A 922,746-nucleotide genomic window follows, 5' to 3' on the forward strand; every position below is an offset into this window, starting at 1 on the left:
GTAGGCGCTGAGCTGCCCGATGAGCTCCCGCACGGTGATGGGCTCGAAGATGCTGGCCTGCGGACCGAAGGCGTTGCTGAACGCCTCGCCCAGCGTCTGCTGGTTGGCGACGCCCTGGCCGTTGGGGATGTAGCCCTCGTAGATGCGCGCGGAGGAGAACGAGCCGGTGGCGCCGAACAGCACCGCGGGCGTCTGGGCGACGGGGTACAGGTTCAGCGGGTAGCCCGTGAGGAGCGTGTCGTTCACCTCGTAGAAGTCCGCGAAATACTTCGCCGCGGTGCCCGTCATGGACTGCTGGAAGGGCGTATCGCTGAGGCGGGTGGTGAGATAGGCGCGCTCGGCGCTGTCCACGCCATAGCCGATGTCGTTGAGGAACGCGTCCAGCGCGTTCCGGATCTCCGAGCGCTGGATGGTCGTGCCGCCCGGGCTGGTGGGGCTCTTCGCGGTGGTGATGGCCGCCTCGAAGGCGGGGATGCTGGTGGTGGAGTCGGCGAATGCCGGAGCGGAGAACAGCATCAGACCGCCCAGGAGCGACGTCATCGACAGGGTCTTCATGGGGAACCTCTTCATCAAAGGGGGAGAACCGCGAACGGCGCGCTGGCGAGTACCACGCTCCCCTGACACGGCCCGCGTGAGGTTCCAAAGACACGCGAGGCCCGTGACACGCCCATGATGGAGCGTGTCACGGGCCTGCAATCTTTCACGGCGGCGGTGCTTCAGGCTCAGTCAGAGGCGGTCATCACGTTGACCATCCGCACGAAGCGGCGGTCCGTGCTCACCGCCGCGACGACGTAGCCGGCCGTGTAGCCCGGCGCGCCGCAGCCCCGGCAGCTCCAGCCCGTGTAGTAGAGGCGGTTGCTGTTGCGGGAAATCTGCGTGATGTACGCCAGGGCGCCCTCCACCTCGTCCACCGTCGGCGTGCCGGCCACGGTGCGGCCGCTCAGGAGCGCGAGGAGCTCCTTCACGGTGATGGGCTCGAAGGTGCTGCTCTGCGGGCCGAAGCTGCCGAACGCCTCCATCAGGATGGCCTGGTTGGCCACCACGCCCTGGCTGTTGGGGATGAAGCCCTCGCGGATGGTGGAGGAGGAGGCCAGCGGACCGGTGGCGCCGTACAGCGACGCGGGCGTCTGGGCCACGGGGTTCATGGCCCACTGGGCGTACGGGTAGGTGGCGTCGTTCAGCTCATAGAAGTCCGCGAAGTACTTCGCCGCGGTGCCCGTCAGCGACTGCTGGAAGGGCGTGTCGCTGAGGCGGGTGGTGAGGTAGGCGCGCTCGGCGGTGTCCACGCCCGAGGGGCCGCCGGTGTCGTTGAGGAACGCGTTCAGCGCGGTCCGGATCTCCGAGCGGAGGATGGTCGTGCCGCCGGGGCTGGTGGGGCTCTTCGCGGTGGTGATGCTCGCCTCGAAGGCGGGGATGCTGGTGGTGGAGGTGGCGAACGCCGCCGGAGCGGTGAACAGGGCCATCGCGCCCAGCAGTGACGTCATCGACAGGGTCTTCATGGGGACCTCTTCGTTCGCGGCCCGCGGGACGGGCGCGCGGTCAGGGGGGAACCGCATACGACGCGATGGCGAGTACCACGTTCCCCTGACACGGCCTTCGTGAGGTTCCTGTGACGCATGCACCCGTGACACGTCCGTGATGGAGCGTGTCACGAGCCTGGAATGTTTCAGGGGGCCGGCTGCACGGCCGTGGGCGTCGGCGCGTTGCGGCGCAGGGGCGCGAGCAGCGCGAGGAACGCGGCGGACAGCGCGACGCCCAGGAGGAACACGTTCGCGTAGCCCAGGTTGCCGAACTTCGGATCCGCGAGCATCCCGGCCAGCGGCCCCGCGGGCGCCTTGCCCGCGACCTCCACGCTGGCCAGCAGCGTGAAGTGCGTGGCGCCGATTCTCCGGTCCGTGCGCGACATCATGAACGCGAACATCACCGTGGTGAGCGCGCCGCCGAAGAACTCCTCGGTGAGCGTGACGCCCAGCACGCCCGCGTCGCTGACGCCCGCGCGCGTGAGCAGCCACCGCCCCGCGAGCGGCAACAGGCGCAGCGCGCCGGTGAGGGCCACCGCCCGGAGCAGCGGCAGGCGCGCGGCGAGCAGCCCCCCGCACGCGGACCCCAGCAGCGACGCGGCGGTGCCCCACGTGCCCACCCACAGGCCAATCTGGCCGGGCGTGTAGCCCGCGTCCACGAGGAAGGGCTTGTAGAGGACGTCGGACATCGTCTCGCCCAGCTTGTACGTGCCGATGAAGAGCAAGAGCCACCCGGTGCCCGGCACGGTGAGCGCGGTCCGGATGCGGGCCCAGAGCGCGGGCCAGTCCAGCTTCGGTGACTCCGGGCCTTCGGCCTCGCGCGGAGGAGGTTCGCGCACGAGGAGGACGACGGTGAAGACGGCCAGGCACAGCGCCGCCATGGCCAGGAACAGCCCGGACCAGCCGATGCGCGAGCTGGCCCACACCAGCAGCCCGCCGCCGGTGAGCATGCCCAGCTTGTAGCCCACGACCTGCGCGGTGTTGCCCGGGCCCAGCTCGTCCGGACGCAGGAGGTCCACCGCGAAGCCGTCCACCGCGATGTCCTGCGTCGCGGCGAAGAGGTTCATCACGAAGATGAGGCCCAGGAGGAGCGGCATCGAGTCCCGGCCCGCCGCGAACGCGGCCCCGACGCACGCGAGCGCCAGGCCCGCCTGCATGGGCAATATCCACGACCGCCTGCGCCCGATGCGCGCGGAGCCGTAGCGGTCCACCAGCGGGGCCCACAGGGCCTTGAGCATCCACGGCAGGGACAGCGCGCCCGCGAAGCCCAGCGCGGCCAGCGACACACCGCGCGAGCGCAGGTAGACGGGCAGCGCCGTCACCTGGAAGCCGAAGGGCAGCCCCTGCACGAAGTACAGCGCGCACAACAGCCACAGCCGGGACGGGATGCGTCGCATGGTCGGGGCGGAGCATAGGCGCGCCCTCCGGTGTCCGTCGCGGGCCTATACTCGCCGTTCCAGTCACCACCCCCGGGGAGACGCATGCCGGAGCAAGCCGCAACCGAGTCGGGAATCATCGTCGTGGAGCTGTCCGCCGAGCACGAGCTGGAGGCGGACCACGTGGACGCGGTGGTGGAGGTGAAGGCTTCCGAGTTCTTCACCGGCAACGCGGCCTTCACCAACGCGCGCGAGGTGGCCTCGCTGGTGAGCCGCATGGGGGAGCTGGGCGTGCCGGCCTCGGCCTTCACCCTCCAGGCGGTGCAGGCGGAGACGTCGGAGGGGCTGCTCTCGCGCTCCTCGTCCGCGCGCTACACGGTGCGCATCCACCTGGCGGACATGGGGCGGGTGGGGGACGTGCTCGCGGCGCTCTCCGCCCTGAAGCAGGCGACGCTGCGCGAGCTGCGGTGGGGCTACACGCGCGAGCCGGAGGCCCGGCAGGACTGGCTGGAGGCGCTGGCCCGCGAGTCGGTGAAGAAGGCGCGCCGCGTGGCGGCCGGGCTGGGCGTGACGCTGGCCGGGCTGCACCGCTTCTCCGAGCGCACCTGGGAGTCGCAGACGCGGGTCTTCGGGCTCCGGGCCGGGGGCTACGGCGGGGACGAGGAGGTGATGCCCAGGGGAGCCATGACCGTGGCCAGCTACAGCGCGGCCCGCCCCTCCGCGGCCATGGGCTTCACCGTGTCCCACCGCAAGAAGGTGCAGGTGATGGCCACGGCGGAGTTCCGCACGCATCCGGCCCCCGAGTCCTGAAGCGCCCGGGGCCGGGCATCCCGCTTCACGGCGTGGCGCCGGGCGTGTGCTTGAGCACGAGCGCTTCCAGCCGCTGGAGCGCCTTGTCCAGCGTCTCCCACGACGGACCGAATGACAGGCGCACGTAGCTGCGGAAGCGGCTGGCCCGCGCGCGGCGCTTGCCGGGGTTCACGTCGAAGAACTCACCGGGCACGGTGATGACCTGGTGCTCCAGCGCGGCGCGGAAGAAGGCCATGCCGTCGTTGAGCGGCGCGGGCAGCCCGGACAGGTTGCCCCAGACGTAGAACGTCCCGTCCGGCGCCCGGTCCGTGCGGATGCCCAGCCGCTCCAGCCGCGAGTGGAACTTGTCTCTCTTCTCCCGGAACGTGTTGTGGATGGCGCGCGTCTCCGCCACCACCGTGTCCTCCTGGAGCAGCGGGATGGCCGCGCGCTGCAGGGGCCGGCTGCCGCCGCCGTCCAGGAAGCTGCCCGCGCTGGAGACCGTGTCGATGACCTGCTTGGGCCCCACCGTCCACGTCATGCGCCAGCCCGGGTAGCGCCAGTTCTTGGTGAGCCCGTCGAAGAGAATCACCGGGTCGCGGTTCACGTCCTCCACGTACCGGGCGGCGCTCTCCACCGGCAGCACGCCCGGGCGGCCCGTCCAGACGTAGTGCGAATAGAACTCGTCGATGAGCAGCGAGCACTCCAGCTCGCGCGCCACGCCCACCCACCGCGCCAGCTCCTCCCCCTGCACCAGCTTGCCGGTGGGGTTGCACGGGTTGGAGAAGAGCAGGGCGGACAGCCCGCGGCCTTGAATCTCCCGGCGCAGGTCGTCGTGCGTGAAGGCGTAGCCGCGCTCGCCCTCCAGGAGGATGGGGATGGCGGTGAACGCCTTGAAGACGTCCAGCAGCTCTTCGTACGCGGTGTAGTCCGGCAGGAAGTGGCCCAGGTTCACCTGGCCCAGGCTGGCCGCGGCGCGGGTGAGGGCCGCGCGGCCGCCGCCGGACAGGCAGACATTCTCCGCCTTGTACTGGGACGGCATCCCCTTGCGGTAGAGCCGGTTGTAGAGCCCCGCGATGGCCTCGCGCACCTCCCAGAGACCGGCGACGGGCGCGTACTCCTGGTCCGCCATGTCCACCGTCACCGAGTGCACGCGCGGCGGGGCACCGGGAAGGTCTCCCGTCTCCGGCTGACCCTGGCCCAGGTTGCACCAGTCCGGGTCGCCGGGACGGTAGCCGCGGCGCGTGGCCTCGGCGGTGACGAAGATGACGCCCGTGCGGGGCACGGTGCGAAACGCATGCAGGGGGACGCTGTCGCTCACCAGGAGCACGCTAGCGCGCCCCCTGCTTCGGTGCAGCCCCTAGCCTTCCAGGGAGGCGCGCAGGAACCAGGCGTGCTTCTCGAACTCGGTGATGATGCCCGTGAAGAGGTCCACCGTGTCCGTGTCCTTGAGGCCTTCGGCCGCCGTGCGGCTCTCGCGCAGGCCGGCGAGGTACACCTCGATGCGCTCGGCCAGGAGCTTCACGTGCTCCAGGTCGCGCGAGGTCTCCTGCGGGTACTCCGGCAGGCGGCTGTGCTTGCCCACGTGGCGGCTGGTGCCGTACGCGCGCCCGCCCAGCGTCACCGCGCGCTCCGCGATGGAGTCGTTGTGGTTGGCCAGGCTCACCGCGAAGGTCTCGAACAGCGGGTGCAGCGCGGCGAACTGCGGGCCCTTGATGTTCCAGTGGGCGACCTTGATCTGCGAGTGCAGGTCCAACCCGTCCGCGAGCCGCTCGTTGAGGGTGGCGGCGATGGCGGTGCGGGCCTGCTCGGAGAGGGGACTCGGGCTCTTGTAGAGGGCCATGACGAACACGTTCCTTTCGGTGAAGGGTGGGACGTCAAAGAGAAAGACAGGGGGAAAAGACAGCGCCCCCCGGTGTCTTCCACCGGAGGGCGCCCGTCACAGCTTGGAGATAACGACGAGGGGACTAGGACTCCAGTCCAACCGCCGCCGCGTGGATGACGCTCGCGATGCGGACCGCATCGTGCACGTGCTCCTCGCTCAGGCCGCCTTCCAGCACGACCTTCTCATGCGACTGGATGCACATCTCGCAGCCATTGATGGCGCTGACCGCGAGGCAGACCAGCTCGAAGTCCACCTTGTTGGTCAGCACCTGCGCCAGCCGGTTCATCCGCAGTCCGGCCCGCTTGGTCGCGTACGACTCCTTCCCGACCATGTGACGGAACCGGTAGAAGACGTTGTTCATCGCCATCAGCGAGGCCGCCGCGCGGGCGTCCTCGAGGACCGGCGTGGCCTTGTCGCCCAGTGCCTGCTTCGCCTCATTCAGGATGGCTTCCTTCAGCCGCTCGTTCCGGGCGGCGAAGGCGCAAGCCACGGCCGTCCCCCAGCGCTGCTCGGGGGTGAGGCTTCCCCCCTCCAGGACCGCGGAGAGGTTGAGGCGGGTGTCCTTGTGGGCGTCCGCGAGTTCGCTGCGGACGACTTCGAGCGAAGCCATGGTGCCTTACCCCGCCTTCTGCAGCTTGGAGGTGAGGGTCTCCTCACCCTTCTGCCAGTTGCACGGGCACAGCTCGTCGGTCTGGAGCGCGTCCAGCGTGCGGACGGTCTCCTTGACGTTGCGGCCCACGGACAGGTCGTTCACGGACACGTGGCGGATGATGCCCTCGGGGTCCGCGATGAACGTGGCGCGCAGGGCCACGCCCTCTTCCTTGTGCAGGATGCCCAGCGCGCTGGACAGCTCGCGCTTGATGTCCGCCAGCATGGGGAAGGGCAGGTTCTTCAGGTCCGGGTGGTGCGTGCGCCACGCGTGGTGCACGAACTCGCTGTCGGTGGACAGACCCAGCACCTGCGCGTCGCGGTCCTGGAAGTCCTTGTTGTGCTTGCCGAACTCCGCGATCTCCGTCGGGCAGATGAACGTGAAGTCCTTCGGCCACGCGAACAGGACGGTCCACTTGCCCTTGTACGTGTCGTTGGAGATGTCCTGGAACTCCTTGTTCTTCTCCAGGCTCACGGTGCCCTTCAGCTTGAAGTTCGGAAGCTTGTCGCCAACGGTCAGCATGGGTTTCGACTCCTTGGGGATGGGGGGCGGGCCACCGTGGTCCACCCCAGAGGTTGTGAGTTGCTACCGGGTAAAGCATCCACCGTGCCAGTGCTTCAACTTCCGTGATTCCAAGGGGTTACTGCATCCCCCAGAATCTCCACCGGCGGGGCGGTGGCGCCGGATTGGTGCATAACGAAATCCCGGTGTGTTTCGCCACTGCAATTTCGGTGGGTCGCTATTATCGCTAACACATGCCGGACGAAATGATGGGGCGCCACCCGGAAGTGACGCAGGATGCTCGGGAGCTGGTCGAGCTGGCAACCACCGAAGAAGGGGTGGGAGAGCTGCTCCGTCGGGGATTGGACTGGCTGACGCGCGTGGTGCCCTTCGACCTGGCCACGCTGTTCCTCCTCAAGGAGGGAAAGCTGGAGGCGGTGGCCGCGCGCGGCCCGCTCGCCAACCAGGCGGTGCGCAAGCACTCACTGCAGCTGTCGGACTTCCCGTCGCTGAAGCAGGCGCTGGAGACGCGGCGCGCGCGGGCGTTCACGGAGGAGGACCACTCGCACGGGGATGGCGACCCGTTCGACGGGGTGCTGGACCTGCCCGCGGGGCACTCGTGCATGGTGGTGCCGCTGTGCGCGGGGGAGCGCTGCTACGGCGTGCTGACGCTGGACCGCGCGCAGTGTGAAACGTACGCGCAGCCGGTGGTGGACCTGGTGGAGGTGTACGGGCAGATGCTGGCCACGGCGCTCCAGGGCGCGGAGCAGCGCGCGGTGGTGGAGCGGCTGCACCGCCAGGACCACGAGCACGCGAAGCTGCTGGAGTCGCAGCTGGGCGGGGACTCCGAGGGCATCCTGGAGTCGTCCTTGAGCCCGGTGATGCGCGACCTGTCCCGCCGCGCGCGGCAGGTGGCGGAGACGGACACGCCGGTGCTGATTACCGGGGAGACGGGCACGGGCAAGGAGCGGCTGGCGCGGGCCATCCACCGCTGGAGCGCGCGGGCGGACCAACCCTTCGTGTCGCTCAACTGCGCGGCGATTCCGGCGGGCCTGCTGGAGAGCGAGCTGTTCGGCCACGTGAAGGGGGCCTTCACCGGCGCGAACCGCGACCGTGCGGGCCGCTTCCAGATGGCGCACGGGGGCACGCTGCTGCTGGATGAGATTGGCGAGCTGCCGGTGGAGCTGCAGGCGAAGCTGCTGCGCGCGCTCCAGGAGAAGGCCTTCGAGCCGGTGGGCAGCGACAAGACGGTGCGCGCGGACGTGCGCATCCTCGCGGCGACGCACGTGGACCTGCACCAGGCCATCGCGCAGAAGCGCTTCCGCGAGGACCTCTTCTACCGGCTGAGCGTCTTCCCCCTGCGCCTGCCGCCCTTGCGTGAGCGGCGCGAGGACCTGCCGCAGCTCACCGTGTTCCTCCTGGAGGAGCAGGCGAAGCGGACGGGCCGGCGGGGCATGCGGGTGACGGCGTCGGGGCTGGCGCGGCTGGCGGCGTACGACTGGCCGGGCAACCTGCGCGAGCTGGCGAACGCACTGGAGCGCGCCACCATCCTCACGCGCGGCCAGGAGCTGACGGCGCAGTCCTTCGACCTGCCGGGGGAGCGCGCGCGGGAGGCGCCGGGCCCGGCGTCAGTGGAGGAGACGCCGGCGCCGCTGCCCGCGGGGGCGAAGGTGCCCACGCTGGCGGCGGTGCAGCGCGAGCACATCCTGCGGGTGCTCACGCTCACCCGGGGCCGGGTCTACGGCGAGGGCGGCGCGGCGGCGCTCTTGGGGCTCAAGCCGTCCACGCTGCAGAGCCGGATGAAGAAGCTGGGCATCGCGCGGCTGGAGGGCTTCACCGCCGCGGAAGACGCGTGACGCGAGCTCAGTGCCAGCCGCTGTCCTCGCGGGCCTCGCGGCGGTCCTCGCGCATCTCCTGGCGGTTCTGCGACTGCTCGGCGCGGGCGAGCTGGACCAGGTCGGCGATGAGCATGCGCTTGCGCGAGAGGCTCCCGCTGTCCAGCCGGCCGTAGAGGTTGTTGAGCTCCTGGGCGATGGAGCGCGTCTGCCGCAGCGAGCGGGACTCCTGGCGGGCGTCGCGCACGTCGTCGCGGTGGTCCTGGCGGTCGTCGCGGCGGTTGCCGTCGTAGCGCACCTCGCGGGCGCTCGAGCGCGCCTCCCGCTTGTCCTGGGACAGCTCGCGGCGGGACTCGTTCAGCTCCGAGGCCACGTAGCCGCGCAGCTCCTCTTCCACCTGGAGCAGGTCACGGCGCGCCGACCGGCCGCGAGCGGAGTCGTAGCGGGCGAGCAGTGACTCCAGCTCCCGCAGGTCGTGGTGATCATCCCGGCTCTCGCGGCGGTCCTGCCGCAGCTCCTGGCGGTTCTGGACCTGCTCGCCGTGGTGGTTGCCGCGGGGCCCGCCTGCGTGAGCCAGGGCCGGGAGGGACAGCGCCATCGTTGCCAGCAGCCACTTCGCCATCATGGGGGAGGCTCCTTCAAGTGCGTCGGATGCCAGGATGGACGCAGCTTGTCGCCGCGAATTCATGGCCGGAGCCTTCCCCAGAGGTGGGAGCGGGGCCTACGACACCGCGGGTGCGGCCGGGCGCGGGGCGGAGGGCGCCACGGGGTAGTGGGCCTCCTTGCCGAAGGGCTGGTCGAACAGGTGCGGATCCGACTGGCGCGAGCGGAAGAGGTCCACGATGTAGTTCATCCGCTGGTCCAGCTGGCTCCAGTCCTTCGCGGCGGTGCCCTGGAGGCTGTCGGGCGTCTTGTCCATGCGGCCCAGCAGCTCCTTGAGCTTCGCGTTCTCGAGGGTGCGCAGGTGCGGCGGGAAGAGCGTGGACTCCATGCCCGGAGGGGGCGGCAGGTCGTTGCCCAGCTTCAGCGCGCCGCCGGGCACCGCGAGCTTCATCATGTGCTCGGTGGCGATGCCGCGGAACGTGCCGGCCAGCGCGTCCACCAGCGGCTTCGTGGCCAGGTCCACCGCGCCCGCCTTGATGGCGGCCTTGGCGGCGAGGTTGGCGGGGAAGGGCAGCGCGTTGGCGCCCGCCTCGATGCTCTGTTTGAGGATGTTGGCGAAGACCTCCTTCACCGGCGCGTTGAGCGCCTTCTCCACGTAGCCCTGGAGCTGGGTCTGCTCGTGCAGGCCCACGGTGTCGTTGGCCAGGAGCATCAGCTCGGCCTTCTTGTTCGGGTCCTTCTCGAACATGGCCTGCGCGTAGTTGCCGAAGGCCTCCTTCAAGAGCGGCTTGTCCTTGGGGAAGCCGTCCAGGTACTGCTGGAGCTTCGCCGGATCCAGCTGGGTGTCACCCTGGAAGGTCTCCACGAAGCGGGCGAACTCGTGGCCCACCTCCCGGAAGACGAACTGGTTGCCGTCGCCAATGGCCTTGCTGACGTTGTCGAGCGCGTCCGCGCCGGCCTTGGCCAGGTCGCCGGTGGGCATGGCGGGCAGGCCCAGCTTGCGCAAGAGGTCGTCCACCTTGGACATGGCCTCGCCCACGACGCCGCCACCCTTGAGCACGTCCACGAAGGCCTTGGGCATGTCCTCCTGGCGGATGCTCACGCCGGCCTGCTTCGAGGCCCACGTCGCGTAGGTGGACCAGTTGGCGTTCTCCTTGCCCAGGAGCGTGCCCATGGCGTCGGACAGGTCGTGGTAGCCCTGGGTGATGGCCAGGTTGCGCGCGACGGGGTCCTGCATCGCGGCGATGTTCGCGACGTCCCTGGCGGTGGGGTAGGAGCCCGGCGTGGGGCGCGGGCCGCCCTGCTGGGGGGCGGCGGCGGGGGTGGACAGGGCCACCGGGGCCCGGCGGGCCTTGGGCGACTCGAAGAGGGAGCTCCCCTGGGCGCTCCCGGGCTTCACCTCGTTGCGGGGGCGCGGCGGGACGGCCGGCTCCGGCGTGCGGGGAGTGGCGGTGGGGCGCGGGCCGATCTTCGGAGGAGTCATGCCCCCAGTATCGAAGGGACCGGGCCCGAAGTTGTCCCCAGGAGACAGGCGGGGTGGTTCTTCCAGGCCTGCCGCGCCTCTTCCATCGAGACGGCCTGGAATCGCACCGGGGCGCCTGGACGGCGAGCACCCAGCCGGCCCCAGTCCGAGCGGATGACCGCGGCGATGAGCGGGTAGCCGCCGGTGGTGGGGTGGTCCGGGCCCAGCACGATGGGCGTCCCGGAGAGGGTGACCTGGATGGCGCCGCGCACCATGGGGCGGGAGGTGCCCGCGCCTTCATCTCCGTGGGGCACGGGAGGCCCGTCCAGCCGCTGTCCCACGCGGTCGCTGGAGGGTGACACGGTGAAGGTGCTGCCCAGGAGGAGCGCCACGGCCGCGTCGCCAAAGCGGGACGCATCCGGGCCCAGGAGCACGCGCAGCGGGGCGGCGGGGTCCAGGGCTTCGGCGAGACGCAGGAGGTCGGCTTCGGAGGGCGATGCACTCGGCGTGGCGGGAGGTCCCAGCGGGAGCCGGTCGCCGTTGCGCAGGGGACGGCCCTCCCATCCGCCCAGGCGCGCGACCCACAGGGTGCCCCGGCCACCGAGGACCTCCGGGACGGCCAGTGCGCCATCCACGGCCACGTAGCGCACGGCATACCGGGTGGGAGCGGGGACGGTGAGCGTTGCGCCGTCCGCGAGGAAGCTGGGTGCCGCGCCATCCACGGACACGCGCACGTCACGGCCCCGCGCACGCAGTTCCAACCGGCCGAAGGCTTCGAAGGCCGCGGCGCCGGGCGCATTGCCCACCGCGCGGTTCGCCGCGATGAGCAGCTCCGGAACCCACGCGCCGCCGGGCGGCACGCCGTGATGCATGACCCCGAGCCGTCCACCGTCCTGCACCGTGGCGGGCGCGCCCAGTCCGACAACCTCCACCCATGCGCTCATGGCGCCTCACCCCGCATGGTCATGCCCCTGTCCCTGGGACATGGACTCTGTCCCCCGGATGAGAAGGAGGGAACCCGGCTGGGGCTCCCCGACGGCCGCGCGCCGCGCGAACCTGTCCGACAGTCGGACCCGTTTGGGAGAGCTGGGGCCCGGAAGGCTCCCGCTCCAGCCCGGCAGCGGAAACCTGTCCGACAGTTGGACCCGTTGGGAGAACCAGGGTCCTGGGGGCTCCCACTCCATCCTGGCAGTTGAACCTGTCCGATAGCCGGACTGGGTGGCAGAGCCAGTGCCCTGGAGGTTCCCGCTCCACTCGGACCGCGGAAACCTGTCCGACAGTCGGACAGGTTTGGACGACCGTGGCTGGGGGCTCCTGCTCCATCCGACCCGCGGAAACCTGTCCGACAGTCGGACAGGTTTGGGACAACCGGGGCCTGGAGGCCTCGGGTCCACCCGTGCCGTGGAAACCTGTCCGACAGTCGGACAGGTTGGGACTGTATCGGGCGGCGGGCGGGGTCCCGCATGGCTGTCCGGGCCAGGCCTCTTCGCCCGGCCTCCCGTGCAGGGCCTTCATGCATCCACCGGCTCGAAGCGCACGCGGTCGCCCAGGTGCAGCACCGCGCCGTGCTGGGGGTCGAACGCGGTGAAGTCCAGCGCGGTGCCCACGAGGTTCCAGCCTCCCGGCGACGCGAACGGGTACACGCCCGTGCGCCCTCCGGCGATGCCCACCGCGAGCGCTGGCACCCGCGTGCGCGGCACCGGCAGCCGGGGACACGCGATGCTCGGATCCACGTCCCCCAGGTATGCGAAGCCGGGCAGGAACCCCACGCAGCGCACCGTGTACTCGCGCGCCGTGTGGCGCCGCACCACTTCCTCCACCGTGAGGCCCGCGTGCTCGGCCACCTTCGGCAGGTCCTCGCCGTCGTAGCGCACGCGGATGCGAATGAGCGGATGCTCCACCGGGGCGACAGGCGCCACGCGCAGCCGCGTCAGCACGAGCGCCGGGGACTCGGGCGGTGTCGCCGGGTCGAAGTACACGCACGCGTGGGCCTCGGTGATGACCGCGTCCTGTACTCCCGGCAGCGCGCACAGGACTTCTCTCGCCAGTCCCCGGTCCACGGCTTCCGGCAACACCAGCCGCAGCGCGCTGTCCCCAATGGGCTCGGGTGGCTGCTCCAGCGCGTCCAGCATCGCGCGCACCTCGCGGGCCAGTGTCACCGCGCCCGGCGTGTCGCCGTGCACGCAGAGCGAGTCCACCGTGCCGCCCGTGGCCAGCCGCACCGTGTTGTCCCGCGCCTGTGCCACGTCCGTCAGCACCGCGCCGGGCTGGCCTCGCGGAATCAGCGAACCGTCTGGCAGCGTGCCCCGGTCCGCGAAGCCCTCGCGCGCATACCCGAGCCCCGCCGCCGCCGCCGCGTCCCTCAACGCTCCCGCACCGGGTCCCACGACCGTGACGTCCGTCCCCAGGGCCTCCACCACGCCGTCCACCACCGCTCGCGCCAGCGCGGGGGACTTGTTGGCCGCGTGGTACAGCGCTCCATGGGGCTTCGCGTGCCGCACCGGCACGCCGCGCTCGCGGGCCAGCGTGGCCAGCTGTCCGCACTGCCCCGCCACCTGCGCGCGCAGCACCTCCGGCGCCACGTCCAGGGCCTTGCGTCCGAAGCCCTCGCGGTCCGCGTACGACGGGTGCGCGCCGGCGAGCGTGCCGTGGCGCTCGCACAGCTCCAGCGCCCGCCGCATGGACGCCACATCCCCCGCGTGTCCTCCACAGGCGATGTTCGCCAGGTGCGCGAGCGCGTAGAGCTGTTCGTCCTCCCCGGGCAGCTCCCCCAGGTCGATGTTGAGCAGGCACCGCGTCATGGGACCACGCTACGCGAGCCCCCCACCTCAGCGGTAGGTGATGAGCGCGCGGTGTTCTCCCTCGAAGTGTCCGTGCTCGTTGAGCGTGGACAGATACCGGCCCCGCTCGCTGTAGAGGACCTTCGTGACTCCACAGTTCGCCAGCGTCCAGTTCGTCCGGAACGCATGTGCATCCGGGATGCCCAGCAGGTCCTGGCTGATGGCCGTGATGGGGCCGCCGGAAGTGAACACCAGCGCCGTCCTGGAGGGCCCCAGCGAGGCCACGAGCGTCGCCAGCGCCTCCAGGCAGCGCGCCTTGAAGGCGGACCAGGACTCCCGGTACTCGCTGTCGTGGCCGCCCGCGACCCAGCGCCCCACGGCCTGGGTGAACAGGTCCTGGTACGCGCGGCGGGGGTCCTTCGTCGCGGCCAGTTCCTCGCGCAGCACGGCGAAGTCCGCGTAGCGCGGCGTGTGCCGGTGCACGACCTCCTCGTGGTCGAACTCGTTGAAGCCCGCGGTCCGCACGGGCTCCACCTGCTGGCCCAGCGCCTGGAGGCACGCGTCCGCCGTCTCGCGGTGGCGCAGCATCGTGCCCGTCACCACGGCGTCCACCTTCGGCAGCCGCGAGCGGAGGGCTTCCCCCAGGACGCGCGCCTGCTGCACGCCCACGTCCGACAGCTTGTCGTAGTCCTTCGCGCCAAAGGACGCCTGGCCGTGGCGGATGAGGTAGAGCGCGCCCATCAGCCCCCCGCCTTCTTGATGAGCTGGCGGCAGCGGTAGGCCAGGTAGTTGACGATGAGCCAGTAGTTCTTGAACGCCGGGTTGCGCGTCTGCTTGTGGTGGTAGCGGTAGTAGATCTGCTGCGCGATGACCGCGAGCCGGAACACGCCGTAGACCTCGTAGAAGGTCCAGTTGGCGGGCTTCAGGCCGGTGCGCTCCAGGTAGTACGCCACCACCTCCTCGCGCGTGAGCATGCCGGGCAGGTCCGTGGGCTGCCGGCGCGTCATGCGCAGGAACGCGTCGTCATCCGCCTGGACCCAGTAGGCCAGCGTGTTGCCCAGGTCCATCAGCGGGTCGCCCAGCGTGGCCATCTCCCAGTCCAGCACCCCGATGACCTGCGTGGGGTCCTCCGGCTTGAGCACCACGTTGTCGAAGCGCCAGTCGTTGTGGATGACGCACGTCTTGATGTCCGGTGGGACGTGCGCCGCCAGCCACTCGCGCGTGCGCTTCATCCGGGGCACGTTCCAGGTGCGCGCCTTCTCATAGCGGTCGGACCAGCCGGAAATCTGGCGCTGCGGATAGCCCGGCCCCTTGCCCAGCGACGTCAGGCCCACCGCCTGCGCGTCCACGCCGTGCAGCGCGATGAGCTGATCCACCACGTTGAGGCACAGCTGGCGCGTGCGGGCCCGGTCCAGGTTGAGCCCCTTGGGCAGGTGCTTGCGCGGGATGAGGCCGGGGATGCGCTCCATCACGTAGAACTCCGCGCCCAGCACGGCCGGGTCCTGGCACAGCCCCACCATGGTGGGCACCACCGGGTACACGGGCTTGAGCGCCTGCTGCACCGTGTATTCACGCGACATGTCGTGCGCGGACTTCGCCTTGGTGCCAGCGGGAGGCCTGCGCAGGATGAGGTCGCGGTTGTCGTACTTGAGCCGGTAGGTCCAGTTGGAGGCGCCGCCCGTGTACTGCGTCACCTCCGGCGTGCCCTGGAGCGAGGGCACCTGGGCCTTGAGCCACGCGTCCACCGCGGGCACGTCCAGCGCCTCGCCGGAGCGCACGGCCTTGCCCTCGTCCAGCGGGATGGAGACCGGGGTCGTCATGTTCAACCTCCCTTGCTGAAGCCGCGCTTCGCGAGCTCGATGCGGGTGATGACGCCCTTGTGGACTTCATCCGGGCCGTCCGCGATGCGCAGGCTGCGCGCCTGGGCGAAGAAGCCCGCGAGCGGCGTGTCGCGCGACACGCCCGCGCCGCCGTGCACCTGGATGGCGTCGTCCACCACCTGCTGGAGCACGTTGGGCGCCACGACCTTGATGGCGGAAATCTCCGTCATCGCGCCCAGCGCACCCACGTCGTCCAGCTTCCACGCCGCGTACAGCGTGAGCAGGCGGGCCTGGTCGATGGCGATTCGCGCCTCCGCCACGCGCTCGCGGTTGCCGCCCAGGTTGATGAGCGGCTTGCCGAACGCGGTGCGGCCCATGCCGCGGTCGATCATCAGCTCCAGCGCCCGCTCCGCCGCGCCGATGCACCGCATGCAGTGGTGGATGCGGCCCGGGCCCAGCCGGCCCTGGGCAATCTCGAAGCCCATGCCCGGGCCGGAGATGAGCGCGGACCTGGGCACCCGCACGTTGTTGAAGTGCACCTCGCCGTGGCCGTGCGGGGCGTCATGGTCGCCGTAGACGGGCAGCATGCGGATGATCTCCACGCCCGGCGCGTCCAGCGGCACCAGTACCATGGAGTGCTGGTGGTGGCGGTCCGCGCCCGCCTGGGACGTGCGGCCCATGAAGATGGCCACCTTGGCGTTGGGGTGGCCCAGGCCGCTGGACCACCACTTCTTGCCGTTGAGCACCACGTGGTCGCCGTCCACCTCGGCGGTGGCCTGCATGTTGGTGGCGTCCGACGACGCGGCGTCCGGCTCCGTCATGCAGAACACGGAGCGGATGTCGCCCGCGAGCAGCGGCTTCAGCCACTGCTCCTGCTGCTCCGGGGAGCCATAGCGCCAGAGGACCTCCATGTTGCCGGTGTCCGGGGCGCTGCAGTTGAAGACCTCCGGCGCCATGAAGCTGCGGCCCATTGCTTCCGCGAGCGGCGCGTACTCCAGCGTGCTCAGGCCCGCGCCCAGCTCCGCGTCCGGGAGGAAGAGGTTCCACAGCCCCTCGGCCTTCGCGCGGGCCTTGAGCTCCACCATCACGGGCGGCACCTTCCACTGGCGCCAGTCGCCGCCGGCCTCCATCGCATGCAGGGCCTGGAGGTAGGCGCCCTCCACCGGCTCGATGTGTTCGGACATGAAGCGCTTCACGCGCTCCAGGTATTCGGTCGTCCTGGCGGAGGGCTGGAAGTCCATGCGGGGCATCCTGCGCCCCGGCGGGTTGATGAAGCCACTGAATGTTGGTCATGTGTTCTCATGAAGCCTGTTCAGGATTCCGCTGCCCGCCCGGCGCTCGACCTCAATCTCTTCCGGGTGTTCGACGTGGTGTTGCGCGAGCGCAACCTGGCCCGGGCCGCGGACGTGCTGTTCCTGAGCCCCTCCGCCGTGAGCCATGCGCTGGCGCGCCTGCGCGAGCAGCTGGGCGAGCCGCTCTTCGTCCGGGAGGGCAGGGGCGTGGCGCCCACGGCGCTGGCCGAGCGGTTGGCGCCCGGCATCCAGGACGCGCTTGCGCTGCTCCAGCAGGCGGTGCACCGCACCCGGCACTTCGAGCCGGCGCGCGACGTGCTCCATGTCGCCCTGGCGATGCCTGACGTGCTGGAGCCGTCGCTGTTGCCCGCGTGGGTGGAGCGGCTGCGCGTGCGGGCGCCGGAGGCTCGCGTGACGAGCGTCCGGCTGGAGCGCACGCGGCTGGAGCGGGACCTGGCGTCGGGGCGGCTGGACCTGGCGATCGACGTCGCGCAGCCCACCGGGCCGGACCTGCGGCACACGGTGCTCCTGCGCGACGAGCTGTGCGTGGTGGCGGCGCGAAGGCGCTCGCTGACCGGGGCCGCGTACCTGTCCGCGCGCCACGTCGCGGTGTCGTCCCGGCGCACGGGCCTGCCGTTCGAGGACCTGGTGCTGGGCCGGTTGGGGCACCAGCGCGACGTGGCCGTGCGGTGCCAGCACTACGAGGCCGCGTGCCGCATCGTCGCGGGGTCGGACCTGCTGCTCACGATGCCCCGGAGGCACGCGGAGGCGCTCAACGCGGGGCTCGGCAACCACCTGCTGTCCGTGCCGCTGGCGCTGCCGCCCGTGGACCTGCACCTGTACTGGCACCGTCAGGTGGATGAGGACCCGAAGGGCCGCTGGCTGCGCGAGGAGCTGCTCGCGCTGACCGGCGAGGTGATGCGCCCCGTCCGCTCGAGGCGCGCACCGCGCTCGCGGCGTCCCGGAGGATGAGCGCTCCGGCTCCAGGCTTCAATCCGGCGCTTCGTCTGGCCATGATTGGCGCTGCATCCCGGCGGATGAGTGCACCGCTCCTGGCTTCGGGCCCGCGCTCCACGTTGACCTGCTTGGCGCCCGCGTAAGCAGGGCGTTGGCCATGCAGGGGCATGACCCGGCGTGGGGATGTGTCGCCATCGTGCGACGCGGACCTCGCCCTGCGCTCTGGCTCAGCGACGGCGCGGGCTTGGGGCCTTGCGCGGCGTGCGGGGGGAACGCGTCCCACGCCGGCCCTGGGCCTTCGGCTTGCGCGTGGGGGCGCGGGGCGGGGTGGGCTGCTCGATGCTCGCGAGCATGATCCGCCGCAGGAGCGCGTACACGGGCAGCGGGTCGAAGCTGTTGTCCAGTTGGTGGTGCAGCGCGAGCCCGTCCACGCACGCCTTGATGATGACCGCGTAGTGCAGGTCCTCCGCGGTGGGAGCCGTGTCGTGGCCCGTGCGCACGTGCGCCACGGTGCGGGCGATCTCTCCGTCCCCCTGACCCAGCAGCTGCGCCACGGCGGGCGTCAGGTCGCGGTTGCGCAGGCCCAGCGCGAACAGCTCGTAGCGCAGCCGGCACGTCCCGGGCGCGTCCGTGGCCAGCTTCTCGCCCCAGGCGAAGGCCGTCTCCGCCAGCTCCTCGGCGGGCGTCTGCGCGCGCAGCCGCTCCAGCTCCGACATGTACTGGCGGCTCGCCTCCTGTGTCACGGCCAGCAGCAACGCGTCCTTGCTGCCGAAGTAGTAGTGCACCAGCCCCTGGTTCACCCCCGCCTCGCGCGCCACCTCCTTCACCGTCGCGGCGTCGTAGCCCCGCTCCCCCAGCACGCGCTGGCCGGCGGCGATGAGGCGCGCCCGGGCGTCAGGCTCCGGAGCGGTCGGGGGAGGCGGCGTCTTGCCACGGCGGGGGGATGGCATCCCAGACCCATAGGGCACCGCCTCCCACCCCCGCAAGGCCGACGACCGGTCGCCGGCTTGACATCCCGCGTTGCCAGTCTTAGTTAGTCGTGTGACTAAGTTAGTTGTCCGGCTAAACCGAGGGAGACGGGCCATGCGAGTCGAGTCCAGGCGGTCGATGCAGTGGGTGAAGGCGGTGGCGGTGGGTGCGGCGTTGGTGTCGGTGCCGGCGATGGCCCAGGACCTGGGCTCCTCGTCCACGGGGCAGGAGCAGGCTCGGCGCGGAGCGTTCCTGCTGGAGCTGCAGCCGCCCGCGCTGGACGGCTCGCTGTACGGCATCCGGGCGGAAGTGGCTCCGTCGCGGGACTCGCGGTTCGCGTTCGGTCTGCTGGGGCGCGCGGGCGGGTGGAACCGGTCGCTGGGCACGAAGGCGCGCTTCACGGGCGTGGGCAGCAGCGACGTGAAGCTCAACTTCGGCGTGGGCCTGGACGGCCGCTACACGCTCGCCTTCCTGGCGGACGGCACGGTGCGCCCGTTCGTGGGGATGACGCTGGGCCTGGAGGAGTTCGTCGCGCGCCCCGGCGGCGCGGCGATGCCGGACCGCAAGGACTACACGACGACGGCCTTCCTGGAGCCGACGCTGGGCGTGATGTGGCGGCCGGGCTCCGGGCGCGTGGGCCTGTCGGCGCGGGCCGGCCCGGGCTTCACCTTCACGGACGTGCGGGAGCTCCAGGTGGGCTCCAGCAACCTGGGCCTGCGCACGGTGTACCCCACGGCGTCGCTGGGCCTGCTGGTCGTCCTGTAGTCGACGGGCTCTCCGGAGCGTGCGGCTCGCGGTGGGCGGGTGGCTACACTCGCTGGACATGAGCTTCTCATTCGAGCCCTACCGCGCCGAGTTCCCCGTCCTGAAGGAACAGCTCTACCTCAACCACGCAGGGGTCGCGCCCACCAGCCTGCGCGCCGCCGCCGCCGTGAAGGCGTGGATGGACGACGTGGTGAACCACGGCGTCCTGAATGAGCGGAGCTGGGAGGCCCACAGCGAGAAGGTGCGCGGGCTCGCCGCGCGCATCATCGGCGCTTCCCCGGAGGAGGTGGCCTTCGTTCGCAACACCAGCCACGGCCTGGGGCTGGTGGCGGAAGGCCTGGACTGGCGGCCCGGGGACGAGGTCGCCGTCGCCACGAGCATCGAGTACCCCTCCAACGTCTACCCGTGGCAGCACCTCCAGGCCCGGGGCGTGGAGGTCCGCGAGATTCCCACGCCGGACGGCGGCGTGACGCCGGAGGCGGTGGCGTCCGTGCTCACGCCGCGCACGCGGCTGGTGGCGGTGTCGTCGGTGCAGTTCGCCACCGGCCACCGCACGGACCTGGATGCGCTGGGCGAGGTGTGTGAGCGCTCCGGCGTGCTCCTGTGCGTGGACGGCATCCAGAGCGTGGGCTGCATCCCGGTGGACGTGAAGAGGAGCCGCGCACACTTCCTCAGCGCGGACAGCCACAAGTGGATGCTGGGCATCTCCGGCATCGGCTTCCTGTATGTGGCGAAGGACGTGCTGCCGCGCGTGCGGCCCGCGCTGGTGGGCTGGCGCAGCACCACGGACGCGTGGAACTTCAACCGCTCCCACTTCGAGCTGCGCCCGGACGCGGCCAAGTTCGAGGAGGGGAGCGCCGCGTACCCCGGCATCTACGCCCTGGGCGCCGCGCTGGAGCTGCTGCTGGAGGTGGGCCCGGAGGCCATCGGCGGGCGGATTGGCGAGCTGCTGGCCCGGCTGGACATGGGCCTGCGCAACCTGGGGTGCGACGTAGGCCCCGAGCCGAAGGACCGCGCGGGCATCCTCACCTTCCTGCCGCCCGGCGCGAACGTGCGCGCGCTCAGCGCGTACCTGTCGGAGCAGAAGGTGTCCCACTCCGTCCGGCGCGGGCGCATCCGCCTGTCGCCGCACTTCTACAACTCGGACGAGGAGATGGACCGGCTGGTGGAGCTGGTGCGCGCGTACCGGCCCGGGTGAGGCCTCCCACCCGGACCGTGGCGCGTGATGGGGGCTACTGCGCCGGGAAGAGGTTCTCCACGGAGAGGTAGCGCTCGCCGGTGTCGTAGCAGAAGGCGAGCACGCGGCTGCCGTCCGGGATCTCCGCCAGCTTCTGGTTCACCGCGGCCAGCGCGGCGCCGGAGGACACGCCCACGAAGATGCCCTCCTCGCGCGCGGCGCGGCGGGTGAACTCGTAGGCGTCCTTCTCATCCACCTGGATGGTGCCGTCGAGGATGTCCGTGTGCAGGTTCTTCGGGATGAAGCCCGCGCCGAGGCCCTGGATGGGGTGCGGGCCCGGCTGGCCGCCGCTGATGACGGGGGACTTCACCGGCTCCACCGCGAGCACCTTCAGCTTGGGCCACTTCGCCTTGAGCACCTCGCCGCACGCGGTGATGTGGCCGCCGGTGCCCACGCCCGTGATGAGGTAGTCCAACCCCTCCGGGAAGTCGTTGAGGATCTCCTGCGCGGTGGTGCGCTTGTGGATCTCGATGTTGGACTCGTTCTCGAACTGCTGCGGCATCCACGCGTTGGGCGTCTGCGCGACGAGCTCCTGGGCGCGGGCGATGGCGCCCTTCATGCCCTTGGCGCGCTCCGTCAGGTCGAACTGGGCACCGTAGGCGGCCAGCACGCGGCGGCGCTCGATGCTCATGGACTCCGGCATCACCAGGATGAGCTTGTAGCCCTTCACCGCGGCCACCATGGCCAGGCCGATGCCGGTGTTGCCGCTCGTCGGCTCGATGATGACGCTGCCCTCCTTGAGGAGGCCCTTCTTCTCCGCGTCTTCAATCATCGCCAGGCCGATGCGGTCCTTGATGCTGCCGCCCGGGTTGGCGCGCTCCAGCTTCAGGTGCACCGTCACGCGCGACGGGTACAGCCGGTTGATGCGCACGTGCGGCGTGTTGCCAATGGTCTGCAGGATGTTGTCGACCTTCATGGCGTCTCCTGTGAATGGGGAACGGGCACTGCGTGAGGGAAACTCAAATCTGGTAGTCGAGGACGTCCAGGCCCTCGTCGCCGTGGCGCGCGCGCACCTCGCTGCGGCGGGTGACGACGGACTGGGCGGGCACGCTCTGCGTGAGCCAGGCGTTGCCGGCGATGATGCTGCCCTTGCCCACCACCGTCCCGCCTCCGAGGATGGTGGCGTTCGCGTACACCACCACGTCGTCCTCGATGGTGGGGTGGCGCTTCCTGTCCGCCAGGGCCTTCTCCACCATCAGCGCGCCCAGCGTGACGCCCTGGTACAGCTTCACGTTGTCGCCAATCACCGTCGTCTCACCGACGACCAGGCCCGTGCCGTGGTCGATGACGAACCTGCGGCCGATGGTGGCGCCCGGGTGGATGTCCACGCCGGTGCGCTGGTGGGCGTACTCGGTGAGCAGGCGCGGCAGCAGGGGGAAGTTCAGCCGGTGCAGCGCGTTCGCCACGCGGTAGATGGCGATGGCGTAGAAGCCCGGGTAGGTGAGCACGACCTCGTCCACGCTGCGCGCGGCGGGGTCCGCCTCGAAGATGGCGCGCGCGTCCTGCTGGAGCCACTCATAGAGGTCCGGCAGCTTCGCCATGAAGCGCGAGGACATGCCCGCGTCCGTGACGGGGTAGTGCGGCGCGAGCAGCCCCTGGATGCGCTGGAGGCTCGCCTCCACGGCGGTGACGTCCCGGCGCACCGCGGCGGCGTTGCACTCCAGCCGCTCCGCGAAGTGGGGGAACAGCAGCCCCAGCACCTGCGCGACGAACTCCGGCGCCGCCTTGCGCACGTCCGGGGGGAAGCAGTGGCGCTGTCGCGCCTCCAGCAGGGTGGCAACCAGTCGGGCGTTCGGATCGTCCATGGGGCGTTGCGTCAGGATAACGTGACAGGACAGCGTTTTCTTTGTTTCTGCGACGGGAATGGCTGATGGAGGCCGGGCTGGCCTTCTTCCCGCACTCTGGAGCGGAACGGCCAGGTTCCGGACGTGGATGCCGGCTGAGGGAAAACGTCGCGGCCGTCCGGTCGTCCAGGGGCCAGGGCGCGGTGGGCCCTGGCAGCGGGCAGAGGCCGGGATTACCCAGGGGGATGCCTGAGGGTCACAGCATCCACCGGGTTGCCCGGGTCCACCGCCGCTGGCTGGTGGGGCGGCGATTCATGGCGGATTCACCGCAGGGCCGGCCGGAGGTGGCGCACGGATTGTCCGGGCGGGCGCTGCTGGGCGTGGATGCGCACGGCAAGCACCTGTTCCACCTGTTCGAAGGGGACGTGCGGCTGCACATCCACCTGGGCCTCTTCGGGCGCATCCGTCACTTCCGGGGAGATGCACCCGAGCCGTCCACGGCGTGCCGGCTGCGGCTGACGTCGGAAGGGGCGACGCTGCACCTGTCCGGACCGTCCGCGTGCGAGCTGTTGTCACTGGAGGAGGAGGCCGCGTTGCGCGCGAGGCTGGGGGAGGATCCGCTGCGCACGGATGCGTCACCGGCCCGGGCCTATGCGCGGCTGACACGGGGGCGCGTGCCGCTGGCGCAGGCGCTGCTGGACCAGGGGCGCATCGCGGGCGTGGGGAACATCGTGAGGGCGGAGGCGCTGTTCGTCGCGGGCCTGCCGCCGCTGATGCCCGCGTGCGAGCTGGAGCGGGATGCGTTCGACGGGCTGTGGGGCGCGATGCGGGCGCTGTTGCAGGACGGTGTGCGCGACGGGCTCATCGTCACACCGGGTGCACCGCCGCTCCCGTCACCCGGACGCAAACGGGCGGAGCGCTTCTGCGTGTACAGCCGCGCGGGCCTGCCGTGTCCGCGCTGCGGCGGGAAGGTGACGGGGCAGTCGTTGGCGGCGCGCACGCTCTACTTCTGCGCCGCGTGCCAGGGCGTGGACCGCATGCACAGGCCACGCCGGAAGCGGGCCGTCGCCCTCGCCCCCTGAGCCCCGGATATCCAGGCCGTCCCCCTCCCGCCAGACGCGGGCCAAACCTGTCCGACAGTCGGACAGGTTTCCACTGCCTGGATGGAGCAGGGGCCCCCGGCCTCGGTCTTCCCAACCTGTCCGACAGTCGGACAGGTTTCCACTGCCTGGATGGAGCAGGGGCCCCCGGCCTCGGTCTTCCCAACCTGTCCGACAGTCGGACAGGTTTCCTCGGCTCGATTGGTACGGCAGCTCCCCAGCAGCGGATGTCCCAACCTGTCTGACAGTCGGACAGGTTTCCTCGGCTCGACTGGCACGGCAGCTCCCCAGCCGCGGATGTCCCAACCGGTCCGACAGTCGGACAGGTTTCCGCGGCTCCGAGGGCGCCGCGGCCCTCGGCCTCGGTCTTCCCAACTGGTCCGACAGTCGGACCGGTTCGATGGGGGCGCCGCTGGCGGGGCGGCCTGACAGGGCTCTCACCTTCTCATCCAGGGGGACGGGCCTCGGTGCCGACAGTTCAGGGCGTGGGCTGTGCGGCGAGCCGGGCGCGGAGCTCGTCCGCGTGTTTCTGGTAATGCGGCAGGTCCGGATCCTGATGCTCGCGTGCCAGCGCGACGGCGCGCTCGCGGTGCGTCAGGGCTTCCTGGAGGCGCCCCGCGGCTTCCAGGGCATCCGCCAGGCTGTCGTGCGCGTTGCCGGAGTCGGGGTGAAGCGTGAGGTTCCGCTCGAAGGCGGCGATCGCCTTGGGAAGGCGCTTCCCCTTCAGGTGGTGGTAGCCCACCCAGTTGAACAGGCGCTCCTGCGGCACCACCGGGTAGCCCACGCGCTTGGACAGTCCCGCGTAGTGCGCCTCCAGCCGCGCCAGGTCTCCGGTCAGCTGGAGCGCCTCGGGGACCTTCCAGCCGTTGAAGAGGAACCGCAGCCCTTCATACGTCCCAATGTGCGGAAGGCTGGCGTGGTCATCCTGGCCACGCAGTTCGTCGTAGCGCCACGTGAGGTTCGCCGGCTTGCGCTTGCGCAACTCCCTGGCGAGCATGCGAAGGCGCGCGACGTTGGGTGCCTCCTCCGCGTCCTCGTACAGGTACAGCGCGCGGCCCGGCGCGGTGAGGCGCGCGAGGGCTTCCGGCGCGGTGCGCACCAGCTCGGCGGAGTTCCAGTGCACGGACGGGCTGAGGGCCACGTAGGCGTTGAAGCTCTCCGGCTTGTGCGTGAGGACGTGCATCGCGAAGAGGCCGCCGAAGGAGTGGCCCACGAGGATCCGATAGGGCTGCGTGCGGTAGCGCGCCTCCACGGAAGGGGCGAGCTCCTCGGTGAAGAAGCGCAGGAAGGTGTCCGCATGGCCCGCCGTGGGCGCGGCTTCCGAGAGCAGCCGGCCGTCGTCGACGCGCTCCGTCTTGGAGAAGGGCGGGGTGAGGTCGCGGTCGCGGTCCGTCGTGTTGGGGACCCCGACGACGATCATCTCCGGGATGTGCCGCGTCCGCGCCAGGAACTCCACCATGCTGGCGACGTGGACGAAGTGCGTCTCCGCGTCCAGCACGTAGAGCACCGGGTAGCGCTCGGTGGCGGCGGCCTCGTAGCCGTCGGGCAGGTGGATCATCAGCGGCCGCTCCTCCCCCAACACCTTGGACGTCAGCGAGGTGCGGGTGCCGACGACGATGGGTGTGTCCCCGGCCGCGATGGCCGCGCTCCCGTGAAGGACGGACAGCAGGACGAAGCCCCATAACCCACGGCGAAACGTCGGCCACTGGTGCATGTGAATCCCCCGGAAAGCCCTCGACCCTAGCGGGAGCGTCGGCGGGTACAAGCGGACAGCCGGAGGCCCTGCTCCCCGCTGACGCTTGCCGACCCGGGGCCACCCTGGGGACGATGACGTCATGACGACCGCCCTGTCCTATGCCCATGGCACCAGCACCACCCCGCTGCTGGGGGAGACCATTGGCCAGAACCTGCGCCGCACCGTCGAACGCTTCGGCGACCGCGAGGCGCTGGTGGTGGCCTCGCAGAACTACCGCGTCACCTGGCGGCAGTTCTGGGACGCGACGACGGCGGTGGCCAAGGGCCTGCTGGCGCTGGGCATCCAGAAGGGCGACCGGGTGGGGCTCTGGTCCCCCAACCGCTTCGAGTGGACCGTGTCGCAGTACGCGCTCGCGCGCACGGGCGCCATCCTCGTCAACCTGAACCCCGCCTACCGCACGTCGGAGCTGGAGTACGCGCTCAACCAGGCGGGCGTGAGCGTGCTGCTCCTGGCGAAGGGCTTCCGGCAGACGGACTACACGCGGATGCTGGCGGAGGTGCGGCCCCGGTGCGCGGGCCTGCGCGAGGCGCTGGTGCTGGACTCGGACTGGGACCGGCTGGTGAAGGGCGGCGCGAGCATCCGCGACGACGTGCTGGAGGCGCGCGAGCGGTCGCTCCAGTTCGACGACCCCATCAACATCCAGTACACGTCCGGCACCACGGGCTTCCCGAAGGGCGCGACGCTGTCGCACCACAACGTGCTCAACAACGGCTTCTTCGTGGGCGAGGTGCTGCGCTACGGGCCGGAGGACCGCGTGTGCATCCCGGTGCCGTTCTACCACTGCTTCGGCATGGTGATGGGCAACCTGGCCTGCACGTCCCACGGCTCGGCCATGGTGATTCCGGGTGAGGCGTTCGACCCGCTGGCGGTGCTCCAGACAGTGCAGGCCGAGCGCTGTACGTCCCTCTACGGCGTGCCCACCATGTTCATCGCGGAGCTGGACCACCCGCGCTTCGGCGAGTTCGACCTGAAGTCGCTGCGCACCGGCATCATGGCGGGCTCGCCGTGCCCGGTGGAGGTGATGAAGCAGGTGCAGTCGCGGATGCACATGGAGGAGGTCACCATCTGCTACGGCATGACGGAGACGTCGCCCGTGTCCACGCAGAACCCGTTGGACGACACGCTGGAGAAGCGCGTGGCCACGGTGGGCCGCGTGCACCCGCACCTGGAGGTGAAGGTGGTGGACCCCGACACGGGCGCGGTGGTGCCGCTGGGGCAGCCCGGGGAGCTGTGCACGCGCGGCTACAGCGTGATGCTCGGGTACTGGAACAACGCGGAGGCCACGGCGGCGGCCATCGACCGGGCCGGGTGGATGCACACCGGCGACCTGGCCACCATGGACGCGGAGGGCTACGTCAAGATTGTCGGCCGCATCAAGGACATGATCATCCGGGGCGGGGAGAACGTGTACCCGCGTGAAGTGGAGGAGTTCCTCCACACGCACCCGGAGGTCTCCGAGGCGCAGGTCATCGGCGTGCCCAGCGTGAAGTATGGCGAGGAGGTGATGGCGTGGGTGCGCCTGAAGTCCGGCGCCACGCTCACGGCGGAGGCGCTGACGGCGTTCTGCACCGGCCGCATCTCCACCTTCAAGATTCCCCGCTACTGGAAGTTCGTGGACAGCTTCCCGATGACCGTCACCGGCAAGGTGCAGAAGTTCCGCATGCGCGAGGTCTCCATCGCCGAGCTGGGGCTCGGCGACGTGGCCACCATCAAGACCGCCTGACGCGCGCCGGCTTCTTCTTCGCGACGGCCTTCTTCGCGGCGGGGGTTTTCTTCGCGGCGGGGGTTTTCTTCGCGGCCTTCTTCATCGCGGCGCGGTTGGAGGCGTCCACGGCGCGGCGAGCCCAGGGCAGCAGCCGGCGGCCGTCGTCCTCCGCGTCGGCGGGCGGCGTCCAGTAGCTCATCGGCTGCTCCTTGCCGCGGCTCTGGTAGATGAAGGGCCGGCAGCCCTCGGCCTCGAAGTCGGCGCGGGTGACGTCGTCCGTCTTCAGGTAGAGCTGGCCCTGGATGATGAGGCCGAACATCCGGCCCCCGAAGTACAGGCCCCAGCCACCGAACATCGAGCGGGCCTGCACCGCGCCGAGCGGCTCCAGCAACTCCAACGTGTACTCCACGAAGCTGTCCATGCGGGGCATGGGGCCCTCCTAGTCCAGCGGCGGCTCGACTGTCAGCCGGTCACGTGCTGTTTCACGGAGTCCGTGATGGCGTCCTTGAGCACGCGTGCCGCGGCGGTGAGCGAGCCCTGCCCCCGATGCACGAGCGCCACCTGCCTGCGCGGACTTCCCCGGGCGAGCGCCACCACGTCGAAGCCGTGGGCGGGGGCGTCCTTCGCCATGATGCGGGGCACGAGCGCCAGGCCCAGGCCGCGCTCCACCATGCGGCCCAGCGCTTCAGCCGTGTCCGTCTCCAGGGCCACCTTCGGCGTCACGCCGCGCGCCTCGCACGCCGCTTCCACCGCGCGGGTGCCGACCATGTTGGGGATGCGGACCCACGTCTCCTCCGTCAGCTCCTGGATCGCCACGGGCCGTCCCAGCCGCGTCAGCCGGTGGCCCCGGGGCACCGCGAGCACCAGGGGCTCGTCCCACAGCAGCTGCGTGACCAGGTCCGCCCGGCGCACGGGCCGCGTGAGGATGGCCAGGTCGAGCGTGCCTCGGGCCACGCCTTCCTCCAGCACGGGGGCGTGGTCCTGGACCAGGCGGGGCCGCACCTCCGGGTAGGCGGGGACGAAGGAGGCCATCAGGTCCGGGGCGAGGAAGGCACCCACGGTGGGCAGGACGCCCAGCACCACGGGGCCTCGAGGCGTGCCAGCCAGACGCTCCAGCTCCGCGCGGCCCGACGCCAGGGCCTCCAGGGCGCGGGTGGCGTGCGGCAGGAAGCGCTCCCCCGCGTCGGTGAGGACGGCGCCGGAGGGCGTGCGCACCAGGAGGCGGGCGCCCACCTCCGCCTCCAGGGCCTGGAGCTGCCGGGACAGGCCGGACTGGGAGAGTCCCAGGCCTTTCGCGGCGGTGGAGACGCGCCCCTCGCGGGCGACCTGCAGGAAGGCTCGGAGCTGTTCGGAGGTCATGCGGGATGCGCAAGGAGCCTATGCCGAAGATGCGGTTTCCGCATGGCCCGCCGGGGCGTAAGGAGGGGGCATGGATGGAAGCGGTGTGACGGCGGAAGCGGGCAGCCGGATGCGGCCGGGTGGGGCGCGGCGGGTGGCCACGGGGGCGGTGCTGCTGGCCCTGGTGGTGAGCGCCTTCGAGGGCACGGTGGTGACGAGCGCCATGCCCACCATCACCCGGGAGCTGGGCGGGGACGCGCTCTACTCGTGGGTGTTCTCCGCGTTCCTCTTCGCGTCGACGGTGGGCGTGCTGGTGAGTGGGAAGCTGGCGGACCGGCTGGGGCGCAAGCCGGTGTTCTTCGCGGGGATGGGGCTGTTCCTGGTGGGGTCCGCGCTGTGCGGCCTGGCGACGTCGGTGCCGGCGCTGGTGGGCTTCCGGGTGATGCAGGGGCTGGGCGCGGGCGCGTTGCAGCCCACGACGCTGACCATCAGCGCGGACCTCTACACGCTGCGCGAGCGGGCGGCCATCCAGGGCCTCTTCACCGGCGCGTGGGGTGCGGCGAACGCGCTGGGCCCGCTGATTGGCGGCTGGCTGGTGATGCACGCGTCGTGGCGGTGGGTGTTCCTGGTGAACCTGCCGGTGGGCGTGCTGTCCGCGCTGCTGTTGCACCTGGCCTACCGGGATCCGCCCCGGCACGAGGGGACGACGCTGGAGACCTGGGGGCCGGTGCTGGCGGGGAGCACGGTGGCGCTGCTGCTCTTCGCGCTGGAGCCGGGCGCGGCGCAGGCGCGAGGGCTGTGCGCGCTGGGCGCGGTGGCGGGGGCGGCGCTGTTCGTGTGGCAGCAGAAGAGGACGCCCGCGCCGTTGTTGCCCGCGGTGTTGGTGCGGGACCGGACGGTGGTGAGCGGCATCGCGGGCGGGCTGTTCGCGGGCGCGCTGCTGTACACGATGTCGGCGTGGGTTCCGCTGTGGATGACGGAGCAGGGCGGCCATTCGCCCATCGGCGCGGGGCTGGCGCTGGTGCCGATGCTGCTGGGCTGGTCGGTGGGGTCCACGTTCGGCGTGAAGGTGCTGGTGCGGGGCGGGATGCGCGCGAGCGTGGGGCTGGGGTTCACGCTCGCGGCGACGGGCGCGGGGCTGTTGTCGGTGGCGGCGCTGCGAGGGTGGGGGATTCCGGCCACGTTCGCGGCGCTGGCGTTGGTGGGCATGGGCGTGGGACCGGCGGCGAGCAGCTCGCTGTTGGGGCCGCAGTCGCGGGCGCCGTGGCAGTACCGGGGCATCGTGACGAGCACGCTCTATTCGATGCGGCTGCTGGGCGGGTCCCTGGCGGTGGCGGCGCTGTCGCTGGCGCGAGGCCACTTCGCCACCCAGTTCGCCATCGCCGCGGGGCTCACGGCGGTGGCCGCGCTGGGCATGGCGCTGGGCGCGCCGGGCCTGGAGGGCAACGTCACTCGCGAGGGGTGACTACACCTCCGTGAAGTACATGCCGGTGGCGCCGGTGCGCTCCAGCGCGGTCTTCAGGTCCTCGGAGACGATGAGGGCGACATTCCAGCCCCAGGGGCGGAAGATCTTCGCGTCACCCACCTGTGATTTGTCGATGCGCATGATGTCCACGGAGCGGTATTCGCCGATCCGCCAGGGCTGACCGTGCCGGGGCTCCCAGAACCGGACCCCTTCCGAAGCCTGCTCATCAATGCAGCGGATGAGCTTCGTGGCGACGAGGAGTGCGTACTGATCAGGGTGCTTCGGGATGGTGACGGGGATGAGTTGCACGTCGTCCGCCGCGTGTTCCAACAGGACGTTGGCGAGCTTGACGTGAACGACGGGCGTCAGGCCAAAGGGGATCCGGGAGAAGTCGTGTGGCCTGCCGGGATCTCCAATGGGAACGGTCAGGTGCCCTTCCACCCGGACAGGACTCCCCTTCGTGAACATCCAGGGGTCTTCCTCCTCCTGGCGCAGCTCATTCCAGGGGACCTCCAGAACCCACATGCCTTCCTGGACGTCCTCCGAAAGCTCGAAGAATCGGGCGGTCATGGGACGCTTCTAGCGCCCCTGACGCAAGGTCAGGAGCTGATTGATGGGTGTGCCTGGAGTGGATGCTTCCTCGGCAAGCTCTCGGAGCGCATTCGTCAGGGCTTCGCGGCATTGCACCACGGTCCGGCAATCTCCCGTGAATGCGTTGAGTCTTTGCAGTACCAGCTCATGGTAGGCCTTGGGATGAGGGCCTCGGTGTCCAGGGACCTCGACGATGTTCTCCGGATCCTTCAGCTCCATTCCTGCCCGCTTGAAGATGCGCCGGAATCGAGGGGTCCATGGTCCTCCGTTCTTCGCGGACTTCTCATTGCGAATCGTGGCCAGGTGGTGACGCTGAGGCTTCCCGGACCGCGATGACATGGCCACCGCGTTGGGTGCGAGCGCGATGGTGAAGCCCTCGGCCGTCATGGCCACGGAGCGCACGCCTCCAAGCGCCACGAACTGGAGGCCCGCCTGTGTCTCCACCGCGACCGCGGCTTGCGCGGAGCCCGGCAGGGTCGGGGCCTTCATCGCGAGCCCGGCCGTGTTGCCCAGCGCCGCGGCCGTCAGCATCACGAAGACGCGTGCGGCGTTCTTGCCCAGCACCGCTCCGTAGGCCTCGCCCGCATCACGCACCTGGAGGAACGTGGTGGCCCGGTCCACGTGGCGCACCAGCGTCACCCACCCATCGAGGATGCGCCACACCGTGTCCACGCCCAGGTAGGCAATCGCCGTGGCGGTGATGAGGGCGGCGAGCCCCTTGGACAGGGGCTCGGGCATGGCCCAGAGCAGCAGGTACATCGTCACGGTGGAGGTCATCGTGGCCATGACGGCCTGGGGACTCGCCATGCCCTCCAGGGCTTCGGCCGTCTCGCGCCAGACGGAGTCCATCGCGATGGCCATTGCCAGCGCATAGCGGCCGTCGCTGCCCAGCAAGGGGCCTTCGTCCAACAGCCGCAGGCAGTCCCCCGCCTGCTTGCGCTTCTGGTCGCACCACTGCTTGTAGCCGCGCGTCAGGTCGTCCGATGCATCCAGCAGACGCAGGTCGCGTGCCTCGTCCTCGCCCAGCGGGACAATGCGCCGGGTGCGTTCCTGGAAGCCGAACAGGCCGCTGCGCTCCGGCAGGCCGAACAGTTCGCGCGCCTGGCGCAGGGGATGGGCGAAGGGCCGCACGTCCCGCGCGAGCGTCCTCACGGCCTCCTCGAACTCGTCATCCTCCAGCTGGGCCTCGGCAGGGGATGCGTCCTCCTCCTCCCGGGGCGTGACGACGACCCGCTCGCCGTCGCCTGTCTCCAGCCGCACGACCCGCGTCGTCGCGCAGCCCGACACGAGCAGTCCCAGCAGCAGTGCCCAGCCCAGCTGCTTCACCGGGGCTCACCCAGCTCCCGCAGGAAGAAGCGGCGCACGTCGTCCTGGTAGTACCTGCCTCCGGGACCGTGCCCCTCGCCGGGCATGAGCAACAGGTCGAAGGGCTTGTTCGCTCGCACCAGCGCCTGGGCCATCCGCATCGTCGTGGACAGGGATGCGTTCACGTCGCTCGTGCCGTGCATCAGCTTGAGCGCCCCCTGGAGCTTGTCCGCCAGGGCTTCGTTGGAGCCCGCCGCGTAGCCTTCGGCGTTGTCCGACAGCAGGCCCATGTTGGGCTCGTTGATGACGGCTTCTTCCGTCAGGGCCCCCGGCGCTCCCGCGTAGCCTGCCTTGAAGAACTCCGGCGCCGTCAGCATGCCTCGCAGCGCGAAGTAGCCTCCCCAGGAATGGCCGTGGATTCCTACCCGCTCCAGGTCCATGTAGGACCGGCTGGCCGCCGCCTGCTTCAGCGCCGCGACGTGGTCCGGAATCTCCGTCTGGCCCACGCGGCCGTAGTTCACGTCCTGGAACGCCTTGCTCCGCCCCGGTGTCCCCCGCGCGTCCAGCACCATCGTGATGAACCCGAGCTGCGCCAGGGAATGCGCGATGACGGACTCGTATGGCCCCACGTAGCTCCAGGGCACCACCGTGGTGAACGGCCCCGCGTAGATGACGTCGATGACCGGGTAGCGCTTCTTCGGGTCGAAATTCCACGGCTTGTACAGCGCGCCGTACAGCGGCGTGACGCCGTCCGCGGCCTTGACCGTGATTCCCTCCGGCGGCGTGTAGTGCAGCTCCGCCAGGGCGCTCGTGTCCGCCTTCGCGAAGCGGAAGGACGTGCGCCCGTCCGTGGACGCCACGTCCCAGACCCGGGGCTGCTCCCGCGTGGAGTGCCCATCCACGAAGGACCGCGTAGACGGTGACAGCACGGGCCGGTGCATGCCGGGCTCCGGTGTCAGCCGCTTCAGCGCCCCGCCCGCGGTCAGCCCCCGATACACCAACCGGTCATAGGGTGCCCCGGACTCCGCGGAGGCGAGCACGAAGAAGACGTCCGACTTCGGCGCGATGCCCACCACCGCGTGGACCGGAAACGCGCCCCGGGTGAGCTGGCGCACGAGCCTGCCGGAATAGTCATACAGGTAGACGTGGCGCCAGCCATCGCGCTCGGACATCCAGAGGAAGTGCTGGTTGTCCGGCAGCGGCTTCACCTGCTGGGCCCAGCCGCCCACCACGAAGTCCAGTGCACCCACGAAGGTGTCCTTCCGCTCCTCCCGCACCACGCGGCGGCGCTTGCCCGTCCCAGGGTCCACCGCCACCAGGTCCAGCCGCTTGCCATCCCGGGAGAGCTGGAGCACCAGCGCTTCACTGCCATCCGGACGCCAACCCGCGAACCAGTCGTAGCTCTCGGCGGCGTCACCCGGCGCGGGCGCCACCTGCCCCGTCTCCACCGTGACGAAGTGCAGCTCCGAGCGCATCAGCGGCGTGCCCGTCTTGGAGTAGGGGACCCACGTCACTTTCTCCACCGGGGTGGAGTAGTCGACCAGCGGAAGCCGGTGCATGCCCCGCATGTCGTCGTGCCAGACCGCCACGAACCGGCCCTGGGGAGACCACGCCGCTTCCGGCAGCCGCCACGGCGCATCCTCCGTGCCGGTGCGCTCCACGCGGGCCGCGCCCTTCGCGTCCACCACCGCGAACCCCGTGTCCCGCTGCACCGCGACCGCCTCACCGTCCGGTGACAGGACGTTGCCGGGCACGAGCGACAGCGCGGCCGGATGCGTGGGCTCGAGCGCCACGAGGCGCTTGCCGGTGAGGCCCAACGAGAACGCGCGGCCCTGGAGGGCGAAGACGAGGGCCTTCGCATCGGCGGTGAACGTGAAGGGCATGACCGGGGGCAGCGTCACCGGCTTGCCGAGCAGCTGCGTGAGCTGGGAGCGCAGCGACTCCGCGTCCAGCAGGGGCTGCTGGGTGCGCCGCTGCGCATCCACCAGGACCCAGGTCTCGCGGTAGGGCTCGACCCTGGACCAGTACACGAACCGTTCGCCCTCGGGCAGCCACCGGGGCGGCGTCAGGGTGTCCCGGATGCGGTCCGGCCAGCGGAGCGAGGCTTGCGAGAAGTCGAGCCGCGCCTGGAGCGTGTCGCCGGCCTCCGCTCCCGCCGCCGTCATCCAGGGGACCACGAGCCCCGCGAGGAGCAGCGCGAGGCGTGCACGCGACAGGAGTCCATCACGGTGGGGCAGGGAAGACGTCATGGGCACTCTCCAGGAAGGAGTGGATGGAAACGTCACGCCAGGCGGCGGGGTGCAGGGGCGGAGAGCAGCTCCGCCAGCGTCCTCAAGCCCCGCTCCAGCTCCTCGCGGGAGCCGGCCGCGCCCAGTGACACACGGAGCGCATTGGGGGCCTGGCCCGGACGGGCCGAGAACAGGTGCGCCGGGCCGAGCAGCACGTCGCGCGCGGCGGCTTCCTCGACCAGTCCCGTGGCGCGGCGATGCTCGGGAATGGGCATCCACAGGAAGTACGCGCTGGCGTGCGCGACGTAGGGATGGCCCTTCAGCACCTTCGCGGCCAGGGACTGGCGGGCCGTGGCTTCGGCCCGGCGCGCGTCGCGGAGGGACTCGGCGGTGCCGTCCGTCACCCATTGCGTGGCCAGCTCCTGCAGCAGGGGCGACCCGGACCAGACCGTCGCCGCGGCGGCCTGCTCCAACGCCAGCCGTGCATGGACCGGCGCCCGGATGTAGCCGACGCGCAGCGCGGGCAGCACCGCCTTGGACAGGCTCGCCAGGTGATACGTCCGCTCGGGCGCCAGGGCGGCCAGGGGCGCGGGCGCCTTCGCCACGAGCGGCGCCAGCGCGCCGTTCTCGATGAGGGTGACGTCGAACTCCCGGCAGACCTCGACCAGCGCCTGCCGCCGCTTCAGCGGCATGACGACGGTGGTCGGGTTGTGGTTCGTGGGCGTGCAGTAGAGCACCCGCGCCCCGGTCCTCCGGCAGGTCTCCGCGAGTGACTCAGGCACCAGCCCCTCCGCGTCGAGCGCCACCGGATGCATGGGCAGCCGGAGGAGCTCCGCCGCGGCGAGGACCCCCGGATAGGTGACGTCCTCCACCAGCAGGCCGTCCGGGTTCGCGAGCAGGGACAGCACCATCAAGGTCGCGTGCTGGGCCCCGCCGCACACGAGGACCTCGTCGCTCGTGGCAGGGACCCCCGCGAGCTCCAACCAGCGAACCCCCGCCGCGCGCTGGGCTCCAGTGCCCGCGTGCGCCTGATAGCCACTGAGCGCGCCCAGGTCCGCGCGTTCGCCCAGCCGCCGGAGCGCGGCGGCGAGCGCCAGATGCCCGACGTCCCCAGGGACGATGGGCACCGCCGTGGGCCCCAGGTCGATGCGCGTCCGGTCGAGCTGGGGCGAGTAGCGGTCTCCCTCCCGCAGGTCCCTCACGAACGTCCCATTGCCCACCTGGCTCCAGATGAGTCCCCGTCGCTCCGCCTCCGCGTAGGCCCGGGTCACGGTCCCCAGCGACGCCCCCAGCGTGCTCGCGAGCTCCCGGTGCGTGGGCAGCCGGTCCCCCGCGCGCAGCTTCCCCGCGCTGATGTCCGCGGCGAGCGCATCGACGAGCGCCCCGTACAGGGGGCCCTCGGAGCGCTTCAAGCGGGGCTTCCAATTGGAGCGGGACATGGCTCGGATTGTACCATGACAATCCGGAGGCTGTCCCAGGGCTCTCGTTCGCCGGCTTCCAACCTGACGGCACTACACTTCCGTAAAGGACATGCCGGTGGCGCCGGTGCGCTCCAGGGCGGTCTTGATGTCCTCGGAGACGATGAGGGCGAACTTCCAGCCCCAGGTGCGGAAGACCTTGGCGTTGCCCACCTTCGACGGGTCAATGCGCATTCCCGCGACGGACGCGTACTGGCCTGCCTTCTCGGGCTGTTTGTGCTTGATGGGATCCCAGTACTCCACTTCCCGGGAGGCCTTGTCATCGATGCAGCGGATCAACCGGGTGGCCACGAGCATGCTGAACTGCTCAGGGTGCCCCGGGATGTCCACAGCGAAGAGCTGGAGGTCCTCAGGTGCAAGCTCCGCGAACACGGTGGCCAGCTTGACGTGAATGATAGGGGGGCTTCCGATGCCTGCTCCGGAGTAGTCCAGCGGCTTTCCAGGTTCGTCGATGGGAAATCGGAGGAGGCTTGGGGCCTGGATGGACCTCCCCGCGCTGAACATCCATGGGTCTTCGACCTCCACGGAGGCTTCATCGACGGGATCACCCAGGTACCAGCGCCCTGGTGCGTAGACGTCTTCTGACAATCGGAAGTGGCGCTTCGCCATGCCCTGTTCCGCTAACGCCCCTGGCGCCTCAGTCCTCCGTCAGCAGGAGGCTCCAGAGCAGCACCTTCTTCTTGCCGGGCGGCCGGTGCAGGCAGCGGAGCGGGCCGTCCTGGGACGCCACGAACACGATGGCGCCCGAGTGCTGGTTGGCGAAGACGGCCGCGGCGCGGTGGCGTGAGCCGTGCTGGCTGATGGGGTAGTGCGGCCCGGGCCTTCCCTGGAGCGTGCGCGCCTCGAAGACCTGCGGCGGACCGCTTCGCGGGATGGCGATCTGATACCCCGCGCAGAGCACCTCCAGCTCCGGCCCCAGCACCAGCGCGTTGTCCACCGCGGTGAACTGCCCGATGCTCTCCACCAGCGCCTGGAAGTCGCTCTCCGTCGCCTTGTCGTCGTGCTCGGCGGCGGCCTTCTTCAGCTCCGGATCCTCTTCCTCTTCCGCCGCCTTGCCGGCCTCCGCCTGCCACGCGCCGTTGATGAGGTCCGCGCGCGCCTGCACGAAGCGCTGCAGCCGCTGACGCAAGAGCGAGCCCTGCTCCGGCGGCAACACGTACTTGCCTCGCGTGCGGAAGCGCTCCACGTCGTGCTGCTTGGGCAGGAGCGCGATGAGCCCCCCGTGATGCAGCCCCGCCATCTTCCGGATGAGCCCCTGCACCGCGTTGGACACGTACCACTCGCGGTTGCCGCCCATCAGCGGCTGCACCTTCGGCAGGGACTCCACCAGCGTGGAGCACATCTCCATCAGCGCCGCGCGCACCGCGCTGTCCTCGTGGAAGAGCAGGTCGTGCAACGCCACGCGCCGGCCCGGCGGGACCGGCGCGCCCTGCTCGTAGCGGAACACCTCGCGCCCCTGCGTGCTCACCACCAGGTGGCCCGGCTCCGGCGCGTGGAGGATGAAGACGTCCTCCTCGCCCTCGGCGTGGAACTCCGTGTACTCCACCCGGCGCGCCAGCCCCTGGATGCGCAGCTTGCCCTCGCGCGGCCCCACCACCACCGCCGTGCGCGGCAGGTGCGCCGCGGGCGCCAGCTTCACCAGCGCCTCCACGCTGAAGTCGGTGATGCTCGACTTGGGCTCCAGGGGCAGCGTCTCCCACGCCTGCCGCTTGCCCTTCTGTCCACCGACGTAGACCGTCTCGCGCACCGCCTGCAGGCCCTGCAACCCCTGCGCGTGGTAGGCGATGCGCACGCGCGTGGCCTCGCCTTCCTCCCGGCCCAGGCTCGCGAAGAACACCGTGTCCGCCAGGACCACCAGGAGCTTCAACGTCGGCTCGGCCAGCGGTGTCTTGGCGAACTGGCGCAGCCAGCTGCGCAGGGCTTCTCCGGGATATTGCAGGCCGGGTTCATCCATCGGGCGGGCAGCATAATCACGGCGCCGCGCTTCCCGGAGGAAGTCACGCGCGCGCCGCGATGCGGCGTCCGGTTCCCAGCGTGAACCCGGCCTGTAGCACCGCCGAGCCCTGACGCCACCTCCTCGCCGCCTACTCTTCGATGAGCGGCTGGAGCGTGCCGAACCGCTCCAGGCCCTGGTCCATCGCGGAGCGCACCGCGTGCAGCAGGGCGCCGTCCGACAGCCGGCGCACCAGGACGATGCCGGGCGCCACGTAGGACGGCGCACTCCCCAGCCGCGCCTCCAGTGCCTCCAGGGTGAGCACGGTGAGGACGAAGCTGCGCCCGTCGCGCAGCCGCACCACCAGGTCCCGGGAGCCCTCGAAGTGCAGCGCCGGGGGCTCCGCGACGAGCAGGGAGGCGATCCGCTCATCCTCGGTGTCGATGGACCGCATGCCTGACCGTTCGCGCGTCGAGCGTCGCATGGCGGGGACGATGGGGACCCCCACTCGCGTCTACAACCCGTGCCGCCGGGAGGGCCCCGTCGCCGGACAGCCCCAGACCCCGGGGGACGGGGCTGGCGAGCAAGGAAGGGAGCGACACGCCGGACAAGACGCGCGCCCCGGACCGGGTGTATGGCCCAGGCCTCCCATGCCCGCCGAGCCGTCCACCCTGTCCGCCTGGGGCCTTCCCGGGATGTTCTTCGTCGCCATGCTGGCGGGCTCCGTGGTGCCGGTGCCCTCCGAGGCGATGCTCGCCGCCCTCATCTACAACGGCACACCGCCGGTGATGGCCACCGTCGTCGCCACCGTGGGCAACGTGCTGGGGGCGCTGACGCTCTACATCCTCGGGCAGTGGGTGTCTCGCGGCGGTGGCGGGGCCCTGGGCCGCTGGGTGGCGCGCCGCCGGGAGAAGGAGGGCCCCCGCATGGCGCGGGTCGAAGCGAACCTCCGCACCTGGGGTGCGCCTGCCCTGCTCATGGCGTGGCTGCCCATCCTGGGGGACGCGTTCGTGCTCGCGGGCGGCTTCGTGGGCGTGCGCCCCTTGCCCTTCGTCGTCTTCGTCACCCTGGGTAAAGGTTTGCGCTACGCCTTCGTCGCGCTGTCCACCACGGCCGCGATGTAACAATGCGTAACATTGCGCGTCCCCGACGGGCGGGATGCGCCACTCACGCAACGTTTCAAAGAATGTGACGGATAAACGGCGGAGGCGTCGTGTACGCGGAATACTGCGTCCGCGGCGCTGCCGTGACGTCCTTCAACCTCCATGGCTCCCGGGTTCACCGGGAGCAGGGTGAAACATCGTGAGCCTGAAACAAGACCTCTTCCGGCGGCCTGCTGTCTCCTGGCGTACGTGGTCCTTCACGCTGGTGTGCGCGGCGCTCAGCGCGTGCGGTGGCTCCGTGGACGCGGAAGCGGAGACGGCGACGCCGGAGCTCGCGGCGCGCGAGGACTCGCTGGCGAACGTGCGGCTGCGCCTGATGGCGGCGAACATCACCAGCGGCACGGGGCAGGACTACAACCCGGGCCACGGCATCCGCATCTTCCAGGGCACCGACGCCGACATCGTGATGATTCAAGAGTTCAACTACGGGTCGGACTCCGCGGCGGACATCCGCGCCTTCGTGGACACCGCCTTCGGCACGGGCTTCTCGTACTACCGCGAGGCCGGCGCGCAGATTCCGAACGGCATCATCAGCCGCTACCCCATCATCGCCGCGGGTGAGTGGGACGACACGCAGGTGTCCAACCGCGACTTCGCGTGGGCGCGCATCGACATCCCGGGCCCCAAGGACCTGTGGGCCATCAGCGTGCACCTGCTGACGACCAGCTCCGGCACGCGCAACACGGAGGCCTCCAACCTGGTGAAGTTCATCAACGCCAACGTGCCCGCCAGCGACTACCTGGTGATTGGCGGCGACTTCAACACCAACAGCCGCAGCGAGGCGACCTTCAGCACCTTCTCCAGCGTGGTGTCCACGGCGTCGCCGTACCCGGCGGACCGCAACGGCAACACCAACACCAACGCGGGCCGCAACTCGCCGTACGACCACGTGCTGGTGGACAACGACCTGCGCGCCTACCAGACGGCGGTCGTCATCGGCTCCAGCACCTTCGCCAACGGCCTGGTGGCGGACACGCGCGTGTACTCGCCCATCTCCGAAATCTCCCCGGCGGTGTCGGGCGACAGCGGCGCGTCCGGCATGCAGCACATGGGCGTCATCAAGGACTTCCTCATCCCGGGGGACGGCACCGCGTCCTCCTCCGTGACGGTGCTGTCGCCCAACGGCGGTGAGAGCTGGGTGGGCGGCTCTTCGCACACCATCACCTGGACGGCGTCCGGCGTCACCAACGTGAAGGTGGAGTACTCGCTGAACGGCTCCACCTGGACGACGGTGACGTCCAGCACGGGCGCGTCCGGCGGCAGCGTGGCGTGGACGGTGCCCGGCACCGCCAGCACCAACGCGTGGGTGCGCGTGAGCGACGCGAGCAACACCGCCGTCAGCGACCTGTCCAACGCGGCCTTCGCCATCACCACGGGCAGCTCCGGCGGCACGGGCAACGTGTTCATCAACGAGGTGCTGATCAACGAGCCGGGCTCTGACGTGAACGGCGAGTTCGTGGAGCTGGTCAACAGCGGCACCGCGGCGGTGGACCTGAGCGGCTGGACGGTGTCGGACAGCACGGGCGTGCGCCACACCTTCGCCAGCGGCACGTCCGTGGCGGCGGGCAAGGCGGTGGTGGTGTTCGGCGGCGCGTCCGGCATCCCGTCCGGGACGACGGGCGCGGTGGCCGCGTCCACGGGCACGCTGGGCCTGGGCAACAGCGGTGACACCGTCACGCTGAAGAACAGCGCGGGCACGGCGGTGGATACGGCGACCTTCGCCTCGTCGCTCGCGGGCACGGACGGCGTGTCCGCCAACCGCAGCCCGGATGCGTCCTCCACGGGCGGCTTCGTGCTGCACACGGGCGTGTCCAGCCTGGGCAGCTCGCCCGGCAAGCGCGCCAGCGGCACCGCGTTCTAGTGCTGAACACCGCGCCTCCGGACCGTGCGGGTCCGGAGGCGCGACCTGGGAGAGTGTGCCCCATTGCGTCCCGCTGGCAGGACGCGAGGAGCCCGCTCACCATGCTGAAGGTCCACCACCTCTCCGAATCCCGCTCGCAGCGCATCCTCTGGCTCCTGGAGGAGCTGGGGCTCGACTACGAGGTCGTCCGCTACGAGCGCGACCCGAAGACGGGGTTCGCCCCGCCGGAGCTCAAGGCCATCCACCCGCTGGGCAAGTCGCCGCTGGTGGAGGACGGGGGCCGGGTGCTGGCGGAGTCCGGCGCCATCATCGAGACGCTGATCCGCAGGTACGGCCAGGGCCGGCTTTCGCCCGCGTCGGAGGACCTGGACGCGTACACGCACTTCCTGCACTACGCGGAGGGCTCCGCGATGCTGCCCATCGTGCAACTGCTCTACGTGAAGCGGCTGGGGGAGGCCGCGGCGCCCATCAAGCCGCGCATCGACTCCGAGCTGAGGAACCACCTGGGCTACCTGGAGGGCGTGCTCCAGGGCCGCGAGTACCTGGTGGGCGGTTCGCTGACGGGCGCGGACATCCAGCTCTCCTTCGTGCTGGAGGCGGCGAAGTCCTTCCGGCTGCTCGGGGACCTTCCGAACCTCACGGCCTACCTCGACCGGCTCCACGCGCGCCCCGCGTACCAGCGGGCCCTGGAGCGGGGCGGGCCGTACAAGATGGGCCGCTGAAACGACGACGGGCCGCCCCGGGGTGCCCCCCGGGACGGCCCGCGAACCTGTCCGACAGTCGGACTAGTTCCGCGACGCCTCGCGCAGGCGGGGCGGCACGTGGGGCCCGAAGACGGGCGGCTCCTCTGACTGCACGAACCTGGGGGCGCGCTTCAGGCCGGGGGAGACGCCCATCCAGCGGTTGAGGGTGGCCTTCGCTTCGGCCTGCGGGGCCGCCGGGAGCTGGCTGATGCGCGAGCCGTGGTTTCCGCCCGCCACCGAGTACAGGTAGGAGTCCTGCGCGTTGCCCAACGCGTAGGCCGCCGCCGTCCAGGGGTCGTGGCTGCCGTAGATGAACATCAGGCGCTGTCCCTGCGTGGACACCCAGTCCTGGATCTCCGGCATGGCCTGCGGACGGAACACGTACGGGATGCCGGGCGGCGAGTACACCTCACCGGTGTCGGTGTCCGGGAAGCGGATGAGCGCGCCCAGGTGCTTCTCGTAGGGCTGGGGCCAGCCCAGCTCCACCGCGGCCTGGTAGTAGTAGGCGGCGTACGGCTGGAGGCCCTGGTCCGAGAAGGAGTTCATGCCCACCTGGCGGTCCATCGCGTCGAACAGCTCCTGGTCCGTCGCGGTGGGGTCGGGGATGTTCTGGGCGCAGCGCGACGCGACGTCGTACTGCCAGAAGGCGAAGTAGGTCTCGATGGCGGCGTGCTCCAGCGCCAGCTCCCGGCCCAGCTGCGAGTACGACAGTTCGTTCTCCAGGGCGTAGGCGTCCACGAGGGACAGCATCTGGTCCCGGCGCGAGAGCACCTCACGCTGGAAGGCCCACAGCCGCTCGCGGCAGGCGAGCTGCGCGTCCCCGCCCACGCCGTCCTGGAACGTCACGAAGCGCTCGTCGTTGCGCTTCGCGATGGGCGCCACGTACGCCACGGTGGCGTCCACGTCGTCCGGGTAGAAGCGGCGGAAGAACACCACCGTCTCGCCACCCTTGCTGCCGCCGGTGGACACCCACTTGCCGGTGTAGATGGGCTTGAGCGCCTGGGTGAGGCGGTGGAAGTCATCCGCGGACTGGCGGATGGTGAGGTGGCTCCAGTCCGCGGGGGACGGGATGCTGGGCGGGAAGAAGCGGTGCTCCACGGCGAGCTGGTTCGCGGACAAAAGCTGCGTGGGCTCCGTGCGGCCGGTGCCCGTGGAGACGTTGTAGCCGCTCGTGGAGAGCACCATCGGGCTGGCGTCCGCCTTGTGCAGCAGCGTCACGCGCTGCTCGAAGCGCTGGCACTCCGGGTGGGCGTGGTCCGACGGCTGGTTGTACCGCAGGATGAAGAACCGGTAGCCCGCGGGCACGTTCGCGCCGCTGGGGTTCTCCTGCACGGTGAGGCCCGGGATGGCCTGCAGCCGGACGAGGATGTCCCGCGACGTGTCCTGGATGATGCTCAGGTCCGGAGTCGCGTCGACCCAGCCGCTCGGGGTGCACGCCACCGTGCCGCCGTCGGTGCCCGCATCGGCGCTGGTGCCCGCATCCGGGTCGGTGCCCGCATCGGCGTCCGTACCCGCGTCGGTGTCGGTGCCCGCATCCGAGCCGGCGTCCACGGTCTGGGTGCCACCGTCTGGACGCGGATCGTCCGGGTCGTCACCACATGCGACCGGGCCGCCGAGCAGGGCGAGCAGGGGGACGAGCAATGCCCAACGGCCAATGCGTGCCGCGTGAGAGGGCTGGAAGAGCAAGAAGGGCTTCATGGGTCCGCGTTCCTCGGCAGCCGTCGCGCACTGGGCCTGTCCCGGCGCGCGACGGTGCTTCCGCGCGGATTCCACCCTCAAGGGCGGAGCATGTTCAAGGGGGCCGCCCCGGTGAGGTCCTCCACGCTGTCGTGGAGGAGCTGCCCGATGTAGTTGAAGTTGTGGGCCCAGGCGCCCGGGTCCTTCTTGCTCAGCTGGTAGTTGTGCGCTGCCTTCACGAGCGCCGGCGTGAACGGCGCGAACGCGTTGGCGGAGACGGACTCGGTGGCGCCGCAGGTGCCGTCCTTGTCCGTGTCCTTGAAGAAGTACGGATTGACGTCGCCGTTGTAGCAGAGGCCATTCCCCGTCACCCCGCGCATGGCGGTCAGCAGGCGCGCGGCCATCCCCTCCACCTCCGCCTTCAGGGACTCGGCCGTGTTCCCATCTCCGTCGTAGTCCGACACGTGGACGACCCGGAGCTGCGCCGCCTCGGTCTGGTCCGCGTGGCACGTCCTGCAGCGCTCGCCCCACACGTCCTGGATGCGGAAGGTGTGGTTGCTCTTGCCGGGGACGTGGCAGCTGGTGCACTGCACCCCGCCCATGTGCGTGAGCCGGCCGGCGTAGGTCTTGTTGGGGTACTCGTAGCCAATCCGGACCAGCGTCCCTTCGCGCGTCCCCGCGGCCGGCAGGTAGTGCACGTTCTGGAAGCGCGGCGTGCCCCCCGCGGCCAGCGCCGTGTCGAGGGTGGCCTTGGACGCACGGCCGATGTGGCAGTTGGCGCAGAGGTTGTCCTGGCCCGGCAGGTTCACCGTCTTGCCGTCCGGCAGCCACGTCTGGGCGGGGACGAAGACGTCGTAGTCCGGCTCGAAGTTCTCGTGGCAGGTGGAGCACTCCAGGCCGTTGGCGGTCTCCGGCACCTGCTGGCCGACTCCGTACTGGACGAAGAAGCGGTAGCCCTGCGCGCCGCTGTGGCAGCGCGAGCAGCTGGCCTGGACGGTCTCACTGGTGTCCCAGTTGCGCGCCGCCTTGCTGGCGCCGTTGAAGTGGCCCGGGTCGTTGCGCACCAGCAGGGACGTGTCGAAGGGGACGCTCAGCGCCTTGTTCATCGACTGGGTCGAGTCATGCAGCAGCTGGAGGATGTACTTCGCGTTGTGCGCGAACGCGCCCGGGTCCACCCGGGACAGCTGGTAGTTGTAGGCCGCCTTCTGCAGGCGCGGGGTCCAGCTGGCGTACGCGTTGGTGGCGACGGACTCGGCCTGAGCGCACGTCCCGTCCCCGTCGGTGTCCCGGAACCAGTAGGGGTGGGTGTTGCCGTAGCAGAGGGGCTGGGCCCGCTCCGCGCCGTAGCGCTGGATGGCGGCCAGCAGCCGGTCCCGCAGGCCCTGGATCTCATGGTAGATGCCCTCGGCGCGGTTCTTGTCCCCGTCGTAGTCCTGATTGCGCGAGGCAATCTGCCGGATGTCCCAGGCCTTCGTGACGTCGGTCACGCCGGGGTGGCAGGTGGCGCAGGCGTCCCACCGGACCCGCGTGCTGTGCGGCTCATGGCACTCGTTGCACTTGTCGAAGCCAGGCACGTGGCGGAAGCGCGAGTCGTAGACCTGGTCCGCGTACTGGTAGCCGCCCGCGGCCTGGCTGGCGAAGAGCGTCGCGCCCGCGGGGTAGTAATGGATGTTGGTGAAGCCCAGGGCCGGCGAAGTCGTGTCCTCGCCCACCACGCCCGCGTCCGCGACCTGCGCGTCGAGGTCCTTCCCCGAGGCGCGCCCCTGGTGGCACACCACGCACCGGGCCTCCGGGCCCAGGCCGGTGACCTTCTTGCCCGAGGGGAAGGTGACCGAGGTCAGGCTGGCGGCGGCGCTGTCGTGGCACGTCTCGCAGCGGACCACCGACTGTGTCGGGGCGGGGGCATCCACCCTGCCCGCGGTGGACCCGTCGCCGCCCAGGAAGTCGATGTAGCCCTCGGAGCTGTGGCACCGCGCGCAGCTGGTGGGCACGAGGCCGTCCTTGTTCCAGTGGGAGAAGGCCTCGGCGGTGGTGTCCGCATGCGGCGAGCCCGACCAGGCGAGGAAGTAGGGCACCTGGCTGGGGTCGACGCCGGCGTCGCCCGCGAGGGCGCCCATCACCACCATCACGTGGCGCGCTTCCAGCCTGGACTTCGTGCCGGTGACCTTGATGGCCGTCTCTCCCGCGCCCACGCCGGTCACCTGCCCGGCGGCGTCCACGGTCGCGATGGCCGGGTTCTCACTCTCCCAGCGATAGCCGTCATCGGTGGCCTCGCGCGTGGTGGCGGTGAGCTGGAGCGTCTGGCCCACGAGCACCGCGTGCGGACCGTCGGTGACGATCTCCGGGTGGGGGGTCTCCAGCCTGGCGCAGGCACTCAGCGCCAGGGCCAGCAGCAGCGGCCCGGCCAGGAGCAGGGGGGAGCGGTTCATGGGGGCCTTCCCGGCAATGAAAGACATCATGGTTGAGCGCCTCCGGAGATCCAGGACAGGAGGGTCTGGTACTCCGGGGTGTCCGCTCCGTAGATGGCCCCGCCGCCGTGGCCCGCGCCCGCGGCCTTGCGCAGCAGCCGGCTGGCGGAGGGATTGGCGCTGTCCGTCAGGGCGCTCGCCGCCGCGTAGTCCGCGTCGGACTCGCCTGTCAGCAGGAAGGACGTGGAGCCCGCGGACCCTCCGCTGCGATGGCAGCTCTGGCAGCCGGTGGTGAGGAGCGGATGGACGTCGGTTTCGAAGGACACCGCGTCGCCGCCATCCCCGTTGCCACCGCCGTCGACGGGCGTGACACCGGCGTCGGCGGCGGCCGGGCCCCGCTCGAAGTCCGCGCAGCCCACGAGCAGCGCGACCGCCGCCGTGAGGACCGCGGCCAGGGGCTGGATGCGGGAATCAGAACTCATACGCCACCACCAGCCGGGTGAAGTCGTCCGGCGTCTCGTCTGTCTTCTCCAGGTTCCAGTACTGGAAGAGGCCGGCGCTCAGGCCGCGCCACCGGGCCATCACGCCCACGTTGTGGCTGGAGCCGTCCTCCCGGGTGAGCGCGTTCTCATCCAGGATGAGCCCCCGCCGGTTCCCGAAGGTGCGCAGCCCCTGCCGGTACTGGACGTAGAGCCAGTCCGTGGGGTGGTAGCGCAGCTGCAGGTAGCTGGCGAAGTGGTAGGAGTCCGCGCCCGGCCCGCCGTAGCCCTGGGCCTCGCCTCCGGAGACATCCGCGCGCAGCAGCCCGGCGCCCAGGGAGAAGTGCTCCAGCACCGGGAGCCCGCGCGGACGCCACACGGCCACGTCCAGCGCCTGGAGGAACAGGCGGCGGCCGAACCCCAGTGAATTGAAGTACGGCGAGTACCAGAGGTTGATGGGTCCCCACGCCGCGCCCAGCCTCGCCCCGACGCCCAGGCGGGTGTCCTCCAGCGGTGCCAGGTCCGACTGGAGGTTGAGCACCGCGTCCGCGCGCTTCAGCCGGTAGCCGGAGATGACGTAGGCGTCGCCGGAGAAGGCGAGGGGCCCCAGGCGGCGCTCCACGTTCACCGTGAGCCCCTCCCGGGCGAACACGACGGGGAGCACCCGCTGGTCGAAGCCGGCGAGCCCGCCGTAGCTGTGGTGGAAGAGCGGATCCCCGCCGAAGGGCACCAGCACCTTGCCCCCCTTGGCGAACACCTTCACCGGCCAGGAGCCGCCACTGACGCGGTAGCCCACCTCCCAGAACTGCAACGACAGCACCTCCAGGGTGAGGGTCACCGGATCTTCCGCGGACTGGCGCGTCAGGAAGAGGAAGTGGTGGTAGCTGCGCAGCGCGCTCCCGCCCTCCGACTTGAAGGGATGGTCGTTGTAGTTGACGCGCTCGTAGTTGAGGTCGAAGCGCCCGTTCAGGCTCAGCGAGCCGAGCACCGGGAAGGTCCCCAGCGGCACGCCGGCATGCGGATGCGGGCCCGCCGGGACCGGAGGCCCGGCGGGGGCGGGCGCGGAGGGCGTGGGCGCGGCGGTGGCCACGGGGGCGCTCGCGGTGGCGGGTGGGGCGGCTCCCGACGCTCCCGTGTCAATCCACCGGGCCAGGAGCGCCAGCTGCGTGCTGCCCGGCTCCCACACCGCGCCGCCCGGATGCGAGTCCCCCTTCGCACGCTGGTACAGGGGGCTGTTGGCGGCGTCACCGGGCACCACCAGGGGCGTCACCGAGCGCAGGTGCGCGTCCGGAGCCGTGTGGGTGACGTAGCGGCTGGCGCCGGCCATCCCGTCGGCGGCGTGACAGCTGGCGCAGTCCGCCAGCAGCACCTCGTGGACCTGGGGCGCGAAGCGCGGCGCGGCGGGGGCCTCCTTGGAGGGCACCGGGGTTGGCGGCGGGCTGGCGCTCGCGTCACCAGAGGGCGTGGTGGGCGCCGGGCTGGACGCGGAAGGCGCCGTGGGGAGCGAACCCGAGTGCGCGGGCACGGGAGGCGCCGGGGTGGGCGCCGGGCGTGAGGCCGCGTGCGCGGACGCGACCGGCGCCGCCTGGGTTCCCCCCCGTGCCCTGCCGGGCGGGGCGCCCCCTTCAATCCACCGCAGGAGCGTCGCGTACTCCGCCGACTCCACCGCGAGGGACTTCTTGCCTCCGTGAAGCGAGGTCCCGGTGCCCTTCTTGAGCAGCGGGCTCTGGGCCGCGGCGGCGGGCTGCACGAAACGCACGGTGGCGTCGTAGTCCTCCGGCTCGCCCCGCAGCACCCAGCGGGTCCTGGACGCCATGCCCTCCGGACCGTGGCAGGACTTGCACGCCTTCTCCAGGATGGGCCGGGCGTCCTCCTCGAAGTCCGGCGTGCGCGGCCGGGCCGTGGCGGAAGGCATCCGGGCCGGTGGCGTGGCGGGGCTCCGGACGGCGCCCGGGGGGACGACAGGCGACGGCGCTCCCGGGGCGGCGACGCCCGCGTCGGGCGCCGCCTGTGACTGCCCGGGGGACGCGGGCGCGGGCTGGATGCCCAGCCGCTCCTGGAGCTGCCGCCGCTTCTCCTCCTGCGACTGCGCCCGCGCGGCGCCGGGGACGGCCAGCACCCACGCGCAGACGAGCAGCAGCCAGGACGTCCGCTCAGCGGCGCGCATGGCACGCCTCGCAGTCCATGGACGTCTGGGCCCTGGCGGCCCGCCCATCATGGCAGCTCCCGCAGTAGCGGCCCTCTCGCATGTCCTGGTGCGTGAAGCCCAGCGGGGCCTGCGGGAACGTGCCGGGGTGGCAGCTGTAGCAGTGCATGGCGCCATGCCCCCAGTGTGAGAACAGTGCCGGAGCCGGCGCGGCGCGCGCCTTGAGCGGAGGCAGCCGGACGTCCTGCGGCGAGTTCACGGCGAAGATGGGCGTCGTGATGAGCAGGAGGAGGGCGAGCCCGGCCCGCCACCACCCCGTGCGCTGGGCGGGAGCGGCGCTCATAGGGCCTTCTGCTCCTTCAGGATTCGCCAGACCGTGATGGCGTAGAGGAGGATCCCCAGCAGGACCAGGGGCACGCCCACCGCGGTGGACACCACGAAGGCCAGCGGGGACCAGGCGAGGCGTGCGAACAGCTGGATGAGCAGCCCCGCCAGGACGAAGAGGGCCGCCACCCGGATGCGCTTTTCATGACTCATGGACGCTGTCGCTCCGGCAGCCAGAAGTTCTGGGCCTTCACGCCCTCCATGTCATGCGCGAGGTCGTGGCAGGTCAGGCACGAGCGTGCCCCGCTCTGGAGCTCCGCCTGGAGCTCCCGGTGCGACCCGACCTCCAGGTATCCGCGCGCATCGTTGTGGCAGTGGAGGCAGTTGTAATTGGGATACGGCTGATAGAGCCGGGGCTCCGGGGGGACGGTCCCGAAGTAATGGACCCAGACGTGTCGCAGGCCGTTGAGCTTGGCCTTCGCGTCTCCGAAGAGCGCGTAGTCCGTGTGGCAGGAGAAGCAGGTGGAGTCGCGGTTGATGAGCCGCTTCTGGTAGTGGACCGCGGCCAGGGCGTTGGGGTTGTCCACGAACAGGCTCTGCCCGTAGGGCTCCATCTCGTGACAGCCCATGCAGAACTGCGTCTGGCTCGACTCGCGCACGCCCACCGCGACGCCGGCCCCGCTGACGGCCAGCGGGAGCAGGGCCAACCCTCCGAGCAGCACCAGGCGCCCCACCCCGTTCGCGGTCAGATAGCCCGCGGCATAGGCAATCATCGCCACCATCGCGGCCACCGCGCCGAGCAGCACGATCATGAGCGTCGCCAGTGCAACCTCCTTGGGACCTGGAGCCCGATTCCAGTTTCATCAACGGGTGGCAATGACTGCAAGGAGTCTGTCTTCCGGCGGGCTCACTCCGCGCGAGCGCGGAGAGGCGGGAGGGGGATGGGCTCCACCGCCGCCGTCTGTCCATCCACGCGCAGGTCCAGGAGGGCGTGTCCCTCCGGCGACGCGTAGCGCAGCCACCAGGACGCGGCCCCCTGCTTCGCCATCACCAGCTCCAGGGCCGGCCCCTGGTTCCTCGCGTACGCGGCCCCCAGCCTCACTGCCTCCTCGTAACCGACGGTGAGCGCCACCGAGGTGGGCGGGGGCGGCAGGGGCGTGGAGCGCTCCGCTCGGGTCTCCCGCGCGGAGCCCGCGCAGCCCGAGGCGAGGAGCGCGGCGAGCAGGAGCCCGCGAGACGAGGGCAGGGAGGATGCGCGGGACATGGGCGTTGGCTCCAGCGAGCGGGAGGGGACTGCCTGACGGACTCCCGGCACTTCAAGCCTCATGCCGCCGCCAGGCCCTCCTCCTCGCGGTCCCCTCGGGCTGGGCACGGCCATGTCCGGCGGCGGAGGCTCAGGCGCAATCGTTGCGCGAGCGGGGCGGGCGCCGCGCATTTCCTGCCGTCCCCCGGGTGGGCTCTGTCCGGCGGTGAGGGGGGACTTCGGCGCGCGGCTTGAGTCCACCCCGCGCGCGCGGTAGCCACGTCCCGTCACGTCTCCCCGGAGCCCGCCATGAAGCCCCTGCTGCTGGCCGCCGTCCTCGCCGCCGCGCCCGCCACCCCGCCGAAGTCCCTGGCGCCCGACGCCGGGCCCGCGCAGGCCGCGCAGCCCACCCTCACCGTGCCCGGGGGGAAGTTCCTCCGCGCCCGCTCCGGCAACACCGCCGTCGCCCAGATGTTCGCGCCGGGCATCGCGGAGCTGTCCCTGGCGGAGAAGCGCGTGGCGTGGTCCCTCACGCTCGCGGCGCACGCGGGCGAGGACATCGCGTTGGATCAGCTCGGCTGGAAGCTGGTGCCGGCGAAGCAGCTCCTGGAGGGCGTGTGGCTCTTCGGCCGGGACGCACAGAGCGCCGCGTCCGGCTTCGACGCGAAGCTGGCGGACTACCTGCTGCGCTTCTACGGGCACGGCGGCAACCACGACAGCGCCACCGGCCAGAAGTTCGTCCCGGGCTTCACCGCGGAGCAGCTGGCCGCGGGCGCCTCGCGCGCGCTCAAGGCCGGCGCGCCCTGGTCCGTGAAGGACGACGCCGCGCTCCAGGCCTGGCTCCAGGACCTGAAGCCCACCCTCTTCGACGCGAGCTTCGAGCCGCAGCTCACCTCCAAGGCCCCGCCGCCGGGGCAGGACATCCTCACCGCGTCCTCCAACACCGCCTATGGCCCCGGCGTGACGGAGAAGGACCTGGCGGGCTTCAAGGAGAAGTACCCGCTCAACTCGCGCGTGGTGAAGCAGGACGGCAAGCTGGTGGAGCAGGTGTTCCGCGCGGGCACGCCGGACGGCAAGGTGAAGCCGGGCCTGTACGCGAAGGAGCTCTCGCGCGTCATCGCGCACCTCCAGGAGGCGATGAAGTCCGCGGAGCCCGCGCAGAAGGCCGCGCTGGGCAAGCTGGTGCGCTACTTCCAGACGGGCAGCCCGAAGGACTGGGACGCGTACAACATCGCGTGGCTCAAGGTGGATCCGAAGGTGGACGCCAACCTGGGCTTCATCGAGACGTACGTCGACCCGCGCGGCCACAAGGGCCAGTGGGAGGGGCTGATCAACTACCGCGACACGCAGGAGAACCAGATCATGGTGCTCATGGGCCAGAAGGCCCAGTACTTCGAGGACCGGCTGCCGTGGCCCCAGAAGTACCGCCGCAAGAAGGTCGCGCTGCCCGTCGCCAAGGCCATCAACCTCATCACGTCCCACCCGGAGCCGCCCGCGGGCATCAACCTGCCCAACGAGCAGCACATCCGGGAGAAGTACGGCAGCAAGAGCGTGATGATCACCAACGTCATGGACGCGGCCTCCGCCGTGACGCGGCTGCCCCTGGCGCTGGAGTTCTCCCGCACGGCGGAGGACCGCGAGCAGGCCCAGAAGTACTCCGTCACCGCGCGCAAGTGGCTGGTGGCCTTCCATGAGGTGCTGGGCCACGCCTCCGGCCAGGTGGACCCGAAGCTGAAGGGCCAGTCCCCGTCCGTCTTCCTCAAGGAGTACGACAACACGCTGGAGGAGGCGCGCGCGGACCTGGTCGCGCTGTGGCACGCGTTCGACCCGGCGCTCGCGGAGCTGTCCCCGGACCACGAGGCCATCGCGCGGCAGATGTACCGCGACTTCCTGGTGGAGGGGCTCACCAACCTGCGCCGGGTGGAGACGGGCAACGCGTTCGAGGAGGACCACCAGCGCGGCCACCACATGACGGTGACGTTCCTCACGGAGAAGGGCGTGGTGAAGCAGGTGTCGGAGAACGGCCGCACGTACCTGGTGGTTCCCGACTACGCGAAGATGCGCGAGGCGGTGGGCGAGCTGCTCTCCAGGCTCATGGTCATCAAGGCCACTGGCGACTACGAGGGCATCCGCGCGCTGGTGCGGGAGAAGGGCATCCACTTCGACCCGAAGCTGCGCGACGAGGTCGCCCGCCGGGTGAAGGCCGTGGACGTGCCCACGGTGCTGCTGCTCAACTCGCCGCGCGTGGTGCCGGTGCTGGACGCGAAGGGGGAGCTGGTGGACCTGAAGGAGGACACCACCCAGGCCTTCGTGGATCAGCACCTGGAGCGCAGCCTGCTGGGCCGGCTGTCTCCCTCCGAGGCCCGCCGCGTCGCCGCGAAGGTGGGCGGTTCTCCGGATGCCGTGCGCGAGGCGTTCCGGGAGCTGGGGCCCGAAACGGCTCCGGCGCCGTCCCCCAAGAAGGGAGCGGCGCCGGCGAAGGGCACGCCCTGACGCAAGCAGGCCGTCAGTGGTTGGACGGCGTGTCGGTTTCCTTCAGGGGCGCGCCGGACTCCGTGGTGAGCACGACGCGCTGGCTTCCCGGCTGCACCGGTCCGCCCGGGGTGGCCGGGTCGCCCAGCCGGGGGTTGGGCCGGCCGTAGTCGCGCTCGTAGATGCGCACCACGGAGAGGAAGAAGGCGACGATGAGGGGCCCCAGCAGCAGGCCCACCGTGCCGAACGCCGCGAGGCCGCCGAGCAGCGCGAAGAAGATGATGGCGCCGTGCTGGTTCATGCCCTTCTTGGCGAGCAGCGGCTTGACGACGTTGTCCACGAGCCCCACCACGACGACGCCCCAGATGGTCAGGAAGAGGGCCGCCCACGGGTGGCCGCTGAGGAACATCAGGCCCGCGGCGAAGAGCACCACCACCGCGGCGCCCACGGCGGGGATGAGGGCGAGGAAGAAGGTGAGGCCCGCGAAGAACAGCGGCGCGGGCACCCCCACGATGAGGAAGCCGATGAGCGCGGCCACGGCCTGGACGCCCGCGGTGGCCACGGTGGAGACGAGCACCGACACGGAGGTGTTCTTGAACTCGCGCAAGAGCTCCCGCGTCTGTCCGCGCCGGAGCGGCGACACGCTCTCAATCCACTGCACCAGCCGCGCGCCGTCGGTGAGGAAGAAGAAGAGCGCGATGAGCATCATCGTCGTCTGGAGGACGAGCGTGCCCGTGGCGGCCACCGCCCCCGTGACGGCCTTGGCGGCGGTGCCGCCCTGGGTCGTCACCTGCTCCTGGAGCTTCTGGTCGATCTGCTCCTGCTCCAGCGGGAGCCGCTCGATGAGCTTGCTCACCGGGCCCCGGATGCCGCTGGGCATCTTCTCCACCAGGCCGGTCATGCCGTCCTTCTGCACGGTCTGCGTGACGAAGCGCGCGCCCTCGGACACCTCCGCGACGACGAAGGCGGTGAGGCCGCCCAGGGGCACGAGCAGCGCCAGCAGGATGCCGGTGACGATGAAGCCCGCGGACACGTTGCCGTGGCCGCGCAGCCGCTTCCGCAGCCGGCTGTGCAGGCCGTAGAAGGTGCCCGCCAGCACCGCCGCCAGGAAGAACGCCTCCGCGAAGGGCCGGATGACCAGGCACAGGAGGAGGATGGACAGGAGGATGAGACCCACGAAGACGCGTCGCGCTACCTGATCGGAGGCCATGGCCTTGCAAATTTAGGGAGCCGGACCTGTCGGCGGGAGCCTGCCCGGCCGGGATGACGCGGGAACATTCCCTCGGGCCTGCCTGGTTGCCTGCTCACCGGACTTGGGAGCGGCGAAGGGGGCGGTAGAGTGCGCGCATGCCGCCCTTCGACTCCGCCCGCTTCACCCTCTGGCTCCCGCAGCTGCTGTGCGCCATCTTCCTGGCCATCCTCTTCCTCCAGTCCGGCCTGGACAAGGTCGTGGACTGGAAGGGCAACCTGGGGTGGCTGACGGGCCACTTCTCCAAGTCGCCCCTGAAGGGCGTGGTGACGCCGATGCTGGCGGTCATCACGCTGATGGAGGTGGCGTCCGGGGCGCTGAGCGCGGCGGGCGCGGTGGCGCTCTTGGTGAATGGCAGCCCGTTCCTCGCGTACCTGGGCGCGGTGCTCTCCGCGCTGTCGCTCTTGGCCCTCTTCTTCGGCCAGCGCATGGCGAAGGAGTACGCGGGCGCGGCGGTGCTGGTGCCGTACTTCGTGGTGACGCTCGCGGGCGTGTACCTGCTGCGCCTGACGTAGGGCCGGGAGCGCTACAGCACCTTGCGCGAGGGCATGATGGCGTTGGCGGACAGCAGGCCCGCCGCCAGCGCCACCGCGACCATCAGCATGGAGAAGGCCGTGTCCACGCCGGCCACCACGTCGCGCTCCAGCAGCGACGCGAGGCTGCGGAAGCCCACGCTGCCGGGCACGAGCAGCATCAGGCCCGGCACCACGGTGGTGACGGCGGGCCGGTTGCGCAGCCGCGCCAGCGCGTTGCTTCCCATGCCCAGCAGCAGCGCGCCCGCGAAGGCGCCCAGCTGGGGCCCCAAGAGCAGTGCTCCCAGGCGCGCGCCCATGAACGCCGCGGCGCCGGCCAGGGCAATCCATCCCCAGTCGCGCGGCCGGGCGCGGAAGAGCACCGCGATGGCGAAGCCCGCCACCACGAGCGCGACGACGGCCGCCCCCGGGGGCAGCACGGTGGGCAGGGGCGGCGTGGGCACGGGAGGCAGCACCGTGGCCACGCGGCTGCCCAGGGCCGCGCCGAAGCCCAGCTGGAGGAAGATGAGCGCGGCGTGGGTGAGGCGCGACGTGCCGGAGATGAGGTTGCGCGTGGCCACCTCGTTGACGGCGATGGTGAGCGTGAGACCGGGCAGCAGGACGATGAGGCCCGCGAGCGTGGCCACCTCGCCGTGCAGGGGGCCGAAGAAGTGGGCCGCGATGCCCGCGAACGCGGCGGACAGCACGGCCGCCACGGGCTCCAGCACCCGCGCGGTGGTGGGCTGCTTGCGCGTCAGCAGGTCCAGCGCGCCGATGGCCAGGCTGCTGAAGGCCGCGACGCCCATCTCCTTCCAGCCGCCGCCGAACAGCAGGGCCGCGGAGGCGCCCGCCAGCATCCAGCAGAGCAGCTGCAGGGCGGGGCCGTAGCGCGGCGGCCGGGCGAGGATGGCCTCCACGCGGGTGGCGCCCTCCGCCGGCGTGAGGCGTCCCTGGATGACGTCGTCCGCGAGCATGTCCAGGAGGATGAGGCGCTCCAGGTCCATGTCGCCGGGCTCCACGCGGATGAGGCTGGTGCGCAGGTCCTCGGGCGGGCCGAAGGAGGCGAAGATGGAGGTGGGCGTGGAGAAGAAGCGGGCCTCCAGGCCCAGCCGCTCGCTCACCCGCAGCATCAGCCCCTCCAGGCGGTGGGCGGGCGTGCCGTGGCGGTGCAGGGCCTGGCCCAGGCGCAGCACGAAGGCCACCGCGGGGCCGGGGGGAGGGGGCGCGAGCGCGGCGGCGAACTCGGGCGGCACATCAGCGGTTTCGGGGGGGCGCGTGGACACGACGGGCGCGCACATGCGCAGAGCCGCAGGGGCGAGTCAAACGGCATGGCGCCGCGCCGGAAGCCCTCCTGCTCGCTCCAATGTGCGGGGTGCTCGGGGAATCCCCAGGCGTGACACATCTGATACAGCAGGCGGGAACACGGGAGAGGACGCATGGCGCGCAAGCAACGGACGCCGCGATGGCTGGAGGCCGCGAGGCGCAGGGGAGCGGAAGCCCCCGCGGGCCCGGGCGCGGACTGGCTGGCACGAGCGCTGGGCCGGGCGGGCGTGCTGCCCCGGGCCGAAGCCGAGCAGGCGATCCGCGACGGCCGCGTGGAGGTGGACGGCCGGGTGGAGCGGGAGCCGTTCGCGCCGGTGGGGGAGGGGACGCGGGTGCGTGTGGACGGCGTGGAGCGCGCACTGCCGCGCCAGGTGCGCGTGTTGATGTTCCACAAGCCCGCGGGGCCGGTGGTGCACGGGTCGGATCCGGAAGGGGTGGGCACCGTCTTCGAAAGGCTGCGCGCGGTGCTGTCCCCGGAGCTTCAGGGCTTCGAGTGGTACGCGGTGGGCCGCTTGGACCGGGACACCACGGGGCTGCTGCTCTTCACCAACGACGAGCGGCTGGTGCGGCACGCGACGGCGCCACGGACGCATCTGCCCAAGCGGTACGTGGCGCGCGTGGAGGGCCAGCCCACGGAGGCGGCGCTCGCGCGGCTTCGAGAGGGATTGACGCTGGAGGACGGCCCCACGCGTCCGGCGGAAGCCACGCTCCGGGCGCCTGACGTGGTGGAGCTCACGCTCACGGAGGGCCGGCACCACCAGGTGAAGCGGATGCTCGCGACGGTGGGGCACCCGGTGCTCACGCTGCACCGTGAAGCGGTGGGGAGGCTGGTGCTGGACGTGGCGGAAGGGGCCTTCCGCGCGCTCACGGAGGTGGAGGTGGGGGAAGGGTTAGAGTTCCGGTGAGGAAAAGCCCAGCTTGGAAAGGGGCGGAGCCGAGGGCAGAGAGACGGCATCACCGTGGAAAGAACTCGTCACTGCACGGCGCTTTCCCAACAGGCTCTTCCACATGACGTTCTCAATGGGGATACGTCATTGCGAGTTACTGTCTGTTCTTCGTACGCGAGCGCGTGTCCTCCAGTTTTCCGCTATTGAGAAGACTCGCGATGTAGGATCGGTAGTAATGGCTGTCGGGTGCGGTCTTCAGGAAAAGCTTGTAGTACTCCTTGCTTCGGGAGAGATCGCCAACTTCGTAATAGAGAAAGCCCAGGTCTAGAGCGCAATCGTAGAACGTAGGGACGAGCGCGATACACTTCCGAGCTTTGATGATTGCTTCAGGGTATCTGCCGTTCAAATCCAACAACTGGGCCTGCTCATGAAGCTTGGTTGCTTCGTCGAAATCGGCAGCAGAGACTCCGCGGATTTGAGCCTGAGCTGATGCAGAGGGTTTCTTGGGTACGCGAAGGTGGTCGAGTTTAGCCTCGCGAGCGCTCAAGACCTGGATGACTCGGTCCCGTTCTGGGTAGCCGTCAGGCGTGAGGTGCACGAAAGTTTCGTAGTGGCGGTCGCTGTCGTCGAAATGACTGAGCCTGGCATGAACAAGTCCCAGGGCCAGATGACACTCTGGCGCCTGAGGGTGGTTTTTAAGGCAGCGTTCGGCCAGAACGAGCGCTTCGCTCAGCTTGCCGCTTTCCACCAAGCTCGAGACTTGCTCCGGAGTCTGGCCGACAGGCTCCGATTCAGGGCTTGATGCCGCAGCCGTGGGGTTGGGCTGGGCACTTGCCAGAGGTTGACTTGCACCCGAGTCAGGTGGGGATTCGTAGTCGAGAAACTCCATCTTCAACATGAGCCAGACACATGCGCCCACCACGTTCAGAAGGCCCACCACGAGCAGCCCATTGAGCAGGCGCTGTCCAGCGACCGTGGGAGCGGGCGGGGTAGGGGATTCATCTGTTTCGCTTTGGACTGGAGGCGTCACGGCCCGAAGACTCCGGGTCTCCCGGCCACTCGGGAGCGGAGTTGGAGTGGACTCCGCTGGCTCTTTGGATTCGCGCCATCCCTCCAGTTCCTCCTGGAACGAATTCGGGACGGACAATTCACGGCCGTCCTGGGCCAGGTCTTCCTTGAACAGCATCCGCAACAAGTGCGAGACGCTCATGGAGGAGAAACGAGGAAAGCTCGAATAGAGGAAGCTTGCTAGCGCATTCCCGAACATATGGCTGGACTCGAAGCGTTGCTCCCGGTCCAGGGTCAGTGCCTTGACGATGATGTCGTTCAGCGCTTTCGGCAGGTCTGGCCGCACTGTGATGGGGGCGGGAATTCGTTCGCTTCCCACGCGCATCATCACGACATGGGGAGGGCCATTGACTGGGAGTTGGCCGCACAGCAATTCGTAGAGTACGACGCCCGTGGCCCAGACGTCCGTACGCGCATCCACTTCTTCTCCACGCGCCTGTTCCGGAGAGAAGAAGAGGTATTTGCCTTTCACGATTCCCGGTGCCGTGTCGAAGCCGCGAATCCCTCTTGCCTTCGCGATGCCGAAGTCGACAATCTTGACTTGGCCTTCGTAGCTGACGAGGACATTGTCCGGAGAGATGTCTCGGTGGACGATGTCCAACGGTTGGCCGCTGTTGCTGGTACGGGTATGCGCGTAATGCAGCCCCCGGCACATCTCCCTGGCGATGAAGACCGCCACCGGGATGGGCAAGGCGGGCATGCCAGTTTTCACGGCCCTTTTGAGGATGCGGTGGAGCGGTTGGCCATCCACGAACTCCATGGCGAGGAAGTACTCGCCGTCCACCCGGCCGAAGTCGAAGACCTGCGCCACGTTGCCATGGGACAGCGTGGCGGAGATGCGCGCTTCACTGATGAACATGGAAGTGAAGGCTTCATTGTTGGCGTATTGTGGCAGGACCTTCTTGATGAGGACCGGCTTGGTGACGCCCGCATCGCCTACCAACTGGGCGCGCCACGTCTCCGCCATGCCGCCCCGGCCCAGCCAGGACACCAGCTCATACCGCCCGAAGACGTCGCCCGCTCGAAGTGCCATGGGTGGGGCATCTTAAGCCCATATTCCAGGGATGGCGTCTTCGGGTCTGTCTTTCCTCTCGCCTGCCTGCCCTCCTGTCGGCGAGTGGAAACCTCAGTTCGCCACGTCGCCGCCCGCGAGCAGTTCAGCCACTTTCGCCCGGCGGGGATGGTCCTTGGGGGCGAGCAGCAGGAAGGTCTCGTAGTGGCGCGTGCTCTCCCGCGGGTGGTTGAGCTTCGCGTGGACCACTCCGAGCATGAGGTAGCATTCCGGCATGTCTGGATTGTTCTCCGCGCAGTCATTGGCGGCTTCCAGGGCCGCGTCGTAGTCCTTGCTCTGGAGCAGGCCGGAGAACTGCTGCTGCTTCGTCTTCACGAGCGAGCTGACCTTCTGCTGCACCTCCTGCCGCTTGGAGTCGAGCAGGCCCAGGACGCCCTTCCTGGGCGCGGGGGCGGCCTCCACGACGGCGGGAGGCGGCTCCTGGACGGCACTGGCCGCGACGACCGTGGGCGGCGCGGGTTCCTCGGCGACCGGGATCGGCACCGGTTCCTCCGCCTGGACGCGCTGGGTGGCGCGGACGGTCCGGGCGGAAGGCTTCCGGGTGGAAGGCGCGGGCCGCGCGGGCGCTGGCTCCTCGAGGTGTTCCGCCAGCGCCGCCGCCACCGCTTCCGGTTCCTCCACGGGGCCAGGCGCGGGAGGCTCGGCCTTCGGGGCGGGTGCTTCAGCGACGACCGTCTTCGGCTCGGGCACTTCGACCGCGACCCTTTGCGCGACGGGCGGCGGCGGTGTGACGGGCGCCGGCGAGCGGGCATCCATCAGGAACCACAGACTGGCTCCCACCACGGCCAGGCCTCCCGCCGCGCTCGCGCCGTAGAGCGCCTTGCGAGAGGGGCGTGCCGGAACGGTGGGCGCCGCGTCGGGCTGCGTCGTCTCGGTGGCCGGAGGCTTCGCGACGGCGCGCACGAGGCGCCGGGTCTGGACCTGCTCCGGCGGCGGGGCATCCAGCAGCTTCGTGAGCGCGGGCACTCCCCACCGCTTCGCCTCGTCGCGGAAGTCGCCGGGCACGGACAGCTCCCGGCCCTCGTGCGTCAGGTCCGAGCGGAACAGCACCCGCAACAGGTTCGCGAGGCTCAGCGAGGAGAAGCGCGGGTAGTGCGCGTGGAGGAACTCCGCCAGCGCATCCCCGAAGGCATGGCTGGACTCGAAGCGCCGCTTCCGGTCCGCAGCCAGCGCCTTCATCACGAGGTCGTTCAGCGCCTTGGGCAGGTCCGGCCGGAGCTCCGTGGGCGCGGGAATCTGTCCGTGGGCAATCTTCATCATCACGGTGTGGGGCGGCCCCTCCACCGGGAGCTTCGCGCAGAGCAGTTCGTACAACACGATGCCCGTGGCCCAGACGTCCGTGCGCGCGTCCACCTCTTCGCCGCGCGCCTGCTCCGGGGAGAAGAAGAGGTACTTGCCCTTCACCACCCCGGGCTCCGTCTTGAAGCCGCGCTGCAGCTGCGCCTTCGCGATGCCGAAGTCGACGATCTTGACCTGGCCCTCGTAGCTGACGAGCACGTTGTCCGGAGAGATGTCCCGGTGGACGATGCGCAGCGGCTTGCCGCTCCCATCCGTGCGCGTGTGCGCGTAGTGCAGGCCCCGGCACATCTCCATCGCGATGAAGACCGCCACCGGGATGGGCAGCGCCCCCAGGCCCGCCTTCAACGCGCGCTTGAGCACCTTGTCGAGCGGCTTGCCGTCGACGAACTCCATGGCGAGGAAGTACTCGTCCTCCACCTGGCCGAAGTCGAAGACCTGCGCCACGTTGCCGTGGGACAGCGTGGCGGAGATGCGCGCCTCGCTGATGAACATGGAGATGAAGGCCTCGTCGGTGGCGTACTCCGGGAGGACCTTCTTGATGAGGACAGGCTTGGTGATGCCCGCGGCGCCCACCAGCTGGGCGCGCCACGTCTCCGCCATGCCGCCCCGACCCAACCACGACACCAGCTCATACCGTCCGAAGGTGTCCCCTGCCTCGAGTGTCATGCGGGGCGCACCTTACCCCCAGAACCCCGGAAGCACCGAACAGCCGCCCCCACGCCCGCCCTGCGTGGAGGCCCAGGCCTCCCTGCGTCATGGAGACGGCTTCGCGGCGCCGGCGGCCAGCGTGACGTACAGGTGGCCCAGCTCCGTCAGCTCCCCGGAGGCGCCCAGCAGGTTGATGGAGGGGATTTCGGGGTTGCGTCCGGAGAACCACGCGTAGCGCTCGATGGCGGGCTCCGTCTCCAGATAGGCAATGGCATCCACCATGTACTGCTTCTGCACGTCCACGGTGATTTCGCCATGGGGCCGGTCCCCGCACGCGAACTCGGTCAGCCAGAGGGGCTTGTTGTACTTCTTGAACAGCCCCACGTACCACTTGAGCGCCCCCACGTCGCACGCGTACCAGTGGATGGCGATGGCATCCACCTGGCAGTTCGCGCAGGCCTTGAAGAAGGCATCCAGGTACACCACCGGGTCGGTGAAGGTGACGCCGTCCTCCGACACGCAGTCGCCGCAGTAGTTCACCGCGGGGGACACCAGCTTGAGCCCCTTGCGGCGGGCCACCTCCTCCAGCACGGGCCACAGCGCCGCGGCCTGGCGGGGCGTCTTGTTCGCCTGGGACTTGAAGTTGGGCTCGTTGAAGCCCAGCAGGTACTGCGCGCCGGCGGGAATCTCCGACTCGAGCTGGGCCACCGTGGGCGTGCCGCCCCAGGCCATGGGCACGAAGGAGACGTCCTCGGAGACGTAGACGCTGGCGGCGCCGGCCTCAGGACGGGGCGACCAGTTGTACCACCAGCTCATCCCGGGGGAGAGCGCCTTCAGGTCCTCCGCCGAGTGATAGCCATACCCGAGGCCCCGCTTCGCGCTCCGGGTCGCGACAGGGTCGGGCTTGTCTGTCTGGGATTGCGACCCGGCCGCGGGGTCGCACGCCAGCAGCGGTGACAGCAGGACGGCGAGGGACAGCGCGAGGGGGGCGCGGGTCATGGCGCGACTCTACGCCCGATGCCTCACGGCGCCAGCCGGGGCACGAGCCGGGGCTCGCCCACCTCGCGCCACCACGGCGTCACGCCCTCCACGCGCGAGGGCTCCAGGCTCCGGCCCAGGCCCGGCGTGAAGAGGCGCACCTGCTGCTCCGTGGCCAGCCGCACCAGCGTCTCCACGGGCTCATCCCAGGCGTGCAGCGCCAGGTTGAAGGTGCCCCAGTGCACCGGCATCAGCGTGCCGCCGCCCAGCATCGCGTGCGCCTTGAGCGCGTTCTCCGGGCCCAGGTGGATGCCGCCCCAGCTCGGGTGGAACGCGCCCACCTCCAGCATCACCAGGTCGAAGGGGCCGCACCTGCGGCCAATCTCCTCGAACTCCGTCGTGAGGCCGGTGTCACCGCTGAAGAACAGCCGGTGCTTGTCGGTGGTGAGCACCCATGACGCCCACAGCGTCGTGTTGCGGTCGCCCAGGCCGCGGCCGGAGAAGTGCTGCGAGGGCGCCGCGCGGAAGGCCACCGGGCCCACGCGGTGCTCCTCCCACCAGTCCAGCTCGGTAATCAGCTCCGGCGCCACGCCGAAGGCCTCCAGGTGGCGGCCCACGCCCAGCGCGGTGACGAAGGGCACCCGCCGCTTCGCCAGCGCCTGGATGGTGCTCCGGCACAGGTGGTCGTAGTGGTCGTGCGACACCAGCACCGCGTCCAGGTCCGGCAGCGCGTCCAATTGCACGGGCGTGGCGTGGAAGCGCTTGGGGCCCGCGAAGGACACGGGCGAGGCCCGGTCGCCGAAGACGGGGTCGGTGAGCACTCGCGCCCCGTCCACCTCCAGCAGCATCGTGCTGTGCCCCAGCCAGGTGACGCGCAGGCCCGTGTCCGGCGCGCGGGCCCAGGCGCCGCGCGGGTCGTCCACCGGCAGCGGCGCGGGCGGCGTGCGCTGCGTGCCGCCGAAGAAGTACTCGCCCAGGAGGGGCAGCGGGTTGCCCTGGAGGCCGGGCCCCACGGGGGCGGTGTTGCGGAACCCCTGGCCCTCGAACTGACGGGAGGCCCGGCTGCGTTCGAGGCGGAGTCCCGCGCGGCGCGCGCTGTCACTGACGGTGGGCATGCGCGGGTGTCTAACACCCACGCTCCGCCCTGGCACGGTCACCCGCCTGGAGCCCGGACGGGCCAGCGTCCCCGCGTCCGGTACCGGCCGGGGCGGGGAGGCGGCGGGAGAAGGCCTACAGGGCGTCTTCCGGCGCCACGCAGGTGTTGCTGAGCGCGCTGGACCAGAGCTGGGCGTTCAGCGTGTCGTCATAGGCGCTGAAGTAGACGCGGCTGCCCTGGCGGAAGAACTCGCGCGGGTACGAGGAGGGGTCCGGCAGGGGCTGCACGCCGATGTTCTTGAGGAGGCGCGTCCCGCCAGGCGTGCCGTTGCTCACCCAGGGCTCGATGCCCGTCGCGGGGTCGTAGGCGCTGAAGAAGACCAGGTTGTCCGCCACCGCGTACACCGGCGAGCTGTACTCGTCCGACAGGCTCAGCGGCCGGCGCAGCAGGGTGGTGCCCCCGGCGGTGCCGTTCGTCACCCACAGCTGCGTGTCGCGCGGCGCCGGGCCGTCACTGCCGATGGCCACGGAGAAGTACAGCCTGGAGCCGCCCGGCGCCTGGCTCACGGCGTCGAGATACGGGAACGCCGCGCCCTGTGACGCGTAGTCGTTGGGCAGGGTGAAGACGGGCTCCGGGTTTCCGCCCGCCAGCGGCACGCGGTAGAGCACCATGTACTGGGTGCTGTAGCTGGTCGTCGTGACGTACGCGTACGCGCCCAGCGCGCCCAGCACGCGCATGGAGCGCGTGGACCCGAACGACGCCAGCCGCAGCGTGCCGCCCGCCGTGCCATCCGACTTCCACAGCTCCGACAGGCCGCTGCTCTCGTCCAGCTTGAAGAGCGTGAGCGCGCCGGAGGTGCGCACGTCGTTCGGGAAGGTGTTGGGACCCGCGTCCAGCCGCTTCAGCTGGAGGGTGCCGGAGGCGGTGCCGTCCGTGCGCCAGAGGGAGATGGCGCCCTCGAGCTCGCGCACGAAGAACAGCAGCGCGTTGCCCACCTTCGCGTCCAGGTAGCTCACGTCCACGCGGGTGCCGAAGTCGCGCAGGCGCACCGTGCCCGCGGCCGTGCCGTCCGACCGCCACAGCTCGTAGCGCGTGGTGAAGACGGTGGTGTCGAACACCTCCCGGAAGAACACGAGCGTGGAGCCCGTCGCCGTCAGGTGCGTCAGGTACGAGCCCTCCGCGCCCGGCGTGAGGTCCCGCACCAGCCGGGTGCCGGCCGTCGTCCCGTCACTCACCCACAGCTCGAGGCCGTTCACCGAGTCCGGCGCCTGGAAGAAGAGCTGCGTCGGGGTGGCGGTGAGCTGCGACAGGCGCGGCGTCGCGGTGCCGTCCGTCGCCGGGAAGCTGCGCACCGGCGTGGTGCCCGCGTCCGTGCCGGTGCTCCGCCACAGGCCGCGGCGGCCGTCCTCGAAGTTCACCGCGAAGTGCAGCGCCCCCTGGAAGGACTCGAAGCTGTCCGGCCCCATCGCGAAGCGCGGGATGCCCAGCTCCGAAGGGGGCAGGATGGTCTTCACCCGCTGGGTGCCCGCGGCGGTGGGGAGGCAGAGGGCCTCCGCCGTCACCTCTGGCGCCGAGGTAGGCTCCTGTGCGAGTCCGGCTTCCGTCTGCTCCTCGGGGAGCGCCCCGCCGCAGCCCACCCCCACCACCAGCAAGGACACCGCCCACCCGCCGCGCCAACCCATGCCACACCCCTTCAAAAAGGCCTGGGAGGGAGGGTGTGTCGCGCAAGGGGTTGCGCCAAGTGCCCCCGGGTCGGGACGTGCTCGCCTGCCTGGACCGACGCGGTGTACGGCGGGGCCCCGCACGGCGCGGTCGGTATACTGCGCATCCCCATGAAGACGGACACGTTGAAGGCGCAGCTCAAGCGCACGTTGCGGCGCGACCTGTGGATCGCCGTCGCCCCCGCGTCACTGCTCATCGCGGTCGCGTTCGCGGTGACGTTCTATTTCGTCAAGCCCGCGCCGCCCAAGACGCTGGTGATGGCGCTGGCGCCGGAGGAGGGCGGCTTCAACTACATGGCGAAGCGCTACCAGAAGTTCCTCGCGCAGCACGGGGTGACGCTGGAGCTGCGCAACACGAAGGGCTCCGTGGGCAGCGTGGCGCTCCTGGCCGCGGAGGACAGCGGGGTGGACATCGCCTTCGCGCAGAGCGGCACCACCGGCGGCAAGGGGCAGGCGGTGCCGGAGAACGTGGCGTCGCTGGGCAGCCTCTCCTACGTGCCGCTGTGGGTCTTCTACCGGGGCGAGCCCGTGGACGACGTGCGGGGCCTGGCGGGCAAGCGCATCGCGGTGGGGCCCGAGGAGAGCGGCACGCGCGCGCTGGCGATGACGCTGCTCCAGGCGAACAAGGTGGAAGCGGCGCCCACGGAGCTGCTGCCGCTGGATCGCGACGCGGCCATCGACGCGCTGACGCAGGGCAAGGTGGACGCGGTGTTCCTGGTGTCGCCGGCGGAGTCGCCGCGCATCCAGAAGCTGGCCGCGGTGAAGGACGTGCGGCTGCTCAGCTTCACGCGCGCGGAGGCGTACACGCGCCGCTACCCGTACCTGTCGCGCCACGTGCTGCCGCAGGGCGTGTTCGACTTCGCGAAGAACGTGCCGGACCAGGACGTGGTGGTGCTCGCGCCCAACGCGCTGCTGCTGGCGAAGGACTCGCTGCACCCGGCGCTCGCGTACCTCCTGATGCGCGCGGCCAGTGAGATTTCCGGCACGGCGGGCATCCTGGACAAGACGGGCGAGTTCCCCGCGCCGCTCGCGGCGGGCTTCCCCTTGAGCAGCGAGGCGAAGCGCTACTACGCGTCGGGCGTGCCCCTGCTCCAGCGCTACCTGCCGTTCTGGGCGGCGAACCTGGTGGACCGGCTGTGGGTGATGCTGGTGCCCATCATCGCGGTGGTGGTGCCGCTGGGGCGCGCGGTGCCCGCGGTGTTCCTGTGGCGGGTGCGCTCGCGCATCCACCGGTGGTACGCGCGGCTGAAGGAGGTCGAGATCCAGCTGGAGGAGGACCCGGACCAGGAGATGCTCCAGGACATGCTCAAGCGGCTGGAGGAGGCGGAGCGCGAGGTGAACCGCATCGCGGTGCCCATCGCCTACGCGGAGAACCTGTACTTCTTCCGTGAGCACGTGGACGTCGTGCGCCGCCGGCTCACCCGCAGGCTCGCGGGCGCGCCCGAGCACAAGGACGCCCACCCCCTGCAGGTGACCGCGTGACGGAAGTGGAAGAGGTGTCGCTGGTCGGGCTGACGGAGGACATGGGGGTCAACGCGCTCCTGTTCGGCTTCGTGGGGCTGTACGCGCTCACGTTCCCGGGGCGCGTGCGGGCCTGCTACCTGGTGGGCAGCCACGCCACCCGTGAGGCGGTGGGCGAGAGCGACCTGGACCTCACGCTCGTCTTCAAGGACTCGTTCCTGCCGGGCGAGGAGGACCGCTTCGAGCGCTTCCGCATGGCGGTGGGCCCGCTGGCCCGCTACCCGCTGGACCTGACCGCGGTGGAGGAGTCGCGGCTCGTCGCCGAGGGCGAGGTGAACCTCAAGGAGAACGCGCTGCTCATCGCGGGCGAGGACGTGCGCGACCGCGTGCCGCTGATGCCGCTGGAGGCGTGGACGCGCCACAGCATGCACCAGCCCTACCGGTTCATTGAACGCGCGCGCGCCCGTCCGGAAGACGCGCCCCTGCGCTTCCCGCTGGCGTACCCGGACGCGCGCGGCGAGCTGTACGGCTACGACTACCGCGAGGTGATGGACGCGCAGGGAAACCTGCACCGGGGCTTCAAGGAGCTCGTCACGCTGGCGTGCCGGATGGCGACGGCGGTGGTGGCGCTGGACGCGGGCCGCCACACCTTCTCCAAGCGCGACGCCATCCAGGCGCACCGCGAGCACCTGAACGACACCTGGACGCCGCTGTACGAGTCCATCTTCGCGCTCCGCCAGAAGTGGGGCTACCGCGTGCCGGAGGACGCGGAGGCGAAGGCCGCGCTGAAGGCCGCGTGCGCGCGGATGCTGGACGCGGAGAACGCCTTCCTCGCGCGCTACCGCGACTTCCTCCTGCTGGAGCTGACGCGGGGGGCGGTGCGGGACCGGGCGCTGGCGGCCCGGCGGCTGGGCGACATCGCCTATCCGGACGCGGACGTGCGTCAGGCGCTGGAGCGGCTCCTGGACTCGCCGGAGCCCTCGCTGCGCGAGGCCGCGCGCGAGTCGCTGGCCCGGCTGGCGAAGGCCGCCTGAGAAACCCTTGAAGGAGTGTTGATGTCGCGCCCCCCGGTGTACCTGAAGCAGAACGTCGTCGCCGAGCCGCTCCACAACCAATGGTACGCATGGTGGTTCCTGGCGTCGCCCATGACGGCGCCGCTGTTCGTGGCGAACCTCCACGTGAAGATCATGGAGTCCTTCGTCGCGAACCCCGCCATCCACGTCGCGGCGCTCAAGAGCCCGGCGCTGCGCGGGGGCCCCTACCTCAACTGCGGCGTGGAGCGGGTGGGGGAGGTGAAGGCGCTCCTGGAGCGCACGCTCCAGGAGGAGTCGCTGGCCCTGCGCTACGCGGCCGCGATGCGCGAGCTGGATGCGCTGCTCGCCTCCGCGGAGGGCTACTCGCTGGAGGAGCTGTACCCGCGCGTGCCGGACCTGCTGCGCGGCTACGTGGAGCTCACGTATGACCTGCGCAACCGCGCGTCCGCGCGCTTCTTCGAGCCGCTGCTCTACCGCAGCCCCTTCCACCGCGAGTCCTCGCAGAGCGTGTCCCTGCGGCTGGTGCATGGGGACGCGCGTCCGTATGTCTTCAGCACGCCCCGGCTGGACGACTCCCGGGAAGGCGACCTCCAGGTGCGCCTGCCCTTCCGGCACGAGGCCTGGGACACGCTGTTCGCGATGCGGCGCACGCCGGCCCCGCTGGAGGCGGTGCGCGACGCGCTGGGGATTGCCCCCCAGGACGGGGACACCTTCGCCACCTTCTTCACGCCCGAGCCGCCCCGGCCCGCCCCGCGCTACGACGGCGACGGGGTGCGCGTGCGCTACTTCGGCCACGCGTGCGTGCTGATGGAGTCCCGCCACGTGAGCGTGCTCACCGACCCGGTGGTGAGCTACGACTTCCCCACCGACCTGCCGCGCTTCACCTTCGCGGACCTGCCGGAGCGCATCGACTACGTGCTGCTCACGCACGGCCACGCGGACCACCTGATGTTCGAGCCGCTGCTCCAGCTGCGCCACCGCATTGGCACGGTGGTGGTGCCCGCGGGGGGCGGCGGCGCGCTGGTGGACCCGTCGCTGAAGCTGATGCTCCAGCACGCGGGCTTCCGCAACGTGGTGACGCTGTCGGAGCTGGAGTCGCTGCCGGTGCCGGGCGGGGAGCTGGTGGGGCTGCCCTTCCTGGGCGAGCACGGCGACCTGGACGTGCGCGGCAAGCTGGCGCACCTGGTGCGGCTGGAGGGCAAGGCGCTGCTCATGGCGGCGGACTCCAACGCGCTGGAGCCCCGGCTGTACGAGCACGTGCAGCCGCACGTGGGCCCCATTGACATGATGTGGCTGGGCATGGAGTCGGAGGGCGGGCCGCTCAGCTGGATGTACGGGCCGCTGCTGCCCGCGCCGCTGTCGCGGAAGATGGACCAGTCGCGGCGGCTCAACGGCTCCAACGCGGCGCGCGCCATCGACATCGTGCAGCGGCTCAAGCCCCGGCAGGTGCGCATCTACGCCATGGGCCGCGAGCCGTGGCTGGGCCACGTGATGGTGATGGGCTACCACGAGCAGTCCCCGCAGCTGGTGGAGTCTCGCAAGCTGCTGGCGCACTGCCGCGAGCACGGCGTGGACGCGGACATGCCCTACGGCCAGGCGGAGTCCTTCCTCCGGTGACGGCACCCGCCCGTGGTTCGGTCACCGTGAGCCGCCTGCTGCGACTGGCCTGGGAGGAGCGCCGCGCGCTGGGCGTGGGGCTCTTCTTCCTGGTGGTGGCCACGGCGCTGTCGCTGGTGCTCCCGCAGGCGCTGCGCGTCATCGTCGACGAGGCGCTGGGCGCGAAGAACCAGGCGGTCATCGACCGCATGGCGCTGGGGCTCACCGTCGTGTTCGCGGTGCGCGCGGTGTCGGATGCGCTGCGCTTCTACTTCTTCAACACCGCGGGGGAGCGCGCCGTCGCGAAGCTGCGCGAGGACCTGTTCTCCCGGCTGGTGGACCAGGAGGTGGCCTTCTTCGACATGCGCCGCACGGGCGAGCTGACGAGCCGGCTCACCGCGGACACCACCGTGCTGCAGCACGCGGTCAGCAACAACATCGCCACGGCGCTGCGCAGCGGCGCGCAGGCGGTGGGCGGCCTGACGATGCTCTTCTACACGTCGCCGTCGCTGGCGTTCCTGATGGTGGCGGTGGTGCCGCCGGTGGCCATCGCGGGCGTCGTGGTGGGGCGGCGCATCCGCCAGGCCTCGCGTCAGGTGCAGGCGGCGCTGGCGGAGGCCACGGGCGTGGCGGACGAGGTGTTCACCGGCATCCGCACCGTGCGCGCCTTCGCCGCGGAACGGCACGAGGTGGCGCGCTACCGGGGGCGGCTGTCGCAGGTGCTGTCGTTGATGTACCAGCGCTCGCGCCTGTCCGCGGCCTTCATGGCGGGCAGCGGCTTTGGCGGCCTCTTCGCGGCGGCGCTGGTGCTCTGGTACGGCAGCCGGCTGATGATCCGCGGGGATTTGTCCGTGGGCAGCCTGACGTCGTTCCTCGCGTACACGCTGCTGGTGTCCACGGCGCTGAGCGGGCTGACGGACCTGTGGGGGGACTTCATGCGCGCGTCGGGCTCCGCGGAGCGCGTGTTCGAGATGATCGACCGAGTGCCCGCCATCCCGCTGGAGGGCGGGGAGCGGCCCTCCTCGCTGGCGGGGCGGGTGGCGTTCCGGGACGTGCGCTTCGCCTATCCCTCGCGGCTGGACGTGCCGGTGCTCCAGGGGCTGGACCTGGAGCTGGCGCCGGGGGAGGTGGTGGCGCTGGTGGGGCCGTCGGGCGGAGGCAAGTCCACCATCGCCGCGCTGCTCGCGCGCCTGTACGACCCGCAGGCGGGGGGCATCTGGGTGGATGGGCATGACCTGCGCACGCTGGACCCGGGCTGGCTGCGGCGGAACCTGGGCGCGGTGGCGCAGGAGCCGCTGCTGTTCTCCTGCTCCATCGCGGACAACATCCGCTACGGCCGGCCGGACGCCACGGACGCGGAGGTGGAGGCCGCCGCGAGGGCCGCGAACGCGCACGACTTCATCCAGCGCTTCCCGGACGGCTACCGCACGGAGGTGGGCGAGCGCGGCGTGCAGCTGTCCGGCGGCCAGAAGCAGCGCGTGGCCATTGCCCGCGCGGTGCTGAAGGACCCTCGCATCCTGGTGCTGGACGAGGCGACGTCCGCCCTGGACGCGGAGAGCGAGCACCTGGTGCAGGAGGCGCTGGAGCGGCTGATGCAGGGCCGCACCACGCTGGTCATCGCCCACCGCCTGTCGACCGTCGCCAACTCGCACCGGGTGCTGGTGCTGGAGGGCGGCCGGGTGGTGCAGAGCGGCAGCCACGCGGCGCTGATGGCCCAGGAGGGGCTCTACCGGCGCCTGGTGGAGCGGCAGTTCGTGGCGGCCTGAAGCCTCCCGGCCGCCCGCGGGCACTTCAGGGCGCGATGCCGAGCAGCTCGCGGATCTGCCGGGCCATTTCAATCTCGGCTTCGTGCACGTGGCCGTCGCCCGCGATGAGGGTGTGGACGGCGTCGAGGACGGCCTTGGGGTCCTCGCGCAGGACGTTGAGGTTCGGCGGCGGGAGCGGCTTGCCCTCCTGGAGGCAGCGGGTGAGGACGCTGAGCTCCGTCAGGGGCACGCTGAAGCCGCGCGCGGTGTCGATGATGGAGTCGATCTCCTCGCGGGTGACGCGGCCGTCGCTGGTGGCCACCTGGAGCAGGAGCTTGATGACTTCGATGTGGAACTGGGACTCAGGGGGCAGCGGGGCAGCCATGTGGGTCGGATCCTCCGGGGGCGGTCCAGGGTGACCTGCCTGGGGGGGAGCCGTCCAGCGCGACGTCAGCGGCCCGTCGGGGAGCGGAAGGGCGGGGGAGGGGCCTCCAGTGCCGGGTTCCATCCGTGCCATGCTTGGGACGTATGGCATTGCCGGGGGAGGCATTCCGCATGGGTAGGGCCTTGCGATTCACCTCACGCGAAGAGTCGATTCGGGCGGAGCTGCTGACGGACCTGATCGACGTCGGCAGCTACAAGGACATCCACGACGTCCTGGAGACGCGCGTCCTCCAGCTGTGCAGGGCGGATCACTTCGCGCTGGGATGCGCGAACCTGGACGGCTCCGTGGGGCTTCAGTGGACGAGCCGCACGACGATGCCCCTGCTCGAGCACTACTCCCAATGGGTGACCAACGACTTCGTCTTCAAGGCCACGCTGGCCCAGCCCAATCGCGTGCTGAGCACCGGGGAGATGCTCCAGGGACAGAAGCTGGACGCCATGGAGACGCGTCAGCGCAGCGTGGAGGCGGGGCTGGATTTGAAGCACGTGATGGCGGCCCTGCTGATTGAAGAGCAGCAGGGACTCAAGGGCGGCCTCGCGGTGTACAGCGAAGCCTCCCGGCCCTTCCCGGTGCGCAGCCAGCAGTTGCTCCAGCGGCTCGTGCCCGCCATCCACAAGGCCGTCTCTCGCGTGCAGCGGCTTCATGCGCAGGGATTGGAGCTGGACCTGCTCAAGGCCGGCTTCGCCGAGTCCGGGGCGCTGCTGGTGTTGACGCCCTGGGGGCGGGAGATGGTCCGGACGAACGCGGCCACGGCGCTCCTGGAGAAGTGGTTCGCGCGCTCGGACAGGACGCCGCAAGGGATTCCCAGGGCGTGGGTGGACAAGGTCGCGAAGCTGTCGCGCCTGGAGGGCCTGATTCCCCCGGCGCTGGCCACGGAGGTGAAGGAGAAGGACGGCAGGCAATTGCAGGTGACGTTCTCCCTCTCCACCATCCTCTGGGCGGGAAATCCCCTGTGGCAGGTCCGCATCGTCGAGCGCCCGCATTGGCTCCGGGAGGACTGGTTGCGGCTGCTGACGGACACGGAGCGCAAGGTGGCCGACGGCATCTACATGGGCCTCACCGACCGGGGCATCGCCGAGTTCGTGGGAAACACGGTGGGCACGGTGAAGAAGCAGACGGGAGCCATCTACCGGAAGACGCGGACCAAGGGCCGCATGGACTTCCTCGCCCAGGGGCGTCGCGCGTAGCCCCTGCCAGCCCTGTCATACCTCTTTGGAGGGATGGGCCCTGTTTCCGCCCCCGTAATACTTGTTGGGTATTGGCAACGGGGGTGTACCCATGGGCAAGGCACGGAAGTTCCTGTCGCGTGAGCAGGCGTTGATTGCGGAGTTGAAGGAAGCGCTGGGCGAGGCCCGGACCCTCGAGGACGTCTACGAGGCCCTCTCCCAGGCGTTGATCACGCTGTGCGAGGCGGACCACCTCGCGGTGGGCTGCGCGAATCCGGATGGGACCGCGGGGCTGCAATGGAAGACGGACACCGTCCACCCCCTCCTCAAGGATTACGCGGACTGGGTGCAGGAGGATTTCGTCTTCCGGGCCACGGTGGTGCGGCCCAACACGGTGCTCAGCGACGTCCAGATGCTCCGGGGAAAGCCCCTGGCGGAGGAGGAGACCTTCCGGCGCAGCCAGGGCGCGGGGCTGAAGCTCAAGCGCGTGCTGGCGTCGCTCCTGTTCACGGACCAGGAGCTGAAGGGCGGCATCGCGATGTATCGGGAGTCCCCGCGTCCCTTCACGCTCCGGGCGCAGTGGTTCCTGCAGCAGATCATCCCCTACATCACCCGGACGGTGGCCCGGCTCCAGGAGTTCTACGCCCTCCGCTTCGAGCGGGACCTGCTGAAGGCCATCGCGATGGGCTCCAGCCCGGTGCTGGTGTTGAACAGCCTGGGGCGGAAGGTCGCGGACACGGGGCCGGCCATCCCGCTGCTGGAGCGGTGGTTCGCGCCCCACGAGCTCAGCGACGGGGTGCCCAGGGCCTGGATGGAGCGGGTGATGGCGCTGTCCCGCTTCGACGTCGCGGTGGATCCCCGGCTGGAATCGCTCACGCTGGAGCGGGGCGCGGACCGACTGGACGTGACGTTCAGCCAGTCCTCCGTCATCTGGGGAGGCCGCAAGCTGTGGCAGGTGCGCATGCACGAGCGTGCCCACTGGCTGCGCCCGGACTGGAAGCAGAAGCTCACCGCCCAGGAGTCGCGCGTGGCGGACTGCCTCCACGAAGGCCTGGCGAACAAGGAGATTGCTCCCCGGGTGGGATGCTCCGTGGAGACGGTGAAGGTCCACATCAAGTCGATCTTCGAGAAGACCGACACCCACAGCCGCGCGGAGTTCGTCGCCAAAGGGCGGCGCTCATAGCGCGCGGTCGAAGAACTCCCGCAGCTTGCGCGCGTAGCCCTCGGGGTCCTTCTGGGCGTACTCGCCGTGGCCCGCCTGGGGCACCACCCACTGTTCCTTGGGGTCGCAGGCCGCCTGGAAGAGACGGCCCCCCAGCTTCTGGGGCCCGTCCGGGTCGCTGCCTCCGTTGATGAGCAGCAGCGGCCTTCCCTCCAGCCGGCACATGCCGTCCACCGGCCGCACCGCGTCCACGTCGATGCCTTCCCGCCGCAGCCCCCAGAGCACCGCCCAGGTGCTCAGGCCGTAGTGCGAGCCCATGTCGCCCGCCAGGTCCGGGAACGCTCCGGCCACCGCCACCGCCTTCACGCGCGGGTCCTCCTGCGCCACCAGCAGCGCCGTCGTGCCTCCCATGGAGAAGCCGAACAGGCCCACCCGTCCCGCCGTCACGTCGGGCCGGGCCCTCACGAACGCCAGGGCCGCGCGCACGTCCTCGCGCTCGCTGTCGCCCCAGCCGACGCCGTCGCCTTCGCTCTCGCCCTGGCCGTGCAGGTCGAACAGCAGCACCCCGTGGCCCCCGGCCACCAGCGCCCGCGCCTCGAAGAGCACCCGCGTGCGGTTGTCCGCGAAGCCATGCACCAGCACCACCGCCGTCCCGTCGCGCGACGGCACGTACCACCCGCGAAGGACCCGTCCTGCCGCCTGGAACGACACGTCCTCCAGGCCCGTCAGCGCTTCCTCGCCAGCGGGCCGCGTCACCGGGACGCGCGCCGGGTGCACCAGCCCGCGCGCCGTGCGCAGGCCCCGCAGCGCCGTGAATGAACCCGCGCCCAGCACGCCGAGGACGAGCACCAGCGCGAACAGCCGAACCCAGTGGACGCGGTACTTCTTCGTGGACACGGTCAGCTCCGGACGGGCCCGCCACCCGCGCGCCAGCGCTCGACGAGGTTCGTCACGGCGGTGCCCCAGTCGGGGTACTCGAAGGTGAAGCCCGCGTCCAGCAGCCTCCCGGGCACCACGCGGCGGCTCTTGAGGAGCAGCTCCGTGTCCGTGCGCATGAAGAACGCGCCCACCTCCAGCATCCACTTCGCCGCCGGCAGCCCCACGCTCACGTGCGCCGCCTCGCGCAGCTTCGCCATCAGCTCCCGCTGGGGCAGGGGATTCGGCGCGGCCAGGTTCACCGGCCCGTCCAAGTCCTCGCGCTCCAGCAGCAGCTGCACCGCGCGCACGAAGTCCTGGCCGTGGATCCACGACACGTATTGCCGGCCACTGCCCGCGGGCCCACCCAGCCCCCGGCGCGTCAGGCCCAGGAGCACGTCGAAGATGCCCTCCTTGTCCGGGCTCATCACCATCGCGGTGCGCAGCGCCACCTTGCGCGTGTGGGGCGTGTCCGCCTCCGCCAGCGTGCGCTCCCAGGCCTGCGCGATGTCGATGCTGCGCTTCCAGTACGTCGGCACGCCCGGCTCGTTCCCGCCAATGATTCCGGTGGCCTCGTCGTTGGGCGCGTCCAGCCGGTGCGCGTACAGCGTCGCGGTGCTCATCTGCAGCCACACGCGCGGCGGCTTCGCGGCCCGCTGGATGGCCTGTCCCAACCCGCGTGGAGTCCACCCGCGAGTCCATCATCTGGCGCAGGTTCTCCTCCGTGTAGCGGCAGTTCACGCTGCGTCCCGCCAGGTTGATGACCGCGTCGGCGCCGTCCACCTCCTTCGCCCAATCACCCAGCGTGCGCCCGTCCCAGGACACCGTGCGCGCCTCGCCCCGGCCTCCCCGGCTGATGAGGACGACGTCGTCCCCCCGCGCGAGGAATGCGCGCGCCAGCAGCGCGCCCACCTGTCCCGTGCCACCCGGAATCACGACCTTCATGGAAGCCACCCCCTCGGTTCGTGCGTCGCAAGGAGGCATAGCGCGCCCCCCCTCCGCGCCGCCCGGCCCCCGACGTCGGGCCCCCAGGCCGTCCTGGTGCCGGCGATGAGCCCCGCTTTTCCCCGGGGCCACGGCCCGGTGGTGGGGCATTTCCCGGGATGTCCCGGGTCGGGCGGAAGAAAACCAACCGGCGCGGAGGGAAAATGCGATGCGTCACGCAACCCGGCCCGCGTCCGGACGAAAATGGGTCATCCCCCACCTCGAATCCCGAGGCCGTCATGCTCATCTCGTCCCGCCCGCCCTCCGCGCCCCGCACCTCGACGGCCTCCTCGTCGGCCCCGGCCTCCACGGCTCGCGCCCCGAAGGCGTTCTCCTCGGTCTCCACGTTCGAGGCCGGCGCTCCGGCGAAGAAGTCCCCGACGACGACGCCGGTGCCCCCGCCGCAGGTGCCGGTGGAGGACGTGCCGCCGTCCAAGCCGGACCCCCGCTATGACGGGCTGAAGGACCAGGCGCTGATCAACGCGCTGCACGACGCGGTCAGCAAGCACAAGGACCTGGGCTACAACGGGGCGCGCAAGGTCATCTTCACCACGCTGGACAACCACGACGGCAAGGTGAAGTGCGTCTACACGGGCAAGGAAGTCACGACGAACAAGATTCCCAACAGCAACGTGATGAACACCGAGCACACCTGGCCCCAGTCCAAGGGCGCCACGGGCGCGGCGAAGTCGGACCTGCATCACCTGTTCCCCACCGACAGCAAGGCCAACTCCATCCGGGGCAACTGGCCCTTCGGCACGGTGAAGAACGTGAAGTGGACGGAGAACGGCGCCAAGTTCGGCACCGACGAGAAGGGCCGCACCGTCTTCGAGCCGCCCGACGAGCACAAGGGCAACGTGGCGCGCGCGCTGTTCTACTTCTCCACCGTCTACAACAAGCACATCCCCGCGGACGACGAGGCCGTGCTCAAGCAGTGGAACACGCTGGACAAGGTGGACGCCGCGGAAGTGAAGCGCAACGACGTCATCGAGACCTACCAGCAGAACCGCAACCCCTTCGTGGATGACGCGTCGCTGGCCGACCGCATCGCGGACTTCTAGGCCCTGGAACATCCCGGCTCACCCCTCCCGCCCGACGCGGTCTTCCAAACCTCTCCGACAGTCGGACAGGTTTCCGCGCTGCTCGGACGAAGCGGAAGCCCCCAGCCCCGGCGGGTGGCGAGGCCGGTCCTCGGCTCCCTCCAAACCTGTCCGACAGTCGGACAGGTTCGTGCGGTGCGCCGCGGACGGGGGCCCGCAGGGTTCTCTCTTTCTCATCCATGGGGACAGAATTCCTGTCCGAAGGATTAGAGTCCGAGGCATGTCCCGTCCGCTCGCGCCCCTTTGGGCGCTCGTTCCTGGCCGCACCGGTGTCCCCCTGATGAAGGTGGGGGGCACGCCCGAGGCGCCGGGACCCCTGGAGTGGCCCGCCTGCGCCATGTGCGGCGGGCCGCAGCGCTTCCTCTTCCAGCTGCCGCATGTCGAGGGACGGCTGGACTTGACGCCGCACGCGTCGGTCCACGTCTTCCAGTGCGAGAACCCCGACACCGCCTGCTTCCGCTGGGACCCGGAGGAAGGCGCCAACGCGGCGGTCCCGGTGAAGGCGGGCGCGTCGTCCGTGAGCGCGCCGCCGGGGCCGGTGAAGCCGTACGCGGAATGGACGCTCGGCTTCGAGCCCGCCACCGAGGACACCGAGGCGCTGTCGGTGGACGTCAACGAGGCCACCGAGGAGCAGCTCACGGCGCTGGACCGCGCGCAGGAGGAGGCGCCGGAGAGCAAGGTGGGCGGCGTGCCCGGGTGGCTCAACGGCGAGGCGACGCCGGAGTGCTGTGACGAGCCCATGCGCTTCGTGGCGCAGCTGGCCGCGATGCCTTTCGGCCTGGACTTCGGCGACAACGGCCGGGGCTACCTCTTCCGGTGCACCCGGGAGGACTGCGTGCGCCCCTTCCGCTTCCTCACCCAGGGCGCCTGATCCTCACCGCTGCATCGCCTTGAGCAGCTTCTGGGCATCCTCCGCGCTGAGCTTGCCGGCTTCCACCAGGTCCAGCACGCGACGCATCTCCTCGTCGGGGATGCCCCGGGACTGCGGGGGCGGGGGCGGCGCGGGGGGCTTCGGGCGGTGGTGCGGGGAGCCTGGATTCGCCCAGGACGGCGCACCCCACGAGTTCGCCCACGCGTGGGCCCACTGGTTCGCGTGACGCTCCGCGCGGCGCTGCCAGCGCTCCGCCTGACGCTGCCAGCGCAGCGAGTCCTCCTCCCAGCCCTCCGCCTCCTCGTGGCGCGAGCGGCCCGACTCGCGAACGCGCACCGAGCCCAGCTCCGTCTCCAGCAGAAGGGTCGTGGCCGCCTGGGGATTGGACGGGTAGCGCGTCTGCGTGGAGCCCAGTGACGTATGGGCGGAGATGTTCAGGTCCAGCCCGGACACCAGGCGCAGCTCCACCGCGCCCACCTGCGTCCCGATGCGGTGCTCGCCCACGTCCAGCGCGTCCACGTCCAGCTTCACCGCGCCCGCGGCGGCGTGGACGTGGAAGGTGCCACCCACGCGCTCACCGATGATGCGGCCCGCACCCGTGCGCAGGGTCAGCTTGCCGTGCACGTCGCGCAGGCTCGCCGTGCCCGCGTCGGTGGACAGGTCCAGCTCGCAGTCCTTCAGGCCCGCGATGCGAACGGCGCCCGCGTCCAGCTGGAGCTTGGCCTTCACGTCCGGCGGCACGAACAGCTCCGCCTGTCCGCCCTGGCGCCAGAACAGCGACAGGAAGCCCGCCTCGCGCGGCACCAGCTCCACCTTCGTCACCCGGCCGTGCTCCTGGATGCGCGCCTCCACCCGGCCGTGCGTCACCAGGTAGGGCTTCTCTCCCTCCGGCAGCGGCGACACGACGAGCGTGGCGGCGAGCGCGTGCAGCTCCAGCTCCGCGTGCTGCCCCCACGGAATGGCATGGCGCTGGGAGCCGTCGCGCGAAGAAGACGAAGCGTCGGAGGACGGCGTGGCTTCAGGGTCCATCATGATGGTTACTCCCGTGCCTTCTTGAGACGTTGAGCGGCCTCGTCCGCGTCGATGAGCCCGGCCGCGAGGTCATCGAGAATCTGCGCCCGGCGCGGAGAGCCGCGCTCACGGGGCGGAGGCGGCGGAGCAGGCGGAGGCGGGGCCGCTCCGGGCGCCTGCCCCAGGGCCTCCACCACGTCGTCCAGCCGCGACACCACCGTCGGATAGGAGAGGCCCAGCGCCTGCTCCACGTCCTTGATCTTCCCCCGGCACGCGATGAACACGCGCACGAACGCGAGCTGCTCCGGCGACAGCTGCTGCACCCAGCCCGTCGTGAAGCGCCCCTCCACCGCGGACGCGCACCCCTCACAGCGGACGCGTTCAATGACGGTGCCGCCTCCACAGACGGGGCAGCGGGTGGGCACGGGCCAGGTGGGCTTGGGAGTCGTCATGGGGTTTCAGAAAATCAATTTCGAGTTTGAGAATATTGATTTCTACGGGCTCCGCAAGGTCGGGAGTTCATTTCCAGGAAAAACGGCCACTTCCGAGCCGGTGGCCACGAAGGCGGAGTGGGGCGTGCCCTGGAGGCACCCGGCGAAGGCGGGGCCGTAGAAGCGGGCGACGTCGCAGTCAAAGGCGGTCTCCTGGGCGCGCCAGACGCTCCAGCGTGGGTGCTCCACGCGGTACTCGGCGCAGCCGCCGTCGCGCTGGGCGGTGTAGCCCCAGTAGTGCTCGGTGATGAACTCCTCCTGGGAGCCGGGCGCGCTCTCCGCCGGTGCGCCGAGCGTCCGGGCCGACAGCTGGTGCCAGCGGCCGTGGGACTTCCAGGCGTACTCGACGTGGCCGGGCGCGCCGGTGTCCGCGCCGTCCATGGTGACGGCGTGGCGCATGGGGCACGCGACGTAGGGCTCGTTGTAGAGGACGCGCGCCACGGTGGCGATGGCGAGCCGGGGCACGATTTCGCGCACGAACACCACGCCGCGCCGCCAGCCCTCGGGGCCCAGGCGGCGCACGTAGAAGCGCAGGTTCACCTCGTCGAAGTCGCGGTGGAACGGCACCGCGAGTCCCCGCACGCGCGTGTCGAGGAAGCGGAAGCCGACCATGCTCGCGAACGTGCGGCCCTGCCACGCGTCGAGCTCCGTGCCCCGGGGGACGAGGGGCCGCAGCACCGCCGGATCCACCTCGTAGTTGAGCATCAGCAGGTACCGCCACGTCGCCGTCAGGAAGGGGCGCATGCGCGACGTTTAACGCGCACGCGGCGTCCGGGCCCAGGGCGTGCCCCGTGCGCGGCTTCTGTCGCGCAGAAGCGCGGGCGGCCTTCAGGGGACGGCGGGCTGGGGCAGCGGCTTCTTCGGAACGAGCCTGCGCTCCAGCCGCTCGCGCCACTTCAGCATGGGCCGCTCCACACCATGGTGCAGCGCGAGCGACGCGAGCAGCACCGCCACGGCGCCGCCCAGCACCGTGACGACATGGAACGCGTCCATGCCGTGGGACTCCAGCGCGTCACGCACGCCGTGCTGCACGGCCTTGTGTGTGAGGTAGACGGTGAAGCTCAGGACCGCGAAGGTCTTCACGCCCGGGATGCGGGCGCAGACGCGCGAGGCCGCGGGGCCGGACAGCGCCATCAGCAGCGCCGCGAAGCCCAGCGAGACCAGGGGGAACGCCAGCAGGACATAGGGCAGGTAGCGGTAGTGCTCCTCGTTGATGAAGAGCACGCCGCCCAGGCACGCGAGGCCCACGAAGGCCATCCCTACCGCGCGAGCGCCGCGCGTCCAGCGCTCCCAGGCCGCGGGCCGGAAGACGCGCAGGGCCGCGAGCAGCACGCCGCAGGTCAGCCCGTCGAGCCGCGCGTACGTCGGGTAGTAGAGCAGTTTGTCGAACTCGCGCCACCCGGGCTCACCCGGTCCCAGCATGGAGAAGTAACGCATCCACAGCCCGCCGCGCAGGAGCATGCCCCCGAGCATCACGGCCGCCGCGAGGGCGAGGAGGGACGGCGCGCGGAGGCGGTTGCGCAGCGCGAGCACGGTGAGCGGCAGCACCAGGTAGAAGTGCTCCTCCACGCACAGCGACCACGCATGGGAGAAGCCGTTGCGGCGCAGGCCGAGGTTCTGCGTGAAGGTGAGGAAGCGCCACGCGGGCGTCACCACGGGCATCTCGGGCCAGGCGGGCACGAAGAGGTACAGGGCCAGCACGACGAGGAAGGACGGCAGGATGCGCAGCGAGCGCCGCAGGTAGAAGCGCTTGAGCGACGGTGTCTCCCCGCGCGACACCGGCTCCAGCAGCTGCGAGCCAATGAGGAAGCCGCTGAGCACGAAGAACAGCTCCACGCCCGTCCAGCCGAAGTTGGCGAACGCCCGGTAGGCCTCGTGACCTTCGGGACGCGGGTAGTGGTAGGCGACGACGACGAGGATGGCCAGGCACCGGAGCAGGTCCAGGCCGGCGAGGTGACGCGGTTCGGTGGCGTTCAGCGGAGTCGGCTTTCAGCGGGGGGATGCGCTCGATCCTAGTCCTCGGGTCGGATGAAGTCTGCAAGGGAGGTCACGGACCTCCGTGCGGCACGTGCACAGCTGCGAGAGGGATGCGCTCTCCAGCCATATGTAACGGATTGCGCTACAGAACGTCGGCGCAATCCATCTCATGTGGCGGGTTGTGCCACAAAAACTCAGGTCCCGAGGGCGTTGGTGTGCTTGGCATTGTCTGTGTATTGGGGATGCCTTGGCATGCGTGGCCCCTTCCCCTGGAGGTACACATGAAGTCGCGTTTCGTCGTGATGATTGTTGGGTTGTCGCTCGGTCTGCTCGCTGCGTGCGGGCCCGTGGAGTCGGAGTCGGTGGAGGTGTCGCAGGTCGAGGCCGAGATGGGCCGCTACCTGTGCGGTGATGGCGTCTGTGACCGCCTCAACGGAGAGAACAGCACCAACTGTCCCTGGGATTGCAGAGCGCTCTCGGTCTGCGGTGACGGGGTGTGCAGCGGGCGCGAGACGAGCCTCAACTGTCCCCAGGACTGTGGCCTCATCCTCGACTACTGCGGTGATGGCGTGTGCAACGGCAACGAGGACACCAGCACCTGCCCCCAGGACTGCGCCATCCTCACGTGGTGCGGCGACGGCACCTGCAATGGCTCGGAGACGACCGCCACCTGCTTCGATGATTGCGGCTCCTTCTGTGGCGACGGTGTCTGCAACGGCCTGGAGACGCCGCGCAGCTGCCGGCCGGACTGCGGCCTCATCCTCTCGTACTGCGGTGACGGCATCTGCGGTCCGGGCGAGGACATGCTGACGTGCTACTCCGACTGCTGCTCCGGCCCGCGTTGCCTGGAGCCGGAACCGACCTGGCCGTAACAGTCAGGGCCACCACGCCCGGGCAGCCTGTCCGCACGGACTCCCGTGCGGACAGGAGCGCGCCGCTCAGGTCTTCCGCACGGCCTGGAACACCGTGCGCACGGACTTCGCGTCCGGCCAGAAGCCTCGGCCGGCGTACTTGAGCAGGCGCTCCGCGGTGATGCGCGGGCGGACCATGTGGACCACCCGGACCCGCTGTCGAAGGAGGTCCGCCCAGGCGTGGGGGCCCGCGTGCAGCAGGCGGCCGTCCAGGAGGAACTGGCAGATGCTCAGGTCCGTGAAGGCCAGCTGCTGGCCCACGGCGTCGCCGCCCCCAATGAAGAGGGCCGGGATGTGCACGAGCTGGAGCAGGTGGCCTTCCGGCGAGTGCAGCTCCAGCGCGTACATCTCCCGGCCATCCGGGAAGCGCCGCAGCCGCAGCCGCTCCTGGAGCGCGGCCTCGTCCGTGGGGGCGGCGGCCTTGCAGGGCGCGTGGACGTCACGGCCCTGGATGCGGTCCTTCAGCCAGGGGCCCCATTGCGTGGCCACCTGCCTCCGGCAGGGCGTGTAGCCCGTGGACAGCATGTGCCTCGCGGTCCGCTCCAGCGCCTGGAACGACGCGCAGAACAGGTCGTAGTCACCGCCGGGGCGCGTGTCGTGGGTGAGCCAGCGCAGGAGGCGGCCTCCCAGGAGCCACGTGTCCTCGCCCAGCAGGTGGACGTGGGGCAGCTCCGGCAGCCCGAGGATGCGCTGGACGTCGCGGAAGGCCACCGGCGGCCGGTGCGCCAGGGCCTCCGCGCCGCCCTCAGGAGCCGCGCCCAGCAGCGCGCGCAGGGACGCGTGCTGGGTCTGCGTGAAGTGTCGGGCCATGGGGTGGCTATCCGTTCCTTCCGGTGAGCAGCGCGCGCAGGCGCTCGGCCAGCGCGTCCACATGGGGCGGACGGATGAGGGTGAAGTGGTCGCCCGGCACGGTGTGTACCGTCACGCCACCGTGCACGAGCGGGCGCCAGCCCAGGTCCTCCGGTGCCTCCGGCCCTTCCGCCGCGCGCAGCAGCACGAGGCTTCCGTCATACGGCCCGGGGACGTAGGCCCGCGACGCCGCCTGGTTCCCACCGAAGCGGCGCCACAGCTCGCGCAGCTCGTCGCACGCGGCCTCCTCCAGGCCCAGGTCCACGCCGGGCGTGTCCTCCAGCACCCAACGCAGCTCCACCGGATCCACCAGCACCAGCACCTCCGCGGCGCGGGGATGCACGTCCGCGAGCCGGGTGAGGTGATCCGCGAACTCCAGCACGCGCTGGCCCACGGCTTCGTCCGGCGTGAGGGTCTGCGTGGTGGCGGGCTCCTCGCCCATCGCGTCGATGACGACGAGCAGCTCCACCGCCTCGCCTTCCAGGCGGAGCTGCCGCGCCATCTCGTACGCCACGCGTCCGCCCATGGACCAGCCGCCCAGGCGGTACGGGCCCGTGGGCTGCACGCTCCGCACGGCGTGCAGGTAGCGCGTGGCCATGGCCTCCACCGTCGGGCCCGCGCCGTCCCTGGGCACCTGGAGGCCGTAGAAGGGCTGGTCCTCGTCCATGCGCCGCGAGAGCTCCAGGTAGCCCAGCACGCTGCCGCCCACCGGGTGCACGCAGAAGAAGGGCGTCCGGGCGCCTCCCTTGCGCAGCACCACCAGCGGCGAGTCCGAGCTCGTGCCCGCGTCGATGCGCGCGGCCAGCCCCTCCAGGGTCGGTGCCTCAAAGAGGTCGATGACCGCGAGCCTCGCGTCGAACAGCGCGCCCGCCCGGGCCACCACCTGCGTGGCGAGCAGCGAGTGGCCGCCCAGGTCGAAGAAGCTGTCGTGCACGCCCACGCGGGGCACGCCCAGCAGCTCCTGCCACAGCGCCGCCAGCCGCTGCTCGGTGGGCGTGCGCGGCGCGACGTGGCCCGTGTCCTCACCGGAGCGCGACGGCTCCGGCAGGGCCTTGCGGTCCACCTTGCCGTTGGACGTGCGCGGCAGGGCGCCCAGCACCACGAGCGCCGAGGGCACCATGTAGTCCGGCAGCAGCTTCGTCAGGTGACCGCGCAGCGCGGCTTCGTCCAAGGCCTGCTCGGACCTGCCCACCGCGTAGGCGATGATCTGACGGCCCTGGCCCGCGTCGTCGCGGGCCACCACCACGCACTCGCTCACGGCGGGATGGCGCGCGAGCACGGCTTCGACTTCGCCCAGCTCCACGCGGTAGCCGCGAATCTTGAGCTGGTGGTCCACGCGGCCCAGGAACTCGATGCGGCCGTCGTGCAGCCAGCGCACGCGGTCGCCCGTCCGGTACAGCCGGGCGCCCGCTTCCGTGCCGAAGCGGTCCGGCACGAAGCGCTCCGCCGTCAGGTCCGGCCGGCCCTGGTAGCCGCGACCCACCGTCGCGCCGCCGATGAACAGCTCACCCGGGACGCCCGTGGGCACCGGCTGCCCGTACGCATCCAGCACGTACACGCGCACGTTGCCCAGCGGCCGGCCCAGGGGCACCGACCGCGTGCCCTGCGTCCTCGCGCCGCGCTCCACCCGCTGCGCGAGCACGCCCACCGTCGTCTCCGTGGGGCCGTAGTGGTTGAACACCTCGCAGTCCGGTGACAGCGCGTGGACCCGCTCCACCAGCGCCCACGACACCGTGTCGCCGCCCAGCACCAGCCGGCGGCCCGGCAGCAGGTCCGCCGCGTCCTGACCCGCGAGCAGCGCCTCCAGGTGCGTGGGGACGATCTTCAGCCCCTGCACCGCGTGCGTCCGGCCGTATGCCGCCAGCCTGCCCGCGTCCGACGCCGTGTCCCGGTCCACCAGGTGCACCGCGCCGCCCCTGCACAGCGTGGGGAACACCGCCGTGTGGCCCAGGTCCGCGGCCAGCGTGGACACCGTCGCGAAGGACATTCCTTCCGGCGGCGCCAGCCGGTCGCTGACGCCCGCCACGTAGCCCGCGAGCTGCCGGTGCTCGATGACCACGCCCTTGGGCTGGCCGGTGCTGCCCGACGTGTAGATGACGTAGGCCGCGTGTGCCGGCAGGACGCCGGTGACGGGCTCCTCCTCCGGCTGCGCGTCCAGCAGTCCGTCGTCCGCGTCCAGGCTCACCAGCAGCTCGCCCTGCGAGGGCAGCTCGTCCGCCAGGGCCTCGTCGGTGACGATGACCTGCACGCCCGCGCCCTTGAGCACCTGGCGCATCCGCTCCGGGGCACTGGCTGCACCGGGGTCGAGCGGCACGTAGGCGCCGCCCGCCTTGAGGATGCCCAGCAGGCCCACGAGCGCATGGGCCCGCCGCTCCACGAACAGCCCCACGCGCGTCTCCGGCGCGACGCCGTACTGCTGGAGCAGGTGCGCGAGCTGGTTCGCCCGCCGCTCCAGCGCCGCGTACGTGAGCGTCCCATCCGGGGCCACCACCGCCAGCGCTTCCGGCGTCCGCGCCGCCTGCTCCGCGATGAGCGCGTGGATGCAGCGCTCCGCGTACGGCAGCGCGGTGTCGTTGAACGTCCCCAGCAACCGCTGCCGCTCCGCCGCCGGCAGCATGGGGAAGTCCGACAGGCGCAGCGTCCCCTCGTGGGCGACGATGCTCGCGAGCACCGCGTGGAAGCGGTCCGCCATGTGTTCGACCGTGGCCTCGTCGAAGAGGTCGCGGTCGTACATCCAGGCGCACACCAGTCCTTCCGGCGTGGGCGTCATGGACACCGTCAGGTCCAGCTTCGCGGCGGCGGTGTTCGTGGCATCCACGCTCAGCGTCAGGCCCGGCAGCTCCAGCGCCGTGTGCGGCGTGTTCTGGAGGATGAGCTTCACCTGGAACAGCGGCGCGTGCGCGCGGCTGCGCTCCGGGTTCACGGCGCGCACCACCTCCTCGAAGGGGAGGGCCTGGTGCTCGTAGGCGTCCAGGGACACGCGCCGCGCTTGCTCCAGCAGCTCCACGAAGGTGGGGTTGCCGTCCATGCGCAGCCGCACCACGAGCTGGTTGATGAAGAAGCCGATGAGGCCCTCGGTCTCCGCGGTGTCGCGGTTGGCCACGTCGGTCCCCACCACCACGTCCGTCTGGCCGCTGTAGCGGTGCAGGAGACCCTGGAAGGCCGCCATCAGCGCCATGAACAGCGTGGCCTTCCGGTCCACGGCCAGCCGCTCCAGGCCCTGCATCAGGGCGGGCTCCGTCGTCCTCGCCACGATGCTGCCCCGGTGGGCGCGCACGGCGGGACGGGGACGGTCCAGCGGCAGCTCCAGCACCGCGGGGGCTCCCGCCAGCTGGTGGCGCCAGTAATCCAGTTGCTTCTCCAGCAGGTCGCCCTGCAGCCACTGGCGCTGCCAGGCCGCGTAGTCCGCGTACTGGATGGCCAGGGGCGGCAACGGCGAGGGACGGCCCTGCTGGTGGGCGACGTAGAGCGCGCTCACCTCGCGCACCAGCACGTCCATGGACCAGCCGTCGGACGCGATGTGGTGCATGGTCATCAGCACGCGGTGGGAGGTTTCGCTCAGGCGCAGGAGCCGGGCGCGCAGCATGGGGCCCCGGGCCAGGTCGAAGGGCCGCAGGGCCTCCTCCACCTCCAGGCGGTGGGCCTCCGCCTCGCGTGCGTCCTGGGGCAGGGCGCTCAGGTCCACCTGTTCGAGCGGCAGCGTGAGCGCGGGCAGGATGACCTGCGACGGTCCCTCCGGGCCGTCCTGGAAGACGGTGCGCAGGGATTCGTGACGGCGCATCACTTCCTGGAAGCAGTGCTCCAGCGCGCCCACGTCCAGGGCGCCCTCCACGCGCAGGGCGATGGGGACGTTGAACGTGGAGGTGCCCGGCTCCAGCTGGTCGAGGAACCACAGCCGCTGCTGCGCGAACGACAGCGGCATGCGGGCCTCGCGCGGCACGGGGCGCAGCGGCGGCGCCTGGAGTGACGCGCCGCCCTGCATGAGCGTGTCCAGGTGACGTGCCTGTTCTTCCAGCGTGCGGGCCTCGAAGAGGAGCTGGAGCGGCAGCTCCACCTGGAAGGCCGTGCGGATGCGCGACGCCAGCTGCGCCACGAGCAGCGAGTGGCCGCCCCGGGCGAAGAAGTCATCCGTCGCGCTCACCGCGTCCTGCTTGAGGACCTCGTTCCAGAGGGCGGCGAGCTGGATTTCCGTCTCCGTGCGCGGGGCGATGCGCGGGGTGATGGGCCGCCGGGTCTGGAGCGCCGGGAGCGCGCGGCGGTCCACCTTGCCGCTGGCCGTGAGGGGCAGGGCTTCCAGCAGCACGAAGTCCGACGGCACCAGGGCCTCCGGCAGGGTGCGCCGGAGGAAGGTGCGCAGGGCTTCGGCGTCCACGGGGCGCGCGGTGTGGGGCGCGACGTAGGCCACCAGCGTGGGGCCGTGCGTTCCGGCCTCGCGCACGAGGACCGCGGCTTCGCGGACGCTGGGGTGGAGCGTGAGCGCGGCTTCGACTTCGCCGGGTTCGACGCGCAGGCCGCGCAGCTTCACCTGCTGGTCGAGCCGGCCGAGGAACTGGAGGCGCCCGTCGGACAGCCAGCGGACCCGGTCTCCGGAGCGGTACAGGCGGGCGCCGGGTTCGGTGGCGAAGGGGTGGGGGATGAAGCGCTCGGCGGTGAGGGCAGAGCGGCCCAGGTAGCCGTGCGCCAGGGGCACGCCGCCCAGGTGCAGCTCGCCCGGGACGCCGATGGGCACCGGGTGCAGCGCGGCGTCGAGCACGTAGGCCTCGGCGTTGGCCACCGGGCGGCCGATGGGCACGGTGGCGCCGGACGCGTCGTCGGTGACGGGGGACCACGTGGCGTCGATGGTCGATTCCGTGGGGCCGTAGGCGTTGACGAGCTGGACCGCCGGCAGCACGGAGCGCAGCCGCGTGGCCAGGTCCGGCGTCAGCGCTTCACCGCCGCAGAACAGCCAGCGCAGGTGCGTGGCCTGCTTCAGGGCGGGCTCCGCCGCGAGGAAGCGCAGCACGGAGGGCACGGCCTGGAGCACGGTGATGCGCTGGCGCGACAGCAGGTCCGCCAGGAGCGCGGTGTCGCGAGGCACGTCCGGAGGCGCGAGCACGAGCGTCGCGCCGGACAGGAGCGTGGAGAACAGCTCCGCCGCGGACGCGTCGAAGCCCAGCGCGGCGAGCTGGAGCTGCCGGTCGCCCGCCTTCAGCGCGAACGTGGAGCCCATCCACGTCGCGTGGTTCACGAGCGAGCGATGGGACACCAGCACGCCCTTGGGCTGGCCCGTGCTGCCCGATGTGTAGAGGACATACGCGGGCAGGTCCGCGGGCACGTCCGGAAGCACGGCGTCCATCCAGGGCTGCTCGGTGGCCTCGGCCACATGTGCCTGGACAGCCGCGGTCAGGCTCGCGGCCGAAGCCGGGCGTGTCGCTTCCGTCGAGGACGGCTTCACTGTCGACGCGGCCTCAAGCCTCATGACGCTCGCCGGGCTCGGTGCTCCCGTCGAGGACGACGTCAGCGTGGATGCGGCATCGAGTCCCGTGACAGCCGGACTCGGACTCGAAGCCGGATGCGGTGATCCCGTCGAGGACGGCTTCATCGCGGATGCGACCTGGAGTCCCGTGACAACCGGGCTCGCGGCCGAAGCCGGATGCGGTACTCCCGTCGAAGACGACTTCAGTGTGGACGCGACCTCGACGATGCGGCCCTGGAACGGCGGGAGCCGGTCGCGCAGCCTTGCTTCGGTGAGGAGCACCGTGGCGCCAGCGTCCTCCAGCTGGAACGCGAGCCGTTCCGACGGCGCGGACGGATCCAGCGGCACGTAGGTCGCGCCCGCCTTCAACGCGCCGAACAGCGCCACGGGCAGCGCGTGCGAGCGCTCCAGGAACAGGGCCACCCTGGCTCCGGTGCGCACTCCCTGGGCCCTCAGGCTCCGGGCGAGCGCATCCGCACGGGCATCCAGCTCCCGGTACGTGACGGCCTGACCTTCATGCTCCATGGCCACCGCGTCCGGCGTGGCGCGGGCCTGCGCTTCGAACAGCGCGTGCACGGACGTGTCGCGCGGGGCCTCGGCTTGCGACCGGGACCACTCGCCCAGCACCTGGCGCCGCTCCTCTTCCGTGAGCAGGGGCAGGTCCGACAGGCGCCGCTCCGGGTGGCGGCAGGCTTCCTCCAGGAGGACCCGCAGGTTCCCGATGAGGCGCTCGACCGTGCTCCGGTCGTAGAGGTCGGTGCGGTACTCCACCGAGCCCTCCAGCGCGTCCGGCTTCTCCGTGAGCGTCACGGAGAGGTCGAACATGGCCGTGCCCGCGTCCACCGCGTGCGGTTCGATGCGCAGCCCCGGCAGCGACAGCTCCGCCGACGGCGTGTTGAGCATCACCAGCGCCACCTGGAAGAACGGCGTGTGCTCCGCCTGCCGCTTGGGCTGGAGCACCTCCACCAGCTTCTCGAACGGCACGTCCTGGTGGTCATACGCGTCCAGCGTGACGCGCTTCACCCGGCCCAGCAGCTCGCGGAAGGTGGGGTTGCCGTCCAGCCGCGTGCGCAGCACCAACGTGTTGACGAAGAAGCCGATGAGCCCTTCCGTCTCCTCGCGCGTGCGGCCCGCGATGGGCGCGCCCACGCTGACGTCGTCCTGGTTCGCCCAGCGGGAGAGCACGGCCTGGAAGCCCGCGAGCAGGCCCATGAACAGCGTGGCGCCTTCCTTCTGGCACAGCGCCGTCACGTCCTGCGCCAGCTTCCGGGGCAGGGACAGGTGGAAGCTCGCGCCCGGCTGACGCGAGCCCGGGGTGCGCGGCCGGTCCGTGGGCAGCTCCAGCGCGTCGGGTGCTCCCGCGAGCTGGTGGCGCCAGTAGTCCAGCTGCGCCTGCAACACGTCACCCTGGAGCCATTCACGCTGCCAGACCGCGTAGTCCGCGTACTGCACGGGCAGCGGCGGCAACGTCAGCGGCTGGCCCGCGACCGTGGCGGCGTAGCGCGCCACCGACTCCCGGATGAGCACGGCGAGCGACCAGCCGTCGGAGACGATGTGGTGCATCGTCACCAGCAGCACGTTCTCCTGCTCCGACAGCCGGAGCACGCGCACCCGCAGCAGCGGACCCTTCGCGAGGTCGAAGGGCTGACGCGCCTCCTCCTCGGCCAGTCGCCGCGCCAGCGCCTCCTGCTCCGGCCCGGAGTACCCGCGCAGGTCCTCCACCGGCAGCGGGAAGGCCGCCCGGGGTGAGATGACCTGGACCGGCGTGCCTCCGTGCGAGGCGAACGTGGTGCGCAGGGATTCGTGGCGGTGCACCAGCTCCGTGAAGGCGCGCTCCAGCGCCGCCAGGTCCAGCGCGCCGTGCAGCCGCAGCGCGACCGGCATGTTGTAGACGGGCAGGCCCGGCTGGAGCTGGTCCAGGAACCACAGCCGCTGCTGCGCGAACGACAGCGGCAGGTTGCCTTCACGCGGCACCGGCCGCAGCGGCGGCGCCTGGAGCCGCACCGTGCGCGCGAGGGTGCCGTCCACCCGCGCCGCCTGGGCCTCCAGCGTGCGGGCTTCGAAGAGGTCCTGCAGCCGCAGCTCCACCCCGAACGTGGCGCGGATGCGCGACAGCAGCTGCGTCGCCAGCAGCGAGTGGCCGCCACGCTCGAAGAAGTCGTCGAGCGCGCCCGTGCCCTGCGTTCCCAGCAGCTCGTTCCACAGCGCCGCGAGCCGGGCCTCCGTGTCCGTGCGCGGCTGGACGACGCCCTCCTGCGCGCCCGAAACCACCGGCGCGGGCAGCGCGCGGCGGTCCACCTTGCCGTTGCGCGTGACGGGCAGCGCGGCCATGACCACGATGGCCGACGGCATCAGGTACGCCGGCAGCCGCTCCCGCAGCCACGTCTTGAGCCCCGCGACGTCCAGCTGGGCACCACCGCCTGTCGGCATGGCGCGCGGCACGACGTAGGCCACCAGCGCGCGGCCTCCCGGCATGTCGTCGCGGGCCAGGACCACCGCCTCGCGCACCAGGGCGTGCTCCAGGAGCACGGCTTCGATTTCTCCGGGCTCCACCCGGTAGCCGCGCACCTTCACCTGCGCGTCGCGGCGTCCCAGGAAGTGCAGCGCCCCGTCCGCCTTCCAGCGGACCCGGTCCCCGGAGCGGTACATCCGCGCTCCTGGCACCTCGCCGAACGGATCCGGCAGGAACCGCTCCGCCGTGAGCGCGGGCTGCTGGAGGTAGCCCCAGGCCACGCCGTCTCCGGACAGGTACAGCTCCCCGGGCACGCCCACCGGCACGGGCCGCAGGAGCGCATCCAGCACGTACACGCGCGTGTTCGCGATGGGCCGGCCAATGGACACCGGCGCTCCCACCAGGCTCGCGTCGGTCATCACGTGACAGGTGGTGAAGGTGGTGCCCTCGGTGGGGCCGTAGCCGTTCACCAGCAGGCCCGCCCGGGCCACGTGCTCGCGCACGCGCTCCGGGTTCAGGACGTCGCCCCCGGCGAGCACCTGGCGCACGCGGGCCAGGGACTCCGGCTGCGTGGCGGCCAGCTGTTCGAAGAGGGCCGACGTGAGCCACAGCGTGGTGACGTGGTGCGCTTCCAGCGTGCGGCCCAGCTCCTCCATCGAGGCCGCCTTCGGATCCGCGAGCACCAGCCGCCCGCCGTGCAGCAGGCAGCCCCACAGCTCGAAGGTGGATGCGTCGAAGGCCAGCGGGGCCAGTTGCAGGAAGACCTCGTCCGGTCCGAACCGGGCGAACGTCGTGCCCATCACCAACCGGACGATGGCCCGGTGCGGCACGCAGACGCCCTTGGGCCGGCCGGTGGTGCCGGACGTGTAGAGGACGTACGCGAGCGCGTCTCCTCCCAAAGACGGCGGGAGCGCTGTATCGGCTTCCGCGTCGAGCAGCCCGGCCTGCGTGTCCAGCCACAGCATCGCGGGAGCCGTGGCGGGCAGATGCCCGGCCAGTGCCTCCGTGGTGAGGACCCGCGCTGCGCCGGTGTCCTCCAGCAGGAAGGTCAGCCGCTCCAGGGGCCACTCGGTGTCGAGCGGCACGTAGGCCGCGCCCGCCTTGAGGATGCCCAGCACGGCGACGACCTGCTCCACGGAGCGCTCCAGGAACAGCGCCACGCGTGCCCCCGGCTTCACGCCGCTTCCGCGCAGGTGCCGTGCGAGCTGGTTGGCCCGGCGGTCCAGCTGCGCGTACGTGAGCGTCCGGCCCTGGTACTCCACCGCCACCGCGTCTGGCGTGCGCGCGGCCTGGGCTTCGAACAGGGCGTGCACGGCCGTGTCACGCGGATACGGCGTGCCCGTCGCGTTCCACTCCACCAGCACGCGGTGCCGCTCGGCGTCGGAGAGCAGGGACAGCGTGGACAGCCGTCTCGCGGGCTGAGCCACCGCGGCTTCCAGCAAGAGCCGCAGGTGCTCCATCATTCGCGTGACGGTCGCCTCGTCGTAGAGGTCGGTGCGGTACTCCAGGAGCCCCGTCAGGCCGGAGGACCCTTCGGAGAAGGTGAGCGACACGTCGAAGCGGGACGTGCCGCTGGCCGTGTCCAGCGGCTTGAAGGTGACGCCGGGCAGCTCCAGCGCCACGGTCGGCGTGTTCTGGAGCGTGAGCGCCACCTGGAAGAACGGAGCCAGGCCCGGACGCCGGGGCGGTTGCAGCGCCTCCACCAGCTTCTCGAAGGGCAGCTCCTGGTGCGCGTAGGCGCCCAGCGTGACGTCCTTCACGCGGCCGAGCAGCTCGCGGAAGGTCGGGTCGCCGTCCAGCCGCGTGCGCATCACCAGCGTGTTGATGAAGAAGCCGATGATGCCCTCGGTCTCCGCCTGGGTGCGGCCCGCGATGGGGGCACCCACGCTGACGTCGTCCTGGCCGGTGTGCCGCGCGAGCACCGCCTGGAGCCCCGCGAGCAGGCCCATGAACAGCGTGGCGCCTTCCCGCTGGCACAGGGCCGCGAGGTCCTTCGTCAGCTTCGCGGGCAGTGACACCCGCAGGAGCGCGCCGGGCTGGGCCGTGTCCGCGGTCCTCGGCCGGTCGGTGGGGAGCTCCGACGTCAGCGGGGCGTCCTCCAGGTGCTTGCGCCAGTACGCGAGCAGCCCCTCCAGGGGTTCGCCCTGGAGTCCGTCGCGCTGCCACGTGGCGAAGTCCGCGTACTGGAGCGGCAGGTCCGGCAGGGGCGAGGGCCGCCCGGCGGAGAAGGCCTCGTAGAGCGCGCCCAGCTCCCGGATGAGCACGGCCATGGACCAGCCGTCGGAGACGATGTGGTGCAGCGTCACGAGCAGCAGGTGCTCCTGCTCCGCGAGCCGCAGCAGCCCGGCGCGCAGGAGCGGTCCCTTGGAGAGGTCGAACGGCGTGCGGGCCTCGGCCTGGGCCCGCTTCCGCGCCTCCTGCTCGCGCGCTTCCGGCGTCAGGCCGCGCAGGTCGTCCACCGTCAGCGGGAACACCGTGGCGGGGCCGATGATCTGCACGGGCCGGCCGTCGCGAGCGCGGAAGGTGGTGCGCAGCGACTGGTGACGGCGCACCAGCTCCGTGAAGGCGCGCTGGAGCGCTTCGGCATTCAGCGCGCCCTCCACGCGCAGCGCGGCGGGCATGTTGTAGACGGGCAGGCCCGGCTGGAGCTGGTCCAGGAACCACAGCCGCTGCTGCGCGAAGGACACCGGCGCTTCAATGGCGCGCGGCGCGATGCTGGACGCCAGGCCCTTGCGCGTCCCGGCGGACATCCGGCCCTGGAGCCGCTGGGCCAGTCCCTCCACGGTGGGGAACTCGAACAGCTCGCGCAGCGGCACCTCCAGCCGCAGGGCGGTGCGCAGGCGCGACGTCACCTGCGTGGCCAGCAGCGAGTGGCCCCCCAGGCTGAAGAAGTGGTCCGTCACGCTCAGCCGGGGCACGCCCAGCACCTGCGCGAACACGTCCGCCAGCGTCTGCTCCAGCGGCGTGCGCGGCGCGATGAAGGGCGCCTCCCCGCGCAGGCTGTCCGCGTCCGGCGCGGGCAGCATCCGGCGGGCGAGCTTGCCGCTGGGCGTGAGCGGCAGGGCCTCCAGCCGCAGCAGCGCGGAGGGCACCAGGTACTCCGGCAGGCGGTTCGCGAGCTGACGGCGCAGGGCGTCCGGCTCCCACGCCGCGTCGGGCGGGAGGACGACGTAGCCCACGAGGCGCTTGTCCCCGGCCACGTCCTCGCGCACCACGGCGGCCGCGTCGCGCACGCCGGGCAGGCCGCGCAGGACGGCCTCCACCTCTCCCGGCTCCACGCGGAAGCCGCGCACCTTGGCCTGGTGGTCCACGCGGCCCAGGAAGTCGAGCGTCCCGTCCGCACGCCAGCGCGCGCGGTCACCCGTGCGGTACAGCCGCGCGCCGGGCACGGAGGAGAACGCGTCGGGCACCAGCTTCTCCGCCGTCAGCTCCGGACGCCCGTGGTAGCCGGGCGTCACCTGCAAGCCGCCGATGAGCAGCTCGCCCTGCACGCCCACGGGGCAGGGCTGGCCGCTCGCGTCCACGACGTACAGCTGCGTGTCCGGCAGCGGCGCGCCGATGGACGGCAGCCGCTCCCACGACGACGGGGCGCCTTGCAGCCGGAGCGCGCTGACGGCGTGGGTCTCCGTGGGGCCGTACTGGTTCTCCAGCACGCAGCCCGGTAGCCGCTCGAAGAAGGCCACCAGCGTGGGCGTCACCTGCAACTGCTCACCCGCGGTGATGACCTCGCGCAGGCGCTCCGGCAGCGGGGCGCCGTGCTCCACGGCGTCCGCGAGCGACTGGAGCGCGACGAACGGCAGGAACAGCCGCTCCACGCCCGCGTCCGCCATGAGGCGCAGGAGCGCCGGCATGTCCCGGCGCACCGCCGCCGTGGGCACCACCAGCGTGCCGCCCGCGCTCCAGGTGGAAAGCATCTCCTGGAACGACACGTCGAAGCTCAGCGCGGCGAACTGCAACGTCGTGGCGTCTGGCTTCACCGCGCGCTGGCACTGCCACGCCAGCAGGTGGTCCAGCGCGCCGTGCGCCATCGCCACGCCCTTGGGCTTGCCGGTGCTGCCCGACGTGTAGATGAGGTAGCAGGGGGACTCCAGCGGCACGGCCACGGCCGGGGACGACTCCGGCAGGCGCGCGAGCAGCGCGGCCTCCGTGTCCAGCCGCACCACCGCGACGCCGGGCGCCTGCGTGTCCAGGCGCGCCTGCGTCAGCACCGCGCGGATGCCCGCGTCCTCGCGCATCAGCGACAGGCGCTCCGCGGGGTAGGTGGGGTCCAGCGGCACGTAGGCCGCGCCCGCCTTGAGGATGGCCAGCACGCCCACCGTCATCTCCAGCGAGCGCTCCACGCACAGCCCCACGCGGTCCCCGGTGCGCACCCCAAGCCCGAGCAGCCGATGGGCGACCTGGTTGGCCCGGCGCTCCAGCTGGGCGTACGTGAGCCGCTGTCCTTCGAACGTCACCGCTACGGCATCCGGCGTGCGCGCGGCCTGGGCCTCCACGCGGCCGTGGACCGTCGAGTCCACCGCGATGCCCGGACGGGTGTTCCAGTCCACCAGCACCTGCTGCCGCTCCGCCCGCGACAGCAGCGACAGCGTGGACAGGCGCGCGTCCGGACGGGCCACCGCGCCGTCGAGCAGCGCTTGCAGGTGGCCCACCAGCCGCTCGGCCGTGGCCGCTTCGTACAGGTCGGTGCGGTACTCCAGCGCGCCCCGGATGCCCTGCGGGGACTCGCTGAGGGTGAAGGTGAAGTCGAACTTCGCGGTGCCGCTGTCCAGCTCCAGCAGCTTCAGCTGGATGCCGGGCACGGTGAGCTCCGCCGAGGGCGTGTTGAGCATCACCAGCGCCACCTGGAAGAACGGCGTGCGCTCCGGCATGCGCGGCGGCTGGAGGACTTCCACCAGCTTCTCGAACGGCACGTCCTGGTGCGCGAACGCGCCCAGCGTGACGTCCTTCACGCGGCCCAGCAGCTCGCGGAACGACGGGTCTCCGTCCAGCCGCGTGCGCATCACCAGCGTGTTGACGAAGAAGCCCACCAGGCCCTCCGTCTCCGCCTGCGTGCGGCCCGCGACGGGCGCGCCCACGCAGATGTCGTCCTGGCCCGAGTAGCGCGCGAGGAGCGCCTGGAGCCCCGCGAGCAGGCCCATGAACAGCGTGGCGCCTTCCTTCTGGCAGAGCGTCTTCAGGGCCTGCACGCGCTCGGAGGACAGCTCCACCTCCAGCCACGTGCCCGGGTTGTGGGAGTCCGCCGTGCGCGGGTGGTCCGTGGGCAGCTCCAGCGCGGGCGGCGCGTCCTCCAGCTGCTTGCGCCAGTAGTCGACCTGGGCGTCCAGCACCTCTCCGCGCAGCCACTCGCGCTGCCAGGCGGAGTAGTCCGCGTACTGGATGGGCAGCTCCGGCAGCGGCGAGGCCCGGCCCGCGAGCCGCGCCTCGTACAGCGCGACCATCTCGTGGATGAGCACGGCGATGGACCAGCCGTCGGAGATGATGTGGTGCATCGTCACGAGCAGCAGGTGCTCGGTGTCCGCGAGGCGCAGCAGGCGCGTGCGCAGCAGCGGTCCTCGCGACAGGTCGAAGGGCTGGCGCGCTTCGTCCTTCGCGAGCTGGCCCGCGGCTTCGTCGCGCTCCTCCTCCGGCAGGTGCTCCAGCGACTCGACGGGCAGCGTCCAGGGCGCGGGGGGCGCGAAGACCTGCGCGGCGGTGCCGTCGATGACCTGGAACGTGGTGCGCAGCACCTGGTGCCGGCGCACCAGCTCCGTGAAGGCGTCGGCGAGCGCGGCGACGTCCAGCGTGCCCTCCAGGCTCAGCGCGGCGGGCATGTTGTAGAGCGCGCTGCCGGGCTGGTACTGGTCCAGGAACCACAGCCGCTGCTGCGCGAAGGACAGCTCCGCGGACGTGACACCGGCCCGCGCGGTGATGGCGGGCGGACGGGGCCTGCGCTCCGCCTCGGGCACGCGGCCCTCGATGCGGCGGGCGAGCGACTCCACCGTGGGCGCGTCGAACACCTCGCGCAGCCGCACCTCCACGCCCAGCTGCGTGCGCAGGCGCGACGTCACCTGCGTGGCCAGCAGCGAGTGGCCGCCCAGGTCGAAGAAGCTGTCGGTGATGCCGACGTGGGCCAGGCCCAGCACCTGCGCGAAGATGTCCGCGAGCAGCTGCTCCAGCGCGTTGCGCGGCGTGACGAGCGGCGCCACGCCCCGGAGGCTGTCCACGTCCGGCGCGGGCAGCAGGCGCCGCACCAGCTTGCCCGTGGGCATCACCGGCAGCGCGTCCAGCCGCATCAGCGCGGTGGGCAGCATGTACTCCGGCAGGCGGCTCGCGAGGTTGCGGCGCAGCGCCTCCGGCTCCCAGGCCGTGTCCGGCTGGAGCACCACGTAGCCCACCAGCCGTTTGTCGCCGGGCACGTCCTCGCGCACCATCGCCGCCGCCGCGCGCACGCCCGGGGCGTCGCGCAGTGCGGCTTCGACTTCACCCAGCTCGATGCGGAAGCCGCGCACCTTCACCTGACCGTCGAGCCGGCCGAAGAACTCGATGGCGCCGTCCGCGCGCCAGCGGGCCCGGTCTCCCGTGCGGTACAGCCGCGCGCCCGCCTCACCGGAGAGAGGGTCGGGGACGAACTTCTCCGCGGTGAGCTCCGGACGCGCGTGGTAGCCGAGCGCCACCTGTCCGCCGCCGACCATCACCTCGCCGGGCACGCCGATGGGGCAGGGGCGGCCGGTGGGGTCCACGATGTAGAGCCGCGTGGCGGGCACGGGCATGCCCACCGGGGGCAGCCGCTCCCACGTCCGCGGCGGACCGCGCAGGCGGTAGGCGCTGACGACGTGCGCCTCGGAGGGGCCGTACTGGTTCTCCAGGATGCTCTGGGGCAGCCGCTCGAAGAGGGCCACGAGCGCGGGCGTCACCTGCAGCTGCTCGCCGGCCGTGACGACCTCCACCAGCCGCTCCGGCACCGGGGCGCCGTGGGCCACGGCGTCCGCCATGCTCTGGAGTGCGATGAACGGCAGGAACAGCCGCTCCACGCCGTGGCGGGCCATGAACGCGAGCAGCGCGGGCATGTCCTGCCGCGTCTCCGACGTGGGAATCACGACGGAGCTGCCCACGGACCAGGACGTGAACATCTCCTGGTACGAGATGTCGAAGTTGAGGGACGCGAACTGCAACGTGATGGCGTCCACCTTGGGCGAGCGCTGACGCGTCCACGCCACCACCCACGACAGCGTGCGGTGCGCCACCGCGATGCCCTTGGGGCGCCCCGTGCTGCCGGACGTGTAGATGATGTACGCGAGCGAGTCCGGCCACACCGCGCGCGGCGGGGCGTGGGGCGGCAGCCGGTCGAAGGTGGCCTGCTCCGTGTCCACGCACACCACCTGGGCGCCGGTCGCGGGGAGGAGCGAGACGAGCCGCCCCTGCGTGACGACGAGGTTCGCGCCCGCGTCCTCCAGCATGAAGGCGAGGCGTTCCGCGGGGTAGGCCGGGTCCATGGGGACGAAGGCCGCGCCCGCCTTGAGCACGGCCAGCACGCTCACCACCATCTCCAGCGAACGCTCCAGGCACAGCGCGAGCCGGTCTCCCGGACGCACCCCGCGCTCGCGCAGGTGCCACGCGAGCTGGTTGGAGCGGCGGTCCAGCTCCGCGTACGTGAGGGCTTCACCCTCGAAGAGGGCCGCCACGGCGCCGGGCGTGCGGCGGGCCTGGGCCTCGAAGGAGTCGTGCACCAGCGGCTCGGGCGGACCGTCGAACGGCGTGGTGCTCCAGTCCACGAGGATGCGCTGGCGCTCGGCGGCGGTGAGCAGCTCCAGCTGGGACAGGCGGCGCTCCGGGTTCGCGACCGCGTCCTCCAGGAGGACCTGGAGGTGCTCCATCATCCGCTTCGCGGTGGCGGGCTCGAAGAGGTCGCTGCGGTACTCGAAGGCGGTCTGGAGTCCGCGCGGCGTCTCCGTGAACACGAGGGTGAAGTCGAACTTGGACGTGCCGCTGTCCACGTCCACCGGGCGGAAGGTGAGGCCCGGGCCGGTGAGCTCCGGCATCGGCGTGTTGAGCAGCACCAGCGTCACCTGGAAGAAGGGCGTCTGGCCTCCCTGCCGGGACGGTTGCAGGACCTCCACCAGCTTCTCGAAGGGCACGTCCTGGTGCGCGTAGGCGCCCAGCGTCACGGCCTTCACGCGGCGCAGCAGCTCCACGAAGGTCGGGTCGCCGTCCAGCTGCGTGCGCAGCACCAGCGTGTTGACGAAGAAGCCGATGAGCCCTTCGGTCTGCGGTTGGTTGCGGCCGGCGATGGGCGCGCCCACGCTGAGGTCGTCCTGGCCGGTGTAGCGGGACAGGAGCGCCTGGAGGCCCGCGAGCAGTCCCATGAAGAGGGTGCCCTTCTCGCGGCGGCACAGGGCGCGCAGGCCCTGCATCAGCGCGTGCGGGAACACCACCCGGTGCGTGGCGCCGGGGTTGGACGTGTCCGCGGTGCGCGGATGGTCCGTGAGCAGCTCCAGCGCGGGCGGCGCGCCTTCCAGCTGCTTGCGCCAGTACGCGAGCTGCTTGTCCAGCACCGCGCCCTGGAGCCAGTCGCGCTGCCACACGGCGTAGTCGGCGTACTGGATGGGCAGCTCCGGCAGCGTCGCGGGCCGGCCGGCGGTGAAGGCCTCATAGAGCGTGACGACCTCGCGGATGAGCACGCCGATGGACCAGCCGTCGGAGACGATGTGGTGCATCGTCACGAGCAGCAGGTGTTCGGTGTCCGCGAGGCGCAGCAGACGCGTGCGCAGGAGCGGGCCGCGCGACAGGTCGAACGCGGTGCGGGCCTCCTCGCGGGCGCGGAGCAGGGCTTCGGCCTCGCGCTCCGCGGCGGGCCAGTCGCGCAGGTCCTCGACCTCCAGCGTGGCGTTCGCGGACGGGGCGATGACCTGGACGCCATCGCCGTCCTGGACGCGGAAGACGGTGTGCAGGGCTTCGTGGCGCTGCATCACCTCCGCGAAGGCGCGGCCCAGCGCGGACACGTCCAGCGTGCCCTCCAGCCGCATGGCGGAGGGGATGTTGTAGAGCGCGCTGCCCGGCTCGTACTGGTCCAGGAACCACAGCCGCTGCTGCGCGAACGACAGCGGCAGGTTCCCCGTGCGGGGCACGCGCTGGATGACCTGGACGTCAGGCATGGCTGGCGGCGCCACGCGAGGCGGCGTGCGCGTGGGCGCTCCCATCGGGAGCGCGCCTGTCGCGGATCCAGGCCGGGGCACGATGCCTGTTCGCACAGCGGCATCCGGACGTGCCGTGAGGTTCGAGGCCGCCGTGTCCGGCGGGGGCAAGACGCCCGTCCGCGCGGCGGCATCCGGACGTGCCGTGAGGCTCGAGGCCGCGGTGTCCGGCTGGGGCACGGTCCGGGTGCTCAGAGCAGGAGGCTGCACGGGAGCACGCCGTGAGGGCGTGAGGAGCTCCACTTCACCGTCGGCGCGGTAGCGGGCGCGTGCGCCCGTGCCGTAGACGCGTGCGCCCGTTCCTTCAGGAGAGCCGCGCAGGCGCGCCTGGGTCAGCTCCGGCGCCTTCCAGAAGCCGAGTGGCACGGCGTCACCGCCCAGGAACAGCTCACCCACCACGCCCACGGGAGCGCGGCGGCCGGAGGCATCCAGCACGAAGCGCGTTCCGGGCGCGGTCGTCTCGTGCGGCTCCGGCAGCAACGGCGCGGGGGAGACGATCCGCGCGGAGGTCGCGCGCTGGAGCGTCCGGGCGAGGTCCGCCGGCAGGCCTTCCGAGTCGTCCAGCACCAGCGTGCGAACCGGCCCCAGCACGGCGGCGGCGTCCGGCAGCTCCGCGAGCGTCCTCGCGACCGCGACGGAGGCGCGCAGATGGGCCGGCGGGCTCGTGCGCAGGAAGTTCGCGAGCGTCCCGGCGCTGTCGCCTTCGACGGTCGTGGAGACCGGGCGGGGCGGGGCGTGCTCCTGGCTCTGCTGGCGCAGCACGTCCAGGTGCCGCAGGCCTTCCAGCGTGATGTCGGGGGCGATGCCGAAGTCGATGAGGCAGGCCACCTCGTCCACGTCCGCCTGGCGCAGCTGGTCGATGCGCGCGCGGAGCGAATCCGGGGTGCCGAAGAGGCCGCCCGCATCGAGGTAGCGCGACACGCCCTGTTGCAGGAGGGCCTCCATGTCCTGCGGCGTGAGCGAGCGCACGTCGAAGCCCGGGCCCTGACTGGCGACCAGGCCGTTGATCAGCTCCACGGAGCTGCGGAAGTAGCGCGTCAGCGGCTCACGGGCCTGGTGCTTCACGTCCTCGCGGCTGGAGGACACGAAGGTGTGGAGCATGAGCACGACGTGGCCCCGGCCGGGGTGGCCTGCCTTGCGACGGGCCTCGCGGTAGAGGGCGACCTTGCGCTCCAGCTCCACGAAGTCCTGGCCCAGGCCCAGCACGTTGGTCAGCAGGCCCGCGCCCAGCTCGCCCGCCATCCGGAACGTCTCCGGGTTGAACGCGGCGGTGATCCACAGCGGCAGCTCCGCCTGCACGGGGCGGGGGCGGATGGCGATGTCCACCTCCACGCCCGCGCCGTTGGTGCGGCGCACGGTGCCGCCCCTCCACAGCGTGCGCACCTCCTCCACGCCGCGCCGCACGGCCTCCGGGCGCTGGTGGAAGTTCTGGGGAGCGAAGACGAAGTCGTTCGCGTTCCAGCCGGTGGCGAAGGACACGCCCGCGCGGCCGTTGGAGAGGTTGTCGATGACGGACCACTCCTCCGCGACGCGCAGCGGATCATGGAGCGGCAGGACGACGCTGCCCGCGCGCAGGGACACCCGGTCGGTGACCATGGCGAGCGCGGCGCTGGTCGCGGTGGGGCTGGGGTAGGGGCCGCCGAAGTCGTGGAAGTGGCGCTCGGGCGTCCAGATGGCGCTGAAGCCGTGGGTGTCCGCGAACTTCGCGCCGTCGATGAGCAGCTGGTACTTCTTCCGCCCTGACGCCTCCGCGTCGTTGGCGAAGTAGAAGAGGCTGAAGTCCAGCGACCGCTTCGACGCGGCGCCCTCCCGCCGCGCGGACGGCTGGGGCAGGGACCGGGGCGGCAGCACCACCGGAAGCCCTCGGGACAGGGCCCAGAGCAGCTCCAGGTCCGCCAGGTCGGTGATGCCGTCCGACGTGCTCAGCCACGACTCTCCGGGCCGTGCATCCACGCGTGCATCCAGCGCGGCCAGCCGGTGGACGAGGTTGCGGTGGCTCAACATCACGCGGGGGCGTGAGGCCTCCGTCCCTTCACGCGCGAGGCACGCAAGGCCCTCCACCTCCACGCGGGCCGGTACACCCGAAGCCGGGACCCGCGCCGCGTCCGCGCCATCAAGTCGAACGACGGGGCCCGTCACTCCGGGAGGAAGCGCACCGGAGGTGACGAGCACGGGAGGTGCTCCGTCGTTCCCCAGCGACGACAGCTCCCCGAGCCCATCGCGCGACACCAGCGCATACGCGCCTCCGGCCGCGAGCACACCCCACAGCGCGACGGCGCGCTCAGGGGAGGGCTCCACGCACACGGCGACCGGGACCCCCGGCCCCACGCCATGCGCCTTCAGCTGTCCCGCGAGGGCCAGTGCCCTCTCCCGCAGACTCCGCCACGTCAGGACCGCTCCGTCCTGGCGCACTGCCACCGCGTCCGGCGTCTGCTTCGCGCGGGCCTCCAGCAGCGCGGGCACCGACGCGGCGTCCGCCACACGGGGCTCCGGGCGTCGGGCTCGCGCGGGCATCACGTCCAGCGACAGGCGTGACAGCGGCTTCTGGGGCGACGCGACGGCGTCGGAGAGCAGCGCTTCCAGTTGCGACAGCAGCCGCACGATGGTGTCCGCGTCGAACAGGTCGACGGCGTACTCCAGCGTCCCGGAGAAGCCCTGCGCGTCCTCGCGCATCAGCAGCGTGAGGTCCGCCAGCGACGTGCCGTACTGCGCGGGCAACCCCGTGACGTCGAAGTAGCCCAGCCGCAGACCGGGGAAGTCCTCGATGGGCGCCGACACCTCCTGCGCGTGCAGGAGGAAGATGGCGTCGAACAGCCGGCCCAGTGACGCTTCCTCGCCGGGCTCCAGCTCTCCCAGCAGCTGCTCGTAGGGCACGTCCGGGTTCGCGAACGCCGCGAGCGTCGTGTCCCGCACGCGCAGGGCCAGCGTGCGGAAGTCCGGGTCTCCGTCCACGTTCGTGCGCAGCGCCAGCGCGTGCGCCACGTAGCCGATCTGCGGCTCCAGCTCCGGGCGCGTCCGGTTGCCGATGGACGTGCCCACGACGATGTCCTCCTGTCCCGAGCACCGGGCCAGGAGCGCCGTGAAGCCGGCGAGCAGCGTCATGTACGCGGTGAGCCCTTCGCGCTGGCCGAACGCGTTCAGCGCGACGCCCAGCTCCGGCGGGAAGGCGAACGAGTGCCGTGCGCCCCGCCGCTTCGCTCCCGGGATGCGAGGCCGGTCCAGCGGCAGGGACAGCGGCCCCGGACGTCCGGCCAGCTTCATCCGCCAGTACGCCTGCTGATCCGCGAGCGTGCCGTCGGCCAGCGCCTGCCGCTGCCACAATGCGAAGTCAATGTACTGGATGGACAGCTCCGGCAGCGGCACGGGCACGCCGTGCACGAAGCCGGTGTAGAGCGCCACGGCCTCACGGATGAGGTTCACCAGCGACAGCGTGTCCGCGACGATGTGGTGGATGGTCACGAGCAGCACGTGCTCCGTGTCCGCCAGCCGCAGCAGGCGCACGCGCACGAGCGGACCCCGGTCCAGCGCGAACGGCGCCGCGGGCTCGATGCGCGCGAGCCGCAGGGTCTCCGCCTCGCGATCCCCGGCGAAGCCGCGCAGGTCCACCACCGGCAGCGAGACGCGTACCTCCGGCAGGAGACGCGGCACGCCCCGGCCGCCCTCCTGGACGAAGACCGTGCGCAGCGACTCGTGGCGGCGGATGACCTCGTTGACGCCGCGCTCCAGCAGGTCCGGCCGCAGCGCTCCGGAGATGCGGACCGCCAGCGGCTCGTTGAACAGCGAGCTGCCCGGCTCCCGCGCCTCCATCTCCCAGACGCGCTCCTGCACGTACGACAGGGGCAGCTCGCCCGTGCGGGGCCAGGGCTGGATGGCCGTCCCCGGGCCTTGCGCCTCCTCCGTGACGGAGCGTCCCTCCGCCAGGAGCCGGGCCTCGATGCGCTCCGCGAGGCCCGCGATGGTGGGGGCCTCGAACAGGTCGCTCAGCGGCACCTGCGTGCGGAACGTCTCGCGAAGCCGCGTGAGCAGCTGCGCGGCCATCAGCGAGTTGCCGCCCAGGTCGAGGAAGTTGTCGTCCAGGCCGATGTCCGTGAGGCCCAGCCGCTCGCGCCACAGCTCCGTCAGCTTCAGCTCGATGTCACTGAGGTTGGACGGCGCGGACACAGCCACGGGCACCGGGGGCACCACGGGCGCCGGTGCCACCACGGGCGCCACCGCCACGTCCGGCGCCTCCGGCAGGGGCAGCGCGGGCCGGACGTCCACGTGGACCCGCTCGGCCTCGAACGGGTAGCCCGGCAGCGACACGCGTCGGCGCGGACCATGGGCGTGCAGCACGTCCCAGTCCACCTTCGTGCCCATCCGCCACAGCGCGCCCACGGACTCCAGCAGCGTCTGGAGGTCGGACGTGGACGTGCCCGAGCGGCGCAGCGACGGCACGGCCACGGTGTCCTGCACCGCGCGCAGCTTCAGCTTCGCGAGCGCCGTGAGGCCCTGATCAGGCCCGGCCTCGATGAGCAGCCCGTGACCCGAGTGCAGCAGCGTGTCCAGGCCCGAGGCGAAGCGCACCGGCTCGCGCATCTGCCGTGCCCAGTAGCGCGGCGACGTGGCCTCCTCCGGGAGGATCCACGTCCCGGAGAGGCTGGACACGTGCGGCAGGGCAGGGGCCTTCAGCGCGATGGCCGACACGGCCCGCTCCAGCTCGGGCATCAGCGGCTCCACCGCGCGCGAGTGGAACGCATGCGACGCGGCCAGGCGCACCACGCCCACCTTCCGGCCCGCGAGCGTCCGCTCCAGCGCGGCCAGCGGCTCCAGCGGTCCGGACACCGTGCACCGGTCCACGCCGTTGTGCGCGGCCACCTCCAGCGAGGAGGGCAGCAGCGAGGCCACGTCCTCCGGGGACAGGCCCACCGCGAGCATTCCGCCCGGAGGCATCCGCGTCATCAGCTCGCCGCGAACCACCGCGAGCCGGAGCGCGTCCTCCAGCGACATCACCCCCGCGAGGTGCGCCGCCGCGTACTCGCCGAAGCTGTGTCCCAGCAGCGCGCCGGGCTTGAACCCCAGCGCCATCCACCACCGCGCCAGCGCCACCTCCACGGCCAGCAGCGCGGGCAGGGCGTAGCGGGGCTCGGAGAGGGCCGCCTCCGCGCGGGCCTCCTCACCGGCGGCGGGGAACAGCACGGCCCGCAGGTCCTGCGTCAGTCCCACGGAGGGGAGCAGCGCGAGGCAGGACTCCAGCGCCTCGCGGAAGCGCGGCTCCGCGTCGAACAGCTCGCGAGCCATGCCCACGGCCTGGGCTCCCTGGCCCGGGAAGAGGAAGGCCACGCGGTGCGCGGGTGGGGCGTCCACGTCGCGCACGGTGGACGTCGTGCCCGGCTTGCGCAGGGCCTCTACGAGTCCGGTGACGTCCTCCGCCACGACCGTGCGGCGCACCTCGAAGCCCTTGCGGCCCGCGTTGCGCGTGAAGGCCACGTCCGCCAGGTCCACGTTCGCGCGGACCTCCAGGTGGTCGGCCAGCTCCCGCGCCACCGTCTCCAGCGCGCCGGGCGTGCGGGCGGACAGCGTGACGAGCTGCCGCGAACGGCGGGGGCCGGGAGCAGGCCGCGGCGAAGGCGCCTCCTCCAGCACGACGTGCGCGTTGGTGCCCCCGATGCCGAACGAGCTGACGGCCGCGCGGCGGGGCCGTCCGTCGCGCTCCCATGGCCGCAGGGCGGTGTTCACGAAGAAGGGACTGCGCGCGAAGTCGATCTCCGGGTTGGGCTGCTGGAAGTGGAGGCTGGGCGGCAGCTCGCCGTGGTGCAGCGCGAGCACGGCCTTGATGAGGCCGGCGATGCCCGCCGCCGTGTCCAGGTGCCCGATGTTCGTCTTCACCGAACCCAGCGCGCAGTACCCCGTGCGCTGCGTGTGCGCGCGGTAGGCGCGCGTGAGGGCGGCCACTTCGATGGGGTCTCCCAGCGCGGTCCCCGTGCCGTGCGCCTCCACGTACTCCACGCTGTCCGCGTCCACGCCCGCCGCCGCGAGCGCCCGCGCGATGACCTCGCTCTGCCCCTGGATGCTGGGCGCGGTGTAGCTGACCTTCGACGCCGCGTCGTTGTTGAGCGCGGAGCCCTTGATGACGGCGTACACGCGGTCCCCGTCGCGCACTGCGTCGGACAGGCGCTTGAGCACGACAACGCCCAGGCCGCTGCCCAGCACGGTGCCTCGCGCCTTCGCGTCGAACGCGCGGCAGTGGCCGTCCGGGGAGAGGATCATCCCCTCCTGGAAGAGGTAGCCCGTGCGCTGCGGCAGCGACACCTTCACCGCGCCCGCCAGCGCCAGGTCCGACTGCCCGGTGCGCAGGGACTGGCAGGCCAGGTGCACCGTGACGAGCCCGGTGGAGCAGGCCGTGTAGACGTTGAGGCTCTCGCCGCCGAGCTTCAGCTTGTAGGCCGTCTTGGTGGCCACGTTCTCGCCGCTGGTCGTGCCCAGCGCCTCGAACAGCGAGGCCGGGTCCTTGCGCGTCTGACCCAGCAGCGACAGCAGGTGCACGCTGGAGCTGCCCGCGCCCGCGTACAGCGAGACGGGCGCGGCGATGCGCTCCGCGTCGTAGCCCGCGTCCTCCAGGGCGTTCCACGCGCACTGGAGGAACAGGCGCTGCTGCGGATCCATCCACTGCGCCTCGCGCGGGGACAGGCCGAAGAAGGCCGCGTCGAACGTGTCCGCGTCCTCCAGCACGCCGCCCGCGGGGACGAAGTCGGGGTGGCTCCTCAGCGCGTCCGGGAACAGCGGCGACGGCTCCAGCTCCTCGTGCGAGAAGCGGGTGATGGACTCCACGCCGTCGCGCAGGTTGCGCCAGAAGGCGTGCACGTCCGGAGCGCCTGGGAAGCGCCCCGCCATTCCGATGATGGCGATGTCGCCGGAGTTACCTCCAGGGCCCTCACGCGGGGCCTGCGGCGGGGACGTGGGACCGGGGGGCGGAGGCACGTCGCGCTCCAGCCTCGCGGCGAGCTTCGCGACGGTGGGGTGCTCGAAGAGGTGGGTGACGGGGACGTCGCGGCCCAGGGCCTCGCGCAGCTGCGTGCTGGCCTTCACGACCAGGAGCGAGCCTCCGCCCAGGTCCTCGAAGAAGTGCGCGTGCAGGCCCACGCGCGGCACGTCGAGCACGCGCGCCCAGACCTCGGCGATGCGCTGCTCCAGCGCTGAGACGGGCGCGGCGAAGGGAGCGTCCGGCGCGGGCTTCGGGGCGCTGGGGGCGGGCAGGGCGTTGCGGTCCAGCTTGCCGCCCGGGGTGAGCGGCAGCGCGTCCAGCCGCACGTAGGCGGACGGCACGAAGGCGTCTGGCAGCCGCTCCTTGAGGAAGCGGCGCACGGCGGTGACGTCCAGGGACTCGTCCGCGACGAGCCACGCCGTCAGCCGCGTCTCGCCCGCGTGCTCGCGCGGGAGCACCACCGCCTGCCGCACGCCGGGGACCCGCGCGAGCGTGGCTTCCACCTCGCCCAGCTCGATGCGGATGCCGTTCACCTTCACTTGCGCGTCGCGGCGGCCCAGGTACTCCAGCCGTCCGTCGGACAGCGTGCGCACGCGGTCGCCCGTGCGGTACAGGCGGGCGCCGGGCTCGGTGGAGAACGGATCCGGCACGAAGCGCTCGGCGGTGAGCGCGGGCCGCTCCAGATAGCCGCGCGCCACGCCGGGGCCGCCGACGTACAGCTCGCCGGGCACGCCCACGGGTACGGGCTCTCCGCGCGCGTCCAGCACCGCCACGCGCGCGCCCGGGATGGCGCGGCCGATGGACGGACGCTCGGGCGTCACGTCCAGGTCGATGGTGGCGCAGACGGTGGCTTCGGTGGGGCCGTAGGCATTGAGGAAGCGCCGGCCCGGCTTCCAGCGCGACGCGAGCTCCGGCGTGCACGCCTCGCCCACGGAGGCCACGGCCTCCAGCAGGGGCAGCGCCGACGGGTCCAGCGGCGCCAGCGACGTGGGTGTGGCGGTGAGGGCGGTGATGCGCTCGGAGGCGAGCACCGACTGCAACGGCGGTCCCGGCAGCAGGGACTCCGTGGGCGCGAGCACCAGCGTCGCGCCGGACAGGAGCGTGGAGAAGACCTCGCTCACCGACGCATCGAAGCCGATGGACGCCATCTGCAACAGGCGGTTTCCGGGGCGCAGGCCCAGCGCGTCGCGAGTCGCGAGCGCCGTGTTGCACAGGCCGTGGTGCGCCAGCAGCGCTCCCTTGGGCGTGCCGGTGGAGCCGGAGGTGAAGATGACGTAGGCGAGGTTCGCGGGCGTGACGGCCGGCGCGGGGGACAGCGGCAGCTCCGGCCGTGCCTCCAGCGCCGCGCGGTCCGCGTCCAGGAGGACCAGCAGCTCCCCCTGCGGCGCCAGCCGGTCCGCCAGCGACTCATCGCTCAGGAGGATGGACGCCCGGGCCTCGCGCAGCATCGCTTCGAGCCGCGCGGGAGGCTGGGCCGGATCCAGCGGCAGGAACGCGCCGCCCGCCTTGAGCACTCCGAGCAGCGCCACCACGAGGTCCGGGGTGCGCTCCAGGTGCACGCCCACCACTGCCTCAGGACGCACTCCCGACGCGACGAGGTGCCTTGCGAGCTGGTTCGCGCGCGCCTCCAGCCGCGCGTACGTCAGCGTCGTGGTTCCGAGCGCGACGGCGATGGCGTCCGGCGTGGCGCGGGCCTGCGCTTCAAAGAGACGATGCGCGAGATCCGGAGCCACGGCGGGCCCGGTGGGACGCCACGCCTCCAGCACCTGGCCCTGGGCCTCCTGGGTCCACAGGGGCAGCGCGGAGATGGACCGCTCCGGGTGCGCCGCCGCGCCGTCCAGCAGCGCCTCCAGGTGCCCGAGCATCCGCGCGATGGTGTCCGCGTCGAAGAGGTCGGTGGCGTACTCGCACAGCAGCTCCAGGCCTTCGCCGGAGTCGGTGACGGAGAGCGTGAGGTCGAGCTTGGTGGCGCCCGTGTCGCCGAGCGTGCTCGTCAGCGTGAGGCCGGGCAGGCGCACCGGTCCGGACGCGGCGTCCTGGAGGACCAGCTTCACCTGGAAGAGGGGCGCGTGCGCGAGGCTGCGCTCCGGGTTGAGGCCCCGCACCATCGCGTCGAAGGGCAGGTCCTGGTGCGCCCACGCCTCCAGCGCCGCGCGGTGGTCGCGGCGCAGCAGCTCGCGGAAGGACGGCTCCCCGGTGAGGTCGCCGCGCAGCGGGAGCTGGTTGACGAACAGGCCCACGATGCCGGCCGTCTCCGGCCGCGAGCGGTGCGCGGTGTCCACGCCCACCACCAGGTCCTCCTGGCCGGTGTAGCGGTGCAGCAGCACCTGGAAGCCCGCGAGCAGCGCCACGAAGGGCGTGGTGCCTTCGCGCGAAGCCAGGGTCTTCACCCGCTCCCACGCGGCCTGCGTCAGGCGGTGGACGCACTGGGCGCCGCGGTAGGACTGCACGCGGGGCCGGCGGCGGTCGCCGGAGAGGTCGAGCACGGGAGGCGCACCGGCCAGGTGCTGGCGCCACCACCCGAGGAGGTCCTCGTGCCGCTCGCCGCGCAGCCAGTCGCGCTGCCATGTCGCGTGGTCGGCGTACTGCAAGTGCAGCTCGGGCAGGGCAGGGGCACGGCCGGTGGAGAACGCCGCGTAGGCCTCCGACAGCTCCCGCACGAGGACGCGCATGGACCAGCCATCCGCGACCAGGTGGTGCACGGTGAGCAGCAGCCAGTGCCGCGCGGGCTCGAGCCTCAGCAGCGTCACCCGGAGCAGCGGACCCCGGGCGAGGTCGAAGGGCCGCCGTGCCTCTTCGCGAGCCAGCTCCCGCGCCGAGGCCTCGCGTGTATCGCCGGGCGTGGACGTGAGGTCCACGACGGACAGGGGCAGCGCCAGGTCCGGGAGGATGCGCTGGCCCGGCTCGCCGCGCGTCTCCACGAACACGGTGCGCAGGGACTCATGGCGGCGCACGAGGAACTGGAGGCTCCGCTCCAGCGCGGAGACGTCCAGTGTCCCGTCCAGCCGCGACACGACGGGGACGTTGTAGAAGGCGCTGCCCGGCTCCAAGCGGTCCAGGAACCAAAGCCGTTCCTGCGCGAAGGAGAGAGGCATGGACTCCGCGCGAGGCACGCGCACAACCTCCGGACGCGGCACCGCGCGCACGGCCGTCGCGTCACGCACCAGCTCCGCCACGCTCGCGCCGCGCAGCAATGACTCCATCGGCACGGGCACGCCCAGCGCCTGTTCCAGCGCATGCGCCAGCTCCACCGCCGCCAGCGAATCCAGCCCGTAGTGGGTGAGGGGAGTACGGACATCCAGGTCCTCCACCCGCGCACCCAGGCGCGCCGCCACCCGAGCGAGCACGCGGGTCTCCAGCGTCGAAGGCGCACCCTGCGCGTCCGGACCAACCGTCGCGGTTGCGTTCCCCGCGTGCTGCTCGCGGGACTCCCGCACTGAATGCGCGCCGTGCGCGTGCGTGTCGGTCAACCCGGTCGCTCGCCGCGTGTTCGGTTCGCCCGACTCCAGCTCCGAAGGCGCCTTGCGCGCATCCGCTCCAGTCGTCGCGCCTGCGTGCGGCTCGCGGGACTCCGGCTCCGGATGCGCGCCATGCGCATCCAGCTCGGCCAATCCAACCGCCCGCCATGCGTGCAGCTCGCGCAGCCCTCCGGCGAGGAACGCCTCCCGCGTGGTCCGCCGCTGCACCTTGCCGCTGGACGTCTTCGGCAGGCTCCCGGGCTCGATGAGCACCACCGCGTGGGGCCTCACCTCATGCCTCGTCGCCAGCGCTCCACGGATGGCGCCCAGCACCGGGGCCGCGTCGCCGTCCCACTTGCGCGGATCCACCTCCTGCACCACGACGAGGTGCTCCTCGCCGTCCACCTCAACGCTGAAGGCCACGCCGCACCCCGGCCTGAGCGCGGGGTGGCTCTCCTCCACCACCGCCTCCAGGTCCTGCGGGTACAGGTTCCGTCCCCGCAGGATGATCAGGTCCTTCGCGCGCCCCGTGACGTACAGCTCCCCCGCGTCCAGGAAGCCCAGGTCCCCGGTCCGCAGGTACGGCCCGTCTCCCTGCTCCGTCCTCGCCTGGAACACCCGCGCGGACTCCTCCTCGCGCCGCCAGTAGCCCCGCGCCACGCTGGGCCCCTTCACCCAGACCTCACCCACCTCGCCCGGCGGGAGCACGCGGCCGGTGTCCGGCTGCACGATGCACAGGCCTTGATCCGGCAGCGTCGCGCCGCAGCCCACCAACGTCCGGGCCGTGCGCTCCGGAGCCCGGGCCGAGCCCGCCTCCAACAGGGACGCGTCCACGTCGCGCAGGACGGGCGCGGCCTCCTTCGCGCCGCCGGAGACGATGAGCGTCCCTTCCGCCAGGCCGTAGCAGGGATAGAACGCCTCGCGCCGGAAGCCGTACGGGCCGAACGCCTCCGTGAAGCGCGCCAGCGTGTCCGGACGGATGGGCTCCGCGCCGCAGAACGCCACCTCCCAGCGGCTCAGGTCCAGCCCCTCGCGTTCCGCGGGCGGGATGCGCCGCACGCACAAATCAAACGCGAAGTTGGGTCCGCCGCTGATGGTGCCGCCGAAGCGGGTCAGCGCCTCCAGCCACGCGCGGGGCCGCTTGAGGAACGACAGCGGCGACATCAGCGCCGTGTGGAAGCCCTGCGCCAGCGGCACCAGCACGCCGCCAATCAGCCCCATGTCGTGGTACGGCGGCAGCCAGATGACGCCCACGCTGTCATCGCGCGTCTGGAAGGCGCGGCGGATGGCCGTGAGGTTGTGCAGCAGGTTGCCGTGGCTGAGCATCACGCCCCGGGGCGTGCCGGTGCTGCCGGACGTGTACTGGAGGAAGGCCAGCGTGTCCGCCGTCACGTCCGGCCGCTTCCACGCCGCCGCGTCGCTCGCGTCCAGCGCGTCCGTCGCCACCCACTTGAGCGCGCGCAGCTCCGGCGCGTCCGTGAAGAGGAACTCCGCCATCGACAGGATGACGGACGTGGTGAGCACCACCGTGGCGCCGGAGTCCGCGATGAGCGCGCGCAGGCGGGGCAGGGTGCGCTCCAGCCGGGACGGATCCGGCGGATACGCCGGCACCGCCACCAGGCCCGAGCACACGCAGCCGAAGAACCCGGAGAGGTAGTCCACGCCGGGCGGGTAGAGCAGGACCGCGCGCTCGCCTTCGGCCGCGAGCGACTGGAGCGCGGCGGCGATGCGGTGCGCCCGCGACGCCAGCTCCGCGCGGGTGAGCGTCACCTCCGCGTCGTCCTCCAGGAAGGTGTAGAGGCGCGGATCCGGATGACGGCGGCTGCGCTCGTCGAGGAGATCAATCAGGGTGACGGTCATGGGAGCGGGGGGCGCGGGGGTGCCGGGGGAGGCCCCCGCGCCTGGACGGAGGATACCTCAGGACCTCCGGACCTCCTCGGATCCGCCCCGTTGCCGGCGGACCTCAGTAGCTGCCCCCGATCATCAGCACGCCTGAGTAGCGGCCTTCCCCGGCGCCCACATCCTGGACGGGCGAGAAGTCCTGCCCGAAGAGGAAGCTGTAGCTGCCGCGCACCTCGGCCGTGAGGTGGGGGTTGAGCTGGAAGCGCACCCCCGCTCCAACGGGCGCGTAGCCCCCTGTATCGTCGATGAACTCGAAGAACATCCCCGAGCGCACCGAGTACTGCTCGACCCCGATGCCCCCCAGCACATAGGGCTGGAGCCGCGTGGAGGTGAAGCCCAGCGTGAGGGCCGCCTGCCCTCCGTTGCGCACGATGTCCGGGTTGCCGAAGGACGCCGAGTTCCCCGTGATGGACAGGTTGCTGGTGCCGCCGCTGTAGCCCAGCTCCACGCCCAGGTAGTCATTGGGGCGGTAGCCCACGACGACGCCATACGACGGCCCCGGATCCAGGTTGGGCGCGAGCTTGCCCGTGTAGCCCTCCACGCCCAGTCCCAGGAGGAAGTAGGGCCCCTTCCACTCCACCCGTCCCATCCGCGTGGGCGCATCCGGGGGGGGATCCTGGGCCCTCGCGGCGCCACCCGTCAGTCCCACCAGGCAGAGCCCCAGTGCGATGCCTCGCCTCATGATCGCTCCCTCCATGTGTCGCGTGCGCAGCCAGAAGGTGGTCCGCGGGGGAGGGGCGGACAACGAACGGACAGGCGGTGCCCCGGAGGCCCACGGCGCCCCGGAGGGCAGGGCGTGCGACGCGCGAAACCAGGCCCCCGCCCGCCTCCCTGCCCACCTCGCTTGTGCAGCCCGGCACGCGGCTTCCACCTTGAGTCGGACCCGCACGCCCTCGACGCTTCCACTCTCGCGTCGGGGCCCTGGAGCACACCGCCATGAACGACGCCGCCCCCCAGCCCGTCCCGGGCACGTCCGCCCCTTCCGGCCTCAAGGCCCGCGCCCGGCGCGTCCTCCAACACCTGGACGCGGTGCTGCCGAACGTGGACGCGCTCTACGGGGACCTGCACGAACACCCGGAGCTGTCCGGCCACGAAGCGCGCACGGCCGAGGAGGTGGCGTGGCGCCTGGAGGCGGAGGGCTACGAGGTGACCCGGGACGTGGGCGGCCACGGCGTGGTGGGCCTCTTGCGCAACGGGGACGGGCCCACGGTGCTCCTGCGCGGGGACATGGACGCGCTGCCCGTGGAGGAGAAGACGGGGCTGCCGTACGCGAGCCGTGAGCGCACGGAGGACGGCGAGCCGGTGATGCACGCGTGCGGCCACGACGTCCACACCGCGTGCCTCGTGGGCGCGGCGGCGGTGCTGGCGCGCTCGCGCGACGCGTGGCGCGGCACGGTGATGGTGGTGGGGCAGCCGGCGGAGGAGACGCTCCAGGGCGCGAAGGCGATGCTGGACGCGGGGCTCTACGCGCGCTTCGGCACGCCGGACGCCGTGCTGGGCCAGCACACCGCGCCGCTGCCGGTGGGCACGTTCATGCACCGCGAGGGCGTGACGATGATGGGCTCCGCGCACGTGCGCCTGCGCCTCTTCGGCCGGGGCGCGCACGGGGCGCAGCCGGAGCTGTCCGTGGACCCCGTGGTGCTGGGGGCCAGCGTGGTGATGCGCCTGCAGACCATCGTGTCGCGCGCGCTGTCGCCGCTGGAGGCCGCGGTGGTGACGGTGGGCCAGTTCCAGGCGGGCTCGCGCGCCAACGTGATTCCGGACGAAGCCCTGCTGGAGCTGACGGTGCGAACGGAGGACGACGCGGTGCAGGCCCGCGTGCTCGCCGCCATCGAGCGCATCGCGAAGGGCGAGGCCGCGGCGTCGGGCGCGCCGAAGCCTCCCCAGGTGGAGGTGCTGAACCGCGGGCCGGTGAACCGCAACGACCCGGAGCTCCTGCGCCGCGTCCGGGACGCGCACGCGGAGTGGTTCGGACACGACGCGCTGGTGCCGGGCGTGCTCGTCACCGCGAGCGAGGACTTCCCCTTCTTCGGCCAGGGGCCGGAGCACCCGGTGCCCACCGCGTACTGGTTCATGGGCATCACGCCGCCCAGGGTCTGGGAGGAGGCGCCGGGCACGACGCCCCAGGAGAAGGTGGCGAACCTGCCGGGCCCACACTCCGGCCTCTATGCGCCGGACCGCGCGGGCTCGCTTCGCAGCGGGTGCGAGTCACTCACCGTGGCGGCGCTGGCCTGCCTGCACGGGAGCGATGCCCCCGTGGACCATTGAAGAGGCCCCGGCCTGGAGCGGGGCCGCCTGCCCGGTGGGTCCCCCGTCGCTTGCCCCCGACGCAAGTGCCTCCACCTTGAGTGGCGGACGACACTTCTGGAGGACCCCCCCGATGAAGCTTCCGCTCATGGCCTCGCTGACCGCGCTCCTTCTGGGAGGCTGCGCCACGCAGACGGCCGCGGTTCAGCAGGAACCCCCGTCCGAGGCATTCGCCAGCGATGAGATGTCCTGGGACGCGCAGGAGTCCCCGCGCACGCAGGAGATGCTCCGCAGCCACGGCATGAACTTCTCCGGCGACGCGGGCGCCGAGGCCCAGGCCTCCGCGGAGGCCACCGGCGGCACGGGCATCGAGCAGTCCTCGAAGCCGGAGGACTTCGAATGCGTGGACGTGGACACGCTGGGGACGGGCGGCTCGGGCAGCATTGATCAGCGCACCGTGGACCCGCTGGCCCCGGCTCACTCCCGCTCCCAGGCCGAGGGGGCCCGGCTGGACATCACCCCGGAGGCGTGGCACCGCAACAAGGGCATGGGGACGAGCCCCGTGTCACCTTCCACGGGCACGCCGCCGGAAGAGGGCAGCGGCGGCGCCGGCCAGTAGGCGCTTCAGCCCTGCTGCTTCACCAGCCGGGTCAGCTCCCGGTCCAGCGTGGCGGCGAACTGCTGGCGGTCCTGCTGCGAGAAGCCGCTGGGACCGCCGGTGGTGACGCCGCTGTCGCGCAGCTCCTGCATGAAGTTCCGCACCGACAGCCGCTCGTCGATGTTCTCCGGCGTGAAGAGCTCCCCGCGCGGATCCATCACCACGACGCCCTTGGGCACGAGCAGCGCGGCCAGCGGGATGTCCTGCGTGACGGCCAGGTCGCCCTTCTCCGCGGAGGTGGCGATGTGCCGGTCCGCCACGTCCAGCCCCGCGCCCACCTGCACCGTGGACACGTACGCCAGCCGGGGCAGCGCCAGGGGCTTGTTCGCCACGAAGACGATGGGGACCTTCACGCGCTGCACGGCGCGCAGGAGGATGTCCCGCACGGGCCCTGGACACGCATCGGCATCGACCCAGATTTTCATGGCGGCCATCCTCGCTGATTCCTCCGCCGGGGTCAGGCGTGCTGACACGTCACCGCCCGGGCTGACACGTCAGGGGGCGGGCGCTGACGTGTCCGGCGCCCGCGGCCCCTTCGCGTAACCCCGGACACGGCTTCGTCCTGGGGACACGAGCCCCCTGGTCCGCCGGGTGCAATGCGGCCGGGGCATGCCCATGGGCACGACCCGCGACATCCCTCCTGGCATCGCCCACGCCCCGGTGCTTCCCGTGGAAGTTCCTGGGCGCCCTCACGCGGCAGGACGGCGCCGGCCCCAGGTCCTGGAGTCCGAGCGGTTCAAGGTCTGGCTCCTGGGGCAGGCGGGCTGAAGCGTGGACGGCAACCGGTATGACGTCGCCGTGCTGGGCGGCGGTCCCGCGGGCACGGCGCTGGCGTTGGCGCTGCGCCGGAGCGCGGGCCTGCGCGTCGCCCTGTTCGAGCGCTCCACCTACGACCCCGCGCACCTGGGCGAGACGCTGCCCCCGGACAGCCGGCGCCTGCTGTCGCAGCTGGGCGTCTGGGAGGCCTTCGCGCGCCAGGGCCACGTGCGCTCCATGGGCTCCTGCTCGCGCTGGGGCAACTCCTCGCTGGGCTACAACGATCACCTGCGCTCGCCGTGGGGCACGGGCTGGCACCTGGACCGTGCGCGGTTCGACCGGATGCTCGCGGACGAGGCCGCGCGCCACGGCGTGGACGTGCGCACCGGCACGGCGGTGACGGCCTGGAAGCCCCTGGAAGGCGGCGGACACCGGCTCCGCCTCCCGGTGGAGGGGGACGCGCCCCTCGCCTTCGTGGACGCGCGCTTCGTGGTGGATGCCACGGGCCGGAGCGCCGCCTTCGCCACGTCGCAGGGAGCCCAGCGTCACGTGGTGGATCGGACCTTTGGTTTGTGCGGCACGTTCGCGCTCCAGCCCGGCCGCGCCGTGGACGCGCTCGCGCTGGTGGAGGCGAGCGTGGATGGTTGGTGGTACTCCGCGCGGATGCCCGGCGACCAGGTCGTCTTCGGGTTGATGGGGGACCGGGACTCGCTCCAGGGGCTGACGGCGAAGGAGCCCCAGGCGTGGCGTGCGCGGATGGAGCGCGCGCCCGAGACGCGCCGCCGGCTGGAGGCGTGTGACTTCACCAGGGCGGCCCTGCGCGCGGTGCCCGCGAACGTCGCCTGCCTGGACCGGCTGTACGGCGAGGACTGGCTCGCGGTGGGGGACGCGGCGTGCACGTTCGATCCGCTGTCCGCGCAGGGCACGTCCCAGGCCCTGCGCTCCGCGCAGCAGACGGCGGACGCGGTGAGCCGCTCCCTGCGCGGTGACTCCAGCGCGCTGCGGCTGCACGAGGTGCGGGTGCGGCACCAGTTCCAGGAGCACCTGCGCATCCGCGAGGGCTACTACCGCCTGGAGCGCCGCTGGTCCGGAGCGCCCTACTGGCGCAACCGCCAGCAATCCCCCGCGCCGCTTCCTTTCGCCGGTGCCCCGAACCCTCCCTCCCTGGGGAAGAACGCATGACGTCCGGACGCCATCGGCCTTCGCGATACCTGCTCATCGCCGCGGGCGTGGCCGCGCTCGCTGGAGGCTTCGCGATGGGCGCGTGCTCGGCGTTGGAGCGCGCCTCAGGGCCGTCACCGGCTCAGCCCCCCGCCGCGGCGGACAGCGACGGTCCACAGCCAGAGCTGCCTCCCAAGCCTCGTGATTGAGGTCAAGGCGCCGAGCGTCCGCCGATCTCCGGGAAACGCTCATAGGCCCGCAGGAGCGCGTCCAGGTGGGCGGGGATGTCCAGGTCGAGTGGCGCGTCGGTGAGCCGCACGATCCAGCCACCCGAGGCCGTGCGCCGCGCCCGTGAGAGCAGCTCGGTGTCGCGGGCCGGATCCGGGAACCCTATGGCTTGCGCGGTCGCGGCGGACCAATGGTTCAGCCATCCGAGACGATGCGGAATCTCAGGCGAGCGGAGCTTCTCTGGCAGCTTGAGTGCTGGCATCCCCCGGGGCGGAACCCCTGGCTTGTGGATCGGATCGCGTGTTTGCCGTGCGATCTCGACCCCCGCGCGTGATGGCGTCGCATGCCCCCAAAACGCGCGGGCCCCCTCTGCCACGCCTTCGAGCACATCCGCTGCTGCCGCGATGACAGCCGCGTCCAGTGGCAGCTCTGCATGGACATCAAACAACGGCTGCCCGCCTGGCCCTTGGCGCGCGGGAATCTGCAACCCGAAAATCGTAACGGGGTAGCTCTCGTCACCGTTGCACACGAGAGGGAAGCCCCCATCCTTGGTTCCTTCGGCGAGCCACGCGTCGCGCTGCGGCAATGCGATGGGGCGCCCGTCTTCGGAAACCTTCCAATCGAGGCGCAAGCCGGGGACTGCCTGCTCCATCCCATGGACGACAGCGCGTGTGCGACCGTCCATTGCAACCAGGGCTGGCGCGTAGACAATGATGCCGAGGGTGCTTCGAGTCGTCATCGCTTGCACCCCGTGACGACGATCTCCAGCTCGGGCGCCGCAAGCTCCAGCGCTTCTCTATGCGCTTCGGTGCTCACCCCTACGACGAAGCGATATCCACATGACAGCGCGATGTTGCGCTCTTCTCGCATCTTGGCCGCCTGCTCTTTGACTACCTGCCCCTGGAGAAAGACACTGTACGTGTCGAATTGGTGGGTCTTGATCTCCCACAGCACACGCGCGCCGACTTGCAGCGCATCGAAGCGCACGCCGCCCACGAGCACGTCCATTCCAGGGTAACGGTTGGGCGGGACCTTGTCGGCGCATTCATTATGGGCGTCGTCCTCGCCCGCGTGGGGCACGGGAACAGGCTCGCAGCTGGCGCGGCCTGCCCGGTCCACGGGCACCGGCGGCACCGGGGGCTGCCGGCCCTGGCCCGCTGGCTCCGGCTTCAGGCTGGGCTCGCGTTGCGCTTCAGCCTCCCGGGAGGACACCTTCGTTCCTCGTGAGGTCCCTGCTTCCTCGGGGTAGGCATGGCGGAGCTCGTACGCATCCAGTTCTTCCTGGATGGCGACGGCGACCACCACCACGCCCAGGACGATGACAGCTCCCACGGCGATCTCAGGAGCGACCAGAACGCAGAGCGCAGGCCGAGAAGACAAACATCAGCAGCAGGAGGGCGCTGCAGGTCCGGAAACGCATGGCAACCTCTCCGTGGCGAAGGTGGGGGCTTCGGTCCCTCGGCTCCGGAGCATATCGGCATGCGCTGATCCCGCCGCAGGCGTCCGGGCGCTGACTTGCGAGGTGGGGCGCACGTCGCCAGCTTTGCGGCAGCGCCCCTCCTCCGAGGCTCCCATGAATGAACTGACCATGAAGCTCGCCCTCGTGCGCGCCAGCATGCGAAGGCAGGGCCTGGGCGCCATCCGCTTTCGCGGCGTGGACTGGTTCGCGTGGGTGACGTGCGGTGGCTCCAGCACGGTCATCCTCAGCGCGGAGACCGGGGTCGCGGAGGTGCTCGTCACCGACGAGGGCGCCTGGGTGCTCACGGACAACATCGAGGCGGAGCGGCTGGCACGCGAGGAGCTGCCTGGCGGGCTGCCGGTGGAAGCACACCCGTGGACCGACAGCCGCCCGCGCGAGGCCTTCGTGAAGGCTCGCACCATGGTGGGCCCCATCGGCTCGGACCGTCCGGCCGTGGGGGAGTTCCCCCTGCCCGTGGACCTCACGCGGGCCCGCGCGTCGCTCGTCCCGGAGGAGCTGGAGCGCTACCGCGCGCTCGGCAGGGACGCGGCGGCGGCGATGACGGACGTGCTGCTCGCCGCGCGTCCGGAGTGGACGGGCTTCGAGCTGGCCGGAGCGGGCGCGCAGGCCCTCTGGGCGCGGGGCATCCATCCCACGCTCACGCTCGTGGGCGACGCGCGCCGGCTGCCGGTGTACCGCCATGCCACGGCCTCGCGAGAGAAGCTGGGGGACCGGGCGATGCTCGTCTTCTGCGGCCGGCGGCACGGCCTCTTCGCCAACCTCACCCGCTTCGTCTACTTCCGGCAGCCCTCGCGGGAGGAGCGCCGGCTCGCCGCGGACGTGGCCCGCGTGGAGGCCGCCGCGTTCGCCGCGAGCCGCCCGGGGGCCACGCTCGGCCAGGTCTACGCGGCGCTCGTGCGCGCGTACGCGGACGCTGGCCACCCCGGCGCGCAGGCCCTGCACCACCAGGGCGGCTCGTGCGGCTACCTCTCCCGCGACGTGGTGGCGCTCCCCGACATGGGCGTGGCGCTGGAGACAAACAACGCGGTGGCCTGGAACCCCTCGCTGCCCGGCGCGAAGATTGAAGACACCGCCGTGGTGTCCCCCGCGGGCCTGGAGCTGCTCACCGTGGATCCGCGCTGGCCCACGGTGCGGGTGGAGGGGCTGGAGCGGCCGGACCTGCTCGTGCGCTAGCGCCGTGCGCGCCGAGTGACGCTCGCCCGAGCGGTCCGTGGTCCCTGCCCCCGGGAACGATGTCCGTGCGCGCAGGGCACCCCACCTTCGCCGGTGTGAACACCCAGACCCTGGATGAAGAGCTGGACGACCCGAGGCTCCAGCACGAAGGCTTCGACGCGGCCCGCTTCCGGATGCTGCTTGCCCGCTACCAGCGGGGCGAGCTGAGCGAGTCACGGCCTATCGAGGGCGTGCTCCATCCGCTGCGCGCGGGCGACATCCAGCCGCTCCCGGCCGAGGGCACGCCGGAGCACGACGCGTGCCGGGCCCGGGGCGAGGAGGCCTTCCGCCAGGGACAGGTGGCGGCGCTCGTGGTCGCGGGAGGCGCCGGGACGCGCTTCGGCGGCAGCGTGAAGGGGCTCGTCCCCGTCATGGCGGGGCGCACCTTCCTGGACTTCAAGCTGGAGGAGGCGCGGCAGTGGGGCCAGCGCCTGGGACGGCCGGTGCCCGTGGCGGTGATGACGTCCTTCCTCACGCACGACGGCATCGCCGCGCACCTGGCCCAGCGCGGGCAGGGGGACGACGTGCTGCTCTTCCGCCAGGGGATGCTGCCGAGGCTGACCCCGAAGGGCGACCTGTTCCGCGAGTCGGACGCCCGGCTGTCCTTCGCGCCCTCCGGCCACGGCGACGTCTTCCGCGCCCTGCGCGAGAGCGGGGTGGGGCAGCAGCTCCGGCAGCGCGGCGTGCGGTACGTGTACTTCTCCAACGTGGACAACCTGGCGGCCTCGCTGGACCCGGCCGTCATCGGGATGCACCTGACATTGGGTTGCGACATGACGGTGGAGGTGACGCCCAGGGCCAACCCCAGCGGAGCGCTGGACGCGGGCGCGGCGCCGGTGCGCCTGGGGGGACAGCTGCAGCTGGTGGAGAAGGTGGACCCGGCGGCGCACCCCTTCATCTCCACGAACAACATCACCTTCACGCTGGAGGCGATGCTGGGCCAGGAGCTCCCCATCCCCTACCGGGTGGTGTCCAAGAAGGTGGACGGGCAGCCGGTGCTCCAGTTCGAGCAGGTGACGGCGGAGGCCAGCAGCCTCACGGCACCGGATGGCAAGCCGCTCTTGTCGGTGGCCTTCGTGGAGGTGGGCCGCATGGACCCGCTGACCAGCCGCTTCGAGCCGGTGAAGGCCCCGGACGACCTCCCCCGCGTGGCGAGGCGGCTCCAGCAGCGCCTGGGAGCCCTGCATTAGGCGGGAAGATTCGCTAGAAGCGCCGTCGTGCTTCCAGCGTCTCCATCGCCCCGCCGCGACTTCGCGGCCTCGTCCCTCGCGCCCTGGCTGCTGTGCCTGGGGTTGTTCTGCGTCTACACCGCGAGCCAGGTGCAGATGCAGACGGACTCGCTGTGGTCCATCCCGTCCGCGGCCAGCATCCTCCACGAGGGCAACGCGGACCTGGACGAGTACGCGCCTTCGTTCACGAAGGCGACCGCGTACGCGCGAGGCGTCTACGGCGGCCACACCTATTATGAGTACCCGCCCGGGGTGATGGTCTCCGCGCTCCCGTTCCTGGCGGGCGCGGAGGCGCTGTTCTCGCTGGGCCGTCCGCTGCTCGCGCACCTGGGCGCTCCCGGTGCGCGGGCGCTGGAGTGGCTGGAGTTGTTCCGGAGCACCGGCAAGGTGGACGTGGGCGCCTTCCACCGCACCGAGCAGCTCATCGCCTCGTTCTACGTGTGCGCCGCCGCGGGCGTGCTGTTCGTCGCGCTGCGAAGGCGCGTGTCCGCCCGAGCGGCGCTCGTCACCGTGCTGCTCTTCGGGCTGGGGACGACGGCGTACTCCACCGCCAGCCGCGTCCTCTGGCAGCACGGCCCCGGGCTGCTGGCCATCGCCTGTGTGGTGCTGATGCTGGCGCGGCCCACGCAGACGTCACGCACCGCGTTCGTCGCGGGGCTCGCGGTCGCGCTCGCGTACGTGTGCCGGCCCACGCACTCCATCACCGTGGTGGTCGTCACCGCGTACTTCCTCCTGCGCTTCCGCCGGCTGCTGCCCGCGTACTTCGCGGGCGCGGCGCTCGTGGCGGTGCCGTTCTGCGGCTACAACCTGCACCTCTACGGCTCGCTCCTGTCGCCGTACTACGTGCACCCGCTGGACGTCGCGGGCTCGCGCTTCTTCCTGGCGCTGGCCGCGAACCTGGTGAGCCCGTCGCGGGGACTGCTCCTCTATTCGCCGTTCCTGGTGCTCGCCGGGGTGGGGTTCGTGCAGCGGTGGAGGGGCCGTGAGTTGGAGCCTTACGAGAAGGCCTTCGCCGTCATCGTGCTCCTGCACCAGGTGGCCATCTCCGCGTTCCCCATCTGGTGGGCGGGGCACTCCGTGGGGCCGCGCTTCTTCACCGACGTGCTGCCCTACCTCGTCTTCTTCCTCGCGTTCCCCGTGCAGCTCGCGCTGGGCGCACCCCGCGAGCATCGCGGCCTGGCGGGCGTGCTGGCCGTGACGGCCGCGTTCAGCCTCTTCTTCCACTGGCGCGCCTCCACCTCCTACGACGTGCACAACTGGAACTCCGTCCCGGTGGACGTGGACAGCGCGCCGGAGCGCGTCTGGGACTGGAGGGATCCACAGTTCCTGCGCGCCATCCCGGCCCGCTTCCGGGGCAACCCCCTGTAGGGCAGGGGCTCCGTCGCCTGCCTGCCTTGCAGGATGCGTCCGCCTCCAGGCCGCCGAGGGTCTTGGCGCGCGCCTGGGGCGCCTCCAGCTTTCCACCGGACCTTTCTGTTTCAAGGAGGCGGTGCATGGCGAAGGCAAGGAGCAAGCTGCCGCGCGCGCTGGGGTGGTTCAGCGTGGGCCTGGGCATCACGGAGCTGCTGGGGGCGTGGAACCTGCTCCGGTTCTTCGGCATCTCGCGCGGAGCCGGGTGGGTGCGCGGCTACGGCGCCCGGGAGCTGGCCGCGGGCGTGGCCCTCTTGAGCCCCGCGAAGAAGCGCCCGTGGCTGTGGGCGCGCGTGGCCGGTGACGCGCTGGACCTGGCGACGATGGGCAAGGGCCTGAAGGAGCCGGGCGTGCGCAAGGGCCGCCTCCTCGCCGCCACCGGCGCCGTCGCGGGCGTCACGCTGCTGGACATCTACGCCGCCGCCAGGGCGTAGGCCGGACGGGACGTGCGCTAGGCTTTCTTCCTTCTTCGACTCGAAGGAAGGAAGCCCCGTGCGTCCCGTTCTCCTGTCCCTGCTGCTCCTGCCCGCGCTCGCGGGTGCCGGCGCCCCGAAGCCGGAGGACCGCTTCGTCTTCCAGGGCGTGGAGCGCATCGTCGCCGTCGCGGACGTGCACGGTGACGTGGACGCGCTGAAGGAAGTTCTCCGGCTCGCGGGCCTCATCGACGCGAAGGACCGCTGGATTGGCGGCAAGGCGCACCTGGTGCAGACCGGTGACCTGCCGGACCGGGGCGACCACACCCGCGACGCCTTTGAATTGCTCATGCGCCTGGAGACCGAGGCGCGCAAGGCGGGCGGCCGCGTGCACCCGCTCCTGGGCAACCACGAGCTGATGAACATGCGCGGGGACCTGCGCTACGTCACGCCCGGCGAGCTCGCCTCCTTCGCGGACCAGTCCCCCACCGCCGACGGCCCGGGCGAGCCGAAGGGGCGGCACGGCCACGCCGCCGCCTACGCCGCGGAAGGGCGCTACGGGAAGTGGCTGCGCACGCACCCCGCCGTCATCCGCATCAACGACACGCTCTTCCTCCACGGCGGCCTGGCGCCCACCGTCCCGGGCACCACGCTCGAAGAGGTGAACCGCTGGGTGTGGCAGGACCTGACGCCGGGGCAGCCGCCGGGCGGCGGCGTGGAGCCGCAGGGCCCGGTGTGGTTCCGGGGCTACGCCCTCGACGACGAGGCGAAGTGGGACGCGGGCCTCACGCAGGTGCTGGAGCGCTTCGGCGCCCGCCGCATGGTGATGGGCCACACGCCGTCGAAGGATGGCCGGCTCTCCGTCCGCTTCGGGGGCCGCGTCATCGTCATCGACACGGGCCTCAGCACCCACTACGGCCGCCACCTGGCCGCGCTGGAGCTTCGCGGCGACCGCCTCACCGCGCTCTATCCGGAAGGCCGCGTGCCGCTGCTCCCCGTGCCCAAGGCCGCGCCGGCTCCGCGCCCCGAAGCGAAGACGGGCACGAAGTAGACGGTCCTCCCCTGGACACTCCCTCCGGGGTGTTCACCGGAAGTCTTTTGACTTTGATAGTCAGTATCAATATCGTCTGGCCCCATCGAACGCAGGGAGCCGCGATGCACGAGGGATGCGGACCGCAGGGAAGTGCCGGGGAGCTGCGCTGCATGTGCGGCAGCCTGCTGGCGCGACTGGTGCCGGGCGGGGTGGAGCTGAAGTGCCGCCGGTGTCACCGGACGCAGGTGGTGCCGCTGGAGTCCGCGGCGGCGGCGGAGCCACGGCGGGGCGGTGCGCCCCGGGGTGAGCGCGGCTGAAGCACTTTGAAGGAAGGGGCTCCGGCAGGGGCCCCAGGCAGTGTGTTTCCTGCGGCCCGAGGCCCCTGAGCCCAGCGCCCGACAGGCTTCCCGTGAGCGGAAGCCCCCGGCTTTCGTGCCGGGAGGACCTGGGATGTCCGGGCGTTGGTGGCTGTGCGCGCTGCTGTGGAGTGCCCTGTCCGGCCTGGCCCGGGCGGAGGACGTGCCGTCCGTGGACGGAGGCGTGGAGCAGGCTGTGTCCGCGCCGCCGGCGGAAGCGCCACCCATGGCGGAGGCCGCGCCCGCGACGCTGACGCAGGAGCCGCAAGCAGCGCGCGCAACGCTTCCGGTGGAGGAGCCTCCCGCGCTCCAGACGGTGGTGACGGGCTCGCGTACGCAGGAGCGGCTGCGCGAGACGCCGGTGGCCACGGAGGTCATCACCCGCGCGGAGCTCGTCGCCAGCGGCGCACGCGACGCCTCGGAGCTGCTCTCCACGCGCCCCGGGCTCGTGGTGCAGCAGGGCTTCGCGGGCGCCGGGCTGTCGATGCAGGGGCTGGCGCCGGAGTACGTGCTGGTGCTCGTGGACGGCGAGCGCGTCACCGGCAAGGTGGACGGCAACATCGACCTGTCGCGCCTGTCGCTGGAGGACATCGAGCAGGTGGAGATCGTGAAGGGCCCCGCGTCCGTGCTCTACGGCAGCGACGCGGTGGCGGGCGTGGTGAACTTCATCACCCGCCGCGCGCGGCGCACCCTGGGCGCGGACCTGCGCGCCGCCTACGGCACGCTGAACCGGCTGGACCTGGACGCCACCGGAGAGACGCGCGGCGACGCCTGGGGCCTGCGCATGAGCGCCGGGCTCCAGCGGCGCTCCTCCTACGACCTGGACGCCTCGGACATCGGCACCACGGGCAGCACCCTGAACGGCTACGACCTGTCCGCGCGCGGTGACTGGCGCGGCGCGGGCACGCTGTCGCTGGAGGGCACCGCGGCCTACTCGCACCGCATCCAGCGCGGCGTGGACCTGGGCGGCGCGGGCGCGGTGTTCGACCGCGCGAGCCGGGACAACAGCTTCTCCTCGCGCCTGTCTCCGTCCTGGCGCCTGGGCGACACGACGACGCTGCGCGCGGACGTCTCCTACGCGCACTTCGACCGGCGCTACCTGCGCGACCAGCGCAACGCCTCCGCGCTGGACACCGTGGAGGACACGCGCGACCAGCAGGCCCGGGTGGGCGCGCAGGTGGACGCGCGCCCCGGCGGCGGACACGCGCTGGTGGCGGGCACCGAGTACCTGGGCGAGTGGCTCCGCTCGGACCGGCTGGACGGTGGAAGCGGCCGGCGCGGACGCGGCTCCGTGTACGCGCAGGACAGCTGGACGCTGGCGGAAGCGCCGGGACTGGTGCTGGTGCCAGGCGGCCGGCTGGACGTGGACTCGCAGTTCGGGCTCGCGGCCACGCCGCGCGTGGCGCTGAAGGTGGATCCGCTGTCGTGGCTCACCGTGCGCGGCAGCTACGGCTGGGGCTACCGCGCGCCTGGCTTCCAGGACCTGCTCATCGACTTCGAGAACCCGTCCGTGGGCTACACCGTGCGCGGCAACCCGGACCTGAGGCCCGAGCGCTCGCGCAGCTTCAGCGTCAACGTGGAGGCGCGGCCCACGGGTGACACCGTGCTGTGGGCGGGCGCGTTCCAGCACGCGCTGCGCGACATGATCACCGCGTCGCTCCAGTCCGAGGGCGACTTCCTGCGCTACTCGTACGTCAACATCGCGCGGGCCCGCGTGCGCGGCGGCGAGCTGGGCCTGCGCCAGTCGCTGCCCGGCCGCGTGCAGGTGGAGCTGGGCTACACGCTCACCGACGGCACCGACCAGGAGCTGGACCGCGCGCTGGAAGGCCAGGCGCGGCACCGGCTCACCGCGCAGGCCACGTGGCGCCACCGCCCGTGGGGCCTGGAGGCCAACGTGCGCGGCGCGCTCACCGGCGAGCGTCCCTTCTACCCGGATACCAACGGAGACGGTGTGGCGGATTCCTACCGTGCCAGCCCCACCGTCTCCCTGGACGCCCGTGTCGCCTGGCTCATGCCAGCGGGCGGGCTCCAGCTTTTCGTTGTGGGCAGCAACCTCACCGGTGCGGGCAATCCGAAGGATCTGCCCATTCCTCCCCGCACCCTCCAGGCCGGTGTCTCCACCCGGTTCTGATTTCCCACCCTGCACCCTGAAGGAGTCCGCATGTTCCCCATTCCCCTCCGTCCCGGCTTCCTGGGCCGCGCCTGCGCGGCGCTGTTCCTCGCCGGCCTGGGCACCGCGTGCGGTGACGACCTCCAGCCCACGCCGGGACCCGGCGAGGACGAGGACCCCATCGTCACGCCGCAGGACGGCGCGAACCTGAAGCACCAGGACAACGGCGACGGCTCGTTCACCTCCGTCGTGGACGCGACGGACGGGGCGGCGTGGGTGGCCGTGGATCTGGACTCCGGCAAGCAGGTGAGCGCGGCGGACGACGCGCTCTGGGACCTGGCCTTCCAGCGCTACACGGTGAAGGCGCGCGGCGGCGTCAGCGGCACGGGCGGCGTGCAGGTGGCCATCGTGCCGGGCACGTCCTTCGCGGCGCTCACCCAGGCGCCGGCGTCCGGCTACGTGACGGACGCGGCGGACGGCCCCGACACCGGCGACAGCCCGGACACCGTCTTCAACGCGGGGGACGGCTGGTACGCCTACGACCTCCAGACCCACACGCTCACGCCGCGCTCGCAGCTGTACGTCGTGCGCTCCGACTCCGGGACGTACTTCAAGTTGCAGGTGCAGTCCTATTACGACACCGCCGGAACGCCCGCGATGGTGAAGCTGCTCTGGGCGAAGGTGGCCGCGCCGGCCGGGGGGCAGCCGTGATGAACCGCGCGGAGGAGGGGGTGAACCCGCACGCCGCGCTGAAGGAGCGCTGGCTGGCCCTGCGTGAAGCCCAGCCGCGCATGCGCATCCGCGACGCGGCGGAGCAGCTGGGCGTGAGCGAGGCGGAGCTGCTCGCCACCGGATTGAACGGCGAGCTGGTGCGGCTGGAGCCGCGCTTCGACGTGCTCCTGCCCCGGCTGGAGTCGCTGGGCCGGGTGATGGCGCTCACGCGCAACGCGTCCGCCGTGCACGAGAAGAAGGGCGTCTACCGCAAGGTGGAGCTGCACGGCGCGCGGGCGCTGGTGCTGGACGAGGACATCGACCTGCGGCTGTTCCTGTCGCGCTGGTGCTTCGTCTTCGCGCTGCGCGAGGACCTCTCCGGCCAGGTGCGCCGCAGCTTCCAGGTCTTCGACGCGGCGGGCACGGCGGTGCACAAAATCTACCTCCAGGATGACGCGAACGCCGCCGCCTTCGAGGGGCTGGTGCGGGAGCTCCAGCACGAGGACCAGGGCCACGTGCTGGGCGTGGTGCCGGTGTCGCCTCCCGCCGGGCCCCGGCCGGACTCGGAGATCGACGCGCTGGGGCTCAAGGCCGGCTGGCGAGCGCTCCAGGACACGCACGAGTTCTTCGCGCTGCTCAACACGTTCAAGGTGGCGCGCACGCAGGCGCTGAGGCTCGCGGGGACGGAGTTCGCGAAGCCGGTGACGCCGGACGCGCTGGGCTGGACGCTGGAGCGCGCCGCGGCGACGGAGCTGCCCATCATGGTGTTCGTGGGCAACCCGGGCGCCATTCAAATCCACACCGGGCCGGTGCGCACGGTGCGGCCCATGGGCCCGTGGATGAACGTGATGGACCCGGGCTTCAACCTCCACGTCCGCGCGGACCACGTCCACACCGCGTGGGTGGTGCGCAAGCCCACGCGCGACGGCGACGTCACCTCGCTGGAGCTGTTCGACCGGGCGGGAGAGAACATCGCGCTGCTGTTCGGCAAGCGGAAGCCGGGTGAGCGGGAGTCCCCCGCGTGGCGGGCGCTGATGGAGGAGCTGGTCCGGACGCTGCCCGCGGTGGAGGTGGCGTCATGAAGCGCACGGCTTCGAAGTGGGGCCTCCTCACGGCGCTGTTCGCGCTGACGGCGCACGCGGCGCCTCCGGCGGCGAAGCCCGCGCCGAAGCTCATCACCATTGGCCCGGCCATCACGCAGACGGTGTTCGCGCTGGGCGCGGGGGACCGGGTGCTGGGCGTGGATGACTCCAGCGCGGCGCTGCCGGAGGCGTCGAAGGTGCGCACGGTGGGCTACCAGCGCGCGCTGTCGGCGGAAGGGGTGCTGTCGCTGGGCGCGGGCGTGCTGCTGGGGTCGGCGGAGGCGGGACCTCCGGCGGTGCTGGCGCAGCTGAAGCAGGCGGGCATGACGGTGGAGACGTACGCCAACGAGCCCACGGTGGAGGCGGCGCGCACGCGCATCCAGGGCATCGCGGAGCGGCTGGGCATGCCGGAGCAGGGCCGGGCGCTGGTGGCGAAGCTGGACGAGGACCTGACGAAGGCAACCGCCCGCGCGGAGCAGGTGAAGGGCAGGACGCCGCCGCGCATCCTCGCCATCTACGCGAGGGGCGCGGGCGCGATGATGGTGGCGGGCTCGGGCACCGTGGCGGACACGCTCATCCGCCTGACGGGCGGGACGAACGCGGCGGGGGCGATGCAGGGCTACAAGCCGCTGGGCGCGGAGGCCGTGGTGGCGGCGGCGCCGCAGTTCGTGCTGCTGCCCGCGGGCTCTGTGGCGACGGTGGGGGGCGCGGAGGGGCTGGCGAAGCTGCCCGGCCTGTCGCAGGTGAAGGGCTGGAAGCTCGTCACGGTGGAGGACGTGGACTTCATGGGGCTGGGGCCCGGCCTGGGCAGGGCGGTGGCCCGGGTGCAGGACGCCGTGGCTCCGGCGCCCCCGGCGGCGGTCGGGAAGGGCGGCGGCAAATGAGCGCGTCGGAGGCCATGCCCGTCCCCGCCACGCGTCCGGTGCCTTCGAGGCTGCCGGGCGCGGGGCCCTGGGTGACGCTGGGACTGCTGCTGGCGTTGATGGTCCTGGCGTCGCTGGCGGTGGGCTCGATGACGGTGCCGCCGTCCGCCATCCTGGGAAGTCTCTGGGAGGCGTTGGGGCCAGGCGAGGCCTCCCACCGGATGGATGCGATGCAGCGCGCGGTGCTGCTCACCATCCGCCTGCCGCGCGTGCTGATGGGCGTGATGGTGGGCGGAGTGCTGGCCACCACGGGCGCCGCGCTCCAGGCCCTGTTCCGCAATCCGTTGGTGGAGCCCGGCCTGCTGGGCACATCCAGCGGGGCGGCGCTGGGCGCGGTGCTGGCCATCGTGCTGGACGTGACGCTGGCCGCGCACGTGGGGCCGCTCCGGATGCTGGTGGTGCCGGGGGCGGCCTTCGTGGGCGCGCTGGGGGCGACGTTGCTCTCGCTGAGGTTGGGCACGGGAGGAGGGCGCACGGACACGCCGCGCGTGCTCCTGGCGGGCGTGGCGGTGAGCGCGGGCGCGTTCGCGGGCATGGGCCTGCTCACGCACAGCGCGACGGACGCGCAGCTGCGCTCCATCACGTTCTGGAGCCTGGGCAGCCTGGGCGGCGCGTCGTGGGAAGCGGTGGGCGCCGCGGCGCTGCCGCTGAGCGTGACGCTGGGATTGCTCCTGAGCGAAGCGCGGGCGCTCAACCTGATGCTCCTGGGCGAGCGTGAGGCGTGGCACCTGGGCGTGGACGTGGAGCGGCTCAAGCGCAAGCTCATCCTCGCCGCCGCGCTGGGCGTGGGGGCGGCGGTGGCCTTCTGCGGCATCATCGGCTTCGTGGGCCTGTTGGTGCCGGCGCTGCTGCGCATCGCGCTCGGCCCGGACCACCGGAGGCTGCTGGCCGCGTCCGCGCTGTCGGGGGCCTCGCTGCTGCTCGCGTCGGACCTGCTGGCGCGCACGCTGGCCTCTCCGTCCGAGCTGCCCGTGGGCGCGCTCACGTCGGTGCTGGGAGTGCCCGCCTTCATCGCGCTGCTCGCGCGCAAGGGGGCGGCATGAGCCTGGAGGCGCGTGGCATCGAGGTCTGGCGGGGGCGGGGCCGGGTGGCCGGTCCCCTGTCGCTGGAGGTGCGCCCCGGCGAGGTGCTGGCCGTGGTGGGCCCCAACGGGGCGGGCAAGTCGTCCCTGCTCGCGGCGCTGTCAGGCGAGCTGCGCTGCAAGTCCGGCGACGTGTTCCTGGAAGGCCGCCCGCTGCACCAGTGGCCCTACGTGGAGCGCGCACAACGGTTGGGGGTGCTGCCGCAGGAGTCCTCCCTGGGCTTTGGCTTCACCGCCTTGGAGGTGGCGGTCCTGGGCCGCAGCCCGCATGCCCGCCGGGGCGGCGAACAGTCCGACCTGGAGATCGCCCGAGCCGCGCTGGACGCCACCGACACGCAGCACCTGGCCTCACGCGCGTACACCACGCTCTCCGGCGGAGAACGGCAGCGCGTGCAGCTGGCCCGCGTGCTGGCCCAGCTGTGGACACCGCCCACGCACGGCCACCGCTACCTGCTGCTGGATGAACCCACGGCGAGCCTGGACCTGTCCCACCAGCACCTGGTGTTGGAGCGCGCCCGGACCTTCGCGCGGGAGGGCGGCGCGGTGCTCGCGGTGCTGCACGACCTGAACCTGGCCGCGCGGTACGCGGACCGCCTCGCGGTCCTGGACCAGGGCCGGTGCGTGGAGACGGGGACGCCTTCGAGCGTGCTCACCCCCGGCCTCATCGCGAACACCTTCGGGTTGCAGGTGGAGGTGCTGGCGCGGCCGGACCTGCCCGGGCCGCTGGTGATTCCGCTGGGACGCGCACCCGCGCCGCCCTGAGGCACCGGTTTCCTCCCGCGAGGAGGGCGTCCACGCGCGCGAACGCCCCTCCAAGGCCACGCGTCGGACCCTCCTCGCGGAAGGACGTTGTGCCCTTTCACATCCGTGCCACCCGTTCCCGGGTGGCACGGCGGGGACGCGCCAGGGCTGGCTCCGGCCGCAGGTATCCGATTGCCAGCGCGGCGATTTCGTCCACGAACGCATCGTCCTCCACGTAGTCCGGCCGGTCCGTCAGCGCCGTGTGGCACAGCGCCTCCACCGCGTTCACCAGGATGAAGACCGCCATGTCCAGGTTCCGGGGGCGCAGGTCCTCGAAGCGAGGCGCGAGGAACGCCCGCACCATCCGGTGCAGCCGCTGCGAGTACGCATCCGACAGCCCCCACTGCCGCATCCTCGGCATCAGCTCATGCAGCACCTGGTTCAGGCGCGGGTTCTCCCGCTTCACCGCGAGCACCTGCCGGATGAGCGCGCGCATCGCCACCGGAAGCGGCTGTCCGGCCAGCGGCACCAGCCCGGCCTCGAAGTCCGCCAACGCCCGCGCGCGGTGCTGCTCCATCAGCGCCGTCACCAGCCCCTCCTTGCTGGGAAAGTACTGGTACAGCGAACCCACGCTCACCCCCGCCTCCTGGGCAATGCGGTTGGTGCTCGCGGCTTCGTAGCCGTCCCTGAGCAGAACGCGAGCAGTCGCGGTGAGGATGGCGTCACACGTGGCCTGCGCCCGCTCCTGGCGGGGCGCCCTGCGACGGGAAGGTGGGGGACGGCGGGGCATGAGGCCTCCGGGGAGGGAATGTGAGCACCACGCGAGTTGAGAACGTGAGCGCTGGCTCACATTCTAACCCCATGCAAACGACTTCGTCCCCCTCCGCTGTTCGCCCTGTGGTTCCCCCGCCGGCCCCCCGGGGCAAGGCCTTCCCCTACGCGGGTCACCGCGCGCTCGTGACGGGCGCGTCATCCGGCCTGGGGGAGGTCTTCGCCCGCGAGCTGGCGGCGCGCGGCATGGACCTCGTCCTGGTGGCCCGCTCCGAGGACCGGATGCACGCGCTCGCGGCGGAGCTGACGAAGGCCCACAACATCCAGGCGGAGGTCATCGCGCTGGACCTGGGCCGCGAGGGCGCGGGCCGCGAGCTGCACGCGCGCTGCCAGGAGAAGGGGCTGCGCGTGGACCTGCTCGTCAACAACGCAGGCTTCGGCATGCACGGGGCGTTCGACGCGGCGCCGTTCGCGCGGCAGCACGAGCAGGTGATGCTCAACGTCACGTCGCTGGCGGACACCAGCCACCTGTTCCTGCCGGACATGCTCGCGCGCGGCGTGGGAGGCATCCTCAACGTGGCCTCCATCGCGGGCTTCCAGCCGGTGCCGTACATGGCCATCTACGGGGCCACCAAGGCGTTCGTGCTGTCCTTCACGGAGGCGCTGTCGGAGGAGACGCGCGAGCGCGGCGTGCGAGTGCTCGCCCTGTGCCCGGGGCCCGTGCGGACGGCGTTCTTCGACGTGGTGGGCACCCAGCAGGCCGCCGTGGGGCCCATGGCGACGGCGGAGGAGGTGGTGCTGCGTGCCCTCAAGGCCCTGGACCAGGGCCGGTCGTCGGTGGTGCCAGGGTGGCGCAACTGGCTGCAGGCGAACCTGACGCGCTTCACGCCGCGCTGGCTGGGCCTGCGCGTGGCGGCAGGGATGATGCGGCCGCCCGAGGCAGTGGGCACGGGCACCGCGCGGCTCGCGCCGTAGCGGCGGGCCTCAGGATGCCGGGCGCTGCTCCGGCACCGGTGACGTGGGCGAGTCCAGCGCCGGCGACGCTCCGAGCATCGGTGAGCATGAAGAAGACCGCGCCGCCCGGGGACCGCTCTTGTTGTCGTGGTCGTTCGGGCGCATGCTGAAAAGGCGGAAACGCGAGCGCCAGAAAGCGAGGGAAAGCCGATGGCGACATCACTCTACGACCTCAGCGTGCCCACCTTCCTGCAGACCGTGAGGGCCGTCGCAGGCTTTCTCGATCGTGCGGCCAAGCACTGCGCTGAGACGGGGGTTGATCCCAACGACTTCGTGAACGCGCGCCTTTTCGACGACATGGCGCCCTTCCACTTTCAGGTCGAAGCCACATGGCACCATTCCGTGTGGGGGGTGGAAGCCCTCAAGACCGGTGTGTTCGCCCCGCCGGCCTTGGTCGGACCGGTCCCTTTCGCCGACCTGCAGGCGATGATCGGCAAAGCGGAAGTGGCGCTGGAGGCGTTCACGCCCGACGAGGTCGACCAATGCGCGGGCAAGGCCCTGGACCTTCAGATCGGACCGCGGAGGCTCGCCTTCACGTCGGAGACGTTCATCCTCTCGTTTTCCCTGCCGAACTTCCATTTCCACGCCGTCACTGCCTACGACATCCTCCGCTCGCGCGGTGTACCGCTCGGCAAGCGTGATTACGAAGGCCGGCTGCGCACCAGATCAGCCTGAGCCGGAACCTCGGTGTGGAGGCATGCGGCGGGTGTCGGCGTACGTGAATGGATCAGGAGGGGTGAGAGCGATTCTGGAGCACCTGGGGTTGCCCACGGCGAGTGCGCACCTTGCCCCTGCGTGAGGGCCGCCCCAGAGCTCAGCCCCCATCTCAACTGATCTCCGCGGAAACGGGTGTCGCATCCGACGAAATCATCGGGCCAGGAGGTCGCAAGCAATTCATCGACAGCTCCCCACGACGCGAAGACCACCGGGAGGACGAACGCCTCGCGGAGTGCCGCGGTGAGCCGAGACATCGCGCCTACGCGGACACCAAGGTAGGTCCACGGACAGAGGCGCCCGCCGGGAGCGCTTTCGCCAAACCTGTCCGACAGTCGGACAGGTTTACTCCGCCTGGGCCCCAGGCCGCCCTGTCCCGGCAACCAACGAGGACGGTGGGCCCGCACGTCCATGTCAGACCCCTCTGGTTGGATGGGCGAGGCGAGGGCGAGGAGGGTGGCGGTGATGGTGCGGGTGGGGCTCGTGGCGTACGTAGAGGAGCAACTCGAGCGCGAGATTTCGCTCGGGAGGCTGTCGAGGAGCGGGCAGCTGGGCTCGGAGCAGGTGCTGGCGCGCCTCTATAATGTAAGCCGGGGTACCGTGCGCGAAGCGCTGCGGCGACTGGCGGCGCGGGGGCTGGTGGTGCAGCACCCTGGGCGCAGGACGCGCGCGGTGGCGCTGGATGAGTCGCTGACGCTGGAGAACCTGGGCCTGGCGCTGCATGACAAGCGCTCCGAGGAGTGCCGGCGGCTCCTGGAGGGCTTCTTCAGCCTCAAGCGGCAGGTGCTGGTGGAGCTCCTGGCGGACTGCTGTGTGAGTGCTTCCGAGAGGGATGTTCGCCAGCTGGAGGACCGCTGCTACGCCCTCGGGGACGCGGCGCACTGGAACCCCGGTGCACGGTGCGCGCAGCTGGAATTCGAGTTGCTGCGGCTGGCGGCCCAGGCGGCGTCACGTCCAGGGCACCTGCTCCTCATTCAGTCCCTGCAACGGGCCCTGAGAGGCAACGCGGCCCGGCTGCTGTCCTTCATGGGTGGCGAATCCCTGCGCCAGTGGGCCCTGTGCGCGATGCACGCACTGAGCGAGCGCGACGCGCAGGCACTTCAGCACCAGCTGCCGACACTGATGAAGGCGTGCGATGAGCACGTCCTCAACCAATTCGCCCCTGCTCCCCAGGAGCCAGCTACCTCCGAGGCTTACTTCGCTCAGGACCTCGTTGGCGCGCCCACGTCAGCCAGCGGGCAGGACGATGCATTGGAGCCACCTCCTTGCGTGGAGGTGCGTGACCTTGGCGCGCCCACGTCAGTCAGCGGGCAGGACGATGCATTGGCGGCACCTCCTTGCGTGGAGGCCTGTGACTTTAGCGCTCCCACGTCAGCCACAGGGCAAGGCGATGCATTGGCGGCACCTCCTTGCGTGGAGGCCTGTGACTTTAGCGCTCCCACGTCAGCCACAGGGCAAGGCGATGCATTGGCGGCACCTCCTTGCGTGGAGGCCTGTGACTTTGGCGCTCCCACGTCAGCCAGCGGGCAAGGCGATGCGCTGGAGGCAGGCCCTTGCGTGGAGGTGCGTGACCTCGGTGCTCCCATGTCGGCCAACGGGCAGGATGATGCACTGGCGGCAGGCCCTTGCGTGGAGGTGCGTGACTTCGGTGCTCCCACGTCAGTCACCGGGCAGGACGATGCACTGGCGACAGGCTCTTGCGTGGAGGTGCGAGGTCTCGACGCTCCCACGTCAGCCAGCGGGCAAGGCGATGCACTGGAGGCAGGCCCTTGCGTGAAAGGGCGTGGCCTCTGCCCTCCCGTGTCAGTCACCGAGCGGGACGATGCTCTGGAGGCAGGCCTGTGCGCTGAGGCCCGTGGCCTCGGCGTCCCTGTGGCAGTCACCGAGCAGGAGGATGCGTTTGAGGCACGCCCGTGCGTTGAGGCGCATGGCCTCAACGCTTCCGCGTCAGCCTTCGAGGACACGGAGGCGCTTGGGGTGGCCTCCTGTCTTCAGGCGCAGGCCCTCCTCATTGAGCCCGATAGTGGGGGGCTGCGGTTTCCAGTCGCACTGGGGCTTGTCTCCAGTGGCCCCGGTGAGGAGTGCGCCGACGGGGACATGACGGGCTTGGCCTTGGGCAATCTGCCCGACTGTCGGACGGGTTTGGATGCTTCGTCTGCTGAGGATGGCCTCCAGCCCGAGGCTTCATCCGTTGATTCCTGCGTCTCAACCCACTCGGCGGTGCACAAGGGGGACGGGCCGCTTCACGGCATCCCGGGCCCCCTGGGCCGGTGGGCTGCGCGCCTCTGGCGCTTCATTGCCCAGTCCCTGGGGCTTCCTGCTTCGTGAGCGGCGACTGCGCTTCGTGCCCACTCTCATGAAGCTCCGCACTCCTATCCGTTTGAGCTTTGCCTCCGCTCTGGATGGGGCAGTGGACTTCCGGCGACCTGCTCAGGGGACGGCCTTCGTGGAGGCGGGCGCGAAGGCCTCCCGCAGCACCTTCGCCTCCAGCGAACGGTAGATGTTGGCGTGGCGCAGGTCGGGCCGGGGCTCGTACTTCCACTTCAATCCGGTGGGCGCGTTCGCGCGGAAGACTTCGGCCAGGCGTGTGGCCTGGTCCGCGACGTCATCACCGGCCGACGCGAAGTAGAGCGTGGTGGCCTTCAGGTTCGGGCGGGCCTTGAGCCTCTCCCCGGCCTTGCGCACCCATTCGTCGTCGTTCCACCAGAGGCTGGGGCTCAGCGCGATGGAGGTGCCGAACAGCCCGGGCTGGAGGAAGAACGTCTCCATGATGAACAGCCCCGCGAGCGACTCGCCGATGATGGCCGTCTCGTCGGTGACGCGGTACTTGCGGCGCACGTGGGGCATGAGCTCGTCGCGGAGGAAGGCTCGGAACGCGGCGGAGCCACCGACCCTCGGGGCGATCTCCTTGTCCGCCGCGACCTGCGTGGGCCCCGTCATGTCCCGGCGCCGCTCGGTGTTCTCAATGCCGACCAGGATGACGGGCCGCATCTCACCGGCGCGGATGGCGGTGTCCACGGTGGTGGCCACGTGCGGGAAGTCCTCCTGCTCGCCACCGTCGGGCATGTAGAGGACGGGATAGCGCACGCCCTTCGCCGCGGCGTAGCCGGGCGGCGTGTAGACGTTGATGCGGCGCTGCTCGCGGAGCGCCTTCGACTTGAGCATGAACGTCGCGTGCGGAGGCATCGGCTCCGCCTCCGTGGCGTGCCCCACGCCGCTGACGAGGACGACGGCGAACAGGAACAGACGGACGCACCACATCGGCTGCCACCTCCTGAAGGGAAGAACGCTCGCGTGCTTCAGCGCCGCCGGGCCGGCGGACGGGACGGAGCGGACGACGACTTCGCCTTGGGCACGCGCCGGGCGACGAAGAGGGTGTGCCGCGTCCCCTTGGTCCCGTGCGCCGTGGGGTGGAGCAGCTGGACGGAGAAGCCCACCTCTTCCAGCAGCTTCACGTACGCGGGCGAGGGCCCGGCGCTCCACACCACCAGCGTCCCGTTGGAGCGCAGGGAGTTGTAGGCGTGCGACACGCCGGTGAGGTCGTAGAGGCTGTCGTTGTCGGGATGGGTCATGGCCTTCGGGCCGTTGTCCACGTCAAGCAGGATGGCGTCGAAGGCGCCCTGCTGCCTGCGCATCACCTTGCCCACGTCCCCCTCCACCACGGTGACGCGCGGGTCCTCCAGCGGCGCCTTCGCCAGCGGCGCGAGCACGCCCCGGTTCCACTCCACCACCGGCGACATCAGCTCCGCGACCACGACGCGGGCCCCCGGCCCCAGCCGGTCCAGCACCGCGCGCACCGTGAAGCCAAAGCCCAGCCCGCCCACGAGTATCCGGGCGGGCGCGTCCGCCGCGAGGTTCGCGCAGCCGGCCTCGGCCATGGCCATCTCCGAGCCATGCTGACGGCTGGACATCAACGTCTGGCCGCGCACGCGCAGCACGTACTCTTCATCCCGCCGGGCGAGCACGACCTCTCCCACGTCCGGCACCTGCGCTCGCTCCACTGTTTCCCAGGGCTTCATGCCAGCGCTCTTCTCGCGACCGGGCTCCCGGGTCAAGTCGCCGCCTTGACACCCCGGGACGCGCCTGCGAAATGCCGGACGACCGCCCCCACCGCATGGAACGCAACGGACGACAGGCCTGGCCCCCGGAGCTGTCCGAGCCCCTGCGCGAGGTGGACCGCCTGCGCCGGGGCGGCCGCTACACGTCGGCGCTCGCGCTGGCCCGGTCGCTGGCGGAGGCGCACCCGACACAGGTGCGGGTGCTGGTGGAGGTGGGGCTGACGCTGGGCGTGTGGGGCGGCCAGCCCGAAGAGGCCCTGCCCTGGTTCGACCGCGTGCTGGAGCTGGCACCGGGCCACGTGGCCACGCGCTACCACCGGGCGCTCACGCTCGCGCGGCTGGGGCGGCACGCGGAGGCGGTGGAGGGCTTCACGCAGGTGGAGGCCGCGGGCTTCCGTAAGGCGCTGGTGCTCCACATGAAGCGCGCGGAGTCGCTCGAGGCGCTGGGACGGCTGACGGAGGCGGAGTCCGACTGGACGGCGGCCCTCGCGGAGGACCGGGGCAACCCATGGCTCCTCCAGCAGCGGGCCCGGAGCCGCACCCGAGCAGGGCAGGCGGACGCCGCGGAGCAGGACCTCACCGCCGCGCTCGCGTCCCAGGCGGGTGAGGCCGTGGACCCCGAGCTGCTGTACGAACGGGGTGTACTCCGGCTCCAGCGAGGCGACGTCGCGGGGGCTCGCGCGGACTTCGACGCGGGGCTCCAGGCCTTCCGCGTGGGCGACCCCCCGTCGCTATTGGACGCGCTCCGGCATGGGCTCCAGGACGCGGCGGCCCGCGAGGGCGGGGCGCGCTGAGCTGCTTCAGGGGGCGCCCGGCCGCATGACTACGCGTGTTCCGCGGGTGCTGGTGCTGCCGCGGGGCGGCCAGCGCCGCCACGGTTCGCGACCGCGAAGAGTCCTGCCCCGAGGAGGGTGAGCGCGACGGCGGCCCAGGCCGGCGCGAGGTAGCCCCACCCGGCCGCGATGACCAGACCGCCCAGCCATGCTCCCGCGGCGTTGGCGATGTTCAGGGCGGAGTGGGACATGGACGCGGCCAGGGAGGGCGCGCCCGGAGAGGCTTCCATGAGCCGCACCTGCACCGCGGGCGCGAGGAACTGCGCCGAGACGCCGATGAGGAACACGAGCGGGACCGCCGCCCACGGCGACGTGGCCGTGAGCGCGAACAGGCCCATCACGAGCGTCGTCGCGCCGAACCCCACCCACATCGCGAGCGTCACCGAGTGGTCCGTGAGGCGGCCGCCCAGCATCGCTCCCACCGTCATGCCCACGCCGAAGAGGGCGAGCACCCACGGCAGCGCCGACTCGGGCAGGCCCGACGCGAACGTCAGCGTCGGCGCGATGTAGCTGTAGACCGCGAACAGCCCCCCGAAGCCCACCGCGCCCACCAGCGACGTCCACCACACCTGCGGCTGCCGCAGCGCGGACAGCTCCTGGCGGATGCTGCTCCCTCCCAGCGAGGCCACGTGCGGCACCCACAGCCAGAGGGCCAGGAGCGTCACCAGGCCAATGACGCCCACCAGCAGGAAGGTGCTCCGCCAGCCCAGCTGCTGCCCGAGGAACGTCGCCGCCGGGACGCCGACGATGTTGGCGATGGTGAGCCCCGCCATGAGCAGCGCCACGGCGCGTCCCTTGCGCCCGGGCCCCAGCAGCTCCGCGCCCACGACGGAGCCCACCCCGAAGTAGGCGCCGTGCGGCAGGCCCGCGATGAACCGGGCCACGATGAGCGTGTCGAGGGTGGGCGCCAGCGCCGAGGCCGTGTTGCCCACGGTGAACGCCGCCATCAACAGGAGCAGCAGCGCCCGGCGTGACATCCGCGCCGTCACGATGGCGACCAGCGGCGCCCCCACCACGACGCCCAGCGCATAGGCGGCGATGACGTGACCGCTCCGGGGAATCGTCGTCCCGAGCCCGCTGGCGATCCGCGGGAGGATGCCCATGGTGGCGAACTCGGTCGTCCCGATGCCAAAGCCACCCAGGGACAGCGCCAGGAGCGCACGGCCTACGTGTTGCGTCTTCACGGTGTCCCCGTATCAGGTCGGCGGACACCTGTCTCTTCGCCGCTCAGCCCTCGCGGGGGATGGGCTCGAACTCGACGGTCTTCCCCTTGGGGCGCACGTAGAAGAGGTGGATGCGCAGGTGGGGGTAGGCCGTCTGGAGCTCCTTCGCGCCGAACTGGAGGTCCTTCAGCTGCTGCTCCACGGCGATGTCCGGCCCGAGCGCGCTGTGCTTCGCGTGGTAGTAGCCGCACCCCGCGTGCGCCAGCAGCAGCACGTCCTCGATGTGGTGGCCTTCGATGAGGAAGCTCGCGGCCTTCGTGAAGCCCGCGCTCTCCAGGTAGTCCGAGGCCCAGCGGTTGAGCAGCGCGGGGCCTCCAGGAATGGTCATCGTGTCGATGCGGGCGTGGCCCAGGTGGTGGGCCAGGTCCTCCACGGCCTCGGTGAAGCGCCCGTCCGAGCAGTACACGGCCAGGGTCTTCGGGTGGACGGCCTCGAAGGGGACGCGGGAGACGTAGGGCGCGGGAGCGGACATGCCCCCCAGGTTAATGGCTTCCGGCCCCCACGAAAGCGCCTTCGGGCCGCTTCCGTGGGAACCGGTGACGCGCCCGGTGTCAGTTGTGTTCCGGGAACGCCGCGGGCTGCCCCGTGCCGCCGTTGCCCTCGGGCTTCGGACCCGCATGGCGGTCCGCCTCGGACTCGCGCCCGCCGCCCTTGTGGCGCAGGTTCTCGTCCTCGCTCTTGCCCTGGTGCTGGACCTGCTTCTCGTCTGGCTTCTTGGTCTCCATCTCGAGCCCCCTGTCGTTGAAGAAAGTCCTTCGAGGTCCTCCAAAGATGGGGGTGGCCGCGAAAATTGCCACGTCCTTCGCCTGCTCGGCCGGCTGCTCAGCGCGACGCACCGAAGCACTCCTGGAGGGCGGCCAGCACGGCGGGCTCCTGGGGGTTGTTGAAGTGGCGCCCGCCGGGGACGAGGCGCACCTCGGCGCCCAGGCGCTCCTCGAAGAGGCGCGTGTTGCGGCGGAAGTCGGAGGTGAAGGGGTCGGCGTCCGACAGCACCACCACGCAGCGGCGGAGCGCGGCGCGGATCCGCTCGAGGTCCATGGGCGTGTCGAGCCACGGCCGCAGCGTGTCCCAGGGCGTGTCGACCTCGAACCAGCCCGCGACGAACACAGCCCCTGCCACGGTGTGGCCCGGGGGCAGCGTGGCCAGGTAGCGCATCACGGCCTGACAGCCGACGCTGTGGCCCAGGAACACGGTGGAGGGCGCGGGCACCGGCCCCACCGCGGTGGCGAGCGTGGACACCCAGCCGTCGAGGGTGGGGGCGCCCGGCGTGGGCATGGCCAGCGTGCGCACGTCGTCGAAGAGGGGAGGGGGCGTGCGCAGCTTCGCGGTGAGCCACGGATAGAAGTCCGTGTCGGGGCTTCCAGCCCAGCGGGGGACCATGACGAGAGAACGGGTCATGGCCCCGAGTGTGCCGCACTCCATGGGGGCGTGCTCAGCCCTCGCGGACCGCCCGGGCCTCCAGCGCGGCGCGGGCCCGCTCGGCGAGCCGCGGGCTGTCCGGCAGCTCGCGGCCCAGCAGCCTCGGCACGCCCACGGCCAGCGCCACCGCGTTGCTGTAGAAACACGCCTGCGCCCGGGCCAGGTCCGCGAGCGGCAGCACGCGCTCCACCACCGGGAGCCCGTCCACGGAGGCCATGGCCAGCAGCACCGCGCGGGCGATGCCCGGCAGGCACGGCGCGGAGAGCGGCGGGGTGACGAGCGCCCCGTCGAGCTGCACGAAGAGGTTGGCGGTGGGCAGCTCGCAGACCTCCGCCGCCTCGTTGGTCAGCACGGGCAGGCGCGGCAGGAGCGCGTGCTGGCGGAAGTAGGCCAGGCCCTTGTGGTTCACCGTGCGCTCCGCGCGCCGGTAGGCCCCGGCCTCCACGCTGTCCAGCTCCCGGCCCTCCCGGTGATGCGCTTCCAGGTCCACGGCGAAGGGACGGAAGGTGCCCAGCACGTGTCCGTCGCTGACCGCGAGCTTGCCCACGCCGGTGAAGCGGGGACCCAGGGCCGCATCCGCCGCGAGGCAGCGGCGCAGGGACTCGCGCACGGCGTCCTCGTGGAGGAGCTCGGGGGCCGGGGAGTGCACGGCGGCGGGGAACGCGTCGAGGCTTCCGCGCAGCCGGGCCAGGTGCCGCGCGAGGAACCGGGGCTGCCCCGCGTCGATGCGGAACGTGGTGAAGAAGCCCGCGCCGAAGAAGAAGCCCTGGGCGAAGTCCTGGAGGCGCAGGTCCTCCCAGCGCTGCACGACGCCATCGACGGAGACGGTGGAGAAGGAAGCGGGCCGCGCGTGCATGGCGCCAGTGTAGATCCGCGCGCGGGGGCCCGTGGAAGGCCGTCAGGGACTGGCCTCCTCGCCACCCTGCTGGAGGCTCGTGGAGGACTCCGGGAGGGCCGGCAGCGTGAAGAAGAACGCGGCGCCGTGGCCCGGCTGGCTCTCCACCCAGACGCGTCCGCCGTGCGCCTCCACCAGCCCCTTGACGATGGCGAGCCCCAGCCCGGCGCCCGCCTTGCGCGCGTGGATGGCCTGCCAGAAGCGGTCGAACACGTGGGGCAGCGCCGCCGCGTCGATGCCGGTCCCCGAGTCCTCCACGCGGAAGCACACCTGCTCACCACGGCACTCCGCCTTCAGGAGGATGTGGCCCCCCGGCGGCGTGAAGTGGATGGCATTGCCCACCAGGTTCTGGAAGATGCGCACCACGCGCGCCCGGTCCGCGCGCACCCGGGGAAGGCCCGGCTCGACGGCCACCTCGAGGCGCAGCGCCTTGTCCGCCGCCAGCAGCTCGTTCAAGGCCTGCACCTGGCCGAGCAGCCGGGGCACGTCCAGCGGCTCCACGTCCAGCGCCGCGCGTCCCGACTCCACCCGCGCCACCTCCAGCAGGTCGTCGATGAGCCGCTCCATGTTGCCCACCACGACACGGATCTTCCGCAGCGCCTCCGCGGCCTCCGCCCCCTCCTCCCGCCGGACCAGGCGCTTCTCCACGCTGCGGGACAAGAGGGAGATGGTGTTCAGCGGCGCGCGCAGGTCATGCGAGACGATGCCCAGCGTCTCGTCGCGCGCGGCGACGGCCTGCCGGGCGGTGCGGTACAGCCGCGCGTTCTCGAGCGCCAGCGCGGTCCGCCGCGCCAGCTCGCTCACGAGGGAGAGGCTCTCCACCCCGTAGTGCAGGCCCGGGCGCGTGGACACCAGCAGCAGCACCCCCAGGGACCGGTCCTGGAGGGCCAGCGGCGCGGCCACCGCGGACTCCACGCCGGGACTGTCTTGGGGAGGCTCGCGCAGGAGCACCCCCGACCCCGTGCGCGCCGCTTGCGCCACGAGCCGTCCCAGCGCGCCCCGGGCCCCCGGGGCGTACGCCGCGCGCAGCACGTCCTCCAGGCCGGGTGTCACGGCGGCGGCCTCGGTGGAGGACTCCTCTTCGGTGCCGCTGACCCGCGTGGTGATGGCGCAGCCATCCGCGAGCGTGGGCACCGCGTGCGTCACCACGGTGCGGACCACGTCCCCGCAGTCCAGCGAGCGCGTGCTGGCGGTGCCCATGTCGGAGAGGAAGCGGCTCCAGAGCTCGACGCGCCGCTGCTCGGTGATGTCGCGGAAGTAGACGGAGAGCCCTTCCGGTGACGGGTACGCCACGACGCGCAGCCAGCGGTTGTCCATGACCGAGGGCTGCTCCTCCTCCACGGGGACCTGCGCCTGCGTCGCCCGGCGCAGCAGGGCCGCCATGGCCGAGCCCTGCGTGCCGGAGAAGACCTCCTCCAGGCGCCGGCCCAGCAGCGCCTCCCGCTTGCGGCCGAAGTGCGCCTCCGCGGGCCGGTTCACGTAGGTGAAGCGCCCGTCCCGGTCGAACGCGGCGAAGCCGTCGGTGATGCGCTCGAGCACCGCGTTCATCCGCTCCCGCGCCGCCTCCGCCTCCTCGCGGGCGACCTCTTCCCGGACCAGCTGGCGCCGCGCCTCGTCGGCTTCGTGGCGGCCGGTGATGTCCTCGTGGGCCACCACCACGCGCAGCGGACCCGCTCCGGCGAAGCGCGTGGCGCGCAGCAGGAACCAGCGCCGTTTGCCTCCCCCGGGCTCGTGGCAGGGGTACTCCATGAGGAACGAATCGGCGCGGCCCGCGAGGATGGCGTGGATGCCCGTCGCCACGGACGGTGCCTCCTCCGCGTTCTCGCCCCGGGAGGCTTCCGTCACCCCCAGGTAGTCCGCGCCCACGCCGCACGGGCTGCGCCCGTCCACCTCCACGCAGCCGTTGTCATGCGCGAAGCGGCGCCACGCGGCGTTGACGGCGAGGATGACGCCCTGGCCGTCGAGGATGGCGATGTTCGTGGACAGCGAGTCGAGCGTGGAGCGCAGGAACTGCTCCGACTCATGCAGCGCCTGCGCGGCGTGCCTGCGGGCGCTGACGTCCCGGAAGCAGACGGTAAGGCCCCCCGAGGAGGGGTACGCCCGCACGTCGAGCCAGGCGTCGAGGGGCGCGTAGTAGGTCTCGAACGCGACGTTGACCTGCTCCCCGAGCGCCCGCCGGTACTCCCGCTCGAACACGGAGCCTCGTGCCTCGGGGAACTCGTCCCACACGACACGGCCGAGGAGCTCCGCACGCGGGCGCCGCAGCAGCCACTCGCTGCGCGCGTTGAGGTAGGTGAAGCGCCAGGAGCGGTCGAGCGAGAGGACCGCATCCGAGATGCGCTCCAGGGTTTCGAGGGCCTGGAGGGACGAGCCCTCCTCGGATGCAGGGCGCCCACGCGCGGTCCGTCCCTGGCCCTGTCGCAAGACCATTCCTGCTTCCCCCTACGGAAGACACCTGGGGGAAGTATGGGGTCCGCCGCCCGAAGAGGCCGCGCGAGGTCGGCCGGGACGACTCCCCGCCCGAGGGCCAGTCCAGTCCAGGAAAGGGGAGCGCCTCCCTGCCCGTGGGCCTGAAGCCAGCGGGGAAGGGGGCGGCCGTGGAACGGGCGTCAGGAGCCCTGCTCGCGCGAGCGGTGCGCGAGCTGGAGGATTTCGTCCTCGGAGAGTTGCTCTGTCTTGATGATGTTCCGGTCCGCCTTGAGCTGCTCCACCTGACCGTCGCGCAGGACGTGGAACTGGCCCATCTTCTGGGGCGGCAGTCGTACGGCCGCGTCCACCCGTGCATCCGCGAACATCGGCTTGAGCTTCTTGAGCGCCACCTCTTCCTTCACGCGGCCCGCGAACCAGGTGCGCACGTTGTCGCGGCACTTGTAGTCCAGGTCTCCCGGGCTCTGCGTCGCGAGCATCACGCCGATGCCGGCCGAGCGGGCACGCCGGAGCAGGTTCTCCATGGGTTGCTTCGTGGACGGGACGCTCATCGCTGGGAGGTAGATGTCCGCCTCATCGAAGAGAAGCACCGCCTGGAGCTTCGGCGACGGGTGCTGACTGGCCCAGCGGTTGGCTTCCACGAGCAGCTGCGACACCCAGAAGAGGGAGTTCTGCAGGCTGCCGAGGAACTTGGTGCTGACGATGGTCAGCCGCGTCTTTCCCGGCACCTTGGTGCTTCCCTGTCCAAGCAGTTCGCCCATGTCGAGCTTCTCTCCCTGACTGGAGAGCAGGGATTGGGCATTGAGCCGCAGCGTCGCGAGGTCCTGGGCCAGTTTGGTGAAGACCCTGTCATCCAGTCCGTGCGCCTCCTGGACCAGCGTCATGTCCTGGGCCGCGACGAAGCGCTGGATGAGGTCCAGGGTGATTTCCTTCCCGGAAGGCCGCTGCACCAACAACCGGAGTGCCTGGGCCAACAGCGCCTTCGCGGCCCGGTCGCGTTGGCTGCTCTTGTACTCCAGCATGCTGGAAATGGCGTCAGCCGCCTGCTGGATGACCTGGTCGCGTTCCGCAGGGGGAAGCTTGTCGAGCCCCTGAGGCACCACCGGGATCGCGAGTGAGCGCCCATCCGAGCGGCCCGGGGTGTAGAGCGCCACGTCCACGCGCTCGCGTAACAGTCGCCGGCGTTCAACCATCACCGGGTCGTCCAGCTCCTCCTCCCAGGCCTCCCTCCGCGCGTAGGCCGCGAGATCGCCCTTGCGGTCAACCAGGAGCGCCGGGACGCCTTGGATCACCAGCTGTTCAATGAGGTTCAGGGCCAGGGTCGTCTTGCCACTGCCAGGGCCGCCGAGGAAGGCACTGTGCTTCGTCAGTTCATCCGGATGAACGGAGACGGTGTTGGAGAAGACGCCCTCGGAGACGCCCAGTCGCATCGGGCCCGCGGAGACAGGGGCCTTCACCGCCTCCGGAAGCTTCCTGGCGGTGAGATGGCTGACGTTGTCGGCAAGCCTGGAAGTCGCTGACTGCCCACCCTCGGGTCGGGTCTGCGACGGCTGTTCAGGCGTCGAGCCACCCTTGGGTGGCTGACCCGGGCCAGGCCCCGGCTTTTCGAGCGCGAGTACATCCGTGATGCTCTTGAGCCGGGTCACCGGGCGCGAGGTCCGGCTCCAGCCCAGGAACTCTGGTCCCGTGTATTGCTGACGGAAGGCCTGCAATGCCACCAGTTCACGCAGGTCGCTGTTGCCCAGGACCGCTCGGCGGCCTCCCTTGCGTAGCAGCAACGTCGTCTGTTCTTCCACGAGGGTGCCCAGGGCTCCCGGGAAGTCCGTGGTCCGCACGAGGACGGCCAGCTTGCCCGCGGCGGCCTTCAGCGCACTCGCCATCTGTCGGCCCAGGTGGCCACCGCGTGAGGAGTTGTTGCAGAGCGCGACGAAGAGCTGGGCGTCTCCAGGCTGGACGGTCACCTCTAGCGTCTCCTCGCCGCGAGGCTTCACCTTGAAGCGGGTCGGGCCTCCCAGTTCCTCACCACTCACCTCGATGGCCCAACCCAGGAGCGCCGCGATCTCCGGGTCCTCGTCCGGAATCTGCCCCTTGAAGTTGGCCTTGAAGTCCGTCCACGCCTGATCCAGGTCCTTGGTGACGGGAGCCGTCACGGTGGGCACCTGGGCGCTCGGACGCTTTGGCTTCTCGGCCAACGGAAAAGCCGCCGGGAGCTTCCCGTCCTGGATGGCGCGGTCCCGGTAGCGGTGACACGCGTTGAGCACATCGCGCGTCCTGACGCCGCTCAACAGCTCGAAGCCTTCCGGAGGAATGGGGTAGGTGGGATTGCCGGGGTCGAACGGAATCCCCTGCTGTTCGTAGAGGGACTTCAGCCGGCGGGCAGCGATGTCTCGCGCGGTTTGCGCGGTGACGAGGCGATCCAGGTCCAGGGGCTCGGGGTCGACCTCGATGCGGTCGATGATGGATTGATTGAGTCGGCTCCGCATGGTCGTCCAGAAGTCGGTGAGGCAGCACACCACCACGATGGCCGTGGGCACGTGACTCACGACTGCCGCCAGGCTGTTCATGGCCCGGCGGAAGGACGGCTCCATTCCGGGGCGCTGTTCGAAGTCGTGGAGGTCTTCCACCTGGTCCACGCAGATGACCAGGGCCTGACCCATCACTCCCATGAGCCGTCCCAGGTCCTCCATCATCCGGACCGGGTCGTCGTCCGCGGTCCTGGGGACCAGCTCTCCGACCATCGCGCGGTCAGCGGGGGCCATGTCCTCGCAGCGAAGCCACTGGAGGATGCGGTGGTGGAAGCGTGCTTCCCTTCGCTGGAGGCAGAGCAGGGCACGCAGCAGGTACACGTCCACATGGCGGAACCGGGGGTCCGCATGCAGCTCATCCGCGAGCGCACGGATCATGTCGTGCAGTTCGTGCTCCTCCAGGATGCTCTCTTCCGGGATGAGCGGCGCGAAGGCACTGGTGCAGTGCCGCATGACCGCGTCCGACAACCGCATCAGCCCTGATTCTTCATTCACATCCGAGTCGTAGGGGCGATCCAGGGATTGGATGAAGTTGGAGAGGATGTGCCGGTCGTAGTTCGTGGCGTCGACGGTCATTGGCATGTAGCCGACGTAGCCAAGCCCCTGGCCGTGCACGCTGTTGCGGAAGGCGCGGACCAGGTGGGTCTTGCCACTTCCTGACTCGCCCAGGAGAAGCAGCAGCTTTCCGGAGTCTGGCGGGGGCGTTCGTGTCGCACGTTTCACCAACCGCTCGAAGACGCGACGCGCAGGGGCGTTGATGGATTCGACGTCGAAGGGGTCTCGCTTCCAGAGGGTCTGCCCCTGCTGGACACTGTTGAAGATCTCGGGACCGTCAGCCAGGAAGGCTTCGAGGCGGGCGTCGGTGGGCATGAGCGCTCCAGGAGGACGGGCTAGACAACGACGAAGTGGAAGGTGGCGCCGTAGGCACGGACCTCGGACTCGTTGACGTCCGACGCGCTCATGGCGGAGGTGACATCCGCGCGGCTCAGCGACAGGTGTCGCTGGCGGTTGGCACTGAGCAGTGCGGAGTCGAATGCATCGCGGCTCGACCACTCAGGCTGCATGGCCTTCCACACGTGGGAGATGAAGACCTTGTTGTCACCGAAGCGGCCGGTGGGAAGCGCCCGGGCCACGGCAAGCACCCGCCTGGCGAAGGACGCTGTGTCCGAGGGCGGAGCCTCCACCCGCGCTGCTTCCGCGGACGTTCCTGGCTGCACCGGGGCTGCCTCCGCCAGCACCCACTCCCGCAGCGCCGCCAGTCGCACCACCTCCGCGTCCACGCGTGACGCGCCCACCGCGCGGGCGGCCAGTTGCTCCACGCCGCGCTTCGGGTCGCTGACCTCCTGCTCCAGGAGCTTGCCCAGCAGGTGCGCCTGCACCGCGCGCAGCGAGAACGCTTCCTCCGTCTCCACACCCAGCTGCCGCCACAGCAGCCGGTCGCGCACCTGCGCCAGCGTCGGCGTCTCCGGCCCCGCCACCTTGTGCGCCCGCTTGAGCACCAGCGCCCGCACGCCGTCCGCGTCCGATAAACGCCCCAGCGCGGGCTTGGAGCCCGGCAGCCCCAGCCCCTTCGCCAGCAGGTGCTGCTGCTTCACGCGCTTCCACGTGAGCCCCTTGGGCGACTCCACCCGCAGGAACTTCAGCGCCTGCTGACGGCCCGGCCCCGTCAGCGCCAGCCCCGCGCGGCCCCGGGCCTCCACGAGCTTGCCGTCCAGCAGCCCCGTCAAGAGCGCGTCGAACCGCCCGGTCCACTCGCCCCGGCTCCAGCGGTGCTCCACGAAGGCATGCAGCGTCTTCGCCAGCTCGTTGCGCGTGCCGGCCTTCTTCTCCGAGCGCGTCGCCAGCCATGCCAGGGCCAGGCCCTGGAGTCGGGTGTCAGGGGTGTCGGTGTCCATGTCGTGGCTCCCGCCCGCCAGGCTCGCGCCTCCGGGCTTCAATCAACGTGTCCAGGGTGTGGAGGATGTGTTCCAGCTGGGACAGCACGTCCGTCGCGAGCAGCCGGTACACCCAGTAGCCCTCGCGCTGCAGGTCCAGGTCCTTGCGCCGGTCGCGGCGGAACCGCTCCGGATCCTGGAAGTGGTGGTAGCCGTCGATCTCCACCGCGATGCGCAGCGAACGGCAGAGCAGGTCCACCTCCCAGGAGCGCTTGTCCTCGGGATGCAGCCGGGCGTTGAGCTCGAAGAGGCCCGCGGTGCCCGGGTGCTCCTCCAGCCGGTCGCGCAGGTACGCCTCCGCCTTGCTCCGCGCCCGGTCCGCTCCGGCCTCGCCCGCGCCCGTCAGCACCGCCAGCGCCACCTCGGCGGCGCTCACGCGCTGCGCCTCCGTCGCGCCCGTGCGCTCCAGCTTCCGGAGCGTCGCCACCGCGCTCGCGGCCTCGGAGGGCTCCACCGGCACCTCCAGCACGCCCTCGCGCACCAGCGCCTTCAGCCGCGTCTCCCCGCCCGCCAGGAACGCCCCCAGCGCCTCGCTGGACACCCCGCACGCCACCGCGAGCGCCGGCACCGCGTTGCTCAGCACCTCCGCCACGCGGAGCCCCCGGCACGACGGCGCCTCCCCCGCGGGCACCCGCACCACCGGCGCCTTCCCGGGCGGCACCAGCGCATGCAACGCGCGCAGCCCCGTGGCCAGGTTCTTCTGGAGCGCCGTGCGCACCGCGTCCGGCAGGGCCCCGGGCTCCACCGCCTCCCGGTGAATCACCAGCTCCCGGCACAGCGCCCAGGTGGCTTCCGGCAACAGCGCGGGCGGCGGCAGCGCGTCCAACAACACGCGCCGCTCATGCGCTGTCTTCCCCCGGAACACCGGCGTGTGTCTGGGATTCGCGGCCGTCAGGCTGAACATCGCCAGCGCCTCCGCGTCCGCCCCCAGGTCCCGGGTCGCCGCCAGCGCCCGGGCCCAGCCCAGCGCCGCCGCATGCGGGTCCTCCCCGGAGACCTCCACCACCGTCTGACCGTGCCTCGCGGCCCACCGGTTCCAGAGGGTCCCCCCCAGGGCCTCCGGTCCCTCCAGCACGCTCAGGGTCGCGATGCCTTCCGCCCGGCGCCGGGCCTGGCGGTCCAATGCATCCAGCAGCGCGACTTCCCCCGCCAATGGCAAGCACTACCCCCCGGGAGTGATGGCTTCACCGCCCCCTCGTGAGCAAAAGCCTGCTCTCACGGGTCGGGTGATGACAAGCCCCCCAAAGGAGGTATGGCATTCCGGGAAGGAAGGGACCCGGGTGGGTCTGAAAGGCTTTAGCGCCCCGCGTCGTCCCCGGTTTCCCGATGGAGCAGCACACTCAGCCCCGCCGCCGCGAGCGCCGAGACCATGCCCGTCAGGAAGGGGGCCTGGGTGCTCCAGGACGCATACATCCAGCCGCTCGCCACCGGACCCACCGTGCGGGCCAGCCCGCCGCACGACTGCGCCAGACCCAGCACGGCGCCCTGCTGCGACGGCGGGGCCACCTGCGAGGCCTGGCTCGAAATCAGCGGCTGCAGGAAGCCCGTGCCCACGCCCACCAGCACCACGGCGACCATCATCGGCAGGGCCTGATGCGACACCGCGAGCCCCGCCATGCCGCACGCCAGCAGCAGCGCCCCGGTGATGAGCAGCCGGAACTCACCCGCCGCGCGGGACAGCGGACCAATCAGCCCGCCCTGGATGACCATGCCCAGGCCGCCCACCACCGCGAAGGTGTAGCCCACCTCCTTGGAGCCCCAGCCCAGCCGCGCCTGCACCAGCAGCGCGAACGCCACCTGGAGCGTGGTCATGGACAGGAAGACGGCGAAGAACAACCCCAGCACCAGTCCCAAGGCCTTGCGCCGCGACGGGTCCTGCAGCGCGGCCCAGCGCGCCTGGGACTTCGCCGCCACGCGCTTCTCCACCGGGTGCGTCTCCGGCATCGCGATGAGCGCACCCAGGAAGCCCACCAGCGCCAGGCCCCCGGCGAGCAGCGGCGGCACCCACGCCCCCAGCCCGGAGAACAGCCCGCCCAGCGTGGGCCCCAGCACCATGCCCAGGCCGATGCCCGCGCCAATGCGGCCCATGGCCTTCGCGCGCGTCTCCTTCGTCGTCACGTCCGCGAGCGCCGCCTGGCACGCGGCGATGTTGCCGGACGTCGCCCCCGCCAGGATGCGCGACGCGAACAAGAGCGGCAGCATCAGCCGGTAGCTGGCCAGCGCGAACAGCGCCATCGCCACCGCGTTCGCCAAGAGGCTCAGGAGGATGACCGCCCTGCGCCCGTGCCGGTCCGAGTACCGCCCGAGCAGCGGCGTGGCGAGCAGCTGCGTGAAGCTGAAGCACCCCAGGAGGATGCCCACCGTGCGCGCCGAGCCGCCCATGGACTGCACGTAGAAGGGCAGCATCGGGATGACGATGCCGAAGCCCACCAGGTCCAGGAACACGGTGAGGAACACCACCGCCTCCACCCGGCGCAACAGGCCCGGCGAGGCGGCGGAGGCCGCGCCCACGCTATCGGCCACCATGGCCCGCCCGGTCCACCGGCAGCGCGTCCGCGTAGGCGCGCAGGATGCGGCCCTCGTCGTAGGCGTACTGGAAGCCCGTGGCCTCCAGGAAGCGCTTGCTGTCCACCACGATGGGGTATCTCAGGTGGTCCGTGGCCCCCACGGACAGGCGGGGGAAGCCCGCCCGGCCCAGGAGCAGCGACAGCACCGGCGACGGCAGCGGCACCGGCGTGCGGCCCGTGCCCCGGATGATGACCGACAGCGGCACGGGCGCGGGCCCCGCGACGTTGAAGATGCCGCGCACCTTCTTCTCCAGCGCCAGCTGCAGCGCCGTCACCACGTCCTCCTCCTGGATGACGTGGAAGAGCGGGTCGTAGCCCAGCACCATGGGCACGCGCTTGCCGCGCAGGAGGTTCGCGAGCGTGCCCGTGCCCGGCGTGCCCAGTGTGTACACGAGCCGCAGCACCGCGGTGGTGACGTCCGGCATGCGCCACAGCGCCGTCGCCGCGTACAGGTCCGCGGCCACCAGGTCCGCCAGCTCCGGGATGGCCTCCAGCGCGCGCGGGGGCTCGTCCTCGGAGTGGTACAGCGGCGAGTCCGGCGCCGCGCCGTAGAACGTGTGCCGGCCCACGAAGAGCACCTGCTTCACGCCGTGCGCCGCGCAGTGGTCGAACAGCGCCTTGGTGCCGTCCAGGTTGATGCGGCCGCGCTCGCCGCCGGGCACGGTGAACGCCGTCACCGTGGCCATGTGCACCACCGCCTCCGGCTTCCAGCGGCGGAAGACGTCCTCGGCGGCGCGCTTGCGCACGTCCACCGGGTGCACCTGGATGCCCTTGGGCGCGTCCCGCCACGGCCGGATGTCGATGCCCGCGACCTCGTGGCCGGCCTCGTGCAGCTTGAGCGCCAGCCTGCGCGCGATGCCGCCGGAGATGCCTGGAATCAACACCCTCATGGCAACAGCCTCCGGGTCCGGCGCAGGTTGCGCTCGGCGCGGTTGTCTTCGATGAGCCGCTGGATGCGGGCCTTCACCTGGTCCACGTAGCCCTGGATGACGTGGTCCTCCTCGTCGCCCGTGCCCTCGAAGACGAGCGGCTCGCCGTAATGGATCTCCAGCCCCACCGGCAGGGGCAGCGGCAGCAGGTACGGCGTCAGCGGGATGTACGGCATGCCCAACAGCTTCCCCAGCGCGTACGCGTTGGTGATGGTGGGGATGGCCGCGCCGCCGCCCAGGAAGGCGAAGGGGATGATGGGCGAGCGCGTCTGGAGCGCCAGCCGGATGAAGCCCGTGCCGAAGTCCACCAGCGAGTAGCGCTCCGGGTAGAGCTTCGCGGTGCCGCGGGCGCCTTCCGGGAAGATCATCAGGAGCCGGTCGTCCTCCAGCAGGCGCACGGCGTGCTCGGGCAGGCCGGTGAACTGGCCGGTGCGGCTGGCCCACAGCGAGGCCACGGGGAACTTGTGGATGAAGCGCTCCACCATGCCCTGCGCCAGCCGGGGCGGCTCCATCTCCAGCAGGGTGGAGGTGAGCACCATCATCCCGTCCACCGCGACGCCGCCGGAGTGGTTGCCCACCAGCATGCCCCGGCCCTGCTTGGGGATGTGTTGCACGCCGGTGCAGCGCACCCGGAAGTAGTTCCGGTAGAGGAAGGCGAAGAACTCCAGCGCCAGCTTCAGGTGCTTCTTGGAGATGCCGTACGGGTCGACACCGTACTCGTTGAAGGGCAGCTCCAACCGCTCCACCCGCTCTGACAGGGACTCGCTCTGGGGCACGGGGCGCACCGTAGCACCGCGCGGAGGCTTTGCACGGGGCGCCCGCGTCCCCCATTGTGCACCCGACGGGCGCCCTGTCGGGAGGCGGGAGGGGGCCCAGGGAGTGACGCGCGATGGCGGGGCAGTCGTGGATGGGAATGCTGGACGGGGCGCTCGCGTGGGCCATGGCCCTGCCGGAGGGACTGGCCCAGGAGGTGGCGGTGGACGTCGCCGGCCGGCGGGTGCGCCTGTCGCACGCGCGGGTGGAGGCGCTGTCGCGAAGCGTGCTCTCCCGCGTGAAGGGGCTCACGCTGCGCTCCTGGGACAGCGCCCCCGCCGTGTACGACCTGCGGCTGGACGTGCGGGGCTGGAAGCTGCGGGTGGAGACGACCCCCCAGCGCGTGGAGCTGGCCCAGGGGCGCTACACGCTGTGGCTGGCCACGCCGGGGCGGGTGGAACTGGAGGAGTCCCCCGGCGCGTCGTCGCTGCTCATGGGCGCGCTGCGCACGGGGGCCGGGAAGGCCGCGCTCCAGGCCCTGGCGCGCAGGCTGCTGCCGCCGGAGCTGGCCTGGGACGGACAGGTGCTCCGGGTGGAGGGGAAGCTGCCGAAGGACGGCGCGCTGGCGGCCCGCCTCTTCGAGTCCTCCTCGCTCAAGATGACCGCGGCGCACGCCCCGGAGGGGCTGTGGCTGGCCGCGGAGGCATGGCCGGGGCTGTTGGACCTGCTCCAGGCCGCGCTGGGCCCGGCGCAGGTGTAGGGCGCTTTCTTCAGCGGCCCTCGCCGTCCCACACGTTGGCGCGGCCTTCCAGGGGGCCGCGCTGCGGGCGCACGATGCAGAAGCGCTGCCCGGTGGGGGCCTCCACCACCCACCAGCGCTTCACGTAGGCGACGCGCTTCGCGCCCAGCGCCTCCAGCCGCTCCAGCTCCGCGTCCAGGTCGTCCGCCTCGATGTCCAGGTGGATGCGGCTCTCGTGCTCCACCTGCTGGATGAGGAGCATGGGCTCCTCCGGCTTCGCCTCCAGCTCGCGGTAGGTGGGCGAGTCCGCGTCCGGTGGGGCCACCTTCCGGCCCAGCGCCGCGCTCCAGAACCGGGTGGCGGCTTCGAGGTCCCCGACCTTGCAGTCGATGACGAACGTGCTGAGGCGGCTGTGGTGCATGGCTTGCTCCTGATGGGCCGGGCAGGGGGGAAGCCCGTTGGGGGGGAGCCAGGGATACACCGAAAAGCAGGGGGAAGGTATGCCGGACTGCGGGGCCGGATGTGCAGCGCGCGCCACTCCGCGCCGCCGGAGCATCCAGCAGCGGACCTTCCGGGCCTGGAAGGCACCGGGAGCCCTGACGCGTGGAGGCTTGTCGCCTACCTCCAGCGCCGGAGGTCCAGGACGGTCCCGGCCATGAGCGAGTCCGAGTCGAAGCAGGCGCCGCACGGCTACGTCCGCTACCGCGACGACGTCGAGGTGGTGGAGCCCGACGAAGGGGTGGTCATCGAGAAGCTCATCGCCGCGATGCTCAAGGGCATGGCCCTGACGCGCCCGAAGCACGGCCGCACGGTGCGCGCCGCGCACGCCAAGGCCCACGGCCTGGTGAAGGGGGAGCTGCGCGTGCTGGAGGGCCTGCCCGCGCACCTGCGCCAGGGCCTGTTCGCGCGGGCCCGCACGTATCCCGTCGTGGCGCGGCTGTCGCACGTGCCCGGGGACCTGGACGACGACCGGCGGGTCTCAGGTCCGCGGGGCCTGGCCCTCAAGGTCCTGGGCGTCGAGGGCCTGGGGCCCATGCTGCCCGGCCACGCGGGAGAGACGACGCAGGACTTCCTCCTGGACACCGGCAAGGTGTTCAACGCGGTGGGCCCCAGGGCGTTCCTCGCGCAGATTGCGCCGGTGGAGCACGTCGCGCCCCGCACGCCGCAGGCCGTGAAGGGCGCGGTGTCCGCGGTGTCGCTCGCCACGAACACGGGGCTGCACGCGGTGGGCGCGGACAGCGCGGTGCTGGACTTCTTCGGCCACCCCTTCCTGCACCCGCTGGGCGAGCCGTACTTCAGCCAGGCCCCCATCCGGTACGGGGACTACCTCGCGAAGCTCAACGTGACGCCGGACTCGCCGGGCTTGCGCGCGCTGGTGGACGCGAAGCTGGACGTGAAGGACTACGACGGCCTGCGCCAGGCGGTGGTGGCGTTCTTCCGCGAGCACCCGGCGGAGTTCGTGATGGGCGTCCAGCTGTGCACGGACCTGGAGCGGATGCCGGTGGAGAACGCGAACGCGGAGTGGCCCGAGGAGGAGAGTCCCTATCAGCCCGTGGCCCGGCTCGTGCTGCCCGCGCAGGATGCGTACGACCCGGCCCTCCAGGACGCGGTGGACGAGGCGATGCTGTTCAGCCCCTCGCACAGCCTGACCGCGCACCGGCCCCTGGGTGGCATCATGCGCGCCCGCATGGCGGTGTACGAGGCCGTGGGCCGCGCCCGGCGGGAGCAGAATGGCCAGCCCGTGAAGGAGCCACGAAGCGCGGACGACCTGCCCTGAATCGTCCGCGCCGGGAGGGAAGGACCTACTGCCCGCTCATGCCCGGGCCCGGCTTCCAGACCTTCACGTAGTCGATGGACGCGGTCCATGCCGTAGAGCCCGTGGCGTTCGCATCGCCGTACCAGAACGCGGACGCGTTGCCGTTGAGGGCCCACGTGGACGCGACGAAGTTCGCCATGCCCACCAGCATCCGCTTGTAGTCCGGGTTGTTGGAGAACGCGGCCGGCAGCGGAATCTCGCGGATGGCATTGGTGGCCGGGTCGCCAATCCACATCCGGATGTCATTGCCCACGCGGCGCGCGGTGTAGACCCACTGCTTGCCATTGCGGCGGTCCACGGTGGGGCGGACCTCGGACTGCTTGTTGTCCGGGTCCCAGTGCCAGGTGGTCATCACGTTCGTGCCGTCGTTGTGGGGCAGCTCCACGATGTCCAGCTCCGGCGGCCACGGCGTCCCGCCCCAGCTCTCCGCGATGGGCCACATCAGGAAGTACATGCCCGTGCCCATGCCCGGCGGCAGGTCCGCCTTGAACGACACCTGGTAGTCCGCGTAGCCGGGATGCGCCGGCCGCCAGTGCTGCTCGTCCCACCACGTGCCCTGGTCCAGGTAGCAGCCGTCCCAGATGCCGGAGCCGTCATTGCGCTTCCGGGCGCGCATCTCCAGGTGGCCGTTGACCGTCACGCACTGGCTCTGCGTGTTCATCACCATGACCGTGTGGATGAGCGGCACGTTCGTCTGCCATTGCTTCCACGTGTTCCAGTCCAGCGAGTTGAAGTCGTCCTGGAGGTCCAGCACCCAGCCGGTGGGCGGATTCGGGACGCCCCCCACGCCGGGCGTGCTCCCGGACTGCAACGTCCAGCCCACCTGGGCGGACGCGTCGCCGGCGGCTTCGTAGTACTCCACCTTCACGCGGTGCGTGCCGGCGGTGAGCGTGACGTCGCCGGTCCGCGTGGACGCGCCGTGGTCGCTCCAGTGGTCCACGACGAGCGCCCCGTCGACATAGACGCGGCTGCCGTCGTCGGACGTGGTGGAGAACCGGTACGTGCCCGCGCTGGCGAAGTTCCAGTCGCCCTCCCAGCGCACGCTGAAGTCGTCCACGCCCACGCCCGTGCCGGGGCTCCCGGTTCCCCAGGAGAACTGGATGGCGGCGTCCTGACGCTGGAAGGCGCGGGTCGTCAGGTTCCGGTCGCTGAAGTAGGTGCCCCGGAAGGCGCCCGTGGGAATGGGCAGCTCGCTGGGGCCCGCGGCGTCCCCCAGGAGGTTCACCTCCTGTACCCAGGAGCCGGTCGTGTTCGTGCGGTAGCGCACGTAGACGAAGCGCGCGTTCGTGTCCGGGATGTCGCAGCCCTGCCACTGGACGGCGCTGCCGTCGACGTTGCAGTCGTACCAGCCCGTCTGGGACCAGCTCGCGTCGAAGAGCTGGACGTGGAAGCGGTACGCCTGGTCGCCCAGGCTCCACACCTCCCGCACCTGTTTCAACGCTCCCAGGTCGTAGCCGGCATAGGCGTTGTCGCCCGCGCCCCACGCGCCCGAGTTGTCGTCGCCGTCGTTCACCTGCCAGGGGTAGTTGAAGCCGCCGTCGTCGATGAGCGTCGCGGCCAGCTCGCCGGTGACCGCGCCGCGTGACACGGCGACGCGCGCGTCGGGCGTGGGCTCGCGGACGTCACAGGCCACAAGCGGGCAGAGGGGAAGCACCAGGCACGCCCGGACGAGCGCGCGGGAAAAGAAACGGGGGGTTGGGACCAGCTGCCGCCTCCAGCAAGGATGGGAGGCGACGAGAAGTCCTTGGGGTACAGACTTTCAATCTTGATTTCTTGGAATTTGGTTTAGTCTGTTTGGTCCCGTTCATAAGCGGAAGGCGGCGTCAGTGGGGCTGCGCGAGCAGCGCATCCAGCGCCGCGTAGCTCTGGTTGATGCCTTGCTCCATGCCGGCCCCGACCATGCCCTGGAGGTCCTCCACGGTGTGGAACAGGGAGACGCTGACGAGCTTCGTGCGGCCGTCGCCCAGGTCCTCCAGCGTCGTGATGTCCACGGACACGTGGCCGGGCGCGCCGTCCCATTCGAAGGTCTGCTCCAGGCGCTCCAGGGGCTTCACCTCGCGGAAGCGGCCCTCGAAGCCGTAGGTGCCGTCGGGCGCGTGCTCGACGAAGCGCCAGTGGCCGCCGGGCTGGACGTCCATGCGTTCGATCACCAGCTTGTTTCCCCGGCCCCACCATTGGGCGATCAGCGTGGGATGGGTCAGGGCCTTCCACACACGCTCGCGGGACGCGTTGAAGATGCGCTCGATGCGAAGCTCCCGCTCCGCGGGCTGCGTGACGAGGACCTTGGGAGAGCTCGCGACCTGGGTCGTCATGGCGTTCCTTTCGTGCGCTCGAAGGTGGCGCATGGGCTGCTCCCGCATGGGTGTGTACGCGCCTGGCCACTGGGAACCATGCCCGCGGTGACGCACCCGCCCGACCGAGCGTCGGGCGGGGCGTTGGCCGTGGGTCAGTTCAGCTCGCAGATCTGACAGACCGGCCCGATGAGCTTCCAGGTCGTACAGGTGCCGTTCGAGCAGCAGCGCTTGTACTTGGTGCCGGGCAATCCGTAGCCGCCGTAGGTGGTGTTCGGCTCATCGTACCCGGCGCTGTTCGAGCAGGACGTGCGGCACTGCGTCTGCCAGGTGATCATCGACTGCATCTGGGAGATAGGGCAGTTGGGGTCGGTGCCGATCTCCTGCTCCACCTGGGCCTCGCCGCTGGGAAGTTCGGCTTCGTCAGCCCCCGTGGCGGGGCCACAGGAGGCGAGGACGCCCAGGGTGAGGCTCATCACGAACAACGCCTTCATCATGCTCCGCATCTGCAACGCTCCGGTCGGTGCAAGGCGGCAATGCCTTGCACCGCCGGATTGCGGCACGGTCGCGTTCGCATGACAAGCGGTGGCGCCGGATGACGTATGGGAAACCCACGACACCGTGCCTGCTGGCTACTTGCGCTTCTTCGACATCGAGCGGACGAATATGGAGTCGATGCCGTGGATGCGCATGGAGATGAAGTCCTCCGCAGTGGCGTTCTCATAGCCCGCTTCGCGCATCTCCTTCACGAACGCGGGCGTGACGCCGTGGATGCGCATGGCCACGAGGTCGTCCGCGCTCAGGTCCTTGAAGCCCAGGCCGCGCATCTCGCGGACGAAGTCCGGTGTCACGCCATGGATGCTCATGGCCTGCAGCGAATCCATGGACAGTCCCTTGAACCCCAGCGCCGCGTAGCCCTGGATGCGCTCCGGCGTGACCTGGTGGATGCGGCAGGCCACCAGCTGCTCAATGGTCAGGTTCGGGTAGCCCGCGGAGGCCATCGCGCGGACGTAGTCCGGGGTGACCTGGAAGATGCCCACCTGGACCAGCTCATCCACGGTGGTCACCTTCTGGCCCGTGGCCGCGAGCGCCTGCACGCGCTGGGGCCCGACGTTCACGCTGGCCAGGAGCATTTGCTCATCCGCGTCCGGCCTGGGAATGCCCAGCTCCGCCAGCTTCTTCGCGTAGCTGGCGTCCGGGCTGAAGCGCCAGGTGCCCACGCCCTGGCCGTCCTTGAAGCGGCCCTCGAAGTCGAACGTGCCCGCCTCGCGCACCAGCTTGAAGGGGGCGCTGCTGCCCTCCTGGGTGGACAGCCCCTGGAAGTCCGCGAGCGGCGCGGAGAAGCCATGGTGCGAATCCGGACGGTCCTTGGGCTGCAATGACAGCTGCAATCGTTGCTCACGGACCACCGCGCCCCACGTGCCGGTGCGCTGGGCATCGGCGGCGAGGACGGGGAGGGCGAGGAGCATCACGAACACGGTGAGCCACGGAGACAGGCGAGACGTCATGACGGCGACTCCTTTTCGGGCAAGGCGCGGCCCGCTCGCGCGCTCCGGGTTGGAGGAGCGCGCGGTGGGACCGCATGGGAGATGAAGGGAGGGACTACTTCCGGGGCTTCTGCATGCGGCGGATGAACTCCGCGTCCACGCCGCCGGTGCGCAGGCGCACCAGCTCATCCACGGTGGCGGGCTTCACGCCCGCGGCTTCCAGCTCGCGGAGCCAGGCCGAGTCGACGCCCAGCGCGCGCAGCTGCACGGCTTCATCCAGCTTCAGGTTGCCGAAGCCCGCGGCCTTCAGGTCCTTGAGCCACGCGGCGTCGATGTTCATCGCCTTCGCGGACAGCAGGTCCTCGGGGTCCTCCTTCGCGAAGCCCAGGGCGGCCATCTGCCCCAGCCATTCCGGCGTGACGCCCAGGTGCTTCATGGCCACCAGCTGCTCGGCCGGGAGGGACTGGCCGAAGCGGTCCGCCATGGACTTCACGTACTCCGGCGTGATGCCGGCGTGCTGGAAGCCCACCAGTGTCTCCACCGTCGGCGCGTAGCCCATGGCGGAGATGCGGTCGACGACCTCCGGGGTGACGCCCGCGATCTTCAGCGCCACCAGCTGGTCCACGCTCAGCGGATCCACGCCCACGCGGGTGGTCTCGTCGGCGTCCTGGGCCGCCTTCCGCTCCGCGCGGGCCTTCGCCTTGTCGGCGGACGCGGGGTTCGGAGCCGGCGCGACGACCGGTGCGGGCGCCGGATTCGGGGCAGGAGCCGCCGCGAGGACCACGGGCGGCGGGGGAGCCGGGACGACGATGGCGAGCGGCGCGGACCCCGTGGTCGGAGCAGGGGCCGCCGCGCCGACCGCGAGCGGCGGGGGAGCCGGGACGACGTTGGCGAGCGGCGCGGACCCCATGGTCGGAGCAGGGGCCGCCGCGACGACCGCGAGCGGCGGAGGAACCGGACTCGAAGGCGCGGCCGCCGCGCGGACCGCGAGCGGCAGGGGCCCGGGGGCGACGACCGACGTGGGCATCGAAGCGGCGTGTGTCAGGTCCGTGGACGTGGCGAGGCTCTTCCGGGACTGGCCGGTGGGCATGGCGCTCACGCCGGGGAGCGCCAGGGCCGTTGCCCCAGGCGCCTTCACGGGGTGCACGGCGAGCGCGGTCAGCGGCACCGCCAGCGCCAGGCTGCTGGCGAGCGTGACGATGGACACCCCCGCCGCCCAGCGCGACGAGCATCGCGACGCGGGCGCCACCACCAGCCGCCGCACGCGGTCCTTCAGCGAACCGCCCAGCGCGGACAGCGCGGGACCGCTGGCGTCCATTCCCTGCAACCGCAGCGCCTCCAGGGCGGTGAGCGCGCGGGCGTAGGGGAGGGCACCGGGGCCCTGGCGCACGGCGAGGTCGTCACAGCAGTTCTCCCGCTCCACGCGGATGACCTGGGACATCCACCACACGGCCGGGTGGTAGAAGAGGAGCGTCTCCACCAGCGTCTGCACCATGTTCACCGCGAAGTCGTGACGGCGGATGTGGGCCAGTTCGTGGGCCAGCACCAGCTCCAGCTCGCGCACGGCCAGCCCGGTGAGCGTGGCGGTGGGGACCAGCACCACGGGCTTCAGCCAGCCCAGCGTGGACGGCACGTCCAGCTTCGACGACACCAGCAGGCGCACCGGGCGCGTGAGGTTCAGCCGCCGAGCCAGCACCTCCAGCCGCTGCTGCCATTCCCTCGATGCGTGCACCGCCTCGTCCACCTGGCGGCGCAGCCCCAGCCAGCCCTTGAGCAGGCGCAGCGAGGACGCCGCCACGCCCATGCCCCACGCGAGCACCAGCCAGGGCAGGTGCTCGCCCACCTGCTGGAACAGCCGCTCCAGCAGGGGCAGCGACGGGGTCTCCTTCAGGGGCATGGACCGCGCGGGCAGCTCCACGTGCGAGCGGAATACCGGGCCCGGGAGGGGCGCCGCGGTCCGCTGGACGGAAGCCGTGCGCACCGGGCGCGAGTCCACCGCGCGCGAGGCATGCCGCCACGCGGTGGCCACCGGCAGCGCCAGCATGATGCCCAGCGCGCCGCACGCCAGCGCGTAGCGCAGGTTCGCCGAGCGCCGGCCCACCCACCGGAGCGCCAGCGCCAGGGCCACCGCCACGAGCGCGCCCTGCCACAGCAGGTGCACGAGCGCCCAACCCACCGACTCCAGGATGAGACCGTTCATGACTCCGACTCCTTCTCGAGCGAATCCAGCAACTGCCGCAGCTCCGCCAGCTCCTCGGGGGACGTCTTCTTCGTGGACAGGGCCTGCAGGGCGAGCCGCGCCGGAGAGCCGCCGAACACGCGGTCCACCAGGTCGGTGACCAGCTGCTGCTGGGTGCTCTCCCGGGGGAGCCGGGCACTGTAGACGTGCGCGCGCTGGGACTCGTCGCGCGTCACCAGCCCCTTCTCCGTCATGATCTGCATCGTCTTCAGGACGGTGGTGTAGCCGCTCCCGTCCTGGAGCGTCTCATGGACCTCGCGCACGGTGCGTGCGCCCCGGTCCCACAGCACCCGCAGGATGGCCAGCTCGGCATCCGTGGGTCGCGGCAGCTTTCCTCGGCTCATGGCTTCCTCTCTCCTCACCGCTTCCTACGCATAGTTATACGAACGATTTCGTAGGTGTCAACGAAGCCTTTCGTAGTTCCCGGGCAGGCTGCCCCGTGGGGAGGGATGGCCGTCGGGCGCGGGGGTGCCCCTGGGGGACGGTTGCCTTGAAAGGCCACGGGCGCTGCACACCCTGGATGGCAGGGGGCGCGCGATGATTGAAGCGGTGAAGCTCTGGAACGAGCCGAACAACAAGTCCCACTGGGACCTCGAGCTCGACAAGGACTGGCTCATCTATTCGCGGATGGTGCGGCTGGCGGGGGCGGCGGTCCGGGCGGAGCACCCGACGCTGCCCCGGGTGCTGGGGGGCATGTCACCCATCGACACGGGCTTCCTGGAGCGCCTGGATCGGCAGGGGGCGCTGGACGAGGTGGACGTGGTGGCGGTGCATGGCTTCCCGCTGGATTGGAACCACTGGCCCATCGACGAGTGGCCCCGGCGCATCGCGGAGGTGCGCGCGGTGTCCCGCCATCCGGTGTGGGTCACGGAGGTGGGGGTGTCCTCCTTTGGCGCGGAGGAGGTGCAGGAGTTCGGCCTGCGGCGCACCGCGGAGCTGCTGCTGGGCCGGGTGGAGCGGATCCACTGGTACAGCCTCTATGACCTGCCCAAGACGTGGCCCGCCACCACGCGCCACCGCGAGGCGGAGGGGTCATCCTACTACCGGCACTTCCACATGGGGCTGTTGCGCGAGGACGGTACGCCCAAGCGCGCGCTGCGCCACTTCGCGGACTACACGCCGGAGCTGGGCATCTGCCAGTGGTTCCACTTCGAGGACCCCCGGCTGGACGACGCGGTGGCGTGGTTGAGGAAGCTGGGGGTGCGCCACCTGCGCACGGGGCTCAGCTGGGCGGACAGCCTGCGGCCGGGCGCGGAAGCGTGGTTCGACCGGCAGATGCGCGCGTTGGAGGATTTCGACGTGACGCTCACGTACTGCTTCACGCCGGAGTCCTGCGGCATGGCCGCGCACCACACCAGCCCGCCGAACCACGTGGAGGAGTACGCGGACTTCTGCGCGAGGATGACGCGGCGCTACGCCAGGTAGGTCGGGTGCGTCCGAAGCCATCGACGAAGGCGCACCCTCTCAAGGAGGGAGTACGGAGCCTCACGACAGCGGACAAGAAATGCAGTCGCTGCTCATGAAGCAGGGAGTCCCAGGGACTGGGCAATGAAGCGCCAGAGGCGCGCAGCCCACCGGCCCAGGGGGCCCGGGATGCCGTGAAGCGGCCCGTCCCCCTTGTGCACCGCCGAGTGGGCTGAGGCGCGGGAGTCAGCGGGTGAAGCCTCGGGCTGGAGGCCACCCTCCGCAGACGAAGCGTCCAAACCCGTCCGACAGTCGGACAGGCCGCCCAAGGCCAAGCCCGTCATGTCCCCGTCGGCGCACTCCTCACCGGGGCCACTGGAGACAAGCCCCAGTGCGACTGGAAACCGCAGCCCCCCACTATCGGGCTCAATGAGGAGGGCCTGCGCCTGAAGACAGGAGGCCACCCCAAGCGCCTCCGTGTCCTCGAAGGCTGACACGGAAGCGTTGAGGCCATGCGCCTCAACGCACGGGCGTGCCTCAAACGCATCCTCCTGCTCGGTGACTGCCACAGGGACGCCGAGGCCACGGGCCTCAGCGCACAGGCCTGCCTCCAGAGCATCGTCCCGCCCGGTGACTGATACGGGAGGGCAGAGGCCACGCACCTTCACGCAAGGGCCTGCCGCCAGTGCGTCGTCCTGCCCGGTGGCTGACGTGGGAGCACCGAGGTCACGCACCTCCACGCAAGGGCCTGCCTCCAGCGCATCGCCTTGCCCGCTGGCTGACGTGGGAGCGCCAAAGTCACAGGCCTCCACGCAAGGAGGTGCCGCCAATGCATCGTCCTGCCCGGTGGCTGACGTGGGAGCACCGAGGTCACGCACCTCCACGCAAGGAAGTGGCTCCAATGCATCGTCTTGTCCGCTGGCTGACGTGGGCGCGCCAACGAGGTCCTGAGCGAAGTGAGCCTCGGAGGCAGCTGACTCTTGGGGAGCAGGGGCGAAGGCGTCCAGCACGCGCTCATCGCACGCCTTCATCAGCGTAGGCAGCTGGTGCTGAAGTGCCTGCGCGTCGCGCTCGCTCAGGGCATGCATCGCGCACAGGGCCCACTGGCGCAGGGATTCGCCGCCCATGAAGGACAGCAGCCGGGCCGCGTTGCCTCTCAGGGCCCGTTGCAGGGACTGAATGAGGAGCACGTGCCCTGGACGTGACGCCGCCTGGGCCGCCAGCCGCAGCAACTCGAATTCCAGCTGCGCGCACCGTGCCCCGGGGTTCCAGTGCGCCGCGTCCCCGAGGGCGTAGCAGCGGTCCTCCAGCTGGCGAACATCCCTCTCGGAAGCACTCACACAGCAGTCCGCCAGGAGCTCCACCAGCACCTGCCGCTTGAGGCTGAAGAAGCCTTCCAAGAGCCGTCGGCATTCCTCGGAGCGCTTGTCATGCAGCGCCAGGCCCAGGTTCTCCAGCGTCAGCGATTCATCCAGCGCCACCGCGCGCGTCCTGCGCCCAGGGTGCTGCACCACCAGCCCCCGCGCCGCCAGTCGTCGCAGCGCTTCGCGCACGGTACCCCGGCTTACATTATAGAGGCGCGCCAGCACTTGCTCCGAGCCCAGCTGCCCGCTCCTCGACAGCCTCCCGAGCGAAATCTCTCGCTCGAGTTGCTCCTCCACGTACGCCACGAGCCCCACCCGCACCATCACCGCCACCCTCCTCGCCCCAGCCTCGCCCATCCAACCAGAGGGGTCTGACATGGACGTGTGGGCCCACCGTCCTCGTTGGTTGCCGGGACAGGGCGGCCTGGGGCCCAGGCGGCGCGAACCTGTCCGACTGTCGGACAGGTTTGGCGAAAGCGCTCCCGGCGGGCGCCTCTGTCCGTGGACCTACCTTGATGTCCGCGTAGGCGCGATGTCTCGGCTCACCGCGGCACTCCGCGAGGCGTTCGTCCTCATGGAGAGTCTTGGAACTCGGGACAGCTCAAGGATCTGCCGACGACCCGCTCAGGTCGTCGCGTAGGTGGGCGGCGTAGTGTGCAGCGGTGGCGCGCAGGCGGGTGGCTTCTCCGGGCGCCGCCTTTTCCAAGGCGGTCGCGGCCAGGGTGTGATGCCCGCATTGGAACGCGAGGTAGCAGGGCCGGTAGAAGCGCAGCAGCAACGGTGACACGCGGCGACCGCTGGTGCGCTCGACGTGTGTGGCGAGAGCGGGTTCACTGAGTCCCAGCTCGACGGTGGCGCCCACGATGTCCCAGGCCACGTCCTGACAGCCCACCAGGTCGAGCCCGGCGTGATGGTCCACGGCGTCCGTCTTGAGGAACTGGCCTTCGGGGAGGACCAGCCATTCCCATGCCTGGAGCTTGTGGTCCGTCTCCACGGGCCACGTGGTACGCGCGAGCGCGTCCAGGTGAGGTGTCCATGCATCCAGGACGCGTGCGAATTCCTCGCCCAGGACGCAGGCGGTGTTGTAACGGGCCATCTCCAGCAGGCGGTTCATGGGGGCCCCGCTTCCGGGCTCCAGCACGGGGAAGGCGCGTGCGCGGAAGCCGAGATAGCGGCCCACGTGCTCCAGCAGCGCGGCACGGTCCAGGTCTCGTGCGAACGGCAGAGGACATGCGTGCGGCGCGGCGCGATCCAGGTCGCGTGCAAGGGACAGACACCGTGGCTCGGGAACGACGTAATCCGAGGCCCGCGCGTGGACCGGAGGGCGTGCCAGCAGCGAGGCACGGTCCTTGTCATGTGTGCGCGGCAGGGGGCGCGCCTGCGACGCGGCACGGTCCAGGTCATGTGCGCGCGGCAGGGAAAGAGCCAGTAACGCGGCATGGTCCGGGTCGTGCGCGCGGTACGGAGGGCTTGCTCGTAGGTTGGCACGGCCCGGGTCGCGCGTGTGGTACGGAGGGCCTGCTCGTGAGTCGGCGCGGTCCGGGGCGAGTGCGCGGTCCGGGGGGCTTTCTCGTGAGTCGGCGCGGTCCGGGGCGAGTGCGCGGTCCGGGGGGCTTTCTCGTGAGTCGGCGCGGTCCGGGGGACTTGCTCGTGAGTCGGCACGGCCCGGTTCGTGCGTGCGGTCCAGGGGGCCTGCTCGTAGGTCGGCGCGGTCCGGGGCGTGCGCGCGGTCCGGGGCACTTGCTCGTAGGTCGGCATGGCCCGGGTCGTGCGCGTGGCTCCCGAGGCTTGCTCGTAGGTCTGCACGGTCCGGGTCGTGTGCGCGGGATGATGGGGATGCCTGAGCAAGCCAGGGCTGAACGAGGAAGCCGTGCCGCAGCCCTTCGACGGGCGGCGTGAAGCCGGCTTCCGCGAGCTGCCGTGCTCGGTGGGCTCGGTGCTCCGCGGGGATGCCGAGGCCCGCGAAGCGGAGCAGGAACGTGCCGCGCTCGGTGGTCAGCAGGTACTTGCGTCGCTCCTGCTGGGTGTGGACCGCTGGCCAGTCTCGTGGATCCGGGAAGGTATGGCTGCGCCATGCTCCCGCGCTGATGTCTTCCAGTGGCGCGATGGCCGGCCCGGTGAGGTCTTCCACCCATGCCGGGAGTCGCGCGGCACAGAGGTCGAAGTCCATGGTGTGGCGGTGGACCTGGGTCCAACGGGCGCGGTGATGCTCACTGGCCATCGGGCCTGGCGGGCCCGCGTGGCTGGGAAAGAAGTGGAGCCGTTCGCGGGGCATGCCCCTCGCCTCCAGGAAGTCCGCCACCGCGCCGAAGGAGCTGCCGGACAACCCGGGCCCTTCATCCACGATGGCCACCGCGTCGGCGTGGGCCACGGCCTCCAACTCACGCGTGAGCCGAGGACCGGGACGCAATTGGCGCTCGAACGGTGGACCGACAGGGCGGACGGTGATGGGCGGCGTGGATGCACCGAGGCCCACCGCGACGATACATGCGAGCCCGGTGCCGATGCTGCGCACGCCCACCACCCGTGTCGAACCCGGGAGCCGCGAGGCCCGTGCGGACTCCAGGTACAGCTCCGGGTAGAGCGCGAAGTGCGCGTAGCCCTCGGGCTCCTTGAGCTTCACGCGGGCGGGCAGCTCGCTCTGTTCAATCGATTCGAGCAGCTCGAGCGCCGCCGTGGCCGATGGGGTGCCGCCGTCCCACGTCTCACTCAAGAGCCTTGCGAGCTCCTGGGGCAGGGCGAGCCAGGCCTGGCTCCTGGGCCCTGCTTCGTCCTCGCCCGAGGCCTCCGCGTCCGCGTCGAGCAGTCCCTGGGCCAGCACGCTCGCTTCGATGAACAGCGTCACCAGCTCCGCGTGCCGCTCCAGCCCCGAACGCAGCGTGGCCAGTCCCCGCAGGCGGGCTCTCAGCAGGCCGAGGACTCCGGTGGGGGCCAGCGTTCGCGGGTGATCTCCGTAGACGAGCATTTCCTCAGCTTGTTTCCATGCCCGCACGCAGATGCCGGTACGCGATGGTGCCCAGCGCTTCGAGCGTGGGCACCGGCCACGGGACGGAACCGCCTGCATGCACGTCCCGCGTGTACTCGAGGAAGGCCCCCAGTTGCTCCGGACTGGGGGAAACGCAGGGCCGCCGCGTCTTGGCCAGCTCCAGCGCGGCGAGCGGTTCCATCCCCTGATCCACCAGCACGCACAACGTCAGCAGCGCGCTCCTTCCGATGCCGTGCTCGCAGTGGATGAGGACCTTCTGCTCCCGCGCCAGCCGCTCACGGACCCATGCCACGCCGTCGTGGATCATCCGCGACTGGATGGCGCGCATGTCCACCGTGGGCAGGTGCAGGAACGTGATGCCGTGCTCGCGCAGCACGTGCTCGTCGTCCTGGCACTCCACCCGGACATCCACCACATGACGCACGCCCAGCTTCCGGGCCAGATGCGCGGCGGCATCCATGGGATAGCTTCCGCCCACCGCCAACAGCGGCGTCACCCAATCAAGATTGAGCTCCCGCTCCTTCATGCGCATGCGCACCTCCTCCCGCTCCAGCGCCTCAAGGCCGTGGAGGGAAGATAGGGGCCCGCGGTGATGGACGGCCGGGCGGCCTTGGGGGAACTCCGGGCGCTCGGCCCGCTGACTGGCGTCGGGGAGGGGAGGGGACATGGCGCCTTTCACGCAGGGCTTCCGGGTGTGGCTGTGGGTCGTGCTGCTCGCGGGGTGCGCGGCCTCACGCCCGCCCCCCGTCGCCCCGGCTCCCCTCCAGGAGGTGGAGCGCTTCGCGCGGTTCGAGGTCGGCTTCACCGTCCCTGGCGGCACGGGCGCTCCGGATGACGTCCCCGTGCACGCTCGCTTCGTGGCGCCCTCCGGCCGGGAAGTCGACGTGGGCGGCTTCCCCGTGACCGGCGGCGGCTTCCGCGTGCGCTTCACGCCCCAGGAGGTGGGTGAGTACCGCTACCGCATCCAGGCGGGAACGGTGGAGGTCGCCTCGGGCCGGTTCGTGTCCCGGCCGTCCTCGCGCCGGGGCTTCGTGCGCCGCAGCGCCGTCTCCGCGCACCACCTGGCGTGGGAGGACGGCACGCCGTTCCTCCCGCTGGGAGAGAACCGCTTCAACGTCTACGACCCCACCTGGAACCACGGCCAGCAGTCCTCGACGGACTACATCGCGGGCATGGCGGCGCGCGGGATGAACACCCTGCGCATCTTCATCTTCACCGACTGCGAGCGGGAGGAGCCGGAGCCTGGCCCCCAGCCCGGCTGCCTGGAGCCTCGCCCCGGCGTCTTCGATCCGGAGGTCGCCGCCCGCTACGACGCCATCCTCGACGCCGCTGAACGGCATGGCCTCCAGGTCATCATCTCCCTCTTCGCGGTGGGCTTCACGCCGGGCGAGACGTGGAAGAGCTGGGAGGACAATCCCTACAGCACCGCGCGCGGAGGCCCGGCCGCCATGCCGGATGACTTCTTCGACCGGCCGGAGCTGGCGGAGCGGCGGCTGCGCTACGTGCTCGCGCGCTTCGGCGCGTCACCTGCCTTCCTGGCCGTGGACCTGCTCAACGAACCGGAGTGGGACGGCAACGTCGGCGAGGCGACGTGGATGCCCTGGGCGGAGAAGCTCGCGGCGACGTGGCACGCGGAGGATCCGTATGGGCATCTCGTCACGGTGGGCTCGGTGGGGCTGCACTGGAACGTCGATGGCGACGAGCGCCCCTGGTACGCGAGCCGGCAGCAGGACCTCCTGCAATGGCACCTCTACGGCAAGGAGTTCTACGAGGTGCATGCGCTCGCGGCGGAGCTGACGCGCAAGGTGGCGGAGACGTGGGGCTACAACAAGCCCATCCTCCTGGGCGAGTTCGGCTACGGGGGCGATGACCGCCAGACGTATGACCACACGCACGTGGGCATCTGGGTCACCACCTTCTGCGGCGCGGGCGTGCTCGCCCACAGCGCCCCGCCCTTCACCGAGGACTCCGACGTGCCGATGACGCCGGAGCGTGGCCGGCACTTCCGCGTGCTGGCGGACTTCCTCGCCAGCCTGCCGCCAGGCCCGCCGCTCCTGCCGATGGCGTCACCCACCGTGTCGCCCGCGGGAACGCGGGCCTGGGCCATGGGCCGTCCGGGATTGCAGGCGCTCTGGGTGATGGGGGCGAAGGAGGGCTATGGCCAGCCCGTGTCCGGGGCACAGGTCCGCCTGCGGCTGACGCCCGGGCAGTACCGCATCACCTGGTGGAACGACGTGACGGGCGAGGTGCTGGGCCGCGAGCAGCGCCTCGTGATGGAGCCGGAGCTGTCGCTCACCGTGCCTCCGTTCACGCGGCACGCGGCCGGCGTGGTGGAGGCGGTGCGTTGAACCCACCACAGCAGCACCGCCCTGCCGCGCTGGGTCCCGAGCGCCGGGCGCGGTTCTAGCTTGAGGCGATTCACCGGGGAGGCAGCACATGGATGGCGCGGCGGCGGTCACGATGCGGGCGGCGGTGGTGGGCGGACCTCGGGGCATCCGCGTGGAGCGCGTGGCGCGGCCCGAGCCGGGCCCCGGCAAGGTGCGGGTGCGGATGGAGGGCTGCGGCGTCTGCGGCTCCAACCTCCCCGTGTGGGAAGGGCGCGACTGGTTCCGCTACCCCATGCCCCCCGGCGCTCCCGGGCACGAGGGCTGGGGCGTGGTGGACGCGCTGGGCCCGGACGTCTCCGGCCTGAAGCCCGGTGACCGAGTGGCCATGCTGTCGTCCTCGGCCTTCGCGGAGTACGACCTGGCGGACGCGTCCTCCACGGTGGTGCTGCCGCCGTCGCTCGCGGGCAGGCCCTTCCCCGGCGAACCCCTGGGCTGCGCGATGAACATCTTCCGGCGCGCGGACATCCAGCCGGGCCAGACGGTCGCCATCATCGGCATCGGCTTCCTGGGCGCGGTGGTGACGCGGCTCGCGGCCAACGCGGGCGCGCGCGTCCTCGCCATCACCCGCAGGCCCTGGGCGCTGGAGCTGGCGCGCGGATATGGCGCCACCGAGTGCATCCCCATGGACGACCATCACCGCATCATCGAGCGCGTGAAGACCCTCACCGGGGACGCCCTCTGCGACCGCGTCATCGAGGCCGTCGGCGAGCAGTGGCCGCTGGACCTCGCGGGGGAGCTGACGCGCGTGCGCGGGAAGCTCGTCGTCGCGGGCTACCACCAGGACGGGCCCCGGCAGGTGAACCTGCAGCTGTGGAACTGGCGCGGGCTGGACGTCGTCAACGCCCACGAGCGCGACCCGAAGGTCTACGTCGAGGGCATGCGCCTGGCCGTGGACGCCGTCGCCTCCGGCCGGTTGGATCCGTTCCCCCTCTTCACCTCCTATCCCCTGGAGGAGATGGACCGCGCCTTCGACGCCCTGCGCACGCGCCCGGACGGCTTCCTCAAGGGGCTCGTCACCCTATGAGCGCCCTCCGGCGGGAGCTGAAGCCCCGGGTCGGCTTCCTGGGCGTGGGCTGGATTGGCCGCAACCGCATGGAGGCCCTCGTGCGCTCCGAGCAGGTCCAGGTCGTGGGCCTCTGCGACCCTTGCGCCGACGCCGCCCGCGAGGCCCAGGCCCTGGCCCCCGGCGCGAAGTGCGTCGGGTCGCTGGACGCGCTGCTCGACCTGGGGCTCGACGGGCTGGTCATCGCCACGCCCAGCGCCGTGCACGCGGAGCAGTCCCTGCGCGCCCTGGAGCGCGGCGTGGCCGTGTTCTGCCAGAAGCCCCTGGGCCGCACCGCCACGGAGGTGCGCCGCGTGGTGGACGCCGCCCGCGCGAAGGACCGGCTCCTGGGCGTGGACCTGAGCTACCGCTTCACCACCGGCATGCGGCAGCTGCACGAGCGCATCCAGGCGGGAGCGCTGGGCCACGTCTACGCGGTGAACCTCGTGTTCCACAACGCGTACGGCCCGGACAAGCCGTGGTTCTATGACCCGAAGCAGGCGGGCGGCGGATGCGTGATGGACCTGGGCATCCACCTGGTGGACCTGGCGCTGTGGACGCTCGGCTTCCCCGCCGTGGAGGCGGTGTCCACCCGGCGCTTCGCGCAAGGGCGGCCGCTCGGCTCGCGCGAGGAGGGCGTGGAGGACTTCGCCGCCGCGCAGCTGCTGCTGGGCACGGGCGCCTCCGTGCAGCTCGCCTGCTCCTGGAAGCTGCCCGCCGGGTGCGACGCGGTCATCGAGGCGGCCTTCTACGGCACGGAGGGCGGCGCCGCGTTCCGCAACGTGGACGGCTCCTTCTATGACTTCACCGCGGACGTGTTCCAGGGCACGAAGCGCGAGCGGCTGAGCACTCCGCCCGACGCCTGGGGCGGACGGGCCGCCGTGGCGTGGGCCACCCGGCTGGCGAAGGGCGAGCGCTTCGACGCGCAGACCGAGCGGCTCGTGGACGTGGCCACCACGCTGGACCGCCTCTACGCCTGAGCGTCCGGGCCGGAAAGGGGAAGGGGAGGGGGAGCCAGCGCGTTCCTGGCGCTCATGCAGAACCCTCCCGTCCCTTCCGCATCGCTGTCGCGCGCGATGGCCTGGCTCAGGCCCCACCGGCGCGCCGTCGCCCTCATCCTCCTGCTGGTGCTGACGGGCTCCGCGCTGAGCGCGCTGGAGCCGCTGGTGCTCAAGCACATCTTCGACCAGCTGGGCGCGCAGGGGGCCGCCCGGGCGGTGCTCCTGGGCGTCGTGGGCCTGGTGCTCATGGGGCTTGCGCGCGAGGTGCTCGCCTCCACGGCGAACTGGCTCACCTGGCGCACGCGCATCCACGTGCACTACTCGCTCAACGAGGCCACCGTCACGCGCCTGCACTCGCTGCCCCTGAGCTTCCACCGCGAGGAGGGCGTGGGCGCCATCATGACCCGGCTGGACCGCGGCATGCAGGGCTTCGTGGGCGCCATCACGGAGCTGGCCTTCAACGTGGTGCCCGCGGCGGCCTACCTGCTGCTCTCCGTCACCATCATGTTCCGGCTGGACTGGCGGCTGGCGCTGGTGGCGCTCGCGTTCACCCCCATCCCCGTGCTCATCGCCCGCAAGGCCGCGCCCGTGCAGACCCAGCGCGAGCAGTCGCTGATGGACCGCTGGGCCAGCATCTACGCCCGCTTCAACGAAGTGCTCTCCGGCATCGTCACCGTGAAGAGCTTCGCCATGGAGGAGCGTGAGAAGCAGCGCTTCCTGCACGGCGTGCGCGAGGCCAACGCCGTCGTCGTCCGGGGCGTGGGCTACGACGGCGTGGTGGGCGCGAGCCAGAACATCGCCGTGCTGGTGGCGCGCGTGGCGTCCATCGGCATGGGCGGCCTGCTGGTGCTCAAGGGCGACATCACCACCGGCACGCTGGTGGCGTTCCTGGGCTACATCGGCGGGCTGTTCGGCCCGGTGCAGGGGCTGAGCGGCGTGTACCGCACGCTGCGCACCGCGTCCGTCGCCATGCACCAGGTGTTCTCCATCCTGGACGCGCAGGACCGCCTGGGCGACGCGCCGGACGCGCGCGAGGTGACGGCCGTGAAGGGCGAGGTGGAGTTCTGCGACATCCACTTCGCCTACCCCTCCGCCGCGGGCCCGGGCCGGCCGCTCCTGCGCGGCGTGGACCTGAAGGTGCGGCAGGGAGAGACGATTGCCCTCGTGGGGCCCAGCGGCGCGGGCAAGACGACGCTGATGAGCCTCTTGTGCCGCTTCTACGACCCCGTCCAGGGCGTGGTGCGCATCGACGGGCAGGACGTGCGGTCCCTCAAGCAGATGTCGCTGCGCCGCCACATCGGCGTGGTGCTCCAGGACAGCCTGCTCTTCAACGAGAGCGTGCGCGCGAACATCGCCTATGGCCGGCCGGAGGCCTCGCAGGAAGAGGTTGAAGCCGCCGCTCGCGCCGCGCACGCGGACGTCTTCATCAACCGGCTGCCGCAGGGCTACGACACCGTGGTGGGGGAGAAGGGCAGCCGCCTGTCCGCCGGCGAGCGCCAGCGCATCGCCATCGCGCGGTCGCTGCTCAAGGACCCGCCCATCCTCGTGCTGGACGAACCCACCAGCGCGCTGGACGCGGAGAGCGAGGCGCTGGTGCAGGAGGCGCTGGGCCGCCTGATGAAGGGCCGCACCACGTTCGCCATCGCCCACCGGCTGTCCACGGTCGTGGACGCGGACCGCATCCTGGTGCTCCAGGAGGGCCGCATCGTCGAACAGGGCCGGCACGCGGAGCTCATGCGCCACGACGGCTACTACGCGTCGCTCGTGCGCCGCCAGACGCGCGGCCTGCTGCCCGACCGCCCCGTGGAGCCGCCGTCGCCCGTGTCCGCCTGAGCCGGCCCGCCCTCGCGGCCGTTGCGTGACGCCGCTTCCCGACGCACGCGGGGGCGCGCACACGCAGGCAAGCCATCAGGGAGGGATGACCTGGACGGTGGGGTGTTTACCGTTGCCCCAGACAGGTAGCGGGCCGCGTGCGTGGACGCGGCCAGGGGGGGGCGCATGGGCCGCAAACACATCCTCATCACCGGGGGCGCGGGCTTCATCGGCTCGCACCTGGCGGACGAACTGCTCGCGCACGGCCACCGGGTGCGGGCGCTGGACTCGCTGGTGCCGCAGGTGCACGGCCCCGGCCGCGAGCGCCCGGACTACCTGTCGCCGGACGTCGAGCTCCACGTCGGGGACGTGCGCGACGCGGAGGCCGTGCGCCGGGCGCTGGAGGGCGTGGACTCCGTCGTGCACCTGGCCGCGGCGGTGGGCGTGGGCCAGAGCATGTACGAGGTGGCCCACTACACGTCGGTGAACAACCAGGGCACCGCGGTGCTGCTCCAGGCCCTCATCGAGCGCCCGGTGGAGCGGCTGGTGGTGGCCTCCAGCATGAGCGTCTACGGCGAGGGGCTGTGCCTCACGCCGGAGGGCCGCACCGTGCCGGGCCCGGAGCGGTCGCTGGAGCAATTGCAGGCGGGGGACTGGGAGCCGCGCGACGCGCACGGCACGCGGCTCACCCCCGTGCCCACGCCGGAGGACAAGGCGCCCACGCTGTCCTCCGTGTACGCGCTGTCGAAGTTCGACCAGGAGCGGCTGTGCCTGCTCGTGGGCCGCGCGTACCGCATCCCCACCGTGGGCTTGCGCTTCTTCAACGTCTACGGCCCGCGCCAGGCGCTCTCCAACCCGTACACCGGCGTGCTGGCCATCTTCGCGTCGCGGCTGCTCAACGGGAAGGCGCCGCTGCTCTTCGAGGACGGCCTGCAGCAGCGCGACTTCGTGAACGTGCACGACGTGGCGCAGGCCTGCCGGCTGGCGCTCCAGGTGGAGGGCGCGGCGGGGCAGGTGCTCAACGTGGGCAGCGGCCGGGCCGTCACCGTGCGCGAGGTGGCGCGCGCGGTGGGCGAGGTGATGGGCCTGTCCCGGATGCGGCCGGCCGTGACGGGGAAGTACCGCATGGGCGACATCCGCCACTGCTTCGCGGACATCACCCGCGCGCGCGAGGTGCTGGGGTACGCGCCCCGCGTGGGGTTCCAGGAGGGGCTGCTGGAGCTGTCGCGGTGGCTCGTGGGACAGGTGGCCCAGGACCGGGCCGCCGAGGCGCGCGCGGAGCTGGACGCTCGGGGGCTCACCGTATGAAGCCAGGACTCGGCAGGGAGGGGACGGTCGTCATCTTCGGGGGCGCGGGCTTCATCGGCTCCAACGTGGCGGACCACTATCTCCAGGAGGGGCGGGCGGTGCGCGTGTTCGACAACGTGTCGCGCCCCGGCGTGGAGAAGAACCTGCGCTGGCTGCGCGAGCGCCACGGCGAGCGCCTGCGCATCGACGTGGCGGACACGCGCGACCTGCTCGCCGTGCGCCGGGCCGTGCGCGACGCGAGCGAGGTGTTCCAGTTCGCCGCGCAGGTGGCGGTGACGCACAGCCTCCAGTCCCCGCTCCACGACTTCGACGTCAACGCGCGCGGCACGCTCCACGTCCTGGAGGCGCTGCGGGAGATGCAGACGCCCGCGCAGCTCGTCTTCACCTCCACCAACAAGGTGTATGGCGGGCTGAAGGGGCTGGAGCTCGCGGTCCGGGGCCAGCGCTACGCGCCCACGGACGCGCGCACGCTCTCGCACGGCATCAGCGAGGCGTGCCCGCTCGACTTCGAGAGCCCCTATGGCTGCTCGAAGGGGGCGGCGGACCAGTACGTGCTGGACTACGCGCGCAGCTTCGGCCTGCCGACGGTGGTGTTCCGGATGAGCTGCATCTACGGGCCCCGGCAGTTCGGCACGGAGGACCAGGGCTGGGTGGCGCACTTCCTCCTGCGGGCCCTGGAGGGCGAGCCGCTCACGCTCTACGGCGACGGCATGCAGGTGCGCGACATCCTCTTCGTGGAGGACCTGGTGCGCGCCTTCCGGCTGGCCCAGCAGGCCATGCCGCGCATCCGGGGCCGGGCCTTCAACATCGGCGGGGGGCCGGGGCAGACGGTGAGCCTGCTGGAGCTGCTGGCGCTCATCCAGCGGCGCACGGGCCGCACGCCGCGCATCGACTTCGAGGACTGGCGCACGGGCGACCAGCGCTACTACGTCTCCGACACGCGGGCCTTCACGCGGGCCACCGGGTGGATGCCCCGGGTGGGGGTGGAGGAGGGCGTGGCGCGGCTGGGGGGCTGGCTGGAGGAGCTGCGGGGCGCGCGGACGCGGCCGGTGGTGGGGCGGGGGGAAGCGCTTGAAACCGTCGACGTCCAGCCCTGAGGCCCCGCGGCTTGCACCGCCCGTGCGCCGGGTGCTGATGACCGCGGACACGGTGGGCGGCGTCTGGTCCTACGCGCTGGAGCTGTGCCGCGCGCTCTGCCTCCGGGGCGTGTGCGTGGACCTGGCCACCCTGGGCGCGCCGCTGTCGGACGCCCAGTGGCGGGAGGCCCGCGCGCTGCCCGGGCTCACGGTGCACGAGAGCACCTGGCGGCTGGAGTGGATGGACGCGCCCTGGGACGACGTGCGCGCCGCCGGCGAGTGGCTGCGGGAGCTGGAGGCCCGCCTGTCACCGGACGTGGTGCACCTCAACGGCTACTGCCACGGCGCATGGCCCTTCCGCGCGCCGGTGCTGGTGGTGGCGCACTCGTGCGTCCTCTCCTGGTGGGAGGCGGTGAAGGGCGAAGCCGCGCCGGCCTGCTACCGCCGCTACCGCGAGGAGGTGGCCCGGGGGCTCCACGCGGCGTCCCTCGTGGTGGCGCCCACGCGGGCCATGCTCGAGGCCCTCGAGCGGCACTACGGCGCCCTCCACCCCGCGCGGGTCATCCCCAATGCGCGGTGCGCGACGCGCTTTGCTCCGTCCCACAAGGAGCGCTTCGTGCTCGCGGCGGGGCGGCTGTGGGACGAGGCCAAGAACCTGGCCGCGCTGGAGGCCGCCGCGCCCCAGCTGCCCTTTCCCATCCATGTCGCGGGAGACGCCCTGCACCCGGGAGGGGGCGCCGTGGCGGAGACGCGGAGCACCCGGCCCCTGGGACACCTTCCGCCTGCCGTGCTGGCGCGGTGGATGTCTCGTGCGTCCGTGTACGCGCTGCCCGCCCGCTACGAGCCCTTCGGCCTGTCCGCGCTGGAGGCCGCGCTCGCCGGCTGCGCGCTGGTGCTGGGGGACATCCCCAGCCTCCGCGAGGTGTGGGGCGACGCCGCGCGCTTCGTGCCGCCGGACGACCCGCGCGAGCTGGCGCGGACCCTGCGCTTCCTCATGGACCATCCGCGCGAGCGCGAGGCCCTGGCGGCGCGCGGCCGCGAGCGCGCACTCACCTTCACGCCCGACCGGATGGCGGAGGCCTACCTGGGCCTCTACGCAAGCCTTGCCCGGCTGGAGCGCCGTGTGTCCTGACGAACCGAGGAGCCTGCCCAACCCATGCGTGTCATCCTCTTCTGCCATTCCCTGCTGTCGGACTGGAACCACGGCAATGCCCACTTCCTGCGAGGCGTCGTGACGGAGCTGGCCCTGCGCGGCCACTCCGTGCGCGTGCTCGAAGCCGAGGACGCGTGGAGCCTCCAGCGCCTCCTGGAGGAGCCCCACGGCACGGCCGTGCTCAACGAGGTCCGCGCGTTCTACCCGCGCGTGCGCCCGGAGCGTTACGCGCCCGCCGCGCTGGACCTGGAGGCCGTGCTGGACGGCGCGGACCTGGTGCTGGTCCACGAATGGACCCCGCCGGAGCTGGTGCGCCGCATCGGGGAGCACCGCCGCGACGGCGGCCGCTTCCGCCTCCTCTTCCACGACACCCACCACCGCGGCGTGAGCGCCCCCGAACAGCTGGCCCGCTACGACCTGTCCCAGTACGACGGCGTGCTCGCCTTTGGCGACGTGCTCCGGGACCTCTATCTGGAGCAGGGCTGGGCGAAGCGCGCGTGGACCTGGCACGAGGCCGCCGACGTGCGCGTCTTCCATCCGCACCCGCGCAACCGCGAGGTGCGGGACCTGGTCTGGATTGGCAACTGGGGCGACGACGAGCGCACGAAGGAGCTGCACGAGTTCCTCCTGGAGCCGGTGCACACGCTGGGGCTGACGGCGCGGGTGCACGGCGTGCGCTACCCGGCCCCCGCCCTGCGCGCCCTCTTCGACGCCGGCATCGAGTACGCCGGCTGGCTGCCCAACCACCGCGTGCCCCTGGCCTTCTCCCAGGCGCGCGTCACCGTGCACGTGCCCCGGCGGCCCTACGCCACCGCGCTGCGGGGCATCCCCACCATCCGCCCCTTCGAGGCGCTCGCGTGCGGCATCCCGCTGGTGTCCGCCCCCTGGGAGGACACGGACGGGCTCTTCACCCCGGGCCAGGACTTCCTCGTCGCCCGGGACGGGGCCGAGATGCGGCGCCACCTGTCCGCGCTCGTCGCGGACGCGGAGATGCGGCACGCCTTCGCGGAGGCCGGCCTGCGCACGGTCCTGTCCCGGCACACCTGCGCGCACCGCGTGGACGAACTGCTGGGCATCTGTCAGGCGCTGGGGATGCCCGGCGACGTCCTCCAACCGTTGTCCTCCGAAAGGGTCTTCGCATGAGCCGCGGCCTGCGCATCGCCTTCTTTGGTTCGAGCCTGGTGTCCGCCTACTGGAACGGCGCGGCCACCTACTACCGGGGCCTCATCCGCGCCCTGCACGCGCGCGGCCACCGCGTCACCTTCTACGAGCCGGACGCCTACGGCCGGCAGGAGCACCGCGACCTCCAGGACCCGGACTGGGCCCGCGTCGTCGTCTACGCGAACGACCGGGGCTCGCTGGACGCGTGCCTGGATGACGCCTTCGGCGTGGACGTGGTGGTGAAGGCCAGCGGCGTGGGCACCTTCGACGCGTACCTGGAGGCGCAGGTGCTGGAGCTGCGCCGCTCCGGCACCCAGGTGGTCTTCTGGGACGTGGACGCGCCCGCGACGCTGGAGCGCGTGGCGAAGGACGCCAACGACCTCTTCCGCCCGCTCATCCCGCGCTACGACCACATCCTCACGTACGGCGGCGGCGCGCCGGTGGTGAACGCGTACCGCGAGCTGGGCGCGAAGCGGTGCGTGCCCATCTACAACGCCCTGGACCCCGACACGCACCACCCCGTGGCTCCCGACCCGCGCTTCGCCGGGGACCTGGCCTTCCTGGGCAACCGGCTGCCGGACCGCGAGGCGCGCGTGGAGGCCTTCTTCCTCAAGGCCGCGGAGGCGCTGCCCCGCTCGCGCATGCTCCTGGGCGGCAGCGGCTGGGAGGCCCGCGTCCTGCCGGCCAACGTCGTGCGCCTGGGCCACGTCTACACGCAGGACCACAACGCGCTGAACTGCTCGGCGCGCGCGGTGCTCAACATCCACCGCGACAGCATGGCGCGCTTCGGCTTCTCACCGGCGACGCGCGTCTTCGAGGCCGCGGGCGCGGGCGCCTGCCTCATCACCGACGCCTTCGAGGGCGTGGAGCAGTTCCTGGAGCCCGGCCGCGAGGTGCTGGTGGCCCACTCCGGAGAGGAGGTCGCCGAGCACGTGCAGCGCCTCACCCCACAGGACGCGAAGCGCATCGGACAGGCCGCGCTGCGGCGCGTGCTCGCCGAGCACACGTACTCGCACCGCGCGGTGGAGGTGGAGGCGGAGCTGGGCTACCGGGCCCCGGCTCCGGCGACACAGGGAGGCCAGGCGTGATGGCACCCCAGCACATGCACATCGTCATCCTGGGGCTGTCCATCACCTCCAGCTGGGGCAACGGCCACGCCACCACCTACCGGGCGCTGGTGCGCGAGCTGGTGCGGCGCGGGCACGACGTGCTCTTCCTGGAGCGGGACGTGCCCTGGTACGCCGCGCACCGCGACCCCAGCGGCACCTGGGCCGGGCGCACGGAGCTGTACGCCAGCCTGGACGACCTGCGCGAGCGCTTCGCCTCCGAGGTCCGCAAGGCCGACCTCGTGGTGGTGGGCTCCTACGTGCCGCAGGGCGTGGACGTGGGCGCGTGGGTGCAGGGCACCGCGAAGGGCGTCACGGCCTTCTACGACATCGACACGCCGGTGACGCTGGCGAAGCTTGCGCGCGGGGACTTCGAGTACCTCGCGCCCCACCTGGTGCCCGGCTACCAGCTCTACCTGTCCTTCACCGGCGGGCCCACGCTCCAGCGCATCGAAGAGGAGCTGGGCTCGCCCGCGGCCCGGCCGCTGTACTGCAGCTGTGACCCGGAGCTGTATGGCCCGTGCGCGGGGAAGCCGCGCTGGGACCTGGGGTACCTGGGCACGTACAGCGACGACCGGCAGCCGGTGCTGGAGCGGCTGATGCTGGACGCGGCGCGCGGCTGGCCGGAGGGCCGCTTCGTCGTGGCCGGGCCCCAGTACCCCGAGGGCGTGGTGTGGCCGCCCAACGTGGAGCGCGTGCAGCACTTGCCGCCGCCGGAGCACTCGGCCTTCTACACCGCCCAGCGCTTCACGCTGAACGTCACCCGCGCGGACATGGTGCGCGCCGGGTACTCGCCGAGCGTGCGGCTGTTCGAGGCGGCCGCCTGCGGCGTGCCCATCATCAGCGACGCGTGGGAGGGGCTGGACACCTTCTTCACGCCGGGCGTCGAGATCCTGGTGTCGCACGACGCGCGGGAGACGCTGCGCTACCTGCGCGAGCTGCCGGAGTCCGAGCGTCAGGCGGTGGCGCTGCGGGCCCGGGCGCGGGTCCTCGCCGAGCACACGGCGGAGCACCGCGCCCGGACGCTGGAGGCGTATGCGCGGGAGGCCGCGTCCGGGCGGGGTTGAAACCCGGCGCGGCGGGGCGCATCGATGGAGGCGCATGGCCTCCCCTCCGCCTCCCAAGCCCTGCGCCGTCTGCGGCCGCGCGCGGGATTCCCTGGGGTGTGGCGCCCTGCACAGGGCGTTCACGGGCGGTGGAATCGCGCTTGCGCGCACATGGAGGCTCCGGCTACGCGCCGCCCCATGGCCCACGACACGAAGCCCGCATTCGACATCCTCCTGTGGGGCGCCACGGGATTCACCGGCCGCCTGGTGGCGGAGTACCTGGCGCGCACGCAGGACACCCACCGCGCGAAGTGGGCCATCGCCGGGCGCGACGAGGCGAAGCTGGACCAGGTCCGCTCGGAGCTGGTGAAGGTGCGGCCGGAGTTCGCGGACCTGCCGGTGGTGCTCGCGGACGCGAAGGACGCGGCCTCGCTGGACGCGATGGTGGCGCGCACGCGCGTCATCATCTCCACCGTGGGGCCCTACGCCCGCTACGGCAACGAGCTGGTCGCCGCGTGCGTCCGCGCCGGCACGGACTACTGCGACCTGACGGGCGAGGTGCAGTGGATGCGCAAGACCATCGACGCCCACGACGCGCGGGCGCGCGAGACGGGCGCCCGCATCGTGCACACCTGCGGCTTCGACTCCATCCCCTCCGACCTGGGCACGCTCATGCTCCAGGACTACATGCGCGAGAAGCACGGCGGCCACTGCGACCAGGTGCGCTTCCACCTGACGCGCATGCGCGGCGGCTTCAGCGGCGGCACCATCGCGAGCATGATGGACACGCTGGCGGCGGTGAAGGCGGACCCGTCCCTCAAGAAGGTGCTCACCAGCGCCCACGCGCTGGACCCCGAGCCCTCCCGTGGCTCCAAGGAGGAGCGCGACCTGGCCACGGTGAAGAAGAGCCCGGACACGGGCACGTGGACCGCGCCCTTCGTGATGGCCACCGTGAACACGCGCGTCGTGCGGCGCTCCAACGCGCTCTTGGGCTACCCGTGGGGCCGCGACTTCTTCTACTCGGAGGTGTCTGACTTCGGCCCCGGGCCCAAGGGCCTGGCGCTGGCGGCGGCCACCACCGCGGGGCTGGGCGGCTTCATGGCCCTGTCCAACGTGGACCCCGTGCGGGAGCTCCTGGAGAAGCACGTGCTGCCCGCGCCGGGCCAGGGCCCGTCCGCCACCGTGCGCGAGCGCGGCCTCTTCGAGGTGCGGCTGTTGGGCGAGGGCCAGTCGCCCAAGAGCGGCCAGCGCGTGAAGGTGGAGGGCAAGGTCGCGGCGAAGGGCGACCCGGGCTACGCGGCGACGGCGCGCATGCTCGCGGAGTCCGCGCTGTGCCTCGCCTTCGACTCCATCCCCAAGCGGGGCGGCGTCCTCACCCCCGCGTCCGCCATGGGCATGGTGCTGGTGCAGCGCCTGCGCCAGGCGGGCATGACCTTCGAGGCGCACGACCGCGCCGCGTGAGGGCGCGGCCGGGCGTTTCAGTCGCGCAGGTAGTGGCAGGTGTAGCCGCCGGGGTTCTTCACCAGGTAGTCCTGGTGGTAGCCCTCGGCGGGCACCCACTCCCCGGCGGCGGTGATTTGCGTGACGACGGGGCGGGACCACTTGCCGGACCTGTCCACGCGCGCCTTCACCGCCTCCGCCGTCTTTCGCTGCGAGTCCGACAGGTAGAAGATGGCGGAGCGGTACTGCGTGCCCACGTCGTTGCCCTGGCGGTTGAGCGTCGTCGGGTCGTGCATGCGGAAGAACCACTGCTCCAGCAGCGCCTCGTACGTCAGCAGCTTCGGGTTGAAGACGACGCGCACCGCCTCCGCGTGCCCCGTCTCCCCGGTGTGCACGTCCTCGTAGGTGGCGCCCTTCTTCGAGCCGCCCGTGTAGCCGACCTCCGTCTCGATGACGCCGGGAATCTTCCGGAGGATGTCCTCCATGCCCCAGAAGCACCCACCGGCCAGGTACGCCGTCTCGCGCGCGGCCTCCGTGGGGGCCGCGCGGCCGAAGGATGGCAGCCACGCGCCATAGCCCTTCGCGGCCAGCTCGTTCACGGGGATGAAGCGCAGCGACGCGGAGTTGATGCAGTAGCGCAGGCCCGTGGGCTCCGGCCCGTCCTCGAAGACGTGGCCCAGGTGCGAGTCCCCGTCCTTCGAGCGCACCTCCACGCGCTCCATGCCCAGGCTGCCGTCGCGCTTCTCCACCACGTGGGCCTTGTCCAGGGGGCGGGTGAAGCTGGGCCAGCCGGTGCCGGACTCGAACTTGTCGCGCGAGGAGAACAGGGGCTCGCCGCTGACCACGTCGACGTAGAGCCCTTCCTCGTGGTTGTTCCAGTACGCGTTGCGGAAGGGCGGCTCGGTGCCCTCGTGCTGCGTCACCTGGTAGGCCAGGGGGGACAGGGTGCGCTTCAGCTCCGCGTCGGACGGCTTCGTGTACTTGCGGCCGTCCTGCACCGGGGCGGACGCGGTGGCCGCGGCCTTCGTCCCGGGCGGGGCGCCGCGCGCCTCGGTGCAGGCGCTCAGCGCGGCGGCCAGCACCAGCGCGGCGGGCCACAGCCGGCGTGCCACCGACAGCCGGGTGGGGGAAGACACTGCTCGGGCGGACGACATGGGACGCGAAGCCTCCGGGCGCCTTCGAAAAAGGGCGCACTCCCCTGGTACGCGGGACCCCCGGGGACGGTTTCAGCGGACATTGAACACCGGCCGGCCGGGCAGGCCATCCCGAGGCTTCCCGGGGGGCCGGGCAGTGGCCGGCGGGGGGGCGGAGGCGTTACGTTCCCCGGGGACCGGGAGGGTGCCGATGAGCCGGGGACGCGGGCCGAAAGGTCCAATCGGACGGGTGACGGGCATCTCGCGCGCGGAAGGCGCCAGCGTCATCCTCCGCATCCGGGCCCTCCAGGGCGTGGAGGGCGCCGCGCCGGTGACGGACCGGAACACGCCCCGGCGCTCCTTCGCGGAGGTGATGGAGCGCCACGCGCAGGGGCTCAACACCGCCGAGCCCCTGCCGTTTCCCGTGGCCCCCAAGCCCCTGCCGCCGCCCGTGCGCGGCTACGAGGACCAGGAGCTGATGACCGCGGAGCCCGCCCCCGACACCTTCGTCGGGCTCATGTGGTCCAAGCTGAAGCGCTCCCGCTGAAGCGGTCTGCTTCAGGACCTCACCACCACGTCGCCGCGAGCCCACCCAGGGACACGTAGTCCTGGCTCGCGACGTCATTGGCGGACTGGAGGTCCGCGGGGACGCTGTGCGTCCGCGTGGCGGTGATCCGGTAGGACAGCCCCAGGCTGGAGCGCGGCAGGGGCGCGCTGAAGCGCAGGCGGGCGGTGTCCCCCACGGCCAGCGGACCCACTTCACACTGGAGCGAGCCGGTGGCCACGTGGCAGTCGCTGGTGGTGGCCAGGAGGCCCGGGGGCAGCGCCACGGTGATGACGGCCCGGGTGAGCGGATCCGGCCCGTGCTGGGTGACGGTGAGCGTGTAGTCGAGTCGCGGCGAGGACACGCCCCGCCTCGGGACGGCGCTGAGGGCCACGCCCACGTCCGCGGAGGCGGCGGCCCGCAGCACGGACACGTCGTTGCCCCGGGCGTTGGCCGTGACGACGTCCGGCTTCAGGTCGCCGTCGAGCAGCCCCACCGCGACCGCCGCGGGCCCCGCGCCGGTGGGGAGCAGCGTGTCCGTGCCGAAGGCGCCGTGGCCCTGGCCGGGCAGCAGCGACACGGTGTTCTCGGAGAAGTTCGCGGTGACCAGGTCCAGCGTCCCGTCGCCGTTGAAGTCGCCGGGCGCGACGAAGTACGGCCCGCCCCGCACGGGGAAGTCCGAGCGCGAAGGGAACGTGCCGGTGCCATCTCCGTGCAGCACGGACACGCTCCGGCCCCGGAAGTTGGCGGTGACCAGGTCCTGCTTCCCGTCGCCGTTCACGTCCACCACCGCGACCGAGTAGGGCGCGTTGCCCGTGGTGAAGTCCGCGCGAGGCCGGAACGTCCCGTCGCCGTTGCCCAGCAGCACCGACACCGTGTCCACGAAGTTCGCGGTGACGAGGTCCGCCTTGCCGTCGTGGTTGACGTCCCCCACCGTCACCGCGAACGGATTGGTGCCGGTGTGCACGTCCCGGCGGGGCGCGAACTTCCCGGCCCCCCGGTTCAGCAGCACCGACACGGAGTCGTCCAGCTCGTTCGACGTCACGACGTCCAGGCGGCCATCACCGTCGAAGTCGCCCACGTCCACGGACGTGGGCTCCGCGCCCACGGGATGCTCGGTCCGCGCGCCGAACGTCCCATCGCCACGGCCCAGGAGCACGGACACCGTGCCCGCGGAGTGGCTGGTGACCACGTCCAGGTGGCCATCCGCGTCGAAGTCCCCCACCGCCACGGCGCTGGGCCGCGCGCCGGTGGGCTGCTCCCCGCCGGGCGCGAGCGTCCCGTCACCAAGGCTCCACAGCACGGACACGGTGCCCGCGGCGTGGTTGGCGGTGACGACGTCCAGGTGCCCGTCCGCGTCGAAGTCCCCCAGCGCCACGGCGCGCGGCTCCTTCCCCGTGGGCGATGCGCGGGGTGCGTCCAGCAGCGGCCGGGACTCGGTGCCCGCCATGCGCGGCAGGGCCATGGCCATCAGCCCCGCCACGCTGAACACCAGCACGCCCGCATGGGCCATTCGTGGGTGTCGCATGTCCTTCCCCCTCTCCAGGCCTTGAACCGGCAAGGCCGTGGTAACGCGGTTTCCATGACATCCCCGCGTGGTGAGAAAGAAGTAAGAAGGCGCGACGCGCGGCGCCATGCGCCTCCGGGGAGGGTGGGTGACGGGCGGCGGACAGGGGAATGACCCCGGAGGGACGGGTTGCGCACGGGGTAGGCTGAACCGTCTCCATGTCCCTTCCGTCCGGAACCCTGCCTTCCTCCCGCCAGCCGTTGGTGGTCACCACGTCGGACCGGGTGGACGCACAGCTCGCACAGCGTGCGCGGAGCGCGGCGGAGGCGGTGGGCGTGCCGTATGTGGAGCGCCACCACAAGCTGCCCCTGAAGAAGCTGCTCACCGACACGGCGGACGCGCTCGTCGTCTTCGAATCCACGGCGGTGTCGCTGGTGGACGCGGAAGGCACGCTGCGCTTCTCACCGGGGCTCGCGCACCTGCGCGTGAAGCAGCTGGACGCGGGCGTGACGGAGGACCAGCTCCTGCGCGTCGCGGGCCTGCGCGAAGGGGAGCGCGTGCTGGACTGCACCCTGGGGCTGGGCGCGGACGCGCAGGTGGCGGCGCGGCTGGTGGGGCCCACGGGCCACGTCACCGCGCTGGAGAAGAGCCCGGCGCTCTACCTGCTGGTGCACCACGGGCTCGCCGGACTGCCGCGCCACCCGGCCTCCTCGGCGGTGGACGTGGTGCACGCGGACGCGGCGGCGTACCTGCGCACGCTGCCGGACGGCGCGTTCGACGTGGTGCTCTTTGATCCAATGTTCGAGCGCGAGCGCAAGTCCTCCGCCGCGTTCGAAGCGCTGCGCCGCCACGCGGACTACGCGCCACTGACGCGCGAGACGGTGGAGGAGGCCCGGCGCGTGGCACGCAGGGCGGTGGTGCTGAAGGGGTCACGCTACTCACAGGACTTCAAGAAGCTGGGCATCACCCCGGAGCCCGCCCGGCCCAACGCCACGGTGTTGTGGGCTCGACTCCCGGGCTCGGGCAACCCTGGGAATCCTGGCGAGCCAGGGAGTGCTTGATAGCGTCCCGGATTGCCGTGAAGCACGACAACCGGGAGCGACACATGAAGACGCTGAAGCGGGGCTTGTTGCTGGTGACCTGTCTGCTGGGGACCGTGGGCTGTGGCGTGGAGGCCCCCGAGGAGGGCGCGCCCGTGACGGAGGACACGCAGGAGGTGTCCGCGCAGGCCGGCTGCATCCCCGGCCAGACGCGCACCATCAAGGTGGGGTGTTGCACGCCCACCCTGGAGCGCCGGCAGAACCAGATCTGCACCAACTCGGCGGGTTCCTGGAGCAACTCCGGGTCCAGCTACTGCGGCGGCTCGACCCTGAACTGCTACGGCGGCTGAGCAGGCCGCCAGGGTCGGCTCGGGCGGGAGGCCCCCTCCGGGGACGAAGTGCCGGAACCTGTCCGACAGTCGGACAGGTTTGGAGTGCCGGAACCTGTCCGACAGTCGGACAGGTTTGGCGAAAGCGGGCCCGGAGGCGCCGGGCCGGGGTGGCTTCAGACCCGCTTGAAGGCGCTCGCGTCCGGCAGGCCGCTGCCGCCCAGGTCCGCGCCCATGGCGGTGAGGACGCCGGAGAAGATGTCCGGCTCGTTGGACGTGACCTTCCCCGGCTGCGGCGCGCCGGTGCGCGCGTCGAAGCCGTAGGTGAGGGTGGTGTTCGGGTCCACGCCGCCCAGGACGGTGTTGCCCTTCACCATGGGGGACATGAGCAGGAAGCCGTTGTTGAGGTCGTGGCCTGAACCGAACTCCGTGGCGCCTGAGGGGCGTGGGCGTGTGCGGCCGAACTCCGTGGCCACGTAGATGAGCGTGCGGTCCCACATGGACTCGCCGGAGGTCGCGTCGAACGGCTCCGCCTTGAGCAGGGTGATCAGCGAGTCCACGGTGTTCAGGATGCGCGCCCACATGAAGGCCTGGCCGCCCCGGTGGTCGTTGTGGCTGATGTCGAACGCGAGCGGCGGGTTCGCGATGCCGTTGGGCCCGCCCACCGCGACGTTGAAGTCCGGCCCCAGCGTCACCGACACGGACACCCGGTACTTCAGCAGCAGGAACGCGAGCGCCGCCTGCCCCTGCACGGGGTCGGTGAAGAAGCCGGGGAACACCTCTCGCAGCCGCGCTCCGTCCGGTGAGCTTTCCAGCCCGTACTTCTCCAGGGGGATCTGCGGCAGGTTCGGCAGGACGTTGAGCTTCGTGATGAGGTCCAGCGCCTCCAGCCTCGGCTGCTGCACGCCGCGTTGTTCGCTCCAGCGCTTCAGGGCGGCGCTGTCCTGGAAGGTGCGGCCGAAGATGGACTTCTGATCCAACGCGTCCCGCGTGCTCCGCGCCAGCGCGATGACGTCCTTCGACGGCGCCCCGGCGATGCCTCGCGAGCCGTCCAGTCCCAGGGGCCACAGGGACGGGTTGACCACGGCCTCGCCGAAGCAGGACAGGGGCAGGCTGTCGTCGGTGCCGCGCTCGGCGTAGCCGCCGGTGCCCATGTTGACGTTGGGCAGCGGCATGCCGCCTCCCCACTGGAGCGCGACGGCCTCCTGGAGCGTGCGTCCCCGCCATGCGCCGTTGCCGGTGAGCGAGCGCTTCTGCGCGATGCCGTGGTTCACGGACGTGCCCACGGACGTGGCCACCAGCATCTCGTTCGCGTGCTTCTTCACGAACGCCAGCTGGTCGGTGTTGACCGGGATGTTGATGCTGCCCAGGCGCGTGTTGCTGTACTTCACCGCGCGGAAGGGGCTGCCCGCCACGGCCTGCACCTGCGCGTCCGGGAAGGTGTTGAGCCCGGCGGCGTTGGCGGACTCGGACTGGCGCACCGCGAGGAAGCTGTCCACGATGGACGCGCCCCCCGCCGCCCCGATGACGATGAGGAACTTCGGCTTGCCGTCGAGCGCGTCGCGCCCGCGGCCGAGCTTCTCCAGGGACTCGGGCGTCTGGAGTGATTCCCGGCAGCCGGAGAGGAAGGGGGAGAGGGTGGTGCCCGCGGCGCAGAGCGACAGCGCCCGCAGCATCTCCCGTCGCGACAGCCGGCCGGTGGTCTTGAGGGTCATGGACGGGGTTCCTCAGTAGAAGACGGCTTCGGCGGAGGAGAAGACGGCGAGACACGCGGCCTGCATCCACGCGACGCCCGGCGTGGCCGTGCCGGTGGCCTGCACGTCGGCGGACAGGCGCACCAGCGTGTCGCGCTCGGACTGGGTCGGGTCGCGCAGCCACGCGCGGCGCACCAGGGACGTCACCGCCGTGGCCACGGCGGGGCTCGCGGCGTCCGCCAGCCTGCCGTCCGAGGTGAGGGCCACGTCCTTGAACACCACCGCGGACGCGGGCGTGTTCACGTCCAGCGCGATGCGCGCGTTGCAGGCGGAGAGCACGGTGCGCTCCACGGCGATGGGCGTGGTGGCGCCCGTGACGGCGGGCGTCTCGTAGACGCTGTGCTCGTAGGGGTCCACGCCACCCAGCGCCACGCCGTGCACGCCCTGGCAGGGGTACTGGCCCAGCTCGTTGCACACGGAGGTGGAGGGCAGCTCCAGCGCCTGGGCCAGGTCCAACGACAGCCGCTCGGGGCCCTTGAAGCGCAGGTTGCCCTTCTGGGACTTCGCGACGCCGCCATCCCATTCCGGCGTCACGCCGGGGTTCGCGCCCGGTCCCAGGTCCACGGCGGTGGGGGGCTTGTCGGAGCAGCCGGTGAGGAGCAGACAGGTCAACAGCAGGCGTTCAGGGCGCACCGTAGGCCTCCGTGCGGATGAGGTCGTGAAGCATCTTCTGCACGCGGTACGCGTGCGTGGTGCGGAAGGCCTGCCAGGTACGGACGAACTCCTCGTGCTCCTCCGGCAGGGGCGCGTGGCCGACGAGCAGCTTCCAGTAGTCGGTGACGGTGGAGATGGCGAAGGCGTCGCTGTTGGCGGCCACCTGCGCCCACTCCGTGAGGTTGTTCACGGGCTGGCCCAGGATGACGCCCTGCTCAGGCGTGTTCTTCAGGGTGGCCACTTCGTTGGGGAACAGCAGCTCCAGGCGGTTGGGGACGTAGCGGTTGGGCAGCCCGCCCAGGCCGTTGTAGTTGCGGTACGGATACGCCAGCGGATCCAACGTCGCGTGGCACGCGGCGCACTGGGGCGCCTGGACGCCCTTGGCGTCATGGTCGCGCGGTTCGTTGGGGACGCTGTGCAGGCCCTCCTGCTTCGCGATGTCCAGGCCCAGGTACGCGCGGTACATCTGCGAGGCGGCGTTGCGCGGCAGCGCGGTGAACATGACGAACGAGGTGAGCGTCCACGCGCTCGTCATGTTGCCGGCGCGGCGCGAGGCCTCTACGAACTGCGAGGAGAGCGTGTTGGCGGTGGTGTACGCGGTGGGGCTCGTGCCCGAGCGCTTCACGTAGAACCGGGCGGTGAGCACGTCGCGTGCGTCGTGGTCATCCGTCTGGGACCAGGTGAAGAGGGCGTAGTCGTCGTAGTAGTCCGCGAGGGGAATCTGCCCCGCGTCCTCGCCGGACTTGAGGGAGCCGATGGGCCTTATCTTCGGGTGGGCGACCTTCCAGAGCTGCCCGTGCTTGCCGCGCCAGAAGTCGGACTGGAGGCAGCGGTCCAGCTCCTGGTCGATGAAGGCGCGCTGCTTCTCCTCGCTGCCCAGCTCCAGGAAGCTGGCCACCTGGACGTAGGTGGGGGACCTGCCGCAGAAGTCGCTGAGCATGCGGCGGTACACGAAGCGCGGGTCGTACCGGCAGACCTTGAACTGGGGGTTCTCCCCGCCGCCGCAGACGCCGCTGGGCGGGACGCTGGAGGCGTCGCCGGGGAGCGAGCCCTGCTCGACCTCGAAGAGGTTGGGAGCGCCGTCGCCGTCGGTGTCCGCGTTGGCGATGGCGCGCAGCGCGGCGGGCAGGGCGGCCGCGAAGTCCGCGTCGGTGAGGGGGCGCGGCCTGCTCGGGGCGAGGTGCGGCTCCAGCGCTGCGCCGTAGCCGTTCCGCTGGGGCGGGGCCACGTGGCAGTAGGTGCAGGCGGGCTGGGTGCCCTGGCACGCGGGCGCGGTGGGGTACTCCGCGCAGAAGGCGCTGGGGCCGGTGGGCAGGGCCACGGCCGGGGTCGCGAACCCGAGCAGCAGCAGCCCGGGCAGCAGCCATCGGCTCGGGGGTGGGGGAGGCAGGGGCACGCGGGCTCCGGGAACGGGTGCTCTGTACGGACACACCAACCCGGAAAATCAGAAAGGGTTTCAGCTTTTCGTCAGCGCCTGGCTCACCAGGGGCGCCGTTCAATGAGGTGGCGGGCCCGGGCAGAGGGGGCAAGGAACGACACGGGCGCACCCGCGACGCGCTCCAGTTCCTCCAGGTGATGACGGGCCGCGTCGGTGAGCTGGTCGAAGCGCCGTGCGGCCCAGTTGGTCGCGGCCAGGTCGCCCGAGAGCACGAGCGCCAGGTCCGTGGGGCCGTTGAGGGAGGCCACCTCGCGCAGCCCCACCCAGTCGAACGTGGGCCCTTCGGAGCGGCACACCATGACGATGCGCCGCAACCGGCCCGGTGCGATGCCCGTCGCCGCGAGGCAGACGCTCGCCACCATCCCGGCGCTCTCGATAAGCACGCGATGTCCCCGGGCGAAGGCGTCCTCCAGTTCCTCGCGCAAGGGCACCGGGTCCGGCTCTCCCATCCGGAGGAGCACGTCGTAGTGAGGGGCGAGCTGCGCCGTGAGGGGACGCGTGTCCACGTCGCCGTTGGGGCCCGGGAGGATGAGGTCCACGAGCCGTTCGCCGGTCCGGCCGTAGAGTCCGAGCCGGCTGGCCACCCGCACGAGCACCGCCTCGGGCGGAACCCTCGCCGTGTCCACGACGAGCTCCGCCAGCGAGGCGAGCGCGTGCACCGCGCGCTCGGAGGGATGTGCCCAGGCCGCCTCGAAGCGGTCCTGCCCGTCATCCTGAGGTGCCGCGCACGAAGGCTTGTCGACGGGAGCCCTCGTCGTGTCCTCGTGCCTGGCGCGTGAACGCTGCTGCGCGAAGCGCAGGGCCTGCTCCGGCTCCGGCACTTCCAGGTGGACGTGCACGACGCGGAGCCCCGGGCTTGCGCGCAGGCCGTCCAGTTGTGCCTCGCTGCTCGCGGCGTCCACGATGAGCAGCCGGGGCGCCCTGCTCACGCGGTGGGATGCCTCCAGGTCTTGCCCATGCAGGGCCGTGAGCACTCCCTCCGCCAGCCAGCGCCCCCCCGTCTCCCGGTCCAGCGTGAGGGTCAACTCCTGGCTCGAGCGCCGGGAGCCGCTACCCCCCTGCTTCCGCAGGAAGCCCTCCGATGGGAGATGCCGCGCGCCGAACCGCCGCGCGAGCCCTTGCGCGAGGGTGGTCTTCCCCGCGCCGATGGGCCCCGACACCACCACCACCGTGACCGCCATGCCGTGTTCCTCCCGAGAAGGAACACCCTAGGAAGGCTGTCGCGGTGCGGACCATCCCCCGTTGGAGGGAGGCGTCAGCGCCTTTCGGAGACGCGCACCCAGTCCACTTCCATCGTCTGGGGGCCCTGGCGCAGCAGGTCCGCGGTGGCCTGCGGCACGCCGAAGTACGGCTCCTTCGCCTTGTTGACGCCCTCCGGGTAGCCGCCGCCCACCGCGAAGTTGAGGATGATGAAGAGGGGCTTGTCGTAGGCCCACGCGCCGTGGCGCTCCACCTCCGCGCGCGTCGTGGTCTTCACGCGCTCGCCGTCGATGTACCAGTGGATGGCCTCCGGCGACGTCTCCACGCGGTACTCGTGCCAGTCGCTCACCGGCGTGCGCGGGTAGAAGCGGCCGTTGATGGGCGTGTTGCCGCTGTAGCCCGGCCCATGCAACGCGACGGACACCCAGTCGCCATAGCCGACGTTCTCCATGATGTCGAGCTCCCCACACGCGGGCCATCCCGTCGTGTGGATGTCATGGCCCAGCATCCAGAACGCCGGCCAGAGCCCCACGCCCACCGGCAGCTTGATGCGCGCCTCGACGCGGCCGTGCTTGAACTCCCGCTTGCCCGCGCTCTCCACCCGGCCCGACGTGAACGGATAGCCGTTGGCCGTCTGCATCCGCGCCGTGAGCTTCAACGTGCCGCCGCTCACCGACACGTTGTCCGGTGACGTCGTGTACTGCTGCTGCTCGTTGTTCACGTGCACGTCGGTGTTGAGGATCCAGTTGCCCGGGTCCACCTGCGTGCCGTTGAACTCGTCCGCCCACACCTGGACCCAGCCGTCCTCCTGGCGGGCCACGCCCTCCGCGTGCTTCGGCGTCCCCGCGCACGCCGTCAGCCCCGCCACCAGCGCCCACGCCGCCGCCGTCCTGCCGGTTCTCATCGCCATCGTCGTTCCTTGAAAGGGAGTCCTCTACTGGAGCGTCCGCCGGTCCACCGGCGCTTCGGGGGGCTCGCCCCGGTACGGCGTGGCCGGAGGCAGCAGCAGCGATTCGTGCAGCCGGTCCTCCACGTCCACCGTCACGTCCACCACCGGCTGCCGCACGGGCTCCACGCTGCCGTCCGCGTGCAGCAGCACGCCGCCGCCCCGAGGAATGCCCAGCCCGCGCGTGGGCAGCCCCATCCGCCGGACGGCGAGCTTGAGGCCCGGCCACTCGGACGGCTCGTGCACGCCGATGAGGTAGGGCACCAGGCCCAGCGTCGGGAAGGGCTCGCCCTCGCCGGGCAGGTCGTCGCACCACGCGCCCAGCCCCAGGTGCATGGCCCCGGCGGACACGCCCATCAGCACGGCGCCGGCCTGGTGCCGCTCGCGCAGGAGGGCGTCCACGCCGTGCGCCTGGAACGCGTCCCAGCCCACGCGCGGGTCGCCGCCCGCGAGGAGGATGACGTCGGCCTCCTTCAGCCACGCCAGGTCCTCGGGGGAGGGCGCGGCCGGGATGCTCCGGCACCGCGTGAGGCCGATGCCCTCCATGGCCGCGACGAAGAGGTCGTAGAACTCCGGCAGGCCGCCGTTGGACGCGCCCAGGTAGGCGGCCTTCACCGGCGGCACGCGCAGCTCCGCGCCGGTGAGCACGCGCACGTAGTCCAGGAAGGGGCGCCCCTCCACGCGCCAGAACAGCGGAGCGCTGTCAGCCAGCAGGAGGAGGGGCGGGAGCGTCATGCCGGAAAGCCTACCGCCACTGGTAGGCGCGCACCCAGTCCACTTCCATCGTCTGCGGCGCGTTGCGCACCAGGTCCACCGTGGACTGCGGCACGCCGTAGTACGGCGTCGAGGCGCCGTTCACACCGAAGGGATAGCCGCCGCCCACCGCGAGGTTGAGGATGATGAACATGGGCTTGTCGTAGGCCCACGCGCCGTAGCGCAGCACCTCCGCGCGCGTCGTGGTCTTCACCAGCGCCCCGTCGATGTACCACTTGATGTCCGAGGACGAGTACTCCGTGCGGTACACGTGCCAGTTGCTCACGCTGGACGACGGATAGAAGCGGCCGTTGATGGGCGTGTTGCCGGAGTAGCCCGGGCCGTGCAGCGCCCCGGACGTCCAGTCGCCGTAACCGACGTTCTCCATGATGTCGAGCTCGCCGCACGCCGGCCAGCCCACGGAATTGATGTCATTGCCCAGGAGCCAGAACGCCGGCCACAGGCCCGCGCCCACCGGCATCTTGATGCGCGCCTCGATGCGGCCGTGGCTGAACTCCCGCTTGCCCGCGCTCTCCAGCCGGCCGGAGGTGAACGGGTAGCCGTTGTTCCACTGCAGGCGCGCGGTGAGCTTCAGCGTGCCGTTGCTCACGGAGATGTTCTCCCCGGAGTTCGTGTACTGCTGCTGCTCGTTGTTCACGTGCACGGACGTGTTGGGCGTCCAGTTGGCCGTGTTGACGCTGTTGCCGTCGAACTCGTCGCTCCAGATCTGCACCCAGCGGTCCTCGCCCCCGCCCACGACGCCGAAGGAGAAGGACTCCCAGCAGCCGGCCGTGGCGCGGTTGGCGTACAGCGGCGCGCTGGCGCCCAGGTTCGAGTCCGCGGACACGAACTGGCCCGTGCTCTTCGCCTTGAGGCCCACGGTGCCGTCGGGGAAGGGCACCCAGGTGAAGCGCTCCCAGTCCCCCACCGCCGTGCGGAAGCCCGTCACCTGCCCGCCCGCGTTCGGATCCGCGGACACGTACAGGCCCGTCTCCAGCACGCGCAGCGAGATGAAGTCATTGCCCGCGTCACCCACCTGGAACTGCTCCCACCCCTGCGCGCTGTCGCGGTTGGCCACCAGCGGCGCGGTGGCCCCCAGGTTCTTGTCCGCCGACACGAACTTCTGCGTCGTGCATGCCTTCAGCCACACCGTCTGACCCAGCGGCGCCGCCGTGGCGGACTGCTCGCGCTCCGCCACCACCGGCGTCGTCAGTGTCGCGTCCTGAGCCGGAGCGGGGGCCTCTCCACACGCCGTCAATCCCAGTACCGCCGCCAGCGTCCACAGCGTCTTTCCGGCGCTCGCCGCCATCGTCATCCTCGAAGGTGTGCCCGGCTCCGACAGGGAGCGGGGACCCGGCCGGTTGGGCCGGGCATGGAAATGAGGTTAACCTAATTTCCATGAAAAACTCACTTATCTGGAGTCTGGCCGTGCTGCTCGCGGGCGTGCCCGGGGCGGTGCTCGCGGAGGGCCGACCGTCGCTGGTGAACACCCGCATCCCGACGCCCTTCGGGGCGAACGGGCACTCGTCGACGGTGGACGGGCGCATCTTCGTGGGCAACATCCGCGAGGACCACGCGACGACGACCACGACGTGGGTCGCCCGCGTGTTCCGTCCGGAGGCGGTGACGTATGACGCCGCCGGCAAGCCGTCGTTCGCGGCGGCCTTCTCCGCGGGCAGGACGGTGGCCGTCCAGAACGGGGAGAACGCGCTGGCGTTCTGCTTCCCCAACCCCGCGCAGCCCTACGTGCTGTCGGGCGGCGTCGCGGTGTACCAGCCGTTCATCTTCGACTCGAGGATGTTCAACGGGGACAACGTCTTCCGGCGGCGCACGTCGGACCTCCGGGTGTCCCAGCCGTTCACGACGGGGGCGGACATTGCCGCCTTCAGCACCGGCGCGCTGGAGACGCTGCGCACCGTCACCGGCGCCACGCTTCGCGGCATCGAGCCGACGATGACGTCCGACGGCCGGCTGCTCATCTACCAGGGCGCGCCCGCGAACACCGGCGGCATCGACCACATGATGTACGCGTACAACCCCACGCCGTGCGCGGCGACGGGCTGGAGCAACCCGCGCCCGCTGTCGATGATGTTCAACGACCCGGACGCGGGCGTGAAGCGCTACCCGCTCGCGTGGAAGCGGCTGAAGGCCGCGACGGGCGAGGACTTCGGCGATACGGCGTCCGGCCCGCTGGTGCGCGGCGCCTACGCGTGGGTGGACCACGAGGGCCGCAACCTCCTCTACATCGCCGTCACGTACACGGACGGCGCGCGGCGCGAGGCGGTGAGCCTGGTGGGCGCGGACACGAACTGGACCGCGTACCACATCGACGGGGCCCTCAACACGGACCGCATGGACATGGCGCACCTCTTCTATTCGGGGCCCATGTGGAACTTCGAGCAGGAGCGTCTGCCATCGCAGAACTTCCCGCCCGGCCAGAGCAACGCGGCGCACTACCTGCCCGTCACCAAGACGCACGACGTGCTGGCCCTCTTCGGCAGCAACACGGCCGACTACAACGAGGTGGACCTGGGCGAGCTGATGGACCCCTTCCACCTGCTCTTCCTGCCCATGAACGAGCTCGTCACGCGCGCGGGCGCCTATGACCTGACGCGCACGCCGGACCTGTCCGGCCGCTTCTTCACCGGCACGCTGGTGGGGAGCGCCTCCATCTCCCCGGGCAACGCGTTGACGCGCTCGTCGCCGGACTCGCTGTGGCAGCCGCACGGCAAGGGCAAGGCGCTGGTGGTGCCCGGCGGCGGCGCGCTCGCGGTGAACCTGGTGGACCCCTCCGGCACGGTGCCCGGCGTGGGCGCGGCCGTGCGCGCGCTGTCCGTGGAGCTCGCGGTGCGGCCGGACGCGGACATCCAGCAGGGCTGCACCACCGGCAATCCCTATCGCTACCTGATGCAGAAGGCGGGCGGGCTGGACCTCATCTACGAAGCCAGCAACCAGCCGCAGTTCTCCCTGGTCGTCAACGGCCAGCGCGTGCGGCTGGGCGGCGGCCCGGTGCTGCCCGTGGGGCAGTGGAGCCACCTGGCCTATACGTGGGACGGCACCACCGGCGTCTTCAACGAATACCTCAACGGCGTGCCCACGAACCGCGCGCTGCCCGTGGCGCCGGGGACGGCGCGGCTGGGCACGGGGACGCTCTACCTCGGCGCGGGCTCGAACCTGGACACGCAGCGCTGCCCGGCCAATGGCGAGGGCTCGTTCCGGGGCGCCATCGACGAGGTGCGCATCTTCACGCACGCGCGCTCCAACCGGAGCATCTGCATGACCGCGCACGGCGCCAACTGCCGCGAGGAGGCCATCCAGCACACGCCCTCCGCGGGCCAGTTCGTGATGAGCGCCCAGGCGCCCGCGTGCAATGGCACCAGCGCCCTGAACTCCGCCGCGTGCCTGTCCGCGATGCACCGCGTCTGCGCGCAGCGGGGCGCGGGCGACGCGCTGGCGAACACCACCAACACCTGGGACACCCTCCAGCAGCTCATCAGCAACCGTCCGCCCATCTCGCTGGCGGGCGTGCCGGTGACGTCCACTGCCACGGACCTGACCGTGGCCTGCGCGCCCATCCAGCACGAGAGCGTGGCGGTGACGTTCGAGGAGCTGTCGCGCATCCACGCGGGCTGCACCGACGAGCGCGGCGTGACGAGCACCCACTGCACCGCCGCGGCGCACCGCTTCTGCAACCGCCAGGGCTGGACGACGGGACAGGTGTTCGAGGTGACGTCCCGGCCCTGGGTGGGCTGCTTCAACTCCGGGCTCCAGACGGACGTGGAGAGGTCCGTCCTGGGGCCGGTGTCCAACACGGGCGACTACACCGCCCCGGGCTCCCGCCTGGAGGTGAGCCAGTGGTGCCGCACGCGGGGCTACGGGGCCGGCGTCGTCCAGGAGCTTCCCGGCGCCACCAAGGCCCACGTGCACTGCTTCCAGCCGGCGGTGACAGCGGCGTGGAAGTACCTGCCGTAAGGCATTGGGGGACGTGACAAACCCTTGCGTTTGGAATGGGACGGGCTTCCCTGTTATGGCGAGCCTGTCTGATTTCAATTCCTTGCAGGGGGAGTGGCATGTCGACCGTGCGCGGTGGCAGTCGCAACCGTTTCATCCTGGGTCTGGTGTTGTGTCTGGGTTGGCTGTCGGGCTGCGCGGGACCGGTGGCTCCAGCCGAGGAGGCCTCGGACCCGGGCGTGGCGCGGGCCGCCGTGACGGCGCCCACGTGGACGGTGGTGCGGGCCGGGCGGCTCCACTCGCTGGGGCTCCAGGCGGACGGCACGGTGTGGGCCTGGGGGTACAACAAGTATGGCCAGCTGGGGAACAACACCACCACGGACCGCATGGTGCCCGTGAAGGTGACGGGGCTCACCGGCGTGGTGGTGGACATCGCCGCGGGCAATGAGCACTCGCTCGCGGTGAAGGCGGACGGCACGGTGTGGGCCTGGGGGCTCAACGACCAGGGGCAGCTGGGGGACAACACCACCACCCAGCGCCTCAAGCCGGTGAAGGTGTCGGGGCTGACGGACGTGAAGGCGGTGGCCGCCGGCCAGCTGTATTCGCTGGCGCTGAAGAAGGACGGCACGGTGTGGGCCTGGGGTGAGAACTCCAACGGCAAGCTGGGGGACGGCACCCGGTTCCGCAAGCTCAAGCCGGTGCAGGTGCCGGGCCTGACGGAGGTGGCGGGGCTGGCCGCGGGGTACACCCACTCGCTGGCCTTCAAGACGGACGGCACCGTCTGGGGCTGGGGCTCCAACAGCAGCGGCCAGCTGGGCGACGGGACGACCCACTATGAGCGGCTGACGCCGGTCCAGACGTCGGGCCTCACGGACGTGGTGGCGCTGTCCGCGCGCAGCGTCAACTCCTTCGCGCTCAAGTCGGACGGCACGGTCTGGGCGTGGGGGTTGAACCACGGAGGCGAGCTGGGGGATGGCACCACCGTCCACCGGCTGACCCCCGTGCAGTTGCCCGTCTTCACGAACGCCGTGGCGCTGGGAACGGGCGCGGGCGCGAAGCTGGTGGCCACCGCGGACGGCACGGTCTGGAGCTGGGGCCACAACAGCCAGGGCGAGCTGGGCGACGGCACCACCACGACCCACATGACGCCCGCGCCGGTGCTGGCGCTCACCGGGGCCGTGTCCCTGTCCAGCGGGCAGGAGCATGCGCTCGCGGTGAAGGAGAACGGCTCGCTGTGGGCGTGGGGCGGCAACCTCACGGGGCAGCTGGGAGATGGCTTCCCGGAGCAGTACGTGAGCAGGACCGCTTCGCTCTTCACCGGAGCGAAGAGCGTGGCGGCGGGGGACTTCTTCTCCGTGGGTGTGAAGACGGATGGCACGGTGTGGACCTGGGGCAGAAACGAGCAGGGCCAGCTGGGCGACGGCACGACGCTGGACCACTGGGCTCCCGCGCAGGTGCCGGGGCTGGACTCCGTGGCGGCCGTCGCCGCGCGGGACTCGTACGCGCTGGCCTTGAAGACGGACGGAACGGTGTGGGCCTGGGGCGACAACGCGAGCGGGCAGCTGGGCGACGGCACGACGGTGTCGCGCGCTTCCCCCGCCCTGGTGCCGGGGCTGACGGACGTCACCGCGCTGGCCGCGGGCGGCGACTTCGTGCTGGCGCTCAAGGCGGACGGCACGGTGTGGGCGTGGGGGAACAATGATTCGGGGACGCTGGGGGATGGCACCACCACGAGCAGCGCGACGGCCCAGGCCGTTCCCGGCCTCACGGACGTGAAGGCCGTGGCGGCGGGGGGCAACTTCGCGGTGGCGCTCAAGACGGATGGCACCGGGTGGACCTGGGGCAGCAACTCCTATGGGCAGCTGGGCGACGGCACGAGCTCGTATTGGCCGCCCCGGACCTCGCCGGGCGTGGTGCCCGGGCTCGCGGACGTCTCTTCCGTGGCCTCCGGTGATTCCCACACGGTGGTGCTGAAGACGGATGGCACCGTGTGGGCGTGGGGCGACAACTACCGGGGGCAGCTGGGGGACGGCAGTCGCAGCGCCGGCCATTCGCCGGTCCAGGCCCTGGGCTTCACGGGCGGCACGGCGGTCGCGGCGGGGAACTCGCACACGCTGGCGCTCCAGTCGGACGGCACCGTGTGGGCGTGGGGCTACAACGGCAACGGCCAGCTGGGAGACGGCTTCCGTGATGATCAGCTCGCGCCCGTGCAGGTCCCCAACATCATCGACGCGACGGCCCTCGCGGCGGGCGGCTACCACTCGCTCGCGCGGCGTGGCTCGGGCGGGCTGTGGGCCTGGGGCGACAACGGCGAAGGACAGCTGGGCACCGGTAATGCCGGCTACCGCATGGTGCCCTACCAGGTGACGCCCACGCCCTGAGCCGCAAGGCGCCGGAGGACCCCGCTGAAGTGAATCCGGCGGTGTCCTCCGGAGGCAGTGGCCCTACACGCGCTCGATGATGGTGGCGATGCCCTGGCCGCCGCCGATGCACATGGTGATGAGCGCCGTCCCCTTGCCCGTGCGCTCCAGCTCGTCCAGCGCGGTGCCCAGGAGCATCGCGCCGGTGGCGCCCAGCGGGTGGCCCAGCGCGATGGAGCCGCCGTTGACGTTCACCCGCTCCGGGTCGATGTCCAGCGCGCGCGTCGTCTGGAGGACCACGGCGGCGAACGCCTCGTTGATCTCCCACAGGTCGATGTCGCGGGCCTTCATGCCGGCCATGCGCAGGGCCTTCTCGCTCGCGGGCGCGGGGGCGGTGAGCATGATGAGCGGCTCGGTGCCCACCGTCGCCATGGCGCGGATGCGGGCGCGGGGCTTGAGCCCCTGGGTCTTCACGTACCGCTCCGACGCCAGCGCCACCACGGCCGCCCCGTCCACGATGCCGCTGGAGTTGCCCGCGGTGTGCACGTGCTGGATGCGCTTCGCCTGCGGGTACGCGGCCAGCGCGATGCCGTCCAGCGTCTCCCCGTTGGGGCCCACGGCCGTCTCGCCCATGGCGACGAACGCGGGCTTGAGCGCGGTCAGGCCCTGCGCGGTGGTGTCCGGGCGCGGATACTCGTCGCGCTCCAGCAGCACGGCGCCGGTGGCCGGGTCCTTCACCGCGAAGAGCGACTTTGAGAAGCGGTTCTCCTCGATGGCGAGGGCCGCCTGCCGCTGCGAGCGCAGGGCCCACGCGTCCACGTCCTCGCGGGTGATGCCCTCCAGCGTCGCGATGAGGTCCGCGCTGATGCCCTGGGGCACCTGGTAGACGCGCTCGCGCAGCCGCACGTTGCCGCCGTCCTGGCCGCCGCCGTCCGCGCCCAGCGACAGGTGCGACATGCTCTCCACGCCGCCCGTCACCACGAAGTCCATGGCGCCGGAGGCCACGCCCATGGCGCCGAAGTTCACGGCCTGGAGCCCGGAGCCGCAGAAGCGGTTGAGCGACACGGCGGACACGTCCTGCGGCCACCCCGCCGCCAGGACGGCGTTGCGCGCGATGTTCGCGCCCTGCTCGTTCACCTGCGACACGCACCCCGCGATGACGTCACCCACCTCGCGCGCGTCCCAGCCGCCGCGCCGCTGGAGCGCGTTGAGCGCCTGCGCGAGCAGTTCCTGCGGGTGCAGCCCCGTCAGGGCTCCCTTGCCCATCTTCCCGCGTCCACGCGGGGTCCGGACGGCGTCGACGATGTAGCTGGCGGTCATGTGCGGCTCTTTTGATTTCGACCGTAATATTACCTCCGTAATTTTGAAGTCAAGGCGAGCTGGGGTGGGACCGCGCGACGGGCCCGGTGCCTGGGATGGACCGTTGGGGCGTGGACTAGGTGGCGGGCACCATGGAGAGGTGGATGGGGGTGGCGTGGGCCAGGTTGTCGCTGACGGGGCAGCGCGTCTCCACCTCGCGCAGCAGATGGGCGAGCTGTTCCTGGGTGACGTCGCCCTTCACGTGGATGGTGGCGGTGAGGGACTGGTAGCCGGCGCGGACCTCGCGGTTGGTGCCGGCGAACTTCGCGGGGTCCAGGGAGCCCTTCACGGTGATCTCGGTGCCGGTGACGGGGATGCCCAGCTCGCGGGCGATGAAGAAGGTCATGTAGTTCAGGCAGCCCGCGTGCGCCGCGAGGATGAAGTCGAGCGGGCTGGGCGCGCCGTTCTGGCCGCCCAGCTCCACGGGCTCGTCCATGAAGATCTTGAACGCCTGCGCCTCCGTGGTGCTGCGGGCCATGCTCTCCCCCACGGTGCGGACCTGTCCGGTGTACATCGGCTGTGCCATGTCGTTGGTCTCCTGCATTGGATACGGAGGCAGGGCACCGGATGGGTCATGTCAGGACCGCTTCCGCTCCCGGGCCCGCCGGGACGTGTAGAGGCGGTGGAGGCGTTGTGCGTGGGAGCGCAGTGCTCCTCACCGGTTTCCCCGGCGCAGTCGTCTGCTCAACGTCCCGTGAGGCCCCCGAGGTGCGAGTGGTGGCGGCCTCCGGGAAAGTCACGGCACCGTGACCCCTCCACAGCGGCTGGTCCTGCGAATCGCCGTGCTCGCCTCGCTCGTCACGTTCCTGGACGGGGCGATCATCAACGTCGCGTTGCCCGCGATGGTCCGGGACCTGGGCGGCGGGCTCACCCTCCAGCAGTGGGTGGTGGATGCCTACCTCATCACGCTGGGCTCGCTGATGCTGGCGGCGGGCTCGCTGTCGGACGCGTTCGGACGCAAGCGCATCCTGCGGCTGGGGTTGCTGGGCTTCGGCGCCACGTCGCTCTTGTGCGCGCTGGCGCCGACGGGCGCGGTGCTCATCCTCGCGCGCGCGCTCCAGGGGGCCACGGGCGCGCTCCTGGTGCCGAGCTCGCTGGCGCTCATCCTGTCCTTCTTCTCCGGCCCCGAGCAGGCGAAGGCCATTGGCACGTGGACCGGCTGGACGGGCGGCGCGTTCATCGCGGGGCCGCTGGTGGGCGGGCTGCTGGTGGACACGGTGGGCTGGCGGTGGATCTTCGCCATCAACGTGCTGCCCATCGCGGTGACGCTGACGCTGCTCGCGCGCATGGAGGAGCCCGCGCGTCCGGATGGCGCGCGCATCGACGTGCTGGGGGCCGTGCTGGCGTGTCTGGGATTGGGCGGTCCCGTCTATGCGCTGATTGAGCAGGGGACGGTGGGCTGGACGCATCCCACGGTGCGGGTGTCGCTGGGCGTGGGTGTGCCGGCGCTCACCGCGTTCCTGTTCCAGGAGCGGCGCTCGACGCACCCGATGATGCCGCTGGGCCTGTTCCGGGAGCGGAACTTCTGGGTGGGCAACCTGGCCACCACGTCCATCTACGGGGCGCTGGCGCTGGGCGAGTTCGTCATCACGCTGTTCCTCCAGCAGGTGGCGGGGTTCCGCGCGACGACGGCGGGGCTGGCGCTGATGCCGACGACGGTCATCATGTTGTTGCTGTCGTCGGTGTCCGGTGGACTGGCCGGCCGGTTCGGGCCTCGCCTGTTCATGGCGGTGGGGCCGTGCGTCGCGGGCGCCGGGTTCCTGCTCATGCTGCGCGTCGGCACGCCGGTGGACTTCTGGACGCAGATGCTGCCGGGCGTGCTGGTGTTCGGGCTGGGGCTGACGACGACGGTGGCGCCGCTGACGTCGGCGGTGCTCGGGTCCGTCCGCAAGGAGCAGGCGGGCATCGGCTCGGCCATCAACAACGCCATCGCCCGGGTCGCGGGGCTCATCGCCATCGCGTTCACGGGGCTCATCGTGGGCCCGCGACTGGACGTCGCGGGCTTCCACCGGGTGATGCTCGTCGCCACCGTCCTGCTGGTGCTGGGCGGAGTCATCTCCGCCCTGGGCATCCGCGATCCACCGCGGAAGGCCTGAGTGCGTCAGTCGTCGCTCGGCGCCATGGAGAAGTACACGGCTTCGGTCCCCAGGTTGAAGGTGTCGCCGTCCGCGATCTTCTGGCGCTTGATGCGCTGGTGGTTGATCCAGGTGCCGTTGGACGAGCCCAGGTCCTCGATGAAGTAGTCATTGCCCTCGCGCACGACGGCGGCGTGCTCGCGGGAGACCCTGCCGGACTTCACGACGAGGCTGCACTGCGGACCGCGTCCCAGCGTGAAGCGCTCCACGTCCACGCGGGTGGCGGGACCGTCCGGGCTCAGGCGTACGAACAGGTCCTTGCGCGCGGAGGCCCTGGCCGCGGGGGCGGGCTTCCGGCCCTTGTTGGCGTCCGGAGGGGCGTCGTCCTCGGGAGTGGACTGACGGAGCACACGGCCCTGCTTCCGGAGGGCGGGGCCCTTCGAGGCCGGAGCCGCCACGAAGGGCAGGTCCTGCTCCTCGGCTTCCGAGGAGCCCGCGTCCTGCGCGTCGTTCTCGGAGGCATTGGCCTCGTCCTCGTCCGATGCGGCGGCCCGTGCATCGGCCTGCGCGTCGGCTTCGTCGGATGCGGCGGCCCGTGCATCGGGCTCATCGTCCTGCGCGTCGCCTTCGTCGGAGCCCGTGGCCTCCTCACCCGTCTTGGCCTCCTCGGGCTCGGAGTCGTCGGCCTCGTTGGAGCCCGGGAGTTCTTCGGATCCGATCGCCGCTTCGATGTCGGCCGCGGAGGCGTCGTCCTCCTCGGAGGCCTTCGCGTCCTCCGCGTCCTCACCGGTGGCGCCCTCGTCGGATTTCTCATCCGCATCGGCGGCGGCTTCGGACGAACTCTCGTCCGCCGCTTCGTCTTCGCCGGACGTGTCGTCGGCCGCTTCGTCTTCATCCGAGGACTCGTCGGCGGCTTCCTCTTTGTCAGCCACCTCGTCAGCGGCTTCCTCTTTGTCGGCCGCTTCGTCAGCGTCGGACTCCTCTTCGTCCGATGCTTCGTCTTCGTCCGACGACTCGTCATCGGACGCCTCGTCAGCGTCGGCCTCATCGTCGTCGGCCGCTTCGTCTTCGTCCGAGGACTCATCGGCTGCCTCGTCGTCGGCCGCTTCCTCTTCGTCCTCCGACTCCTCGTCACCGGACGCCACGGGAACGTCGCGGGGCTGCACGACCGCGTCCACGGCCGCGAGGACCTCCTGCATGCGGGACCGAGCATGCGCCGCATCGTCCACCGGGGCCGAGGCCGGCGCGGCGGACACGGCCACCTTCACGGGGGCGGCGGCAGCGGGGAGCTCCGCAGGACGCACCGCGGGCTCGGGGGCCGGGGCCGCCGGTGTCCTCACGGGCTCTCCAGCGACCGGCGTGCCGAGCGCCACGGGCGTCGGCGACACGTAGCCATTCTGTCTCGCGAGCAGGAACAGCGCCTGGGCCACCAGGGCATTCCGGTCCACGCCCAGGTCGTGGCTCATCTGCTCCAGCGCCCGCCACAGGGGCTCCGCGACCTCGATGGTTTCACGAATCCGATTCATGCCTAGCTGCCCCTCAGATTGCTCTGCCACGGAGAGACGTGGTCCGGGTCATTGAGCCAATAGAACATCGCTTGCGTCTCCGCGTACTGCCGCTCCGCGATGGACACCAGGTTCGGATGCAGGTCGCCCAGTGCCACGCCCTCGAACAGGAAGCCCTGGCCGGGTTTGGTCGTGCTGGCATCCCCCCGGAACTTGCGGTCCCGGCTCTGCCACAGCCGCTGCGAGGCCTGCCCCGCCGCCTGTCCGTAATCCGCCGGAGGCGCGATGCGCGTGGGCATCTGGAACGTCGTCTCCCCGCATGACCACAACAGCCACGACAGCGCGCTCCAGTCCCCCCGCAGCATCAGCGTCAGGTCCGCGAGCCCCAGCTCCAGGTCGATCGTCTCGTCGACCTCCACCTGCTCGTCCTCCAGCTCGTGCTCGTACTGCTTCAGCTCCGCCGCCCCCTCGCCCAGCAGGCCCGACAGGTCCGGCGGCAGCCACGACACCGCGGCGCCGGGCTTGAACCGCTGGAGCAGCGCGCCGCGCATCGCCTGGAGGCGCGTGGCGTACTTGCGCACCAGCTGCTGGATCGCCTCCAGGGATTGTTCCGGCTTCTCCGGCAGGCCGTCGTAGGTGCAGCGAGGAGGCTCCTGTGCCGCCCAGAAGTCGAAGCGGGGGAACAATGCCCGCGCGTACGTGTCCAGGAACCGGGCGGTTTCCGGCTCCACCGCCGCGAGCCCCTGGGCGTCCTTGCGCACCTGATCCGCCACCCCCAGGTTCAGCAGGATGAGGCCGCGAGTGAACAGGTACTCCTTGCGCTCCGGCGCGAGCAGCATCGCCGCGTGCAGGAAGTCCAGCGCCGCGCGCGGCCGGTCCGTCTGGTCCAGCAGCACGGCGTAGGCCCGCAGCAGCGTGGCGGCGTCTCCCCCGCGCATGAGCGCGTCCGCCATCGGGGCCCACTCCTGGCCCGCTTCCTCCACCACGCCGTCCGCGACCCCGCTCGCCGAGTCCTTCGTGCGCGGCAGCGTCAGCTCCTCCAGGCCTTCCTTCAACGGCTGGGCGTCCAGCGCCGTGGCGCACGCGCGCGCCGTGGCGAGCAGGGCCTCCCGATAGCGCCGGTCCGCGCGGGCCTCCTTCGCCAGCTCGCGCCAGCCCTCCGCGCTCCGGGCCAGGTTGGAGAACACCGGCGAGCGCGCCAGCGTCCGCTCATCCATCGCCCGGCCCAGGTCGCGCGTGAGCACCACCGCCCGCTGCGCGTCCAGCAGGGACCACTGGCCACACGCGAGGTTGCCTTCCGCGCGGCCCTCCTCGAAGTGCACGCGGAAGTCCGCGTACACGTTCTCCGCGCGTGACCAGTAGCGCCCATGGCGCAGGCCGTTCTCGAACTCGGCCTCCCAGAGGAGCTGGCCCTGCAGGTCCCAGAAGCGGGTGGGGCCGTGGCGCTCGGCGTCCGCGTTGAGCGTCACCTTGGCCCACTGGCTCAGGTCCTCGCGCAGCTCCGCGTCCTCCGGCAGGTGGGCGGGGCGGGTGGGGTAGGGCTCGCCGGTGGAGGGCACCACGCGCTGGCCCTTGCCGTCGAAGTGCAGCACCTGCCGCACGGTGCCGTGCTCGTAGTGCATCACCGTCTTGCGCACGCGCTCGCTCACGCCGCCTTCGTGCATGCGCTCGGTGGTGAAGCGCTCGGACGCGAACCAGGTGCGCGGACCGTGGAGCTGGCCCTTCTCGAAGGCGCCCTCCTGGGACACCGCGCCGTCCTCGTGGAAGCGCTTGAAGGGGCCGTGCGGCATGCCCTGCTTCAGGATGCATTCGTTGCAGAGCGTGCCGTCCGCGCGCCAGTACCGCCACGTGCCGTGGGGCCGGCCCGTGACGTCCTTCGGTCCGAAGGACCACTCCTTGTCGCCCTCGTCCCAGGTGGCGCCCTCGGGGACGCCGGAAGGAGGTTGGCCCGCCTCGGTCCGCTCGCGGTTCGCGATGCGCCGTTTCTCCTCGGCGACGTCCACGGCCCGCAGCGCGCCGAGCAGCCGGTCCAGCGATTCGGCGGACATCGCCTCGGAGACGCGGTGGACCTCCAGGCCGTCCTTGAACGCGACGAGCGTGGGGAAGGAGTCGATGCCCAGCGGCTCGGACACCGCTTCGTGGGCCTCCGCGTCCAGCCGGGCGAAGGTGATGTCCGGGAATCGCGCGGCCGCCTCCGTGAAGACGGGGGCGAAGGCGTGGCAGGGCTCGCACCACGGGGCCCAGAAGTCCACGATGCACATGCCGGGCCGCTGGGTGACTGCCTCGTAATCCTCCGGGGTCAACTCGACCGGGACGCCTGCCAACGGGAACTCCTGCTCAAGGGGGAGGGGCAGATAAGAGGGGCGCCGGGGACGCGCGTCAACCGGCACGTCACAAGGGCGGCTGCTTCCGTCCAGGCGTGACCGGCGCCGTGCTGGGAAAGGCGTTGGTGCGCGATGCCGCGGCGTGGCCGGAGATTTCGGACCTCCTCTTCGCCGCGGACGACTCCGCGGTAGGGGAGTCCTTCGTCGACTACGAGCGCGACGTCCGCTGCCTCACGGTGGGCGAGCGCCCGTGGGCGATGACGCGGCAGAGCGCGGGCTGGAGGTCGGACGTCGCCACGCGCAAGTACCACGTCATCGAACCGCTTCCGGAACTCGCGGAGCACACGCGCCGGCCTGTCCGGCTTTCCAGAGGTGTGCCGGGAGGGCGTGGCGGAATGCCTGCGCGTCAGGATGCGCCAGCGCTGAGTCCTCGGACCTCCAGTCTGTCCCCACGAATGAGAAGGTGAGAACCCGGCGGGTCCTCCCGGCGGAGGCACACCGGCCGAACCTGTCCGACAGTCGGACAGGTTGGGACCACCGCCCGAACCTGTCCGACAGTCGGACAGGTTTGGAGGACCGAGGCCCCGGGGGGCGTCCGCTTCCGCCGGGCGGCGGAAACCTGTCCGACAGTCGGACAGGTTTGGACCGCGTCGGGCGGCGGGGCCGATGCCCAGGACCTCTCCGTCCATTCCCATGCGCCCGAGCCCAACCCTGCGGTCAGGCCCTACCGAACGGCCGCGTCCCGGGGGCGCGCCTCTCACGTGGTCCGCGGAGCAGCTCTCCGGCTGGCGTGGGTCCGGCGGCCGGCCCTTCGTGACCGAGGATGCCCTCCAGGCCTTCACCCGCGAGTACGGGCTGGAGACCACGCCGCGCATCCTCGAGTTGGACGGCGCGGCGCTCCCGAAGGACCTGGAAGGCGCGTCCGCCTGGCTGCGCACGCACGCGCCGTCGACCCGGTGCGCGCTGGACGCCGGGGCAGGGCAGCACCCGGAGGGCATCGTGGTCCGCACCCGCGACCGGCGCACCATCGCGAAGCCGCGCTCCGAGGACTACGAGCGCACCCTGCGCGTGAAGCGCTGAGAGTCCAGAAGGCGGCGGTGGCTCCGTCCACCGCCGCCTTCATCCGAGCCGCGCTTCAGTCGATCTGCAGCTCGGAGATCTTGTGTGGCTTGTCGCTGATGAGGTCCATCAGCTTCCCGAAGCCGAAGGCCAGCAGGCCGATGCCCGCGCCCACCGCCATGCCCAGCGGACCGCCAATCGCGCCCACCGCCACCGCGCCGCCGAGGCTGCCCGCGATGCCGACGGCGCCCTTGGCGATCTGCGCGCCGTCATTCACCTTCGCGCCGTTGACGATGTCCATCACGCCGCCCGCCGCGCCGCCCACCGCGCCCAGCACGTTGGCCGCGCCGCCCGCCGCCTTGAGCGCGGAGAGCGCCTTGCTTCCGGCGCTCGCGGTCACACCGGCCACCTTGCCGATGCCGCCCATGCCCTTCACCGAGTCCAGCACCGTGTGGGTGAGGGCGTTGCCCACCGTCGGGTTCGCCAGTGACTTCGCCCAGGGCATGCTCTTCGCGGCGTTGGAGGGAGTGGTGGTGGTGAGCGCGCCCGCGTTCTTGAAGCCCTTGATGGCCTCCGTGAACGCCTTGCCGCCCGTGTACAGGTTCACCGCGCCGTTGGCCGTGTCCGACACGCCCTTCACGATGTCCGGCATGTTGTTCTCGCGGATGCCGCGCGCCAGTGACATGCCGCCCGCCACCACGCCCGCCACGCCGCCCAGCGCGCTCGCGCCACCCTGCGCCGCGCTCAGGCCCTTGGAGAGGGCGTCCCTGCCCAGGAGCTCCGTCGCCTTCGCCGGCAGCCGGCCCGCGTCCTGACTCAGGCCCTTGAGGACGTTCAGCGCCTGCGCGCCGCCGCTGTTGGCGTACTGGTTCACCGTGTTCGCGGTGGAGATGGACGCCTGCTCCAGCAGCACCTTGCCGAACGCATCGTCCTTGAAGGACTCCGCGTCGGTGACGTCGCGCATGTCGGCGCCGCCCTTTCCGGACAGCTGCATCCGCTCTCCGTCCTTGCCCACCTCGTGGATGCCCTTGCGGCCTTCCGCGTCCGTCACCGTCGTGCGCGAATTCACCAGCTGCGCGCCTTCACCGGAGAGCAGCGACGTGTCCTCCTTGAGCGCGCTCTCCGTCTTGTTGTCCTTCGTGCGCCTGGTCTCCAGCGACTCCTGGAGCTCCAGGCCCTGGCCGGTGGCCTTGCGGCTGCTGGTGTAGTGCTGCTCCAGGTCGGAGCCGTCCGGCTCGCGGCTTTGGGAGTCCAGCTTCTCGATGGAGCCGTCCTGGCCGTACGTGGTGGAGGACTCGCCATGCACCGGCACGCGCTTGGAGGAGTCCGCCTTCTCGAAGGTCTTGCCCTCGTACTTCTCCTTCACCGTGCTGCCCTCGCGCGTCCGCTCCGTCTTGATGGTTGCGTCCGGATAGCCCTCGATGAAGGTCTGCGAGTCCAGCCGGTCCGCGCCCTTCCGCAGGTCCACCGTCCAGCGCTTCGGCGGGCGGCCGTCGCCTGTCTTGTCCGCGTCCCAGTTCTCGCCGCCGCCCTTGCCGTACTCGTCGCGGACCTTGTGCAGCTCCTCCATCGTGTGCGGGCCGGAGCCCGCGAGGTGCGTGTGGCCGTCCAGCGTGCGGTCCACGTAGGACGTCGCCTTCACGTGGTCCTGCGAGAAGTCCTGCACGCGGCTGTACTGCACGTCGCCCTGCGAGCCGTCCTCGCCCGGAGGCGGAATCGTATAGGTGTACGTGTCCGCGCGATCCACCGGCTTGTCGAAGTCGAAGGGGCCCTTGAGCTTGTTGTCGATGGAGCCCCCTCCCTTCTGCTGGAAGTAGGCCGTGCGGCTCGTCTGCGCGCCGCCGTCCGCCTGCGAGTACGCGTCCGTGATGAGCCGGTCGCCGTCCTTGTTCGGCTCCAGGTGGACCGCGTTGCGCGTGTACGTGAGGCCCTTGTCCTTCGTCCGGGAGATGTCACCGAAGGACTTGAGGTCCGCGGTCTCGTTCTTGTCGCCCTTCCACTCCGCGCGCTCCACCAGCGAGCTGCCGTCGTCCTTCAGCTCCAGCCGGTCGCGCTTGTTGACGCCGTCCTCGTAGGCGGCCGTGTCCATCACCACCGCGCCGTCCTTCTTCGTCGCGACGGAGCGCTCCACCACCTCCTGCTGGCCGTTGACGCGGGTGAGCTCCACCGCGCTGTCGGACACGCGCTTGACGCTGGCGCCTTCGGGCACCTGCTCCTTGCCGTCCGCCATGGCGAAGAGCTTGTCGGCCTCCTGCGTGGTCTTCTCCCGCAGGGCCTTCTGCGCATCCACCGTCTCGGTGCGCCGCTCGCCGACGGTCTTCAGGTCCACCGCCTGCTTCGCCTTGTCCTCGCCGGACATCGTCTGGCGCTCCACCGGGGCCGCGCCCGTCGCCGCCAGGCCCACGCGCAGCTCGGGGACACCCGTGGGCCTCACTGCCGTGGCAGTGGTCTCCACCGCCTTGCCCACGCCGCTGAGGTCCGGGCCCGCCGCGGACTTCTTCACGTCGAAGCCATCCGCCACGACGGCGGGCCTCCGCGCCTCCACGGGCGCGGCCTGGGGGACGGCCGCGCCCGGCTTCCCGGTGACCGCGAGAGGGGAGACAGGAGCCAGCGGCTTCCGGGTGATGGGGGCGAGGGCCATGGGGGCCTCCAGAGGGGGGAGGGGCTGCGAGAACGGCGATGCGGGCCCCCATTGCGGCTGGCGTGCCAGCTCCGGAGGGCGCCGCCGGTTCCTGTTTCCAGCCGGTTGGCGCCCACCCTGTGAGTGGGGGCTGATGACTGCCGTCAGGTGTTGATGACCGCCGTCACCAGGCAGGCAGCCGTGGTTGACGCATCGCGGAAGGATGTTCGGAGCGGGCGAGGGCCGGCGGTAGAGTCGCGGATCAGGTGCACCGACCATGACCAGACGAGACACCGGCAGGGGAAGCGCAGGGACGGGCCCGTTGGACTCCGCGCGCTCGGGCGCCGGCACGGGCCGTGGCACGGGCCCCTCGCCCCGCCGCGCGGAGGACGTCCCGCCCGTTCCCCAGGTGGGCCGCTACCTGCTCCTGCGCAAGCTGGGGCAGGGCGGCATGGGCGTGGTGTACGCCGCCTATGATCCGGACCTGGACCGCAAGGTCGCGCTGAAGCTCTTGCACCCCAACGCCAACCGCGACAACGAGGAGGCACGCTCCCGGCTGTTGCGCGAGGCGCAGGCCATGGCGCGCGTCTCCCATCCCAACGTCATCCCCGTCTTCGACGTGGGCATGTGGGGCGACCAGGTCTTCGTCGCCATGGAGCTGGTGGACGGCGGCACCCTGGGCTCGTGGCTGAAGGAGGCGAAGCCGTCCTGGCGCGAGGTGCTGGAGCGCTACCTCCAGGCGGGCCGGGGACTCCAGGCCGCGCATGAAGCAGGGCTGGTGCACCGCGACTTCAAGCCCGCCAACGTGCTGGTGAGCCGCGCGGGCCGCGCCTACGTGACGGACTTCGGGCTGGCGCGGCAGGTGGGCGACGGGCCGGAGGCCCCGTCCTCGCCGGAGGAGGCCCAGCTGCTGGAGGCGTCCGACCGGCGGATGCTGGACACCACGCTCACCGAAGCGGGCCTGCTGGTGGGCACGCCCAACTACATGTCCCCGGAGCAGTTCCGGGGCTCGCAGCTGGACGCGCGCACGGACCAGTTCAGCTTCTGCGCGGCGCTCTACGGCGCGCTCTACGGCACGCGCCCCTTCGACCCGGGCAGCATCAAGGCCTATGTGTCCGCCAGCCGCAGCGCGGAAGCCGAGGCGGACGGCACGCAGTCGCTGGGCGGCACGCAGTCGCTGAACGCTCCGCCGGCGAAGGCCACCGTCGCGCCGCCGCCCGCACTCATCCGCGACCCCCCTCGCGACGCGAAGGTGCCCGGCTGGGTGCGGCAGGCGGTGCTGCGCGGGCTGGCGCTGGACGCGGATGCGCGCTTCCCCTCGATGCAGGCCCTGCTGGACGCGCTCTCCCAGGAGCAGCGCCTGGGACGGCGCAGGCGCTGGGTGGGGGCGGCGGGCGCGATGACCACCGCGCTGGCGGTGGCGGGCGGCGTGGCGTGGCAGCAGTCCCAGGTGTGCGCGGACGCGGGCGCGCTGATGGACACCGTCTGGACCCCGGACGCGCGGGCGCGGCTGGAGGCCGCCTTCCGCGCCACCGGGAAGCCCTTCGCGGAAGGCATGGCCGCGCGCGCCACGCAGGTGCTGGCGCAGTACGCGGACGCGTGGAAGCACCAGCGCGTCCAGGCCTGCGAGGACGCGCGCGTGAGCGGCGTGAAGCCGGAGGAGCAGCTGGACCGGCAGGTGGTGTGCCTGGAGCGCCGGCGCAAGGACCTGCGCGCGACGGTGGACCTGCTCGCGAGCGCGGACGCCGCCCTGGTGGAGAAGTCCGTGGACATGGCGCACGCGCTGCCCGCGCTGCACGAGTGCGAGGACGTGGAGTCGCTGGCCGAACAGCAGCGCCGCCCCTCCGACCCCGCCCTGCGCGACGCGATCGAGGCGCTGGAGGACCGGCTGTCGGAGGTGCGCGCGCAGGTGGACGCGGGGCGCTACCCGGCGGCGCTCGCGGCGGTGAGGGCGCTGGAGGCGCCCGTGGAGAAGACGGGCTACCTGCCGCTGAAGGCGGAGATGCGCTTCCACCTGGGCTGGCTCCAGGAACAGACGGGCCAGTCGCCCGAAGCATCCCGCCTCTTGTCTCGCGCCGTCTTCGACGCGGAGGCGGGCCGGGCGGACCGGCTGAAGGTCGCCATCCTCAACAAGCTGCTCTACGTGGAGGACGGCCAGAAGCACTTCGACCCGGCGGCCAGCTGGGGAGCGCTGGCGGAGGCCACCCTCCAGCGGCTGGGCGGCGAGCCCGTGCTGGAAGCCGACGTGAAGGTGAACCAGGCCAACCTCGCCATGTCCCAGGGCCACATGGACGAGGCCCGCGAGCGGCTGGAGGAGGCGAGCGCCCTCTACGACAAGGCGCTGCCGCCCGAGCACCCCAAGCGCGCGCGGGCGCTCTTCCTCCTGGGGCGGCTGGTGCTGGGCACGGGGGACGCGAAGGGGGCGGTGCCGCTCCTGGAGGCGTCGCTCGTGAAGACCGAGGCGGCCGTGGGCCCGGTGCACCCGGACGTGGCCCGCCGGCACGGCCTGTTGTCCCTGGCCCTGCGCGAGGCCGGCGAACCCGCGCGCGCCCTGCCGCACGCCCAGGCGGTGGTGGACCTCTACAAGGCCCTCCACGGCGACAAGAGCCCCCAGGTGGCGGAGGCGCTGGACGAGTTGGGCATGTGCCAGCTGGGGATGAAGCGCTACGACGACGCGCTGAAGACCTACGAGCAGGCCCTGGCCCTCAAGCGCGAGCTGCTGCCCGCGGGCGACGAAGGGCTCCAGCCCTCCTATGACGGCGTGGGGCAGGCGCTGCTGGGGCTGGGGCGGGCGCGCGACTCGGTGGCGCCGCTCCAGCAGGCGGTGTCCTTCGCGTCCGCGCCCCCGGACGCGCTGGCGGAGTCCGGCTTCGCGCTGGCGCGGGCGCTGTACCAGACGGGCCAGACCCCCGAGGCCCGGGCGGAGGCCCGCGGCGAGGCCACCCGCGCCCGGGAGCGCTTCACCGAGTCCGGCCTGGACGCCCGCGTGGGGGAGGTGGACTCGTGGCTCCAGACCCTGCCCCCGGAGTCCCCGCGCCCGCCTGCCCGCAAGCCGCCCCGGGGCCGGCGCCGGTAGACAGTCACGCGCGGCTGCTGGCGGCTGTGGCGCGGCGTGCTAGCGTCCCGCGCCGTGTCGCTGCCGCCAGACGAGGACGAGGCGCTCCTGGATGCCACGGCCACCCTGAACCGGGGCCGTGCCGGACAGGTGCGGATGGTGCTCCGGGTGCTTTCCGGGGCGGAGGCCGGCAAGGCCCACCCGCTCAAGCAGGGGACGTACGTGGTGGGCAAGGCCCCCACGTGTGACATCGTCCTCTCCGACAAGGCCGTCTCCCGCCAGCACCTGAAGCTGGAGGTGCACGACGAGCACGTCGTCGCCACGGACCTGGGCTCGCACAACGGCTCGTTCGTGGAGGGCCTGCGCTTCACCGCCATGGAGCTGCGCCCCGGCAGCGTCATCACCCTGGGCACCACCGAATTGAAGCTGGTGCCGGAGGACACGCGCGAGCGCTCGCTGCCCTTGTCCTCGCGCGAGAGCTTCGGCGCGCTCGTGGGCCACAGCCGCAAGATGCGCGAGGCCTTCACCGTGCTGGAGCGCCTGGCGCCCGGCGGCGCGGATGTCCTCATCCACGGGGAGACGGGCACCGGCAAGGACCTGTGCGCGGAGGCCATCCACCAGCAGAGCCCCCGCGCCAGGGGCCCCTTCGTCATCGTGGACCTGGCGGGCGTGCCCTCCACCCTCATCGAGTCCGAGCTCTTCGGCCACGTGAAGGGCTCCTTCACCGGCGCCCAGGCCGACCGCGCGGGCGCCTTCGAGCGCGCGCAGAACGGCACCGTCTTCCTGGACGAGATTGGCGAGCTGCCCCTGGAGCTGCAGCCGCGCCTGCTTCGCGTGCTGGAGCGCCGGCAGGTGAAGCGCGTGGGCGGCAACGACTACTTCACGGTGAACGTGCGCGTGGTGGCCGCCTCGCACGTGAACCTGGAGCAGGCCGTCAACCAGGGGAAGTTCCGCCGCGACCTCTTCCACCGGCTCGCCGTGCTGCGCGTCACGCTGCCCGCGCTGCGCGAGCGCCCGGAGGACATCCCGTTCCTCATCGACCACATGCTCAAGCAGATGGGCCGGCCCCCCAGCGCGCTGTCGGACCAGACGCGCGCCCTGCTCATGCAGTACCCGTGGCCGGGCAACGTGCGCGAGCTGCGCAACGTGGTGGAGCAGGTGGTCAACCTGGGCGAGGAAGCCCTGCCGGACCTGGAGCCGCCCCCGGACGCGTCCGGCCGCCGGGGCCCGGACCTGGACCTGCCCTTCAAGGAGGCCAAGGAGCACCTCATCGAGGTCTTCGAGCGCGACTACCTCAAGAACCTCATCGAGCGCTGCGAGGGCAACATCTCCCGGGCCTCCCGCGAGGCGGACATCGATCGTGTCTACCTTCGGAAACTCCTGCGCAAGCACGGGTTGGATCCGTCCGGGGACCCTTAACACGGGGCGGCATCCCGGGTAGGATGGCATCCCCCATCCCCCTCCGGAGCCCCCACCGTGAGCGTGAATCTTTCTTCCAACCTCCTCCGCACCTTCCAGCAACTGGTGGAGGTGAAGCCGTCAGCCTCTCCGCAGCAGACCGCGCAGCAGGTCGGTTTGCCGGAAGAGAAGGTCGTCTCGCAGGTGGAGGGGGCGCCCACCCCCGTCCAGACGGAGCAGGCCACGGACGCCTTCGCGGCGGCGCAGGCCCTCAACCCGGAGTGGGCGAACCGCTTCCAGGTGAACGCGGGCGCGTCGGCGCAGGAGCTGGGCGTCCCCGGGACGCTCGCGGCCGCGCCCCAGGCCCCGGAGCTGGGCGGCTGGGACGCGGTGGGGACGGACCCCGCCGTGCTCAAGCAGACGAAGCAGAACAACTGCGGCGCCGCGGTGGCGGTGATGCTGGGCAACGACCTGGGCACCAGCAAGACGCAGCCCGGCTCGGACGCGCAGAAGATGGACGCGCTGGAGTCGCGCTTCACGCAGGGCCAGGGCACCTCGCCGCACGAGCTGTCCAACATGCTGGCCAACCAGGGCGTGAAGGTGACGCAGACGTCATCCAAGCTCGACACGAAGGCCCTGGACGAGGCCCTGGCCCGCGGCGGCAAGGCCGCGGTGCAGGTGGACTCCTGCCTCGTGGACCCCACGACGAAGCCGGGCGAGACGGGCCGCGCGCACTGGGTCTCCGTGGAGGGCAAGGACGACCAGGGCCGCTACCTGCTCAAGGACCCCAGCACCGGCACGAAGGTCCCGGCGGACGCGCAGCGGCTGGCGGACGCCATGGAGATCAGCTGGAACCAGCACCAGGGCGGCGGGATGATGCTCGTGGAGAGCGCCAAGGGCACCTCCGAGGCCCAGGCCGCGGCGGAGGGCGGGCTGAAGGCCGTCGCGCTCGGCAACACCGACGGCGGCGGCTCGCGCGCCATGTCCAACTTCGGCCGCGAATCCTCCTGAAGCCTTCCGGCGGGACGCGACGCGCGCCGCGTCCCTCCGTCTTTCCGCGCCTGACGCGCGGGCCCTTCAGACGGTGAGGTGCTGCACGGCCTGGAGCCGGAGCAGCTGACGCGCCAGGGCCTGCACCTGCTCCACCTCCTGCTGGCCCAGCACCTTGCGCAGCGCGAGCTTCTTGTCCGTGGAGGCGCGCAGGAGCAGCGCGCGCAGTTGGGGGTTGCTGAGCAGGGGGTTGAGCTGGCGCAGGTGGCCCACCAGCGCGCCCAACTGGGGCAGCGTGAGGCCCGCCACCATCACCTGCGTCGCGGTGCCCTCGTCCGGGCTCTGGCTGGTGGCCAGCATCCACGGGGACAGGAGCAGGGAGCGGGTGAAGTCCTTCTCGCAGGGGAGCCCCAGCCGGGTGCACTCCTCCACCAGGGGGCCGGAGTCATGGCCCGCGATGATGGGCTGGATGCGGGCGGCCTCGTACTTCTGGAGGACGGCGTCGTACCGCTTGCGCGCCTCCACGCCCTGCGGCGTGCGCGGGAACTCCGCGAAGGCCAGGTGCACCTCCTCGCGCAGCGTGCCCAGCAGCGTGGCGTCGTCCACGGAGCCGGGCTCGCCCAGCACCTGGGCCAGGTAGGCCCGGTCCTCGGGGAGCGCGTTCGCGGACTTCCACCACTCGAAGGTGACGGAGCTCTCGCTCAGGACGACGGGCAGGGTGACGACGCCCTGGCGGCCGGGGTTGGCGAGGAAGGCGGTCATCTTCCCCTCCACCTCCGTGAGGCCGCGGTAGAGCCGCTGGAGGACGGCCACGCGCAGCTTCGCGCGGCCCTCCAGGGCCTGCCGCGCGGTGTCCGCCGACCGGCCGTCGGAGGCGGTGCGCTCCTGGGGGGATTCGGAAGTGGCGGGCTGGCGCGCGAACTGGGGCGCCACGTCCACCTGCGGGGCCACCAGCGGCGGGGGCTGCTGGGGAACCGCCGGGGCCGTCTGGGCCGCCGCGGGGGGAGGGGGCTGCTCCAGGGAGCCCAGGCTGGCGGCGTCGCGCGACGTGCTGGGCGCCATCCCGTCCCGCTGCTGCGCGGCCCGGGCGCCGCCGCCTTCACCGCGCTCCGTCTCGCCCGAGCGGGCGGAGTCCATGCCGTCCTGGGGACCCGACTGCTCCGCGCCGCCCTTGGCGGACGTGCCCTTCGCGGCGCCGCCCTTGACGGCGAGGCCTCCCTTGGCGGGGACGCCCTTCCCGGTGGCCTTGCCCGGCGTCTTCGCTTCCGCGGGCTGCTGCGCCTTCTCACCCTTCTCCTGCGCGGGGCCCTGAAGGGGGAGGCCCGGACGGGGGAGGCCAGACGGAAGGCGGACACTCATGGGCGGGGGCCTCGCGAGGGGGGAATCAGGCCAGGTTCTTCATGTGGACGACGAGGTTGCTGTTGTTGCTGCCCAGCGTGCTCGCGTCATCCGTGGGGATGACGTAGCCCTGATCCGCGCCGACGTGCTTGCGGAAGAAGTCTACCACCTCCGGATCCTGCACGTTGGAGGTGGTGCTCTTCTTGATGCCGTACGCCGAGCCGTCCGCTCCCTTGGCCTTCACGGAGTCAGGCGCGGAGGCGAGCAGGTTCTCCATCGTGCCCGACAGGCGGCCGCCGCCCTCCGGCTGCATCGTCATGGCCGCGTTGTGGCCCTCGATGTAGCTGACGTCGTAGTACGTCTGCCCGAACCCGCCGTCGAACTTCACTTCACCGAGCGTCGCGTTCTTGCCGTCGCCGTTGTCGCTGCGGAAGTTGCCGGACCAGTTGTCCGGGAACTGCACCGTCTTGCTCTCACCGGGCTTGAGCGTGACGGAGTCGATGGCCTTCTCGCCCGCGTTGGGGGTGAAGTTCACCGTCATCGGCTTGTCGCCGTCGTTGTTGAGCGTGATGGTGTTCTTGCCCTTCGACGCGCCCGGGGCGCCCACGGACTGGGGCCCGGAGACGGGCGCCTCCTGCTGGGGGGCCACCGCGGCCTGCGCGGCGGGAGCACCCTGCGCGGGGGGCGTGACGCTGGAGCCCGCGCGCTCGGCACCCAGTTCCGGCACGCCACCGCCGAAGGAGTCACCCCCCAGGTCCGGCACGCCGCCCTGCGCCGCGCCGGCACTGCCCGCCGCGCCCTCGACGCCCGGGACTCCGCCCTGAGCCGCACCGGCGCCGCCCTGCGCGCCGAGCATCTCCACCAGCTGCTTCAGCATCTGGACGATCTCACTCAGCTGCTCCAGGGGATTGCCCTGGACGCCGCCCTGCCTGCCCACGCCCGCCGCCCCGTCGAAGCCATCCGCCTGGAACATCCCCTGGAGCGAACCCGGGCCGCCCTTGGCCTTCACCGCGTCCGCCGTCACCGGGGCGGGACGCATCGCCGGGTTGGAGAGCTCCGTGGCGGACGTGCGGGGCGAGAAGGAGGAGCTGGCAACCGACGACTTCGACAGGGGGGAGAGCGCCATGGCGGTGTTCCTCGAGATTGGATGGGCTGGCATGAGGCGCCGGCCGGTTCAGCGATGTGGGGGGCTAGAGCACGGCGCATGCCACGCGCCCCACACGCTTCTCGAAGCCGCAAACTCCCGGAATTGCTCAAGGGCCGGACGGTGCGGAGGGGCCCGGAGGCCGCGGGCCTGATGACTGCCGTCAGGCCCTGGTGTCCGCCGTCATCAGGCCCCTGAAACGCCTCTCGCGCGGGACGCATGCGCGCCCGCGCGAGAAGTCACCGCACGTTCAGGCCGGCCGGATCAGACCCTTCGGACCGTGCTCGAACGGATGACCCGGAGGATGAGGAGCAAGACCACCGCTCCGATGAACGCCACGAAGATGGTGCCCGCGAGTCCACCGAACGGAGCCCCCGTGCCGAGCGCCCGGAGGATGAAGCCTCCCAGGAACGCGCCCACCACGCCCACGACGATGTCTCCAACGATGCCGTAGCCACCACCGACCACCGCGGACGCGAGCCACCCAGCGATGAGGCCGATCACCGCCCACAACAGGATTGCCTCCAGCGCCATGTCTTTTCCTCCCAGCGAGGTGATGGCGGAAACATGGGCATGATTCCCGGTCGCGCCCGCCCCTCCCTCAAGGGCGACGGCAGAGCAGGCAGGCGGCTTGCGACGGGGTGAATCCAAGATGTTTCACGGCCGACGAACCCCTGTGTCTCCAGAGGAGCGTGGGGCAAAACGGCCCCATGAAGACACGGGGCAAAACGCCCCAATTTGAACCCGTGCTCGCGCTCTGGTGGCATCGGGTGAACACCTGTCGCCGGCAGCGGCAAGGAGCTCACTTCCGTGATGCGCATCTTCGAGTCCGTCGGGTCGCCGTTGCAGTTCGACCGTGAGTCCTTCCGGTGTCGTCACTCGCTCCTGGGACATCCCGCGCTGGAGCTGGAGAACCTGGCGGGAGTGGTGCAGCGGCTGCCTTCACAGAACGTCTTCTTCAGCTCCGGCCTCTTGCCCAAGGACGCGGACTTCGACCGCGCGCACGTGGACTACCGCACCGGCCTGTCGCTGAAGGACACCGTGGAGAACATGATGACGAGCAACTCGTACATCATGCTCCGCGCGCCGGAGCAGGACCCCAGCTTCCACGAGCTGTACCGCGCGCTCCTGTCGGAGGTGGAGGGCCTGATGCGCGCGCAGGGCGTGGGAACGCGCGCCGTGGATCCGATGCTCTACCTCTTCATCGCGTCCCCCGGCAGCGTCACGCCCTTCCACCTGGACCGCTACTCCACGCTCCTGATGCAGTTCCGGGGCACCAAGGCGGTGCACATCTCCAAGGCGTGGGACGAACAGGTGGTCCCCGCGGCGGACCTGGAGGCCTTCGTCGCGCGCTCCGGCTCCAAGGTGAACTACCGGGAGACGTTTGATGCGACGGCGACGCGCTACACGTTCGGCCCGGGGGACGCGCTGCACATCCCCTTCGTGGCGCCGCACTACGTGAAGAACGGCCCGGACGACGTCTCCGTGTCGCTGTCCATCATCTTCAACACCCGCGAGACGGCCCGGCACCTGCGCGCGCTGCGCGCCAACCATGCGCTGCGCAGTCGCCTGGGGCCGCTGGGCTACCAGCCCGTGCCGGTGAACCGCTTCCTGCCGCTGGACCACGTGAAGAGCGGCATGGAGCGCGTGGTGCGCCGGGCGCGGGGCCTGATGTCCACCTGAAGCGCCTCGCGCCTACGGGCAGATGGGCACGCGCGGGGGCTGGGTGACGTCCCAGCTGGCGAGCCCTGGAGGTTCAGGGTTGCTCAGGTGCCCTCCAGCGTGCGCGGCGTCGAGCTCCCTGCCCACGTCGTACTGGACGAAGCCATCGCGGTAGCGGCGAAGCAGCGCGAAGCCATGGCTGTAGACCTCCAGGCCCGTGTCCCGCAGGGGAATGCCATCCACATCGTAGAGGCGGGGGGCGTTCTCGGGGCAGCAGGACCCATGGTCGGAGTTCTGGCACACGCGGGGCGTCGAGGCGCTGGCGAGCACCGCGGAGGCAGCGACGCGGACGACGGTGCCTTCGGGCAGGTCCAACGCCTGGACCACGGACAGCGGGCGCACGGGGGCCTCATGGGGCTCCTGACTCCATGAGGGGAGGGGCTTCTGGGGAATGCTCCGCCACGCGCCGCGCAAGGGCGCGCCCACGCGGATGCGCCCGGATTCGCCGCCCAGCCGCTCCACCTGGAAGCCGTCCAGGTCCCGGGCCTCGTCGGGCATCCGTGCATCGCTGGGGCACTCACCGGTGCAGGCATCCCATCCCTGGTTGCCCACGACCTGGCCCCGCTCATCCCAGACGTAGGCGCCCGTGAAGCGCCGCATCGTGGGCACCCAGTCGATGAGCCCCACGGAGGACGCGTCGTGCGTGCGGGGGATGATGGCGGAGAAGACGGACACGGTGCCGTCCTCCCGGTGGACCAGCCACAGCGGAGTGCCGTCTCCCAGCCGGGCCGGCACGACGGATCCACGGGCCGGCAACTCCAGCACGACGGAGGGCTCGATGCGAGGCAGGTGGATTGCCTCGCGAGGCACGGCCCGCACCCGCCAGGCAGGCGCTCCGCAGCCGGCCAGGAAAAGCACGGCCAGGAAGGTGGGCATGAGGCCAGGGCTCATGAGCGTGAAGCTAGCGCGATAGGGGGATGTTGACGTCCGACCCCTTAAAGATGCATTTAGAATGCATCTTTAAGGGGCCGAGGGCCCGGAAGGGAGCGAAGTCATGTCGAGCGTGTACGAGCGGATTGGCGGGGAGCCGGCGATGGCGGCGGCGGTGGAGGTCTTCTACCGGAAGGTGCTGGGCGACGAGCGCATCAGCCACTTCTTCGAGGACGTGGACATGGAGCGCCAGGCCGCGAAGCAGAAGGCGTTCCTGACGATGGTGTGCGGGGGGCCGTCGAACTACTCGGGCAAGGACATGCGCGCGGGGCACAAGCACCTGGTGGAGCGCGGGCTGAACGCGTCGCACTTCGACGCGGTGGCGGGGCACCTGAAGGAGACGCTGGAGGAGCTGGGCGTGCCCGCGGAGCTGGTGGGCCAGGTGATGGCGGTCGCGGAAGGGGCTCGCGCGGACGTGTTGAACCGCTGAAGCGGCACGGGAGGCACGTCATGGCGAAGGTACGGCATGAGTCCGCGTGGTACCCACTGGAGCCCGGAGAGACGGTGCTGGACGGCCTGCTGCGCCAGGGCGTGCACGTGCCGCATGCGTGCCGGGCGGGGGCCTGCCAGTCCTGCCTGATGCGGGCGACCTCGGGCGCGGTGCCTGAAGCGGCGCAGGTGGGGCTCAAGGACACGCTGCGGGCGCGCGGCTACTTCCTCGCGTGCGCCTGCCGGCCCCAGGCGGGCACGGCGCTGGAGGTGGCGGGGGCTTCGGAGCTGCGCGTCCCCGCGCGCGTCGTGGACCTGGAGTCGCTCAGCGAGGATGTGCTCGCGGTGCGGCTGGAGGTGGAGGCGCCGCTCGACTATCGCGCCGGGCAGTACGTCACGGTGGTGCGCGAGGACGGGCTCGCGCGCAGCTACTCGCTGGCGAGCCTGCCTCGCGAGGGCCGGCTGGAGCTCCACGTGCGGCTGGTGCCCGGGGGCGCCATGAGCGGCTGGTTCGCCCGGGACGTGAGGCCGGGTGAGCGCGTGCACGTGCAGGGCCCGGCCGGGGACTGCTTCTACGTGCCCGGGCAGCCGGAGGCGCCGCTGTTGCTCGCGGGGACGGGCACGGGGCTCGCGCCGCTGTACGGAATCCTGCGGGACGCCCTGGAGGCGGGGCACACCGGGCCCATCCACCTGTTCCATGGGGCCTTGGAGCCGCGCGGGCTGTACCGGGTGGACGCGCTCCGGGCGCTGGCGGAGCGCCATCCGAACCTCCACTACCGGCCCATCGTGCTGGCCGGAGGCGGTGGGGACGTGGAGGAAGGGCCTCTGGAGGCGCGCATCCTGGCCAGCCTTCCGAAGCGGCCGGTGGGCTGGCGGGCGTTCCTCTGCGGCAACCCCGAAGCAGTGCTATCCCTGCGCAAGAAGCTCTTCCTCACGGGGTTCTCGCTGAAGGACATCCACGCGGATGCCTTCCTGCCGAGCACGCCGCGAGCAGGGCCCGTCGCCGGAGCCGCCTGACCTTGCACCTGACCCTTCACGCCGACTATTCGCTGCGCGTCCTCATGTACCTGGCGGCGCGACCGGGCCGGCCGTCGTCCACGCAGGAGATGGCGGACGCCTACGGCATCTCCAAGCACCACCTGGTGCGCGTGGTGCAGACGCTGGCGCAGCAGGGCGACGTGGAGGTGAAGCCGGGGCGCGCGGGAGGCGTGCTGCTGGCGAGGGCGCCGGGAGACATCCGGCTGGGCCGGGTGGTGCGCGCGGCCGAGCCGGACTTCCACCTGGTGGAGTGCTTCGACAAGGAGCGCAACACCTGTCCCATCGCGCCGGCCTGCGGCCTCAAGGGTGTCCTGGCGGAAGCGCGTGACGCGTTCCTCGGCACGCTGGACCGGTACTCGCTGGAGGACCTGCTGCGCCGCTCCAAGCCCGGCCTGTCCGACCTGCTGCTGACGCCGTCCGCGCCGCCGGAGTGAAGCTCTGGCACGCGGCGTTTGGAAACCTGTCCGACTGTCGGACAGGTCATCCGGAGAGGAACCCCGCCCAGTCGTCCGGCTGCACGGTGAGGCCGGACCTCTTCCGCCAGGCCGTCACCTCCGCCTTCCACGCCGCGGCGCCTCCGCGCAGGGGGAACGCACGCGTGACCGCGAGCCGGTGGACCGGTTCGTGGTCGCGCAGGAGGGCGCGATTGACCGCGTCGACGTCGCCGGGCTTCGCGCGCAGCCGCAGCTCCGCCGCCTTCATGGCCCCCTCCTGGCGGAACAGCGTGGACAGGTCCTCCACCACCGGCACTTCCGTGAAGGACCAGAGGCCCAGCAAGGGCGGCTCACGCCCCTCCAGCAGCGCCGCGTGCAGCCGGTCGTGGCCATCCACCACCAGCCAGCGCTCCACCAGGGCGAAGTACATCAGCAGCACCGGAGGCAGCGTCCCGTCCCGCGCGTGCTTGCGCCACGCCTTCACCCGCCCGTCGTCCTGCGGTGAAGGGGCGCGCAGCGGCATCACGCCGCCACTGCGCCGCGGGAGGGCGCCGGGCTCCGCCCAGGACCAGTCCTCCGACTGGAAGGGCTGGAAGCGCAACGCCGCGTCGAGCCCGCACGGAGGTTCCGGGAGCAGCCCCGTCCCGATGATGGGCACCGTGGAGTAGCCCTGTGCCTGCGCGACGGAAACGGCCTGGAGGGGACGCAGGCACCAGCTCCCCGCGTGGAGCAGGGACGGCTCCGCGGTCTCGAACTGGTGGACCCACCACCGGTTCCACGCGGCCCACCATCCAGGCGCCCCCGGCTCCGGGTGACGCCGGGCCTCCTCCGCGGTGAGGGGCGCCATCGCGCCCGCGAGCTTCGCCGGGCCGCGCAGCCAGGCACATCCGTTCCACCAGTCATCCACCCGCATCCAGAGCAGCGGCTGCCCACCGAGCATCACGCGCAGCAGGTAGGGCCGGGTGGCTTCGACATGAAGCAGGGGCCGCTTGAGCCACGCCCCCTGGGACGGGACGTTCAGGCGCAGCCCGGGGCCCCCCACCGGCATCCGCCAATCCGTGTCATCCGCCGTCACGGCGATCCGTGGCTGCATCGGGCGCCCTCCTCGGCCTGACACTACACCTCGCGGTGGGCCCGGGCTCCAGGCCCGCCGCGAGGCGGCTTCCACGGCTCAGCGCCAGGTGTCGTTCACGGTCGTGCTGCCCGTGGCCGGCGTCGTCAGGGTGCGGTTGGCGCCGCTCTCCCAGGTGACGTTGTTGGCGGCGTCCTTCTTGATGAACTTGTACTCAATCGCCGTGGAGCCCGGCAGCCCGACGGCCGCGCCCCACGTGGGGTAGTTGGCCGCGGACAGCAGGACGGCGCTCGCGGGGCTCCAGCTCCCCAGCGCGGCGACGCTGCCCACCACGTACACGCTCTGCCCCATCACGGTGCTCGCCGTGACGTTGAAGGTGACCGTGGCCCCGCTGGTGGACGTGGTGACGGACAGGGCCGAGGACTGCGCGGACGCATTGCCCGCCGTGTCCCGAGCCCGCACGGTGTAGCTGTACGCCGTGCCCACCGTCAGCCCCGTGTCCGTGTAGCTGGCCGTCGTGGGCGAGCCCACCAGCGAACCATTGCGATACACGTCATAGCCCGCGATGCCGCTCGCGTCGGTGGACGCCGTCCACGTCAGCGACACGGTGGTCGCCGTCTTCGACGGAGCCGTCAGGCCCGAAGGCACCGAGGGCGCGGTGGTGTCCTGCGACGGAGCTCCCGAGGAGATGCTCCCCGCGTTGAACGTGGAGGTGCCCGCGGGGAAGAAGTAGTTGAGCCCGCCGTTGTTGTCCCACGTGCCGCTGCCGTTGTTGAAGACGGCCTCCAGCTGCGTGGCCGAGCCCAGGCTCACCGTGACCTTCGCGTAGCCCGCCACCTCCGCCGTCGCCATGGCCACGCCCGGTGACGTCGTCCACGTGCCGCCCGCGGGGCGATAGTGGAGGTACGGCGTGGCGTAGCCCTTCTTGTAATAGACGGTCGCGGAATTGCCCGTGCTGGTGGTGACGGAGAGCGCCGTGCTCGCCGCGGACGTGTTGCCCGCCGCGTCGCGCGCCCTCACCGTGTAGCTGTAGGCCGTGTTCGAGGACAGCCCCGTGTCCGTGTAGCTCGTCGCCGTGGGCGTGCCGACCTGCGTGCCATTGCGGAACACGAGGTAGCCCGTCACTCCCACGTTGTCCGTGGACGCGGTCCAGCTCAGCGACACCGTCGTCGCGGACTTGGACGGAGACGTGAGGCCCGAGGGCACCGAGGGCGCGGTGGTGTCACTCACCGGCCCACCCGCCGTGATGACCCCGGCGTTGAAGGTGGAGGTGCCCGTGGGGAACAGGTAGTTGCCGCCGTTGTTGTTGTCCCACGTGCCGCTGCCGTTGTTGAAGACGGCCTCCAGCTGCTGCACGGAGCCCAGGTTCACCGTGTACTTCGCGTAGCCCGCCACCTCCGCGTCCGGCATGAGCACGCCGGGGGCGGTGGTCCAGGTGCCGCCCGCGGGGCGGTAGTGGAGGTACGGCGTGGTGAAGCCCTTCTTGTAATAGACCGTCGTCGTGTACCCCAGGCCGGTGGTGACGGAGAGCGCCGCGCTGGCGGCGGAGGTGTTCCCGGCCGCATCGCGAGCCCTCACGGTGTAGCTGTATGCCGTGCTCGAGGACAGCCCCGTGTCCGTGTACGTCGTCGCCGTGGGCGCCGCCACCTGTGTGCCATTGCGGAACACGAGGTAATCACTCACCCCGTAGTTGTCCGTGGCGGCCGTCCAGCTGAGCACCACCGACGAGCTGGTGACGCCCGAGACACTCAGCCCCGTGGGCGCGGACGGCGCCGTGGTGTCCGGGGGCAGGGTGGTGACGGAGAGCGCGCTGCTCGCCGCGGACGTGTTGCCCGCCGCGTCCCGCGCCCGCACGGTGTAACTGTACGCGGTGCCCGCCGTGAGCCCGCTGTCGGTGTAGCGCGTCGCCGCGGGCGTGCCGACCTGGGTGCCATTGCGGAACACGAGGTAGCCCGTCACGCCGACGTTGTCCGAGGACGCCGTCCAGGTGAGCGTCACGGAGCGGTCCGTGCGCGTCGCCGCGAGCCCCGTGGGGACGGACGGCGCGGTGGTGTCCACGCGGAGGAACGGGTACGTGCCCGTCACCGGGCCGTTGAGGTCTTCAATGTACTTGCCGCCCTCCTGCCGGTACCTGCCCGCGCCCACGTAGACGGATTGGATCTCGCTCCGGGTGACGTTGCCGCGCGAGTCGGTGGCCTCGATGTAGTAGTCGAGCACCTGGTCGCGGTAGGCGCTCAGGTAGACGTAGTAGAGGTCGCCAATCTCCTGTGCGGCCACCTTCTGCATCACCGGCAGGTGCGCCGGCTGCCAGGCCACGCCATTCATCACCGGCCGCAACTCACGGCGCTGGAGCGGATGGTCCACCCACGCGCCCACGCGCGCCGGGTCGATGTTGGGCACGCCCGCCGCCTTCAGCGCCGCCGGGTCATAGACGCGGGGCGTGTTGTCCAGCGGGTCGATGCTCTTCGCGGCGTGCACGCGCACGCGCGCCTTGATGCTGGTGATGCCGCTGACGTCGAACGCGTAGGTGTACAGCGCGAAGGTGTTGTCGAAGTGGTGCAGCGTCCACCCTTCGGACTTGTCCGTGTTGGCGCTGCCCGGGTTGTACGGCCAGCGCTGCGGCCACCAGACGGACGGGCCCGTGCGGTCCTGGGCCAGCCGGTCCTGCACGTACGGCTTGGAGAAGTAGAGCGACTGGTTGAAGGACAGCGTGGGCTTCACGTTGTCGTCCACGTTCTCGTCGTAGTAGCCGAAGCCGGAGTCCATGGCCGGCAGGAGGAAGTACCAGGCCAACTCCGCGGGGTTCGCGCCGCCCGCCCAGTCATTCGCGGCGTCGCCCTTCACCGGGAAGGACAGCATCCACGGGTTGAGCTGGTTGCCCGCGTGGGTGATTTGGGAATCCAGCGCCGTGGTGGGCTTCCAGTGGTTGGGGTGCGCGTCCAGCCAGAGCTGTTCGGACGTCTTGGCGTAGTTGAGCGCGGCCTGGAGCAGCGCGAAGTTGCGCTCCAGGTAGTGCCAGCCGTGCTCCAGCGACACCGTCATGCCCTCCTGCACGCCGCTCAGGTTCGTCTTGGGCGCCAGGTTGAGGCCGGTGGCGGAGTTGAACGCCGGGAACTGCCCCTTCCAGATGCCAAAGGGCAGCCGCCAGTGGTGCCACTGCGGGTCCGACGACGAGTCGCGCGTGTCCACCCAGGAGCCGTCCTGCACGTGCACCACGTCCGTGGAGGCGGGCGTGTGGTTGACCAGGTACTCGTCGATGCCCAGGCACTGCACGCCGCCGGTGCAGGTGACGGCGCGGCCGTTGAGCCATGTGTCGAGCGAACCCGCGCGTCCGCCCGAGTTGTCTCCGTCATGCGCGAGCACGAAGAACTGCTTCTGGGGCGTCAGCCCCTCGAAGTTGCGCAGGCCCACCACGTCCACCGTGGCCTGGCCCTCCCAACCCTCCAGCCAGGAGCCGTTCTGGTTGACGGGGATGCCCACGACGCGCGACTCGGCGCCCGTGGCCGGGTCCACGTAGCGCACCCAGTGCGGCGTGGAGGCGAAGGGGTACTTGTTGCGGATGACCTGCTGCTCGTGCGCCATGGGCTCGCTCACCCAGGCGCCCACGGTGCTGGTGTTCTGCAGGTCCGCGCGGTTGGGCGGCGACACCAGCGTGTCGGAGCCCGGGTCGTTGAGGAACGGGTAGTCCTTCAGCGTGCGGGAGAAGTGGTTGTCACCAATGACGGACCACTTCACGCCCAGCTTCGCCAGCGTGGGGATGAGCCGCTCGGAGAAGCCCAGCTCCGTGGGGAAGAAGCCCTTGGAGGACGTGAAGCCGCTGCCCAGGAAGTACGACTGGGACAGCGTGGCGCTCTGGTAGATGAGGTCCTTGAGGAAGTAGTCCGGCCCCACCAGCGGGCCCATGGAGTGGTGGCCCGTGAAGTGGATGAGGTCCAGCGAGCGGTTGCCCGCGGGCGTGCGCAGGTTGGCGTAGCGGTCCCGCCAGGTCGCGCCCCAGTTGGCGTTGTCGTAGCCGGTGACGTTCCTGCGGGTGACCAGGTCGTTGACGTTGTTCACCACCGCGCCGGACATGGTGACGTGGACCTGCCCCGTGGAGGCATTGTTCTTCATGTCCGCGGCGACGTCCGGAGGCCAGAACTGATACGCGCCCACCTTCGCGTGGTGCGAGTAGTACGTCACCAGGTCGTCGTGCGGCATGGGCGCGCCCGACGGCAGGAAATAGGTGTAGTTGGCCGGCGGTGACTGTTTGATTTGAATGACCTGCCCGTCATACGCGTAGCGGATGGGGCCGCCCACCGGGGTCGCGTTGTATTGGGTCAGGTCGTAGTACGCCCAGAAGTTGGGCATGTGATTGTGATACACGTGCGCGGCGGCGATCTGCGCCTGGGCCGGCTGCGCGTGTATCAGGATGACGGCGAACACCGCGAGCAAGGCCAGTTGCGACTGTCTTTTCATGGGGCGTCCTCACCGGACGAGAGGGGCCGCCCGGTGAGCACCCTGCATACTGGCGTTTGACTCAAGTTTTCCCATGTAAACTGGGAATGACAATCTGTAAATCGATACTGCGATGCGTCAGGCTTTCGCGAAAGGCTGTCGTTGACAGAGGACAGGCGGGCCCGGACAGTCAGGCGCGCCATGGTCACCTATCCCGCGTCTCCCCGTGAAGCCTTTGTCCAGTTGCGTACGCTTTCCGAGGCGCTGGCCCGGCCGGACGCGCGTCCGCGAGCGCTGGCGGAGCTGCGCGAGCTGGCGGAGCTGTCGCGCGACCAGCCGGAGGGCGCGCCGCTGCGGCTGGCGTCGGTGGTGGTGGCGGTGGGCGCGTCCCAGGAGCGGCTGGAGCTGCTGATTCCGCCGTCCATCTTCGCGCCCGAGGCGTGGGCCTTCACCTTCCTGGAGGGACTCCTGAAGGTCCCGCTGGACGAGTACGCCGGCAAGCAGCTGGTGGAGGTGGGCTCCGGGTCCGGGTGGATCTGCATCGCGCTGGCGAAGTTCACGGGGCTCGCGCGCATCCGGGGGCTGGACCTGAACCCGCAGGCCCCGGCGGTGGGGTTGTGCAACGCGTGGCTCAACGGTGACGAGCAGCTGGTGTCGCGGCTGTCCTTTGGCGAGAGCGACCTGCTGCTCGGCCTGCCACAGAGGCCGGAGTGGGACTTCATCGTCGGGTGCATCCCGCAGGTGCTGCGCGGCGACGAGCTGCCCGCGGAGCTGGCGCAGGCGGATGAGCAGGCGCTGTTGGACTTGTCCAACTACACCTCGTTGCAGAACGTCTACGAGGACCACTTCGGCCTGGGGCTCATCGCGCGGCTGCTCAACGAGGCGCCGGAGCGGCTGCTGCCCGGGGGACGGCTGCTCCTGAACCTGGCGGGCCGTCCGGGGCGGGCCATCATCGCGCGCATGTTCACCCGGCGAGGCTTCACCACCCGGGTGCGCGTGGCGCGGCGGGTGATGCAGGCGGCGGACACGGACATCCGGCCCCTGGTGTCCCTGGAGCAGCGCACCGGGCGGGAGTTCGAGTTCTTCATGGAGGCCCACAGCCCGGAGCCCCTGCGCGCGGCGACGGCGCTGGGCTGGCTCCAGTCAGGCCATCCCATCTGGCACGAGGTGGCGGTATGGGAAGCCCACCTGTCGCTGCCCCGGGAGACGCTGGCCCTGCGCGCCGCGCTGCGCGCCCTGGGCATCGCGCCGCTCCAGGAGGAGCTGGACCTGGGGGCCGTGTCCGCGGAGCAGCTGGGCTTCGTCACGGCGCTCGCGGAGCGGCTGTCCCAGGCGCCCTTCCTGCCCTACGCGCACGAGGCCGGGGACGCGTCCTTCCGCAGGCTGGTGGCCCGCTACCTGGACCGCCACTTCGGCCTGAGGCTGTCGGAGGACTCGCTGTTCGTCGCGCCGGAGCGGGAGCAGGCCGTCTATTCCTTCCTGCTCGCCACGTGTGACCCCGGGGACACGGTGCTGGTGTCGCGCAGCCTGCACCCGCTCTACGCCCGCGCGCTGGACAAGGCGGGCGTGCGCGCCACCGTGACGCACAACACGCTGGGGGAAATTCGCCGCCTGCTCACCGCCTTCGACGTGAAGGCCGTGCTCCTGACGGTGGAGCCGGGCGAGCGCACCAACCTGGCGGTGCTGCGAGACATCGTGGCGGAGGCCGCGCGACGGGGCATCTGGGTGGTGCTGGACGAGAGCGCCTTCTTCAACATCACCGGCGAGGTGGAGCCGCGCACCCTCTTCGAGTTCCTCGCGCGCACGCAGCACGCGCCCAACCTGGTCATCCTGTACGGCCTCATCAAGAACGCGGTGTGGCCGGACCTGGAGTTGACGCTGCTGCTCCCCGTGCCGGAGCCGCTGCGCGCGGACCTGGAGGTGGCCGCGGAGGTGACGTACTCGCGCATCAGCGTCCTGGCGGAGTGGTTCTACGAGCGCACCTTCTCGGAGCTGCTCGCCTTCCGCATGGCCTTCGCGGAGCCGGAGCCGCCCTCGCCGCACCGGTTGCCGGAGGTGCCGCTGCCCCGCTCGCGGCGCATCGAGCGGCTGGCGGAGCTGCCCGCGTTCGCGCCGAAGTTCTTCCGCGAGGACGACCCGGAGCTCGTGCGCCTGGACTACGGAGAGAACGAGGGCCCGCTGCCGCTGCCGCTGGTGGAGGGGCTCATCGCGGCGGGCGTCGCGCCGCGCGCGGAAGCAACGCAGACGGGGCTGGCCGAGGCCGTGGCGGCCTTCCTGCTGGAGACGCGAGGGGCCCGCTATGCCCCCGAGGACGTCGTCGTGGCCCCGGGGGTCTGGCCGCTCATGCACCACCTGGGAGTGGCGCTGCGCCAGCGGCTGGGCCGGGCGCCGCGCGTGTTCCTGGTGACGCCCTGCTACGGAGTGCTCGCGCCCACGTTCCTCGCGGCGGGATGCGAGGTGGAGTCCGGGCCGCTGGGCGCGCTGCTGGCACGCCGCACGCGAGGCGGGACGCCGGACGCGGTGGTGCTGTCGCAGCCGGCGAACCCCACGGGCCACTACCTGTCGCACGAGGAGTTGATGGCGCTGGCGACGTTCGTGGTGGAGCAGCGCTGCCTCTGGGTATCGGATGAAATCTTCGGCCTGGTGAACCTCACCAATCCCACGGCGGAGACGGTGCACAGCCCGGTGACCCTGGAGGGCGCGGTGCCGGGCATCGGCGCGCGGACGGTGCTGCTGGGTGGGCTGTCCAAGGAGTTCGCGGCCGGCGGCCTGCGGGTGGGCTGGGTGGCCACGAAGGACCGGGCGCTGGTGGCGGCGCTGCGCGACAGCGCTCCGGGCGTGCTGCACACGCCCACCGCGCGCGCGGCGGCGTACCTGTACGCGGCCCATGCACGGGGGCCGGATGGACAGTTGCTCTATGCCGCGCGGCACAAGGCGCTGAGGAGCTACCTGGCGCGGATGCGGCGCGACCTCGCGGAGAAGCGCGCGCTGCTGGCGGAGGCGCTGCCCGACGACGGCCGCGCGGAGGCCACCGAGGCGGGCGGCCTGTTCCTCGCGCCGCCGATGACGGCGTGGCTGGGGCGCTCGGTGGATGGCGTGAAGCTCACGCCGGAGAACCTGCCGCGCATCGTCTACGAGCACACGCATGTGGTGCTCAACGGCGGAGCGTGGTGCGGCGACCCGGAGCGTGTACGCGCGGTGTTCTCCATTCCCCGCGAGAAGCTGTTGAAGGCCCGCGACCGCCTGCGGGCCTTCGGTCAGCGGCTGCGCTGACGGAGACAGCGCGGCTTCAACGATGACGAAAGAGTCCGCGCACACGGAGGCGCCGACGCACCCGTGGAGGCGGCAGGGACATGGAGCCCACCGGTTCGACAGTGAGCGAGGGCGGGTAGGCCTGGAGGGCACGAAGCGGTCCGTCCTCCTTGCACACCGTCACGCGGGTTTGTCCGCGGAGTCCGGAGGGAGGAGCCCCGGACTGGAAGCTCCCTCCGAAGTCGAAGCGTCCCAACCTATCCAACAGTCAGACAGGTCGCCCAATGCGGCTCCCGTCACGTCCTCCCCGGAGGACTTCCCACCGGGCTCGCAGGGGATGAGCCCGTGGGAGGCTGGAGATATCAGCGCCTCGCTATCGGTCGCCGCCGGGCAGGTCAGTTCATGGGGACAGGGCTCGACCCTGAGCACCTCGGTGTCCTCGGCGACTGACGCGAACCGACCGAGGCGGTGGTCCCCCACACAGGGGCGCGCCTCCAGCGCATCGTCCTGCTCGGGGGCTGACGCGCGAGCATTGATGCCGCGCTCCTCTACGCAGGCGCGTACTTTCAGTTCGTCGCCCTGCTGGAGGTCTGACGCGCGAGCATCAAGGCCACGCTCCGCAATGTTGGGGCGTGTCTCCGGCGTGTTGCCCTGCTGGAGGTCTGACGCACGAGTATCAAGGCTACGCGCCTCCACGCAGGAGTGTGCCTCCGGCGCATCGCCCTGCTGGATGTCTGACGCGCGAGCATCGAGGCCATGCACCTCCACGCAGGAGCGTGCCTCTAGCGCATCGTCGTGCGCGGTGGCTGGCGCGGAGTCTTCGAGCAGGCTCTCCTCCGCGCTGTGGACTTCGGGGGACGCATGCTCCTGGGGGACGGGGGCGAAAGCGTCCAGCACACCCTCATCGCACGCCTTCAGCAGCGCCGGCAGTTGGTGCGTCAGCGCCCGCGCGTCGCGCTCGCTCAGGGCATGCATCGCGCACATGGCCCATTCGCGCAGCGACTCTCCGCCCATGAAGGACAGCATCCGGGCCGCGTTGCCCCTCAGGGCCCGTTGCAGAGACTGAATGAGGAGCAGGTGCCCGGGACGGGCCGCCGCATGGGCCGCCAGCCGCAGCAACTCGAACTCCAGCTGCGCGCAGCGCTCCCCTGGATGCCAGTGCGCCGCGTCCCAGAGGGCGTAGCAGGTGGCCTCCAACTGGCTCACCTGCGCCTCGGAGGCCTTCGCGCAGCAGTCCGCCAGCAGCTCCACCAGCACCTGCCGCTTGAGGCTGAAGAAGCCCTCCAGCAGCCGTCGGCCTTCCTCGGAGTGCCGGTGATGCAGCGCCAGGCCCAGATTCTCCAGCGTCAGCGATTCATCCAGCGCCACGGCTCGCGTCTTGCGTCCGGAGCGCTGCACCACCAGCCCCCGCGCCGCCAGCCGCCGCAGCGCCTCGCGCACGGTGCCCCGGCAGCAGTCGAACTCACGCGCCAGCTTCTCTTCCGAGCCGAACTGCCCCCTTGGCAGCATCCCCAGCGCAATCGCGCGCTCGAGTTGCGCCTCCACGTACGCCACGAGTCCTCTCCTCACCATCGCCGCCACCCTTCTCGCCCAAGCCACGCCCATCCAACCAGATGGGTCTGACATGGACGCGAAGGCCCACCGTCCTCGTCACCTGCCGGGACAGCGCGCCCCCGGGGCCCCTGCGGCAAAAACCTGTCCGACAGTCGGACAGGTTTGCGCAAAGCGCTCCCGGCGGGCGCCCCTGCCCGTGGTCCCACCTTGAGGCGTTCGCTTCAGTGCCACGTCGCGGTCCAACGCCGCGCTCCGTGTGGCGCGTGTCCTCGCGGAGAACTTCGGGTCGCAGGGAATGTTGAGGCGCTTCTGGCGACATGGTGGCGAGCGGGCGGGCTCCACTTCGCGGGGCGCCGTGTACGGACCGGCTCCGAACGGCGGAGTCGTCCTCCGTGGCCGGAGCCTTGGCGCTCCAGGGGGTATCCCTCGGTGCTTCAGGTCCTCGCGCGTCGAGGCCCTTCCTCTACACTGCTCCGCCCCATGCTCCGCTCCCTCTCTGTCCTCCTCTGCTGTCTTCCGGCCAGTGCGCTCGCGGCCTCCGAGTCCTGGCTCGTGACGACCGACCTGTGGGGCAACCCCGCCTATCAACTGCTCACCCTGGAGCGCGACGGGAAGCGGCTCTCCGGGGAACTGGACGGGGATGCGCTGAAAGGGGAGCGCACGGGCAACGCCGTCCACTTCGTCGTCACGGATTCGCGTCAACAGACCTACGTCTTCGACGGCAAGGTGAATGGTGAATCGCTTCGAGGCACCGCGGACTACCCCGACAGCAACAACCCGAAGGCGCGGGTGCCACACGCCTTCACGGCCCGGTTGCTTCCCGTGCGTCCCGCTGGGGCTCCGCGCGTGCACGACTTCACACCCACCTCGTGGTCCAACGAGTTCACCGCGCACCGTGCGCCGGTGCTGACGGTCTGGCCGGGCGACACGGTGCGGACCTCCACGCTCGACTCCGGTGGCATGGACGCGAAGGGCGTCACCCGCGCCCTCTTCGGCAATCCGCAGACGGGGCCGTTCTTCATCGCCACCGCGAACCCGGGCGACACGCTGGCCATCCGCATCCGCCGCCTCAAGCTGAACCGCACGTTCGCGGACAGCCTGGACAGCATCGTGGGTCGCGCCCTCACGACGGGCCTCGCCGCGAAGGCGACGGAGCTGGGCAAGCCCGTGCGCTGGAGGCTCGACCCCGAGCGTGGCGTGGCGGCCCCGGAGACTCCGACGGAACGCCTGAAGACCTTCACCGTGCCGCTGCGGCCCATGCTGGGCGGCCTGGCGGTGGCGCCCGGCTTCGGCGCCGCGCCCCTGTCCACCGGCGACACGGGCCGCTACGGCGGCAACATGGACTTCAACGAAGTCGTGGAGGGCAACACCGTCTACCTGCCCGTGGCTCAGCCCGGGGCGCTCCTGTACCTGGGGGACGCGCACGCCGCGCAGGGCGATGGCGAGACGTCGCAGTACGCGCTGGAGACCTCCATGGAGGTCGAGTTCACCGTGGACGTCCTGCATGGCAAGCCGCCGCCCTCGACGCCCCGGGTGGAGTCGCCCACGCACCTGATGGCGCTGGGGCAGGGTGGTTCGCTGGATGAGGCCCTGCGCTCGGCGACGCAGGGCCTGACGCAGTGGCTGGAACAGGACTACGGGCTCACGCTGTCGGAGAGCGCGCAGGTGCTGGGCAGCTCCGTGCAGTACGTCGTCGCGAACCTCGCGGGGCGCAGCGTGGGCGTCGCCGCGAAGCTGGACAAGGCTCGGCTCCAGGCGCTCCGACCCGCGGGGAAGTGACCTTTCCTCCCGGGTGTGCCCAGGTAGGAGACTCCGCCTCCGGAAAAAGGGGGCGGAAATGCCGTGTCGATTCCGCGGCCCCTCGTTCGACGTGGAGATGAACCCTCCCGCTCACCCGGGAGCACCTCTGCCATCGAACAAGGAGCCTTCCATGCTCGCAAAGCTCGCCATCGCCGCCCTCATCCTCGTCGTCGCGCTGGGCGTCTTCGTCGCCACCCGGCCGGACCGCTTCCGCATCGAGCGCAACGCGCACGTGGCCGCGCCCCCGGCCACCGTCTTCGCGCTGATCAACGACCTGCGCCGGTTCGACACGTGGAACCCGTACCGCTCCGAGCCCGCGCCCGGCGTGACCCAGTCCTTCGCGGGGCCTGACGAAGGACCGGGCGCCAGCTTCACCTACGGCGGCGGCAAGGCCGGGGATGGCCGCATGACCATCGTGGAGAGCCAGCCCGGCGCGCGCGTCGTCCTCAAGTTGGAGTTCTTCAAGCCGTTCGAAGCCACGAACCAGGCCGTCTTCACGCTCACGCCCGAGAACGGCGGCACCCGCGTGAGCTGGAGCATGGAGGGCGAGAACACCCTGATGGGCAAGGTGATGTCGCTCGTCGTCAACATGGACACGATGCTCGGCAAGGACTTCGAGCGGGGCCTCGCGAACCTGGATGCCGCCGCGCGGAGCGGCGCCCCGTCCACCACCGCGAGTGCCCAGCCCGGCGCGACCCCCGCCCCGGCGCTCTGAGGGCCGCGCCTCAGTCCTCCAGCGCCCCGTACGCGCCCTTGGAGAACTCCATGGCCAGGGCCTCGTCGTCGGGGCCCTGCATCCTCCGCTGGATCAGCAGGAGGGCTGTCAGGTCCTGCTGGGGATCGATGAAGAACATCGGGCCGTAGCCGCCAGCCCAGCCGTAGCGACCAGCGGTAGGGGAGACGCCGTCCGGCTTCGTGGTGACGGACCCTCCGAAGCCCCACCCGGACGCGTCCCAGAAGCCGGGGAAGAAGGGTGAGGCGGCCTTCTTCTCCTCCGGAATCTGATCCGTCAGCATCGCCTGGATGCTCGCGTGGGACAGCAGGCGGGTGCCCCCGGCCTGACCGCCGCCCAGCAGCATCCGGCAGAAGGCCAGGAGGTCATCCGCCGTGGACACCAGCCCGCCCTGGCCTCCTCCCGAGAGGAAGGCGGGAGGCCGCGACCAGTAGCTGTTCGCGGGCGTGTCCCAGGCCTCCAGCCTGCCCGTGGCCGGGTCGCGAGCGTAGGCCGTCGTGAGCCGGTCGAGCTTCTCCTCGGGCACGACGAACGCGGTGTCCTTCATGCCCAGCGGCACGAAGAGCCGCTCGCGCAGGAAGTCGTCGAAGCGCATGCCTGATGCTCGCGCGACCAGCACGCCCAGGACCTCATAGCCCGTGTGATAGGCCCACCGCTCTCCGGGTTGATGGAGGAGCGGCAGTGTGCCCAGCCGGCGCATGAACTCGTCGGGCGGATCCGTGAGGGCGTGGAAGCCGGGCGCCACCCGGGCCTCGGACATGGCCCGCTGGATGGGATGTGTGCCGGGCGGCGCCATCACCGCGCCCAACCCCCAGCGCAGCGTGAGCAGGTCGCGCACGGTGATGGCGCGCTTCGCGGGAACGGTGTCGTCGAGCGGGCCATCGGGCCTGCGCAGGACGCGGCGGTTCGCCAGCTCCGGCAGCCACGGATCCACGGCGCCGTCGAGCGACAGCTTCCCTTCCTCCACGAGCATCAGCGTGGCCACCGCCGTGATGGGCTTGGCCATGGACGCGAGGCGGAAGAGGCTGTCCCGCCTCATGGGCGGACCCGGGGCGAGGTCCTTCGTTCCAAGCGCGTCGACGTGCACGGTGTCCCCGCGCGCCACCAGCGCGACGAGGCCGGGCAGCTCTCCTCGCTCGACGTGGCCGCGCAGGGCGGACGTCAGGTTGGCGAGCCGTGTCTGGGAAAGACCGCGAAGCGCTTTGCCATGGTTGGACATGCGCTCGAGTGTAGCCCCGGGCGCTCAGCGCTTCGCGAGGATGAAGGCAGTGACGGAGTAGCGCTGGTGGCCTTGCGCCGCGGTTGTCCACTCCGTCACGCGGTGGGGGGCGCCCCTCGCGCGGAAGATGAACACCGAGTTGAAGAGCGGCGGGACGCGCATCAGGTCCGCGTCCGCTTCCGGATGCCGGAAGGTGAGGACTCCGCCGAAGCGGTCCTCCCAGGGGCGCGTGAAGTTGTAGACGACGGCGAGCCCTTCCTCGTCCGTGTCCCGGTGCTCGGGGAAGTGCTCGCCCACCTCCATGCGCGACACCTGCACCTGCCGGGTCTCCAGGGGCTCGGGCCAGCCCACCAGCGCGGCGTGGAAGGCCGCGCCGTCCCCACTCTTGAGCCACGCGCAGAAGTCCGTCAGGGCGGAGGGCGCCTGCTGGTCCAGCGGCGCGATGTGCAGGGCATAGGCGCCGTGGTGGTGGCGCACGAAGCGCGCGTCGCGCAGGGCCTGGTGCATCGCCTCGGCGCGCTCGGGGACGAGGACGTCCCGGAGACAGACGTGCAGCACCCGGCCACCTGCGGCGAACTCCCGGCGGATGGCTGCGTGCAGTGTCTCGGACGGGGACGCGAGCCGCGTCCAGGCGGTCGCGGACGGCGGGAACACCTCCGGCTTCGGAGGGTGGACGGGGCCGAAGATGCTGTCGGCGAAGTCCGCGATGAAGAACCCGCTCGGACGCTCAGGCCTTGGAGACGAGGTAGCTGGCGAGCCGGGTGATGACTTTGCCGTCGCGCGGATCATCGAAGAAGGAGATGGCGGGAGTGGGGTTGAATTCAAGCGCCACGAAGGCGCCCTCGGGCGTGCGCCGCAGGTCCACCGCCGTGAAGACCATGCCCAGCGCCCTGGCTCCCTTGAGGCACACCGCCCAGGCTTCCTTCGGCAGGCGGGCGGGCTTCACCCGGTGCAGGTTCTGCCGTGCGTCCACCACGCCGTCGGTGGGAATGTGGAAGGCGGCCACGGGCTCGCCGTCGAGCACGTAGGCGCGGAACTCGTCGCCGATGACCTGCTCCTGGAACAGCACGGGGCAGTTGGCGAGCAGCTGGAGCCGTTCGTCGGTGAGGTCCGCTTCCTCCACCTTGCGCACCAGCGCGCCGCCGCCCAGGGGCTTGTAGATGACGGACCCGTGGCGCGCGACGAACTCGCGCACCGCGTCCGGTGACGCGGTGGCCAGGCTGCTGGGGACGGGGATGCGGTGACGGCGCAGCAGGGCCAGCTGGTGCAGCTTCAGGTAGTGCAGCTCCACCGCCTCCAGCGGATTGACGAACGAGCCGCCGCGCCGGTGGAGCGAGCGCAGCACGGAGTGGAGGAACGACTGGCGCTCCCGCTCCGCCAGGTACTGCTCCTGCCAGCGCGGGAAGTTGCGCCCGGACAGGGCCTCGGCCTCGGGGACCGGGAGCGAGAGGCGCACGTTCTTGAGGTAGAAGGAGCGCAGGTCACTGAGACATTCACCGTCCCAGTGCACGTCGCCGTCCTCCCAGCTCAATGCGGCGGAGTCCGGCACCCGGTCCGTCTCCAGGACGACGGCTCGCGCGCGGCGACGCTCCACCGCTTCAGCGACGAAGCGGGTGGCGTCATCCGAACGCGAGCCGATGACCACGACCTTCTTGCGAGACGTCATGGGGACCGTGACTTCGTCCGCCGGTCGTTCAGACCGGGCTGTCCATCTTGACCTTCACGATGCCGCCATCCAGCGGCTTGAGGTCCGGCAGCTTCGAGCCACGGGTGGGGTCGTCCATCATGACCTTCACCACGCCGCTGTCCGCCGGGGGCTTGAAGCTGGGGCCGCCCGTGTTGCCCCCGCCGCGGAGGGGGTCGTCCGCGACGATCTTCACGATGACGCCGTCGTCCGGGTTCTGGATGCTCGAGCCGCCCGTGTTGCCGCCACGGAGGGGGTCGTCCGCGACGACCTTCACGATGACGCCGTCGTCCGGGTTCAGGATGCTGTCGTTCTTGCCCTTGACGAAGCTGTCCGCGAGCTCACGGGCCTTCGGGGTCAACTTCACCTGCTCGAAGGCGTCACGCACCTGGTTCTTCTGCTGGGGGCTCAGCTTGCCGGCGTCGGTGCCCTGAAGCGCCTTCTTCAGGGCCGGAGCGCCCACTGCCTTGCCGTCCGTGCTGGCCGTCTTCAGGGCGGTCTTCAGCGACGACACGAAGCCCGTGGGGGATTTGATCTGGGTCATGGGGGGAGTCCTTTGCGAGGAGTTATCGCCCCCTCCGAGCCGGGAGTTGCTTGATTCTCTGAAGGTAAGAGTTTCCGTGGAGTCCCAGGGACTTGGGCGCCGCCTGGCTGCCCGCTGCCTTCCTTCCACGCGGGGGCGACCCAACCCTTGAAGAGAACGGGAGGAGACACCATGGCGACCCAGGAGGACGCACTGCTGGTGCGAGCCATCGCGGAGACCGTGCGGCCGCTCCAGGGGACGCCGGAGGACTTCGAGACCCTGATGGAGCTGGTGGGAGACGCGCGGTGCGTGCTCATTGGCGAGGCGACCCACGGCACGCACGAGTTCTACCGGCTGCGCGCGCTCCTGACGCGGCGGCTCATCAAGGAGAAGGGCTTCACCGCCGTCGCGGTGGAGGCGGACTGGCCGGACGCGTACCGCATCAACCGCTACGTGCGCGCGATGGGCACGGACGCGGATGCGGTGGAGTCGCTCTCCGACTTCCAGCGCTTCCCCTCGTGGATGTGGCGCAACGCGGACGTGCTGGACTTCGCGGGCTGGCTGCGGACGCACAACGACCGGCGCCCGGCGCGAGAGAAGGTCGGGTTCTACGGGCTGGACCTCTACAGCCTCCATGCCTCCATGGGCTCGGTGCTGAAGTACCTGGACCAGGCGGATCCGGAGGCCGCGAAGCGCGCCCGGCACCGCTACGCGTGCTTCGAGCACTTCGGAGAGGATCCGCAGGACTACGGCCACGCCACGTCGCTGGGGCTGTCAGCGGACTGCGAGCGCCAGGTCATCGCCCAGCTCCGGGAGCTGCAGCGGGAGCGCGAGTCCCTGCTGCACCGGGACGGGCACGCGGCGGAGGACGCGCAGTTCGAGGCGGAGCAGAACGCGCGCGTCGTCCGGAACGCGGAGGAGTACTACCGGTCGATGTTCCACGGGCGCGTCTCGTCCTGGAACCTGCGCGACACGCACATGGCGGACACGCTGGACTCGCTGCTGGGCTTCCTGTCGCGGCGCTCGGGAGAGGCGCGGGTCGTGGTCTGGGCGCACAACTCCCACGTCGGGGATGCGCGCGCGACGGAGATGGGGGGCGCGGGCGAGGTGAACCTGGGGCAGCTGACGCGCCAGCGGCACCCGGGCGCGACGCGGCTCATCGGCTTCAGCACGTACCGGGGCACCGTCACCGCGGCCTCCAACTGGGGCGGGGCCGCCGAGCGGAAGAAGGTCCGCCATGGGCTGCCGCGCAGCTACGAGTCCCTCTTCCACCAGGTCGGGCTGCCGGGCTTCCTGTTGGACCTCCGCGAGCTGGGAGAGGCCGCCGGAGCCCTCCGCGAGCGGCGCCTGCAGCGGGCCATCGGCGTCATCTACCGGCCCGACACGGAGCGCATGAGCCACTACTTCCACACCCGGCTGCCGGAGCAGTTCGACGCGATGCTGCACCTCGATGAGACGCGAGCGCTCGAGCCGCTGGAGCGCACCGCCGGCTGGGAGCGCGGCGAAGCGCCGGAGACCTATCCGACGGGCCTGTAGCCTGAACGTGGTCCCCGGGGATGAGAGAAGGTGAGAGCCCCGAGGGGACTCCCCCGTCCGGGGCGCACCGCATGAACCTGTCCGACAGTCGGACAGGTCTTGGACGACCGTGGCCGCGGAAACCTGTCCGACTGTCGGACCGGTTGGGAACGCGTCGGGCGGCAGGGTGGGCGGGAGGTGGGCGGCAGGGATGTCCGGGGGCCTAACGCTTCGGCGTGGCGGTCTTCGCCTTCGCGGAAGGGGCTTGCTTGGAGGCGGCCTTCCGCTTGCGCGCGGCGGTCTTCGCCTGGGCGGACAGGGCCTGCTTGGACGCCGCCTGCCGGCCCTCGCGCTTGAGCGCGCCCAGCGTGGCCTTGCTCCGCTTCTTCGACGGCGCCCGGGGCTTGCGCTCCTGCTGGCCCACCTCCAGGTCCTGCTTCGCCGCGCGCCGCGTGCGCTCCGGGGCCTGCTCCTTCGTGGGCGCCTTCAATGGCACACCCGCGCGACGTGCCTTCGACAGGCCAATCGCGATGGCCTGCTTCGGAGAACGGGCGCCGTGCTGGCCTTCGCGGATGTGCTCCAGCTCCTCGCGCACGAACTCGCCCGCCGCGGTGCTGGGGCTCTTGCCCTCGCGCAGGTCCTTCTTCGCTCGTCCAACGGTCGCCTTGTCGGGCATGGCTTCCTCCCAGCTCCGGGGTACGGTCCTGGCCCAAAGGTGCGGACGCTCCGCGCCCAGGCAAGCCGTGCCCCGTTCCCAGGAGGAGCCCCATGCGGTGGTGGTGTCTCGCGCTGTTGCTTGCTTCCTGTTCGGCACACCGGTCCCCCAGTGGCGACGCGCCGGACACCGCGAAGGAGCGGGACCTGCGCGCCCGCATCTATGCGGCGAAGGGGGAGGCGGCCACCGAGTCCAGGCAGTGGGGCGTGGCGGCGGCGGCGTTCGCGCTGGCCCGGGCGTCGCGGGACTCGCTCGCCGCGCAGTGGGGGCAGGGCCGGGCGGTGGACCACGCCTCCACGCTGCGCTGGTCGAAGCAGATTCAGGGCTCGGTGCTGGCCCTGGCGTTCACGCCGGACGGCCGGGTGCTGGCCTCCGGGCACTACGACTCCGTCGTCCGGCTCTGGGACGTGGAGCGCGGCGAGCTGCTGGCCGAGCTGAAGGGCCACACGGCCGAGGTCCACGCCGTCGCCTTCTCACCGGACGGCCGTTGGCTGGCTTCCGCGGGCAGGCCCGGGGAGCTCCGTGTCTGGGATTGGCGCCAGGGCCGGCAGCACGCGGTGATTCCGGGCCATGCCGACGTCGTGCTCGGGCTGGCCTTCTCTCCTGACGGCGGCCGGCTGGCCTCCGGTGGCCTGGACAAGGCGGTCCGCGTCTGGAACGCCGGGACCGGCGCCGAGCAGCTGCGCTTCGAGCACGACGACAACGTCATCGCCGTCGCCTTCTCCCCGGACGGCGGACGGCTCCTGTCGACGAGCGCGGACCGGAGCGCGCGGGTCTGGGACCTGACGTCGCGCAAGGAGGTGCACCGGCTCGCGGGGCACGAGGAGAAGGTGGAGGCGGGCGCGTTCTCCTCGGACGGACAGCGCCTCATGACGGCGGCGGCCGACCGGACCGTGCGCTTCTGGGACGCCCGGTCCGGACAGCTGACCGACGTGCTGCGCAGCTCCGGCAGCGTCTCCGTCGCCGCCATCGACGGCCGGTTCCAGCTCCTGGTCCAGGGCGGATGGGACGGGCGTGTGCAGCTCATTGACGGGACGAGCGGCGCGCTGCTGGAGCGGCTGGACGCGCATCACTCCTTCGTGATGAGCGTGGCCCTGTCGCCGGATGGGCGCACGTTCGCTTCGGGCGGGATGGACGGCGTCCTCACCCTGTGGCGCCGGCCGGAGGTCCCCGCGGAGGTGCTGCTGCGCGGACATGCCGTCTGGCCGGAGGCGGTCGTGTTCTCCCAGGAGCGTGAGTTGCTTGCTGGCGGTGAGGACGGCTGGCGGCGGTGGCGCCTCGCGGATGGGAACGACCTCCGTTCGGAGCCGGGAGGCACGGAGTCCGCGGTGTCCCTGGCGGTGAGCCCGGACCGTGAGCGCATCGCGGTGGGCACGCTGAAGGGCAAGGCATTGATTCTGGACGCGCGTTCGGGGCGGGTGCTGCTGGAGCTGCCCGGGGGGAAGGGCTCCGTGCGCGCGGTGGCCTTCAGTCCGGACGGGACGCTCGTCGCGGTGGCGGGTGAGCCGGACATCCACCTCTGGTCGGTGCCTGACGGCAGGCCCGTGGGGCTGCTCCAGGGCCACACCGGCAAGGTCTGGGCCCTGGCCTTCGACAGCACGGGGCGCAGGCTCGCGTCGGGCGGCGCGGACAAGACGGTGCGCACCTGGGACGTGGAGCGGCGTCAGCCCCTGCTGCGGCTCGACATGGGCGAGCCCGTGCGCGCCGTGGTCTTCACCCCGTCCGAGCCCCACCTGGTGACGGCGGGCATGCGGCAGCCCCTGCGCGTCTGGGACGTGGAGCAGGGCCGGCTGTTGAAGACGATGGATGAGAAGACCGTGGGCGTGCTGGCCCTGGCCCTGTCGCCGGATGGCCGCTTCCTGGCCTCGTCGGGCCTGGATGAAGGCGTGAAGGTCTGGAGCCTGCCTTCCGGCGAGCTCATGGGGACCTTCTCGGGCCAGCAGGCCTTCCTGTCGGGCCTGGCCTTCTCCCCGGACGGAGCGCTCCTCGTCTCCGCGGCCTCCGACCGGACGCTCCAGCTGATCCGCTTCCAATCCATCGCCCATCCACCCCCGGCGGGAGCGGGCCTCGAGGACCTCCTGCGCCGCTACGGGCTCGTGTGGGACGAGGCCCGCTTCCTCCTCCAGCACCGCTGAGGCGTCAGTCGCCTCCCGGCCAGCTCCAGCGCCCCCACCCCCCAACGGCACGTCCAGCCTCCAGTGTCGGAAATGGATGTCTGTGTATGGGCTGGGTTCTCAAGACAGGCGTTATCTGCCGTGGGTGTCGCGTCAGGCGATATCTGCTGTCATCAGGTCTTCAATGGCAGGCGTTAAATGCCGTGAGCCCTCGCCGCCCGGGGCTGGAGGGTGAAGCCGTCCAGTGAGAGTGGATTGAGCGTGTTAAGAGGTTTGTTACGAGATTTCTGCTATCGATTTGTTTTTGATGATGTTATGTCCAATGCCCGTCGGTCGCGGTGAGACCATCCGCCGGTGGGACGGCCGTGGGCCGGGTTTCAGAGGGGGAATCATGGGTAGATACTGTCGTCGGTACCGGAAGCACTCGATGACCGCCTGAACAGCTTCGCTGGACCGGGGCATGGCTGAGAACGCGCCAGCTCCTCCCGCGGTTTGCAATCCATTGCCAGAAACCCCGTGGCCGGTCTGGACGTGATTCCAGGACGGACCGCCATGGGCTCCGCCAGCCCTCGAAGGCCTTTCCCGGGGCCCGCGCGCGCTGGCGCTGACGGACACATATCCATTTGAAGGAAGCGGCCCTGCTATGTGCGGATTCATTGGCGTCTACCAGCGTTCCCCCTCCGGCTTCGACGAGCGGAGCCTCCTCACCGCGCTGACCACCCTCCACCACCGTGGCCCCGACGAGCGCAGCCTGTGGCATGACCCGGCCGGCCGCGCGGTGCTGGGCCACGTCCGGCTGAGCATCATCGGCCTGGACAACGGCCGGCAGCCCATCGTCGCGGACGAGGGAGACATCGCGCTGGTGGTCAACGGCGAGCTCTACGACCACGAGCGGATCCGCCGGGAGCTCCAGGCGCTCGGCTGCCAGTTCAAGACGGAGTCCGACAGTGAGATTGCCCTGCACCTGTACCGCCGCTCGGGCCTCGCGGGCCTGAAGCAGCTGCGCGGCGAGTTCGCCATCCTGCTCTTCGACCGGCAGCGCCGCCTGATGCTGGCCGTGCGCGATCGCCTGGGCATCAAGCCCATGTTCTACGCGCAGCACCGGGGGGCCTGGTACTTCGCGTCGGAGATCAAGGCGCTCCTGGCCGCGGGCGTCCCGGCGGAGTGGGACGAGCACGCGTACGCGAGCCGCGCCTTCTACCTGCGCGATCACACCCTCTTCAAGGGCGTGAAGAGCGTGCAGCCCGGGTGCTGGGTGATGGCGGACAGCGGCGGCCTGCACCACGGCCGCTACTGGGACATGGAGTTCGCCCGCCAGGACGCGCCGGACCCCGCGGACGAGCAGGGCATGGTGGAGGCCATCCGCGCCGCGGTGGAGCAGTCCGTGCGCCTGCGCCTGCGCGCGGACGTGCCCATGGGCGTCTACCTGAGCGGCGGCATCGACTCGTCCGCCATGCTGGGCGTGGCCACGCAGCTGTCCGGCCAGCCGCTGGACGCGTTCAACCTGTCCTTCACGGACATGGATGACTACGACGAGAACAAGTTCGCGCGGCTGGCCGCGGAGCACAACGGCGCGCGCTTCCACACCGTGGCCGTGTCCCAGGACGACCTGGCGGACCACTTCGAGCAGGCGCTCTGGCACAACGAGACGCCGTTCTTCAACGCGCACGGCGTGGCCAAGTACATCCTCAGCGAGACGGTGCGCGACGCCGGCATGAAGGTCGTCCTCACCGGCGAGGGCGCCGACGAGGTGTTCGCCGGCTACCCGCACTTCCGCCGCGACATGCTGCTCTACAACCCGGAGCGGCAGGACCCGGCGCTCGTCACCAAGCTGCGCCAGCGCATCCAGGAGAGCGAGAACGGCTACGTCCAGCCCGACATGCCCCAGGACATCCACTGGATGGTCCAGCAGCTGTCCCACGGCGTGTCCTGGCTGGACAACCAGGCCGGCTGGTTCAAGGCGCTGGAGGCGCTCTACCGCCCGGACTTCCGCGAGCAGTTCGCGGGCAGCGACCCCTACCGCCAGTTCTACGACCGGCTGGATCACCGCAACCTGGAGGGACGCGACCCGGTCCACAAGTCCATGTACCTGTGGGCCAAGTCCTACCTGCCCAACTTCGTGCTCACCACGCTGGGCGACCGCATGGAGATGGCCCACAGCATCGAGGGCCGCGTGCCGCTGCTGGACCACCACGTGGTGGAGCTGGCGTGCCAGATGCCCGTCTGGATGAAGGTGCGCGGCTCCACGGAGAAGTACGTGTTCCGCGAGGCCATGCGGCCGTACCTGCCGGACGCCCTCTACAAGCGCAAGAAGCACTACTTCCGCGCGCCGCCCGCCACGCTCCAGCAGAAGGGCCGGCTGTACCAGCTGGTGCGCGACGTGCTGAACGGCTCGGAGCTGGACGCGCTGCCCTTCTTCGACCCCGCCCGCGTGCGGAACCTGCTGGAGAAGCTGCCCACGCTGAGCGCGCATGAGCAGGGCCTGCTGGACCCCATGCTGATGGAGCTGACCAGCCTGTGCCTGTTGCAGAACCGGTACTCGCTGCGCGCCTCCACCAGCCAGCCCCTGTGGAGTGCCCGCGAGGAGGCGGCATGAGGGTCGCCATCATCGGCGCGGGCCTCAACGGGCTGGCCTGCGCCGTCATGCTCAAGCGGCTGGGCGTGGACTGCGTCGTCTTCGAGCGCGGCACGGGGCCCCGGGACTCGGGGACGGGCATCTACGTCTGGCCCCAGGCCATGCAGGTGCTGCGCTTCGTGCTCAAGGACCGCTCCTTCCTCTCGCGGGGCCAGCCCATCGAGTTCCTGGACACGCACGACAAGCACGGGCAGCTCGTCCACAGCCAGCCGGTGCGCCCGGCCGGGCTGGGGCTGCCCGCGCCCGCGATGATGTTCCTGCGCACGGAGCTGTTCCGCCTGCTCGCGGAGCGCCTGGACGAGGACGACATCCACTACGGCATGGGCTGCGAGTCGCTGGAGAACGTGGGCGACCAGGTGCGCCTCACCTTCACCAACGGCCACCGCTTCGACTTCGACCTCGCGGTGGGCGCGGACGGCGTGTCCTCCACGACGCGCGCCTTCGTCAACCCGGGGCTTACGCCCCATGACACGGGGCTCGTCGCCAGCCGGGGCGTGGTGAACTTCGACTCGCCGCTGCTGCACTCGGACCGCTGTCAGATCTTCACGTCGCGGCACTCGCGCGTGGTGACCTACCCGCTCAACAAGGCCACGTCGCTGCGCTACTGGTTCGCCGCCTACCAGCACCGGAACCAGCCGCTGCTGGACCGGCAGGGGCTGCTGGAGCTGTTCGCGCCGCTGCCGCAGGACCTCCTGCGGATGATGGGCCAGACGCCCGAGGAGGACATCCTCACCCACAAGCTCAAGGCGCTGACGGGCGAGGGCCGGTGGTTCCGGGGCCGGGTGGTGCTCCTGGGCGACAGCATCCACGCGATGCTGCCCACCCTGGGCTACGGGCTGACGCTGGGCCTGGAGAACGGCTTCATGCTGGCGCAGGCCCTGGTGGGGCACTGCGACGCGGACCTGGAGGCGGCGCTCCAGCGCTACGAAATCCGCGCCGCGCGGCGCTCGCGGGAGATGCTCCAGGTGATGAACGACTTCACCCGGCTCTACTACTTCGAGCCGGAGGGAGAGGTGTCCCCCGCGCGGCTCGCGCCCATCGTCCAGCGCTTCCAGGAGCTGGCCCAGAGCACGGTGTTCTAGATGGACTCCAAGACGGAAGACTTCCGGGGACGGGTGCGCACCTTCGTCAACGACCACGTGCGGCCCCACGTGGACGCGTGGGAGCGCGAAGGTGCCTACCCGCTGGAGCTCTGGCGGCAGGCGGGCAGGGCGGGCCTGCTGTCGCTGGGGCACTCCCCGGAGCGGCTCCCGGACGACCCGGCCGCGCTGGCGGTGCTGGTGGAGGAGCTGACCCTGGGCGGCGCGCAGGGCATCACCATGGGGCTCGGGTCGCACTTCGTCAGCCTCAAGGCGGTGCAGGGCGCCGACGCCGCGGTGGCGGCCCGGGTGGTGCCCTCCGTGCTCCGGGGCGACCAGAGCATCGTGCTCGCGCTGACCGAGCCGCAGGCGGGCTCGGACCTGCGCGCCTTCGAGTGCCGCGCCGAACCTGACGGCGATGGCCACCGGCTCACCGGAGACAAGCGCTTCATCTGCAACGGTGGCCGCGCGGACCTGCTCCTGGTGGGCGCGCTCCTGGACGGGGCCCTGGCGCTGTTCCTGGTGGAGGGCAACGCGCCGGGCCTGAGCCACACGCGCCTGGCGTGCCTGGGGTGGCGCTGCCTGCCGCTCGCGGCCCTGCGCTTCGAGTCCACGCCCGCGCGCCTCCTCATCCACGGCCGCGAGGCGGGCCGGCTCCTCCAGCAGTGCCTGCAGCAGGAGCGGCTGAACCTGGCGGTGATGGCCCTGGCGTCCGCGGAGCTGGCCCTGCGCGACACCGTGGAGCACTGCCGCGCGCGGCGGGTGGGGCCGGAAGCCCTCCTGGACAAGTCCGTCCTCCGTCAGCGGCTGGCGGAGCGGCACTCCGAATTGAGCGTGGCGCGCGTCTTCGTGGAGCAGGCGGTGCGCTGGCAGGCCGAAGGACAGCTCACGGCGGCGCGGGCCGCCATCGCGAAGAACACCGCCGTGGACGTGCTGGAGCGGGTGGCCCACGACGCGGTGCAACTGCACGGCGCGCACGGCTGCGTCGAACCCTCGCGCGTCGAGCGCATCTACCGCGACGCGCGCCTCCTGGGCATTGGCGGCGGCGCCCGGGAAGTCATGCTGGACATCATCGGACGGACCCTGTGACGAACGACCCCACGACGGACCTGAGCGAGCACGCCCTGAAGCACTCCCGCGCCCTGCTGGAGCACGCCTACCAGCGCTACTGCGGGCTGGAGCTCCTGGAGCAGCGCCCCGGCTACTGCAAGTGCCGCCTGCGCGTCACGGAGGCCATCGACAACCTCAGCCACACGCTGCACGGCGGGGTCATCTACTCCATGCTGGACGTGGTCAGCATGCTGGCCACGCTGCCCATGCTGGGGCCGGACGAGTACGCGCTCACCAGCAACTTCAACGCGATGATGCTGTCCGCCACGCCCCTGGGCACGGTGGTGGAGTTCGAGGCCACCGTCCTGCGCGGCGGCCGCAACGTCATCTTCACCCAGAGCCACGCCTGGAAGCTGTCCCCGGACGGCGCGCGCACGCAGGTGGCGTCCGCGCAGCTGAGCAAGCTGCGCATGCGCCACGACTGGCAGACCCACGCCCGCAAGGGCTGACGCTTCCGGGCCAGGGTCAGCCGCCGCGCTTCGCCTGGGCGCCCAGGTTCCACCCGGGCTCGTCCGCGAAGCGCCGCGCCAGGAAGTCCACCCACGCGCCCACCTTCGGCGTGACGGTGCGCCCCTGCGCGTGCACGGCCCAGATGGACAGCTCCGGGAGCGTGTGCTCGTCCAGCACCTCCACGAGCTGTCCGTCCCGCAGCTCCTCCCAGACGGCGAAGAGGGGGAACTGCGCGATGCCCGCGTGGCCCAGCACCGCCGTCTTCAGGGCCAGGCTGCTGTTGGCCTTCAGCGTGCCCGTGGTCTCCACCAGGGACTCCACGTCCCCCGGGCCGCGCAGGCGCCACGCGGCCCCGGAGGCCAGGTACGTGTACTGGAGGCAGCGGTGCTGGCGCAGGTCCTCCGGCCGGTGCGGCGTGCCGTGCCGGTGGAGGTACGCGGGCGTCGCGCAGATGACGCGGCGGCTGGAGGCCAGCTTCCGCGCGAGCAGCGACGAGTCCGGCAGCTGCGCGATGCGGATGCACGCGTCGAAGCCCTGCTCCACCAGGTCCACCACCCGGTCATCCAGCTGGATGTCCAACTCGATCTCCGGGTAGCGCTCCAGGAACTCCGGCATCGCCGGCAGCACCCGCAGGAGCCCGAAGGACATGGGGATGCTCACGCGCAGGGGCCCGCTCGGCTTGCGGCGCAACAGCAGCACCTCCGCCTTCGCCGCCTCCAGCTCCTGCGTCATCCGCTGACACCGCGCCGCCAGCGCCCGGCCCTCCGCCGTCGGCGACAGCTTGCGCGTGGTGCGCTGCAACAGCCGCACGCCCAGCGCCTCCTCCAGCGCCATCACCTGCTTGCTGACGGTCGCCTTGGACAGCCCCAACGAGCGGGCCGCCACCGTGAAGCTGCCGGTGCGCACCACCTCCGCGAACGTGAAATACGGCGCCACCTGCTCCATGGGGATTGGTCACCTCCAGGAAACAATCCTTTTCCAATTGACGCGTAGTGTCCAGACGTCAACGGGCTCTATAGGAAAGCCATGGATTTCCCACGCACGGTGTCCCTGGGCCTCGCGGCGCTGTTCCTGGCCGCGCTGTCCTGCACCCCGCAAGCCAGTGACGTGCAGCGCGCGGAGCCGGCGGTCCGTGCGTCCATGGTGCTGGCGTCCACGGCGCCGGAGCCGTCCTTCCGGCTGCCCGCGCGCAAGGGGCCGCGCCCGGAGACGACGGACGCGCCGCCGGGAACGCCGCTGGCGCACCGCCAGCTGAGCCAGATTGCGCCCACGGACCTGCAGGAGCGCCTGTTCACGCGCGCCGCCGCGCTGCCGGACGTGCGGGTGGCGCCCAGCGGCATCTCCGTGCCGGGCGCTCGCGCCTTCTGGCTGCGGCCGGAGGCGGTCCGGGGGCCTCGCTCGGCGTTCCAGGTGGGGACGGAGTTCGCGCACATCCACCCGGCGGAGGACGGCAGCCTGCACCTGAAGTTCCCGCCGGAGATGGCGCGGCGGGTGTTCCAGCAGGGCTGGGGCATGCCGCATCCGCGCTCCGGGACGCCCATGCTCTTTGGTCCGCGCGACGAGGCCGAGCTCGAGGTCGTGTGGCAGCTGCTGCTGCGCTCCTACGCCTGGGCCCACGACGGCCAGGACGTGGGCGTGACGGTCGAATGACTCAAACCTGAACGTGAGAAGAGGCACACCATGAAGATCCTTGTGACGGGCGCGACGGGCTACATCGGCGGGGCGGTCGTGGACGCGCTCAAGCACGCGGGCCACCAGGTCCTGGGGCTTGCGCGCTCGGACGACGCGCGCAACAAGCTCACCGCCCGCGGCATCCAGGCGGTGGCGGGCGACCTGGCGGACGCCCAGGGGCTGGCCGCGCTGGTGAAGGACCTGGACGCGGTCGTCTGGACGGCCACGACCAACAGCGAGGCCGTGGACGCGCCCGCCGTCGCGGCGGTGCTGGACGCGCTCCAGGGCACGAACAAGACGTTCGTCTACACGAGCGGCGTCTGGGTGCACGGCGACACGCAGGGCGTCGTCACGGAGGACTCGCCGCTCGCCGCGGCGGCGCTGGTGGCCTGGCGTCCGGCGGTGGAGCAGCGCACGCTCAACACGCCGGGCGTGCGCGGCGTCGTCATCCGCCCGGGCATCGTCTACGGCCGCGCCGTGGGCATCCCGTCCATGCTCACCGCCTCCGCGAAGCAGGATGGCGCGGCCCGCTTCGTGGGCACCGGTGAGAACCACTGGCCGGTGGTGTTCGTGGAGGACCTGGCGGACCTCTACGTGCGCGCCGTGGAGAAGGCCCCCGCGGGGACCGTCCTCGTCGCCGTGCAGGGCCCGGCCGTGAAGCTCAAGGACATTGCCCAGGCGGCCAGCGAGGGCGCGGGCGCGGGCGGCAAGACGGTGGCGTGGCCCCTGGAGGAGGCGCGCAAGCAGTTCGGCGCGTTCGCGGACGCGCTGGCGCTGGACCAGCGCTTCTCCGCCCAGAAGGCCCAGGCGCTGCTGGGCTGGACGCCCAAGGGCCCCGGCATCATCGACGAGCTGCGCAGCGGTTCCTACGCGCGGAGCTGACACCGGCAAGCAAGGCCTGTCGCGCGCCGGACCGAGGAAGCGGCGCGCGCCGGGGCAGTCATGTGACGTGAAGGCCGGCCCGGAAGGCAGGGCGCGGGGGAGGGGCCCCCGCGCGTGAAGGGCGCCGGCTCGCAATCCCAGACACATCCGTGCACGTCCCAGGCACCGCGCTCCCCGCGGTGCACGGGAGACGTGCGCGCGAAGGACACCACACAGCAACTCGAGGGGGCCATCATGCAGGCAGGACTGGAAGCAATCGGAGTCGCGGTACCGGACACCTACGTGGAGCTCGCGGACCTGGCCATGGCTCGCGGCGTGGCGCCGGGCAAGTACGTGGAGGGCCTGGGGGTGACGCGCATGGGCGTGCCCCTGGTGGACGAGGACACCGTGACGCTGGCGTCCCGCGCGGCGCGCATGGCGCTGGAGTCCGCCGGCTGCTCGCCGGAAGACGTGGGCCTGCTGGTGGTGGGCACGGAGACGGCGGTGGACCACTCCAAGCCGGTGGCCTCCTACGTCCAGGGCCTGCTGGGGCTGCCCACGCGCTGCCGCATCTTCGAGACGAAGCACGCCTGCTACGGCGGCACCGCGGCGCTGCAGATGGCGCTCGACTGGGTGCGCTCCGGCAGCGCGAAGGGCCGCAAGGCGCTCATCGTGTGCTCGGACATCGCCCGCTACGGCGTGGGCACGCCGGGCGAGCCCACGCAGGGCGCCGGCGCGGTGGCGATGCTCGTGTCGGACACGCCCGCGCTGCTGGCCCTGGAGGCGGGCAAGACGGGCGTCTACTCCAAGGACGTGATGGATTTCTGGCGTCCGCTGTACTCGAAGGACGCGCTGGTGGACGGGCACTACTCCGTGCAGTGCTACCTGGACGCGCTGGAGGGCGCGTACCGGTCCTACCAGGAGGCCGCCGCGGAGCCGGTGGGCGAGGGCGCGTACAGCGACCGCTTCGCCGCGCTCGTCTACCACGTGCCCTACGGGAAGATGTCCCGCAAGGCGCACCGGCACCTGCGCACGCTGGACGGGGACGCCGCGCCGGACGCGAGCTTCGACCGGCTGGTGGGCAACAGCCTGGTGCTGCCGTCGCAGGTGGGCAACATCTACACGGGCTCCATGTACCTGGCGCTGGCGAGCCTCCTGACCACGGCGCCCGGCGACCTGACCGGCCAGCGCGTGGGCCTGTTCTCCTACGGCAGCGGGTCCTGCGCGGAGTTCTTCAGCGGCGTGGTGCAGGCCGGCGCGCAGGAGCGCGTGAAGGCGCTGGGGCTGGAGGCGCGCCTCGCCCGCCGCCGCGCGCTGTCCATCCCCGAGTACGAGGACGTGATGCGCGCGCGCGAGCACCTGGACGAGCGGCCCGCCGCGGACGCCGCCGGCTCTGGCTTCCGCTACCAGGGCACGCGCGACCACAAGCGCATCTACGCCACCTGAAGAAGCCGTTCCTTTTTCCCCTGTTGGAGACACGCACCATGACGTCGTTCCTCAAGTCCCTGGCCCTCGCGGCCGCCCTCGCCGTGCCCTCGCTGGCCGGCGCCACCGCGTACGACATCCACCCGACGAACTCGTCCGCGCTCTTCTCCGTGAAGCACATGATGGTGTCCAACGTGCGCGGCTCCTTCTCCAAGGTGACCGGCACGGTGCAGCTGGACGAGAAGGACCTGACGAAGTCGTCGGTGGAGGCCGTCATCGACGCCACCACCGTCACCACCAACGACGCCTCGCGCGACGAGCACCTGCGCGGGCCGGACTTCTTCGACGTCACGAAGTTCCCCACGCTCACGTTCAAGTCCACGAAGGTGGAGAAGTCCGGCGGCGGCCTGAAGCTGACGGGCGACCTCACCATCCGCGGCGTGAAGAAGCCCGTGGTGTTGCAGCTGGACGGCTTCGACGTGGAGTCGAAGGACCCGTACGGCAACGTCAAGCGGGGCGGCACGGCCACCACGAAGATTGCCCGCAAGGACTTCGGCCTGAAGTGGAACGCCGCGCTGGAGACGGGCGGCGTGGCGGTGGGGGAGGAGGTCTCCATCACGCTCGAGATCGAGCTCGTGAAGAAGCAGCCGGCGCAGCCCGTGAAGTCGGCCGCGGGCACCACGCCCTAGCCACGTCTGGCACCGGCCTGCGGCGGTGCCGCCTTCCCACGGAGTGGCGTCATGGCGCGGACCACCGGACATCCCCCAGCCAGCCGGCTGGTGGGGCTCGACAATCGAAGGCGGCAGTGCGCCGCCTGTGGCGGACAGACCCCCGCGGACTACCGGGCCCGCCGCAACGTGGTGACGCTCAACGGCGTCGTCGCGCTCAAGGTGCAGGTGCGGGTGTGTCACCGCGAGGGCTGTCCGCTGCGCCAGAAGGCCATCCGCGCGGAGGAGGAGGGGCTGTGGGTGCTGCCGGAGCACGAGTTCGGCCTGGACGTCATCGCCCTCATCGGGGCGCTGCGCCACCAGGAGAAGCGCAGCGTGCCCGCCATCCACGCCGCCCTGCGCGCCCGGGACGTGCCCATCTCCGAGCGCAGCGTCTCCAACCTGCTGGAGCGCTATGACGCGCTGCTGGCGCCGCGCTCCCTGGACCCCGCGCGCCTCCAGGCCGTGACGCGCAGGCTGGGCCGCGTGGTGCTGGCCTTGAGCGGCCTGGTCCCGGAGGTGGGCAACGCCGTACTCTGGGTGGCGCGGGACTGTCTGTCCTCCGAGGTGCTGGCGGCCTGGAGCCTGCCGGAGCACCGGGCCGGCGAGCTGGTGGAGCAACTCCAGACGCTGGTGCGCGCGCTGGACGTGCCCGTCGTCGGCGTCGTCTCCGACGGGCAGGACCCTGTCGTCCGGGCGGTGACGGCGGCGCTGCCGGACGTGCCGCACCAGCTGCGGCCCTCTCACGACCGGTTCGATGCCGCCTGCCCTCCGTCCACCGCCGGGGCCGCGCGCGAGCCGGAGCCTGACGGTACGCCGCGCTCCGTCGCGGACAGCTCCTCCTCATCCGATGAGCCAGGGCCTCCGGAGCGCGGCCGGTGCGCTCCGCTGTGCGTGGCCGTCGGCCTGGGCCGGACCCTGCTGCCGGAGCTGCTCGAGTTCGGCACCAGCTGGGCGTACCCGGTGCCGTGACCTTTCCATTCCTTTCCTCTCTCAGGCCGTCCTTCGCCATGAACTCTTTCATCCGCTGTCTCAGCGCCGCCGCGCTGCTCCTCGCCGCCCCGCGGGCCCTGGCCGGGGACCCCGCGCCGCGTCCTCCCAGTGCCCTGCTCTATGAGACGTATGCCTTCTCCGGGACGCTCAACGGGCAGCCCACGACGGTGTTCGCGCCCGCGCTCTCCGGCTCCGTGGCCCTGTCGGAGCGCGTGAGCCTCAGCGCCGCCTGGCTGTTCGCCTACGCGCCTTCCCGGGCGGGAGGCCCCACCGCGTTCCAGGCGGGCAACCCGTCCGTGGGCCTGGGCGGCGTGCTGTACGACGACGGCGCGCTGAAGGTCCGCACGGGCGGCAACCTGGTGCTGCCCTTCACGCTCATCACCGACCCGGACGACTTCGGCACGGCGCTGCTGCGGCGCGCGGCCACGCTGCGCGGCAACAGCGGCTTCAGCCTGGTGTCCCCGGGGCTCCTGGGCCTGACGCCCTGGGCGGACGTGACGCTGCGCCAGGGCCGGTGGCGCTTCGGCCTGGACGGGCGCGTCCCCATGTCCGCGCAGCTGTCGCAGAAGCGCGGCCAGCGCGTGGACGCGGTCTTCCAGGGCTCCGGCACGGCGAGCGTGGACGTCACCTCGCACGTCCTCGTGGGCTCCACCTTCCAGGCCATCTACGTCTCCACGGCGGTGGAGGGCTCGGACCCGACCTTCCTGGCGCTCATCCCCCACGTCCGGGTGTATGGCTCGGCGGGCTTCGTGGAGGGGCGGCTGGTGATGAACCTGGACGCGCCGCTGGGCTTCGCCTTCTCCGACAACGGCCTCTGGGCCGCGGCGCTCGCGCTGGGCACCACCTTCTGACGGACGCCCCGCCATGAACGACACCCCAACGCTTGTCGGAACCCGGCTGCGCCAGCTGGGAGACGCGCCGCTGCTCCTGTTGATCGCCACCGGGGTGCTGCTGGGCAGCATGCTCCCCATGTCCCGCGTGGCCCGCGCGGAGGGCTGGTCGCCGCTGGCGTTCGCCTTCTGGCCGGCGCTGGGCAGCGGCCTGGCGCTGGCGTTCGCGGGCGCGCGCGGCTCCTCCGCGGCGCCGGAGGCCCGGCCCGTGCTGACCTACAGCCTCATCGCGGGGGTGCTGAGCGTCGCCGTGCCCAACAGCGTCACCTTCATCGTCATGCAGAGCGTGGGCACCAGCGTGACGTCCCTGGTGTACACGCTGCCGCCGCTGTTCACGTATGCCTTCGCCTGGGGCCTGGGCATCGAGCGCTACCGGCCCCTGCGGCTCGCGGGCATCGTGGTGGGCCTGGGCGGCGCGGCCCTGCTGGTGCTGGGGCGGGGCATGGCGGGGGGCTCCGGCTCCGCGTGGTGGCTGGCCCTGGCGCTCTGCACGCCCATCAGCATCGCGGCCGGCAACGTGTACCGGAAGCTGCGCATGCCCAAGGGCGCGCCCGCGAGCCTCCTGGCCGGCGGCATGCTGCTGGGCGGGGCGCTCGCGCTGCTGCCGCTGCTGGTGGCGAACGGCGGGCTGACCCGGCCGGGCATGGCGGGCTGGACGGTCATCCTGGCCCAGTGTGTCTTCACCAGCCTGGGCTACCGCGTGTACTTCCACTTCCAGCGCGTCGCGGACCCGGTGTACTTCAGCCAGTTCGGCTACGTCGTCTCCGCGACGGGCGTGCTGTCCGGGCTGCTCTTCTTCAACGAGCACCTGACGCTGCCCATGCTGCTGGCCATCGGCGTCATCCTCGCGGGCATCGCCATGGTGAACGCCCGAGCGCCCTGATGGCCGCTACCGCTACGCGCGGGTGGCCACGCGCGCGCGCAGGTCCTGCTTGAGGCCCAGCGCGAAGAGCACCAGGGTGAGCAGGTACACGGGCTCGATGAAGAAGAGCAGCGGGCCGCCCAGGGACAGGCCGTGGGTCTTCTTCTCGAAGACGACGTGCGCGCCCACCACCAGCGCGAAGCGGAAGACCATGACGCCCAGCGCGATGCCCGCGGCCGTCCCCGTGGGAAGCCGGGCCACCGCCTCGGCGGCGAAGAGCGTGGGCACGAGCGGCAGGGCCATGAGCAGGCCGGCGGTCCACTCCAGCGTCACGGCGTACAGCGCCACCGCGGCCACCAGCAGGTGCGCGGCGGTGAGGGGCGTGCCGGGCACGCGCACCCAGCACAGGGGCACCAGCAGGGCGAAGGTGAAGAGGTAGGCCCCCACGAAGTGCACGGCGCGGCTGACACCGTTCTCATGCAGGGGCATCCAGGCGCGCAGCTTGTCGGCGAAGCTCATGGCGCCCCAGGGTAGGCCATCCGTGGCCGGGATGCCTCCCTCGGCTGGAGGGGGGCGGTCCAGCCGGTGTGAAACCCGGAGGGCCGCCGCGCATCAGGGGCGCGAACCCGAATCGGAAGAAGGGGCGGACCATGAGAATCCTTGTGACGGGCGCGACGGGCTACATCGGCGCGGCGGTCGTGGACGCGCTCAAGCGCGCGGGCCACCAGGTGGTGGGGCTGGCGCGGTCGGACGAAGCGCGGAGCAAGCTCGCCGCCAGGGGCGTCCAGGCGGTGCAGGGCGACCTGAAGGACCCCGCGGGGCTGGCGGCCGCGGCGAAGGACGTGGACGCGGTCCTCTGGACGGCGACGGCCAACGACAAGGACGTGGACACGCCGGCCGTGGCGGCGGTGCTGGGCGCGCTCCAGGGCACGAACAAGACGTTCCTCTACACGAGCGGCGTCTGGGTGCACGGCCACACGCAGGGCGTCGCCAACGAGGACTCGCCGCTGAACGCCACGCCGCTCGTCGCCTGGCGCCCGTCCGTGGAGCAGCGTGTGCTGGGCACGCCGGGCGTGCGCGGCATCGTCATCCGCCCGGGCGTCGTCTACGGCAACGGCACCGGAATCCCCGCCATGCTCACCGGGTCCGTGAAGGACAGTGGCTCCGTCACCTACGTGGGCACGGGGGAGAACCACTGGGCGGTGGTGTTCGTGGAGGACCTGGCGGACCTCTACGTGCGCGCCCTGGAGAAGGCGCCCGCGGGCAGCGTCTTCCTCGCCACCCAGGGCCTGGGCGTGAAGGTGAAGGACCTGGCCCAGGCCGCGAGCGAGGGCGCGGGCGTGGCCGGCAAGACGACGGCCTGGCCGCTGGAGGAGGCGCGCAAGCAGTTCGGCCCGTTCGCGGACGCGCTGGCCCTGGATCAGCGGTTCACGTCCCAGAAGGCGGGGCAGCTCCTGGGCTGGGCGCCCAGGGGGCCGGGCCTCCTCGACGAGCTGCGCACCGGCTCCTACGCGCGCCGCTGAAGCCCTCGGGCCACCGGTGCGGGGAGCCACGCGCATCGGTGGCCTCCGTGCGCCGAGGCCGCGAGCGTCAGGCCGTGGCGTTGCCCACGATGGCGAGCTGCGGGAGGTAGTCGTTGCGCGGCAGGGGCACGGCGGCCTCGGGTCAGCTCTGGGCCGCCTTGAGCACCTTCGCGATGAGCCCCGCGTCCGACACGCGGTCGTACTTGAAGGGCTGCCCGACCACCGCCTGGTAGCGGTAGACGATGAAGGGGCCCTTGTCCTCGCTGGCGTGCTCCGGCACGAGCACCGCGAAGCTCTCGTTCCCCACGCCCACCACGTCGATGCAGCGCAGCCGCTCCAGCTTTCCGGCCGGGTCGCGCAGGTTGTAGACCTCGTCGATGCCGAAGCTGACGGCGCCTTCGCCCTCGGGCCGGTCGGGCAGGTGTTTGCGCAGGATGGCCACCACCTGGCCCAGGTATTTCCGGGCGGCGTCCGGCGTGGCGGGCAGCTCCTGGCGCTTCGCGTCCTCACGCGCCAGCGTCACGAGCGCCGTGCCCGGCACCTTCTTGTCGGCGAGGACGGCCTCCAGCCCTTCGAGCCCCGTCCACACCGGAATGGCGTTGAAACCCAGCGCGTGCTGGATCTGATCGTCCACCTCCTCCAGCGTGGAGTTGTTCGCGCAGTAGACCTTGAGGAACGTGCGCGCCTGCTCCAGCGGGGGCGCGTTCTTCAGGGCCTCCATGCGCGCCTTGAGCTGTTCGAGGGTGGGGCTTGCCTTGGGGTCGGCGGTCATCGGGAGTTCGCCTCAGGGACCAGGGAACGCGGTCAATACCACCACTTGGGGCGGCACGCCGTCGACCAGTCGCAGCTTGATGTTGTACGTGGTCGCGTTGGCTGGGATGGCCGTGGGGTTGCCCGCCGAGTCCACGCCGGCCGTGAAGCCCCGGCCCACCGTCGTCCCCGGCGGCGCGGGGATGTTCACCTCGTCGGCGAAGCCCTGCAGCATCAGCTTGTCCTTGATGCTGGGCCAGTTGTCCTGGATGTACTGGTTGATGGTCGCGTTCATCTGCGCATCGCTGTTCCACTGGAACGAGTTCGTCTCCACTCCGCCCCAGCCGTCACCGGTGGTGACGCGGCTCTCGATGCTGCGCGTCCCCGGCGGCTGGCCCGCGGAGGAGTAGGGCAGCTGGGCGCCGTGCCGGTCCATGGTGTGCGCGTTGTGGGCCGAGCCGTGGGCCAGGTCGTTGGCCGCCACGTCGACCGTGGGACCGTTGGGGAAGGCCGCGGTGAGCTGCTGCTCGCGCACGATGCCCCGGCGCAGCATCTCCTCCTCGGCGATCTGCGCGCGCACCCGGGCGTACTGCTGCGCCTCGGTGACGTCCACGCCCGCTGAATCCGTCCGGGTGTAGGGGCGGTTCTTGATGTCCTGGAGGAGCTCCTCCTGGGTGCGCGTCTTCGGGTCGTAGGTGCGCTGGGCGTACTCGCGGTAGCCCTCGTTCACCCGGTTCCTGTGGTCGACCCTGGACTCCGCCGAGGTACGCGGGCTGGTGATCTTCGCGTTCTCCGCGGGCGTCATGCCCGCGAGCGGCGGAGGCGACACCGCGCGCTGCGTGTTCACCGTCGTGCCCACGCCCGGCCAGTCCGGCGTCGTGGTGGTGGGCGTGCCGTGCATGGCCACGGAGCCCGAGCCCGGCGCCAGCGAGTCCAGCCGCTTCGCGTGGAAGTCGATCTGGAACTCCACGTTGGCGATGTCGCGCTGGAGCGCCGCGCGCTCGGCGACGGTGGCCGCGGTGGGCTTGCCGCTCATGCTGGCGATGCTGTCGTCAATGCGCTGCTGCGCCGCCTCCAGGCCGCCCAGGATGTTCTTGAGCTTCTGCACCTCCAGCTTGGACTCGAAGCCCTGCGTGCCGTAGCCCGGCGTCTTGGTGAGGGCCTGCTGGACGCGGTCCTTGAGCTGGCGGATCTGCCCGGTGGGCCCCTCGTACTTCTGGAGCAGGCGCGCCGTCTCCTGGTGCGCGGCGATGTCCGCGGGCGTGGCGTGCGGCCCCGCCTCGATGCGCACCTGGCCGTTGTCGTAGCGCACCTTGGTGGTGTTGCCCGGCAGGTCCGGGTTGCGCAGCACGGGGATTTCGCGCGGCTTGAGGAGCTCCCCGCCCTTGGCCAGGCCGCCGCTGACGATGCCGCCCGTCACCGCGCCCACGGTGCCGTCCGTCACCGCGCGGGTGGCCACGCGGCCCATGCCCGTGAGGGCGCCGTCCTTCCACGTCTCGCTCTGGGTGGCCGCGTCCATGGCGCCGCCCGCCGCGCCGCCGACGGCGCCTTCCTTCACGCCCTGCTTGATGGCGGTGCGCACCGTGCCTTCGGCCGTCTCTCGCACGGCCGTGCGGGCCACGGCCTCCGTGGCGGTGGTGGCCGCGGCGCGCGTGCCGCCCGTGACGGCGCTGGCGCCCTTGCCAATGGGAATCACGGCCGTGCCGCCCTCCACGGCGCCGATGAGCGCCTGGCGGCTCAGGTCCTGCGCCCCGGCGGCGTCGCCCTGGATGGCGGCGTACGTCGCCGCGCGCGTGGTGGCGCCCACCGTCGCGTACCCGGCGATGGCCAGGGGCGTGGCCGCGCCGCCCGTCGCGACGACGGCCACGGTGGTGGCGGCGACGACGGCCACGGTGGCGGTGGTCTCCGCCAGCGAGTCCTTGGCGGACTGCAGCGCCTTGACGTCCTCCGTGGCATAGCCCGTCAGCGTGTTCGCGCGCTGGGTGTCACCCGCCTGGATGGCCGTGTCGGCGCGGTCCAGGTTGCGGTTGAGGATGTCGTTGTCGGACTCGCCCTTGGTGAGGTGCTGGATGCCGTCCAGCAGGTTCACGCCGAAGCCGGACTCGTTGGCCTGGACCTCGCGCAGCCGCCGCACGCGCTCCTGCGCGCCGTTGGGATCGTTGGGGTCGATGGCGCCCAGGTCGTAGTCCTGCTTGAGCAGCTCCAGCTCGTCGCGGCCGTCCAGCTCGCCGTCCAGCTCCGCGCGCAGGTCCTTGCCGTACTTCTGCTGGTAGGCGGCGGCGATGGTGTCCAGCTCCGTCTTGGACTTGCCGCTCAGCGCGGAGCGGATGGCGTCCTCGTCCGTGCCCATGCCGTCCATCGCCAGGTGCAGCCGCTCGGCGGTGGCCTCCGCCTGGCCCTGCGTGTCGTTGGCGGCGGGCGGGTTGAGCAGGCGCAGCGTGACGTCGCGGTCGCCGCGGTCCCACCCTTGAATCTGGCTCTCCAGCGACTGGCCCGTCTGGCGCTGGTACTCGGCCTGGATGGCGGCGAGCTCGTCCGGCATCTTGCCCTGGAGGATGTCGCGCACGCCGCTCTCGTCCGCGCCGAAGAAGCCGCCCATGGCCTCGCGCAGCCGGGCCGCGTCCGCCTGGGCCGGGTTGCCCTGCATCAGGCCGACGGCGCGGTCGTACTCCTCGGTGGACAGCTCGTCCTTGAGCTTCGCCTTGAGGCCCTCGTCCTGCGCGAGGACGGCGCGCTGCTCGGGCGTGGCCCGCTCCAGGCGCTCGAAGATGCGGCCCTCGTCGGTGCCCCAGCCGGCCATGTCCTCTTCCAGGCCGGCCTTGAGCGCCCGGGTCTCCAGCGCGTTGGCCTCCGCGGGCGTGGAGGCCTGCCCCGCGCCGAGCATGCTCCGGGCGCGCTCCAGCTGCGCGCCGTCCATCTCCCGTCCCAGGCGGGCCAGGAGGACGTCCTCGGGCTTCTGGCCCGCGGGCGTACCGCCGTTCATGTCCGCGAACTGCTGGGCGATGGCGTGGCGCTCCGCGGGGGAGCGCTTCTCCAGGATCTTCAGCATGTCCTCGTTGGAGCCGAAGACGCTGTCCATCTCCGACTGGAGGTTGACCGCGTCGCTCTTGGCGCCGTTGCCCTGGAGCAGGCCTTCGGCGCGCTGCAGGTCGGAGCCGCCCAGCTCGTCGCGGATCTTCGCGTCCAGGTTCTTGCCGTAGTGGTCCTGGTAGGACTGGCGGATCATCGCGATCTGCCCGGGCGTCTTGCCCTCGAGCGTCTTGAAGATCTTGTCCTCGTCGGTGCCCCACCCGGTCATGCCGCCGTCCATGGCCTCACGCAGGGCGCTGGCGTCCTTGTCCGCCTGGGCCTGGGTGTACTCCGGGGCGGCGGGCGCCGCGGCCGTGGCGGGGGCCGGCGGACCGGCGACGACGTTGCGCTGCGGGGCGGCGCTCGCGGCCGTCGCGGTGGCGGCGGCCTTCGCGGCGGTCGCGGCCTTCGCGGCCGCGGCGGCATTCGCGACCGCCGTCCCCAGCGAGGGGCCGGTCCGGGCCTGGGGGCGCGGCTCGAAGCTGGAGCGGTCCCGGGGCGCGGGCTTGGGGGCCGGAGGCGGCGGCGGCGGTGGAGGAGGTGCGGGCTTGGGCGCCGACGGCTGCTGCGGGAGCGTGCGCGGGAGGCCGTTGTTGCGAGGTCCGTCGATCGCCATCGTCTGTCTCCGAAGACTTCTCTGCCCTCGGTGGGTCCAAAATGCTGGCGCCCTGGAACCGCGGCGTCCCCCGCCACCGGGTGCAATCTTTCCTCCATTATCGCATCAACCCGCCCCGGGTTGCCTGGTGACCCGGGCGGAGCGGATTCTCAGGTAGGCATGCACCTACACGGTGCGAGCCGCACGCAGACGGGGCGGGGTGAAGGACAGCTCTCGGACCTGGAGGCGGGAGGTGGTGAAGCCGTCGAAGCGCTTGGGCGCGTCCTGCGTTCCGGCGCGGACGGCGACGTGGGACTCCACGTCCAGCTCCAGGCGCAGGGGCCACAGCCGGTCCAGGGAGAGCAGGCAGCCGCCGTGGCCCTTCGCCTCGGTGTGCATGGAGGCCTCGCCTTTTTCTCCCGGAGGCGGGCGGAGCGAGGCGGGGACGGGCTGGGGCGTGCGGGGTGTCTCCATCTGGAGGCGCAGCCCCACGGCCAGGCCCTCCAGGCTGCGCAGCTCCACGCGCGTGGTGGAGCCGGTGAGGGCTCCGCTCCCCGCGCCCTGCTGTTCCCAGCGGGCGCCCACGCCCACGGGTTCGGTGGGCAGGAAGGTGCCCAGGTCCTTGAGCAGGCCCGCCAGCTGTTGCATCTGGCCGCGCACGGGGGCGGCGAGGTCCGCGGGCAGCTTCCACTCGAAGCCGCTGGAGCGGCCGTGGGGGTCCACCTGGCCTTCGCCCTTCAGGCCGGGCAGGGGCGACAGCTGCGCGCGCGCCGCCTCCACGGTGCGCACGGGCGTGCGCGCGGCGACGAGCAGGTCCACCTGCTCCAGCGTGAAGCGGTAGCGCGCGGTGCCGTCCGGGAGCACGCGCAGGACCTCCACGGCCATCACCATCTGCACGCCCGGCATGGGGACGCCGGGCCTGCTGCGGCCCGCGTCGCGCAGCGTGGTGGCGTTCTGCGAACGCAGGCCAATGCGCTGCACCCCGCCGAACAGGGGCCGCAGGAGGAGGGGCTGCCGAGGGGCCTGACCGCGCTGCAGGACGTGCATGGGCGGCGAGTCTAGCCTCGCCGCCCGGCTTGTGAACCCAGGCACCGTGGGAGGCGGCGCACGTCTGTGTTCGCGAAGGGCGCGAGCCTTTCTTGCGCGCGCCTCCGCAGGAATTGCGCTGGCGCGGAGGCCTCCCAGAGGGGCGCGGGCCTGGCGCTGTTGATGCAGTGGATGGAGGTGCGGTCTTCGGACCGGGAAGGGGCACGCCATGGCTGAGAACACCCGGGAGCAGACGCCGAAGTTGGAGATGCTTCGCACCCTGCGCGACGAGCTGCGCTTGAAGATGCACCTCGCGGGGATGGAGGCCCGCGAGCGCTGGCGGATGCTGGAGCCGCAGGTGCGGGAGGCCGAGCAGCGGGCCGACGAGCTGACCCGGGAAGGGCAGTGGCTGATGGATGAGGTGCTGCGGCACCTCCGGGAGCTGAACAAGGAGATCCACGAGCACCGGAACGGGCGCGCCGCCCCGCGCGCGTGAGCGCCCGCGTGTTCCCCTGGCGGCTGGAATCACCCATGCGCCTCTCGCGCCGGCTCCTGCTCTCGCTGTGCCTGTGGCTGGGGCCGTCTGGCGCGCTCGCGCAGGATGGGCTCGCGCGGCTGGGCGTGGCTTCCGGGGAGCGTGCCCGGCAGCTGGCCCAGGTCGGGCTGCGCCTGCGGGAGAACGCGGAGGCGGCGCGCATCGAGGAGGCGGCGCGCGATGACGTCGCGGAGCTGCTCTCGCGCGGCACTCGGAACGCGGGCCCGGAGACAGAGCGGGACGTCCCGCCGCTGCCCGACAGCGACCGGCGGCGGTTGGCGCAGGAACTGGCGGCGCTCGATGCGCGGGTGGCCGCCCGGGCCGCCTGGCGGGCCCGGTGGCTGGTGGCCGCGGGGCTGGAGGTGGACCCCGTGCTGCGGCGGCTTCCGGGGGATCCGCCCGAGCCGTGGCTCGCGGACGTGACCCTGGACCCGGCCGCCCTCGTTGCACGCGTTCATGACGCCTCCAGACGCGAGCAGGTGCGCGCGTACGTGCGTGAGCACGCGGGGCTCCAGGCGCGGCTCGCCACCCTGGAGGCGCTCGTGCCCGTCCAGGCGGAGGCGCTCGCCCGGGCCCGGGGGGGACTGGTGGAGGGCCGGGTGCCGCTGGAGGACATGCTCACGCGGCTGCACGTGAACCTGGCGCTGGAGCTGAAGGTGCTCGCCCTGCGGGTTCGCCGTGAGCAGACCGTCAGGGAGCTGGCGGCGCTGCTGGCGTGCACCCCCGAGTCCGTCGTCGTCACCGGCGCCCGCTGAGGCGCGGGCGCCGGGGGACGCTCGCGCTTCAGCGCACGGGCGGACGCAGCACGAGCACGGGCCGGCGGCTCTGGGCAAGCACCTTGCGCGCCACCGAGCCGAGCAGCGCCTCCTTCACACCGCCGTGGCCGCGCGAGCCCAGGCAGAGCAGCTCCGCGTCCATCCGCTCCGCGGCCTGCACCAGCGTGAGCGCCACGTCCTCGCCGTGGAGGACCTCCAGCCGCGTGGTGACCTTCCGGTCGTCCAGTCCCCGGGGCACGCGCTCCCGCAGGCGCTGCTTCAGGTCGCGGTGGAGGTCCGCGCCCGCGCGCTCGGGGACCACCGTCACCAGGTGCACCTCCGAGCCCGCGGGGGCCAGCGCGAAGGCGAACGGAATGGCCTCGTCCGCGAGCGGCGAGAGGTCCGTGGCCACCAGCAGCCGCCGCACCTGGGGCAGCGGCGCCTCGCCACGGGAGGCCGCGGGGCTCACCGGCACCACCGCCGCCGACATGGGCGCGAGCCGCAGGGCGTGGTGCGCCACCGAGGCCAGGTTGCCCAGGACGTTGTGCGGGTGCGTGCCCACCACCAGCAGGTCCGCCTCCTGCTCCCGCGCCAGGTCCACCAGGTGGTCCGCTGCGCGCCCCACCGCCATGCGCAGGTGCACGCGCGGCGCGGCGCCGGAGTCCGTGGCCGCCAGCGCCGCGACCTCCCGGTGGAGCACCTCCTCGATGCGGGGCGCCACCTCATCCAGGTTCATGGGCGTGGGCAGCCCCAGCCGCCGGCACTGCTCGAAGGCGTAGTAGACGTGCCCCGCCAGCAGCTCCAGGGGCCCATCCGCGGCCAGCTCCGTCAGCCAGCGCCGGGCGGCCTCGCTGCCGTGCGAGCGGTCCACTCCGAACATCACGCGCAGGGGCCGTGTCCCCTCGAGCCAGGCCCGGAAGGCAGCGGCGTCGCGCACCCGCAGCAGCGGCACCGAGCAGCTGCGCGCGATGCGCTCCAGGCTGACGCCCGAACCCAGGGCGGCGGGCTCGTCGCGGGGCGTCCCCACCACCAGGAGCCGCGCCTCGTGCGCGTCGCAGAAGACGGCCAGGGCCCGCGAGGAGCCGCTCTCCAGCAGGGAGGACTCCACGCGCGCGCCCAGCGGCTCCAGGCGCCGGACCTCCTCGCGCAGCAGCGCCCGCAGGCCCTCGCGCACGGGCTCGGCCGCGACCCGGAGCTGATCCGGGTGGACCTGATGGACGAGCCACAGCGGCTGGCCCCGGCGGGCGGCGATTCGCGCGGCCACCTCCGCGGCCTGACGGGAACCCTCGGAGAGGTCGGTTGCGCAGACGATGGACATGGAAGGACTCCGGATGGAGGAAGGCGCGGCACCACGGCTTGCCGGCGGGTTGGCTGAAATGGGGGACGGGCCCCACTGCCCCCAGGCCCTTACAGGATGCGTGCCGTCCGCCAGCCCGGCATCCCCCGCCTGGACCGCGCAAGGGTTGCGGCGCCTGGAGGCTCGGGCGCAAAAGCTGCGGGCCCCGCCGCCCCGGGCCCGCCTGCGCTCTTCGGCACGGGCTTCGCAATCCCGCCGGACAACCCCTGGCGCAGGAGCGACCCGAGATGAGCCCCCCTGGTTGGCTGGACCCCGAGCGTGGCCTCCGCGCGCGATGTCATGGCAGGCGCTCCCAGGGGGAGGTGGCGCGGTGAGCGCGGCGCGGGGTGCGGCGGTGGTCGCGAAGGCCCCGGAGACGCACTGGGGGCTGGGCCAGCAGGAGGCCCAGGCGCGGCTGCGCCAGCATGGCCCCAACCTGCTGACGCGCGAGCAGCCCACGTCGGCGTGGCGCTTCCTGGGCCGCCAGTTCCGCTCCGGGATGGTGTGGCTGCTGCTGGGCGCGTGCGGCGTGGCGGCGCTCCTGGGCGAGGGCGCGGACGCGGTGGCCATCGCCACCATCGTGGTCCTCAACGCGCTGGTGGGCTTCCTCCAGGAGTACCGCGCGGACCGCGCCGTGCTGGCCCTGCGCGCGCTCACCGCGCCCAGCGCCCGGGTGCTGCGCGACGGCGTGAGCGCCGTGATTCCGGCGTCCCAGGTGGTGCCAGGGGACGCGCTGGTGCTGGAGGCCGGGGACGTGGTGTCCGCGGACGCGCGGCTGCTCACCGCGCACGCGCTGCTCACGCTGGAGGCGGCGCTCACCGGGGAGAGCACGCCGGTGGACAAGCAGGTGGGCGCGCTGCCGGACTCCACCCCGCTGGCGGAGCGCAGGGACCGCGTCTTCATGGGGACCTCCGTGGCGGCGGGCACGGCGGTGGCGGAGGTGACGGCCACCGGCATGGACACGGAGCTGGGCCGCATCGCGCACCTGGTGCGCTCGGCGCAGGTGTCGCAGACCCCGCTGCAGCAGCGGCTGGAGGGCGTCACCCGCATGCTGCTGGTGCTGTGCGTGGTGGTGGGGGCCCTGGTCGCGGGGCTGGGGTGGATGCGCGGGGAGTCGGGCGTGGCGCTGCTGCTCGCGGCGGTGGCGCTCGCGGTCGCGGCGGTGCCGGAGGGGCTGCCCACGGTGGTGACGCTCGCGCTCGCGGTGGGCGTGCAGCGCATGGTGAAGGGCCACGTGCTGGTGCGGCGGATGCAGGCGGTGGAGACGCTGGGCTCCGCCACGGTCATCTGCACGGACAAGACGGGCACGCTCACCCTGGGCATCATGGAGGTGCGCGAGGTGTGGCCCCCGGAGTCCGCGCCCCGCGTGCTGGAGGTGGCCGCGGCGTGCTGCGACGCGGAGCTGCCGGTGCAGGGGCAGGGGCCCGGCGCGGGGGACCCCACGGAGCTGGCGCTGCTCGTGGCCGCGCGGGCAAAGGGCGTGGAGCGCGCGGACGTGGAGCGCGAGCGCCCCCGGGTGTCGGAGCAGCCCTTTGATTCGGACCGGCGGCGCATGAGCATCCTGCGCTCGGACGGGGTGCTCTACGTGAAGGGCGCGCTGGAGGCGCTCCTGCCGCTGTGCAAGCAGGTGCCTCCGGGCGTGACGGAGGCCCTGGCCTCGCTGGCGGGGCGCGCCCTGCGCGTGCTGGCGGTGGCGGAGGGGCGCGGCCCCGAGGAGCGGGACCTCACGCTGGTGGGGCTGGTGGGGCTGGCGGATCCGCCCCGGCCCGAAGCCGTGGAGGCCGTGCGCGCGGCGCGCGAGGCCGGGGTGCGCACGGTGATGATCACCGGCGACCACCCCGCCACGGCCCTGGCCATCGCGAAGGAGCTGGGCCTCCTGCGCGAGGGCGAATCCCCGGAGGGCATCGTGCACGCGCGGGCCACGGCGGAACAGAAGCTCCAGATCGTCCGGGGGTGGAAGGCGCGCGGAGAGGTGGTCGCCATGACGGGCGACGGCGTGAACGACGCCCCGGCCCTGCGCGAGGCGCACATCGGCATCGCCATGGGCCGCACCGGCGCGGAGGTCACCCGCGAGGCGTCCGACCTCATCCTCACGGACGACAACTTCGCGAGCATCGTCGCGGCCGTGCGCGAGGGGCGCGGCATCTACGAGAACATCCGCAAGACGCTCGTCTACCTGCTGGCCGGCAACAGCGGCGAGCTGGTGCTGATGCTCGGCGCGTCGCTCCTGGGACTGCCGCTGCCGCTGCTGCCCCTGCACCTGCTCTGGGTGAACCTCGTCACCGACGGACTGCCGGCCCTGGCGCTGGTCATGGACCCCGCCCCGCCGGACGTCATGCGGCGGCAGCCCCGGCGGCCGGAGGAGCCCATGCTGGGCCGGCGGGAGTGGGGGGCGGTGCTGGCCACCAGCCTGCTGGATGCCGGGGTCACGCTGGGCACCTTCCTCTGGGCGCTCGAGCGCATGCCCCTGGAGGAGGCACGCACCCTGACGTTCACCGCGCTGGTGTTCTGCCAGGTGCTGCGGGCCTTCGCCGCGCGCAGCGCTGGAATGGTCCACTGGGAGGTCGGGTCGTTCAGCAACCGGCTGCTGCTCGGGGTGGTCGCCGGCACGCTGGCGCTCCAGGTCGCCCTGCCGGAGGTGCCCATGCTCGCCGCATTCTTCTCGCTCGTCCCGCTGGACGCCGCGCACCTCGCGCTCGCCATGGGCCTGGGGTTCATCCCGGTGAGCGTGCTCGAGCTGCGCAAGCTGCTGGCGCGCGGCCTGTCACGCGGCCGCGGCCGGGCCCCTGCCCGGACTTGAGTGCACACCCACGCACGGGGCGTCCCGTCCAAGGAGGACATCGATGAAGGCCTGTTCGCTCATGCGGTGGCGGCAGCCGGCCGCCTTCCGGGAGGTGCCGGAGCCGGGTCCCGGCGAGGTGTTGCTCGAGGTGGGAGGCGCGGCCTCCGCTACTCGGGCCACCGCCCGCGCGGTCCTTGCGATGGGAAGGAGCAGGGCATGCACCTGATGCAAGACGAGGCGTCCACGGTCTCGCTGCGGTTCCTGGGGGCGGCGGGCACCGTCACCGGCTCCAGGTTCCTGTTGGAGAAGGAGGGCCGCGAGAAGGGCCGCGTGCTGCTCGACTGCGGCCTGTTCCAGGGGCTCAAGGCCCTGCGCCTGCGCAACTGGGCGCCGCCACCGTTCGACCCGGTGACGCTGGACGCCGTGGTCCTCAGCCACGCGCACCTGGACCACTCCGGGGCCCTGCCGCTGCTGGTGCGCGGCGGGTTCCAGGGCCCCGTCCACTGCACGCCGGGCACGGCGGACCTGCTGGGGCCGCTGCTGCTCGACTCCGCGTACCTCCAGGAGGAGGACGCGGAGCGGGCCAACCGCCACGGCTACACGAAGCACCGGCCCGCGCTGCCGCTCTACACGGTGGAGGACGCGCGGCGCGCGCTCGGCCTCCTGCGCACGCACCCCTACGGCACGCCCTTCACGGCGGGGGGCGGGCTGGAGGTGACGTTCCGGCGCGCGGGCCACATCCTCGGCTCGGCCACGGTGGACGTGGCCTGGGGGCGGGGGGACGCCGCGCGCCACCTGGTCTTCTCCGGGGACCTGGGGCGCCCGGGCCGTCCCATCCTGCGTGACCCGGAAGCCGTGCCCGGGGCGGACGTGCTGCTCTTGGAGTCCACCTACGGCGACCGCGTGCACGCGACCTGGCCGGAGGAGCATCTGGCGCGCATCATCACGCGCACGGCCCACCAGGGCGGCGCGGTGGTCATCCCCGTCTTCGCGGTGGGGCGCGCGCAGGAGCTGCTCTGGACGCTGCACCGCCTGCGCGGGGAGCAGCGCCTGTCGCACGTGCCCGTGTTCCTGGACAGCCCCATGGCGCAGGACGTGACGGAGCTCTACTGCCGCCACCCGGAGGACCACGACGTGGACATGCTGCGGCTCACCGGGCAGGCGCGCTGTCCGCTGTGCGCCTCGGAGCGCCACTGGGTGCGCACCCCGGAGGAGTCCCGGGCGCTGCTGGAGAGGGCGGGCCCCCGGGTCATCCTCGCGGCCAGCGGCATGGCCACGGGCGGCCGGGTGCTGCACCACCTGAAGCACCTGCTGCCGGACGCGCGCAACACGGTGGTGCTCGTGGGCCACCAGGCCGCGGGCACCCGGGGGCGCGCGCTCCAGGAGGGCGCGGCCACGGTGCGCATCCACGGCGAGGACGTCCCCGTGCGGGCGCGGGTGGAGACGGTGGACGGCCTGTCGGCGCACGCGGACCGGGAGGAGCTGCTCGGCTGGCTGCGCACCTTCCCGCGCCCGCCGCGCGAGACCTGGCTCGTCCACGGCGAGCCCGGCGCCAGCGAGGCGCTGGCGGCGAGCATCCGCGAGCGCATGGGCTGGCACGTGCGGGTGGCCCGCGACGGCGAGCGTGTGACGCTGGGGTAGGGCCGGGTTTCAGCGCGGGAGCACCTGCTCGGCCCGGACCTCCGTCACCCCCAGGGGCTCGCCGCGCTCGAAGCGCGCCACGCTCTCCAGCGTGGTCCGGGCGATGGCGTCCAGCGCCTCGCGCGTGAGGAAGGCCTGGTGCGCGGTGACGAGCACGTTGGGGAAGGTGAGCAGGCGCGCGAGCACGTCGTCCTGGAGCACCTGGCCGGAGAGGTCCTGGAAGAAGATGCCCTCCTCCTCCTCGTACACGTCCAGCCCCGCCGCGCCCAGGTGGCCTGACTTGAGCGCCTCCAGCAGGGCGTGGCTGTCGATGAGCGCCCCGCGCCCGGTGTTGATGAGCATGGCCCCGGGCTTCATCCGGGCGAGCGCCTTCGCGTCGATGAGGTGGTGCGTGGCGGGGGTGAGGGGGACGTGCAGCGAGAGGATGTCCGCGCGGCTCAGCGCGTCCTCCAGCGTCACGGGCTCCAGCCCCAGCGCCTCCGCGTCGCTGGCGGACAGCCGCGGGTCCACCGCGAGCAGCTTGCAGCCGAAGCCGTGGAAGATGCGGGCCGTGGCCCGGCCGATGCGCCCCAGCCCCACCAGCGCCACCGTCCTGCCGTGCAGGTCGAACCCCACCAGCCCGTCCAGGGAGAAGTTCCACTCGCGCACGCGCGCGTAGGCGCGGTGCACCTTGCGGTTGAGCGCGAGCACGAGCGCGGCGGTGTGCTCCGCCACGGCCTGCGGCGAATACTCGGGCACGCGCACGACGGCCATCCCCAGCCGGCCCGCCTCCTCCAGGTCCACGTGGTTGAAGCCCGCCGAGCGCAGCGCCACCAGCCGCGTGCCCCCCGCCGCCAGCGCCTGGAGGCACGGGCCGTCCAGCCGGTCGTTCACGAAGGAGCACACCGAGGGGAAGCCCGCGGCCAGCCCCACCGTCTGGGACGTCAGGCGGGGCTCGAACCAGGTGAGGGCATGGCCGAACGCGGCGTTGGCGGCCTCGAAGGCCGTGCGGTCGAAGCGGTGGGTGTCGAAGAAGGCGATGCGCATGGACGTGTCCCTTTTTCCGGCGCGCGACGGCGGCCGGGGCTTCCGTCCCCGGACACTGCATCCTCCATGCGCGGCCGCGACACCGGCCCGCGGGGCCTTCCGCGCGCGCAAGCGTTGCGCGGTGCTCGGGGCGGCCGCGCAATGCTTGCGGTGCACCGGCTGGCCCGCCCTGGCGCTGCCATGGCACGCATCCTGAAACTGAACGGACACGGCCCCGGGCGTTCCGGGCGCTCACCGGAGGTCGAGCCATGGATGCCAAGCGGGAAGCGGTTGGAGCGCAGCCGCGGCAGCGGTGGCGGGCCCTCCTGGAGGCGCAGGCGTTGGAGGCCGCGCGGGCGCGCCTTCCGCCGGAGGGCCTGCCCCGGTGCGAGGGGTGCGGCGCGGACATCGAGCCCGAGCGGCTCCAGGCGCTGCCCGAGGCGCGGTGCCGCCTGCGCGGCGCGGCGCGTGGACGATGAGCCCCTCCCCGAAGGCCCCGGTCTCCATCGGGTGGTTCGCGCTGGGCTACTTCGCCTGCTACCTGCCCTACAGCGCGCTGACGAAGGCGCTGAGCCTGGGCGCGCTGCCGGGCATGGCCTCGGGGCTGCCGGGCTTCGTGCTGCTGCCCTCCACGGCGCTGGCCACGCTGGTCGGGATGTTCGCCTACCTGGCGTGGAGCGGCTCCTTCCAGCACGCGGGGCGCCGGCGCTTCGGGCCGGTGGAACTGCCGTGGCCGGGGCGCTGGACGTTCCTGTCGGGCCTGTGCACCACGGGCATCATCGCCACCACCACGCTCGCGTACACCTTCGACGGCACCTCCATCGTCTTCATGATGCTGCTCATGCGCGGCGGCGTGCTGGTGCTGGCACCGCTGGTGGACCTGCTGGGGGGCCGGCACGTGGCGTGGCCCTCCCGCGTGGCGCTGGGCCTGAGCCTCGCGGCGCTGCTCGTCGCCACGCGGCCCGGCGCGGACTTCCGTCTCTCGCTGGTGGCCGGGCTGGACTGGGCGGTGTACGTCGTCAGCTACTTCGTGCGGCTGCGCTTCATGAGCCGGCTGGCGAAGAACCACGTCCCCGGCGCGCGCGAGCGCTACTTCGTGGAGGAGCAGATGGTGGCCGCGCCCGCGCTCGTCGTGCTGCTCGCGCTGTGGGCCTGCGTGGGCGTGGGGGGCGCGGCGGACCAGCTGCGCGAGGGCTTCACCGGCATGTTCACGCGCCCCACGCTGCCGGTGGAGCTGGCCGTGGGGCTGCTCTCCCAGGGCAGCGGCATCTTCGGCGGGCTGGTGCTGCTGGACGCGCGGGAGAACACCTTCACCGTGCCCATCAACCGCGCCTCCAGCGTGTTCGCGGGCGTGGGCGCGACGTTCGTGCTCTCACTCTGGCTGGAGCTCCCTGGCGTGAGCGGCCGGGAGCTGGCGGGCGCCGCGCTGGTGTCGGTGGCCGTCGCGGTGCTCGCGGTGCCGGGCGTGCTCGCGGCGCGGCGCAAGCGTCCCGCGCCCCTGTCCCTCCCACCGGCCTCCTGAGCGCCCCCATGGACCTGGAACGTGAAGACACGACCCTCGCAGGGAGCCACGGGCCACGTCGGCCGGCCCGGCCGGAGGACGCCATGCCCGCGGACCCCATGACGACGCGGGCGCGGCAGATGCTGCTGTCCCGCCAGAGCGCGCTGCGCGCGTCGTGCGCGGAGGCCCTACCCGCGGCTGGCGGCGCGGCGGATGCCTGCCCTCCCGTGCGGGGGGCGTACTTCCCGCCGCACGAGCTGGAGGAGGTGGAGGCTGCGCTCGAGCGCATCGCGCAGGGCCGCTTCGGCTGCTGCGAGCAGTGTGGGGGCGCCATCGGCCGGCAGCGGCTCCTGGCCGTCCCCGAGGCGCGCTGCTGCCTGACGTGCACGGATGCGCGGGCCCGGGACACGAGCGGATGACCTCCCTGGCCCCTTTCCTGGGGGCGTCGCCAGACGCCCCAGGTCTGGTAGTAAGCGGAGGCATGGCCCCAGAACGCATCCTGGTCGTGGACGACGAGGCGAACGCGCGGCGCGCCCTGGTCACCCTGCTGGGCGAGGAGGGGTACGAGGTGCGGGAGGCCTCGGACGGCGCCGAGGCGCTCGCCGCGCTCGATGACTTCTCGCCCGCGCTGGTGCTCACGGACGTGCGGATGCCCCGCATGGATGGGCTCACGCTCCTGCGCCGCGCGAAGGAGGCCGGCAGCGACGCGGCCTTCGTGATGATGACGGCGTTCGGCACGGTGGAGGCGGCGGTGGAGGCCATGCGCCAGGGCGCGGAGAGCTACCTCACCAAGCCCCTGGACCTGAACGCCGTGCTCGTCGTGCTGGGCAAGGCGCTGGAGACGCGCCGGCTGAAGCAGGAGACCCGCCAGCTGCGCGAGCGCGTGGCGGAGCGCTTCCGGGTGGGCAACATCATCGGGGACGCGCCCGAGCTGCAGGGGGTCTACTCCCTCATCCACCAGGCCGCCCCCACGCGGGCCACCGTCCTCATCCTGGGGGAGAGCGGCACGGGCAAGGAGCTGGTGGCCCAGGCGCTCCACGAGCTCAGCCCCCGCAAGGCGCGCCCCTTCGTGAAGGTGCACTGCGCGGCGCTCAGCGAGGGCCTGCTGGAGAGCGAGCTGTTCGGCCACGAGCGGGGGGCCTTCACCGGCGCCGTCACGCGCAAGGAGGGCCGCTTCGAGCTGGCGGACGGCGGCACCCTGTTCCTGGATGAGATTGGGGAGATCTCCCCGGCCGTGCAGGTGAAGCTCCTGCGCGTGCTGCAGGGCCGCGAGTTCGAGCGCGTGGGCGGCACGCAGACGCTGAAGGTGGACGTGCGCATCGTGGCGGCCACCCACCGCGACCTGGAGGCGGAGGTGAAGGCGGGCCGCTTCCGCGAGGACCTCTACTACCGGCTCAACGTGGTGTCGGTGACGCTGCCGCCCCTGCGCCGGCGCAAGGCGGACATCTCCGCGCTGGTGAGCCACTTCCTCGAGCGCTGCAACGCCCTCCACGGCAAGGCCGTGAAGGGGCTGGCGCCCGGCACCCTGGAGGCGCTGATGAGCCACGACTGGCCGGGCAACATCCGCGAGCTGGAGAACGCGGTGGAGCGCGCCGTGGTGCTCGCCCGGGGCGAGGAGCTGACGGCGGACGACCTGCCGCCGGTGCTGCGCGGCCCCCGCCCCAGCGCCGGGGCCGGTGACCGCCTCATCCCCGGCGCGACGCTCGCCACCATTGAACGCGAGGCCATCCTGCGCACCCTGGAGATGGTGCAGGGCTCCACCACGCGCGCCGCGGAGGTGCTGGGCATCAGCGTGCGGAAGATCCAATACAAGCTCAAGGAGTACGGCGGCGGTGGCGCCGTCCCGGACGAGGACGCGGCCGCCGAGCCCCAGGCCCCGCGCGCGAGGAAGGAGGCACCATGGAAGCCGGACCCGGAGACGTGACGGACAACGTCCTGGAGGAGCTCCAGCGCTACGTGGGCTTCTCCACCGACGACGGAGAGGCACTGCGGGAGCTGCACCCCATCGCGTGTGCGCACTTCGAGCGCATCGCGGACGTCTTCTACCGGCGCATCCTCGAGCACCCGGAGGCGCGCAAGGCGCTGGAGGGGGGCGAGAGCCAGGTGGGCCACCTCAAGGTGACCCTCCAGGACTGGATGGACTCGCTGCTCCTGGGGCCCTGGGACGCGGCGTACTTCGAGCGCCGCTGCCGCATTGGGCGGGTGCACGTGCGCATCCACCTGCCGCAGCACTACATGTTCGGCGCCATGAACCTCTTGCGTCAGGAGCTGATGGCGGTGCTGGAGGAGGCGCTGCGCGACGCTCCCGCCCGGGCCGCGCGCCTGGGCCGCGCGCTGGGGAAGATCCTCGACCTGGAGCTGGCCATCATGCTGCACACCTACCGCGAGGACCTGCTGGCCCAGGCGGCCCGGGCCGAGCGGCTGACGACCTTCGGGCAGCTGGTGGGCTCCATCGGCCACGAGCTGCGCAACCCCCTGGGCGTCATCGAGACCTCGCTCTTCATCCTCAAGGGCCGCCCGGCCGCGGCGGAGGACGCGCGCGTGCTCAAGCACCTGGACCGCATCGGTGAGCAGGTGGGGATCGCCAACCACATCGTCACCAGCCTGCTGGACATGATCCGCGCCCGCCCGCTCGTGCGCGCGCCGCTGCGGCTCGCGGACGTCTGGGCCTCCGCGCTGGAGGCCGTCGCGCCACCCGCGCACGTGCGCGTGGCCGCGGAGGGGCTGGAGGCCCTGCCCTCCCTGGAGGGGGACGCCGTGCAATTGCGGCAGGTCTTCGTGAACCTGCTGCAGAACGCGGTGCAGGCCCTGGGCGAGCGCGAGGGCGAGGTGCGGCTGACGGCGGACGTCCCGGAGGCCGGAGCGCGGCGCGTCCTGCTGGTGCTGGAGGACAGCGGCCCGGGCCTGGACCCGGCCATCCGCGCGCGCGTCTTCGAACCGCTGATGACCACGAAGGCGCGCGGGCTGGGGCTGGGCCTGGCGCTCGTGCGGCGCATCGTCGAACGGCATGGCGGCGGCATCGGCTACGCTCCCGCCGGAGGCGGGCCGGGAGGGGCCCGCTTCGTGGTGGAGCTTCCCCTGACGCCGGAGCCTTCCTGATGGGCCGCTTCCTCGTGGTGGACGACAACCGGGCCTTCGCGGAGAACCTGGCGGAGATCCTCGAGGACGCGGGCCACGCGGCCACCGTGGTGGACTGCGGCGAGGCCGCGCTGCAGGCCGCGCGCGCCGAGCGCTTCGACGTGCTCATCACCGACATGCGCATGGCTGGGATGAGCGGCGCGGCGCTGGTGCACCACCTGCGCCAGCGGGACCCGGGGCTCACAGCCATCGTCGTCACCGCGCACCCGGGAGAGGCCGAGCTCGCGCGCGCGTACGCGGAGGGCGTGCTCGCGGTGCTGCCCAAGCCGGTGCCGGTGCCCGCGCTGGTGGAGCTGCTCGCGCGGGCCCGCCGCGACGGGCTCGTCGTGCTGGTGGAGGACGACGCGCAGCTCACGGACAACCTCACGGAGGTGCTGCGCGAGCGCGGCTTCACGGCCGTGGTCGCGCACTCGGTGCCGGACGTGGCGGGGCTCAAGCCCGTGCGCCCCTTCGCCGCGCTCGTGGACCTGCGCGTGCCCGGCGGCCCCGACGGCGAGGCGCTGCGCCGCGTGCGGGAGCGCTTCCCCTCGGCCACCCCCTTCGTCGTCACGGCCTACCCGGAGGCGCTGCCCGGGGACTTCGAGGGCCGGTGGGTGCGCAAGCCCTTCGACACCGGGGCGCTGCTCGCCGCGCTCGAGCAGGTGCACGGAGACGGCGCGTGACGGCGCCGGGCGGCGCGGGGGAGCGGCCCCGGGTGCTGGTGGTGGATGACAACCCGGCGCTCCTGGACAACATGAAGGAGCTGCTGGAGGACCAGGGCTACGCGGTGTCCAGCGCGACGAGCTGCGCGGGGGCGCTGGAGCGGGCGCCTTCGGGCTTCGACGTGGCGCTGGTGGACATCCGGCTGCCGGACGGCGAGGGCACGAAGCTCGCGCCCCAGCTCAAGGCGCTGGTTCCGGACGGAGAGGTGGTGCTGCTCACCGGCCTGGGCATGCTGGAGGCGGCGGTGGCCGCGGTGCACGCGGGCGCGTGCGCGTACCTGCTCAAGCCCTGCGCCACACCGGAGCTGCTGGTGACCCTGGAGCAGGCGCTGCGCCAGGTGCGGCTGCACCGCGAGAAGCAGGTGCTGGCCCGGCGGGCGCAGGTGACGGAGAAGCTGGCCGCGGTGGGCACGCTGACCGCGGGCCTGACCCATGAAATCCGCAACCCCCTCAACGCCGCCGTCCTGCAGCTCACCGTCCTGGAGCGGCGGGTGCGCAGGCTGGAGGGGGCCGCCCAGGGGCCGCTGCTGGAGCCGCTGCTGCTGGTGCGCGATGAGATCCGCCGCCTGGACCACATCCTCGAGGACTTCCTCCAGTTCGCCCGGCCGCGCGAGTTCAGGTCGGCCAGCGTGGCGGTGGCGCCGCTGTTCGAGCGGGTGGGCGGCCTCCTGGCCTGGCAGGCCGAGCAGCGCGGCGTGGCGCTTCAGGTGGAGCCTCCGGAGGGGCTGGCGGTGTGGGGGGAGGAGGAGCGGCTGCGGCAGGTGCTGCTGAACCTCGCGCTCAACGCGCTGGAGGCGACGCCGCCAGGAGGCCGGGTGCGCTTCAGCGCGAGCGCGCGCGGAGGGGAGGTGGCCCTCAGCGTGGACGACAGCGGGCCCGGCGTGCCGGAGGACGTCCGCGGGAGGCTCTTCGAGCCCTTCTTCACGACGAAGGCGAGCGGCAGCGGGTTGGGGCTCTCCATCGTGCACGCCATCGTCACCCAGCACGGCGGCACCCTCCAGGTGGGGGACGGACCGCTGGGCGGTGCGCGCTTCACCGTGCACCTGCCCGCGACGAATCCGGAGGGGTGAGGGCTCAAGGCGCGGGTGTCACGCCGACGGTCCGCGCCTTGCCGTCCTTGTCCACCTCCAGCTTGAGCCGAGGCGTTCCCTGGGCGTCGTGGAGCACGATGCTCGCCACGCCGTCCACCACGCCCAGGGAGATGCGCTCCTTCCAGTCATGCCGGAAGGTGACGGTGGGCTTTCCCTGCTCCAGGCCCATGCACATGGCCTCGTAGCCCTCCTCGCTGTCGAAGCAGAGCCCGCGGACGCCAATGGCATCCAGCATCCCCAGCCCGCCAATCTCCTGTCCCGTGGGGCTCAGGAACTGGATGCCGTAGGCGGTGACGGCGCGCTTCAGGCCCTGGGGGTCGGGCATCGGCGCGGCGATGCGGATGCGCGCCTGGCCGTGCTCGTCGACGATGTTCAACTCCCGGACGGAGAGGGATTCCACGGGGCGGGTCGCGGCGGAGGGACCCGCGCACGCGACCAGGAGCAACCCCGTGGAGGAGACGGCGGCCAGCATGAACGGACGGAAGAGGGCAGAGGTCATGGGGCGCGAAGCTAGACGCCGCTTGCGCCCCTGTCCCCCGGGGGACGCAATGCTTCCGTCATGGGCGCGTCATGGGCCGCGCGCTACGCGGGCAGCGTGCCCTGGCCGGTGGCCAGCGTGTTCATGAAGGACTTCACCTTCCGCACGTAGGTGGCGTCGCCCGTGCCGGCGGGGATGGCGTCCGGGTTGCTCCGGTCCACGCCGTTGGGCCCGGAGTTGTAGGCGCGCAGGGCCAGCTCATCGCTGCCGAACTGCTCCTTCATGTCCTTCATGTAGAAGGCGCCCGCGAGGATGTTGGTCTCCGGGTCGGAGAGGTTCTTGCCCTGGAGCTCCGGGTGCTTGGCCTGCAGCTCCCCGTAGGTGTTGGGGTTGACCTGCATCAGGCCGGTGTCCGTCAGGCCGTTGCCGCCGTTGGTGGAGACGGCCTCCAGGTTGCCGCGCGACTCCTGCCAGATTTGAGCGGCCAGCATCTCCGCCGGCATGCCCGTCTTGGCGGAGGCGGACTCGATGGCGCCCCGGAACTTCTCCAGCGCCGGGGGCAGGTTGCCGCCCAGCTTCGAGCCGCCACCCTGGGACGGGGACACCTGCTGCGAAGCCGCCGGACCCACGACGCCGGTGTTGCCGTTGAGCGCCACCGGAGGACGCGCGGAGTCCTTCGGCGTGAAGCTGCTGTCGGAGAAGGGCTGTGAACCCGTGCCGCACTTGCCGCCCGCGGCGCCCTGCGTGCCCTGCGCACCCGCCAGGCCCTGGAGCCCCTGCGCGCCGCCCGCCGCCTGCGCCACCTACTGCACGATGGACGTCAGCGCCGACAGCGTGTCCTGCAGCAGCTTGCCCAGCTCCGCGCCCTGGGGGGAGCCGACGTCGAAGCCGTCCTGCTGGAGCGCCGCGAGCCCCGGGGAGGACAGCCGCGAGCCCGGCTTCTGGGCCGAGGAGAAGCCCTCCACGCCACCGCCCTGGAGGCGGGCGCTGCCGGCGTCATGCACCGGCATGCGGGAGACGGGAGTGGAGGCGCTGCGGAGGGGCGAGATGGCCATGGCGGGGACCTCGAAAGGGATTGGGGTTCGGTTGAAGCGATGCGGGACCCCATAGCAGCGCGTGTGCCAGCCCCTACGGGCCGCCCGGACGCGGGCAACCCTCGGATTTCACGGGCATCGCCAGGTGCCACTGGCGCGGGTCCTGGTGACTCCCGTCACCGGTCCGGTGCCCACCGTCATCATCCCTTCAGCAATCCCAGACGCTGAAGGCTCTCCACGGTGGCGGCCAAACACTCCGTGTTGGAGCGCGGCGCCCAGCCGAGCACGCGCCGCGCCTTCTCGTTGGAGCCGTTCTTCACCTTGCCCAGCTCCGGCAGGGTCTGCCGCGCCATCGGCGTCCACAGCGCCGCGAGCCGCACCAGCCAGTCCGGAAGCTGCCGCGTCGGGACCTTCCGGGCCACGTCTCCCAGGTGGGCGCGGAGGATGTTCGCGATGTCGATGAGCGCCAGGAAGTCGCCCGCGACGGCGAGGAAGCGCTCTCCCCGGGCCTCCGGATGCGTCATCGCGCGCAGGTGCAGGTCCGCGACGTCGCGCACGTCGACGACGCCGAAGTAGAGCCGGGGAACAGCGGGCATGGCGCCGTCCAGCAGCTGCTTCAGCAGCAGGATGGAGCTGGAGTAGTCCGGCCCGAGGACGGGACCGAACACGCCCACCGGGTTGACGACGGAGAGCTCCAGCGCGCCGCCTTCGCGAGCGATGAAGTCCCAGGCCGCGCGCTCCGCCAGCGTCTTCGACTTGTGGTACGCGCCCACGCCGGGGCGGCCCGGAACCGTCCAGTCCGCCTCGGTGAACCGGGTCTTGTCCGGGGGATGGCCATAGCCGATGGCCGCGAACGAGGACGTCAGCACCACGCGTTTGACGCCCGCGTCGCGCGAGGCGCGCAGCACGCGGAGCGCTCCATCCCGCGCGGGGATGATCAGCGCGTCCTCGTGCTTGGGGACGCCGGGAGGGAAGGGGGACGCCACGTGCAGCACGAAGTCGCAGCCCGCCACCGCTTCCGCCCAGCCCGCGTCCTGCTCCAGGTCCGCGGCGGCGAAGGACAGGCGGGCGCCCGGCTCCACGCCGCCCTCCTTCAGCATGGCGCGCACCTCGCCCTCGCGCTTCAGGTTCCGCACCGTGGTGCGCACCTGATGGCCCGCCGCCAGGAGCTGCACGATGCAATGACCGCCGATGAAGCCAGACCCGCCGGTGACCAGGACCGTGCTCATCGCCGCCTCGTCTTCATGTTCATGCGGTGGAGTCTGTCCGCGAGCCGGGCGCGGGAGAACGGCCGGATTCGGCAAGGGCCATGAAGTCCACCTTCACGTTGCGCGCGCGGGAGCGCCGGTGTCAGGCGAGGGCCACCCAGGCCGCGACGGCGACCATGCAGGCGCCGAAGGTCCAGCCCTGGATGCGCAGGGCGCGCTCGGAGTGGAAGCGCCCCAGGATGAGCTTCCCGCCGTAGATCCACGGGAAGTGGCACGCCACGCAGACGACGAGGAACGCCGCGGTGAGCTGCGCCGTCTGGGAGAGCATCCCGTGCGCGGGGTCCAGGAACTGGGAGAACATCACCACGATCATCGAGTGGATCTTCGGGTTGAGCGCGACCGCGAGCAGCCCCTCCCCGAACCCCAGGCGCGAGGGCGCGTCGTTCGCCTCCCCGGAAGCGGCCGAGGCGCGCAGGAAGCCCCACGCGAGGTAGAGCAGGTACACGACGCTGCCCCAGCGCAGGACCTGGTGCAGCGCGGGCAGCCCCTGGAGCACCCGCCCCAGGCCGATGCCGTAGAGGAGGCACAGCGCGACGTTGGCCGCCTCGAAGCCCATCCAGAACGGCAGCGTGCCCCGGACGCCGAAGCGCCCTCCGGCGGTGGCGAGCACCGTGTTGCCCGGTCCGGGGCTCACCACCATGGGCACCGTGTAGCCCAGGAACAACACCCACACCTCGGCGGAGATCATGACGGGGGCACCTTCCGCGCGGCGCGTCCATCGCGCCTCCTCGCCGCACAGGACAGACTCCATTTCGGGGCGCGGACCCAGCGAGCTATCCTCGGGTGCTCGATAAAAGGGGCTCATCGAGCATGCGCCGCATTCCACCGCTGGGTGCCCTCCGTGCCTTCGAGGCGGGAGCGCGTCACCTGAGCTTCACCCGCGCCGCCACGGAGCTGCGCGTGACCCAGGCGGCCATCAGCCACCAGGTGCGGCAGCTGGAGGACTGGCTGGGCGTCTCCCTGTTTGATCGCCGGGGCCACGCGCTGACGCTGACGGCGAGGGGCGCCGCGTACCTGCGCGAGCTGACGCCCGTGTTCGAGCGCATGTCCGAAGCGACCACGCGGCTGTACGCGCACGAGCAGGGGCCGCTGCGGCTCACCGTGCTGCCGTCCTTCGCCGCGTGCTGGCTGCTGCCGCGCCTGGAGCGCTTCCGGAAGCAGCATCCGGACCTCGAGCTGTACGTGAACAGCTCCGAGGCGCTCTGGGACTTCCTCGACGACCGCTTCGACGTGGGCATCCGCTCCGGGCTGGGCCGGTGGACGGGGCTGAAGGCGGAGCAGCTCGCGACGGAAAGGCTCGCGGCCGACGACCTGAAGGCAGGCCGGTTGGTCCAGCCCTTCAAGGCGGTCCTGCCCAATGACTTCAGTTATTGGCTCGTGCACCCGCGTCCCCTGACGGGCCGGAGGGACGTGGCGGCCTTCAAGGCCTGGGTGCTCGAAGAGGCCCGGAGCGATGCCGGGGCCTGAGCTGTTAGCCTTCACAGACATGGGCACTCCCCGGGCGGAACGGTTTGGCAGGTTCGAGCTGCTGGAGCGGGTGTGGGTGAGCGGGATGACCCTGCTGCATCGGGCGCTCGACACGGAGGCGCCCGCCGGCAGCGGGCCCGTGGTCCTCAAGCGGCTGCTGCCACCGCTTTCGAAGGATCCGGAGATCGCGGAGAAGTTCCTCGACCTCGTCTCCCTTTCGGCGTGCGTCCAGCACGACAACGTCGTGCGCATCCTGGACTTCGGTGAGGTCGAGGGTCAGCCCTTCCTGGTCCGGGAGTGGGTGGAGGGGCGGGATCTGGGCCAGGTGCAGGCCCTGTCTCGGAAGCGGGGCATGCAGTGGTTGTCCGCGCCCATGGCCGTGAGCATCGCCATCGACATCTGCCACGGATTGCACCCCGCGCACACGCACGTGGGCCTGCTGCATGGAAGCCTCATGCCCTCGAATGTGCTGGTGGGGTACGACGGCGCGGTGAAGGTCTACGAGTTTGGCTTCAATCGCTGGATGCTGTCGCAAGACGCGTGGTCGAGGGCCGGCGTGCTGTGGGGCAAGCTGCGGTACTTCGCTCCCGAGCAGTTGTTGGGTGAGGCAGTGGATGCCCGCGCCGACATCTATGTCCTGGGCGTGCTGCTCTACGAACTGCTCTGCGGAGCGCTTCCCGTGAGGGGCGACTCCGAGGTGCAGCTCTACACGGAGGTGCTGGAGGGAAGGCTGATACCCGCCCGGCAGCACAATCCCTCGCTGGATGCGGACCTCGTGCGGATCCTCGAGCGTGCGCTGGCGAGGTCCGTGGAAGACCGCTACCCGTCCGCCGAGGCGATGGGCCAGGCGCTGGCGGGCTGGCTGAAGGCCCATGCTCCCGCGTTCAGCACGGAGGCGCGGAAGCCGTGGATGGCCTTGTTCCACCCGGCCGCGACGTCCAGGTGATGGGCGGGGAGCCGGACCTTCAATCCCACGCAATCTGGTCGAAGAGCGCGCGCAGCCTGGCGCCTCGGGAGGGGTGGAGGTGCGTCACCCAGGCGATCCTTCCGAGCAGGTGCGCGCGGAAGTCGGGATGGCCTCCGGTGTTCTGGCTTGCCGGCCCCCGGGTGCGGCACAGGTGCAGGATGGCTTTCAGCCGGTCATGCTCCGTGCGGCGGATGGTGGGGTGCTCATTCACCACCACGCCCGCGAGCCACTGCTGGTGGCCCTGGAACATCACCCGCGTCTTCTCCTCGCGCACCGTGAAGCCCTCGTCGCGCACGATGCGGCGCACGCACTGGAGCAGGCGGCGGGCGCTCCTGCCCAAGGCTTCGCCTCCCGAGAACGCCAGGTCATCCGCGTAGCGCGTGTAACGCGCGCCCAGTGCCGTGGCGAGCGCCGAGAGCCGCACGTCGAGCCGGTACGCGGCGAGATTGGCGAGCGCGGGCGATGTGGGCGCTCCCTGCGGCAGATGCCGCGACTCCAGCCTCCGTGCCAGCATCCAGCGCGTGTCCACCTCCTGGGCGTTGCCTGCCCTCCGGGCCTTGGCGACCACCGCCCCAGGCGTCCGGTTCGTGCAGAGCCCCGCGAGCGCCCCCGCCACTCCATCTGGATACCCGGCGGCGCGGAACACGCCCCAGACCCTGGGCGGCCGCACGGAGAGGAAGAAGTCCTCCAGGTCCAGCCGCACGACGACGGTCTGCCCTGTATGCGGTTCCACGAAGCCGCGGATCCCCCGGCCCTTGACGAACCCGTGCGCCGCTTCGTGCGGTGGAATCACGTCCAGGATGCCGTGAAGCACCTTGCGCTGAAGCCTTGCGAGCTCTTCACCGGGCTGCTCCAGGAGCCGCTCACCCCCGCTGCGTTTGGGAATCCAGGTGTAGCGGTAGCGCCGCCACCGTCCTGGCGAGGACGTGTGCTCCAGGCCCGCCCCGTCCGCGAGCCAGCCCAGCTGGGCGCCAGTGACGCCCAGCCAGTCCGCGAGGTCCGCCTGGGTGGGCAGGGCCGGTACGGGCCACGATTGGCGTCCCATCTCCGGCGCCGCTGAAATCCAGCGCACGAGCCGCACCGGCGCCGTGGGATTCGCGCAGGCCTGCTTGAACGCAGGCCGTGTCGCGAGCAACTCCGCGAGCAGCTCCAGCCGGTCGTGTGGTGGCCGGGGGAAGAACCTCAGCGTGCTCCTCGCGAGCGACACGAGCCACGGGAACCGGCCGCCCACGACCTCGGCCCCGTTCGCGACCAGGCCGGAGACCTTCCAGGGGGCCGCGAGGAAGGCGGACGCGAGCGCCTTCGCCACCACGTTCCGGTCGCTCATGCGCCACGCATCCGCCATGCGGCGGCCCGGTCCCACCTGTCCCGTCTGGCGTGGCCAGCGTCGCGGCTCGCCGCGAGGTCGGCCATGCGTGGGGAAGTGCTCCTTGAGATGATTCCCCGGGGGTACCCCGGAGAGGCAGGGGACCGTGTCTCCACGGACCGTCTACCCGCTGGGTTTCCAGACCGCCGCATGACGCGAGGAACCGTACAGGGCACCAGGGCCCGGGTCGAGCCGGGATTCCCTCGCGGCCCCTCGACCGGTCAGTCCTGCGCCGTGGGCCGGACGATCACCTCTCCCACGTCCACGTCGTCGGGCTGCTCGATGGCGAAGGCCATGGCCCGGGCAATCGCATCCGGTGGGATGGCGAGCCTGTCCCGGACCTCCTCGAACCGGGCCCGAAGCTCCGGATTCTTCACGTGCTCGAGGAAGTTCGTCCGGGTCATCCCCGGCGAGATGACCGTCACCCGCAGCCTGGGACCCGCCTCCTGGCGCAGGCCTTCGGAGATGGCTCGCACGGCGAACTTCGTCCCTGCGTAGACCGCCTGACCGGGGACGATCCGGTGCGCCGAGGTCGACGCGGTGTTGATGAAGTGCCCGAAGCCCTGCTCGCGAAAGAGCGGCAGCGCGGCGGCGACGCCGTACAGCACCCCCTTGATGTTGGTGTCGATCATCTCCTCCCAGTCGTCGACACGCAGGTCGTCCAGCGGCGAGGTCGCCAGGCTGCCTGCGTTGTTGATGAGCACGTCCAGCCTGCCAAACCGCTCACGGGCCAGGCGGACGAGTCCGGCGACGTCCTCGCGCCGGCTCACGTCGGTTCGTACGCAGAGGGCTTCTCCTCCTGCCTTCCTGATGCGCTCCACCACCGGTTCCAGCCGTTCCAGCCGGCGCGCGCCGAGGAGGACCTTCGCTCCGCGCCCGGCAAGCAGCAGCGCCGCCGCTTCGCCAATGCCGGTGCTGGCTCCGGTGATGGCAATGACCTTGTCCTGGATGCCTGACATGACGCCTTCCTGCCCGGCCAGGGGAGGAGAGGGCCGGGCCTTCAATGCGAGACGTAGCCATGCCGGGGCACGCCGGGCTTGGACGTTGTTGCCATCCGGGGCAGGTCAACAACGTCCAAGCCACGGGGGACGCTCGTTCGTAGAATCCACCCGTGCCCGCTCTCCATCACGCTGTCGTGGATGGCCCCCTGTCCATCCAGACCTTCCTGTTCCCGGAGCTGCCGGGCTTGCGGCTGGTACGCTACCGGACTGACGGGCGGCTGCTGCGCTCCGTGAAGGAGCGCTTCAGCGTGATGCTGACGCAGTGGGGGCACTCGGAGTGGTGGGGGCGGGGCAGGGTCCATTCCTCCTCGCCCCGAACGGTCGACCTCAAGCAACCAGGCGAGGTGCATCGGGACCTGCGCCGCGACGGACCTGCCCGGTTCCAGGTCATCGCCTTCGACGAGTCGCTCGTCTCCAATGCCCGCGAGAGGTTGGGCGCGCCGGCCTCCGCCCGGCTTCGCCAGCTCCAACTCGAGACGTCGCAGCCGGCGGCGGCCGCCTTCGTGCGCCTCCACGCCGTGCTGGATGCGGGCCTGGAGGGACGCTCCAGCGTCCTCGCGCTCCAGACGGCCCTGGCTGAAGCCCTCTCCTCGCTGGTCGGAGGCCTGGAGCCTTCAGGCGGATGGGAGGGGCGCTACCGCGGGCCCATCCAGCGCGTGGTGGAGGCGCTGCATGAAGCCATTCCGGAGGGCATCACGCTGGAGTCGCTGGCCCGTCAGGTGGGCTGGAACCGCTTCCACCTGTGCCGCGCCTTCCGCGAGGAGCTGGGCATGCCTCCGCACGCCTATCTCACCCACCTGCGCGTCTCGCGAGCCCAGCGGCTGCTGTCACAAGGACTGGCACCCGCGGAGGTCGCGCTCCAGGTCGGGCTCTATGATCAGAGCCTGCTCAACCGGCACTTCAAGCGCATCGTCGGCATCACCCCGGGACAGTTCGTGCGCGCCGTGCAGTGAGGCCGCGGTCAGGTCCCTGAAGGCTGTCGGAAGACCGCTTCGATGTTGTTGCCGTCCGGGTCGAGCACGAAGGCGGCGTAGTAGCCGGCGGGATAGCCTTTTTCGACGCCGCGCAGCCCGGGAGCGCCGTTGTCGGTTCCTCCCGCCGCCACCGCGGCCGCGTGGAAGGCGTCGACCTGGGCGCGGCTCGTGGCGGCGAACGCCGTGTGTTGCTTCACGCCGTGCGGATGGAAGCGGTCGATCCAGAAGATGGGGTACTCGCGGCCGTAGCCAATGCCATCCGCTCCGGTGTCCTGGGGAAGCTGCATGGCGCGGCGGAGGCCGAGCGCCCCCAGCGCCGCGTCGTAGAAGCGTGCGGAACGGGCGACGTCGGCGACTCCGATGCCTGTGTGGTCGAGCATGGACTTCAGTCTACGGGCGCGAAGCCGCGTTCGCGCATCAGCGCGTCGAGGCTCGCGTCCTTTCCGCGAAACAGCCGGTAGCCCTCGAACGGGTCCACGGTGTTGCCCACCGACAGGACGTGCTTGCGCAGCCGCGCGGCCACCTTCGCATCGTAGGCACCTCCGCCTTCCTGGAAGGCCTCGAAGGCGTCCGCCGCCAGCATGTCCGCCCAGAGGTAGCGGTAGTAGCCGGCCGAGTACCCGTTGCTGGCGAAGACGTGCCCGAAGTGGGGCATGCGGAAGCGCATGCCGACCTCCACCGGCGCGCCGACCTGGCGGAGCACGTCGCGCTCGAAGGCGTCGGGGTCGATGCGCCGGGCGCCGGCCAGGTGCAGCTTCATCTCCACCAGCGCGGAGGTCAGGTAGTCCACGGTGTAGAAGCCCTGGTTGAACGTCGCCGCCTTCCGGATGCGGGTCACGAGCGCCTGCGGCATGGGCTGGCCCGTCGCGTGGTGCACGGCGAAGCGGCCCAGCACCTCCGGCGTGGAGACCCAGTGCTCGAACAGCTTGGAGGGGAACTCCGCGTAGTCGCTCACCACGCGGCCGCCCCCGAGCGCCGGATAGGCCACGTCCCCGCTCAGCGTGTGCAGCGCGTGGCCGAACTCGTGGAACAGCGTCTGGGCGTCGCGCCAACCCAGCAGCGCGGGGCTTCCGGCCCCCGGCTTCACGAAGGGCGTGCTGATGGCCACCAGCGCCGGCACCTCGCCCCGGAAGCGCTCCTGGACGCGGTACGTCTCCGTCTGCCCGCCGTTGTACTTGCCCTCGCGCGCGTAGGGGTCGAAGTACAGGAGCCCCCGCTCCCGGCCGCTCTCGCGCTCCTTCACCGTGAAGACGCGCACGTCCGGGTGGTAGACGGGCACGTCCGGCGCGGGCGTGAAGGTGAAGCCGAAGAGCTCGCCCGCGACCCAGAACATGCCTTCGCGCAAGGACTCCAGCTGGAGGTAGGGCTTCACCTCGCTGTCGTCGAAGTCATACGCCTGCTTGCGCACCTTCTCCGCGTAGTAGCGGTAGTCCCAGGGGGCGATGGGCTCCTGCTGGCCCTGGCTCCGGGCAATGGCAGCCATCGCGGCGACCTCTTCGCGCACGCGCGCGACGGCGGGCGTCCACAGCGTCTCCAGCAGCCGCATGGCGCGCTCAGGCGTCTTCACCATCGAACGCTGGAGCTGACGGTGCGCGTGGGTGGGAAAGCCCATGAGCTTCGCTGCTTCCGCGCGCGCCGCGAGGATTCGCGTGATGACAGCGGTGTTGTCATGCGCGTCGCCGTGGTCGCCCCGGCTGTCGTAGTTGCGCCACACCTTCTCGCGAAGCTCCCTCCGCTCCGAGTACGTGAGGAAGTCCGCCACCACCGAGCGGGTATTGGCCACGGCCCACTTCCCCGGCTGTCCGCGCGCGGTGGCCTCGGCCGCGGCGGCCTTCCTCAGGGGCTCCGGCAGGCCCGCGAGGTCCGCCTCGTTCTCCAGGAGGGTGTAGCGCTTCTCGTCGGCGAGCACGTTCTGGTTGAACGTCGTGTAGAGCGTGGCGAGCCGCTGGTTGAGCGCGGCCAGGCGCTTGGAGCCCGCCGCGTCCAGGAGGGCGCCCGAGCGCACGAAGTCGTCGTAGTAGTACGCCACGACGCGCTGCTGCTCCGGCGTCAGCTTCGCCTTCGCGGCCGAGTCCCGGACCGCCTTGACGCGGCGGAAGAGCTTCCGGTTCTGGGACTGCTCATCCCAGAAGGCCGCCAGCCGGGGCGCCATCTGGCGTTCCACGGCCTGGTACTCCGGTGAGCTCACGAACGACGACCACGCGTTGTAGACCTCGTAGACGCGGTTGAACGCGCGGCCCGAGTCCTCCAGCGCGGCGACGGTGTTCTCGAACGTGGGCGGCTCCTTCGCGTCCGCGATGGTGGCGAGCTCGGCCCGTGCCTGCGTCATCGCGGCCTCGAGCGCCGGTGCGAAGTCCGCCACCTGCACCCGGTCGAAAGGCGGGACGCCCCCATGAGGACCCGACCAGGGCGCGAGCAGGACCTCTGGCGAAGGAGCAGGGCTCGCGAAGGCCGTGCCCGCCAGGAGGAGGAGGCATGCTGCGATTCTGTGTCGTGGCATGCGGACAGAATACGGGTCAGGATTGCGAGGCATCCATCGAATGGAATTCGCCCGGGAGCCTCGAATGGCCGCACTCGACCGAATCGATCGCGAGATTCTGGAGGCCCTCCAGAACAATGCACGGCTGTCCAACAAGGAATTGGCCGCGCGCGTGGGGCTGGCCCCCTCGTCATGCCTCGCGCGGGTGAAGCGGCTGGAGACGGACGGGGTCATCAAGTCCTATCGCGCGGACCTGGATGCGCGCTCCCTGGGCTTGGGGCTCCAGGCGCTCATCGCCGTGCAGCTCCGGCTCCACGTGGGAGAGGCCTTCGGCAGCATCGGTGACCACCTGCGCTCGCTGCCGGAGACGGTGGCCGTCTACTGCCTGGGCGGCACGACGGACTTCCTGGTGCATGTCGTGTGTCGGGACACGGAGCACCTGCGCGTGCTCACCATCCAGTCCTTCACCAGCCGTCCGGAGGTGAGCCGCATCGAGACGTCGCTGGTGTTCTCCTTCGCGCGCTCGGGGCTGCCGGTCGACCGGGGAGCTTGAGGCGTCCCGCGCTGTAACCTTTTGGCGTCCTTTTTCGTGGTGGCCGTCGGATGCCCGGAATGCGCCGGGCGCCGGGACGGAGGACGGACATGCAGGCGATGAAGGTGGCCGTGGTGGGCGGAGGGCTGGGCGGGCTCACGGCGGCGGCGTTGCTGGCGCGCGGTGGCTGCGAGGTGACGTTGTACGAACGCTCGAAGCACCTGGGCGGGCGGGCGCGGACGACGGAGGTGGAGGGCTTCCGCTTCAACCTGGGGCCGCATGCCCTGTACCGGGCGGGCGCGGCGTTACGGGTGCTGCGGCGCCTGGGCGTGAATCCCCAGGGAGGCGTTCCGGTGCCGACGGGTACCCATGCGCTGCGCGCGGGCCGGCTGCACACGCTGCCACGCGGTCCCGTGACGCTCATGACGACGGACGTGTTGTCGCTCGCCGGGAAGCTGGAGGTGGCGAAGCTGCTGGCGGGGCTGGCCCGCATCGACACGGGACCCCTGGGGCCCGTCTCGATGCGGCAGTGGCTGGAGACGCGCCTGACGCGCAAGGACAGCCAGGCGTTCATCGCGGCGCTGGTGCGGGTGTCGTCGTACTGCGCGGACCTGGAAGCGCTCAGCGCGGAGGCGGCGCTCAAGCAGCTCCAGTCCGCGACCGCCGCGAACGTGCTGTACGTGGATGGAGGCTGGAGCACCCTGGTGGACGCGGTGGAGCGGCTGGGGCGCGAAGCCGGCGTCCGGCTGGAGCTGTCCTCGCGGGTGGAGGCCGTCGTCCTTCAGGCCGGGAGCGCACGGGTCGAAGGCGTGCGGCTCGCGGACGGCACGGTGCGCGGCGCGGATGCGGTGGTGCTGGCGGGCAGTCCCGCGGACGTGGCGGCGCTCGTGCCAGGGGACGCGGTGCTGGCCCGGGAGGCGCGGGAGGCGCTGCCCATCCAGGCGGCGACGCTGGAGCTGGGATTGTCGGCACTGCCGAGGCCGGATGCGTTCTTCGCGCTCGGGGTGGACGGGCCCTGGTACGCGTCGGTGCATTCGGCCTCCGCGAAGCTGGCGCCGGAAGGGGGCGCGATGGTGCACGTGGCGAAGTACCTGGGCGGCGCGGACACGGAGTGCCGCGAGGCGGAGCTGGAGGCCGTGATGGATGCGCTCCAGCCGGGATGGCGCGCGAAGGTGGTGGCACGGCGCTTCCGTCCGTCGCTCACCGTCAGCGCCGGCCTGCCCCAGGCCGCGAAGGGAGGGCTCACAGGGCGTCCCCCGGTGCAGGTACCGCACATCGGAGGGCTGTACCGCGTGGGCGACTGGGTGGGAGCGGAGGGCATGCTCGCGGACGCATCCCTGGCGAGCGCCGAGGCCGTGGAGCAGGCCCTGGTGCCGCGCATCGCGACGCCCCAGCGCCGTGCGGCGGGAGCTTGAGCCGGATGGGAGCACAGGCGGGAAGGGCACCCTGCGCGGTGATGCCTCACCGTCGCCAGTGCTCGTACCGCATGGATGCGCGGGCGCCAGACCTCCGAATCGCCATGAAGGACACCTCCCGCCCGATGCGGTCCCAACCTGTCCGACTGTCGGACAGGTTTCCGCGGTCCGGATGGAGCGAAGGACTCCTGGCTGGGCGGATCTCCCAACCGGTCCGACAGTCGGACAGGTTTCAGCAGCCCGGATGGGGCGGAAGCCCCTGGCCACGGCCGTTCTCTCAACCTGTCCGACAGTCAGACAGGTTTCCGCAGTCCGGATGGAGCGGAGGCTCCCCGGCCACGGTGGTTCTCCGAACCTGTCCGACAGTCGGACCGGTTTCCGCAGTCCGGATGGGGCGGAGGCTCCCCGGATGGGGCGGAGGCCCCCAGCCACGGCGGTTCTCCGAACCTGTCCGACAGTCGGACCGGTTTCCGCAGTCCGGATGGGGCGGAGGCCCCCAGCCACAGCGGTTCTCCGAACCTGTCCGACAGTCGGACAGGTTTCCGCAGTCCGGATGGGGCGGAGGCCCCCGGCCACGGCGGTTCTCCCAACGTGTCTGACTGTCGGACCGGTTGCCACGGCCCGGATGGAGAGGCCCTTCCGCCGAGTTCTTCCAGACCGGTCTGCTTGTCGGACAGGTTTCCGTGGCCCGGATGGAGCGGAGGCCCTGGCCAGGGCGGTTCTCCGAACCTGTCCGACTGTCGGACCGGTTCGTGCGGTACGCCGTTGACGGAGAGCCTCAATGGGGTTCTCACCTTCTCATTCAGGGAAACAGGATGGATGTCCGAAGGCCTGGGTCGGAAGGCATCCTTCCGCCGCGTGGTGGAGGCTTGAACGGGATGGATTCACAGGCGCGAGGAGCACTGGGACAGGCCGCACGCGAGCACGAGCGCTTCCTCTGGGGCCTCTGCTACCGGATGACCGGCGTGGCGGCGGACGCGGATGACCTGGTGCAGGAGGTCTATGCGCGCGCGCTCGCGACACCCCCAGAGCGCCTGGACACCTTGCGGCCCTGGCTGACGCGCGTGGCGGTGAACCTGGCGCGGGACCACCTGCGGCGGCGACGGCGCGAGGGCTACATCGGACCGTGGCTGCCTTCGCCCGTGGAGACCGGCGACGAAGAGGTCCCACCCTCGGCGGAGGCGAGGCTTCCGGGCGGCGGCTCGACGGAGGGGCGCTACGAATTGCTGGAGAGCGTCTCGTTCGCCTTCCTGCTGGCCCTGGAAGCCCTGTCGCCCAAGCAGCGGGCGGTGCTGCTGCTGCGCGATGTCTTTGATTACTCGGTGCTGGAGGTGGCCGAGGCGCTGCGCATGAGCGAAGCGAACGTGAAGGTGGTGCACCACCGTGCGCGAGCGGCGATGGCCGCGTATGACCAGGCTCGCTGCGTGCCCACGCGCGACCTGCAGGCCCGCACGCGGGCCGCGCTGGAGGCCTTCCTCGGGGCGATGATGACGGGAGACGTCGCCGCCGCGGAGGCGTTGCTGACCGCCGATGCGCGTGCCCTCTCCGACGGAGGCGGCAAGGTGCGTGCGGCCCTGGTGCCCATCGTGGGGGCACAGCGCGTCGTCCTCGTCGTCCGCCGCCTGATGGAGATGCGAGGCGCGCCGGTGGCATGGGAGGCCCGGATGCTCAACGGACTGCCCGCCTTCGTCGCCGTGTACCCTCCGGCGAAGGACCCGCTCATGGGCCTGCGCGCCGTGATTCGCGTGGACGTGGACGCGAACGGACGCATCCACGCGCTGCATTCCGTGCTGGAGGACCGGAAGCTCGCGGGGGTGCGCATGCCCGAGCCGGAGTGACCAGGACTTCAGGGAGATATTGATTGTCGTAGATCTTCCGTGAGGCCCGTCCGTTTGACGGAGTTCCCAGGGCGCGGTGAGCAGGGCTCGCCACGCCCATCCGAGAGGAACCCGAGTGATGATGCGGAAGAGGTTGCTTGCCTGGGGCTTGATGTGGAGTGGTCTGACGCTGTTCGCCGCTTGCGCCGGTGAGTCCAAGCCCCCCGAGGTCATCCGCTCTCAAGGAGCCGGAGACCTGGTGCTGCTGATCGAGCGGGAGGACGGAGCGGGCCCCTACGTCGAGAGCACGGTGGAGCGCTTCCGGGTCACCACCTCGGGCGAAACCATCAAGTCCGTGCGCTGGAGCGCCAACGCTGGCGCCCTCGAGCCTGACGCGGAGCAGGTCGCCTGGACGCTGCCCACGGCGGGGACGGCGTCCCTGTCCGTCTCCGTCGAGACGGAATCCGGGAAGACGGCGGAGGGGGCGTTCCACTTCAACGTGGTGGCCGCGCCGCTCGCCTCCAGCGCCGTCATCGACACGGGCCCGGATGTCACGGGTGGCAATTGCGACCTTGCGTTCGACAGCACGGGCAAGGCCCACGTCGTCTACACGAACGAGACCCACAACAGCCTGTGGTACGCGAGCTGGGACGGCTCGGCCTGGAAGACGGAGCAGATTGAAGGGCCCGGTTTCAACAACGGCGGCGCCTTCGTCGTGAAGGGCGTGCTGGCCGTAGACCCGGTGACCGGCACGCCGCACGTCGCCTACACCAAGGGAACCGGCAACCTCGCCACCTCGGCGACGCGGGTGGGCTATGCCACGCGCGTCAACGGTGCCTGGGTTCGCGAGGAGGTCGACGGCTCGGTGGTGATGCGTTTCAGCCTCGCGCTCAACCCGGCGCAGGCGTACCGGCCGGTCATCGTCTTCAGCAGCAACACCGCGGGGGTCGTCCGGGTCGCGACCCGGACGGCGGCCAATACGTGGTCCACCGCGCCGCTCACCGCCAACACCCAGGTGCTCACGAGCGACGCCCTCTTCGACGCGGCCGGAGCGCTGCACGTCATCACGCACGTGCCCTCGAGCGGCTACGTCACCCAGTACCTGCAGGTCCTCCGGGGCTCGACCCTGGAGTCCTTCCTGCTGAAGCCCAGCACCCCCGCGCCGTGGCTCGCGACGGCCTGGGCACCGGACTCGCACCTGCTGGCGCTCTCCAACGGCATCTCCGAAGGCGAATGGAACGCCATCGAGGACATCACGGTCGGGACGCCTGCCTCGGCCAGCACCCGAAGGGTCTCGACGGTGGATTACAAATATGCCGCGTCGGACCTGGCTTACGGCGGAGGCAAGCCGGTCGTCGCCCTGCGCAATGGGACGTCGCTGGCGCTGGGCACGACGGATGCGCAGGGCTTCTGGACGTACACGCAGCTCGGGACGGTGGGGGACAGCTCCCGTCCGAGCGTGGCCCTCCATCCCACGGACGGCGCGCCGCATGTCTGCTACCAGCGGGACGGCAAGGTGACCTTCCAGTAGTCCATCCCGCGTCAGGCCCGAAGGGAGGGGCAGGCGCGGGGCCGTGCCGTCCACTCCTGCATTGCCCCAAGGGATGAAGCCCCTGTCCAAGCGCTCCGCCCGTCACCAGTTCCCTGGTGCGCGGCGGGGCGAGCGAACGGGGAGGCGGGCATGTCGGGAGCGGGGGACGACTCACCAGCGGGGGGCGCGCCGTCCCTGTTCGCCCGGCTGGCGGTGGGCGTGTTCCGGCACCGGAGCCGGGTGCTGGTGGGCACGCTCCTGCTCCTCGGCGCGGCGGTGTGGGCGCTGCTCCAGGGCGGGCACCTCACCACCGGGACCATCGAGGGCATCGAATCCGCGCGGGCCGAGGCGCTCGCGCGGGGCGCCGCCGCGGGGTCGAACGACCAGACCCTGGCGGTCATCTTCCACCACGATGTCTGGGCCCCGGATGATCCGCGCTTCGCCCAGGCGGTGACGTCCGTGCTGTCGCGCGTGCAGGCGCTGCCGGAGGTCGCGTCGGTGGTGTCGCCCATCGGGGCGCCGGAGGCCTTCCGGGCCCGCTTCGTGGCGCGGACGGGCCACGACCTGCTGGCGCTGGTGCGGCTCAAGGGCGGCGAGCGCGAGGCCACCGCCGCGTTTCCCGCGGTGCGCGCGGCGCTGAACGACTCGGGCCTCCAGACGACGCTCACCGGAAAGGTGGCCTTCCTGGCCGCGCTCAACGAGCTGCTGGAGCACGACCTCCTGCGCGCGGAGCTGCTGTCGTTCCCGCTGGCGCTGCTCGTGCTGCTGTGGGTGTTCCGGACGGTGGTCGCGGCCATGCTGCCCCTGGTGGTGGGCGGCCTGGCGGTGCTCTGTGGCGTGGCGGGCGTGCTGCTCCTGTCGCGCGTCACGAACATGGCCCAGTACACGCTCAACGTGGTGTCGCTCATCGGGCTGGGCGTGGCCATCGACTACTCGCTCTTCATCGTGAGCCGCTTCCGTTCGGAGCTCGCCCTGGGCTTGACGACGGAGCAGGCGCTGACGCGCACCCTGGACACCGCCGGACGCGCGGTGGCGTTCTCCGGGCTGGCCGTCACGGTGGGGCTGGGAGGCCTGCTCTTCTTCCGGGGCTCGTACCTGAGCGCCATGGGGCTGGGAGGCGCCCTGGTGGTGGCCTTCGCGGTCCTCTTCGCGCTCACCGTGCTGCCCGCGCTCCTGGCCTGGCTGGGGCCGCGCGTGGACCGGGGGCGGCTGCCCTTCGCGCGCACGGAGGGGCGCGGCGGCGGCTGGCACGCGCTGGCCACCTGGGTGATGCGCCATCCCTGGTGGGTGCTGCTGCCGACGCTGGCGTTGCTGCTGGCCATGGGGCTGCCATTCCGGCGTCTGCAATTGGCGGCCACGGACATCACGGCGCTTCCCGAGGGCACCGAGGCCCGCCGGGGCGCGGAGACCCTGGCCCGCCTGTTCCCTCGCGAGGCCGCCACCCGGGTGCTGGTGGCCGTGGAGTTTCCAGGGGGCAGTCCCCTCACGCCAGAGCGCGCGGGCGCGCTTCACGACGCCAGCCGGCGCATCGCTTCGCTGCCCGGGGTGCTCGGCGTGGAGAGCGCGGTGACCCTGGTCCCCAACATGGACCGGGCGACCGTTCAACAGATGGCCGCGGCGCCGCCCCAGTTCCTTCCGCCAGAGCTCCAGGCCGCGCGGGCCGCGTACGTCACCGGGAACGTGGCGGTGATGCAGGTGCTGACCTCCGCGGCGCCCAGCAGCGTGGAGGCCCGGAACCTGGTCCGCGCGCTGCGCGAGGACCGCGCGGTGGGGGACGGCCGGTGGCAGGTGGGCGGGCAGACCGCGACGGACGTGGACGCGGCGGCCTTCGTGAAGCAGCACACGCCCGCGGCCGTGGGGTTCGTGATGGGGATGACGTGCATCGTCCTCTTCGTGCTCCTGCGCTCCGTGGTGCTGCCGTTGAAGGCGCTCCTGATGAACCTGCTGTCGCTGGCCGGTTCGTTCGGGGCCCTGGTGTTCATCTTCCAGGAAGGACACCTGCACCGGCTGCTGCGCTTCGAGCCCGGGCCCATCGAACCGTCGCTGCCCATCCTGTTGTTCTGCGCGCTGTTCGGCCTGTCCATGGACTACGAGGTGCTGCTGCTCAGCCGCATCCGCGAGGAGTGGCTGCGCACGGGCGACAACACCCACGCGGTGGCCGAGGGGCTGGAGCGGACCGGCGGCCTCATCACCAGCGCGGCGGCCATCATGGTGGCCGTGTTCGCGGCCTTCACGCTGGCGTCGGTGGTGGTGGTGAAGGCGATGGGGCTGGGCATGGCCATCGCGGTCGCGCTGGATGCGACGCTGGTCCGGGTGCTCATCGTCCCCTCGATGATGCGCCTGATGGGGGACTTCAACTGGTGGGGGCCGGGCCACTGGAGGCGCTCGCACGCGCGGGCGCCAGGGACGCGGGGCACGGAGGTGCGGCCATGAACGCTCGGAACCTGGGATGGACGGCGGCGGCGCTGGGCGTGCTCGTGCACGGCCACCTGCGGCTGATGGCCGGCCTGCGACGGCGTCCATCACCGCCCGCGAGCCGCTTCGAGCCGCCTTCCGTGACGGTCATCCGGCCCATCCGGGGCCTGGACGTGGACGCGCGGGCGAACGTGCGCGCGCTGCTGGACCTGGACTATCCCGGCGAGTGGGAGGTGCTCTTCGTCTTCGACAGCGAGGAGGACCCGGCGTTCCTCCCCACCCGCGAGGAGGTGGCCGCGCACCCCACGCGCGCGAAGCGCGTGGAGCTGGTGGTCGCGGGCGAGCCTCCGGAAGGGATGACCGGCAAGCTCAACGCGATGCAGGTGGGCGTGGCCTGTTCCCGGTGCGACCTGCTGGCCTTCAGCGACTCGGACACGCGGCCCACGCCCGGCGTGCTCACGGCGCTGGTGGGCGCCCTGCTGGAGGATGGCCGCACGGGCGCCACGTTCGCGCCCATCTACGCGGCGGCGGACGCGCCCCTCGCGGGAGACGTGGGCTACGGGCTGCTGGTGAACGCGTGGTACGGCGCGTCGGTCGCCTGCACGGCGGAACCGGATGGCGCGCTGCCCTTCATCATGGGGCAGTTGATGGTCTTCCGCCGTGAAGCGCTCGCGGCCATCGGGGGCGTGGGCTGCGCCGCCGGGCAGTTCGTGGATGACATGTACCTGGGGCGCCGGCTGCACGAGGCCGGATGGAAGAACCGCGTCGTGCACGCCCCCCTGCGCGTCGTCACGGGACACCTGGAGCTGGGCGCCTTCCTGCGCATCTTCCGGCGGTGGATCCTCTTCTCGGAGGCGGGGCTGCCGGGGGCCTTCGCGCGGCCCCACTGGGTTCGCGGCGGGGTGAGCTGGCTGTCATGGGGCGGCCTGGCGGCGGCAGCAGCGCGAAGGGCCTGGGCGGGCGCGGCCCTGGCGGCGCTGCCCATCGGCTTCTCCGTGTGGAGCCAGCTGCGGCTCCAGCGGGCCTGCCACGGGCCGGACGTCGCGCCCCGGCACTACTGGGTGCCGGCGGTCCTTCCGTTGCTGGGGGCTGGCGTGGCGCTGTCCGCGCGGCTGTCGCGCCAGGTGGACTGGCGCGGCCGGGGCTACCGGTTGGATGCGAAGGCGCGCCTGGGTGAAGCCCAGCCGGCGCGGGCCAGCGTGTAGACGGGACGGCGGACGCGACGATGCAGCCAGCTCCCCACCTGTTCCACCGCGCTCGCCACGGTGCCTCGCAAGGGCGGCCCGGCCGAGCGCAACAGCGGCCCGGCGGAGCGGAGGCTGCCCCCGGGGCCGCTCGGCGAGAGCATCGCGGCGAAGGCGTGCGCGACGACGCGCAGGTACTCGCGGGCCATCACCCGCATGCGGGGCTCCTCGGAGGAGAGCAGCGCCATGGAGGCTCTCGCGCCGCGCGGGCTGTGCTCCCAGTAGTGCAGAAGGCCCATGCGCAGCGCCCGCATGCCCTCGTCCTGCCCGGCGAAGGCGCTGTAGAGCGCGGAGGCGAGCGCGACGCGCGTGCGCTGGGCCGGCCGCCGCGCGTGCGCGTAGTGCTCCAGCGCGCGGGCGATGTGGCCCGGGTGGCGGTGCAGCGACTCCTGGAGGGCGCGGGCATCGTGGAAGCAGGACGCCATGCCGCTCGCGGTGAGCGGGTGGCAGCACGCGGCGGCGTCGCCCACGAGCACCGCGCTGCCCATCCACACGGTCTCCGCCAGCCAGTCGTCGTTGGAGGCCATGCGCACGGCGGGCCGCGCCTCCAGCGCCCGCCAGACGGCTTCCCTCAGCCTGGAGGGCAGGGCGAGCAGCAGCTCCGGCTGGTCCCGCAGCGTCTGGACGGTGCTGCCCAGGGGCAGGTCCACCATCACGCGCGCCAGGCCGGGCTGGATGGCGTAGGCCAGCGCGTGCACGGCGCCTCCCACGAACTGGTGGCCGTGGTCGGGGTGGGTCAGACAGGCGCTGTCCACGGTCACGCCCAGCATGGTGGAGAGGCGGGTGTGGTGCTCGGCGATGCCCAGCATCCGCCGCACGGGCGACGCGCGTCCGTCCGCGGCCACGAGCAGCCGGGCGCGCACGGTGTGCTCGGTGCCCGCGTGGGTGTAGCGCAGGCGCACGCCGTGCCCGTCGTTGTGCTCCACGGCCGTCACGCGGGCCCGGGCGCGCACGGTGACGCCGCGCCGCCGCGACACCGCCTCCAGGAGGGGCACGGTGAGCGTGGCGTGTTCGAGCGACAGCCCGGTGACCCCGTGACCGTAGGGCAGGACGAGGGTGCGGGCAGGGGCATGGAAGCGCACCGCGAAGCCTCGCACGGGCTGGGCCTTCCAGCCGTCCACGACGTCCCCGAAGCCCAGCGCGCGCAGGTCCCAGATGCCGGCGGGGTGGAGCAGCTCGCCCGCGAGCTGCTTGTGCCGGTCCACGCCCGCGTCGAGCAGCAGGACGGACAGGCCCAGCCCGGCGAGCGCCGCCGCCACCGAGCAGCCCGCGGGCCCACCTCCGGCTATCACCACCTCGGCGTCCTCCACGTGGCCTCCGCTCGGTTCCCAGACACCATGTCTGGCATTGACGACTTAGCCATTGAAGCGCGTTACCGCACGCAGAGGAGGCAGGCATGAAAGAGCAGGGAGCGTCATTCTGTCGCACGCAGCTGCCCCGGGTCTCCCGGACGTTCGCGCTCAACATCCCGTTGTTGCCCGAGCCATTGGACCTCGCGGTCACGGTGGCCTACCTGCTGTGCCGCATCGCCGACACGCTGGAGGACGAGGCCCCCGGGCAGGACCAGCGAGCGCTGCTGGGCGAATGGGGGACCCTGGTGTCGCTGGCGCCAGGCTGGGAAGCCCAGGCCCGTTCCTTCGCGCGAAGGGCGCGGCTCGCCCTGCGGGACGAGGCGCCCCCGGCGGAAGCCGAGCTGGTGCTGGAGAGCCTGATGGTGCTCCAGACCCTGGCCTCGCTTCCCTCCTGGGTCCACCCGCCCATCGCCCGGTGCGTGCGCACGATGACCGGCGGGATGAACCAGATGCAGCGGATGCACGGCGGGAGCGGGCGGGTCCTGGGGCTGCCCGACCTCCAGGCGACGTTCATGTATTGCTATTACGTGGCCGGCGTCGTGGGAGAGATGCTGACCGGCCTCTTCATCGCCAGCTCACCCCGGGTCGCCTGGCGCCATGAGAGGCTGACGCCGCGCGCGCCTGCCTTTGGCCGGGCCCTGCAGCTCACCAACATCCTGAAGGACGTGCGCGAGGACCTGGACCGGGGAAGCTGCTGGCTGCCCAGGGACCGCATGGCCGCGCATGGCCTCACACCCGCCACGCTGGCCCTGCCGTCCCTGCGCTCGCGGGCGGTGGCGCTGATGGACGAGATGGTGGGGGTGACGCGCCGGGAGCTGGAGGTCGCGCTCGAGTACTCCCTGGCCCTTCCGCGCGAGGAGCCCGGCCTGCGGCTGTTCTGCCTCTACCCGCTCTTCTTCGCGGCCGCGACGCTCGACGCGGTGGAGGGCAACCCCGCGGTGCTGGAGCCGGAGCCGGTGAAGATTGACCGGGAGACGGTGGCGACGCTGATGCGGCTGACGCAGGAGCGGGTGGAGTCGGATGACGCGCTGCGGGCGCTCTACGCCGACTGCTCGCGGACGTCCCGGGGCGGCATGGAGGCCCGGCTCTGATGCGGCGGGCGCGCGACGCGCTGGCCCGGACGCAGGAGGCGGACGGCTCCTGGAAGGGCGACTACAGCGGCCCGCTCTTCCTGGCCCCGGTGTACGTGGCCGGGCTGTACGTGATGGGGCGCACGCCGGACGCGCCCGTCCGCGACGGGCTGGTCGCCCACATGCGGGCCCACCAGAACGCGGATGGCGGCTGGGGGCTGGACGTGGAGTCGCCCAGCCTCGTCTTCACGTCGGTGCTCAACTACGTCGCGCAGCGGCTGCTGGGCGTCCGCGCGGAGGACCCGGACCTCGTCCGCGCGCGGGCGTGGTTCCTTCCCCGGGGCGGCCCGCTGGGCAGCGCGTCCTGGGGGAAGTTCGTCCTCGCCCTGCTGGGGCTCTACGAATACGAGGGCCTGGCGCCCGTGCCTCCCGAGCTCTGGCTGTTGCCGCGAGCGCTGCCGTTCCACCCGTCGCGCCTCTGGTGTCACTGCCGCATGGTGTACCTCCCCATGGGCTGGCTCTATGGCCGCCGGGCCCGCGCCAACGAAACGCCGCTATTGGCCGAGCTGCGGCGCGAGCTGTACGCCCAGCCCTACGCGGACGTGGACTGGACGGCGGCCCGCGGCCGCGTGGCCAGCACGGACGCCTACACCCCGCACGGACCGGGGCTGCGCGCCGTGCATCGCGTGCTGGGCCTGTATGAGCGCTTCCATTCGAAGCGGCTGCGGGCTCGCGCGCTGGACGCGTCCCTGGCGTTGATACAGGGGGAGGATGAAGCGACGCACGCCCTCTGCATCGGGCCCATCAACAAGGTGCTCGACATGGTGGTGTGGCACGTGGCGCGGCCGGAGGGCCCGGAGGTGCGCGCCCACCTGGAGCGCCTGCCGGACTACCTCCAGCGGACAGGGGAGGGCATCACGTTCAACGGCTACAACTCCTCGCAGCTCTGGGACACCGCCTTCGCGGTCCAGGCGCTGGTGGCCTCGGGAGAGCCCGCCTGGGCGCGGGACACGCTGGAGCGCGCGGGCCGCTTCCTGGAGGCGCACCAGGTGCTGGAGGATTCGCCGGACGCCGCGCGCCACCACCGGCATCCCAGCCGGGGAGGGTGGCCCTTCAGCACCCGCGCGCACGGCTGGCCCATCAGCGATTGCACGGCGGAGGCGCTGAAGGCGTGTCTGGTGTTGGCGCCGCTCGGGCTCAACCGCGTTCCGCACGAGCGCCTGGAGCAGGCCGTGGCGTTCCTCCTGTCCCTGCAGAACCGGGACGGGGGCTGGGCCACCTACGAGCGTCAGCGGGGGCCGCACTGGCTGGAGCGGTTCAATCCCTCGGACGTCTTCGCCGGCATCATGGTGGACCCCAGCCATGTGGAGTGCACGTCGGCCTGCGTGCAGGCGCTGGCCGCGTGGCGCAAGGCGCGGCCGGAGGCACCCGTGGCACGGGCCATCTCGCGGGGCGCGGACTTCCTGCGCCGCCGGCAGCGCCCGGACGGAAGCTGGGAGGGGGCCTGGGGCGTGTGCTTCAGCTACGGCACCTGGTTCGGCGTCGCCGGCCTGGTGGCCGCCGGTGCCGGGGCCGGAGACCCCGCGCTGCGCGCGGCGGTCACGTTCCTGAAGGCCCGCCAGCGCGAGGACGGCTCCTGGAGTGAGACCATCCAGGGCTGCCGCGAGCGCCGCTGGGTGGAGGGGCGCGACGGCCACGCGGTGACGACGTCCTGGGCCGTGATGTCCCTGGTGGCCGCGGGCGAAGCGAGCTCCGAGGCCACGCGCCGGGGCGCGGCGTGGCTGCGCGCGAGGCAGGGCGCGGAGGGCCAGTGGCCCCCGGAGCCCCTGGCCGGCGTGTTCAGCCGCACCTGCGCCATCCACTACGACGCCTACCTGCGCATCTTCCCGCTGTGGGCGCTGTCGCTCGCGGACGCGACAGGGAGAAGCCTCACGGCGCGCGAAGGCTCAGCGTCCCCAGGTAGTCCGCCTTGCCCAGGCTGACGCCGTTGTGACGCAGGAGCGCGTACGTGTGGGTGAGGTGGAAGTAGAAGTTCGGGAGGATGTGCTCCTGGAAGTTGTCCGCGCCGCTCATCACCTTGCCCTCCCACCGGGGATTGGTGATGACGCGGCTGGCCGCGCCCTCGAAGTCCTTCGCCGTGAGCGTGCCCAGGTACTCGATGGTGGACCGGACGCGGGCGCCGAGCTCCTCCAGCGTCTGCTCCGTGTCCGGGTGCGACGGCGCCGCCTTGCCTGTCAGCCGCGAGGCCCCCAGCTTCGCGGCGTCACAGGCGATCTGCACCTGCTTGACGAACGGGAACTGATCCGGCGCCAGCCGGAAGCCCAGGTAGAGGTTCGGGTCGAAGGACTTCGCCTTGGCGTGAGCCGCGGCCGCCTCCAGCCACTTGCCCAACTGCCCGAGCTGCTTCTTCATCTGGGAAAAGGTCTCGAAGTACATGGGCGCGCAAGCTAACGGGGCAGCCATGGCCGCGCGAGCCAATCGGCGGGGCGTCCGGTCCCCAGGTCCGAACGCCCCGCGTCACGCCGCGCACACGCGCGGAGTCAGGCCTTGAAGGTCATCAGCGGCTTGAGCCGGGCCACCTCCCGGACGATGTCGGCGTCCACCTGCGAGGCCACCACCGGGCCAATGGGCTTGTAGGCGGCGGGGGCCTCCTCGATGCGGCGCTCGGCCCGCAGCGCGATGCAGTCCACCCCCGTCAGCCCCAGATCCTCCTCGCGGTGCTTCGCGCCGCCGCGCGACATGGAGAAGCGCGAGTGCGCCCGGCCCGCCCCATGCGAGGCCGACGCCAGCGCCTTCGCGTTGCCCAGGCCCCGCATCAGGTAGGACGTCGCGCCCATGGAGCCGGGGATGATGACCGGCTGGTCCTCCTCGGCCGGGCAGGCGCCCTTGCGCGCCAGCCAGCCGCCCTCCCAGGGCAGGGTGATGTTGTGGGGCACGTCGTAGACGAGCGGCGCCTCCACGTCCCCGAACAGCTCCCGCAGCGTCTGCCGCACCAGCTCCGCGAGCAGCAGCCGGTTGAGGAAGGCGTAGTTGGCCGCGGTGGCCTCGGCGCGCAGGTACTCGCGCACCTTCTCCGGATCCGCGAGCGGGAAGATGCCGCTCGCCGGATGCGCGGCCCCCGGGGGCCACGCGGCCCGCGCCCGCTCCTGCCACGTGCGCCCCACGTGCTTGCCCATGTCCCGCGAGCCGGAGTGCACCATGAACGCGAGCTGTCCCTCCCGCACCCCCCAGGCCCACGCCCGCGCGCGGTCCACCACGGCCTCCACGCGCTGCACCTCGACGAAGTGGTTGCCTCCGCCAATGGTGGCCAGCCCGGGGTCGCGCACCACGCCCTCCCGCCGCAGCCCGGTGGGCGCCCAGGCCGGGTCGCCTTCCAGCGCACCGCCCAGATGGACGCGCCCGGACTCGCGGTCCAGCTGGCCCAGGTCCACCCGGGCCGCCATGCCCAGCGGCTGCTCCACCGTCTCCTGGAGCCAGCCGGGCAGGCCGTCGCGCAGGAGCGCCTCCAGCGCGCGCGAGCCCTGGGCGACGTCGCGCGTGCCGAAGAAGTAATGCCCCTTCATCCGCTCGACGAAGGCGTCGCGGCGGGCGAGGAAGGCGTCCACGGGGATGTCCGCGACGTGCAGGCGCATGCCGCAGTTGATGTCCGTGCCCACGGCGCCGGGCACCACCAGGCCCTCGGTGTGGACCACCGACCCGATGGCCACCCCGGAGTCACCCGGATGGAAGTCCGGCGTCGCGCGCACCTGCTTCACGCGGCCGCCGCTGGGGTGGTGGAGCGCGGCGAGCGCCGCGAGTTGTTGGAGCGCCTTGCCCTCCACGGGCAGGTCCGGCGGAAGCAGGACCTCGGCGGGGGGCGCATGGGGATCCGCCTGGAGGCGGACCGTGTAGACACGACCGTCGTAAGCAACGTCGAGCCCCTCGCGAGCGAGTGCCCGCAGGAGCCGGTTGGGTTTCGGCTGCATGACCTTCTCGGAATCTGACCCGCCTGACAGGCCGGGGGACGTGAGCGATGGATTCGAGACCTCGGGTCAGCAGCCGCGGTCGGGACGCCGGAGCGTCCGCGCCCCCAGGGACGCCCCGGCCCGCGCGGCCTGACAAAGCCAGGGGCGGGAAGGGGCGGCGCCACGGAAGGGGGCACGTCTAGGAATACATCATCGCCTTGGTGCCTTCAGAGAGGAGGTAGGCGCTGTTCACGAGCGCCAGGTGGCTGAACGCCTGGGGGAAGTTGCCAATCATCCTGCGCTGGCCGGGCAGGTACTCCTCGGCGAGCAGGCCCACGTCGTTGCAGAGCCCCACCAGCTTGTTGAAGAGCTTCCGCGCGTCCTCGGTCCGTCCCAGGAGCTGGTAGGTGTTCGCGAGCCAGAAGGAGCAGGCGAGGAAGGCGCCCTCCTCACCGGCGAGCCCGTCGACGCTCTCCTCCGTCCGGTAGCGCAGCACCAGCCCTTCCGGCATCAACTCCTCTTCAATGGCCCGCACCGTCCCCGCGATGCGGGGATCCTCCGGCGGGAGGAAGCCGCTGAGCGCGATGAAGAGCAGGCTCGCATCCACGCCCTTCGAGCCGTAGTACTGCGTGAACGTCCCCCGCTTCGCGTCGTAGCCCTTGCTGCACACCTCGTCGTGGATGGTCTGCCGCAGCTTCACCCACGGCGCCTTGTCCTCCTTCAGGCCGTACTGCTCGATGGCCCGCACCCAGCAATCAATGACAATCCACGCCGACACCTTGGACGCGGTGAACGAGTGCTTCGGGCCGCGCATCTCCCAGATGCCGTGGTCCGGCTCCGTCCAGACCTCGGACACCTGGGTCGCGAGGATCTTGAGCGCCTTCTGGCCGCGCTCCGCCAGCTTGCCCACCAGCTGCGCATGGATGTAGAGGACCGCGGCGAACTCGCCGAGCACGTCGAGCTGGAACTGTGAATAGGCCCCGTTGCCGATCCGCACGGGCCGGGCCCCCTCGTAGCCTGCCAACCAGTCCAGGTTGACTTCGGTGAGGCGGCGCTCGCCCCGGATGCCATACATGATCTGCAGCTGCTTCGGTGCCCCCCCGATGGCGTTCTCCAGCCAGTCCCCGAACGCACCCGCCTCCTCCGTGAGGTCCGCGCGCATGAACGCGTTCAGCGTGAGGACCGAGTCGCGAATCCAGCAGAACCGGTAGTCCCAGTTGCGCTCCCCGCCCGGGGTCTCCGGGAGGCCGAAGGTGGGCGCGGCGACCAGCGCTCCCGACGGCTGGTAGCTGCACGCCTTGAGGGTGAGCAGGGAGCGGACGACCACGTCCGGGTGCTGGGAAGGCAGGCGCAGCCGGGAGGCCCAGTCCTCCCAATAGGCCTCCGTCTCACGCAGGGCGGCCTCCGGGTCCAGCGGCGCGGGGATGCCGTCGTAGGGCCGGGCCCAGGAGAGCACGAAGGGGATCCGCTGGCCGGCCTGGACCGTGAACTCCGACTCGAAGGGAGGGGGCTCCTTGCCGGTGCCGCCCCGGAGGAACACCGCGTCCGGACCGGCGACCGCGGCGGAGGCTCCGTCCCTCCTCGAGATGAGGGGAAGGGTGAAGCCGTTGGCGAACCGGGGGCGCAGCTCGGAGCGCATCGCCACCGTGCCCCGGACTCCCTCCACCCAGCGCACCAGGTGGGGGGTGCCCTTGCGGATGGGCATGAAGTCCACGACGCGCACCGCGCCCTCGTCCGTCACGAACTCCGTCTCCAGGATGAGGGTCTTGCCCCGGTAGCGCCGCCGCACCTCGCGCACGGACGCCTTCGGGGCGAGCTTCCACCGGCCGTTGTCGGGTGTGCCCAGCAGGGACGTGAAGCACGCGTCCGAGTCGAAGTCCGGCAGGCAGAGAAAGTCGATGGAGCCGTCCCGGGCCACGAGCGCGGCCGTGTACAGGTCTCCGAGGAGCGCGTGGTCCTCGATGAGCAGGCCTGGCTCCTCCTGGGTGCTGCTTCCCCATCCGGTCCTGGGGGCTTCACGCGTCCGCGGAGTCGTCTCTGTTGAAATCATGAAATGCCTCTCGGCCTGGGGTGGGGGTCCAGGAAAAGGTAGGTTCCGGGACTCCGGATGCAATCGCGCGGGATGCAGGCCCCTTTCGTGGAAGGGATTCAGGGGAGGGCAGCGGACGGGGGCCACCCGGGCCGTGCGCCTGAACAGTCGGGGAACGCCAACGCAGCGGCCCCGGCCCCGGCTGCGATATGAACGCCAGGCCCCAAGCGCCTGCCCGGCGATGACGGACGCGGGCGGATTGGAACGGAGCGTTCTCATGACGGTGGCTGTCCTACGGGCCCAGGCCCCGGAGTTCGATGTGGCGTCCGTCCTGGACCGCTTCCCGGACTGCCACCCCGATGCCGTCTGGCTTCAAGGGGAGCAGGGGCAGCCGGGAAGACACTCGACCTCTGGCTTCAACCTCACCCTGGTGGAGGATGGAGAGGGCACGCTGCACGGGCCCGTCGCCGCGGCCCGCAGGCAGCTGGAGGTGCTGGCCCCCCTGCTCATGGAGCTGCGGCAGCTGGCCGTTCCCTGTGTCGTGGACTTCGGGCTGTTCGTCGGCAGCGCCCTGCACTTCACCAGCGCCATCCACTTCCCACCCGAGGACGTCCGGTGGTTCGCGGACCAGGGCATCGCCCTGGCCGTCTCCGCCTACCCGACCGCCGACGAGGAGGCGGAGGACGGGGCCGGCATGCAATGAGCGCCCGTCAGTCCAGACCGGAGGAATCCAGCGAGAACGTCAGAGCGACCCTGTAGGGTGCGCCCCCCTGCGGAAGATTCCCTTCCGGCATGGCTCAAGGTCGAGGCCTCTTGAACCACTCCTCCTTCCTGATGCGCGCGCTGCGGACCGGCACGCTCTGTCTCGTGGGCGCCAGCTCGCTGCTGACCGCCTGTGACTCCGATGATCCGGCTCCCACCCCGCCCCCGCCCCCCCCGGTGGACACCTCGCCGCGCACGCTGACGCTGCTCCAGACGAGCGACCTGCACACCAACATCTTCCCGTGGGACTACTTCACCGGGAAGCCGGACGCGAAGCGCGGCCTCGCCAAGGTGGCCACGCTCATCAAGCAGGAGCGGGCGAAGAACCCGGACTGCACGCTGCTCGTGGACACCGGCGACACCATCCAGGGCTCGCCGCTCGGCACCTACTATGCCCAGGTGGACAACGCGCCCAAGCACCCCATGGCCGCCGCCATGAACGAGCTGGGCTACACCGCCATGGCCATGGGCAACCACGAGTTCAACTACGGCCAGGACGTCCTCAACAAGTTCAAGGGCGAGGCGAACTTCCCCCTCCTCGGCGCCAACGTGCGCAAGAGCGAGGACGGCTCCGAGGCCTTCACCCCGTACGTGATGACCACGGTGTGCGGCGTGAAGGTCGGCATCCTCGGCCTGGTGACGCCGGGCGTGGCGACGTGGGAGCGCAAGGACAACATCACCGGGCTGCGCTTCGATGAACCGCTGGAGACCGCGAAGACCTACGTGCCGAAGATGAAGGAGGCCGGCGCGGACGTGGTGGTGGTGGCCATCCACGGCGGCCCGGACAAGCAGCCGACGGGCAGCGCCACCAGCCCCGAGTCGTGGCTCGCGGACTACGCGGACGCCACGAAGTGGACCGACCGCGGCAACCTCACCGCTGAGAACCAGGCCGTGCAGATTGCCCAGCAGGTGGCGGGCGTGGACGTGCTCCTCACCGGCCACACCCACCAGCCCATCCCGAAGATGCTGCTGAAGCAGCAGGATGGCCGCGAGGTCCTCCTCACGCAGCCCAACCGCTGGGGCAGCCACCTGGCCCACGTGCAGCTCAACGTCACCTGGAACGGCGAGCGCTGGGGCGTGGACGCGCACGACTCGCAGCTCCACGCGGTGGACGACACGGTGGCGGTGGATGCCACGGTCACGCAGCTCACCCAGGCCGCCCACGACACCACGGTGGCCTACGTGAACCAGAAGATTGGCAGCACCACCGAGGCCTTCACGGGCGGCTTCCCCGGCCGCTACGTGGACAGCCCCCTGGCGGACCTGCTCAACATCGTGCAGGAGGCGGCCGCGGAGGAGGCTGGCTTCCCCGTGGACCTGTCCGCGACCGCCCTCTTCAGCAATGACGTCGCGCTGCCGAAGGGGGACGTCACCCTGCGGGATGCCTACAGCGTCTACATCTACGACAACACGCTGTACGTGATGGAGATCAACGGCTCCATCCTCCGGCGCGCGCTGGAGATGAACACGCTGTACTTCAAGCAGCTGGACGCGGCCAACCTGCCCGCGAAGCCCGCGGACGCGAAGGCCACCACGCCCGTCGTCGCGGACTACAACTGGGACCTCTACTCGCGCATCGAGTACGGCTACGACCTGACGAAGCCCGCGGGCTCCCGGCTCACGCACCTGCGCTTCCAGGGCCAGGACGTGCGCGACGACCAGGTCTTCCGCATCGCGGTCAACAACTACCGCGGCGGTGGCGGCGGCGGGTTCAGCATGTTCAAGGAAGGCCGCATGCTGTGGTCCTCCGCGGACGGCGTGCGGGACTACGTCGCGCGCTACATGCAGGCGAACCAGAACCTGTCGCCGGACGCGGTGAACACCTGCAACTTCACGCTCGCGCCGGACCTCTACACGCCGTACTTCCAGGCCACGCTCGGCCCCGCGAAGTGCGTGACCGTGAAGTGAAGTAGGGCCCGAGGGGCGCCCGGAGGACAGCCCGCCTCCCCGGAGGGCACGTCCCCCGGGCCTCCCGTGTTCCTACCTTCCCGCGGATGGCCGACCCACGCGCGGAAGAGACGTTCCAGAAGAGCATCCAGACGGTGACGGCGGACGGCGCACCGCCCCGGACGGAGACGGACAGCCTGGGCTCCCGCCAGATTCCGGCGGGGGCCTACTGGGGCATCAACGTCTGCCGGGCGCTGGACAACTTCGCCATCAGCGGCCGCCCCATCTCCGTCTATCCCGACCTGCTCTACGGCTACGCCTGCGTGAAGCAGGCCGCCGCGCGCGCGAACGCGGAGGTGGGGGCGCTGGATGCGGCGCGGGCGGAGCTCATCGACCGGGTCTGCGAGGAGATCAAGGACGGCCGGCTGCACGACCAGTTCATCGTGGACGTCATGCAGGGCGGCGCCGGCACCTCCACGAACATGAACTTCAACGAGGTCATCGCCAACCGGGGGCTGGAGCTGACCGGCCATCCCCGGGGGGACTACGCGCACCTGGATCCAAACGACCACGTGAACCGGAGCCAGAGCACGAACGACACCTACCCGACGGCGCTCAAGGTCGGGTTGATCCTGTCCATCGAGCGGCTGCTCACGGAGCTGCTGGCCCTGGAGCAGGCGTTCCGCGACAAGGGGCAGGAGTTCGCGGGCATCGTGAAGATTGGCCGCACGCAGCTGCAGGACGCCGTGCCGATGACGCTCCAGCAGGAGTTCGAAGGCTTCGCCGTCACGCTGGCCGAGGAGCACGCGAGCCTCACGGGCGTCGCCCGCCGCCTGGGGGAGATCAACCTGGGGGCGACGGCGATTGGCACCGGCATCGCGGCGGATCCGCGCTTCGCGGAGGCCGCCCGCAGGCACCTGGCGGACATCACCGGGCGCCCCATCGTCACCGCGCCGGACCTGATCGAGGCGACCACCGACGTGGGCATCTTCATGGAGGTGTCCGGCACCCTCAAGCGCAGCGCGATGAAGCTGTCGAAGATCTGCAATGACCTGCGGCTGCTCGCCTCCGGGCCCCAGGCGGGCTTCCACGAAATCAACCTCCCGCCCCGGCAGGCGGGCTCCAGCATCATGCCGGGCAAGGTGAACCCGGTCATCCCGGAGGTCGTGAACGAGGTGGCCTTCGTGGTCGCCGGGGGGGACGTGACGCTGACCATGGCCGCGGAGGCGGGACAGCTCCAGCTCAACGCCTTCGGGCCGGTCATGGCCCACGTGCTCTTCGAGAACCTCAAGTACATGACCGCCGCCATGGCGACGCTGCGCGTGAACTGCGTGACGGGCATCACCGCCAACAAGGAGCGGCTCGCGCGCCAGGTGGACTCCTTCGTGGGCATCATCACCGCCCTCATGCCGCACATCGGCTATGCCCCGGCGACGCGGCTGGCGAGGGAGGCCCTGGCCACGAACGCCAGCATCACGGACCTGGTGGTGTCCGCCGGGCTGCTGACGCGCGAGCAGCTGGCCGAGCTGCTCTCCCCGGAGCGGCTGACCCGGGGCCAGGCAATGGCGGTCCAGGACGAAGAGGGCACGCACTAGGCGGCCCGCCCTGCCTCTTCGCGCGAGTCCGCATGCCCACCCACCGCCTGCGCAAGCTCCTCCGCGAGCCCTACTGGCTGCTGCTGGGCGGCCTGGTGGTCGTCGGGGGCATGCTGGGCGTCGCGCTCGCCCGCGTGCAGACGGACACCGCGCCGGCCTTGTTCGGGCATGCCTGGCGCGGGGACGTGGATGACACCCGGGGCGCGCTGGGGGCGCTGCTCGGGTTGCAGATCACCGTCCTCACCATCGTCCTGTCGCTGAACGCGCCGGTCATCCAGTCCGCCGCCAACCAGTACTCGCCACGGCTGGTCCCCATCTACCTGAGGAACGCGCCGCTCCGCCGCGCCGTTCCCTTCTTCGCCCTCTCCACCAGCTACATCCTCACGGCGGTCCGGGAGCTGGGCGTCATCGAGGACGACGGCATCAGGCCCCGGCCCGTGCTGTCGGGAGCCATCTTCCTGCTGCTCGTGGCGCTCTGCCTGCTCATCGTCTTCCTGGCCCGCACCTTCCGCTTTCTTCGCGTGGAGCGCGTCCTCGGGCTCGTCCAGCACCTCATCGTGTCCGCGACGGAGCGCCGCATCCAGGCCCGGCTGAAGCGCCTCCCGCTGGACCCGGCGGCGACCCTGCGGCTGCCAGCGGATGCCACGTCGCTCCTCGCCTCCTCCTCCGGCTACCTCGCGGAGGTGGACCTCCCGGCCCTCGCGCGACTCGCCCGGAGGTGGAACGTGCGGGTCCGCATCTGCATCACCGTGGGCGAGTACGTCGACCAGGAGGAGGTCGTCGGCTGGGTGGTGGCGGACGGCAGGGGGCCCGTGGACGCCCACGTGCTCCACGGCCTCGCTGGCACGTTGCTCATCACGTCGGCGCGCGAACCCGACTGCGACCCCGCGCTCGGCCTGCGCATCCTCGTCGACGTCGCGAACCGGGCCCTGTCCTCGTCCTCGAACGACGCGTACACGGCCCGGCAGGCGCTCCAGCAGATCCGCTCGGTGATGCGCCGGCTGGCGGCCCTGCCCCAGGGGGACTGGAACGTCGTGGACCCCGACGGCCGGGCGCGCGTCTCCGTCGTGGCCCTGCGGCTGCGCGACTACCTCTTCCTCGCCGTGGATGGTCCCCTCCACTACGCGGGGGGAGACCCCGAGGTGCTGGAGGAGGTGCTCCAGATTGCCCTCACCGTGGGCCTGGTCGCGCGCGACGCGGAGGACCGGGCCGCGGCGCACGCGCTCCTCGCCCGGGTGCTCGCGGAGGTCCAGGGCTCCCCGGAGCGGGGCCGCTTCCACCGCCTGCTCACCCAGGCGGAGCGCGTCCGGGCCTCCTTCCAGGGTGAGCGCCGCACGAGCATCGAGCGGGGGCGCGCGGATTGGCTGCCGGACTGACGGGCCGTCGTCAGTGGCGGACCTCGCGGGGAGGCGTGAAGCCCACGAGGAAGTCGATGAGCAGGCGTGTGCCGTAGCCCGTCGCGCCCTTGCTGCGCCACGCGTTGTCGCGCTCGGCCCGCGCCGTCCCCGCCATGTCGATGTGCGCCCAGGGCAGGCCGTCCACGAACTCCTCCAGGAAGAGGGCCGCGGTGATGGCCCCGGCGTTGTCGCCGCCGACGTTCTTCAGGTCCGCCACCTCCGACTCCAGCTCCTGGCGGAGGCGCCGGTCCAGCGGGAGCTGCCACACGGTGTCGCCGGTCCGCTCCCCCGCGCCCTTCACCTGTTCGACGAGCGCCTGGTCATTGCCGATGACCCCCGCGCTCAGGACCCCCAGCGCGCGCTGGCACGCCCCGGTGAGCGTGGCGATGTCCACGATGGCGTCGGGCCGGGGCTGCTGCTCGGTGGCCAGCACGAGCCCGTCCGACATCACCAGGCGGCCCTCCGCGTCGGTGTTGATGACCTCCACCGTCTTCCCGCCGCGCACCGTCAGCACGTCCCCGAGCTTCATGGCGGTGCCGGAGGGCATGTTGTCGGTGCACATGAGATAGGCCGTCACCTCCGCCTTGCAGCCCAGGGGCTTGAGCGCCGTCATCGCCGCGAGGATGGCGCCCGCGCCGGACATGTCGCCCTTCATGGTGGCGTGGACCAGGTCGTTGGGCTTCAGGCCCAGGCCGCCCGAGTCGAACATGATGCCCTTGCCCACCAGCGCGACACGGCCCACGCCCCCGACGGGGCCCTGCCGGCTTCCCCCGGGCGTGTACGTCAGCTTGATCATCCGGGGCGGCTCCGCGCTGCCCGCGTTGACGCCCAGCAGGCCGCCGCAACCCAGCCGGGCCAGCGCCTCTCCGTCGAAGACCTCGACCTTCAGTCCGCAGCGCTCGGCCAGGGACTCGGCCACCTCGGCCATGCGGGCGGCGGTCAGCAGGGTGGCGGGGGCGTTGGCCAGGTCGCGCGCGAACGCCGTGGCGCGGGAGTGGATGCCCCCGCGCGCCATCCCCTGTTCGACCGCCGCGGTGTCCTTCGAGCCCGTGACGAGCGTCAGGACCTCGAGCGGGGGCTCCTGCTCCGAGTGCTGCTTGTAGGGCCGGTAGCGGTAGCGGGCGAGCAGGACGCCCTCGGTCAGGGCCTGCGCGGCGACGTCCGCCGGGACGGCCCCCGTGTCCGGCAGCTTGAGCGCGAGGTTCGGCTGCTTGCCCGCGGCCCGCGCGAAGGCGGCGCCGGCATCCCGGAGCGTCCCCGGGTCGAGCCGCGCCATCGCTCCCACGCCAACGGCGACGAGGGGCGGGCCGTCCGTGCGGGGAATGACGAGCGTCTGGCCGACCTTGCCCTCGAAGCCGGCTGCCTTCAGGAACGCGCGGTCGAATGGGGAGTCCTTCAACCCTTCATCGGCCCCCACGAACGAGCCGATGCAGCCGGCGTTGGCGGGGAGGGAGGACGACACGGCGAGCTTCGTCTCCTCCGGAGGTTCGATGGAAGGAGCGGGATGGAACTCTGCCTGCGCGCGCGAATGAAACGAGGTCAACATGGAAGCCTCCTGATGGAGGAACTGGGCATCCCGTCGGGAGGGTGCAACATCCAGCAGGCCACTCGCCCCTGCCTCCGGGAGCGGTTTGCCGGCGGATGCAAGGTGTGGATGTTCCGCCACGCAATCCCATGAGGGGGAAGTCCATGCGCACACTGCCGTCGAAGCGGATGTCATTGCTCACCGAGCGCGAAGCCCAGCTCGTCCTGTCCAGCGCTCCACGCAACCTCGCGGAGCTGTCGCCACGAGAGCTGCGCGGGCGCATCGCGCGCACGCGCCGCCTGATGGAGAAGTACCAGGACGCGGCGCAGCGGCAGCGCCGGGAGGCGCTTCGCAAGGAGCTGCCCTCCCGCTCCCGCCGCGCCGAGGGCAACCGCAACACGCTCCAGAAGGCCGAGTACTTCGCCCTCACCCTGGAGCGCTTCGAGAAGCGGCTCGCGATGCTCGAGCGCAAGGCGCAGGCCCGGACCCGCGCCGCGAGCAGCCCTGTCCCCCGGCGGGCGAAGCGCGCGGCCCCGGCCCGCGCGGCCATGGAGGGACGCAAGCCCGCGCGGCGGACGCGCGTCGCCGGGCGCACCGCGAAGGCCTCGCGTCAGAAGCGGGGTGGGGCCCTGAAGCAGGAGCGCTTTCCGAGCCTCAAGCGTCAGGCCCAGGCCTCCGGCAGGGGCCGCCGGACCCAGGGGCAGCGAGACGCGCGGCGCTGAGCGCCCGGGTGTCCTTGGAACGCCTCCCGCGCGGGCGAGGCGTTCCAATGCCTCTCGCGCCTACCCGAGCCCCCAGGGCAACCCCAACACCTGCCAGGCCACCAGCATGGCGATCCAGATGGCGAACACCACGATGACGTACGGCAGCATCAGGGCCACGACCGTCCCCACGCCCGCGTCCTTCTGGTACTTCTGGGCGAAGGTGACAATCAGGGCGAAGTAGGCGTTCAGCGGTGAGATGGCATTGAACGGGCCGTCGCCCACGCGGTAGGCGGCGAGCACGGCCTCCGGGTCCACGTTCAGCCGCATCAGCAGCGGCACGAACACGGGCGCGAAGATGGCCCACTTTGGAATGGCCCCCGTCATGATGAGGTCCAGGACGGCGACGACCAGCACGAACCCGACGAGCAGCGGCAGCGCGCCCAGGCCCGCGTGCTCCAGGGCGTCCCCCACCTTCACGGCCGCGATGGTCGCCATGTTCGTATAGGTGAACAGGGCGATGAACTGGCTGATGATGAAGAGCAGGAAGATGAGGCCGCCCAGCCCGGCGACCGCCTTCTCCATGGCCTTGATGACGTCCACGCTGTTCTTGAGGGTCCCTGCGCCAACGCCGTAGGCGGCCCCCGTCACCAGGAACAGCACGGTGATGGCGACAATGAGGCCGTTCATGAACGGCGAGTCCCCCACGAGCGCGCCCGTCTCCGGGTTGCGCAGCGGGGCTCCCGGGGGCAGCGCCAGCAGCCCGAAGAACACCAGGACGCCGACCAGCCCCCAGAACGCGAACTTCAGTCCCCGCGACTCCTCCGGGGACAGCTTCGCGCCCGTGGTGGCGGGCTTCTCTCCCGTGTAGGCACCCAGCCGGGGCTCAATCAGCTTGTCGCTGATGAGCGACACGACAATGGTCAGCATGACCACCGACGCGGCGGAGAACCAGAAGTTCGCCGTCAGGTCGATGGAGCGGTCCGGCGCCATGATGTGGATGGCGTCGTTGGTGATCTCCGTCAGGATGCCGTCCAGGGGTTTGATCAGGATGTTGACGGTGAAGACCGCGGCGACGCCCGCGAAGGACGCCGCGAGCCCCGCCAGCGGATGCCTGCCCACGGTGAGGTACGCCGCCGCCGCCAGGGGAATCAGCACCAGGTAGCCCGCGTCCGCGGCGATGCTCGACAGGATGCCCACGAACACCAGGATGTACGTGAGGGCCCGGGCGGGCGCGACCGCCACCAGCTTGCGGATCAACGCGCCCACCAGCCCCGCCGCGTCCGCGACGCCGACGCCCAGCATGGCGACGATGATGACGCCCACCGCGTTGAAGTCCATGAAGTGCTGGACCACGCCCGCGAACATGAAGCGCAACCCCTCGCCCGTCAGCAGGCTCTTCGCGGCGGTGGTCGTCTGCTCCAGCTGGTGTGTCTCCGGGTTGATGGTCTCGTAGGTGACGCTGGCGCCCAGCCTGTAGAAGAGGTGGGAGAGCACCATCACCAGGGCAATCAGCGCGACGAAGATGACGGCCGGGTGGGGGACCTTGTTGCCCACCCGCTCGATGGTGTCGAGCACCCGCTCCATGCCCTTCTTCTTCGGCGGCGTCGCGCGCTGTTTCTTCTTCGTCTCGCCCGGGACGTCGATGTCGTCGAAATGAGCCGCTTTGGCCATGGGAGTGCTGCTCCTTTCCAATCCCTCAGAGCTCCAGCTCGGCCCCCAGCGAGAGCGAAGTGTCCGTCCGGACCTTGCCCGCCGCGGGTCTGCTGTCGTGCTGCAGTTCGAAGAACGTGGTGAGCGCGAAGCGCTCCGTCAGGTCCACGGACAGCTTCGAGGTGGAGTCCAGGAGCACGCGGGTGTCGCCAAAGACGTCCGGCAGCAGCACGGCGTCCTCGCGCAGGTGCACCCGCTCGTTGAGGTCGTAGCGGAACGCCAGGCCCACCGCGGGCGACCACAGGGTCACGTCCGGCAGCTGCTCGCGCGTGGGGAAGTACTGGAACCGGCGGTCCCGGGCGTAGCTGCCACCCAGATAGGCGCGCAGGAGGAGCTCGTTCGACTCCTCCTTGCGCTCCAGGAACGTGAGGCCGATGCCCAGCTCCGCCTCGGTGCGCAGCTCGAGGCTCGCGGGATGGTCGGTCTCCGCGCCCAGGAAGGTGTAGGCGCTGAGCAGGCGCGTGAAGCGGTAATCACCGCGCGCCCAGCCGCCCAGGTTCTTGGCGGTGACCTCCCGCTCTCCCTCGTCCTCGGCGGCCGCGTTGCCGTAGGCGCCATCCGCCTCCAGGGTGAGCGCCCACACCGGTGAGTCGTACTCCGCCAGGGCATCGCCCGTGAGGGTGAAGGCGCGGCTGTTGCCGGTGAAGAAGGAAGCGCCGAGCCCGAACGAGCCCGTCCAGGGCCCATCCTCCTCGTCTTCGTCCTCGTCCTCTGCTTCCTCTGCCTCGGCTTCGACGGAAGCCGCAGAGGGAGCATCCGCCGCGTCGTCAGGTGGCGTGGGCGTCTGGGCCAGGGCCGCGAAGAGGAAGAAGAGTGGACTCATACGTGCCTTGGGGAAGGAGGGACCTGCCCGGACAGGCATGGAGCGCGCGGCGGTGCTCCCCGCCTGGCGGCCTCGGTGGTTCTCGGAGGCTTCCTCGGGTTCGACGCAACCTTCGACACGCACTCCGAGTGCTGCAATCGCAGGGCGGGGCGCCAGGGGCGGGCCCCCTTGTGCCGTCGCTCGTCAGAACGTGCGGAAGGCTTTGTTTCCAGGCGCCCCGGTCAGGGCCGGACGACGTCCTGGATGAACCGGCTCAGCGACTCCGCCATCTTCTGGTGCGTGGCGGCGGAGGGATGCCAGTCCTCGCCGACGCCGTCAGCGAAGGGGTTCTGCAGGGCCATGACATGGCGGTGGATCCGCGTGTCGCCGTCGCGCTGGCGCTCCGCCACGAGCTCGGAGATCCAGTCGCCGACGTGCGCGGACGTCACCACGCCCTGCCGTTCCATCCGCTTGGAGCCGTCCGTCATGCTGCCCAGCGTGCAGACGATGTGCGCGCGGGGATGCAGCGCGCGGAGCCGTGCGAGGAAGGTCCGGTAGGCGGACTTGAAGGCCGCTTCGTCCGGAAGGAACGCGGACGTGCCACTGCCCGCGAACGTGTCATTGGTGCCGGCGTTGAGGACAATCACGTCCGGCGAGTCGTTGGAGAAGTCCCAGGCGGCGGGATGGTCCGGAACGGCGCGCTCGTAGAGGGCGGGGAGCAGCCCGGACGTGGACAGGTCCAGGTTGCGGTACACGCCATGGCCCGAATAGCAGACGAACACGGCCTCCGCGCCCAGGTGCCGGGCCGTGAGCCAGCCATAGCTCCGCCTGGGATTCTGGTGCTTCGCCGTGAAGCCAGGCGCCTTCGAGGAGGACGACTCCGGGACGAAGGTGACGTCGGTGCCGTAGCCGCAGGTGATGGAGTCCCCGATGAACTCCATCCGGAGCCCCGTGTGGCGGGGCGGCTCCCGGAGCTCGCCATGGACCTCGAGCGCCACGAGCGTGCTCGTGCCCACCAGGGACTCGGTGCGCTTGAAGACCTCCACCGTGTGCAGGCCCACCGGAAGGCCGCTGGCGAGCAGGTAGCTTCCCTTGCCGGGAGGCACCGCGAGCAATCGTGGAGGCGCCCCGTCCACCACGACGTCGAAGTGGTTGGTCCCCACCTCGCCGCCGGCCCCCGCGTCATCGAGCCGCATCCGCACGGCGTCCCCCCAGAAGCGCGCGCGAACCGTCACGCCCGGGTGGGAGAAGACGACGCCCGCATGGGAGCGGTACGTCCGGCCCACGTACCGCACCCGCGCGTCGGAGGCCGGAATGCTCACCCAGGTCATGGAAGGGCCTTCCGGTGGAGGAGCGGGGGCCCTGCACGCGGCCAGCAGGAGGCCGGTGCAGAGCCAGACGACCCGGAGTCCCCGTGCGAACGCGAAGCTGGACTCCGGGAGGTGCATGGGGTTCAGAGGCCCGTGATGAGCCCCGACTCGTAGATGAAGTTGAAGAGCTGGGAGTAGTTCGACGCCTCGTTCACCGACGACGGAGCGGACGCCTCGGAGTACACGATTTCACCCGGTGAGCCGTCTGGGGACCGCTTGACGATGACGTCGGCGCCGGTGCCCGTCAGCTTCCCGATGACGTACACGTTCCCCGCCCTGTCCAGGACCCGGGGCGAGTTCGAGAAGACGTTGTCGGGCAGCGCCGCGTAGGGCCCCACCCGGGTCGCCTGACCGCTGTTCGAGATGCGCCACAGCTCCGGCGCCCAGACGTTGAAGCCCACGGCGAGGAGCACCAGGAAGCCGTCCTTGTCCGCGCGGGCGTGGCTGATGCTCCAGTCCGCTGGCAGCCCCTGGATGGAGATGAGCCCCCGCTGAGGGCGAGGGCCCAGGATCCAGGCGCGGAACGAGGCGTCCTCGAGGATGTAGTCGTCGGCGTTCCAGGCGTTCACGCTGCTCACCTTGGCCACGACGTCGCCCTGGGCATCGTACAGGGTGGTGCTGCTGGAGGTGTTGCCCTCCTCGATGCAGCTGTAGGCAAGGGCGCCCGTGCCCGCCTGGAGGTGGAAGCTCCCGACGTTCTGGCCGGCGGCGCACTTCGTCGTTGGAATCAGGGTGTCGTTCGCGGGGCCATCGGAGGGATAGACGCGCTTGCCTGCCTCGGACTTGAAGGCGTCCGGAACGAAGACCTTCAGCCGGTGGGGCGTCTCGCCCCGGTCGATGTAGTGGATACGGCCGTCCGGGGCGAGCACGGGATAGGACACGCGCAGCGTTTCGCAGCCGAACCCCACCTGCACCCGCGTGGGCGTCAGGATGCTGGAGAACGCGTCATAGCCACAGTTGGCTCCGTCGCGGAGCGTGCCCCAGAGGATCACGTCGTTCTCGGGGCCCTCACCGGCCTGGCACCGGTTGTCCGCGTCGCAGGTCGGTGCCCAGAGGGCGCTGCCGCCACAGTCGGCGGCGGTGCGGCAGCGGTCCGCCTGGAGGACGCACTTGTTCTTCGCCGCATCGCAGCTCTCGTACGCCTTGCAGTCCGCCGCGGACGTGCACGCGTCCGCCGCGAGCACGCAGGTGTTGTCAGCCCCGCACGTCTCCCACGACTTGCACTGCGAGCTCTTCTCGCACATCCCCTCGCGCAGCTCGCACCGCCGGTCCGTCGTGCAGGCCTGCCAGGCCTGGCACTCACCGTCGCCGGCGCACCCGACGCAGACGCCCTCCTGGCAGCTCAGGCCCGCCAGACAGTCCGCGGCGTCCTCGCACAGCCCCTCGGACGTGCTCGTACACGCCGCCAGGAACAGCACCGCTCCCCACACCATGAATGCGCGAATCAAAAGCGTCCCCCCACGTTGAGCTTGCCGCCACCGCGGCCATCCGAATCGAACGACACGGCCGACAGGCCCCAGAAGGTGAGCCCGGTGAGCGCGATGACGCTGCCGCCAATCATCAGCGTGTTCGCCAGCGTGCTGGACGTCTTCGCCTGGTCGAACCTCGAGCGGTCCCCCGGCACCAGGCGGCCCTCCGTGTAGCGGGCCGAAAGGTCGTTGTTCAGGCTGCGGCTGCGCAGCCCGAAGGCGCCGCCCGCGCCGACCAGGACCGCGCCGCCGATGGACGCGTAGATGCCCGTCTTGCGCATCCACCCGGAGGACGTGGGAGCAGGCGCGTCGTCTTCGTAGGGCGACCCGGAGGTGAGCGACACCGGGTCCGGCTCGGCGGGGGCCGGGTCCGCGACGGGGGCCTGCGCCTGCGCCTGCGCCGCGACGGGGACGTCCGCCCTGGGGTCGGCCGGGGCGGCCTTCGGCGCCGCGCCGTCCGCGAGGGGCGTGCCCAGCTCCGCGTAGGCCTTCTCCAGTTGATCGACGGCGAAGTGCGCCGGCCGCAGGTCCAGGAAGCCCGGGATGAAGCGGAACGAAACGGGGCGCGTCCGCTGCGGGCCGCGGATGACCGTCATGGTGACGGTGACCACGCCGTCCGCCATGACGCCCTCGGCGAGCAGGGTCGCGCCTCCCCGGTTCAGCCCCGCCAGGCATTCCGTCGTCGGCGCGGGGTCGCACGACGCCTTCAGCGGCACGGGGCCCCGCAGGATGAACGACCCGAAGCGCCGCTCACTGGCACGGACTCCGGACACGATGAGCCCTTCCGCGTCAGCGCGCGGGCCGGGTTCGAGTTTTCCCTGGATGGGGTAGAGGCCGACGACGGTCTGCGCGTGGGCAATCCCAGGCAACGCGAGGACCGCCGCCAGCACGAAAAAGCCAATCACTCGCGCATGCGGCATCGCGCGGCAGCCTAGTGAGGGTGTGTCCACCTGTAAACAGTCCGCCAGTGTTTACGGAGGTGGCCCGCCTGGAGGAAGAGCGCTGATTTGGTGACCTGTCTGGGATTCCGCGTGTCGCGTCGAGCTTGCCCGCCTCGATTTCCGCCCTGACAATGCGCCGGCGCGCGGTCAGGGGGGACCCGCACGAAGCCTGTCGCTCTTGGCCCTCCTGGCTGTTCTCTCCGCTAGGACTCCGCATGAACCGAATGACTGGCTTTCGCTCCTGGCGCCCCCGGGCGCTCCATTGCTTCCACCTGGCCCTGCTGGCGGTGCTGACGCTCCCGGGCCTCGGCTGTGATTCCGACGACCCGGAGCCGCCGCTGGTCTCCCCCACGCTCTTCGAGAAAACGCAGTCCGCCGTCAACGTGCTGGCCAACGAGACGGTGACGTTCCACGTCGCCGCGAGGGATGACGGGCAGCGGCCCCTGCGCTTCAGCTGGGAGGCCAGCGCGGGCCTCCTCGAAGCGCCGCTGACCACCGCGACGGCCAGCGACGTGCTCTGGCGGGGCCCGGAATGTCTGCCCGCCGGGACGCGCGTCAAGGTGACGGTGACCGTCACCAATGACGTGGCGCCCGCCGTCACCCGGAGCTTCCCGCTCTCCGTCGTCGCGTGCCCCGAGTCGCCGGTCGTCGCCGGAGGCGCCGTCTCCTCGCTGGTGGTGCGGCCCGACGGCACCGTCTGGGAGTGGGGCACGCTGGGCTCGGGCCAGGAGGGCATCGGCGTGCCCCGGGAGGTGCCGGGACTGACCGGCGTCAGGACCGTGGCCGCGGGAGTCCTCTTCTCCCTGGCCTTGCTCAAGGACGGCACCGTCTGGGCCTGGGGAGACAACACCCAGGGCCAGCTGGGGGATGGGACGACCACCTGGCGTGACGTGCCGGTGCGGGTGTCGGGGCTGAAGGACGTCATCGCCCTCTCCGCGGGCGTCCACTCCGCCCTGGCCCTCCGCAAGGACGGCACCGTCTGGGCATGGGGGGACAATGACCAGGGGCAGCTCGGCGACGGGACGACGGTGGACCGGCTCGTGCCCGTGCAGGTGCACGGCCTGTCCCGTGTCACCGCCGTGGCCATGGGCTGGGCGCACGCGCTGGCCGTGCTCGCGGATGGGACGGTCCGCTCCTGGGGGAGCAACCTCTACGGGCAGCTCGGGGATGGACGGTCTGGCGAGAACAACGGCAGCACCGTCCCGGTCCCGGTGCTCGAGTTGACGGACGTCGTCTCCGTTCGCGCTGACGAGGGGGTGTCGTTCGCCCTGCATGCCGATGGCGGCGTGTCGGGGTGGGGCCTCAACCGGTTCGGCATCCTGGGGCGCGAGGGGGGACTGAGCACGAATGCTCCGGCCCGGATTCCAGGGCTGGCCCATGTGACCGCCCTGGCGCTGGGGCGCTTCTTCGCGCTGGCCCTGCTGGAGGACGGCACCGTCCGGAGCTGGGGAGACAACGTCTACGGACAGCTCGGGGTTGGGACGTACACCCGCCATGGGGCTTCGGAGCGGGTGCCCGGGCTTGAAGGCGTCAAGGCCGTGGCGGCGGGCGCTGACCATTCCCTGGCCGTGCTCTCCGACGGAAGCCTGCGGGTCTGGGGGGACAACCGGAGCATGCAGCTCGGGAGCCGGCCGGACGCCGTGAATCGCAACGCGCCCGTGCGGGTGCTGGGGCTGACGGAGGTGACTCGCGTGGCCGCGGGCGAGACCCATTCCCTGGCGCTGCGCACGGATGGCACGGTCTGGGCCTGGGGAAGCAACATCCAGGGCCAGCTGGGGCTGGCGACCGAGCATGCCGCCAGAACGACACCCGCCCGGGTGCAGGGTCTTGCTGGCATCAAGGCAGTCGCCGTGGGCAGGGCGCATTCGCTGGCGCTGCTCTCCAATGGCACCGTCATGGCGTGGGGAGGCAATGGCCTCGGGCAGCTGGGGCCGGCCTCCCCCCTGGGAATGAGCTCCCCCACCGCCGGCGCCGTGCTGACCGGTGTCTCGGCCGTGTCCGCCGCCGCCGGGTACTCGCTGGCCCTGCGCGAGGACGGCACCGTCTGGGGCTGGGGGTACAACGACGCCGGCCAGCTGGGCCAGGTGGACCCGGTGGAGACCCGCACGCAGGTCACGCCGGTGCAGGTGCCGGCGCTGACGCAGGTCCGCGCCATCTCCGCGGGCGCCTCCCACGCGCTGGCCCTGCGCCAGGACGGCACCGTCTGGGCCTGGGGCGACAACACCCAGGGCCAGCTGGGGGATGGAACGAACACCCTGCGCGCCGTGCCGGCGCAGGTGCCAGGGCTGACGGACGTCATCGCCGTGGCCGCGGGGCGGGTGCACTCGCTGGCCCTGCGTCAGGACGGCACCGTCTGGGCCTGGGGGGACAATGACGCGCGGCAGCTCGGCGACGCGACGCCGGGCGAGCGCACGTCACCGGCACAGGTGGTGGGGCTGACGGGCATCCGGCGCATCGCCGCGGGGGATTCCCACTCGCTGGCCGCGCCGGAAGGGGCCCCGCTCGTCAGCTTCGGCAGGAACACCTCCGGGCAGCTGGGGCTGGGACCGGACTTCGAGAAGGAGTCTCGCGGACAGGTCCTCTCGTTCCTCGACGTCCGCGACGTCGCGGCGGGGGCCGCCCACACCTTCGCCGTGGCGAATGACGGCGCCGTCTGGGCCTGGGGGGCCAATGGCTCGGGCCAGCTGGGCAATGGCGAGGCCGCGAACAGCCCCCGTCCCCTCACGGTGACGCTGCCGTAGGGCGGGCGTGGAAGGGGGACTTGCGCTGACTGGATGACCGGATTATAAATCTGGTCAATGAGTCAGGACCCTCGCACCGCCATCATGAGCGCCGCCGGCGAAGTCTTCACCCGCTTTGGCTTCAAGAAGGCCTCGGTGGAGGACATCGCCCGGCGCGCGGGCGTGGGCAAGGGCAGCATCTACCTGCACTTCGAGAGCAAGGAGGCGCTCTTCGAGGCCTGCGTTGGGGCGGCGCACGCGGAGGGCCTCTCCGAGCTCAAGGCGAAGGTCCGCCGGGCCTCGACGCCCGAGGGGCAGGTTCGCGCCTACATCCAGTGCAAGCTGGAGCAGCAGAGCCGCACGCCCGTGGGCGGGCGCATGGAATTGAGCACCCTCTTCGACCTGGGGGTCCAGGCGGCCCGGTTCATTCCCCGGATGATGGAGGCCAACGTGGAGGTCCTGGCGGGCATCCTCGAGGACGGCGTGGCGCAAGGCGCGTTCACCGTTCCCGAGCCCAGGCACGTGGCCCGGGGCCTCGAGATGCTGCTCATGCAGATGACCCTCCGGTTGATGCCGGAGGAGCCGGACGCGGCCTTGACCCAGGCGGTGGACAGCGTCTTCGAGGTCTTCGTCCGCGGCCTCCTGAAGCAGCGGCCTCCCCACTGACCTTCTCTTTCCTGGCCCCACTTCGCGCCCGGGCGCGGTGGGGCTTTTGCCTGGCCGGGACTGACCAGAAAACCGATTCAGTCATTCAGTGCCGGAGTCCCGGCCCACATCAGGGGAACGCAGCGATGAAGATGTTCATGAAGGCGGCGGCGGTGGTGGCAGCGGTGGTGGCGACGGGGTGCGGTGGGGGTGAGAAGGCGGTCGTCCCGCGGGCCCCCGCCGCGCAGCTCGCGCAGAAGCCGGTGGGCGTGCGGGCCGTCACGCCGGCCACGCAGCTGGAGGCGAACGTCCTGCGGGCCACCGGCAGCGTGCGCGCCCGGCAGGCGGCGACGCTGAGCGCACAGGGGTCCGGCACGCTCACGCGCGTCAGCGTGGACGTGGGCGACACGGTGAAGCGCGGCCAGGTGCTGGCGCGGCTGGACACCTCCAACGCGCGCATCGCCGTGAACCAGGCGCGCGCGTCCAAGGCGGCGGCGGACGCGGCGCTGGATGGGGCGACGGCGGAGGTGGAGCGGGCCCGCGTGCTGGCGCAGTCGGGCAGCGTGGCGCGCTCCGCGCTGGACAAGGCGGAGGTGGGCTTCCGCCAGGCGCAGGCGCAGGCGCAGCAGGCCGCCGCCGCCCTGGACAGCGCGCAGGAGTCCGTGCGCGACGCCACGCTCACGGCGCCCTTCGACGGGGTCATCACCAGCCGCGGCCGCAACGAGGGCGACTACGTGTCGCCGGGCACGGCCATCTTCGGGCTGGTCAACACCCAGTCCCTGGAGGTGCGCGCCCCGGTGCCCGAGTCGCTGGTGGACCGCGTGACCGTGGGCGCCGTCGTGAAGGGCACGCTCAACCCCTCCGGCGCGCCCTTCGAGGCGAAGGTGAAGAGCCTGGGCGCCACCATCGACGAGCAGACGCGCACGGTGGAGGTGCTCGCGGAGGTGATTCCGGCGAAGGAGGGCGGGGCGCGGCTGCGCGCGGGCGCCCTGGTGGAGCTGGACTTCTCCCAGGCGGCGGCACCCAGCGGCGCCGAGGCCGAGGCGGGGCTCTTCCTTCCCACGCAGGCCGTCAACGCCCGGGGCCAGCAGGGCTTCGTCTGGGTGGTGCAGGACGGCAAGGCGCGCAAGCGCGACGTCAAGGTGGAGCGCGTGCTGCCCGGCTTCGTGCGCGTCGTGGACGGCCTGGGCCCCGCGGAGCGCGTCGTCGCCGACGCCAGCCTGCCGCTCCAGGACGGCACCGCGCTCCAGGTCGCGCAATAGCCGCCGCGCCTTCCTTCCCCATCCCTTTCCCGGTCACGCCATCCCATGCTCCAGACCTTCATCAAACACTCTGTCTTCACCGTCATGCTGATGGCGGCCATCGTCGTCTTCGGCCTCTATTCCTATCCGCGCATCGGCGTGGACCAGTACCCGGACGTCGACATCCCGTACGTCACCGTCACCACGCTGCTGCCGGGCGCGGATCCGGAGTCCATCGAGAAGAACGTCACCGACCCGCTGGAGGAGGCGCTCAACACGGTCAACGGCGTGGATGAGCTCAACTCCATCAACCTGGAGAACGTGAGCCAGGTGACCATCGCCTTCAAGCTGGGCACCGACGTGAACATCGCGGCCCAGGACGTGCGTGACCGCGTGCAGGCCACGCTGCGCTCGCTGCCGGACGACATCGAGACGCCCGTCGTGGAGAAGTTCGACATCGGCGCGGCGCCCATCCTCACGCTGTCGCTGTCCGGGGCCCTGCCCGTGGACGAGCTGACGCGCGTGGCGGAGGACGTGGTGAAGCCCGCCCTGCAGAGCCAGCCGGGCGTGGGCAGCATCGGCGTGGTGGGTGGCCGCGAGCGGGAGGTCCAGCTGGTGGTGGATCCGCAGCGGCTGCGCGGCTACGGGCTGGCCATTGGCGACGTGAGCCAGGCCCTCCAGGCGCAGAGCGTGGACCTGCCCGGCGGGCGCACCACGCAGGGCGGCCGCGAGCGCATCGTGCGCCTGACGGCGGAAGCCAAGAGCGTGAAGGAGATTGGCGACATCATCGTCGCCAGCCCCAACGGCACCCCGGTGCGCGTGCGGGACGTGGCGGCGGTGGTGGACGGCGCGCAGGAGGCGCGAGGCCTGGCGCGCTCCGACACGGGCGCCGCCATCGCGCTCGTGGTGCGCAAGCAGTCCGGCGCCAACACGGTGCAGGTGGCCGAGGCCGTCAAGGAGTCCCTGGCGGAGCTCAACGCGGACCTGCCGGAGGGCGTGACGGTCAGCACCATCAGCGACAACTCCACCAACATCCGCGCGTCCATCCACGCGGTGCAGGAGGACATGCTGCTGGGCGGCGTGCTGTCCGTGCTCATCGTGCTGGTGTTCCTGCGCAACCTGCGCTCGACGCTCGTGTCCGCCGTCGCGCTGCCGGTGAGCGTCATCGGCACCTTCGCGGTGATGGCGCTCCTGGGCTTCACCTTCAACATCATCACCATGCTGGCGCTGACGCTCTCCATCGGCCTGCTCATCGACGACGCCATCGTGGTCATCGAGAACATCGTCCGCCACCTGGAGGAGGGGAAGACGCCCATGCAGGCGGCGCTGGAGGGCACGAAGCAGATCGTCATCGCGGTGCTCGCGGTGACGCTGGCCATCGTGGCCGTGTTCATCCCCGTGGCCTTCATGGAGGGGATGATTGGCCAGTTCTTCTTCCAGTTCGGCGTCACGGTGGCCGTGGCGGTGCTCATCTCCTACGTGGTGTCCATGACGCTCACGCCCATGCTCTCCAGCCGGCTGCTGAAGGGGCACGGCCATGGCGCCCCCACGAACCGCGTGAGCGCGGCCATCGAGCGCGCGCTCGTGGCGGTGGAGAACGGCTACCGCCGCGCCCTGGATGCCGTGCTCGACCGGCGGGGCCTGGCCGTGGCCGCGGCCGTGGGCGTGCTGGTGCTGACGCTGGGCATGGCGCGCTTCCTCAAGTTCACCTTCATCCCGCCCTCGGACAACGGCGCGGTGCGCGTGACGCTGGAGCTGCCGGTGGGCTCCACCCTGGAGGACACCGAGCGGGAGCTGGCCGTCGTGGCCCAGCAGGCGCGCGGCCTGGAGGGCGTGAAGGAGACGTTCAGCACCGCGGGCGGCGGCACGCTGGAGGAGGTGCACAAGGGCGAGGTGCTGGTGAACCTGGTGCCGCGCAAGGAGCGCGCGTTCGACCAGGAGACCTTCAAGGTCCAGCTGCGCGCCGCGCTGGCCGAGCGCCCCGGCGTGCTGCTCACGGTGCAGGACGCCGCGGGCCTTGGCGGTGGCCGCAACCAGCAGGTCCAGTACGTGCTGCGAGGCACGGACTGGTCCCAGGTCGTCGCCGGCAGCGAGAAGCTGCTCACCGCGATGAAGTCCAACCCGGGCCTCACCGACGTGGACACCACGTTCCGCAGCGGCAAGCCGCAGTACGACGTGCGCATCGACCGCGAGCGGGCCGCGAAGCTGGGCGTGCCGGCCGCGCAGGTGGGCATGGCCCTGCGCGCCTACCTGGGCCGCGACGAGTTCATGTCCTACCGCGAGGGCGGTGAGACGTACGACGTGAAGCTGCGCCTGCCGGAGGCCACGCTCGCCTCCGAGGAGGCGCTGGGACAGCTCACCGTGCGCGGCACGGACGGGCAGCTGGTGGAGCTGCGCAACGTGGCGAACATCACGCCTTCGGAGGGCCCGGTGCAGATCGACCGGCAGAACCAGCGGCGGCAGATCACGCTGCTCGCCAACCTGGCCCCGGGCTACACGCTGGGCGAGGGCATGGCCTGGATGACGGCGCAGGCGCGGCAGGACCTGCCCCAGGGCGTGGTGGGGAACTTCGCCGGCAACGCGAAGGAGCTGAACAAGACGACGGCGGCCTTCGCCACCGCGCTGGGGCTGGGCATCCTGCTGCTCTACATGGTGCTGGCCGCGCAGTTCGGCAGCTACATCCACCCCTTCACCATCATGCTGTCGCTGCCCTTCGCGCTCATCGGCGCCATCGGCGCGCTGCTGCTGTCGGGCCATGCGCTGTCCATCTTCGCCCTCATCGGCGTCATCATGCTGATGGGCCTGGTGGTGAAGAACGGCATCCTGCTCGTGGACTTCACCCAGCAGCTGCGCGAGGCAGGAAAGAGCGCGCGCGACGCGCTGCTGCAGGCGGCCCCCATGCGCCTGCGCCCCATCCTCATGACGACCATCGCCATGGTGGCCGGCATGGTGCCGGTGGCGCTCGCCCGGGGGGACGGCGCGGAGATGCGCGTGCCCATGGCGCTGGTCATCATCGGCGGCCTCATCAGCTCCACGGTGCTGACGCTGGTGGTGGTGCCCGTCGTCTACTCGCTGCTGGACGGGGTCTCCGCGCGCTTCACGCGCCGCGAGGCGGACGCTCCGGCACCGGTGGCCGCCCAGCTCACGGAGGAGGGCGCGCACTGACCGCGCGCTCCCCGCTTCTTCAACCCCTTTCACAGCCGGACCTTCATCATGCTCATCCCAGCGCTTCTCTCCAGCGTCCTCGTGGCGCAGGCCCCCGGTGTGTCCGACCGGCCCGTCCAACCCCCCGCCCCCGAGCCGAAGGTGGCTCCGGCCACCGCGTTCCCGCTGCTCACCCTCGAGGAGGCCATCGCCCTCGCGGAGAAGCAGAGCCCCAGCCTGGACGCCGCCCGCGCGCGGCTCCAGCAGTCCCGGGAGCTGGGCAACAAGGCCTGGTCGGGCTACCTGCCCAGCATCACCGCCAGCGGTTCGTACACCCGCTACCCGAGGGACGTGTCGTTCGAGTTCCCCGGGGCGACGGACCCCCTCACCTTGCAGAAGCAGGACCAGCTCGGTGCGCAGATTACCGGGCGGCAGGCGTTGATTGTCCCCACGCTGTGGCCCGCCATCCAGAACGCCTACCTGGGCGAGAAGGCGGCGGCGCTGACGGCGGAGAACACCCGCCGGGAGATCCTCTTCGCGGTGGCCCAGGCGTACATCGGGGCCGCGAGCCTGCGGGAGTCCCTGGCGGTGCAGGAGCAGCTGCTCGACGTCCGCCGGGGCTTCGAGCGCGATGCCCAGGCGCGCTTCGAGGCGGGCGACGCGGAGCGGCTGGCCGTCCTTCGCGCGACGCTGGACCGCAAGCAGGCGGAGCAGGAGGTGGTGCGCAGCCGCAACGCCTACGCCACCGCGAAGAGCGCCCTGGCGGCGCTGCTCGCGCGGCCGGTGGACTTCGACGTCGCACCGCCCCAGGGGGATGACGTCGCGGTCCCCGCCGGGGCCGGTGACGCGCAAGGCGCGGAGAAGACCGCGCTGGACCAGCGCCCGGACGCGGCGGCGGCGCGCCTCAACGTGGACGTCGCGCGCGGCGGCCGCAAGCAGCTCCTCTTCGAGTACCTGCCCAACCTGTACCTCACGGGCAACTTCTCCGCGGCGAACACCGCCGGGCTCACCGGCCAGGCCACCACCTGGACGGCGGGGCTGGCCCTGTCGTGGACGCTCTTCGACGGCGGGCTGCGCGAGGCCAACCTGCGTGAGTCCTCCGGGAGGATCGCCGAGGCGAACGCCAACCTGCGCGGCCTGGAGGAGAAGATCCGCGACGAGGTGCGCAAGGCGCGCAGCGAGCTGGAGAGCGCGGAGGCCAACCTCCGCACGGCCGAGGAGCGGGTGAAGCTGGCGTGGGAGAGCGCGCGGCTGGCGAAGCAGAACTTCGACGCCGGTGCCACGACGTACCTCCAGGTGACGGACGTCAACGCGACGCTCGCGAGCGCCCAGCTGTCCGCCGTGGCCGAGTCGCTCAACGTGCGGCTGTCCCGCCTGACGCTGATGCGGGCCATGGGCCTCTTCGACCCCACGGGCCACTCCCTGGTGCAGCGCTAGCCATGCCCGAGCGCTTCCTCCTGCTGACCTTGCTGCACGTCGTGGGGCTCCCGGGCCTGGCCCGGGCCCAGGTGTCCCCGGTGGAGTTGAAGGCCGAAGCCGCCCCGCCCGAACCCGAGGAGCTGACGGGGCGCATCGAGCGCATCGACATCCAGGGCAACACCCGCACGAAGGAGTCCGTCATCGTCCGGGCGCTGCGCATGGCTCCGGGCGACACCCTCGTCACCGGGGACGTGGCCGAGCTGAAGCGAAGGCTGATGAACCTCAGGCTCTTCACGAGCGTGGACGTGACGACGCACGCGCAAGGGGCGGGCGTCGCGCTCCAGGTCCAGGTTGGTGCGGGATCCGGAGTCGGGAGACTTCCTGCCCGTCGTCGCGGTGGGGTTCGGTTTCTAGATGACGGTCCTGTCCATCCTTCCCAGGCAGCGCGCCGCCGTCCTCGAGGCCGCACGTGCGCTGGCGCTGGGACTCCAGCACGTCGAGTGCACCCTGCTGCGCTTCGGCCTGCCTCCAGGTGCCCTCATCCGGCCCTGAGCGAAGGGGCGCGCCGCCAGGACACGCCCACGGCCACCGCCGCGAGGACCGCGAGCCCCACCCACGCATGCCGGGACGCGGCCTCCGCCCAGGCATCCAGCGGCGTGCTCACGCCCAGGGCCCGCTCCAGCACCCAGCCGCACGCGGCCACGCCACCCACCGCCGCGCCGCCGATGCGTAGCGCGGTGAAGCCCGTTCCCCGGCTCCACAAGAGGAGCCAGGGCAGGACGAGCAGCACCACGGCGGCCTGCATCACCTCGATGCCCAGGTTGAAGCCCAGGATGCTCAGGGCCAGCGCTCCGGTGTCGAACCCCATGCCCGCGAGCACCGTGGCGAACGCGAGCCCGTGGACGAGCCCGAACACCGCCGCGACGACGGGCTCCCGGCCCGGGAACAGCGGCCGCACCGCGTGCACCGCGGACACGAGGATGCTCACCGCGATGAGCACCTCCACGGGCTGGCCCGGCAGGCGCAGCATGCCCACGGCCGCGGCCGCCAGCGTGAGCGAGTGGCCCAGGGTGAAGGCCGTCACCACGAAGAGGATGCGCTTGAGGCTCCCTCCCAGCCCGTCCGGCTCCCGCCAGCGGCCTGCGCGCGCGAGCAGCGGCGCGGGCAACAGCAGCACGAGCAGGAAGAGCAGGTGGTCCGTCCCTTCCGCGATGTGGTGCACGCCCAGGCCGAAAGCTGCCTGGAAGCCCGTCCACCAGGAGCCATGCGTCCGGTCGATGCGCAGTGACGGCGTCTGGGCGCTCACCGCGCCCACCATCTCCTGCCCCTCGCCGAAGAGGCCGGTGTGGAAGTCGCGCCGCACCGACACCAGGGCGCGGTGGTTCATCACCTCGTGCAGGATGAGCGTGTCGTTGAGCGTGAAGGCCCGCGCCGACGCGCCGGGCGGCGCCCGCAGCGTGACGTGCGCCACGAGGCAGTCCCCGTCGTCCACGCGCCGCACGCCCACGTCGCCGACCTCCACGTCGAAGGGCCGGCCGTCCGGTGCCGTCGCGCCGAAGTGCTCCCGGAGGTAGGCCGGAAGCGCGGCGGCGTGCTCGCGGAGGACGTCCGCCGGGGCCGCGCTGAATGACTTCGTCAGCGCGAGCGCGAGCTGATCCATCGGGAGCTGGACCTCGGCCTGGACCGCGCGCTCCCCGACGTCGAGCAGCACGGCCGTGTTCTTCACGAGGTGCGCGTGCGCGGACACCCCCACCAGGAGCATGGCGAGGCCCAATGCCCATGCCCGGTGCTTCGTCATGCTCCTGGAGGGAATGGCCATCATGGGCTCAGCTGGTTCCCGTAGTCCGTCTGCTTGTCACGGTAGATGGTGTGGTAGTGCGTGGCGTTCCTGAGGACCACGCCCTGCTGGCAGGCCACTTCAATCCAGACGCGGGGCCCGTCAATGCGCATGTACGTGCCGTTGAGGTCCACGTCGACGCCCGCGGACTTCGTGCCGCCCCAGGCCACGTAGGTCCGGGCGTAGGCGTCCGCTGACGTGTACGCCGCGACGAGCGGATCCGCGATGGCGGGCGCGAAGTCCTCCACCCACTGCCGGATGGCCGCCGTCACCAGCGCCTGCTGGCTTTCGGAGAGCGTGGAGACGAGCACGCCCTGCTGCGCGGGGAAGACGACGTTGGCGTAGCTGCCGGTGCCGTACTCCACGGGCCCGAGCACCACGTCGGAGAAGGTCCCCGACATATAGGCGGCATCGAGTTGTTCGGCGCTCAGCGCGTTGTACATGGCCACCATCGCGTCGCCGTCGTCCTCGAGCGGCGCGTAGGTTTCGCCGTTCACGGTGAAGGGCGACTTGGGCTCCGCGCCCAGGTGGTTGGGCGTCGGGTAGCCCGTGCCGTCGAGGTACGTCACGTTGAAGGCCATGTGGTGGCCGCCAATCTGGAGCATCCAGTTGCCCGTCGTGGACGGCGTCCCGATGAACGCGATGACGTAGTTGTCCGACGAGTAGTCGAGCGTGGCGCCGCCCATGCCGCCGTCGCCGCCGGGAGGGCCGCCCATGCCGCCGTCACCCGGAGGGCCGCCCATGCCGCCGTCGCCCCCGGGAGGCCCGCCCGTGCCGCCGTCACCGCCCGGAGGGCCGCCGGTGCTGCCACCCTGCTCGTTGAGGTAGTCATCCGCCGCGAAGACACCGGTCATGTCGGCGTAGCCCTCGGCGGTGAGGACGAGGGAGGCGAGGGTGAGCGCGGCGGTCCTGCTCTCCTCGCTCAGCGTGCCCCACGTCAGGCCGGTGCGCGTGACGCCGGGCAGGTTGCTCCAGTACGTTTTCTCCGCCTGGGTCGTCCAGGCATGGACGACGGAGGCCCGCTGGGCTTCCGTCAACGTGGCGAGGAACGCATTGGACGCGCAGACCACCTGCTCGATGTGCGTCGCGGCGGTGGCGCAGTTCGCGGTGGTGGTTCCACCGTCATCCGTGCCGGCGTCCACCTGGGTTCCCGCGTCGGGTGAGGTTCCGGGGTCCGAGTCGTCACCGCAGGCACCGAGTGCCAGCACCGAGCAACTCACTCCAAGACACAGCCATTTGACGGCATGTCGCCGCATTCGCTACCCCTGGGTCAGGTTTCCAGAGACCTGGCTTGTAGCGGTCGGTCCTTAAGAGAATCTGAAGGCCCTGGACCTCCCGGACGCTGGAAGGTGCGGGTCGATATGCGCATCGAGGTCGCGCAGCGGCTCCTGAACGGAAGGTGGAGGCATGCGTCCGCGGCGCTACAGGCGTGCCAGCGGGGCGAGTGGGCGGAGTTCGTTCGCCGGAGTGCACCGGCGAGACCGACGCTCGCGGGGCGCCTGGACCACCCACGCTGCCTGGCGCTCGCCGAGCGGTCGCTCGCCGGGCCGGTCATGGCGAAGCTGACGCTCGTGCCCCTGTGGGCCTGTTCCACGGAGGACGCCTCTCCCCGCGTGGACTCGCCGTGGGAGTGCACGGTGCGGCGCTGGACGGCGGCGACGGTGGTCGAAAGCCGCAACTGCGCGCCGGACATCCCGCTCCGGCTGCGGGCCGGAGCGTTTGGCGTCCTCCAGGCGCGGTTCGAGGAGGTCCTCTCCGTCGACGTGCGTGACGCGGAACCGCTTCCCCAGCCGACACGGGAGGTCCCCATGTTCGCCAATGGGTTCCAGCCGCGCGTCCGGGTCCCGCCCGAGCTCGAGTCCCGGATCCAGGCGCTGGGCTTCACGGCGGAGGATGAAGGCGACTGACCCCCCGGTAGGGCGGACCGCGCCTCGCGCATGTTGGCCGCGAGGGCGGTATCCTGGCGGGGATGACAGGACCCTTCGCGAACCTCTCCCTGTTGGTCCACTGCTCCGACGCGGAGCTCGAAACGCTGGTGGAACAGGCCGACTTCGGCGCCTTCGTGGCCAGCCGGGACCTTCCACCCCTGCGGGAGCGGCTCCTCCGGCTCGAGCGCGAGCGGGGCCTCACGGAGCTCCACCGGCGCGTCTCCGACAAGGTCCTGGCCACGGGGGCGCGGCTCGTGGAGACCCCGCGCTACATCGGCATGCAGCGCTGCTTCGCGCTCAGTCCGGATGGACGCCACCTCGCCATCGCGAGCAACCGCCTGGAGGAGTCCCACGGCGGGGACGTGCGCATCTGGGAGCTGGCGACGGGGCGCGTGGTCGACGCGGTCGGGTTCGAGACGACGCTGGTCGGCTCGACGCGGGAGCCCTCCTGCCTCCAGTGGTCTCCCTCGGGAGAGTGGCTCGGCGTCGTCCTGGACCAGGTCGTCATCGGCGTGATGCGGGCCTTCGCCGGGACGCTGCCTTCCTTCACCGCCGACGTCACCCGGCGCTGGGGCTCGCCGCCGGCGTGGTCGGTGATCAACCCCGCGCACGTGGCGAACAAGGGGCACCTCCCCGCCTGGTGCTGGTCTCCGGATGAAACCCGCCTGTTCATCTCCACCCCCGGACCCGACGGCGCGCTGGGATGCGTCGTCCCGTTCAAGGAGGGGTCCCGGGTCGACGAGGACAGTGAAGGGCTTCGCTGGTGCCCGGCCCGGCTGGACGGACAGCCTTCGAAGTCGCGCCCGCATACCTGGGTGCGCTGGAGCCCGGATGGCTCCCGCATCCATGGCTATTGCAAGGACGAGTTCGTGCTCGAACCGGGCGCCGCCTCGACCCAGGAGCCGCATCCGTCCGCCTCCGTCATCGACCTGCGGAGCGGCGACCTCGAGTACCGTTTCGATGAGCTGAAGCTGCCCGTGGCGTTCTCACCGGACGGCGCCCACCTGGCCTACGGCAAGGAGCCGCCCCGGCTCGCCAACGGACACACGGGCCAGGCGGTGGCCGACCTGGGCAAGCACGCCAAGGTGCGGATCCACGCGATCGAGGAGTACGTCTGGTCCCGCGACGGCCAGCGCCTGGCCGTGCTCATCAACGGCTATGAGTTCCCCCAGGTCCTCATCTTCGAGGCCGGCAAGCTCCTGTGCCACGTGGACCTGAAGCGCCGTTCGTTCGGGCCGGCTTCCCGGAGCGGTGACCTGGGCCGCTGGGCCTGGTCTCCGGATGGCTCCATGGGCGCATGCCTGCTGCGCGAGGGAGGCGGAGCCATCGAGCTGTGGAAGGTGGGGTCCTCGGCCAAGCTGCTCCGGAGGATCGAGGGGGCCCGCGGCATCGACGGACTGGCCTGGGGCGCGGACGACACGCTCGTGGGGACGGGGCACCACGACATCGCCTTCTGGGACGTGAACACCGGACAGCCGCGCTTCCAGACCTCGCTGGAGCTGGAGCCCGGCCGCGTGCCGCCCCCGAGCGACTGGAACCCCTGGCCGGACGAAGACGCACGGTTCATCCCGACCGCGCGCGGCTGGGACTTCACGCGAGCGCAGGCGGACGGCACCGTGGAGTGTCCCCCGGGCTCGCGGGAGAAGCTGGAGCCCCGGCTGATGTTCTCGGTGGCGGGGCGCCATGCCTGGCCCTGGCGCTGGGCGGAGGGGACCCGGCATGCGCGCTGGGAGGACGCGGCCCCCTGGCCCGTCACGCCTCCGGCGGAGGCCCCGTTCGAGGAGCGCCACGTCCCCGTGCCCGAGGGCGAGACGCTGGCGGCAAGAGACGCCCGGCACGCGAAGTGGGGCTTCCTGAAGCAATACAATGCCCCCACGTGGCCGCTGGATCACTACCGGGCCGAGCCCGTGTTCACGCACGGCCCCGCCATCAACCGCGACAACCTCAAGCCGTACCTCGGCCAGGGCGTGATGCTGCGCCAGACGCAGTACGGGACGTGGTACGCGCTCGGAGCCCTGCTCGAAGTCACCGACGAGGGAATCCTCCTCCACCCCCGCGCTCCCATCGGCTCGTACCGCGAGCGGCTCCTGTCCTTCCGGGACATCCTCTGGATTGGACCGGCGGTGCCGCTCGAGACGCCGGAGGGCTAGTGCCAGGTGCCCACGCCGAAGCCCCAGCCGAAGTAGAGGCGGGACACGTCGGCGAAGCCGCTGATGCGCCATGACGTGCCGGGCGACATCAGGCCGAAGACGGACCAGCTGAACAGCCGCAGCTCCGCGCCCGCGGTGCCATGCAGGCGCGGGCCCACGGAGTCGAAGCGGCTGGGCTCCAGGTAGCTGCCCGCGCGGAGCTGGAGCCGGTTCTCGAGGGGCTCCCACTCCGCGCCGACGCGGGGGGAGATGACGAGCCGGCGTCCGGAGCGCTCGAGCTGCTGGGAGAGGAAGGACTCGAAGCCGATGGCGTTCGAAGAGGCGCCGCTGATGAGCACCGAGCCGGTCAGCAGCAGCTTCTCGCGCGGCAGGGCCTGGTAGCGCTCGGCGCGGTCCGGTCCCCACGGCATCTGGAGGGGGCGGCCGCCGAACTGCCAGGCGATGCCCGCCTCAACCTCCCAGGGGAGCTTGATGGTGGAGGGCAGGTAGAGGTCGGCGACCTTCACGTTGCCCTCCGCGTCGGCGGTGGCCGGACTGTCGGGCGTGAGCCGGCCCTGGACGGGGGCCCGGAACGTCAGGGCCGCGCGCAGCGGCAGGGCCATCGGGGTCCAGAGGGCTCCGGCCTCCAGGTTGCCACCGAGCATGGAGGCGAGGCCCTCCTCCGGAGCCGCGTCGGAGTCGATGGTGAGGGAGACCGCGCGCAGGCCGACTCCGACCGCCAGCTCGCCGTCGAGGAACGTGCGCGCGAGCTGGAGCTGGAAGCGGCTGGCGTTCAAGAGCAGGGTCTGGCCGTTCGCGTCCTGGCCCAGCGTATAGGTCTGGATGGACGTGAGGCCTCCGAAGCCCCAGAGGCCCCATTGGATGAGGCCTCCCAGCTGGGGGAAGACGAAGTCCTTGAAGGTGAAGCCCACCGAGCCGTTGTTGTCGAAGTCGGTGTTTCGCACCGAGCTGGGAAAGGTGAAGCCCAGCGACAGGTCATAGTCGACGTGCTCGCTCGAGTAGAGCGAGCGCACGGCGGGAGCGGCCGTGCTGACGGCGATGCCCTCGACGCCCTCCGCGATGGGGGCGTACGCGCCGGCAAGCCCCGACACCCGCACCGGCGCCAGCACGGGGCCCTGGAACACGTCGATGGCGTAGTTCGAGCTGGTCAGCGGCGGGTTGTCCGCGAGCGCGGTCCCGCTGGAGAGCAGCACGGCCAGCGCGAGGGAAGGGGAGCGGTGGAGGAGTCGGGACCCGGACGGCATGCGCGGCCTGCAATGTATCCCGGCCCGGGCCGAGGTGAGGCCGCCGGCGCTCAAGCCGGATGAAGCCTCCGCGCGAAGAAGGCCAATATCTCGTCGCGAGCCGCGAGGGTCGGCTCTCCGGCCGCGTCAATCAGGTGCGCCGTCACGACGCTGTGCGCACCGCCGACGACCCGCTCGAAGAACGGTGGAGGCCGGGGGTTCGCGGCCGAAGCGGGCAGCACCTTCGGGAGGAAGCGCGGCCCCAGCGCTTCGGCGTAGGCCGCGAAGCGCTGGGCCGTGCAGTAGCGGTCCCCCTCGAAGCGGTACGCGAGCACCGTCAGGTCCTCGCGCTCGATCCGCTGCTTCACGGTCGCGGCTTCACCCGGGGCGATCTGAAGCGCGCCCGGGGCTTCGAGCGGGAGCGAGGGCTGGCAGAGGACGGGCGCCAGCACCGCGGGCTCGAGCATCATGCTGAGCGCGAAGTTGCCGGTGAAACACATCCCGATGGCGCCGACGCCGGGGCCTCCGCATTCCTGGTGCGCGAGGCGCGCGAGCGCACGCAGCCACTGTGTCACGGGGCTGGATTCGTTCGCCGCGAACGCGCGGAACTCCGCGCTCACGCACGCGCGCTTCATCACCGCGAGCCCTGCCTCCGCTTGAGGGTAGGCCCCGTCCTTCCCGAACAGCGACGGCATGTAGACCGTGAAGCCCGCGTCTCGCACCCACCGGGCGAAGCGCGCGACGTGAGGGCTGATGCCCGGCATCTCGGCCATGACGATGACCGCGGGCCCGCGACCGGCGACGTAGACCGGACGCATGACTGCATCGAGGGTGATGGACCGTCGCTCGAAGTCGTCGAGCGGGTCGTCGGCGGTGGACTCAGGGGCGGAAGCTCGCATGCCGGGAGGATGCGGAAAGTCCGTTGCCCGGGGCCAGTGGCGACATTGACAAGCTTCGGTCTAGTCTTGCCATCGTGATCACCCATGTCGTCCTGGATGGAGTGGCCGAAGGCCCGCTGGGCGTCGGACTGGACGTGGTCGCCACGGCCACGCGACTCGTGGAGGCAGGCCTCTGCCCGGGGCCCGGGCGAGAGAAGCCGCTGCGTCAGCGCGTGGTGTCGCTCGACGGCCGTCCGGTCCGCTCAGGGACGGGACGCTCCATCTCCGTGGACGGAGCGCTCAGCCTCCGGAGCATCAAGGCGGGAGACGTGCTGCTGGTGCCCGGGCTCTCCGCGGCCAGCGAGCGCGCCATCGAGCACCTGCTCTCCCGCGCCGACACCGCGCGCGGCATCGAGTTGCTTGCGCGCGCGGCGGCGAAGGGGGCGAGGGTCGCGGCATCCTGCTCGGCGACCTTCGTCCTCGCCGCGGCGGGGCTCCTCGCGGGACGGAGCGCGACGACGACCTGGTGGCTCGTGCCAGCGTTCGCGCGTCGCTTCCCGGAGGTCACCGTCCGCGCGGACCGGATGGTCGTCGAGAGCGAAGGCGTCCTCACCGCGGGCTCGGCCTTCGCGCACGCGGACCTGATGCTGGCCATCATCGCTCGCGTCGCGAGCCCGTCGCTCGCGCACCTGGTGGCTCGCTACCTCGTGCTCGACGAGCGCGTCTCCCAGTCCAGGTACATGGTGATGGAGCATCTGCGCGTCGCGGATCCGGCGCTGCGCGCGGTCGAGCGCTTCGTCGCGGCGAACCTCGGCCGGCAGTTGTCGTTGGACGAGCTCGCCCGCGCCGCCGCCACCTCCACGCGGACGCTCGCGCGGCGGGTCCAGGCCGGCCTGGGCATGACGCCGCTCGAGTTCGTGCAGCGGGTCCGCGTGGCTCACGCCTCCCACCTCCTGGAGACGACCCGGGACTCGGTCGACGAGGTCTCCGCCCGGGTGGGCTACGCCGATGCGGCCGCGTTCCGCCGCGTATACAAGCGGTACGCCGGCGAGACGCCACGAGGACGGAGCTCCAGGGCCACCCGGAAGCGATGAGCGCGATGGCGCGCAGGCCCGTTCGCTGCACCCCGGAGCCCGTTGGCTGCTCCCGTTCGGAGGCGGCTCTGGTTCGGGCGTAGACTCCACGGGCCGTGGAATCCCGTCCTCCTCCTGCGTCCGCGCTGATCCCGCTGCTGCGCCGCCTGCCGGTGCTGATGCTTGTCTTCGCCGTGCCGGGCCTCGTCACCTCGCTCCACACCTGGTTCTATGCCCAGGCCAGGGAGCCGGGCTATCCGCTGAGCCGAGCGCTGCTGGTGCAGGTGCCGCAATGGCAGTACTGGGCGCTCGCCACGCCGTTCATCCTCGCGCTCGGAGGGCGCTTCCGCCTGGAGCGCGGCGTCTGGCCCCGGAGCCTCGCGGTCCTGCTGGCTGGCCTCGTCGCGGTCATGGTCCCCTACGTGACCATCATCTTCTTCGCCGCCCGGGCCGCGGGAGAGACGTGGCTCCTCCAGGGCTCCTGGGCGCGGATGCTGCCCCTGATGATGGCCAAGTACAGCGTCCTGTCCCTGCTCATCTACGGCGGCATCCTCGCCATCGGCTACGCCGTCGACTACCACCGGCGCTACCGTGAGGGAGAGCTGGTCCAGTCCCAGCTGGAGACGCGCCTGGCGCACGCACAGCTCGACGCCCTGCGCGCCCAGCTCCACCCGCACTTCCTCTTCAACACGCTCAACGCCATCTCCGTCCTCGTGCGCAAGCAGGACACCGCTGGCGCCATCCGCATGCTCGCCGGCGTCAGCGAGCTCTTGCGCATGGCCCTCCACACCACGGGCCGCCAGCACGTGCCCTTCCACGAGGACGTGGACTTCCTGGAGCGCTACCTCGACATCGAGCAGACCCGCTTCCAGGACCGGCTCCAGGTGGTCCGCGCCATCGACCCCGCCACGCTGGGCGCGCTCGTGCCCAGCCTCATCCTCCAGCCCCTGGTGGAGAACGCCATCAAGCATGGCCTCGCCACCCGCTCCGGCGCGGGACGCGTGGAGCTGCGCGCCTCGCGCGAGGGGGCGCGGCTGGTGCTGGAGGTGCTCGATGATGGCCCCGGGCTCGCGCCCGGCTGGGACCGCCAGGACGGCCGCATCGGCGTGGCCAACGTGCGCGCCCGCCTGCATCAGCTCTACGGCGACAGCCACGTCTTCACGCTGGAGAACCGCGCGGAGGGCGGTGTGCGCGCCCGGCTGGAGCTGCCCTTCCTGGCCGCCGCTCCGTCGGAGGCGCGCGGGGCATGAACGCGGCCGCCGCCATCCGCACGCTCGTCGTGGATGACGAGCCCCTGGCCCGCGAGGGTCTGCGCCTGCTCCTGGCCACGGACTCCGAGGTCCGCGTGGTGGGCGAGGCCGGCAACGGCCCGGAGGCCGTGCGCCTCATCCGCGAGCAGCGGCCGGACCTGGTCCTGCTGGACGTGCAGATGCCGGAGCTCAACGGCTTCGAGGTGCTCGCCCGGCTGAGCCCCGCGGAGGTACCCGCCGTCATCTTTGTCACCGCGTATGACCAGTACGCGCTGCGTGCCTTCGACATCCACGCGCTCGACTACCTCCTCAAGCCCTTCCGCGACGACCGCTTCCACGACGCCATCGGCCGGGCCAAGGCGCAGATCCGCCTGGCGCGGATGTCCGACCTGGGCCAGCGATTGATGTCCGTGTTGTCCACCTACGGCGAGCGCGACGGCACGCCCGCTCCGGCCCCCACGCCCGCGGCGCCCGACCCGTGGGTGCGCAGGCTGGCCATCCGCGACGCGGGCCGCGTGGTGTTCCTGGACGTGGACGAAATCGAATACATCGAGGCCGCCGACTACTACGTGCAGATCCACGCGGGCGGGAAGGCGTACCTCCACCGCGAGACGATGCAGAGCCTGGAGGCTCGCCTGGAGCCGGAGCGCTTCATGCGCATCCACCGCTCGGCCATCGTCAACTCACGCCGCATTCGTGAACTGCGCAGCGAAGGCCGAAGGGATCTCGTCGTGGTGCTCACCTCAGGCGCGGAGCTGCGCGTCGCCCGCAGCCACCGCGAGAAGTTCCAGCACCTGCGCTGAAGCCGCGAGCCCCCGTCGCCGAGCCCCAGGTGAGGCTCACTTCCGCTTCCGGCCGCGAGGCTTCGGCGGGGGCGGCTCCGCCAGCGTGGCCAGGGCATCCACGAAGAGCCGGACCTTGTTCGGAAGGTTCAGCCGGCTGGGGTAGACGACGTGGATGGGCCGCATCGCAGCGGGCTTGGGCCCGAAGAGGACCTTCAGCCGGCCGTCGCGGACGGCCTCCTGGCAGACGATGTCCGGCACGCGCGCGATGCCGACCCCGGCGATGGCCGCCTCGCACGCGAGCTCGCTGTCATTCACCATCAGGACCGGATCGATCCGGGCTTTCACCCCCTCTGCCTCCCACGTCTCGAACGCACTGAAGCCAATGCAGCGCGCGGAGCGGAGCTCCCTGGCGTCCGGTGTCCCGTGCTTCGACAGGAAGCGCGGGCTTGCCACGAAGCGGACCGCGCCCTCTCCCAGCTTTCGCGCCACGAGCGACGAGTCATTGAGCGGGCCGATGTGGATGGCGACGTCGAATCCCTCCTCGATGAGGTGGGGCCGGCGGTCCGCCAGCACCAGCTCCACCCGCGCCTGGGGGTAGCGGGCGAGGTACTTCGAAATCACCGGGGTGAGGTACCGGCGGCCGTAGAGCACCGGCGCGGAGACCCGCAGCAGGCCGGTGGGATCCGCTTGTCCCTGCTGCACCTCGCTGTTCGCTTCGTCGATGAGCGCGGCGATGGCGGCACAGCGCTCGGAGTACATCACCCCGGCTCCGGTGACCCGCAGGCGCCGCGTGGTCCGTTCCAGGAGCCGTACTCCCAAGCGCTCTTCCAGCTGGCGGATGCGCTCGCTGACCGTCTGCTTGGTGATGCCGAGCTTGAGTGCCGCCCGGGTGAAGCTCTCCTCTCGGACGACCGTCGCGAAGAGGACCATGTCGGCGGGAGGGATCATGACCGTCAAGCCTAGCCTGACAATGAGTTCGAAGGAGGCCACATTGTCCGGGCACCTTCGAAGCCGCATCTTGGAGCCTCACGCACCCCAGGAGTGCCACCCATGAAGCTCTACTTCGCCCCCAGGACCCGAGCGGTCCGTCCACGCTGGCTGTTGGAGGAACTTGGCGTGCCCTACGAGCTGATCAGGCTCGACCTCGCCCGGCAGGAGAACACCACCCCTGAGTACCTGGCGGTGCATCCGCTGGGAGAGCTCCCCGCCCTGGTGGATGGGGACGTCACGCTGCTGGAGTCCCTGGCCATCTGTCTCCATCTGGCCGACCGGTTCCCGGAGAAGCACCTGGCGCCGCCAGTAGGGTCCGCGGAGCGCGGTGCCTATTACGGCTGGATGGCCTTCGCGGAGCTGACCCTCGATCCCGTGGTGATGACGTTCTACCGGGACATGCAGACGCCAGCGGAGCGCGCGCCCTCGGACGAGTCGGTCGAGAGGCACAGGTCGCGGCTCACGGCCGTGCTCGACGTCATCCAGAAGGGGCTCGGCGGCCGGGAGTTCCTCGTGGGCGAGACGTTCACCGCCGCCGACGTGGTGATGGCGTCCATCCTCCACCTCGCCAACACGCTGATGCTGCTCGGCGGGCATCCGGAGCTGGTGGCGTACGTGCGGCGCCACAGCCTGCGTCCGGCGGTGCGCAGGGCCGTGGCTGGGTGAGGCGCGGGAGCGCTACGGAACCGAGCCTCTCCCAAGCTGCTCGAGAACCTGCTTCGCACGCGCCCTCGAAGAACCTTCGACCTCCAGCACCGCCACGCCGAGGGCGTAGGCATCACCGAGGAGGAGTTCCTTCAGCTTCTCGTCAACCGACAGGCGCAGCTCCTCGTCCTCCGAGGAGGAGAGCGAGATCCGATCCGGCTGCTCGATCCCGACCAGCACGATCAGGTCGAGCTTTCCGAGGGCGGTGCGTACGCGCGGGAGCCATGCGTCGAGGTCGAACGCGTCATGGTCCTCGTGGGCCAACAGGTATCCGATGAAGTCCACCGGACAGCGGTCGAACAACACGTCGCGCGGGGCCTCGTCGAGGTCGGCGATGGACCGGGCGAGCTGCTCTTCGAAATCGTCGACCGACGGGGGCGCAGCGAACTCGTACCCCTCTTCCTCCAGCTGGTGGTACGGCTCATCCACCGTCACGTAGGTCGGGAGATGGCCGGACAGCTCGTCGATGAGGGTGGACTTTCCCGCGCGATGCGTGCCGCTGACTGCGATGCGCATTACCAGGTCCTCGTCGCGGCGAGCGCCGTCAGCGGGGCAGGGCGCGCGGGCTTCTCCCCGCAGGAGACGCCCCCCGCGTCCGCGACGCCTCCGCCGCCATCCGCCCCACCGACAGTGCCGGTGCAGCCAACCGCGCCCAGGAGCAACACACTGTCAACAAGGGGCCGAAGAAGCGGGGGAGCGAGCATGGACGCGCCATCCTACGGGGCTCACGGGCCGAGGTCTCCGACGCCCGCTACCCGGGCAGGCGGGCCCCCCTGGTCGAGGAGTGGCGAAGGCGGCAGAAGAAGTCGACCCCTGCCAGGAACTGACACTGGCAAGCGCTACGCATCGGGTGTCCCCAACCCGGAGGAACCTCCGATGCGAACCTTGAACTACTTGTTGCTTCCCGTCCGCAGCCCTCGGGAGAGCGCCACGCTCTACACCCAGCTCCTGGGCCGCGAGCCCGTCGAGAACTCGGAGACGTTCGTCCTGTACGTCCTGCCCAACGGCATCAAGGTCGGGCTGTGGGCGGCGAGCGACATCGAGCCCAGGCCCGTCACTCCCGGCGGCATCGAGATCGCCTTCAGCGAGACCAGCCGGGAGGCGGTGCTTCAGACCTACGAGGCGTGGAGCGGGCTCGGGCTGAAGGTGCTGCAGCAGCCCACGGACATGCCGTTCGGGTTCACGTTCGTGGTCGAGGACCCCGACGGGCACCGGCTGCGACCGTCCGTGCTGGCCGAACGGCCGCGCTGAAGGCCAGGGAACGCCGCTTAACTACGAGCGGCGAACCCGGGTCCGCGACGCCCCGGGCTCACGGAGGGCGGCGGTTGATTTCTCAGCGCCCATCCGTCGAGATGGAGTCATGCCTCGCGCTCGCTGGCGTGCGGGGCCGTGCCCATGAGCGACGCTGCGACATACTGGTTCTCTCCCGCGCCGAGCGAAGTCTCCTCCTCGCGAATCTCGCTCGACTTCGACCTGCGCGCCGCCGACCTGTTCTTCCGCGAGCTCGTGGTCCCGGAGATCGGTCGCATCTGGTTCGCCCGGCAGCTCTCGTGGCCTCTGGCCGCGCTGGTGCTTCACGAGGAGCTGGCGAGACAGGGTTCGAATGTGCCGAAGCCGACAGCCATCTGCCACGGCATCGAAGCGCTCGCGTGCAAACTGGAGTACTTCGCCGACCCGGAGGACCTGTCACAGCGCATCCTCGGCCGGCGTGCGTTCGGTCGTGACACCGAGCAGGAGGTGAGGTCGTTCCACCGGCTGCGCCAGGCAACCCACTATGTGCGTAATACGCACCGCCAGGCCGCAACGCGCGCGATCCGGATGGACGGCGGCCTGGGCTTCGCACATGGCACGCGCTTCGACCTCCTCACGGTCGAGCCGGTAGGGCGCTCGCTGGTCGAAGCCTTCCTTGAGCAGCGCGTCGGGAAGGGGGGGACCAGCCTGCGCAACTGGTTGCTCGGGTGGCTCATGGGGGACCGGGAACGCTCGGATTGGCCCAGGACGCTGATCCAGGCGCTTTCACCGGAACATGCGACCGACGAAGAGCGGGCACTCATCCGCTCGCGGCTCCTCGGGACCTCGACGCAGGAGAGTGAGAAACGTCGGCGCCTCGCGCGCGCGGTAGGACGCGCGGCCGACGTGCCGGACATTGAAGACGGTGTCGTGGCTCGGCTTCGAGAGGCCGGTCATCGGGAGCAAGCCAATGAGGTCGTCGCCGCGCGCACATTCGGTGCGATGCTCGACCGTGCCCGTGACGCGGTCGCGGACCTCACCCGGGCGGTGGAGCCAGGACGCGGAGGTATTGCGCTCGCGACGGTCGCGTGCGACCCCACGCTCAAGCGGTCAATCGCGGCACTCCGAACGGTCGCGAGGAACTACGTGGAGAAAGCGAACACCGCCAATGTGAAGGAGGCTACGAGCCGGGCCTTCGCGGACGCCATCGTCGCAGCCGATGAGCCACAGGCCATCCGCATTCTTGTCGGGCGGGTAGGGGAGGTGCTCGGGCTCGCGGACGGCTCCGTCGTTCGTGGCGCGCTCTTCCGAGTCATCGACGCCACCGACGAATCCAGCAATCTTGAGGAGGGGGCGGAGAGCATTGAGCCCGACCGGACGGGCAGGACGTTCCGCATCGCGAACCTGCACTCCCTCCTGCGCGATGTTGCCCCGCGAGGCAACCGATGAGCGCGGAGACTCTGCTCGACATCTTCGTGCCGCCTGAGGACATGTTCGGCTACGGCGCGGCTCTCGTCGCCATGACCGGTGCCGAGGATTTCCTTGAGGAAGCCGTGCAGCGATTCACCGGGTTGCGGCCGCGACAGCGCGCGGAGCTGGGCAACGTGTTCGTCCACCTGATGCTCGATGGGCACGCGTCGTCGTCACGGCTGCAGGTCTTTCCACCAGGGCGCATTCCTGGCCTTCATGAGTTTCAACCGCGTGCGACCAACCCTGGCTCGCTCCTGCATGCGAAGGTCGCGCTGCTCGCGTTCGCCCGGAATCGGATGGGAGTGCCCGTCCACCTCCGCCTGGCGGTGATGACCGCGAACTTCACGTACACGTCAGCGCGGCAACAGCTCGAGCTGGTGTGGACCGTCGACGTGCCGCTCGAAGGCACCGCACCTGCCGAAGACCGCGCGGACGTGGCAGCGGCGGCGGCGTTCATTGAGACGCTTCTCGCACGCCGTTTCCACAGGGACGAGCAGCAGTTGCCGAGCCGGGCGCGCAAGCTGACCGCGCGGCTCGACACGCTCCTCGCCACCGCGGCCTCCCTGGCGCCCGTGAACTGCAAACCTCGATTCATTCATTCCCTTGACCGGGCTCTGTACGCGCAGATTCAAGAGGGCTTTCGCGGCGCGCTCGACTCGAAAAAGAACCTGCTCCTGTGCGGTTCGGGCTTCTACGAGGAGCCGTCAGGGACGGTGCGAAAGCCCACCGTGTTCGCCAGACTCGAGAACCTGGGGGTCTTCACCGACAGCGTGCAACGCATAGCGCTCGTCGAGCCAGGTGAGTCCGGAGCGGTAGCGACATGGGCGAGGGAGGGGAAGACGGAGGGCTGGCAGATTGTCCGGCCCATGGACGCGCTGGGCTTCAACCGCCGCCTCCACGCCAAGTTCGTGTTCGCGGCCTACCATCGTGATGGGATCGTGAGCAACGGATGCCTCTACCTTGGCTCCGGCAATCTGTCGCGTCGGGGCATCCTCACGCATGGCGAGATGCCCATGGGAAACGTGGAGACCGGCGTGGTCTTCGCCGTCGACGAGCGTTTCGACCGCGAGGCGCTCGAGCGTTCGCTCTTCTACCCCGATAAGGGCAGGCCCATCGACAAGCATGAATGGAGCGTGGGCCGGGTAGGGGACAAGCCTGAGGATCTGCCACTCTTGGAGGCGCCGCCCATTCTCTCCGCGATGATCGACCCGGCTCCGTCACGACAGCTCCGCCTGCTCTGGCGTGAGGATGCCTCGGACAGCGCAAGCATCACTTGGACGGGCCGCCACTGGTTCGACGTTCGGCGTGACGACGACGTCCTGTTGGAGTCCACGGAGAACCCAACCGCGCTCCATGTTCGCGCTGGTGGAGACCGGGAATGGGTCGTCCCCGTCGTGGATGCCGCAGGGCGTGTGGGTTGGCAGCCTCCACGCTTCGACACGTATGCGGATGCACTCGCGGCGCTCCTGGATTTTCCAATTCGTCCGGCCGAGGCTACCGACGACAGGGACGGAGCCGAGGGCGCCGAGGAGGACGGCGGCGGCGCCCAGGGGGCGCGCACCGGGAAGACGATGGAGCAGGCGAAGCGCTATGCCCTTCATGCCGCCGCCGAGCTCGTGGAGGAGGTGGCGGCGCTCCAGGCGGCACTCCCGAAGTCGATGCTCGATGACTGGCTCGACCACCTCGACCGGATGTTCCGCGCCTCGTTCCCGGAGGACCTCATCGCGACATGGCGAACGCACCGCATCAACGTGTTCGTGCACCTGCGCGAGCCAGAGTTGCGCTCTCCACACCTGACCGACAAGCAACGGGCCCGGTACTTCGAGGTGCTCGATGGCGCGGCGCACGCGTTGGGGCTGCGATGAGTTTTTCGTGGTCCCGGGCCGCCAGCGCGCTGCGGAAGCTCGTCGTGGAGGACGCGGCCAGGACGCCAGGAGAGCAGCACCTCGATGATGGGCAACGCGCGTCGCTGATGTGGATGGCCGAGCGCCTGCCGGAAAGCGGTGTCGTGCTGGCCGACGAAGTCGGAACGGGAAAGACACGCATCGCGTGCGCCGTCGTGCATGCCGTCCTCGATGCGGGCGGGCGCGCTGCCGTCGTCGTTCCGCACGGCCTCATGCACCAATGGAACGCGGAGTCGCGAAAGCTCCGCCCGAGCGGCCCGGTGCCGAAATCCCTCACGACCTTCACGGAGTTCCTGCGGGAGGTTTCGCCCAACCCATTCTCCTGGAAGGACTTCAGTCCGTGCCCCGACGCGTCCGAGTGGTGGCTCATCTCCCACGGGTTCCGGGCGCCGCAGGTGCGCAGCAATTCCCACCCCTGGCGTGTGGCTCTTCCTGCGCTCGTCGAGCTGCACCTTGCCTCACCTGCGGAGCGCATGGACGGCCGGACGCGGTTCGGCAAGCTTCAACGGGAGCTCGACGATGCAAGGTCGTCGTCGATCTGGACCGGGATGGCCCGCATCGCGCGCGAGGTTGCCCCGCTCGTTCGTGGGCGGCGCGATCTCCGGAAGCGGATCGAAAGCCTGCCGCCCCTCAACATGACGAGCTGGAAAAACGACGCGCTGCTCGCCGCGTTCGAGCTCGACGGTGATGGCCGGCCATTGACCGAGGAATTGCTGGGCTTCTGGCTCGGTGCATTCGACCTGCTCGTCATTGATGAGGCACACAAGAGCCGGGGCGAGGTGGACCTCAAGGTCGCGGTGCCAAGCGCGGTCCCCGGTACAGTGCTTGCCCGGCTGATTGACGCGCTCTTGAAGCAGCCCGAGACCGGACGGCGGCTGTGCCTTACGGCAACGCCAATGGAGCTTGATCTGTCGCAGTGGAACGACCTCCTGGGCCGCGCGCGGAGTGGTCTTGAGCGGGAACATGGGAACCAGGTCGTGCAGCGACTGCACGCCGCCGTGAGCCGCGCGGCCATCGCTCCCGACGAAGAGAGCCGCCTGGATGAACTGGTCGCGGCCGCGCGGGACTTCACCAGAACACTGGCCCCTTACGTCACGAGGCGCCGACGTGACGGGGACGCTCTCGTCACAAGTTTCCGCAAGAACGCAGCGCTCTCTGAGGGACGTTCACACCCGCATCGCCGGCTCTCACGTGTGCCGATCGGGTTGACGGAGACAGTTGGCCAGAACTCACCCTGGATCGATGTCCTCTTCGCCGCCGAGTGCATGAGCCATAGCGCTCGCAGGCTGACGCGCAAGGACACCGAGGCTTGGCCCCGGACGGTGCAAGACGCATATACGAAGCTGTCGGCGGGGCACTTCAGCATTGAACTGTCGGAGATGAACGAGCCGCTCCGCGTGCCTGAGCCCGGCGTCGTCGACGAACACACGCGCGGGAAGATCGCTCGCGTTGCGTACTGGTACCGGCGGCTCCGTGATGGCCGCAAGCGCGTGTTGGAGGGATTACCGCCCGTGATTGGCGTCGAGTTCGACCCCGACTCCGAGCATCCGCGCATCCTTGCGGCCGTGAAGGAGATCGAGAGCTGGACGAGCCAGCGAGAGAAGGTGCTTGTCTTCGGCGTCTTTCTCCGGCCCCTGCGGCTCCTGCGCGACGTGCTCAACGTGCGCCACGCGCTGCGCGCGGCCGACGCAGGAAAGCCGATTTCCCACGTCATCCATACGGACCCTGAGCTGCTCGGCATCGCGGTTCTTCAGCTTGAGCGGCTCCGCGCCACGACGTCGCTCTCGGGGCGCCTGGCCACGGGCACCAGCGCGGAGTTACGCCGCGTTCTCGCGGAGAGTCACAAGGCCTACAAGCGCCTTCGCAAGCAGGTGCGCGAACGCGCGAAGAAGCCGGTCATCGCATGGTGCACCGATTCCACTCTCCTTGGCGGCGCCCCGGTCGATCGCGAGATGCAGGGCGCGCTCGAAGATCACTTGGTTTCATTCGTCCTCGACGACTTCCTGGCAACGACTTCGGAGTCAGGCGAAGTGACACAGGAGCGCTTCGATGCGCTGGCCACGGAGTTCGTAGACGAGCAGTTGCGTCCCCTGCTCGGCGAACCTGGCAATGAGGACTTGGACGACGAGCAAACGGTGCGCTGGCGGCAAGCGCTCCGCGACTTCCTGGTGAACGACGATGGCCGCCAGAGCCTCCATGCGCGTCTGCTCGACGGCTCAACGCGGTGGCAGACGCGCCGGTTCCTCCAAGCCACGTTCAATCGGTCGGGGACCTCTCCGTGGGTCCTCATCGCGCAAAGCCAGGTCGGGCGCGAGGGACTCAACTTGCACAAGTCGTGTCGCGTCGTGGTGCAGTTCCACGCCGAGTGGAGTCCGGCCGTGCTCGAGCAGCAGATCGGGCGTGTCGACCGCAAGGGAAGCCTCTGGGAAATGCGGGCCAGGAAGTGGCTCGACGACGGAGCGCGGGGGGAGTTGCCCTTCGTCGAGGTCCGTCAGCTCATCTTCGAGGGGACCTACGACGCGTTTCAGTGGGATCGGGTCATGCGGCGACAGCACGTCTTCGACGCCAGCCTCTTCGGCACGCTCCTGCCCGCGGAGGCCTGGGCGAGAGTGCCGGAGGAGCGATTGAAGGAACTCCTCGCGGCGGCGCCCTCGTTCCAGCCGCCAGGGGTGAAGTAGGGGCATGCTGTTCATCGACGCCCCCGGGGCCAGAGTTCGTCTGGGCTCCTCCTCAAGGCGCTTCCTTGGGGAAGAAGCTGTATTGGCGCACGGATTCCTCGACGCTCAGGTCAGCAACAGTTGACGGCGCCGCGACCGGGTTGACCGGGTTGGACGGGCGAGTGGAAGGCGCAGCCGGCCACGCTGAGTCAAAGCAGCTCCGCGAGGCGGGCCCGGTCCACGTCGATCTGGAGCTGGCGGGCGGCGATGGCCGCCGCACGACCCAGGACGCCGGTATAGGTGGGGAACGAGAGGGGAATTCGCGCCAGTTCCTCCACTCGCATCCCCGCCGCGATGGCGATCGCCGCGGTCTGGACCAGGTCGACCGCCCGCTCACCCACCACGTGACAGCCGAGGAGCTTCCGCGTGGCGCGGTCGACGATGAGCTTGCAGAACCCGGTCGTTCGACCATCGATGAGGGTCCGCGTCGTCGAGTCGAAGCGCACCACCGCCACGACGACGTCGTGCGTCTGGCGTGCCTTCGCTTCGGTCAGGCCCGCTTGCGCGTACTCGGGGTCGGTGAAGCTGCCCATCGGACTCACCTCGTCCGTGACGGAGATCATCGGGGAGCGTGCCGCGTTGGAGCCCGCGACGAACCCGTCCTGCAACGCCTGGGGGACCAGCATCAGGCGCCCTGTCACGTCTCCGGCGGCGAAGATGTGCGGCGCGGAGGTGCGCAGCTGGGCATCGACGCGGACGAAACCACGCGAGTCGGTCTCGACGCCCGCGACCGCGAGGTTGAGCGCGGCGGTGTCGGCCATCCAGCCCACGGCGACGACGACGAGCGCGGCCTCGGCGCTGTCTCGCACGCCGTCCTTGGAGAAGACCATCCGCGCGCCCCCTGGCGTCGCTTCGAAGCGTTCAATCGTGCCGAAGGCCTCGCGCACCTCCATGCCGGCCTGACGGAAGGACTCCGCGACCGCGGCGGACACGTCCGCGTCCTCGGTCGCCAGGATGCGTGCTCCCGCCTCGAAGAGCCGCACCCGTGTGCCGAACGCGGCGAAGACCGACGCCACCTGGACTCCCGTGGCGCCACCGCCCACGACAACCATCGTCGGCGGAACGGAGGTCAGGCTCCACGCATCGCTGTGGGTCTTCGTGAGCTCGAATCCCGGGATGGGGAGGCGCCGGTTCACGCCGCCGGAGCAGAGGATGACCTTCTCCGCCCGGAACCGAAGCCCGCGCTGGGTCTCGAGGGTGTGCGGGTCCGTGAAGCGCGCGGCGCCGGCGTGCTCGTGCACGGAGACCCCCGCCTCGGCGATCTGCTCGCGCAGGGCCGCGTGAGTGCCAACGTCGCCGGTCACTTCGCGCACGCGCTCGAGCAGCCGCTCGTAGTCCAGCACGGGCTCCGTCACCGCGATGCCATAGCGCCCCAGCTGCCGGGCATCACGGAGCAACCGCGCCGCCTGCGCCAGCGTCCTCACCGGGACCGGTCCGTCGTGGGCCGCCATGCCGCCGAACGCGTCGCGGGTGACCAGGGCGGTCCGGGCGCCCAGGTTTCCAGCGCGGAGCGCCGCGAGCAGTCCCGCCGGTCCGGCACCGATGACCACCACGTCCAGGGACGCTGAACCGTTCATGTCCGGAGCTCCGCAAGCCACCGCAGCGCGCGCAGCCCGGGCATGAAGCAGTACTCGCCTCCGCGCGTGACCACGAACCGCGCAAGGCCCTGCAAACGCCTGGGGATGGGCCGCTTCGGGAAGGAGAAGGTGCCCGCTCCATCGTGCGCGCCGGCGATGGGGTCCTTCGCGTCGCCCAGCCCCAGGAACTCACCGGCGTTGACCCACTCCTCTTGCACGAACTCGAACTGCCGTCCGAGGTGCGCGCCGATGAAGGCGAACATCAACCCCCGGTCGACGCCATCGTCCTCGAGGACTCCGTCGGGCAGCTCCGGGCCGTAGGCGGTTCCGCGCCGGATCATCCGATGGAGCCTGACCACGCCAGCGACAGACGCGTCGCGGGGGTTCGCTCGCCGGACGTGCGACGCGGGAGGCGTCTTGTATCCGGTCGGGTCATCTGAATAGCGGAAGTCATTGTTGCGCGAGGCATCAGCGCCCAGGCCGGGAACGTCGTGGTGGGGGCACAGCGCCAGCGGCGCGCCGCTCCGCCACCTGCCCATCATCTTCGCTGCCAGGACCTCCTCGTCCTCCGGACTGCTCGCGGCGTTCTTCAGGTACTGCCTGAACGCGGCCACCCGCTGATGGAGCTTGCGGAAGGCGACGTACGTTCCATTGCGCCCCAGGACGTCAGGCCGGGGCATCGGGGAGACACCGCCCGTCTCATCCGGGTAGCCGAGGACGAACTCGCCCGGCCTGAGCGGCACCTCATGGGGATTGCTCCCGGGAATGCCGCTCCCCTCGACGGCCGGATGGCTGATGCCGTCCCTGAACCCGAACGGCTCCCTGCCCGTGCTCAGGGCGTGGCAGTCCTGACGCCAGATGGCCTTGATGCCGCCCAGCTCCCGCAGGGCCGTGTGCGCGCGGTCCAGCGCGGCTTCGAGCCGGACCTGATCCGGCGAGAGCGCCGTCAACACGACGTGGACCTCGCTCGTTCCCAGCGGAGACTCCCAGTGTTCGGGGCTGCTCTCACCGTCGTCGCCCAGCGCCTTCGCCCGGGCGGCCATGCCCTGCCGGAACTCCCACGCGAAGCTGTCCAGGGAGTCCCGTGGTACGCCCAGCGCCTCGAGCCCGTGATACGTGAGCGCGACGCCGAGCCCGCAGTCGGCAGGCAGGCTGCTCGGCTGGGCGGCCGTGGTCACCACCGAGCCGAGCCGCCGCATCAGCTCCCGTCCCGCGCTCCGCTCGTCGATGCGCAAGAGGATGTAGGCCGCGACGTACGGAGACGGCCGGGGCCGCAGCACTCCGCTCTGGATGTCGTCCAGTTCGAGCATCTCAATGGGCCGTGGCGAGGTTCTTCCAGAAGCGCACGAGGCTCTCGTCCGCCCCGAACAGGGTGCTGAAGATGGTGGAGTCCGCCACCAGCACGTCGCCCGCCCTGCCGTCGCCCGGCGGAATCCACACCAGCGCATTGAACTCGGTGTTTCCCGCGTTCGTGAACGGATGGGGCCGGGTCCGGTCGATGGGCTGCTTCGCCAGGACACGCGCCGAACGGGAGTCCTCCGGGGTGACCGCGTAGTGCGGCAGGTGCATGTGGAAGTTGAAGTTCTGGACCCCGGTGAGCCAGCCGCGCGTATCCAGGTCCGCCATCACCGTCAAAGGGGCGCTCCGGTTCGTTCCTTCAACGACGGCGGGGCGCAGACCCCAGCGATTCTCCACGGGGATTCCCAGCCCCTTCATCAACGAGCGCGCATAGCCGCCAAAGCGTTGCTGACGCGGCACCAGCGCGTCGCCATGGTGGGCGTATTCCACGGCGCGCTCGTCCAGGTCCTGCGAGTGCCCGACGTCGTGGTGGGGGCCCAACACCAGACAGGTGCCTTCACGCTCGAGGAATGCGCGGACCGCTTCGATCTCCTCCGGGGCGGCCACCTGTTCGGTGACGTCGTGGTCCAGCCCGAAGACGAGCAGCGTGTCCGCATCCGCGAGGACCCGCTCGTCGAGCGGCAGGGGGAAGCCCGCCTGGTCCACCCGCTGGAACATGGGGACCGCGTGCCCGGTGACCTCCTCCATGACCTCCTGGAACTTCACCCACGCCCAGAAGAAGAGCTCCAGGGAGCCCGCGATTCCCTGCTGGAACCTCAGCGGGTCCGCCCACCGCGGGGCCTCGTAGGCGGGCCAGAGCACCCGGCGGACCTCGATCATCGTCGAGAACCGGTTGTCCATCTCGGCGGGGTTGCGATTGGCTTCTCCGGGGTAGCTCCAGGACGTGTAGACGCTGACCCGCCGATGGCCCTTCGAGTATTTCCTCGGAGCGTGGTTCTGGTTGTACGTGCGCCCGGCTGGCTCGCTCATGACAGGCCCCTACTGCATCTGCTCGAGCATCTCGGTGAACGAGGCCTTGAGCTTCAGGGCCTTCTTGATCTCATCGCTCGTGAAGTAGGGATACTCGCCGTATTCCAGAAAGCTGTTGCACTGGTGGTCCCGGATGAACTTGACGAACGCGGGCGCGTTGGTCTTCCAGTCCATGGGAAACCCCTCGAGGTTCTCGAAGGCGGTGTTGATGCCGGACTTCGTGAAGAGCACGACCGCGTCCTCGGTGTACTTGTCGAAGTCGGTGTCGAAGATGCCCTGATACATGAACCGGGTGTCGTCATCGAAGAGCACCCAGCGGAGGTAGTGGAGCTTGAGCGGTGCGAGCAGGTCCGGGGTGCCCTTGAGCGCTTCGGCCAGGCGCTGACCGTAGCCGCGCAGCGTATCGGCGCGCCCCGGCTTGACGTTGGCGACAATCGTGAAGCCATAACAGGCGGGGGTCTTCGGGAAGATGGGACCGTACTTCCCCTTCTCCAGGTGATCCGTCGACCTGGGTATCGCCATGGCCTGGGGTTTGATCTCCATCGCCGGTCTCCCTTTGCTCGTCACTTCAAGCTCGGGGTGGGGACCGGCCCCTGCAAGTCAGCCATCGCCTTCGAGCGGGAGAGCACAGGCCGTCCCGTCGTCCCGGCATGCAGGGCGACGGCACGCCATGCGCCCCCGCCGGGCAGCGGGGGGGCGGTTGTCCAGTCCCTAGCCGACGTACGCCGCCAGGTGCTTGCCGGTCAGCGTTGAAGGCTTCGCGACCAGCTGGGCCGGGGTGCCTTCGAACACCACCCGCCCGCCGTCGTGGCCCGCGCCCGGCCCCAGGTCGATGATCCAGTCCGCGTGCGCCATGACCGCCTGATGGTGCTCGATCACGATGACCGACTTGCCGGAGTCGACCAGCCGGTCCAGCAGCCCGAGCAGCTGCTCGACGTCGGCCAGATGCAGTCCGGTGGTCGGCTCGTCGAGCACGTAGACACCGCCGTCCTCGGCCATGTGCGTCGCGAGCTTCAGCCGCTGCCGCTCGCCACCCGACAGCGTGGTGAGGGGCTGTCCGAGCCGCAGGTAGCCGATGCCCACGTCCATCATGCGCTGCAGGATCGCGTGCGCGGCCGGCGTCTTCGCCTCGCCCTTGCTGAAGAAGGTGACCGCGTCCGAGACGGGCAGGTCCAGCACCTCGGCGATGTTGAGCCCGCCGAGCCGGTAGTCCAGCACCGCCGCCTGGAACCGCCGGCCCTCGCAGTCCTCGCAGACCGTGGTGACGCCGGCCATCATCGCCAGGTCGGTGTAGATGACCCCGGCGCCGTTGCAGGTGGGGCAGGCGCCCTCGGAGTTGGCGCTGAACAGGGCGGGCTTCACGCCGTTGGCCTTCGCGAACGCCTTGCGGACCGGCTCCAGCAGGTCGGTGTACGTCGCCGGGTTGCTCCGCCGCGAGCCCTTGATGGCGCTCTGGTCCACCGTCACCACGCCGTCCCGTCCGGACACCGAGCCGTGGATGAGCGAGCTCTTTCCCGACCCGGCCACGCCGGTCACCACCACCAGCACGCCCAGCGGGATGTCGACGTCCACCTTCCGCAGGTTGTGGCTGCTGGCGCCGCGCACCTTCAGCGCGCCCGTCGGCTTTCGCACCGTCGGCTTCAAGGACGCCCGGTCATCCAGGTGCTTCCCGGTGAGCGTGCCGCTGGCCCGCAACCCGTCGACGGTGCCCTGGAACACCACCTGGCCACCGGCCGTGCCCGCGCCGGGGCCGATGTCGACGACGTGGTCCGCGATTTCAATCGCCTCCGGCTTGTGCTCGACGACCAGCACGGTGTTGCCCTTGTCGCGCAGCCGCAGCAGCAGGCGGTTCATCCGCTGGATGTCGTGCGGGTGCAGCCCGACCGTCGGCTCGTCGAACACGTAGGTCACGTCGGTGAGCGCCGACCCCAGGTGGCGGATCATCTGCGTGCGCTGGGCCTCGCCGCCCGACAGCGTCCCCGACGGCCGGTCGAGGCTCAGATAGCCCAGGCCAATCTCCACGAACGAGTCGAGCGTCTGCCGCAGCGTCGCCAGCAGCGGCGCGACGGACGGCTCGTCCAGCCCGCGCACCCACTCCGCCAGGTCGTTGATCTGCATCGCACAGGCTTCGGCGATGTTGATCTTCTTGATCCTGGAAGACCGGGCGGCCTCGTTGAGCCGGGTGCCCTTGCACTCCGGACAGGTGGTGAACGTCACCGCCCGCTCCACGAACGCGCGGATGTGCGGCTGCATCGCTTCAACGTCCTTGGACAGGAACGACTTCTGGATCCGCGGGATGAGGCCCTCGTAGGTGAGGTTCATCTTCTCGATCTTCAGCTTGGTCGGTTCCTTGTAGAGGAAGTCCTGGAGCTCCTTCTGGGTGTAGTCACGGATCGGCTTGTTCGGGTCGAGGAAGCCCGACTCCGAGAAGATGCGCACGTACCAGCCGTCCGCCGTGTAGCCCGGGATGGTGAGCGCTCCCTCGTTGAGCGACTTGCTGTCGTCGTACAGCTGCGACAGGTCGATGTCGTTGACCTGTCCCATGCCCTCGCAGCGCGGGCACATGCCGCCGGTGATCGTGAACTCGCGCGTCTCCGCCTTCTTGGGGGCGTTGCCCTTCGCGACGGAGATCTGCCCGACCCCGCGGACCGACGGGACGTTGAAGGAGAAGGCGTTGGACGAGCCGATATGGGGCTTGCCCAGGCGGCTGAAGAGCACCCGCAGCATCGCGTTGGCGTCCGTCGCCGTGCCAACCGTGGAGCGGGAGTTGGCGCCCATCCGCTCCTGGTCCACGATGATCGCGGGGGTCAGCCCCTCCAGGACGTCGACCTCCGGCCGGCCCAGCGACGGCATGAAGCCCTGCACGAAGGTGCTGTAGGTCTCGTTGATCAGCCGCTGCGACTCCGCCGCGATGGTGCCGAACACCAGCGACGACTTGCCGGAACCCGAGACGCCGGTGAACACCGTCAGCCGCCGCTTGGGAAGCTCGACGCTCACGTCCTTCAGGTTGTTCTCCCGGGCCCCCTGCACGCGGATCAGGTCGTGGCTGTCGGAGGGGTGCGGCTTGGAGGAGGTCATGGGCTTTTTCATGGGGACGGGTATATGCCTTGACGGGAATATGAAGCAATGGGTATATGAACCGCATGGAATCATCGTTCGCGATCATCGCGGAGCCAAACCGCCGGAGCATCCTCAGCCTGCTGGCGGCGTCGGAGTGCTCCGTCGGCGAGCTTGAGCGCCAGCTGAGGATGCCCCAGTCCTCCGTGTCCAAGCACCTGCGGGTGCTGCGCGACGCGGGCTTCGTGGAGGCGCGGGTCGAAGCCCAGCGGCGCGTCTACCGGCTGCGGCCCGAGCCCCTGATGGAGGTCGACGCGTGGCTGACGCCCTTCCGGCGCTTCTGGACGGCCCACGTCGATGCGCTCGAACGCCATCTGGACCGGATGGACGCGACACCCGAGACACCCACGAAAGGAAAGAAGCGATGAGCCACCGTGCGAAGTACACGCCCGGCCCCGCGGCGGGCGCCAGGATCCACAAGGAAGGGGAGAAGTGGACGCTCGTGCTCGTCCGGGACCTGCGCCATCCGCCCACGAAGGTCTGGGAGGCGATCACCGACCCCGCGCACCTGCGCGAGTGGGCGCCGTTTGACGCCAACCGGAACCTGGCCGCCGTGGGCGCCGTGAAGCTCACCACCGTGGGCGCGCCGAAGGAGCACGTCGCCGAGTCGCAGGTGAAGCGGGCGGACCCGCCGAAGCTGCTCGAGTACGGCTGGGGCGGGAACGACATGCGCTGGGAGCTGGAGCCGCTGGAGAGCGGCGGCACCCGGCTCACGCTCTGGCACAACATCCATCGCGGCTTCATCTCGATGGGCGCGGCGGGCTGGCACATCAGCTTCGACGTGCTGGAGCAGCTGCTCGCCGGTGAGCCGGTGGGGCGCATCGTCGGCCCTGACGCCATGAAGTTCGAAGGCTGGCAGCGCCTGAACGCCGAGTACGCGAAGCAGTTCGGCGTGGAAGCCCCCAACCTGTCCTCCAACCCCCGGACCTGAACATGCCCCGCACCAAGGGAATCCTCATCGGCTTCTGGACCGTCACCACGCTGTTCTGTCTGCAGATTGGCTTCACCGCCTACGCGCAGCTGACCCTGCCGGAGGCGGCGGAGGGGTTCACCCACCTCGGCTTCCCCGGCTACTTCCGGGTGGAGCTCGCCTGGGCCAAGCTCCTGGGCGTGGCGGCGCTGCTGGCGCCGGTGCCGGCGCGGCTCAAGGAGTGGGCCTACGCGGGCTTCGCCTTCAACCTGGCCTCCGCGCTCATCGCCCACCTCTCCGTGGGGGCTGGCCCGGAGGCGTGGGGCTTCGCGGCGGGCACGAGCGTGCTCTGGGGCATCTCGTATGTCCTCTGGCGCCAGCTGCAGGCCCGCCCGGTGGCCCGTCCGCTCGAGGCCGCCCATGCGTAGCAGTGAGCAGGCCACCGGAGCCGCCGCCTCCCGGCTCATTGATCAGCGGATTGTCGACCTGGGGGACTGGCGCGGGGAGACGCTGGCCCGCATGCGGGCGCTCATCCTGGAGGCCGACCCGGAGATGACCGAGGAGTGGAAGTGGATGGGCACCCCGGTCTGGTCGCACCACGGCATCGTCTGCACCGGCGAGTCGTACAAGAAGGTCGTGAAGCTCACCTTCATGAAGGGGGCCAGCGTCCCGGACCCCTCGGGCCTCTTCAACTCCAGCCTGGAGGGCAACACGCGACGGGCCATCGACCTCCAGGAAGGGGAGAAGGTCGACGCGCGCGCCTTCAAGGCGCTCGTGAAGGCCGCGGTGGCGCTGAACGGCCCGCCGAAGAAGAAGCGCTAGCGTGTCAGCGAAAGGGGACGCTGTGCATGTATGAGGTGTAGAGCGTCAGTGAGACCTTCTGGGTCTTCCTTTCCCGCAGCCAGGGCACGCCGTGAAGCTCGAGGTCCACCGCGCAGATGACGATGCGCCTTCTTCGGGCGACGTCCTCGAGGCGGCGGAGCACGGCGGCCAGCATTTCTCCGTTGAAGGGGGCGTACAGGAAGAAGACCGACCCATCGAGCTCGACGTCGGCGGCGTTGGCGTGGACGAACGAGACGAGTGGGAGGGCAAGCTCGGCGCAGCGTGCCCTCGCGCGGTGGACGAGAGGCTCCTGGAGCTCCACCCCCTGCGCTCGCGCCCCGGACAACAGGTGGGCGAGGATCGCCACGCGACCCAGTCCTGAGCCGAGGTCGACGAACGCGCTGTCGTGCCGGAGCGGCGCCTCGTCCACCATCGCCAGGATCTCGTCCACGCCGCTCGGCAGGTAGGGCACCGCTCCGTGTGGAAGGTTCGCGATGTCTGGCGGCGGCTCATCGAACCCGAGCAGCGCGTCGACCCAACCGTCCCGCTCGTGAGCGGGTACCGAGAGAAGGAGCTCGCGGAACGCGTCCCCACGCAGCGCGCCGGACTGGATGCCGGCGCGCGCCTCCTGCAACGAGGCTGTGTCCAAGGCACCGGGTTTGCCGTGCATGTCCTCGCTCCTGGCGGTGGTTCGCGGGAGACAGCGTACGCCGCGCCAGGGCCACGGAGGTGATGTCTGGCGGATGTCATTGGAGAAGGCCGCTTCACCAGCTGTCGCTCCATCTCCGAACCCCCGGCGGCTTGAGCAGAGGCCGCGTGGTGACTGGCGCCATCCTCCTGGTGACCGCGGTCACCACCGTGGCGCCTGAAGCGCGTCCCCCATCCCTGAGAAGTCCAGGGGTTGCGGGGCCCACCGGGCTGGCATCCGCGCTGCAATGAGGCAGCGCATCGATGTCCCGAACCCGGTGACCCCATGATCCTCGCCAAGCCCTCCGCTCTCTCCTCCTCCCTGCTGCGCCCGAGCGCTGTTCCGTCCGCTTCCGTCGACCCGAAGCAGCTGCTGTCGGCGGGGCCCGTCCAGGACGTGGGGGCTCGAAGCCTCCAGGGCGCGCCCATGCGTGGCTTCAGCCCGGTGGATTCGTTCGAGCCCGCCGCCATCAACCTGCGTCCGCGCTGCGCTCCGGCGCTCCAGCCGGCGGCCGCGGCTCCCCAGGCCTCCGCCAATGGCGTCCCGAGCGCCAACGACAAGCGGCCGGCCGGGGACAACCGGTCGGCGGCGCAGATCGTCGACGACTCGCCCGTGCTGAAGAAGCTGGGCCGCCAGAAGGACATCAAGTTCGAGCAGCTGTGCAAGCAGACCGGCGTCGACCCCAAGCTCGACCTGAAGGACCCGAAGCAGAACGCCGACGGCGTCTACCGGCTGACCAAGGTGCTGGAGTTCATCGACAGCGCCAAGGCCTCCACGGGTGGGGACCGCGCGAACAAGGTCCAGAACGGCAAGGGCGACGGCAACATCGAGGGCATCACCAAGGACGGGGACGCGCGCCACGGCACGGAGGCCGGCATGCTCAAGGACTTCGCCGAGAAGGGCTACTCCTTCCTGGGCGAGCACCAGCTGCCGACCACGAAGGACACCCACGTCAAGGCGGACGGGAGCAACAAGGACAACTTCCAGTGGGCCGCGGGCGAGGCGGGCAAGGCCCTGTGGTTCCTGCCGGGAGTCAGCAACGTGCTGACGGGCGTCGGCAACTCGGAGGGCGGCTTCAAGGGCGTCCTCGAGGGCGCCGCGACCGGCTACCTCAACACCCTGAAGGGCGTCGCGGAGGGCGTCGTCGGGTCCGTCACCAAGGGCCGCGCCAACCCGGCCTCCATGCTCTTCGGAGCCTACATGGGCGCGCTGGGGAACACCGAGGCCGCGCCGCAGCCGGTGAAGGGCATCGCCAACCTGTTCTGAGCCAGGCGGTGACCCCGCGGAACGGACTCACGCAGCCCGAGCACAGCTGAAGCTCACGGACGGCCTGCCCCTCTCAATGCGGAGAGGGGCGGGCCGTTGCCGTTTCAGCCGCGGCAGGGGCGTGATGACCGCTGTCGCCGGCACTGGTGATCCCAGTCACCAGCCCGCTCACCACTCCCACGAGGCCCCTCCCGCCAACTGCTTGAAACCACAGGCGAGGCTTGGCCACACGGTGCGCTGGGGGCGCGGCATGTCGGATGCAGTAGGGGAGGGCATCGCTGTTCGGTCCCCTTCGCCGCACCTCCGAGGTTCCTCCCATGGCCCGTCGCATCGGTTCGTCCCTCTCCCGCTCCGCCACGCTCCCGACGTCCACGGTGTCCCGGCCCAAGCCGCCGGCGCGCGCGTCGACGCTGCCCACGACGGCCACGAAGCCCACCGCGACGCCGCCCGCCGCGACGGCCAACAAGCCCACCGCGAGCACGCCGGCGGCCGTGGAGCCCAAGCCGGTGAAGCACGCGGGCGGGCCCGAGGGCGCGCCTTCCTACAGCCCTTGGGAGCGGACCACGGGCCAGGCCTCGGACGTGGCGGTGAGCGGGGGTGACAACAAGCTCACGGCGCCCCCGGCCGCGAAGCAGAACATGTTCATCGACAAGCCGGGCCGTCCCTTCCAGAAGGACACCTTCGGCGGTGGCCGGCTGAGCGGCAACGTGGGCTCGATGCAGGCCTCCACCTCCAGCTACAGCGGCGGTGGCCTGCACCACTACTCGGCCCAGGCCGAGCTGCAGGGGCCCCACGCCTCCTACGAATGGCAGAAGACGCACGCGGGCCGCTTCGGCGTGTCGAGCGCGCAGCTCACCGGCGAGGCCAACAGCTTCAAGGCGCAGGCCCAGGCCGGCGTGTCGGCTGACACGGGCTCGCACGCGTACACCGCTGCGTTGACGGCCAAGGCGGAGACGGGCGTGGGCGTCACGGCGAGCGCGAACCATGACTTCAACCGGCACGTGGGCGGCTACGTGAAGGGCGAAGCCAAGGCCTCCGCCTCCGCCTTCGCCGAGGGCGTGGCCACCGTGGACCCGAAGACGGCCACGGCGATGCTCTCAGGGCAGGTGGGCGCGTCCGCCACGGCGGGGGCGTACGCCACGGCGGGCGGGCACGTGGGCCGGGTGCACGGCTCGGTCACCGCGGGCGCGGTGGCGGGCGCGGCGGCCCAGGCGGGCGGCAAGGTGGGCCTGGAGAACGGCTTCCTCAAGCACTCGGCGGACGTGAACACCGCCATGGGCGTGGGCACCCACGTGAAGACCGACGTGGCGGTCGACCTGCGTCACCACGTCAAGCCGGGCATCGCGTCGGGCCTGCGTCCTGCTCTTGGCGCCGCATCGGGCGTGGCTTCGCCCGCGGGCACCCTCGAGCCCGAGAAGTCACACATCGAGAAGTTCTTCGCCAAGGCCTTCCACAGGGCCTGACACGCCACCGTGCAGCAGCCCCGCAATCGCGCGGGCTCGCGAAGGGCGCGCTTCAATGACCTGCGAAGGCTTGTCATTCTGAGCGCAACGCTGACCGGAAGATGTGGGGGGCCTGCCCGGATCCGGGCAGGCCCCGGTCCTCAGCGTCCCGCCGCCGGGCAGGTCGCGGGCTCGAGGTAGAAGGCTTCCCACGCGCCAGCGTCCGTGGGATTGCAGATGCCCCCGTTGCCGCCATTGCCGCTCTGGATGGGAGCGCCCGTGGCGACCTCCTTCCAGTTGCGCGCTGTGCCTGTCGACGATTCGAAGCCATAGCGATTGCGGCCGCCGTGGACGCCGCATGCGTGGCGGGTGAACGACTCCGCCGTGTTGAGCGTGGCGTTCACGGTGAGCTGATCCGCGACCACCGCGATGTACGCGCCGCTCGCTCCCTTGAGCTTGTATTTCGCGCCGCTCATGACGAGCTCGAAGACCTCGCCACCGGTCTGCGTCGTGCCGAGAGCGGCCACCTTGCCCGCGCCGTCGACGGTGAGCCACTTGTCGGTGCGCTCGCTCTGGATGCGGAAGCAGCCCGCGCTGCCGCTGGCCTCGGTGTGGCAGGCCGCATCGCAGCCATCGCCCGGCTGGGTGTTGCCATCGTCGCATTGCTCACCGCTCTCCACCGTGCCGTTGCCGCACACGGGGCCGGTGCCGGCGCCCGGGCAGGCCACTGGTTCGAGGTAGAAGCCCTCCCAGGCTCCGCCATCGGCCGGGTTGCAGGCGCCGCCATTGCCGCCGTCACCACTCTGGATGGGCCCGCCCGGCGTGGTTTCCTTCCAATGGGGCGCGCTCCCCACGGAGGCCTGGAAGCCGACGCGAGTGCGCCCGCCGTAGCCGCAGGCCAGCCGGGTGAACGACTCCCCGCTGGTGAAGTTGGCGCTCATGGAGAGCTGGTTCGCCACCACCGTCAGGAATGCATCACCCGAGCCCTTGAGCTTGTACTGGGTGCCGTTCGGAACGAGCTGGAAGATCTGCCCGCCTGCCTGCAGCGTGCTGCCGGCGACGACCTTGCCCGAGGTGTCGACCGTGAGCCACTTGTCACTGCGCTCGCTTTGAATCTGATAGCAGCTCCCGCCCGAGGTCTCGACGAACGTGGCGGTGTAGGTGGCCGCGCTGCCGGGCGTGATGAAGGTGTGGGATTGCGCGCCGCCGTCAGACCACGACGAGAACGCCCAGAACTTGCCGTTCGCGTACTGCGGCGACTCGACGCCCACGGAGCGGACGACCCCCACCACGCCAGTGGTGTCGTGCGGCGCCGGGACCGGCCGCCCGTCCATCAGGACCTGCAGTCCGCTCGGCACGCTGGTCACCGTGAGCGGGACCGTGACGGGGTGGACGTCGCGATACGTCGTGTGGGTGAGGCCAATCGAGTCGCGCACCGTGAGCCGCACGCGGTACCAGACGTTGGCCGAGCTCTCGCCGACGCTCGGGATGGGCCAGCTCCCGCTCGCGATGCCGGTGGTATCGGCCATGGCCGGGTGCGTGTGGGTGTCGTGATGGAAGGTGATGTTCCAGGTCATCGCGCCCGGCGGCAGCGCGCCATCCTCCACGTCACTGGCCGAGCCGGAGAACGTCAGGTTCGTGGCCGCGATGTAGGTCGCGCCCGCGGCCGGCGTCGCAATCGTCGCCACCGGCGGCTTGTTGGACGTCACCGTCAGCACGGCCTCGGCGCTGGTGGTCGAGCCCAGCCCGTTGGTCACGACCACGCGGAAGCGCGCGCCGCTGTCCGTAAGCTGCGCGGCGTTCAGCACGTAGCTCGGCGAGGTCGCGCCGGCGATGTCCACGCCGTTCCGCTGCCACTGATAGGAGAGGGGCGGCTCGCCGCTCGCCGACACCTCGAAGGTCGCCGGAGTGCCGACCGAGACCAGCGTGCTCGCCGGTTGCTGCGCGATGCTCGGCGGCAGCGAGGCCGTGTAGGCGATGCGGCCCACCTGGCCCGCGCCGCGCGACAGGTAGTAGAGCGCGCCGTCGGGCCCCACATCGAGGTCCACGGGCCCCGCGGCGGCCGTCGCGAACAGCGAACGCGCGCCGGAGTTCGGGTCGATGCGCGCGATCCAGTTGTTGGTGTAGTCCGCGAAGAAGTACTGACCGACATACACGCTGGGAAAGGCCGTGACGGGGGGATTGTAGAAGGCACCGCCAGCGATGCAGTTGCCGGCGGCCGTGCCGGAGCCATGCGGGTACGCGAAGAACGGCTGCGTGAGCTCCGGGCGGTTGGTGAAATAGCCTTCCGTCATCGGCCAGCCGTAGTTGGCACCGGCCTGGCCGCGGTTGATCTCCTCCCAGCCGCCTTCGCCCACGTCGTTGATGAACAGGATTCCCGTGCCGGGTTGAATGTCGAAGGTGAAGGGGTTGCGCAGCCCCATCGCCCAGGTCGCCTTGGCGAGCCCGGTGGCGGTCGCGTAGAACGGATTGTCCGTGGGGATGCTGCCGTCCGGGTTGAAGCGCAGCAGCTTGCCGAGCGGCGTGTTCAGGCTCTGCGAGTTGGAGGAGACCGCGTTCTCTCCGACCGAGACGTAGAGCTTGCCGTCGAGTCCGAACCGGACCGCGCCGCCGTTGTGATTGGCGGCATCGAGCTCCGGAAAGTCGGCGAGCACGAGCTCGCTTCCGGGAACCACCACGTTGCCGTTGGCGGTGAAGCGGCTGAGCCGGTTGTGGATGTTGCCGGCGATCGACGTGTAATACACATAGAGATAGTGATTGCTGTCGAAGTTGGGGTCGAACGCGACGCCCATCAGCCCGCGCTCGTTGTCGTTGTCCACGGCGAGCGTCATGAACGGAGTCGCCAGGAGCTGGCCGTTCACGACGACACGCAGCGAGCCATTCTTCTCCGAAACGAACAGGCGCCCGTCGGGCGCGAAGGTCATGGTGGTCGGTCCCTGGAGGCCACCGACAAAGACCGAGTCGGCGAAGTTGGCGTCTTGCATGACCGCGCTCGCGCGCACGACCGCCAGCTCCGGGGCCTCCTGCGTCGTCTGCATCGAGCAGCCCACGACGAGGCAGAAGACCGCGCATACGACGAAGAGCGGCAGGGGAGACTCCGCTCGGACCTTCGTTCCTGGCATTGCTGCTCCCGATCGAACAGGCTCACTCGGCCCGTGGGTGGTTATTCCGGCTTTTACACTGAAGGCCTGTTCGGCTGGAGCCGATTCAGCCATTCGGCTACGGACGATCACCGGCGAGGCGCGCAGGTGGCTAACGTGCGTTCGCTGACCAAGGCGAGCGTTGAGAGGAGGTCGTCCATGCACCGGGGTTCCTGCTTGTGCGGCGCGGTCCGCTTCACCGTGGAGGGCGAGCTGCCCGCCCCTGACGCCTGTCACTGCGGCAAGTGCCGCAAGCACTCGGGCCACTACTTCGTCTCGACGGACGTGCCGCGCTCGGCCGTCACGCTCGAGGGCGCGGACAAGGTCAGCTGGTTCCAGTCGTCCGAGAAGGCGCGTCGCGGGTTCTGCTCCGTCTGCGGCTCATCGCTGTTCTGGGACCCGCTCCACCGCGATTGGATTGGAATCGCGATGGGCGCCTTCGACACGCCGACCCACACCCGCATCGCCGTCCACGTCTACATGGCCAACAAGGGCGACTATTACGACGTCGCGGACGGGGTGCCGCGGTTCGACACGATTCCTCCGAAACCCTAGCGATTCGATGTGCGCGCTCGATAGGCCCAGGCGACGGTCGGCGACACCGGGGCGTCCACTCCACGCGAGGTCCTTGACGCCAGGCCCAGGCGCAGGTGGGAGTGTGCGATGACGTTCCGGGTGGTCACCTTCGAGGAGGCTGACGCGTGCACGAGTACGATTTGATCGCGGACTGGTACGCGTCTCACCGGGCAGGACCCATGGGCGTGCCGGAAGTGACCGCGCTCGCGGCCTCACTTCCAGCAGGCGCCTCGGTGCTGGACGTCGGCTGCGGCACGGGGCTGCCGCTGACGCGGGTGCTGCTGGAGCACGGCTGCCACGTGATGGGAGTGGACAGCTCCCGGGAGTTGCTGGCGCGATTCCAGGCGAACTTCCCTCACGTGCCAGTGGCCTGTGCGCCCATCCAGTCGTGTGAGCTTCAGGAGGGGGCGTTCGACGCCGCGATCTCGTGGGGTGTCCTGTTCCACCTCCGCCACGAAGAGCAGGCGCAGGCGGTCGCCACTATCGCCAGGGCCTTGAAGCCTGGCGCCGCGTTCCTCTTCACCTCGGGCGACGCCCACGGCTCCATCGACGGCGAGCCGATGAATGGCGTGCCGTTCCGTTATTACTCGTACAGCGTCGACGGGTATCGCGACCTGCTGCGCGCGCACGGGCTCACGCTGGAAGCGACGCACACGGACCCGGGCGGGAACGTCTACTACCTGGCTCGCAAGACGGGATGAGGCGGACGGCCCTGCCTGACACGTTATTCCGGAACGGCCCCCAGGACTGGGGTCAAATCCGGATCGGCCTTCTGCATTGCCTGACGATAGGCCGGCCGCGCGCCAATGCGTTGCAGATAGGCCAGGATGTTCGGCCAGGGCGAAAGGTCATACGGCTTGAACAGCCGCATCGTGGTCAATGAGAACACGGTCATGATGTCCGCCGCCGTCAGCTCCTGGCCGGCCAGATAGGGCGCCTCCCCCAGCCGCTTCTCCAACGTCGAGAAGACCAGGTTGAACCGGTCCCTGGCCGCCAGCAGCAGCGCGTTCTTGTCCGAAGGATCGACGCGCTCCAGGTATCTCACCTGCAAGACGACCGGCTGCAGCGTCCCGTTGGCGAAGTGGAACCAGTAGAGATAGTCCGCGAACCCGGGTTCACCGCGCTTCACCGCGAGCCGGCCCTCGCCGTGGGTCTGGAGCAGGTACTCGCAGATGGCCCCGGACTCCCCGAGGACGAGGTCGCCGTCGGTGAGGACCGGCGCCGTGCCCATCGGATGGAGCGCCTTGTATTCCGGCGGGGCCAGCCGGTTGTCTGCCCGGCGCTGATAGCGCTTCAGCTCATAGTCCAGCCCGAGCTCCTCGCAGAGCCAGACGATCCGCTCGGATTGTGACCGTCCGAGATGATGCAGCGTCAGCATGGGGACACCTCCGCTCGAAGCGTTGTCGTGCGCATGGGCGGACCGTAGGCTTCCCGAGTCCGCTGGAAAAGACGTGCCCGGATACCGGTATGGCCACTACCACCCTCCCCGAATTCCTCCGCAGTCGCCGCGAGCGGCTTCACCCCGAGGCGACCGGGCGGCGTCGCACGCCCGGGCTTCGTCGCGAGGAGGTCGCGGCGCGCGCCGGCGTGAGCGTCACCTGGTACACGTGGCTCGAACAGGGGCGTGGCGGCGTGCCGTCCGACGACGTGCTCGAGCGCCTTGCTCGCGCACTCGAGCTCGACGACACGAACCGCGAGATGCTGTTCCTGCTCGCCCACGCCCGTCCGCCGCCGCGCCGCTACACGCCGCCCTCCGAGGTCACGCCGACGCTGCAGCGCGTGCTCGACAACCTGCGCGTGCCCGCGTTCGTGAAGACGCCGACGTTCCAGATTGTCGCGTGGAACCGCGCCGCGGTGGCGGTGATGGGCGATTACGCCGCGATTCCCGAGCGCGACCGGAACATGCTGCGCCGGGTCTTCCATCCCGAAGCCGCCACGTTCCTGCCGCATGGTGAGGACATGCGCCGCACGGCCCTTGCCGCGTTTCGCGTCGACATTGAGCGCGCGGGAGCCTCCGAAGAAGCCGCCGCGCTCGTCGACGAGTTGATGCGGACGAGTGAGGAGTTCCGCCGGCTGTGGGCCGAGAACGAGCTGTCCACGCACGGCGTGAAGTCCAGGCGGTTCGTCCGGCCGGGGGTCGGCGAGCTCGTGTTCGACGCGTCGATGTTCTCCGTCGACGACAGCGACGGCCTCAGCATGGTGGTCCTCTCCCCGGCGGACGACGCTTCCGCGCGTGGGGTGGAACAGCTGGTCCGGGAGCTGGGCGCTTAGGGCTCAAGCCCCCGGCGGCAGCGAGACGCCTGTGGCCCGAGCCAGCGCGTCGAGCAGCTGGGCCTGGAACTCCAGGTCGCGTGTCGCGGGATGCGGCTCGACCCGTCGTTGGTGGTGCCAGTAGCCATCCGTGGTGCGTGCCTCGGCGGCGTCGCTGGTCGCCAGCCACTCCTGCGTGAGGTGGCCGAGCCGCAGGTCATCGGGCGCGTTGGGGCCGCCCATCTTCGTGGGGACCCAGCCGGGATCGACCGAGTTGCTGAAGACGTCCGGCCAGCGCCGGGCGATGGCCGCGGCCAGGGTGGTGACGAAGAGCTTGCTGTCCGAGTAGCTCCCCGTGACGCGGCTCCCGCTCCAATCCATGCCCTCGAGGTTCGGCTGTCCGCCCTGGTGCATCCCGCTGCTCAGGTAGACCATGCGCTGGGGCCGCTGGATGAGCGCGGTGAGCACGTAGGGCGCCACGACGTTCACGGGCAGGACTGAAGGGTCGGAGTACACGCCTGCGTTGTGGATCACGGCGTCCATGCGCCCCAGCGCGTTGACCTGCCTGGCGAGGTCACGGGTCTGTTCCAGCACCGCGAGGTCCCCGACCAGGACCGCCGCGCCTTGCGTCACCAGGTCCTGCACGCCCGCGAGCCGCTGCTCGCTGCGCACATGGATGATCACCTCGTGACCGTCAGCGAGAAGCGTCCGGGCGGCGGCCTTGCCCAAGCCGTCCGCTGACCCCGTGATGAAGATGCGTGCCATGTCTCACGACTATGTGCTCCGTCACGCCGAGGCACCAGCCACCCGCCGTCTTGCTTGGGCGTCGCCCAGGGGGTAATTCGTGGCGATTGCCTGGGAAGTCCTGTTTCACCTGTGCCACGGAGCGCGTCCATTCCCTGGCGCGCAAGGCGGGCCGCGGTCAGGTCCGCCCGGCAAGACGGTTCAAGGTGTCCATGTCCCCGGCACCCAGGGTGAGCGCGGCACTCGCGAGGTTCTCCCGGAGATGTTTCACCGACGAAGTGCCTGGGATGAGCAGGACGTTGGGGGAGCGGCGCAGGAGCCAGGCCAGCGCAACCTGCATCGGTGTCGCATCCAGCCGCGCGGCCACGTCGTTCAGCGCGCTCGACTGCAGCGGGGTGAACCCGCCCAACGGGAAGAACGGCACGTAGGCCGTGCCGCTGGCGGCGAGCTGGTCGATCAAGGCGTCGTCACGCCGGTGCGTCAGGTTGTAGTGGTTCTGCACGCAGACGATCTCGGCGAGCTTGCGACCCTCGGCGACCTGCGCCGGCGTGACGTTGCTCAAGCCGATGTGGCGGATGAGGCCGCGCTGCTGGAGCTCCGCGAGCGCGGTGAGCGGCGCCTCGATGGAGCCTTCCGCCGGGCCCTCGGCGCTGAACATCGCGCGGAAGTTCACGACGTCGAGCACCTCGAGCCCGAGGTTGCGCAGGTTGTCGTGGACCGCGCGCTCCAAATCAGCGGTGGAGAACGCGGGCTCCCACGAACCGTTGGGACCGCGCACCGCGCCGACCTTCGTGGCGATGACCAGACCGTCGCGATACGGGTGCAGCGCCTCCCGGATGAGCTGGTTGGTCACGTGGGGGCCGTAGATGTCGCTGGTGTCGAGGTGGTCGACGCCCTGGTCGATGGCCTCTCGCAGCACCGCGACCGCCGCCTTGCGGTCCCTGGGCGGGCCGAAGACGCCGGGGCCGGCGAGCTGCATCGCGCCGTAACCCACGCGGCCCACGGTGTGCGTTCCAATGCGATAGCTGCCTGAGAGGTGACGGTGGGGCACGGCGAAGCTCCTGGGTTGAGCGAAGTGGCCCCCATCTCTACGCAAGGAATCACTGCGCGACTATCGGTGGCAATCTGCACAGGCCGTGCGAGAATCCGCACAGTGATGGATGAGCTCGCGGACCTGACGGCATTCATGACGGTCGCTCGTGAGGGCGGATTCCGCGGCGCTGCTCGCGTGGCGGGCAGCAGTGCTTCGCGGATGGGAGACGCTGTCCGTCGGCTGGAAGCCCGGCTCGGCGTCCGGCTCCTCCACCGAACCACGCGCAGCGTGACGCCGACGGACGCAGGGGCCCGGCTGCTCGAGCGGCTCGCGCCCGCGCTGGGGGAGGTGCGCTCGGCGTTGGACGTGGTCAACGACTTCCGCGACCGTCCCGCCGGACGGCTGCGGCTCAACGTTCCCATCGCGGCAGCGCGGCTCGTGCTGCCGCGCATCGTGCCGCCGTTCCTCGCGAAGTACCCCGACATCCGGCTGGAGGTGATTGCCGAGGAGCGCCTCGTCGACGTGGTGGCCGAGGGCTATGACGCGGGCATCCGCTACGAAGAGCGGCTCGCGCAGGACATGGTGGCGGTTCCGATTGGTCCTCGCGTCCAGCGGTTCGCGACCGCCGCCTCGCCCGCATACCTCGCGCGTCATGGGCGCCCCAGACATCCGCGCGAGCTGCTGGACCATGATTGCCTGGGGGGGCGGTTCATCGGTGGCCCGCTGCATGCGTGGGAATTCGAACGCAACGGAGTGACCCTCCACGTCGAGCCGAAAGGACCGCTGGTGGTCGGCCTTGGCACGACCACCGACCTGGCGGTGGCCGCGGCCGTGGCGGGCACGGGGATCATCTACGACTTCGAGGATTGGCTTCGTCCCTTCATCGACCGGGGCGAGCTTGAACCCGTGCTCGAATCCTGGTGGCCGAGCTTCTCCGGGCCGGTTCTCTACTACCCCGGCCGTCACCACCTCCCGACGCCGCTGCGTGCGTTCGTTGACTTCGTGAAGTCGATGCCACGCTGAGGCGGCCGGGAGGCAAGTGCGCTTGCCCCGGCTCGGCGCAACTCCAACCCTGGCGGGGTCCACGGCGACAGTGATGCGCGCCTCCCGTACGACCTGGGCGGCGCGCATCAGGGACTTCGTGGGTTCAGTACACCACCACCGAGGCGTAGACGCTGGTGCCGTTCGTGTAGGCCACCAGGGCGCCGCCGTTCGACGGGAGCGCCGCGACCGCTGGCGCGGCGCCCGGCCCCACCGTCCGGGCATCGGTGGCCAGGATCATGGCGGCCCCCATGAGCATCCGGTCCAACTGGATGTCGCCCGTCCCCCGCTGGGACGCGATGTAGCCGTTGCCGAGCGCGTCCGCGTCAATCGTCCGGAAGGGGCCGGGAGCGACGTCCGTGGGGAGGCCCGGCACCTGGGTGCTCGTCCCCGGCGCGGACACGGGGATGACGTCCACGTTGTCGTCTCCGAAGGAGCCCGTGACGTAGATGAAGCCGTTGGAGCCCGTCCAGTCCGAGAAGAAGGCCTGCCCCGGCGGGGTGCTCTGCGGGCCGAAGGTGGTCCCCTGGTCGCTGCTGCGGTGGATGCGGAAGGAGGGGTCGTCGCTCACCGAGAAGACATCTCCGCTGATCTTGTCCACGATGACGTCGAAGAAGGCATTGTTCTGGGACACGTCCGTCGCGCTGAAGTCGTTCGCGCCTCGCGCGAAGTTCCGGAGGACGCGCACCCCCGTGGGGCCTTGCGAGACGGAGAGGTAGAGGGCGTCGCCCCTGGAATCCAGACTGAGGGTGGTGTTGGCCACGGTGCTGAGGACCCGCGGCGCCTCCCAGCTCGCTCCCGCGTCGACGGTCCGGGTGAAGAGCAGCGTGCCCGCGCTGGTGGCCGCGACGTAGGCGACCCCCGTGGGTCCGCCTTCAATCGCGACCTCCGCCGCGTTGGTGATGCCCAGGGGCGTGGGGCCCACCCAGGTGTGGCCACGGTCCACGCTCACGCTGACATGGACCGCGCCATCGCACCTCATGACGACGTAGAAGCGCCCCAGTGCATCCACCGCCACCTTGCGCCCCGTGTTCGTGTTGGCCGTGGTGCAGTTCAACGTCCCGCTGACGAGCGTGGGGGGCACGTTCGAAAAGGCATCCAGCTGGCACGCGGCGTCGCAGCCATCCCCAGGGGCCGTGCCGCCATCGTCGCACTGCTCTCCCGTCACGCTGTCGACCAGGCCGTCGCCGCACACCTCCACGCCCTGGCAGTCCGCCCGGCAGCCGTCTCCCGCGACGCGGTTGCCGTCGTCACACACCTCACCTGAGTCGATGTAGCCGTCGCCGCAGACAGGCGGCCCCCGGACGGTGATGCTGACCGTGGCGGTATTGGAGGTCAGCGCGCCGTCGTTGGCCGTGAAGGTGAACTGGTCTTCCCCATGGAAGTCCGCGGCCGGCGTGTAGAGCCACTGGGCCCCCGTCCCGGACAGGGTTCCGTGGGTGGGGGCCGTCGCGGTGAACGTGAGCGCATCCCCATCCACGTCCGTAGCCGCCAACGTGATGGGCGTCGACGTGTTGTAGCTCACCGTCACCGTGGTGGAGTCCGCCGCGGGCGCGTCGTTGACCGGGCTCACCGTGACCGAGACGGTGGCCGTTGCCTGCTTCTTGCCGTCGGAGACCGTGACCTGGAAGGTGTCCGCTCCGGCGAAGTTCGCGTTCGGGGTGTACGTCACCGACGCCCCGGTGCCCGTGAGCATTCCATGGCCGGGCAGGGTGTAGGAGAAGCCAAGCGCGTCGCCATCCGGGTCCACCGCGGGAATGGTGATGTCTACCGGGGTGTCCTCGGGGGTGGTCAGTAGACGCGCAGGTCGCCGGTGCCTTCCTCGCCCTGGCCCAGGTCCAGGACCAGCGCCGTGTTGAGCAGGCCCAGCAAGGTCGCGGCCTGCCCGTCCGGAGCGCCCAGCGCCGCGCTCGCGTTGAGCACCGTCGCCGTGGTGCCCGACGCCACCGCGTCCGCATACGGGTCCCACGTCAACGACGCTTCTGGACGCTCACGCGTCAATGCCTTGTCACCCGCTTGCGACACTGCCTCCCTCGGAGGACGGACCTGCTCCTCCAGGGGCTCCACACCACACGCCCCCACGGACAAGGCCAGCATCACGCCCAGCCCCCATGACCACGGCATACCCAGACGGCTTCGCATGGATTGTCTCCCCCCGAGGCGCAGGATGAAGTCCGGAATGGACCGTCCCCTCTCGTGGAATGAACGACACCACTCCTTGCTCCCGACGGTCCGGCGCGCAACACGCGGATGGAAAACGTCCTCCGGACACCGGCCGATAAGCATTGAAGTCCCATGGACGCAATGCCCATTGACTTGCATCCGTCTTCCTCCCCCGCGAGCGCGAGGGATGCGCGCTGGTGGCCCCAGGGGTGGACCGGCCGGGCTTGGGCTGAGAGTCCGCGCGGCGTAAGCACCAGGGCCAAAATCCGTGCGCTGGCACCCAGTGAAGGAAAGTTCATGTCATATTTGTTCTTGAAAAGGCTCACGGCATCAGCCACCGCATTGGTACTTGGCATGGCCGTCAGCACCCTCGCCGCTTGTGGCGACGACGACCCGCCGGTGGCCCGCAACGTCACCCTCGATGCGGTGGAAGACACGCCCCTCGAGGTGCAACTGCCGGCCACCGGCAACGGGGCAATCACTTTCACCATCGTCGACGCACCGGACCACGGCACGGTGGGTGAGGTCAGCGCCAATGGCTCCCTCATCTACACCCCCGGCGCCGACTACCACGGCGAGGATGCGCTCATCTTTCGCGCCACCGACCGCCAGGGCCAAAGCGCCCAGGGCACGGTGACCTTCACCGTCGCCCCGGTGAACGACACGCCCACGCTCTCCTCGGTGGAGAGCCAGCGCATCCCTGCTGGCAGCTCGACCGGTGACCTGGCCTTCACCGTGGGCGATGTGGAGACCGCCGCCGACAGCCTCACGGTCACCGCCACGTCCTCCAACACCGACCTGGTGCCCAACGCCCCCGCGAACCTCATCCTCGGAGGCTCGGGCGCCAGCCGCACCCTCAAGGTGGTTCCCGCCGCAAGCGTCCGCGGCTCCACCACCATCACCCTCTCGGTGAGTGACGGCTCCGACACCATCTCCACCTCCTTCACGATCGACGTCACCGAGCCTGCGAGCCTCTACTGGACGACTGCTTCCGGCTCGCTGTGGCGGGTGGACGTGAACGGCACGAATGCCATTGAGCTCAAGACCGGCATCAGCGGGGCCGCTTCCATTGCCACCGACCCGGTCACCCGTACCCTCTTCTACACGCGCGACAGCGCCATCGTTCGCGCGGACCGTGATGGGGCGAACCCGGTCGATATCGTGGCGAATGGAGGCTACCCCAGCGGGCTTGCAGTCGATTCGACGAACCGCAAGCTGTATTGGTCCGATTTCAACGGGAAGCGGGTCATGCGCGTCGAGCTGGACGGCAGCAATCCCACGAGACCGTCGCTTCAGGCCTGAACGGACTGGGCGTGGGCCTCGCGGTCGATTCGAGCGGCGGGAAGGTGTACTACTCGACCCGCGGCAGCAGCCTCTATGCCGCCAACCTGGACGGCTCCAACGTCACCGCCCTGGTGACCAACCCGCAGTACACGGTGCATGGGATTGCCATCGATGTCTCGGCCGGGCGGCTGTATTGGGCGGATTGGCTGGGGACCGCGGTCCGGAGCGCCAACCTGGCCGACGGCGGAGATATCCAGACCGTGAACTCGGGCAGCGCCAGGAACCTGGGTCTGGCCTGGATGCCCGCGCCGTAGCCAGGAGGACAGGAAGGGGGGCGTTTGTCGCCTATGTCGAGCGGGGATCGAGGCTCGCGGTCATCAACTCACGGGAAGGCGTGAGCGTGGACCTGGAGGCGCCCATGCCTGTCTGGGGGTGGGGTGTTCCGGGCGGTCCGTACCGTCCTGGATAGCCCTCCCGTTGTCGTTCTGGCTCAAGCCCGGCGGGCTGGTTTCGCCTGTCGCGCGAACGTGCTCCCCTCCTGGCCCGGATCGGCGAAGCTGGGGGGCATGGAACACTTCGTCCAGGTCGCTGAGGGAGTCTCGCTCTGGGTCGAGTCACGAGGCCCAGAGAAGGCTCCCGCTGTTCTGCTCATCATGGGTTCCACGGCATCGGGGCTGGTCTGGCCGGATGCGCTCGTGGACCTGCTCGCCGGGCGTTACCGGGTCATTCGCTATGACCATCGGGACACCGGGGCGTCCACCTGGGATTTCGACCGGACCCCCTACTCAGCGACCCGGATGGCCGAGGATGCGCTGGCCATCCTTGATGCGCTCGGCATCGCTCGCGCGCACGTCGTGGGCCTGTCGCTGGGTGGCCTTCTGGCGCAGTGGCTCCTGGTCACGCATCCCGCGCGGCTTCTCAGCGCGACGGTCATCGGGGCTCCCGCGCTCGACGGTGCGCCTGCACGTGGCGACCTCCCAGCGCGCGCCGCCATCGACCCCGGGCTGCTCGAGTTCTGGGGCCACATGTTCGACCCGCGCGGCCTCAATGAGCAGGTGGAATGGCGGGTCGAGAACTGGCGCAGGCTCAACGGCCGCGTGATTCCCTTCGACGCCGACGAGTTCCGTGCACTCGAGCGGCGCGTCATCGCGCATGCGGGCCGTCACGATACTTCAACGGCCCATGCCCGAGCCGACCCTTCCGGAATGGCTCGCGGAGCGGAGCTCACGCAGGTCACGGTGCCCACGCTCGTCATCGCCGCCCCGGAGGACCCCACCCATCCCGCGTCCCATGCCCGGTTCCTCGCGGAGACCCTGCCGCGCGCAACCCTGGTGAGCATTGAAGGAATGGGGCACGCGCTTCCTCGCGCGGTCGTGCCACCCCTTGGGGCGGCACTCCTGCGGCACTTCGACGCGGTCGGCCCTGGCGAAACCCGCGGCGCGCCCCCTCCGCTCCCCGAGGTTTGATTCTCTCGGGGAGCGGGGAGCGCGCCGTGGACTACGGATGCTTCACTGCGGCGTGACCTTGAGCACCTTGCCGTTGGTGGCGTCGGTGACCAGGTAGAGGGCGCCCTCGGGACCCTGCACCACGTCGCGGATGCGCGAGTCCAGGTTCTTGAGGAGGTGCTCCTCGCCCACCACGCGGTCGTTGCGCACCATGAGCCGCACCAGCGCCTTGGCGGCCAGACCGCCGATGAACATGTTGTTCCGCCACTCGGGGAACAGGGTCCCGGAGTAGATGGTCATCCCCGAGGGGGCAATCACCGGGTCCCAGTAGTACACGGGCTGCTCCATGCCCGGTGCCTGGGGGCTCTGGTGGATGGGCGCGCCGGAGTACTCCTCGCCATACCCGATGGTGGGCCAGCCGTAGTCCTTGCCGGCCTCGGGGCGGTTTACTTCATCGCCTCCCTTCGGCCCCATCTCCACCGTCCACAGCCGGTTCTGGCTGTCGAGCGCCGCGGACAGGACGTTGCGGTGACCGATGGACCAGATCTCCGGCTTCGCCTCCGGGTTGCTCAGGTACGGGTTGTCCTGGGGCACGGAGCCGTCGGGATTGATGCGGACCACCTTGCCGAAGTGGCTCTTCACGTCCTGGGCCTGGGCACGGCCCGCGAGGATGGAGCGCTCCCCGAGCGTCACGAACAGCTTGCCGTCCGGGGTGAACACCATCCGGCCCCCGGAGTGCATCGTCGACTCGAGCGTGGGCATCATGCGGAAGATGACCTGGACGTTCTCCACGCGAGGCTGCGCTCCGTCCACGAGCCGCGCGCGCGCCACCGCCAGCCCGTTGCCGCCCTGACGGGGCTCGGAATAGGTCCAGTAGATGAGCCCGCTCTGGGCGTAGTCCGGGCCCACCTCCACGTCGAGCAAGCCGCCCTGGTCGCGTCCGTCCACGGCGGGCAGGCCTTTGATGGCGGGGGACTTCGCGCCCTGCTGCGTGACGATGTAGAGCGAGCCGGTGGGCTTCTCCGTCACCAGCATGCGCTGGTCCGGCAGGAAGGCGAGGCCCCAGGGGTTCCTGAAGCCCGAGGCAATCTCCGTGACCTGGAGGGGCGTCTTCGTCTGGATGGCAGGGACGCGCGTCTGCCCGGGGAAGGCCGGCTTGAACTCGGGCACGTTGGGCGGGCCCTGCGGAACCTCGGGACCGGTGGGGAGCGGATCTTCCGGAACGCCCGCGTCATTGCCAGGGACGCCTGCGTCGTTCTCAGGGACGCCCGAGTCATTGTCAGGAACGCCTGAGTCTTGCTGCTGCGAGACGCCCGAGTCCGGTGGCGTGGGTTCTGGATCGTCCTGGCAACCGACCAGGAGGGTGGCGACGAGGAGGGGGACTGACAGGATGCGCATGCGACTCGCTCCAGGGGGAAAGGGGGGAGGGAACATCACGTTCTTTGTAGCGCCTGGGAAGGACGCGCCAGGGCAATTCTCCCGAATTCCGGCTCCCCCGTCAGTCCACTTGACAGGGCCTTCCTGGTCGTTATTTTGAGGTTTATAAAAATGTCGAAAGGTCGTGATGCGAACGCAGGAGGTCTTCAAGGCCATTTCAGACCCCACCCGGCGCAAGGTGCTCAAGCTCCTGCAGGGCGGCTCGAAGTCAGCGGGAGAGCTCGCTGAGGCGTTCGACATCACGAAGGGGTCGCTGTCGCATCACTTCAACATTCTCAAAGCCGCGGACCTGGTGCGCTGTGAGCGCCGCGGGCAGCAAATCGTCTACTCGCTCAATACGACTGTGTTCGAGGACGTAGCGGCAGTCCTTCTCGACCTCTTCAAGGTCGACAAAGGGAATGGAAGGCAGTCATGAGAATCAGCCGAGCCAATGTATTGAGCCTGGGCTTCGTCGTCGCGTCGTTCGCGATGGCCTTCATGCTCTACGGCCAGTTGCCGGAGTCGATGCCCACGCATTGGAATGCCGAGGGAGTGGTGGATGGGTATACGCCCAAGCCCTGGGGCCCCTTCGTCCTGCCGCTGGTGATGGCTGCCCTGTACCTGGTCCTGGTGGCCGTGCCGCGGATCTCGCCCAGGGGCTACGGCGTGGCGAGGTTCCAGGGCGTCTTCGAGGGCATCCAGGCGGTGCTGGTCGCGTTCCTGTTCCTGCTCAACGCCCTGGTCCTGCTCGCGGGCATCGGCGTTGCCGTGCCGATGGCGCGCGTGGTGCCCGCGGCCACGGGCCTGCTCTTCGTGCTCCTGGGCAACTACATGGGGAAGTTCACCAAGAACTTCTTCTGTGGAATCCGGACGCCCTGGACGCTCGCGAGCGACGAGGTCTGGCTGCGCACGCATCGCCTGGGAGGAAGGCTCTTCGTCCTCGCGGGAGTCATCGTCTTCGTCTCGGGGCTGCTCGGCGGGGGGCCGGTCCCCGTGATCGCGGCTGTCGCCGTCGCGGCGGTGGCTCCCATGCTCTACTCGTACTTCCTCTACCGCCGCATCACGGGGGGCCCGCACGGACCGACGGACGATGCGGGCTCACATGGCTCTGCGTGAAGCCGCAGGTGCCGGAGCCGGTACGCGCGAGGCGATGCACCGAATGCTTGCGTGAAGCTCGTCGTGAAGTGGGACAGGTCCCCGAAGCCCGCATCGAGCGAAACCTGGGTGACGGGCAGGCGGGTCGTCCGCAGCGTGGTGGCGGCGACCCGCAGCCGGGTGGCGATGACGTACTGGCGGGGCGTCTGGCCGGTCTGCTTCTGGAAGATGCGCAGGAAGTGGAAGCGGCTCAGCCCCGCGAGCGCGGCCAGCGCATCGAGCGAGCAATCCCCTGCGCTGTGGGCCTCGATGTAGCGGATCATCCGGGCGACCTGCCGGACCTGCGTCGCGGAGGGCTCCGCCACGGAATGCACCCCGCCGTTCTGCTCGGACAGGACGACCTCCGCGCCGAGCAGGGCCGCCTCGCGCAACGCCTCTCGTCCACCGTCCCGAAGAGCCTCGTGCGCGAGCGCCACGGCCCGCGCCGACCCGGGCGAGGCAGGCACCGCGACCCGGCCAAAGGACCTCCCGCCGCGGACGTGAACGCCGAGCGAGCGGCCCACTTCTTCGAGCAGCGCCTCCCCATAATCGAAGACGAGCGAGCGGTCCCCGCCGTCATCGACATGGCGGTACTCGTATTCCGCCGCAGCGTTCCCGAGCAGGAACGCGCCCGGCCCCACCAGCATCCCGCCCTGGCTCGACCGCGCCTGGAAGGTCCCGGAGAGGATGACCGCGATCCGTGCGCGAGGGTGGACCCCCTGGGAGCGGCGAGCCCGGATGCCCAGCGCACAGACGCAATCCCGGGCGCCCCACGCCTCATCACGGATCAGTTCGTGGAAGCCGCACGGCCGGACCGGGAACGGGGCCGTCGCAACATTCCCCAAGTTTCGCGCCATGCACGGATGCTACTGCCACGCTTCATTGAACTGGAGTCGCGTGCGCTGGACGCGTCGCGACATCACCAGGAGCCCCCGTCCCATGCATGAGCCCTCCCGTTCCGAGCCGTCCCGACAGCCCCTTGTGCGCACCCGTGCGTGGAGCCTCCCGCTGGTGCTCTGCCTTGGACTGATGGGCTGCCGGACCCCCGCCCCCAGGGCCGGAGCACCCGCCACGCCCTGCGTCCCCGAGATCTACGGCGCGGGCCTCTTCACCACGGGCGCGTGGGACTTCTTCCTCGCGTTCACGCCCGACCAGCGGCGCGTGCTCTTCGGCCGCGCGGATGACGCCTTCGAGCGCTACACGCTCTACGAGACCCGGCTCGGCGCGGACGGGAACTGGTCTCCTCCCGTGAAGCCGCGCTTCGCTTCCGGATGGAGTGACGCGGATCCCCACTTCACCCCCGATGGCCGCGCGGTCTTCTTCATCTCCAACCGCCCCAACCCGGGAGAGGAGGGGACCGCGGCCCGCACGACGTTCGACGTCTGGTCCGCCTCGCTCCAGGCGGACGGCGAGTGGAGCGAGGCCCGCCGGGTCCCCGAGCCGGTGAGCGACGCGGCCCGGGACGAGTGGTCCCCCTCGGTGGCCGCGAACGGAGACCTGTACTTCGGCGCCGACAGGCCGGGGACCCTCGGCGGGAGCGACCTCTGGGTGTCCCGGCTCGTGAAAGGCATCCACCAGCCTCCCGAGAACCTCGGGGACGCCATCAACACGCAAGGCCACGAGGTCGAGCCCTGGATTTCCCCCGACGGGCGCTTCCTCCTCATCAGCGCCCTGAATCGCGCGGACAGCCGCGGCAGCTATGACCTGTACGTCAGCCGCAGGGGCCCGGAGGGTTGGGAGCCGGCCCGGCCGCTCTGCGAGGGCATCAACTCTCCGGCGCGAGACTTCAACCCGAGCGTTTCGCCGGACGGGCAGTGGCTCTACTTCAGCAGCAACCGGCCCTTCACGGGCCCCGTGGGCGCGCGCTTCGACACCCCCAGGAACGACGCGTCACTCGAGGGAATCGGCCGGGGAACAGGCGACATCTACCGGCTCCCCATGTCCGTGCTCGGGTTGTGAGCGCCAGCGCGTCCCTGCATTCACGGTCAGGGCCTTACGAAGGAGGTGGACTCGCTCTCCTTCCACCCCACGCAGCGGTTGCTGGCCACGGCGTCTCGTGAAGAGGGCATCGTGCGACTGTGGGACCTCTCCGGAAGCACGTCAGCGCCGGTGACGATTCGCGAGAGCGTGACGCAGGTCCGCTTCAACCCGGATGGGAAGCTGCTGGCCGCGGCGGGTGGCATTGATGAGACTCCATGCAGTGCGCGCAATGCTCCCGCGCAGCCCGTTGTTTGATGTGTGAGCCCGATGCAAAGCAAAAAGGCCCTGCCGGTTCAGGGCAGGGCCTTCTTTCTTGCTCCCCGAAGGAAGTCTTGCGCGAACGGCTTCCCTTACGGTGTCACGGCAGGGAGGCCTTGGCGGGACCGGTGCTGGTGGGTTGGCTCCCATCACCGAGCTGGCCGTGATAGTTGCTGCCAAAGGCCCACACCGCCTGGTCGTTACGCAGGACGAGCGAATGGCCAGCGCCCGCGACGACGGACGTGACGCCGGTCAGCCCAGAGACCTGCACGGGGGTGTGGCGGTTGGTATTCGTTCCGTCGCCGAGCTGGCGAAAGTCGTTCAGGCCCCAGGCCCGGAGGGTGCCGTCGCTCAGTAGGGCCAGCGAATACGAGTCACCCGCGGCCACGTCGATGACCCCGGTCAACCCGGGCACCTGCCCGGGGCTCGCTCGCTGAGTGGCTATCCTTCCGTCACCGAGTTCACCCCTCAGGTTCCATCCCCAGGCCCAGACGGTGCCGTCGTTGCGCAAGGCCAGCGAGTGGTAGTAACCCGCAGCCACGGCGATGACCCCAGTCAGCCCAGGCACCTGCACGGGGAGGTTGCGATCGTCGGTCGTCCCATCGCCGAGTTCGCCATGGTAGTTGAAGCCCCAAGCCCAGACGGTGCCGTCGTCGCGCAGGGCCAGCACGTGAAGACTGCCTGTTGCGATCGCGGTGATATGGGTCAAGCCAATCACCTGCCCCGGGGTCGGATTCGGGTTCGTGTTGGTTGTCCCGTTGCCGAGCTGGCCGTTCCTGTTGCTCCCCCAGGCCCAGACGGTGCCGTCGTCGCGCAGGGCCAGCGAGGCGGCGCCCGCAGCCACGGCGATGACGCCGGACACCCCGGACACCTGCGCGGGGAAATTCCGGTTGAAAGGCGTGTCATCACCCAGCGCGCCGCCGTAGTTGTTCCCCCAGGCCCAGACAGTGCCGTCGGCGCGTGAGGCCAGCGAGGTTCCGCCGGAGGAGGCCAGGGACGTGGCATCCGTCAGCCCCGGCACCTGCACGGGGGTGGAGTGGGGTTCGTACGTCCCGTCGCCCAGCTCGCCGGAGTCGTTGGCCCCCCAGGCCCAGACGGTGCCCTTGCCGCGCAACGCCAGCGAGTATGCGCCCCCCGCGGAGATCACACGGGCCGGGCATCGCGGGGCATACACCGAGAAGGACTTGGTGGTGGTGAGCCCGGCATTGTTCGTGACGTTCAGGGTAATGGTGACCTCGGAGGTCCAGAGCACGCATTGCGGCGCCGTCCATTTCACGTCACTCGTCGTGGCGGAACTCATCGGGCTGCCCAGGACTCCTGAGCTGGCGTCCCAGGTGAACTGAAGCGGGCACGCCTGGTCACCCCTCCCGGTGACGTGGAAGGTGACCGTCTGCCCGGCCACTGCCTGGATGGCGGACTGCGAGCTCTCGATGAGGGTCGGGGCAGAAGGTAGGGTCCCTCCACCGTCGGGATTGCCGGCGTCGGCGTTGCAAGCCTCAGGGTTGCCGGCGTCAGGATTTCCTGCGTCAGGATTTCCTGCGTCTGGATTGCCGGCGTCAGGATTTCCTGCGTCTGGATTGCCAGCGTCTGGATTGCCAGCGTCATGGGGGCCGGCGTCTGGATTGCCAGCGTCATGGGGGCCGGCGTCTGGACTGCCGGCGTCGGAAGTCCCAGCGTCCTGCTGACCGCATCCGGCGGACGGGGTCGGACAGTCGTCCGTCTCGTCGGGCTTGGAGTCGCCACAGGCAGAGGAAAAGGCCAGCAGCACTGACACCAGCAGGGCGTTGACGGGAAGGAAGAAACGGGGAGAGGCCCCTCGGGGCGGGAGGGGAGAACCGGAGCTTTGGAGCACGTATGTCTCGAGGTCTATGTCTGCACTACCCAAGGTGCAAAGCACCCAGACTTTCCGTTGACATGGGCTCCACGGTCAATCCCGGGGGAGCGGTTCGGTGATAGGTCAAGCGAAACGCGTTACGTCGCACGTGGCGGCCCGAACCATCGGGGCAGGGCCTCACGCAGCTCCTGGTCCGTGCCCTTCCCGACCCACGCGACGTGTCCGTTGCCCAGGTCGTAATGGACGTCCAGCCGCGGCAACTCCGCCAGTGTCTCGGCACCCCACGGGGGCGGCCTACCGCGTCGTCGTGGCGTCGTGGTAGCGGCCTCCTGAGCCGGAGGATGTGAAGCCTTCACAGCCTGGAGATGGAGACACTACACTCTCCATCCCATGTCGACTCCCGGTGCAATCGCTGTGTACACGTCGGGCTCGGGCATCCCCGAGCATGTCTCAGAGAGGCCCTGGCGTGGGGTCTATCACCACTGGGATGGCTACCCAACCGGCCTCGGGCAACACCTTCTGTACCGCGCGCAGCGCGCGCAGGGGGACCTGGGGGCCGTGGTGCGCCAGCTCATTGATGAGGCCCCCTGGGGCTGGTCGCTCTGCATGCCGGGCCCCGAGAGGCCGGAGGGCCAACGCTTCTCGGAGGAGGAGCCGGGACTGCGTGTCGGACCGGAGGAGACCGGTGCCGTGGCCTATGTCTATGTCTTCGATGTGGAGGCACGTCGGCTCGACATGTTCGCCACCCACGTCGGAGGCGAAGGCAGACGGCTCAGCTCGGTGAGCTTCTCATCCACGGGCTCGCCCGACCTGCCGGCGCTCGACCTCCATCCCGAGGAGACCGTCACGGAGCCGTTCCTCCCCGGAGAGCCGCTCTCGGCCCGGGCACTGAAGGACTGTCTTGAGGGCCTGCCGCCGCTCGAGGCGGTGCGCGAGACCGACTCCACGCGCCTCGAATGGGTGGACACCCAGCAGGGGCCCGACGAGTCGCTCTCCATCCTCTTCCGCGTGGTCACCTTCGAGGACGGATTCATCTCCAACGTGGTGGAGCAGGAATGGGATCTCGTGCCGCCCTCCGCGCGACGGGAGCCGGAGCGTGTCCGGCACTTCCTCGAGGCGTTCGCCGAGGTGCTGCTCGAGGACCCGAAGCGGTTCAACCCGTTCTGGATCTCCGCGCAAGACTCGCTGCGTCGTTCCGGCGCGAGGCAGCGTGAGAGCTTCGCGCGAATCCTGAGGGCGCACTGGGCCCGCGACTTCGGCTCGGAGGACGCGTCGTCGTAGGAGGACCTCCGGGTCTGGAGGTGGCCCGCGCGCGGAGGGGTTGGCGGATACGGGCCGAGAGGGGATGCTTCACTTCGGCGTGACCTTGAGCACCTTGCCATGGGTGGCGTCGGTGAGCAGGTAGCGGGCGCCCTCGGGAGCCTGCACCACCTCGTCGTATCAAGTGCACCCTGCGTCAGGGCGCGTCGCATTTTCCCTTCTGAAACGCAATGGTAGATGGTTTTTTGGCGTGACGCATGCCTTCTCTTGGGCCGCGCAGTAGGACGCTTTTGCCTTGTCACCTACCGCATGCTTTTCTTTGCAGTTTTTCCCCTGCTCAATGCATGCGTTCTTGCACGCCGCTTGAATCTCATTGGGCTTGTTCCACATGCGTTGAAGCAGCGCGTACACCATTCCTGCGATTCGCCGGCCGTCCAACCGGTAACTGGGGCCAGCGGGGGCCCGCGCGGCGACGCAGGGAAACCGAGGGCCACCGAGGCCGAGCTTCTCCCGCAGCCGGACGTGGTCCTGGAACGAAGAATAGCCGTCGCGGAAGAAATTGAGCGGGCCACGCCGTCAGGGCTTCCGGTGCGCCAGGCGCTGCTGGCCGGCGCGGAGGCCTATCTCAAGGCGATGGCGGGAAGGGGGGCTTGGCGGTGCTCCTCAATAGGCTCTTCACGACGCGGAAGTGCTCGGAGAGAAGCTGACGCCAGCCTTCGTCATCGATTGCCGGGCACTCCCGGTTTCGAGCGCTCCACACGCACCTTCGCCCAGATGAAGCCCAGGCCTCCCCAGTCCGTTGTCTCCACCACCGTGACGCGCTGGCCTGCTTTAAGCGCACCGATGGGCCGGCCCAACTGGGCGGTCTGTGGCGCGGGAGGCTCCTCCCGGATGAACGAGGGGGTGGTGCTGACGAGAACCCGCTGGTCGAGCCCCTTCGGGTCCAGTTCGCGGCCAGCGGCTCCCTCGCCGAGGTAGTAGCGCGTCCGCCACTGCTTCGAGTCGTTCAGGTACTGGCCGATGTAGACCCAGGCGGAGGAGGCCCCTGTCCCCACCTTCGCCACGGCCTCCGAGGACCTGGTGTCAGGTGCGACGACGGACTGCACGGAAGGGGCACTCTGCTCGTAGAGGCGCGAGCCCAATTCCTTCTGTATCGAGACCTGGTCATCGATGACACTTCGGGCGAGCTCGAAAGCCTTGGCGGAGAGCTCAACCGATTGCGATGCACCGACGAGCCCCTCGACGGAGCGTGTCTTCAAGCTGTTCCTCGTCAGTGCCGCACCGTTCATGTTGTTGAAGTGCCGCATGACGATTGCATTGGCGATCTCCTCCTGGGCCAGGAAGATGCCGAGGAGGCGTCCCTTGTCCGCGGGGCCGAGGGCCCACGCGGTCATGACCGGCACTTCGTCCTGCATCTTCTGGAGGCACTGCGCGAGACTGGCGTCTGCCTCCATCGGCAGCACGGCATCACCATAGTCGTAGCTCACGCGCTCCATCGACACACCCTTCTCGCCGAGGATGAGGCCAATCTGCTGCTTCTGCAGTTCGGACATGTCACGGGCGAAGGCATTGGTCGCAAGCGAGAGCGCGGTCACGGGCGTCGTGAGGGGGCTCAGCAGACTCGCCTGCAGCTCGCCCTGCTGCGGCTTCGCGCCGGAGTCAATCTCCACGAAGATGACACCGCGCTCGGCGAGCTTCGTGAACAGTGCGTCGATGTCTTTCTGGATGTCGGGTCGGTGGTCCTTCCAGCGCTCGGGATTCGCGAGCGCCTTGAAGAGCAGTGCGAAGGTGTCGATGCCCGTGTTGTCGAAGATGCCGCCGTCGATAAGGACCTCCGGCTCGGCCTGGGTCTCGACTTCAGGGAGGTCCACGACCCAGGGAAAGTTCGCCGAGGCACGAACGGCATCCGCCAGGACAATGTCCGTGGTCCGGGACAGGGAACTCATGGAGTGCACTCGAGCCCGCTCGCCCTGTCCCACGTTGCTCACCAGCAGTTCCGGCAGCGGGGGCTTGCCGGTGACAACCCGCTCTCCCGTCTGAACACTGGCGGTGTTGAGGAGAAGCATGGGCACCGTACCGTCGACCGGCAGCGCCTTGGGCCAGCCGAAGTAGTCCTTCCAGAACGCCGCGAGACTCGAGCCCCGGCCTACGCCCGGCATGACGACGCCGCGCAGCAGCGGGGCATTGAAGTCGACGAACATGTCGTCGATGGAGTCGCTCTTGAGGGGCCACGGGTTGTCGAATCCACAGTCATTCTTCAGCTGGGTCGCGAGCTCGGAATAGGGCGCGTGCTTGAGGAGTCCCTCCGAGGCCAGCGTGGCGCCGACCGTTCCCTCCGCCATCCGGTGTGCGAAGTGCGCGCTCGCGACACTGCCACCGGAGACGCTGCTGACCATCAGGATGTGCTTGGACAGCCGGTCGTCCTGGCATTCCGGTCGGGAGTCGCCCGCACCCGCGAGCGGGTTGCGGTGGAGGCTCTCCAGCGCCAGCATCGCGAAGATGGCCGCGCGTGAGCCGCCGCCCGCCGCGGAGACCAGGAGGACCGGGCCCTTGCACATCCGGTCGAGCCGTGTGTTCGCGGTCTTGAGCCATTGCCCCAGGATGCGCTCCTGATGGGGGCTCTCGGACGGGGCCACCTCCAGGTCGAGCGCTTCATGCTGCTTCGAGAAACGTGTGACGCACAGGGTGAGCACGACCAGTGCAAGGGTGAAGGCCGCGCGCCGGGTCAGGTTCTCCACGCGGTCAATGGCGCGGGCCACGCAGATGAGCACGAAGAACAAGTGGTAGATGGCCCAGATGGTGTAGAGGCGGTAGCTCGCCTCGGGCATGGAGGGGATGACGCCGCCCCAGAGAATCTCCGAGGTGACGTAGGAACCCAGGGACATGACGCTGGCGCGCGTGACCATCTCCGTGGGGATTTCCCATCTGCGCAGCAGCTTCGGGCCGAAGAATCCCGTCAGGGCGACGAGGCAGCACAGGAACGCCACGAGGTATGGGCCCGGGTCGCCCTTGGCCCAGGGCGATGGGAGCTTTCCAAGGGCGTTGAGCGCGGCCAGGGCGCAGCCCGCCAGCGCCAGGGCGCTGTAAATCGCGCGGCGGAGGCCTTCGTGGTCCTCGCCGGGCACCGCCAGGGGAAACCGGGCCAGCCGGATGAGCCTCTCCCTGAAGCGACGGGCCCCCCTGCTGAAACGGCCATTCCCACGCATCAGCCGCGGCAGCTCCTTCGTCGGGACGAAGAGCCAGAGCGCGCCGAAGAGGAAGAAGGCGCCCAGCAGCAGGACGTACGCCCAGAAGGCCAGGGCGGTCAGCGGCCCCGTCTGGAGCGAGGCCTTCCACGGCAACTGCAACAGGATGTTGCTGACCTGGGGGATGGACCCGATGGCCGTCGTCACCACGAGGACCGCGACGAAGGTCGCAAGGCGGCGCTCAAGCGCCAGGGCCCAGGCGGGCTCGGTCCGCTGGGGGATGTCTCCTGACGGCTCGCCTGTCAGATGGAGCCGGGCCTCCTCCCGAGGAGGTTTTGGGTCATCCGGATGCAACGGATTCAAGTCATTGGGCGCCATTTGGACTCCCCCCTTGTGCTGGCGTTAGTCTATGACTTCTCAAATCAGCCAGTCCAGTCGTGGGGGGGCGCTACCGTCGTGCCGCCCCTCGGGTCACATGCCGGGCCAAGCGGCCCAGCTACACCACTGCACCCTGCGTCAGGGCGCGTCGCATCTTGCCTTCTGAAACTGAATGGTCGATGGCTTCTGGGCGTCGACGCATGCCTTCTCCTGGGCCGCGCAGTAGGACGCCTTTCTTTTCTCAGAGTGCTCAAACTCTTTGAGGGGTGGAACGGCGATTCATATTCAGTGGTTTCAAGGAGGGGACGGCTGGCGCCCATCAATGGGCGAAGGTGCTCCGGCGTCCCCCTTCCTTGAAGCGCCGAGGCCCGCGGGATAGAGAATGACGCCTCATCTCCGCAGGGGGCGGGGATTCAGGGCAGGAACGCCTTCATGAACCCTCGTGGCGCCGAGAAGGAATACCTCCAAGATGGCCTGCGCAGCGGCCTCAAGCTCGACGCGCGCTTCGACGCCCTGACGCCCCACCTCCACGTGACGTGAATCTCCTGGGACAGCGGCTTCCGCGGTTCGGGACTGCGCGTGGGCGACCGGGTCATCGCCGTCGACGGGCAGCCTGTCGTCAAGCCACCCGATCTGGCCACCACGCAGCGCACCGTGCCCTTCATGCTCGGCCAGTACGCCGAGAACCAGACCTGGGACAAACAGGGGCGCAAGGAGGGTGACAAGGTCCAGGTGCGAATCGTTCGCCGGCGTGAGCCCGGCGAGGGCTGGGAGGAGCACGAGTTCAGCGGCGCCCTGCTCCATGAACGCACCTGGAGCATCGCCGATACGACGCGGCAGATCCTCGGGCCGGGAGGACCCGAGCGCATGGGGCGCGACGGCTTCGACGAGACCTGGATGTCATGGCTCGAGAAGCGCGTCTTCGACTGGGAGCGCCTGCTCGACAGCACCTTCGGCGCCTGGCGCACCTCGCGAGGGACGCGCGCGGAGCTCGCGAGTCACCTCGGACACAAGGCCCGCGTCGACTTCCTCGTCGAGCATCATCCCGGCCCCTTCGCGACGGCGATGCGCGAGGACTGGGAGACGGTGCGTGCCTGTCTCGAGGGAGACCTCGTCACGCTCCCGGCGGATGCCCTTGAGTTCCGCACCCGGGGCGAGGAGCAGGTGAAGGCCATCGGTCTCCAGGCCGCGGCGGCGTGGAAGGTCCTGCTGGAGGCGCGTGCAGGGGAGACACTCGGCGCCTTCCCCGTCGTCGACCCCTTCCGGGATGACCGCTCGGCGGTGACCGGCAAGCTGGTCTCACTGCCGACGCTGACGCAACGGGAGTGGCTGGTCGACATGGGCAAGGGCTACCTGGCCTGGAACCAGTCCGGCGCCTGGGTCTTCTGCCCCGCCAACACCCCGGCCATGAACAAGGTCTTCTCCGCCATGCAGCGCTACCAGAAGCGCGTTGCTCCGTCGGTGAGGCTCGACATCGCCGTGCTCGGCCGCATCCTTCCGGATCCCCGCCTGCTCGCGGGCTCGGGCCGCACCGCCGCCGGCCTGGAGGTGGAGCCCGTCGCCGCGCTGGTCGGCGGCGTGGTCTGCGTCGATGTCAGCGACCCGAGCGAGGGCGGACCTCGCTTCGCCGGAGAGGAGACGCTCAGCCAGGAGAGCCTTGGCGCTCCGGCCGACGACGCGAGCCCGCGCGAGGTCCTCACCGCGATGATTTCGGCCGTGAAGCGCGGCGACCAGGAGACCTGGAACGGCCTCTTCGCGGACTGGCGCGCCGTGCCAGACACCGACCGGCCCATCTACTACCCGGTCTGGACATGGAACGGCCGCGACAGTGAGTGGGTGCGCTCGCGGCAACTCCTGCTCAACAAGGTGCTCGACGCGCGGGTGCGCTGGATGGGCGATGTACGGGTCGTCATCCGGGGCGACGAGGCCCCGGGCCTGCCGCGCGTCGAGGAGGTCGAGTTGGAGCTGGACCACGTCGGCCTCTTCGAAGGCCAGACCCGCACCTTCAACTCAGTCGACGTGCGTCGGCGCTGGACGGTCCAACGCCGCAACGGTGGCCCCTGGCGCATCACCAGCGAGCAGAGCCTGTAAGGAGCACTCCATGGGCTGGTATTCAAGCCGCGTCTCTGAACTCAACGAACGGTTGAACCGCGCCTCGGAGGGCGCCCCCGACACGGTGAAGCGCGCTTTGAGCGACGCCATCGTGAAGGTTGGAAACGCGGCCGATCAAGCCCTGTCGGCCATGCTCGACGCCAGCGCCGGCAATCTGGGGACGCAGCGCAAGTGGCAGGAGCGCTGCGCCACGGCCACGGCCGACATCAGCCGCGCCTTTGGTGATGCCGCCAAGGACAACATGCTCTCGCCCGCCCTCCAGCTCTTCTGGTACCAGGCGCTGGAGCACGAGATGGCCTTCTTCGACTCCCTGGCCAAGGTGCAGACGCCCCAGCTCCACGGCGACCTGCTCGTCCACCAAGACCTGCTCAACAAGATGCTGGGCGAGCTGTGGGACAAGTGGGCCTTCCTGCTGTCCAAGGACGTCATCTTCGAGAACGACCAGCGTCAGGTGGTGCAGCAAGTCTCACGGATGGCGCAGTCCATCGTCGACGAGCTCGCCCCGGGCGTGCTCAAGCGCACCAGCGAGGGCGTCTCGCGTGCCACCGCGAAGTCGCTCGACGTGGCCCTCAAGTTCGATGACAAGCTCCTGAGCGGCAAGGGCGTGGATCTGGCCAAGCTCGTCGCCTCGCTGTTCGATGTCGACATCCCCGACGAAATCGACCGCAACCTGCTGGACGCCGTGCAAGGTGGCTCCGAAGTCTACCAGGTGCAGAAAGGCCACTACCGCAACCTGGTGTCGGCCTACCAAAGCCTGGTGCAGGCGGAGAAGGGCAGCGTCCTTCTGCTCTTCAACGCGACGCGGGCGGAGGTCGACAGATACCGTGACAAGAACGACCTGGGGAAGGCGAAGGTCATGCTCGACCAGGCCAAGGGCTACCTCTCCGACTGGGCCTCACGCGTGCCCAGCTCGGCCCAGCGAAGCGAGGCCTCCAGCTTCAAGGACAAGGTGTGCTCGGCCATCGACACCGACTGGAGGCTCACCGAGGAGCTCGACAACAAGTTCCGCGACAAGTTCAAGGGCATCTTCGTCCAGTCCCTGGGCAGCGAGACCCTCGAGCAGCTCGCGGAGTCCTACCTCTTCCGTCAGCACCTCGAGGAAATCACTCGCAAGGACGCCGCCGGCAAGCTCAAGGCCCTGCCGGTCAACCTCCAGAGCGAGGTCGACAGCGCGCTCGAGCGGGGCCTGCGCCCCCTCGACGACCTGGTCAACCGCGTCCCGGAAGAGGTGCGCGAGCTGGCCCGCATGAAGAACCAGCGGTTCAAGGAGCACGTGCGCGCCAGGCTCAAGGACCGCATCCAGGCTCTGCTGCCGGCCATCGTCGAGCTGGCCGACCTCTGGGACCCGAACAACCTCTCCAGGGACTTCAGCCGCGAGGAGCTGGAGAAGGCCCTCCGCTGAGATTGGACGGCGCGACTCAGGGCCGCGCGTAACTCCGCTTCACCCTCTGGGACTTGAAGCCATCCGTGTACGGCACTGCGTCCTGCCTGCTCTCGCCCCCAGGGCGTGGTCATCCCGGCCGAGCAGCCGAGGCGACAACTTCCCTGACACAGGGGGGGACCGCGAGGTGGCATCCACGGCTCTCTGCGGCTCAGCTGGGACCGCCGTGCCTGGCCACGAGTCGCCCATCTTGGCCCAGGCCCTCTCCAGGGTGACCCACATCTCCAGCAGTCGCATTCCCTCGCCATGGACGCTGCTTTTATCCAGGCGGGCTTCCAGAAGTCCGCTTGGCCGATGCTCTTCGCGACAGTCACGCTGAGTCCTACCGAGACGTCCTCGGCCAACTGAGTGCTGCTGGAAGCGAACCCGCGTGGACACCCTGGAGCAATAGAGCAATGATCGTCGGAGCCCGTGTTGGCACAGCGCGCACCTCCAGCGCGGGTCATCTCCAATGCTCACGTACGACGACTACAAGCCGATTCGAAATCGCATCCGCAAATTCCGCGGAAACGAGCTTCTCCTTCTAGCAGTGAAGCAACTGCATGACATCTATGATGCTCCGCGTGAGCGGGTGAGCTATTGGAGACCGTGGGACCTGATGCGAATCATCGAGTGGATAATCGACGATGGCAACTTCGATAACACCCGCAAGCAGCCAGACATCAATACCCTTGCGGACTTGATGAACCGCATTAACGAGCTGGAAACCCGCCTGCCGAATGAATATTCTGGCACTTCTCAGTTCATTCGCGTCTTGGTGCATCAGCAGTTCCTGTATCAGCGCTCGGCGCCCGTAAAGGACTTGGCCCGCCAGTTGGCGATCTTCGGGGAGGCGCGTACCCCAAAGGGTATCTCCGAGAAATTTGAGGCCCAGGTCAAAGTACCCTTGAAAACCTACCTCGCGGTCAACATGCTGTTGGGTTCGCAGATTCTGATTGCCCACAAGATGTTTATCCCATCGTCCTGCCTGGAGTCACTGTACCCTGTATACGGACGGCCAGTCGTCACCCGGAGTGTCGAACTCTTGTCCGAAACTTTTGAGGGAGCCAGGGCACGCATCAGAGCAGCAAAGGATAAGATCAAAGACTTCGATGCTCGCTTCCAGGCGCCAACCGCGCTTCAGCGACGACCGTTTCTGCGAGAGCCTGATCGCATGATTTGCCTCTCCCCGAGCCTGCTCGTTGATCTTCTCAGATTTAGCGCTTTTGACTTGTTTCGTGAGGTTGGTGGTTCTGACGCAGCTTCCCATTTGGGCGAGGCTTTTGAAGACTACATCGCGCGCGTTCTGGAATTCACCGGCATGGAACACCGAACCGAGCGCCACCTTCGGGCGCGGTACCCGGGTCGCAAGGTGACCGATTTCGCCATTCCTTCGGAGAACGCGACGGTGCTGGTCGAGGCGAAGGCCATTGAGACCAGCCGTCTTGCGCAGGCCTCTCCGGATGAGCGCGTCTTGGTCCAGCACATTCGTAGTTCTGTATTAAAGGCAGTCGGGCAAGGACTGGCTGCGGCAAGCGCCATCAGTGCGTCTCCCGACGACGTGTTGGCGGGCCATGTGGACGAGTTCTTCCTGCTTGTCGTCACCATGAAGGATCTCCACCTGGGCCCTGGTCAGGGCCTCATTCAAGGGCCAGTAGAGGCAGAGATTCGGGAGGCCGCGAAAGGCCTGGATATGGACTTGGTTCCTCGTGAAAACACGTTCTTCTGTACGGTCGAGGAACTGGAGTTCCTGGTGGACGCATGCGCGACGAGCGGCGTAAGCATGGCCTCGGTGCTGCGCCGAGCCCGCCAAGCCAACGCGGATCCCGCCACACGGCGCCTCCACCTCTCGCAGCACTTTGAGGCGCAGGGGCTCCCCACCCGTGTCCTTCCTCTGCTGGTACAGCTCTTCCAGCGCTTCGGAGAGGAGGTCAAGATTGAGATCGCCGCCAAACTCCCTGGTGCAGTTGCCCCCGTTAAATAGGACAGCTCAAAGGTGATAGTTAGCAGTACGAAACTCGCGGAGTGACTTTATCTTCAGCCCGCGGTGCGGGTGCGGAACCTGTCAACGTGAATGAGACAGTGAAACTGAGAGATTAGTGCGCAGCCCCTGCGAGTTACAACGGTGATCACGGCGGTTGAGGTGGGTAGCCGCAGTAAGAGAACCAAGCGGCTGCGTCCTGCGGCAGCACGGTCGAGAGTGCCTCGCGCATGGCTTGGATGAGAGCGGCATGGGTTCGTGCGCCGATGGCCCGCAGGCGCGTCTTCACCTTCAGCCAGCAGGACTCGATGGGATTGAGGTCGGGGCTGTAGGGCGGCAGGAAGAGGAGGTGAGCCTCGCGACTGCGGATGAGCGCCTCGACAGCGGGCCGGTGATGAACACTGAGGTTGTCCATGACAACCACGTCGTCGGGCTTGAGTATGGGTAACAGCCCCTCTCGGACATAGGCCTCGAAGCGTTCGCCATTGGTGGCGCCCTCGAAGGTCAGCATGGGCCCCATTCCTTGGAGCGTCAGGTCCCCAATCATCGTGAGCACCTGCCGACGACCCAGAGGGACATAACCGCGTGCGCGCGCCCCTCGCCGAGCACGGCCGTATCGGCGCGTCATGCTGAGGGTAGCTGCGGTTTCATCAATGAAATGGAGGTGCGACGGCTTCAGTTCGGCGGCCTTACCCAGGTACCGCCTTCGCGCGCGGCGATTCTTCGCCAGGCGCCGCTCGGAGGCGAGGAGTGACTTTTTACGCGTATAGCCCAAGCGCCGGAAGGCACGTCCCATGGTGGGGCGGCTCACCCGCACGCCTGTTGCCTCGGCGTAGGCATCCGCAATCTCCTGGGTCGTGCTGTCGGGCTGGGCATCCAGCAGTCGCTTCACTTTGGCCAAATCGCCATCCGGTATCCCCCTGGGTCAGGGAAGTTGTCGCCTCGGCTGAACGGCCGGGACGACGACGCCTTGGGGGCGAGAGCAGGCAGGACGCAGTGCCGTACACGGATGGATTCAAGTCAGAAATGGTGAAGCGGATGGTGGGCCCGGGCGCGGTGAGTGCTGCGGCGTTGGCCCGCCAGGTGGGCGTGTCGCAGCCGACGTTGTCGCAGTGGTTGCGGGAGGCGAATAAGTTGGCGGCGATGACGCCCCCGCCCGAGGAGAAGAAGCCCGCCGTGCCCGCTGCGCTGAAGCAGCGGACGCCCGAGGAGAAGCTGCGCGTGCTGGTGGCGGCCCAGGGGCTGACAGGCGAGGCGTTGGGAGCGCTGCTGCGCGGTGAGGGGCTGCACGAGGAGAAGCTGCAGGAGTGGCGGCAGGCAGCCGCGGGAGCCCTCGGGGGCGCGTCCACGCAGGCCCTGCCAGCCAAGGAGCGCAGGCGGCTGGCGGCGGCGGAAAAGCGGGTGAAGGAGCTGGAGCGGGAGTTGCGCCGCAAGGAGAAGGTGCTGGCGGAGACAGCGGCGTTGCTGGTGCTCGAGAGAAAACTTCAGGCGATGGGCTGGGACGAGCGGGAACTGGGCGACGAGGACGACGCAGCGGACGAGAAGCACGAGAAATGACGCTCGCGCACGTGCAGGAGGCCCTCCAGAAGGGCGTGCGCCTGGAGGTCGTCTGCGAGCGGCTCGGGGTAACCCCGCGCACCATTCAGCGCTGGAGGAAGCCGGCCACCGCGCAGGACGGGCGGTGCGGTCCGCGCACCCGGCCCGCCAATCGACTCTCCGAGGGGGAGAAGCGCCGCATGCTGGCGGTGGCCAACAGCGAGGAGTTCCGCGACGTCTCGCCCAAGCAACTGGTGCCAAGGCTGGCGGACCAATGCGAGTACCTGGCCAGCGAGGCGAGCGTCTACCGGGTGCTACGCGAGGCGGGCCAGTTGGCCCACCGGGGCCCCGTGAAGCCTCCCACGCCGCGCCCCAAGGCCGAGCACACGGCCCGAGCGCCCAACCAGGTGTGGAGCTGGGACATCACCTACCTGAAGGGCCCGATGAAGGGCTGCTTCCTCTACCTCTACCTCGTGGTGGACGTCTTTAGCCGCCGCATCATGGGCTGGCGCGTCCACGAGGAGGAGTCCTCCTCGCATGCCGCGGCCCTCATCCGCGACAGTTGGCACGAGGCGGGCCGCCCCGAAGGGCTGGTGCTGCACTCGGATAACGGCGGCCCCATGAAGGGCGCCACGATGCTCGCGACGCTGCAATGGCTGGGCGTGGCTCCGTCCTTCAGCCGACCTCGCGTCTCGGACGACAACGCCTTCTCCGAAGCCCTCTTCCGCACACTGAAGTACCGCCCCTCTTTCCCTCAACGCCCCTTCGCCTCCAGCAAGGACGCGAAGGCGTGGGTGACGCGCTTTGTCGCCTGGTACAACACCCAGCACCGGCACTCCGCCATCCGCTTCGTCACGCCCGAAGATAGACACTTCGGCCGCGAAGCCACGCTGCTCGCCCAGCGACAGCAGGTGTATCAGCGTTCCTCTGCCCCTCACTCAGCTCCAGCCGGCTCATGCAGATTCAACCCGCGACCACCGACGGATTCATCCGAGCCGTGATTCAGTGACGCCCGCCGCCTCGGCAACGCCCACAACCGCCCAGCCCATGGCTAGTAGTTGCAGTACCCGGGCTCGCCGCAATATCCGCACCGACTCGCGTCCTCGGTGAGTCAGCACCTCCAGCACTGCGCTGTCCGCCTGCTTCAGCTTCAACCCTTGGCTTCTCGTGTGCCCCCTCATACCCAGAGCAACACCGGACGCCTGTCCGTTAATCTCCACTCGGCGAAAGAATTATTGTTTTATTTTGGCTTTGACTTGTTTTCTCCCAGTAGGTCCGCGATGAAATCTGCCGCGTTGGATGTCGCATATGTTACTGAGCTGTAGAGATCGTCGAGGCCAGGTGCTGCCGGGAACTCATGCTCGACGCGATCCAGTGGGGTAAGAATCGCGAGTTTTGTTTCTTCTGAGAAATAATGAAGATCTCGCTCTCCGTCGTACTCGCGAACCGCCATTCGCAAAAGGCCTAGCTTCCAGTTGTTGTACTTGGCGCCAAAGGCGTCAATTAGCTTGTCTCCGCTAAATCCGCTTACTTCGCCCCGTGGAATCCTGCTCCAATGTACTTTCCCCTCCTGTGTCTTTCGAGTAAGTTCTGAGTATATTCGCGAAGCTTTTTCTCGGGATATCATGATTTTGGTGCCACCTGTTGATTGGCAATTAGGTTCTGAAGATTGACTATTAGTCCGTTGATGCTGGCGTATACTGCCCAGCCTTGGTCTTTGCTGTTTATTCTGTTTCCGGAAAAAACTCTGGCCTTTGTTCTGAGGGATTTTGCTTTTGAATTGGATTCGCCTGTTGTTAGTGGTATTACTTCAGAGAGAGTTGAGTCGAGTTTTTCGATAGTGGAGTTGATGGCTGACTTGTTTTCTTCGATGTTTGCAAGCGTGTTGCTTAGCTCTGTGGCATACTCTTGGAGAGCTATAATATGGCTTGGGAGTCGAGTTCGACTCAGTACGCCGCGTCGCAGCTTGCTAACTGTGAGTAACGTTGCCACTGTGACGAAGATGCCTGCTACGCCTATGCCATCTGAGGCTAAGCTGACCCAGTCGCGCCAATTGTAGTTGCCCACTGGCATGGCTGGATTGCTCGTTTGTGTACTGGCGGGTGCGGTAGGCAGGGCAATGTCGTTGGTCTCAAGGTAGGCTTGGCTTGTTCCGCCATCCGCAGCGACTGCGACTGCGACTGCGGCTTCGCTCTGCGCATTTCCACTCATTCTGTGTCCATTGTGGCTGAAGCTCTCGATGCCTGCGTCGGAGACGGCACTCACTCAGGGGCATTCCAGTGGAAATGGCTGCAGCAGATTCCTGCCACGCTGGTCAAGGGTTCTGGGAGTCCTTCCTTACGATGCCCTCCGCGCTTCTCGCTCGCATTGACGCGCTGCCTGAAGTGGCCTTGGTGCCCTCATGACGCCGCGACCGAATTTTTGGGTAGGTAGACCCCGCGACTTTCAGCGAGTGGCCCGTGGAAAAGCAAAAAGGCCCTGCCGGTTTAGGGCAGGGCCTTCTTTTTTGCTCCCCGAACGAAGCCCTGCGCGAACTCGTTCTCGGCGCTTCTCTGGGAGGACTCAAACTCTCTGGCGGGCCGAAAGCCGAGCAACATCCGGCGGTTTCGAAGAGGGGGCTGGGGAGTCCTTCAATCGAGGGTCCGATTGAATCTCCGCGAACTGCACCGTGGGCGACCTCGTCCATGGTTCCGACTGTTCCTGCCTCCCTCCAGGCCCGACCTCGACCCCATCGAGTCGTGTTGGCTGAAGTGAAGACGCACTCGCGCGCCAGCGGAGCACGAACCCAGGCCTCCTTCATCAATGCGATGCAAACCGCCCTCCCGGGCGTGCGGCCCCAGGACGCATCCGCTTGCTTCGCCTACCGCGGCGACCCGCCTCAACCGCCGTTACCGGGCCTGTATGGGTGGCTGCCGTCCTCGTTGCCCCAGCCATCCTCTGGGTGGCCCGAGTCAGGCGAATCCGCACCGGGTGCTGCCTGGCGCGCCAGCGGGCTCATGCTCCAGCTGCCGAAGTCCAGCAACTGGAGGGTGCGATCGTCCGCCTGGACGCGGTAGGCAATCCACTGGTCGCCCAGGAATACGCGGTGAATTCCTGGAGAGACAACCGCGAGTTCCTGCGCATGGGGGCGGCTCACCCGAGACGGGGATTGAGCGGCGTCGTCGGCCGCCGCAGCGAGCATGTCCAGCCGCTCCTGGATGGGTTGGCGCTCGGAGGAGGGGAGCTGCTCGTACACCCCCGACAGTTCGGGGACGATGGTAACGCGATAAGACATGGTGAGACACCTCAGTGAAGGAATGGAGCCACCATGCTTGCGCCTCGCCCGGAAGGTCCATGTTCGTGAGATTGAAGGGGTAACCGAAAGAGCCGGGCATGGTGGGTGATGGAGCTGAAGGTGAGTGCTCCTTGTCTAGGGCTGCGCTCCGTGTGAGCGCTGTGTCGGCTCCAACGGCAGTACCTGACGAAGCTCGTCCACCGAGACCGAAAGCACGACGGTGTCGCTGACTGACTGGACGATGCGGGTCGGCAGCTCGAGCCGGCCGGCGTGGAAGAAATTCCAGAACGCTCCAATCTGGTCGGCGGCGTCGGAGCCCAGCTTCACTTGAAGCCCCTCGACCTTCCAGGTCTCGCCGTCAATGAACAGGGCCTCCACGACGCCTATCTGTTGCCCCCCTGCGGCTACAACGGTGCGACCTGGGTGGATACGCTCAGAAAATCGCATGTGCCAACCCTCCTCTTCCTTAACAGGATGGACACCCGAACATGGGCTTGCCGTGGGCATTGCGATGCGAGGGCAGACGCCGTGTCGGGCGTTGGTACCGCTCGACTGTTGTCGCGGGGGACGAGTACGGGACGTGTGATAGCGGAGTGCGTCCGGGTGAAAGGCTTGAAAATCCGTTCCTGGTCCGCAAGTGCGATGACAGGACCTCGGTTGTGGACGGCCGCTCGCGCCCGTGTCCCCGGTCCGGGTGATGGTGAGGGGTTCCGTGGCGGAACCGTACTTGATGGCGTTGCTGCCCAGGTTCCAGAGCGCGCGGCGGAGTTCCTCCGCGCTCCAGACTCCCCGGACCCGCTCCTCCGCATGGAGCACGAGGCGGTCACCATGGAGCGCAATCAACTCTTCGACCACCTCTCGGGCGATGCCGCCCAGGTCGCAGGTGTCGAGGCGAAGCGGGAGCCGCTGGCCTGCCTGGATGCGGTTCGCGTCGAGCAGGTCCCGCACCATCTGGTCCGTGCGTTCAATGCTCCGTTCGATGCGCAGTGCCAGGTCTGATCAACTCAAGGGTCCCCTTCAAGTGGTGATGGAGGGACGCCGACTCCTCCATGAGCGCTTCGTTGGCTCCCTTCTGGAGGAGCCGCAAGTAGCGTTTCTCCGTCTGCTCGTCCTCCAGCAGATGCTGACTGAAGAGTTCCGCCACGGCGGTGGATGCGCCATGCAGCTCGGTGAAGAGGCGCTCCACGTCCCGGGCGCTGGGACGGTCCTCGGGCGAAACGTTCCCCCACACGTGGGTAATGCATCGTCCCAGGATGGAGAACTCCTCGATGACCTCCGCCACATTGAAGCCCTGCCGGAGGCGAGCAGCCACGTGGCTTTCAATGTGCGCTTTCCGGGCGCTGGCGTGCGCACCTGGGAGCCCTTCCTCGTCGGCGAGCGAGGCCAGATACGCAGGCATGATGTTCTTGAACTCAGGCCCATCCAGCCCTCGTGCGGACGCAGCGCGGGTGGCCTGCTCGGACCATCTGTAGATGATCTCCTCACGATGCTGACGAATGTTCTCCGCCGGCGCGGTCATCTCTTCTCGCGGGGCCGCTTCTGGAAGAGGTCCTTCATCCCCTTGCGCGCCTGGTTCGCAGCTCCCTTGAGTTCCTTGGGAATGGGCACCGCCGGCAACAGATCCTGTGCGATGTCCGTGGGACCGCCGGCCTTCACCTGGGGGTCCCTCACCGTGCCGGTGATGGTGATGGGAACCGATACGGGCGCCCTGAGAGGGACCGCGCCGTGGGTGAGCTTGGACACGAACTGCTGGGAGGCCTGAAGCGCTCCCTTCAGCTCCAGGCGCTCATCCAATGACACCCGTCCGTCCAGCGTCCCCTTTCCCAGGTCCGAGTCGAACGCCATGGGCTGGGTGAAGGACGCCCAGCCATCCTGGATGCGGAAGCGCGCGTCCAGGTCCTTGAAGCGTGTGCCTTGCCCCGCCTCCCGCGCGGACTCGGAGGCCCCCTTCATTCCCAGTGCCTCCAGCGCCTGCGATACGGCGGGAGCCACCGTCGCGCCCAGGTCCGTCGGCGTGTAGACGCCATCCCGCAGCCGCAAGGTCCCCGTGCCCGTCATCTGGTCACGGATCCGCTCCCAGTCCAAGCCCGCTCCGGAGAGCTGGAGGTCACCGCTGGCCGCGCCCTGGAGCGAGGAGTGTCCCGCGAGAGCTTGGAAGGCCTTCGCGATGTCCATTCCGTCCAGCGTCGCCTTGAACGACCACACAGGCTGCGCCTTCGTGAAGTCCACGCGAGAGCCGGTGAGATTCGCGCGTCCGCCGTACATTTTCGCGGTACCTCGCTGGAGCACGAGGGCGCCGTCGCCCAGCGTCGCCTGGACGTCGACGTCCGACGCTGTCAGCGCGCCATGGCGCAGGGTCGCGATGCGGAGCGTTCCATCCACGTCCACCGTCCCAATCCCCGCGCGCTTTGAGATGAGCGGCGTGTTGGAGGGGCGCGCCTCATCCGGAGCGGAGCGCGGTGGCATCGCTCCGAGCAGGTGCCCCAGGTCCAGTTCCTGGCCCGCCAGGGAGAACCGTACGCGCGCGGGTTCCAGTTGTGCGGACGCGGTTCCTCCCAGTTCGACTCCAGGGCCCGACAGGGCGATTCGCGTGAACGCCAACTTCACCGCCTTCGGCTGGTTTGGGTCGATGCGCGAGTCGAAGGCAAACGAGCCGTTCGCCGGGTCTCCTCGCAGCCTCAGTCCCTTCGCCGAGCCATGTCCCGAGAGCACGTACTGGCCCTGTACGGTCTTCAGGTCCACGTCGACGTCCAACATCCCTCCGGTGAAGTACTCCGTCGCGGAGGCCGGGAGGAAACGACGGAACGCGCTCACGGACACGTCCTTGCTCCGCAGGCGAGCTTCCGCCCGGGGCCAGGGCTGCCCGGCCTGAGGCAGGCTTCGCGGGAGCGAATCGACCTTCAGGTCCAATTCCACGTTCTGCTTGGGCGCGGCCACTGCCATCCGCACCTTGCCCTCGAGTGGCTGGCCCCGCCCGACATGATTCAAGTCCGCGTCGATGTCCTGGAGGGCGACCACCGCGGGCCTTCCCTCCGCCTCCTGGTCCATCACACGCACCACGCCATCACGGATGCGCAGGTGCTCGATGGCCGTGTCGCTTCCCGATGCTCCGGGGGCGCCCTCGGGCGGATGTCCGAGCGTGTCGTGGTTCCAGGAGCCGTCCTTGTAGTGAACCAGGTTCAGCGTGGGTTCCACCAGCCGCACCGAGCCAACGCGCACGTCCTTGCCCAGGCTCCGCACGAAAGGCCAGAGCTGGACGGTCGCCGTGGCACGGGAGGCTTCGAGGAAGGGTGGCTCGGAGCCCGCTCCCTCGGCACGGAAGTTCGTGAGGGTGGCACCGGGCGTGGGGAGCAAGTGCGCGTCGATCTTCTCGATGGTCACCTCGCGGCCAAGCGAGCGCGTTGCCACTGCCTCGATCCGTGCGCGCAGCCGCTCACCGAGCCAGGAAGGCTTGATGGCCATCGCCGCGATCGTCAGCACAAATGCCGCGCCCAGGATGGCAAGCGCCACCTTCAGGGCTCGACGACGGTGATGAGACGTTCGGCTCATGTCGAGAAAGATGGGGGGACGCCGGGAAGTTGGCGCCGCTCGACGGGCCGTGCCCTTTCTCCGTCCGTGACACCTCCGACGGAGGGCTCGTGACATCCCGCCCGGTGTGGATGGAGCGGGGCGGTGAGCGTCAAGGTAGTTGTCGCGTGAACGGCGGCGCCGAGCGCGAGCTCCCAGCTCGGAACAGCAAGGCCGGCCATGGGGACGTGCCCCACGACCGGCCTTGCTCCTCGGCGTGTCGACGCGGTCCTACCGCAGGGGCACGCGCTTGAGCCTGAAGGGCGAGGGGCTCTCGCTCATCGTGAAGTAGCTCGCGCCGTTGGCCTCGTACTCGATCGCCTCACCCTGGCCCTCGGAGGTGTCGGTCAGCGTGACGGGCGCCGCGAAGACGGCCGACTCGAAGCCAAGTCCCGGCGTCGCACGGAACTCGTAGACAGTGCGGTAGGTGCGAAGGAGGAAGCGATCCGCGCATGGGTGGATCGCCGCCGCGGTCGCGGCCGAGAAGTTGGCGTCTCCGTTCAGCGGCAGCTGGATCGTGTGGACGTGGATCAGCGTGGCCTGCACGCCCGGCGTCAGCGGCTGGGGGAACTTGTACACGCCGCTCTGCCCCGTGCCCCCGTTCTTGGTGACGACGTAGATGTCCCCGGTGGTGGGGTGCACCATCAGCGACTCCGCGTCCTTCGCGCCGTCCGGATAGACGAACGGGAAGGCCTCGGCGACGAGCCCCCCCGAGGTCTGGCCGTTGGCGAGATCCGGCTCGGGCACGCGGTAGATCGTGAACGACGTGGGGCTGCCACCCGGAGGGAAGTTGGCGCTCCACTTCCCGATGTCACCGATGAAGATGCACGAGCCGCTCGGGCAGGGCCCGGTTGCGAGGTCCTCCCAGTCGGCCGGCGTCACGTTGGTCACGTTGAACGTGCCGATCGTGCTCGCGTTGAGGGTGTTGATCGCGACGATCGCGGTGGTGTCCTCGTTGTGCACGTAGAGCGCGTTGCCGACCACGCGGCTCGCGGCCAGGCCCGAGGGCTCCACGATTTCCGGCGCGGTCACGGTGCCCTGGAGCGTGAAGGTGCTCGCGTACGTGTCGCCGACCATGCAACTGGGGGCGTTGGCGGCGCGCAGGACGATCACGTGCGCGGTGTTGGTCTGCACGAACGCGGAGCTGCCGGAGAGGCCCGTCTGGAGGCCCGGCGCGGTGAGCGACCGGTAGGCCGCATTGAAGAGCAGTCCATTGGTGTGACCCAGGCACGCGTCGAAGGCCTCGGTGAAGCCGAGCGGCGGCTCGATGCCGGTGGCAGGGCAGGTGGCGTCCGGCCAGACCTGTGAGCCGTACCAGACGGCGAGGCCACCCGCGCTGCCGGTCACCACGTCGGGCACGGTGAACGACGCGGAGTCGCCGTTCTTCTGGCCTGCGTGCACGTCGATTGGCTGGATCGGATCGACGCCGCTGAAGGCCTCCACGCTCCCCGCCATGTGGGTGGTCGCGTCCAGTCCGAACGCGTAGCTCGCGGGCTCGGAGGCGCCCGCGACGCGGTAGAAGATCCAGGTGCGGATGGCCCAGGCGCTCTGCTCCGAGCGCAGGAACGTCCAGCCGGCGGGCGGCGTGACGGTCGCGGAGATGTTGTTGCGCACGGTCACCCGCGCGATGAGCGCGTCGTTGGCCGCGGTCCCCGACGGCTTGGGGATCGACAGCGAAGCAATCGACAGGCCGCTGTGGCGCGAGCTCCCACGCAACGCGACCCCCGAGGACGGTGCGACCTCGGCGCGGCGAAGGGCGACGACCTGCGCGACGTTGGTCTCGGCGAACGTCGAGCTCCCGTTGAACGGTCCCTGGATGCCGGCACCGGCGAGGGGCATGAAGGCGGCGTTGAAGACGAGGCCCTGGGACGAGGACACCAGGCAGGTGTCGTAGGTCTCGGCGAAGCCCACGGGAGGCTCGATCGCCGGGGTCGGACACGCGGCGCCGGTCCACGCCTGCGCGCCGAACCAGACGGCAGCCCCGCCCGCGGTCGTGGTGCTCAGCTGCGGCGTCGTGAAGGCCGTCGAGCCGCTGTTGCTCTTGCCGGCGTGCGTGTCGATCGGGTTGGCCGGATTGACGCCGGCATACGCCACGAGGTTGCCGACGAGGTTGCTCGCGATGGAACTCTGGAATGTGTGGCTCGCGGGCTCGCTGGCGGTGGCGACGCGGACGAAGACCCAGCCGCGGATGCTCCAGGTGCTCATGTCGGTGCGCACCAGCGTCCAACCCGGAGGCGGGGTGAGCTCGGCGCCAATCTGGTTCCGGTTCGCAAGGTGCGCCAGCAGCACGTTACCGGCGGCGACGCCCGTAGGGGTCGAGAGGGTCAGGCTGGTGACCGTCTTGCCGCTCGCGTGCGTGGTGCCGACGAGGGTGATCTCCCCGGTGGCCGGCGGCTGGAGGGGACGCAGCACCACCGCGTGCGTGATGTTGGTGTTGGGGAGCGTGGAGCTGCCGGTGAAGGCGGGCTGGGCACCTGCGGCCCCGAGCTCCGAGGTGGCGGCGCTGTGCAGCACGCCGAGCGACGACGAGACGAGGCAGGTGTCGAGCTGCTCGGTGAAGCCCGTCGGAGGGGTGTGGACCGCGGGGCACGCGGCGCCTCCCCAGACCTGGGCCGAGAACCACACTGCGAGGCCGTTCGCGGACGACGTGGTGGCGACGGGCAGCGCGAGGCTCGCGCTGTTGCCATTCTTCTGGCCCACGTGCACGTCGACCGGCTGGAGCGGATCCGCGCCCGACACAGCGACCAGGGTGGCCGCCATGGAGCTGGCGAGGTCGAGGGTGAAGGTGTGACTGCTCGGCTCGGCCGCGCTGGCCACGCGGAGGAAGAGCCAGGACTTGATGGCCGAGGCGCTCTGCTCGGAGCGCAGCAGCGTCCAGCCAGCGGGTGGGGTGGCGACGGCGGTGACGGCCTCGCGATTGCTCAGCTGCATCACCAGCACATCTCCGGCGGCCGTACCGACGGGGGTGGGGATGGAGAGGGTGGTGGTGGCCAGGCCGCTCGCGCTGGTGGTTCCTCGCACGGAGAGCGTGGAGAGGCCCTGGGCCGTCGTCGCATCCTGTACGTCGTCGGGCTGCGCGAGCTCAGTCGTTCCACAGGCGGCCATCAGTAGGGCGGCCGCGAGCCACAGACTTCGGAATGGGGTCATGGGGTTTCGATCGGTGTCGACTCACCGGACTGGAGGTCCGGGAATCGGCCATGTGAAGAACCCCGAAGTGCGAAGCGCAATCGACTGTCATGGCACGGGAAAGCTGCCGTGAAATGGTTGGGATTGTCGGGTGTCATCGAAAGAAGGTGGCAGTCCTGTCCATGCGGTCGCGCGGAGTCCTTGGAGAACGCGAAGCCCAAAGATGTCTGCGCACGGTGCAGGGGCCGAAGGGCGGCCGGCATCCCGAGGGGTGGACCTCCAGGCAAGCCTCGTGACCGTGGCTGTGACCGGCTCGTGACGTCGGCAGAACGGTGCTGACATCCTGTGATCTGGAGCGCGCCTGGAACTATGGGCTTCGTCGAGCTCGTGGGGCACGAAGCCCTTGGAGGCCCCTGCGGTGTGGGGCAATCAGCTTCACGCCACGCTCGTCCCGGACTCGCTCGTCGAGTTTGCTCACACCTGCCGCCAGGTATCGAACCGCTGCGGAAACCCATCAGACTTCAGCGCGTTGTCTCGCTCAATTTCGAGATTGGCTTTACGCTGCCCACTTTGGTACGCGCGACGCTTCCCGGAGGAGGCCCTTCCTCCGGGGTTGCCTGGCGCGGGGCGTTGGGGCGCTCCGGACCGGAGTGCCGTCCACCTCGCGTGGCAGGCAAACACCCTCCCCAAAACGAGCGAAAGAGCACTCCAGAGAGCCCAGTTGGTGGCGGAGAAGAGGGGGGCTCTTGCTCTGTGGGGTAGAGAGCCGAGAGCGCCCTCTTCACCATCGCGAGCCAAAATCCCTTGTGACTCAGGGGCTCAAGCACGAAGGCCGTGCAATGGGGCTGAAAAGCAAAAAGGCCCTGCCGGTTTAGGGCAGGGCCTTCTTTTTTGCTCCGCATGGGGAGCCGCTCGCTAACCCGTTCGCAGCGCTCTCGGCGGGACCGGTTCTCTCCGCTCGCACGGGCCCGAGAATGCGAACCCTTGCGAATCCAGGTGGTTGCGCGCGGCGGGCCGGGACGCTCTCTCGGATTCGCGCTGTCCCGTCGCGGATGGGGGCGCCGTTCGAAGCGTGCCCCGAGTGGCGCGTCATGCGGCCACGAGAAGGATGGAGCGCTCACGGCCCGCCTGGGTGCCAAGCCACGCTGACACGGTTCGCCTCGCAGCCAGCTCGGCGCCTTCATCAAGCGCCCGCCGGAGGCGCTGAGCATCTGCGGGCGACCAGAACAGCTCGCCCGCCAGTTCGCGGTCACCTGGCTGAGCAAGCGCCTCGGTGGCGCTGGTCCAGTCGTCGTCGTCCAGCTTGAGGACCGCCGCACCGTGGCTCTCGGCGAAGGCACGCAGGTCGTCGCCCAGCGCGATGACGTCCTCCGCGAGCTTGGAGAGCGCTTCCGTGTACCGCCTGGCGAGCTTCTTCGCGGCCTCGGAAGCATCGGGCGGGATCGCGTAGATGCACTTCATGGTCACGTCCTCTCCACCCTGTCGCGCAGGAGTCGCAGGAGAGCCTCATCCATCGTTCGCTTCTCGGGCAGCAATGCCATCACGCGCGAGCCTGCTTCGGCGACGGTGTCTCGCGCAGCGCGCTCGCCGCTCATTGAGTACACGTCGCGCGAGACCAACACGAGCGACTTGTCGCCCGTCGCGAGGTGCCCTTGCACCTGACGGTTAGCGATGTGGCTCACCTCGCGCTCGAGGTACACCGGCTGTCCGGTCTTCACCTCGACCGAGAGCGTGCCACCCTCCGCGACGCTGTGCCCGCGCCCGAAGGTGATCGGACAACGCGCCTCGGTGAAGCGGCCGTCGATGAACGTGATGCCGTTCGCCGTTTCAACGCGACGCTGCAACTCCAACCCGTTGAAGTAGGGCTTCAGTCCGTCGGTGGCGATCGACTCGCCCAGCTTCCCCGCGGTGGTCTTGCGCAACTGCTGGAGCGCTGCATCGAGCTTGGCCGGCGACTTGGCCGACTGGAGCTGCTCCTGGCGGCGGGCCAGCTCTTTCGCGAAGCCGGCGTCCCGCTGCTCGAGGTTGCGCGCGTACGACTCGAGGTTGGAGGGATCGCGAAGCGGACGAAATCTCTCTGCGATGCTCGGCGGGGTTACGCGCTCGCCGGCATGAGGGCTCCACTCGGACCAGCGAGCGGCGTCGAAGGCTGTCGTACCTGGCCCCACGTCGACCGCGGACTTTGCGATCTGGGGCAGCTCCGTACCTGCCTTGCGCAGCGCCTCCGAGAGCGCCGCGCCGGACGACTCGGCGCGGCTCAGCACCACCTCACCAAGCCTCGCCGCATTGAGCTCAAGCGAGCCGACGAACGCTTCGGTGGACGCCCCGGCCGCGCCCAGGCCAACGGTCTCGACCGCCGCGCCGCCGACCTCCGCTGCGGTCAACGCGGTCGACGTGGCTGCAACCCCCTCACCGGCGGCGACTCCGGCCTCTGTCACTGCCGCCACGGTCGCCATCGTGATCGGTTCAGGCATCGCTGGTGGCCTCCACGTTCAAGAGTACCGCAACAGCAGCTCGGACACCCTCCCCGTGACGCGAGGCCAAGTCGAGCGCCAACTCCCGTGTGCTGTGATCGGCGAGGACCTGCCAGCGCTGCGTGACCGCCGGCTCTTCCGTCTGGGGGCCGAGTTCGATCAACGGCTGGAGCAAGGCCTGGGCGTGAAGCACCAACTCGACGGGATCTGCGTTGTGCCCGTTCGTCATCGTGCTGCGCGCGGTCTCCGCAGACAGGAAGAGCACCCGAACTGGCGTCGTCGCGTCCGACCGACCCACCTCGTTGCAGTAGGCTGTGAACCTGCCACATGCATCTTGCCAGCGAAGCCCGGGGGCGCCCGATAGCCCCAGGAGGAGCGCTCGCCATGTCTCGGGGCTGCCGAGGCCGGCAAGAGCCATCAGGTCTGCCGCGCGTTGAATGCCGACCCCCGTTACACGGATCGCCGGGTCTGCTGCAGCAGGCTTCACGAGAGCGCGGAACATGAGGCGTGCGACGTCGAGGAGCGGCCGGTAGTTCGCCACGACGACGCTCCGCTTGAATGTCTCCCGTGCGGCGTCGAGCAGGTGCCTTTCGTCAGGCTCAGCCGCGGCGAGCACTGCTCGCAGCTCTCGGGTCTTGGCGAGGATCTCGGCGTCGTTGCGGTGCTGATCGAGAAGCCCCTTCACGCCGACGAAGGCAGCAAGGTCCACCCTGCCGTCGGCGGCAGTGAGCATGTCCTTCAGCCAAGCCTCGTCCGGCCTGCGCGCGCCCGTGAGCACGCCGTTCCAGAGGTCGCCCAACTCCGCGTAGCGCGGAACCGTACCTGCTCCCGTCGGCTTGTGCTCACTAGGGCCAGACGTCATCTCGTTGAAGCGTGCGGTCTTCACCGGGGCGTCCATGAACGACGCCTTGATGATGGCCTCGCCCTCCTGGAGGTACCCGAGCTTCTTCCAGGCATCCTCCTCGAGCCCCAGCGCTCTCCCGATCTCCTCCATCTCGGCGCCGTCCTCCAAGCGCATGACGATCTTGGTGCCGGTGTTCGAGATGACGCTGCGCGCGAGGCTCGCCGGCGACTGGTCGATGACCATCACGCCCAGTTCCATCTCTCGCCCTTCCTGGAGAAGCCGGTCGATGCACCGAAGCAGGGTGCGTCCGGCGTTGCTCTCGTCGGCCGGGCGTCGGACCTCAAAGGAGCGATCAAGGACGTTGTGCGCTTCCTCGACGACGACGAGCCAGCGACGCGGGCCGGCCGCGACTTGCAGTGCGTGTTCTTGGAGCGGGGCCTTGGGCGTCACCGGCTGTCCAGTCGCGGAAGACGTCTCGAGCCCATCGCTCTTCGGCCAGATCTGCACGTCGCCGACAACGACCCGGTCACTGCGCGACAGGCGGCGGTCACCGTCGGCGGCGACGACGCCGTTCACCGAGACTTCGCCGCTCTTGAGCAACCGCTTCCGATCGGCCTTCGCGTAGCGGCCGAGCGAACGGAGATGCTCGTCGAGGGCACGCCGCAGCGTTGTGGCGTGCCCTGCATCCAGTTCGGAGGGCGCGGCCGCCGCCTCGAGCAGTGGGGCACCGACGCTGGAGTTCGAGGCCCGTGCGTGCGAGCCACGAACGGCTTGCACAGCTCGCAGTCGGCTTAGCAGGAGCGTCATCACGAAGGCGCGGATGTCGACCTCGCTCGGCGGCAGGTCCTCCACCTCGACGATCGCGTCGTGTCCGATTGGGAAGAGTTCGTCGACGGGAACGTTGCCGTTGTGAGCGAAGATGTCCTGGAAGGTTGCGTCCACGAAGAGCGCCGCCCGGTTCTCGAGCGCGCCTCGATAGTTCGCCGTCACCTCCGGCCCGTAGTTCAACGTCTGCGCCACCTGCCGGACGTGGGCGGCGAAGTCCAAGACCGAGGGCCAAGACGCAGACCGGCCTCCAGTCGGAAGCCCTCGTTCGATATCCCAGCCACGCTCGACGTAGGAGGCCTCGACCGCCTTCCTCATGAGCGGCGCGATCATCGCCTCCGAGGGCATCAACTCTGCGAGCGCGTCGGAGAGCACGGCGATGTGTCGCTTCAGCGACGTGCCGACTTCAAAGAAGAACGGGTTCAGCCGAAGCGGTCGGAACCGGTCGCCAGGAAACTCACGACTGCTCCCGAGCGAGTACACGAGTGGAGCGGGTCGGCCGGCCCGCTGAAGTCGCTTCCGGTAGGTCCGCTTCGCCGTCTCGAAGACGATTACGCTGAGGTGATCGTCCTCCAGGTTGTTGAGGATCTCGACAACCCGCGTCGTCTTGCCGGAACCCGTCGTACCGGCCACGAGGATGTGACGGAACAGGTCCCGTCGAGGGATCTCGATGAGTTCGGGATGCTCGTCGCCGGTGAGAGCAGAGAAGGCATCGGGGCCCAGACGTACCCGAGGCTGCCCGTCCTCCGGCGGGCTGAACGTTCTCCCCAGGAAGACGTTTCGGCGAAGCCGCACACCGGGGAGTTCCGCCTCTGGCAGCAGTAGTGCCTCACACGCTCGCGAGAGCGGCAGGATTGGTGCAGCTTCCTCGATGAGGTCCAGCAGCGACTCATTCCCAAGGAGCAACTCGGCACCTGCGCCGTGCACGGCGAAGCGGTTGAACGGATAGTCCTTCGTGCGCGAACCCGCTAGGACGCCGACGAGCGCGCCGCTGATCAGATCGGCGTTCTTACCATCCGCAAGTACGAACGCGGACCAGCGATAGCCGCCGGTGCCGTGGGCCTCATGGAGCGCTGCGACGGTACGTTCGAGGGAGCGGTCAGCGAGTTCCAGCATCGAGCGCAGGCGCTCCTGGCTCTCGCTCCAGTTGGTCTCCTCGGATGTCCCCGAAGATGTGCCAACAGTGACCGTCTTGGAGTCGCCCTCCGTCTCACTGCTGCTACGCGTCCACGTTCGCCCTTCGGTGCGGGGCCCTGTGCTGTGCCGACGAATCGGGTGGAAGACGTTCTTCACGCCATCCCATACCCGCTTCGCCCAGCCGTCCTCGTTCTGCTCGGAGTCGTTGCTGCCGCTGCTGTCGGTCGTCTGCTTCGATCGGCTCGTCCCGTCCGCCTTGGAATTTGACGTCGAGGTGTTGGTCCCCCGGCTGCCTCCTGCCTGAACCGTCCCGCGGACATGGGGATGGATCGCGTCGCGCAGTTGCGTGGCCTGGCCCAGTCGCACCTTCAGCGAGTCGGCCTCAACGCGCCCGATGACGAACGCGATGCGGTAGTCACACCTGAGATCGACGAGCGACTCCGCGACATCATTGAGGGACTGGTAGTTTCGCGTGGCGTTCGCGCGCTCGGTCTCGCGTCGATCGTCTTCGAGGTCACGTGGCGACGGGAGGCCGCTGACACACACGCATCGCTGCTCTCCTCCCGTCGAGAAACCGAGCAGCGTCTGAAGCTCGCTGGGGTCCACCCAGCGCACGTTGGAGCCCGGGAATGCTTGCCGCTGGAACTGGGAGACAATCATCCTCGCGCGCTTTCGACGACGGTCGAGATCGCCAGCCGAGAGGGCCTGACGCTGAGGAAAACGAACGGCGAGCCAGAGCGTGAACGCACGGCCTGTCTGGTTCCCGTCGCCGCGAACGTGGTCGAGCACGTAAAGCAGTTCCTCCCCGGGATCGAGGAGCGTCAGGACGTTCTCCCAGTCCCACGCGCGCGGGAACTCGTCCTGGTGTCCAAGGCAGTTCACCTGCACCGCGACGCAGTCGAGCAGCCAGGGGTGTAGATCCAGGCTGCGCGCCTCCGGGGCGAGAACCATCTCTGCGTCTTCGGAGCCGAGGCCGAGAAGCAACTCCAGTTCGACCGCCGATGCGTTATCGAGGTCGACGGTCCGTCGGTGCTTTGCCTTTCGACTTGTCATGCGCCACTCCTCGCAGGGCTGGTGCGCACAACCGCGAGCAGGAGCGGACTGCCCCCAGGGCATGCGAGGCCGTACTGTGGAACTCCATCGCGCAGAACCACCTCGGAGACGACCGCGTCCCCAACTGGGCTGCGCCCGTCTTCGGTCTCCATCGAAGACTCGAACGCCTCGCCCGGGTGTCCCACGAGTACGAGCTGTCGCTCCGGCCGATCGCGATAGCGGGGGTTGAGCTCTGCGATCAGTCGCTGCCGCCACCCATCCAGGAGCGTCTCGGGAAGCCCACGGAGGTCCTCTGGGAAGGTGAACCCCCACGGCGCCCTCCATGACGCCGCCTTCGCACGACCTCCAGCGATGAGGTTGTCAGCCCGCTCGACGATCGCTTCGCCGACTGCGCAACCCGCGCGCGACAGGACCCACCAGTCAGCCGTGCAGACCTCCACTTCGGCGGGAACCTCGACGCGATCCGCGACGCGGTATCCTCGTCGGTCGTCGGACGTGTCGCTCGCCACGACCCAGAGGTCGTCCGTGGTGATGGATCCCGCTGGAGACATCCGGCTCGAATCGAAGTCGTCGCCAGCCTCGGGCGAGAAAGCAGACACCCCGCAGAGGTTTCGCTCTGCGAGCGCGCCGAGCAGGGTGCGCTTGGCGGCCGGCGCCAGCCCACGAAGGGCTTCCGTCAGCCCCCAGGACCACGGCTCTGCGACCTCCGACCGGATGCGGGCCGCGATCGCGGCCGCTTCGCCTTCCCCTTCGGCGAGGATCATCAGCGCGCGAAAGTCGGGCGACGGAGCGAACTCGCGGCGACCGATGGAGATGGTGCGCCCGCGCCGCACGACGATCACCAACGCAAGCACAGCAGCGGCTGCCGCGACGCCGACGATGAGCGCCAGAGTTCGACCGTCCATGTCCATCAGCGTCTCCACATCGAGCTTCGATTCGGCGAGCCACGCGCGCGCAAGCGGTGCGGAGTTAGGGTGCTTCCATCGGAGGCATAGCGCTGCAGCGAGGTCCCCGACGGCGTCCGCACCGCCGGGATCCTCCGCTCCAGACTTCAACCACCGCTTCCCCTCATCTCTGGCCGCCCACTGATCGATCCTCTGTGGGCGAGCTCGACCTTCCTCCTGCGAAGCCCCGAGCAACGTTCCAGCGACCTTCCTGAGTAGCCCCTTCTCTCGCTGTGGGGGGGACGGTGGGTGCGCGGCTTCTCGTGCGCGTTCGCGAGCGCTATCGATCTTGCTGGCGAGCCAGCGGACGGCCTCGTCGAGGAGCTGATCGCAGCTCGGCTTCGTCACAGGCGCCCGCCTCCCAGTGCGCACATCCCGCCAACGACGGCGAACTTGTCGTAGCGCGCGAGCGGCTGGCGCTCGCGGCGCTCGGACCACGCCTGCGTTGCCTCGAAGCGTCGAACCTCCTCGGAGTCGAGTTCTTGGAGTGGCTCCGGGAACTCGCGAGCTTGGCGAATAAGGTCTTGGACGACGGGAGCGTCCACGACGTTGGCACGTAGACCGGACTCCGACGCGAGCTCGCTGATGTACTCGGCGAGATGAGGGTTACGCGACCCACCACCCGTGAGCAGCACGCAGCAGTGGGGGGACTTCTTCCAGCGCGTATCACCAAGAGAGCGAAGGACGCGCGACAGCACCGGGCCATAGAGTTCGCGCGTGGCATCCCGGTACTCGCGTTGCGCGGGATCGCTGAGGTCTCGCGTGGGCAGCCACCGAAGTCCCAGTTGAGCCTTGTATCTGGTGCCACGCGATCCGATCTCGTGGCGCCCGACTCGCGACGAGATCGCTTCGCCACCGCACCCCGTGTCGCTGTGACTCAACGCGCGGACGAGCTCGTGCTTCTCGAGGACCGAGATATCGAGGCTGAGTCCGCCGGCGTCGAGCAAGACGACATGGTCGAACTGCTCGGGATGCTCGACGAGATCGTTCATCCACTCAGCGGGATTCGTGATCTTGGTGTCGACGGTGGGCCTCGAGCCACTGGGTCCTGCAGGGCGGTCGTTGAACCAGCGGTATCCGAACCACCGAGACTCGTAGTCTCTGACCGCTGCCTGGCGGGAATCCCAGGTCCGCTGTCGCTGGGCTTGATCAGCGCGACGAGCCTCGTGGTTCTTGAATCGCCTCGCGTACGCCTGGGCGGCTCTTTGGAGGATGCGCAGAACGCCGAGGTAGTGTGCAGCGACGAGTTCATGCTCGGGCACGAGCACCACCGCTCCCTGCGACACCAGGTTTTCGGTGGTCGCCCTCCTCAGCGCATCCTGCGGTGAACGAGAGGCGCCATCGCCGGAGCGCGCCGTGTCCCGCAGGGTCTTCCCCAAGGCGATGACGTCGAACTGCTCGGTGGATGGAAGCGAGAGGTGAACGTTGCGCAAGTACGCGTTGTGCTCGCGGCCGACCCAGTGCCGCAGCGCGGGCAGAGCGCGGGCTACCCACTCGCTCCACCGCTCACCGGCAGAATCGGAGAGGAGCTCCGCTTTTCGATACGCGTCGATGCCCCAGACCTCCGTCAGCGTCGCGGTGTCCTGGTCGTGTTCGACAGGCTCCTTTCCCTCGAGGCGAAGCGCCCACTTTGTGTTCGTCGAACCGAGATCGAGGAAGATATCCGCGACCGATGAGAAGGCGGGCAGCGCCGCGACGGGAATGGGCGTGGCGAACTTCTTTTCGGTCCCGCGCACGGAGAGCAGCAGTTCGCCGCCGGAGGCACCATTCGCAGCGAAGCCGCGCACGGCTTCGGCTGAGAGCGTGATCGGCGGCAATGCGGTGAGTGAGTCTCGACGAACGACCCGGGTAAGCGGAGCGACGAGGAGTGGTTTGTCGCCTGAGACCACCCTGCACTCGTGGATGAGCATCTCGCGGGGGGCCCGCACGGCGACCTCGATGCGGTTCCCTCCGGTGGCGAAGCTCACCTGCGTTCGAGTCACATCGAACGTGACATCGCCGTCGCGAAGCTTTGATGCTGCCGAGGCCGCAGCCGCATCGAACGGCTCAACCTCCAGCCAAGCAGGCGCCGGTTTCCCTTCAGCGAGCGCGATGTCGGGATCGAGGAGCATCGCCCGAATCGAGACGAGCACCCGCGCAGGAGAAGGCTGCCGGAGCCCTTCCCAACTTCGACGGATGAGGGAGTTCAACTCCTCCGTGAGCAGCGACCGGGCGAGGTCGCGAAACAGCTCCCAGGAACGCCAGGACGGGAACGAGGCCCCACTCGTCGCCGCCCCGCCCAGCAGAGAGCGAAGTCCGTCGTCGTTGAGCCGCTGAAGAACGATGGCCTGGTTGATGGCGGCGCCGACCCGCGGGGTGGTGACTCCGGTGATGTGCCATGTGCGATCGGAACGCAGTTCAGCGTCGACCAGCACGCGAAGCTCGGCGAGGTCCGCGCTGGGGGCGCCCAGCGCAAGGCGCGACCACTGACACACTGAGCACGCGGCGTCTTCCGGTGCCCGCTGCCAGTGCCCGCAGGCTTGGCACACCCTCCACGGCGTAGTCGATGCTGCGGCCGTCATGACTTCCTCGGCGTCGTGGACGTCTCCTGGCCATCGAGCGCGCCGCCCCCGCGCACCCAGGCGTCGACCTCGGAGAGCTTGAACTTCCAGAGCTTGCCGATCTTGTGGGCGGGCAGACCCTTCGCGTCGATCCACCGGTACACGGAGTCCTTCGCGACCCCGAGATGGGCGGCGACGTCTTCAACGGATACCCAGGGCTCTGCCATCGGAAGGATCCTCGCGGATCCCTGATGGTACGCCGCTCGCCGGACATCGCACAAGGAGCGCGTACGAGGGCTGGCCAGAGTCGACGAAAGTCGGTTACGAGGCCGGGCCGGACCAGGGACCACATTGGCCGGTGGGGCGCGACATTCCCTAGGGAGCGAATAGCCGCTTCCGCGTCAAAGCGGCTATTCGGCTCGAGGCGGGCGGAACGCCGGCGCGGCGGCGAGCAGTTCCGTCAGCCGACCCTCGGGCACTCGATCCCACGCATCGGCAGGAAGGAGCGAGCCGAAGAGGCTCGCGTCGAAGACGTGCTGCCGGCGCATGACTCGGTCCCACTGGAACGCGTCGTAGGTGCCCTCGAAGACGAGCTGCCGGACCTCGACGAAGGGCGGTTCACCATTGGCTCCATCGGAGAGCCACGTCTGAGCGCACTGCTCCCAGAGGCTGCCCTTCCGATCCACACGTCCGATCTGCTGCTCGAGGACGGCGGGGTTCCACTCGGCGTGGAACTGCACGACCACCCGACAGGACTCGTGAAGGTTGAGGCCCTCGCGGCCGACCTGGCTCTGCGCGATGAGGACCCACGGCGAGGCGCCGGGACGGTTGAACGCGGCCTGGAGGTATCGCCGGGTCTCCCATCGCGTGGCCCCCTGAAGGAGGCGTGCGTGAAGGCTCTGGCGACCGTCGTCGTCCTCGAGGAGAGCCCTCAGCGACTCCTGACGGAGTACGGCCTGCTCCTCGTCGACGTCCTCGCTGCCCAGCTCGCCGAGCAGCGGACGTAGGCGCTCTTCAACGAACTCGGTGGTGAGCGCCTCGAAACGCTCGTCCGTGACCTCGTCGGACTCCGACGTCGTCGCGAGGAAGTCGTCGAGAACGAACGAGACGAGGTGGTCTTCGAGCGCGCCTTCGAGCTCGCGGTCGACCGGCGCACCGCCGAGGAGCAACGGGTCGATCCGCCACGCGACGACCGCCTTCTTCGCGCGCCGGCGCACCCTGTCCCGCAGGCGTTCGTAGGCCTTCTGGCTGTCGGCAAGTGCGCGGCGCATCTCTGCGCCGTTGCCCGATGAAAGACGGCCGGTGAGCACGCCTTCCGCGCGCAGACGATCGAGCTGGCGCAACGCGATGCCGAGCAGTGCGGCGTCGGTGTGAACAGCGTGCGCGATCGGCCTGCGCGCATCGGCAGCGCGTAGCGCGTGGCGCACGTTGAGCACGTCGCGCAGGAGTCGAAGCGGACGCAGGAAGACACCGAACACCAGCACCTTCTCGCGCCTTAGCGTCCAGCCCTCGATCTCCCTCACGGCAGCGAGAATGCGCGGATGCTCGGCGTCTGGATCGAGCTCGGCGCCGTTCACGGGCGGCAGCCCTTCGAGTACACGCTTGCGGTCATCGCGAAGCCGGCGATACCAGTAGGCAGCGCGGGCGATCTTGCCTCGCGTGTGATCGTCGACGACGCCGGGCTCGGGGACGCGAAGCGGCTCGCTCGTCTCGGACAGGTCGATGCTAACGTGCCCCGCCGACAGCTTCGTGTATGCGTCGCGCACCGCGCGCGGCCACTCCGCGGTGTCCTTCAACGTCAGCCCCCGAGCGCTCTGGCTCATGCACTCGGCCGCGAAGAGGACGTCGAGCCAGGGCGAGTTCTGGCCGACCGTCTCCGTCCACCCGATCTGCACGCGCCGAAGGCGTCGATGCGGATGCGGCAGCCCCTCGGGCAGCGCCGCGCCCTTGCGGAAGCTCGTGACGAGCGGGTCCTCGTCACGCCGCCGCCGCGTCACGTGTGAAGCCAGCGTCTTGGTGAAGTCCCTCGCGGCTGCGCAGAGCTCGTCGAGGCGGCTCCCTTCATCGGGGGCAACGGCGGCGCGAGATGCCGCGTCATGCAGGCGCTTCACCACCTGTCGCCCTCGCTCCTGGTCGAGACCGCTGCGCGCGCGACCAAGGAGGTCGAGCCACTGCGACAGCTCGAGTTCCATCGGCGTCGCCGTGAGGCACAGCCGGCGGCCGTTCTCGGGCTGCTTCAAGAGCGCATCGACCAGACGCGCGAGTACCGTGCCCGACGCCGCGCCCAGGGCCGTGTCCTCGGCGTCCACCTCGCCTCGGCTCTTGTGGGCCTCGTCGATGACGAGCAGATCGAACTCGCCGAGCCACAGACCCAGCAGCTCCTCGGTCAGCGGACGCCCGTCGCCGCCGTTGCCGAACTGCGCGAGGAGCGCGTCGTTGTTCCAGCTCGACACGTTGAGCGGAGGCAGCGCCTCGATGCGCTTGCGCAGGTCTCGACGCCCGCGAACGCGCGGCGCGACCTCGCTCGCGATGCGCGCCATGCCGTTCCAGCCCCACCACGAGGCACGGGCGTTCTCGATCTCGCGCTGGAGTTTGCCGATCCGCGTCCGCCCGTCTTCGCGCTCGGAGCGCGATGCGAGATGCAGCTCGACGAACGCGGGCAGCGCCGCACGCCAGACGTAGGAGTTGCTGCGGACCAGCGGCGCGCGGAATCCGTGGGAGATGAGCCACCACTCGGACTCGTCGGGACGCGGGCTGAGGTCCTTCCACGAAGCCTCATTCGGCGACACTTCCCGCAGGAACTCCGTGAACGTCGTGAGTTCCTTCGGCGCCGGGCTGGTTGCACAGAGCTTTCGCGACTCCGCGATCCACTGGTGCATGAGCCCGTGCGGGACGACGACGGCTGCGCGCCCGCCGGCATCAAGAACTGCGTGAACCATGGCGCATGCGATGCGCGTCTTGCCGGTGCCGACCTCGTCAGCGAGCACGACACCGCTCTGCGGCAGACGCTCGGCCATCCACGTGAGCGAGGCCCGCTGGCCCTCGTCGAGATGCTGCTCCTGCCACGGCTTGGCGGCGTCCTCCCCGACGAGCTTCCGAAGCGCGGTAGCCGCTCGTGCCCACGAGAAGCTCATCGCAGCCCCCACGCGCGGGCAGCGCCGTCGAGCACCTCGAAGTACCTGGCTCGCTGCTTGTCGGTCAGGTGCGGCGAGCGAAGCTCTGGCTCCCGGAGGTGCGCGAAGATGTCGAGCCGGTGCGTGCGCCAGGTCGCAATGAGTGCTTCGGGAAATGAGGCACGGAACATCCGGTCGAGGTGATCGAGCCAGTCGTCGAGCATCGACTCGGGCAGCGCCGCCTGCAGGGCGGCCACCTTCTCGACGAGCTCGGCGGCGGCGTGCAACGCGTAGCTCTTCTCCTGCTCGATCGTCTCGCCGGTGCCTGGTCCCTTGGCGCCGCCGTCGTCGCTGTCATCGCCGTCGTCGTCGTCGTCGGTGGCCTCTGCAGGGCGGATCGGGAAATCGAGTAGTGCCGCGAGCGCGTCGGTGTACGTGTCGAAGCGCGGCGGTTGCCAGCCGACCCGACCGGCCGAATCCACGACGGGCACGACCCACTTGCGGTCGCTCTCGTCACGCACATGGAGAGCGGTCGGGTTCTCGTCGTCCTTCAGCGGGACGTCGTCCGCTCGCTGCACGTCGAACCAGTCGCGCCCCGTCCACGAGATGCTCACACGAGCGAAGGCGGCGTCCTCGCGCCAGAGCAAGCGCAGGCGGCGGGTCGGCATGGTCTCGATATTCGCTGAGAGGATCGGCGGGGTTTGCAAGATGGGCTGCGCGTCGGGCGCATCACCAACCTGCCCAACTGCCCAATCGCCTTCGTCGACCGCTTTGGCATGGTCCTGCGCCCAGAACAGGCAGCGCTCGAGGTCTTCTGGTGCGAAGCGTTCAGCGACCTCGAAGACGACGCCGGTCTCCACGTTCCCCTCGGGCATGCCGCCGTGGGTGAGGATGCCCCTGCGAGAGAGGTTGCCGGAGCCGAGGTAGAGCCAGCCGTTGCTTGCGTGCCCGTCACGGAGGTAGCCCGCGTATACGAACTTCGCGTGGAGGCGCCGGTTGTGATCGAGGGCGTCGAAGGGGCGAACGACCTCCCAACCGCCCGTTTCGCCCGCTCGCGCCCAGTCGGCGACCGCGCCAGCTTCACCGGGCTCCACGAGCGCCACGCGGTAGGGCTTCGGCGTGAACACGCCGAGATCCTCCAGCTTGCCAAAGACCGCGGGCTTGCGCGCCTTGCCGGACGGCTCCTCGTAGAATCCGGAGCCGCAGAGAAGGAAGTTCCTCGGCTTGTCGATCGCGCTGCGGAAACGCTCTCGAATCTGGTCGTAGAGCGGGCGGTCGAGCGAGTGGATGAGGCGGGGCTTCCGATTCGTCGCGAGGGATGAAGCTGCCGCAAGGAGGACGCCGAGCCGCGACGTCAGCTTGCGGTCCCTCGGCGCGAGGCTCTGCTCATCACGGTGGAAGCGTTGAGCCAGGAGCGTCTCCACGAACGCGCCCGCGGCCGCAACGTCTGCGCGGTCCTCGGGGCGCGCGATGCCGTCGAGCGGCACGTCGACGACCCATACCAGCTCGAGCTGCTGCCGCGCGGAGGTGTACGTGAAGTTGGCCGTGAGCACCGCGAGGCGAAGGTGGACCGGCGCGCCAGTGCGGTTCGGGGCGAACGCGAGCAGCGCGACCTTCGCGTGCAGGAGCGAACCGGGATCGACCGAGCGGGGTTGGAACTCGTGTAGGCCGGGGATGCGTCCTGGTGGGAAGACCTCTTGCCGCGATGACGACGAGTGCCCGTCGAGCATGAGGTACACGAGCACGTTCCCCAGTTCGGCGCGCTGTCGCGCCCGAAGCCCCGTGAAGCGCTGCACGGCGTCCTCGAGGAAATCCTCGGCTCCGGTCATGGCGACGAGGGACGCGCTGTGTCCGACCATGCCCTCAGGCGGCACGAAGACGTCGAGCAGCGTCTCGGCGCTCATCGCGCACCTCGCTGGTCGACGTCACGCAGGAGCGAATGAAGGTTCGCGATGCGGAACGTTCGGCCCGTCCGATCGGGCTCGATGCTCGCCGCGCCGTCCTCGAGGTCATCGGCCCCATCGGCGGCATCGACGACACGGAACAGGGGGCCTCGGACGACGGAGCCGTCGGCGAGTCCGAGCACCTCGCCAGCGCGACTAACTAGCAGCCTGATGGCCTCGCTGTCATCGGCGGCAGTGACTGCATCGGCGAAGGCGCGGCTCGTCGGCTCGCTCACCTTGGCGGTGTTCGCCTTCTCCAGGTAGCTCTTCGCGGCCGAGCGCAGGTCCTTGAAGGACCGCTTGAGGCCTGAGTCGGTGGCCAGGGTGGCGAGCTTCACACCGCCGCGTCCGGGCTCGATCGCTCGGGTCAGGCTCGCGACCGCGTCGCGGGTTCGGTCGAGCACGGCGCCGAAGGCGCGCGCGGCGATGACCTGGTTAGCCTGATCACGATGACCGTCCTCGCGCAGGCGAACAACGACGGCCCCCTCGATTTCCGGCATGTCGGCCGCGTGCCCGACAGCGCGGGCCAGCCATTGCCGCTTCTCGCTGGCCGGCGTCGACGTTCCCAGGAGTCGTGAACGGACCAGCGCGCGCTCCTCGTCGGTGGCGTGTTCTGGTGAGAGCGCTTGCAGCAGGGTCTTGGGCCAGCCGGAGATCTCCCGGTCGCCCTCAAGCCACCCGAGCAACCACTTGCGGAGGCTCGTCCCGCCCTTGCCGACACGCTGGTCGAGGAAGGCGTTGGCGAGCGCGCGCCCGACCGGCTCCAGCTCGAGGAGATCGAAGCGCGAGCCGCGCGCGAAGCCGAGCCCACCGTCGACGCGGACCGCGCGCGTCGCGGCCTGCCGGTGCGTATTCCGCACGTAGTTCGCCGCCTGGCGAAGCCGATGGAACGACCACACCTCCCGCTTGGCGTCACGACCGAACGCGCGCCGCCCGAGGATGCGCGGCGACGGGTCTTGCGGATCGACGAGGTACTCCAGCTTGCAGCCGAGCGCCTCGATGCCGTGGCAGATGGCGGTGGGCTTCGGCGCGTTCGAGCCGTGGCTCGCAAGCTCCTCGTGGAGCGCGAGCGCGGCCAGGGGCCACGAGAGCTGCCGCGCGAACCAGATGCGACCGAGTTCGGGCACTACGAGCTCGCGGAAGAACAGGTCGGCCGCGCGCAAGTCGAAGTCGAGCGAGATCCGCGAGGACGTGACCTCACTCGGCGCGGGAGAGAACCAGTACGTGGCGGTGTCGCTCATGGGGTTGTACCCTACGTCTCACACGCGAGGCGATCCATCATACCGGCCGAGCGACCTCAACCGAATCCACTACTTGCGCGGTTCGTGCACGGTCACCCCACCAGCTTCTTGAGCATCGCCATCCCTCGCTTGGCCTCGGCGGCCGTCGCGTCAGCGAGCTCGAGGTACACGCGGCCGCGGGCGTCGTAGAAGTTCTCGGTCTGGACGATCCACCGCTCGCACTCGGGCGTGGCCAGCTCGACCTTGGCGGCGAGCTTGTGGAGGGCGGCGCTCACGAGGCGGTGGCTCGTCCCCTTCGGGAGCCGGATCTCGATCTGCGGCTCTGGGCTACCGTAGCGGCTCTCGCCCTGGCTCACCGTCTTCGTCGCCTGCGTGTTCTTCGTCGTCGTGCTCATCGTCGTCCTCGCGTTCTGCAGGGGGCTTCGTGCCCATCGCGAGGGACATACAGGCTTCGGTTTCGACGCCTAGCAAGGCCAAGGGGGGTCGAATTGTGATGTCTTTCAGGCGCTTGGAATAGGCGCGCGGTTCTGCGCCCTTGGGGCTTGGAGGCCTGCCGCCTACACGCCTCGGCTGCGCCGCCGACGTTGGGCCAGGGCGCGCCCACGGCGCTTCACGGGGCTTGTGGCCCGGGGCTTCGCGACGCGGCCACGTGGGCCACCGTCGAGCCAGCGGCGCGCGCTACAGCGCGACGACCGCGAAGCGGCTGCCGGGGTTGAGGCGCTCGAGCTCCGCGCGGCGCGCCTCGGCCTCCTCGGCGGTCGCGAACGCGTCGAGCTGCCAGGACAGCTTGGTAGGCGCCATCCGGCTGATCGAGCCGTCCTTGTTCACCGACTTCACCATGAAGCTCTTGGCGGCGTTGGCGCGGCCCGCGCGCGCGTTGGCGTAGGCCCGGAAGGCGGTGGTGCTCTTGATCTTCATCGTCGTCCTCGCGTCCTGCGCGGGCGGCGTTGCCCGTCGCGAGGGACATACAGGCTTCGGTTCTGAGCCATAGCAAGGCCGCCGCGGTCGATTCTCGACGGCGCGGAAGACGCGCGCGATTCCGCCACGTTCGGGCTTGGAGGCCTGTTGTCTACCCCTTCGCCGTGAGCCCGGTGCGGAGCATCTCGGAGACGAGCGACGCCGCCAGCTCCTCGTCGGTCTCGCCCTTCACGTTGAGCTCGACCTCCTCGAACTTGCGCGCGTTGGCGACGACCCACTCGATGTACTTCGGCACCGTGAAGTCCTCGACGCCGAACGCCATGTCCTGCATCGCCTTCACGATCTGCAGGGCGGTGCCTTGGAACACGCGCCCGTCTCTCATCACGATCTTCATGCTGCGGTCTCCTTTCGGCGCGAGAGCCAGTTGCCCGAGACTATGACGGGACGACCTTCGACCTGCTCGGGCGTGAGAAGGTAGGTCTCGACGAGCGCGCCGTCGTCAAGCGCGATGAGCGTGCGGCGGTAGAAGCGTGGGTGGCCTTCGAGTCGATCGAGGGCCGCGAGCGTCGGCGCGTCGACCTCGTACACCTCGCCGGCGACGGCATGCGTCCCGCCCCGCACGAGCCCAGGGAACGGGCCGAGATCGCGCAGCTCGAACGCGGGCTCGGTGCATGCCTTCGCGACCAGCCGCGCGCTGGCCAGGACGCGGTGATTCGGCTCTCCGGCGAGGAGCGTGCCGTAGACGAAGACGCGCACGGGCGCGCCGCGCTGGCCTCTGGGCGCGCTCACGTCGACACCCCTGCTGCGCGCGCCAGGGACGCGAAGTCGAAGCCCAGGCGCCCGTACGCGCGCCACAGAACGCCGAAGTAGCCCTGCGGTGGCGCCCACGCTTCGAAACCGTCCTCGGGCTGCAGGTACGTCAGCGCACGGCGGCGGCGCCCGTGCTCGTCGAGCACCAGCCGCACCACGCGTTCGTAGGCGAACGGGTGCCCCTCGAAGCGATCCAGCGCGCGGAGGTCGACGTCGCCGAGCTCGTAGAGGAGTCCCTCGACGCGTGCGCCCTTCGCGCGCACGACGCTGGCGACGGCGCCGCCCCAGCGGTGGCTGAAGCCCCCGAAGGCCAGCGCGTGGTTCGGCAGCACCGCCCGCGCAACGACGCGCGCGCTCGCGCAGCGCGCCCGCATCTGGTCGTCGTCGAGGTTGGAGCCATAGGCGAAGTAGAGCACCTGTCCCATCTTCTCATCTCGCTTCGGGCAAGCGCCCGTAATCATCATCCATCGCTTCCGCTGGCCTCCCCGTCCAGTGCCGGCTCGCGGTCCGGTGCTGGGTCCCGGTCGTCGTTCACGCCGCTCGGGCATCGCCAGCCTCCTCCCTCTCCGGCATCGCGGCCTCTGCCGGGCGGCGGTCGCGGCGCTCGCCCTTCCATGCCGCCGAGCCCGCGAGCTTCTTAGTGAGATGCAGGCGCGCCGTCTTGAACTCGTCGCCGATCAGCCCGAGGTGCAGGAGCACCACCCGGAAGTCGTACTTCGCGGTGGCCGGGTTGAACTCGCGGCGCTTGCTCGACGCCGCCTTCGACGCGAGCGCCTTGGCGGCCATCGCGAGGGCGAGCTGGAGGTACGCCTTCACCTCGCCGGCATGCAGGGTGCCGTTGAAGTAGCGAAGCTCAATCGTGCCGCGGAAGAAGAGGCTGTTGAGGTTGAGCCCGTGGTAGCGGCTCTGGTCGTAGCGCTGCGGGCTCGTGTTCCGGTACCCGTACCAGGCGTCGCTCACCTCCTGCATCGTCTTCGGGCGACGCGCTTCGAGGCGCTGAATGAACCCCGCGTCGATCGGGCGGCAGTAGCGCGCGAGGCGCGACTCGCTCACCCCGAGCGCGTGCTCGAGGAGGCGCTCCTGCTTGTGCACCAGCTTCACCAAGTTCGTGACGCTCTTGGCGTCGAAGCGGCTGCCGTCGATGTGGATGTGAATCCCGCAGCTCGCGTCGGCGCGCCCGCCGGCCCCGCGCACCGCGCGGATGACGTTCTGCAACTCCTCGATGTCGTCGTAGCCGAGGACCGGCGAGACGATCTCCCCACTGTTCTCGCCGCCGCTCAGCGAGCCGTCCGGCACCACCCGCCAGGTGCGCCTGCGCGCGTCGAGGATGCGCGCGCCCCGGTACTCGTCCGAGACGGTGCCGCCCACCACGCTGTGGATCGCCCGGGCGAGCCCCGCGCGGCCCAGGCCCACCGTCTCGATCTCGATCCCGAATCGCAGCGTCTTCATCGTCGTCGTCCTCGCGTTCTGCGCGGGGCTCCGTGCCCGTCTCGAGGGACATACAGGCTTCGGTTCGCGCCCCTAGCAAGGTCAAAAACGTCGATTTCTCGTGTGTTTTCAGGCGGTTGGAATAGTCGCGAGATTCCGCGGACATGGGGCGCCGGAGGCGGTTGTAGGCCTGCCGACGCCCCTCCGATTCCGCCCGCGTTCACGAGCCCGTGGCGCCCGCGTTCGCGAAGAGCGCGGCCGCGTCGTGCGCACCGAGATGCGCGAGGTAGTGGCCGATGGCCCCCCGGAAGAACTCCATGCGGTTCTTGATGCCCCGCGAGCGCCACGCCTCGTCCATCTTGTCGGCGACTTCGGCCTCGAGCCGCAGCGGGAGGATCTTCACGTCGAGCGGCTCGCCGCCGCGTGCGCGCGTCTTGCGGGACCCGATGTTGATGCGGCCCTTCTCAGCCTCGCGGATCTTCCAGATGAGGTAGCGGCGGTCGTCGCTGCCCGTCTGGCGCCCGACGACCTCGAGGTACTTGGCCTGGAGCTGCTCGACCGTCATCGCCGCGAAGCGCCCGCGGGGAGGCTTGGCAGCCGGCGGCCCCTCGTTGTTCGCTGGCTCGGCCGAGGCGCCCACCGTAGGAGCGCTCTTGGGGGTGGGGCTGGCGGGCGCCGGGGTGGCGTTCTGGGGCGCCTCGTCCGCCTTGGGCGTGCTGCTCTCAGGCGCCGGGGCTTCGGCCTGCTCCTCCTTCTTCTGCGCCTTGGTGCGGCCCTTGGGGCCCCTGCCGGACTTGCCCGGCGCCTGTTCCTTCTCCTTGGGTTGGGGGCGCCCGCGGGCGGCGAGCGCCTCCTCGATGCGGCGGATGAGCCAGGTGCGGTTGGGGCTGCGGGTGGCCTCGCCGACCACCTCGCGGTAGCGGGCCTGCAACTCGGGCAGGCGCAGCTTCTGAAGGCTCGGGTGGGAGGTGCGTGCGTGGGTGGACATGGTGACATCTCCTTTCGGGCTGCGGGTACACGTGTGCCCTCACGCGGCCTGGCCCGGGCAGTCGCGTGGGGTATGCCCCGACGTGGGGCGAGCAGTGGTTGACTGGGCGGGCGAAGGCTCTGGGAAGGGGCGAGGAAGGCCTCGTCAGCTCACGGAGTCATCGTCTCCCGCGCGCTCAGTGGCTGCGCGCGAGGGACATACAGGCTCTGGTGCGCGCCCATAGCAAGTCATTCAGAGCGGGGCCTTCGCTCTCTGCGAGAAGCGCCGCGCTCTGGCTGCTGCGATTACTCCGAGTGGAGTGAGGTGGCCACCTGGTCCACCTGGTATGCAGCGAGGGAATCAAGGTGCCGAGCCAGGAGCTGAGCAGCGCGTGGGGCTGGCTCCTGGAGCGGTAGAGGGGGGAGGCTGGGGATTTCTGCTGGCTCAGCTCTTCTACTGGCCCTGGGGCGGCGGGCGCTCGCGCAGTTCCTCGGGAGATGCCAGCTTCAGGCCTGAGGGGAACCATCGCTCGAGGGTCGTCCCCGCCAGTGTCTTTGCGACGAGGTGCTCCACGGGGTGACTCTGGAGCGAGGGAATGACTCGCCCCATGCGGACCAGTCGCGCGTGTACATGGTCTACGAGCAGCCGGTGCAGGTGGCCGAAGCTGCCGGGTGCTGGGTGCTCAAGCTCCTCATCAGGCGTGCGGACGAGGAACTCGCTTGAGCTGCAGGAAGGGCACGGGGGGATCAGCACAATGCGTCCATCCACGTGCCCCTCACGTTGGACACCGACCCCCAGGCTGTCGAGCGCGATGAGGTTGAGGCTGCTGCACTTGGCGCAGCGCTGGAGCACGTCGGTCTCGTTTACCTCTTGGAGCGGCATGGGGTCTCACACGAGGGCTGTGTAGGTGCCGAACCAGTACGCTGTTCCAAGCGCTTGCACATCCTGGAAGCTGTAGAATGCGAACCCGTCGCGATCCGGCAGAAAGAGGGTGGGGTTACCCGCGAAGCCGCCGCTGGTGGCCCAGGGCGAGAGGGTGATGGACGAAGGCGTCGCCGGGAAGCGGTTGCGGAACGTTACCGAACTGCCTCCGGCCATGTTGCTATGGGCGGCCGTGTCGCTGTTGGAGAACTCCAGCCCGAGTCGCCCCACCTCCTGCACGCTGCCCGTCAGCTCGAAGGCGGAGTTGGTGCTGCCACTCATGGGAAGCCGCCACGTGCGTGTCCAGGAGGTGAAGGTGGCGGCGAGGCCGTTCTCGTGGAGGAACTCGATCTCATCCCGCGAGAAGCGGAAACCTCCCGAGGAGACGCTGGTGGTATCCCGAGCCCAGGCGCTGCCATTCCAGGCGGCGTTCAGTGTGAACCAGACGAAGTCGGAATCGGAGTAGACGCGCAGCCGCGTGCCAGGTGCCCCGACACCGAGTGCATCCCAGAGGAGCGCCCGCGAGCCACCGAAGTTCGGCTGGCGAATCGTGCGGTGCTGACCGCTGTTCGTCTCGTTCCCGCGGAAGTGGTCTGCCTCGAAGGCGTCGCTCACTTCCGCGAGGGCAGCCTCAACGTTCGCGGCGTTGAGGTTGTTGCCCGTATCCGTGACGGAAATAGCTGAGGCCGGGTGCGCTCCGGAGGCCTGGTTGAGGTGGCTGTTGAGGAACCCCAGGAGCGCGGCAAGTTGGTCGCGGACAGTGCCGGCGGCCAGGGGATTCGGTGAGCCTGTGACAGCATCCGCGCCGATGCGGGAGGCACCGGAGGAACCCGAGGTGGTTGTTGCGAGGTCAGAGACGATCTCCTGCAACTGCGACTGGACGTTGGCCGCGCCGATGTAGCTGTGCGCGGTGGCCGCGATGGCACTGGCGTGATGAGCGCCGGAGGAGGCCCCCACGTGGGTGTTGAGGAACCCGAGGAGCTGAGAGAGCTGCAGGTCGACGGTTCCCGGTGGGAGCGCATTCGGTGTACCTGGAGCCGCATCCGCGCCGACGAGTGAGGCTCCGGGGGAACCCTCTTTCGTGTCGCTCAATCCGTCGACGAGTTCGTCGAGAGCGGATTGGACATCCTTCGAGTTGATGAACCCGTGCGGGGTGTAGTCCAGAGCGCTTGCCGGATGCCGCCGTGCAGAGCCGGTGAAGTGGTCGTGCAACTCGGCGTCGACTTCGTCCAGCGCGCTCTGCACGGTGTTGCCGAGGGGACTGAGGATGGTCCAGGTCCCTGTCTGCACGGCCACCGCGGTGCCCTGGGCGAAGATGAAGGCTTGGCGGCGGGTGAGGTCGATGTCGGTGCTGAGGATCTGCGTCTGTCCTGGGCGACGGCGCACGTCGCAGACGAGGAGCTCATCGGCCTGGAGCGCGTGCTTGGGGGCAAGGCCCGCAGGTCCTTCGGGAGCTTGGCGCACCACGAGTTCGAAGGACTCGTCGCGACGGAAGAAGACCTGCTGGGAGTTGCCGTCCGTGCGCGAGTCCGAGAACTGGCGCCTGAAGCGCAGGAAGATGCCGAGCCACCGCTCGTTGCCGACGGTGGCCACGTCGGTCGGAATGCCCACGAGGTCGACGGCGCAGTCCACCGTCTGCCCCGTGCCGAAGAACATGCGCTGGCCGAGGTTGTCGTAGGCGCGCCCCGGGGCCGTGAGGTCCATGGTCAGGTCGGGCACGGGCGAGTGTGGTGCGGGCACGGCGCCGGAGACGATGCCGTAGATGTTCAGGTCGGCGGCGAGGTCCCGGTCTGCCTTCTCGAGCAACGCGAACGCGAGGTCGAGCTCGGCCTCGGTGACGCGCTGGCGGAAGTAGAAGTCGACGCGATCGGCCATGTCCTTGCCTCGGCGGGCACGGGGCCCTCCCGGGAGGCAAAGCCGCCGGTCACGAACTTCGGGGACAGAGCCGACCCCGCGTCGTTAGTATCGGGCTATGTCGCCGCCTCTGCTCGTTTGCCGCACGTCCTGGATGGACCATTACCAAGGTGTCATGGCCAAGGACACGCCAACGGGCGGTGGCGCGTGGGTGAAGGAGCACGGGGAAGGTGGAGAGGTGTTCAACTTCAAGCGCGCTCGCAACGAGTACTTCGGCTATGTCCAGCCGACGGGCGCTGGCATCAACCTTGGTAAGTTGGGCGCCACGGCTGACGACGAGGAACTCGACGGCGTCACGGTCGCATGGGTCGCCACGCACCCGACAGAGGGCGGCATGCGTATCGTCGGGTGGTATCGCAACGCAACCGTCTTCCGCGAGTTTCAAGCTCCCGTCGCGACGAAGGGTCGCGAGTTCTCCGACGGAAAGGCGCCGTGGTTCCTGGTTCGCGCAAAGGACGCGGTGCTGCTCGAGCGTGACGAGCGTGTTTTCGAAGTTCCGCGCGGCAAGGGTGGCATGGGGCGGTCGAACGTCTGGTACCCCGGCGCTGGCGCCGCAGCGCCTATCCTCAAGTATATCGGAGCCGGCGGGCGCATCCCCTCATCCGCCAAGCCCAAGTCTGCCCCGAAGCTGCAAGACGTCGAACGCCGTCTGCGCATCGAGCAGACCGCGATGAAGGCCGCCGCCAAGTGGTTCGCTGACCGGGGATACGACGTTGATGACGTCTCGATGGAGCGCGTCGGCTGGGACCTGGAGGCGCGCCTCCGTCGCGCACATCTGAAAATCGAGGTGAAGGGCACCTCGCTGGATGTGGAGGATTTCATCATAGAGGTCACGCCCAACGAGTATGGGAAGATGACCAGCGACGAGCATCGCGCCACGTACAGGTTGTGTGTGGTCACGAGTTGCGAGGATGCGCCGCTCGTCACTGTGTTCGCGTGGAGCGACGAGACCAAGACGTGGGGCTCGGGAGACGGTTCGCGGCACTTGGTCATCGAGGAGCGCGTTGCCGCACGCATCAGCGCCGCGACGTAGCTCAGTGCAGGGCCGTCGTCTCGCCCAGGTCGCTGAGGCCCAGTTCCCAGTGGTTCGGGAGGATGGGCGGGAGCGGCTCGACGAGGTCCACGAAGTGCGTGTGCGCCGGCTTGAGGTACTCGACGATGGCCCGAAGCTGCTGGCGCTCGCGCACCGTGAGAATGCGGGCCACCTCCACGTTGAAGGCGTACCGTGCAAAGCGGTCGGAGGGGCCGAGCACCCAGTCGACGCCGAGCTCCGACTCGCCGAGGTGGAGCGTGTCGGCGTTGAACGGCGTGATGGCCGAGATGTCGATGCCGAGGAAGAAGCGGATGGCGTTCTGGATGCCCTTCGCCGTGCCCTTCTGCCGGTACATCTCGACGAGGACCGACGCCAGCCGGCGCTTGCCCATCGTGTCGAGCTCGAACGGAAACGGGTTGCCGAGGTCGCGGAGAATGATGTCCACGAACGTCTCGGGCGCGCGCTCGAGGTCGAAGATGTCGGGCCAGTGATCGACATCGGCGAGGAGGAGGTCGGTGACCTCCTGCAGGCAGGCGATGAACCGGAACAGGTCGCCAGTGTGGTCGTCGCGCCGGTTGTGCTTCGGGAGCATGCGCCAAAGATCGAAGCGACGCGTCAGCGGATGCGCAGGCCGGAAGCCGGTGAACGTCGCTCGGTCGTAGGGCCCGAGCACCGCGTTGCCGAAGAGGTCCGTCACCCCGATGGCGACGACTTCATGGAGCACGTCGGGCGTCATCTCGGTGTCGAGCGTGAGCAGGACGATGCTTGCCTCGACGTTCACAGCGGCGACGGCCACAGGGACGGCGGGCGCGCTCTTGGGCGTGAGCGCGAAGGCCGCGCCGGCGGGAACCAGCACTGGCTCATCGAAGGCGACGCGCACCGTCTTCTGCGTGAGTGCCTGGGCTCCGACGACTCGCGGCGCGGTCCGGTCCTCGACGAAGAACGAGTACACCTCGTCGAGCGAGGCCGCGCCTCCCACCGTCTGCGCGAGCACGCGCACGTGGACCGTCGCCAGGCTCGCGAGCGGGACGACGGGATGGAGCACGACGCGCAGCGCGTCTGCGGTCTGCACGACGGTGGCGAGCGGCCCCGCGTAGGCCGGGACGATCTCCGTCAGAGCGCCACCCTCGAATGCCAGGATGCCGTCGACCCACACGCGCGCGCTGGCCCGGTGGAGTCCATCGGGGCCGGTATCGACGAGCTCGAGCGCGAGCGTAGCGTCGACGGGCACGCCAGTCTCGCCGGGACTCGGGTCGCGGTTCACGAGGACGAGCCGCGGCGTGCTCGCGAGGAGCGCGACGCTGTCGACGTAGAGCGCGGGAAGCGCGACGGTGCTCACGGTGCGCTCCTCATGCGCTCACCAGCTCAAGCCGCACGCCGACCGTGTGCACGCCCGAGAGCTTCGAGACGTTCGCCGCGAGATCCGTGACGAGGCGCTCGCGCCCAGGCTTGGCGCGCATCCTCGCGATCTTCGTGCCGTCGATCATGATGCTCGCCTCCCACGCGAGCCCCGCCGGAGTGCTCGCCGGCACCGACAGGCGCAGCAGCGCGCGCACGAGCATGACGCCCGTGAGGTCGGTGCTCTGGGTGACCTCGGCGTGGTCCCCCGGCGCGAGTTCGAAGAAGCGCCCGGGCTCCGCGTCGCCGAGCACGAAGGCGTAGTCGCCGCCGGTCGCCGTCGGCGTGAGGAGGCGACCCTGGCCCCGCCCGAGGCGGCTCGTGAACGCGGTCAGCGCCATCGGCTCACACCTGCCGGAACAGCTCGAGGTGGTCGAAGAACGCGCGGCGCGTGACGTCCTTCACGGAGAAGCCGAAGCCGCCGCGCCCAGAGGTAAGCGGCTGACTGCCGGAGTTGATGCCGAGGTGATCGTCGATGAACTCGACCATCCCGGAGACCGGCTGCCAGTCGAGCGGCGTGCCGAGCGGGTGCAGCGCGAGATCGTTCTGGAAGACCTTGAGCACCACGTCGCCGTTCGTGTTCACGATGACGTCGAGCCGCAGGTGCAGCCACGTCGCCTGCGCGAAGGACGCCGCGGACTTCAGCAGCACGCCGGGCCCGTCTGCAGTGGGCAGGCCCACGGTGACCGCGCCCTTGCTGAGCACGATGCGGTGCGGGTCGTCGTCGGAGAGGCCGAGCAGGTACGCGCTGTCGTTGACCGAGTTGCCCTGGCAGCAGAGGAACAGGAACGGCGAGAAGCCCGTGGGGCCGCCGCCCGGCCCGCGCTGCACGACGCCGCGAATCGAGCCGCCCTTGGCCATGGGCGCGAAGCTCTCGAGGTTGGCGAAGAGGCCCACCGCTCCCTCGACGGCCGCGAGCGAGTTGAAGGCATAGAGGAAGCTGCCGCCGCCCGGTGGGCGCGCGATGCCCGCCGTGACGCCGCGATCCACCGTCGCGATGTCGAGCCCGTCGTTCAAGTAGGTCCAGTCTGCCTCTGCCATGCCTGCTCCTTCACAGGGTGGTCGTGTGCGTCCACGCGTTTTCGAAGTCCTCGACGGCCTGCGCGCCCGCGTCGAAAAGCGCGACGCTCGCCGTCACCGCAGCCCACGTCCAGGCGTAGAGGTGGTTCGAGCGCCACTGGTCCTCGAAGTCCTCGCACGGCTCTCCGTCGAACACGCCGGTCACGCTCACGACGCCGAACCAGTCGCGTGCATAGGGGACGTTGCTCCACCCGGTCTCGCAGTCTTCGACGTCGTTGCTGTCGAAGGTCGCCGTCACGAGCTGAGCGGGTGGGAACTCATAGAGGTAGACGACGTTCGCCCAGCCGCTCTCGAACTCCTCGTAGCCCTTGATCGCGCTGTCGAAGAACGCGAGTACCACCGTCACGTCGTCGAGGGAGGCGAGCAGCGCGTACCAGCGCTCGAAGTCTTCCCACGCGTCCTCGGGGGCTGTTCCGAAGCCGGCCAGCACCTCGATGCTGGTCGACGCCGTCAGCGTCCAGTGCTCGGCCTCTCCCGGAAGAAGCCCTGCGTCCTCGAAGCTCGGGTTGAGCAGCGCCATCAGAGCAGTTCCCCGGTATCGCCGTTCCGAAGGGTTACGACTCCGAGGACCGGGAACTCGCGCACGGTGAGCCGCACGTCGGCGGGCAGCCCGTTGAGCGTCAGGTCGAGGCACGCGTCGCCTATCTTCCGCACGCCGGGCGTGTCGCGGATGACGTTGAAGAGGTCGCTCCAGGCGATCTCTCCGACCGGGTTGCCCTCGGCGTCCTTGATGTTGAAGCCGAAGTCGACGAGCGGGTTCGGGGTGCCGTCCGGCTCCTTCACGCGGAAGTACGCGGCGAGGTTCGCGCGGACGCGGTCGCTCACGTCGCCCGCGGCGAAGCCCTGCTTCAGGAAGATGCGCGCGGCGATGTCGACGGTCTTGTAGACAGGGTCCTGCACGCTGACCTGGAACGTCAGCGTGCAGGGGTACACCTCTGTCACCTGGTGCAGGACGAGGTTCTTCAGCGCGGGAGTCGGCATCGCACCGGGCGCCTGCGACTGCGGGATGACGTAGAGGATGCCGGTGTTCTCGGCGATCGTCGGGTCCTCGTTCGAGGTGAGCATCAGCGCGCGTGCGACACCGGAGAGCCGCCGCGCGTTGATCTCGAAGTCCTCGCGGGCGACGGTGCGCGTGAGCGCGCGCAGGCTCTCCGGCGCGAGCAGCCTCGCCGACGCCACCGTCTGCCGGTCGGCGCCGCCTGAGGCGGGCGCGGGGTTCTTCACGGAGACCTGCACCGCGTTGCCATAGGCGTCCTTGAAGGCGCCCTCCATCACGGCGATGCGCTCGGCATCGACGTTGCCCGCGCTGCCGCCGCCCGTCTTGTAGGTGACGGAGACGGTGCCGCTCGGGGGCATGCCGCTCACGCCGTTGCCGAAGCGAAGCGTCGCGCGATCGTTCTGGTCGACGGCGACGACGAAGTGGCGGTCGTTCGGGCGCGAGTCGAGGAAGCTGTCGACTTCGGTGAACGCCCCCTGCAGCGTCGCCACGATGGCCGAGCCGTCGAGGTACGGCGCGAAGTCGAGGTGCAGCTCGAGGTCGGCGAGCCCGCGGACATCGAAGAGCTGCGTGTGCGTCTTCGAGTTTTCCACGACGGCGAGGACGCGCGGCGGATCGGTGCCCGGCGCGATGACCGCTGGCGCAAGGAGCTGGAACCGAACGGGTTCGGTCACCTCCTGCGTGCGCAGCACCGTGCCGGCAGGAATGGTGACGCTGGCCACGGGGACGCGCGCGAGCTGAAGCCAGATATCGGCGGTCGCGGCCTGTGCGCCGTGGAGGCGGTAGCCGAGCATCTTCGCGAGGGCCATCACGCTCTTGCGCTGGGTGGCGGTGACGAGCCGGGACTCGCGGGCGAGGTTGTCCTGGTAGAAGGTCAGGACGTCGCCGACGTAGGCGTAGAGCTCGACGAGCAGGTTCCCGAAGCTCGCGACGTCGAAGTCGGTCCAGTCCGGGAACACGCTCTTGATGAGCGCGATCAGCCGCGCCCGAAGGGCGTCGAAATCCTTGTCAGTGTAGTCGACGGACTCCGGCAGCGTGGCCACGGCAAGATGCCTCCGGGGAGGCAAAGCCCTGGAGAGCCAGCGCTCGGGGACGGCTCAGCGATCGAAGGACACGTCCACTGACGCCGTGGTTTCGCGCTCGCGAACGCGCACGCGCAGAGTGAGCGCGGGGCCGTCCTGCTCGACGGCAAGGCTCACGAGTTGGGCACCGGGGACCCAGCGCTTGAGGGCGTCACGCACGTAGACGCGCGCCAGCTCCTTGAGCGCCGCGTCGTTGCGCTGGTGGCGCAGGAGCGCGAGCCCGGCGCCGAAGTTCGTGCGCCAGGGCAGCTCCCCTGACGAGCGCGGCGTTGCCCCTTCGGTGAGCAGGGCCTGGCGCACCTTCGAGGCGAGCAGCGCCTCGCCGCTGCCCACGGCGAAGTCGCGCTTCTTGTCGCGCCGGAACGGGATGAGGAGGTTCTGGGCTTCGCGGCTCACGGTGTTCTCCTCATGGGACCGGGACCGCGCCTCGGACGGTCTGGAGCGCCTCGACGATAGCGTCGAGCGGGGCGATCACGTCGTCGAGGGGGCGGCCCGCGAGGTTGGAGAGGTCCGGCACCTCGGGCGCGCCGATCATGCCGAGGAAGATGTTGAGGATGCCGATCAGCTTGCCGAGGCTCGCGAGCGCCTTGCCGACGTTCGCGGCCTCCGTCGCGACGTTGGCCTGCGCGCAGCTCGTGATGGCCATCAGCCCCGCGTCCTCGAGCTCCGTCGCGCGGTCGATGGCGCCGAGGATCTGCACCACCTGCTGCTGCAGGTGCATGAGCTGGCTGCGCGCCTGCCGGAGCGCGTCGATGACGAGGTCGATGATGCCGATGATGGTGTATGGCAGCGAGAGCTGCGGGATGAGTCGCAGGAGCTTCGCCACCTTCTCGGCGAGCTCCGGGATGCACGCCGCGAGCGCGGTCGGGTCCGGCGGCGGCCCCAGCGAGTCCGGGATGGCCTTCACACAATTGAAGACCGCGATGACGGTGTCGATGATGTCGAAGAGCGGCATCAGCGGCGTCAGCGCGGGCTGAATCGCCTCCATCAGGTTGTACTGCTGGATGCTCACGCCTCCGGGCAGCGTGATGAGCGGCGGATCGCCGAGCTCGGGGATCTCGAGGCAGATGGGCAGCGCCACGGCGGTCCTCCTCAGATGGGGGCTGCGATGGGGCGGACCACCCGCCCTGCGATGGTGACCTGCGTGGCCTCGAGCGCGATGGCGCCGACCGCGCGCAACGTGAGCGCCGTCGTCGCTTCGAGCGTCACGGTGTTCTCCTCCGCGTCGAAGACGAGGTGATCGCCGGTCTTCTTGTTGGTGAGCTTCAGCTTCCGGCTGTCCTTCGACTCGTCGAGCTCGATGCGGAACGTCTTGGTCGAGAACACGCGGTTGTCGGGCGGGGTCTTCCGCGCCTCCTCGGGGACCTCGCTCTGGCCGTTCGGCTTCCCCCAGTGCGCAGAGAGGTAGTACGGAGCGTCGACGTTGCCCTGGTTGAAGAAGACCGCGACCTCGGCGCCCTCCTCGGGCACCGCGAAGAAGCCTCGATCCTTCGAGCCGCCGCCGCTCGTCCCAAGCGGCCAGGCCCAAGCGCTCTCGGGCTCGAGCACGCCGGGGATGCAGACGCGTACGCGCCCGAGTTGCTCCTCGTCGTCGCGCTTGGTGACGTAGCCCACGTACATGCCGAGGAGCCGGCTGTCGTGTGTGTGGATGTCGTCGTCGAAGGTGCTCATCGTGGGCCTCCTCAGCGCATGACGCTCACGCCGGCCTCAGGGTCCTCAACGCCGATGACCTGGCCATCGCGCCGGTACTCCACGACCGAACTTCCGGTCTCGGGGTCGATGCGCTCGTGCTCGGTCAGCGCGCCGCCCGAGGCCGGGGTAGTTCGATTCGATTCGCCCCCCTGCGCCTGCCCACGGGCGCCCGGGCCAGCACCGCGACGTGCGCCAGTGCCGTCGCGCGTGAGCTTCAGGTCGACGACGTACCCGGACGACGAGATGACGTGCTTCGCCTCGGTGACGTAATACTTGCCGGAGAGCAGGCTCGAGATACCGCGCACCTCGACGACTTGCTTCGCACGCAGGGTCGGGTCGCCCACGACCTGCAACGCGAGCTTCACCGTCTCGCGCTCCGCGCGGCGGTAGCGCGCGGCCGACTCGCGCTCGGCAGCGGCAGGCGTCGGCGCCGAGGTCGGATGCATGCTGGTCGTGGCGTTGCGTTCCTGGAGCGAGGTTGCGCCGGTCTCACGGTCGACGACCTCGAGGACGTCGCTCAGCGTCGTGCGCTCGACAGTGGCGCTCGACGCCCGCGACTCGATGGTCGTCTTCGCGAGCGGATCGCGCCCGCGCACCTCGACACGGCCGGTGCGCCGCGAGAGGTCGCTCTCGACGTTGACGGAGATGATGTCGCCGCGCCCCGGGTCCGAGAACCAGGTGAGCACATGCGTCGGCGCGCTCGCCTGGTCGCGCGAGCGCCAGTGCAGCCCCGCGTCGTCGACGAAGTACTCGAACGCCTCGCGGGCGGCGAGGCGCCGGAGGAGGCGAGCGTCGGTCTCGGCGCTCTGGTTGATGGTGTCGAGCACCTGACCCGAGTCCTCGACGTCGAGGAACTCGCCCTCGTAGCCGTACTCCGCGGCGACCTCCTTCACGACGTCGCTGCGCGACTTGTTCGCCCACGAGCGCGTCTTTGCCTCGCGGTTCATGAGCACGCTGGTGGCTTGGCCCTCGATGGTCAGCGTCTGGAAGCCCTTGAGCTTCTTCACGACCACCCGGCGCGGCGGCGCCATGCTACCCGGGTATCCCCAGGACACCTCGAGCGTCGCGCCGCCCACCAGCTCTGCGCGCTCGAACAGCGCGAGGTCGAAGTTGTCGAGCTGGAGCGAGACCTGGTCGGCCTTCTTCTCGGCGTCCTCGTACGTGAAGCCGAGGATTCGCCCGGCGAGGTCGAGGGGCTCGCCGCTCGGCGCGCGCTCGTTCTCGAGCAGCGTGATGCGCACGCCGGGGCCGCTGCGGTCTACCACGGTCACTCGAACCTCCGACGCTGCTCACTCAGGATGACGTCGGTCAGCACGCGCAGGCTCGGCACGAAGAGGCGTCGGCCGGCCTCGAGCTCGAGCGTCGGGTCGACGATCGGGTCGGGCTGGAAATCGGCGAGCACCCACCAGAAGCCGCATGCGCGCGGGAGCGACGCGTAATACCGGCCGGCGAGGCCTTCGAGGGTGTCGCCCTGCGCGACGACGTGGACCCGGGTGTCGGTGTGGTCCTTGAAGCGGTACGGCTCGCGCTCGGTGAGCAAGCGCCTCCCGAACTCGTCGGTGACGCCGAGCGCGAAGGAGTGCCGGGAGCCGGTGCGCGGAGCCATGCCCGGGCAAAGCCTCGCGGGCCGGTCCTTCGGGGACTTTGCTGTTGCTCGTCGAACGGAAACGCCATTAAGACTACTGCGTGGCTGGCCAGATCGTTCTCCTTCCGCACCCTGGACCCGAGCGGCATCCTCCTCGGAAGCAACCGAGCCGGTGCCCGTGGCCAAGCGCGTCTGCTGCTCACCGAAGAAATCCTCACCGAAGAAATCCTCACCGAAGAAAGTGGCTCGCGTGCGATGGAGCGTTTCTAGCTAGTGTCGGCGGCAAGGCGGCGCGCGGCACGGTCGGCGTCTGGTGCGAGTACGAGGCCTCGACGTTCGCGACAGCGGCAACCGGGGCGGCATCCTGGCTGCATCGCATCGACGCGACCGAATTGTTGACGACACCGAGCGGCGACGAACTCAACACCGACCCCTGGATCTGGCACCCGGGTTTCCTGTGGAGCATCTGTCGGCAGACGCAGAAGCACGAGATCGCTGTCGTGCGGAGCCTGACCCCTGGCGACTTGGTCCTGTTCGGATCGGTGCTCGATCGGACGAGATGGTGTCTCGATACGGTGCTCGTCGTCGAGCGGCGTCTGGCGCACCCGCCGAACGACGCCGCCTACGACCGGTTCGTGCGGCAGCCCTTGGCTAGGGTTCCGCAGCCTTTGAAGCCCATCGCCCACCCTCGGCCAACGAAGGGACGCCCGTGGTCCGAGAACGCAGAGACCTTCTCGTTCGCACCGGTGCAGCACCACAAACTCAACCACGCTCCGGCGCGGGTCGACATCTCGACGATTGTGACGTCCTTGAAGAAGGCCGACGGGACGCCCGCGAGCGCCGCGAACGCTCAGGCGCTGGTTGCCTGTCCCCATTCCAATCCGAGCGCGGTGTGGCAACAGGTCGCCGACGCCGTGAGCGCGAGTGGGATGAAGCTTGGCATCTGCTTCACGTATCCGCCCTGAGCTCCTCGCTGGTCACGCGGGTGTCGAGGATCTCCTCGAAGGTCACGTTCGCCGCGTAGACCAGCACCGTGTTGTCGACCGCGAGCTGCTTGTAGGTGAACTCGACGCTCGCGACGACGCACTCGATCGTCACGACCTCGGGCCAGATGAAGAGCACGCGCGGCGGGGCCGTGGCGGCGACGTCCTCCGTCCCCTCGGGCGGCACCGTGAGCGCGCGGAGGAAGGCGCGGAACTCGAGGATATTTACGTCGCCGGGCTGCTCGGCGGCGAAGTAGCGGTCGAGGTAGAACTCGACGCCCGAGAGCTGGCGGTTCGCGGTGCTCTGGAACTGCAGCACTTGGTGCGAGAGCCCGGGCACGGCGAGGCGGTTCCAGTTCACCTGCAGCTTCTCGGAGAGCTGCGTCGGGTTGAACAGGCACTCTACCGACTCGCCGCTCGTGACGTTCACGAGCATGCAGCGCGGTGGTCGGGCGATGGCTCCGTCGAAGGACATCTCGGGCTCCTCTTCAGTACGTGGGCACCGGTGAGAAGCCGCGCGTGGCGGCGTCGCGATCGGCGCGGTGGACGGCGGTCGCCAGCGTCGCGCCGTCGACCTGCAGGTTCACCGTCACCGGGGGCGCGGGCGTCGGTGTGGCCGGCGTCATCGGGAACGACGCGGGCACGGCGGGCGTCATGGCGGCCACGGCGGGCATCGTGGACGTGGCCGCGTCGAGCGCGGTAAGCGTCGAGCCCGCCGGCGCCACGGTCACGCCCGCCGTGACCTCGTCGACGCCCTCGAGTAGCCCACGCTCGATGTCCTGTCGCAGGCTGCGGATGGCGTCGGCCCCGCCGAGGTCGGCGCCGAACACGCCCGCGATGGTGTCGATGACGCCGGCGATCGTCTCGACGAAGCCGAGCAGGAACTGCGCCAGGAAGCTGATGGCGTTGAGGACCACCTTCTTGAAGCCGACCCAGACCTGCGCCCAGTTGCCGGTCACGAGCCCGCCGAAGATGTCGATGACGCCGCCGATGAAGCCGACCACCGAGCGGAACGCCGCAATGATGACCGCGAGCCGGTTCACGACGAACTGGACCATCACGCCGATCGCGCCCGCGATGCCGGCGGCGACGTAGCCGATGACCGTGCCGAGGAACTCGGCGATCGAGCGGAGCGCGTCGAGAGCACCGCCCGTCTGTCCGCTCGCACTCGACGTGAACCCGAACATCGCGCCGAGCTTGCCGAGCTCCTGGAAGACGAGCCCTACGGCGTTGCGCACGGCATCGAAGATCGGCGACAGCGGGGCGATGGCCGTATGGAACGCGCTGATCGCGCTCGAGACGACGTCGATGACGAAGGTGAGCGCGCCGACGAAGACCTCGACGAGGACGCCGGCAATCTGCCCGATGACGCGCCCGAACGCGGCGAAGTCGTCGGAGGGGATGCCGGCCGCCGCGTTGGCGCCCTCGCTGGACACCAGGCCGAGCGCCTCGCTGAGCCTGCTCAGCGCGCCGACGAAGGCCTCGAACACGGGCTGCGCAGCCTCGATCGCCGCGCTGAAGCCCTCGCCGATGCCCTGGAAGAAGCGCTGGATGCGGAAGGCGATCTGGTAGACGCGGATGAGGAACGTCTTGATGCCTGCGTTCTCGGCACGGTTCAGCTCCTCGCGGACGGCGCCGGAGAAGCCTCCCTGCTCGAAGAGCTGCACGAGCCCCCGGAAGGCGAGCTTGATGCGCTCCCAGGCGCGCGCGGCGAAGTCGGCGATGCCTCCGATGTTGTTGCGGAAGGCGATGACGAAGCCCGCGACCACGGCCGCGAGCACGCCGAAGATGAGCACCGCCGGCAGGATGGTCGCGAGCAGACCGCCCAGCGTGATGCCCGCCGCCTTCAGCCCGATGACGAGCAGCGCGATGCCGGCCTTCGCGGCGATGACCGCGCCGACCAGCGCAACCACGGCTCCCGCGCCCACCACGAAGGCTGCGAAGGCCCGCTTCACCGGAGCCGGGAGCTGGCGGAACGCGTTGAGGACGGCGTTCACGACGTCGACGACGATCGTCACGATGGGCTTGAAGACCTGCGCGAAGGGCTCGCCCGCGACGATGGCGAGGGTCTCGAGCGAGCCCGCGAGGAGCTGCTTCTGGCCCTCGAAGGTGTTGAGCATCTGCTCGCGGAAGCGAGCCGCCGTGCCCCCGGCGTTCTGGAACTGGTCGCGGAGGTAGGCGATCGCCGCGGCGCCACGCAGCGTTTCGCCGGTGTTCGTGCGCACGCCGTTGGTGACCTGCGTGAGGATGGCGTTCACGCCACCGAGCGCCTCGCGGCCGAAGGTCGAGAGCAGGAACGCGGACCGCTGCGCCTCGCTCATGTGATCGAGCTGGGGGGCGAGGTCGCCGAGGATGTCGAGGAAGCTGCGGAAGCGGTTCTGCGAGTCGGTCACCGACACGCCGACGCCGCGCAGCGCCTGCTGCACACGGGGATCGGCCATGCGCTCCATCGCGACGGCGACGGCGGTGGAGGCGCGCTCGACGCCGGGCACGACGTTCTTCACGAGGCCGAGCGAGATGAGCGTCTCGGAGAGCGACTGATGGAGCGCCTGCGCGCCGCGCGACGCCGTACCTAGGGCGAGCGGCAGCTCGCTCGCATCGAGCGCGAACACGTTGACCGCCTGCAGCATCCGGTCGACGGAGATGGAAGCCTCGTCGATGGAGAGGCCAAACGCCTTCATCGACTGCGATGCGAGCCCCGCGGCCTGCGACGGCGTGAGCTGGCCGAGCGAGCCCGCCGCGAGGTCGAGCACCGGATTCAAGAGGCGGACGGACTCCGTGACGTTGAAGCCGGCGGCAGCGAGATCCTGGAGCGCCTGGGTCGCCTGCGTCGGGGAGAACTGCGTGGCGAGGCCGGCTTCGATGGCGGCGTCGTGGAGCCGCGTGAGCTCCTCGGCCGTCGCGCCCGCGATGGCGCCCGCCGAGGCGACGGCCTGCTCGAAGCGGCCCGCCGCGTTGGCGAGCGAGAAGGCCGCGCCCACTGTCGCGGCGCCGGCCGTGAAGACCGCCAGCCCCACGCCGAGCTGCTGAAACGCGCTCTGGATGTTCTCGGTGCCGAGCCCGACGCGCCGGTCGAGGCTCATGAAGTTCCGCTCGAGGTTGCCGATGGCGCCGGAGGCGAGGTCGCGCGCGGTGAAGACGAAGCCGAGGCCGAGGTTGTTGAGCGCCATCCGTCACCTCCGCTTCGCGGCCTTCTCGAGCTCCTTTGCCTCCCGCGCGCGCTGCCTGCCGACGCGCTCGATGAGCCAGTCGCGGTCTGTCGTCGGCAGCTCGAGGGCGTCGTGCAGCGTCACCGCGAGGCCCGAGCCGCCGTGCTGCCGCCAGCAGAGCTGGAAGAGCGCCTCGCGCCAGGCATCCATGTTCACGTCGGGGAAGAGCTGCTCCGGGCCTTCCGCCTCGCCGTCCTGTCCCGGCCCGGCAGGAAGAACCCCCTGTCGAAAGGGAGGTCCACCTCCTGCGTCGAGAAGCACTCGGGGCACTCGATCTCGATGGTCGTGTCGACGCCGCAGTCGACGCGGTCGAACTCGTCGACCAGGAAGTCGGCGTCGCGCATCGTCAGGTCCTCGAGGAACTGGCGCTTCGCCTTGGGTTCGACGCCGTCGATGTCGAGGACGCGGTACGCGAGCACCGCGGAGAGCAGCTTGTCGGGCGCGGAGCGCTGGACCGCGGGAAGCTTCCGCTCGTCATCGCCGGTCAGCAGCTTGAAGGCGACGCGCTTGCCCGCGTCCGGCAGCGTGGTCTCGAAGCGGTTCCCGGCGATGAACGCGCCGCGGCTCTCCTCGGAGAGCCTGCGCACGGGGAGCTTCGTCAGGTTGATCTCCCACTCGATGCGCGCGCGGCAGGCGTCGTTCCGGCAGCTCACGCCGAACGCGTACTCGGGCCCGTAGGTCAGCGCGCGGACCATGAGCAGCGCGAAGAAGCGATCGCCCTGGAGCACCTCACCGAGGTCGAGCTTGCCGCCCTCGCCGAGCACGTAGGGCCCGGGGTCGATGGTCTCCTCCCAGCAGGCTGCGAGCAGTTCGTCGACCTGGCCGCCGCTCTTGGCCAGCTTGCGGTCGGCAAGGACGCGCTCCTCACGGACCTTCATGCCGCGAACGCGGCCGGTGAGCCCCGAAGGGCACGTGATGACGTCTGCCATGCGCTGCCTCCTCGGGGGCAAAGCCGCCCGCGGGGCACCAGGGGGACAAGGCCGCACAAAACGGAACCCACGGTTCCGAAGCGTGCAGGCACCGGCTCCTCAGCTTGCACAAAACGGAACCACGGGTTACGTTTTGTGCGTGACGACGCCCGAAGCCAAGAGGCCGGACTGGGACCGGCTGTTCGAGACCGCCGCGGGGCAGTCCGGGTACGTCACCACGAAGCAGGCTGCCGAGGCGGGCTACTCCACCCACCTGCTTCGGAAGCACATCCTCGCCGGCCGCGTGACGCGGCCTCAGCGGGGGATCTACCGGCTCGTGCACTTCCCGGTTGGGGAGCACGAAGAGCTGGTCACCGCCTGGCTCTGGTCCGAGCAGGCTGGCGTGATCTCACACCAGACGGCGCTGTCGCTCCACGGCCTCTCCGACGTGCTGCCGGTTCAGGTGCACCTCACGCTCCCCGAGGCCTGGCGCCGGCGCCGGTTTCGCGTTCCAGCCGGTGTCGTGCTCCACCACGCTGACGTCGCACCCGAGGAGCGATCGTGGTTTGGCCCGGTGCCTGCGACGAGTGCCGGCCGCACGCTCAGCGACTGCGCCAAGAGCGGCCTGTCCCCGGACCTACTGCGCCAGGCCGCCCAGCAAGCGCTTCGGCGCGGCCTAGTCACGCGCAGCGAGCTCGCTGACGTCGAGACCGCCCTCGAGCCGTTCGGAGGCCTCGTAGAATGACCCCACGCACCTACGCCTCGCCCGAAGCCTTCAAGCAGGCGCTCGAGCAGCGCCTGCGCTCGTCCGCCAAGACGGGCACCGAGCTCGCGCGCAAGCGTCAGCTCCTCGTCTTCGATCGCTTCCTCGCCCGCATCGTCGCGGTCCTCGGAGATGCGGCGACGCTGAAAGGAGGGCTCGTCCTCGAGCTACGCCTCGAACGAGCGCGCACCACGAAGGACGTCGACCTCCGCATGGTGGGCTCGCCAGAGGACGTCCTTGCGAAGCTGCAGGAGGTCGGTCGCAAGAACCTCGGCGACTTCATGACCTTCGAGGTCGGGCCGGACGACGACCACCCGGAGATCCAGAACGACGGGATGCAGTACGACGGGCTCCGCTTCCGGGCTGAGTGCAAGCTCGCGGGCAAGCTCTACGGGCAGCCCTTCGGCGTCGACGTCGCGTTCGGTGACCCGATCCTGGGCGAACCCGAGGTCGTGGTCGCCGAGGACGTGCTCGCGTTCGCCGGCATCGCCCCGCCGACGCTGAGGCTCTACCCGATCGAGACGCACATCGCGGAGAAGCTGCACGCGTACACGATGCCTCGCGCGCGACCGAACTCGCGCGTGAAGGACCTGCCAGACCTCGCGCTCCTGGCGTCGGCGCAGGAGCTCGACGCCAAGCGCCTGCGCGCCGCCCTCGAACAGACCTTCGCCTTCCGCAAGACGCACCCGCTGCCCGGAGCGGTACCCGCGCCCGCCGAAGCATGGCGCACGCCCTACGGGGCGATGGCGCGCGAAGACCAACTCCGCTGGACGACGCTCGACGAGGTTACGGCGGCGGCAAAGGCGTTCCTCGACCCGGTGCTCGCCGGAGGGCTCGATGCAACGTGGCTGCCCACCGAGTGGCGGTGGAGCTGATCGTCACTGCACCAGCTCGAAGAAGTCGTACGTGAGCGTCACCTGCTCGATGACGCTCTCGTCGCTCTCGTTGTCCCACTCGCCGGCGACGAACTTGATTGGCCAGGCGCGCGAGAGCGACCAGCGGCGCAGGGTCACGCCGTCGCGGTCCTGCTGCACGACGTCGAGGTTGCGCTTGTAGTTCACGTCGGTGAGGCCGAGGCCGCTCGACGTGATGGCGACGTCCTGGAACCAGTCGAAGAGGTCGCGGTCCTGCGTCGCGCCGCGCTCAAGCGTCACGTCCGAGAACGTGAGCCTCCCCGGGCTCTTGTTCGGGATGAGCGAGCCGCCCTCGAAGTACTGCACGTTGGCGACCTCGACGGAGAGCTCGCTGCACTTCTGGAAGCCGGCGTGGCCGATGTCGTCGATCTCGACGATGAACTTGAACTTCTTGTGGAAGCTGCGCGGGTTGCCGATGACGGTCATGGGTTAGCTCCTCGTCACGCTCCCGCCGCAGCCAGCTCGGCCTCGAGGGCCCGCGTGTCCTGGCTGATGCGGAGGATGATGAACTCGGCCGGCTTGTTCGTGGCGAGGCCCACCCGCGCGATGAGCTTGCCGGCGAAGATGACGGTGGGCGTGTTGAGCTGCTCGGAGACATCCACGAAGAACGCCTTGGCGGGCTCGCGCGAGCGGAACGCGCCGTTGTTCATCTGCGCGAGCAGGAACGCGGTGATGGTGCGCCGCACCTGCGCGCGCAGCCCCTCCGTGTTGTTCTTGTGGCGCGCGAACTGGAGCCCCTGCTTCAGCGCGCGCTCGATGAAGATGACGCCGCGCCGCTCGGCGACGTACGGGAAGTTGCCGTCGCCCTTGAGCGTGCGCGAGCCGTCGATGTAGCGCGGCAGCCCCGGGCCCGTGGTCAGCGGGTTGATGCGGTGCGGGTAGACGAGGTCGCGCTTGTTCTCTTCGAGGACCTCGTCGGTCTCGAAGCCCAGCACGCCGAACATGCGGCCCGCCTCAATGCCTGCAGGCGGGTAGTACACGCCGCCCGGGTGCGCAGAGTCGGTGCGCGCGAAGACGCCGGCCACGATGCCCGAGGGCGGCACCACGATCTGGTCCGCCGAGCCGAGCACGCTCTTGGCCGGGTTCAGCACCTTCACGCGGGGCCAGTAGATGGCCCCGAACTCCGAGAGCTGATCGAGGGCGGCGGTCGTCGCGACGTAGGTGACGATGTCCATCGCGCTCTGGTTCGCGGGCGGATCGAGCACCGCGAACACCGCGCCGTCGCGCTCCACCTCGCAGTAGCGCACCATCGCGTTGTGGACGGCGGGCGTGGCGCGGCCGGGCACGAGGAGCAGCGACAGCTCCTGCACCTGGTCGAGCGCGCGCAGGCCCGTCTTGGTGGGCTCGCTGCCGATGAAGTCGGCGTCGTCGAGGCCCACGAGGCCGTCGCCACCGCCCGCGAGCGCCACGGTCTGCTGCGGCGGGACGGGCGCGCCCGCGAGGAGTTGGTCGATGACTCGCACGTAGACGGAGCCGGTGCGCGCGTCGTTGACGATGGTCTCGACGTAGCGGGCGTCGCCCGGGATCATCGAGAGGTTCGGGAAGGTCTCGCGGTAGGCGCCGTCCTCCACGACGAGCAGGTCGAACGCGCTCGCCGAGCCGTTGGTCGCGGCGCGCACCTCGGCCTCGACGCGGTTGGCGTAGGCGCCGGGGTCCTTGCCCTCGACGCGCACCGCGTTGGCGGTGCCCGAGGCCGCGCCCGTGTGCAGCGCGTTGTCGAGCCCGAAGGCGGCGGCCGTCGCGGGGTTGGCCTGCACGCTGGCGCCAGGGCCGGTGGCGACGGTGCGCACGTCGAGCACGCCGCCCACGCTCGCGTCGACGGTGACGCTCGGGATGGCCGCCTCGACGACCGCCTTCACCTCGGCGACCTCGATGGCGCGGAGGTTCGCGACGTTGCCGCCGCCGACCGACGCCGCGCCGGGGAACGCCAGCACCGCGTTGGCCGTGCCGCCCGTGACCTGGATGCGGCTCGCGGTGCCCTCGGTGTCGCTCGCCAAGCGCACGATGCCGCCCGGCGTGGTCGCGCGCCCACCGACGATGACGGCATTGATGGCGGCGGCGACCTCGGTGGCCGTGGCGTTGGCGATGTCGGCGAAGTCCGCCGCCGAGAACAGCACCGTCTGCTCGAGGCCGTTGTCGACGCGCAGGAACAGCTCCATGCCGTCGGCGAGCGCGTAGGGGCCCGCGCCGCCCGCCGCCATCGTGGCCGGGGAGCCGAGGAACACCGCGTCGACCTCGGGCGCGCCGTCCACCGCGAGGCGAACCACGTTTCCGTCGTGCAGCACGAACGGACCGGGAGCAGCGCCGCGCAGGATGCCGGGCGTGGAGCCGCCGCCCGCGACGAGGAAGCCCGCAGCGCGCACGGCGGTGGCGGTCGCCGGGTCGGCGACGTTCGAGTAGTGCGCGGTGCGCACGACCCAGAGCTGCGCGCCGCCGTTCTCGAAGAAGCCCATCGCGGCGAGCGCGAGATCCGAGTCGGGCGTGAAGCCGCCGAACTTGGTCTGGAAGTCGTCGAACGACGTGCAGAGGACGGCCTCGCCGATCGGGCCGCGCTCGGTGATGCCGACCGCGCCCGCGACGGAGGTGGGAGCCGAGGAAATGCCGCGAACCTTCGGCTCCTCCTCGACGATAACGACCTTGGACGACAGGAGCTGTCCGCTCACGATGCACCTCGCTTGTTCTTCTTCGCCTTCACGTCAGGGCGGCTGACCTCGGCGGGTGAGGTCGTGGTGGGAGTTGGAGTCGCGGCCACGGCAGGCTTCGGCAGCTCGGTAACGTGGCGCTTCACGGCGAGGACGCCGCGCTTCACCGCGCGCACCACGTCGGGGATGGCGAGCACGGCGTCGTCGAGCGCGGGGCTCGTCACACCGCTCGCGAGCGTGAGCGATCGCGCCGTGCGCCTGGCGCGGCGGCCCTGCTCGACGTCGCAGCGGCACTCGTCGAGCGCCTTGCAGTAGGTCTCGTGCGCGAGCACGAACACGAGGCAGCGCCCGCTGGTGTTGGTCAGCGAAACGGTCACGGAGCACCTCCGGGAGCGATGGCCTGCGTCGCGAGCAGCTCGGGCTCGGTGACACGCTTGCCGAGATCGAGGGGCAGCCCCTCGTCGACGTCGAAGCCGCGCACGACGAAGCCGCAGGTGAACGCGCGCACGTCGTCCTTGCCCGCGAGCTGCGTGCGGAACTCGCCGTCGGCGTCGACCTCCCAGCGCACCGTTCCGCGCGCGGCGTCGGCGGGATCGCGCGCCAGCTCGAGCCAGCGGTTGCGGTTGAGGAACGTCGCGACGGCCGCCATCAGGTTGAACAGCTCGGCGGTCCGCTCGGACGCGGCGGTCAGCGTGAAGACGAGATCGACGGTGTACGGGGGCTTGCGCCGAACGAGCTCGGGGCCCGAGACGCCGCCGACCACGTCCTCGTGCGCGACGTTCGCGGAGTAGAAGCGGTTCGGGCGCAGCATCGGGCCCGAGAGCACCAGCGACGGCACCTTCGCCACCGCGATGACGTTCAGGCCGTCGAGCGTCGTGTCGTCGTATTCGACGCTGACCGTGGCGCTCACGTTGGCGAGGACCTGCCGCTTCAGCTCGCGCAGGAGCTGGCGGATGACGCGCGTGAGGTCGGCCTCGCGGGCGACGGTCGGCCGCGCGAAGCGGTAGGCGCCTGCGACGACGACGGACTCGCCGGGGACCGGATCGCCCGCCGCGTCGAGGTTCTGCAGCTTGACGTCGACGACGCCGACCGCGTGGGTCGGCGTGCGGACATCGACCACGCGGAGCCCCACCTCGTCTCGGACGGACAGCACCTCGGCGGGCGCGCCACCGAAAAGCACGCGGACGCGGTCGGCGATCCCGGTCCCGACGATCCGCACCAGATCGCCGCCGCTCGAAGGACCGGCTGCGGGCTGCATGGAAGTGACGGTCGGGAGGGCCACGCGGAGGCAAAGCCCGCCGGCCCCACACCAAGGGGACGCGGTGCTACTCCGCGCGCTCGCACCACCACTACCGGAGCGATTGAGCGACAGGGTTGTCGCTATTCGCCTGATGTGCAAGCGTTCGGATCCAGCAAGTGGATGGCGCCGGAGACTGCGCCTACGGAAGCGATCTCGACCGAACGGAAGGGGCAGGGCGATGCGCCCTCGACGAACCCGACGCAGCGCGATGAGCCCGACATCATGTCGATGACCGCCGACGAGCTGGAAGCGTTCCTCGCTGCGAACGAGGCCACGTAATGGACGCCAAGAAGCTATCGCCCGACGTGCTGGCCGCTGCGAAGTTCGCTGCATCCGTGAACAAGGAGATCGCGGCACTCGCTGCCGCTGACGAGAACGAGCACGGCGTTCCTCTCGTGACCGTGAAGCAGGTCAACGACTGTCATGATTTCGCATCCGGTGACCCGGTGAAGTGGGTTGCTCGGTACCTCTACGACTTGCACGTCAACCAGCAGATCAACAACGGCGTGATCAGCTGCGCCCGGATTCGTCGAGACATCCATGCGAGTTCGAGGGACTGCCCGCTGCCGTCGAACTTCGAAATTGCAGCCGAGTACGCCAAGCTGAACTTCGCTCGCTCGCATCACAACCGGATCGCGATGCTGCCCGGCATCTTCGTCGAGCGATTCGAGGCAGCGCCCAAGGTAGAAGAGCGCGAGCTGCGCTTCGCCGAGATGACCAGTCCGCTGGCGCTCCAACAGCTCCGTAGCGACGCCGCCGCAGGCGTGGATCAGGAGTTCGCCGGCGCCTTCAATCGCGCGCTGGAGGCCGCAGAACGCTTCTCTGACCAGTGGCTGAAGGCGTGGCTTGGCGGGATGGAAGAACACCTCTGGCAGGTCCGTGCCCTGCTGCTGCAGGCGCACCTTCGCGCGGCCATCGGCCTGAAGCAGGAGGTGGACGAGATCGCGCCGAACGAGTCGTTCCGATTGCCGGAGACACTCGACGAGCTGGCGAAGCTCCCCTGAATGGGCGTAATCGCCCGCCCGTGGTTGCCCAGCCGACATATAGTCCCGGCCCTTCGATGGAGGTTTCCGGGGTGAGGCATCTAGAGGTGGATCCGTTCGAGCAGTTCGTAGCGTGGGCGATGCTGCGAAGAGAGGGTAACGCTATGAAGAAACTGATTCAGGTGATGGCGGCTACGCTGTTGCTGGTTGTTGCCACGGCCCCCTCGAACGACGCTATGGCAGAAAGCTATGGATTTTCCGAGGAGTTCCTCGAAGAGGTCCGGAAGGACACTGCCCTCCGCGAATATCGCGATGCACTCCGCGCCGCTCGCGAACGGCGGACTCCAGAAGAGCAAGATGCGATTCTCCAGCAGGATCTCCAGCGTACTGAATTTTACAAGATCGCCGACGATGCGAAGGATCCGTCGACTATGACGGAGCTGGAGCGGTGGCTCAGCGAGCGGGACCACTCTTCCATCGTGGCTAAATACGGACCGTCGGGAAAAGCCACAATCCTCAGTCGATTTGAGGAGGCTTCTCGTCACGTCGAGGCGCGAGACACCGCCATCCAAGTCGGCGCGGTCGCCGTGGGCGTCATTGTGGGCGTCGTATTGCTACTCGCTTTTTTCTCGATGGTATGGCGAAGAGCTCGCCCTCTAGCCCTTGCTGTGGGCGAACAGGTCGTCAAGAAAGCCAAGGAGCGAGAGAGAGCCAAGGCACAAGATGAACTGCTCACGTATAAACGGCTTTTCGATGAAGGCATCTTAAATCAAGATGAGTACGCCAAGAAGGCAGAGGAGCTGAAGAAGCAAATCCTATAGGGCGTCTCTGTGCTTTGTGCGCCACCGCCATCCCGGACTCCGCCTATCCCTCTGGAACGGCGGGGGAGCATCAACGGATTTGGATGCTGCTCTTGATCCGATCGCGGGCTGCAACTGCCTTCGGATCGCCTTCGAGATGGGAAAGGGTGATCTGTGCCTTCTCAGAACCTAGCGGAACCAAATACTGCTCCACTCGCATCGTCATTCCCGGATGGCCAGACTGGGTGCGTCCGTATCGAATCACAAGCTCCTAGGCTGCGCAGCACTATAGCGCGAGTCCCAACTCCTTGGCGACGCGCTCAAGGAAACGGCGGCTCGCGCCCTCGCGGAACCTCTCGAACGCGGGCCGCAGGAAGGGCCGCGCCGGGACCTGCACGACGATGACGCCGCGCCCGCTGCCGCCGGTGGGCTCCTTGCCGGCCTTGCGGAGCAGCGCGAAGAGGAAGCGGCGCATCTTGGGTGTCATCGGGATGATGACGGGCGGGCCGCCGAACTCGTGGAGCTTGGCGAGGTCCACCAGCGAAGCGCCGTCCTTCGAGCGCGCCGAGCGCGAGACGCCGACGAAGGCCTCGTCGCCGTGGACGAACACGGTGATGGAGTTGCGCAGGTCGCCGCGCACGATGAGCGCCTTCGTCCCGCCGAAGCCCTCGAGCTGGCGCGCAGCGATGGTGAGCGGCGACGGCGGCTTCAGGGGCTCGCCGCCCGGCGCCTCACGCGTGAGCCCCTGGACGATCTCGTTGCGCAGTGCGTGGGCCTCCTGGCGCACGGCGGTGCCGATCGCCGCTTGCAGGCGCTGAGGCGCAGCGGTGAGGAGCCGCCGCGCCCGCGCCCAGTCTCCGGTGCGCGATACCGCCATGACGTCACCCCTGCTTGAAGCGCAGGCGCGGCACGTGCTCGTCGAGCCAGCCGAGCGCCACGTGCGTCGCCTCGTTGATGACCGCGCCCTTCTTCACGCTGATAGCCGAGAGCGCGAGCGACTTCGCGGTGACCTCGATGTCCTCGTCGCGGCAGCCGTAGTCCGCCAGCACCGAGGCCGTGCGCTGCGCCGAGGGCGTGGTGCCCGTGCGCCAGTACGCCATCTCGAGGTTCGACCGGTACGCCTCGGCCTCCCAGCGGGCGCGCGCGGCGCGGTCGGCGAGGTAGCTGACCTCGTAGGAGAGCCCCTCGCGATCGTGCTGCACGACGTGCTGGTGCTCGTGCACGCAGATGACGATCTGGTGCCAGAGGTCCCAGCCGCCCTTGGGCGAGCTGACCTCGAACGGCGTGTAGATGCGCCGGCCGATGGTGGTCGTGAAGTTCTTGAGGAAGCGGTCCTTGCTCTGGAGGCCGAGCGCCTCGAGCCCGCGAGCGACGAGCTGCATCTCGAGCGCGCTGTTCTTGTTGATGACGCTCGTGCGGAAGTGGTCCTGCATGAAGCGCCAAAACGCCCAGACCTCCTCGGGCTGCACGTCGAGGAAGATCTTGCCAACCACCGGCAGCGACTGGAGGTAGCCCTTCATCGCCCACCTCCCGCCGCCGCGTCGGCGTCGCTCGCGGGCACGCAGGTGTGCCCGGTGATGTGGCCGTCGTCCGTCGTCTCGTCCACGAACGCGCAGACGAACGGCGCGCCGCTCCGCGCGCTCCCCTCGTCGCAGTCGGCGAGCTCGTGGTAGCTGCCGTCTGCATCGCAGATCTCGGCGGTGTTGCCTGTGCAGCGTGTGGCGCCGAGGCCGCAGCCGTCGATGGGGCGGCAGTGCGCGCCGAGGCAGACCACTGCGAGCGCGGTGAGTGCGAGAGCCTTCATCATGTTCCACTCCGTGCAGCCGCCCGGTCCTGGAAGGAGACGAGCAGCAGGTTGCGGCTGGGCCGACGCCGGTGGAGCCCGAAGCCGATGGGGCGCGCCTCGGTCACGTAGAGACCGGGAGGCGTGCGCACGGCCTGCACGAGCTGGCCGTCGCGCGCGTAGAGCGCGCCCAGCCTGTCGCTCGGGCGAATCAGGGCGTCGCCCGAGGCGGCGTCGACGAGGCCGAGCCGCTCGAGATCCCTGAAGTGGAAGACTAGATCGAAGCTCGACCTGGGCGTGTTCCCGGACGTCGCCATGCGCAAGGCTTCAAAAGCCTCCGGCTCCACCTGGCAGGGGACGCGCACGGGCGGGTGCTCGCGACGAAAGGGCTCGCCGACGCCGTCATCATCGGCGTCTATGAGGACGGGCTCCTTGAAGTCCTCGTCGTAGTCGGGCGCCATCGACCGCGTGTCGAGGCGATGCAGCTCCGCGACGAACGGGAAGATGATGCGACCGCGCATCAGGCCGCTCCGATCGGCGTGGGCCGGACGTAGAGCGCGAGGAGCGCGTCGATCTCCGGGTCGCCGGTGGCCGACGCTGCCGTCGCGGCCTTCGCGGGATCGAGTTTGTAGCTCTGGTCCCGCGTCCTCTCCTCGATGATGCGCCAGCGGCTGCGCGCCTCGAACGAGGCGTCGTCGGCGAGCGGCGCGAGCGAGCGCAGGACGAGGAGCATCGTCGCGCGGCGGATCGCGGGCGGCGTGCGCCCCGTGGGCGTGCCGTCATCCTCGGTGAAGCCCCAGAGCCCCTCGGCGACCACGTTGCCGTGGCCGCGCGGGAACGTGCGCCCGTGGCGGCGCGTGAAGCGCGGGCCGTCGAAGCCGGGCTGGATGGGCGCGCCGACGATGAGCAGCTCGCTCGGCTCGAGCGACAGCTCCGCGCTCCCGAGCACCAGCCGGTCCAAGCGGATCGGCGGCACCGGCAGCTCGATGGAGGGCGCGCCGCGCCCCGAGAGGCGCAGCGTGAGCAGGCGCGGCTCGAAGAACCAGCCCGTCACGCGGTCGATGAGACGCGATGCCTCATCGAGCAGCAGCTCGAGGCGGGCGTCGCTCGCCTCGGCCGCCGTCACGCCTTCGGCGCGCAGGTCGGCGACGGAGGCGTACACGTCACTCTCGCTCGCGCTTGCCGCGCTTGCTGCCCGCGTCGTCGTCCTTCGCGGTCGGCGGCGCGGAGGCCGGGGACGTGTTCTTCGGCAGGTCGTCGGTCGTGACGGCACCGCGCGCGGTGGTGACCTTGAGGTCGTCGGTGGCGCTGCGCTTGACCTTCGCGGCCTCGCTCTCGCCCGCGTCGAGCGCCTTGGCCTCGGCCTCGGTGCAGACGTCGAACGCGAGCGGCGCGTACTTGTCGGTGGGCACCGTGCGCACGGCGCGCAGGTGCTCGCCGACCTTGCGCTCGACGCGGTACCAGCCGCGCTCGTCGTGGAAGCGGATGCCGGCGTAGGTGAAGCGACGCAGCACGAAGCCGCGTCGCGGGTCGTAGGGCTTGAGACGAACCAGCAGGGTGTCGGTCATGTCTCGTTCTCCTCAGCTCAGAGCTGCACGTTGATGGCCTTGGCCACACCCGGCTCCTCGGCGAACTTCACGTCGAAGCGGAGCGTCGCGACGATCTTCAGCGTGCCCTCCGAGATGTCGCGGTCGGACTCGAAGCGGATGTTCCGCCAGATGCCGACGTGGACGTTCTTCGGGTTGCACAGCACGATGGCCGTCTGGTCGCCGCCCACGCCGAGGTTCTCGGGGAAGAGCGGGATGGGCTGGAGCGGCACGCCCGAGTAGAGCACCGGCGTGTCGTCCTCGAGGAAGCGGTCGCCCGCGACGGTGGCGCGGTCGGCCAGCGTGTTGCGGTAGCCGAGGTCCGCGTCGACGCTCGACAGGAAGCGCATCGCCTTCTTGTCGCGCAGGTACTCGCTCGGCAGCGTCTTCAGCATGTCGCGGAGCAGGTCCTTCGTGATGGGCGTGCCCGCCGCGTCGACGATGTTGCTCGTCGCCTGCTTGAGGATGCCGTCCATCGTCGCGAGGAACGGGTCGACGGAGGCCGTGTCGCCGTTGATGGCGACGTCCTCCATGTCGCGCGCGATGGCGTCGGCCAGCATCTCCATGATGGTCTGGCGCAGCTCGCCGCGCTCGATGCTGTCCTCGAGCACCTCGTCGGAGAGTCGCACCTCGGCCTTGAACAGCTTGGCGTCGAGCTCGACGTCGGAGAGGTCGGGCTTCACGCGATCGACGGCGCCGAGCGCGGTGCCCTCCTGGCCCGGGCGCAGCACGCGCGCGCCGAACTTGATCTTCGAGATCTGCTGCTTGGGCGAGGCCATCGGGACGACGGTCGCGAGCTGCAGGAGGACGGACTGCTTGATGAGCAGGCGCATGAACTTCTGCGCCTGCGCGGGCTGGAGCAGGCCGCCGCCCGCCGTCAGATCGGCGAGCGCGAGGTCGGCCTTCTCCAGGATGGACCGGTTGCTGAGATGGCTCATGATGGTCTCCTTCCGGCGGGGTTCAGAGGTCGTGGAAGGAGATCGCCTTGTCGACGCTCTCCCGGTCCTTGGGCTTGTTGAGATCGAGCGGCCATCCCACGTCCTCGACGGTGGCCTTCGACACGCGCTCTGCGGGCGCCGCGCTGTTCGGGAGCCCGAACTGCTTCTCGACGCGACCGAGCCGCTGCTGCTGCTCCTTCACGGTCTCCGACAGCGAGCGGACCGACTCGGCGAGCTTCGCCAGCGACTCGGTCACGTCGGGCGCATCGGCCTTCACCGCCGGGGCGGTCTCGGGCTTCGGCTCGGCGGGCTTGTCGGCCTTCGCGGGCACCTTCTTCGCCAGCTCGCCGAGCCGCGCGAGCGCCTGCTTCGCGGCGGCGAGGTTGGCCGCGAACGTCGCGGGCTCGCTCTTGGCGCGCGCCTCCACAACCTCGTCGGTCTCGTTCACACCATCGCGGTCCGCGCGCTCGAGGAGCTGCATCGCGACGCTGCGCAGCTCCTCGGCGAGCCCCGCGAGGCGCGCGTCGGCCTGGTCGGCGCCGAGTTCGCCGAGTAGCTCGACGAGCCCGGTCAGGCTCTCGAGCGCCGCGAGCGCGGCGTTCAGCGCCGAGTTGTCGTCGAGCTTCGCCGTGGGCGCAGCGGGCGGCGACGGCTCGGCCGGGGTGGTGTTCTGGGTCTTGTCGTCGTCCATTGCTTCGTCCCTCTTCACGATGAGAAAGCGGTGCTTGTTGGCGGCGCGGTCGACAAGCGAGACCTCCTCGACGACCATGTCGACGAGGCGGTGCACGCCGTCGCTCTTGCGAACCTCGGTCGTCATGCGGCGGCCTTCGTCTCGGGGTTGGCGTCTTCGGTGGGCTCAGGAGCCGAGGGCTGCGGCTCGGTGGGCGACTGTTCCGAGGTCGGAACAGGTGCGGGCTCGGGCACGCGACGCGCCGAGCCGCCGATGGAGAAGCCCGTGAGGTCGCCCGACTTCACGCGCTCCCACAGCTCGTCGGAGAGCACGCGCACGGCGAGGAGCCACGTGCCCTTGCGGACCGCGAGCTCGCCGACGGTGAAGTCGGTGGGCGCGAGGTAGCTCTCGAGCACCTTCACCTGGCCGTTGACGCGCAGGCGGTGCATGAGGCCGAGGCCGCCGAAGTCCTCCATGAAGCGGTGGGCGGCAGCGCGGATCTCGTCGGCCGAGTAGATGTCGCCCTGTGCGTCGACCACCTCGGGCTCGAGCACGATGCCCAGCACGAAGCGCTCGTCGTTCGGGTCGATGCCCTTCACGAGGCGCGAGGGTTTGTCGAACACCAGCGCGTCGACGCTGGGGTCGAGCGAGAGGTGCTCGCACTTGGCCACGAGCTCGAACGCCTCGGCCTTGCGCACCGGGAAGTTGGCGACGAAGAGGCGCATCGCCTGCTTGGCGCCGCCGCGCCCAGAGGCCTCGCGCACCTTGAGCCGGAACACATGCCCGACCTTCTTGAACGCCGCGACGTTCTCCGGCGTCGGGTTCAGGACCGCGATGAACTTGCCCTTCACCTTGGCGAGCGCGTCGATGAACTCGCCGAGGTCGATGACGTTGTCCTTGTCGAACCACTCGCCGGGGTACGGCGGGTCGATGAAGAAGAACGTGTCGGGCGAGTCGTAGGCCTGCAGCGTCTTCCTGTAGTCCTGCCGGAGGATGGTCACGTCCTTCAGGCGCTCGGCGGCCTTGAGGTACTTCTCGGGGTTGGTCGTCGAGCCGAGGTGCTGCTGCGCCGGGTGCGTGCCGTCGGGGCGGCAGTCGCGCGCGTGCGTGCGCACGAAGACGAGCTTGTAGAAGCGCGCGACGTCGTCCTTCGGCGTCATGTCGCGCGCCTTGGCGAAGCTCTCCTGCGTGACGGTCCACTCGAAGCGGCGCCGCAGCTCCGCGACGCGCTCGGGCGTCATCGCCTTGATGCTCCGGTGCAGGAAGACGACGTCGTCGTCGAGGTCGGCGATGACCTCCCTCTCGCTCGAGTCCTTTGCGTGCAGGACCGCGGCCGCGCCGGCGAAGGGTTCGACGTACGTCTTGTGCACCGGGATGAGCGGGACGATCCGCTTGGCGTAGTGGAACGAGCCTCCAAACGTGCCGAAGGGCTGGGCCTTCTCGACGTCGTCGCCGCCTGTGTCGAGTGCGCCGTCCCTGTCCTCGACGGCGATGGAGTCGTCGAGCCCCTTGATGGCGGGCTCGTAGTTCGCGACCAGGAGCTGCGTCAGGACGGACGGGCCGCCGACGCCGCGCATCGCCGCGATGGTTCGCGGCGTGCGGATGCGCTTCACCCAGAAGTCCGAACTCTTCACCAGCTCGGGGAACTTCCCCCGGATGCCGTAGGTGATGAGGAAGCGGCCCTTGAGCGACTTGAGCAGCTTGAAGAAGCGCTCCTCGTCGAACTCCGACTCGCCGACGTCGACGTTGTAGCCGGGGTACGGCGGGTCGAGGAAGAAGACCGTGTCCTTGCTGTCGTACTTGCGGACGACCTTCTCGTAGTCCCCGCCGTACACCTTCACCTTCTTCAGCCGCGGCGCGAACTTCTCGATGCGCTTGATGGTCGTCGCCTCGACGCCGACCACCGTCGGGCTGAAGCTCTTGCCGCGCATCTTCCCGTAGGAGAAGTGCGTCAGGTACAGGAAGCGGTGCAGCCGCTCGACGTCGTCCTCGGGCTCGACGTCGAGGAGCCGCTTGAACGTCTTCTCATCGCCGACCCACGGCAGCTTCTTCAGCCGGGCGAGCCCCTCGGGCGTCAGCTTCTTGATGAGCCGGTAGGCGTCGGCGATCTCGAGGTCGGCGTCGTTGATGACCTCGACCTCCGAGGGCTCCTTGGCGAACAGCACCGCCGCGCTGCCAGCGAACGGCTCGACGTAGGTCTTGTGCGCCGGGAGCATCGCCACGAGGCGGTCGGCCAGGCGCTTCTTGCCCGCGGGCGAGCCCCAGATGGTCTTCTCGACCTCCATGGCCTCCGGGGGAGCGCCCTGGCTCGCCGCGAGGACACGGCGCGCGTAGGCGATGGCGGCTTCGCGGCGGTCACGCATCGCGCAGCGTCTCCGGGTCGGAGCCCCACTCGGGCTTGTCAGTGGAGGGCGAGTTGAGGTCGCGCGGCCAGATGACCGGCGCCTCCTTCGCCTGCAGCGAGGGCGCGGACGGAGGCGTCCCGCTTCCGGTGCTCGGGGCGGTGCTCTCGTGCTCGCGCGGCTTCGCAGTCTCGGGCATGCGTCGTCCTCTGCAGAGGCAAAGCCGCCGCCCGCACGCAGAGGGGACACGTCACACGACCGCGAGCGTCGTGGTTCGACAGAGCCCATGGTACGGCGGGAAGCCGATGCCGACCTCGTTCAGCGCGGAGTCGCTGGCGAGCGCGCGGAAGTCGCCGCGATCGTCGCGAGTGCCGAGCGCCGAGCGCGCCACCTCGGCGAGGTCGGTCCGGCCGGCGCCCCCGTCTACGTAGAGCCGGGTCCGGCCCGTCTCGGGGGCGCGGGACTCTCGAACCCAGGGCATCGCCTGCTTGATGGCCTCCGGGTCCTCGAACTGCTCGATGCGGTCGAAGCGCCGGAGGGCATCAGCCACCGAGAACGTCTTGCCGTGGAGGTAGCGGCAGATGTTCGTGGTCTGCTCGTCGAGGACGGCCTCGATGCGGTACTGCCGGATGCCCGCCTCGGCGTAGCTGCTCATCTGGGCGTAGGAGCGGCCGTGCGAGATGAACGAGCTGGCAACCGTCTCCCAGTAGAACGGCGCGCGATCGACGAGGGCCGCGCGGGCGGCCCGTTCGAGACCCGCGGCTATGTCGTCACGTCCGAGACCTTCCTCGAGCCCGGCCGCGACGATGCGGCGGGCCTCCTCGCCGAAGCCCTCGATGCGGCGGCCGTACTCGTCGCGGACGAAGTTGCCTTGGGAGCGGGTCACGTGGGCGACGACGCGCTGGTCGAGGGCGTTGAACTCGGCGCCGATCGCGAGCCGCTGCCCGCGTCGGGCCTCGGCGCGGGTGGCGTCGACCACCTTCTGCGCGGCATTGTTGAACGGCGCCTCGATGCGCGCCGGGACGATCGCCGTCGCGCGGCCCGCTGCGCTCATCGCCTCGGCGACCAGGCGGCGCCGCTCGGCGGCGGTGGTGCGGGACCAGTCGACGTCGAGGACGGCGATCGCCTCGCGCGCGGCGTCGGCGTCGGCCCGGCCGGTGGCGCTCCGGAGCCGCGCGGCCAGGAGTGCCACGGCGCGGTTGAACCCGGCGCGGGTGCCGAGGTTCATGGCCTTGGCCACGGGGAGACCGAGGCAGCGCTCGACGAGCTCGTCGGCGGCGACGCGGGCCTCGTGGACGACGAGGAGCCGGTCAGCGGAAGCGGATGTGCCGCACATCGGCGTCCTCCTCGAGCCGCAGCTCGCCGTGGCGCACGTGAATCAACACGCGGCAGAAGGTGCATCGGAGCGCCTTCGAGAACGTGAGGTCGTCAGGCTCGTCGCCCTCGGCGATGTCCAAGTCGTCGTGGCCGGCGAGCGCGGGCGTGTTGAACCCGCAGCGCGGGCAGCAGAGGTGGAAGCCGACGAGGAGGTTCGCGCGGTCCTGCGGTACTCGACGGACTTCGCCGCGCTCCAGGCGGCACGGTCGCTTCGACGAGGGCACGAGCTTCACGGCCCGCCTCCGACGATGAGTGGGCCTCGGCGCTTGGCGCGCACCTCGACGCCCGCCTCCGTGGGCGAGAACATGACGTCGTGCGAGGCCGCGCAGCGGTCGCAGAGGGCGAAGACGAGCAGCCCGTTGCGCCAGAGCGTGGTCGTCTCATCGAGGCCCGCGTGACGCTTGCACATTCGGCAGGCGATGACGCCGCGCTCGGCGTCGAGCTGGGCCTGCTGTACCCACGCGCGCTGATGCTCAGGGTGCATCGGGCACCTCGCCGAACCAGCGCGCGAACTCGTCGCGCGGCACCTTCACGTGCTCGACGTCCTGGTAGCGGCGCGCGAGGTCGAGTCGCCCAGCCGCGAGCCGCTCCTCCTCGGCGCGCAGGTCTTCGCGCAGCGCGAGGAGCTGCTTGGCGCTCGGGAGCAGGGACTCGGCGCCCACCGTCTTCGGCTTCAGGTCCTCGACGCCGGTCTGGATGCCCGCGAGGGTCAGGGTGATGGGGCGCTTGGTCCAGTCGTCGCCGATCTTCCTGAACTCCCGGTTGAAGATGTCGCCGGCCAGGAGGCGCCCCTCCTCGGGCGTCAGCACGCCGACGCGCACGAGCCGCTCGACCATCTCGGTCATGCGCTCTGGGTCGCGCGTCACCGGCGTCTGCGAGCGGAACCGCCAGAAGCGCACGCCCATGTCGGCGAGCAGTTTGCGGTTCATCAGGAAGTCGAACTCGTCGCGCTCGGGCTGGAAGACCTGATCCTCGGCGAAGCGCAGCGCGCTCTCGGCAGTCGCACGGTTGAAGTCCTTGCTCTCGCCGCGCAGGAGGCGCGGCAGCCGGAACGCGCTGCCGACCTTGTCGATGTTCCGCTCGTCGTAGACCTGAAAGAGCGCGTCCTGCTGCTGCGCGTCGGTCAGCGGGCGCAGCTCGATCTTCGCGCGACCGCCGTCGCCCGTGCCTGCGCCGTCCGCCTCGAGGATGAGGATCTTGTGAAAGTTCGCCTTGCCCTTGAGGTTCTCCTCGATGAAGCGCTCGATGCGCGGCACTGAGGCTTCGGAGAGCCGGCCGCCCGAGACGAGCAGCGCCATTGGCGGGACCGACTTGTTCTCGAAGTAGAGATAGTTGACCTCCTCCATCTGCCGCGAGCCGAGGACGGACAGCAGCGTGCCCACCCAGCGCGGCACGCCGTAGGGCGAACGCGGCGAGTGGATCGCGAAGTGGAGCAGCTCGGTGGCGGGGCCGTCGTCGGGCTTGGCGGCCTTGAGCGCGGCGATGTCGGGGAAGACGCGGCCGGTCGAGCGCGACACCACGCGCGGATCGCCGAACGACTTGAAGTACACGCACTCGGTGCCCTGGACCTGCACGTAGCGGCGCATGCGGCGGCGCGCGCTCACGGTGTCGAAGCTCACCGGCGAGACGCGCACGCGCTCGCGGACCTCGACCGCCTCGCGATCGAGCGGCAGGAGACGCACGGTGTACGACGGCACGTAGACCAGCCGCGCGAGGTCGCCCTTGCCGTCGCGGAGCATCTCCCAGAAGGCGTTCCCGGTGACCTCGAGATCCTGCCGCGTGCGGCGGCGCAGATCGACGAAGGAGTGGTCGAAGCAGGCGAAGTCGAAGAACGACTCCAGGCGCGCCCGCTCGACGCGCGCGAGCTGGCGCAGCTCCGCGAAGCGCGCCGAGATCTCCTCGGCGCTTGGCGTGAGCCCCACGCCGTCGGGCAGCGTGCCCGCGTCGCGCGCGGCGAGCCGCTCGAGCGTCATCGTGTCGGCCACCTTCGAGCGCGCGTCCTCGGCGTCGAAGTCGATGACCGCGTCGAAGCGGTAGCCGTTGCCGTCGATGTTGGTGGCGTAGGCGTCGACGTTCTGGCGCAGCGAGTTGGAGTGCTCGACTAGGAGGCAGAGGGTCTCCGGGTCGTAGGGCGGCAGCAGCGCGCCGGCCGAGGTGAATGCGCTGGTCGTGTCCTCGCCCGCGGGACGGCTCGCCGGGTCCTGCACCCGCGCGCCGACCACGACCGCCTTGAGGATCGTCTGGAGCCGCTGCTCGGCGTCGTAGACGGCGTCGGGCGTCGTCACCGCGCGGCCTCCGCGTACGCCACGAGTCCGGTCGGCGTGAACGACACCGCGCGCGCCCGGAGCCCGCGCTTGGCGATCGCTTCGTGGGCGGCGGCCAGGAGCCCGTCGTCGCTGGCGGCCTCGAGCTCGACGTCAGGCCCGGGCTCGGGCGGGGTGCCCGCGGGCTTGCCTGCCGGGATGACGAAGATCTTGAGGGTACGCCGCATGGTGGACTCCGCGAGACAGCGGAGGCGAGGCGCTTGGCCAGCCTGCGAGGAGGCAGTCCACCTGGGCACCGAGCATCTGGACCGCGCGCCTCGCCTCCGGGAGGAGCAAAGCGGCGCGGTGGCCTGGTTCGGGGACGGCGCCTTTTCTCGCTACGAGGGGGTTGCCTTCAGGCAGGCGACGGAGCCGTAGTGCGTAAGTGGGCCCGCGACGCGCGAACGTCCGGGCCCGTGGGTAAACCTTCAACCGAAAGGCTCACCGATGAAGAAGCTATCGAAGCAAGACCCGCCGCACAATCCCCAGCCCCTCTCCCCGAGGCCCAGCTACTACTGCCAGATGAAGCGCCCGGGTGAGGACGGCCACCCTGTCGATATCGCTGTTCAGCAGCGCCTCCCTCAGGATGCTGAGCACAAGCGCCTCTTGGAGCTTCAGGAGCAGGTGCGGGCCCAACTCGGGAAGAATACGAAGGCCTTCCTGGAGTTGGAGACGCTGCGCACCGACATCTCCTTGGACCGGGAGGAAGCGTACTTCAACCTGGGCTACGAGCACGGGCTCGCGGAGGCCCAGGCGCGCGCCCGCCGGGAGACGCTGGTGTACTCCGAGGCGGCGGAGGCACTGGCGATGGACGTGCGCGAGAAGCTGGTGCAGGCGCAGCTGCCATTCGAGGACGCGTTGATGGTCTTCCTCGAGTGCCTCTGGGTGGCGGCGCTGAGGCAGCGGGGCGTGCTGCCGGAGCACTCCGCGTAGGCGCACGCCCGCTTCAGCCCAGCACGCGAACCCCAATATTGCCAGCCAGCGGGCGCTCTGGCGCCCGCTCTTTCTGGCAGGCGAGCGCCACAGCCCAGAACTTGTCGGCGTGGCCTCGCGCGTTGCGCTCGGCATCGAAGCTGACCTTCCCGGAGGGTAGCACCCGCCGCTTGATTGCGTGGACCTGTGCGACGAGGTCGCGGTCGCGTGGCATCGTCACGTCACGCCGCTGCAGGAGGATTTTGAAGTCGGTCGCCCAGCGCTCCTTCGCCTCGTTGGTGAAGTTCTCGCCGACGACCTGCGGGAAGTCGCGCGACAGGTTCTCGGCGAGGTTCATGCCGATGCCGCTGCGGTCGATGGAGAGTCGAGCGACGGGCAGCGTGCCGAGCAGGCGCCGCAGCTCGGCCTCCTGCTCGGCGAAGGGCGTCCCCTCGAAGCTGCGCAACATGCGGCATGTGAAGCGGCCCTCGATTTCCTCGAACACCGCCAGCTCCGAGCGGTCGCGTGTGCGGCCGACGTCGAAGCCCGCGACGATTCGGCCTTCGGGCGCGCGCACGCTCGTCGGCTCGTCGTAGAGGACGAGGTCGTCGCTCGTGCACGGGAGGATCAGCTCGTAGGGGAAGAAGCTGTACGTCTCGTCGACGAACTTCCCCTCGAACTCCTGCTGGAAGTCCTCGAGCGGCAGCGAGTCGAACTGCTCAATGAGCGTGGGCCGCCCGAACCGCGTGACGCGCTCCTCGGTCGGCAGGTCGAGCGCGACCTCGGAAGCAGCGCGCACGTCGGTGGAGAAGAACCGGCACAGCCACCAGGGAACAAGCTGGCGGGTGTGGTGGGGGTACTTGCGCAGCTCCTCGTTCGCGATCTCCCAAAAGATGCCGCGTCGGCCGAGCGGGGTGCTACAGCCCGTGAGCTGCCCGTTGCTCCGCAGGATGAGCGCCGTCGAGCCCCGGTACACCTCGCGGTCGTTCACGTAGTGCGCGAGTTCGTCGAGGTAGACGTCGCCCTTCTTTCCGCGCGGCGCCTTCGAAGGATGCGACAGGATGCGCGAGAGTCGCTTCGTTGCGCCGTTCGACTCGAACGCCAGCTCCGTCTTCGAGTCGACGACGAGCCGCTTCTGGAACGCGAGCGGCAACTCCTCGTGGACTTGGCGCGCGATGAGGATCTTCTCCTTCGCGTCGTCGAGGTTGTAGGAGACGAAGACGGCGGTGTGCTTCTCGCGCAGGTGGCAGCGCGCGAGCGCCTCCAGCGCGAAGAGGAACGAGAAGCCGACCTGGCGGCTCTTCGTGACCCACCGGAAGCGAGAGCGGTTGTTGAGGAACTCGCGCTGGTACGCCTCGAGCACGATGGGCTCGTCGTCGTAGGCCATGAGCCCCGTGACGAAGCCGGGCTCCGTCACGAGCCACTCGGCGAACTCCTCCTCGGTGCGCTTGACGATCCCGAGCGTCATGCAGCCCTCCGCGACGTCGCGAGCGACCTTGCCTTCCTGCGGAAAGGAAGCCTGCATGGACGACGAGGAGAGCGACCATGACCGCCTACGCCGACACCATCTCGCGCCCCGCGCGCACCCTGACCGAGAGCGAGCAGCGCCTGCTCCTGAAGGTCACGGGTCAACACGTCGATGGCTTCCGGGACCACTGCATCTACTCGCTGGCGATGGGCACCGGCCTGCGCGAGCACGAGATCCTCGCGCTCGACGTCGGCGACGTGTTCGATGACGCCGGCCGCGCCAAGCGCCGCGTCGCGCTCCGCGTGTTCAAGCGCTCGGCGAAGGACCCGGCCCCGCAGGAGGTGCTGCTGCCCGACGTCGTGCGTGCCAAGCTCGAGAAGCTGCTGGCCGCAAGGAAGCGCGCGGGCGAGACCATCATGCCGAGCACGCCCATCTTCGTGAGCCGCCTCGGGCGACGCCTGTCCGCGCGCCAACTTCGACACGCCTTCGGCGTCTGGCAGGAACGCGCGGGCTTCGACCGGCACTTCAACTTCCACTGCCTGCGCCACAGCGCCTGCACCGCCGTCTACCGCGCGAGCCGCGACCTCCGGCTCACACAGCGTTTCGCCCGCCACAAGTCGGTGGTGACGACCAGCATCTACACGCACCCCTCGGACGAGGAGCTGCTCCGGTCGGTCCAGGGGCTGGTCTGCTGAGGGCGCGGCGGGACAGCGGGCGGGGCTCGCGGCTGTCCACACCCGCGTAGGCGACGCCTCGCGACCTACTTTCCGAGCAGAACCGAACGCGCCCGCGTGCTCGGTTTCCCGCGCGGCGCTCGGTTTCGAATCCCAGTGCTGCTCAGTTTCCCAAAACTGGCCCTCTCGAAAACGGCCCCAGGCACCCTGGGGCGGGCGCGCGGCGCCACGAAAATTTGCCCCCTCCCCCCTTTCGGCAGGTTGTAGGCATACGTGGGCCGATGCCGGCCCGCCGACGCCAGGGGCCAGCATGGTAGGCGCGCGCAGCGGGGGCGCGTCGGCACCGCCGCTAAGAGAGAAAAGCGGCGGTTCGCACCCGGCGCGCTGCGCGTTCTTGGGGAGTTGCGGCGCCTCGTCGGCGCCTCGGACGCGGAGGCCAATGGCCGCTTTCCGTGGATCCGCGCCCTCGACGCGGGCGAGGTCGGTCTCGGCGGCGGCGACTGCGAACTCGTGGGCGCCCGCGTGTACCGGCTCGCCCGGAGGTGAGCTCGTCGTGCTCGAGCGCTCGTCACTGGTCGGCGGCGTAAGGCCGCGGAATCCCGCGAGCAGCGCGATGCGTGCGTGTTCTTCCTGCCCGCTGTGAGCTTGGTGGGCGGGCCTCTGCGCGGCTCCGCTGGTCGCGTCGTCCTGGCCGCGTGGGCGCGCGGCGGCACCGGGGGCGATCATCCCTCGTCCTCCTCGGCTTCGGCGCCACGTGGGCCAACGTCGGCGGCGTCGTGCGGGGCCAGCGCGGCCTCGACGCGCTCGACGGCGCGCAGCACGCGGTTCTCGATCAGCTCGTGGTCGTCGGGGTCGGCGCCCATCGTCTCGGCGAGCTCGCGCGCGAGGTTCACCAGGTCGCGCAAGGCGGGGCGGAGGTCGCGGGAGAGGTTCGGTTCCTGGTCGGCTCCTTCGAGCGAGGGGCCGGGGGGAAACCGAGCGCTCAGTTGCTTCCCCGCGCGCGCTTGCTCGGTTTCGTTGCTCACTTCCTCCGCGCGCACGTCGATGACGACGCCGGCCATCGCTGGCGTGGCGCTCTCGGTCTCGCGCATCATCCGCGCGTAGCGCTCTTGCAGCGCCTCGAGCGAGAGGATGTTCCGCACCTCCTGCCGCGAGTCGGCGCCGCCCATGATGAACTGCTTGAGGCGCACGAGCGTGTTCACGTCGGCAGGGCTGTCGGTGCGGACGCGGCCATCCTTGAGCGCCTCCTCGAACTTCACGAGGAAGTCGTCGATCATCGCGACGAGGCGAGCCTCGCCGACCGCCAGCGCATCCGAGCGCAGCTCGACGAGCTTCTCGTCCTTGCGCGCCTCGATCCGCATCGCGGCGAGCTTGCGGCGCTTCATCGTGTTGTGGCTGCGCGCGTACTCGGCGATGACGCTGGGCACGACACCGTACTTCTCGGCGAGCGCGCGGTACGAGGGGTAGACCGTCGTGGTCTTGCCGTCGTCGAGGATCTGCACCTCGCCGAACACGAGCAGCCGGTCCAGCTCCTCGAAGGGAATGAGCGGCGCGTCCTGCCGGCGAGGACGACCGGGCCTGCGCTTCTCCTTCGGCGCGTCGGGCGGGTCTGTGGTGGGCTCGGGCGAGTCCTCTGCGTTCGCGTCCGGCTCCTCGACCTTCGGAGGTGGCGGCTTCGGCGTGTCGAGCTTCGCCCGCAACTCGGCGCGGCGCTCCGTGGTGCGATGCTTCTTCGCGAACTCGGCGATGAGGCTCGGCGAGACGTTGAAACGCGCGGCGACGTCTCGCTGGGTGAGCCACACGCGCTTCGCCTCGCCATCGGGCCCGGGTACCACCTCGCCCTCGACGAGCAGGCGCTCGACCTCCTCCGGCTGCGAGAGCTTCGGCCCTTCGTCCTTCGTGGGCCTTCCGCCGTGGGCCTTCTTCTTCGCCATCGTGCTCCTCAGAAGCCGCTCGCGAGCAGCAGCGGGGACGAGGCCCCGAGCAGCGTCTTCAGGCGTCGCAGCGCCCGCGACCGCTGGCGCTTCAGCCGCTGGTACATGCGCTCGCGCTCGAGGTTGTCATCGGGTCCCAGGCGCTCGACGTAGCTACGCAGCAGCTCGCGCCGGAGCACCGTCGCCTCGACGACGTCGAGCCCGCTCGGCGAGATGCCCTCCTCGACGGCGCGCTGAAGGAGCAGCGCGAGGTCGTAGAGCTTCTCGTCGGTCGAGGCCCGGCGCGGGGCGAGTGCCTCGAGATCGGCCTCGGCCACCGCCTCGACGTCGAGGCTCGGGTGCCGGTGATCGCGCTCCTTGCGAAGGAACGCGAACACCTGGCGCTCGGTCCGCTGACGCAGTCGCATCGCCACGCGATCCGTGCGCTCGGAGAGCGGCAGCTCCGTCAGCGCCGCGAGGAACGACGTGACCACGAGCTGGTCGAGCTCGTCGCCCGGGACCGTATCGCTGACGAGGCGGTTCCGCAGACGCACCAGCATCGGCGAGAACGCGACGAGCAGCATCGACGCCCAGAGCGCGGCACTGCTCGCACGGTGCTCGCCGATGAGCGCCCGCGTTATCGCCTCCCGTGCCGGGTAGGTGCTCTCCGCGTCGTCGTCGAGCGCGAGGAGCACCGAGGCCACGTCGGGGTGTGCCTCGAGCGCGGCCTGCCTCACGCGGCCCGCCTCGAAGACGCGCCGAGGAGCGACGAGCGCCTCTCGGCGCAGCCGCTCGATGACCGTGCGGAGGGCGCTCTTCACTTGTCCCTCCGGGCCCACCACTCGGCGACGAACTTGAGGAAGTCGTCGAGGCTCAGCGCGACGAACGGCTCGGCGCGGTCGTCGCGGATGATGGCGATCGGGATGCGTCCGGGCGGGGCCGCGTCCGTGGCCTGGCGAAGCGCGGCCCGGACGTTGGGCTGCTTGCCCCGCTTGGCCTCGGGCCAGAACACCGGGCAGTCGACGTCGGGCGTCTCCTCGCCCGTGCGGAACTGAAGGCCGCGGCGGACCTGCGCGTTCGGCATGGCCTCGCGGAAGCGCTGGACGAGCTCGCGCTCGAAGCCGGCGCCCTTCCTCCGAGAGTGCGCGCCGCTCATGCCCGCACCTCCCGAACGAAGCGCGCGGGGATGCCGAGCCGCTTCGCCTCACGCAGCTCGCGCTCCATCCCTCCGGTGACGAGCTCGCCGAAGACGCGGACCTCGTCGCAAGTGGCGAGCAGCTCGAGGCAGAGCGCGAGCGCCTGCTCTCGACCCGTGGCCTCGTCAACGAGCTGCGGGAGGTAGAGGTGCGGCGCGATGGGGAGCACGCCGTCGTCGAGGAGAAATTGACTGATCGCGCGGACCCGCTCGATGTTGCCGGCAGGGTCGGAGGCGAACGGGTGGCAGACGTAGACGCGTCGTCGGCGACCGGCCTCGAGCCGACGATGGCGCACCATCTCTGCGGCCGTGTAGTGCAGCCCGTCGAGCACCTCGGCGTAGGCCTCGCTCGGGTAGTCGCGCCCGTCGTCGAGGCGCCACGGACCGTACTGACGTCGGCCTTGCGCGAGACGACCGAGGAGCGCGTCGCAGATCTGCCGCTCATCCGCCGGGAGCCCGGTGATGAGTCCGCCCGCGCGCATGCGCTCCACCAGTCGTCGGGCGACCTCGAGCGCGCAGCGCGCATCGGCGAGCGCGCGGTGCGGGTGCGGACGCTCGAGGCCCAGCAGCTTCGCCAGCGGGTCGAGCGACGTCGACGGCAGCTCGCCCGTGACGACGAGCGGCCACGCGAGGCTCGCCGTGTCGAGCCGGTGGTAGTCGACGTTCGGCAGGGCGAGACCGGCGCGTCGAAAGCCAGCATCGAGGAAGGCCCAGTCGAAGCCGACGTTGTGGCCGGCGATGAGGGCTCCGTCGAGGAGCGGCGCCATTTCGAGCAGCGCCTCGCGGAGAGGGAGCGCGTGCTCCCACGCGGCAGTCGAGAAGCCGTTGATGGCCAGCGCCTCGAGCTCGGCGTCTCCGAGGCGCTCGGGCGCGACGAGCGTCTCGTACTCGTCGAGCACCTCCAGGGTGCGCGCGTCGACGCGGACGACGCCGATCTCGACGATGTCGTGGCGCGACGGATCGAGCCCCGTCGTCTCGAGGTCGACGAAGGCGACGGTCGTCTTCGGCGCCCGGCGCTCCAGGCGCGGAACGTAGCGAGGGATGATGGGCGCGGCGTCTACCGACGCCGGGTCGAGGGGCGGCGGGAGCAGCATCACGCCACATCCTTCGCCCAGAAGCGCGGAGAGACCTTCTTGTCGGCGTGCGCGTCGAGCTCGGCCTTGAGCAGCGAGACGCGGGGCTTGTCGAGCTTCTTGCCCAGCGACTTGAGGAGCGCGTCGAGCGCCTTCTTGTCGATGGTCCCGAGCTTGCCGAGCACCTCGTCGCGCGAGAGCCCCGTGGCCTCGGAAAGCAGCGAGAGCGTCGGCTCGAGCGGGTAGTCGAGGCTCGTCGTGGTGAACATCCGGTAGCGGACGCCGCCGAGGACGAGCTCGTCCTGCTCCGTCAGGTGCGCCTTGAGGATGTCCTCCAGATCCTCCTTCCGCGCGTAGAGCACCTTGGCGAGGCGGGCGACCTCCTCGCGCTCGCGCGCGACGGCCTCGAGGTCCGCGAGGTCCTCGCAGAGGAACTCGCGCTTGCCCTTGAGCGCGTCGGCGTACGCCGGGCACTGCTTGCGATGGTCGCAGTAGGAGCAGTTGGCGTTGAGGCGCGCCGGGTACTCCGTCGCGGTCTCGGTCTGCCGTCCGAGCGTCTCGACGTAGGCGAGCGCGTCGGCGAGTTGCTCCTCGGTGCGCGTCGTCTCCTGCCGGACGCCGTGGCGCAGCATCCAGAACGTCAGCTTCACCTTCTTCGCCCAGGGCCAGAGGCGCTGCGCAGCCACGTGGTAGAGCGAGAGCTGCAGCGAGGTGTCGACCTCGTCGCGTGTGAAGAGCTGGTGGTTGGTCTTGTAGTCGATGACCTCGACGGTCTCGTCATCGACCCAGTCGACGCGGTCGATGAAGCCGAGGACCGTGAACGGCCCCACCGGCAGCCAGAACTCCTTCTCGATGGCGAGGACGTCGCGGTGGTCGACGACGCCCTGGTCGCGGATGAAGTCGCGCAGGATGCGCAGCCCCTCGGCGAACACGTCCATGCCGGTGAGCTGCTCGGCGCTCCACGCCTTGCGATAGAGCTCGATGGCGCGCTCCTCGGAGAGCGGGCCCGAGCGCTCGTCGTCGAGCACCTCCTTCATCAGCCGCTCGAGGACGGCGTGGATGGTCTTGCCGAAGCGGAGCGCCAGCCCGGGCTCGGCCTGCTTCTTCTCGATGTAGTGCAGGCGGTAGCTGAGGGGGCACTGCTCGAATCGCGTAAGCCGCGAGTACGAGAGGTGCTGGTTCTTGAACGGTGCGTTGGTCATGAGCGCCTCGAAGGGCGCTCTGGGCGCTCAGGGTTGTTGGGGTTGGTCTTCTCGAACGAGACGATGTGCGAGCCCGGGAACACGCTCATGACGCGCGCGAGCGTCGCGGCGTGTTCGGGTGTGATCTCCTTGCGGTCCCGGCCCGTGTAAGCGGGCACCAGCCAGACGTCGCCGTACGTCTCCGAGCGCAGGAGCACCTCGACCCCGAGCGCCTTGAACGACTCGATGTTGTCGGTGGTGAAGCCGCGGAGCTGGTCGACGTCGACGGCGGGCGTCGCGTCGGCGTCGGGCCTCGGAGCAACCGTCATCGGTGCGGGCGGCGACGCCTTCGGCGCCGGTGCGGGCGTGGCGACCTCGGGCAGCGGGTTGCCGAACAGGTCGCGCGCCACTGGCTTCGGTGCGTGTGGCTCGTCGACGACAGGCGCGGGCGCGACGACCGGGAGGGCGCGCTTGTTGGGCCCGTTGTGCTTCTGCCACTCGGTGCAGACGAACTCGTCCGGCAGGAGGCACGTGCCGCCCTGTTGGAAGTGGAGACAGCGCTTGCCTTCGCCACGCGTGTACTTCTCGCAGGTGATGCCGGGCGGACGTTCGGCGGCCGGCGTGGGCGGCGGCGGTGCCGGTCTGATGAGGTCCCTGAGAGCCATCGCGTTCCTGGCCGGCGCCTTCGGACGGCGTCGGTGGGGGGGAAACGCGGACTCGCTCAGCGAGATGGGACAGGCTTCGGACGGGCGCCGACGAATTCGTACGCGGAGGGGACGTGGAGGACGACGACGCGGCGGCGGTCCTCTTCATGGCCGAATCGCGCGCGCTCGGAGCGGGCAATGACGACGTTGCGGAAATGCAGCCACCCGAAGTGGAAGAGGCTCCGGGCTTCAGCCTGCGTGAGCCGTCCGCGTCCGGCCTTGAACAGCGCGGGTCCCGCCGACGCGAGGTGGACTGCGATGTGCTCGTCCTTCATCCGCATGAAGTGCTCGCGCTCCTTCAGCGTGCCCTCCTCGATGCCGAGCAGGATGTTGAGCACCAGTTCGGGGAGCGCGTGCCGCTTGTCCTCGGCGTACCGGCGCTCGCGGTTCATCGAGCGCATCAGGCGGTCCGAGGAGACGCGCGAGATGAGCCCGGCCTGCGTGAGCCGCGCCGCGAGGCGCTGGAACTCGAGGATGAGCGCGTCGCGCTCCTCCTTCGTCGGGAACGGGAGCGGGGCGTTCGAGGCGTCGTGGTCGGTGGCGGTGTCGTTCATGGGTGGGGAAAAGCGACCCTGAACGATGGAACGGGACAGCGACCTCGCAGGCTGTGACCGGGACGGCGTTCGCGCCCGGGACCCCAGGACAGGGCCTCGGCTGACCAACGCCGTACCTGTCCGCCGCTTTCTCCAGCAATGACAGGTGCTTGGCGCGACTTGGACAGCGGACGCCGTCCGGTGGGTAGCAGCACATGCGCTGCGCGGGACCTTCTTCGAAGCGCCGAAGGCTCGAAGGCGCCCCCCCGAGAAATCGCGAAGTCGTTCTGAGTAGAGCTACTCGAACGAAGCTGTCCACAGGGAGAAGAGATACGTAACCACTGAAGAAGAGAAGAGAAACGGCTGGACAGCGACGTGTCCGGGCCTGTCCACCTGCTGTCCACCAGTTCCAGGCGCGAAGTCCGTCCCGACGCCTTCAGCTTCGAGCAGCGCGCTGTGACGTGTGACGATCTTCGGGGAGGCGCGGAGGGGCCGGTGACGCTCAGCGCCAGAGTTCCATCCGCAGCCCACGCGTGTCGACCGGCGGCGACGCAGGGATGACAGCGGCCACGCCCGATGCGATGCGGGCGGCGGACCAGCACGCGATGCACGCGTCAAGCAGGTCGTCGGCCTTCACGCCCACCGGAAGACGCGGACCCAGGAGCTTCAGGGGGGTGGCGAGCCCAAGGCGCGCCAGCAAGCGTTCACGTTCAATCCGCCCGGCCTTGCGCTTCTTGGAGTGAACCATCGGCTTGCCGCCGTTCGCTTCGGCGAAGGACAGCTCGGGATGGACTTCGCGTACTACCTGCTGGTGCTTCGGGGTGAGCGCGGCGTCGACCTGGTCGATCTTGGGCACGATGGCGAAGGCCTGCTGGGACAGGCCGGGCGCGCCTGGGTTGCTCCCTCTGTTGGCGCTCGACACCGTCGCGTAGTCGCCGCCGGCGCGACACGCCGCGACGGCGCTGCGGGTCGGAGCCGAGAAGACGCTCGATGCTCGCGATCCGAGGAGCTGCCGCGCGTCGACTTCGCATGCTCGTCCGCCGGCCACCGCGATGTCGAGGAGGCCGATGGGGATGTCGACGGCGATCACCGACGGCGCTTCCGGCAGCGCGAGCACCGCCGCGAAGTCGGGCACGACGCGCGCGACGCGGGTGTTGAGCGCCAGGTCGTTCAGCACGACGACCCAGCCCGTCTTACACCCATCGACGCCCGCGACCCACGCCATCACTCAGGGCGCGGCCAGATAGCCTTCGCCTTCATGAAGACCAGATCCGTCCGCTCGCGCAACTCTGTCTCGGTCCACCGCTCGCGCGCCGCGATCCACTTGTTCATCTCGAAGTGGCTGTCGCTGAGGAGCGCCTTCTTCTTCGGGAACGGGTCGTTCGAGAGCTCGCTGTTGTAGCCCGTGAGCGTGAGGTTCCCGAGGAGGTCGAGCCACTTCTCGTGGATGTCGTCGGCGCCAGCGCCGATCATCGTCCGCCACTCGGCGTTCAGCGTCTGCGGCATCACGTGCTCGATCGTCGCGCTCTCGAAGGTCGCGGGCTCCTTGTGGCCGTGGTGCTCCTCGAGCGTCTCGAGCAGAAACTTGCAGCGGTCGATCGGCTGCGCATACGCGCGGTAGCGGAGGAGCGACTCCTTGAACTCCTCGTCCTTCGGCCAGCGCCGCCCGCTCGTTCCCGCCGCGAGCGTCTTGCTGAGCCAGGCGGGGATGTCGGCGTTGGGCATCTCCTTCGCGATTGAGAGGAAGATGCGCTTGAGTTGGTTCGTCGGGACGCCGCAGACCGTGCGGCGCACCGCGAAGGACTCGATCGTCGCGAGACACTTCGCGACGTCCACCGCCGAGACGATGCCCTTCGACTTCGCCTCGAGGAGCTTCAGGATGAAGGGGTTGGCGGTCGCGATCTCCCAGCGCCGCAGCCGACCGAGCCCCGTGGCAATGTTCTCGTCGATCGGCTTCTTGAGTCCAACGATCTCGGCGTAGAGCAGCGAGGCCTGCTGCATGCGCTGCAACTCGGCGGCGATGGAGGCGTCCGAGACCGAGAGCAGCCGCTTCTTGAGGACGCTGTAGATCGCCGACTTCGCGACCTCCTCGCCGGTCATCATGAGGAACTGCCTCATGAACTCGGTGAGGTGCTCGCCGGGCAGCAGCGCCTGCATCGGGAGCCACGCCTCCTCGTAGGACTTCTGCTGCGCGTTCGAGTGCAGGCGCAGGAGCAGGTAGTTCCGAATGAGGTCGGCTTGGGTGAGCGGAGCGCCCTTGGCGTTCAGGCTCTCGAAGATGAGGTACGGGTCGTCCGTGTCGCCGAGGTGGATCGCGACGACGGTGAGCCGGTTCTGGATGGCGTTAGTGAGCCGGTCGAGGTCGAGCTTCTCGCCGTCGGAGTCCGTGCCCGCGATCTTCTTCTTGAAGAACTCCAACGCCTCCGTGAAGCGCGTGCCGGGCTGGGGCTTCGCGCTGACGAGCGACTGGAAGGCAGGGCGGTCCGGCTGCGTCGGCAGGAGCTTGAAGTAGTCGAGCTCGTCGTAGTCCTCGTTGATGAGGAGCTTCGTCAGTCGCCGGTACTCCTTCGACTCCGGGTCGAGGAACGCTCGAATGGCGCAGATGAGCACCGCGATCGTTGTGAGGCGCTGCTGGCCGTCGATGACCAGGAACTTCGACACGCCGACGGGCACCGAGCGCGCGGGAGCGGTCACGATCGCGCCGGTGAAGTGCGTGGCGACCGTGTCCTCCTCGCTCCGCTCGTACTGCTCGAGGAGGTCGGCCCAGAGCGTCTCCCAGTCCTTGGTGGTCCACTCGTAGGAGCGCTGGAACAGCGGCACCATCATCTGCTTCGTGCCGTCGAAAAACTCTGTGATCTTGCTAGGACGCGCTTCCATCCGGGGCCTCAGGCGGTGGTGACGACGTAGGATCACAGACTGACCCGGGGCGCGTCCAGCGTCGCGAACGCCGTCCCGGCAGCGCCCATCCCGACCGGGCCAAGGAGCCGCGCCAGGAGGGGAGGGGGGAACCCATCCCGGAGTCGCGGCGCATTCCCACCCTCGATCCCCCCATGGGCTCGCCACCGAGGCTGCTCCCGTACCCGCCGATGCCCGGTGGGCCGCGAGGAGACAGCCCATGAAGACCCAGTCCACCACCACCGACTGCCGCTGCAAGGCCTGCGGCGCCCTGCTGGCCAAGCTCGATCGTGACAGCCTCACCATCCGTCGCGGCGACATGCAGATCGTCGTCACCGGCGACAGCACCGTGTCGGTCACCTGCTACCGCGGCCGCTGCCGCACGTTGAACGTGCTCGCGTCGCGCAGGCCGACCACGCCGTCGCCTGCGTCCGCGCTCCCGAGGGCGACCGCCGCGTAGCTCGCGGCCGCGTCCCTCACCTCCAAGTCCACCGAGCGCATGACGCCCTAACCACGGCCCCAAGGAGCGCCTGACGCCCGCCGGAAAGGCGGCGCGTCATGCGCGCAAGCTGGGAGGCTCTGCACGCGGGCCTCGATCGTTCCCTTCGTACTCTTCAGGCAGACCAGGCGTTTCAACAGGCGAAGCAGCAGTACCCCGCGCTCGCGGGGTTCGACGAGCCCAAGAAGCTCGTCGCGCACCTCACGAGCAAGCTCGGGGACCTTGACGAGAAGGACCGCATCCTCGGCACCCTCGTCACGCTGGTGCAGCGGCGCGAGCACCACGAGCTCGCGATCGCGCTCCTCTGGCTCGGGCTCTGGCCGGGGCTCGACGCCATCTACCGGCGCCGGCTCCGGCACTTCTCCGGCGAGCTCGACGAGCTCGTCGCCGACTTGGCCAGCGCGTTCGCCGAGCTGGTCGAGCGCCTCGACCTCGATGCCGTTCACCGGGTGGCAGCGACGTTGGTGCGCAGCACCGAGCGCGACGTGATGGATCATCGCAAGCGCGCGTGGGCCGACGACGCGCACGAGCTCAACGGCGAGCCGAACGAGCCGCTGCGCGATCTCGAGGGTGACATCTTCAGCGCGAGCTGGTTCGACAAGGCGTCGCTCCAGCGGTGGGCGGCGTCGGGCAACGTCGTCCCCGGCCTCTCGTTCGACGAGGACCTCGCGGTCCTTCGCGCCTGGCTTCAGCCGATCGTCCGCGAGGACGCCGAGCTGCTGCTCGCGGTGCTCGTGCTGGACGAGACGCAGCGCGAGGCCGGCGAGCGCCTCGGGCTCTCGCACGACGCGGCCCGCAAGCGCTTCCAGCGCGCGCTGGGTCGCCTCCGCGAGCACCTCGCGAAATCGATGTCCCACTCCGGTCGCGAGGTTCGCGTTTGCCCCCCACGAAACCGCTGAACCACCCGGAGGAGCCCGTCGACATGAACCACGCGAAGCCCATCCCCAGCCCGACCGACGACGACTTCGTGCGTCTGCCGGGCCTCTTCCGCCGCTGGGAGATCGAGCAGGTCGTCGACCCCGGCGTGGACTTCCACCTCGAGGAGGCCGGCGAGGCCTCCGACGGAACCCCGCTCTTCGCCGTGTACCGGCGCGAGCGGACGACGAGCAGCGGCAACCCCAACCCGAAGAAGGAGCAGTGACCAATGGCACCGAGCATGTGGCAGCAGACCGAAGAGATGGCAAAAATGCACGACCAGGGCGGGAGCCTCTGGCTCAAGCTCGCAGGCGACGGCGACAAGGCGGTCGTCGTCTTCCTGGGTGAGCCGCACCCCCGCGAGGTCTGCTTCGTCGACGGCAAGTACGTCGAGTTCGACGACAAGCTGAAGGCGCAGGGCCTCAAGCCCTCGCTGCGCGTCGCGCTCAACGTCGCGCTCTTCGACTCGAAGGAGGTGAAGGTCCTCGAGCAGGGCGTGATGTTCTTCAAGGACCTCGTCCGCGTGCGCGAGAAGTACGGGCTCGAGAAGTGGGCCTTCGAGATTCAGCGCCACGGCGCCGCGAAGGACCCGAAGACGACCTACAGCATCCTGCCCGAGCACCAGCTCTCGGTCGAGCAGCAGAAGGCCTTCCAGGCGCTGCCGCAGCACGACCTCGCGAAGCTCTACTCGGGCGAGGGCGACGATAAGGGCAACTCGCTCGACAGCTTCGACAAGAAGGCCGACGCCAAGGGTGACGGCACCATCTTGCCGAACGTCGCGCAGGGCATCGTCACCGCGCTCAAGGCTCTCCCGCGCGAGGCCACCGACCGCTTCCTCCAGAAGTTCGGCATCCAGCGCATCAAGGAGCTGCCGACGTCGCAGGTGGAGAAGGCGCGCGCGTTCGTCGAGCAGCTCCAGACGGAGTCCGCCGCGCCTGCCGCTGACGAGACCGAGGTCGACCCGTTCGCCTGAGCGCCGCGGCGCGAGGAGCCACCCATGAATGACTACCTCTCCGAGGTCTTCGGGGACGGCGGGCTCTTCGCCTCGCGGTTCCCCGGCTACGAGATGCGCGAGGGCCAGGTGGCGCTCGCCCGCATGGTCGACGAGGCCATGCGCGGCGGGCGCCACACCCTCGGCGAAGGTCCCTGCGGCACCGGCAAGAGCGTCGCGTACTCGGTGCCGGCCGTCTGGCACGCGCACCACGACAAGAAGCGCGTCGTCATCGCGACGGCGAACATCGCGCTGCAGGAGCAGCTCGTCCGCAAGGACCTGCCGATGCTCGCGAGCGTGCTGCCCTGGCCGTTCACGTTCGCGCTGCTGAAGGGGCGGAACAACTACCTCTGCCTCGACCGCATGGCCGAGAGCGAGGCGCGCGGCGAGCTGCGTGGCCTCTACTACGACGACCAGCAGCGGCAGGTCGACGACGTGCTCGCGTGGGCCGAGGCGACGAAGACGGGCGACGTCTCGGAGCTGGCCTTCATCCCGCAGGCGCAGGTCTGGTCGCGCTTCTCGGTCGGCTCCGAGGAGTGCAAGGGCGACGGGTGTCCGTTTCGTGGCGACTGCTTCGCCGAGCGCGCCAAGGCGACGGCGCAGGGCGCGGACATCATCGTCACGAACTACCACATGCTCTTCGCGCACCTCGCCGTGCGCGAGGCGACGGGCCAGGACCTCGTGCTGCCCGCCTTCGACCTGCTCGTGCTCGACGAGGCGCACGAGGCCGCGGAGATCGCCCGCGAGTTCTTCGGCTTCACCGTCTCCGAGCACACGCTCGGGCGGCTCGCGTCGGCCGCCGCCGACCTCGGGAACAAGCAGCTCGCGGGGGAGCTTCGCCAGGAGGCGCAGCGCCTCTTCGCGACGCTCGCCGACTACGCGCGCTCGCCCCGGTACAAGAAGCGGCTCAAGGCTCCTGGCTTCGCCTCGGACGCGGGCCTCCAGCGCTCCCTCGGCAAGCTCGTGGCGCTCGCCACGGCGCGTGCCGAGGACGAGCTCGCAGAGAAGAAGGAGCGCGCCACCGCGCGCAACGTGGCGAAGAACGCCATCATCGCCGGGGCGCGCCTCGCCGAGGGGCTCAGCCAAACGGACGCGGGCAAGAAGGTCTACTGGCTCGAGGTGGACTCCAAGGGCCGCGCGAAGCTGCGCGCCAAGCCCATCGACGTGAGCGACCTGCTGCGCGAGGAGCTGTTCGCGCGCTGCCCGTCGGTGTCGCTGGTGTCGGCGACGCTCACCACCTCCGGCACCTTCGACTTCGTGCGCCGCGAGCTCGGCGTGCCCGAAGGCGCGCTCGAGGTCATCGCCGAGACGCCGTTTGACTTCCAGTCGCAGGCGCTGCTCGTCGTGCCGGAGAAGCTGCCAGACCCGCGCGACGCTGACTTCATCGACGCGGCCGCGCACGTCTTCCAGCAGGTGGTCGAGGCCTGCGATGGACGCACGCTCGGCCTCTTCACGTCGTACCGGAACCTCAACGCCGTCTACGAGCGCATCGATGGCGGTCGCCACCGCGTGCTGCGCCAGGGCGACCTCCCGCGCGCCGAGCTCACGCGCCTCTTCAAGGAGGACACGGGCTCCATCCTGCTCGGCACCGAGAGCTTCTGGACCGGCATCGACGTCGCGGGCGAGGCGCTCACTGGCCTCGTCATCGACAAGCTGCCGTTCCCGCCGCCCGATGACCCGGTCATCGACGCCATCTGCGAGCGCGACCCGCGCGCTTTCGACAACTACCTCGTCCCGCTCGCCATCATCGCTCTGCGCCAGGGCGTCGGTCGCCTCATCCGCTGCAAGACGGACGTCGGTGTCGCCGTCATCCTCGACAAGCGCATCGCTGAGAAGGGCTACGGCCGGAAGTTCCTCAAGAGCCTGCCGCCGATGCTCACGACCCGACGCGTCGAGAACATCTCCCGCTTCCTCGAGGAGGCCGCCGATGCGCACGCGAGTTGATGCGGCGCTGACGCTGGACGTACGAGAGGTGCCGCCGAAGGTCGTCGAGCGCCTTTGCCGGATGCTGTCCTTCCCGAACCCCGCCTATCTCGATCGCCTGCGACTCGGCCTCAACCCCGGCGCCGAGCTTGAGACGGTGTGCTTCGTGGAGCAGCGAGCTGGCGAGCTGCGCCTCCCGCGCGGCGCCATCCATGCGCTCCGACGCGCGGCCGCGCAGGACGGGCTCATCGTCGCCTGCGACGACGCGCGCGTGCTGCCCGAGGCAAAGCTCGAACTGGCGCGAGACTCCCCGCTGCGCGACTACCAGTCGACCGCCGTCGACAAGCTCGCCAAGGTCACGCAGGGGACGGTCGTCATCCCGTGCGGCGGCGGCAAGACACGCGTTGGCATGGGCGCGATCGCGCGCTTGCGAACCCCGACGCTCATCCTCGTGCACACCCTCGACCTCGCCGAGCAGTGGCTCGGGGAGCTGAAGGGCAAGCTCGGCCTCGACGCGGGCCTCATCGGCGACGGCGAGGCGCACCCCGCGCCCGTGACGGTGGCGGTCATCCAGGCCCTCGTGCGCTGGGAACCGGCGAAGCTCGACTCCTTCCTCGCGGGCTTCGGCCTCCTCATCCTCGACGAGGCGCACCACGTCGCCGCGAGCACGTTTCACTCGGTCGTTGACCGCTGCCCCGCGCGCTACCGGCTCGGGCTCACCGCGACGCCCGAGCGCGAGGACGGGCTGACCGCGCTCCTCGACCTGTTCCTCGGCGCGCGGCTCGTCACGGTCACGCACGAAGAGCTCGTGGCGGCCGGCGTGCTCACCGTCCCAGAGATCCACAGCATCGAGACGGGCTTCTCGTATCTCTACACGGGCCCCGAGGACTACGCGCCGATGCTCGCCGCCGTCGCGAGCGACGAGGCGCGCAACGCGCTCATCGTGAAGACGGTCGTCGCAGAGGCCCGCGCAGGCCACGTCTGCCTCGTGCTCTCCGGTCGCATCGACCACTGCCGCGCGCTCGCCGACGCCATCGCCGCCCAGGGCGTCGCGGCTGCCGTCCTCACCGGCGAGGTGAAGCGCGCGGTCCGCAAGGAGTTGCTCGATGAGGCCCGCGCCGGGAAGCTGCCCGTCATCGTCGCCACCAGCCTCGCCGACGAGGGGCTCGACCTGCCGCGCCTCTCGCGGGTGTTCCTCGCGTACCCGGGCCGGGCACGCGGGCGCACCGTGCAGCGCCTCGGTCGCCTCATGCGCCCGCACGCCGACAAGACGGACGCCGCGCTCTTCGACTTCGTCGACCGCAAGGTGCCGCTGCTGCGTCGCCACCACCTCGAACGACGGAAGCTCTACGCCGAGGTACTGGGCGTGCCCGCGTCGAAGCTCGGCACGCGCAAGGGAGCCGCATGAGCGCGCTCGCTCCCGACGAGAGCAGCATCCGGTCGACCTGGCGCTGGCTCGCCCACGGCGCACACGGCGTCTCCGAGGTGCGCGTCATCCGGCCAGCGGGCGGCATCATCGGCATCGGCTTCTTCGACGACGAGGACGCCTTCGTCCACGAGTGCGTGCGCACCAATGCGGCCGGCAACGTCTACGTCGGTATCCAGCCACGCCCGAGGCGCCTCTTCGAGTTGGCTCCGAACGTGGTGCGTCCGCTCAAGACCGGCGCCGGTCGCAAGGACATCGAGGTCATCACCGCGACGGTCATCGACCTTGATCCGGTGCGCCCGAAGGACACCGCCAGCACCGACGCCGAGCTCGCGCTCGCGATGGCGGCGGCCGAGCAGGCCTCGACGTGGTGCGAGGCTGAGGGGCTCGTGCGTCCGCGCCTGATGATGAGCGGCAACGGCGCGCAGCTCTGGTTCGCGCTGCCGCCCACCGCGCTGGAGGGCGACCGCCGCGACCGGCTCCAGGCGGGACTCAAGGCGTTCGAGGCGACGGTTCGCGAGCGCGTGCAGAGCGACGCCGTCCACGTCGACTCCATCCACGACGTTGCCCGCATCATCAAAGTCATCGGCACGGTCAGCCACAAGGGCGACGGCCAGGGCGAGCGCCCGCACCGCGTCAGCGCGGGCCTCTCCGGCTTCGAGCGCGTCGAGGACGCGGCGCTCCTCGCGCGCCTCGACGTCGAGCCCGCGCCCGAGCTGCCCGTGGCGGCTCCGCGCGTATCGCTTCCAGTCGTCGCCAACGCGTCCGCACCAGGGACCAGGAAGGCAAAGCGCACGCCGGAGGGCGAGTACGACTGGGAGCACCCGGTCGAGATGTGCGGCCCGGTCCAGCGCCTCTGGGAGCAGGGCGCCGAGGACCGGAGCGTCGCCATCTTCAACATGGTGCGCTTCTTCGCGCACAAGGGGCTGGGCCTCGACGAGATCACCGAGCTGGTCCTCGAGTACGACCGGCGAGGCCTGGGCAAGCTGCGCGGCCGCGACGGTGTCGCGTACATCAAGAAGGCGCACGAGAAGGTGCTCGCGACCGCTCGCGAGGACGGCTCGATCGCCCCGCCGTGCCATTCGCTCCAGAACCTCGGCTACTGCCGCGTGAACCGCGAGCCGACCGCGCGGTGCGAGCTCTACGACGTCGTCTTCGACATCGAGAAGGCCATCGAGGCTGTCCCGAGCGACACGCCCGCGCGCGAGCTCGAGTACCGCCTGAAGCCCATCCTCGACGCCATCGCGCACCGCGATCCATCCGTGCAGAGCAAGTACCTCGGCGTCGTCGAGAAGCGCTTCGGGCTCAAGGCCAAGGACCTGCGCAAGGCTGTCGCCCGCGTGGCTACCGCGCCGGCGCGCGACGACGATGAGCGCGCCGAGCCCGAGAGCAGCGACGAGGAGATGGAGGGCGCGATCTTCGAGGACGCGTCCTGCTACTACTGCATGACCTCGCGCGGCGAGACCAAGGTCATTTCGTCGTTCACCATCGAGCCGACGATGCGCGTCGTCACCGAGGACGGCGAACTCATTCTCGGCGACGCGCTCACAGACAAGGGCGGCAAGGTTCCGGGCTTGCGGCTGCCGCTCACGGCGTTCCACAGCAAGCGCGACCTCATTCGCCAGCTCCCATCCGCTGACCTGCAGTGGACCGGCAGCGACAACAACGTCCAGGGTCTGCTCCGGGTGCTCGCTCGGCGACCGGTCCCTCGTCGACCGGGCTCGAACATGCTGGGCGAGTACAAGAAGGGCGAGCACCACGTCTGGCTCGGCCCCGACTGCGCCATCGGCAAGGACGGCTTCCTCGAGCCGTCGCCGGTCATCTATGTCCCGAGCGGCGCCTCGCTCGACAAGCGCGTCTCCTACGTGAAGACCGACGATGACACGTTCCTCGAGATCGCCGCCGTCGTCTTCCGCTGCTTGCCGCAGGTGAACAAGCCCGAGGTCATCCTCCCGGTGCTCGGCTGGTTCTTCGCGACGCCGATGAAGGCGAGCTTCATGAAGGCGGTGGGCGCGTTCCCGACGCTATTCGTGTGGGGCACGCAGGGCTCGGGCAAGTCGAGCCTCTGCATCGACATCATGTGGCCGTTGTTCGGCATCCGCGACGCCGAGCCCTACAGCGCAACGGAGACCGAGTTCGCGCTGCTGAAGCTGCTGACGTCGACGCGCTCGGTGCCGGTCTTCATCGACGAGTACAAGCCCTACGACATGCAGCGGCAGCGGCTCAACACGCTGCACCGCTACCTGCGCCGTCTCTACCGGGGCGAAACCGAGGAGCGCGGGCGCCCAGACCTCAAGGTGAACAGCTACCACCTGCAGGCGCCGGTCTGCGTCGCTGGCGAGACGCGCCCCACGGAGGCCGCGCTGCTCGAGCGCATCATCACCGCGAACCCGGAGAAGACCACGCTCGACGAGCAGACCGGCCACAAGCAGGCCTACCGCGAGCTGCGCTCGGTGGATCTCGCGCTCTTCGCGCCGAGGTACATCCAGTTCTGCCTCGGGCGCGACTTCGACGCTGACCTCGCGGTGGCACGCGGCGTCGCCAAGGCGCTGCTCGACGGACGCAAGGTGCCCGTGCGCATCGTGGAGAACCTCACCGCGATGCTGCTCGGCGTGCATCTCTTTGAGGAGTTCGCCAAGCACTGCGGCTGCGAGCTGCCCGACGACCTCGGCGTCGAGGCCGCCGTGAACGCGGTGCTCGACGACGTCCTCGAGACCGATCACGGCGTGAAGAACGCGCTCGACCACTTCCTCGAGATGCTGGGCGTGATGGCCGTCCAGGGGCACCTCAAGCACCGCGTCCACTACGTGTTCGACGCGGGGAACCTCGCCATCCACCTCGAGAGCGCGTACGACGCGTTCCGCGCGCACTGCAAGCGCATCGACTACGAGGGAGAGGTCGTCGACCTGAAGGCGCTGCGACGCCTCATCCTCGAGAACAAGAAGCAAGGTGGCTTCGTCCTGGTCGAGAGCGAGCGCGTGCTGTTCGACGGCCGCGAGGGGCGCCGCCGGGCGGTGCTCGTCGACCTCGCAAAGACCAAGGTCGTCACGGCCGACGACTTCCCGACGCCCGACGAAGGGGGCGGCGGCGGCCTCCGCGAGACCTTCAAGTCCCGCCACGGCTGGCGCGACGACTCGTAGCTGGGGTCTTCACGGCCTCGGCGTCCCCAGGCGCACCGAGGCGGCGGCAGTCGCGGAGGAGGGTGGCGGCGTTCTGCAGGCCCTCCTCCTGCTTCTTCGTCGCCTTGCCCTTCGTGCCGTCCTTCTTCTTCGTCGTGGTCGTGGCCACGAACTCGAGCTGCGCGAGCGACTCGTCAAGCTCGATGTTCTCGGGCGGGATGCCGAGGCGGACGAGGCCTTCGCCGCGCTGTACGCGGAGCAGGGCCTTGCGCTCCTCCTCGCCGAGCCCGGGGATGTCGAACTTCCCGAGGTCCGCGCGCAGGTCGTTGAGCGCCGGGTCCTTGTCGCTGCCGTCACGCAGGCGCGACTTGTCGATCCACCCGTCGTCCTTGCCGTTCTTGCGGGCCGCCGCGAGCAGCAGCAGGCGCAGGAACTTCAGGTCGCTCTTGCGGAAACCGCCGAAGTCGTGGCCGTTGATCTCCACGACGTGGCGATCGCCCGGACGCGTCGCGAGCCGGAGCCGCACGTAGTCGAGGTCGAGCATCGGGTCCTCGATGACCCGCGTGCGGTACTCGGGCGTCAGCTCCTCGAGCGCGCGGGCCAGGTCCATGCCCCCGCGCGCGTCGAGGGCGAGCTCGAAGGGGACGATCCTGTCGACGGCGGTGAGCGACGTCGGTGGCTTCTTCGCCACCAGCACGATCATCCCGTCGACGCCCAGTTCGGCGCGCGTGCCCCGACAGAGCTGCTCGAAGCCGAGCTTCGGTGCGCGCAGCCAGACGACGGCCACGTTGAGCCCACGCCGGCGCACGAGCCCGACGCCGAGGAATGGCTTGGGCACCTTGCCCGTGAGCGGCGCGAGGCCGTTCTGGGCGGCAAGCTTCGCAAAGACGTCCTTCGCGCGGCACCGCAGCCCCTCGACCTCGGTGCGCTCGACCCACGTCCAGCCCGGCCAGCAGGGCGGTTCTTCGGGGCACGCCACCCCGACGAGCTTCTCCGAGGCGCGGAGGTCGTAGTTCAAGTTCGGCAGGCAGCCGCGCTCGCAGCCGGGCGGCTCGTAGTCGTCGTCCTTGCCGTACTCGAGGACGCGCTCGCGGACGCAGAGCACCGGCTCCGCGCCTGCGGCCATGACCTCGGCGTACGAGACGCGCGAGTCGTCACTGCGCCGCAGCTTCGACAGCAGCAGCGTCCAGGGGAGAACGTCGTCCGCTGGCATCGATGCCCCACTCCTTCAGGTAGCGACGGATGACGCGGTCGCGCTCCGTGTCGTTCAGGTTCGAGCTGTTCGGGTTGAAGAGGCTGACCGTGCGGTACTTCTGACGGCCCTTGCCCTCGAAGCGGAACTGCAGCCGGACGCCGTGGATCTCGTCGCTCGCGAGGTTCACGCCGTGCTCCTCGAGGAGCAAGCGCACGCCCAGCACGGTGAAGCCCGCCTTCATCTCCACTGTCACGCGCTTGACGTCGCGACTCGCCGGCTTCGCGACCACGCGCACGATTGAGACTTCCTCGATCTTGTCGAAGCCGCGCACCGGGAAGTCGAAGTCGTCGTCGCGCAGCGGGTCGAACGAGAACTTCGGGCTCTTGGTCGTGTCCTCGAAGTAGCTCGTGTCACCGATGAAGAGCTGGGCGAACAGGTCGCGCAGCTTCTCGCGCTCGGCCACGCGCGGCGCCTTCACGAGGAGCGTCGACGTCTCGAACTGGAAGACAGCCGCGAGCCGCACAACAGGCCGCTGCCAGTCCGGCTCCACCACGCCCTTGTCGTTGAAGCGATCGAACGGGGCGACCTCATCCTCGTGGTAGATGAAGAGCGCGAACTTCTCGTCGTTGGCGAAGTCCTCGACCTGGCAGCGTGCGCCGAACGCGGTCTCGCGGAAGTGGCTCGCCATCGCTGCCTTCATGGCCGCCTTGGCCTGCGCGGTCGGCTTCAGCGACACCGCGTAGCGCCCGTGGAACTCCGTGAGGTGTTCCATCATGTCGAGAACGTGAGCCTGGTGCGCCTCGAGGAAGCGCGGCTCATCGGCCACGAACAGGCGCACCGCGAGATCCTGCGCCGACCACGCGCGGCTGTCCTCGACAAGGTGAGAGTGCCCGTTGGTCCAGACCTGCAAGGCGAGCCGCTCGAGGTAGGGGCGCGCGTGCGGCCCGCACAGGTCGTTGACCGGCAGGAGCTTCGTCTCGAGCGCCACCCGCTCGGTCTCGGGGAGCGCCTTCCACGCGCGATAGACCTGCTCCCCCACCGGTCCCTGGCCATCGAGCACGAGCTGGACGGAAGCCCACGCGAGCAGGACCTCGAGGGCGTCGGGGGTGAGGTGGCGGAAGAAGGACTTCGGGTTCCATTCGCGGTTGGCCATGCGTTCTCCGGATGGGTGACTGTTGCCTAAACAGGGGACATCGAGAGCGAACGAAACCGCTCCCCCCACACTTCAGAAGAGCCGTCCTTGCGCGCCGTCGACGACGAGCTTCAGGGTCTCCAGGCGGATCTGCATCGCCTGGTTCGACACGTTGGTGAAGCCGCCGTGTGCGATGACCTCGGACGCGAAGTCGCGCAGCTCGGAGATGCGCTCGTCGGCCTTCTTGCGGGCGAGGAGGTTGTCGATGGCGAGCGGCCCGCCGCTCACGTGCTTCACCGCCGCGCGTACGTCGCTCGCGGGCATGAGCAGGAACGCCGAGAACTTGTCGGCCTGGAACTCAGCCGGGTCGCGCTGGCCGTCGCGGCAGACGATGGCGGCCGTCGCCTTGGCGCCCGGCTCGCGCGAGAACAGCGGGAACGTGACCTTGTCCATCTCGCGGAGCGGGCGGTGGAACTGCCAGTGCCCAATCTCGTGGCCGAGGGTGAAGCAGTAGCGGCCCTCGTTGCCCTCGAGCGACGAGTCGATGACCACCAGCGCGTCGTCGAGCCACGTCGCGCCGAGGACGTCGAACTTGCCGAGCTTCTTGCGGAGGTCGCCCATCTCGAGGGTGAGCCCGAGGACGCCCTCGGCGATCGCGTCGACCGGGATCGGCGGGCGAGGCGCCTCTCCTTTCCACTTGGCGTACCGGCGCAGCAGCTCCTGAGCGGCGCTCTCAATCTGCGCGTCCGAGAGGAACGGGACCTTGGTCGACATCACCGTTTCCCCTTCTTCTGCTGTGCGTTGAGGAGCTTCATCAGGTCCGCGCCGGAGATGTTCTTCTCGCCGACGGTGCGCAGGAACTCCGGCATCGTGGGGTCAGCCTTGATGACCTTCTCGACGACCTCGGACACGCGGCCCGCGAGCGTCATCAGCTCGTCGAAGTCGTCGTTCAGCAGCGTCGCCAGCTTGCAGATGACGTCCTCGGCTGGCTGGCTCTTCTCCTCCATCGTCTCGATGCGCGACAGGTACGTGGGCGAGATGCCGACCTTTGTGGCTGTCTCGCGGAGACCGAGCTTCAGCTCAGTCCTCTTGCGGCGGATGCGTTCTCCAAAGCGTTCCTTCACGTGTCCTCGCTCAGCACCCCAGCAGTAGGGTGTGATGTAGTGTTGCCTAAATACTAGACAGGTAGGGGCAGTCAAGGGGGCAATCGTTCGCTGGGCGATCTCCCTGTCCCACCGCACGCACCAGGCCCGCGTTTCCCACCCGTGAACGCGACCACCCCGACGACGCCGCCGCACGCGGCTCTAGCCGTCACGGAGAGCGCCGAGGAGCGCCGCGCCGACGTCGAGCGCCGGCTCGATGAGGCCGCCGACGTCATCGCCGAGACGCTGCTCGACATGTGGCGTCGTGAGCAGCGCGCCCAGCGCGCGGCCGCGCGCGGAGGTGCGTCGTGACGTCTGCACTCTCTCCGGCCCTCGCCTTGTCTTCTACCGGGGAAGAAGCCGTCATGCCGACGACGCGCGAGCACGGTGCGCGCGCGAACGACGGAGGCACGATGACCAACAAGACGACCGCCAGAGCCCGAGCCGCGATGCGCGAGCTCGATGACGTCCCCACCCAGCTCGCGGCGCTCGAGACGATGAGCGTCGGCCAGCTCGCCGAGAAGTGGCGCGAGCTCTACGGCGAGCCGACGCGCACGCGGAACAAGGACTACCTGAAGAAGCGCCTCGCATGGCGCATCCAGGAGCTGGCCGAGGGCGGGCTCTCGCAGGGCGCGCTCGCGCGCATCCACCAGCTCGGCGACCAGATGCCGGAGCGTTGGCGCATGCGTCGGAGCCAGGGCCACGCCGCGAGCGACGCGCCCGCGCCGACGGAGGCGCTGCAGGTGGTGCAGGCGACCGAGCCGCGGGACCCGCGCGTGCCGCCCGTAGGCACCGTCCTGCGCCGCGTCTTCGACGGCAAGGCCCACGAGGTGACGGTCTGCGCGGAGGGCTTCGAGTACGCGGGGCAGCGGTACAAGTCGCTGTCTGCCATCGCCACGGAGATCGCCGGCACGCGCTGGAACGGGTTCCTCTTCTTCGGGCTCAAGAAGCGCGGCGAGTCGGCGCGCGAGGAGTCCGCGGCATGAGCGACTTCTTCCGCACGCAGATGGGCCACCGCTTCTACGAGTCGACGATGCCGTCGCTCGTGCGGGAGCTCGCGCGGCTCAACGCGAACCTCGAGCGGCTCCTCGCCGTCGTCGAGCGCGACGCCGCAAAGCCCGACGAGGGCGAGCCCACGCCGGAACCGTCGAAGGAGCCGCGATGACCAAGCAGCGCCAGCGAGCGAGCGCGCCGGCACCGGAGACGAAGCGCTGCGCCATCTACACGCGCAAGTCGACGACGATGGGCCTCGAGCAGGAGTTCAACTCCCTCGATGCCCAGCGCGAGGCGTGCCTCGCGTACATCGAGCGGCAGCAGGGCTGGACGCTCGTCGACGAGCGCTACGACGACGGCGGCTTCACCGGCGCGAACATCGACCGCCCCGCGTTCCAGCGGCTGCTGGCCGACGTCGACGCCGGAAAGGTCGACGTCATCGTCGTCTACAAGGTGGACCGGCTCTCGCGCTCGCTGCTCGACTTCGTGAAGGTGATGGAGCGCCTCAGCACCGCGGGCGCGTCCTTCGTCTCCATCACGCAGAACTTCTCGACGGCCGACGCCATGGGTCGGCTGACGATGAACATGTTGATGTCCTTCGCTGAGTTCGAACGGGAAATGATCAGCGAGCGGACGCGCGACAAGATCGCCGGCGCGCGCCGCAAGGGGAAGTGGACGGGTGGACCCGTGCCTTTCGGCTACTCGGCGAAGGACAAGAAGCTCGTCGTGAACGAGGCCGAGGCCCACGTGGTGCGCGAGGCCTTCACGCTCTTCCTCGCGCACCGCCAGATGGCCACCGTCGCCCGCGAGCTGAACAAGCGCGGACTCCTGCCGCGTGCCTCGAAGCATGGGCGCAAGGGCGGCCCGCTCTGGAGCAAGGACAGCATCGCGCGCGTGCTGCGGAGCCCCCTCTACGCGGGGCGCATGATGTACGGCGACGAGCTGTACGAGGGCGAGCATCCTCGGCTCATCGACGACGTCACCTACCGCCAGGCTCAGAAGCTCCTCGGCATGGCGGGCCGCGAGCTCCGCGTGACCGGCACAAACCCCGAGTACGTGCTGCGCGGGCTCCTGCGCTGCGGGCTCTGCGGCGAGGCGATGTGCCCGGGCTCGACGACGAAGAAGAGCGGGAAGACGTACCGATTTTACAGATGCTCGACGCGCGACAAGTACGGCACGGACCGGTGCTCCGCGAGGCCGCTGCCCGCGCGCGCCATCGAGGACTTCGTCGTCGCGCGCATCACGGAGGCGACCGCCGACGGCACGTTGGCCGAGCGCATCCAAGTCAAGCTGGCCGCGCGCGTCGCGAAGGAGCGCACGACCTTCGTCGAGGTGCGCAAGGCGCTCTCGGCCCAGGTCGCCGAAGCCTTGGCCGCCACGTCGAGGTTGACCGAGGAGGTGGTGCGGCTCGAAGGGCGCGCGCGCGAACTCGTTGAGGCCAAGCTGCGCGTCGAGGCCACGCGGCTCGACGACGCCGAGCGCAGGCTTCGCGCGCTCGAGGATGACGCCGTGAACGTCGAGCTGCTGGAGAGCCAGCAGGAGTGGTTCGTCGGCGCGCTGCGCAACTTCGGCAAGGTGTGGGGCGACATGACGCCCGAGAACCAGGGGCGCCTGCTGCGCGCGCTCGTCGCCAAGGTCAGCGTCGGCGAGGAGACCGGGGTGTGCCGCGCCGAGCTGGTGAACTTCGACGCCGTCGCGAGCGCGAAGGAGGCTGCGTGAGAGCCGCCGAGAGCAGCGAGGCGAGCGCCAGGAAGAACACGGACGTCGAGGGCGACGCGTTCCGCGTCATCGAGAAGCCGCTCTTCCGGCGCAAGAGCCGGAGCGTCACGCTCGCCGAGACGCCGCCGCCCGCGAAGCCCGAGCCCGTGCGCCGCCCCGCCAAGGTCGCCCAGCAGCTCGCCCTCGCGCACCACCTGCAGGCCGCCATCGACCGGGGCGCCGTCGCCGACCGGGCCGCCGTGGCGAGGAAGCTGGGGCTGACGCGGGCGCGGGTGACGCAGCTCCTCGACCTACTCATGCTGGCGCCCGATCTCCAAGACGCCGTGTTGGCGCTCGAAGCCGTCGACGGCGCCGAGCCGCTGGCCGAGCGGACCCTCCGCACGGTGGCCCACGTGGGGACGTGGGCCGAGCAGCGGGCGGCGTGGGGGCAGCTGAAAGTCGAGGAGAAACAACCACGTACCTCGAGGAGGTTCTGCGATGAGGAGCGTTGACAGTGGGGGCCATATCGAGCCATTGATGGTCACCCAGGGCCAGAGGTGGTCACCCGATCACCTACAGAGGAACATGAAGCTGCTCACAATCCCAGAGGTAGCCGAAGCGATGAAGGTGTCGGAGAAGACCGTCCGGCGCCTCATCAAGAGCGGGGATCTGCCGGCCTTCAAGGTCGGCGAGCGCGGACAACTCCGCGTGGAGGAGCAGGAACTCGAGCGCTACGTCGAGTCTCAGCGGGTGCGCGCCGCCGACGCGCCCGCGCCGCAGCACGAAGTGGAGCCAAACGAATGAAGCCCGCAGAAGATCACGACTTCTCGATCGTCGCCGTCGACAAGTTCATCCAGGCGACGCGTGACTCCGGGTACAAGGGCACGTCGAGCGCCGTCGCCGAGTTGATCGACAACTCGCTCCAGGCCGGGGCGACCGAGATCAAGGTCACGCTCACGAGCGACGGCGGCGAGGACCACCCCATCACGCTGAAGGTCATCGACAACGGCTCCGGGATGGACATGCGCACCCTGCGCACGGCGCTCCGTTTCGGCGGCAGCACGCGGTTCAACGATCGCCGAGGGCTCGGGCGGTACGGGATGGGGCTGCCGAACAGCTCGCTGAGCCAGGCGCAGCGCGTGACGGTGCATACCTGGGGCTCGAAGCAGGGGCAGGTGCTCGAGTCGTACCTAGACCTCGACGAGATCGCCGCGGGCGACCTGACAGAGGTCCCGAAGCCGGAGCGCGTGACGCGCCCAGCGTTCATCAACGGCTACGAGTCGGGCACCGCCGTGACCTGGTCGCGGTGCGACCGGCTCGACGCGCGCCGCGTCTCCACGCTCGAGCGGAAGCTGGCCCTCTCGCTTGGGCGGCGCTTCCGCCACTTCCTCTGGGACGGCGTGCGGATCTCGGTGAACGGCGAGCAGGTCCAGCCGATCGATCCGCTCTTCCTCCACGAGCGCGCCCTCTTCAACGGCGCGACGGAGTACGCGTCGCTCGAGCGGGAGATCGCCGCGATCCCCGGCGACCCGACCTCCACGGGGCTCGTCCGCGTCCGGTTCTCCGAATTGCCCGTCGCCGAGTGGTCGAAGCTGAGCAACCAGGAGAAGCGTGAGCGAGGCATCGCGAAGGGCGCCGGCGTCTCGGTCGTCCGCGGAGGGCGCGAGGTCGACTACGGCTGGTTCTTCCTCGGGGGCAAGCGCCGCGAGAACTACGACGACTGGTGGCGGTGCGAGATCCTCTTCGAGCCCGCGCTCGACGAGGCGTTCGGCATCACCCACACGAAGCAGCAGATCCGCCCGCGCCCCGACCTCATCGAGGCGCTCTCCGGCGACATCGAGAACACCGCGCGCGCCCTCAATAGCCGCGCGCGCAAGGCGCACCTGAGCGTCAAGATCGCGGAGCGCTTCTCGTCCTCGGAGGACCGCGCCAGCGAGAAGGACGACCTGCTCACGCCGCTCCCTCCGGAGCCTCGGCCCCGTGACAAGGCCGTCCTGGACTCGCTGAAGAAGGAGTTGAAGCAGCCCGCGAACGTCGAGCGCAAACACGAGGACGGCGTCGAGTACCGCATCGTCCCGAAGGCGCTCAACGACACGTGCTTCTTCAACTACGCGCGGGCGGAGGGGAAACTCGTCTTGGTGCTCAACCCGGACCACCCCTTCTACAGGCTCGTCTACAAGCAGCTCCTCGAGTCGGACGACCAGCGTGACGTCGCGCTGAGGACGAGCGTCGACCTGCTCCTCCTCGCCGCCGCGCGCGCGGAGGCGCTCCTCGAGGGGAAGGACGCCCTAAAGGTGGCCGAGCAACTCCGCGTCGACTGGAGCGACACGCTCGCGACCTTCTTGAACGGGTGATCGATGAGTCGACAAGCGCACAACAGCTGGGTCGTGCTCTCTCCTCCGTTCAGCGCGCGGAGCGAGGCGCGTCGCGCCTTTCGTGAGCACGCGCTGCGGCTGGCGGCGCTCGTCGCATCCGACGCAGACGACGACGCGATGGACGACGCGCTCGAAGAGGCGCGCGACAGTGTCAGGAAGCAGGACCGGTCCACGAAGCTCGTCGCGGCCCTGTCGATCCTCACCGACCTCGCGAGGCAGCGGTGGCTCGTGCGCGTTAGCGACGCGGGCGACGTCGAGGTCCAGCGGCCCGCAGGCGAGCGCCTCGATCCACGCCGGGAGAAGGCCAGGATCCGCAACCAGGAGCTGGTGAAGAGGAACGAGCAGCTCCGCGAGCCCGCGACGCGCAAGTTCATCGAGAGCGTCATCAGCAGCCGAGCACCGCAGCTCTCCGTGTACAGCCTGCTGCGAGATGGGCGCGAACTCGCGGCGTCGCTCCGCGAGGTCCGCGCGCTGCCTCGCGACAAGCGCGCCGACGCGCTCCGCGCTGTGGTCGACCCGTACCTGCAGTTCGTCGACAGCGACGAGCGCTGCGCGCAGACCGACCTGCGGCTGCAAGACATCTGGCGCTACTTCCGCCACACGTGGACCAACCAGTACGTGAGCACGCCCGGGCGCACAATGGCGTTCCTCGTGCGAGACAGGTCGCAGCGTCACCACCCCGTGATCGGGATCGGTGCCCTCGGGAGCCCGATCGTCCAGATCCGAGAGCGCGACGCGTGGATCGGGTGGCACCCGGACGCCTTCATGGAGTTCGTCACCGAGTCGCCGTCCGCCGAACTCGGCGTGTGGCTCACCAAGACGATCGACACGGCGGTCAACGAGATCTACGTCTCGGACCTCTACGCGGAGGATCTGCTCAGCGCGAAGGACCTCCACGCCCCGACGGCGAAGGTCGTGGAGCGGCTCATCGCTTACGGCGACGAGCAGCGCGAGAAGCACCACCGCTTCGTCAACTCACCGGAGATGAAGCGTGAGCTCAAGCGCGAGCGTGATGACCGCACCGATCACTGGCGCGCGCGCGCGGAGTCTCACCTCTACAAGAGCAAGCGCGCGCTAACGCTCGCCGACATGCTCCGCTCGCGGATCGTGCTGCGGAAGTACCTGTCGCGCGCGCCGACCCTCGACGAGGTCAAGCAGCTCCTGCAGAGCGCTGACGGCAGCAGCATGGTGAAGAAGGTGCTCCGCAAGGCGAAGGCCGATCGCGTGGGCATCGCGATGGCGGACATCACGGTCTGCGGCGCGGTCGCCCCGTACAGCCCGATCCTCGGAGGGAAGCTCGTGTCGATGCTCGCGGCGAGCCCCGAGGTCGTCGACGCCTACCAGCGCAGGTATCTGGAGCAGGAGAGCGAGATCGCGTCGTCGATGGCTGGCCGCCCCATCGTGCGCCCCTCGGAACTCGTCTTCCTCGGCACCACGTCGCTCTACGGCATCGGATCGAGCCAGTACAACCGGCTATACATGCCCGCCGAGCTTATCGGTGGGCGCCCCGGCGAGCGCCTCGAGTACCTCGAGATCGGGCGGTCCGAGGCCTACGGCACCTCGCACTTCACGAAGGGCACCGTCGACGCGCTGGTGAAGATGGTCCAGCAGTCCAGCAATGGACAGCGCGTGAACAGCATCTTCGGCGAGGGCGTGAGCCCAAAGCTCCGCAAGCTCCGCGACGGGCTCGATCAGCTGAACTTCCCGACGGACGCGCTGCTGCAGCACGGGCGCGAGCGCATCGTCTACGGCGTCCCGCTTGCGCGGAACCTCCGCGAGTACCTGCTCGGGATGGATGCCTCGCCGGACTACATCTTCTCGGCGGCCGATCCCAAGGCGGGCACGGCGGCGATCTCGTCATGGTGGATGGACCGCTGGCTCTCGCCCCGCATCGAGTCCGACGAGGTCCTCGCGCAGGTCGAGCGCCACGCGACCGTGCGCGACGGGCGATACCTCATGCACGGCGCTTGCGTCCGACTTCCCTCCGTAGAGGAACTGCAGCCCGCGCTCTTCGATGACATCAACCTCTGACTCGGAGGCCTCGTGGGTGACGTAGTCCTTCAGCCATCGCGCCGTCAGTTCGCAGCCGCTCGCAGCGTCACCGCGTGGTACATGCGCTCGTACTACCGGACGGAGGACGACGTCGGCGTCCCCGAGATGTTCTGCCGACGAGACCGCGTTGGGCACTTCGCCGTCGATCGCGGGGGGCTGGCGGCGGGCGCCCCGGAGGCGCTGTTCGGAATGCTGGTCACGATGACCATGTTTCAGCGCCGCTCGGACGCCCAGATCATGAGGGTGCTGCGCGGCATCGCGCGCGACGACGCCCACGAGATGATCGACGCGGAGCGGCTGCTCGCCCTCGCGGACGGCGGCTGCGAGCACGCGCGGTCGCTCGATGCGCTCCTCGATCGATGTGACCTCGGGAAGTGCCCGGACACGAAACGTGGCATCTGCGGCCAGCGCCCGAAGACCGCGTGTCACCTGAAGCGGCACACCGAGCTGCTCAAGCGGTACGGGCACTTCGGCAAGGTACCGACGTCGGCGGCGCTCACGCTCCGTGCGCACGACGTCTCGGATTTGTCCAGCCTGCGCGCGCGCATCTGGGAGATCTCCTCCGATCCGCACGAGCGCGCTCTGGCGCTCGAGGAGGCGCTCTCAAGGTCGTGGCGCATCAGTGAAAAGATCGCCGCGATGTACCTTTCGGCCGTCACGAACCGCGACCTCTCCGGCGAGTTGGCGCCGTGGGCGGACGGCGTCGACACCGACCACTTCGTCGTCATCGACAGCAACGTCGATCTGTTCCTGAAGGCGATCGGGTACGAAGGCCCCATGACCTACCGCGCCCGCAGAGCCTTCGTCCAAGCGCTCGCGGCCCGCGTCCACCTCGACGAACTGCACCCCGGCGTGCGCCGGTACAACCCGCGCATCGTCCAGCAGGCGCTCTACATGTTCATGAGCGAGAGCAACCGCCGTGAGAGCGCGGCGGACTGCAGCCGCCAAGCTCCTGCCTCCTGTAGGGCCTGTCCGCGCGCGCTGGCCGCGAACTGCACCCTCAACGCCGGCGCTCGCGCCACCGCAGACGCTGGTGGTGCCCATTGAACGACCTCCAGCGTCGCCTCTCCGACCGCTTCAGCGCGCTGCGAGACTCACGACAAGGGGCCGTGTTCTTCGTGGAACATGGGCTCGACGCGGTCGACCTCGACGAGCTGCGCGCGGGTGTGCGGAGGCGCGTGCAGACCCACCCGTTCGAGAGCGGCTGGTGGGACACCAATGACCTCCCGCTGCTCGTCGCGGCGACGGAGGTCGGCTACCGGTACCGTGGCTCCGGGACCGATTTCTGGCCACTCCTCGAAGAGGAGCTTGGCGTCGAGGTCTCCCCGCTGGGACGCACGCGCATCAAGGAGTTGTTCGTCCGCGCGGCCGCGCGCTTCCGAGGAGCGCGCCCGCCGACGACCGCGTGGGCGGAGGCGTTCCACCTGATCGCGTGGCCGATCGCGCACGCGCTCCTGCCGCTCGAGTTCCACCGGCCGCTCGCGGCGACGCTCGCCAACCTCCGCGTCAGCGTCGCTGACGCGGACGAGGCCACCCTGTATCGCGCGATCCGCATCGCTGCGTCGCTCCCCACCGCGAGGTTCGCGACCCTCCTCGAGGACGTCGGCGTGGTCGTCTCGCTCACGCGGAGCCTCCTGCGGCACGAGAGGGTGGAGTTCAGTGCGGAGATCGTCGCCCGCCTCTCGCGAGACCTCGAGGCCGACGACCTCGCTCGTCGTGGCGTCGCGGTGGCGAGGAGCATCCAGCGAGCGGCACGCGCGAAGGCGGGTGGCGCGTTTCAACTCCCCGCTGTCACTCGGACCAAGGGAGAGCTGCAGCTGCGGCTCGCGAACGAGGTGCTGCTGCTGGAGGCGCGCTTCCCCGTGCTGGACGGGGAGACCGCAGAGCGGCTCCGGCGCTCGCTGCGGCGTCGGCGGTTCGCGCCGCAGCTCTGGGGCGCGACCGCGCGTGTCCCGAGCGACCAGCTGCTGTCGGGCCTCCCCTTCTCCCTGAAGCTCACCGCCGTTCCCGACAAGGACACGCCGCTCTTCACCGATCTCGAGGCCGCAGAGTTCGACGCCCAAGACCTCGCCGTCCTTCATGGCTTCGAGTTGGAGTTGGCGCCGCCACACCTCTTCGCCCTCAGCACGGACGGCGAGGTCGCGCGGCAGGTGCTGGGCAACACCATCACCGGCCACCGGAAGTACTGGGCGCTGCTCGGTGAGGACGATGACGCGCCGCGCGGCGCGCGGGCCGTTGGCGAGGCAGGACCGCTCCAGTGCTTCGAGTTGGATCCCGCCTCTGCCGATGGCGCCCGCGCCCTCGCGCAGCTCGGCTACGACGTCCGGCTCGGAGTCTCCGTCCGGTTCGCCGGGACACCGTCGCTCGGGCGCGGGGGTGATGTCCCGACCTTCGTCGCTGGGGACAACCGCGTGCTCGTCCCCCAGCGCCTCACCGGCGACGCGGCGCTCGTCGTCGATCTCAACGGACAGCGAGCCGAGGCGCGCGCGACGCAGATCGTGCGTGTAACCGTCGAGCCGGGCGAGCACCGGGCCCGCGTCTCGAGCGAGACGGACACGCGCGAGTACGCGTTCAGAGGCGTCGGCGCGCCGCCTCCTCCGAACGCGCCCATCCGCGTGGAGCTGCGCTCCGAGGAGCGGACCGTCCAGGCGCTCTTGGGCGGACGCCTCAGCTTCGTGGTCGACAGCGCCGCGCCGATCGACGGGCTCCCGCTGACTGTGGACCTCGAGTCGACCGGGCGCGTGTTCAGCGCGACGGGCCCGCTCGGCCCTGTCCCGCAGCCGGTCTCCGCCGAGCACCCTGTAATGACGGCCCTCTTGAGCGAGGACGTGCGAGACCACGTCTCTGGCGCCGAGTCCGCCACGTTGCGCGCGCGTGTTGGCCACATCGCCAGCGCCGCCTGGGAACTCGAGCGTGTCGTCCGTCCTTGCTGGTGGGAGTCGGGAGGTGCGCCCAAGCTCTTGAGCGAAGGTGGACCGCTCCGCTTCGGCGTCGTCAGCGCCGATGACCCCGTGCGCGCGCCGGTGGAAGGCGCCGCTGGGAGCGGGACGTACCTGCTCGCGCCGATCGGGCTCGACCAGCTGGACTTCACGGCGGCCGCGCCCTTCACCACCCTCTGCGTCGCCCCGCGACGAGCGCAGCTGCGCGATCTCGCCATCGCCGGCGCGAGCAAGCCGAGGCTCGAACGACGACGCCGCGGGACCCGCGCGGGCGTCGGGCTCGAAGACCTCACCGAGGCGTACCTGCGGTGGACCCTCGCCGAGACGCGGAGCGTGATCGGCGAGATTCATCGCGGGCAGGTGACTGCGCGCATCGAGGAGTGGATGACCGAGGTGTGCTGTGGCCCCGAGTGGACGCAGGCAGAGGGGACGATCCCGCGCCGAAGCGCGTGGGGCATCCTCGAGCAGGTCTGTCAGGAGCTGGCGCTCGGACGTGATGAGTACGTCGTGCTTACGGACGAGCAAGACGCGCAGATGCGGAGGCTCGCGGTGGCCGAGATCCGGCGCTCACTCCCCGCGCTCTGGGTCCGCGTCGGGCCGCCATCGGAGCTCGATGACAGCGACTACGAGGAGCTCGATCGCGCGTGCGCCAAGGCGTACGAGGAACTCTCGAAGCAGCACCGCGCGCGAGGCCAGGAGGACATCGCGGACGATCTGGAGGGTGCGGACCCTGGCGAGAGCCCGGACCGGTGGGACAACGCGTTCTCGCGCGTCCGCGAGCGCATCGAGCTACGCGCGCTCGCCGCGATGCTCTTTCCGTCGAGCAGCGCCGCGCGCCTCATGGCGCTGGACGTCGGCGTGATGTCAGCGGACGACGTTGCCGACGAGCTGTTCAAGTGGGCGAAGGCTGCACGCAAGTCGTTCGCCGGGGACGCGCCGCCGCGCGACGTCTTGAAGGCGAGCTACGCGCTCTGGGTCGCGCCGGAGGTCGCGCTGTCGCTCGACTGGCGCGCCGCGCTCGACACCCTCGTGGCCGAGCGAGCTGTCGCGCGCGCGACGCGCTACCTCGCGCTGAGGGCGCGTGAGGCGCGATGGGGGAGCGCATGAGCCGGAACCCGTATGTCGATCTCTGCCTGCACCTGCAGGCCCTCCGGCGGCAAGCTGAGGAGGTTCGGACGCCCCTCGCGCCTGCGGTCGGGGTGGCCGGTTTCATCTATACGCACCAGGTGGCGAACGTCCTCCGCGTGCTGACGGACGTCCGTGTGCGTCACCTCCTCGCCGATGAGGTCGGTCTCGGCAAGACGGTCCAGGCGCTCATGATCTTGAACGCGCTGCGCCGCCAGCGCCGAGACCTCCGCGCGCTGGTTGTCGTCCCCGACAGGCTTGTCCCTCAGTGGCGCGACGAGCTGCTGACCCGCGCGCACACGGCACCGCATGAAAAGAGCACGCCCGGCGAAGGCCAGTACGTCCGGCTCGCGTGGGAGGATCTGCTCCGACAGAAGGACGCCGCCGGAGAGCCCAAGCTGGCGCTCTCGGACATCGATCCGACGCGCTACCAGGTGCTCATCATCGACGAGCTGCACCGGCTGCGCGCGGATCTCCAGGACCGCATCGTCCGGGTGGCCGGCGAGTTCGAGCACTTGCTCGTGCTGACCGCGACGCCGTCGTTCCAGCGCCCGGAGCGGCATGCCCAACTCTTCGCGCTCTTGGAGCCTGAGCGTGCGGCGCGCGCGCGCTGGGACATCGCCGACAAAGCGGGTGACCTCGTGGCTGGTGACGACCTTTCGAAGTGGCCCGAGTCGGCCGCGCAGCGGGTCGTCGACGCGCTCCTCGCGCGGGACCGCGCGGCGGCTTCTGCGGCGGAGCAGGACTCGCTGTCGGCGACCGCGATGGCGCTCTGCGCCTATCGCCGGGTGATCCGCACCCGCCGCGTCGACTACAGCGGTGTGATCCCGCGCCGACAGCACTGCCCGGTCGTCGTCGAGCCGCTGGGCGCGGAGGTCGATCGGCAGGCGCTGATGTGGAGGTATTTCACGCACCTTGACGACCTCAGCACCCGGTTTGATCCCGTGCTGCTCGCGAAGCGCGTTGTGCTGAGCCCGCCGTCGCTCGAGCAGCGCGTCGACTTCTTCCGACGCAAGGGGCATGAGCGAGATGGGCTGCTCGAGCAGGTGAAGTCGCTCGTCCACAAGAGCAAGGGGGACTCGCGTGCCGACGCGCTCGTCGACCTGCTCGCGGCGATCTGGAGTCGCTCCCCCGGAGAGCGCGTGCTCGTCGCGGCGCAAGACAACCTCACGGTCGACTACCTCTTCGCGCTCGTGCAGGCGCGGCTCCCCGAGATCGGCCCCATCGGCGCCCGCGTCCCGCTCGTCGCGGCGCGAGTGCGCCAGGGCATGGAGACGGACGCCGTCGAGGACCTCGGCGGCTACGGCAACGAGACGAGCGAGAACTTGGAGGCATTCCAGCGTGGCGACGCGCAGGTGCTGTTCGCGCCCGAGGCTGCGCAGGTGGGGCTGAACCTCCAGTGCGCCCGCGTGCTGGTGCTCTACAGCGTCCCGTGGCGACCGGAGGAGGTCGAGCAGTGGATCGGCCGCCTCGACCGCATCGGCAACGTCGCGGCGTTCTCGAATGAGGGAGCCGCGCAGACCATCGACGTCTACACGATCGCGCAGCGAGGCCTCGTCGATGAGAAGGTCGTGACCGTGCTCCAACGATTCCACGCCTTCGAGCGCAGCGTGAACCTCGACGGCGCGCACCTCGGGGAGGTCGCGCAAGCGATTGAGGACGCGGCGCTGCGCCCCGACGCCGTGAGCTGGAGTAGGCTGGAGGAGCGCACGGCGTCGATGGCGGCGGAGGACGCCGTCCAAGAGCTCAGCTCCGCCCTGCGGCCACACCTCCCGTGGAACATCCGTTGGGCGACCGCGCAGCGCGAGCAGCTGGACAAGCTGCCTCCGATCGCGCCGGTGATCGGCGACCTCCCCGAGCACTCGGCGCTCGGGCCAAAAGCGTGGGACCGGGCGATCGAGCCCATGTTCCGGCTGCTCGAGAAGGCAGGCGAGTACCACCTGCGCTGGAACACCGACCCCGAGACGGGCAAGAAGTTCCGCACGCTCTGGTATCGCTTCGGCGAGCGCGGGATGTATGGACAGAAGCCTGTAACGTCGAAGGTGGTGTTCACGTTCGGCGCCGACCCCTCGCACGAGCGGAGCCCCAAGTACGCACACGCGTTCATCACGCGCCGGGGAGACATCGGGAGCCCCCCGCGTCGTGAGGTCTCGCTGGAGCTTGAGCACGACAGCGTCCGACGGCCCCTCCACTTCGTGAACTTCGGCGATGCCCTCCACGATGAACTCGTCGACAGCTGGGGCCAGCCTCCAGCGACGCAGCAGGCGGTGGACGTGACCTACTTCAGCGATCACGAGCTGTGGGACCACGCGGAGCCTGGCTGGTTTCTGCTGAGGCTCAGCGTGCTCGACCCCGCTGACGCGCTCTCGTCGCAGCGGACGCTGGAGGAGCTTGAGCGTGACGTAACGGGGGCGGTGACCAGGTCGCCGACCGAGCAGCTGACGAAGCTGGTGGCGCCGTTCTCGAGAGCTGCGAGGTGCGCCCTTGAGGCGGACGCCCGGTGGCTCCGCGCGACGCTGATGGCGACGACCTCACTCTCCGCGCGGTCGAAGACAGCGCGCGGATGGCAGGACGTCTCCGAGGACGGCGTCGCGGCGCTGGTGAACCCGATGGCCCACAAGCGCGAGGGGCTCCCTCGGGCCGAGTCCATCGCGCAGGTCGACTCGACGATCAGGCCGGAACTCGAGCAGCTGCGCGCCTCCGATCGAGGCGGCGGCGACGTGTGGAGTGGCCAACGGCTGGTGTTCGCCGCCGAGCTGCGCGCGCGCCTGGTCGTCGTCGCTGAAGAGGCGCGAGACGCGATGGACCTGGCGAAGCGGGAGGTCGAGCGCGCCGAGGCGGCGCTGGTCGACGCGGAGGAGAGAGGTAACCGCGCGCAGATCACGCGCGAGGAGCACAACCGCGACGCCGCGCTCGACGTCGCGACGATGACCGAGGTCTACTGGCAGCGACGAGAGGCGTGGCTCCGAGCCTGTGAGGAGGCGGTCATCACGCTGCGCCCGCGTGAGCGGATCGTCGCGGCGATCCGCGCGAAGCGCGCCGCTACCTGAGCAGAGCCCAGAGGTCCGGCGCGTCAGCGGCGAGGCGCCAACGCCAGACGCCGGTGGGGACGCCAGCGATGTCCATCGCCGCGCGGAGCTGCGCGGGGAGCGGCCACGTCACGTGGACCTCTTCACCATCGCGCCGAACGATCTCTTCGGGGCCAACGGCCCGCGACCGCGCGAGGAGCGCCCACCGCCACTCATCACCGTTGAAGAGGTCGAGCGCTCGCCGGTCCTCGCCGTCCACCGAGATGAGCGATGGGAGCCAGTGGCCGTCACCGTGCCCCCGGCGGTACGCGCACCACACGCCGTCGGGGAGGTCATCTCGCCAGCGCCCCTCGATCGTCGCGGCGGTGTGTCTCCCGAAGAAGCCACCCGGCTCACCGACCACCGCGCGGACCTCGGCGTCCGGGTCGATCTGGAGGCCGTCCGCACTGACGGCGTCAACGAGGCGCTCCCAGAAGGTCGCGAGCCCGAGCTGGTCGCCACGCGCTGCTTCACCCGATCGCCGCGCGGCGTGGTGCAGGTACGCGAGGGGGTGGAGCCACTCCTCCAGCGACACCTGCCGCGCCCCGCGCGCTTCAAGCGTCGCGGCGTGCTCCTCTCCCTCCACGTGGACGCGGACCGCCACGTCGGTGGGATCGAGCGACGCGAGCCGGGGCGTCTCGCCCGGCGCCGCGATCGGCCCGAGCAGCACGGCGAGCCCTCCGCCGGAGGCCACCCAGCGAGGCTCAGCGGGCGCGACGTAGGCCTCGTGGCCCACTCCAACCTCTGCGCACTCACCGAGCGCCACGAGCCGCTCAAACACCCGGGGGACGGTGTCCGTCTGGACGTCGCCCGCCCGGAGCTGGTCCCTGGCGTGCTTGAGCAGCGCGCGCTTCGGGCACAGGCCCCAGCGGCCCAATGCGTCCCGCATGAACTGCGCGATCGCCCGCTCGCTCGGCTTGCCCTCGACGTCGGTGTAGCCGAGGTCGCTCGCGAGCTGCGCCCGCGTGAGGGTCTCGATCGTCATCGCGTCGCCTCCGATGCCGCCTGCGCTGCGGCGATGACCTCTCTACACTGGTCACCATGCACGATCGCGACGAGCAGCGCCTTCGCGCGCGTGCATGACACGTAGAGGTCCTCGCGTTTGAAGAGCTGGCCAAAACCACCGAGGTCGTAGAGGACGACCACCTCGGCCTCGAGGCCCTTGAACGAGCGGGCCGTCGTGACGAGCACGCCGCCGCCCGCGCGCCACGCGAGCGTGGACGTCACGAGCGGTACGCCGTCGAGCTCGTTCACGTCGGCGAGGCTCCCCTTGTCCTTGGCGGCGGGGCCGATGACGGCGATCTGCTGGGGCGTCACGCCCTCGCGCTGAAGCAGCGAGCACAGCTCCTGCAGCACGAGCCCCTTCTGTTGGCGGTCCGAGCCCGCGCGGAGCACGCGCAGCGCGCCACCGACGGGGGCGCGCTTGAAGATGTGCGGGGTGAGCGAGAGGACCGAGGCGCTCGCGGCCGCGATCCGCTGCGTGTTCCGGCAGTTCATCGTGAGCTTGAACCGCGCGGCAAACTCGATCTCCGGCCACTGCACCTCGCCACGGAGCGACTGGTTCGGATCCAAGAAGGCGTAGAGCGGCCCATCGGGCCTCGTCAGGATGGAGTTCGTCAGCGCGTACCACCAGCCGAGACAGAAATCCTGCGCCTCGTCGACGACGATGGCGTCGTACTGGGCCGCGCCGCCCAGGCTGAGGACGGCCTGCTCCATGAGGTCGGGGACCTCGTCGTTCCAGAACGCGTCGGTCAGTGGGCCGCCCGCCTGTGGCCGGAACTCGATCTCGGCCTCCTTCGCGAGGTCAGCGGCGAGCGAGTGGAAGTGCTTGACCGTGAGGAGGTCACGGAAGGAAGTGGTCGACGGATCTTCGTCGACGTGTGCGCGCAGCCAGGCGGCCAGTTCCTTGTTGTAACAGACGAAGAGAGTGCGCTTGCCCTCGCGCGCGAACGCCAGCGCGCGGTGGAGCGCGAGGAACGTCTTCCCTGATCCGGCGACGCCCTCGACGAGCACGCGGTCTTGGACGTACAGCCCCTCGAACACCTGCGCCTGCGTCTCGGTGAGCTCGAGGAGGCGCTCGGCGGCCTTCGAGAGATCGGGCCCCACGGGGCGGAACACTCGGAACTTCGGCATCAGGCAGTCGTGCAACAGCATGCGGTGCTGCTCGTGCCCGAGGGGCTTCGCTGCGTTCGGCGAGTCCGTCCACGCCTTGTACGCGGACTCGATCGCCTGCGCCATCATCGGGAGGTGCTTGCGCGAGATGATGATCGCCTTGTCGGCGTGGGGAGGCGGCGAGCCCTCATAGTCGAGGTGGGGGAACACGACCGCGTAACCATGCGCCATGTCGTCTTTGCTGAGGCGCCGACCGGAGCGCTCGCGGACGATGTCAAGCAGCGCGTGCATGTTCCGACGCGCCTGGACGAACGGGTCTTGGAACTCCTTCGCGCCGCTCGTCGTCTCGCGGAACCAGCGCCGCCCGTCGTGTCGGATCGTCTCGCCGCCCTTCACCTCGAGCACCAAGATCCCACGCTGCGGGTGGACGACGACGAAGTCCGCCTCGCCCTCAAGGAGCGCGTCACCGCGCCAAGGCCGCAGCCACGGGTAGGAGTGCAGCACCGCGTAGTCGTCGCCGAGCTGGTCACGCAACGCGACGTACACCGGCTCCTCGGAGGTGTGCTCGAGCTCGTTCGGCGAGACGTCAGGGTACATCCGCGCCATCAGACGCCTCCAAGCGGCTGGAGCTGACCGTTCACGAAGACCCCGTACGCGCGCCCGACCACCGTCACCTGGTCCAGACGTGGGGTCTCCGAGCGCGGCGCGACGTAGGAGAAGTACAGGATGTGCACCTTGTCGACGCGCAGAGAGGGCAGACCGAAGGTCCAGCGCTCCTTCGTCGCGTTGAACGCCCCCTCCTTGGTCACGAGGAGCCGTGGGGTCTTGTCCTTCCCCTGCGCGAAGTCAGCCTCTCCCGTCGGCGTGAACACCACCCACGCGTCCTTCCCGAGTTCGCCCTTGCCCATCCGCTCGAGCGTCGGGTGTGAGAGCTTCACGACGAACGCCCCAGCGGGCGCGCCCGGGATCGCCACGGTCGCCAGCGGGGTCGGCGGCGTCGACAGGCTGAGGGTCGTCGGGTCGTAGACGGAGCAGCCGCTGCCCGCCGGCGTGAGGAACGACGGCAGGCGGAACCCTCCGTGCTCCGCCACCAGCGCGCCCGTCGCGGCCTTCACGGCGGCAGGGAGGGCGCGATCGACGAGCAGCTGATCGACGACGACGTGCTGCGCGCTCTGCGCGACGAGCGCACGCCCTCGCGCGGAGCCCGCCGCGCCGTGCGTCATGGGGTGGCCGAGCACGACGACGCGGTCGGCGAGCCCAGGGAGGCGGATGCCGCCATCGACCTCGACGACGTCGTGCCCGGCCTCCTCTAGGTCAACACGCAGCGCGCGGAGCAGCCGCTCCTCGTCGTCGCCCGCGATCGTCGGCTGCTCGCCCCGCACGACGTGCCGGATGAACGCGGCGCCGAGCTTGCGATCGAGGTACTTGTGGTCCCACTTGTTCTTGTAGCTGCGCAGACACTCGTAGCAGGAGTGGGTGCAGCCGCAGGACTCGAGGCGCTGCAGCGCGGTGTCGAATAGGCGGCCGGGATCCTCGACCGCCGCGCGCACGAACCCTGCGCCGCCCGGCGTAAGATCGTAGAGGTAGACCTCGACGTCATGGCCAGTGCGCCCGCCGCTCGTCATCGCCACGCGGAACTCGGCGCCGATGTCTGACTCCTCGATGTCGAGGACCTTCGCCGCCGCCGAGGCGAGCGCCTCCGCGACCGTCGTGAGGACGATCTTGGCGACGGTCGAGCCCGGCGCGATGGTGACCGCGCCGCCGAGGTGGAACCGGAACAGCGCGATGTCCGTCTCGAACTCGTTCCCGAGCACGATGACTGTCGGCGTCCCGTTGCAACTCGGGCCGTGCGGGTTGTGATCAGGGTTCGGTTTCGGGTGACCTCCCGACTGGAACCTGCCAGCGCTCCAGCCGTTCGGCTCCGCACGCCCGCACTTCGGGCAGTAGAGGAAGCCGGGCTTCATCCGATCATGGGAGCCGGTGTTCGTAAGGACGAGCCGCTGCTTCGCGGTCCACACCTCATACCCGGCGCCATTTGCAGCGTTGCCGTTCTTCGCGGGCGGTCCGCTGTCCGTGAAGGGCGCGCTGAGCTTGGCGTGCGTCGGCCGCGTCGGCGTCGGGCTGTCCTCGAGGGGGAGCTCAGCGTCGATGTCCACGGGGTGCGCGAAGCCAGGGGGGCGGAGCCAGCGCGTGCCGACCCCGAGCGAGGCGGGCGTTCGGCACGCAGGGCAATCTAGCACCTTGCCGACGTAGTGCTCCTCGCTGCGCTGCTCGACGCGCGCGTAGCCACACCGGTCGCACTCGAAGTACACCTTCATCCCGAACCACGCCTGCCAGCACTCCCGGCGCTTGAACGGCGTCCAAATCGCGAACGAATAGTGGCGCTCGCCGTTGACCCAGACCTCACGGCCAGGGGCGTAGCTCGACAGCGCCTGGTTCAGCCCGAGCTGCGGTGAGTACTTGAGGACCGCCTTCCGATCGGTGCTCGCGTTCTTATCGAACACGTGGAAGGTCACCACGTCGGTGGGGAACGCATAGCGGGGGAGCACGCCACGATCGAATAGCCGGTCCAGCAGCTTCTCGGGATCGAGGCCACCTTCCGGTGCCTCCTCAGCGCGGTCCGCATCAACGGCGCCGGGCGCGACTCCATTGGCAGAGGGGGCACCGACCGCGTCGAAGTCGATAGAGTCGCCCCAGTCCATCATGAGCCCGCCGCGCGCGGTCGCCGCCTCTTCGCCGCCGCCCTCGGCGATCAGCTCGTCCACCGCAGGCGAGAGCGCGCCCTCGATCTCCGCGCCCTCCACCGGCCCAGCGCCGACCTCTCGCAGGGCCACGAGCAGCCTCGCGGGGACCGCGTCTACGAACCCCGGCTCCACGGTGACGACGTCCTCGGGGACGACCTCGGCGAGCGCGTCTCGGACCGACGCCGCGTTCTCGTTGAGCCAGCGCTCCAGGCCGGCGTACGAGAACGCCGACACGTCGCCGCCGCGGAAGTCACGCAGCATCCCCAGGCTCTCGAACACGTTGGCGCTGACGCTGTCGTCGTGCGGGTCCGCGATGACGTCCATCTGGAACATGCTCATCACGAGCGCGAAGCAGTGGCGACGGACGATCTCGAGGTTGTCGAGGTTGAGCGTCGGATCAGGGACCGGCCCGCTGACCATCGCCTCCGGACTCGCGTAGAACTCTTGGTCGTGGCTGTCGGCGCCACAGTAGGTGACGACGGTGGAGAGCGCGGAGCCTCGACGACCGGCGCGGCCAGCGCGCTGCTGGTAGTTCGCGCGCCCCGGCGGGACGTTCCTCAGCGCGACGGCGGTGAGGCTGCCGATGTCGATGCCGACCTCCATCGTCGTCGTGCAAGAGAGCACGTCGATCGGGCCGTCCTTGCGCCCCTCAGGGCCCTCGACGTCGAGGTCCTGGAAGCGCAGTTCGTGCCACTCGGTCCGCGCCACCGCTGCGCTGTTGCCACTGTCGTTGAGCGCGGCGGAGTGCTCAGCGGCGACGTACGGGTGTGGCGCGTAGCCAGGCTCCGCCACCAGCCGCTCGGTATGCCTGCGGAAGTGGCCCTTGCGCGAGCGGAACACCGGGTCGGCCGTGGGGTCGAGCGGGCGGGTGGTCCCGCCGCACTCCCGCTGCCCGAGCCGCATCCGGCATTGCGTGCCGGCCAGCGCGTTGAGGGGCTGCGCCGTCGTGCAGGTGTCGCACCGCCGCCACTGGATCCCGGCGGTGACGACGCGCAGCTTCGCCGCGCGCAGGATGAACCCGTTGGCGGTCTCGCTCGCGCCGAACGTCCTGCGGAGGAACGTGCCCCACGGCGTCGGGCTGGTGGCGCTCCCCTTCAGGTTCGCGTTGAACCACGTGGTCCCGACGAGGTCCTTCACGAACCCCGGGAACGTGGCCTTCGTGCGGTTGAGCTTGGCGCCGGCCGGCGAGTCGAGCCAATCGCTCGGGGTCGTCGGGAGGAACACCGCGTGGCTGAGGACGGCGTCGTTGAGCCAGAGGTCGAGCAGCGCGAGCCGACGTTCGTCTTCAGTCAACGTCGAGGGCTCGAGCGGCGCGGGCAGCCTGTGGAGCGCCGCGAGGTCCGTGTCGTCGAGGAGCGCCTGGACGCTCCCGAGCGCCAGCGCGCTCAGCCCCGTGTGCGCGTCCTTCAGCACCGGGTACACCGCGAGCATCAGGGCCTTGTTGGTGCGGTGCGTGTTCAGCTCCGCCGACCGCGAGAGGAACGCTCGCTCGGTCAGCGGCGGGCTGCTGCTCAGCAGTTCGCGGAACAGCTGGAGGTCTTCGTCGAAGTGCGGCGCCTGCGCGGGGCGGAGGGTGATCCCACGGATAACGCACCCCGTGAGGAGCGCCGCGTAGGCGTGCTCAAGCGCGACGGGCGCACCGAAGCGCCGCTCCAACTCCGCGAGCCCGTCGAGCATGAGCGGGCGCACGGCGTCGCGCATCGAGTACTGCTGGAGCTTGCCCGCGAGCCGCGACGCGGCCTGGCGGCCGTCGGAGAAGATGAGCGCCTTGCGCCCCTTGAGCGGGGTCTCCACCTCCGGGCGCGGCGGCTGCTCCAGCAGCTGCGAGGACACAAGCTCCTGGAAGGGCTCATCGCCCTTCGTCACATGGTCCATGATGGCTTCGCCGCGCGCGCCGCAGCGTGGGCAGCTCTGGAACTTGCCGGGCGGCGTGTCCTTCTGCCCGACGGGCGGTAGCCAGATCTCTCGCGCCGCCTCGCTCCGCGAGCCGACGCGCCCGGACACGGGATCGAGGTAGTCGAGGCGCGCGCCCGACCCAGGGGGCGGCTCCTCGAGCGCGAGGAACACCGGCTGGACGACGCCGTCGACGTCGTCCACCTCGCCGACGTCCTCCGCCCAGAGGTAGTCCGGCGAGTCCGGGTCGAAGGAGAAGGCCTTGAAGTAGGCCGAGCCGCACGAGCGACAGGTGTGCACCTCGAACACGCGCGCGCCGCACTCGCAGGTGCGCCGGGGCTGCGCGTAGAGCGCGCCGGCGGGCGGCAGGCGGTCCGTCCAGCGGTCCCGCAGGTCGCTCGAGACGCACGTGCAGTTCGGGTCGGAGCACGCCCACAGTCCTGGCAGCCCACGGAAGAAGGCGTGCGCGCGCGCCGCGAGCAGCGGCGCCTTGCCGTTGCCCTCCTTCGCCAGCGACGCCAGCTCGACGAGGCTGTTGGTGGCGACGCGAGCGATGGCAGGGGTGACGTCCGGGAACAAGCGAGCGCCCAGCTTGGCCGCGTCCTGCGCCGGGCCGACGCCGACAGCGTCACGCTCTTGGTCGTCCTCGGCACGCGCGCCGCTCGTGAGGTTCACGAGCCGCCCGGTGACAGGGAGCTTGCTGAGCGCCGCGTAGAGCGCGCGCGCCACCGGATCGGCGTCGGTCACGCCTGCCGCCGCAGCCGTGAGCGCGCCGACCGACGCGCCCGTGTCCACGAGGCGGAGCACGGGCAGCGCGGCGGCGAAGCGCGCGGCGAGGTCGCCCTCGTGGATGCGGTGTAGATCGACCCCGGCGAGCGCCTGGGCGACCTTGTCGTCGCCAGCCCCCGACGGCTTCGCGGCGCGCTTGTCGCCGGTGAGGACCTCGAACCCAGCGACCGGCTTCCCCGCGAGGTCGGCGGCGAAGCGCTTGGCGGCCTCGGGATTGGAGAACGACGCGCTGGTGCAGATCACCTGCAGCTGGCTGAGCGGGAGTTGGAGCCGGTTACGCAGGCGGCGGATGAGCATCGCCACCTCGGTCCCCTGCGCGCCGCGATAGAGGTGCGCCTCGTCCAGGATGAGGATCAGGCGCTGGTCACGGTGCGCGGCGTAGTAGTCCGCCGTCTCGCGGAAGATGTCGCGCTCGATCGGACGCAAGAGCATGTACTCGAGCATCGAGTAGTTCGTGACCAGCAGGTCGGGGACGCCCTCCTGTGCCTCGTGGCGGAGGAATAGCTCGGGGTCCTCGGGCCGCTCGACGGTTCGGCTCCACTCGTCGTCTCGGTTCTTCCACTTGCCCGTGCCGAGCCACCGGGTGACGCCGTCCTCGCGGGTCGGGCTCGACGACGGCTTGGCGGGCCACTTGCCTCGTGCCCGGAGGTCCGCGATGAGCGCGCGCACGCTGGGGTCTGAGGTGGCGCGGTCTTCGAGCTTCGTGAAGAACTCGAGCGGCCCCTTCAGGCGGGCCCAGTGCTTCGACGTGTCCTCCTTCCGCCGCCCCGGATAGAGCGAGCGCCCCGTGTACCGCGCGAATTTCATGGGGCGACCGCCGTGGTCGGTGAACCACCGCGCGACGTCGTTGCCGCCGAAGAGCACGCGCAGGCGCCCGAGCTGGTCGTTGACCAGCGCGTTCATCGGGTAGAGCAGCAGCGCGCGGATCGCGCGCGTCGAGAACGTCGACGGGCTGGCCGATGCCTCGGCGGCGAGGCGGCCGAGGATGGGCAGGAGGAACGTCTCCGTCTTGCCGGAGCCCGTCCCCGTGGTGACGACGATGTCGCGGTACTCCGCCGCGAGCCCAAGCTCCAGCGCGCTCGCCTGGTGGTCGTAGGGCGGGTCGAAGACGACGCCGCGCTGGCCGAGCGTCGTCAGGAGATCCTTCACCGACGGCGGGATGGAGAGGTTCGCGTACCGGCGCGTGGCGGCGTAGCGCGCAGTGCTTTCGATGTACGGCCGCTGCGCGATCGCGCCCTCACGCTCCAGCAGCTCGTCCCGGAGCTCGACGAGGGCCGGGTTCGAGATGTGGTACGTCGACGTGATGTAGGTGCGCAGCGCGGCTGCGTAGTTCTGGAGCTCTTCGTACACGGTAACCCTTCAGATTCTGCGTTGAATTCCGATCATCATCGCCACGTCTTCCTCGCGCTGATCGATCACTTCGAGCGAACGACGCTAACACTGGCGATGTCAAGAGCAGAGCGGAGATGATGGAGAACGCGCCCGAGGGGACGGCCGATCCCGTCCCCTCGGCGCGGGACACCACCGCCTCAGTCGGCGGCCGGCGCCGTCGCCCCGTTGTCCGCGTACATCGCCTCGGCCATCGCGGCGGCGCGGTCCTTCAGCGCCTGGTCCGTCGTCAGGACGTCGAGCGCGTGGCGCAGGCGCTCGGACCACTTCTGCCGCTCGGACTTGTAGAAGATCTCCGCGTCGCCCGACGCCTCGAGCTCACGCTCCGCGAGGACGAGGAGCAGCACCTCGAGGGCGCCCTTCGCCTCCGGCGCCAGGTTGTAGACCTTGGCGAAGAACGGATGGTCCGTGTTGAGGATGATGCGCTTCTGCTCGCCGAGCCGCTTCGGCCGGTAGAAGGGCCCCTCCGGGATCGCCGCGAACTCCACCTCCCAGCGCCGCTTCGCCGTCTCGGCGCGCAACTCCGCGACGACCTCCTGCTGCGGCTTCCCGCTCGTCTCCGCGCGCTCCTTCGCCTCACGCTCGAGGTTGCGCTCGGCCTCCTCGTGCTGCTCAGGCGTCGGCGCGCTGATCGCCCCCTTGAACTTCTCGGTCTCCGTCATCGCGAGCGCGCTGGCGCGCGGCTCGTCCTTGCCGGTCTTCGAGTTGGTCTCGGCCTCGATGACGTTGCGCATCTCCTTCAGGCGCTTGCGCAGGTCCTCGACGAGCCCGATGAGGTCGCCGCCGCCGCGCCCGCTGTGCTGGAGCTTCTCCCACATCTCGTCGGCGATGACGATCTGCTGCTTCGCCGTCGTGATGCCAAAGTACTCGTCCAGCTCCGGGTCGAAGTCGATCTCGATCTTCACGTTCCGGTCGTAGTTCTGGAACGTCGTCCAGTGAGGGGGGACACAGTCGATCTGGCGCCGCTCCCGGCACACGAGGAGGCCGTTGTACTCCTTCATGACGTTGAAGCGGCTGTTGCTATTGTTCGGGCCTCCAGGCGCGTTCGGGTCCTTGTTCTGGAAGTTCGGCGGGAGGAGCGCGGCGCGGATCGTCACGGTCCCGGTGGTGCCACGCGACGTCTTCATCTCGAACGAGCGCGCCTCCACGCGGACCGCGCGGACCGGCGTCTCGTCGAAGAACCGCCCGTGCTCCATGAGGAACAGCGGATCGACGGGAAGCGCGCGGGTGCCGTTGACGAACACTCGGTGGTCACCAAGCCAGTGCCGGTAGATGACACCGAAGTGCTGGAGCAGCTTCGTCTCCAGCGTCTTCACCATGATCCAGCCGTTCAGGGTTCGCAGACGATCGAGGTCCTCGAGCACGACGACGGTCCCGGAGGCGAGCTTCTTGAGGTCGATCTGGTCCTCGGCGTCGAGCAGCCACTTGGGGAGCTTGGCGGGGACGGCGGCGAGGAGCTGCTCGGTCAGCTTGATGTCGTTCGCGGCCTTCGCGAGCTCGTCGATGTCGACCGTCACCGAGTGCCAGTCGCTCCCGGCGGTCTTCGAGTAGACCGTGTAGCGCTTGGCCATGCTCACCGCAGAGCTGGGGAGCCCGTAGCCGTACCGGCCGAAGCCGTTCCGGTCGCCCTCGCGGTCCGTGCCGCCCCAGCGCACGGCGTAGCCCAGCATCTCGGGGATCATCCCGTTGCCGTCGTCGATCAGCGCGAGCTGGTCCGGCTTCGCCTGGCCCTTGTTCTTCTTGTCGAAGCCGAACCGCACCGAGATCGTCTTCGCGGAGGCCTGTACGGCATTGTCGAGCTGCTCCGCGAGCGCCCACGCGGGGTTCTTGTACCCGATGTCGCGCATGCCGCGGAGGAAGGCGTCAGCGAAGACGACGCCGAGGCCGTGCCCCTTCGTCTTCTGCTCCTCGACGTACGCGCGCTGGCGCTCGGTGGTCTCAGTGGTCATCATGGTCAACTGGGTCATCTCTCTGCTCCTTTTGTTGCGACAGCCCCGTTCTTTGGAGCCGCCTTGGAGGGCCGTTGGTTGACCGTGACGCGCCTCGGCCCAGCGGCGCGTCACGGAGTGAGGAGTCCTTCAGGCGGCCAGCGCGCGCAGCTCGTCGCGGCCACGCGCGATCAGCTCGCCGTGCAGTTTGGCGACGCGGGGCTGGCTCACACCGAGGCGCTCCGCAGCCTCGCGCTGGCTCACCTCCTCGCGGTAGAGGAGGTCGTACACGACCCGGAGCTGCTCCGGCTGCCGCGCGATCCACGCGCGGACCTGCGCCTCGGCGAACAGGTCCCGATCACGCGCCTCCTCGGCGAGGTGGTCGATCCCCTCGGGGGGCACCTCGTTCGCCGCGACCAGCGTCTGCCGAGCGGAGTTCTGGACGCTGTTCGAGATGGCCGACCGGACGTAGTGCTCGCCCGAGACGCCCCTGCGGGCCATGAGCGTGACTTTGATGCGGGCGTCCTGCGCCGCGTCTTCCACCAGCGGGTGCGTCGCCGCGAGGCCCCGAAGTCGCGCGGCGCTCTTCGAGCAGCGGATGATGTCAGGTTCCCACGCGGCGACGGCGCAGGCTTCGGCGTTGGAATTGGCAGCGAGATCGAGCGCGGACGCTCCGCGCGCGAAAGGTCGAGTCGTGGACATGTAAGCCTCTCATGCGTTCCTCCGCTGACGACTATTCGTCAGCGACAGCAGAGAGGCTCTCCCGTGGCACGATCTTCGACCTTTGCCTGTAGGCCCCATTTTTTGGAGCCCGGTGAGGGCGAGGACCTCGCCTGCCGTTCTCCGATATATACACCGCCACATGCGGATCCGATAACCGAGATCGTCGCTTCACCGCCGCCACGGGCCAAGCCGCCGACCTTCGCGGGAGCGAGCAGCGTCAGTCTGCCGACTTCCTGTGGGAGGTCGAAAGCGGCGCGAACTGGCTCTCGTACCACGTCGCCTCGATGATCGGCCTCCACGAACTGTTCCTCAGCCAGAAGGACAACCCCGTACCGAGCCTGCTGGTGCTCGACCAGCCGAGCCAGGTCTACTTCCCGCGCACGCTCGCGAAGGACGCGAAGGAGGGCGACGACCCGACGCTCGGCGACGAGGACGTGGTGGCTGTCCGCAAGGTCTTCGTCACGCTCGCGGCAGCGACGAAGGAGAACGCCGGCCTCCAGATTCTCGTGCTCGACCACGCCAGCAAAGAGGTGTGGGGTGACGTCGACGTCCACATCGTGGACGAGTGGCGCGACGGGAAGGCGCTCGTGCCCAAGGCGTGGCTGCCCAACGGCACTTCGTGAACCGTTGCACGGTCTGCACGGTTCGAGCACCGCACGGCCACGCGGGACGCCGCCCCGGCGTTCAACAGTCCCACGCCCGCCCCGCAGAACGCGCCCACGTGCGCGCCGTTGCCCGCGACCGCGCCGACGCCCCGGACCACCGCGATCGCCGCGCCACGCGCCAATGTGGGCGCCCTGGTGGCACTCGCGCGGGACAACGCCCCGATGATCAACAATCCCACCCCGCGTGGGACTGTTGATCGCCCGGTCGCCGTCCCGGGGACCGAGGGTCGGCTGTTAACCGCGTCTCGGCTTCTCTCTCCCCGTGGGCACGAGAAGAGAGCGCGAACGCCGTCCCGCGCGCCCTCGACGCGCCCGTCTTCACGTCCTTGGCGCTCTCTTCGCGAACACCGTCCCGGCGCACGCGACGCTCGCCGACGCGCAAACCCTCGGGAAATCAGGGGAGAAAAGACGAAGCCCCCGAGGCATGTGCCTTGGGGGCTCCGTTAACTGCGCCTCGCTGCGAAGTTCGCAAGGAGGAAGGAATGGCTCCCCGACGTGGACTCGAACCACGGACATGGTGATTAACAGTCCGTGAGAGGGCCTCGGGGCCTCCATTCTTCCTCTGGAGAGGGTGTTGAAGCGGTCGAAAATGGGCGGCGGAGTTGCCCAAGATTTGCCCACGGCGAGCGCCGGGGGCTTCACCTGTCCCGAGTGGTTGGGAGCGGCTCGGGACTGGGCGGCCGGTCAGAACTTCAGGTTGCGGCTCGCCGCCTCAGGGGAAGTCGGACCCGGCCGATGAACGGCACGCACCCGCCGCCTGCCTCCACACCTCACGCAGGCGAACACGTCGAAGTCGAACGTCCTCCTCAACAACTCCGCGAAAGGGCACTTGCGGCGTCCTCTCCTTCAGCGTCTCCTTGCTGGCCGCTGTCTGGGGCTCCACGCTCGCCTCCTGCGCTCCTGCTTGGGGGCGCCACTCTGGCGCCGTCCCCATGTCCCCCTCCACGTCCGCGATGACGAGCGGCCAGACGGCCGGGGACTCCCCGGGCTTCGGCCCGGGCTGGGCGGCCGTGGTGGCGCAGCTCGCGGCCTCCGCCCCCTCTCCAGGGACTCCAGTTCCGCCAGCGCGGCCGCATGCAGCCCCAAGTCTGCGTCTCCCACACCCTTGGGGGTCGCCTTCACCCGCTCCAGCAACTCCTGAAGTGCCTCGGTTCCCGTGTCGGACATATCCCGGAGAAGGTGCGGACCAACTGCCCGGGCACTCAGGGGATGAGTCTGACCCTACGGGAGAAGGGTCAGCGAGCCCGCCGTGCGGGCCTGGATCTTGTGGCCCCGGAGCGCGGCGCCCGTATTCGGCAGATTCTCGTAGCCTCGGGGCCCGTCGCCCGTAAACCGCATCCTGCGCCTGGGGCCATCCCTCGGGGACGCGGAGCTCGGAACAGCTCTGTGGGGCGAGCCACAGCACGCCCCACAGGGCGCGAGCATCCCACCCGCCCTGGCTCGCCGAAAGGAAGCCACGACATGGACCCGGAAACGAAGAAGGCACTGCTGTACTGGACCCTCACCGGCGGCTCCGTGCTGCTGCAGCTCGCCGCCGCCTACCTCACGCGGCCGTAGCCGCGGACTCAGGGAGGGCTGGTGCTGTGCTGCCAGCCCTCCCGGGCGGCCGTCCTCGCCGCCCTCCAGCGCCTCGCCCACCAGCGACCACGGACGGGGGCACGGCTCAACTCCTGGGCGCCCGCTGTGTGGGCTTGGTAGGGAGTGCGCCTAGTACGCCTGCAGCGCGTCCTCAGGCCCTTGTGCAGCAAGGCCCCTCTTATTTCCAACAGCGCTCGACACGGCGAGCGCTACAGTCCTGCGTCCACCAGATCGCGCAGAAGCGCGGCGCCGAGTTCCACCCGGTCCCTCGTGTCGAGCTGGCGCCCGCCGCTCTCGACCTGGGGGATCTTGAGGCGAAGATCGGGCCCGAGCCCGTGGGTTTCGCAGACGCGCGAGAAAGCTTCTGCGTGGGTTGGAGCCTCGGGAGCACGTAGCTGGAGCCCATCCTGTACGCACTGCATCCCTGCGCCGCTGGAGCGGAGACGCATCCAGCGCGCCTCCGTCTCGTAGCCAGTGAACCAGGGACCACCACCCCAGTGCTGCGCGACCGCTCCTTCGACGGCCGTTTCCGCGACGCCGCTCTGCTGCCGAATCGCAGAGAGGTATGGGTCGCGGTAGTAACTGCTCATCGCCGTCTTATCGAGCATGCACACGCTGTAACCGAGCACGCTGGTTGGGCTGGCGTAGATGCCAGAGCGGCCCGCGCGCATTTCTGGGTAGCGCACGAAGTACCAGCGCCAGTCCAAGCCGTTCGCGTGCTCCTGGCTTTCGAGCCACTCGGTCGTGAAGGACTTGAGCGTCGAACGCACATCAGCTTCGCGCTCGGCCACGGCGTCGAGGAGGCGACCTAGAGCACCGCGCATATCGGCAAGGCGCGCTCGACTGGAGCCAGTCAGGATCTTTTCGCGCCATAGCGACATCTCGGAGCCCGAGCCGAGCTGCAGGAAGCGGTGGTTGATGCGCTGAGAGTAGTCGCCCGCAGCGAGCAAAGCTCCGGTGAGGACGGGCAGCAAGCTCGGGGTTGCGAAGAGATCGTGGAACGCTCGTGCCCGACGCTCGAAGACCGAGGCATCGAACTCGAAGGCGGCCAAGCAGCCGTGTAGAAGCGGATGATCCTCAAGGTGGAAGAGATGCCGCTCGAGAGCGGGCGCCTTGCTCAAGAACTCGACCTTCACCTGCTCCTCGGCGACCTGCGCCTGGTTGAAGCTCGAGACGCCTTCGATCGCCCCCTCGACGATGAGTCGGCGCACGTCCGCGAGCAGGGCCGGCATCCTCTCAGCACGGAGTTCGTTGCTCGACGCCTCGATCAGGTTTCGCAGCATCCGAAGCCTGCGCGGAAAAGCCCCTGTGTTGTGCAGCCGGTGAAGCAGGACCGCGTATAGGATGAGGGTGCGCGGCCAGCTCCGCCGCTCCTGACCCCGGCAGCACTCGGCGAACAGGTTGACCGTACTGCCCTGCATGCCGAAGAGGACCACCTTGCTCGTGTCATCGGAGTCGAGCCGGGCGGGCGTCAGAGCGAACGTCTCGGAGAACACCGTATCAGTGTTCACATCGACCCAGGTGTCGAAGGAGCGGATGAGAAAGTCCAGGTGCGTCGCGGCCTTCTTGTTGCTCGGGCCGTACACGCGCTCTGCGAGCGTCTCCACGTCGCCCGATGGCTGCTCGCCGTCGTGCCACACGCAGACGTCGGTGACGAACTGGAAATACCGCAGGAACTCGTCGTCGACGACGTCGTCGCTTCCTCGGAACGGCCACAGCAGGTCGGCCCACGCGCCGTCGACCTTCTGCGCGAACTCCTCGACGCGGTCGGGGCAGGAGTGCTCCAAAACCTGTTCGAACCGCGCCTTGAAGTTCTCGAACGGCGTGAGCGGTTTCCCGCGCGAGTTCATCTTGATGTAAAGATCCTCGCTCAGGCCCATCTGCTCGATCGGCAGGAGATGGAACGAGATCGCGGGCTCCTTCGAGTTGACGAGCCGCTCCCACGCCGCAGCGCAGTCGGCGTCAGCGAAGCGCGCGTGGATCGCCTCAATCATCACGAGCATCGACTGGATCGACGGGTCGTGCTGCCACGTGTGCAGGAACCAGTGCTGGTCCTCAAACCACGCGCGCAGCTTCGCATCGGAGGGCGGCTTCGACTCGACGAGGCACGCGCAGAAGCGTCGCGCACTTGGACGCGTGGCGTACTCGAACCGCTTCCAGCCCTGCTCTTGATCGAGTCGGTCCGCGCGCCATGCGAGGTACCAGTGCAGCAGGAACAGGGTGGTGAGGCGCTGCTGACCATCGAGAGGGCGGAGCGTTCCGCTCTCGACGTCGCCGTAGACGAAGTCGAGGCTGATGGGGCTCACGGTGGTCAGTGCGTCGTGCAAGACGTCGAGGAAGTTGGCGCGAATGCGCGCGACCGCGTAGCTGTCTCGCCCCTGCGCGAAGTCTCGCTGGATGATCGGAATCTCGATGCGCTCCACGACGGGTGCGTCCGCCGCGCGTCGAGCGAACAGGCCGTTGTATGACGTGACGTAGCTCTTCATGACACTGGTACCTCGGGCTTGAGGTAGACGCCCACACCGCCATCGGACGAGAGGATCGCGGCCAAGTAGGCTTCGCGGTCCTGCGTGCTCCAGAAGTGGACCTGCTGCGCGTTGGCGTCCGTGTAGTACTTGAGGAAGACTTGGCGCGTGCAGACGGGGATGTACGCACCCTGCCGATCGAGTTCCAGGATGCGCCGGCGTTTGACCTCAAACACCGCGTTGCTCAGTGCGCTGTTGTGGCCGCTCGCGAGGAGCGCGAGGTTCGACACTGAGTGCATCGAGTGGGCTGCCGCCGCGGCCGACGTGTCCGCGAGCGTGAACGCTGCGGCTACGTCGCGCGCGAGCACTTGGAACACTTGGCGATCGAGCTTGTCGCCAACGCCGTCGATCCGGCGGAGCAGTTCTGCGCGATGGGCGTCATCGATCGACGGAAGGTCCGCAAGCGCGTCTCGATGAAGTCGCAGCCATTCCTTCCACTGCTCGGCCTTCGTGAGTCTCTCCGCGTGCTGCGCGTGAACGTGCTCGAGCGACCACGCCTGGCTCCGATGGATGCGGAACGAGTAGCGCTCGGCCGAGTCCTTCATCCGCCGCACCGTCTCGACGTTCATCAAGAGGAGGAGGCGCGCGCACCTCTGCGCGTCGGACTCGTAGCTGAGCGCCGTCACGCCGGAGGGCGTGAGGTCGAGGGTCTCGCGAATCCGACCGTCGAGGATGGCACCGAACTCGCTCTTCGCCTTGCCGGTCGCGAGCGCGACGAGGTCGCTGAAGCGCTGTCCGACCGCCACGAGATACCCGATCTTGTGATAGTGGTCCCGGTTCTCGTACCAGCCGAGAACGAGCGCATGGAGCTGGACGACTTGGTTCCAGACCGCCTCCGAGGTGCTCTGCTCGACCTTCTCTCGCAGAATGTCGAAGGTGTGGAACCTCGGACGTGCGCGACCGCGAGGTCCCCCAGCGAGCGTGTCGAGGAGCAGCGTGATCCGCGTTGGACTGTCCGAGGCCGCATCATCTGCGACGAACGCCCAGACATCGGGATGCTGGAGATCGCGCTCGATGCTGTCCCATTGCGCGGCGATCTCGTGGGTCCTGTCCGTCACGCCGGTGCCGCCACGACTGCGCGAGAGCAAGAGCGCCTTGAACAGCTCAGCGTCGGTGAGCGGAATTCTCCCCACGTTCAGGCGTGTGAAGAGCGTCGTCGAGTCGAGTCCCTTCGGCGCTTCATACCAGATGACGCGCACGCTCTTGCATAGGTAGCGAAAGACGTCGTCGGCGACCTCCTGCCGCTTGATCGGCGTCGGACCCTTCTGCTCGAACCACGCCTGGATGCAGGCGTACGCCGCGTGCAGATGGAAGAAGTCGATGTTGCTGTCGGCGAGCAAAGGGTCCAGCTCTTGAAGGTAGTCTCTGCTCTTCGCCCTCGTGTCGTAGGTGATGGAGTACTGCGGCCCGACGTTCTTGAGGCCCGCGCGCTGCATGTAGACGAAGATCAGGTACAGCGTCGTCAGGCGCTGCTGGCCGTCGACGAGTTCCCACACGTACTCACCGTCACGCTTCACGACGACCGGCTGGAGGCTGTAGGGCTCACCCTTGCTCTCCCATATGTCGTTGAGGAGGCGTTCCACCTCGAGCTTCCCCCAGCGATAGCCACGCTGGTACCGGGCCACGCGGAACGAGCCCGCGATGTCGCCAACCAGCTTCAGTTCGAGGAGCGCGCCGTCCGTCGTTTCGTCAGCCACTTCAGATACCCCTCTCGAGGAGCCGGCCTGAGCCGAAGTCTGTGTTGTTGCCGTGTTGCCTTATCGCTCGCGAACGATACCAGGGGGGAGTTGTGCCGAAGGGGGCGCGCGCTCGGATGCACACGATCGCACCGCTCCTCGTGTTCCCGACGCTCGCGATCGGGGAACGGTCGAAAAAGGGCGGGGGGGGCCCCAAGATCTGCTCACGGCGAGCGCCAGGATTCGCTGGGGAACTCCACCTGTCTCGGGCAGCCGGTCAGAACTTCATGTTGCGGATCGCCGCCCCTGGGGACTCGGACCCGGGCGAGGTAACCGTCTTCACGGGACGGCGAGCCTTGGGACGCGCGGTATCCATGGACGGGATGCCCTCATTCAGGACGCGCTCGACCTCGGCCAGGGGGATGCGGAGCCGGCCGTTGAACGGCACTGTCTTGATGTGCCCCGAGGCGATGAGCTGCTCTAGCGTCGTCGCCCGGTCCACCCCCAGGCGGCGCGCAGCCTCCTTCTTGGACAGAAGCTCGGCGCCGGTCTTGCGCTGCCGCCGGGCTGGAGTTGGAACCACGGTGGGGACCGGCAGGGCCAGGACACCCGAGCCCGCGCTGAGTCTCGCCAGCAGCAGACGGTTCACCTCCACCGCACGTTCCTCGGCGTCTATGGTCTTGCGGCATTCGGCGCAGGGGTCGTCCAGCTCCTTCTCCGTTGGAGGCCGGTACGTCCAGTTCGGGAAGAAGGCGCAGCAGCGCCGACACACCCAGCCCTCAGGCCTGACAGGCAGCATGGGAGGTGACTGGCGAAGGTAGGCCGGCGGAGGGAGCGGGGGAGGCGCGCAGGCATTCCCCCACCGCTGACGTTTGGGGGGCTGTGCACCAGCAGGGGACGACGTGCCAGGCGGGTTGTCCGCCGCTGCCCCCTGGGAAGCGGCCAAGTTGTCCTTCTTCTCGTCCATGGGACCACCCTCGCGTCATTAAAAGGTGGGACACGAGTGTCGGAATTGCATGGGGCCACTGACCGCCTGCTTGACCTCGGAACGGAAAGGCTGCACGGCGCTGGCGCCTCCGCAAATCTCGCTGTGCACACCTTGGGTGTGGCGTTATGCTTGGGCGTGCTCTGACGGAAGCCGTCACCCTCCGCCTTAGCCGAGCAACGCCGGTGCGGCCTCGATTGGCCAATGGGCGCGGAATCGGAGGGAACGGAGTGAACCCCGAGCTGGTGCGGCCTCGATTGGCCAATGGGCGCGGGACACTCGAAGTCAGAGGCCGGGCTGTGCTCCCCCGTGAAAGTCATGGAGTTCTGATGCGGCGACCTCCGCGTGATCAAGGCCGGGCAGCTCTCGCTCGTGACGGTCGAAGAAGGGCATGGACAACGTCGCCGCCACGTCACGGCGGGCGTGGCCCTGGGTCCCCCATGCGTGGGCCGCGTTGGACTGCGCGGGCACGAAGTCATCTTGGGCGGCAAGGGGACCGGGCTGGTGCTGGGCGTGAGCTGGGCCTGAAGAGTCCGGCATGTTGGTGGACGCGGTCACTGATAGGCGGGTTGGGTGCTTGGCCCTTTTGACCTCCTCGCGGAGACACCCACTGGGGTGCGTGTACTCGGCGCTCCTGGTGGGAACCCTGCTGGTTATCCAGTCAGGGCTTGCTCACCGTGTATTCGAGTGCCGGTGCTGACGTCCGCTGCGCGTCCGTCCTCTACCGACAGCACGCCAGAGCAAGCCCTGGTGAGCCGCTGTTCGAGGATGCCCGTGAGAACCTGCTTCTTACCCTTCAGAGCCACTCCCCGTCCCTACCCCCGAGTGAAGCCCTTCGTCTCTCCTGACGGCATCATTGTTGATGCCCGAGTTGCCTACTTCCTCTCCGAGGAGATGGGTCTTGTCTGGTGGGTCGATCCAACGGTGGACCTTGGTTACCCCTGGGCCTTCAAGGTGCAGGGCAACAACGTCACTCCCTTCAAACCGCTGCACCTGCTGGTCTTCGAGTGGTACCGGGGCCCCATTCCCGATGGCCATGTGGTGCACCACCGCGACCATCAGCTGCTCAATGCCCGCATCCACAACCTGGAGCTGCTCACTCGCGCCGCCCATGCGAAACGTCACCGCGAGGAGCGCCAGAAGTTCTCGCCCCGGGAGACGGAGGACTACAGCGGGCTGTATCGTCCCCATGCTCCCGGCCCGGTGCGTGAGCCGACTCTCTCGGAGCTGATGCGGCTCTTGAAGAGAGGGACGCTCTCCCGGCCCTCGTCTTCTCCCTCACCCCGACCGCCGAACGGAGAGGGTGAATTCCGCGAGGCCGAGAAGAAGTTGAAAATGGCCCTCCCGCACCTCGTGGAAGAGGTGGACCATCTCGACAGCGGCCAGCCCATCCCGAGGGTGAACACCCAGCGCCGAGGAAGCGACATCAAGCTGGGCCTGGGCAAGAGGGCGGAGAGACGGGGATGCACTCCCGCCGAGGCCGCGCTCGTCCGCGCCCTGGTGAAGCACCGGATGCTCGATCAGCCGGATGAGGCTGTGGCCGCCGAGCTGGAGATTCCCGTGGGCGTGGTGAAGAAGATGAAGAAGCGGCCCTCGGTGGACCTGGCTCTTTCTCGCTGGCGCGACTACCGGCGTCTTCCGCGAGTCGGCCCTCGGGAGAAGACGGAGTGACGAAGAAGACGGCGAGCTGGTGAGGATGAAGAAGACGAAGGCCGTGAAGAAGTCCCTCGTCCTCCACTTCCCAGCTCAAGAGGTAGCTCTTCCCACACGAACTGGCCCGGCGGGACAATCCTCGTATGCCCTCCACCGCCCGCTCTGCCCGACAGGCTGCCGCCAGCGCACTCAACGGGAGCAAGAGCCGTGGCCCGAAAACCGAAGAGGGGAAGTCCCGCGCCTCGCTCAACTCCACCCGGTATGGCTTCTTCGCTGCGAACCTTCTGCTCCCCGGTGAAGACGCGGCGGCGTACGAGACATTCCTGGACTCATGGTTTGCCGCCCTGGCTCCAACCACCATTCCCGAGGCCGCCAGCGTCGCGCAGCTCGCAGACACCAGTGGGAAGCTAGAACGGTTGAGCCGAGTGGAGAACGGCCGGATGTGGGCCCGGCTGGAGGAGGAACTGGAGAAGACGGACGAGTTCAAGACCTACGACAACACCCGCGTGGCGCTGGCGATGATGACGGGCTTGGTCGATGCCGTAGACGCCGTCCCCTCTCCGCCGAAGGACGTGGAGCGGACGAGCGCCTTCCTCGCGGGAGTGGAGAGGACCGTGAGCGTGCTGCGCGAGATGCCGGGCCTGCCGATGGCTGTGGTGGAGCCGCTGGCCTCCGCACTCAAGTTGGCCCAGGAGAACGAGGAGACGGAGCGCATTCCCCCGGCCATCTACGAAAACCTGGGTAACATGGCCCGGGTGGTGAACGGCGCCCTCTCAATGAAGCTGGCCGAAGAGGAGGCCGTCCTCGGAGCGCTGCGTGAACGGCTCGCCGCTGAAATTCTGCTGCTGGAAGACGCGGACCTGAGGAAGCTGGAGAAGGCCCGCCGGACCCTGGAAGGCACCATGCAGCGGCAGCTCTCCATCTTCCACCAGCTCCGCGCCGAGTTGGCGAACACGAAGCCGGAGAACCCGTCCGAGACGCAGACATTGAGGGTGAGGTTGCGGCTCGTGAAGTAGAAGTCCGGTTGCAACAGTGCTGGTGTGGCAGCTCTCGGGTTCGCTCCGACGCACTTTTCAGCAAACTCTCTGTCCTCGCCTAGTGGTAGGGCTAACGAATGCGGGTAAGCCCCCCACCTCAAGGGGGAGAGAGGTTCCCTTGCCTCAAGGCCATCTGGAGAGGCTCCAGTCTTCTTCCAATCCCCCAGGGTGGGGTGGCCTCAAATTTTTTTCTACGCCAGCAAATATGGCCTGAGTTCCTCTTCAATGCCTCGGAGGTAGGCGTCCGGGTCGGAGCGAAAGCGTCGGCCCATGATGCGGGGGACGCGCCGGGCTTCGAGTTGAGCACGGAGCTGCCGCCAGTCGTCGAGGTCCCCAGGCGCCAGGTGGGCGCCGTCGAGTTCAGGCAGCAGTTGGGCGGCGGCGATGGCCGGCAGCCGGACTGCACCGCGCACGACGAGGCCCGCGCTGCCGCGAACCCGGCCCGAGGCTCGCCGCTCATGGTAACGGCAGGTGCCGAAGAGGTGCTCCAAGGCATTATCGGTGCGCGGCAGTTGCGCTACGTCGTAGCAGTGGAAGAGGCCCTTCCAGTAGCGGCGCGTTTCCAGGAGGAAATGGGCCAGGGCCTGGCGCAGGACGCCCCGGTGGCGGCGGCGCGTCCAGCGCACCAGGGCGGCCAGCAGAGCCGACAGCCTGCGGCGCACACCCGCGGCATCCAATTCGGGCTCATTCTGGAGGATGGCCGCGGTGCGCTCGACCCACCGGTAGGCGCGTGCGAGGGCGGGCCACATGGAGTCGGTGGCGCGGCGTGCTTTGCGCAGCACCGCCCGCAGGCGGCTCAACTCCGGGACGCAGGCCCCCCTTTTTCCACCCGCTCCAGGCTCTTCTCAATGGCGCCCAGGCGTCGGCGCAGCAGCAGTCCGGAGGGGTTGAGGGGCGGGCGGTGGTCGTCGGTGAGCGCGCTCCTGACGGCTGCCGCGTAGGCGCGCGTGGCGCGGGCGCTCGCGTCGTCACGGCCTTCCACGGCCCGCTCCACTTTGCGCACCTCTCGCACGCGCTTCTTCAACTCCTTCTTCGCATGCCGGTCCACCTCGTAGAGCGGCCGGGCCGCCTCCCGCAGGTAATGGAAATGGCATAGCTGGTGCGGCACCCCGGGCAATGCATGCGCCACGGCATTGCGAATGCTTCGCTGCCCATCCGACACCACGCCGACGATGGGCACCCGGCCCAGTGCACGCTTCACTTCCTCCAGCAGCGGCACGAGTTCCTGCTCCCCGCCAGCCAGCAAGGGACGCGCCAGCAGCACCTGCCCCGAGAGGCATTCGCGCACCACCCAAAGCACCTCATGCCCTACGTCTGGAGCGAGGCCGTCAATGGCAAGCACCGCCCGGCCCTGGCGCTTGAGCGTCGCCTGCAGGCGTCCCGCATCCAGCAACTGGAGGCTGACGAGTTCATCGTACCGGTCGAGCAGGTTGGTGCAGGTGCGCTCGGAGACGGCGACGCCCTTCTGGCGCAGCAGTGCGTGAATCTCCGACACGCTGCGGTGCTCCCGGTAGCGCTGGGCTCCGATGAAGGCCAAGACGTCCAAGCCGAACTCGTGCTCGGGCAGTACCCAGCGGCCCTCACCCTCTGCCCTGAGTGGCACTCCCTTCAGCAAGCACTCCTCCCGGTGGCATACCCGCACCTGCACCGAGAGCCCCACGCACCCCGCCAGCGTCGTCACACAGCGACGCGAGCGCCAATCCGCTCGCGTCCGCGTCCCGCACGCCTCACAGCGCCTCCGCGCGCTGTCGACCTTCACCTCACGGGTGGCCACGGGGCGAGCTGTCGTCCGAGCCATGGTGCTCCTCCTCTCAGAGGGGCAACACCGGAGGCTCAGGCCATATTTGCTGGCGTAGTTTTTTTAGGGGGTCACCAGGGGCCATCAGCCGCCGGTCCTTCCCCCATGTGGTCGTCGAGGCTGGATTCCCCTGTGTGAGCCGTGCCTCTTTTTCGCGCACGAGAGGTGATGCACCCTGGAGGACTTCCGTTTCTCGGTGGGCAGCGGCTGAACTCCCGGTCACCTTCGCAACCGCCCTGGCGCGTCGTCCCGCGTGGCCCTGTTCTTCCCCCGAGAGGTAAGAACAGGACGCCGGCACCAGCTCGGGTGCACGGGGCCCTGTCCACCCCCCTGCGCGGCCTTCGCTGTCGGTGGAGTACGTCTCAACTCGGTGTCTCGTCAGCAGGCGGTCGCTCGCCGCCGTTCTCGGGTTGGACTGGCGGTCCTGGCTGCGGTGGGAGAGCTTGCCTACGCCGCTTCCTTGGCCCGGACCGCTCCGTCTTCTTCCGGGCTGGAGTCTTCTTCTTTTCTTCGGCTTGGTTCCACGGCTGGAGCACCACGTCCTGCCCGTCTCCCTCTTGGTTTCCAACAGTGGTGGTGTTGTGCGGGCCAGATAGGTGCAGCGGATCCTCTTCCCCCCGCAGCACCCGTTCCACCTTCTGGAGCCGGAGTTCAGCCAGCACGAGGATGGCTGTGATGGAGACGGGCGCTTGCAGCTCCTGTTCTCGGCTGTCCAGCGAGTGCGTGGCCAGTGCATCCGCGATGAATCGAGCCCCCTCGATGGCACACCTCACCTCGGCCAGCTCGGCGGACAAGCTGATGGCCTTGGGCATCGTGCAGTTTCCTCCTGGGGTGAGTGGCGTGGTCGCACCTCGACGATGCGACTTTCTCCAAAGGCAGGAGGAGCCCCGCTTCGTCCGCAGCGGGTTCTCTCCCCGGGCACTAATGCCCGTGCCTCACCTGGTCCCGAAGATGCTCGGCCAATGCGAACAGGATGGCCGCCATCATTCTCCGGGTGAGTGTCGAGGCCAGCAGCTTCCTCGCGGTGCTCGGCATGGCGTTCACCCCCCTTCCCGCCAGACTGAGTACGCTTCACCCGCACAGCGACAGGTACGGGGACGAAGCCTCCTCCGCAGTTCTTATCCCTCCAGGAAAAGGAAACTTTCCGGTGCGTAGGGCGGCCTTTGACCGCGAGGTGCACTAGGTTCCGCCAGCATCTGGCCGCACGCCCCCACCAGGATTCTTCGCCTGGAAAGGGCTCCTCGCTCAGCGTTTCGCAATACTCGTGAGTAGGGCGAGAACCTTCAGGGCCGCCTGGTCCGGGGACTCGTGCTCCCAGACGCGCACCGACCTCCAACCGGCTCGCGCGAGCTGGCGATCCGTATCCGCGTCCCGCCGCCGGTTGTAGGCGAACTTCGCCTCCCAGAACTCCCGGTTCGTACGGGGAACCCGCAGGTGTGTTGGGCAACCGTGCCAAAAGCACCCATCGACGTAAACCGCCACCTGTGCTCTCCGGAACACCACGTCCGCCCGCCGCCGCCCTGGAATGGGCGCTATGTTGACCCGAAAGCGTAGACCCAGCCTATGGAGCGCCGACCGCAGTGCCAACTCGGGCACCGTGTCCTTTCGTGGAAGTTCCTGTAGCCGGCGCCGTGCTTCGGGTGTCGACGCGGGTGGAGCCGGGGGCATCCGCTCGCCACCGAAGGTGGGGGTTCGGACTGGCTGCCGGCGTGCGACCATGGGTTCCGAGTAACCGCCGGCCGTGCATCCGTCACGGCCTCAGGTAGTCGCCTGCCTACTCAGCGCACCAGCACCCCTGACTGCGGGCCATGAAGCTCAGCGCCCATCGAGCCAATCGAGACGGTCTGCGCGTCACGATGCGCGCGCCAAGCTAGGACGTGTGCCGCGCGATTTCACGTTGCGGTCGCTGCCCTCTTGAGGCGCTCTGCCCGCAACGAGAGCTGGGGCGCTCTCTCGCAGCAGTGCCCTAGGCCCCTTTCCAGTTCCTGGGTGAGCAGCGTGCCTGCCAGCCCCTGCTCTGAACGGCTCCGGCACCTCTTGGACGGGCTCGGGGGGAGGAACCGGGGTGCGGCGCCTCGGTAGAAGCTTAAGACGCCCTTGCACAGGGTCATCGCCTAGGAGCTGCTCACGGATGGCGCGCCCGAGAACCTCTGCCAGAAGCGAGGGCACGGCGTTGCCCACCTGTCGCTGGGCCGAGGTACGCCCACCCACGATGGTGATGCCTCTCGGGAAGGTCTGAAGACGGCACATCTCCTCGACCGACAAGCGCCGACTCTTCCAGTGGAATGGGCCAGCTGCCGGTCCGGGCTGGGCAGGGATCGTCCAGGACGGTCGGCCCTTGGCGAGCTTGAGGAGGAACGTCCAGTAGCGTGTCCGCCAGCCAAACAGCGGCAGTGCCCCCTTGCCCCCCCTCTCGGTGTGCCAGAGATAGTTGAACCCTTCTGGGATAGAGGGCAGCAGCCCAGCCCACTTCCCCTTGGGCGCGAGTTCCTCGGCGTTCGCGGGCTCGGCGTCCCCGAGGGCGTCGTACGCCGTCGTGTAGGGCTTCAGCTTGAGCCCTTCAGCCTCCTCTGGCGCCGCATGGGTCTCGTTGGGGAACTGAAACTCGCTGCCATCGCGAGCCGCAACGAGGATGAACCGTGTCCGGTGTTGTGGCACGCCATATGCCGCCGCGTCGAGGGTGCGGTACACCGCCTTGTACTTTGTCCCGGCCTGCCTGTTCAGCTTGTCGAGGCGGTTGAGCACCAGTTGGAGGCCCTCGTCTCGGCCCCGGTACGCCAGCCCCTGCACGTTCTCCAGTAGCACCACCCGGGGGAGCGTCCCCTCAACCATGTCCATGAACGCGTTAAGAGTGTCTGCGCGAGCGTCCGCGAGGCGCGGCGCGTCGCCGTTCACCCAGAACCCGGCCTTTGAGAACGGCTGGCACGGCGGCCCTCCAACGAGGAGGTCCACTTCCTCGGCCTTCAGTCGCCCTACCTTGAGGACGTCTTCCGGCGTTAGCTCAAAGATGCTGGTGTCGAGGACCCTCCACTCAGGGCGGTTCTGTTTGAGCGTCTCGCAGCAGTCGGCGTCGAGTTCAACGGCCACACGTGTAGTGAACCCTGCGGCCTCCAAGCCGTAATCGAGGCCGCCGGCTCCGGTGAAGAGACTGATGACGCTGCGTGGCTTCATGAACGTGGGTGTGCTTGGCTGGAGACAAGATGCATCTCCATGGCTGATACCCACACCCTATCGGCTGGAGCAAGCGCCGCGAGAAGCCCACCTGCCTGATGGAGCTCCGCGTGGGCGAGGGGCTCCTCGCCGCTCAGGTCAGAGCGAAAACGGACGTCGCTGACTTCCGCCGGGAGCTGCGAGGTAATGGAGGGAACGTCCGCTCCTCTAAAATACGCCACCGACTTGCTGGACTCCTGTAGGCGGAAGCGCACCCTGGCTGCCTCACGCCAGTCGCGGCCCAAGCTGAGCGCCACGACCTGCTCCAGCCGCGCTCGATGCTCAAGGACAGCGGGTACCCGCGCGGACGCGGCGCCCACAAGGTCCTCAACACTTAGCCCCTCGGGGTGCTCCTCCATCTTCACGGAAGCGACGACGAGGGTGACGTCCGCACTCACCTGGAGCTGATTCAAAGAGAACGTGTGCTCGCGAAGCGGGCCCAGGGTGCTCTTCACCTCCATGCGCTGCCCTCCGGCGCAGAAGTCGTGCAGCTCGCGCGGCTGTGAGTGCCAAGCAAGGGCGAGGAGCTTAGGGGCGGGGCTGGACGCGATGAGGAGGAGTTCAGCCCACAACCCCTGCACGCTGCTTCGGGCCGGCCTTGAGAGCGCGGCGAAGAGTTCCGAAAGTTCATCCACCGCATCGGCGAGCGCGTCGAGGGTGGGGGTAGGCCCTAGCGCGGGCAGCCAACCGCCCGCGATGTGCAGGAACAGCCTGCGCAGCTCCTCGTCGGGCCCCTTACAACGGATGAGAGCGAACTCCCCCTCCTCCGCGCCGACGCGGGATGGAGTGGACACGCGGCAGCGCACGCGAGGGCGAAAGGAGAGGTTCTTGAGTTCCAGCGCAGCGATGCCGCTCACCGGCCCGGATTGGGTCGCCACGAGAAGGCCAGGGGCCCCGTCTGCGGAGAGGCTAACGCGGTACGAATTCCAGCCCGGCACGGGGAGCGCGGACAGGCTCAACGCAGCGCCCTCCTCGGCGGGGACTGGGGCAGGCAGCTGCTCGTAGAGCTGGACGAGGTCGTGCATAGGAATGGCGACCCTAGCGACTGTCGGTGTCGCCCTGCTCTTGCACGAGCAGGTCCATCCCTGTCATCGACGAGGGCAGCCTGATTGCGAGTCCCGGCACGTGCTCCATGGGCTGGCCCCCGCGCGGCTCCACCCGTAGCCAATGGACCTGCAGGCTGATCGCGTCCGAGTCGTAAACCTTTTCATCGCCGGGGTAGCCCGTTTCCTCCCCCGAGGAGCCGCGTCCTTGGTGCAGCTCGATGCTGTCGTCCCCGTCACCGCGCGTGGCGCGCTTTCGATCTCGCTCGCTGTTCATGAGGAACACGCTGCAGCTCGCATCGGGCGAGGACTCCAAGTGGTCCATGAGCTGGGTAATGACGCCGTAGCCCTGCACGCTGTCGCGCGCACCGAGGAACGCATACTCGGTGAGGAACTGCTCCATCACGGTTCGCAGAGGCACTGCAGTGGCGACTTTCACCCTCTCGTAACGATTCCACGCCTCAGGCCTAAGGCCCGACAGGAACCCGTCTACCAGCGCGCGGTTGCGCTCGACGGCGGATGCAGAGAAGTGAGGTGTTGCCTGCTTGAACCACTTGCCACCCTGGCCCGTCACGAAGTGGTATGGATCGCTCAACACGTTCGATCGAGTCGGCCTGTAGTTGCGGTTGAGGTAGAAGGCGCGCCGCCATTCTTGGAGCGGCCGCCCCCGGAAGGCTCGGACCTGCTCGCGGATGTGCTCCTCGTGCCTCACGTAGTAGCGGTACGCCTCGGCCATGTCCCCAGGCAGGTAGACCCGGCAGTAGCCGAGGTAGCGCTCCTTGTAGCCGAAGAAGCGGGCGCGCTGCTGGATGACGTCCACGTTCCTGTTGCCGGGCCCGCGCGGCATGTACGTCACCGTCAGCCCCTCTACCGTGAACCCACGCTCCAGCTTGGCCCCTCCCACGAGGATGTGGGACACCTCGCGGCTCCAATCAACCTCGTCCCCTGTTTCGGTGTTCACCTCGGTGACGATGGTGCGGCCGATCAGAGTCCAGAGGCGCGCCTGCAGGTCTTGGAACGACGGCAGCTCGCCTACGCTCCGCTTGAGGCTGTCATAGGCCATCTTGAAGGCCCGCAGCTCCGCATCTCGCTCAGGGTCGGAGCCCTCCCTCGGCTCCAACAGCGCGCGCCAGCGCTGCTTCACCAAGTCCACCCAGCGTTTGTACTGACTGTGAGAGGACTGGCGGATTGAGGGGTGGATAAGCATCGAGCGGAGCGCGTTTCGGTCGCGCTCGACATGTGCGGCCGCCACCCCCAGGAAGAAGATTCGGAGCGCCTCAAGCAGGCTCTGCGGGGGGCCGACCGACTCCGCGACCACATCGGGAGTCTCGTCCACAGGGATGGGGCGAACGAGGTCACTTCGGTCCACGAAGAAGGCCCTGCCTCCAGTATAGCCCTTGCCCGGCCGGAGGACCTCGGAGAAGTCCGGCGACAGCATGTCCGCGATACTGATGAGCAGTGGCGCCTGGGGTGTGGCGGTGTACTGGAGATACGTGTGCCGGGGGAGCAACTCGCGCACGCGCTGGATGCGGCGGTAGGTGGTACTCGCCTCATCCTCGTCTGGTTGCGTGTTGAGGCCAGCTTGGTCCGCCTCGTCATCGAACACTAGCGCCGTCACTCCAGCGAGGTCCACCGCACTTAGCAGCTCGCTGAGCCGCTCCAGATGTTGGTGCTGCTTCATCACCGTGATGAACAGGCCTCGCTGGTCATCTTCTGGGATGCGCCGGTCGCGCCACTCGGCCACTAGGTTGGCGAAGTCATCGCCGTGGCCGCGCTGGGTTGGGTTCGCCCACATCTTCCAGCGCATTGAGTCGCTGTCGCCCCGCAGCTCGCGCTCGAAGCGGCTCTTCGACTGCGCCACCAGATTCTTCTTCGTACCCGCGAAGACAATGATGAGCCGGATCCCGTTGTCGCGTGCGAGCGCGGCGACGGACGTCATGGACATCGTCTTCCCGCTCTGCACGTAGCCAATGACGAGACCCGTGCGCCGCCCGGGCACGGGCGCGGGTGGCAGGCACTGTTCCAGAATGCGAACCGCCTCCGTCTTCACCTTACGGAAGCTCTCCGGACTGTCCAGCTTGCCCGAGCGCGTCAGTACGATGCTCAGTTGTTCCATGTGCTCGCGCGCCTCGGGCGTCCACAGCGCGGCCCCCGAGGGCTGGGCCGGCAGCACCGTCACCGTTTCCGCGTCGCTCTTCGCCATATCTCCGCCTCCCCTTTCCCTTGCGCTGCAGCTAAGGCTTGCTCAGCGCGTCCTTGAGTAGCTGGTTGAAGTTCCTTCGAAGCGTCGGGACGCCGTGGGCGCCGCTCTCCACCGACGTGTGCTCGGCAATGGCAAGGCCCGCCGCCATACGCAGCAGCGGCTGGAGGTCGTCCGGATCACCGAGCCCGTAGCGCTCGCTAAACGGATGGGCAAGGTTCACCCGGATGGTGACCAGGGTAGGCCGCCCTCGCGTGACAGAGGGCTTCACGCTGAAGCTGTACCAGTCAGGGTCACCCGCATCGCGCGCGAGCTGCAGCTCCACGCGCCAGACACGCTGGGCGTGCTCGACGTCGAAGGACGTAGCCTGCCGCGCGGTGAGTTCCGCCGCAGGAAGCTCCGACGGAGCCGGATCGACCTCAGGCTCGGCCGCAAGCTGCTCTGCGACGATGGGGGCCACGTGCTGCTGCACCACGGTGGCGGCCTCCTCGACAGCCTTCTCCCCCCAGCCCTCTTCGAGAGCGCGCTCGGAGGCCCGGACACGGTGCCCCTTTGCCTGCTGAAGAAGCGGGAGCGGGGCTGCATCAAGCTGCACCCGGAGTTCCTCAAGGATGCTCTCTTCCCACTCGTCCCACTGCAGGCCGTCCTTGGTGTGGCTGACGTCGAATCCCTCTACCAGGAGTTCGCCGAAGAGGCGCTGGAACACGTAGTGATTGCCCTTGTGGAAGATCTGCTCGGGCCGGTAGGCGCCATCAAGGCTGCCCTGGATGAGCCTCTCGCGCCGGAAGACCGCGAAGCCAGCTTCAGAGACGCTCGCGGTTGAGCGCAGCGCGGCCCAGCCGTGGACCCGGCGTCCACCCTCTAGTGGGATATCGATGGGCTTCTTCCACTCCTTCTTCGGGCCCCCAGGTTCCCGGTACCAGGGCGCCAGCATTACTTCGGGCTGCTGATAGGACAGGGGCTCGTCGTTATAGAGGATGGTCACCGCACCGTCGGCAAGGAACCTTCGGTACATGCTCGCAAGGTGGGACTTGATTTTGCCGATGGTGCGGCCTTTCGGCTTGATGTGAAGGTTCTCCAAGACGAGGTGCGTGTAGTGCGCCCTCTCGTTCTCGGGCTCCTCGTCCACGGCGAGTTCCTCGGTGCCGCTAGCCACGATCTCGGGCACGTTGAAGTGGATGGTCCGCCGGACGTCCTCTCCCAGCGCAGAGGTCGTGACACTCCAGGATTTGGAGAACCAGCAGGCCGCCGCCTTCATACCGAGGCCGAACTCGGAGAGCCCCGAGGCATCGGGTGGTCGCTGGGCCGGCGAGAACGCGCGCGGAAAATCCTCGCCTCGGATGCCCGCCGCATCGTCGGAAACCTTGATGCGATCCTCCTCGACTTGGATGCGCACCGTGAGCCGGGCCTTCCGGCCCCCCGAACGCAGCCGCTCTCGGTTCGCCAAGAAGCTCTGGATGGAGTTGTCGACGAACTCCGCCAGGGCGTACCAGGGCTTGTAGTTGAGGCGCGAGAAGGCGGCATACATGGCCACCTTGGGCCGGATGAGAATCGGCCGCGCACGTCGTCGTGCGGCACCACTGACGGCCTTAGGTACAGCCATTCGCTTCCCCCTCGTCCCTTGGCGGAATCATCGGCCCTGGGGCTGACATCACCCCGTCCTGGCCTCAATGCCCAGGTGTCCAGAACGCGCCCGAGCTGGGTTTCTCCATAGCTTATAGAATTCTTCTTGCTACGGAACATCCCGCTGGGCCTGCTCCTGAGAAGGGCTCCACTCCAGGGACGGCCATCGAAGTTTTCATCTGCGACCGTTCCTTTCACCGGGATTCCCTTCATAGGCCTGCGCCTGGAGCCCCATCTTCCCAGGGGGCCTGAATAGGCCTCCGTGAGCGCTGGTCGTACCGTGCTGACCCGCTTCATCCTGAAGGGGCCCTTCAAGGGTTGGGAAACCGCCGCTTACCGCAACGTGGGGATCTTCTTCGGGATGGCGTGCGTCGCGTAGAAGCGCATCGTCGTCCGCGGACTCTTGTGGTTGAGGAACGCCGCGACCGTGGCGGGGTCCGCGCCCTGGTTGATGGCCCACGTCGCTACCGAGTGTCGGAAGCGGCCGGGGCTGAACTCCGGGATGCCCGCTGCCCTGGACGCGGCCCTCACCGCGAGGCCGAACTTCTCGATGGACAGGCTGCCGCGCTCACGAAGTCGTCGCGCCGCGTCCACCACCTCGGCCGAGGCGCCCGTGCGCAGCTCCTCGCCGTTCTTGTGCGAGGGACACACGAGCACGCCGGCCACACCCTCGACATCGCCCTGACGCGGGTAGGGCTCCACGCGGCCATCCTCCGCGAACCGCTGAAGCTCGCTGACGTGCCATCCCGTGCCAGCGAGGATGTCCAGGGCGTCGCGCCAATGCCCGGCCAGATGCTCACGGGCGAGAAGGTAGTGCTCCCGGGGGATCGCCTTCACCCGCTTCCACTGCTCGGGTTTCGCCTGCGGTACGGAGAGTCGTCCGAAGGTCGGGTCCTCGGCTACGGTGAGGACGTGCTTCACCTTACGCAGGTAGCTGTAGACGCGCTTGAGGACCGCGATGCGGTGGCCCCGGGCCTTCTGGCCCTCCAACGCGGGCAGGATGTCGTCGAGGAGGGTGAGCTTGCGCAGGTTCCTTCCCCTGAGCTGGTCCGCCCACCAAGCGAGGTAGTGCTGCTGCTTCTTCACCCAGCGCACGCTGTTCTTGTCCACGTCGCGGGAGTGGGTGAGGAACTCCGAGGCGAGCGCCGCGTCCAGATAGAGGGGCTGTTCCTGCGGAGCGCCCGTCGGGCTGTACCCGTCGGGATCGGCCTCGAACCGCTTGAGCTGCTCCATCGCAGCGCGGAGGGTGTGCGCGCGGGTGCTGACCTTGTACGTCTTCCCGTTGAGCATCCGGCGGATGACGTAGACCTTGCGGCCCTTCGCATCGACGCGGACGTACCCTCCGTCCCACGTCTCCGCGTACCACTTGCCCGCCTCGCTGGCCGCGTCCTTCCCCATGAGCGCCTCTACTGGGGAAAACCCATGGGGGGTTGCCCAAATTTTGCCCACGGGGAGGGGAGGGCAAAAGAAAAGGGCCCTGGACTGTTGTCCAAGGCCCCGGATTTTTTCAGGAATCTTGCTCCCCGACGTGGACTCGAACCACGGACATGGTGATTAACAGTCACCCGCTCTACCAGCTGAGCTATCGGGGAATATGTCCCGTCGCGGCGGTGTGCTGCCGTGACGAGGCGCTTTCTAGAGAACCGAGCCTGCCCTGTCAACTGTCCTGTTCGATCCGATCTCCCGCCTCACCTCGCAGCCCTGGTCCGCACTGGAGGGGCTGAGCCCTGTCGTGTCCGACGCGCTTGCCCGCGTCCTCTCAGGGGACCCCGCCGAGCGCGTCCTCGACCGGACCCTGCGGGCCCACCGCGACCTGTCCCGCGACGGGCGTCAGGCCCTGAAGGAAGCCGTCTTCAACGTGGGCCTCTGGCACCGCCGACTGGGGTTCCTGCTGGGATCGCCTGACGCACCGCCTTCCCAGCTCCTCTTCGCGCTCCTGCATGGCCTCGTCGGCGTTCCCGCTCCGGAGGCCGCGTCGTGGGCGGGGCTTCCGGCTCCGGTTCCGCTGCGCATGGAGCCGCCTCCGTCGCTGGCACTCCGGGCCTCGCTGCCGGACTGGCTCGCGGACCACTTCGCCCGGGAGCTGGGACCGCAGGCGGAGGACTTCTGCGCCCACCTCAACGTGCCGGGCCCCATCACGCTCCGGGTGAATCCTGCCCGAATCTCCCGTGAGGCCCTGGCCGCGCGCCTTGCCTCCGAGGGAGTCGCGACCCGTCCCGGTTCCTGGAGCCCGCTGGCCCTTCACGTCGACGGACCCCGGCCCAACCTCTACGCCCTGCCGTCGCTCCGTGAGGGCCTGTTCGAGGTCCAGGACGAGGGCAGCCAGCTCCTGGGGCTCCTCGTGGAGGCCCGGCCTGGGGAGAGCGTGCTGGACCTCTGCGCCGGGGCAGGGGGCAAGACGCTCCAACTGGGCGCGGCCATGAAGGACTCCGGCCGGCTGCTGGCCTACGACCCGGATGCGGAGCGGCTGGACAGGCTCCAGCAACGCGCCTCCCGCGCCGGGCTCACCCGCGTCCAGGTGCTCCGGACGCCCCCGTCGTCGGGCCTGAACGCCGACCGTGTCCTCGCGGACGTTCCTTGTTCCGAGCTGGGCTCCCTGCGCCGGGGCCCGGACCTCCGCTTCCGGCTCACCCCGGACTCGCTCTCCCGGTACACCGCCGTCCAGCGGGACATCCTGGCCCGGGCCGGGAACGTGGTGCGCCCGGGCGGCCGGGTCGTCTACGCGACCTGCACCGTCAACCGCACGGAGAACCAGGACGTGGTCTCGGACTTCCTCCGCTCCCGCCCGGACTTCCGGGCCGTCACCCCGGGCGCCGGTTGGCTTCCGGACGCGTGCCTCCAGGACGGCTTCCTCTTCGTCACCCCCCACCGGCACGGCACGGATGGGTTTTTCGCGGCGGTGCTGGAGCGGAGCGCGGAGGGGTAGGGCGGCCCGGTTCCAAACCTGTCCGACAGTCGGACAGGTTTCCAATGACGGCCAGGCGGACGAGCGCTCCACGGGGCCTCGTTCCTCCGTCCTGCGGTACTCAACGCTTCGGGCCACGGCCTCCCTGAATCACCGTGTCCCCTCCGCACCGGGTGCTATGAAGCGCTGCGTGCGTTGGCTCAAGCCCCTTCCGCTCCGTCCCCGCGACACGGTGCAGGTCGTCGCCCCCGCGGGCCCCTTCGAACAGGCCCCCTTCGAGGCGGGTCTGCGCATCCTCTCCGAGCGCTACAGCCCGGTGGTCCGCCCCGACATCGGCGCGTCGCACCGCTACCTCGCGGGGGATGACGTCCGCCGCCAGGAGGAGCTGTCCCAGGCGTTCCTCGACCGGGCCTCCCGCGCCATCTTCTGCGCCCGGGGCGGCTATGGCAGCGCGCGCCTCCTGCCGGAGCTGCCGCTCGACAAGGCCGGGCCCGTCTCCTTCACCGGCTTCTCCGACCTGACGTCCATCCACTGCGCGCTCCAGGCCCTGGGCCGCGTCTCCTTCCACGCGCCCGTCCTCACGCAGCTGGGCCGCCAGTCCACCCAGGTCCACGACTACCTCTTCCGCCTCCTCGAGTCCCCGGAGGCCCCGCCGCCCCTCACCGGCAACGCCACCTACGTCCCCGGCACCGCCGAGGGCGTCCTCGTGGGCGGCAACCTGTCCGTGTTCTCCCGGCTCCTGGGCACGCCGTACATGCCGCCGCTGGATGGCGCCGTGCTCCTCCTGGAGGACGTCACCGAGCGCCCCTACCGCCTCGACCGCATGTGGACCCACCTGCGGCTCGCCGGGGTCTTCTCCCGCGTGCGCGGCATCGTGCTGGGTGACTTCACCGCCTGCGAGGAGAAGGACGCGAACTACTCCAGCGCGGACGTGCTCCGCGAGCTGGCCCGGGACGCGAAGCTGCCCTGCGCCGCGGGCTTCCCCATCGGCCATGGCGCCATCAACTACCCCGTGGCCCTGGGCACCCACGTGCGCCTGGACGCGGACGCCGCGCGCCTCACGTTCCTCGAAGGCGCGGTGAGCCCCGGATGAGCCAGCACCCCATCGCCAACCTCCAGGCCGTGCTGGATGACGGCGTGGAGCTGGGCATCTTCCCCGCCGCCCAGGCCGTGGTGCTCCACAAGGGCATGCAGGTCTTCGGCGGCGTCGCCGGCAACGTGACGGGCGACACGCGATTCGACCTCGCGTCCCTCACCAAGGTCCTCTCCACCACCGCGCTCTTCCTGCGCCTGTGGACCGAGGGCAAGGTGGGCCCGGACACGCTCGTGTCCCGCTACTTCCCCGGCTCGCCCGCGGGCGACGCGGGCGTCACCGTCGCGGACCTGCTCTACCACCGCTCCGGACTGCCCCCCTTCGTCCCGTTCTTCGCGGAGGCCCTCAAGGCCCACCCGGAGCTGCTCGACGCGGCCTGCCCCGCGACCCTCCGCGCCCAGGTCCACGCAGAGGTGCTGCACGCCGCCGCCGCCACGCCGCTGGATGCGCCCGTGCGCACGAAGACCGCGTACAGCGACGTGGGCTTCATCCTCCTGGGCGACATCCTCGCCCGGGCCGGCGGCGCGCCGCTGGACGTGCTCTTCCACCGCCACATCGCGGAGCCGCTGGACCTGAAGGCCCGCTTCCACCGCCTCACCGACTTCCCCGTCGACGGCGCCACCGCGCGCACCGGCGCCATGCGCCCCCGCGAGCCCGCGCCCGGTCAGGAGTCGCTGTGGAAGGACGTGCCGTCCCAGCCGTCCCGTCCCGGTGAAGTGGACGACGACAACGCCTGGGTGTTGGACGGCGTCGCCGGACACGCGGGCCTCTTCGGCACCGCCGTGGACGTGGCCCGCTTCGGCCAGGCCGTGCTCGAGGGCGCCGCGGGCACGCATGCCGCGATTGCTCCGGGCCCGCTGTGGCACCGCGCGCTCGCCACGGATCCGCTGGTGGCGGGCAGCACGCGCTCCATGGGCTTCGACTCGCCGTCGAAGGGCCACTCCAGCGCGGGCCGCTTCATCGGCGACACGCCTCCGGGCGCGGTGGGCCACCTGGGCTTCACCGGCACCAGCCTCTGGGTGGACCTGAGGCGGTCGCTCGTCGTCGCGCTCATCACCAACCGCGTGGCCCAGGGCCGTCAGGACCTGCGCATCCGCGACTTCCGCCCCGCCTTCCACGAGCTCGTCGTGGAGGCGCTCGACCTCCACGTCCTCCCCTGAGGAAACCGCAGCATGGCTGACGACAACGGCAACGTCCTCGACACTCTCGACCCGAAGTCCGTGCGCCGCATCCACCTGGTGGGCGTGGCCGGCACCGGCATGGGCTCCTTCGCCGGCATGCTCAAGGCCGCCGGCTACGACGTCACCGGCAGCGACGAGAACGTCTACCCGCCCATGAGCGACATGCTCCGCACCTGGGGCATCCCCGCCAGCAGCCCGTACTCGCCCGCCAACCTGGACGCGGCGAAGCCGGACCTGGTCATCATCGGCAACGTCATCCGCCGGGTGAACCCGGAGGCCACCGCCGTGCGCGAGCGGGGCCTCAAGCAGATGTCCTTCCCCGCGGCGCTGGGCTCGCTCTTCCTGGACCGCTCGCACTCCGTCGTCGTGGCCGGCACGCACGGCAAGACGACGACGTCCTCGCTCATGGCCCACGTGCTGGTGGCCGCGGGCAAGGACCCGTCCTTCCTCGTGGGCGGCGTCACCCAGAACTACGCGGGCAACTACCGCGTGGGGAAGGGCCCGCACTTCGTCGTGGAAGGCGACGAGTACGACACCGCCTACTGGGACAAGGGCTCCAAGTTCCTCCACTACCGCCCGCGCACCGCCATCGTGACGAGCGTGGAGTTCGACCACGCGGACATCTTCCGCGACCTGCCCCACTACGAGGCCACGTTCGAGAAGTTCGTGCGCCTGGTGCCCAAGGACGGCCAGCTCGTGGTCTGCGCCGCGTACCCCAACGCCGTGCGCATCGCGCGAGGCGGCACCGCGCCCGTCGTCACCTACGTGGCCAAGGAGGGCGCGGACGCGGACTACACGCCCAGGAACCTCTCCTTCGGCCCGGAGGGCGCCCGCTTCAACGTGATGGAGAAGGGCCAGGACCTGGGCACCGTGACGCTGCCGATGTCCGGCGCGCACAACGTGGAGAACGCGCTCGCGGTCATCGCCGCCGCGCGTGGCCTGGACCTCACCTTCGCTGAAATCCAGCAGGGTCTGTCCACCTTCCAGGGCGTGAAGCGCCGGCAGGAGGTGCGCGCGGAGATCGAGGGCGTGCTCGTGGTGGACGACTTCGCGCACCACCCCACCGCCGTGCGCGAGACCATCGCCGCCATCCACCACCGCTACCCGGACCGGCGCCTGTGGGCCATCTTCGAGCCGCGCTCCAACACCAGCCGCCGCAACATCCACCAGGAGGACTACGCGCACGCCTTCCCCGGCGCCGCGCGCGCCAGCCTCAAGGTGCCCGAGCGCCACGACAAGGTGCCCGAGGGCGAGGAGCTCAACGTCCCCAAGCTCATCGAAGCGCTCAAGGGCCAGGGCATCGCCGCGGACGGCGCCACCGACGTGCAGACGCTGGTGGACCGCGTCGCTTCCGAGGCGAAGGCCGGCGACGTGCTGCTCGTCATGAGCAACGGCGCCTTCGGGGGCTTCATCGAAAAGCTGCTCACCGCCCTGAAGGCCCGGGCGGGGAAGGGGACCTGAGCCATGCGCCGTCCGTTCCTGCCCGTGCTGGGCGCCCTGGCACTCGCCATGGGCTGTGCCTCGTCGTCGCCTTCGTCGCTGCCTCCGCTCACGGACCGGACCGGTGACGGTCCGCGCTCCAGCAGCTCCGCCCTGGAGTCGTCGGGCCGGGCCTCGGGCCAGCCGCTGTCCTTCCAGGTGAAGCACTACCCGGACAACACCCCGTATGACCTCAAGAGCGACCGGGGACAGGTCGTCCTCCTGGACGTCTGGGCCACGTGGTGCGAGCCCTGCAAGGACGCGCTGCCCATGTACGCGCAGCTGCAGAAGGAATACGGCAAGCGCGGCTTCAAGGCCTACGCGCTCAACGTGGACGAGGACGTGCGCGCCATCCCGACCTTCCTGGAGGAGGCGAAGGTGGAGGTGCCCATCCTCCTGGACGCCAACGCGCTGGTGTCCGAGCGCCTGCTGAAGGTGCGGCTGATGCCCACCACCTTCCTGATTGACCGCAAGGGCGTCATCCGGCACGTGCACGAGGGCTTCGCCGAGGAGTTCCTCCAGCAGTTCCAGACGGAGATCGAGCAGCTGCTCGCCGAGCCCGCCTCCTGACCTCCCACGAGGAAAACGCACCCATGGCCCACGACCCGGAAACGCCCGCCGCGCTGCGCCGCACCGCGGAGGAGGGCGCGCGCATGGCCGGCCGCATCCTCCGTGAGCGCTTCCCCCAGCACCGCACCATCGAGTTCAAGGGCGGCATCGACCTGGTCACCGACGCGGACCGCGCGTCGGAGGCCGCGCTGCTGGACTTCCTGCGCCAGCGTCACCCGCGGCACGCCATCCTCGCGGAGGAGAGCGGGGCCACGCAGGGCACCGACACGCTCCGGTGGATCGTGGATCCGCTGGACGGCACCACCAACTACTCGCACCAGGTGCCGCACTTCTGCGTGAGCGTGGCGGTGGAGGGGCCGCAGGGCACCGTGGCGGGCGCCGTCTATGACCCCATGCGCGACGAGCTCTTCTCCGCCGCGAAGGGGCAGGGCGCCACGCTCAACGGCGTGCCCCTGAAGGCCAGCCCCACGGACACGCTGGAGCGGGCGCTGTTGTGCACGGGCTTCCCCTACGACGTGCGCGAGCGCCCGGACCTGCCCGTGGGCCTCTTCTCCCAGCTCATCCTGCTGGCGCAGGGCATGCGCCGCACCGGCAGCGCCGCGCTGGACCTGGCGTACGTCGCGGCCGGCCGCTTCGACGGCTACTTCGAGTTCGGCCTCAAGCCCTGGGACATCGCCGCGGGCGGGCTGCTGGTGGCGGAGGCCGGGGGCGTCATCGTGCACATCGACGGGCGGCCCTTCGACGTGCTCAAGGGCGACGTGCTGGCGAGCGGCGCGAACCTGGCGCCCCAGCTCATGACCCAGGCGAAGCGCTTCCTGGACGAAATCGGCTGGACGCCGCGCGACTAGAAGAAGCTCTCCGGCACGAAGACGATGTCGCCGGCCTGGAGCAGGAAGTTGCGCTCCCGGCCCACGCCGATGTCCTCCACGGGCACGCGAATCTTGCGCTCCTGCCCGTCTATGACCCGCGTGACGAGCGTGTTGTTCTTCGCCGCGAGCTTGGTGAAGCCACCGGCCAGGGTAATCGCCTGGATGATGGACATCTCGCCGGTGACGGGGAAGGTGCCGGGCTTCTGCACCTCGCCGAAGACGAAGATCTTCTGCGAGTTGTACTCCCGCACCAGCACGGACACCTGCGGGCGGCGCAGGTAGCGGGCCAGGCAGTCCCGCAGCGCGTCCGCCGCGGCGCTGGCGGTGCGGCCGGACAGCTCCACCTTGCCGCACAGCGGATAGTCGATGGTGCCTTCCGGCGACACGCGCCAGGTGCCGGAGTGCTCGGGCTCCTGGAAGACGCGCACCTCCACCACGTCCCCGGGGCCCAGGTTGCCGCCGGACGTCGCCGCGGCCTCCGTGGACGCGGCGGGCGTGGGCGGAGGGGGCGCCGGACGCGTGTCCGCGTGGCACGCGCAGAGGAGCGCAAGGAGGGCCGGGAGAAGGGCCGGGAGGAGGACGGTGAGCCGCGAGGAACGCATGGGCGCGAGCCTCAGTAGGAGACGGACACCCGCGCGTAGCCTTCGTGGCGGGTGTAGTTGAGGCCGGCGGCGCTCAGCGACGACGAGCGGGTGCCCAGCATGTAGCCCACCGCGCCCACGAGCCACGGGCGGATTTGATACTCGGGGCCCAGGTCCAGCGTCACCAGCGTGTCGCTCCGGCCGCCCGCGAAGGAGAGGAAGTCCAGCGCGCCCATCGCGTGCAGCGCGAGCCGGCTGCCCATCACGGAGCGCGCTTCCGCGTAGACGCGGTCGTCGCGGAAGGTGCCGTAGGCGGCCACCGGTTCGAAGGCGCGCAGGTAGCCGCCCTTCACGGTGAGCGACGGGCCCCACAGGTACGTGCCCTCGGCCTGCGCCACCACGGTGCCGCCGCCGCCCGAGCCCAGGTTCTGGCTCCAGCCCGCCTTCGCCGTCAGGGTGATGCGCGGCGACACCAGGCCGGAGACTCCCGCCATGGCGTGCAGCAGCGCCGCGCTGGGCGTGGTGGTGTCGTTGAAGTAGCCCCGGTACTCCAGGCCCGTGTCCACGACGACGGCCGTCTTGGGCAGGAAGCGCCAGCGGCCCTCCGCGCCCAGCCGCAGGTTGCCGTAGTTGAACTGGCTGGCGGCGAGCGGATCACACGCGGCGTCGGTGCAGCCCACGGGGGCCATGCCGCCCAGGGGCTCGAAGAACTCCATCGCGTACGCGACGGACGGCGTCACTTCCAGCGCGCCGCCACCGGGCTTCCACTGCGCCTTGACGCGCGCCTCGTTGAAGAGGCTGAGCACGCCCGCGCCCAGCGCCACCGTGCGCGTGCGGTCCGAGCGCGTCAGCTCGTCGCCGACCTCCACGGACAGCGTGCTCTCCTGGTTGAAGAGCAGCGCCAGGTCCGCCGCGCCCTCCAGGTGCGACGCCGCCCCGGAGCCCGCGGTGATGAGGCCCGTGTAGGCCACGTAGTCCAGGTTGGCGCGCAGCGCGACGGCCAGCTTCGGGGACGGCACGTCCAGCAGCAGCCCGGGGCGGATGTGCAGCGCCAGCTCTCCGGAGAGGTCCGGCGACAGGGGGCCCGTGCCCTCGGCGCGGAAGTAGCCCACGCCGCTGTCCAGCCGCGTCTCCAGGTCCAGCGTCGGGTGCAGCCGCCCGTTGCCCACCTTCAGGCCGTTGCCGCCCGGAGGCCGTCCACCCGAGAAGGCCTGCGCCGACGCCGTCAGCGGCAGGAGCGCCGCGAGCGCCAGGGCCCCAAGGGCAAGGCGGAATGTCCCAGGCTGCGTCATGGTGTCAGAGGCGTTCGGGTAGGGGAGACGGCCGGCATAGCACGCGGGTTCCCCCTCCGGAACAAACGGTCCAGGGCCGGGACCGCGGGAGGTGGGAGGGAGTCAGGCACTCAGTCCACGGGGCTCGCGGGCGGGGGGCGCACGATGAGGTCCGGCGGCGGCGGGGGACGCGTGGGGTCTCCGCCGGGCAGGTTGTCGGGCTCCTCCACCTCCACGAAGAGGTTCTCGTCGGTGCGGAAGGCGAGCTGGCCGATGCACTCCTCGGCCTCCGAGCGCAGCTGGCCCACCTTCTGCTGGGCGATCATCACCTTGGTGAACTCGTGCTCGCCGGGCGCCGCCTCGCTCTTGCTGACGGCCTCCTGGAGGGCCACGTCGGCCTGCTCGGAGATGCGCAGGAGGCCTTTGATCTGCGTCAGCTTCTCGTTGGCGCAGTTGAGCTTCACCACGTCCTTGGTGCGCCGCGCCTCCTCGACCTTCTCGAACACCTGGCGGAGCGATTCGCGCATGCCGCCCAGGGCCTGCGTGCTGCGCTCCAGCTTCTGGCTGTCCGGGACGTCACCGGCCTTGTCCAGCGCGGGCGTGGCGGGACGCGGCAGCGGCGCGGGCGTCTGCGCGAGCACCATCCCGGAGGTGAAGAGTCCCCCGACCACGGCGAGCATTCCCAGCGTGCGCATGCGCTTCACGAGTCCTTCCGGCCCCTTCCAAGCTTCAAGAGTCGAGCGTAGGAGCGAGGGGGAGGGGTGTCAACGCAATGCCCCGTCGTCCCGGAGTCCGGTTTCCGGACGCCGGGATTCAGTCCTGGGGGGCCAGGCGGGCGTTGGCCTCGCGCAGGCGGGCGGACAGGCTGCGCGCGATGTTCACGACGATGAAGGTGAAGCCGTCCGCGTGCGCCAACCGGAAGGTCCGCAAATCCTGCGCGGTGAGCTGGAGCAGCTCCACCTCGCCCAGGGCGCGCACGGTGGCGGAGCGGTGGTCCTTGTCGATGAGGCCCATCTCCCCGAAGAACTCCGGCGGGCCCAGGACGGTGAGGGGCTTCACGCCGTTATCCGTCCCCCGGCGCACCACCTCCACCTGGCCTCGCACGATGACGAAGAGGCTGTCGCCCAGGTCCCCCTCCTCGAACACCACCTCCCCGTGCGAATACCGGTAGAGCCGTGCCAGCTCCGCCAGCCGCGCGAGCTCCGCGGGGGCCAGCATCTCGAAGAGGGGGGATGTGGCGATGACGGCCAGCTTCTCCATGTGCTCCCCGCGAGTCCGGTGCCTCCGGAAGGTCCGGGAGGCCGAGCCTATTCCCCTGGCGAGAAGATGAACGGGTAGCTGACGGGGACGTCGTCACTCGGTTGGAAAGGGAACTTCCAGCCGCGGATGGTGGTGATGATGCAACTGCTGACACCCTCGGAGCGCAGGGTGGATTCATCCACCTCCACGTTGCCGGCGCGGCCGTCCGGCTTGAGGTTGAAGCGGACCATCACCCTGCCCTTGAGGGTGGGGTCGCGCTTGAGTTCCTTCTCGTAGCAGCGCTGGATGGACGCCTTCATGCGCTGGATGAAGCGGGCCAGGTCCTTGGGGCTGACCTCGGAGCTGTCCACTTCCGGCACCGCGTCCGCGACCTGGGGCACCTTGACGGCCTGCTTGCGGCCGGTGTCCACGGTGCCCACGCCGGACGTCTGCGTCGCGCCGATGGCCGCCACCTTGCCGCCGGTGTCGCCCTGGGGGTTGGCGATGCCGTTGCCGCCGCCAGCGCCCACCGCGAGCGCGCCGCCGGACTGCGCGCCCGCGAGCGCCTCCGCCACGTTGGTGCCGCTGCCGGCGCTCCCGAGCACGTCCGCGATGGCGTCCCCGCCGCCGGGCCCCTTGCCGCCCAGCAGCTTGAGGATGCCGGTGCCGGCGACCCGGGCTTCCATCTGCTGCCGGCGCTCCGCGCTGTTGACGGGCGCGGGCGTCGAGTCAGCTGTGGTGGGCTTCGTCGAAGGGGCCTTCGGCTCGTCCGCCTTCTTCGGCTCGTTGGAGCCATTCTCCTTCGGCGGCTCCTCCTTCTTCGGAGGCTGCTGCGGGATGATGGCGCGCACGAAGCGGTCTTCCAGCTGGTCCAGCTCCACCTCCGCCTCCACCGGCGCCGGCTGGGCGACGATGAGCGCGACGCTGAGCACGTAGAGCACCAGCATCGACAGGAGGATGCCGAAGAACAGGCGGTCCACCGTGCTCCACGGGCTGGCCTTCAGCTCCGGGGGCAGCGAGGCCCTGGCGCCTTCCGCGGGCGCGGGGACGAAATGGAAGAAGAGGGTGGCGTCCGGCAGCTCCACCTTGCCGCGCGCGCTCTCCTGGAGCGGCAGGTCGAAGGTGTCGTCCGCGCGGCGGGTGGCCAGTCCCTGGGCGCGCAGCGCGTCGAAGTCCACGTCCGACGAGCCCAGGTTGACGCGGCCCTGCATGTGCTCGTCGATGATGAGGTGGAACTGCTGGCCGCGGTTCTCCAGCACCTTGAAGCGCGGCGGGCGCGCCTCGGACGGGGGCAGGACGATGGTGTTACGGGCGTCGTCGCCAATGGTGACGGAGTCGTGGAGCAGGTGGTGCTCTTCGACGATGCGCCCGTCCTGGATGACGCCGACGCGCAGCAGCTTGGGGCGGGTTTGAAGGGCCATGGAACTAGAAGGGGTCCTGCTGCACGCTCTGGACCACCTTGGGCACGAAGCTCTCCGTGCGGTTCAGGTCGTCGAAGCTCGGCTTGGAGCGGTCGAGGAAATAGAAGGCTTCCGGCTTCTGGATGCGCCCCTCGACCTTGATGGCTTCCAGGTGGATGGCCTTGGGCGACTTCTTCGCCGCCGGAGCCGGGGGCGTCGCGCCCTGCGCCGCCTTCTTCGTGGACGCGGGGTCCTCCGCCCAGGACGGACGGGCGACGGCAAGCAGCAGCAGGAAGAGGGCGGGGCGCATGGGCGGGAGTCGTGGCTACCGGACGTCTTTGGACACCTTACCCGAGGCGCCCGGCCGCGTGGCAGGGGGCCCCGGAGTCGGGGTGGGGGTCGGAGCTGCCTCGGGGGCCTTCGCGGGGGCGGCGGCGGCCTCGGCGGCCTTCTTCAGGCCCTCCTTGCGCTCGCGCTCGCGGCGGCGGGTCTCCCGGTCGATGCCCTTCTGCGCGTCCTTGAGGTACTGCGCGGTGCGCTCGTCGGTGCCGCCCCTGGCCTGGTACTGGCCCAGGAAGGCCGCGGCCTTCTGGAGGCGCTCCAGCGGGTCCATGCCGGCGGGCTCCAGGTCCAGGTGGAGCAGGCCCAGGTTGAAGTACGGGTCCTTCGCGTCGGGCTGGAGCTGGAGCACGCGCTCGTACTCCGCCAGGGCGCGGGGGAAGTCGCCCTCGCCCCGGTAGGCGTTGCCCAGGTTGAGGTGGGCGGCGGCGAAGTCCGGCGCGGCCTTCACCGCGGCCTCCAGCTCCACGCGGGCGCCGGCGTAGTCCTCGCCCTCGTTGAGCAGGGTGCCCAGGTTGTTGCGCGCCTCGGCGAAGTCCGGCCTGAGCGCGATGGCCTGGCGGAAGCGCTCCAGCGCCTGGGGCCGCTCCTTGAGGCCCAGGTGTACCAGGCCCAGGGCGTTGAGCGTGGCCGCGTCCTGCGCGTCGATGGCGAGCGCGTTGCCCAGCACCATGGACGCCAGCTCGAACTTGCCCTCGCGGGCGTACACCTGCGCGAGCACCTGCATGGCGGGCACGTGCTGCTCGCTGACCTGGAGCGCGCGGCGGGCCTCCGCGACGGCGGCCGCGTGCTTCTTCTGGAGCAGGAGGTTCAACGCCAGCGCCGTGCGCCGGGCCACCGAGTCCTGCTTCGTCAGCGCCTCGCGCAGCTCCGCCTCCAGCGACGCCGCGCGACCGGTGCGCGCCGACAGCCGCACCAGGCAATCCCACGCGGCCTCCTGGTCCGGCTCCAGCGCCAGCGCCTGCCGGTAGGAGCGCTCCGCGTCCGGGACGCGGCCCTGGCGCTCCTGCACGATGCCCAGGTTCGTCCACGCGGGGCCCAGCTTCGGGGACTTCTCCAGCAGGGCCTTGAGCGCGGTCTCCGCGATGGTCAGCTCGCCGCGCCGGGCGACCTCCACCGCGCTGGTGAAGTCCCGCTCCTGACCGGAGAGCGACTTCGCGACGGGCGCAGGCTGCACCGGAGCCTTCGCGTCGCCGGTCTTCGGAGCCGTGCTCACGGCCGTGGCGGGCCCGCCTTCCGGGCCGGTGAGCTTCGAGTCCTTGCGCGTCTCGGGCGCGGAGGCGCAGGCGGACAGCCAGAGCACCAGCCCGGTGAGCGCGAACTTGCGGCCCGTGTTCATGGCGTGCCCCCTTCCGTCAGCCGGGTCGCCTTGTCGGGCTCCACGCGCGCGGGCGCGACCGGCGCGGCGAGGCTGCCCAGCAGACCATCCGGATACACGGCCTCCGACGCGAGCATGCCGCGGGCCTCCTTCAGGACCGGGTATTCCTTGGGACGGAAGCGGTTGAGCGCCTCCAGCGTGCGACGGGTCCACTCGTTGGAGATGCGGTAGTTGCGCGCCTCCTTGAGCGTGGCGGCGTACTTCTCCACCGCGCCGTCCTCCAGGGCCACGGTGTGCTGCGTAAGCTGGTCCTGGTAGTTCAGCACGAACTCATCCCCCAGGCGCTTCAGCTCCGGAGGCACCGGCGCGTCCAGCAGCGTGGCCGCGAAGCGCTCCAGGGTGTAGCCCTGCCGGTAGAACGATGCCAGGGACCACTCCAGCTGCTTGTACGGCAGGACCTTCGTGTACGCGGCATTCACCGCATTCACGGCTTCCTTCTTCTTGGTGAGGCTCTTCTCCAGCGCCTTGCCGGTGCCACTGACCTTCAGCGCGTCGAAGCGCTGGAGCTCCAGCTCGGCCAGTTGGAAGCGGCTGTAGGCGGCGGCTTCGGCGGCGCGCGGCTGCGTGTTCGGCTTCAGCTTGCGGCGGTCGAAGTCGTCCGCGGCGGCGGTGTACGCGCGCTGGGCCTCCTTCGCGTTGCCGCGCTTCTTCCACGCGTCACCCAGGCGGCGCTTCGCGTCCACCACCAGCTCCACCTGATCCGCCTTGCTCGCGAACTTGCGGACGAAGGCCTCCAGCGCCTGGATTTCGCCCTTCGTGTCGCCCTGCTTCTCCAGGATGCGGGCCGCGCGGTACTGGTTCTCCGGCGCGCTCTTCCCGTGGGGATACAGCTCCACGCAGCGCTGGAAGGCGGCGGCGGCCTCCGCGTAGCGCTGCTGGCCTTCGAGCAGCGACGCCGCGTTGTAGAGCGCCGCCTCGCGCTCCTCCGCCTTCGGGTAGTCCTTCACCAGCTTCTGGTAGCTGGTGACGGCCTTGTCGAAGTCGTAGGACTTCTGCGCGTTGAGGGCCACGCGGAACAGCGCGGTGTGCGCCCACGGTGACTTCGGATAGTCGCGGTACACGCGCTCGTAGAGCTTCATCGCGGAGTCGAACCGGCGCAGCTCCTCGTAGGCCACCGCCGCGTTGTTGAGCGCCTTGTCGGCGAACTCGTGGCGGGGGGCCTCCTCCACCAGCTGGAGGTACTTCTTCGCCGCCTCGTCGTAGCGCTTCTGCGCCGCCAATTGGTCCGCCAGGTTGAAGCGGCCGGCGAGCTTGAACTTCATCAGCTCGCGGTACTGCTCACTGGACGGGTCCACCACCTGCGCGTTGCTGGCGAGCCGCGCGCTGACCTCCTCCACGCTCTTCCAGTCCTGGTCGACGAGGAAGGACTCGATGATGAGGTTGGTGGCGTAGCCGGCCACCGGGTTGCGCGGGTACGCCTGCACCACGCGCTCGAAGCGGGGGCGGGCCTGGGCGAAGTCGTCGTGCGTGTAGAACAGCTCCGCGGCCTGGTACGCGATGCCCGGCGCGGCCTCTTCCTTCGGCAGCATCGCCACGTAGGCGTCGGATGCCTTCACGAGCCGGGCTTCCGTCTCCGCCAGGGCCACGGGCGTGTGCGCGCTGTCCTTGGGGCGCTCGCTGGCGCGCAGCGGCTTGCGCTCCGGCACGCGGCCCGCCTTCACGTCCTCGTCCAGCTGTGCCTTCCAGGCGAGCACCGCGTTGTGCGCGGACACGTCGCGGTAGGTGTTGTCCTGGTTGGAGTCGCGGACGGCCTCGTACTCCTTCGCCGCGGGGCCGTACGCGTCCGAGTTGAAGAGGGACTCGGCGTGGAAGAAGCGCATCGCGTACGCGGTCTTGCTGCGCGGGAAGCGCTCCAGGTAGGTGCCGTATGCGCGCGCGGCGGCGGCGTAGGTGGCCTTGGCCTCCGCGTCCTTGCCCTCCTTCTGGAAGGCCTGCGCCTGCTGGTGCTGGTACGCGGCGGCGGAGTAGAGGCTCTGCTCGGCGAGCGTCTGCGCGTGCGACAGCGCGTTCGGGTCGTCCTTGTTCTTCTCGTACCAGGCGCCGCCGGGCAGGTAGCTGTTGGCCAGCTTCTCCGACTCCTTCGCGTACAGGTCCATGCGCCGGTCGCGCTCGTAGGCCTGGACGATGCGCTGCTGGAGGCGCGGCGCGTCCGCGGTGAGCGGGTCGGTGGAGAGCACCTGCTGGTACGCGGCGATGGCCTCCTCGTTGCGGAGCTGGTCGAAGTAGACGTTGCCCAGCCGGCGGTACACCTCCGCCTCGTAGGGCCGGCCGCCGCGCTTGGCGAAGAGGTCGCGGGCCTTGGCCACGCCGCCCCACGTCTCGTCCGCCAGCGACAGCGCGATGTACTGGAGCGCCTCCGAGCGCAGGTCGCCTTCGTCCGCCTTGCTGCCGGACTGCTGGTGGGACTGGTAGTGGTCCAGGAGCAGCAGGAAGCTGTCCACGGACTCCTCGAACCAGTCCATCCGGTAGTACGTCCAGGCCAGCTTGTAGCGGGCCTTGTCATAGAACCGGTGCCCGGTGTCGCGCGTCGCGACGGTGTACGCATCGGCGGCCTTGCGCAGCGCCTCCGGGTCGGTCTCGTCCTCGAACCAGTACTCGCCGATGCGCGTCCACGCGTCGGTGGCGAAGCGGCTCTTCGGGTAGCGCGTGGTGAGCTGCTGGTAGGTGGCGAGGCTCTCCTCGTCCTTGTGCTGCTCGTTGAGGCAGTACGCCAGGAGGTACAGCGAGCCGTCGTTGAGCTTGTAGTCCGGGAAGCGCGCGAGGAGCGTGCGGTACAGGCCGATGGACGGCGTGAAGTCCACCTCCGGCTCCGGCGGCAGGTCCGCCATCGCCTCGTCGGACATCGTGCGCACGCGCTCCGCGTAGTCGCGGCGCGCCAGCTGGTGCTCGTCCGCGGAGCGCTCGTAGTACAGCTCCGCCAGGCGGAACATCACGTCCGGCGTGGCGCGGGGCTCGTCCGGGTAGCGGCGCAGGAAGTCCTCGAAGCGGGCGATGGCGTCCAGCCGCTGCGTGCGCTCCTGCGACTCCAACGCGGTGAGCGTCTTCTCGTAGGCGTTGGAGAGCGCGGCGCGCTTCTGCTGGTAGCGCCGCTCCACCAGTTGCTTCACCTCGCGGTGGAAGTCGCGCGACTCCGCCTCGTACGCCTCCAGCGCGCGGCTCACGTCGCGCAGCAGCTTCTCCTGTTCCGGCGTGTGGCCCAGCCCGTCCAGGTAGCGCGAAGCAGTGGGCGCGGGCGGGGCAGGGGGAGGCGTCTGGGCCTTCGCGGGGGAGGCGGGCGCGGAGGGCGTGGAGGACTTCTTCGCGGCCTGGCTGGGGCTCTTGGCCTTCGCGGCGTGTGAGGCCAGCGGCGCGAAGGCCAGGAGGAGGGCGAGGGCAGGGCGGCGCAGGGCCATCAGTCCCCCCCTTCCGACGACAGGACGTCCTTGAACTCCGTGTCGAGCGCGCGCAGCGCGTCCGCCTTCTCCTTGGCGACCTTCTGGATGTTCGCCGCGTTGTCCTGCGTGCGGCTGAAGGCCACGTCCACCGTGCCGGTGTCGGCCTTGAGCACCAGGTCGTAGAACTGCTGCCGCACGCGGCGGAAGCTGTCGTAGGCGATGCGGCCCACCAGGTTGCGGGCGTCGCCGGACGCGGCGGCCACCTCCTGCTCGTAGCCCTGGAGCAGCGCCTGCTCCACGCGCACCTTGTCGCGGATGGACTTCACGCGGTGCTCCAGCCGCGAGCGCAGCGCCACCCGGGCCACCGCCACCCGGCCGCGCAGCGAGTCGATGCGCGAGCGCACCTGATGCATGCGCAGGAGCACGCGGGTGTCCTCGCCGGACAGCCGGCCTTCGCCAGCGCGCAAGAGGCCGTGCTCCTGCTGGAGCGCGGCGGAGTAGCGGGCGCGGATGGCGGCCTCGCCTTCCAGGGTCGTGTCCGTGGACTGGCGCTCGGTCGCGAGCCGGGCGCGGGTGCGGTCCAGCTCCACCTGCAGGTCCCTCAGCGTGGCGATCTCCGCCTGGAGCTGCACCAGGAACTCGCGCTCCTCGGCGGGGTCCGCCTGCCGGTCGTCGCGCGTGTCCTCCACCCACTTGCGGATGGCGGCGGCGTTGGCGTGCAGGCTCTGCAGCTCGTAGCCCACGCGGAAGGCCTCGCGGTCCACCGCGTCCACCTTCGCCTGCATGCGCTGACGGCGTGCTTCCAGCTCCTTGGTGGTGGTGGGCAGCGCCGCGAAGCGCACCCGCTGGGCCTCGCGCGCGCCCTGGGCGACGAGCAGCTTCTCGCGCTCGGCGGGCGTCAGCTTCTCCTCCACCAGCGCGGCCTCCGCCTGCACCAGGGACTGCTCCACGGCGGTGAGTGCGGTGTCCACGGCCTCCGCGCGCACGTAGCCCTCCTGCAGCTCCGGGAACGCCTCCAGTCCGCGCGCGTCCAGAGCCTCCAGGATGCGCTCCGCGATGGCCTTCGCCTCGCCCGCGCCCTGACGGCCGCTGTCCAGGTCGCCCACCATCCGCACCGCGTCCGCGACCTCCTTCTGCGTGGACGCGTACTTCAGCGCCAGCGGGGGCAAGAGGGTGCTCACGTCCAGCGAGCGCTCGTTGCGCGCCAGCAGGTTGTCGAAGTACGCGACCGGGTCGTGGTTCACGCGCAAGAGCGCGTCCACCTTGTCGCGCGCGGGCGTGAACATGCGCGCCACGCCGTCATACGTCTCCAGCGCCTCGTCGTACTGGCGCAGCTTCTGGAGCAGGTGTCCCTGGAGGATGCGGCCCTCGGGCGCGAGCTGCGAGTCCGGCGCGACGAGTAGCAGGATGTCCGTGGCGTTCTTCGCCTGCGTGAAGTCCTGCTTGCGCACGTACGTCCACGCGACCTCCAGCAGCGACTCCGGGAAGCGCTCGCTCTCGCGCGGAATCTGGCCGTAGTGGTCCAGCGCCTCGTCGTAGCGGCCCGTCTCGTACATCAGGCGGCCCAGGGACAGGAACGCGAGCTCACGGAAGCGCTGGGCCTCTGCTTCCGCGAGGCCCGTGGACACCACCGCGTCCGGACCGCTGCCCACGATGCGCTGGAACTGCGCGATGGCGGCCGGGTAGTCCCCGCTCTGCACGCTCAGCACGCCCAGGTGGTAGACGGCCTGCACGCGGAAGGCGCCGGGGCCTTGCGCCAGCGGGGCGAACAGCGCGCGCGAGCGCTGCTGGTGCTCCTCCGGCGACAGGTCCATCCGCTTGAAGGTGCCGCGCGCGTGCACGTAGGCGATGTCCGGCGCCAGCACGCCGCCCGACAGCTGCCGCGCCTTCTCCACGTACGCGTCAATGCCCTCGAACTGCTGGAGCCGGCCCGCGACCGCGAGGTAGCGGCTCACCGCCTCCTTGTAGCGCTGCGGCGTCAGGGGCAGGGCCAGCACGTCGCGCAGGTACACCCGCGCGCCGATGTCGTTCTTCTGCTGGTAGAGCGCGTCCGCCAGGTAGAAGACCGCCTCCGGGTAGCGCGGGTTCGCCTTGAAGTCCGGGTCGCTCACCAGGTCGTAGAAGAGGACGGACGCGGCGGCCCAGTCCCCCAACAGCGAGTACACCTCGCCCTCGGAGAAGCGCTTGAGCTGCGAGTCGGTGCTGCTCGGCTCGGGGCGCTCCGTGAACTGCGTCTCCACGAAGCGCAGGGACTGCTCCGCCGCGCGCAGCTCCGCCTCCACCGCTTCCACCGAAGCGGCGCGCGTGCTGAGCGAAGCGGGCATGGGGGGCAGCGCGGTCCCCGGCTTGGGAGCCTGGGGCGCCGGAGCGGGCGCGGCCCCGAGGGACAGCGCGAGGGCCAGGGCGTGCAGCGTCGCGGTCACGGCCGTCTACTCCCTACTTCGGCTCGCTGGAGGTGGTGGCCGGAGCAACGGGCGTGCCCGCGGCCCCTTCCGTCGCCGGAGGGGTGGGCCCGGGCGGCCGGTTCGCGCGCGTGTCCTTGGCCACCTCGATGTCGTAGCGCACCGCGGGCCGGTCCTTGAGGTCGGTGGTGAGACCGCCCTTCTCCACGCCCACCACGTTCACCGTGGTGACCTTTCCGGACTCCGCGTTGAAGGTGTAACTGGATTGCACCTTGAACTTGTAGCCTTCCAGGTAGCTGAACACGCCGTAGCCGCTGCCCCGGTACACCAGGCGCACCGCCAGCTGGTGCTGGCCCGGCACGATGCGGCCGTTGAAGACCTCCAGCGACTGGTGCCGGTTCAAGTCTCCCTGCGTGTCCACCTGGGTGAAGATGGGCGCGCCGTCCAGCGCGTACACCACCGACTCCAGCTGGAACGCGTTGCCCATCTCGTTCTTGTGCACGAGCACCGCGCGGGCGCCGGTGGACAGCTCGCCGCCCATCACCGACTCCTGGAGCAGCAGCAGGCGCGCCTTGGAGCGGTAGATCTTCTCCTTCAGGTCGACGACCTGCTCTTCCAGCGTCTTCACGCGCGACGTGAAGGCCTCATCCGCCGTCTGGTCGCCAGCGGGCGCTGTCGCGGCCGCAGGGACTGGCGGCGACGCGGCGGGCTGCGGTGCGGCGGCGGCCGGCGCGGCGGGAGGAGGAGAAGCGGGGGTGGGGGACGCACCTTGCGCGAACACCGGCCCGGGAAGGCCAGCGCTCAGGAGCGCGAGGAGACGGAGGGTGGCGGATGCGACGCGCACGGTACGACCTCGGAAGGCGGCTCTGCCCGACGGCACGAGGTCATACCATCCTTTTCCGGGGGCTGCCCGGTGGGGGGCAGCCCGCCGGGCAGGGGAGCAGGCGGGAGTGTCAGCCGCCCTTGCGCAGCTCGGTGAGGACCAGCTTCGCCACGGCCTTGAGCGTGTCGAAGACGCCCACGCCCGTGGGGGCCACGGCCTGGTACTCCGGGATGTTCCGGGGGTTGAGCGCCTTGCGCATCTCCTCCACGGTCACCGCGTTGGGCAGGTCGCGCTTGTTGTACTGCACGACGTACGGAATCTTGTTCAGGTCGTAGCCCTGCTCCGCCAGGTTGATGCGCAGGTTCTCCAACGACTCCATGTTGGCTTCCATGCGCTCGATCTGGCTGTCGGCGACGAACACCACGCCGTCCACGCCCTTCAAGATGAGCTTGCGGCTGGCGTCGTAGAACACCTGGCCGGGCACCGTGTAGAGGTGGAAGCGCGTCTTGAAGCCGCGGATCTCACCCAAGGACAGCGGCAGGAAGTCGAAGAAGAGCGTGCGGTCCGTCTCCGTGGAGAGGGAGATGAGCTTGCCCTTCGTGTCCGCCGCGGTCTTGTTGTAGATGTACTGAAGGTTGGTCGTCTTCCCGCAGAGGCCCGGCCCGTAATAGACAATCTTGCAGTTGATTTCGCGGGATGAGTAATTGATGAAGGACATGGCTTCCCGGGTTACTCGCTGAAGAGGTTGTCGATATCGTCGTCGGAGATCTCGGCGAACGGCGAACCGGCTCCGGGGCTGTCGGTCTTCTTCACGAGGCTTTCGAAGATCTTCGTCAGCTCGTCGCTGGCCTTCTTGATGCGCAGGCGCACCAAGCCCAGGCTCGTGCGGTTGTCGAAGATGACGACCAGCACCACGCGGCTGCCCACGATGGTCATGTAGAGGCTGTCCTTCGCCCCTTCATGGAACTGGTTGGGGAACTCGTTCTCCCCAATCAGCTTCGCGAGCCCGCCCATGGCGGCCACGTTGCCGGCCGTCAGCGACGCGAGCGACGTGGTGTCGATGTTCTGCGTCTGGCCGGCCGAGGAGATGAGCTGGCCGTTCTTGTCGACGAGGAAGACCACCTTCGCGTTCGCGTCCTTGGTGAGCCGGTCGCAAACGGCGTTGATCTTGGTGAACTCCTCTTCGTACATCACCAGTTGCGTGCCCATGGGCGTATGCGCTCCTCAGCGTTCGCTCGCCCCGCGCACGGCGGCGCTCCGATGTTTCTGGAGTGAATCCCGGAGGTTAGACGAGGCGCTACCGACCGCCGTCATGCTTAGCAAAGCAGTTCCACTCCAGCAAGAAGCCAGCCGTGATCCGCGCCGCTTCTTGAAGGAATGACGGCTTCGCGGGTTGGGACACCTGCCCCGCTTCTCTATACTCTGCCGGGCCTTGCGCCGCTTGAGCCCCCTCACCGACATCCTCCCGCGCCTCGCCGTCCTCGTCCTGGCGCTCGCCTGTTCCGGGGGCGCCCGTGCGCAAGCCCCCGAGTCCGAGCGCGCCTCGCTGCGCCTGCGCTACGGCCTGTCCTCGCGCCAGGGTGAGCAGGTGGATGTAGGGCCCGGGCTCACCTACTCCGGTCTGACGCCGAACGACGTGGCGCTGACGTTGATGGGCTGGGCGGGGACGTACCTGGGCGGCCAGGTGGATCTGCAGCGCGAGGCGTTCGAGCTTCGGGACGCGTCGTCGAGCGTGACGGGCGGCAGCCTGCTGCGCGGCTCGGTGGGGCCGCGCGGGCGCCTGTTCCTGGGGCCGGTGCGGCTGGAGCTGGGCGCGGGCTACGGCTTCGCGCAGCTGCCGCTGTTCGGTGGGTACACCTATGCGCCGGTGTTGCAGCGGGGCGTGCGGCACGCGGCGCTGCTCTCCGCGCGGGTGCTGGTGGCGCTGCCGGCGCGGCTCCAGCTGGAGGCGCGGGGCGAGCTGCCTCTGACGCTCTCCGCGCACGCGGCGGATGGACTGAAGGCGTCGTCGTCCGGCTACGTGGTGGGCGCGGCGCTGCTGTACCCGGTGGTGAGCCGGGATGGCTGGACGGGGCGCCTGCTCCTGGACGTGCAGCAGGCGCACGACACGATGGAGCTGGAGGGCAGTGGCCTGCGCTCCGAGCAGCGGATGCGCCGCATCGGCCTGGGCTTCGAGGTCGCGCTGGGCAGCGAGGGCCGGACGTCGCGGCCCGTGGAAGGCCCGCGCCAGGCCTTCGTCGCGCTGAGCGTCGTGGACGCGGAGACGGGCGCACCGCTGCCGGGTGCCCACGTGCGCGTGCCCTCCTTGAAGACGCCGGGCACGAACGAGGAGCTGGTGGCGGACGCACACGGCCAGCTGCGCGTCCTGCTGCCCGAGGGCGCGCAATCCACGCAGGCGAGCGTGGACGGCTATGAGGACGCGACCGCGGTCGCCTCCGTCAGCGGGGACACGGAGAGCGCGCCCGTGCAGCTGCGCCTGCGCAAGAAGGCGCCGGCCACGGGCTCGCTCAAGGTGAAGGTGGTGCAGGGCAAGAACGGCGTCCCGGTCCCGGACGTGCAGGTCGTCTCCGGAGCCGCGCGGCTGCGCACGAACATGGTGGGCGAGGTGTTGCTCGAAGGGCTCGCGCCGGGACCGGTGGCCGTGGCGATGTCCGCGCCGGGCTTCCGCGCCACGGAAGAGGCGGCGGTGGTGGTGGCGGGGCAGACGTCGGAGCTGGTGGTGGTGCTGGCCCAGGAGCGCAAGGGCGAGCAGGCCACGCTGGTGGGCCAGGTGCGCAGCGCCCGGAGCGGCAAGCCGCTGGTGGCGACGGTGAGCATCCCGCAGGCGAAGGTGCGCACGCGCACGGACAAGAGCGGCGCCTTCACCGCGCGCGTCCGTGGCGGCACGTACCGCATCACCCTGTCCGCCGCCGGGCACGTGACCCAGACGAAGACGGTCACCGTGCGCGAAGGCGAGCAGGCCATTCTCAACGTTGATCTGTTCCCGAGGCGCCGGTGAGTCGCGCGGTGCCACCGCGACGCCCGTCCGTCGTCGTCGAGGTTTCAGTGAGTCCTGTCCGCATCCTCGCGTTGTCGCTGCTCGTCCTCCTCTCCGGCTGCTCGGGGTGTGAACGCGAGGAGGCACCGAAGCCTCCGCCCGTGGTGGTGGAGGTGGACGCGGGGGCCGTCGTCCCCATCGGGCGCCTGGAAGGGCTGTCCGGCGACGTGCGCCTGGAGCGCGGCGGCAAGGTGGGCCCGGCGGTGGAGGGACCGCTGCTCGCGGGCGACGCGGTGGAGACCGGTGAGAGCGGATCCGCGACGGTGCGCTTCCCGGGCGACCGGACGGTGGAGGTGGGCAGCGAGGGCCGGTTCGCGGTGGGCTCGGACGCGACGGGCATCGTGATGAAGGTGGAGCGCGGCATCGTGCTGTCGCGCGTGCCCGCGGGCGGGAAGGCCGACGTCGCGGGCTCCAAGGTGACGTTGAACATCCTCACCCCCTTCGGCCTCACGCGCGTGGGACCGGATCCGTCGGAGGTGAAGGTCGCGGTGGCGGAGGACTCGGCGCGGGTGGAGGTGAAGCTGGGCGCCATCGAGCTGGTCTCCAAGGACGGCAAGACGCTGCGCGCGGCGCAAGGTGACGCGGTGGACCTGACGCGCGAGCGCGCGGAGGTGGTGCCCTCGGCCCCGCGCATCATGGAGCTGGCGCCCATCGCGGTGACGGTGCGCGCGTCCTCGGGCGTCACGGAGGTGAAGGCGAAGGACACGGGCCGCTGGCGCAAGGTGCGCCGCGAGGGCGAGGTGCTGGCCTTCGGCGACGGCGTGCGGACGAAGGGCGGCGAGGCGGTGCTGTCACTCAAGGACAGCGGCTCGGTGCTGACGCTCGCTCCTGGCGCGGAGGCGGTGCTGGAGAGCGCGGGGCAGCAGGGCACCATCGACGAGGCGCGCGTCCACCTGCTCCAGGGCCTGCTGGCCGTGCAGCTCGCCATGGGGCGCCAGAGCCGCGTGGTGCTGCCGGAGATGACGGTGGAGTCCGGGAGCGGCGCGAGGCTGGAGATCCGCCGCACCGACGCGGGCATGCAGGTAGCGGCGCACACGGGCGACGTGACGCTGCGGCGGGGCGAGGCACGGCAGGAGCTGCGCGCCGGTGAGCGCGCCACCGTGGCCACGGACGGCACCGCGAAGGTGGAGCCGCTGGAGGCGGCGGCGGTGGCGGTGGGCCCGGGCGAGGGCACGGAGGTCTTCCACCGGGGCCTGTCGGAGGTGGCGCTCACCTGGGAGGGCGAGGGCGACGCGGTGGTGGAGGCGGCGCAGGACGCGGCCTTCAAGCGGCCGGTGCTCTGGGGCCGGGTGCACCGCGCTTCCGTCAACGTGTCCGCACTGGCGCGGGGCACGCTGTACTGGCGGGCGCGCAAGGAGGACGGCACGCAGGTGGCGGCGGGCAGCGTCCACTTCGCCCCGGAGTCCCCCACGAGCGCGCTGGCGCGCGTGCGCAACGTGGTGCCGGAGGGGCCGGAGAAGACGACCATCTTCTACCAGGACAAGCCCCCGGCGGTGACGTTCACCTACGGCGAGGAACCGCGGGCCCATACCTATCGCGTGGCGGTGTACAAGGCGGGCTCGCTGACGACGCCCGTGGTGCAGCGCACGGTGTCGGAGCCGCGCGCGGCGCTGGAGGCGGGGGCGCTGGGCGAGGGCAGCTACCTGTGGTCCGTCACGCCGCTGTCGCAGGCGGGCGCGGCCCTCAAGGGCGGGCGGATGAACAAGCTGGAGCTCGTCTATGACAACTCGGTGGTGGGGCTGGTGGTGGACAGCCCGCGCCAGGGTGCGTCGGCGGCGGAGAAGGTGCGGGCCTCGGGGGTGGCGCCGGTGAATGCCCGCCTGTCCATCAACGGACGGGCCGTGCCCCTGGACGCCAAGCACCGCTTCGATACGTGGGTCCCCCCCATGGGAATGCCCCCCCTGCTGGTGTTTAAGATGACGCGACCCGGTGCCCCGGACGTACTCACGGTGCGCACCCTGAAGCCGCGAGGACCTTGAGGGATGGCACAGCCCAACGTTCCCATTCCGGATCCCGCCGGGGCCTCGACCGCGCCCATCCTCCAGCCCTACGGGCAGTACGTCCTCGTGCGCAAGCTGGCCGAGGGCGGCATGGCGGAGATCTTCCTCGCCAAGCTGCTGGGCGCGGACGGCTTCGAGCGCAACGTGGTGCTCAAGCGGATGCTGCCGACGCTGTCCGCCATCCCCGACTTCGTGGAGATGTTCCGCGACGAGGCGCGGCTCGCGGCGAAGCTGTCGCATCCGCACATCGTGCAGATCCACGAGCTGGGCTTCACGGACGGCTGCTACTACATCTGCATGGAGTACCTCGCGGGCGAGGACTTCTCCACGACGCTGCGGCTCGCGGGCCGCCGCCGCCAGTACGTGCCGCTGCCGGTGGTGCTGCGGGTGCTCATCGACGCGGCGCGAGGGCTGCACTTCGCGCACACCTTCACCAACGAGCAGGGCCAGCCGCTGCACGTGGTGCACCGGGACGTGTCGCCGTCCAACCTGTACGTGACGTACCAGGGCCAGGTGAAGGTGCTGGACTTCGGCATCGCCAAGGCCGAGTCGCGCCTGGTGCAGACGCGCACCGGCGTGGTGAAGGGCAAGTACATCTACATGGCGCCGGAGCAGGCGCAGGGGAAGGAGGTCGACCACCGCGCGGACGTGTTCTCGCTGGGGGTCAGCCTCTACGAGGCCGTCACGCACGTGCGGCCCTTCTCCCGCGAGAACGACCTGGCGGTGCTCAACGCGCTCCTGCAGGGCGACTTCGAGAAGCCGCGCGCGCTCCGGGCGGACCTGCCGGAGGGCCTGGAGGCCATCATCCTCAAGGCCATGGCCTTCAAGCCGGAGGACCGGTACGCGACGGCGGAGGACTTCGCGGTCGCGCTGGAGACCTTCGCCTCGGATTTCCAGGGCGGGGCCGCGGGCGCTCCGGCGCTGGGCACGTTCCTGCGCCAGCACTTCGGCGAGGAGCGCGTCACGGAGAAGACGCGCATCCCCACGCTGGCCACGCTCACCGCCGCGCGTCCGACGGACCCCGAGTTCGCGGCGCTTGCTCCACCGGTGGCGGGCGCTGGCACGAACACGTACGGGCAGCAGGTGGCCCGTCCGAGCGCCACGGGCATGCGGGCGCTGACCACGCAGAACAGGTCCGCCCCCGCGCAGGTTCCCGCTCCGGAAGTCATCGCGAGCGCGCCTCCCACGAAGCCCGCGTCCCGGCGTTGGCTCGCGGGGGTGGTGGGCGGCGTGGGGCTGGTGCTCGCGGGCGCGGCGTTCGTCGTCGCGCGGCCCGGTGCCACCGCGGCGAACGTCACGCCTCCGGTCCAGGCGCAGCCGGTCGCCGCGCCCGTGGCGAATGGGACTCCTCCGGCGGCGGTTCAGGCCCCGGCGGTCGCGGCCCAGGGCTCGCAGGCCGTGGCCACGCCGACGCCCTCGGGGATGCAGGCCCAGGTCCCTGAAGGGACCCCACCCGGCAGCGTGCAGGGCGGTCCGCCGGGCGGCGAGGCGGTGGCGGCGTCCGTGACGGATTCGCCCCACGTGGATGAGGGGACGGAGGAGACGTCCCCTCGCAAGGCGGGGACGAAGCCGGCGGTGAAGGGGCGCGTGTCGCTGGGCATCGAGGACATCCAGCGCGTGGTGTCCAACGGCCGCTCGAAGATCACCGGCTGCTTCGAGCGCTACAAGTCCGACCTGCCGTCCGCCGCGGGCGAGGTGCAGGTGCAGCTCACCATCGTGTCCTCCGGCAAGGTGCGCGCGGGCACTCGCGGGCCGCTGGCCTCCACGGCCGTGGGCCGCTGCCTGGAGACGCAGGCCCAGAGCCTGCGCTTCCCGGCGCACCGCGACCAGGAAGTCACGGTGTTGATGCCGTTCTCGTGGAAGGTGACGCAGTAGCCGTCACAGGTCGCGACGGGCGGACAGCGCCTTGGCGAGCGTGGCCTGGTCCGCGAACTCCAGGTCGCCGCCCATGGGCAGGCCCTGGGCGATGCGCGTCACCCGCAGGCCCAGCGGCTTGAGCAGGCGCGTGAGGTAGAGCGCGGTGGCCTCGCCCTCGATGTCCGGGTTGGTGGCGAGGATGATCTCCTCCACCCGGCTGTCGTTGAGGCGCTCCAGCAGCTCCTTGATGCGCAGCTGCTCCGGGCCCACGCCTTCCAGCGGGGACAGCACGCCGTGCAGCACGTGGTAGCGGCCCTTGAACTCGCGGGTGCGCTCCAGCGCCATCAGGTCGGAGTACGTCTCCACGACGCACAGGGCGCGCTCGTCGCGGCGGTTGTCGCGACAGAAGCCGCACAGCTCCGAGTCGGTGAGGGAGAAACAGCGCACGCACAGGTGCACCTTCTCCTTCACCTCGCGGATGGCCTGCGAGAGGTCCACGGCGAACTCGCCCGGCGCCCGCAGGATGTGGAACGCGAGGCGCTGGGCGGTCTTCTCACCAATGCCCGGCAGCTTCGCGAGCTGGGCGACCAGGCGGTTCAGCGGATCGGGGGTCATCCGTCTTTAATTAATGCCGGGGATCTTCACGCCGCCGGAGATCTTCGCCAGCTCCGCGTTCATGTGCTGACGGCTGTTCGCCAGGGCAGCGTTCACGGCGGCGGTGATGAGGTCCTCGAGCATCCCGGGGTCGTTGGGGTCGATGGCGCTCTTGTCGATCTTGATGCTGCGGATCTCCTGCACGCAGTTGGCGACGACCGTCACGCGGCCCTCGCCGGACTTCGCCTCGACGGTCTCTTCCGCCAGCTGCTTCTTCCGCTCCTCGATCTTCTCGGTGAGCTTGTTCGCCTGCCGGATGAAGTAGTTCAGGTCGATGCCGGGCATGTGCTTCCTCGGTCCCCGGTCGTGGGAGCGCGGGCCGGCATGGCGCCGCTCGGAGCAGGGACGTTGCCGCGCACCCTAGCGGGGCCCGGCGGCGTTGTCAGTCGTCAGGAGCGGCCGGGACGTCCGGGAGGTTGGCCGGTGGCCGCTCGGGCTCGTAGACCTGGATGTGCTCGATTTCGCCGCCCAGCATCTTGAGGATGGCCCGCACGGACGCGTGCGAGCGCACCTTGCCCTCGGTGGTCTTCTCGTGGGTGGCGCGGCTCTGGGTGTCCTGCTCGGAGAGGCTCAGCCCCATGCCGCCCGGGAGGACGTCCTGGGTCTGGGGCACGTCCATGATGGTGAGCTTCACGGCCCGGCCGAAGTGCGAGGCCAGCGCCGCGTCCACGGCGGCCTTGCCCGCGGGGGCCGTCACGGCGGCCTTGTGGAAGGCGGCGGAGGGCGGATAGCCCAGGATGATTTCGCCCGCCTTCATGGACTGGAGGCGGCCGTTGGCGAGCGCCGTGCCGTGGCGCACGGACGCGGCCTTCACGGTCTCCACGGCGGCGCGCCAGCGCTCGGGCAGGGGGCGGTTGGGGTTGTCGCGGCTGGTGGCGACGGGCGCCATCGCGGGCGGCGGTTCGGGCTCCGGCGGCTCCGGCTCCGCGGGGGCGGCTTCCGCGACGGGGATGCACTCGCCGGAGGCACAGCCCTCGGCGGAGCCCTCCTCCGGGAACATGCGCTCGTCCGCGTCCTCGTCGCCGAGCGGCGGAGGTTCGGGCGGAGCCACGGGCTCCGGCTTGCGCATGTTGGTGATGCGCACGGTGGGCCCGGGTTCGGGAGCGCGAGCGGCGGGCGTGGGCCCCGGGACTGGAGCCGCCGGGGGCTGGGCGCCGCCGTTGCGAAGGAAGGAGAGGGGACGCGCCGCGGACGGGGGCAGGTCGTCCATCACGACGGCCGGAGCCGGAGGGGCCTCCATCGCGGGGGCCGCGCCGCCGCCATTGCGCAGGAACGACAGCGGACGCGCGGCGGAGGGCGACAGGTCGTCCATCACCACCGGCGCGGGAGGCACGGCGGCGGGCGTCGGAACAGGGCCGCCCGCGGCGCCGCCATTGCGCAGGAAGGAGAGGGGGCGGGCCGCGGAGGGGGACAGGCCCTCCATCAGCGCGGCGGGAGGCGTCCGCGTGGCCACGGCGGAAGCACCGGCCTGGGACGGCTCCGCTGCACGCGTGACGACCGTGGGCGGTGCGCCGTCATGCGCAGTGGGAGCACCGCGAGCCTCGAAGGACTGGGGCGCGGGAGTCGTACGCGCGGGAGTGTCCTGCGCTCCGAAGGGACGGGGACTGGCGCCCGCGTAGGCCGCGGGACCCTGGGCGTCACGGGAGTGCCCGTTGGGGGCCGGGTGCGCGGGCGCGCCCGCCGCGTCGAAGGGGCGAACGGTGGCGCCCGCGTGAGTGGACGGACCTCGTGCATCCGTCACTCGCGGCGAAGCGCCTGCGAGCGCGGACCCAGCCTGAGTCTCGAAGGGACGAGACGTCGCCCCCGCATGCGGGGAGGTGCCGTGCGGAGCAGACGTACCCGGCGTGGCTCCCGTACTCGCGGACGCATCCTGAGTGTCGAGCGCACGCGGCGTGGCACCCCCGTGTGCGGATGGGGCCTGTACGTCGGCCGTGCGCGGCATGCCTCCCGCGTGCACGGACGTGCCCTGCGCGTCGAGCGGACGCGGTGCGGCGCCCGCGTGCACGGACGTGCCCTGCGCGTCGAGCGGACGCGGTGCGGCGCCCGCGTGCGCGGACGCAGCTGGAGCTTCAGCAGGGCGCGGAGCGGTCACTACGGACGGGGCCGGCGCGCGGACTTCGGTCTGGACCTCAGACGCGAAAGTTCGCGGGACCGGAGCGACCTCCCGGCGCTCCGGACGTGCTCTTCGCGGCGCCTTCCGCGCCAAGTCCCGCGGACAGCCGCTCCACGCGGGCCAGCAGGTCGGGAATCGAACCGGCAGGGGACAGCTGGATGGCCTTGAGCAGCGCCATCTCCAGCGCCAGCCGGGGTTGCGCCGCTCGCGACACGTCCCAGATGCAGCCGTGCACGATGTCGAACAGCCGCGACAGCTGCGCGGTGTCCGCTTCCTTCGCCAGCGCCAGGAGCGCCTTCTGCTCGGACTCCGCCAGCTCCGCGGGCGCTTCACCCAGCGACTTCGTCACGAAGAGGTGCCGCAGCTGCAGCGCCAGCTCCTCCGCCAGCCGCTTCAGGTCCAGGCCCCGGTTGAACACCTCGTCCACCCGGCCCAGCACGCGCTTCGCGTCCTTACGGACCAGCGCCTCCGCGAAGTCCTGCACCACCGTGCGGTCGATGGCGCCCATCGCTTCCGCGACGGCCTCGTCCGTGGGGTTGGGACCGCACGACGCCAGAATCTGGTCCAGCAGGCTCAGCGCGTCGCGCATGCCGCCTTCGGACTGGCGCACCACCAGCGACAGCGACTGCTCGGAGATGCCCGCGCCTTCCGCCTGGCAGATCTCCTTCAGGCGCTGGAGCATCCGCGCCGCGGAGATGCGACGGAAGTTGTGGCGCTGGCAGCGCGACAGGATGGTGTCCGGGAGCTTGTGCGCCTCCGTCGTCGCGAAGATGAACTTCACGTGACCGGGCGGCTCCTCCAGCGTCTTCAGGAGCGCGTTGAACGCCGCCCCGGAGAGCATGTGGACTTCGTCGATGATGTAGATCTTGTGGCGGTCGCGCTGCGGCAGGTACTTCGCGTTCTCGCGAATCTCGCGGACGTTCTCGACGCCGTTGTTGGACGCACCGTCGATCTCCGCCACGTCCACGCTGGTGCCGGCGGTGATTTCCGTGCACGCCCGGCAGGTGCCGCACGGGGTCGCCGTGGGCCCCTGCTCACAGTTGAGCGCCTTGGCGAGCAGGCGGGCGGCCGTCGTCTTGCCCACCCCTCGAGGGCCACAGAACAGGTACGCATGCGCGACCCGGTCCATCTTGATGGCATTCCCGATGGTCCGGACCACGTGCTCCTGGCCGGTCATGTCATCGAACTTCTGCGGGCGCCATTTGCGGGCGAGGACGAGGTAGCTCATGGGGACAGTCATCTAAACACGGCGGGCCGAATGATCCATGGAACGTCCATTCCGCCCGCCGTGAACCGCACTCCGTGTCAGCGTCCGAGCGCCTGTAGCACCACGTTGGCCGCGTTGTGCCCCGCCGCCCCGATGACGCTGCCCGCCGGGTGGCAGCCCGCGCTGCAGAAGTAGAGCCCCTGCACCGGCGTCTCATAGGGCAGCCGGTCGGTGAACCCGCGCTTGTTGTCCACATGATGGATGTGGCCGCGGGTGATGCCGAAGTGGGACTCAATCTTGGGCGGCGTGAGCGCGAAGTACTCCTGCACCAGGTCGCTGGTGCCGGGCGCGAAGCGGTCGCAGATGGACAGGAGGTGCTTCACGTACCGCGCCTCCTCCTTCTCCCAGGTGGTGCCCTCCAGCTTCTCCGGCACCCACTCCACGAAGAGGGCGGAGTTGTGGTGCCCTTCCTCGTCCTTCAGGGTCGGGTCCACGGTGGTGTGCACGTACCACTCGATGGAGGGGAACTCCGCCAGCCGTCCCGCCTTCGCCTCCTTGTAGCCGTGCGCCAGCGCGCCCAGCACGTCGTCCTCCTGGGGCAGCAGGTGGATGGTGGGCCCGAACTGGCCCCGGTCCTCCGGCAGGCAGGTGAAGGTGGGCAGCGACTTGAGGCACAGGTTCACCTTCAGCGTGGTGCCCGGCGCGGACAGCCCGTCCACCATGCTCCGGTAATCCTTGTTCAGCGCCGCCGTGTCCACCAGCTTCAGCGTGCGGAAGGGGTCCGCGTTGGAGACCACGACCTTCGCGGACAGCTCCTCGCCGTTCTCCAGCACCACGCCCTTCACCACGCCGCTGTCCACGCGCACCGACGCCACCTTCGCGTTCGTGCGCAGCTGGGCGCCGTGCTTGCGCGCGAGCTGCGCGATGCGCTGGGTGACGGTGCCCATGCCGCCTTCGACAATCATCCACGTGCCGCCGCTGCCCGGCAGCCGGCAGAGGTTGTGCACCAGCAGGTTCATGCCCGTGCCCGGCGTGTCGTAGCCGCCGTCCAGGCCGGAGAACGCGTCGGTGACGGCGTACATCGCCTTCACGAAGTCGGACTTGTAGCCGAAGCGCTCCAGGTACTCGCGCGCCGTGCCGCGACACAGGTGGATGAAGTGCTGGCGCAGGGCAGGGCGCACGTAGCGCTCCGCCGTCTCCTCCAGCGGCCGGGGCGGCAGGAGCCACGCGGGCGCCAGGTCCTCGCGCAGCGCCCCCAGCTCCGCGTTCATCGCGACGTGGGCGTTCCAGTCCGCCTCGGAGAAGAACTCACGGAACTGCCGCTCCAGCTCCCGCTCATCCGAGCCGAAGAGCAGGTAGCGCTTGTCCATGGTGGGCAGGAAGTAGTGCGGGTCGCGGCGCTTGAGGGGCAGCTCCAGCTGGAGCTCCTGGAGCAGCTCCGGCGGCATCAGCCCCAGGAGGTACGCGCCCGTGGAGACCCCCAGCTTCGGGGCGGTGCGGAACGGGTACTCCGTCTTGCACGCGCCGCCCACCTGGTCCTTCTCCTCCAGCACGGTGACCGACAGGCCCCGGCGCGCGAGCATCGCCGCCGCGACAAGTCCGTTGTGGCCCGCGCCCACCACGATGACGTCTGGCATGGTCTTCCTCCTTGGGGGAAAAGGCCGTTCCTACCCGAGCCGCGGCCTCCCCGACAAACACCGCGCGTCTTGCGCAGGACGTCGGGTCCAGAAAGAGTCGCCTCCGCCACGTGAACGCCTCCATCCCCGACGCGCCCGAAGCCCCCGCCACCCCCCAGGCCCCGGTGGAACTCCCGGTGCCCGCCGTCCGGACGGAGCCGCCCGGACGCCTCCTCGCGCTGGGGCTCCTCGCGGTGGCGCTGGTGCCGTGCGTCCTCGCGGTGCGTCAGCTGGGGCGCATCCACCCGGATGAAGTGTTCCAGACGCTGGAGCCCGCGTACTGGCGCGTGCACGGCTACGGTGTGCTGGCCTGGGAATGGCGCGAGGGCCTGCGCAACTGGGCCGTCCCCGGCGTGCTGGCCGCCTTCCTCAAGGTGGCGCACGGCTTCGGCATCACCGACCCGCGCGTCTACCGGGGCGTGGTGGCGCTGCCCCAGCTCGCCCTCCACGCCTGGAGCCTGTGGGCCGTCCACCGCTTCGCCGGACGCCGCGCGGGCCCGTGGGGCGCGGCGCTCGCGGTGCTGCTCGTGGGGCTGAGCGCGCCGGTGCTCCTCTTCGCCGGACGCACCCTGTCGGAGTCCTTCTCCGCGTCCTTCCTCCTCGTGGCCATGGAGGCCCTGGACCGCCCGGACACCGGGCCCGACGCGCGGGTGCGTCGAGCCGGGCTCCTGGGCGGAGTGGCCCTGGGGCTCGCTGTGGTGACGCGCTATCCGTCCGCCCTCTTCGTGGTGGCCGCGCTCGGGTGGCTGGTGGCCGCCCGGCGGTGGCGCCTCTTCGCCTTCACCTGCGTGGGCGGCTCCGTCGTGGCGGCGGGCCTGGGCCTGCTCGACTGGGGCACCTGGGGCACGCCCTTCCACTCGTTCCGGGCCTACGTGGACTACAACGTCCTCTCCGGCAGGGCCGCCGAAGCGTTCGGCGCTTCCCCGCCGGGCTTCTACTGGGAGCCGCTGCTCCAGGCCGTGCCCCTCTGGGCCTGGGCCGCCGTGCCGCTGTCGCTGGTGCCCCTGGTCCGCTTCCGCGCGCTGTCCCTGCCGCTCACCTGCGCGGCCGTCTACACGGCCGTCCTCCTGACGACGCCGCACAAGGAGGAGCGCTTCCTCTACCCGGCGCTCGTGGTGGCGCTGCTCGCGGCCGCGTCCCAGCTGGCCGCGTCCATCGCCGCGCTGCCCCGGCCGGGCCTCCGGGGGGCGGGGGCGGTGCTCGCGCTGTCCCTGGGCTTCCTGCACGGCCAGGGCTTCCCGTCCAACGACCTCCGTGCGGACCAGTTCCGCGCCATCGTCCGGGCCACGCGGGGGGACGCGACGGGGCTGCTCATCGTCAACGAGGGGCTGTGGGGCTCCGGCGGCTTCTTCTACATCGGCCGGAACATCCCCTGGCGCACCTGCGACTGGCCCCGGGACGCGGCCTTCCAGGCCTCCATCCGCGACCGCGCCTTCAACCGCGCCGTCACCTTCGAGGGCCGGGCCCTGGAAGAGCTCCAGGCCGCGGGCTTCCGCGTCGTCCGCCAGGTGGGGCGAGAGACCATCCTCGCCCGGGACTGAAGCGGGAGCGGCCGGGCAGGGGAGGGCAGGCCCGCAAAGCCGAAGCGCCGGCATCCCCGGAGGGATGTCGGCGCTTGCGGTGAAACAGAACGGCCGGGACACACGCGGAAGTACGCTACCGTTGCTTCCTTCCGGACCTGGCGGGGTTCGCGCCCCCACGTTGTCCCGACCACAAAATCGCTGCTGCTACTTCGAAAATAACAACGGAGAGGGTGGGATTCGAACCCACGATACCCTTTCAGATATACACGCGTTCCAGGCGTGCGCCTTCAACCGCTCGGCCACCTCTCCAGAGACTTTGGAGCGGAGAGCGTAGGATTCGAACCTACGGTACCGTTGCCGGTACGCCTGATTTCGAGTCAGGTGCCTTCGACCACTCGGCCAGCTCTCCAGAATATTCAGTTTTCACGTCGCTTCGCGCGCAAGCGCTCGAAGAACGTCTTGAGAAGCTGGCGACTCTCTTCCGCCAGGATACCGCTTGTCACTTGAAGCCGGTGGTTGTGCCGGGGCTCTTCCACCAGGTTGTACAGCGAGCCGACCGCGCCCGCTTTCGGGTCCATTGTACCAAAGACGAGTCGGGTGACACGAGACTGCACCAGCGCACCGGCGCACATGGCACACGGTTCCAGCGTCACGTAGAGGGTCACCCCGGAGAGTCGCCACGCATCGCGTGCTTTCGCAGCGGCTGCGAGTGCAATCATTTCGGCGTGGGCGAAGGGGTTCCGGTCGCATTCGCGGCGGTTGTAGCCCGTGCCCACGACGTTTCCGTCCAGCACCGCAACCGCGCCAACCGGTACTTCCCCGAGTGAAGCTGCTTCCCGCGCGAGCTCAAGAGCCTGCTGCATGAAAGCGATGTCGTCACTCATGATGTGCGCGCCTGAAGAAGAAGTGCGCTCCCTGGAGGATTCGAACCTCCGGCCTTCGGATTCGTAGTCCGACGCTCTATCCAGCTGAGCTAAGGGAGCATTTCTTCCGGCTGCTGCTTTACATCAAGTGGCGGAGAGAGAGGGATTCGAACCCTCGATACCCTTTCGAGTATGCAGGTTTAGCAAACCTGTGCCTTCAGCCTCTCGGCCATCTCTCCAACTCTTCTCTGTCAAAGAACCACGAAACTCAAGCTCAAAATCGGAGGCGGTAGGATTCGAACCTACGGAAGGCTTTCACCTTCTGCGGTTTTCAAGACCGCTGCCTTCAACCGCTCGGCCACGCCTCCACAGCAGGTGCCGCCCGGTTCCCGGCGGGCCAACCGCGCCCGTGGGGCCGCCCTTCTACATCATTTCTTCCCTGTGGCAAGAGGGATGTTGGCCCCTTTTCACGTCCGGGGCCAGGAGCCCCTGACTACAGGGGGCGAAGTTCCTTCAGGCCCCCCATGTACGGCACCAACGCCTCCGGGATGGCGACGCTTCCGTCCTCCCGCTGGTAGTTCTCCAGGATGGCGATGCTCGTGCGCCCCACGGCCAGCCCGCTGCCGTTGAGGGTGTGCACCATCTGGGGCTTGTCCCCCTTCTGGGCGCGGAAGCGGATCTTCGCGCGGCGGGCCTGGAAGTCGCCGCAGTCCGAGCAGGACGAAATCTCGCGGTACGCGCCCTGGCCCGGCAGCCAGACCTCGATGTCGTAGGTCTTGCGCGCGCCGAAGCCCATGTCCCCGGTGCACAGCAGCATCACGCGGTGGTGCAGCCCCAGGCGGCGGAGGATGTCGCACGCGTCGTCCGTCATGGCCTCCAGCTCGTCCAGGCTCTTGTCCGGCTGGGAGAACTTCACGAGCTCCACCTTGTGGAACTGGTGCTGGCGGATGAGGCCGCGCGTGTCGCGTCCCGCGGCGCCGGCCTCCGCGCGGAAGCACGGGCTGAAGGCGCAGTAGCGGATGGGCAGCTGCTCCCCCTCCAGGATTTCGTCCGCGTGGTAGTTCGTCACGGGGACTTCCGAGGTGGGGATGAGGAAGCGCTCGGGGTCGCCGGACGTCTTGAAGGCGTCGTCCTCGAACTTGGGCAGCTGGCCGGTGCCCATCATCGTCTCGCGCAGCACGAGGTAGGGCGGGAGCAGCTCCGTGTAGCCCTTGGACGTGTGCACGTCGATCATGAACGTGACGAGCGCGCGCTCCAGCCGCGCGAGGGCGCCCTTGTAGAAGGTGAAGCGGCTGCCGGACACCTTCGCGGCGCGCTCGAAGTCGAGCATGCCCAGCGACTCGCCCAGCTCGAAGTGCTGCTTCGGCGTGAAGAGCAGGTTGGGCTTCTCACCCCAGGCCTTCACCTGGACGTTCTCGTCCGCGCTCGCGCCCACGGGGACGGACTCGTGGGGCACGTTGGGGATGACCAGCAGGATGCGGTTGAGCTCCTCCTCCACTTCCTTGAGGCGGGCCTCCTTCTCCTTGATCTCCTGGGAGACGCCGCGCAGGTCACCGCGCAGCTTCTCCATGGCGGCCGGGTCCTCCTTGGCCTTGCGCTTCATCTCCTCGTTGGCGGCGTTGCGGCGCGCGGCCAGCGCTTCCATGGAGACGTAGAGGTCGCGGCGCTCCAGGAAGAGCGCCTGGAAGGGGCCGAGGTCCAGGCTGCCGCCCCGCGTCTTGAGTCGGGCGACGACCGCATCGAAGTTCTGCGCAACGTTCCGGAGGTCCAGCATAGGGGCTCGCCTTGTAGTCACCCCGGGGTGGGCCGGCAAGGCTCACCGCGCGCCGGGTGCTCAGGGCCGGACGCCCCCAGGCCCCGGAGGCTGACCGGAAGGGGACCGCCGGTGGCCCGGGCGGGCCTGGGACGACGGCTCGCCCGGAAGGCCCGGCTCAGTGTTCGAGGTCGTAGATTTCGTCCTCGATGTCCTTCTTGTCCGCCGCGTCCGGCTTCTTCACCAGGTACTCCTTGAAGGCCGTGATGGCGTCCTTGCGCTTGTTGCGCTCCTTGTAGGCGAAGCCCAGGTAGTAGAAGGGCTGCGGGTTCTCCGGCTCGGCGGTGGTGGCCTTCTTGTACCAGTCGATGGCCTTCGCGTGCTGGGCCTGCTCCGTGTAGGCGCGCGCGACCTTGTAGTAGACGTACGTGAGCTTCGGATCCGCCTTGAGCGCCGCCTGGTAGCGGCGGACGGCGTCGTCCCAGCGCGCGGCGTTGAAGAGCACGTCACCCATGGCGCCCATCACCCGCGTGCGCTGCGGATCCGCCTTGAGGCTGGCCTCGAAGGAGGCGATGGCGCTGTCGAACTCGGCGCGCTCCAGGTAGGCGTGGCCCAGGGCCTCGTGCGCGTCCGCGTAGTTGGGGTCCAGCGTCACGGCGGCCTGCCACTGCTCGATGGCCTCCGGCAGCCGCTTCGCGTCGCGCAGGATGACGCCGTAGGCGTACTTGTAGTCCGCGCGCTTGGGGGCGCGGTCCACGGCGGTCTTCATGCTGTCGAGCGCCTGGGTGTACTCCGAGCGCTTCGCGCGCACGAGGCCCAGGTAGTAGAGCGCCTCGTGGTTGGACGGCTCGTTGCGCAGCGCGAGGCCCAGGTTGCTCTCCGCGCCGGCCAGGTCGCCCTTCTCCAGGAGCACCGCGCCCAGGGTGATGGGCGTGGTGGTGGAGCGGGGGTCCTCCGCCTTGGCCTTCTCCAACTCCGTCACGGCCTCGTCCAGCCGGTGCAGCCGCCAGAGCACGAGCCCGCGCTGCAGCCGGCCGTCCTTCAAGAGGTGCGGATCCAGCTCCAGGGCGCGGTTGGCCTCCGTCTCCGCGCGGGCCGCGTCGCCGTTGAGCAGCGACACGCGCGACAGGCCCAGGTGGGCGTCCGCGAGATTGGGGTCCAGCTGCACGGCGCGGTCGAACTCCTGCTGCGCGAGCAGGCTGTTGTTCTCCGCGAGCGCCAGCTCACCCAGGCCCGCGTGCACGCCGGCGTGCTCCGGCGCCTGCTGCGCGGCGGCCTCCAGGAGGGCGCGCGCGTCCGCGTTGCGGTGCTGCCGCAGGTACAGGCGGCCCAGGTACAGGCCCGCGTCCACCAGCTTCGCGTCGGCGGCGTTGGCGCGCTTGAAGTGCCCCTCCGCCTCCGTGGGCTTGTCGAGCGCGTCCTCGATGCGGCCGTAGAGGTACGCGATGCGCGCCTCGTTGGGGAAGCTCTTGCTGGCGGCCTCCACGGCGGTGAGCGCGTCCTGCATCTTGCCCGTCATCACCAGCGCGGTGATGTGGCCGTCCACGAACTCCAGGTTGCCGCTGTCCTCCGCCGCGAGCGAGGCGAAGAGCGGCAGCGCGCCGTCGTAGTCGCGCTGCGAGCGCAGCACCTGGGCGAGCTGGGCCTTGATGAAGGCGGAGTCCGGGTTGTCCTTGGCGGCCTCCTTCAGCTCGGCTTCCGCTTCCTTGGGCTTGAACTGCTGGAAGAGGGCCACGCCCTTGAGGCCGCGGGCGCGGGCGCGCTCGGCGGGCCCCAGCGCGTCCTGGAGCTTCAGGGCGCTCTCCACGGCCTGGGCGCCCTGCTCGATGTTCGACTTGCGCACGAGCAGCTCCACCGCGGCCAGCTCCACCGCGGAGGCGGCGTGCTGCGGATCCGCGGCGAGCGCGTCCGCGTAGGCCTTGGCGGCTTCGTCCGCCTTGCCCTGCGCCTGGTACAGGTTGCCCAGCGCGTGGTGGGCCTTGGCGGACTTGGGGTCCTTCTCCAGCACCTTGGTCAGCGTGGCGACGGCGTTGCCGATGTCCTTCTGCTGCGCGTAGGCCTCCGCCAGGAGGAACGCGAGCTCCAGGTCGCCCTGGTTGTCCTCGCGGGTGGAGGCGTCCTGCAGGCGGGCCTGCACCTCCGCGCCCTTGCGGTTGGTGAGGGCGATGGCGGCGGCGGTCTTGAGGACCTCCACGTTCTTCTCACCCAAGAGCTCGATGGCCTCCATGTGCGTGTTGCAGGCGGTGAGGTCGGAGCGCTCGCCGTCCGCGTAGCGGCGCTGCAGGTAGGCGACGGACTGGCACCAGAGGGCGCGGACCTCGGGGTACTCCTTGGTGGCCAGCACCTGGGCGCTCTTCTTCCGCGCTTCCTTGTAGCTGGCGTAGGTGTCCGCCAGGAGGCCCTTGCGCGCCTCCTCGACGAGCTTCGCCTCCGAGGAGCCGGCGGACACGCGGGCCGGGAAGAACTTGTGGCGGCCGAAGGCGCCGTAGCGGCCGGCCTCGAAGCTGACTCCGGTGCCCAGCACGAGCACCGACACGCCCGCGGCGATGAGGGCGGGCAGGCGCTTCTTCCACTTGGCCTCGGCGGCGCTGCGGTCCACGACGGACACCGCGGCCATGCGGCCTTCGTAGAGCTGGCGCAGCCGCTCCATGCTGGCCTGGGGGTTGGCGGGATCCGCGGCGCCCGCCGTGTCCGGAGCCGGCGCGCCCGGGGTGGCCGCGAGGGGCACGGCCTTGGACGGGCCCTCCATCAGCCGCTGGATGGCGGCGGCGAAGACGGGCACCGTGCCGATGGCGGACCACGCCTCCGAGTCCGGCGACACGTCCTCGTTGCCCAGGAGCTGGCCGTCCTCGAGCATCTTGACGATGACGCCCTCCTCGAACGGGCCGAACATCTTCCCGGAGCGGCGGCGCACGTGGAAGCGCTTCACCGGCGCGCGGCCGCCGGCCTCCTTGCCGGCGCTGTCGTCGATGAAGCTGAGCATCTCCAGGCCGTCCGCGGGGCCTGCGGCGGGCGGGGGCGGCAGCGGCGCGGAGAGGTCCGCTTCCAGGTCATCCACGGGCGCGGCGGTGGGGTCGAACTCCAGCGCGTCCGGCAGACCCGTGGCGGCGGAGGCCGGGACGGGCGAGGGGTCGCCGAAGTCCACGTCGCCGAAGTCCGTCGCGGGGTTGATGCGCGCGGGCGCCGGAGGCGCGGCCGGGGCGGGGTCTCCGAAGTCCAGGGAGAAGTCCGGAGCGGGCGGCGCAGCCGGGGGCGGCGACGTGAAGTCCACGGCGAACGGATCATCCGTGGGCACGGGGGCCTGGCCGTACGCGGGGGCCGGCGGCTCCGCGAAGTCGAAGGACACGGGCGAGGGCGCGGCGGGGGACGGCAGGTCCGAGAAGTCCATCGCCTGGGGCGAGGCGGGCGAGGGCAGGTCGGAGTAGTCCAGGCCGGGCGCGGGCGGCAGGGCGAAGGGGTCCTCGCTCGCGGAGGGCAGCTCGCCCAGGTCGTAGGACGGCGCGCCCGCGGGCGGCGGGGGCAGGGCGAACGGGTCCGCGTCGGGGGCCGGGGCCGCGTAGGCGGACGGGGGCGGGAGGCCGAACGGATCCGCCTCGGGTTCGGCGGAGGGCGGGGCCAGGGCGAACGGATCCGCCTGCTGGGGCTCGCCGTAGCCGTAGGTCTGCGGATGGGCGCGCGCCGCCGCCGGGCCGTGGGCGTTGGACGGGTCGTTGATGTCGAAGGTGAAGGCGTCCTCGGGCGCGGCCTGCACGGGGGCGGGCAGGTTGCCGTCGTCCGCGAAGTCGAAGTCGGGCGTGCCGAAGTCGGTCTCGGGGGCGGGCGGGGCGGCGGCGATGGGGTCTTCGGAGAAGTCGAAGTCGCGCGCGGTGCTGGCGGGCTCGTTCGAGCCGTAGGCGACGGGCGCGGCGGGCTCGCGGTAGGCGTCGGTGGGGACGGGGATGGCGACGACGCGGGTCACGTCCTCGCGCGGCTCGGAGAAGTCGCTGGTGTCGAGCGAGGAGAACTCGCCGCTGCCCACCTCCGAGAAGTCGTCCTCCGCGGCCATGGGCGCGGGGGCCGGAGGCGCGGCGTCCATGTCGAAGTTGAACGAGTCGTCCGGAAGGGCCACCGGCGCGGCAGGGCCCGCGTCGAGCGAGATGGCCCGGGGCGCGGCCACGCCCGGCGAGGCGAACGCGGCGGGCGGGACTTCGTCGTCGAAGGAGAACGGATCCTCGGGCACGGGCGGCGCGGCGTTGCCCGGCAGCGGGATGGCGGCGGCGCGCGGGGCGGCGGTGCCGGGCAGCGGGATGGCGGAGCCGGCGCCCATCGGAATGGCGGCGGACTGGGGCGCGGCGGTGCCGGGGAGCGGGATGGCGGCGGCGCGCGGGGCGGCCGCACCGGGCAGCGGAATCGCGGAGGCGGACGGGCCCGCGCCCATCGGAATGGCGGCGGACTGCGGCGCGGCGGTGCCGGGGAGCGGAATCGCGGCGGACGCGGGAGCGCTGTTGCCCGGCAGCGGGATGGCGGCGGCGCGCGGCGCGGCCGTGCCCGGCAGCGGGATGGCCGGACCGGCACCCATCGGAATGGCGGCGGACGCGGGAGCCGCGGTACCCGGCAAGGGGATGGCGGCGGCCTGCGGCGCGGCGGTACCGGGGAGCGGAATCGCGGCGGCCTGCGGCGACGGAGCCGCGGCGCGAGGGGCGGCGGTGCCCGGGAGCGGAATCGCAGCCGACTGCGGCGCGGCGGTGCCGGGCAGCGGAATGGCGGCCGACTGGGGCGCGGCGGTGCCGGGCAGCGGAGTGGCGGCCGACTGGGGCGCGGCGGTTCCGGGCAGCGGAATGGCGGCCGACTGGGGCGCGGCGGTGCCCGGCAACGGAATGGCGGCGGACTGCGGCGCGGCCGTGCCCGGGAGCGGGATGGCGGCCTGCGGCGCGGCGGCGCGGGGCGCGGCGGTGCCAGGCAGCGGAATCGCGGCGGACTGCGGCGCGGCGGTGCCCGGCAGCGGAATCGCGGCGGCCTGCGGCGCGGCGGTGCCCGGCAGCGGAATGGCGGCGGGCTGCGGCGCGGCGGGGGGCGCGGCCTCGGGGGCTTCAGCGCCCGCGCCCTCGGCCTTGATGGGGAACGTGGTCTGGCACCGGGCGCACTTCAGCTTCGCGCCGCCGGGCGGGATCCGCCTGTCATCGATGTTGTAATTCGTCTGGCACGACGGGCAGGAGACTTTCATTGTTTTCCTTCGACGAGACCGGCTGGCGCGCGCACGCGCAATGACGGGGGCGGTGCGGTGGTCCGCGCGGCGCATGCAGGCTAGCAGAGCCGTTTCAAGCCCGGAAAGAACGCGCCCTCTGGGCGCACCGCCGTCACCCGGGCGGGCAGGAAGGCGGGCGCCCGGCAACACCAACAGTGTGCGTCCCTTTTCCAGGCGCCCTCCCGTGGTGGTAGACCCGGCGGGTCATGGATCCCATCGTCATCCTTGGAGCGGGCCTGGCGGGCCTGTCCACCGCGCACTTCCTCAAGCGCCCCTGGCGCCTCATCGAGAAGTCCGACCGGGTCGGAGGCCTCATCAAGACCGAGGTCATCGACGGGTGTTACTTCGACCCCACCGGCCACTGGCTCCACCTGCGCGACCCGGAGATCCAGGAGCTGGTCAACACGCTCTGGCTCCCGGACCAGCTGGTGCGCATCCAGCGCCGCGCCGCCGTGTTCTCGCGGGACACCTTCACCCGCTTCCCCTACCAGGTGAACACCCACGGGCTGCCGCCGGAGGTCGTCGCGGAGAACCTGGTCGGCTACGTGGAGGCCATCTACGGGGAGAAGGGCCGCGCGCTGCGCGAGCGCGACCCCGTGAACTTCGAGGAGTTCATCCTCCGCTACATGGGCGAGGGCTTCGCGAAGAACTTCATGCTGCCCTACAACCAGAAGCTCTGGACCGTGCACCCGCGTGAGATGTCCGCCGCGTGGGTCGGCCGGTTCGTGCCGCGCCCCACCCTCAAGGAGGTCGTGGACGGGGCGCTCGGCGCGGGCAGTGATCAGCTGGGCTACAACGCGTCGTTCCTCTACCCGCGCGAGGGCGGCATCGAGAGCCTGGCGCGCGCGATGAAGCAGCACCTGACGGGCGGCGAGCTGAGCGTGCGCACCGAGCCCGTCTCCATCGACTGGAAGGCGAAGCAGGTCGCGCTGTCGGACGGCCGCACCCTGCCGTACTCCGGGCTGGTGTCCTCCATCGCGCTGCCCCTGCTGGTGGACCTCATCGGGAAGGGCGCCTCCGGCGTGCCGGACGAGGTGCGCGCCGCGGCGAAGCGCCTGCGCGCCTTCATCGTCACGTACGTGTGCGTGGGGGCCCGGGGCGCCAACCGCCAGCCGTGGCACTGGATCTACCTGCCGGAGCCGGAGTTCCACTCGTACCGCATCGGGGCGCCGTCGGCGGTGTACGCGCCCCTGGCCCCGCCCGACACGGCCAGCTTCTCCGTGGAGTTCAGCCACCACGGCGAGCTGTCCGTGGCGGACGCGGAGAAGTACGCGGTGGAGGACCTGCTGCGCTCGCGGATGATCCACTCGGCGGACGACGTCCTCTTCACGAAGGGCCGGGAGATTCCCAACGCGTACGTCCTCTACGACGACGCCTACGGCCCCGCGATGGCGGAGGTGAACCGCTTCCTGGAGCACGCGGGCATCCTCACGGCGGGGCGCTACGGGAAGTGGGAGTACTCCTCCATGGAGGACGCCATCCTGGGCGGGCGGGCCTGCGCCCGGACGCTGAACGGCTGACGCAAGGAGTCGTCTCCTGTCGACGGTGGTCCGGGGCCGTGCTAGGCCCCGAGGCCTTCTCTTCGCATCTCCGGACCCATGGCCCTGCACCTCTCCGTCGTCATCCCCGTCTACAACGAGGAGTCCATCATCGCCCAGGCAGCCGAAGAGCTGCGTCAGGGGTTGGATGCTCGCGGGCTCGACTACGAAATCATCTTCGCGGAGAACGGCTCGCGCGACGCGACGCCGCGGCTCCTGGAGGAGATTTGCGCGAAGAACCCGCGCCTGCGCTGGTTCCACTCGGAGACGCCCAACTACGGCGTGGCGCTCAAGGCCGGCATCCTCAAGGCCCGGGGCACCTACGTGGTGTGCGACGAAATCGACCTGTGCGACCTGTCCTTCTACGACGCGGCGCTGCCCCGGCTGGAGCGCGGCGAGGCGGACATGGTCGTGGGCTCCAAGGCGGCCAAGGGCGCGAGCGACCAGCGTCCCCTCATCCGCCGCGCGGCCACGCGGGTGCACAACAAGCTGTTGCGCGTGGCGCTGGGCTTCCAGGGAACGGACACGCACGGCCTGAAGGCGTTCCGCCGGGAAGCGCTGCTGCCCGTCATCCAGAAGTGCGTGGTGGACATGGACGTGTTCGCCAGCGAGTTCGTCATCCGCGCGTGGCGCGAGGGGCTGAACGTCATGGAGATCCCCATCCAGCTCCATGAGAAGCGCCAGCCGTCCATCCATCTCTTCAAGCGCGTGCCCAACGTGCTCAAGAACGTGGGCAAGCTGTTCTACGTCATCCGCGTCCGCGGGACCTGAGCAGGGGAGCGCCTCATGACGGCAGCGCGACTGGCGTCCATCTCCGTCGACCTGGATTCGCTGCCGCACTACTGCCGGATCCACGGGCTGCCCGAGTCGCTGCTCGACGAGCGCGCCCGCACCCTGGTGCACCGCGTGGCGGTGCCGCGCTTCCTGGAGCTGTTCGCGCAGGTCGGCGTGCCCGGGACGTTCTTCGTCATCGGCGAGGACCTGGAGACGGACCCCGGCGCGGCGGACGGCATGCGGCGCGCCCACGCGGCGGGCGTGGAGGTGGCCAGCCACAGCCACGCCCATGACTACGCGCTCACCCGCCGGGGGCCGGACGCCATCGCGGAGGACCTGGCGCGGGCGGACGCGGCCATTCTGAAGGCCGTGGGTGTGCGCCCTTCGGGCTTTCGCGCCCCGGGCTACACGCTGAACGCGGACCTGTACGCGGCCACCGTGGCGCAGGGCTACCGGTACGGGTCGTCCGCGTTCCCGGCGGCCCCGTACTACGCGGCGAAGGCGGCGGTGATGGGGGCGCTGGCGGCGCTGGGGCGGCCGTCGCGCTCCGTGCTGGACACCCCGCGCGTGCTGCTGGCGCCGCGCGTGCCGTACCGGCCGGACCCCGCGCAGCCCTACCGGCGCGGTACGGGCGCCGTGCTGGAGCTGCCCATGACGGTGACGCCGGTGGTGCGCTTCCCGTTCATCGGCACGTTCGCCACGACGCTGCCTCGCGGCACGATGCGCGCCGCGTACCGCACGTGCCGGGCGGACGCCTTCTTCAACTTCGAGCTCCATGGGGTCGACGTGCTGGACGCCACGGACGGCATTCCGCCGGAGCTCGTGCGCCAGCAGCGCGACCTGCGCGTGAGCGCCACGAAGAAGGTGGAGCGGCTGCGCAGCATCTTCCAGTGGCTCAAGGACGACTTCGACGTCGTCACCCTGCGCGACGCGGCGGGGCAGCTGTCCGCGTCGCTCTGATCAACGCGCGGCCTTCAGGGCCTTCCAGTCCGCTTCCGCCTGATCCGCGTAGGCCTGCGCGAAGGCCACCAGCCGCTTCGTGGCCCCCTTCATGTCGCCGCCCACCCAGTCCTCCAGGCGCGCGGCCTGCGCCCGCGTGTTGCCGTGGGCCCGGGCCAGCACGACGCCCGCCTGCTCGAAGGTGGAGCGCAGGGACTTCTTCTTCCCGAGCACGGCGTCATCCAGCCTGGCCTTCTCCGGCTCCACCTCGCGCACGAGGAAGGCCCGGCCGCCCATGTCCACCGCGCCCGTGAGCGGGTTCACCGCGCCGCCCAGCTCCTCCTGCGCCTTCACCACGTCCGCGCCGCTCGCGGGCACCGGCGGCGACGTCACCCCGGAGGCGAGCAGCTCCTTCAGCTCCAGCAGCACGGGCGGCGCCTTCGGATCCTCCGCGCCCACGAGCACGTAGTCGCGCTCCAGGCCGTAGCTGCTGCCCCCCGCGTCCAGCCGCGCGGCCAGGTCCAGCACCTTCAGCGGGACCGCCACGCCCTCCGTGCCGTCCAGCGTCTTCTCGTACGACGCCAGCGCGGTCCGCACCGCCGCCTTCTTCTCCGCGTCCAGCGGCTTGAGCGTGTCCGACGAGAGGAAGCGCGGGCCCTTCGCACCGTCGAGCTTCACGTACCTGGACAGCAGGTCCTTCGCGGACGTGTCGCGCGCCTTCCCGATGAGGTCCTTCACCGCGCCGGAGGACTCCTTCTTGTCCAGGAAGGCCCCGGGGTTCGCGTCGCCGTCCGCCAGCAGCTCCAGCGTCTCGAAGTAGTTCTTCGCGAGCGCCTCCACCGCCTTGGCCTGCTCGCTGGAGGACAGGCCCGCCTCGCGCGCGGTGAGGACGGCGCTGGTGGCCAGGCGCGTGAGGTCCGCTTCCGGCGACGCCGTGCCCGTCTGGTCGAAGTCGTTGAGCCCCCACACCGCCTTGCCGTCCGGGCCCCGGAACGTGCCCAGGTTGCCCACGTGCGCGTCGCCCACCACCCGGATGTCCGGCGGCGGCCGGTCCGTCAGCCGTGCCTCCTGCGCGTAGGGGCCGCGCAGGTCCGCCTGGAACAGGGCGGGCATGGCGCGGAACATGGCGGAGGGGCTTTCGCGCATCTGCGCCAGCTTCTCCTTCAGGCGCGCGGGCGGCAGGTCCAGGCGCGCGTTGAAGTCGTTCACGAAGGCCACCGCCTGGGCGGGCTCTCGCTCCAGCCCGTGCGCCTGGGCCCGCTTGGGCGCCGGCGCGCTCACCGCCACGGTGTTGCCCGTCCGTGACGTGGCGGCCTGGGGCTGGAAGTCGCTGACGTGGGACGGCAGCCGCCCCGCCGAGGCCCCGGAGGCGAGCGTCAGCACCGTGGCGGCGACGGTGGAGCCGGGGGCGGACGTCCGGGAGGAGGGCGAGGCCTTGGAGGGGATGCGCATGGGGGTACCTTCCGGCGGATTATCGTCAGAAGGCGTTCGCGGGTTGTCCGGCCCACTCCCGGCGTGCGTGCGGGGGTGCTAAGGAGCGGGCCCATGCTGGAGCGTTTCAGCGACAAGGTGAAGAAGGGCCTGCGCGGCTGGACAGAGCGCATGGCCGGCGAGCAGCAGTCCGACCAACTCCAGGCCCTGGCCCGGACGGAGAACGAGTACGGGGTGGATCCGTTCGGGTTCAACCTGGACTACAGCCTGGCCGCCATCGCCCCGTTCATGTGGCTCTACCGCCACTACTTCCGGGTGGAGGCCTACGGCGCGGATCGCATCCCCGCGGGGAGGGTGCTGCTGGTGTCCAACCACTCCGGCCAGCTGCCCCTGGACGGCGCGATGATTGGCATTGCCCTGATGGTGGAGGGCAACCCGCCGCGCGCCATCCGCAGCATGGTGGAGAAGTGGGTGCCGTCCCTGCCGTACGTCTCCACGTTCATGGCGCGCGTGGGCCAGATTGTCGGCACGCCGGAGAACTGCCGGCGGCTCTTGGAGGCGGAGGAGGCCATCCTCGTGTTCCCGGAGGGCACGCGCGGGCTCAACAAGCTGTGGCCCCAGCGCTACCAGCTCCAGGAGTTCGGCCTGGGCTTCATGCGCCTGGCGCTGGAGACGAACACGCCCATCGTGCCCATCGCCGTGGTGGGCGCCGAGGAGCAGGCCCCCGCGCTGATGAACTTGAAGCCGGTGGCGAAGCTGCTGGGCTTCCCGTCCTTCCCCATCACCCCCACGGGCACGCCCTTCCCGCTGCCCACGAAGTACCGCATCTACTTCGGTGACGCGCTCCACTTCACCGGCCGCGCGGACGACGAGGACAGCGAGCTGGACAAGAAGGTGCGCACCGTGAAGGCCTCCATCCAGGCGATGCTCCACCAGGGTCTCAAGGAACGCCGGGGCGTGTTCTGGTGAGCGCCTCCAACGAAGAGAAGGACTCCGCCCAGGACAAGCGCCCGGCCGTCGTCGTCACCGGCATCAGCGGCAACCTGGGCCGCACGCTGGCGAAGCAGCTGCACAAGCGCGAGCGCATCATCGGCATCGACCGGCGGCCCTTCGTGGGCAAGCCGAAGGACGTCGAGATGCACCAGCTGGACCTGCGCAAGAAGAAGGCGGAGGACGTCTTCCGCAAGAACGAGATCCGCGCCGTCATCCACATGGGCATCATGCATGACCCGCGCATGAGCGAGGAGGAGCACCACTCGTTCAACGTCGTGGGGACCACGCGCCTGTTGGAGTACTGCGCGAAGTACGGCGTGAAGAAGGTGGTGGTGCTGTCCTCGGCCAACGTCTACGGCCCCAGCCCGGACAACTCCAACTTCCTCACGGAGGACGCGCCGCTGATGGCCGCGAGCCGCTTCTCCGGCGTGCGCGACCTCATCGAAGTGGACATGCTGGCGCACAGCTTCTTCTGGAAGCACCCCGACATCGAGACGGTCATCCTCAGGCCCGTCCACATCGTCGGGCCCACCATCAAGAACGCGCCGTCCCACTACCTGCGCCTGCGCTACCCGTGGACCATGGCGGGCTTCGACCCCATGGTGCAGCTCATCCACGTGGAGGACGTGGCCCGCGCCATGATGGAGGCCCTGCGCCCGGAGCCCAAGGGCGTCTACAACGTCGTCGGCCCCGGCCAGGTGCCCCTGTCCGCGGTGCTGCGCGAGCTGGGCCACACCCCCATCCCCGTGCCGCACCCGGTGGCCCGGCCGCTGCTGGGCCTGATGTTCCGCTACCGGCTGGCCAACTTCCCGCCGCCGGAGCTGGACCACATCCAGTTCCTCTGCGCCGTGGACGGCACCCGGTGGGTCCAGGACGTGGGCTGGAAGGCCCAGCACTCCATGCGCGACACCATCCGCTCCGTCATCGGCGAGTAGCGGGGGCGTCGCGGCTTTTCGTGGGGCCCGCCCTCAGCTCCCTGACACGGATGTCAGTGGGGATACGGCGGGATGGCAGGGAGGGCCTGACAGGACTGTCAGGCATGGGACGGTGGCGACGGGGATGGAGGCCGGGCAAGTGCCTGATTTCCCGTGGGAACCCGGGGTGGGGCAGGGGGGCGCGAAGGTTGGCACCCGCATTGCTCTAGAGACCAGGCAACACGGCGGGGTCGCAGCGGGCCGGAAGTACCGCGCGACATCGTCACCCTGGTAGGGGGTTCCATTGGGGAACCCTCGACGCCCATCGTCTCGGCCGGCCCCGAGACGGTGGGCGATTTTTTTTGCGGGGTCGGGGGCGCCTACTCCAGCTCGCCGTCGAAGGGGCCCGACTGCTGCTTCTCCAGCAGCCAGACGCCGTCCCGGAAGACGAACTCCGAGGTGACGGTGTCGGTCTGCTCGGTGGCGGAGGGCAGGCGCATCCACTGGATGCGGCTGTGGACGGTGGCGCGGCGGCCGTCGTCGGCGAGCTTCACGTCCTCGATCTCGAAGTCGGTGACGGTGAGGTCACGGTCGTCGTGGAGCTCGCGGCGCTGGCGCTCGAAGTCCTTGCGCTCCTCGGGGACGAGGAAGCTGGACAGGGCGCGGTAGTTCCTCCAGCGCAGGTTCTTGTGGAAGCCCTCCACGACGGGGCGGAGCTCCTCCAGGTCCGACTTGGGTGGCGTGTGGGCACAGGCCCCACCGAGGAGCAGGGTGACCATCAGGGCAGGCAGGCGGTTCATGCGCGTGACGCTACCAGCGGCTGGGCGGAACGGACGAGGGCAGTGGTATGGTCCGCGCTCCCCCGCTAAGCGCACCGGAGTCGCGACTCAACATGGCCAAGTCGATGGTGGAGCGTTACGAGCAGCTCCTCCGGCAGGACCCGACCTCTTCCGTCTTCGTGGAGCTGGCGAAGGCGCTGCTGGAGAAGGGTGACGCGCAGCGCACCATCGAGGTGTGCACGGAGGGCATCTCCCACCACCCCACGTCCGTCGTGGGGCGGGTGCTGTGGGGCAAGGCCCTCATCCAGCTGGGGCGGCCCGCGGAGGCGATGGAGCAGTTCGACCAGGCCATCGCCATCGAGCGGGACAACCCGTACGCCTACAACCTCATTGGCGACGTGTTGCTGCAGCGCGGGCTGTACCGCTCCGCGCTGCCGATTCTCCGCAAGGCCGTGGCGCTGCAGCCCAACAACGGGCGCGTGAAGCAGTGGCTGGACCAGGCCCAGCAGGCCCTGTCCGGCGGGCCCGCGCCCATCTTCGAGGACCTGGGCATCCTGGCGACCCCGGCGGCGGCGCCGGAGGAAGAGGAGCCGGCGGCGCCGGCCGCGGAAGCGCCCCCGTCCGCGTTCGAGGCGCGTGCCGCCGCGGCGGCGGGATTGGAACCGCGCCGTTCCGCGCGGACGGAGACGCCGGCGGGCGGCGTGGATGCGCATGCGGCCGCCCGGGTTGGCTCCGTCGAGGCGCACGGTGGGCCGACCGCCCCCTTGGGGACGCCGGTGCCGGCGGACGCGCGGGGCGATGGCTTCTTGGAGGCCGGTGGTCCGTCCGCCGCGGGTGAGCAGCCCGGGGGGCCGTTGGATCCGGGGCATGCGGCGTCGGGCGCCGGAGCGGATCCGGGCAACGGATCCGGACGTGCCGCCAGCGGTGGTCCCTCGGATCCGGGGCAAGAGCCGGGTTCGGGGCGCGGTCGTGTGGCCAGCGGCGGCCCTTCGGATCCGGGGCAGGAGCCCGGCTCCGGGCGGGGTCGCGCGGCCGGTGAGGGCCCTTCGGACGCGGGCCAGGAGCCCGGTTCGGGACGCGGCCTCGCGGCACGCGGTGACGCTTCGGTCGCGGGCTCGGAGGGCTCTACGGATCCGGGGCGCGACGCGACGGACGGTGCGCCCTCGGATCCGGTTCAGGGCGCCAACCCGGCGGAGGGTGCCGCCTCCGGCCGTGGGCGCAAGTCCGGGATGCTGGCGGACCTGCCGGATGCACCTCCGGAGGACGCCCCCGCGTCGCAGGGTGGGGGACTGCTCGGAGACCTTCCTCCTCCGGAGGTGGCGCGGGCTCGCGCGGCCGTGCCGGTGACGCCGGCCCCGGTGGCGTCGGGTCCGGGCGGCAAGCGCTCGCTGCTGGACGACATCCCGGACGCGACGGAGCTGGCGGCGGCCGCGGCGCGCAACAAGGCGGCGGCGAACGCGAAGGACACGGAGGCGCTCGCGGCGAAGTACGAGCGCGAGATGCACGAGAAGATCGCCAAGGAGCGGGCGAAGCAGTCCCTCATCGAGCGATATGGCGCGAAGACCGTGGCCCTCTTCGTGGCCCTCATCTTCCTGGGCGCGAGCGCCGGCTTCTTCATCCTCTACCGCTCCCGCCAGGGCGGCCAGACGCTGTCGGAGACGCTGGAGCTCGCCAAGCGCGCCATCGCGCAGGACACGGGAGCGTCGCTGGATGAGGCGCTCCGGCAGCTCGACCGCGCGCGCGACATGGACGAGGCGAGCCCGGCCGCGTGGGCGCTCGCGGGCTACGCGCACGCGCTGCGCTACCTGGACCACGGCGCCAGCGCCGACGACCGCCGGCTCGCGCTGGAGGCGCTGGAGAAGCCGGGCGTGAAGGAGGGCTTCAACGGCCTGGTGCTGGCCACCAACGCGCTCGTCGCCGACGACCGGGGCCGCGAGGCCGCGCGCCGCGCGCTGCTCGCCTCGCAGGACGACGTGACCGAGGTGCACGCGCTCGCGGGCAGCCTGCTCATCGCCGCCAAGGACGAGAAGAAGGCCCTGGACCGCTTCGATCGCGCGCTCAAGGCGTCGCCGGGCAACGTCCGCGCACTGGTGTCGCTGGGCGACTACTACCTCGCGTCCGAGGACTTCCCGCAGGCGCTGGAGATGTTCAAGCGCGCGCGTGAGGTCTCCAAGGAGCACCCGGCCGCCCGCATCGGGATGGCCGAGAGCCGGCTCGCGCTGGAGCAGGACCTGGACGCGGCGCTGGCGGACGTGGCGCCGCTCGCGCAGGACCCGAAGCTGCCCCCCGCGCTCATGCCCCGCCAGCACCTGGTGCACGGGGAGCTCTTGTCCGCGCTGGGCAAGTATGAGGAAGCGAAGGCGATGCTCTCCAGGGGCACGCAGGGGCCGCTGGCCATGGACTTCCAGCTGGCGCTCGGGGCCGCGGGCCGCGCGGCGGGCAAGCTGGAGGCCGCGCAGCAGGCCTACGAGGCCGCGCTGAAGCTGCAGCCCAAGAGCGAGGCCGCGATGGAGGGCCTGGGGCGCACGCTGCTGGACCGCGACCGCGAGAAGGAAGCGCTCCAGCGGCTGGAGGCGGACGGCGGCCGCAAGGTGTCGCTGGTTCGCGGCGCGGCGTACGCGCGGCTCGGGGACTGGAAGCGCGCCCGCGTGGAGCTGGGCAAGACGCGCGTGAACGACCGCTATCCGCCGGAGGCCGTCGCGTGGCTCGCGCTGGCGGACGCGCACGAGGGCAACGCCGCCCAGGCGCGCGACGTGCTGGAGAAGGCCGTGGCGAAGAAGCCCCGCACGGACCTGCGCGTGGCGCTGGGGCAGGTGTACTGGCGCGAGCGCGCGCTCGACAAGGCGCAGGCGCAGTTCGACGAGGCGCTGAAGGATCCGCGCGACTACGAGGGCGCGTGCTCGCTGGGGCGGCTGCTGCTGTCGCGCGGCCTGCCGGACATGGCGCTCAAGCCGCTGACGCAGGCGGTGGAGCGCAACGGCGCGCACGGCGAGGCGCGCGACGCCCTGGGCCGCGCGCTGCTGGCGCTGGGCCGCACGCCGGAGGCGCTGAAGCAGTTCGAGGCGTGGCAGCTGGACAACCCGGGCAACGCGGCCGCGCAGAAGGGCTTCGCGCTGGCGCTGTACCAGTCCGGCCGCCGCAAGGAGGCGGAAGGGGCGTCGGGCCGCGCGGTGAAGCTGGCGCCGGAAGACGCGGAAGGGCAGCGGCTGCGCGCGGCGCTCCTGTTCGCCAACGGCGACGCGAAGGGCGGCTTCTCCGCGCTGGAGCGCGCCAACAAGCTGGACTCCAAGGACCCGGACACCTTCTGCGAAATCGCCCAGGCGTTCCTGCGCCAGGGCCAGGTGGAGAGCGCGGACGCGGCCTTCGCGGCGGCGCGGCGCGAGGGGCCGGACGCGACGTGCGGCCGCGTGGGCGAGCTGTACACGCAGCTGCCGGGCGGTGGCCGTGGCGCGGCGCGCACGCTGCAGGACCTGGCCGACAAGGCGCCCACCGTCTGGGACAAGGCCTTCGCGAAGGTGACGCTGGCGCGCGTGCTGCTGGGCGCAGGGGCCGTGAAGGAGGCCCGCGCGGCGGCGGACGAGGCCGTGAAGCTGGCTCCGTACAACGGGCGCGCGTACCTGGCCCTGGGGCTGGTGGCCTTCAAGCAGCGGCAGGAGGCCCCCGCGCGCGAGGCGCTGGCCAAGGCCGTGGAGCTGGAGCCCACGGACGGCCTGGCGCACCTGGCGCTGGCGGACGTGCTGGTGCGCGAGTCCTCGGAGCTGCCCCGGGCGGTGGAGGCCTACGAGGCCTTCCTGAAGCTCGCCGGCGGCGCGCCGGAGGCAAACCGGGTGAAGAAGGCCCTCCCGCTCCTCAAGCGCCGGGCGTCGCGCTAGCGTGGTGGACGTGAGCGAGCAGCGGCCCCCGTCCTCCCCCCTGCTGAAGGTCATGTGGGGCAACGCGTTCCTGCTGTCGGTGCTCTACCTGCTGACGGGCATCGTCGTGGAGTCCATCCGGCGGCGGTACCACACGCCCTTCTTCGAGCGGCTCTCCATGGCGCTCGACTCGCTGCCGGCGCGGGCGCTGGAGCTGTCGCACGGGATGGAGCCGCTGCGCGCGGCGTACTTCACCGGCCGCATCACCGACCTGGGCGTGCGCGTCGTCTTCGGCATCGTCACCGTGGCGGTCATCTTCCTGCTCGCCCTGGTGGTGGGCGCCATCATGGCCGTGCTGCGGTGGGCGCTCCTGCGCGCCACCCGCGGTGGCAACGGCCCTCCGCCGGGCCCAGGCCAGGACGCCTAGCGGCGCGGCTTCGCCTTGCGGATGCGCGGGGCCACGGGCGCCGCCTGCGGCTCGTGGCCCGCCGCGCGCGCCATCAGGCAGATGTCCACCACCTTGGGGCCGAAGCGCTCCCAGCGGCTCTCCCCGGTGCCCTTCACCGCGAGGAACGACTCGCGGTCCACCGGCAGCGCGGCGGCCAGCCCCAGCAGCGTCGCGTCGTTGAAGATGATGAAGGGCGCGATGCCCAGGTCCTTGGCCAGGTCCTTGCGCCAGCGGCGCAGCTCCGTGGACGCAAGCTCGCTGTACACCATCACCGGCGCCCCGGACGCGGCCGGCGCGGAGCGCGAGGAGGAACCGGAGGACCTGGGCATCATGCTGCCCGCGCACCTGTCGCACTTGCCGCACACCGCCGCCGCGTCCGCCTGCCCGAAGTAGCGCAGGATGAACGCGCGCCGGCACGTCGGCGTGTACGCGTAGTCCGCCATCCGCTTGAGCATCAGCCGGTTGAGCCGCTCCTGCTCGCGCACCCGGGAGAGGTCCACCGTCAGCTCGCGGAACGGCACGCGCTCCAGCGCGCGGATGGAGCGCCCCGCGAACGGCCTGCGCACCCGCACCACGCCCGACTTCTCCAGCAGTCCCAGCGCGTGCCGGACGTCGTCCTCCGTCAGCCCCGTGCGCCGCGCGAGGATGGGCAGCTCCGTGGTGGCCTGCCGCCCCACGGGGAAGGTCTCCAGCAGTGAGCGGAGCAGCCGCTGGGACTCCGCCGCGTGCGGCTGGGCACTGGCGGCCTTGTCCGTCAGCGTGAGGCCGTACTCGCCCTCACCCCGGCCGCCGCGCTCCAGCTTGCCCTCGCGCTCGAAAATCTTCAGGGCGGCGGAGACCTCGAACTCGCTGGCGCCCACCATGCCCGCGAGCGCGTGCACGCCCCGGTCGAACTCCTCCACGGCCTGCAGCTGCGCCCACACGTCCGACAGCACGGCCTCGGACGGGTGGCTGCTCTCGATGAGGCGCTCCTGCGTGTACACGTCCGCGTGGTTGAACAGGAGCACCGCCGTGGCGGGGTTGCCGTCGCGGCCCGCGCGGCCAATCTCCTGGTAGTACGCCTCCACCGCCCGGGGGATGTTGGCGTGCGCGACGAAGCGGATGTCCGGCTTGTCGATGCCCATGCCGAAGGCGTTGGTGGCCACCGCCACCGCCTCCTTCGCGGACATGAAGTCGTCCTGCGCGCGGCGGCGGGCGTCGTCCTCCATGCCCGCGTGGTACAGCACCGCGTTCACCTTGCGCGTGACGAGCGCGGAGTGCATCCCTTCCGCCGCCTTGCGCGTGGAGCAGTAGATGATGCCGCTGCCGCCCTTCGCCGCCAGGCTCGCGCACGCGTCCCGGCGCTCCTCGTCCCCGCTGACGTTCACCACGTCCAGGAAGAGGTTGGGCCGGTCAAACCCCTGGGCGAACACCGCCGGGTCCTTCATCAACAGCACGCGGACGATGTCCTCGCGCACCTCCGGCGTGGCCGTGGCGGTGAGGGCCACCGTGCGCGGGGGACGCAGGCGCTTTCGCACCTGGCCCAGGAGCGCGTAGTCCGGCCGGAAGTCGTGGCCCCACTGGGAGATGCAGTGCGCCTCGTCCACGGCGAGCAGCTCCACGCCAAGCCCGGACACCAGCTCCAGGAAGCTTCCGCTGCGGAAGCGCTCCGGCGCCACGTAGAGCAGCTTGTACTCACGGGCGCGCAGCTTGCGCAGGCGGTCCGCCCGCTCCACGTCCGACAGGGACGAGTTGATGTACGTGGCCGGGATGCCCTTCGCGGTGAGCTGCTCCACCTGGTCCTTCATCAGCGCGATGAGCGGTGACACCACCAGCGTGAGGCCCGGCAGGAGCAGGGCCGGGAGCTGGTAGCACAGGCTCTTGCCCGCGCCCGTGGGCATCACCACCACGGTGTTGCGGCCGCTGAGGACGGAGCTGATGACGGGCGCCTGGCCGGGGCGGAACTCCGACAGGCCGAAGTGCCGCACCAGTCCCTGCTGGGCATCTTCGAGGAAGGGCAGGGACTCCGTCATCGCGCGCATGTTCACCATCCTGGATCGGCCGTCAACGCCAATCCCCTCCGTGGGCACCGGTGCCTCCACCTCACAGCTCGAGCCCCGGAGGAAGGGGAACCGCCAGCGCGGCCCGTTTCCGCGCCACCTCCTGGCGCAGCGCCTCCGTCCGCTCCGGGGCCAGGCGGCCGTCCACGACGACGTCCCCCTCGCGCACGCCCGGCGGCAGCCGCCAGCGCTCCACCGTGCACGCCTGCCCCCCGTCGGTCCGCACCACCTGGGCCCGCGTGTCCTCCAGCACCTCCACCCGCACGGGGCTCGTCCCCAGCGCCAGCAGCATGCCCGCCCCCATCACCAGCCCCCGCCCGTGACGCACTTGCGCCGCCCCTCCCGCTCGCTGTCCGGCAGGATGCCCCGCTCCAGCATCGACACGAACGCGCCGTCCCCCACGACGACGTGGTCCAGCAGCTTCACGCCCAGGAGCCCCGCCGCCCGCGCCAGGTGCTCCGTGAGCCCCACGTCCTGGACGCTGGGCTCCGGGTCCCCTGAAGGGTGGTTGTGCGCGAGCACGATGGCCGTGGATCGCGAGGCGAGCACCGCGGCGAACACCTCGCGCGGATCCACCGGGCACGCGCTCAGCGTCCCTTCGGCCACCCGGGCGTCGTGCACCAGCACGTTGCGCGGGTTGAAGCACAGCACGTGGAACACCTCGCGCCTCAGCGCGCCCAGCGTGGGCGCCAGGTACGCGTGCACCTCCTTCGGATTGCGCAGCCGGGGCCGCTTCTCCGGGGAGCGCTGCGCGCGCCGTCCCAGCTCCAGCGCCGCCAGCAGCCGGGACGTGCGGGAAGGCCCCACGCCCCGCCGCGCGCACAGGACGCGCGGATCCTCCTGCACCAGCGCCTTGAGTCCGTCCCTCGCCACGCCGTCCGCCGCGTCCCCCAACCCTTCCGTCCACAGGAGCCCCAGGAGCTCCAGGTCGGTGAGGGCCTCCGCGCCCAGCCGGAAGAGGCGCTCGCGCGCATCTCCCAACCTCAGCGACACCGCGCCGCGCGCCCTCACCGACCTGCCATTCGTGGCTTCCCCTTCGCCCGGCTCCGCCCACGCCTCTCCACTTTGCTCCATCCCGCCTCCCTCCACGCGGCGCGGGCTTGAGCAAGGCACGTGCCTTCGGGGTTCACTCCCGGGCACCGCCCACGCGCCCGTCCAGCAACGCGCGAAGCGGCCCCGCGGCCGGACGGACAGCGATGCTCCAGCCGCACTCCTGGCGTGCGAGGAGCCAAGAAGCCCTTGCGCTTCTCGTTCGTCTCCCGGAGCCGCTCGCTCAGCGTGCGGACGAACGTCCCCGGGAGGACGGAGGGCAGGCCCTGGCGAGCTGGCCCCAGGTCAATCCCTCGAAGAGCGCAACCTTCTTGAGGACAGCGGCATCCAAGGGGTCCAGGTTCGTATCATGGCCAGGACGGCGGCGTCTGTTACCGTCCGGGACCGTCAACGTATGAGCGCAGGAGGCGCCGTGTCGCAGGACAAGATCCAGAAGGTCACCATCATCGGCTCCGGCCCGGCGGGCTACACGGCCGCCATCTACGCGGCGCGCGCCAACCTGGAGCCCGTGGTGTTCGCCGGCGGCCCCACCCTGGAACACCCCCAGCGCGTTCCGGGCGGCCAGCTCATGGTCACCACCGACGTGGAGAACTACCCCGGCTTCCCGGAGGGCATCACCGGTCCGGAGCTGATGGAGCGCTTCCAGAAGCAGGCGGAGCGCTTCAACACCGTCATCCACATGGAGAACGTCACCAAGGTGGACTTCTCCCAGCGGCCCTTCCTGCTGGAGAGCGAGAGCGGCATCCAGGTGCGCTCGGAGACGGTCATCATCTCCACGGGCGCCACGGCCAAGTGGCTGGGCGTCAAGGGCGAGGACACCTACAAGAACCGCGGCGTGTCCGCGTGCGCCACCTGCGACGGCGCCTTCTACAAGAAGCAGGACGTGCTGGTGGTGGGCGGCGGCGACACGGCCATGGAAGAGGCCACGTACCTGGCGAAGATCGTCAACCACGTCACGCTCATCCACCGCCGTGACACGCTGCGCGCGTCCAAGGTGATGCAGGAGCGCGCGCTCAACAACCCGAAGATCTCCTTCATGTGGAACTCCGCCGTGGAGGAGGTGGTGGGCGACGCGAAGGGGATGACGGGCGCCGTGGTGCGCAACCTGAAGACGGGTGACAGCCAGCTCGTGAACGCGCACGGCCTGTTCGTCGCCATCGGCCACACGCCGAACACGGAGCTGTTCCAGGGCATCCTGGAGACGCACCAGGGCGGCTACCTGAAGACGATTCCGGGCAGCACGCGCACCAACATCGAGGGCGTCTTCGCCTGCGGCGACGTGCAGGACAGCTACTACCGCCAGGCCATCACCGCGGCGGGCACCGGCTGCATGGCCGCCATCGACGCGGAGCGCTGGCTCATCGAGCACGGCGAGTAGGCCCCTCCCTTCCGTCCAGAGACGACACGCGCATGAAGACGAAGCAGAAGACGGTGGCGGTGCACGCGGGCTCCCGACTCACCGGGAGCAAGGCCGTGCCCGTCATCCCGCCCATCTTCCCGGCGGCGGTGAACTGGTTCGACAGCAGTGACGACCTGTCCGACGCGCTGGACGGCAAGGACTACGCCTACGCCCGCATCAGCGCGCCCAACGCCGCGCTGCTGGAGGAGGCCGTGGCGGCGCTGGAGGGCGCGGAGGCCTGCGTCGCCTACGCCAGCGGCATGGCCGCGCTGCGCTCGCTGTTCGACGCGCAGCCGTGGAAGGCCGGCGACGTGCTGGTGATGCCCACGGACGGCTACGGCGTCACCCGGGCGCTCTACAAGAACCTGTGCGCCCGCTGGGGCGTGGAGCTGCGGCCCCTCAACCAGACGGACGCGGACGCCCCCGCGCGCATCCGGGAGTGGCGCCCGCGCCTGGTGCTGGCGGAGAGCATCTCCAACCCGCTCCTGCGCGTGCCGGACATCCGCGCGCTCGCGGAGGCGTGCCGGGACGCGGGCGCGGTGTTCGCGGTGGACGCGACCTTCCCGTCGCCCTTCGGCCAGCGCGCGCTGGAGCTGGGCGCGGACTACGCGGTGCAGTCCACCAGCAAGTGGCTCAACGGCCACAGCGACGCGCTGGGCGGCACCGTGAGCGGTTCCAAGGCGCGCATCGACCCGCTGCGGTCGGCGCGCGTGCTGTCGGGCGACGTGCTGGGCCCCTTCGAGGCGTGGCTCACGCTGCGCGGCCTGCGCACGCTGCCCGTCCGCATGAAGGCCCACAACGAGCACGCCGCCCACGTGGCGAAGCGGCTGTCGGACTCGCCGCTGCTGGAGCGGGTCATCTACCCGGGCCTTTCGTCCCACCCGGACCACGCGGTGGCGGCGCGGGTGCTGGAGGGCGGCTTCGGGCCCATGGTGGCGTTTGAAATCAAGGGCGCGGGGCAGAAGGAAGGCGACCGGTTCCTGGAGGCGCTGCGGGTGGCCAAGCCCGGGCCGTCGCTGGGGGACGTGGGCACGCTGGTGATGCACGCGGCCAGCGCCAGCGCCCGCCGGATGACGCCCCAGGAGCGCGCGCAGGCGGGCATCCGGGACAGCCTCATCCGCGTGTCCGTGGGGCTGGAGGATCCAGACGACGTGGCGGACGACCTGCTCGCCGCGGTGGAGAAGGGGGCCGGCCGGTGAAGATGGTGGACGTCGGCGACAAGCCGAAGACGGACCGCGTGGCGGTGGCCACCGCGCGCCTCCGGATGCTGCCCGCGACGCGCGAGCGCATCCTCGCGGGGCAGGTGGAGAAGGGGGACGTGCTCGCGGCGGCGCGGCTCGCCGGCATCATGGCCGCCAAGCGCACCCCGGACTTCGTGCCCCTGTGCCACCCCATCGCGCTCGCGGGCGTGGACGTGACGCTGGCGCCGGTGGACGAAGGGCTGGAGATCCGCGCGCGGGTGAAGACGGTGGACCGCACGGGCGTGGAGATGGAGGCGCTGACGGCCGCGTGCGCGGCGGCGCTCACCGTCTATGACATGTGCAAGAGCGTGGACCGGGGCATGGTCATCGAAGCCGTGCAGCTGGACCACAAGTCCGGCGGCCGCTCCGGGACCTGGGACCGCGAAGGGGCCTAACGCTTCGCTTCCGCGCGCAGCCGCTCCAGGAAGAAGGCCACCACCACCAGCGAGTGCGTGATGTGGCCTTCCAAAATGAGCCGGGGCAGGTCCGCGCGCGGGTACAGCTCCACGGCGATGTCCTCGCCGTCGTCCGGGTTCCCGTCGCTCACGCGCTCGCAGTCGAGCGCCAGGTAGCTGAAGCAGCGGTTGGACTGGAAGGCCGGGTTGGGGTGCACCTCGCCCAGCGGCTCCAGCCGTCCGGCGCGGTAGCCCGTCTCCTCCTCCAGCTCGCGCGCGGCGGCCGTGGCCGGGTCCTCTCCCGGGTCGATGACGCCGCCGGGCACTTCCAGCGTCGGCGCGTCGATGCCGAAGCGGAACTGGCGCACCATCACCAGCTCGTCCTGCTTCGTCACCGCGATGACGTTCACCCAGTCCGCGCACTCCAGCCGCACGCGCCCGTGCTCCAGGTTCGTGCGCGGATCCGCCACCACGTCCTCGCGCACCTTCACCACCGTGAAGTCGTGCTCCAGGCCGCGGCGCAGACGCGGCCAGGGCTTCACCTGGGACTTGGGCGGCTTGGGCGACTCGGACGCCATGCGGGTGTTCCCTCTCAGTTGAGCAGCTCGGCCCGCTCGCGCAGCTCCCGCGCGGACAGCTCCAGGCGCTCGCGGTCCGGCGCGTCCGGCGACAGCTCCAGGCAGCGCTCCACGTCCTTCAGCGCCGCGCGGAAGGCGCCCATCGTGGTGAGCAGCGACGCGCGCGTGCGCAGCTCACCCGGATGGTCCGGGGCCAACAGGAGCAGCAGGTCCACCACCGCCAGCCCCTGCTGGCTGTCGTCGCGCCCCAGGTACACGCGGCGCAGGTTGGACAGCATGCGGTACGCGATGAGCTCCACCGGCGCGGGCGCGAGCATCGCCCGGTCGAACTTGAGCTGCGGCGCCACGCGCTTGAGCAGCTCCTCGCAGCCGTGCTCCGTGAGGATGTCGCCGTGGTGGAAGGGGTCCATCACCAGCTTGTGGTCGCCCGCGTCGCAGGCCACCAGGAAGTGGCCGGGGAAGGGGACGCCGTACAGCGGGATGCCCGCGCGGCGCGCCACCTCCAGGTAGAGCACCGACAGCGTTATCGGCAGCCCCACCTTCCGCTCCAGCACCCGGTCCAGGAAGCTGTTGTCCGGCGAGTGGTAGTCGTCCTCGTTGCCCCGGAAGCCCTCGATGTCCGCCAGCACGTGGCGCAGGGCGCGCAGCGGGGCCAGGGCCTCGCCCTTCTCGCGCAGCCGCTCCGCCTCCACCTGCACCCGCGCGGCGAGCGCGTCCAGCGTCCGCAGACACGCCGGCGCGTCCAGGTCCTCGCGGCCCAGCGTGGCGATGGCCAGGGCCGCCAGGTCCAGCCGGGGCGGGTCCGCGGCCAGGGAAGACACCAGCCGCTCGCGCGCCAGGGGCGGGCCGAATCCAGAGGGAAAACTCACGGTGCGCACCTGTAACCCACGGAAGCTCCTCACGGCAAAGGCAGGCAGCCGAGCGTCATGCGCCCGGGGGGGCCGCGGGCAGGCGGCTCTTGATTTCCGCCCGGATGGCCATGTGCGCGGAAATCAGCCCGGCCAGGATGCCGTCCTCGAACTCGAAGGAGGGGTGCTCCTTCAATTGGGGGAAGTCGTGCGGGTTGCGCAGCTCCTCCGGCCCGATGTTGGGCACCGCCTCGCGCGCCAGCCGCAGCACCTTCGCCTGCTGCTGGGCAATCATCCGCTCGTAGAGGGGAGAGGCCAGGGCCAGGAACTCGTTCGCTGTCTCTTCCGTCATGGATGTGCCTCACTCCTGGGCGATGTCCCATTTCATGCGTCGGTAGGTGTAACGGAAGGCCTCGGCGTTCGCTTCGACGGCGTCACCCGTGGCCTCCCGCCCGTCCAGGAAGGCGACGAAGTCGAACTGCCGGCCGGGCTGGCCGTATTCAGCGTCGAACACGCGCACGAGTTCGTTCGCCGGCAGCGTCCTGCGCCCCGCCACGCTCACCAGGGGGATGTCCAGGCCCTTCATGTCCTTCGACGGGGCGTAGGACTTCCACACCAGCTCCGTGCACACCAGGGACTGGTCGGAGAAGAAGTCGAAGTTGAAGTCGTACGGCCGGCCCTGGAAGGTGAATGCGCGCAGGATGGCGCGGGCCTTGTCCACCTGGGACACCCGGGGCCGCAGCACGCCCAGGTAGTCCACGTGCATGCCGTGCTCCACGCCGGTGAAGCTCACGCCCTCGCTGATGGATTCGATGATGCGCAAGGGGTCCCCGTGGGAGTCCTTGCCGGTGTACTCCGCCCACTTGGCGGGGAACGCCTTCGCCAGGTGGCCGGTGAACGTCTCCGGGTGGCCGGGCAGCGTGGCCACCCAGGCCTTCACCTCCGGGTCCGTGTCGAAGGTCCGGGCCAGCTCCTGGGCGGTGCCCAGGTACAGCTCCGCGTGCGGCCAGAAGCCCGGCAGGCCGATGTTGGACAGGAACCAGTTCTGCCGCGCGACCATCACGTCGCCCGGGGCCATGCGCGGCAGGAGCGCCAGCGTCTGCTCGCGGGAGATGAGCGGCCGGCCCGAGCGGTGCACGCGGGTGTCGCCCATCCACTCGGCCACCGTCTTCTGCACGGGGAACACCGCCCGCGCCGTCGTGTCCTGGGTGAGGTCCGCGGCGGCCTTGGCGAAGAGCACCGGGCCGCGCTTCAGCAGGCGCGTGCGGGCCGTCTTGCTGTCCTGCCGCATCGCCTGGAAGAGCGCGGGGACGCCGGGCTCGTCCAGCACGCCGGACTTCGCCAGCACCGGGTGCAGCGTCGCGCGGTAGCCGTCGCCCGTGAAGAGCTGCGTGCTGGTGCCCACGTGGACGACCTTCTGCTTGAAGCGGCTGAAGGCGCGCGCGGGAAGGCCATACGCGGGGCCGGGCTCGTCCAGCAGCACCTCCAGCTGCGCCTGTCCCCCGGCCAAGTCCGCGAAGGCCATGCCCTGCGCCAGCTCCGACGCGAGCGCCGCGTGGGTGAGGAGGAAGCCCCAGGCGTGCTTCTTCGGCTGGGTGAGGGCGGGCACCTTGAGGAAGTCCCAGTAGCGCTGGCGCACCACCTCCGTGGAGATGAAGCAGTCGAAGAAGGCGGCCCAGGTGGACACCAGGAGCTGCTTCTCGTCCGGGGTGTAGGGCACGTCCTTGCCGCGCCGGTACAGGGCCTTGGAGCGGAAGGCCTCCTCCCGCAGGCGGCGCAGCCCCTCGGTGCCCTGGCGCAGCATCTCCAGGTCGCGGCGGGCCTGGGTGACGAAGGCCGCGTCGTCCAGCGCGTAGACGTCACGCGGGGCCTCGAGGGCGGGCGGGGGAGCGGCGGCGGACGGCGGGTCGGCGGGGGGGCTGGCGAGCGTGAGCCAGGCGGCGAGCAGGGAGGCGGCGGACATCGGGGTGAGGACTCCGGCGGGCGTTGGCGCGGCGGAAGACTCTACCCCGAAGCGGTCGCGGGCAAGGCGGACGGTCCCTCGGCCGCCCGGCGTCGTAGGAGGGGGCGGGGGCGAGGGTGGCCCGGGGCGGGCGTCATCCCCACGTTGTTCCCTGGATGGACACGCCCGGGCATGGACGCCCGGGCGCAAGAAAGGTGGAAGGCACGATGGCTTACGGAAAGGCGGAGGATCCGGCGCGCTCCATCACCCCGCATCTGGATGGGGTGGAGTACCCGGCGACGCGTGAGGAACTCGTCGAGGCCGCCGCGGACAGCGAGGCCCCGGTCGACATCATCAACATCCTCAAGTCCCTGCCGCAGCAGGAGTACATGTTGCGCGAGCACGTGCTGCGCGACCTGGCGGAGGCCGAGCGCCGCTTCGCGATGAACGGCCTGAAGGACGATGACGGCGTGGACCGCGACCGGCGCAACATCGGGCGAGACCGCATCGAGGGCGCCTCCGACGGGGAGACACGTCACCCGTAGTGTCGCCCGCGCGGTGACACCTTCAGCGGAAGCGGTTGCAAGACGCTCGCGGGCGCCCTGGCTTTCTGCCAGCGTTCGCGAGCGCATGCGTCCTGGTCTCCTGTGGTGCTGTCTCGTGCTGTCGCTGGCCGCCGGGTGCAAGTCCCGGTATCCGCCGCTCAACCCCGCGCCGGGGCTGCCTCCGCCGGTGCGTCTGGACTTCAAGCCCCCCGTGGACCGCCTCCTCACCGAATCCGTGCGCGCCACCCGCACCCTCCAGCGCGAGGGCCAGCCGGAGGTGCGCGATGAGGCCGCGTTCACCACCGAGACGCGCTTCGCCCCGTCCGACGGCGGCTGGCGCGTGGCCCAGGCCGTGCGCACCCCGCGCCAGGTGCATGACGGGCAGGACGTGCCGTCGCTGTCCGGCGCCGTGCTGGAGCGCTTCACGCTGCGCATGCAGCTGGCGGCGGACGGCACCTTCGTGAAGCTGGTGGGCCCGGAGGCCGCGCAGGAGGCGCTGCGGCAGGTGGCGCCCGAAGGCACCGGCCTGCCGGAGGTGGAGCGCTTCTTCACCCCGGAGGCGCTGGAGACGCGCACGCGCCGCGAGTGGGAGGCGAAGTACGCGGGCCTCTTGCAGCGCAACCTGGTGGAGGGCCAGCGCACGTGGGCGGTGGACTTCGTGGCCGTGGACGGCGAGGAGCGCGCCTACCTGCTGGAGCGCACGGTGGAGGGCACGCGGCCCACGACGTTCGGCGACGCGGTGGTGCTGTCGCTCAAGTGCCTGGACGCGCTGCCCGCCAAGGCGCCCGAGGAGCTGCGGGCCGCGTGGACGGAGGCCGGTTCGCCGGAGCTCGCGAAGGGCGTGACGTGTGAAGGCGAGCAGGTGGTGGCGTACGGCCGGTTCATCCCGGTGCGCCGCCTGCTGAAGGTGAAGGCGGTGGGGAAGGGCGGGACGCTGACGCTCACCACCGAGTCCCAGGCGGAAATGCTCCAGGAGGAAGGGCCATGAGCCACGACGAGTACCTCATCGAGGACGACGCGGGTGTGAAGCGCGTGGTGCAGGAAGCCAGGCGCGTGGCGGTGCTGGGCATCAAGACGGAGGACCACTCCGCCCAGCCCGCGTACTACGTGCCGGAGTACCTGGCGAAGGCGGGCGTGGACGTGGTGCCGGTGCCCGTCTACTACCCGGACGCGAAGGTGATTCTGGGCAAGCCCGTGTACCGCAGGCTCGTGGACATCCCGGGCGACATCGACGTCGTGGACGTGTTCCGCAGGCCCGGCGACATCGACCAGCACGTGGACGACATCATCGCGAAGAAGCCCAAGGCGGTGTGGTTCCAGTCCGGCATCCGCAACGACGACGCGGCCCGGAAGCTGGCGGCCGCCGGCATCCGCGTGGTGCAGGACCGCTGCCTGATGGTGGACCACCGCCGCTACAGCGGGCGCTGACACGGCTGGAAAGACAACGGCCCTCCGCACCCGAAAGGGCACGGAGAGCCGCGGGGCCGCGCGTGGAGGTCGCGGCGGCCTTGGGTTGAGGCTCAGTAGTTGCCGGAGATGACCTTGGGCAGGGCCTTCGCCAGGTCCGGCAGCGGGCCAATCTGGCGCGAGTCCGCGGCCTGGGCCGTGCCGTTGTTGCGCAAGAGGCCGCGCATCTGCACGGACGTCAGCAGCCGGCCGTTGGCCTTCGCCACGCCCTGGGCGCTGACGGCGGCACCCACGACGATGGGCGACGCGCTGGACGTGCCGCTGAAGGTGGACGTGTAGTACTGGTCCTCGCCGTAGCCGCTGCCGAAGCGGTCGCCGTAGCCGGTGGTGACGACCTTCTCACCCCAGGCATGCACGTTCACGCGCTGGCCGAAGTTCGTCCAGCACATGGGCACGCGCGTGGTGGAGGTGCTGGCGCCCACCAGGATGGCGCCCGAGTCACGCGTGGCCGGGTTGAACCGGCCGCCGTAGGCCGCCGCGTCCAGGTTCGCGCTGCCGTTGCCCGCCGCCTCCACCACGACGACGCCGTTGGCGGTGGCGTTGCGGATGGCGTCGTAGTTGTCCTGCCAGTACTCCATCGCGATGTAGTTGCACTGGGACGTGTTGCACGTGCAGGCCGTGCCGTCCGAGGGGCCGCCCGCGTGCAACTCAATCAGGATGACGCCGCCCGCGCCCACCGCCGCCGCCGCGTTGGTGATGGCGCTCGCGGTGCTCTGCGCGCCAATGGCCTCCACGCCCGGCGACGCCGCGCTGGCGATGCCCGTCACGCCGTAGCTGTTGTTCGCGCCCACGATTTCACCCATCACCGCGGTGCCGTGGTTGCGCCAGCCCAGGTCGGAGTACTGCGTGCCGCCCACGCGGAAGAACGAGGGGAAGTCCTCGTGCGTGGTGCGCCAGCCACCCTCGATGTCCACGATCTTCACGTTGGTGCCCCGGCCGCCCGCCTGGGTCCACGCGTACGTCGCGTTGATGCCGGAGGGCGCCGCGCCCAGGTAGCCCTGGGCGGACTGGTACGCCGGCGTGGTGGGCGGCAGGTCCGCCGCGGACAGGAGCGCGCGCAGCCCCGCCTCCATGGCGAAGTTCACCATCGCCGGCTCCGGGGGAGTCGCCGCGTAGGCCGTCTCCACGCTTCCCACGCGGTTGAGCGCCGCCACCAGGTCCGCCACGGTGTCCGCGGTGGTGCCGGGCAGCAGCGGAATTTCGAAGTACAGGTTCAGGTCCGCCAGCTGCTCGCCGCTCTTCGCCTCACCGGACGCCTTGCTCGCGTCCAGCGCGGCCTCCTCGGCCTGGAACACGCGGTTCAGCGCACCGATGCGCGGCGCGCGCTCCAGGAGCGCCGCCACCTCCGCCACGTCCGCCTCCACGCGCGCGTCGTCCAGGCGCAGGCCGGACAGGAGCTCGCGCTCACCGGCGCTCCGCTCGGAGGCGAGGGCGCGCAGCGCGTCGCCGCGCAGACGCACGTGGCTGCCCTCGTGGAACTTCACCACCAGCCGCTCCACGTACGTGCCCGCGGGCAGCTCACTCCCCGTGGGCTTCGCCAGGAGCGCGCGCGGCGCCAGCCTGGGCGCGGCGCCAGCAGCGGGGGCCAACGCCAGCAGGGACACAGCCAGGGCCGCGCCACGCAGGGGGCGCAGGGACAGCGTCGACTTCAGCATGGACTTCCTCCGGGATGGACAGCATCTCCACCATGCCACGCCGGTCTGTCATTTAAATCAGGCTATCCCTTTATTTCTGTCCTGTTGATTTATTCGGCCCTCGTTGAACCCGTTGGGCGTGCGAGGACGCTCAGGTGCTCTGCTCGAAAGGGACGGGGGGCCGGGCCAGGGCGCGCTCGGCGGACAGCCGGGCCTGATCCAGCGCGTCGAAGCCGCGCTCCAGCGTGGCGGGCGTCACCGGCGGCAGGTTGGAGGTGACGACGTAGACGGGCACGTTGCGCGTCTGGAGCACGGTGAGCTGGAGGCGGAAGTGGTCGCGCCGGAGCGCGGCGGACCCGGCGGCCAGGCCCTGCGGATAGGCCATGGGGCCGCCCACCACCTTGCGCGTCCGGCTGGGCAGGAAGTGCACGAGGATGGCGTCCAGGTCCTTGCCAATGGCGCTCTCCTGCAGCGCCAGCGCGGGCGCCTTGTCCACGAGGCCGCCGTCCCAGAACAGCTGGCCGTCCAGCGGCACCGCGCGGAACAGGCCCGGGTACGCGCAGGTGGCGTGGACGCGCGGGGCCAGCTCCCCCGTGGTGAACACCTGGTGCGTGCCGTGGGTGAGGTTGGCCGCGGTGAGCAAGAGCGGGTGCGGCAGGTCCTCGAAGGTGGACACCGGCAGCGTGGACTCCAGCAGCCGCCGGAAGCGCTCGCCCTTGAGCAGGCCCGTGAAGCCGTGCCCCTGGGAGGCCACGTTGAACACCGCGCCAAGGGGGTCCGGGTCCCAGAAGTTCGCGCGCGTCTGGCTGAGCACCAGCTCCTCCAGCTTCGGCATGGGCATGCCCGCCGCCGCGTACGCCGCCACCATCCCGCCCGCGGACGTGCCCGCGTACGCGTGGGGCTTCAGGCCGGAGCCGTGCAGCCCCTTCAGGAAGCCCGCGTGGCCGTAGAAGCCGAAGTAGCCCGCGGAGAGGACCAGCCCGAACCGCTTGCCGTCGAGCAGGGAGTGCAGCGTGGAGGAGGGCGCCATGCCGGATTTCTACGGGATGGGTGCAACCCAAGGCAACGCAATGCGTTGCCGGGCCCATTGTGTCCAGGTCAGAGCATCGATATATGTTGATGGCTCGATATGGACGTCCTCTCCCAATCCTTCCGTGTCCTGGGGGACACGACGCGGCTGCGCATCCTGCGGTTGGTGGCCCAGGCGCCGCTGAACGTGACGGAGCTGGTGTCGCTGGTGGGGGTGGCCCAGTCGTCGGTGTCGCACCACCTGTCGAAGCTGAAGGGGCTGGGGCTCATCCGGGAGGAGCGGCAGGCGGGGTTCACGTACTACTCGCTGGCGCTGGAGTCGGATGACTCGCGCTGGCCGCTCGTCCGGCTGGCCCGCGAGGCGGAGGACGCGGCGGGGGACTCCGCGCGGCTCAACGACTTGCTGCGCGCGCGGGAGGACCGGCAGGCGCTCAACGAGCGGCTGTTGGAGCCCGGCCAGTCGTGGTTCCTCTGGGCGGGCGCGCTGGCGTCGCTCTTGCCGCCGCTGGACGTGGCGGACTTCGGCTGCGGCACCGGCGTGTTCAGCCGGGCGATGGCGCGGTGGGCGCGGCACGTGTGGGCCATTGACCAGAGCGAGGACGCGCTGTCCCAGGCGCGGACCCTGGCCCTGCGTGACGCGCTGACCAACATCACGTTCCTGCGCGAGGACCTGCACCGGCTGTCGCTGTCCGGTGGGCGCATGGACCTGGTGGTGATTTCGCAGAGCCTCCACCATGTCGAGTCGCCCGCGGCGGTGGTGGCGGAGGCCGCGCGGCTGCTCAAGCCGGGCGGCCGGCTGGTGGTGCTGGAGCTCTTGCCGCACGAAGAGAAGTGGGTGCTGGAGCGGTTGGGTCACCGGCACCTGGGCTTTTCGCCCGAAGTCCTCGAAGCGGCCCTTCGCGAGGCCGGCTTCACGTCGTTCACCCGCGAGACGCACGCGCGCGATGGGGCCAGTCCCTTCCGCGTCTTCCTGCTGACCGGAGTCAAACCGTCATGACGAGCCACATCGCCCACCCCCTGCCGCTTCCCCCCGGGGAGCACGGCCAGCGCGTGGAGGCGCTGAAGGCCGCGATGCGCGAGCGCATCCTGGTGCTGGATGGCGCCATGGGCACGCTCCTGCAGAACCACCAGCTGGTGGCGGCGGACTTCGGCGGCGCGGAGTACGAGGGCTGCAACGAACACCTGGTCCTCACCCGCCCGGACGTCATCGAAGGCATCCACGCGAAGTACTTCGCCGCGGGCGCGGACGTGACGGAGACGGACAGCTTCGGCGGCACGCCGGTGGTGCTGGCGGAGTTCGACCTTTCGCACAAGGCGCACGACATCAACGTCGCCGCGTCCCGCCTGGCGCTGAAGGCCGCCAAGGCCGCGGAGGCGAAGGACGGCCGGATGCGCTGGGTGGCGGGCTCCATTGGCCCCACCACCAAGGCCATCAGCGTCACGGGCGGCATCACCTTCGAGGAGCTGGTGGACAACTTCGCCGTGCAGGCGGAGGCGCTCGCCGTGGGTGGCTCCGACTACCTCCTGGTGGAGACGGCGCAGGACACGCGCAACGTGAAGGCGGCGCTCCTGGGCATTGACCGGGCGTTCCGGAAGCTGGGCTGGAAGCTGCCGGTGGCGGTGTCCGGGACGATTGAGCCCATGGGCACGATGCTCGCGGGCCAGTCCGTGGAGAGCCTGGCCACGTCGCTGGAGCACACGGACCTTCTGTACCTGGGGCTCAACTGCGCCACGGGTCCGGACTTCATGACGGACCACATCCGCTCGCTGTCGTCCATGAGCCCGTTCCCGGTGTCGTGCGTGCCCAACGCGGGCCTGCCGGACGAGAACGGCCAGTATCTGGAATCGCCGGAGATGATCTCCCGGTCGCTCAAGCGCTTCTGTGACAACGGCTGGATCAACGTGGTGGGCGGCTGTTGCGGCACGCACGCGGGCCACATCGAGTCGCTCGCCGCGATGGTGAAGGGGCTCAAGCCGCGCACGGAAGTACCGAAGCCGCGCTCCTCGCTGTCCGGCGTGGACTACCTGGAGGTGACGGACGAGCAGCGCCCCATCATCGTGGGCGAGCGCACGAACGTCATCGGCAGCAAGAAGTTCAAGGAGCTCATCGTCGCGGGCCAGTTCGACGACGCGTCGGAGATTGCCCGCGCCCAGGTGCGGCGGGCGGCGCAGGTCATCGACATCTGCCTCGCGAACCCGGACCGGGACGAGCTGGAGGACATGCGCCACTTCCTGGAGGTGGTGGTCAAGAAGGTGCGCGTGCCGCTGATGATCGACTCGACGGACGAGAAGGTCATCGCCATGGCGCTCACGTACTGCCAGGGCAAGGCCATCATCAACTCCGTCAACCTGGAGGACGGCGAGGAGCGCTTCGAGAAGGTCGTCCCCCTGGCGAAGGCGTTCGGCGCGGCGCTGGTGGTGGGCTGCATCGACGAGGTGGGCATGGCCGTCACGCGCGACCGCAAGCTCGCCGTGGCCGAGCGCAGCTTCGAGCTGCTCACGCAGAAGTACGGCATGCGCGCGGAGGACCTGTACTTCGACCCGCTCGTGTTCCCCTGCGCCTCCGGTGACGCGCAGTACACCGGCAGCGGCGTGGAGACGATTGAAGGCGTGCGCCTGATCAAACAGCGCTTCCCGCAGTGCCGCACGGTGCTGGGCATCAGCAACGTGTCCTTCGGCCTGCCCACCGCGGGCCGCGAGGTGCTCAACTCCGTGTTCCTGTACCACTGCGTGCAGGCGGGCCTGGACATGGCGCTCGTCAACTCGGAGAAGCTGGAGCGCTACCCGTCGCTGCCCGAGGAGGAGCGCAAGCTGTCCGAGGACCTCATCTACAACCGGGGCACGGACCCCGTGACGCCCTTCGCGGCGCACTTCCGCGAGCGCAAGCCCGCGAGAGCGCAGGTGAGCAGCCTGCCGCTGAACGAGCGGCTCCAGCGCTACATCATCGAGGGCACGCGTGACGGTCTGACGGCGGACCTGGACCTGGCGATGAAGGAGATGGCGCCGCTGGACATCATCAACGGGCCGCTGATGAAGGGCATGGACGAGGTGGGCCGCCTCTTCGGCGCCAACGAGCTCATCGTCGCGGAGGTGCTCCAGAGCGCGGAGTCCATGAAGGCGGCGGTGAGCCACCTGGAACCGCACATGAGCAAGACCCAGGCGGCGTCGCGCGGGAAGATTGTCCTCGCGACGGTGAAGGGGGACGTGCACGACATCGGCAAGAACCTGGTGGAGATCATCCTCGCCAACAACGGCTTCCAGGTGGTGAACCTGGGCATCAAGGTCCCGCCCGAGCAACTGGTGCAGGCCGTGCGTGAGCACCGCCCGGACATCCTCGGCCTGTCGGGCCTGCTGGTGAAGAGCGCGCACCAGATGGTGGCCACCGCGGAGGACCTGAAGCGCGCGGGGGTGGAGACGCCCATCCTGGTGGGCGGCGCCGCGCTCAGCCGCAACTTCGTGGACCGCAACATCGCCCCGGCCTACGGCGGCGGCACCGTGGCCTACGCGCAGGACGCGATGAACGGCCTGGAGCTGGCGAAGCAGATCGTGGAGCCGGGCGCGCACGCGAAGCTGCGGGACGACCTGGCCGCGCGCCGGCTGAAGCTGGCGCAGGAGGCGAAGGAGCGCCCCGCGCCCGCGGCCCCGGTGCGCCGCTCGCGCAGCACGGAGGTGCCGGTGCTGGACGTGGTGCCGCCCGCGCCGGACTTCGCCCGGCACGTGCTCACCAACACGCCGCTGGATCACATCTGGAAGTTCATCAACCCGGTGATGCTCTACGGCCGCCACCTGGGCCTGCGCACGTCGTCGCGCGCGCTGGGCACGCCGGCGGAAGCCGAGCTCGCGAAGACGGAAGAGGGCCGCAAGGCGCTGGCGCTGAAGGAGGCGGTGGAGGAGCTGAAGTCGCTGCTGCGCGGCGGCGTGATGCAGGCGCGCTCGGTGTTCCAGTTCTTCAAGGCGGCCAGCGACGGCGACCGCGTGCTCCTGTTCGACGGCACGACGGGCGAGCCGGTGACGTCCTTCGACTTCCCCCGGCAGGACAAGGACAACGGCCTGTGCCTGGCGGACTACGTGAAGCCGCTGCAGAACGGCAAGCCGGTGGACGCGCTGTCGCTGTTCGTCACCACGGCGGGCTCGGGCATCCGCGAGCTGTCCGAGGGCTTCAAGGCGAAGGGCGAGTTCCTCAAGATGCACGCGGTGCAGGCCCTGGCGCTGGAGACGGCGGAGGGCTACGCGGAGCTCTTGCACACGCAGCTGCGCAGCATGTGGGGCTTCCCGGACCGGGCGGACATGACGATGCTGGAGCGCTTCCGCGCGGAGTACACCGGCAAGCGCTACTCGTTCGGCTACCCGGCGTGCCCCCGGCTGGAGGACCAGACGAAGCTGTTCGCCGCGCTCAAGCCGGAGGAGATCGGCGTGCAGCTCACCGACGGCTGCATGATGGAGCCGGAGGCGAGCGTGTCCGCCATCGTCTTCCACCACCCGAATGCGACGTATTTCTCGGTGACTTGATGCGTCGGGGGCCCGAAGCCCGGGCCCTGCCGCGCCGGACGGGTTAGATTGCCGCCATGCCTTCGCCCACCATCCGTCGCGCCGTCCAGCTCCTGCCCGCGTGTGCCACGACGGGCATCGGCAGCCTGCCGCACACCCAGGTGGAACTGGGTCTGCAAGCCGCGCTCGCCATGGACATCCCGTTCCTGCCGCAGCTGCCGGTAGGGCATCCGTCGGAGCTGATGATTCCCGCCGCGCTGGAGGGCCTGCCGGGCCTGCGCTTCGACGAGGACGGCGTCTGCACGGTGGACGTGGACGCGTGGGCCGCCGGGCGCGCCGCCTTCGAGGCGCGGCTGGACGCGGCGCTCACCTCCGGCGACCTGGAGTCCTTCGAGCCCACCGCGGACGCGTGCCGCGCGTGGAAGCCGTTCCTCTGGGAGGTGGAGCACCGCAAGCTCGCCTTCGCGAAGGCGCAGCTGTCCGGCCCCTTCACGGTGCGCTCCGTGGTGCGCACCGCGACGGGCGAGCCGGTGCTGGCGGTGCCGGGCCTGGACGCGGCGCTGTACCGGCTGGTGATGGTGCGCGCCCTGGCCATGGTGCGCGCCCTCAAGCGCACGGGCACCACGCCCCTGTTCTACCTGGACGAGCCGGGCCTCTACGCCTTCGTGAGGATGAACCCGCAGCACCTGCTGGCGCAGCAGGAGCTGCGGCTGCTGGTGGTGGCGCTGCAGCGCGAGGGCGCGCTCGTGGGCATCCACTGCTGCGGCAACACGGACTGGGGCGTGCTGCTGGACGCGCAGGCGGATCTCGTCTCGCTGGACGTGCGGCTGTCGCTGGACGCGATGCTGGAGGAGACGGACGCGTTGAAGCGGTTCCTCGACTCCGGCGCCACGCTGAGCCTGGGCGTCATCCCCACGGACCTGGCGTCCACGTATTCGGTGGAGGAGCTGGCGGACTCGGTGGAGGCGTCGTTGAAGGCGGCGCTGCCGGGCGACATCGGCTTCTCTCGCGCGCTGTCCACGGTGCTGCTGACGCCCGCGTGCGGCCTGGCGATGCGCTCGGTGGTGGACGCGGAGCGCATCCTGGAGGAGCTGAAGCAGGCCCAGCGCCGGCTGAAGCGGGCACTCGAGTCCGAGCGCCCGGCCCTCCAGGGACTGCCGCCCGCGCACTGACACGCGGGCGGCCGGAGCGACGGACTACTGGCGGCCGAGCCGCAGCTCGCGCTCGGCCTGGTGCCAGTCCTGCTCGGGGTTGCCGTGCGTGCCGCCCCGGGCCTGGAAGATTTCGTAGGCGCGGCGGGCGATCTGCTCCTGCGTGGGCGCCGCGGTCTTGTTCGTGGGCGCGCTCGCCGCGGCCACCGGCTTCTTGTCTTCGGTCCGCTCGGGAGCGGCCTTGGGCGCGGGGTTCGGTTGCGACTTCTGCGCGTTCTGACGAGCCATCGGGCTTCCTCCTGGAAAAGGCGGCCTGAAGCTTCGGACGCACCCCTGCATCGCGGAAGAGACCCAAGGCGTACGGGGTTGCCGGAGCGACATCCCAGGTCGCGAAGTGTTGAGGGACCAACGGGCCATCCCGCTCGGAAAATCCACCAGCGGAAGGGGCCCGCACGCGCGGTCCGCCAGCACGAAGCCGCCGGGCCCCGCTGCGGTCGGTTGCCCTCCTGGCGTCGAGGCCCGCGGCGCGCGCCGGTTCAGCCGCGCATCGCCTTCTTCGCGCCGCGACCCGGTGCCTTCTTCGCGGGCGCGGCCTCGCCGCCCATCACCCCGTGCCCCAGCGCCGCGTCGAGCGCGCGCTGCATCGCGGTGCTCATGCCCAGCGCCTCCGCTTCCTGCGGCGTGCACCAGCGCAGCTCCTGGAACGCGGCGGACTTCGTGGGCCGCGTGCCGCCCGTCACGCGCAACAGCCGCAGCGTGAGGTCGCGGTGGGTGAGCTGCCGGCGCACGCTGTCCAGCTTTCCCTCCAGCGTGAGCGGTGCGCCCAGCGTCGTGGCCAGCCGCTCCGTCGCCTCCGCCTCCGGCGTGTCCTCCTCCACCTCCACGGCGGGCAGCTCCCACAGGCCGCCGAAGAGGCCCTTGTCCGCGCGACGCGCGAAGAGCAGCGTCCCCGCGTGCGGCCACACGGCCAGCGCGAGGAACAGCTTGCGGGGCGCGGCGCGCACCTTGGCCGGCGGCAGCTCGTCCACGCGGCCCTTCCTGAACGCGATGCACCCGTCGCGCACGGGACACAGCAGGCACAGCGGGGACTCCGGCCGGCACACCGTGGCGCCGTGCTCCATCAGCGCCTGGTTGAAGTCCCCGGGCCGCTCGCCCTTCACCAGCGCGGAGGCCAGCGCCCAGAGCGTGGCCTCGCGGTCGCGGTCTCCGGGCAGTCCCTCCACCTCGAAGAGGCGCGACAGCACGCGCGCGACGTTGCCGTCCACGATAGGGGCTTCTTCGCCAAAAGCGATGGAGGCCACGGCCCCGGCGGTGTAGCGCCCGAAGCCGGGCAGGGTGAGCAGGTCCTCCGCCGTGGACGGGAGCTTCCCGCCGAAGCGCTCCACCACCTCCTGCGCCGCGCGGTGCAGGTTGCGCGCGCGCGAGTAGTAGCCCAGCCCCTTCCACCCGGAGAGCACGTCGTCCAGGGGCGCGGAGGCCAGGGCCTTCACGGTAGGAAAGCGCGCGAGGAAACGCTCCCAGTACGGGATGACCGTGACCACCTGTGTCTGCTGGAGCATGACCTCGCTGAGCCAGATGGCGTACGGGTCGCGGGTGCGGCGCCAGGGCAGGTCGCGCTTGTTGCGGTCGTACCAGGAGAGCAGCGGGCCGTGCAGGGCCGCGTGGCGTTCAGGGGAGACGGGGGCGGGGAGGGCCCTGGACTCGGTGCGCTTGCGTGGGCTCATGTGATTCTTCACGGGGGAGGCGCGGCACCATACCCGTACGGTCGGGTGCACCCGGCGTTTTTACCGACGGCAGGGGGCGGTTGTCCGGCCGCCTGTCCCTCTTCTGGCGGGGCGGGCGATCGTCTATAGGATGCCCCGCGTCCATGGCCCGTCCTCCCATCACCAACGACTTCTCCTGGTCCAAGAGCCGCCACGAGAAGTTCTCCGAGTGTCTCCGGGCCTACTACCTCTACTACTACCGCTCCTGGGGCGGCTGGGAGGCGGAGGCGGCCCGGGACGTGCGCGAGCTCTACGTCCTCAAGAAGCTGCACAACCGCTACACCTGGGCGGGCAGCATCGTGCACGAGGCCCTCAAGGACGTGCTGCTGGACTGGCGCGCCGGCCGGGAGGTGGACCCGGCCAAGGTGGAGGCGCGCACGCACAAGCTGATGCAGGACGACTTCCGGCACTCGCGCTCCAAGGCGTACTGGACGCAGAAGTACCGCAAGCCCTTCACCGGCCTCGCGGAGCACGAGTACGGCGAGGACATCCCCAACGAGGCCTGGAAGCAGAACTTCGAGACGGTGCGCTCCGCGCTCGCGTGGTTCTTCCAGTCGCGCTGGCCTGGCATCGCCAAGGGGCTCAAGCCCGCGCAGTGGCTGGAGGTGGACGCGGGCTTCGACTTCGCCCACTTCGTCCTGGACGGGGTGAAGACCTTCGCCATCCCGGACTTCGCCTACGTGGACGCGGAGGGCTCCGTCGTGGTGGTGGACTGGAAGACGGGCCGCTCGCGCGAGGGCTACGACGAGCAGGTGCTGGGCTACGCGCTCTACATCGCGCAGCGCTACCGCTACCCGCTGGAGAAGGTGCGCGCGTCGCTCGTGTACCTCAACGAGGGGCTGGAGCACGACGTGACGGTGGACCCGTCCGCCATGGACTCCTTCCGCCAGCACTTCGCCCGCAGCGTGGAGGGGATGCGTGCGCTCCTGAAGGACGCCGCCACCAACACGCCGAAGGAAGTGGAGGCCTTCCCGCAGACGGGGAACCTGGACGCCTGCGCCCGCTGCGTCTTCCGCCGTCCGTGCGGCCGGGAGCCCGCGGTAACGCAGGCCCGGCCCCGCGTCGCCTGAAGCGCTACCGCGCGGACGCCAGCCGGCGCACCACCACGCCCGCGGCGTTCATGCCGAAGGCGGAGGTGACGAACGCCACGCTGCCGTCAATCTGCGTGCGGTGGTCGCAGGTGTGGAACTCGTTGTCCTGCGGGCAGACGCACAGGAAGCCGTCGGTCGCGTCGTCGTAGTTGAGCGGCACCGGCTGCCGGCGCGTCTCGATGGAGTACACGGCGGTGATGCCCGTGTGGCGCTCCGTCTCCACGGCGTACTTGCGCTTGAGCAGCTTGCGGATGTCCTTGGCGAACGGGTCCATGTGCGTCTCGCTCAGGTCCTCCACGCGGATGGCCGTGGGGTCCAGGCGTCCCGCCGCGCCCATGGAGCTGACCACCGGCACGCCCAGCGTCACGCACCGGTGGAGCAGGTGCAGCTTCGCCTTCACGTTGTCGATGGCGTCCACCACGAAGTCGTACTTCCCCGCGGGCAGCAGCGTCTCCGCCAGCTCCTCGCGGTAGAACTCGCGCAGGGCCTCCACCTTCGCCTGCGGGTTGATCTCCTGGCAGCGCTGCGCCATCAGCTCCGCCTTGGACTTGCCCACCGCCTTCACCGTCGCGTGCAGCTGGCGGTTGGTGTTGGTGACGCACACGTCGTCGTGGTCCACCAGCGTCAGCCGGCCCACGCCGCTGCGCACCAGTCCCTCGGCCGTGAAGCTGCCCACGCCGCCCAGGCCGAACACCACCACGTGCGCGTTGGCCAGCCGCTCCATGGCGTTGTCGCCCAGCAGGCGTGCCGTGCGGTCGAAGCGGCGCGACAGCTTGAAGGGCTTCGCGAGCGACGGCGTCTCGACGGCGTTCGGAGCGGCCGGGGAGGCGGGGGGCGCCTCGGTCTCGGGGGTGGGGGCGGGCTGCGGGTTCATGAAGGGCTCCTCTATCACGCGACGCTCGCCTACCGCGAAGGGGAGGGGAAAGCTTCCCGGAACAGGCGGCGGGCATTCTCGGTCGTCCGCTGGGCGAGCACCTCCACCGGCTCCCCGAGCACGTGCGCCATGCCCGCGAGGATGTGGGGCAGGTAGCCCGGCTCGGAGCGCTGCCCCCGGAAGGGCGTGGGCGCCTGGTCCGGCGAGTCCGTCTCCGCCACCAGCCGGTCCGCCGGAATCACGCGCAGGGCGTCCAGGGGCTTGCGCGCCTCCGCCCACGTCACCGGGCCCGCGAAGGAGAAGTAACAGCCCTTCTGGATGTAGAAGCGCGCCAGCTCCGCGCCGCCGCTGTAGCTGTGCATGAGGATGCCCGCCTCCGGCCAGGCCTCCGTCTTCAGGAGCTCCATCATCGCCGGGTGCAGCCGGTGGCAGTGCATCAGCACCGGCAGCCCGTGCTTGCGCGCCAGGGCCAGGTGCCCGCGCAGCACCGCCAGCTGCCGCTCCAGCGGGGCGCCCGGAAGCGTGGGGCCGTCCAGGCCGCACTCGCCCACCGCCACCGCGCCTCCTTTCGCCAGCAGCGCGTCCAGCCGCTCCAGGTGCGCGCCGTCGTCCTCCGGCCGCAGGTCCGGCAGGAACTGCGGATGGATGCCCAGCCCCACCTGGATGCGCGCGTCCCTGCGCGGCAGCTCCAGCAGCGGCTCCCACGTCTCCGGTCCCACGGCGGGGATGAGGATGCCGTGCAGGCCCGCGGCCCAGGCGCGGGTGACCACGCTGTCGCGGTCCTCATCGAAGCGCGAGGCGTCCAGATGGCAGTGCGTGTCGATCATTGAGCACCCTTCTTCCCAGAGCCGTTCAATCACTGACAAGCCCGGATGACAGGCCCTTCAAGGCGTCCCGTCACCCATGAACGCGAAGCTATGACGCGCCCCCTGACTTTGGAGGCATGCGAATGACCAAACGAGTGGTGTGGGGTGCGTTGTTCGGGGCGCTGACGATGCTGGCCACGGGCTGTGGCGACGAGTGCGTCGACCCGTTCGACTGCCGTGACAAGGGCACGCCCCCGGCGGGCCAGTCGTACATCTGCAACGCCGACAACAAGTGCGAGCTGCGCACCATCCCCACCGAGCCGGAAGAGGACGCGGGCACCGGCGGTGAGACGGACGCGGGTACCGGCGGTGGGACGGACGCGGGTGAGAGTGACGCCGGCGCCGTCGACGCGGGCACCGAGGATGGTGGCACGGATGACGCCGGCACCGTCGACGCCGGCACCGACGCGGGCATGAACGTCGCCAAGGGCGGCGCGTGCACCGCGTCCTCGGACTGCATGGCGGGCCTGCGCTGCGAGGCCGCCACCTGCCAGGCGCTCCTCATCGCCGTGACGGGCAACGACGGCGGCACGCGCGCGCTGGTGACGGCCTACGACGTGCCGGGCATGACGTCGCTCAGCTCCGACGGCGGCACCAGCGCCTACCCGCGCTTCGGCCCGGGCGGCACCCAGGTGGCCTTCGTGCAGGGGGAAGTCACCACCGCCGATGCCGAGCTCACGGTGCGCCCCGTGCCGCTCACGGCCGCCGAGCCCACCGTGCTGCCGACGGGCGGTACCTCCCGCATCCGCTACATGGAGTGGGAGCCGGGCAACCTCATCGCCTGGGTGCGCGGCAGCACGGGCATCTCCACCATCGCGCCGACGGGCGGCACGGTCACGTCGGTCACCAACAGCGGCACCTTCCCGGACTGGGCGGCCAACGGCACGGACCTCGCGTACAGCGCCGCGGGCACGGGTATCTTCGTGTCCACGGGCGGCGCCGCGCCGGCCGTGCTCGCGGGCACGCCCACCACGGGTGAGCAGCCGCACTACAACCGCACCACCTCGCAGCTGCTCTTCCTGGCCAACCCGGAAGGCACCACCGTGAACTTCGGCGGGGACGCCACCCCGGTGCTCAAGCTGTACTCGCTGCCGGTGACGGGCGGCGGCGACCCGAAGCTGCTCGCGGGCACCTCGACCCGGCCCGTGGAGGGCGGCTCGGTGGATTCGTACATCGCGAACCCGAACTGGTCGCCGGACGGCAGCTGGGTGGCGTACGTGCGCGCGAACTTCCTGCTCATCGGCAACGCGGCCACGCTGTGCGGCAACGCTGGCGCGGAGCTGTGCGGCACCGACCGGGGCAACGACATCTACGTGCAGCGCGTGGACGCCTCGGGCGCGAAGGTGGGCGAGCCGGTGCTCTTCGCGGAGAACGCCACGCTGCCGTCGTTCTCCCCGGACGGCCGCCTCGTGGCCTACGTCCTGGGCGGTCAGCTCGTCGTGAGGGCCATCGACCCGGCCACGGGCCAGCCCGCCCCCACGGCCATCACCCACCCGAAGGACACGTACACGGTGCTGACGAGCGAGGGTGACGACTACCGCCCGCGCTGGCAGCCCCGCCAGTAACAGGCGTCCCAAGCCCCGGTCTCCGGGGCTTCCCGGCCCGTGTTCCCCGTTTCGCGAGGGAGCACGGGCCGTCGTGTTTCAGGGTGCGAAGCGCGCGGCCCACCCGGCGCGAAGTGACGAACGCGGGCAGTCCAGGGTCCGGATGAACCCGCGTGGATCCGTTTCCGGTCCAGCGGATCCAGGTTCCAGGACGACAAGGAGGGGAGGAAGAACTCCACCCGCGCTCACGTGGAAACGCGGCACCTGGTGGAGGAAGACTGACAGCCGTGTCGCGACGGCTCGCGCGCCCGCGCGCTCCGTTTCCGGCAGCGCGGCCTGGGCTTCACGGGCCGGGACGCGGGCTGCTTTTCAGCCCACGACGACGATGCGGCGGCCCAGCGCGCGGGTCATCTGCGGAGAGGTGACGAGCTCCAGCACGCCGCTCATCTCGCCGCCCGCCGTGTCGAACGCCGCCGCGATGACCTCGCCCACGGTGAGCTGGGCCTTGTGGGCCGCTACCCGCGCGCGCTTCGCCGTGCGCCGCAGCGCGGGCATCACCCGCCGGCCCTGCCGCCGCACCACCGAGCCACCCTTCGTCTTGCCTGCGGTCCGCTTCGCCATGGTTCCTCCCGCCACTTCGTGCCGCGCGGGTGAGTACCTCGTCGGTCTGACACCATGCAGGCGAGGTGCCAGGGCTCAGCCTCCCCGTCAGGTTCCTGATTCCGGGGGTTTTCCTTGCGGATAGCGGGTTTCCGTGGGGCCGGCGGGCCTTCCTTTTTTCAGCCCTTCAGGGTCGTTCCTCGTTCTGTCGAGTTTTTCGTTCACCCCGTGTGGTGATTTCCACGCATCGTTCAATGGCGCGCATCTCGTTCAATGCGGTGGAACGACGGGGGCCTGGGTCGGGTGTCACCCCCTGGCCACAGTCCCTGCGGCCCTGAGGCCACGGTGCGGTTGGGGCGCGGCGGGGATTCAGGGTAGAGGGCGGACGCCCATGCGAGTCCAGGTCCTCTTCCACGACAACTGTTTCGACGGCGCGGCCAGCGCCGCGGTCTTCACCCGCTTCTTCCGGGAGCGCGTGCGCGCGGACGCGACGTTCAGCTACCGGGGCCTGGCCCACAAGCCGGGCGCGGAGGGCATCGACCCGGCGGTGTTCACCGGGGACGAGAACGTCATCGTCGACTTCCGCTACAGCCAGGACGCGCGGCTCACCTGGTGGTTCGACCACCACGCCTCCGCCTTCCAGCAGCCCGGCGACGAGCCCCACTTCCAGCGCGACACCAGCGGCCAGAAGTTCCACGACCCGCATCGCAAGAGCTGCACGCTGTACCTGGCGGACGTGGCGCGCGAGCGCTTCGGCTGGGACGCGTCCCCGCTGAAGGACCTGCTGTACTGGGCGGAGATCATCGACGGCGCGCAGTTCCCCAGCCCCCAGATGGCGGTGGCGCTGGAGGAGCCCGCGCTGCGCATCATGACGGTGCTGGAGTCCACCAAGGACGACACGCTCATCCCGGAGGTCATCCGGCGCATGCAGACGGACTCGCTGGCGGACATCGCCGCGTCGCCGCTCATCGCCGCCCCGCTGGAGCCGCTGCTCTTCCGGCACCAGCGCAACATCGACCTCGTGCGCGAGAAGGCCCGGTACGAGAACGGCGTCGTCCACTTCGACCTGGTGGACGAGGGCGTGGACAGCCTCAACAAGTTCATCGCGTACGCGCTCTACCCGGACGCGCGCTACACGCTGTGGGTGGGCAGGGGCGCGTCGCGCGCCAAGGTGTCGCTGGGCTCCAACCCGTGGAGGCCAGAGACTCGCAAGCACGACCTGTCCGCCATCGCTGGCCGCTACGGCGGAGGCGGCCATCCGGTGGTGGCCGCGGTGAGCTTCAAGGCGGACCAGTCCGACAAGGCCCGCGCCGCGTACCACGAAATCCTCGCGGAGCTGTCCAGCGCGGGGTGACGGGCCGTCAGCGGCGGGCGAAGAGGTCGAAGCCCGCCTGCCGCAAGAGCCGCACCACGGACAGCATGGGCAGGCCCTGCACGTTGGTGCGGTCGCCCTCCAGTTTCTGGAGCAGCGCCTGCCCCCGGCCCTCCACGCGGTAGCTGCCCGCGCAGCCCTCCCACTCGCCGGTGTCCAGGTAGCGCTCCAGCTCCTCCGGTGACACGGGGAAGAACGTCAGGCGCGCGTCCTCCAGGGTCTCCGAGTGGTGCCCGCCCGGGCCCAGCAGGCACACGGCGGTGTGGATGACGTGGGTGTTTCCCAGCAGACGCGTGAGTTGCGCCCGCGCCGCGTCCCGGTCCTGGGGCTTGCCCAGCACGTCCTGGCCCACTTCCACCAGCTGATCCGCGCCCAGCACCCAGGCCTCCGGGTGGCGCTCCTGCACCGCGCGGGCCTTGCGCACGGCGAGCATCCGCACGGCCTCGTCGGCGGGCAGGTCCGCGGGGACGGTTTCGTCCACGTGGGGGGCTTCGGTGCGGTACGGCACGCCCAGCCCGTCCATCAGGGCCCGTCGCGCGCTGGAGGTGGATGCCAGGATGAGTTCGCTCATGGGACGCCGGAGGGTAATGCAGCCGGGGCGGGCAGGGGACCCCTCAGGCGTGCAGGCACGTCCCCGCTTCCTGTGCATGGGGCGGATGCCATAGCCTCCCTCCCCATGTCGCGGCGCGGTCTGCTCGCTGTCTGTCTCCTCCTGCTCGCCTCCTGCAAACGGAACCCTCCGGCGGTCGCCGACGCGGGCACGGATGCGGGCACGGCGGCCGTCATCGTGGCGACGGACGCGGGGGCGCTCGCCGAGGCCCCCGGGGACGCGGGCCCCAGCGCCTCCGTGAAGCGCCCGGACGACGCGGTGGCGGAGGTGCACCCGCTGGCGGTGTGCGACGCGAAGGAGGGCGCTCCCCTGGACGCGGCCCGCGACTACTACGACGCGGGCCACTACGAGGAAGCGCTCTCCTGCGCCGCGCAGGCCGCCGCGCTGGAGCCGGACCTCGCCGCCGCCCACGCGGAACGGGGCGCCGCCCTGGCCGCGCTCCACCGCGAGCCCGAGGCCCAGCTCGCCTACGCCCGCGCGCTGGCCATCGACCCGGGGGACGCGGACGCGCTCCTGGGCGCCGCGCACCTGTACGCGGTGCAGCTGCCCTCCAGCCGCGAGCGGGACGAGCTGGGCGCGCTCTACGCCGAGCGGGGCCTGTCCCAGCCCGCCACGCCCCCGGAGCTCGTGCCCGCGCTGGCGCTGGTGGCCGCCATGGCCTTCAACGACCTGGGGCAGGCGGACCAGGCGCTGGACCGCGCCGCCATCGTGCTCGCCCGTGAGCCGGGCAACCACGAGGCGAAGTACGAGAAGGCCCTGGCCCTCTTCGAGCTGTGCCGCTTCCGCGAGGCCAAGGCGGCCTTCGCGTCGCTCCTGAAGGACAAGGCGCGCGCGGCGCACGCGCACCAGCACCTGGGGCTCCTGCTGGAGCGCGAGGGCCAATGGGCCCGGGCGGAGGAGCACTTCGAGAAGGCCCGCGCGCTGGAGCCCGAGGACTTCCCCCCGCCGCCCCTGCCGTCGCCGGACGAGTTCAAGGCCCAGGTGACGCGGGCGCTGGCGGACCTGCCCGAGGACATGCGCAAGGACCTGGAGGGCGTGCCGGTGGCCGCGGAGGAGATTCCCGCCGAGGACGACCTGCTCGCCAACCAGCCGCCCCTGTCGCCCACCATCCTGGGCCTGTTCCGGGGGCCGTCCCTCCAGGAGCCGTGCGACGGCTCGGAGACGCCCTGCCGCTCGGTGGCCCTCTACCGGCGCAACCTGGCCCGCGCGGTGCGCACACCGGAAGAGCTGCGCGAACAGATTCGCGTGACACTGCTCCATGAAATCGGGCATCTGCGAGGGGAAGACGACGAGGAACTGGCCGCGCGCGGCCTGGAGTGAGCCCCCACATGCCTTCCCTTCCCACCGCCCGGGTCAGCCTCAAGGGCGCCAAGACGCTGCGTCGCGGCACCCCCTGGGTGTACCGCACGGAGCTCACTGAAGCCCCCTCCACCGACACGCCGGGCGCGGTGGTGGCGGTGGTGGATCCGCAGGGCAACCCCATCGGCCAGGCGCTCTACGCCCGCCGCTCCCCGCTCGCGCTGCGGCTGCTCACGCGCAAGGGCCCCAACGAGGAGAAGGTGGACGACGCCTTCTTCATCCGCCGCCTGGAGGCCGCGCTCGCCCGCCGCGCGGTGCTGCCGGGCCGGGACGGCCTGCGCCTGGTGCACGGGGAGGCGGACCTCTTGCCCGGCTTCTTCGTGGACCGCTACGGCCAGGGCCTCACCGTGCAGACGCTGTCGGAGGGCATGGACGCCCGCAAGGAGATGCTCGCGCGAGCGCTGGTGGAGAGGACGGGCGCGACCCACGTGGTGTGCCGCGACGACGCCTCCGGCCGCGACTTCGAGAGCCTGCCGCGCGAGGTGCGCCTGCTGCACGGCGAGGGCGCTGCGCGCTTCACCTACCACGAGGGCGACAACCGCTTCGACGTGGACCTCCTGGGCGACATGAAGACGGGCGCGTTCCTGGACCAGGTGGACAACCACCTGCGCGCGGGCGAGCTGGGCCGGGGCGAAGCGCTGGACTGCTTCAGCTACCACGGCGGCTTCGCGCTCGCGCTCGCGAAGCACTGCACGTCGGTGCTCGCGGTGGAGCAGGACGCGAAGGCCGCTGCCCGCATCCAGTCCAACGCGGAGGCCAACGGCCGCGCCAACGTGAAGGTGGAGAACGGCAACGCGTTCGACGTGCTGCGCCGCTTCGACCAGGAGGGCCGCCGCTTCGACACCATCGTCCTGGACCCGCCGGGCCTGGCCAAGCGCCGCGAGGGCCTGGCCACCGCGCTGCGCGCCTACCACGAGCTCAACCTGCGCGCCCTGCGCTGCCTCAAGCCGGACGGCCTGCTGGTGACGTGCTCGTGCTCGGGGAAGCTGGACCGTCAGGGCTTCGAGTCCATGGTGCTGGACGCCGCCGCGGACGCGAAGCGCCCGGTGCAAATCCTGGAGCGGCGCGGCGCCGGCCTGGACCACCCGGTGCTCGCGGGCCTCGCGGAGACGGAGTACCTCAAGGCCCTCTACGTGCGCGCCCTGTAGCTCCGAACTCCGGAGCCCGGTGGGGCAGGGGAGCTGGCGCTGCCTACGGGATGCCCAGCTCCTTGCGCAGCCGGCCCACGACCTTGAAGTACTCGGTGCGGCTGAAGCCCACGTTGAGGATGTGGAAGTCCTTCTTGGACAGCCCCACGCAGCCGAAGCAGTAGTTGCAGTCCTGCAGGTTCTTGCTCATCACCACGTACGCGCTGCTGGAGCAGTTCTCGCTCTGCACGCAGTACGCGCACGCGTGGCAGTTCTTGCACTCCACGCAGTGCGAGCAGTTGGTGCACAGCTCGCACCGCGTGCAGTGCGTGCACTGGTGGCAGCTGTCGCAGTCCTTGCAGAACATGCAGTTGGCGCAGCGCTGACAGCCCTCGCACGCGTAGGAGCCGGGGTTGCCCGGGTCCACCGCGTAGCTCTTGGACAGCTTCTGGAACTGCTCCATGAACTCGCGCTTGCCCAGGGACGACACGCCCTGGCGCGCCGCCTTCTCCTGCTCCAGCAACTCCTGGGTCGTCTGGGGCCGCGACCCCTTGTCCTTCACCGCCACAAACGCTCCTTGAACTCGTGTCACTGCAGCCGGGCGAGTCCGGCCAGGTCGATGCCTCGCGCCACCCGCCGCACCTCCACGGTGCTGGGGAAGCCGCGGCTGGTGACGGCCACCACGAACCGGTCGCCCACCAGGAGGTTCGCCTCCGCGACGGCCTCCTCCGCGTCATAGCGCACGAAGCCCACGGCTTCCTTCCACTGGATGGGCGCCGTGGGGTCGCTGGCTGCTCGCCCGCGTGCCTTCTGCGCCGCCTCGCGGATGGCCTGCCCCAGCTTCAGCCCCATGGTGGTGTCCACGATGCGCACCTTCACCTCGCGGCCCTCGCCCCGGGTGTAGGTCCGCTCCGCCTCCGACACGGACACCTCGCCGTACTTCCCCGTGGAGCCCGCGGTGGAACCCACCGTGAAGCCCTCCAGCGACTCCGGCAGGAACGGCGCCAGGTCCTTGAAGTACACGCACGGTGCGGCGGTCGTCACCACGTCGCGCGGGGTGGGAGATGTCGTGCGTTCGTCGTCAAGGCAACCGCCGCCCACGCCGAGCGCGAGCGATGCGATGGCCAGCCGGAGGAAATAGTCGCGCACGGACGAATCAAAGGGTATCCCTGGCCCGCGCGCAATGGACCTTTCGAAGCTCAATCCTCCTCAGCGCGAGGCCGTCGAGACGCTCCAGGGCCCGCTGCTCGTGCTGGCGGGCGCGGGCAGTGGAAAGACGCGGGTCATCACCCACCGCATCGTCCACCTGCTCAACGAGCGGCCGAACCACATCATGGCCCGCAACATCCTGGCCGTGACCTTCACCAACAAGGCCGCCACGGAGATGAAGGAGCGGCTCATCCACATGGCCGGGCCGCGCGCCCAGGGCGTGCTGGTGTGCACCTTCCACGCGTTCGGCGCGGAGGTGCTGCGCGAGGACATCCACCGGCTGGGCTGGCCGAAGAAGTTCGCCATCGCGGACATGGGCGACCAGCTGTCCATCATCCGCCGCGCCATGCGCGAGAAGCGCATCGACGACCGCGCCTTCGACGCGCGCAAGGTCCTCACCCTCATCTCCAAGGCGAAGAACTCCGGCGAGGCGCCGCAGCCCAAGCCGGAGGGGATGGGGGACGACTACGACCTCATCACCTCCATGGTCTTCGCGGACTACCAGCTCGCGCTCAAGGCGCAGGGCTCGGTGGACTTCGACGACCTCCTGGTGCTGCCCGCGCGCCTGTTGCGCGAGCACCCGGACCTGCACCGCAAGTACACGGCCCGCTTCCAGTACCTCCTGGTGGACGAGTTCCAGGACACCAACCACGCGCAGTTGGACCTGCTCAAGCTGCTGGCGGGCACGGCCCGGAACGTGTGCGCGGTGGGCGACGACGACCAGTGCATCTACTCCTGGCGCGGCGCGGAGGTGCGCAACATCCTGGACTTCGACAAGCACTTCCCGGGCGGCAAGGAGGTGCGGCTGGAGCAGAACTACCGCTCCATGCAGCGCGTGCTGGACGCTGCCAACGCCGTCATCGCCAAGAACCCGGAGCGCAAGGACAAGCGCATGTGGACCGACCGCAAGGGCGGTCCGCTGGTGAAGGTGGTGGCGTGTCCCAACGACGAGGAGGAGGCCCGCTTCGTCGCGCACGAAATCCAGAAGCACATCTCGCTGGGCATCCCCGCGGACGACATCGCGGTGCTCTACCGCACCAACGGCCAGGCGCACCCGGTGGAGGAGATGCTGCGTGAGAAGAACATCCCCTACGAGGTCGTGGGCGGCAGCGAGTTCTTCGACCGCAGCGAGGTGAAGGACGTCATCGCGTACTTCAAGGTCCTGGCGAACAAGCTGGACGAAATCTCCCTCATGCGCATCGTCAACGTGCCCTCGCGCGGCATCGGGGACGTCACCATGGAGCGGCTGCACGCGCACTCGCGCGCGGAGGGCGTGACGCTCTGGACGGTGATGCGCCGCGCGGACACCTACGAGGACCTGCCCGCGGGCGCGGGCGGCAAGGTGCTGGAGTTCGTGGAGATGGTGGAGCGCTACCGCGACGCCTTCGCCCAGACGCCCCGCCTGTCGGAGGCCACGCACAAGCTGCTGGAGGAGATCGGCTTCCGGGAGGCCACCCGCGCCAAGGCCGTCTCCGGCACCGCCGCGGACAAGAAGCTCAAGGGCGTGGATCAGGTGCTCGCGTCACTGGAGAAGTTCGAGAAGCGCGAGGGCCCCAAGGCCAGCCTCCTCACGTACTTGAACCGCCTCAGCCTGGACACGCGCCAGGAGGAGGAGGACGTCCCCGGGCAGAACAAGCGCGTGACGCTGATGTCCCTGCACGCCTCCAAGGGCCTGGAGTACCGGCTCGTCTTCTTCATCGGCATGGAAGAGGACCTGATGCCCCACGGCGGCATGCAGGGCGAGGCACAGAACCTCGAGGAGGAGCGCCGCCTCTGCTACGTGGGCATCACCCGCGCCAAGGAACTGCTCTACCTCACCCGCTCCACCGTGCGCGTGAAGCGCGGCAAGGAGGTCCCCCGGACGCCCTCGCGCTTCCTGGAGGACCTCCCCCCGGACGCCTTCGAGGTCGTGGACATGGACGCGCCGCGTCAAGGCCCTCCGGACGAGAAGGAGAAGAACTTCTTCGCGAACCTGAAGGAGCGCTTCAAGAAGCCTGCCGTCGGCGGCCCGGGCCCTGGCTCCCCTGGCCGGGCGCCCTGACGGGCTCCCCTGTACGCCCAACCTTGACTTGATCCCGCCGTCCTACTAGGAGGGTCAGCCTTTCCGGGCTTCTGTCGGAGTTTAGGCGGAGGACCCGCGGTTGGTATCGCACGAGCACGCGGCCCCTGGCATGCACCTGGGCGCCGCGCCGAAGTCTGGAGTGCACGAAATGTCGCAGAAGACCTACAGCGCCAAGGCTGGGGACATCAAGCGCCAGTGGCACGTCATCGACGTGTCCGACAAGGTGCTTGGTCGCGCCGCCAGTCAGATCGCCACCCTCCTGAAGGGCAAGCACAAGCCCACGTACACCCCGTCCATCGACACGGGTGACCACGTCATCGTCATCAACGCCGACAAGGTGAAGGTGACGGGCACGAAGGAGACGGACAAGCAGTACTACCGTCACCCGTACGCCGGTTTCCCGGGCGCCCTGAAGATCACCAACCTCCAGAAGCTGCGCCAGCGTCACCCCGAGGACATCATCCTCAACGCCGTGCGCCGCATGCTGCCCCGCAGCGCCCTGGGCCGTCAGATGATGACGAAGCTCAAGGTGTATGCTGGTGACACCCATCCGCACACCGCGCAGAAGCCGGTGGCGTACAAGGTCGAGGCGTAAGGAACAACCATGGCGATCAATCCTGAACTCGGTTTCTACGCCACGGGCCGCCGCAAGGAGGCCACCGCTCGCGTCTGGGTGCGTCCTGGCAACGGCGCTGTCGTCATCAACGGCCGCGACATCAACGAGTACTTCGGCCGTGAGACGTCGAAGATGGTGCTCAACCAGCCGCTGGAGATCCTGGAGCAGAAGGGCAAGCTCGACGTCACGGTCAACGTGCGCGGCGGCGGCCTCTCTGGCCAGGCCGGTGCCATCCGTCACGGCATCGCGCGCGCGCTGTGCGCCTTCAACCCGGAGTTCCGTCCGGCGCTGAAGAAGGCCGGCTTCCTCACCCGCGACGCCCGCGCGGTCGAGCGCAAGAAGTACGGCCAGCCCGGCGCCCGTCGTCGGTTCCAGTTCTCCAAGCGCTAATCACGCTTGCCGGCCAGCTGTCCGGCCGTTCGTCGGCGGGGGTTTCCTTCGGGAAGCCTCCGCCGTCGTGCTTTGCGGGCAAGCGGGTGGGCCCGGCCCCGTCGCGGCGTGCGCGGGCGTTCTGCTACCATCCCGGCACCCTCATGGAACTCAACGAAATCCTGCAGATCGCCCTGCGCGGCGGAGCCTCCGACATCCACCTGAAGGCGGGCCTGCCGCCCATGTTCCGCGTGGACGGTTCGCTGGTGCCGCTCAAGGACGGCCGCCGCCTGCCCCCGGAAGAGGTGGCGCGCATGGCGTTCGGCATCATGAACGAGTTCCAGAAGGAGAAGTTCAAGGTCAGCAACGAAGTGGACCTGGCCTACGGCGTGCCGGGCCTGGGCCGCTTCCGCGTGAACGTCTTCCAGCAGCGCGGCACGGTGGGCGCCGTGCTCCGCGTCATCCCCTTCAAGGTGATGACGATGAAGGACCTGCTGCTCCCCACGGTGCTGGAGAAGGTGTGCGGCGAGGAGCGCGGCCTGGTGCTGGTGACGGGCACCACGGGCTCCGGCAAGTCCACCACGTTGGCGGCGATGATCGACTACATCAACTCCAACGAAACCAACCACATCATGACCATCGAGGACCCCATCGAGTTCCTCATCCGCGACAAGCGCTCCATCGTGAACCAGCGCGAAGTGGGTGTGGACACGATGAGCTTCTCGCAGGCCTTGAAGTCCGCGCTGCGCCAGGACCCGGACGTCATCCTGGTGGGCGAAATGCGCGACCACGAGACCATTGAAACGGCGCTCCACGCCGCGGAGACGGGCCACCTGGTGATGTCCACGCTGCACACGCTGGACGCCACGGAGACCATCAACCGCATCGTGTCCGCGTTCCCCCCGCACCAGCAGAAGCAGGTGCGCCTGCAGCTCTCCAGCGTGCTGCGCGGCGTGGTCAGCCAGCGCCTGGTGCCGCGCGCGGACGGCAAGGGCCGCGTGGCCGCGGTGGAGGTGCTTCGCGTCACCGCGCGCGTGCGCGAGCTGATTGAGGACAAGGACCGCACGAAGGAGATCCACGACGCCATCTCGCAGGGCACGGACTCCTACGGGATGCAGACCTTCGACCAGTCGCTGATGAGCCTCGTGCGCAACGGCCTGGTCACCTACGAGGAGGCCCACCGCCAGGCCAGCAACCCGGACGACTTCGCGCTGCGCTTCTCCGGCATCAGCGGCACGTCCGACTCGAAGTGGGACAACTTCGACGCCAAGGCCGGCGAGGAGCGGCCCATCCCGGGCTCCGCGTCCTTCGCGCAGAAGGGCGCGCCCGCCGCCGCGGCCCCCGCGGCGCCCGCGCCGGTGCCCCAGGCCCCGCGTCCCGGAGCGCCCATGGCGGCCCGTCCGATGACGCCTCCGCCCGGTGTCGCGGCCCCGCGCCCCGCCACGCCTCCGCCCGGTGTCGTCCAGGGCCGGCCCCTGCCTCCGCAGGTGGCGGCCCGTCCGCCCACGCCCGCTCCGGTGGCCGCGCCCGCTCCGGCGGCCGGGGGCGATGACGACTTCCAGATCGAACGCTTCTAGCGGCTCACGCCGGAGCCGCCCCTCCCAAGGAGGCGGCTCGGGCGTCGCGGCTCAGGCGTCGTCGTCCCCCAGCTGCGCGCGCAGCCGGGTGAGGCGCATCGGGCCGATGAGCCCCTGGTGCGCCAGCGTCTGCAGCAGCGACACGGTGGCGCGCACGCGCGCGTCCTGCACCTCGTCGGACTCCTGGACGACCTCGTTGTCGAGCAGCGTCTCCAGGTGCTCCGGGTTGATGGAGGTGGGCCCCTCCGACCACGCGATGTCGAACAGCGCCCGGGCCATGTGCTCGCGCGCCTTGCGGTCCGCGTCGTTGGGCGCGGCCTTGGCGAACGCGAGGAACAGCGCGTCCACGGACTCCTTGGACAGCGCGGCCAGGGCGGGCACCTCGCCCAGCGACTCCTTCACGTAGTCCGCGTCGAAGCTGTCCACCTCCTGCTCGTAGCCGAAGGCCTCCTCCAGCAGGATGGACGCGAGGAAGGCGTCGGACTCCTCGTCGCTCGCGCCCTCCTCCTTCAGCGCCTCGCGCGCCTTCTGCGTCGCGGCGGACAGGGCCTCATCCCCCGTGAGAGCGCGCGCGGCGGCGTGCGCGGCCAGCAGCACCAGCGCGGCCTGGGCGTCGGAGGACAGCGCGCGGCCGCTCACGCCCAGCAGCATGCCCTTCTGCTTGGGGTTGGCGTCCGCGGCGGCCACGAAGTGCTGCTCCTCCGGAGTCAGCGGTTCACCCGCCTGCTCCTTGCGGAGCGTTTCCCTGGCGGCGTCGGCGGTGAGGAAGCGGGCGAGGATGGGGTGCATGGCGAAGGCCTGTTACCACATGGTAGGGACTCCGCGATGGTTGACGAGCCCGAGGGTCCGGAGGCTGTCCAGCGCGCCACCGACGCCTGCCTGCGCCTGCTCAGGGCGCGCGGCAGGAGCCGGCACGAGCTGACGCTCGCCCTGGAGCGCAAGGGCTTCCCGGCGTCCGTCCGCGACGCGGTGCTCGCCCGCCTCTCGGAGTGGGGCTACCTGGACGACGCGAAGTTCGCGCGCGACCGCGCCGCGGCCCTCCTGGGCAAGGGGAAGCTGGGGCCCCGGGCCGTGCTCCAGCGGCTGCAGGCGCACGGGCTGGAGGGCACGGAGGCCCGGCGGGCGCTGTCGGAGGCGAAGGACGCGGTGGGCTTCGACGCGCTGGAGGCCGCCCGGCAGGTGCTGGAGAGGCGGCGCCTGGCAGGCCGCCCGCTGGACGCGAAGGAGCAGGCCCGCGCGGGGCGGCTGTTGCTCAGCCGGGGTTTCGCGCCGGACATCGTGACCCGGCTGGTGGGAGAACCTTCGCTGGACCCCTCCGGGCAGGACGAATAGTTTGGGGGCGTGATGCGCTCCGCCGTCCTCGTCCTGTCCGCCCTGCTGATGTCCTCCTGTGCCGCCCTCTCCGCGGGGCCCGCGGGCGAGCCCGACTACGCCACCCAGGCGGCGGAGAACCTGGCGCTGGGCGAGGTCGCGCTGGAGGACAAGGACTTCTTCAAGGCGGAGAAGTACTTCGACCACGTCCGCACCAAGTTCCCCTACCTGGAGGCGGCCCGCGAGGCGGAGCTGAAGCTGGCGGACCTGGACTTCGCCCGGGAGATGTTCCCGGAGGCGCGCGACAAGTTCGACTCCTTCATCAAGCTGCACCCCACGCACCCCAAGGTGGACTACGCCGCCTACCGCGCGGCGCTCTCCTACGTGGAGGAGTTCCCCTCGGAGTTCTTCGCCCTGCCGCCTTCGTACGAGAAGGAGCAGAAGCCCATGTACGACGCGCTCCGGGCCATGAACGGCTTCCTGCGCCAGTACCCGGATTCGCAGTACGTGAAGGACGCCACGGTGCACCGGGACGACGCCCGCCAGCGCCTGGCGCGCCACGAGCTGTACGTCGCGTCCTTCTACGCGAAGCGCGAGCGCTGGAAGGCCGTGGCCCAGCGCCTGGAGGGGCTGCTCAAGGACTACCCGGGCACGCCGCTGGAGGAGGAGGCCCTCTTCGACCTGCACAACGCCTACGTGAAGCTCAACGACACGGAGCGCGCGCAGAACACGCTGCGTGAGGTCCTCAAGCGCCTGCCGGGCACGCCCGCCGCCCAGCGCGCCCAGAAGATGCTGGGGTCGTGAGACGCCTGGAGGACTGGGGGCGGCTGGGGGGCATCGGCATCGCCGTGCTCGCGGTCACCGGTGTCCTCCTGTTCCTGGGCCCGCGCCTGCTGGGCTTCGCGGCCGGGCCGGAGGCGGAGGTCATCACCGCCCTCAAGGAAGCCGAGCACGACGGCGTGTCGCTCACCGTACCGGGCTCGAGCGTGCCGCTCGTGTCACGCAAGCTCCAGTACGCCCGCATCACGGTGTCGGTGGCGCCGGATGGCCGGAGCGCGGAGGCCTTCGCCACGCTGGACTTCGAGGGCGTGCTGGGCGCCACCACGGTCAGCACCGCGGGTGTGGAGGCGGTGCCCTTCACCCGCGAGTCCGGCCGCTGGAAGCCCGCGTCCTCGCTGGCGCCCCGGCTGGTGGCGGTGGTGGCGGCGCTGGAGGCGCGGCGGCGGGCCCTGGCGGACGGCCGGCCGGACGCGCTCGCCCGGCTGGCGGGCCCGGGAGGAGACGGCGGGGCGGGGCGGACGTGGGAGGAGATGGCCCCCCTGACCCGGCGGCGGCTGACGGCCCAGGCGTGGTACGCGCGGCTGGAGCGGGACGAGGCGACGGTGACGGAGCACTACCGGGTGGAGGGAGACCTTCCGGCGCGGCCGGTGGACACCCGGGGGGAGCGTCCGCTTTTGCTCGTGCGCGAGGGCGATCAATTCTTGTTTTCGCCCGGGCTCATGTAGGCTACCCGAGGAGGCAGGGGCCCGCGCGGGCCGAGTCATGGACGAAGCCCTCAAGCAGCTACTGACCCTCGGGCGCGGCTCCTTCGAGAAGAAGCAGTACGCCCAGGCCGAGCAGTTCCTGACGAAGGTGGTCGAGCAGAATCCGACCTTCGCCGACGTCTACAACATGCTCGGCATCATCTACCACGACCAGGGCCAGTTCGCCCGGGCGCAGCGGGCCTTTGAGTCCGCGCTGCGGCTCAACCCCGCGTACACCGAGGCCGCGCTCAACCTGGCGGTCATCTACAACGACATGGGGAAGTACGCGGAGGCGAAGGAGGTCTACCAGGCCGCCTTGTCCCGCCAGAAGGGCGCCCCCGGCGAGCTCGACCCCTACGTCATGAAGAAGGTGGCCAACATGTACGCCGACATTGGCGACGTGTTCGCCTCCAGCGGCGTGTGGCAGAAGGCCATTGAAGAGTACCGCCGCGCGCTGGCGCACTTCCCGGAGTTCGTGGACATCCGCCTCAAGCTCGGCAACGCGCTGAGGGACGCCGGGGACAACGCGGCGGCCATCGCGGAGTACGAACAGGTCATCGCGCAGAATCCGTCGTACATTCCTGGACGGATCAATTATGGAATCGCCCTCTACTCGGCGGGACGCCGTGACGAGGCGGTGAAGGTCTGGGAAGACGTGCTCGTGCGCAGCCCCGGCAACAAGAGCGCGCAGATGTACCTCAACCTGGTGAAGGACCCGGGGAAGGCGGAAGTGACGGGTTGAGCACCATGGCAACTTCCATCATCGAGGTCGCGGCACCGTGAGCACTCCTGGCGGTACGGCGAAGTCCTTTGCCCTCAAGTTCATCTCCGGGAAGTACCAGGGCGGTGAGTTCCCGCTGAAGGCCAACAAGCAGATCGTCGTCGGACGGTCGAGCGAGTTGGACATGGTGCTGGTGGAGGACATGGTCTCGCGCAAGCACGCGAAGATTCTGTTCTCCGACGGAGCCATCACCATCGAGGACCTGGGGTCCACCAACGGCACCTTCGTCAACGGCGAGAAGGTCAAGCAGGCCAAGCTGAAGGAGGGGGACCGCATCCTCATCGGGACCTCCATCCTCAAGCTCGTGCACCAGGGCGCGGAGAGCGCCGCCGTGGACGAGAGCGTCGTGAAGCAGAAGCTGGAGGAGGCCGCCGCCGCCCAGGCCGCGCGGACCACCAAGGCCAGCTCCATGACGGGGAAGATTGAGGAGATCCCCCTCCCGGACCTGCTCCAGCTCTTCCACACGTCCAAGAAGAACGGCGTGCTCGTGGTGAACAACGCCCACGAGGGCCGCATCTACCTGCGCCAGGGCCGCGTGTACTACGCGGTCATCGACGACAACCACAACCTGGGCCCGCAGAAGAGCTTCAACCGCATCGTCACCTGGGAAGAGGGTGACTTCGAGCTGCGCCCCGCGGACACCCAGGAGTTCATGGTGGAGCTGGACTCCTCCACCGAAGCGCTCCTGATGGACGCCCTGCGGCAGCTGGACGAGTTCAAGCGCCTGCAGCCGAACCTGCCGCCCATGGCCACGGCGCTGCGCATCGCGCAGCCGTTGACGGCGCCGCTCAAGGAGCTGACGCCCGAGATGCTGGACGTGCTGCAGCTCGTGCACAACCACGGCTCGCTGGGCGGCGTGCTGGACCACTCGGACGGCGACGACGTGCTCACCGCCGAATCGGTGGTGCAGCTCATGAAGCGCGACTACGTGCGCGCGGAGTAAGGCAGGGAACCATGGCGGGCGGGAAGCCGGTGGCGCCGAAGAAGCGCCTCACGGAGATGAGCCACTGCGCGGGCTGCGCGGCGAAGCTCAAGGCGGGGGACCTGGCCACGGTCCTGGGCGGGCTCAAGGGGGCGGCGTCCCACTCCCGGGCCCTGGTGGGCTTCAACACGAACGACGACGCCGCCGTGTACCAGGTGGCGCCGGGCATGGCCGTGGTGGAGACGGTGGACTTCTTCCCGCCGCTCGTGGACGACCCGTTCCAGTTCGGCGCCATCGCGGCGGCCAACGCGCTGTCGGACATCTGGGCCATGGGCGCGAAGCCGCTGTTCGCGCTCAACCTGGTGTGCTTCCCGGACGAGCTGCCGCTCAAGACGCTGCAGAAGATCCTGGCGGGCGGCCAGTCCAAGGCGGACGAGGCGGGCATCCCCATCCTGGGCGGCCACAGCATCCGCGACCCGGAGCCCAAGTTCGGCATGGCCGTCACCGGCGTGGTGCACCCGAAGAAGGTGCTCACCAACGCGGGCGCGAAGCCGGGGGACGTGCTCCTGCTCACCAAGCCCGTGGGCACGGGCATCGCCACCACCGCCATCAAGCGGGGGCTTGCGTCCAAGCAGCTCACGAAGCGCGTGACGGCGCAGATGGCCACGCTCAACAAGACATCCGGTGAGGTGTTCGCGTCGGGCGCCTTCAAGGTGAACGCGCTCACGGACGTGACGGGCTTCGGCCTGCTGGGCCACCTGCTGGAGATGATGAACGGCGCGAAGACGCGCGCGGCGGTGGACCTGGAGCGCATCCCGCTCATCGCGGAGGTGCCCGCGCTGGCGGAGGCCGGCGTGATTCCGGGCGGCACGAAGACGAACCTCGCCCACGTGAAGAAGCAGGTGACGTTCCCGGAGGGGCTGCCGGAGCACATCCAGTGGCTGCTCGCGGACGCGCAGACCAACGGCGGCCTGTTGGCCAGCGTGCCCGCGCGCCATGCGCTCAAGGCCATCCAGGCGCTGGAGAAGGCGGGCGTGGACGCGGCCCTCATCGGCGAGGTCCAGGCGGGCCGTCCGGGCATCGACGTCATCGGCTGAGGCACACCGGCACCGGGGAGCGGATTTCGCCTCCGGGCCGGGGCCCGGCTAACATCCGCGAGCGAATGTCGCCGCGCCGCTTCCCCTTCCGCCTCCTCCTGCTCGCGTGCCTCCTGCCGGCCCTCGCCGGGGCGGGGGAGCGCGCCGCGCGCATCGTCATCGACCCGGGACATGGCGGGGCGAAGGAGGGCGCGAAGGGGCCCGGCGAGCTCTGGGAGAAGGAGGTCGCCCTCCAGATTGCCCAGCGCCTGCGCGAGAAGCTGGAGGCCGCGGGCAGCGAGGTGTTCCTCACGCGCGAGCGCGACACGCAGATGGCGCTGTCGGAGCGGGTGGAGTTCTCCAACATCCAGCGGCCGGACCTCTTCCTCTCCATCCACGCCAACTCCATGCCCACGAAGCGCCTGCGCGAGCGCACCGAGGGCATCGAGACGTACTTCCTCTCCGCCAACGCCTCCGGTGAGGCGGCGCGAGCGGTGGCGGACCGCGAGAACGCGGAAGCCCCCACGGCCCGTGCCTCGCGCGGGCACTCCACGCTGGCCTTCATCCTGGATGACCTGGCGCGCACGGAGGCGCACTCGGACGCGTCCCGGCTGGCCTACGCCATCCACCCGCGCCTGGTGTCCAGGAGCGGCGCCGCGGACCGGGGCGTGCAGCAGGCCCCCTTCTTCGTCCTCACGGGCGTGGAGGCGCCGGCGGTGCTGATTGAAGTGGGCTTCATCTCCCACCCCCAGGAGGGCGCGCGGCTGGGGAAGGCGGCGTACCAGGAGACCCTGGCGGCGGCCATCGCGGACGGCGTGCAGGCCTTCCTCCGGGAGACGCGCCGGCGGGACTCCTCGCCCCCGCAACCGGTGGCTGGATCCACGGCGCCCTGATAAAGCGTGGGGGCTTTTGAAGTCCCCTCGCGTCAGGAGCTTTCCCCGTGCGTTCCTTCAACCGTGGTGCGCTGGACCTCCGGCCTGTCACCCTCACGCCCAACGTCAACCGCTACGCGGAGGGCTCCGTGCAGGTGGAGTTCGGCCACACCAAGGTGCTCGTCACCTGCTCGGTGGAGGACCGCGTCCCGCCGCACCTGATGGGCAAGGGCAGCGGCTGGGTGACGGCCGAGTACGGCATGCTCCCGCGCGCCACGCACACCCGTGGCTCGCGCGAGGCCGCCAAGGGCAAGCAGTCCGGCCGCACCATGGAGATCCAGCGCCTCATCGGCCGGGCCCTGCGCGCGTCCGTGGACCTGCAGGCCCTGGGCGTGCGCACCTTCACGCTGGACTGCGACGTCATCCAGGCGGACGGCGGCACGCGCACCGCGTCCATCACCGGCGCGTACGTGGCGCTGGTGCTGGCCCTGCGCTCGCTCAACAAGCCGGGCCTGCTGAAGGGCCTCACCCCGCTGGCCGCCGTCTCCGTGGGCGTGGTGAACGGCGAGGTGCGCGTGGACCTGGACTACGACGAGGACTCCACCGCGGAGGTGGACCTGAACCTCGTGGCCACCGGCGACGGCCGCATCGTGGAGGTGCAGGGCACCGCCGAGCACAAGCTCTTCGACCGCAAGTCCATGGACGCGATGCTGGACGGAGGCCTGGCCGCCATCCAGCAGCTCACCGTCGCGCAGGCGAAGGTGCTGGGATGAAGCCGAAGCTGCTCTTCGCCACCGGCAACGCCGGGAAGGTGCGCGAGCTGCGGTTGCTCGTGGGCGACGCCGTGGAGGTGGTGTCCCTCAAGGACCTGCCCCCCGTGCCCGAGCCCGTGGAGGACGGCGCCACCTTCGAGGAGAACGCGGTGAAGAAGGCCCGCGAGTACTCCCTGGCCACCGGGCTGCCCGCGCTGGCGGACGACTCCGGGCTGTGCGTGGACGCGCTGGACGGGCGGCCCGGCGTGCACTCCGCCCGGTACGCGCCGGGAAGCGACAAGGACCGGTACGAGAAGCTGCTCCAGGACCTGGCGGACGTGCCGGACGGGGAGCGCACCGCGTCCTTCCGCTGTGCCCTGGCCCTGGTGACGGGGAAGGGTGCCGAGGCCCGGGTGGAGGTGGGCCGCTGCGAGGGCGTCATCCTGCGCGCGCCCAGGGGGACGAACGGCTTCGGCTACGACCCCGTGTTCCAGGTGGAGGGGGAGGGCGGCCGCTCCATGGCGGAGCTGGCGCCGGAGGAGAAGTCCCGGGTGTCGCACCGGGCCCGGGCGTTCCAGCTGATGCGCCGCCATCTGTTGGCGCTCTGACCGGGCGGGCGGGCGTCAGGAACAGCAAGCTTGCGCGTCCGTCCGCGTTAGGCGAAGAATGCAGCACTTCTCGGGGCGTAGCGCAGCCTGGTAGCGCACCTGCCTTGGGCGCAGGGGGTCGGAGGTTCAAATCCTCTCGCCCCGACTTGAAGTGCCGTAGGTATCAGCAGGGTTGTCCGACCAGCTCCAGTAGCTCAGCTGGATAGAGCACCGACCTTCTAAGTCGGGGGTCGCAGGTTCGAGCCCTGCCTGGGGCGCAAATCTGCTGGCAGATGGTTTTGGGCCTTGAACGGCCCCGGTTTCCACGGTAGGAGACCGCCGCTTTCAAAGCCGTGACGTGTGAAGTTGAAGTGACGGCGAATGTAGCTCAACTGGTTAGAGCGCCGGACTGTGACTCCGGAGGTTGCCGGTTCGATCCCGGTCATTCGCCCTTCTTCATTCGCTTCCTGTCGCGCCTATAGCTCAACTGGATAGAGCATCGGCCTTCGAAGCCGAGGGTTGGGGGTTCAAGTCCCTCTGGGCGCAACCCTTCCAGCCGTCTGAAGCGCACGCGGGGACTGCCCCGGCGCTTTTCGCGACCGGGGCTCCCGCTGGAACGCTTCTACTGAATCAGGCCCGGCCACCATCGGATCCGGCAGATGCGCTCTGACTCGGTGCCGTCCGGCGTGTGATAGTGGTTCTCGCTCGACGGCAGCGCCTCAACGACCGTGCCGTCCGCATCCAGGCTCAAGGGGCCGCATTCGGTGGACGAGCCAGGGAAGGCGAACGTGCCGCACGCCATCCCCGACGCCGTGATGAACTGTGCCCCGAGAGAGCAGCCTTGCGCGACCCGGAGATAGCCCCTGCCGTCGGGCAGCCGGAGGAGGTTGTCCGGTGCCCCTCGGGCGAGCCAGGTGGGGAGGGTGGAACTGGCGGGCCTCAGGGACTTGAAGGCGGCCGCCCAGCGCTTGTTGCCATGCTCCCAGATGGCCAGGAACAAGCCCTGTTTCGCCTGGGGCACGAATTCGTAGATGGCGTCGGGTCCGGGTGCCGGGGCCATGGCGAGGAACGGGGCGCCGGGCTGGCCCGAACTGTCCACCCAGAGGCCTTCCACCGTCGATGTCCCGAAGCGGGTCGTGCCCGCGGCCAGCAGTAGGGTGCGGCCCTGGGCGTCCACGCCCAGAGCCCTCGTCAGGGCACTCATGGAGACGGGGACGCTCCAGCGGACCTCACCGGTCGCGCTGTAGGCCTTGAGGGTGCCATCCGCCAGGAGCGCGCGGAGCCCGCCCGTGGGATCCACCGCCGTCCTCACGACCGGTGCCGTCTCAGGCGGGTGATGGGTGAATTGCCCGTTGGTGGTGTCCAGGTACGTCAGCCACGGCATTCCCCCGCCCAGGGGCGTGCTGAAGCCGAGGACGCCATTGGACTGGCTGGTCGGCTGGAAGTTGGACGCGGCGAAGCTGAGACTCATGAACGTGCTGTGGTCCTTCCCAATGACCCAGACATTGATGGACTGGTCATAGAGGCGGACCATGACCCCCCGCCCTGCTCCATCCGACACCGGCACGCCACACAGGGCGTTGAGCTGGGCGGGATCGAACTCGTAGTCCCACGCCCCCAGCGCTTCCGGTGAGACCGTGGGCATGTACCCGCACTCGGCGGGACGGGGGATGGGGTCCGGTTCTTCCGGCGGAAGCTCAGGGACCTCCTGCTCCAGAGGGCCACCCGCATCGGGCTCTTCAGGAGGATTGCCCGTGTCGGGCTCCTCGGGCGGCGAGGTGTCCTCGCCGATGACGCTCCCCGTGTCTGGGACGTCATCATCCACATCGACCACCTGGGGACCCGGAGGTGGGTCCTCCAGGGAACTCCCCGGCGCGGAGTTTCCGCAACCCACGCCCACGCCACCCGCGAACAGCCCCGCCACGATGAACCGCCATGCCCTGCGCCCGACCATGTGCCCTGCTCCATCCCGGTCAATGTCCCTGACCGAGAGTGCAGGTGGAGACGCACAGCGTGGAATGCAAGGGCCTGCGCCGAGGAAAGCAAGACGCCCGCGCCCCTCTTCGGGACGCGGGCGTTGATCAGCTCATCGAACGCCTTCTACTGAATCAGCGCCGGCCACCACCGGGCCCGGCACACGGTCTCAAGCTCGTAGCCGTCCGGGTAGTGGTACGCGTTATCCTGAGGCGGCAGGGCCTCGAAGAGCGTGCCGTCCGTGGCCACGCTCAACGGGCCGCAGGCGCCGTAGGTCGCGGGGATGCTGAACGTGCCGCACGTCTGGCCTGACGCCGTGATGAACTGGCCCTGGCGGTTGCAGCCCGGAGACACCCTCAGATAGCCCTTGCCTCCGGGCAGCCGCAAAAGGGCGTGCTGCGCCTCCAGCGCAAGCCAGGTTGGAGCGACCGAAGCGGCCGGCCTCAGGGGCTTGAATGCGGCGGCCCAGCGCTGGGTGCCGTTCTCCCGGATGGCCAGGAACAGCCCCTTCTTCGCTTGGGGCATGAGTTCATAGGAGGCCGTGCCGCCTGGCGCCGGTGCCAGCGCGAGGAACGGGGCGCCGGGCTGGCCCGCGCTGTCCACCCAGAGGCCTTCCGCCGTCGAGGGGCCGAAGCGGGTGTTCCCTGCGGCGAGCACCAGGGTGTGCCCCTGGGCGTCCACGCCCAGCGCTTTGACCGGGGCGCTCAATGCGACGGGAACGGTCCAGCGGACCTGGCCGGTCGCGCTGTAGGCCTTGAGGGTGCCATCCGCCAGGAGCGCGCGGAGCCCGCCCGTGGGATCCACCGCCGTCATCACGACCTGCGCCGGTTCGGCGGGATGATGGATGAGCTGGTCGTTGGAGGTGTCCACGTACGTCATCCACGGGAGCCCCCCGCCCGTGGGAGTGCTGAACCCCAGGATGCCATTGACCTGGCTGGTCGGCTGGAAGTGGGAGGCCTCGAAGTTGACCCCTCCGGAGTAGTTGTCCTTCCCAAGGACCCAGACACTGACGTTCGGGGGATAGTAGCGGAGCGACACCCCGCGGCCCGCTCCGTCCGACAGCGTCGCGCCACACGGGAACTCACGTTGGGCCGGATCCATCACGCTGTCCCACGCCCCGAGCGCCTCCGGTGGGAGCGTGGGCATGGACCCGCACTCCGCGGGGTCGGGGAGAGGATCCGGTTCCTCCGGTGGGAGCTCCGCGTCCGCCTGCTCCACGGGGCCGCCCGTGTCAGGCTCCTCGGGAGGCGTTCCCGTGTCGGGCTCCTCCTTGGGCGGCGAGGTGTCCTCGCCGATGACGCTCCCCGTGTCCGGAGCGTCATCCTGCACATCAATCACCTGGGAGTCCGGAGATGTCTCCTCCAGGGAACTCCCCGGCGCGGAGTTTCCGCAACCCGCGCCAACCCCACCCACGAACAGCCCCGCCACGACGAACCGCCATGCCCTGCGCCCGACCATGTGCCCTGCTCCATCCCGGTCAATGTCCATGACCGAGAGTGCAGGTGGAGACGCACGGCGTGAGGTGCCAGGAGTGTGCCCAAGTGGACCTGGCGAATGTTGAGCGCAGGAAAGCGAAACGCCCGCGTCCCCTCTTCGGGAACGCGGGCGTTCTTCACTTCAGCTCAGCGAACGGTGAGGGCTTACGCCTCCGGGTTCGTCCCGGAGCCGTCCTTGGAGGACGGCACGCGGCAGCGCAGCTCCGTCTCCGCCTCCAGCGCGGTGAGGTTCTCGCGCATGGCCTTCGCCCACTTGGCCCGGGGCTGCTCCATCAACTTCTCGTGCGCCAGGTCGATGGTCTCGCTCAGCTCGTCGTCGGACAGCTCGGACGTCGTCTTGCCCTTGTATGGGCCGAACGCCACCACCACGGCGCTCGCCTTGGGACGCTCGGGCGTCTTCTCCACGGGCACCGCCGCCACCGTCTTGGCCGGCGCCAGCGGCACGTCCACGTCGAGCCGGGGCTCCTCCTTCTCCGGCGCCCGCGCCGCCTCCACCGCCTTGGGCGCCTCCGCGGGGGCGGGGGCCGGGGCCAGGGTGGGGAAGGACGCCTTCACCGGGCCGGGCTTCGAGCCCAGCACCTCGTAGGAACCGGACGCGGGGGCCGGCTCGTCGTGCAAGCCGGGGCTCGCGTGCGAGTCGTACTCCTCGGCCGGCATCTCCTCGCGCACGTACAGTCCGCCGAAGGCCTCCGGGTACGCCTTGCGCAGCGCCGCCACGCGGGCGCACTTCTCGATCATCGTCGTGGGAATCTTGGCCCACAGCGGCGTCTGCTGGACGTAGCCGGAGAAGTCCAGCCAGACGACGACCGGGAGCTTCCCCTCGCGCACCACGCGCGACCAGGCACCCACGAGGGCGCCCTTGCGCTTGGCCGGGTTGAAGCGGTGCACCACCTCGCCCTTGCCCTGGTCCACGACGATCTCGTCCTCGGCGAACACCGCGCTCGCCTGGATGCCCTTGAAGTCCGGGAAGCGCTCCGCCCGGGCGAGCATGCCGGCCTCCGAGGGCTGGAACTCGTACTTCGTCACCCAGTTGGGGCGCTCGCGGTTGCCGATGTTCTGGCGGCGCGCCACGCAGAACGCTTCCTTGAGGAGCGGGTCCAACCCGCTGCGCTTGCACTGCTCGATGAAGAGGGCGAACTCGTCCTCGCTGATTCCCCGGGGGCAGATGGTCCGCTTCACCAGGTCCACCCGCTCCCGGTTCCAGGCCGCGCCCTGCGGCGACGTCGTTCCATCCGCCTTCACATTCGCATCCATCACTGTGTCTCCAGCACCGCTCGAAAAGGACGGACGACCCTCGCCCGACCACATGGTTGCCCGGGAACACGGCACACGACCCGTGAGGCAGGAGCCTGGATGGGCCCCTGCTACAGACCTGCAGCGTGAACCGCGGCGTGGATCAACATGCGAGCCGGGCCGACCCTTCGCATCGCTTCCTGGGGCCCTGGATGGTCGGCCGCACGCCGGGCATCCGGTTCCAACGCGGAGAATGGAAGGGGGGTGTGAAAAACGTTTTGACAGGGCGGGCGGCGCCCGGTATTCACCGCGCCACCTCGGACGTCGCGCAGCCAACGCGGCCGAAAGCAAAGCCGGGAGCGTAGCTCAATTGGCAGAGCAATGGACTCTTAATCCATAGGTTGTGGGTTCGATTCCCTCCGCTCTCACTCGCAGGGCCCCTTCTGGAAACGGAAGGGGCCCTGTGTCTTTTCCGGCATCCCCCAGCACACGGGCGCGGGCTGGAAAGCCCCTGTCGTCCACGGACGTTTCGGAGTAGGACGGCGGTCGCGCGACGCGTCGGGCGGGTGGCGAAACTGGTAGACGCGCCAGACTTAGGATCTGGTACCGCAAGGTGTGAGGGTTCGAGTCCCTCCTCGCCCATTTCGCGTTGACCCGTTCGTGCCTATCCCCTAAAGCCGCACGTCCCACTTTCCGGTTGCCGCCCCGGGACGTACAGCCCGTGGAGGCGGCGAGCGAGGCCCGCATGAAGGTCCAGGTCGAAGAGCTCTCTCCCATCGAGAAGAAGCTCTCCATCGAGGTCGACAACGCCCGCGTTGCTGAGGAGCTCAACCGCGCGTACGCCGCGCTCAGCGGCCAGGTGCGCCTGCCTGGCTTCCGCCAGGGCAAGGTTCCCCGCCGCATCCTCGAGCAGAAGTACCGCGAGCAGGTGGAGGACGACGTCATCCAGCGCGTCGTGCAGAAGGCCTACCTGGACGCCGTGCGCGAGCACAAGGTGGAGGCCGTCGCCTCTCCCCAGGTGACCAACTCCGGCCTCAAGCCCGGCGCCCCCTTCAGCTTCGAGGCGCGCGTGGAGGTGAAGCCGAAGGTGGAGGCCAAGGACTTCGAGGGCCTGGCCCTCACGAAGGTGGACACCGCCGTCGCCGACGACGCGGTGAACCAGCAGATTGAGCAGATGCGCCAGAACCTGGGCCGCATCGAGCCCGTCACCGACCGCGACACCGCGGCGCAGGGTGACCAGGTCACCATCGACTTCGAGGCGAAGGTGGACGGCAATGCCTTCCCCGGCAGCAAGGCGGACGGCATTGGCGTGCGCGTGCAGGACGGCGACCTCATCCAGGGCAACATCCCGCAGCTGGCGGGCGTGAAGGTCGGCGAGACGAAGGACGTCGAGTACACCTTCGCCCAGGACTACCAGGCCGAAGAGGTCCGCGGGAAGACGGCCGTCTTCCACATCACCGTCAAGGAGCTGAAGAAGCCGGTGGTGCCGGAGCTCAACGACGACTTCGCCAAGGAGACGGGCGTCGCGCAGACGGTGGACGAGCTGCGCGCCAAGGTGCGCTCGGACCTGGAGAAGGCCAAGAAGAACCAGGCCACCGTGGACGAGCGCGACGCGCTCATCAAGGCGCTGCTGGAGAAGAACCCGTTCGACGTGCCCCGCGCCATGGTGGAGCGCGCCATCGACTCCATGATGGAGGGCGCCTTCCGCCAGATGCAGCGCCAGGGCATCGACCCGCGCCAGCTGGGCCTGGACTTCAACCGCCTGCGCGACGAGATGCGGGAGAAGGCCACCCTGGAGGTGAAGGGCACGCTGCTGTTCGAGGCCATCGCCCAGCAGCAGAACATCCAGGCGTCCGACGAAGAGGTGGAGAAGCGCATCGAGGACCTCGCCATCGAGGCCAACCAGCCGGTCGCCCAGGTGAAGAAGTACTTCAAGGGCCCGGACGAGCGCCTTGGGTTGTCTCTGCGACTTCGCGAGGAAAAGACGATTGAATTCCTCAAGGGCCGGGCGAAGTATTCTTGAGGCTTTTCCTTCAAGTCTTTTGAGTCCCTTCTAGAGGTCCATCCGACATGCCCTTCATGCCCGTCCCCTACGTCATCGAGCAGACCCACCGGGGTGAGCGCTCGTACGACATCTACAGCCGGCTCCTGAAGGACCGCATCGTCATGCTGGGAACGGAGATCGACGATGACGTGGCCAACGCCATCGTCGCCCAGCTCCTGTTCCTGGAGTCGGAGGACCCGGACAAGGACATCAACCTCTACATCAACTCGCCCGGTGGCTCCGTGACGGCGGGCCTCGCCATCTACGACACGATGCAGTACGTCAAGGCGCCCGTCTCCACCATCTGCGTGGGGCAGGCGGCCTCCATGGGCGCCGTGCTGCTGCTCGCCGGCGCGAAGGGCAAGCGCTACTCGCTGCCCTCCAGCCGCATCATGATCCACCAGCCGCTGGGCGGCGCGCGTGGCCAGGCGACGGACATCGAAATCCAGGCCCGCGAAATCCTCCGGATGAAGGCCAAGCTCAACGAGCTCATCGTCAAGCACACCGGCCAGACGATCGAGCGCGTGGAGAAGGACACGGACCGCGACTACTTCATGGGCGCCGCGGAGGCGAAGGCGTACGGCATCCTCGACGCCATCCAGGACCCGCGGAAGGTCGTGGGCGTGAAGCCGGACGAGAAGAAGTAGACACACCGACATCCGAACGGGCCGGGGTGGCAACCACCCGGCCGGCGGCCGGGGGTGCTGGGAATCTTCTCCCGCGCCTCCGGCCTTCTCGTTTCTCCCGTCACGGGCATTTTCCCCTTGTTAAGTACCCGGAAGGTGCGTGGACGTTCCGGATGGGGGCTGACTAGATTGGACGTAGGGGCAGGGGACCGGACGCGAAGCGGGTTGGGGCCTTTCAGGCGCAGCGAGGGATTTCATGGCGGGTAAGAACGTGGAGAAGCGAGACAACCAGACCCTCTGCTGCTCCTTCTGCGGCAAGTCGCAGAAGGAGGTGAAGAAGCTCATCGCGGGCCCGACGGTCTACATCTGCGACGAGTGCATCGGGCTGTGCAACGACATCATCGCGGAGGAGATCGACCGCGAGGAGACCAAGGACACCAAGCTGCGCATCCCCCGGCCCTCGGAAATCAAGGCCGTGCTGGACGAGTACGTGGTGGGCCAGGAGCGCGCGAAGAAGACGCTCTCCGTGGCGGTGCACAACCACTACAAGCGCATCGAGTCCAAGGTCGCGATGGACGACGTGGAGCTGCAGAAGAGCAACATCCTGCTGCTCGGCCCCACGGGCTCCGGCAAGACGCTGCTCGCGCAGACCCTGGCGCGCATCCTCAACGTGCCCTTCACCATCGCGGACGCCACGTGCCTCACGGAGGCCGGCTACGTCGGCGAGGACGTGGAGAACATCATCGTCAACCTGCTGCAGGCCGCGGACCACGACATCGAGCGCGCGCAGCGGGGCATTGTCTACATCGACGAAATCGACAAGATCGCCCGCAAGTCGGAGAACCCCTCCATCACCCGCGACGTGAGCGGCGAGGGCGTGCAGCAGGCGCTCCTGAAGATCATCGAAGGCACGGTGGCCAACGTCCCGCCCAAGGGTGGCCGCAAGCACCCGCAGCAGGAGTTCCTGCAGGTGGACACCACCAACATCCTCTTCATCTGCGGCGGCGCGTTCGGCGGCCTGGAGCAGGTGATTGAGCGGCGCCTGGGTGGCCGCAGCCTGGGCTTTGGCGCGGAGATCCAGTCGCGCAAGCAGCGCAACTTGAGTGAGCTGCTCAAGCACGTGGAGCCGGAGGACCTGCTCAAGTTCGGCATGATTCCGGAGTTCATCGGCCGTCTGCCCATCATCACCGCGCTGGAGGAGCTGGACGAAGGCGCGCTCGTGAACATCCTGGGCGAGCCCAAGAACGCGCTCACCAAGCAGTACCGCAAGCTCTTCGAGCTGGACGGCGTGTCGCTGAAGTTCACCGACGGGGCGCTGAAGGCCATCGCGTCGGAGGCCATCCGCCGCAAGGCGGGCGCGCGCGGCCTGCGCTCCATCCTGGAGACGGCCATGCTGGACGTGATGTACGAAATCCCGTCCCGCAAGACGGCCCGCGAGGTGCTCATCTCCGAGGAGGTCATCCTCAAGAAGAGCGAGCCCGTCGTCCTGCACTCGCAGGACAACAAGGAGACGCCAGAGCCGAAGAAGGAATCGGCCTGAGCGAAGGCATCCCCTGGGGGCTCGTAAGGGCCTGAAGGAGATGGCGGGGCGCGTCACGGTCTTGACCGGGCGCGCCCTGTGTCTTTCCAGGGCCTCCAGGCGGGGAGCCGCGGCGCACTTTTTCCGGGCCGGGGGCGGGGGCTTCTTGTATCTGCTGTCCCCCATGAGAAAGCTCCTCATGCCTGCCCTGCTGTCGCTCGTGGCCTGCACCTCCGCGAAGGAGGCCACTCGCGAAGAGGCCCCTGCCTCCGCGTCCTCCGCCACGAAGGGCGACAGCGCTCCGGCCCGGGAGGGCCCTTCCCGCATGGCCTACCCGGCGACCCGTTCCGAAGCGGTGGTGGACACGCTGCACGGCCAGCAGGTGGCGGACCCGTACCGCTGGCTGGAGGACGAGAAGGCCCCTGAAGTGCAGGCCTGGATGAAGGCGCAGGACGGCTTCACCCGCGACGCGCTGGCGAAGATGCCGGGCCGCGACGCGCTGGCGAAGCGCTTCACGGAGCTGTTCTACGTGGACTCGGTGACGGCGCCCTTCCGCCGGGGCAACCGCTTCTTCTACATGCGGACCCACAAGGACAAGGAGAAGGCCATCGTCTACTGGAAGGACGGCGAGTCCGGACAGGAGAAGGTGCTGCTGGACCCCAACGCCATGAGCAAGGACGCCCCGGTGTCCCTGGGCCGGTGGGTGCCGTCGTGGGACGGCAAGCGCGTGGCCTTCCCGGTGCGCCCCAACGCCGCGGACGAGGCCACCCTGCACGTCATCGACGTGGACACCGGTGAGTGGTCCAAGGTCGACGTGATTGAAGGCGCGAAGTACGCCAACACGAACTGGACCCCGGACGGCAAGGGCTTCTACTACGAGTGGCTGCCCACGGACCCCTCCATCCCGGTGGACGCGCGCCCGGGCTACACCACGCTCAAGTTCCACAAGCTGGGCGAGGACCCGAAGAAGGACGTCGTCGTGCACGAGCGCACGGGCGACCCCACGACGTTCCTCCAGGGCGACCTGTCGCGCGATGGCAAGTACCTCTTCGCCTCCATCCTGCGCGGCTGGAGCGAGAACGACGTCTACTGGAAGCACCCGCAGGAGAAGGACTGGCGGCTGCTCGTGAAGGGCAAGGGCGCCAAGTACAGCGTCTTCGCCTGGAAGGACCGCTTCTACGTCGTCACCGACGAGGGCGCCCCGCGCCAGCGCGTCTTCGCCGTGGACCCGAAGAAGGCGGACCGGGCGAACTGGAAGGAGCTGGTGCCCGAGGACTCCAAGGCGACGCTGGAGAGCGTGTCGCTGGTGGGCGGCCACCTGGCGCTGGAGTACCTCAAGGACGTGACGACGGAGCTGCGCATCACCACGCTGGAGGGCAAGCCGGTGCGCACCGTGCAGCTGCCGGGCGTGGGCGCCGCCAGCAACCTCACGGGCCTGGAGGACCAGGACGACGCCTACTTCTCCTACAGCTCCTTCACCACGCCCCGGCAGGTGTACCGGACGTCCGTGAAGAGCGGGAAGGTGGACCTGTGGGCGAAGGTGGAAGTGCCCATGGACCCGGACGCGTACACCACGGAGCAGGTCTTCTACACGTCGAAGGACGGCACGAAGGTGCCCATGTTCCTCGTCTACAAGAAGGGCCTGAAGAAGGACGGGAACGCGCCCACGCTCTTGTACGGGTACGGCGGCTTCCTCGTGAGCATGCAGCCCACCTTCCGCGCGAGCATCCTGCCGTGGCTGGACGCGGGCGGCATCTACGCGGTGGCCAACCTGCGCGGCGGCGGTGAGTACGGCACCGCGTGGCACGAGGCGGGCAAGGGCGCGAACAAGCAGAACGTCTTCGACGACTTCACCGGCGCGGCCGAGTACCTGGCCAGGGAGAAGTACACGCAGCCGAAGAAGCTGGCCATCTATGGCGGCAGCAACGGCGGCCTGCTGGTGGGCGCGGCCATGACGCAGCGCCCGGAGCTGTACGGCGCCGTGGTGTGCGGCGTGCCGCTGTTGGACATGGTGCGCTTCCACCTGTTCGGCAGCGGGCGGACGTGGGTGCCGGAGTACGGGTCGGCGGAGGACGCCGGGCAGTTCAAGACCCTGTACGCCTATTCGCCCTACCACCACGTGCGGCAGGACGTGCAGTACCCGGCGCTCCTGATGATGAGCTCGGACCACGACGACCGCGTGGACCCCATGCACGCGCGCAAGTTCGTGGCGGCGGTGCAGAACGCGAAGGGCAATCCGGCGCCCACGCTGCTACGCATTGAAGCCAACGCGGGCCACGGAGGGGCGGACCAGGTGGCCAAGGCCATCGAGTCCAGCGTCGACATGTACGCCTTCCTCTTCCAGGCCCTGGGCGTCGCACGCCCGGATGCCGGGGTAGCGGCCGAGAGCCGCTAGAATCGGCGCAGCACACACTTCTGCCTGCCGGTGTTCCCTTGATGGCAGGGCGCAGGCCCCCAATCTTGTGCTGGGAACGGGGCCTGCGACCGGCGTGTTATAGAGCGGTGTTTCACCCTGCATGCGCGCTTGGGCGGCATGCGGGCAACTCTTCAAGGGCCTGTCTGTCTGGCGGGCCAGCGGGTGGCGGATACATGTTCTTCGGACGTGACGACAAGAAGGAAGCCCAGAAGCGGGGCCTGACCATCCCGCTCTTGCCCCTTCGGGACATCATCGTGTTCCCGCACATGGTGGTTCCGCTGTTCGTCGGCCGGGAGAAGTCCATCGCGGCCCTGAAGGACGCGATGGCCCACAAGGGGCCGGATGACAAGGCGGTCATCCTGCTGGCCGCCCAGAAGAAGGCCAAGACGAACGACCCCTCGCCCGACGACATCTTCCACTTCGGCACCATCGGCCACCTCATCCAGCTCCTCCCGCTGCCCGACGGCACGATGAAGGTCCTGGTGGAGGGCGTGCGCCGCGCCAAGGTGAAGAAGTTCCACCCGAACGACGCCTTCTTCATGGTCGAGGTGGACGAAGTCGAGGAGCAGCTGGAGAAGAGCGTGGAGCTGGAGGCGCTGGTGCGCTCCGTCCACTCCGTCTTCGAAGCCTTCGTGAAGCTCAACAAGCGCATCCCGCCGGAGATGCTGATGCAGGTCGCCAGCATCGACGACCCGGCGCGCCTGGCGGACACCATCGTCGCGCACCTGTCGCTGAAGCTGAACGACAAGCAGGCGCTGCTCGAGACGGAGTCCCCGGCCAAGCGCCTGGAGAAGCTCTACGAGCTGATGCAGGGCGAGATCGAGATCCTCCAGGTGGAGAAGAAGATCCGCACGCGCGTCAAGAAGCAGATGGAGAAGACCCAGAAGGAGTACTACCTGAATGAGCAGATGCAGGCCATTCAGAAGGAACTGGGTGAGCGCGACGAGTTCAAGAACGAGATCCAGGAGATTGAAGAGAAGCTGAAGAACAAGCGGATGAGCAAGGAGGCCACGCTCAAGGTCAAGAAGGAGCTGAAGAAGCTCCGGATGATGAGCCCGATGAGCGCCGAGGCCACGGTCGTCCGCAACTACATCGACTGGATCATCAGCCTGCCCTGGTACGACGAGACCCAGGACCGGCTGGACGTCACCGAAGCGGAGCGGGTGCTCAATGAGGACCACTACGGCCTGAAGAAGCCGAAGGAGCGCATCCTCGAGTACCTCGCCGTGCAGCAGCTGGTGAAGAAGCTCAAGGGCCCCGTGCTGTGCTTCGTGGGTCCGCCGGGCGTGGGCAAGACGTCGCTGGCGCGCAGCATCGCGCGGGCCACGGGCCGCAAGTTCGTGCGCCTGTCCCTGGGCGGCGTGCGTGACGAGGCGGAGATCCGCGGCCACCGCCGCACGTACATCGGCGCGATGCCGGGCAAGCTCATCCAGTCCCTGAAGAAGGCGGGCAGCAACAACCCCGTGTTCCTCCTGGACGAGATCGACAAGATGTCCACGGACTTCCGTGGCGACCCGAGCGCGGCGCTGCTGGAGGTGCTGGACCCGGAGCAGAACCACAACTTCAACGACCACTACCTGGACCTCGACTACGACCTGTCCAAGGTGATGTTCATCTGCACCGCGAACACGATGCACAACATCCCCGGTCCGCTGCAGGACCGCATGGAAGTCATCCGCATCGCGGGCTACACGGAGCCGGAGAAGCTCTCCATCGCGCGGCGCTACCTCATTCCGAAGGAGCAGGAGGCCAACGGCCTCACGGACCTGAAGATCGACATCACCAACGACGCGCTGAAGACCATCGTGCACCGCTACACGCGCGAGTCGGGCGTGCGCTCGCTGGAGCGTGAGATTGGTGGCGTGTTCCGCAAGATCGCCCGCGACGTGCTGAAGAACGGCAAGCGGGACCTCATCGAGGTGGACCGCAAGCAGGCGATGAAGTTCCTGGGCACGCCCCGCTTCCGCTACGGCGTGGCGGAGCGCGAGGACCAGGTGGGCATCGTCACGGGCCTCGCGTGGACGGAGCTGGGTGGCGAAATCCTGACCACGGAAGCCACGTCCATGCCGGGCAAGGGCAAGCTCATCATCACCGGCAAGCTGGGCGAGGTGATGCAGGAGTCCGCCCAGGCGGCCATGTCCTACGTGCGCAGCCGCGCGGAGCGCTTCGGCATCGACCGCAAGGTGTTCGAGAACTACGACATCCACGTCCACCTGCCGGAGGGCGCGATTCCCAAGGACGGTCCGTCCGCGGGCGTCACCATGGCCACGGCGCTGGTGAGCGCGCTGACGCGCGTGCCGGTCCGCAAGGACGTGGCGATGACGGGTGAAATCACGCTGCGCGGCCGCGTGCTGCCCATCGGCGGTCTGAAGGAGAAGACGCTGGCGGCGCACCGCGCGGGCATCAAGACGGTCCTCATCCCGAAGGCGAACAAGAAGGACCTGAAGGACATCCCGCTGAAGATCCGCAAGGCGCTGCGCATCGTCCCGGTGGAGTTCGTGGACGACGTGCTGCGTGAGGCGCTGCTCCTCGACAAGCCGGAGGAGTTCGGCCGCAAGGGCGCCGGGGACAACCTGAAGACGGGGCTGGCCGTGGCGGAAGCGGTGTCCACGCCCTCGCAGGCCTGAAGCCTGCTTGAGTCCCGGGCCCCTTGAGGGGGCCTGGGATGGGTGGTGACGAAGCCAGGATGCCGGCCGACCAGGAGTCGCCGGTCTCCTGGCTTCTCTCTTTTTTGGGAGCGGGTCGGGGTAGAACGCGGGCGGTGGCTCCCCGCGCGCGAATCCTGTCCTACTCCCTGGTGCTGGTGATGGCCGCGGCCTGCGGGCCGTGCGGCTTCCAGCCCGAGCCGGGCGTGAAGGTGGTGGTGCCCGCGATGCCCACCACGCTCGACTGGAGCCACTCGGATCCGCAGAGCTGGGTGAACTACCCGGTGATGCTGGCCACGCAGAAGGGGCTCACCACGCTGGGGGCGGACCACTCCGTCCGGCCGGGCCTGGCGGAGCGGTGGGAGCGCGAGGCGGACGCGGCCGGGCACGAGGTCTACACCTTCCACCTCAAGCCCGGCGTGACGTGGTCGGACGGCTCACCCGTCACGGCGCGCGACTTCGTCTTCGGGTGGCACCGGGCCCTCCTGGGCCGCGAGCGCGGTGAGATGGCGGACCTCCTGGGCGCGGAGGAGGTGCTCGCGTTGCTGGAGCGCGCGGCGCCGGAGGCGGAGGTGAAGGCCGCGCTGGCTCGCGTGGGCGTGGAGGCGGTGGACGCGCGGACGCTGCGGGTGACGCTGGCGCGGCCTCGCAGCTACTTCCTGGCGCGGCTCGCGAACGTGTACCTGTTCTTCCCCGCGCCGTCGGCGGACCTGGAGGGCAGGTCGGACGAGGCGGTGCGCGACTACTTCGACCGGCCCCGCGACGGGCGTCCGCTGGCGGTGGGGCCCTATCGCGTCGAGCAGTGGGACCGCGCGGGCGAGCGCGTGCGGCTGGTCTACAACCCGCGCAGCGCGTTCCCGCCGCCGATGGGGCCGGGAGAGACGCCAGCGCCGGTGCTGACGCTGATGAAGTCGGAGATCGGCCCGGCGCTGTATGAGCGGGGCCGCGTGGACTTCGTGTTCGTGGACAGCGCGGCGGCGCTGCGCGGGATGCGGGCGGCGGACCTGAAGCGCGAGCCGCTGCTGTCCACGTACTTCCTGGCCTTCAACACGGAGCGCCCGCCGTTGGACCGGCCGGAGGTGCGCCGGGCCCTGGCACAGGCGCTGGACCGGGAGGCGCTGCTCGCGGGGCTGTTGCCGGCGGCGCGCGCGACGAACGTGCTGCTGCCTCCGGAGCTGCCGGACGCGGCCACGCCGGAGCAGGCCGCGCGGCTGCCGCGCTACGCGCCGGAGCGGGCGAAGGCGGAGCTTCTGGGGGCGAAGGGCCTGGACCGGCCGCTGCGGCTGGTGGTGAAGGCGGGGGATTCGTTCGTGCCGGAGGAGGCGCTGGCGGAGCGCATCGCGGCGCAGCTCGCGCGGGTGGGCGTGCAGGTGGTGGTGGACTCGCGCTCGGACTTCTCCGCGGAGGTGGCGCGCAGGACGCCGCAGGGGCCGCGCGCGTATGACCTGCAGCTGCGGCGGCTGGGCGCGGACTACGCGCACCCGAACACGTTCTTCACGCTGTTCGAGCGCCAGGGCAACCACCAGACGGGCTGGGAGACGCAGGCCGGTGGCGAGCCGATGCGCCGCTTCGAGCAGCTGCTGGAGGAGGCGGACGGCGACCCGGATCCGGTGCACGCGCGTGAGCTGTACGCGAAGGCCCAGGAGGTGCTGGTGGGGGAGCAGGCCGTCATCGCGCCGCTGTACCACCCGGACCGCTACTTCCGCGCGCGGGCACGGCTGCACGGGCTGGACGTGGATCCGTTCAACTTCCTCGCGCTGCGCGCGCTGCGGCTGGGACCGGCCGAGGCGCCCACGGCGCGCGCGGAAGGGCAGGAGCCCTAGCGCATGCGCCTCATCGCGACGCGCCTCGTGCGGCAGCTCGTGCTCGTGCCGGTGGTGGCGGTGGCCTCGTATTTCCTCATGGCCGCGCTGCCGCTCACCACGGAGAGCGACACCAAGCGGCAGGTGTCTCCGGAGCTGGCGGCTTCGTACCAGCGCGACCTGGGCATCGGTGAGCCGCTCGGGTTCCTGCGGCCCTGGGAGAAGCTCTTCGCCGGGGAGCGCCTGGGCACCAGCGCGCAGGGCATCACCGGGGATGAGCTCCTGCAGAAGCTCTCCGGCAGCGTGGGCGTGGGCCTGGTCGCGCTGCCCCTGGCCCTGGCGTGGGCGGTGGGCTTCGCGCTCCTGCGCACCCGGTGGCGGCGGGGGCGCTTCGCCGTGTTCGGCGACGTGCTCCCGGCCATCGCTTTCGGGACGCCGGTGTTCATCCCCGCGCTGCTCCTGGCCCCCGCCGTGGTGGAGCGCGGACACCTGCTGCCGGAGCTCTGCGCGGCGGTCGTCATCGCCATCTGGCCGGGGACCTTCCTGGGCACGCTCGTGGGCGATGCCCTGGAGACGGAGCTGTCCCGCGACTACGTGCGCACCGCGCTCAGCAAGGGCCTGGACCCCGGCACCGTGCTGCGCCGCCACGTGCTCCCCAACGTGTGGCCCGCGCTCCTGGACGCCGTGACGCCCGTCGCCACCGCGCTGCTGGCGGGCTCGTTCGCCGCGGAGCGCGTCTTCGGCCTGCCGTACTTCGGCCAGCTCTACGTGCTCGCCGTCCTCAACAAGCAGGTCGCCGTCGTCGTCGTGTCCACCACCACCTTCGCCACCGTGCTCGTCGTCGTGAGCCTCACCGTGGAGCTCCTGCGCATGCTCGTGGATCCGCGCGCCCGGGAGGCCCGCGCTTGAGCCGCGTCCCCGTGCGCGCCTGGGTGGGATTGGTCCTCCTCGTGGGCCTGGGCGTCTTGAGCCTCGTGGCGGGCCGCCTGTTTCCGGAAGCCCTCACGCACACCTGTCCGCTGGGCTGGGACCTGAACCGCCCCGACCGCAGCGTGTGCGAGCTGGCCTTCGGCGGACTGTGGGTGTCCCTGGCCGTGGGGCTCGCGGCCGGTGCGCTGTCCACCGTGCTGGGGCTCGTCGTCGCGGCGCTCGCGCGGCTGTCCGGTGGCGTGACGGAGCAGGTCCTCCTGCGCGCCGTGGATGCCGTGTTCGCGCTGCCGGACGTGCTCGTGGTGATGGTGCTCCAGCTCGCGGGCCAGTCCCTCCTGGACGCGGGCATGACTCGCGGCCTGGGGCCCTTCGGCTTGATGGTGACGTCCCTGGCCCTGGTGGGCTGGGCCGGCCCCGCGCGCATGTTCCGCGACCGCCTGGCCACGCTGGAGGGCCAGGAGTACGTGGCCGCCGCGCGGGCGTTGGGCGGCGGCGGGCTTCACGTCCTGCGCGTGCACCTGTGGCCCCTGCTGCGCCCGTTCGTGCTGGCCGTGTTCCTGAGCCGCCTGCCGAACGCCATCCTCACCGAGTCCACGGTGAGCTTCTTCGGCATCGCCCGCATGGAGCCCATGTCCCTGGGCCGCTACCTGGGCACATCCTACGCCGCGCTCATCTACGAGGGCGGGGGGCGCGTCGTCATTCCCGCCTGGGCGCTGCTCGTCCTGCTGGTGCTTGGCGCCTCGCTCGCTTCACAGGCACTGGGAGGAGGTCGCCGTCGCGAAGTGTGAGGAATGCCGCACATTGGGACAAAGGTTTCACTCGGACGGAAACCCTTTGCCCTCAGGTGAACACCATGTCCCTCCCGACGGAAGAAATCCCCCTCACGCCTGCCCGTGATGAGCGTCCGCGTGACGACGGCCTGCGCAAGGAGGCCGTCCGGGGTTCGGTGCTGGTGGTGGAAGACGACGCCGCGCACCGCGAGCTGCTGGTGGAGATGGTGAGCGGCTGGGGCTACGACGCCATGCCCGTGGGCAGCGCGGAGGAGGCCGAGTTCGCCGTGCGCAACAAGCGCATGGACGCCGCCATCGTGGACGTGTTCCTGCCCGGCCGCAGCGGCACCACGCTCATGTCCAAGCTGCGTGAGAAGTTCCCGCAGGCGGTGCTCATCGGCGTGAGCGCCATGAGCGACGCGGCCACCGCGCGCAAGTGCAAGGGCCTGGGCGCGGACCTCTTCATCGGCAAGCCGTTGGATCCGGAGAAGCTGGCCAAGGCGCTGAAGTCCAAGCACCAGAGCTGGCACTGAGGCCAGCAGGGGAGCGGGTTCCGGTTGCACACCCCCGCCGGACGGCCGATGCTCCTTGGCGTGAAGAACCTCGCCTCAGGCTTCCTGCTGGCCATGCCCCAGCTTGGAGACCCGAACTTCTACCGGTCGGTCATCCTGATGATCGAACACGGAGAGACGGGCTCCATGGGGCTCGTCGTGAACCGGGGAGCGCCCCTGACGCTCGGTGAGCTGGCGCGCGGTCAGTCGATGGACATCTCGACCGACCGCGTGTCGCAACCGGTGTTCGTGGGCGGCCCGGTGGAGCCCCAGCGGGGCTTCGTGCTGCATGACGACGCGTCCGTGCCGGAAAAGCACGCCGTCCTGCCCGGCCTCTACCTGAGCGTCACCCTGGACGCGCTGGGCCCCCTCTTGCAGCGGACGAACCCGCGCGTGCGCTTCTGCCTGGGGTACGCGGGCTGGGGCCCCAAGCAGCTGGAGAGTGAGATTGCCGCGGGCTCGTGGCTGTACGCCGACGCCACCGCGGACGCGGTGCTGGGCCAGGACCCGGCGAAGCTGTGGGATGCCACCTTGCGTGGGCTGGGTGTGGACCCGGCCATGTTGGTGATGGGAAAGGGGATGAACTGATGCTCGACGCCGAGACGCTTCGCCGTTACCTCCTCGACGCCCTGCCGGGCTCGGAGGTGGAGTTGAACGACACCACGGGGACGGGAGACCACTTCGAGGCGCGCGTGGTCTCTCCCGCCTTCACCGGCAAGACGATGGTGGAACAGCACCAGCTGGTGTACGCGCCGCTGCAGCCGTGGCTGAAGTCCGGCGAGCTGCACGCGCTGGCGCTCAAGACCTATTCGCCCGAGCAGTGGAAGAAGCTCGGGCCCCGCTGAAGAAGGAGCAACGACTCATGGATCCGACCCTCAAGGCCCAGTTCGACGAGACGGTGAAGTCGCACCCCATCGTCCTCTTCATGAAGGGCAACGCCCTGTTCCCCCAGTGCGGCTTCTCCGCGCGCGCACTCCAGCTGCTCCAGCCGCTGGGCCCGGTGCACACGGTGGACGTGCTGGCGGACCCCAACGTGCGCCAGGGCATCAAGGACTACTCCAACTGGCCCACGATTCCGCAGGTCTACATCCACGGGAAGTTCGTGGGTGGGTCGGACATCCTGATGGAGCTGGCCGAGCGCGGCGAGCTGCAGGACCTGGTCGCCGCCGGCGGCAAGTAGGCGCAAGGGTGGGACGGCCCGGGGGGAAGACCCGGGCCCTGTCCCCCGCGTAGACTGGGCGGCGGTCGCCAAGAGGGGTCAAAGCCGCCGTGCTCACCGTCACACCGCCTGATTCGAAGCCGCAGGACGCGTCCACCGAAGTGCCCGGCAGTCCGGTGGGGACAGGACCCCTGCCGCCCGGGGCGAACGTCGCGGTCGCCACGCCTGGGGGCGCCGTCGCGGATCCGGACGACCTCGTCAGCACGGAGAAGACGCCCACGCTGGTGGACCGCGTGCAGGCCTTCCGCGCGAAGTACGAGAAGCAGGAGATGGCCCTCTTCTTCTTCGCGGGCTTCCTCTACGACGTCCTCACGCTGAGCCCCATCGACGACGCGCTCACGGAGGTGCAGAACTTCGTCTACCTGGCCATCCTCGCGGGCCTGCTGGTGCTGGAGCAGCGCTACCCCGAGGGGGTGGAGCCGCCGAAGCTGCTTCTGAAGGTGTGGCGCTTCCGCGAGGACGCGCTGCACTTCTTCATGGGCAGCCTCTTGAGCGCGTTCACGCTGTTCCTGTTCAAGAGCTCGTCGGGCTTCACGCCGCTGCTGTTCATGGCGGGCATGTTCGGCCTGCTGGTGGCGAACGAGCTGCCGCGCTTCCGGCAGCTGGGGCCCGTCATCCGCGTGGCCGTCTTCAGCCTGTGCGTGACGCTGTACTTCGCGTCGCTGCTGCCGGTGCTCTTTGGACGGGTGGGGTGGTGGATCTTCACGCTGTCCGTCGTGCTGGGGTGCGGGAGCGTCTACGGACTGGTGCGCGTGCTCAAGCGGTGGCGCCCGGATGAGAAGGCGCTGCTGCGCACGGTGGCGGTGCCCGGCTTCGGCGCGCAGGCGGTGCTGCTCGGGTGCTACTTCGTGGGCGTGATTCCCCCGGTGCCCCTGGCGGTGCAGTACAGCGGCATCTACCACCAGGTGAAGCGCGTCTCCCCGGGCGTGTATCACCTGACGTCGGAGGCGCAGCCCTGGTGGAAGGTGTGGACGGCGTTCCACCACGGCGACCAGGACTTCATGGTGCGGCCCGGCGAGCAGCCGGTGTACTTCTTCCGCATCTTCGCGCCCAAGGGCTTCGAGCCCTACCGCGTGCGCGTGCGCTGGTTCCATGACCACCCGGAGAAGGGCTGGACGGCGCTGGGCAAGGGCTTCCTGGCCAGCGTGAGCAGCAACGGCTCGGAGGGCGGCTACCGCTACTACGCGCAGCCGGGCACCACGCCCAAGCCGGGCGACTGGCGCGTCGTGCTGGAGACGGAGGCCGGGCACGAAATCAACCGCCTGAACTTCACCGTCACCGAGGACACGCGCACCGAGCCTCGCGAGGAGAAGGTGGACGTGTCCGTGCTCAAGGTCACCAAGCCGCTGCCTCTGGAAGACTGGCAGAAGCTCCAGCCTCCCGCGCCGGTGACGGCGCCCGCCGCGGCTACGGCGCCGGCGCCTTGAGCAGCGTCACCTGACCCAGCAGCACCGGCACCGCCGTCTCCACGCGCAGGATGCGGGGGCCCAGGGAGAAGGGCTGGAAGCCGTGCGCTTCCAGCAGCTGCGCCTCGAAGGGCACCCAGCCGCCATCCGGACCGATGGCGAGCACCACGCGCCGGGCCTTCTCCACCCCGAGGGCCCCGAGCGGCTGGCTGGCTGGAGGGTGGGGGAGCAGGCGCAGGGCGTCCGTACCGAAGACGGTGTCCAGCTCGTCCTCGACGAAGGGGCGGAAGCGCTCGCGGATCAGCACCTGCGGTGGGCGCGTGTCGCGGGCCTGCTCCAGGCCCTGGTGGAGCAGCTCGCGGACGAAGGCCTCGTTGAGGACCTTGGAGTCGAAGTAGCTCTTCTCCACGCGGGCCGCGTTCACCAGCACCACGCGGTCCACGCCCAGGGACGCGACGGCGGGCAGCACCTTCTTGAGCGCCTTGGGGCGGGGGATGGCCAGCAGCAGGTCCACGCCGGCCCTGGGCGGGGGCGCGTCCGCGAGGGTGACGCGCAGGTGGAGAAGGCCGGGGGCGTTCTCCAGCACCTCGCCCGTGCCGGTGGGGCCGTCCAGGCGGCCCACGCGCAGGGACTCGCCGGGTTCGGCCTTGAGGACCTCGCGGGCGTGCTGGGCGCGGCGGCCGGTGAGCCGGGCGGTGCCGTCCGGCTGGAAGTCCTCGTCGAAGAGCAGGAGCAGGTTCACGGTAGGCTCCATGTAGCCGTTCCCGGGCGGGCAGGGGAGGGGGCGGCCCTTTCCGCGACGGGGCGCCGGCTCGGGCCGCCAGGGGCGGCGCCGTGATAAAGGGCCGGGCGTGCGTACCTTCTGCATCAAGTGTCTGCGTCCTGAAAGCGCGTGCTACTGCGCGCACGTCCCCCAGCTCCAGACGCGCACGCGCGTGGTGTTCCTCCAGCATCCCCGGGAGCGGCGCGTGGCCATCGGCACGGCGCGCATGGCGCACCTGTCGCTGCCCAACTCGGAGCTGCACCGGGGCGTGGACTTCACCGGCCACGCGCGGCTGGAGGAGCTGGCGAAGCACCCCGAGCGCGTCGCGGTGCTCTTCCCGGGCGAGGACGCCATCTCCGTGGAGGAGGCCCAGGCGAACCCGCCGGAGACGCTCATCGTCGTGGACGGCACCTGGCCGCAGGCGAAGAAGGTGGTGATGCGCAACCCGGTGCTCGCGGCGCTGCCGCGCATCGGCTTCGTGCCGCGCCGCCCGAGCAACTACCGCATCCGCGCGGAGCCGGCGGACCACTGCGTCTCCACCATCGAGGCGGTGGCGGAAATCCTGGGCCAGCTGGAGGGCAAGCCGGACTACTTCGACCGCATGCTGGGCGCGTTCGAGTTCATGGTGGACACGCAGCTGGAGCGCCAGGAGACGCGCACGGGGCCGAACCGGCGCCGGCTCTACAAGAGCGAGTGGCGTCCGCCGCTGGAGCTGCGCTCGCTGGCGGATGCCGCGGACCGGCTGGTCCTCTTCTACGCGGAGGCGAACGCGCACTCGCTGGAGACGGGCATCCCGCCGGAGCTGGTGCACCTGGTGGCGGTCCGCCTCACCACGGGCGAGCGCTTCGAGGCGGTCATCGCGCCGGAGCAGCCGCTGGCGCACAGCACGCCGCTGCACGTCGAGCTGTCGGAGGAGGAGCTGCGCGCCGGTGAGCCGCGCGCGGAGGCCCTGGCCCGCTTCGAGGCGTTCCTGCGCCCGGACGACGAGCTGACGGTGTGGACCACCTTCGCCCTGGACCTGCTGTGGAATGGCGGCCTGGCGCGCCGGTCCGCGCGCAACGTGCGGCTCGCCACGGCGCGGGCGCTCAAGGGCAAGGCGGGCGGCGTGGAGCAGGCGGTGGGCCTGCTCAAGGCGCCGGAGGTGGCGACGTGGGCCCGGGGCCGCGCGGGCCGCCGCATCAGCGCGCTGGAGTCCGTGGCGCGCGAGCTGGTGGCCCGTGGAAACGCGACCGAGCCTCCCGCGAAGCTGCCGCGCACCGGCTCCGAGGGCTGAAGCCTCCGCGCGCGCCCGTCTACTGGCCCAGGCGCGCGGTGCCGACGCTGGCGCCCAGCGTCGTGGAGCCCGCTCGCCAGGGACGGGCCTGCTCACGCACCCAGCGCCCCACGCGGGCGACGAGGTAGCAGCCCATCAGCAGCGCCACGGACACGCCCAGCGCCGCCGCCATGCCCAGCCGGGGGCCGATGCGATGTGCGAGCCCCGCGATGTCCGCCCAGCCGTACACCACCGGCAGGTGCAGCACGTAGATCCACAGCGACAGCCGTCCCAGCGGCGCGAGCAGGCCGCTCACCCGCTGAGGCAGCAGGTTCACGACGCCCAGCACGAGCAGGCCCTGCGCCACGCGGTACAGCACCATCGTGGGGCTGGTGGGCGTCCACTCGATGGGCACCTGGCGGGTGAGCGCCAGCAGCGCTCCGCCCAGCGCGAGCAGCGCGAAGCCCTGCGCCAGGCCCGGCTTCAACAGGTGCAGCCCGTGCGCGGCGAACGCGCCCGCGAAGAAGAAGCCCGCCCAGGGGAAGAACGGGAAGCGGCTGCCCTCTCCGTTGCCGATGAACTGCTGCAGCGGCACCGGCAGGTGCGCGCCCGCGTGCCACATCCCGGCGCTCGCCAGGGGGATGCCCACCGCCAGCCCGCCCAGGAGCAGCGCCCGGGCGCCCCGGTGCGGCGTCACCACCAGCGCCATCGCGCCCAGCATCAGGGACGCGCCGATGCACTGGAGCGCGTCGAACTGGAAGACCTTGCTCAGCATGGCGTCGCTGAAGCCCAGGTCGCGCACCGCGCCCCAGCCCGGCCAGTGCAACAGGTAGCCCAGGAACAACAGCAACAGCGCGCGGCGGAACCGGCGGCCAAAGGAGTCCTTCGCGGCGCCCGGCTTCGTGCCCAGCGCCATCACCACCGCCCAGCCGCTCACCAGCAGGAACAGCGGCGCGGTGATGCCCCGCAGCTTCCAGTACTCCTGGACCCACGGATGGTCCCGGAAGGCGGGCGCCAGCAGCGCGTCCAGCGTGTGACCCATCACCATGGCGAGCACGGCCACCCCCCGCGCGCCATCGAGCGCGGGGTGACGGGCCTGCCGGAAGCTGAGCGAGGGACCGAAGCCTTTCAAAGCCAGTCGAGCATAAGCCCACCTGCGGGCTCCGTCTCCAAAACGCACCAGCCGTGGGGGTCGGCAGGCGTGAAAACACCCCCGGATTTCACTCTCGGCCCAGGTCCCGTCCTCGTGCGGGGAATGCTACAGGATGGATGCATGTCCCCTCGTGCCGCGCTCGCTGGCCTCGCGCTCCTCGCCGTCCCTGCCTCCTCCCGCGCCGCGTCCGGCGATGACTGGTTTGGCGGCGACAAGCCCAGACACTTCGCGGCGTGTGCCGCCGCCACGGGCGTGGGCTACGGCGCGGGCGCGGCCCTCTTCGATTCGACGGGCGCGCGGGCGCTCACCGGCGTGGGGCTGGGATTGGGCGTGGGGCTGGGCAAGGAGGTCTACGACCGCGCTCGCGGCAGCGTCTTCTCCGTGAAGGACCTGGCGTGGGACGCCGCCGGCACCGCCACCGGGCTACTGGCCGCGTTCCTCGTGGACCGGTTCATCACCGAGGTGCTCCTGCCCCCGCCCAGGAGCGTCGTCGCCGGGCGTGGCGGCGGGCGCGTCCGGACGCGCGCGGCGCTCCACGAACTTCAGCAGCAGGTCGCGCTGCAGCCGGGGCTCCACCAGCAGCATGCGGCCTTCGGGATCATCGGTGTCGGAGACGAGCACGGTGACCTGCCGGCGCGGGCACTGGTTCATGCAGCCCGTGGGGGTGATGCGCACCTGCCCGGCGAGCCCCCGCTCGGCGAGCTCCCCTTGAAGCCAGCGCGGCAGGTCCTGTCCGCCACCGCGGGCGCTCTTGGTCAGGCACTTGCGGCAGACGAGCACGTCCACCTCCCGCCCATTGCCGCCCGTGTCGTCGTCCTGCATCCGCCGTCCTCCGTGGCGCCCCGCTTCCAGGCGGATGCGCCGGTCCGCGTCCCCGGCACGCCGCCGGGACCTTGAAGAAGAAGGGGTAGCGGTGGCGGGATTGTTCCGCAGCGCCCCCGTTCCGTGTCCGCCCGGCCGCTGTCCGGACAGGCGCTATGGGACTGATGGCATGGGAAAGCCCGGAACGTGGGTGCGACGTTCCGTCCCGAAGCCAGCCGCCTGGAGCACTGGTACGGTGCGCCCGTATCGTGCCGCTGACGGGAGGCTCTGCTCATGACGCGAAATCGACTGCTGCTCGGGTTCACCCTGTCTGCGCTGGGCGCGCTCGCGGGCTGTGAGCGCTCCTCCGGCACGGCTCCGGAGGCGAAGCCTTCCGCGCCCGCTCCGGTGACGGCGCAGGCCCCGGCCGCGAAGCCCGCGGCGCCGGACGCCGCGGCGGTGGCGAAGCTGGCGGCGCACTTCTTCCAGGCGCCTCGCAACCAGGCGCCGCTGCCCACGGACACCGAGGCGCAGGTGGCCCTGGGCCGCATGCTCTTCCACGAGCCCCGGCTGTCGAAGAACCACGACGTGTCCTGCAACAGCTGCCACGGCCTCACCACCTTCGGCGTGGACAACAAGGCGCTGTCGGACGGGCACAAGGGGCAGAAGGGCACGCGCAACTCGCCCACCGTCTACAACGCGGCCCACCACATCGCGCAGTTCTGGGACGGCCGCGCCGCCACGCTGGAGGCCCAGGCCGAAGGGCCGATGATGAACCCCGTGGAGATGGCCATGCCGGACGCGAAGCGCGTCGAGGCCACGCTGTCCTCCATGCCCGAGTACGCCAGCCGCTTCCGCGCCGCCTTCCCGAAGGGCGGCAAGCCCGTCACGCTGGCGAACGCGGCCCGGGCGCTGGCCGCCTTCGAGCGCACGCTCACCACGCCGTCGCGCTTCGACCGCTTCCTCGCGGGCGAGCACTCGGCCCTCTCCGCGCAGGAGCAGCGCGGCCTGGAGGCGTTCGTCACCACCGGCTGCACCACGTGCCACAACGGCCCGGCGGTGGGCGGCGCGTCGTTCCAGAAGCTGGGGCTGGTGGAGGCGTACCCGGCGCTCACCGACGCGGGCCGCTTCGACGCGACGAAGAACGAGGACGACCGGGGCTACTTCCGCGTGCCCACGCTGCGCAACGTGGAGATGACCGGGCCGTACCTGCATGACGGCAGCGTGAAGGACCTGCCCACCATGGTGCGCCTGATGGGCCGCTACCAGCTGGGCCGCACGCTGACGGACGGCGAGGTGGACGACCTGGTGGCCTTCCTCAAGAGCCTCACGGGCGAGCTGCCGCCCGCCGAGCGCATCTCCGCGCCGCCCCTGCCTCCCAGCACGAAGCGCACGCCCAAGCCGGACCCGTCGTAGCTCGCGGAAACGTCGCGTCCCGCCCGGCGGGTGCTAAACCCTCGCGCCCATGACCTTCTTCTTCCATCTCCACTCGGGCCTTCGCTACCTGGTGCTGCTGTCCGGCGTCATCGCGCTCGCGTTCTTCGCGTTCGCGGTCGCCACGAAGCGCCCGTTCGACAAGGTGGGGCGCATCATCGGCGCGTCCTACTCCGGCCTGCTGCAGCTGCAGGTGCTCGTGGGCATCGCGGTGCTGGTGACGCGCGGGTACTACCCGGCGCTCATCGGGCACATCGTGATGATGGTCCTGGCGGTGGGAGCCATCCAGGGCCCCCTGGGCGCCACGCGCCGGCGCCTGAAGGCCAGCGGCGAGGCCACCGCGTCCGGCGGGCCTCGGCCCGTGCCCGGCTACGTGCCCGTGCTGGTGGGCACGCTGGTGTCGCTGGCGCTCGTGGCGGGCGGCATCCTGGCCATCCGCCCGGGCCTGTTCGTCTCCACCGCGTTCTGACGCGGGTGCCGCGAGGAGGCCGGAGCGCCGGCCTCCTCAAGACGCGCCTTCGCTAACGGCGGGCGCGCCGGCGCAGGGCCAGCGGTGCGAGCAGGGCGAGGAGCGCGGGCAGCAGGCCGGGGCTCGCGCTGCAACCGCCATCCTCATCGTCGTCGCCGGGCGCTTCCTCCTCCGGCCCGGAACCCGCGTCCGGGATGATGCCGCCCGTGCCCGCGTCCAGGCTGGTGCCCGCGTCCGTGCCGCCGCCGCTGCCGGTGCCCGCGTCCGTGCCACCGGTGCCGGTGCCCGCGTCCGTGCCGCCGCCGGTGCCTCCGTCCGTGCCCCCGCCGGTGCCCGGGGTGCAGTTGCCCAGCGAGTGCTCCAGCGCGCCCAGCGTGGCCGAGGCGGGCCGGGGACGCCTGCAGAAGTCCTCCGTCGCCAACGCGTTCCTCGGGGCCGCGCCGATGAGCGACGACACGTCACCCTTGAGCGTCAGGTCGCCCTTGAGCGGCGCCACGTACCAGGATTCGAAGGTGGCGTTGGCCACGCCCGTCCGGTTCGCGGTGAAGGTGCCGGTGGAGCCTTCGCGGTTGCGGACGGAACTCGCCATCACGTTGCCGGTGGCCTGGCCGGTGGACGCGGCGTAGCGGAAGTCCACGCCCAGCCCGTTGCCGACGAACGTGTTGAACAGCACGCGCGTGTTCGCGGCCTTGTTCAGGTACACGGCGGCGTCCGAGCAGTTCGCCACGATGTTATTGCGGATGATTCCGTCCGTGTGCTCCGGCGAGCACGGCACGTTGGGGTCGAAGGCCGGCGCGCAGTACTGGTTGCCGGTGCCGCCACCGCCGAAGGACAGGCCGATGCGCGTGTCCCCGGCGGGGGCGTCCTTCACACAGAGGACGCGGTTGCGCTCGAAGAGGCCGCGCTTGCCGCCGCTCTTCATGAATGCGCCGTAGGAGATGCCGCCCTTCTTGGAGAAGTCGTGCAGTTCGTTGTCGCGGACCACCCAGTCATCGCCCGTGTCGATGTTCAGCTTGTTGACGGGCGTGTTCGTCGCGCGCGCGTGCGTGTCGTAGATTTCGTTGTTCTCGATGAGGCCGCGGTGGGGCATCTCCCAGACGCCGCTGCCGTTCTGCGTCGCGTTCGCCTTGAGCTGCGAGTTGAAGTCGCGCACGCGGCTGTTGCGCAGGACGAAGTTCTCCGCGTGGCCGGTGACGTGGAAGGCGTGCTCGCAGGTCTGGTCGTTGGAGCAGACGCCCTCCACGGTGAGCCCGTCGAAGGTCCAGTAGCGGCCGGACACCTTGAAGCCCTCCGACGCGTTGAAGCGGATGAGCGCCGCATGGCGGTTCTTCGCGCGCACGATGATGGGCGCGGCCTGCGTGCCCTCCGCCGCGCAGGTGAGGTTCACGCTGAAGGCGTACGTGCCGTCCTCCAGGACGATCTCATCACCGGCCTTCGCGGACGAAAGCGCGGTCTGGAGCTGGGCCGCGGTGGAGACGCTCTTCACGGCCGCGCCGCCCGTCAGGGGCAGCAGGAGCAGGGCGAGGGAAACGGTTCTCAAGGGGGGACTCCCGGTACGGGGGGTAAGGGGGGACCCCACGCTACCGGATATCCAGGCAAAGCAGGCAGCCTGACGTGCGCAGGCATCCCGGCCGCTTGGTGACCGGCGGGCCCGTGGACACCTGTCCTCCCATGACACACCGACCTGGAGGCTCGCGGTGGGGACGCTCCACGCTGGGGGGACTGGTGCTGGCCGGAGCGCTGCTCACGGCCCCGGGCGCGTTCGCGCTGCCTCCCAAGGGGGAGCCGCTGCCGGAGTTCTCCGCGCGGGACTTGACGTCCGGCGCTCACGCGAGCGGGGAGCTGAAGGGGCGCCCCACGTTGCTGGTGATCATCACCGACAAGGACGCGGGCGAGCGGATGCGCGGGTGGTTCGCGGAGGCGGACCGGCACGTGGCGGAGTCCGTGCACCGCCAGTCGCTCATCACCCTCAAGCTGCCGTTCTTCGTCAGCGAGGGCGCGGCGCGGGGCAAGGCGAAGGGCCAGGTGCCCCAGGACTTCTGGAAGGACACCTGGCTGGACAAGAACGGCGGCATGGCGAAGGCGCTGGGGCTTGCCTCCAGCGACACACCCTACGTCCTGGCGCTGGATGCCGAAGGACGGGTGGTGGCCAGCGTCCATGCCACCGTGGACTCGCCGGAGGCGCGGGCCATCTGGTCCGCGCTCTCCCTCTGACGACGGAAGGCTAGTAGCGCCCGCCGCCGTCCAGGATGGCCTGGAGCTTCTCCTTGTCGCTGGAGAAGGGGAACGCCTGGTACAGCTGGTAGCCGTTCTGCGGGTCCAGCAGCGTGGGCCGCATCAGGCGCACCACCTCCAGCTTGTCGTTGGAGAAGGAGAACTGCCCCAGCACTGACATGATGTGCGTCACGAGGAAGTTCTCGTTCGTCGCCACCTGCGAGAGGATGCGCAGCTTCTCGCGCGGGAAGGCCTCACGGAGCATCGCCTGGGTGATGCCGCGGAACTGCGCGTCCGCGATGGGGCGCACCACCGGCGGCGGGGGCGGCATCGGCGCCGGATGGTTGACCACCGGGGGCGGCAGGCCCGTGCCGTAGGGCGCGGCCTCGTCCACGTACTCGCTCAGCTTGTCCAGCTGCTCCATCGCGGCGCGGATGCTCTCGCGGCCCTTGGCGTCCTTCGTCCGGGACATCGCGTCGCGCAGCGCGTTCTCCAGCCGGTCGATGCGGCGCTCCACCTGCTCGCGGTCGACCACGGCCAGGTTGCGCGCGGGCGGCGGGGGCGGCAGCGGCTGCGGCATCGGGCGGGGCGTGGAGTGGCCCGGGGGCGGTGCGCGGCGGAACTCCGAGGTGCCTGCGGCGTTGACGTTGACCGACTCCTCCGCGCGCGGCGTGGTCTGGGCCAGCGAGGCGGCGGAGGAGAGCAGGACGACGGCGAGGGTCAGGGCCTTCATGGTGTGCATCCTTGGGGGTGTTCGTACTTCGTCCCATCTGACGGGACGGAGGGGCGCTCATTCAAGCCCCCCTCCCGAACATCCCCCGGAAGCACCGGCGGCGGTCCCCGCGGGCGGGCTTCAGCCGCGCTTGGAGACGACCTGGCCGTCGGCGCCAATCTCGTAGACGAGCGGCACGCCGGTGGCGAGCTCCAGGCCCACCACGGTCTCACCGGACAGCTTGTCCAGGCGCATCACCAGCGAGCGGTTGGAGTTGCCGTGCGCCACGACGAGCACGTTCTTGCCCTGGCGCAGGTCGCCCGCGATGGCGCGGTCGTAGAAGGGCAGCACGCGCTTGGCGGTCATCTCCAGGGACTCGCCGTTGGGGGGCGGGATGTCGAAGGAGCGGCGCCAGATGTGGACCTGCTTCTCGCCGAACTCCTTGGCGGCGTCCGCCTTGTTGAGGCCCTGCAGGTCGCCGTAGTGGCGCTCGTTGAGGGCCGCGTCGCGGATGACGGGCGGGTTCTGCCCCAGCGTCTCCAGCAGGATGGCCAGCGTCTGCTGCGCCCGGCTCAGCGCGGAGGTGTAGGCGATGTCGAACTTCAGGCCCTGGAGGGCGTCGGCGGCCTTGCGGGCCTCGTTGCGGCCCTGCTCGGTGAGGGGCACGTCCACGAAGCCGGTGAAGCGGTTCTCGTGATTCCAGAGGGACTGACCATGACGGACGAGGGCGAGGATGGGCATGGCCCCCCTGCTAGCCCAACCGGGGGCAGGCGGAAAAGAGGCAAGCCCCGTCCACCCGCCCGGCCCGTCGTCTTGCGGCCACGCAGCGCCCCTCAGGTCAGCCGGTGGCCTGGGTCTCCTGCTGGAGGCGCTCGCAGACGGCCGCCACCGCGCTCAGCGTGTTGAACAGGTCCACCATGCCCACCTGGAGGCCCAGGTCGTCCTCGATGCGGTTGGCCAGCATCGTGGCCAGGAGGGAATTGCCCCCGACCTCCAGGAAGTGGTCCTCCGGCCGCACGGCGTCCACGCCCAGCAGCTCCTGCCAGTACCCGGCCAGCCGCGACTCCATGGGCGAGGGGACGGCGCTCTGTGTGCTCACGGTGGGCTCCTCTGGGAATGCTTGAATGGCCGTAAATTGAGGAAAATAGAACTACCGCGTCAAGTCTGACAGCGCCAGGGCAGGCAGGCGGGCTTCGTGCTTCCCCCGGTTCCGGGCTTCTTTGGCAGTCTGGCCGGCATGGACGACGCGAACGAGGCCGGAGCGGTCGCCGGGGAGCAGGACGCGCCCATGGCGGTGGCGGTGGTGGGGCTGGCGCTGCGCTTTCCGGGGGCGGAGGACGCGCGCCAGTACTGGCGCAACCTGGTGGGCGGGGTGGACTCCATCACCCGGCTTGACGCGGCGGGGCGGGCCCGGCTGGGGCTGCCGCAGGGTGACGAGTGGATCACCGCGGCGGGGGTGCTGGAGGAGGCGGAAGCCTTCGACGCGGCGTTCTTCGGGTACTCGCCGAGCGAGGCGGAGCAGATGGATCCGCAGCACCGGGCGCTCCTGGAGTGCGCGTGGGCGGCGATGGAGGCCGCGGGGTACGCGCCCCGGGGCCGGCCGATGCGGGCGGCGGTGTACGCGGGGGCGGGCTTCACGACGTACGGAGGGCGGGACGCGTCCGGAGGGCTGGCGGCGTCGCTGGGGGTGTCGGGGGACTTCCTGGCCACGCGGGTGTCGTACGAGCTGGACCTGACGGGCCCGGCGATGACGGTGCAGTCGGCGTGTTCCACGTCGCTGGTGGCGCTGCATCTGGCGTGTCAGTCGCTGCTCGCGGGCGAGTGCGACATGGCGCTCGCGGGGGGCGTGTCCATCCGGACGCCGCAGCTGGGCGCGCACCGCAACCAGGAGGGCGGCATCCTGGCGCCGGACGGGCGCTGCCGTCCGTTCGACGTGAATGCCGCGGGCACGGCGGTGGGCAACGGCGTGGGCGTGCTGGTGCTCAAGCGGCTGGCGGACGCGGTGGCGGACGGGGACTCCATCCGCGCCATCGTGCTGGGCACGGCGCTGAACAACGACGGCGGGGCGAAGACGGGGTTCGCGGCGCCGTCGGTGCAGGGGCAGACGGCGGTGATCCGCGAGGCGCTGTCGGTGGCGGGCGTGTCCCCGTCGGACGTGTCCTACGTGGAGGCGCACGGGACGGCGACGGCGCTGGGAGACCCCATCGAGGTCGCGGCGCTCAAGCAGGCGTTCCAGGGGGCTCCGCCAGGGGCGTGCGGGCTGGGGGCGGTGAAGAGCAACTTCGGGCACCTGGACGCGGCGGCGGGCGTGGCGGGGGTCATCAAGACGGTGCTGTCGATGGAGCACCGGACGCTGCCCCCGACGCTGAACTTCACGAAGCCGCATCCGATGCTGGAGCTGGAGGGCAGTCCCTTCCAGGTGGTGGGGAGCGTGCGTGCGTGGGAGGGGCCGCTGCCGCTGCGCGCGGGGGTGACGGCGCTGGGGATTGGCGGGACGAACGCGCACGTGGTGTTGCAGGAGGCGCCGGCCCTTCCGGAGACGGATGCACCCCGGCGCGGGGAAGAGGTGCTGCTGCTGTCCGCGAAGACGGAGGGGGCGCTGGAGCGGATGACCTCGGCGCTCGCGGAGCGCTTGCGTGAGCACTCGGCACCGGATGCGCGGATGGACTCCTCGCGCGTGGGGACCGTAGCGGTGGCCTCTCGTGCGGGGGCGGGCGCGGTGAAGGGGGCGGCCCCGGTGGATGATGGCTCCGCTTCACGCGAGCCATCCGCTTCGGGCGCCTGGCTTGCGGACGTCGCGCATACGTTGCAGGTGGGACGTGCTCGCTTTCCGTGGCGCCGCTTCGTCGTGGTCCGCCACGGTGAAGATGTGGCTGCGCTCCTGGATGGGCAGTCACCTCCCGGTGAGGGCGCGTCCTCGCGGATCCGCACCGTGTTCGACGAGGGCGAGGCTCGCGGCGTGGCCTTCCTGTTCCCGGGCGGTGGTGCGCAGCGGGTGAACATGGGCGAGGCGTTCCTCCGCGAGCCCGCGTTCCGTGCGGCCATCGATACGTGCGCGGAGTGGCTTCGTGGGCCCCTGGGCGCCGACCTGCGTGAAGTCCTCTTCGCCGGTCCCGAGCGCTTCGATGCCGCGGCCCGTGAGCTGGACCGGCCGCTGTGGTCCCAGCCCGCGCTGTTCGTGTGCGACTGGGCGCTCGCGCAGCTGTGGCTGTCGTGGGGCGTGAAGCCGGAGGCGCTGCTGGGGCACTCGCTTGGCGAATACGTGGCCGCGTGCCTCGCGGGCGTGTTCACGCTGGAGGAGGCGCTGGGCCTCGTCGTCGCTCGGGGGCGGTTGATGGAGGCGATGCCCCTGGGCGGCATGCTGTCCGTGCTCGCGCCCGTGGAGCAGGTCACGGAGCTCGTGGGGCCCGCCGTGTCGGTGGCGGCCATCAACGGCCCGGAGACCTGTGTCCTCTCCGGGCCGCTGCCGGAGCTGGAGGCCGCGGAGCAGGCGCTGACGGCGCGGGGCATCGAGCACAAGCGGGTGCGCTACGCGCGCGCCGCGCACTCCTCCATGCTGGAGCCGTACCTGGAGGGCTTCGCGCGGGAGGTGGCCCGCGTGAAGCTTCGCGCGCCCTCGCTCCCTGTCGTGTCCAGCCTCACCGGCCGGTGGCTCCAGGAGCGCGAGGCGACGTCGCCGGATTACTGGGTCCGCCACCTGCGGCACACTGTCCGCTTCTCCGATGCGCTGGGCTGCCTGCTGGAGTCCGGGGACCGGGCGTTGATTGAAGTGGGGCCGGGCACGACGCTCACCGCGCTCGCGCGGCAGCATCCGGCGCGCAAGACGCAGCCCGTGCTGGCCACCCTTCCGACGAAGGGCGATGCGCCCGGAAGTGCCCTGTCCGCGCTGGGTGAAGCCTGGGCCACGGGCGTGGACGTGGACTGGGAGCGCATCCGGGACGGCGAGCGGCGCCGGCGCGTGGACCTGCCGACCTACAGCTTCGACCGTGAGCACTACAGCCTGGACGCCGCCGCGCCGGGTCCCGTCTCCCGCGACGCCATGTCAGCCCGGGCGAAGGCGACCGTGCCCTCGAAGCCGAAGGGACGTGTCGTCCGTCGTGGTGAGCGCGTGGCCCCTCGCGACGCCACGGAGAAGACCCTCGTCGAGTGCTTCCAGACGCTGTTCCGCCTGGAGGACGTGGGCATCCACGATGACTTCTTCGCGCTGGGCGGTGACTCGTTGGTCGCGCTCCGGCTGCTCGCGATGATCTCCGAGCGCTTCGGCAAGCGGCTCGCGCTGAAGGAGATGCTCACCGCGCCCACGGTGGAGCTGCTGGCGCGCAAGCTGGGGGGCCGGGAGAACGCCCCGTCCCTGCCGCCGGGCATGGCGCTGCTCCAGCAGGGCACTCGCGGTCCGCCCCTCTTCTTCGTGCACGCGGCCGGCGGCCAGGCGGTGTTCTACCGGGACCTGGCGCGTGCCATCGACGCGGAGCGGACCGCCTATGCCTTCGAGTCCCGGGGCCTGGAGCCCGACGGGCCGCTGCACACGTCCGTCGATGAGATGGCGACGGCCTACCTGGAAGGCGTGCGCGCGTTGCAGCCCACGGGGCCGTACCTGCTGGTGGGCGCGTCGTTCGGCGGCGCGGTGGTCTACGAGATGGCCCGGCGGCTGACGGCAGAGGGGCAGGCGGTGCCGCTGTGCGCGATGCTCGATACGCCTGGGCCCGGGGACATCGCTCACGCGCGGGCAGGCGGGGTGGGCTTCGTGCAGGGGCCCGCCTTCGCGGATCCGGAGCAGCAGCGGCGCTACGCGCGCGTCTGGGAGGCGAACATGAACGCCCTGCGCGAATACCTCATGCCCCGCTTCGAGGGCGGCACCCTCCAGTTCTTCCGTGCGTCCACCGTCATCGAGCACATGCCGAAGCACGTGGAGCTCGAGTGGCTGGACTCGGGCGCGGTGCTCCGCGTGGAGTCCGTGCCCGGCGACCACCAGTCCATGCTCACGGGGGAGAACGCCGAGGGGCTGGGCGCGAAGCTGGCGGCCTTCCTTCCTTGACTCAGCTGGAGCCGGGCCGGCCCCGCCGCTGGGCCATGCGCCGCAGGTTGTCCCGCCGCTGCGTGCCCGGGTCCTGCGCGGGCGCGGGAGCGGCCACCGGCGGCGCGTCCTTCGGCGGCGACAGGTGCCCGGCGAGCGCGCGCACCGTGGGGTACTGGAAGAGCGTCACCAGCGGGACCTTGCGGCCCACCAGCGCCTCCAGCTTCGCGTGCACCGACTGGAGCAGCAGCGAGTTGCCTCCCAGGTCGAAGAAGTTGTCGCTCGCGCCCACGCGCTCCACCCCCAGGACTCCGGCCCAGAGCGCGGCCAGCGTCTGCTCCAGCCCGGCCTCGGGGACGCGGTAGTCCTCGCTCAATTCGGGGCGGTGCACGTCCGGCGCGGGCAGGGCCTTGCGGTCCAGCTTGCCGTTCGGGGTGAGGGGCAGCCGCTCCATCACCACGAACGCCGAGGGCACCGCGTGCTCCGCGAGCGACCGGCGCAGCGTGGCCCGCAGCGCGTCCACCGTGAACGAAGCCCCTTCGCGAAGCACCAGGTACGCGACCAGCCTCCGCTGGCCCGGAACGTCCTCGCGCGCCAGCGCCACCGCCTCCTTCACCTGGGGTTGCGCGAGCAGCGCGGCCTCCACCTCGCCCAGCTCGATGCGGAAGCCTCTCACCTTCACCTGCGAGTCCGCGCGGCCCCGGAACTCCAGCGTGCCGTCCGCGAGCCACCGCACCACGTCCCCCGTGCGGTACAGGCGCGCGCCGGGCTCGCGGGAGAACGGATCCGGTCCGAAGCGCTCCGCCGTGAGCGCGGGCTGGCCCAGGTAGCCGCGAGCCACCTGGGCGCCTCCCAGGAACAGCTCGCCCCACAGCCCCACCGGCACGGGCTGTCGCGTGCCATCCAGCACATACACGCGCACGTTCGGCTCCGGGCTTCCAATGGGTGGCAGCAGGCCCTCGGGGGCTTCGGGCTTCACGACGCCGGAGGTCGCGATGACGGTGTTCTCCGTGGGGCCGTAGCAGTTGAGCCACTGGCCCGGGACGGAGGGCCCCGGGCGGCGGTGCAGCACGTCTCCAGCCACGTGCACCCGGCGCAGCGGCATGCCGGAGGGCCAGGGCTGCTCCAGCGCTGCCTCCGCCATGGGCGTGGGCAGGGTGGTGAGCGTGATCTCCTCTGTCGCGAGCCACCGCACCAGCCGCGCGGGCTCCGCACGCACCTCGTCCGAGGGCAGGTGGAGGCTGGCGCCGTGCGAGAGCGACGGCCAGGTCTCGAAGACGGTCGCGTCGAACGCGAGCCCCGTCAGCAGCGTGGCCCGGTCTCCCGGAGCAATCCTCGCCGCCGTGCCGAGCCCCATGACGAGGTTCGCCAGCGTGCCGTGCGACACCCCGACCCCCTTGGGCCGGCCGGTGCTGCCGGACGTGTAGATGACGTACGCCAGCGCCTCCTCGTGCAGTGTCACTCCGGGTGGGGTGGCCGGCTGCGCCTCCAGCGGGGGCTCCACGTCCAGGCAGAGCACGCGCACTCCGCATCCCTCGAAGCGCGAGGCGAAGGCCTGCCGCGTGACGACGATGCGCGCGCCGCTGTCCGTGAGCACGTGCCGCCACCAGGCCTCCGGCCACGTCAGGTCCATGGGCAGGTAGGCCCCGCCCGCCTTGAGGACGCCCAGCGCGCCCCACACGTAGCCGGGCGTGCGGTCCATGCACACCGCGACCACGCGCTCCGGCCCCACGCCCTGCGCGCGCAGCAGGTGCGCGAGCCGGTTCGACCGGGCCTCCAGCTCCCCGAATGTCAGCCGCTGCCCGTCGCTCGCGAGTGCCAGCGCCTCCGGACGCAGCCGCGCCTGCTCCGCGATGCGCGCGGGCACCCGCAGGTCCTGGGGCACGTCGAGCGCGGTGTCGTTCCATGCGACGAGGAGCTGCTGGCGCTCCGCCTCCGTCAGCAGCGACAGCGACGCGAGCGGCCGCTCCGGGCTTCGCGTCACCTGCTCCAGCAGGCGCAGGTAGTGCCCCGCCATGCGCTCCACCGTCGCTGCGTCGAAGAGGGCGGTGTTGTATTCCCAGTGCGTCAGCAACCCGGTGGCGGACTCGCGCATGAAGAGGGTGAGGTCGTGCTTCGCGAGCCCCGGATCGAATTGCACCGGCGCCGTCTCCAGCCCGCGCAGGGGGATGGCGGGGAAGTCCTTGAAGAACGCGAACACGGCCTGGAACACCGGCGTGCGGCTCAGGTCGCGCGGCGTCTGGAGCGCGTCCACCAGCTGCTCGAAGGGCACCTCCTGGTGCGCGTAGGCGCCCAGGCACGTCTCGCGCACGCGGCCCAGGAGGGACTGGAAGGACTCGGTGCCGGAGACCTTCACGCGCAGGGGCAGGGCGTTGACGAAGAAGCCGATGAGGCCTTCCACCTCGCGGTGGTTGCGGCCGGAGATGGGCGAGCCGACCACCACGTCCTCCTGGCCGCTGTAGCGCGACATCAGGGCCTGGAAGCCCGCGAGCAGCGCCATGAAGGACGTGACGCCCTGCTGGTGACACAGCTCGCGCACGGCGGCGTCCACCGCGGCGGGGACTCGCACGACGACGGCCTTGCCCGCCTGGGCCTGCACGGGCGGACGCGGCCGGTCCGTGGGCAGCTCCAGCGCGCGGGGGGCACCGTCCAGGTGCCGCTTCCACCAGGCGAGCTGCGCCTGGAGCGCTTCGCCCTGCAACGTCGCGCGCTGCCAGCGGGCGTAGTCCGTGTACCGGATGGGCAGGGCCGGCAGGTGGGGCGTCTGGTCCCGGGTGAAGGCGTCGTAGAGGAGGCCCAGCTCGCGCCCCAGCACGTCCGTGGACCAGCCGTCCGTGATGATGTGGTGCATGAGCAGGAAGAGCGCGTGGTCCTCCGCGTCCAGCCGCAGCAGGGTCGCCGTGAAGAGCGGGCCCGAGCGCAGGTCGAAGACGTGGCGCATCCGCTCCTCGGCCCGCTGGCGCAGGACGGTGTCGCGCTCCTGGGGTGGCACGTCCTCCAGCCGCTCGAAGGCGAGGGAGAAGGGACCCGGGGGGAGGACGCGCTGCACGGGCTGGCCGTCCTGCTCCGCGAACACCGTGCGCAGGGCTTCGTGGCGGTCGATGAGCGCCGCGACCGAGCGCTCCAGCGCGGCCACGTCGAGCGGCCCCTGGCACCGGATGAACACGGGGACGTTGAAGGCGAACCCGCCCGGGGTGAGCGCGTCGATGAACCACAGCCGCTGCTGCGGGAAGGACTGCGGCGCGAAGTCTCCGGCCTCCAGTCGCACCAGGGGCGGTGCGTGGAGCGGACGGGCCTCCTGGCGCAGGGCTTCGATGCGCGCGGCCAGCTCCCCGAGCGTCGGGGCCTCGAAGAGCACGCGCACCGGCAGCTCCAGCTGGAGGGACTCGCGCAGCCGCGAGGCCACCTGGGTCGCGAGCAGCGAGTGTCCGCCCAGCTCGAAGAAGTGGTCATGCGTGCCCACGCGCGGCACACCCAGCAGCGGTGCCCAGATGTCCGCGATGAGCTTCTCCACCGCGGAGACCGGGGCCACGTAGGCCGTGCCCGGGATGGCCTCTTCCGTGGGAACGGGCAGGCCGTTGCGGTTCACCTTGCCACTGGGGGTCAGGGGCAGCGCGTCCATGCGCACCAGGGCCGACGGCACCATGTACTCCGGCAGCCGTCGCGCCAGTGCTTGTCTCAGGGCCTCCGGTGAGAAGGTCGCTTCGGGCTGCGGCACCACGTACGCCACCAGCCGCTTGAAGCCGGGTGTGTCCTCACGGACCATGACGACCACGTCCCGCACGTCGGGCAGGGCGCGCAGGGCGGACTCCACCTCGCCCAGTTCGACGCGGAAGCCACGCAGCTTCACCTGGCCGTCCAGGCGGCCCATGAACTCCAGCTGCCCGTCCGCGAGCCAGCGGGCCTTGTCGCCCGTGCGGTAGAGGCGCGCTCCCGGCGTGGCGCTGAAGGGTGACGGAACAAAGCGCTCCGCGGTGAGGTCCGGCCGGCCTTGATAGCCGTGCGCGAGTCCGTCTCCGCCCACGTACACCTCTCCCGGGACGCCAATGGGACACGGGTTCCCGCGTGCATCCAGGACGTAGGCCTGGACGTTGGTCAGCGGTGTCCCTACTGGAGGCAGCGCGGGCCAGGTGCTCGAAGGCCCGGAGGCACGCCACGCGCTGACGGCATGCGTCTCCGATGGACCGTACTGGTTCTCCAGGACACAGCCGGGCAGCCGCTTGAAGAGGGCGACGAGCGCGGGCGTGACCTGGAGCTGTTCGCCCGCGGTGATGACCTCGTTGAGCGGAGGCAGCTCCGTCGCGGTGCGCGCCGCGTCGCTCAGCGATTGGAGCGCGACGAAGGGGAGGAAGAGGCGCTCCACCCGGTGCCGGGTGAGGTAGCGCAGCAGTGCCTGGGGATCCCGACGCAGGTCCGCGGCGCTGAGGAGCAGACGGCCACCGATGCACCACGTGCCGAAGATCTCCTGGAAGGAGACGTCGAAGTTGAGCGAGGCGAACTGGAGCGTCGTGGCTTCGGCCCGCACGGCGCGCTTGAGCTGCCACGCGAGCATGTTGCCGATGCCCCGGTGGGACATGGCGATGCCCTTGGGCCGGCCGGTGCTACCGGAGGTGAAGACGACGTAGCAGACAGCTTCGGGAGACAGCTCCACGTTCGGGGAGGACGTAGGCCGCGAGGCGAGTGAAGCAGCCTCCGCCTCCATCGTCACGATGCGCGCGGAGGTGTCTGGCGGCAGGGCCTGCACGAAGCCCTCATGCGCGAGGACCACGGGCGCGCGCGTGTCCTCCACCATCAGCGCCAGACGCTCCACGGGGTAGTTCGGATCCAGCGGGACATAGGCCGCGCCCGCCTTGAGGGAGGCGAGGACGGCGACAGGCATGTCCAGGCTGGAGCGCTCCAGGCACAGCCCGACGGAACCTCCCGGCGTGACGCCCAGCGAGCGGAGGTGGTGCGCGAGCTGATTCGCGCGTGCATCCAGCTGGGTGTACGTCAGGGCCTCGGTCCCGTTCGTGACCGCGACGGCTTCCGGTGTCCGCGCGACCTGCGCTTCCACCCAGCGGTGCATGAGCCCGGGCTCGAAGGAGAGGTCCGTCGAGGCGTTCCACTTCACGACGACCTGACGCCGCTCCTCCTCGGAGAGGAGCGGCAGGGCGGCCAGGGGCTGCTCGGGATGACGGACCGCGCCCTCGAGCAGCCGCACGTAGTGCCCGGCCATCCGGACGACAGTCGTTGCCTCGAAGAGGGCGGTGTTGAACTCCCAGAACGCCGTCAGGCCCTGCTCCGACTCGCGGACGAAGAGCATGAGGTCGAAGCGGGAGACGCCCGTCTGGAACGGGACGTCGTCCGCGTGGAGGCCCGGCAACGAGAAGGGGACGGCCGCCTGTTGCAGGACGAAGAGGGCCTGGACCAGCGGCGCACGGCTCAGGTCGCGCGGCGGCTTGAGCGCGTCCACGAGCTGTTCGAACGGGAGGTCCTGATGGGCGAAGGCGCCCAGGCACCCCTCACGCACGCTGCGCAGCAGGTGCCGGAACGAACGCGAGCCGGTGACGTCCGCGCGCAGCGCGAGCGTGTTGACGAAGAAGCCGATGAGCCCTTCGACCTCACGGCGGTTGCGTCCGGAGATGGGCGAGCCGACGACGATGTCGTCCTGTCCGCTGTAGCGCGCGAGCAGGGCCTGGAACCCCGCCAGCAGCGTCATGAACAGCGTGGTGCCCTCACGCTGCCCCATGGCGACGAGGGCACGGGTCAGCGCGTCCGGCAGCGGGACCTTGAAGTACGCACCCTGGAAGGTCTGCACGGGGGGACGCGGCTTGTCGGTGGGCAGGTCCAGCACGGGCGGCGCCCCCGCGAGCTGCTCGCGCCACCACGCCACCTGTTCCTCCAGCACGTCTCCCTGCAACCAGGCGCGCTGCCACAGCGCGTGGTCCGCGTACTGGACGGTCATGGGCGGGAGCGCGGCCTCGGTGCCCTGGAGCCGGGCGAGGTAGAGCGCATCCAGCTCCCGCTGGAGCACGGCGATGGACCAACCGTCGAAGACAGTGTGATGGAAGTTGAGGACGAGGACCTGATCCTCCTCCGCCACCCGCAGCAGCGTGGCCCGGAACAGGGGGCCGCGCCGCAGGTCGAACGGCACGTGCGCTTCGGCCTCCACCTGGCGCTGGAGCGGAACATCCGGGTTCACGTCCCCCTGCTTCAGCGTGAGCGTCCACGCGGGCCCGATGCGTTGCACCGGCTGGCCGTCCACTTCGTCGAACGTGGTGCGCAGGACCTCGTGACGCCGGATGAGGGCGTTGAGCGCGTCCTCCAGTGCGGGCGTGTCCAGCCGTCCCCGGAGCCGGGTGACCAGGGGCAGGTTGTAGGCGTGCGCGCTGGTGTCCAGCTGCGAGACGAACCACAGCCGCTGCTGGGAGAACGACTGGGGCACGAGCTCGCCGCGAAGCTGGGGCACCAGCGGCGGGACGGCCTTCCGGTTCGCGCCGTGCAGCTGCTCCTCCAACCGCGCGGCGAGCTGCGCGACGGTGGGCGCCTCGAAGAGGACGCGCAGGGACAGGTCCACCTGGAACGCCTCCCGCAGCCGGGAGACCACCTGCGTGGCGAGCAACGAGTGCCCGCCCAGCTCGAAGAAGTGGTCCTGCAACCCCACGCGCGGCACCACGAGCAGGGACGCCCAGATGTCGGCGATCACCTTCTCCACCGCCGTCATGGGCGCCTGGAACCCGGCGTCGGACGCTGCCTCGTCCGTGGGGGCGGGCAGGCCGTTGCGGTTCACCTTGCCGCTCGGGCCCAGGGGCAGGGCATCCAGGCGCACCAGGGCCGACGGCACCATGTGCTCTGGCAGCCGTCGCGCCAGGGCCTGCCTCAGGCCCTCCGGTGAGAAGGTCGCCTCGGGTTGGACCACGTAGGCCACCAGCCGCTTGAAGCCGGGCGTGTCCTCGCGCACCACGGCGACGACGTCCCGCACGTCGGACAGGGCGCGCAGGGCGGACTCCACTTCACCCAGCTCGACGCGGAAGCCGCGCAGCTTCACCTGGCCGTCCAGGCGGCCCAGGAACTCCAGCTGCCCATCCGCGAGCCAGCGGGCCTTGTCACCCGTGCGGTAGAGGCGCGCACCTGGCGTGGAGCTGAAGGGCGAGGGGATGAAGCGCTCCGCGGTGAGGTCGGGCCGGCCGTGGTAGCCGTGCGCGAGTCCTTCTCCGCCCACGTACACCTCGCCCGGCACGCCGACGGGGCAGGGCTCGCGGCGCGGATCCAGCACGTAGACCTGGACCGAGGGCAGCGGCGTTCCCACCGGAGGCAGCGCGGGCCAGGTGCTCGGAGGCCCCGACGCGCGCCAGGCGGAGACCGCATGGGTTTCGGAGGGGCCGTACTGGTTTTCCAGGACGCAGCCGGGCATCCGCTTGAAGAGGGCGACGAGCGCGGGCGTGACCTGGAGCTGTTCGCCCGCGGTGATGACCTCGTTGAGCGGAGGCAGCTCCATTGCTGTGCGCGCTGCTTCGCTCAGCGATTGGAGCGCGACGAAGGGGAGGAAGAGGCGTTCCACGCGGTGCTGCGTGAGGTAGCGCAGCAGGGCTTGCGGATCCCGACGCAGGTCCGCAGCGCTGAGGAGCAGACGGCCACCGATGCACCAGGTGCCGAAGATCTCCTGGAAGGAGACGTCGAAGTTGAGCGAGGCGAACTGGAGCGTCGTGGCTTCGGCGCGGACCGCGCGGCGGACCTGCCACGCAAGCATGTTGCCGATGCCCCGGTGGGACATGGCGATGCCCTTGGGGCGCCCCGTGCTGCCGGAGGTGAAGACGACGTAGCAGACCGCTTCGGGTGACAGCCTCACGCCTGGAGACGCCGTAGGACGCGAGGCGATTGAAGCGGCCTCGGCCTCCATCGTCACGATGCGTGCGGAGGTGTCCGGCGGCAGGGCCTTTGTGAAGCCGGCATGTGCGAGGACCACGGGAGCGCGCGTGTCCTCCACCATCAGGGCCAGGCGCTCCGCTGGATAGTGCGGATCGAACGGGACATAGGCCGCGCCCGCCTTGAGGGAGGCGAGGACCGCGACGGGCATGTCCAGGCTGGAGCGCTCCAGGCACAGCCCGACGGAACTTCCCGGCGTGACGCCCAGGGCGATGAGGTGGTGCGCGAGCTGATTCGCGCGTGCATCCAGCTGGGCGTACGTCAGGGCCTCCGTCCCGTTCGTGACCGCGACGGCTTCCGGTGTCCGTGCGACCTGCGCCTCCACCCAGACGTGGATCAACCCGGATGCGGGGAGCCGTTCCTCCCGCTGGTTCCACGCGACCAGGACCTGCTCGCGTTCCTCCCGCGACAGCAGCGGCAGGTCCGCCAGCGGTTGCTCGGGGTTCGAGGTGACGCCTTCGAGCAGCCGCACGTAGTGCCCGGCCATCCGGGCGAGGGTCGCCTCCTCGAAGAGGGCGGTGTTGTATTCCCAGTAGGCGACGAGCCCTTGCGGCGTCTGCCGCATGAACAGCATGAGGTCGAAGCGGGAGACGCCCGACTGGAACGGCAAGTCCTCCACCGCGAGCCCCGGCAGGGACAGCGGCGTCGCGGCCCGCTGGAGGACGAACATCGTTTGCACCAGCGGCGTCCGGCTCAGGTCGCGCGGCGGCTTGAGCGCGTCCACGAGCTGTTCGAACGGCAGGTCCTGATGCGCGAAGGCGCCCAGGCAGCGCTCCCGCACGCTGCGCAGCAGCTGACGGAACGAGCGCGAACCGGAGACGTCCGCGCGCAGCGCGAGCGTGTTGACGAAGAATCCGATGAGTCCTTCCACCTCCCGGCGATTGCGGCCGGAGATGGGCGAGCCGACCACCACGTCCTCCTGGCCGCTGTAGCGCGCGAGCAGGGCCTGGAACCCGGCTAGCAGCGTCATGAACAGCGTGGCGCCCTCACGCTGCCCCAGGCTTTGGAGCGCGCCATGGAGAGGCTGGGGCAGTCGCACCTCGAAGTTCGCGCCCTCGAAGGTCTGCACGGGGGGACGCGGCCTGTCGGTGGGCAGGTCCAGCACGGAGGGGGCTCCCGCCAGCTCCTGCCGCCACCAGGTGAGCTGATCCTCCAGCTCGTCTCCCTGGAACGACTCGCGCTGCCACCGTGCGTAGTCCACGTACTGCAGGGGCAGGGGCGGCAGCGTGTCCTGCCCCCGCGCGGGGTAGAGCGCGTTCAGCTCGCGCTGGAGCACGTCGACGGACCACCCGTCGAAGGCGATGTGGTGGATGACGAGCATCAACACGTGGTCGTCGTCCGCGACGCGCAGGAGCAGCCCGCGCATCAGCGGACCGCGCCGCAGGTCGAACGAGCGCCGTGCCTCTTCCGAGAGCCGCTCCGCGAGCTTCGCGGGCTCCACGTCCTCCCTCGTCAGCGCGAAGTCCCAGGCCGGCCCGATGCGCTGCACCGGCTGCCCATCCACTTCGTCGAACGTGGTGCGCAGGACGTCGTGACGGCGGATGACCTGCGCGAGGCTCCGCTCCAGCGCGTCCGCGTCCAGCGCGCCCCGCAGCCGGGTGACCATGGGCACGTTGTAGGAGAAGCCCAGCGTGTCGAGCTGCGAGATGAACCACAGCCGCTGCTGCGCGAACGACTGTGGCAGCCATCCTTCGCGGGGGCCGGGAACCAGCGGGAGCGACTGGATCCGGCTGCTGGCCAGCCGCAGCGCATCGATGCGCGCGGCGAGGCTGGTGATGGTGGGGGCCTCGAACAGGACCCGCACCGACAGGTCCACCCCGAACGTCTCGCGCAGCCGGGAGACGACCTGCGTGGCGAGCAGCGAGTGTCCACCCAGCTCGAAGAAGGAGTCCTGCGTGCCCACGCGCGTGCGGCCCAGGAGCGCGGCCCAGACCTCCGCCACCGCCGTCTCCGTCGCGGTGACCGGCGCCACGTAGGCGTCGTCCGCGAGCGTGTCACCCACGGGCGTGACGAGCGCCTTGCGGTCCACCTTGCCCACGGGCGTCAGCGGCAGCCGGTCCAGCTTCACGAAGGCGGCCGGCACCAGCGGCGCGGGCAGCCGCGCGGACAGGCGCGGGCGCAGCGCGCTCACGTCCACGTCCGTGCCGGCCACCCACGCCACCAGCCGCTTGTCGCCGGGGGCGTACTCGCGCACCTCCGCGACGGCGTCCTCCACGCCGGGCAGGTGGCGCAGGGCGGTTTCAATCTCTCCCAGCTCGATGCGGAACCCGCGCAGCTTCACCTGCGTGTCCGCGCGTCCCATGAACGCCAGCTCGCCGGAAGGCAGCCATCGCGCACGGTCTCCCGTGCGGTACAGCCGGGCGCCGGGGACCTCGCTGAAGGGGTGGGGCACGAAGCGGTCCGCGGTGAGGTCCGGCCGGTCCAGGTAGCCCCACGCGAGGCCGTCGCCTCCCACGTACAGGTCGCCCACCACGCCGGGCGGCACGGGTTCCAGGCGCGCGTCCAGCACCAGCGCCTGGGAGTTCTCCAGCGCGCGGCCAATGGGCACGGGCATCCGCGCATCCAGGTCCCGCTTCACCTGATACGTGGCGGAGAAGGTGGTGTTCTCCGTGGGGCCGTAGCCGTTGACGACCGCGCGGCCCGCGTCCAGCAGCTTGCGCGCCGCCAGCGGGGACAGGACGTCGCCTCCGGTGAGGACCTGCTCCACCCGCGCGAGCGCCGCGGGCCGGTTCAGCGCCATCTGCTCGAAGAACGCGGTGGTGAGGAACATCACGCTGATGCGCTCGCGCACCAGCGTCGCTTCCAGCTCCTCCAGCGACGGCGTCACCGGCGGGTAGAGGAACAGCTTCGCGCCATGGAGCAGCGCGCCCCACAGCTCCAGCGTCGCGGCGTCGAACGACGTGGTGGCCAGCTGGAGGACGACGTCCTCGGGGCCGAACCGCACGTAGGACACGCCCTTTACCAGCCGCGCCACGGCCCGGTGGGGAACGCCCACGCCCTTGGGCCGCCCGGTGCTCCCGGACGTGTACATGACGTATGCGAGCGCATCGGCCGGGATGTGCACCCGTGGCGCGGACTCCGGCTGGTGCGCGAAGGTCCGCCAGGACGGGTCGAGCCCCACGACCCGCGAGGCCAGGCCCTTCAGCGCGGATTCACGGCCCGGCTCCACCAGGAGCACGGCGATGCGTGCGTCGCGCGCCATGAGCTCCAGGCGCTCGGGGGGATAGGACGGATCCAGCGGGACGTACGCGCCCCCCGCCTTGAGGATGGCGAGCGTCGCCACGACCATCTCCAGCGACCGGCTCGCGCACAGCCCTACCGGTGTCCCCAGGCTCACGCCCTGGCCACGCAGGTGGTGCGCGAGCTGGTTGGCCCGCGCCTCCACCTCCGCGTACGTGAGCCGCTGGCCTCCGGCCTCCAGGGCGACCGCGCCGGGGGTGCGCGCGGCCTGCTCCGCGAAGAGGGCGGGCAGGGACGCCTCGCGCGGGTAGGGGACTGCGGCTCCCGTGCCCAGGTCGAGCAGGCGGCGGCGCTCCGTTTCGCTGATCAACGGCAGCGTGGCCACGGGGCGCTCCGGCTCCGCGACCGCGGCCTCCAAGAGGCGCGTGTAGTGCTCCGCGAAGCGCGCCACCGTGGCCGCGTCGAAGAGGTCGGTGCTGTACTCCCAGAGCCCCACGAGCCCTTCCGGCGTCTCGCGCAGGAAGACGGTGAGGTCCATGCGCGACACGCCCGGCTCGAAGTCCAGCTCGGACGTCTTCAGGCCCTCCAGCTCCAGCGCGGGCACGGCCGAGTGCTGGAGCGTGAAGAACACCTGGAACAGCGGCGGGCGGCTCAGGTCGCGCTCGGGCTGGAGCGCGTCCACCAGCTGCTCGAAGGGCACCTCCTGGTGCGCGTACGCGTCCAGGCACGTCTTGCGCACGCGGCGCAGCAGCTCCCCGAAGCCGAGCGAGCCTTCACCCTGCAAGCGCAGCGGCAGCGTGTTGATGAAGAAGCCGATGAGCGGCTCCACCTCCTGGCGCGTGCGGCCGGAGATGGGCGACCCGATGACGATGTCGTCCTGTCCGCTGAGCCGCGCGAGCAGCAGGTGCATGCCGCCCAGCAGCGCCATGAACAGCGTCACACCCTGCTTGCGGCACAGCGCCTCCAGCGCCTTCCCCAGCGCCGGCGGAAGCGCGTGGCGATGCACCGCGCCGCGCGTGGACTGCACGGCGGGCCGGGGCCGGTCCGTGGGCAGCTCCAGCGCGGGGGACGCTCCCGTGAGCTGCCCCCGCCACCACTCCAGCTGTTGCGTCAGGTGCTCGCCCTGGAGCCACTGCCGCTGCCACACCGCGTGGTCGGCGTACTGCACGGGCAGCGCGGGCAGCGCGAGCAGCGCGGGCGTCGTGCCGGCGCGGAAGGCCGCGTAGAGCGCTTGAAGCTCCCGCTCCATCACCGTGAGCGACCAGCCGTCGCAGCTGATGTGGTGCAGCATCAGGAGCAGCACGTGCTCCGTCTCCCCCAGGCGCAGGAGCCGCGCGCGCACCAGCGGCCCCCTGCCCAGGTCGAAGGGCTCGCGCGCTTCCGCCTCCGCCACCTGCCGCAGGGCCTGCTCCCGCTCGGACGCGGGCACTTCCTCCAGCGACTCCACGTGCAGCGGCAGGGACAGCGACGGCGCGATGTGCTGCACGGGCTGTCCGTCCACCACGGCGAAGGTGGTGCGCAGCGCTTCGTGCCGCTCCACCAGCACGGCCAGCGCCCTCCTCAGCGCGGGGACGTCCAGCGCGCCGGTGAGCCGCGCGAAGTACGGGACGTTGTAGGAGATGCCCCCGGGCGTGAGCTGCTCGATGAACCACATCCGCTGCTGCCCGAAGGAGAGCGGCAGCAGCGCGTCGCGGGGGACGGGCACCACGGGCGGCGCTCGACGACGGGACCTCGCCGGGGACTTCGGCGCGGGGGCGGAAGGGGAGCCGGGGTGCTCGGTCGTCATGTCGCGCTCGGGGGAAAGCGGGGAAGGGGGCCGCCCTCGAGGGGCGGCTCGACTCAAGCGGTCTGCTCCTGGCGCAGCTCGTCGCACAGCGTGGCCACGGCGCGGAGCGTGTCGAACAGCTCCACCATGGACACCTCCACGCCCAGCTCGCTCTCGATGCGGTTGGACAGGACCGTGGCCATGAGGGAGTTGCCGCCAATCTCCAGGAAGTGGTCCTCCGGGCGCACGACCTCCACGCCCAGCAGCTCCTTCCACCACGCCGCCAGCTTCGCTTCCGTGTCCGTCAGGCTGGAGGCTTCTTCGGGGCTCGGGTTCAACGCCGTTCCTTCCGTCCGCTCACGCGGGCTTCAGCCGCTCGCGCAGCAGGTACTTGCGCACCTTGCCGGTGGCCGTCTTGGGCATCTCGTCGATGAGGTCCAGGCGGTCCGGCCAGTACTGGTTGGACATGCCCTGCTGCTTGAGGTGGTCGCGCAGCTCGGTGAGCGTCGGCGGCGCTTCTCCCTCGCGCACCACCACGACGGCGCACACCCGCTCGCCGCCAATCTTGTCGTCCGAGTGCGCGACGACGGCGACCTCCTTCACCTTCGGGTGCGAGTACAGCGCGGACTCCACCTCCACCACGGGGATCTTGTACCCGTACCGGAAGATGACGTCCTTCAGCCGTCCCACGATGCGGATGCCGCCGCGCCCGTCGTCGCGCGCCAGGTCGCCCGTGTCGAACCAGCCCTCCGCGTCCACCGCCGCCGCGTACACGTCGTCGCGCTTGAAGTAGGTGAGGCACTGGCTGGCGCCCCGCACCAGGAGCCGCCCCGTCCCGTCCGGGTACGGCGTGCCGTCCTCCGCGAGCGCGGGGACGATCTTCGTCTCCATCCACGCCACCGCCCGCCCGTCGCTCTGGCTGGGCCAGTCCGGCGGGTCTTCATGCCGCGTGATGGTGACCGCGCCGTTCTCCGTCATGCCCCACAGCGTGTGCAGCCGCACGCCGAACACCTCGCGCACCGCCGCGATGAGGTGCGGCGGCACCGGGATGGAGCCCGTGGCCAGCTGCCGCAGCGAGGAGGTGTTGCGCTGGCGCTTCTTCTGCAACGCGATGAGGTTCATCAGGTACGTGGGAATGCCGTACGTGAACGTGACGCCGTGCTCCTCGAAGAGCTTGAGCGTCAGCTCCGGGTCGCCCACGTCCATGTAGATGGCCGTGGCACCCAGCAGGATGGGCATGAGGTATGAGTACGTGAACCCCGTGGACGCCGTCAGCAGCGACGGCAGCGCCACCACGTCCGTGCCGTCGATGCCCAGCGTGTCGCAGAGCGCGCGCGTGATGCCGTAGTTCGTGTTGTGTGAATGCACCACGCCCTTCGGCTCGCCCGTGGTGCCGGACGTGTAGAGGATGTTGCAGACGTCGTCCGCGGCCGCCGGGGCCACGCCCGTCAGCGACGCCTCCTTCTCCCACTCACGCTCGATGAAGTGGCGCTCGAAGTCCCGCTCGCCTGCCTGGAGCTCGTCGTTGCTTCCGAGCAACACGCGGTGGCGCAGCGACGGCAGCACCGCCGCGATGTCGCGCGCCATGTCCCGGTGTGAGTGCCCCGTCCACGACGTGGGCCCCACGTACACGGACGCCTCCGTGCGCCCCAGGATGAACTCCACCTCGCGCCGCCGGTAGTCCGGCGGAATGGGCGCGATGACCGCTCCCAGCCGCGCGCACGCCAGCGCCAGCGCCGTGAAGTGCCACCCGTTGGGCAGCTGCACCGCGACGATGTCCTCGCGCCCCACGCCCAGCTCGCGCAGGCCCAGCGCGAACCGATCCATGTACCGCGCCAGCTCCGCGTACGTCAGCCGCGTGATGTCCTTGGAAAAGTACCGTGCGGCGATGATCGCGGTCTTGTCCGGATGCGATTGGACGCAGCGACGCAGATCGTCAACCACGGTGGTGTCACGCCACCAACCCTTTCGCCGGTACTCCGACCCCTTCACCAATGCCGCTGCGTTATGGAAACGCTGCCCCATCTGAAGGTCTCCTCCGAGTGTCCCGAAGCCTGGGAATGCCGAGCGAGCCGCGCGTGTAACACCGCGTGATTACCGGGCAAGACGGTTTTTTCTCGTACGTCTATATCTTAAGAAAATCCGCGTTGACGGCGCATGATGCGATTTCCTAGGGTGTCTCACAACAGCCGGATTCCTGGGCTGTGACAGCGACGCTACGGGCATGACTTTCTCGGCGAATCCAACGACCCCCGGGCTGTCGCGCGACGCGCGGACGCCAGAAGAACCCACGGCCTCCAGCGGCCCGGTGGCGCCTGCTCGCACCGGGGACGGGCCCTCGGGCGCCGCGTCGGAGGCGGGGCTGGCGCTGCTGCCCCGGCGGGCGAAGCGCATCCGTCAGACCATCGTGCGGCTGGCGGCGACGCCGTCGGGCTGTCACCTGGGCGGCTCGCTGTCGATGGTGGAGATATTGGTGGCGCTGCTGGGCCGGGTGATGCGCGTGGATCCGCGCGCGCCCAGGGCCCCGGAGCGCGACCACCTCATCCTGTCCAAGGGGCACGCGGCGGCGGGGCTCTACGCGGCGCTGGCGGAGTTCGGCTTCGTGGACGTGGAGACGCTGGTGCGCGAGTACAACGCGGACGGCAGCATCTTCACCGGGCACGTGAACGCGGCGGTGCCGGGCGTGGAGTTCGCCACCGGCAGCCTGGGCCACGGACTGGGGCTGGGCGTGGGGCTGACGCTGGCGCACGCGCTGCGCGGGGAGCCCAACCGCACCTTCGTCGTCTGCGGCGACGGGGAGATGGGCGAGGGCTCCAACTGGGAAGCGCTCCAGGTGGCGTCGCACCGCGAGCTCACGGGCCTGACGCTGATCATCGACCGCAACGGCGGGCAGAACGACGGGCCCACCGAGTCCATCCTGTCGCAGGAGGCGCTGGTGCAGCGGCTGGACGCGTTCGGCTTCCAGTCGCTGGAGGTGGACGGGCACGACCTGCCCGCGCTGTGCGCCGCGCTGGAGGCGCCCGTCGTGGGCGGACGTCCGCGCGCCGTCGTCGCCCGGACGCAGAAGGGCGCCGGCGTGCCCATGCTCAAGGGCAAGGGGCCGCACTACGCGGTGTTCTCGCAGGAGCACCTGCGGCGGGCGCTCGCGTCGCTGGGGGAGGACGGCCAGTGAGCGCGTCGCTTGCCCCGGCGGTGGACCTGGCCCGGACGCCGGAGGCGTGGCTCGACGCGCACCCGGAGCTGTCTTCGCGGTTGGTGTTCCGCCACGCGGCGGCGCGCTTCGCGGAGGAGGACGCACGCGTCGTCTTCCTGGAGGCGGACCTGGGCGGCGGGGGCGACCCGTTCGAGAAGCGCCATCCCCAGCGCTACTTCAACCTGGGCATCTGCGAGGCCACCATGCTGGACATGGCGTGTGGCCTGGCGCACGGCGGGCACACCGTCATCGCGCACAGCTTCGCGGCGTTCGGCGTGATGCGCGCGTGCGAGCAGGTGCGGCTGAACCTGGCCTATGCGCGCGCCAACGTGAAGCTGGTGTGTGACTACGGCGGCGTGGCGGGCGCGTTCTTCGGCCCCACGCACCACGCGATTGAGGACCTGGCCGTGCTGCGCGCGATGCCCAACCTCACGGTGGTGTCGCCCGCGGACGGCCTGGAGACGGTGGAGGCCACGCGCGCGATGCTCGCGCACGAAGGGCCGGTGTACCTGCGGCTGGGCCGCAACCGCGTCACCCGGCTGGACATCCAACGTCCGCCGTTCGAGCTGGGCCGCGCCGCGCTCCTGCGCGAGGGCGACGACGTGGGGCTCTTCGCGCACGGCGAGGTGGGCGTGTCCGTGGCGCTGGACGCCGCGAAGCTGTTGGAGGCGCAGGGCGTCTCCGCGCGCGTGCTCAACGTGCACACGCTCAAGCCGCTGGACGAGGAGGCGGTGCGCGAGACGGCGTCGCGCACGCGGCTGCTCGTGACCGTGGAGGAGCACAACGTGCTCGGCGGTCTGGGCAGCGCGGTGTGTGAGACGGTGTGCTCGCTGGACCTGGGGCGGCGCGTGCTGCGCGTGGGCATCCAGGACCGGTACGACTCGCGCGCCGGTTCACACGAGGCCTTGCTCAAGGGCCATGGGTTGGAGGGCGGGCAGGTGGCCGAGCGCATCCTGGGAGTGCTCCCAAGAACCCCGGTGTTTGCCGGGGGATCCGAACCGAGGAGGGACTGACATGCAGGTCCAGAATCCGATGACGGAGTCCGTGACGCCGAACCAGTGCCCTCTGTGCGCGCAGCCGGTGCCCGGTGGCAACCGGCTGGTGGGCGAGGTGCTCTCCTGTGACGGCTGTTCCGCCGAGCTGGAGGTCGTGGGCATCAACCCCCTGCGGCTCGAGGAAGCACCCGAGGTCGAGGAAGACTGGGGGGAGTAGCCCCGCGCCATGCGCAAGGTCGACCTCGTCTATACGCGCGTGCGCACCGAGGAGAAGCTCCTCCTCGAGGCGCTGCGCAGGCGCGACTGCGCCGTCAACCTGGTGCAGGACTCCGGGATGGTGCTGTCGATGGACCGGCAGCGCGTCACCGAGGCCGACACCGTGCTGATGCGCAGCATGTCCTTCACGCGTGCGCGCTACCTGGCCACGTTCCTGGAGATGAAGGGGCTGCGCGTGCTCAACAGCGCGCGGACCATCTCCCTGTGCGGGGACAAGGCGCTCACCAGCGCGGCGCTGGCCGCGAAGGGCGTGCCCATGCCGTGGGCGTTCGTGGCCTTCGACGAGGACGCGTGCCTGGAGGCGATTGAGGCGAAGGGCTACCCGGTGGTGACCAAGCCGGTGCTCGGAAGCTGGGGCCGGATGGTGGCCCGGCTGGACTCGCGCAGCGCGGCCGAGGGCGTGCTGTCCACGCGCTTCGGCACCGGCGGCGCGCAGGACCACGTGGCGCTGGTGCAGGAGTACGTGGACAAGCCGGGCTACGACCTGCGCGTCTACGTCATCGGCCGCGCGGTGGGAGGCTTGCGCCGTCGCTCCGAGCACTGGATCACCAACACCGCGCGCGGCGCCGTGCCGGAGCGCTACGAGGTGCCGGTGGTGCACGCGAAGCTGGCGGAGGCCGCGGCGGAGGCGGTGGGCGGGGACATGGTGGCGGTGGACCTGCTGGAGACGCGCGGCGGCGACATCTACGTCAACGAGATCAACCACTGCGTGGAGTTCGCGCGCAGCATCGACGAGACGGGCGTCCCGCTGCCGGACCTCATCGCGGAGTACGTCGCCTCCGGAGCCGGAGCCCGGCGATGAGCGTGCGCGTGGCGGTGCTGGGAGCCGCGGGCTACACGGGCGGCGAGGTGCTGCGCCTCTTGCTCGCGCACCCGGCCGTGGAGGTGGTGCAGGCCACCTCCGGCCAGTTCGCCGGCAAGCGCCTGGACTTCCCGCACCCGCACCTGCGCGGGCTGGGGACGCTGCGCTACACGCCGCACGACGCGCTGGAGTCCTGCGACGTGCTGGTGAGCTGCCTGCCGCAGGGGGAGTTGCTCCAGCGCTGGCAGAAGGTGTGCCGGCTGGCGGAGCGGGTGGTGGACCTGAGCGCGGACTTCCGCCTGGACGCCGCGGGGCACGCGCGCTGGTACGGCAAGCACCCGCGTCCGGATGACGTTCCCGCGTTCGTCTACGGGCTGCCGGAGTGGATGGGCGAGGCGCTGACGAACGCGCGCCACGTCGCGATTCCCGGCTGCATGGCGCACGCGGGGCTCCTGGCGCTCTTGCCGCTCTTGCACGCGGGGCTCGCGCGTCCGGACGTGCTGGTGGTGGACGCGAAGACGGGGTCGTCCGGAGGCGGCTCGACGCCCGACCGCTCCTCGCACCACCCGGAGCGCGCGAACGCGCTGCGCTGCTACAAGCCGGTGGGCCACCGGCACACGGGGGAGCTGGAGGGCGTGGTGGAACACGTCACCGGCCAGAAGCCCACCATCCATTTCAGCGCCACGGCGGTGCCGGGCGTGCGCGGCATCCTGGCGACGGTGCACGCCTTCGCGGCGAGGCCGGTGGAGGAGGCGGAGGTGGTGCGCGCCATCGCCACGCGCTACCGCGAGAAGCCCTTCGTGCGGCTCTTGCGCCCCAGCGCCTCCCTGTCGCCGTTCCCGGAGCCGGGGCCCTTGCTGGGCACGAACCACTGCGACCTGGCAGTGGACGTGGACGCGGAGCGCGGCCGCATCGTGGTGAACGCCGCCATCGACAACCTGGTGAAGGGCGCCGCCGGCACGGCGGTGCACGCGCTGAACCTGATGCTGGGCCGCCCGGAGACCGAAGGCCTGGGCTTCCGCGGCCTGCATCCGCTCTGAACCGCTTTCTGACTCCCGCTTTTTGACTCCAAGGAGCCTCACCCCATGAGCATCCTGAGCACGAAATCGAAGGCGGACGCGTCGCTGTCCCCCGGCGCGGCGTTCGCGGCTGCGGTCCAGAAGCACGGCACGCAGGCGCACGTGGACTACGACACGTCCATCGTGGACGCGTTCCCCGGCTTCAAGCGCCGTCCGCGCATCGCGGTGCGCGGCATGTTCAAGACGGCCAAGGCGGAGCGCGACCCCGTGCCCTTCTGGTACGAAACGCACCCGCAAGCGAAGCCCACCGGGCCGGTGCAGGACCTGGAGCTGCGGCCGGAAGCGGGCTTCGAGTTCCACCAGGACACGCAGGCGCTCAAGCCCACGCGCGCGTGGATTCAAGTGCCGCGCAACCTGCTGGAGGATTCGCAGTCGCTGGCGCAGTTCATCGACTTCCGGTTGCTGGTGCGGCTGAACACGGCGGAGAACCAGGCGCTGTGCATCGGCAAGGGCGGGGACGGCGTGCGGGGCCTCTTGCACACGCCGGGCATCGTGCGGCTGCCGGCGAAGAAGAACGCGGTGGCCTCGCTGCTCAACGCCTGCGCGCAGGTGGAGCAGATGGGCGGGTCCGCGGACGGCATCGTCATCAACTCGTTGGACTTCTACGAGCACCTGGTGGGCCAGCAGTCGCTCTTGTCGGACCTGGCGGCCATGGGCATCCGCCTGTGCCGCACGCGCATGGTGAACCCGGGCACCATCATCGTGGGGGACTTCACCGCCGCGGCGACGCTGTATGACAGCCAGCGCTCGGTCATCCGGTTCGCGGAGCCGCCGCCGGGCATCTTCCCGCGCGAGGGCCTGGCGGCCTACGGCGAGGTCTACACGACGCTCGCGGTGCACCTGCCCACCCACTTCTTCGTGGCGTCGCTGACCTGATGGCCACCGCGAGCGCGAAGGGCGAGGGCGCGTCGCTCACGGTCCTCTACATCACCGGCTGGTGCCGCAGCGGCAGCACCATCCTGGGCAACGTGCTCAACGAGGTGCCGGGGTTCTTCCACGTGGGGGAGCTGAGCTTCCTGTGGAAGAACGCGTACGGGAACGGCTCCAACACGCTGTGCGGCTGCGGCCAGCAGCTGTTGGAGTGCGGCATCTGGAACACGGTGCTGACCTCCGACGTGCCGGCGGGACTCACGCCCCGGGCGCACGCGGAAGCGGTGGTGAAGCGGCAGCAGGCCGCCGTCCGCACCCGGCACACGCTGCGCGTGCTGGACGAAGCGGGGGACTCGCAGACGCTCCAGGCGCACGCGGACTTCCTCGCGCGCACGTACCGCACCATCGCGCGGGCCACGGGGAGCACGGTGGTGGTGGACAGCGGGAAGTTCCCTTCCGAGGCGGCGCTGCTGCCGCGCGTGGAGGGCATCCGGCCGCTGTACCTGCACCTGGTGCGTGACCCGCGCGCGGTGACGCACTCGTGGACGAAGACGAAGCAGTACGTCGTCCCCATGTCGGCCGCGCGCAGCACGGCGTACTGGCTGGGCTTCAACGCCGCGTCGGAAGAGGTGACGCGCAGGTTCCCCGGCCAGTCGCTCTTCCTGCGCTACGAGGACTTCATCGCCGCGCCGGACCGAGCCGTGGACACGGTGCTGGACCTGGTGGGCGTGCCGCGCGCGCAGAACCCGGTGAAGGGCCGCACGGTGGTGCTGGGCAAGAACCACACCGTCACCGGCAACCCGGACCGCTTCCGCAGTGGACCCACGCTCCTTCGCGGCGAGGACGACGCGTGGAAGGGGGAGCTGGCCTCTGGAGCGAAGGCGCTCACCGTGGCGCTCGCGTGGCCGCTGATGGCGAAATACGGGTATTTCAGCGGCGCACGGCGCGCTCCAGTCGGAGGGGCGGCACCGGACGCGGCGGGTGTGGGAACCCGCCCCTGAGCCTTCGGACATGAATCCTGTCCCCATGGTTGAGAAGGCGGGAAACCTGCTGGGGCTCCGTCCGCGGCGCACCGCGCGAACCTGTCCGACAGTCGGACAGGTTTTGAAGCACGGGGGCAGGGGCCCGCCGCGCCACCCGAATCGCGAAAACCAGTCGGACACTCGGACAGGTCTTGAAGCACCGGGGCTGGGACCGTCGGTCCGGCCGAGCCGGGGAAACCTGTCGGACAGTCGGACAGGTTTGAAGCGTCGTGGCGGCGAGGGGCCGCAGGTCCAGCCGAGCCGAGGAAACCTGTCGGACAGTCGGACAGGTTTGAAGCGTCGGGGCGGTGAGGGGCCGCAGGTCCAGCCGAGCCGGGAAACCTGTCGGACAGTCGGACAGGTTTGGAGCCTGTGGCTGGGGGCTGCTGTTCCATCTGGGCTGCGGAAACCCGTCGGACAGGTTTGGCGCGCCGGGCGGGGGCTGCCGGTCCAACCGAGCAACGGGAGCCTGTCCGACAGTCGGACAGGTTTGGAGCCCGCGGCTGGGAACTGCTGGTCCGACCGAGCAACGGGAACCTGTCGGACAGTTGGACAGGTTTGGAGCCTGTGGCTGGGAGCTGCTGTTCCTACCGAGCAACGGGAACCTGTCGGACAGTCGGACAGGTTTGGAGCCTTTGGCTGGGGGCTGCTGTTCCGACCGAGCGGGAACCTGTCGGACAGTCGGACAGGTTTTGGAGAACCGGGGCGGTGGTGGGCCGCTGTCCCCACCGAGCGGGAACCTGTCGGACAGTCGGACAGGTTCGGGCAGTGCAGGTCCGGAGGTGGTCCGCATGCGGGGCCGGGGAGAGCCACCCCCCACGGTTGGGATGACGAAGGATGACCGGGCGGGACAGGCCTGGGGCGCGCCCCTGGTGAAGCGGGAAGGGGATGGGGTCTGGAGGGTGTCGCGACGCGTCAGCCGTTGGCTTGGGGCCTGACGGGTGTGGGTTGGTTCGTGGAGCGGATGTCATGCGGGTCCGGGCTGGAGTGCCTCGATCCGTGAAGGCGCGGTTCGGTGACGTGCGGTGTGCTTGCCCTTGTGCGGCGGTGCGCCAACTTCTGGAGGGACGCGGATGGAACTGGGACTCGCCAACAAGGTCGCGCTCGTCGCTGGAGGCTCCAGCGGGCTGGGGCTCGCCGTCGCGGAGGAGCTGGCGAAGGAAGGCGCGCACGTCGCCATCGGCGCCCGGGACACGGACCGGCTGGCCCAGGCCGAAGCGCGGCTCAAGGCCGTGGCGCGGGGCGGCCGCGTGCTGGCGACGCGCGTGGACGTGAAGGACGACGCGGACGTGCGCCGGTGGGTGGACGACGTGGTCGCGAAGCTGGGCGCGCTGCACGTCGTCGTCACCAACAGCGGTGGCCCTCCTCCGGGCCCGGCCTCCACCTTCGGCGTGGACGCGTACCGGAGCGCGACGGACGCGGTGCTCCTGCCGCCCATCTCCCTGGCGCTCGCGGCGCTGCCCCACCTCAAGAAGGCAGGGTGGGGACGGCTGCTGTTCATCACCTCGGAGACGGTGGTCCGGCCGGTGGCCCGCTTCGCGCTGTCCGGCTTCGCCCGCCTGGGCATCGTCGGCTTCTCCGCCGCGCTGGTGCAGGAGCTGGGCGACAGCGGCATCACCGTCAACGTGCTCGCGCCGGGCTACATGCGCACGCCACCCGTGGAGCGCACCGCCGGCAGCGCGGGAGACGTGGAGGCGGGGCTTCGCGCCATGGGCGCCCACATCCCGCTCAAGCGCGTGGGGCTTCCGGAGGAGTTCGCCGCCGCGGCGGTGTTCCTCGCCAGTGAACGCGCGTCCTTCATCACCGGCACCGTGCAGCTCGTGGACGGCGGTGCGAGCGTCATCGGATGAGCGCGAATCCCGCCACCCCATCCCGCCGCCCCGTCGTCGTGAAGATTGGCGGCGCGGCGGGCGTGGACCTGGAGAACGTCTGCGCGGACGTGGTGGAGCTCGTCCGCCAGGGCGAGCGCGTCGTCGTCGTCAATGGCGGCTCGGAGGCGGGTGAACGGCTCCTGGGCTCGCTGGGCCTGGCGCGTCCGGAGGCGACTACCGCGAACGGCAACGTCGTGCGCCTCACCTACGCGCCCACGCTGCGTGCGCTCACCATGGCGTGGGTGGGGGAGGTGAACAAGGCCGTGGTGCTGGCGCTGCTCGCGAAGGGCGTCACCGCGCTGGGGCTGTGCGGCGCGGACGGACGCGTGCTCACCGCGCGCAGGCGCCCGCCCCTCAAGCTGCAGGGCGCGGATGGACGGATGCGCATCGACCGCGAACACCTGGCCGGAGAGGTCTCGGTGGTGAACGCGGCGCTCCTGGGGACGCTCCTGGACGGCGGCTACGTGCCCGTCGTGTGTCCTCCGGCGGTGACGGAGGACGGCGTGCTTGTGAACGTGGACGCGGATCACGTGGCGTCGTCCATCGCGGCGGCGCTGGGCGCGAAGGCGCTGATCATCCTCTCCAACGTGCCGGGGCTGCTCGCGGATCCGAAGGACCCCACGACGCTGGTGCGCGCGAGCGACGACGTGGAGGGCTGCATGCCGCTCGCGGGCGGGCGCATGCGCTACAAGCTGGAGGCCGTGCGCCGGGCGCTGGAGGGCGGAGTCCCTGCCGCGTACGTGAGCGCGTCGCGCGTGGCGCGGCCGGTGTTCTCCGCGCTGGAGGAGGCGGGCGGCACGAAGTTCACCCTTCGGGACAAAGGCGGGGCGGATGCGGGTGCGTGAGCCGGGCGTCGACTTGTTGCGGTGGATGGTGGAGCAGTACAGCCCCAGCCACCAGGAGGCCTCCTTCGCGGGAGCGCTGGTGGAGCGGCTGGGCGCGCGCGGCTGGCGGGCGCACACCGACGCCGTGGGCAACGCCGTCGCCCGCTACGGGGACGGCGACACCGTCATCGCGTTCCTGGGCCACATCGATACCGTGCCCGGGGAGGTGCCCGTGCGGCTGGAGGGCCAGAAGCTCTACGGCCGGGGCGCGGTGGACGCCAAGGGCCCCCTGTGCGCGTTCATCGAAGCCGTGGAGCTGCTGGACGACGCCGAGCGCGCCGGCAAGCAGTTCCTGCTCCTGGGCTGCGTGGAGGAGGAGGTCGCCATCACTCGCGGCGCCCTGCACGTGCGCGAGCAGTACGCCCCGGACTTCGTCATCAACGGCGAGCCCAGCGGCGTGCACGCGGTGACCATCGGCTACAAGGGGCTCTTGCGCCTGGACCTGGAGCACCGCGCCAGCCGCCGCCACACCGCGAGCCGCGACTACCGCGCCGCCGCCGAGCACGTCATCGACGCGTGGAACGCGCTCAAGCGGCTGTGTGACGACTGGAACCGCGAGCGGCCGTCCCTCTTCGAGCAGAACCTGCCCTCCCTCAACGCCTTCCACACCGGCGCCACGGAGACGGAGGAGTGGGCCACGGCCGCGGTGAGCATCCGCACCGGCCCGTCCACGGACACGGAGGCCCTGCTCGCGGCGCTGGCCTCGGTGCCCACCGTGACGGTGCGCACCGTCGCGCGCAAGGACGCCGTGTCCACCCACGGCAACGACGCGCTCTCCCGCGTCTTCAAGCAGGCCATCCGCGAGCGCGGCGTGAAGCCCACGCTGCGCCTGAAGACAGGGACGTCCGACTGGAACACCGTGGCCTCCGCGTGGCGCGTGCCCACGGTGGCCTACGGCCCCGGCGACGCGGCGCTGGACCACACGCCGAACGAGCACATCGACCTGCCGGAGTACGAGGAGGGCGTCGCCATCCTCGCGCGCGTGCTGGCGCTCCTGCCGGTGAAGGCGCCCGCGGGGGGCTGAACGCTCAGGTGCCCAGCGCGGCCAGGCCCCGGGCGCGCAGGGTCCGCATCCCCACCACGATGCCGAAGAAGAGCAGCGCGCAGCCCGCGGTGATGGGCCGCACGCCCACGCGGTCCGACAGCGCGCCCTGGCCCCAGACGCCCAGGATGTAGCCCGCGTTCACCAGCAGCAGGAACAGGCTGCTCACGCGCGCCTGCAGCTCCGGCGGCGTGCGCGCCTGGCACACCGTCTTCAGGCCGGTGAAGGCCACGAGGTACACGGCCCCCAGGATGAACAGCGTCACCATGGCGACCGGCAGCGAGGGGGACAGCCAGTAGGCGGCGGAGCAAAGCCCCACGAGCAGCAGTGAGGATTCCAGGAAGGCCTGCCGCCCCATCCTCGCGGCGATGGCGCCGGAGCCGAACGCCGCGAGGACCGCGCCCGTCCCCTGCGCGGTGAGCAGCATGGACGTGGTGGTCGCGTCCCCGCCCAGCACCTTCAGGGCGAACACCGGCACCAGCCCCACGAAGGGGGAGATGAGCAGGCCCACCAGCGCCCCGGAGCCCAGCGCGAGCGCGATGCCCGGATCCGTCCACGCCAGGCGCACGCCCCGCATGATGCCGGCCCACAGCGCCTCCACCTTCGGAGGCACGGCGCTCGCCGCCGCGCCGCGCATCGCCGCGAGCGCCAGCAGCACGGCGAGGAAGGACAGGGTGTTGACGAAGAGCGCCCCGGCGATGCCCACCTTCGTCAGCACGAGCGCGGCCAGCACGGGGCCGATGATGCGGCCCAGGTTGAACTGCGCCGAGTCCAGGCTGAGCGCGTTGTGCAGGTCCTCCTTGGGCACGACGGCCACGGTGAGCGCCGTGGCACAGGGGATGACCAGCGTGCTGAAGGCGCCGTTGAGCAGCGAGATGGCCGCCACCCACGGCACGGACAGGTTCCCCGTGCCGGCCAGCACCGTGAGCAGCGCGGCCAGCAGCGCCTGCACGCACACGCACACGGCCATGAAGGTGCGCCGGTCGAAGCGGTCCGCGAGCGCGCCGCCCAGGGGCGCGAGCACCAGCGAGGGCAGGTGCGTCAGCGCCGCGACGCCGCCCGTCCAGGCGGCCTGGCCCGTCACCTGCGTGACGTAGACCCCCAGCGCGACGGACTCCATCCACGTGCCGATGTTGGACACGAGCGTGCCCAGCCAGAGCAGGGTGAAGTCGCGGTGGGACAGGGCCCGAGCAGAGCCTGAACGTAGAAACGGGAAGGTGGCCACGGAGGGCCCCTTTCTACTGCGCACCCCTGACGCATGCTCGGTGGGCGCACGCCTACACGGTGGTTGACTCCCTGCCTGCCTTGAGAGACGGGGAAAGGCATGACGCGGCACAAGGTTCTCGTGGTTCCCCGGGAGATTGCCGGCGAGCGGCTCGACCGGTTCCTCACGAAGCACGTCCCGGGCCTCACGCCGGAGCGGGCCCGCGCGCTGCTGGACGCGGGGCGCGTGCGCATCCGGGGCAAGAAGGCGCAGGCGACGCGCAAGCTGTGGGGTGGAGAGGAGCTCACGCTGGAGACGCCGGAGCCCCGGCCGTCGCCGCATGCGTCCGTGGAGGGCCCGGAACTGCCGGTGCTGTACGACGACGCGGCGCTCGTCATCGTGGCCAAGCCGCCGGGGCTGGTGGTGGAGCCGGAGGGGCGGGCGGCGTCGGTGGTGGGGCTGCTCGCGGCGCGGTGCCCGCCGTTCGACGTGGAGGGCGTGGCCCAGCCGGGCGTGGTGCACCGGCTGGACCGCGAGACGAGCGGCTGTCTGGCATTGGCCCGGACGGATGACGCGGTGGCGGCGCTCCTGAAGGCGTTCCAGGAGAAGCGCGTGGACAAGCGCTACCAGACGCTGGTGCTGGGACGGCCGCCGGACACCGGAAGGCTGGAGGGGCCGTACGCGAGGGACCCGAAGGATCCGCGCCGCTTCACCACCCGCGTTCCCTCCGCCCGGCGCGCGGCGCTGACGTTCACGGTGCGCGAGCGGTTCCGGGAGGGGGCGCTCCTGGACATCGATTTGGACACGGGGCGCACGCATCAGATCCGCGTGCAGCTGTCGGAGGCCGGGTTCCCGGTGCTGGGGGATTCGCTCTACGGCACGGAGGAGGCGCGCAAGCACCCGGCGGCGCTCGCGGTGGGGCGTCAGGCCCTGCACGCGTGGCGGCTGGAGGTGCCGTCCTCCGCGACGGGCCGGGTCGTCCAGGTGGAGTCGCCGCTGCCGGAGGACTTCCTGCGCGGGCTGGCCGTGCTGCGCGGGTGAGAGGGTTTCCAGGGAAAGCTGTTGCCACCTTGGGGAGGAAGTGACTGCGCGCCCTGAGTCCGGCGGTTCGCGGTGGCCCACTCACCGGGCGCCGTCTTGCGGAAGGCCCGCGGGGAGCAGCCCTTCAAAGGCAGGCATTGGAGGAATGACATACACGCATCCCTCCCAGCCTACCGACGAGGCCATCGAGTATTACTTCACGCCGCTGGTCCGCTTGGCGCGAGGCAAGGCCCAGGTGCACGCGTATACGCTGGGCCTGGAGCTGAACGCGCTCGCGGGCATCGGGCCCGCGCTCCAGTGCAGCCAGGTGCCGGCTCGCATCGTCTGGGGCACCGGCGACACGAGCTGCTCTGCCTCCAGCGCTGACTCCCTCGACCGGACGCCGGGCAACTCCCGTGGCGTGCGGCGCGTGCCCGTGCCCGGCGCTTCTTCCCCGAGGAATCTCCCGACCTCATCGCGGAAGAAGCGCGCCGGCTGTGGGGTGTGGCTGCTCGCTGAGGGCCGCTACTCGCGGCGGAGGCCGGAGTCGTCTTCGTCCTCGGACTGGGGCTCGGCGGGCTCCAGCCGGGCCTGCCGCTCACTGGCCTCCCAGGCCGCGTCGGCGTCACCGGCGTGCACTCGGGCCGCGGCCTGGTCGTCCTGGTCGCCAGTCCACGTGGTGTGGCCTCCCGCGAAGCCCTCCAGGGGACGGGCGCCGCGCTTCGACTCCACCTCCAGGTCCTTCTGCTCCAGCTCGCGCAGCCGCTCGCGCTCCTGTTCGCGCTCGTGCTCGTGCTGCTTCTCCAGAATCTTGTCCGCCATGATCCCATCACCTCCTGCCCTCAAGGTGGGGGCGGCCGGCCTGGGATGGCAGGGGGGAGCGGGCAGTCCCTGCATGGCCGCAAGGCAGGCGTGCGGTCGGCTACGCTCCGGGCGCCCGTGCTGGCCGGGCATCACGAGGAGCGCGGAGCATGCACCCGGGAGTCTCCATCGTCGCGGACGACACCCGGAGCTGGGGGCTGGAGACCCCTGGCCCCGGACTGCTGCTGCACGTGCCCGCCAGGGGCCGCTGGGCACAACGGCCCGCCCTGCACCTGGATGCCACCGCGGACTACCGCATCCGCGTGCGCGGCGTGGGCGTGACGCTGCTGTGGACCCGCATCGACGCGTACTGGGACCGCGCCATCTTCCTCCGGGGCACGTGGCCCCCTCCGGAACTCCTGCCGCCGTTGTCCGCGCCCGAGGTCCGGTCCGTGGAGGCCGCCTCCGGCTCCGAGGCCTGGTGGGAGCAGTGGAGCTGGCGGCTGGCGCGGGCGCTCGTGGAGGCTCCGCTGCCGGTGCTCCACGCCGGGCACTGGTGTCTGCGCCCCGTGCGCGCCATCCCCGCGGAGAAGGCGGAGCGGCACCCCGTCTCCCCCATGGAGTGGGGCTTCGGTCAGCCTCCCATGCCGCCGCACTCGCTGGCCGCCGTGACGGATCCAGGGTACCCCTTCGCGTGGAAGGAGGACTGGTGGGAGAACACGCCCGGACAACGGCCGGGCGCCGTGCTCGGGCTTCGCCCGCCCGTGCCCCCTGATTTCGGGCGCGTGAAGAGCTGGCGCAAGCACGCGAGGGACGGGACGTTGCCGCCCGCGCTGCTGATGTACGTGGACATCCTGGCGAAGTGGCTGGTGCTGGATGGCCACAATCGGCTTCACGCGGCACTGCTCGAAGGCGTGGAGCCGCCGCTGCTGGGCTTGTGGCCGTTCATCGACCCGCCGCGCCCCGCGAACGCCGTCCGCGAGGAGGGCGCCCTGTTCAGCGCGGACTTCCAGCTGCGCGCCGGAGCGACGCCGGAGACCGTCGACCGCGTCAACCGCATGCTGGTGCTCAACTTCACCCCCGGCCCGAAGGGGACCGTGTCGCGCGCCTGGCCGATCCCGGGAGGACGGGAGACGTGGCGCGAGGAGATCACCGCCCGGCGCCACAGGGCCGGCAAGGCCCCCGCGCTGGACGACCTGGAGTGGGCCTGGCTCACGTAGACTGCGCGGCATGATGCAGGACTTCGAACGCACGACCACCGAACGGCTGCTGCTGCGCGCCGTCCGCGAGCCCGACCTGGAGGCCGTCTATGCCCTCCACTCGGATCCGGCGACGAACCAGTACAGCCGCCGCGGCTACATGGAGACGCGGGAGGACGCGCGGCGCATCCTGGATGTCTGGCTGGAGGACTGGGCGCGCGACGGCGTGGGCTACTGGCTGGTGGAGCGGCTGGACGCGCCCGGCGTCGTCGTGGGCCTGGGCGGCGTGCGCCACAAGGAGCTGGAGGGCCAGCGCGTGCTGAACCTCGCCTACCGCTTCACGCCCGAGACCTGGGGCTCCGGCTTCGCGACGGAGGTGTCCCGCGTCGCGCTGGCGCTCGCGGCCCGGCACCTGCCGCACGTTCCCCTGGTGGCCATCATCCACCCGAACAACGTCGCGTCCATCCGCGTGGCGGAGCGGCTGGGGATGCGCCTGGACCGCCACGTCACCGAGGACGGCATCGCGAACCGCGTGTATGTGATTGGCTGAGCGCCCGCTCAACGCGGGTCGAACGAAGCACAGACGCGCACGCCGCTGCGGACGTCCCGCGCGGTCGCGTCACCGGGGGACAGGTCGGCGCTCGCCGCGACGAACGAGTCGTAATACCAGGAGCCTCCCCGGAGCACGACGCTGCCGAACTCCGGCGTCACGGAGCGCGTGAGCTCGTAGGCGTTGCCCGCCATGTCCTGAAGCCCGAACGGGCTCACCGACGCGGGGTGTGTTCCCACCGCGTCCGGGCCGAAGGCCAGCGGCCGCCGGTCATACGTCGCGTCGATGTTGGCGTCGTCCGGCTGGAGCTGGTCTCCGTGGGGATAGCGCCGTCCGTCCGCGCCCCGGGCCGCGTACTCCCATTCATGCTGGCCGCACAGCCGCGCTCCCGGCAGCCGCTTCGTCCGGTGGAGCCAGTAGAAGTAGCCCTCCAGGTCCTGCGCGGACACGCCGGACAGCGGGAGCTGCTTCCAGTCCACGCTCGCGTGCCGGGTGCGCTCCGCGTAGAGCAGGGGCTCGCCTTCCTTCGCGGTGCGGAACTCCTCGCGGGTGCGGTGGAAGGTGAAGACCCAGCCCGTGCCCTGCTTCCACCGCAGCGTGATGGTGCCTCCGTCGCCGAAGTGCGGCTGCTCCAGGACCCGCCTCGCGGGCGCGTCCGGAGGCAGGTCCTCCAGGTAGGTCAGCCAGTCGCCGAACGTCACCTCGTGGCGGCCCACCAGGTAGCCGCCGGTGAGGCAGTAGCGATGCATCGGCGGGCTGAAGGTGAAGCGGCGCACCACCTCCGGCTCGGCGCTGCCCAGCAGGAAGCACCCCGGCGGGATGTAGACGTACCCCTCGGGCACCTGCGTGGGGAGCGCCAGGCGCAGCGCCTCCCGGGAGCCGTGCGTGAGGAACACCGGGACGTCCACGGGCACGCGTCCCGGCTGCGTGACGTGGACCAGGTAGGAGCCTTCCGGGAGGACGAAGCGCGAGGTGCCGGTGTCCGGCAGGGGCTCGCGGCGGAACGGCCCCTCGCTCCGGACGACGCGCGAGAGGGACACGCGGGCGCCGGGCGGAAGGCTCTCGAACGTCAGCTCCGCGGGCTCCTGGAACCGCCGCAGCCAGGCCGCGCCCTCCTTGGAGGCGTCCACCTCCTGCTCCAGGCGCTGCAGCCAGGCGTCGCGCTCGTGGCGCTGGTGGAAGGCTTCCGCCAGCAGCACCCGCTCGGACAGGACCGCGGCGATGAGCCGGCGCGTGTCGGAGTGGTGGCGGTCCCGGTCCAGGCTCCGCTCCAGGCTCCGGCTGGCGCGGGTGAAGGCCGCTTCCGCCTGGTCGCGCAGCGCGAGCGTTTCCGTCCACCGCTTCTCCGCGGCGCTGCGAAGCCCCGTGGCATCCGTCGCGGTCTCCGGGCCCAGGGAGGAGGGCGCCCGGCCGTCGAACATCGCCAGCGACTCCTCGCGGCTCGCGAGCGCCCGGGCGGCGAGGGTGCGGCCCGAGGCCAGCGCCTCCTTCGCGGTGCCCAGCTCCGCGGCGATGAAGCGCGAGTCCTCCAGGTACGCCTGGAGCCGCAGGCCGCCGTAGGACGCGAGGACTGCCAGCGCGAGCACGAGCGCGGTGAGCCCCCGTCCCCAGCGCGCGCGCCGCACGGCCCGGTGGGATGCGCTCAGGAAGGCCTGCTCCCGGGAGCCCAGGGTGGCGGGCTCCAAGAGCCGCACTTCATCCAGCTGGCGCTGACCCCAGAGGGCCTCGCTGGCGCGGCGCAGGCGGTCCCACTCCGCGCTGGCCGCCTCCACGCGCTTGCGCAGCACGCGGTGCCCGATGTCGTCGTCCAGCCAGTCGCGCAGCGTGCCCCAGCTGCGGATGAGCGACTCGTGGGCGATCTCCCAGCGCGGCAGGCCGTTCACGGTGCGCGTGTGCAGGAGCCGCCCTTCGACGAGCACGCGCAGCGCCGCGCGGGAGACTTCATCCGAGGCGTCGGCGAGGTCCTCCGCGCCACGCTCGATGCGCGTGCCCTCCGCCGTCACCAGCTGGAGCAGCAGCCGCCGCGCCGCCGCGTGCTCCGCCGGGCTCATGCGCGCGAGCACGCCGTCCGCGTGCCGGGACAGCGCTCCGGCCACGCCGCCCATCGCCTCCAGCGCCGAGCGCGTGATGCGGCCCCCGGCGGAGTCGCGGCGCTCCCACAGCTCCGCGAGCGCGAACTGGAGCAGCGGAAGGCTGCCCACGCCATGCGCCGTGGAGGCGACGAGCGTCTGCACCAGCTCCGGTGACTCGAAGGCCACGCCCCGCGCGCGCGCCGGGCCGATGATGGCCTCGCGCACGCCCTCCGGAGACAGGGGCCGGAGGATGTAGAGCGCCCGCTCCGCCTCGTCCCCCAGGCCCGGGAGCGCGCACAGGCGCGTGAGGAAGTCGCCGCGCACCGCCAGCAGCACGCGCACGCCCGGGGACGGCAGGGCCAGCTCTCCCAGGAGCCGCGCGAAGTGCGCGGCCTGCCCCGGGTCGGAGAGGGTGAGCAGCTCCTCCAGTTGGTCGATGAAGAGCAGCAGCCCCCGCCCGCGCCCATGCGTCTCGCGCAGCGCCTGCCCCAGCCAGGCCGGCGTGTCCGTGAGGGCGGTGACGAGCTCCGCCTCCCTGCGCCCCAGCACCGGCGCGAGCGCGGCGGCCAGCGCTTCAATCGGGCGGTGGCCGGGCCACAGCGTGAGGACGTGCGGCTCGCGTCCGTCGCCCAGGTCTCCGGCCGCCACCCGGGGCAGCACCCCCGCGCGGCACAGCGAGGACTTGCCCGTGCCGGAGTCACCCGCGACGAGGACCAGCGGGCGCGTGCGCAGGCGCTCCAGCACGGCGCGGATGTCGCCCTCGCGTCCGAAGAAGAGCGCCCGGTGCTCGGCCGCGAACGGCGCCAGGCCGCGATAGGGATTGCCGGCGCCGAGCGGCGCGGGCGCGATGGAGCGCTCCAGCTGCTCCAGCGCCTCGCTCAGCGCCTCCGCCGAGGCGAAGCGCTCGTGCGGATCCACCGCGAGGCAGCGCAGGATGATGGCGGCGAAGTCCGGGTCCACCTCCGGGCCCAGCGGGGCGCGGGGGGGCGTGTCCTCGGGCCGGCGCGAGGCGCGGCGGGGCACCTGACCCGTGCACAGCTCGTGGAGGATGAGGCCCAGCGCGTACAGGTCGCTGCGGGCGCTCGCGGGACCTCCGGCGAGCACCTCCGGCGCCATGTAGGGCAGGGTGCCCACGAGCAGCGGCGAGCCGGACGCCAGCTCCGCGCCCACCTCGAAGCGCTCGGCGAGGCCGAAGTCGAGCAGCTTCACCTCGCCCTCGCGCGTGACGAGCGCGTTGGAGGGCTTCAGGTCGCGGTGGAGGACGCCCTGGCGGTGCGCCGCCGCCAGCCCCCGCGCCAGGCCCACGCCCAGGGACAGCACCCGCCGCCACGGCACCGGCAGGGGCAATTCCGCGAGCGTCTCCCCGACGACGTACTCGGAGACGATGTACGGATGGCCGTCCACCGTGCCCACGCTGAACACGCTGACGATGTTCGCGTGCTGCAGCCGCGCGAGCGCCCGGGCCTCGGTGGTGAACAGGTCGCGGAAGCGCTCATCCGGCTGCGCCGCCGCCATGAACTTCACCGCCACGCGCCGGTCCAGTGACGTGTCGTGCGCGAGGTAGACGATGCCCATGCCCCCCCGGCCCAGCGGGCGCTCCAGGCGGAACGCATCGAACGACGGCGGCGGCGTCCAGGGCGTCGGATCCGGCGGCAGGCTGTCCGTCTCGCGCTCCCGCGGGTCGTCCACCTCCGAGCGCTGGATGCCGGGCGTGAGCGTGGCCAGCAGGCCGCGGCACTCCGCGCACCCGGCGGCATGGCGGTGCACCTGCGCCAGCGCCTCGTCCGTCAGCTGGTCCTCGAGGAGCTCGACCAGGACCTCGTCGGTCAGACAGCTGGAAGGGGTCGCGATCACGGGGGCAGGGCCTTCACGCTAACCCCCTTCAGGCAGGTTGGGTAAGGGCCTGACGTGTTCCGTCGCCGAAGCGCTGGACGGCGCGGCAACTGGCGGAGCGGCGGAGGTCGCGCGCCAGCTGGGCGTCAGCGAGGACTCCGTGCGCCGTTGGGGCAGTCCACGCGGGGTGAAGGCGAGGCCGTGCTTGGAAGAACGTCACCTCGGGCAATCCGTTGCCACGGCGACGCCGGACTGTCGCGGGCGAACCTCGCCCTGCTCGGCTGACACACGCCGCTGTTCAGCCGCACTGCGCTCGGCGGCCCGGGCTCACTCCGAGACGCGCGCCGGGGCGCCCGGGCCTCCTACCCGGCCCTCGAGCGAGGCGACCTGGCCCATGAGGAAATGGGCGAGCCGGACGCGAAACGCCTCGATGCGGGGCGCGTGGCTCCGAAGCCGCGGGAGGTCGTCCCCGGCGAGCGCTTCGAGCGTGCGGCCGGCCCGGGCGAGCGAGTCCGGGCTCGCCCGGGCCCAGCCCTCGAAGGTGGACGCGTCGACTTCGGGATGGACGAGGACGCCGAGCGCACTGCCCAGCGCGAAGAGTTCCTGGGGCGTGCGCTCCGAGCCCGCGAGCCGGATGGCCCCGGGAACGGGGTCGAACGTGTCCGCGTGCCAGTGGGCAACGTCGAAGACGGGGGCGTCCGGCGCGAAGACGGGATGGGCCCGGCCGGCGGGCGTGGGCACGAGCGGGTGCACGCCGACGACCATTCCGCGGGGGTCCGGATACACGCGCGCGCCGGCCACCTGCGCGAGCAGCTGCGCGCCAAGGCACACGCCCAGGGTGGGCAGGCCCCGCGCGAGCCGCCGCTCCAGCAGCGACAGCTCGTCGCGAAGAATGGGGTAGCGCCGCGCCTCGTACGCGCCCATGAAGCCGCCGAGCACGACCGCGAGCTCCGCGTCGGCGTCCCCCGGGCGGACCTCCCGGTAGCGAGGCTCGAGGGCGAATCCCGCCCCCGCGAGCGCGGCGGCGAGCCCACCGGAGCCGACGGGCAGGTCGTGTTGGAAGAGCACGGCGCGAGGCGGGCGAGGCGTCACAGGGGGCTCCAGGGCGAGGTCGGTGCAGGAGCCTAAGGATGGTCCCCAGCGTCCGCCCGGGAAACGGAAGTTCTCGGTCCGCTGGACGCTGCGTTCCCCCCTGCCGCGCTCGAAAGCCAACGCCCCGCGCCGCTCCCGCCGGCTCGCAGCACGGCTTCGAGCTCCGGCCCTGACCATTTCTGCACAGGCATTGCACGAAGACAGCGAACGACGGAGCGGATGCGCACGGACTACTCCATGGGGACCAACCCGGGCTGCCAGCCCCTCGAGGAGACCTCCATGACTGCCCCCCGTACGCTTCTCTCCATGTTCGGTGCCCCGCCGGCCCATCCCTCCCCGCTCGACCGCGCGGTGCTCGTCATCGTCGACGCCCAGGCGGAGTACCTGCCCTCCGGCAACCTGCCGCTCACCGGCATTGACGCCGCGGTGGCGGAGACGGCGCGCCTGCTCGAGCTGGCCCGCCGCCATGGCACGCCGGTCTTCCATGTCGTGCACCACGGCCCCGCCGGCAGCGCCATCTTCGACCCGCGGGGGCCTGGCAGCGCCATCATCCCGGCCGTGGCTCCGAAGGAAGGCGAGGCGGTCGTGACCAAGGCCCTGCCGAACTCCTTCGCCGGCACCGACCTGCACGCGCGCATCCAGGCGACGGGCCGCAAGGAGCTCATCATCGCGGGCTTCATGACGCACATGTGCGTCTCGGCCACGACGCGGGCGGCCCTGGACCTCGGCTACAGCAACACGGTGGTGGCCGCGGCCACCGCGACGCGCGACCTGCCCGGCCCCACCGGAGGCGTGGTGCCGGCGGCGGAGCTGCAGCGCAACGAGCTCGCGGCGCTCGGCGACCTGTTCGCGCTGGTGGTGAAGGACGCGGGCGCCTGGGCGTAAGGCTTCCGAGCGCGGGGCGCGGCGCGCCAGGCGGCCCGACGCGCGCTGCTGCGGCACCGGCGAACAGGTGGTGGACAAGCTCGCCGCGTGGCAACAGCGCGTCAATGCCGACGAGCTGATGATTCTGAACCTGGGGCACTCACAGCAAGCCATCTCCCGCTCGACCGAACTCATCGCCAACGCCTACGGCATGCCGGACGACGTCCTCGAATAGGGTCATTCGCCGCCCTGGGTGCGCCGCGTGGTGACGGCCGCGAGCACGGCTGGGACGAGGCCCGGGCCGACCACGGCGCGCGGCGCTCGACCAGCCTGGCGCTGATGCCCGCGCCCAGGATGATGCCGGCGCTGAAGGGCAGCGAGGCCAGGCCCGTGCGCACCGGGCTGAAGTGAAGCACCTCCTGCAGGTAGAGCGTCAGCAGGTAGAAGGTCCCCATCAGTCCGGCGCCGACGAACAGTATGGTGGCGTAGGAGCTCGACCGGTTCCTGTCGCGAAAGAGCCCGAGCGGCAACATCGGGTGCGCGCGGCGCGCCTGGAGTGCCACGAAGAAGCCACCGAGGACGAGCGCCGCGATGAAGGCCGCGACGGTGAGGGCATCGTCCCAGCCGTGCTCCCCGCCGCGGGTGATGCCGTAGGCGAGCGCGAACATGGCGCCCGTGCCGCTCAGCGCGTCCACGGTGTCGAGCCGGCCGCGGTTGCGCTGCCCCTCGACGAGCGCACGGGTGCCGAGGAGCACCGCGAGGCCAATGGGGACGTTGATGAAGAACACCCATCGCCAGCTCAGCAGCCCGACCAGCAACCCACCCAGCAGCACGCCGAGGGTGATGCCGAGCGCGGACATCGCGCCGTAGACGGCCATCGCGCGGTTGCGCGGCGGGCCCACCGGGAAGGTGGTGGCGATGAGGGCCAGCGCATTGGGGGCGACCCGCGCGGCGCCAAGCCCCTGGAGGCCGCGCGACACGATGAGCATCTCGACGTTGACGCCGAGGCCGCCGAGCCGGCCGCCGAAAGGAGCAGGCTGCCGAAGGCGAGGACGTATGCATTGACGACCCATGGGAGGGCCGCCGCGGAGACGCCAAGGTCACGCTGGATGCTCGGCAGCGCGATGTTCGCGATGGCATCGTCCAGGACGAGCATCGACTGCGCCGTCGCGATGACGAGCAGCGACAGGCCAGGCCTGCGCTCCTTGAGGAACGCCGCGGACGGGGCGGTCTGGGTAGAAGGCGTGGCGGACATGGAGGCCCCCTTCGAGCGCGTGGCGAGGCGGGCGGATGAAGAACTCCCGTGCTCTGAAGAGGGGACGAAGGCCGCTCTGGGGCCTTACACCCTGGTGGGTCGTCCCGTGGCCGCACTGGAGGGGTGTAAGGCCCCGCGCCCGCGTGCGTCTTCCTGGAGAAGGTCACTCCATCCACGTCTTCCCCTGGAGTTGCTCCATGGCACGCCTGAAACCTGCCCTCACCACCGCCCTTGCGCACGTCGCGCTGTTGGCCGCGCCGCTCGCCCTGGCGGGACCCGCGCCCGGACAGGCTGCATCGCACGTCCGCGGCCATTCCCACGCTCAGCCCAAGAAGGAGTCCTCCATGCTCAGCACGCAATTGCGCTCCAACCCCTCTCCCGTGCAGGCGGGCAAGCCCGCGACGCTCGCGCTGCGGGTGCGGGATGCGCGGGGCCAGCCCGTGCCGACGCTGGACCTGTCGCACGGCAAGCCCATGCACCTGTTCCTCATCTCCAAGGACCTGCGGAGCTTCGCGCACGTGCACCCGGAGGCCCGGGAGGGTGAGTTCGCGCTGGAGCACACCTTCGAGTCGGGCGGCGAGTACATGGTGCTCGTGGACTACGCGCGACCGGGGGGCAGCGCCCCGGTGGACCGGCATCCGCTTCGCGTGGAGGGCCCGTCCCGTCCATCGACCGCGCTCGCCGTGACGCCCGCGACGCAGCGCAGTGACGGCCTCGTCTTCACCCTGCACGGAGGCGACGCGGCGCGTGCGGGCGCCGGTGGTGCCCACCTGCACTTCGCCATCGCCGACGCCGCGACGGGGCGGCCCGTGGACGACCTGGAGCCCTACCTCGAGGCCATGGCCCACTTCGCCGTGCTCAGCGAGGACGGAAAGGACTTCCTCCACGTGCACCCGCTTGATTCCAAGCCTGGGCAGGGCGTCGCGGCCCACGCGGTCTTCCCTCGCGCGGGCCTCTACAAGCTCTGGGTCCAGGTGCAGCGCCAGGGCCGGGTGGTGACGGTGCCCTTCGTGCTGCGCGTGCAGCCGGCGGACGCTTCCGGTCCGGTGGGCGTGCCTGGCCATGGGGCTCACGGGTCGCATCACTAGCGACCGCCAGCCCGAGGGGCGCCCTACCGCGCCAGCGCCGCGGCCTTCTTCGCGCAGCCGCAGTCCAGGCACCCCGCGGCAGCGCACCCGCCGTAGTGGCTGTGCGCGTCGGCGCGGGCTGCCTTCGCGTCTCCGGACCGAGGGGGTGAATCCCTTTTCGCCTGTCCTGGCTCTCATGGGCGAAGCGGCCCGTGGGGGCCGCACACCCGTTCGCCGCGGGGGGGGGCAGCGCCCCTCCTCTGCTCCTGGAGCCCTGCCGTGCTGGTCCTCGGCCTCTCGCTCGCTGCCCTCGTCGGCCTCGCCCTCGGCTTGCTCGGCGGCGGCGGCTCCATCCTCACCGTTCCCATCTTCGTGTACGTGCTGGGACTGCCCGCCAAGGAGTCCATCGCGATGGGGCTCGCGGTGGTGGGGGTGACGAGCCTCCTCGGCGCCGCGGGCCATTGGCGTGCGGGCAACGTGAACGTGAGGGCAGCCCTTGGCTTCGGCGGCCTCGCCATGGCCGGCACCTGGCTGGGCACGCGCCTGTCCGTGCACGTCCCTGGCGCCGTGCAGCTGGTGGTGCTCGCGCTGGTGATGCTGGTGGCCGCCTTCTTCATGTTCCGCAACGCACGTGGCGTGATGCCGCCCGCCGAGGACAGGGCCCCGGAGTCCAGCCTCGTGCTCACCGGAGGGGGGAGCCTCGCGGTGGGAATGCTCACCGGCCTGGTGGGCGTGGGCGGCGGCTTCCTCATCGTGCCCGCGCTGGTGCTCTTCGCGGGGCTGTCCATGAAGCAGGCCGTGGGGAGCAGCCTGCTGGTCATCGCCCTCAACTCCTTCGTGGGCTTCGCGGGCTACCTCGGTCAGGTGCGGGTGCCCTGGGGGCTGCTGGGCGAGTTCACCGCCCTCGCGGCAGCGGGCATCCTCGTGGGAACCGCCCTCGTGCGCTTCATCTCCCAGGCGGCCCTCAAGCGCGCCTTCTCCCTCGTCCTCGTGCTGATGGGCGCCTTCATCCTCTTCAAGAACCGCGGCGTGTTGCTCGACTCGGCTGTGCACGCCGCGCCGGCTGCCGCCGCGGCCGTGCAGCGCTGAGGTTCGCTCGCTCCGCCGTTCTCCCTTCACCGCTCTCGCGAGGCCTTCCGACGTGACGCAATTCCTCCCACCCCTGCTCGGCGGCATTCTCATCGGGCTTGCCTCGAGCCTGCTGCTCCTCTTCAACGGTCGCGTTGCCGGCATCAGCGGCATCGCAGGCGGATTGCTGCTGCCCCGGCGCGGCGAGCTCGCCTGGCGCGCCGCATTCGTCGGCGGGCTCGTGGGCGGCGGACTGCTGCTGCGCGCGCTGTTCCCGCGGGTGTTCGGCGCCCCGGTGGTGACTGGCGTCGGCCTCACGGTGCTCGCGGGGCTGCTGGTGGGCTTCGGCACGCGCCTGGGCAATGGCTGCACCAGCGGCCATGGCGTGTGCGGTCTGGCCCGCGGCTCGCTGCGCTCCCTCGTCGCGACCGGCACCTTCATGGTGACGGGCGCGCTCACCGTCTTCCTCGTCCACCACGTTCTCGGAGGTCTCTAGGATGAAGGCCGCACTGATGGCCGGGCTCGCCGGCATCCTCTTCTCGCTCGGACTGGGGCTGGGCGGCATGACCGACCCCGCCAAGGTGGTGGGCTTCCTCGACGTGGCGGGGGACTGGCAGCCCGGCCTCGCCTTCGTCATGGCCGGCGCGATGGGGACCTACGCGCTGCTGCGCCGGCTCATCGTGCGCCAGCGCCGCGCGCCGGTGCTCGCACCCACCTTCCCGGCGCTCGGCAACGCACGCCCGGACGCGCGGCTGGTCGCTGGCGCCGCGCTCTTCGGCGCGGGCTGGGGGCTCGCCGGCTATTGCCCGGGTCCCGCCTTCACCTCCGTGGGCTCCGGCGCGAACACGGCGCCGCTCTTCGTCGCGGCGATGGTGGGCGGCATGCTGCTCTTCCAGCTCTGGGAGAAGCGCCCCGTGCCCGCCCGTGTCCAGGCGCCCGTACCCCAGCGCTGAGCGTCCCTCCTTCCGCCCCTCCCGGGCCGTTCGCGCCCCTCCCACTCGAGTGCGTGGGCGGCCGGGAACCATTTCCACCCCTGCGCGTGTCCTCGCTCCCGTGACCCCCCGCGGCTTCATCTCGCTCGTGCTGCCCCACCTGCCCACGCTCTTGCGAACGGGCCTCCGCCTCACCCGGAACCCGGCCCACGCCGAGGACCTGGTGCAGGACACGGTCGTGCGCGCGCTGGAGCGGCGTGGCGAGCTGCGCAGTCCCGAGCAGCTTCGCGGCTGGCTGCTCGCGGTGCAGCGCACGGTCCACCTCAACGGCGCGCGTGGGTTGCGGCCTCGGCTGGAGGTGCTGCAGGGGGGCTCGGGCTCCGAGGCGCCCCTGCCCGAGCCGACGGGGGACCTCGAGCGGGAGCTGCACGCGCGTGCCCTGGGCCCCTCGCTGACGGCGGGGCTCGCGGCGATTGCGCCCGAGTGGCGCGAGGCATTGTGGCTGCGCGAGGTGGAGGAGCTGTCGTACGAGGAGATTGCGCAAGTGCAGGACTGCCCCGTGGGCACCGTGCGCTCGCGGCTGGCGCGTGCCCGGGGTGCGCTCCTGGACTTCATGCAAAGGGAGAGTGGCCGTGAGCGGATGTAGCCAGACGTGGCGCGAGAGGATCTCGGAGTACTTCGACGGCGAGGCCAGCGCCGCGGAGCGCGCGCGCTCCGAGGCGCACCTGGCCGCGTGCGCCGCTTGCCAGCAACTCGCCGAGCGCTACGCCGGGCTGCGCATGGCGCTGCGGGGGGCCGCGGCCGCGTCCCCGCCCACCGTGGCCCGGCGGCTGCGGACGCGCATCGAGGCACTCGGCGATGGGGGAGGCCCGCCCGCCGCCGCCACCCGCGTCCACCTGCCGCGTTCCGCGCCCATGCGCCGCCTCGCCGCCGCCGCCGCCGCGCTGCTCCTGGCGGTGGGCCTGCTTTGGACGGGATGGCCGCGCGGCTTCAACGAGGTGCTGGCGGCGGATCTCGAGCGCCACCACCTGCGGGCCTTCTCCCGCGCGCAGCCCTGCGAGTTCGAGTCCTCGGACCGGACGGCCGTGCGCGCGTGGGCGCTCGCCCAGACGGGCGAGAAGATCGAGGTGCCGGACGTGCCTGGCGCGCGGCTGCTGGGCGCGCGGCGCTGCAGGCTCCACGGCCGCATCACCATCTCCTTGCTCTACCGCTACGGCAACCACGCCCTCACGCTGTTCGCGCCCACGAAGGACTCGAGCGCCGGCGCGCAGGGCCTCGCTTTCGCGCGGAAGGGACCGCGCTGCACGAAGGGGCCCGTGGGTGAGCGCATCTGCGTGGTGGCGCGCGGCGACGACGTCACCATCGCGGTGTCGGAGCTGGGGGACTCGGTGCTGCTGAGCGCGCTCTCGACTTCGGATGCGCCGTAGGCGGCACGCGTGGACCCCTGCGACGCGTTTTTCAACCCCGACCTGGACCACCGATGACGCCCACCCCTGTCGTCTCCGCCGCGCCCGCGAGCGCTTCCTCTCCCTGGCGCGCGCGCGCCCCCGGCATGCTGCTGGCCGTGGCGCTCGCCATCGTGAGCTACTGGCTCGCCACGCTGCCGGGGCTCAAGGTGGTGGGGCCCCTCACCGTGGCGCTGCTTATCGGACTTGCCTTGCGCGCGGTGATGGGGCTGCCGCAGGTGCTCGCCGAGGGCAACCGCTTCTCGGCGAAGACGGTGCTGCGCCTGGGCATCGTGCTGATGGGGGCGCGGCTGGACTTCGGTCTCGTGGCCAAGGCGGGGCTGCGCATCCTGCTGCTGGACCTGGCCGTCATCGCCGTGGGCATCGCGGGCATCGCGTGGCTGGCGCGCCGCTTCGGCGTGCCCTCGAGGCTCGCCATGCTGCTCGCCGTGGGCACCTCGGTGTGCGGGGCGAGCGCGGTGGTGGCGGCCAGCAGCGTGACGCGCGCGGACGAGGAGGACACCACGCTGGCCGTGGGGCTGTGCGGCATCCTGGGCACCGCGGGCGTGCTCCTCTACGTGTTCGCGGGGCCCCTGCTGGGCTTCAGCACCCTGCAGCTCGCCGTGCTCTCCGGCTCCACGCTGCACGAGGTGGCGCAGGTGATGGCGGCCGCCTTCAGCTGGGGCACCGAGGCCGGTGACCTGGGCACGCTGGTGAAGCTCACCCGCGTGGTGCTGCTCGCCCCCGCGCTCATCGTGCTGGGCCTGGTCTCGGGCGCGAGCGGCAAGGTGAAGTACTCGTGGAGCGAGCCCCCCATCCCCTGGTTCGTCGTGGGCTTCCTCGCCCTCGGCGTGCTCGGCTCGGTGGGGCTGCTCGCGCCCTCGCTGCGTGCGGGCCTGTCCACCACCAGTGTGTTCCTGATGGTGATGGCGATGGCGGCCATGGGCCTGGCCACGCCCTTCCAGATGATCCGCAAGGCCGGCATGAAGGTCATCTACGCGGGCCTGCTGGGCTTTGGAGGACTCGCGCTCATGGCGTGGGGCCTCATCCACCTGCTGCGCATCGGGTAGGCGCCGCGGCGGGTGCAGAAGAGCCCGAAGAGGCGGCGCCGCTTGCCCGGTGCCGCCTTGGGCTTCGCGCTGGCGGGGCGTGCCTACGGGCTCCCTGCGAGCAGCGCCTTCACGCGCCGCGTGTGGAAGGCCCGGTCGCGCTCGCCGCTGATGGCGGCCACCACCACGCCGTGCCGGTCGATGTAGACCGTGGCGGGCACGGTGGACACGTGCAGCGGGCCGAGCACCTCGCCCTGCGCGATGGCGAGCGTCATGCCCAGGCCGAGCCTCGCCGCCTCGCGCACCGTTCGCTCCTCGCTCGGGTTGAGCGAGAGCGCGAGGAAGCCCACCCCCTTCGACTCGTACTCGCGGCGTACCGCGTCCAGCTCGGGCAACTCCCGAGCACAGGCGTATCAACCTGGTGCCCAGATGCTCACCACCCAGGGCTTGCCCAGCAGGTCCGCGCGCTCAAGGCCGCGGCCCTCCAGCGTGCGCGCCGAGAAGCTCTCGGGCACGGGGAGGTTGGGCCGGTCGTAGCGGTCGCAGGCGCTGAGCAGCAGGCAGAGCGCGAGGGCGGGCAGCAGGGCAGGGGACAGGCGGTGGCGGCGCATGGTGCTCCAGATAAGCACGCACGCCGCCCTTCGCACGCGATTCCTGGGTCGGAGCCATCGCGCCTGGCGGCGGGAACTTCCGTGGGCCCCGTCCGTGTCTCCCTGCCCATGCGTGAACGTCATGGGCGGGCCACCCGCCAGAGCACGGGAGTGGCGCGATGAGTCTGGGGCTTCCAGGCATCTTCCTCGCGGGGCTGCTCACCTTCGTCTCCCCCTGCGTGCTGCCGCTCATCCCGCTCTACCTCTCCTTCCTCGCGGGCGTGTCGCTGCCGCAGCTGCGCGGCGAGGCGGGCGGGCCCGTGCGCCGACCCTGGGGCGTGGCGGTGGCCTTCTCGCTGGGCCTCTCCACGGTGTTCGTGGCGCTGGGCATGGCGGCGAGCGCAGTGGGCGGCGCGCTCGCGCAGCACCGCGGCTGGGTGCTGCAGCTGGGTGGGCTTCTGCTCTTCCTCTTCGGGCTCAAGCAGCTGGGGGTCATCCAGGTGCCGTGGCTCGAGCGCGAGGGGCGTCCGTGGCTCACGCGCGTGCAGCGCGGCGGCAACGTGCTGAGCGCCTTCCTCTTCGGCGGCGCCTTCGCCCTGGGCTGGACGCCCTGCATCGGGCCGGTGCTCGGCGGGGTGCTCACGTACACGGCCGCCTCCACCTCGGAGCCCATGACGGGGGCGCTCTACCTGGGCACCTATGCGCTGGGGCTCTCCGTGCCGCTGTTGGCCGCGGCCGCCGCCGCGCCCCTCGTGCTGCGCTGGATGGACGGGATGAAGCGCCACCTGCGCAAGGCGGAGCTTGCCACGGGCGCACTGCTCGCGGCGCTGGGGCTGCTGCTCCTCACCGACTCGCTTGCGCTGCTCACCCCCACGAACAGTCCCCTGGAGCCCGCGCCGGTGGCGGCGCGGGCCGCGCCCGCCGCGAAGTTCACCTCCCGCACGCCGGAGCGCGATGCGGACCTCGGCGGCTCCGAGACAGCCGCATGTACCCCCGGGAGTGGGGGCACGACGGCATGCGCGTTGCCGGAGCCCACCTTCACTCCAACGCTGCCCGCGGGCAGCGCACCGCTGGCGCGCCTGCGGCGCCCGACGATGGTGGAGTTCGTGAGCCAGAGCTGCCCGGTGTGCCAGCGGATGAAGCCCGTGGTGGCGCGGCTGCGGCAGTCCTGCGCGGCGCGCGGCGACGTGGACGTGCTGCTCGTGGACGTGGGCAGCGCGGAGGGCCGCCAGGCCGCGGCCCGCCACGGCATTCGCGGCGTGCCCACCTTCCTCTTCCTCGAGGCCGGCGGCCGCGAGGTGTCGCGCCGCGTTGGCGAGCAGTCGCAGGCGGTGCTCGCACAAGGGCTCGCTGCCCTCGGCGCGGGCGCCTGCGCGCAGGTGGCGCCCGCGCTGCCCTGGGGCACGCAGGCCTGGCCCGGCTAGCGGACGCGCGGAAGCTCTCCGGGGCCTTCCGCCCCTCGCGGCCGTGTCCCTCCCGCCAGCCTCCTTCCACCCCGAAAGGTCCCCTGAATGTACCGTCGACTCCTCCTCCTCGGACTCGCTGCCGTGTTGTTCGCCGCCGGCTGTGCGCGCACGGTGCTCCGCCCCGCGGCTACCCCGCCCGTCCCCACCGGGGCCACTTCGGCCCAGGGCTCGCGCCGTCAGGTGACCATCCTCTACGTCGCGGACCTGCACGCGCAGCTGCGCGCGCACCCGGAGCTGTTCTGGCGCGACGGCGAGGAGCGCATCGAGATGGCCGGCGGCTTCGCACGCGTGGCCGCGGCCATCGAGCGCATCCGGAGTGAGCGCGGTGGCGACGTGCTGGTGCTGGACGCTGGCGACACCTTGCAGGGCTCGGGCGAGGCGGCGCTCACCGAGGGGGCGGCGCTGGTCGCGCCGCTCAACGCGCTGGGGCTGCAGGGCGCGGTGCCCGGCAACTGGGAGGTGGCCTACGGCCCCGGGGTGCTGCGCGAGCGTGCCCGCCAGCTCAACTACCCGCTCTTCGCCGCCAACCTGCGCGATGCGGCGAGCGGCGAGCGGCTCTTCTCTCCCTATTTGTTGAGGGAGGTGGCCGGCGTGAGGATCGCCGTCGTCGGCTTCACGGACCCGGACGTGCCGCGCCGGCAGCCCCCCGGCTACAGCGAGGGCCTGCGCTACGACGGCCCCGAGGCGCTGCCCGCCCTGGTGCGCGAGGTGCGCGAGCAGGAGCGCGCGGACGTCGTGCTGCTGATGACGCACGTGGGCCTCTCCAAGGCGGTGGCGCTCGCGGACCAGGTTCCCGGCGTGGACGCGCACCTGTCCGCCGACACCCACGAGCGCACCTACGTGCCCATCGAGCGCGGAGGCAGCTGGGTGGTGGAGCCCGGAGCCTTTGGCTCATTCCTCGGCCGGCTGGACCTGTGGGTCGAGGGCGGCAAGGTGGTGGAGAGGAAGTGGGAGCTTCTCGAGCTGACGGCCGCGCGCTTCCCGGAGAGTCCCGAAGTCGTGAGGCTGGTGGACGCCGCGCTCGCGCCCCTGGGGCCGCGGCTGTCCAAGGAGGTGGGGCACACCGAGGTGACGCTCGCGCGGTACGCCGTGGTGGAGAACCCGCTCGACAACATGCTCGCGGATGCCATCCGCGCCGCCGGTGGGACCGAGATTGGCCTGTCCAATGGCTTCCGCTTCGGCACGCCGCTCCTTCCCGGGCCGGTGCGCGAGGCGGACCTGTGGAACTTCTTCCCGGTGGTGAACCCGGTGAAGACAGGCAAGCTCACCGGCAAGCAGCTGCGTGACTTCTGGGAGCAGGAGCTGGAGAACGTCTTCGCGCGGGACGCCGAGAAGCGCTTCGGCGGCTGGCTGCCCCGGCCCTCGGGGATGACGCTGCGCTTTCGCGCGAATGCGCCCAAGGGCCAGCGGCTCCTCTCGGCGGAGGTGAACGGCGAGCCGCTGGACGACGCCCGCGTGTACACCGTGGCCGCCTGCGAGCGCGAGGGAGACACGCCCGACATGCTCTGCCGCATTCCCGGCGCGACGGAGACACGCACCCTGGCGGTCGATGCGCACGAGGCCGTGCGCCGCTACCTCGCCACGCGTCCCAAGCTGAACGGTGGATTGCAGGGGCGCGCGGTCGGGGAGGACCTGCCGCCCGTGCTGCGCACCCAGCAGCTGCCCTGAACGCGCTCTTCCCCTTTCACCCCTCACCCGCAGACAGGAGCCCCATGCACCGCACCCTCTTCACCCTGCTCGCCGCACTCCTCCTCGCCGTGCCCGCCGCGGCGCTCGCCGCCAGCCCGGATGCGCGGCCGCCGCAGCCCGCGCAGAAGGGCAAGCTCGTCTTCGTGGCCACCACCGGGCTCGAGGACGTGGGCACCCTGACCAGCAGCTTCCGCCACGCGGTGGCGGCCAAGGAGTCCGGCTACCTCTCGGACGTGGTGTGGTTGAGCTACGGGCGCTCCATCGTGTCGCTGGACCCCACCGTGAAGGCCGTGCCGGAAGGCGTGAGGCAGGCGGCCGAGAAGGCCAGGGCCGCCGGGGTGCGGCTGGTGGCCTGCGGCAGCGCGCTGAAGAAGTACGACATCGACCCGAAGAAGCTGCAGCCGGCCGCCGAGGTGGTGCCGAACGGCGTCGCCGAGCTCTCCCGCCTCGTGGCCGAGGGCTACCAGGTCATCCGTTACTAGCCCGACCGCAGGGCAGGCAGCCGCGGCGCCAGGGGGCGCGAATCTTTTCTCCCGCCCCCTGGCTCCCACCCGCACATCGTCTTCACGTCCCGCGGAGAAGGAAACCCCCATGCTCTTCCGTCAGCTCTTCGACTCCGAAAGCTCCACCTACACCTATCTCCTCGCCGACGGGCGCACCCGCCAGGCGCTGCTCATCGACCCGGTGCACGAGCAGGTCGAGCGCGACCTGAACCTGCTGAAGGAACTGGACCTCACGCTCGAATACGTGCTGGACACGCACGTGCATGCGGACCACGTGACGGCCGCGGGGCTGCTGCGCCAGCGCACCGGCGCGCGCGTGGTGGCCAGCCACCGGGGGGCACCCTGCGTGGACGTCAAGGTGCACCACGGTGACGTGCTGGCACTGGGCGCCCTGAGGGTGGAGGTGCTCGAGACGCCCGGCCACACCGACGACAGCGTCAGCTACCGGATAGGCAGGCGCGTCTTCACCGGGGACGCCCTGCTGGTGCGCTCCGCCGGCCGCACGGACTTCCAGAATGGGGACGCCGGGCACCTCTTCGACTCCATCACCGGTGTGCTCTTCAAACTCCCGGACGACACCGAGGTGTACCCGGCCCACGACTACAACGGCCACACCCAGAGCAGCATCGCGGAGGAGAAGCGCTACAACACGCGCGCCGCCCACCGCGAGCGCGAGGCCTTCGTGCAGCTGATGGGCAACCTCAACCTGCCGCCCCCCAAGAAGCTGAACGAGGCGGTGCCGGCGAACCTCGCCTGCGGGGTCATCTCGCCCACGCAGACGTCCTCACCCCAGGCCTGACCTCTGGGCCGGGGGAAGGCCGCAACGCGACCTTCCTACACCGACCGCGCCGCAGTGGTGCAGGTGCTCGGGCGCCGCGCGGGGTGCGCGGCGCCCGAGAGGCGCTACGGGGACGCCGATGGCGCCGCGGGCGGGAAACCTCGCTCGCGGTGCGCCGTGCGCGCCACTTCCGCACGAGTCCCACGGCGAGCAGCGCGGGCGTGGCCACGAGGCACAGCGGGCACACCGCGCCCGTGACGAGCGCGCCTGCCAGTGCCGACTCCGCCTGCGTGTCCACCTTCCCCCAGGTGACGTCCGGGTGGGACACGGCGCGCACCACGCGGCCCTGAAGTCCCGCACCACGAGGCCGGGGCTTCCCACTGTTTGCTTGAAGCTCGCTGCCGTGACGTTCACCGCCGCCATGTCTTCTTCCTCCACGCCCGCGCGGGGCTGCAGGGCGGGGCGCTCGTCGCCCCGGCCTCGACACGTGGGCGCCAGGGCCGTCCCGGGAGGATTCAGGTGGAGCGGGGCAGACTCCCTATCGCCCCACGGCAGGGCTCGCACCGAATGCCCCGACGCCGTTCTCCATGGCGCCCAGGTCGTGGACGTGCTGGAAGCCCGCCTCACGCAGCACCTGCGCCGCCTGGGCGCTGCGCCGTCCGGTGCGGCAGTACACGATGACGGGCTGGTCCGCGGGAAGGGCGGGGCGCTCGCCGGCCTGGAGCGACTGCAGCGACAGGTGCCGCGCGCCCACGAGGTGGCCTTCGCCGTACTCCTCCTGCGTTCGCACGTCGAGCAGCACGGCCCCTTGGGCTACGAGCTCCTGTGCGCGCGTGGCCGTCACCGCGGTGGCCGGCCGCGTGGCCGGCGCCACCTCCTCGCGCGGCGTCGCACATGCGCCCACGACAGCGAGGGGCAGGGCAAACCCGAGGCCGGCGGCGGCCAGGAAGCGGATGGGGGGGCGGGACATGGCGGGGCTCCTGGGAGACAGGTGGGGCTGCGGTGCGAGGTGTGAGCCACGGGACGCCGTCGAGGATTCACCCCCCCCGCTGAACGGGGGCTGCGCGGGCTCGGAGCGGCGTTATGAGCAGGGGATGGCGAATGACAAGACCGACGCGGAGCTGCTGGCCCTGGCGCAAGGCGGAGATGGACGGGCGCTCGAGGCGCTCCTGGGCCGCCATGAGAAGCAGGTGTACCGCTTCGGGTTGCGCATGTGCGGCTCGGAGGAGGACGCGAAGGAAGTGTTGCAGGAGACGCTGCTGGCTGCCTTCAAGGGCATGCACGCCTTCCGCGGCGAGGCGGAGCTGTCCACCTGGCTGTACCAGGTGGCGCGCACGCACTGCCTGCGCACGCGCCGCAAGCGTGCGGGTGAGCCGGACACGCTCGAGGCCCTGGACGCGCCCGCGGCGGCCGCTGTCCATGCCGAGGCCGCGGCCCCCGACGAGGGCGCCCACGCGCGGCAGATGGGCGAGGTGCTGCAGGCCGCCATCCTCGCGCTGCCCGACACCTACCGCGAGACGCTCATCCTGCGCGACGTGGAGGGCCTGTCGGCGGAGGAGGCGGCGCAGGTGGTGGGCATCGAGGTGCGCGCCCTCAAGAGCCGGCTGCACCGCGCGCGCATGCAGCTGCGTGAGCACCTCGTCACGTTGATGGGCGAGGGCGGCGAAGCCGCCGCACCCGCCGGGTGCCCGGAGCTCGCCGAGGAGCTGACGGCCTTCGCCGCGAGCGAGCTCGACCAGGCGACCTGCGTGCGCATCGAGGAGCACCTCACGCGCTGTCCGCGCTGCGCCGGGGCGTGCGATGCCCTCAAGCGCTCGGTGTCCCTGTGCCGGCGCATCCCGGGCGACGAGGTGCCGGTCCCCGTGCGGGCTGCCGTGCGCCAGGCGCTCGCGCGGGCCGTGACCTCCGGCTGAAGGCGTGCGCAGCCAACAAGGAGAAGGGTGGCCGGGAGGCAGCTCCCAACCGCCCTCGTTCACTCCGGGCTCCCCCGACGCGCTCCTGCTTCGCGCCCCGGCCATCGCCGTGTCGAAGTACGTCACCTGAAACGTGTTGGGCATGTCCGCACCCGCGGGACGAGGGGGAAGGGGGCGTGCCCGGAGGGCCGCCACGTCGGAGCATCAATGCACATCGCGGGGATGCCCTCCTCACGCTCGCTCAGTGTCCGGCTATCCTTGGTCAATGGCTGTGCGAAAAACCTCAGGGGCCCTCGACTGGGAGGACGTGCGCTTCTTTGTAGAGCTCGCGCGGGCCGGCAGCCTTTCGTCCGCCGCGCGCAGCCTCCAGGTGAGTCACGCCACGGTCGGCCGCCGTGTGGCCGCGTTGGAGGAGGCGCTGGGTTGTACGCTCTTCAACCGCCGGGCGGACGGCTACACGCTGACGGCCGAGGGCGCGGCCGTCCTGGAGTCGGCCGCGGACATGGAGGAGCGCGCCCTGGCCATCCAGCGCCGGGCAGGCCAGGGTGGCAGCTTGACGGGCACCGTGCGGTTGACGGCCGTGGAGGGGCTGGCTGAGCGCCTCCTCATCCCACGCGTCGCGGGCTTTCGCAGCCAGCACCCGGGCATCGACCTGGAGGTGATTGAGGACTCGCGCTCCCTCAGCCTTGCCAGGCGCGAGGCGGACGTCGCCATCCGCCTCGCCCGGCCTCGGTCCGGAGAGCTCTTCGCCCGCCGCCTCTCAACCCTCGGCTACGGCGTTTACGCGGCGCCGCGCGGTGACACGTCCGCGTGGGTGGGCTACGACGACTCTTTCGCGCACCTCCCAGAATCGCAGTGGTTGGCCCGGCACGCCGCTGGAGCGCGCATGGCGCTGCGCGCCAACGGCTTGATGGTGCAGCTGGCCGCGGTGCGCGCGGGCTTCGGCAAGGCGCTGCTGCCGTGCTGGTTCGCTGAGCAGGAGCGGGGCCTCGTCCGCCTGCCGCCTCCCGCCCCGCTTCCCGAGCGCGAAGTGTGGCTGGTCGTGCACCGCGACCTGAGGGAGGTCCCGCGCGTGCGCGCCCTCATCGACGCGGTGGTGGCCATCTTCGAGGCGGAGCGTGAGCGGCTTGGGCCACGTGGCACCTGAGTCGCGAGTGCACCTCCTCGGCCACGAGGTGGGCTGGGAGTCGCCCGCTTCCGTGGACATCCGCGATGTGATGGAAGGCGCACGGGATGTCCGCGACTGAGCCTGGGCGAAGCGGCCCGAGTCCGAGCGGAAGAAGCGCGACCGGGCGCTCCAGCTCGAAGTGGCAGCCGTCCACCAGGAGAACCGGGGCACGTACGGTGCGCCTCGGGTGCATGCGGAACTCAAAGCCAGAGGCCAGCGGGTGGCCCGGAGGCGAGTGGCTCGCCTGATGCGCCAGGCGTGCTGGGTGGCCGCGCACGGCGTCGCTTCGTGCGGACCCCCGGCTCGGCCCATCGCCACCCGGGGGACCGAACCGCCTGGGAAAGAACTTCCAACCCGGCGCCGCAAGGTGGTGGGCCGGGCGATGGGCGAGAGAATCGGCCTTCCATCGCGCTGGCCTGAGCCTGACCGGGCTTCCCTGAAGCAGGTTGGCCACGGGGCGCGCGGCGTTCAATGACACACGCGGACACGGCCCTCCGCACCGTGCGCGCTGCGTGCGCAAGGGGCGGGCCGGGGCGCGGCATGGTATGGCCTTGAGCATGTCCCAGGTGCCCGCACTGGCCGCGACCTTCCTCTCGCACGCGAAGACGCGTTTCGTGCCCCCCTCGCCGGAGGACCTCGCGGCGCTCGACGCCCTGCTGTCGCGCGCCTGGGAGGACGCGCAGGCCCGCTGGCCCGGGGTCGCGCTCTCCGCCGCGAGCTTCGTGGCCCACGTCGCGGAGCGGCTCCCCCCCGCGAGCCCCACCACGCCCATCGCGCCGCTCGTCTCCGGCCTGTCCCTGCCGGAGCTGTACCTCGCGTGCGCCTGCCTCCAGGGCCACTCCGCCGCGCACGAGGCGCTGGAGCGCCACTACCTGGCCCGGCTGCCGGAGCGGCTGCGCAGCCTCCGCCAACCCGACGCGATGATCGACGAGGTCCGCCAGCGGGTGGGCGTGAAGCTCCTGGTGGCCAACGCCGGGCACGCGCCCGCCATCGCGGACTACACGGGGCGGGGCGGCCTGCTGAGCTGGGTGGTCGTCATCGCCAGCCGCATCGCGAACAAGCTGCGCGGCCAGGAGAAGCCCTCCACGGAGGACGACGCGGAGGAGCTGTTCAAGGCGCTGCCCGCGCAGGGCCTGGACCCGGAGCTGGACGTGATGAAGCGCCGCCACCACGCGGCCTTCCGCCAGGCCGTGCGCGAGGCCGCCGCCACGTTGTCGGCCGAGGACCGCCATCTGCTCCGCCTCCACTTCGCCGACCGGCTCTCCACGTATGAGATGGCGCCGCTCTTCCGCGTCAACCAGTCCACCATCTCCCGCTGGCTGAAGCGGGTGCAGCAGCAGGTCTACACGGAGACCCGGCGCCGCCTGCAGGAACAGCTGGGCCTCTCCACGGAGGACTTCCAGAGCTTCATCGCCTTCGTGGACAGCCAGCTGGACCTGACCCTCAGCCAGCTGCTCGACGAGAAGCGCGAGCCGCCGTCCGAGGGCTGACCTACTGGACCCGCGCGGGCTCCGCCTTCGGGGGCCCGTAGGACAGGTTGCGTAGGAGCGCGGCCCCGGGCTTCACGTCGCCGCGGCTCACCGTGCAGACCTCGCCCTCGCCGCGCGCGTCGCCCGTGTCCGCCCGGAACCGGCCGGGGCACTCCTGGAGGATGAGGTCCAGCGCGCGGCCATCCCGCGTGCGGGAGAGGCAGGTGGCGCCGTCGGGGGCCCAGGCCGCCTCGAAGGACCCCTTGGCCGGGTCCCACTCCCGCGTCACGTCGGTGGCGCGCTCCAGCACGCCCAGCCGGTCATAGATGTCGATGGTGGTGTCCTGGCGCGTGTGGCTGCGGCCGTTGCCGCAGTAGTCCGCGCGGGCCAGCCGGGTGCACGCCTGGTGGAGGCCGGCCAGCGACTGCCCGTCGCGGGAGGCCCAGGGCGCGTAGCCCCAGAGGATGCACTTGGAGATGGCGCCGTTCTCACACGCGAAGGTGACGCGGTCCGGGGCGTCGGCGTGGGCCCCGGTCGAGTCCCACACGCCGCCCACCGCGAGCGCCCGGGGCGCGGGGGAGCGGTCCAGCGCGACGCAGGGGTTCTCCCACTCGCGTGCCACCGTGTTCCAGGCCTCGATGCGGTAGAAGACCCGGTTCGGATCATCCGCCGCGGGCTCCGCGCCGCAGATGGCCACCTCCACGGGCTTGCCGTCGCTGGCGGTGCCCTGGAGCACGGTGCCCACCACGTCGCTGGCCGTCGCCCCGGTTTCGGGTGCGGGGACCGCCCACAGGCGGCCACCCTCGAAGCGCAGGGCCTTCACCCCGGGCTCCGCCTGCCGGGGGGCGTCCAGCGCCACGGAGACGAGCACGCTGGTGCGCTCGTCCGTCGGCTTCTCCGCGTCCCAGCTGCGCTTGGTGCCCCAGAGCATCGTCCCCTGGGGCCGGGCGATGCGCTGGGCCGTCTGGGACTGGCAGCGGCGCTCGTAGCGCTCGGCGTCGGTCGGGCCGCTCACGGACCGGGCGGGGCCGGGCTTCGGTGCGACAGGCGGTGCGGCCTGGACGCGCGCGGTCAGGAGCAGGAACAGACACACCGGCAGGGCTTTGAACGCGTTCACGTCTCCCAGGAGCCCCCGGGGGGCAAATCGATGCACGCAAATCCGTCCGTCCCCCGGATGCCCCACGGTGGGGGCGGCCCGGGTCCTCAATCCCACCCGCGCAGTTGGACGCGCACGCGCCGCAGCAGCAGCTCCCACTCCTGCCGCTTGAGGGTCGCCAGCACGCGGCCGGTGACGATGCTCAAGCCCGCCAGGGTCATCACCAGGAAGCCGATGCGGTGGTCCCGGAGCCCCGCGTCGAGCAGGTTGGCCACCACGTCCAGGAGCAGGAACAGCGTCCCCAGCGCCAGGTAGGCGCGGATGCGCAGGGCCATGCCCACCGCCACCCCCAGAAGACAGACGGCGCCAAAGACAATCGCATACGTCCCATCCGCGGACTCGCCCATCCGGGCCGCCAGCTTCGCGGCGGCGGGCACGTACAGCAGCAGCCCGCCCAGGATGCGCACCGCGTTGCGCGCCGCGTGCGGGAGGCTGGACGTGAAGAGCTGTCCCATCATCAGGAGCAGCAGCCCCAGCGGCGCCAGGTACACCTCCAGCCCCTCCAGGCCGTACGCGAGCGCGGCGATGAGCAGCGCCAGGTTGCAGGCCGCCGCCGCGAACGCGCCGAACATGCGGCTGCGCTCCACCGCGCCCAGCGCCGCGTACAGCAGGCCGGAGCCCCCCGCGAACAGGGCGGCCTCGCCCGTCGCGTCGCCGGGAAGGACCAGCGCCACCGCGATGGGCAGCAGCGCCGCGAACCGCCGGGTCGCCTGCTCCACGGGGCGCACGCCCGCCCTGCGCGCCAGCACCGTCACGCCCACGAGGACGAAGCCCAGCGACAGCGCGAAGAGGGCGTCATGTTCGGGGCGCAGGCCCTGCGCGTACAGCCCGCGCACCAGCGCGTAGACGCCCACCACCGCGACCTGCACGAAGTACACGTGGCGGCCCGTGTGCTCGCGCCACGCGGCGTGCAGGGCCACGCCCACGGCCAGTCCGATGGCCGCGAGCGCCACGGGCAGGACGTCCTCCGAGGCCTGGCCTCCCACCGCCACGGCCGCGAGCAGCGCCGCGCTCGCCACCAGCCACAGGTCGCGGCCCCAGCCCATGCCCCCCGCGACGTCGCTCCGGCGGCGGGCCGTCATGCGGCGGGCGGCGTGAAGGACCAGCGCGCTCCCCGCGGCGGCCAGCGCCAGCGCGGCTCCGGAGCGGGCGAAGAGGGGCAGGTACTCCGGTTGCCACGGCGTCATGGCCTGCGCGAGGAGCGTCATCCCCGTGGCCACGACGGCGCCTCCGGCCACCACCGTCCCGAGCCCCGAGATGACTCCGGCGAGCGCCCCGCGCCACTGGAAGGCCGCCACCAGGAGGGCCGCCGAGAGGAGCCCGAGCGTCAGGGGGAGCGCGGCGGAGACCATCCACGTCCCGCCCAGGCCCCCGAGCATCCGCCACACGAGGACGGGGACGGCCATCGTCGATGACGTGTCTCCCGTCACGGCCAGCGCATACAGCAGCGCCGCCATGAAGCAGGGCAGCACGGCCAGGTGGGCGCGAAGCCGCGTCCGGCCTTCGTCATGGCCCCGCCGCTTCGCGAGCCACGGCGCGACGACCACCACCGCGAGCCCCAGCAGCGCGAGCGTGGGGCCCGGCCAGGCCTCGATGCTCGGCGCCAGGTGGGCCCGGGCATGGATGAGCAGCAGCACGCCCACGCCCACCACGCCGCGCCCGGGCCCGCGTGCACCGCCCACGAACAGCACGGCGCCGGTGGCGAGGAGGAGCTCCGCCGCGGTCAGGCCGGGCTGGAAGAAGGCCGCCGCCACCACGAGCGCCACGGCCGTGCGGGTCTCCCGGAGCAGGGCGTCGAGGAAGGGACCCGGACGGTCCTCGGTCCCCAGGGACAAGAGCCGCCGGAGGAACGCGCGTCCCGCGTCCACCCGGGCGGCCACGACCGCGAACCCGGCGTAGACGAGCCCGGCGGCGGCGATGCCCGCGAACGCACGCTGCCACAGCAGGAAGCGCGTGATGCCCGGCGGCATCCAGGCGTCCGGGTGCAGCCAGCTCAACGCAGGGCTGATCAAGTGCGCCGCCGTGGCGCGGATCCACTGCCCGTCCGGAGGCAGCAGGGCCACCAGCGAGCCTCCGAGCAGGGACTGCTGCGCGGCCCAGAGCGCGGCGCCGGGGAGCCCCAGCAGCAGGCCCAGGTGCGCCAGGAAGCGCGAGCGGAACGAAGCCGCGAGCAGGACCGCCAGCAGCGCGGGTCCCAGCACCAGGAGCGGCGGCACCAGCCCCAGCGCGCGTGAGGCACCCGGCAGGCCCACGACGACGGCGGAGCGCAGCAGCAGCACGGCCAGCACGGCCACGCCCAGGTGCGGCACCGCGTGGTACAGCGGTCCGTGCCGTGGCTTCTCCAGGCGCTGGCCCACCCACGGCCCCACGCGCCGCAGCACCAACGCCAGCGCCCACAGCCCGATGCCAATGAGCGGCACGCGCCAGGCGCTCACGTCAGGCGGAAGCGGCCGGCCCGCGCGATTGACGACCGCGGTGAGCGCGATGAACCCGCCGCTCGCGGCGAGCGTCGCCACCGAGCCCCGCAGGTCGAACACCACGAAGCCGCGCGACACGAACGCCAGGAGCGCGCCGGCCGTGAGCAGGGCTCCGGCGAGCAGGGCCTCCGGCCGCTCGGCGCTGGAGGGCAGGGTGGTCCAGTTGAGGAGCGCGACGACCGTGAAGAGGGCCTGCACGAGCGCCGCGCCCGCGAAGCCATCCGTGAAGAGCGGCCGTCCCCGCGCGCCGAAGGGCAGGGGGAACACGTCCAGCATCCGTCGGCCCTTCGCCGCTTCGACGTCACGGCCGCGGAGCATGGCGAGGAGCGCGAACCCGAAGCCCAGGGCCGAGGCCACGAGGGCCGCCCGCGCCGACACGAAGTCGGAGACCGTGCCCAGCGCCTGGGACACCGTGAGCGCGAGCCCCGTGGCCGCCAGGAAGCTCACGAGCCGGCTGCCCTCGCGCCGGACGCGGAGCAGCAGCACCCCTGTCACCACCGCCATGGGCACGCACGCGAGCAGCGCAGCATTCGCCCCCGCGACAGAGGCGAGCGCATCCGGCAGCACGGGCGTGACGCCCAGGGCCCGCACCACCCCGAGCACTGCGATGCCCAGCGACAGGTCCTCCAGGGGCCGGAACGCGCCACGCAGGCCCGGGTGCCCCAGCCGGGCGGACTGCACGAGCCCCCCGAGTCCGTACAGCACCGCCGCGAGCGCGAAGACGGAGAGGCTCGCCGCGCTGGAATCAAGCCACGGCGTCGCGCCCACCGCCGCGAGCGCCCCGAAGAGCAGCGCGACCCCACCCAGGTAGTGCAGGCCCCGCCACCTCGACAGTCCCGCGAGGTGGGCTGCGACCGCGATGACCGCGCCCGTGAAGGCCCGGGGCCAGGGCAGGTCCGTCCCCTGCGTCCATTCCAGCACCGAGAAGGCGGGCATCGTCGCCAGGGAGGCGACGACGCCCCAGGTGAGCAGCCGGTTGCGCAGGCCGACGGAGGACGTCATCCGTGCCAGGAGCAGCAGCCCGGACGCCACCACCGCGACGCCGAAGCACCACCACGCCGGTGCGTCAGGCGCCTGCACGTGCGCGACCAGCGCCCCCGCGAGCAGCGCGGCCATGACGGCCGGATGCGCCAACGCCGGCCGGCGGAACTCCAGCAGGAAGAAGACGAGCGCGGCCAGCAGCGGCGCGCCGACGGAGGCCAGGTCCACCCAGGTCTGCTCGCCCGGGAAGGTCGAGAAGGCGCCCAGGGCCCCCGCGAGCGCACCGCTGGCGACCACCGCGTGCGCCAGCGTCTCGAACACCGGGGCCGCGCGCGGATACGCCGCCCGGATGGCCTCCGAGGACGACGCCACCGCCACCACCGCGCCGAGCGCCGCCGCCCAGAGCACGAGGCCCGCGAACAGGGGGCTGCCGGGCTCCAGCGCATCGAACCCGGAGGGGCCGCTCGCCACGCAGAAGACCGCCAGCCACAGCGCGCCATACAGCGCCGCGCCCACCCCGACGAACGAAGCCCTGCCCGCGTCCGCCGCCCGCGCCCGCCACACCGAGGCCCCGAGCGCCACCACGCCCGCGAACGCGCACAGCACCCTCGGCCACGGCGCGTCCTCCCAGCCCATCAAGGGGAGCCCCGCCAGGAGCGAGGGGAACAGCGCCACCGCGAGGGTCGTCGCGGACGTCCCGTGCCACAGCCGTCCGGCGACCCTCAGCGGAAGGAGCGCGACTGCGGCGACCCCGAGCGCGGTGGGAACGCCAATCCCAGGAGTCAGCGCCACCAGCGCCGACAGCGCGACGAACACCACGGGCAGCAAGGCCAGCCCGATGCTCGCGAGGACGCGCCCCGCCGACCGCGAGCGCCGCGCCAGGAACACGCCCAGCCCGATGAAGGCCGCGTGGTAGCCCAGGAGCGCGCCCGTGACGATCAACTGCCGGGGCACCCCGCCGAGCGCCCGCCACGCCTCGCGGACCCCCATGAGCGAGCCGCCCAGCACGAGCACCGCGCCCAGGAACCACCAGATGTACTCATGCAGGCGGGGAGGGTTGTCACCCTCATCGAGCGCGACCACCGCCTCCAGTCCACCACCGCCCAGCGAGTCCAGGTGCCCCCGGGCGAACAGCGCCTGCCCGGAGCCCAGCGCCGAGCCCAGGTCCTCCTCGCTGGAGGACGCGCCCTCGGCCAGGGACGACGCCCGCCGCCGTGCCGCCTGTTCCCGCTCCGCCCGGGCCGTTTCGTCCAGCGAGTGCGCAAGCGACGCAAGCCACCCCGGACGCCACCCTCCCGCGCGACGCAGCGAGTGGGCGACGTCGTCCGCCCAGGCCTCCACGCGAGCCGCGGAGTCGAGGGGCGGTGTCTCCGGGACCACGACCGGCGGAGGCTCGGGCACCTCCGGAGCCATCACGGCGGCATCGGCGGGAGCCAGGAGCGAGGCCTCCAGCCGGTCCGCGGTGACAGGGTCCAGCAGCCCATCGAAGCGCCAGCGCTTGAGCCGCCGCCGCATCCGCTCCAGCACGACGTCTTCCAGGTGCCGCCCGGTGGCGGGCACGAGGGCGGCGCCGCACTCCGGGCACAGGGGCCCGGAGTCGGTCGCGCGCGGTTCCGCACAGGCAGGGCAGAGCATGGACACCAGCATACAGGGCCTCCCACACCGGGAGTGTCGTCCCTGGTGACACTGTCACCTCACGCCGCTCGGGGCCCGCTCCAGGACTCCCGGCCATGGCCTTCCACGGCCGGGCGTCCTGTCACGTCCGTCCTACAGACCGTCGTGGTAGCAGAAGCCGCTGCCGCGGTCGTACCCGCCACCGGAGAGCGGGTAGTTGACGTAGCCCAGCTCCTCGCCCGCGCCGCAGTCCGACCGGGCGCGCGCGTAGCGCAGGCAGGTGGCCTGGCCCGAACCCGTCAGGTCCGCGCAGACGCCGCGCGCGCCCTCGGTGCCGCAGAACTCGGTGAAGCCCGCGCGGCACGTCTCACCAATCAGGGCCGGGTCGAACGCGAAGCCGATGGGCTCCAGGACGGACTGCTCGATGCACAGGCCGTAGACGCCGCAGAGGGTGCCGCTGGGGCAGCCGGGGACCGCCGCCATCGGGTCGCACGTCTTCAGGCACTGCGGGTTGTCCGAGAGCAGGTCCGTGCACGCGAAGCCCTGCGCGCAGTCCGTCACCGCCGGGTGGTTGGCCTCCGCGGCGGGGGTGGAGGTGCACGCCGCGCCCTGCGTCTTCGTCCCTTCCGACTTCTCCAGCGTGCCGTCATCCGCGAAGTAGTTGTCCGCCACGCAGGTGTGACCCGGCAGGTTCGCCGTCAGCGAGCCCTCGCGCGGATCGCAGCCCAGCGAGCGCACGGTGTTCCAGGTCGCGTAGCGGATCCACTTGCACGCCCCGCCGGCAACCGCCGCGCTGCCCCGGTAGGGGGCGCTGAGCGGCGCCGCGGTCACGGACTCGCGCAGCGTCACGTTGTAGAGCGCGCCCACCGTCTGCTGCGGCGACACCTTCAGCGCCAGCAGCAGCGAACCGGAGTCCGCCACGAACAGCTTCTGGCCCGTCGTCCCCGCGTCCTGGTAGCCGTAGACGCACTGCTCGCAGGTGAAGAGGTTGCCGCCCCCCGCCGCCAGGTCATGCAGGCCCGGCGCCGTGTTCACGTCCAGCCGGATGAGCGCGCTGTCCGCCACCGCCGGGTCCCCGAAGGAGCCGAACGTGCCCTGGTAGGTCGGCTGATTGCCATACTTCACCGGCGTCAGCTGGATGCCGTTCGCCAGGTCGTTCATCGTGATCTCGGTACACCCGGTGGGTGGGGTGAGCGCTTGCGTCTGCTGCTGGACCGCCTGCAATTGCTCCTGCGCGGAGGACTCCTCCTGCGGCTCCACGGCACAGCCCGTCAGCGCCATGCTCAACACCGCGCCAAAACGCCACGCACGAAACCCGAGGCTTCGAGTCGCCATTGTCATTCTCTCAAGATGTGGGTTTGAGGCTGTCCGGGGGGGGCCAGCCAATCCGGAACTCCGGATGAAGTGCTGTTAAACTATTCTGTCTTGGATTGACAGCCCAATTCAACATCACGGTCCGACTGTTATTGCCGTGCTTTCCATTGCGTCTGGGCTGGAATCAGTCTGAGAGAATCTCAAAACATGAGTCTCAGCATTCCGGAGACGCGACAGTCCGCACGGCGAGGCCCGGCGCGCCACCCGGTGTGGCCATTCTCGTACCACCGGGGGCTGACATGCCTGGGGGGCTACGGCTTCTTGTGGCGCTCCCGCAGCGCCTTGCAGGGGTCGTCCTCCGGCATCGCGGGCGTGAACCAGACGTAGTCGTAGGGCAGGGCCGTGGCGCCAGCCGCGTCCGCGTAGTCCTGGGGCTTCAGCGCCTCCGGCGACACCTCCAGCAGCGCCACGCTCAGCGCGGGGACGTCCTTCGCGCGGCGCTCCAGGTGCGCGGGAACGGCCCGGTCCTTGCGCACGTGGCCGTTGCCGGTGATGAGCACCGCGCCGTCCGCGGGCACGGTCTCCAGCAGCCGGTCCGCCATCATCGCGTCGCGCGCCCGCTGGGCCAGCGCCATGGGCTCCAGCATCTCCTGGGGGAGCTGTCCGCAGTGCGAGCGGTCCAGCTCCTCGCGGACCGCCTTTGCCTCCGCCTCGGGCACGGGCGCCTCCAGCCCCAGGCGGGAGCGCAGGTCGGAGGGCAGCGCCTCCGGTCCCTTCATCACCAGCTCCCGCACCCGCGCGCGGGGCAGGTTGGCGGCGACGATGGGCAGGTGCGCCTGGAGGCCCGCGGTGAACACGGGTTCGTAGAGGTTGAAGGCGGGCCAGCCGCTGTTCGCCCAGTCCACCGCCTTCGCCAGACCCTCCGCGTCCTCCGGCCGGGCCCTCAGCGCCGCGTCCACGGCGGGCTGCTGGGTGACGTCCAGCATCTCGAAGGCGAGCGCGGGGCGCTGGCCCGCGTCCGTCTTCGCGCGCACCAGCTCCGCCTGGAGCCGGTGGTGGTCCGGGTGGTCATGCCGCTCGCCGAGGAGCACGAAGCGCGCGGGCACCACCGCCGCGCGCAGGGCGCTCTCGTCCACGAAGCGTCCTGCCGCCACGTCCCAGATGCGCCCCACCAGCGGGTGGTCCCGGTGCAGCGTCGTGGTCCACTCGCGCGTGGGCGTGGGGGAGGGCTGCTGCCGGCTGGCACAGCCCAGGGACAGCGCGAGGACGAGGATGAAAGGGATTCGCGTCATCCCGTCATCTCACCTGTCCCGCGCCGGCCTTGCCCGCTGGAAAGTGGCCGGGCCGCCCGACGGTCACGAATATTGAACTTCACTTCCGGAGCCGTGGCAGGCAGGAACAGGTCCATGACGCCCTGGCTGCGTGGAGTCCGTGAAACGAACGGCATCAACCTCCACTACCTCCGGACCGGAGGCGCCAACCCTCCCGTCGTGCTGCTCCATGGCTTGATGGGGAGCGGCGCCTGCTGGACCCCCGTGGCGCGCGTGCTTGAAAGTGGATTCGACGTCGTCATGCCCGACGCCAGGGGGCACGGCGGTTCGAGCGCGCCGCACCACGGCTACCGGTACGACGATCACGCGAGCGACGTCGAGGGCCTCATCCGCGGCCTGGAGCTCTCGCGTCCGGTGCTGCTGGGCCACTCGATGGGCGGCATGACCGCCGCGGTGGTGGCGAGCCGGGGCGCGGCGGGCCTCCGCGGCCTCGTCCTGGTGGACCCGACGTTCTTGAGCCCCGAGCGCCAACGCGAGGTGCACGACAGCGACGTCGCCGAGCAACACCGCCAGGCCCTCGGCTTGAGCAGGTCCGACCTGGTTGCCCAGGCCCGGGCCCGGCACCCGCGTCGCTCGCTCGAGCTCATCGAGCTTCTTGCCGAGGCGAGACTGAACACCCGCCTGGACGCCTTCGACGTCCTCACGCCGCCCAACCCCGGGTATCGCGACGTGGTGCGCGCGATTGACGTCCCGACCCTCCTCGTCATCGGGGACCACAGCCCCGTCGTCACGCTCGAGATGGCCACGGAGCTGCGGAGCCTCAACCCACGCGTGCGAATCGAGCAGGTCCAGGACGCCGGCCACGGCCTTCCGTATGAACAACCCGAGCGCCTGGCGGAAGTGGTCGCGTCGTTCCTGCGGGAGCTGGCCTGACGCGCCGGCTGCCCGCCTGCCCCATGAAGAAGCAGGGGGCGGATTCGAGGTCCACCCGCTGAGAAGCCCTGCTCGGTAGGCGACGGAAAGCGCAGTCCTGGCGGATTCCAGCGTTGAAGTGGGGAGACCGGCTCGCTACGTCCACTTGGTCTCCTCATCCACGCGTCCCGCACCCTCGAGCCTCCCCTGAGCCGCCCGACGAACGAACAGAACGCTCTGGAGCCGGTGGGAGACGCCGTGGCCTCGCCATGTCCCGAGGGATGGCTGGCCGTGTTGCGCGGCGGCAGCGTGATGGGGCGCCTCATCCTGGAGCGGGACTGGTCCGGGACGCCGCTGGGGCCCATCACGTCGTGGCCGCCGACGCTGCGCACCCTGGTGAGCATGTGCCTGATGACGCGCTTCCCCATGTTCATCTACTGGGGACCGGAGCGCGTGCAGCTCTACAACGACGCGGGCATCCCCATCATGGGCGCCAAGCACCCGCACCATGCCCTGGGGCCACTGCGCGACGTCTTCCCGGAGCTGTGGACCCACCTGGGGCGCATGTTCGACGACCTGGAGCGCACGAAGCAGGCGAACTGGGCGGAGAGCCAGTCCCTGCCCATCCTGCGCAACGGCTCCGCCGAGGAGGCCTACTTCACCTGGTCCTACACCCCGGTGCTGGGGGACGACGGCGCGGTGGTGGGCTTCTACACGCCGGCCCTGGAGACGACGGGGCAGGTCCTGGGACAGCGGCGCCTGCGCACGCTCCAGGTCCTCTCCCATCGCGCCAGCGGCGCGGGCTCCGTGGAGGAGGCGTGCCGGGCCGGCCTGGACGCCCTGGCGGAGGACCCCGCGGACCTGCCCTTCACCTGGCTCTACGTCACGGACGCGGACGGGACGCGGGCCTCGCTCGTGGGCTCCACCGGCATGGACGCCCGGAGCGCGGCGGTGCCCAGGCACCTCGACCTGCGCGCGCCAGCGGACGGTGGGCCCGCGGGAGGGCTCCTGGCGCCGGTGGCGGCCGCGCGCCAGGCCCAGCGGGTGGACGACGTGAACGGGTGGCTGGAGGCACCGCTTCCGCCGGAGGGCGCCGAGCCGCCCCGGCCCGCCCTGGTGCTGCCGCTGCCGCACGCGGAAGGGGACCGCGACCTGGGCTTCCTGGTGGCGGGCCTGAGCCCCTTCCTGAACCCCGTGGGGGAATACCGGGGCTTCCTCGAACTGGTGGCGGGGGCCCTGGCCACGGCCGCCTCCAGCGCTCGCGCGCGGCAGGAGGCCCTGGAGCGGATGGAGAAGCTCGCGGCCCTGGACCGGGCGAAGACGGCCTTCTTCAGCAACGTGAGCCACGAGTTCCGCACGCCCCTGACGCTGATGCTCGGGCCCGTGGAGGACGCGCTGTCGGACTCCGCGGAGCCGCTGGGGCCGCGCCAGGCCGAGCGGCTGTCGCTGGTCCAGCGCAACGCCAGCCGGCTGCTCAAGCTGGTCAATACGCTGCTCGACTTCACCCGCACGGAGGCCGGACGCGTGCGCGCGGCCTTCCAGCCCACGGACCTGTCCGCCTTCACCGCGGAGCTGGTGAGCCACTTCGAGTCCATCGCGAAGCGCGCCCAGCTCACCCTCACGGTCGACCTGCCGCCCCTGCCGGAGCCCGTCTGGGTGGACCGCGAGATGTGGGAGAAGGTTGTCTTCAACCTGCTCTCCAACGCGATGAAGTTCACCTTCGAGGGCGGCGTCCACGTCCGGCTGCGCGCGGAAGGGGGCGAGGCGCGGCTGACGGTCCGGGACACCGGCAGCGGCATCCCGGAGGCGGAGCTGCCGCACATCTTCGAGCGCTTCCACCGCGTGGAGAACGCCCGCTCGCGCAGCCACGAGGGCAGCGGCATCGGGCTGAGCCTGGTGCAGGAGCTGGCGAAGCTGCACGGCGGCAGCGTGGGCGTGAAGAGCACGCTGGGGCAGGGCACGACCTTCCATGTCGCGGTGCCCCTGGGCAGCGGCCACCTGCCACGGGAGCAGCTCGTTCCCGAGGGCGCGGGTCCCGAGCGCTCCGGCGAGCAGGGCGCGTCCGCCTACGTCGAGGAGATCCGCGGATGGCTGGCGCCGACGGGCCCGGAGGGTGGGGCGCGAGGCCCGGACGGAGCAGCGGGCGCCACGCCGCTGTCGCCGTCCCTGTCCGCGAGGGTGCTGGTGGTGGACGACAACGCGGACCTGCGCACGTACATCACGGGGCTGCTGGACGCGTCGCTGACGGTGGAGACGGCGGAGGACGGCCTCGCCGCGCTCCAGGCCATCCGCGAGCGCCCGCCCGACCTGGTGTTGAGCGACGTGATGATGCCGCGCCTGGGCGGCTTCGGCCTGCTGCGCGAGCTGCGCGCGGACCCCCGGCTGCGGGCCATCCCCTTCGTCCTGCTGTCGGCGCGGGCGGGGGAGGAGGCCTCGGTGGAGGGGCTGGAGGCGGGCGCGGATGACTACCTGGTGAAGCCCTTCTCCGCGCGCGAGCTGCAGGCGCGGGTGCGCACCCAGCTGGAGATGGCGCGGGTGCGCCGGGAGGTGGCGGAGCTGTCGGCGCGCGAGGCGATGCTGCAGGACGCGGTCCGCGCGAGGGACGACTTCCTGTCCGTGGTGAGCCACGAGCTGAAGACGCCGCTGGCGTCCTTCCGCCTCCAGCTGGACCTCATCGAACGGGGCCTGGAGCCCGAGGCGAGAGCCCGGTTGGGCGAGAGGCTGCTGCTCACGAGGCGGCAGGTGCACCGGCTGGCCGCGGTGGTGGAGCTGCTGCTCGACGTGTCCCAGCTGTCCTCGGGGCCGCTGAGCCTGCGGGTGGAGGACGCGGACCTCGCCGCGCTCGTGACGGAGCAGGTGGCCCGGGAGGGCTGCGAGGTGACCTTGCGCATCGCGGGTCCGGTGCGGGGCCGGTTCGACCGGGCGCGCCTGGAGCAGGTGGTGCAGGGCCTGCTGTCCAACGCGTTGAAGTACGGCGCAGGCAAGCCGGTGGAGATCCACGTCACGCAGGACGGCCCGTGCGCGCGCCTGACGGTGGTGGACCACGGCATGGGCGTGCGTCCGGAGGACCGGGAGCGCATCTGGAGGCGCTTCGAGCGCGCGGTGTCCGTGCGCAACTTCGGAGGGCTGGGCCTGGGCTTGTGGATCGCCCGCCAGGTGGTGGAGGCCCACGGAGGCAGCGTCGAAGTCACGGAGACACCAGGAGGCGGCGCCACCTTCACGGTGTCACTGCCCCTGGCGGGACCGCGGGCCTGAACGCGCGGCTACTTCGTGGGCGCGAACGAGTTGATCACCACCGGTGAGGAGCAGGAGAGGAGCGTGCCCGGGCCGGCCTCTCCCGTACACGCGCGAATGGTGAGCCGAGGGCCGTTGGGAAAGTTCCGGAAGCACTGCACGGACGTGTCCACGCCACCGGAATTCCAGCACCTCGTATCGCTCCCCGTAATGTGGTTGTAGATGGTTGCCACGGCGGAGTGGCCATCCGCCGCAGTGTCCCGGACCGTGAAGGTGTCGGTGTTGGAGTTGTAGATCACGGTGGCGCCAGGGTGGACGATGGTCGTCACCTCGCTCTGGGTGACGGTGCCCTCCGACCCGGCCTGCGGCTCCTGGGTTTCGCCCTCCTCGGGCATCCCACCACAGCCGAACAGCAGCCCACTCACCATCAACGCCAGCGCAGGAATCGAACGGGTCATCGGTTTCCCCTGAGGATGTGAATGCGTGAGCGCATCCACAGACAAAAGGGATAATTGGCTTTCTAAGCTATGTCAAACTAGTCTGGAATTGCTGCTTTGGGTATATCTTTGTGGCGGCCCTGAAGCAGCGAGGCCCGCGCTCCCCGTGTGAGGGAGGCGGGCCTGGGTGTCAGGCATTGGCTGTCTGACTACGGGCAACCCGCTACTTGGAATCCACCACCAGCACCATCCACCGGTCGGTGGCGTGGTCGATGCGCACGTTGGCGGCACCGGCCTCCTGGAGCTGGCCAATCACGCGCTCCAGGAACTGGAGCTGATCCGCCGATGCGTCCACGAACACGTTGCGCGAGCCCGGGCCCTTCGCCTTCGGCTTCTTCGCGGGCGCCGCACCGCTGTGCAGCTCCGGAGCCGCCGCGGCCTTCAGCAGCGTCCCCGCGTCCTCCGACGTCACCTCGGACCGCTCGTCCTGCACGTCCACGTCCTGCTCCTCCTTGGGGGCGGCGACCGGAGCCACGGGGGCCGAGGCCAGCTCCTTCTTCGCCTGGTCGCGCAGCTCGTTGAACGTGCGCAGGTTGATGGTCGCGCCGAAGCGGTCCTTGAAGCTCTCCAGGGCGTCCTGGCGGCTCAGGTCAGGCTGGTTGCGGAAGAGGTCGAGCAGGAACGCGTGACGCTCCTGCGACTGCTCCTGGGAAGTCCTGGGCATGGCTGTGTGGCTCCGGCGGTGTGGCCGCATGAAGAAAGGCGGCGCACCCTATACCCGAGCCCGCCCCCGGAGCGAAAGCCGGGGTCCCCCTACCGCCCGCGCGGCCCCGGACGCGGCGTGCGCCCCCCGCCGCGAGGGCCCGACGGGCGCGGCTGCACCGGACGGGGCCACGCGTTCGTCGCCAGGCCCTCTCCGGCTTCCGCGTTCTCCGAGGCGCGGCGCAGGCGCGCGGCCTCCGCGGCGGACTCCGGCGGCACCAGCGCGTTCGGCCCCCTTCCAATCAGGTCCGCGCGCCCCGCCAGCTTCAGCGCCTCGCGCGCCAGCGGCCAGTGCTCCGGGTTCCAGTAGAGCAAGAGCGCCTTCTGCAGCCGCTTCTCGCGCAGGCCCTTCGCCGTGTACACGGGCTCCATCTTCAGCGGGTCCAGGCCCGTGTAGTACATGGCCGTCGCCACCGACATGGGCGTGGGGATGAAGTCCTGCACCTGGCGGGGCCGCTTGCCCTTCTCCTTCAGCCACTGCGCCAGCAGCACCATGTCCTCCAGCGTGGAGCCGGGGTGGCCGCTGATGAAGTAGGCGATGTCGTACTGCTCCTTGCCCGCGTCCTCGCTGGCGCACGCGAACATGTTCTGGAAGCGCTCGAAGCTCTCGATGCCGGGCTTCTTCATCTTCTCCAGCACGCGCGGCGACACGTGCTCCGGCGCCACGGACAGCTGGCCGCCCACGTGGTGCGCCGCCAGCTCCTTCACGTACTCCGGCGAGCGCTCCGCCAGGTCGTACCGCACGCCGCTCGCGATGAAGACGTGCTTGATGCCCGGCTCCTCGCGCACCTGCTTCATCAGCGAGATGAGCGGCCCGTGGTCCGTCTGGAGGTTCTCGCACACGCCCGGGTGCACGCAGGACAGCTTGCGGCAGCGGCTCTCGATGTCCTCGCTCTTGCACTTGAGCTTGTACATGTTCGCCGTGGGGCCACCCAGGTCGGTAATCGTCCCCCGGAAGTCCCCCATGCGCCGCACCTCGCGCACCTCGCGCAGCACGCTCTGCGCGGAGCGGCTCTGGATGACGCGCCCCTCGTGCTCCGTGATGGAGCAGAAGGTGCAGCCGCCAAAGCACCCGCGCATCAGCACCACCGAGTGCTTCACCGTCTCGTACGCGGGGATGGGCTCCTTGTACATGGGGTGCGGCACGCGGTTGAACTTCAGGTCATACAGCTCGTCCATGGCCACCGTGGACGTGTCCCCGGGCTTCTGTCCGGCGCCGTCCTCCAGCGGCCGGGCGGGCGGGTTCATGAGGATGGCGCGGTTGCCGTGGCGCTGCGCGATGGCGCGCGCGTTGCCGGGGTTGGTCTCCAGCTGGAAGTCCCGGCTCATCACCGCGAAGGCGCGCGTGTCCGCCACCACCTCCTCGTAGGAGGGCAGCACCACCACCTTGTCGCGGTCCGCCGCGCGCTTCGCCGGGTCCGCCTCCAGGGCCTTCATCGCCGCGTCGTTGATGAGCCGCGCGGTGCCCCGGATGTCCGTCAGGTCCTCGATGCGCTCGCCCCGGTTCAGCCGGTCGGCAATCTCCCAGATGGGCCGCTCGCCCATGCCGAACACCAGCAGGTCCGCCTTGGCGTCGAAGAGGATGGAGCGGCGCACCTTCTCGCTCCAGTAGTCGAAGTGCGCGATGCGGCGCAGGCTGGCCTCGATGCCACCCAGCACCACCGGCACGTCCGGGAAGGCCTCGCGGCAGCGCTGCGCGTAGACGATGGAGGCGCGGTCCGGCCGGCAGTTGGTGCGCCCGCCCGGGCTGTACTGGTCCTCCGAGCGGTTCTTCTTCTGGGCCGTCAGCCGGTTGAGCATCGAGTCCAGGTTGCCCGCCGCCACCCCGAAGAAGAGCCGGGGGGCCCCCAGCGCCTTGAAGGGCTCCGCCGAGTGCCAGTCCGGCTGGGGGATGAGCCCCACCTTGAAGCCCCGCCCCTCCAGGAAGCGCGCGATGAGCACCGGGCCGAAGGCCGGGTGGTCCACGTAGGCGTCGCCGCTCACGATGATGATGTCGCACTGCTCCCACCCCCGGGCCTGCATGTCGGCGCGGGTGACGGGTAGGAACGGGTGGGCGTAGCGCGGGGTGATGGAGGCCATGGGCGTGTTCCCCTCAACAGCGGGGGAGGGCCCAACCAACCCCATCAGGGCGGGCGCTGTCCACTGCGACGGCCGCCTGCCCTCCTGCTCCCCGGGGGAACGGCAACCCGCCAGGTCGTCCAAACCCAGACGGGCCGTGCACCTTTTCTCGACTCCTCGCAAAGGCAGACAGCAGGGTCATTGGGGCTCCAACTGGGTGTCTGTATACACCTGGGCCTGGGTACAGCTTTGCCCGTGTTGCTAGAAAAGTCCGTTCGTGGCAAAAGACTGCTCACGGGTCCTGGCTGTCATTGGCTGGCATCGGGTTCCGCATTCCCCCCACCTGGCAACCCCCATCTCCCGGAGAGAGTCATGTCCTTGCGCCGTCCGCTGTCCCTGTTCGCTTCCCTGCTGATGCTGGGTGGCTGCGGTACCGAATCCCTGGAGGAGGGCGCGGCCGTGGGCGAGGCCCGGTCGGCGTTGCACACGGGCATCGACCTGGCGGCCGCGGAGGTGGGCGTGACGTGTGTGGACGGCCAGGTGGCGACGGTGACGGGCGCCATCATCAACGAGGCGCCCACGGGCGTGGACCCGTCGGTGGCGGGCATCTTCGCTGGAGATCCGGCCCAGGGCGGCACGCTGCTGGCGACGGTGAACGTGCCCTGGCTGGTGGGCAAGGAGCGCTACGCGTTCGAGGTTCCGGTGCAGGTGCCGGAAGGCGCGCAGCAGCTGTTCGTGGTCGCGGACTCCGTGAACTTCTTCCCCGAGGACAGCGAGACGAACAACACCGCGTCGGTGACGCTGTCGGCCGGCGGTGGCTGTCGGGTGAACCAGGCGCCGGTGGCGCTGTGCCAGGACGTGACGGTGACGGCGGACGCGTCGTGCGGGGCGTCGGCGTCCATCGACAACGGCTCGTATGATCCGGACGGCTTCCCGCAGCCCTTGAGCCGCACGTACAGCCCGGCGGGCGTGTACCCGGTGGGCACGACGCCGGTGACGCTCACGGTGTCGGACGGGATGGACTCGGCCACGTGCTCCGCCACGGTGACGGTGGTGGACGCGACCGCGCCGGTGGCCGGGGCGAGCAAGGACCTGGTGCTGCCGCGCACGCCAGGCGCGGACTACAAGACGGTGACGCTGGCGGACTGCGCGCAGCCGGCGGCGGACACCTGCGGCGGGACGTTGGACCTGCAGCAGGCGGGCACCATCGTGCGCGTGGAGTCGGACGAGTCCGAGGACGCGCTGTTCAGCCTGGCCCTCTTCAAGTGCAAGGACATCGTGCTGAGCGCGGACCGCAAGTCCGCGCAGCTGCGCGCGGAGTCCAGCCTGCTGGGCAACGGCCGCGTCTACACGGTGGTGTACTCGGTGGAGGACGCGTCCGGGAACGCGACCCTGGGCAGCTGCAAGGTGAAGGTGCCCAGCCTCCAGGGCATCCTTTCCGTGGGCGTGGGTCCCGCGTACTGCCAGGGCGAGGGCTGCCCGGCGAACACGGGCGGCGGGCTGCTCTGCCCGCTGCTGTAGTCCCCGCGGCGCCTTCCAACGGTGGATGACGGCCCGGGTCCGCGAGTGTGCGCGGCCCGGGCTTCACCGTGGGTGCAGGCGTGCGAGGGAGCCCGCGCGTGCGTTGACGGGGATCGACGCCTCCCCTAGCTTGGCCGGCTTCCCGGCACCGCTACTTCCGAGGTGGAGGAAGGGCCGCGTCGCGAGCACCCCGTATGATGCGCAGGACGGACGAGGAGTCGGGTCAGGGGGAGGCGCCGCGGGACGAGCGTGCTCCGGATGACCTCATGCCCGTGCTCCGCGTGGAGTACGACACCGACGACCCGGCGGGCCACGCCGCGCCCGTGCTCCGGGTCCGTTCCTCCTGGCCCCCGGTGGAGTCGGAGGCGGGGGCCGAGGACGCACCGCCCGCGCCGAAGGCAACCCGGGGCGTGTCCCGGCCGAAGACGCTGACCTTCCGGGAGCTGGATTCCGCGGCGCTCGCGTCCATGCCGAACTCCCACCGCGTGAACCGCGCGGTGCCCACGCGTCCCACCGCTCAGGGTGACGACACCACGGGTCAAGCTTCGCCAGCGCGGGCGGCGCCTTCGCGCGAGGGCCCGCCCGGTGCCGCCAACCCACCCACGCGTGAAACCGCCGGAGCCCAGGACGCTCACGCGCCCGAGGCGAATGCGTCCTCGGCGATGTCCCGTCCGGTTCCCCTGGAGGGCGGTGGCGCCAACGTCATCCAGTCCTCCGGCGCGGGGGCCTCCGCCGCGAAGTCCGTCGCCGACCGTGCGCCGGGCAACGAGGCGCCAAGAACCCCCGGGCCCTTCGACGCTGGCGCCTCTGCCGGCGCAGCCCTTCCGGCCCGCCCACCGAAGCCGCCCGCGCCGAACCTCATCCGCGTGGCTGACCCGGCCGAAGTGCGTCCTCCCGAGGAGGCCCCGGCCCGCGACGTGTCCGCCTCCGGCGACGTCACCCCCGCGGAACGCGAGGCCATGCAGGCCGCGGTGTCCTCCGGGCGCCGCCGGGAGCAGTGGGTCGCGCCCACCTATCTTCCCGAGGACCTGCGCGACGCGCTGGTGGCCGAGCGCAGCCAGTACCGCGCGCAGCGCCTCCAGGAGGCCCGCGAGGTGGGCTTCGCCGGGCCCGGCGTGCTGGGACTCGTGCCCGTTCCCGCCTCGGATCCGGACTGGTCCGGTGGCTCGCTGCTCGGCTTCCTGGGCGAGGAGCTGGTCTTCGCCGGGAACATCGTCCACCTGGACTTCGAATCCGGCCGCGTCTTCGCCTCCTCCGACTCCGGCGAGGACCTGGACCGCCGCGTCCTCTCCTGCGAGCGCTGGTGCTACCGGCCCTACGACTTCGCGGAGGCCCTGTGCGCGGCGGCCTCCGCCTACGAGGACCGCGTCCCGGCCCTCACCACCGCGCTGTCCCGCGCGAAGGGCGAGCTGCTTGCGTCCACCCCGTCCCCCCGCGACGCGGAGCTCATCCCCGTGGACCGGCTGTGGCGCCAGCCGTGGGGCAGCATCTGGGGCCCTCCCGGCACCGGCAAGACCACGGCCGTCGCGGACCTCATCGCCCGCGCCCTGCGCGCCTACCCCAACGAGCGCATCCTCGCGGTGGCCCCCACCAACCGCGCCGCGGACGAGCTGGTGATGCGCGTCAGCGCCCTGCTGGAGCGCGACCCCATCCCCTTGCGCCCCCTGGCCCGCAGCATCTTCCGGGGCGGCACCGGCGCCAGCGAGGCCCTCTCCAAGCTGCCCACCGTGGCGCTCGAGGAGACCAAGACGAGCAAGCTGCTCAACACCATCCAGGAGCGCGAGCGCGAGCTCACCCTGGAGCGCGCCCGGGGCGGCGCCGCGCCGGAGCTCGCCCGCATGCAGGCGGAGCTGCGCACGCTGCGCGGCCGCGTGAAGGACCCCACGCTCAAGGAGGCGGAGAAGGGCGACAGCCCCCTCATGGTGCTCACCGTGCACCGCGCCCTGCGGCTCGTCTCGGAGCTCGAGGGCGAGGAGACCTTCCAGCGGCTCGTCGTGGACGAGGCCGGCATGGTGACGCGCGCGGCGACGGCGCTGCTGGCCCCGCTGGCCCGGCAGGTGACGCTCGCGGGAGACCCCAAGCAGATCGGCCCCGTGAGCCGCGCGGCGGAAGGGGCGGGGAAGGGCACCCAGACGTGGCTTCGCGCCAGCGCCCTGTCCCACCTGGAGGACGCGGTGAAGGACGCGGAGCGCCCGGACGTGCTGCTGCTGCGCACCCAGCACCGCATGCACCCGGACATCGCCCGCGTGGTGAGCCACTTCTGCTACGGCGGCGCGCTGGAGGACGGCGACCTCGTGAAGGACCGGGCCCGCAAGCCCCCGCCCGTGCCCGCCTTCCCCTCCCGCGCGATGTGGCTGGTGCTGGACGGCCTGAGCCGCGACGACCGCCGCCTCACGCACGGCCGGGGCGAGACGGGCTCCGGCTACCAGCGCGAGCTGTCCGCGGAGCTCGCCGTGACGCTGGCCCGCCAGGCCGTGCGCCTGGGCCTCACCGTGCTGTGCGTGACGCCCTACCGCGCGCAGGCGGCGCTCCTGCGCAAGCTGGGCAACGCGGCGGGGCTGCGCCACGACATGTTCAGCGCGTCCACCATCCACCGCCAGCAGGGCACCCAGTACGACGTGGTGATGGTGGACACGGTGGCTGGCGGCCGGCCGTTTCCGCCGCACACGCTGGTGCCCATCCTCAACGTCGCCGCCAGCCGCGCGAAGGAGTACCTGCTGGTGCTCGCCTCGCGCGCGGAGGCCCGCGCCTCCCCGGTGCCCGCGCGCTTCCTGTCGCTGCTCCCCCGCGTGCGCGTCCACGCCGGCACGCCGCCGAAGCTGGAGCTGCTCGCCACCCAGCCGCGTCCGCCTCCGCCGCCCCCGCCGCCGCTGGTGCCCATGGGCCTGGGCGGAGAGATCGCCGGCGGCAAGGACACCGGGCCCCTCTTCACCCAGGAGCAGGTCTCCCTCTTCGAGCGCCGCTTCGATGACGGCCACCACCTGGTGCGCGGCGTGGCCGGCAGCGGCAAGACGTACGTGCTGGCGCACTGGGCCGCGCGCTACCTGCTGGAGAACCCGCGCGCCCGGGTGCTGGTGTCCTTCTACAACCGCTCGCTCGCGCCGCTCGTGGACAAGCTGCTCCTGGAGGCGCTCAGCGTGCGCGCGGGGCCGGAGCAGGTCCGGCCGCTCCGCGCCCAGGTGACGGTGAAGCACGTGGGCGCGCTCCGGCGCCTGGAGCCCCACACCTTCGACGCCGTCTTCGTGGACGAGGCGCAGGACATGGACGCCAGGGGCCTGGCGTCCCTGCACGCGCTGGTGCGCCCCCGCGTGGACGCGGAGGGCCGCGAGTCGCGCTGCTTCCAGCTGTTCATGGACGACTCGCAGAACGTCTACGGCCAGGTGCCCATCGACCACCTGAAGGAGCAGCTCCCCGAAGGGCTGTCCTTCCGCGGCCGCACCCGCGTGCTCAAGGAGACCTTCCGCGCCACGCGCGACATCCTCGACGTGGCCTTCAACGTGGTGCTGGACCCCTTGCGCCAGCACCGCGTCACCGACCCCGGCATGCGCGAGTACATGAAGGCCGGGGAGCTGGCCCGCGAGCGGCTCCTGTGGCTGCCGGAGGAGACGCTGGAGGGGCTCTACCGCGTGCAGTCCACCGAGCGCGGCGGCGTGCTGCCCCAGGTGAAGGACTTCGCCTCCAGCACCAGCGAGGCGCGCTGGGTGGCGAAGGAGATTGCCCGGCTGGTGCGCGAGGAGGGCGTCCACCCGGGGGACATCCTCGTGGTGGCGCCGGTGATGCCCGCGTCGTTCACGGACGCGCTCCAGAAGGCGGGCGTGCCCGCGGAGGCCTACGGCGGCAAGGGCGGCCGGGACGCGGCGGACTTCCGGGTGAGCGGCGTGGACCACGTGCGCGCCACCACGGTGTTCTCCTGCAAGGGCCACGAGTGCCCCGTCGTCTTCTTCGCGGGACTGGAGGCCCTGGACTCCATCGAGGCGTGGATGGCCGGAGCCCGCCAGCGCAACGACCGCGAGAACGAACGCATCCGCCGGGCCATGTTCTACGTGGGGGCCACCCGCGCGATGAAGCGCCAGTACCTCACCGGCGTGCGTGGGGGCCGCTTCCTGCGGGTGGCCGCGTCCTACGTGGAGACGCTGTCCGGCCACCGCCCGCCGGCACCCTGAAACAGGGCGCCAGGGGACTTGTTACATCCGCCAGCCGGTGACGCCCGCGCTCTTGCCGAACGCCGGCTGCCCGTACACCTCACGGAAGCGCGCGCGCAGCAGGTCGAACGTCTGCTGGAGATCCGGCGCCGCGGCGCGCGAGTCCGGCAGCTGGCCGCCCATCCGCGCGAAGCAGCGGCTCATGGCGCCATCCAGCCACTGCGTCACGGACGCGGTGTCCTGGTCCTGGAGCCGCTCGAACACGGACAGGGCGCGCTCCAGCGTCTCGCCCACCAGCTCCGTGGAGTCGACCGCGCTCCCAGCGCAAAGCTTCGCGGCCCGAACCTCCAGGGCCGGACGATGCTTGCGAACAAACTCCCCGAAGGCATGCAGATTCACGGTGACCATTCTTAACCCTTCGCCCCCACGCTGTCAGAACGCTGGACGCGAAAATCCTTGGCTGCCGGACACCACAAAGCGTGTCGGTGGAAAAGGGTGGTGGGATGAATCATGTATCACTCCCTGTCGTGGCAGGCGAGGCACCGGGGGCATTTCCCCCTGCCCATGGGTCGTGCGGGCCACCCGGTGGGCGCGGGCAGACCCAGGGGGCCGGCGTTGTTGTCCGCGCGTTTCGAGAAAGCAGGAGCCATGCGGCGCACGGTGGAGCTGACGGACATTGGAGGAAATGACGAGGGGCCTCGTGTCCTCCTATTGCCGGGACTGGGGGCCCGTGGATCAGGCTTTCGCGAGCTCGCCCTGCGGCTGACGGACGTCGCGCGTCCCGTCCTGGTCGAGTACCCGGAGGGCGAGCATGCGGCGTGCGGTGCACGTGCGCTGGCGGAGCAGGTGCTGCGCGTCGCGGGTACCTCGGACGCGGTGGTGGCCAGCTCCTTTGGCGGCATGGTGGCGGCGCACCTGGCCGCGGGCGGGGCGACGCGTGGCGTCGCGTTCCTGGGGGCGTTCACGCGCACCGCGCAGGTGGGGCCCCGGGGCCGGCTCATCGCGATGATGGGGCCCATCGCGGTGCTGGGGCGCCCTGGCCGCGTCGCGGCGTCGCTGGCGGCGTGGCGGCCGGTGCCCTCCGGACAGGTGGCGGACGTGGTGCCCACCACGACGCTGGAGCGCGTGACGACGCTGCGGCGCGCGTTCGCCATCCACACGGAGCCGCCGCCGCCGGACCTGCGGCCGCTGAAGGTGTCGTGCCTGTGCATCCAGGGGGACCGCGACGTGCTGGTGCCGCCGTCGTCGCTGGAGCGGCTGGCCGCGTCGCTGCCGGAAGGCACGCCCCGGCACCTGCTGCGCGGCGCGGGACACGTGCCCTATTTCTCGCACCCGGAGGCGTGCGCGCGGCTGCTCACGCCGTGGCTCCAGGCGCTCGCGCCCGCGGGGCTCGCGGCGCTGGCGGCCTCGGACGTGGGCTCCGCGGCTTGACAGGGCGCGCGCGGGCAACGGATCCAACGGCCCCGCGGGGGGGTGTACGGACGCGGGCGCGGGAAGTAGTTTCGCCTCCGCCGATGTCGACCCGTCCTCTCCGCGCGCTCCTCTTCCTGGCGTTCCTGTCCACGGCGGCCCATGCCGCTCCGGAACCCGCTCCCGGGCTGAACGCCTCGCCCGTGCTGCCCACCGCTCCGGCGCAGGCCGCGGCCCCGGCGCCCGCGCCCCGCCGCACCGTGCTGCTCCTGGGTGACAGCCTCATCGCCACGGGCTTCGGCGAGTACCTCCAGAACCAGCTCGCCGCGCACCCGCGGATCCGCTGCGAGCGCCGCGCGAAGTCGTCCACGGGCCTCGCGCGTCCGGACTTCTTCGACTGGCTGGAGGTGGGCCAGCAGGAGGTGCGGGAGCACCAGCCGGACGTCGTGGTGGTCATCCTGGGCGGCAACGACGGGCAGGCCCTGCACACGCGGCAGGGGCGCGCCACCGTCGCCTGGGGCAAGCCGGACTGGCAGGGCGAGTACCGCCAGCGGCTGACGGACTTCGTGACCGCCATCTCCGCGCCGGGCCGCAAGATTGTCTGGCTGGAGCTGCCCGCCACGGGCCTCCACCGCTTCGAGCAGAAGCTCACGCTGATCCGCGACCTGCAGCGCGAGGTCATCGCCGGACGCGAGGACGCCGTGCACCTGGAGACGCGCCCCTTCTTCACCGACGCGCGCGGCAAGGCGCTGAAGCAGGCCCGCGTGGAGGGCTTCCGCAAGCCCATGCGCCTGCGCATGACGGACGGCGTCCACTTCACCGTGGCCGGCGGGCGCTACTTCGCGAACAAGGTGTACCCGGAGGTGCTGGGCGCGCTGGGCCTGGAGGCCCCGGAGTCCGGGGAGCAGCACACCACGCGCCCCGCCGCCCCGCCGGTGAAGACGGCGCTGCAGGCCTCGGCTCCGGCCGCCCCGGCGGCCCCTCCGTCCGCCCCGTAGCCCCCCGCGCGCTTCAGGAGTGGCGCGGCCAGGAGTCCTCGCCGCCCGCGTCCGGACGCAGCCTGCGCACGGCGCGCAGGAGCAGCTCCTCGTCGCGCGGGTTGGCCAGGAAGCCCCGCGCCTCCAGCTTCCGCGCCCGGTCGAAGCCCTCGTCGTCGGACGTCCCGTGCACGATGAGCGCGCCCTCGATGTGGACCTCGCCCGCGAGCAGCCCCTCCATGGCCTGGAGGGGGGCGAGCACCACGTCGTTCTCGCGCGTGTGCAGCACCTCCAGCGGCGTGGCGACGCGCGACGCGATGCCGTTGCGCGCGAGCGTCCGGGAGATGAGCACCGCGGTGACGGGCGGCCAGCCGTAGAGCATCAGCGGCGGGCTGGGCACGGCGGGACGGCGTGGCTCCGGCGCGGGGCCTTCCGTCTCGCGGATGCCGTAGAGGGAGCTGAGCGCGCGGGACAGGGCGCTGTCGGAGGCCAGGTGCGGCTCCACGCGCGCCTTGCCGGACACGGCCCGCACGTCATCCACCGCGTCCAGCGACAGCGGGGCGGGCACGGCCAGGTGCAGCACCTCGCGGTCCTCGCGCGTCTCCAGCCCCAGCGGCACGACGCCGTACTGCCGGGCGATGCGCGCGGGCACCAGCGCGGTCAGGGAACGGTCGAGCGGGTGCCGGTCCAGGTCCACGGCGTCCACGTCGAACTGCACGGCCAGCCCGCGCAGCACGTCCGCCTCCGAGCACACGCCCTCGCTCACCAGGGCGCGCCCCAGGGGGACGTGGACCTCGTGGTGGTGCACGAGCCCCAACCGGAGCTGGCCTTTGTCGAGCACTCCCAGCTCCAGGAGGATCTCCCCCAGCGGGCGTCTGGATCCGATTTCCATGCCCACTCAACGTGGCAACCCGCCCCGCACGCGACGACGGTCGGACGGGGGCCTGTCCGCCCGCCCGCCCTCAAGACGCGTGAAGCGGAAACAGCGCCTCGTAGGCCTCCGGCTTGAAGCCCACGGTGACGGCCTCCTTCGTGACGAGCACGGGCCGCTTCACCAGCTTTCCATCCTTCGCGAGCCACTCCACCAGCTCCGCGTCGGAGGCCGCGTCGACCTGCTCCTTCCCGAGCGCGCGGTAGCTCTGGCCGCTGGTGTTGAGCCACTTGCGCACGGACACGCCGCTCCGGGGAATCCACTGGCGCAGCTCCGCCACGGTGGGGGGCTGGTCCACGATGGGGCGCACCCGGTGGGAGACGCCCCGCGCCTCCAGCCACTTCACGGCCTTCCTGCAGGTGTCACAGCCGGCATACGCCAGCACGAGGATGTCGTCGGACATGCGCGGGCTTCTACCAGACCGGCCTCGCGAACAGGCGGCCTGGAGCCTGCTCCCCGGCTCGGAGGGCAGGCGAGCCGCCGTGCCCGGGACCCTGCCCCGCGGGGTGAGGAAGCGCATCCTATTCGAAGCCGTCCCACTCCCCGGAAGGACACGCATGGAGGGCACTCGCGCCGAACCCATTCCCGCCGTGGACGAGCCGCTGGAGCTTCCAGCGAGGCGCCGGTGGGGCTGGTGGCTCCCGGGGGCGCTGGTGCTCATCGCGCTCCTCGCGTTCATCCTCTCCCGGCACGCGGAGGAGCAGCAGTTCCTGGAGCTGGTACGGCAGGCCCGGCCCGCGTGGCTGCTGGTGGCCGCCGCGTTGCAGGTGGGCACCTACCTGTGCGTGGCCGGCATCTGGTGGATGGTCCTGCACCGGGCGCGGCTCAAGACGTCGCTCTGGTCGCTGGCGAAGCTGTCGCTGATGAAGCTCGCGTTCGACCAGGTGATTCCCACCGGCGGCGTGGGCGGGTCGCTGCTCGTCGGACGCGGGCTGCGGCGCGAGGGCGCGAGCCCCGGCACGGCCGCGGGCGCGGTGCTGCTCACGGTGCTGTGCTTCTACGTCGCGCAGGCGCTGGGCGTGGGCGTGAGCCTCTTCTTCCTCTGGCGAAGGGCGGAGCTGAACGACTGGATCCAATGGCTCGTCACCGGCTTCGGCGTGGTGGCGTTGCTCATCCCCATGGCCATCCTCTGGGCCACGCGGCACCGCGAGTGGAAGCCGGGCCGCTTCGCGAAGCGCATCCCGTCGCTGGGCACCCTGCTCAAGGCCCTCGCGGAGGTGCCGCCCGGCATGCTGCTCAACCCCGGCCTGCTCGCGCGCGGCGTCCTCCTGCAGCTGGGCGTGTACGTGCTGGACGCAGCCACGCTGGGCGCCATGCTGCGCGCGATGGGGCAGGAGGTCCCGCTGAGCACCGTGTTCGTCAGCTTCATGGTGGCCTCCATGGCGGAGACGGTGTCCATCATCCCCGGCGGCGTGGGCACCTACGAGGCCGCGTCCGTGGGCATGCTCAACCTCTTCGGCGTCCCGGTGGAGGCCGCGCTCGCGGGCACCCTGCTCCTGCGCGGCTTCACCCTGTGGCTGCCCCTGCTCCCCGGCCTGTACCTGCTGCGCCACACCTTCCGCCGCCGCCCCGCGCCCGGAGGGCAGGCAGGCTGACAGCACCGGAAGTCAGGGAAGGCCGTATCGCCTCACCGCCGCTTCCCGTGGCCGCCCGTCTTGCGCGATGGTTCGCTTCGCGTGGACGACACCGGAATCGGAGAAGAAGCACCCATGAACCTGGGCCCGGCGCTGTTCCTCCACCCCGGCGTGAAGGTGCGGCCGTGCGAGTGGGGGATGGGCGTCTTCACCGACGCGTTCATCGCGGCGGGAGAGCTCATCGAGGAGTGCCACTACCTCAAGGTCCCGCAGCGGCAGTGCCGGGGTGAGCCGCTCGACGACTACGTCTTCGAGATCCGCTGGCACCGCCACGAGGAGCCCCGCAAGGGCGACTGGGTCGCGCTCGTGATGGGCTACGGGATGATCTACAATCACGCCAGCGACCCGAACGCGTCCTATAGCCGTGCCGAGGATCGCGATGTGTTCCGTTATCACGCACTGCGGGACATCCACCCCGGCGAGCAGATCTTCATCAGCTACGGGGAGAACTGGTGGAAGGCACGGGGTGAGGAAGTCCCTCCCTGAGTCGCTTCGCACCGTGTGCGCACCTGACAGGTGCGTTCGCACTTCATGCTCCGTGAGGGCGGCTTCTTCCTCGGGGAAGCGCGAAACACCTGGAAATGAAATCCCCCTGCACGCGTGGGGGGCAACCAGTACAATGCAGTCCGCCTGTGCGCCGGTCGTCTGTCAGGCCGCGCGGGTGCGAGGAATGCCAGACATCATGCCATTGCGTCGTTTCTATCTGTCCTCCGCTCTCGTGCTCTCCGCCTCTGCCTGCACCGGCAACATCGGTGGGCAGGACGCGGCGCCTGAAAGCGCGGCGGCGCCCGCGCGCGTCCGCCGGCTGACGCGCGACGAGTACAACAAGTCCGCCTCCGCGGTGCTGGGCACGCCCGTCGACGTCGCCCAGGGCTTCGCGGCCGAGGACACCATCCTCGGCTTCTCCACCCACGAGCGGCTCCAGGTGACGTCGCTCCTGGCGGATCAGATCGACACCGCCGCGGTGACGCTGGCGGAGCAGGGCAAGTCGCAGCTGAGCGACCTGTACGCGTGCCCCTCCGGCAAGGCGTCGGATGACTGCGCGCGGTCCTTCATCCAGCGCGTGGGTGAGCGCGCCTTCCGCCGGCCGGTGACGGCGGAGGAGGAGACGGACCTGCTGGCCCTCTTCAACCAGGGCAAGCAGGGCGGGACCCTGGAGACGGGCGCGGAGCTGGTGCTCCAGGCCCTCTTCTCCTCGGCGTCGTTCCTGTACCGCACGGAGCTGGGCCCGGACAACGCGCGCAAGGGCCAGGTCGTGGAGCTGACCCCCTACGAGGTCGCCTCCGAGCTGTCCTTCATGGTCACCGGCGGCCCTCCGGACGCCACGCTGCTGTCCGCCGCCAAGGCCGGCACGCTGTCGTCCCCCGACGAGCGCGAGGCGCAGGCGCGCCGCCTGCTCAAGACGGAGGCCGCGCAGCTGAAGCTGCGCCAGTTCTTCATCGAGTGGCTGGGGCTGGGCGGCCTGGCCAAGGTGAACAAGAACAACCTCGTGTACCCGGACTACAGCGTGGACTTCCGCGACTCCATGGTCCGCGAGCGCGACGCGTTCATCGACTTCATCGTGAAGGACCACTCGGGCTCCGTGCAGGAGCTCCTGGGCGCGAACTACTCCTTCGTGGACGAGACGCTGGCGAACTTCTACGGCGGCCTGGAGCGCACCAACGTGGACGACGACACGGGCCTGGGCCGCGTGACGCTGCCCCCGGAGCGCCAGGGCATCCTCACCCATGCGGGCACGATGTCCACGTACGCCCACTTCGACTCGTCCTCGCCCATCAAGCGCGGCAAGTTCGTGCTCACGCGCCTGCTGTGCCGCACGGTGCCCGCGCCGCCGGCCAACGTGTCCACCATCCCCCCGGCCCTGTCGGAGAACGCCACCACCCGGGAGCGCTTCGCGGCGCACACCAACAACCCGAACTGCGCCGGCTGCCACAAGATCATCGACCCCATGGGCTTTGGCATGGAGGACTTCGACGGCCTGGGCCAGCACCGCACGGAGGAGAACGGCAAGACGGTGGACGCCAGCGGCGCGGTGATGGCCGCGGACGGCACCACCAACCTGGGCAGCTTCACCGGCGGCGCGCAGCTGGCGCGCCACCTGACCCAGAGCGAGGAGCTGGCCAACTGCGTGCCGCTCCAGTTCGTGCGCTACGCCATGGGGCGTGACGAGCACGCCTCGGACGCGGAGCTGCTCGCCGCCATGCGTTCGGGCCCCTACCGCACGGACAAACTGAAAATCACCGAAGCGCTGGTCAGCCTGGTGCGCTCGGCTTCCTTCACCCAGCGGCGCCTGCCCACCCGTTGAGCCCGACCTCCATGTCCCGCGACTTCTCCCGACGCAGCATCCTGAAGCTCCTGTCCGGCACGGCCATGGCGGCGCCCTTCGCGCACCTGCTCACCAGCTCCGTGGCCGAAGCGGCCGACGCCGCGCCCCTGCGCTTCATCGCCCTGTTCACCCCCCATGGCTTCCTGCCGGAGTACTGGACGCCCAAGGGCAGCGACACGGGCTTCAACATCGACTTCGAGAACTCCGTCCTCCAGCCGCTCCAGCGCCACCGCGACAAGCTGCTGGTGCTGGACGGCCTGGACTACCGCGTCCTCTACGAGCACGGCCGCACCGGCCACGAGGGCGGCCCCGTCACCTTCCTCACCGGCAGCGAGGTGGAGGTGTCCAGCGGTGACGAGCTGCCCTCCGGCCCGTCCCTGGACCAGGTGATTGGCAACGCGGTGGGCGGCGTCACCCAGTTCCGCTCCCTGCAGCTGCACGCCTTCGAGCAGTTCGGCGCCCAGCACGTCTACAACAGCATCTCCTTCACGGAGAACGGCTCGCGCGTGCCGTTCGAGCTGAACCCCGCCAACGTCTACAAGCGCCTCTTCGGCGGCCTGGGCGGCAATCCGGCGGAGGCGCAGGCCATCCTGTCCAAGCGCAAGAGCCTGCTGGACTACCTCATCAAGGACGCGAACCGGCTGAAGTCCCGGCTGGCGGCCACGGAGGGCAGCAAGCTGGACACGCACCTGGCGGCGCTGCGCGACATCGAGCGGCGGCTCACCAACACCGGGGCGCTCAACTGCGCCCGGCCGGACGCGCCCTCCGAGGCGCTGAGCGACCTGGGCGACATCAACAACATGCCCGGCCTCACCGAGCTGCACACGGACCTCATCGCCCGCGCGTTCGCGTGTGACTTGACGCGCGTGGTGACCATGACCATCCCCGGGCCGTCCATGCCGTGGATTGGCATTGACGAGGACATCCACAACGACATCGCCCACCGCACGGACACCCAGTCCGAGCCCGCGCGCACCGAAATCCGCCTGCGCATGGTGCAGGTGCAGCGGTGGTACTCCGAGCAGGTGGCGCGCCTCATGGACAGCCTGAAGGCCATCCCGGAGGGCAGCGGCACGGTGCTCGACAACACCCTCATCCTCTGGGGGAACGAGCTGGGGGACGCCGCCGGCCACATGAACGTGTCCATCCCCACGGTGCTGGCGGGCGGCGCGGGCGGGAAGTTCCGCATGGGCCGCATGCTGTCGCTGCGCCCCGGCAAGGACCCGCTGGGCACGTGGCCGGGCCCGGGCACCCCGCTGCCGGGCGCCGTGGAGCACAACAAGCTGCTCACCTCCATTGCCCAGGCCTTCGGCGTGAACGTGGACCGCTTCGGCCACCCGGACTACACGGGCACGCTGCCCGGCCTCACCTGAGCCGTCAGGCGGCCTGACGGCGCCTGGAAAAGACAACGGGAGCGGACCTTCTGGAGGCCCGCTCCCGTTTTCATTTCAGGCACTGCCGGTGGGGACTACCCGCCGAGCGCGCCGTTGATGAGGGGCGCGAGGATGCTCATGCCGGCGTCCTCGTTGTTGTAGTTGTTGGCCGGCTCGTAGATGCGGACGCGCTGGTTGCCGCTGATGAAGCGCGACAGGAAGACGTCCATGGGGACTATCTCGCTGTGGCAGGCCCAGGACTGCCAGGGGCTGGAGGCGTACTCGTACCAGTACTTCTTCTCCATGCGCTGGCAGGCGTGCGCGCCCACGAAGGTGATGATGGTGCTGCAGTGGCTGGCGTTGATGGGGCGGTGGTGCGGGATGAAATAGCTGAAGTTGTTGTACTTGTTCAGCTCGTTCACGAACGCGTCCTGGTCCTGCTTCCAGTACGCGTGGATGGACGCCTCGTCGTTGGGCGTCCTGAAGCGCTCATACGAATAGCGCGAGTAGTTGTAGTCCATCGTGTAGCCCGTGTACGCGAGCTGATCGTTCGGGAACTCCGTGGCCACCATCTTGTTGATGGAGCCCATGTCGTTGATGTTGAAGCTGGCCGGCAGCTGGCTGAACACCGAGTCCAGGTTCCACGACGAGCGGATCTTGTCGTGCAGCGGGCGCGACAGGGAGTTCGCGTTCGGCGCCATGAAGATGGGGCCGGAGTCGTTGATCATGTACCCCTTGGCGGGGTTGATGGCCTTGCGGATGAAGTAGTAGCCGGCGGAGGTGGACGTGCCGCCCGCGCTGTAGCCCGTGACGAGCAGCTTCTGCACGCTGGGGAAGTTCTGCTTGGCGTAGTTCGCCGCGGCCAGCGTGTTGGTGTAGCCGTTGTGGTACCAGGTGAGCGGCGCCTGGCCGCCGGTGGCGTCCACGTACGTCTTGGCGTTGTTGCCAATGTGCACGTCGCCCGTGCAGTACGGCATGTAGACGATGTTCCAGTCCTTCGTGACGATGTCCTTGCGGTCACGGAAGGGCAGGCCCGGGTCCGCCCCGTTCACGATGGGGGACACGTACTTCGCCGTGAACTGCGTCATGTAGTCGTCAGGGATGCCGTTGGGGTTCGCCGCGCCCAGGATGCCCAGACGGCCGCTACAGGAATCATAGTCCCAGCACGCGCCGCCACCTTCCATCATGAACAGCAGGTTGGGCGAGTTCGTCTTGTGCACGAAGAACTTGTACTGCGAGCCGTTGCCACACTTGGTGCCGGGCAGCGTCACCTTCTGCCAGGCGTAGTTGTTTCCGCCGTCCACCAGGACGTCGACAATGCCTTCCACCAGCACTTCAGCGCGCGCGGCGCCCACGGGGGCGGTGAGGGCCAGAAGGCTCATCCAGAGAAGACTTCTCATGCGGCTTCCTCCAAAGGGGGAGTGAATGGGGCTGCGGCCGCGGATGATACGTTTTTGTTTATCAGCCGGAAGCCGGGAAACTTCGCTACCGGTGAAAATAGTGAATTCCAGGTCGGGCGCAGCATTCCATCCGGAAGGACTGTGATTGTCGCCTTGCGTCACTTACGGGTTGAGAATTGACGCGTCATGCCATGTTTTAAATGTATCAATTGCGCGGTGCGTTGCTGGGGTGGGATGACACGGGTTGCGGCGGGCGCGGGCCGCGCGGTATGGCCATGGGCATGAGCACGCGCGCGCGGTGGAAGCTGCCCCTGGGCACGGCGGGAGTCCTGGTCCTGGCGGTGGGGGCGTGGCTTGTCTTTGGCGGGCAGGCCCCGGACACGGCCCCCGAGGCGCCCCCGGTGGCGGCCCAGGCCCCCGCGCCGCCGCCCGTGTTCGCGTCCACGCCCGCGGTGCCTCGCGCGAAGGACGGCGGGCTGGACCTGGTGGGCGCGGCGACCGCGCAGGTGCAGGCGGCGCCGCAGGAGGAGGCCGGCCCCTATCCGGTGGACCTGGAGGCGCTGCGCGCGAAGCTGCCGGGCAACCTGTACTGGGAGAATGACGCGCCCACGAAGGACCCGGAGGAGCTGCGCCGCCGCGAGGGGGTGAAGGCGAAGTGGAACGCGCTCTACGGCAAGGTGCTGTCCAACGAGGCGACGGAGGCGGAGGTGCACCAGTACTACGAGTACCGCCGCCAGGTGTCCGAGGACGCCATCGCCTTCGCCACCACGGTGCTGCAGGACTACGGCGACCAGCTGCCCTCGGAGCACCGGGGCCTCTTGGAGCTGAGCGTGAACATGCACCGCACGCGGCTGGCGGAGCTTCCGCGCCAGGAGTCGGACGCGCTGGCGCGCCGCGAGGCCCACGCCCAGCGGCAGCGCGAGTGGCGCACCGGCGGCGGCCGTCAGCCCTGAGGCGTCGGACTCAGGCGGCCCCGTCCGCGCCGGGGAAGGTGCGGATGAGCGGGGAGCGCACGGCGGAGGAGGCCACCCACAGCTGGTGGGAGGAGCGGGTGACGGCGACGTGCAGCCTGCGGCGGGCCTCGTCGTCCGCGGGGTAGGCGCGCGCGGTGACGTCCGGCAGGACGACGTAGTCGAACTCCAGCCCCTTCACGTTGTCCACGTCCGTCACGTCCACGCCGGGCTCGAAGGAGAAGTCCCCCTCCAGCACCAGCCGCGCCCAAGGCATCTCCCGGATGACGCGGTGGAAGGACTGGGCGGCCTCGCGGCTGCTGGCGATGACGCCCACCGACGCGTGCGGCTCGCGCAGCACCAGGTCGCGCAGGGCGTCCCCCAGGAAGAGCCACGCCTGGGCCTCGTCGGGGAAGTGGTGGAAGCCCACGGGCGCGCCCTCGCGGCCGGCCCTGGCGGCGTTGGCCGGGGACTGCGTGCCCAGCACGTGCTGCGCCAATTCCACCACCGGGCGCGGGCAGCGGTAGGACACCTGGAGCCGGCAGGTGGCGGCGTCGCGGATGCCCAGCTCCTCCAGGGCGGCGTCCCAGCCGGCGAAGCCCGCCGTCGTCTGCTGCACCTCGTCCCCCGCGAGCGTGCAGCTGCGGCTGTCGCCGAGCAGCTGGCTGACGACGAAGAGCTCGAAGAGGGAGAAGTCCTCCGCCTCGTCCAGCACCACGTGCGCCAGCCGCTCCGCGCCCAGCGCGCCCCGCTGCGCCTTGAGGAACATCAGGATGGGCAGGTCGTCCGCGTCCACCGTGCCCGCGAGCGCGTCGGGCGTGTCCGCTTCAATGGCGCGTCCGTCCACGGTGATGAGGCTGTCCTCGTCATAGCCCTTGTACTGGCGCGCCAGCGGCGTGGCGGTCTGCTGCTTGGTGTGCTCCAGCACCTCCGCCACCACGGTGCGCGGCAGCTCGCCCTTGGCGTCCGCCACCACGGCCTCCAGGAAGGCGCGGTCCAGGTACGCGTCCGCCAGCTTGAGGCGCAGCCGGTCCAGCGTGGGGGGCAGGGCCTTGCCCTTGAACACCGGCACGCGGCCGGCCAGCGCGCGGCGCAGGGCGGGGTGGCGCTTGAAGCGCGTGACGAGCGCGGGCGTCTCCGGGGAGAGCTTGATGCCCGGCAGGCTGAAGGCGGAGCGCGCGGTGGCCAGCGACCACGCCTCCAGCGTCTCCACGGACACCTTGCCCAGGCCCAGCGGCGCGAGCAGCCGGCGCGTGAGCCGGGCCAGGCCCGCTTCCGGGACGACGACCTTGGTGCGCGCCTGCGGGTACGTCTTCGCGTCGTCGAAGACGACCTTGGCCAGCCGGTGCAGCGCCACCGTCGTCTTGCCGCTGCCCGCGCTGCCCAGCACCAGCAGCGGCTGCTCCGGGCCGGTGCTGACGGCCGCGTACTGCTCCGCGTCCAGGAGCGCCGTCACGCCGAAGGCGTCCTCGACGTGCGTGGTGCCCCGGCCCACGCCCAGGAAGCCCGGACGCGCGGCGGTGCCGCTGCCGCCCGCGAGCACGGAGGCCGCGTCGCGCCCCCTGGCGTGCCAGCGGCCCTGGGCGTCGCGCTGGAGCAGGTGCGGGCCGGTGCTGATGCGGGTGAGGACGCCCTTCTCGATGATGACCAGCCGGCGCGCCTCCACCTCGCCCTCGGAGAGCCGGTCGCCGAAGTACTCCTCGAACGCGTCGCCCTCCTCGTAGTTGTAGAAGACGCGCGCGACGGGGGCGAAGCGCCAGTCGATGACGCGCACGCCGGCGGCGAGGTTGGCGAAGCTGGTGCGGCCGAGCAGGTAGTCGCGCGCGCCCGTGGGGCCGGACAGGCGCAGGTGCGCGAAGTAGGGGGCGTTCGCGTCCGGCAGCGGCACGGTCTCCTGGCGCTCCAGCATGGAGCGCACCTCGTTCATCTGGGTGAAGACGTGCGGCAGGTCCGCGGCGTGCGCCGTGGTGGCGTCGTCGCGCAGCACCGCCAGCTGGGCCATCAACCCCTGCGTGTCCAGGGTGCGCTCCGCGGCCTGACGGCGCGCCTCCGACAGCGCCTGCTGGACGCGGGACAGCAGGGCCTCTTCCTCGGCGATGAGCGCGAGCGCCTCGGGCGACAGCTCCTGGCCGGCCATGACGTCTTCCTTTCCGCCCGTGGGCGTTGGTGGCCGTGCAAGGTGACGTCTGGCCCACGCCGGGTCAACCCGTTGGTTTTCCGGGCCGTCTTGCTAAGGTGAGGATCGCGGTCGAGGCGCCCGTCATGGGTTCCCAGGCGCTCCCGCACGCGCCTTCCCACCCGCCCCTCCAGGTTGCCTCCCCAGGGGGTGGGGTTGGTGTTTGCGATTGAGCGCTGACCGGGGCTGTCTGTCGAATGGCGGCGCGCGCCGGAGGAGGGTGGCTTCTAACGGCACGCGCGACTTGCTTCCGTCCGCATCCATTCCGAACACGGAGGATGCACCGGATGACCTCGATGAACGCGCCGTTCCGCTGGACACTGTCGCTCGCCGCCGCGCTGGGAGTCGCCACGTCGGCGGCGGCCCAGGAGCCGGAGCCCCAGACGGAGACGGAGACGACCACGACGACCACCACGATGAGCTCGGAGGGGATGCCGATGGAGGGCCAGGGGCGCATCGGGCCGCAGTTCGCGGTGAGCGGCAACGTGGGCTTGGGCCTGGGCTACGTCTACACGAATGGCCAGAGCCCTTCGGGCACGCTGGAGGACCTGAAGATCACCGACTCCGCGAAGGTCTCCTTCCCCGTCATCGCGGAGCTGGGCTTCCGGGTGACGCCGCGGTTCTACATTGGCGCGTGGGGCAGCTGGGAGCCGGTGCTGACCAAGACGAATGACCTCTCATGCCCGGAGGGCTTCCAATGCGATACCTTCCAGTGGCGCGTCGGGCCGGAGGTCCGCTACCACCTCCGGCCGGGCGCGAGCTTCGACCCGTGGATTGGCCTGGGCGTGGGCCTGGAGATCCTCAAGAGCCACGTGGAGGGGGACACGCAGCTGCAGGTCGCTCCGGGCGTGTTCGTCCCCACGCACGTGGACACGCACGTCACGGACCGGGGGCCCACCATCGCGCGCGTCACGCTGGGCGGCGACGTGCGGGTGGCGCGGTCCCTGTCGCTGGGGCCCATCATCACCGCGTCCGTGGGCCAGTACACGGTGCGCACCGGTTCGCAGACGCTGGACATCACCGGCGTGGGCACCCGCGACCAGGGGCTCACGCCCGTGGATGACGGCTTCCACGCGCTGTTCACCCTGGGCCTCCGCATCGCGTTCCTGCCCCTGTAGCCTCGCTCGGCGGTGCTCCCCCTGAAGGACGGGTGGGTGTTGGAAAAAGCGGGACGCCCCTGGAACCCGGGGACGGGGTGAGGTGTCTTGGGGCGCGGCTCCCCACCTCCCCCGGAGGGTGCATGTCGTCTCGCAAGGTGTTCGTCGTGGTGGCCGGGCTGGCGCTGCTGCTGGCCGGGGTCTTCGTCTGGCTGCGCGCCTCTGGACCTGTCGCGGCGGCCCGCGACGGGACCGTGACGCCTCCCACGCCTCCCACGCCGGGAATGGCGCGGGCTCCGCGACAGGACGGAGGCGGGGCGACCGCGCCCGTGGAACAGCCCATGCGCGACGTGGACGGCGCGCTGCGCGTGGAGACCGCCACGGCGGCGGGACCGCTCCAGGGCGCGCAGGTGACGCTGTACCTGCGGGGACAGCCGTCCCCCGGCTCCCGGCTGCCCTCGTGGCGCGTGGCGGGACAGGGCCGGACGGATGCCACGGGAGCGCTCGTGCTGCCCGCGCGTCCCGGGCCCTATCTCGTCACCGCGCGTGCGGAGGGACTGGCCCTGGCGCGCGCGGAGGTGACGCGGCCGCATGGAGAAGCGCAATCCACGGTCCGGCTCCTGTTGGAACCCGGCGTGTCTTTGACGGGCCTGACGGTGGAGCGCGCGGGCGGTGCGCCGGTGCCGATGGTGGAGCTGACGCTCACACCGCACACCGGCTTCGAGGACGCGCTCCCCGTGTTCCTCCAGACGGGGGCGTCGGTGCCGGACGAGGCACGGCACGAAGCGCTCAGCGACGCGCGGGGCGCGTTCGGGTTCCACGGGCTGGCGCGCGGTGAGTACCAGCTGGAGGCGCGGGCCCCGGGCCATGCACCCCGTCGCATCGCGCGCGTGCACGTCCCGGGGACGGACGTGCGCGTGGAACTGGAGGGCTCCGCGTTCATCGAGGGCTTCGTCACGCGCGCGGATGGAACGCCCGCTCCGGGCGCGCGCGTGAGCGCCTGGGGCGAGGACGGCGCGGTGGAGGCGGAGGCCGGGGACACGGGCAGCTTCTCGCTGGACGTGCCGCCCGGGTCGTTCCAGGTGACGGCCCGTCACGGAGAGGAGACCGGCGCGTCCGGCGGCGCGGTCGTCGTGGGCGCGGGCATGACGGTGAAGGACGTGCGGATCCGCCTCGGCGGCGCTGCGTCCCTCGTGGGCGTGGTGCGGCGCAAGGACTCGGGTGGGGCCATCGCGGGGGCCACGGTGGGCGTGCGCGCGCATGGCGACCGGGCGGACCTGCTCCAGGCCCGGACAGGGGCGGACGGGCGCTTCGAGGTGGGCGGGCTCGCGCCGGGCGCGTACGACGTGCGGGTGAGCGCTCCGGGCTTCCAGCCGCTCACGCGCGCGGGGCTGGGCGTGCTCGCGGGACAGCGCTTCGAGCGGATGCTGGAGCTGGCGGCGCCGGGGCGCATCGAGGGCACGGTGGTGGATGCCTCGGAGATGCCGCTTCCCGGCGTGACGGTGGTGGCCCAGCTCAAGTGGCGGCCCCTGCCGGACGCGCTGCCTTCAATGACAGACGCGCAGGGGCGCTTCACGTTGGAGGACGTGCCGGAGGGCACCGTGTACGTCGCGGCGCGCCGCGCGAACAGCGAGGACGCGGTGCGCCAGCCCGTGCGCGTGGAGGCCGGGAAGACGGCGACGGCGCGGCTGAAGCTCGGGGGCGAGGGCGTGCTGGAGGGCACCGTGCGCAAGGAGGACGGACAGCGGCCGTCGGGGGCGGTGACGGTCACCGCGCACCGGGTGGATGCTCCCGCCTCCGAGTCCGTCGACGTGCCCGCGAGGCCGGATGGGACGTGGTCGATGCGCGTAGGCGCGGGGCGCTACCAGCTGAGCGCGTGGCTGTCCGCGCTGCGCTTCCAGAACGGCGACCAGCAGCAGGTGGTGGAGCTGGAGGCCGGCGGCCGGCGCCACGTGGACCTGGTGGTGGGCGAGCCGAAGAAGCCGCTCCGCGTGACGGTGCTGGAGCCCAACGGCGCTCCCAGTGTCCGCGCGATTGTGATGGCCACGGAGGCGGGCCACATGGACATCCAGGCGGAGGAGCTGACGGACGCGTCTGGCCAGGCGGTGCTGGCTTTGGATGGGCTGGGCTCGGATGCGTGGCGCGTCTGGTCCACGAATGGCGGACGACAGGGCGAGGCTGCGCGCGTGTCCGCGTCCCAGAAGGAGCTCACGCTCCAGCTGAAGCCCGCGGCCCGGCTGAAGGGCACCGTGCGCTCCGCCGGAGGCCGCGAGGTGCGAGGCTTCACGCTGACCGTCACCGCGGCGCGCGGCGAGGACGACTTCCTCTCCCGCGTGGAGCGCCAGTTCTCCGGGGACGCCTTCCAGGTGGACGACGTCTTCCCCACGCGCGTCACCGTCACGGCCACGCTGCCGGACGAACGCGCGGGCAAGGTGGACGTGACGCTCGCGTCGGGCGCGGAGGCCGCCGTGGAGGTGGTGGTGGACGCGGGCGGCGGCGTGTCCGGACGCCTGGTGGATGCGCGCACGAGCGAGCCGCTGGCCGGCGCTTACGTGGACGCGGACGGCATCGCGTCTCCCACGACGGGCGCGGACGGCCGCTTCGAGTTGAAGGACCTGGCCCCGGGCCCGCACCGGCTCACCGCGTGGAGCCGGGGCCGGGAGCTGGTGGACCGGAAGGTGACGCTCGCCGCTGGGAAGACGCAGGCCCTGGGGGACTGGCGCCTGGGGCTCCAGCGCGTGGAGCCGGGCCGGCTGGGCCTGAGCTTCGGGATGACGGGACGGGACGTCATCATCAGCGGCATCGCGGAGGGCGCGGACGTCGCGGGCCTCCAGGTGGGGGACGTGGTGCGCTCCATCGACGGGGCGGTGGTGCTGGACACCGGCGAGGCGCGGCGGCGCGAGCTGGGCGCGCCGGGCAGCCCCGCGGTGCTCGCGCTGCACCGGGGCGGCCAGCCGCTGTCCTTCACGTTCATCCGCGCACGCTGAGGGCCGCGCGGCTTGAAAGCGCGGGGCGGGCCCTGACAGCATCCCGCCTCATGGATGAGCGCTTCACCCCGGAGCACGAGGCGTTCCGCCGCACCGTGCGTCAGTTCGTCGAGAAGGAGCTGGCCCCGCACGCGCTGGAGTGGGACCAGGCCGGCGAGTTCCCCCGCGACGTCTTCCGCCGCTGCGGCGAGCTGGGCTTCTTCGGCATCAGCCATGATCCGGCCTACGGCGGCAGCGGGCTGGATTCCTGGTACGTGGCCGCCTTCGCGGAGGAGCTGGCGCGGGCGCGCAACGGCGGCGTGGCGATGTCGCTCCTGGTGCAGGGGCAGATGGCCACGCCGGTCATCAACGAGCTGGGCACCGACGAGCAGAAGCGCGAGTTCCTCGCCCCCGCGATTACCGGGGAGCGCATCGCGGCGCTGGCGATGAGCGAACCGGACGCGGGCTCGGACCTGGCGCGGCTGCGCACCACCGCGCGCAGGGACGGCGACGACTACGTCATCCAGGGCGCCAAGACGTGGATCTCCAACGGCGCCCGCGCGGACTTCCTGGTGCTGGCGGTGCGCACGGGAGGGGAGGGCGCGCCGGGCATCTCGCTGGTGACGCTGCCCACGGACGTGAAGGGCTTCGCCGTGTCGAAGAAGCTCCAGAAGGTGGGGCACCGCTCGTCGGACATGGCCATCCTCTACTTCGAGGACTGCCGCATCCCCGCCCGCTACGTGCTGGGCCGGGAGAACGACGGCTTCTTCCACATCATGAACAGCTTCCACGCGGAGCGCCTGGTGACGGCGCTCTACACGGTGGCGGTGATGGACGACCTCTTGCGTGAAGCCATCCGCTACGGCCGTGAGCGTCAGGCGTTTGGAAAGCGGCTGCTGGACTTCCAGGTATGGCGCCACACCTTCGTGGACCACGCCACCCGCGTGGAGGCGGCGCGGCAGCTCACCTATCAGGCGGTGCAGCTCTTCAATCGCAAACGCAAGCAGAAGCCGGTGAAGGAGATCGCCATGGCCAAGCTCCTCACCACGGAGCTGGCCCAGCGCGTGGCCTATGACTGCCAGCAGTTCTACGGCGGCATGGGCTACGTGGAGGAGTCCCACGTCGCGCGGGCGTGGCGCGACGTGCGCATGCTCACCATCGGCGGCGGCACGTCCGAGGTGATGAAGGAGATCATCGCCGGGACGATGGCGCTGTAGCCGCTCAGGCGGCGGCCTTCAGGCCCAGGGGGCTCTTCTGGTTCGCCGCCATCTCCTTCATCGCGGGACCGAGCGTGCCCTTCGGAGCCTTCATGATGTCGTCCACGCTCTTGCCGGAGCCGCGTGTCCCCCCACCCCGGCCGGACCCGCGTGCCCGCCAGGGACGGAATTGTTTTGCATCTCCGTCCGGCCCCATCCCGAATCCCCTGCAATCCCAGGGGGTTGCCGCGGGCTCCGGGTCCTATTTCCCCAGGATGCCGCCGAGCATCCCGCCCAGCCCACCACCGCCCTGGGGACCGCCGCCGCCCCCGGAGCCGCCCGCGAGCATGGGGGCCACGGCGAGGATCTTCCCCACCAGGCCCGGGTCCAGGCGGGACTTGAGGAAGTCGAGGAGGAGGGGGGCCACGAGGGTGGCCTTGCCCGCGTCCAGGTTGAAGCGCTGGAGGATGGCCACCACGCCGGCGACCTCGCCCGCGTGGGCCGCCGCGCCGCCCAGGGCGCCCATCAGGCCGCCACCGCCGCCCCCGCCCGCGCCGCCGAGCATCCCGCCCAGGGCGCCCATCAGGCCGCCGCCGTCACCGCCCGCCGGGGCCTGGGCCTGGGCCTGCTGCTGCCAGCCCTGCATCTCCGGGATGGCCTGGTCCATCTGCCGCGCCGCGTCCGGGCCGACCTTCTCCTGCACCGTGCCTTGCACCAGCTTCAGGAGCGAACCCGCGAGCCCCTGTGCCTGCGTGCCATCCACCCCGAGTTGCTGCGAGAGCTGTCCGATGAGGTCCATGCCGCGCTCCTTCACGTGTGTCGAAAGTGAGAGGCGGCGGTTGTAGCGGCCCGGGCCGGGCGCCGGCTGGAAAACCAGAGGGGGCGCCCGCGAGCGTTGGTCTCAGGACGCCGGAGCGGGCCCTACAGTCGGGTGAAGGACCAGCTCACCGCGCGGCCGCCCTCGTAGGGCATGACGCCGTGGAAGGGACGCGGGTCCTCGTCGAACACGAGCGGCAGGAAGTGCCGGTCCCCGTCCCACAGCGACAGGGACAGGATGGAGGACACGGGGACCCAGGACAGCGAGCCCTCGGGGTTCTTCGTGAGGGGCGTGCCGGTGAAGGCGTCGATGCGGAAGATGAAGCCCAGCCAGTCCTCGCCGTGCTTGCCGAAGCCGGGCCAGGACAGGGTGCCGCGCAGGGCCATGCGCGTGCACTCGATGCCGGCCTCCTCGCGGATCTCCCGGCGCATGCACGCGGCGATGTCCTCGTCGCGCTCCATCTTGCCGCCCAGGCCGTTGTACTTGCCGTAGTGGGCGTCGTCCGGGCGCGCGTCGCGGTGGATGAGCAGCACCTGCTGGCCGTCCGGCGACATCACGTAGCCCAGCGTGGCGACGATGGGGGTGTAGGGCATGGGGCCGGTTCGTCCCCTGATTCGAACGGGGCGTCAAGCGGCGTGTCCGGGGGCCCTACGGCGACGCGCCGGTCACGGCTCCAGCCAGCGGCTCGTGACGGCGCCACAGCTCGACAGCGGGGGAGTCCGGCGACACGCCTCGCGTGTAGTTCGCCTCGAACCAGCGGCGGCTGTCGTTGGACAGCTGCCATTGGCCGCGCGCGCCCAGGAGCACGAAGTCGCACCGCCCCAGGAGCGCGACCATGCGCTGCTGGGAGGCCGGGCTGGCGAAGGCCGCCGCCGCGTCCGGGTAGCGGGCGCCGGACGTGAGCGCGTCCTGGAGCATCAGCGCATAGGGGTCCACGGGCACGGCCTGTCCCGGGAGCGCCGGCGGCAGCCTCCCCGCCAGCAGTCCCCAGCCCGGCTCGAAGCCGCACAGCGACGCGTCCGGCGGGACCTGCTCGCGGACGTAGCGGGCCTGGAGGACCTGCTCCGGAGGGCGGACCTCCGAGCCGCGCAGCGCTTCCCGCACGGAGTACAGCGGCCCCAGCAGCACGAGCCCGAACGCCACCGCGCCCACGGGCCGGGCCCGCGCGGCCGCGAAGCCCACGAGCGCCGCCGCGCCCAGTCCGCCGAGCAGCGCCTCCGGCCCCGCGAGCAGCGCGTTGTAGTTGGACCAGTAGCTGTGCGCGGCGAGGTACGCGGCCACGGTGAGCAGGTACGCGGTGGCGACGAAGCGCTCGGGCGCGGCCTCCGCGCGGGTGCTCCGCCGCGCGGCCCGGAACAGCGCGACGCCCAGGCCCACCGCCGCGAGCAGCAGGGCATAGCGGCGCCGCTCGTGGGTCATCTCCAGCAGCCGCTCCCAGCGCGACGTGACGCCGTCCTCGGGCCGGGCGGACTGGAACCACAGCACGTCGCGCACGAAGGCCTCCGGGGCCATCAGGGCCAGGGGCCCCACGAGCGCCAGCACCGTGAACGAAGCGGCCAGCACGAAGCGCCGCGCCAGGGGCCAGCGGAGGCCGGGCGCACGGGCCACGAGCGCCGCCGCGCCCCAGATGCCGCCCAGCACCTTCACGGACGTCATCACGCCCGCCAGCACCCCGGCGAGGCCCGCGCGGCGGGGCAGGGGAGCGTGGCCTGGAGGCAGGAGCCAGAGGTTCGCGAGCGCCAGGCCGCACAGGTTGAGCAGCGGATCCAGGAACGGCCCGCGCTCCATGGTGACGACCTCCGGGTGCGCCGCGTAGGCCAGCGCGGCCACGACGCCCGCCACCGGTCCCCAGGCCCGCATCGCCAGCCGGCCCACGAGCACGGTGCTCACGGCGCCCAGCCCGGTGGCCAGCCAGCGCGCCAGCGCGAAGCCGGTGGCCGGGTCTCCGAACATGCCCACGGCTCCGGCCGGAGCGCCCAGCAGCAGCGCGCCCGGCGGGTGCACGAAGAGGTAGTCGCGGTAGGGCAAGAGCCCCTTCCACAGGAGCGTGGACGCCGCAGCGTAGACGCCCTCGTCGTAGTTCACGATGTAGCCGAGCGCCCCAGCGCGGTGGAAGAACGGCAAGGCCCGGAGCACCCAGGCACCCACCGCCAATGCCGCCAGCACCCAGGGCCACCAACGCCGGGCCCTGCCACCGTCCCTCATCCACGTCAATCCGTCCAAAGCGCGAGAATGCTACGCGCCCGGCCGTGTTTCACGCGAGTCTCATGAGGGCAGGGCGCACGAAAAACACATGCACCCCCAACGATACACACGGCGTGTTGCACCGTGAGTGAATCCAGCTCCGCGAGAGCGGCGGATCAGTAGTTCCAGGCGGTGCAGTCGGTCGTCGTGCGCGTGACGAACTCCGCCAGCGTGCGCATGTTCCGGACGAACGTGGCCGTGTCGAGGTAGTCGCCCGGCGTCGCACCACTGCGCGGGCCGCCCGGGCTGTACGTGGTGATCCACCGCTCGTTGTTCACGGCCGTGTCGACGGCCTGCGCCGTGTCGGCGCGCAGCTGCTGACAGGAGCGCTTCATCACGGTCGTGTCGGTGGCCAGCCGGTCGTACTCCGCGCGGATGGCGGCGAGCTGCGACGGAACCTCCCAGCCGTAGTTCTGGTAGGTCGGCGGCGCGGTGGAGAACTGGGCCGGGTAGCCGCCGGGCTTCACCGTGTAGAAGCCGATGTTCGACGGAGCGGTGTCGTCGAGCTCGATGTATCGGGAGAGGAGTGTGTCATTGGCGTAGTCGACGGTCTCCAGGTACGCGAGCGCGGTGCCGACCGCGGCGCGGTTCGCCGGCACGCTCGGGTCGAGCTGGTAGAGGCGCAGCAGCGCCCACATGGCGTCCTGGCTCTCCTGTCCGGCAATCGCAGGCGTCTCCCAGTTGCGCGCCCAGCGCGGCTGCATCTGGAGGTCATATTGCTGCGCCCAGGCGGGCTGGGGCTGCGGCATCTGCGCACGGCGAAGGAAGTCGCCGAACGCGGTGCGCATGGACTGATACGTCGCGGCTTGAGAGGGATAGATCTCCTTCGCCCAATACAGCATCTCCACGAACGCCGTCGCGAGGTTGTCGTTCAACGTCGGGTCGTCCCAGTACTCGGTCGTGTAGGAGTTGGCGTAGCAGGTGGCCAGACCACACGAAGTCCCGATCGACGGCGGATAGCTCGCGGAGAGCGCGGGCCGCGCGGCGACGGGGCCGGCGAACCCCTGCGGAAAGCCGCCGTTCGTGGGGAACTGGGACGTCTCCACCCGGCTGCGGGCGTACGCGGAGGCGCCGGAGATGGCCGTGTTCGCGAACCCGAGGAGCTGGTCGGTGCGCATCATCGCGATGAGCGCGTTCTGCGTGACCTGGTCGTCATAGACCGTCATCGTGCAGCCGCCACAGCTGCAGCTCGCCGTGGTGTTGAGATAACAGGCCTTGAGGGTCGGCGTCGGCTTGAAGTCGGCATAGAGGCGCCAGCCTCCGGACTTCACCTGCCCGTGGCGCAGCGCCATCGCCGCGTCCAGCGCATAGGTCTTGAGCGCCGGGGTCGCCGGGTCCGCCAGGGCCGCTTCGACAAAGGCAACCGTCACGTCCGAAGTACCGGGCGACTGGATCATGATCTGATCTTCGTCCAGCTGGATGTCGCCCCAGCGCTCGCTCAGGTTGGTGGCGTTGTGGTGCCACGCGTAGCCGCCGTGGCGCGCGACGTTGTCATGGAAGTACTTCGCCGCGTTCCGCATGCGGCCCAGCGCCTTCGCCCGGAGCGGAGTCGTGGCCGCCTGCTCGGACGTTCCGACCTCGACTCCCGGTTCGGGGTCCGGTGAAACGCAGGCCAGTGTGGAGAGGACGGGGAGGAGTACGAGTGCGAGGCGGTTTTTCATGGGGCTGACGCGTAGCACAGCCTTGACGCCCGGAGTGTGAAGCAAGCCAGGGCTGGTCGACGCCGACATCCTCGCGCTAGCTTCCGGCACCGTTCACTCCATCAGGAGCCACCATGGGACTTGCCGAACGTCGCGCCGCCAAGGAGTTCGAGACCAAGCGGTTTCCGCAGTTCAAGAAGGACATCGACGAGGCCGCCGGCTTCGACGTGCCCGTGACGGTGGCCTGGGAAACCCTGGCGCTGGACGGCGAGTCCCATCTCTATGACGAGTGCTGGCCCAAGGTGTACTTCGTGCCGCTCATCGCGGCGCTCAAGGCCATCACCATCGACGACATGGGCAAGGAGGCGCTCAAGGCGTCCCTCAAGAAGATCGAGATCCAGAACCGCGCGGACACCAGCAACGCCTCGCGGTTCGCCGCCTCCTTCGAAGGCGGGACCCTGCTGCTGGACAACAAGCCCCACACCAACGTGGACGACGTGAAGGACCGCACCCAGAGCATCCAGTCCCTGCTCGAGTCCAAGCTGTAAGGGCGCGTGGACGAGGCCCGGGCACGTCCGCACCGGGCCTCGTCGCGGGCACCGCTAGAAGCAGGTGCAGGCCGCCTTGTAACACTTGCCCAGACGGAAGCCCTTCGCCACACAGCTGGCGTTGCACTCCTCGGCGTAGCACTCCACCTGCGACGCTTCCGCGGTCGCGGGCGTGGACAGCGCCAGCGTGGCGCCAAACGAAACGAACGCGCCCGCGCCCATCGCGAACAGCACCCGGCCAGCCTTCTTCAACGACGGCATCATGTGTGTGTCTCCCGGTGAGGATGTTTCGGGGCGAAGCATACCTCACCCGGGAATCCGCCTCATGGCCGCAATCCACGTAAACGTGGTCTCCAACGAAGAATAGCTGATAGACGTGACATCCAGGATTTCACCCCTCTGGAGGTCCATCGATGCAGAACCCCCCGTTGTTTTCCGCCGTGGTCCTCGCCGGGGCGCTCTCCGCGCTCGTGGCGGGTTGTGGTGGTGAGGAGCGCTTCGAAGGCGCGCCGGTGGACGAGGCCCCGGTGGGCACGTCCAGCGGGGCGCTCGCGTGCAGCACGCGCATCACCTACGGGGACCGGTGGATCCACCCCGGGCACCCGGAGCAGTACGACGTCGCGAGCGGCCTGGTGACGTGGGACGGCAGCTGCATCAACGAAGGCACCAACTCCTACGCCGTGCTGTCGAACGGCTGGAAGCCCTACTTCACCGGGCGCGACGCCTGTGTGATGGCGCTCGACACGGACTGCTCCGGCACCCAGGCCTGCGCGACGCGCGTCACCTATGGCGCGGCGTGGTTGCATCCCGCGGGGCACCCGGCCCAGTACGACGACGTGGGCGGCCGCGTGACCTGGGACCGCGGCTGCACGAATGCGTCCCCCAATTCGTACACGGTCCTGTCGAACGGCTGGGCGCCGTACTTCAGCGGCAGCAACGCGTGTGGCGTCGCGCTGCGCTACACGGGCTGTGGCGGGCTCTACCAGAACCCCGTGGTGCCCACGGACTGCGCGGACCCTGGCGTCATCCACGACGGCACGCAGTACGTCGCGGCCTGCACGTCGGGGGGCGCGGCCAACGCGTTCCCGCTGCGCACCTCCAAGGACCTGGTCACCTGGACGGCCGCGGGCAACATCTTCCCTTCCACGCGCCGTCCGACGTGGGCCACGGGGGATTTCTGGGCGCCGGAGATCCACAAGGTCGGCACCCGGTACATCGCGTACTTCACCGCGCGCCACCAGGACGGGAAGCTGTCCATTGGCGCGGCGACGGCCACCAGCGCGCTGGGGCCCTTCACGGACCTGGGCCGGCCCCTGGTGCATGACGCGGGCATGGGGATGATTGACGCCACGTTCTTCTACGACACCGCGGGCGTGCCGTACCTGGTGTGGAAGGCGGACGGAAACGCGGTGGGCCAGTCCACGCCCATCTATGGCCAGACGCTGTCGGCGGATGGGCTGTCGCTCACCGGCACGCGGCGCACGCTCATGAGCAACACGCTCTCCTGGGAGGGCGGCGTCGTCGAGGCGCCGTGGGTCGTCGCGCGGGGCGGTTACTACTACCTCTTCTACAGCGGCAACTCGTACGCCAACAGCACCTACGCCGTGGGCGTGGCCCGGGCCACGAGTCCGCTGGGGCCCTATACGAAGCTGGGCAACCCCATCCTCAAGACGGCAAGCGGCTGGGTGGGGCCCGGCCACAACTCCGTGGTCACCGGCCCCGGCGGGGACACGGTCATGGTCTATCACGCGTGGAACAGCGCCCACACGGCCCGGGTGATGCTCGTGGATGCCATCACCTGGCCCAACGGCTGGCCCGCGGTTCCGGAAGCCCCGTCCGTGGGTTCGCGTCCCATGCCGTAGCGGGCGCTTCCCAGCCTGGCCGGGCCGCCCGGGCGGGCGTATGCCCCAAGGGCGGCCCGGCCGCTGCTCCTCGGCCCGCGAAAAGGCTGCCATCCCATGCCGTGAAGCATTGGACGGTCAGTTGCGCGGAAGGGGCCCTCACGCAGCGCATGTCAGCCATTAACGTAGAAATGCGCAGGGGGTGCGCTGGGCGGGTCAGACAACCATCCAACGGTTGTCTCGAGGGGGGACGGCATGGCGAGGAAGCATGGCAGGAATGGGGATGGGTTCTCGGGCGGTGGCGAAAGCCCTTTCAATGAGGAGGGCAACGACACCACGGGCCGCTACATCGTGATGCTCCGCGAGGAGGACACCAAGACGTCCATCAGCTCGCTGCGGGACGAGCTCGGCATCTCCCACATCGAGGCGCTGGAGGACGTGAAGGAGTCCAAGGGCGGGCCGGGAGCGGACAACGTCTTCTTCCCCCGCCTGAACGCGGCCGTCGTGGACCTCGACCCGGACCAGGTCTCGGTGATGGGCCGCGGCTCGTCACACATCGTGGCCGCGGAGCCGGAGCGCTACGTGCATGCCCTGGCGGTTCCGCAGTCCATGCTGCAACACGGGATGTTCGAGCCGATGCTGGGGGTGTCCCCGCTGGAGATGGGGACCGAGCCGATGCTGCCCCCGCACCTCCAGCCAGAGCCGCGGCGGGAGGCCCTGCCGTCCCTGCCCGCGGGCGTCACGCCCGAGTACCTGCGCGGGTACCGGGACTCGGTGACGGCGCTCATCAATGACCTGCTGAGCCGGACCGGGCGGGCCGCGATGCCGGGGGTTGCCATGCCCGTGCCCGCGGAGGTCGGAATCCCGGCCTGGAACGAGGCCGAGGCGACCTGGGGCTTGCAGGCCACGGGCGTCATCGGCTCGAGCTTCAGCGGCCAGGGCATCAAGGTGGCCGTGCTGGACACGGGCTTCGGCCCGCACCAGGACTTCACCGGCCGGAACATCCTCGCGCGCTCGTTCGTCCAGGGCCAGTCGCCCGCGGATGGTCAGGGGCACGGCACCCACTGCATCGGCACCGCATGCGGCTCCCAGCGGCCCACCGTGCCGCCCCGGTACGGCGTGGCCTACGGGGCCGACATCCTCGTGGGCAAGGTCCTGAACAACCAGGGCAGCGGCACGGATGGAAGCGTCCTCGCGGGCATCAACTGGGCCATCGCCCAGGGCGCCCACGTCATCTCCATGTCGCTGGGGAGCCTGGTGCGGCCGAATGAGCCCTACAGCCAGGTCTACGAGATCGCCGCGCAGCGCGCCCTCCGGCAGGGGACGCTCATCATCGCGGCGGCGGGCAACGAGAGCGAGCGTCCCGGGCTCATTCAAGCGGTGGGGCGCCCGGCCAACTGTCCCTCCGTCGTCGCGGTGGGCGCGATGGACTCCGCCTACGGAATCGCTCCCTTCTCGTGCGGTGGCATCAACCCGAACGGCGGTGAGGTGAACATCGTGGCGCCCGGCGTGGACGTGTACTCGTCCGTCCCCATGCCGCCCTTCTACCGGCGGCTGCGGGGAACGAGCATGGCCACGCCCCATGTGGCCGGCATCGCCGCGCTCTTCGCCCAGGCGACCGGGCTGCGGGGCCTGCTCCTGTGGCAGGCCATGGTGCGCCGCGTGCGGCCGCTGCCGCTGCCGGCTCGGGACGTGGGCCGTGGTCTGGTCCAGGCCCCCTGAACCTCCCGGAGCTCCAGCCCCGGGTGCGGTGGACTCCGCACCCGGGGCCGGGGCGGGTGCGGACCCATGAGCGAAGACATCACGGTCCATGTCCTGATCGCGGACTCCCACCTCGAGCGCATCGACGGGGTCGTGAGCGGCCTGCGGGCCGCCGGGCTCCGCGACCTCACGGTGCTGGCGGAGGTGGGGCTGGTCCAGGGCGTCGTCCGTGAGGACGCGCTCGCGGGCCTGGAGCAGGTCCCTGGCGTCTCCGCGGTCGAGCGCTCGCGCGAGGTGCGGGTGCCTCCGCCCGGCCCGGGGCCCCAGTGAGCAATGCCATCCCTTCTTCTGGATGTCATGCGTTGCCATTGGGATTGCAAAACCATTCATCCCATCATGGAACGCACGTGCCTTGGACCGGATGGTAGGCTATGGCCTCCCCCGCAAGGAGCTCCCATGATCAAGGGCACCAAGAGCCGCTCCCCCTCCGTCTCCACTCCGTCCGCGCCTCCCCCTCCCACCACGGGCAAGCGCAAGGCTTCGGACGCGGGGCTGTCGGAGCCCTCGAAGTCCGCTCCTCCGTCTCCCACCCCTCCGAAGGCCGAGGCCAGCACGTCGGGGGCGGTGAAGAAGCAGCGGGTGGAGGGACCGGAGGCCCCGGCCCAGGCCAGCTCCAGCGGCAACGTGGTGGCTCCATCCAACACGGCCGTGGGGAAGGACACCTTCACGGCCGGCGCGGGGGGCAAGACGCCCGCGACGCCGCAGGCCAATGCTCCGGTGGACACGGCGGCCGCCAACAAGGTCCAGTCCATCGGGCAGTCGGAGATCGACGCGCTTCCCAACCGCGTGCTCAAGGACTTCGCGGAGCTGGGGTATGGCAACGCCGCCCAGCTCCTGGCGAAGAGCCCGATCGCGGTGAAGCGGCTCAACGAAACGTCCGACGCGGACGTGCAGGTGCGGGAGGGCAGCATCCACGGCCGCTCGCACACCGCTCAGAACACGTCCACCAAGAAGGTGACCGTGTACATGGACCCCACGCTCAAGCAGAAGTCGCCGGAGGACGCGGCGGGCACGTTCATGTTCGAGATGAACAACGCCTACCGGCGTCCCAAGTTCGACGCGCTGGACGATGACGTCCGCGGCAAGAAGATCACCTCCGCCTCCGACTACGCGGAGAAGAAGATGACGCTCGAGGTGGAGGGCATGCTCCACACGGGCTCGGTGGGCCGCGAGCTGGCGGTGGGAAAGCACAGCGAACTGAAGAACCAGGGAGCGTTCTACACGACGGACTACCTGGACTACGCCAGCAAGACCCAGGGACAGACCGCGGAACAGAAACAGGCCTTCCGGCTGGACCTGGCCAAGGAGCGGATGGACGTGAAGCACAACGGCACGTCCCACCGCGAGGTGTACGAGAAGCAGTTCGCCGGGATTCGCTGAGCGCGGACCGTCCCATGGCAGGTGCGGGGCCCGGAGGCTGGCGCGGAAACTGCTCTAGGCTCGGGACATGCGGCTGCTCAGCCACACCCGAAGCGCTTCACCCTCCGTCGCCCGCCCCCCGAGGCCCTCATGAGCCCCTGGCCCCTGCTGGCGGCATGGATGACCCTGGCGGCTCCCGCCGACTTCTCCGCGCCCCTGCGGGCCCGTGGAGAGAAGGAGGCCGCGTCCTCGGCGCGGCTGACCTCGGATGGCCACCAGCTCCTGCTCGAGGTGGAGGTGGTGGACACGACGCCGTCCTCCTCGACGGATGACGTGCACTCCGACCACGTCGAGGTCTGGTTCTCGCTGGAGGACCTTGAGGCGGTGGGCCCCACCCGCTTCGTCACCGCCGGGGAGGGGCGCTTGTACACCGTGAACGGCGGGGACAAGCCCGAGGCGCTCAACCGGAGCATTCGCAAGCGGCCTGACACGCCGGCCGAGGACGATGGGGGACTCGACTGCACCGAGAACGAAAGCAACGCGCGCCAATCGATTGGGAAGCCGCCCTCGCGCAGGGTGCGCGCCTTCTTCGGCCTTGCCCACCTGGGGCTGTTTCGCGATGGGCGCCCGGCCGTGCTCTACGATGGCCCGCTGTACGCGGCCGCGGGACTGGCTCCCTCCCTGGCGCCGGGGGATGTGAGTTACGAGGTCCAGAAGACGAAGCGCGGCTACCTCCTCAAGGCGAAGATCCAACCGGGAGGGCTCGTCTTCGTCCCACGCACGGGGGTGCAGTCCCTGCGCGCCCGGGTGGATGTCATCGACGCGGGAGCCCCGGGGGCCCCCGAGCTTCTGCGCTCCAGCCACCCCGCGCCCCGGTGGGGCGAGCCCTCCACCTTCCAGGTCGTGAAGCTGGCCCGGCCCCTGGCGGTGCGGCTCGTGGCCGGGGTTCCGGAGGTGAGTCAATCGGAGGAGCCGGAGCTGCGGGGACTGCCCCCCTTCTTCATGCGCGTGGGCGAGGAGTGGCGGGGCGTCGCCGCCCACTCGGAGGCTCCCACGGACTACTCGAACCGGTATTGCCAGGACATGGCCAGAGCCAGCGAGGTCCTGGAGCACGTGTTCCTCCAGTGGAAGCTGGGTCCCGCCGCGCCGTTCGCGGGGCCGGACACCGTGCGCATCCCCGTGCAGGGAACGGCGAAGGACAGCATGAGCCTCCGGGGTCTGGGTGAGACGTCTGGCGCGGGGGAGCTGCTCCTGTCGCGCGGGGCGAAGCACCGTGTGGCCTGGGTCACCGGGACGACGCAGCTGGGCTTTCGCTTCGAGGATGGGTCGCCCGGGGCGGTGGTGAAGCAGACGTCCTGGATGTTTGGCCGGCCCATGGGAGGAATGTGCGGCGCGGCCGATGAAACCCACCTGACGCTCTGGCGACTGGCGGAGAGCGGCCCCACGTCGGACGAGCTGCTGTCATGGGGCGACTGCTCGACACGCCTCGAGCATGACGGCGAGGAGCTGGCCGACCTGCAACAGGGGTCCGGCTCCGATGAAAGCGAGGCGTCCTGGCCCGGCTACACGTGGGAGCAGCCGGGACAGAAGCTCCGGGTGCGGTTCGCGGACGACCTCTGGGTGGACGTGAGCTGGAATCCCCGGGACGGCTCGGGAGTCACGGTCCGCGCCGAGAAGCCCGAGGAGGAGCCCTGAGCGCGGACAAGGAAAAAGCCCAGCAACCCGGTGGGATTGCTGGGCTTCTGGCTGTGTTTCAAATCCTCGCGGCTACGGCGTGAGGATGCGCACCTGGAGCTGCCCCGTGCTCACGCCCGTGACGAGCACCAGCTCGCCGCCGTGCACGAACACCCGCTTCGCGACCCCGGGGTAGTAGCTGGCGGAGAGGATGTCGAAGGTGCTGCTCAGCACCCGCAGCTGCGTCGTGTTCCCCACGGTGTCGATGAGGTAGTAGCGCCCGTTGTGGAAGGCGACGTCCACGAACGACAGGCCCATGCTGGTGCGGTAGGTGAGGTCGGCGGCGTTGAAGAACAGGCCGCTGCCCACCATGACGCCCGACTCGTCCGGCAGGAGCCGGATGGGGTTGGGCAGGCTGTAGTCACCGTGGTACGGCGAGTCCCGCTCCGCGCCCAGCGTGCCCGCCACCGGGTCCACGTCCACCATCGTCACGTCCGTCGGGGAGACGCCCGAGTTGAGCAGGTAGACGCGCTTGTTCACCGGAGAGAACACGAGCGCGCGGGCGGAGTAGCGCCACTCGGCCGTGGCGACGCGCGCACCGGTGGAGCGCTGGTAGAGCGAGTGCGAATCCCACGCGCCGGAGCCGTCGATGGTGAACAGGTAGTTGCCGGCCACCACCATGCTCGAGACCGTCTCCGGCGCCGCGGCGAAGAAGCGGACGGCGCCGTCCTGGGTGAAGGTGTCGATGCGCCCGCCGCTGTAGGCCAGGTACGTGGTGGTCCCGTCCGGAGTCACCGCCATGGACACGGCGTCCGCCGTGCCCGCGTAGGAGCTCAGGAAGCGGCGGTTCGGCACGTCGAGCCGGTGGACGCGGTCCGCCGTGCGGTCGAAGAAGTGGATGACGCCGCCGGAGCTCAGGGTGGCGTCGTCCAGGTTGAAGGCGAGCTGCGCGCCGTCGAGGACGAGGCCCCCATCCGGGAGCGAGCCGCCGTCGGGTGTGCCCGCGTCGGTGGGCGTCCCGCCCGTGTCCAGCGTTCCCGTGATGTCGATGTCACCGGTCCCCTGCGCGTTGGGGCAGTTCGGGAGGTCGCGGCGCAGGACGATGTTGGCCGAGGTGACGCTGCCGGCCACCACGTCCACCTGGGTGCTTCCCGAGTACACCAGCAGACCGGAAGCGTTGAACGCATCCACGCGCACCGTCCGGGCCGTGCCCGCCGGGACCTGCGAGATGCGGCCCTGGATGACCGTGTCCGTCACCTGGAGCGGCACGGGACCAAGCGTCGTCATGTCGGGCGCGGAGACCGTCGCGTTGGCCGAGGTGACTCCGCAGACATCTCCCTCGAGGGAGATCTCCATGCGGATGGTCTCGGTGCCGGCCGGGCCCTCCGGAGGCATTCCCTGGCACGCCGCCAGCCACACACACGCGGCCAGCATCCCAATCCATCGAGTGGCAATCTTCATGTTCATGTGTTCCGTGGCCCTTTGCGGCCACGCCCCCTGCTGTCGTCTGGTTTTGAAGCTCCGGCAGTGACGGGCGGCAGTCTAAAGCCTGACATCAGCGGTTTCGCAAGCTGCCTGAAGGTCCAGGATGGAGAAGCCGGCTGGGGGTTGATTTCACCCCTCCGCCCGAGGCCTCGGACGTCTCTGTCTGGCTTATCCGGCCCGGCCCAGCACTAGGAAAGGAGGTCCTCTTCCTCGGGACCCTTTCTCAGCATGATCACCAGGCCCGTGATGCTGACGCCTCCGGCCATCAGGAAGGCCAGCACGGCGAGCACCAGGGGGATGCCGCCGTCGCCCTCGGGGTAGCTGTGGCCGGGGTCGTCGCGGTCGTAGAGCACCTGGATTCCACTGCCCGCGCGCAGGCGCTCATACAGGTCCTGGGAGACTGCGCGCTGGGCCGTCTGCCAGCCGCCGCCCTGTCGCGTGAAGCCGTAGTGCAGCACGTAGTCCCGACCCGAGGAGAGACGACTCCGGGCGCGGACCTCCTTGCGCACCACCCGGCCTTGCGCCCAGGCGCCCTCGGTATGGATGCGCAGGTCCCGCTGGAAGATGGCCAGGACCATCACGAAGACGATGACGCCCATGAGCAGGAACAGGGCGCCGTCCATCCGGGTCATGCGTCGGGAGTGGGAACCGGAACCGAAGGGGTTCATGAAGCCTCTGCTGGCCGGCGGGCGGGCATGGCTGCCTGTCCAAGCGTCGGGCAGCACGCGGGAAAGGAGCGGCCAGAAAAGCGAAAGGCCCGGAACCTTTCGGTTCCGGGCCTCTCTCGTGGCGAGGAGTACGGGACTTGAACCCGTGGCCTCCGGCGTGACAGGCCGGCGTTCTAACCAACTGAACTAACTCCCCACAAACCCTGCTAACTCTATATGGGCGGAACAGGGATTGAACCTGTGACCATCGCCTTGTAAGGGCGCCGCTCTACCGCTGAGCTATCCGCCCTGCGCGGCCCCGCCGTGATTCAGTGAGGCGGCTTGTATCGTCCCCCTCCGCCCCCGTCAAGCATCTGTTTTCGAGGCCCCTGAATTCCGCTCCGCCCCCTGGAAACCAGCGGATCCGACGGGCGCGGATCCGCCTGCTAGGCCCGCACCTTCCACCGCCGCACGCGGCGGCGGGAGCGGGGAATCATCACCACGGCGCCCACCAGCAGGGCCACCGGCACGAACACCAACATCGTCTGCATCATCGCCTCCATGCCCTGCAACATACGGAGGCCCTCTGACATCCTGACGGGGAGTTCGTGACTTTCAGGAAACGACACTCCAAGCCGCCGGGTTTCCGGCCGTCCTGGCGGGCAGGCGGCCGGAACCCGTCCTGGAGGGCTACTCGCCTCGGGGAGGACCGCCCCGGCCGCCGTGGCCCGGGCCGTGGGAGCCCCGCTCCGCCTGGAGGAGCGTGCGGGCCTGGGCCTTCTGGGCGTCCGTCAGCACCTGCTCCGCTTCCTGGTACGCCGCCAGGTCGTTGGCGCGCAGTTGCTCGAAGAGGCCGCGGGCCTGCTCGTGGTTGGCCTGGTCCTGGGCGGACGGCGTGCCCTGGGTGCCGCGGTCCGGCGGCGCGGGCGGGCGCAGGGCCTCCAGGGACTGCTTCACCGGCGCGTTCTTCACGTCGAGTGCGGCCTGGATCCGCTCCAGGCTCGAGGCCTGGGCGTCGGTGAGGGCCAGGTCCTGGCGGTGGTCGATGAGCACCTGGACCGGCGACTTGCGCGCGAAGGGCGGCGGGCGGCGCGCGCCCTGGGTCGCGTCCTGGGTGTTGGGGGGGGTGGATCCGGCGAAGGTGGGAACGGCGAACAGCAGGCCCAGCATGAACAGATGGCGCTTCATGGTGATGTACCTCCAGCGTGCGCGTGATGACCGCACCCGGAAGCCTTGGCCTGAGGGCACGTGGACACCGTGCGGGACCGACTGGGAGGGGTTTGTCCCTCACGGAGTCCCGTGCCGCTCAGGCCCGGGGCTTCCGGGCTGACACGGTGCAAGGTGCTCCCGCCATGTGCCGCGAAAATGTCCCGCGCGTTACCGAATGTGTTTCGAGCCGCTACTCGGCCGCGCTCCGGGCGTCCTGCGCCGGGCCTGGCTTCTCCCCGGCGACCGGGAGGGAGCCCTCGGTGCCGCTGAGCGCCAGGTAGATGTTGAACCACGCCAGCCAGGCGCGCCACGCCGGGTCGCGCTGCTCGATGAGCGTGCGCCGTGCCTGGCTCATGCGCTGGGGCACGTCGAAGGGCATGCGCGTCGGGTCCTCGGACTGCAGCTGCGCCGCGAACCAGAGCACGTCCAGCTGGCCCGTATCGACCGGCGCGTGGGTGCGCGCCATCAGCGAGTCCGCGTGCTCCAGCGCCTTGCCCAGCCACCGGGCCGCCTGCTCGGGATTCCTCCGGTCCACGGCGTTCTCCGCCAGCCGCAGCTCCGCGAGCGTCACCGCGCGGATGTCCTCGTCGCGGTCGGATTCGTCGAACTGCTCCAGGAACAGCGCGCGCCGCTGCTCCAGCGCGCGGGCGGCGGCGTCCATGCGCCCGAGCCGGGTCTCCGCGTTGGCGCGCAGCCCCGCGGCGATGATGCGGTACGCGCGGTGGACGAACGCGGGCGTGGCGTGCGCCTGCTTCAGCGTGGCCTGCACGGCGGGCGTCGCCAGGTCGCGGTCCACCTGGTCCAGGTCCTCCAGCGTCCGCTGGGGCTTGTCCGCGCCCAGCGCCGCGGCGCAGCGGGCCAGCCGCAGCACCAGCCGGTTGCGCAGGCCCGCCTCGTCGCGAGGGCCGGCTTCGATGCCCGGCAGCGCGCGGTCATAGAGCGCCAGCGCCTGCTCGAACCGGCCCGCCGCGAGGTTGTAGAGCGCCGCGCGATCCATGACGAGGGGGATGAAGCGGGCCAGCTTCGGCGCGGCCTCCACCATGGCCAGGGCCTTCTCCGCGGACTGCGCGGCCTCCGCCTCGCGGTTGACGTGCAGGAGGGCGCGGGCCCGGGCCAGGGCCACGGACAGCCCCGCGGCGCTGTCCACGTAGGGCAGCTTGTCCCGCTCGTCCAGATAGCCCAGGGCGATGTGGTAGTTGCCCACCTGCGTGTGCAGCAGTCCCAGCGCGCCGAGGATCATCGCCTTGTAGCGCGGGTTGTTGCGCACCAGGTCCAGGGCGACCAGGTAGTGCCGGTTGGCGCGCTCGGCGGCGGCGGGGTTGCGGCCGCGCAGGAAGTCCTCGTGGTGGATGGCTCCCATGAGGGCCTGCACCTCGCGCTGGTTCTTGAGCTCCTGCCATGCCGCGCGCAGCTCCGCGAGGCCGGTCTTCACCGCCTGGGCGTGGGCGTCGTCATCCAGCTTGGACAGCCGGCGCGTCGTCACGTAGGCCTTCACGAAGTGCGTGATCGACTTCGCCTTGCCCGGCACCTCCGTGGTGACCTCCTTCATCACCACCTCCGGAGCGACGCCCGCCCGCAGGCGCAGGCTCATGGACTCGACGGCGCTCTCCAGTGAGCCCGTGCGCCGGGTCACGAGGTCGAAGTCCGCGCGGGCCTCGTCCATCCGGTCCCGCCCCATGCGGCGGTAGGCGCGGCCCAGCAGCGCGCGGCGGAACAGCCGCTCCGCCCGGCGGCGCTCCTCTGTGCCGGGCGGGGTGTCGTCGATGTAGAGCGTCGCCAGGGCCTCCATCACGCCGTCGGCGCCCAGGCTCGCCGCGCGCTCGGCGGTGTCCTGCACCACCATGCGGCGGCGGAGCGGGTTCTGCTGCTGTTTGTAGAAGGCGACCAGGGCGTCGCGGACGGGGCGGGGAGGGCGCTCCTCGTGCAACGCATTGACGTGGCGGCCCAGCTCCAGGGCGAACGCATACGGAGTCCCGGCGGGCTCCGCCGCGAGCGCCTGGGCCATGGCGGCGTCCGCTTCCGCGTAGGGGCGCCCCCGGTACAGCGCCCGGACGGCGGCGCGAGCGAAGTCGAGCTGATCATCTTCCTTGAAGACCTTGTTCCGGGAGAGCTGGAGGCCGGCGGCGGCCAGCGCCTCCCGGTCATCGAACTCGCGGTACAGCGCGTCCGCCTGTTCGTACCAGGCCTCCAGCACCGCGCGCGGCGTGGTGTCCGTCAGCCGGGCCGCCTCCAGCTCCTGCTTCGCGAGCGTGAAGTCGCCGGCCGACTGCGCCAGCTCGCTGCGAATGACGTGCTGATAGACGGCGGAGGGCGGACTGGGCGCGGCGGCCGGGTCCAGCGCCGCCATGCGTTGGCGTTCGGCCTCCTGCAGCTCGTCCACCATGCGGCCCCGGTCGCGCTCCTTCAGGGCGCGCCGGTGGGCGATGAGCAGCCGCAGCGGCTCCGACAAGCCCGCGGTGGCGGGGTCACTCACCGAGTGCATGTGGCGGGCGTAGAAGTCCGCGGCGTCGAAGTCGCCGTAGGCCAGGTGCAGGTGGCTCAGGCGCATCATCAGCAGCCGGCGGAGCTTGGGTCGCTTTTCGAGCAGCAGCCGCTGCCGGTAGAGGAGGAGCTGATCCGCCCGCCGGCCCACCATGCCCAGCTCCTCATTGAGGCGGGGCACGTCCCACTCGCCGGGCACCTGGCCATCCAGCGGCAGTTGATACACATCCAGCGACTGGCCCCGGGAACAGGTCGTGATGAGCGACGCGGCCGTGGGGGAGGGATACTCGCAGTTCCACGCCTCGCTGGTGAGCTGGTCCGGGCTGGTGGCTGCGGCCTGCGCGGGCGCGTCGTCGCGCTCGGGTGAGAAGGGCACGCGGAACAGCACCCCGCTGTCGCTCGCGTCAATCACCCCGTCCCCGTTGGAGTCGGTGAAGAACTGCACCACGTACAGCGAGCGTCCGTCGCGCGCGAACACCGGCTGGCCCGTCTTGCCCGGGATGTCGAGCGCCATGGGGACGGGTGCCGCACCGGGGACATCCAGCCGGACGGCCTCCAGATGCGGCGCGGCTCTCGCGGCGAAGCCCGGGCCCACCTGCTGCACGGAGCGTTCGACGGGGACGTACACCAGCCAGCGTCCATCCGGAGAGAACGTGGGGCTGGTCAGGTTGCGGTCGAGCAGGGGCGTCACGTGCCATCCGGCCTCCAGCGCGACCTTGGACAGCCGCAGGTCGCCCTGGATGGTCGCGCGGCTCACCAGCGCGATGTGCGTGTCGTCGATCCACTCCGCCTGCAGCGCGCTGGTCTCCTCCTCCAGGCAGCGGCGCTCCTTCGCCTCCGGCAGCTCGCGCACGCAGAGCTGGCCGCCGGCCTGGGTGCGGAACGAGATGTAGAGCAGCTGCTTGCCGTCGGGGCTGATGCGCGGCCACGTCACGTCCGCGCCTTCGTCGAAGAGGCGGCGCTCGCGGCCCTTCTCCAGGTCCTGGATGAAGATCTCCGTCGCGATGTCCCGGTTGGACACGAACAGCAGCGAGTTCTCGTCGGGCCCCAGCTGCCCCAGGAACTGGTCCCCCATGCCCACGGTGAGCCGCTCGGGCAGGCGCATGCCGCCGTCGTTCTCGTCGTCCTGTCCCCAGGCGCCGCTCGCGACGAGGACGGCGAGGGCCAGGACCCAGGGGGCTCCCCAGGGGGCTCGGAGCCTCAGCACTTCTTCTCTCCCCAGGTGCCGTCCGCGGCTTCCACCCAGCCGCCGCAGACGACCCCTTCCGCGTGCGCCTGGTGCCAGTTGCGGCGCAGCGTCTCTTCCGCCACGCCGGGGCGCACGGTCCGCATCCACTGCCACAGCTGCCGCCGGGCCCGGTTCACCCGCTCCACCAGCGCGGCGTCGTCCGCCGACACGCGCCCGGCCGTGCACTGCTTCCGGGTGACGACCAGGAGCCCGTCCTTGCCCTCGCCCACGCAGTGGCGCCGCACCAGGTCGTCCACGCGGTCCGCCTGCGTCTTGCCCAGGTTCTCCACCAGCGGCGGGGGCTGGATGCCCAGGTCCTCCAGCTGGTTGGGCGTCAGCGGCACCGGCGTGGGGTTCATGCCCGCTCGCGCGAGCCGCTGCTCCACGTCCTTGTATGAGCCCGCGGCCTGCTCCTCGAGCGCCGTGGCGCGGTCCACCATGACGATCTCCGGAGCGCTGATGCACCCGGGGGCGGCGAGGGCGGCCATGAGCAGCAATCCACGGCGTGTCACGGGAGAGCCTCCGGAGGGAACATGGTGGTGATGGCGCGGTCGACGATGGGGCCCAGGGGGATGCCCCGGATCTCATTGATGCTGACCAGCCGGGCCAGGCCGCCCATGGTGATGAGCAGGCTGCCGAAGCCCTGCTTGAAGCTCACGCGCACGTGCTCCGGATGGCCCAGGCTCAACGCGTAGCGGACGCGGTTGGTGGCGGGGTCGGTGTGGCGCGGGTCCTCCAGGTCGAGCAGGTCCAGCAGGTGGCGGTTGCCGATGCGCAGGATCTCCGCGCGCCCGTTGATGCTGCGGTCCCGGGCGGAGATGACCATGGCGGCGTTGCCGTCGAAGGGCTCGCCCCGCGAGGACTTCACGCCCGTTGCCCGCACGTGGGCCTCCAGCGTGGAGTTCTTGCCCTGATAGTCCAGCATGCACTGGCCGGTGATGCGGCCTCCCCGGACGCCCATCTCCAGCTGGCTCATGGAGAACACGTTCTGGTTGATGGCCAGGTTGCCCGCCAGCGGCGCGATGGTCACCCACGGCGTGGTGATGCGGTCCGCGGACAGGAAGCCGCTGCTCGTGAGCAGCGGGTGTTGATCCGCGAAGCGCAGCATCGAGTACGGATTGACGGTCAGGTCGTTCAACAGCCGCACCCCGTCCGGGGACACCTCCACGTTCTCCGTCAGCGGCACGTCGCCGTTGAGCGCCTCCACCGCGATGCCGGACTCAGGCATCCGGACGTTCACGTCCTGGAGCTTGAGGCTGGAGCGGGTGCGGAAGACCTTCAGGTCGGGCGAGGCCACCCGGAAGTCCACCGTGGCCTTGCCGCTGCCCTCCAGCTGTCCCGGGCGCGCGAGGTGGGCCAGGTCCTGCTCCAGCGAACCCCGCAGCCCCATGCGCTGCTGCTCGTTGCTCAGGTCCAGGCGGCCCCGCATCTTCAGCTGCGTCCGGGTGCCCCCATTGGACAGCCGCAGGTCCGGGATGCGGATGACGCCAGCGGGCGTGCGCAGGACGGAGAACGACGCCTCCACGTCCTGGACGGGGTAGGGCAGCGCCGGCTTCTGTTCGAGCGAGCGGACCTTCACGAGCTGCTTCAGCTCGATGTCGCCCTTCTCCCATTGGTCGGTGAAGGTGGCGGTGCTGTCGCTGGACAGGTCCGCGAAGGTCAGCCGGCGCTCGTTCATGCTGACGGTGAGCTTCTCCACCGCGAGGGTCGTGCGGACGGTGCGCTTGGAGCCTTCGGCGTGCGACTCGCCCTGCCAGCGCAGCGCGGGGACGTTGATGGTCTGGTCCGCCTGCTTCCAGCGCACGCCGCGCAGGTCCACGTGGGCCTTGCCCTCGAAGCTGGCGGCGCGCGGGGGCATGGGCGCCAGGCGGAAGGTGCCGTCGGAGCCGAGGTGCGTGATGAGGCCCGTCAGGGTGCCGTGCAGCTCGCCGGTCATCGCGAGCTTCGAGGGGTCCACTTCCGGCGGCACCCGCGCCTTGGCCAGGAGCGGCGACAGCGGGCCCAGGGGCGGGAAGTCGCCCGTCACGTCCACTCGGAGCGCGTGGGCCTTCCGGTTGAACGCCAGCGCCGCGTTCGCGGCGACCTTCAGGCCCGTGTGGCCGGTGAGCCCCAACTGGAGCGCGAGGTTCCGGCGGTCCACGTCGAACGTCAGCGTCTGGTGCTGGACGCCCGCGTCGGTCGCTCCGATGCGCAGCGCTTCGACCCGCAGGTCCAGGTCCCCCTTGTGCTTCCAGTCATCCCCTTGCGAACGCAACACGATGGCGGCACTGCCCGCGGACACGTCATCCCAGCCCGGCCGTTGCAGGCTCAGCTCCGTGCGGTGGTCCACGCGAGGCGAGGGCGCGAAGAGGGCCGTCACCTTGCCCTGGGAGGCCAGCGTCACGGCCAGCTGCTTCCAGGGGAGCCGTGCGGCGACGTCATCCGGGAGGAAGGGCCGCGCCGCGACGAGGTCCGGCGTCCGCACGTCCAGCGTGTATGCCACGTCGTCGGTCCCCTTCGTGGCCTCCAGCGACGCGTGCAGCGTGCCCACGTCCAGCTCCAGCCGCGCGCGGGCCTTGCTGAGGCGGGGCTCCTCCATCGTGGGAAAGGCCTCCGTCACGTGGAGCTGCACGCGCGCGGGACCCTTCAGCACCTCGCGGCCGTCCGCGGTGACCAGCCGGAGCGTCCCCACGGGCAGGTCCGCCTTCAGCGCGAAGGGAGGCTTCGCCGTCAGCGGCACCTGGAGCTGGAGGCCCAGGCGCTCCGCCGTCGCGCGGAGCCCGGAGGCTCGGACGTCCAACGTCTCCACGCTGGCGGACAGCGCCGCGTCTCCCGCCACCCGGAAGGGCGAGGAGAGGTCGGGCCGCAGCTGGCGTCCCGTCAGCTCGCCGGAGGCCTTCGGAACGCGGAGCGGGGTGGGGCCCCCGACGTCGAGCCCCTGGAGCGCGAACGTGAGCCGTGTGGCCAGTCCCTGAGGGGCATCCGGGGTCGCCGCCAGCGAGATGCGTCCACCGCCAAGCTCCACCCGAAGCGCCTCCTGGACGAAGAGGAGCCGCGCCACGTCCACGTCCAGCCCGACCCGGCCCTGGGCTCCCAGCTGGGGCACGTCGCTGAGCGTGACCTCCTGGGCCTCCAGGTGCACCTTGCCGCTCTCAAGCGTGAACGGGACGAGGTCCGCGGGGATCCACTGCAGCAGCCGGCCCAGGTCCACGTCCGCCAGGGCGCGCGTCAGGACGGGCGGGACCTCCGCTGAGTCCGGAAGCACCACCTGGGCTTGCACCTCGGTGCTGTCGGTCAGCCGCGTGCGGTCCAGCTCGACGGTGGTGAGCTGCTTCGTCACGTCGAACTTCGCCGTCACCTCGCCGTGCAGCAGCGAGCGGAGCGTGAAGCGGGCATCGAAGGTCTGCTTCGCGACGTCCAGGTCCACCTTCACGTGAGCCGTGGATGCGTCCGCCTCCACCGCCAGCGCCAGCTCCAGCAGGGCTTCGGCGGAAGGAACGGCCGGGCCTTCGCGGTTCAGCGCCAGGGCCAGGGGCTTCCCGGACTGGCCCAGGTTCGCGAGCAGCTTCCAGCCCTGGTCCTGGGGCTTCGCTTCGATTCCGGCCTGAAGCCCTCGCAGCGACCAGCGGTCCACCACCGCGCCGTCCTGGACGCGGAGGTACGTCAGCGACACGCCCGACAGCTCGATGTTCGCGACGGGGAGCGGGGAGGCGAAGAGGTCCGCGACCTGCCGCGAGAGTCCGGGAGGGACTTCATCGAGCGGTTCGGGCTCCGGCGGTCCGGTCAGGTTCGTGAGGGACGTGGTCCCCGTGTCATCCGCCACCAGGACGACGGTCGCGTCCCGCACCCCTACGCGCTCCACCCGGACCGGCCCCTTCAGCAGGGCCCCGGGCGACCACGACGCCTCCAGGGTGCCGACGCGCAGCAACTCGGGGGCGACGGCCTGGAACGGCGGCGGGGTCCACACCACCAGCCCTTCCAGGCGCAGCCCGGAGAGCACGTCGATGCGCGCCGTCTGGTAGTCCAGCCGGATGCCGGTGGCCGCTTCCACCTGGGAGACGATGCGCGGCTTCAGCCAGGGATGGCCGAGGTGGTGCAACGCGGTCACGACCGCGGCCAGCAGGAGCACGAACGTCGCGAGAATGATCAGGAGCGCGCCCGCGATGATTCGCGTCAATCGCCGACGAGGCCGTCCAGCACCGGGGGAGTCCATGTTGTTCCGTCGAGGCGACCGGCCAGCCTCCTCCTACCATGCGGCGGAATCGGGCTTCAATCCGAGGACGCCTCGCGCGGGCCAGCCGCCCGGGAGCCGCTTCAACCGAAGCTGGACGAAGTCATTCCCGCGGTGCCGCCCGCCAGGGGCTTGTAGGGGAAGTAGAGGTTGCGCACGAAGCGGGTGAAGAGGTGCTCCTCGTTCCACCGCTGACGGGCCATGCCGTACACGCCGGGTGTGCGCAGGTCGTGCTCGGAGACGCCGGTGACGAACTCGCGCTCGCTGTAGATGGCGAACACCTCGTCCACAGCGGCGCGGCTCCGGTACGTGCGAAGCATCGTGCGGTAGATGAGCTCGCTCTCCTTCTGGGTGAAGGCCAGCCCCTGGATGGCGTGCGCCATCTCGTGGAAGACCAGGTACTGCTCCGACTCCAGCCGGTCCTGGCGCAGGGCAATCCGCGCCCGGGGCCAGTCCGGGTGGTCCCAGAACAGGCCCGCCGCCTGGGGTGACACCGCCCGGGGATAGCCGTACTTCGCCAGCGTGTGCCCGGGGGGAATCAGCTCCAGCGTCAGGGGCCGTGCCGCCTCCAGCCGGGCGATGAGCTGGAGGTTCCCGGCGAGCTGCCGGGCAATCTCCTCCTGCACCCGCTTCACCTGCGCCGCCGGGGCGCCGTACGGCTTGAGTTCCAGCTTCGCGCTCACGTAGGCGCGGGCCTTCGCGGGGCCTTCCGCGGGAGGACGGCCTGCGCGCGACTCGAAGACGTCGCCTCCCTCCAGCAGGGTGAAGGCGCTCAGCGGCTGCTTGAGCCCGACCTCCGCCGCCAGCGGAGTGACGTCCGGCGTCGAGCCGTCCAGCGTCTCGTAGCGTTCCGGGGCCATGGGCTCAGGCGCAGGTCTTCGCCTGCTGGTTGCAGGTGTCGACGCAGCCCGGGGTCTGGGTGTCGGGCGTGAGCCGCTCCGCATTGCCCTGCACGGAGTCCGGCGGCTGCCGCGATGCGGGCTGGCCGCGCGGCTGGCAACTGTTGAGACAGGCGTCGTACCGGTCGCGGCAGTACGGCGTGAGGTTCGACGTGTCGAGCGTCGCGCAGCCGGACAGCAGCGACAGCGCGGCCGCGAGAAGGGCGATGCCACGGACGAGGTTCATGCCCGGAGTCTAGCCGGGATCGGCGTGCCCTCCCCAGCACCCAGGCCGCCCAGAGCAGGCCTCCCGCGACCGCCGCTGGATTCCCTGGGCCCGCACCGCAGCCGCCCACCGCCGCGGGCGTGCCCGGCGCCACCTGTTCCTCCGGGGCGGGCGCCTCCACCAGGCCTGGAACTGGAGCCGGAGCCGGAGCCGGGCCCATTCGCGGCGCGGAGAGGTTGCCTTCGGTCAGCTCCTGGTAGCGCTGGATGAGCCGCAGCCGCGCGGCATCGAACGCGGCGCCGTCGTCCGGGACCTGCCACGCGGTGGGAATCAGCTCCCGCGCCACCTTGCGCGCGAAGTCCGGGTCACCCGCGTCGCTCACCGCCTTGAGCCACTCGTAGTCCTGCATGCCCTGGCGGATGAGCTTCAGGCGCAGCGACGCCACCGGCACGTGCGTCAGCCCGCCAATGACAGACGGGATGCCCGGGTAGAACAGCGTCCCGTCCCCATGGCCATTGAAGTGGTACTGGTCCGTCCACGCCGTGTGGAGCATGCCCGCGGTCTCGTAATACAGCTCACCCTTCCCGCCGTGGAGGAAGGTCACCCACTCCATGGCGCGCGCCTTCGCCGCCGAGCGGTCCACCAGGTACGACGGCCAGCCCGACCCCGGCTGGTTCTCCGGCATGGTGCTCCCCGGCCCGCAGCCGTGGCTCATGCAGCTCTGATACGTCCACAGCTCCGTTCCGGGACGTGAGAGGAATTCCGTGTACGTCGCGCCCTGGTCCCCCTCGAAGCCCGGCTCCGTGCCGTCCAGGTGGTTCACCAGCGGCACCACGACGTCCACCAGGGGCCCCAGGCCGTGGTTCTTCAATTGGATGGAGTTCGTCGTCAGCATGCTGCGAAGGCCGGGCGCGACCTGCCGCACCAGCTCTCCCGTGGCGTGCACCTCCTCGAACGTCGAACCGTAGGGCGGCTCGTCGCCAATCTGGACGAAGGCCTGGCCCAGCCAGCCGCGCTCCCCCATGTGCTCGGTGAAGTCGCGCAGGTCCTCGGCGACGAGCGGGCCTTCGTATTCCAGGCTCGTCATCCGCGCGCCGGGCAGCCGCGTGGGCGCGGTGCCATCCAGGTAGGGGCCCCAGGCCGCGTCGAAGTCAGTCCACGGCGGAGGCCAGGGCGCGCGCAGGAAGATGCTGGGCAGCGTGATGCGGTGCTCCAGCGCCAGCTGCTGGTAGCGCGTGAGCAACGGTTGCAGCTCTTTGGAAGAACAGTCATTGCGGCCCATGTGCGCGCGGCACACCTGCACCGGCGCCAGCAGGAACGCCGTCGACAGCGAGGACGTGGATGGCATCACCGCGTCCACTACCGTGAGCCTCGCCGTCACCTGCCGCTGGAAGCCTCCGTCCGCCTCCACCGTCACCGTGCCCGTGTACTCGCCGGGCGGCGCATCCTGGGGCACGTGCACGTCCACCCAGAGGGCGCGCGCCTCGTTCGCGGGCACGTCGAAGGGAAAGGCATTGCGCGTCTCCCGGGCGACCTCGTCCGTGTCCGGCACCAGCCCGTCCGGCCATCGCCCCGCCGGCTGCCCGGGCACGGACGGCTGCCGCGTCGTGAGGTACGTCTGCCGGTACAGGGTCACGTCCGGCCCCGTGATCAGCCCCGGCCCTTCCAGCGCGGGCAGGCGGGCGCGCACGCCCCGCAGGCCGGCTTCACCGCCGTGAAGTGCCACCTGGAAGGAGGCGAACTCGTTGCGCGCGGCGGTGAGCCGCACCTCGGTGCTGCCGCCGGGCGCGGTGTCGTCGGGGCGGACCTTCACCATCATCCCCTCGCCCCACACCGCGGGGCCGGCCGCGAACACCGGCCAGCCCACGGACAAAGACAGCAACACGAGGCAACACTGTCGAATACCCAGCATGGGAAATGAATGCGCACGGACAGTGCACTGCTCCAGACGTCCCGGATGGCCTATCACCCAGGCCCACCAGCCCCCTGCGGCCTGTCTGGTGGGGGACGTTGCCATTCCCAGAAGAGAGGGGCGCACCGCGGGTGCCAGACGGCGGCCTGCTCCCACGTCTGGCGCCAGACGGCCCATCACAGTGACAGCGGATGATGGAGGTCCTCCCCCTGGGGATGCTTGCCGCGTGCAAGGACTTGGGTCTCCTGACGGGATGACCGTCTGGGCATGGGCACGCCGGTAGTAAGGTGCGCGCCGTTCGAATGACGGCGCGAAGCCTGGGAGAGCTCCGGTGGCTGGCGGTGAATGGCGGGTGCGGGTCCTGGGGCTGGCGCAGCTGTGCGGCCCCGACGGTCAACGGGTGAGGTTGGAGCGGCGCACCGCGGCGCTGCTGGCGTGGCTGGCATTGCAGGGCCCCTCGCCCAAGTTCCCGCTCGCCGCCCTCCTGTGGCCGGACTCGCCACCCACCACGGTGCGAAGCAACCTGCGGCAGCTGCTGCGCCGCCTGCGGCTCGCCACGGGGGACGAGGCCCTGGTGGAGGGCGACACCGACCGGCTGGCATTGGTCTCGCCTTCGGCGGTGGACGCCGCGTGCCTCAAGGCCGCCGCCGAAGCCCGCGCTCCCGCGGAGGCGCTGGAGGCCGTCGGGACCGAAGGCAGCACGCTGCTGGCGGGCTTCGACTTCGATGACTGCCCGGAGCTCGCGCGCTGGCTGGACGGCGCCCGCGCGGGCATCGATGGCTGGGTGCGTGAGGCGCGCGAGGCCCGCATCGCCTGGCTCACCGCCTCGGGCGATTGGACCGCCGCGCTGGGGCTCGCGCAGGCGTGGGCGCGGCAGGAGCCCGAATCCGAGCAGGCCGGCCGCCACCTCATCCGCCTGCACTACCTCCAGGGCGACCGGGGCGCCGCGCTCGCGGCCTTCGAACACCTGCGCACCGTCCTGGACCGGGAGCTGGGCGTCACCCCCATGCCGGAGACGCTCGCCCTGGTGCGGGAGGTGGAGAAGGCCGCGCCACGCCCCCGCTCCCTTCCGGGCACGCGCTCCGCGCTGCCGCTGTCCGTGCTGCGCCCGCCGGTGCTCGTGGGCCGGGAGGCCGCGTGGCGGCAGCTGGAAGCCGGATGGGAGGCGGGCCAGCTCCTCTTCATCTCCGGCGAGCCCGGCAGCGGCAAGACGCGGCTGGCGGAGGAGTTCGCGGCCACGCAGGGCCGCTGGGGGCGCATCGAGGCGCGGGCAGGGGACCAGGACGTGCCGTTCGCCTCCCAGGCGCGCGCCTTCCGCACGCAGCTGCGGCGCTGGCCGGATGTGAAGCTGCCGGACTGGGTCCGCACCGAGCTGTCGCGCATCCTCCCCGAATTGGGAGAGCCGCGGCTCCTGCCGCCCCTGGCCTCCGAGGCCGGCATGCTGCGCTTCTACGACGCCATCGTCGCGGCGCTCCAGCTGCTCCACGAGCACGAGGACATCAGCGTCGCGGATGACGTGCAGTACTGGGACCCGGCCAGCGCCAGGGCCTTCACCTACGCGCTCTCCCGGCTGGCGGACGCCGCTCCCGGGGGCGGCCGGAGCCTGCGCTTCATCGACTGCTATCGCCGGGGAGAGCTGGCGCCCGAGGCGAGGACGCACGTGGCGGGACTCGTCGAGGCGGGGCTGGCGCGCATCGTGGAGGTGGACGCGCTGACGGACGAGGACGTCCAGCGCATGGTGGCGGGCATGGGGCTGCGGGACGCGGAGGCGCACGTGGAGGCCCTGGCCCGCTACACGGGCGGCAACCCGCTGTACGTGGTGGAGACGCTGAAGCACCTGCTGGAGACGGACTCGCTGCACCGGGAATGGCCCCAGCGGCTGCCGCCCCCGGGACGCGTGGGCCCCCTCATCCAGCGGCGCCTGGAGCGGCTGTCCCCGCTGGCGCTCCAGTGCGCGCGGCTCGCGGCGCTGGCGGGGGCCTTCTTCCGGACCTCGCTCGTGCCCGGAGTGCTCCAGGTGAAGCCGGCGGACGCGCACGAGGCGCTCACGGAGCTGGAGGCGGCCCAGGTCCTGATGGGCGAGCGCTTCAGCCACGACCTGGTGATGGAGGCGGTGCGGGCCGGGATGGGGCCCGGCGAGGAGCGCGCGCTGCACGCCCGGCTCGCCACGGTGCTGGAGGAGGAAGGGGCTCCTTCCCTCCTGCTGGCGCACCACTGGCTCGGGGCCGGAGGGACGGAGCGCGCGCTGCCACACCTGCTGGCGTCCGCGCGCTCCGAGGAGCAGGTGCTGCCGCCCGAGCTGGCGGCGGAGCACTACGCGCGGGCCGCGGCCCTCATGCAGTCGCTGGGGCAGCACGAGGACGCCGTGCAGGCCCGGGCCGCCGAGGCGCGGTGCCGCTCCGGCGTGACGGGCATCCGGGCCCCAGGGTCATGAAGACCCCCGGGGCTGCTCGGGGCGTCTCATTCTCTCGGACGATGGGAAGAGGTGTGCGGCGTCGGCTATGAAGCCGCCATGCCCAAGACCCTTGTATTGCCTTTGTTCGCGCTGCTCGCGCTCGTCGGCTGTACCCACCAGGTGCGGCCGAGCCCCGCGCCCATGTCCAACGCGGGGACGCCGCTGGCGCTGCGTGCGCGCTACTTCATCTCACCCGAGCAGAAGGCGCGCATCGACTCGGACAGCTACTTCGTCCTGGGGGCCGCGCACACCTGGAACATCACCATTGGCGAAGCGCTCACGCGCAGCTTCCCGCAGATGATGGGCACCGTCTTCCAGTCCGTCCAGGAGGCTTCCAGCCCTGACGACCTGGGTGACGCGGACGTGCTCATCGTCCCGGAGATCCAGTTCTTCGACGTCAACGGCGGTGGCTTCGTGTCGAAGCTGAAGCTGACGGTGCGCTCCCGGGGGAGCCAGGACGCCGTCCAGGTGAGTGACCTGATCGAGGGCGAGTCCCAGAAGAGCAAGGCGGCCTCGGCGTGGCTGGGTGGGGCAGCCGCGGGACAGGAGGCCCTGCGGCAGTCCACCGAGTTGGCCTTCGAGGACGTGATGCCCAAGGTCGCCACGCGCCTGCGGGAGGTCTTCGCCAAGACGCAGGCGAAGGCGTCCGCGGGCGTGCTCTGACAAACGATACGGGCCGCGGGGAGTCTCCCCGCGGCCCGTGCTTGCTTCAGCGCCGCTTCAGGCGCGCGGTCCGCGTCACTGCGGCAGGCTGAGCCGCAGGCGCAGCAGCGTCGCCTCCGTCCAGGCGGTCGCCTCCGGCCCCCCGGAGGTGGCCTGGGCGTCCAGGGAGGCTTCCACGGTGGCCTTCAGCCGGTCCGCGCGGAGCGCCACCGTCGAGTCCAGGAGCGTCAGGATGTTGTCGGCCGGCGGATCATCGGTCTGGCTGAACAGGTCGTAGATGTCCTGCACGTCGTCCATCACCGGCACCAGTTCCAGGTTCAGCGACGTGTCGTGGCCGGACAGCACCGAGTCGCTGCCGTAGAGCATGCCGCGCAGGTGCTCGTCGTGCTCCACCGACAAAGGCAGCGCCAGCGCCACGTAGGACTGCCAGACCAGCCACGTGCCCGTCAGCCGCTTCGCCTGGACCTGCAGGGGGTCCCCGTCCTGCGCCATCCGCAGGGCGATGGAGGCGTAGAACAGCGGCTGCTGGTTCCGCAGCGCCTGGATCACCTTGGGGCGCAGCTCCGTGATCAGCGTGCTCGGCAGGGGGCCACGGGTGGGCGTGATGTTCCCCAGCACGTGGAGCCATTGCTTCGCCATCCACTCCTGCGGGTTCTCGGTGTTGTTGGGGTTGTAGGTGGGCCGGTCCACGCCGCGAATCACGATGGTGAACTCCTGGCCGCCGGTGAAGATGTAGCTGTAGAGCTTCTCCGACTTCACCGTGTTGGTGTCCGTGTCCGAGTAGGTGAAGCGGACATAGACCTTGGACTGCAGCCGGTACTTGCGCTCATAGGTGCCGCCGAGTCCCGTGGGGACCTCGGAGTAGAGCTGCCAGCTGCCCTCGCCGCACAGGTCGATGGTCGCCTCGCCCACGTTCATGTTGTCCGCGATGAGGAAGGGGCCCAGCACGTCGTGGGTCCAGGGCGTCGGGTCCATGTACGGGGTGTCCGGCTTGTTGTCCCCGTTGTAGTCACCCCACTGGCCGCCCGCGCACGGCAGGACGGGCTTCTCCCCCTGCTTCAGATAGTGCTTCGTGGGCACCTGCTCCGGGACGCCCCACGGGTCGACGCCGTACAGGGGCCCGTTGGGATTGTCGCGCCACTCGACCCGCGCATCCTCGATGGCGGTCTTCAGGGCGCCCCAGTCCGCCAGGTAGCGCGTGTGCAGCGCGGTGAACAGCGGCTTGCCCATGCCCGTCAGCGCCGTGTCCAGCTTCGTGCCGGCGGTGATGAATTCCCCGTGCCGCGTGCTGAGCATGGCGGCGCCATGCACGGGCTGCTCCTCGAAGAGCCGCGCGTACGCTTCAGAGCCCGCCATCCAGTCCTTGGGGCTGGACAGCCGCTCCGTGGCGAGCATGGACTGGCCCAGCTGGAAGGGGAACTCCCGCAGGTAGTTGATGTTGTGGGTGAGGGCCCTGGCGGTCAGCTCGTCCACGGGGCTGATGGCGGTGCTGGAGCCGCGCCCGTCGACGCCCGCGAGGATGGCGGAGCTCTGCGCGTCATCCACACCCCACTGGTAGAAGTGCCCTTCCGCGGTCGCGAATTGCAGGTAGTCCAGCGGCACGGGGTGGCGCTGGTTCCAGCCCAGGTACAGCCCCGCGGACGCCTTGAAGTAGTCGTCCTTGATGTCCTCGAAGTACGCGTACATGTTCTGGTCCACGCGGTTGAGGTTCGCCTGGAGCGCGTACAGCGACTGCTGGACCTCCTCCACGTTCTGGTTCACCTGGCCCAGGTTCCAGTCCACCAGGGCGAAGCGCGCCAGCATGTCCGAGTGGATGTCATTGAGCTTGCGGTCCACCCGCTCGAAGCGGCTGAGCATCCGCACCTGCACCTGTTCCACCAGCTGGTGCAGCTTGCGCACCTCCGCGAGGATGACCTGCTCGATGGGCGGCTCCGCCGGCTTGCGCAGCAGGGAGAAGAGCTGGAACACGGCGCTGATGAGCTGCCCGCTGAACACCGTGGCGCTGATGATCTGGAAGCCCTTCTGGCCCAGGTTGAGCGCACCGGTCAGCTTCTCCGCGATCTTGACGGAGCTCTCCGCGTACTTCGCCACCGCCTCCAGCGTGGTGTCGAGCGCCTTGCTGAGCTTCACGATGTCGCTGGCGAGCTGGCTGGAGCCATCCAGGCTGAAGAGCTGCGCGAGGAGGCCCAGGCCCACCGTGACGCCTCCACGCACGCCGTCGAGCCGATCCTTCAGCTGCGTGCCGCGCGTCTTGGCCTGCGCGATGGCGTCCTTGAGCGCCTGCTCCTCCGCGGAGGCATCCACGGCCGCCAGCGCCGCGGAGGCCGCCCCCGTGGGCTTCTTCAGCTCGAGCTTCGCCCGGTACGCCTGCTCCGCGAGGTTCAAGTCGTTGAGCATGTCCGAGTACGCCTGCGCGGTGCCGAGCCCCTCGGTGCTCACGGTCCCCACGAAGGCGCGTGCCTCGTCCGGCGTCGTCACCAGCCGGCCGTTCACCAGGTGAGCGTCGACGAAGCCCTTCAGGGGCCCCAGGGCGTTGACGTCCAGCATCTCATCGGTGGTGTGGGTGGTGTGCAGGCCCACGCCCGCGCCAATGCCGCCGTTGTTCAGCGCGCTGGCCAACGCGACGTTGCCCTGCGCCAGGTCATACAGCTTGCTCCAGGTCTCCTCCGTGAAGGCCGTGGCCTCCGCGTAGCGCTCCACCTGCGAGGAGGTGGCGCCGAGCCCCCGGGGCGTGTCCAGGCCGTTCTCCATGCTGGCCAGGAGGGCCCGCGCGTGGGCCCGCAGCGCCCGGCCGGGAGCGGTGGTGGTGGGCAGGGTGGGCTCGGCCTTCGTGAGCATGCGCAGCATCACGTGCACCATGGGGCCGGCGCCGTCGGTCGCGGGGTCGAAGGCGTAGGTGCCCAGCGCGGCGGACAGCGTGTTGAGGTGCGCGGTCAGCTCCGCCTGCGTGAGCGCCGGGTTGTCACGGGCCAGCGTGTACGCCGCGCCGGCCAGCAGGTTCAGCTTGGGCTGCTGCCGGGACATGGCGATGGCCGCGTAGATGCGCCGCTTCAGCTCCTTTTCGGGCAGCGAGAAGGTGCGGCGGCACTCCGAGCAGGTGATGGGCGCGTCATGGACGGGCGCGCCCTGGCTGCCGGAGGCCGTCCACTGCGCGGCGGCCTGGGCCTGCACCTGCGCCAGGGTGGAATTGCCCGGCGCCTGGGTGTCCGTGAAGCCCGGGCCGCAGTCGGCGTCCGGCGCCAGGCCATGGGTCGCGTCCCGGCAGAGGTTGTAGAGCTTCGGGCCGCTGCCCTCGCCGCACGGGCCGACCATGGTTCCGCACTGCGCGGCGTCCGTCACCCAGGCGCCGTTCACCTGGCACGTCTTCGGGTTCTGGCAGGCCACGGTGCAGGCGGACTCCACCGGAGCGCACTGGGGCCCGGTGCCCAGCTCGAACTGGCCGGTGGGGTAGTTGGAATAGGTGATGTAGCAGTGCTCCCCGCCCACAGGACCGCCCACGGGCGGCGGACCGCCGATGAGATAGAACCAGGTGACGCCCACGCGGTCCTCGGCCACCGGCACGGTCGCGTTCAGGTAGCTCTGCGCCAGGGAATCGCACGAGCGCCCCAGGCGGGGTTGCACCACCTCCTTCGTGATGCGCTCCTCTCCGAAGTCCGCGTGCCGGCACGTGCCATACGTGGTGCACGTCTTCGGCGTGATGTCCTCGCCGCACGCCGCGGAGGCCTGCTGCGCGTAACACTCCAGGCTGTAGGTGAACTGGCCGGTGCAGGCCCACTCACCGCTGGCGATGTCGTCGGGCGCGCACGTCAGGCCCTCCTGCGACGTCTGGAGGCTGGCGGTGGGCTCGGGGGCCCTGGTGCTGGTGGAGGCGGCATCGCCGCAACCCCAGAGGCCCAGCGCGGCCATCACGCCCGCGAGCCAGCGCCGGCGGCCCGCGTGAGCGGACCGTTCTGCTTCGATACCGCGTGAATCCGGATTCATGGTCGTCCCTTCAGCAAGCTGCTGCGCGGGACGATGGGATGTCAGGCGTGACGGCGGCGTGACGGGCGCCCGGGCGTGGGGCCCGGACGCCGCTCGTCACCGCCGCGAAATCCGCCTCAGGCGCAGTAGTACGTCGGGGCCAGCTCCAGCACGCGCTGCTCGGCGACGGGGGAGAGCGCGCGCAGGCGGGAGAGGAAGAGGGGCGCCTTCATCCCCATCCCGATGAAGCCATGGACATACGAGCGCTCCTGGAGCTCGGACAGCTGCTGGCGCTCGGCGGGCGTGAAGGTGCGCCCCACCGCCTTCTCCAGCGTCTGGAGGTCCAGCGCGAGCTGCGCGTTCAGCGTCCCGCGCAGCGCCTGGAGCAGCTCCGCGTACTCGGTCAGGGCCGCGTCCAGGGCGTCGGGCGCCTCCGCGAGGATCTTCTGGGCCTCCAGGAAGTCCAGCCGGGTGTGCTGCGCCTCCTCCAGCCAGTGGTGCTTGAGCAGGTTGCAGAACAGCGGGTCCAACGCCTCGTCCTGGTTCCCGCGCACCGTCTCCAGGTAGTGCTGCTGGGTCATCAGCTCCATGTGCAGGTTGAAGATGAGCACCCCCAGGTTCGACTTCGCCATGATGGCCCGGGCCACCTCCACCTGGTTGTCGAGCAGGGCCGGGGCGACCTTGAACCCCTTCGCGAACGCGCCGGTGAAGCGCGAGAAGAGCTGCTGGTGCTTCAGCTCCTCCTCGGTGAAGCGCAGGAGCGCGCGCATGTGCGTCGCGTTCCCGTGCAGCTCCAGGCCGGCGCGCTGGGCGGCCAGCGCGACGGCGTACTCCTCCAGGAACAGGAACAGGTGGGCGTAGCTGTTGGAGCGGATGTGATTCAGCGTCAGCCGCTCCTCCTTGCTCAGGAAGGGGATGGCTTCCGTGCCTGTCAGCGCATCCGAGAGGAACCGGTGGCTGAAGTCGAGCACGGTGTCCTTGGGCAACAGCTCATCAATGCGCCAGGACACCCGCTCTGAACTCTGGATGCAGGACTGGTACTCCGGGGTTTGATTGAGCATTCATCAATCAAACAGGTGTTTCCATTTGCCCGTCAATCCTTCCACTTACTGGCGCGTCGAGCCGCAGGTTGAACAATCAGACGCACAGCTGTCATAGGTCTTCCCCGTGCCACACGATTCAGTGACCTGGCAGATGCCGTCCCCGCAGTTGTAGATGTCCTGGGGACGCAGCTGGGTGGTCAGGGCCTGATAGGAGACGCCGTTGATGACACAGCTCTCCCAGAAGGTGTGGTTCGCGGCGCGGCTGCAGACGCTCGCGCACGTGCCCACGTGCTGGAGGGGGGCACACCCCGTGTCCTCACCGGCCCCCCTGGCGGAGAGCGCGCAGCCCCGGGTGGTGCTCTCGGACCTCCTCAAGGTGCGGTCACTGCCGACGAAGATGCCCTCGCCGGTGAACAGGTTGCCGAAGAAGCAGGCCTCCTTCTCCGGGTAGTCCGCGGCCTCGCCGGACGCCATCGGGATGGCGGCGCCCGTGGAGTCACGGCCCCGGACCGAGATGGGAACGGAGGCGCCCAGCTTGTTGACGTGCGCGGCGAGGCACGCGGAGATCCGCTGCTGCTCCGCCACCGTGATGGCGGCGCCCTGGGCCCAGGCGGTGGCCAGCCCCAGGCGGCCCGGCCAGGTGTAGGTGACGCCCGTGGTGGGGCTGGTCCAGACGCGCGTCTGGCCGGCGGGCAGGGCGCAGGCGACGACGTACTTCATCACCATGTCGGAGTAGGCGACGGACGCGTTGCCGTTGAACCAGGCCGCGAACGACGTGGCCGCCAGTCCGTTGGTGGAGAGCCCGTTCGTGGACAGGCCATTGGTGGACAGCCCATTGGTGGACAGGCCGTTCGTGGACAGCCCATTGGTGGACAGGCCGTTGGTCGCGATGGCCTCCTGGGAGAGTTCGCTCAGGTCCGGAGACTCCGACGCAGCCTCTTCGCTTCCGACGCAGCCTCCCGCGCCCAGAAGCAGCCCCAGGCAAAGAAATGCCACGGCACGGCCGATGCTCGGCATCTGAGTCTTCATGTGAACCCCCCACAGGCATTGCGACGACTGCGAAGCCTAACGGGCGCGGCTCCCGCAAACCTTTACCCTGACGTGAGGGGCTGAACCGACCTGGACGGGTCTATCCGGCCATCTAAGTAAAACCCGAAACGGCGAAACACACTGTCAGGTGTCACTTCCACGCTAACGCGGTGCGTATTGAGCACCCCGGGGCAGGGGCCTACAAACCCCCTTGTTGTCACAGTGCCAATAAGCGTCGGAGGCCGTGCATGAGATTGCGATGGAGCCGTGCGTGGGCGTGTTCGAGTTCCCTGGTCCTGGGGTTGATGGGGGCCGGGGCTGCCGCTGACCCGTTGCCGCTGCTGGAGTCCACGGCGCTGCGCTCGCCGTTCGCGGCGGCCTGCGCCGGGAAGCCGGACAGCACGCCGCTGCCCGTGGACCCGCGCACGCTGGTCGTGCCGGGCGTCAACAAGCCCGGGGCGGCCGTCCAGTTCAACGCGTACTGGGTGGACCTGCACACGCCGCCGGCGCCGTTCGTGTCGACGCTGCCGCCCAACCCCACGACGTGCGGCGAGTTCCGCGCGAGCGTCGCCCGGGGGAAGGCCAACATCGAGGGCCGCACCTACTTCCAGCCCTTCTCCAACGCGCTCGCCTACTACAACCTCTACCGGCTCTGGGGCTACCTCATCCGCCCCTCGGACTTCGACGAGCAGGTCATCAAGCGCTACGGGTACGCGAAGGCGCCGTTCCGCAATCCCTACCCGCTGCCGTGGGAGGACCCCAACCTCACGCAGGGCGGCAGCGGCCAGCTCCCCCTGGGGCTCGTGCAGGAGAAGGACGACAGGGGGCGCTACACGGGCGCCATCAGCTCCAGCTGCTCGGGCTGCCACGACTCGCGGCTGGGCACGGAGCAGGAAGCCGGCTTCGTGTGGGGGCGCTCGAACGACGCGCTGGACGCGGGGTTGATCCAGTCCGACCTCTTCCGCTCCACGGTCGTGGGCAACGTGTTCCAGCTCGCGCCCATCCCCTGGAGCGTGGGCCGCGGCACCAGTGACGCCATTGGCATCGTGGACCTGCTGCCCGCCCTCTTCGACATGGACTCGCTCGCGCTGGCGCCCAGCCTGCTGGAGTTCTTCCCGTCCCACGCGGGCGGCATGTCGCGCGCGCCCAACTGGTGGCAGCGCGCCTTCAAGACGCGGCAGTTCTGGGACGGCGCCCTCACGTCGGACAACGTCCGCTCGGAGATGGCCTTCGGCGTCGCGAACCTGGGGCGCTCGGCCGCGCAGCGCCGGGCCCTGACCGCCGAGTTCGAGGACAACGACAACTTCTTCATCTCGCTGTCGCCGCCCACGTACCCGAAGACGGTCAACACCGCGCTCGCCGAGCAGGGCGCGGTGCTCTTCCACGAGCGGGACCTCTGGGCGGACGGCGCCAACGCCGACATCCCGAAGGCCGCGGGCAACGGCTCCTGCGCCAGCTGCCACGGCGTCTACTCGCCGCGCCACGCCGCGGACCCCGCGTACCTGCCCGACCCGCGCCTCAAGGGCGTGGCGGGTGTCATCACGCCCATCGAGACCATCCGCACGGACCCGGCGCGAAAGGACCTGATGGCGGACGTGCGCAAGCGCCGGGCCTGGAACACGTCCTTCCTGGCCTACAACGACGAGGCCCCCGACCACGGCCCCTTCTACGACGACCTCATCACCAGCGCGGTGCGGCGCGTGCCGCGCAGCGCGTACGACAACGGGCTGGGCCCCGTCTACTCACCCGTGGGGCCCAACGAGTGGATCAACCCGTTCGGCTACATCGCGCCGCCGCTCTATGGCGCGTGGGCCTCCGCGCCGTTCTTCCACAACGGCAGCGTGCCCACCCTCTGGGACGTGCTGAAGCCGTCGGACCGGCCCTCGGTGTGGAAGCGCATCCAGACGTCCGCCAACGTGCTGGGGACCAACGCGGGCTATGCCTCCAGTCACTCGGCCTACGACTTCGCGAAGCTGGGCTGGAAGGTGACGGCGCTGGCGTGCGCCGACGTGCCGACGCGCGACCCGTTCATCCCGTGCAGCGAGGAGATGGCGACGCCCGACATCCTCTTCGCGAACATCGCGAACATCGCCGCCAACCACAACTCGCTCGCCTACCAGTCGCCGCCGCCCATCACCCAGAAGCAGATCCGCTCGCGGATGATCTTCAACTCCCACCTCTACGGGCTGGGCAACGGCGGACATGACTTCACGCAGTCGCTCACGGACCCCGAGCGCTGGGCCCTCATCGAGTACATGAAGACGCTGTAGCGCGGCAGGGAAGGGCGGGGGGCGCGGCGAGTGGCGCCCCCCGGCCTTTGGCTACAGGAAGCGGCGGAAGAGGCCCAGCTTGCCGGTGTAGGGCGGGTAGCGCAGCTTCATGTCGAATGCGAAGGGCCGCTTCACCACGCTCTTCTTGTGGCTGAAGGCGTCGAAGCTGGCCTGGCCGTGGTAGCCGCCCAGGCCGGACTCGCCCACGCCGCCAAAGGGGAGCCCCTCCGCCGCGAAGTGGACGCACACGTCGTTGGTGACGGCGCCGCCGCTGGAGGTCTCCGCGAGGACGCGCTCGTTGACCGCCGCGTCCCGCGCGAAGCTGTAGAGGGCGAGCGGCTTCGGGCGGGCGCGCACGAAGCGGATGGCCTCCTCCGTGCTGGCGCAGTCCACCAGGGGGAGGAGGGGGCCGAAGATCTCCTCCTGCATCAGCGGGCTCGTCAGCGGCGCGTCGGTGATGACGGTGGGCGCGAAGTAGCGGCTGGCCCGGTCGCGCTCGCCGCCAAAGGCGATGCGCCCGTCGGCCGCGAGCGCGCAGATGCGCTCGAAGTGGCGGGCGTTGACGATGCGGCCATAGTCACTGCTCGTCCGCGCGTCGTCGCCGTAGAAGCTCCGCACGGCCTGCTGGAGCAGCTCCGTGAAGCGGCCCTTGAGCTCCGGGGGGATGAGCACGTAGTCCGGCGCGATGCAGGTCTGCCCCGCGTTGACGTACTTGCCCCAGGCGATGCGGCGCGCGGTGACCTCCAGGTCCGCGCTCCGGTCGATGATGCAGGGGCTCTTGCCCCCCAGCTCCAGGACGGTGGGCGTCAGGTGCCGGGCCGCGGCCTCCGCGACGCTCCGCCCCACCTGCGTGCCTCCGGTGAAGAAGATGAGGTCCCAGCGCTCGTCGAGGAGGGCGCGGCTCTCCTCCACGCCGCCCTCCACGACGGAGACGACCTCCGGGGGGAACGCCTCTCCCAGCATCCGCGCGAGCACGCGTGAGGTCTCCGGCGCGTGCTCGCTGGGCTTCAGCACGGCCGTACAGCCCGCGCTGAGCGCCCCGATGAGCGGTGCGATGGACAGCTGATAGGGATAGTTCCAGGGCGCGATGATGAGCGTCACGCCCAGGGGCTCCGCGTACTGCCAGGCCCGCGCCGGCTGGATGACGAGCGGCGCGGAGCCCTTCTGAGGCTGCATCCAGGTCTTCACGCCCTTGAGGGCCGTCTTCAGCTCTCCGTAGATGCTGCCCACCTCCGTCAGGTAGGCCTCCTCCGGGCTCTTCGCGAGGTCGGCCTTGAGGGCGGCCAGGATGGCTTCCTCATGCTTGCGCGCCGCTGCTTCGAGCGCCCGCAGCTGCTCCTGCCGCCATTTCAGCGGGAGCGTGACGCGGGTTTCGAAACAGGCGCGCTGCCTTGAAACGAGTGCCTTCACGTCATGCTCCCGCTGATTCCTCATGGGACGACCCTTGATGTGAGTGAGGGGTTACTCGAGCAGCTCTCCACGCTCCGCCTTGGCGACGAGCGACGCGGGCGGCAGGAAGTGCTTCCCGTAGCGCTCCGCGAGCTGGCGCGCGCGGAGGACGAAGCCGCGCGGCCCCGTGCCGGACGGGCCCTCGTAGCCGTTGATGTACTGCACGACGCCGCCCGTCCAGGGCGGGAAGCCGATGCCCAGGATGGAGCCCACGTTCGCGTCCGCGACGGAGCGCAGCACGCCCTCGTCGAAGCAGCGCACCGTGTCGATGGCCTCCGCGAAGAGCATCCGCTCCTTCATGTCCTCGAAGGGGATGGTGTGGCCCGGCTTCGTGTAGTGCTTCGTGAGCCCTTCCCACAGGCCCGTGCGCTTGCCGTCCGCGTAGTCGTAGAACCCGCCGCCCGTGGAGCGGCCCTTGCGCCCGTGCTGATCAATCATGGCGTCCATGACCGCGTAGCTGCCGTGGTCCTGCCACGGCTGGCCCGCGGCCTCCACGGCCGCCTTCGTCTCCTGGCGGATCTTCCGGGGCAGCGTCAGCGTGAGTTCGTCCACCAGCTGGAGCGGGGCGGCGGGGTAGCCCGCCTGGAGTCCCGCCTGCTCGATGGACGCGGGCGCGATGCCCTCGCCCACCATGGCGATGGCCTCGTTGAGGAACGTGCCAATCACGCGGCTGGTGAAGAAGCCCCGGCTGTCGTTGACGACGATGGGCGTCTTGCCAATCTGCACCGCGATGTCGATGGCCTTCGCCAGCGTCGCGTCACTCGTCTGCTTGCCGGCGATGAGCTCCAAGAGCGGCATCTTGTCCACGGGGGAGAAGAAGTGCATGCCCACGAAGTCCGGCGGGCGCGACACGCCTTCGGCCAGCAGGGTGATGGGCAGGGTGGAGGTGTTGGACCCCAGCACCGCGTCCGGCGCCACCACGCCCTGAATCTCCTGGAAGACCTTGTGCTTGAGCTTCACGTCCTCGAAGACGGCCTCGATGACCAGGTCGCAGCCCGCGAGCGCGGCGGGGTCCTCCGCGGGGGTGATGCGCGCGAGGAGCGCGTCGCCCTTCTCCTTCGTGACGGAGCCCTTGGAGACAGCCTTCTCCACCAGCTTGACGGAGTAGCCCTTGCCCTTCTCCGCGGCGGCGAGGCTCACGTCCTTGAGCACCACGTCGATGCCGGCCTTGGCGCACACGTAGGCGATGCCGGCGCCCATCATGCCGGCGCCCAGCACGCCGACCTTCTTGGCGGTGTGCTGCGGGTAGCCCTTGGGGCGGCCGCCGCCGGAGTTGATGTGCTGCATGTCGAAGAAGAACGCCTGCATCATGTTCTTCGCGACCTGGCCGACGACGAGCTCCGTGAAGTAGCGCGACTCGATGGTGAACGCCGTGTCCACGTCCACCTGCGTGCTCTCCACCGCCACCGCCATGATGGCGCGCGGCGCGGGCATGTTCGCGCCCTTGAGCTGCTTGCGCAGGTTGGCGGGGAACGCGGGCAGGTTGGCCGCGAACGCCGGGTGGGACGGCGTGCCGCCCGGAATCTTGTAGCCCTTCTGGTCCCACGGCTGCTGCGCCGTCGGGTTCGCCTTCACCCACGCCTTGGCCGCGGGCAGCAGCGCGTCCACGGACGCAACCACCTCATGCACCAGCCCCAGGTCCTTCGCCTCCTGGGGGCGGTAGCGCTGGCCCTGGAGCAGCACCTTCATCAGGGCGTCCGTGATGCCCAGCATGCGCACGGTGCGCACCACGCCGCCGCCACCGGGCAGCAGGCCCAGCGTCACCTCCGGCAGGCCCACCTGCGCGCCCTTCACGTCCGCGATGATGCGGCGGTGGCACGCGAGGGCAATCTCCAGCCCGCCGCCCAGCGCCGCGCCGTTGATGGCCGCGACCACGGGCTTGCCCAGCGTCTCCAGCGTGCGCAGCTGCGCCTTGATCTCCTGGCCCAGCTCGAAGACCTGCTTCGCCTCGTCCTTCTTCACGCGGCGCAGGTCATTGAGGTCGCCGCCCGCGAAGAAGGTCTTCTTGGCGGAGGTGATGACGACGCCGGTGATGCTGTTCTTCTCCTTCACCAGCCGGTCCACCGCCGCGCGCATGGACTTCACGTAGGCGGCGTTCATGGTGTTGGCGGACTGGGAGGGGTCGTCCAGCGTCAAGACGACGATGCCGTCCGCGTCCTGTTCCCAGCGCAGGGTGTTCTGTTCGCTCATGGCTTTGCTCGGATGTCTTTGAAAGGGGAGGGAAGGGTCAGACGCGCTCGACGAGGGTGGCCACGCCCATGCCGCCGCCGACGCACAGGGTGACGACCGCGCGGCGCGCCTTGCGCCGCTCCAGCTCGTCCACCACGGTTCCAAGAATCATGGCGCCGGTGGCGCCCAGCGGGTGGCCCATGGCGATGGCGCCGCCGTTGACGTTGAGCTTCTCGTCCGGGATGCCCAGGTCCTTCTGGTACTTGAGGACCACGGAGGCGAAGGCCTCGTTGAGCTCGAACAGGTCGATGTCCTTCACCGACAAGCCCGCGATGTCGAGCAGCTTCCGGGTGGCCGGCAGCGGCCCCGTCAGCATGATGGTGGGCTCCGCGCCGGACGTGGCCACGGCGGCGATGCGTGCGCGCGGCGTGAGGCCCAGCTTCTTGCCCACCTGCTCGGAGCCCACCAGCACCAGCGCCGCGCCGTCCACGATGCCGGAGGAGTTGCCCGGCGTGTGGACGTGGTTGATGCGCTCCACGGAGTGGTACTTCTGGAGCGCCACCGCGTCGAAGCCGCCCATCTCGCCCATGGTCGTGAAGGACGCGTTGAGCTGGCCCAGCGAGGCCACGGTGGAGTCCGGGCGCATGTGCTCATCGCGGTCCAGCACGACGAGGCCGTTCTGGTCCACGACGGGGACGACGGACTTCTGGAAGTAGCCGTTGGCCCAGGCCTTCGCGGCCAGCTCCTGGGAGCGCACCGCGTAGCGGTCCACGTCCTCGCGGGTGAAGCCTTCCATCGTCGCGATGAGGTCCGCGGAGATGCCCTGCGGCACGAAGTAGGTGTCGTAGTTGGTGGCGGGGTCCATGGCCCAGGCGCCGCCGTCGGAGCCCATGGGGACGCGGGACATGCTCTCCACGCCGCCCGCGATGACCAGGTGCTCCCAGCCGGAGCGCACCTGCTGCGCGGCCATGTTCACCGCCGTCAGGCCGGAGGCGCAGAAGCGGTTGAGCTGCACGCCGCCGGTGGTCTCCGGCAGGCCGGCCGCCAGCACCAGCGTGCGGGCGATGTCCGCGCCCTGGTCGCCCACGGGGGACACGACGCCCAGCACCACGTCGTCGATGTACTTCGGGTCCAGGCTCGGGTGGCGCTGCTTGAGCGCGTCCACCAGGCCGACGAGCAGCGACACCGGCTTGGTGCCGTGCAGGGCGCCCTTCTTGCCCTTGCCGCGAGGGGTACGGACCGCGTCGAAGATGAATGCTTCCTGGCTCACGGGGAGCCTCCTTGTGAGAAGGGGAGGACGCTACAGGGACCGGGCGACGAGTTCCTTCATGACCTCGTTCGCGCCGGCGAAGATTCGCAGGACGCGCGTGTCCGCGAACAGATGGGCGATGGGGTATTCCTTCATATAGCCGTACCCGCCGAACAGCTGGAGGCAGCGGTCCACTACGAGGCAGGCCTGGTCGGACACCCAGTACTTCGCCATGGCCGCCGTCGTCACATCCAGTCCGCCCTCCAGGTGGGACGCGATGCAGTCGTCCACGAAGGTGCGGCACACCCGCTGGAGCGTCGCGCACTCCGCCAGCTCGAAGCGCGTGTTCTGCATCGCGAAGAGCGGCTTGCCGAAGACGTGGCGCTGCTTGGTGTACTCCACGGTCAGCTTCACCGCGCGTTCCAGGCTGGCCACCGCGATGATGGCCGTGGTCAGCCGCTCCTGGGGCAGCTGCTGCATGAGCTGGGCGAAGCCCCGGCCCTCTTCTCCGCCCAGCAGGTTGACGGCGGGGACCTGGAGGTCGTCGAAGAAGAGCTCGGTGGTGTCCTGGCCCTTGCCGCCCAGCTTGTCGAGGATGCGGCCGCGCTCGAAGCCGGGCGTCGTGTCGGAGACCTCCGCGCACAGGAGTGAAATCCCCCCGTGGCCCTGCTGGCCCGTCCTCACGACGAGGATGAGGAAGTCGCAGACGTGGCCGTTGGAGATGAACGTCTTCGCCCCGCTCACCCGGTAGAAGTCGCCCTCACGCACCGCGCGGGTGGTGATGGCCTGGAGGTCGGAGCCCGTGCCCGGCTCCGTCATGGCGATGGCGCCCACCCACTCACCGCGGGCCAGCCGGGGCAGCCACTTCTGCTTCTGGGCCTCCGATGCGTAGGCGAGCAGGTAGTGCGCGACGATGGCGCAGTGGACGGGGAAGCCCATGGACGGGTCCCCGGCGCGGATCTGCTCCTCGATGAGGACCGCCTCGTGCGCGAACGTGCCGCCCGCGCCGCCGTAGGCCTCCGGGATGGACATGCACAGGAGGCCCAGCTCGCCGGCACGGCGGTAGAGCGCCTTGTCCGGGTAGCCCTGCTCCACGTGCTTGGGCACGTTGGGGAGGACCTCCTTCGTGAAGTAGGTGGCCGCGAGCGTGCGCACCTGCTCGAGTTCGTCCGAGCTCCACCGGGGACGTGCCGTCGTCATGATGTCTGTCTCCTAGAGTCCGAAGGTCTTGCCGATGATGTCGCGCTGGATCTCGCTGGTGCCGCCGTAGACGGTGGAGATGACCGTGGCGCGCAGGTGTGACTCCATGTCGTATTCAACGGCGTAGCCGTAGCCGCCCATCATCTGCATGCCCTCCAGCGCCACGCGCTTGGCCGTCTCCGTCGTCTTGAGCTTCGCCATGGAGGCCTCGCGCGGGAGCATCCGGTCCGGGTGCTCGTCCGCCATGGCGGCGACGCGGTAGACGAGCAGCTCGCAGCAGTCCAATTCCGTGGCCAGGTCCGCGATGCGGTGCTTGAGCGCCTGGAAGGAGCCGACGGCGCGGCCGAACTGCTTGCGCTCCTTCACGTAGGCGACCGCGTCGTCGAACGCGCGCCGGCCCCGGCCCAGCATGGACGCGGCGAGGAGCAGCCGCTCGCCGTTGAGCCCCGTCATCAGCTGGGGCCAGGCCTGGTCCACGAGGCCCACCACGGAGGACTCCGGCAGGAAGCAGTCCGTGAAGAAGACGTCGTTGACCTCCTTGCCGCCCATCGTGGGGATGCCGCGGATCTCCATGCCGGGCGTGCCCGCGGGGACGCAGAACATGGTGAGGCCTTCATGGCGCGAGTCCACCGTGTTCGTGCGCGCCACGAGCAGCACGTGGTCCGCGAGGTGCGCGTTGGAGCACCAGGTCTTCTGCCCGTTGACGATGAAGCCCCCTCGGGTCCGGACCGCGCGGCAGCTGAGCGCGGCGACGTCCGAGCCGGCCCCGGGCTCGGAGATGGAGATGGCCTCCACCCGGCCGCGTGCGATGCCGCCGAGGAGGGTCTCCTTCTGCGCCGGAGTCCCGAACTTCGAGTAGGGGCCCGCCGCCACCGCCGTGGTGATGTAGCCCCCCACGGGCGCGAGCCCGTACGAGGTCCGCTCCGCGAAGAGGCACATCTCGGACATGCCCCCGCCCGAGCCGCCGTACTCCGGCGGGATGCCCACGCCCAGCCAGCCCAGCTCCGCCATCTGGGCGTAGAGGCCGGGGGCGTGCGCCTCTGCTCCGTGGTGAGTCAGCGCGTCCCGCTGCGCGCGCGTGCCCGTCCTGTCGCGGCAGAACGCGTCGATGGCGTCGGCGAACGCGGCTTGCTCCGGGGTTCTCACATGCATGGTGGGCTCTTGGGGGGAGGGAGGGGGTCAGGCGTTCGCGTAGAGCCCGGCGATGCGCTCCGCGTATTGAGCGAGCAGTACGCGGCGCTTGAGCTTGAGGGTGACCGTCAGCTCGCCCGTCGCGGCGGACCAGGCTTCGGGGACCACCTGGAAGCGTTTGATCTGCTCGGAGCGGGAGAGCCGGGCGTTGGCCGCGGCGACGACGGATTCCAGCTCCGCCAGGACCGCGGGCTCGCGCGCCAGGTCCGCGAGCGCAATGGTGGAGAGCCCCCGGGCCCGGGCCCAGAGCGGCGCGGCCTCCGGGTCCAGCGACACGAGCGCCGTCACGTAGGGGTGACCGTCACCGATGGCGATGGCCTGGGCCACCAACGGGTGGGCGCGCAGCATGCCTTCGAGCTTGGACGGGGCGATGTTCTTCCCGCTCGAGGTGATGATCAGCTCCTTCTTGCGGTCCGTGATGCTGAGGAAGCCGTCCGCGTCGAGCGTGCCGATGTCGCCGGTGGCGAGCCAGCCGTCCGCGTCCACGGCGCTGACAATCTGGCCGTCCGGCGCCAGGTAGCCCATGAACACCACCGGGCCGCGCACGAAGATCTCCCCGTCCTCCGCCAGCTTGAGCCGCAGCCCGGGGATGGGCCGCCCGACGGAGCCGACGCGGAAGTCGTTGGGCAAATTGATGGTGGCGCAGCCGGTGGTCTCGCTCATGCCCCAGACCTCCAGCACCTGGATGCCGAAGCCGCCCAGGTACTCCAGGATGTCCACGGGGATGGGCGCGGAGCCGCTGCTCGTCCACACCAGCGCGTCCAGCCCCATGGACCTGCGCAAGGGCTCCAGCACGCGCGCCTCGGCGTCCTGGGCCTTCTGCTGAAGCTCAGCGGGCACGGCCTTGCCCGCGCCCCGTAAGCGGAAGGACTCCAGGGCGACGGCGTGGGCGGCGAGCAGGGGCTCGCGCCGGGCGGGCTCCAGCGCGTCCACCTTCAGCCGCAGGCCGGAGGCGAGCTTCTCCCAGAGGCGCGGCACGCCGAAGAACGCGGGGGCGCGCGAGCGGGCCAGCAGCGGCACCACGCCCGTGGGGTCCGTGCACAGGTGCATGTGCAGCGCCTTGTAGAGCGAGCGGTACAGCCCGAGCTCGCGCTCCGCCACGTGCGCCAGCGGGAGGTAGGCGATGGAGGGGACCCGCATCGGGACGGGGACGGAGAGGTCCACGGCCACCGCTTCGTAGAAGGCGTTGCGGTGGCTCAGCACCACGCCCTTGGGATCGCCGGTGGTGCCGGACGTGTACATCATCGCCAGCGGGTCCTCCGGGCGGATGTCCTTCCAGCCGTCCTCGAAGGCCTGGGGGTTGGCCTCGTGCAGGGCGCGGCCCTCGGACTCCACCTCCGCGAAGGAGATGAACCGCGAGTCCCCGCGCGGCAGGGCGGCTTCGTCCAGCACGACGACGCGCTTGAGCGCCGGGAGCGTCTCAAACACAGGCCACCAGCGCGACAGCTCCTCCGCGCCCTCCAGCACCACCACGGTGGCGGCGCTGTGCCGGGCGACGTAGCCCACCTGCTCACTGCTCAGGGTCTGGTACGCGGTGCAGGTGATGGCCCCCAGGTGGACGGCGGCATAGTCGACGATCCAATGCTCCGGCCGGCCGGACATCATGATCATCATCCGCTCGCCCCGGCCCAAGCCCAGCACGCAGAGCCCGCGGGCCACCGCGGCGGTCCGCTCGCGCACCTGGCCCCAGGTGAGGGTGGTCTCGCCGAAGGTGAGGGCGGGCGCGTCCGCGTACTCCGTGGCGTTGCGTTGGAGGAGGCGCGGCAGCGTGAGCTGAGCCGCCAGGGACTGGCACTGCGCTTCCAGGGATGCGTGAGACGGATCCATGGGCACCTCCACCGGTTCAATGGCAATCAGGCTGTGGCGTGCTGCTTCCTCGTCAGGGGTCGACGTAGAGGTCGAGCGCGACGTCGGGGCCGCCCCCGTAGCGGCGGAAGTCGGTGACTCCCTCCGCGCGCAGCACGTCCTCGTCGATGAAGGTCTGACCCGTGCACTCGCGCGGTGGGCGCTGGAGGAGGGCCACGGCCGCGTCCGCCATGATGTCCGGGGAGCGGGCCCGCTGCATCGACGCGTCCCCTCCGAGCAGGTTCTTCACGGCGGCGGTGGCGATGAGCGTGCGCGGCCAGAGCGTGTTCGCGCCGATGCCCGCGTCCGCGAACTCCGCGGCCCAGCCGAGCGTGAGCAGCGTCATCCCGTACTTGGCCAGCGTGTACGCCGGGTGCAATCCCAGCCAGCGCGGGGCCAGGTTCACCGGCGGGGACAGCGAGAGGATGTGCGCGTGCGGTGAGCGCCGCAGGTGGGGAAGCGCCGCGCGCGTCAGCAGGAACGTGCCCCGCAGCTGGATCTGCTGCATCAGGTCGAAGCGCTTGACCGGGAGTTCCTCGGTCTTGAGCGGGGCGAGGGCGCTCGCGTTGTTCACGCAGAAGTCGATGCCGCCGAAGCGCGCCACGGCTGCGTCCACGGCGCGCTGCACGTCCGCCTCTTCCCGCACGTCACCCACCACCGCGAGCGCCTGGCCGCCAGCGGTTTCAATCTCCGCCGCGGCCGTGTGCACGGTGCCCGGCAGGCGCGGATCCGGGGTGCCCGTCTTGGCGAGCAGGACGACGTTGGCGCCCAGCCGCCCCGCCGCGACGCCGATGGCCAGCCCGATGCCACGGCTTCCGCCGGACATCAGCAGCGTGCGTCCGGCGAGGGGGCCCGGACCGCCCGTCGGTCCACTCACTTCTGGGGCCCCGGCTTCTTCGTCGCGGCGCCGCGCCCGGGCGTCGCCGTCCGGGCGAGCTGGGGGAGCAGGTCGCGCACGATGAGCAGGAGCGATTCGCTCAGGAGCAGGTGCGTCTCCTCGCGGCTGAGCGTCCCGTCGCGGAGCCACTCGCGGATGGAGGACTTCACCAGTCCGCCGTAGGAGCGGATCATCGCCCGCTGCCTTGAATCGTTGCCGACCTCGGCCTTGAGCCCCAGGAACTCGAGCGTTCGCGACGCGGCCACGTCGTCCGCCTCGGCGATGATGCGCTCGACGTCCGGATCCGCGCCGATGCCGCCGCTCCCGATGACGGCCAGGTACGTCTTGCCGTGGGTCGCCACGGTGTCCAGGTACCACTCCACGCTGCGCTCGACGCGCTCTCGCAGGGTTCCGGTCATGGGGACGCTCTTTTCGATGCCGGGCATGAGCAGCATTCGCTTCACGACCTTCAGGTAGAGGTCCCGCTTCTGCCCGAAGTAGTGGTTGAGGAGTCCCCGCGCGACGCCCGCCTCCTTGGCGATGTCGGTGGTGGAGACCTCCGCGTAGGGGCGCTCGCCGAACAGGCGCATGGCGCACTCGAGGATCTGCTGCCGGCGCTCGTCGGGTTCCAGCCGCTTCCAGCGGGGGGCCAGGGCGCTCATCGCCGTGCCTCCTGCCAGGGGAGGAACGCGGGCAGGTCTTGAGTCACCGTCCGGGAGAACTTCGCGGGTCGCTTCTGCATGAAGGCCATGACGCCTTCTAGCGCGTCCGGGCTCTCTCCCAGGCTCGCGATGAGCTGGCTGTCCAGCGCGAACGCGGGCTCGGGCGAGGCCAGGGCGCTCATCCGGTAGAGCGCCTGACGGATGACGGCCACGGACACCGGCGCGGTCGTCTCCACCAGCTCCTTCGCCAGCGCCTGCGCGGCGCCCGCCAGCGCCTCGGGCTCATGGAGGGAGTGGACCAGCCCCGCGCCCAGCGCCTCCTGCGCCGGAATCAGCCGGCCGCTCACCATCCAGTCCATCGCACGGCCCAGCCCCACCAGCCGCGGCAGGAACCAGCAGGAGCCCGCCTCCGGGTAGATGCCGCGCCGGCTGAAGACAAACCCGAATCGGCTGTTGTTGGCGGCGAGCCGGTAGTCCGCGGGGAGGATCATCGTGGAGCCCACGCCCACCGCCGCGCCCTGGACGGCGGCGATGACAGGCTTTCTGAGCGCGAACAGCTGGCGGGCCACGCGGGTCGCCGGCTCCACCCAGGCGCCCCCGGGGATGTCTGTGTTCGTGACCTCCAGCGACTGCCCGCTGAGGTCCGCCCCCACGCAGAAGTCCCTGCCAGCGCCCGACAGGATGACCACCCGCACCGCCTCGTCCGCGTCCGCGGCGGCGAGCGCGGCGGCGAGCTCGTCCGACATGAGCACGGTGAAGCCATTGCGCGCCTCGGGCCGGTGCAGCTCCACGGTGGCGACCCGGTCCGCGACCGAAACACGGATGTGTTGGTAGCTCATGGATTGGAATTCCTGGCGCATGTGAGCGCTATAGTGGGTGCTTGTTGGCGGTCCGTCAACAACAAGAGTCATTGCACATCCCTGATTGGATTTCGACCTTCTGCGTCATCCCCTTTCATCCTGGAGAACGCCCATGAGTCCTGTCGCCTTGAGTCTGGAGGGCCGCCGCGCCCTGATCACCGGGGCCTCCGGAGGGCTGGGATTGCACTTCGCGCAGGTGCTGGCGCGGGCGGGAGCGGAGGTGGTGTTGGCGGCACGCCGGGCGGACAAGCTGGCCGTAGAGGTGGAGCGGCTGCGGGAATCCGGGCTGCGTGCGCATGCCGTGTCCATGGACGTGACGCTCGCGGCGTCCGTGCAGGCGGCGGTGGCCGAGGCCGAAGCGAAGGCGGGCGGGGTGCTGGACGTGCTGGTGAACAACGCGGGCGTGTCCGGCGAGGGCTTCTTCCTCCAGGTGGAGGAGGCGCAGTGGGACGCGGTGATGGACACCAACCTCAAGGGCGCGTACCTGGTGGCGAAGGCCGTGGCCGGGCGGCTGGTGGAGCACGGCACGCCGGGCAGCATCATCCACATCGCCTCCATCCTGGGGCTGCGGGTGGGCGGCGGGGTGGCGCCCTACAGCGCGTCCAAGGCCGGGTTGATCCACCTCACGCGGGCCATGGCGTTCGAGCTGGCGCGGCACTCCATCCGCGTGAACGCGCTGGCGCCGGGCTACATCGAGACGGACTTCAACCGCGCCTTCTTCGCGTCGGACGCCGGCAGGAAGCTCGTCTCGCGCATTCCCATGCGGCGGCTCGGCTTCATGCAGGAGCTGGACGGCCCGTTGCTGCTGCTCGCCTCGGAGGCCGGCAGCTTCATGACCGGCTCGGTCATCGAAGTGGATGGCGGCCACCTCTGCTCCGCCCTGTAGTCCCTCTCTCTTCCAGGAGCCCCCGATGGACTTCTCCCTCTCTCCCGAAATCGAAGCGTACCGGCTGCGCGTGCGTGACTTCGTGGCCACGCACGTGCTGCCGCTGGAGAAGCAGCCGGCCGCGTTCGACGCGCACGAGAACCTCCGTGAAGAGTTGGTAGCCAAAGTGCGGGAGCGGGCGCGCGCGGAAGGGCTCTGGGCCTTCCAGATGCCGAAGGCGCGCGGAGGGCGGGGGTTGGGCGTGGTGGGCATGGCGGCCTGCTACGAGGAGGCTGCCCGTTCGCCCTTCGGCCCGGTGATGTTCAACGCCGCGCCGCCGGATGACGGCACCATGATCCTCCTGGAGAAGGTGCTCGCGACGGAGGAGTTGAAGCAGCGCTGGTTGCAGCCCCTCGTCGACGGCCGGGTGCGCTCCGCCTTCGCGATGACGGAGCCGGACGGCTGCGGCTCCGACCCGTCCCTCACCTATACGCGTGCTGAGCGGCAGGGCGATGCGTGGGTCCTCACGGGCCGCAAGTGGTTCATCACCGGCGCGCAAGGTGCACAGCACTTCATCGTGGTGGCGCGCACCTCCGACGACGAGCGCAAGGGGCTCACCGCCTTCCTCTTCGACGCCGGCCAGCCCGGCTGGCGCATCGAGCGGCGCATTCCCATCATGGGCCCCGAGGAGCACGGCGGCCATTGCGAGCTCGTCTTCGAAGGGCTGCGCATCCCGGACTCGCAGCGCCTGCTGGAGGTGGGGGACGGCCTCAAGGTCACGCAGATCCGCCTGGGCACGGCGCGCCTCACGCACTGCATGCGCTGGCTGGGATTGGCGAAGCGGTGCCTGGAAGAAGCGGGAGGGTATGTCTCGCGGCGGATGAGCTTCGGGGAGACTCTGTCTCGGCATGAGGGCGTGCAGTGGATGCTGGGCGATGCGGCCAAGGACATCCACATTGGACGGCTGCTCACCATGAGCGCGGCCTGGAAGCTGGACCAGGGGGACTTCGCGCGCACGGACATCTCCATCGCGAAGATCCATGTGGCGGACGCGCTGCACAAGGCCGCGGACACGGCCATCCAGTTGATGGGCGCGCGCGGCTACTCCAAGGACACCATCGTCGAGTGGATCTACCGATACGCGCGACAGGCGCGGCTCGTCGACGGGGCCAGTGAGATCCACAAGATGGTGCTGTCGCGCGCGTACCTGTCGGAGGGCGCGGACTTCTTCCGGTGGGGCGTGGCGCCCGCCTCCCGGAAAGAGGGTTGAGCGATGCGCGAGGAACAGGAGCGCGCGCTGGAGTCCTTCCTGGCCGCGAAGGCGGAGGCCCGCGAGGTGCGGCTCACCGAGGCACGCCTGCTCTCCGGGGGCGCCATCCAGGAGAACTGGCTGCTGACGGCGGTGGTGCGCGGCGGGCCCCATGACGGCGTGCTGGAGTGCGTGCTGCGCTCGGATGCGCCTTCGGGCGTCGCCGTGTCGCATGGCCGCGCGCAGGAGTTCGCCCTGCTGCGAGAGGCGTTCCGCGCGGGCGTGACGGTGCCGGAGCCGCTGTGGCAGGGGGACGCGTCCGTCCTCGGACGCGCGTTCTTCGTGATGCGCAAGGCCCGGGGGACCGCCGCCGGCCATCGCGTGGTGAAGGACCTGGGGCTGGGCGGGGACCGCGAGGCGCTGACCGAGCGGCTGGGAGAAGAGCTGGCGCGGCTGCACGCCATCCGGCCTCCCGTGGAAGCCCTGTCCTTCCTCCCGGTGCCGGCGCTGTCACCCGCGCTGCGGGGCGTGAAGGAGTTCCAGACGTTCCTGGACGGTCATCACACGGCGTTCCCGGCGCTGGAGTGGGGGATTCGCTGGCTGGAGCGGCACGCGCCCGCGACGCCGGAGTGGGTGCTCACGCACCGGGACTTCCGCACCGGCAATTACATGCTGGATGAAGCCGGCCTCACGGCGGTGCTGGATTGGGAGTTCGCGGCCTGGTCGGATCCACTGGAGGACCTGGGCTGGTTCTGCGCGCGGTGCTGGCGCTTCGGCCAGTTCGATAAGGAGGCGGGAGGCATCGGGTCCCGCGAAGCGCTGGCGCGGGGCTATGCGCGCGTGAGCGGCCGCGTGCTGGATTGGGAGGCCGTGCGCTACTGGGAGGTCTTCGCCCATGCGAGGTGGGCGGTGATTGCCCTGCAGCAGGGGGAGCGGCACGTCTCCGGCCGGGAGCCTTCACTGGAGCTGGCCCTGACGGCCCATGTCGTGCCGGAGCTGGAGCTGGAACTTCTCCGGATGACGGGAGGACGGAATGCGTGAACAGCCAGAAGGGGCCGCGCTGCTGGCCATTGCCCGTGAGGTGCTGCTCCGGGAGTTGCTGCCCGCGCTGCCGGAGGACAAGGCCTATGCCGCGCGGATGATCGCCAACGCCATGGGCATCGCCGAGCGCCAGCTCCGCGAGGGCGCGGGCCCCCAAGAGGAGGAACACCGGGCGCTGGCGGCCCTGCTTCAGCGCGAGGGAGGGCTGGAGGAGCTGAACCGCGAGCTCGCGGCGCGGATCCGACAGGGTGGATTCGACGGGAGCGAAGAGGCCTGGTCGCTGCTGTGGGCCTCCACCGTCCAGCGGGTCCGGGAGAGCGCACCCAAGGCCCTGACGGCTCCCGACTGGAAATGACACGGGCCGCGGGATGGAAGTCCCCGCGGCCCGTGCCTGCTTCAGGTGTGGCGTTGCGTCACTGCGGGATGCTGAGCCGCAGGCGGAGCAGCGTCGCCTCCGTCCAGGCGCTCGCCTCCGGGCCTCCGGAGGTGGCCTGGGCGTCCAGCGAGGCGTCCACGGCGGCCTTCAGCCGGTCCGCGCGGGACGTCACCGCCGGGGCCAGGTCCGTCAGGATGTTGTAGGCGGGCGGGGTGGCGGCCACGCTGAACAACGCGTACATGTCCTGCACGTCGTTCATCACCGGCGCCACCTCCACGTTCATCAGGGTGTCGTAGCCGGAGAGCACCGAGTCGTCGCCGTACAGCAGGCCGCGCAGGTGCTCGTCGTGCTCCACCGACAGCGGCAGCGCCAGCGCCACGTAGGTCTGCCATGCCAGCCACGAGCCCGTCAGCCGCTTCGCCTGGACCTGCAGGCTGTCTCCACCCTGCGCCATCCGCGTCGCGATGGAGCCGTAGAACTGCTTCTGCTGGTCCTTGAGCACCTGCACCATCCGGGTGCGCACGCTGGCGCGCAGCGCGTCCCCCAGGGGGTAGTTCATGGGGGTGACGTTCCACTGCACGTAGCCCCAGCGCTTGGCCATCCACTCCTGCGGGTTCTGGGTGTTGTTGGGGTTGTACGTGGGCCGGTCCGTGCCGCGCACCAGCACGGTGAACTCCTGGCCGCCGGTGAAGATGTGGCCGTAGATCTTCTCCGACTTCACCGTGTTCGTGGCCGGGTCCCGGTACGTGTAGCGGACGTAGACGTTGGACTGCAGCCGGTACTTGCGCTCGTAGAGGCCGCCCAGGCCCGTGGCAACCTCGGAGTAGAGCTGCCAGCTGCCCTCGCCGCACAGGTCGATGGAGGCCTGGTCCACGTTCATGTTGTCCGCGATGAGCAGCGGGCGCAGCACGTCGTGGTTCCAGCGCGCCGGATCCACGTACGGCACGTCCGCCGCGCCGTCGCCGTTCCAGTCACCCCACTGGCCGCCCGCGCACGGCACGACGGGCTTGTCCCCCGGCTTCAGGTAGTGCGTGGACGGCTCCTGCTCCGGAGCGCCCCACAGGTCGATGCCGTACAGGCCCCGGTTGAGGTCGTTGCGCCACAGGGTCTCCGACTGCTCCAGCAGATACTTCAGCGTGGCCCAGTCCGCCTGGTAGCGCGTGTGCAGCGCGGTGAACAGCGGCTTGCCCATGCCCGTCAGCGCGGTGTCCAGCTTCGTGCCGGCGGTGATGAGCTGCCCGTGCCGCGTGGAGAGCATGGCGGCGCCGTGCACCGGCTGCTCCTCGAAGAGCTGCGCGTAGGCCTCCGCGCCCGCCATCCAGTCCTTGGGGCTGGACAGCCGCTCCGCGGCGAGCATGGACTGGCCCAGCTGGACGGGGAACTCGCGCAGGTAGTTGATGTTGTGGGAGATGCCCGTCGAGGACAGCTCGTCCGCGGGGCTGATGGCCGCGTTGGAGCCGCGCCCATCGACGCCCGCGAGGACCTCGGAGTCTCGCGATTCGTGCGCGCCCCACAGGGAGAAGTCCCCCTCCGCTTTCGCGAACTCCGGGTAGCCCAGCGGCACGGGGTGGCGCTGGTTCCAGCCCAGGTACAGCCACGCGGACTTCGTGAAGTCGTCGTCCTTCATGTCCTCGAAGTACGCGTACATGTTCTGGTCCACGCGGTTCAAGTCCGCCTGGAGCGAGTACAGCGACTGCTGGACCTCCTCCATGTTCTGGTTCAGCAGGCCCAGGTTCCAGTCCACCAGGGCGAAGCGCGACAGCATGTCCGTGTGGATGTCATGGAGCTTGCGGTCCACCCGGTCGAAGCGGCTGATCATCCGTCCCTGCATCTGTTCCACCAGCTGGTGGAGCTTGCGCACCTCCGCGAGGATGATCTGCTCGATGGGCGGCTCCGCCGGCTTGCGCAGCAGCGAGAAGAGCTGGAACACCGCGCTGACGATCTGCCCGCTGAACACCGCGGCGCTGACGATCTGGAAGCCCTTCTCACCCAGGCTGAGCACGCCCGCGACCTTCTCCGCGATCTTGATGGAGCTCTCCGCGTACTTCGACACCGCCTCCAGCGTGGTGTTGAGCGCCGCGCTGAACTTCACCAGGTCCGCGGCGAACTGCACCGACCCTTCGGTCCCGTCCAGCCGGAAGAGCTGGGCGATGATGCCCAGGCCCGTCGTCACGCCCTCGCGCACGCCGTTGAGCTGGTCCTTCAGCTCCGTGCCGCGCGTCTTCGCCTGCGCGATGGCGGCCTTGAGCGCGGCCTCCTCCGCGGCGGCGTCCACGGCGGCCGGCTCTCCCTCACCCCCCGCCAGGGCCAGCGAGGCCGGCGTGGGCTTCTTCAGCGCCAGGGCGGCGCGGTACGCCTGCTCCGCGATGTTCAGGTTGTTGAGCATGTCCGAGTACGCCTGCACGGCGTTGAGCCCCGCGGTGCTCGCGGTCCCCATGAAGGCGCGCGCCTCGGTCGGAGTGGTCACCAGCCTGCCGTTCACCAGCCGGGGCAGGACGAAGCCCGCCAGGGGCCCCAGGGGGTTCGACGTCAGCATCTGCGTGGTGGTGTGGACGGTGTGGACGCCCACGCCGGCGCCGATGCCGCCGCTGTTCACCGCGCCGGCCAGCGCGACGTTGCCCTGCGCCAGGTCATACAGCTTGCTCCAGGTCTCCTCCGTGAAGGCAGAGGCCGCCGCGTAGCGCTCCACCTGCGAATAGGTGGAGTCGAGCCCCTGCGGCGTGTCCAGGCCGTTCTGCATGCTGGCCAGCAGGGCACGTGCGTGGGCCCGCAGCGCCCGGCCGGGGGCGGTGGTGGCGGGCAGGGTGGGCTCGGCCTTCACGAGCATGCGCAGCATCACGCGCACCAGCGGGCCGGCGCCGTCCTTCGCGGGGTCGAACGCGTACGTGCCCAGCGCGGTGGAGAGCGTGTTGAGGTGCGCGGTCAGCTCCGCCTGCGTGAGGGCCGGGTTGTCGCGGGCCAGCGTGTACGCCGCGCCCGCCAGCAGGTTCAGCTTGGGAGCCTGCCGGGACATGGCGATGGCCGCGTAGATGCGCCGGTTCAGCTCCTGCGCGGACAGCGAGAAGGTGTAGGTGCACTCCGAGCAGGTGATGGGCGCGTCATAGACGGGCGCGCCCCGGCTGCCGGACGCCGCCCACTGCGCGGCGGCCTGGGCCTGCACCTGCGCCAGGGTGGAGCTGCCCGGCGCCTGGGCGTCCGTGAAGCCCGCGCCGCAGTCGGCGTCCGCCGCCAGCCCGTGGGTCGCGTCGCGGCAGGTGTTGTACAGCTTGGGCCCGCTGCCGGCGCCGCACGGACCGACCATGGTTCCGCACTGCGTGGCGTCCGTCACCCAGGCGCCGTTCACCTGGCACGTCTTCGGGTTCTGGCAGGCCACCGTGCACGCGAACTCGGAGGTCCCGCACTGCGGGCCGGTGCCCGTCGCGTCCTCGCCGGTGGGGTAGTTGGAATAGGTGATGTAGCAGTACTCCGGGCCCACGCTCGCGCCGCCTGAAGTCACGCGCCTGGTGCGGCCACCGACCAGGGACTCCTCGCCCGGCTGGTTGCCGATGTACCAGGTCCATGTGACGCCCACGCGGTCCGCGGCGTCCGGCACGCTCTGCCTCAGGTAGCTCCCGGCCTGGCGTTCGCACGAGAAGTCCGCGGTGGGATCCAACGGCATCACCACCTGCTCCGTGGTGCGCTCCTGGCCGAAGTCCGGGTGCTGGCACGCGCCATACGTGGTGCACGTCTTCGGCGTGGTGTCCTCGCCGCACGCCGCGGAGGCGGTCTGCGCGTAACACTCCAGGCTGTAGGTGAACTGGCCGGTACAGGCCCACTCACCGCTGGCGATGTCGTCGGGCGAGCACGTCAGGCCTTCCTTCGCGGTCTGGAGGCTGGCGGCGGGCTTCGGCGCCTCGGCACCCGTGGAGGCGGTATCACCACAACCCCAGAGGCCCAGCGCGGCCACCACGCCCGCGAGCCATCGCTGGCCTCGCGTGCGAACGGCGGTCCTTCGCGGACGCACCTCTCCCGTCAACGGCGTTTTCCGAGTCACTTGCATGAAGGAGCTCCCCCTCGATTGGGCCACCGTGGAGGGTTGCTGGTGGCCGGTCCGCTTCAATACGCAGCGGACCCGGATTCCTGGTCGTGGGGATTGTTCCTGGTGGTGTGGGCGCTGGCCGGGTGGGGTAGACCCTGGCCCATGAAGAAGAAGACTTCACGGCCCCCGGTCAGCGACCTGCCGTTCGAAATCCTCACCTGGTCCCAGGTTCGCGACGAGGTGAAGGCCCCTGGCAATCGCGAGGACGACGAGGACCGCGTGCTCGTCCTCACCGGGAACGTCGTCATGCCGCACGACCTGGGGCTGGACTTCCGCCAGGGAATCTTCGCGCAGGATGACGAGGACGCGCCTCCGTTCACCGGCCTCATCGTGCGAGGTGACCTCACCGTCGAAGGCTGCGTGCTCAACTGGGAGAACGACTTCGGCCCGTTCCTCCAGGTGCACGGCAACCTCGTCGCGAAGCGCATCGCCATTGGTGGCGCGCGGCTCCATGTCTCCGGCGACTTGACGACCGAAGACCTGGTGGCGGTCTACAACCACGGCAGCGTCTCCGTGGGCGGCAACCTCAAGGCCCGCACCCTTGCCTCGCATTACGCCTTCAAGGTGGCGGGCGCTGTCGATGCGCACCGCTACCTGGGCCAGGACTCGAAGGTGTTCGCGGTGGCCGGCGGGGTGGAGGACGTGAAGAACCCCTACGAAGGGAAGGGCGTCTTCGTTCCGGCGGTGGTGAGGGACGGCCGCGTCGATTTGGAGAAGGTGCGGGCCCGGCTGGCGGCGGGCAAGCCCGTCGCTCGCGACGCGTTCACCAGCATCCGGGAGGCGTTCCGTCAGCTCGTCGCGAAGAAGCTCGCGGAGCCCGACAAGGTCAAGAGCCTCACGCTGGAGGACAAGGGGCTCACGTCCCTGCCGGAGGAGCTCTTCCTGTTCCGCAAGCTGGAGAAGCTCAACCTCCGCCGCAACAACCTCCGCGCGCTCCCGGAAGCGCTGGGGCAGCTCACGGAGCTGCGCGAGCTGGACCTGCACGGTAATCAGCTGCTGGAGCTGCCGGAGTCCATGGGCGAGCTCAAGAAGCTGCGGGTCCTGGACCTGTCGTACAACTGCCTCTGGCGGCTGCCGGAGTCACTGGCCGGATGCGCCGAGCTGCGGCGGGTGAATCTGGTCAACAACCCCCACGCCTACGTCCGGCGGGCCTTCGGGAGCTGGAAGCAGGTCCAGCTCATGTTCGACTTCCCGGAGGTCCTCACGCGGCTGCCGAAGCTGGAGGTGCTCACCTTCGAGGGAACGCCGCTGCGCACGCTGCCGACGCGGCGCTTCGACAGCACGGCCTTGAGCAAGGCCACGGTCCTCAGGTCGCTGGTGACGCAGGTGGATCCGGAGCTGCACGCCCAGCTCCAGGTGGACGTGGAGCGCAGCCGGGAGAAGGCGGCGGCCCATATCGGCTACTGGTTCAATCCGGAGAACGTACGCCTGGAATCCTTCTACGACGCGAAGTCGGACCGCTACGACTTCGCGGAGCTCCTCGCGCTGCTGGCGCTGCTGCTGCGCATCAACATCCCCACGGCGGCACCCTACGAGGAGTCGCTGGAGAAGTTCCGGGCGCAGAGCCAGCAGATCGCCCGGCACCTGGACTGGGACGGCGACAAGCCCCGGCACGTCCACGCGCTCTTCGCGGCGCTGCGCGATGCGCTGGGGCCGCTGGGCGAGCCGTATCCCGGCGACGCGCTCATCGCGGGCCTGCGGGACGTCTTCGCGGCCCATGCCGGCTGAGCCCGCTGGTGACGCCAGACATCAGGTGATGAATGGCGTCATCGCGCCGGGCGCCATGTCGCGGGACGGGCCCGTCCCAAGTGACTGATTTCACGGGAGGGCACCGGGGCCCGGAGGCTGGCATGTGCCGTGCTCTTGGGTCCCGGCATGTCCATCTCCTCCCTGAACCGCGCGTCCTTCTCCCAGCCTCTGTCGAGCCCCTCCCAGCTCCAGCCGGCCGCCGTGGCGGGCACCCAGGCGCAGCAGCCCCGGAGCGACCTGCGGCGCATGCTCATGACGGACTCCTTCGAGCAGGGGCCCGGCCGGGCCGGCGGTGCCTCCGGTGACTTCGGGGCGCAGCTGGCGCAGGCAGTGAGCCAGCTCTCGCAGCTGGTGAAGGCGTTGGAGGTGCCGTCGCTGGGCGGCCTGGGCGAGGACGCGCCGACTGTCGCGCCCAAGGTCGGCGGTGCGGGAGCCGCGGCTCCCACCGCGAGCGCGGCGGCTCCGGCGCACCCCACGTACAACAGCGACGCGGGCCCCGGCTTCGGCCCGCCGTCCGCCGGCTCCACGGAGCCCGCGCCCGCGAACGCGCCGTGGCTGGCCAAGAACAACGTCGGGTCGCCCTACAACAGCAACATGCAGCTCATCGACGAGGGCCAGAAGGGCCAGTTCAAGTACACGAATACGTTCACCAACAAGACGAACGAGCCGCGGACCATCACCCTCTGGAACAAGACGGGTGAGAACGGCAACCCGAACGACGGGCAGAACTTCGACAAGAGCACGCCCAAGACGTTCACGCTCCAGCCCGGCCAGTCGCAGGTGGTGGCGTTCGACAGCAACAGCAGCGTGGCGTGGTGCGCGTCGAAGGACGGCTCGGCGAAGCCCGGCGCGAACTCCGGGCAGACCTGGGGCGAGGCGACGTTCGCGAACTCCGGCACGGGCTGGAGCGGCTTCGACACCAGCCAGATTGCCCCCGCCGGCCACAACGGCAGGATGTCCATCACCAACGAGGCCACCGGCAAGACCGTGACGGAGGCCAACGCCTGGCAGACGGAGAAGGACGACCCCGCCCTCCACGACGTGGGCGTCCCCGCCGGTCCGCTGAACCTCCGGACGGAGATTGGCTGAAGCTCAGTGGGCCTGGGGTGAGTCCAGGCCGAGCGCCGCCTTGCACGTCTTCGTGTACAGGTCCCGGAAGAGGTTGTCCGGGTCCGTGCGCTGCTTCACGGCCTGGTACGTGTCCTTGTTCCAGAGGCTCCAGAACGTCTCCTCGTCGTAGTAGTTGTACGAGATGAGCGTCTTGGTGCCGTTGACGCGCTGGAGCTCGTCCTCCAGTTCCTTGTAGACGTTGCGGCCCTTTGGCTGGGGCATGCCGTACACGGCGAGGTCCAGGAACAGCGGGTCCTTCATTCCGGACCACCATTGCGGCGTCAGCCACTCGTAGTCGCGCGTCCGTTTGAAGGGCACGCACCACACGGGGTAGTGCTTCATCTCGCGGTGGTACCAGTCCATGAACTCGGCCGTGCGTGAGAAGGGCACGAACACGTCCACGATGACCGGCGGGTCCTTCTTGGGCAGCAGCTGGGTGAAGCGGTTGGCCGTCCTCAGCACGCTGTCGGAGTGGATGAACTTCCCGAACAGCGCCCGCGCCACGAGGCTCTTCGGGTTGACGTGCGTGACGCCCCGGTTGTAGCGGAAGAGGTAGTCGTACGTCGGGAGGTAGTCCTCGCTCCGTCGCGGGATGCTCTCGCAGTACGCGGTGAGCCAGTCGTAGCGGTGCACGTACGGGGCCTTGTCCACGAAGTGGCCCACGCACAGCACGTGCTTCGTGGGCGAGAAGATCTGCCCGTCCAGGTAGTCCGCGCCCGGGTCCTGGAAGTGGTGCCAGATGCCCTGCTGGAAGGACTCCAGCGAGTCGTGTGTCTCGTTCGTCACCCGCACGAAGGGCGCGCAGCGCACGAGCTTGAAGCGCAGCTTCGACAGGATGCCCAGCGTCCCGAACGAGCCGTGCATCATCTCGAAGAGGAGCGGATCCTCGCGCGGTGAGCAGCGCAGCACCTCGCCCTTCGCGGTGATGACCTCGTACTCCAGACAGGTGTCGTGGAAGCCGCCCTGGCGGAAGGACATGGACTCGATGGAGCACCCCGCGATGGCGCCCCCGAGCGTGATGGTCTTGTGCTCCGGGACGATGTACGGGATGAGCCCGTGGGGCAGCGTCGCGCGCACCACCTCGTCGAAGGTGACCGCGGGCTCCGCCGTGCAGGTCATCCCCACGGTGTCGATGTCGAGGATCTGATCCAGGTCGCTCAGGTCCACCTTCTCATCGCGGCGCCGCGAGTCGAACCGCTTGGGGACGCTGTGGGGCGGGGACTTCTTCTTGAACGACGCGGGGCCCTTTCCCTTCCGCTGCCGCAGCTGCCGGGCGATGGCTTCCACCTTCGCCTCGTGAAGCGCTTCCGCCCGTGAAGAGACCTCCACGCGGGGACCACCAGTCACCGACTCCGTGAGCATCCAGTTCCTCCGATTAGGAGGAAGGGTGCGGATGATTCCGTGAAACGTGAGCCCTGACCTGTCGGCGCGGAGCCCTCACGTCCGGCATCAGGGCGTGCGGCCGGCCTGGAGACCGCGAAGTCCCGTGCCGCATCGGACCCGGGGACACTGGGCATCCACCCGGGCAGGAACAAGTCCCCGCAACAATTTGAGGGTTTTCACGAGAATTCCGTGCTTTGGGTCCACATGGGTCGTGCTTGACCCTTTCCCCCTGAACGGAGCTCCCCTCTTGATGTCGTTCCTCCCCCCTCTGATGTCCAGGCGCCGCGCGCCGGTCCTCCTGCCCCTGCTGCTGACCGTGGCCTGCGGCGATGCGCCGTCCGACGCGGACGCCCTCTCCGCCGTGGAGGGTGCCCTGGAGGCGCCCGTGACGGTGTCGTTCCAGGAGCAGGTCTCGCCGTCGGCGGCGTACACCGGCGCGTCGGACGCCACGCTCTCGCAGAACAGCCCCACCCTCAACGCGGGGGCGGACGGGTTGATCCGCCTGGACCGTGACTACCCCACGGGCTCAGGCAAGACGTCGAACGGCCTGCTGCGCTTCGACGTGAGCGCCATCCCCGCGAACGCGACGGTGCAGGCCGTCCGGCTGACCTTCAACGTGCGCAACTCCACCACCGGGGAGGGCTACCTCGTCTACGCCGCGGGCCGTGCGTGGACGGAAGGTCAGGCCACCTGGACGCTCGCGGCCACCGGTTCACCGTGGAGCGCGGCGGGCGCGAGCGGCGCGGCGGACCGGGGCGCTGTCTCCTTCGCCACGCTGCTGCCGGGCGCCACGGGCAGCTACGGCGTGGACCTCAACGCGGCGGGCATCGCGGCCGTGCAGGGCTGGGTCGCGAACGCGGCCACGAACCAGGGCTTCGTGCTGGACGCACCCACCAACCTGGACGGGCTGGAGCTGGACTCGTCGGAGGCCGCGACGCTCGCCAACCGCCCGAAGCTGACCGTGACCTACGCGCTGCCGGACGGCCAGGGCTCCGCTGGCAACCCGGGCCTCCCCGGCCTGGACAACACGGGCACGACGATTCCGGACACGAACTACGCCATCCCCTCGGGCGCCATCTTCCTCGCGACGAATGGCAGCGACAGCAACGCGGGGACGCAGGCGGCGCCAGTGGCCACCATCAGCCGCGCCGTCGCGCTGGTACCCTCCGGCGGGACCATCGTCGTGCGCGGTGGCACGTACCGCGACTGGCTCAACAACGGCGCGGGCAACTACCGGGTCGCGACGAAGCCCATGACCATCCAGGCGTACCCGCACGAACAGGTCTGGTTCGACGGCACGGACGTCAAGCCCGCCTCGGCGTGGACGGCGGACGGCGCGGGCCACTGGTACATGGACTGGAGCACGCCCAGCTTCTGCAACGGCGGCTACTACCAGTACAAGTACGACGCCCAGCCGACGACGAACACCGGGCCGTGCGCTCACTTCGACATGTACGGCGACCCGGCGAACCCCGCCGCGGGCGACCCGCAGATGGTCTTCATCGACGGGGCCTACGTGCACGAGGTGAAGACGCTCGCGGAGGCCACGCCGGGCAACTTCTTCTATGACTGGAACAACCGCCGCATCTACATCGCGACGAACCCCACGGGCCACACGGTGGAGGTCGCCGCGCGCCCCGTGGCCCTGGTGCTGGGCAACACCGGCTACGCGCTGAAGGGCCTGGGCTTCCGGCGGTACGCGACGAACGAGTACAGCGGCACCACGAGCGCGGCCGTCTACATCGGCGCGACGAACTCGCTGGTGGAGAACTGCGTCTTCACGCGGATGGCGGCGGGCTCGCTGAGCATCAAGCCCCAGGGCGGCGTGGTGCGCCGCTCCGTCTTCGCGAACAACGGCTTCACCGCCCTGGGCTCCAACGGCTCCACCAACTCCGGCACGGTCGTCCCGGACGGGCTGCTCCTGGAGGAGAACATCGTCAACGCCAACAACACGGAGCGCTTCGGCACCAACTGCTCGCGCTCGTGCGCGCAGGCGGGCGTGAAGATTGCCCACATGAATGGCTTCACGGTGCGCCGCAACGTCTTCGAGAACAACCTGGGCGGCGCGGGCTTCTGGTGTGACGAGGACTGCCGCGGCGGCGTCATCGTCAACAACATCTCCCGCAACAACAAGATCGGCATCTTCTACGAGGTGTCCGACACGGGGATCATCGCGTCCAACCTCATCTACGACAACACGTACGCGGGCATCCAGACGTGCGCGGCGAACACGAAGATCTACAACAACACCCTGGTGGACAACGCCGCCATCGACCTGTGGGTCTACGACGACGCCCGCAACGAGCAGGACCGGCGCGGCTCGGACATCGGGCCGGACACCGTGAACGTGCAGGTGGTGAACAACATCCTGTCCGGCGGGAACATCACCACCTTCAAGGCCTCGCGGTCGGACAACAACTTCACCAACACCGGCCCGAACACGTTCTTCTCCGCCATGGACTACAACAGCTACTACCGCTCCGGTGGCAGCGGGAAGTCGCTGATCAACTGGGTGGACACGGGCGGCGTGAACTACACGTCGCTGGCCGCGATGCGCGCGACCCATGGCTGGGAGTCCCATGGCCACGACCTCGCGTCCGGTGGCGACCCGTTCTTCGTGAACCAGGGCCTGCGCAACTACGCCGTGCGGTCCTCCAGCCCGGCGTACCTCAGCGGCAGCCCGCTGCCCGCGGATGTGGCGCAGGTGCTGGGGGTGCCCGCCGGCACGGTGACGAGCCGGGGCGCGTTGAGCTGGCCGGTGAAGTAGCGGCCTCGGGAGGGGCCGGGGCCCGGAACCCAAGCGCGGTTCCGGGCCTTGTTCTCAGCCGCTCAGGTGGCTTCGAGCCGCTGGCGCAGCTCCGTGGTGGTCAGCGCCGGTGTGCCGTCCCGGCCCATCAGCGTCTGGCCATCCGCGGAGTAGAGCGCCGGACGCTGGTACAGCGTGCGCAGGGCGCGCAGGTGGGGATAGACGATGGAGGACTGGGGGCTCAGCTCCCGCAGGTGCTTGCGCAGGAGCGGGGCGTACTTCGGGCTCTGCGCCGGGAAGATGTGGTGCTCCTGGTGGTAGCTGAAGTTGAAGTGCAGCCAGTTCATCACCGGGTGCGTCTCCACGCTGGCGGTGTTCACGAACGGGTTGTCCGTCTCCTCCGACGCGGGCTGCATCCAGTGGTTGGTGGCGATGTAGATCATCAGCGTGACGTTCCCGATGAGCAGCGGGAGCACCAGCGCGTAGAACGCGGCCCGGGGCCCCAGGACCCACCCGAGCGCCACCCAGCCGGCCGTGACGAGCAGCGTGAGGACGCGCTCCCGTGCGCGGTGCAGGTGCACGTGCTGGAACCCGGGCAGCCGGCAGTGGTGCCAGAGGAAGGCCTGGCCCTGCGCGGTGAAGAAGACGCTGAAGCTGATGAAGCTCAGCCAGTGCCCGGAGCCGGGGGACATCGCGTGGAACAGCTTCGCGAACCCCTGGGTGTGCCAGTCCGTCCTGCGCGGGAGGATGTCCGGGTCTCGCACGTGGACGTTGGCGGCGCTGTGGTGGGCCTGGACGTGCCAGGCCCTCCAGTTGCCCGGCGTCACCAGGAAGGGCGCGAAGCCCACCCAGCCCAGCAGGCTCTCCAGCCTGCGGCTGTGGAACACCGAGTGGTGCAGCGCCTCATGCGCGGCGAGCCCCACGGCGGTGATGAGCTGGCCCAGCACGAAGGCGATGAGGAGGCACGCCCAGTGGGGCAGCGTCCAGGTGCCGAGCACCCAGATGAGCGCGGCCTCCACCGGCACGAGGCAGAGCGCCACGATGCCGCGCAGGGGTTGTCGTTCGAAGGCCTCCGGGGGCAGCACGCGGCGCAGCTCCGAGCGGAGCCGCTTGGCTTCATCCGGGGGCAGGAGGAGGGAAGGGGCGGAGTCGTTCATGGCGGTTGCCTGTTCAGGAGAGGGGTTTCAGGCCATGGGGCGGGCGATGCCGCCTTCGACGAGCATCCGCAGGCGGCCCGCTTCGTCATGCGCCGCCACGGTGCCGCACTGGAGGAACTCTCCCTCCACGCGGGGGGCGAGCGCCTTCAGCGTGAGGCGGCGGGGGGCACGGGCGTCATGCGCCACCAGGTCGCGGTCGAACGTGGCCCGCTGGACGCCAATGGGGGCGAACACGTCGTTCGACACGCCCTCCACGTGCATCGCGCTCAGGCGCAGGGCCGCGTCCAGCACGAGCGCGGGCACGCCGTGGCCCGCCTCCCGGGAGACCTCCGGAAGCCCGAGCCTCGCGAAGCGGGCGTCCTGCTCCAGGCGGATCTCCTCCAGGCAGTCGAACATCTTGCGCAGTTCGATGGGGGAGCCCGAGGCGCAGTGCGGGTCGTGCACGGGCATGCCGTGGCCCGAGGCGCGGGCGGCCTCCAGCCGCGGCGAGGTCCGGGGGGGCTCGGCCGTCAGCGTGAAGCGGGCCTCGGCGTAGACGAGGTCGCGCTCCAGCACCACTCCGGAGGGGTGGACGATGTCGCCCGTCAGCTTCACCTGCACGCTGTGCTGGCCCGGGGCGTCGGTCAGCGGGGTGCACTCGGCGCGCAGGGACTGCTGGCCTCCCGGCTTCACGCGGATGAAGCGTGAGAACCGGACGTCCTCGATGGTGACGGTGCGCAGCTCGGGGCGCGCGTCATCCAGGGCCGCCTGGAACATGAGGTCCAGGGCCCAGGCGCCGGGCAGGGTGGGGGTGCCCCGGACCAGGTGGTCCTCCAGGCACGGGATGCTCGCCGCGTCGACCGTCAGGTCCCGTCGCGTGGGGCGGGGCGGCTCCGGGGTGCGCGGCGGCGGGGCGAGCACCTCCAGGCCGTAGAAGGCGCGCTCGCTCTCGGTGAGCTGGACGTTGATGGGTTGGACGGGCTGGCCGTCCACCAGCTGGAGGAAGAGCGCTTCGCCCTCGTCGGCGCGGATGCCGCGCAGCCGGCGGCTGGCCCCGAGGACCTTGTACTCCGAGCCGCGCGTCATGCCGATGCCGTCCCACGCGAGCCAGCCCACGCTGCACCACTGCACGTCCTGGCGCGCGTCGCTGACCCAGGCGCAGAGCCGGTCCAGCGCCTCGTTCGCGGCCCCGTAGTCCGCCTGTCCGTCATTGCCGATGTAGCTGAACGCGGAGGTCAGGACGTGGAACGGAACGGGGGCGGGGAGGCGGCGGGCGCACGCCTCGCGCAGGTTGCGCAGCCCCAGCAGCTTGGTGTCCAGCGTGCTCCGCAGCTCCGTGAGCCGGCGGCGGTGGAGCTTCTTGGAGACCTGCGTGCCGGCGCCGTGGACCACCAGGTCGAGCCGCCCGTGTTCACGGAGCAGCTCCTCCACGACGCGGTCGACCTCCTCGGGACGGGTGACGTCCGCGGCCCGGTAGGTCATCTGGCCGGGGAGCCGCGTGAGCCCGTCGAGCGTGGCCCGCAGCTCGCGCACGGCCAGGTGGCGCTCGAAGCGTGCTCGCAGCGCGGGCATCCGCACGGCGGGGTCGCGGGCGAGCTCGGAGGCGTAGAATTCGCGCTCCACGGCGCCCAGGTCCTCGTCGCGTGCCTGGAGCACGCGCTCGGGGGCGTCGGACGGGTCGCTGCGGCCCAGGAGGACGACCTTGCAGCCGTACCGCTTGAGCAGCGCCCCGGCGAGGACGGCGGTCACACCGCGCCCACCGCCCGTGAGCAGGACCACCGAGCGGGAGTCGAGCGTCGTGGCGGGCCGTGCAGGGACGTCCGTGGGCTGGAGCAGCCGGACGCAGCGGACGGAGCCGTCGAAGCAGATCTCGACGGGAGCGGAGTCGTCCCCGGTGGCCAGCTCGGAGGTGACGTGGTCGAGCGCCTTGAGAAGGGGGATCGCGGTCGTGGCGATGGCCCGGATGCCATGCGCCGGCACCTCGCGGCCCAGGGACTTGAGCAATCCGGCGAAGAGGCCGGTCACCGGGTGCAGCGTCCGGCGCGGACCAACGCCGCCGATGCACAGGCTCGCCAGCGCCACCGTGCCGGCGGTCAGTCCCGCATAGGCACGGCGGGCGGACAGGAAGAGCAGCTCCAGCGCCTCGTGACGCAGGGCCGTGTCCGCGATGACCGCGGACTCGCTGGCGTCAAAGGCCATCCGGCAGACCGCGACGATGACCTGTGGCTCGAATCCGAGCGCATCCAGCCCGGCCTCCGCGGTCTCCTCCCGCGTGAGGTCGATGCCATGGATCCGCGAGGCAGCGTCCGAGGCACCCGCGTGGACGATGCGGAACTCGGGACCGCAGGCGTCACGTGCCTGGGCCGCAAGCTCACGGGCCAGGGCTTCGTCCTGCGCGATGAACAGCACCCGCCGGCCGCGCAGCTGCGACACTCCGGTCGCCGGGGCCGGACGCTCGACGAGCACCGGCGCGTGGTAGCGGATGGGGGCGGAGTGGTCGAAGCCGTCGGAGGCCTCCGGGACAGGCGTGGAGGACACCCCCCGCCCGACGCGGTGGTCCAAACCTGTCCGACTGTCGGACAGGTTTTCACGGCCCGGATGGCTCGGTCGCTGGCCATCCATGGCGGGTGACGAGCCCGGTTCATTGAGGACCGTCAGCGGGCGTGCCTCAGCGCTCAGGGGGCTGGCGTGGTTCTCCAAACCTGTCCGACTGTCGGACAGGTTGGTGCGGCTCGGCTGGACCGGAAGCCTCCCATCCGCCGTGGGTGACGAGCCCGTTCCGTTCCGAAACGGCAGTGGGAACGCGTCCGCGCCGGGGACCCCACCAGGGTTGTCCAAACCTGTCCGACTGTCGGACAGGTTCGGGAGGTGCGCTCCCGCCGGGGCGCCCGGCCGGGCACTGAGTCCAGGACGAAGCTGGAGCACCAGCCGTGCGCCGGTCGCGGCATCCGGATGGAAGCGCAGCGTGGAGGCCTGTCCCTCGGCGGCGGCCCGCACCGCGCGGAGGACTTCCTGGGCCTCCCGGGCGGAATGGGGCGGCAGCATGACGCCCGGCCCGGAGCCCCCTTCTTCGGACATCCGCAGGTGGCACAGCGGCTGCAGACCTCGCGCCTCCGCCTTCGCGGCCGTGGTCACGGCGAGCATCATCATGCCCTCTTCAGGCATGGACGCGGCAGGGCCTTCTCCCGGGCGCCGCACGTGGGCGCTGCCCACGAGCACCAGCTCGAACCCGCTGTCCAGCAGGGCCCGTGAAGCCCGCAGCGACGCGGCCAGCGTGTTGGCCCCCGCGTCCACCACGAAGTTCGGCCCCTTGGTGTCCAGCGCTCCCGCCACCCGCCCCGGCGTGACGTTGGGCATCATCCCCTGGAGCGTGTAGGGGCCGGAGGGCCGCAGCGCACCCACCGCCGCATGCAGGCGGTCCACCAGCGGCAGGAGCCGTGCGGAGTCCGGCGCTCGCTGGACGTGCTCGCGCAGCCGGCGCCGCGTGGAGTCCGCCAGCACGCGCTGCGTGGCCTCCACGCCCCGGCGCGTCTTTCCCTCCAGCCCCAGGACGATGGCCGTCCCCGGCCGCAGCGACTCAAAAGCTCCGAGCTTCTTCACGACGTCGCTCGCGACGATGAGCCCCAGGTGCTGCGTGAGGTCCATGTCCTCGGTGATGTCCGGCAACAGCCGCACGGACGCGGGCAGCCGCAGGCCCCGGGCGTCGAAGCGCGCCTCCGGGAACATCCCCTCCGCGGCCACCACCACCAGCGCTTCGCCCTCCGTGGGCACCTCCCTGGCGCGCGGCGCGACCGTGCCTCCCCGGTACTCCTCCAGCACCAGGTGCGCGTTCGTGCCGCCAAAGCCAAAGCCATTCGTGGCGGCCCGGCGCGGATGCTCCCCGTTCTCCGGCCACGACTGCTCCCGCGTGCTCACCTCGAAGTCCGGCCCGAGCGCTCGCAGCCCCGCGCCCGGACGGTCGAAGTGGGACTGCGGCGGGAAGCTCCGGTGCTCCAGCGCCTTGCACAGCTTGATGACCGAAGCCGCGCCCGCGGCCCAACCGACATGGCCAATCAACGCCTTCACGCTGGCGAGCTGGAGGCCCTTGCGCTTGCCGCCGAAGACGCGGCCAATCGACTGCAGTTCGGTGGTGTCACCGGCCGGCGTGGCCGTGCCGTGCGCCTCGATGTACTGGATGGACGCCGGCTCAAGGGCAGCCGCCGCGTAGCACGCCTCCATCGCGGCCACCTGCCCATCCGCGCGCGGGACGTTGGCGGAGCTGCTGCGCCCGTCGCTGGAGAGCCCCGCGCCCCGGATGACCGCGTGGACCCGCAGCCCCTTGGACACGGCATCCTCCAGGCGCATCAGGCCCACCACCCCCGCGCCCTCGCCGAAGATGACGCCGTCCGCGCGCTCATCGAAGGGCCGGCTCCCCGTCGCGGAGAGCCCCTTGAACTGGGAGAACAGGCAGCTGTTGCCCGGGCCCGGAGAGAACACCCCGCCCGCGAGCACCAGGTCGGCCTCGTCACGCTCCAGGGCCTTCATCCCCAGCGCGATGGCGTAGAGCGAGGACGCACAGGCCGCGTCCAGCAGCATCGTGGAAACGCCCGGACCCACGATGTCCGTCACCACCGCCTGGAGGGTGGGGTGCGGCGCCAGCTCCGCGGACGTGGCGCTGCCCCCCAGGGCCTCACGCATCAGCGCGGAGAACTCCAGCGCCATCTCGCCTCGTGCACGCAGCAGGGCCTCGCCCGCCTCCAGGCACAACGCGTCGTCGTACTCGGGAGAGCCGTCCGCGGTGGAGCCGAGCAGGCACTGGATGCGTCCAGGCCCACGCGGCGCCGTGGACCGCAGGGACTCCATCGCCTGGGTGAGCGCGATCGCCAGCAGTTGCTGCTCGCGGCCATAGCGCTGGAAGCGGTCCGGCGACAGGCCCGGGGGCGGGACGAGGTCCGTGTCCAGGACCCGCCCGGTGAGCAGCGTGTACGTGCGGTCCGGAGTCACCGCCGGACCCACGAAGTCCACGACCTGGTCGGGATGATTCAGGCCCGTGTCGACGATGCCGCTGATGCCCCGCTGGATGTTCCTCCAGTACGTCTCCGGATCCTTCGCGCCGCCCGGAAGCATGCAGCCCAGGGACACCACCGCGATGCCCGGCGCCACGGTCTCCGCGTCCCGAGCAACGGGAGGCGCGGCCGGAGGATCCGCGGGCAGCGCGCGGTCCAGGGACGTCAGCGCCACGGACGTGTCCGCGGGGAGGATCCGCTGGACGATGCGCGTGAGCCGTCCCCCCGTGCCGCAGTCCACGAACCGGGTGCAGCCCGCGCCCACCAGCGTCTCCACCGCGCCCGGGAAGTCGAAGGGACGCACCAGGTGGGACGCGAGCGCCCCCGCCAGCTCGGACCGGCCGCCTCCGTACACCCTCCGCTCGATGGGGGAATAGATGGGCCCCCGCGCCGGCTGCACCGTGAGGTCCGCGAGGCTCGCGCGGAACGCCGCGACCGCGGGTGCCAGGCCCGGGTGGTGGAAGGGATACCGGCTGGAGATGAAGGTGAAGCCCTTGCCCTGCCGCTCCAGGAACGCGCGCAGCTGCTCCAGCTGCTCACGAGGCCCCGCGACCACGGTCTGCCGCGAGTGGTTGCGGCCCGCGACCTCCAGGGTCCGCGCTCCACTCTCCGCCAGCGCCCGCACGGTCTCCGGCTCCGACAGCGCGACCGCCGCGAGCGTCCCCAGGTCGTCCGGCACCGTCTGGAGTGCCCGGATGCGACGGCACACCACCTCCGCGCCCGTGCGCAGGTCCAGCGCACCGGCCGCGGTCATCGCCGCGATCTCCCCGAAGCTGTGCCCCACGAACACGTCCGGCCGCGTGCCCTGACGCTCCATCCACCGCGCGCCCAGCACGCCCGACAGGAAGATGCCGAGCTGATCCAACAGCGGCGCTGCGTCCAGCGCCCGGCCCACCTGGGCGACGTCCTCCGCCGCGAGCAGCGGCGCCACGTCGATGCCCTGGGCACGGCACGCCTCCGACACTGCCTCCAGCTCCCCGCGCAGCTCCGGCTGGAGCGCCTTCAGCTGGAGGAAGAGGGCTGGCTCGAACGTGCCCTGTCCCGCGAACAGGAACGCCGTGGCGTTGGCGGGCAACGTCAGGCCCGGCTCGGGAAGGCGGACCGTGCGGGAGACCCCGCGCGGAGCGGTGTCCGCCAGGAGGGTCCTCGCCAGCTCACGCACGGCTTGCGGGAACAGCGCCTGGACGCCCGCGCCTCCCTGCAAGGCGCGGTCGCGGAAGCTCTTCGCGCCCACCGGCTCATGAAGGGCCGCGAGGGCTTCGAAGCTGCGCTGGAAGGACTCCGGGAAGGCGCGCAGCACGCCCTGCCGGTCCGCGCAGAGCACGGTCTGGTAGCCGCAGGCCACCGGCGTGCCGTCGCTCTTCAGCGTGCGGAAGCAGAAGCGCAGGGACACCTCGCCCCGGTCCTCCAGCGACGTGAGGACCACCAGCCGGTCCCCCAGCGACGCCGGGGCGAGGTTGCGCGAATAGCCCTCGTAGGTGAGCAGCAGCACCTGGTCGAAGTCGCGCCGGAACTCGGGCACCTCGAAGGCGTGCGGGCTGAAGAGCAGGTGCTCCCGGCCGGCGCACTGGAACTTGAAGTTGGTGAGGAAGTGATGGCTCCCGTAGGCCATCGTGTCATCGAAGTGGATGTCGTACGGGACGGCGAAGAAGTCCATGGTGGTGGCTCCGGAAAGGGGGACGGATCAGGACGCGCGAGCGGCCGGCAGCAGGCCGTCCACGGTCCCGGAGAGGCCGGCGTCCACCACCCAGATGGCGCCATTCACGCGCTGGGTCTTCGGCCCCAGCAGCAGCTCGGTCACGTCCGCGACGTCGTCCGCGGTGCACAGCCGTCCGCCCGGCGTCGCGGACTCCCAGCGCGCCACGCGCTCCGGTGCGTCCGGGAACATGCCCAGCAGGTCCCCGTGCACGGGCCCCGCGGACACGCAGTTGGTGCGGATGCCGTCCGGCGCCAGCTCCGCGGCCAGATAGCGCGTGAGCGACTCCACGCCCGCCTTCACCACGCCCTGGCAGCCCAGGTCGTGCATGTACCGCTGGGACATGGACGTGGACATGGTGACGATGCTCCCGCCCCCGCGCGCGGCCATCAGCGGCCGGGCGCGCATCGCGCACTCGTAGGTGCCGGTGATGCAGGTGCGGAACGCCTTGTCCCAGTCCCGCGGCGCGATGCGGTCGAACGGACCGATGAGCCCGTTGGACGCATTGCACACGAGCAGGTCGAGCCCGCCCAGCTGCTCGCGGATCGCGGAGAACATCCGCTCCAGGTGCTCCTCCTGCGCGACGGAGCCCCACAGGTGGAGCGCCTTGCCGCCCGCGTCCACGATGTCCCGCGCCGTCTTCTCCCCGTCCTCGCGGGAGTGGAACGAGTTGACGACCACCGTCGCCCCCGCGCGCGCCAGCCGCGTCGCGATGACCCGGCCAATGCCCTTCCCTGAACCCGTGACGAGCGCGACCTTCCCCGCGAAGGGCTGCTCCGTGCGCGACGGCAACGGCGCGGGCGCGGCGTGCACGGGCGCGCGAGGCCTGGCCTCCGGAACGGACGGCGTGGACGGCAACAGCGCGCGGGCCGCGTCGGCGATGGCGGCCATCGTGCGCAGGCGCTGCGAGGGCTTCGGGGCATCACCCAGCCCCAGTTCCTTCATCAGCACGGCCATCACCTCCGCCTGCTTCACGGAGTCGATGCCCAGCTCGTCCTCCAGGTCCGCGTGCGGCGTGAGCAGGTCCTCCGGGTAGCGCGTCACGCGCGCGAACACGGCACGCACGCGCGGCAGGAGGTCGGCAGTGCCGGTGCCCGCCTTCGTCGCCACCACGGCGGGCACGGTCGCGACGGGCGCCACAGGCGGCTGCGCGGGCGCGACGTGGAGCGGCGGCGTGGGCTCCGTGCCCAGCGCCTCCGTCACCGCTCCGGCGATGGCGCCGAGCGTGCGCGCCTTCCCGTTGCGCGGCAGCCGGTCCGGCGGCAGGTGGAACTCGCGCGCGATGACGGCGGCGATCTCCGCGAGCTTCACGGAGTCGATGCCCAGCTCATCCTCGAGCTGCGCGTGCTCCGTCAGGATGTCGAGCGGATAGCGCGTGACGGACGCGGCGCACTGGCGCACCTGCTCCAGGATGGTCGAGGAAGTGGATGTATGGGATTGAGAAGAATGCGCGGACATGATGGCCCCTGCCGGTTCAATGCGTGACGGGGCGCAATGTGCAGGTGGGGTCTGACACGCATCGCGACGTGACAAACACAGCACGCAGCAATCAAGGAGGCGGCGAAGACGCCTCGCGAGCACGCCGCCAGCCGAGCCACAGGGGAATGAAAAGCGAGGGCAGCGTGAGCAGGTCCGTGACGTCCACCGTGTGCTGCGTGGCCCGGACCGGAGGAATGCGCACGCCCGCGAGCCAGGCCCGCAGCGCGAAGAAGGGCCACTGCAGTCCACCCAGCGCCCAGCGCCACGCATCCCCCGCGGCCGGTGAGAGCTTCGTGGCCGCGAAGCACAGCCCCGTGAGCACGACCGCGCCCACGAGCACCGCGAACGACGGGCGGAATTCCCGCGCGCGAACGCGGGACGCCTGCTCCCACAGCGCCTGGAGGAGCAGCGGGAACATCGCGAGCCCGGCGACGTCGGAGAGCTTCCCCGTCCACCACGACGGCCAGCGCGCCTTGAACACGTGGTCGTTCAGGACGAGCAGGACCACGGCCACCAGCACCACGGGGTGCAGCAGGCCGCTGGCCGGAAAGGATTTCGTCCCGGGGGTGGTCACGCCCTCGCGCATGGGGGGCACTGTCACACCCGAGGCCGGGCCAGGGAAAGTCCCGTCATTGCGAGGACTTGGAAGGCGCGGCGGAAAAATAAAAGGCCGTGTCGATTTTCCCCGGCCCCATTCGTTGCCCTGGGGAAGGCAGCCTCCAGGAGCCACGACGATGCGATTCATGATCATCCGCAGGGCGGACAAGGACACAGAGGCGGGCGTCCTCCCGGACGAGAAGCTGCTGGCCGCCATGGGTGCCTACAACGAGGAGATGGTGAAGGCCGGCGTGATGATCCAGGGGGAAGGGCTCCATCCCAGCAGCAACGGCGCGCGCGTGAAGTTCACGAACGGCAAGCCGGCCATCATCGACGGCCCCTTCACGGAGACGAAGGAGCTCATCGCCGGCTTCACGATCATCCAGGTGAAGTCGAGGCAGGAAGCCCTGGAGTGGCTCAAGCGCTGGCCGTCCATCGACGCGGGCGGCAACGTGGAGCTGGAGCTGCGTCAGATCTTCGAGGACGACGACTTCGGCGCCGAGTTCACGCCCGAGCTGCGCGAGCAGGAAGCGCGCATCCGCGAGCAGGGCGCGAAGAACCGCCGCTAGTCGCGATGGGGCCTCCGCGTGACATAGGCTGCCGCGCTTCCAGGGCCGGAGCGGAGGCAGGTGCAGGGATGTCCCAGCGGATGGTGCTGCTGTGCGCGGTGTGGCTCATGGCATGTGGAGGCAAGCGGGTGCCCACGGGGCCTGGCTCGCCGCCGGACCGGCTCGAGGACGGCTGGGCCGTGGCCTCCTTCGAGGACGCGGGCGTCCAGCGCCCCTGGTTCGACGCGCTGGAGCACGACGTGTCCGAGGGCACGGTGGAGGTGCCGGACGCGGTGCTCGTCGCTCGCGGCGGCCAGCTCGTCTACGAGCGCTACTGGAACGACTTCACGCGGGAGAAGGCACACGACCTGCGGTCCGCCACGAAGAGCATCACGTCGCTGCTGGTGGGCATGGCGCACGAGCGCGGCCTGCTGCCGGACCTGGACGCGCCCGTGCTCCCGCTGCTGCCACACCTGGCCCCGGTGCGGAACCCGGATCCGCGCAAGGAGCGCATCACGGTGCGGCACCTGCTCCAGATGCGCTCGGGGCTCTCGTGCGATGACTGGGATCCCGAGTCACCCGGGAACGAGGAGCGGATGCACGACACGGACGACTGGGTCCGCTTCATCGTGGACGTCCCCATGCGGGACGAGCCCGGCACCGTCACGCGCTACTACACGGGCGGCGTGGTGCTGCTGGGCGCGGTCCTGGAGCACGTCAGCGGCCGGTCCGTCACGGACCTCTCCCGCGAGTGGCTGTTCGCGCCGATGCAGGTCCAGGACTTCACCTGGCAGCCCGCGGGCAAGAAGGGCACGGACACCGGAGGCCACCTGCGCCTGCGTCCGCGCGACTTCCTCAAGGTGGGGCAGCTCGCGCTCGACGGCGGCGTGTGGCACGGCGAACGACTGGCTTCCGCGGTGTGGGTGACGGAGTCCGGCAAGGCGCTGGGGCCGCTGGGCGACGCGCAATACGGGCTCCTGTGGTGGAGCACCCGCTTCGTCATCAACGGCACCCCGGTGGAGGTGTCCTTCGCGCGGGGCAACGGGGGACAGTACGTCTTCGTCGCGCCCTCGCTGGGCCTCACCGCGGCCTTCACCGGCAGCCACTATAATGATGAGGCCGGCTCCGCCATGCCCCTGGTCCTGTTCGGACGGTACGTGCTGCCGGCGGCGCTCGGGCTGGAGCGGCCTGGGGCGCGGGGCTACCGGGACGTGCAGTAGTCGCGGCTGTCACCGTCACAGGCCTTCTTCTTCAACGCCCTGGCGCGCTCCACGTCCCGCGCCACCCCATGGCCCTTCATATAGAGGTCGCCGAGCGCCCCACAGGACCCGGCCGCCTCTCCCGAGTCACAGAGCGCGGCGAACAGCGTGGCGGCCCGAGCGGCGTCGGCCGGTACGCCGGTTCCCTTCAGGAGCGCCTCCGCGAGGGAGAGACATCCCTCCGGCAGCTTGAGCGCGCAGGACTTCTCGAACAGCGCGGCCGCCTTCGCCTCGTCGCGCTTCACGTCGGGCGAGCCCCCCGCGGAGGCCATGCCCAGCTCGAAGCAGGCACGGCCGTGGCCGCCATCACACGCCTGCTGCTTCAGGAGGTGGGCACGTTGCTCGTCCTGCTCCACGCCACGGCCCAGGGTGTAGAGGCCGGAGAGCTCGAAGCAGCCGGCGGCCGCCCCTCCCGCACAGGCGCGCTCGAGGAGCTTCACCCCGCTGGCCTGATCCGGCTCCATCCCCTGGCCCTGGAGCTTCATGACGCCCAGGGTGGCGCAGCCGGAAGCGCTGCCGCCGTCGCAGGCCTTCCGGGCGAACTCCGCCGCGCGTTCCTCGTTCCTGCTGGCTTCGTTGACTTCCAGGTACTGCGTCGCGACCAGGGCGCAGCTGGGGGCGTGGGAAAGCTCGCAGCCCTTCTTGCCGAACTCCCGGGCCCTCCCGAGGTCATGGAGCTTCCCACCTGGCTCCGCGGAAAGCGTCGCCACGCGGAAGCACGCCTCCGCGTGGTGGCCCTTGTTGCAGGCACGCGCGTACAGCACGGCCGGGCGGGTGAAGCTCTTCTCGGGGCTGGTATCCCTCTCCGCCTTCAAGGCCTCCTCGAAGCAGGCCGCCCCGTCTCCCTCCTCGCAGGTGCGGGCCTTCGGGGCCTCCGGGGCAGGGGGCGAAGCCGGGGCGGGGGACGCGCTCGGGCTGGAGCAGGCGGCGAGCCAGCCCCCGAGCACACAGGCCGTGAACAGGGCGAAGTGACGAAGCGGGCCGCGCTGTCCTCTGCCGAACGATGAAGGCATGGGACCCATCAAATCCCGACGGGCCCTCCGTGTCACGGATGACCGGGCTCCGGGCAATGGGCAACTTCCGCCCTGGCATGGCACCTCCGAAAGCACCGCGCACCGGCAAGACTCCCGACCCCTCCGGCTTCGTCCGCGTCCGGGGCGCCCGGGAACACAACCTGAAGCACGTGGACGTGGACATCCCGCGCGACGCGCTGGTGGTCTTCACCGGCGTGTCGGGCTCCGGCAAGTCGTCGCTCGCCTTCGGGACGCTCTACGCGGAGGCGCAGCGGCGCTACTTCGAGTCCGTGGCCCCGTATGCCCGGCGCCTGATTGATCAGGTGGGCGTGCCGGAGGTGGACGCCATCGACGGGCTGCCCCCGGCGGTGGCGCTCCAGCAGCACCGGGGCGCGCCGACGTCCCGCTCGTCGGTGGGCAGCGTGACGACGCTGTCGAACTCCGTGCGCATGCTGTACTCGCGCGCGGGCACGTACCCACCGAAGCTGGGCCGGCTGGACTCGGACGCGTTCTCCCCGAACACGCCCGCGGGCGCGTGTCCGAAGTGCCACGGCATCGGCCGCGTGTTCGAGGTGACCGAGCGCTCCATGGTGCCCGACGACCGCCTGAGCATCCGCGAGCGCGCCGTCGCCGCGTGGCCGCCCGCGTGGCACGGCCAGAACCTGCGCGACATCCTGGTGACGCTCGGCTACGACATCGACAAGCCCTGGCGCGACCTGCCGAAGAAGGACCGCCAGTGGATCCTCTTCACCGATGAGCAGCCCTCCGTCCCCGTCTACGCGGGCTTCACCTCCGCGGAGGTGAAGCGGGCCATGGCTCGCAAGGAGACGCCCAGCTACATGGGCACCTTCACGGGTGCGAAGCGCTACGTGATGACCACCTTCGCGACGACCCAGAGCGCGATGATGAAGAAGCGCGTCGCCCGGTACATGGTCGCCAGCGACTGCGACCTGTGTGAAGGCAAGCGCCTGAAGCGTGAGTCGCTGTCGGTGAAGTTCGCGGGCCACGACATCGGCGAGCTGTCCCGCATGCCGCTGGAGCAGGTCGCGGAGCTGATCAAGCCCACGGCGGAAGGGAAGGGGAAGGACGCGGAAGGAATGGCCCGCGAGCATCCGGAGAAGGTCATCGTCGCCCAGCGCATCACCAAGGACCTGCTCGCGCGCATCCAGGTGCTGACGGACCTGGGCCTGGGCTACCTGTCCCTGGAGCGCAGCACGCCCACGCTGTCACCCGGGGAGCTTCAGCGCCTGCGGCTGGCCACGCAGGTGCGCTCCAACCTCTTCGGCGTGGTGTACGTGATGGACGAGCCGTCCGCCGGCCTGCACCCCGCGGACACGGAGGCGCTGCTCACGGCGTTGGACCGGCTGAAGGAGGCGGGCAACTCGCTGTTCGTGGTGGAGCACGAGGTGGACGTCATCCGCCACGCGGACTGGATTGTCGACGTGGGGCCCGCCGCCGGTGAGCACGGCGGCCGGGTGCTCTACAGCGGCGTGCCGGAAGGGCTGGCGAAGGTGGAGGCGTCCCGGACGCGGCGCTACCTCTTCGAGGAGGAGGCCCTGCGCCGCCGTTCACCCCGGAAGGCCACGGGGCGGCTGCGGCTGGAGGGCGTGAAGCGCAACAACCTGCGCGGGCTGGACGTGGACTTCCCGCTGGGCGTCTTCACGACGGTGACGGGCGTGTCCGGCTCCGGCAAGTCCAGCCTCGTGAGCCAGGCGCTGGTGGAGCTGGTGGCGGCGAGGCTGGGCCAGACGCTGACGCCGGAAGAGGAGGAGGGCGAGCCGCTGGACCGCGAGCCGGTGATGGCGAGCGAGGGGCACATCGCCGAGGGCATGGACGCCATCAAGCGGCTGGTGACGGTGGACCAGAAGCCCATCGGCCGCACGCCGCGCTCCAACCTGGCGACGTACACGGGCCTCTTCGACCACGTGCGCAAGCTGTTCGCGGCGACCCCGCTGGCGAAGTCGCGCAAGTACGGCGCGGGGCGCTTCTCCTTCAACACGGCGGGCGGCCGCTGCGACACGTGCGAGGGCGAGGGCTTCGTGAGCGTGGAGCTGCTCTTCCTGCCCAGCGTGTACGCGCCGTGCCCCACGTGCCACGGCACCCGCTACAACGCGAAGACGCTGGAGGTGCGCTACCGGGAGAAGAACATCGCGGAGGTGCTGGGCCTGACGGTGGACGGCGCCTTCGACTTCTTCACCGCCGAGCCGCCCCTCCAGCGGGCGCTCAAGGTGCTGCGCGACGTGGGCCTGGGCTACCTGCGCCTGGGCCAGCCCGCGACGGAGCTGTCCGGTGGCGAGGCCCAGCGCATCAAGCTGGCCACGGAGCTGCAGCGCACCCAGCACGGCGACACGCTCTACGTGCTGGATGAGCCCACCACCGGCCTGCACCCGGCGGACGTGGACAAGCTGATGACGCAGCTGGAGGGACTGGTGGACGCGGGCAACACGGTCATCGTCGTGGAGCACGACCTGCGAGTCATCGCCGCCAGCGACCACGTCATCGACGTGGGGCCCGGCGCGGGGAACGCCGGGGGCCGCGTGGTGGCGCAGGGCACGCCGGAGCAGGTGGCGAAGGTGAAGGAGAGCCGCACCGCGCCGTACCTGGCGCGGGTGCTGGGACGCTGAGGCCTACCGCGCGGTGGGCTCCACCGCGGTGACCCGCAGCGAGTCGAGGAAGGCCTCGCCCTCGGGGAACGGATCTTCCTTGACGGAGATCGCCTGAAGGAAGAGGAGCCCGGTTCCAACAACAATCCATCGGTCCCGGATGATCTGTCCCTCACCCAGGCCGCGCCATTCCCAGCCCATCCACGGGGCGGGCAAACGCGTGTACTGGTTGCGTGCGAAGGGCTGGACTGCTTCTCGCTCGAGTCGGGTGAGGTTCTCTTCCGGCGATGTGCCGGGCTCGAAGGTGTCCGGGTACCAGTCCAGCCGGAACTGCCTGGAGAAGTTCAGGTGCTCCCAAGCGCAGACGCGGTCAAGGCGGGCATAGGGCCACGCGGTTGTGTCAGGGGCCCGTAGCGGGTTGCAGCTGACACGGGTTGTTCCGTTCGCTGTCTCGGAGACACCTGGAGGAAGGCGAGGCGCCACGACACTGACGCCGGGAACCGGTTCCCAGCGGGCCAGCTCATCCCGCGGGGGCCACTGGGGAACGGCAGGGGCCGCCGCGCAGGCCATGCATGCGAGCGCGAGCAAGCTCGGAACGTAGCGGTTCAACCGGGTCATGGAGATAGGGTACACCGCAGGCCGTGAAGCTCCTGCCGCCTCCCACCCGCCTTCCCAAGGTGACGACGTGAACGACCGACTCCTGCGCACGGCGCGCCGCCAGCCCACCGACACCACCCCCGTGTGGCTGATGCGTCAGGCGGGCCGCTACCTGCCCGAGTACCGAGCCATCCGCGGCAACATCGCGTTCCTGGACCTCTGCAAGAACCCGGACTTGGCCGCCGAAGTCACCGTCCAGCCCATCACCCGCCTGGGCGTGGACGCCGCCATCATCTTCTCCGACATCCTCATCCCCGTGGAGGCCATGGGCATCCACCTGGAGCTCGGGGACAAGGGGCCGCACTTCCCCAACCCGCTGCGCACCCCCGCGGACATCGAAAAGCTCGGCGTCCCCGACCCCGTGGAAGGCACCGGCTTCGTCGCGGAAGCCATCCGCCGCACGCGCAAGGCCATCAATGACTCCGTGCCCGTCATCGGCTTCGCGGGCGCGCCCTTCACCCTGGCCGCGTACATGGTCGAGGGCGGCGGCTCCAAGAGCTACATCCAGATCAAGCGCCTGCTCTTCGAGCAGCCCGAAGTGGCCCACCGCCTCTTCCAGAAGCTCACCGACACCCTCATCCCGTACCTCAAGATGCAGGTGGAGGCCGGCGCCAGCATCGTTCAGATCTTCGACTCCTGGGGCGGCGAGCTGTCCCCCTGGGACTTCGAACGCTTCAGCCTCCCGTACCTCACCCGCATGGTCACGGAGCTCAAGGCCACCGGCGTCCCCGTCATCCTCTTCGGCGTCAACATGACGCCGCACCTGCCGCTCCTGAAGCGCACCGGCGCGGACGTCATCGGCCTGGACTGGCGCTGCCCCGTGGACGAGGGCCGCCGCATCCTCGGGCCGGACGTGGCCACCCAGGGCAACCTGGATCCGCTCCACCTCTTCCTGCCGCGCGAAGAGCTGGACGGCCGCGTGAAGGACATCCTCCGCCGCGCCGGCCCCACCGGGCACATCTTCAACCTGGGCCACGGCATCCTCCCGCCCACCGACCCGGACGCCGCGAAGTTCCTCGTGGACGCCGTCCACAAGCACGGCGCGGCCCTCCGCCAGGGCACGCTCGGCTGAACAAGCCCCTGCCCGGCCATCTGGCGAGCAGTTGACTCAAGAATCAATCCAGCATTGACGCGGTGCATTGCCCGCCGTTAGAAGCGCCTCACTCGTTTCACAGAGGGTGAGGCACACATGGCAAGCGAGAAGCGCAACGGCCACCGGCGGGTGGCCATCGTCCGGGGACTGCGGACGCCGTTCGCGAAGGCGGGCACCGTCTTCGCGAACCTGACGGCGCTGGACCTGGGCCGGATGGTGGTCCAGGAGCTGGTGCAGCGCAGCGACCTGGACCCCAACGAAATCAACCAGGTCGTCTTCGGGCAGGTCATCCCCACGCTGACCGCGCCCTCCATCGCGCGCGAAGTCGTCCTGGCGGCGGGCCTGCCCAAGCGCATTGACGCCTTCACGGTGGCGCGCGCCTGTGCCACGTCCATCCAGTCCATGGTGGCGGGCGCCAACGCCATCGCGCTGGGTGACGCGGACGTCGTCATCGCGGGCGGCACCGAGTCCCTGTCCGACGCGCCCATCTTCACCAGCCGCCCCCTGGCGCACGCGCTGGCCGCGTCGTCCAAGGGCAAGAGCCTCCCGGACAAGCTCAAGCCCTTCCAGAAGCTCAAGGCCAAGGACCTCATCCCCGTGCCCCCCGCCATCGCCGAGTACTCCACCGGCGAAACGATGGGTGAGAGCGCGGAGAAGATGGCCAAGGAGAACGGCATTTCCCGCGAGGAGCAGGACCTCATCGCGTTCAACTCGCACCAGAACGCGGCGAAGGCGTGGAAGGAAGGCCGCTTCGACAACGAGGTGATGCACGTCCTCGTGCCGCCCAGGTACGAGCAGACCGCCACGAAGGACAACATCGTGCGCGAGGACACCAGCCTGGAGGCCCTCTCCAAGCTCAAGCCGGTGTTCGACCGCCGCTATGGCAGCGTCACCGCCGGCAACGCGTCCCCGCTGACGGACGGCGCCGCGGCGCTCATCCTCATGAGCGAGGAGAAGGCGAAGGCGCTGGGCTACGAGCCGCTGGGCTTCCTGCGCTCGCACGCGTTCGCGGCCACGGACCCGGGGGAGCAGCTGCTCCAGGGCCCGGCGTACGCGGCGCCCGTGGCGCTCAAGCGCGCGGGGATGAAGCTCTCCGACATCGACCTGGTGGAGATGCACGAGGCCTTCGCCGCGCAGGTGGCGAGCAACCTCCAGGCGCTCGCGTCCAAGGAGTTCGCGAAGAAGGCGGGCTTCAACGCGCCGGTGGGCGAGGTGGACCGCTCCATCCTGAACGTGACGGGCGGCTCCATCTCCCTGGGCCACCCGTTCGGTGCCACCGGGGCGCGCATCGTCACGCAGGCCCTGAACGAGCTGAAGCGTCGGAACAAGAACACGGTGCTGTGCACCGTCTGCGCCGCGGGCGGGCTGGGCGCCGCGGTCATCCTGGAGCGTGCGTGATGGCGACCAAGCAAGAGGCAGTCGAAGCGAAGCAGGGCTTGAGCTACGACGTCACGAACGGCGTCGCGGTCATCACCGTGGACCAGCCGGGCGCGCCGGTGAACACGCTGTCCCCGGAAGTGGGCACCGCGTTCACCACGCTGCTCCAGCAGGCGGAGCGCGACCCCGAAGTGAAGGCCGTGGTGTTCATCTCCGGCAAGAAGGACAACTTCGTCGCCGGCGCGAACATCGACTTCCTCCAGACCCTGAAGACGCCCGCGGAGGTGGAGGCCATCAGCCGCGGCGCGCACGCGGAGTTCGACCGGCTGGAGGCCTTCTCCAAGCCGGTGGTCGCGGCCATCCACGGCGCGTGCCTGGGCGGCGGGCTGGAGTGGGTGCTCGCGTGCCACTACCGCATCGTCACGGACAGCCCCAAGTCGGTGGTGGGCCTGCCGGAGACGCAGCTGGGCCTCATCCCAGGCGCCGGCGGCACGCAGCGGCTGCCCGCGCTGATTGGCGCGCAGGCGGCGCTGGACCTCATCCTCACCGGCAAGAACGTCAAGCCGTCCAAGGCGAAGAAGCTGGGCATCGTGGATGAAGTCGTGCCCGTGCCCATGCTGAAGGACCTTGCCCTCAAGCGCGCGGCGGAGCTGGCGGCGGGCACGCTGAAGGTCGAGCGCGCGCACCAGGGCTTCAAGGCCGTGGCCCAGAGCGGCAAGAAGAAGGGGCTGGCCGGCCTCTTCCAGGGGCTCATCAGCAAGGACCTGTGGGCGGAAGCCGCGCTGGAGGACAACCCGCTCGGCCGCAAGGTGCTGTTCGACCAGGCGAAGAAGGCGCTCCTGAAGAAGACGCGCGGCAAGTACCCCGCGCAGGAGAAGGCGCTGCAGGTCATCCGCGTGGGCCTGGAGTCCGGCCGCAAGGCGGGCCTGGAGGCGGAAGCGAAGGCCTTCGGCGAGCTGGTCTTCACGGACGTGTCGAAGCGGCTGGTCGAAATCTTCTTCGCCACGACGGCGCTGAAGAAGGAGAACGGCACCGCCAACGCCAGCGTGAAGCCGCGCGAGGTGAAGAAGGTGGGCGTGCTCGGCGGCGGCCTCATGGGCGGCGGCATCGCCTACGTGGCCGGCGTGCTCCAGGGCGTGCCCGTGCGCGTGAAGGACCGGGACGACGCGGGCGCGGGCCGCGCGCTCAAGCAGGTGCAGACGGTGCTGGACGAGCGCGTGAAGCGCCGCTCGCTCACCCGGCTTGAGTCCAACGCGAAGCTGTCCAACATCACCGCGGCCACGGACTACAGCGGCTTCAAGTCGGTGGACCTGGTGATTGAAGCGGTCTTCGAGGACCTGAAGCTCAAGCACCAGGTCATCGCGGAGGTGGAGGCCGTCACCGGCGCGGACACCATCTTCGCGTCCAACACCTCCAGCCTGCCCATTGGCGAGCTGGCGAAGGGCAGCAAGCGCCCCTCGCAGGTGATTGGCATGCATTACTTCAGCCCGGTCCACAAGATGCCGCTCCTGGAGATCATCACGCACCCGGGCACCGCGGAGTGGGTGACGGCGACCTGCGTGGACGTGGGCAAGAAGCAGGGCAAGACGGTCATCGTCGTCAACGACGGGCCGGGCTTCTACACGTCGCGCATCCTCGCGCCGTACATGAACGAGGCGGCGTACCTGCTGGCCGAAGGCGCGGACATCGTCCAGCTGGACAAGGCGCTGGTGGACTTCGGCTTCCCGGTGGGGCCCATCACGCTCTTGGACGAGGTGGGCATCGACGTGGCCCAGAAGGTGGGGCCCATCATGGAGGCCGCGTTCGGCAAGCGCATGGCGGCGCCCAAGGCGCTGGAGGGCGTGGTGTCCGACGGCCGCCTGGGTCGCAAGACGAACAAGGGCTTCTACCTGTACGAGAACGGGAAGAAGCAGGACGTGGACCCGCAGGTCTACCTGCTGCTGCCGCACGGCAAGGACCGCAAGTCCCTGGACGCCTCGGAGATGGCCGAGCGCGTGGCGCTGCAGATGGTGAACGAGGCCATCCGCTGCCTGGGCGAGGGCATCCTGCGCAGCCCCCGCGACGGCGACGTGGGCGCCATCTTCGGCCTGGGCTTCCCGCCGTTCCTGGGCGGCCCGTTCCGGTACGCGGACGCCCTGGGCCCGGCCAACCTGCTGCGCAAGCTGGAGCACTACCAGGACAAGTACGGCGAGCGCTTCACGCCCGCGCCGCTGCTGGTGGAGAAGGTGCGCGCCGGCAAGGGCTTCTACGAGGCCTGAAGTCCGCCTGACACACCGGGGCGGGGAGGGGACGGCTCACGGTCCTCTCCCTGGTTCCGGGCCTGACTTGACGCGAGGGGCGGTTCTGGACCAAGGGCATGGCCCGCATGGTCCGTTCCGCTCCTCGTGCCGTTTTGACCGCCGGGCTCGCCGCCCTGGTGGTGTGCACCGCGCTGGTGACGGTGTCCGCGCTCGCGTTCCCGCAGGGCTACAGCCCCGCGAGGCTGACGTGGCCGGGCGCCCCCATCCTGCTGGGCTGGGCGCACTTCGACGCCGGCTGGTACGCGCGCATCGCGACGGAGGGCTACAGCTACACGCCCGGCCAGCAGAGCCCGGTGGCGTTCTTCCCGCTGTACCCGCTGGTGCTGCGCGGCCTGGGGTTGCTGCACCTGGACACGTTCATCGCGGGCGTGCTCGTCACCATGCTGTGCGGCCTGGGCGCGCTCTACGTGTTCACGCTGTGGGCGCGCACGCGGGCGGATGAAGAGGCGGCGCGCAACGCGGGGCTCCTGCTGGCGTTCTACCCGTTCGCGTTCTTCCTCTACGGGGCGATGTACTCGGACGCGCTGTTCCTCTTGCTCATCATCGGGGCGTTCCTGCTGCTGGAGCGGGGGCAGCTGGGGTGGGCGGTGCTGCTCGCGGCGGTGGCCACGGCGGCGCGGCCGGTGGCCCCCGCGCTGGTGGTGGGGCTCTTGGCGCGGCGGCTGGAGTGGAAGCACGAGCGCGGCCTGAAGTGGAGCCTCGTGGACCTGCTGCCGGTGTTCGCGGCGGCGGGCTTCGTGCTGTACGTGCTCTACCAGTGGAAGGCGTTCGGCGAGCCGTTCGCGTTCGTGAAGGTGCAGTCCGCGCCGGGGTGGGACCAGAAGCCGGGCTGGCGCACGTGGGCGAAGCTGCGGTGGTTCCAGGGCTTCAGCCGGGAGATGTCGCTGTCGGACGGGCTGCGGCTCGTGGGGCACGCGGCCGTCACGGTGGGGGCGCTGGCACTGGTGTGGCCCACGGTGAAGCGGCTGGGGTGGGGCTATGGCGTGTACACACTGGCCATCGTGGGACTGCCCGCCATGTCCAGCAAGGACTTCATGGGCATGGGGCGCTACCTCCTGGCCGCCTTCCCGCTGTTCCTCACGCTGGCCCTGCTGCTGAAGGAAAAGCCCCGCTTGAGGTGGGGCGTGCTCGCCACGAGCGCCTGCGTGATGCTGGCGCTGACCGTGGCCTACGGAGCCGCGGAGTACGTGTCATGAGTGTGCAGTTGATGCGCGAGGCAAACCCGGTGGACCCGAGTGTGGAGAGCTCGTCATGAGCGAGCGACGGATGCATGCGCTGACGCGTGGGGCGAACCCGGTGGCGCCGAGCGTGGAGAGCGCGTCATGAGCGGCCTCATGGCCCAGGCCTTGTCGCTCTACGCGCACCTGCCCGCGAGCGAGCGCTTCCACGTGCACGCGCGGGCGTCGTCGGCCCCGTTGCTCGCGGTGGCGTCGCGCCTGCCTTCAGGGACGGTGGCGGACATCGGCTGCGGGCACGGCCTCTTGTCCGCGGTGATGGCGCTCGCGGTGCCGGAGCGCCGCGTGCTGGGCGTGGACCTGGATGAGCGCAAGGTGCACTGGGCGAAGCAGGCCTTGTCGGGACTGCCCAACGTGACGCTCGACGTGGGCTCGGTCGAGCAGCTCGCGAGCACGCAGCCGCACACGCTCGACGCCGTGGTGGTCTGCGACGTGCTGTACCTGCTGCCGGAAGCGCAGTGGCCCGGCTTCCTCCAGGCCGTGCGCGGCCTGCTCAAGCCCGGAGGCCGCTTCCTCTTGAAGGAAGTGGAGGGCGACCGCTCCTGGAAGCACGGAAAGGCGCTCGCGCAGGAGTGGGTGATGGTGTCGCTCCTGGGGCGCACGAAGGCCAGCGGAGGCATGGTGCTCAAGCCGCGAGTGGACGGCGTGCGGCTGCTCCGGGACGCGGGCTTCGAGGTGCGCGAAGTCGTCGGCCTGGGCGCGGGCTACACGACGCCGCACCTGCTCTACGACGCCGAGGCCCGCTGACGGCGCTCGCGTTTCCAAACCTGTCCGACAGTCGGACAGGTTCCGCGACACGGGTTCGGCCGGGCAGGGGCCCGCCACGGCAGTCCCAAACCTGTCCGACAGTCGGACAGGTTCCGCGGCACGGGTTCGGCGGGGCAGGGGGCCGGCCACGGCAGTCCCAAACCTGTCCGACAGTCGGACCAGTTCGTGAGGTACGGCGCCGCCAGGGCCCAGCGGGGTTCTCACCTTCTCATCCGTGAGGACCGCATCCCGGGCCGAGGGGGGCGGACCTTCAGCCCAGCTCGCCGTAGTTCGTGAGCGCGATGCCCCGCTCCACGAGCTTCGCCCTCACCCGGGGGCTCGTGAGCGCGGCCAGCTCCGCGTCCCAGCCGTACCGCCACGCCGGATCCTCCGGCACGTGCGGCGCACCCTCACCGGGGTGGCACCCCAGCTCGAAGTCCCCCGCCGGCAGCGCGTCCAGCACGCCCAGCAGCGCAGGCTCATCCAGCCGGCCCGCCTCGAACACCCCGCCCGCGCTGACCCGCCGCACGCCCGGCCGGGCCCGGGGCGCCGTGCGCGCGAGCACCGCCAGCACCGTCGTCTTCAGCGCGGGCCCGGGAGCCCGGAGCCACGACGCGCGCGGCAGCGCATCCGGCCACCGCAGGGGCAGGCCCTCGCGCGCGGCGATTTCTTCCACCACCGACCGCACCCCCGGCAACAGGTGCAGGTGCTGGTGCCCGTCCAGGTGGTCCACCTTCGCGCCCAGCTCCCGCGCGCGGGACAGCTGCGCGGACAGCTCCCGCTCCAGCTCCTCGCGCCGCACCCGCCCCGTCAGCCACGCCTTCGCGAAGTCCGCCCAGCTGCCCCGAAGCCGTCCCTCCGGCGCCACCGTCCTCACGGCTTCCGCGGGGGCCGCGCACGGCAGCCGCGTGGACAGCGCCAGGTGCACGCCCACCGCCAGCCCCTGCGCCTTCGCCCGGCCCACGGCCTGCGCCGCGGAAGGCCCCGTGGCCAGCAGCGTCGCGCTGGTCACGATGCCCTCGCGGTGCGCCTTGAGGATGCCCGCGTCCAGCGACGGGTGCAGGCCCAGGTCGTCCGCGTTGACGATGAGGCGCGTGCGCGACGCCATGAGGCCCTACCCGCGCCCCGCGTGGCCCGGCACCGAGCGCAGCTGCTGCACCGACGGCGGCAGGCGCACCGGCTTCGAGGGCGGCGGCGGCGAGCGCGTCTCCGGGTACAGGTTCACCAGCTCCTTCACCATCTTCAGGATGACCGACGGCGACGCCAGCGTGGAGATGCCGCGCGTGCGCGGGAAGTAGTCCACCCCCATCTGGAACACGCGGAAGCCCTTGCGGATGGCCTTCACCACCAGCTCCGCGTCGATGAACGAGCCCTGGCTCTTGAGCTCCATCGACTCCAGCACCCGGCGGTGCATCAGCTTGAAGCTGAAGTTCACGTCCTTGATCTGGATGTCGAACAGCGCCCGGATGAGCAGGTTGTAGACGAACGAGTACACGATGCGCTTGGGGCCCTCGCTCGTGCGGTCGAACCGGAAGGCGCAGATCATGTCCGCCTCCAGGTAGTTCATCAGGTGCAGCGCCCGCTCCAGCTCCCGCATGTCCCACGGCAGGTCGATGTCGGAGTACAGCACCAGGTCCTTCGTGCTCGCCGCCAGCCCCGTGCGCATCGCCCCGCCCAGCTTCAGGTTCACCGGGTGCGTGATGACCCGGAGCTGGGGCACCTTCGCCGCCAGCGCGTCACAGACCTCCTGGGTCCGGTCCGTGGAGGCGTCGTTGACGACGATGATTTCGAAGTCGTCGGTGAGCTTCGGCAGGACTTCCAGGGCGCGGCTCACGGCGCGCTCCACGTAGTCCTCTTCGTTCCAGGCGGGGAAGAAGAGGCTGATGCTCGGGTACTTGGCCACGGTCGTCATGTCGCGCTGTTCCGTCCGGAAGGAAACGGGCGCTCGCTAGCAGAGGGACAACGTGCTGGCAAACACGATGGCCCTTCTCGTGGAAAACCCCTATAGTACCGCGTAATCATCATTTTACGGGGACACGGTGAAAGCCCAGCCCTACACGCTTCTGGTCGTGGACGATTCGCAGGCGTCGCTGCCCCACCTGGTGCGCACGCTGGGCCCGGAGGACTTCGCCCTCCGGGTGGCGCGCTCCGGCCCGGAGGCGCTGGGGCTGACCCAGGAGGTAGACGGCGTCCTGCTCTGCCCCGGCGGCCCCGACGCGGCGGCCACCCACGGCCTGCTGGAGGCCCTCACCCCACCGCCACCGGCACCCCGACCCGCCGTGGTGGTCCTGGCCCCCCCGGAGGACCGGACCCTGCGGCTCGCCGCCCTGCGCAGGGGGGCTGAGGTGATTTTGACCCCCTGGGACGACGAGGAGCTGCGTTTGCGGCTCTACCAGCGCCTGGAAACGCACTCGCGGTTGAAGTCGCTTCACTCCCAGGTGGAGGAGCTGCGCCGCCTGGCGGTGACGGACGGGCTCACCCAGGTCCACAACCACCGCTACTTCCAGGAGCGGCTCCGCGAGGAGTTCCGCCGCTCGCAGCGCTACGACGAGAGCCTGTCGCTCATCCTGGTGGACCTGGACCACTTCAAGAACGTCAACGACGCCCACGGCCACGGGGCCGGGGACCGCGTCCTGAGAGAGGTGGCCGCCTCCCTCCAGCACAGCGTGCGGGAGACGGACCTCGTGGCCCGCTATGGCGGGGAGGAGTTCGCCATCCTCCTGCCCTGCACCCACCTGCCCGGCGCCCTCACCGTGGCGGAGCGAATCCGCAAGGGAATCAACGAGTTGCACGCGGGACCGGAGGGCGCCCTGCGCGTCACCGCCTCCCTGGGCGTCTCCAGCTTCCCCCACCGCGCCATCCTCACCCCGGAGCAGCTGCTGCTCACCGCCGACGAGGCCCTCTACCGGGCCAAGCGCGAGGGCCGCGACCGCATCTGCCTCCACCCCCCCGCACCCCTGTTTTCCACGCCGCCTTCACGCGCAGGCTGACCCAGGGGTCAAACACCCGGGGTCCTGTTTGACCCTGTTGGGGGCAGTGGGTCTACAATGACCTTGCCCCTTTTTGTCATGTCTCTGAAAAGAGGCGTGATTGCCGGGGCTTATCCAAATCTCCGGTTTGGCAAGGCCATTGCAAATGTCGAACTCCGGAAAGTCCATGGGAACCCTGGGAGCTCAAGCGCAGGTGCAGGACCCGGTCGCCCGAGGGCGGCTGCTGCTCGTGGACGACGAGGAGAACATCCTCAAGTCCATCCGGCGGGTGCTGCGGCGCGGTGAGTGGGACATCGAGACGGCGACGGATGCCGAGACGGGGCTGCGCACGCTGGAGCGCTTCCAGCCGGAGGTCGTCATCTCCGACTTCCGCATGCCGGGGATGAACGGGGTGGAGTTCCTCACCCAGGTGAAGCTCCAGGCCCCGCGCGCCCAGCGCATCATGCTGACGGGGCAGGCGGATCAGCAGGCCATCGAAGAGGCCATCAACCGCTCGGAAATCTTCCGCTTCATCTCCAAGCCCTGGAACGACAGCCACCTCGTCCTCACGGTGAAGAGCGCCTTCGAGCAGTACGCGCTCCACACGGAGAACGACCGGCTCTACCGCGTCACCCAGGAGCAGAACGCGGAGCTCAAGCAGCTCAACGCGGAGCTGGAGGAGCGCGTCGCGCTGCGCACGCGCCTCCTGTCCACCGCCAAGCGCGAGTGGGAGCTGTCCTTCGACTGCATGGAGACGCCGCTCGCGGTGGTGCGCGCGCGGGACTTCGCGGTGCGCCGGGCCAACGTCGCCTACGCGCAGGTGGCCCGCCGCTCCATCGAAGAGGTGCCCTCGGACGTCCCGTGCCACCAGTACCTCTTCGGCCGGGACACGCCGTGCCAGGGCTGCCCGCTGCCCTCCGCCATGGAGACGGGCAAGGGCGCTCGCGGGGAGGTGCAGCAGGGCGGGCGCAGCTACGTGGTGGCCGCGTACCCGTTCGCCGGCGACGACCGCGCGGTGTGCACCTACCGCGACGTCACGGAGGAGCAGGCCATGACGCGCCGGCTCATCGAGACGGAGAAGATGGCCGCGGTGGGCCAGCTCGCGGGCGGCGTGGCGCACGAAATCAACAACCCGCTGGGTGGCATCCTCGCCTTCTCGCAGCTGATGTCCCGCGACGCGGGCCGCAGCGAGGGCGACCTGGAGTCGCTGAAGCTGATTGAAGAGAGCGCGCTGCGCTGCAAGCGCATCGTGGAGAGCCTGCTGAAGTTCAGCCGGCACAGCCGCGTGGAGGACCGCCGCCTCTTTGACCTGTCCAAGTGCGTGGAGGACGCCGCGGTGCTCTTCCGCGCGCAGCTCAAGTCCATGCCCAAGGTGGAGCTGAAGCTGGGCCTCAAGGACGGGCTGCCCAAGGTGTACGGGGATCCCGGCACGCTCGCGCAGGTGGTGCTCAACCTGCTGCAGAACGGCCTGCAGGCGTTGCCCAAGGCGGAAGGCAGCCTGTCCCTGGAGACGGGGCGCGAGGGCGACCGGACCTTCTTCGCGGTGACGGACACCGGGACGGGCATTGAAGAGCGGCACCTGCCGCGCATCTTCGAGCCGTCCTTCACCACCAAGCCGCCCGGCGAGGGCACCGGCCTGGGCCTGTCCATCGCCTATCGCATCGTCCAGGACCACGGGGGCACCTTCCAGGTGGACACCCACGTGGGCCAGGGCTCCCGCTTCACCGTCTTCCTGCCCATTCCCCTGCAGCTCGAGAGGTTGCCGTGAACCAAGTCAAGCGCGCCAAGGTCCTCGTTGTGGATGACGACTCCGTCGTCCTCAAGGCCGTCACCCAGATCCTCCAGCGGGAAGGCCACCCGGTCGTCGCCATCGACGACGCGGTGGAGGGGCTCGCGGCGGCGAAGGACCCGTCCATCGACGTGGTCGTGCTCGACATCAAGATGCCGCACCTGTCCGGCATGGACCTCCTGCGCGCCATCAAGGCGGACCGCCCGGACGTGGAGGTCATCATGATGACGGCCTTCGCCACCGTGGAGACGGCGGTGGAGGCGGTGAAGGCGGGCGCGTACGACTACCTCACCAAGCCCTTCGAGAACATCGACGAGGTGAGCCTCACGGTGGCCAAGGCCGCCGAGCGCAAGGCGCTCAAGGACCGCACCCGCGCGCTGGAGGAGGCGCTCACCGCGCGCAGCCAGTTCGAGGACCTCATCGGCCAGTCCTCGCAGATGCGCGCCGTGTTCAAGCTGGTGGAGACCGTCAGCCACTCCACCGCCACGGTCCTCATCCAGGGTGAGAGCGGCACGGGCAAGGAGCTGGTCGCGCGCGCCATCCACTACCGCAGCGCCCGCCGTGACAAGCCGTTCGTCGCCGTCAACTGTTCGGCGCTCACGGAGACGCTGCTGGAGAGCGAGCTCTTCGGCCACGTGAAGGGCAGCTTCACCGGCGCCACCGGCAACAAGAAGGGCCTCTTCGAGGCGGCCGACGGCGGCACCATCTTCCTGGACGAGATTGGCGACGTGCCCCCGGCCACCCAGGTGCGCCTGTTGCGCGTCCTGCAGGAGGGCGAAGTCAAGCGCGTGGGCGCCAACGAGCCCGTGAAGGTGGACGTGCGCGTCATCGCCGCCACGCACGTGGACCTGTCCCGCGCGAAGGAGCAGGGCAAGTTCCGCGAGGACCTCTTCTATCGCCTCAACGTCATCACCATCGACCTGCCGCCCCTGCGCGACCGCCCGGAGGACGTGCCGCTGCTCGCGCACCACTTCCTCAAGGTCTACGCCTCCAAGGCGGACAAGAAGGTCACCGGCATCAGCCCGCGCGCCATGGAGGCCCTCACCTGCAACCGGTGGACGGGCAACGTGCGCGAGCTGGAGAACGTCATCGAGCGCGCGGTGGTGCTGACGGCCAACGACGCCATCGACGTGGAGGACCTGCCGCCCGGCTTCCAGGCCGCGCCCCAGGCCGACTCGGCGGTGGAGGTGTTCAGCCTGGCGCACCTGCCGTACGCCCAGGCCAAGCGCCTGGCCATGCGCGCCTTCGAGCGCCGCTACCTCTCCGCGCTGCTGGAGAAGAACAACCACAACGTGTCCAGCGCGGCGCGCGCGGCCGGCGTGGACCGCTCCAACTTCCGCCGCCTGCTCAAGCAGTACGAGGTGGCCGGCCGCAGCATGAAGCCGCGCTCGCCCAAGGGCCCGGACGCGGACAACGGGCCGGACGTGCCCGCCCTGGAAGCCGCGTCCTGACGCGGCTTCCCGGTGGGGACGGCCCTCTTCAGCCGTCCTCCCCGGGCTCCCGCTCGCCGCGCCGTGCGGCGAGCTGCTGCTGGATGGATTCGTAGCGCTCGGACAGCTCCGCCTCGAAGCCGTTGCGCGTCGGGGTGTAGAAGCAGCGCGAGCGCAGCGCCTCCGGCAGGTAGTCCTCCGGGACGTAGTTGCCCTCGAAGTTGTGCGGGTACTTGTACCCGCCGCCGTAGCCCAGCGACTTCATCAGCTTCGTGGGCGCGTTGCGCAGGTGCATGGGCACCGGCAGCGCGCCTTCTTTCGTGACGGCCTCGCGCACGGCCGCGTACGCGGCGATGACGGCGTTCGACTTGGGCGCGAGCGCCAGGTACGTCACGGCCTGGGTGAGGGGCAGGGTGCCCTCCGGCAGGCCCATGAGCTGGAAGGCCCTCAGCGCGTCCACCGCCACGCCCAGCGCTCTCGGGTCCGCGTTGCCCACGTCCTCCGACGCGAAGATGACCATGCGGCGGAAGATGAAGACGGGGTCCTCGCCCGCCTCCAGCATGCGCGTCATCCAGTACAGCGCGGCGTCCACGTCGCTGCCGCGCATGGATTTGATGAACGCGCTGACGACGTTGTAGTGCTCCTCGCCGCCCTTGTCGTAGAGCAGCATCTTCTGCTGGAGCGCTTCCTCCGCCACCTTACGGTCCACCGCCGTGCGGCCGTACGCCGCCGCGGCCTCCAGCGCGGTGAGGGCCTTGCGCGCGTCCCCGCCCGCCGCGTCCGCGATGAACTCCAGCGCCGCGTCGTCCACCGTCACCTTGCCGCCCAGCCCCCGCGGATCCGCGACGGCATGGCGCATGACGGCGATGAGCTCCTCCTGCTCCAGCCCGCGCAGGGTGACGACGCGGCAGCGCGACAGGAGCGCGGCGTTCACCTCGAAGGACGGGTTCTCCGTGGTGGCGCCAATCAGCGTGACGGTGCCCTTCTCCACGTGGGGCAACAGCGCGTCCTGCTGCGACTTGTTGAAGCGGTGGATTTCATCGATGAACAGCAGCGTGCGCTGGCGGTTCAGCTTCCAGCGGTCCTGCGCGCGGGCCACCGTCTCGCGGATGTCCTTCACGCCCGCGAGCACCGCGGACATCGTTTCAAAGGCGGCGCCGGTGGAGCGCGCGATGAGCTGGGCGAGGGTCGTCTTGCCGGTGCCGGGCGGGCCCCAGAGGATGAGGCTGGGCACCTGGTCGCTCTCCAGGGCGCGGCGCAGGAAGCGGCCCTCGCCGGTGAGGTGCTCCTGGCCCAGGTACTCGCTGAGCGAGGTGGGGCGCATGCGCTCGGCGAGCGGCGCCAGGGTGGCCTGTTCCTTCTGGCTGGCGTGGTCGAAGAGGTCCATGGGGCCTCCAAACCTAGCGTCCTGGCCGCCCTGTCGCGCACCCTTGTGATGTCCGGGGTTGGGCAGGTGCGTCATTTTCCTGGAGTGGACGGCTGGCAGGCTGGACTAGAACCCGGGGGGCGTGCAGACCCTGGTCATCGTCGCGAAGCGAGACACCCCGCAGGCCGTGGCCCTGGCGGCGGAAATCCAACAGCGCCACCCGACCCTGACGGTGCTGGCGGACCGTGCCCTGGCGCATGCGCTGAACTGGCCGCGCATCGAGGACCGGGAGCTGGCGGCGCGCGCGGACGCGGTGGTGGTGCTGGGCGGTGACGGCACGCTCATCTACGCGGCGCGCCTGCTGGGCGGCCGCAACGTGCCCATCATCGGCGTGAACCTGGGCAGCCTGGGCTTCATGACGGAGATCTCCGTGGAGGAGCTCTTCAGCCGGCTGGACGACGTGCTGGCGGGGAACTTCCACGTGGACTCGCGGATGAAGCTGTCGTGCCGGCTGCTGCGCGGGGGCATGGTCCTCATCGAGGATGAAATCCTCAACGACGTGGTCATCAACAAGGGCGCGCTCGCGCGCATCGCGGACCACGAGACGTCCATCGACGGGGTGCCCATCACCACGTACAAGTCGGACGGCGTCATCCTGGCCACGCCCACCGGCTCCACGGCGTACTCACTGTCCGCGGGCGGGCCCATCGTGCACCCGTCGGTGGACTGCACCATCCTGTCGCCCATCTGCTCGCACGCGCTGACCCAGCGGGCCATCGTCGTGCCGGCGGACCGCACCATTCGCGTGACGCTGAAGAGCGAGACGGCGGACACGTACCTCACGCTGGACGGGCAGACGGGGCACTCGCTCCAGGGCGGGGACTGCATTGAAGTGGTGCGCTCGCCGAACCGGGTCGGCCTGGTGCGCAACCCACGCGTGGCCTTCTTCACCATCCTTCGCCAGAAGCTCCACTGGGGCGAGCGCTGAGCTTCGGGCCGCCGGGGTGGGGCTCCCCTCCGGGGTGAGGGGTGCGGTAGCGTCCGGCGCGTGACGACGGGTGGGCACACGACGCGTTTTGGCAAGTACGAGCTGCTGGAGCGCCTGGGGGCGGGCGGCATGGCCGTCGTGCACCGCGCGCGCTTCACGGTGGCGGAGGGCGTGTCCCGGTCCGTGGTCATCAAGCGCGTGAGGGACCCGTACGCGCAGGACCCCGCCTTCGTGCAGATGTTCCTCAACGAAGCGCGCATCTCCATGGGGCTGTCGCACGGCAACATCGTCCAGGTCTTCGACTTCGGGCAGGAGGCGGGGGAGTACTTCCTCGCCATGGAGTGGGTGGACGGGCAGCCCCTGTCCAAGGTGCTCAAGCGCTCGAAGCTGAAGGGGATGGCCCACCTGCCGGCGCCGCTGGCGGTGCAGCTGATGGTGGAGGTCTGCAAGGGCCTGCACCACGCGCACACGCGCCGCGACGAGCAGGGCCGCCCGCTGGGGCTGGTGCACCGCGACGTGTCTCCGGACAACGTCCTGGTGAGCTACGAGGGCGAGGTGAAGCTCACCGACTTCGGCATCGCGAAGGCGCAGCTGGCCGGGCGGCCGGAGACGGACGCCGGCGTGGTGCGCGGCAAGTACCTCTACCTGTCCCCGGAGCAGACGCGGGCGCAGGCGCTGGACGCGCGCTCGGACGTGTACACGGCGGGCGTGGTCCTCTACGAGCTGCTCACCGGCCGCAGGCCCACGGAAGGGGACCCCGGCTCGGTGATGGAGCGCATCGCCACGGGCGACCTCACGCCCACGCAGGCGTACGTGCCGGACCTGGATCCGTCCCTGGGCGCGCTGGTGTCGCGGGCGCTGGCGCTGAGGCGGGATGATCGCTTCACGAGCGCGGAGGACTTCCAGCGCGCGCTGGCGGAGTGGCTGGCGTACCGGGCGCCGCTGTTCCCCGCGTCCACGCTGCGCCACCTGATGGCCTGGCTCTTCGAGGAGGAGCTGAAGCTCGCGGGCCAGCCGCCCCGCATCCCGGAGTCCTTCCTGCGCCAGGTGGCGGTGTGGACGGGGGAGGGGAGCCCGCTCGGCTCCGACGAACCGGAGCGGGCGTCCTCGGTGCACCGCGCGCACGCGACGGCGTTCCCGGAGGAGCACGTGCCCGGGGCGCTGGTGGGCGGCAGCCCCGCGGCGGACATGGGCGCGGGGGTGCCCGGCTGGGTCTGGGCGACCGTCATCGCGGCGGCGGTGGTCTTCTTCGTGGGGCGGGCGGTGATGCCTGATTTCTCGGAGCCCCGCTCGCGCAAGCTCCAGGTGGTGTCCGTGCCTCCGGGCGCGGAGGTGCGCTGGGACGGCAAGCACGTCGGGATGACGCCGACGGCGCTGAACGTCGCTTCGGGAGAGGACTCGCACAAGCTGGAGCTGCGCTTCGTGGGGTACCAGCCGTGGGCCACCACCGTGTCGCAGGCGGCCGTGCCGGAGCGCGTCCAGGTGACACTGGAGCGGTTGCCGCCGCCGCCCCCTCCGCCAGAGCCGGTGGTGGATGCGCGCGTGAAGGACAAGGAATCGCAGCCGGAAGCGGCGGCCCGCAAGCGGCCCACGGTGAACGTCCGGGGCGAAGCGCGGGATGCCACGGGGTGGATGTCGCAGTCTCCGGACGCGGGGGCGGCGTACACGCTGGGCCAGGAGTTGCTCGCGGCGGGCAAGGCGCTGGAGGCCGGTGAGAAGTTCTGGAAGTGCCTGGAGCTGAAGGAGACCGCCGCGGAGTGCCACCTGGGCCTGGGCCGCGTGGGCGTGCTGACGGACCGGGACTCCATGGCCCGCGAGGGCTACCAGCGCTACCTGAGCCTGCGGCCGCGGGGCCCTGGCGCCGCCGAGGCGCGCAAGTACCTCCACGCGAAGACGGCCCGGTAATCGGGCGAACGGCGATGTTCCTCATCCTCTCGAAGCTGCTGGACCTGCTGCTGTCGCCGCTCACCTGGGCGCTGCTGTTCGGCGTGGCGGGGCTGCTGCTGCGCCGGTGGAAGCGCCTGTCGGTGGGGTCGCAGCTGGCGGCGCTGGTCGTGCTGTACGCGTTCTCCATCGAGCCGACGGTGGCGCTGCTGACGCGGGCGACGGAAGCCGACGCGGTGAGCACGTACCGGCCGGACACCGTCTACGACGCGGTCATCCTGCTGGGCGGAGGCCTGGACGCGGCGGCCACGGAGCGCTCCGGGCACCCGGAGTACAACGCCGCGCCGGAGCGGATGATGCGCACCTTCGAGCTCTTGCGTGACGGCCGGGCGCGGCAGGTGCTGATCACAGCCGGCAACCTGGACGCGAGGCCGGAGGCGGTGGTGGAGGCGGACGTGCTGGCCGCGCAGCTGGAGCACTGGGGCATCGCGCCCGAGCGCATCGTGAAGGAGGGCCGCAGCCGCAACACCCGCGAGAACGCGCTGCAGTCCGAGCCGCTGGTGCGGGCCCACGGCTGGCAGTCGCTGCTCCTGGTGACGAGCGCCGCGCACCTGCCCCGAGCGGCCGGCTGCTTCGCGGCGGTGGGCGTGCGCGCGGACACGCTCGCGGTGGACCTCCGCTCCTCGACGCTGCCGCCGGCGAAGATGAGCTGGCTGCCGCGCTCCGGGGCGCTCAACCAGAGCACGGACATGCTGCGCGAGCTGGCGGGGCGGACCGTGTACCGGCTGCGGGGCTGGACCGCGCCCTGGCGGTAGGTGCCTCGCGCTACTTCATCGACGGCGGCGCGTGCAGGCCGCCCGGGGGCACGCCGATGACCGTGATGCGGCCCTGGGGCTTCGCTCGCGGCGCGGGCTTGCCGGTGCGGAACGCGGTGCCGAGTGCTTCCCACGGCGACACCTCCAGGCCCCTGGGCACCGCGGGCAGGTCCTTGAACATGGAGTAGCCGTCGTTGCCCTGCGCCACGAAGCTCAACGTGGCCAGCCGGTACACCGCCGCGTCGTCCAGCGGCTTGCCCTTCACCTCCACCTTCGTCACCCGCGCGCCCGGCGCCTTGCGCAGGTCATAGGTGAAGCGCAGGCCGGACACCTGTGGGAAGCGGCCGGGCGGCTTGCCGTCCACGCTGCTCAGGCTGACGCCGTTCTCCAGCGCCGCGCGCAGCACCGCCCCCTTCACCGTCAGCACCACCAGCTCATTGCGGTAGGGCATGAGCGAGTACAGCTCCCGCCGCGTCATCGTCCCGGCGGGCAGCACCCGGTCCGCGCGGATGGCGCCCCCATTCACGAGCGCCACGTCCGCGCCCATCGCCTCGCGGAACGCGTCCGCCAGGAACGAGCCCAGGTTCGTCTCCCCCAGCCGGTTCTGCGCGCTGCGCGCATCCAGCGCCACCGGCGAGCGGCCAATGCGCTCCGCCAGCGTGGCGAGCAGCGGCGCATAGGGCTTCATCTGCTCGTTGAACGCCGCGTCGTCCGGCGTCTTCGACGTGATGGGGATGACCTTCCACGCCAGCTTCTTCACCGCCCCCGTCTTCGCGTCCAGGTCCAGCGTGACGCGGCCCAGGTCGATGGCGTCCTCGTCCAGCTTGAAGATGGGCGTGCCCGCGACGGTCTCCTCCACGCGGTCGTGGTCGTGCCCGCCGATGATGAGGTCCACGCGCACGCACTTCGCCAGCTCGCGGTCCTGCTCCACCGTCAGGTGCGTGAGCCCCAGCACGAACTGCGCGCCCGCGGCCCGCAGCTCCTCCACGGAGCGCTTCGCCGCCTCGCAGAACGGGGTGATGCGCGTGTCCTTGCCCGGCTTGGACGAGGTCTGCGTCTCCGGCAGCACCACGCCGAAGATGCCCACCTTCACGCCGCCCACGTCGCGCAGGTCCCACGCCTTGAGCCCGTCGAACACCTGCCCGGACTTCACGCTCATCACGTTGGCGCCCAGCCACGGGAAGCGCGACTGCTGGAGGCGCGCGCGCAGCACGTCGTCCCCGAAGTCGAACTCGTGGTTGCCCACCGTGGAGTAGTCCAGGCCGAGCGCGTTCCACGCGTCGACCATCTGCTTGCCCTTGAGCGCCTCGCCCTCCACCTCCGCGGAGGACTCCACGGACGGCGAGAGGGTGTCGCCCGCCAGCAGCGTGAGGACGTGCGGCGACTCCTTCAGCGCCTGCTGCTTGAGCGTCGCCACGCGCGACAGGCCGCCCCGGTTCTGGACGGTGGGCTGGAATTGATAGACGTCGTTGAGGTGGAGGATCGTGAGGCGGACGGTGTCAGCGGGCGGCGTCGGCTCGGCGGCCCCGGCGGAACGGGTGGCCAGCACCAGCGCGAGCGGCAACAGCACCGCCCAGGTGCTCACGGTCTTCTTCGTCATCGGTAAGTCGTTCTCTTGCGGGGGCACGGGGAGCGCCAATCCCTCTCGGCGTAGCGCACTCGGCGCATGAAGGCGAGCGGACCAGACATGGCGCAACGCGCAAGCCCCAAGCCCCTCTTCCCGGGGGATGAAGGGCGTCCGGCCAGCCGCGCGCTCCTCCCTCAGACGGTGTAGCGCCGGCCCTGCGCCAGCGGCTCAATCACGCTGCCGCTCGCGTCGAACAGGTCCGGGTAGTGGATGAGGCGCATCTTCGCGCGGGTGGCCTCGGGCAGCGCCGCCAGCTTCTCGTACGGAGTGTGCACGCCGTAGTTCGTCTCGTGGATGACCAGGTCCGCCTCCGACAACCAGGAGATGAGCCCCTCGTCGAACGCGGTGTCCGCGCTGTAGCCCAGGCACCGGCCCGCGGCGCGGATGCGGAACGCGGTGGTGGGCACGTGGTGGTAGGTGAAGCGGCACTCGACTTCGAACGGGCCGTGCTTCACCGCGCGCTCCAGGTGCAGCGGCGTGTGCGTGAAGTAGTCCTCGAAGTGCTTGTCGTTGGGCCCCGCGCCGTGCTGCTCGATGAGGCACTCCATGCCCGCGGCGAGGTGGCCCTCCCAGAGGCGGCGGGTGACGCTCGGGTGTGCGAGCAGCTCCATCTTCCGCTGCAGCACGAAGAAGGAGAAGTACGCCAGGCTCTCCAGGCCGGAGGCGTGGTCCGCGTGCAGGTGCGTGAGGGCCACGGCGCTGACGCGCTCCACGTCCAGGTGCACACCGGAGGACTCGGACGCCTCGCGCATCATCTTGCGGATGGGGTGCGGACAGTCGATGAGCAGCACCTGCCCTTCGGCCTCCAGCGCCAGGCACGACGAATAGTGCAGCGCGGAGAAGGCATCACCGACGCCGAGGGGAATGAAGGACAGGCTCATGGGTGGCTCCGGAGGGAAGGGGTCAGCCGCTCGCGCAGCTTCGCGGCGACGGCGGGAGGGCAGTACGCGGACACGTCCTCGCCGCGCGTGAGGCGCTCCTTGAGGGCGCTGCTGGACACCTCCGCCAGGTGCGCCTCCGCGGGGAGGAAGAGGGTGGACAGCTCCGGCGCCAGCGCGCGGTTCATCTGCGCCAGCTCCGTCTCGAACTGCGCGTCGGTGGCGCCGCGCACGCCGCGCAAGAGGACGCTCGCGCCAATCTCCCGCGCCAGCTCCACGATGAGCCCTTCCGTGAAGGTGACGGAGACGTTGGGGTGCCGGGCCACGGCCTCACGGATGAGCGCCATGCGCTCCTCGGCGGTGAGCAGCGTGCGCTTGTTCGGGTTGACCGCCACCACCACCACCACGTGGCTGAAGAGGCGCGCCGCCTGGCGCACCACCGACAGGTGTCCCGCCGTGACGGGGTCGAAGCTGCCTGCGTAGAGGGCAATGGTCATTGCGACACCTCGCGATCCGGGGGAGAAGAAGCCGCCGCGTCCAGCAGCCCCGCCGCCATGCGCTTCACCGTGCCCGCCGCCGAACCCGGGGGGACGAGGCCCGGGGCGCTCGCGGAGAGCACGAAGTAGCCCTGGATGGCGGCGAACAGGCCCGCGGCCAGGGGACGCGCGCGGCGCTTGCCCACCACCGCCGCGACCAGCGCCTCCAGGTGCTCCAGGTCCGCGCGCACCACCTCTTCGTAGGCGACGCGGACCTCCGGCTGCCGGATGGCCTCCGCGCTGATGGTCACCCAGCCCGCCACCGCCGCCACGTCCGCGTCCGGCCCGGTGGCCAGGAACGCGTCCACGAACGCCTCCACCCGCCCGCGCGCGTCGTCCGCCGCGAGCTTCGCCGCCCGGGTGGCGAAGCGCTGCCGCGCGCGCGAGGCCAGCGAGCGCACCAGGGTCAGGAGGATCTCCTGCTTGTCCTCGAAGTGGTAGTGCACCAGCCCCGCGGACAGCCCCGCCGCCCGGGCAATCTCCGCCACCGACGCGCCCTCGTAGCCGCGCTCGGCCATGGCCTTGAGCAGCCCGGCGACAATCTGCTCCCGGCGCGCTTCGGTGTTGGAGGGACGTGGCATGGCGCGGTCTTGTTTCTAGGTTGTGTGACCAACTTATAAACACGGCCAGTGCGGACGTCAACCGGACCGCCGGGGCCAGTCCGGGACGCCGCGAGGGGGGAGGGGGCTAGAAGGTGAGGACGGACGTCACCTTGTCCGGCCCCAGCCGCTTCGCGCCCTCGAGGAAGTCGAGCGTGATGAGGAAGCTGTAGCCGACAATCTGTCCGCCCAGCCGGCCGATGAGCCGCCCCGTGGCGTCGGCGGTGCCGCCGGTGGCGAGCACGTCATCCACCACGAGCACGCGCTCGTCCTTGAGGATGGCGTCCTCGTGCATCTCCACGCCGTCCGCGCCGTACTCCAGCGAGTAGCGCTCCACGATGCGCTTGTGGGGGAGCTTGCCGGGCTTGCGCGCGGGGACGAAGCCCGCCTCCAGCGCCAGCGCGATGGGCGCGCCCAGGAGGAAGCCACGCGACTCCACGCCCACCACCTTGGTGATGTGCTGGCCCCGGAAGGGGGCGGACATGGCGTTGACCACCCGACCGAAGAGGCGGGGGTCGGCCAGCATGGGGGTGATGTCCTTGAAGACGATGCCGGGCTTGGGGAAGTCCGGCACGTCGCGCAGGACGGCCTGGAGGTCGGAGACGAGCGTGGGGTCGAGGGACATGGGGGAGGCTCCGAAGGGGGACGGCGGCGTTTCAGCCCGGTGGATGACACCTGGGGGGACCTGGGACCCAAGCGTACCCGGCCCGGGTGACAGCCGGCCTGGCGAGCCCCCGGACGGAGGGCCCCGGGGCCAACGGCCGGAAAACGGGCGGACTGGGACGGGACCAGGACATGGCGGACGTTGATGATCTCACAGCTTCGCGCCGCCGGACCGCATCGGCTGGCGGACGCCGTATTTTTTCCCGCGCGCGGGGATCCCCTCACTGTGTTAAGCGAGGCGGTTCCCCCCGACCAAGGAGTCTGGGGCCCTTGCAAGCCGTGCAAACCACCGCTGACACCCGAGACCCTCTCTCCCCCCAGGACGGACTCTGGCTCCGCGCCCTCAAGGCCGAGGTCGAGCCCGCCACGTTCAAGAAAGGCCGCGAGGTGGCTGAAGGCCGCCGCGTCTTCGGCCTCACGCGTGAACCCGAACGCATCCGCGCGCAGGTCGCGGGTCCGTCCGGCGAGCGCTATGACGTGGCCCTGATACCGGGAGAGGGGAAAGTCGTTTCCTCCTGCACCTGCCCGGTCTGGAACACCACTGGCCCGCATTGCGAGCACGTGGTCGCCGTGGCACTCATCTACGCGGCCCGCTTCCGGCCGCCGCCCCCACCGCAGAAAGCCGCACCGCCGCCTCCGCCGCCGGAACCCGAGGACCTGGGGCCGGACGACGAGGTGGAGATTCCCGGAGGCGCTCCGGGAATGGACGGCGTCAGCCTGCCCGCGCTCGCCAAGGTGGAGAGCTGGCTGGGCCTGTCCTCGCTGCCCGACTACGAGTTCCTCTACCGGCTCACCCCGGCGAGCACCGGCGCGGGCGGCACCAACGGCCGCCACTGGGTCGTGGACGTGCGCCGCCAGGACGCGCAGACCAAGGGCCCCGTGCACGTGAAGCGCCTGCTCCAGGCGGGCAGCCGCATCGCGCCCGCGGACGAGCGCATCTTCATGGTGCTGTCGCGCCATGAGCACCGCTACGACAGCCGCATCGTCCTCTCCGACGAGGACCTGTGCGAGGTGCTGGAGCTCTTGCGCCAGCGCCGGGTCATCTACCGGGGCACGCCGCTGGTCTACATGGACCAGCCCGTGCGGCCGCAGATCCACCTGGAGTCACGTCCGGACGGCGCCACCGCGCAGATTGAGCTCTTGTTCCCGGACGGCGTGGGCTACCCGCTCAAGGACGTCATCGTGCTCGCGGGCCGGCGCACGTACGTCATCCAGGCGCAGAACCTCCACGCCGTGGAGCCGGACTTCCCGCCGCGCCTGCTGCGCAAGTGGCTGCTGGAGCCGACCATGGCCTTCCCGGCCGGCCAGCTGGACCGGGTGCTGACGTTCTTCGCCGCGCACCTGCCGCGCTTCCGCATGTCGCTGAAGGCGGACGACATCGAGGTCGACGAGGCGGTGGAGCCGCGCTTCGTCGTCACGCTGGAGGGCGCCGCCGAGCGCGTGAAGGTGCAGCTGGCCGCGAGATACGGCCAGACGACCGTGGCGGTGTCCCCCACGGCGACGCACCTGGGCTACGCCAGCGGCGTGGGCGAGGACGCGCGCAAGCTGTACCGGCGCCGCGACGAGGTGGAGCGCGCCGCGGGCAAGCTGCTGCTCGACCTGGGCCTGCGGTTTGATCAGGCCGCGCAGGCGTTCGACGCGTCGGGTGACGTGGCCCTGGAGTTCTGGGCGCGCGGCCTGGCGAGCCTTCCCGCCGAGTGGGAGCGCTACGGCGTGCAGGCGCCCAAGGTCCGGCTGCGCCCGAAGCTCAAGCCGCGCATCCGCGTGGGCATGAGCGGCGTGCAGTGGTTCGACCTGGACGCGGAGTTCGTCACCGACGACCAGGCCGTGGACCTGGGCGCCGTGCGCATGTGGCTGGACTCCGGCCGCAAGTTCATCCCCCTGAAGGACGGCTCCTTCGCGGAGGCGGACGTCGCGGAGATCAAGCGCGTGGCGGACCTCCTGGAGGAGGCCGGCGCCATGCCGGGCCGCACGCGCACGCGGCTGCCCCTGCACCAGGCGGTGGCGTTGGACCTGCTCGCGGACCTGGGCGAGTTCACCGAGGTGGAGGCCAAGGCCCGTCAGGCCATGCTCGCGCTGCGCGAGTCCGCCGGCGTGCCGAAGGTGTCCGTGCCGGAGGGCCTGCAGGCCACGCTGCGCCACTACCAGGAGGCGGGCCTGTCCTGGCTCTGGTTCCTGCGGCGCCACGGGCTGTCCGGCATCCTCGCGGACGACATGGGCTTGGGTAAGACCATCCAGTCCCTGAGCCTGATGCAGAAGGTGGCCAACGACGAGGGCCGCAAGCCTTCGCTGGTGGTCGCGCCCACGAGCGTGCTCGCCAACTGGGAGCGCGAGGCGGAGCGCTTCACGCCGGGCCTCAAGGCCATGGTGTGGCACGGGCAGGACCGCCGCGAGCGGGCGGAAGACCTGAAGGAGATGGACCTGGTGCTCACGTCGTACGCGCTGGTGCGCCGCGACCTGGAGCAGCTGTCCCAGGTGGGCTTCCGCTACGTCATCCTGGACGAGGCGCAGAACATCAAGAACGCGGACAGCGCCACCGCGCAGGCGTGCAAGTCGCTGCCCAGCGAGACGCGCCTCGCGCTCACCGGTACGCCGCTGGAGAACCGGCTGTCGGAGCTCTGGAGCATCTTCGACTTCCTCATGCCCGGCTTCCTGGGCAGCGCGGAAGGCTTCAGCGACCGCTACGAGCAGCCCATCCAGGTGGCCAACGACGCCACCGCGAAGGACCGGCTGCGACGGCGCATCCAGCCCTTCATCATGCGCCGGCTCAAGACGGAGGTGGCCAAGGACCTGCCGCCGAAGACGGAGAGCGTCGCGTGGTGCGAGATGGAGCCCGGCCAGGCCGCGCTCTACCGCGAGGTGCTGGAGGAGAGCCGCCGCAAGGTGCACGAGTCCATCGAGAAGGTGGGCTTCAAGAGGAGCCGCGTGTCCATCCTCGCGGCGCTCATGCGCCTGCGTCAGGTGTGCTGCGATCCGCGCCTGCTCAAGATGCCGCCCGGCACGCTCTTGCCGTCGAGCGCGAAGCTCGAGCGCTTCATGCAGCTGGTGGACGACCTGGTGGCGGAAGGCCACCGCGCGCTCGTCTTCAGCCAGTTCACGGAGATGCTGGAGCTCTTGAAGCAGGAGGCCGACAAGCGCGGCCTGCGCTACCTCTACCTGGACGGCCGCACCAAGGACCGCATGGGCAAGGTGGACGAGTACAACCGCCCTGACGGTCCGCCGCTCTTCTTCATCAGCCTCAAGGCGGGCGGCACCGGCTTGAACCTCACCGCCGCGGACTACGTCATCCACTTCGACCCGTGGTGGAACCCCGCCGTCGAGGACCAGGCCACGGACCGTACGCACCGCATCGGCCAGACGCGCGCGGTCATCAGCTACAAGCTGATTACGCGCGGCACGGTGGAGGAGAAGATTTTGAGCCTCCAGCGCCGCAAGCGCGACCTCGCCGCCGGCGTGCTGGGCACGGACGGGGACGACATGGGCCGCAACCTCACCGAACAGGACATCCAGGAGCTGTTCACCGAAATCTGATGCGACCTGGGAGTGGGAGATGGTTGTGGCGCCAACAGGCCACGCCCTCCCACTCGCTCTCCCGCCGTCCGCACGACCCGAACACCTGTGCAGTGTCAGCAAGACCTGCTAGGGTGTTCAGGTGTTGGGGCCGTCGTACGGACCGCGGAGGGCGCTGGTGCTGCTGGGTCTTCGGATTTCGAACGTAGCGGTGATTGAGGAGGTGGAGGTCGCGTTCGGCGCGGGCCTCACCGTCCTCACGGGTGAGACAGGGGCCGGCAAGTCCATTCTCGTGGACGCGCTGGGCCTTTTGCTCGGGGGCAGGGCGGATGCGGACGTCATCCGTGCGGGCTGCGAGGACGCGGCGGTGGAGGGCGTGTTCGCCCGGACGCCGGTGCTGGCCGCGCGCCTGGAGGAACTGGGCCTCCCGGACCTGGGGGAGGAGGTGCTCGTGCGCCGCGTGCTCGGGCGCACCGGGCGCGGAAAGGTCTACGTCAACGGCGCGCTGGTGACGCTGGGCGTGCTGGGGAAGCTCACCCGGGGCGCGGTGGACATCGCGGGCCAGCATGAGCACGTGAGCCTCTTCGACTCCGGGTTGCACCGGGTGCTGCTCGACAAGTACGGCGGCCTGGATGAAGCGATGGCCGCCTATGGCCGCGAGTGGGCGAACCTGCGCGAAGTGGACTCCCGCATGGACGCGCTGGGCGGGGACGACGCCAAGGTGCGCGAGCGCGCGGAGTTCCTGCGCTTCCAACTGGACGAAATCACGCGCCTGGACCCGGAGTCCGGCGAGGACGTGAAGCTGGACGCGGAGCGCCGGCGGCTGGGCAGCGCGCAGAAGCTCAAGCGCCACGGCGCGGAGGCCGAACTGCTGGTGTCGGGCGAGGCGCCCTCCGCCGTGGAGATCGTCGGGCGCGCGCTGGGGCTCGTGCACGAGGGCGTCAAGCTCGACGCGACGCTCGCGCCCGTGGCGCAGTCGCTCAGCACCGCGCTGTCGGAGCTGGAGGAGGCCGCGCGCCGGCTCAACCGCTACGTGGAGGGGCTGGAGTCCGACCCCGGGCGGCTGGGCGAGGTGGAGGAGCGGCTGGACGCGCTCAAGCGGCTGTGCCGCAAGCACGGCGTGACGCTGGACGGCGTCCTCAAGAAGCGCGGCGAGCTGGAGACGGAGCTGGGCACGCTGGAGAACCGGCGCGAAATCCTGGAGGAGCTGAACCAGGAGCGAAAGCGCGTGGAGGAGCGGGCGCGCAAGGCGGCGCTGGCGCTGTCCCGTGCGCGCAAGGCCTCCGCGGGGGCCTTCTCCCAGCAGGTGCGCGAGGGCCTGGGCGGGCTGGCCATGGGCAAGGCCGCCTTCGAGGTGCGCGTCACCGCCGGAGAGACGCTGCGTCCGGACGGCCTGGACGAGGTGGAGTTCTTCTTCAGCGCCAACCCGGGTGAGCCGGCGCGGCCCCTGGCCAAGGTGGCCTCGGGCGGCGAGGCGAGCCGGCTGCTGCTGGCGCTCAAACGTGCACTGGCGGACAGCGACGCCTGCGGCTGCTACATCCTGGACGAGGCGGACGCGGGCGTCAGCGGCGCCATCGCGGACGTGGTGGGGCGGATGATTCGCGAGGTCAGCTCCCACCGGCAGGTGCTGTGCATCACGCACCTGCCCCAGGTGGCCGCCTACGCGGACGCGCACCTGCTCATCAAGAAGAGCGTGAAGGGCGAGCGCACCGTGTCCCAGGTGCTGCCGCTCGCGGCCGGCGCCGAGCGCACGCAGGAGCTGGCGCGCATGATGTCCGGCGTGGAGGTGACGCGCGAGGCGCTGGGTGCGGCGGAGGCGCTGGTGCGCTCGGCCCACCGGGCCACGCCCCGCGCCCGCCGGGAATCCGGCCCGGAAGGCAATAGCCCCCGGGGCCGGCTGCGCCGGACGGCCTGAAATGACCGTCCGGAAGGTAGGGGTGACCCAGGGGGAGGGGCATGACGCACCGCGAGTTTTCGTCCGCGTCCTTGCCCCCACTTATGGGCTCACATAGCATCCGGCGCGTGTCCAGCACCGCAGGGCAGACCGCGGCCCCCCGCCATAAAGTCATCTCCGCTGGCCTGACGGACGTCGGGCGCAAGCGCAATCACAACGAGGACAGCTTCCTCATTGACGATGAGCTCCAGCTCTACGTCGTGGCGGACGGCATGGGTGGGCACGCGGGTGGCGGTACCGCGTCGCGCATCGCCGTCGAGACCATCGACAAGGAGCTGCGGCGCGCGCGTGAAGGGCGGGACAACCCCTTCGTCAGCGTTCCCAACCTCCAGGATTCGCCCATTCCGGAAGCGCTCCGGGGCGCGGTGGAGAAGGCCTGTCAGGCCATCTACCTCACCGCCCAGGATGACGCGCGCCTGTCCGGCATGGGCACGACAGTCATCTCCCTGGTGGTCCGCGACGAGCACGCCTTCTTCGCCCACGTGGGTGACAGTCGCGCGTACCTCATCCGCGGGGACCTCATCCAGCAGATCTCCGAGGACCACTCCCTGGTCAACGAGCAGATCAAGGCGGGGATGATCACACCGGAAGAGGCCAAGCACTCCCGGTACAAGAACATCATCACCCGCTCCGTCGGCTTCGAGGAGGAGGTGCAGGTGGACGTCATGGGGCTCGTGTCCGAGCCCGGCGACGTGTTCCTGCTCTGCTCGGACGGCCTCGCGAACATGCTCGAGGACCGGGAGATCCACGACGCCGTCGCGCGCCACGCGAACCTGGATGAGGTGCCCAAGCACCTCATCGACCTGGCCAATGACCGCGGCGGCGACGACAACATCAGCGTCATCGTGGTGCGCATGCAGGGCGGGTAGGGCCCGGACTCGGGGCGTGATTGGGGCGTGCCCCGGAGTCTGTTGACCTTGACACTCTTCAAATGCGGATGATAGCTGCCCCAACCTTTCCACTTACTGAGAATCATCAGTGGGTGACAGGGCGGGAGGGGCGTCGGGTGGGGGAGGTGTTGCGAGCGCGGGGAGCGACTTAGCTTCTGGCGCCGGAAGTTCCACGTTGCGAAAGAGTTTCCCCAGGAGTGGTCCGTGGCCAAAAAGTCCTTCACGCTGATGGTCATCCCGGACCACGACGCTCCGGTGAAGCGCTACACCATCCAGCGCTCCTGGCTGGTGCAGGTGGGCATGGGCCTGATGCTGGTGGCGGGCCTGGGCGCCGGTGCGAGCATCCACTACCTCCAGGTGGCGGCGGACGCGTCGGAGAACCGCATCCTGCGCGAGGAGAACCTCACGCTGCGCTCGCAGCTGAAGTCGGTGCGTGAGCGCATCGAGCACATCGGTTCCACGCTGGACCGCGTGGAGCGCTTCGACCAGAAGCTGCGCGCGGTGACGCTCCTGTCGGACCCGCAGCGCAACCTGGCCATGGGCCCCACGGAGCCGGAGGCCGGCACCACGGCGCCCGCGACGGACACGCAGTTCACCCAGCTGACCACCACGGACACGCCCAAGATGATGCTGGGCCGGCTGGACCGGCTCTCCGCGGAGGCCACCCGCCAGGAGCTGAGCCTCCAGGACCTGCAGGCCTACTTCCAGGACCAGAAGTCACTGCTCGCCTCCACGCCGTCGGTGTGGCCGGCGCGCGGCTGGGTGACCAGCGATTTCGGCCAGCGCCTGGACCCGTACACGGCGGACCGCGTGACGCACGCGGGCCTGGACATCGCGGCGCCGCACGGCAAGGAAGTCACCGCGCCGTCCGACGGCACGGTGGTGTTCGCGGGCCTGGAGGGCGGGTACGGCAACGTGCTCGTCATCGACCACGGCTACGGCATCAAGACGCGCTACGGCCACCTGTCCAAGATCCTCGTGAAGGCCGGGGACCGGGTGAAGCGCGGCGCGACCATCGCGGCGGTGGGCAACACCGGCCGCTCCACCGGCCCGCACCTGCACTACGAGGTGCGCGTGAACGGCGTGCCGCAGAACCCGCGCAAGTTCATCCTGGAAGAGTAGGCGTCGAGTCGCTCGAGGACGCCTCAGGTTCCTTCCGGCTCCGGGAGGAACGCGTCCAGGCGCAGGCGCCGCCGCTGCAGGCCGTGCGTCCGCCCGGTGCGCTCCATGATGTAGGCCCGCTCCACCTCCGCCCACAGGAGCGGCCCCAGCACCTGCCAGTGCGACGGCTGGTGCACCGTCAGCTCCAGCAGCGCCACGGTGAAGCCCGGCACGTCGGTGCCCGAGGCGCCCGGAGGCAGCGCGGGGCGCAGGTCCTCCGCCAGCCTCGCGCGCGTCGTCTCCGCGCTGTCCTCGCGCACGGTGAGCTGGGACGTGGGCAGCAGCAGCACCGCGAAGCCGTCCGGCTGGAAGCGCACGATGCGCGCGCCCGGGTACTGCGCGGCGAGCGACGCCACGGTGGCCTTGAGCAGCGCGTCCCCGGCGGGGAAGCCGAAGCGCGCGTTGAAGTGGATCATCTCCTTCACGTCCACCATCACCGCGCCCACGCGCCAGCCGTCGTGGTGCGCGTGCGTGGACAGGTCAAACTCCTCCTTGAGGAGCGTGCCCTGGGTGAGCGCCAGGACGTGCAGGGCCCCGGTGGCGTCCGGTTGGCCTCGCCGGCGCTGCTCGGTGGCGATGAGCTCCTGGGCGGCGGCCTGCGGTGCCTCCTGGGCGTGCCCGGGACGCGCGGCCCGGGGGTGGAGGGCGACGAGGGCGGTGGCGGTGGCGTCGTCGAGTGAGTAGGGCATCGTGCCCGGGTGTGTAGCGCGGACGGGCCCCGGGCGCAGGAAAGCTTCTCCCCGCGCCCGCTCCGTTGCCCTCAGCGCATCCGATGCGCCGTGACCGTGACTTCGTCCCGGTCATGGTAGAGCTGGCGGACGGTGAGGCCCTCCCAGCCCCCGTCCTCCACGAGCGTCTGGCGGACGCGCAGGAGCAGCGGGTTCTTGTCCTTCATGGGCAGCTTGATGTTGGCCACCAGGTTGCGCGCCCAGCGGCGCCGGCCCCACTTGGCCAGCAGCTGCGCCACCTCCAGGGGCCGCCACGCCATGTCGCAGAAGAGCCAGTCCGCGGGCTCCTCCGGGGCGTAGGCGAAGGCGCTCTCCTGCACGTGCTGGACGCGCGGGTTTTTGGCCAGCTCCGGCATCAGCTTCGCCGGGTCCACCGCCACCACCCGCGCCCCGCGCGCCACCAGCCGCTGCGTCCAGCCACCCGGCGCCGCGCCCAGGTCCACGCACACGTCGCCGCGCCCGGGCTCGTGCGCCAGCCCGTCCAGCGCCTCCTCCAGCTTCATCGCCGCGCGGGAAGGGGACTCGCCCGCGCGCTTCATCCGGCGCCGTCCACCCGGGGCCAGGGACAGGGCCTCGCGGGCGCTCACCGCGCCCAGCATCAGCACCCCGTCCGGCGCGACGCACAGGCCCACCAGCAGGGCCCCCGCCTCGCGCGCCCGGCCGTCGTCCTCCAGCGCTCTTCCCGGGGGAAGCGCCGCGCGGACGGCCGCCTCCAGGGCCTCGGCGCGGCCCGCCTGCGTGTTGCCCTTCGCGCTGTCCGGCGTGTAGGCCCTCACGAGCCAGGGCACGCGCGAGGGCAGCCCGGACATCGCGGCCCGGATGTCTTCCACCGGCACCTGGGCCCCGCCCGGGGGCGCCCAGGTGGCGACGACCCGCTCCACCGCCCGGCCAAAGGCGGGGGGCACGTCCGGCCGCTGCTCGGACTCCACCAGGGCCGGCCCCAGGAGGCGGGGACCCGCGCCCGCCCAGACCAGCTCCTCGAAGAGGTGGGACTCGAAGCCCTCCCGGCAGGTCCACAGCCACCGGCCCGGCTGGGCCGCCAGCGTCTGTGCGGGCATGGATGGCACGCGCGCCCGAGGTGGGATGCGTGGCGCGGGCGAGGCGATGGGCGCCGGGGCGGAGCGTCCGGGGCCACCGGCACGGGGCGAGGGGCCCGGCTTGCCTCCGGCCTTGGAGCCCGGCTTGGGGCCCGGCTTGCCTCCCGCACGAGGGCCGGGCTTCGGGCCGGCCTTGCCGTTAGAAGGGGGACCCGAGCGCGAAGGCTTGCCGGGACGGGAGGGGGCGCCTGGTCGGCGGGGGCCCGGGGAGGAGCGGCCGGAAGAAGTCTTCGCGGCGCGGGGACGGTGAATCTGCTTAGGGGACATTGCGTGGACTCGGTTCCGCTTTACTCTGGGCCACCGCGCGCCGGGCGGCCAGCCGAGAGGAAGTTTCGGGGGGCGCGCGTGGTTTTGGTCTGGTTCTCCCTTACATCTCCTGGGAATTCCCTTCACTCGCCGCGCTCCTTCGAGGATCCTCCGGCGAGAGAGCCAACATGATTGAATGGACGCTAAAGAAGCTCATCGGGACCAAGAATGAGCGCGAGCTCAAGAAAGCCCGCCTGAAGGTCGCCCGCATCAACGAACTGGAGGGCCGCATGAAGGCCCTCAAGGACGAGGACTTCGCGCGCGAAACCGCCCGGATGAAGCAGGAGATCGCGAACGGCAAGCCGCTCGACGACCTGTTGTTCGAGGCCTTCGCCCTCACCCGTGAAGCGGCGAGCCGGGTCATCGGCCAGCGCCACTACGACGTGCAGCTCATCGGCGGCATGTTCCTGCACGAGGGCTGCATCGCGGAGATGCGCACCGGTGAAGGCAAGACGCTCACCGCGACGCTGCCCTCCTACCTGAACGCCCTGTCCGGCCGCGGCGTGCACGTCGTCACCGTGAACGACTACCTGGCCCGCCGCGACGCGGAGTGGATGGGCCGGGTCTACAAGTTCCTGGGCATGACGACGGGCTGCGTGCTCCACGAGCTGTCCGACAAGCAGCGCCAGGACGCGTACCGCTCGGACATCACGTACGGCCAGAACAACGAGTTCGGCTTCGACTACCTGCGCGACAACATGAAGTTCCGTCTGCAGGACTACGTCCAGCGCGAGCTGAACTACGCCATCGTCGACGAGGTGGACTCCATCCTCATCGACGAGGCCCGCACGCCGCTCATCATCTCCGGCCCCACCGAGGACAGCACCGACAAGTACTACCGGGTGGACCAGGTCATCCCGGGCCTCGTGCCGGACCAGGACTACACCCTGGATGAGAAGCACCGCGCGGTGGCCCTCACCGACGACGGCATCGACAAGCTCCAGAAGCGCCTCAACGTCGGCAACCTCTACGACCCGGGCGAAATCGAGACCCTCCACCACGTCGAGCAGGCCCTGCGCGCGCACACGCTCTACAAGCGCGACAAGGACTACGTGGTGAAGGACGGCGAGGTGCAGATCGTCGACGAGTTCACCGGCCGCCTCATGCCGGGCCGCCGCTGGTCCGACGGCCTCCACCAGGCCATCGAGGCCAAGGAGGGCGTGAAGATTGAAAACGAGAACCAGACGCTCGCCACGGTCTCGTTCCAGAACTACTTCCGCATGTACTCCAAGCTGTCCGGCATGACGGGCACCGCGGACACGGAGGCCGAGGAGTTCGCGAAGATCTACAACCTGGACGTGCGCGTCATCCCGACCAACCGTCAGGCGCAGCGCCGCGACGAGCAGGACGTGGTCTACAAGACGGAGCGCGAGAAGTTCGAGGCCGTCGCCGGGCAGATTGAAGAGCTGCACAAGGCCGGTCAGCCGGTGCTCGTGGGCACGGTGTCCATCGCCAAGAGCGAGGTGGTGTCCAACTTCCTCAAGAAGCGCGGCGTGCCCCACAGCGTCCTCAACGCCAAGGCGCACCAGCGCGAGGCGGACATCGTCGCGCAGGCGGGCCGCAAGGGCGCGGTCACCATCTCCACCAACATGGCCGGCCGCGGCACGGACATCCTCCTGGGCGGCAACGCGGAGGTCATGACCAAGGGCCAGATGGGCCCGCCGCCGGAGCCGCCGGAGTCCGTGGACGGTCAGCCCCCGGACCTCGCCGCCTACGAGGCGGCGCTGGCGGACTACGAGAAGCGCTTCGCGGAGACGAAGGCGAACAACGAGGCGCTCACCAAGCGCGAGCGTGAAGAGGTCATGGCCGCCGGCGGCCTCTTCATCATCGGCACCGAGCGCCACGAGTCGCGCCGCGTGGACAACCAGCTGCGTGGCCGCGCCGGCCGCCAGGGTGACCCGGGCGCCAGCCGCTTCTTCCTGTCCCTGGAAGACGACCTGATGCGCATCTTCGGGTCCGAGCGCATCCAGATGCTCATGGAGCGCCTGGGCATGGAGGAGGGCGAGGTCATCGAGCACGTGTGGCTCTCGCGCGCCATCGAGAGCGCGCAGAAGCGGGTCGAAGGCCACAACTTCGACATCCGCAAGAACCTGCTCGAGTACGACGACGTGATGAACCAGCAGCGGCGCACCATCTACAAGCTGCGCCGCCAGGTGCTCGCGTCGGGCGCGGGCATCCCCCTCGTGGAGTACGAGGAGGACCTCAAGACGCGCGTGAAGACGCGCTCCGAGCGCGTCATCTCCTGGGCGGACTTCCGGGAGATGGTGCTGGACGCGGTGGAGGACGTCGTCGTGTCCATGACGGACACCTACGCCCCTACGCGCAGCTCCGACACCTGGGACATCGCCTCGCTGTCCAACATGGTGAAGGAGTCGCTGAACCTGGAGATGTCCTTCGAGGGCGTCGGCAACCGGGACGAGCTCCAGGAGCAGATCTACGCCGCGGCGGAGAAGGTCTTCACCGCCCGCGAGCAGGAGTTCGGCGAAGACTTCATGCGCTTCCTGCAGTACCGGTACCTGGCCACCATCGACCAGCTGTGGAAGGACCACCTGCTGGCCATGGACCACCTGCGCCAGGGCATCGGCCTGCGCGGCTACGGCCAGAAGGACCCGAAGCAGGAGTACAAGAAGGAAGGCTACACGGGCTTCATGCAGATGCTGGATGCCATCAAGACGCAGTTCGTCAGCCAGATGATGCGTGTCCAGGCCCGCTCCGCCTCCAGCGCGGCGGAGGAGACCGCCCGCATCCAGCGCCAGCTGGCCCAGCAGCAGAAGAAGGCCGTGGAGGGCCGCGCGGACGCCGAGGGGAAGATCGAGGAGGCGACCGCCACCCCGGTCCAGCGCGAGGCCGCCGCCGCCCCGGCACGCACCGTGGGCCGCAACGACCCCTGCCCCTGCGGCAGCGGCCGCAAGTACAAGAAGTGCCACGGCGCCAACGAGGCGAACCCGTAGTCGCTGACGCCCGCTGACGGCAAGCAGTGCCCTCCGGCGCGGTCGCCCTCCCCAGCACAGGGGAGCGGGGCCGCGCCGTTCGCCTTCCTGGAGGGCAGGGGAGCGGCCCTGGAGGGGTAGGACCCGGACGGATGGTGTGCCGAAGCTTGCGCCCCTCTCGAGCGTTCTGCTAAGGACGCCGCGCCCCGTTATGAAGAGGGGCCGGGCCGTACGCCCGAGGCCGCCCGCAGCACCCACTACTCACACGCGTGTCACCGGTCCCCGGTGCCCCTCCACGGTGGAAGGGCCAGGACTGGCAGCTGTCTCAACGCGCGTGGCGGAACAACCGGAAGGTACACGCACCATGGATACCCAGCAGGATACGCAGACGCAGGCCCAGGCGATGGCCGCGGCCAGCGGCATCACGATGCGCCAGCTCCTCGAGGCCGGCGTCCACTTCGGCCACCAGACCAAGCGCTGGAACCCGAAGATGAAGCCCTACATCTTCGGTGCCCGCAACGGCATCTACATCATCGACCTGCAGAAGACCGTGACGATGGCCCGCTCGGCCTTCCGCTTCGTGGCGGACATCACGGCCCGCGGCGGGTCGGTGCTCTTCGTCGGCACCAAGAAGCAGGCGCAGGACGTCATCCAGGAGGAGGCCGCCCGCGCCGGTCAGTTCTTCGTCACCAGCCGCTGGCTGGGTGGCACGCTGACGAACTTCAAGACCATCAAGCAGGGCATCGACCGCCTGAAGACGCTGGAGAAGATGGCCGAGGACGGCACCTTCGAGCGCCTGCCCAAGAAGGAAGTCGCCCAGCTCGACCGCGAGCGCGAGAAGCTGGAGAAGAACCTGGGCGGCGTGAAGGACATGGCGAAGCTGCCCCGCTGCGTCTTCATCATCGACCCGAAGAAGGAGCACATCGCCATCCACGAGGCCACCCGCCTGGGCATCCCGGTGATTGGTCTGGTGGACACCAACTGCGATCCGGACGGCATCGACTTCGTCATCCCGGGCAACGACGACGCCATCCGCTCCATCAAGCTCTTCACGTCCAAGATCGCCGACGCGTGCCTCGAGGGTGCGGCGCGCTACCGTGCGTCCGGCGCCGCCGAGCGCGACGAGCAGGAGGAGCGCGAGGGCCGTGATGACCGCCGTGGCGACCGTGACGACCGCCGGGGCCCGCGCCGTGGCGACCGCCGCGACCGCGATGACCGCCGGGGTGGTGGTGACCGTGGCGGCGAGCGCCGTGGCCCCCTCGTGGAGATGAAGGGTGGCGCGTCCGCCGCCCCCGCCGCCACCGAGCAGGCGCCCGAGGGTGGCGAGGGCACGTCGGCGGAGTAACCGCCCGTCCCCATCGCTTTCCCACGCAGCTTCCGGAGTCGGCCGGGCGGCACCTTTCAAGGCCCGCTGTCCGGCCGTCTCCGTTTTTCGTTCCAGCGTTTTTCCAGAAGGAAGAGATACGACATGGCTGAGATCACCGCCCAGATGGTGAAGGACCTCCGCGAGCGCACCAACGCGGGGATGATGGACTGCAAGAAGGCGCTGGCCGAGTCCGGTGGCGACTTCGAGAAGGCCGCCGAGTGGCTGCGCAAGAAGGGCATCTCCAAGGCCGAGGGCAAGGCCGGCCGCGTCGCCGCCGAAGGCATCGTGACCTCCTACATCCACGGCGGCCGTATCGGCGTCATCGTGGAGGTCAACTGCGAGACGGACTTCGTCGCTCGCAACCCGGACTTCCAGGACCTGGCGAAGGAAGTGGCCATGCAGATCGCCGCGGCCAACCCCAAGTTCGTCCGCCGCGAGGAGGTCCCCTCCGAGGCCATGGACAAGGAGAAGGAGATCCAGCGCGAGCTGCTCAAGCAGCAGGGCAAGCCCGAGGCGATGCTGGAGAAGATCCTCGTGGGCAAGATGGAGAAGTACTACGAGGGCGTCTGCCTGGTGGACCAGCTCTGGGTGAAGGACGACAAGAAGAAGGTCGGCGAGATGATCAACGAGCGCGCCGCCAAGATTGGCGAGAAGGTCTCCGTGCGCCGCTTCGTCCGCTACGAGGTGGGTGAGGGCATCGAGAAGAAGAAGGACGACCTGGCCGCCGAGGTCGCCAAGACGCTGGGCCAGGCGTAAAGCCGCCTCCCGCCGTCCCGCTGTTCTCCAGGGCCGCGTGCCTGGGGCTCTTTCCCGGACGGGAAAGGGCGCCGGGGGCGCGGCCCTTGGTATTCCAGGGCCTGCTTCGTCCCGCGTCCATCCGCCCGGCAGCGGACGGTGCGGCGCGCGTCACGACTTCCGTCATTGCCTGGGCGCGGAGCGGGGGATAGAAGCGGTCGCGTATGTCCGAATCCACCTCTCCCTACAAGCGCATCCTCCTCAAACTGTCGGGCGAAGCCCTGATGGGCGAGGGGAAGTACGGCATCCACCCGCCCACCCTCACGCGCATCGCGGAGGAAGTGGCCGAGCTGTCGCGGACGGGGCTCGAAATCGCCCTCGTCATCGGCGGAGGCAACATCTTCCGCGGCGTCGCCGGCGCCACGGAGGGCATGGACCGCGCGAGCGCGGACTACATGGGCATGCTCGCCACCTGCATCAACTCCATGGCGCTGCAGGACGCGCTGGAGAAGCAGGGGCTGAAGACGCGCGTGCAGTCCGCCATCAAGATGGAGCAGATCGCCGAGCCCTACATCCGCCGGCGCGCGGTGCGCCACCTGGAGAAGGGCCGCGTCGTCATCTTCGCCGCGGGCACGGGCAACCCCTACTTCACCACCGACACGGCCGCGTCGCTGCGCGCGATGGAAATCAACGCGCAGGTCATCCTCAAGGCCACCAAGGTGGACGGCGTCTACAACGCGGACCCGAAGAAGGACCCCACCGCGAAGCGCTACCGGACGCTCACGTACATGGACGTCCTCAAGCAGAACCTCAACGTGATGGACTCCACGGCCATCTCGCTGTGCATGGACAACAAGCTGCCCATCATCGTGTTCGACCTGGGCACGCGCGGGAACATCCAGCGCGCCGTCACCGGCCACGGTGAGTTCGGCACCGTCGTCGGTGCCGCTGAGACGGTCTGGGCCTAGAGGCGCCACGGACGGGACTGACAACACCCCCACTTCTCTGAAAGGAGACTCACAATGGCTGACGCCGCGGATCTGAAGAGCCGTATCGACAAGTCGGTGGAAGACCTCAAGCGGGAACTGGCCAAGGCGCGCACTGGCCGCGCGAACACCAACATCCTGGACGGCATCAAGGTGAACCAGTACGGGACGCCCACGCCGCTCAATGGCGTGGCCAGCATCAGCGCCCCGGAGCCCCGCCTCATCGTCATCAAGCCCTGGGACAAGGGCGTGCTGAAGGACATCGAGAAGGCCCTGCGTGAGGCGAACCTCGACGTCAACCCGATGAACGACGGTGAGATGATCCGCCTGCCCTTCCCGCCCCTCACCGAGGAGACGCGCAAGAAGATCGCGAAGCAGGTGAAGGAGAAGGGCGAGGAGCACAAGGTCGCCATCCGCAACATCCGCCGCGACGCGAACGAGGCCCTCAAGGCTCAGCTGAAGGACAAGAAGATCACCGAGGACGACCTCAAGCGCCGCACGGACGAGGTCCAGAAGGCGACCGACGCCGGCATCAAGGCGGTGGACGACCTGGTCTCCAAGAAGGAGAAGGAAGTGATGACGGTTTGAGCCGTCTCACCCCTGGAAGCCCGTGGCCAATGCTCCACGGGCCTTCAGGACGGCCTCTTCAGGAGGGATAGACGAGCGCTTCGCCAGTCAGGTGCCGCACCACGCCGGCGACGAAGGCGAACAGCTCCAGCCCGCGCCCCTTGTCGTCCTTCCAGGTGCGCGAGGCGTCGTCGTAGCTGAAGTGGATGCCCTGGCCCTGGCCGGCCACCCAGACCTGCCAGACGGCGCGCTGGGTGTTGATGATGCACTTCTCACCGGACGCGGCCGTGAGCGTCACCTTGTCCCCGGTGGCTTCGGCTTCCAGCACGTCGGGGTCGAAGGCGTCCGCGGCCGCCAGGATGCGCTTGAACGCGGCGGCGACGAGGGAGTGGTAGCGGGCTTCGTCCATCATGGCCGCGCTTCCGGACGTCACTGGATGACGTCGAGGACCTGCTGGCCGGGGGCGGCGTAGAACAGGAACTTCAGGTGCTGCGCCGGGGGGTTCTCCCCCTTCTCGCCGGGCACCTGGTCCTCCGTGCTGGTGGGCGTGTCCGGCCACTCCATGGCGATGACCGTGCCCGGGTTCACCGGCTTGGGGAAGGACTGCATCCCCAGGAGGTGCGCCGCCAGCGCGCCCATGGAGGGCTGGTGGCCCACCAGGACGAGGTTCTCGTCGGAGTACTCCTTGAGCACGGGCTCCACCGCGCCCACCGGCATGTCCGGCAGCAGGCAGCGGTGCACGCGCAGGAGGCCTTCATGCTTCACGGAGTTGGAGAGGATCTGCGCCGTCTGCACCGTGCGCACCAGCGGGCTGGTGAGGATGAGGCTGATGGGCCCCATGCGCTCCGACAGCGACGCGAAGTGCGCGGCGACGTTCGTACGGGCCTTCGCGGTCAGCGCGCGCGCCTCGTCGCCGAGACCCTCGGGGATCTCTGCGTCCGCATCGCCGTGCCTTACCAGGAAAATCCTCAAAGTCCCTCCACCGCTCGCGACAGGACCGCGGTTCGTACATGACCGTGGCCCGGTTGGTCAAAGGTAATGAATCGATTGTTCAGTGCCCGGAACAGCCTGCCCGTGGAGGGCGTTCGGGAACCGCCGTTGGCGGGGCCAGCCGGAGCATACACTGGCCACCCACTGACGGTTACGGGAGGTGGCATGCGCAAGTTGTTGGGGTGTCTGGCCGTCGTCCTGGCCCTGTCCGCGTGTCGCAAGGACGCGGCGGAAGGCCCGGAAGGGGGAGGCGGTGACAGGGAGACGGTCGCCCGCCTGGAAGGAGGGGAGGCCGGGGAGGATGCGGCGTCCGGTCCCTACACCGTGACGAAGGCCAAGCTGGATGCGTACGTGGGCTACCAGCGCAAGATGCTGGAGGTGTACGGGTCGCTGATGCGGGGCCTGCAGGACATGGGGCCGCTGATGGACGCGGGCACGCCCCAGGCGCTGGAGAAGGCGAAGAGCGGGCTGAAGCTCATCGAGCGCAAGGCGCAGGCGGAGGCCGACGCGCGCCAGGCGGCGGGGCTGTCCACGGAGGAGGTCAACCGCATCGCGGAGGTCGTCACCGCCGTCATCAGCCAACGGCAGATGGGCCGGACGCTCCAGTACGAGGAGGAGCTCAAGAAGCTGGAGGCGCTCCAGTCCCGGATGCCGGAGGAGCAGCAGAAGGAACTGGCGCCGCAGGTGGAGTCCATGCGGCGTCAGGTGGAGACCTTCCAGAAGCTCCCGGAGGCGCGCCGGGAGTTCGGCGACGCCAACGTGGACGTGGTGCTGTCCCGCGAGGCCGACCTGACGAAGAACTATCAGGACATGCTCAAGGCCTTCGCGGGCGTGCGGCGCTGACGGCTAGACGCGCTTGAGCTGCGGCGCCTTCTTCAGCAGCTGCGCGAGGAAGGTGTCGCCCATCTTCTCCAGCACCGTGTTGCCGCGCAGGCGCTGGTTCAGGTTGACGAAGTCCACGTGGTCCAGCCGCTGGTCCTGGTTGTAGCAGGAGAAGACCCACGTCTCCTTGCCGGTGAGCGGGTCCACGTGCCGCTGGAGGCACTGGGCGCAGATCTCCTTCATCATGCACTGCATGGGGGAGTTGATGGACCCGATGGCCTCGTGGCCCGGCTTGAGGAACGGCTGGAGCACGCCGTGCCGGGCCTCCGCCACCGCGCGCATCATCCGGTCCGAGCCGATGGCGATGATGCGGTCCACCTCGCTCAGCGAGACGACGGGCTTCACGCCCAGCCTGCCCTCCGCGTACGCCACCATGGCCTGCACCACGTTGCCCCGGAAGGCCGCGTCCTGCGGACGGCGCACGTCCAGCGTCTCCCCGGAGTCCACGGACCAGATGACCTGGTCGGTGCCGGCTTCAATCTCGTCCTGCTTGAACGAGTCCGACTTCAGGCGGTAGCCCGCGAAGTACACCACGCGGCAGCCCGCGGCCTTGAGCGAGCGCGCGATGGAGAAGAGCACCGCGTTGCCCAGGCCGCCGCCCACCAGCACCACCGTCTCGTTGTGGCCAATCTCGGTGGGCGCGCCCGTGGGGCCCATCAGCACGATGGGCTCGCCGGGCTTGAGCGCCGCGCACAGGCGGGAGGAGGAGCCCATCTCCAGCACGATGGTGCCCATCAGGCCCTTCTCCTTGTCCACCCACGCGCCCGTGAGGGCCAGGCCCTCCATGGTGAGGCGCACGCCGTCCACGAGCGGCGCGTTCCGCTCGAAGTTCTGGAGCCGGTAGAACTGGCCGGGGGAGAAGTGGCTCGCGGCGAAGGGCGCGCGCACCACCACCTCCACGATGGTCGGCGTGAGCCGGTTCACCGCGACGACGGTGGCGAGGAACGCCTCGTCCAGCTTCGCGAAGTGGGCGGCGCGCTTCGACTCGCGCGCCTCCTGCGCGGCCGTGTCGCTGAAGTCCATGGCGGTGACCTCCTTCGCGAACAGGCGCGCCACCTGCGGGTGGCCGTCCTTCGCGCTGGCCATGGCCTTCACCACGTTGCCCGCGTAGGTCGGGTGGTTGTCGCCGTAGAAGGACACGAAGCGGCCGTCCTGCTGGTAGGACGTGAAGAAGCCCACCTTCGCCTCGGGGTCCTCGGCGGCCTCCACCGGCTGGAGCTTGAACGCGCCGCCGTCCTCCACCAGTTCGTGGCCCTGGAAGTACTCCCTGGCGTCGTCCAGCTGGAAGGTGCCCGGGTACTCCTTCTCGTAGGTGACGTTGGGGGACGTGCCCGCGGCCACGCACACCGTCTTCGCCGGCAGCTCGAAGAACTGGCCGCTGCCCTTGAGCTTGCCGTCCACCGTCACCATGCGCTCGAAGCGGATGGCGCGCACCGCGCCGGTGTCGTCCTGCAGCGCCTCCGTGGGGCTCATCCGCTCGATGAAGCGGATGCCCTCCTCCAGCGCCTTGGAGACCTCCTCGTGGTTGAGGCGGTAGGCGGGGGACTCCGTGAGGCTCCGGCGGTACACCAGGCTCACGCCGCCCCATGAACGCACCAGGTGGATGAAGTCCGGCGAGCGGCCTTCCGCCTGGGCCTTCTGGCGCTCCGCTCGCACGGCGCTGCCGTGCTCCAGGAAGGTCTGGTAGGTGGCGCGCTCCTCGGCGTCCAGGCGCGCGAGGACGGCCGCCTCGCCCAGGTCCGCCACCAGCTTCTCGTGGCGCTCCAGCGTCTTCTCCACCTGCACCGGGTAGTACGCCATCAGCTCCGTGGCGGTGTCGATGCCGGTGAGGCCGCCGCCGATGACGATGGCGGGCAGCTGCACCTGGAGGTTCGCCAGCGAGTCGCGCTTGAAGGCGCCCGTGAGCTGCAGCGCCATCAGGAAGTCGGACGCCTTGCGGATGCCCCGGATGAGGTTGTTCTTCATCCCGATGATGGTGGGGCGGCCCGCGCCCGCGGCGATGGCCACGTGGTCGAAGCCCAGCGCCCACGCGTCCTCCACCGTCAGCGTGCCGCCGAAGCGGATGCCGCCGTAGATGCGCAGGCCTTCCCGGCGCGCGAGCGTCAGGTGGATGAGCGTGAGGAAGTTCTTGTCCCAGCGCACGGTGATTCCGTACTCGGACACGCCGCCGAAGCCCTCCAGCACGCGCTCGTCCAGCTCGCGCGTGAGCTCGCGCCAGTCGCGGATGGGCGCAAGCTTGTGGCCGTTGCGGCCCACCAGCTCGTCCGGGAACGGCTCGATCTTGAGGCCGTCCACGCCGGTGACGGCGAAGCCCTCGTTGAGCAGGTAGTGCGACAGCGTGTAGCCGGCGGGGCCCAGGCCCACCACCATCACGTTGCGGCCCACGTAGGGCAGGGCGTACGGGCGGCGGATGTTGAGCGGGTTCCAGCGCGTGAGGAAGCCGTAGATTTCAAAGCCCCACGGCAGGTCCAGCACGTCGGTGAGCGTGGCCGTCTCCGCGAGCGGGATGTTCACCGGCTCCTGCTTCTGGAAGATGCAGGCCTTCATGCAGTCGTTGCAGATGCGGTGGCCGGTGCCCGGGCACATGGGGTTGTCCAGCGTCACCATGGCCAGCGCGGCCACGGAGTCACCCTCGCGCTTGAGCGCGTGCGCCTCGGAGATGCGCTCGTCCAGCGGGCAGCCGGTGAGCGGGATGCCCAGGGGGTTCTTCTTGAACGAGTGCCCCTCCGCCACCGGGTCCTTCGCGGGGAAGCCCTTGCTGCACGAGTCCTTCTGCCGCTCGTGGCAGATGACGCAGTAGTCCACCTCGTTCATCACGTCGCGCGGGGTGCCCCGGCGGTCGGTGAGCTTGAAGCCGTCGCGGTGGCGCAGGTGGTGCTCCAGCCCTTCCGTCTTCTCCTCCAGCTGCGCGTCCGGGCGCTGCAGCTGCACCAGCTGGTCGAACACCAGCGGCTTGGGCAGCCGCAGCGTGGGCCAGGTGTGGAAGAGGGCCTTGGTCTCCGGGTGCAGCGCGCGGGCGTACGTCCAGCGGTCCGCCAGCGACAGCAGCGCGCGCACGGACTGGAGCTCCGCGGCGTCGTCGCCCTTCGCCACCAGGCTGGAGCCGAACGCGTCCGCGCCCTCGGGCGTGGCGGTGAGCGCCGCGCGCAGGACGGTCCAGCGCTCGCGCAAGGCAGGGGCGCGCTCCTGGTGCGCGGGGGGCAGGTTGCCGGAGTAGAGCCGCTCGAGGTCCAGCAGCGTGAGGATGGACTCCGCGAGGCCGCGCTCCAGGTCGCCGTGCGCGAGCGCGTCCGGGAAGCCCAGCTGCATGAGCAGGCGCATGCGGCCGTCCAGCGACGGGAACTCCGCGAGCGTCGGGCGGTCCTGCGCGCCCTTCTTGAAGACGCGGCGCGTGATGAACTCGCGCTTGAAGTCGAAGAGGGGCAGCTCGCCGCGCAGGTGGCGGGCCAGGCGCTCGGCCTCCGGCGTGATGCCGAACAGCGTGGCGACGAAGCGCGAGACGTGACGGGCCACCTGGATGAGCAGGTCGGACTCGGCCGGGCCGGAAGGGGTGGTGCCGCCGGACTTGCGGTAGGCGTCGAAGGCCTGGAACAGGTCGGGTGCGTCGCCCTGGAGCTGCGCGTCGAAGCGCTCCGCCAGCCGGCGCAGGCCGCTGGGGCGGTACAGGTCTTCGAAGGAGAACCCCGGCAGGCCCAGCTGGAGCGTGGGGGCAGGGGCGGAAGCGGGGTCGTTCAAGGCGCGCATGTCACGGGACTTCAGGGGGAGGTGAACCTGGAAAAACGCTTCCAGACGGGGGCCTATTTCGCGGCGTGTCGCCCGGAAAGCAAGGGGCTTGGGGCCTGGAGGCGCCCTGGCACGATGGAAGTCATTGGCCGGGCCCGTCCCATCCGACGTGTTGAGGCGGTGGGCCCCAGCGGCTACGGTGCGCCGCCATGATGGACAACGCCGCCCGTCGCGCCTCCGAACCGCATCTGGCCCCCGTGCCGGATGCCTGCTACCTGTGCAAGGGAGGGCGTCTGCGGCTGCGTCACCGGGCGCGCGGCGGAACCCAATCCCAGGGGGCGGCGGCCTACAACTGCACGTCCTTCGGCCACCGCAGCCACCCGCCCATCTGGGGCTGCGAGGACTGCGGGATGATGTTCCAGTGGCCCCTGCAGTCCCCGGACGCGCTGCTGCAGGCGTACCAGGACGTGGAGGATCCGCTCTATGTCGCGGAGAAGGACAACCGCTACCACACCTTCCGCCGCGTGCTGCGCGAGCTGGGCCCGGCCCAGGGCCGCACGCTGCTGGATGTGGGCGCCTACTGCGGCTACTTCCTGGACGTGGCGCGCGAGGCGGGCTTCCGCCCGGAGGGGCTGGAGCTGTCGCGCTGGGCGGCCGGCAACGCGCGGAGCCTGGGCTTCACCGTGCACGGCATTCCCCTGCGGGAGCTGGCGGCGAAGGGGCTCCAGTACGACGTGGTGACGCTGTGGGACGTGGTGGAGCACTTCGCGGATCCGCGCGAGGAGCTGAAGGCCGCGCTCAAGCTGGTGCGCCCCGGTGGCCGCATCTACCTGTCCACCATTGACGCGGGCAGCCTGCTGGCGCGGCTGATGGGCGGCCAGTGGCCGTGGCTGATGGACATGCACCTGTTCTATTTCGGCCGCCGCACCCTGGCGATGCTGCTGGAGGAGGTGGGCTTCCACGTCACGGACGTCCGGACGTACACGCACATCATCTCCGCGGACTACCTGCTGCGGAAGGTGGGCGCGAGCTTCACGCCCGCGGCGCCGGTGCTGGAGCTGGCGCGGCGCGGTGTGCCGTCCAGCTGGTCCATCCCGTTCAACCTGGGCGACAACATGTTGATGGCCGCCGAGCGGCCCCGCTGACGTTGTCCCCCGCGCCTATGTCCCCCTTGATGCGGCGGGTGCTGCACCCGCTGGTGCTGCTCACGGTCTTCGCGCTGTCGGTGTTCCACACCTGGCCCCTGGCGTCCCAGATGAAGGGGCACGTGATGGGCGGCCGCGAGGACGTCTACATGAACATGTGGCACCTGTGGTGGATGCGGCAGGCCTTCTGGGTGCAGCCGCAGAACCCCTTCTTCGCGCCGTTGCTGCACTGGCCCCTGGGGGCGGAGCTGTACTGGCACACGCTGGCGCCCGCGAAGACGCTGTGGGGCGTGGTGCTGCTGCCGTTCATGCCGGTGGAGACGGCGTACAACGTCGTGCTGCTCGGCTCGTTCGTGTTGACGGGCTACACGTCGTGGCTGCTGTTGCGCTACCTGCTGGAGCGCGCGGGCCACGGGCCCTGGATTGCCGCGGCGGCGGCGCTGGCCGGTGCGTGCGTGTTCAACTTCTCGCGCTACCACTTGGCCCACTCGACGGCGCACCTGAACTTGAGCGCGCTGGAGGGGCTGCCGCTCTACCTGCTGTGCTTCTTCCGCTGGCTGGACGAGGGCAAGCGCAAGTGGCTGGTGGGCCTGGCGCTGTGCGCGTTGTACGTGTTGCTGTGTGACTACTACTACCTCGTCTACATCGCGCTCTTCTCGCTGCTGTGGGTCGTGGCGGAGCGGTGGAAGCGGGGGCCGCTGCTCTCCGTCGAGACGTTGAAGGACCCGCTCATGCGCCGCGCGGCGGTGGCGGGGGTGGCCGCGGGGCTCGCGTGCGTGCCGCCCATCGTGCCGCTGCTGCTGCATGCGTTCCCCGCGCCGCTGCAGATCCACCACGGCGACTCGGACTACTTCTCGGACCTGTATTCGTTCTTCATCCCGGACACGCGCTCGGCGTGGATCACGGAGCTGCCCGCGAAGGCGCGGGAGTTCTCCACGGAGATCATGCGCGGGAAGATGGCCACCAACGCGGAGGAGACCGGCAACTTCCTGGGCTGGGTGACGCCGCTGTTGGCCGTCTTCGCGCTGTGGCGGGGCGTGCCGGAGGGGCGCCGGTGGGCAGGGTTGGGCCTGGGCTTCGCGGTGCTGTCCATGGGCACGGTGCTCAACATCGGCCTGGAGGATCGGGTGTCGCCTGTGGTGCTGCTCATCGTCCTCGCGCTCGCGGTGGCGCTGGTGCCCGCGTGGCGGGAGCGGGTGTGGCGGCGGGACGTGCTGCTGCTGCTGGCGCTATCGGTGTGGCTGGCGCTGTCGGAGCCGCTGACGTCGTTCGGCGCGCCGCTCAAGGTCCAGATTCCGATGCCCTACGTGGTGTTCAAGCACGTGGTGCCGCTGTTCTCGCGCGGCGGCATGCCGATACGCTTCGTGCTGCTCACGTTCCTGTCGCTGTCGGTGCTGGTGGCGTTCGCGGCGGCGCATGCGGGGACGTGGGCGTCCCGGCGGGATGCGCGGCTGGGCGTGGCGGTGGCGCTCGCGGTGGCGCTGGTGCCGAACGTGGAGTACCGGGGCCTCCAGATGCTGGTGCCCCAGGTGCCCCGGCTTCCTCCGGTGTTCAATGAGATCCGCGACGCGCCCATGCCCGCGGCGGTGCTGACGGACAACGTGCAGGGGCAGTGGGAGCAGATGTTCCACGGCAAGCCGGTGTCCTACGCCCGGCTGTCGCGGTTGCCGGTGCGGGAGTCGGCGCTGGTGGACTCGCGGTTGATCCGCGCGGCGGAAGGAATGCGCAGCGCGTTCGGCACCGTCACACCGGAGGAGCGCGAGGAGATGCGGCGCTTCCTGAAGGAGCACCACTACAAGTGGTACGTGACGCACTTCTTCCACCCCATCCGCCACCAGTTCATCACGGACGAGCTGGGGGGCGAGGTGGTGCACCAGGACGGCTACGTCACCGTGTACCGCTTCCCCTGAGTGGGAGCGGTCAGTCGCATTCGGCGTATTCGACGTTCTTGCGCTCCTCGGCGCTCGCGGACACGACGCCGTTGTCCACGGTCACGGTGACGCTCTCGTCCGCGGACCGCATGGAGCCACACTCGGCGAAGGCGCTGGCGCCGCAGTGGCGGGTGAGGACCAGCCGGCCTTTCTTCTTCGACGTTTCGATTTGCGTGTTCGTGCAGCGGTAGGCGGTGGGGCCGGTGCCCGGGTCGTTTCCGCTGACGTCCTCGTCGCCCTCGGTGTCCGCCATGTCGAGGACCTCGCCGCCCTTGCCGAAGAGGACGAAGTGGAACCGGGTCCGGGAGACGGTGTTGCCGCGTCCCTCTTCGTCGGGGGACTCCGTCTCCTCCTGGGTGAACACGCGCAGGGTCGCGCCGGCGGAAACCTTGAGGACTTCGTCCCGGGCCCGCAGCGGAGCCTCCGGCCCCTCGGGACAGGCGAGCTTGTCCGAGGAGAGCTTCACCTCGCGGGAGTAGGTCCCCGGTGCGAGCAGCTTGAGGTGTTCGAGGATGGGGCCCCCTTCGTCGCCCGCGCAGGTGCCCAGGAGCCAGACCCAGAAGCCGGGCTTGAGGCCGGGCACGGTCTTGCTCTCGACGAGCCTGGGATGGCCTTCGGGAAGGGTGAGGCCGGTCTTCTCGAGCAGCTTCGCGAGCTCGGGCCAGGCGGCCTCCTGCGCTTCAGCTTCGGCCTTGTCCTTGGAGCCCTTCCAGATGAGTGCTGCGGGCTTGCCCTCGGCTTCGGCCCGGAAGGGCGCGGTGAGGGCCAGCAGGACCAGGACGAAGATGCACGGACGCATGGCGGTTCCCCCTTGTGGTGCATGACCGCACCGGCCGCGATGCTACGCCCCCGGGCATCCAGGCTGTACCCCCACCCGACGCGGCCCGACCTGTCCGACTGTCGGACAGGTTTCCGCGGTCCGGAGGCCATGGAGGCCCCAGCCACGGTGGGGGGCGAAGCCGGTGTCAGCGGGCTTCCGTCAGCGCGGGGGCCAGCGGTTGTCCAAACCTGTCCGACAGTCGGACAGGTTCATGCGGTGCGGCGCTGACGGGGGGCGTCATGCCCGAAGGCCTAGCGCTTCTTCGGTCCGCCGCGCTTCGGGCGGGAGCCGCGTGGGGCAGGGTTGGACGCGCCTTCCGGCCGGGGCGTCTGCTGACGGGGAGACTTCGGCGGCCTGGCCGTCTTGGCGCGGGAGGGCTTCGCCGGACGACGGCGTTCGTCGGTCGTCACCGGATGCGAGGACCCGCTGAGGTCGATGTGCGGCGGCCTCGGCGGACGGCCCTGCGCCGCGAGCACAGGCTCCGTGGGGCGTGGGGGCTCGGAGGCTGCCGACGGCTTCGGCGGACGATTCTGCCCCCCACGCTGCTGCTTCCCGGAGGCTGCCGACGGCTTCGGCGGACGATTCTGCTCCCCACGCTGCTGCTTCCCGGAGGCTGTCGGCGGCTTCGGCGGACGACCGGCGTCGATGGCCGGCGCCGGCTTCGGCGGACGGCCGTAGTCGATATCCGGCGGGGGCTTCGGCGGACGGCCGTGCTCGTGGTGTGAAGGCCTGGGCTGGTGGTCCTGTTCCTCACGAGGCGGCTTCGGTGGACGGCCCTGCTCGCCATGCGGCGGCTTCGAGGGACGGCCCTGCTCGCCAGTAGGCGGCTTCGGCGGACGGCCCTGCTCGCCAGTAGGCGGCTTCGGCGGACGGCCCTGCTCGCCATGCGGCGGCTTCGAGGGGCGGCTCTGCTCGCCATGCGGCGGCTTCGGCGGGCGGCCGTACTCGATGGCCGGCAGGGGCTTCTGCCTGGGAGGGGCGCCTTCGCCTTCCTCGGCGGATGGCGGACGGGGCGCGGGCCGGCCGTGTCCGGCGGACGGGGGCGGCTTCGGCGGCCTGGGGGCTTCCGACGGCTGCTGGGCCTTCGCGGCCTGGGCCCTCAGCGTGTCCACTTCGCGGCGCAGCCGGAGGACCTCCGCGGAGAGCTGGGCGTAGGAGTCTCGCACCAGCCCGTTGAACACGCGCTGGCGGCCCAGGGTCTCGTTGATCAACACCTGGCACGTCTTGCGGAAGGCCCACTTGGCCACCAGCACCGCCTGCCCCATGCCGGCGCGGTGCGTGTGCAGCGGCAGGGCCCGCGTGGTGTCCGCGTTCTCCTCCAGCGCGTGCATGTTGAACGTCAGCGGATCCACGCGCGGCTCCACGCCGTCCTCCGGCACCTCCGCCGGCTCCGACGTGGGCAGCCCGCGCACGCGCAGCCGCTCCTCGATGCGGGCCACCAGGGCCCCCGTGGGAATGTCCCGTCCGAGCAGCTTCATCGGTGTGTCTCCTCCACGATGCGCGCCATCTCTTCCCGGTACGCCGCGACCACCTGGGGCCACGTGTGCCGCTGCGCGTAGATGCGGGCCCGCTGGCCCATCACGTCCCGGGCCTCACCCACCTCGCGCAGCCCTTCGATGAACGACGCCAGCCCCCGGTACACCCGGCCCGCGCCACTGCGCTCCACCTGTCCCACCAGCACGTCCGAGTGCCCGTTCACCAGCACCGGCGTCCCCTGCGCGAACGCCTCCAGCGTCAAGAGCGACAGGCTCTCGAACTTCGAGGGCACCACCACCGCCAGCGCTCCCGCCAGCGCGTCGTGCTTGTCCTGTTCAGGGATGCGCCCCACGTGCCGCACGCCCTCGCCGCTCACGTCCATGTGCGCCTCGCCCGCGAGCACCAGCTCCGGCGCGTCCTGATACTGCGCCCGCAGCTTCCGGTGGAACGTCAGCAGGTCCGGCACGCCCTTGCCCGGCTCCAGCCGGCCCACGTAGAGCAGGTAGCGGCCGTGCACGCCGTACTTCGCCCGGAAGCGCTCGGGCACCGCCGGCAGCGCGTCCACGCCCACGCCCACCACGCGTGCCCGCGCATGGTCCGGGTGGAAGCGCCCGAGCATGTCGATCTCCTCCGGCGTGTTGCACATCAACACCCGGGGCCGGTTGAACACGTCCCCGTAGACGCCGAAGCGGATGGGCGGCTCGTCGTGCGCGGTGGGCACCAGCATCGCGCGGTCCGCCACCAGCGGCAGGCCCCACGCCGTGGGCGCGTAGAGGTACGTGAAGAACAGGTAGCCGTCGTACGCGTCCTGCGTGGTGGCCAGGTGCTCCAGCAGCCCGGGGCTCAGCGGGCCCTGCTCGGCCACCCACTGCTCCTCGCGCAGCCGCTCGTTGCCGTGGCCGAACACCTGCCGCGACAGGCCGTTGAACGCGTGGATGTTGCGCGTGCGCGTCACCGGGAAGCGCAGCACCTTCGTGCGGCCCACCCGGTCCTCGCCGGGAGGGAAGGCGTTCTCCCACGTCAGGTGGTTCTTCGCGCAGGTCGTCACCACCGTGACGTCCCAGTGCGGCGCCAGCTGCTCGGCCACCTGCGCCGCGTGGCTCTCCGCGCCGCCCGTCACCTCGCCGTAGCGCTGCACCACCAGCGCCACGCGCGGCCGCTTCGCCGGGGCCTTGCGCGGACGGGGCGGCGGCGCCACCACGCCCTCCAATGCACGCGTCAGCGACACCTGCGCGGCGGCGGGGGAGAAGTGCTGGAGCCTTCGCGCCTGGCCTTCGAGCACTGCCTTGCGCAGGTCGCGGTCCTCGCTCAGGTCCACCGCCAGCTCCGCGAGGAACGCATAGCGCTTCTGGTCGAACGCGATGCCCGCGCCGCCCAGCGTCTCCGGCACCGCCGCCGCGGCGTACGCGAGCACCGGGACCTCGGAGGCCATGGCCTCGATGATGGGCACGCTGAAGCCCTCGTGCTCGCTCATGGAGACGAACACGGACGCGGAGCGGTACACGGCCACCAGCTCCGGATGCGACAGGCGCCCCAGGAAGTGCACCCCGCGCAGGTCCTTCATCTCGCGCTGGAGCAGCTTGAAGTAGCGGCTGCCCGGCTCATAGCCGCCGACAATCAGCAGGCGCGCCTGGGGCCGGATGCGCAAGAGCTCCCGGTGCAGCGCGAGCAGGTCCTCGAAGCGCTTGTGCGGCATCACCCGGCTCACCGACACCAGGGTGGGCCCGGGCCCGGACAGCTCCGCGAGCTTGTTCGCATCCGCCACGGACGCGGCGAAGCGCTCCTTCTCGATGAAGAGCTGCACGGTGTGCACGTTGCGGTGGCCCGCGACCCGCAGCTCCGCGCCGTTGAAGTCCGAGTCCCCGATGGACACGTCCAGGAACGGCGCCATCGCGGCGATTTGCGCCCGGCCCGCCACCAGCGCGTGCTCCAGCGGCGTGTCCCGGTAGAAGCGCGCGGGGCTGATGTTGTGGAACACCACGCCGCGCTTGCAGTCCAGGTGCATCAGCCGGCCGCTCAGCGGCGACGCGATGCCGTGGTGGTACAGCACCAGGTCATCCGGCTTCGGCTTCAGCGTGAAGACGTGCCGGGCCAGGCCTTGCAGCCCTCCGGCGACCTCCTCCGCGTAGATGTCCCCCGCGTGCCCCATGCGGCGCAGCAGGAGTTGCAGGTGCAGCGCGGCCTGACCGGAGGCGTCGCCGGGGCCGAAGCTCGGGATCAACTGATGGACCGCCATGGGGGGCCGTATGTACCACACGGCATGGTATGAGGCGGCCCGTGTCGACCCCCGGACCCATCGCCTTCGACGCCACCCTGTGGGACGAGCCCACCACCGGCATCGGCCTGTACACCCGCTGCCTCGCCGAGGCGCTCGAGGCCCAGGGCGTCCTCCTGGACCGGATGGGCGCGAGCAGGTCCGGTGAGCACCCGCGAGGCGTCCAGAAGCGGACGCCGTGGACGCTGGCCACGCTGCCCAAGCTGCTCAAGGCCACGCCGCCGCCCGTCTACCACGCGCTCAGCAACTTCAACCTGCCCCTGCGCCGCACGCCGGGCACGGCCTACGTGCTCACCGTGCACGACCTGGTGCCGCTGGACCTGCCGCACACGGTGTCCACGCCGTTCCGGTGGCAGTTCCGGCTTTGGCTCGCGCGCAGCCTGATGCTGGCGGACCGGCTGGTGTGCGTCAGCGAGTGCACGCGCCAGGACCTGGTGCGCCGCTTCCCCCAGGTGGAGCCGCGCACCGTGGTGGTGCCCAACGGCGTGGACCACGTGAACGCGACCCCGCTGGACGCGGCCGACGAGGAGTTCCTCCACGCGCTGAACCTGCCGAAGGACTACGTGCTGTACGCGGGCTCGCTCGACGTGCGCAAGAACGTGGACCTGGTGCTGGACGCGCAGGAGCGGCTGCACGCGCGCGGCCGGCCCTTCACGCTCGTGCTCGCGGGGCAGCGCTGGTTCGGCTCCGGCACGGTGGAGACGCGCATCGCGCGGCTGCGCTCGGAAGGGCTGGACGTGCGGGCCCTGGGCTACCAGACCCCGGCCATCTTCTACGCGCTGATGCGCCGCGCGGCGCTGTTCGTCTTCCCCTCGCGCTATGAGGGCTTCGGCCTGCCGCCGCTGGAGGCCATGCGCCTGGGCACGCCCACGGTGGTGTCCACGGCGGGCTCGCTGCCGGAGGTGTGCGGGAGCGCCGCGCCCGCGGTGGAGCCGGATGACGCGGAAGGGCTGGCGGCGGTCATCGACCGGCTCCTGCGCTCGCCGGAGGAGCGCCGCGCGCTGTCGGAAGCGGGCCAGCGTCAGGCCGCGAAGTTCACCTGGGCCCGCACCGCGGAAGGGACGCGGGCCGCTTACGATGCGGCGCTGCGCCACCGGTAGGCTTTCGCGGTGGAAGGGGCGTCACGCCAACCGGCCCGCGAGGGCCCCCTGGAGGAACATGCGACTGCTCGTGTGGAGTGGAATCGTCTGCGGAATGCTGCTCGGGTGCGCGGGGTCGAACGCGGCGCGCAAGGACGAGGCCCAGGAGCCGGCCCCTACGACACAGCAGGAGGCGCCGCCCACCCCCGTGACGCCCCCGGCGCAGCAGTCCGAGTCGCCCGCGGCGGAGGCGGAGGCCCAGGAGCCGGCCGTCGTCCTGCCGCTGGAGGTCACGGAGACGCCCGCGCCCCGCGACCCGCTCGCCATCGAGTCGCAGAGCGTGAAGGGCAACGTGCTGACGCTCCATGTCCGCCACGGCGGCGGCTGCAAGGAGCACCGCTACGGCCTGGCGTGGGACGGGCGCTTCACGAAGACGGCGGCGGGCGAGCCGCGCGCGGAGCTCACGCTGCTGCACGACGCGAACAACGACCGGTGCAAGGCCCTGGTCTACAAGGACCTGGCGTTTGATTTGTCCACGCTGCAGCAGGCGTGGAGCGAGAAGGGCCACGGCGACCACGCCACGCTCCACCTGGACTTCAACGGCGTGCCGGAGCAGTCCGCCCGCTTCAAGTTCTGACCGTGCCCGCCCCCTGCGCGAGGAGGTCCTCGCGCAGGCGCGTCAGCACCTTGCCCAGCAGGTTCAGCCCCCGCCACGTGGCCGGGTCCTGGATGCGCGGGTCCTCCGCGTTCAGCCCCACGCCCCAGATGCGGTCCAGCGGGCTGGCCTCCACCAGCACGGTGCCCCGGGTGGCGAGCAGCGCCTCCAGCAGGTGCCGGTGCTGGGTGAACTTCGCGTGGTTTCCCTCGTAGACGATGCGCTCGCGCTCGCGCTCCCAGAGGGCCGCGTCGAACGGGCTCACCTTGCGGCCCAGCGCCTTGTGCTGCTTGGGCGTGGCGGCGCGCAGCACCTGATCCAGCACGCGCGTGTCGCCGAACAGGCGCGCCTTGCCCGCCATCATGTACTGCTCCGCGCAGGTGTAGCGCACGCCCTCCACCTCGAACACGGAGGGGTGCCACTGCGAGAAGAAGGAGTCCTCCTTCCAGAAGAACGTGAACCTCGGCGTCGACGACGTGGGCATCGCAGGCCTCCCTTGAAGCTTGGTGTAGTCATGACACGAACGTGCGGCGATGGAGGAACCTGACGCAGGCCTCTACAATGGCCGCCCGCTCCCCATGCGACTTCAAGACGCCCAGAAGCTGTTGGACCGTTGCTTTTCCGGCACGCGGGAGGGCGCGCCCCGCCTCCACGAGCCCTCGGACCCGCGCTTCGCGGAGCGGGGTGGGGCGGTCTGGCTGGAGTACCGCTGGTACGTGCGCGAGCGCGGCATCGCGGAGGTGTTCCTCAAGTGGGACCGCGTGCCGCCCGGCAGTGAGACGACCGTGGAGGCCACGGTGCTGCGCACGCACCTCCTGGGCCAGTCCCCCATGCTGTCCCAGCGCGCGCTGCGCACGGTGGAGGGCGGCACGCCCGCGCCGGAGCGGGTGCTGGCCGTGCTCAAGAACGACGGCATCCGCCGCGAGTGCGTGGCCCGGGGGCGCACCACCGTGACGGTGGAGCACTGGGAGAGCCGCCGTCCCGCGGCCCTGCTGGACGAAGCGCGCTTCGCGGAGCTGGCCGCGCCGCTGGAGTCGGAGGACTCCACGCCGGATGCCCGTCACGAGGCCGTGCAGCGGCTGGCGGACGCGGAAAGAAGCCCGCGCGTGCAGGACGTGCTCCTGCGCCTGGTCGCGCGCAAGCCGTCGCTGATGGCCCTGCGCATCCTGTCGGAGTGGGGGGAGGTGAAGGCCCGCGAGTTCGTTCAGCGGGACCTGGCCGCCGTGAAGCCGGGCAACGCGGCGGACCTGTGGGCCCTCACCGCGTTGGACCGGCGCCTGGAGGCGTGGCAGTCGCTGGCGCGCCCTGCTTGAGACTCAAGGCGCGGCCAGCGGTGCGTCAGTTCGCGCCGACCCTGGGGCCCAGCACGTCGCGCAGCGCGTCCGCGACGGTGAGCTTCGGGGCCCAGCCCAGCGCGCGCAGCTTGGCCGTGTCCGCCACCAGGCTGGGGATGTCCGAGGGGCGCAGCCGCGCGGGGTCCAGCTCGATGCGCGCCTGCACGCCGGAGAGCTGGAGCATCTCCTCCAGCAGGCCGCGGATGGTGCGGCCCTCGCCGCTGCCCACGTTGTAGGCCTGCCCCGCCTCGCCCTTGAGGAGCAGCAGCCGGTACGCGTCCACCACGTCCTTCACGTGGGAGAAGTCCCGGATGGCGTCCAGGTTGCCCGTGCGCAGGACGGGGTCCACCGTGCCCAGCGCGATGGCGCGGATCTGCGCCGCGAACGACGGCACGACGAAGGTGGGGTCCTGCCCCGCGCCCAGGTGGTTGAAGGGCCGGGCGAGGATGACCTCCATGCCGTAGCTGCGGAAGAACTGCTCGCCGGCCAGCTCCCCCGCGGACTTCGACGCGGCGTAGGGGCTGAGCGGCACGTGCGGGTGGCCTTCCTTCGCGAGCGTCCCTTCCGCGACGGGGCCGTACACCTCACCGGAGCTCACCAGCAGCACGCGCGCCTTGGGGGCGCTCTCGCGCAGCGCGGTGAGCAGGTGCACCACGCCCATGGTGTTCACCGCGAAGACGCGCGCGGGGTTCTGGTGGCTCTTGGCCACCGAGCTGAAGCCGGCCAGGTGCAGCACCGCCTCCGGCTTCACCTCGGAGACCGCCGCCTTGACCTTCGCCTCGTCGGCGACGTCGAAGTGCAGGGCGGTGCTGCTGATGCCCTCGCCGCGGGGCCCATGCACCTCCACCACTTCGTCGCCGGCCGCCCGAAGGGCTGCGCAGGCATGCCGGCCGACGAATCCATCCGCTCCCGTGACGAGGACGCGCATCTTACCGCTGCCCTGCCTTGACCCGCTCCAGGTCGGCGTCGACCATCATCTCCACGAGCTGCTTGAAGCGCACCGTGGGCTCCCAGCCGAGCTTCTCCTTGGCCTTGTCGTACTTGCCGATGAGCAGGTCCACCTCCGCGGGGCGCACGAACGCGGGGTCGATCTTCACGTGCTTCTGCCAGTCCAGGCCCACGCGCGCGAAGGCGATCTCCACCAGCTCCCGCACGGTGTGCGTCTCGTTGGTGGCGACGACGAAGTCCTCCGGCGTCTCCTGCTGGAGCATGCGCCACATGGCGTCCACGTAGTCGCCCGCGAAGCCCCAGTCGCGCTTGGCGTCCAGGTTGCCCATGGGCAGCGTGTCCTGGAGGCCCATCTTGATGCGCGCCACGTTGTACGTGACCTTGCGCGTGACGAACTCCAGGCCACGGCGGGGCGACTCGTGGTTGAAGAGGATGCCGCTCACCGCGAAGAGCTTGAAGGACTCGCGGTAGTTCACGGTGATGTGGTGGCCGTACGCCTTCGCCACGCCGTACGGGCTGCGCGGGTAGAAGGGCGTGTCCTCCGTCTGCGGCACCTCCAGCACCTTGCCGAACATCTCGCTGGAGGACGCCTGGTAGAAGCGCACCTGCGGACGGGTGTGGCGGATGGCCTCCAGCATCTTCGTCACGCCCAGCGCGGTGAACTCACCGGTGAGCACCGGCTGGTTCCAGCTGGTGGGCACGAAGGACTGCGCCGCCAGGTTGTAGACCTCGTCCGGCTGGGTGAGGTTCAGCAGGGCCGCGAGCGAGAACTGATCCAACAGGTCGCCCTGGTGCAGCTGCACCTTCCCCTGGAGGTGAGCGATGCGCTCGAACTTCTCCTCGGAGGAGCGGCGCACCATGCCGTGCACCTCGTAGCCCTTCTTGAGCAGCAGCTCCGCCAGATAGCTGCCGTCCTGCCCCGTGATGCCCGTAATGAGTGCGCGCTTGGCCATGGCCCTTGTCTGTTCGCTGGAAGACGCTGGTCGTTGTACCCGAGGCTTTCGCCGTCTGCCAACAGTCCCAGGGTTTCAGGGAACTTGAACGGGGACGGGCCTGTGCCTAGGTAGGGAGCGACCTGCCCAGGAGCCGCCCATGCGCAACCCCTCCCTCCCAGCGTTGACGGCCGTGCTCGTGAGCACGGCAGCGGTTGCTCAGACGGCTCCCGTGCAAGCGCCCTACACCGTCCAGACCCAGCCCGGGGCCCGCTCCGGGGGCGGCACGGTGAACGACGTGGCCCTGTGGGTGAACCCGGCCAACCCGGCCGCCAGCCGGCTCATCACGGCGGACCAGAACAACGGCCTGTTCACCTACGCCCTGGACGGCGGGGAGCTGCAGGCCGTCACCGAGGGCACGTCCTCGAGCGTGGACGTGCTGGGCGGCTTCCCCCTGGCGGGCGGGACGTCCGGGGCGCTGGTGCTCAGCGCCAACCCCACCCTGACGGGGCTCGTGCCCTACGTGATGGATCCCAACGCGGACGGCGGCGGCCTCACCCGCCTGTCCCCCACGGCGCCTCCGCTGGGCTCGGGGGTGAGCTACGGGACGGTGCGCATGGCCCGCGGGCTGGACGGCTCCCTCCAGGCCTTTGGTGCCCTGTCGGCGGGCGGCCTGCGGCAGTTCACGCTGACGCCCACCGACGGTGGCGTCACGGCGACCCCCCTGCGGGACATCCCGGCCGGCGCGGTGCTGGGGCTGGTGGTGGACCCGGCCTACCGCACGCTCTACGTGGCGCAGCAGGGACAGGGGCTCTACCGCTACGGCGCGGACGCGGACGCCGGGACGACGGGCACGCAGGTGGTGGGGCTGGGCGACGGCGGCCTGACGTCCGTGGGGCGCCTCGCGCTGTACGAGGTCTCCGGCCTGGACGGCTACCTCATCGCGTCGGATCCGAACGCGAACACCTTCGTCGTCTTCGACCGGCGCACGCTGGGCCGGGTGGGGTCGTTCCAGCTGGTCCAGGACGGCGGCACGGACGCGGTGGAGCAGTCGCGCGGGCTGGTGGCGTTCTCCGGCGCGCTGGGCACGGCCTTCCCGGAAGGGCTCTTCGTCGCGCACGACGGCGTGAGCAGCAGCACGCTGGGTGACAACCTGAAGCTCACCTCCTGGGGCAACGTGGCCCGGGCGTTCTCTCCGCCGCTCACCATCGCGCAGCAGCAGGCGGACGCCGGGACGGGAGACGGCGGCACCGGCCAGGACGGCGGTGGCGGCGTCATCATCGATCCGGGAGGGAACCCCATCGGCGGCGGACCCGGCGACGACGACGACAGCGGCTGCGGGTGCACCAGCGCGTCGGTGCCGGCCGTGACGACGCTGGGCCTGCTGGCGATGGCGCTCCTGGGCCGCCGTCGTCGCGGCTGAGACGGGGAGCGAAGCGGGTTGAAAGCGACAGGGGGGCGGGATGAAGTGCGCGCCCCATGCGCTCCTTCCGCTCCACCGCCCTGGCGCTCGCGGTGTTCGCCTCCGCCTGCAAGGGCGGCCCGACGCCCGCTCCCGCCACCACGCCCCCCGCCGCCGAGCCCGTGCGGCTCACGCTGGTGGGCACCAACGACTTCCACGGCTGGGTGATGCCTCACCGCGCCACGCTGCCGGACGGGCAGAAGGTGGAGGAGGGCGGCGCGGCGCTCTTCGCGTCCTACGTGGCGCGGCTGCGCGAGGACAACCCGGGCGGCGTGCTGCTGGTGGACGGCGGCGACCTGTTCCAGGGGACGCTGGCGTCCAACCTGGTCGAGGGCGCCATCGTCGTCGACGTGTACAACCACCTGGGCTACGCGGCGGTCGCCATCGGCAACCACGAGTTCGACTACGGGCCGGTGGGCCCGGAGCCCGTGGCGCGGCGTCCGGACGAGGACCCGCTGGGCGCGCTCAAGGCCCGCGTGGGGCAGGCGAAGTTCCCCTTCCTGTCCGCCAACGTGCGCGAGAAGGACGGCCGCCACCCGGCGTGGCTGGGCAATGACGGCACCACGGTCGTCACGGTGAAGGGCGTGAAGGTGGGCCTGCTGGGCCTGTCCACGCTGTCGACGCCGCAGACGACCAACCCCGCGAACATCGCCAGCCTGAAGTTCGAGTCCCTGGCCGACGCCGCGAAGGAGGCCGCGAGGTCGCTGCGCGAGCAGGGCGCGGAGGTGGTGGTCGCCATCGCGCACGCGGGCGGCAAGTGCACGGACCTGGCGAACCCGCGCGACACGTCCGGGTGCGTGCGCGACGACGGCGAAATCTACGCGGTGGTGGAAGCGCTGCCGAAGGGCGCGGTGGACGCGGTGGTGGCGGGCCACACGCACCAGCCCATGGGGCACTTCTTCGGCGACGTGCCGGTCATCGAGACGACGGGCCTGGCGCGCTCGTTCGGCGTGGTGGACCTCTTCGTGGATCCGGTGAGCCGCCGCGTGCTGCCCGAGCGCACGCGCATCCAGGCCGCCATCCCGGTGTGCGGCGCCGTGGACGCCACGCTGAAGACCTGCGACGCGCTGAAGCTCAAGGACGCGAAGGACGTGCGGCTGGTGCCCGCCACGTTCCTGGGCCAGCCGGTGACGCCGGACGCCCGCGTGCAGGCGCTGGTGGCCCCCGCGGAGGCGCGCGTGGAGGAGGAGCAGCGCCGCCCGGTGGGCGTGGAGGCCCAGGCCCGCATGCCCCAGGTGTACGAGGGCGAGAGCGCGCTGGGCAACCTCATCGCGGACGCCATGCGGGAGACGGCCCGCTCCGACGCGGCGGTGATGAACGCGGGCGGCATCCGGGCGGACCTGCCGCAGGGGCCGCTCACCTTCGGGAAGCTCTATGAAATCCTCCCCTTCGACAACACGCTCGCGGTGCTGGAGCTGAGCGCGGATGAGCTGCGCCGCTTCCTGTCGCTGGCCTACGGCGGCCGCAAGGGCGTCTTCGCGGTGTCCGGGCTGGAGGTGACGCTGGCCGAGTGCCCCGGGCCGGAGCGCCTCCAGGGCGTGACGCTGCCGGGAGGCAAGCCGCTGAAGGCGAAGGGGACCTACCGGGTCGCGGTGCCGGACTTCCTCCTGCGCGGCGGTGATGGGGTGGGGCCGGTGACGTCCACGCTGCCACGGGAACGTATCAACCTGTTGCAGGGCCAGGACCTGCGCGAGGTGCTGTCCGTGTACGGCCGCGCCCGCGGCAACACGCTGAAGCCCCCGGCGCTGGGACGCGTGCACCTGGTGAAGGCCACGGGGCCCTGCGCGGACGCGAAGCCCTGAAAAAAGGTGCGCCCGCCGTTGGAAATTTTCTCTCCGTGCTGATCCGCTGGGGCTGGATCGGAGCGCAACCCAGCGAAAGATCAGCGAAAGGCGCCCGGGCCGAATTTTCGGCCTGGGATCAGTTTCCAACGGCGGGAAACCTCCCTACTCTAGGGCACGCGAGATCCCTTGCAGGCGCGGCCCTCCAGCCAGCGCGAGCAAGTTGGAGCCCGTGCGTGGGAGGGACAGAAGAGATGCTCTACAAAGTGACCCCGATGATGGTCCCCGTTGCGCCCGAGAAGAAAGAGGCGCGGGAGCCGGGCCAGCCGCGCAAGCGGCGCAAGTCCTCCGTCTACGACGCTGACGGCCACGAGGTGCTCATCTCGCTGATGTGTCTGAAGTGCAAGACGCTCAAGCCCCTGGCGCAGTTCGGGCTGCGGAAGATGGCGGACGGCGCCATCCGCAACCAGCCGTGGTGCCGGGGCTGCCGCTCGGGCGCGGGCACGAAGAAGCCGAAGAAGGACGAGTCGCAGGCCGCCACCGTCGAGGTGCCCGCCGTCGCCGCCGTGGAGCCGGTGCTCCAGGTCGTCGCCGCCGTGCCGCTCGACGCCGCGCCCGTGGCTCCGACGCTCGTCGACGCCCCGGTCGCGGTCGCGGCCGACGTGACGGTCACCGCCCAGGTCTGATCCACCGCCCGGGATGATCCGCCCCGCCGGGGCGCGTGCATGCGGCGCGCGCCCTGGATGTGACGGATCCGCCCGGAGCATCCCAGGCGGCCCGCCTCCTGCTCAGGACAGCCGCAGGCCCGCCGGCAGCGTGTCGCCGAGCGCCCGGGCTTCGTCCGCCGCCTCCAGGGCCACGACCTCGCGCACCATCCGCACCCAGGTGTCGGCGGCCTTCGCGGCCACCAGCGCCTGGGCCGTGCGCTCGCGCAGCGCCGGATCCAGATCGCGCGTGCGGTCGCCGGTGAGCCGCGCGAGCTGGGCGGCGGCGAAGGGCGCGCCGTCCACCTTGCGCAGGTCCAGCGACAAGAGCAGCTCCAGCCACGCCTCCGCCGTCTCCACGTCCACGACCTTGTGGCTGCTGCCGTACAGCGGCACGCGCGCGCCCAGCCGGCCCAGGGCCCACGCCCACGGGCCGCCGGAGCGGGACTCGGCCTTCAGGCGCGCGGCGATCCACCGGCCCACCCCCGCCTTGTCACCGGGCGCCAGGTGCTCCAGCGAGGCGACGGTGCGGACCATCTCGTCCAGCCCCTCCGGCTGGATGCCCTTGAGCTTGCCGCCCTGCGTGGGGGCGTCCGGGGGCACGCGCCGGGACAGGTGCGGCTGGAGGTAGCCGTACAGCTTCTGCTGCTGCGCTTCGGTGAGGCCGCCCGCGATGCGGCGCCACATCACCCAGAACTCCGTCCACACGGCCTTGTCCTGGTGGTGCTGCACCAGCGCGTCGAAGAGGCTGAAGGTCTGCTCCGCGCGCCAGCCGTCCAGCGGGTAGCCGAAGCCGGGGCGCAGGCAGAAGCCGGTGAGGCTGTAGAAGACGCGCTCGTGGTCGTCGGAGCGGCGGCGCTTGCTCGCGCCCGCGTAGAGCGTGCTCCACAGCTCGCGCAGCACCGGCACGCGCCACGTGTCGCGCGAGCCCAGCACCTTCTCCAGCGTGCGCGACAGCTGCTTCACGTCCTTGGGCCCCAGGGGCAGCGGCTTGTTGCCGTAGACGCGCTCCACGTTGTCCTTCGCCTCGGCGAAGCGCGCGGGCATGGACTCCGTGACGGTCAGCTCGTGCGAGCCGCCGGTGCCGCGCAGCTCGAACTCCAGGCGCCAGCGCTCGTCCGCGACGTCCGACACGCAGTACAGCTCCAGCGTGCCAATCTCCGTGAGCGCCGCCTGCAGGTGCACCGGCACCTCCGTGACCTTGCCCGACGCGCCCTTGAGCAGCGTGTGGATGGGCGGCAGCGGCTTGAGGTCCTCCGCCAGCGGCACCAGGTCCCCCGGCTTGTCGATGCGGTCGCTCGTCGTGGAGAAGAGGGTGAATTGCACCGGCCGGCCCAGGGTGAGCGTGAAGGGGCGCTCGCCCAGGTCCACCTTCTGGCCCTCCTCGAAGCCGCGAGGAATCAGGCACAGCGTGGGCTGCTCCGTGCTGTCCGCGCCGCGCTGCAGGCCCACGTAGTACGCCCGCGCCGCGCCGCCGCCAATGCGCAGGCCATGCCCGCGCCGGACCAGCCCGTAGTACGCCGCGCCCCGGGCCACCGCGAGCTCCAGCGACTCGTGCTTGAGCAGCGGGATGCGCGGCGCCTGCGGCCACCACGCGGACAGCGCATCGATGAGCCGCGCCGAAATCTGAGGCGAGTTGAAGACGCCGCCGTTGAGCAGGATGGCGTCCGGGCGGGGCAGGGCGCCTTCGTGCGACGGCGTCTCGCCCAGCGCCGCGAAGCCCGCCGCCGCGTGCTGCGCGAGGAAGGCCGCCAGGTGCCGGGTGACGGCGGGGTCCTGCACGTACGGCAGGCCCAGCTCCTGGAGCGCCATGCGCGCGGAGCGCCGGGGCCGGTCCCCGGGAGGGGACAGCGGGAAGAAGCCGTCCAGCACCAGCGCGTGCGCCTCGTCGCGGCCCAGCTCCGTGGACAGCGTGCCGCCCAACAGCCGGCTGCCCTCGCCGATGAGCGACATGCCGTACCGCTCCGGCGGCGCGTGCCCCAGCAGCTCCTCCTTCGCGGTGCGCGCGGCCTGGATGGCCTGCGTCCACTGCGTCGCGGACAGGCGCCGGCCGTTCTGGGTGAGCTTCTCCTCCATGCGCCGCGCGAGCGCCGCGTCCATGTTGTCGCCACCCAGCATCAGGTGGTCACCCACCGCCAGGCGCCGCAGCATGGGCCCTTCCGGCGACACGCCCGCGTGCACCAGCGTGAAGTCCGTGGTGCCGCCGCCCACGTCCACCACCAGCACCAGCCGCACCTGGGACAGCGTCTGCTCCAGGTCCGAGCGGTGGCGCGCGGTGTAGTCGTAGAAGGCCGCCTGCGGCTCCTCCAGCAGCGTGAACTTCTCCAGCCCCGCCTTGCGCGCCGCGCTCACCGTGAGGGCGCGCGCCGCCTCGTCGAAAGAGGCGGGGACGGTGATGACCACCTCCTGCTTCGACAAGGGCTCGTCCGGGTGGGCGAAGTCCCACGCGCGGGCCATGTGCGTGAGCAGCAGCGCGGACGCGTCCACCGGGGACAGCTTCTGGACGTCCGCGGGCGCGCCCCACGGGAGGATGGGCGCGGAGCGGTCCACGCCCGGGTGGCACAGCCAGCTCTTGGCGGACGACACGAGCCGGCCGGGCACGCGCGCGCCCTGCCAGCGGGCCAACTCGCCCACCACGTACGGGCCGCCGTCGTCGCCCCAGGGCAGGCGCAGCACCTCCGGGGCCAGCTCGTGGCCGGCGGGGACGTAGACGGTGGATGGCAGGAGCGGGCGCGGGGCCACCTCGCCCTGGCGGACGAGCTGGGGCAGGGGGAAGTCCTCGACGGGCGCCCCCGCGCCCCTGCCTGGAGCCACGGATGCCACCGCGCAATGGGTGGTGCCCAGGTCGATGCCGACGATTCGCATACGCCTCCGGTGTGCGGGGCCCCTTCTACTCCTTCATGCGCACGTTGAGCTCCAGCTTCCAGCGCCCGGAGCCGTTCTTCTCCAGGCACCGCAGCTCCAGCGTGCCCACCTCTGTCACCGCCGCCTGGAGGTTCACCGGCGTCAGGTCGCCAAAGGGCGTGGGCTGTCCGGGCAGCGTCGTCTCGATGGGCGCCACCTCCTCCAGCCCGCCCGCCGCCAGCTCCGACTCCACGTCCTCCACCATCTCGCCCACCCGGTCGTCGCGCCGCACGGACGACGCGAAGAAGCGGAAGCTCGTGGGCTCGCCCGTGACGAGGCCGAACTCCTGCGGCGGCACGTCCGCCTGCGTCCCCTCCTCCATGCCGAAGGGCGCGACGCACAGCGCCTTCACCGGCGGCTCCATGCCCGGCACCGCCGGCATCGCCGTCTCCACGCCCACGTAGTAGGCGCGCGCCGTGCCGCCGCGGATGCGCAGGCCGTGCCCCTGGCGCACCCAGCCGTAGTACGCCGCGCCCCGCGCCACCGCGAGGTCCAGGTCCGCCCCCTCCAGCTCCTTCGCCGGGGGCGCCCCTTCGGAGGCGAGCCACTGGTTGAGGACCTCCATCACGCGGCCCTTCAGCGGACCGGCCTTGAAGACGCCGCCGTTGAAGAGCACCGCCGAGGGATGCAGGAAGCCCTTGCCCGCCACGTCCACCGGCGAGTCCGCGCTGGCCGCCAGCGCCTGGGCCTGCCGGGTGAGGAACGCCGCCAGGTGCTTCGTCACCGCCGGGTCCTGCGCGTACGGCAGCGCCATCTGCGCCAGGCCCGTGCGCCGGGCGGTGCGCGGCAGGTCCGCCACCTGCGTCACCGGGAAGAAGCCGTCCGTGAGGACGCGGTCCAGCTCCTCGCGCGTCAGCTCCGTGCGCAGCGTGCCGCCGATGAGCGACGAGCCCCGGCCCGGAATCGCGATGGGCACCCGGTCCAGGGAGGGGTCCGCGTACAGCGTCTCCTTCGCCTGGCGGCACCCGTAGGTGAGGCCGTTGAACTGCCACGCGTCCAGCTTGCGCCCCTCGGCCGCCATCCGCTGGTTGAGCGTGTGCGCCAGGGCGAGGTCCATGTTGTCGCCGCCCAGGAGGATGTGGTCGCCCACCGCCACGCGCAAAAGCTCCAGGTCGCCCTCGCGGTCCTTCACGGTGATGACGGAGAAGTCGGACGTGCCGCCGCCCACGTCCACCACGAGAATCACCTCCCCGGGCTTCACCTGCTTGCGGAAGTTCTCCCCCATGGCCTCCAGCCACGCGTACAGCGCGGCCTGCGGCTCCTCCAGCAGGGTGATGTGCTCGATGCCCGCCGCCTTCGCGGCCTCCAGCGTCAGGTCGCGCGCCGCCGCGTCGAAGGACGCCGGGACGGTGACGATGACCTCCTGCCGGGACAGCGCGTTGCCGGACTCCTCCTGGGCGCGCGCGAAGGTGTGGTCCCACGCCTCCTTCAGGTGGCGCAGGTAGCGCGCGGACGCATCCAGCGGCGACACGCGCTGCACCTCCGGCGGCGCCTGCCAGGGCAGCAGCGCCGAGCGCCGGTCCACGCCCGGGTGCGACAGCCAGCTCTTCGCCGAGGACACCAGCCGCGTGGGCACCTTGGCCCCGTGCGAGCGGGCGAAGTCACCCACGATGACGCCCGGCTCCGCGTGCCACGGCAGCCCGAGGCTGCCCTCCGGGAACTCCTGCGCGCTGGGGAGGTAGAGGAAGGAGGGCAACAGCGGGCGCGCTTCCACGGTGCCGGGCGCCGTCACCTGGGGCACGGGCAGCATGGACTGCGAGGGGCCGCGCGGCTTGCCGTCCTCGAGGTTGAAGTAGGACACCGCGGAGTGCGTGGTGCCCAGGTCGATGCCGATTGCGTATCGGGCCATATCGGTCAAAAACCCCCTAAGGGGCCTTGTGGTTCCTCGAAGGGAAGGGGACTTCGGAGGACGCGCCGCCTGGTGCTCAGGCGGGCATCAGGCGAGCTCGACCTCCGCCGGCGCCAGCACGCGCGGCTCCATGGCGGGGCTGACGGACGGGAACTTCACCTCCGTGGTCACCCAGCCGTGGTGCCGGAGGGTGCCGCCGTAGGGAGGCTGGCCGGCGACGTTGCCGGTGAGCCGGATGCGCTGCGCGTCGAAGCCGTCCGGCACCGTCACCCGGTCGCCCTCGCCCTGCGGCAGCACCGGCTGGAGCGTCAGGTACTGGTGCACCACCTTGCGGCATCCCTCGTGGACGATGCGGGCCGCCGCGCCCACGTCCGCGTCCGGGAACGCGGAGACGTTCTCCTGCACGAAGTCCAGGAAGCGGCCCTCGCGCTGGAGCATGGCCAGCAGCGACAGGGCGCTGGCGTGCTCGCGCTCCGGCGGCGGGGGAGGGGGGGCGACGGGGGCCTGGACGACAGGCGTCTTCACGGGCGGGGGGGACTGCGTGTCCCCGGCCGGAAGCTCCTTGAGCTGGCCAGCATCATAGGCGCGGCTGGCCGGCAGCACGGCCTGCGCGAATTCGCGGGACACGAGGCAGCGCCAGAAGCACAGCCAGGCGAGCCAGAAGCGAGCGAAGAACGACAGGGAGGCGGACGGGTCGGTCATCGGCCCCGGATAACAAAGCCGGAAGCCTTTGCAATTCGCCAATGGCCCGAAATGCAAAGGGCCTCACGGTTTCCCGTGAGGCCCTTCGTTTCTTCATGGTGGAGGTGGACGGGATCGAACCGACGACCTTCGCATTGCGAACGCGACGCTCTCCCAACTGAGCTACACCCCCACATGGGGACTGCTTGCTGCCTGCTGCGCCTCGCGGGCGTTGGGTCCCGCGAAGTGAGTGGGCTAGTACCGGAGCCCCACCTTGCTGTCAAGCAGCTCGTTTCCGGCACCAACCCTGCGATTGACGTGCCGCACTGTGGATGCCATAAAAACCGCCTTCCGGTACCGCATCCTTCCCGGCCAATTACCGGGCCCCCTTCTGGTTCATGTCCACCTCCCCATCGAAGACGTTGAGCCCCACCGAGCTCGCGAAGCTTGAGCATTCGTTCGCTTCCGACCCCTCGTCGGATGCCTACAAGCCCCTGGCGGAGGCGTACCTCGACCTGGGCCGCTTCATGGAGGCGATGGTCGTCTGCAAGAAGGGCGTCAAGGCGCACCCGACCGCGGCCGATCCCCGCCTCCTCCTGGCCCGCGTCTACGCCGCCCAGAACAAGGACAAGAAGGCGCTCGAAGAGGTGATGGGCGCCCTCCAGGTCCAGCCGGAGGACAAGGCCGCCCTGCGCATGGCGGGCGTGCTGCAGATCAAGGGAGGCGAGGCCGACGTCGGCCGCGGCAACCTCCTCAAGGCCTACCAGGCGGACCCCGGCGATCCGGAGACCGTCACGCTCCTCCAGCAGTACAAGGTGGAGATTCCCCGCCCCGCGGCGCCCGCCCCGGTGCTCGCGCCCGTGGCCGCGCCGCCCCCGGCCGCCGCCGAGGCGCCCGCCGCGGCGACCGTCCCCGTGACGGCCCCGCCCGCCGCCGCGCAGCCCGCCGCCACGCCCGTGGGCCGCATCAGCGCTCCGTCGCAGCAGGCCGCCCACACGGCGCGGACCTCCGACTCCGCCCCGCGCCGCCCGCGAGTGGTGGTGGAAGAGGTGGAGGAGGACGACGACGAGCCGGCGCCGCGCCGCCAGGGTGCCGCCAAGGGCAAGGGCAGCAAGATGCTGTCGCTGGTCCTGCTCATCCTCATCCCGCTGTTCGCGGGTGGGTACGGCTGGTACTCGGCGCAGGCCAAGAAGCGAGGCCGCGAGCTCAAGAAGAACCTGGACGTCGCCACCGAGCAGCTCAAGCACGACTCGTTCGCCAGCTACAAGAAGGCGTGCGAGGCGGCGGACCTGGCGTTGGAGGTGGACCCGGACTCCACCGCGGCCCACGGCTACCTCGCGTACGCGTACGCCATCCGCTGGGGTGAGCACGGCGGCGGCGACGACGCGCGCCGGCAGGCCGAGGAGCACCTGGCGGCGGCCCAGAAGGGCAAGGAGCTGTCCAGCCACCTCATCGCCGCGCAGGCGCTCATCAAGACCTACAGCGGTGACGGCAAGGGCGCGCTGTCCTCGCTGGAGACGCAGGTCAAGGAGCTCAACGACCAGAACAAGGCGTCCTCGCTCCTGTACCTCACGCTGGGCCTCATCCAGATGAACGCGGGTGACCTGGAGCGCGCACGCGACAGCCTGGAGCGCGCGCAGACGCTGGCGCCGGATGACCCGCGCGTCTACGCGGGCCTGGGCGCGGTGTACCGCCGGCTGGGCCAGGACAACACCGCCTGGAAGAACTACGACTTCGCCCTGCGCTACGAGAAGGACCACCCGGAGTCGCTCCTGGGCCGCTCGCTCCTCATGCTGGAGCAGGACGAGCCGAACTACGCGGTGGCCAGCCGGGACATCAAGAAGCTGCTGGAGGCGGAGCCGCCGCCCAGCCCGCGCCAGCTCGCCACCGCGCAGCTCGCGCGCTCGCTGCTCATCGCCCGCGTGGCGCTGGCCATGCCCACGCTCAAGCCGGACGTGCAGCAGAAGATGACCGAGGCGACGGGCGTGCCGGCGGATCCGGCCAAGGCGAAGCAGGAGGTGACGAAGGCGGAGGAGACCGGCTTCGCGCTCGACAAGCAGAACCCGGAGCTCAACCTCATCAAGGGCCGCCGCCTGCTGGCGGAGGGCAACTTCGACGCGGCCGCGGAGGAGATCCGCAAGGCCATCCGCGTGGACGGCAGCCGCGCCCAGTTCCACGTCGAGCTGGCCAAGGCCCTCATGGGCAAGCCGGGCGGTGAGAAGGAGGCCTCCGAGGCGCTCGTCACCGCGCTCAAGACGATGGGCGACAGCCCCAAGCTGGTGGTGATGCTGGGCAACGCCTACCGCCGCCAGAACAAGCTGGACGACGCGCTCGCGCAGTACCAGCGCGCGGTGAAGGACCCCAAGGCGAAGAACCCGGAGGCCCGGCTCGCCATGGGCGCCATCTACCGGGAGCGCTCGGAGTGGGACAAGGCGAAGGAGCAGCTGGAGAAGGCCAGCCAGGAGTTCTTCGGCCAGCCGGACCGCGTCGCCAACGCGCTCACGGAGCTGGGCCGCGTCTACCAGGGCAAGGGCGACACGGCGAAGGCGGACGAGACCTACCAGCGCGCGCTGCAGGCCGACGAGAACTACACGCCGGTGTACTACTTCTACGCGTCGCTGCTCTCCAAGGACGCCAGGCAGTCGGGCAAGGTCAAGACGCTGGCGCAGGAGTACGTGAAGCGCGAGCCCAAGGGCGAGTACCTCGCCGACGCGCAGCGGCTCGCGGGGAACTGACCCCCGCCTCCCGCTGTCCCCCAAGCGCCGCGATGCCCCCTTCCGGGCATTCGCGGCGCTTCGTTTTTGAAGGGGGGCGACAAGGCAGGCTGATGTGGCGGGGTGCCGGAGCCTTGCCACCCCTGCCGGGTGACGGTATGGGAGGGTCCACCCCACACCCCCTGCCCGGTAGCCGGTAGCGACCGCGGTCCAGGGGCCTCCTGCTGGAGTCCGCTTGAGCGCGCGTGCCTTGTCCCAGTCCTCCACCGCGTCCGACCTGATCTCCCTCACCAAGCCGAGGCTGTCGTCGCTGGTGCTCATCACCGCGGCGGGCGGCATGTTCCTGGCTCCGGGGCACTTCACGCCGGTGCGCGCGCTGGTGACGCTGCTGGCGACGGCGGGGACGGTGGGCGCGGCGAACGCGTTCAACTGCTACCTGGAGCGCCACAGCGACCAGTTCATGGCGCGCACGCGCAACCGGCCGCTGCCCGCCGGGCGCATGGACCCGAACACGGCGCTCTGGTTCGGCCTGTCGCTGGCGGCGGTGTCGCTGCCCGCGCTGGTGCTGGGCGCCAACCTGCTCACCGGCGTGCTGGGGCTCATCGCGCTGCTCAGCTACGTGCTGGCCTACACGCCGCTCAAGGCCCGCACGTCCGCGGCGATGCTGGTGGGCGCGATTCCCGGCGCGCTGCCGCCCCTGATGGGCTGGACGGCGGTGACGGACATGGTGGACGCGGGCGGCTTCGCGCTGTTCGCCATCATGTTCCTCTGGCAGATGCCGCACTTCATCGCCATCGCGCTGTTCCGCAAGGACGAATACGCCGCCGCGGGGCTCAAGTCCGTGCCGCTGGAGCGCGGGGACGAGTCCAGCCGCGCGCAGGTGGTGCTCTACCTGGTGGCGCTGATTCCCATGACGCTCCTGCCGTTCCAGCTGCACATCGCCGGCACGTGGTACCTGGCGGCGGCGGTGGTGCTGGGGCTGGGCTTCCTCGGGCTGGGAGCGTGGGGCTTCTTCAAGCACCTGGGGAAGCCCTGGGCGCGCCAGACGTTCCTGTATTCGCTCGTGTATCTCACCGGCCTGTTCGCCGCGATGACGCTGGACCGCATCCCCCGCGGCTAGCGCCCCCAAGCGCGGCGTCCCGGCGCGAGGTCGCCTCTTCGCATGCCTGACACCTCCGTTCCGACCCCGCCCCCACCGCTGCTTCGCATCGAGGGGCTCACGCGCCGCTTCGGCGGGCGCACCGCCGTGGACGGTCTGTCGCTGGCCGTGCAGCCGGGCGAAATCCTGGGCCTCCTGGGGCCCAACGGCGCCGGCAAGTCCACCACCTTCCAGCTGCTCGCGGGCCTGCTCGCGCCGGACGCGGGGCAGGTGCACTTCGCCGGCAGGGTGCTGTCGCTGAGCGACCCCGCGCTGCGGCGCCAGATGGGCATCATCTTCCAGCGCAGCAGCCTGGACGACCTGCTGACGGCCCGGGAGAACCTGCTCCTGGGCGCGCGGCTGTACGGGCTGGGCGGCGCGGACGCGAAGGCGCGCGTGGAGACGATGCTGTCGCTCATCGGCCTGCTGGACCGGGGCGATGAGAAGGTGGGCACCTGGTCGGGCGGCATGCGCCGGCGGCTGGAACTGGCGCGGGCGCTGGTGCACCAGCCGCGGGTGGTGCTGATGGACGAGCCCACGCAGGGCCTGGACGAGGCGGCCTTCCGCACGTTCTGGACGCACCTCAAGCGGCTGCGCGACGCGCAGGGCGTCACCGTGCTGCTCACCACGCACCGCGCGGACGAGGCCGAAGGGTGCGACCGGCTGGCGGTGCTGGACGCCGGGAAGCTGGTGGCGTGTGACACGCCCCGGGCGCTCGCGTCGCGCATGGGCGGCGACATCCTGACCCTGGAGGGCCCGGAGCCGGAGGCGCTGGCCGCGCAGGTGACGGAGCGGCTGGGGCTGGAAGCGAAGGTGGTGGAGGGGCGGGTGCAGGTGGAGGCTTCGCAGGGACACGCGCTGGTGCCGCGACTGGTGGAGGCCTTCCCCCCGGGACGGTTCGCCTCCGTGTCGCTGCGCCGGCCCACGCTGGCGGATGTGTTCCTCCAGCTCACCGGGAAGGCCCTGGGGGCGGATGCTCCCGCGCCCACGCCCGCGCCGAGGAAACGCCGATGAGCGCCGACATCCCTGTTCCGTCCCCCATGGAGGCGCCCGCCGAGGCGCCCGTCGCCGCCCCCGTCCAGCGCCGGGAGCCCGGGACGCTGGCGCTGCAGTGGGCCACCGTGCGGGTGCTGCTGTCTCGCGACGTGGTGCGCTTCTTCCGGCAGCCCAGCCGGGTGATTGGCGCGCTGGCGCAGCCCATCCTGTTCTGGTTCGTCATCGGCTCCGGGTTCGCGGGTTCGTTCCGCGTGGAGGGCGCGCAGGGGCTGGGCTACCAGCAGTTCTTCTTCCCGGGCGTCGTCACCATGGTGGTGCTCTTCAGCGCCATCTTCGCGACCATCACCGTCATCGAGGACCGCAAGGAGGGCTTCCTCCAGGCGGTGCTCGCGGGGCCGGGCTCGCGGCTCGCGGTGGTGCTGGGCAAGGCGCTGGGCTCTTCCTCCATCGCGCTCATGCAGGCGTCGCTGTTCCTGCTCTTCGCGCCGCTGGCGGGCGTGGACGTGAAGGCGGTGGACTACGCGCTGCTCGCGGCGGTGATGGTGCTGTCGGCGCTGGCGCTCACCGGCATGGGCATGGCGCTCGCGTGGTGGGTGAAGTCGAGCGCGGGCTACCACGCGGTGATGAGCCTGGTGATGCTGCCCATGTGGGTGCTCTCCGGGGCCATGTTCCCGGTCAAGGGCGCCGGGCCGGTGCTGTCGTGGGTGATGACGCTCAACCCCATGCGCTTCTCCGTGGAGGGCGTGCGCCGCGCGCTGTACGGCGCGCAGGCGTCGGTGGCGGTGGGCTCGCAGGGTGGGGCGACGGTGGGGTGGGAGGTGCCCGCGCTCCTGGCGTTCGCCGCGGTGTTCGTGGGGCTGGCCGCATTCAGCGTGAGCCGCCGCGAGTAGCCCGCGCGCTGTGGGTTGGTGGACTTGCCCGGTGCCTTCCACTACGACGGCGGGCACCGCATCACGAAGAATCCTCCAGAGGAGACCGCCTCATGAAGCTGCGTCTGCTTGGCTTGTCGATGGTCGGTGTCGCGGGGCTCATGGCCCTGCCCGCGTGCAAGAAGGAGGAGGCGCCCGCGCCCTCCGCCGAGGCGCCCACCGCGCGTCCGGCGGCGCCCACGCAGCAGGCCGTGCCTCCGGCGCCCACGGCGGGAGCGGGGACGGGCGAGGCGGCGGCTCCGGCGCCCGCGGGCAACGGCGTGGTGAAGGGCACGGTGTCCTTCACCGGCACGCCGCCGGTGATGGCGGACCTGGCGCCCAGCGCGGACCCCGCGTGTGACGGGCGGCCGGAGAAGGAGCAGTCCGTGCTGGTGAAGGACGGCAAGCTCCAGAACGTGCTGGTGCGCGTGAAGGGCCCCGTCGCGGGCGCCCCCGCGGCGCCGTCCGCGCCGGTGGTGGTGGACCAGTCCAAGTGCACCTACGTGCCGCGCGTGCAGGGCGCGGTGGCGGGCCAGCAGGTGGTGTTCAAGAACAGCGACGGCACGCTGCACAACGTGCGCGGCGTGGTGGGCACGCGGCCGCTGTTCAACGTGGCGCAGCCGCCCTCGGGCGCGCCGGTGCAGAAGCCGCTGCCGTCGGACGCGGAGGTGCTGCGCCTCAAGTGCGACGTGCACCCGTGGATGACGGCCTACGTGGTGAGCAACCCCAACCCGTACTTCGCCACCACCGCCGCGGACGGCACCTTCACGCTGACGGGCCTGCCCGCGGGCACGTACACGCTGGAGGCGTGGCACGAGACGCTGGGCACGAAGACGGCGGAAGTCACCGTGAAGGACGGCGCGCCCGCGGAGGCCACGTTCGCCTTCGCCGCGACGGACGCACAGGCGAAGCAGTAGTTCCCGCAGGGGCACGGGCTGCTCGCGCGGCCCGGCCCCGGCCCCGTCGGCGGCGCACCGCCCGAACCTGTCCGACAGTCGGACAGGTTGGGAGGAACGCGGCGGGCCGGGGCCCTAGGCCTGCGTGCTGGAAGCAAGCCCCGGCGGTCCGGCCTTGCGCACCGTGAAGCCCACGCGCGCGCCTCCGCCGGGCCGGTTCTCCGCGAAGGCCTCGCCGCCGTGGGCCCTGGCGATGCGCTGCACCAGCGCGAGCCCCAGCCCCAGGGAGCCGGCCTCGCGCGCCTCTCCGCCCCGGTCCTTGCGATAGAACGGCTGGAAGATGCGCGTCTCCTCGCCGGGCAGGAGCCCCGGGCCCCGGTCCTCCACGCTGAAGGCCAGGTGCTCCTTGCCGTGCTCCTGCAGCCGGAGCGCCTCCACGCCCACGCCGTGCTTGCGCGCGTTGTCGAGCAGGTTCACGAGCGCCCGGCCCAGCAGCGTCGCGTCCGCCATCAGCGCCACGTCGTCCGTCTCCGGCTGGAGCAGCGTCGCGGACAGCCCCACGCGCTCCAGCGCCTGCGCCGCCAGCACGCCCGCCTCCAGCGCCTTGGGCGTCAGCTGCCCGAAGTCCAGGCGCGAGCTGGCGAGCAGCTCGCCCACCAGCGCGTCCAGCTCCACCACCTCGCGGTCCACCTGGTCCAGCGTGCGCGGGTTGCCTCCACCGTCGCGCAGCAGCTCCGTCAGCACCCGCAGCCGCGCCAGCGGCGTGCGCAGCTCGTGCGACACCGCCGCCAGGAGCTCACGCTGATCCGCGAGCTGCTTCTCGATGCGCGCCGCCATGTCGTTGAAGGACTCGGCGAGCACCGCGAAATCTCCGGTGAGGTGGCGGTCCAGGCTCGCCCGCGTGCCCAACTGGCCCTCGCCCAACGCCTGCGTGGCCTTCACCAGCGTGTCCACCGGCCGCGCCAGCCGGAACGAGATGCCGCCCGCCGCCGTCCACAGCACCAGCACCGCGATGCCCAGCGGCAGCACGGCGCGCCACGGCCCCCGCGAGCGGGTCTGCAGGTAACACGCCTGCAGCGTGCCCAGCCGCGAGTCCTGCCGCATCACCGGGATGCTCGCGTCCGGCTTCGCACAGGGAGCGCCGCCCCGGGCCACCACCGCGCCGGACAGGTCCGTCAGCACGACGTCCACGTCCAGGTCGTCGGAGATGCTCCGCATCAGGGACTCGCGCGCGGCGGGCGCGTCCCAGACCTCCGCGAAGCGGTGCCCCACGAACGCGCGGACGCGCTCCGTCTCCTGCCGCCAGCTGTTGCCGCCCGTCAGGTTCATCACCCACGACACCACGAGCACCGTCACCAGGATGGTGAGCCCGAACATGACGAACAGGCGTCGCCGCAGCCGCTCCTGCACGTAGGAGCCCAGCCGGCCCAGGTGGAACTTGCGCCGGTGGTGCTCTCGCGCATGGCGGCCGAAGCCCCGCTTCAGTCCCGGCGCGCAGGGGTCTCCTTCCGGAGGCCAGTGGCGGTGGCCCCAGCCCATCAGGCGCCTTCCTTCGCGAAGACGTAGCCCACGCCGCGCACCGTCTTGATGAGGCGCGTGCCCACGTCTCCCAGCTTCTGGCGCAGGTGGGAGATGTGCACGTCCACCGTGCGCTCGCTCACCACCGTGTCGTTGCGGCCCGCCTCGCCCAGGAGCGCGTCGCGGGGAATCACCCGGCCCGCGCGCCGCACCAGCGCGAGCAGCAGGTCGAACTCCAGGCCCGTCAGCTCCACCGCCTTGCCCTCCACCTTCACCTCGCGCCCGGACACGTCGATGGAGACGCCGCTCGACTCGATGCGGTCCGCCACCGCCGCCGGCTGCGCCCGCCGCAGCACCGCGCGCAGGCGGGCGAGCAGCTCGCGCGGGCCGAAGGGCTTGGGCAGGTAGTCGTCCGCGCCCAGCTCCAGCCCCACCACGCGGTCCGTCTCGTCGCCCTTGGCGGTGAGCATCAGCACCGGGATGCGGCTCTTCGCGCGGATGCGCTTGCACACCTCCAGGCCGTCCATGCCCGGCATCATCACGTCCAGGAGCACGGCGTCGAAGGCGTTCGCCTCCAGCGCCGCCAGCCCGCGGCCTCCATCGGGTGCGTGGCTGACGGTGATGCCGTTCTGCCCGAGGTACTCCGCGAGCAACTCGAACATCCGGGTGTCGTCATCGATGAGCAGGACGCGGGTGGGCATGGGCGGGGGTGAATCCTAACGCGCTCCCGGTGCGTCGGCGGGCCCGGAGGTGCCCTGGGGCCTGGGTGCGTGCCAGTCCCAGTACGGCGGCGCCCCGTTGCGGTAGGCGGGGCCACCCCAGTCTCCCCGGTGGCAGGCGGAGCGGTGGTGGCGGGCGAGGCTCGCGAAGCCGGAGGCATAGCCTCCGATGGCACCCGCGGCGAGGAGGACGACGAGCAGACGGTGTCTCATGGGATGTCTCCAGGAAGAGCGCTGGGGAAGAGGGCAGGGGGTTTTCAGACGAAGGACGCGGGGCCGTCATCGTTGTGCGGACGGCCACCCCAGCGGCCGTACCCGCCGCAGCGCCGCCCGTGCCAGCCGCGGCCCTCGCCGCGCCAGCCGTAGCCCCAGCCGTGCTCGATGATGTCCGCGAGCTCGCGGCGCTGGTGGGGCTCCAGCGCCTCGTGCACCTGGGACAGGGCGTCCTGCACGGCGTTGCGCAGCGACTCCAGCGCCACGTCGTGGCGGCTGAACAGCTCGCGCAGCATGGCTCCGTCGAAGTGCTCGCCGCGCAGCGAGCCCGCGAGCGACGTGCGGCTGGGGCCCCACTGGTCCTTCACCTTGGCGAAGGCCTCGCGCACGTTCTCCACGGCCTTCACGATGACCTTCTCCTGGCCGGGCGACGTCTCCAGCCGCTCGAAGAGCCAGCGCAGCCGGGGGCGCATGCTCCAGCGGCCGCCGCGGCCATGGTGGTGGGAGTGGCCGTAGTGCCCCCGGCGCAGGGTGGCGAAGAGACCGGCGAGGCAGGCGGTACCGAAGAGGAATCCGAACATGTGCTTGGCTCCAGGCAGCAGGCAGGGCACCGACCAGGCGGGCCCGTGTCGTTTCTGACGGAGCTCAAGGTAGAAGGCGGGTGTGAAGCCCACGCCCGGGCGCGGTGAAGAAGTGTGAAGGCCGGGAAAGGCGTCCGGAATGCCCCGCGGGGCATGGGATGTTCCAATGCCGGGCCTCGACGGATTCCGCTGTGTCGGATGAAGGACGGCTTCCAGTGGGAATCCACCCTCAGGAGTGGTGTTCCCACGGGAAGTGGGTAGAGTGCCCGGCGTGCCGGGGCGGTGTTCGTTCCGGCACCGGTGGCAGGCGCGAGCCTCTCACCTGTACAGAGCAGAGAAAGAGAAGAGACTCACAATGGCATTGGGTACCGTGAAGTGGTTCAACGACGCGAAGGGTTTCGGCTTCATCGCGCAGGACAATGGCGAAGACGTTTTCTGCCACCACACTGCGATCAACATGGATGGCTTCCGCACCCTGGCTGAAGGCCAGAAGGTGGAGTTCGAAGTCACCAAGGGCCCCAAGGGCCTGCAGGCCCAGAACGTTCGCGCGGTCTGAGCTAGCCGAAATCCCGACTCACCCCCAGCGGTGAGTCCCCGAAGCCCAGTCTCCCCAGCGGAGGCTGGGCTTTCGTCTTTCCGGACGCAGGGCAGGCGGGCGACCGCACGACGACATCCGCCAGGGCCCGGGGTCTTCCCTACCTTCTCCCCAGGAGGAGCGCGGCGCCGCACGCCGCCTCCCAAGGAGAGGCGAACATGGGCGACACCAGCGTGAAGAAGGTCGAGAGCCGCCACTCCCCCAAGGGGGAGATGGGCCAGAAGTACCTCGCATCCGGCGTCCGTGTGGCCATGCGGCTGTGGGAGGACGAGCCGCCCGCCGAGGCCAAGCCTGTCAGCACCCGCGACTACGAGACCGTGGGCTTCGTGCTCAAGGGCCGCGCGGAGCTGCACCTGGAGGGTCAGGTCCTCCTGCTCAACCCCGGCGACTCCTGGCTCGTGCCGCGAGGGGCCAGCCACACGTACAAGATCCTGGAGACCTTCTCCGCCGTGGAGGCGACCAGCCCCGTCGCGACCGCGCACGGCCGCGACGAGCACGAGGCCCCGAAGGGCGCCAAGGCCTGACGGCCTGACGACGTCAGGGACCGTCCTCCGGAGACGCGTCCGGGGGCGGTTCCCGTTCGAAGCGGACGCCCACCGCGGAGTCCGTTCCCGCGGTGGAGGAGCAGCTGAAGAACCCGGGTTGACCCGCCTTGCACGCGAGCAAGGTGTCCGCGGGGACTGGCTTGAAGCCCTGGTCCTTCAGGAGCTGGGTGGGCTTCAGCCAGGCGCAGTCGAAGACTCCCGGCCGGTAGGTCTCGTCGGGCACGCACATCATGCCCGCGGCGGACTGAAGGGGTCCCAGGTCGTACTCCGTGCCGAGGCATAAGGTCGTTGCCTCGGCTTGTGACTCGCAGCGCAGATCCTCCTCGAACTCCGGATCGGGCACGAAGCGCTCGCAGGCCCTGCGGCTGATGCGTGACCGGAAGCGGCCGTTGGCGCCGCTCGAATCGCTGTCGTACCAGAGCTGGAAGCGCTCTCCGTTCGCGGAGCGAAGCAGGGCCTGGGAGACGGCGGAGTCGATGCCGGGCAGGTGGAGGATGGCGATGAAGGGTTTGCCGGCGGCGTCCGCTGCCTCGACGCACGCCTTGGCCTTCAGCCGGTCCTCGCTCTCCCGAGCTTCGCCGCAGTCCACGGCCTGGGCATCCGCCAGGGGACGCGCGGTCGCCACGATGTCGCAGTCTTTGAAATGCGCCTGCGTGGTGAAGCGGACGGTGCCAGCAGGAGCCTCAGGAGCCGCGTTCTGGACGCCAGCACAGCCTGACACCCCCACGATCAGGACTGCCGCGACGAAGCGATGAGGGGTCATCCCGGTACGCTCTCGCGTCCCCGGTCCCCTGCGCAAGTCACTCTCCTCGTGAGCGAGGGCAGGACGACGCCCAGCCCTCCCGCCAGGTCGAGCACGGCGATTCCATACAGGAACGCGGCTGGGGCGCACGCTGCTTGAACCCGTGTCCGCGCTCGCGATGTGGGCGCAGCACCACCGGCCGGAGATTGAACGCGCCCGCGAGGTCTTCGAGCGCACCTCCAAAGTGAAGTGACGGCGGCTACCCGTCACGCCGCCAGACGTTCGTGCGGCTCGCGAACAGCTCCACCACCCACTCGATGAACACCCGCAGGCCGGCATCCCGCTGCCTCGCGGGTGGGTAGACCAGGAAGATGGGGCGGGCTTCGGGCTGCCAGCCCTCCAGCACGGACACCAGCTCCCCCGTGGCCAGGTAGGGCTCCACCACGAAGCGGGGGGCAATCATGACGCCCAGGCCGGCGAGCCCCGCGGCCAGGTATGCGTTGGTCTCGTTGAGCAGGAGCTGGCTGCGGCCCTGGACCTCGAGCCGCTCCGCGCCGCGCTGGAAGGTGAAGGGGAGCGGCTTGCCGCTCGGCGACGCGAAGTAGCTCACCATCGCGTGCGACGCGCCGGCCAGCTCCAGCGGATGGTGCGGCGGGCCGTGGCGCTCCAGGTATCGCGGTGAGGCGCAGACCCAATAGTCCAGGTCGCCCAGGTGCCGCGCGACCAGGGAGTCGTCCTTCACGCCGCCGCCCCGGATGGCGCAGTCGACGTTGTCCGACAGGAGGTCCACCACGCGGTCGCTCACGCCCAGCTCGATCTGCAGCTGCGGATAGCGCGCGCAGATCGACGGCAGCGCGGGGACGAGCAGCAGCCGGGAGATGGTGCCACTCGACTCCACCCGAAGCCTGCCCCGGGGACCGCGCCGCGTCTGCGTCAGCGTGGCTTCGAGGTTCCGCACCTCCCCCAGCAGCCGCAGCGCCTGCTGGTAGTAGGTCATGCCCTCCGGCGTGACGGTCACGCGGCGCGTGGTGCGGTGGAGCAGCTTCACCCGCAGCTGCGCCTCCAGCTGCTGGATGAGCCGGGTCACCGCTGCCTTCGGGCGGCCCAGCGCGTCGGCAGCCTTGGTGAAGGTGCCGCTCTCCACCACGCGGACGAAGGCCTCCATCGCCGCGAACCTGTCCATCCTCCACCTCATTGTTTCAAGGGTGAAACGAAGTGTGTGCCGGGCGCCTGTTTATCGCAGGGCAGGGCAGTCGCTATCTCCTCGCGCATGAAAAGACCGCTCCTCCGCCGTGGTGTTGTCTCTCTTTCCCTCGCTCGCGCCCTCGCGCTGGGAGGAATTGCCGTCGCGCCCCTGATTCCGTCCGCCGTCCACGCGGCGGCGCCCCAGGTGCGCACGCAGGCCCCTGGCTACTACCGGATGATGCTCGGCGACTTCGAGGTCACCGCGCTCTCCGACGGCACCGTGCCCCAGACCATCCGCGAGGTGGCGACGCACACGACGCCGGAGCGGGTGACGGCCCTGCTCGCGCGCGACTACCTCCAGGATCCGGTGGAGACGTCCATCAATGCCTTCCTCATCAACACCGGCACGTCGCTCGTGCTCGTGGACACGGGGGTGGGGAGCCTCTTCGGTCCTGACGTCGGCGGCCGGCTCCTGCAGAGCCTCCGGGCCGCGGGCTATCAGCCCGAGCAGGTGGACGTGGTGCTGCTCTCGCACATCCATTCCGACCACTCCGGCGGCCTCATGACGGGCGCGAGCCGCGCGTTCCCCAACGCCGTCCTCCGGGTGCACGCCCGGGAGGTGGACTACTGGCTCAGCGCGGAGAACCTGGCGAAGGCCGGGGACGCGCGGAAGTTCTTCGAGGAGGCGCGGGCGATGGTGGGGCCGTACCAGGACGCGGGGAAGCTGAAGCCGTTCGGGGACAAGGACCTCCTCGTCCCGGGCATCCGGGCCGTGCCGACGCCGGGACACACCCCCGGGCACAGCATCTACGTCGTTGAAAGCCGGGGACAGCGGCTGGCCCTGTGGGGGGACCTCATGCACTTCGGCCCGGTCCAGCTGCGCGAGCCCGCGGTGACGGTCGCCTACGACGTCGACTCCCGTGCGGCCGCGGCCCAGCGCGCGCGGGTGTTCGCGGAGACCGCGGGGCGCGGTGACCTGGTGGGGCTGGACCACATGCCCTTCCCCGGACTGGGGCGGCTTGCCGCGGACGGAAAAGGCTACCGGTGGATCCCGGTCAACTACACCTCGGGCCAGCGGTAACACGCGGTGAAGGGCAGGGCGGGCCGAGGCGCGAGCGCGGGTTCAAGCCACGGCCTGCCGGCCCGGCAACGAGTGCTTTTCTTCCCACGGAGGCCAGCCGAGGATGACGAGAGGATGCCTCCCCGCGCCGCCCGCCCACCCCGCTGTCCGCGTTGCAACCTCGCGAAGCACTTGTGCCTGTGCGCGGAGGTTCCCCGGGTGGAGACGCGCACCCGGTTCCTCTTCCTCCAGCATGTGATGGAGGTCTCGAAGCGCAGCAACACCGGGGGCGTGGCCGCGCTGGCGCTCGCGAACGCGAAGCTGCTCGTCCACGGCGCACGGGCCGGGACCTTCGACATGGAGGTGCTCTCCGAGCCGGGGACCTGGCTGCTGTATCCCGATGGCCCCACCGCGCCACCGGATGCCCCCGCGCCGAGGCAGCTGGTGGTGCTGGACGCGAACTGGTCACAGGCCCGGCGGATGACCCAGCGGCTCCCCGAGCTGCGGGCACTCCCCCGGCTGGTGCTGCCGCCGCCGGAGCCCGGGATGCTCCGGCTCCGCGAGCCCTCGCATCCCGCCGGTATGTCCACCCTGGATGCCGTCGCCCGCGCGGTGGCCCTGCTCGAGGGACCGGAGGCGGCGGCCCCCCTGGCGCGGCTGGCCGCGCTCCGCGTGCAGCGCATCGCCGACTGCGGGACACTGAACTGATGCCCATGGGATACCGGCTGATCATCTTCGACTTCGACGGGACGCTCGCGGACAGCGCGGCCTGGTTTCGCGGTGTCTTCAACGACGTGGCCCTCCGCTACGGCTTTCGCACCGTCAGCGCGGAGGAACTGGAGGCGATGCGCGGGCAGGACAGCCGGGCCATCATCGAGCGGCTCGGCGTGCCCATGTGGAAGATGCCCTTCATCGCCTCGCACATGCGCAAGCGTGTCGCGCAAGACGCGCACCGCATCCCGCTCTTCCCCGGCGTGGAGGCGATGCTCGAACAGCTGCAGGCGCGGGGCCTCACCCTCGCCGTGGTGAGCTCCAACTCGGAGGAGAACGTGCGGCGCGTGTTGGGGCCGGTGGCGTCCGCGCGCATCCGCCACTACGCCTGCGGCGCGGGCATCTTCGGCAAGCGCTCCAAGTTCCGGCAGGTGCTGAAGGCGGCCGGCGTGCGTCCCAACGAGGCCCTCTCCGTGGGCGACGAGGTGCGCGACATCGAGGCCGCGGCGGCCGAGGGCATCGCCACCGCCGCGGTGACGTGGGGCTACGCGACGGAGGAGTTGCTGCGCTCTCGCGCGCCCACGCTCGTCCTCACCCGCCTGGATGAACTGCTGCACGCCGTCGCGGCGTAGGCGCTTCCTCGACCTGGGCAGCGAGCGCGCATGCCCGCTCGCGCCGCTGGCGCTAAGGTGACAGGACCCCATGGCCCCCCTTTCTCTCGACTGGCAGTGGAAGCGCTTCAGTGAGCTCACGCTCGAGGAGCTGTACCGGCTGCTCGCGCTGCGCTCCGAAGTCTTCGTGGTGGAGCAGAAGAGCCTCTATCTCGATGCGGACGGCCTGGACGCCGCGTGCTTCCACCTGCTCGGGGGCGTCCCGGGCACGGGGCAGTTGGGCGCCTACCTGCGCGCACTACCGCCCGGCCTCAAGTTCCCCGAGGCGAGCCTCGGCCGCGTCGTCACCGCGCCGGCGCTGCGCGGGCAACGGCAGGGCCGCGAGCTGGTTGAGCGCGGCCTGCGCTTCCTCGCCGAGCGCTTTCCGGGCGCGCCCGTGCGCATCGCGGCGCAGGCCTACCTGCAGCGCTACTACGAGGGCTTCGGCTTCGTGGCCGTGAGCGACATCTACGACGAGGACGGCATCCCGCACCTCGACATGCGCAGGGGCTGACGGGCGCGCATCGGACGAACAGCCGCTGCCTAGCGCGTGGTGTTGCGCAGGTACTGTGCATAGAAGCGGATGGCGGCGGCGTGCTCCTCGACGGAGAGGCGCTCGTCGCGGCCGTGCATGCGCGCCAGGTCCTCGCGCGTCAGCCGCACCGGCACGAAGCGGTACACGCTGTCGCTCAAGGAATGGAAGTAGCGGGCGTCGGTGGCCGCCACGGTGAGGAAGGGCGCCACCAGCACGTCCGGGAACTGCTGGCGGATGCTGCGCTGCAACTGCCGCCAGCCCTCCGTGTCCAGGCTCGACACCGGTGAGGCCTCGTCGCCCTCGGCGGCCACCTCCACGCGGGGGTCGTCCACCACCTTGCGCACGTGGGCGCGGACATCCTCCAGGCTGTCGCCCGGCAGGAGGCGGACGTTGAGGACCGCGCGCGCCTGCGCGGGCAGCACGTTGGGCTTGGGGCTTCCCTCCAGCATGGTGGCCGCGGTGGTGGTGCGGATGCTGGCGTCCGTGGAAGGCGTCCCGGACATCCGCCGCTCGATGAGGGGCGCGAAGAGCCAGGTGTTGGCGAAGAGCAGGCGCATGCCGAAGTCCATCTCCGGCCCCACGTACTCGAACAGCGCCCGCGTCCCGCCGCGCAGCTCGGGCTGGAAGGGGTTCTCCTCCAGCCGCACCAGGGCCCGGGCGAGGATGTTCGCGGCCGTCTGGCGCGGCGGCATGGACGCGTGTCCGCCCGCGCTGCGCACCTTCAGCTCCACGCGCGCCGAGCCCTTCTCCGCCACGCCCACCAGCGCCACCGGCGCGGCCACGCCGGGCACGAGCCCCACGCCGATGGGGCCTCCCTCGTCCAGCACCACTTCGAGCCGCACGCCCCGCTCGCGCAGCAGCGCGGCCACGCGGGCGGCGCCGTCGTGCCCGCCCACCTCCTCGTCCGCGCCGAAGGCGAGCATCACCGTGCGGCGGGGGCGGTAGCCTTCCGCGAGCAATCCCTCCACGGCCTCCAGGATGGCGAGCACGCTGCCCTTGTCGTCCAGCGTCCCACGCCCGTGGATGTAGCCGTCCGCCACGACACCGCCGAAGGGCGGGTGACTCCAGGTGGCCTCCGCCTCCGCGGGCACCACGTCCAGGTGGCCCATCAGCAGCACGGGCCGCAGGTCCGGCTCCGAGCCCTTCCACGTATACAGATGCGAGTGCGCGCCCACGGCCTCGTGCTCGAGCCGCGCGTGCACGCGGGGAAACCCGGTGACGAGCTGCGCGTGCAAGGCCTGGAAGGCGGCGTCCTCCGCGCGCATGCCGTCAGAGGCGGCGATGGTGCGGTGGCGCAGCGCCTCGGCGAGGCGGCCCGCGGCGGCGGTGGCATCCACCGGGAAGGGCTCGGCGGGCTCCGCGGACACCTGCCGCGAATCAAAGCGCAGCGTGCGCACGACGAGGACGCCCGCGAGCAGGAGCACGAGGGCCAGCAGGACAAGGAAAACGCGCTTCATCGGTTCGGGGTTTCCGGGGAGGGGGAGGGAAGCGTAGCAGCAGGCGCGGCGCGTCACCCCGGTCGTGGCGCTCGGACCCCGCGACGACAGGGCGAGGCCGGAGGGCTTTGACGCCAGGATTCCAACAGCCAGGGTGTCCCGGGGGGCGGCTCCAGCGGAGGGGCTGGAAGGCTAGCCTGCAATGGGAACGCCCGTAATAAACAGAAATACATTCTGACGACACAAACAAGAAATCACCGTTTTCGTCTGGATTCAGTCCGAGCCATCCGGGGGATGGCTGCTCGGACCCAGCGCGGACGCAGGCAGGACCGGGGGACGCGGACATGCGGATGATGCGAACAAGGGCAGTGCTCGTGCCTGACGAGGGGGCGATGGCGCTGTCGGAGGACTACTTCCGCTCCGCGCACCACCTGCGGGCCGAACGGGTGACGCATACGCTGGTCATCGAGGACGGCGAAGGGCATGCGCAGCGCGTGCCGCTCATCGTCCGGCCCATCGAGGGAACGCCCTACCGCGACGCCATCTCCCCGTATGGGTTTCCCGGAGGCATGCTGGACGGGCTCTGGGAGGTGGCGAAGGAGGCGGTGGACTGGGAGGGGACGGGGCTCGTCAGCATCTTCGTGCGCGACCGGGTCTCCGGCCCCCGCTGCTTCGCGGGCGGGACGGAGCGCAACGAGGTGTTCTTCATCGACCCGCGCCTGCCGGTCGAGTTCCGGGAGATGCATTACCGGCACATCCGGCGCAACCTCCGGCTGGGCTTCGTGAGCACCGCGCGGGAGGTGCGCGAGGTGTCGCGCGAGGAGCGGGAGGGCTTCCAGCTGGCCTACCGGCAGACCATGGTCCGTGAGGGGGCCAGCGCCCGGTACTTCTTCTCCGACGCCTACTTCGAGGAGCTGTTCTCGTCCCCCAGCGCCTGGCTGGTGACGACGCATGCGCCGGAGGGTGGGGTGGCCTCCTCCGCGCTGTGTGTCAGCAGCGACGGCATGCTGCACTACTACCTGGGCGGGACGGTGGACGCGCACCTGCCGCGCTCGCCAGCGAAGAATGTCTTTGGAACCCTGGCCGAGCTCTGCACGCAGCTGGGCGTCCCGCTCCATCTGGGCGGAGGCGTCCGTCCGGGTGACAGCCTGGAGCAGTTCAAGCGGAGCCTCGCCAACGCAAGCTCGCGCCTCTACACGCACGAACTGGTCTGCGAACCCACGGTGTATGCCCAGCTGTCGGAGGGCCACACCGGGGGCGACTTCTTCCCGGCCTACCGCGCGCCACGCCATTGAGCCCCGGGCGGTGGGCCCTCCGACGCGAGGGCCGCCAGATGCAGGGGACGTGACACCCGACCGGGACCCCGGGGGGCATGGTTGGGACACCGGGTGAACCCTACCGTTCGGCTCCCTCCGAGTGCTGACCGGAGAAGGCCAGGAAGGGTGACCCCCGGATGAGAAGCATTTCTGCCGCTCCAGAGGTGGGCCCACCGCGCCTGGTGGAATTGGACGCGCTCCGGGGGCTCGCGGCGCTGGCGGTCGCGCTGTATCACTTCACGACGGAATACAGCGACCTCTACGGGCACTCGGTTCCCCTCTGGGACCTGCGCTTCGGGAAGTACGGGGTCCAGCTCTTCTTCGCCATCAGCGGCTTCGTCATCCTGATGTCGCTGGAGCGCGTCGAGCGCGTCCGCGACTTCGTGTGGAGCCGCGCGGCCCGGCTCTACCCGTCCTACTGGACGGCCGTCGCGCTCACCTTCACGGTGGTGACGCTGTTTGGATTGCCGGAGCGTGAGTTCAGCTTCCAGACGGCCCTGGTCAACCTGACCATGTTTCACGAGCTGCTTCGCGTCCCGCACGTGGACACCGTGTACTGGACGCTGACCATCGAGCTGTCCTTCTACCTGCTGATGTTCGTGCTCGCGTGCACGCGGACGCTCCCCAGGATCATCCCCATCTTCATCGTGCTCGTCGTGTTGCAGACCCTGGCCGAGCTGGCCGCCCAGTCCCTGGGAATGACCTTCCTCGCGCGGCTCGCGAGCCGGCCGCACCTGCAATACTTCGCGCTGGGCGTGCTGGCCTTCAAGCAGAGCCGCGGCGAGGTCTCCGTTCCTGCCGCGCTGGCGCTCGTGGGCGTCAGCCTCGCGCACGAGGTGCTCGTCGGGAGCGAGGCCCCCGTCCCCGTGTTCGGGGTGGTGCTGGGCATCGCCTGGGCGCTCTCCCGGGGCGCGCTGCGCTGGCTCACCTGGCGCCCGCTGCTCTTCATGGGGTTCATCTCCTATCCGTTCTACCTGGTCCACCAGAACATCGGTTACGTCATCATCCGGCGGCTGGAGGCCGCGGGTTGGCGTCCCGAGGCGGCCATCGCGGTCGCGTTCGCGGCCGGGTTCCTGCTGGCCGTCTTCATCACCTACCGCGTCGAGCAACCCGCGCTGAGCGTCTTCCGGCAGTGGCGGAGGAAGGCCCAGGCTCGGACGGCGGTCCCACCCCACGTCGCATGAGGGCCTCCGTGCGCTCGAGCTGAGCGCGGGGGCTGGCGGGCGTTGCGTCGCTCATTGAAAGGATGCGCTCGAATGATGAACCACACCGAAGCCTCGCGGCTCACGTCTCCCGGACTGAAGCCGTGCCATGCCGCCCTGGTGCCTGACGGCGGGATGTCCGCCCTGTCGGACGACTACTTCCGCTCCGCGCACCACCTGCGGGCCGAAGGCGTGACGCACACGCTGGTCATCGAGGACGGCGAGGGGCGCGCGCTGCGGGTGCCGCTCATCGTGCGGCCCATCGAGGGAACGCCGTACCGCGACGCCATCTCTCCCTACGGGTATCCCGGCGGGCGGCTGGATGGGTTGAGCGAGGTGCCCAAGGACGCCGTGGATTGGGAGGGCACGGGCCTGGTCAGCCTCTTCGTGCGCGACCGCGTCGCGGGGCCCCGCTGCTTCGCGGCCGGGACGGAGCGCAACGAGGTGTTCTTCATCGACCCCCGCCTCCCCATCGAGTTCCAGGCGGAGGCCCGCCGGCAGATGCGGCGCAACACCCGGCTGGGCTTCGTGAGCACCTGCTGCCCGGTGCGCGAGGCGTCCCACGAGGAGCAGGAGGGCTTCAAGGACGTCTACCGGCAGACCATGGTCCGCGACGGAGCGCAGGCCCGGTACTTCTTCTCCGATGCGTACTTCGAGGAGATGTTCTCCTCGCCGAACGCCTGGCTCGCGACGACGCGTGCCCCGGACGGCCACATCGCCTCTTCCGGGGTGGGGGTCCGCAGCGATGGCGTGCTGCACTACTACCTGGGCGGGACGGCGGATGCGGACCTGGGGCGCTCGCCGGCCAAGAACACCGTCTTCGGGGCGCTGGTGGAGCTCGCCATGCAGCTCGAGCTGCCGTTCCACCTGGGCGGCGGCGTGCGGCCCGGTGACGGCCTGGAGCAGTTCAAGCGGAGCTTCTCCAACGCCAGCTCGCACCTCTGCACCCACGAGCTCATCTGCGAGCCCGCCGTGTACGCGCGTCTGTCCGGGAACAGCAACGGCCCGGGCTACTTCCCGGCCTATCGCGCGCCGAGGAGCTGACGCGCGGAGCCGGGGAGGGCTCCGCGCGGTGGGCAGCGCTACGGCAGGTTCCACCGCCCGGCGCCGCCCAGGAGGAAGTAGATCTGCGTGTAGTCGGTCAGCGGGGCCTCGAAGCCGTAGGGATTGCGCAGGACGATCCCCACGGGCCGGCTGGCGCCGTTGGTCTCCACCCGGTCGATCATGAGGATGTGCGCGCTTCGACGCCAGCTGGTCGCGGTGAGCGCCGCGGTGTCACTCACGTTGGAGACGGACCCCGTGACCAGCGCCGCTCCCTGCGCGCGCTCCTGCTGGACCCAGGACAGGAAGGCGTTCACGCCCGCGTCGCGCGCGCTCCGGATGGGATCATCCTGCGGAGAGCCCCTCGCGATCCAATCGAGCACGGCCTCCTTCGTCACGCCGTCGTTGTAGCCCCAGTAGGAGAGGGTGAGGTTGATGTGCCCGCCCCCCGCCTTGCCAATCTCCAGGGTGCCGTCCCCCGCGTTGATCGACGTGTAGTTGGAGTCATCCGCGCGAAGGATGGCGTAGGCCTTCTCCACGATGGCCACCCACAGCGCGTCCTCGCCCCCGAGCTTCGCGTACCGGGGGGCTCCGGTGCCCGGGTCGACCCAGAGGTCGCCATCCACGCGGACATGGCGGTGGAGTTGGTGAACGTGTCGTTGCTGGCGCCGCCCTCGAAGGAGATCGAGGTGATGGCGGGCTTGAAGAGGTCATTCACCCCGAGGAGGGTGCTCGTGCCGTTGAGCGTGACGATGAGGGTGGAGAGGTCGTTGTGGTAGTAGTTCACGGTCGCCGTGTCGGCGTTGGCCGTGCCGGTGATGACGACCTTCGTGCCGGTCGAGTCGAGGCTCACCAACTCCGAGCGGGACACGGAGAGCGCGGTGTCCTGCCCGGCTTCGTCGGGGGACGGCTGCGGACCACACGCCATCAGCGCCGCGACCGGAAGACAGGACAACCACGATGACAATGAATGGCTCATGGGACAGACCTCTTGCGGCCGTGTACCGACGCTTCGTCGGCCGGACCGCACCGGCCGACGGCTGGACGTCGAGCCTTTCAAGAAGCCAGCCAGTCCCCGTCCGCCCCGCGTGCCTCTGCTCCGGGCCGGCGGAGGGCGCGCAAGTCCTGCAACGATGCAAAGGCTGCACGGGCCTCCGCCCCGGAAGGCGGCAAGAGTTGCACGATGCAGCTCAGGCGCCGGAGACCTCCCCGGTGAGCCCTTCACGCGTCGCGGCCCATCGGAGCAGTCCATCAAGCACCGGGCACAGGGACTGTCCCCACGGGGTGAGCCGGTATTCGACCCGCGGCGGGACCTCCGCGTACACGACCCTGTGCACCAATCCATCCCGCTCCAGCTGCCTCAGTTGCTGGGCGAGCATCTTCTGGGAGATGCCGGGAATGGCACGTTCGAACTCCGAGAAGCGCACCACCCGGCCCCCGAAGAGCTGGAAGAGGATCACGAGCTTCCAGCGGCCTTCGAGCAGTCCGAGGATCTCCTCGACCCGCGCCGCGGCCGCCGCGGGAGTCGGGGGCCCCTCATACTTACCCGCCGGTGAGTCCCCCACTTCTTCGTGCGCTCTTGTCATCGCGCGAGTCTAGCGACATTCCTATCCGCGTCCCCTGATAGGAGAAACCCGTGTCGACAACAGCAACCCCTCGCTTTCACATCGACCCCCGGGAGTTCGCGGGCCAGCGCGTGCTCGTGACGGGCGGAACCAAGGGGGCGGGACAGGCCATCGTCCGTCGGTTCAGCGCGGCGGGCGCGGTGACCGTCGCGGTCGCGCGCTCCGCGCTTCCCGAGGGCGAATCGGCTCCCGGCATCTTCGTGCAGGCGGACCTCGGGACTCCGGAAGGCGTGGACACGGTGGTGCGGCAGGTCCAGGACAAGGTCGGGGGCATCGACATCCTGGTCCACAACCTCGGAGGCTCCTCGGCGCCCGGGGGCGGGTTCACCAGGCTCACCGAGCAGCACTGGCAGGACGAGCTCTCGCTCA

731 protein-coding genes, 15 tRNA genes, 1 other RNA gene and 5 pseudogenes (2 of these 752 running past the window's edge) are annotated in these 922,746 nt (G+C 70.7%); 362 read left to right on the forward strand and 390 right to left on the reverse strand.

From position 1 onward, the window contains the following. The 3 genes from NR792_RS34945 to NR792_RS34955 all read right to left on the reverse strand — a co-directional run. On the reverse strand, positions 1-555 hold the 5' portion of the coding sequence (locus NR792_RS34945; RefSeq protein ID WP_375757036.1) for a hypothetical protein. The gene continues 198 nt to the left of window position 1, outside the view; only the first 555 of its 753 coding nucleotides appear in the window; the start codon lies at positions 553-555; the stop codon falls past the left edge of the window. A gap of 167 nt (positions 556-722) precedes the next feature. After that, the gene (locus tag NR792_RS34950) at positions 723-1,499 is read right to left on the reverse strand and encodes a hypothetical protein (RefSeq protein ID WP_375757037.1); all 777 of its coding nucleotides are present in this window, start codon (positions 1,497-1,499) and stop codon (positions 723-725) included. A 167-nt stretch (positions 1,500-1,666) separates the two neighbouring features. Continuing rightward, the gene (locus NR792_RS34955) at positions 1,667-2,917 is read right to left on the reverse strand and encodes an MFS transporter (protein WP_375757038.1); all 1,251 of its coding nucleotides are present in this window, start codon (positions 2,915-2,917) and stop codon (positions 1,667-1,669) included. 84 nt (positions 2,918-3,001) lie between these two features. Here NR792_RS34955 and NR792_RS34960 point away from each other — a divergent pair, with 84 nt between their 5' ends. After that, entirely contained in the window at positions 3,002-3,706 is a 705-nt protein-coding gene (locus NR792_RS34960) for an SIMPL domain-containing protein (RefSeq protein WP_375757039.1), read from the forward strand. A 25-nt stretch (positions 3,707-3,731) separates the two neighbouring features. Here the strand turns inward: NR792_RS34960 and NR792_RS34965 are convergent, their stop codons facing one another. From NR792_RS34965 to NR792_RS34980, 4 genes are all read right to left on the reverse strand, one after another. Further along, on the reverse strand, positions 3,732-5,006 hold the full coding sequence (locus NR792_RS34965; RefSeq protein WP_375761745.1) for a pyridoxal phosphate-dependent aminotransferase: 1,275 nt from the start codon (positions 5,004-5,006) through the stop codon (positions 3,732-3,734). A gap of 39 nt (positions 5,007-5,045) precedes the next feature. Next, the gene (gene dps / locus NR792_RS34970; RefSeq protein WP_375757040.1) at positions 5,046-5,528 is read right to left on the reverse strand and encodes a DNA starvation/stationary phase protection protein Dps; all 483 of its coding nucleotides are present in this window, start codon (positions 5,526-5,528) and stop codon (positions 5,046-5,048) included. 124 nt (positions 5,529-5,652) lie between these two features. Beyond that, a complete protein-coding gene (locus NR792_RS34975) occupies positions 5,653-6,180 on the reverse strand; it encodes a carboxymuconolactone decarboxylase family protein (protein WP_375757041.1) in 528 nt (175 codons plus the stop codon). A gap of 6 nt (positions 6,181-6,186) precedes the next feature. Beyond that, on the reverse strand, positions 6,187-6,741 hold the full coding sequence (locus NR792_RS34980) for a peroxiredoxin (protein WP_014394422.1): 555 nt from the start codon (positions 6,739-6,741) through the stop codon (positions 6,187-6,189). A gap of 233 nt (positions 6,742-6,974) precedes the next feature. Between NR792_RS34980 and NR792_RS34985 the strand changes: the two genes are divergently transcribed. After that, positions 6,975-8,576, forward strand: coding sequence for a sigma 54-interacting transcriptional regulator (locus NR792_RS34985; protein ID WP_375757042.1), 1,602 nt, complete (start codon positions 6,975-6,977; stop codon positions 8,574-8,576). Positions 8,577-8,583: 7 nt separating this feature from the next. Here NR792_RS34985 and NR792_RS34990 read toward each other — a convergent pair whose 3' ends face one another. The 7 genes from NR792_RS34990 to NR792_RS35020 form a co-directional block, all read right to left on the reverse strand. Then, the gene (locus NR792_RS34990) at positions 8,584-9,180 is read right to left on the reverse strand and encodes a hypothetical protein (RefSeq protein WP_375757043.1); all 597 of its coding nucleotides are present in this window, start codon (positions 9,178-9,180) and stop codon (positions 8,584-8,586) included. Between the two features lie 96 nt (positions 9,181-9,276). Beyond that, entirely contained in the window at positions 9,277-10,641 is a 1,365-nt protein-coding gene (locus tag NR792_RS34995) for a hypothetical protein (protein WP_375757044.1), read from the reverse strand. After that, the gene (locus tag NR792_RS35000) at positions 10,638-11,564 is read right to left on the reverse strand and encodes a biotin-dependent carboxyltransferase family protein (protein ID WP_375757045.1); all 927 of its coding nucleotides are present in this window, start codon (positions 11,562-11,564) and stop codon (positions 10,638-10,640) included. Before NR792_RS35000 ends, NR792_RS34995 begins: the two co-directional genes overlap by 4 nt. Positions 11,565-12,131: 567 nt before the next feature. Beyond that, positions 12,132-13,421, reverse strand: a complete 1,290-nt coding sequence (locus NR792_RS35005) for a LamB/YcsF family protein (protein WP_375757046.1) — start codon at positions 13,419-13,421, stop codon at positions 12,132-12,134. Positions 13,422-13,448: 27 nt separating this feature from the next. Continuing rightward, entirely contained in the window at positions 13,449-14,141 is a 693-nt protein-coding gene (locus tag NR792_RS35010) for a histidine phosphatase family protein (protein WP_375757047.1), read from the reverse strand. Continuing rightward, positions 14,141-15,220 (reverse strand): phosphotransferase family protein, encoded by a 1,080-nt coding sequence (locus NR792_RS35015; RefSeq protein WP_375757048.1) that lies wholly within the window; start codon positions 15,218-15,220, stop codon positions 14,141-14,143. The genes NR792_RS35010 and NR792_RS35015 overlap by 1 nt, the downstream gene beginning before the upstream one ends. Before the next feature lie 2 nt (positions 15,221-15,222). Continuing rightward, on the reverse strand, positions 15,223-16,461 hold the full coding sequence (locus NR792_RS35020) for an acyl-CoA dehydrogenase family protein (RefSeq protein WP_375757049.1): 1,239 nt from the start codon (positions 16,459-16,461) through the stop codon (positions 15,223-15,225). 60 nt (positions 16,462-16,521) lie between these two features. Here NR792_RS35020 and NR792_RS35025 point away from each other — a divergent pair, with 60 nt between their 5' ends. Further along, positions 16,522-17,484: a LysR family transcriptional regulator gene (locus NR792_RS35025; RefSeq protein ID WP_375757050.1), complete on the forward strand. Its 963-nt coding sequence runs from the start codon at positions 16,522-16,524 to the stop codon at positions 17,482-17,484. Positions 17,485-17,696: 212 nt separating this feature from the next. On the opposite strand, the gene NR792_RS35030 is transcribed toward NR792_RS35025, so the two are convergent. Further along, positions 17,697-18,419: a TetR/AcrR family transcriptional regulator gene (locus NR792_RS35030; RefSeq protein WP_375757051.1), complete on the reverse strand. Its 723-nt coding sequence runs from the start codon at positions 18,417-18,419 to the stop codon at positions 17,697-17,699. 133 nt (positions 18,420-18,552) lie between these two features. On the opposite strand from NR792_RS35030, the gene NR792_RS35035 reads away from it, so the two are divergent. Next, entirely contained in the window at positions 18,553-19,203 is a 651-nt protein-coding gene (locus NR792_RS35035) for a hypothetical protein (RefSeq protein WP_375757052.1), read from the forward strand. Between the two features lie 58 nt (positions 19,204-19,261). After that, positions 19,262-20,401, forward strand: a complete 1,140-nt coding sequence (locus NR792_RS35040; RefSeq protein ID WP_375757053.1) for an aminotransferase class V-fold PLP-dependent enzyme — start codon at positions 19,262-19,264, stop codon at positions 20,399-20,401. Positions 20,402-20,435: 34 nt separating this feature from the next. Here NR792_RS35040 and cysK read toward each other — a convergent pair whose 3' ends face one another. Further along, positions 20,436-21,356, reverse strand: a complete 921-nt coding sequence (cysK, locus tag NR792_RS35045; protein WP_375757054.1) for a cysteine synthase A — start codon at positions 21,354-21,356, stop codon at positions 20,436-20,438. A gap of 43 nt (positions 21,357-21,399) precedes the next feature. Next, on the reverse strand, positions 21,400-22,245 hold the full coding sequence (gene epsC, locus NR792_RS35050; protein ID WP_375757055.1) for a serine O-acetyltransferase EpsC: 846 nt from the start codon (positions 22,243-22,245) through the stop codon (positions 21,400-21,402). Between the two features lie 224 nt (positions 22,246-22,469). On the opposite strand from epsC, the gene NR792_RS35055 reads away from it, so the two are divergent. Then, positions 22,470-23,306, forward strand: a complete 837-nt coding sequence (locus NR792_RS35055; RefSeq protein ID WP_375757056.1) for an Fpg/Nei family DNA glycosylase — start codon at positions 22,470-22,472, stop codon at positions 23,304-23,306. Positions 23,307-23,802: 496 nt separating this feature from the next. Here the strand turns inward: NR792_RS35055 and NR792_RS35060 are convergent, their stop codons facing one another. Further along, positions 23,803-25,038, reverse strand: a complete 1,236-nt coding sequence (locus NR792_RS35060) for an alpha/beta hydrolase-fold protein (RefSeq protein ID WP_375757057.1) — start codon at positions 25,036-25,038, stop codon at positions 23,803-23,805. A gap of 121 nt (positions 25,039-25,159) precedes the next feature. Here NR792_RS35060 and NR792_RS35065 point away from each other — a divergent pair, with 121 nt between their 5' ends. Beyond that, positions 25,160-26,803 carry an AMP-binding protein gene (locus NR792_RS35065; RefSeq protein ID WP_375757058.1) on the forward strand — a complete coding sequence of 548 codons (1,644 nt, stop codon included), beginning with the start codon at positions 25,160-25,162 and terminating at the stop codon, positions 26,801-26,803. Here NR792_RS35065 and NR792_RS35070 read toward each other — a convergent pair. Further along, positions 26,790-27,215 carry a TfoX/Sxy family protein gene (locus NR792_RS35070; RefSeq protein WP_375757059.1) on the reverse strand — a complete coding sequence of 142 codons (426 nt, stop codon included), beginning with the start codon at positions 27,213-27,215 and terminating at the stop codon, positions 26,790-26,792. The two genes, NR792_RS35065 and NR792_RS35070, sit on opposite strands and share 14 nt — an antisense overlap. Before the next feature lie 32 nt (positions 27,216-27,247). Beyond that, positions 27,248-28,144 (reverse strand): LysR family transcriptional regulator, encoded by an 897-nt coding sequence (locus tag NR792_RS35075; protein ID WP_375757061.1) that lies wholly within the window; start codon positions 28,142-28,144, stop codon positions 27,248-27,250. A gap of 70 nt (positions 28,145-28,214) precedes the next feature. Between NR792_RS35075 and NR792_RS35080 the strand changes: the two genes are divergently transcribed. Beyond that, complete coding sequence (locus tag NR792_RS35080; protein WP_375757062.1) at positions 28,215-29,588, forward strand: MFS transporter; 1,374 nt, start codon at positions 28,215-28,217, stop codon at positions 29,586-29,588. Here NR792_RS35080 and NR792_RS35085 read toward each other — a convergent pair whose 3' ends face one another. The 7 genes from NR792_RS35085 to NR792_RS35115 all read right to left on the reverse strand — a co-directional run bounded on the left by NR792_RS35085 (position 29,589) and on the right by NR792_RS35115 (position 37,577). Continuing rightward, the gene (locus NR792_RS35085; protein WP_375757063.1) at positions 29,589-30,158 is read right to left on the reverse strand and encodes an imm11 family protein; all 570 of its coding nucleotides are present in this window, start codon (positions 30,156-30,158) and stop codon (positions 29,589-29,591) included. 9 nt (positions 30,159-30,167) lie between these two features. Next, positions 30,168-31,505 carry an AHH domain-containing protein gene (locus tag NR792_RS35090; protein ID WP_375757064.1) on the reverse strand — a complete coding sequence of 446 codons (1,338 nt, stop codon included), beginning with the start codon at positions 31,503-31,505 and terminating at the stop codon, positions 30,168-30,170. Then, positions 31,502-33,733, reverse strand: coding sequence for a DPP IV N-terminal domain-containing protein (locus NR792_RS35095; protein ID WP_375757065.1), 2,232 nt, complete (start codon positions 33,731-33,733; stop codon positions 31,502-31,504). Before NR792_RS35095 ends, NR792_RS35090 begins: the two co-directional genes overlap by 4 nt. A gap of 32 nt (positions 33,734-33,765) precedes the next feature. After that, the gene (locus NR792_RS35100; protein WP_375757066.1) at positions 33,766-35,124 is read right to left on the reverse strand and encodes a PLP-dependent aminotransferase family protein; all 1,359 of its coding nucleotides are present in this window, start codon (positions 35,122-35,124) and stop codon (positions 33,766-33,768) included. A 99-nt stretch (positions 35,125-35,223) separates the two neighbouring features. Next, positions 35,224-35,799, reverse strand: a complete 576-nt coding sequence (locus NR792_RS35105; protein WP_375757067.1) for an imm11 family protein — start codon at positions 35,797-35,799, stop codon at positions 35,224-35,226. A gap of 28 nt (positions 35,800-35,827) precedes the next feature. Next, a complete protein-coding gene (locus tag NR792_RS35110; protein ID WP_207051422.1) occupies positions 35,828-37,144 on the reverse strand; it encodes a putative sensor domain DACNV-containing protein in 1,317 nt (438 codons plus the stop codon). A gap of 130 nt (positions 37,145-37,274) precedes the next feature. Next, on the reverse strand, positions 37,275-37,577 hold the full coding sequence (locus tag NR792_RS35115) for a hypothetical protein (RefSeq protein WP_375757068.1): 303 nt from the start codon (positions 37,575-37,577) through the stop codon (positions 37,275-37,277). 196 nt (positions 37,578-37,773) lie between these two features. On the opposite strand from NR792_RS35115, the gene NR792_RS35120 reads away from it, so the two are divergent. The 3 genes from NR792_RS35120 to NR792_RS35130 all read left to right on the forward strand — a co-directional run bounded on the left by NR792_RS35120 (position 37,774) and on the right by NR792_RS35130 (position 40,869). After that, entirely contained in the window at positions 37,774-38,247 is a 474-nt protein-coding gene (locus NR792_RS35120; RefSeq protein WP_375757069.1) for a YqaA family protein, read from the forward strand. Between the two features lie 178 nt (positions 38,248-38,425). Beyond that, complete coding sequence (locus NR792_RS35125; protein WP_375757070.1) at positions 38,426-40,147, forward strand: lamin tail domain-containing protein; 1,722 nt, start codon at positions 38,426-38,428, stop codon at positions 40,145-40,147. Positions 40,148-40,248: 101 nt separating this feature from the next. Further along, positions 40,249-40,869, forward strand: a complete 621-nt coding sequence (locus NR792_RS35130) for a glutathione S-transferase family protein (RefSeq protein WP_375757071.1) — start codon at positions 40,249-40,251, stop codon at positions 40,867-40,869. A gap of 63 nt (positions 40,870-40,932) precedes the next feature. Here the strand turns inward: NR792_RS35130 and NR792_RS35135 are convergent, their stop codons facing one another. From NR792_RS35135 to NR792_RS35170, 8 genes are all read right to left on the reverse strand, one after another. Further along, on the reverse strand, positions 40,933-42,588 hold the full coding sequence (locus NR792_RS35135) for a S28 family serine protease (RefSeq protein WP_375757072.1): 1,656 nt from the start codon (positions 42,586-42,588) through the stop codon (positions 40,933-40,935). Between the two features lie 77 nt (positions 42,589-42,665). Continuing rightward, positions 42,666-44,996, reverse strand: coding sequence for an Ig-like domain-containing protein (locus tag NR792_RS35140; protein ID WP_375757073.1), 2,331 nt, complete (start codon positions 44,994-44,996; stop codon positions 42,666-42,668). Between the two features lie 26 nt (positions 44,997-45,022). After that, a complete protein-coding gene (locus NR792_RS35145) occupies positions 45,023-45,457 on the reverse strand; it encodes a hypothetical protein (RefSeq protein ID WP_375757074.1) in 435 nt (144 codons plus the stop codon). Beyond that, positions 45,447-47,621, reverse strand: coding sequence for a hypothetical protein (locus NR792_RS35150; RefSeq protein ID WP_375757075.1), 2,175 nt, complete (start codon positions 47,619-47,621; stop codon positions 45,447-45,449). The genes NR792_RS35145 and NR792_RS35150 overlap by 11 nt, the downstream gene beginning before the upstream one ends. Further along, positions 47,608-47,943, reverse strand: coding sequence for a c(7)-type cytochrome triheme domain-containing protein (locus NR792_RS35155; protein WP_375757076.1), 336 nt, complete (start codon positions 47,941-47,943; stop codon positions 47,608-47,610). Before NR792_RS35155 ends, NR792_RS35150 begins: the two co-directional genes overlap by 14 nt. After that, a complete protein-coding gene (locus NR792_RS35160; protein WP_375757077.1) occupies positions 47,940-48,137 on the reverse strand; it encodes a hypothetical protein in 198 nt (65 codons plus the stop codon). Before NR792_RS35160 ends, NR792_RS35155 begins: the two co-directional genes overlap by 4 nt. Next, complete coding sequence (locus NR792_RS35165) at positions 48,134-48,736, reverse strand: NapC/NirT family cytochrome c (RefSeq protein WP_375757078.1); 603 nt, start codon at positions 48,734-48,736, stop codon at positions 48,134-48,136. The genes NR792_RS35160 and NR792_RS35165 overlap by 4 nt, the downstream gene beginning before the upstream one ends. A gap of 95 nt (positions 48,737-48,831) precedes the next feature. After that, complete coding sequence (locus NR792_RS35170; RefSeq protein ID WP_375757079.1) at positions 48,832-49,188, reverse strand: hypothetical protein; 357 nt, start codon at positions 49,186-49,188, stop codon at positions 48,832-48,834. 288 nt (positions 49,189-49,476) lie between these two features. Here NR792_RS35170 and NR792_RS35175 point away from each other — a divergent pair, with 288 nt between their 5' ends. Continuing rightward, positions 49,477-51,660: a peptidase gene (locus tag NR792_RS35175; protein WP_375757080.1), complete on the forward strand. Its 2,184-nt coding sequence runs from the start codon at positions 49,477-49,479 to the stop codon at positions 51,658-51,660. Between the two features lie 13 nt (positions 51,661-51,673). Here NR792_RS35175 and NR792_RS35180 read toward each other — a convergent pair whose 3' ends face one another. After that, positions 51,674-52,849: an AI-2E family transporter gene (locus NR792_RS35180; protein ID WP_375757081.1), complete on the reverse strand. Its 1,176-nt coding sequence runs from the start codon at positions 52,847-52,849 to the stop codon at positions 51,674-51,676. A gap of 137 nt (positions 52,850-52,986) precedes the next feature. On the opposite strand from NR792_RS35180, the gene NR792_RS35185 reads away from it, so the two are divergent. Beyond that, complete coding sequence (locus NR792_RS35185) at positions 52,987-53,403, forward strand: DoxX family protein (RefSeq protein WP_375757082.1); 417 nt, start codon at positions 52,987-52,989, stop codon at positions 53,401-53,403. An 11-nt stretch (positions 53,404-53,414) separates the two neighbouring features. Here NR792_RS35185 and NR792_RS35190 read toward each other — a convergent pair whose 3' ends face one another. After that, positions 53,415-54,698, reverse strand: a complete 1,284-nt coding sequence (locus tag NR792_RS35190; protein WP_375757083.1) for a threonine/serine exporter ThrE family protein — start codon at positions 54,696-54,698, stop codon at positions 53,415-53,417. Between the two features lie 138 nt (positions 54,699-54,836). Here NR792_RS35190 and NR792_RS35195 point away from each other — a divergent pair, with 138 nt between their 5' ends. Further along, positions 54,837-55,628 carry a pseudouridine synthase gene (locus NR792_RS35195; RefSeq protein WP_375757084.1) on the forward strand — a complete coding sequence of 264 codons (792 nt, stop codon included), beginning with the start codon at positions 54,837-54,839 and terminating at the stop codon, positions 55,626-55,628. 136 nt (positions 55,629-55,764) lie between these two features. On the opposite strand, the gene NR792_RS35200 is transcribed toward NR792_RS35195, so the two are convergent. The 5 genes from NR792_RS35200 to NR792_RS35220 form a co-directional block, all read right to left on the reverse strand. Further along, positions 55,765-57,711: a protein kinase gene (locus NR792_RS35200; protein ID WP_375757085.1), complete on the reverse strand. Its 1,947-nt coding sequence runs from the start codon at positions 57,709-57,711 to the stop codon at positions 55,765-55,767. A 93-nt stretch (positions 57,712-57,804) separates the two neighbouring features. Then, positions 57,805-59,715, reverse strand: coding sequence for a protein kinase (locus tag NR792_RS35205; protein ID WP_375757086.1), 1,911 nt, complete (start codon positions 59,713-59,715; stop codon positions 57,805-57,807). Positions 59,716-59,802: 87 nt separating this feature from the next. Further along, positions 59,803-60,696 carry a glycoside hydrolase family protein gene (locus NR792_RS35210; protein WP_375757087.1) on the reverse strand — a complete coding sequence of 298 codons (894 nt, stop codon included), beginning with the start codon at positions 60,694-60,696 and terminating at the stop codon, positions 59,803-59,805. 23 nt (positions 60,697-60,719) lie between these two features. Further along, positions 60,720-61,790 carry an MBL fold metallo-hydrolase gene (locus tag NR792_RS35215; RefSeq protein WP_375757088.1) on the reverse strand — a complete coding sequence of 357 codons (1,071 nt, stop codon included), beginning with the start codon at positions 61,788-61,790 and terminating at the stop codon, positions 60,720-60,722. Positions 61,791-61,905: 115 nt separating this feature from the next. Then, complete coding sequence (locus NR792_RS35220) at positions 61,906-63,453, reverse strand: ELWxxDGT repeat protein (protein WP_375757089.1); 1,548 nt, start codon at positions 63,451-63,453, stop codon at positions 61,906-61,908. A gap of 150 nt (positions 63,454-63,603) precedes the next feature. Here NR792_RS35220 and NR792_RS35225 point away from each other — a divergent pair, with 150 nt between their 5' ends. Genes NR792_RS35225 through NR792_RS35240 form a run of 4 tightly spaced genes read left to right on the forward strand, consistent with a single transcriptional unit; the run spans position 63,604 to position 69,349 of the window. Beyond that, complete coding sequence (locus tag NR792_RS35225; RefSeq protein WP_375757090.1) at positions 63,604-64,974, forward strand: TAXI family TRAP transporter solute-binding subunit; 1,371 nt, start codon at positions 63,604-63,606, stop codon at positions 64,972-64,974. Then, positions 64,971-65,987: a hypothetical protein gene (locus NR792_RS35230; RefSeq protein ID WP_375757091.1), complete on the forward strand. Its 1,017-nt coding sequence runs from the start codon at positions 64,971-64,973 to the stop codon at positions 65,985-65,987. The genes NR792_RS35225 and NR792_RS35230 overlap by 4 nt, the downstream gene beginning before the upstream one ends. A gap of 21 nt (positions 65,988-66,008) precedes the next feature. After that, positions 66,009-67,604 carry an MBL fold metallo-hydrolase gene (locus NR792_RS35235; protein WP_375757092.1) on the forward strand — a complete coding sequence of 532 codons (1,596 nt, stop codon included), beginning with the start codon at positions 66,009-66,011 and terminating at the stop codon, positions 67,602-67,604. Then, positions 67,601-69,349 (forward strand): ABC transporter ATP-binding protein, encoded by a 1,749-nt coding sequence (locus NR792_RS35240; protein ID WP_375757093.1) that lies wholly within the window; start codon positions 67,601-67,603, stop codon positions 69,347-69,349. The genes NR792_RS35235 and NR792_RS35240 overlap by 4 nt, the downstream gene beginning before the upstream one ends. Before the next feature lie 25 nt (positions 69,350-69,374). On the opposite strand, the gene NR792_RS35245 is transcribed toward NR792_RS35240, so the two are convergent. After that, the gene (locus tag NR792_RS35245; RefSeq protein WP_375757094.1) at positions 69,375-69,713 is read right to left on the reverse strand and encodes a TerB family tellurite resistance protein; all 339 of its coding nucleotides are present in this window, start codon (positions 69,711-69,713) and stop codon (positions 69,375-69,377) included. Between the two features lie 182 nt (positions 69,714-69,895). On the opposite strand from NR792_RS35245, the gene NR792_RS35250 reads away from it, so the two are divergent. After that, a complete protein-coding gene (locus tag NR792_RS35250; protein WP_375757095.1) occupies positions 69,896-70,960 on the forward strand; it encodes a helix-turn-helix transcriptional regulator in 1,065 nt (354 codons plus the stop codon). 91 nt (positions 70,961-71,051) lie between these two features. Beyond that, complete coding sequence (locus tag NR792_RS35255; protein ID WP_375757096.1) at positions 71,052-72,122, forward strand: LuxR C-terminal-related transcriptional regulator; 1,071 nt, start codon at positions 71,052-71,054, stop codon at positions 72,120-72,122. Here the strand turns inward: NR792_RS35255 and NR792_RS35260 are convergent. The 3 genes and pseudogenes from NR792_RS35260 to NR792_RS35270 all read right to left on the reverse strand — a co-directional run. Further along, complete coding sequence (locus NR792_RS35260) at positions 72,117-72,998, reverse strand: alpha/beta hydrolase (RefSeq protein ID WP_375761746.1); 882 nt, start codon at positions 72,996-72,998, stop codon at positions 72,117-72,119. The two genes, NR792_RS35255 and NR792_RS35260, sit on opposite strands and share 6 nt — an antisense overlap. A 2-nt stretch (positions 72,999-73,000) precedes the next feature. Then, a complete protein-coding gene (locus NR792_RS35265; protein ID WP_375757097.1) occupies positions 73,001-73,690 on the reverse strand; it encodes a DUF1731 domain-containing protein in 690 nt (229 codons plus the stop codon). Between the two features lie 70 nt (positions 73,691-73,760). Beyond that, positions 73,761-74,111: pseudogene (locus NR792_RS35270) on the reverse strand (NAD-dependent epimerase/dehydratase family protein); the annotation flags it as partial. 128 nt (positions 74,112-74,239) lie between these two features. Here NR792_RS35270 and NR792_RS35275 point away from each other — a divergent pair. Both NR792_RS35275 and NR792_RS35280 read left to right on the forward strand, forming a co-directional pair. Next, positions 74,240-75,061, forward strand: coding sequence for an endonuclease I family protein (locus NR792_RS35275; protein WP_375757098.1), 822 nt, complete (start codon positions 74,240-74,242; stop codon positions 75,059-75,061). 259 nt (positions 75,062-75,320) lie between these two features. Further along, positions 75,321-75,971 (forward strand): hypothetical protein, encoded by a 651-nt coding sequence (locus NR792_RS35280; RefSeq protein WP_375757099.1) that lies wholly within the window; start codon positions 75,321-75,323, stop codon positions 75,969-75,971. 3 nt (positions 75,972-75,974) lie between these two features. On the opposite strand, the gene NR792_RS35285 is transcribed toward NR792_RS35280, so the two are convergent. The 4 genes from NR792_RS35285 to NR792_RS35300 all read right to left on the reverse strand — a co-directional run bounded on the left by NR792_RS35285 (position 75,975) and on the right by NR792_RS35300 (position 79,450). Continuing rightward, positions 75,975-77,003, reverse strand: coding sequence for a hypothetical protein (locus NR792_RS35285; protein WP_375757100.1), 1,029 nt, complete (start codon positions 77,001-77,003; stop codon positions 75,975-75,977). Positions 77,004-77,008: 5 nt separating this feature from the next. Then, entirely contained in the window at positions 77,009-77,434 is a 426-nt protein-coding gene (locus tag NR792_RS35290; RefSeq protein ID WP_375757101.1) for a DUF2089 domain-containing protein, read from the reverse strand. A 42-nt stretch (positions 77,435-77,476) separates the two neighbouring features. Continuing rightward, a complete protein-coding gene (locus tag NR792_RS35295) occupies positions 77,477-78,217 on the reverse strand; it encodes a YqjF family protein (protein ID WP_375757102.1) in 741 nt (246 codons plus the stop codon). 84 nt (positions 78,218-78,301) lie between these two features. Beyond that, the gene (locus tag NR792_RS35300) at positions 78,302-79,450 is read right to left on the reverse strand and encodes an acyltransferase family protein (protein ID WP_375761747.1); all 1,149 of its coding nucleotides are present in this window, start codon (positions 79,448-79,450) and stop codon (positions 78,302-78,304) included. Positions 79,451-79,731: 281 nt separating this feature from the next. On the opposite strand from NR792_RS35300, the gene NR792_RS35305 reads away from it, so the two are divergent. Then, positions 79,732-80,322 (forward strand): hypothetical protein, encoded by a 591-nt coding sequence (locus NR792_RS35305; RefSeq protein WP_375757103.1) that lies wholly within the window; start codon positions 79,732-79,734, stop codon positions 80,320-80,322. Positions 80,323-80,388: 66 nt separating this feature from the next. Here the strand turns inward: NR792_RS35305 and NR792_RS35310 are convergent, their stop codons facing one another. From NR792_RS35310 to NR792_RS35320, 3 genes are all read right to left on the reverse strand, one after another. Next, the gene (locus tag NR792_RS35310; RefSeq protein ID WP_375757104.1) at positions 80,389-81,171 is read right to left on the reverse strand and encodes a hypothetical protein; all 783 of its coding nucleotides are present in this window, start codon (positions 81,169-81,171) and stop codon (positions 80,389-80,391) included. A 7-nt stretch (positions 81,172-81,178) separates the two neighbouring features. Then, a complete protein-coding gene (locus NR792_RS35315) occupies positions 81,179-110,566 on the reverse strand; it encodes a non-ribosomal peptide synthase/polyketide synthase (protein ID WP_375757105.1) in 29,388 nt (9,795 codons plus the stop codon). 103 nt (positions 110,567-110,669) lie between these two features. Continuing rightward, complete coding sequence (locus NR792_RS35320) at positions 110,670-111,290, reverse strand: outer membrane beta-barrel protein (protein ID WP_375757106.1); 621 nt, start codon at positions 111,288-111,290, stop codon at positions 110,670-110,672. Between the two features lie 254 nt (positions 111,291-111,544). On the opposite strand from NR792_RS35320, the gene NR792_RS35325 reads away from it, so the two are divergent. Both NR792_RS35325 and NR792_RS35330 read left to right on the forward strand, forming a co-directional pair. Next, positions 111,545-112,876, forward strand: a complete 1,332-nt coding sequence (locus NR792_RS35325; protein WP_375757107.1) for an amidohydrolase — start codon at positions 111,545-111,547, stop codon at positions 112,874-112,876. Positions 112,877-112,988: 112 nt separating this feature from the next. Further along, a complete protein-coding gene (locus tag NR792_RS35330) occupies positions 112,989-113,474 on the forward strand; it encodes a hypothetical protein (protein ID WP_375757108.1) in 486 nt (161 codons plus the stop codon). Between the two features lie 5 nt (positions 113,475-113,479). Here NR792_RS35330 and NR792_RS35335 read toward each other — a convergent pair whose 3' ends face one another. Then, positions 113,480-113,938, reverse strand: coding sequence for a YaiI/YqxD family protein (locus NR792_RS35335; protein ID WP_207051378.1), 459 nt, complete (start codon positions 113,936-113,938; stop codon positions 113,480-113,482). Positions 113,939-114,284: 346 nt separating this feature from the next. Here NR792_RS35335 and NR792_RS35340 point away from each other — a divergent pair, with 346 nt between their 5' ends. Further along, positions 114,285-115,451, forward strand: a complete 1,167-nt coding sequence (locus NR792_RS35340) for an NAD(P)/FAD-dependent oxidoreductase (protein WP_375757109.1) — start codon at positions 114,285-114,287, stop codon at positions 115,449-115,451. A 190-nt stretch (positions 115,452-115,641) separates the two neighbouring features. On the opposite strand, the gene NR792_RS35345 is transcribed toward NR792_RS35340, so the two are convergent. Both NR792_RS35345 and NR792_RS35350 read right to left on the reverse strand, forming a co-directional pair. Continuing rightward, positions 115,642-116,397 (reverse strand): DUF5953 family protein, encoded by a 756-nt coding sequence (locus NR792_RS35345; RefSeq protein ID WP_375757110.1) that lies wholly within the window; start codon positions 116,395-116,397, stop codon positions 115,642-115,644. Continuing rightward, positions 116,394-116,990 carry a DUF6310 domain-containing protein gene (locus NR792_RS35350; RefSeq protein ID WP_375757111.1) on the reverse strand — a complete coding sequence of 199 codons (597 nt, stop codon included), beginning with the start codon at positions 116,988-116,990 and terminating at the stop codon, positions 116,394-116,396. The genes NR792_RS35345 and NR792_RS35350 overlap by 4 nt, the downstream gene beginning before the upstream one ends. 256 nt (positions 116,991-117,246) lie before the next feature. Between NR792_RS35350 and NR792_RS35355 the strand changes: the two genes are divergently transcribed. From NR792_RS35355 to NR792_RS35410, 12 genes are all read left to right on the forward strand, one after another. Then, positions 117,247-118,311, forward strand: coding sequence for a M24 family metallopeptidase (locus tag NR792_RS35355; protein WP_375757112.1), 1,065 nt, complete (start codon positions 117,247-117,249; stop codon positions 118,309-118,311). Between the two features lie 59 nt (positions 118,312-118,370). Beyond that, the gene (locus tag NR792_RS35360) at positions 118,371-119,540 is read left to right on the forward strand and encodes a UTP--glucose-1-phosphate uridylyltransferase (protein ID WP_375757113.1); all 1,170 of its coding nucleotides are present in this window, start codon (positions 118,371-118,373) and stop codon (positions 119,538-119,540) included. A gap of 27 nt (positions 119,541-119,567) precedes the next feature. Continuing rightward, positions 119,568-120,947 carry a hypothetical protein gene (locus NR792_RS35365; RefSeq protein ID WP_375757114.1) on the forward strand — a complete coding sequence of 460 codons (1,380 nt, stop codon included), beginning with the start codon at positions 119,568-119,570 and terminating at the stop codon, positions 120,945-120,947. A gap of 125 nt (positions 120,948-121,072) precedes the next feature. After that, positions 121,073-121,423, forward strand: coding sequence for a hypothetical protein (locus NR792_RS35370; protein ID WP_375757115.1), 351 nt, complete (start codon positions 121,073-121,075; stop codon positions 121,421-121,423). 58 nt (positions 121,424-121,481) lie between these two features. Then, a complete protein-coding gene (locus NR792_RS35375) occupies positions 121,482-122,453 on the forward strand; it encodes a metallophosphoesterase (RefSeq protein WP_375757116.1) in 972 nt (323 codons plus the stop codon). A 152-nt stretch (positions 122,454-122,605) separates the two neighbouring features. Beyond that, complete coding sequence (locus NR792_RS35380; RefSeq protein WP_375757117.1) at positions 122,606-122,752, forward strand: hypothetical protein; 147 nt, start codon at positions 122,606-122,608, stop codon at positions 122,750-122,752. Positions 122,753-122,885: 133 nt separating this feature from the next. Then, positions 122,886-124,922 carry a TonB-dependent receptor plug domain-containing protein gene (locus NR792_RS35385; RefSeq protein ID WP_375757118.1) on the forward strand — a complete coding sequence of 679 codons (2,037 nt, stop codon included), beginning with the start codon at positions 122,886-122,888 and terminating at the stop codon, positions 124,920-124,922. A 30-nt stretch (positions 124,923-124,952) separates the two neighbouring features. Next, entirely contained in the window at positions 124,953-125,612 is a 660-nt protein-coding gene (locus tag NR792_RS35390) for an HmuY family protein (protein WP_375757119.1), read from the forward strand. Beyond that, positions 125,612-126,694 (forward strand): hemin-degrading factor, encoded by a 1,083-nt coding sequence (locus NR792_RS35395; protein ID WP_375757120.1) that lies wholly within the window; start codon positions 125,612-125,614, stop codon positions 126,692-126,694. Before NR792_RS35390 ends, NR792_RS35395 begins: the two co-directional genes overlap by 1 nt. Continuing rightward, positions 126,691-127,578, forward strand: coding sequence for a hemin ABC transporter substrate-binding protein (locus NR792_RS35400; RefSeq protein ID WP_375757121.1), 888 nt, complete (start codon positions 126,691-126,693; stop codon positions 127,576-127,578). Before NR792_RS35395 ends, NR792_RS35400 begins: the two co-directional genes overlap by 4 nt. Next, entirely contained in the window at positions 127,575-128,660 is a 1,086-nt protein-coding gene (locus NR792_RS35405) for a FecCD family ABC transporter permease (protein ID WP_375757122.1), read from the forward strand. Before NR792_RS35400 ends, NR792_RS35405 begins: the two co-directional genes overlap by 4 nt. Beyond that, entirely contained in the window at positions 128,657-129,460 is an 804-nt protein-coding gene (locus tag NR792_RS35410) for a heme ABC transporter ATP-binding protein (RefSeq protein ID WP_375757123.1), read from the forward strand. The genes NR792_RS35405 and NR792_RS35410 overlap by 4 nt, the downstream gene beginning before the upstream one ends. Positions 129,461-129,557: 97 nt before the next feature. Here NR792_RS35410 and NR792_RS35415 read toward each other — a convergent pair whose 3' ends face one another. Next, positions 129,558-130,229 (reverse strand): TetR/AcrR family transcriptional regulator, encoded by a 672-nt coding sequence (locus NR792_RS35415; protein WP_375757124.1) that lies wholly within the window; start codon positions 130,227-130,229, stop codon positions 129,558-129,560. 107 nt (positions 130,230-130,336) lie between these two features. On the opposite strand from NR792_RS35415, the gene NR792_RS35420 reads away from it, so the two are divergent. The 3 genes and pseudogenes from NR792_RS35420 to NR792_RS35430 all read left to right on the forward strand — a co-directional run. Beyond that, complete coding sequence (locus NR792_RS35420) at positions 130,337-131,185, forward strand: SDR family NAD(P)-dependent oxidoreductase (protein ID WP_375757125.1); 849 nt, start codon at positions 130,337-130,339, stop codon at positions 131,183-131,185. A 189-nt stretch (positions 131,186-131,374) separates the two neighbouring features. Then, positions 131,375-131,899 carry a DUF1993 family protein gene (locus NR792_RS35425; RefSeq protein ID WP_375757126.1) on the forward strand — a complete coding sequence of 175 codons (525 nt, stop codon included), beginning with the start codon at positions 131,375-131,377 and terminating at the stop codon, positions 131,897-131,899. Positions 131,900-132,403: 504 nt separating this feature from the next. Next, positions 132,404-132,595: pseudogene (locus NR792_RS35430) on the forward strand (GntR family transcriptional regulator); the annotation flags it as partial. 1,146 nt (positions 132,596-133,741) lie between these two features. Here the strand turns inward: NR792_RS35430 and NR792_RS35435 are convergent. The 3 genes from NR792_RS35435 to NR792_RS35445 form a co-directional block, all read right to left on the reverse strand. Continuing rightward, positions 133,742-133,867, reverse strand: coding sequence for a hypothetical protein (locus tag NR792_RS35435; protein ID WP_375761773.1), 126 nt, complete (start codon positions 133,865-133,867; stop codon positions 133,742-133,744). Between the two features lie 501 nt (positions 133,868-134,368). After that, positions 134,369-135,199, reverse strand: a complete 831-nt coding sequence (locus NR792_RS35440; protein WP_375757127.1) for an alpha/beta hydrolase — start codon at positions 135,197-135,199, stop codon at positions 134,369-134,371. A gap of 38 nt (positions 135,200-135,237) precedes the next feature. Next, complete coding sequence (locus NR792_RS35445; RefSeq protein WP_375757128.1) at positions 135,238-135,957, reverse strand: hypothetical protein; 720 nt, start codon at positions 135,955-135,957, stop codon at positions 135,238-135,240. A 95-nt stretch (positions 135,958-136,052) separates the two neighbouring features. Here NR792_RS35445 and NR792_RS35450 point away from each other — a divergent pair, with 95 nt between their 5' ends. Further along, on the forward strand, positions 136,053-136,790 hold the full coding sequence (locus NR792_RS35450) for a tetratricopeptide repeat protein (RefSeq protein ID WP_375757129.1): 738 nt from the start codon (positions 136,053-136,055) through the stop codon (positions 136,788-136,790). A 29-nt stretch (positions 136,791-136,819) separates the two neighbouring features. On the opposite strand, the gene NR792_RS35455 is transcribed toward NR792_RS35450, so the two are convergent. From NR792_RS35455 to NR792_RS35510, 12 genes are all read right to left on the reverse strand, one after another. Continuing rightward, the gene (locus NR792_RS35455) at positions 136,820-138,013 is read right to left on the reverse strand and encodes an MFS transporter (RefSeq protein ID WP_375757130.1); all 1,194 of its coding nucleotides are present in this window, start codon (positions 138,011-138,013) and stop codon (positions 136,820-136,822) included. 43 nt (positions 138,014-138,056) lie between these two features. Beyond that, positions 138,057-138,524 (reverse strand): carbonic anhydrase, encoded by a 468-nt coding sequence (locus tag NR792_RS35460; protein WP_375757131.1) that lies wholly within the window; start codon positions 138,522-138,524, stop codon positions 138,057-138,059. A 79-nt stretch (positions 138,525-138,603) separates the two neighbouring features. After that, entirely contained in the window at positions 138,604-138,777 is a 174-nt protein-coding gene (locus NR792_RS35465) for a hypothetical protein (protein ID WP_375757132.1), read from the reverse strand. 97 nt (positions 138,778-138,874) lie between these two features. Further along, positions 138,875-139,450: an RBBP9/YdeN family alpha/beta hydrolase gene (locus NR792_RS35470; RefSeq protein ID WP_375757133.1), complete on the reverse strand. Its 576-nt coding sequence runs from the start codon at positions 139,448-139,450 to the stop codon at positions 138,875-138,877. 34 nt (positions 139,451-139,484) lie between these two features. Beyond that, positions 139,485-140,327 carry an aminotransferase class IV gene (locus tag NR792_RS35475; protein ID WP_375757134.1) on the reverse strand — a complete coding sequence of 281 codons (843 nt, stop codon included), beginning with the start codon at positions 140,325-140,327 and terminating at the stop codon, positions 139,485-139,487. Positions 140,328-140,369: 42 nt separating this feature from the next. After that, positions 140,370-142,796 (reverse strand): PAS domain-containing protein, encoded by a 2,427-nt coding sequence (locus NR792_RS35480; protein ID WP_375757135.1) that lies wholly within the window; start codon positions 142,794-142,796, stop codon positions 140,370-140,372. Positions 142,797-142,975: 179 nt separating this feature from the next. Next, a complete protein-coding gene (locus tag NR792_RS35485) occupies positions 142,976-146,188 on the reverse strand; it encodes an ATP-binding protein (protein ID WP_375757136.1) in 3,213 nt (1,070 codons plus the stop codon). 20 nt (positions 146,189-146,208) lie between these two features. Then, positions 146,209-147,213, reverse strand: coding sequence for a hypothetical protein (locus tag NR792_RS35490; RefSeq protein ID WP_375757137.1), 1,005 nt, complete (start codon positions 147,211-147,213; stop codon positions 146,209-146,211). Continuing rightward, entirely contained in the window at positions 147,194-148,405 is a 1,212-nt protein-coding gene (locus NR792_RS35495; RefSeq protein ID WP_375757138.1) for an endonuclease domain-containing protein, read from the reverse strand. The genes NR792_RS35490 and NR792_RS35495 overlap by 20 nt, the downstream gene beginning before the upstream one ends. Before the next feature lie 143 nt (positions 148,406-148,548). After that, positions 148,549-149,778, reverse strand: a complete 1,230-nt coding sequence (locus NR792_RS35500; RefSeq protein ID WP_375757139.1) for an MFS transporter — start codon at positions 149,776-149,778, stop codon at positions 148,549-148,551. After that, positions 149,765-150,709 carry an NAD-dependent epimerase/dehydratase family protein gene (locus tag NR792_RS35505; protein WP_375757140.1) on the reverse strand — a complete coding sequence of 315 codons (945 nt, stop codon included), beginning with the start codon at positions 150,707-150,709 and terminating at the stop codon, positions 149,765-149,767. Before NR792_RS35505 ends, NR792_RS35500 begins: the two co-directional genes overlap by 14 nt. After that, positions 150,706-151,533 carry a lysophospholipid acyltransferase family protein gene (locus tag NR792_RS35510; protein WP_375757141.1) on the reverse strand — a complete coding sequence of 276 codons (828 nt, stop codon included), beginning with the start codon at positions 151,531-151,533 and terminating at the stop codon, positions 150,706-150,708. The genes NR792_RS35505 and NR792_RS35510 overlap by 4 nt, the downstream gene beginning before the upstream one ends. 104 nt (positions 151,534-151,637) lie before the next feature. On the opposite strand from NR792_RS35510, the gene NR792_RS35515 reads away from it, so the two are divergent. After that, positions 151,638-152,261, forward strand: a complete 624-nt coding sequence (locus NR792_RS35515; RefSeq protein WP_375757142.1) for a hypothetical protein — start codon at positions 151,638-151,640, stop codon at positions 152,259-152,261. 10 nt (positions 152,262-152,271) lie between these two features. Here NR792_RS35515 and NR792_RS35520 read toward each other — a convergent pair whose 3' ends face one another. Next, positions 152,272-152,661, reverse strand: a complete 390-nt coding sequence (locus NR792_RS35520; RefSeq protein ID WP_375757143.1) for a VOC family protein — start codon at positions 152,659-152,661, stop codon at positions 152,272-152,274. A gap of 234 nt (positions 152,662-152,895) precedes the next feature. Here NR792_RS35520 and NR792_RS35525 point away from each other — a divergent pair, with 234 nt between their 5' ends. Next, on the forward strand, positions 152,896-154,017 hold the full coding sequence (locus NR792_RS35525) for a catalase family protein (RefSeq protein WP_375757144.1): 1,122 nt from the start codon (positions 152,896-152,898) through the stop codon (positions 154,015-154,017). Between the two features lie 25 nt (positions 154,018-154,042). On the opposite strand, the gene NR792_RS35530 is transcribed toward NR792_RS35525, so the two are convergent. The 6 genes from NR792_RS35530 to NR792_RS35555 all read right to left on the reverse strand — a co-directional run bounded on the left by NR792_RS35530 (position 154,043) and on the right by NR792_RS35555 (position 160,417). After that, the gene (locus NR792_RS35530; RefSeq protein WP_375757145.1) at positions 154,043-155,710 is read right to left on the reverse strand and encodes a PA14 domain-containing protein; all 1,668 of its coding nucleotides are present in this window, start codon (positions 155,708-155,710) and stop codon (positions 154,043-154,045) included. A 169-nt stretch (positions 155,711-155,879) separates the two neighbouring features. Then, entirely contained in the window at positions 155,880-156,368 is a 489-nt protein-coding gene (locus NR792_RS35535; protein ID WP_375757146.1) for an SRPBCC family protein, read from the reverse strand. Positions 156,369-156,502: 134 nt separating this feature from the next. Next, positions 156,503-156,844 carry a hypothetical protein gene (locus tag NR792_RS35540; protein WP_375757147.1) on the reverse strand — a complete coding sequence of 114 codons (342 nt, stop codon included), beginning with the start codon at positions 156,842-156,844 and terminating at the stop codon, positions 156,503-156,505. Between the two features lie 135 nt (positions 156,845-156,979). Further along, a complete protein-coding gene (locus NR792_RS35545; protein WP_375757148.1) occupies positions 156,980-157,855 on the reverse strand; it encodes a 4-hydroxy-3-methylbut-2-enyl diphosphate reductase in 876 nt (291 codons plus the stop codon). 94 nt (positions 157,856-157,949) lie between these two features. Beyond that, the gene (locus NR792_RS35550) at positions 157,950-160,034 is read right to left on the reverse strand and encodes a M56 family metallopeptidase (protein WP_375757149.1); all 2,085 of its coding nucleotides are present in this window, start codon (positions 160,032-160,034) and stop codon (positions 157,950-157,952) included. Beyond that, a complete protein-coding gene (locus tag NR792_RS35555; RefSeq protein ID WP_171437675.1) occupies positions 160,031-160,417 on the reverse strand; it encodes a BlaI/MecI/CopY family transcriptional regulator in 387 nt (128 codons plus the stop codon). The genes NR792_RS35550 and NR792_RS35555 overlap by 4 nt, the downstream gene beginning before the upstream one ends. Positions 160,418-160,610: 193 nt before the next feature. Here NR792_RS35555 and NR792_RS35560 point away from each other — a divergent pair, with 193 nt between their 5' ends. Beyond that, on the forward strand, positions 160,611-161,498 hold the full coding sequence (locus NR792_RS35560; RefSeq protein ID WP_375757150.1) for a beta-xylosidase: 888 nt from the start codon (positions 160,611-160,613) through the stop codon (positions 161,496-161,498). A gap of 92 nt (positions 161,499-161,590) precedes the next feature. Here the strand turns inward: NR792_RS35560 and NR792_RS35565 are convergent, their stop codons facing one another. From NR792_RS35565 to NR792_RS35575, 3 genes are all read right to left on the reverse strand, one after another. Next, positions 161,591-163,165 carry a FadR/GntR family transcriptional regulator gene (locus tag NR792_RS35565; RefSeq protein WP_375761748.1) on the reverse strand — a complete coding sequence of 525 codons (1,575 nt, stop codon included), beginning with the start codon at positions 163,163-163,165 and terminating at the stop codon, positions 161,591-161,593. Positions 163,166-163,442: 277 nt separating this feature from the next. Then, the gene (locus NR792_RS35570) at positions 163,443-165,806 is read right to left on the reverse strand and encodes a hypothetical protein (RefSeq protein ID WP_375757151.1); all 2,364 of its coding nucleotides are present in this window, start codon (positions 165,804-165,806) and stop codon (positions 163,443-163,445) included. Positions 165,807-165,810: 4 nt separating this feature from the next. Continuing rightward, positions 165,811-166,359 (reverse strand): dual specificity protein phosphatase family protein, encoded by a 549-nt coding sequence (locus tag NR792_RS35575; protein WP_375757152.1) that lies wholly within the window; start codon positions 166,357-166,359, stop codon positions 165,811-165,813. Between the two features lie 133 nt (positions 166,360-166,492). Between NR792_RS35575 and NR792_RS35580 the strand changes: the two genes are divergently transcribed. The 11 genes from NR792_RS35580 to NR792_RS35630 all read left to right on the forward strand — a co-directional run bounded on the left by NR792_RS35580 (position 166,493) and on the right by NR792_RS35630 (position 180,380). Next, entirely contained in the window at positions 166,493-168,175 is a 1,683-nt protein-coding gene (locus NR792_RS35580) for a cellulase family glycosylhydrolase (protein ID WP_375757153.1), read from the forward strand. Between the two features lie 88 nt (positions 168,176-168,263). Continuing rightward, positions 168,264-169,238: a zinc-binding dehydrogenase gene (locus NR792_RS35585; RefSeq protein ID WP_375757154.1), complete on the forward strand. Its 975-nt coding sequence runs from the start codon at positions 168,264-168,266 to the stop codon at positions 169,236-169,238. Next, positions 169,235-170,236 carry a Gfo/Idh/MocA family protein gene (locus NR792_RS35590; protein ID WP_375757155.1) on the forward strand — a complete coding sequence of 334 codons (1,002 nt, stop codon included), beginning with the start codon at positions 169,235-169,237 and terminating at the stop codon, positions 170,234-170,236. Before NR792_RS35585 ends, NR792_RS35590 begins: the two co-directional genes overlap by 4 nt. 54 nt (positions 170,237-170,290) lie before the next feature. Continuing rightward, positions 170,291-172,090 (forward strand): ABC transporter ATP-binding protein, encoded by a 1,800-nt coding sequence (locus NR792_RS35595; protein WP_375757156.1) that lies wholly within the window; start codon positions 170,291-170,293, stop codon positions 172,088-172,090. Positions 172,091-172,255: 165 nt separating this feature from the next. Then, the gene (locus NR792_RS35600) at positions 172,256-173,377 is read left to right on the forward strand and encodes an NAD-dependent epimerase/dehydratase family protein (protein WP_375757157.1); all 1,122 of its coding nucleotides are present in this window, start codon (positions 172,256-172,258) and stop codon (positions 173,375-173,377) included. Further along, positions 173,374-174,474, forward strand: coding sequence for an NAD-dependent epimerase/dehydratase family protein (locus NR792_RS35605; protein ID WP_375757158.1), 1,101 nt, complete (start codon positions 173,374-173,376; stop codon positions 174,472-174,474). The genes NR792_RS35600 and NR792_RS35605 overlap by 4 nt, the downstream gene beginning before the upstream one ends. Further along, a complete protein-coding gene (locus tag NR792_RS35610) occupies positions 174,449-175,585 on the forward strand; it encodes a glycosyltransferase family 4 protein (RefSeq protein WP_375757159.1) in 1,137 nt (378 codons plus the stop codon). Before NR792_RS35605 ends, NR792_RS35610 begins: the two co-directional genes overlap by 26 nt. 24 nt (positions 175,586-175,609) lie before the next feature. After that, positions 175,610-176,749, forward strand: a complete 1,140-nt coding sequence (locus NR792_RS35615) for a glycosyltransferase (protein WP_375757160.1) — start codon at positions 175,610-175,612, stop codon at positions 176,747-176,749. Beyond that, positions 176,746-177,855: a glycosyltransferase gene (locus NR792_RS35620; protein ID WP_375757161.1), complete on the forward strand. Its 1,110-nt coding sequence runs from the start codon at positions 176,746-176,748 to the stop codon at positions 177,853-177,855. Before NR792_RS35615 ends, NR792_RS35620 begins: the two co-directional genes overlap by 4 nt. After that, the gene (locus NR792_RS35625; protein ID WP_375757162.1) at positions 177,855-178,940 is read left to right on the forward strand and encodes a glycosyltransferase; all 1,086 of its coding nucleotides are present in this window, start codon (positions 177,855-177,857) and stop codon (positions 178,938-178,940) included. Before NR792_RS35620 ends, NR792_RS35625 begins: the two co-directional genes overlap by 1 nt. 177 nt (positions 178,941-179,117) lie before the next feature. After that, positions 179,118-180,380 carry a saccharopine dehydrogenase family protein gene (locus tag NR792_RS35630; RefSeq protein ID WP_375757163.1) on the forward strand — a complete coding sequence of 421 codons (1,263 nt, stop codon included), beginning with the start codon at positions 179,118-179,120 and terminating at the stop codon, positions 180,378-180,380. A 17-nt stretch (positions 180,381-180,397) separates the two neighbouring features. On the opposite strand, the gene NR792_RS35635 is transcribed toward NR792_RS35630, so the two are convergent. After that, entirely contained in the window at positions 180,398-181,513 is a 1,116-nt protein-coding gene (locus NR792_RS35635; protein ID WP_375757164.1) for a bifunctional methionine sulfoxide reductase B/A protein, read from the reverse strand. A gap of 229 nt (positions 181,514-181,742) precedes the next feature. Between NR792_RS35635 and NR792_RS35640 the strand changes: the two genes are divergently transcribed. Continuing rightward, entirely contained in the window at positions 181,743-182,039 is a 297-nt protein-coding gene (locus tag NR792_RS35640; RefSeq protein ID WP_375757165.1) for a hypothetical protein, read from the forward strand. A 19-nt stretch (positions 182,040-182,058) separates the two neighbouring features. Here NR792_RS35640 and NR792_RS35645 read toward each other — a convergent pair whose 3' ends face one another. After that, entirely contained in the window at positions 182,059-183,564 is a 1,506-nt protein-coding gene (locus NR792_RS35645) for an FG-GAP-like repeat-containing protein (RefSeq protein WP_375757166.1), read from the reverse strand. Between the two features lie 197 nt (positions 183,565-183,761). Between NR792_RS35645 and NR792_RS35650 the strand changes: the two genes are divergently transcribed. Both NR792_RS35650 and NR792_RS35655 read left to right on the forward strand, forming a co-directional pair. After that, positions 183,762-184,604 carry a class I SAM-dependent methyltransferase gene (locus tag NR792_RS35650; RefSeq protein ID WP_375757167.1) on the forward strand — a complete coding sequence of 281 codons (843 nt, stop codon included), beginning with the start codon at positions 183,762-183,764 and terminating at the stop codon, positions 184,602-184,604. 44 nt (positions 184,605-184,648) lie between these two features. After that, entirely contained in the window at positions 184,649-184,933 is a 285-nt protein-coding gene (locus NR792_RS35655; RefSeq protein WP_375757168.1) for a hypothetical protein, read from the forward strand. Positions 184,934-185,088: 155 nt separating this feature from the next. Here NR792_RS35655 and NR792_RS35660 read toward each other — a convergent pair whose 3' ends face one another. The 7 genes from NR792_RS35660 to NR792_RS35690 all read right to left on the reverse strand — a co-directional run bounded on the left by NR792_RS35660 (position 185,089) and on the right by NR792_RS35690 (position 192,966). Next, positions 185,089-186,627 (reverse strand): hypothetical protein, encoded by a 1,539-nt coding sequence (locus NR792_RS35660; protein ID WP_375757169.1) that lies wholly within the window; start codon positions 186,625-186,627, stop codon positions 185,089-185,091. 12 nt (positions 186,628-186,639) lie between these two features. Then, entirely contained in the window at positions 186,640-187,299 is a 660-nt protein-coding gene (locus tag NR792_RS35665) for a hypothetical protein (protein ID WP_375757170.1), read from the reverse strand. After that, positions 187,289-188,716 carry a hypothetical protein gene (locus tag NR792_RS35670; RefSeq protein ID WP_375757171.1) on the reverse strand — a complete coding sequence of 476 codons (1,428 nt, stop codon included), beginning with the start codon at positions 188,714-188,716 and terminating at the stop codon, positions 187,289-187,291. Before NR792_RS35670 ends, NR792_RS35665 begins: the two co-directional genes overlap by 11 nt. A gap of 83 nt (positions 188,717-188,799) precedes the next feature. Then, positions 188,800-189,939 (reverse strand): AAA family ATPase, encoded by a 1,140-nt coding sequence (locus NR792_RS35675; RefSeq protein ID WP_375757172.1) that lies wholly within the window; start codon positions 189,937-189,939, stop codon positions 188,800-188,802. Between the two features lie 74 nt (positions 189,940-190,013). After that, complete coding sequence (locus tag NR792_RS35680; protein WP_375757173.1) at positions 190,014-190,868, reverse strand: family 16 glycosylhydrolase; 855 nt, start codon at positions 190,866-190,868, stop codon at positions 190,014-190,016. Positions 190,869-190,892: 24 nt separating this feature from the next. Then, positions 190,893-191,639 carry a Type 1 glutamine amidotransferase-like domain-containing protein gene (locus NR792_RS35685; protein ID WP_375757174.1) on the reverse strand — a complete coding sequence of 249 codons (747 nt, stop codon included), beginning with the start codon at positions 191,637-191,639 and terminating at the stop codon, positions 190,893-190,895. A gap of 10 nt (positions 191,640-191,649) precedes the next feature. Next, positions 191,650-192,966 carry a family 16 glycosylhydrolase gene (locus NR792_RS35690; protein ID WP_375757175.1) on the reverse strand — a complete coding sequence of 439 codons (1,317 nt, stop codon included), beginning with the start codon at positions 192,964-192,966 and terminating at the stop codon, positions 191,650-191,652. An 89-nt stretch (positions 192,967-193,055) separates the two neighbouring features. Between NR792_RS35690 and NR792_RS35695 the strand changes: the two genes are divergently transcribed. Together NR792_RS35695 and NR792_RS35700 are read left to right on the forward strand one after the other, a co-directional pair. After that, positions 193,056-195,629 (forward strand): LamG domain-containing protein, encoded by a 2,574-nt coding sequence (locus tag NR792_RS35695; RefSeq protein ID WP_375757176.1) that lies wholly within the window; start codon positions 193,056-193,058, stop codon positions 195,627-195,629. Positions 195,630-195,727: 98 nt separating this feature from the next. Next, entirely contained in the window at positions 195,728-197,989 is a 2,262-nt protein-coding gene (locus NR792_RS35700) for an RCC1 domain-containing protein (protein WP_375757177.1), read from the forward strand. 63 nt (positions 197,990-198,052) lie between these two features. Here the strand turns inward: NR792_RS35700 and NR792_RS35705 are convergent, their stop codons facing one another. After that, positions 198,053-199,288 carry an acetyl-CoA C-acetyltransferase gene (locus NR792_RS35705; RefSeq protein ID WP_375757178.1) on the reverse strand — a complete coding sequence of 412 codons (1,236 nt, stop codon included), beginning with the start codon at positions 199,286-199,288 and terminating at the stop codon, positions 198,053-198,055. Positions 199,289-199,403: 115 nt separating this feature from the next. Further along, positions 199,404-199,853, reverse strand: coding sequence for an OsmC family protein (locus NR792_RS35710; RefSeq protein ID WP_375757179.1), 450 nt, complete (start codon positions 199,851-199,853; stop codon positions 199,404-199,406). 220 nt (positions 199,854-200,073) lie between these two features. On the opposite strand from NR792_RS35710, the gene NR792_RS35715 reads away from it, so the two are divergent. Next, complete coding sequence (locus NR792_RS35715; protein WP_375757180.1) at positions 200,074-201,423, forward strand: MFS transporter; 1,350 nt, start codon at positions 200,074-200,076, stop codon at positions 201,421-201,423. Positions 201,424-201,428: 5 nt separating this feature from the next. On the opposite strand, the gene NR792_RS35720 is transcribed toward NR792_RS35715, so the two are convergent. After that, positions 201,429-202,928, reverse strand: coding sequence for an FHA domain-containing protein (locus tag NR792_RS35720; protein ID WP_375757181.1), 1,500 nt, complete (start codon positions 202,926-202,928; stop codon positions 201,429-201,431). Positions 202,929-202,930: 2 nt separating this feature from the next. Next, positions 202,931-205,231, reverse strand: coding sequence for a thioredoxin domain-containing protein (locus NR792_RS35725; RefSeq protein ID WP_375757182.1), 2,301 nt, complete (start codon positions 205,229-205,231; stop codon positions 202,931-202,933). A gap of 813 nt (positions 205,232-206,044) precedes the next feature. Here NR792_RS35725 and NR792_RS35730 point away from each other — a divergent pair. Continuing rightward, positions 206,045-206,311 (forward strand): hypothetical protein, encoded by a 267-nt coding sequence (locus NR792_RS35730; RefSeq protein WP_375757183.1) that lies wholly within the window; start codon positions 206,045-206,047, stop codon positions 206,309-206,311. A gap of 55 nt (positions 206,312-206,366) precedes the next feature. On the opposite strand, the gene NR792_RS35735 is transcribed toward NR792_RS35730, so the two are convergent. After that, positions 206,367-208,931 carry a hypothetical protein gene (locus NR792_RS35735; protein WP_375757184.1) on the reverse strand — a complete coding sequence of 855 codons (2,565 nt, stop codon included), beginning with the start codon at positions 208,929-208,931 and terminating at the stop codon, positions 206,367-206,369. 256 nt (positions 208,932-209,187) lie between these two features. On the opposite strand from NR792_RS35735, the gene NR792_RS35740 reads away from it, so the two are divergent. From NR792_RS35740 to NR792_RS35750, 3 genes are all read left to right on the forward strand, one after another. Then, on the forward strand, positions 209,188-211,986 hold the full coding sequence (locus tag NR792_RS35740; protein ID WP_375757185.1) for a tetratricopeptide repeat protein: 2,799 nt from the start codon (positions 209,188-209,190) through the stop codon (positions 211,984-211,986). Between the two features lie 135 nt (positions 211,987-212,121). Continuing rightward, complete coding sequence (locus tag NR792_RS35745) at positions 212,122-213,384, forward strand: sigma 54-interacting transcriptional regulator (protein ID WP_375761749.1); 1,263 nt, start codon at positions 212,122-212,124, stop codon at positions 213,382-213,384. Positions 213,385-213,441: 57 nt separating this feature from the next. Further along, positions 213,442-214,374, forward strand: a complete 933-nt coding sequence (locus NR792_RS35750; protein WP_375757186.1) for a hypothetical protein — start codon at positions 213,442-213,444, stop codon at positions 214,372-214,374. A 66-nt stretch (positions 214,375-214,440) separates the two neighbouring features. On the opposite strand, the gene NR792_RS35755 is transcribed toward NR792_RS35750, so the two are convergent. The 3 genes from NR792_RS35755 to NR792_RS35765 form a co-directional block, all read right to left on the reverse strand. After that, positions 214,441-215,712 carry a hypothetical protein gene (locus NR792_RS35755; protein ID WP_375757187.1) on the reverse strand — a complete coding sequence of 424 codons (1,272 nt, stop codon included), beginning with the start codon at positions 215,710-215,712 and terminating at the stop codon, positions 214,441-214,443. A gap of 25 nt (positions 215,713-215,737) precedes the next feature. Further along, positions 215,738-216,817, reverse strand: a complete 1,080-nt coding sequence (locus tag NR792_RS35760; RefSeq protein WP_375757188.1) for a hypothetical protein — start codon at positions 216,815-216,817, stop codon at positions 215,738-215,740. A 282-nt stretch (positions 216,818-217,099) separates the two neighbouring features. Then, positions 217,100-217,369 (reverse strand): GlsB/YeaQ/YmgE family stress response membrane protein, encoded by a 270-nt coding sequence (locus NR792_RS35765; protein WP_375757189.1) that lies wholly within the window; start codon positions 217,367-217,369, stop codon positions 217,100-217,102. A 276-nt stretch (positions 217,370-217,645) separates the two neighbouring features. Between NR792_RS35765 and NR792_RS35770 the strand changes: the two genes are divergently transcribed. After that, positions 217,646-218,518, forward strand: coding sequence for a hypothetical protein (locus NR792_RS35770; protein WP_375757190.1), 873 nt, complete (start codon positions 217,646-217,648; stop codon positions 218,516-218,518). A gap of 12 nt (positions 218,519-218,530) precedes the next feature. Here NR792_RS35770 and NR792_RS35775 read toward each other — a convergent pair whose 3' ends face one another. Beyond that, entirely contained in the window at positions 218,531-219,433 is a 903-nt protein-coding gene (locus NR792_RS35775; protein WP_375757191.1) for a hypothetical protein, read from the reverse strand. A 118-nt stretch (positions 219,434-219,551) separates the two neighbouring features. Here NR792_RS35775 and NR792_RS35780 point away from each other — a divergent pair, with 118 nt between their 5' ends. Genes NR792_RS35780 through NR792_RS35790 form a run of 3 tightly spaced genes read left to right on the forward strand, consistent with a single transcriptional unit; the run spans position 219,552 to position 221,388 of the window. Then, positions 219,552-219,917 carry a group 1 truncated hemoglobin gene (locus NR792_RS35780; protein WP_375757192.1) on the forward strand — a complete coding sequence of 122 codons (366 nt, stop codon included), beginning with the start codon at positions 219,552-219,554 and terminating at the stop codon, positions 219,915-219,917. 20 nt (positions 219,918-219,937) lie between these two features. After that, positions 219,938-220,933, forward strand: a complete 996-nt coding sequence (locus NR792_RS35785) for a 2Fe-2S iron-sulfur cluster-binding protein (RefSeq protein ID WP_375757193.1) — start codon at positions 219,938-219,940, stop codon at positions 220,931-220,933. A gap of 2 nt (positions 220,934-220,935) precedes the next feature. Continuing rightward, a complete protein-coding gene (locus NR792_RS35790) occupies positions 220,936-221,388 on the forward strand; it encodes an RrF2 family transcriptional regulator (RefSeq protein WP_375757194.1) in 453 nt (150 codons plus the stop codon). Positions 221,389-221,434: 46 nt separating this feature from the next. Here the strand turns inward: NR792_RS35790 and NR792_RS35795 are convergent, their stop codons facing one another. After that, positions 221,435-222,481 carry a hypothetical protein gene (locus tag NR792_RS35795; protein ID WP_375757195.1) on the reverse strand — a complete coding sequence of 349 codons (1,047 nt, stop codon included), beginning with the start codon at positions 222,479-222,481 and terminating at the stop codon, positions 221,435-221,437. Between the two features lie 78 nt (positions 222,482-222,559). Beyond that, positions 222,560-226,915, reverse strand: coding sequence for a carbohydrate binding domain-containing protein (locus NR792_RS35800; protein WP_375757196.1), 4,356 nt, complete (start codon positions 226,913-226,915; stop codon positions 222,560-222,562). Between the two features lie 180 nt (positions 226,916-227,095). Here NR792_RS35800 and NR792_RS35805 point away from each other — a divergent pair, with 180 nt between their 5' ends. Continuing rightward, the gene (locus NR792_RS35805) at positions 227,096-230,167 is read left to right on the forward strand and encodes an aminotransferase class I/II-fold pyridoxal phosphate-dependent enzyme (RefSeq protein WP_375757197.1); all 3,072 of its coding nucleotides are present in this window, start codon (positions 227,096-227,098) and stop codon (positions 230,165-230,167) included. 159 nt (positions 230,168-230,326) lie between these two features. On the opposite strand, the gene NR792_RS35810 is transcribed toward NR792_RS35805, so the two are convergent. Further along, on the reverse strand, positions 230,327-231,700 hold the full coding sequence (locus NR792_RS35810) for a FadR/GntR family transcriptional regulator (protein WP_375757198.1): 1,374 nt from the start codon (positions 231,698-231,700) through the stop codon (positions 230,327-230,329). A gap of 552 nt (positions 231,701-232,252) precedes the next feature. Between NR792_RS35810 and NR792_RS35815 the strand changes: the two genes are divergently transcribed. Both NR792_RS35815 and NR792_RS35820 read left to right on the forward strand, forming a co-directional pair. Then, on the forward strand, positions 232,253-233,479 hold the full coding sequence (locus tag NR792_RS35815; RefSeq protein ID WP_375757199.1) for an acetamidase/formamidase family protein: 1,227 nt from the start codon (positions 232,253-232,255) through the stop codon (positions 233,477-233,479). 151 nt (positions 233,480-233,630) lie between these two features. Next, positions 233,631-234,215, forward strand: a complete 585-nt coding sequence (locus NR792_RS35820; protein WP_375757200.1) for an SRPBCC family protein — start codon at positions 233,631-233,633, stop codon at positions 234,213-234,215. 10 nt (positions 234,216-234,225) lie between these two features. Here NR792_RS35820 and NR792_RS35825 read toward each other — a convergent pair whose 3' ends face one another. From NR792_RS35825 to NR792_RS35840, 4 genes are all read right to left on the reverse strand, one after another. After that, entirely contained in the window at positions 234,226-235,452 is a 1,227-nt protein-coding gene (locus NR792_RS35825; protein WP_375757201.1) for a serine hydrolase domain-containing protein, read from the reverse strand. 24 nt (positions 235,453-235,476) lie between these two features. Next, positions 235,477-236,106, reverse strand: coding sequence for a 2OG-Fe(II) oxygenase (locus NR792_RS35830; RefSeq protein ID WP_375757202.1), 630 nt, complete (start codon positions 236,104-236,106; stop codon positions 235,477-235,479). A 73-nt stretch (positions 236,107-236,179) separates the two neighbouring features. Then, positions 236,180-237,118, reverse strand: a complete 939-nt coding sequence (locus tag NR792_RS35835) for a RimK family alpha-L-glutamate ligase (protein WP_375757203.1) — start codon at positions 237,116-237,118, stop codon at positions 236,180-236,182. 28 nt (positions 237,119-237,146) lie between these two features. After that, positions 237,147-237,680, reverse strand: a complete 534-nt coding sequence (locus tag NR792_RS35840; RefSeq protein ID WP_375757204.1) for a hypothetical protein — start codon at positions 237,678-237,680, stop codon at positions 237,147-237,149. 171 nt (positions 237,681-237,851) lie between these two features. On the opposite strand from NR792_RS35840, the gene NR792_RS35845 reads away from it, so the two are divergent. Next, on the forward strand, positions 237,852-239,195 hold the full coding sequence (locus tag NR792_RS35845) for an erythromycin esterase family protein (protein ID WP_375757205.1): 1,344 nt from the start codon (positions 237,852-237,854) through the stop codon (positions 239,193-239,195). Positions 239,196-239,397: 202 nt separating this feature from the next. Here NR792_RS35845 and NR792_RS35850 read toward each other — a convergent pair whose 3' ends face one another. Continuing rightward, positions 239,398-239,850 carry a DUF6496 domain-containing protein gene (locus NR792_RS35850; RefSeq protein ID WP_375757206.1) on the reverse strand — a complete coding sequence of 151 codons (453 nt, stop codon included), beginning with the start codon at positions 239,848-239,850 and terminating at the stop codon, positions 239,398-239,400. Positions 239,851-239,942: 92 nt separating this feature from the next. On the opposite strand from NR792_RS35850, the gene NR792_RS35855 reads away from it, so the two are divergent. The 5 genes from NR792_RS35855 to NR792_RS35875 all read left to right on the forward strand — a co-directional run bounded on the left by NR792_RS35855 (position 239,943) and on the right by NR792_RS35875 (position 247,276). Further along, entirely contained in the window at positions 239,943-242,024 is a 2,082-nt protein-coding gene (locus NR792_RS35855) for a WD40 repeat domain-containing protein (RefSeq protein ID WP_375757207.1), read from the forward strand. A gap of 622 nt (positions 242,025-242,646) precedes the next feature. After that, positions 242,647-244,599, forward strand: coding sequence for an asparagine synthase (glutamine-hydrolyzing) (gene asnB / locus NR792_RS35860; RefSeq protein ID WP_375757208.1), 1,953 nt, complete (start codon positions 242,647-242,649; stop codon positions 244,597-244,599). Next, positions 244,596-245,720: an FAD-dependent monooxygenase gene (locus NR792_RS35865; protein WP_375757209.1), complete on the forward strand. Its 1,125-nt coding sequence runs from the start codon at positions 244,596-244,598 to the stop codon at positions 245,718-245,720. Before asnB ends, NR792_RS35865 begins: the two co-directional genes overlap by 4 nt. Further along, positions 245,721-246,806, forward strand: a complete 1,086-nt coding sequence (locus NR792_RS35870) for an acyl-CoA dehydrogenase family protein (RefSeq protein ID WP_375757210.1) — start codon at positions 245,721-245,723, stop codon at positions 246,804-246,806. After that, positions 246,803-247,276: a PaaI family thioesterase gene (locus NR792_RS35875; RefSeq protein ID WP_375757211.1), complete on the forward strand. Its 474-nt coding sequence runs from the start codon at positions 246,803-246,805 to the stop codon at positions 247,274-247,276. Before NR792_RS35870 ends, NR792_RS35875 begins: the two co-directional genes overlap by 4 nt. 16 nt (positions 247,277-247,292) lie before the next feature. Here NR792_RS35875 and NR792_RS35880 read toward each other — a convergent pair whose 3' ends face one another. Next, positions 247,293-248,222: a LysR substrate-binding domain-containing protein gene (locus NR792_RS35880; protein WP_375757212.1), complete on the reverse strand. Its 930-nt coding sequence runs from the start codon at positions 248,220-248,222 to the stop codon at positions 247,293-247,295. 81 nt (positions 248,223-248,303) lie between these two features. Here NR792_RS35880 and NR792_RS35885 point away from each other — a divergent pair, with 81 nt between their 5' ends. The 7 genes from NR792_RS35885 to NR792_RS35915 all read left to right on the forward strand — a co-directional run bounded on the left by NR792_RS35885 (position 248,304) and on the right by NR792_RS35915 (position 254,707). Continuing rightward, entirely contained in the window at positions 248,304-248,927 is a 624-nt protein-coding gene (locus tag NR792_RS35885; protein WP_375757213.1) for a luciferase family protein, read from the forward strand. A gap of 30 nt (positions 248,928-248,957) precedes the next feature. Then, entirely contained in the window at positions 248,958-249,830 is an 873-nt protein-coding gene (locus NR792_RS35890; protein ID WP_375757214.1) for an NAD-dependent epimerase/dehydratase family protein, read from the forward strand. A 234-nt stretch (positions 249,831-250,064) separates the two neighbouring features. Further along, positions 250,065-251,255 carry a hydroxymethylglutaryl-CoA synthase gene (locus tag NR792_RS35895; protein ID WP_375757215.1) on the forward strand — a complete coding sequence of 397 codons (1,191 nt, stop codon included), beginning with the start codon at positions 250,065-250,067 and terminating at the stop codon, positions 251,253-251,255. A 38-nt stretch (positions 251,256-251,293) separates the two neighbouring features. Then, positions 251,294-251,923, forward strand: coding sequence for a YceI family protein (locus NR792_RS35900; RefSeq protein ID WP_375757216.1), 630 nt, complete (start codon positions 251,294-251,296; stop codon positions 251,921-251,923). Positions 251,924-251,974: 51 nt separating this feature from the next. Beyond that, positions 251,975-252,913 (forward strand): hypothetical protein, encoded by a 939-nt coding sequence (locus tag NR792_RS35905; RefSeq protein WP_375757217.1) that lies wholly within the window; start codon positions 251,975-251,977, stop codon positions 252,911-252,913. Between the two features lie 38 nt (positions 252,914-252,951). Then, positions 252,952-253,785, forward strand: a complete 834-nt coding sequence (locus NR792_RS35910; protein WP_375757218.1) for a hypothetical protein — start codon at positions 252,952-252,954, stop codon at positions 253,783-253,785. A gap of 13 nt (positions 253,786-253,798) precedes the next feature. Beyond that, a complete protein-coding gene (locus tag NR792_RS35915; RefSeq protein WP_375757219.1) occupies positions 253,799-254,707 on the forward strand; it encodes a DMT family transporter in 909 nt (302 codons plus the stop codon). 12 nt (positions 254,708-254,719) lie between these two features. Here NR792_RS35915 and NR792_RS35920 read toward each other — a convergent pair whose 3' ends face one another. Then, positions 254,720-255,205 carry an Mpo1-like protein gene (locus tag NR792_RS35920; protein ID WP_375757220.1) on the reverse strand — a complete coding sequence of 162 codons (486 nt, stop codon included), beginning with the start codon at positions 255,203-255,205 and terminating at the stop codon, positions 254,720-254,722. Between the two features lie 131 nt (positions 255,206-255,336). Between NR792_RS35920 and NR792_RS35925 the strand changes: the two genes are divergently transcribed. Further along, positions 255,337-256,209, forward strand: coding sequence for an NAD-dependent epimerase/dehydratase family protein (locus NR792_RS35925; RefSeq protein ID WP_375757221.1), 873 nt, complete (start codon positions 255,337-255,339; stop codon positions 256,207-256,209). A gap of 142 nt (positions 256,210-256,351) precedes the next feature. On the opposite strand, the gene NR792_RS35930 is transcribed toward NR792_RS35925, so the two are convergent. From NR792_RS35930 to NR792_RS35940, 3 genes are all read right to left on the reverse strand, one after another. Further along, complete coding sequence (locus NR792_RS35930; protein WP_375757222.1) at positions 256,352-256,981, reverse strand: hypothetical protein; 630 nt, start codon at positions 256,979-256,981, stop codon at positions 256,352-256,354. A 12-nt stretch (positions 256,982-256,993) separates the two neighbouring features. Further along, positions 256,994-260,644 (reverse strand): annexin, encoded by a 3,651-nt coding sequence (locus tag NR792_RS35935; protein WP_375757223.1) that lies wholly within the window; start codon positions 260,642-260,644, stop codon positions 256,994-256,996. 165 nt (positions 260,645-260,809) lie between these two features. Next, positions 260,810-261,670 (reverse strand): hypothetical protein, encoded by an 861-nt coding sequence (locus tag NR792_RS35940; RefSeq protein ID WP_375757224.1) that lies wholly within the window; start codon positions 261,668-261,670, stop codon positions 260,810-260,812. A 208-nt stretch (positions 261,671-261,878) separates the two neighbouring features. Here NR792_RS35940 and NR792_RS35945 point away from each other — a divergent pair, with 208 nt between their 5' ends. Next, positions 261,879-262,145, forward strand: coding sequence for a hypothetical protein (locus NR792_RS35945; protein ID WP_375757225.1), 267 nt, complete (start codon positions 261,879-261,881; stop codon positions 262,143-262,145). A 35-nt stretch (positions 262,146-262,180) separates the two neighbouring features. Continuing rightward, positions 262,181-262,939, forward strand: a complete 759-nt coding sequence (locus NR792_RS35950) for a hypothetical protein (RefSeq protein WP_375757226.1) — start codon at positions 262,181-262,183, stop codon at positions 262,937-262,939. 28 nt (positions 262,940-262,967) lie between these two features. Here the strand turns inward: NR792_RS35950 and NR792_RS35955 are convergent, their stop codons facing one another. Then, positions 262,968-264,257, reverse strand: a complete 1,290-nt coding sequence (locus tag NR792_RS35955) for a universal stress protein (RefSeq protein WP_375757227.1) — start codon at positions 264,255-264,257, stop codon at positions 262,968-262,970. A 349-nt stretch (positions 264,258-264,606) separates the two neighbouring features. Between NR792_RS35955 and NR792_RS35960 the strand changes: the two genes are divergently transcribed. Continuing rightward, the gene (locus tag NR792_RS35960; protein ID WP_375757228.1) at positions 264,607-267,075 is read left to right on the forward strand and encodes a cation-translocating P-type ATPase; all 2,469 of its coding nucleotides are present in this window, start codon (positions 264,607-264,609) and stop codon (positions 267,073-267,075) included. A 198-nt stretch (positions 267,076-267,273) separates the two neighbouring features. Continuing rightward, positions 267,274-268,698 carry an MBL fold metallo-hydrolase RNA specificity domain-containing protein gene (locus NR792_RS35965; RefSeq protein ID WP_375757229.1) on the forward strand — a complete coding sequence of 475 codons (1,425 nt, stop codon included), beginning with the start codon at positions 267,274-267,276 and terminating at the stop codon, positions 268,696-268,698. Between the two features lie 9 nt (positions 268,699-268,707). Here NR792_RS35965 and NR792_RS35970 read toward each other — a convergent pair whose 3' ends face one another. Next, on the reverse strand, positions 268,708-269,724 hold the full coding sequence (locus tag NR792_RS35970; protein WP_375757230.1) for a 2-hydroxyacid dehydrogenase: 1,017 nt from the start codon (positions 269,722-269,724) through the stop codon (positions 268,708-268,710). Positions 269,725-269,972: 248 nt separating this feature from the next. Between NR792_RS35970 and NR792_RS35975 the strand changes: the two genes are divergently transcribed. From NR792_RS35975 to NR792_RS36005, 7 genes are all read left to right on the forward strand, one after another. Next, on the forward strand, positions 269,973-270,182 hold the full coding sequence (locus NR792_RS35975; protein WP_375757231.1) for a hypothetical protein: 210 nt from the start codon (positions 269,973-269,975) through the stop codon (positions 270,180-270,182). Then, positions 270,179-271,225: a hypothetical protein gene (locus NR792_RS35980; protein WP_375757232.1), complete on the forward strand. Its 1,047-nt coding sequence runs from the start codon at positions 270,179-270,181 to the stop codon at positions 271,223-271,225. The genes NR792_RS35975 and NR792_RS35980 overlap by 4 nt, the downstream gene beginning before the upstream one ends. 83 nt (positions 271,226-271,308) lie before the next feature. Beyond that, on the forward strand, positions 271,309-271,623 hold the full coding sequence (locus tag NR792_RS35985; RefSeq protein WP_375757233.1) for a TraR/DksA family transcriptional regulator: 315 nt from the start codon (positions 271,309-271,311) through the stop codon (positions 271,621-271,623). Positions 271,624-271,685: 62 nt separating this feature from the next. Continuing rightward, a complete protein-coding gene (locus NR792_RS35990; RefSeq protein ID WP_375757234.1) occupies positions 271,686-273,128 on the forward strand; it encodes a sigma-54-dependent transcriptional regulator in 1,443 nt (480 codons plus the stop codon). After that, entirely contained in the window at positions 273,104-274,303 is a 1,200-nt protein-coding gene (locus NR792_RS35995; RefSeq protein WP_375757235.1) for a sensor histidine kinase, read from the forward strand. The genes NR792_RS35990 and NR792_RS35995 overlap by 25 nt, the downstream gene beginning before the upstream one ends. Next, on the forward strand, positions 274,303-275,004 hold the full coding sequence (locus NR792_RS36000) for a response regulator (RefSeq protein ID WP_375757236.1): 702 nt from the start codon (positions 274,303-274,305) through the stop codon (positions 275,002-275,004). Before NR792_RS35995 ends, NR792_RS36000 begins: the two co-directional genes overlap by 1 nt. Next, positions 275,001-276,113: an ATP-binding protein gene (locus NR792_RS36005; RefSeq protein WP_375757237.1), complete on the forward strand. Its 1,113-nt coding sequence runs from the start codon at positions 275,001-275,003 to the stop codon at positions 276,111-276,113. The genes NR792_RS36000 and NR792_RS36005 overlap by 4 nt, the downstream gene beginning before the upstream one ends. 4 nt (positions 276,114-276,117) lie before the next feature. On the opposite strand, the gene NR792_RS36010 is transcribed toward NR792_RS36005, so the two are convergent. The 5 genes from NR792_RS36010 to NR792_RS36030 all read right to left on the reverse strand — a co-directional run bounded on the left by NR792_RS36010 (position 276,118) and on the right by NR792_RS36030 (position 279,602). Further along, the gene (locus tag NR792_RS36010; protein ID WP_375757238.1) at positions 276,118-276,633 is read right to left on the reverse strand and encodes a hypothetical protein; all 516 of its coding nucleotides are present in this window, start codon (positions 276,631-276,633) and stop codon (positions 276,118-276,120) included. A gap of 83 nt (positions 276,634-276,716) precedes the next feature. Continuing rightward, on the reverse strand, positions 276,717-277,415 hold the full coding sequence (locus NR792_RS36015) for a lytic transglycosylase domain-containing protein (RefSeq protein WP_375757239.1): 699 nt from the start codon (positions 277,413-277,415) through the stop codon (positions 276,717-276,719). Then, complete coding sequence (locus NR792_RS36020; protein WP_375757240.1) at positions 277,416-277,667, reverse strand: hypothetical protein; 252 nt, start codon at positions 277,665-277,667, stop codon at positions 277,416-277,418. Positions 277,668-277,846: 179 nt separating this feature from the next. Next, positions 277,847-278,875 carry an SDR family oxidoreductase gene (locus NR792_RS36025; RefSeq protein ID WP_375757241.1) on the reverse strand — a complete coding sequence of 343 codons (1,029 nt, stop codon included), beginning with the start codon at positions 278,873-278,875 and terminating at the stop codon, positions 277,847-277,849. Positions 278,876-278,996: 121 nt separating this feature from the next. Then, positions 278,997-279,602: a LysE family translocator gene (locus tag NR792_RS36030; RefSeq protein WP_375757242.1), complete on the reverse strand. Its 606-nt coding sequence runs from the start codon at positions 279,600-279,602 to the stop codon at positions 278,997-278,999. Positions 279,603-279,724: 122 nt separating this feature from the next. On the opposite strand from NR792_RS36030, the gene NR792_RS36035 reads away from it, so the two are divergent. Together NR792_RS36035 and NR792_RS36040 are read left to right on the forward strand one after the other, a co-directional pair. Next, the gene (locus NR792_RS36035) at positions 279,725-280,381 is read left to right on the forward strand and encodes a LysR family transcriptional regulator (protein WP_375757243.1); all 657 of its coding nucleotides are present in this window, start codon (positions 279,725-279,727) and stop codon (positions 280,379-280,381) included. A 19-nt stretch (positions 280,382-280,400) separates the two neighbouring features. Beyond that, complete coding sequence (locus tag NR792_RS36040) at positions 280,401-281,327, forward strand: serine/threonine protein kinase (RefSeq protein WP_375757244.1); 927 nt, start codon at positions 280,401-280,403, stop codon at positions 281,325-281,327. Positions 281,328-281,346: 19 nt separating this feature from the next. On the opposite strand, the gene NR792_RS36045 is transcribed toward NR792_RS36040, so the two are convergent. Continuing rightward, positions 281,347-282,675, reverse strand: a complete 1,329-nt coding sequence (locus NR792_RS36045) for a reverse transcriptase family protein (RefSeq protein WP_375757245.1) — start codon at positions 282,673-282,675, stop codon at positions 281,347-281,349. Positions 282,676-282,935: 260 nt separating this feature from the next. Continuing rightward, positions 282,936-283,673 carry an SDR family oxidoreductase gene (locus NR792_RS36050; protein ID WP_375757246.1) on the reverse strand — a complete coding sequence of 246 codons (738 nt, stop codon included), beginning with the start codon at positions 283,671-283,673 and terminating at the stop codon, positions 282,936-282,938. Between the two features lie 152 nt (positions 283,674-283,825). Between NR792_RS36050 and NR792_RS36055 the strand changes: the two genes are divergently transcribed. Continuing rightward, the gene (locus tag NR792_RS36055; RefSeq protein ID WP_375757247.1) at positions 283,826-284,668 is read left to right on the forward strand and encodes an AraC family transcriptional regulator; all 843 of its coding nucleotides are present in this window, start codon (positions 283,826-283,828) and stop codon (positions 284,666-284,668) included. 8 nt (positions 284,669-284,676) lie between these two features. Here the strand turns inward: NR792_RS36055 and NR792_RS36060 are convergent, their stop codons facing one another. Next, positions 284,677-285,069: a VOC family protein gene (locus tag NR792_RS36060; RefSeq protein ID WP_375757248.1), complete on the reverse strand. Its 393-nt coding sequence runs from the start codon at positions 285,067-285,069 to the stop codon at positions 284,677-284,679. 5 nt (positions 285,070-285,074) lie between these two features. Continuing rightward, positions 285,075-287,189 (reverse strand): M3 family metallopeptidase, encoded by a 2,115-nt coding sequence (locus NR792_RS36065; RefSeq protein ID WP_375757249.1) that lies wholly within the window; start codon positions 287,187-287,189, stop codon positions 285,075-285,077. Between the two features lie 64 nt (positions 287,190-287,253). Between NR792_RS36065 and NR792_RS36070 the strand changes: the two genes are divergently transcribed. From NR792_RS36070 to NR792_RS36095, 6 genes are all read left to right on the forward strand, one after another. Then, positions 287,254-287,721, forward strand: a complete 468-nt coding sequence (locus NR792_RS36070) for an Lrp/AsnC family transcriptional regulator (RefSeq protein WP_338267047.1) — start codon at positions 287,254-287,256, stop codon at positions 287,719-287,721. Between the two features lie 89 nt (positions 287,722-287,810). After that, entirely contained in the window at positions 287,811-289,115 is a 1,305-nt protein-coding gene (locus tag NR792_RS36075; RefSeq protein WP_375757250.1) for a phytoene desaturase family protein, read from the forward strand. Positions 289,116-289,993: 878 nt separating this feature from the next. Continuing rightward, entirely contained in the window at positions 289,994-290,953 is a 960-nt protein-coding gene (locus NR792_RS36080) for a sigma-70 family RNA polymerase sigma factor (RefSeq protein ID WP_375757251.1), read from the forward strand. 118 nt (positions 290,954-291,071) lie between these two features. Beyond that, a complete protein-coding gene (locus NR792_RS36085) occupies positions 291,072-292,463 on the forward strand; it encodes a hypothetical protein (protein ID WP_375757252.1) in 1,392 nt (463 codons plus the stop codon). Between the two features lie 150 nt (positions 292,464-292,613). Continuing rightward, a complete protein-coding gene (locus NR792_RS36090) occupies positions 292,614-294,896 on the forward strand; it encodes an MMPL family transporter (RefSeq protein ID WP_375757253.1) in 2,283 nt (760 codons plus the stop codon). Further along, positions 294,893-296,083, forward strand: coding sequence for a glycosyltransferase (locus NR792_RS36095; protein ID WP_375757254.1), 1,191 nt, complete (start codon positions 294,893-294,895; stop codon positions 296,081-296,083). Before NR792_RS36090 ends, NR792_RS36095 begins: the two co-directional genes overlap by 4 nt. Here the strand turns inward: NR792_RS36095 and NR792_RS36100 are convergent. Next, positions 296,023-297,432 (reverse strand): FAD-dependent monooxygenase, encoded by a 1,410-nt coding sequence (locus NR792_RS36100; RefSeq protein ID WP_375757255.1) that lies wholly within the window; start codon positions 297,430-297,432, stop codon positions 296,023-296,025. The two genes, NR792_RS36095 and NR792_RS36100, sit on opposite strands and share 61 nt — an antisense overlap. Positions 297,433-297,518: 86 nt before the next feature. On the opposite strand from NR792_RS36100, the gene NR792_RS36105 reads away from it, so the two are divergent. Beyond that, a complete protein-coding gene (locus NR792_RS36105) occupies positions 297,519-298,565 on the forward strand; it encodes a phytoene/squalene synthase family protein (RefSeq protein ID WP_375757256.1) in 1,047 nt (348 codons plus the stop codon). After that, on the forward strand, positions 298,565-300,526 hold the full coding sequence (locus NR792_RS36110) for a 2,3-oxidosqualene cyclase (RefSeq protein ID WP_375757257.1): 1,962 nt from the start codon (positions 298,565-298,567) through the stop codon (positions 300,524-300,526). The genes NR792_RS36105 and NR792_RS36110 overlap by 1 nt, the downstream gene beginning before the upstream one ends. Here NR792_RS36110 and NR792_RS36115 read toward each other — a convergent pair. The 3 genes from NR792_RS36115 to NR792_RS36125 all read right to left on the reverse strand — a co-directional run bounded on the left by NR792_RS36115 (position 300,474) and on the right by NR792_RS36125 (position 304,538). Further along, positions 300,474-300,956 (reverse strand): DUF1993 family protein, encoded by a 483-nt coding sequence (locus NR792_RS36115; RefSeq protein ID WP_375757258.1) that lies wholly within the window; start codon positions 300,954-300,956, stop codon positions 300,474-300,476. The genes NR792_RS36110 and NR792_RS36115 overlap by 53 nt on opposite strands. A 128-nt stretch (positions 300,957-301,084) precedes the next feature. Next, positions 301,085-302,509 carry an RtcB family protein gene (locus NR792_RS36120; protein ID WP_375757259.1) on the reverse strand — a complete coding sequence of 475 codons (1,425 nt, stop codon included), beginning with the start codon at positions 302,507-302,509 and terminating at the stop codon, positions 301,085-301,087. Between the two features lie 178 nt (positions 302,510-302,687). Continuing rightward, complete coding sequence (locus NR792_RS36125) at positions 302,688-304,538, reverse strand: glycoside hydrolase family 15 protein (RefSeq protein WP_375757260.1); 1,851 nt, start codon at positions 304,536-304,538, stop codon at positions 302,688-302,690. Positions 304,539-304,794: 256 nt separating this feature from the next. On the opposite strand from NR792_RS36125, the gene NR792_RS36130 reads away from it, so the two are divergent. The 4 genes from NR792_RS36130 (at position 304,795) to NR792_RS36145 (ending at position 310,137) form a co-directional block, all read left to right on the forward strand. Beyond that, positions 304,795-305,220, forward strand: a complete 426-nt coding sequence (locus NR792_RS36130) for a hypothetical protein (RefSeq protein WP_375757261.1) — start codon at positions 304,795-304,797, stop codon at positions 305,218-305,220. An 89-nt stretch (positions 305,221-305,309) separates the two neighbouring features. Continuing rightward, a complete protein-coding gene (locus NR792_RS36135; protein ID WP_375757262.1) occupies positions 305,310-307,187 on the forward strand; it encodes a bifunctional metallophosphatase/5'-nucleotidase in 1,878 nt (625 codons plus the stop codon). Between the two features lie 86 nt (positions 307,188-307,273). After that, positions 307,274-308,761: an aspartate ammonia-lyase gene (locus NR792_RS36140; RefSeq protein WP_375757263.1), complete on the forward strand. Its 1,488-nt coding sequence runs from the start codon at positions 307,274-307,276 to the stop codon at positions 308,759-308,761. 32 nt (positions 308,762-308,793) lie between these two features. After that, positions 308,794-310,137 carry a DUF2254 family protein gene (locus NR792_RS36145; protein ID WP_375757264.1) on the forward strand — a complete coding sequence of 448 codons (1,344 nt, stop codon included), beginning with the start codon at positions 308,794-308,796 and terminating at the stop codon, positions 310,135-310,137. Positions 310,138-310,147: 10 nt separating this feature from the next. Here NR792_RS36145 and NR792_RS36150 read toward each other — a convergent pair whose 3' ends face one another. Beyond that, positions 310,148-311,704, reverse strand: a complete 1,557-nt coding sequence (locus tag NR792_RS36150) for a leucyl aminopeptidase (RefSeq protein WP_375757265.1) — start codon at positions 311,702-311,704, stop codon at positions 310,148-310,150. 143 nt (positions 311,705-311,847) lie between these two features. On the opposite strand from NR792_RS36150, the gene NR792_RS36155 reads away from it, so the two are divergent. Then, positions 311,848-312,405 (forward strand): hypothetical protein, encoded by a 558-nt coding sequence (locus NR792_RS36155; protein ID WP_375757266.1) that lies wholly within the window; start codon positions 311,848-311,850, stop codon positions 312,403-312,405. A gap of 60 nt (positions 312,406-312,465) precedes the next feature. Here NR792_RS36155 and NR792_RS36160 read toward each other — a convergent pair whose 3' ends face one another. The 5 genes from NR792_RS36160 to NR792_RS36180 all read right to left on the reverse strand — a co-directional run bounded on the left by NR792_RS36160 (position 312,466) and on the right by NR792_RS36180 (position 318,643). Beyond that, positions 312,466-314,058, reverse strand: coding sequence for an AbgT family transporter (locus tag NR792_RS36160; RefSeq protein WP_375757267.1), 1,593 nt, complete (start codon positions 314,056-314,058; stop codon positions 312,466-312,468). Between the two features lie 25 nt (positions 314,059-314,083). Next, a complete protein-coding gene (locus NR792_RS36165) occupies positions 314,084-314,920 on the reverse strand; it encodes a DUF481 domain-containing protein (protein WP_375757268.1) in 837 nt (278 codons plus the stop codon). Positions 314,921-315,141: 221 nt separating this feature from the next. Further along, positions 315,142-316,230, reverse strand: a complete 1,089-nt coding sequence (locus NR792_RS36170) for an SGNH/GDSL hydrolase family protein (protein ID WP_375757269.1) — start codon at positions 316,228-316,230, stop codon at positions 315,142-315,144. Positions 316,231-316,352: 122 nt separating this feature from the next. Continuing rightward, entirely contained in the window at positions 316,353-317,702 is a 1,350-nt protein-coding gene (locus NR792_RS36175) for a hypothetical protein (RefSeq protein WP_375757270.1), read from the reverse strand. An 11-nt stretch (positions 317,703-317,713) separates the two neighbouring features. After that, positions 317,714-318,643 carry a hypothetical protein gene (locus NR792_RS36180; RefSeq protein WP_375757271.1) on the reverse strand — a complete coding sequence of 310 codons (930 nt, stop codon included), beginning with the start codon at positions 318,641-318,643 and terminating at the stop codon, positions 317,714-317,716. A 251-nt stretch (positions 318,644-318,894) separates the two neighbouring features. On the opposite strand from NR792_RS36180, the gene NR792_RS36185 reads away from it, so the two are divergent. The 7 genes and pseudogenes from NR792_RS36185 (at position 318,895) to NR792_RS36215 (ending at position 328,400) form a co-directional block, all read left to right on the forward strand. After that, complete coding sequence (locus NR792_RS36185; RefSeq protein ID WP_375757272.1) at positions 318,895-321,420, forward strand: RCC1 repeat-containing protein; 2,526 nt, start codon at positions 318,895-318,897, stop codon at positions 321,418-321,420. A gap of 57 nt (positions 321,421-321,477) precedes the next feature. After that, entirely contained in the window at positions 321,478-322,065 is a 588-nt protein-coding gene (locus NR792_RS36190; RefSeq protein WP_375757273.1) for a TetR/AcrR family transcriptional regulator, read from the forward strand. 125 nt (positions 322,066-322,190) lie between these two features. After that, positions 322,191-323,306 (forward strand): efflux RND transporter periplasmic adaptor subunit, encoded by a 1,116-nt coding sequence (locus tag NR792_RS36195; RefSeq protein ID WP_375757274.1) that lies wholly within the window; start codon positions 322,191-322,193, stop codon positions 323,304-323,306. Between the two features lie 45 nt (positions 323,307-323,351). After that, positions 323,352-326,450 carry an efflux RND transporter permease subunit gene (locus tag NR792_RS36200; RefSeq protein ID WP_375757275.1) on the forward strand — a complete coding sequence of 1,033 codons (3,099 nt, stop codon included), beginning with the start codon at positions 323,352-323,354 and terminating at the stop codon, positions 326,448-326,450. A 48-nt stretch (positions 326,451-326,498) separates the two neighbouring features. After that, complete coding sequence (locus tag NR792_RS36205; RefSeq protein ID WP_375757276.1) at positions 326,499-327,866, forward strand: TolC family protein; 1,368 nt, start codon at positions 326,499-326,501, stop codon at positions 327,864-327,866. A gap of 2 nt (positions 327,867-327,868) precedes the next feature. Then, positions 327,869-328,189, forward strand: a pseudogene (locus NR792_RS36210) (FtsQ-type POTRA domain-containing protein); the annotation flags it as partial. 73 nt (positions 328,190-328,262) lie between these two features. After that, positions 328,263-328,400 (forward strand): hypothetical protein, encoded by a 138-nt coding sequence (locus tag NR792_RS36215; RefSeq protein WP_375757277.1) that lies wholly within the window; start codon positions 328,263-328,265, stop codon positions 328,398-328,400. Here NR792_RS36215 and NR792_RS36220 read toward each other — a convergent pair. Together NR792_RS36220 and NR792_RS36225 are read right to left on the reverse strand one after the other, a co-directional pair. Continuing rightward, positions 328,387-329,670 carry a HupE/UreJ family protein gene (locus NR792_RS36220; protein WP_375757278.1) on the reverse strand — a complete coding sequence of 428 codons (1,284 nt, stop codon included), beginning with the start codon at positions 329,668-329,670 and terminating at the stop codon, positions 328,387-328,389. The genes NR792_RS36215 and NR792_RS36220 overlap by 14 nt on opposite strands. Further along, entirely contained in the window at positions 329,667-330,893 is a 1,227-nt protein-coding gene (locus tag NR792_RS36225; protein ID WP_375757279.1) for a DUF3500 domain-containing protein, read from the reverse strand. The genes NR792_RS36220 and NR792_RS36225 overlap by 4 nt, the downstream gene beginning before the upstream one ends. A gap of 153 nt (positions 330,894-331,046) precedes the next feature. Here NR792_RS36225 and NR792_RS36230 point away from each other — a divergent pair, with 153 nt between their 5' ends. Together NR792_RS36230 and NR792_RS36235 are read left to right on the forward strand one after the other, a co-directional pair. Next, positions 331,047-331,592: a hypothetical protein gene (locus NR792_RS36230; RefSeq protein WP_375757280.1), complete on the forward strand. Its 546-nt coding sequence runs from the start codon at positions 331,047-331,049 to the stop codon at positions 331,590-331,592. A gap of 62 nt (positions 331,593-331,654) precedes the next feature. Beyond that, positions 331,655-333,763: a WD40 repeat domain-containing protein gene (locus NR792_RS36235; protein WP_375757281.1), complete on the forward strand. Its 2,109-nt coding sequence runs from the start codon at positions 331,655-331,657 to the stop codon at positions 333,761-333,763. On the opposite strand, the gene NR792_RS36240 is transcribed toward NR792_RS36235, so the two are convergent. Continuing rightward, on the reverse strand, positions 333,760-335,007 hold the full coding sequence (locus tag NR792_RS36240; RefSeq protein ID WP_375757282.1) for a hypothetical protein: 1,248 nt from the start codon (positions 335,005-335,007) through the stop codon (positions 333,760-333,762). The genes NR792_RS36235 and NR792_RS36240 overlap by 4 nt on opposite strands. A gap of 50 nt (positions 335,008-335,057) precedes the next feature. Continuing rightward, on the reverse strand, positions 335,058-335,885 hold the full coding sequence (locus NR792_RS36245) for a dienelactone hydrolase family protein (protein WP_375757283.1): 828 nt from the start codon (positions 335,883-335,885) through the stop codon (positions 335,058-335,060). Positions 335,886-335,959: 74 nt separating this feature from the next. Here NR792_RS36245 and NR792_RS36250 point away from each other — a divergent pair, with 74 nt between their 5' ends. The 3 genes from NR792_RS36250 to NR792_RS36260 all read left to right on the forward strand — a co-directional run bounded on the left by NR792_RS36250 (position 335,960) and on the right by NR792_RS36260 (position 338,990). Then, entirely contained in the window at positions 335,960-336,958 is a 999-nt protein-coding gene (locus NR792_RS36250; protein WP_375757284.1) for a GlxA family transcriptional regulator, read from the forward strand. A 95-nt stretch (positions 336,959-337,053) separates the two neighbouring features. Then, a complete protein-coding gene (locus NR792_RS36255) occupies positions 337,054-338,187 on the forward strand; it encodes a sensor histidine kinase (protein WP_375757285.1) in 1,134 nt (377 codons plus the stop codon). Beyond that, positions 338,184-338,990: a LytR/AlgR family response regulator transcription factor gene (locus tag NR792_RS36260; protein WP_375757286.1), complete on the forward strand. Its 807-nt coding sequence runs from the start codon at positions 338,184-338,186 to the stop codon at positions 338,988-338,990. The genes NR792_RS36255 and NR792_RS36260 overlap by 4 nt, the downstream gene beginning before the upstream one ends. A gap of 36 nt (positions 338,991-339,026) precedes the next feature. On the opposite strand, the gene NR792_RS36265 is transcribed toward NR792_RS36260, so the two are convergent. After that, a complete protein-coding gene (locus NR792_RS36265; protein WP_375757287.1) occupies positions 339,027-339,920 on the reverse strand; it encodes a LysR family transcriptional regulator in 894 nt (297 codons plus the stop codon). Between the two features lie 102 nt (positions 339,921-340,022). On the opposite strand from NR792_RS36265, the gene NR792_RS36270 reads away from it, so the two are divergent. Continuing rightward, the gene (locus tag NR792_RS36270; protein WP_375757288.1) at positions 340,023-340,628 is read left to right on the forward strand and encodes a glutathione S-transferase family protein; all 606 of its coding nucleotides are present in this window, start codon (positions 340,023-340,025) and stop codon (positions 340,626-340,628) included. A gap of 12 nt (positions 340,629-340,640) precedes the next feature. On the opposite strand, the gene NR792_RS36275 is transcribed toward NR792_RS36270, so the two are convergent. Continuing rightward, on the reverse strand, positions 340,641-341,183 hold the full coding sequence (locus NR792_RS36275) for an AAA family ATPase (RefSeq protein WP_375757289.1): 543 nt from the start codon (positions 341,181-341,183) through the stop codon (positions 340,641-340,643). Between the two features lie 360 nt (positions 341,184-341,543). On the opposite strand from NR792_RS36275, the gene NR792_RS36280 reads away from it, so the two are divergent. From NR792_RS36280 to NR792_RS36295, 4 genes are all read left to right on the forward strand, one after another. Further along, on the forward strand, positions 341,544-341,918 hold the full coding sequence (locus tag NR792_RS36280) for a VOC family protein (protein WP_375757290.1): 375 nt from the start codon (positions 341,544-341,546) through the stop codon (positions 341,916-341,918). 144 nt (positions 341,919-342,062) lie between these two features. Further along, a complete protein-coding gene (locus NR792_RS36285; RefSeq protein ID WP_375757291.1) occupies positions 342,063-343,346 on the forward strand; it encodes a hypothetical protein in 1,284 nt (427 codons plus the stop codon). Next, positions 343,343-345,232: a hypothetical protein gene (locus NR792_RS36290; protein WP_375757292.1), complete on the forward strand. Its 1,890-nt coding sequence runs from the start codon at positions 343,343-343,345 to the stop codon at positions 345,230-345,232. Before NR792_RS36285 ends, NR792_RS36290 begins: the two co-directional genes overlap by 4 nt. Beyond that, complete coding sequence (locus NR792_RS36295) at positions 345,229-347,949, forward strand: helicase-related protein (protein WP_375757293.1); 2,721 nt, start codon at positions 345,229-345,231, stop codon at positions 347,947-347,949. Before NR792_RS36290 ends, NR792_RS36295 begins: the two co-directional genes overlap by 4 nt. A gap of 188 nt (positions 347,950-348,137) precedes the next feature. Here NR792_RS36295 and NR792_RS36300 read toward each other — a convergent pair whose 3' ends face one another. The 5 genes from NR792_RS36300 to NR792_RS36320 all read right to left on the reverse strand — a co-directional run bounded on the left by NR792_RS36300 (position 348,138) and on the right by NR792_RS36320 (position 354,971). Continuing rightward, positions 348,138-349,565: a dihydrolipoyl dehydrogenase family protein gene (locus NR792_RS36300; RefSeq protein WP_375757294.1), complete on the reverse strand. Its 1,428-nt coding sequence runs from the start codon at positions 349,563-349,565 to the stop codon at positions 348,138-348,140. Continuing rightward, positions 349,562-350,875, reverse strand: a complete 1,314-nt coding sequence (locus tag NR792_RS36305; RefSeq protein ID WP_375757295.1) for a Dyp-type peroxidase — start codon at positions 350,873-350,875, stop codon at positions 349,562-349,564. Before NR792_RS36305 ends, NR792_RS36300 begins: the two co-directional genes overlap by 4 nt. Position 350,876: 1 nt before the next feature. Then, positions 350,877-351,893, reverse strand: coding sequence for a hypothetical protein (locus NR792_RS36310; protein WP_375757296.1), 1,017 nt, complete (start codon positions 351,891-351,893; stop codon positions 350,877-350,879). A 9-nt stretch (positions 351,894-351,902) separates the two neighbouring features. Further along, positions 351,903-352,436 (reverse strand): hypothetical protein, encoded by a 534-nt coding sequence (locus NR792_RS36315; protein WP_375757297.1) that lies wholly within the window; start codon positions 352,434-352,436, stop codon positions 351,903-351,905. 168 nt (positions 352,437-352,604) lie between these two features. Then, positions 352,605-354,971, reverse strand: coding sequence for an ATP-binding cassette domain-containing protein (locus tag NR792_RS36320; protein WP_375757298.1), 2,367 nt, complete (start codon positions 354,969-354,971; stop codon positions 352,605-352,607). Between the two features lie 65 nt (positions 354,972-355,036). Between NR792_RS36320 and NR792_RS36325 the strand changes: the two genes are divergently transcribed. Genes NR792_RS36325 through NR792_RS36340 form a run of 4 tightly spaced genes read left to right on the forward strand, consistent with a single transcriptional unit; the run spans position 355,037 to position 356,742 of the window. Then, positions 355,037-355,378: an ArsR/SmtB family transcription factor gene (locus tag NR792_RS36325; RefSeq protein ID WP_375757299.1), complete on the forward strand. Its 342-nt coding sequence runs from the start codon at positions 355,037-355,039 to the stop codon at positions 355,376-355,378. Next, positions 355,375-355,941, forward strand: a complete 567-nt coding sequence (locus tag NR792_RS36330; protein WP_375757300.1) for an SRPBCC family protein — start codon at positions 355,375-355,377, stop codon at positions 355,939-355,941. The genes NR792_RS36325 and NR792_RS36330 overlap by 4 nt, the downstream gene beginning before the upstream one ends. Positions 355,942-355,943: 2 nt before the next feature. Further along, the gene (locus tag NR792_RS36335) at positions 355,944-356,348 is read left to right on the forward strand and encodes a DoxX family protein (RefSeq protein WP_375757301.1); all 405 of its coding nucleotides are present in this window, start codon (positions 355,944-355,946) and stop codon (positions 356,346-356,348) included. Continuing rightward, complete coding sequence (locus NR792_RS36340; RefSeq protein ID WP_375757302.1) at positions 356,341-356,742, forward strand: DUF1801 domain-containing protein; 402 nt, start codon at positions 356,341-356,343, stop codon at positions 356,740-356,742. Before NR792_RS36335 ends, NR792_RS36340 begins: the two co-directional genes overlap by 8 nt. Positions 356,743-356,746: 4 nt before the next feature. On the opposite strand, the gene NR792_RS36345 is transcribed toward NR792_RS36340, so the two are convergent. After that, on the reverse strand, positions 356,747-357,412 hold the full coding sequence (locus NR792_RS36345) for a hypothetical protein (RefSeq protein WP_375757304.1): 666 nt from the start codon (positions 357,410-357,412) through the stop codon (positions 356,747-356,749). Positions 357,413-357,715: 303 nt separating this feature from the next. Here NR792_RS36345 and NR792_RS36350 point away from each other — a divergent pair, with 303 nt between their 5' ends. Together NR792_RS36350 and NR792_RS36355 are read left to right on the forward strand one after the other, a co-directional pair. Further along, positions 357,716-358,696 (forward strand): hypothetical protein, encoded by a 981-nt coding sequence (locus NR792_RS36350; RefSeq protein ID WP_375757305.1) that lies wholly within the window; start codon positions 357,716-357,718, stop codon positions 358,694-358,696. Positions 358,697-359,013: 317 nt separating this feature from the next. After that, positions 359,014-360,159 (forward strand): hypothetical protein, encoded by a 1,146-nt coding sequence (locus NR792_RS36355; RefSeq protein WP_375757306.1) that lies wholly within the window; start codon positions 359,014-359,016, stop codon positions 360,157-360,159. Positions 360,160-360,299: 140 nt separating this feature from the next. Here the strand turns inward: NR792_RS36355 and NR792_RS36360 are convergent, their stop codons facing one another. After that, positions 360,300-363,176 (reverse strand): PQQ-dependent sugar dehydrogenase, encoded by a 2,877-nt coding sequence (locus NR792_RS36360; RefSeq protein WP_375757307.1) that lies wholly within the window; start codon positions 363,174-363,176, stop codon positions 360,300-360,302. Positions 363,177-363,437: 261 nt separating this feature from the next. Between NR792_RS36360 and NR792_RS36365 the strand changes: the two genes are divergently transcribed. Together NR792_RS36365 and NR792_RS36370 are read left to right on the forward strand one after the other, a co-directional pair. Next, the gene (locus NR792_RS36365; protein ID WP_375757308.1) at positions 363,438-363,833 is read left to right on the forward strand and encodes a GFA family protein; all 396 of its coding nucleotides are present in this window, start codon (positions 363,438-363,440) and stop codon (positions 363,831-363,833) included. 146 nt (positions 363,834-363,979) lie between these two features. Beyond that, positions 363,980-364,555, forward strand: a complete 576-nt coding sequence (locus tag NR792_RS36370) for a class I SAM-dependent DNA methyltransferase (protein WP_375757309.1) — start codon at positions 363,980-363,982, stop codon at positions 364,553-364,555. Positions 364,556-364,578: 23 nt separating this feature from the next. On the opposite strand, the gene NR792_RS36375 is transcribed toward NR792_RS36370, so the two are convergent. Then, positions 364,579-365,232 carry a glutathione S-transferase family protein gene (locus NR792_RS36375; RefSeq protein WP_375757310.1) on the reverse strand — a complete coding sequence of 218 codons (654 nt, stop codon included), beginning with the start codon at positions 365,230-365,232 and terminating at the stop codon, positions 364,579-364,581. An 89-nt stretch (positions 365,233-365,321) separates the two neighbouring features. Here NR792_RS36375 and NR792_RS36380 point away from each other — a divergent pair, with 89 nt between their 5' ends. After that, complete coding sequence (locus NR792_RS36380; protein ID WP_375757311.1) at positions 365,322-366,125, forward strand: helix-turn-helix transcriptional regulator; 804 nt, start codon at positions 365,322-365,324, stop codon at positions 366,123-366,125. Between the two features lie 3 nt (positions 366,126-366,128). Here NR792_RS36380 and NR792_RS36385 read toward each other — a convergent pair whose 3' ends face one another. Beyond that, a complete protein-coding gene (locus NR792_RS36385) occupies positions 366,129-366,869 on the reverse strand; it encodes an SDR family NAD(P)-dependent oxidoreductase (protein WP_375757312.1) in 741 nt (246 codons plus the stop codon). Positions 366,870-367,026: 157 nt separating this feature from the next. Next, positions 367,027-367,899: an aldo/keto reductase family oxidoreductase gene (locus NR792_RS36390; RefSeq protein ID WP_375757313.1), complete on the reverse strand. Its 873-nt coding sequence runs from the start codon at positions 367,897-367,899 to the stop codon at positions 367,027-367,029. 105 nt (positions 367,900-368,004) lie between these two features. Between NR792_RS36390 and NR792_RS36395 the strand changes: the two genes are divergently transcribed. Next, complete coding sequence (locus NR792_RS36395; RefSeq protein ID WP_375757314.1) at positions 368,005-368,904, forward strand: LysR family transcriptional regulator; 900 nt, start codon at positions 368,005-368,007, stop codon at positions 368,902-368,904. A 124-nt stretch (positions 368,905-369,028) separates the two neighbouring features. Here NR792_RS36395 and NR792_RS36400 read toward each other — a convergent pair whose 3' ends face one another. Together NR792_RS36400 and NR792_RS36405 are read right to left on the reverse strand one after the other, a co-directional pair. Beyond that, positions 369,029-370,672, reverse strand: coding sequence for a tandem-95 repeat protein (locus NR792_RS36400; protein WP_375757315.1), 1,644 nt, complete (start codon positions 370,670-370,672; stop codon positions 369,029-369,031). A gap of 41 nt (positions 370,673-370,713) precedes the next feature. After that, entirely contained in the window at positions 370,714-371,064 is a 351-nt protein-coding gene (locus tag NR792_RS36405; RefSeq protein ID WP_375757316.1) for a hypothetical protein, read from the reverse strand. Between the two features lie 318 nt (positions 371,065-371,382). Between NR792_RS36405 and NR792_RS36410 the strand changes: the two genes are divergently transcribed. The 3 genes from NR792_RS36410 to NR792_RS36420 all read left to right on the forward strand — a co-directional run bounded on the left by NR792_RS36410 (position 371,383) and on the right by NR792_RS36420 (position 373,835). Next, positions 371,383-372,387, forward strand: a complete 1,005-nt coding sequence (locus NR792_RS36410) for an Ig-like domain-containing protein (RefSeq protein ID WP_375757317.1) — start codon at positions 371,383-371,385, stop codon at positions 372,385-372,387. Positions 372,388-372,398: 11 nt separating this feature from the next. Next, positions 372,399-372,683 (forward strand): hypothetical protein, encoded by a 285-nt coding sequence (locus tag NR792_RS36415; RefSeq protein WP_375757318.1) that lies wholly within the window; start codon positions 372,399-372,401, stop codon positions 372,681-372,683. A gap of 252 nt (positions 372,684-372,935) precedes the next feature. Beyond that, the gene (locus NR792_RS36420) at positions 372,936-373,835 is read left to right on the forward strand and encodes an alpha/beta fold hydrolase (RefSeq protein WP_375757319.1); all 900 of its coding nucleotides are present in this window, start codon (positions 372,936-372,938) and stop codon (positions 373,833-373,835) included. Positions 373,836-373,877: 42 nt separating this feature from the next. Here NR792_RS36420 and NR792_RS36425 read toward each other — a convergent pair whose 3' ends face one another. Next, positions 373,878-375,212, reverse strand: a complete 1,335-nt coding sequence (locus tag NR792_RS36425) for a PQQ-dependent sugar dehydrogenase (protein WP_375757320.1) — start codon at positions 375,210-375,212, stop codon at positions 373,878-373,880. 166 nt (positions 375,213-375,378) lie between these two features. Here NR792_RS36425 and NR792_RS36430 point away from each other — a divergent pair, with 166 nt between their 5' ends. Together NR792_RS36430 and NR792_RS36435 are read left to right on the forward strand one after the other, a co-directional pair. Next, complete coding sequence (locus NR792_RS36430) at positions 375,379-375,666, forward strand: autorepressor SdpR family transcription factor (RefSeq protein ID WP_375757321.1); 288 nt, start codon at positions 375,379-375,381, stop codon at positions 375,664-375,666. Continuing rightward, the gene (locus NR792_RS36435) at positions 375,663-376,346 is read left to right on the forward strand and encodes an SdpI family protein (RefSeq protein ID WP_375757322.1); all 684 of its coding nucleotides are present in this window, start codon (positions 375,663-375,665) and stop codon (positions 376,344-376,346) included. The genes NR792_RS36430 and NR792_RS36435 overlap by 4 nt, the downstream gene beginning before the upstream one ends. Here the strand turns inward: NR792_RS36435 and NR792_RS36440 are convergent. Next, positions 376,280-377,011 carry a helix-turn-helix transcriptional regulator gene (locus NR792_RS36440; RefSeq protein WP_375757323.1) on the reverse strand — a complete coding sequence of 244 codons (732 nt, stop codon included), beginning with the start codon at positions 377,009-377,011 and terminating at the stop codon, positions 376,280-376,282. The genes NR792_RS36435 and NR792_RS36440 overlap by 67 nt on opposite strands. 364 nt (positions 377,012-377,375) lie before the next feature. Between NR792_RS36440 and NR792_RS36445 the strand changes: the two genes are divergently transcribed. Then, positions 377,376-378,323: a TolB family protein gene (locus NR792_RS36445; protein ID WP_375757324.1), complete on the forward strand. Its 948-nt coding sequence runs from the start codon at positions 377,376-377,378 to the stop codon at positions 378,321-378,323. Between the two features lie 45 nt (positions 378,324-378,368). Further along, on the forward strand, positions 378,369-378,599 hold the full coding sequence (locus NR792_RS36450; RefSeq protein WP_375757325.1) for a hypothetical protein: 231 nt from the start codon (positions 378,369-378,371) through the stop codon (positions 378,597-378,599). Between the two features lie 103 nt (positions 378,600-378,702). Here NR792_RS36450 and NR792_RS36455 read toward each other — a convergent pair whose 3' ends face one another. Beyond that, positions 378,703-379,902, reverse strand: coding sequence for an RCC1 domain-containing protein (locus NR792_RS36455; protein WP_375757326.1), 1,200 nt, complete (start codon positions 379,900-379,902; stop codon positions 378,703-378,705). 1,092 nt (positions 379,903-380,994) lie between these two features. Between NR792_RS36455 and NR792_RS36460 the strand changes: the two genes are divergently transcribed. After that, the gene (locus NR792_RS36460) at positions 380,995-381,717 is read left to right on the forward strand and encodes a hypothetical protein (RefSeq protein ID WP_375757327.1); all 723 of its coding nucleotides are present in this window, start codon (positions 380,995-380,997) and stop codon (positions 381,715-381,717) included. Positions 381,718-382,415: 698 nt separating this feature from the next. Here NR792_RS36460 and NR792_RS36465 read toward each other — a convergent pair. After that, positions 382,416-385,259 carry a hypothetical protein gene (locus NR792_RS36465; RefSeq protein WP_375757328.1) on the reverse strand — a complete coding sequence of 948 codons (2,844 nt, stop codon included), beginning with the start codon at positions 385,257-385,259 and terminating at the stop codon, positions 382,416-382,418. Positions 385,260-385,838: 579 nt separating this feature from the next. Here NR792_RS36465 and NR792_RS36470 point away from each other — a divergent pair. The 3 genes from NR792_RS36470 (at position 385,839) to NR792_RS36480 (ending at position 390,775) form a co-directional block, all read left to right on the forward strand. Next, the gene (locus NR792_RS36470; protein ID WP_375757329.1) at positions 385,839-387,350 is read left to right on the forward strand and encodes a hypothetical protein; all 1,512 of its coding nucleotides are present in this window, start codon (positions 385,839-385,841) and stop codon (positions 387,348-387,350) included. A 10-nt stretch (positions 387,351-387,360) separates the two neighbouring features. Then, complete coding sequence (locus NR792_RS36475; protein ID WP_375757330.1) at positions 387,361-388,773, forward strand: hypothetical protein; 1,413 nt, start codon at positions 387,361-387,363, stop codon at positions 388,771-388,773. A 490-nt stretch (positions 388,774-389,263) separates the two neighbouring features. Beyond that, positions 389,264-390,775: a hypothetical protein gene (locus tag NR792_RS36480; RefSeq protein WP_375757331.1), complete on the forward strand. Its 1,512-nt coding sequence runs from the start codon at positions 389,264-389,266 to the stop codon at positions 390,773-390,775. Between the two features lie 145 nt (positions 390,776-390,920). Here NR792_RS36480 and NR792_RS36485 read toward each other — a convergent pair whose 3' ends face one another. Then, positions 390,921-391,664 carry an IS630 family transposase gene (locus NR792_RS36485; protein WP_375757332.1) on the reverse strand — a complete coding sequence of 248 codons (744 nt, stop codon included), beginning with the start codon at positions 391,662-391,664 and terminating at the stop codon, positions 390,921-390,923. A gap of 104 nt (positions 391,665-391,768) precedes the next feature. On the opposite strand from NR792_RS36485, the gene NR792_RS36490 reads away from it, so the two are divergent. Together NR792_RS36490 and NR792_RS36495 are read left to right on the forward strand one after the other, a co-directional pair. Continuing rightward, positions 391,769-392,329 (forward strand): transposase, encoded by a 561-nt coding sequence (locus tag NR792_RS36490; RefSeq protein ID WP_375757333.1) that lies wholly within the window; start codon positions 391,769-391,771, stop codon positions 392,327-392,329. Continuing rightward, positions 392,326-393,309 (forward strand): IS3 family transposase, encoded by a 984-nt coding sequence (locus NR792_RS36495; protein WP_375757334.1) that lies wholly within the window; start codon positions 392,326-392,328, stop codon positions 393,307-393,309. The genes NR792_RS36490 and NR792_RS36495 overlap by 4 nt, the downstream gene beginning before the upstream one ends. 622 nt (positions 393,310-393,931) lie before the next feature. On the opposite strand, the gene NR792_RS36500 is transcribed toward NR792_RS36495, so the two are convergent. From NR792_RS36500 to NR792_RS36510, 3 genes are all read right to left on the reverse strand, one after another. After that, the gene (locus NR792_RS36500) at positions 393,932-394,573 is read right to left on the reverse strand and encodes a hypothetical protein (RefSeq protein WP_375757335.1); all 642 of its coding nucleotides are present in this window, start codon (positions 394,571-394,573) and stop codon (positions 393,932-393,934) included. 613 nt (positions 394,574-395,186) lie between these two features. Continuing rightward, positions 395,187-395,582: a hypothetical protein gene (locus NR792_RS36505; RefSeq protein ID WP_375757336.1), complete on the reverse strand. Its 396-nt coding sequence runs from the start codon at positions 395,580-395,582 to the stop codon at positions 395,187-395,189. Positions 395,583-395,717: 135 nt separating this feature from the next. Next, entirely contained in the window at positions 395,718-396,029 is a 312-nt protein-coding gene (locus NR792_RS36510) for a PRC-barrel domain-containing protein (RefSeq protein WP_375757337.1), read from the reverse strand. 381 nt (positions 396,030-396,410) lie between these two features. Here NR792_RS36510 and NR792_RS36515 point away from each other — a divergent pair, with 381 nt between their 5' ends. After that, the gene (locus NR792_RS36515; protein ID WP_375757338.1) at positions 396,411-396,581 is read left to right on the forward strand and encodes a hypothetical protein; all 171 of its coding nucleotides are present in this window, start codon (positions 396,411-396,413) and stop codon (positions 396,579-396,581) included. Here the strand turns inward: NR792_RS36515 and NR792_RS36520 are convergent. From NR792_RS36520 to NR792_RS36610, 19 genes are all read right to left on the reverse strand, one after another. After that, positions 396,547-397,101, reverse strand: coding sequence for an RsbRD N-terminal domain-containing protein (locus NR792_RS36520; RefSeq protein WP_375757339.1), 555 nt, complete (start codon positions 397,099-397,101; stop codon positions 396,547-396,549). The genes NR792_RS36515 and NR792_RS36520 overlap by 35 nt on opposite strands. After that, positions 397,098-399,092 (reverse strand): AsmA-like C-terminal region-containing protein, encoded by a 1,995-nt coding sequence (locus tag NR792_RS36525; protein WP_375757340.1) that lies wholly within the window; start codon positions 399,090-399,092, stop codon positions 397,098-397,100. Before NR792_RS36525 ends, NR792_RS36520 begins: the two co-directional genes overlap by 4 nt. 288 nt (positions 399,093-399,380) lie before the next feature. Continuing rightward, positions 399,381-402,296: a cell wall anchor protein gene (locus tag NR792_RS36530; RefSeq protein ID WP_375757341.1), complete on the reverse strand. Its 2,916-nt coding sequence runs from the start codon at positions 402,294-402,296 to the stop codon at positions 399,381-399,383. 1,068 nt (positions 402,297-403,364) lie between these two features. Then, complete coding sequence (locus tag NR792_RS36535) at positions 403,365-403,736, reverse strand: hypothetical protein (RefSeq protein WP_375757342.1); 372 nt, start codon at positions 403,734-403,736, stop codon at positions 403,365-403,367. A 2-nt stretch (positions 403,737-403,738) separates the two neighbouring features. Further along, positions 403,739-404,749 carry a hypothetical protein gene (locus NR792_RS36540; RefSeq protein WP_375757343.1) on the reverse strand — a complete coding sequence of 337 codons (1,011 nt, stop codon included), beginning with the start codon at positions 404,747-404,749 and terminating at the stop codon, positions 403,739-403,741. Continuing rightward, the gene (locus NR792_RS36545; protein ID WP_375757344.1) at positions 404,742-408,608 is read right to left on the reverse strand and encodes a hypothetical protein; all 3,867 of its coding nucleotides are present in this window, start codon (positions 408,606-408,608) and stop codon (positions 404,742-404,744) included. The genes NR792_RS36540 and NR792_RS36545 overlap by 8 nt, the downstream gene beginning before the upstream one ends. Beyond that, complete coding sequence (locus NR792_RS36550) at positions 408,605-409,900, reverse strand: hypothetical protein (protein WP_375757345.1); 1,296 nt, start codon at positions 409,898-409,900, stop codon at positions 408,605-408,607. Before NR792_RS36550 ends, NR792_RS36545 begins: the two co-directional genes overlap by 4 nt. Beyond that, positions 409,897-411,966, reverse strand: a complete 2,070-nt coding sequence (locus tag NR792_RS36555) for a hypothetical protein (protein ID WP_375757346.1) — start codon at positions 411,964-411,966, stop codon at positions 409,897-409,899. Before NR792_RS36555 ends, NR792_RS36550 begins: the two co-directional genes overlap by 4 nt. A gap of 143 nt (positions 411,967-412,109) precedes the next feature. Beyond that, positions 412,110-412,319 (reverse strand): helix-turn-helix domain-containing protein, encoded by a 210-nt coding sequence (locus NR792_RS36560; protein ID WP_375757347.1) that lies wholly within the window; start codon positions 412,317-412,319, stop codon positions 412,110-412,112. Positions 412,320-412,502: 183 nt separating this feature from the next. After that, positions 412,503-415,226, reverse strand: coding sequence for a helicase-related protein (locus NR792_RS36565; RefSeq protein ID WP_375757348.1), 2,724 nt, complete (start codon positions 415,224-415,226; stop codon positions 412,503-412,505). Continuing rightward, positions 415,223-417,109, reverse strand: a complete 1,887-nt coding sequence (locus NR792_RS36570) for a hypothetical protein (protein WP_375757349.1) — start codon at positions 417,107-417,109, stop codon at positions 415,223-415,225. Before NR792_RS36570 ends, NR792_RS36565 begins: the two co-directional genes overlap by 4 nt. Beyond that, positions 417,106-418,389, reverse strand: coding sequence for a hypothetical protein (locus tag NR792_RS36575; protein ID WP_375757350.1), 1,284 nt, complete (start codon positions 418,387-418,389; stop codon positions 417,106-417,108). The genes NR792_RS36570 and NR792_RS36575 overlap by 4 nt, the downstream gene beginning before the upstream one ends. A 92-nt stretch (positions 418,390-418,481) precedes the next feature. Continuing rightward, on the reverse strand, positions 418,482-418,784 hold the full coding sequence (locus NR792_RS36580; RefSeq protein ID WP_375757351.1) for a hypothetical protein: 303 nt from the start codon (positions 418,782-418,784) through the stop codon (positions 418,482-418,484). 283 nt (positions 418,785-419,067) lie between these two features. Next, on the reverse strand, positions 419,068-419,307 hold the full coding sequence (locus NR792_RS36585) for a hypothetical protein (RefSeq protein ID WP_342379403.1): 240 nt from the start codon (positions 419,305-419,307) through the stop codon (positions 419,068-419,070). Between the two features lie 151 nt (positions 419,308-419,458). Continuing rightward, the gene (locus NR792_RS36590) at positions 419,459-419,701 is read right to left on the reverse strand and encodes a hypothetical protein (RefSeq protein ID WP_342379404.1); all 243 of its coding nucleotides are present in this window, start codon (positions 419,699-419,701) and stop codon (positions 419,459-419,461) included. Further along, positions 419,698-420,096, reverse strand: a complete 399-nt coding sequence (locus NR792_RS36595; RefSeq protein ID WP_375757352.1) for a gamma-glutamylcyclotransferase — start codon at positions 420,094-420,096, stop codon at positions 419,698-419,700. Before NR792_RS36595 ends, NR792_RS36590 begins: the two co-directional genes overlap by 4 nt. Then, positions 420,093-420,578 (reverse strand): gamma-glutamylcyclotransferase, encoded by a 486-nt coding sequence (locus tag NR792_RS36600; protein ID WP_375757353.1) that lies wholly within the window; start codon positions 420,576-420,578, stop codon positions 420,093-420,095. The genes NR792_RS36595 and NR792_RS36600 overlap by 4 nt, the downstream gene beginning before the upstream one ends. A 70-nt stretch (positions 420,579-420,648) precedes the next feature. After that, positions 420,649-421,566, reverse strand: a complete 918-nt coding sequence (locus tag NR792_RS36605) for an amidoligase family protein (protein WP_375757354.1) — start codon at positions 421,564-421,566, stop codon at positions 420,649-420,651. Between the two features lie 199 nt (positions 421,567-421,765). Further along, positions 421,766-422,533: a DUF2924 domain-containing protein gene (locus NR792_RS36610; RefSeq protein WP_375757355.1), complete on the reverse strand. Its 768-nt coding sequence runs from the start codon at positions 422,531-422,533 to the stop codon at positions 421,766-421,768. 555 nt (positions 422,534-423,088) lie between these two features. Between NR792_RS36610 and NR792_RS36615 the strand changes: the two genes are divergently transcribed. Beyond that, positions 423,089-423,235: a hypothetical protein gene (locus NR792_RS36615; RefSeq protein ID WP_375757356.1), complete on the forward strand. Its 147-nt coding sequence runs from the start codon at positions 423,089-423,091 to the stop codon at positions 423,233-423,235. Positions 423,236-423,400: 165 nt separating this feature from the next. Here NR792_RS36615 and NR792_RS36620 read toward each other — a convergent pair whose 3' ends face one another. Next, complete coding sequence (locus NR792_RS36620) at positions 423,401-425,308, reverse strand: hypothetical protein (RefSeq protein WP_375757357.1); 1,908 nt, start codon at positions 425,306-425,308, stop codon at positions 423,401-423,403. A gap of 154 nt (positions 425,309-425,462) precedes the next feature. Here NR792_RS36620 and NR792_RS36625 point away from each other — a divergent pair, with 154 nt between their 5' ends. Next, positions 425,463-426,380 (forward strand): protein NO VEIN domain-containing protein, encoded by a 918-nt coding sequence (locus NR792_RS36625; RefSeq protein ID WP_375757358.1) that lies wholly within the window; start codon positions 425,463-425,465, stop codon positions 426,378-426,380. Between the two features lies 1 nt (position 426,381). Here NR792_RS36625 and NR792_RS36630 read toward each other — a convergent pair whose 3' ends face one another. Genes NR792_RS36630 through NR792_RS36675 form a run of 10 tightly spaced genes read right to left on the reverse strand, consistent with a single transcriptional unit; the run spans position 426,382 to position 434,235 of the window. Further along, positions 426,382-427,719, reverse strand: coding sequence for a phage tail protein (locus NR792_RS36630; protein ID WP_375757359.1), 1,338 nt, complete (start codon positions 427,717-427,719; stop codon positions 426,382-426,384). 10 nt (positions 427,720-427,729) lie between these two features. Further along, positions 427,730-428,119 (reverse strand): hypothetical protein, encoded by a 390-nt coding sequence (locus NR792_RS36635; protein WP_375757360.1) that lies wholly within the window; start codon positions 428,117-428,119, stop codon positions 427,730-427,732. 4 nt (positions 428,120-428,123) lie between these two features. Then, the gene (locus NR792_RS36640; protein WP_375757361.1) at positions 428,124-428,819 is read right to left on the reverse strand and encodes a hypothetical protein; all 696 of its coding nucleotides are present in this window, start codon (positions 428,817-428,819) and stop codon (positions 428,124-428,126) included. 10 nt (positions 428,820-428,829) lie between these two features. Further along, positions 428,830-429,378: a hypothetical protein gene (locus NR792_RS36645; RefSeq protein ID WP_375757362.1), complete on the reverse strand. Its 549-nt coding sequence runs from the start codon at positions 429,376-429,378 to the stop codon at positions 428,830-428,832. Continuing rightward, a complete protein-coding gene (locus NR792_RS36650) occupies positions 429,378-430,898 on the reverse strand; it encodes a baseplate J/gp47 family protein (RefSeq protein WP_375757363.1) in 1,521 nt (506 codons plus the stop codon). Before NR792_RS36650 ends, NR792_RS36645 begins: the two co-directional genes overlap by 1 nt. A 54-nt stretch (positions 430,899-430,952) precedes the next feature. Further along, entirely contained in the window at positions 430,953-431,333 is a 381-nt protein-coding gene (locus tag NR792_RS36655) for a hypothetical protein (protein ID WP_375757364.1), read from the reverse strand. Positions 431,334-431,343: 10 nt separating this feature from the next. Next, a complete protein-coding gene (locus NR792_RS36660; protein ID WP_375757365.1) occupies positions 431,344-432,018 on the reverse strand; it encodes a hypothetical protein in 675 nt (224 codons plus the stop codon). 11 nt (positions 432,019-432,029) lie between these two features. Beyond that, entirely contained in the window at positions 432,030-432,608 is a 579-nt protein-coding gene (locus NR792_RS36665) for a phage baseplate assembly protein V (RefSeq protein WP_375757366.1), read from the reverse strand. Positions 432,609-432,619: 11 nt separating this feature from the next. Then, a complete protein-coding gene (locus NR792_RS36670; RefSeq protein ID WP_375757367.1) occupies positions 432,620-433,900 on the reverse strand; it encodes a phage late control D family protein in 1,281 nt (426 codons plus the stop codon). Next, positions 433,897-434,235 carry a hypothetical protein gene (locus NR792_RS36675; protein WP_375757368.1) on the reverse strand — a complete coding sequence of 113 codons (339 nt, stop codon included), beginning with the start codon at positions 434,233-434,235 and terminating at the stop codon, positions 433,897-433,899. Before NR792_RS36675 ends, NR792_RS36670 begins: the two co-directional genes overlap by 4 nt. Before the next feature lie 374 nt (positions 434,236-434,609). On the opposite strand from NR792_RS36675, the gene NR792_RS36680 reads away from it, so the two are divergent. Continuing rightward, positions 434,610-435,179, forward strand: a complete 570-nt coding sequence (locus tag NR792_RS36680) for a hypothetical protein (protein ID WP_375757369.1) — start codon at positions 434,610-434,612, stop codon at positions 435,177-435,179. On the opposite strand, the gene NR792_RS36685 is transcribed toward NR792_RS36680, so the two are convergent. From NR792_RS36685 to NR792_RS36700, 4 genes are read right to left on the reverse strand one after another with little or no spacing between them, the layout of a single operon-like run. Continuing rightward, positions 435,163-435,672 (reverse strand): peptidoglycan-binding protein, encoded by a 510-nt coding sequence (locus NR792_RS36685; RefSeq protein WP_169824360.1) that lies wholly within the window; start codon positions 435,670-435,672, stop codon positions 435,163-435,165. The genes NR792_RS36680 and NR792_RS36685 overlap by 17 nt on opposite strands. Positions 435,673-435,685: 13 nt before the next feature. Next, positions 435,686-438,367: a phage tail tape measure protein gene (locus tag NR792_RS36690; RefSeq protein ID WP_375757370.1), complete on the reverse strand. Its 2,682-nt coding sequence runs from the start codon at positions 438,365-438,367 to the stop codon at positions 435,686-435,688. Positions 438,368-438,370: 3 nt separating this feature from the next. Further along, positions 438,371-438,556, reverse strand: a complete 186-nt coding sequence (locus tag NR792_RS36695) for a hypothetical protein (RefSeq protein ID WP_211483735.1) — start codon at positions 438,554-438,556, stop codon at positions 438,371-438,373. Positions 438,557-438,558: 2 nt separating this feature from the next. Next, positions 438,559-439,335, reverse strand: coding sequence for a hypothetical protein (locus NR792_RS36700; protein ID WP_375757371.1), 777 nt, complete (start codon positions 439,333-439,335; stop codon positions 438,559-438,561). Positions 439,336-439,474: 139 nt separating this feature from the next. On the opposite strand from NR792_RS36700, the gene NR792_RS36705 reads away from it, so the two are divergent. Then, complete coding sequence (locus tag NR792_RS36705) at positions 439,475-440,059, forward strand: type IV toxin-antitoxin system AbiEi family antitoxin domain-containing protein (RefSeq protein WP_368671271.1); 585 nt, start codon at positions 439,475-439,477, stop codon at positions 440,057-440,059. Further along, positions 440,056-440,952, forward strand: a complete 897-nt coding sequence (locus NR792_RS36710; protein ID WP_169824364.1) for a nucleotidyl transferase AbiEii/AbiGii toxin family protein — start codon at positions 440,056-440,058, stop codon at positions 440,950-440,952. The genes NR792_RS36705 and NR792_RS36710 overlap by 4 nt, the downstream gene beginning before the upstream one ends. Positions 440,953-440,955: 3 nt before the next feature. Here the strand turns inward: NR792_RS36710 and NR792_RS36715 are convergent, their stop codons facing one another. Genes NR792_RS36715 through NR792_RS36730 form a run of 4 tightly spaced genes read right to left on the reverse strand, consistent with a single transcriptional unit; the run spans position 440,956 to position 444,915 of the window. Further along, complete coding sequence (locus tag NR792_RS36715) at positions 440,956-441,417, reverse strand: phage tail protein (RefSeq protein WP_169824365.1); 462 nt, start codon at positions 441,415-441,417, stop codon at positions 440,956-440,958. 14 nt (positions 441,418-441,431) lie between these two features. Next, positions 441,432-443,654, reverse strand: a complete 2,223-nt coding sequence (locus NR792_RS36720) for a phage tail protein (RefSeq protein WP_375757372.1) — start codon at positions 443,652-443,654, stop codon at positions 441,432-441,434. Next, positions 443,651-444,010, reverse strand: coding sequence for a hypothetical protein (locus NR792_RS36725; protein ID WP_169824367.1), 360 nt, complete (start codon positions 444,008-444,010; stop codon positions 443,651-443,653). Before NR792_RS36725 ends, NR792_RS36720 begins: the two co-directional genes overlap by 4 nt. Then, entirely contained in the window at positions 444,007-444,915 is a 909-nt protein-coding gene (locus NR792_RS36730) for an IPT/TIG domain-containing protein (protein ID WP_169824368.1), read from the reverse strand. Before NR792_RS36730 ends, NR792_RS36725 begins: the two co-directional genes overlap by 4 nt. Positions 444,916-445,053: 138 nt before the next feature. Between NR792_RS36730 and NR792_RS36735 the strand changes: the two genes are divergently transcribed. From NR792_RS36735 to NR792_RS36745, 3 genes are all read left to right on the forward strand, one after another. Then, entirely contained in the window at positions 445,054-445,212 is a 159-nt protein-coding gene (locus NR792_RS36735; RefSeq protein ID WP_169824369.1) for a hypothetical protein, read from the forward strand. After that, complete coding sequence (locus tag NR792_RS36740; RefSeq protein WP_375757373.1) at positions 445,212-445,937, forward strand: hypothetical protein; 726 nt, start codon at positions 445,212-445,214, stop codon at positions 445,935-445,937. Before NR792_RS36735 ends, NR792_RS36740 begins: the two co-directional genes overlap by 1 nt. 143 nt (positions 445,938-446,080) lie before the next feature. Then, a complete protein-coding gene (locus NR792_RS36745; protein ID WP_375757374.1) occupies positions 446,081-446,737 on the forward strand; it encodes a hypothetical protein in 657 nt (218 codons plus the stop codon). Positions 446,738-447,002: 265 nt separating this feature from the next. Here NR792_RS36745 and NR792_RS36750 read toward each other — a convergent pair whose 3' ends face one another. From NR792_RS36750 to NR792_RS36825, 16 genes and pseudogenes are all read right to left on the reverse strand, one after another. Further along, entirely contained in the window at positions 447,003-447,593 is a 591-nt protein-coding gene (locus tag NR792_RS36750) for a phage virion morphogenesis protein (RefSeq protein ID WP_169824372.1), read from the reverse strand. A gap of 4 nt (positions 447,594-447,597) precedes the next feature. Beyond that, positions 447,598-448,236 (reverse strand): hypothetical protein, encoded by a 639-nt coding sequence (locus tag NR792_RS36755; protein WP_375757375.1) that lies wholly within the window; start codon positions 448,234-448,236, stop codon positions 447,598-447,600. Beyond that, entirely contained in the window at positions 448,233-448,523 is a 291-nt protein-coding gene (locus NR792_RS36760; protein ID WP_375757376.1) for a hypothetical protein, read from the reverse strand. Before NR792_RS36760 ends, NR792_RS36755 begins: the two co-directional genes overlap by 4 nt. Continuing rightward, entirely contained in the window at positions 448,520-449,020 is a 501-nt protein-coding gene (locus NR792_RS36765; RefSeq protein ID WP_375757377.1) for a hypothetical protein, read from the reverse strand. The genes NR792_RS36760 and NR792_RS36765 overlap by 4 nt, the downstream gene beginning before the upstream one ends. Then, positions 449,020-449,661 (reverse strand): hypothetical protein, encoded by a 642-nt coding sequence (locus NR792_RS36770; protein ID WP_375757378.1) that lies wholly within the window; start codon positions 449,659-449,661, stop codon positions 449,020-449,022. Before NR792_RS36770 ends, NR792_RS36765 begins: the two co-directional genes overlap by 1 nt. Before the next feature lies 1 nt (position 449,662). After that, positions 449,663-450,067, reverse strand: a complete 405-nt coding sequence (locus NR792_RS36775; RefSeq protein WP_375757379.1) for a hypothetical protein — start codon at positions 450,065-450,067, stop codon at positions 449,663-449,665. 17 nt (positions 450,068-450,084) lie between these two features. Further along, the gene (locus NR792_RS36780) at positions 450,085-451,023 is read right to left on the reverse strand and encodes a phage major capsid protein (protein WP_249348666.1); all 939 of its coding nucleotides are present in this window, start codon (positions 451,021-451,023) and stop codon (positions 450,085-450,087) included. 22 nt (positions 451,024-451,045) lie between these two features. After that, positions 451,046-451,840, reverse strand: coding sequence for a hypothetical protein (locus NR792_RS36785; RefSeq protein WP_375757380.1), 795 nt, complete (start codon positions 451,838-451,840; stop codon positions 451,046-451,048). Beyond that, a complete protein-coding gene (locus NR792_RS36790) occupies positions 451,837-453,207 on the reverse strand; it encodes an XkdF-like putative serine protease domain-containing protein (protein ID WP_375761750.1) in 1,371 nt (456 codons plus the stop codon). The genes NR792_RS36785 and NR792_RS36790 overlap by 4 nt, the downstream gene beginning before the upstream one ends. Continuing rightward, a pseudogene (locus tag NR792_RS36795) lies at positions 453,193-454,056 on the reverse strand (DNA adenine methylase); the annotation flags it as partial. The pseudogene NR792_RS36795 and the gene NR792_RS36790, both read right to left, overlap by 15 nt. Further along, on the reverse strand, positions 454,049-454,234 hold the full coding sequence (locus NR792_RS36800) for a hypothetical protein (protein WP_375757381.1): 186 nt from the start codon (positions 454,232-454,234) through the stop codon (positions 454,049-454,051). The gene NR792_RS36800 and the pseudogene NR792_RS36795, both read right to left, overlap by 8 nt. A gap of 51 nt (positions 454,235-454,285) precedes the next feature. Continuing rightward, complete coding sequence (locus NR792_RS36805) at positions 454,286-455,371, reverse strand: head morphogenesis protein (RefSeq protein WP_375757382.1); 1,086 nt, start codon at positions 455,369-455,371, stop codon at positions 454,286-454,288. Further along, entirely contained in the window at positions 455,346-455,645 is a 300-nt protein-coding gene (locus tag NR792_RS36810; protein WP_375757383.1) for a hypothetical protein, read from the reverse strand. The genes NR792_RS36805 and NR792_RS36810 overlap by 26 nt, the downstream gene beginning before the upstream one ends. Continuing rightward, positions 455,642-455,896: a hypothetical protein gene (locus NR792_RS36815; RefSeq protein ID WP_375757384.1), complete on the reverse strand. Its 255-nt coding sequence runs from the start codon at positions 455,894-455,896 to the stop codon at positions 455,642-455,644. The genes NR792_RS36810 and NR792_RS36815 overlap by 4 nt, the downstream gene beginning before the upstream one ends. Continuing rightward, positions 455,886-457,697, reverse strand: a complete 1,812-nt coding sequence (locus NR792_RS36820; protein ID WP_375757385.1) for a phage portal protein — start codon at positions 457,695-457,697, stop codon at positions 455,886-455,888. The genes NR792_RS36815 and NR792_RS36820 overlap by 11 nt, the downstream gene beginning before the upstream one ends. Beyond that, on the reverse strand, positions 457,694-457,903 hold the full coding sequence (locus NR792_RS36825; RefSeq protein WP_169824383.1) for a hypothetical protein: 210 nt from the start codon (positions 457,901-457,903) through the stop codon (positions 457,694-457,696). Before NR792_RS36825 ends, NR792_RS36820 begins: the two co-directional genes overlap by 4 nt. Positions 457,904-458,162: 259 nt before the next feature. Here NR792_RS36825 and NR792_RS36830 point away from each other — a divergent pair, with 259 nt between their 5' ends. Continuing rightward, complete coding sequence (locus NR792_RS36830; protein ID WP_375757386.1) at positions 458,163-458,648, forward strand: hypothetical protein; 486 nt, start codon at positions 458,163-458,165, stop codon at positions 458,646-458,648. A gap of 13 nt (positions 458,649-458,661) precedes the next feature. On the opposite strand, the gene NR792_RS36835 is transcribed toward NR792_RS36830, so the two are convergent. Then, positions 458,662-460,095, reverse strand: a complete 1,434-nt coding sequence (locus NR792_RS36835; protein ID WP_375757387.1) for a terminase large subunit domain-containing protein — start codon at positions 460,093-460,095, stop codon at positions 458,662-458,664. A 77-nt stretch (positions 460,096-460,172) separates the two neighbouring features. Between NR792_RS36835 and xerC the strand changes: the two genes are divergently transcribed. Then, positions 460,173-460,790, forward strand: coding sequence for a tyrosine recombinase XerC (gene xerC, locus NR792_RS36840; RefSeq protein ID WP_169824386.1), 618 nt, complete (start codon positions 460,173-460,175; stop codon positions 460,788-460,790). 701 nt (positions 460,791-461,491) lie between these two features. On the opposite strand, the gene NR792_RS36845 is transcribed toward xerC, so the two are convergent. The 9 genes from NR792_RS36845 to NR792_RS36885 form a co-directional block, all read right to left on the reverse strand. Beyond that, the gene (locus tag NR792_RS36845) at positions 461,492-462,703 is read right to left on the reverse strand and encodes an AT hook motif domain protein (RefSeq protein ID WP_375757388.1); all 1,212 of its coding nucleotides are present in this window, start codon (positions 462,701-462,703) and stop codon (positions 461,492-461,494) included. 8 nt (positions 462,704-462,711) lie between these two features. Beyond that, positions 462,712-463,503: a hypothetical protein gene (locus NR792_RS36850; protein ID WP_375757389.1), complete on the reverse strand. Its 792-nt coding sequence runs from the start codon at positions 463,501-463,503 to the stop codon at positions 462,712-462,714. Continuing rightward, on the reverse strand, positions 463,500-463,838 hold the full coding sequence (locus NR792_RS36855; RefSeq protein WP_375757390.1) for a hypothetical protein: 339 nt from the start codon (positions 463,836-463,838) through the stop codon (positions 463,500-463,502). Before NR792_RS36855 ends, NR792_RS36850 begins: the two co-directional genes overlap by 4 nt. Further along, positions 463,835-464,971 carry an exonuclease domain-containing protein gene (locus NR792_RS36860; protein WP_375761751.1) on the reverse strand — a complete coding sequence of 379 codons (1,137 nt, stop codon included), beginning with the start codon at positions 464,969-464,971 and terminating at the stop codon, positions 463,835-463,837. The genes NR792_RS36855 and NR792_RS36860 overlap by 4 nt, the downstream gene beginning before the upstream one ends. Next, positions 464,971-466,152 (reverse strand): RecB family exonuclease, encoded by a 1,182-nt coding sequence (locus tag NR792_RS36865; protein ID WP_375757391.1) that lies wholly within the window; start codon positions 466,150-466,152, stop codon positions 464,971-464,973. The genes NR792_RS36860 and NR792_RS36865 overlap by 1 nt, the downstream gene beginning before the upstream one ends. Continuing rightward, on the reverse strand, positions 466,149-466,796 hold the full coding sequence (locus NR792_RS36870; protein WP_375757392.1) for a hypothetical protein: 648 nt from the start codon (positions 466,794-466,796) through the stop codon (positions 466,149-466,151). The genes NR792_RS36865 and NR792_RS36870 overlap by 4 nt, the downstream gene beginning before the upstream one ends. Positions 466,797-466,852: 56 nt before the next feature. Then, positions 466,853-467,389 (reverse strand): hypothetical protein, encoded by a 537-nt coding sequence (locus NR792_RS36875; protein WP_375757393.1) that lies wholly within the window; start codon positions 467,387-467,389, stop codon positions 466,853-466,855. 481 nt (positions 467,390-467,870) lie between these two features. After that, positions 467,871-468,593, reverse strand: a complete 723-nt coding sequence (locus NR792_RS36880) for a DUF429 domain-containing protein (RefSeq protein WP_223643813.1) — start codon at positions 468,591-468,593, stop codon at positions 467,871-467,873. Further along, positions 468,593-470,245 carry a DUF262 domain-containing protein gene (locus NR792_RS36885; RefSeq protein ID WP_375757394.1) on the reverse strand — a complete coding sequence of 551 codons (1,653 nt, stop codon included), beginning with the start codon at positions 470,243-470,245 and terminating at the stop codon, positions 468,593-468,595. Before NR792_RS36885 ends, NR792_RS36880 begins: the two co-directional genes overlap by 1 nt. A gap of 238 nt (positions 470,246-470,483) precedes the next feature. On the opposite strand from NR792_RS36885, the gene NR792_RS36890 reads away from it, so the two are divergent. The 7 genes from NR792_RS36890 to NR792_RS36920 all read left to right on the forward strand — a co-directional run bounded on the left by NR792_RS36890 (position 470,484) and on the right by NR792_RS36920 (position 479,157). Next, positions 470,484-470,723: a hypothetical protein gene (locus NR792_RS36890; RefSeq protein WP_375757395.1), complete on the forward strand. Its 240-nt coding sequence runs from the start codon at positions 470,484-470,486 to the stop codon at positions 470,721-470,723. A gap of 98 nt (positions 470,724-470,821) precedes the next feature. Beyond that, the gene (locus tag NR792_RS36895) at positions 470,822-471,661 is read left to right on the forward strand and encodes a sigma-70 family RNA polymerase sigma factor (RefSeq protein ID WP_375757396.1); all 840 of its coding nucleotides are present in this window, start codon (positions 470,822-470,824) and stop codon (positions 471,659-471,661) included. A gap of 23 nt (positions 471,662-471,684) precedes the next feature. After that, positions 471,685-471,903, forward strand: coding sequence for a hypothetical protein (locus NR792_RS36900; protein WP_342379471.1), 219 nt, complete (start codon positions 471,685-471,687; stop codon positions 471,901-471,903). Positions 471,904-471,948: 45 nt separating this feature from the next. Continuing rightward, positions 471,949-472,650 carry a hypothetical protein gene (locus NR792_RS36905; protein WP_375757397.1) on the forward strand — a complete coding sequence of 234 codons (702 nt, stop codon included), beginning with the start codon at positions 471,949-471,951 and terminating at the stop codon, positions 472,648-472,650. A gap of 24 nt (positions 472,651-472,674) precedes the next feature. Beyond that, a complete protein-coding gene (locus tag NR792_RS36910) occupies positions 472,675-474,612 on the forward strand; it encodes an ATP-dependent DNA helicase (RefSeq protein WP_375757398.1) in 1,938 nt (645 codons plus the stop codon). After that, a complete protein-coding gene (locus tag NR792_RS36915) occupies positions 474,596-475,999 on the forward strand; it encodes a DEAD/DEAH box helicase (RefSeq protein WP_375757399.1) in 1,404 nt (467 codons plus the stop codon). The genes NR792_RS36910 and NR792_RS36915 overlap by 17 nt, the downstream gene beginning before the upstream one ends. Next, positions 475,996-479,157 (forward strand): hypothetical protein, encoded by a 3,162-nt coding sequence (locus NR792_RS36920; protein ID WP_375757400.1) that lies wholly within the window; start codon positions 475,996-475,998, stop codon positions 479,155-479,157. Before NR792_RS36915 ends, NR792_RS36920 begins: the two co-directional genes overlap by 4 nt. Here the strand turns inward: NR792_RS36920 and NR792_RS36925 are convergent. From NR792_RS36925 to NR792_RS36940, 4 genes are all read right to left on the reverse strand, one after another. Further along, positions 479,123-480,349 (reverse strand): hypothetical protein, encoded by a 1,227-nt coding sequence (locus tag NR792_RS36925; protein WP_375757401.1) that lies wholly within the window; start codon positions 480,347-480,349, stop codon positions 479,123-479,125. The genes NR792_RS36920 and NR792_RS36925 overlap by 35 nt on opposite strands. Next, entirely contained in the window at positions 480,291-481,484 is a 1,194-nt protein-coding gene (locus NR792_RS36930) for a hypothetical protein (protein ID WP_375757402.1), read from the reverse strand. Before NR792_RS36930 ends, NR792_RS36925 begins: the two co-directional genes overlap by 59 nt. A 72-nt stretch (positions 481,485-481,556) precedes the next feature. Next, the gene (locus NR792_RS36935; protein WP_375757403.1) at positions 481,557-482,237 is read right to left on the reverse strand and encodes an ImmA/IrrE family metallo-endopeptidase; all 681 of its coding nucleotides are present in this window, start codon (positions 482,235-482,237) and stop codon (positions 481,557-481,559) included. Next, a complete protein-coding gene (locus NR792_RS36940; protein ID WP_375757404.1) occupies positions 482,237-482,587 on the reverse strand; it encodes a helix-turn-helix domain-containing protein in 351 nt (116 codons plus the stop codon). Before NR792_RS36940 ends, NR792_RS36935 begins: the two co-directional genes overlap by 1 nt. A gap of 141 nt (positions 482,588-482,728) precedes the next feature. Here NR792_RS36940 and NR792_RS36945 point away from each other — a divergent pair, with 141 nt between their 5' ends. From NR792_RS36945 to NR792_RS36995, 11 genes are all read left to right on the forward strand, one after another. Then, positions 482,729-482,917, forward strand: coding sequence for a hypothetical protein (locus NR792_RS36945; protein WP_375757405.1), 189 nt, complete (start codon positions 482,729-482,731; stop codon positions 482,915-482,917). Positions 482,918-483,018: 101 nt separating this feature from the next. After that, a complete protein-coding gene (locus NR792_RS36950; protein WP_375761752.1) occupies positions 483,019-483,591 on the forward strand; it encodes a DUF2924 domain-containing protein in 573 nt (190 codons plus the stop codon). After that, positions 483,588-483,770 (forward strand): hypothetical protein, encoded by a 183-nt coding sequence (locus NR792_RS36955; RefSeq protein WP_169824406.1) that lies wholly within the window; start codon positions 483,588-483,590, stop codon positions 483,768-483,770. Before NR792_RS36950 ends, NR792_RS36955 begins: the two co-directional genes overlap by 4 nt. Beyond that, entirely contained in the window at positions 483,767-485,317 is a 1,551-nt protein-coding gene (locus tag NR792_RS36960; RefSeq protein WP_375757406.1) for a recombinase family protein, read from the forward strand. The genes NR792_RS36955 and NR792_RS36960 overlap by 4 nt, the downstream gene beginning before the upstream one ends. Further along, on the forward strand, positions 485,314-485,808 hold the full coding sequence (locus tag NR792_RS36965) for a hypothetical protein (RefSeq protein ID WP_375757407.1): 495 nt from the start codon (positions 485,314-485,316) through the stop codon (positions 485,806-485,808). Before NR792_RS36960 ends, NR792_RS36965 begins: the two co-directional genes overlap by 4 nt. 73 nt (positions 485,809-485,881) lie before the next feature. Beyond that, positions 485,882-486,100, forward strand: coding sequence for a helix-turn-helix domain-containing protein (locus NR792_RS36970; RefSeq protein ID WP_375757408.1), 219 nt, complete (start codon positions 485,882-485,884; stop codon positions 486,098-486,100). Then, a complete protein-coding gene (locus NR792_RS36975; protein ID WP_375757409.1) occupies positions 486,097-487,650 on the forward strand; it encodes an ATP-binding protein in 1,554 nt (517 codons plus the stop codon). Before NR792_RS36970 ends, NR792_RS36975 begins: the two co-directional genes overlap by 4 nt. A 3-nt stretch (positions 487,651-487,653) precedes the next feature. Beyond that, positions 487,654-489,702 carry a Druantia anti-phage system protein DruA gene (locus NR792_RS36980; RefSeq protein ID WP_375757410.1) on the forward strand — a complete coding sequence of 683 codons (2,049 nt, stop codon included), beginning with the start codon at positions 487,654-487,656 and terminating at the stop codon, positions 489,700-489,702. A gap of 81 nt (positions 489,703-489,783) precedes the next feature. Then, positions 489,784-490,770: a hypothetical protein gene (locus NR792_RS36985; RefSeq protein ID WP_375757411.1), complete on the forward strand. Its 987-nt coding sequence runs from the start codon at positions 489,784-489,786 to the stop codon at positions 490,768-490,770. After that, the gene (locus tag NR792_RS36990) at positions 490,767-493,769 is read left to right on the forward strand and encodes a hypothetical protein (protein WP_375757412.1); all 3,003 of its coding nucleotides are present in this window, start codon (positions 490,767-490,769) and stop codon (positions 493,767-493,769) included. The genes NR792_RS36985 and NR792_RS36990 overlap by 4 nt, the downstream gene beginning before the upstream one ends. After that, on the forward strand, positions 493,766-496,837 hold the full coding sequence (locus tag NR792_RS36995) for an SNF2-related protein (protein WP_375757413.1): 3,072 nt from the start codon (positions 493,766-493,768) through the stop codon (positions 496,835-496,837). Before NR792_RS36990 ends, NR792_RS36995 begins: the two co-directional genes overlap by 4 nt. On the opposite strand, the gene NR792_RS37000 is transcribed toward NR792_RS36995, so the two are convergent. The 5 genes from NR792_RS37000 to NR792_RS37020 form a co-directional block, all read right to left on the reverse strand. Continuing rightward, on the reverse strand, positions 496,830-497,840 hold the full coding sequence (locus NR792_RS37000; RefSeq protein WP_375757414.1) for a hypothetical protein: 1,011 nt from the start codon (positions 497,838-497,840) through the stop codon (positions 496,830-496,832). The genes NR792_RS36995 and NR792_RS37000 overlap by 8 nt on opposite strands. Continuing rightward, a complete protein-coding gene (locus tag NR792_RS37005) occupies positions 497,837-499,573 on the reverse strand; it encodes an NERD domain-containing protein (RefSeq protein WP_375757415.1) in 1,737 nt (578 codons plus the stop codon). The genes NR792_RS37000 and NR792_RS37005 overlap by 4 nt, the downstream gene beginning before the upstream one ends. Further along, positions 499,573-505,743, reverse strand: coding sequence for a DEAD/DEAH box helicase (locus tag NR792_RS37010; RefSeq protein ID WP_375757416.1), 6,171 nt, complete (start codon positions 505,741-505,743; stop codon positions 499,573-499,575). The genes NR792_RS37005 and NR792_RS37010 overlap by 1 nt, the downstream gene beginning before the upstream one ends. 179 nt (positions 505,744-505,922) lie before the next feature. After that, complete coding sequence (locus NR792_RS37015) at positions 505,923-507,749, reverse strand: ATP-binding protein (RefSeq protein ID WP_375757417.1); 1,827 nt, start codon at positions 507,747-507,749, stop codon at positions 505,923-505,925. A gap of 111 nt (positions 507,750-507,860) precedes the next feature. Beyond that, complete coding sequence (locus NR792_RS37020; protein WP_375757418.1) at positions 507,861-508,412, reverse strand: hypothetical protein; 552 nt, start codon at positions 508,410-508,412, stop codon at positions 507,861-507,863. Between the two features lie 146 nt (positions 508,413-508,558). Here NR792_RS37020 and NR792_RS37025 point away from each other — a divergent pair, with 146 nt between their 5' ends. Beyond that, a complete protein-coding gene (locus tag NR792_RS37025) occupies positions 508,559-509,056 on the forward strand; it encodes a DUF3732 domain-containing protein (RefSeq protein ID WP_375761753.1) in 498 nt (165 codons plus the stop codon). A 1,829-nt stretch (positions 509,057-510,885) separates the two neighbouring features. Here the strand turns inward: NR792_RS37025 and NR792_RS37030 are convergent. From NR792_RS37030 to NR792_RS37040, 3 genes are all read right to left on the reverse strand, one after another. After that, positions 510,886-513,162 (reverse strand): DUF262 domain-containing protein, encoded by a 2,277-nt coding sequence (locus tag NR792_RS37030; RefSeq protein ID WP_375757419.1) that lies wholly within the window; start codon positions 513,160-513,162, stop codon positions 510,886-510,888. Further along, entirely contained in the window at positions 513,159-514,898 is a 1,740-nt protein-coding gene (locus NR792_RS37035; protein WP_375757420.1) for a DUF262 domain-containing protein, read from the reverse strand. The genes NR792_RS37030 and NR792_RS37035 overlap by 4 nt, the downstream gene beginning before the upstream one ends. A 256-nt stretch (positions 514,899-515,154) precedes the next feature. Further along, complete coding sequence (locus NR792_RS37040; RefSeq protein WP_375757421.1) at positions 515,155-515,676, reverse strand: helix-turn-helix domain-containing protein; 522 nt, start codon at positions 515,674-515,676, stop codon at positions 515,155-515,157. A 1,011-nt stretch (positions 515,677-516,687) separates the two neighbouring features. Between NR792_RS37040 and NR792_RS37045 the strand changes: the two genes are divergently transcribed. Together NR792_RS37045 and NR792_RS37050 are read left to right on the forward strand one after the other, a co-directional pair. Continuing rightward, positions 516,688-517,533, forward strand: a complete 846-nt coding sequence (locus NR792_RS37045) for an HNH endonuclease signature motif containing protein (RefSeq protein ID WP_375757422.1) — start codon at positions 516,688-516,690, stop codon at positions 517,531-517,533. A 125-nt stretch (positions 517,534-517,658) separates the two neighbouring features. After that, on the forward strand, positions 517,659-518,531 hold the full coding sequence (locus NR792_RS37050; RefSeq protein WP_375757423.1) for a hypothetical protein: 873 nt from the start codon (positions 517,659-517,661) through the stop codon (positions 518,529-518,531). A gap of 212 nt (positions 518,532-518,743) precedes the next feature. Here NR792_RS37050 and NR792_RS37055 read toward each other — a convergent pair. The 9 genes from NR792_RS37055 to NR792_RS37095 form a co-directional block, all read right to left on the reverse strand. Then, a protein-coding gene (locus tag NR792_RS37055) for a transposase (protein WP_375761754.1) occupies positions 518,744-520,311 on the reverse strand; the annotation gives its coding sequence in 2 pieces (ribosomal slippage) (positions 518,744-519,354 and positions 519,354-520,311; 1,569 coding nt in all). Between the two features lie 401 nt (positions 520,312-520,712). Then, positions 520,713-521,162 (reverse strand): hypothetical protein, encoded by a 450-nt coding sequence (locus NR792_RS37060; protein ID WP_375757424.1) that lies wholly within the window; start codon positions 521,160-521,162, stop codon positions 520,713-520,715. A gap of 433 nt (positions 521,163-521,595) precedes the next feature. Further along, entirely contained in the window at positions 521,596-522,069 is a 474-nt protein-coding gene (locus tag NR792_RS37065; protein WP_375757425.1) for a very short patch repair endonuclease, read from the reverse strand. Between the two features lie 132 nt (positions 522,070-522,201). Next, a complete protein-coding gene (locus tag NR792_RS37070) occupies positions 522,202-523,521 on the reverse strand; it encodes a DNA cytosine methyltransferase (protein WP_375757426.1) in 1,320 nt (439 codons plus the stop codon). After that, entirely contained in the window at positions 523,518-524,585 is a 1,068-nt protein-coding gene (locus NR792_RS37075; protein ID WP_375757427.1) for a PD-(D/E)XK motif protein, read from the reverse strand. The genes NR792_RS37070 and NR792_RS37075 overlap by 4 nt, the downstream gene beginning before the upstream one ends. Positions 524,586-524,598: 13 nt before the next feature. Next, positions 524,599-526,806, reverse strand: a complete 2,208-nt coding sequence (locus NR792_RS37080) for a Z1 domain-containing protein (RefSeq protein WP_375757428.1) — start codon at positions 526,804-526,806, stop codon at positions 524,599-524,601. A 31-nt stretch (positions 526,807-526,837) separates the two neighbouring features. Beyond that, positions 526,838-528,331, reverse strand: coding sequence for an ATP-binding protein (locus tag NR792_RS37085; protein ID WP_375757429.1), 1,494 nt, complete (start codon positions 528,329-528,331; stop codon positions 526,838-526,840). A gap of 428 nt (positions 528,332-528,759) precedes the next feature. Continuing rightward, entirely contained in the window at positions 528,760-529,824 is a 1,065-nt protein-coding gene (locus NR792_RS37090) for a tyrosine-type recombinase/integrase (RefSeq protein ID WP_375757430.1), read from the reverse strand. A gap of 121 nt (positions 529,825-529,945) precedes the next feature. Next, positions 529,946-530,018: transfer RNA gene (locus tag NR792_RS37095), tRNA-Asn, on the reverse strand. Between the two features lie 140 nt (positions 530,019-530,158). Here NR792_RS37095 and NR792_RS37100 point away from each other — a divergent pair. The 6 genes from NR792_RS37100 to NR792_RS37125 all read left to right on the forward strand — a co-directional run bounded on the left by NR792_RS37100 (position 530,159) and on the right by NR792_RS37125 (position 536,502). Beyond that, entirely contained in the window at positions 530,159-531,352 is a 1,194-nt protein-coding gene (locus tag NR792_RS37100) for an RsmB/NOP family class I SAM-dependent RNA methyltransferase (protein ID WP_375757431.1), read from the forward strand. Positions 531,353-531,509: 157 nt separating this feature from the next. Continuing rightward, positions 531,510-532,424, forward strand: coding sequence for an LD-carboxypeptidase (locus NR792_RS37105; protein WP_375757432.1), 915 nt, complete (start codon positions 531,510-531,512; stop codon positions 532,422-532,424). Beyond that, positions 532,421-533,584 carry a serine hydrolase domain-containing protein gene (locus NR792_RS37110; protein WP_375757433.1) on the forward strand — a complete coding sequence of 388 codons (1,164 nt, stop codon included), beginning with the start codon at positions 532,421-532,423 and terminating at the stop codon, positions 533,582-533,584. Before NR792_RS37105 ends, NR792_RS37110 begins: the two co-directional genes overlap by 4 nt. Before the next feature lie 12 nt (positions 533,585-533,596). Then, entirely contained in the window at positions 533,597-535,066 is a 1,470-nt protein-coding gene (gene mpl, locus NR792_RS37115; protein WP_375757434.1) for a UDP-N-acetylmuramate:L-alanyl-gamma-D-glutamyl-meso-diaminopimelate ligase, read from the forward strand. Positions 535,067-535,069: 3 nt separating this feature from the next. Further along, a complete protein-coding gene (locus NR792_RS37120; RefSeq protein ID WP_375757435.1) occupies positions 535,070-535,654 on the forward strand; it encodes a TlpA family protein disulfide reductase in 585 nt (194 codons plus the stop codon). 23 nt (positions 535,655-535,677) lie between these two features. Next, on the forward strand, positions 535,678-536,502 hold the full coding sequence (locus NR792_RS37125) for an inositol monophosphatase family protein (RefSeq protein ID WP_375757436.1): 825 nt from the start codon (positions 535,678-535,680) through the stop codon (positions 536,500-536,502). On the opposite strand, the gene NR792_RS37130 is transcribed toward NR792_RS37125, so the two are convergent. The 12 genes from NR792_RS37130 to mglB all read right to left on the reverse strand — a co-directional run bounded on the left by NR792_RS37130 (position 536,499) and on the right by mglB (position 550,539). Next, entirely contained in the window at positions 536,499-537,125 is a 627-nt protein-coding gene (locus NR792_RS37130) for a polysaccharide biosynthesis/export family protein (protein ID WP_375757437.1), read from the reverse strand. The two genes, NR792_RS37125 and NR792_RS37130, sit on opposite strands and share 4 nt — an antisense overlap. An 11-nt stretch (positions 537,126-537,136) precedes the next feature. Beyond that, positions 537,137-538,396, reverse strand: a complete 1,260-nt coding sequence (locus NR792_RS37135) for a hypothetical protein (RefSeq protein ID WP_375757438.1) — start codon at positions 538,394-538,396, stop codon at positions 537,137-537,139. Positions 538,397-538,506: 110 nt separating this feature from the next. After that, complete coding sequence (locus tag NR792_RS37140; protein ID WP_375757439.1) at positions 538,507-539,070, reverse strand: hypothetical protein; 564 nt, start codon at positions 539,068-539,070, stop codon at positions 538,507-538,509. A gap of 118 nt (positions 539,071-539,188) precedes the next feature. Beyond that, positions 539,189-539,635, reverse strand: a complete 447-nt coding sequence (locus NR792_RS37145; RefSeq protein WP_171412203.1) for a cyclic nucleotide-binding domain-containing protein — start codon at positions 539,633-539,635, stop codon at positions 539,189-539,191. 47 nt (positions 539,636-539,682) lie between these two features. Further along, positions 539,683-541,035, reverse strand: coding sequence for a TonB family protein (locus NR792_RS37150; RefSeq protein ID WP_375757440.1), 1,353 nt, complete (start codon positions 541,033-541,035; stop codon positions 539,683-539,685). A 4-nt stretch (positions 541,036-541,039) separates the two neighbouring features. Next, on the reverse strand, positions 541,040-541,324 hold the full coding sequence (locus NR792_RS37155) for a hypothetical protein (RefSeq protein ID WP_375757441.1): 285 nt from the start codon (positions 541,322-541,324) through the stop codon (positions 541,040-541,042). Positions 541,325-541,339: 15 nt separating this feature from the next. Continuing rightward, the gene (locus NR792_RS37160) at positions 541,340-542,692 is read right to left on the reverse strand and encodes a tetratricopeptide repeat protein (RefSeq protein ID WP_375757442.1); all 1,353 of its coding nucleotides are present in this window, start codon (positions 542,690-542,692) and stop codon (positions 541,340-541,342) included. Further along, positions 542,689-546,123: a tetratricopeptide repeat protein gene (locus NR792_RS37165; protein WP_375757443.1), complete on the reverse strand. Its 3,435-nt coding sequence runs from the start codon at positions 546,121-546,123 to the stop codon at positions 542,689-542,691. The genes NR792_RS37160 and NR792_RS37165 overlap by 4 nt, the downstream gene beginning before the upstream one ends. Beyond that, entirely contained in the window at positions 546,123-548,528 is a 2,406-nt protein-coding gene (locus tag NR792_RS37170) for a tetratricopeptide repeat protein (RefSeq protein WP_375757444.1), read from the reverse strand. The genes NR792_RS37165 and NR792_RS37170 overlap by 1 nt, the downstream gene beginning before the upstream one ends. A gap of 13 nt (positions 548,529-548,541) precedes the next feature. Further along, positions 548,542-549,135, reverse strand: a complete 594-nt coding sequence (locus NR792_RS37175) for a dihydrolipoamide acetyltransferase (RefSeq protein ID WP_375757445.1) — start codon at positions 549,133-549,135, stop codon at positions 548,542-548,544. A 325-nt stretch (positions 549,136-549,460) separates the two neighbouring features. Beyond that, a complete protein-coding gene (gene mglA / locus NR792_RS37180; protein WP_014394794.1) occupies positions 549,461-550,048 on the reverse strand; it encodes a gliding-motility regulator Ras-like GTPase MglA in 588 nt (195 codons plus the stop codon). An 11-nt stretch (positions 550,049-550,059) separates the two neighbouring features. Continuing rightward, positions 550,060-550,539: a gliding-motility regulator GTPase-activating protein MglB gene (mglB, locus tag NR792_RS37185; protein WP_002637270.1), complete on the reverse strand. Its 480-nt coding sequence runs from the start codon at positions 550,537-550,539 to the stop codon at positions 550,060-550,062. 232 nt (positions 550,540-550,771) lie between these two features. Here mglB and NR792_RS37190 point away from each other — a divergent pair, with 232 nt between their 5' ends. Genes NR792_RS37190 through NR792_RS37200 form a run of 3 tightly spaced genes read left to right on the forward strand, consistent with a single transcriptional unit; the run spans position 550,772 to position 556,242 of the window. After that, the gene (locus NR792_RS37190) at positions 550,772-552,328 is read left to right on the forward strand and encodes a carboxypeptidase regulatory-like domain-containing protein (RefSeq protein ID WP_375757446.1); all 1,557 of its coding nucleotides are present in this window, start codon (positions 550,772-550,774) and stop codon (positions 552,326-552,328) included. Positions 552,329-552,375: 47 nt separating this feature from the next. Continuing rightward, on the forward strand, positions 552,376-554,346 hold the full coding sequence (locus NR792_RS37195) for a hypothetical protein (protein WP_375757447.1): 1,971 nt from the start codon (positions 552,376-552,378) through the stop codon (positions 554,344-554,346). 3 nt (positions 554,347-554,349) lie between these two features. Beyond that, positions 554,350-556,242 carry a protein kinase gene (locus NR792_RS37200; RefSeq protein WP_375757448.1) on the forward strand — a complete coding sequence of 631 codons (1,893 nt, stop codon included), beginning with the start codon at positions 554,350-554,352 and terminating at the stop codon, positions 556,240-556,242. A gap of 3 nt (positions 556,243-556,245) precedes the next feature. Here the strand turns inward: NR792_RS37200 and recR are convergent, their stop codons facing one another. From recR to NR792_RS37225, 5 genes are all read right to left on the reverse strand, one after another. Further along, complete coding sequence (gene recR, locus NR792_RS37205) at positions 556,246-556,839, reverse strand: recombination mediator RecR (RefSeq protein WP_120527892.1); 594 nt, start codon at positions 556,837-556,839, stop codon at positions 556,246-556,248. Positions 556,840-556,845: 6 nt separating this feature from the next. Further along, positions 556,846-557,163, reverse strand: a complete 318-nt coding sequence (locus tag NR792_RS37210; RefSeq protein WP_120551982.1) for a YbaB/EbfC family nucleoid-associated protein — start codon at positions 557,161-557,163, stop codon at positions 556,846-556,848. A 97-nt stretch (positions 557,164-557,260) separates the two neighbouring features. Further along, positions 557,261-558,619: a DNA polymerase III subunit gamma/tau gene (locus NR792_RS37215; RefSeq protein ID WP_375757449.1), complete on the reverse strand. Its 1,359-nt coding sequence runs from the start codon at positions 558,617-558,619 to the stop codon at positions 557,261-557,263. A gap of 388 nt (positions 558,620-559,007) precedes the next feature. Beyond that, entirely contained in the window at positions 559,008-560,219 is a 1,212-nt protein-coding gene (dnaX, locus tag NR792_RS37220) for a DNA polymerase III subunit gamma/tau (protein WP_171421543.1), read from the reverse strand. Between the two features lie 77 nt (positions 560,220-560,296). Further along, complete coding sequence (locus tag NR792_RS37225) at positions 560,297-561,835, reverse strand: phytoene desaturase family protein (protein ID WP_375757450.1); 1,539 nt, start codon at positions 561,833-561,835, stop codon at positions 560,297-560,299. A 110-nt stretch (positions 561,836-561,945) separates the two neighbouring features. Here NR792_RS37225 and NR792_RS37230 point away from each other — a divergent pair, with 110 nt between their 5' ends. Continuing rightward, positions 561,946-563,415 carry a glycosyltransferase family 39 protein gene (locus NR792_RS37230; RefSeq protein WP_375757451.1) on the forward strand — a complete coding sequence of 490 codons (1,470 nt, stop codon included), beginning with the start codon at positions 561,946-561,948 and terminating at the stop codon, positions 563,413-563,415. An 83-nt stretch (positions 563,416-563,498) separates the two neighbouring features. Here NR792_RS37230 and ffs read toward each other — a convergent pair. The 9 genes from ffs to NR792_RS37275 all read right to left on the reverse strand — a co-directional run bounded on the left by ffs (position 563,499) and on the right by NR792_RS37275 (position 571,216). After that, positions 563,499-563,591: signal recognition particle sRNA small type (gene ffs / locus NR792_RS37235), an RNA gene on the reverse strand. A 28-nt stretch (positions 563,592-563,619) separates the two neighbouring features. Next, positions 563,620-563,706, reverse strand: a tRNA-Ser gene (locus NR792_RS37240). A 13-nt stretch (positions 563,707-563,719) separates the two neighbouring features. Continuing rightward, positions 563,720-563,806: transfer RNA gene (locus tag NR792_RS37245), tRNA-Ser, on the reverse strand. Positions 563,807-563,813: 7 nt separating this feature from the next. Beyond that, on the reverse strand, positions 563,814-564,281 hold the full coding sequence (tadA, locus tag NR792_RS37250; RefSeq protein ID WP_207051137.1) for a tRNA adenosine(34) deaminase TadA: 468 nt from the start codon (positions 564,279-564,281) through the stop codon (positions 563,814-563,816). Positions 564,282-564,306: 25 nt separating this feature from the next. Beyond that, positions 564,307-564,380: transfer RNA gene (locus tag NR792_RS37255), tRNA-Arg, on the reverse strand. A 29-nt stretch (positions 564,381-564,409) separates the two neighbouring features. Then, a tRNA-Ser gene (locus tag NR792_RS37260) sits at positions 564,410-564,499 on the reverse strand. A gap of 42 nt (positions 564,500-564,541) precedes the next feature. Further along, positions 564,542-564,628: transfer RNA gene (locus NR792_RS37265), tRNA-Ser, on the reverse strand. A 125-nt stretch (positions 564,629-564,753) separates the two neighbouring features. After that, positions 564,754-566,034 (reverse strand): serine--tRNA ligase, encoded by a 1,281-nt coding sequence (serS, locus tag NR792_RS37270; protein ID WP_375757452.1) that lies wholly within the window; start codon positions 566,032-566,034, stop codon positions 564,754-564,756. A 157-nt stretch (positions 566,035-566,191) separates the two neighbouring features. Next, positions 566,192-571,216, reverse strand: coding sequence for a tetratricopeptide repeat protein (locus tag NR792_RS37275; RefSeq protein ID WP_375757453.1), 5,025 nt, complete (start codon positions 571,214-571,216; stop codon positions 566,192-566,194). A 227-nt stretch (positions 571,217-571,443) separates the two neighbouring features. On the opposite strand from NR792_RS37275, the gene NR792_RS37280 reads away from it, so the two are divergent. From NR792_RS37280 to NR792_RS37290, 3 genes are all read left to right on the forward strand, one after another. Further along, a complete protein-coding gene (locus NR792_RS37280; RefSeq protein WP_375757454.1) occupies positions 571,444-572,757 on the forward strand; it encodes a protoporphyrinogen/coproporphyrinogen oxidase in 1,314 nt (437 codons plus the stop codon). A 78-nt stretch (positions 572,758-572,835) separates the two neighbouring features. Then, the gene (locus tag NR792_RS37285; RefSeq protein WP_375757455.1) at positions 572,836-573,546 is read left to right on the forward strand and encodes a glycosyltransferase family 2 protein; all 711 of its coding nucleotides are present in this window, start codon (positions 572,836-572,838) and stop codon (positions 573,544-573,546) included. 15 nt (positions 573,547-573,561) lie between these two features. Beyond that, positions 573,562-574,509 carry a polysaccharide deacetylase family protein gene (locus NR792_RS37290; RefSeq protein WP_375757456.1) on the forward strand — a complete coding sequence of 316 codons (948 nt, stop codon included), beginning with the start codon at positions 573,562-573,564 and terminating at the stop codon, positions 574,507-574,509. On the opposite strand, the gene NR792_RS37295 is transcribed toward NR792_RS37290, so the two are convergent. Next, complete coding sequence (locus NR792_RS37295; protein ID WP_375757457.1) at positions 574,510-575,940, reverse strand: DUF2252 family protein; 1,431 nt, start codon at positions 575,938-575,940, stop codon at positions 574,510-574,512. It lies immediately after the preceding gene. A gap of 93 nt (positions 575,941-576,033) precedes the next feature. Here NR792_RS37295 and NR792_RS37300 point away from each other — a divergent pair, with 93 nt between their 5' ends. Both NR792_RS37300 and NR792_RS37305 read left to right on the forward strand, forming a co-directional pair. Next, a complete protein-coding gene (locus tag NR792_RS37300) occupies positions 576,034-576,888 on the forward strand; it encodes a lysophospholipid acyltransferase family protein (protein ID WP_120592868.1) in 855 nt (284 codons plus the stop codon). Then, positions 576,885-577,847, forward strand: coding sequence for an SDR family oxidoreductase (locus NR792_RS37305; RefSeq protein WP_375757458.1), 963 nt, complete (start codon positions 576,885-576,887; stop codon positions 577,845-577,847). The genes NR792_RS37300 and NR792_RS37305 overlap by 4 nt, the downstream gene beginning before the upstream one ends. Positions 577,848-578,206: 359 nt before the next feature. Here NR792_RS37305 and NR792_RS37310 read toward each other — a convergent pair whose 3' ends face one another. Then, entirely contained in the window at positions 578,207-578,626 is a 420-nt protein-coding gene (locus NR792_RS37310) for a hypothetical protein (protein WP_375757459.1), read from the reverse strand. A gap of 92 nt (positions 578,627-578,718) precedes the next feature. Between NR792_RS37310 and NR792_RS37315 the strand changes: the two genes are divergently transcribed. Together NR792_RS37315 and NR792_RS37320 are read left to right on the forward strand one after the other, a co-directional pair. Next, complete coding sequence (locus NR792_RS37315) at positions 578,719-582,477, forward strand: tetratricopeptide repeat protein (RefSeq protein ID WP_375757460.1); 3,759 nt, start codon at positions 578,719-578,721, stop codon at positions 582,475-582,477. A 1-nt stretch (position 582,478) separates the two neighbouring features. Next, positions 582,479-582,883 carry a hypothetical protein gene (locus NR792_RS37320; protein ID WP_375757461.1) on the forward strand — a complete coding sequence of 135 codons (405 nt, stop codon included), beginning with the start codon at positions 582,479-582,481 and terminating at the stop codon, positions 582,881-582,883. Here the strand turns inward: NR792_RS37320 and NR792_RS37325 are convergent. The 3 genes from NR792_RS37325 to radC are packed head-to-tail and all read right to left on the reverse strand — an operon-like array spanning position 582,880 to position 586,017. Then, complete coding sequence (locus NR792_RS37325) at positions 582,880-584,934, reverse strand: RecQ family ATP-dependent DNA helicase (protein ID WP_375757462.1); 2,055 nt, start codon at positions 584,932-584,934, stop codon at positions 582,880-582,882. The two genes, NR792_RS37320 and NR792_RS37325, sit on opposite strands and share 4 nt — an antisense overlap. A 52-nt stretch (positions 584,935-584,986) precedes the next feature. Next, a complete protein-coding gene (locus NR792_RS37330) occupies positions 584,987-585,247 on the reverse strand; it encodes a DUF3006 domain-containing protein (RefSeq protein WP_375761755.1) in 261 nt (86 codons plus the stop codon). Further along, entirely contained in the window at positions 585,247-586,017 is a 771-nt protein-coding gene (gene radC / locus NR792_RS37335) for a DNA repair protein RadC (RefSeq protein WP_375757463.1), read from the reverse strand. Before radC ends, NR792_RS37330 begins: the two co-directional genes overlap by 1 nt. Before the next feature lie 370 nt (positions 586,018-586,387). Between radC and trxB the strand changes: the two genes are divergently transcribed. The 3 genes from trxB to moaC are packed head-to-tail and all read left to right on the forward strand — an operon-like array spanning position 586,388 to position 589,028. Continuing rightward, complete coding sequence (gene trxB / locus NR792_RS37340; protein ID WP_375757464.1) at positions 586,388-587,371, forward strand: thioredoxin-disulfide reductase; 984 nt, start codon at positions 586,388-586,390, stop codon at positions 587,369-587,371. A 32-nt stretch (positions 587,372-587,403) separates the two neighbouring features. After that, the gene (locus NR792_RS37345; RefSeq protein WP_375757465.1) at positions 587,404-588,591 is read left to right on the forward strand and encodes a trans-sulfuration enzyme family protein; all 1,188 of its coding nucleotides are present in this window, start codon (positions 587,404-587,406) and stop codon (positions 588,589-588,591) included. After that, positions 588,588-589,028, forward strand: a complete 441-nt coding sequence (gene moaC / locus NR792_RS37350; protein WP_375757466.1) for a cyclic pyranopterin monophosphate synthase MoaC — start codon at positions 588,588-588,590, stop codon at positions 589,026-589,028. The genes NR792_RS37345 and moaC overlap by 4 nt, the downstream gene beginning before the upstream one ends. On the opposite strand, the gene NR792_RS37355 is transcribed toward moaC, so the two are convergent. The 4 genes from NR792_RS37355 to NR792_RS37370 form a co-directional block, all read right to left on the reverse strand. Continuing rightward, positions 589,025-589,606 carry an NUDIX hydrolase gene (locus NR792_RS37355; protein WP_375757467.1) on the reverse strand — a complete coding sequence of 194 codons (582 nt, stop codon included), beginning with the start codon at positions 589,604-589,606 and terminating at the stop codon, positions 589,025-589,027. The two genes, moaC and NR792_RS37355, sit on opposite strands and share 4 nt — an antisense overlap. Before the next feature lie 14 nt (positions 589,607-589,620). Next, positions 589,621-590,445: a SirB1 family protein gene (locus NR792_RS37360; RefSeq protein WP_375761756.1), complete on the reverse strand. Its 825-nt coding sequence runs from the start codon at positions 590,443-590,445 to the stop codon at positions 589,621-589,623. Between the two features lie 85 nt (positions 590,446-590,530). Next, on the reverse strand, positions 590,531-590,806 hold the full coding sequence (locus tag NR792_RS37365) for a hypothetical protein (protein WP_375757468.1): 276 nt from the start codon (positions 590,804-590,806) through the stop codon (positions 590,531-590,533). Positions 590,807-590,815: 9 nt separating this feature from the next. After that, positions 590,816-592,417, reverse strand: coding sequence for a YiiX/YebB-like N1pC/P60 family cysteine hydrolase (locus tag NR792_RS37370; RefSeq protein ID WP_375757469.1), 1,602 nt, complete (start codon positions 592,415-592,417; stop codon positions 590,816-590,818). A gap of 206 nt (positions 592,418-592,623) precedes the next feature. On the opposite strand from NR792_RS37370, the gene NR792_RS37375 reads away from it, so the two are divergent. The 3 genes from NR792_RS37375 to NR792_RS37385 all read left to right on the forward strand — a co-directional run bounded on the left by NR792_RS37375 (position 592,624) and on the right by NR792_RS37385 (position 594,369). After that, complete coding sequence (locus NR792_RS37375; RefSeq protein ID WP_375757470.1) at positions 592,624-592,941, forward strand: DUF2795 domain-containing protein; 318 nt, start codon at positions 592,624-592,626, stop codon at positions 592,939-592,941. Between the two features lie 85 nt (positions 592,942-593,026). Next, on the forward strand, positions 593,027-593,929 hold the full coding sequence (locus NR792_RS37380; RefSeq protein WP_375757471.1) for a hypothetical protein: 903 nt from the start codon (positions 593,027-593,029) through the stop codon (positions 593,927-593,929). Continuing rightward, the gene (locus NR792_RS37385; RefSeq protein ID WP_375757472.1) at positions 593,926-594,369 is read left to right on the forward strand and encodes a CoA-binding protein; all 444 of its coding nucleotides are present in this window, start codon (positions 593,926-593,928) and stop codon (positions 594,367-594,369) included. Before NR792_RS37380 ends, NR792_RS37385 begins: the two co-directional genes overlap by 4 nt. Before the next feature lie 92 nt (positions 594,370-594,461). Here NR792_RS37385 and NR792_RS37390 read toward each other — a convergent pair whose 3' ends face one another. Beyond that, complete coding sequence (locus tag NR792_RS37390; protein WP_375757473.1) at positions 594,462-596,063, reverse strand: S8 family peptidase; 1,602 nt, start codon at positions 596,061-596,063, stop codon at positions 594,462-594,464. Between the two features lie 130 nt (positions 596,064-596,193). Beyond that, positions 596,194-597,072, reverse strand: a complete 879-nt coding sequence (locus NR792_RS37395) for a patatin-like phospholipase family protein (RefSeq protein WP_375757474.1) — start codon at positions 597,070-597,072, stop codon at positions 596,194-596,196. A gap of 99 nt (positions 597,073-597,171) precedes the next feature. Between NR792_RS37395 and NR792_RS37400 the strand changes: the two genes are divergently transcribed. The 3 genes from NR792_RS37400 to NR792_RS37410 are packed head-to-tail and all read left to right on the forward strand — an operon-like array spanning position 597,172 to position 602,731. After that, entirely contained in the window at positions 597,172-598,068 is an 897-nt protein-coding gene (locus NR792_RS37400) for an ArsR/SmtB family transcription factor (protein WP_375757475.1), read from the forward strand. Then, the gene (gene metH, locus NR792_RS37405) at positions 598,065-601,580 is read left to right on the forward strand and encodes a methionine synthase (protein WP_375757476.1); all 3,516 of its coding nucleotides are present in this window, start codon (positions 598,065-598,067) and stop codon (positions 601,578-601,580) included. Before NR792_RS37400 ends, metH begins: the two co-directional genes overlap by 4 nt. Before the next feature lie 56 nt (positions 601,581-601,636). Then, positions 601,637-602,731: a hypothetical protein gene (locus tag NR792_RS37410; RefSeq protein WP_375757477.1), complete on the forward strand. Its 1,095-nt coding sequence runs from the start codon at positions 601,637-601,639 to the stop codon at positions 602,729-602,731. A gap of 24 nt (positions 602,732-602,755) precedes the next feature. On the opposite strand, the gene NR792_RS37415 is transcribed toward NR792_RS37410, so the two are convergent. Both NR792_RS37415 and mutY read right to left on the reverse strand, forming a co-directional pair. Next, the gene (locus NR792_RS37415; RefSeq protein ID WP_375757478.1) at positions 602,756-602,998 is read right to left on the reverse strand and encodes a DUF2934 domain-containing protein; all 243 of its coding nucleotides are present in this window, start codon (positions 602,996-602,998) and stop codon (positions 602,756-602,758) included. 248 nt (positions 602,999-603,246) lie between these two features. Then, positions 603,247-604,434: an A/G-specific adenine glycosylase gene (mutY, locus tag NR792_RS37420; RefSeq protein ID WP_375757479.1), complete on the reverse strand. Its 1,188-nt coding sequence runs from the start codon at positions 604,432-604,434 to the stop codon at positions 603,247-603,249. A 143-nt stretch (positions 604,435-604,577) separates the two neighbouring features. Here mutY and NR792_RS37425 point away from each other — a divergent pair, with 143 nt between their 5' ends. Beyond that, entirely contained in the window at positions 604,578-605,543 is a 966-nt protein-coding gene (locus NR792_RS37425) for a PD-(D/E)XK nuclease family protein (protein WP_375757480.1), read from the forward strand. Between the two features lie 4 nt (positions 605,544-605,547). Here NR792_RS37425 and NR792_RS37430 read toward each other — a convergent pair whose 3' ends face one another. Both NR792_RS37430 and NR792_RS37435 read right to left on the reverse strand, forming a co-directional pair. Then, positions 605,548-606,438 (reverse strand): ThiF family adenylyltransferase, encoded by an 891-nt coding sequence (locus NR792_RS37430; RefSeq protein ID WP_375757481.1) that lies wholly within the window; start codon positions 606,436-606,438, stop codon positions 605,548-605,550. 29 nt (positions 606,439-606,467) lie between these two features. Beyond that, entirely contained in the window at positions 606,468-607,265 is a 798-nt protein-coding gene (locus NR792_RS37435) for a TatD family hydrolase (protein ID WP_375757482.1), read from the reverse strand. A gap of 122 nt (positions 607,266-607,387) precedes the next feature. Here NR792_RS37435 and NR792_RS37440 point away from each other — a divergent pair, with 122 nt between their 5' ends. Next, positions 607,388-608,869, forward strand: coding sequence for a hypothetical protein (locus NR792_RS37440; protein WP_375757483.1), 1,482 nt, complete (start codon positions 607,388-607,390; stop codon positions 608,867-608,869). Between the two features lie 348 nt (positions 608,870-609,217). On the opposite strand, the gene NR792_RS37445 is transcribed toward NR792_RS37440, so the two are convergent. Next, positions 609,218-609,469 carry a hypothetical protein gene (locus NR792_RS37445; protein WP_375757484.1) on the reverse strand — a complete coding sequence of 84 codons (252 nt, stop codon included), beginning with the start codon at positions 609,467-609,469 and terminating at the stop codon, positions 609,218-609,220. A 370-nt stretch (positions 609,470-609,839) separates the two neighbouring features. Here NR792_RS37445 and NR792_RS37450 point away from each other — a divergent pair, with 370 nt between their 5' ends. After that, entirely contained in the window at positions 609,840-610,802 is a 963-nt protein-coding gene (locus NR792_RS37450) for a hypothetical protein (protein ID WP_375757485.1), read from the forward strand. Between the two features lie 7 nt (positions 610,803-610,809). Here NR792_RS37450 and NR792_RS37455 read toward each other — a convergent pair whose 3' ends face one another. Next, complete coding sequence (locus tag NR792_RS37455) at positions 610,810-611,391, reverse strand: Maf family protein (RefSeq protein WP_375757486.1); 582 nt, start codon at positions 611,389-611,391, stop codon at positions 610,810-610,812. Between the two features lie 105 nt (positions 611,392-611,496). On the opposite strand from NR792_RS37455, the gene NR792_RS37460 reads away from it, so the two are divergent. Continuing rightward, the gene (locus NR792_RS37460) at positions 611,497-612,750 is read left to right on the forward strand and encodes a metallopeptidase family protein (protein WP_375757487.1); all 1,254 of its coding nucleotides are present in this window, start codon (positions 611,497-611,499) and stop codon (positions 612,748-612,750) included. An 8-nt stretch (positions 612,751-612,758) separates the two neighbouring features. After that, a complete protein-coding gene (locus tag NR792_RS37465; RefSeq protein WP_375757488.1) occupies positions 612,759-613,937 on the forward strand; it encodes a class I SAM-dependent rRNA methyltransferase in 1,179 nt (392 codons plus the stop codon). Between the two features lie 43 nt (positions 613,938-613,980). Here the strand turns inward: NR792_RS37465 and NR792_RS37470 are convergent, their stop codons facing one another. Both NR792_RS37470 and NR792_RS37475 read right to left on the reverse strand, forming a co-directional pair. Next, positions 613,981-614,478 carry a caib/baif family protein gene (locus NR792_RS37470; protein ID WP_375757489.1) on the reverse strand — a complete coding sequence of 166 codons (498 nt, stop codon included), beginning with the start codon at positions 614,476-614,478 and terminating at the stop codon, positions 613,981-613,983. 26 nt (positions 614,479-614,504) lie between these two features. Next, the gene (locus tag NR792_RS37475) at positions 614,505-615,065 is read right to left on the reverse strand and encodes a hypothetical protein (RefSeq protein WP_338264377.1); all 561 of its coding nucleotides are present in this window, start codon (positions 615,063-615,065) and stop codon (positions 614,505-614,507) included. A gap of 34 nt (positions 615,066-615,099) precedes the next feature. Here NR792_RS37475 and NR792_RS37480 point away from each other — a divergent pair, with 34 nt between their 5' ends. From NR792_RS37480 to NR792_RS37495, 4 genes are all read left to right on the forward strand, one after another. After that, positions 615,100-617,166, forward strand: a complete 2,067-nt coding sequence (locus NR792_RS37480) for an ATP-dependent helicase (protein WP_375757490.1) — start codon at positions 615,100-615,102, stop codon at positions 617,164-617,166. A gap of 169 nt (positions 617,167-617,335) precedes the next feature. Next, positions 617,336-617,782 carry a 50S ribosomal protein L13 gene (gene rplM / locus NR792_RS37485; protein ID WP_120607818.1) on the forward strand — a complete coding sequence of 149 codons (447 nt, stop codon included), beginning with the start codon at positions 617,336-617,338 and terminating at the stop codon, positions 617,780-617,782. Between the two features lie 9 nt (positions 617,783-617,791). Further along, positions 617,792-618,193 (forward strand): 30S ribosomal protein S9, encoded by a 402-nt coding sequence (rpsI, locus tag NR792_RS37490; protein ID WP_120526842.1) that lies wholly within the window; start codon positions 617,792-617,794, stop codon positions 618,191-618,193. A gap of 143 nt (positions 618,194-618,336) precedes the next feature. Beyond that, positions 618,337-619,749 (forward strand): type IV pilus twitching motility protein PilT, encoded by a 1,413-nt coding sequence (locus tag NR792_RS37495; RefSeq protein WP_375757491.1) that lies wholly within the window; start codon positions 618,337-618,339, stop codon positions 619,747-619,749. 51 nt (positions 619,750-619,800) lie between these two features. Here the strand turns inward: NR792_RS37495 and NR792_RS37500 are convergent, their stop codons facing one another. Further along, a complete protein-coding gene (locus NR792_RS37500) occupies positions 619,801-620,538 on the reverse strand; it encodes a hypothetical protein (RefSeq protein WP_375757492.1) in 738 nt (245 codons plus the stop codon). Between the two features lie 36 nt (positions 620,539-620,574). Between NR792_RS37500 and NR792_RS37505 the strand changes: the two genes are divergently transcribed. The 13 genes from NR792_RS37505 (at position 620,575) to NR792_RS37565 (ending at position 628,119) form a co-directional block, all read left to right on the forward strand. After that, a complete protein-coding gene (locus NR792_RS37505; protein WP_375757493.1) occupies positions 620,575-621,081 on the forward strand; it encodes a regulatory protein RecX in 507 nt (168 codons plus the stop codon). A 12-nt stretch (positions 621,082-621,093) separates the two neighbouring features. After that, the gene (locus NR792_RS37510; protein WP_375757494.1) at positions 621,094-621,864 is read left to right on the forward strand and encodes an outer membrane protein assembly factor BamD; all 771 of its coding nucleotides are present in this window, start codon (positions 621,094-621,096) and stop codon (positions 621,862-621,864) included. Then, positions 621,861-622,565 (forward strand): hypothetical protein, encoded by a 705-nt coding sequence (locus NR792_RS37515; protein WP_375757495.1) that lies wholly within the window; start codon positions 621,861-621,863, stop codon positions 622,563-622,565. Before NR792_RS37510 ends, NR792_RS37515 begins: the two co-directional genes overlap by 4 nt. 37 nt (positions 622,566-622,602) lie before the next feature. Continuing rightward, the gene (locus NR792_RS37520; RefSeq protein ID WP_207055600.1) at positions 622,603-623,325 is read left to right on the forward strand and encodes a lipopolysaccharide assembly protein LapB; all 723 of its coding nucleotides are present in this window, start codon (positions 622,603-622,605) and stop codon (positions 623,323-623,325) included. 37 nt (positions 623,326-623,362) lie between these two features. Further along, on the forward strand, positions 623,363-624,307 hold the full coding sequence (locus NR792_RS37525; protein ID WP_120526836.1) for a DUF4388 domain-containing protein: 945 nt from the start codon (positions 623,363-623,365) through the stop codon (positions 624,305-624,307). An 11-nt stretch (positions 624,308-624,318) separates the two neighbouring features. Next, entirely contained in the window at positions 624,319-625,383 is a 1,065-nt protein-coding gene (gene selD / locus NR792_RS37530; RefSeq protein WP_375757496.1) for a selenide, water dikinase SelD, read from the forward strand. A 65-nt stretch (positions 625,384-625,448) separates the two neighbouring features. Beyond that, on the forward strand, positions 625,449-626,255 hold the full coding sequence (locus tag NR792_RS37535) for an N-acetylmuramoyl-L-alanine amidase (RefSeq protein WP_375757497.1): 807 nt from the start codon (positions 625,449-625,451) through the stop codon (positions 626,253-626,255). Positions 626,256-626,302: 47 nt separating this feature from the next. Next, the gene (rph, locus tag NR792_RS37540; RefSeq protein WP_375757498.1) at positions 626,303-627,007 is read left to right on the forward strand and encodes a ribonuclease PH; all 705 of its coding nucleotides are present in this window, start codon (positions 626,303-626,305) and stop codon (positions 627,005-627,007) included. Next, positions 627,004-627,594, forward strand: a complete 591-nt coding sequence (gene rdgB, locus NR792_RS37545) for an RdgB/HAM1 family non-canonical purine NTP pyrophosphatase (RefSeq protein ID WP_375757499.1) — start codon at positions 627,004-627,006, stop codon at positions 627,592-627,594. The genes rph and rdgB overlap by 4 nt, the downstream gene beginning before the upstream one ends. Before the next feature lie 71 nt (positions 627,595-627,665). After that, positions 627,666-627,739: transfer RNA gene (locus tag NR792_RS37550), tRNA-Pro, on the forward strand. 38 nt (positions 627,740-627,777) lie between these two features. Next, positions 627,778-627,851: transfer RNA gene (locus NR792_RS37555), tRNA-Arg, on the forward strand. Between the two features lie 99 nt (positions 627,852-627,950). Beyond that, positions 627,951-628,024: transfer RNA gene (locus NR792_RS37560), tRNA-His, on the forward strand. Between the two features lie 21 nt (positions 628,025-628,045). After that, positions 628,046-628,119, forward strand: a tRNA-Arg gene (locus NR792_RS37565). 76 nt (positions 628,120-628,195) lie between these two features. On the opposite strand, the gene NR792_RS37570 is transcribed toward NR792_RS37565, so the two are convergent. The 3 genes from NR792_RS37570 to bet all read right to left on the reverse strand — a co-directional run bounded on the left by NR792_RS37570 (position 628,196) and on the right by bet (position 632,297). Then, a complete protein-coding gene (locus NR792_RS37570) occupies positions 628,196-629,398 on the reverse strand; it encodes a hypothetical protein (protein ID WP_375757501.1) in 1,203 nt (400 codons plus the stop codon). 275 nt (positions 629,399-629,673) lie between these two features. After that, positions 629,674-630,885: a hypothetical protein gene (locus NR792_RS37575; protein WP_375757502.1), complete on the reverse strand. Its 1,212-nt coding sequence runs from the start codon at positions 630,883-630,885 to the stop codon at positions 629,674-629,676. Positions 630,886-631,187: 302 nt separating this feature from the next. Beyond that, positions 631,188-632,297: a phage recombination protein Bet gene (gene bet / locus NR792_RS37580; protein ID WP_375757503.1), complete on the reverse strand. Its 1,110-nt coding sequence runs from the start codon at positions 632,295-632,297 to the stop codon at positions 631,188-631,190. Positions 632,298-632,631: 334 nt separating this feature from the next. Between bet and NR792_RS37585 the strand changes: the two genes are divergently transcribed. The 15 genes from NR792_RS37585 (at position 632,632) to NR792_RS37655 (ending at position 648,225) form a co-directional block, all read left to right on the forward strand. Further along, a tRNA-Lys gene (locus tag NR792_RS37585) sits at positions 632,632-632,704 on the forward strand. A gap of 132 nt (positions 632,705-632,836) precedes the next feature. After that, positions 632,837-632,918, forward strand: a tRNA-Leu gene (locus NR792_RS37590). Between the two features lie 103 nt (positions 632,919-633,021). Beyond that, positions 633,022-634,299 carry a trigger factor gene (tig, locus tag NR792_RS37595; protein WP_375757504.1) on the forward strand — a complete coding sequence of 426 codons (1,278 nt, stop codon included), beginning with the start codon at positions 633,022-633,024 and terminating at the stop codon, positions 634,297-634,299. Between the two features lie 47 nt (positions 634,300-634,346). Continuing rightward, positions 634,347-634,967, forward strand: a complete 621-nt coding sequence (clpP, locus tag NR792_RS37600) for an ATP-dependent Clp endopeptidase proteolytic subunit ClpP (RefSeq protein ID WP_338264390.1) — start codon at positions 634,347-634,349, stop codon at positions 634,965-634,967. A gap of 235 nt (positions 634,968-635,202) precedes the next feature. After that, positions 635,203-636,486, forward strand: a complete 1,284-nt coding sequence (gene clpX, locus NR792_RS37605; RefSeq protein ID WP_014394869.1) for an ATP-dependent Clp protease ATP-binding subunit ClpX — start codon at positions 635,203-635,205, stop codon at positions 636,484-636,486. A gap of 178 nt (positions 636,487-636,664) precedes the next feature. Beyond that, positions 636,665-638,860 (forward strand): prolyl oligopeptidase family protein, encoded by a 2,196-nt coding sequence (locus tag NR792_RS37610; RefSeq protein WP_375757505.1) that lies wholly within the window; start codon positions 636,665-636,667, stop codon positions 638,858-638,860. A 194-nt stretch (positions 638,861-639,054) separates the two neighbouring features. After that, complete coding sequence (lon, locus tag NR792_RS37615; protein ID WP_375757506.1) at positions 639,055-641,508, forward strand: endopeptidase La; 2,454 nt, start codon at positions 639,055-639,057, stop codon at positions 641,506-641,508. A 179-nt stretch (positions 641,509-641,687) separates the two neighbouring features. Beyond that, positions 641,688-643,349: a peptide ABC transporter substrate-binding protein gene (locus NR792_RS37620; RefSeq protein ID WP_375761757.1), complete on the forward strand. Its 1,662-nt coding sequence runs from the start codon at positions 641,688-641,690 to the stop codon at positions 643,347-643,349. 3 nt (positions 643,350-643,352) lie between these two features. Beyond that, complete coding sequence (locus tag NR792_RS37625; RefSeq protein ID WP_375757507.1) at positions 643,353-644,237, forward strand: ABC transporter permease subunit; 885 nt, start codon at positions 643,353-643,355, stop codon at positions 644,235-644,237. Beyond that, positions 644,234-645,046 (forward strand): ABC transporter permease subunit, encoded by an 813-nt coding sequence (locus tag NR792_RS37630; protein WP_375757508.1) that lies wholly within the window; start codon positions 644,234-644,236, stop codon positions 645,044-645,046. The genes NR792_RS37625 and NR792_RS37630 overlap by 4 nt, the downstream gene beginning before the upstream one ends. 65 nt (positions 645,047-645,111) lie before the next feature. Beyond that, positions 645,112-645,561, forward strand: a complete 450-nt coding sequence (locus NR792_RS37635; RefSeq protein ID WP_375757509.1) for a response regulator — start codon at positions 645,112-645,114, stop codon at positions 645,559-645,561. Positions 645,562-645,621: 60 nt separating this feature from the next. Further along, the gene (locus tag NR792_RS37640) at positions 645,622-646,167 is read left to right on the forward strand and encodes a YqgE/AlgH family protein (protein ID WP_375757510.1); all 546 of its coding nucleotides are present in this window, start codon (positions 645,622-645,624) and stop codon (positions 646,165-646,167) included. Then, complete coding sequence (locus tag NR792_RS37645) at positions 646,167-646,424, forward strand: BolA family protein (RefSeq protein WP_143909262.1); 258 nt, start codon at positions 646,167-646,169, stop codon at positions 646,422-646,424. Before NR792_RS37640 ends, NR792_RS37645 begins: the two co-directional genes overlap by 1 nt. Positions 646,425-646,441: 17 nt before the next feature. After that, positions 646,442-646,759 carry a Grx4 family monothiol glutaredoxin gene (gene grxD, locus NR792_RS37650; protein WP_014394878.1) on the forward strand — a complete coding sequence of 106 codons (318 nt, stop codon included), beginning with the start codon at positions 646,442-646,444 and terminating at the stop codon, positions 646,757-646,759. Positions 646,760-646,848: 89 nt separating this feature from the next. Next, the gene (locus NR792_RS37655; protein WP_375757511.1) at positions 646,849-648,225 is read left to right on the forward strand and encodes a DUF2914 domain-containing protein; all 1,377 of its coding nucleotides are present in this window, start codon (positions 646,849-646,851) and stop codon (positions 648,223-648,225) included. Here the strand turns inward: NR792_RS37655 and NR792_RS37660 are convergent. Beyond that, a complete protein-coding gene (locus tag NR792_RS37660) occupies positions 648,206-648,946 on the reverse strand; it encodes a 16S rRNA (uracil(1498)-N(3))-methyltransferase (RefSeq protein ID WP_375761758.1) in 741 nt (246 codons plus the stop codon). The genes NR792_RS37655 and NR792_RS37660 overlap by 20 nt on opposite strands. A gap of 109 nt (positions 648,947-649,055) precedes the next feature. Between NR792_RS37660 and NR792_RS37665 the strand changes: the two genes are divergently transcribed. Beyond that, positions 649,056-650,240, forward strand: coding sequence for a DTW domain-containing protein (locus NR792_RS37665; protein WP_375757512.1), 1,185 nt, complete (start codon positions 649,056-649,058; stop codon positions 650,238-650,240). Between the two features lie 19 nt (positions 650,241-650,259). Here NR792_RS37665 and NR792_RS37670 read toward each other — a convergent pair whose 3' ends face one another. Next, complete coding sequence (locus NR792_RS37670) at positions 650,260-651,282, reverse strand: acyltransferase family protein (protein ID WP_375757513.1); 1,023 nt, start codon at positions 651,280-651,282, stop codon at positions 650,260-650,262. Positions 651,283-651,492: 210 nt separating this feature from the next. Here NR792_RS37670 and NR792_RS37675 point away from each other — a divergent pair, with 210 nt between their 5' ends. From NR792_RS37675 to NR792_RS37685, 3 genes are all read left to right on the forward strand, one after another. Further along, positions 651,493-652,269: a hypothetical protein gene (locus NR792_RS37675; protein WP_375757514.1), complete on the forward strand. Its 777-nt coding sequence runs from the start codon at positions 651,493-651,495 to the stop codon at positions 652,267-652,269. 198 nt (positions 652,270-652,467) lie between these two features. After that, positions 652,468-653,589 carry a cytochrome-c peroxidase gene (locus tag NR792_RS37680; protein ID WP_375757515.1) on the forward strand — a complete coding sequence of 374 codons (1,122 nt, stop codon included), beginning with the start codon at positions 652,468-652,470 and terminating at the stop codon, positions 653,587-653,589. A 49-nt stretch (positions 653,590-653,638) separates the two neighbouring features. Continuing rightward, positions 653,639-654,076, forward strand: a complete 438-nt coding sequence (locus NR792_RS37685) for a hypothetical protein (RefSeq protein WP_375757516.1) — start codon at positions 653,639-653,641, stop codon at positions 654,074-654,076. 52 nt (positions 654,077-654,128) lie between these two features. On the opposite strand, the gene NR792_RS37690 is transcribed toward NR792_RS37685, so the two are convergent. Next, on the reverse strand, positions 654,129-655,616 hold the full coding sequence (locus NR792_RS37690; RefSeq protein WP_375757517.1) for a chondroitinase-B domain-containing protein: 1,488 nt from the start codon (positions 655,614-655,616) through the stop codon (positions 654,129-654,131). Between the two features lie 131 nt (positions 655,617-655,747). Between NR792_RS37690 and NR792_RS37695 the strand changes: the two genes are divergently transcribed. Then, positions 655,748-656,290 carry a hypothetical protein gene (locus NR792_RS37695; protein ID WP_375757518.1) on the forward strand — a complete coding sequence of 181 codons (543 nt, stop codon included), beginning with the start codon at positions 655,748-655,750 and terminating at the stop codon, positions 656,288-656,290. Positions 656,291-656,300: 10 nt separating this feature from the next. Here the strand turns inward: NR792_RS37695 and NR792_RS37700 are convergent, their stop codons facing one another. From NR792_RS37700 to NR792_RS37710, 3 genes are all read right to left on the reverse strand, one after another. Next, positions 656,301-657,023, reverse strand: coding sequence for a DUF4476 domain-containing protein (locus NR792_RS37700; RefSeq protein ID WP_375757519.1), 723 nt, complete (start codon positions 657,021-657,023; stop codon positions 656,301-656,303). A gap of 120 nt (positions 657,024-657,143) precedes the next feature. After that, positions 657,144-657,743 carry a 2,3-diphosphoglycerate-dependent phosphoglycerate mutase gene (locus NR792_RS37705; protein ID WP_375757520.1) on the reverse strand — a complete coding sequence of 200 codons (600 nt, stop codon included), beginning with the start codon at positions 657,741-657,743 and terminating at the stop codon, positions 657,144-657,146. A gap of 97 nt (positions 657,744-657,840) precedes the next feature. After that, positions 657,841-658,101 (reverse strand): phosphopantetheine-binding protein, encoded by a 261-nt coding sequence (locus NR792_RS37710; RefSeq protein WP_171422241.1) that lies wholly within the window; start codon positions 658,099-658,101, stop codon positions 657,841-657,843. A gap of 96 nt (positions 658,102-658,197) precedes the next feature. Here NR792_RS37710 and NR792_RS37715 point away from each other — a divergent pair, with 96 nt between their 5' ends. After that, the gene (locus tag NR792_RS37715) at positions 658,198-662,037 is read left to right on the forward strand and encodes a type I polyketide synthase (RefSeq protein ID WP_375757521.1); all 3,840 of its coding nucleotides are present in this window, start codon (positions 658,198-658,200) and stop codon (positions 662,035-662,037) included. 1 nt (position 662,038) lies between these two features. On the opposite strand, the gene NR792_RS37720 is transcribed toward NR792_RS37715, so the two are convergent. Genes NR792_RS37720 through NR792_RS37730 form a run of 3 tightly spaced genes read right to left on the reverse strand, consistent with a single transcriptional unit; the run spans position 662,039 to position 676,810 of the window. Further along, complete coding sequence (locus tag NR792_RS37720; protein ID WP_375757522.1) at positions 662,039-674,887, reverse strand: non-ribosomal peptide synthase/polyketide synthase; 12,849 nt, start codon at positions 674,885-674,887, stop codon at positions 662,039-662,041. A gap of 53 nt (positions 674,888-674,940) precedes the next feature. Continuing rightward, the gene (locus tag NR792_RS37725) at positions 674,941-675,204 is read right to left on the reverse strand and encodes a phosphopantetheine-binding protein (protein WP_375757523.1); all 264 of its coding nucleotides are present in this window, start codon (positions 675,202-675,204) and stop codon (positions 674,941-674,943) included. 19 nt (positions 675,205-675,223) lie between these two features. Further along, positions 675,224-676,810, reverse strand: coding sequence for an AMP-binding protein (locus tag NR792_RS37730; protein WP_375757524.1), 1,587 nt, complete (start codon positions 676,808-676,810; stop codon positions 675,224-675,226). Between the two features lie 280 nt (positions 676,811-677,090). On the opposite strand from NR792_RS37730, the gene NR792_RS37735 reads away from it, so the two are divergent. The 10 genes from NR792_RS37735 to NR792_RS37780 all read left to right on the forward strand — a co-directional run bounded on the left by NR792_RS37735 (position 677,091) and on the right by NR792_RS37780 (position 686,882). Next, positions 677,091-678,038, forward strand: a complete 948-nt coding sequence (locus NR792_RS37735) for a 1-deoxy-D-xylulose-5-phosphate synthase N-terminal domain-containing protein (protein ID WP_375757525.1) — start codon at positions 677,091-677,093, stop codon at positions 678,036-678,038. Next, positions 678,035-679,072, forward strand: coding sequence for a transketolase family protein (locus tag NR792_RS37740; protein ID WP_375757526.1), 1,038 nt, complete (start codon positions 678,035-678,037; stop codon positions 679,070-679,072). Before NR792_RS37735 ends, NR792_RS37740 begins: the two co-directional genes overlap by 4 nt. A 1-nt stretch (position 679,073) precedes the next feature. Further along, complete coding sequence (lysW, locus tag NR792_RS37745) at positions 679,074-679,271, forward strand: lysine biosynthesis protein LysW (protein WP_375757527.1); 198 nt, start codon at positions 679,074-679,076, stop codon at positions 679,269-679,271. A 9-nt stretch (positions 679,272-679,280) separates the two neighbouring features. Beyond that, positions 679,281-680,132 (forward strand): RimK family alpha-L-glutamate ligase, encoded by an 852-nt coding sequence (locus NR792_RS37750; protein ID WP_375757528.1) that lies wholly within the window; start codon positions 679,281-679,283, stop codon positions 680,130-680,132. After that, positions 680,129-681,172 (forward strand): N-acetyl-gamma-glutamyl-phosphate reductase, encoded by a 1,044-nt coding sequence (gene argC, locus NR792_RS37755; RefSeq protein WP_375757529.1) that lies wholly within the window; start codon positions 680,129-680,131, stop codon positions 681,170-681,172. The genes NR792_RS37750 and argC overlap by 4 nt, the downstream gene beginning before the upstream one ends. A 45-nt stretch (positions 681,173-681,217) precedes the next feature. Beyond that, positions 681,218-682,087, forward strand: a complete 870-nt coding sequence (locus NR792_RS37760) for a family 3 encapsulin nanocompartment shell protein (protein ID WP_375757530.1) — start codon at positions 681,218-681,220, stop codon at positions 682,085-682,087. Then, a complete protein-coding gene (locus NR792_RS37765; RefSeq protein WP_375757531.1) occupies positions 682,087-683,082 on the forward strand; it encodes a sulfotransferase in 996 nt (331 codons plus the stop codon). Before NR792_RS37760 ends, NR792_RS37765 begins: the two co-directional genes overlap by 1 nt. A gap of 1,094 nt (positions 683,083-684,176) precedes the next feature. Then, positions 684,177-684,953, forward strand: coding sequence for an SDR family NAD(P)-dependent oxidoreductase (locus NR792_RS37770; RefSeq protein ID WP_375757532.1), 777 nt, complete (start codon positions 684,177-684,179; stop codon positions 684,951-684,953). Then, positions 684,950-685,819, forward strand: coding sequence for a [LysW]-aminoadipate kinase (locus NR792_RS37775; RefSeq protein WP_375757533.1), 870 nt, complete (start codon positions 684,950-684,952; stop codon positions 685,817-685,819). The genes NR792_RS37770 and NR792_RS37775 overlap by 4 nt, the downstream gene beginning before the upstream one ends. After that, positions 685,806-686,882: a M20/M25/M40 family metallo-hydrolase gene (locus NR792_RS37780; RefSeq protein ID WP_375757534.1), complete on the forward strand. Its 1,077-nt coding sequence runs from the start codon at positions 685,806-685,808 to the stop codon at positions 686,880-686,882. The genes NR792_RS37775 and NR792_RS37780 overlap by 14 nt, the downstream gene beginning before the upstream one ends. A 4-nt stretch (positions 686,883-686,886) precedes the next feature. On the opposite strand, the gene NR792_RS37785 is transcribed toward NR792_RS37780, so the two are convergent. After that, positions 686,887-688,125: an MFS transporter gene (locus tag NR792_RS37785; RefSeq protein ID WP_375757535.1), complete on the reverse strand. Its 1,239-nt coding sequence runs from the start codon at positions 688,123-688,125 to the stop codon at positions 686,887-686,889. 99 nt (positions 688,126-688,224) lie between these two features. Here NR792_RS37785 and NR792_RS37790 point away from each other — a divergent pair, with 99 nt between their 5' ends. Continuing rightward, positions 688,225-689,145: an RluA family pseudouridine synthase gene (locus NR792_RS37790; protein ID WP_375757536.1), complete on the forward strand. Its 921-nt coding sequence runs from the start codon at positions 688,225-688,227 to the stop codon at positions 689,143-689,145. Positions 689,146-689,649: 504 nt separating this feature from the next. Here NR792_RS37790 and NR792_RS37795 read toward each other — a convergent pair. Then, the gene (locus NR792_RS37795; RefSeq protein ID WP_375757537.1) at positions 689,650-689,946 is read right to left on the reverse strand and encodes a hypothetical protein; all 297 of its coding nucleotides are present in this window, start codon (positions 689,944-689,946) and stop codon (positions 689,650-689,652) included. Between the two features lie 149 nt (positions 689,947-690,095). Here NR792_RS37795 and NR792_RS37800 point away from each other — a divergent pair, with 149 nt between their 5' ends. Then, complete coding sequence (locus NR792_RS37800) at positions 690,096-691,145, forward strand: hypothetical protein (RefSeq protein WP_375757538.1); 1,050 nt, start codon at positions 690,096-690,098, stop codon at positions 691,143-691,145. Between the two features lie 10 nt (positions 691,146-691,155). Next, entirely contained in the window at positions 691,156-691,674 is a 519-nt protein-coding gene (locus NR792_RS37805; RefSeq protein WP_375757539.1) for a GNAT family N-acetyltransferase, read from the forward strand. An 8-nt stretch (positions 691,675-691,682) separates the two neighbouring features. On the opposite strand, the gene NR792_RS37810 is transcribed toward NR792_RS37805, so the two are convergent. Then, positions 691,683-695,600, reverse strand: coding sequence for a protein kinase (locus tag NR792_RS37810; RefSeq protein ID WP_375757540.1), 3,918 nt, complete (start codon positions 695,598-695,600; stop codon positions 691,683-691,685). Positions 695,601-695,906: 306 nt separating this feature from the next. Continuing rightward, entirely contained in the window at positions 695,907-696,671 is a 765-nt protein-coding gene (locus NR792_RS37815) for a glutamine amidotransferase (protein WP_375757541.1), read from the reverse strand. Positions 696,672-696,950: 279 nt separating this feature from the next. Between NR792_RS37815 and NR792_RS37820 the strand changes: the two genes are divergently transcribed. Beyond that, on the forward strand, positions 696,951-697,556 hold the full coding sequence (locus tag NR792_RS37820; protein ID WP_375757542.1) for a cysteine hydrolase family protein: 606 nt from the start codon (positions 696,951-696,953) through the stop codon (positions 697,554-697,556). Between the two features lie 70 nt (positions 697,557-697,626). Then, positions 697,627-697,770 carry a hypothetical protein gene (locus tag NR792_RS37825; RefSeq protein ID WP_375757543.1) on the forward strand — a complete coding sequence of 48 codons (144 nt, stop codon included), beginning with the start codon at positions 697,627-697,629 and terminating at the stop codon, positions 697,768-697,770. Here the strand turns inward: NR792_RS37825 and NR792_RS37830 are convergent. Then, complete coding sequence (locus NR792_RS37830) at positions 697,727-698,524, reverse strand: MFS transporter (RefSeq protein ID WP_375757544.1); 798 nt, start codon at positions 698,522-698,524, stop codon at positions 697,727-697,729. The genes NR792_RS37825 and NR792_RS37830 overlap by 44 nt on opposite strands. A gap of 610 nt (positions 698,525-699,134) precedes the next feature. On the opposite strand from NR792_RS37830, the gene NR792_RS37835 reads away from it, so the two are divergent. The 7 genes from NR792_RS37835 to NR792_RS37865 all read left to right on the forward strand — a co-directional run bounded on the left by NR792_RS37835 (position 699,135) and on the right by NR792_RS37865 (position 704,372). Continuing rightward, positions 699,135-699,878 carry a hypothetical protein gene (locus NR792_RS37835; RefSeq protein WP_375757545.1) on the forward strand — a complete coding sequence of 248 codons (744 nt, stop codon included), beginning with the start codon at positions 699,135-699,137 and terminating at the stop codon, positions 699,876-699,878. Positions 699,879-700,136: 258 nt separating this feature from the next. Beyond that, positions 700,137-700,946 carry a sulfite exporter TauE/SafE family protein gene (locus NR792_RS37840; RefSeq protein ID WP_375757546.1) on the forward strand — a complete coding sequence of 270 codons (810 nt, stop codon included), beginning with the start codon at positions 700,137-700,139 and terminating at the stop codon, positions 700,944-700,946. 52 nt (positions 700,947-700,998) lie between these two features. Further along, the gene (locus tag NR792_RS37845; protein WP_375757547.1) at positions 700,999-701,421 is read left to right on the forward strand and encodes a YeeE/YedE family protein; all 423 of its coding nucleotides are present in this window, start codon (positions 700,999-701,001) and stop codon (positions 701,419-701,421) included. Position 701,422: 1 nt separating this feature from the next. Beyond that, on the forward strand, positions 701,423-701,878 hold the full coding sequence (locus NR792_RS37850) for a DUF6691 family protein (RefSeq protein ID WP_375757548.1): 456 nt from the start codon (positions 701,423-701,425) through the stop codon (positions 701,876-701,878). A gap of 100 nt (positions 701,879-701,978) precedes the next feature. Continuing rightward, positions 701,979-702,503 carry an RNA polymerase sigma factor gene (locus NR792_RS37855; protein WP_375757549.1) on the forward strand — a complete coding sequence of 175 codons (525 nt, stop codon included), beginning with the start codon at positions 701,979-701,981 and terminating at the stop codon, positions 702,501-702,503. Beyond that, positions 702,490-703,284, forward strand: coding sequence for a zf-HC2 domain-containing protein (locus NR792_RS37860; RefSeq protein ID WP_375757550.1), 795 nt, complete (start codon positions 702,490-702,492; stop codon positions 703,282-703,284). The genes NR792_RS37855 and NR792_RS37860 overlap by 14 nt, the downstream gene beginning before the upstream one ends. A 53-nt stretch (positions 703,285-703,337) precedes the next feature. Further along, positions 703,338-704,372: a YeiH family protein gene (locus NR792_RS37865; RefSeq protein ID WP_375757551.1), complete on the forward strand. Its 1,035-nt coding sequence runs from the start codon at positions 703,338-703,340 to the stop codon at positions 704,370-704,372. Positions 704,373-704,455: 83 nt separating this feature from the next. Here the strand turns inward: NR792_RS37865 and NR792_RS37870 are convergent, their stop codons facing one another. Further along, complete coding sequence (locus tag NR792_RS37870) at positions 704,456-704,962, reverse strand: TlpA family protein disulfide reductase (RefSeq protein WP_375757552.1); 507 nt, start codon at positions 704,960-704,962, stop codon at positions 704,456-704,458. A gap of 158 nt (positions 704,963-705,120) precedes the next feature. On the opposite strand from NR792_RS37870, the gene NR792_RS37875 reads away from it, so the two are divergent. The 4 genes from NR792_RS37875 to NR792_RS37890 all read left to right on the forward strand — a co-directional run bounded on the left by NR792_RS37875 (position 705,121) and on the right by NR792_RS37890 (position 709,398). Beyond that, the gene (locus tag NR792_RS37875) at positions 705,121-706,365 is read left to right on the forward strand and encodes a cytochrome c biogenesis protein CcdA (RefSeq protein ID WP_375757553.1); all 1,245 of its coding nucleotides are present in this window, start codon (positions 705,121-705,123) and stop codon (positions 706,363-706,365) included. Between the two features lie 87 nt (positions 706,366-706,452). Next, positions 706,453-708,075, forward strand: coding sequence for a bifunctional metallophosphatase/5'-nucleotidase (locus NR792_RS37880; RefSeq protein ID WP_375757554.1), 1,623 nt, complete (start codon positions 706,453-706,455; stop codon positions 708,073-708,075). Positions 708,076-708,119: 44 nt separating this feature from the next. After that, positions 708,120-708,578 (forward strand): DsrE family protein, encoded by a 459-nt coding sequence (locus tag NR792_RS37885; RefSeq protein WP_375757555.1) that lies wholly within the window; start codon positions 708,120-708,122, stop codon positions 708,576-708,578. Positions 708,579-708,687: 109 nt separating this feature from the next. Beyond that, entirely contained in the window at positions 708,688-709,398 is a 711-nt protein-coding gene (locus tag NR792_RS37890) for an MBL fold metallo-hydrolase (RefSeq protein WP_375757556.1), read from the forward strand. A 517-nt stretch (positions 709,399-709,915) separates the two neighbouring features. On the opposite strand, the gene NR792_RS37895 is transcribed toward NR792_RS37890, so the two are convergent. Then, positions 709,916-710,347, reverse strand: coding sequence for a rhodanese-like domain-containing protein (locus NR792_RS37895; protein WP_375757557.1), 432 nt, complete (start codon positions 710,345-710,347; stop codon positions 709,916-709,918). 124 nt (positions 710,348-710,471) lie between these two features. Here NR792_RS37895 and NR792_RS37900 point away from each other — a divergent pair, with 124 nt between their 5' ends. The 4 genes and pseudogenes from NR792_RS37900 (at position 710,472) to NR792_RS37915 (ending at position 713,948) form a co-directional block, all read left to right on the forward strand. Beyond that, complete coding sequence (locus NR792_RS37900; protein WP_375757558.1) at positions 710,472-711,290, forward strand: sigma-70 family RNA polymerase sigma factor; 819 nt, start codon at positions 710,472-710,474, stop codon at positions 711,288-711,290. A 307-nt stretch (positions 711,291-711,597) separates the two neighbouring features. Continuing rightward, positions 711,598-712,437, forward strand: coding sequence for a LysR family transcriptional regulator (locus tag NR792_RS37905; protein WP_375757559.1), 840 nt, complete (start codon positions 711,598-711,600; stop codon positions 712,435-712,437). Positions 712,438-712,585: 148 nt separating this feature from the next. Further along, positions 712,586-712,717, forward strand: a pseudogene (locus tag NR792_RS37910) (IS3 family transposase); the annotation flags it as partial. A gap of 298 nt (positions 712,718-713,015) precedes the next feature. Beyond that, positions 713,016-713,948, forward strand: coding sequence for a sigma-70 family RNA polymerase sigma factor (locus tag NR792_RS37915; RefSeq protein ID WP_375757560.1), 933 nt, complete (start codon positions 713,016-713,018; stop codon positions 713,946-713,948). A gap of 1 nt (position 713,949) precedes the next feature. On the opposite strand, the gene NR792_RS37920 is transcribed toward NR792_RS37915, so the two are convergent. The 4 genes from NR792_RS37920 to NR792_RS37935 form a co-directional block, all read right to left on the reverse strand. Continuing rightward, the gene (locus NR792_RS37920; protein WP_375757561.1) at positions 713,950-715,044 is read right to left on the reverse strand and encodes an ADYC domain-containing protein; all 1,095 of its coding nucleotides are present in this window, start codon (positions 715,042-715,044) and stop codon (positions 713,950-713,952) included. 86 nt (positions 715,045-715,130) lie between these two features. Continuing rightward, positions 715,131-720,188 carry a hypothetical protein gene (locus tag NR792_RS37925; RefSeq protein WP_375757562.1) on the reverse strand — a complete coding sequence of 1,686 codons (5,058 nt, stop codon included), beginning with the start codon at positions 720,186-720,188 and terminating at the stop codon, positions 715,131-715,133. A 120-nt stretch (positions 720,189-720,308) separates the two neighbouring features. Beyond that, positions 720,309-721,490, reverse strand: a complete 1,182-nt coding sequence (locus NR792_RS37930) for a hypothetical protein (RefSeq protein WP_375757563.1) — start codon at positions 721,488-721,490, stop codon at positions 720,309-720,311. Positions 721,491-721,780: 290 nt separating this feature from the next. Next, entirely contained in the window at positions 721,781-722,761 is a 981-nt protein-coding gene (locus NR792_RS37935; protein WP_375757564.1) for a ChaN family lipoprotein, read from the reverse strand. A 114-nt stretch (positions 722,762-722,875) separates the two neighbouring features. Between NR792_RS37935 and NR792_RS37940 the strand changes: the two genes are divergently transcribed. After that, complete coding sequence (locus NR792_RS37940) at positions 722,876-723,673, forward strand: alpha/beta fold hydrolase (RefSeq protein WP_375757565.1); 798 nt, start codon at positions 722,876-722,878, stop codon at positions 723,671-723,673. A 237-nt stretch (positions 723,674-723,910) separates the two neighbouring features. After that, entirely contained in the window at positions 723,911-726,907 is a 2,997-nt protein-coding gene (locus NR792_RS37945) for an ATP-binding protein (RefSeq protein ID WP_375757566.1), read from the forward strand. A gap of 8 nt (positions 726,908-726,915) precedes the next feature. On the opposite strand, the gene NR792_RS37950 is transcribed toward NR792_RS37945, so the two are convergent. The 3 genes from NR792_RS37950 to NR792_RS37960 form a co-directional block, all read right to left on the reverse strand. Next, a complete protein-coding gene (locus tag NR792_RS37950; RefSeq protein ID WP_375757567.1) occupies positions 726,916-727,344 on the reverse strand; it encodes a hypothetical protein in 429 nt (142 codons plus the stop codon). A gap of 202 nt (positions 727,345-727,546) precedes the next feature. Next, positions 727,547-728,047 carry a hypothetical protein gene (locus NR792_RS37955; protein WP_375757568.1) on the reverse strand — a complete coding sequence of 167 codons (501 nt, stop codon included), beginning with the start codon at positions 728,045-728,047 and terminating at the stop codon, positions 727,547-727,549. Between the two features lie 89 nt (positions 728,048-728,136). Further along, positions 728,137-730,164 carry a YgiQ family radical SAM protein gene (locus NR792_RS37960; RefSeq protein ID WP_375757569.1) on the reverse strand — a complete coding sequence of 676 codons (2,028 nt, stop codon included), beginning with the start codon at positions 730,162-730,164 and terminating at the stop codon, positions 728,137-728,139. A 351-nt stretch (positions 730,165-730,515) separates the two neighbouring features. On the opposite strand from NR792_RS37960, the gene NR792_RS37965 reads away from it, so the two are divergent. Both NR792_RS37965 and NR792_RS37970 read left to right on the forward strand, forming a co-directional pair. Next, on the forward strand, positions 730,516-731,664 hold the full coding sequence (locus NR792_RS37965) for a hypothetical protein (protein WP_375757570.1): 1,149 nt from the start codon (positions 730,516-730,518) through the stop codon (positions 731,662-731,664). Between the two features lie 194 nt (positions 731,665-731,858). Then, positions 731,859-735,827 (forward strand): AAA family ATPase, encoded by a 3,969-nt coding sequence (locus NR792_RS37970; protein ID WP_375757571.1) that lies wholly within the window; start codon positions 731,859-731,861, stop codon positions 735,825-735,827. A gap of 21 nt (positions 735,828-735,848) precedes the next feature. Here NR792_RS37970 and NR792_RS37975 read toward each other — a convergent pair whose 3' ends face one another. After that, the gene (locus NR792_RS37975) at positions 735,849-736,214 is read right to left on the reverse strand and encodes a hypothetical protein (RefSeq protein WP_207055503.1); all 366 of its coding nucleotides are present in this window, start codon (positions 736,212-736,214) and stop codon (positions 735,849-735,851) included. A 240-nt stretch (positions 736,215-736,454) separates the two neighbouring features. Between NR792_RS37975 and NR792_RS37980 the strand changes: the two genes are divergently transcribed. Then, positions 736,455-737,237, forward strand: a complete 783-nt coding sequence (locus NR792_RS37980; RefSeq protein WP_375757572.1) for an alpha/beta fold hydrolase — start codon at positions 736,455-736,457, stop codon at positions 737,235-737,237. A gap of 83 nt (positions 737,238-737,320) precedes the next feature. Continuing rightward, positions 737,321-738,214 carry a DUF459 domain-containing protein gene (locus tag NR792_RS37985; protein ID WP_375757573.1) on the forward strand — a complete coding sequence of 298 codons (894 nt, stop codon included), beginning with the start codon at positions 737,321-737,323 and terminating at the stop codon, positions 738,212-738,214. A gap of 13 nt (positions 738,215-738,227) precedes the next feature. Here NR792_RS37985 and NR792_RS37990 read toward each other — a convergent pair whose 3' ends face one another. Both NR792_RS37990 and NR792_RS37995 read right to left on the reverse strand, forming a co-directional pair. Next, positions 738,228-739,085, reverse strand: a complete 858-nt coding sequence (locus NR792_RS37990; RefSeq protein ID WP_375757574.1) for a hypothetical protein — start codon at positions 739,083-739,085, stop codon at positions 738,228-738,230. Positions 739,086-739,155: 70 nt separating this feature from the next. After that, complete coding sequence (locus NR792_RS37995; protein WP_375757575.1) at positions 739,156-739,527, reverse strand: Spx/MgsR family RNA polymerase-binding regulatory protein; 372 nt, start codon at positions 739,525-739,527, stop codon at positions 739,156-739,158. 154 nt (positions 739,528-739,681) lie between these two features. Here NR792_RS37995 and NR792_RS38000 point away from each other — a divergent pair, with 154 nt between their 5' ends. The 4 genes from NR792_RS38000 to NR792_RS38015 all read left to right on the forward strand — a co-directional run bounded on the left by NR792_RS38000 (position 739,682) and on the right by NR792_RS38015 (position 744,457). Further along, positions 739,682-740,719: a YbhN family protein gene (locus tag NR792_RS38000; RefSeq protein ID WP_375757576.1), complete on the forward strand. Its 1,038-nt coding sequence runs from the start codon at positions 739,682-739,684 to the stop codon at positions 740,717-740,719. Between the two features lie 114 nt (positions 740,720-740,833). Next, on the forward strand, positions 740,834-741,244 hold the full coding sequence (locus NR792_RS38005; protein ID WP_171436837.1) for an SET domain-containing protein: 411 nt from the start codon (positions 740,834-740,836) through the stop codon (positions 741,242-741,244). A 196-nt stretch (positions 741,245-741,440) separates the two neighbouring features. Next, positions 741,441-743,063 carry a DUF1592 domain-containing protein gene (locus NR792_RS38010; protein WP_375757577.1) on the forward strand — a complete coding sequence of 541 codons (1,623 nt, stop codon included), beginning with the start codon at positions 741,441-741,443 and terminating at the stop codon, positions 743,061-743,063. 11 nt (positions 743,064-743,074) lie between these two features. Further along, positions 743,075-744,457 (forward strand): DUF1552 domain-containing protein, encoded by a 1,383-nt coding sequence (locus tag NR792_RS38015; protein WP_375757578.1) that lies wholly within the window; start codon positions 743,075-743,077, stop codon positions 744,455-744,457. Positions 744,458-744,552: 95 nt separating this feature from the next. Here the strand turns inward: NR792_RS38015 and NR792_RS38020 are convergent, their stop codons facing one another. After that, positions 744,553-745,839: a pectin acetylesterase-family hydrolase gene (locus NR792_RS38020; protein ID WP_375757579.1), complete on the reverse strand. Its 1,287-nt coding sequence runs from the start codon at positions 745,837-745,839 to the stop codon at positions 744,553-744,555. A 299-nt stretch (positions 745,840-746,138) separates the two neighbouring features. On the opposite strand from NR792_RS38020, the gene NR792_RS38025 reads away from it, so the two are divergent. After that, entirely contained in the window at positions 746,139-746,810 is a 672-nt protein-coding gene (locus NR792_RS38025; protein ID WP_375757580.1) for a hypothetical protein, read from the forward strand. Between the two features lie 10 nt (positions 746,811-746,820). On the opposite strand, the gene NR792_RS38030 is transcribed toward NR792_RS38025, so the two are convergent. Further along, positions 746,821-748,944, reverse strand: coding sequence for an ATP-binding domain-containing protein (locus NR792_RS38030; protein WP_375757581.1), 2,124 nt, complete (start codon positions 748,942-748,944; stop codon positions 746,821-746,823). Between the two features lie 326 nt (positions 748,945-749,270). Here NR792_RS38030 and NR792_RS38035 point away from each other — a divergent pair, with 326 nt between their 5' ends. From NR792_RS38035 to NR792_RS38045, 3 genes are all read left to right on the forward strand, one after another. Then, a complete protein-coding gene (locus NR792_RS38035) occupies positions 749,271-750,101 on the forward strand; it encodes a hypothetical protein (protein ID WP_375757582.1) in 831 nt (276 codons plus the stop codon). Positions 750,102-750,223: 122 nt separating this feature from the next. Then, complete coding sequence (locus tag NR792_RS38040; RefSeq protein ID WP_375757583.1) at positions 750,224-753,067, forward strand: carboxypeptidase regulatory-like domain-containing protein; 2,844 nt, start codon at positions 750,224-750,226, stop codon at positions 753,065-753,067. A 50-nt stretch (positions 753,068-753,117) separates the two neighbouring features. Next, positions 753,118-754,263, forward strand: coding sequence for an acyl-CoA dehydrogenase family protein (locus NR792_RS38045; protein WP_375757584.1), 1,146 nt, complete (start codon positions 753,118-753,120; stop codon positions 754,261-754,263). 241 nt (positions 754,264-754,504) lie between these two features. On the opposite strand, the gene NR792_RS38050 is transcribed toward NR792_RS38045, so the two are convergent. The 4 genes from NR792_RS38050 to NR792_RS38065 form a co-directional block, all read right to left on the reverse strand. Continuing rightward, complete coding sequence (locus tag NR792_RS38050) at positions 754,505-755,056, reverse strand: DUF2780 domain-containing protein (RefSeq protein WP_375757585.1); 552 nt, start codon at positions 755,054-755,056, stop codon at positions 754,505-754,507. A 107-nt stretch (positions 755,057-755,163) separates the two neighbouring features. Then, positions 755,164-755,652, reverse strand: coding sequence for an NUDIX domain-containing protein (locus tag NR792_RS38055; protein ID WP_375757586.1), 489 nt, complete (start codon positions 755,650-755,652; stop codon positions 755,164-755,166). 55 nt (positions 755,653-755,707) lie between these two features. Then, positions 755,708-757,225: a hypothetical protein gene (locus NR792_RS38060; RefSeq protein ID WP_375757587.1), complete on the reverse strand. Its 1,518-nt coding sequence runs from the start codon at positions 757,223-757,225 to the stop codon at positions 755,708-755,710. 194 nt (positions 757,226-757,419) lie between these two features. Then, positions 757,420-758,823, reverse strand: coding sequence for a hypothetical protein (locus tag NR792_RS38065; protein ID WP_375757588.1), 1,404 nt, complete (start codon positions 758,821-758,823; stop codon positions 757,420-757,422). 254 nt (positions 758,824-759,077) lie between these two features. Here NR792_RS38065 and NR792_RS38070 point away from each other — a divergent pair, with 254 nt between their 5' ends. Continuing rightward, the gene (locus tag NR792_RS38070) at positions 759,078-759,491 is read left to right on the forward strand and encodes a hypothetical protein (RefSeq protein ID WP_375757589.1); all 414 of its coding nucleotides are present in this window, start codon (positions 759,078-759,080) and stop codon (positions 759,489-759,491) included. 54 nt (positions 759,492-759,545) lie between these two features. Here the strand turns inward: NR792_RS38070 and NR792_RS38075 are convergent, their stop codons facing one another. After that, positions 759,546-759,755, reverse strand: coding sequence for a hypothetical protein (locus NR792_RS38075; RefSeq protein ID WP_120524139.1), 210 nt, complete (start codon positions 759,753-759,755; stop codon positions 759,546-759,548). Between the two features lie 149 nt (positions 759,756-759,904). Between NR792_RS38075 and NR792_RS38080 the strand changes: the two genes are divergently transcribed. From NR792_RS38080 to NR792_RS38100, 5 genes are all read left to right on the forward strand, one after another. Beyond that, positions 759,905-761,353: a glycoside hydrolase family 43 protein gene (locus NR792_RS38080; RefSeq protein WP_375757590.1), complete on the forward strand. Its 1,449-nt coding sequence runs from the start codon at positions 759,905-759,907 to the stop codon at positions 761,351-761,353. Positions 761,354-761,587: 234 nt separating this feature from the next. After that, positions 761,588-763,054 (forward strand): S8 family serine peptidase, encoded by a 1,467-nt coding sequence (locus NR792_RS38085; protein ID WP_375757591.1) that lies wholly within the window; start codon positions 761,588-761,590, stop codon positions 763,052-763,054. A 66-nt stretch (positions 763,055-763,120) separates the two neighbouring features. Further along, positions 763,121-763,363: a hypothetical protein gene (locus NR792_RS38090; RefSeq protein ID WP_375757592.1), complete on the forward strand. Its 243-nt coding sequence runs from the start codon at positions 763,121-763,123 to the stop codon at positions 763,361-763,363. Between the two features lie 126 nt (positions 763,364-763,489). Beyond that, on the forward strand, positions 763,490-764,473 hold the full coding sequence (locus NR792_RS38095) for a hypothetical protein (RefSeq protein ID WP_375757593.1): 984 nt from the start codon (positions 763,490-763,492) through the stop codon (positions 764,471-764,473). A 129-nt stretch (positions 764,474-764,602) separates the two neighbouring features. Next, a complete protein-coding gene (locus NR792_RS38100; RefSeq protein ID WP_375757594.1) occupies positions 764,603-766,147 on the forward strand; it encodes a hypothetical protein in 1,545 nt (514 codons plus the stop codon). Between the two features lie 72 nt (positions 766,148-766,219). On the opposite strand, the gene NR792_RS38105 is transcribed toward NR792_RS38100, so the two are convergent. The 11 genes from NR792_RS38105 to NR792_RS38155 form a co-directional block, all read right to left on the reverse strand. Then, positions 766,220-767,593 carry a YncE family protein gene (locus NR792_RS38105; RefSeq protein WP_375757595.1) on the reverse strand — a complete coding sequence of 458 codons (1,374 nt, stop codon included), beginning with the start codon at positions 767,591-767,593 and terminating at the stop codon, positions 766,220-766,222. A gap of 206 nt (positions 767,594-767,799) precedes the next feature. Further along, positions 767,800-768,279, reverse strand: a complete 480-nt coding sequence (locus NR792_RS38110) for a DUF3592 domain-containing protein (RefSeq protein WP_375757596.1) — start codon at positions 768,277-768,279, stop codon at positions 767,800-767,802. Between the two features lie 119 nt (positions 768,280-768,398). Next, positions 768,399-768,475 (reverse strand) — tRNA-Asp (locus NR792_RS38115). A gap of 21 nt (positions 768,476-768,496) precedes the next feature. After that, positions 768,497-768,568, reverse strand: a tRNA-Val gene (locus NR792_RS38120). Between the two features lie 136 nt (positions 768,569-768,704). Continuing rightward, the gene (locus tag NR792_RS38125) at positions 768,705-768,833 is read right to left on the reverse strand and encodes a hypothetical protein (RefSeq protein ID WP_375757597.1); all 129 of its coding nucleotides are present in this window, start codon (positions 768,831-768,833) and stop codon (positions 768,705-768,707) included. A gap of 115 nt (positions 768,834-768,948) precedes the next feature. Beyond that, positions 768,949-769,446, reverse strand: a complete 498-nt coding sequence (locus NR792_RS38130) for a Spy/CpxP family protein refolding chaperone (protein WP_375757598.1) — start codon at positions 769,444-769,446, stop codon at positions 768,949-768,951. A gap of 211 nt (positions 769,447-769,657) precedes the next feature. Next, positions 769,658-773,155, reverse strand: coding sequence for a hypothetical protein (locus NR792_RS38135; protein ID WP_375757599.1), 3,498 nt, complete (start codon positions 773,153-773,155; stop codon positions 769,658-769,660). After that, entirely contained in the window at positions 773,149-773,688 is a 540-nt protein-coding gene (locus NR792_RS38140; RefSeq protein ID WP_375757600.1) for a DUF1318 domain-containing protein, read from the reverse strand. The genes NR792_RS38135 and NR792_RS38140 overlap by 7 nt, the downstream gene beginning before the upstream one ends. Next, positions 773,685-777,368: a hypothetical protein gene (locus tag NR792_RS38145; RefSeq protein ID WP_375757601.1), complete on the reverse strand. Its 3,684-nt coding sequence runs from the start codon at positions 777,366-777,368 to the stop codon at positions 773,685-773,687. The genes NR792_RS38140 and NR792_RS38145 overlap by 4 nt, the downstream gene beginning before the upstream one ends. Before the next feature lie 101 nt (positions 777,369-777,469). After that, the gene (locus tag NR792_RS38150) at positions 777,470-778,246 is read right to left on the reverse strand and encodes a hypothetical protein (RefSeq protein ID WP_375757602.1); all 777 of its coding nucleotides are present in this window, start codon (positions 778,244-778,246) and stop codon (positions 777,470-777,472) included. Further along, positions 778,159-780,375 carry a glycoside hydrolase domain-containing protein gene (locus NR792_RS38155; protein WP_375757603.1) on the reverse strand — a complete coding sequence of 739 codons (2,217 nt, stop codon included), beginning with the start codon at positions 780,373-780,375 and terminating at the stop codon, positions 778,159-778,161. The genes NR792_RS38150 and NR792_RS38155 overlap by 88 nt, the downstream gene beginning before the upstream one ends. A 358-nt stretch (positions 780,376-780,733) precedes the next feature. Between NR792_RS38155 and NR792_RS38160 the strand changes: the two genes are divergently transcribed. Continuing rightward, positions 780,734-782,836: a BTAD domain-containing putative transcriptional regulator gene (locus NR792_RS38160; RefSeq protein WP_375757604.1), complete on the forward strand. Its 2,103-nt coding sequence runs from the start codon at positions 780,734-780,736 to the stop codon at positions 782,834-782,836. A 78-nt stretch (positions 782,837-782,914) separates the two neighbouring features. Then, entirely contained in the window at positions 782,915-783,520 is a 606-nt protein-coding gene (locus tag NR792_RS38165) for a hypothetical protein (RefSeq protein ID WP_375757605.1), read from the forward strand. Between the two features lie 75 nt (positions 783,521-783,595). Here NR792_RS38165 and NR792_RS38170 read toward each other — a convergent pair whose 3' ends face one another. The 3 genes from NR792_RS38170 to NR792_RS38180 all read right to left on the reverse strand — a co-directional run bounded on the left by NR792_RS38170 (position 783,596) and on the right by NR792_RS38180 (position 789,552). Beyond that, positions 783,596-787,501, reverse strand: coding sequence for a hypothetical protein (locus NR792_RS38170; protein WP_375757606.1), 3,906 nt, complete (start codon positions 787,499-787,501; stop codon positions 783,596-783,598). Between the two features lie 116 nt (positions 787,502-787,617). Then, the gene (locus NR792_RS38175; protein ID WP_375757607.1) at positions 787,618-788,541 is read right to left on the reverse strand and encodes a diiron oxygenase; all 924 of its coding nucleotides are present in this window, start codon (positions 788,539-788,541) and stop codon (positions 787,618-787,620) included. A gap of 45 nt (positions 788,542-788,586) precedes the next feature. After that, a complete protein-coding gene (locus tag NR792_RS38180) occupies positions 788,587-789,552 on the reverse strand; it encodes a hypothetical protein (protein WP_375757608.1) in 966 nt (321 codons plus the stop codon). 248 nt (positions 789,553-789,800) lie between these two features. Between NR792_RS38180 and NR792_RS38185 the strand changes: the two genes are divergently transcribed. Further along, a complete protein-coding gene (locus NR792_RS38185) occupies positions 789,801-791,822 on the forward strand; it encodes a hypothetical protein (protein WP_375757609.1) in 2,022 nt (673 codons plus the stop codon). 51 nt (positions 791,823-791,873) lie between these two features. Here the strand turns inward: NR792_RS38185 and NR792_RS38190 are convergent, their stop codons facing one another. The 9 genes from NR792_RS38190 to NR792_RS38230 are packed head-to-tail and all read right to left on the reverse strand — an operon-like array spanning position 791,874 to position 803,303. After that, complete coding sequence (locus tag NR792_RS38190) at positions 791,874-793,256, reverse strand: aldehyde dehydrogenase family protein (RefSeq protein WP_375757610.1); 1,383 nt, start codon at positions 793,254-793,256, stop codon at positions 791,874-791,876. Between the two features lie 27 nt (positions 793,257-793,283). After that, positions 793,284-795,461 carry a 3-hydroxyacyl-CoA dehydrogenase NAD-binding domain-containing protein gene (locus tag NR792_RS38195; RefSeq protein WP_375757611.1) on the reverse strand — a complete coding sequence of 726 codons (2,178 nt, stop codon included), beginning with the start codon at positions 795,459-795,461 and terminating at the stop codon, positions 793,284-793,286. A gap of 37 nt (positions 795,462-795,498) precedes the next feature. Then, positions 795,499-796,710: an acetyl-CoA C-acetyltransferase gene (locus tag NR792_RS38200; RefSeq protein WP_375757612.1), complete on the reverse strand. Its 1,212-nt coding sequence runs from the start codon at positions 796,708-796,710 to the stop codon at positions 795,499-795,501. Positions 796,711-796,740: 30 nt separating this feature from the next. Continuing rightward, the gene (locus NR792_RS38205) at positions 796,741-797,889 is read right to left on the reverse strand and encodes an acyl-CoA dehydrogenase family protein (RefSeq protein WP_375757613.1); all 1,149 of its coding nucleotides are present in this window, start codon (positions 797,887-797,889) and stop codon (positions 796,741-796,743) included. A 12-nt stretch (positions 797,890-797,901) separates the two neighbouring features. Continuing rightward, entirely contained in the window at positions 797,902-799,041 is a 1,140-nt protein-coding gene (locus NR792_RS38210) for an acyl-CoA dehydrogenase family protein (protein WP_375757614.1), read from the reverse strand. A 27-nt stretch (positions 799,042-799,068) separates the two neighbouring features. Continuing rightward, positions 799,069-800,907, reverse strand: a complete 1,839-nt coding sequence (locus NR792_RS38215; RefSeq protein ID WP_375757615.1) for an AMP-dependent synthetase/ligase — start codon at positions 800,905-800,907, stop codon at positions 799,069-799,071. Positions 800,908-800,959: 52 nt separating this feature from the next. Continuing rightward, positions 800,960-801,802: an SDR family oxidoreductase gene (locus NR792_RS38220; RefSeq protein WP_375757616.1), complete on the reverse strand. Its 843-nt coding sequence runs from the start codon at positions 801,800-801,802 to the stop codon at positions 800,960-800,962. Next, complete coding sequence (locus NR792_RS38225; RefSeq protein ID WP_375757617.1) at positions 801,799-802,464, reverse strand: TetR/AcrR family transcriptional regulator; 666 nt, start codon at positions 802,462-802,464, stop codon at positions 801,799-801,801. Before NR792_RS38225 ends, NR792_RS38220 begins: the two co-directional genes overlap by 4 nt. Beyond that, on the reverse strand, positions 802,461-803,303 hold the full coding sequence (locus NR792_RS38230) for an enoyl-CoA hydratase-related protein (RefSeq protein ID WP_375757618.1): 843 nt from the start codon (positions 803,301-803,303) through the stop codon (positions 802,461-802,463). Before NR792_RS38230 ends, NR792_RS38225 begins: the two co-directional genes overlap by 4 nt. Before the next feature lie 133 nt (positions 803,304-803,436). On the opposite strand from NR792_RS38230, the gene NR792_RS38235 reads away from it, so the two are divergent. Genes NR792_RS38235 through NR792_RS38250 form a run of 4 tightly spaced genes read left to right on the forward strand, consistent with a single transcriptional unit; the run spans position 803,437 to position 806,834 of the window. Next, positions 803,437-804,210 carry an SDR family NAD(P)-dependent oxidoreductase gene (locus tag NR792_RS38235; RefSeq protein WP_375757619.1) on the forward strand — a complete coding sequence of 258 codons (774 nt, stop codon included), beginning with the start codon at positions 803,437-803,439 and terminating at the stop codon, positions 804,208-804,210. A gap of 25 nt (positions 804,211-804,235) precedes the next feature. Next, on the forward strand, positions 804,236-805,459 hold the full coding sequence (locus NR792_RS38240; RefSeq protein WP_375757620.1) for an acyl-CoA dehydrogenase family protein: 1,224 nt from the start codon (positions 804,236-804,238) through the stop codon (positions 805,457-805,459). A 3-nt stretch (positions 805,460-805,462) separates the two neighbouring features. Then, positions 805,463-806,479, forward strand: coding sequence for a phosphotransferase family protein (locus NR792_RS38245; protein ID WP_375757621.1), 1,017 nt, complete (start codon positions 805,463-805,465; stop codon positions 806,477-806,479). Then, positions 806,472-806,834 (forward strand): DUF6285 domain-containing protein, encoded by a 363-nt coding sequence (locus NR792_RS38250; RefSeq protein WP_375757622.1) that lies wholly within the window; start codon positions 806,472-806,474, stop codon positions 806,832-806,834. The genes NR792_RS38245 and NR792_RS38250 overlap by 8 nt, the downstream gene beginning before the upstream one ends. Positions 806,835-806,892: 58 nt before the next feature. Here NR792_RS38250 and NR792_RS38255 read toward each other — a convergent pair whose 3' ends face one another. Further along, on the reverse strand, positions 806,893-810,894 hold the full coding sequence (locus NR792_RS38255; RefSeq protein WP_375757623.1) for a hypothetical protein: 4,002 nt from the start codon (positions 810,892-810,894) through the stop codon (positions 806,893-806,895). Positions 810,895-811,035: 141 nt separating this feature from the next. On the opposite strand from NR792_RS38255, the gene NR792_RS38260 reads away from it, so the two are divergent. Then, on the forward strand, positions 811,036-812,661 hold the full coding sequence (locus NR792_RS38260; protein ID WP_375757624.1) for a hypothetical protein: 1,626 nt from the start codon (positions 811,036-811,038) through the stop codon (positions 812,659-812,661). A 147-nt stretch (positions 812,662-812,808) separates the two neighbouring features. Then, positions 812,809-813,771: a hypothetical protein gene (locus NR792_RS38265; RefSeq protein WP_375757625.1), complete on the forward strand. Its 963-nt coding sequence runs from the start codon at positions 812,809-812,811 to the stop codon at positions 813,769-813,771. Positions 813,772-813,774: 3 nt separating this feature from the next. On the opposite strand, the gene NR792_RS38270 is transcribed toward NR792_RS38265, so the two are convergent. Next, the gene (locus tag NR792_RS38270; protein ID WP_375757626.1) at positions 813,775-815,154 is read right to left on the reverse strand and encodes an FAD-binding oxidoreductase; all 1,380 of its coding nucleotides are present in this window, start codon (positions 815,152-815,154) and stop codon (positions 813,775-813,777) included. Positions 815,155-815,446: 292 nt separating this feature from the next. On the opposite strand from NR792_RS38270, the gene NR792_RS38275 reads away from it, so the two are divergent. Next, a complete protein-coding gene (locus NR792_RS38275) occupies positions 815,447-817,942 on the forward strand; it encodes a DNRLRE domain-containing protein (RefSeq protein WP_375757627.1) in 2,496 nt (831 codons plus the stop codon). Between the two features lie 62 nt (positions 817,943-818,004). Here NR792_RS38275 and NR792_RS38280 read toward each other — a convergent pair whose 3' ends face one another. The 4 genes from NR792_RS38280 to NR792_RS38295 all read right to left on the reverse strand — a co-directional run bounded on the left by NR792_RS38280 (position 818,005) and on the right by NR792_RS38295 (position 827,863). Then, a complete protein-coding gene (locus NR792_RS38280) occupies positions 818,005-819,078 on the reverse strand; it encodes a fatty acid desaturase family protein (RefSeq protein WP_375757628.1) in 1,074 nt (357 codons plus the stop codon). Between the two features lie 27 nt (positions 819,079-819,105). Then, positions 819,106-825,759 carry an SDR family NAD(P)-dependent oxidoreductase gene (locus NR792_RS38285; protein ID WP_375757629.1) on the reverse strand — a complete coding sequence of 2,218 codons (6,654 nt, stop codon included), beginning with the start codon at positions 825,757-825,759 and terminating at the stop codon, positions 819,106-819,108. Positions 825,760-825,786: 27 nt separating this feature from the next. Next, positions 825,787-827,256 carry an SDR family oxidoreductase gene (locus tag NR792_RS38290; protein ID WP_375757630.1) on the reverse strand — a complete coding sequence of 490 codons (1,470 nt, stop codon included), beginning with the start codon at positions 827,254-827,256 and terminating at the stop codon, positions 825,787-825,789. A 91-nt stretch (positions 827,257-827,347) separates the two neighbouring features. Continuing rightward, positions 827,348-827,863, reverse strand: coding sequence for a hypothetical protein (locus NR792_RS38295; protein ID WP_375757631.1), 516 nt, complete (start codon positions 827,861-827,863; stop codon positions 827,348-827,350). A gap of 148 nt (positions 827,864-828,011) precedes the next feature. Here NR792_RS38295 and NR792_RS38300 point away from each other — a divergent pair, with 148 nt between their 5' ends. Further along, positions 828,012-828,443 (forward strand): YciI family protein, encoded by a 432-nt coding sequence (locus tag NR792_RS38300; RefSeq protein WP_375757632.1) that lies wholly within the window; start codon positions 828,012-828,014, stop codon positions 828,441-828,443. Positions 828,444-828,511: 68 nt separating this feature from the next. Then, positions 828,512-829,642, forward strand: coding sequence for a serine hydrolase domain-containing protein (locus NR792_RS38305; protein ID WP_375757633.1), 1,131 nt, complete (start codon positions 828,512-828,514; stop codon positions 829,640-829,642). On the opposite strand, the gene NR792_RS38310 is transcribed toward NR792_RS38305, so the two are convergent. Beyond that, positions 829,624-830,694, reverse strand: a complete 1,071-nt coding sequence (locus NR792_RS38310; protein WP_375757634.1) for a tetratricopeptide repeat protein — start codon at positions 830,692-830,694, stop codon at positions 829,624-829,626. The genes NR792_RS38305 and NR792_RS38310 overlap by 19 nt on opposite strands. A 77-nt stretch (positions 830,695-830,771) precedes the next feature. Between NR792_RS38310 and uvrA the strand changes: the two genes are divergently transcribed. Then, complete coding sequence (gene uvrA / locus NR792_RS38315) at positions 830,772-833,318, forward strand: excinuclease ABC subunit UvrA (RefSeq protein ID WP_375757635.1); 2,547 nt, start codon at positions 830,772-830,774, stop codon at positions 833,316-833,318. Between the two features lie 3 nt (positions 833,319-833,321). Here the strand turns inward: uvrA and NR792_RS38320 are convergent, their stop codons facing one another. Continuing rightward, complete coding sequence (locus tag NR792_RS38320; protein ID WP_375757636.1) at positions 833,322-833,915, reverse strand: hypothetical protein; 594 nt, start codon at positions 833,913-833,915, stop codon at positions 833,322-833,324. Between the two features lie 67 nt (positions 833,916-833,982). Here NR792_RS38320 and hemE point away from each other — a divergent pair, with 67 nt between their 5' ends. The 5 genes from hemE to NR792_RS38345 all read left to right on the forward strand — a co-directional run bounded on the left by hemE (position 833,983) and on the right by NR792_RS38345 (position 840,706). Further along, a complete protein-coding gene (gene hemE, locus NR792_RS38325) occupies positions 833,983-835,026 on the forward strand; it encodes a uroporphyrinogen decarboxylase (RefSeq protein ID WP_375757637.1) in 1,044 nt (347 codons plus the stop codon). A gap of 117 nt (positions 835,027-835,143) precedes the next feature. Continuing rightward, positions 835,144-836,445, forward strand: coding sequence for an acetyl-CoA C-acyltransferase FadI (gene fadI / locus NR792_RS38330; protein ID WP_375757638.1), 1,302 nt, complete (start codon positions 835,144-835,146; stop codon positions 836,443-836,445). Then, a complete protein-coding gene (fadJ, locus tag NR792_RS38335) occupies positions 836,445-838,682 on the forward strand; it encodes a fatty acid oxidation complex subunit alpha FadJ (RefSeq protein WP_375757639.1) in 2,238 nt (745 codons plus the stop codon). Before fadI ends, fadJ begins: the two co-directional genes overlap by 1 nt. Before the next feature lie 98 nt (positions 838,683-838,780). Continuing rightward, positions 838,781-839,920: a mannosyltransferase family protein gene (locus NR792_RS38340; protein ID WP_375757640.1), complete on the forward strand. Its 1,140-nt coding sequence runs from the start codon at positions 838,781-838,783 to the stop codon at positions 839,918-839,920. Between the two features lie 126 nt (positions 839,921-840,046). After that, on the forward strand, positions 840,047-840,706 hold the full coding sequence (locus NR792_RS38345; RefSeq protein WP_375757641.1) for a class I SAM-dependent methyltransferase: 660 nt from the start codon (positions 840,047-840,049) through the stop codon (positions 840,704-840,706). 271 nt (positions 840,707-840,977) lie between these two features. Here the strand turns inward: NR792_RS38345 and NR792_RS38350 are convergent, their stop codons facing one another. After that, complete coding sequence (locus NR792_RS38350) at positions 840,978-841,814, reverse strand: ChbG/HpnK family deacetylase (protein WP_375757642.1); 837 nt, start codon at positions 841,812-841,814, stop codon at positions 840,978-840,980. 6 nt (positions 841,815-841,820) lie between these two features. Then, positions 841,821-842,609, reverse strand: coding sequence for a glycosyltransferase family 2 protein (locus NR792_RS38355; protein WP_120526815.1), 789 nt, complete (start codon positions 842,607-842,609; stop codon positions 841,821-841,823). 136 nt (positions 842,610-842,745) lie between these two features. Between NR792_RS38355 and NR792_RS38360 the strand changes: the two genes are divergently transcribed. The 3 genes from NR792_RS38360 to NR792_RS38370 all read left to right on the forward strand — a co-directional run bounded on the left by NR792_RS38360 (position 842,746) and on the right by NR792_RS38370 (position 846,915). Beyond that, the gene (locus NR792_RS38360) at positions 842,746-843,696 is read left to right on the forward strand and encodes a diguanylate cyclase (RefSeq protein ID WP_375757643.1); all 951 of its coding nucleotides are present in this window, start codon (positions 842,746-842,748) and stop codon (positions 843,694-843,696) included. 166 nt (positions 843,697-843,862) lie between these two features. Continuing rightward, on the forward strand, positions 843,863-845,443 hold the full coding sequence (locus tag NR792_RS38365) for an ATP-binding protein (RefSeq protein ID WP_375757644.1): 1,581 nt from the start codon (positions 843,863-843,865) through the stop codon (positions 845,441-845,443). After that, positions 845,440-846,915, forward strand: a complete 1,476-nt coding sequence (locus NR792_RS38370; RefSeq protein ID WP_375757645.1) for a sigma-54-dependent transcriptional regulator — start codon at positions 845,440-845,442, stop codon at positions 846,913-846,915. The genes NR792_RS38365 and NR792_RS38370 overlap by 4 nt, the downstream gene beginning before the upstream one ends. 28 nt (positions 846,916-846,943) lie before the next feature. On the opposite strand, the gene NR792_RS38375 is transcribed toward NR792_RS38370, so the two are convergent. Further along, complete coding sequence (locus NR792_RS38375; RefSeq protein WP_375757646.1) at positions 846,944-848,281, reverse strand: replication-associated recombination protein A; 1,338 nt, start codon at positions 848,279-848,281, stop codon at positions 846,944-846,946. A 121-nt stretch (positions 848,282-848,402) separates the two neighbouring features. Here NR792_RS38375 and NR792_RS38380 point away from each other — a divergent pair, with 121 nt between their 5' ends. Genes NR792_RS38380 through NR792_RS38390 form a run of 3 tightly spaced genes read left to right on the forward strand, consistent with a single transcriptional unit; the run spans position 848,403 to position 851,947 of the window. Continuing rightward, entirely contained in the window at positions 848,403-849,248 is an 846-nt protein-coding gene (locus NR792_RS38380) for an NAD(+)/NADH kinase (protein WP_375757647.1), read from the forward strand. A 60-nt stretch (positions 849,249-849,308) separates the two neighbouring features. Then, positions 849,309-851,153, forward strand: coding sequence for a protein kinase (locus NR792_RS38385; protein ID WP_375757648.1), 1,845 nt, complete (start codon positions 849,309-849,311; stop codon positions 851,151-851,153). Between the two features lie 14 nt (positions 851,154-851,167). Then, positions 851,168-851,947 (forward strand): YdcF family protein, encoded by a 780-nt coding sequence (locus NR792_RS38390; protein WP_375757649.1) that lies wholly within the window; start codon positions 851,168-851,170, stop codon positions 851,945-851,947. Between the two features lie 10 nt (positions 851,948-851,957). Here the strand turns inward: NR792_RS38390 and NR792_RS38395 are convergent, their stop codons facing one another. The 5 genes from NR792_RS38395 to NR792_RS38415 form a co-directional block, all read right to left on the reverse strand. Next, positions 851,958-853,547, reverse strand: a complete 1,590-nt coding sequence (locus tag NR792_RS38395) for a bifunctional metallophosphatase/5'-nucleotidase (protein ID WP_375757650.1) — start codon at positions 853,545-853,547, stop codon at positions 851,958-851,960. Between the two features lie 161 nt (positions 853,548-853,708). Then, positions 853,709-854,455, reverse strand: a complete 747-nt coding sequence (locus NR792_RS38400) for an MBL fold metallo-hydrolase (RefSeq protein ID WP_375757651.1) — start codon at positions 854,453-854,455, stop codon at positions 853,709-853,711. Next, positions 854,452-854,949, reverse strand: a complete 498-nt coding sequence (gene coaD, locus NR792_RS38405) for a pantetheine-phosphate adenylyltransferase (protein ID WP_375757652.1) — start codon at positions 854,947-854,949, stop codon at positions 854,452-854,454. The genes NR792_RS38400 and coaD overlap by 4 nt, the downstream gene beginning before the upstream one ends. After that, positions 854,946-855,569, reverse strand: coding sequence for a TetR family transcriptional regulator (locus NR792_RS38410; RefSeq protein ID WP_375757653.1), 624 nt, complete (start codon positions 855,567-855,569; stop codon positions 854,946-854,948). The genes coaD and NR792_RS38410 overlap by 4 nt, the downstream gene beginning before the upstream one ends. A gap of 106 nt (positions 855,570-855,675) precedes the next feature. Next, on the reverse strand, positions 855,676-856,212 hold the full coding sequence (locus tag NR792_RS38415; RefSeq protein ID WP_375757654.1) for an adenine phosphoribosyltransferase: 537 nt from the start codon (positions 856,210-856,212) through the stop codon (positions 855,676-855,678). A 308-nt stretch (positions 856,213-856,520) separates the two neighbouring features. On the opposite strand from NR792_RS38415, the gene NR792_RS38420 reads away from it, so the two are divergent. From NR792_RS38420 to NR792_RS38435, 4 genes are all read left to right on the forward strand, one after another. Then, positions 856,521-859,781 (forward strand): SNF2-related protein, encoded by a 3,261-nt coding sequence (locus NR792_RS38420; protein ID WP_375757655.1) that lies wholly within the window; start codon positions 856,521-856,523, stop codon positions 859,779-859,781. A gap of 157 nt (positions 859,782-859,938) precedes the next feature. Continuing rightward, positions 859,939-861,675, forward strand: coding sequence for a DNA repair protein RecN (recN, locus tag NR792_RS38425; protein ID WP_375757656.1), 1,737 nt, complete (start codon positions 859,939-859,941; stop codon positions 861,673-861,675). Between the two features lie 107 nt (positions 861,676-861,782). Beyond that, positions 861,783-862,583, forward strand: coding sequence for a Stp1/IreP family PP2C-type Ser/Thr phosphatase (locus tag NR792_RS38430; RefSeq protein WP_120546148.1), 801 nt, complete (start codon positions 861,783-861,785; stop codon positions 862,581-862,583). 225 nt (positions 862,584-862,808) lie between these two features. Continuing rightward, positions 862,809-863,726, forward strand: coding sequence for a M23 family metallopeptidase (locus NR792_RS38435; protein ID WP_223738684.1), 918 nt, complete (start codon positions 862,809-862,811; stop codon positions 863,724-863,726). 23 nt (positions 863,727-863,749) lie between these two features. On the opposite strand, the gene NR792_RS38440 is transcribed toward NR792_RS38435, so the two are convergent. Both NR792_RS38440 and NR792_RS38445 read right to left on the reverse strand, forming a co-directional pair. Continuing rightward, positions 863,750-864,454 (reverse strand): diguanylate cyclase domain-containing protein, encoded by a 705-nt coding sequence (locus tag NR792_RS38440; RefSeq protein WP_375757657.1) that lies wholly within the window; start codon positions 864,452-864,454, stop codon positions 863,750-863,752. 71 nt (positions 864,455-864,525) lie between these two features. Next, positions 864,526-865,551, reverse strand: a complete 1,026-nt coding sequence (locus NR792_RS38445; protein WP_375757658.1) for an SAM-dependent methyltransferase — start codon at positions 865,549-865,551, stop codon at positions 864,526-864,528. 473 nt (positions 865,552-866,024) lie between these two features. On the opposite strand from NR792_RS38445, the gene secA reads away from it, so the two are divergent. The 5 genes from secA to frr all read left to right on the forward strand — a co-directional run bounded on the left by secA (position 866,025) and on the right by frr (position 872,501). Then, positions 866,025-868,847 carry a preprotein translocase subunit SecA gene (secA, locus tag NR792_RS38450; RefSeq protein WP_375757659.1) on the forward strand — a complete coding sequence of 941 codons (2,823 nt, stop codon included), beginning with the start codon at positions 866,025-866,027 and terminating at the stop codon, positions 868,845-868,847. A 343-nt stretch (positions 868,848-869,190) separates the two neighbouring features. Then, the gene (gene rpsB / locus NR792_RS38455) at positions 869,191-870,171 is read left to right on the forward strand and encodes a 30S ribosomal protein S2 (protein ID WP_375757660.1); all 981 of its coding nucleotides are present in this window, start codon (positions 869,191-869,193) and stop codon (positions 870,169-870,171) included. Positions 870,172-870,294: 123 nt separating this feature from the next. Then, complete coding sequence (gene tsf / locus NR792_RS38460) at positions 870,295-870,948, forward strand: translation elongation factor Ts (RefSeq protein ID WP_206798297.1); 654 nt, start codon at positions 870,295-870,297, stop codon at positions 870,946-870,948. A gap of 203 nt (positions 870,949-871,151) precedes the next feature. Beyond that, positions 871,152-871,895: a UMP kinase gene (gene pyrH, locus NR792_RS38465; protein WP_120551956.1), complete on the forward strand. Its 744-nt coding sequence runs from the start codon at positions 871,152-871,154 to the stop codon at positions 871,893-871,895. Positions 871,896-871,949: 54 nt separating this feature from the next. Beyond that, positions 871,950-872,501: a ribosome recycling factor gene (gene frr, locus NR792_RS38470; RefSeq protein ID WP_375757661.1), complete on the forward strand. Its 552-nt coding sequence runs from the start codon at positions 871,950-871,952 to the stop codon at positions 872,499-872,501. A gap of 58 nt (positions 872,502-872,559) precedes the next feature. Here frr and cyaY read toward each other — a convergent pair whose 3' ends face one another. Both cyaY and NR792_RS38480 read right to left on the reverse strand, forming a co-directional pair. After that, positions 872,560-872,892: an iron donor protein CyaY gene (cyaY, locus tag NR792_RS38475; RefSeq protein WP_375757662.1), complete on the reverse strand. Its 333-nt coding sequence runs from the start codon at positions 872,890-872,892 to the stop codon at positions 872,560-872,562. Positions 872,893-872,909: 17 nt separating this feature from the next. Next, positions 872,910-873,452 carry a histidine phosphatase family protein gene (locus NR792_RS38480; protein WP_014395059.1) on the reverse strand — a complete coding sequence of 181 codons (543 nt, stop codon included), beginning with the start codon at positions 873,450-873,452 and terminating at the stop codon, positions 872,910-872,912. A 183-nt stretch (positions 873,453-873,635) separates the two neighbouring features. Between NR792_RS38480 and NR792_RS38485 the strand changes: the two genes are divergently transcribed. After that, positions 873,636-874,313 carry a hypothetical protein gene (locus NR792_RS38485; protein ID WP_375757663.1) on the forward strand — a complete coding sequence of 226 codons (678 nt, stop codon included), beginning with the start codon at positions 873,636-873,638 and terminating at the stop codon, positions 874,311-874,313. A gap of 3 nt (positions 874,314-874,316) precedes the next feature. Here NR792_RS38485 and NR792_RS38490 read toward each other — a convergent pair whose 3' ends face one another. Beyond that, positions 874,317-878,096, reverse strand: coding sequence for an FAD-dependent oxidoreductase (locus NR792_RS38490; RefSeq protein ID WP_375757664.1), 3,780 nt, complete (start codon positions 878,094-878,096; stop codon positions 874,317-874,319). Between the two features lie 188 nt (positions 878,097-878,284). Here NR792_RS38490 and NR792_RS38495 point away from each other — a divergent pair, with 188 nt between their 5' ends. Together NR792_RS38495 and NR792_RS38500 are read left to right on the forward strand one after the other, a co-directional pair. Then, entirely contained in the window at positions 878,285-879,220 is a 936-nt protein-coding gene (locus NR792_RS38495; protein WP_375757665.1) for a class I SAM-dependent methyltransferase, read from the forward strand. Between the two features lie 17 nt (positions 879,221-879,237). After that, positions 879,238-881,130, forward strand: a complete 1,893-nt coding sequence (locus NR792_RS38500; RefSeq protein WP_375757666.1) for a hypothetical protein — start codon at positions 879,238-879,240, stop codon at positions 881,128-881,130. A gap of 10 nt (positions 881,131-881,140) precedes the next feature. Here the strand turns inward: NR792_RS38500 and NR792_RS38505 are convergent, their stop codons facing one another. From NR792_RS38505 to NR792_RS38515, 3 genes are all read right to left on the reverse strand, one after another. Next, positions 881,141-881,950 (reverse strand): hypothetical protein, encoded by an 810-nt coding sequence (locus tag NR792_RS38505; RefSeq protein WP_375757667.1) that lies wholly within the window; start codon positions 881,948-881,950, stop codon positions 881,141-881,143. A gap of 272 nt (positions 881,951-882,222) precedes the next feature. Next, positions 882,223-883,449, reverse strand: coding sequence for a hypothetical protein (locus NR792_RS38510; RefSeq protein ID WP_375757668.1), 1,227 nt, complete (start codon positions 883,447-883,449; stop codon positions 882,223-882,225). Continuing rightward, positions 883,446-885,683 carry a glycosyltransferase family 4 protein gene (locus NR792_RS38515; RefSeq protein WP_375757669.1) on the reverse strand — a complete coding sequence of 746 codons (2,238 nt, stop codon included), beginning with the start codon at positions 885,681-885,683 and terminating at the stop codon, positions 883,446-883,448. The genes NR792_RS38510 and NR792_RS38515 overlap by 4 nt, the downstream gene beginning before the upstream one ends. Positions 885,684-885,712: 29 nt before the next feature. Between NR792_RS38515 and NR792_RS38520 the strand changes: the two genes are divergently transcribed. Further along, a complete protein-coding gene (locus tag NR792_RS38520) occupies positions 885,713-886,822 on the forward strand; it encodes a glycosyltransferase family 4 protein (RefSeq protein ID WP_375757670.1) in 1,110 nt (369 codons plus the stop codon). Positions 886,823-886,880: 58 nt separating this feature from the next. Further along, entirely contained in the window at positions 886,881-887,438 is a 558-nt protein-coding gene (locus tag NR792_RS38525) for a NigD-like C-terminal domain-containing protein (RefSeq protein ID WP_375757671.1), read from the forward strand. Here the strand turns inward: NR792_RS38525 and NR792_RS38530 are convergent. Next, entirely contained in the window at positions 887,428-887,940 is a 513-nt protein-coding gene (locus tag NR792_RS38530) for an NADAR family protein (RefSeq protein WP_375757672.1), read from the reverse strand. The genes NR792_RS38525 and NR792_RS38530 overlap by 11 nt on opposite strands. 94 nt (positions 887,941-888,034) lie before the next feature. On the opposite strand from NR792_RS38530, the gene NR792_RS38535 reads away from it, so the two are divergent. Further along, complete coding sequence (locus NR792_RS38535; protein WP_375757673.1) at positions 888,035-888,769, forward strand: hypothetical protein; 735 nt, start codon at positions 888,035-888,037, stop codon at positions 888,767-888,769. 25 nt (positions 888,770-888,794) lie between these two features. Here the strand turns inward: NR792_RS38535 and NR792_RS38540 are convergent, their stop codons facing one another. Together NR792_RS38540 and gmd are read right to left on the reverse strand one after the other, a co-directional pair. Beyond that, a complete protein-coding gene (locus tag NR792_RS38540; protein WP_375757674.1) occupies positions 888,795-889,718 on the reverse strand; it encodes a GDP-mannose 4,6-dehydratase in 924 nt (307 codons plus the stop codon). Position 889,719: 1 nt separating this feature from the next. Further along, positions 889,720-890,691 carry a GDP-mannose 4,6-dehydratase gene (gmd, locus tag NR792_RS38545; protein WP_375757675.1) on the reverse strand — a complete coding sequence of 324 codons (972 nt, stop codon included), beginning with the start codon at positions 890,689-890,691 and terminating at the stop codon, positions 889,720-889,722. Between the two features lie 139 nt (positions 890,692-890,830). Between gmd and NR792_RS38550 the strand changes: the two genes are divergently transcribed. The 3 genes from NR792_RS38550 (at position 890,831) to NR792_RS38560 (ending at position 894,599) form a co-directional block, all read left to right on the forward strand. Beyond that, positions 890,831-892,093 (forward strand): myxosortase-dependent phytase-like phosphatase, encoded by a 1,263-nt coding sequence (locus NR792_RS38550; RefSeq protein ID WP_375757676.1) that lies wholly within the window; start codon positions 890,831-890,833, stop codon positions 892,091-892,093. Positions 892,094-892,149: 56 nt separating this feature from the next. After that, entirely contained in the window at positions 892,150-893,934 is a 1,785-nt protein-coding gene (locus NR792_RS38555; RefSeq protein WP_375757677.1) for a bifunctional metallophosphatase/5'-nucleotidase, read from the forward strand. 233 nt (positions 893,935-894,167) lie between these two features. Beyond that, positions 894,168-894,599 (forward strand): hypothetical protein, encoded by a 432-nt coding sequence (locus tag NR792_RS38560; RefSeq protein WP_375757678.1) that lies wholly within the window; start codon positions 894,168-894,170, stop codon positions 894,597-894,599. 102 nt (positions 894,600-894,701) lie between these two features. Here the strand turns inward: NR792_RS38560 and NR792_RS38565 are convergent, their stop codons facing one another. The 4 genes from NR792_RS38565 to NR792_RS38580 all read right to left on the reverse strand — a co-directional run bounded on the left by NR792_RS38565 (position 894,702) and on the right by NR792_RS38580 (position 900,244). Then, the gene (locus NR792_RS38565; protein ID WP_375757679.1) at positions 894,702-897,482 is read right to left on the reverse strand and encodes an Hsp70 family protein; all 2,781 of its coding nucleotides are present in this window, start codon (positions 897,480-897,482) and stop codon (positions 894,702-894,704) included. 25 nt (positions 897,483-897,507) lie between these two features. Further along, a complete protein-coding gene (locus NR792_RS38570; protein WP_375757680.1) occupies positions 897,508-899,370 on the reverse strand; it encodes an Hsp70 family protein in 1,863 nt (620 codons plus the stop codon). 87 nt (positions 899,371-899,457) lie between these two features. Then, the gene (locus NR792_RS38575; protein ID WP_375757681.1) at positions 899,458-900,072 is read right to left on the reverse strand and encodes a DUF2760 domain-containing protein; all 615 of its coding nucleotides are present in this window, start codon (positions 900,070-900,072) and stop codon (positions 899,458-899,460) included. 96 nt (positions 900,073-900,168) lie between these two features. After that, positions 900,169-900,244, reverse strand: a tRNA-Ala gene (locus tag NR792_RS38580). 205 nt (positions 900,245-900,449) lie between these two features. Between NR792_RS38580 and NR792_RS38585 the strand changes: the two genes are divergently transcribed. From NR792_RS38585 to NR792_RS38605, 5 genes are all read left to right on the forward strand, one after another. Further along, on the forward strand, positions 900,450-902,786 hold the full coding sequence (locus tag NR792_RS38585) for a tetratricopeptide repeat protein (RefSeq protein WP_375757682.1): 2,337 nt from the start codon (positions 900,450-900,452) through the stop codon (positions 902,784-902,786). A 214-nt stretch (positions 902,787-903,000) separates the two neighbouring features. Next, positions 903,001-903,885: a heme o synthase gene (gene cyoE, locus NR792_RS38590; protein WP_375757683.1), complete on the forward strand. Its 885-nt coding sequence runs from the start codon at positions 903,001-903,003 to the stop codon at positions 903,883-903,885. A 42-nt stretch (positions 903,886-903,927) separates the two neighbouring features. Next, positions 903,928-904,917 carry an ABC transporter ATP-binding protein gene (locus NR792_RS38595; protein ID WP_375757684.1) on the forward strand — a complete coding sequence of 330 codons (990 nt, stop codon included), beginning with the start codon at positions 903,928-903,930 and terminating at the stop codon, positions 904,915-904,917. Continuing rightward, entirely contained in the window at positions 904,914-905,789 is an 876-nt protein-coding gene (locus NR792_RS38600; RefSeq protein ID WP_375757685.1) for an ABC transporter permease, read from the forward strand. Before NR792_RS38595 ends, NR792_RS38600 begins: the two co-directional genes overlap by 4 nt. A gap of 92 nt (positions 905,790-905,881) precedes the next feature. Beyond that, entirely contained in the window at positions 905,882-906,724 is an 843-nt protein-coding gene (locus tag NR792_RS38605; RefSeq protein ID WP_375757686.1) for a carboxypeptidase regulatory-like domain-containing protein, read from the forward strand. Between the two features lie 114 nt (positions 906,725-906,838). Here NR792_RS38605 and NR792_RS38610 read toward each other — a convergent pair whose 3' ends face one another. From NR792_RS38610 to NR792_RS38625, 4 genes are read right to left on the reverse strand one after another with little or no spacing between them, the layout of a single operon-like run. After that, entirely contained in the window at positions 906,839-908,242 is a 1,404-nt protein-coding gene (locus NR792_RS38610; RefSeq protein ID WP_375757687.1) for an ATP-binding protein, read from the reverse strand. After that, entirely contained in the window at positions 908,242-908,922 is a 681-nt protein-coding gene (locus NR792_RS38615; RefSeq protein ID WP_375757688.1) for a response regulator transcription factor, read from the reverse strand. The genes NR792_RS38610 and NR792_RS38615 overlap by 1 nt, the downstream gene beginning before the upstream one ends. A 15-nt stretch (positions 908,923-908,937) precedes the next feature. Next, positions 908,938-909,153, reverse strand: a complete 216-nt coding sequence (locus NR792_RS38620; protein ID WP_375757689.1) for a hypothetical protein — start codon at positions 909,151-909,153, stop codon at positions 908,938-908,940. Positions 909,154-909,197: 44 nt separating this feature from the next. Next, positions 909,198-909,734 carry a periplasmic heavy metal sensor gene (locus NR792_RS38625; RefSeq protein WP_375757690.1) on the reverse strand — a complete coding sequence of 179 codons (537 nt, stop codon included), beginning with the start codon at positions 909,732-909,734 and terminating at the stop codon, positions 909,198-909,200. Positions 909,735-910,089: 355 nt separating this feature from the next. On the opposite strand from NR792_RS38625, the gene NR792_RS38630 reads away from it, so the two are divergent. Together NR792_RS38630 and NR792_RS38635 are read left to right on the forward strand one after the other, a co-directional pair. Then, positions 910,090-910,290: a cold-shock protein gene (locus NR792_RS38630; protein ID WP_207049066.1), complete on the forward strand. Its 201-nt coding sequence runs from the start codon at positions 910,090-910,092 to the stop codon at positions 910,288-910,290. 197 nt (positions 910,291-910,487) lie between these two features. Further along, a complete protein-coding gene (locus NR792_RS38635) occupies positions 910,488-910,853 on the forward strand; it encodes a cupin domain-containing protein (RefSeq protein WP_375757691.1) in 366 nt (121 codons plus the stop codon). Positions 910,854-910,866: 13 nt separating this feature from the next. Here NR792_RS38635 and NR792_RS38640 read toward each other — a convergent pair whose 3' ends face one another. After that, entirely contained in the window at positions 910,867-911,499 is a 633-nt protein-coding gene (locus tag NR792_RS38640; protein ID WP_375757692.1) for a hypothetical protein, read from the reverse strand. 376 nt (positions 911,500-911,875) lie between these two features. Then, positions 911,876-912,799: a LysR family transcriptional regulator gene (locus tag NR792_RS38645; protein ID WP_375757693.1), complete on the reverse strand. Its 924-nt coding sequence runs from the start codon at positions 912,797-912,799 to the stop codon at positions 911,876-911,878. Positions 912,800-912,886: 87 nt separating this feature from the next. On the opposite strand from NR792_RS38645, the gene NR792_RS38650 reads away from it, so the two are divergent. The 4 genes from NR792_RS38650 (at position 912,887) to NR792_RS38665 (ending at position 915,736) form a co-directional block, all read left to right on the forward strand. Further along, entirely contained in the window at positions 912,887-913,882 is a 996-nt protein-coding gene (locus NR792_RS38650) for an MBL fold metallo-hydrolase (RefSeq protein ID WP_375757694.1), read from the forward strand. Positions 913,883-913,996: 114 nt separating this feature from the next. Further along, the gene (locus NR792_RS38655; RefSeq protein ID WP_375757695.1) at positions 913,997-914,569 is read left to right on the forward strand and encodes a tRNA-uridine aminocarboxypropyltransferase; all 573 of its coding nucleotides are present in this window, start codon (positions 913,997-913,999) and stop codon (positions 914,567-914,569) included. Then, the gene (locus NR792_RS38660) at positions 914,569-915,204 is read left to right on the forward strand and encodes an HAD hydrolase-like protein (RefSeq protein ID WP_375757696.1); all 636 of its coding nucleotides are present in this window, start codon (positions 914,569-914,571) and stop codon (positions 915,202-915,204) included. The genes NR792_RS38655 and NR792_RS38660 overlap by 1 nt, the downstream gene beginning before the upstream one ends. A gap of 70 nt (positions 915,205-915,274) precedes the next feature. Next, a complete protein-coding gene (locus NR792_RS38665; RefSeq protein ID WP_375757697.1) occupies positions 915,275-915,736 on the forward strand; it encodes a GNAT family N-acetyltransferase in 462 nt (153 codons plus the stop codon). 29 nt (positions 915,737-915,765) lie between these two features. On the opposite strand, the gene NR792_RS38670 is transcribed toward NR792_RS38665, so the two are convergent. Next, positions 915,766-917,214 (reverse strand): M20 family peptidase, encoded by a 1,449-nt coding sequence (locus NR792_RS38670; protein ID WP_375757698.1) that lies wholly within the window; start codon positions 917,212-917,214, stop codon positions 915,766-915,768. Between the two features lie 353 nt (positions 917,215-917,567). On the opposite strand from NR792_RS38670, the gene NR792_RS38675 reads away from it, so the two are divergent. The 3 genes from NR792_RS38675 to NR792_RS38685 all read left to right on the forward strand — a co-directional run bounded on the left by NR792_RS38675 (position 917,568) and on the right by NR792_RS38685 (position 920,755). Then, positions 917,568-918,488 (forward strand): GNAT family N-acetyltransferase, encoded by a 921-nt coding sequence (locus tag NR792_RS38675; RefSeq protein WP_375757699.1) that lies wholly within the window; start codon positions 917,568-917,570, stop codon positions 918,486-918,488. A 158-nt stretch (positions 918,489-918,646) separates the two neighbouring features. Next, positions 918,647-919,693 carry an acyltransferase family protein gene (locus NR792_RS38680; protein WP_375757700.1) on the forward strand — a complete coding sequence of 349 codons (1,047 nt, stop codon included), beginning with the start codon at positions 918,647-918,649 and terminating at the stop codon, positions 919,691-919,693. A gap of 72 nt (positions 919,694-919,765) precedes the next feature. Beyond that, positions 919,766-920,755: a GNAT family N-acetyltransferase gene (locus NR792_RS38685; RefSeq protein ID WP_375757701.1), complete on the forward strand. Its 990-nt coding sequence runs from the start codon at positions 919,766-919,768 to the stop codon at positions 920,753-920,755. A 38-nt stretch (positions 920,756-920,793) separates the two neighbouring features. On the opposite strand, the gene NR792_RS38690 is transcribed toward NR792_RS38685, so the two are convergent. Further along, positions 920,794-921,378 (reverse strand): hypothetical protein, encoded by a 585-nt coding sequence (locus NR792_RS38690; RefSeq protein WP_375757702.1) that lies wholly within the window; start codon positions 921,376-921,378, stop codon positions 920,794-920,796. A 564-nt stretch (positions 921,379-921,942) separates the two neighbouring features. Continuing rightward, entirely contained in the window at positions 921,943-922,338 is a 396-nt protein-coding gene (locus NR792_RS38695) for a winged helix-turn-helix transcriptional regulator (RefSeq protein ID WP_375757703.1), read from the reverse strand. Between the two features lie 50 nt (positions 922,339-922,388). Between NR792_RS38695 and NR792_RS38700 the strand changes: the two genes are divergently transcribed. Further along, positions 922,389-922,746 carry the 5' portion of an SDR family oxidoreductase gene (locus NR792_RS38700; RefSeq protein WP_375757704.1) on the forward strand. The gene runs 455 nt beyond the window's last position, so 358 of the gene's 813 nt are visible here — the first part of the coding sequence; the start codon lies at positions 922,389-922,391; its stop codon lies off the right edge, out of view.

This window comes from Corallococcus exercitus, from assembly GCF_042231735.1.
Lineage (GTDB): Bacteria > Myxococcota > Myxococcia > Myxococcales > Myxococcaceae > Corallococcus > Corallococcus exercitus_B.

What these genes read in the sequence shown, in the direction of transcription:
- NR792_RS34950 (WP_375757037.1), bottom strand. Translation starts at nt 1,499, where the DNA reads ATGAAGACCCTGTCGATGACGTCACTGCTGGGCGCGATGGCCCTGTTC.
- NR792_RS34955 (WP_375757038.1), bottom strand. Translation starts at nt 2,917, where the DNA reads ATGCGACGCATCCCGTCCCGGCTGTGGCTGTTGTGCGCGCTGTACTTC.
- NR792_RS34960 (WP_375757039.1), top strand. Translation starts at nt 3,002, where the DNA reads ATGCCGGAGCAAGCCGCAACCGAGTCGGGAATCATCGTCGTGGAGCTG.
- dps (WP_375757040.1), bottom strand. Translation starts at nt 5,528, where the DNA reads ATGGCCCTCTACAAGAGCCCGAGTCCCCTCTCCGAGCAGGCCCGCACC.
- NR792_RS34975 (WP_375757041.1), bottom strand. Translation starts at nt 6,180, where the DNA reads ATGGCTTCGCTCGAAGTCGTCCGCAGCGAACTCGCGGACGCCCACAAG.
- NR792_RS34980 (WP_014394422.1), bottom strand. Translation starts at nt 6,741, where the DNA reads ATGCTGACCGTTGGCGACAAGCTTCCGAACTTCAAGCTGAAGGGCACC.
- NR792_RS34985 (WP_375757042.1), top strand. Translation starts at nt 6,975, where the DNA reads ATGCCGGACGAAATGATGGGGCGCCACCCGGAAGTGACGCAGGATGCT.
- NR792_RS34990 (WP_375757043.1), bottom strand. Translation starts at nt 9,180, where the DNA reads ATGATGGCGAAGTGGCTGCTGGCAACGATGGCGCTGTCCCTCCCGGCC.
- NR792_RS34995 (WP_375757044.1), bottom strand. Translation starts at nt 10,641, where the DNA reads ATGACTCCTCCGAAGATCGGCCCGCGCCCCACCGCCACTCCCCGCACG.
- NR792_RS35000 (WP_375757045.1), bottom strand. Translation starts at nt 11,564, where the DNA reads ATGAGCGCATGGGTGGAGGTTGTCGGACTGGGCGCGCCCGCCACGGTG.
- NR792_RS35005 (WP_375757046.1), bottom strand. Translation starts at nt 13,421, where the DNA reads ATGACGCGGTGCCTGCTCAACATCGACCTGGGGGAGCTGCCCGGGGAG.
- NR792_RS35010 (WP_375757047.1), bottom strand. Translation starts at nt 14,141, where the DNA reads ATGGGCGCGCTCTACCTCATCCGCCACGGCCAGGCGTCCTTTGGCGCG.
- NR792_RS35015 (WP_375757048.1), bottom strand. Translation starts at nt 15,220, where the DNA reads ATGACGACCCCGGTCTCCATCCCGCTGGACGAGGGCAAGGCCGTGCGC.
- NR792_RS35020 (WP_375757049.1), bottom strand. Translation starts at nt 16,461, where the DNA reads ATGGACTTCCAGCCCTCCGCCAGGACGACCGAATACCTGGAGCGCGTG.
- NR792_RS35025 (WP_375757050.1), top strand. Translation starts at nt 16,522, where the DNA reads ATGAAGCCTGTTCAGGATTCCGCTGCCCGCCCGGCGCTCGACCTCAAT.
- NR792_RS35030 (WP_375757051.1), bottom strand. Translation starts at nt 18,419, where the DNA reads ATGCCATCCCCCCGCCGTGGCAAGACGCCGCCTCCCCCGACCGCTCCG.
- NR792_RS35035 (WP_375757052.1), top strand. Translation starts at nt 18,553, where the DNA reads ATGCGAGTCGAGTCCAGGCGGTCGATGCAGTGGGTGAAGGCGGTGGCG.
- NR792_RS35040 (WP_375757053.1), top strand. Translation starts at nt 19,262, where the DNA reads ATGAGCTTCTCATTCGAGCCCTACCGCGCCGAGTTCCCCGTCCTGAAG.
- cysK (WP_375757054.1), bottom strand. Translation starts at nt 21,356, where the DNA reads ATGAAGGTCGACAACATCCTGCAGACCATTGGCAACACGCCGCACGTG.
- epsC (WP_375757055.1), bottom strand. Translation starts at nt 22,245, where the DNA reads ATGGACGATCCGAACGCCCGACTGGTTGCCACCCTGCTGGAGGCGCGA.
- NR792_RS35055 (WP_375757056.1), top strand. Translation starts at nt 22,470, where the DNA reads ATGCCTGAGGGTCACAGCATCCACCGGGTTGCCCGGGTCCACCGCCGC.
- NR792_RS35060 (WP_375757057.1), bottom strand. Translation starts at nt 25,038, where the DNA reads ATGCACCAGTGGCCGACGTTTCGCCGTGGGTTATGGGGCTTCGTCCTG.
- NR792_RS35065 (WP_375757058.1), top strand. Translation starts at nt 25,160, where the DNA reads ATGACGACCGCCCTGTCCTATGCCCATGGCACCAGCACCACCCCGCTG.
- NR792_RS35070 (WP_375757059.1), bottom strand. Translation starts at nt 27,215, where the DNA reads ATGCCCCGCATGGACAGCTTCGTGGAGTACACGTTGGAGTTGCTGGAG.
- NR792_RS35075 (WP_375757061.1), bottom strand. Translation starts at nt 28,144, where the DNA reads ATGACCTCCGAACAGCTCCGAGCCTTCCTGCAGGTCGCCCGCGAGGGG.
- NR792_RS35080 (WP_375757062.1), top strand. Translation starts at nt 28,215, where the DNA reads ATGGATGGAAGCGGTGTGACGGCGGAAGCGGGCAGCCGGATGCGGCCG.
- NR792_RS35085 (WP_375757063.1), bottom strand. Translation starts at nt 30,158, where the DNA reads ATGACCGCCCGATTCTTCGAGCTTTCGGAGGACGTCCAGGAAGGCATG.
- NR792_RS35095 (WP_375757065.1), bottom strand. Translation starts at nt 33,733, where the DNA reads ATGACGTCTTCCCTGCCCCACCGTGATGGACTCCTGTCGCGTGCACGC.
- NR792_RS35105 (WP_375757067.1), bottom strand. Translation starts at nt 35,799, where the DNA reads ATGGCGAAGCGCCACTTCCGATTGTCAGAAGACGTCTACGCACCAGGG.
- NR792_RS35110 (WP_207051422.1), bottom strand. Translation starts at nt 37,144, where the DNA reads ATGGATGAACCCGGCCTGCAATATCCCGGAGAAGCCCTGCGCAGCTGG.
- NR792_RS35115 (WP_375757068.1), bottom strand. Translation starts at nt 37,577, where the DNA reads ATGCGGTCCATCGACACCGAGGATGAGCGGATCGCCTCCCTGCTCGTC.
- NR792_RS35120 (WP_375757069.1), top strand. Translation starts at nt 37,774, where the DNA reads ATGCCCGCCGAGCCGTCCACCCTGTCCGCCTGGGGCCTTCCCGGGATG.
- NR792_RS35130 (WP_375757071.1), top strand. Translation starts at nt 40,249, where the DNA reads ATGCTGAAGGTCCACCACCTCTCCGAATCCCGCTCGCAGCGCATCCTC.
- NR792_RS35135 (WP_375757072.1), bottom strand. Translation starts at nt 42,588, where the DNA reads ATGAAGCCCTTCTTGCTCTTCCAGCCCTCTCACGCGGCACGCATTGGC.
- NR792_RS35140 (WP_375757073.1), bottom strand. Translation starts at nt 44,996, where the DNA reads ATGAACCGCTCCCCCCTGCTCCTGGCCGGGCCGCTGCTGCTGGCCCTG.
- NR792_RS35145 (WP_375757074.1), bottom strand. Translation starts at nt 45,457, where the DNA reads ATGAGTTCTGATTCCCGCATCCAGCCCCTGGCCGCGGTCCTCACGGCG.
- NR792_RS35150 (WP_375757075.1), bottom strand. Translation starts at nt 47,621, where the DNA reads ATGCGCGCCGCTGAGCGGACGTCCTGGCTGCTGCTCGTCTGCGCGTGG.
- NR792_RS35155 (WP_375757076.1), bottom strand. Translation starts at nt 47,943, where the DNA reads ATGAGCGCCGCTCCCGCCCAGCGCACGGGGTGGTGGCGGGCCGGGCTC.
- NR792_RS35160 (WP_375757077.1), bottom strand. Translation starts at nt 48,137, where the DNA reads ATGAGTCATGAAAAGCGCATCCGGGTGGCGGCCCTCTTCGTCCTGGCG.
- NR792_RS35165 (WP_375757078.1), bottom strand. Translation starts at nt 48,736, where the DNA reads ATGATCGTGCTGCTCGGCGCGGTGGCCGCGATGGTGGCGATGATTGCC.
- NR792_RS35170 (WP_375757079.1), bottom strand. Translation starts at nt 49,188, where the DNA reads ATGTCCCGCGCATCCTCCCTGCCCTCGTCTCGCGGGCTCCTGCTCGCC.
- NR792_RS35175 (WP_375757080.1), top strand. Translation starts at nt 49,477, where the DNA reads ATGAAGCCCCTGCTGCTGGCCGCCGTCCTCGCCGCCGCGCCCGCCACC.
- NR792_RS35180 (WP_375757081.1), bottom strand. Translation starts at nt 52,849, where the DNA reads ATGGCCTCCGATCAGGTAGCGCGACGCGTCTTCGTGGGTCTCATCCTC.
- NR792_RS35185 (WP_375757082.1), top strand. Translation starts at nt 52,987, where the DNA reads ATGCCGCCCTTCGACTCCGCCCGCTTCACCCTCTGGCTCCCGCAGCTG.
- NR792_RS35190 (WP_375757083.1), bottom strand. Translation starts at nt 54,698, where the DNA reads ATGTGCGCGCCCGTCGTGTCCACGCGCCCCCCCGAAACCGCTGATGTG.
- NR792_RS35195 (WP_375757084.1), top strand. Translation starts at nt 54,837, where the DNA reads ATGGCGCGCAAGCAACGGACGCCGCGATGGCTGGAGGCCGCGAGGCGC.
- NR792_RS35200 (WP_375757085.1), bottom strand. Translation starts at nt 57,711, where the DNA reads ATGGCACTTCGAGCGGGCGACGTCTTCGGGCGGTATGAGCTGGTGTCC.
- NR792_RS35205 (WP_375757086.1), bottom strand. Translation starts at nt 59,715, where the DNA reads ATGACACTCGAGGCAGGGGACACCTTCGGACGGTATGAGCTGGTGTCG.
- NR792_RS35210 (WP_375757087.1), bottom strand. Translation starts at nt 60,696, where the DNA reads ATGACCCGCGCCCCCCTCGCGCTGTCCCTCGCCGTCCTGCTGTCACCG.
- NR792_RS35215 (WP_375757088.1), bottom strand. Translation starts at nt 61,790, where the DNA reads ATGCCCACCGTCAGTGACAGCGCGCGCCGCGCGGGACTCCGCCTCGAA.
- NR792_RS35220 (WP_375757089.1), bottom strand. Translation starts at nt 63,453, where the DNA reads ATGGGTTGGCGCGGCGGGTGGGCGGTGTCCTTGCTGGTGGTGGGGGTG.
- NR792_RS35225 (WP_375757090.1), top strand. Translation starts at nt 63,604, where the DNA reads ATGAAGACGGACACGTTGAAGGCGCAGCTCAAGCGCACGTTGCGGCGC.
- NR792_RS35235 (WP_375757092.1), top strand. Translation starts at nt 66,009, where the DNA reads ATGTCGCGCCCCCCGGTGTACCTGAAGCAGAACGTCGTCGCCGAGCCG.
- NR792_RS35245 (WP_375757094.1), bottom strand. Translation starts at nt 69,713, where the DNA reads ATGGCTGCCCCGCTGCCCCCTGAGTCCCAGTTCCACATCGAAGTCATC.
- NR792_RS35255 (WP_375757096.1), top strand. Translation starts at nt 71,052, where the DNA reads ATGGGCAAGGCACGGAAGTTCCTGTCGCGTGAGCAGGCGTTGATTGCG.
- NR792_RS35275 (WP_375757098.1), top strand. Translation starts at nt 74,240, where the DNA reads ATGCTCATCTCGTCCCGCCCGCCCTCCGCGCCCCGCACCTCGACGGCC.
- NR792_RS35280 (WP_375757099.1), top strand. Translation starts at nt 75,321, where the DNA reads ATGTCCCGTCCGCTCGCGCCCCTTTGGGCGCTCGTTCCTGGCCGCACC.
- NR792_RS35285 (WP_375757100.1), bottom strand. Translation starts at nt 77,003, where the DNA reads ATGATGGACCCTGAAGCCACGCCGTCCTCCGACGCTTCGTCTTCTTCG.
- NR792_RS35290 (WP_375757101.1), bottom strand. Translation starts at nt 77,434, where the DNA reads ATGACGACTCCCAAGCCCACCTGGCCCGTGCCCACCCGCTGCCCCGTC.
- NR792_RS35295 (WP_375757102.1), bottom strand. Translation starts at nt 78,217, where the DNA reads ATGCGCCCCTTCCTGACGGCGACGTGGCGGTACCTGCTGATGCTCAAC.
- NR792_RS35305 (WP_375757103.1), top strand. Translation starts at nt 79,732, where the DNA reads ATGAAGTCGCGTTTCGTCGTGATGATTGTTGGGTTGTCGCTCGGTCTG.
- NR792_RS35310 (WP_375757104.1), bottom strand. Translation starts at nt 81,171, where the DNA reads ATGGCCCGACACTTCACGCAGACCCAGCACGCGTCCCTGCGCGCGCTG.
- NR792_RS35315 (WP_375757105.1), bottom strand. Translation starts at nt 110,566, where the DNA reads ATGACCGTCACCCTGATTGATCTCCTCGACGAGCGCAGCCGCCGTCAT.
- NR792_RS35320 (WP_375757106.1), bottom strand. Translation starts at nt 111,290, where the DNA reads ATGAGGCGAGGCATCGCACTGGGGCTCTGCCTGGTGGGACTGACGGGT.
- NR792_RS35325 (WP_375757107.1), top strand. Translation starts at nt 111,545, where the DNA reads ATGAACGACGCCGCCCCCCAGCCCGTCCCGGGCACGTCCGCCCCTTCC.
- NR792_RS35330 (WP_375757108.1), top strand. Translation starts at nt 112,989, where the DNA reads ATGAAGCTTCCGCTCATGGCCTCGCTGACCGCGCTCCTTCTGGGAGGC.
- NR792_RS35335 (WP_207051378.1), bottom strand. Translation starts at nt 113,938, where the DNA reads ATGAAAATCTGGGTCGATGCCGATGCGTGTCCAGGGCCCGTGCGGGAC.
- NR792_RS35345 (WP_375757110.1), bottom strand. Translation starts at nt 116,397, where the DNA reads ATGACGACTCGAAGCACCCTCGGCATCATTGTCTACGCGCCAGCCCTG.
- NR792_RS35355 (WP_375757112.1), top strand. Translation starts at nt 117,247, where the DNA reads ATGAAGCTCGCCCTCGTGCGCGCCAGCATGCGAAGGCAGGGCCTGGGC.
- NR792_RS35360 (WP_375757113.1), top strand. Translation starts at nt 118,371, where the DNA reads ATGTCCGTGCGCGCAGGGCACCCCACCTTCGCCGGTGTGAACACCCAG.
- NR792_RS35370 (WP_375757115.1), top strand. Translation starts at nt 121,073, where the DNA reads ATGGCGAAGGCAAGGAGCAAGCTGCCGCGCGCGCTGGGGTGGTTCAGC.
- NR792_RS35380 (WP_375757117.1), top strand. Translation starts at nt 122,606, where the DNA reads ATGTGCGGCAGCCTGCTGGCGCGACTGGTGCCGGGCGGGGTGGAGCTG.
- NR792_RS35385 (WP_375757118.1), top strand. Translation starts at nt 122,886, where the DNA reads ATGTCCGGGCGTTGGTGGCTGTGCGCGCTGCTGTGGAGTGCCCTGTCC.
- NR792_RS35390 (WP_375757119.1), top strand. Translation starts at nt 124,953, where the DNA reads ATGTTCCCCATTCCCCTCCGTCCCGGCTTCCTGGGCCGCGCCTGCGCG.
- NR792_RS35395 (WP_375757120.1), top strand. Translation starts at nt 125,612, where the DNA reads ATGAACCGCGCGGAGGAGGGGGTGAACCCGCACGCCGCGCTGAAGGAG.
- NR792_RS35400 (WP_375757121.1), top strand. Translation starts at nt 126,691, where the DNA reads ATGAAGCGCACGGCTTCGAAGTGGGGCCTCCTCACGGCGCTGTTCGCG.
- NR792_RS35405 (WP_375757122.1), top strand. Translation starts at nt 127,575, where the DNA reads ATGAGCGCGTCGGAGGCCATGCCCGTCCCCGCCACGCGTCCGGTGCCT.
- NR792_RS35410 (WP_375757123.1), top strand. Translation starts at nt 128,657, where the DNA reads ATGAGCCTGGAGGCGCGTGGCATCGAGGTCTGGCGGGGGCGGGGCCGG.
- NR792_RS35415 (WP_375757124.1), bottom strand. Translation starts at nt 130,229, where the DNA reads ATGCCCCGCCGTCCCCCACCTTCCCGTCGCAGGGCGCCCCGCCAGGAG.
- NR792_RS35425 (WP_375757126.1), top strand. Translation starts at nt 131,375, where the DNA reads ATGGCGACATCACTCTACGACCTCAGCGTGCCCACCTTCCTGCAGACC.
- NR792_RS35435 (WP_375761773.1), bottom strand. Translation starts at nt 133,867, where the DNA reads ATGCGCCTCAACGCACGGGCGTGCCTCAAACGCATCCTCCTGCTCGGT.
- NR792_RS35440 (WP_375757127.1), bottom strand. Translation starts at nt 135,199, where the DNA reads ATGTGGTGCGTCCGTCTGTTCCTGTTCGCCGTCGTCCTCGTCAGCGGC.
- NR792_RS35445 (WP_375757128.1), bottom strand. Translation starts at nt 135,957, where the DNA reads ATGAAGCCCTGGGAAACAGTGGAGCGAGCGCAGGTGCCGGACGTGGGA.
- NR792_RS35450 (WP_375757129.1), top strand. Translation starts at nt 136,053, where the DNA reads ATGGAACGCAACGGACGACAGGCCTGGCCCCCGGAGCTGTCCGAGCCC.
- NR792_RS35460 (WP_375757131.1), bottom strand. Translation starts at nt 138,524, where the DNA reads ATGTCCGCTCCCGCGCCCTACGTCTCCCGCGTCCCCTTCGAGGCCGTC.
- NR792_RS35465 (WP_375757132.1), bottom strand. Translation starts at nt 138,777, where the DNA reads ATGGAGACCAAGAAGCCAGACGAGAAGCAGGTCCAGCACCAGGGCAAG.
- NR792_RS35470 (WP_375757133.1), bottom strand. Translation starts at nt 139,450, where the DNA reads ATGACCCGTTCTCTCGTCATGGTCCCCCGCTGGGCTGGAAGCCCCGAC.
- NR792_RS35475 (WP_375757134.1), bottom strand. Translation starts at nt 140,327, where the DNA reads ATGCACGCGCGGCCCGCTTCCTTCTCCACCGTCTCCGTCGATGGCGTC.
- NR792_RS35480 (WP_375757135.1), bottom strand. Translation starts at nt 142,796, where the DNA reads ATGGTCTTGCGACAGGGCCAGGGACGGACCGCGCGTGGGCGCCCTGCA.
- NR792_RS35485 (WP_375757136.1), bottom strand. Translation starts at nt 146,188, where the DNA reads ATGCCCACCGACGCCCGCCTCGAAGCCTTCCTGGCTGACGGTCCCGAG.
- NR792_RS35490 (WP_375757137.1), bottom strand. Translation starts at nt 147,213, where the DNA reads ATGGACACCGACACCCCTGACACCCGACTCCAGGGCCTGGCCCTGGCA.
- NR792_RS35500 (WP_375757139.1), bottom strand. Translation starts at nt 149,778, where the DNA reads ATGGTGGCCGATAGCGTGGGCGCGGCCTCCGCCGCCTCGCCGGGCCTG.
- NR792_RS35505 (WP_375757140.1), bottom strand. Translation starts at nt 150,709, where the DNA reads ATGAGGGTGTTGATTCCAGGCATCTCCGGCGGCATCGCGCGCAGGCTG.
- NR792_RS35515 (WP_375757142.1), top strand. Translation starts at nt 151,638, where the DNA reads ATGGCGGGGCAGTCGTGGATGGGAATGCTGGACGGGGCGCTCGCGTGG.
- NR792_RS35520 (WP_375757143.1), bottom strand. Translation starts at nt 152,661, where the DNA reads ATGCACCACAGCCGCCTCAGCACGTTCGTCATCGACTGCAAGGTCGGG.
- NR792_RS35525 (WP_375757144.1), top strand. Translation starts at nt 152,896, where the DNA reads ATGAGCGAGTCCGAGTCGAAGCAGGCGCCGCACGGCTACGTCCGCTAC.
- NR792_RS35535 (WP_375757146.1), bottom strand. Translation starts at nt 156,368, where the DNA reads ATGACGACCCAGGTCGCGAGCTCTCCCAAGGTCCTCGTCACGCAGCCC.
- NR792_RS35540 (WP_375757147.1), bottom strand. Translation starts at nt 156,844, where the DNA reads ATGATGAAGGCGTTGTTCGTGATGAGCCTCACCCTGGGCGTCCTCGCC.
- NR792_RS35545 (WP_375757148.1), bottom strand. Translation starts at nt 157,855, where the DNA reads ATGACGTCTCGCCTGTCTCCGTGGCTCACCGTGTTCGTGATGCTCCTC.
- NR792_RS35550 (WP_375757149.1), bottom strand. Translation starts at nt 160,034, where the DNA reads ATGAACGGTCTCATCCTGGAGTCGGTGGGTTGGGCGCTCGTGCACCTG.
- NR792_RS35555 (WP_171437675.1), bottom strand. Translation starts at nt 160,417, where the DNA reads ATGAGCCGAGGAAAGCTGCCGCGACCCACGGATGCCGAGCTGGCCATC.
- NR792_RS35560 (WP_375757150.1), top strand. Translation starts at nt 160,611, where the DNA reads ATGATTGAAGCGGTGAAGCTCTGGAACGAGCCGAACAACAAGTCCCAC.
- NR792_RS35565 (WP_375761748.1), bottom strand. Translation starts at nt 163,165, where the DNA reads ATGGTGCGGGTGGGGCTCGTGGCGTACGTGGAGGAGCAACTCGAGCGA.
- NR792_RS35570 (WP_375757151.1), bottom strand. Translation starts at nt 165,806, where the DNA reads ATGCTCGTCTACGGAGATCACCCGCGAACGCTGGCCCCCACCGGAGTC.
- NR792_RS35575 (WP_375757152.1), bottom strand. Translation starts at nt 166,359, where the DNA reads ATGCGCATGAAGGAGCGGGAGCTCAATCTTGATTGGGTGACGCCGCTG.
- NR792_RS35580 (WP_375757153.1), top strand. Translation starts at nt 166,493, where the DNA reads ATGGCGCCTTTCACGCAGGGCTTCCGGGTGTGGCTGTGGGTCGTGCTG.
- NR792_RS35585 (WP_375757154.1), top strand. Translation starts at nt 168,264, where the DNA reads ATGGATGGCGCGGCGGCGGTCACGATGCGGGCGGCGGTGGTGGGCGGA.
- NR792_RS35590 (WP_375757155.1), top strand. Translation starts at nt 169,235, where the DNA reads ATGAGCGCCCTCCGGCGGGAGCTGAAGCCCCGGGTCGGCTTCCTGGGC.
- NR792_RS35595 (WP_375757156.1), top strand. Translation starts at nt 170,291, where the DNA reads ATGCAGAACCCTCCCGTCCCTTCCGCATCGCTGTCGCGCGCGATGGCC.
- NR792_RS35600 (WP_375757157.1), top strand. Translation starts at nt 172,256, where the DNA reads ATGGGCCGCAAACACATCCTCATCACCGGGGGCGCGGGCTTCATCGGC.
- NR792_RS35605 (WP_375757158.1), top strand. Translation starts at nt 173,374, where the DNA reads ATGAAGCCAGGACTCGGCAGGGAGGGGACGGTCGTCATCTTCGGGGGC.
- NR792_RS35615 (WP_375757160.1), top strand. Translation starts at nt 175,610, where the DNA reads ATGCGTGTCATCCTCTTCTGCCATTCCCTGCTGTCGGACTGGAACCAC.
- NR792_RS35620 (WP_375757161.1), top strand. Translation starts at nt 176,746, where the DNA reads ATGAGCCGCGGCCTGCGCATCGCCTTCTTTGGTTCGAGCCTGGTGTCC.
- NR792_RS35625 (WP_375757162.1), top strand. Translation starts at nt 177,855, where the DNA reads ATGGCACCCCAGCACATGCACATCGTCATCCTGGGGCTGTCCATCACC.
- NR792_RS35630 (WP_375757163.1), top strand. Translation starts at nt 179,118, where the DNA reads ATGGCCCACGACACGAAGCCCGCATTCGACATCCTCCTGTGGGGCGCC.
- NR792_RS35635 (WP_375757164.1), bottom strand. Translation starts at nt 181,513, where the DNA reads ATGTCGTCCGCCCGAGCAGTGTCTTCCCCCACCCGGCTGTCGGTGGCA.
- NR792_RS35645 (WP_375757166.1), bottom strand. Translation starts at nt 183,564, where the DNA reads ATGCGACACCCACGAATGGCCCATGCGGGCGTGCTGGTGTTCAGCGTG.
- NR792_RS35650 (WP_375757167.1), top strand. Translation starts at nt 183,762, where the DNA reads ATGTCCCTTCCGTCCGGAACCCTGCCTTCCTCCCGCCAGCCGTTGGTG.
- NR792_RS35655 (WP_375757168.1), top strand. Translation starts at nt 184,649, where the DNA reads ATGAAGACGCTGAAGCGGGGCTTGTTGCTGGTGACCTGTCTGCTGGGG.
- NR792_RS35660 (WP_375757169.1), bottom strand. Translation starts at nt 186,627, where the DNA reads ATGACCCTCAAGACCACCGGCCGGCTGTCGCGACGGGAGATGCTGCGG.
- NR792_RS35675 (WP_375757172.1), bottom strand. Translation starts at nt 189,939, where the DNA reads ATGGCGGTCACGGTGGTGGTGGTGTCGGGGCCCATCGGCGCGGGGAAG.
- NR792_RS35680 (WP_375757173.1), bottom strand. Translation starts at nt 190,868, where the DNA reads ATGGCGATGAGAACCGGCAGGACGGCGGCGGCGTGGGCGCTGGTGGCG.
- NR792_RS35685 (WP_375757174.1), bottom strand. Translation starts at nt 191,639, where the DNA reads ATGACGCTCCCGCCCCTCCTCCTGCTGGCTGACAGCGCTCCGCTGTTC.
- NR792_RS35690 (WP_375757175.1), bottom strand. Translation starts at nt 192,966, where the DNA reads ATGGCGGCGAGCGCCGGAAAGACGCTGTGGACGCTGGCGGCGGTACTG.
- NR792_RS35695 (WP_375757176.1), top strand. Translation starts at nt 193,056, where the DNA reads ATGAAAAACTCACTTATCTGGAGTCTGGCCGTGCTGCTCGCGGGCGTG.
- NR792_RS35700 (WP_375757177.1), top strand. Translation starts at nt 195,728, where the DNA reads ATGTCGACCGTGCGCGGTGGCAGTCGCAACCGTTTCATCCTGGGTCTG.
- NR792_RS35705 (WP_375757178.1), bottom strand. Translation starts at nt 199,288, where the DNA reads ATGACCGCCAGCTACATCGTCGACGCCGTCCGGACCCCGCGTGGACGC.
- NR792_RS35710 (WP_375757179.1), bottom strand. Translation starts at nt 199,853, where the DNA reads ATGGCACAGCCGATGTACACCGGACAGGTCCGCACCGTGGGGGAGAGC.
- NR792_RS35720 (WP_375757181.1), bottom strand. Translation starts at nt 202,928, where the DNA reads ATGAATCGGATTCGTGAAACCATCGAGGTCGCGGAGCCCCTGTGGCGG.
- NR792_RS35735 (WP_375757184.1), bottom strand. Translation starts at nt 208,931, where the DNA reads ATGGCCCTCGCCCCCATCACCCGGAAGCCGCTGGCTCCTGTCTCCCCT.
- NR792_RS35740 (WP_375757185.1), top strand. Translation starts at nt 209,188, where the DNA reads ATGACCAGACGAGACACCGGCAGGGGAAGCGCAGGGACGGGCCCGTTG.
- NR792_RS35745 (WP_375761749.1), top strand. Translation starts at nt 212,122, where the DNA reads ATGGTGCTCCGGGTGCTTTCCGGGGCGGAGGCCGGCAAGGCCCACCCG.
- NR792_RS35755 (WP_375757187.1), bottom strand. Translation starts at nt 215,712, where the DNA reads ATGAGTGTCCGCCTTCCGTCTGGCCTCCCCCGTCCGGGCCTCCCCCTT.
- NR792_RS35760 (WP_375757188.1), bottom strand. Translation starts at nt 216,817, where the DNA reads ATGGCGCTCTCCCCCCTGTCGAAGTCGTCGGTTGCCAGCTCCTCCTTC.
- NR792_RS35765 (WP_375757189.1), bottom strand. Translation starts at nt 217,369, where the DNA reads ATGGCGCTGGAGGCAATCCTGTTGTGGGCGGTGATCGGCCTCATCGCT.
- NR792_RS35775 (WP_375757191.1), bottom strand. Translation starts at nt 219,433, where the DNA reads ATGCCCACCTTCCTGGCCGTGCTTTTCCTGGCCGGCTGCGGAGCGCCT.
- NR792_RS35780 (WP_375757192.1), top strand. Translation starts at nt 219,552, where the DNA reads ATGTCGAGCGTGTACGAGCGGATTGGCGGGGAGCCGGCGATGGCGGCG.
- NR792_RS35785 (WP_375757193.1), top strand. Translation starts at nt 219,938, where the DNA reads ATGGCGAAGGTACGGCATGAGTCCGCGTGGTACCCACTGGAGCCCGGA.
- NR792_RS35795 (WP_375757195.1), bottom strand. Translation starts at nt 222,481, where the DNA reads ATGCAGCCACGGATCGCCGTGACGGCGGATGACACGGATTGGCGGATG.
- NR792_RS35800 (WP_375757196.1), bottom strand. Translation starts at nt 226,915, where the DNA reads ATGAAAAGACAGTCGCAACTGGCCTTGCTCGCGGTGTTCGCCGTCATC.
- NR792_RS35805 (WP_375757197.1), top strand. Translation starts at nt 227,096, where the DNA reads ATGGTCACCTATCCCGCGTCTCCCCGTGAAGCCTTTGTCCAGTTGCGT.
- NR792_RS35820 (WP_375757200.1), top strand. Translation starts at nt 233,631, where the DNA reads ATGCTCGCAAAGCTCGCCATCGCCGCCCTCATCCTCGTCGTCGCGCTG.
- NR792_RS35825 (WP_375757201.1), bottom strand. Translation starts at nt 235,452, where the DNA reads ATGTCCAACCATGGCAAAGCGCTTCGCGGTCTTTCCCAGACACGGCTC.
- NR792_RS35835 (WP_375757203.1), bottom strand. Translation starts at nt 237,118, where the DNA reads ATGACGTCTCGCAAGAAGGTCGTGGTCATCGGCTCGCGTTCGGATGAC.
- NR792_RS35840 (WP_375757204.1), bottom strand. Translation starts at nt 237,680, where the DNA reads ATGACCCAGATCAAATCCCCCACGGGCTTCGTGTCGTCGCTGAAGACC.
- NR792_RS35845 (WP_375757205.1), top strand. Translation starts at nt 237,852, where the DNA reads ATGGCGACCCAGGAGGACGCACTGCTGGTGCGAGCCATCGCGGAGACC.
- NR792_RS35850 (WP_375757206.1), bottom strand. Translation starts at nt 239,850, where the DNA reads ATGCCCGACAAGGCGACCGTTGGACGAGCGAAGAAGGACCTGCGCGAG.
- NR792_RS35855 (WP_375757207.1), top strand. Translation starts at nt 239,943, where the DNA reads ATGCGGTGGTGGTGTCTCGCGCTGTTGCTTGCTTCCTGTTCGGCACAC.
- asnB (WP_375757208.1), top strand. Translation starts at nt 242,647, where the DNA reads ATGTGCGGATTCATTGGCGTCTACCAGCGTTCCCCCTCCGGCTTCGAC.
- NR792_RS35865 (WP_375757209.1), top strand. Translation starts at nt 244,596, where the DNA reads ATGAGGGTCGCCATCATCGGCGCGGGCCTCAACGGGCTGGCCTGCGCC.
- NR792_RS35870 (WP_375757210.1), top strand. Translation starts at nt 245,721, where the DNA reads ATGGACTCCAAGACGGAAGACTTCCGGGGACGGGTGCGCACCTTCGTC.
- NR792_RS35880 (WP_375757212.1), bottom strand. Translation starts at nt 248,222, where the DNA reads ATGGAGCAGGTGGCGCCGTATTTCACGTTCGCGGAGGTGGTGCGCACC.
- NR792_RS35885 (WP_375757213.1), top strand. Translation starts at nt 248,304, where the DNA reads ATGGATTTCCCACGCACGGTGTCCCTGGGCCTCGCGGCGCTGTTCCTG.
- NR792_RS35890 (WP_375757214.1), top strand. Translation starts at nt 248,958, where the DNA reads ATGAAGATCCTTGTGACGGGCGCGACGGGCTACATCGGCGGGGCGGTC.
- NR792_RS35895 (WP_375757215.1), top strand. Translation starts at nt 250,065, where the DNA reads ATGCAGGCAGGACTGGAAGCAATCGGAGTCGCGGTACCGGACACCTAC.
- NR792_RS35900 (WP_375757216.1), top strand. Translation starts at nt 251,294, where the DNA reads ATGACGTCGTTCCTCAAGTCCCTGGCCCTCGCGGCCGCCCTCGCCGTG.
- NR792_RS35905 (WP_375757217.1), top strand. Translation starts at nt 251,975, where the DNA reads ATGGCGCGGACCACCGGACATCCCCCAGCCAGCCGGCTGGTGGGGCTC.
- NR792_RS35910 (WP_375757218.1), top strand. Translation starts at nt 252,952, where the DNA reads ATGAACTCTTTCATCCGCTGTCTCAGCGCCGCCGCGCTGCTCCTCGCC.
- NR792_RS35915 (WP_375757219.1), top strand. Translation starts at nt 253,799, where the DNA reads ATGAACGACACCCCAACGCTTGTCGGAACCCGGCTGCGCCAGCTGGGA.
- NR792_RS35920 (WP_375757220.1), bottom strand. Translation starts at nt 255,205, where the DNA reads ATGAGCTTCGCCGACAAGCTGCGCGCCTGGATGCCCCTGCATGAGAAC.
- NR792_RS35925 (WP_375757221.1), top strand. Translation starts at nt 255,337, where the DNA reads ATGAGAATCCTTGTGACGGGCGCGACGGGCTACATCGGCGCGGCGGTC.
- NR792_RS35930 (WP_375757222.1), bottom strand. Translation starts at nt 256,981, where the DNA reads ATGACCGCCGACCCCAAGGCAAGCCCCACCCTCGAACAGCTCAAGGCG.
- NR792_RS35935 (WP_375757223.1), bottom strand. Translation starts at nt 260,644, where the DNA reads ATGGCGATCGACGGACCTCGCAACAACGGCCTCCCGCGCACGCTCCCG.
- NR792_RS35940 (WP_375757224.1), bottom strand. Translation starts at nt 261,670, where the DNA reads ATGCACGTCCTGCAGCGCGGTCAGGCCCCTCGGCAGCCCCTCCTCCTG.
- NR792_RS35945 (WP_375757225.1), top strand. Translation starts at nt 261,879, where the DNA reads ATGGCTGAGAACACCCGGGAGCAGACGCCGAAGTTGGAGATGCTTCGC.
- NR792_RS35950 (WP_375757226.1), top strand. Translation starts at nt 262,181, where the DNA reads ATGCGCCTCTCGCGCCGGCTCCTGCTCTCGCTGTGCCTGTGGCTGGGG.
- NR792_RS35955 (WP_375757227.1), bottom strand. Translation starts at nt 264,257, where the DNA reads ATGTCCATCGTCTGCGCAACCGACCTCTCCGAGGGTTCCCGTCAGGCC.
- NR792_RS35965 (WP_375757229.1), top strand. Translation starts at nt 267,274, where the DNA reads ATGCACCTGATGCAAGACGAGGCGTCCACGGTCTCGCTGCGGTTCCTG.
- NR792_RS35970 (WP_375757230.1), bottom strand. Translation starts at nt 269,724, where the DNA reads ATGCGCATCGCCTTCTTCGACACCCACCGCTTCGACCGCACGGCCTTC.
- NR792_RS35975 (WP_375757231.1), top strand. Translation starts at nt 269,973, where the DNA reads ATGGATGCCAAGCGGGAAGCGGTTGGAGCGCAGCCGCGGCAGCGGTGG.
- NR792_RS35980 (WP_375757232.1), top strand. Translation starts at nt 270,179, where the DNA reads ATGAGCCCCTCCCCGAAGGCCCCGGTCTCCATCGGGTGGTTCGCGCTG.
- NR792_RS35985 (WP_375757233.1), top strand. Translation starts at nt 271,309, where the DNA reads ATGCCCGCGGACCCCATGACGACGCGGGCGCGGCAGATGCTGCTGTCC.
- NR792_RS35990 (WP_375757234.1), top strand. Translation starts at nt 271,686, where the DNA reads ATGGCCCCAGAACGCATCCTGGTCGTGGACGACGAGGCGAACGCGCGG.
- NR792_RS35995 (WP_375757235.1), top strand. Translation starts at nt 273,104, where the DNA reads ATGGAAGCCGGACCCGGAGACGTGACGGACAACGTCCTGGAGGAGCTC.
- NR792_RS36000 (WP_375757236.1), top strand. Translation starts at nt 274,303, where the DNA reads ATGGGCCGCTTCCTCGTGGTGGACGACAACCGGGCCTTCGCGGAGAAC.
- NR792_RS36010 (WP_375757238.1), bottom strand. Translation starts at nt 276,633, where the DNA reads ATGACCTCTGCCCTCTTCCGTCCGTTCATGCTGGCCGCCGTCTCCTCC.
- NR792_RS36020 (WP_375757240.1), bottom strand. Translation starts at nt 277,667, where the DNA reads ATGGCCATCTCGCCCCTCCGCAGCGCCTCCACTCCCGTCTCCCGCATG.
- NR792_RS36025 (WP_375757241.1), bottom strand. Translation starts at nt 278,875, where the DNA reads ATGAGCACGGTCCTGGTCACCGGCGGGTCTGGCTTCATCGGCGGTCAT.
- NR792_RS36030 (WP_375757242.1), bottom strand. Translation starts at nt 279,602, where the DNA reads ATGATCTCCGCCGAGGTGTGGGTGTTGTTCCTGGGCTACACGGTGCCC.
- NR792_RS36035 (WP_375757243.1), top strand. Translation starts at nt 279,725, where the DNA reads ATGCGCCGCATTCCACCGCTGGGTGCCCTCCGTGCCTTCGAGGCGGGA.
- NR792_RS36040 (WP_375757244.1), top strand. Translation starts at nt 280,401, where the DNA reads ATGGGCACTCCCCGGGCGGAACGGTTTGGCAGGTTCGAGCTGCTGGAG.
- NR792_RS36045 (WP_375757245.1), bottom strand. Translation starts at nt 282,675, where the DNA reads ATGAGCGACCGGAACGTGGTGGCGAAGGCGCTCGCGTCCGCCTTCCTC.
- NR792_RS36050 (WP_375757246.1), bottom strand. Translation starts at nt 283,673, where the DNA reads ATGTCAGGCATCCAGGACAAGGTCATTGCCATCACCGGAGCCAGCACC.
- NR792_RS36060 (WP_375757248.1), bottom strand. Translation starts at nt 285,069, where the DNA reads ATGCTCGACCACACAGGCATCGGAGTCGCCGACGTCGCCCGTTCCGCA.
- NR792_RS36065 (WP_375757249.1), bottom strand. Translation starts at nt 287,189, where the DNA reads ATGCCACGACACAGAATCGCAGCATGCCTCCTCCTCCTGGCGGGCACG.
- NR792_RS36070 (WP_338267047.1), top strand. Translation starts at nt 287,254, where the DNA reads ATGGCCGCACTCGACCGAATCGATCGCGAGATTCTGGAGGCCCTCCAG.
- NR792_RS36075 (WP_375757250.1), top strand. Translation starts at nt 287,811, where the DNA reads ATGCAGGCGATGAAGGTGGCCGTGGTGGGCGGAGGGCTGGGCGGGCTC.
- NR792_RS36080 (WP_375757251.1), top strand. Translation starts at nt 289,994, where the DNA reads ATGGATTCACAGGCGCGAGGAGCACTGGGACAGGCCGCACGCGAGCAC.
- NR792_RS36085 (WP_375757252.1), top strand. Translation starts at nt 291,072, where the DNA reads ATGATGCGGAAGAGGTTGCTTGCCTGGGGCTTGATGTGGAGTGGTCTG.
- NR792_RS36090 (WP_375757253.1), top strand. Translation starts at nt 292,614, where the DNA reads ATGTCGGGAGCGGGGGACGACTCACCAGCGGGGGGCGCGCCGTCCCTG.
- NR792_RS36095 (WP_375757254.1), top strand. Translation starts at nt 294,893, where the DNA reads ATGAACGCTCGGAACCTGGGATGGACGGCGGCGGCGCTGGGCGTGCTC.
- NR792_RS36105 (WP_375757256.1), top strand. Translation starts at nt 297,519, where the DNA reads ATGAAAGAGCAGGGAGCGTCATTCTGTCGCACGCAGCTGCCCCGGGTC.
- NR792_RS36110 (WP_375757257.1), top strand. Translation starts at nt 298,565, where the DNA reads ATGCGGCGGGCGCGCGACGCGCTGGCCCGGACGCAGGAGGCGGACGGC.
- NR792_RS36115 (WP_375757258.1), bottom strand. Translation starts at nt 300,956, where the DNA reads ATGAAGAAGCAGCTCGGGCAGTTGGGCAAGTGGCTGGAGGCGGCCGCG.
- NR792_RS36120 (WP_375757259.1), bottom strand. Translation starts at nt 302,509, where the DNA reads ATGCAGCCGAAACCCAACCGGCTCCTGCGGGCACTCGCTCGCGAGGGG.
- NR792_RS36125 (WP_375757260.1), bottom strand. Translation starts at nt 304,538, where the DNA reads ATGATTTCAACAGAGACGACTCCGCGGACGCGTGAAGCCCCCAGGACC.
- NR792_RS36130 (WP_375757261.1), top strand. Translation starts at nt 304,795, where the DNA reads ATGACGGTGGCTGTCCTACGGGCCCAGGCCCCGGAGTTCGATGTGGCG.
- NR792_RS36135 (WP_375757262.1), top strand. Translation starts at nt 305,310, where the DNA reads ATGGCTCAAGGTCGAGGCCTCTTGAACCACTCCTCCTTCCTGATGCGC.
- NR792_RS36140 (WP_375757263.1), top strand. Translation starts at nt 307,274, where the DNA reads ATGGCCGACCCACGCGCGGAAGAGACGTTCCAGAAGAGCATCCAGACG.
- NR792_RS36145 (WP_375757264.1), top strand. Translation starts at nt 308,794, where the DNA reads ATGCCCACCCACCGCCTGCGCAAGCTCCTCCGCGAGCCCTACTGGCTG.
- NR792_RS36150 (WP_375757265.1), bottom strand. Translation starts at nt 311,704, where the DNA reads ATGTTGACCTCGTTTCATTCGCGCGCGCAGGCAGAGTTCCATCCCGCT.
- NR792_RS36155 (WP_375757266.1), top strand. Translation starts at nt 311,848, where the DNA reads ATGCGCACACTGCCGTCGAAGCGGATGTCATTGCTCACCGAGCGCGAA.
- NR792_RS36160 (WP_375757267.1), bottom strand. Translation starts at nt 314,058, where the DNA reads ATGGCCAAAGCGGCTCATTTCGACGACATCGACGTCCCGGGCGAGACG.
- NR792_RS36165 (WP_375757268.1), bottom strand. Translation starts at nt 314,920, where the DNA reads ATGAGTCCACTCTTCTTCCTCTTCGCGGCCCTGGCCCAGACGCCCACG.
- NR792_RS36170 (WP_375757269.1), bottom strand. Translation starts at nt 316,230, where the DNA reads ATGACCTGGGTGAGCATTCCGGCCTCCGACGCGCGGGTGCGGTACGTG.
- NR792_RS36175 (WP_375757270.1), bottom strand. Translation starts at nt 317,702, where the DNA reads ATGGTGTGGGGAGCGGTGCTGTTCCTGGCGGCGTGTACGAGCACGTCC.
- NR792_RS36185 (WP_375757272.1), top strand. Translation starts at nt 318,895, where the DNA reads ATGAACCGAATGACTGGCTTTCGCTCCTGGCGCCCCCGGGCGCTCCAT.
- NR792_RS36190 (WP_375757273.1), top strand. Translation starts at nt 321,478, where the DNA reads ATGAGTCAGGACCCTCGCACCGCCATCATGAGCGCCGCCGGCGAAGTC.
- NR792_RS36195 (WP_375757274.1), top strand. Translation starts at nt 322,191, where the DNA reads ATGAAGATGTTCATGAAGGCGGCGGCGGTGGTGGCAGCGGTGGTGGCG.
- NR792_RS36200 (WP_375757275.1), top strand. Translation starts at nt 323,352, where the DNA reads ATGCTCCAGACCTTCATCAAACACTCTGTCTTCACCGTCATGCTGATG.
- NR792_RS36205 (WP_375757276.1), top strand. Translation starts at nt 326,499, where the DNA reads ATGCTCATCCCAGCGCTTCTCTCCAGCGTCCTCGTGGCGCAGGCCCCC.
- NR792_RS36215 (WP_375757277.1), top strand. Translation starts at nt 328,263, where the DNA reads ATGACGGTCCTGTCCATCCTTCCCAGGCAGCGCGCCGCCGTCCTCGAG.
- NR792_RS36220 (WP_375757278.1), bottom strand. Translation starts at nt 329,670, where the DNA reads ATGATGGCCATTCCCTCCAGGAGCATGACGAAGCACCGGGCATGGGCA.
- NR792_RS36230 (WP_375757280.1), top strand. Translation starts at nt 331,047, where the DNA reads ATGCGCATCGAGGTCGCGCAGCGGCTCCTGAACGGAAGGTGGAGGCAT.
- NR792_RS36235 (WP_375757281.1), top strand. Translation starts at nt 331,655, where the DNA reads ATGACAGGACCCTTCGCGAACCTCTCCCTGTTGGTCCACTGCTCCGAC.
- NR792_RS36240 (WP_375757282.1), bottom strand. Translation starts at nt 335,007, where the DNA reads ATGCCGTCCGGGTCCCGACTCCTCCACCGCTCCCCTTCCCTCGCGCTG.
- NR792_RS36245 (WP_375757283.1), bottom strand. Translation starts at nt 335,885, where the DNA reads ATGCGAGCTTCCGCCCCTGAGTCCACCGCCGACGACCCGCTCGACGAC.
- NR792_RS36260 (WP_375757286.1), top strand. Translation starts at nt 338,184, where the DNA reads ATGAACGCGGCCGCCGCCATCCGCACGCTCGTCGTGGATGACGAGCCC.
- NR792_RS36265 (WP_375757287.1), bottom strand. Translation starts at nt 339,920, where the DNA reads ATGATCCCTCCCGCCGACATGGTCCTCTTCGCGACGGTCGTCCGAGAG.
- NR792_RS36270 (WP_375757288.1), top strand. Translation starts at nt 340,023, where the DNA reads ATGAAGCTCTACTTCGCCCCCAGGACCCGAGCGGTCCGTCCACGCTGG.
- NR792_RS36275 (WP_375757289.1), bottom strand. Translation starts at nt 341,183, where the DNA reads ATGCGCATCGCAGTCAGCGGCACGCATCGCGCGGGAAAGTCCACCCTC.
- NR792_RS36280 (WP_375757290.1), top strand. Translation starts at nt 341,544, where the DNA reads ATGCGAACCTTGAACTACTTGTTGCTTCCCGTCCGCAGCCCTCGGGAG.
- NR792_RS36285 (WP_375757291.1), top strand. Translation starts at nt 342,063, where the DNA reads ATGAGCGACGCTGCGACATACTGGTTCTCTCCCGCGCCGAGCGAAGTC.
- NR792_RS36290 (WP_375757292.1), top strand. Translation starts at nt 343,343, where the DNA reads ATGAGCGCGGAGACTCTGCTCGACATCTTCGTGCCGCCTGAGGACATG.
- NR792_RS36295 (WP_375757293.1), top strand. Translation starts at nt 345,229, where the DNA reads ATGAGTTTTTCGTGGTCCCGGGCCGCCAGCGCGCTGCGGAAGCTCGTC.
- NR792_RS36300 (WP_375757294.1), bottom strand. Translation starts at nt 349,565, where the DNA reads ATGAACGGTTCAGCGTCCCTGGACGTGGTGGTCATCGGTGCCGGACCG.
- NR792_RS36305 (WP_375757295.1), bottom strand. Translation starts at nt 350,875, where the DNA reads ATGCTCGAACTGGACGACATCCAGAGCGGAGTGCTGCGGCCCCGGCCG.
- NR792_RS36310 (WP_375757296.1), bottom strand. Translation starts at nt 351,893, where the DNA reads ATGAGCGAGCCAGCCGGGCGCACGTACAACCAGAACCACGCTCCGAGG.
- NR792_RS36315 (WP_375757297.1), bottom strand. Translation starts at nt 352,436, where the DNA reads ATGGAGATCAAACCCCAGGCCATGGCGATACCCAGGTCGACGGATCAC.
- NR792_RS36320 (WP_375757298.1), bottom strand. Translation starts at nt 354,971, where the DNA reads ATGACCTCCTCCAAGCCGCACCCCTCCGACAGCCACGACCTGATCCGC.
- NR792_RS36325 (WP_375757299.1), top strand. Translation starts at nt 355,037, where the DNA reads ATGGAATCATCGTTCGCGATCATCGCGGAGCCAAACCGCCGGAGCATC.
- NR792_RS36330 (WP_375757300.1), top strand. Translation starts at nt 355,375, where the DNA reads ATGAGCCACCGTGCGAAGTACACGCCCGGCCCCGCGGCGGGCGCCAGG.
- NR792_RS36335 (WP_375757301.1), top strand. Translation starts at nt 355,944, where the DNA reads ATGCCCCGCACCAAGGGAATCCTCATCGGCTTCTGGACCGTCACCACG.
- NR792_RS36340 (WP_375757302.1), top strand. Translation starts at nt 356,341, where the DNA reads ATGCGTAGCAGTGAGCAGGCCACCGGAGCCGCCGCCTCCCGGCTCATT.
- NR792_RS36345 (WP_375757304.1), bottom strand. Translation starts at nt 357,412, where the DNA reads ATGCACGGCAAACCCGGTGCCTTGGACACAGCCTCGTTGCAGGAGGCG.
- NR792_RS36350 (WP_375757305.1), top strand. Translation starts at nt 357,716, where the DNA reads ATGATCCTCGCCAAGCCCTCCGCTCTCTCCTCCTCCCTGCTGCGCCCG.
- NR792_RS36355 (WP_375757306.1), top strand. Translation starts at nt 359,014, where the DNA reads ATGGCCCGTCGCATCGGTTCGTCCCTCTCCCGCTCCGCCACGCTCCCG.
- NR792_RS36360 (WP_375757307.1), bottom strand. Translation starts at nt 363,176, where the DNA reads ATGCAGACGACGCAGGAGGCCCCGGAGCTGGCGGTCGTGCGCGCGAGC.
- NR792_RS36365 (WP_375757308.1), top strand. Translation starts at nt 363,438, where the DNA reads ATGCACCGGGGTTCCTGCTTGTGCGGCGCGGTCCGCTTCACCGTGGAG.
- NR792_RS36375 (WP_375757310.1), bottom strand. Translation starts at nt 365,232, where the DNA reads ATGCTGACGCTGCATCATCTCGGACGGTCACAATCCGAGCGGATCGTC.
- NR792_RS36380 (WP_375757311.1), top strand. Translation starts at nt 365,322, where the DNA reads ATGGCCACTACCACCCTCCCCGAATTCCTCCGCAGTCGCCGCGAGCGG.
- NR792_RS36385 (WP_375757312.1), bottom strand. Translation starts at nt 366,869, where the DNA reads ATGGCACGCATCTTCATCACGGGGTCAGCGGACGGCTTGGGCAAGGCC.
- NR792_RS36395 (WP_375757314.1), top strand. Translation starts at nt 368,005, where the DNA reads ATGGATGAGCTCGCGGACCTGACGGCATTCATGACGGTCGCTCGTGAG.
- NR792_RS36405 (WP_375757316.1), bottom strand. Translation starts at nt 371,064, where the DNA reads ATGCGAAGCCGTCTGGGTATGCCGTGGTCATGGGGGCTGGGCGTGATG.
- NR792_RS36410 (WP_375757317.1), top strand. Translation starts at nt 371,383, where the DNA reads ATGTCATATTTGTTCTTGAAAAGGCTCACGGCATCAGCCACCGCATTG.
- NR792_RS36420 (WP_375757319.1), top strand. Translation starts at nt 372,936, where the DNA reads ATGGAACACTTCGTCCAGGTCGCTGAGGGAGTCTCGCTCTGGGTCGAG.
- NR792_RS36425 (WP_375757320.1), bottom strand. Translation starts at nt 375,212, where the DNA reads ATGCGCATCCTGTCAGTCCCCCTCCTCGTCGCCACCCTCCTGGTCGGT.
- NR792_RS36430 (WP_375757321.1), top strand. Translation starts at nt 375,379, where the DNA reads ATGCGAACGCAGGAGGTCTTCAAGGCCATTTCAGACCCCACCCGGCGC.
- NR792_RS36435 (WP_375757322.1), top strand. Translation starts at nt 375,663, where the DNA reads ATGAGAATCAGCCGAGCCAATGTATTGAGCCTGGGCTTCGTCGTCGCG.
- NR792_RS36440 (WP_375757323.1), bottom strand. Translation starts at nt 377,011, where the DNA reads ATGCTGGTGGGGCCGGGCGCGTTCCTGCTCGGGAACGCTGCGGCGGAA.
- NR792_RS36455 (WP_375757326.1), bottom strand. Translation starts at nt 379,902, where the DNA reads ATGAGTTCCGCCACGACGAGTGACGTGAAATGGACGGCGCCGCAATGC.
- NR792_RS36465 (WP_375757328.1), bottom strand. Translation starts at nt 385,259, where the DNA reads ATGGCGCCCAATGACTTGAATCCGTTGCATCCGGATGACCCAAAACCT.
- NR792_RS36475 (WP_375757330.1), top strand. Translation starts at nt 387,361, where the DNA reads ATGGGCTGGTATTCAAGCCGCGTCTCTGAACTCAACGAACGGTTGAAC.
- NR792_RS36480 (WP_375757331.1), top strand. Translation starts at nt 389,264, where the DNA reads ATGCTCACGTACGACGACTACAAGCCGATTCGAAATCGCATCCGCAAA.
- NR792_RS36495 (WP_375757334.1), top strand. Translation starts at nt 392,326, where the DNA reads ATGACGCTCGCGCACGTGCAGGAGGCCCTCCAGAAGGGCGTGCGCCTG.
- NR792_RS36505 (WP_375757336.1), bottom strand. Translation starts at nt 395,582, where the DNA reads ATGTCTTATCGCGTTACCATCGTCCCCGAACTGTCGGGGGTGTACGAG.
- NR792_RS36510 (WP_375757337.1), bottom strand. Translation starts at nt 396,029, where the DNA reads ATGCGATTTTCTGAGCGTATCCACCCAGGTCGCACCGTTGTAGCCGCA.
- NR792_RS36515 (WP_375757338.1), top strand. Translation starts at nt 396,411, where the DNA reads ATGGAGCGCAATCAACTCTTCGACCACCTCTCGGGCGATGCCGCCCAG.
- NR792_RS36520 (WP_375757339.1), bottom strand. Translation starts at nt 397,101, where the DNA reads ATGACCGCGCCGGCGGAGAACATTCGTCAGCATCGTGAGGAGATCATC.
- NR792_RS36530 (WP_375757341.1), bottom strand. Translation starts at nt 402,296, where the DNA reads ATGACCCCATTCCGAAGTCTGTGGCTCGCGGCCGCCCTACTGATGGCC.
- NR792_RS36535 (WP_375757342.1), bottom strand. Translation starts at nt 403,736, where the DNA reads ATGAAGTGCATCTACGCGATCCCGCCCGATGCTTCCGAGGCCGCGAAG.
- NR792_RS36540 (WP_375757343.1), bottom strand. Translation starts at nt 404,749, where the DNA reads ATGCCTGAACCGATCACGATGGCGACCGTGGCGGCAGTGACAGAGGCC.
- NR792_RS36545 (WP_375757344.1), bottom strand. Translation starts at nt 408,608, where the DNA reads ATGACAAGTCGAAAGGCAAAGCACCGACGGACCGTCGACCTCGATAAC.
- NR792_RS36560 (WP_375757347.1), bottom strand. Translation starts at nt 412,319, where the DNA reads ATGGCAGAGCCCTGGGTATCCGTTGAAGACGTCGCCGCCCATCTCGGG.
- NR792_RS36565 (WP_375757348.1), bottom strand. Translation starts at nt 415,226, where the DNA reads ATGAGCTTCTCGTGGGCACGAGCGGCTACCGCGCTTCGGAAGCTCGTC.
- NR792_RS36570 (WP_375757349.1), bottom strand. Translation starts at nt 417,109, where the DNA reads ATGAGCGCCGAGACGCTGCTCGACGTCTTCGTGCCGCCTGAGGGCATG.
- NR792_RS36575 (WP_375757350.1), bottom strand. Translation starts at nt 418,389, where the DNA reads ATGAGCGACACCGCCACGTACTGGTTCTCTCCCGCGCCGAGTGAGGTC.
- NR792_RS36580 (WP_375757351.1), bottom strand. Translation starts at nt 418,784, where the DNA reads ATGAGCACGACGACGAAGAACACGCAGGCGACGAAGACGGTGAGCCAG.
- NR792_RS36585 (WP_342379403.1), bottom strand. Translation starts at nt 419,307, where the DNA reads ATGAAGATCAAGAGCACCACCGCCTTCCGGGCCTACGCCAACGCGCGC.
- NR792_RS36590 (WP_342379404.1), bottom strand. Translation starts at nt 419,701, where the DNA reads ATGAAGATCGTGATGAGAGACGGGCGCGTGTTCCAAGGCACCGCCCTG.
- NR792_RS36600 (WP_375757353.1), bottom strand. Translation starts at nt 420,578, where the DNA reads ATGATTACGGGCGCTTGCCCGAAGCGAGATGAGAAGATGGGACAGGTG.
- NR792_RS36605 (WP_375757354.1), bottom strand. Translation starts at nt 421,566, where the DNA reads ATGAAGACGCTGCGATTCGGGATCGAGATCGAGACGGTGGGCCTGGGC.
- NR792_RS36610 (WP_375757355.1), bottom strand. Translation starts at nt 422,533, where the DNA reads ATGTCCACCCACGCACGCACCTCCCACCCGAGCCTTCAGAAGCTGCGC.
- NR792_RS36620 (WP_375757357.1), bottom strand. Translation starts at nt 425,308, where the DNA reads ATGGCCGATCGCGTCGACTTCTACTTCCGCCAGCGCGTCACCGAGGCC.
- NR792_RS36625 (WP_375757358.1), top strand. Translation starts at nt 425,463, where the DNA reads ATGGCCAAGGACACGCCAACGGGCGGTGGCGCGTGGGTGAAGGAGCAC.
- NR792_RS36635 (WP_375757360.1), bottom strand. Translation starts at nt 428,119, where the DNA reads ATGGCGCTGACCGCGTTCACGAGCCGCCTCGGGCGGGGCCAGGGTCGC.
- NR792_RS36640 (WP_375757361.1), bottom strand. Translation starts at nt 428,819, where the DNA reads ATGGCAGAGGCAGACTGGACCTACTTGAACGACGGGCTCGACATCGCG.
- NR792_RS36645 (WP_375757362.1), bottom strand. Translation starts at nt 429,378, where the DNA reads ATGGCGCTGCTCAACCCGAGCTTCGAGGACGCAGGGCTTCTTCCGGGA.
- NR792_RS36665 (WP_375757366.1), bottom strand. Translation starts at nt 432,608, where the DNA reads ATGAGCACCTTCGACGACGACATCCACACACACGACAGCCGGCTCCTC.
- NR792_RS36675 (WP_375757368.1), bottom strand. Translation starts at nt 434,235, where the DNA reads ATGGCTCCGCGCACCGGCTCCCGGCACTCCTTCGCGCTCGGCGTCACC.
- NR792_RS36685 (WP_169824360.1), bottom strand. Translation starts at nt 435,672, where the DNA reads ATGTCCTTCGACGGAGCCATCGCCCGACCACCGCGCTGCATGCTCGTG.
- NR792_RS36690 (WP_375757370.1), bottom strand. Translation starts at nt 438,367, where the DNA reads ATGGCGCTCAACAACCTCGGCCTCGGCTTCGTCTTCACCGCGCGCGAC.
- NR792_RS36695 (WP_211483735.1), bottom strand. Translation starts at nt 438,556, where the DNA reads ATGGATGCCTGGCGCGAGGCGCTCTTCCAGCTCTGCTGGCGGCAGCAC.
- NR792_RS36700 (WP_375757371.1), bottom strand. Translation starts at nt 439,335, where the DNA reads ATGGCAGACGTCATCACGTGCCCTTCGGGGCTCACCGGCCGCGTTCGC.
- NR792_RS36710 (WP_169824364.1), top strand. Translation starts at nt 440,056, where the DNA reads ATGACCCCACGCACCTACGCCTCGCCCGAAGCCTTCAAGCAGGCGCTC.
- NR792_RS36715 (WP_169824365.1), bottom strand. Translation starts at nt 441,417, where the DNA reads ATGACCGTCATCGGCAACCCGCGCAGCTTCCACAAGAAGTTCAAGTTC.
- NR792_RS36735 (WP_169824369.1), top strand. Translation starts at nt 445,054, where the DNA reads ATGGCGCCGGAGACTGCGCCTACGGAAGCGATCTCGACCGAACGGAAG.
- NR792_RS36740 (WP_375757373.1), top strand. Translation starts at nt 445,212, where the DNA reads ATGGACGCCAAGAAGCTATCGCCCGACGTGCTGGCCGCTGCGAAGTTC.
- NR792_RS36745 (WP_375757374.1), top strand. Translation starts at nt 446,081, where the DNA reads ATGAAGAAACTGATTCAGGTGATGGCGGCTACGCTGTTGCTGGTTGTT.
- NR792_RS36750 (WP_169824372.1), bottom strand. Translation starts at nt 447,593, where the DNA reads ATGGCGGTATCGCGCACCGGAGACTGGGCGCGGGCGCGGCGGCTCCTC.
- NR792_RS36755 (WP_375757375.1), bottom strand. Translation starts at nt 448,236, where the DNA reads ATGAAGGGCTACCTCCAGTCGCTGCCGGTGGTTGGCAAGATCTTCCTC.
- NR792_RS36760 (WP_375757376.1), bottom strand. Translation starts at nt 448,523, where the DNA reads ATGATGAAGGCTCTCGCACTCACCGCGCTCGCAGTGGTCTGCCTCGGC.
- NR792_RS36765 (WP_375757377.1), bottom strand. Translation starts at nt 449,020, where the DNA reads ATGCGCGGTCGCATCATCTTCCCGTTCGTCGCGGAGCTGCATCGCCTC.
- NR792_RS36775 (WP_375757379.1), bottom strand. Translation starts at nt 450,067, where the DNA reads ATGACCGACACCCTGCTGGTTCGTCTCAAGCCCTACGACCCGCGACGC.
- NR792_RS36780 (WP_249348666.1), bottom strand. Translation starts at nt 451,023, where the DNA reads ATGAGCCATCTCAGCAACCGGTCCATCCTGGAGAAGGCCGACCTCGCG.
- NR792_RS36785 (WP_375757380.1), bottom strand. Translation starts at nt 451,840, where the DNA reads ATGACGACCGAGGTTCGCAAGAGCGACGGCGTGCACCGCCTCGTCGAC.
- NR792_RS36800 (WP_375757381.1), bottom strand. Translation starts at nt 454,234, where the DNA reads ATGCCCGAGACTGCGAAGCCGCGCGAGCACGAGAGCACCGCCCCGAGC.
- NR792_RS36805 (WP_375757382.1), bottom strand. Translation starts at nt 455,371, where the DNA reads ATGTGCGGCACATCCGCTTCCGCTGACCGGCTCCTCGTCGTCCACGAG.
- NR792_RS36815 (WP_375757384.1), bottom strand. Translation starts at nt 455,896, where the DNA reads ATGCACCCTGAGCATCAGCGCGCGTGGGTACAGCAGGCCCAGCTCGAC.
- NR792_RS36825 (WP_169824383.1), bottom strand. Translation starts at nt 457,903, where the DNA reads ATGCGGCGTACCCTCAAGATCTTCGTCATCCCGGCAGGCAAGCCCGCG.
- NR792_RS36830 (WP_375757386.1), top strand. Translation starts at nt 458,163, where the DNA reads ATGAAGAAGCTATCGAAGCAAGACCCGCCGCACAATCCCCAGCCCCTC.
- NR792_RS36835 (WP_375757387.1), bottom strand. Translation starts at nt 460,095, where the DNA reads ATGACGCTCGGGATCGTCAAGCGCACCGAGGAGGAGTTCGCCGAGTGG.
- xerC (WP_169824386.1), top strand. Translation starts at nt 460,173, where the DNA reads ATGACCGCCTACGCCGACACCATCTCGCGCCCCGCGCGCACCCTGACC.
- NR792_RS36845 (WP_375757388.1), bottom strand. Translation starts at nt 462,703, where the DNA reads ATGGCGAAGAAGAAGGCCCACGGCGGAAGGCCCACGAAGGACGAAGGG.
- NR792_RS36855 (WP_375757390.1), bottom strand. Translation starts at nt 463,838, where the DNA reads ATGAGCGGCGCGCACTCTCGGAGGAAGGGCGCCGGCTTCGAGCGCGAG.
- NR792_RS36860 (WP_375761751.1), bottom strand. Translation starts at nt 464,971, where the DNA reads ATGCTGCTCCCGCCGCCCCTCGACCCGGCGTCGGTAGACGCCGCGCCC.
- NR792_RS36865 (WP_375757391.1), bottom strand. Translation starts at nt 466,152, where the DNA reads ATGACCAACGCACCGTTCAAGAACCAGCACCTCTCGTACTCGCGGCTT.
- NR792_RS36870 (WP_375757392.1), bottom strand. Translation starts at nt 466,796, where the DNA reads ATGGCTCTCAGGGACCTCATCAGACCGGCACCGCCGCCGCCCACGCCG.
- NR792_RS36875 (WP_375757393.1), bottom strand. Translation starts at nt 467,389, where the DNA reads ATGAACGACACCGCCACCGACCACGACGCCTCGAACGCCCCGCTCCCG.
- NR792_RS36880 (WP_223643813.1), bottom strand. Translation starts at nt 468,593, where the DNA reads ATGGCGTGGGTCGCGGGCGTCGATGGGTGTAAGACGGGCTGGGTCGTC.
- NR792_RS36885 (WP_375757394.1), bottom strand. Translation starts at nt 470,245, where the DNA reads ATGGAAGCGCGTCCTAGCAAGATCACAGAGTTTTTCGACGGCACGAAG.
- NR792_RS36890 (WP_375757395.1), top strand. Translation starts at nt 470,484, where the DNA reads ATGAAGACCCAGTCCACCACCACCGACTGCCGCTGCAAGGCCTGCGGC.
- NR792_RS36895 (WP_375757396.1), top strand. Translation starts at nt 470,822, where the DNA reads ATGCGCGCAAGCTGGGAGGCTCTGCACGCGGGCCTCGATCGTTCCCTT.
- NR792_RS36900 (WP_342379471.1), top strand. Translation starts at nt 471,685, where the DNA reads ATGAACCACGCGAAGCCCATCCCCAGCCCGACCGACGACGACTTCGTG.
- NR792_RS36905 (WP_375757397.1), top strand. Translation starts at nt 471,949, where the DNA reads ATGCACGACCAGGGCGGGAGCCTCTGGCTCAAGCTCGCAGGCGACGGC.
- NR792_RS36910 (WP_375757398.1), top strand. Translation starts at nt 472,675, where the DNA reads ATGAATGACTACCTCTCCGAGGTCTTCGGGGACGGCGGGCTCTTCGCC.
- NR792_RS36915 (WP_375757399.1), top strand. Translation starts at nt 474,596, where the DNA reads ATGCGCACGCGAGTTGATGCGGCGCTGACGCTGGACGTACGAGAGGTG.
- NR792_RS36920 (WP_375757400.1), top strand. Translation starts at nt 475,996, where the DNA reads ATGAGCGCGCTCGCTCCCGACGAGAGCAGCATCCGGTCGACCTGGCGC.
- NR792_RS36925 (WP_375757401.1), bottom strand. Translation starts at nt 480,349, where the DNA reads ATGCCAGCGGACGACGTTCTCCCCTGGACGCTGCTGCTGTCGAAGCTG.
- NR792_RS36930 (WP_375757402.1), bottom strand. Translation starts at nt 481,484, where the DNA reads ATGGCCAACCGCGAATGGAACCCGAAGTCCTTCTTCCGCCACCTCACC.
- NR792_RS36935 (WP_375757403.1), bottom strand. Translation starts at nt 482,237, where the DNA reads ATGTCGACCAAGGTCCCGTTCCTCTCGGACGCGCAGATTGAGAGCGCC.
- NR792_RS36950 (WP_375761752.1), top strand. Translation starts at nt 483,019, where the DNA reads ATGACCAACAAGACGACCGCCAGAGCCCGAGCCGCGATGCGCGAGCTC.
- NR792_RS36955 (WP_169824406.1), top strand. Translation starts at nt 483,588, where the DNA reads ATGAGCGACTTCTTCCGCACGCAGATGGGCCACCGCTTCTACGAGTCG.
- NR792_RS36960 (WP_375757406.1), top strand. Translation starts at nt 483,767, where the DNA reads ATGACCAAGCAGCGCCAGCGAGCGAGCGCGCCGGCACCGGAGACGAAG.
- NR792_RS36970 (WP_375757408.1), top strand. Translation starts at nt 485,882, where the DNA reads ATGAAGCTGCTCACAATCCCAGAGGTAGCCGAAGCGATGAAGGTGTCG.
- NR792_RS36975 (WP_375757409.1), top strand. Translation starts at nt 486,097, where the DNA reads ATGAAGCCCGCAGAAGATCACGACTTCTCGATCGTCGCCGTCGACAAG.
- NR792_RS36980 (WP_375757410.1), top strand. Translation starts at nt 487,654, where the DNA reads ATGAGTCGACAAGCGCACAACAGCTGGGTCGTGCTCTCTCCTCCGTTC.
- NR792_RS36985 (WP_375757411.1), top strand. Translation starts at nt 489,784, where the DNA reads ATGCGCTCGTACTACCGGACGGAGGACGACGTCGGCGTCCCCGAGATG.
- NR792_RS36995 (WP_375757413.1), top strand. Translation starts at nt 493,766, where the DNA reads ATGAGCCGGAACCCGTATGTCGATCTCTGCCTGCACCTGCAGGCCCTC.
- NR792_RS37000 (WP_375757414.1), bottom strand. Translation starts at nt 497,840, where the DNA reads ATGACGATCGAGACCCTCACGCGGGCGCAGCTCGCGAGCGACCTCGGC.
- NR792_RS37005 (WP_375757415.1), bottom strand. Translation starts at nt 499,573, where the DNA reads ATGGCGCGGATGTACCCTGACGTCTCGCCGAACGAGCTCGAGCACACC.
- NR792_RS37015 (WP_375757417.1), bottom strand. Translation starts at nt 507,749, where the DNA reads ATGACCCAGTTGACCATGATGACCACTGAGACCACCGAGCGCCAGCGC.
- NR792_RS37020 (WP_375757418.1), bottom strand. Translation starts at nt 508,412, where the DNA reads ATGTCCACGACTCGACCTTTCGCGCGCGGAGCGTCCGCGCTCGATCTC.
- NR792_RS37030 (WP_375757419.1), bottom strand. Translation starts at nt 513,162, where the DNA reads ATGAAGAGCTACGTCACGTCATACAACGGCCTGTTCGCTCGACGCGCG.
- NR792_RS37040 (WP_375757421.1), bottom strand. Translation starts at nt 515,676, where the DNA reads ATGCTGCCTGTCAGGCCTGAGGGCTGGGTGTGTCGGCGCTGCTGCGCC.
- NR792_RS37050 (WP_375757423.1), top strand. Translation starts at nt 517,659, where the DNA reads ATGCCCTCCACCGCCCGCTCTGCCCGACAGGCTGCCGCCAGCGCACTC.
- NR792_RS37060 (WP_375757424.1), bottom strand. Translation starts at nt 521,162, where the DNA reads ATGCCCAAGGCCATCAGCTTGTCCGCCGAGCTGGCCGAGGTGAGGTGT.
- NR792_RS37065 (WP_375757425.1), bottom strand. Translation starts at nt 522,069, where the DNA reads ATGGTCGCACGCCGGCAGCCAGTCCGAACCCCCACCTTCGGTGGCGAG.
- NR792_RS37070 (WP_375757426.1), bottom strand. Translation starts at nt 523,521, where the DNA reads ATGAAGCCACGCAGCGTCATCAGTCTCTTCACCGGAGCCGGCGGCCTC.
- NR792_RS37075 (WP_375757427.1), bottom strand. Translation starts at nt 524,585, where the DNA reads ATGCACGACCTCGTCCAGCTCTACGAGCAGCTGCCTGCCCCAGTCCCC.
- NR792_RS37080 (WP_375757428.1), bottom strand. Translation starts at nt 526,806, where the DNA reads ATGGCGAAGAGCGACGCGGAAACGGTGACGGTGCTGCCGGCCCAGCCC.
- NR792_RS37085 (WP_375757429.1), bottom strand. Translation starts at nt 528,331, where the DNA reads ATGTATGCCGCCTTCTCGCGCCTCAACTACAAGCCCTGGTACGCCCTG.
- NR792_RS37090 (WP_375757430.1), bottom strand. Translation starts at nt 529,824, where the DNA reads ATGGGGAAGGACGCGGCCAGCGAGGCGGGCAAGTGGTACGCGGAGACG.
- NR792_RS37105 (WP_375757432.1), top strand. Translation starts at nt 531,510, where the DNA reads ATGAAGCGCTGCGTGCGTTGGCTCAAGCCCCTTCCGCTCCGTCCCCGC.
- NR792_RS37110 (WP_375757433.1), top strand. Translation starts at nt 532,421, where the DNA reads ATGAGCCAGCACCCCATCGCCAACCTCCAGGCCGTGCTGGATGACGGC.
- mpl (WP_375757434.1), top strand. Translation starts at nt 533,597, where the DNA reads ATGGCTGACGACAACGGCAACGTCCTCGACACTCTCGACCCGAAGTCC.
- NR792_RS37120 (WP_375757435.1), top strand. Translation starts at nt 535,070, where the DNA reads ATGCGCCGTCCGTTCCTGCCCGTGCTGGGCGCCCTGGCACTCGCCATG.
- NR792_RS37125 (WP_375757436.1), top strand. Translation starts at nt 535,678, where the DNA reads ATGGCCCACGACCCGGAAACGCCCGCCGCGCTGCGCCGCACCGCGGAG.
- NR792_RS37130 (WP_375757437.1), bottom strand. Translation starts at nt 537,125, where the DNA reads ATGCGTTCCTCGCGGCTCACCGTCCTCCTCCCGGCCCTTCTCCCGGCC.
- NR792_RS37135 (WP_375757438.1), bottom strand. Translation starts at nt 538,396, where the DNA reads ATGACGCAGCCTGGGACATTCCGCCTTGCCCTTGGGGCCCTGGCGCTC.
- NR792_RS37140 (WP_375757439.1), bottom strand. Translation starts at nt 539,070, where the DNA reads ATGCGCACGCTGGGAATGCTCGCCGTGGTCGGGGGACTCTTCACCTCC.
- NR792_RS37145 (WP_171412203.1), bottom strand. Translation starts at nt 539,635, where the DNA reads ATGGAGAAGCTGGCCGTCATCGCCACATCCCCCCTCTTCGAGATGCTG.
- NR792_RS37150 (WP_375757440.1), bottom strand. Translation starts at nt 541,035, where the DNA reads ATGGCCCTTCAAACCCGCCCCAAGCTGCTGCGCGTCGGCGTCATCCAG.
- NR792_RS37155 (WP_375757441.1), bottom strand. Translation starts at nt 541,324, where the DNA reads ATGCGCCCCGCCCTCTTCCTGCTGCTGCTTGCCGTCGCCCGTCCGTCC.
- NR792_RS37160 (WP_375757442.1), bottom strand. Translation starts at nt 542,692, where the DNA reads ATGAACACGGGCCGCAAGTTCGCGCTCACCGGGCTGGTGCTCTGGCTG.
- NR792_RS37165 (WP_375757443.1), bottom strand. Translation starts at nt 546,123, where the DNA reads ATGGCCCTGCGCCGCCCTGCCCTCGCCCTCCTCCTGGCCTTCGCGCCG.
- mglA (WP_014394794.1), bottom strand. Translation starts at nt 550,048, where the DNA reads ATGTCCTTCATCAATTACTCATCCCGCGAAATCAACTGCAAGATTGTC.
- mglB (WP_002637270.1), bottom strand. Translation starts at nt 550,539, where the DNA reads ATGGGCACGCAACTGGTGATGTACGAAGAGGAGTTCACCAAGATCAAC.
- NR792_RS37200 (WP_375757448.1), top strand. Translation starts at nt 554,350, where the DNA reads ATGGCACAGCCCAACGTTCCCATTCCGGATCCCGCCGGGGCCTCGACC.
- recR (WP_120527892.1), bottom strand. Translation starts at nt 556,839, where the DNA reads ATGACCCCCGATCCGCTGAACCGCCTGGTCGCCCAGCTCGCGAAGCTG.
- NR792_RS37210 (WP_120551982.1), bottom strand. Translation starts at nt 557,163, where the DNA reads ATGCCCGGCATCGACCTGAACTACTTCATCCGGCAGGCGAACAAGCTC.
- dnaX (WP_171421543.1), bottom strand. Translation starts at nt 560,219, where the DNA reads ATGAGCTACCTCGTCCTCGCCCGCAAATGGCGCCCGCAGAAGTTCGAT.
- NR792_RS37225 (WP_375757450.1), bottom strand. Translation starts at nt 561,835, where the DNA reads ATGCCAGACGTCATCGTGGTGGGCGCGGGCCACAACGGACTTGTCGCG.
- tadA (WP_207051137.1), bottom strand. Translation starts at nt 564,281, where the DNA reads ATGAGTGACGACATCGCTTTCATGCAGCAGGCTCTTGAGCTCGCGCGG.
- serS (WP_375757452.1), bottom strand. Translation starts at nt 566,034, where the DNA reads ATGCTGGACCTCCGGAACGTTGCGCAGAACTTCGATGCGGTCGTCGCC.
- NR792_RS37275 (WP_375757453.1), bottom strand. Translation starts at nt 571,216, where the DNA reads ATGAAAGTCTCCTGCCCGTCGTGCCAGACGAATTACAACATCGATGAC.
- NR792_RS37280 (WP_375757454.1), top strand. Translation starts at nt 571,444, where the DNA reads ATGGATCCCATCGTCATCCTTGGAGCGGGCCTGGCGGGCCTGTCCACC.
- NR792_RS37285 (WP_375757455.1), top strand. Translation starts at nt 572,836, where the DNA reads ATGGCCCTGCACCTCTCCGTCGTCATCCCCGTCTACAACGAGGAGTCC.
- NR792_RS37290 (WP_375757456.1), top strand. Translation starts at nt 573,562, where the DNA reads ATGACGGCAGCGCGACTGGCGTCCATCTCCGTCGACCTGGATTCGCTG.
- NR792_RS37295 (WP_375757457.1), bottom strand. Translation starts at nt 575,940, where the DNA reads ATGCGCATCCCCTCCAAGGCCTCGCCCTCCTCCCGGACGTCCGCCCCC.
- NR792_RS37300 (WP_120592868.1), top strand. Translation starts at nt 576,034, where the DNA reads ATGCTGGAGCGTTTCAGCGACAAGGTGAAGAAGGGCCTGCGCGGCTGG.
- NR792_RS37310 (WP_375757459.1), bottom strand. Translation starts at nt 578,626, where the DNA reads ATGAACCGCCTGCCTGCCCTGATGGTCACCCTGCTCCTCGGTGGGGCC.
- NR792_RS37315 (WP_375757460.1), top strand. Translation starts at nt 578,719, where the DNA reads ATGGCCAAGTCGATGGTGGAGCGTTACGAGCAGCTCCTCCGGCAGGAC.
- NR792_RS37325 (WP_375757462.1), bottom strand. Translation starts at nt 584,934, where the DNA reads ATGGTGAACATGCGCGCGATGACGGAGTCCCTGCCCTTCCTCGAAGAT.
- NR792_RS37330 (WP_375761755.1), bottom strand. Translation starts at nt 585,247, where the DNA reads ATGGGGGCGGGCATGCTGCTGGCGCTGGGGACGAGCCCCGTGCGGGTG.
- radC (WP_375757463.1), bottom strand. Translation starts at nt 586,017, where the DNA reads ATGGAGCAAAGTGGAGAGGCGTGGGCGGAGCCGGGCGAAGGGGAAGCC.
- trxB (WP_375757464.1), top strand. Translation starts at nt 586,388, where the DNA reads ATGAGCGCAGGAGGCGCCGTGTCGCAGGACAAGATCCAGAAGGTCACC.
- NR792_RS37345 (WP_375757465.1), top strand. Translation starts at nt 587,404, where the DNA reads ATGAAGACGAAGCAGAAGACGGTGGCGGTGCACGCGGGCTCCCGACTC.
- NR792_RS37355 (WP_375757467.1), bottom strand. Translation starts at nt 589,606, where the DNA reads ATGGCGTCCGAGTCGCCCAAGCCGCCCAAGTCCCAGGTGAAGCCCTGG.
- NR792_RS37365 (WP_375757468.1), bottom strand. Translation starts at nt 590,806, where the DNA reads ATGACGGAAGAGACAGCGAACGAGTTCCTGGCCCTGGCCTCTCCCCTC.
- NR792_RS37370 (WP_375757469.1), bottom strand. Translation starts at nt 592,417, where the DNA reads ATGTCCGCCGCCTCCCTGCTCGCCGCCTGGCTCACGCTCGCCAGCCCC.
- NR792_RS37375 (WP_375757470.1), top strand. Translation starts at nt 592,624, where the DNA reads ATGGCTTACGGAAAGGCGGAGGATCCGGCGCGCTCCATCACCCCGCAT.
- NR792_RS37380 (WP_375757471.1), top strand. Translation starts at nt 593,027, where the DNA reads ATGCGTCCTGGTCTCCTGTGGTGCTGTCTCGTGCTGTCGCTGGCCGCC.
- NR792_RS37385 (WP_375757472.1), top strand. Translation starts at nt 593,926, where the DNA reads ATGAGCCACGACGAGTACCTCATCGAGGACGACGCGGGTGTGAAGCGC.
- NR792_RS37390 (WP_375757473.1), bottom strand. Translation starts at nt 596,063, where the DNA reads ATGCTGAAGTCGACGCTGTCCCTGCGCCCCCTGCGTGGCGCGGCCCTG.
- NR792_RS37395 (WP_375757474.1), bottom strand. Translation starts at nt 597,072, where the DNA reads ATGGCGCCCTCCTCCACGCTGCACTCCCTGCTCGACGGCAAGCGGTTC.
- NR792_RS37400 (WP_375757475.1), top strand. Translation starts at nt 597,172, where the DNA reads ATGGACGTCCTCTCCCAATCCTTCCGTGTCCTGGGGGACACGACGCGG.
- metH (WP_375757476.1), top strand. Translation starts at nt 598,065, where the DNA reads ATGACGAGCCACATCGCCCACCCCCTGCCGCTTCCCCCCGGGGAGCAC.
- NR792_RS37410 (WP_375757477.1), top strand. Translation starts at nt 601,637, where the DNA reads ATGCCTTCGCCCACCATCCGTCGCGCCGTCCAGCTCCTGCCCGCGTGT.
- NR792_RS37415 (WP_375757478.1), bottom strand. Translation starts at nt 602,998, where the DNA reads ATGGCTCGTCAGAACGCGCAGAAGTCGCAACCGAACCCCGCGCCCAAG.
- mutY (WP_375757479.1), bottom strand. Translation starts at nt 604,434, where the DNA reads ATGAGCCCACGCAAGCGCACCGAGTCCAGGGCCCTCCCCGCCCCCGTC.
- NR792_RS37425 (WP_375757480.1), top strand. Translation starts at nt 604,578, where the DNA reads ATGGCCCGTCCTCCCATCACCAACGACTTCTCCTGGTCCAAGAGCCGC.
- NR792_RS37430 (WP_375757481.1), bottom strand. Translation starts at nt 606,438, where the DNA reads ATGAACCCGCAGCCCGCCCCCACCCCCGAGACCGAGGCGCCCCCCGCC.
- NR792_RS37435 (WP_375757482.1), bottom strand. Translation starts at nt 607,265, where the DNA reads ATGATCGACACGCACTGCCATCTGGACGCCTCGCGCTTCGATGAGGAC.
- NR792_RS37440 (WP_375757483.1), top strand. Translation starts at nt 607,388, where the DNA reads ATGACCAAACGAGTGGTGTGGGGTGCGTTGTTCGGGGCGCTGACGATG.
- NR792_RS37445 (WP_375757484.1), bottom strand. Translation starts at nt 609,469, where the DNA reads ATGGCGAAGCGGACCGCAGGCAAGACGAAGGGTGGCTCGGTGGTGCGG.
- NR792_RS37450 (WP_375757485.1), top strand. Translation starts at nt 609,840, where the DNA reads ATGCGAGTCCAGGTCCTCTTCCACGACAACTGTTTCGACGGCGCGGCC.
- NR792_RS37455 (WP_375757486.1), bottom strand. Translation starts at nt 611,391, where the DNA reads ATGAGCGAACTCATCCTGGCATCCACCTCCAGCGCGCGACGGGCCCTG.
- NR792_RS37460 (WP_375757487.1), top strand. Translation starts at nt 611,497, where the DNA reads ATGTCGCGGCGCGGTCTGCTCGCTGTCTGTCTCCTCCTGCTCGCCTCC.
- NR792_RS37465 (WP_375757488.1), top strand. Translation starts at nt 612,759, where the DNA reads ATGCCTTCCCTTCCCACCGCCCGGGTCAGCCTCAAGGGCGCCAAGACG.
- NR792_RS37480 (WP_375757490.1), top strand. Translation starts at nt 615,100, where the DNA reads ATGGACCTTTCGAAGCTCAATCCTCCTCAGCGCGAGGCCGTCGAGACG.
- rplM (WP_120607818.1), top strand. Translation starts at nt 617,336, where the DNA reads ATGTCGCAGAAGACCTACAGCGCCAAGGCTGGGGACATCAAGCGCCAG.
- rpsI (WP_120526842.1), top strand. Translation starts at nt 617,792, where the DNA reads ATGGCGATCAATCCTGAACTCGGTTTCTACGCCACGGGCCGCCGCAAG.
- NR792_RS37495 (WP_375757491.1), top strand. Translation starts at nt 618,337, where the DNA reads ATGGAACTCAACGAAATCCTGCAGATCGCCCTGCGCGGCGGAGCCTCC.
- NR792_RS37500 (WP_375757492.1), bottom strand. Translation starts at nt 620,538, where the DNA reads ATGCACCCCATCCTCGCCCGCTTCCTCACCGCCGACGCCGCCAGGGAA.
- NR792_RS37505 (WP_375757493.1), top strand. Translation starts at nt 620,575, where the DNA reads ATGGTTGACGAGCCCGAGGGTCCGGAGGCTGTCCAGCGCGCCACCGAC.
- NR792_RS37510 (WP_375757494.1), top strand. Translation starts at nt 621,094, where the DNA reads ATGCGCTCCGCCGTCCTCGTCCTGTCCGCCCTGCTGATGTCCTCCTGT.
- NR792_RS37520 (WP_207055600.1), top strand. Translation starts at nt 622,603, where the DNA reads ATGGACGAAGCCCTCAAGCAGCTACTGACCCTCGGGCGCGGCTCCTTC.
- selD (WP_375757496.1), top strand. Translation starts at nt 624,319, where the DNA reads ATGGCGGGCGGGAAGCCGGTGGCGCCGAAGAAGCGCCTCACGGAGATG.
- NR792_RS37535 (WP_375757497.1), top strand. Translation starts at nt 625,449, where the DNA reads ATGTCGCCGCGCCGCTTCCCCTTCCGCCTCCTCCTGCTCGCGTGCCTC.
- rdgB (WP_375757499.1), top strand. Translation starts at nt 627,004, where the DNA reads ATGAAGCCGAAGCTGCTCTTCGCCACCGGCAACGCCGGGAAGGTGCGC.
- bet (WP_375757503.1), bottom strand. Translation starts at nt 632,297, where the DNA reads ATGGATGCGAATGTGAAGGCGGATGGAACGACGTCGCCGCAGGGCGCG.
- tig (WP_375757504.1), top strand. Translation starts at nt 633,022, where the DNA reads ATGAAGGTCCAGGTCGAAGAGCTCTCTCCCATCGAGAAGAAGCTCTCC.
- clpP (WP_338264390.1), top strand. Translation starts at nt 634,347, where the DNA reads ATGCCCTTCATGCCCGTCCCCTACGTCATCGAGCAGACCCACCGGGGT.
- clpX (WP_014394869.1), top strand. Translation starts at nt 635,203, where the DNA reads ATGGCGGGTAAGAACGTGGAGAAGCGAGACAACCAGACCCTCTGCTGC.
- NR792_RS37610 (WP_375757505.1), top strand. Translation starts at nt 636,665, where the DNA reads ATGCCTGCCCTGCTGTCGCTCGTGGCCTGCACCTCCGCGAAGGAGGCC.
- lon (WP_375757506.1), top strand. Translation starts at nt 639,055, where the DNA reads ATGTTCTTCGGACGTGACGACAAGAAGGAAGCCCAGAAGCGGGGCCTG.
- NR792_RS37620 (WP_375761757.1), top strand. Translation starts at nt 641,688, where the DNA reads ATGGCCGCGGCCTGCGGGCCGTGCGGCTTCCAGCCCGAGCCGGGCGTG.
- NR792_RS37625 (WP_375757507.1), top strand. Translation starts at nt 643,353, where the DNA reads ATGCGCCTCATCGCGACGCGCCTCGTGCGGCAGCTCGTGCTCGTGCCG.
- NR792_RS37635 (WP_375757509.1), top strand. Translation starts at nt 645,112, where the DNA reads ATGTCCCTCCCGACGGAAGAAATCCCCCTCACGCCTGCCCGTGATGAG.
- NR792_RS37645 (WP_143909262.1), top strand. Translation starts at nt 646,167, where the DNA reads ATGCTCGACGCCGAGACGCTTCGCCGTTACCTCCTCGACGCCCTGCCG.
- grxD (WP_014394878.1), top strand. Translation starts at nt 646,442, where the DNA reads ATGGATCCGACCCTCAAGGCCCAGTTCGACGAGACGGTGAAGTCGCAC.
- NR792_RS37675 (WP_375757514.1), top strand. Translation starts at nt 651,493, where the DNA reads ATGTCCCCTCGTGCCGCGCTCGCTGGCCTCGCGCTCCTCGCCGTCCCT.
- NR792_RS37680 (WP_375757515.1), top strand. Translation starts at nt 652,468, where the DNA reads ATGACGCGAAATCGACTGCTGCTCGGGTTCACCCTGTCTGCGCTGGGC.
- NR792_RS37685 (WP_375757516.1), top strand. Translation starts at nt 653,639, where the DNA reads ATGACCTTCTTCTTCCATCTCCACTCGGGCCTTCGCTACCTGGTGCTG.
- NR792_RS37695 (WP_375757518.1), top strand. Translation starts at nt 655,748, where the DNA reads ATGACACACCGACCTGGAGGCTCGCGGTGGGGACGCTCCACGCTGGGG.
- NR792_RS37700 (WP_375757519.1), bottom strand. Translation starts at nt 657,023, where the DNA reads ATGAAGGCCCTGACCCTCGCCGTCGTCCTGCTCTCCTCCGCCGCCTCG.
- NR792_RS37705 (WP_375757520.1), bottom strand. Translation starts at nt 657,743, where the DNA reads ATGCCCATCCTCGCCCTCGTCCGTCATGGTCAGTCCCTCTGGAATCAC.
- NR792_RS37720 (WP_375757522.1), bottom strand. Translation starts at nt 674,887, where the DNA reads ATGACGACCGAGCACCCCGGCTCCCCTTCCGCCCCCGCGCCGAAGTCC.
- NR792_RS37735 (WP_375757525.1), top strand. Translation starts at nt 677,091, where the DNA reads ATGACTTTCTCGGCGAATCCAACGACCCCCGGGCTGTCGCGCGACGCG.
- lysW (WP_375757527.1), top strand. Translation starts at nt 679,074, where the DNA reads ATGCAGGTCCAGAATCCGATGACGGAGTCCGTGACGCCGAACCAGTGC.
- NR792_RS37750 (WP_375757528.1), top strand. Translation starts at nt 679,281, where the DNA reads ATGCGCAAGGTCGACCTCGTCTATACGCGCGTGCGCACCGAGGAGAAG.
- argC (WP_375757529.1), top strand. Translation starts at nt 680,129, where the DNA reads ATGAGCGTGCGCGTGGCGGTGCTGGGAGCCGCGGGCTACACGGGCGGC.
- NR792_RS37760 (WP_375757530.1), top strand. Translation starts at nt 681,218, where the DNA reads ATGAGCATCCTGAGCACGAAATCGAAGGCGGACGCGTCGCTGTCCCCC.
- NR792_RS37765 (WP_375757531.1), top strand. Translation starts at nt 682,087, where the DNA reads ATGGCCACCGCGAGCGCGAAGGGCGAGGGCGCGTCGCTCACGGTCCTC.
- NR792_RS37770 (WP_375757532.1), top strand. Translation starts at nt 684,177, where the DNA reads ATGGAACTGGGACTCGCCAACAAGGTCGCGCTCGTCGCTGGAGGCTCC.
- NR792_RS37775 (WP_375757533.1), top strand. Translation starts at nt 684,950, where the DNA reads ATGAGCGCGAATCCCGCCACCCCATCCCGCCGCCCCGTCGTCGTGAAG.
- NR792_RS37780 (WP_375757534.1), top strand. Translation starts at nt 685,806, where the DNA reads ATGCGGGTGCGTGAGCCGGGCGTCGACTTGTTGCGGTGGATGGTGGAG.
- NR792_RS37790 (WP_375757536.1), top strand. Translation starts at nt 688,225, where the DNA reads ATGACGCGGCACAAGGTTCTCGTGGTTCCCCGGGAGATTGCCGGCGAG.
- NR792_RS37795 (WP_375757537.1), bottom strand. Translation starts at nt 689,946, where the DNA reads ATGGCGGACAAGATTCTGGAGAAGCAGCACGAGCACGAGCGCGAACAG.
- NR792_RS37800 (WP_375757538.1), top strand. Translation starts at nt 690,096, where the DNA reads ATGCACCCGGGAGTCTCCATCGTCGCGGACGACACCCGGAGCTGGGGG.
- NR792_RS37805 (WP_375757539.1), top strand. Translation starts at nt 691,156, where the DNA reads ATGATGCAGGACTTCGAACGCACGACCACCGAACGGCTGCTGCTGCGC.
- NR792_RS37820 (WP_375757542.1), top strand. Translation starts at nt 696,951, where the DNA reads ATGACTGCCCCCCGTACGCTTCTCTCCATGTTCGGTGCCCCGCCGGCC.
- NR792_RS37830 (WP_375757544.1), bottom strand. Translation starts at nt 698,524, where the DNA reads ATGCTCATCGTGTCGCGCGGCCTCCAGGGGCTTGGCGCCGCGCGGGTC.
- NR792_RS37835 (WP_375757545.1), top strand. Translation starts at nt 699,135, where the DNA reads ATGCTCAGCACGCAATTGCGCTCCAACCCCTCTCCCGTGCAGGCGGGC.
- NR792_RS37850 (WP_375757548.1), top strand. Translation starts at nt 701,423, where the DNA reads ATGAAGGCCGCACTGATGGCCGGGCTCGCCGGCATCCTCTTCTCGCTC.
- NR792_RS37865 (WP_375757551.1), top strand. Translation starts at nt 703,338, where the DNA reads ATGACGCCCACCCCTGTCGTCTCCGCCGCGCCCGCGAGCGCTTCCTCT.
- NR792_RS37875 (WP_375757553.1), top strand. Translation starts at nt 705,121, where the DNA reads ATGAGTCTGGGGCTTCCAGGCATCTTCCTCGCGGGGCTGCTCACCTTC.
- NR792_RS37880 (WP_375757554.1), top strand. Translation starts at nt 706,453, where the DNA reads ATGTACCGTCGACTCCTCCTCCTCGGACTCGCTGCCGTGTTGTTCGCC.
- NR792_RS37885 (WP_375757555.1), top strand. Translation starts at nt 708,120, where the DNA reads ATGCACCGCACCCTCTTCACCCTGCTCGCCGCACTCCTCCTCGCCGTG.
- NR792_RS37890 (WP_375757556.1), top strand. Translation starts at nt 708,688, where the DNA reads ATGCTCTTCCGTCAGCTCTTCGACTCCGAAAGCTCCACCTACACCTAT.
- NR792_RS37895 (WP_375757557.1), bottom strand. Translation starts at nt 710,347, where the DNA reads ATGTCCCGCCCCCCCATCCGCTTCCTGGCCGCCGCCGGCCTCGGGTTT.
- NR792_RS37900 (WP_375757558.1), top strand. Translation starts at nt 710,472, where the DNA reads ATGGCGAATGACAAGACCGACGCGGAGCTGCTGGCCCTGGCGCAAGGC.
- NR792_RS37915 (WP_375757560.1), top strand. Translation starts at nt 713,016, where the DNA reads ATGTCCCAGGTGCCCGCACTGGCCGCGACCTTCCTCTCGCACGCGAAG.
- NR792_RS37925 (WP_375757562.1), bottom strand. Translation starts at nt 720,188, where the DNA reads ATGCTGGTGTCCATGCTCTGCCCTGCCTGTGCGGAACCGCGCGCGACC.
- NR792_RS37930 (WP_375757563.1), bottom strand. Translation starts at nt 721,490, where the DNA reads ATGGCGACTCGAAGCCTCGGGTTTCGTGCGTGGCGTTTTGGCGCGGTG.
- NR792_RS37935 (WP_375757564.1), bottom strand. Translation starts at nt 722,761, where the DNA reads ATGACGCGAATCCCTTTCATCCTCGTCCTCGCGCTGTCCCTGGGCTGT.
- NR792_RS37940 (WP_375757565.1), top strand. Translation starts at nt 722,876, where the DNA reads ATGACGCCCTGGCTGCGTGGAGTCCGTGAAACGAACGGCATCAACCTC.
- NR792_RS37950 (WP_375757567.1), bottom strand. Translation starts at nt 727,344, where the DNA reads ATGACCCGTTCGATTCCTGCGCTGGCGTTGATGGTGAGTGGGCTGCTG.
- NR792_RS37955 (WP_375757568.1), bottom strand. Translation starts at nt 728,047, where the DNA reads ATGCCCAGGACTTCCCAGGAGCAGTCGCAGGAGCGTCACGCGTTCCTG.
- NR792_RS37960 (WP_375757569.1), bottom strand. Translation starts at nt 730,164, where the DNA reads ATGGCCTCCATCACCCCGCGCTACGCCCACCCGTTCCTACCCGTCACC.
- NR792_RS37965 (WP_375757570.1), top strand. Translation starts at nt 730,516, where the DNA reads ATGTCCTTGCGCCGTCCGCTGTCCCTGTTCGCTTCCCTGCTGATGCTG.
- NR792_RS37970 (WP_375757571.1), top strand. Translation starts at nt 731,859, where the DNA reads ATGATGCGCAGGACGGACGAGGAGTCGGGTCAGGGGGAGGCGCCGCGG.
- NR792_RS37975 (WP_207055503.1), bottom strand. Translation starts at nt 736,214, where the DNA reads ATGGTCACCGTGAATCTGCATGCCTTCGGGGAGTTTGTTCGCAAGCAT.
- NR792_RS37980 (WP_375757572.1), top strand. Translation starts at nt 736,455, where the DNA reads ATGCGGCGCACGGTGGAGCTGACGGACATTGGAGGAAATGACGAGGGG.
- NR792_RS37985 (WP_375757573.1), top strand. Translation starts at nt 737,321, where the DNA reads ATGTCGACCCGTCCTCTCCGCGCGCTCCTCTTCCTGGCGTTCCTGTCC.
- NR792_RS37990 (WP_375757574.1), bottom strand. Translation starts at nt 739,085, where the DNA reads ATGGAAATCGGATCCAGACGCCCGCTGGGGGAGATCCTCCTGGAGCTG.
- NR792_RS37995 (WP_375757575.1), bottom strand. Translation starts at nt 739,527, where the DNA reads ATGTCCGACGACATCCTCGTGCTGGCGTATGCCGGCTGTGACACCTGC.
- NR792_RS38000 (WP_375757576.1), top strand. Translation starts at nt 739,682, where the DNA reads ATGGAGGGCACTCGCGCCGAACCCATTCCCGCCGTGGACGAGCCGCTG.
- NR792_RS38005 (WP_171436837.1), top strand. Translation starts at nt 740,834, where the DNA reads ATGAACCTGGGCCCGGCGCTGTTCCTCCACCCCGGCGTGAAGGTGCGG.
- NR792_RS38010 (WP_375757577.1), top strand. Translation starts at nt 741,441, where the DNA reads ATGCCATTGCGTCGTTTCTATCTGTCCTCCGCTCTCGTGCTCTCCGCC.
- NR792_RS38015 (WP_375757578.1), top strand. Translation starts at nt 743,075, where the DNA reads ATGTCCCGCGACTTCTCCCGACGCAGCATCCTGAAGCTCCTGTCCGGC.
- NR792_RS38020 (WP_375757579.1), bottom strand. Translation starts at nt 745,839, where the DNA reads ATGAGCCTTCTGGCCCTCACCGCCCCCGTGGGCGCCGCGCGCGCTGAA.
- NR792_RS38025 (WP_375757580.1), top strand. Translation starts at nt 746,139, where the DNA reads ATGAGCACGCGCGCGCGGTGGAAGCTGCCCCTGGGCACGGCGGGAGTC.
- NR792_RS38030 (WP_375757581.1), bottom strand. Translation starts at nt 748,944, where the DNA reads ATGGCCGGCCAGGAGCTGTCGCCCGAGGCGCTCGCGCTCATCGCCGAG.
- NR792_RS38035 (WP_375757582.1), top strand. Translation starts at nt 749,271, where the DNA reads ATGACCTCGATGAACGCGCCGTTCCGCTGGACACTGTCGCTCGCCGCC.
- NR792_RS38040 (WP_375757583.1), top strand. Translation starts at nt 750,224, where the DNA reads ATGTCGTCTCGCAAGGTGTTCGTCGTGGTGGCCGGGCTGGCGCTGCTG.
- NR792_RS38045 (WP_375757584.1), top strand. Translation starts at nt 753,118, where the DNA reads ATGGATGAGCGCTTCACCCCGGAGCACGAGGCGTTCCGCCGCACCGTG.
- NR792_RS38055 (WP_375757586.1), bottom strand. Translation starts at nt 755,652, where the DNA reads ATGCCCTACACCCCCATCGTCGCCACGCTGGGCTACGTGATGTCGCCG.
- NR792_RS38065 (WP_375757588.1), bottom strand. Translation starts at nt 758,823, where the DNA reads ATGCGGAACGCGGCGAAGTACTTCCATGACAACGTCGCGCGCCACGGC.
- NR792_RS38070 (WP_375757589.1), top strand. Translation starts at nt 759,078, where the DNA reads ATGGGACTTGCCGAACGTCGCGCCGCCAAGGAGTTCGAGACCAAGCGG.
- NR792_RS38075 (WP_120524139.1), bottom strand. Translation starts at nt 759,755, where the DNA reads ATGATGCCGTCGTTGAAGAAGGCTGGCCGGGTGCTGTTCGCGATGGGC.
- NR792_RS38080 (WP_375757590.1), top strand. Translation starts at nt 759,905, where the DNA reads ATGCAGAACCCCCCGTTGTTTTCCGCCGTGGTCCTCGCCGGGGCGCTC.
- NR792_RS38085 (WP_375757591.1), top strand. Translation starts at nt 761,588, where the DNA reads ATGGCGAGGAAGCATGGCAGGAATGGGGATGGGTTCTCGGGCGGTGGC.
- NR792_RS38090 (WP_375757592.1), top strand. Translation starts at nt 763,121, where the DNA reads ATGAGCGAAGACATCACGGTCCATGTCCTGATCGCGGACTCCCACCTC.
- NR792_RS38095 (WP_375757593.1), top strand. Translation starts at nt 763,490, where the DNA reads ATGATCAAGGGCACCAAGAGCCGCTCCCCCTCCGTCTCCACTCCGTCC.
- NR792_RS38100 (WP_375757594.1), top strand. Translation starts at nt 764,603, where the DNA reads ATGAGCCCCTGGCCCCTGCTGGCGGCATGGATGACCCTGGCGGCTCCC.
- NR792_RS38105 (WP_375757595.1), bottom strand. Translation starts at nt 767,593, where the DNA reads ATGAACATGAAGATTGCCACTCGATGGATTGGGATGCTGGCCGCGTGT.
- NR792_RS38110 (WP_375757596.1), bottom strand. Translation starts at nt 768,279, where the DNA reads ATGAACCCCTTCGGTTCCGGTTCCCACTCCCGACGCATGACCCGGATG.
- NR792_RS38125 (WP_375757597.1), bottom strand. Translation starts at nt 768,833, where the DNA reads ATGTTGCAGGGCATGGAGGCGATGATGCAGACGATGTTGGTGTTCGTG.
- NR792_RS38130 (WP_375757598.1), bottom strand. Translation starts at nt 769,446, where the DNA reads ATGAAGCGCCATCTGTTCATGCTGGGCCTGCTGTTCGCCGTTCCCACC.
- NR792_RS38145 (WP_375757601.1), bottom strand. Translation starts at nt 777,368, where the DNA reads ATGGACTCCCCCGGTGCTGGACGGCCTCGTCGGCGATTGACGCGAATC.
- NR792_RS38150 (WP_375757602.1), bottom strand. Translation starts at nt 778,246, where the DNA reads ATGGCCCCGGAACGCTACGAGACGCTGGACGGCTCGACGCCGGACGTC.
- NR792_RS38165 (WP_375757605.1), top strand. Translation starts at nt 782,915, where the DNA reads ATGCCCAAGACCCTTGTATTGCCTTTGTTCGCGCTGCTCGCGCTCGTC.
- NR792_RS38170 (WP_375757606.1), bottom strand. Translation starts at nt 787,501, where the DNA reads ATGAATCCGGATTCACGCGGTATCGAAGCAGAACGGTCCGCTCACGCG.
- NR792_RS38175 (WP_375757607.1), bottom strand. Translation starts at nt 788,541, where the DNA reads ATGCTCAATCAAACCCCGGAGTACCAGTCCTGCATCCAGAGTTCAGAG.
- NR792_RS38180 (WP_375757608.1), bottom strand. Translation starts at nt 789,552, where the DNA reads ATGAAGACTCAGATGCCGAGCATCGGCCGTGCCGTGGCATTTCTTTGC.
- NR792_RS38185 (WP_375757609.1), top strand. Translation starts at nt 789,801, where the DNA reads ATGAGATTGCGATGGAGCCGTGCGTGGGCGTGTTCGAGTTCCCTGGTC.
- NR792_RS38190 (WP_375757610.1), bottom strand. Translation starts at nt 793,256, where the DNA reads ATGAGGAATCAGCGGGAGCATGACGTGAAGGCACTCGTTTCAAGGCAG.
- NR792_RS38195 (WP_375757611.1), bottom strand. Translation starts at nt 795,461, where the DNA reads ATGAGCGAACAGAACACCCTGCGCTGGGAACAGGACGCGGACGGCATC.
- NR792_RS38205 (WP_375757613.1), bottom strand. Translation starts at nt 797,889, where the DNA reads ATGACGACGGCACGTCCCCGGTGGAGCTCGGACGAACTCGAGCAGGTG.
- NR792_RS38210 (WP_375757614.1), bottom strand. Translation starts at nt 799,041, where the DNA reads ATGCATGTGAGAACCCCGGAGCAAGCCGCGTTCGCCGACGCCATCGAC.
- NR792_RS38215 (WP_375757615.1), bottom strand. Translation starts at nt 800,907, where the DNA reads ATGGATCCGTCTCACGCATCCCTGGAAGCGCAGTGCCAGTCCCTGGCG.
- NR792_RS38225 (WP_375757617.1), bottom strand. Translation starts at nt 802,464, where the DNA reads ATGAGCGCCCTGGCCCCCCGCTGGAAGCGGCTGGAACCCGACGAGCGC.
- NR792_RS38230 (WP_375757618.1), bottom strand. Translation starts at nt 803,303, where the DNA reads ATGAGCTACCAACACATCCGTGTTTCGGTCGCGGACCGGGTCGCCACC.
- NR792_RS38235 (WP_375757619.1), top strand. Translation starts at nt 803,437, where the DNA reads ATGAGTCCTGTCGCCTTGAGTCTGGAGGGCCGCCGCGCCCTGATCACC.
- NR792_RS38240 (WP_375757620.1), top strand. Translation starts at nt 804,236, where the DNA reads ATGGACTTCTCCCTCTCTCCCGAAATCGAAGCGTACCGGCTGCGCGTG.
- NR792_RS38245 (WP_375757621.1), top strand. Translation starts at nt 805,463, where the DNA reads ATGCGCGAGGAACAGGAGCGCGCGCTGGAGTCCTTCCTGGCCGCGAAG.
- NR792_RS38250 (WP_375757622.1), top strand. Translation starts at nt 806,472, where the DNA reads ATGCGTGAACAGCCAGAAGGGGCCGCGCTGCTGGCCATTGCCCGTGAG.
- NR792_RS38255 (WP_375757623.1), bottom strand. Translation starts at nt 810,894, where the DNA reads ATGCAAGTGACTCGGAAAACGCCGTTGACGGGAGAGGTGCGTCCGCGA.
- NR792_RS38260 (WP_375757624.1), top strand. Translation starts at nt 811,036, where the DNA reads ATGAAGAAGAAGACTTCACGGCCCCCGGTCAGCGACCTGCCGTTCGAA.
- NR792_RS38265 (WP_375757625.1), top strand. Translation starts at nt 812,809, where the DNA reads ATGTCCATCTCCTCCCTGAACCGCGCGTCCTTCTCCCAGCCTCTGTCG.
- NR792_RS38270 (WP_375757626.1), bottom strand. Translation starts at nt 815,154, where the DNA reads ATGCTCACGGAGTCGGTGACTGGTGGTCCCCGCGTGGAGGTCTCTTCA.
- NR792_RS38275 (WP_375757627.1), top strand. Translation starts at nt 815,447, where the DNA reads ATGTCCAGGCGCCGCGCGCCGGTCCTCCTGCCCCTGCTGCTGACCGTG.
- NR792_RS38280 (WP_375757628.1), bottom strand. Translation starts at nt 819,078, where the DNA reads ATGAACGACTCCGCCCCTTCCCTCCTCCTGCCCCCGGATGAAGCCAAG.
- NR792_RS38285 (WP_375757629.1), bottom strand. Translation starts at nt 825,759, where the DNA reads ATGGACTTCTTCGCCGTCCCGTACGACATCCACTTCGATGACACGATG.
- NR792_RS38290 (WP_375757630.1), bottom strand. Translation starts at nt 827,256, where the DNA reads ATGTCCGCGCATTCTTCTCAATCCCATACATCCACTTCCTCGACCATC.
- NR792_RS38295 (WP_375757631.1), bottom strand. Translation starts at nt 827,863, where the DNA reads ATGCGCGAGGGCGTGACCACCCCCGGGACGAAATCCTTTCCGGCCAGC.
- NR792_RS38300 (WP_375757632.1), top strand. Translation starts at nt 828,012, where the DNA reads ATGCGATTCATGATCATCCGCAGGGCGGACAAGGACACAGAGGCGGGC.
- NR792_RS38305 (WP_375757633.1), top strand. Translation starts at nt 828,512, where the DNA reads ATGTCCCAGCGGATGGTGCTGCTGTGCGCGGTGTGGCTCATGGCATGT.
- NR792_RS38310 (WP_375757634.1), bottom strand. Translation starts at nt 830,694, where the DNA reads ATGCCTTCATCGTTCGGCAGAGGACAGCGCGGCCCGCTTCGTCACTTC.
- uvrA (WP_375757635.1), top strand. Translation starts at nt 830,772, where the DNA reads ATGGCACCTCCGAAAGCACCGCGCACCGGCAAGACTCCCGACCCCTCC.
- NR792_RS38320 (WP_375757636.1), bottom strand. Translation starts at nt 833,915, where the DNA reads ATGACCCGGTTGAACCGCTACGTTCCGAGCTTGCTCGCGCTCGCATGC.
- fadI (WP_375757638.1), top strand. Translation starts at nt 835,144, where the DNA reads ATGGCAAGCGAGAAGCGCAACGGCCACCGGCGGGTGGCCATCGTCCGG.
- fadJ (WP_375757639.1), top strand. Translation starts at nt 836,445, where the DNA reads ATGGCGACCAAGCAAGAGGCAGTCGAAGCGAAGCAGGGCTTGAGCTAC.
- NR792_RS38340 (WP_375757640.1), top strand. Translation starts at nt 838,781, where the DNA reads ATGGCCCGCATGGTCCGTTCCGCTCCTCGTGCCGTTTTGACCGCCGGG.
- NR792_RS38345 (WP_375757641.1), top strand. Translation starts at nt 840,047, where the DNA reads ATGAGCGGCCTCATGGCCCAGGCCTTGTCGCTCTACGCGCACCTGCCC.
- NR792_RS38350 (WP_375757642.1), bottom strand. Translation starts at nt 841,814, where the DNA reads ATGGCGTCGCGCACGCGCCTCATCGTCAACGCGGACGACCTGGGCCTG.
- NR792_RS38365 (WP_375757644.1), top strand. Translation starts at nt 843,863, where the DNA reads ATGGGAACCCTGGGAGCTCAAGCGCAGGTGCAGGACCCGGTCGCCCGA.
- NR792_RS38375 (WP_375757646.1), bottom strand. Translation starts at nt 848,281, where the DNA reads ATGGACCTCTTCGACCACGCCAGCCAGAAGGAACAGGCCACCCTGGCG.
- NR792_RS38390 (WP_375757649.1), top strand. Translation starts at nt 851,168, where the DNA reads ATGTTCCTCATCCTCTCGAAGCTGCTGGACCTGCTGCTGTCGCCGCTC.
- NR792_RS38395 (WP_375757650.1), bottom strand. Translation starts at nt 853,547, where the DNA reads ATGACGAAGAAGACCGTGAGCACCTGGGCGGTGCTGTTGCCGCTCGCG.
- NR792_RS38400 (WP_375757651.1), bottom strand. Translation starts at nt 854,455, where the DNA reads ATGAGCCTGTCCTTCATTCCCCTCGGCGTCGGTGATGCCTTCTCCGCG.
- coaD (WP_375757652.1), bottom strand. Translation starts at nt 854,949, where the DNA reads ATGACCATTGCCCTCTACGCAGGCAGCTTCGACCCCGTCACGGCGGGA.
- NR792_RS38410 (WP_375757653.1), bottom strand. Translation starts at nt 855,569, where the DNA reads ATGCCACGTCCCTCCAACACCGAAGCGCGCCGGGAGCAGATTGTCGCC.
- NR792_RS38415 (WP_375757654.1), bottom strand. Translation starts at nt 856,212, where the DNA reads ATGTCCCTCGACCCCACGCTCGTCTCCGACCTCCAGGCCGTCCTGCGC.
- NR792_RS38440 (WP_375757657.1), bottom strand. Translation starts at nt 864,454, where the DNA reads ATGCCCTACTCACTCGACGACGCCACCGCCACCGCCCTCGTCGCCCTC.
- NR792_RS38445 (WP_375757658.1), bottom strand. Translation starts at nt 865,551, where the DNA reads ATGCCCGCACAGACGCTGGCGGCCCAGCCGGGCCGGTGGCTGTGGACC.
- secA (WP_375757659.1), top strand. Translation starts at nt 866,025, where the DNA reads ATGATTGAATGGACGCTAAAGAAGCTCATCGGGACCAAGAATGAGCGC.
- rpsB (WP_375757660.1), top strand. Translation starts at nt 869,191, where the DNA reads ATGGATACCCAGCAGGATACGCAGACGCAGGCCCAGGCGATGGCCGCG.
- tsf (WP_206798297.1), top strand. Translation starts at nt 870,295, where the DNA reads ATGGCTGAGATCACCGCCCAGATGGTGAAGGACCTCCGCGAGCGCACC.
- pyrH (WP_120551956.1), top strand. Translation starts at nt 871,152, where the DNA reads ATGTCCGAATCCACCTCTCCCTACAAGCGCATCCTCCTCAAACTGTCG.
- frr (WP_375757661.1), top strand. Translation starts at nt 871,950, where the DNA reads ATGGCTGACGCCGCGGATCTGAAGAGCCGTATCGACAAGTCGGTGGAA.
- cyaY (WP_375757662.1), bottom strand. Translation starts at nt 872,892, where the DNA reads ATGATGGACGAAGCCCGCTACCACTCCCTCGTCGCCGCCGCGTTCAAG.
- NR792_RS38485 (WP_375757663.1), top strand. Translation starts at nt 873,636, where the DNA reads ATGCGCAAGTTGTTGGGGTGTCTGGCCGTCGTCCTGGCCCTGTCCGCG.
- NR792_RS38490 (WP_375757664.1), bottom strand. Translation starts at nt 878,096, where the DNA reads ATGCGCGCCTTGAACGACCCCGCTTCCGCCCCTGCCCCCACGCTCCAG.
- NR792_RS38495 (WP_375757665.1), top strand. Translation starts at nt 878,285, where the DNA reads ATGATGGACAACGCCGCCCGTCGCGCCTCCGAACCGCATCTGGCCCCC.
- NR792_RS38500 (WP_375757666.1), top strand. Translation starts at nt 879,238, where the DNA reads ATGTCCCCCTTGATGCGGCGGGTGCTGCACCCGCTGGTGCTGCTCACG.
- NR792_RS38505 (WP_375757667.1), bottom strand. Translation starts at nt 881,950, where the DNA reads ATGCGTCCGTGCATCTTCGTCCTGGTCCTGCTGGCCCTCACCGCGCCC.
- NR792_RS38510 (WP_375757668.1), bottom strand. Translation starts at nt 883,449, where the DNA reads ATGAAGCTGCTCGGACGGGACATTCCCACGGGGGCCCTGGTGGCCCGC.
- NR792_RS38515 (WP_375757669.1), bottom strand. Translation starts at nt 885,683, where the DNA reads ATGGCGGTCCATCAGTTGATCCCGAGCTTCGGCCCCGGCGACGCCTCC.
- NR792_RS38520 (WP_375757670.1), top strand. Translation starts at nt 885,713, where the DNA reads ATGAGGCGGCCCGTGTCGACCCCCGGACCCATCGCCTTCGACGCCACC.
- NR792_RS38525 (WP_375757671.1), top strand. Translation starts at nt 886,881, where the DNA reads ATGCGACTGCTCGTGTGGAGTGGAATCGTCTGCGGAATGCTGCTCGGG.
- NR792_RS38530 (WP_375757672.1), bottom strand. Translation starts at nt 887,940, where the DNA reads ATGCCCACGTCGTCGACGCCGAGGTTCACGTTCTTCTGGAAGGAGGAC.
- NR792_RS38535 (WP_375757673.1), top strand. Translation starts at nt 888,035, where the DNA reads ATGCGACTTCAAGACGCCCAGAAGCTGTTGGACCGTTGCTTTTCCGGC.
- NR792_RS38540 (WP_375757674.1), bottom strand. Translation starts at nt 889,718, where the DNA reads ATGCGCGTCCTCGTCACGGGAGCGGATGGATTCGTCGGCCGGCATGCC.
- gmd (WP_375757675.1), bottom strand. Translation starts at nt 890,691, where the DNA reads ATGGCCAAGCGCGCACTCATTACGGGCATCACGGGGCAGGACGGCAGC.
- NR792_RS38550 (WP_375757676.1), top strand. Translation starts at nt 890,831, where the DNA reads ATGCGCAACCCCTCCCTCCCAGCGTTGACGGCCGTGCTCGTGAGCACG.
- NR792_RS38555 (WP_375757677.1), top strand. Translation starts at nt 892,150, where the DNA reads ATGCGCTCCTTCCGCTCCACCGCCCTGGCGCTCGCGGTGTTCGCCTCC.
- NR792_RS38560 (WP_375757678.1), top strand. Translation starts at nt 894,168, where the DNA reads ATGCTCTACAAAGTGACCCCGATGATGGTCCCCGTTGCGCCCGAGAAG.
- NR792_RS38565 (WP_375757679.1), bottom strand. Translation starts at nt 897,482, where the DNA reads ATGCGAATCGTCGGCATCGACCTGGGCACCACCCATTGCGCGGTGGCA.
- NR792_RS38570 (WP_375757680.1), bottom strand. Translation starts at nt 899,370, where the DNA reads ATGGCCCGATACGCAATCGGCATCGACCTGGGCACCACGCACTCCGCG.
- NR792_RS38575 (WP_375757681.1), bottom strand. Translation starts at nt 900,072, where the DNA reads ATGACCGACCCGTCCGCCTCCCTGTCGTTCTTCGCTCGCTTCTGGCTC.
- NR792_RS38585 (WP_375757682.1), top strand. Translation starts at nt 900,450, where the DNA reads ATGTCCACCTCCCCATCGAAGACGTTGAGCCCCACCGAGCTCGCGAAG.
- NR792_RS38595 (WP_375757684.1), top strand. Translation starts at nt 903,928, where the DNA reads ATGCCTGACACCTCCGTTCCGACCCCGCCCCCACCGCTGCTTCGCATC.
- NR792_RS38600 (WP_375757685.1), top strand. Translation starts at nt 904,914, where the DNA reads ATGAGCGCCGACATCCCTGTTCCGTCCCCCATGGAGGCGCCCGCCGAG.
- NR792_RS38605 (WP_375757686.1), top strand. Translation starts at nt 905,882, where the DNA reads ATGAAGCTGCGTCTGCTTGGCTTGTCGATGGTCGGTGTCGCGGGGCTC.
- NR792_RS38610 (WP_375757687.1), bottom strand. Translation starts at nt 908,242, where the DNA reads ATGGGCTGGGGCCACCGCCACTGGCCTCCGGAAGGAGACCCCTGCGCG.
- NR792_RS38615 (WP_375757688.1), bottom strand. Translation starts at nt 908,922, where the DNA reads ATGCCCACCCGCGTCCTGCTCATCGATGACGACACCCGGATGTTCGAG.
- NR792_RS38620 (WP_375757689.1), bottom strand. Translation starts at nt 909,153, where the DNA reads ATGAGACACCGTCTGCTCGTCGTCCTCCTCGCCGCGGGTGCCATCGGA.
- NR792_RS38625 (WP_375757690.1), bottom strand. Translation starts at nt 909,734, where the DNA reads ATGTTCGGATTCCTCTTCGGTACCGCCTGCCTCGCCGGTCTCTTCGCC.
- NR792_RS38630 (WP_207049066.1), top strand. Translation starts at nt 910,090, where the DNA reads ATGGCATTGGGTACCGTGAAGTGGTTCAACGACGCGAAGGGTTTCGGC.
- NR792_RS38635 (WP_375757691.1), top strand. Translation starts at nt 910,488, where the DNA reads ATGGGCGACACCAGCGTGAAGAAGGTCGAGAGCCGCCACTCCCCCAAG.
- NR792_RS38645 (WP_375757693.1), bottom strand. Translation starts at nt 912,799, where the DNA reads ATGGACAGGTTCGCGGCGATGGAGGCCTTCGTCCGCGTGGTGGAGAGC.
- NR792_RS38650 (WP_375757694.1), top strand. Translation starts at nt 912,887, where the DNA reads ATGAAAAGACCGCTCCTCCGCCGTGGTGTTGTCTCTCTTTCCCTCGCT.
- NR792_RS38655 (WP_375757695.1), top strand. Translation starts at nt 913,997, where the DNA reads ATGCCTCCCCGCGCCGCCCGCCCACCCCGCTGTCCGCGTTGCAACCTC.
- NR792_RS38660 (WP_375757696.1), top strand. Translation starts at nt 914,569, where the DNA reads ATGCCCATGGGATACCGGCTGATCATCTTCGACTTCGACGGGACGCTC.
- NR792_RS38665 (WP_375757697.1), top strand. Translation starts at nt 915,275, where the DNA reads ATGGCCCCCCTTTCTCTCGACTGGCAGTGGAAGCGCTTCAGTGAGCTC.
- NR792_RS38670 (WP_375757698.1), bottom strand. Translation starts at nt 917,214, where the DNA reads ATGAAGCGCGTTTTCCTTGTCCTGCTGGCCCTCGTGCTCCTGCTCGCG.
- NR792_RS38680 (WP_375757700.1), top strand. Translation starts at nt 918,647, where the DNA reads ATGAGAAGCATTTCTGCCGCTCCAGAGGTGGGCCCACCGCGCCTGGTG.
- NR792_RS38685 (WP_375757701.1), top strand. Translation starts at nt 919,766, where the DNA reads ATGATGAACCACACCGAAGCCTCGCGGCTCACGTCTCCCGGACTGAAG.
- NR792_RS38695 (WP_375757703.1), bottom strand. Translation starts at nt 922,338, where the DNA reads ATGACAAGAGCGCACGAAGAAGTGGGGGACTCACCGGCGGGTAAGTAT.